At 45.6% G+C, this 762,316-nt stretch carries 669 protein-coding genes, 18 tRNA genes, 2 other RNA genes and 1 other annotated feature (2 of these 690 cut by a window edge); of the genes, 210 read left to right on the top strand and 479 right to left on the bottom strand.

Annotation, left to right across the window (positions count from 1 at the left end):
* The 3 genes from tig to clpX all read left to right on the top strand — a co-directional run.
* Nucleotides 1-471, top strand: partial view of a trigger factor gene (gene tig, locus APAR_RS03170; protein ID WP_012808701.1) — the 3' end only. Its footprint begins 954 nt before the window's first position; only the last 471 of its 1,425 coding nucleotides appear in the window; its start codon lies off the left edge, out of view; it ends in the stop codon at nucleotides 469-471.
* 131 nt (nucleotides 472-602) lie between these two features.
* A complete protein-coding gene (locus APAR_RS03175) occupies nucleotides 603-1,211 on the top strand; it encodes an ATP-dependent Clp protease proteolytic subunit (RefSeq protein ID WP_012808702.1) in 609 nt (202 codons plus the stop codon).
* 26 nt (nucleotides 1,212-1,237) lie between these two features.
* A complete protein-coding gene (gene clpX / locus APAR_RS03180) occupies nucleotides 1,238-2,536 on the top strand; it encodes an ATP-dependent Clp protease ATP-binding subunit ClpX (protein WP_012808703.1) in 1,299 nt (432 codons plus the stop codon).
* A 42-nt stretch (nucleotides 2,537-2,578) separates the two neighbouring features.
* On the opposite strand, the gene APAR_RS03185 is transcribed toward clpX, so the two are convergent.
* From APAR_RS03185 to APAR_RS03195, 3 genes are read right to left on the bottom strand one after another with little or no spacing between them, the layout of a single operon-like run.
* Entirely contained in the window at nucleotides 2,579-3,724 is a 1,146-nt protein-coding gene (locus APAR_RS03185) for a glycosyltransferase family 8 protein (RefSeq protein ID WP_245526068.1), read from the bottom strand.
* A 17-nt stretch (nucleotides 3,725-3,741) separates the two neighbouring features.
* Nucleotides 3,742-4,512, bottom strand: coding sequence for a TatD family hydrolase (locus APAR_RS03190; protein WP_012808705.1), 771 nt, complete (start codon nucleotides 4,510-4,512; stop codon nucleotides 3,742-3,744).
* On the bottom strand, nucleotides 4,505-5,239 hold the full coding sequence (locus APAR_RS03195; protein WP_012808706.1) for a tRNA threonylcarbamoyladenosine dehydratase: 735 nt from the start codon (nucleotides 5,237-5,239) through the stop codon (nucleotides 4,505-4,507). Before APAR_RS03195 ends, APAR_RS03190 begins: the two co-directional genes overlap by 8 nt.
* A gap of 183 nt (nucleotides 5,240-5,422) precedes the next feature.
* Here APAR_RS03195 and APAR_RS03200 point away from each other — a divergent pair, with 183 nt between their 5' ends.
* The 10 genes from APAR_RS03200 to adhE all read left to right on the top strand — a co-directional run bounded on the left by APAR_RS03200 (nucleotide 5,423) and on the right by adhE (nucleotide 19,300).
* The gene (locus APAR_RS03200) at nucleotides 5,423-8,110 is read left to right on the top strand and encodes a valine--tRNA ligase (protein ID WP_012808707.1); all 2,688 of its coding nucleotides are present in this window, start codon (nucleotides 5,423-5,425) and stop codon (nucleotides 8,108-8,110) included.
* Between the two features lie 77 nt (nucleotides 8,111-8,187).
* Nucleotides 8,188-9,861: a formate--tetrahydrofolate ligase gene (locus APAR_RS03205; protein WP_012808708.1), complete on the top strand. Its 1,674-nt coding sequence runs from the start codon at nucleotides 8,188-8,190 to the stop codon at nucleotides 9,859-9,861.
* Entirely contained in the window at nucleotides 9,861-10,514 is a 654-nt protein-coding gene (locus tag APAR_RS03210; RefSeq protein WP_012808709.1) for a cyclodeaminase/cyclohydrolase family protein, read from the top strand. Before APAR_RS03205 ends, APAR_RS03210 begins: the two co-directional genes overlap by 1 nt.
* A gap of 1 nt (nucleotide 10,515) precedes the next feature.
* Nucleotides 10,516-11,385 carry a bifunctional 5,10-methylenetetrahydrofolate dehydrogenase/5,10-methenyltetrahydrofolate cyclohydrolase gene (locus APAR_RS03215; RefSeq protein ID WP_012808710.1) on the top strand — a complete coding sequence of 290 codons (870 nt, stop codon included), beginning with the start codon at nucleotides 10,516-10,518 and terminating at the stop codon, nucleotides 11,383-11,385.
* Between the two features lie 21 nt (nucleotides 11,386-11,406).
* Nucleotides 11,407-11,994, top strand: coding sequence for a GTP cyclohydrolase I FolE (gene folE, locus APAR_RS03220; protein ID WP_012808711.1), 588 nt, complete (start codon nucleotides 11,407-11,409; stop codon nucleotides 11,992-11,994).
* A gap of 14 nt (nucleotides 11,995-12,008) precedes the next feature.
* Nucleotides 12,009-13,433, top strand: a complete 1,425-nt coding sequence (locus tag APAR_RS03225; RefSeq protein WP_012808712.1) for a bifunctional folylpolyglutamate synthase/dihydrofolate synthase — start codon at nucleotides 12,009-12,011, stop codon at nucleotides 13,431-13,433.
* A gap of 85 nt (nucleotides 13,434-13,518) precedes the next feature.
* Nucleotides 13,519-13,950 (top strand): zinc ribbon domain-containing protein, encoded by a 432-nt coding sequence (locus tag APAR_RS03230; protein ID WP_012808713.1) that lies wholly within the window; start codon nucleotides 13,519-13,521, stop codon nucleotides 13,948-13,950.
* A gap of 137 nt (nucleotides 13,951-14,087) precedes the next feature.
* Nucleotides 14,088-15,854: a threonine--tRNA ligase gene (gene thrS, locus APAR_RS03235; protein WP_012808714.1), complete on the top strand. Its 1,767-nt coding sequence runs from the start codon at nucleotides 14,088-14,090 to the stop codon at nucleotides 15,852-15,854.
* Nucleotides 15,847-16,614, top strand: a complete 768-nt coding sequence (locus APAR_RS03240; protein ID WP_012808715.1) for a PLP-dependent transferase — start codon at nucleotides 15,847-15,849, stop codon at nucleotides 16,612-16,614. Before thrS ends, APAR_RS03240 begins: the two co-directional genes overlap by 8 nt.
* Before the next feature lie 67 nt (nucleotides 16,615-16,681).
* Nucleotides 16,682-19,300: a bifunctional acetaldehyde-CoA/alcohol dehydrogenase gene (gene adhE / locus APAR_RS03245; RefSeq protein ID WP_012808716.1), complete on the top strand. Its 2,619-nt coding sequence runs from the start codon at nucleotides 16,682-16,684 to the stop codon at nucleotides 19,298-19,300.
* A gap of 370 nt (nucleotides 19,301-19,670) precedes the next feature.
* Here the strand turns inward: adhE and APAR_RS03250 are convergent, their stop codons facing one another.
* The 9 genes from APAR_RS03250 to APAR_RS03290 all read right to left on the bottom strand — a co-directional run bounded on the left by APAR_RS03250 (nucleotide 19,671) and on the right by APAR_RS03290 (nucleotide 26,588).
* Entirely contained in the window at nucleotides 19,671-20,714 is a 1,044-nt protein-coding gene (locus tag APAR_RS03250; RefSeq protein ID WP_012808717.1) for a hypothetical protein, read from the bottom strand.
* A gap of 214 nt (nucleotides 20,715-20,928) precedes the next feature.
* Complete coding sequence (locus APAR_RS03255; protein ID WP_012808718.1) at nucleotides 20,929-21,417, bottom strand: dihydrofolate reductase; 489 nt, start codon at nucleotides 21,415-21,417, stop codon at nucleotides 20,929-20,931.
* 72 nt (nucleotides 21,418-21,489) lie between these two features.
* The gene (gene thyA / locus APAR_RS03260; RefSeq protein WP_012808719.1) at nucleotides 21,490-22,338 is read right to left on the bottom strand and encodes a thymidylate synthase; all 849 of its coding nucleotides are present in this window, start codon (nucleotides 22,336-22,338) and stop codon (nucleotides 21,490-21,492) included.
* Between the two features lie 90 nt (nucleotides 22,339-22,428).
* Nucleotides 22,429-22,677, bottom strand: coding sequence for a hypothetical protein (locus APAR_RS03265; RefSeq protein ID WP_012808720.1), 249 nt, complete (start codon nucleotides 22,675-22,677; stop codon nucleotides 22,429-22,431).
* Nucleotides 22,678-22,878: 201 nt separating this feature from the next.
* Nucleotides 22,879-23,310, bottom strand: a complete 432-nt coding sequence (locus tag APAR_RS03270; protein WP_012808721.1) for a (deoxy)nucleoside triphosphate pyrophosphohydrolase — start codon at nucleotides 23,308-23,310, stop codon at nucleotides 22,879-22,881.
* Between the two features lies 1 nt (nucleotide 23,311).
* Nucleotides 23,312-24,028 (bottom strand): acyl-[acyl-carrier-protein] thioesterase, encoded by a 717-nt coding sequence (locus APAR_RS03275; protein WP_012808722.1) that lies wholly within the window; start codon nucleotides 24,026-24,028, stop codon nucleotides 23,312-23,314.
* Between the two features lie 60 nt (nucleotides 24,029-24,088).
* Nucleotides 24,089-24,916, bottom strand: a complete 828-nt coding sequence (locus APAR_RS07130) for a putative ABC transporter permease (protein ID WP_012808723.1) — start codon at nucleotides 24,914-24,916, stop codon at nucleotides 24,089-24,091.
* The gene (locus APAR_RS03285; RefSeq protein WP_220093150.1) at nucleotides 24,913-25,494 is read right to left on the bottom strand and encodes an HD domain-containing protein; all 582 of its coding nucleotides are present in this window, start codon (nucleotides 25,492-25,494) and stop codon (nucleotides 24,913-24,915) included. The genes APAR_RS07130 and APAR_RS03285 overlap by 4 nt, the downstream gene beginning before the upstream one ends.
* Before the next feature lie 164 nt (nucleotides 25,495-25,658).
* A complete protein-coding gene (locus APAR_RS03290) occupies nucleotides 25,659-26,588 on the bottom strand; it encodes a diacylglycerol/lipid kinase family protein (protein WP_012808725.1) in 930 nt (309 codons plus the stop codon).
* 89 nt (nucleotides 26,589-26,677) lie between these two features.
* Here APAR_RS03290 and rnd point away from each other — a divergent pair, with 89 nt between their 5' ends.
* From rnd to APAR_RS03320, 6 genes are all read left to right on the top strand, one after another.
* Nucleotides 26,678-27,817 carry a ribonuclease D gene (gene rnd, locus APAR_RS03295; RefSeq protein ID WP_012808726.1) on the top strand — a complete coding sequence of 380 codons (1,140 nt, stop codon included), beginning with the start codon at nucleotides 26,678-26,680 and terminating at the stop codon, nucleotides 27,815-27,817.
* A gap of 209 nt (nucleotides 27,818-28,026) precedes the next feature.
* The gene (locus APAR_RS03300) at nucleotides 28,027-28,713 is read left to right on the top strand and encodes a zinc metallopeptidase (RefSeq protein WP_012808727.1); all 687 of its coding nucleotides are present in this window, start codon (nucleotides 28,027-28,029) and stop codon (nucleotides 28,711-28,713) included.
* 2 nt (nucleotides 28,714-28,715) lie between these two features.
* Nucleotides 28,716-30,065: an exodeoxyribonuclease VII large subunit gene (gene xseA, locus APAR_RS03305; protein WP_012808728.1), complete on the top strand. Its 1,350-nt coding sequence runs from the start codon at nucleotides 28,716-28,718 to the stop codon at nucleotides 30,063-30,065.
* 14 nt (nucleotides 30,066-30,079) lie between these two features.
* Nucleotides 30,080-30,343, top strand: a complete 264-nt coding sequence (gene xseB / locus APAR_RS03310; protein WP_012808729.1) for an exodeoxyribonuclease VII small subunit — start codon at nucleotides 30,080-30,082, stop codon at nucleotides 30,341-30,343.
* A 10-nt stretch (nucleotides 30,344-30,353) separates the two neighbouring features.
* The gene (locus APAR_RS03315; RefSeq protein WP_012808730.1) at nucleotides 30,354-30,698 is read left to right on the top strand and encodes an HIT domain-containing protein; all 345 of its coding nucleotides are present in this window, start codon (nucleotides 30,354-30,356) and stop codon (nucleotides 30,696-30,698) included.
* A 136-nt stretch (nucleotides 30,699-30,834) separates the two neighbouring features.
* Nucleotides 30,835-32,004, top strand: coding sequence for an acetate/propionate family kinase (locus APAR_RS03320; protein WP_012808731.1), 1,170 nt, complete (start codon nucleotides 30,835-30,837; stop codon nucleotides 32,002-32,004).
* 69 nt (nucleotides 32,005-32,073) lie between these two features.
* Here APAR_RS03320 and APAR_RS03325 read toward each other — a convergent pair whose 3' ends face one another.
* Nucleotides 32,074-33,015 (bottom strand): aldose 1-epimerase family protein, encoded by a 942-nt coding sequence (locus APAR_RS03325; protein WP_012808732.1) that lies wholly within the window; start codon nucleotides 33,013-33,015, stop codon nucleotides 32,074-32,076.
* Nucleotides 33,016-33,144: 129 nt separating this feature from the next.
* The gene (pta, locus tag APAR_RS03330) at nucleotides 33,145-34,125 is read right to left on the bottom strand and encodes a phosphate acetyltransferase (protein WP_012808733.1); all 981 of its coding nucleotides are present in this window, start codon (nucleotides 34,123-34,125) and stop codon (nucleotides 33,145-33,147) included.
* A 240-nt stretch (nucleotides 34,126-34,365) separates the two neighbouring features.
* Between pta and glf the strand changes: the two genes are divergently transcribed.
* Together glf and APAR_RS03340 are read left to right on the top strand one after the other, a co-directional pair.
* Entirely contained in the window at nucleotides 34,366-35,568 is a 1,203-nt protein-coding gene (gene glf / locus APAR_RS03335; RefSeq protein ID WP_012808734.1) for a UDP-galactopyranose mutase, read from the top strand.
* A gap of 11 nt (nucleotides 35,569-35,579) precedes the next feature.
* Nucleotides 35,580-36,614 (top strand): glycosyltransferase family 2 protein, encoded by a 1,035-nt coding sequence (locus tag APAR_RS03340; RefSeq protein WP_012808735.1) that lies wholly within the window; start codon nucleotides 35,580-35,582, stop codon nucleotides 36,612-36,614.
* 77 nt (nucleotides 36,615-36,691) lie between these two features.
* Here APAR_RS03340 and APAR_RS03345 read toward each other — a convergent pair whose 3' ends face one another.
* The 7 genes from APAR_RS03345 to pflB form a co-directional block, all read right to left on the bottom strand.
* Nucleotides 36,692-37,354 carry a Maf family protein gene (locus APAR_RS03345; protein ID WP_012808736.1) on the bottom strand — a complete coding sequence of 221 codons (663 nt, stop codon included), beginning with the start codon at nucleotides 37,352-37,354 and terminating at the stop codon, nucleotides 36,692-36,694.
* Between the two features lie 109 nt (nucleotides 37,355-37,463).
* Complete coding sequence (locus APAR_RS03350) at nucleotides 37,464-37,649, bottom strand: ferredoxin (RefSeq protein ID WP_012808737.1); 186 nt, start codon at nucleotides 37,647-37,649, stop codon at nucleotides 37,464-37,466.
* A gap of 400 nt (nucleotides 37,650-38,049) precedes the next feature.
* Nucleotides 38,050-39,375, bottom strand: coding sequence for a 23S rRNA (uracil(1939)-C(5))-methyltransferase RlmD (rlmD, locus tag APAR_RS03355; protein ID WP_012808738.1), 1,326 nt, complete (start codon nucleotides 39,373-39,375; stop codon nucleotides 38,050-38,052).
* On the bottom strand, nucleotides 39,376-40,425 hold the full coding sequence (gene trpS / locus APAR_RS03360; RefSeq protein WP_012808739.1) for a tryptophan--tRNA ligase: 1,050 nt from the start codon (nucleotides 40,423-40,425) through the stop codon (nucleotides 39,376-39,378). It abuts the gene before it with no gap.
* Nucleotides 40,426-40,466: 41 nt separating this feature from the next.
* Nucleotides 40,467-41,270 carry a pyruvate formate-lyase-activating protein gene (gene pflA / locus APAR_RS03365; protein WP_049754779.1) on the bottom strand — a complete coding sequence of 268 codons (804 nt, stop codon included), beginning with the start codon at nucleotides 41,268-41,270 and terminating at the stop codon, nucleotides 40,467-40,469.
* A 13-nt stretch (nucleotides 41,271-41,283) separates the two neighbouring features.
* Nucleotides 41,284-41,535 carry an autonomous glycyl radical cofactor GrcA3 gene (grcA3, locus tag APAR_RS03370; RefSeq protein ID WP_012808741.1) on the bottom strand — a complete coding sequence of 84 codons (252 nt, stop codon included), beginning with the start codon at nucleotides 41,533-41,535 and terminating at the stop codon, nucleotides 41,284-41,286.
* A gap of 65 nt (nucleotides 41,536-41,600) precedes the next feature.
* On the bottom strand, nucleotides 41,601-43,757 hold the full coding sequence (gene pflB / locus APAR_RS03375) for a formate C-acetyltransferase (protein ID WP_012808742.1): 2,157 nt from the start codon (nucleotides 43,755-43,757) through the stop codon (nucleotides 41,601-41,603).
* Nucleotides 43,758-44,127: 370 nt separating this feature from the next.
* On the opposite strand from pflB, the gene APAR_RS03380 reads away from it, so the two are divergent.
* A complete protein-coding gene (locus APAR_RS03380; RefSeq protein ID WP_012808744.1) occupies nucleotides 44,128-44,709 on the top strand; it encodes a 5-formyltetrahydrofolate cyclo-ligase in 582 nt (193 codons plus the stop codon).
* Nucleotides 44,710-44,775: 66 nt separating this feature from the next.
* Here the strand turns inward: APAR_RS03380 and APAR_RS07240 are convergent, their stop codons facing one another.
* The 5 genes from APAR_RS07240 to aroA all read right to left on the bottom strand — a co-directional run bounded on the left by APAR_RS07240 (nucleotide 44,776) and on the right by aroA (nucleotide 49,836).
* A complete protein-coding gene (locus APAR_RS07240; protein ID WP_012808745.1) occupies nucleotides 44,776-45,666 on the bottom strand; it encodes a type II 3-dehydroquinate dehydratase in 891 nt (296 codons plus the stop codon).
* A 181-nt stretch (nucleotides 45,667-45,847) separates the two neighbouring features.
* Nucleotides 45,848-47,158 (bottom strand): shikimate kinase, encoded by a 1,311-nt coding sequence (locus tag APAR_RS03390; RefSeq protein ID WP_012808746.1) that lies wholly within the window; start codon nucleotides 47,156-47,158, stop codon nucleotides 45,848-45,850.
* Nucleotides 47,148-47,420, bottom strand: a complete 273-nt coding sequence (locus APAR_RS03395; RefSeq protein ID WP_012808747.1) for a chorismate mutase — start codon at nucleotides 47,418-47,420, stop codon at nucleotides 47,148-47,150. The genes APAR_RS03390 and APAR_RS03395 overlap by 11 nt, the downstream gene beginning before the upstream one ends.
* Nucleotides 47,413-48,555: a chorismate synthase gene (gene aroC, locus APAR_RS03400; RefSeq protein ID WP_012808748.1), complete on the bottom strand. Its 1,143-nt coding sequence runs from the start codon at nucleotides 48,553-48,555 to the stop codon at nucleotides 47,413-47,415. The genes APAR_RS03395 and aroC overlap by 8 nt, the downstream gene beginning before the upstream one ends.
* On the bottom strand, nucleotides 48,556-49,836 hold the full coding sequence (aroA, locus tag APAR_RS03405) for a 3-phosphoshikimate 1-carboxyvinyltransferase (RefSeq protein WP_012808749.1): 1,281 nt from the start codon (nucleotides 49,834-49,836) through the stop codon (nucleotides 48,556-48,558).
* A 103-nt stretch (nucleotides 49,837-49,939) separates the two neighbouring features.
* Between aroA and APAR_RS03410 the strand changes: the two genes are divergently transcribed.
* Nucleotides 49,940-50,566, top strand: a complete 627-nt coding sequence (locus APAR_RS03410) for a bifunctional 4-hydroxy-2-oxoglutarate aldolase/2-dehydro-3-deoxy-phosphogluconate aldolase (protein WP_012808750.1) — start codon at nucleotides 49,940-49,942, stop codon at nucleotides 50,564-50,566.
* Here APAR_RS03410 and aroB read toward each other — a convergent pair.
* Complete coding sequence (gene aroB / locus APAR_RS03415; RefSeq protein WP_012808751.1) at nucleotides 50,563-51,642, bottom strand: 3-dehydroquinate synthase; 1,080 nt, start codon at nucleotides 51,640-51,642, stop codon at nucleotides 50,563-50,565. The two genes, APAR_RS03410 and aroB, sit on opposite strands and share 4 nt — an antisense overlap.
* A gap of 110 nt (nucleotides 51,643-51,752) precedes the next feature.
* On the opposite strand from aroB, the gene APAR_RS03420 reads away from it, so the two are divergent.
* The 22 genes from APAR_RS03420 (at nucleotide 51,753) to rsfS (ending at nucleotide 75,256) form a co-directional block, all read left to right on the top strand.
* A tRNA-Arg gene (locus APAR_RS03420) sits at nucleotides 51,753-51,829 on the top strand.
* Nucleotides 51,830-51,869: 40 nt separating this feature from the next.
* Nucleotides 51,870-54,314 carry an HAD-IC family P-type ATPase gene (locus APAR_RS03425; RefSeq protein ID WP_012808752.1) on the top strand — a complete coding sequence of 815 codons (2,445 nt, stop codon included), beginning with the start codon at nucleotides 51,870-51,872 and terminating at the stop codon, nucleotides 54,312-54,314.
* 33 nt (nucleotides 54,315-54,347) lie between these two features.
* Nucleotides 54,348-55,469: a zinc ribbon domain-containing protein gene (locus APAR_RS03430; protein WP_012808753.1), complete on the top strand. Its 1,122-nt coding sequence runs from the start codon at nucleotides 54,348-54,350 to the stop codon at nucleotides 55,467-55,469.
* A gap of 132 nt (nucleotides 55,470-55,601) precedes the next feature.
* Nucleotides 55,602-56,141 (top strand): peptidylprolyl isomerase, encoded by a 540-nt coding sequence (locus APAR_RS03435; RefSeq protein WP_012808754.1) that lies wholly within the window; start codon nucleotides 55,602-55,604, stop codon nucleotides 56,139-56,141.
* 31 nt (nucleotides 56,142-56,172) lie between these two features.
* Nucleotides 56,173-57,576, top strand: a complete 1,404-nt coding sequence (locus APAR_RS03440) for a tetratricopeptide repeat protein (protein WP_012808755.1) — start codon at nucleotides 56,173-56,175, stop codon at nucleotides 57,574-57,576.
* A gap of 71 nt (nucleotides 57,577-57,647) precedes the next feature.
* Nucleotides 57,648-58,691 (top strand): rod shape-determining protein, encoded by a 1,044-nt coding sequence (gene mreB, locus APAR_RS03445; protein WP_012808756.1) that lies wholly within the window; start codon nucleotides 57,648-57,650, stop codon nucleotides 58,689-58,691.
* Between the two features lie 2 nt (nucleotides 58,692-58,693).
* A complete protein-coding gene (gene mreC / locus APAR_RS03450; RefSeq protein WP_012808757.1) occupies nucleotides 58,694-59,767 on the top strand; it encodes a rod shape-determining protein MreC in 1,074 nt (357 codons plus the stop codon).
* Between the two features lie 9 nt (nucleotides 59,768-59,776).
* Nucleotides 59,777-60,337 (top strand): rod shape-determining protein MreD, encoded by a 561-nt coding sequence (gene mreD, locus APAR_RS03455; protein ID WP_012808758.1) that lies wholly within the window; start codon nucleotides 59,777-59,779, stop codon nucleotides 60,335-60,337.
* A gap of 9 nt (nucleotides 60,338-60,346) precedes the next feature.
* Nucleotides 60,347-62,356 (top strand): penicillin-binding protein 2, encoded by a 2,010-nt coding sequence (mrdA, locus tag APAR_RS03460; RefSeq protein ID WP_012808759.1) that lies wholly within the window; start codon nucleotides 60,347-60,349, stop codon nucleotides 62,354-62,356.
* Nucleotides 62,357-62,371: 15 nt separating this feature from the next.
* Nucleotides 62,372-63,598: an FtsW/RodA/SpoVE family cell cycle protein gene (locus APAR_RS03465; protein ID WP_012808760.1), complete on the top strand. Its 1,227-nt coding sequence runs from the start codon at nucleotides 62,372-62,374 to the stop codon at nucleotides 63,596-63,598.
* 3 nt (nucleotides 63,599-63,601) lie between these two features.
* Entirely contained in the window at nucleotides 63,602-64,576 is a 975-nt protein-coding gene (locus tag APAR_RS07135) for a hypothetical protein (protein WP_012808761.1), read from the top strand.
* Nucleotides 64,577-64,589: 13 nt separating this feature from the next.
* Nucleotides 64,590-66,455 (top strand): TIGR03960 family B12-binding radical SAM protein, encoded by a 1,866-nt coding sequence (locus APAR_RS03475; RefSeq protein WP_012808762.1) that lies wholly within the window; start codon nucleotides 64,590-64,592, stop codon nucleotides 66,453-66,455.
* Nucleotides 66,452-67,273 (top strand): TIGR03936 family radical SAM-associated protein, encoded by an 822-nt coding sequence (locus tag APAR_RS03480; protein ID WP_169302137.1) that lies wholly within the window; start codon nucleotides 66,452-66,454, stop codon nucleotides 67,271-67,273. Before APAR_RS03475 ends, APAR_RS03480 begins: the two co-directional genes overlap by 4 nt.
* A gap of 195 nt (nucleotides 67,274-67,468) precedes the next feature.
* Nucleotides 67,469-67,819 (top strand): 50S ribosomal protein L21, encoded by a 351-nt coding sequence (rplU, locus tag APAR_RS03485; RefSeq protein ID WP_012808764.1) that lies wholly within the window; start codon nucleotides 67,469-67,471, stop codon nucleotides 67,817-67,819.
* A 38-nt stretch (nucleotides 67,820-67,857) separates the two neighbouring features.
* Nucleotides 67,858-68,112, top strand: coding sequence for a 50S ribosomal protein L27 (gene rpmA, locus APAR_RS03490; protein WP_012808765.1), 255 nt, complete (start codon nucleotides 67,858-67,860; stop codon nucleotides 68,110-68,112).
* Nucleotides 68,113-68,502: 390 nt separating this feature from the next.
* Nucleotides 68,503-69,096: a hypothetical protein gene (locus APAR_RS03495; protein ID WP_012808766.1), complete on the top strand. Its 594-nt coding sequence runs from the start codon at nucleotides 68,503-68,505 to the stop codon at nucleotides 69,094-69,096.
* Nucleotides 69,097-69,131: 35 nt separating this feature from the next.
* Nucleotides 69,132-71,057, top strand: coding sequence for an ABC transporter ATP-binding protein (locus APAR_RS03500; protein ID WP_012808767.1), 1,926 nt, complete (start codon nucleotides 69,132-69,134; stop codon nucleotides 71,055-71,057).
* The gene (locus APAR_RS03505) at nucleotides 71,050-71,796 is read left to right on the top strand and encodes an energy-coupling factor transporter transmembrane component T family protein (protein ID WP_012808768.1); all 747 of its coding nucleotides are present in this window, start codon (nucleotides 71,050-71,052) and stop codon (nucleotides 71,794-71,796) included. The genes APAR_RS03500 and APAR_RS03505 overlap by 8 nt, the downstream gene beginning before the upstream one ends.
* 72 nt (nucleotides 71,797-71,868) lie before the next feature.
* Nucleotides 71,869-73,317 carry a GTPase ObgE gene (gene obgE / locus APAR_RS03510; RefSeq protein WP_012808769.1) on the top strand — a complete coding sequence of 483 codons (1,449 nt, stop codon included), beginning with the start codon at nucleotides 71,869-71,871 and terminating at the stop codon, nucleotides 73,315-73,317.
* 3 nt (nucleotides 73,318-73,320) lie between these two features.
* On the top strand, nucleotides 73,321-74,007 hold the full coding sequence (nadD, locus tag APAR_RS03515) for a nicotinate-nucleotide adenylyltransferase (protein ID WP_012808770.1): 687 nt from the start codon (nucleotides 73,321-73,323) through the stop codon (nucleotides 74,005-74,007).
* A 104-nt stretch (nucleotides 74,008-74,111) separates the two neighbouring features.
* The gene (yqeK, locus tag APAR_RS03520; RefSeq protein WP_012808771.1) at nucleotides 74,112-74,750 is read left to right on the top strand and encodes a bis(5'-nucleosyl)-tetraphosphatase (symmetrical) YqeK; all 639 of its coding nucleotides are present in this window, start codon (nucleotides 74,112-74,114) and stop codon (nucleotides 74,748-74,750) included.
* A 29-nt stretch (nucleotides 74,751-74,779) separates the two neighbouring features.
* On the top strand, nucleotides 74,780-75,256 hold the full coding sequence (rsfS, locus tag APAR_RS03525; RefSeq protein WP_012808772.1) for a ribosome silencing factor: 477 nt from the start codon (nucleotides 74,780-74,782) through the stop codon (nucleotides 75,254-75,256).
* Between the two features lie 10 nt (nucleotides 75,257-75,266).
* On the opposite strand, the gene dinB is transcribed toward rsfS, so the two are convergent.
* Entirely contained in the window at nucleotides 75,267-76,601 is a 1,335-nt protein-coding gene (gene dinB, locus APAR_RS03530) for a DNA polymerase IV (RefSeq protein WP_012808773.1), read from the bottom strand.
* A gap of 187 nt (nucleotides 76,602-76,788) precedes the next feature.
* On the opposite strand from dinB, the gene rpsP reads away from it, so the two are divergent.
* From rpsP to APAR_RS03665, 27 genes are all read left to right on the top strand, one after another.
* A complete protein-coding gene (gene rpsP, locus APAR_RS03535; RefSeq protein ID WP_041654056.1) occupies nucleotides 76,789-77,160 on the top strand; it encodes a 30S ribosomal protein S16 in 372 nt (123 codons plus the stop codon).
* A 60-nt stretch (nucleotides 77,161-77,220) separates the two neighbouring features.
* Nucleotides 77,221-77,466 carry a KH domain-containing protein gene (locus tag APAR_RS03540; protein ID WP_081433531.1) on the top strand — a complete coding sequence of 82 codons (246 nt, stop codon included), beginning with the start codon at nucleotides 77,221-77,223 and terminating at the stop codon, nucleotides 77,464-77,466.
* A 2-nt stretch (nucleotides 77,467-77,468) separates the two neighbouring features.
* Entirely contained in the window at nucleotides 77,469-77,990 is a 522-nt protein-coding gene (locus tag APAR_RS03545; protein ID WP_041654059.1) for a ribosome maturation factor RimM, read from the top strand.
* Between the two features lies 1 nt (nucleotide 77,991).
* The gene (gene trmD / locus APAR_RS03550; RefSeq protein WP_012808777.1) at nucleotides 77,992-78,741 is read left to right on the top strand and encodes a tRNA (guanosine(37)-N1)-methyltransferase TrmD; all 750 of its coding nucleotides are present in this window, start codon (nucleotides 77,992-77,994) and stop codon (nucleotides 78,739-78,741) included.
* Entirely contained in the window at nucleotides 78,734-79,288 is a 555-nt protein-coding gene (gene lepB / locus APAR_RS03555) for a signal peptidase I (RefSeq protein WP_012808778.1), read from the top strand. The genes trmD and lepB overlap by 8 nt, the downstream gene beginning before the upstream one ends.
* A 33-nt stretch (nucleotides 79,289-79,321) precedes the next feature.
* A complete protein-coding gene (locus APAR_RS03560; protein ID WP_012808779.1) occupies nucleotides 79,322-80,236 on the top strand; it encodes a glycine--tRNA ligase subunit alpha in 915 nt (304 codons plus the stop codon).
* On the top strand, nucleotides 80,237-82,324 hold the full coding sequence (gene glyS / locus APAR_RS03565; protein ID WP_012808780.1) for a glycine--tRNA ligase subunit beta: 2,088 nt from the start codon (nucleotides 80,237-80,239) through the stop codon (nucleotides 82,322-82,324).
* A 62-nt stretch (nucleotides 82,325-82,386) separates the two neighbouring features.
* Nucleotides 82,387-82,785, top strand: coding sequence for a kinase/pyrophosphorylase (locus APAR_RS03570; protein ID WP_012808781.1), 399 nt, complete (start codon nucleotides 82,387-82,389; stop codon nucleotides 82,783-82,785).
* Between the two features lie 282 nt (nucleotides 82,786-83,067).
* A complete protein-coding gene (gene ppdK, locus APAR_RS03575; protein WP_012808782.1) occupies nucleotides 83,068-85,830 on the top strand; it encodes a pyruvate, phosphate dikinase in 2,763 nt (920 codons plus the stop codon).
* A 114-nt stretch (nucleotides 85,831-85,944) separates the two neighbouring features.
* Complete coding sequence (locus tag APAR_RS03580) at nucleotides 85,945-87,003, top strand: deoxyguanosinetriphosphate triphosphohydrolase (RefSeq protein WP_012808783.1); 1,059 nt, start codon at nucleotides 85,945-85,947, stop codon at nucleotides 87,001-87,003.
* 113 nt (nucleotides 87,004-87,116) lie between these two features.
* On the top strand, nucleotides 87,117-87,458 hold the full coding sequence (rplS, locus tag APAR_RS03585; protein WP_012808784.1) for a 50S ribosomal protein L19: 342 nt from the start codon (nucleotides 87,117-87,119) through the stop codon (nucleotides 87,456-87,458).
* Nucleotides 87,459-87,532: 74 nt separating this feature from the next.
* The gene (locus APAR_RS03590; protein ID WP_012808785.1) at nucleotides 87,533-88,306 is read left to right on the top strand and encodes a ribonuclease HII; all 774 of its coding nucleotides are present in this window, start codon (nucleotides 87,533-87,535) and stop codon (nucleotides 88,304-88,306) included.
* Nucleotides 88,307-88,518: 212 nt separating this feature from the next.
* Entirely contained in the window at nucleotides 88,519-89,037 is a 519-nt protein-coding gene (locus tag APAR_RS03595) for a YraN family protein (RefSeq protein WP_012808786.1), read from the top strand.
* Nucleotides 89,034-90,530 (top strand): YifB family Mg chelatase-like AAA ATPase, encoded by a 1,497-nt coding sequence (locus tag APAR_RS03600; protein ID WP_012808787.1) that lies wholly within the window; start codon nucleotides 89,034-89,036, stop codon nucleotides 90,528-90,530. Before APAR_RS03595 ends, APAR_RS03600 begins: the two co-directional genes overlap by 4 nt.
* 2 nt (nucleotides 90,531-90,532) lie before the next feature.
* Nucleotides 90,533-91,408: a DNA-processing protein DprA gene (locus APAR_RS03605; protein ID WP_012808788.1), complete on the top strand. Its 876-nt coding sequence runs from the start codon at nucleotides 90,533-90,535 to the stop codon at nucleotides 91,406-91,408.
* A gap of 17 nt (nucleotides 91,409-91,425) precedes the next feature.
* Nucleotides 91,426-92,760 (top strand): methylenetetrahydrofolate--tRNA-(uracil(54)-C(5))-methyltransferase (FADH(2)-oxidizing) TrmFO, encoded by a 1,335-nt coding sequence (trmFO, locus tag APAR_RS03610; RefSeq protein WP_012808789.1) that lies wholly within the window; start codon nucleotides 91,426-91,428, stop codon nucleotides 92,758-92,760.
* A 1-nt stretch (nucleotide 92,761) separates the two neighbouring features.
* Complete coding sequence (gene xerD, locus APAR_RS03615) at nucleotides 92,762-93,679, top strand: site-specific tyrosine recombinase XerD (protein WP_012808790.1); 918 nt, start codon at nucleotides 92,762-92,764, stop codon at nucleotides 93,677-93,679.
* A 273-nt stretch (nucleotides 93,680-93,952) separates the two neighbouring features.
* Nucleotides 93,953-94,693, top strand: coding sequence for a 30S ribosomal protein S2 (gene rpsB, locus APAR_RS03620; RefSeq protein ID WP_041654258.1), 741 nt, complete (start codon nucleotides 93,953-93,955; stop codon nucleotides 94,691-94,693).
* Between the two features lie 53 nt (nucleotides 94,694-94,746).
* Nucleotides 94,747-95,619 (top strand): translation elongation factor Ts, encoded by an 873-nt coding sequence (gene tsf, locus APAR_RS03625; protein WP_012808792.1) that lies wholly within the window; start codon nucleotides 94,747-94,749, stop codon nucleotides 95,617-95,619.
* 131 nt (nucleotides 95,620-95,750) lie between these two features.
* Nucleotides 95,751-96,473: a UMP kinase gene (gene pyrH / locus APAR_RS03630; RefSeq protein ID WP_041654260.1), complete on the top strand. Its 723-nt coding sequence runs from the start codon at nucleotides 95,751-95,753 to the stop codon at nucleotides 96,471-96,473.
* Nucleotides 96,473-97,018, top strand: coding sequence for a ribosome recycling factor (frr, locus tag APAR_RS03635; protein WP_012808794.1), 546 nt, complete (start codon nucleotides 96,473-96,475; stop codon nucleotides 97,016-97,018). The genes pyrH and frr overlap by 1 nt, the downstream gene beginning before the upstream one ends.
* On the top strand, nucleotides 97,019-97,798 hold the full coding sequence (locus APAR_RS03640) for an undecaprenyl pyrophosphate synthase (protein ID WP_012808795.1): 780 nt from the start codon (nucleotides 97,019-97,021) through the stop codon (nucleotides 97,796-97,798). It abuts the gene before it with no gap.
* Entirely contained in the window at nucleotides 97,798-98,826 is a 1,029-nt protein-coding gene (locus APAR_RS03645; RefSeq protein ID WP_245526044.1) for a phosphatidate cytidylyltransferase, read from the top strand. The genes APAR_RS03640 and APAR_RS03645 overlap by 1 nt, the downstream gene beginning before the upstream one ends.
* A 3-nt stretch (nucleotides 98,827-98,829) precedes the next feature.
* Nucleotides 98,830-100,017 carry a 1-deoxy-D-xylulose-5-phosphate reductoisomerase gene (dxr, locus tag APAR_RS03650; RefSeq protein WP_012808797.1) on the top strand — a complete coding sequence of 396 codons (1,188 nt, stop codon included), beginning with the start codon at nucleotides 98,830-98,832 and terminating at the stop codon, nucleotides 100,015-100,017.
* 7 nt (nucleotides 100,018-100,024) lie between these two features.
* On the top strand, nucleotides 100,025-101,395 hold the full coding sequence (locus APAR_RS03655; protein WP_012808798.1) for a M50 family metallopeptidase: 1,371 nt from the start codon (nucleotides 100,025-100,027) through the stop codon (nucleotides 101,393-101,395).
* 8 nt (nucleotides 101,396-101,403) lie between these two features.
* Entirely contained in the window at nucleotides 101,404-102,477 is a 1,074-nt protein-coding gene (gene ispG, locus APAR_RS03660) for a flavodoxin-dependent (E)-4-hydroxy-3-methylbut-2-enyl-diphosphate synthase (RefSeq protein ID WP_012808799.1), read from the top strand.
* 40 nt (nucleotides 102,478-102,517) lie between these two features.
* Entirely contained in the window at nucleotides 102,518-104,233 is a 1,716-nt protein-coding gene (locus tag APAR_RS03665) for a proline--tRNA ligase (RefSeq protein WP_081433512.1), read from the top strand.
* Nucleotides 104,234-104,250: 17 nt separating this feature from the next.
* On the opposite strand, the gene APAR_RS03670 is transcribed toward APAR_RS03665, so the two are convergent.
* Nucleotides 104,251-105,039: a ZIP family metal transporter gene (locus APAR_RS03670; RefSeq protein WP_012808801.1), complete on the bottom strand. Its 789-nt coding sequence runs from the start codon at nucleotides 105,037-105,039 to the stop codon at nucleotides 104,251-104,253.
* A 151-nt stretch (nucleotides 105,040-105,190) separates the two neighbouring features.
* Here APAR_RS03670 and APAR_RS03675 point away from each other — a divergent pair.
* The 26 genes from APAR_RS03675 (at nucleotide 105,191) to APAR_RS03800 (ending at nucleotide 130,213) form a co-directional block, all read left to right on the top strand.
* A tRNA-Ala gene (locus tag APAR_RS03675) sits at nucleotides 105,191-105,266 on the top strand.
* 40 nt (nucleotides 105,267-105,306) lie between these two features.
* Nucleotides 105,307-105,382 (top strand) — tRNA-Ile (locus APAR_RS03680).
* 140 nt (nucleotides 105,383-105,522) lie between these two features.
* Nucleotides 105,523-105,900 (top strand): hypothetical protein, encoded by a 378-nt coding sequence (locus tag APAR_RS03685; RefSeq protein WP_012808802.1) that lies wholly within the window; start codon nucleotides 105,523-105,525, stop codon nucleotides 105,898-105,900.
* Nucleotides 105,901-105,967: 67 nt separating this feature from the next.
* Nucleotides 105,968-106,375 (top strand): hypothetical protein, encoded by a 408-nt coding sequence (locus APAR_RS03690; RefSeq protein ID WP_012808803.1) that lies wholly within the window; start codon nucleotides 105,968-105,970, stop codon nucleotides 106,373-106,375.
* Between the two features lie 31 nt (nucleotides 106,376-106,406).
* A tRNA-Val gene (locus APAR_RS03695) sits at nucleotides 106,407-106,481 on the top strand.
* A gap of 129 nt (nucleotides 106,482-106,610) precedes the next feature.
* Complete coding sequence (locus APAR_RS03700; RefSeq protein ID WP_012808804.1) at nucleotides 106,611-107,003, top strand: VOC family protein; 393 nt, start codon at nucleotides 106,611-106,613, stop codon at nucleotides 107,001-107,003.
* 68 nt (nucleotides 107,004-107,071) lie between these two features.
* The gene (locus APAR_RS03705) at nucleotides 107,072-109,090 is read left to right on the top strand and encodes an ABC-F family ATP-binding cassette domain-containing protein (RefSeq protein ID WP_012808805.1); all 2,019 of its coding nucleotides are present in this window, start codon (nucleotides 107,072-107,074) and stop codon (nucleotides 109,088-109,090) included.
* 104 nt (nucleotides 109,091-109,194) lie between these two features.
* Nucleotides 109,195-109,875, top strand: coding sequence for a site-2 protease family protein (locus APAR_RS03710; protein WP_012808806.1), 681 nt, complete (start codon nucleotides 109,195-109,197; stop codon nucleotides 109,873-109,875).
* Nucleotides 109,875-110,789 carry a segregation and condensation protein A gene (locus APAR_RS03715; protein WP_012808807.1) on the top strand — a complete coding sequence of 305 codons (915 nt, stop codon included), beginning with the start codon at nucleotides 109,875-109,877 and terminating at the stop codon, nucleotides 110,787-110,789. The genes APAR_RS03710 and APAR_RS03715 overlap by 1 nt, the downstream gene beginning before the upstream one ends.
* A gap of 18 nt (nucleotides 110,790-110,807) precedes the next feature.
* A complete protein-coding gene (gene scpB, locus APAR_RS03720) occupies nucleotides 110,808-111,485 on the top strand; it encodes an SMC-Scp complex subunit ScpB (RefSeq protein ID WP_012808808.1) in 678 nt (225 codons plus the stop codon).
* Between the two features lie 3 nt (nucleotides 111,486-111,488).
* Nucleotides 111,489-112,328, top strand: coding sequence for a pseudouridine synthase (locus tag APAR_RS03725; RefSeq protein ID WP_012808809.1), 840 nt, complete (start codon nucleotides 111,489-111,491; stop codon nucleotides 112,326-112,328).
* A gap of 49 nt (nucleotides 112,329-112,377) precedes the next feature.
* Nucleotides 112,378-113,088: a histidine phosphatase family protein gene (locus APAR_RS03730; RefSeq protein WP_012808810.1), complete on the top strand. Its 711-nt coding sequence runs from the start codon at nucleotides 112,378-112,380 to the stop codon at nucleotides 113,086-113,088.
* The gene (gene cmk, locus APAR_RS03735; RefSeq protein ID WP_012808811.1) at nucleotides 113,088-114,632 is read left to right on the top strand and encodes a (d)CMP kinase; all 1,545 of its coding nucleotides are present in this window, start codon (nucleotides 113,088-113,090) and stop codon (nucleotides 114,630-114,632) included. The genes APAR_RS03730 and cmk overlap by 1 nt, the downstream gene beginning before the upstream one ends.
* Before the next feature lie 3 nt (nucleotides 114,633-114,635).
* Nucleotides 114,636-115,490, top strand: a complete 855-nt coding sequence (gene ispH / locus APAR_RS03740; protein WP_012808812.1) for a 4-hydroxy-3-methylbut-2-enyl diphosphate reductase — start codon at nucleotides 114,636-114,638, stop codon at nucleotides 115,488-115,490.
* Between the two features lies 1 nt (nucleotide 115,491).
* A complete protein-coding gene (locus tag APAR_RS03745) occupies nucleotides 115,492-116,874 on the top strand; it encodes a DUF512 domain-containing protein (RefSeq protein WP_012808813.1) in 1,383 nt (460 codons plus the stop codon).
* 46 nt (nucleotides 116,875-116,920) lie between these two features.
* Entirely contained in the window at nucleotides 116,921-118,246 is a 1,326-nt protein-coding gene (gene der, locus APAR_RS03750; protein ID WP_012808814.1) for a ribosome biogenesis GTPase Der, read from the top strand.
* On the top strand, nucleotides 118,246-118,908 hold the full coding sequence (gene plsY / locus APAR_RS03755; protein ID WP_012808815.1) for a glycerol-3-phosphate 1-O-acyltransferase PlsY: 663 nt from the start codon (nucleotides 118,246-118,248) through the stop codon (nucleotides 118,906-118,908). Before der ends, plsY begins: the two co-directional genes overlap by 1 nt.
* Before the next feature lie 2 nt (nucleotides 118,909-118,910).
* A complete protein-coding gene (locus tag APAR_RS03760; RefSeq protein ID WP_012808816.1) occupies nucleotides 118,911-119,921 on the top strand; it encodes an NAD(P)H-dependent glycerol-3-phosphate dehydrogenase in 1,011 nt (336 codons plus the stop codon).
* Nucleotides 119,922-119,930: 9 nt separating this feature from the next.
* Nucleotides 119,931-120,605: a ribulose-phosphate 3-epimerase gene (gene rpe / locus APAR_RS03765; protein ID WP_012808817.1), complete on the top strand. Its 675-nt coding sequence runs from the start codon at nucleotides 119,931-119,933 to the stop codon at nucleotides 120,603-120,605.
* Between the two features lie 66 nt (nucleotides 120,606-120,671).
* Nucleotides 120,672-121,820: a cysteine desulfurase family protein gene (locus APAR_RS03770; protein WP_012808818.1), complete on the top strand. Its 1,149-nt coding sequence runs from the start codon at nucleotides 120,672-120,674 to the stop codon at nucleotides 121,818-121,820.
* Nucleotides 121,821-121,917: 97 nt separating this feature from the next.
* Nucleotides 121,918-122,637 (top strand): zinc ribbon domain-containing protein, encoded by a 720-nt coding sequence (locus APAR_RS03775; protein ID WP_012808819.1) that lies wholly within the window; start codon nucleotides 121,918-121,920, stop codon nucleotides 122,635-122,637.
* Nucleotides 122,638-122,651: 14 nt separating this feature from the next.
* Entirely contained in the window at nucleotides 122,652-123,878 is a 1,227-nt protein-coding gene (gene coaBC, locus APAR_RS03780; protein ID WP_012808820.1) for a bifunctional phosphopantothenoylcysteine decarboxylase/phosphopantothenate--cysteine ligase CoaBC, read from the top strand.
* A 1-nt stretch (nucleotide 123,879) separates the two neighbouring features.
* The gene (locus tag APAR_RS03785; RefSeq protein ID WP_012808821.1) at nucleotides 123,880-124,731 is read left to right on the top strand and encodes a deoxyribonuclease IV; all 852 of its coding nucleotides are present in this window, start codon (nucleotides 123,880-123,882) and stop codon (nucleotides 124,729-124,731) included.
* Nucleotides 124,731-126,623 (top strand): ABC-F family ATP-binding cassette domain-containing protein, encoded by a 1,893-nt coding sequence (locus APAR_RS03790; protein WP_012808822.1) that lies wholly within the window; start codon nucleotides 124,731-124,733, stop codon nucleotides 126,621-126,623. The genes APAR_RS03785 and APAR_RS03790 overlap by 1 nt, the downstream gene beginning before the upstream one ends.
* Entirely contained in the window at nucleotides 126,624-128,369 is a 1,746-nt protein-coding gene (locus APAR_RS03795) for an ABC transporter ATP-binding protein (protein WP_012808823.1), read from the top strand. It begins immediately after the preceding gene.
* On the top strand, nucleotides 128,369-130,213 hold the full coding sequence (locus APAR_RS03800; protein ID WP_012808824.1) for an ABC transporter ATP-binding protein: 1,845 nt from the start codon (nucleotides 128,369-128,371) through the stop codon (nucleotides 130,211-130,213). The genes APAR_RS03795 and APAR_RS03800 overlap by 1 nt, the downstream gene beginning before the upstream one ends.
* 126 nt (nucleotides 130,214-130,339) lie before the next feature.
* Here APAR_RS03800 and APAR_RS03805 read toward each other — a convergent pair.
* A tRNA-Pro gene (locus APAR_RS03805) sits at nucleotides 130,340-130,416 on the bottom strand.
* 79 nt (nucleotides 130,417-130,495) lie between these two features.
* Between APAR_RS03805 and APAR_RS03810 the strand changes: the two genes are divergently transcribed.
* The gene (locus APAR_RS03810; protein WP_012808825.1) at nucleotides 130,496-130,807 is read left to right on the top strand and encodes an MGMT family protein; all 312 of its coding nucleotides are present in this window, start codon (nucleotides 130,496-130,498) and stop codon (nucleotides 130,805-130,807) included.
* A gap of 63 nt (nucleotides 130,808-130,870) precedes the next feature.
* Here APAR_RS03810 and msrA read toward each other — a convergent pair whose 3' ends face one another.
* Nucleotides 130,871-131,359: a peptide-methionine (S)-S-oxide reductase MsrA gene (gene msrA, locus APAR_RS03815; protein ID WP_012808826.1), complete on the bottom strand. Its 489-nt coding sequence runs from the start codon at nucleotides 131,357-131,359 to the stop codon at nucleotides 130,871-130,873.
* A 26-nt stretch (nucleotides 131,360-131,385) separates the two neighbouring features.
* The gene (locus tag APAR_RS03820; protein ID WP_012808827.1) at nucleotides 131,386-132,054 is read right to left on the bottom strand and encodes a Crp/Fnr family transcriptional regulator; all 669 of its coding nucleotides are present in this window, start codon (nucleotides 132,052-132,054) and stop codon (nucleotides 131,386-131,388) included.
* Nucleotides 132,055-132,186: 132 nt separating this feature from the next.
* Between APAR_RS03820 and hcp the strand changes: the two genes are divergently transcribed.
* Both hcp and APAR_RS03830 read left to right on the top strand, forming a co-directional pair.
* Nucleotides 132,187-133,782, top strand: coding sequence for a hydroxylamine reductase (hcp, locus tag APAR_RS03825; protein ID WP_012808828.1), 1,596 nt, complete (start codon nucleotides 132,187-132,189; stop codon nucleotides 133,780-133,782).
* Between the two features lie 246 nt (nucleotides 133,783-134,028).
* Nucleotides 134,029-135,372 carry an FAD-dependent oxidoreductase gene (locus APAR_RS03830; protein ID WP_012808829.1) on the top strand — a complete coding sequence of 448 codons (1,344 nt, stop codon included), beginning with the start codon at nucleotides 134,029-134,031 and terminating at the stop codon, nucleotides 135,370-135,372.
* A gap of 127 nt (nucleotides 135,373-135,499) precedes the next feature.
* On the opposite strand, the gene APAR_RS03835 is transcribed toward APAR_RS03830, so the two are convergent.
* The gene (locus tag APAR_RS03835) at nucleotides 135,500-136,246 is read right to left on the bottom strand and encodes a class I SAM-dependent methyltransferase (RefSeq protein ID WP_012808830.1); all 747 of its coding nucleotides are present in this window, start codon (nucleotides 136,244-136,246) and stop codon (nucleotides 135,500-135,502) included.
* Nucleotides 136,247-136,539: 293 nt separating this feature from the next.
* Here APAR_RS03835 and APAR_RS03840 point away from each other — a divergent pair, with 293 nt between their 5' ends.
* The gene (locus tag APAR_RS03840; RefSeq protein WP_012808831.1) at nucleotides 136,540-138,333 is read left to right on the top strand and encodes an oleate hydratase; all 1,794 of its coding nucleotides are present in this window, start codon (nucleotides 136,540-136,542) and stop codon (nucleotides 138,331-138,333) included.
* A gap of 308 nt (nucleotides 138,334-138,641) precedes the next feature.
* A complete protein-coding gene (locus APAR_RS03845) occupies nucleotides 138,642-139,406 on the top strand; it encodes a class I SAM-dependent methyltransferase (protein ID WP_012808832.1) in 765 nt (254 codons plus the stop codon).
* A 2-nt stretch (nucleotides 139,407-139,408) separates the two neighbouring features.
* Here APAR_RS03845 and APAR_RS03850 read toward each other — a convergent pair whose 3' ends face one another.
* The gene (locus tag APAR_RS03850; RefSeq protein WP_012808833.1) at nucleotides 139,409-140,299 is read right to left on the bottom strand and encodes an HAD hydrolase family protein; all 891 of its coding nucleotides are present in this window, start codon (nucleotides 140,297-140,299) and stop codon (nucleotides 139,409-139,411) included.
* Between the two features lie 129 nt (nucleotides 140,300-140,428).
* Here APAR_RS03850 and APAR_RS03855 point away from each other — a divergent pair, with 129 nt between their 5' ends.
* From APAR_RS03855 to APAR_RS03935, 17 genes are all read left to right on the top strand, one after another.
* Nucleotides 140,429-141,826, top strand: a complete 1,398-nt coding sequence (locus tag APAR_RS03855) for a M20 family peptidase (protein ID WP_012808834.1) — start codon at nucleotides 140,429-140,431, stop codon at nucleotides 141,824-141,826.
* 66 nt (nucleotides 141,827-141,892) lie between these two features.
* A complete protein-coding gene (locus APAR_RS03860; RefSeq protein WP_012808835.1) occupies nucleotides 141,893-142,624 on the top strand; it encodes a CDP-alcohol phosphatidyltransferase family protein in 732 nt (243 codons plus the stop codon).
* A gap of 12 nt (nucleotides 142,625-142,636) precedes the next feature.
* Complete coding sequence (locus tag APAR_RS03865) at nucleotides 142,637-143,860, top strand: D-alanyl-D-alanine carboxypeptidase family protein (protein ID WP_012808836.1); 1,224 nt, start codon at nucleotides 142,637-142,639, stop codon at nucleotides 143,858-143,860.
* The gene (locus APAR_RS03870) at nucleotides 143,860-144,702 is read left to right on the top strand and encodes a hypothetical protein (RefSeq protein WP_012808837.1); all 843 of its coding nucleotides are present in this window, start codon (nucleotides 143,860-143,862) and stop codon (nucleotides 144,700-144,702) included. The genes APAR_RS03865 and APAR_RS03870 overlap by 1 nt, the downstream gene beginning before the upstream one ends.
* The gene (locus APAR_RS03875) at nucleotides 144,699-145,079 is read left to right on the top strand and encodes a Rid family detoxifying hydrolase (protein WP_012808838.1); all 381 of its coding nucleotides are present in this window, start codon (nucleotides 144,699-144,701) and stop codon (nucleotides 145,077-145,079) included. The genes APAR_RS03870 and APAR_RS03875 overlap by 4 nt, the downstream gene beginning before the upstream one ends.
* A gap of 39 nt (nucleotides 145,080-145,118) precedes the next feature.
* Complete coding sequence (locus APAR_RS03880) at nucleotides 145,119-145,535, top strand: FHA domain-containing protein (protein ID WP_012808839.1); 417 nt, start codon at nucleotides 145,119-145,121, stop codon at nucleotides 145,533-145,535.
* Nucleotides 145,536-145,552: 17 nt separating this feature from the next.
* Nucleotides 145,553-146,416 carry a MerR family transcriptional regulator gene (locus APAR_RS03885; RefSeq protein WP_012808840.1) on the top strand — a complete coding sequence of 288 codons (864 nt, stop codon included), beginning with the start codon at nucleotides 145,553-145,555 and terminating at the stop codon, nucleotides 146,414-146,416.
* 52 nt (nucleotides 146,417-146,468) lie between these two features.
* Nucleotides 146,469-147,002, top strand: coding sequence for an adenine phosphoribosyltransferase (locus tag APAR_RS03890; protein WP_012808841.1), 534 nt, complete (start codon nucleotides 146,469-146,471; stop codon nucleotides 147,000-147,002).
* Nucleotides 147,003-147,394: 392 nt separating this feature from the next.
* Nucleotides 147,395-148,591: a coiled-coil domain-containing protein gene (locus APAR_RS03895; protein WP_012808842.1), complete on the top strand. Its 1,197-nt coding sequence runs from the start codon at nucleotides 147,395-147,397 to the stop codon at nucleotides 148,589-148,591.
* A gap of 129 nt (nucleotides 148,592-148,720) precedes the next feature.
* Nucleotides 148,721-150,307 carry a ClC family H(+)/Cl(-) exchange transporter gene (locus APAR_RS03900; protein WP_012808843.1) on the top strand — a complete coding sequence of 529 codons (1,587 nt, stop codon included), beginning with the start codon at nucleotides 148,721-148,723 and terminating at the stop codon, nucleotides 150,305-150,307.
* Between the two features lie 644 nt (nucleotides 150,308-150,951).
* Nucleotides 150,952-151,713, top strand: a complete 762-nt coding sequence (locus APAR_RS03905; RefSeq protein ID WP_012808844.1) for a class I SAM-dependent methyltransferase — start codon at nucleotides 150,952-150,954, stop codon at nucleotides 151,711-151,713.
* Between the two features lie 47 nt (nucleotides 151,714-151,760).
* Nucleotides 151,761-152,333 (top strand): GrpB family protein, encoded by a 573-nt coding sequence (locus APAR_RS03910; protein ID WP_012808845.1) that lies wholly within the window; start codon nucleotides 151,761-151,763, stop codon nucleotides 152,331-152,333.
* A 42-nt stretch (nucleotides 152,334-152,375) separates the two neighbouring features.
* On the top strand, nucleotides 152,376-152,759 hold the full coding sequence (locus APAR_RS03915; protein ID WP_012808846.1) for a VOC family protein: 384 nt from the start codon (nucleotides 152,376-152,378) through the stop codon (nucleotides 152,757-152,759).
* Nucleotides 152,760-152,788: 29 nt separating this feature from the next.
* A complete protein-coding gene (locus APAR_RS03920; RefSeq protein ID WP_012808847.1) occupies nucleotides 152,789-153,385 on the top strand; it encodes a class I SAM-dependent methyltransferase in 597 nt (198 codons plus the stop codon).
* A 77-nt stretch (nucleotides 153,386-153,462) separates the two neighbouring features.
* Entirely contained in the window at nucleotides 153,463-154,305 is an 843-nt protein-coding gene (locus tag APAR_RS03925) for a class I SAM-dependent methyltransferase (RefSeq protein ID WP_012808848.1), read from the top strand.
* A 35-nt stretch (nucleotides 154,306-154,340) separates the two neighbouring features.
* The gene (locus APAR_RS03930; RefSeq protein ID WP_012808849.1) at nucleotides 154,341-154,868 is read left to right on the top strand and encodes a GNAT family N-acetyltransferase; all 528 of its coding nucleotides are present in this window, start codon (nucleotides 154,341-154,343) and stop codon (nucleotides 154,866-154,868) included.
* 89 nt (nucleotides 154,869-154,957) lie between these two features.
* On the top strand, nucleotides 154,958-155,626 hold the full coding sequence (locus APAR_RS03935; protein ID WP_012808850.1) for a DNA alkylation repair protein: 669 nt from the start codon (nucleotides 154,958-154,960) through the stop codon (nucleotides 155,624-155,626).
* A 104-nt stretch (nucleotides 155,627-155,730) separates the two neighbouring features.
* Here the strand turns inward: APAR_RS03935 and APAR_RS03940 are convergent, their stop codons facing one another.
* The 5 genes from APAR_RS03940 to APAR_RS03960 form a co-directional block, all read right to left on the bottom strand.
* Nucleotides 155,731-156,681, bottom strand: a complete 951-nt coding sequence (locus APAR_RS03940; protein ID WP_012808851.1) for an NAD(P)/FAD-dependent oxidoreductase — start codon at nucleotides 156,679-156,681, stop codon at nucleotides 155,731-155,733.
* A 163-nt stretch (nucleotides 156,682-156,844) separates the two neighbouring features.
* Nucleotides 156,845-158,161 (bottom strand): NCS2 family permease, encoded by a 1,317-nt coding sequence (locus APAR_RS03945; protein ID WP_012808852.1) that lies wholly within the window; start codon nucleotides 158,159-158,161, stop codon nucleotides 156,845-156,847.
* Between the two features lie 69 nt (nucleotides 158,162-158,230).
* Entirely contained in the window at nucleotides 158,231-158,680 is a 450-nt protein-coding gene (dut, locus tag APAR_RS03950; RefSeq protein WP_012808853.1) for a dUTP diphosphatase, read from the bottom strand.
* On the bottom strand, nucleotides 158,680-159,126 hold the full coding sequence (gene nrdR, locus APAR_RS03955) for a transcriptional regulator NrdR (protein ID WP_012808854.1): 447 nt from the start codon (nucleotides 159,124-159,126) through the stop codon (nucleotides 158,680-158,682). Before nrdR ends, dut begins: the two co-directional genes overlap by 1 nt.
* Nucleotides 159,127-159,223: 97 nt before the next feature.
* Nucleotides 159,224-159,670, bottom strand: a complete 447-nt coding sequence (locus APAR_RS03960; RefSeq protein ID WP_012808855.1) for a LysM peptidoglycan-binding domain-containing protein — start codon at nucleotides 159,668-159,670, stop codon at nucleotides 159,224-159,226.
* Nucleotides 159,671-159,856: 186 nt separating this feature from the next.
* On the opposite strand from APAR_RS03960, the gene lexA reads away from it, so the two are divergent.
* Together lexA and APAR_RS03970 are read left to right on the top strand one after the other, a co-directional pair.
* The gene (gene lexA / locus APAR_RS03965) at nucleotides 159,857-160,510 is read left to right on the top strand and encodes a transcriptional repressor LexA (RefSeq protein WP_012808856.1); all 654 of its coding nucleotides are present in this window, start codon (nucleotides 159,857-159,859) and stop codon (nucleotides 160,508-160,510) included.
* Between the two features lie 82 nt (nucleotides 160,511-160,592).
* The gene (locus tag APAR_RS03970) at nucleotides 160,593-161,282 is read left to right on the top strand and encodes a heparan-alpha-glucosaminide N-acetyltransferase domain-containing protein (RefSeq protein WP_245526071.1); all 690 of its coding nucleotides are present in this window, start codon (nucleotides 160,593-160,595) and stop codon (nucleotides 161,280-161,282) included.
* On the opposite strand, the gene hflX is transcribed toward APAR_RS03970, so the two are convergent.
* The 29 genes from hflX to lepA all read right to left on the bottom strand — a co-directional run bounded on the left by hflX (nucleotide 161,253) and on the right by lepA (nucleotide 194,203).
* Nucleotides 161,253-162,566: a GTPase HflX gene (hflX, locus tag APAR_RS03975; RefSeq protein ID WP_012808858.1), complete on the bottom strand. Its 1,314-nt coding sequence runs from the start codon at nucleotides 162,564-162,566 to the stop codon at nucleotides 161,253-161,255. The two genes, APAR_RS03970 and hflX, sit on opposite strands and share 30 nt — an antisense overlap.
* An 80-nt stretch (nucleotides 162,567-162,646) precedes the next feature.
* Nucleotides 162,647-163,585 (bottom strand): tRNA (adenosine(37)-N6)-dimethylallyltransferase MiaA, encoded by a 939-nt coding sequence (miaA, locus tag APAR_RS03980; protein ID WP_012808859.1) that lies wholly within the window; start codon nucleotides 163,583-163,585, stop codon nucleotides 162,647-162,649.
* The gene (gene miaB / locus APAR_RS03985; RefSeq protein WP_012808860.1) at nucleotides 163,582-164,949 is read right to left on the bottom strand and encodes a tRNA (N6-isopentenyl adenosine(37)-C2)-methylthiotransferase MiaB; all 1,368 of its coding nucleotides are present in this window, start codon (nucleotides 164,947-164,949) and stop codon (nucleotides 163,582-163,584) included. The genes miaA and miaB overlap by 4 nt, the downstream gene beginning before the upstream one ends.
* 2 nt (nucleotides 164,950-164,951) lie before the next feature.
* On the bottom strand, nucleotides 164,952-165,275 hold the full coding sequence (locus APAR_RS03990; RefSeq protein WP_012808861.1) for a stage V sporulation protein S: 324 nt from the start codon (nucleotides 165,273-165,275) through the stop codon (nucleotides 164,952-164,954).
* Between the two features lie 27 nt (nucleotides 165,276-165,302).
* Complete coding sequence (locus APAR_RS03995; RefSeq protein ID WP_012808862.1) at nucleotides 165,303-166,388, bottom strand: ATP-binding protein; 1,086 nt, start codon at nucleotides 166,386-166,388, stop codon at nucleotides 165,303-165,305.
* Between the two features lie 3 nt (nucleotides 166,389-166,391).
* Nucleotides 166,392-167,945 (bottom strand): ribonuclease Y, encoded by a 1,554-nt coding sequence (gene rny, locus APAR_RS04000; RefSeq protein ID WP_012808863.1) that lies wholly within the window; start codon nucleotides 167,943-167,945, stop codon nucleotides 166,392-166,394.
* A 283-nt stretch (nucleotides 167,946-168,228) separates the two neighbouring features.
* Nucleotides 168,229-168,903 (bottom strand): regulatory protein RecX, encoded by a 675-nt coding sequence (locus tag APAR_RS04005; RefSeq protein ID WP_012808864.1) that lies wholly within the window; start codon nucleotides 168,901-168,903, stop codon nucleotides 168,229-168,231.
* The gene (gene recA / locus APAR_RS04010) at nucleotides 168,903-169,991 is read right to left on the bottom strand and encodes a recombinase RecA (protein ID WP_012808865.1); all 1,089 of its coding nucleotides are present in this window, start codon (nucleotides 169,989-169,991) and stop codon (nucleotides 168,903-168,905) included. Before recA ends, APAR_RS04005 begins: the two co-directional genes overlap by 1 nt.
* Nucleotides 169,992-170,222: 231 nt before the next feature.
* Nucleotides 170,223-170,720 (bottom strand): CinA family protein, encoded by a 498-nt coding sequence (locus tag APAR_RS04015; protein WP_012808867.1) that lies wholly within the window; start codon nucleotides 170,718-170,720, stop codon nucleotides 170,223-170,225.
* A gap of 93 nt (nucleotides 170,721-170,813) precedes the next feature.
* Complete coding sequence (gene pgsA, locus APAR_RS04020) at nucleotides 170,814-171,425, bottom strand: CDP-diacylglycerol--glycerol-3-phosphate 3-phosphatidyltransferase (protein ID WP_012808868.1); 612 nt, start codon at nucleotides 171,423-171,425, stop codon at nucleotides 170,814-170,816.
* A gap of 13 nt (nucleotides 171,426-171,438) precedes the next feature.
* Complete coding sequence (gene rimO / locus APAR_RS04025) at nucleotides 171,439-172,845, bottom strand: 30S ribosomal protein S12 methylthiotransferase RimO (RefSeq protein WP_012808869.1); 1,407 nt, start codon at nucleotides 172,843-172,845, stop codon at nucleotides 171,439-171,441.
* Nucleotides 172,811-173,308, bottom strand: a complete 498-nt coding sequence (locus tag APAR_RS04030) for a YajQ family cyclic di-GMP-binding protein (protein WP_012808870.1) — start codon at nucleotides 173,306-173,308, stop codon at nucleotides 172,811-172,813. The genes rimO and APAR_RS04030 overlap by 35 nt, the downstream gene beginning before the upstream one ends.
* A gap of 47 nt (nucleotides 173,309-173,355) precedes the next feature.
* Nucleotides 173,356-174,861, bottom strand: coding sequence for a RodZ domain-containing protein (locus APAR_RS04035; protein WP_012808871.1), 1,506 nt, complete (start codon nucleotides 174,859-174,861; stop codon nucleotides 173,356-173,358).
* 2 nt (nucleotides 174,862-174,863) lie between these two features.
* Entirely contained in the window at nucleotides 174,864-177,356 is a 2,493-nt protein-coding gene (locus tag APAR_RS04040; RefSeq protein ID WP_012808872.1) for an FtsK/SpoIIIE family DNA translocase, read from the bottom strand.
* A 5-nt stretch (nucleotides 177,357-177,361) separates the two neighbouring features.
* Nucleotides 177,362-179,026 carry a ribonuclease J gene (locus tag APAR_RS04045; RefSeq protein WP_012808873.1) on the bottom strand — a complete coding sequence of 555 codons (1,665 nt, stop codon included), beginning with the start codon at nucleotides 179,024-179,026 and terminating at the stop codon, nucleotides 177,362-177,364.
* A 251-nt stretch (nucleotides 179,027-179,277) separates the two neighbouring features.
* Nucleotides 179,278-181,476, bottom strand: a complete 2,199-nt coding sequence (locus APAR_RS04050; RefSeq protein WP_012808874.1) for a polyribonucleotide nucleotidyltransferase — start codon at nucleotides 181,474-181,476, stop codon at nucleotides 179,278-179,280.
* A gap of 84 nt (nucleotides 181,477-181,560) precedes the next feature.
* Nucleotides 181,561-181,839: a 30S ribosomal protein S15 gene (gene rpsO / locus APAR_RS04055; protein WP_012808875.1), complete on the bottom strand. Its 279-nt coding sequence runs from the start codon at nucleotides 181,837-181,839 to the stop codon at nucleotides 181,561-181,563.
* A gap of 135 nt (nucleotides 181,840-181,974) precedes the next feature.
* Nucleotides 181,975-182,724, bottom strand: coding sequence for a DNA repair protein RecO (recO, locus tag APAR_RS04060; protein ID WP_012808876.1), 750 nt, complete (start codon nucleotides 182,722-182,724; stop codon nucleotides 181,975-181,977).
* Between the two features lie 2 nt (nucleotides 182,725-182,726).
* Complete coding sequence (gene era, locus APAR_RS04065) at nucleotides 182,727-183,665, bottom strand: GTPase Era (protein WP_012808877.1); 939 nt, start codon at nucleotides 183,663-183,665, stop codon at nucleotides 182,727-182,729.
* Nucleotides 183,666-183,677: 12 nt separating this feature from the next.
* Nucleotides 183,678-184,055: a diacylglycerol kinase family protein gene (locus tag APAR_RS04070; RefSeq protein ID WP_012808878.1), complete on the bottom strand. Its 378-nt coding sequence runs from the start codon at nucleotides 184,053-184,055 to the stop codon at nucleotides 183,678-183,680.
* Nucleotides 184,055-184,564: an rRNA maturation RNase YbeY gene (gene ybeY / locus APAR_RS04075; RefSeq protein WP_012808879.1), complete on the bottom strand. Its 510-nt coding sequence runs from the start codon at nucleotides 184,562-184,564 to the stop codon at nucleotides 184,055-184,057. The genes APAR_RS04070 and ybeY overlap by 1 nt, the downstream gene beginning before the upstream one ends.
* A 1-nt stretch (nucleotide 184,565) precedes the next feature.
* On the bottom strand, nucleotides 184,566-185,525 hold the full coding sequence (locus APAR_RS04080; protein WP_012808880.1) for a PhoH family protein: 960 nt from the start codon (nucleotides 185,523-185,525) through the stop codon (nucleotides 184,566-184,568).
* 11 nt (nucleotides 185,526-185,536) lie between these two features.
* Entirely contained in the window at nucleotides 185,537-186,808 is a 1,272-nt protein-coding gene (locus tag APAR_RS04085) for a MiaB/RimO family radical SAM methylthiotransferase (protein WP_012808881.1), read from the bottom strand.
* A complete protein-coding gene (gene dnaJ, locus APAR_RS04090) occupies nucleotides 186,808-188,001 on the bottom strand; it encodes a molecular chaperone DnaJ (RefSeq protein ID WP_012808882.1) in 1,194 nt (397 codons plus the stop codon). The genes APAR_RS04085 and dnaJ overlap by 1 nt, the downstream gene beginning before the upstream one ends.
* Nucleotides 188,002-188,034: 33 nt before the next feature.
* The gene (locus APAR_RS04095) at nucleotides 188,035-189,144 is read right to left on the bottom strand and encodes a DnaJ domain-containing protein (protein ID WP_012808883.1); all 1,110 of its coding nucleotides are present in this window, start codon (nucleotides 189,142-189,144) and stop codon (nucleotides 188,035-188,037) included.
* A 191-nt stretch (nucleotides 189,145-189,335) separates the two neighbouring features.
* Complete coding sequence (locus APAR_RS04100) at nucleotides 189,336-189,953, bottom strand: SAP domain-containing protein (RefSeq protein WP_012808884.1); 618 nt, start codon at nucleotides 189,951-189,953, stop codon at nucleotides 189,336-189,338.
* Between the two features lie 80 nt (nucleotides 189,954-190,033).
* Nucleotides 190,034-191,281, bottom strand: a complete 1,248-nt coding sequence (gene hemW, locus APAR_RS04105) for a radical SAM family heme chaperone HemW (protein ID WP_012808885.1) — start codon at nucleotides 191,279-191,281, stop codon at nucleotides 190,034-190,036.
* A 9-nt stretch (nucleotides 191,282-191,290) separates the two neighbouring features.
* Complete coding sequence (gene dusB, locus APAR_RS04110) at nucleotides 191,291-192,382, bottom strand: tRNA dihydrouridine synthase DusB (RefSeq protein WP_012808886.1); 1,092 nt, start codon at nucleotides 192,380-192,382, stop codon at nucleotides 191,291-191,293.
* A 9-nt stretch (nucleotides 192,383-192,391) separates the two neighbouring features.
* Nucleotides 192,392-194,203, bottom strand: a complete 1,812-nt coding sequence (gene lepA / locus APAR_RS04115) for a translation elongation factor 4 (protein WP_041654066.1) — start codon at nucleotides 194,201-194,203, stop codon at nucleotides 192,392-192,394.
* A 108-nt stretch (nucleotides 194,204-194,311) separates the two neighbouring features.
* Between lepA and rpsT the strand changes: the two genes are divergently transcribed.
* Nucleotides 194,312-194,575, top strand: coding sequence for a 30S ribosomal protein S20 (rpsT, locus tag APAR_RS04120; protein WP_012808888.1), 264 nt, complete (start codon nucleotides 194,312-194,314; stop codon nucleotides 194,573-194,575).
* A gap of 71 nt (nucleotides 194,576-194,646) precedes the next feature.
* Here the strand turns inward: rpsT and holA are convergent, their stop codons facing one another.
* From holA to APAR_RS04195, 15 genes are all read right to left on the bottom strand, one after another.
* Nucleotides 194,647-195,618, bottom strand: a complete 972-nt coding sequence (holA, locus tag APAR_RS04125) for a DNA polymerase III subunit delta (protein ID WP_012808889.1) — start codon at nucleotides 195,616-195,618, stop codon at nucleotides 194,647-194,649.
* Entirely contained in the window at nucleotides 195,602-197,989 is a 2,388-nt protein-coding gene (locus APAR_RS04130; RefSeq protein WP_012808890.1) for a ComEC/Rec2 family competence protein, read from the bottom strand. The genes holA and APAR_RS04130 overlap by 17 nt, the downstream gene beginning before the upstream one ends.
* On the bottom strand, nucleotides 197,982-198,734 hold the full coding sequence (locus APAR_RS07140; RefSeq protein WP_012808891.1) for a ComEA family DNA-binding protein: 753 nt from the start codon (nucleotides 198,732-198,734) through the stop codon (nucleotides 197,982-197,984). The genes APAR_RS04130 and APAR_RS07140 overlap by 8 nt, the downstream gene beginning before the upstream one ends.
* A 266-nt stretch (nucleotides 198,735-199,000) precedes the next feature.
* Entirely contained in the window at nucleotides 199,001-200,245 is a 1,245-nt protein-coding gene (thiI, locus tag APAR_RS04140) for a tRNA uracil 4-sulfurtransferase ThiI (protein WP_012808892.1), read from the bottom strand.
* A 5-nt stretch (nucleotides 200,246-200,250) separates the two neighbouring features.
* A complete protein-coding gene (locus APAR_RS04145) occupies nucleotides 200,251-200,535 on the bottom strand; it encodes a DNA-directed RNA polymerase subunit omega (protein ID WP_012808893.1) in 285 nt (94 codons plus the stop codon).
* Nucleotides 200,535-201,113 carry a guanylate kinase gene (gmk, locus tag APAR_RS04150; RefSeq protein ID WP_012808894.1) on the bottom strand — a complete coding sequence of 193 codons (579 nt, stop codon included), beginning with the start codon at nucleotides 201,111-201,113 and terminating at the stop codon, nucleotides 200,535-200,537. Before gmk ends, APAR_RS04145 begins: the two co-directional genes overlap by 1 nt.
* Nucleotides 201,113-201,421, bottom strand: a complete 309-nt coding sequence (gene mihF / locus APAR_RS04155; protein ID WP_012808895.1) for an integration host factor, actinobacterial type — start codon at nucleotides 201,419-201,421, stop codon at nucleotides 201,113-201,115. The genes gmk and mihF overlap by 1 nt, the downstream gene beginning before the upstream one ends.
* A 163-nt stretch (nucleotides 201,422-201,584) precedes the next feature.
* Nucleotides 201,585-202,316: an orotidine-5'-phosphate decarboxylase gene (gene pyrF, locus APAR_RS04160; protein WP_012808896.1), complete on the bottom strand. Its 732-nt coding sequence runs from the start codon at nucleotides 202,314-202,316 to the stop codon at nucleotides 201,585-201,587.
* Nucleotides 202,310-203,236, bottom strand: a complete 927-nt coding sequence (locus tag APAR_RS04165) for a dihydroorotate dehydrogenase (RefSeq protein ID WP_012808897.1) — start codon at nucleotides 203,234-203,236, stop codon at nucleotides 202,310-202,312. Before APAR_RS04165 ends, pyrF begins: the two co-directional genes overlap by 7 nt.
* Nucleotides 203,230-204,024 (bottom strand): dihydroorotate dehydrogenase electron transfer subunit, encoded by a 795-nt coding sequence (locus APAR_RS04170; RefSeq protein WP_012808898.1) that lies wholly within the window; start codon nucleotides 204,022-204,024, stop codon nucleotides 203,230-203,232. The genes APAR_RS04165 and APAR_RS04170 overlap by 7 nt, the downstream gene beginning before the upstream one ends.
* Nucleotides 204,024-205,331 carry a dihydroorotase gene (locus APAR_RS04175; protein ID WP_012808899.1) on the bottom strand — a complete coding sequence of 436 codons (1,308 nt, stop codon included), beginning with the start codon at nucleotides 205,329-205,331 and terminating at the stop codon, nucleotides 204,024-204,026. The genes APAR_RS04170 and APAR_RS04175 overlap by 1 nt, the downstream gene beginning before the upstream one ends.
* On the bottom strand, nucleotides 205,315-206,250 hold the full coding sequence (locus tag APAR_RS04180; RefSeq protein WP_012808900.1) for an aspartate carbamoyltransferase catalytic subunit: 936 nt from the start codon (nucleotides 206,248-206,250) through the stop codon (nucleotides 205,315-205,317). Before APAR_RS04180 ends, APAR_RS04175 begins: the two co-directional genes overlap by 17 nt.
* The gene (pyrR, locus tag APAR_RS04185; RefSeq protein WP_012808901.1) at nucleotides 206,250-206,825 is read right to left on the bottom strand and encodes a bifunctional pyr operon transcriptional regulator/uracil phosphoribosyltransferase PyrR; all 576 of its coding nucleotides are present in this window, start codon (nucleotides 206,823-206,825) and stop codon (nucleotides 206,250-206,252) included. Before pyrR ends, APAR_RS04180 begins: the two co-directional genes overlap by 1 nt.
* Before the next feature lie 153 nt (nucleotides 206,826-206,978).
* Nucleotides 206,979-208,082: an ABC transporter ATP-binding protein gene (locus APAR_RS04190; protein WP_174249701.1), complete on the bottom strand. Its 1,104-nt coding sequence runs from the start codon at nucleotides 208,080-208,082 to the stop codon at nucleotides 206,979-206,981.
* Nucleotides 208,083-208,158: 76 nt separating this feature from the next.
* A complete protein-coding gene (locus APAR_RS04195; protein ID WP_012808903.1) occupies nucleotides 208,159-209,187 on the bottom strand; it encodes a LacI family DNA-binding transcriptional regulator in 1,029 nt (342 codons plus the stop codon).
* Nucleotides 209,188-209,454: 267 nt separating this feature from the next.
* On the opposite strand from APAR_RS04195, the gene APAR_RS04200 reads away from it, so the two are divergent.
* The 3 genes from APAR_RS04200 to APAR_RS04210 are packed head-to-tail and all read left to right on the top strand — an operon-like array spanning nucleotide 209,455 to nucleotide 213,376.
* Nucleotides 209,455-210,513 carry an aldose epimerase family protein gene (locus APAR_RS04200; protein ID WP_012808904.1) on the top strand — a complete coding sequence of 353 codons (1,059 nt, stop codon included), beginning with the start codon at nucleotides 209,455-209,457 and terminating at the stop codon, nucleotides 210,511-210,513.
* A gap of 41 nt (nucleotides 210,514-210,554) precedes the next feature.
* Nucleotides 210,555-211,766 carry a galactokinase gene (locus APAR_RS04205; RefSeq protein WP_012808905.1) on the top strand — a complete coding sequence of 404 codons (1,212 nt, stop codon included), beginning with the start codon at nucleotides 210,555-210,557 and terminating at the stop codon, nucleotides 211,764-211,766.
* Nucleotides 211,757-213,376: a UDP-glucose--hexose-1-phosphate uridylyltransferase gene (locus APAR_RS04210; RefSeq protein WP_012808906.1), complete on the top strand. Its 1,620-nt coding sequence runs from the start codon at nucleotides 211,757-211,759 to the stop codon at nucleotides 213,374-213,376. Before APAR_RS04205 ends, APAR_RS04210 begins: the two co-directional genes overlap by 10 nt.
* Before the next feature lie 593 nt (nucleotides 213,377-213,969).
* Here the strand turns inward: APAR_RS04210 and APAR_RS04215 are convergent.
* The 18 genes from APAR_RS04215 to APAR_RS04300 all read right to left on the bottom strand — a co-directional run bounded on the left by APAR_RS04215 (nucleotide 213,970) and on the right by APAR_RS04300 (nucleotide 239,369).
* A complete protein-coding gene (locus APAR_RS04215; RefSeq protein ID WP_012808907.1) occupies nucleotides 213,970-215,625 on the bottom strand; it encodes an ABC transporter permease subunit in 1,656 nt (551 codons plus the stop codon).
* 15 nt (nucleotides 215,626-215,640) lie between these two features.
* Nucleotides 215,641-217,149, bottom strand: a complete 1,509-nt coding sequence (locus APAR_RS04220) for a sugar ABC transporter ATP-binding protein (RefSeq protein ID WP_012808908.1) — start codon at nucleotides 217,147-217,149, stop codon at nucleotides 215,641-215,643.
* Between the two features lie 104 nt (nucleotides 217,150-217,253).
* Nucleotides 217,254-218,555, bottom strand: coding sequence for a substrate-binding domain-containing protein (locus APAR_RS04225; RefSeq protein ID WP_012808909.1), 1,302 nt, complete (start codon nucleotides 218,553-218,555; stop codon nucleotides 217,254-217,256).
* A 299-nt stretch (nucleotides 218,556-218,854) separates the two neighbouring features.
* Nucleotides 218,855-218,929: transfer RNA gene (locus APAR_RS04230), tRNA-Asn, on the bottom strand.
* A 117-nt stretch (nucleotides 218,930-219,046) separates the two neighbouring features.
* Nucleotides 219,047-220,414 (bottom strand): RNA polymerase sigma factor RpoD, encoded by a 1,368-nt coding sequence (gene rpoD, locus APAR_RS04235; RefSeq protein ID WP_012808910.1) that lies wholly within the window; start codon nucleotides 220,412-220,414, stop codon nucleotides 219,047-219,049.
* A gap of 120 nt (nucleotides 220,415-220,534) precedes the next feature.
* The gene (gene dnaG / locus APAR_RS04240) at nucleotides 220,535-222,502 is read right to left on the bottom strand and encodes a DNA primase (protein ID WP_012808911.1); all 1,968 of its coding nucleotides are present in this window, start codon (nucleotides 222,500-222,502) and stop codon (nucleotides 220,535-220,537) included.
* Nucleotides 222,492-223,529, bottom strand: coding sequence for a riboflavin biosynthesis protein RibF (gene ribF / locus APAR_RS04245; RefSeq protein ID WP_012808912.1), 1,038 nt, complete (start codon nucleotides 223,527-223,529; stop codon nucleotides 222,492-222,494). Before ribF ends, dnaG begins: the two co-directional genes overlap by 11 nt.
* Before the next feature lie 9 nt (nucleotides 223,530-223,538).
* A complete protein-coding gene (gene truB / locus APAR_RS04250; protein ID WP_012808913.1) occupies nucleotides 223,539-224,480 on the bottom strand; it encodes a tRNA pseudouridine(55) synthase TruB in 942 nt (313 codons plus the stop codon).
* Entirely contained in the window at nucleotides 224,481-225,500 is a 1,020-nt protein-coding gene (locus APAR_RS04255) for a DHH family phosphoesterase (protein WP_012808914.1), read from the bottom strand.
* 4 nt (nucleotides 225,501-225,504) lie between these two features.
* A complete protein-coding gene (gene rbfA / locus APAR_RS04260; protein WP_012808915.1) occupies nucleotides 225,505-225,915 on the bottom strand; it encodes a 30S ribosome-binding factor RbfA in 411 nt (136 codons plus the stop codon).
* 11 nt (nucleotides 225,916-225,926) lie between these two features.
* A complete protein-coding gene (gene infB / locus APAR_RS04265; protein WP_012808916.1) occupies nucleotides 225,927-228,566 on the bottom strand; it encodes a translation initiation factor IF-2 in 2,640 nt (879 codons plus the stop codon).
* Between the two features lie 43 nt (nucleotides 228,567-228,609).
* The gene (gene nusA / locus APAR_RS04270) at nucleotides 228,610-229,851 is read right to left on the bottom strand and encodes a transcription termination factor NusA (RefSeq protein ID WP_012808917.1); all 1,242 of its coding nucleotides are present in this window, start codon (nucleotides 229,849-229,851) and stop codon (nucleotides 228,610-228,612) included.
* 16 nt (nucleotides 229,852-229,867) lie between these two features.
* Nucleotides 229,868-230,362 carry a ribosome maturation factor RimP gene (locus APAR_RS04275; RefSeq protein WP_012808918.1) on the bottom strand — a complete coding sequence of 165 codons (495 nt, stop codon included), beginning with the start codon at nucleotides 230,360-230,362 and terminating at the stop codon, nucleotides 229,868-229,870.
* A gap of 124 nt (nucleotides 230,363-230,486) precedes the next feature.
* On the bottom strand, nucleotides 230,487-233,060 hold the full coding sequence (leuS, locus tag APAR_RS04280; RefSeq protein ID WP_012808919.1) for a leucine--tRNA ligase: 2,574 nt from the start codon (nucleotides 233,058-233,060) through the stop codon (nucleotides 230,487-230,489).
* Nucleotides 233,061-233,135: 75 nt separating this feature from the next.
* Nucleotides 233,136-234,659: an IMP dehydrogenase gene (locus tag APAR_RS04285; RefSeq protein WP_012808920.1), complete on the bottom strand. Its 1,524-nt coding sequence runs from the start codon at nucleotides 234,657-234,659 to the stop codon at nucleotides 233,136-233,138.
* A 75-nt stretch (nucleotides 234,660-234,734) separates the two neighbouring features.
* Nucleotides 234,735-236,042: a glycosyltransferase family 2 protein gene (locus APAR_RS04290; RefSeq protein ID WP_012808921.1), complete on the bottom strand. Its 1,308-nt coding sequence runs from the start codon at nucleotides 236,040-236,042 to the stop codon at nucleotides 234,735-234,737.
* Nucleotides 236,043-236,167: 125 nt separating this feature from the next.
* Nucleotides 236,168-237,766 (bottom strand): ABC transporter transmembrane domain-containing protein, encoded by a 1,599-nt coding sequence (locus tag APAR_RS04295; RefSeq protein ID WP_012808922.1) that lies wholly within the window; start codon nucleotides 237,764-237,766, stop codon nucleotides 236,168-236,170.
* Nucleotides 237,767-237,785: 19 nt separating this feature from the next.
* Nucleotides 237,786-239,369, bottom strand: a complete 1,584-nt coding sequence (locus APAR_RS04300) for an ABC transporter ATP-binding protein (protein ID WP_012808923.1) — start codon at nucleotides 239,367-239,369, stop codon at nucleotides 237,786-237,788.
* Nucleotides 239,370-239,539: 170 nt separating this feature from the next.
* Here APAR_RS04300 and APAR_RS07145 point away from each other — a divergent pair, with 170 nt between their 5' ends.
* A complete protein-coding gene (locus tag APAR_RS07145) occupies nucleotides 239,540-240,361 on the top strand; it encodes a helix-turn-helix domain-containing protein (protein ID WP_012808924.1) in 822 nt (273 codons plus the stop codon).
* Nucleotides 240,362-240,366: 5 nt separating this feature from the next.
* Here the strand turns inward: APAR_RS07145 and APAR_RS04310 are convergent, their stop codons facing one another.
* From APAR_RS04310 to ileS, 3 genes are read right to left on the bottom strand one after another with little or no spacing between them, the layout of a single operon-like run.
* Complete coding sequence (locus APAR_RS04310; RefSeq protein ID WP_012808925.1) at nucleotides 240,367-241,377, bottom strand: RluA family pseudouridine synthase; 1,011 nt, start codon at nucleotides 241,375-241,377, stop codon at nucleotides 240,367-240,369.
* Entirely contained in the window at nucleotides 241,370-241,888 is a 519-nt protein-coding gene (gene lspA / locus APAR_RS04315) for a signal peptidase II (protein WP_012808926.1), read from the bottom strand. The genes APAR_RS04310 and lspA overlap by 8 nt, the downstream gene beginning before the upstream one ends.
* Nucleotides 241,889-244,687 (bottom strand): isoleucine--tRNA ligase, encoded by a 2,799-nt coding sequence (ileS, locus tag APAR_RS04320; RefSeq protein ID WP_012808927.1) that lies wholly within the window; start codon nucleotides 244,685-244,687, stop codon nucleotides 241,889-241,891.
* Between the two features lie 468 nt (nucleotides 244,688-245,155).
* On the opposite strand from ileS, the gene ftsH reads away from it, so the two are divergent.
* A complete protein-coding gene (gene ftsH, locus APAR_RS04325; RefSeq protein WP_012808928.1) occupies nucleotides 245,156-247,090 on the top strand; it encodes an ATP-dependent zinc metalloprotease FtsH in 1,935 nt (644 codons plus the stop codon).
* An 85-nt stretch (nucleotides 247,091-247,175) separates the two neighbouring features.
* Here the strand turns inward: ftsH and APAR_RS04330 are convergent, their stop codons facing one another.
* From APAR_RS04330 to APAR_RS04340, 3 genes are read right to left on the bottom strand one after another with little or no spacing between them, the layout of a single operon-like run.
* Nucleotides 247,176-248,018 carry a TrmH family RNA methyltransferase gene (locus APAR_RS04330; RefSeq protein WP_012808929.1) on the bottom strand — a complete coding sequence of 281 codons (843 nt, stop codon included), beginning with the start codon at nucleotides 248,016-248,018 and terminating at the stop codon, nucleotides 247,176-247,178.
* Entirely contained in the window at nucleotides 248,015-248,443 is a 429-nt protein-coding gene (locus APAR_RS04335; RefSeq protein WP_012808930.1) for a helix-turn-helix domain-containing protein, read from the bottom strand. The genes APAR_RS04330 and APAR_RS04335 overlap by 4 nt, the downstream gene beginning before the upstream one ends.
* Nucleotides 248,440-249,516: an acyltransferase family protein gene (locus tag APAR_RS04340; protein ID WP_012808931.1), complete on the bottom strand. Its 1,077-nt coding sequence runs from the start codon at nucleotides 249,514-249,516 to the stop codon at nucleotides 248,440-248,442. Before APAR_RS04340 ends, APAR_RS04335 begins: the two co-directional genes overlap by 4 nt.
* Nucleotides 249,517-250,116: 600 nt before the next feature.
* Here APAR_RS04340 and APAR_RS04345 point away from each other — a divergent pair.
* On the top strand, nucleotides 250,117-251,796 hold the full coding sequence (locus APAR_RS04345; RefSeq protein WP_012808932.1) for a L,D-transpeptidase: 1,680 nt from the start codon (nucleotides 250,117-250,119) through the stop codon (nucleotides 251,794-251,796).
* Between the two features lie 67 nt (nucleotides 251,797-251,863).
* Here the strand turns inward: APAR_RS04345 and APAR_RS04350 are convergent, their stop codons facing one another.
* The 16 genes from APAR_RS04350 to APAR_RS04425 form a co-directional block, all read right to left on the bottom strand.
* Nucleotides 251,864-252,517: a hypothetical protein gene (locus APAR_RS04350; protein WP_012808933.1), complete on the bottom strand. Its 654-nt coding sequence runs from the start codon at nucleotides 252,515-252,517 to the stop codon at nucleotides 251,864-251,866.
* Between the two features lie 63 nt (nucleotides 252,518-252,580).
* Nucleotides 252,581-252,961, bottom strand: a complete 381-nt coding sequence (locus tag APAR_RS04355; RefSeq protein WP_012808934.1) for a YbaN family protein — start codon at nucleotides 252,959-252,961, stop codon at nucleotides 252,581-252,583.
* Between the two features lie 109 nt (nucleotides 252,962-253,070).
* Nucleotides 253,071-254,450 (bottom strand): signal recognition particle protein, encoded by a 1,380-nt coding sequence (gene ffh / locus APAR_RS04360; RefSeq protein WP_012808935.1) that lies wholly within the window; start codon nucleotides 254,448-254,450, stop codon nucleotides 253,071-253,073.
* Nucleotides 254,450-255,355: a signal recognition particle-docking protein FtsY gene (gene ftsY, locus APAR_RS04365; protein ID WP_012808936.1), complete on the bottom strand. Its 906-nt coding sequence runs from the start codon at nucleotides 255,353-255,355 to the stop codon at nucleotides 254,450-254,452. Before ftsY ends, ffh begins: the two co-directional genes overlap by 1 nt.
* Nucleotides 255,355-258,894 carry a chromosome segregation protein SMC gene (smc, locus tag APAR_RS04370; RefSeq protein WP_012808937.1) on the bottom strand — a complete coding sequence of 1,180 codons (3,540 nt, stop codon included), beginning with the start codon at nucleotides 258,892-258,894 and terminating at the stop codon, nucleotides 255,355-255,357. Before smc ends, ftsY begins: the two co-directional genes overlap by 1 nt.
* A gap of 17 nt (nucleotides 258,895-258,911) precedes the next feature.
* On the bottom strand, nucleotides 258,912-259,643 hold the full coding sequence (gene rnc / locus APAR_RS04375; protein ID WP_012808938.1) for a ribonuclease III: 732 nt from the start codon (nucleotides 259,641-259,643) through the stop codon (nucleotides 258,912-258,914).
* Between the two features lie 13 nt (nucleotides 259,644-259,656).
* A complete protein-coding gene (locus APAR_RS04380) occupies nucleotides 259,657-259,893 on the bottom strand; it encodes a phosphopantetheine-binding protein (RefSeq protein ID WP_012808939.1) in 237 nt (78 codons plus the stop codon).
* A gap of 153 nt (nucleotides 259,894-260,046) precedes the next feature.
* Nucleotides 260,047-261,030: a phosphate acyltransferase PlsX gene (plsX, locus tag APAR_RS04385; RefSeq protein WP_012808940.1), complete on the bottom strand. Its 984-nt coding sequence runs from the start codon at nucleotides 261,028-261,030 to the stop codon at nucleotides 260,047-260,049.
* Nucleotides 261,031-261,106: 76 nt separating this feature from the next.
* Complete coding sequence (gene rpmF / locus APAR_RS04390) at nucleotides 261,107-261,286, bottom strand: 50S ribosomal protein L32 (RefSeq protein WP_012808941.1); 180 nt, start codon at nucleotides 261,284-261,286, stop codon at nucleotides 261,107-261,109.
* Nucleotides 261,287-261,433: 147 nt separating this feature from the next.
* On the bottom strand, nucleotides 261,434-262,003 hold the full coding sequence (locus APAR_RS04395) for a YceD family protein (RefSeq protein ID WP_012808942.1): 570 nt from the start codon (nucleotides 262,001-262,003) through the stop codon (nucleotides 261,434-261,436).
* A gap of 5 nt (nucleotides 262,004-262,008) precedes the next feature.
* A complete protein-coding gene (locus APAR_RS04400; protein WP_012808943.1) occupies nucleotides 262,009-262,506 on the bottom strand; it encodes an SPFH domain-containing protein in 498 nt (165 codons plus the stop codon).
* Between the two features lie 126 nt (nucleotides 262,507-262,632).
* On the bottom strand, nucleotides 262,633-263,145 hold the full coding sequence (gene coaD / locus APAR_RS04405; RefSeq protein ID WP_012808944.1) for a pantetheine-phosphate adenylyltransferase: 513 nt from the start codon (nucleotides 263,143-263,145) through the stop codon (nucleotides 262,633-262,635).
* 5 nt (nucleotides 263,146-263,150) lie between these two features.
* Nucleotides 263,151-263,729, bottom strand: coding sequence for a 16S rRNA (guanine(966)-N(2))-methyltransferase RsmD (rsmD, locus tag APAR_RS04410; protein WP_012808945.1), 579 nt, complete (start codon nucleotides 263,727-263,729; stop codon nucleotides 263,151-263,153).
* A gap of 50 nt (nucleotides 263,730-263,779) precedes the next feature.
* A complete protein-coding gene (recG, locus tag APAR_RS04415) occupies nucleotides 263,780-265,972 on the bottom strand; it encodes an ATP-dependent DNA helicase RecG (protein ID WP_012808946.1) in 2,193 nt (730 codons plus the stop codon).
* Nucleotides 265,973-265,975: 3 nt separating this feature from the next.
* The gene (locus APAR_RS04420) at nucleotides 265,976-267,640 is read right to left on the bottom strand and encodes a DAK2 domain-containing protein (RefSeq protein WP_012808947.1); all 1,665 of its coding nucleotides are present in this window, start codon (nucleotides 267,638-267,640) and stop codon (nucleotides 265,976-265,978) included.
* Between the two features lie 38 nt (nucleotides 267,641-267,678).
* Nucleotides 267,679-268,026 carry an Asp23/Gls24 family envelope stress response protein gene (locus tag APAR_RS04425; RefSeq protein ID WP_012808948.1) on the bottom strand — a complete coding sequence of 116 codons (348 nt, stop codon included), beginning with the start codon at nucleotides 268,024-268,026 and terminating at the stop codon, nucleotides 267,679-267,681.
* Nucleotides 268,027-268,309: 283 nt separating this feature from the next.
* Between APAR_RS04425 and rpmB the strand changes: the two genes are divergently transcribed.
* Nucleotides 268,310-268,498: a 50S ribosomal protein L28 gene (gene rpmB / locus APAR_RS04430; protein WP_012808949.1), complete on the top strand. Its 189-nt coding sequence runs from the start codon at nucleotides 268,310-268,312 to the stop codon at nucleotides 268,496-268,498.
* Nucleotides 268,499-268,642: 144 nt separating this feature from the next.
* Here the strand turns inward: rpmB and APAR_RS04435 are convergent, their stop codons facing one another.
* Nucleotides 268,643-270,007 (bottom strand): thiamine diphosphokinase, encoded by a 1,365-nt coding sequence (locus APAR_RS04435; protein ID WP_012808950.1) that lies wholly within the window; start codon nucleotides 270,005-270,007, stop codon nucleotides 268,643-268,645.
* Nucleotides 270,008-270,106: 99 nt separating this feature from the next.
* Between APAR_RS04435 and APAR_RS04440 the strand changes: the two genes are divergently transcribed.
* Nucleotides 270,107-270,292 (top strand): FmdB family zinc ribbon protein, encoded by a 186-nt coding sequence (locus APAR_RS04440; RefSeq protein ID WP_012808951.1) that lies wholly within the window; start codon nucleotides 270,107-270,109, stop codon nucleotides 270,290-270,292.
* A gap of 76 nt (nucleotides 270,293-270,368) precedes the next feature.
* On the opposite strand, the gene APAR_RS04445 is transcribed toward APAR_RS04440, so the two are convergent.
* From APAR_RS04445 to APAR_RS04470, 6 genes are read right to left on the bottom strand one after another with little or no spacing between them, the layout of a single operon-like run.
* Nucleotides 270,369-271,760, bottom strand: coding sequence for an RsmB/NOP family class I SAM-dependent RNA methyltransferase (locus APAR_RS04445; protein ID WP_012808952.1), 1,392 nt, complete (start codon nucleotides 271,758-271,760; stop codon nucleotides 270,369-270,371).
* 2 nt (nucleotides 271,761-271,762) lie between these two features.
* Nucleotides 271,763-272,683, bottom strand: a complete 921-nt coding sequence (fmt, locus tag APAR_RS04450) for a methionyl-tRNA formyltransferase (protein ID WP_012808953.1) — start codon at nucleotides 272,681-272,683, stop codon at nucleotides 271,763-271,765.
* Between the two features lie 8 nt (nucleotides 272,684-272,691).
* A complete protein-coding gene (def, locus tag APAR_RS04455) occupies nucleotides 272,692-273,234 on the bottom strand; it encodes a peptide deformylase (protein WP_012808954.1) in 543 nt (180 codons plus the stop codon).
* Nucleotides 273,235-273,242: 8 nt separating this feature from the next.
* Nucleotides 273,243-275,555, bottom strand: coding sequence for a replication restart helicase PriA (gene priA, locus APAR_RS04460; RefSeq protein WP_012808955.1), 2,313 nt, complete (start codon nucleotides 275,553-275,555; stop codon nucleotides 273,243-273,245).
* Nucleotides 275,556-275,568: 13 nt separating this feature from the next.
* A complete protein-coding gene (locus tag APAR_RS04465) occupies nucleotides 275,569-279,066 on the bottom strand; it encodes a UvrD-helicase domain-containing protein (protein ID WP_012808956.1) in 3,498 nt (1,165 codons plus the stop codon).
* A gap of 6 nt (nucleotides 279,067-279,072) precedes the next feature.
* Nucleotides 279,073-282,201, bottom strand: a complete 3,129-nt coding sequence (locus tag APAR_RS04470) for a PD-(D/E)XK nuclease family protein (RefSeq protein ID WP_012808957.1) — start codon at nucleotides 282,199-282,201, stop codon at nucleotides 279,073-279,075.
* 106 nt (nucleotides 282,202-282,307) lie between these two features.
* Between APAR_RS04470 and APAR_RS04475 the strand changes: the two genes are divergently transcribed.
* Nucleotides 282,308-283,147, top strand: a complete 840-nt coding sequence (locus APAR_RS04475) for a YaaA family protein (RefSeq protein WP_012808958.1) — start codon at nucleotides 282,308-282,310, stop codon at nucleotides 283,145-283,147.
* 19 nt (nucleotides 283,148-283,166) lie between these two features.
* On the opposite strand, the gene APAR_RS04480 is transcribed toward APAR_RS04475, so the two are convergent.
* Nucleotides 283,167-284,297 (bottom strand): acyltransferase, encoded by a 1,131-nt coding sequence (locus APAR_RS04480; protein WP_012808959.1) that lies wholly within the window; start codon nucleotides 284,295-284,297, stop codon nucleotides 283,167-283,169.
* 72 nt (nucleotides 284,298-284,369) lie between these two features.
* Here APAR_RS04480 and APAR_RS04485 point away from each other — a divergent pair, with 72 nt between their 5' ends.
* A complete protein-coding gene (locus APAR_RS04485; RefSeq protein WP_012808960.1) occupies nucleotides 284,370-285,596 on the top strand; it encodes an Mbeg1-like protein in 1,227 nt (408 codons plus the stop codon).
* Here APAR_RS04485 and APAR_RS04490 read toward each other — a convergent pair.
* Nucleotides 285,565-285,942, bottom strand: a complete 378-nt coding sequence (locus APAR_RS04490; protein ID WP_012808961.1) for a phage holin family protein — start codon at nucleotides 285,940-285,942, stop codon at nucleotides 285,565-285,567. The genes APAR_RS04485 and APAR_RS04490 overlap by 32 nt on opposite strands.
* Before the next feature lie 68 nt (nucleotides 285,943-286,010).
* Nucleotides 286,011-286,283, bottom strand: a complete 273-nt coding sequence (locus tag APAR_RS04495; RefSeq protein ID WP_012808962.1) for an HPr family phosphocarrier protein — start codon at nucleotides 286,281-286,283, stop codon at nucleotides 286,011-286,013.
* Nucleotides 286,284-286,466: 183 nt separating this feature from the next.
* On the opposite strand from APAR_RS04495, the gene APAR_RS04500 reads away from it, so the two are divergent.
* Nucleotides 286,467-287,777, top strand: coding sequence for a coiled-coil domain-containing protein (locus APAR_RS04500; protein WP_012808963.1), 1,311 nt, complete (start codon nucleotides 286,467-286,469; stop codon nucleotides 287,775-287,777).
* 108 nt (nucleotides 287,778-287,885) lie between these two features.
* Here APAR_RS04500 and queA read toward each other — a convergent pair whose 3' ends face one another.
* Genes queA through APAR_RS04515 form a run of 3 tightly spaced genes read right to left on the bottom strand, consistent with a single transcriptional unit; the run spans nucleotide 287,886 to nucleotide 290,537 of the window.
* Nucleotides 287,886-289,049, bottom strand: a complete 1,164-nt coding sequence (gene queA, locus APAR_RS04505) for a tRNA preQ1(34) S-adenosylmethionine ribosyltransferase-isomerase QueA (protein ID WP_012808964.1) — start codon at nucleotides 289,047-289,049, stop codon at nucleotides 287,886-287,888.
* Nucleotides 289,039-289,671 (bottom strand): epoxyqueuosine reductase QueH, encoded by a 633-nt coding sequence (locus APAR_RS04510; protein WP_245526045.1) that lies wholly within the window; start codon nucleotides 289,669-289,671, stop codon nucleotides 289,039-289,041. Before APAR_RS04510 ends, queA begins: the two co-directional genes overlap by 11 nt.
* Nucleotides 289,671-290,537 carry a CPBP family intramembrane glutamic endopeptidase gene (locus APAR_RS04515; protein WP_012808966.1) on the bottom strand — a complete coding sequence of 289 codons (867 nt, stop codon included), beginning with the start codon at nucleotides 290,535-290,537 and terminating at the stop codon, nucleotides 289,671-289,673. Before APAR_RS04515 ends, APAR_RS04510 begins: the two co-directional genes overlap by 1 nt.
* Before the next feature lie 127 nt (nucleotides 290,538-290,664).
* Between APAR_RS04515 and APAR_RS04520 the strand changes: the two genes are divergently transcribed.
* From APAR_RS04520 to APAR_RS04540, 5 genes are all read left to right on the top strand, one after another.
* Complete coding sequence (locus APAR_RS04520) at nucleotides 290,665-292,704, top strand: class I tRNA ligase family protein (protein WP_012808967.1); 2,040 nt, start codon at nucleotides 290,665-290,667, stop codon at nucleotides 292,702-292,704.
* 21 nt (nucleotides 292,705-292,725) lie between these two features.
* Entirely contained in the window at nucleotides 292,726-293,622 is an 897-nt protein-coding gene (locus APAR_RS04525) for an alpha/beta fold hydrolase (protein ID WP_012808968.1), read from the top strand.
* Nucleotides 293,623-293,765: 143 nt separating this feature from the next.
* Nucleotides 293,766-294,230, top strand: a complete 465-nt coding sequence (locus tag APAR_RS04530) for a MarR family winged helix-turn-helix transcriptional regulator (protein ID WP_012808969.1) — start codon at nucleotides 293,766-293,768, stop codon at nucleotides 294,228-294,230.
* Nucleotides 294,215-296,116, top strand: coding sequence for an ABC transporter ATP-binding protein (locus APAR_RS04535; RefSeq protein WP_012808970.1), 1,902 nt, complete (start codon nucleotides 294,215-294,217; stop codon nucleotides 296,114-296,116). The genes APAR_RS04530 and APAR_RS04535 overlap by 16 nt, the downstream gene beginning before the upstream one ends.
* Nucleotides 296,109-298,025, top strand: coding sequence for an ABC transporter ATP-binding protein (locus APAR_RS04540; RefSeq protein ID WP_012808971.1), 1,917 nt, complete (start codon nucleotides 296,109-296,111; stop codon nucleotides 298,023-298,025). The genes APAR_RS04535 and APAR_RS04540 overlap by 8 nt, the downstream gene beginning before the upstream one ends.
* A gap of 74 nt (nucleotides 298,026-298,099) precedes the next feature.
* On the opposite strand, the gene APAR_RS04545 is transcribed toward APAR_RS04540, so the two are convergent.
* On the bottom strand, nucleotides 298,100-298,810 hold the full coding sequence (locus tag APAR_RS04545) for an HAD family hydrolase (RefSeq protein WP_012808972.1): 711 nt from the start codon (nucleotides 298,808-298,810) through the stop codon (nucleotides 298,100-298,102).
* A 171-nt stretch (nucleotides 298,811-298,981) separates the two neighbouring features.
* On the opposite strand from APAR_RS04545, the gene APAR_RS04550 reads away from it, so the two are divergent.
* A complete protein-coding gene (locus APAR_RS04550) occupies nucleotides 298,982-301,252 on the top strand; it encodes a tetratricopeptide repeat protein (protein ID WP_245526046.1) in 2,271 nt (756 codons plus the stop codon).
* Nucleotides 301,253-301,353: 101 nt separating this feature from the next.
* Here the strand turns inward: APAR_RS04550 and APAR_RS07150 are convergent, their stop codons facing one another.
* On the bottom strand, nucleotides 301,354-304,026 hold the full coding sequence (locus APAR_RS07150) for an N-acetylmuramoyl-L-alanine amidase (protein WP_012808974.1): 2,673 nt from the start codon (nucleotides 304,024-304,026) through the stop codon (nucleotides 301,354-301,356).
* 114 nt (nucleotides 304,027-304,140) lie between these two features.
* Here APAR_RS07150 and APAR_RS04560 point away from each other — a divergent pair, with 114 nt between their 5' ends.
* Complete coding sequence (locus APAR_RS04560; RefSeq protein ID WP_012808975.1) at nucleotides 304,141-304,803, top strand: HAD family hydrolase; 663 nt, start codon at nucleotides 304,141-304,143, stop codon at nucleotides 304,801-304,803.
* 88 nt (nucleotides 304,804-304,891) lie between these two features.
* Here APAR_RS04560 and APAR_RS04565 read toward each other — a convergent pair whose 3' ends face one another.
* Nucleotides 304,892-305,095 carry a cold-shock protein gene (locus APAR_RS04565; RefSeq protein WP_012808976.1) on the bottom strand — a complete coding sequence of 68 codons (204 nt, stop codon included), beginning with the start codon at nucleotides 305,093-305,095 and terminating at the stop codon, nucleotides 304,892-304,894.
* A 336-nt stretch (nucleotides 305,096-305,431) separates the two neighbouring features.
* Here APAR_RS04565 and APAR_RS04570 point away from each other — a divergent pair, with 336 nt between their 5' ends.
* Nucleotides 305,432-307,720, top strand: coding sequence for a L,D-transpeptidase family protein (locus APAR_RS04570; RefSeq protein WP_012808977.1), 2,289 nt, complete (start codon nucleotides 305,432-305,434; stop codon nucleotides 307,718-307,720).
* An 81-nt stretch (nucleotides 307,721-307,801) separates the two neighbouring features.
* Here APAR_RS04570 and APAR_RS04575 read toward each other — a convergent pair whose 3' ends face one another.
* From APAR_RS04575 to dnaE, 7 genes are all read right to left on the bottom strand, one after another.
* Nucleotides 307,802-308,197, bottom strand: a complete 396-nt coding sequence (locus tag APAR_RS04575) for a hypothetical protein (RefSeq protein WP_012808978.1) — start codon at nucleotides 308,195-308,197, stop codon at nucleotides 307,802-307,804.
* A gap of 14 nt (nucleotides 308,198-308,211) precedes the next feature.
* The gene (gene ruvB, locus APAR_RS04580) at nucleotides 308,212-309,279 is read right to left on the bottom strand and encodes a Holliday junction branch migration DNA helicase RuvB (protein ID WP_012808979.1); all 1,068 of its coding nucleotides are present in this window, start codon (nucleotides 309,277-309,279) and stop codon (nucleotides 308,212-308,214) included.
* Entirely contained in the window at nucleotides 309,279-309,911 is a 633-nt protein-coding gene (gene ruvA / locus APAR_RS04585) for a Holliday junction branch migration protein RuvA (RefSeq protein WP_012808980.1), read from the bottom strand. The genes ruvB and ruvA overlap by 1 nt, the downstream gene beginning before the upstream one ends.
* On the bottom strand, nucleotides 309,908-310,411 hold the full coding sequence (gene ruvC / locus APAR_RS04590) for a crossover junction endodeoxyribonuclease RuvC (RefSeq protein WP_012808981.1): 504 nt from the start codon (nucleotides 310,409-310,411) through the stop codon (nucleotides 309,908-309,910). The genes ruvA and ruvC overlap by 4 nt, the downstream gene beginning before the upstream one ends.
* Before the next feature lie 61 nt (nucleotides 310,412-310,472).
* Nucleotides 310,473-312,260 carry a nitrilase-related carbon-nitrogen hydrolase gene (locus APAR_RS04595; protein WP_012808982.1) on the bottom strand — a complete coding sequence of 596 codons (1,788 nt, stop codon included), beginning with the start codon at nucleotides 312,258-312,260 and terminating at the stop codon, nucleotides 310,473-310,475.
* A gap of 130 nt (nucleotides 312,261-312,390) precedes the next feature.
* The gene (locus APAR_RS04600; RefSeq protein WP_012808983.1) at nucleotides 312,391-312,756 is read right to left on the bottom strand and encodes a desulfoferrodoxin family protein; all 366 of its coding nucleotides are present in this window, start codon (nucleotides 312,754-312,756) and stop codon (nucleotides 312,391-312,393) included.
* A gap of 109 nt (nucleotides 312,757-312,865) precedes the next feature.
* Nucleotides 312,866-316,702, bottom strand: coding sequence for a DNA polymerase III subunit alpha (dnaE, locus tag APAR_RS04605; RefSeq protein ID WP_012808984.1), 3,837 nt, complete (start codon nucleotides 316,700-316,702; stop codon nucleotides 312,866-312,868).
* Nucleotides 316,703-317,030: 328 nt separating this feature from the next.
* Here dnaE and APAR_RS04610 point away from each other — a divergent pair, with 328 nt between their 5' ends.
* From APAR_RS04610 to APAR_RS04620, 3 genes are all read left to right on the top strand, one after another.
* Nucleotides 317,031-318,389 (top strand): C1 family peptidase, encoded by a 1,359-nt coding sequence (locus tag APAR_RS04610; protein WP_012808985.1) that lies wholly within the window; start codon nucleotides 317,031-317,033, stop codon nucleotides 318,387-318,389.
* Between the two features lie 74 nt (nucleotides 318,390-318,463).
* The gene (locus APAR_RS04615; RefSeq protein WP_012808986.1) at nucleotides 318,464-319,933 is read left to right on the top strand and encodes a C1 family peptidase; all 1,470 of its coding nucleotides are present in this window, start codon (nucleotides 318,464-318,466) and stop codon (nucleotides 319,931-319,933) included.
* Between the two features lie 234 nt (nucleotides 319,934-320,167).
* Entirely contained in the window at nucleotides 320,168-320,812 is a 645-nt protein-coding gene (locus APAR_RS04620; RefSeq protein ID WP_012808987.1) for a hypothetical protein, read from the top strand.
* A gap of 235 nt (nucleotides 320,813-321,047) precedes the next feature.
* Here the strand turns inward: APAR_RS04620 and APAR_RS04630 are convergent, their stop codons facing one another.
* Nucleotides 321,048-321,689: an IMPACT family protein gene (locus APAR_RS04630; protein WP_012808989.1), complete on the bottom strand. Its 642-nt coding sequence runs from the start codon at nucleotides 321,687-321,689 to the stop codon at nucleotides 321,048-321,050.
* Between the two features lie 21 nt (nucleotides 321,690-321,710).
* On the bottom strand, nucleotides 321,711-322,241 hold the full coding sequence (locus tag APAR_RS04635; protein WP_012808990.1) for a PTS sugar transporter subunit IIA: 531 nt from the start codon (nucleotides 322,239-322,241) through the stop codon (nucleotides 321,711-321,713).
* Nucleotides 322,242-322,448: 207 nt separating this feature from the next.
* On the opposite strand from APAR_RS04635, the gene rnpB reads away from it, so the two are divergent.
* Nucleotides 322,449-322,816, top strand: an RNA gene (gene rnpB / locus APAR_RS07215) — RNase P RNA component class A.
* A gap of 66 nt (nucleotides 322,817-322,882) precedes the next feature.
* Here the strand turns inward: rnpB and APAR_RS04640 are convergent.
* The gene (locus APAR_RS04640) at nucleotides 322,883-323,692 is read right to left on the bottom strand and encodes a class I SAM-dependent methyltransferase (protein ID WP_012808991.1); all 810 of its coding nucleotides are present in this window, start codon (nucleotides 323,690-323,692) and stop codon (nucleotides 322,883-322,885) included.
* A gap of 68 nt (nucleotides 323,693-323,760) precedes the next feature.
* Here APAR_RS04640 and APAR_RS04645 point away from each other — a divergent pair, with 68 nt between their 5' ends.
* Nucleotides 323,761-325,614: an elongator complex protein 3 gene (locus APAR_RS04645; RefSeq protein ID WP_012808992.1), complete on the top strand. Its 1,854-nt coding sequence runs from the start codon at nucleotides 323,761-323,763 to the stop codon at nucleotides 325,612-325,614.
* 137 nt (nucleotides 325,615-325,751) lie between these two features.
* Here APAR_RS04645 and APAR_RS04650 read toward each other — a convergent pair whose 3' ends face one another.
* The 3 genes from APAR_RS04650 to APAR_RS04660 all read right to left on the bottom strand — a co-directional run bounded on the left by APAR_RS04650 (nucleotide 325,752) and on the right by APAR_RS04660 (nucleotide 328,197).
* Nucleotides 325,752-327,395, bottom strand: a complete 1,644-nt coding sequence (locus APAR_RS04650; protein ID WP_012808993.1) for an FAD-dependent oxidoreductase — start codon at nucleotides 327,393-327,395, stop codon at nucleotides 325,752-325,754.
* 16 nt (nucleotides 327,396-327,411) lie between these two features.
* The gene (ahpC, locus tag APAR_RS04655) at nucleotides 327,412-327,975 is read right to left on the bottom strand and encodes an alkyl hydroperoxide reductase subunit C (protein WP_012808994.1); all 564 of its coding nucleotides are present in this window, start codon (nucleotides 327,973-327,975) and stop codon (nucleotides 327,412-327,414) included.
* A 146-nt stretch (nucleotides 327,976-328,121) separates the two neighbouring features.
* Nucleotides 328,122-328,197, bottom strand: a tRNA-Val gene (locus APAR_RS04660).
* Between the two features lie 282 nt (nucleotides 328,198-328,479).
* Between APAR_RS04660 and APAR_RS04665 the strand changes: the two genes are divergently transcribed.
* Nucleotides 328,480-329,040, top strand: a complete 561-nt coding sequence (locus APAR_RS04665; protein ID WP_012808995.1) for a DUF6609 family protein — start codon at nucleotides 328,480-328,482, stop codon at nucleotides 329,038-329,040.
* Here APAR_RS04665 and APAR_RS04670 read toward each other — a convergent pair.
* From APAR_RS04670 to APAR_RS04690, 5 genes are all read right to left on the bottom strand, one after another.
* Complete coding sequence (locus APAR_RS04670; RefSeq protein WP_041654072.1) at nucleotides 329,035-329,295, bottom strand: hypothetical protein; 261 nt, start codon at nucleotides 329,293-329,295, stop codon at nucleotides 329,035-329,037. The genes APAR_RS04665 and APAR_RS04670 overlap by 6 nt on opposite strands.
* Before the next feature lie 29 nt (nucleotides 329,296-329,324).
* Entirely contained in the window at nucleotides 329,325-330,623 is a 1,299-nt protein-coding gene (locus APAR_RS04675; protein ID WP_012808997.1) for a lysylphosphatidylglycerol synthase transmembrane domain-containing protein, read from the bottom strand.
* Between the two features lie 107 nt (nucleotides 330,624-330,730).
* On the bottom strand, nucleotides 330,731-331,816 hold the full coding sequence (gene mnmA, locus APAR_RS04680) for a tRNA 2-thiouridine(34) synthase MnmA (RefSeq protein WP_012808998.1): 1,086 nt from the start codon (nucleotides 331,814-331,816) through the stop codon (nucleotides 330,731-330,733).
* The gene (locus APAR_RS04685) at nucleotides 331,804-333,009 is read right to left on the bottom strand and encodes a cysteine desulfurase family protein (RefSeq protein WP_012808999.1); all 1,206 of its coding nucleotides are present in this window, start codon (nucleotides 333,007-333,009) and stop codon (nucleotides 331,804-331,806) included. The genes mnmA and APAR_RS04685 overlap by 13 nt, the downstream gene beginning before the upstream one ends.
* A 92-nt stretch (nucleotides 333,010-333,101) precedes the next feature.
* Complete coding sequence (locus tag APAR_RS04690; protein WP_012809000.1) at nucleotides 333,102-334,040, bottom strand: putative ABC transporter permease; 939 nt, start codon at nucleotides 334,038-334,040, stop codon at nucleotides 333,102-333,104.
* A 202-nt stretch (nucleotides 334,041-334,242) separates the two neighbouring features.
* Between APAR_RS04690 and APAR_RS04695 the strand changes: the two genes are divergently transcribed.
* Together APAR_RS04695 and APAR_RS04700 are read left to right on the top strand one after the other, a co-directional pair.
* Nucleotides 334,243-334,318: transfer RNA gene (locus APAR_RS04695), tRNA-Gly, on the top strand.
* Nucleotides 334,319-334,356: 38 nt separating this feature from the next.
* Nucleotides 334,357-334,430 (top strand) — tRNA-Cys (locus APAR_RS04700).
* A gap of 254 nt (nucleotides 334,431-334,684) precedes the next feature.
* Here APAR_RS04700 and APAR_RS04705 read toward each other — a convergent pair.
* From APAR_RS04705 to APAR_RS04845, 29 genes are all read right to left on the bottom strand, one after another.
* On the bottom strand, nucleotides 334,685-335,416 hold the full coding sequence (locus APAR_RS04705; RefSeq protein WP_012809001.1) for an anti-sigma factor antagonist: 732 nt from the start codon (nucleotides 335,414-335,416) through the stop codon (nucleotides 334,685-334,687).
* Nucleotides 335,417-335,481: 65 nt separating this feature from the next.
* On the bottom strand, nucleotides 335,482-337,827 hold the full coding sequence (locus APAR_RS04710; RefSeq protein WP_012809002.1) for a GAF domain-containing SpoIIE family protein phosphatase: 2,346 nt from the start codon (nucleotides 337,825-337,827) through the stop codon (nucleotides 335,482-335,484).
* A 90-nt stretch (nucleotides 337,828-337,917) separates the two neighbouring features.
* Nucleotides 337,918-338,007, bottom strand: a tRNA-Leu gene (locus tag APAR_RS04715).
* A 107-nt stretch (nucleotides 338,008-338,114) separates the two neighbouring features.
* Entirely contained in the window at nucleotides 338,115-339,881 is a 1,767-nt protein-coding gene (locus tag APAR_RS04720; RefSeq protein WP_041654074.1) for an ABC transporter family substrate-binding protein, read from the bottom strand.
* Between the two features lie 171 nt (nucleotides 339,882-340,052).
* Nucleotides 340,053-342,086 carry a dipeptide ABC transporter ATP-binding protein gene (locus tag APAR_RS04725; RefSeq protein WP_012809004.1) on the bottom strand — a complete coding sequence of 678 codons (2,034 nt, stop codon included), beginning with the start codon at nucleotides 342,084-342,086 and terminating at the stop codon, nucleotides 340,053-340,055.
* Nucleotides 342,086-343,156 (bottom strand): ABC transporter permease, encoded by a 1,071-nt coding sequence (locus tag APAR_RS04730; RefSeq protein ID WP_012809005.1) that lies wholly within the window; start codon nucleotides 343,154-343,156, stop codon nucleotides 342,086-342,088. The genes APAR_RS04725 and APAR_RS04730 overlap by 1 nt, the downstream gene beginning before the upstream one ends.
* A 10-nt stretch (nucleotides 343,157-343,166) precedes the next feature.
* Nucleotides 343,167-344,159, bottom strand: a complete 993-nt coding sequence (locus APAR_RS04735) for an ABC transporter permease (RefSeq protein WP_012809006.1) — start codon at nucleotides 344,157-344,159, stop codon at nucleotides 343,167-343,169.
* A 424-nt stretch (nucleotides 344,160-344,583) separates the two neighbouring features.
* A complete protein-coding gene (gene secG, locus APAR_RS04740) occupies nucleotides 344,584-344,835 on the bottom strand; it encodes a preprotein translocase subunit SecG (protein WP_012809007.1) in 252 nt (83 codons plus the stop codon).
* Nucleotides 344,836-345,008: 173 nt separating this feature from the next.
* Entirely contained in the window at nucleotides 345,009-345,776 is a 768-nt protein-coding gene (gene tpiA / locus APAR_RS04745) for a triose-phosphate isomerase (RefSeq protein WP_012809008.1), read from the bottom strand.
* Complete coding sequence (locus tag APAR_RS04750; RefSeq protein WP_012809009.1) at nucleotides 345,769-346,959, bottom strand: phosphoglycerate kinase; 1,191 nt, start codon at nucleotides 346,957-346,959, stop codon at nucleotides 345,769-345,771. Before APAR_RS04750 ends, tpiA begins: the two co-directional genes overlap by 8 nt.
* An 86-nt stretch (nucleotides 346,960-347,045) precedes the next feature.
* Complete coding sequence (gap, locus tag APAR_RS04755; protein ID WP_012809010.1) at nucleotides 347,046-348,071, bottom strand: type I glyceraldehyde-3-phosphate dehydrogenase; 1,026 nt, start codon at nucleotides 348,069-348,071, stop codon at nucleotides 347,046-347,048.
* A 92-nt stretch (nucleotides 348,072-348,163) separates the two neighbouring features.
* On the bottom strand, nucleotides 348,164-349,132 hold the full coding sequence (whiA, locus tag APAR_RS04760) for a DNA-binding protein WhiA (protein WP_012809011.1): 969 nt from the start codon (nucleotides 349,130-349,132) through the stop codon (nucleotides 348,164-348,166).
* Nucleotides 349,133-349,145: 13 nt separating this feature from the next.
* Nucleotides 349,146-350,063: an RNase adapter RapZ gene (rapZ, locus tag APAR_RS04765; protein WP_012809012.1), complete on the bottom strand. Its 918-nt coding sequence runs from the start codon at nucleotides 350,061-350,063 to the stop codon at nucleotides 349,146-349,148.
* A gap of 46 nt (nucleotides 350,064-350,109) precedes the next feature.
* Entirely contained in the window at nucleotides 350,110-350,799 is a 690-nt protein-coding gene (locus APAR_RS04770) for an N-acetylmannosamine-6-phosphate 2-epimerase (protein ID WP_012809013.1), read from the bottom strand.
* A gap of 96 nt (nucleotides 350,800-350,895) precedes the next feature.
* Nucleotides 350,896-351,885, bottom strand: coding sequence for an ROK family protein (locus APAR_RS04775; RefSeq protein WP_012809014.1), 990 nt, complete (start codon nucleotides 351,883-351,885; stop codon nucleotides 350,896-350,898).
* A 15-nt stretch (nucleotides 351,886-351,900) separates the two neighbouring features.
* Nucleotides 351,901-352,824 (bottom strand): dihydrodipicolinate synthase family protein, encoded by a 924-nt coding sequence (locus tag APAR_RS04780; protein ID WP_012809015.1) that lies wholly within the window; start codon nucleotides 352,822-352,824, stop codon nucleotides 351,901-351,903.
* Nucleotides 352,825-352,950: 126 nt separating this feature from the next.
* Complete coding sequence (locus APAR_RS04785; RefSeq protein ID WP_012809016.1) at nucleotides 352,951-353,892, bottom strand: acetylxylan esterase; 942 nt, start codon at nucleotides 353,890-353,892, stop codon at nucleotides 352,951-352,953.
* Nucleotides 353,889-354,929, bottom strand: a complete 1,041-nt coding sequence (locus APAR_RS04790; protein WP_012809017.1) for an acetylxylan esterase — start codon at nucleotides 354,927-354,929, stop codon at nucleotides 353,889-353,891. Before APAR_RS04790 ends, APAR_RS04785 begins: the two co-directional genes overlap by 4 nt.
* Nucleotides 354,930-354,995: 66 nt before the next feature.
* Entirely contained in the window at nucleotides 354,996-355,817 is an 822-nt protein-coding gene (locus APAR_RS04795) for an ABC transporter ATP-binding protein (RefSeq protein ID WP_012809018.1), read from the bottom strand.
* Complete coding sequence (locus tag APAR_RS04800) at nucleotides 355,818-357,857, bottom strand: dipeptide/oligopeptide/nickel ABC transporter permease/ATP-binding protein (protein ID WP_012809019.1); 2,040 nt, start codon at nucleotides 357,855-357,857, stop codon at nucleotides 355,818-355,820.
* Nucleotides 357,858-357,861: 4 nt separating this feature from the next.
* Nucleotides 357,862-358,818 (bottom strand): ABC transporter permease, encoded by a 957-nt coding sequence (locus tag APAR_RS04805; RefSeq protein WP_012809020.1) that lies wholly within the window; start codon nucleotides 358,816-358,818, stop codon nucleotides 357,862-357,864.
* Between the two features lie 156 nt (nucleotides 358,819-358,974).
* Complete coding sequence (locus APAR_RS04810; protein ID WP_012809021.1) at nucleotides 358,975-360,576, bottom strand: ABC transporter substrate-binding protein; 1,602 nt, start codon at nucleotides 360,574-360,576, stop codon at nucleotides 358,975-358,977.
* A 420-nt stretch (nucleotides 360,577-360,996) separates the two neighbouring features.
* A complete protein-coding gene (locus APAR_RS04815; RefSeq protein WP_012809022.1) occupies nucleotides 360,997-361,641 on the bottom strand; it encodes a hypothetical protein in 645 nt (214 codons plus the stop codon).
* 206 nt (nucleotides 361,642-361,847) lie between these two features.
* A complete protein-coding gene (locus APAR_RS04820) occupies nucleotides 361,848-362,081 on the bottom strand; it encodes a hypothetical protein (protein WP_012809023.1) in 234 nt (77 codons plus the stop codon).
* Nucleotides 362,074-364,008: an excinuclease ABC subunit UvrC gene (gene uvrC / locus APAR_RS04825; protein ID WP_012809024.1), complete on the bottom strand. Its 1,935-nt coding sequence runs from the start codon at nucleotides 364,006-364,008 to the stop codon at nucleotides 362,074-362,076. The genes APAR_RS04820 and uvrC overlap by 8 nt, the downstream gene beginning before the upstream one ends.
* A gap of 124 nt (nucleotides 364,009-364,132) precedes the next feature.
* Complete coding sequence (gene murJ, locus APAR_RS04830) at nucleotides 364,133-365,767, bottom strand: murein biosynthesis integral membrane protein MurJ (protein WP_012809025.1); 1,635 nt, start codon at nucleotides 365,765-365,767, stop codon at nucleotides 364,133-364,135.
* A complete protein-coding gene (ybaK, locus tag APAR_RS04835) occupies nucleotides 365,767-366,276 on the bottom strand; it encodes a Cys-tRNA(Pro) deacylase (RefSeq protein ID WP_012809026.1) in 510 nt (169 codons plus the stop codon). The genes murJ and ybaK overlap by 1 nt, the downstream gene beginning before the upstream one ends.
* A gap of 1 nt (nucleotide 366,277) precedes the next feature.
* Nucleotides 366,278-369,172 (bottom strand): excinuclease ABC subunit UvrA, encoded by a 2,895-nt coding sequence (uvrA, locus tag APAR_RS04840; RefSeq protein ID WP_012809027.1) that lies wholly within the window; start codon nucleotides 369,170-369,172, stop codon nucleotides 366,278-366,280.
* A 156-nt stretch (nucleotides 369,173-369,328) separates the two neighbouring features.
* Entirely contained in the window at nucleotides 369,329-369,790 is a 462-nt protein-coding gene (locus tag APAR_RS04845; protein ID WP_012809028.1) for a NanQ anomerase/TabA/YiaL family protein, read from the bottom strand.
* Nucleotides 369,791-369,908: 118 nt separating this feature from the next.
* Between APAR_RS04845 and APAR_RS04850 the strand changes: the two genes are divergently transcribed.
* From APAR_RS04850 to APAR_RS04860, 3 genes are read left to right on the top strand one after another with little or no spacing between them, the layout of a single operon-like run.
* Nucleotides 369,909-370,757, top strand: coding sequence for an Mrp/NBP35 family ATP-binding protein (locus APAR_RS04850; RefSeq protein ID WP_012809029.1), 849 nt, complete (start codon nucleotides 369,909-369,911; stop codon nucleotides 370,755-370,757).
* A gap of 46 nt (nucleotides 370,758-370,803) precedes the next feature.
* Entirely contained in the window at nucleotides 370,804-372,057 is a 1,254-nt protein-coding gene (locus APAR_RS04855) for an NAD(P)/FAD-dependent oxidoreductase (protein ID WP_012809030.1), read from the top strand.
* A gap of 1 nt (nucleotide 372,058) precedes the next feature.
* Entirely contained in the window at nucleotides 372,059-373,729 is a 1,671-nt protein-coding gene (locus APAR_RS04860) for an NAD(P)/FAD-dependent oxidoreductase (protein ID WP_012809031.1), read from the top strand.
* Here the strand turns inward: APAR_RS04860 and uvrB are convergent.
* Nucleotides 373,726-375,966, bottom strand: coding sequence for an excinuclease ABC subunit UvrB (gene uvrB, locus APAR_RS04865; protein ID WP_012809032.1), 2,241 nt, complete (start codon nucleotides 375,964-375,966; stop codon nucleotides 373,726-373,728). The two genes, APAR_RS04860 and uvrB, sit on opposite strands and share 4 nt — an antisense overlap.
* Nucleotides 375,967-376,142: 176 nt before the next feature.
* Between uvrB and APAR_RS04870 the strand changes: the two genes are divergently transcribed.
* Nucleotides 376,143-378,227 (top strand): tetratricopeptide repeat protein, encoded by a 2,085-nt coding sequence (locus APAR_RS04870; protein WP_012809033.1) that lies wholly within the window; start codon nucleotides 376,143-376,145, stop codon nucleotides 378,225-378,227.
* A gap of 23 nt (nucleotides 378,228-378,250) precedes the next feature.
* Here APAR_RS04870 and coaE read toward each other — a convergent pair whose 3' ends face one another.
* The 7 genes from coaE to APAR_RS04905 form a co-directional block, all read right to left on the bottom strand.
* Complete coding sequence (gene coaE / locus APAR_RS04875) at nucleotides 378,251-378,865, bottom strand: dephospho-CoA kinase (RefSeq protein ID WP_012809034.1); 615 nt, start codon at nucleotides 378,863-378,865, stop codon at nucleotides 378,251-378,253.
* An 11-nt stretch (nucleotides 378,866-378,876) separates the two neighbouring features.
* Nucleotides 378,877-379,506, bottom strand: a complete 630-nt coding sequence (locus APAR_RS04880) for an ATP-binding cassette domain-containing protein (protein WP_012809035.1) — start codon at nucleotides 379,504-379,506, stop codon at nucleotides 378,877-378,879.
* Complete coding sequence (locus APAR_RS04885) at nucleotides 379,503-380,384, bottom strand: ABC transporter permease (RefSeq protein WP_012809036.1); 882 nt, start codon at nucleotides 380,382-380,384, stop codon at nucleotides 379,503-379,505. Before APAR_RS04885 ends, APAR_RS04880 begins: the two co-directional genes overlap by 4 nt.
* Nucleotides 380,374-381,390 carry an ABC transporter substrate-binding protein gene (locus tag APAR_RS04890; RefSeq protein WP_012809037.1) on the bottom strand — a complete coding sequence of 339 codons (1,017 nt, stop codon included), beginning with the start codon at nucleotides 381,388-381,390 and terminating at the stop codon, nucleotides 380,374-380,376. Before APAR_RS04890 ends, APAR_RS04885 begins: the two co-directional genes overlap by 11 nt.
* Nucleotides 381,391-381,523: 133 nt before the next feature.
* Nucleotides 381,524-382,585: a zinc-binding metallopeptidase family protein gene (locus tag APAR_RS04895; RefSeq protein WP_012809038.1), complete on the bottom strand. Its 1,062-nt coding sequence runs from the start codon at nucleotides 382,583-382,585 to the stop codon at nucleotides 381,524-381,526.
* Between the two features lie 9 nt (nucleotides 382,586-382,594).
* Nucleotides 382,595-383,845: a peptidase T gene (gene pepT / locus APAR_RS04900; protein ID WP_012809039.1), complete on the bottom strand. Its 1,251-nt coding sequence runs from the start codon at nucleotides 383,843-383,845 to the stop codon at nucleotides 382,595-382,597.
* Nucleotides 383,846-383,907: 62 nt separating this feature from the next.
* On the bottom strand, nucleotides 383,908-384,702 hold the full coding sequence (locus APAR_RS04905; RefSeq protein ID WP_012809040.1) for a gamma-glutamyl-gamma-aminobutyrate hydrolase family protein: 795 nt from the start codon (nucleotides 384,700-384,702) through the stop codon (nucleotides 383,908-383,910).
* A 234-nt stretch (nucleotides 384,703-384,936) separates the two neighbouring features.
* Between APAR_RS04905 and APAR_RS04910 the strand changes: the two genes are divergently transcribed.
* Complete coding sequence (locus APAR_RS04910) at nucleotides 384,937-386,541, top strand: ABC transporter substrate-binding protein (RefSeq protein WP_012809041.1); 1,605 nt, start codon at nucleotides 384,937-384,939, stop codon at nucleotides 386,539-386,541.
* Nucleotides 386,542-386,635: 94 nt separating this feature from the next.
* Here the strand turns inward: APAR_RS04910 and APAR_RS04915 are convergent, their stop codons facing one another.
* From APAR_RS04915 to APAR_RS04970, 12 genes are all read right to left on the bottom strand, one after another.
* On the bottom strand, nucleotides 386,636-387,748 hold the full coding sequence (locus tag APAR_RS04915; RefSeq protein ID WP_012809042.1) for an ABC transporter ATP-binding protein: 1,113 nt from the start codon (nucleotides 387,746-387,748) through the stop codon (nucleotides 386,636-386,638).
* Between the two features lie 2 nt (nucleotides 387,749-387,750).
* Nucleotides 387,751-388,917: an ABC transporter ATP-binding protein gene (locus tag APAR_RS04920; RefSeq protein ID WP_012809043.1), complete on the bottom strand. Its 1,167-nt coding sequence runs from the start codon at nucleotides 388,915-388,917 to the stop codon at nucleotides 387,751-387,753.
* Nucleotides 388,918-388,933: 16 nt separating this feature from the next.
* Complete coding sequence (locus APAR_RS04925; RefSeq protein ID WP_012809044.1) at nucleotides 388,934-389,890, bottom strand: ABC transporter permease; 957 nt, start codon at nucleotides 389,888-389,890, stop codon at nucleotides 388,934-388,936.
* Nucleotides 389,890-390,825, bottom strand: a complete 936-nt coding sequence (locus tag APAR_RS04930; RefSeq protein WP_012809045.1) for an ABC transporter permease — start codon at nucleotides 390,823-390,825, stop codon at nucleotides 389,890-389,892. The genes APAR_RS04925 and APAR_RS04930 overlap by 1 nt, the downstream gene beginning before the upstream one ends.
* A gap of 83 nt (nucleotides 390,826-390,908) precedes the next feature.
* Nucleotides 390,909-392,552: an ABC transporter substrate-binding protein gene (locus APAR_RS04935; RefSeq protein WP_012809046.1), complete on the bottom strand. Its 1,644-nt coding sequence runs from the start codon at nucleotides 392,550-392,552 to the stop codon at nucleotides 390,909-390,911.
* Between the two features lie 422 nt (nucleotides 392,553-392,974).
* A complete protein-coding gene (locus APAR_RS04940; protein ID WP_012809047.1) occupies nucleotides 392,975-396,034 on the bottom strand; it encodes a Cna B-type domain-containing protein in 3,060 nt (1,019 codons plus the stop codon).
* A gap of 389 nt (nucleotides 396,035-396,423) precedes the next feature.
* Complete coding sequence (gene rpsA / locus APAR_RS04945) at nucleotides 396,424-397,680, bottom strand: 30S ribosomal protein S1 (RefSeq protein ID WP_012809048.1); 1,257 nt, start codon at nucleotides 397,678-397,680, stop codon at nucleotides 396,424-396,426.
* Between the two features lie 256 nt (nucleotides 397,681-397,936).
* A complete protein-coding gene (locus APAR_RS04950; protein WP_012809049.1) occupies nucleotides 397,937-398,329 on the bottom strand; it encodes a heavy-metal-associated domain-containing protein in 393 nt (130 codons plus the stop codon).
* Nucleotides 398,330-398,439: 110 nt separating this feature from the next.
* A complete protein-coding gene (locus tag APAR_RS04955; protein WP_012809050.1) occupies nucleotides 398,440-398,844 on the bottom strand; it encodes a flavodoxin domain-containing protein in 405 nt (134 codons plus the stop codon).
* A gap of 84 nt (nucleotides 398,845-398,928) precedes the next feature.
* Entirely contained in the window at nucleotides 398,929-399,675 is a 747-nt protein-coding gene (locus APAR_RS07155; RefSeq protein WP_012809051.1) for a DUF3793 family protein, read from the bottom strand.
* Between the two features lie 318 nt (nucleotides 399,676-399,993).
* Nucleotides 399,994-402,162, bottom strand: a complete 2,169-nt coding sequence (locus tag APAR_RS04965) for a heavy metal translocating P-type ATPase (RefSeq protein ID WP_012809052.1) — start codon at nucleotides 402,160-402,162, stop codon at nucleotides 399,994-399,996.
* 3 nt (nucleotides 402,163-402,165) lie between these two features.
* Complete coding sequence (locus APAR_RS04970) at nucleotides 402,166-402,468, bottom strand: hypothetical protein (RefSeq protein WP_012809053.1); 303 nt, start codon at nucleotides 402,466-402,468, stop codon at nucleotides 402,166-402,168.
* A gap of 399 nt (nucleotides 402,469-402,867) precedes the next feature.
* On the opposite strand from APAR_RS04970, the gene APAR_RS04975 reads away from it, so the two are divergent.
* From APAR_RS04975 to APAR_RS04985, 3 genes are read left to right on the top strand one after another with little or no spacing between them, the layout of a single operon-like run.
* Nucleotides 402,868-403,422: a glutathione peroxidase gene (locus APAR_RS04975; RefSeq protein WP_012809054.1), complete on the top strand. Its 555-nt coding sequence runs from the start codon at nucleotides 402,868-402,870 to the stop codon at nucleotides 403,420-403,422.
* 21 nt (nucleotides 403,423-403,443) lie between these two features.
* The gene (locus APAR_RS04980; RefSeq protein ID WP_012809055.1) at nucleotides 403,444-403,959 is read left to right on the top strand and encodes a MarR family winged helix-turn-helix transcriptional regulator; all 516 of its coding nucleotides are present in this window, start codon (nucleotides 403,444-403,446) and stop codon (nucleotides 403,957-403,959) included.
* A 7-nt stretch (nucleotides 403,960-403,966) separates the two neighbouring features.
* On the top strand, nucleotides 403,967-405,139 hold the full coding sequence (locus tag APAR_RS04985; RefSeq protein ID WP_012809056.1) for a cation diffusion facilitator family transporter: 1,173 nt from the start codon (nucleotides 403,967-403,969) through the stop codon (nucleotides 405,137-405,139).
* A gap of 344 nt (nucleotides 405,140-405,483) precedes the next feature.
* Here the strand turns inward: APAR_RS04985 and feoB are convergent, their stop codons facing one another.
* The 4 genes from feoB to APAR_RS05005 all read right to left on the bottom strand — a co-directional run bounded on the left by feoB (nucleotide 405,484) and on the right by APAR_RS05005 (nucleotide 411,834).
* Complete coding sequence (feoB, locus tag APAR_RS04990; RefSeq protein ID WP_012809057.1) at nucleotides 405,484-408,144, bottom strand: ferrous iron transporter B; 2,661 nt, start codon at nucleotides 408,142-408,144, stop codon at nucleotides 405,484-405,486.
* Nucleotides 408,144-408,389, bottom strand: coding sequence for a FeoA family protein (locus APAR_RS04995; RefSeq protein WP_012809058.1), 246 nt, complete (start codon nucleotides 408,387-408,389; stop codon nucleotides 408,144-408,146). Before APAR_RS04995 ends, feoB begins: the two co-directional genes overlap by 1 nt.
* Nucleotides 408,390-408,458: 69 nt before the next feature.
* On the bottom strand, nucleotides 408,459-408,725 hold the full coding sequence (locus APAR_RS05000; RefSeq protein WP_012809059.1) for a FeoA family protein: 267 nt from the start codon (nucleotides 408,723-408,725) through the stop codon (nucleotides 408,459-408,461).
* 241 nt (nucleotides 408,726-408,966) lie between these two features.
* Nucleotides 408,967-411,834, bottom strand: a complete 2,868-nt coding sequence (locus APAR_RS05005) for a phosphoenolpyruvate carboxylase (protein ID WP_012809060.1) — start codon at nucleotides 411,832-411,834, stop codon at nucleotides 408,967-408,969.
* 181 nt (nucleotides 411,835-412,015) lie between these two features.
* On the opposite strand from APAR_RS05005, the gene APAR_RS05010 reads away from it, so the two are divergent.
* Nucleotides 412,016-413,449 (top strand): lipopolysaccharide biosynthesis protein, encoded by a 1,434-nt coding sequence (locus tag APAR_RS05010; RefSeq protein ID WP_143714130.1) that lies wholly within the window; start codon nucleotides 412,016-412,018, stop codon nucleotides 413,447-413,449.
* Between the two features lie 113 nt (nucleotides 413,450-413,562).
* Here APAR_RS05010 and APAR_RS05015 read toward each other — a convergent pair whose 3' ends face one another.
* From APAR_RS05015 to APAR_RS05070, 12 genes are all read right to left on the bottom strand, one after another.
* Nucleotides 413,563-413,880: a glutaredoxin family protein gene (locus tag APAR_RS05015; RefSeq protein ID WP_012809062.1), complete on the bottom strand. Its 318-nt coding sequence runs from the start codon at nucleotides 413,878-413,880 to the stop codon at nucleotides 413,563-413,565.
* A gap of 162 nt (nucleotides 413,881-414,042) precedes the next feature.
* A tRNA-Thr gene (locus APAR_RS05020) sits at nucleotides 414,043-414,118 on the bottom strand.
* Nucleotides 414,119-414,173: 55 nt separating this feature from the next.
* Nucleotides 414,174-415,364, bottom strand: a complete 1,191-nt coding sequence (locus APAR_RS05025; RefSeq protein ID WP_012809063.1) for a 2-thiouracil desulfurase family protein — start codon at nucleotides 415,362-415,364, stop codon at nucleotides 414,174-414,176.
* Nucleotides 415,365-415,377: 13 nt separating this feature from the next.
* A complete protein-coding gene (locus tag APAR_RS05030; protein WP_012809064.1) occupies nucleotides 415,378-416,226 on the bottom strand; it encodes a SurA N-terminal domain-containing protein in 849 nt (282 codons plus the stop codon).
* Between the two features lie 134 nt (nucleotides 416,227-416,360).
* Complete coding sequence (locus APAR_RS05035; RefSeq protein WP_012809065.1) at nucleotides 416,361-417,047, bottom strand: hypothetical protein; 687 nt, start codon at nucleotides 417,045-417,047, stop codon at nucleotides 416,361-416,363.
* Between the two features lie 28 nt (nucleotides 417,048-417,075).
* Nucleotides 417,076-417,858, bottom strand: coding sequence for an NYN domain-containing protein (locus APAR_RS05040; protein WP_012809066.1), 783 nt, complete (start codon nucleotides 417,856-417,858; stop codon nucleotides 417,076-417,078).
* Between the two features lie 26 nt (nucleotides 417,859-417,884).
* Nucleotides 417,885-418,949, bottom strand: coding sequence for an NAD(P)-dependent oxidoreductase (locus tag APAR_RS05045; RefSeq protein WP_012809067.1), 1,065 nt, complete (start codon nucleotides 418,947-418,949; stop codon nucleotides 417,885-417,887).
* Between the two features lie 75 nt (nucleotides 418,950-419,024).
* Nucleotides 419,025-420,053 (bottom strand): DegV family protein, encoded by a 1,029-nt coding sequence (locus tag APAR_RS05050; protein WP_012809068.1) that lies wholly within the window; start codon nucleotides 420,051-420,053, stop codon nucleotides 419,025-419,027.
* Complete coding sequence (hpf, locus tag APAR_RS05055) at nucleotides 420,043-420,633, bottom strand: ribosome hibernation-promoting factor, HPF/YfiA family (protein ID WP_012809069.1); 591 nt, start codon at nucleotides 420,631-420,633, stop codon at nucleotides 420,043-420,045. The genes APAR_RS05050 and hpf overlap by 11 nt, the downstream gene beginning before the upstream one ends.
* 137 nt (nucleotides 420,634-420,770) lie before the next feature.
* Nucleotides 420,771-421,703, bottom strand: coding sequence for a substrate-binding periplasmic protein (locus tag APAR_RS05060; RefSeq protein ID WP_012809070.1), 933 nt, complete (start codon nucleotides 421,701-421,703; stop codon nucleotides 420,771-420,773).
* A 315-nt stretch (nucleotides 421,704-422,018) separates the two neighbouring features.
* A complete protein-coding gene (locus tag APAR_RS05065; protein WP_012809071.1) occupies nucleotides 422,019-422,768 on the bottom strand; it encodes a ComF family protein in 750 nt (249 codons plus the stop codon).
* Between the two features lie 93 nt (nucleotides 422,769-422,861).
* Nucleotides 422,862-423,623 (bottom strand): ECF transporter S component, encoded by a 762-nt coding sequence (locus tag APAR_RS05070; RefSeq protein ID WP_012809072.1) that lies wholly within the window; start codon nucleotides 423,621-423,623, stop codon nucleotides 422,862-422,864.
* Between the two features lie 93 nt (nucleotides 423,624-423,716).
* On the opposite strand from APAR_RS05070, the gene APAR_RS05075 reads away from it, so the two are divergent.
* Entirely contained in the window at nucleotides 423,717-424,184 is a 468-nt protein-coding gene (locus APAR_RS05075; RefSeq protein ID WP_012809073.1) for a hypothetical protein, read from the top strand.
* Nucleotides 424,185-424,206: 22 nt separating this feature from the next.
* On the opposite strand, the gene APAR_RS05080 is transcribed toward APAR_RS05075, so the two are convergent.
* The 9 genes from APAR_RS05080 to rfbC all read right to left on the bottom strand — a co-directional run bounded on the left by APAR_RS05080 (nucleotide 424,207) and on the right by rfbC (nucleotide 436,268).
* A complete protein-coding gene (locus tag APAR_RS05080; RefSeq protein WP_012809074.1) occupies nucleotides 424,207-425,691 on the bottom strand; it encodes an ABC transporter ATP-binding protein in 1,485 nt (494 codons plus the stop codon).
* Nucleotides 425,688-426,602 (bottom strand): energy-coupling factor transporter transmembrane component T, encoded by a 915-nt coding sequence (locus APAR_RS05085; RefSeq protein WP_012809075.1) that lies wholly within the window; start codon nucleotides 426,600-426,602, stop codon nucleotides 425,688-425,690. Before APAR_RS05085 ends, APAR_RS05080 begins: the two co-directional genes overlap by 4 nt.
* Nucleotides 426,602-427,267, bottom strand: coding sequence for a DUF4430 domain-containing protein (locus tag APAR_RS07160; protein WP_012809076.1), 666 nt, complete (start codon nucleotides 427,265-427,267; stop codon nucleotides 426,602-426,604). The genes APAR_RS05085 and APAR_RS07160 overlap by 1 nt, the downstream gene beginning before the upstream one ends.
* A complete protein-coding gene (locus APAR_RS07165) occupies nucleotides 427,264-431,049 on the bottom strand; it encodes an outer membrane protein assembly factor BamB family protein (RefSeq protein ID WP_012809077.1) in 3,786 nt (1,261 codons plus the stop codon). The genes APAR_RS07160 and APAR_RS07165 overlap by 4 nt, the downstream gene beginning before the upstream one ends.
* 4 nt (nucleotides 431,050-431,053) lie before the next feature.
* Entirely contained in the window at nucleotides 431,054-431,869 is an 816-nt protein-coding gene (gene lgt, locus APAR_RS05100) for a prolipoprotein diacylglyceryl transferase (RefSeq protein WP_012809078.1), read from the bottom strand.
* 21 nt (nucleotides 431,870-431,890) lie between these two features.
* Nucleotides 431,891-432,448 (bottom strand): dCTP deaminase, encoded by a 558-nt coding sequence (dcd, locus tag APAR_RS05105; protein ID WP_012809079.1) that lies wholly within the window; start codon nucleotides 432,446-432,448, stop codon nucleotides 431,891-431,893.
* A 229-nt stretch (nucleotides 432,449-432,677) separates the two neighbouring features.
* On the bottom strand, nucleotides 432,678-432,914 hold the full coding sequence (locus APAR_RS05110) for a NifU family protein (RefSeq protein ID WP_012809080.1): 237 nt from the start codon (nucleotides 432,912-432,914) through the stop codon (nucleotides 432,678-432,680).
* 91 nt (nucleotides 432,915-433,005) lie between these two features.
* Complete coding sequence (locus APAR_RS05115) at nucleotides 433,006-435,636, bottom strand: U32 family peptidase (RefSeq protein ID WP_012809081.1); 2,631 nt, start codon at nucleotides 435,634-435,636, stop codon at nucleotides 433,006-433,008.
* A 26-nt stretch (nucleotides 435,637-435,662) separates the two neighbouring features.
* Nucleotides 435,663-436,268 carry a dTDP-4-dehydrorhamnose 3,5-epimerase gene (gene rfbC, locus APAR_RS05120; RefSeq protein WP_012809082.1) on the bottom strand — a complete coding sequence of 202 codons (606 nt, stop codon included), beginning with the start codon at nucleotides 436,266-436,268 and terminating at the stop codon, nucleotides 435,663-435,665.
* A gap of 116 nt (nucleotides 436,269-436,384) precedes the next feature.
* Between rfbC and APAR_RS05125 the strand changes: the two genes are divergently transcribed.
* Together APAR_RS05125 and APAR_RS05130 are read left to right on the top strand one after the other, a co-directional pair.
* A complete protein-coding gene (locus APAR_RS05125) occupies nucleotides 436,385-437,065 on the top strand; it encodes a glycosyltransferase family 2 protein (protein WP_012809083.1) in 681 nt (226 codons plus the stop codon).
* A 9-nt stretch (nucleotides 437,066-437,074) separates the two neighbouring features.
* Complete coding sequence (locus APAR_RS05130; RefSeq protein ID WP_012809084.1) at nucleotides 437,075-437,461, top strand: DUF2304 domain-containing protein; 387 nt, start codon at nucleotides 437,075-437,077, stop codon at nucleotides 437,459-437,461.
* Nucleotides 437,462-437,519: 58 nt separating this feature from the next.
* On the opposite strand, the gene APAR_RS05135 is transcribed toward APAR_RS05130, so the two are convergent.
* Nucleotides 437,520-438,770, bottom strand: a complete 1,251-nt coding sequence (locus APAR_RS05135; RefSeq protein ID WP_012809085.1) for a lipopolysaccharide biosynthesis protein — start codon at nucleotides 438,768-438,770, stop codon at nucleotides 437,520-437,522.
* A gap of 2 nt (nucleotides 438,771-438,772) precedes the next feature.
* On the bottom strand, nucleotides 438,773-439,696 hold the full coding sequence (locus APAR_RS05140; protein WP_012809086.1) for a LicD family protein: 924 nt from the start codon (nucleotides 439,694-439,696) through the stop codon (nucleotides 438,773-438,775).
* Nucleotides 439,697-439,771: 75 nt separating this feature from the next.
* Here APAR_RS05140 and APAR_RS05145 point away from each other — a divergent pair, with 75 nt between their 5' ends.
* Nucleotides 439,772-440,563 (top strand): glycosyltransferase, encoded by a 792-nt coding sequence (locus tag APAR_RS05145; RefSeq protein ID WP_012809087.1) that lies wholly within the window; start codon nucleotides 439,772-439,774, stop codon nucleotides 440,561-440,563.
* Nucleotides 440,564-440,641: 78 nt separating this feature from the next.
* Here APAR_RS05145 and APAR_RS05150 read toward each other — a convergent pair whose 3' ends face one another.
* The 8 genes from APAR_RS05150 to tyrS all read right to left on the bottom strand — a co-directional run bounded on the left by APAR_RS05150 (nucleotide 440,642) and on the right by tyrS (nucleotide 450,826).
* A complete protein-coding gene (locus tag APAR_RS05150; RefSeq protein ID WP_012809088.1) occupies nucleotides 440,642-441,589 on the bottom strand; it encodes a DMT family transporter in 948 nt (315 codons plus the stop codon).
* Between the two features lie 18 nt (nucleotides 441,590-441,607).
* Nucleotides 441,608-443,398: an NTP transferase domain-containing protein gene (locus tag APAR_RS05155; protein WP_012809089.1), complete on the bottom strand. Its 1,791-nt coding sequence runs from the start codon at nucleotides 443,396-443,398 to the stop codon at nucleotides 441,608-441,610.
* Between the two features lie 212 nt (nucleotides 443,399-443,610).
* Nucleotides 443,611-444,456, bottom strand: coding sequence for a LicD family protein (locus APAR_RS05160; protein ID WP_012809090.1), 846 nt, complete (start codon nucleotides 444,454-444,456; stop codon nucleotides 443,611-443,613).
* A complete protein-coding gene (gene rfbB / locus APAR_RS05165) occupies nucleotides 444,456-445,523 on the bottom strand; it encodes a dTDP-glucose 4,6-dehydratase (protein WP_012809091.1) in 1,068 nt (355 codons plus the stop codon). The genes APAR_RS05160 and rfbB overlap by 1 nt, the downstream gene beginning before the upstream one ends.
* 1 nt (nucleotide 445,524) lies before the next feature.
* Nucleotides 445,525-446,424: a dTDP-4-dehydrorhamnose reductase gene (gene rfbD / locus APAR_RS05170; protein WP_012809092.1), complete on the bottom strand. Its 900-nt coding sequence runs from the start codon at nucleotides 446,422-446,424 to the stop codon at nucleotides 445,525-445,527.
* Nucleotide 446,425: 1 nt separating this feature from the next.
* Nucleotides 446,426-447,328: a glucose-1-phosphate thymidylyltransferase RfbA gene (gene rfbA / locus APAR_RS05175; RefSeq protein WP_012809093.1), complete on the bottom strand. Its 903-nt coding sequence runs from the start codon at nucleotides 447,326-447,328 to the stop codon at nucleotides 446,426-446,428.
* Nucleotides 447,329-447,403: 75 nt separating this feature from the next.
* Nucleotides 447,404-449,581, bottom strand: a complete 2,178-nt coding sequence (locus APAR_RS05180; RefSeq protein ID WP_012809094.1) for a DUF6541 family protein — start codon at nucleotides 449,579-449,581, stop codon at nucleotides 447,404-447,406.
* Nucleotides 449,582-449,614: 33 nt separating this feature from the next.
* On the bottom strand, nucleotides 449,615-450,826 hold the full coding sequence (gene tyrS, locus APAR_RS05185) for a tyrosine--tRNA ligase (RefSeq protein WP_012809095.1): 1,212 nt from the start codon (nucleotides 450,824-450,826) through the stop codon (nucleotides 449,615-449,617).
* A 162-nt stretch (nucleotides 450,827-450,988) separates the two neighbouring features.
* On the opposite strand from tyrS, the gene APAR_RS05190 reads away from it, so the two are divergent.
* Entirely contained in the window at nucleotides 450,989-453,121 is a 2,133-nt protein-coding gene (locus tag APAR_RS05190; protein ID WP_012809096.1) for a transglycosylase domain-containing protein, read from the top strand.
* A gap of 111 nt (nucleotides 453,122-453,232) precedes the next feature.
* Here APAR_RS05190 and APAR_RS05195 read toward each other — a convergent pair whose 3' ends face one another.
* A complete protein-coding gene (locus APAR_RS05195; RefSeq protein ID WP_012809097.1) occupies nucleotides 453,233-453,673 on the bottom strand; it encodes an arginine repressor in 441 nt (146 codons plus the stop codon).
* 222 nt (nucleotides 453,674-453,895) lie between these two features.
* Here APAR_RS05195 and APAR_RS05200 point away from each other — a divergent pair, with 222 nt between their 5' ends.
* On the top strand, nucleotides 453,896-454,945 hold the full coding sequence (locus APAR_RS05200) for a papain-like cysteine protease family protein (RefSeq protein WP_012809098.1): 1,050 nt from the start codon (nucleotides 453,896-453,898) through the stop codon (nucleotides 454,943-454,945).
* A 47-nt stretch (nucleotides 454,946-454,992) separates the two neighbouring features.
* Here the strand turns inward: APAR_RS05200 and APAR_RS05205 are convergent, their stop codons facing one another.
* Nucleotides 454,993-456,714, bottom strand: a complete 1,722-nt coding sequence (locus APAR_RS05205) for a phospho-sugar mutase (RefSeq protein ID WP_012809099.1) — start codon at nucleotides 456,712-456,714, stop codon at nucleotides 454,993-454,995.
* Nucleotides 456,715-457,061: 347 nt separating this feature from the next.
* On the opposite strand from APAR_RS05205, the gene rlmKL reads away from it, so the two are divergent.
* Together rlmKL and APAR_RS05215 are read left to right on the top strand one after the other, a co-directional pair.
* Entirely contained in the window at nucleotides 457,062-459,344 is a 2,283-nt protein-coding gene (gene rlmKL, locus APAR_RS05210; RefSeq protein WP_012809100.1) for a bifunctional 23S rRNA (guanine(2069)-N(7))-methyltransferase RlmK/23S rRNA (guanine(2445)-N(2))-methyltransferase RlmL, read from the top strand.
* A 116-nt stretch (nucleotides 459,345-459,460) separates the two neighbouring features.
* Nucleotides 459,461-461,743 carry a KUP/HAK/KT family potassium transporter gene (locus APAR_RS05215; protein WP_012809101.1) on the top strand — a complete coding sequence of 761 codons (2,283 nt, stop codon included), beginning with the start codon at nucleotides 459,461-459,463 and terminating at the stop codon, nucleotides 461,741-461,743.
* Between the two features lie 127 nt (nucleotides 461,744-461,870).
* Here the strand turns inward: APAR_RS05215 and APAR_RS05220 are convergent, their stop codons facing one another.
* From APAR_RS05220 to APAR_RS05240, 5 genes are all read right to left on the bottom strand, one after another.
* On the bottom strand, nucleotides 461,871-462,773 hold the full coding sequence (locus APAR_RS05220) for an HAD-IIB family hydrolase (RefSeq protein WP_012809102.1): 903 nt from the start codon (nucleotides 462,771-462,773) through the stop codon (nucleotides 461,871-461,873).
* Between the two features lie 12 nt (nucleotides 462,774-462,785).
* Nucleotides 462,786-463,073 carry an ACT domain-containing protein gene (locus tag APAR_RS05225; RefSeq protein ID WP_012809103.1) on the bottom strand — a complete coding sequence of 96 codons (288 nt, stop codon included), beginning with the start codon at nucleotides 463,071-463,073 and terminating at the stop codon, nucleotides 462,786-462,788.
* Nucleotides 463,074-463,110: 37 nt separating this feature from the next.
* Nucleotides 463,111-463,611, bottom strand: coding sequence for a CarD family transcriptional regulator (locus APAR_RS05230; protein WP_012809104.1), 501 nt, complete (start codon nucleotides 463,609-463,611; stop codon nucleotides 463,111-463,113).
* Between the two features lie 121 nt (nucleotides 463,612-463,732).
* A complete protein-coding gene (locus tag APAR_RS05235) occupies nucleotides 463,733-464,455 on the bottom strand; it encodes a peptidylprolyl isomerase (RefSeq protein WP_012809105.1) in 723 nt (240 codons plus the stop codon).
* Nucleotides 464,456-464,465: 10 nt separating this feature from the next.
* The gene (locus APAR_RS05240; RefSeq protein ID WP_012809106.1) at nucleotides 464,466-466,289 is read right to left on the bottom strand and encodes a subtype A tannase; all 1,824 of its coding nucleotides are present in this window, start codon (nucleotides 466,287-466,289) and stop codon (nucleotides 464,466-464,468) included.
* 128 nt (nucleotides 466,290-466,417) lie between these two features.
* On the opposite strand from APAR_RS05240, the gene APAR_RS05245 reads away from it, so the two are divergent.
* Nucleotides 466,418-466,687 carry an RDAC family protein gene (locus APAR_RS05245; protein WP_012809107.1) on the top strand — a complete coding sequence of 90 codons (270 nt, stop codon included), beginning with the start codon at nucleotides 466,418-466,420 and terminating at the stop codon, nucleotides 466,685-466,687.
* A 61-nt stretch (nucleotides 466,688-466,748) separates the two neighbouring features.
* Nucleotides 466,749-466,824: transfer RNA gene (locus APAR_RS05250), tRNA-Phe, on the top strand.
* A gap of 139 nt (nucleotides 466,825-466,963) precedes the next feature.
* Here the strand turns inward: APAR_RS05250 and APAR_RS05255 are convergent.
* From APAR_RS05255 to APAR_RS05325, 15 genes are all read right to left on the bottom strand, one after another.
* Nucleotides 466,964-467,191 (bottom strand): helix-turn-helix domain-containing protein, encoded by a 228-nt coding sequence (locus APAR_RS05255; RefSeq protein WP_012809108.1) that lies wholly within the window; start codon nucleotides 467,189-467,191, stop codon nucleotides 466,964-466,966.
* A gap of 141 nt (nucleotides 467,192-467,332) precedes the next feature.
* Nucleotides 467,333-469,315, bottom strand: a complete 1,983-nt coding sequence (locus tag APAR_RS05260; RefSeq protein WP_012809109.1) for a DUF2207 domain-containing protein — start codon at nucleotides 469,313-469,315, stop codon at nucleotides 467,333-467,335.
* A 55-nt stretch (nucleotides 469,316-469,370) separates the two neighbouring features.
* Entirely contained in the window at nucleotides 469,371-469,661 is a 291-nt protein-coding gene (locus APAR_RS07245) for a YgiT-type zinc finger protein (RefSeq protein WP_280990950.1), read from the bottom strand.
* Nucleotides 469,662-470,018: 357 nt separating this feature from the next.
* Complete coding sequence (locus tag APAR_RS05270; RefSeq protein WP_012809111.1) at nucleotides 470,019-470,477, bottom strand: TadE/TadG family type IV pilus assembly protein; 459 nt, start codon at nucleotides 470,475-470,477, stop codon at nucleotides 470,019-470,021.
* Nucleotides 470,474-472,471, bottom strand: a complete 1,998-nt coding sequence (locus APAR_RS05275) for a hypothetical protein (RefSeq protein WP_012809112.1) — start codon at nucleotides 472,469-472,471, stop codon at nucleotides 470,474-470,476. Before APAR_RS05275 ends, APAR_RS05270 begins: the two co-directional genes overlap by 4 nt.
* Before the next feature lie 22 nt (nucleotides 472,472-472,493).
* Nucleotides 472,494-472,970: a TadE/TadG family type IV pilus assembly protein gene (locus APAR_RS05280; RefSeq protein ID WP_012809113.1), complete on the bottom strand. Its 477-nt coding sequence runs from the start codon at nucleotides 472,968-472,970 to the stop codon at nucleotides 472,494-472,496.
* A 180-nt stretch (nucleotides 472,971-473,150) separates the two neighbouring features.
* The gene (locus APAR_RS05285; RefSeq protein WP_012809115.1) at nucleotides 473,151-473,615 is read right to left on the bottom strand and encodes a hypothetical protein; all 465 of its coding nucleotides are present in this window, start codon (nucleotides 473,613-473,615) and stop codon (nucleotides 473,151-473,153) included.
* Nucleotides 473,612-473,800, bottom strand: a complete 189-nt coding sequence (locus APAR_RS05290) for a Flp family type IVb pilin (RefSeq protein WP_245526073.1) — start codon at nucleotides 473,798-473,800, stop codon at nucleotides 473,612-473,614. Before APAR_RS05290 ends, APAR_RS05285 begins: the two co-directional genes overlap by 4 nt.
* Before the next feature lie 14 nt (nucleotides 473,801-473,814).
* Complete coding sequence (locus tag APAR_RS07250) at nucleotides 473,815-474,429, bottom strand: type II secretion system F family protein (protein WP_012809117.1); 615 nt, start codon at nucleotides 474,427-474,429, stop codon at nucleotides 473,815-473,817.
* The gene (locus APAR_RS05300; protein ID WP_143714133.1) at nucleotides 474,426-475,361 is read right to left on the bottom strand and encodes a type II secretion system F family protein; all 936 of its coding nucleotides are present in this window, start codon (nucleotides 475,359-475,361) and stop codon (nucleotides 474,426-474,428) included. The genes APAR_RS07250 and APAR_RS05300 overlap by 4 nt, the downstream gene beginning before the upstream one ends.
* Complete coding sequence (locus APAR_RS05305) at nucleotides 475,316-476,668, bottom strand: TadA family conjugal transfer-associated ATPase (RefSeq protein ID WP_012809119.1); 1,353 nt, start codon at nucleotides 476,666-476,668, stop codon at nucleotides 475,316-475,318. The genes APAR_RS05300 and APAR_RS05305 overlap by 46 nt, the downstream gene beginning before the upstream one ends.
* Complete coding sequence (locus tag APAR_RS05310; RefSeq protein WP_012809120.1) at nucleotides 476,668-477,966, bottom strand: CpaE/TadZ family protein; 1,299 nt, start codon at nucleotides 477,964-477,966, stop codon at nucleotides 476,668-476,670. The genes APAR_RS05305 and APAR_RS05310 overlap by 1 nt, the downstream gene beginning before the upstream one ends.
* Nucleotides 477,966-478,793: a Flp pilus assembly protein CpaB gene (gene cpaB, locus APAR_RS05315; RefSeq protein WP_012809121.1), complete on the bottom strand. Its 828-nt coding sequence runs from the start codon at nucleotides 478,791-478,793 to the stop codon at nucleotides 477,966-477,968. The genes APAR_RS05310 and cpaB overlap by 1 nt, the downstream gene beginning before the upstream one ends.
* A 303-nt stretch (nucleotides 478,794-479,096) precedes the next feature.
* Entirely contained in the window at nucleotides 479,097-480,281 is a 1,185-nt protein-coding gene (gene rsgA, locus APAR_RS05320) for a ribosome small subunit-dependent GTPase A (protein ID WP_012809122.1), read from the bottom strand.
* Between the two features lie 14 nt (nucleotides 480,282-480,295).
* Complete coding sequence (locus tag APAR_RS05325; RefSeq protein WP_012809123.1) at nucleotides 480,296-482,980, bottom strand: cation-translocating P-type ATPase; 2,685 nt, start codon at nucleotides 482,978-482,980, stop codon at nucleotides 480,296-480,298.
* Between the two features lie 253 nt (nucleotides 482,981-483,233).
* On the opposite strand from APAR_RS05325, the gene APAR_RS05330 reads away from it, so the two are divergent.
* Both APAR_RS05330 and pyk read left to right on the top strand, forming a co-directional pair.
* Entirely contained in the window at nucleotides 483,234-484,238 is a 1,005-nt protein-coding gene (locus APAR_RS05330; RefSeq protein WP_012809124.1) for a 2-hydroxyacid dehydrogenase, read from the top strand.
* Nucleotides 484,239-484,317: 79 nt separating this feature from the next.
* A complete protein-coding gene (gene pyk / locus APAR_RS05335) occupies nucleotides 484,318-485,760 on the top strand; it encodes a pyruvate kinase (protein ID WP_012809125.1) in 1,443 nt (480 codons plus the stop codon).
* A 92-nt stretch (nucleotides 485,761-485,852) separates the two neighbouring features.
* Here pyk and APAR_RS05340 read toward each other — a convergent pair whose 3' ends face one another.
* Both APAR_RS05340 and APAR_RS05345 read right to left on the bottom strand, forming a co-directional pair.
* A complete protein-coding gene (locus APAR_RS05340; RefSeq protein WP_012809126.1) occupies nucleotides 485,853-487,586 on the bottom strand; it encodes an ABC transporter ATP-binding protein in 1,734 nt (577 codons plus the stop codon).
* 14 nt (nucleotides 487,587-487,600) lie between these two features.
* The gene (locus APAR_RS05345) at nucleotides 487,601-489,406 is read right to left on the bottom strand and encodes an ABC transporter ATP-binding protein (protein WP_245526047.1); all 1,806 of its coding nucleotides are present in this window, start codon (nucleotides 489,404-489,406) and stop codon (nucleotides 487,601-487,603) included.
* Between the two features lie 323 nt (nucleotides 489,407-489,729).
* Here APAR_RS05345 and APAR_RS05350 point away from each other — a divergent pair, with 323 nt between their 5' ends.
* From APAR_RS05350 to APAR_RS05360, 3 genes are read left to right on the top strand one after another with little or no spacing between them, the layout of a single operon-like run.
* Nucleotides 489,730-490,272, top strand: a complete 543-nt coding sequence (locus APAR_RS05350) for a DUF4342 domain-containing protein (RefSeq protein ID WP_012809128.1) — start codon at nucleotides 489,730-489,732, stop codon at nucleotides 490,270-490,272.
* 53 nt (nucleotides 490,273-490,325) lie between these two features.
* Nucleotides 490,326-491,030 carry a response regulator transcription factor gene (locus APAR_RS05355; protein WP_012809129.1) on the top strand — a complete coding sequence of 235 codons (705 nt, stop codon included), beginning with the start codon at nucleotides 490,326-490,328 and terminating at the stop codon, nucleotides 491,028-491,030.
* On the top strand, nucleotides 491,011-492,384 hold the full coding sequence (locus APAR_RS05360; protein ID WP_012809130.1) for a sensor histidine kinase: 1,374 nt from the start codon (nucleotides 491,011-491,013) through the stop codon (nucleotides 492,382-492,384). Before APAR_RS05355 ends, APAR_RS05360 begins: the two co-directional genes overlap by 20 nt.
* Before the next feature lie 91 nt (nucleotides 492,385-492,475).
* Here the strand turns inward: APAR_RS05360 and APAR_RS05365 are convergent, their stop codons facing one another.
* The 23 genes from APAR_RS05365 to APAR_RS05475 form a co-directional block, all read right to left on the bottom strand.
* On the bottom strand, nucleotides 492,476-495,913 hold the full coding sequence (locus tag APAR_RS05365; protein WP_012809131.1) for a 4-alpha-glucanotransferase: 3,438 nt from the start codon (nucleotides 495,911-495,913) through the stop codon (nucleotides 492,476-492,478).
* 2 nt (nucleotides 495,914-495,915) lie between these two features.
* Nucleotides 495,916-497,415: a glycogen synthase GlgA gene (gene glgA / locus APAR_RS05370; protein WP_012809132.1), complete on the bottom strand. Its 1,500-nt coding sequence runs from the start codon at nucleotides 497,413-497,415 to the stop codon at nucleotides 495,916-495,918.
* A 2-nt stretch (nucleotides 497,416-497,417) separates the two neighbouring features.
* On the bottom strand, nucleotides 497,418-498,521 hold the full coding sequence (gene glgD / locus APAR_RS05375; RefSeq protein ID WP_012809133.1) for a glucose-1-phosphate adenylyltransferase subunit GlgD: 1,104 nt from the start codon (nucleotides 498,519-498,521) through the stop codon (nucleotides 497,418-497,420).
* Nucleotides 498,521-499,669, bottom strand: coding sequence for a glucose-1-phosphate adenylyltransferase (locus APAR_RS05380; RefSeq protein WP_012809134.1), 1,149 nt, complete (start codon nucleotides 499,667-499,669; stop codon nucleotides 498,521-498,523). Before APAR_RS05380 ends, glgD begins: the two co-directional genes overlap by 1 nt.
* A 75-nt stretch (nucleotides 499,670-499,744) precedes the next feature.
* A complete protein-coding gene (locus tag APAR_RS05385) occupies nucleotides 499,745-502,174 on the bottom strand; it encodes a glycogen/starch/alpha-glucan phosphorylase (RefSeq protein ID WP_012809135.1) in 2,430 nt (809 codons plus the stop codon).
* The gene (glgB, locus tag APAR_RS05390) at nucleotides 502,161-504,173 is read right to left on the bottom strand and encodes a 1,4-alpha-glucan branching protein GlgB (protein ID WP_012809136.1); all 2,013 of its coding nucleotides are present in this window, start codon (nucleotides 504,171-504,173) and stop codon (nucleotides 502,161-502,163) included. The genes APAR_RS05385 and glgB overlap by 14 nt, the downstream gene beginning before the upstream one ends.
* Nucleotides 504,174-504,487: 314 nt before the next feature.
* Nucleotides 504,488-505,714, bottom strand: coding sequence for an iron-containing alcohol dehydrogenase family protein (locus APAR_RS05395; RefSeq protein ID WP_012809137.1), 1,227 nt, complete (start codon nucleotides 505,712-505,714; stop codon nucleotides 504,488-504,490).
* Between the two features lie 51 nt (nucleotides 505,715-505,765).
* The gene (locus tag APAR_RS05400) at nucleotides 505,766-506,512 is read right to left on the bottom strand and encodes a zinc dependent phospholipase C family protein (protein ID WP_012809138.1); all 747 of its coding nucleotides are present in this window, start codon (nucleotides 506,510-506,512) and stop codon (nucleotides 505,766-505,768) included.
* A 12-nt stretch (nucleotides 506,513-506,524) separates the two neighbouring features.
* A complete protein-coding gene (pheT, locus tag APAR_RS05405) occupies nucleotides 506,525-508,984 on the bottom strand; it encodes a phenylalanine--tRNA ligase subunit beta (protein WP_012809139.1) in 2,460 nt (819 codons plus the stop codon).
* A 30-nt stretch (nucleotides 508,985-509,014) separates the two neighbouring features.
* The gene (gene pheS, locus APAR_RS05410; RefSeq protein WP_012809140.1) at nucleotides 509,015-510,082 is read right to left on the bottom strand and encodes a phenylalanine--tRNA ligase subunit alpha; all 1,068 of its coding nucleotides are present in this window, start codon (nucleotides 510,080-510,082) and stop codon (nucleotides 509,015-509,017) included.
* 284 nt (nucleotides 510,083-510,366) lie between these two features.
* Complete coding sequence (locus APAR_RS05415; protein WP_012809141.1) at nucleotides 510,367-511,179, bottom strand: metal ABC transporter permease; 813 nt, start codon at nucleotides 511,177-511,179, stop codon at nucleotides 510,367-510,369.
* On the bottom strand, nucleotides 511,180-512,037 hold the full coding sequence (locus APAR_RS05420) for a metal ABC transporter ATP-binding protein (protein WP_245526075.1): 858 nt from the start codon (nucleotides 512,035-512,037) through the stop codon (nucleotides 511,180-511,182).
* Nucleotides 512,038-512,071: 34 nt separating this feature from the next.
* Nucleotides 512,072-513,073 (bottom strand): metal ABC transporter substrate-binding protein, encoded by a 1,002-nt coding sequence (locus APAR_RS05425; protein WP_012809143.1) that lies wholly within the window; start codon nucleotides 513,071-513,073, stop codon nucleotides 512,072-512,074.
* Between the two features lie 321 nt (nucleotides 513,074-513,394).
* Nucleotides 513,395-514,042 (bottom strand): DUF421 domain-containing protein, encoded by a 648-nt coding sequence (locus tag APAR_RS05430; protein ID WP_012809144.1) that lies wholly within the window; start codon nucleotides 514,040-514,042, stop codon nucleotides 513,395-513,397.
* Between the two features lie 4 nt (nucleotides 514,043-514,046).
* Nucleotides 514,047-514,490, bottom strand: coding sequence for a DUF3290 domain-containing protein (locus tag APAR_RS05435; protein WP_012809145.1), 444 nt, complete (start codon nucleotides 514,488-514,490; stop codon nucleotides 514,047-514,049).
* Nucleotides 514,491-514,529: 39 nt separating this feature from the next.
* Entirely contained in the window at nucleotides 514,530-515,696 is a 1,167-nt protein-coding gene (gene nagA / locus APAR_RS05440; RefSeq protein WP_012809146.1) for an N-acetylglucosamine-6-phosphate deacetylase, read from the bottom strand.
* A gap of 57 nt (nucleotides 515,697-515,753) precedes the next feature.
* Nucleotides 515,754-516,920: an SIS domain-containing protein gene (locus tag APAR_RS05445; protein WP_012809147.1), complete on the bottom strand. Its 1,167-nt coding sequence runs from the start codon at nucleotides 516,918-516,920 to the stop codon at nucleotides 515,754-515,756.
* A gap of 22 nt (nucleotides 516,921-516,942) precedes the next feature.
* Nucleotides 516,943-517,671 (bottom strand): GntR family transcriptional regulator, encoded by a 729-nt coding sequence (locus tag APAR_RS05450; RefSeq protein ID WP_012809148.1) that lies wholly within the window; start codon nucleotides 517,669-517,671, stop codon nucleotides 516,943-516,945.
* A 54-nt stretch (nucleotides 517,672-517,725) separates the two neighbouring features.
* Entirely contained in the window at nucleotides 517,726-518,805 is a 1,080-nt protein-coding gene (locus tag APAR_RS05455; protein WP_012809149.1) for a PTS system mannose/fructose/sorbose family transporter subunit IID, read from the bottom strand.
* The gene (locus tag APAR_RS05460) at nucleotides 518,795-519,601 is read right to left on the bottom strand and encodes a PTS mannose/fructose/sorbose/N-acetylgalactosamine transporter subunit IIC (protein ID WP_012809150.1); all 807 of its coding nucleotides are present in this window, start codon (nucleotides 519,599-519,601) and stop codon (nucleotides 518,795-518,797) included. Before APAR_RS05460 ends, APAR_RS05455 begins: the two co-directional genes overlap by 11 nt.
* A 138-nt stretch (nucleotides 519,602-519,739) precedes the next feature.
* Nucleotides 519,740-520,222, bottom strand: coding sequence for a PTS N-acetylgalactosamine transporter subunit IIB (gene agaV, locus APAR_RS05465; RefSeq protein WP_012809151.1), 483 nt, complete (start codon nucleotides 520,220-520,222; stop codon nucleotides 519,740-519,742).
* A 95-nt stretch (nucleotides 520,223-520,317) separates the two neighbouring features.
* Nucleotides 520,318-520,608: a preprotein translocase subunit YajC gene (yajC, locus tag APAR_RS05470; protein WP_012809152.1), complete on the bottom strand. Its 291-nt coding sequence runs from the start codon at nucleotides 520,606-520,608 to the stop codon at nucleotides 520,318-520,320.
* Between the two features lie 33 nt (nucleotides 520,609-520,641).
* Nucleotides 520,642-521,082 carry a PTS sugar transporter subunit IIA gene (locus tag APAR_RS05475; protein ID WP_012809153.1) on the bottom strand — a complete coding sequence of 147 codons (441 nt, stop codon included), beginning with the start codon at nucleotides 521,080-521,082 and terminating at the stop codon, nucleotides 520,642-520,644.
* A gap of 537 nt (nucleotides 521,083-521,619) precedes the next feature.
* On the opposite strand from APAR_RS05475, the gene APAR_RS05480 reads away from it, so the two are divergent.
* Entirely contained in the window at nucleotides 521,620-522,555 is a 936-nt protein-coding gene (locus APAR_RS05480; RefSeq protein WP_012809154.1) for a 1-phosphofructokinase family hexose kinase, read from the top strand.
* A gap of 136 nt (nucleotides 522,556-522,691) precedes the next feature.
* Nucleotides 522,692-523,543 carry a class II fructose-bisphosphate aldolase gene (locus tag APAR_RS05485; RefSeq protein WP_012809155.1) on the top strand — a complete coding sequence of 284 codons (852 nt, stop codon included), beginning with the start codon at nucleotides 522,692-522,694 and terminating at the stop codon, nucleotides 523,541-523,543.
* Nucleotides 523,544-523,645: 102 nt separating this feature from the next.
* Here the strand turns inward: APAR_RS05485 and APAR_RS05490 are convergent, their stop codons facing one another.
* Complete coding sequence (locus APAR_RS05490) at nucleotides 523,646-524,692, bottom strand: branched-chain amino acid aminotransferase (RefSeq protein ID WP_012809156.1); 1,047 nt, start codon at nucleotides 524,690-524,692, stop codon at nucleotides 523,646-523,648.
* 136 nt (nucleotides 524,693-524,828) lie between these two features.
* Here APAR_RS05490 and APAR_RS05495 point away from each other — a divergent pair, with 136 nt between their 5' ends.
* Nucleotides 524,829-525,188 carry a DUF488 domain-containing protein gene (locus APAR_RS05495; protein WP_012809157.1) on the top strand — a complete coding sequence of 120 codons (360 nt, stop codon included), beginning with the start codon at nucleotides 524,829-524,831 and terminating at the stop codon, nucleotides 525,186-525,188.
* Nucleotides 525,189-525,206: 18 nt separating this feature from the next.
* Here APAR_RS05495 and murI read toward each other — a convergent pair whose 3' ends face one another.
* Nucleotides 525,207-526,040: a glutamate racemase gene (murI, locus tag APAR_RS05500; protein WP_012809158.1), complete on the bottom strand. Its 834-nt coding sequence runs from the start codon at nucleotides 526,038-526,040 to the stop codon at nucleotides 525,207-525,209.
* A 112-nt stretch (nucleotides 526,041-526,152) separates the two neighbouring features.
* Here murI and APAR_RS05505 point away from each other — a divergent pair, with 112 nt between their 5' ends.
* Nucleotides 526,153-526,581, top strand: a complete 429-nt coding sequence (locus APAR_RS05505) for an FKBP-type peptidyl-prolyl cis-trans isomerase (RefSeq protein ID WP_012809159.1) — start codon at nucleotides 526,153-526,155, stop codon at nucleotides 526,579-526,581.
* A 140-nt stretch (nucleotides 526,582-526,721) separates the two neighbouring features.
* Here the strand turns inward: APAR_RS05505 and APAR_RS05510 are convergent, their stop codons facing one another.
* The 5 genes from APAR_RS05510 to APAR_RS05530 all read right to left on the bottom strand — a co-directional run bounded on the left by APAR_RS05510 (nucleotide 526,722) and on the right by APAR_RS05530 (nucleotide 532,858).
* On the bottom strand, nucleotides 526,722-527,963 hold the full coding sequence (locus APAR_RS05510; RefSeq protein WP_012809160.1) for a coiled-coil domain-containing protein: 1,242 nt from the start codon (nucleotides 527,961-527,963) through the stop codon (nucleotides 526,722-526,724).
* A gap of 156 nt (nucleotides 527,964-528,119) precedes the next feature.
* On the bottom strand, nucleotides 528,120-529,181 hold the full coding sequence (locus tag APAR_RS05515; protein ID WP_012809161.1) for a nucleoid-associated protein: 1,062 nt from the start codon (nucleotides 529,179-529,181) through the stop codon (nucleotides 528,120-528,122).
* Nucleotides 529,182-529,225: 44 nt separating this feature from the next.
* Complete coding sequence (locus APAR_RS05520) at nucleotides 529,226-529,789, bottom strand: PTS sugar transporter subunit IIA (RefSeq protein WP_012809162.1); 564 nt, start codon at nucleotides 529,787-529,789, stop codon at nucleotides 529,226-529,228.
* A 137-nt stretch (nucleotides 529,790-529,926) separates the two neighbouring features.
* Nucleotides 529,927-532,038 (bottom strand): ABC transporter permease, encoded by a 2,112-nt coding sequence (locus APAR_RS05525; protein WP_012809163.1) that lies wholly within the window; start codon nucleotides 532,036-532,038, stop codon nucleotides 529,927-529,929.
* Nucleotides 532,028-532,858: an ABC transporter ATP-binding protein gene (locus APAR_RS05530; RefSeq protein ID WP_012809164.1), complete on the bottom strand. Its 831-nt coding sequence runs from the start codon at nucleotides 532,856-532,858 to the stop codon at nucleotides 532,028-532,030. The genes APAR_RS05525 and APAR_RS05530 overlap by 11 nt, the downstream gene beginning before the upstream one ends.
* A 152-nt stretch (nucleotides 532,859-533,010) precedes the next feature.
* On the opposite strand from APAR_RS05530, the gene APAR_RS07175 reads away from it, so the two are divergent.
* The gene (locus APAR_RS07175; protein WP_012809165.1) at nucleotides 533,011-534,006 is read left to right on the top strand and encodes a GNAT family N-acetyltransferase; all 996 of its coding nucleotides are present in this window, start codon (nucleotides 533,011-533,013) and stop codon (nucleotides 534,004-534,006) included.
* A gap of 9 nt (nucleotides 534,007-534,015) precedes the next feature.
* Here the strand turns inward: APAR_RS07175 and APAR_RS05540 are convergent, their stop codons facing one another.
* From APAR_RS05540 to APAR_RS05625, 17 genes are all read right to left on the bottom strand, one after another.
* Nucleotides 534,016-535,056, bottom strand: a complete 1,041-nt coding sequence (locus APAR_RS05540; protein ID WP_012809166.1) for a sensor histidine kinase — start codon at nucleotides 535,054-535,056, stop codon at nucleotides 534,016-534,018.
* Nucleotides 535,057-535,062: 6 nt separating this feature from the next.
* Nucleotides 535,063-535,734: a response regulator transcription factor gene (locus tag APAR_RS05545; protein WP_012809167.1), complete on the bottom strand. Its 672-nt coding sequence runs from the start codon at nucleotides 535,732-535,734 to the stop codon at nucleotides 535,063-535,065.
* Between the two features lie 21 nt (nucleotides 535,735-535,755).
* The gene (locus tag APAR_RS05550; protein ID WP_012809168.1) at nucleotides 535,756-536,775 is read right to left on the bottom strand and encodes a TatD family hydrolase; all 1,020 of its coding nucleotides are present in this window, start codon (nucleotides 536,773-536,775) and stop codon (nucleotides 535,756-535,758) included.
* Complete coding sequence (gene rsmA / locus APAR_RS05555) at nucleotides 536,768-537,712, bottom strand: 16S rRNA (adenine(1518)-N(6)/adenine(1519)-N(6))-dimethyltransferase RsmA (RefSeq protein ID WP_012809169.1); 945 nt, start codon at nucleotides 537,710-537,712, stop codon at nucleotides 536,768-536,770. The genes APAR_RS05550 and rsmA overlap by 8 nt, the downstream gene beginning before the upstream one ends.
* Before the next feature lie 2 nt (nucleotides 537,713-537,714).
* The gene (gene metG, locus APAR_RS05560; RefSeq protein ID WP_012809170.1) at nucleotides 537,715-539,325 is read right to left on the bottom strand and encodes a methionine--tRNA ligase; all 1,611 of its coding nucleotides are present in this window, start codon (nucleotides 539,323-539,325) and stop codon (nucleotides 537,715-537,717) included.
* Between the two features lie 815 nt (nucleotides 539,326-540,140).
* Complete coding sequence (rsmI, locus tag APAR_RS05570; RefSeq protein ID WP_012809172.1) at nucleotides 540,141-541,046, bottom strand: 16S rRNA (cytidine(1402)-2'-O)-methyltransferase; 906 nt, start codon at nucleotides 541,044-541,046, stop codon at nucleotides 540,141-540,143.
* Nucleotides 541,046-542,086, bottom strand: a complete 1,041-nt coding sequence (locus APAR_RS05575) for a glycoside hydrolase family 5 protein (protein WP_012809173.1) — start codon at nucleotides 542,084-542,086, stop codon at nucleotides 541,046-541,048. Before APAR_RS05575 ends, rsmI begins: the two co-directional genes overlap by 1 nt.
* Nucleotides 542,087-542,178: 92 nt before the next feature.
* Nucleotides 542,179-542,607: a 6-pyruvoyl trahydropterin synthase family protein gene (locus APAR_RS05580; protein ID WP_012809174.1), complete on the bottom strand. Its 429-nt coding sequence runs from the start codon at nucleotides 542,605-542,607 to the stop codon at nucleotides 542,179-542,181.
* The gene (locus APAR_RS05585) at nucleotides 542,607-544,160 is read right to left on the bottom strand and encodes a PSP1 domain-containing protein (RefSeq protein WP_012809175.1); all 1,554 of its coding nucleotides are present in this window, start codon (nucleotides 544,158-544,160) and stop codon (nucleotides 542,607-542,609) included. Before APAR_RS05585 ends, APAR_RS05580 begins: the two co-directional genes overlap by 1 nt.
* Nucleotides 544,139-545,323: a DNA polymerase III subunit gene (locus tag APAR_RS05590; protein ID WP_245526048.1), complete on the bottom strand. Its 1,185-nt coding sequence runs from the start codon at nucleotides 545,321-545,323 to the stop codon at nucleotides 544,139-544,141. The genes APAR_RS05585 and APAR_RS05590 overlap by 22 nt, the downstream gene beginning before the upstream one ends.
* Nucleotides 545,316-545,975: a dTMP kinase gene (gene tmk / locus APAR_RS05595; RefSeq protein ID WP_012809177.1), complete on the bottom strand. Its 660-nt coding sequence runs from the start codon at nucleotides 545,973-545,975 to the stop codon at nucleotides 545,316-545,318. Before tmk ends, APAR_RS05590 begins: the two co-directional genes overlap by 8 nt.
* A 190-nt stretch (nucleotides 545,976-546,165) precedes the next feature.
* Nucleotides 546,166-548,679 carry a DNA topoisomerase I gene (locus APAR_RS05600; protein ID WP_012809178.1) on the bottom strand — a complete coding sequence of 838 codons (2,514 nt, stop codon included), beginning with the start codon at nucleotides 548,677-548,679 and terminating at the stop codon, nucleotides 546,166-546,168.
* A gap of 34 nt (nucleotides 548,680-548,713) precedes the next feature.
* A complete protein-coding gene (gene tatC / locus APAR_RS05605) occupies nucleotides 548,714-549,502 on the bottom strand; it encodes a twin-arginine translocase subunit TatC (RefSeq protein ID WP_012809179.1) in 789 nt (262 codons plus the stop codon).
* Nucleotides 549,503-549,520: 18 nt separating this feature from the next.
* On the bottom strand, nucleotides 549,521-550,144 hold the full coding sequence (locus APAR_RS05610) for a Sec-independent protein translocase subunit TatA/TatB (protein WP_012809180.1): 624 nt from the start codon (nucleotides 550,142-550,144) through the stop codon (nucleotides 549,521-549,523).
* A 75-nt stretch (nucleotides 550,145-550,219) separates the two neighbouring features.
* Nucleotides 550,220-550,531 (bottom strand): STAS domain-containing protein, encoded by a 312-nt coding sequence (locus APAR_RS05615; protein ID WP_012809181.1) that lies wholly within the window; start codon nucleotides 550,529-550,531, stop codon nucleotides 550,220-550,222.
* A 9-nt stretch (nucleotides 550,532-550,540) separates the two neighbouring features.
* The gene (locus APAR_RS05620; protein WP_012809182.1) at nucleotides 550,541-551,317 is read right to left on the bottom strand and encodes a tetratricopeptide repeat protein; all 777 of its coding nucleotides are present in this window, start codon (nucleotides 551,315-551,317) and stop codon (nucleotides 550,541-550,543) included.
* A gap of 88 nt (nucleotides 551,318-551,405) precedes the next feature.
* Nucleotides 551,406-552,797 carry an aspartate aminotransferase type Ic gene (locus APAR_RS05625; protein WP_012809183.1) on the bottom strand — a complete coding sequence of 464 codons (1,392 nt, stop codon included), beginning with the start codon at nucleotides 552,795-552,797 and terminating at the stop codon, nucleotides 551,406-551,408.
* A 72-nt stretch (nucleotides 552,798-552,869) separates the two neighbouring features.
* Between APAR_RS05625 and APAR_RS05630 the strand changes: the two genes are divergently transcribed.
* Entirely contained in the window at nucleotides 552,870-553,139 is a 270-nt protein-coding gene (locus tag APAR_RS05630) for a hypothetical protein (protein ID WP_012809184.1), read from the top strand.
* 363 nt (nucleotides 553,140-553,502) lie between these two features.
* Here the strand turns inward: APAR_RS05630 and nhaA are convergent, their stop codons facing one another.
* Nucleotides 553,503-554,879: a Na+/H+ antiporter NhaA gene (gene nhaA, locus APAR_RS05640; RefSeq protein ID WP_012809186.1), complete on the bottom strand. Its 1,377-nt coding sequence runs from the start codon at nucleotides 554,877-554,879 to the stop codon at nucleotides 553,503-553,505.
* A 205-nt stretch (nucleotides 554,880-555,084) separates the two neighbouring features.
* On the opposite strand from nhaA, the gene APAR_RS05645 reads away from it, so the two are divergent.
* Nucleotides 555,085-555,942, top strand: coding sequence for a DegV family protein (locus APAR_RS05645; protein ID WP_012809187.1), 858 nt, complete (start codon nucleotides 555,085-555,087; stop codon nucleotides 555,940-555,942).
* 106 nt (nucleotides 555,943-556,048) lie between these two features.
* On the opposite strand, the gene rnhA is transcribed toward APAR_RS05645, so the two are convergent.
* Both rnhA and polA read right to left on the bottom strand, forming a co-directional pair.
* A complete protein-coding gene (gene rnhA / locus APAR_RS05650) occupies nucleotides 556,049-556,561 on the bottom strand; it encodes a ribonuclease HI (RefSeq protein WP_012809188.1) in 513 nt (170 codons plus the stop codon).
* Nucleotides 556,562-556,595: 34 nt separating this feature from the next.
* Entirely contained in the window at nucleotides 556,596-559,334 is a 2,739-nt protein-coding gene (polA, locus tag APAR_RS05655; protein ID WP_012809189.1) for a DNA polymerase I, read from the bottom strand.
* A gap of 247 nt (nucleotides 559,335-559,581) precedes the next feature.
* Between polA and APAR_RS05660 the strand changes: the two genes are divergently transcribed.
* Complete coding sequence (locus APAR_RS05660) at nucleotides 559,582-561,675, top strand: glutamine synthetase III family protein (RefSeq protein WP_012809190.1); 2,094 nt, start codon at nucleotides 559,582-559,584, stop codon at nucleotides 561,673-561,675.
* A 122-nt stretch (nucleotides 561,676-561,797) separates the two neighbouring features.
* On the opposite strand, the gene APAR_RS05665 is transcribed toward APAR_RS05660, so the two are convergent.
* Complete coding sequence (locus APAR_RS05665; protein ID WP_012809191.1) at nucleotides 561,798-563,084, bottom strand: ABC transporter substrate-binding protein; 1,287 nt, start codon at nucleotides 563,082-563,084, stop codon at nucleotides 561,798-561,800.
* Between the two features lie 44 nt (nucleotides 563,085-563,128).
* Nucleotides 563,129-563,707 (bottom strand): manganese efflux pump MntP, encoded by a 579-nt coding sequence (locus tag APAR_RS05670; protein WP_012809192.1) that lies wholly within the window; start codon nucleotides 563,705-563,707, stop codon nucleotides 563,129-563,131.
* 105 nt (nucleotides 563,708-563,812) lie between these two features.
* Between APAR_RS05670 and APAR_RS05675 the strand changes: the two genes are divergently transcribed.
* Entirely contained in the window at nucleotides 563,813-564,778 is a 966-nt protein-coding gene (locus APAR_RS05675; protein ID WP_012809193.1) for a zinc dependent phospholipase C family protein, read from the top strand.
* 124 nt (nucleotides 564,779-564,902) lie between these two features.
* On the opposite strand, the gene APAR_RS05680 is transcribed toward APAR_RS05675, so the two are convergent.
* The 12 genes from APAR_RS05680 to APAR_RS05740 form a co-directional block, all read right to left on the bottom strand.
* On the bottom strand, nucleotides 564,903-565,271 hold the full coding sequence (locus APAR_RS05680) for an arsenate reductase family protein (protein ID WP_012809194.1): 369 nt from the start codon (nucleotides 565,269-565,271) through the stop codon (nucleotides 564,903-564,905).
* A gap of 272 nt (nucleotides 565,272-565,543) precedes the next feature.
* Nucleotides 565,544-567,661, bottom strand: coding sequence for an NAD-dependent DNA ligase LigA (ligA, locus tag APAR_RS05690; protein ID WP_012809196.1), 2,118 nt, complete (start codon nucleotides 567,659-567,661; stop codon nucleotides 565,544-565,546).
* Nucleotides 567,662-567,716: 55 nt separating this feature from the next.
* The gene (locus tag APAR_RS07180) at nucleotides 567,717-570,761 is read right to left on the bottom strand and encodes a DUF4422 domain-containing protein (protein ID WP_012809197.1); all 3,045 of its coding nucleotides are present in this window, start codon (nucleotides 570,759-570,761) and stop codon (nucleotides 567,717-567,719) included.
* A gap of 81 nt (nucleotides 570,762-570,842) precedes the next feature.
* Entirely contained in the window at nucleotides 570,843-574,175 is a 3,333-nt protein-coding gene (locus APAR_RS05700) for an FtsX-like permease family protein (protein ID WP_012809198.1), read from the bottom strand.
* 2 nt (nucleotides 574,176-574,177) lie between these two features.
* The gene (locus tag APAR_RS05705) at nucleotides 574,178-574,879 is read right to left on the bottom strand and encodes an ABC transporter ATP-binding protein (RefSeq protein WP_012809199.1); all 702 of its coding nucleotides are present in this window, start codon (nucleotides 574,877-574,879) and stop codon (nucleotides 574,178-574,180) included.
* Between the two features lie 54 nt (nucleotides 574,880-574,933).
* On the bottom strand, nucleotides 574,934-575,566 hold the full coding sequence (locus APAR_RS05710; RefSeq protein ID WP_012809200.1) for a hypothetical protein: 633 nt from the start codon (nucleotides 575,564-575,566) through the stop codon (nucleotides 574,934-574,936).
* Nucleotides 575,567-575,615: 49 nt separating this feature from the next.
* Entirely contained in the window at nucleotides 575,616-575,837 is a 222-nt protein-coding gene (locus APAR_RS05715) for a hypothetical protein (RefSeq protein ID WP_012809201.1), read from the bottom strand.
* On the bottom strand, nucleotides 575,827-577,170 hold the full coding sequence (locus APAR_RS05720) for a Y-family DNA polymerase (RefSeq protein ID WP_012809202.1): 1,344 nt from the start codon (nucleotides 577,168-577,170) through the stop codon (nucleotides 575,827-575,829). Before APAR_RS05720 ends, APAR_RS05715 begins: the two co-directional genes overlap by 11 nt.
* A 3-nt stretch (nucleotides 577,171-577,173) precedes the next feature.
* Nucleotides 577,174-577,746, bottom strand: coding sequence for a DJ-1 family glyoxalase III (locus APAR_RS05725; protein WP_012809203.1), 573 nt, complete (start codon nucleotides 577,744-577,746; stop codon nucleotides 577,174-577,176).
* 152 nt (nucleotides 577,747-577,898) lie between these two features.
* Complete coding sequence (locus APAR_RS05730) at nucleotides 577,899-578,357, bottom strand: PTS sugar transporter subunit IIA (RefSeq protein ID WP_012809204.1); 459 nt, start codon at nucleotides 578,355-578,357, stop codon at nucleotides 577,899-577,901.
* Nucleotides 578,358-578,449: 92 nt separating this feature from the next.
* Nucleotides 578,450-579,643, bottom strand: a complete 1,194-nt coding sequence (locus APAR_RS05735) for an iron-containing alcohol dehydrogenase (RefSeq protein ID WP_012809205.1) — start codon at nucleotides 579,641-579,643, stop codon at nucleotides 578,450-578,452.
* A 35-nt stretch (nucleotides 579,644-579,678) separates the two neighbouring features.
* A complete protein-coding gene (locus tag APAR_RS05740; protein WP_012809206.1) occupies nucleotides 579,679-580,563 on the bottom strand; it encodes a DegV family protein in 885 nt (294 codons plus the stop codon).
* Between the two features lie 165 nt (nucleotides 580,564-580,728).
* On the opposite strand from APAR_RS05740, the gene APAR_RS05745 reads away from it, so the two are divergent.
* The gene (locus tag APAR_RS05745) at nucleotides 580,729-581,670 is read left to right on the top strand and encodes a DMT family transporter (RefSeq protein WP_012809207.1); all 942 of its coding nucleotides are present in this window, start codon (nucleotides 580,729-580,731) and stop codon (nucleotides 581,668-581,670) included.
* A gap of 71 nt (nucleotides 581,671-581,741) precedes the next feature.
* Here the strand turns inward: APAR_RS05745 and nrdG are convergent, their stop codons facing one another.
* The 3 genes from nrdG to APAR_RS05760 form a co-directional block, all read right to left on the bottom strand.
* Nucleotides 581,742-582,284, bottom strand: coding sequence for an anaerobic ribonucleoside-triphosphate reductase activating protein (gene nrdG / locus APAR_RS05750; RefSeq protein ID WP_012809208.1), 543 nt, complete (start codon nucleotides 582,282-582,284; stop codon nucleotides 581,742-581,744).
* Between the two features lie 113 nt (nucleotides 582,285-582,397).
* Nucleotides 582,398-584,620: an anaerobic ribonucleoside-triphosphate reductase gene (gene nrdD, locus APAR_RS05755; protein ID WP_012809209.1), complete on the bottom strand. Its 2,223-nt coding sequence runs from the start codon at nucleotides 584,618-584,620 to the stop codon at nucleotides 582,398-582,400.
* Nucleotides 584,621-585,043: 423 nt separating this feature from the next.
* Nucleotides 585,044-586,033: a glycosyltransferase gene (locus APAR_RS05760; protein WP_012809210.1), complete on the bottom strand. Its 990-nt coding sequence runs from the start codon at nucleotides 586,031-586,033 to the stop codon at nucleotides 585,044-585,046.
* Between the two features lie 74 nt (nucleotides 586,034-586,107).
* Between APAR_RS05760 and APAR_RS05765 the strand changes: the two genes are divergently transcribed.
* Nucleotides 586,108-587,280, top strand: coding sequence for a glycosyltransferase family 2 protein (locus APAR_RS05765; RefSeq protein ID WP_012809211.1), 1,173 nt, complete (start codon nucleotides 586,108-586,110; stop codon nucleotides 587,278-587,280).
* Nucleotides 587,281-587,339: 59 nt separating this feature from the next.
* On the opposite strand, the gene APAR_RS05770 is transcribed toward APAR_RS05765, so the two are convergent.
* The 60 genes from APAR_RS05770 to cysS all read right to left on the bottom strand — a co-directional run bounded on the left by APAR_RS05770 (nucleotide 587,340) and on the right by cysS (nucleotide 632,918).
* The gene (locus APAR_RS05770) at nucleotides 587,340-588,383 is read right to left on the bottom strand and encodes a glycosyltransferase family 2 protein (RefSeq protein ID WP_012809212.1); all 1,044 of its coding nucleotides are present in this window, start codon (nucleotides 588,381-588,383) and stop codon (nucleotides 587,340-587,342) included.
* 171 nt (nucleotides 588,384-588,554) lie between these two features.
* A complete protein-coding gene (locus tag APAR_RS05775) occupies nucleotides 588,555-589,295 on the bottom strand; it encodes a hypothetical protein (protein ID WP_012809213.1) in 741 nt (246 codons plus the stop codon).
* 195 nt (nucleotides 589,296-589,490) lie between these two features.
* Nucleotides 589,491-590,375, bottom strand: a complete 885-nt coding sequence (gene truA, locus APAR_RS05780) for a tRNA pseudouridine(38-40) synthase TruA (protein ID WP_012809214.1) — start codon at nucleotides 590,373-590,375, stop codon at nucleotides 589,491-589,493.
* Between the two features lie 91 nt (nucleotides 590,376-590,466).
* Entirely contained in the window at nucleotides 590,467-591,243 is a 777-nt protein-coding gene (locus tag APAR_RS05785; RefSeq protein ID WP_012809215.1) for an energy-coupling factor transporter transmembrane component T family protein, read from the bottom strand.
* Nucleotides 591,236-592,948 (bottom strand): ABC transporter ATP-binding protein, encoded by a 1,713-nt coding sequence (locus APAR_RS07480; RefSeq protein WP_012809216.1) that lies wholly within the window; start codon nucleotides 592,946-592,948, stop codon nucleotides 591,236-591,238. Before APAR_RS07480 ends, APAR_RS05785 begins: the two co-directional genes overlap by 8 nt.
* Before the next feature lie 74 nt (nucleotides 592,949-593,022).
* Nucleotides 593,023-593,508 carry a 50S ribosomal protein L17 gene (gene rplQ / locus APAR_RS05795; RefSeq protein ID WP_012809217.1) on the bottom strand — a complete coding sequence of 162 codons (486 nt, stop codon included), beginning with the start codon at nucleotides 593,506-593,508 and terminating at the stop codon, nucleotides 593,023-593,025.
* Nucleotides 593,509-593,541: 33 nt separating this feature from the next.
* A complete protein-coding gene (locus APAR_RS05800) occupies nucleotides 593,542-594,483 on the bottom strand; it encodes a DNA-directed RNA polymerase subunit alpha (protein WP_012809218.1) in 942 nt (313 codons plus the stop codon).
* Between the two features lie 24 nt (nucleotides 594,484-594,507).
* Entirely contained in the window at nucleotides 594,508-595,101 is a 594-nt protein-coding gene (gene rpsD / locus APAR_RS05805; protein ID WP_012809219.1) for a 30S ribosomal protein S4, read from the bottom strand.
* Between the two features lie 17 nt (nucleotides 595,102-595,118).
* Nucleotides 595,119-595,520 (bottom strand): 30S ribosomal protein S11, encoded by a 402-nt coding sequence (gene rpsK / locus APAR_RS05810; protein WP_012809220.1) that lies wholly within the window; start codon nucleotides 595,518-595,520, stop codon nucleotides 595,119-595,121.
* A 14-nt stretch (nucleotides 595,521-595,534) separates the two neighbouring features.
* Complete coding sequence (gene rpsM, locus APAR_RS05815) at nucleotides 595,535-595,903, bottom strand: 30S ribosomal protein S13 (RefSeq protein ID WP_012809221.1); 369 nt, start codon at nucleotides 595,901-595,903, stop codon at nucleotides 595,535-595,537.
* Nucleotides 595,904-595,918: 15 nt separating this feature from the next.
* On the bottom strand, nucleotides 595,919-596,032 hold the full coding sequence (gene rpmJ / locus APAR_RS05820; RefSeq protein ID WP_002563183.1) for a 50S ribosomal protein L36: 114 nt from the start codon (nucleotides 596,030-596,032) through the stop codon (nucleotides 595,919-595,921).
* Between the two features lie 145 nt (nucleotides 596,033-596,177).
* On the bottom strand, nucleotides 596,178-596,396 hold the full coding sequence (gene infA / locus APAR_RS05825) for a translation initiation factor IF-1 (protein WP_012809222.1): 219 nt from the start codon (nucleotides 596,394-596,396) through the stop codon (nucleotides 596,178-596,180).
* Nucleotides 596,397-596,509: 113 nt separating this feature from the next.
* Nucleotides 596,510-597,298, bottom strand: a complete 789-nt coding sequence (map, locus tag APAR_RS05830; RefSeq protein ID WP_012809223.1) for a type I methionyl aminopeptidase — start codon at nucleotides 597,296-597,298, stop codon at nucleotides 596,510-596,512.
* Entirely contained in the window at nucleotides 597,295-597,921 is a 627-nt protein-coding gene (locus APAR_RS05835) for an adenylate kinase (protein WP_012809224.1), read from the bottom strand. The genes map and APAR_RS05835 overlap by 4 nt, the downstream gene beginning before the upstream one ends.
* Before the next feature lie 67 nt (nucleotides 597,922-597,988).
* On the bottom strand, nucleotides 597,989-599,269 hold the full coding sequence (gene secY, locus APAR_RS05840) for a preprotein translocase subunit SecY (protein WP_012809225.1): 1,281 nt from the start codon (nucleotides 599,267-599,269) through the stop codon (nucleotides 597,989-597,991).
* Nucleotides 599,269-599,715 (bottom strand): 50S ribosomal protein L15, encoded by a 447-nt coding sequence (gene rplO, locus APAR_RS05845; RefSeq protein WP_012809226.1) that lies wholly within the window; start codon nucleotides 599,713-599,715, stop codon nucleotides 599,269-599,271. The genes secY and rplO overlap by 1 nt, the downstream gene beginning before the upstream one ends.
* Before the next feature lie 11 nt (nucleotides 599,716-599,726).
* Entirely contained in the window at nucleotides 599,727-599,912 is a 186-nt protein-coding gene (gene rpmD, locus APAR_RS05850) for a 50S ribosomal protein L30 (protein ID WP_012809227.1), read from the bottom strand.
* Nucleotides 599,913-599,914: 2 nt separating this feature from the next.
* A complete protein-coding gene (gene rpsE / locus APAR_RS05855; RefSeq protein ID WP_012809228.1) occupies nucleotides 599,915-600,436 on the bottom strand; it encodes a 30S ribosomal protein S5 in 522 nt (173 codons plus the stop codon).
* 9 nt (nucleotides 600,437-600,445) lie between these two features.
* Nucleotides 600,446-600,814 carry a 50S ribosomal protein L18 gene (gene rplR, locus APAR_RS05860; protein WP_012809229.1) on the bottom strand — a complete coding sequence of 123 codons (369 nt, stop codon included), beginning with the start codon at nucleotides 600,812-600,814 and terminating at the stop codon, nucleotides 600,446-600,448.
* 68 nt (nucleotides 600,815-600,882) lie between these two features.
* Complete coding sequence (rplF, locus tag APAR_RS05865; protein ID WP_012809230.1) at nucleotides 600,883-601,419, bottom strand: 50S ribosomal protein L6; 537 nt, start codon at nucleotides 601,417-601,419, stop codon at nucleotides 600,883-600,885.
* 27 nt (nucleotides 601,420-601,446) lie between these two features.
* Nucleotides 601,447-601,845 (bottom strand): 30S ribosomal protein S8, encoded by a 399-nt coding sequence (gene rpsH, locus APAR_RS05870; protein ID WP_012809231.1) that lies wholly within the window; start codon nucleotides 601,843-601,845, stop codon nucleotides 601,447-601,449.
* Nucleotides 601,846-601,934: 89 nt separating this feature from the next.
* Nucleotides 601,935-602,120 (bottom strand): type Z 30S ribosomal protein S14, encoded by a 186-nt coding sequence (locus tag APAR_RS07255; RefSeq protein WP_012809232.1) that lies wholly within the window; start codon nucleotides 602,118-602,120, stop codon nucleotides 601,935-601,937.
* Between the two features lie 124 nt (nucleotides 602,121-602,244).
* Nucleotides 602,245-602,805: a 50S ribosomal protein L5 gene (gene rplE, locus APAR_RS05875; protein ID WP_012809233.1), complete on the bottom strand. Its 561-nt coding sequence runs from the start codon at nucleotides 602,803-602,805 to the stop codon at nucleotides 602,245-602,247.
* Between the two features lie 304 nt (nucleotides 602,806-603,109).
* Nucleotides 603,110-603,427 carry a 50S ribosomal protein L24 gene (gene rplX, locus APAR_RS05880; protein ID WP_012809234.1) on the bottom strand — a complete coding sequence of 106 codons (318 nt, stop codon included), beginning with the start codon at nucleotides 603,425-603,427 and terminating at the stop codon, nucleotides 603,110-603,112.
* Nucleotides 603,428-603,438: 11 nt separating this feature from the next.
* A complete protein-coding gene (rplN, locus tag APAR_RS05885) occupies nucleotides 603,439-603,807 on the bottom strand; it encodes a 50S ribosomal protein L14 (RefSeq protein WP_012809235.1) in 369 nt (122 codons plus the stop codon).
* A gap of 110 nt (nucleotides 603,808-603,917) precedes the next feature.
* On the bottom strand, nucleotides 603,918-604,184 hold the full coding sequence (gene rpsQ / locus APAR_RS05890; RefSeq protein ID WP_012809236.1) for a 30S ribosomal protein S17: 267 nt from the start codon (nucleotides 604,182-604,184) through the stop codon (nucleotides 603,918-603,920).
* A gap of 17 nt (nucleotides 604,185-604,201) precedes the next feature.
* A complete protein-coding gene (gene rpmC, locus APAR_RS05895; protein WP_012809237.1) occupies nucleotides 604,202-604,417 on the bottom strand; it encodes a 50S ribosomal protein L29 in 216 nt (71 codons plus the stop codon).
* A complete protein-coding gene (gene rplP, locus APAR_RS05900) occupies nucleotides 604,417-604,842 on the bottom strand; it encodes a 50S ribosomal protein L16 (protein WP_012809238.1) in 426 nt (141 codons plus the stop codon). The genes rpmC and rplP overlap by 1 nt, the downstream gene beginning before the upstream one ends.
* Nucleotides 604,842-605,552 carry a 30S ribosomal protein S3 gene (gene rpsC / locus APAR_RS05905; RefSeq protein WP_012809239.1) on the bottom strand — a complete coding sequence of 237 codons (711 nt, stop codon included), beginning with the start codon at nucleotides 605,550-605,552 and terminating at the stop codon, nucleotides 604,842-604,844. The genes rplP and rpsC overlap by 1 nt, the downstream gene beginning before the upstream one ends.
* Nucleotides 605,553-605,554: 2 nt before the next feature.
* Nucleotides 605,555-605,917, bottom strand: a complete 363-nt coding sequence (gene rplV, locus APAR_RS05910) for a 50S ribosomal protein L22 (RefSeq protein ID WP_012809240.1) — start codon at nucleotides 605,915-605,917, stop codon at nucleotides 605,555-605,557.
* A gap of 14 nt (nucleotides 605,918-605,931) precedes the next feature.
* Nucleotides 605,932-606,192 carry a 30S ribosomal protein S19 gene (gene rpsS / locus APAR_RS05915; protein WP_012809241.1) on the bottom strand — a complete coding sequence of 87 codons (261 nt, stop codon included), beginning with the start codon at nucleotides 606,190-606,192 and terminating at the stop codon, nucleotides 605,932-605,934.
* A gap of 21 nt (nucleotides 606,193-606,213) precedes the next feature.
* The gene (rplB, locus tag APAR_RS05920; RefSeq protein WP_012809242.1) at nucleotides 606,214-607,050 is read right to left on the bottom strand and encodes a 50S ribosomal protein L2; all 837 of its coding nucleotides are present in this window, start codon (nucleotides 607,048-607,050) and stop codon (nucleotides 606,214-606,216) included.
* Between the two features lie 138 nt (nucleotides 607,051-607,188).
* The gene (gene rplW, locus APAR_RS05925) at nucleotides 607,189-607,488 is read right to left on the bottom strand and encodes a 50S ribosomal protein L23 (RefSeq protein WP_012809243.1); all 300 of its coding nucleotides are present in this window, start codon (nucleotides 607,486-607,488) and stop codon (nucleotides 607,189-607,191) included.
* Nucleotides 607,488-608,114, bottom strand: coding sequence for a 50S ribosomal protein L4 (gene rplD, locus APAR_RS05930; protein WP_012809244.1), 627 nt, complete (start codon nucleotides 608,112-608,114; stop codon nucleotides 607,488-607,490). Before rplD ends, rplW begins: the two co-directional genes overlap by 1 nt.
* A gap of 39 nt (nucleotides 608,115-608,153) precedes the next feature.
* Nucleotides 608,154-608,774, bottom strand: a complete 621-nt coding sequence (gene rplC / locus APAR_RS05935; protein WP_012809245.1) for a 50S ribosomal protein L3 — start codon at nucleotides 608,772-608,774, stop codon at nucleotides 608,154-608,156.
* 307 nt (nucleotides 608,775-609,081) lie between these two features.
* On the bottom strand, nucleotides 609,082-609,582 hold the full coding sequence (locus APAR_RS05940; protein WP_012809246.1) for a low molecular weight protein-tyrosine-phosphatase: 501 nt from the start codon (nucleotides 609,580-609,582) through the stop codon (nucleotides 609,082-609,084).
* Between the two features lie 187 nt (nucleotides 609,583-609,769).
* Nucleotides 609,770-610,078, bottom strand: a complete 309-nt coding sequence (rpsJ, locus tag APAR_RS05945) for a 30S ribosomal protein S10 (RefSeq protein ID WP_012809247.1) — start codon at nucleotides 610,076-610,078, stop codon at nucleotides 609,770-609,772.
* Nucleotides 610,079-610,121: 43 nt separating this feature from the next.
* Complete coding sequence (gene fusA / locus APAR_RS05950) at nucleotides 610,122-612,218, bottom strand: elongation factor G (protein WP_012809248.1); 2,097 nt, start codon at nucleotides 612,216-612,218, stop codon at nucleotides 610,122-610,124.
* A gap of 24 nt (nucleotides 612,219-612,242) precedes the next feature.
* Nucleotides 612,243-612,713, bottom strand: coding sequence for a 30S ribosomal protein S7 (rpsG, locus tag APAR_RS05955; protein WP_012809249.1), 471 nt, complete (start codon nucleotides 612,711-612,713; stop codon nucleotides 612,243-612,245).
* Nucleotides 612,714-612,751: 38 nt separating this feature from the next.
* Nucleotides 612,752-613,123: a 30S ribosomal protein S12 gene (rpsL, locus tag APAR_RS05960; protein ID WP_035427082.1), complete on the bottom strand. Its 372-nt coding sequence runs from the start codon at nucleotides 613,121-613,123 to the stop codon at nucleotides 612,752-612,754.
* 373 nt (nucleotides 613,124-613,496) lie between these two features.
* Nucleotides 613,497-614,372, bottom strand: coding sequence for a GNAT family N-acetyltransferase (locus APAR_RS05970; protein WP_012809251.1), 876 nt, complete (start codon nucleotides 614,370-614,372; stop codon nucleotides 613,497-613,499).
* A gap of 62 nt (nucleotides 614,373-614,434) precedes the next feature.
* Nucleotides 614,435-614,803 carry an ArsR/SmtB family transcription factor gene (locus APAR_RS05975; protein ID WP_012809252.1) on the bottom strand — a complete coding sequence of 123 codons (369 nt, stop codon included), beginning with the start codon at nucleotides 614,801-614,803 and terminating at the stop codon, nucleotides 614,435-614,437.
* 198 nt (nucleotides 614,804-615,001) lie between these two features.
* Nucleotides 615,002-619,429, bottom strand: coding sequence for a DNA-directed RNA polymerase subunit beta' (locus tag APAR_RS05980; protein WP_012809253.1), 4,428 nt, complete (start codon nucleotides 619,427-619,429; stop codon nucleotides 615,002-615,004).
* A 5-nt stretch (nucleotides 619,430-619,434) separates the two neighbouring features.
* Nucleotides 619,435-622,950 carry a DNA-directed RNA polymerase subunit beta gene (gene rpoB, locus APAR_RS05985; protein WP_012809254.1) on the bottom strand — a complete coding sequence of 1,172 codons (3,516 nt, stop codon included), beginning with the start codon at nucleotides 622,948-622,950 and terminating at the stop codon, nucleotides 619,435-619,437.
* Nucleotides 622,951-623,315: 365 nt separating this feature from the next.
* Entirely contained in the window at nucleotides 623,316-623,696 is a 381-nt protein-coding gene (gene rplL / locus APAR_RS05990) for a 50S ribosomal protein L7/L12 (protein ID WP_012809255.1), read from the bottom strand.
* 132 nt (nucleotides 623,697-623,828) lie between these two features.
* A complete protein-coding gene (gene rplJ / locus APAR_RS05995; protein WP_012809256.1) occupies nucleotides 623,829-624,350 on the bottom strand; it encodes a 50S ribosomal protein L10 in 522 nt (173 codons plus the stop codon).
* A gap of 51 nt (nucleotides 624,351-624,401) precedes the next feature.
* Nucleotides 624,402-624,541 (bottom strand) — a sequence feature (ribosomal protein L10 leader region).
* 245 nt (nucleotides 624,542-624,786) lie between these two features.
* On the bottom strand, nucleotides 624,787-625,494 hold the full coding sequence (gene rplA / locus APAR_RS06000) for a 50S ribosomal protein L1 (RefSeq protein ID WP_012809257.1): 708 nt from the start codon (nucleotides 625,492-625,494) through the stop codon (nucleotides 624,787-624,789).
* A 156-nt stretch (nucleotides 625,495-625,650) separates the two neighbouring features.
* Nucleotides 625,651-626,079 (bottom strand): 50S ribosomal protein L11, encoded by a 429-nt coding sequence (rplK, locus tag APAR_RS06005; protein ID WP_012809258.1) that lies wholly within the window; start codon nucleotides 626,077-626,079, stop codon nucleotides 625,651-625,653.
* 96 nt (nucleotides 626,080-626,175) lie between these two features.
* The gene (gene nusG, locus APAR_RS06010) at nucleotides 626,176-626,721 is read right to left on the bottom strand and encodes a transcription termination/antitermination protein NusG (RefSeq protein ID WP_012809259.1); all 546 of its coding nucleotides are present in this window, start codon (nucleotides 626,719-626,721) and stop codon (nucleotides 626,176-626,178) included.
* Nucleotides 626,722-626,724: 3 nt separating this feature from the next.
* On the bottom strand, nucleotides 626,725-627,087 hold the full coding sequence (gene secE, locus APAR_RS06015) for a preprotein translocase subunit SecE (RefSeq protein WP_012809260.1): 363 nt from the start codon (nucleotides 627,085-627,087) through the stop codon (nucleotides 626,725-626,727).
* A 70-nt stretch (nucleotides 627,088-627,157) separates the two neighbouring features.
* Nucleotides 627,158-627,233: transfer RNA gene (locus APAR_RS06020), tRNA-Trp, on the bottom strand.
* Nucleotides 627,234-627,251: 18 nt separating this feature from the next.
* On the bottom strand, nucleotides 627,252-627,401 hold the full coding sequence (gene rpmG / locus APAR_RS06025) for a 50S ribosomal protein L33 (RefSeq protein WP_012809261.1): 150 nt from the start codon (nucleotides 627,399-627,401) through the stop codon (nucleotides 627,252-627,254).
* Nucleotides 627,402-627,585: 184 nt separating this feature from the next.
* Nucleotides 627,586-628,791, bottom strand: a complete 1,206-nt coding sequence (tuf, locus tag APAR_RS06030) for an elongation factor Tu (protein ID WP_012809262.1) — start codon at nucleotides 628,789-628,791, stop codon at nucleotides 627,586-627,588.
* Nucleotides 628,792-628,896: 105 nt separating this feature from the next.
* Nucleotides 628,897-628,973: transfer RNA gene (locus APAR_RS06035), tRNA-Met, on the bottom strand.
* Between the two features lie 19 nt (nucleotides 628,974-628,992).
* Nucleotides 628,993-629,068: transfer RNA gene (locus APAR_RS06040), tRNA-Thr, on the bottom strand.
* A gap of 1 nt (nucleotide 629,069) precedes the next feature.
* Nucleotides 629,070-629,153 (bottom strand) — tRNA-Tyr (locus APAR_RS06045).
* A gap of 259 nt (nucleotides 629,154-629,412) precedes the next feature.
* Nucleotides 629,413-629,488: transfer RNA gene (locus APAR_RS06050), tRNA-Thr, on the bottom strand.
* 347 nt (nucleotides 629,489-629,835) lie between these two features.
* The gene (locus APAR_RS06055; protein WP_012809263.1) at nucleotides 629,836-630,414 is read right to left on the bottom strand and encodes an NYN domain-containing protein; all 579 of its coding nucleotides are present in this window, start codon (nucleotides 630,412-630,414) and stop codon (nucleotides 629,836-629,838) included.
* Nucleotides 630,415-630,417: 3 nt separating this feature from the next.
* Nucleotides 630,418-631,434, bottom strand: coding sequence for a 23S rRNA (guanosine(2251)-2'-O)-methyltransferase RlmB (gene rlmB / locus APAR_RS06060; protein WP_012809264.1), 1,017 nt, complete (start codon nucleotides 631,432-631,434; stop codon nucleotides 630,418-630,420).
* A 2-nt stretch (nucleotides 631,435-631,436) separates the two neighbouring features.
* Complete coding sequence (gene cysS, locus APAR_RS06065; protein ID WP_012809265.1) at nucleotides 631,437-632,918, bottom strand: cysteine--tRNA ligase; 1,482 nt, start codon at nucleotides 632,916-632,918, stop codon at nucleotides 631,437-631,439.
* A 243-nt stretch (nucleotides 632,919-633,161) separates the two neighbouring features.
* Here cysS and APAR_RS06070 point away from each other — a divergent pair, with 243 nt between their 5' ends.
* On the top strand, nucleotides 633,162-634,802 hold the full coding sequence (locus APAR_RS06070) for an ATP-binding cassette domain-containing protein (RefSeq protein ID WP_012809266.1): 1,641 nt from the start codon (nucleotides 633,162-633,164) through the stop codon (nucleotides 634,800-634,802).
* Between the two features lie 4 nt (nucleotides 634,803-634,806).
* Here the strand turns inward: APAR_RS06070 and ispF are convergent, their stop codons facing one another.
* The 7 genes from ispF to tatA all read right to left on the bottom strand — a co-directional run bounded on the left by ispF (nucleotide 634,807) and on the right by tatA (nucleotide 642,703).
* The gene (gene ispF / locus APAR_RS06075) at nucleotides 634,807-635,292 is read right to left on the bottom strand and encodes a 2-C-methyl-D-erythritol 2,4-cyclodiphosphate synthase (RefSeq protein ID WP_012809267.1); all 486 of its coding nucleotides are present in this window, start codon (nucleotides 635,290-635,292) and stop codon (nucleotides 634,807-634,809) included.
* Between the two features lie 2 nt (nucleotides 635,293-635,294).
* Nucleotides 635,295-636,098, bottom strand: coding sequence for a 2-C-methyl-D-erythritol 4-phosphate cytidylyltransferase (gene ispD, locus APAR_RS06080; protein ID WP_143714136.1), 804 nt, complete (start codon nucleotides 636,096-636,098; stop codon nucleotides 635,295-635,297).
* Nucleotides 636,098-637,177 carry a DNA integrity scanning diadenylate cyclase DisA gene (gene disA, locus APAR_RS06085; protein WP_012809269.1) on the bottom strand — a complete coding sequence of 360 codons (1,080 nt, stop codon included), beginning with the start codon at nucleotides 637,175-637,177 and terminating at the stop codon, nucleotides 636,098-636,100. The genes ispD and disA overlap by 1 nt, the downstream gene beginning before the upstream one ends.
* 233 nt (nucleotides 637,178-637,410) lie before the next feature.
* On the bottom strand, nucleotides 637,411-640,041 hold the full coding sequence (locus tag APAR_RS06090) for an ATP-dependent Clp protease ATP-binding subunit (protein WP_012809270.1): 2,631 nt from the start codon (nucleotides 640,039-640,041) through the stop codon (nucleotides 637,411-637,413).
* A gap of 251 nt (nucleotides 640,042-640,292) precedes the next feature.
* Nucleotides 640,293-641,894, bottom strand: a complete 1,602-nt coding sequence (gene lysS / locus APAR_RS06095) for a lysine--tRNA ligase (protein ID WP_012809271.1) — start codon at nucleotides 641,892-641,894, stop codon at nucleotides 640,293-640,295.
* Between the two features lie 66 nt (nucleotides 641,895-641,960).
* The gene (gene greA / locus APAR_RS06100; RefSeq protein WP_012809272.1) at nucleotides 641,961-642,440 is read right to left on the bottom strand and encodes a transcription elongation factor GreA; all 480 of its coding nucleotides are present in this window, start codon (nucleotides 642,438-642,440) and stop codon (nucleotides 641,961-641,963) included.
* A gap of 50 nt (nucleotides 642,441-642,490) precedes the next feature.
* Nucleotides 642,491-642,703 carry a twin-arginine translocase TatA/TatE family subunit gene (gene tatA / locus APAR_RS06105; protein WP_012809273.1) on the bottom strand — a complete coding sequence of 71 codons (213 nt, stop codon included), beginning with the start codon at nucleotides 642,701-642,703 and terminating at the stop codon, nucleotides 642,491-642,493.
* Between the two features lie 96 nt (nucleotides 642,704-642,799).
* Between tatA and APAR_RS06110 the strand changes: the two genes are divergently transcribed.
* Together APAR_RS06110 and APAR_RS06115 are read left to right on the top strand one after the other, a co-directional pair.
* Entirely contained in the window at nucleotides 642,800-643,630 is an 831-nt protein-coding gene (locus tag APAR_RS06110; RefSeq protein ID WP_012809274.1) for a spermidine synthase, read from the top strand.
* Nucleotides 643,631-643,718: 88 nt separating this feature from the next.
* Nucleotides 643,719-645,353, top strand: coding sequence for a malolactic enzyme (locus tag APAR_RS06115; protein WP_012809275.1), 1,635 nt, complete (start codon nucleotides 643,719-643,721; stop codon nucleotides 645,351-645,353).
* A gap of 48 nt (nucleotides 645,354-645,401) precedes the next feature.
* Here APAR_RS06115 and rihC read toward each other — a convergent pair whose 3' ends face one another.
* Together rihC and APAR_RS06125 are read right to left on the bottom strand one after the other, a co-directional pair.
* A complete protein-coding gene (rihC, locus tag APAR_RS06120; RefSeq protein WP_012809276.1) occupies nucleotides 645,402-646,388 on the bottom strand; it encodes a ribonucleoside hydrolase RihC in 987 nt (328 codons plus the stop codon).
* Between the two features lie 74 nt (nucleotides 646,389-646,462).
* Nucleotides 646,463-647,383 (bottom strand): ribokinase, encoded by a 921-nt coding sequence (locus APAR_RS06125; protein ID WP_012809277.1) that lies wholly within the window; start codon nucleotides 647,381-647,383, stop codon nucleotides 646,463-646,465.
* Nucleotides 647,384-647,937: 554 nt separating this feature from the next.
* Here APAR_RS06125 and mgtA point away from each other — a divergent pair.
* From mgtA to APAR_RS06140, 3 genes are all read left to right on the top strand, one after another.
* Nucleotides 647,938-650,853, top strand: a complete 2,916-nt coding sequence (gene mgtA / locus APAR_RS06130; RefSeq protein WP_012809278.1) for a magnesium-translocating P-type ATPase — start codon at nucleotides 647,938-647,940, stop codon at nucleotides 650,851-650,853.
* Between the two features lie 22 nt (nucleotides 650,854-650,875).
* Nucleotides 650,876-651,646: a nitroreductase family protein gene (locus APAR_RS06135; protein ID WP_012809279.1), complete on the top strand. Its 771-nt coding sequence runs from the start codon at nucleotides 650,876-650,878 to the stop codon at nucleotides 651,644-651,646.
* A 91-nt stretch (nucleotides 651,647-651,737) separates the two neighbouring features.
* Entirely contained in the window at nucleotides 651,738-652,445 is a 708-nt protein-coding gene (locus APAR_RS06140) for an NAD(P)H-dependent oxidoreductase (RefSeq protein WP_012809280.1), read from the top strand.
* Nucleotides 652,446-652,544: 99 nt separating this feature from the next.
* On the opposite strand, the gene APAR_RS06145 is transcribed toward APAR_RS06140, so the two are convergent.
* The 4 genes from APAR_RS06145 to APAR_RS06160 all read right to left on the bottom strand — a co-directional run bounded on the left by APAR_RS06145 (nucleotide 652,545) and on the right by APAR_RS06160 (nucleotide 657,286).
* Nucleotides 652,545-653,600: a MupG family TIM beta-alpha barrel fold protein gene (locus APAR_RS06145; RefSeq protein ID WP_012809281.1), complete on the bottom strand. Its 1,056-nt coding sequence runs from the start codon at nucleotides 653,598-653,600 to the stop codon at nucleotides 652,545-652,547.
* 123 nt (nucleotides 653,601-653,723) lie between these two features.
* Nucleotides 653,724-655,211 (bottom strand): PTS transporter subunit EIIC, encoded by a 1,488-nt coding sequence (locus tag APAR_RS06150; RefSeq protein ID WP_012809282.1) that lies wholly within the window; start codon nucleotides 655,209-655,211, stop codon nucleotides 653,724-653,726.
* Nucleotides 655,212-655,452: 241 nt separating this feature from the next.
* The gene (gene murQ / locus APAR_RS06155) at nucleotides 655,453-656,346 is read right to left on the bottom strand and encodes an N-acetylmuramic acid 6-phosphate etherase (RefSeq protein ID WP_012809283.1); all 894 of its coding nucleotides are present in this window, start codon (nucleotides 656,344-656,346) and stop codon (nucleotides 655,453-655,455) included.
* Nucleotides 656,347-656,371: 25 nt separating this feature from the next.
* A complete protein-coding gene (locus tag APAR_RS06160; protein WP_012809284.1) occupies nucleotides 656,372-657,286 on the bottom strand; it encodes a MurR/RpiR family transcriptional regulator in 915 nt (304 codons plus the stop codon).
* A gap of 478 nt (nucleotides 657,287-657,764) precedes the next feature.
* Between APAR_RS06160 and pbp4b the strand changes: the two genes are divergently transcribed.
* Nucleotides 657,765-659,762, top strand: coding sequence for a penicillin binding protein PBP4B (gene pbp4b, locus APAR_RS06165; RefSeq protein ID WP_012809285.1), 1,998 nt, complete (start codon nucleotides 657,765-657,767; stop codon nucleotides 659,760-659,762).
* A gap of 339 nt (nucleotides 659,763-660,101) precedes the next feature.
* On the opposite strand, the gene APAR_RS06170 is transcribed toward pbp4b, so the two are convergent.
* From APAR_RS06170 to APAR_RS07400, 5 genes are all read right to left on the bottom strand, one after another.
* Nucleotides 660,102-660,650, bottom strand: coding sequence for an NADPH-dependent FMN reductase (locus tag APAR_RS06170; protein ID WP_012809286.1), 549 nt, complete (start codon nucleotides 660,648-660,650; stop codon nucleotides 660,102-660,104).
* A 127-nt stretch (nucleotides 660,651-660,777) separates the two neighbouring features.
* Nucleotides 660,778-661,308: a GAF domain-containing protein gene (locus APAR_RS06175; RefSeq protein ID WP_012809287.1), complete on the bottom strand. Its 531-nt coding sequence runs from the start codon at nucleotides 661,306-661,308 to the stop codon at nucleotides 660,778-660,780.
* A gap of 2 nt (nucleotides 661,309-661,310) precedes the next feature.
* Nucleotides 661,311-661,679 carry a VOC family protein gene (locus APAR_RS06180; protein WP_012809288.1) on the bottom strand — a complete coding sequence of 123 codons (369 nt, stop codon included), beginning with the start codon at nucleotides 661,677-661,679 and terminating at the stop codon, nucleotides 661,311-661,313.
* Between the two features lie 77 nt (nucleotides 661,680-661,756).
* The gene (gene pepF, locus APAR_RS06185; protein WP_012809289.1) at nucleotides 661,757-663,550 is read right to left on the bottom strand and encodes an oligoendopeptidase F; all 1,794 of its coding nucleotides are present in this window, start codon (nucleotides 663,548-663,550) and stop codon (nucleotides 661,757-661,759) included.
* Nucleotides 663,551-663,750: 200 nt separating this feature from the next.
* Complete coding sequence (locus APAR_RS07400; RefSeq protein WP_012809290.1) at nucleotides 663,751-664,128, bottom strand: hypothetical protein; 378 nt, start codon at nucleotides 664,126-664,128, stop codon at nucleotides 663,751-663,753.
* 235 nt (nucleotides 664,129-664,363) lie between these two features.
* On the opposite strand from APAR_RS07400, the gene APAR_RS06195 reads away from it, so the two are divergent.
* Nucleotides 664,364-664,675 (top strand): DUF3784 domain-containing protein, encoded by a 312-nt coding sequence (locus APAR_RS06195; RefSeq protein ID WP_012809291.1) that lies wholly within the window; start codon nucleotides 664,364-664,366, stop codon nucleotides 664,673-664,675.
* A 99-nt stretch (nucleotides 664,676-664,774) separates the two neighbouring features.
* Here the strand turns inward: APAR_RS06195 and APAR_RS06200 are convergent, their stop codons facing one another.
* Nucleotides 664,775-665,698 (bottom strand): TDT family transporter, encoded by a 924-nt coding sequence (locus APAR_RS06200; protein WP_012809292.1) that lies wholly within the window; start codon nucleotides 665,696-665,698, stop codon nucleotides 664,775-664,777.
* Nucleotides 665,699-666,103: 405 nt separating this feature from the next.
* Between APAR_RS06200 and APAR_RS06205 the strand changes: the two genes are divergently transcribed.
* On the top strand, nucleotides 666,104-666,457 hold the full coding sequence (locus APAR_RS06205) for a YraN family protein (RefSeq protein ID WP_012809293.1): 354 nt from the start codon (nucleotides 666,104-666,106) through the stop codon (nucleotides 666,455-666,457).
* Nucleotides 666,458-666,641: 184 nt separating this feature from the next.
* Here APAR_RS06205 and APAR_RS06210 read toward each other — a convergent pair whose 3' ends face one another.
* From APAR_RS06210 to APAR_RS06245, 9 genes are all read right to left on the bottom strand, one after another.
* On the bottom strand, nucleotides 666,642-667,472 hold the full coding sequence (locus tag APAR_RS06210) for a hypothetical protein (protein ID WP_012809294.1): 831 nt from the start codon (nucleotides 667,470-667,472) through the stop codon (nucleotides 666,642-666,644).
* The gene (locus APAR_RS06215; RefSeq protein WP_012809295.1) at nucleotides 667,462-667,923 is read right to left on the bottom strand and encodes a hypothetical protein; all 462 of its coding nucleotides are present in this window, start codon (nucleotides 667,921-667,923) and stop codon (nucleotides 667,462-667,464) included. The genes APAR_RS06210 and APAR_RS06215 overlap by 11 nt, the downstream gene beginning before the upstream one ends.
* Nucleotides 667,913-668,341, bottom strand: coding sequence for a DUF6508 domain-containing protein (locus tag APAR_RS06220; RefSeq protein WP_012809296.1), 429 nt, complete (start codon nucleotides 668,339-668,341; stop codon nucleotides 667,913-667,915). The genes APAR_RS06215 and APAR_RS06220 overlap by 11 nt, the downstream gene beginning before the upstream one ends.
* Nucleotides 668,334-669,389 carry a 5-methylcytosine-specific restriction endonuclease system specificity protein McrC gene (gene mcrC, locus APAR_RS06225; protein ID WP_012809297.1) on the bottom strand — a complete coding sequence of 352 codons (1,056 nt, stop codon included), beginning with the start codon at nucleotides 669,387-669,389 and terminating at the stop codon, nucleotides 668,334-668,336. The genes APAR_RS06220 and mcrC overlap by 8 nt, the downstream gene beginning before the upstream one ends.
* Complete coding sequence (locus APAR_RS07405; RefSeq protein WP_220093144.1) at nucleotides 669,386-669,604, bottom strand: hypothetical protein; 219 nt, start codon at nucleotides 669,602-669,604, stop codon at nucleotides 669,386-669,388. Before APAR_RS07405 ends, mcrC begins: the two co-directional genes overlap by 4 nt.
* A gap of 81 nt (nucleotides 669,605-669,685) precedes the next feature.
* Nucleotides 669,686-671,584 carry an McrB family protein gene (locus tag APAR_RS06230; RefSeq protein ID WP_220093145.1) on the bottom strand — a complete coding sequence of 633 codons (1,899 nt, stop codon included), beginning with the start codon at nucleotides 671,582-671,584 and terminating at the stop codon, nucleotides 669,686-669,688.
* Nucleotides 671,585-671,595: 11 nt separating this feature from the next.
* On the bottom strand, nucleotides 671,596-672,843 hold the full coding sequence (locus APAR_RS07185; RefSeq protein WP_012809299.1) for a hypothetical protein: 1,248 nt from the start codon (nucleotides 672,841-672,843) through the stop codon (nucleotides 671,596-671,598).
* Between the two features lie 14 nt (nucleotides 672,844-672,857).
* Nucleotides 672,858-673,220 carry a type I restriction enzyme endonuclease domain-containing protein gene (locus tag APAR_RS07410; RefSeq protein WP_041654083.1) on the bottom strand — a complete coding sequence of 121 codons (363 nt, stop codon included), beginning with the start codon at nucleotides 673,218-673,220 and terminating at the stop codon, nucleotides 672,858-672,860.
* Nucleotides 673,221-673,472: 252 nt separating this feature from the next.
* Nucleotides 673,473-673,549, bottom strand: a tRNA-Met gene (locus APAR_RS06245).
* Between the two features lie 216 nt (nucleotides 673,550-673,765).
* Between APAR_RS06245 and APAR_RS06250 the strand changes: the two genes are divergently transcribed.
* Nucleotides 673,766-675,319, top strand: coding sequence for a Mur ligase family protein (locus tag APAR_RS06250; protein ID WP_012809301.1), 1,554 nt, complete (start codon nucleotides 673,766-673,768; stop codon nucleotides 675,317-675,319).
* A 389-nt stretch (nucleotides 675,320-675,708) separates the two neighbouring features.
* On the opposite strand, the gene APAR_RS06255 is transcribed toward APAR_RS06250, so the two are convergent.
* Together APAR_RS06255 and APAR_RS06260 are read right to left on the bottom strand one after the other, a co-directional pair.
* Nucleotides 675,709-678,180 (bottom strand): phosphoketolase, encoded by a 2,472-nt coding sequence (locus APAR_RS06255; RefSeq protein ID WP_012809302.1) that lies wholly within the window; start codon nucleotides 678,178-678,180, stop codon nucleotides 675,709-675,711.
* Between the two features lie 335 nt (nucleotides 678,181-678,515).
* Nucleotides 678,516-679,646 (bottom strand): LacI family DNA-binding transcriptional regulator, encoded by a 1,131-nt coding sequence (locus tag APAR_RS06260; protein WP_012809303.1) that lies wholly within the window; start codon nucleotides 679,644-679,646, stop codon nucleotides 678,516-678,518.
* Nucleotides 679,647-679,774: 128 nt separating this feature from the next.
* Here APAR_RS06260 and APAR_RS06265 point away from each other — a divergent pair, with 128 nt between their 5' ends.
* On the top strand, nucleotides 679,775-681,139 hold the full coding sequence (locus APAR_RS06265; RefSeq protein ID WP_012809304.1) for a PFL family protein: 1,365 nt from the start codon (nucleotides 679,775-679,777) through the stop codon (nucleotides 681,137-681,139).
* 101 nt (nucleotides 681,140-681,240) lie between these two features.
* Here APAR_RS06265 and APAR_RS06270 read toward each other — a convergent pair whose 3' ends face one another.
* Nucleotides 681,241-681,420, bottom strand: a complete 180-nt coding sequence (locus APAR_RS06270) for an excisionase family DNA-binding protein (protein ID WP_012809305.1) — start codon at nucleotides 681,418-681,420, stop codon at nucleotides 681,241-681,243.
* 394 nt (nucleotides 681,421-681,814) lie between these two features.
* Here APAR_RS06270 and APAR_RS07190 point away from each other — a divergent pair, with 394 nt between their 5' ends.
* The 3 genes from APAR_RS07190 to APAR_RS06285 are packed head-to-tail and all read left to right on the top strand — an operon-like array spanning nucleotide 681,815 to nucleotide 686,234.
* Complete coding sequence (locus APAR_RS07190) at nucleotides 681,815-682,408, top strand: helix-turn-helix domain-containing protein (protein WP_012809306.1); 594 nt, start codon at nucleotides 681,815-681,817, stop codon at nucleotides 682,406-682,408.
* Nucleotides 682,409-682,463: 55 nt separating this feature from the next.
* Nucleotides 682,464-684,854, top strand: a complete 2,391-nt coding sequence (locus tag APAR_RS06280) for an N-6 DNA methylase (RefSeq protein ID WP_012809307.1) — start codon at nucleotides 682,464-682,466, stop codon at nucleotides 684,852-684,854.
* Nucleotides 684,855-686,234, top strand: a complete 1,380-nt coding sequence (locus APAR_RS06285) for a restriction endonuclease subunit S (protein ID WP_012809308.1) — start codon at nucleotides 684,855-684,857, stop codon at nucleotides 686,232-686,234.
* A 44-nt stretch (nucleotides 686,235-686,278) separates the two neighbouring features.
* Here the strand turns inward: APAR_RS06285 and APAR_RS07510 are convergent, their stop codons facing one another.
* The 4 genes from APAR_RS07510 to APAR_RS06295 all read right to left on the bottom strand — a co-directional run bounded on the left by APAR_RS07510 (nucleotide 686,279) and on the right by APAR_RS06295 (nucleotide 689,026).
* On the bottom strand, nucleotides 686,279-686,419 hold the full coding sequence (locus APAR_RS07510; RefSeq protein WP_425357247.1) for a DUF5049 domain-containing protein: 141 nt from the start codon (nucleotides 686,417-686,419) through the stop codon (nucleotides 686,279-686,281).
* A complete protein-coding gene (locus APAR_RS07515; RefSeq protein ID WP_425357244.1) occupies nucleotides 686,374-686,484 on the bottom strand; it encodes a DUF5049 domain-containing protein in 111 nt (36 codons plus the stop codon). Before APAR_RS07515 ends, APAR_RS07510 begins: the two co-directional genes overlap by 46 nt.
* Nucleotides 686,485-686,829: 345 nt before the next feature.
* Complete coding sequence (locus APAR_RS06290; protein WP_012809309.1) at nucleotides 686,830-687,855, bottom strand: GTP-binding protein; 1,026 nt, start codon at nucleotides 687,853-687,855, stop codon at nucleotides 686,830-686,832.
* Between the two features lie 112 nt (nucleotides 687,856-687,967).
* Complete coding sequence (locus APAR_RS06295; RefSeq protein ID WP_012809310.1) at nucleotides 687,968-689,026, bottom strand: NAD(P)-dependent alcohol dehydrogenase; 1,059 nt, start codon at nucleotides 689,024-689,026, stop codon at nucleotides 687,968-687,970.
* A gap of 418 nt (nucleotides 689,027-689,444) precedes the next feature.
* Between APAR_RS06295 and APAR_RS06300 the strand changes: the two genes are divergently transcribed.
* The 5 genes from APAR_RS06300 to APAR_RS06325 are packed head-to-tail and all read left to right on the top strand — an operon-like array spanning nucleotide 689,445 to nucleotide 695,429.
* Nucleotides 689,445-690,581: a YdcF family protein gene (locus tag APAR_RS06300; protein WP_012809311.1), complete on the top strand. Its 1,137-nt coding sequence runs from the start codon at nucleotides 689,445-689,447 to the stop codon at nucleotides 690,579-690,581.
* 46 nt (nucleotides 690,582-690,627) lie between these two features.
* The gene (locus tag APAR_RS06305; protein ID WP_012809312.1) at nucleotides 690,628-692,901 is read left to right on the top strand and encodes a cation:proton antiporter; all 2,274 of its coding nucleotides are present in this window, start codon (nucleotides 690,628-690,630) and stop codon (nucleotides 692,899-692,901) included.
* 1 nt (nucleotide 692,902) lies between these two features.
* A complete protein-coding gene (locus tag APAR_RS07195; protein WP_049754787.1) occupies nucleotides 692,903-693,754 on the top strand; it encodes an alpha/beta hydrolase-fold protein in 852 nt (283 codons plus the stop codon).
* 38 nt (nucleotides 693,755-693,792) lie between these two features.
* Nucleotides 693,793-695,154, top strand: coding sequence for an MBL fold metallo-hydrolase (locus APAR_RS06320; RefSeq protein ID WP_012809314.1), 1,362 nt, complete (start codon nucleotides 693,793-693,795; stop codon nucleotides 695,152-695,154).
* A complete protein-coding gene (locus APAR_RS06325) occupies nucleotides 695,154-695,429 on the top strand; it encodes a DUF3006 domain-containing protein (RefSeq protein ID WP_012809315.1) in 276 nt (91 codons plus the stop codon). Before APAR_RS06320 ends, APAR_RS06325 begins: the two co-directional genes overlap by 1 nt.
* Nucleotides 695,430-695,564: 135 nt before the next feature.
* Here the strand turns inward: APAR_RS06325 and APAR_RS06330 are convergent, their stop codons facing one another.
* The 3 genes from APAR_RS06330 to APAR_RS06340 form a co-directional block, all read right to left on the bottom strand.
* Nucleotides 695,565-696,884: an autotransporter outer membrane beta-barrel domain-containing protein gene (locus tag APAR_RS06330; protein ID WP_012809316.1), complete on the bottom strand. Its 1,320-nt coding sequence runs from the start codon at nucleotides 696,882-696,884 to the stop codon at nucleotides 695,565-695,567.
* Between the two features lie 298 nt (nucleotides 696,885-697,182).
* On the bottom strand, nucleotides 697,183-698,487 hold the full coding sequence (locus tag APAR_RS06335) for a sensor histidine kinase (protein ID WP_012809317.1): 1,305 nt from the start codon (nucleotides 698,485-698,487) through the stop codon (nucleotides 697,183-697,185).
* A gap of 40 nt (nucleotides 698,488-698,527) precedes the next feature.
* On the bottom strand, nucleotides 698,528-699,202 hold the full coding sequence (locus tag APAR_RS06340; protein WP_012809318.1) for a response regulator transcription factor: 675 nt from the start codon (nucleotides 699,200-699,202) through the stop codon (nucleotides 698,528-698,530).
* A 432-nt stretch (nucleotides 699,203-699,634) separates the two neighbouring features.
* Here APAR_RS06340 and APAR_RS06345 point away from each other — a divergent pair, with 432 nt between their 5' ends.
* Nucleotides 699,635-699,976, top strand: coding sequence for a hypothetical protein (locus APAR_RS06345; RefSeq protein WP_012809319.1), 342 nt, complete (start codon nucleotides 699,635-699,637; stop codon nucleotides 699,974-699,976).
* Between the two features lie 225 nt (nucleotides 699,977-700,201).
* Here the strand turns inward: APAR_RS06345 and APAR_RS06350 are convergent, their stop codons facing one another.
* The gene (locus tag APAR_RS06350) at nucleotides 700,202-700,909 is read right to left on the bottom strand and encodes a helix-turn-helix domain-containing protein (RefSeq protein WP_012809320.1); all 708 of its coding nucleotides are present in this window, start codon (nucleotides 700,907-700,909) and stop codon (nucleotides 700,202-700,204) included.
* Between the two features lie 248 nt (nucleotides 700,910-701,157).
* Here APAR_RS06350 and APAR_RS07200 point away from each other — a divergent pair, with 248 nt between their 5' ends.
* Nucleotides 701,158-701,547: a hypothetical protein gene (locus APAR_RS07200; protein WP_012809321.1), complete on the top strand. Its 390-nt coding sequence runs from the start codon at nucleotides 701,158-701,160 to the stop codon at nucleotides 701,545-701,547.
* 51 nt (nucleotides 701,548-701,598) lie between these two features.
* Here the strand turns inward: APAR_RS07200 and APAR_RS06360 are convergent, their stop codons facing one another.
* From APAR_RS06360 to rplM, 10 genes are all read right to left on the bottom strand, one after another.
* On the bottom strand, nucleotides 701,599-701,958 hold the full coding sequence (locus APAR_RS06360; protein ID WP_012809322.1) for a hypothetical protein: 360 nt from the start codon (nucleotides 701,956-701,958) through the stop codon (nucleotides 701,599-701,601).
* Complete coding sequence (locus APAR_RS06365; RefSeq protein ID WP_012809323.1) at nucleotides 701,958-702,536, bottom strand: cysteine hydrolase family protein; 579 nt, start codon at nucleotides 702,534-702,536, stop codon at nucleotides 701,958-701,960. Before APAR_RS06365 ends, APAR_RS06360 begins: the two co-directional genes overlap by 1 nt.
* A 177-nt stretch (nucleotides 702,537-702,713) precedes the next feature.
* Entirely contained in the window at nucleotides 702,714-703,268 is a 555-nt protein-coding gene (gene tsaE, locus APAR_RS06370) for a tRNA (adenosine(37)-N6)-threonylcarbamoyltransferase complex ATPase subunit type 1 TsaE (protein ID WP_012809324.1), read from the bottom strand.
* Nucleotides 703,261-703,926, bottom strand: coding sequence for a uracil-DNA glycosylase (locus tag APAR_RS06375; protein ID WP_012809325.1), 666 nt, complete (start codon nucleotides 703,924-703,926; stop codon nucleotides 703,261-703,263). Before APAR_RS06375 ends, tsaE begins: the two co-directional genes overlap by 8 nt.
* The gene (gene alr / locus APAR_RS06380) at nucleotides 703,926-705,080 is read right to left on the bottom strand and encodes an alanine racemase (RefSeq protein ID WP_012809326.1); all 1,155 of its coding nucleotides are present in this window, start codon (nucleotides 705,078-705,080) and stop codon (nucleotides 703,926-703,928) included. Before alr ends, APAR_RS06375 begins: the two co-directional genes overlap by 1 nt.
* A gap of 9 nt (nucleotides 705,081-705,089) precedes the next feature.
* Nucleotides 705,090-706,715 (bottom strand): bifunctional ADP-dependent NAD(P)H-hydrate dehydratase/NAD(P)H-hydrate epimerase, encoded by a 1,626-nt coding sequence (locus APAR_RS06385; protein WP_012809327.1) that lies wholly within the window; start codon nucleotides 706,713-706,715, stop codon nucleotides 705,090-705,092.
* A 3-nt stretch (nucleotides 706,716-706,718) separates the two neighbouring features.
* The gene (acpS, locus tag APAR_RS06390) at nucleotides 706,719-707,249 is read right to left on the bottom strand and encodes a holo-ACP synthase (RefSeq protein ID WP_012809328.1); all 531 of its coding nucleotides are present in this window, start codon (nucleotides 707,247-707,249) and stop codon (nucleotides 706,719-706,721) included.
* Between the two features lie 24 nt (nucleotides 707,250-707,273).
* Entirely contained in the window at nucleotides 707,274-708,617 is a 1,344-nt protein-coding gene (glmM, locus tag APAR_RS06395) for a phosphoglucosamine mutase (protein ID WP_012809329.1), read from the bottom strand.
* Between the two features lie 226 nt (nucleotides 708,618-708,843).
* A complete protein-coding gene (gene rpsI, locus APAR_RS06400; protein ID WP_012809330.1) occupies nucleotides 708,844-709,239 on the bottom strand; it encodes a 30S ribosomal protein S9 in 396 nt (131 codons plus the stop codon).
* A gap of 3 nt (nucleotides 709,240-709,242) precedes the next feature.
* Entirely contained in the window at nucleotides 709,243-709,683 is a 441-nt protein-coding gene (gene rplM / locus APAR_RS06405; protein WP_012809331.1) for a 50S ribosomal protein L13, read from the bottom strand.
* Between the two features lie 371 nt (nucleotides 709,684-710,054).
* On the opposite strand from rplM, the gene APAR_RS06410 reads away from it, so the two are divergent.
* A complete protein-coding gene (locus APAR_RS06410; RefSeq protein ID WP_012809332.1) occupies nucleotides 710,055-711,080 on the top strand; it encodes an alpha/beta hydrolase in 1,026 nt (341 codons plus the stop codon).
* 99 nt (nucleotides 711,081-711,179) lie between these two features.
* Complete coding sequence (gene pfkB, locus APAR_RS06415) at nucleotides 711,180-712,118, top strand: 1-phosphofructokinase (protein ID WP_012809333.1); 939 nt, start codon at nucleotides 711,180-711,182, stop codon at nucleotides 712,116-712,118.
* Between the two features lie 243 nt (nucleotides 712,119-712,361).
* Here pfkB and APAR_RS06420 read toward each other — a convergent pair whose 3' ends face one another.
* Nucleotides 712,362-713,348 carry a patatin-like phospholipase family protein gene (locus APAR_RS06420; protein ID WP_081433524.1) on the bottom strand — a complete coding sequence of 329 codons (987 nt, stop codon included), beginning with the start codon at nucleotides 713,346-713,348 and terminating at the stop codon, nucleotides 712,362-712,364.
* A 243-nt stretch (nucleotides 713,349-713,591) separates the two neighbouring features.
* Between APAR_RS06420 and APAR_RS06425 the strand changes: the two genes are divergently transcribed.
* Nucleotides 713,592-714,686: a helix-turn-helix domain-containing protein gene (locus APAR_RS06425; protein WP_012809335.1), complete on the top strand. Its 1,095-nt coding sequence runs from the start codon at nucleotides 713,592-713,594 to the stop codon at nucleotides 714,684-714,686.
* A 102-nt stretch (nucleotides 714,687-714,788) separates the two neighbouring features.
* On the opposite strand, the gene APAR_RS06430 is transcribed toward APAR_RS06425, so the two are convergent.
* The 33 genes from APAR_RS06430 to APAR_RS06585 all read right to left on the bottom strand — a co-directional run bounded on the left by APAR_RS06430 (nucleotide 714,789) and on the right by APAR_RS06585 (nucleotide 753,841).
* A complete protein-coding gene (locus APAR_RS06430) occupies nucleotides 714,789-715,883 on the bottom strand; it encodes a DUF871 domain-containing protein (RefSeq protein WP_012809336.1) in 1,095 nt (364 codons plus the stop codon).
* Nucleotides 715,884-715,973: 90 nt separating this feature from the next.
* Nucleotides 715,974-717,260, bottom strand: coding sequence for a PTS sugar transporter subunit IIC (locus APAR_RS06435; protein ID WP_012809337.1), 1,287 nt, complete (start codon nucleotides 717,258-717,260; stop codon nucleotides 715,974-715,976).
* 69 nt (nucleotides 717,261-717,329) lie between these two features.
* Nucleotides 717,330-717,644, bottom strand: a complete 315-nt coding sequence (locus APAR_RS06440) for a PTS sugar transporter subunit IIB (protein ID WP_012809338.1) — start codon at nucleotides 717,642-717,644, stop codon at nucleotides 717,330-717,332.
* 206 nt (nucleotides 717,645-717,850) lie between these two features.
* A complete protein-coding gene (locus APAR_RS06445) occupies nucleotides 717,851-722,107 on the bottom strand; it encodes a GH32 C-terminal domain-containing protein (RefSeq protein ID WP_012809339.1) in 4,257 nt (1,418 codons plus the stop codon).
* A 354-nt stretch (nucleotides 722,108-722,461) separates the two neighbouring features.
* Entirely contained in the window at nucleotides 722,462-722,980 is a 519-nt protein-coding gene (locus tag APAR_RS06450) for a DUF3021 family protein (protein WP_012809340.1), read from the bottom strand.
* 72 nt (nucleotides 722,981-723,052) lie between these two features.
* Nucleotides 723,053-723,496 (bottom strand): LytTR family DNA-binding domain-containing protein, encoded by a 444-nt coding sequence (locus APAR_RS06455; RefSeq protein WP_012809341.1) that lies wholly within the window; start codon nucleotides 723,494-723,496, stop codon nucleotides 723,053-723,055.
* 493 nt (nucleotides 723,497-723,989) lie between these two features.
* Nucleotides 723,990-724,964 (bottom strand): class C sortase, encoded by a 975-nt coding sequence (locus APAR_RS06460; RefSeq protein WP_012809342.1) that lies wholly within the window; start codon nucleotides 724,962-724,964, stop codon nucleotides 723,990-723,992.
* Nucleotides 724,965-724,989: 25 nt separating this feature from the next.
* Nucleotides 724,990-726,417 (bottom strand): isopeptide-forming domain-containing fimbrial protein, encoded by a 1,428-nt coding sequence (locus APAR_RS06465; RefSeq protein ID WP_012809343.1) that lies wholly within the window; start codon nucleotides 726,415-726,417, stop codon nucleotides 724,990-724,992.
* 138 nt (nucleotides 726,418-726,555) lie between these two features.
* Nucleotides 726,556-729,147, bottom strand: a complete 2,592-nt coding sequence (locus APAR_RS07205) for a Spy0128 family protein (protein ID WP_012809344.1) — start codon at nucleotides 729,145-729,147, stop codon at nucleotides 726,556-726,558.
* Between the two features lie 264 nt (nucleotides 729,148-729,411).
* Nucleotides 729,412-731,472: an Sgo0707 family adhesin gene (locus APAR_RS06475; protein ID WP_012809345.1), complete on the bottom strand. Its 2,061-nt coding sequence runs from the start codon at nucleotides 731,470-731,472 to the stop codon at nucleotides 729,412-729,414.
* A 185-nt stretch (nucleotides 731,473-731,657) separates the two neighbouring features.
* Complete coding sequence (locus APAR_RS06480; protein ID WP_041654085.1) at nucleotides 731,658-731,939, bottom strand: hypothetical protein; 282 nt, start codon at nucleotides 731,937-731,939, stop codon at nucleotides 731,658-731,660.
* A gap of 94 nt (nucleotides 731,940-732,033) precedes the next feature.
* Nucleotides 732,034-733,722: a flavodoxin family protein gene (locus APAR_RS06485; protein ID WP_012809346.1), complete on the bottom strand. Its 1,689-nt coding sequence runs from the start codon at nucleotides 733,720-733,722 to the stop codon at nucleotides 732,034-732,036.
* Nucleotides 733,703-734,260 (bottom strand): helix-turn-helix transcriptional regulator, encoded by a 558-nt coding sequence (locus tag APAR_RS06490; RefSeq protein WP_012809347.1) that lies wholly within the window; start codon nucleotides 734,258-734,260, stop codon nucleotides 733,703-733,705. Before APAR_RS06490 ends, APAR_RS06485 begins: the two co-directional genes overlap by 20 nt.
* 243 nt (nucleotides 734,261-734,503) lie before the next feature.
* On the bottom strand, nucleotides 734,504-735,370 hold the full coding sequence (locus tag APAR_RS06495) for an MBL fold metallo-hydrolase (RefSeq protein ID WP_012809348.1): 867 nt from the start codon (nucleotides 735,368-735,370) through the stop codon (nucleotides 734,504-734,506).
* Nucleotides 735,371-735,385: 15 nt separating this feature from the next.
* The gene (locus tag APAR_RS06500) at nucleotides 735,386-736,177 is read right to left on the bottom strand and encodes a class I SAM-dependent methyltransferase (protein WP_012809349.1); all 792 of its coding nucleotides are present in this window, start codon (nucleotides 736,175-736,177) and stop codon (nucleotides 735,386-735,388) included.
* A gap of 248 nt (nucleotides 736,178-736,425) precedes the next feature.
* Nucleotides 736,426-736,794: a transfer-messenger RNA gene (gene ssrA, locus APAR_RS07270) on the bottom strand.
* A gap of 143 nt (nucleotides 736,795-736,937) precedes the next feature.
* Nucleotides 736,938-737,630: a YoaK family protein gene (locus tag APAR_RS06505; RefSeq protein ID WP_012809350.1), complete on the bottom strand. Its 693-nt coding sequence runs from the start codon at nucleotides 737,628-737,630 to the stop codon at nucleotides 736,938-736,940.
* 171 nt (nucleotides 737,631-737,801) lie between these two features.
* A complete protein-coding gene (locus tag APAR_RS06510) occupies nucleotides 737,802-737,939 on the bottom strand; it encodes a rubredoxin-like domain-containing protein (protein WP_012809351.1) in 138 nt (45 codons plus the stop codon).
* A 259-nt stretch (nucleotides 737,940-738,198) separates the two neighbouring features.
* On the bottom strand, nucleotides 738,199-738,684 hold the full coding sequence (gene smpB, locus APAR_RS06515) for an SsrA-binding protein SmpB (protein WP_012809352.1): 486 nt from the start codon (nucleotides 738,682-738,684) through the stop codon (nucleotides 738,199-738,201).
* A gap of 2 nt (nucleotides 738,685-738,686) precedes the next feature.
* Complete coding sequence (locus APAR_RS06520) at nucleotides 738,687-739,622, bottom strand: tetratricopeptide repeat protein (protein WP_012809353.1); 936 nt, start codon at nucleotides 739,620-739,622, stop codon at nucleotides 738,687-738,689.
* Nucleotides 739,623-739,703: 81 nt separating this feature from the next.
* Nucleotides 739,704-741,716: a ribonuclease R gene (gene rnr, locus APAR_RS06525; RefSeq protein ID WP_012809354.1), complete on the bottom strand. Its 2,013-nt coding sequence runs from the start codon at nucleotides 741,714-741,716 to the stop codon at nucleotides 739,704-739,706.
* A 232-nt stretch (nucleotides 741,717-741,948) separates the two neighbouring features.
* Nucleotides 741,949-743,196 carry a metal-dependent hydrolase family protein gene (locus tag APAR_RS06530; RefSeq protein WP_012809355.1) on the bottom strand — a complete coding sequence of 416 codons (1,248 nt, stop codon included), beginning with the start codon at nucleotides 743,194-743,196 and terminating at the stop codon, nucleotides 741,949-741,951.
* 135 nt (nucleotides 743,197-743,331) lie between these two features.
* Nucleotides 743,332-744,774, bottom strand: a complete 1,443-nt coding sequence (locus tag APAR_RS06535; RefSeq protein ID WP_012809356.1) for an APC family permease — start codon at nucleotides 744,772-744,774, stop codon at nucleotides 743,332-743,334.
* Nucleotides 744,775-744,998: 224 nt separating this feature from the next.
* Entirely contained in the window at nucleotides 744,999-745,847 is an 849-nt protein-coding gene (locus tag APAR_RS06540; RefSeq protein ID WP_012809357.1) for a LysR family transcriptional regulator, read from the bottom strand.
* Between the two features lie 197 nt (nucleotides 745,848-746,044).
* Nucleotides 746,045-746,980, bottom strand: a complete 936-nt coding sequence (gene ftsX / locus APAR_RS06545) for a permease-like cell division protein FtsX (RefSeq protein ID WP_012809358.1) — start codon at nucleotides 746,978-746,980, stop codon at nucleotides 746,045-746,047.
* Nucleotides 746,958-747,986 (bottom strand): cell division ATP-binding protein FtsE, encoded by a 1,029-nt coding sequence (gene ftsE, locus APAR_RS06550; protein WP_012809359.1) that lies wholly within the window; start codon nucleotides 747,984-747,986, stop codon nucleotides 746,958-746,960. The genes ftsX and ftsE overlap by 23 nt, the downstream gene beginning before the upstream one ends.
* Nucleotides 747,987-748,598: 612 nt before the next feature.
* On the bottom strand, nucleotides 748,599-749,249 hold the full coding sequence (locus APAR_RS06555; RefSeq protein WP_012809360.1) for a beta/alpha barrel domain-containing protein: 651 nt from the start codon (nucleotides 749,247-749,249) through the stop codon (nucleotides 748,599-748,601).
* 72 nt (nucleotides 749,250-749,321) lie between these two features.
* On the bottom strand, nucleotides 749,322-750,218 hold the full coding sequence (locus tag APAR_RS06560) for a dihydrodipicolinate synthase family protein (RefSeq protein WP_012809361.1): 897 nt from the start codon (nucleotides 750,216-750,218) through the stop codon (nucleotides 749,322-749,324).
* 39 nt (nucleotides 750,219-750,257) lie between these two features.
* Complete coding sequence (locus APAR_RS06565) at nucleotides 750,258-750,866, bottom strand: SIS domain-containing protein (RefSeq protein ID WP_012809362.1); 609 nt, start codon at nucleotides 750,864-750,866, stop codon at nucleotides 750,258-750,260.
* Nucleotides 750,867-750,922: 56 nt separating this feature from the next.
* On the bottom strand, nucleotides 750,923-751,522 hold the full coding sequence (locus APAR_RS06570; RefSeq protein ID WP_012809363.1) for a hypothetical protein: 600 nt from the start codon (nucleotides 751,520-751,522) through the stop codon (nucleotides 750,923-750,925).
* Between the two features lie 98 nt (nucleotides 751,523-751,620).
* Nucleotides 751,621-752,928, bottom strand: coding sequence for a PTS ascorbate transporter subunit IIC (locus APAR_RS06575; RefSeq protein WP_012809364.1), 1,308 nt, complete (start codon nucleotides 752,926-752,928; stop codon nucleotides 751,621-751,623).
* A 158-nt stretch (nucleotides 752,929-753,086) separates the two neighbouring features.
* Nucleotides 753,087-753,386, bottom strand: coding sequence for a PTS sugar transporter subunit IIB (locus tag APAR_RS06580; RefSeq protein ID WP_012809365.1), 300 nt, complete (start codon nucleotides 753,384-753,386; stop codon nucleotides 753,087-753,089).
* A complete protein-coding gene (locus APAR_RS06585) occupies nucleotides 753,386-753,841 on the bottom strand; it encodes a PTS sugar transporter subunit IIA (RefSeq protein ID WP_012809366.1) in 456 nt (151 codons plus the stop codon). Before APAR_RS06585 ends, APAR_RS06580 begins: the two co-directional genes overlap by 1 nt.
* 379 nt (nucleotides 753,842-754,220) lie before the next feature.
* Between APAR_RS06585 and APAR_RS06590 the strand changes: the two genes are divergently transcribed.
* Nucleotides 754,221-755,003 carry a DeoR/GlpR family DNA-binding transcription regulator gene (locus APAR_RS06590; RefSeq protein WP_012809367.1) on the top strand — a complete coding sequence of 261 codons (783 nt, stop codon included), beginning with the start codon at nucleotides 754,221-754,223 and terminating at the stop codon, nucleotides 755,001-755,003.
* 157 nt (nucleotides 755,004-755,160) lie between these two features.
* Here the strand turns inward: APAR_RS06590 and APAR_RS06595 are convergent, their stop codons facing one another.
* The 4 genes from APAR_RS06595 to APAR_RS06610 form a co-directional block, all read right to left on the bottom strand.
* Entirely contained in the window at nucleotides 755,161-756,042 is an 882-nt protein-coding gene (locus tag APAR_RS06595; RefSeq protein ID WP_012809368.1) for a YitT family protein, read from the bottom strand.
* A gap of 1 nt (nucleotide 756,043) precedes the next feature.
* A complete protein-coding gene (gene prfB, locus APAR_RS06600; protein WP_012809369.1) occupies nucleotides 756,044-757,153 on the bottom strand; it encodes a peptide chain release factor 2 in 1,110 nt (369 codons plus the stop codon).
* 2 nt (nucleotides 757,154-757,155) lie between these two features.
* A complete protein-coding gene (gene secA / locus APAR_RS06605) occupies nucleotides 757,156-759,906 on the bottom strand; it encodes a preprotein translocase subunit SecA (RefSeq protein WP_012809370.1) in 2,751 nt (916 codons plus the stop codon).
* A gap of 90 nt (nucleotides 759,907-759,996) precedes the next feature.
* A protein-coding gene (locus APAR_RS06610) for an AfsR/SARP family transcriptional regulator (RefSeq protein WP_169302138.1) crosses the window boundary here: on the bottom strand, nucleotides 759,997-762,316 show its 3' portion. Its footprint extends 311 nt past the window's final position; the window shows 2,320 of its 2,631 coding nt (coding positions 312-2,631); its start codon lies off the right edge, out of view — the gene reads right to left on this strand; its stop codon occupies nucleotides 759,997-759,999.

Here is a 762,316-nt window from a genome sequence, read left to right on the forward strand (position 1 = left end):
CAGGAGTTCCTGAATGGTCTTCAGCAGCAGGGTATGAGCCTTGATATGTTCCTGTCTGCACGCGGTATTAAGACCGACGATTTTATTGCTGACCTTCGTGTTCAGGCAGAGGAGCGTGCTCGCCAGTCCCTGTCTCTTGACGCAATGGCTGCAGAGCTCAAACTTGAGGCAACTGAGGAGGATATCCGCGCAGAGTTTGAGCGTGCTGGTGTTCCTAACGTTGAGACTGCAATTGAGGAGTGGCGCAAGGCTGGCCGTCTTCCTGCAATTCGTGAGTCCATTCGTCGTTCCAAGGCTCTTGATTGGCTGCGTGACAACGCAACCGTCACCATTGTCGACGAGATTGCTGAGGCTGCTAAGGAAGAGAAAAAGGCAGAGAAGAAGCCTGCTAAGAAGACTTCTGCCAAGAAGGCTCCTGCTAAGAAGAAGGCAGCTAAGAAGAGCGAGGACGCTAAAAAGGACGCTGAGTAGTCCGCAACTGGTTGGGTTTCTCGCCAGAAAGACTGCGTTAAAGGTTGCAGTTACTTTGAATTTTTCATACCCCGGGTTAGAGACATGCTTCCCGGGGTATGTTTCTAGGGAAAGATATTTGAAGGAGGATTATGCATTATCCAACAAACATTCCAACCATTCCGTATGTTATTGAACAGACTCCTCGTGGTGAGCGTAGCTATGATATTTACTCTAGGTTGCTCAATGATCGTATTGTTTTCTTGGGTGAACCTGTAACTCGTGACTCCGCAAACCTGGTCATTGCACAGCTTTTGCACCTTGAGAGTCAGGATCCAGATAAGGATATTTCTCTTTACATTGACTCTCCTGGTGGAGACGTTTATGCAGGTCTGGGCATTCTTGATACTATGAATTTTATCAAGCCTGATGTTTCTACTATCTGCGTTGGTATGGCAGCATCAATGAGCGCTGTTCTTCTTGCAGCTGGTGCAAAGGGTAAGCGTCTTGCACTTCCTAACTCTATGGTTATGATTCATCAGCCATCCAGTGGCGTTCAAGGCCAGCAGACTGACATTCAGATTGTTGCAGATGAGACAAAGTGGATTCGCGAGCATATTAATGAGTTGCTTTCGGATTATACTGGACAGTCTATCGAGAAGGTCAATGTAGACACAGAGCGCGATAATTATCTTCGTGCACAGGAGGCTTGTGACTACGGTCTGGTTGATCGCGTTATCTCTTCTCGTAACGATCAATAATTGTTCTCGTATTGAGGATTTACGTAATGGCTAATGACCAGAATTTTTCGCCTTTTGGCGGATTAGATGAGATGCACTGTTCTTTCTGCGGAAAGAGTAGGTCGCAGGTAAATAAGCTTATTCAGGGTCCTGGTGGTGTCTGCATTTGTGATGAATGTGTCACTACCTGCTCTGACATGATTGATGAGTCCCTTGGCTTTGATGAAGAGTCAGAAATTGAGACTCACTCTGATGAGCCTGTTATTAAAGACTTGCCAACTCCACATGAGATTTACGATGAACTGTCTCAGTACGTAATGGGTCAGGAAGACGCTAAGCGTGCTATGTCGGTTGCGGTATACAACCACTATCGTCGTATTCTTTCAGGCAATGATGAGCCTCAGGAGGGCAAAGAGGACGTTGAGATTGCAAAGTCCAACATCTTGCTGTTGGGTCCTACTGGTACAGGTAAAACACTGCTTGCCCAGACACTTGCTCGTTTTCTTGAGGTCCCGTTTGCTATTGCTGACGCAACAACTCTTACCGAGGCTGGTTATGTTGGTGAAGATGTCGAGAATATCTTGCTTAAGCTCATCACTGCAGCTGACGGCGATGTTGAGCGCGCTCAGGTAGGTATTGTCTACATCGACGAGATTGATAAGATTGCCCGCAAAGCTGAGAATCTCTCAATTACTCGTGACGTTTCTGGCGAAGGTGTTCAGCAGGCACTTCTGAAGATTCTTGAGGGTACGGTTGCAAACGTTCCGCCAACAGGCGGTCGTAAGCATCCTCAGCAGGAGCTTATTCACATTGATACCACCAACATCTTGTTTATCTGTGGTGGCGCTTTTGTTGGACTGGATAAGATTGTTGCTGACCGTATTGGTAAAAAGGGAATTGGCTTTAATTCTGATGTTGCCAAGAATGTTAAAGAAGATGAGTCTGAGCTTATTGCAAAGGTAATGCCTCAGGATTTGCACAAGTTTGGCATGATTCCAGAGCTTTTGGGTCGTATTCCTGTTATCACTTCTACTCGTGAGCTTGGCGAAGAAGATTTGATGAGTATTCTCACAGATCCAAAGAATGCTCTTACCAAGCAGTACAGGCGCATGTTTGAGCTTGAGGGAGTAGATTTAGAGTTTACTGAGGATTCACTCAGAGAGATTGCCAAGAAGGCTTTGGCTCGTGGTACTGGCGCCCGTGGTCTTCGTGCAATTTGTGAGTCTACGTTGCAAGAGATCATGTTTGACCTGCCTTCAGATCTGGATATCACCAAGGTTGTGGTTACTCCAGAAAGTGTTGGCGGAGACAATGCTCCAGAAATCATTAGGGGCAAAAAGGGTTAATTTAAAGCCATAAAAAAGGAGGTCGAAAGACCTCCTTTTACGTTACAGATTGCCGCCACCAAGTTTGTTGTATGACGTAATAACTTTGGTGCGTGTTTTGGTACCTGGTGGAAAAACGGTATCAAACAAAGGCATCAAGCCACGGAAAAGTACACCGCTTTGCACGCGATGAGAAAGACCTCTTACAGTGCGTCTTGACTCTTCAAGCTGTGAACGAAGTTCCTCAAGGTAAGGGGAGCGGCGAGCATAGAACCAGAAAAGACCTGCAAGATCTGAGTTTGGATAGAGCCAAGGTCTGTTGTCAGGTCCCGCAAAATGCGCAATGCAAATATTCTTACGAGCTTCTTCGTATTCTTCTCGTATATCTTTTGGTGCCTGAGCAACAATGTGATCACGACGGAGAAACTGCCAATCTACCAGGTAATTCCACTTCATATTAATACGAAGATAGTGACCGTTTACAAACCTATTGAGGACATCTTGATCAAGCCAGCGCCATGTACGCATGGTTGAGACCTTGAGAAACTCTTCAGGAGAAATCTGCTTTCTAATCTCTTCTAGGTTCATTAAAATGACGCCTGCTTGGAAGTAATCGTGAGGATCATCCATGCCCAGTTCATTTTTTAGGTAGGGTCCAACTGTGGCGTCATAGCCATCAATCTGGCCAATAGTATCTGCGTCGCGCGTAGCACCCACCAAATATCCAGTGATATCAATATCGTAGAGCTCTGCAATGTCGGTATTAACTACCAGGTCAGAATCAAGATAGATGGCTTTATTAACGTTAGGAAGCAGTGAGGGAGCAAGAAGTCTGTAGTAGGTTTCTGGTCTAAAGTGACCATGATGAGGAAGCTCAATGTCACCAAGGGCGGCGTCAACATCCAAAAAACCAACATGCACGTTGTTAACAAGCTGCGCCTGACGAGTAAGCGTAATCATGTTGGTAGGAGAGAGGTCACGAGTCAGAACAATGATGTCGTAGCGACGCTCTGGATTGACGTTCTCAATAATGGACTGAATTGCTACAGATAAATATGGTACAAAGTTGTCACTACAGGCAAAAACAAGCACAACGTCGTTAAGAGCAAGACCTAGCTCATCAGATGAGCTTGCAAGCATTGCCCCAGAAAGTTGCGCTCTGCCTGATCCAACAAGGCGTTGCGTAGGTATTTTACGTAGTCTTCTCATACGTAAGACTTTAACACTTAGACGCCAAAAACGCCTGCCGCGTTTGCCATTACTTCAGTTTGCACAGAGTATCCACGAGCCTCGCTGAGCCCACAAAGAGCACGTTTGAGACTGCCCACAATGTCTTTTGTATCGATATCCGTATGATTGCTTGCAGGAAGGTCAGTCTCTGTAAGTAGCTTGTCTTTTGGATAAACCTTAGCATACTCACGGCCTCGCTTGGTTTTAAGGCTCATCTCACCAACAGAGAACCAACAACCAAGCTTAATGGCCCTCTGGAGCTCGTTTGAGCTGCCGCTAAACCAATGAATGATAGGAATACACGCTTGAGCGGCTCCTGTCTGCTCAAGAATATCCAGCACCGTATCAGCGCTTCTAACGGTGTGCATTGAGAGCACCCGAGGCTGGCCGTTGCGCGAAAGCTCTGCAGCGCGAGTGCAGATTTTCGTAAAAGCCTTAACCTGCAGCTCTTGCATTCCATCAACACAATAGCGAGAAGAAAAATCTAGTCCAATCTCACCAACGTAAGGTATCTGCTCCATGAGCTCTAGCAGAAGCTTTATATCTTTTTCAGTGACGCGTCCGTCAGAGATATACCAGGGGTGCGCTCCAAGTCCCACACGAATATTGTCTTCCGAAAGCTGAGGAGAAAGTTCTAGGTAGTCGTGAGGAGTAACGCCGCAGGAAAATAAACCTAATCCAGCTTCATGGGAACTTCTCGCTACATTGAGTGGGGAGTCCATAAGATTTGCGTGAACATGAGCATCAAAGTATGTGAGGCTACTCATAAGCAAGCCCTGACAAATGTAAGATGACGTCTGAAGCAATCATCTGTCCCATAATAGGAGGGTAGTAGGACATGGTGCCCAGCTTGGCGGATTTGCCCGTTGCGCCCTCTGGTGCAAAAACTGGTCGCGCTGGCTCGGGAGAATAGAGAACACGGAAGTCGGCAAGACCGCGCTTCTTGGACTCTTTTCTCATGACTCTTGCCAGAGCATCAGTATGCGTTTTTGAGAGCATAGTAATTTCCAGGAGTTCTGGGTGGATTTTATTACCACCGCCCATGCTGGAGATAAGATATATGTTATTTTTCTGGCACCAGGCTACAACAGCCAATTTGGCAGAAATGGTATCGATAGCATCAACTACAACGTCCGGTTTTGGAAGAGCAGAGAGTTGCTCATCAACGTTATCTTTGAGCAGAAAGGTGTCAAGAGTTACTACGTGAGCGTCTGGATTAATGTCCAGAATCATTTCTTTGGTAACATCAACTTTTCTTTTTCCAATGGTACTCACGTAGGCAATAGCTTGCCTGTTAAGGTTACTTGCTTCTACTGCGTCAGCATCCACTAAAACAAATGAGCCCACACCACCCCTTGCTAGTGCCTGAACACAGTTTGAGCCAACACCACCAAGTCCTAAGATCATGACGCAGGAATTTTGAATCTGTCCAAGGCGGTCTTTTCCCAGGACAAGTTCAAGTCGAGCAGTGGCTTCAGGAATTGTGGCAGACATAGAGCTCCTCATAAAATGTATCTGCAGATAGTATAGCTTGATACCTCAATTTAGCTTCAAGAAGTGTAGACCGATAGTAATTTTAACTAATGGTAAGAAAGCGGCCCATAAGTCGTCTTTTATTAGTAGAATAAATGAAGCAAATTTTGACGATGTTGTCAGCACATGAAAGGCAAGATTACCGTGGAAGAAATGCCCAAGAATTATGATCCTCAGGCAGCTGAGCCCGAGCTCATTGAAAAGTGGATGAAGGCAGATTGTTATGGTCGTAGTAAGGGAACAGAAGACCGTACGGTAGTTATCCCTCCACCAAACGTTACTGGCATCCTTCACATGGGTCACGCCATGGATGACACCATCCAGGACACCTATATTCGTTATTCTCGCATGCGTGGTTATTCAACTCGTTGGATTCTTGGAACTGACCACGCAGGCATTGCAACCCAGACTAAGGTTGATAAGAAGCTCAAATCAGAGGGTATTTCTCGCCTTGAGATTGGTCGCGAGAAGTTCGTGGATGCCTGCTGGGATTGGACGCGTGAGTACGGCGGAACCATTGTTTCTCAGATTAAGCGCATGGGCTGCTCCATTGATTTTAATGATGAGAAGTTCACCATGTCTCCTGAGTACACTCAGGCTGTTCGTAAGGTCTTTGTTGATTGGTATCATGACCAGCTCATTTATCGCGGTAAGCGCATTGTAAACTGGTGTCCTCATTGCGAGACTTCCATCTCTGATGATGAGGCAGAGTACGCTGACGAGAAGGGCCATCTTTGGTACCTGCGTTATCCACTCAAAGAGCCTGTTAATGGTATTGAGTACATTACTGTAGCAACTACTCGTCCAGAAACTATGTTGGGCGATACTGGCGTAGCTGTTTCTCCTCAAGATCCAGAAAAGGCTGATCTTGTTGGAAAGACTGTCATTTTGCCAATTGTTAATAGAGAGATTCCAATTTTCTCTGACTGGCATGTTGATGCAGGTTTTGGTACTGGTTTTGTTAAGGTAACTCCAGCTCATGATCCTAACGACTTTGCTATGGGTCAGACTCACAATCTTGAGCAGATTAATATTTTTGACGAGCATGCTGTTGTTGTTGATGGCTACGGTGAGTTCTCTGGCCTTGATAGAGATCAAGCTCGTGAGGCCATTGTTGCTTGGTTTGAAGAGCACGGTCTACTTGATCACATTGAAGACCTTGATCACTCTGTTATGCATTGTTATCGCTGCGGTACTACGCTTGAGCCATGGCTTTCTGAGCAGTGGTTTGTTGCTGTCGATAAACTCAAAGAGCCTGCAGCACAGGTAGTAAAAGATGGTCAGGTTGCCTTCCATCCTAAGCGTTGGACTCAGACATACCTCACTTGGATGGAGAATCTTCGTGACTGGAACATTTCCAGACAGCTTTGGTGGGGACACCGCATTCCTGTGTTCTATTGCGATGATTGTGGCTGGCAGGATGCACTTATGGAGGACACAGATGTCTGTCCAAAGTGTGGCGGACATCATGTTCACCAGGATGAAGATGTTTTGGACACTTGGTTCTCTTCTCAGCTGTGGACCTTTGCTACACAGGGCTGGCCAAATCATCCTGACCAGCTTGAGGGTCACCACCCAACGCAGGTCCTGGTAACCGCTCGAGACATTATTGCTCTTTGGGTTGCTCGCATGATCATGAGTTCGCTCTACTTCACCAAAGAGATTCCATTCCATGATGTCTATATCTACGCAACTATTTTGGCTAAGGACGGCAGCCGTATGTCCAAGTCAAAGGGTAACGGCGTAGATCCTATGGACCTGATTGCTAAGTATGGCGCTGACGCAATGCGTTATAACCTGCTTACGCTTATTACTAACAACCAGGACGTCAAGTTTGATGCTGTTCTTGATAAGAAGACTCGTGAGCTTGTTGAGTCACCAAGAACTGATCAGGCACGTTCATTTGTTACTAAGATTTGGAACGCAAGCCGTTTTGTTCAGATGAACCTTGACGGTTACACCGCTGGTATGCCAAAAGCAGAAACGCCAGAAGATGCATGGATGTTCTCGCGTCTTGCAAAGGTTGTTGCAGAGACAACTGAGCAGCTTGAGACCTATGGCTTTGGCGAGTATGCCCGCAACATTCAGTCCTTCTTCTGGAATGATGTCTGTGACTGGTATATTGAGCTCTGCAAGGGTCGTCTTCTGGATGGAACTCCTGAGGAGCGCTTGCAGGTTCAGCGTAACCTTGTTTTTGTGCTGGACGTCAGCATGAGGCTGCTGCATCCAGCAATGCCGTTTGTTACCGAGAGCGTTTGGGATGCTCTTCCTGCTTCTGGTCTTTTGAGCCACGACGCAGAGTTTTTGATGATTTCTGAGTGGCCAGACCCACAGAAGCTTGCCAACTTTGTTGACGAGGCAGCTGAGCATAACTTCTCGCTTGCTAAGACCGTTGTTTCTGCTGTTCGTTCTTCTCGCGCTCGTTATAGGTTGTCTCCAAAGACAGATCTTGCGGTTATGGTTAAAGCTCCAGCACAGGATGTTGCAGCGTTGAAGGAGCAAGCAGCATTCATCCAGAATGTTGGTCGCGTAAGCTCACTTGAGGTTGCTGAGGAGCCCCAGAAGCCTGCTGGTTCTGTTTCTGTCGCCGATGCTGGCCTTGAGATGTACGTTGTTCTTGGTGAGCTTGTTGATCTTACTGCAGAGACCAAGCGTCTTCAGAAAGATCTTGAGTCTGCAAAGAAGGAACTCTCTGGCGTGGAGCGTACCCTTGCTAACGAGGGATTTGTTGCTAAGGCAGCACCTGAAGTTATCGAGAAAAAACGTGCACGCGCAGAAGAACTTACTACACTTGTTGCCCAGCTAGAGCAGCAGATTGCTGACTTCTCATAAGTAAAACTTGATGCGGCGTAACAAGTTGCATCTTGTGTTTAGTACGTGCAAACAGCCTACTTTAGGTTAGGAATAACATGTCTGAGGTTAAATCCGATATTGAGATTGCTCAATCATCCGAGATGCTTCCCATCTTTGAGGTGGCAAAGCGCGCGGGTATTTCAGAGGATCTTCTCGAGCCTTATGGTCGCTATAAGGCAAAGCTTGATGCACGTGCTCTGGCAGATAAGCCTCTTCGCGGAAAGCTTGTGTTGGTAACAGCCATTAATCCAACTCCAGCAGGTGAGGGAAAGACCACCACTTCAGTTGGCTTAGCAGATGCTTTGACTAGCCTTGGTCAGTCTGCCATGTTAGCGCTTAGGGAGCCTTCCTTGGGTCCTGTCTTTGGCGTCAAAGGTGGTGCTGCGGGCGGTGGATATGCCCAGGTAGTTCCTATGGAAGATATTAATCTCCACTTTACTGGTGACTTCCATGCTATTGGTGCTGCAAACAACCTTTGTGCAGCTATGTTGGATAATCATATCAAACAGGGCAACAGCCTTAACATTGATCCACGACGCATTGTGTGGAAGCGCTGCGTTGACATGAACGATCGCCAGCTCAGAAACGTTGTTGATGGTCTTGGTGGCATTGCAGATGGTATGCCAAGACAAGACGGCTTTGATATTACCGTTGCTTCTGAGGTTATGGCGGTATTCTGCCTTGCTTCGGGTATCAAAGACCTTAAAGAGCGCCTGGGTAGAATGGTTATTGCTTACACCTATGACCGCAAGCCTGTTACTGTAAGTGATATCCACGCAGAGGGTGCTATGACAGCGCTGCTCAAAGACGCTATTCAGCCTAACCTGGTTCAGACGCTTGAGCATACACCTGCGCTTGTCCACGGTGGTCCTTTTGCCAATATTGCTCATGGCTGCAATACCGTTGAGGCAACAAAGACCGCTTTGCGTCTTGCTGATTACGTTGTTACTGAGGCCGGCTTTGGTGCAGATCTTGGTGCCGAGAAGTTCTTGGACATCAAGTGCAGAGCTACAGGCCTTGCTCCATCAGCTGTTGTTCTGGTGGCAACAGTTCGTGCTCTTAAGTACAACGGAGGCGTTGCCAAGGCAGACCTTAATCAACAAAACGTTGAGGCGCTTAAAGAGGGCATTCCTAATTTGCTTCGCCATGTTGACAACATCCAGACGGTCTATGGACTTCCTGTAGTTGTTGCTATCAATGCATTCCCAACTGATACCGCTGAAGAGCTTGCTCTGGTAGAGGAGGAGTGCAAGAAGCGCGGTGTTAACGTAGTGTTGTCTGAGGTTTGGGCAAAGGGTGGAAAGGGTGGTCAGGCTTTAGCAGAAGAGGTCATGCGTCTTTGTCAGACTGAGTCTAAGCTCACTTTTGCTTACGACGTCAAAGAGTCTTTGAAGCAGAAGATTACTGACATTGCTACTAAGATTTACCACGCCGATGGCGTTGAATTTACTCCAAGCGCCGCTAAGCAGCTTCAGCAGCTTGAAGAGCTTGGCTTTGGCGAGCTTCCTATTTGTATGGCAAAAACACAGTACTCATTTACTGATGACCAGACCAAATTGGGTGCTCCAGAAAACTTTAGGATTACTGTGCGAGAAGTTCGTGTTTCTGCAGGCGCTGGCTTTGTGGTCTGTCTTACTGGTTCTATTATGACCATGCCAGGACTTCCAAAGGTTCCTGCTGCAGAACACATTGATGTTCTTGATGATGGAAGAATAGTGGGTCTTTTCTAATGTCTTATCCCTCTTCACCTGAAGAAGTAGCGTTTACAACGTATAGTGCAGAATCTTACGCTCAGCACCTTGCTGCTAAAGAGCCTATCCCTGGCGGTGGTAGTGCCGCTGCCTATGTAGGAGCGCTCGCAGTATCTTTGGCGTCAATGGCTGGAGTGTATGCACAAGGAAAACCCGCCTATGCTCAACATGAAAACGATCTTGCAAAATACATTGCCCGAGCTGGTGCGCTTCGCCAAGACTTCATGGAGCTGATGGACGAGGACTCTCGTCAGTTCTTGCTGGTTTCAAGTGCGTTTAGCGTGCCTAAGGATAACCCAAAGCGTGCAGAGGTTGTTGAGGATGCTCTTAAAGAAGCAGCCCAACCTCCACTGAAGGTTATGAGAAAAGTGTGCGAGTCCATTGAGCTTCTGGAAGAGATGCTTATTAAGGGATCCCGTATGCTTCTATCTGATGTAGGCTGTGGCGCCGCACTCGCACGCGGCGCTTTGATTGCAGCTTCTCATACGCTGTTTGTTAATACGCGCTCTATGCATGATACAGCGTATGCTCAAACGTTACTTGATGAGGCAGATAAGCTTCTGAACACGTATGTTTCACGAGCTGACGCCGTAAGTGACGCGGTGAGCGCACAGCTTAGACAGGAGGCATAACATGAGCTCAGAGACTATTTCACAGGAGCTTCGTGGCGCTCCCGTTGCTAAGGCGATAACTGAAGAGCTTGCTGTCCAGGTTGAGGAACTCCGTGCAGAAGGCATTATCCCTAGGCTGGTTATTGTTCGTATTGGGCAGAAAAGCGATGACCTAACCTATGAACGCGCGGCATATATGCGTGCAGAGAAGGTAGGTTTTGAAGTTGAAACCATCGAACTTCCAGAAGATGCTACACAAAAGCAAGTAAATACTACGTTTGACCAGGTTTCCGCCGATGCATCGGTGCATGGTTGTCTGCCTATGCGTCCATTCCCTGCTGGAATTGATGAGCATGAAGCGCTTCAACATTTAACTCCAGAAAAGGATGTTGACTGTGCCACTGATTCAATGCTGCTGGCAACGCTTTGTGGAACACCTGGTGCACTAGGACCTTGTACTGCAGAGGCAGTTCTTGCCCTTCTCGATTTCTATCAGGTACCTCTTGAGGGAGCCTCTATTGCAGTTGTTGGTCGTTCTAATGTTATTGGCCGTCCAGTAGCTGCGCTTTTAAGTGCAAGAAACGCTACAGTGACAGTGTGCCACAGCAAGACCAAAGATCTTGCTGCTACGCTTAAGCAGGCAGATGTTGTGGTTGTGGCTGCAGGTCGTGCGCACCTTATTGGAGCTGACTATGTAAGAGCTGGTCAAACCATCATTGACGTGGGCATTAACTGGGATGAAGCAGCCCAAAAGCTTGTCGGTGACGTCGATACAGAGCAGGTAGCACCACTGGTAAGCGCCTATACCCCTGTTCCTGGTGGTGTAGGTAGTGTGACTACGGCAATTCTTGCTCGACATGTTGTTGCTGCAGCTCAAAGAATGCTTGCATAAGAATGAAAGGTAGGTTGCCTCGTGGCAGCAGAAAATAACTATAAAGAGCTTGATCAAGAGCGTGTAAAAGCTGCGGTCACTGAATTTTTGCTTGCTATTGGTGAGGATCCAGAGCGAGAAGGTCTGCTTGATACGCCAGACCGTGTTGCTCGCGCTTGTGTGGAGCTCTTTGGCGGTATGCAGGAAGACCCTGCAGTTCACCTTCGCAAACAGTTCCACGAAGAAGGCAATAAAGAGATGGTTATTGTCCGCGACATTCCTTTCTCATCTACTTGTGAACATCACATTTTGCCATTTGTAGGTAAGGCACATGTCTGCTACATCCCACAAAATGGTCGTATTACCGGCCTTTCCAAGATTGCTCGCTGCGTCAGCGGATATTCTCGTCGTCTGCAGGTACAGGAGCGCTTAACGGGCCAGATTGCAGATGCCATGGTAGAAGAGCTAGATCCCTTGGGTGTTTTGGTGGTTATGGAGGCCGAGCATACGTGCATGAGCATGCGCGGCATTAGGGCATCGGGTGCTTTGACCACTACTTCTGCAGTTCGTGGCATTTTTAAGACTAACGAGAAAACCCGTGCAGAAGCTATGCGTCTGCTTGGTCTATAAGAGGAACGTGTGCTATGGGTTATTCTGTTCCATTTTCTGTGCCTGAGCTGAGCTATAAGCAGTCTTTAAAGGTACTTCATGACACAAAGAAGTTTGGTATTCAGCCTTTGCTGGAGAGCGTGGAAGACATGCTCAAAGAGCTGGGCAATCCTGATCTCTGCTTCAAGAGTGTCCAGATTGCAGGTACTAACGGCAAAACGTCTACTTCCAGATATACTGCAGCATTGCTCAAGGGAGAGGGTCTCAAGACTGCTCTCTATACATCTCCCGAGCTTATCAGCTATACCGAGCGTATGGAGGTCAACGGTACACCCGTTTCTGAGGCTGTATTTGCTCACGGCATCTCTGCAGCTCAAGTAGCAGGGGAGCGCGTCAATGCTCAGCGTACAGCCTTGGGCAAGCGCTCTTATGACATCACTGAGTTTGACCTCTTGACCGTTGCGGCCTTGGTTATCTTTGCCGAGGAAGCGATTGACGTCTGTGTGCTTGAGTGTGGCATGGGCGGCAGATGGGATGCAACAAGTGCTGCTCAAAATATCACCTCCGTTGCTATCACAGGCGTTGGTCTGGATCACACACGCATTTTAGGCGATACTCTTGAAGCTATTGCTGGCGAGAAGGCCGCCATTATCAAACCTGGTCGCACCTGCGTGCTTGGTGTGGGAACGACAACTCCTCAGAGTGTCCAGGACGTATTCTTGTCCCAAGCAGCTTCTGCGGGCGTTGTCCCAACACTTCTTGTTGCTGATAAGCAAGAAGACGTCGAGGGAGAGGTTTCTGCTGGTCAGTCATCTGACCATCCAGAGCTGCCTCATGCACATTTCTTTATTACCAAAAAGCCTAAGAGCATTGGTTTTCCGCTTGAGCTCACGGTTGTTACGCCACGCGCAACCTACGAAGATCTTGCTGCGCTTAAACCAAGCTACCAGGCAGCAAATATTGCTCTAGCAACCTGCTTAGCTGAGGATTTTCTGGGTCATCCACTTGATGCAGAGAAGGCGTTTTTCTCCACAACAAGATGTCCTACGCCTGGCAGGTTTCAGTTGCTCCAGCCTAAGCCTTTGGTGCTTATTGACGCAGCTCATAATCCACAATCAATTGAGACTTTCTTAACTGCAATCCGCTCAATTGAGCCAGAGGTTGCTAACCGTCCTATGCTTTTGACCGCAGTTTTTGCAGATAAAGACGTTACGGGCATTGCGGAACTTCTCGCCAAAGAGTTTCCTGAGGTAGCGGTAACTCAGACGGACAACAATCGTGCTATGGACGCGGAAGAGCTTGCAGAGGTGTACAAAGCCTGCAGCGCTCATGTGGTAGCTGTTTATAAGAGTGTTCCTGAGGCAGTAGCTGCCTTGCGCGAGAAGGGTTTTGTGGCATGTGGAACAATTTCACTTGCTGGCGAGGTTGCTGCACAATTTAGTAATGCTTTGGTAAAATAAATGTATCTGCGATTTTTCGCTTCTTTTTGAGGTGGTTTGTCGTAGGATAAAACAAAAAGTAAGCACCAGCAGAAGGGGCTGTCAGATGCAGGAAATTCTTGATCAGATTATTACACCTGAGGTACGTATGGTCATTTACCTCATGGTAATTTGCGTCGTAATGCTTTATATCCTTTCCATCATCTATGTTATTCGTGACGCTCAGCGTCGTGGTGCAGAGCCTTGGTGGATGTGGGCAGTCATTTCTGTTGTTCCTGTTGTCGGCTTGCTTGCCTACGTTATTTTGCGTCCAAGCAGCTACCTCATTGACCGTGAGGAGCAGGACCTTGACATTGCCCTTCGTGAGCATCAGCTGTCTCACTACGGCATTTGCCCAAAGTGCTCCGCTCCAATCGACCGCGATTTCATCGTGTGTCCAATCTGCAATACGCAGGTTAGAAACGTTTGCCCAACATGCCATCGTCCACTGAACGCAGACTGGAAGGTTTGCCCTTACTGCCGCACTCGCATTCAATAACGTTTGGTTTTGTTCTTTATGATGGCAATCTGGTGTTTTACAACAGAGACTATGTAGGCGTCTGCTCCTAAGCTCCCGTGTGAGCAGAGTAGGCGCCGTGCCTGTTTCTATGAGTATCTACCTCTGAGAGGTTTTACATGAAGGTTTTATATAACGACGGTCATGTTGGCGAGATTAACGATGCAGCTGAAGAGCTTGAGGTTATTCGCCATGATGCAGCTCATCTGCTTGCCCAAGCCCTGAAGCGTCTATATCCACATGCACAGTTTGCCTATGGTCCAGCAACCGAAAATGGTTTTTACTATGATGTTGATCTTGGAGACACCAAGGTTAACGAGGATGATTTCCCAGCAATTGAAGCTGAGATGAAGAAAATTGTTAAAGAGAACCTTAAGATTGAGACCTTTGAGCTTCCTCGCGATGAGGCCGTTGCCTATATGAAGGAGCGCGGCGAATCTTACAAGGTTGAGCACATTGGTGACCTTGCTCCAGACGCACACATTACTTTCTATAAGCAGGGTGAATACGTTGACATGTGCGTTGGTCCTCACATGCTCTACACCAAGGGTGTTAAGGCATTTAAGCTGACGAGTATTTCTGGTGCTTATTGGAAGGCCGATAAGAACAACAAGATGCTCACCAGAATTTATGGTGTTGCTTTTGGCTCTAAAGATGAGCTTGCTCAGTACCTCAAGATGATTGAAGAAGCCGAGAAGCGCGACCACAGGAAGATTGGTCGTGAGATGGAGCTCTTCATGATGTCTGACTTTGGACCAGGTTCTCCTTTCTGGCTTCCAAACGGTATGGCTTTGCGCAATGCTCTGACCGAGTACTGGCATGAGATGCAGGCTCGCTTTGGTTACCAGGAGGTTCAGACTCCATTGATCCTCTCGCGTTCTCTTTGGGAGACTTCTGGTCACTGGGATCACTACAAAGAGAATATGTACACTACCACGGTAGATGAAGAAGACTTTGCCATTAAGCCTATGAACTGCCCTGGTGCTTGTTTGATTTATAAGTCTAAGCCACGTTCTTATAGGGATCTTCCTATGAAGTTGGCTGAGGCTGGACTTGACCATCGTTACGAGATGAAGGGTGCTCTGCACGGTCTGTTCCGTGTTCGTGAGTTTACCCAGGATGATGCACACCTCTTTATTCGCCCTGATCAGATTACTGAGCAGGTCACGGATGCTTCTCATCTCATTACCGCGTACTATGCACAGTTTGGCTTCCCATATCGTGTTGAGCTTTCTACGCGTCCAGAGGATTCTATGGGTTCTGACGAGGATTGGGAGCGTGCTGAGCAGGGTTTGCGCGATGCGCTTGATGCTATGGGCATTGACTACGTTGTTAATGAGGGTGACGGTGCTTTCTACGGACCAAAGATTGACTTCCATCTGACCGATTGCCTTGGTCGCTCTTGGCAGTGCGGCACCATCCAGCTTGACTTCCAGCTTCCTCATAACTTCCAGCTTGAGTACATCGACTCCGATGGCACCAAGAAGCAGCCAATCATGATTCACCGTGCTGGCTTTGGTTCCTTCGAGCGTTTTATTGGTATTTTGACCGAGAACTACGAAGGCAAGTTCCCTGTCTGGTTGAGCCCTTGCCAGGTCAAGATCCTTCCTGTCTCCGAGAAGTCTCGCTCTTATGCTCATGAGGTTGCAGATAAGCTTGCAGCTGCTGGTATTCGTGTTAAGGTCGATGACCGTGACGAGAAGATCGGCTATAAGATTCGTGAGGCTCGTTCTCTTGATCGCGTGCCTTATATGCTTATCCTTGGTGAGCAGGAGGTTGAGGCAGGAAACATTTCTGTTCGCGATCGCTCCAATGAGACTCACGCAGCAGAGCTTGACGAGTTTATTGCTCAGGTTGTCAAAGAGAATTCTGAGCGTATTGGTTAATCAGGTTTCAGACAAAGTACCAGTTGCCGGTGGCGTCGCGCAGGACGTTACGGCTGGCACGAGCAACACTGTCGGAGCTGTTGATGTGATGCAAACCGCAACTGACGTTGTAGCTGAATACGTAAAATTGACAGGGGCAGGACGTGCACGGCTTGTCCCTGTTTCATATGTAGATGAACTTCTCGCTACTCTTGTTGCGGGCGGAGCGAGCGTTGTAGAGCCGCTTTCTGGTGTACCTGTTGAAGTGTGCGACATCAAAGGCAGGGCTGCAGCTGGGGAGCTGTTAGTAGCAGACGTGCGTATGATTGGTGCCGAGTTTAGTCCCGCGTGCCGTCTGGGGGCAGAGCTTGCAGTAGCCGAGGACGTTCGGGTGCCGGGATATGTTGTCGTGTGCATGCGGAAGTGCTGCATACCGTGGGTTGCAGAGGTGGTTGAAGCCAAGGCTTGCTCTGCAGAGAACGTGATAGTTACTGCCACGGGAGTGGAAGAGCAGGCGAGTGCACGGGCTTCTCGCCATGCGGCGAGCGACGCAGCGCAGGTGGTTGCTGCATACCTGGCGTGCCATCCGCGCGTTGGGGCGGTGCGCTATCCGGGTCTCAAAACGGATCCGAGCTTTGCGCGCGCTACGTCGCAGCTGGTGGGCGGATTTGGCCCGTACGTGGATTACATCTGGAAAGAATTACCAGGTGAATGGCATAGATTTGTTGCAGGGGATGAAGATGCGAGAACGCAAATTATAAATTTTGAGAGACTCGGTTAACGGTAAGCATTTGTTTAACAGACCTTGGTATAATTTGAATTAATGTTCCTAAACAGAAGGGGATTTTATGGCAAAGAAGGCTACTCAAATTGAGGATGTTGATACTTTGCTCAAGCGCCTCGAAGAAATGCGCGAGGCACAGGCAGAGTTTGCAACATTCACTCAGGAGCAGGTCGATAAGATTTTCTATGAAGCTGCTCTTGCGGCCGAGAAAAATCGTATCTCTCTTGCTCGCATGGCAGTTGAAGAGACTGGCATGGGTGTAATGGAAGATAAGGTTATCAAGAACCATTACGCAGCAGAGTATATTTACAACAAGTACAAGGACATGAAGACCTGTGGTGTTGTAGAGGATGATCCAGCTGCAGGTTATCGAGTTGTAGCCGAGCCAATGGGCATTGTAGCTGCAGTTATTCCAACTACTAACCCAACTTCTACCGCAATCTTTAAGACACTTCTTGCTCTGAAGACAAGAAACGCCATTATTATTTCCCCACACCCTCGTGCAAAAGAGTGCACTATTGCTGCTGCTCGTATTGTTCGTGATGCTGCCGAGAAGGCCGGCTGCCCCAAGGGTATTATCGACTGGGTACCAGCTCCTACCATTGATATGACTGCAGCAGTCATGAGCAACGCTGATATCATCTTGGCAACCGGTGGTCCAGGTATGGTCAACGCAGCATATTCTTCTGGTAAGCCAGCTTTGGGTGTTGGTCCTGGTAACACTCCTGCTATCATCGACGATACCGCAGATATCAAGCTTGCAGTTAGCTCCATCATTCACTCTAAGACGTTTGACAACGGTATGATTTGTGCTTCTGAGCAGTCCGTTACTGTTCTTGACGGCGTGTATGACCAGGTCAAGAAGGAGTTCGCTGATCGCGGTTGCTACTTCCTTCAGGGTAAAGAGCTTGACGCTGTTCGTAAGACCGTCATTGTTAACGGTGCTGTTAACGCAGCTATTGTTGGTAAGTCTGCTCACTTCATTGCAAAGACCGCTGGCGTCGATGTCCCAGAGAAGACCAAGATTCTTATTGGTGAGGTAACCTCTGTTGAGCCTTCAGAAGAGATGGCTCACGAGAAACTTTCTCCAGTTCTTGGTATGTATCGCGCAAAGAACTTTGACGAGGCAATTGCTAAGGCTGAGCGTCTTGTTGCTGATGGCGGCTACGGTCACACCAGCTCTCTTTACGTCAACATCAACGAGAAAGAGAAGATTGCTAAGCATCAGGAGGCAATGAAGACCTGTCGTATTCTGATCAATACACCTTCCTCTCAAGGCGGTATTGGAGACCTCTACAACTTCAAGATGGCTCCATCCCTAACCCTTGGCTGCGGAACCTGGGGCGGCAATTCCGTCTCCGGCAACGTTGGCCCACAGCACCTGCTTAACTACAAGTCTGTTGCAGAGAGGCAAGAGAATATGCTTTGGCTTCGTGTACCTGAGAAGGTCTACTTCAAGAGGGGCTGCATGCCTGTTGCTCTTCGTGAACTCAAAGAGGTCTATAACAAGAAGCGCGTCTTCATTGTCACTGACCAGTTCCTTTATAAGAGTGGCTTCACTAAGACTATCGAGGAAACCCTGGATTCCCTGGGCATCGTTCACTCTTCATTCTGGGACGTTGCTCCAGATCCAACCCTTCAGTGTGCTCTTGAGGGCGTAGCTCGCATTCGCTCCTTTGAGCCAGACTGCATCATTGCAATCGGTGGCGGTTCTGCTATGGACGCAGGTAAGATTATGTGGTCCATGTACGAGAACCCAGAAGAGAAGTTTGAAGACATGGCAGCAGACTTCTTGGATATTCGTAAGCGTGTTTACAACTATCCTAAGATGGGCAACAAGGCATTCTTTGTTGCAATTCCAACCTCTTCTGGTACCGGTTCTGAGGTAACTCCATTTGCTATCATCACCGATGCCGACAATGGTGTTAAGTACCCACTTGCAGACTATGAGCTGCTGCCTAACATGGCAATTGTTGATACTGATAACATGATGAGCCAGCCTAAGGGTCTGACCTCTGCTTCTGGTATCGATGTTCTTACTCACTGTCTTGAGGCATTTGTCTCCATGATGGCATCTGATTACACAGACGGTATGGCCCTTCGCGGTATGAAATTGGTCTTTGAGTACCTGCCACGTGCTTATGACAATCCAAACGATGTTGAAGCGCGCGATCACATGGCAAACGCTTCTTGCCTGGGTGGTCTTGCATTTGCTAACGCATTCTTGGGTGTCAACCACTCCATGGCTCACAAGCTGGGTGCTTTCCACCACATCCCACATGGTTGGGCTAACGCAGTTATCCTTACTCGCGTTATGCGTTATAACGCAGCTGAGCGCCCAACAAAAATGGGTACCTTCCCACAGTATGATCATCCACACACTCTTGCTCGTTATGCTGAGGCAGGTCGTTTCTGCGGCGTTACCGGCAAGGATGATCGTGAGGTCTTTGAGAACTTCGTCAAGAAGATTGAGGAGCTCAAGGCATACATTGGTGTTAAGGAAACTATCAAGGATTACGGCGTAGATGAAAAGTACTTCCTCGACACTCTTGACCAGATGTCTGAGCAGGCATTTGATGACCAGTGCACTGGTGCAAACCCACGCTACCCACTTGTCTCCGAGCTTCGCGAGCTCTACTTGGATGCTTACTACGGTCGCGAGCCAAGCTTCTACGAGGATTAATTCTTTCACCTGTAGTTTTGTGTTGTATTAATCGTGTCGTTTCCGTGGTGTATTATTTTTGGCACGCAGTACATCCGTTATGTAGCACGTAATACATAAAGCAAGAGCCGGTTACCTAAAATCCTAGGTAACTGGCTCTTTTCTAATTAGCCAACTTCATCACTCATTCGACTGATGAGTAAATTTGCTTGAAACGGCGATCCTAGAATTACAAAACACATCAATGTCACTTATTCTGTTAAAAATGGCTATACATTGCTTCAATAATGCGTGTTCGGTGCAGAATATCGTCATTTGGTGTGTTATTCGCAGTGAAATTAGCAGATTATCCGACATTGCTGTGTTGTCTTGTTGGGTAATTCAAGGATAGTTAAATTTTATATATTAGTTCATTCATAAATCTGTATATTGAATCAAGTTTATTCATCAAAACGAATTGCTCGTTAGAATATTGACGTAACGTCCGTCTTATCCGATAGAGATTACTATCACCTAAGTCTTTCTTAATGTTTAGGAATATATTTTGCATTGCTAGCTGTTTTCTATAGATATCTGCATTAATAAAGTATTCTTTAATACTTACCGAGTTCAGCTCATTTGTTCTTTGACTATCTTTTCTTTGCTGGTAGAAGTCATCGTGATATGAGCCATTGTATTCAATAGCTACTAAATTTAATCCAGACAAATTTGATTTAGACATCTTACCAAATAGTAAATCAAGTTTTCGTTCTTTAGCTTGTGCCTCTGGGTTTATTTGGTTTTTTATTACATATGATTTATTTAGCGCAAGAGGTAACTGATTAAAGCCACCCTCCCGATACGGAAGTGAAGATCTGATTGCCATTTTAACTTCCATGGGAGAAGCAGCATCAGGAAAGAAGTAGCGCATGTTTCTTTGCGTTGTCCGCAGACCAGGCGAATATGGCTCAAGCGCACATAGTAGGGAGGCGAGTTCTTCCTTATCTACTAATGGCATGTCAAATTCGCAAAGGTCGCCATTTGGGAGATGTCCATACCTGGCCATCAATAGATTTGCAAGGACAATTTGATGAAGGGAGCTTTTATTCCTAGAGAGCATACAAACAGCTAAAGCAGGCGAGACGCAATACACATTCCGACCAAGATCAATCAATGAACCCATGGGCAAAAGACACTTGAACTGATGAGACACTCGCGTATCACAAAACCTTGTTCTTGTATTGTTCCTGAGTATCTCATGAGTAGTTTCTGCTAAGACAATGCCATATTCTTTCTTCAAAAACAGGAGCTTTTCTTCATGCGCTTCAGTTGAACATGCAGAGTACGTCGTATGAAAATCTTTAGATGACCGCCGTAATAACGCCTCGCCATTTCCGCCTGTCTTAAGTTGCACACAGATTTGCAGCGCAGTTTCATGCGAGAAAACAATATCCATTCGTTCCTCCTTAGAATGAGAAACGAATATAACAGCATGATTTTTCAGTAGTCTGACAGTTGTTTGTTAGCTTTCTGACTTGGCACTATCAAAATAAAATAACCCTCTCATACCAGCAGGTAAAAGAGGGGGTAATGACAAACTAAATTGGAATGGTAATAAATTAAATCTGTTCAATCAACATGAAATTCATACGATTGAACTCACGCAACAGCTAAACGTGCTGGTAGGTTACAAACTTAAAAGCAACACCTTCTGGAGTCACTCCACCGTCTTCCTCGTTACAAACTTTCCACGCAGGGTCTTCATCTAGATTGGGGAAGTACGTATCCGCATCAACCACCGTATCATGTTTTGTAACGTATGCGTAAGAGCACCTGTCGAGAAGGGCACGGTAAATCGAAGCGCCACCAATAAGCCAGACTTTTTCTGGAGCTTCATCCTTAACTAAACGAAGTGCTTCCTCAGCCGACGACACAATCTCAACACCTTCGACCTGGTAGTTGGTATTTCTAGAGATGACAATGTTGCGGCGGCCCTTGAGTGGTCCTCCAGGAAAACTCTCCAGCGTTTTTCTGCCCATGATAACCGTGCAGCTGCGCGTGTGCTCAACAAAGTACTTCATATCGGCTTTGTTGGGAATAAGAAGGTCCCCATCGCATCCGATACCCCAATCGCGTGTTACAGAAACAATTGCGTTCATGTGGTTCTCCTGGTGAGTTTTTATGTGAAATTACTGCTTGTGGGGGCAGGGGATGAGTAGCATCCGTTGCACTTAAACAGCAATCGGAATGTTTTTAACCTGTGGACCGTGCTGATAATCTTCAACGATAAGATCGTCAGTAGTGAAGTCGTAGAAGTTGGTGATGTTAGGGTTCAGGCTCACCTTTGGTGCATCAAAGGTTGGACGAGAAATCAATTCTTTAACAATATCTACGTGACGATCATAAATGTGAGCGTCGGCAATCATGTGAACTAGCTCGCCAGCTTCCATTCCGCTGACCTGTGCAACCATCATCAGCAAGATGGCATACTGGCAAACATTCCAGTTGTTAGCTGCAAGAATATCCTGACTACGTTGAACAAGCAACAGGTTAAGCGTAGGTCTATTCTTTCCTGCCCCCTGGGTAACGTTATAGATTGCGTTGAATGCGCATGGATAGAGGTTCATCTCTGAGAGATCAGCAAAGGTGTACAGGTTGGTCATAATACGACGGCTGAATGGATTCTCTTTGAGATCCTTGAGCACACGATCCATTTGATCGTAATCGCCATCAGCATAGTGAGAAACCTGTCCAACCTGGTAACCGTAGGCTTTTCCGATGGAGCCGGACTCGTCAGCCCAAGAATCCCAAATGTGGGAGTTGAGGTCGTTAACGTTGTTTGATTTCTTCTGGTAAATCCATAAAACTTCGTCCATGGCACTCTTGAGTGCGGTACGACGAAGCGTCAGCGCAGGAAACTCCTCACGCAAATCGTAGCGATTGCAGACGCCAAATTTTTTGATTGTGTACGCAGAAGTTCCGTCTTCCCAGGTAGGACGGACCTTCTCACCCTCGGTGGTGGTACCGTTTTCAATAATGTCGGAGCACATATCAATAAAAATACGGTCTGCTTTGCTCATATTTAATCCTTCAAATCATTATCGAACAAAAATACAAGATAAAACTGCACGTAGAGTTGTTAGCAATAACGTTAGCTAGCAATCGTGCTGCTACCAATTACTATCGGAATAAGCACTGTAAGGATCCCCAAAAAGCGAATTTGAGTTAGTTTGATTATTCGCAGCACAAGAACGTCCTAGTCCTGAGAGCAGCATAATAACTATAAAAAATAGTAAGCCTACAGGAAAAGGAGAGCCATCAGGCATCTGCGGCGGATCATTTGGGTCAAAGTCAGGTCCTTCACCGCTAAATCCATGCCTTTTATGCTTGGTATCTTGGTTGTTGTCTTTCTTTGCCATCAATCCTCAATCAAACGCTTATATTTTGATGATACCCGTCGTTGCCTAAGGATTTCATGGCGAGAAATCCCTCTCGCTGTCACTTCACATTCTCTGCAAAGTATTTTGTACACGACAACTTGTTTGCGCTTGCAACGCCGTGTTACCTGTAGCCTTTGGCAAGGTTGCATGTATGCGTCGTGTACAGGCAGCCTGCAGTTTCTATAGATGCTGTGACGCAAAGATATCGTTCCAGAACGTGCCAAGTTGCTTGATTAGCTCAATGTCCGCAGGCAACCATTGCACGTCGAGCAGCTCGTTCTGAGCAAGCCAGTGAAGCTCTGAGTGAACCTTTGGATCTACAATAGGACTCTCGGACTCATTTAACGTGCAGATATAACAATCCATGTGCAGGTCAAAAGTGGGGTAGGAGTAGGTTACTGTGTCGTAAAAGAATGCCGCTTGCACAGTGCAGTGCAACTCTTCTTGAATTTCTCGACGCAGGGCCTGCTCCGAGGTTTCTCCTGCCTCAACTTTTCCGCCAGGAAACTCCCATAAGCCAGTATTTTCTTTATCAGCTCTGCAAGCTGCAAGGATCTTATTATCCCTATAGAATATAGCTGCAGCTACATTGATTGTTTTTGTCTCGGACATGTTAGCCTTCCAGTCTAACCGTTGCAAACACAGTAGAACTCTCGGCATCTTTAAGCACTACCGAGAAACCCGTCTCATCGGTATATACCTCGGGGGCAATGGTGTCGCCCAAGTGCGCTTGGCTTCTGTACTGAACCACAATGCGGCGCAACTTGTGAGAATAACCAAGAGCTACAAGCGTGTCGACAGCCATGAGCACATATTGAGCGTTGTTGACGTGCTTGTTTGTATCCAGGTGTTGCTGAGAAACAAAAATGGCTGGGCCGTCAACAGCAGTTCCCTCAAGTGCAATTTTGCGCGGAGTAGGTGGTAAATCTACACGAGGCTCGCCAGTAATGTACACGCTCTCACTTTCTGGAACGCGAGCTGCTTTACCTTCTTTAATGTTCATTAAATACCAGGTAGAATCAGCCTTTACGATGGTTGTGCCACTCTCATCATTGATAATAAATGACCTAGATGCTTGAAGGCCTTTCATCTGATATGACCAGGTACCAACAAAGATCTTCTCGCCAAACTGAGGAAGTCGGTCAACTTGAATCTGCCAAGTTGCTAGAACCCATGCGTATCCTTCGCTGGCTAGTTGCTTAAAGCCGCGGCCGATATCTTCTGAGTGGAACGTTGAGCAGTCCTGCAGGTAATTCATAACACCTACTAAGGAAAGCTTTCCCGTTTCATCGCACTCGCTGTATCTAACCCTACTTTCAATGGTGTACATACAAATCCAAACTCGAAATCAGTAGTTTGCTGAGGTATTACCGTATGTCAAGAAGCTCGTTTAGTTATCCCAAGGAAATGAGCCCGGTAAGCGATCTTTGACTTTCTGTGTGGTGTTATCAAGCTTCTGCTTGGTTACCTGGACTTTTTGTGAAACTTCTTGAGCTTTTTGGGATGCAATGAGAGTTGCAGTTTGAGCGGCTGCATTTGCTTTTTGCGATGCACTTTGTGCCGCAGCACTAACTTTTTGCGACGCATTCTGTGTAGCTTCTTCAATCCTCAAAGATGCATCTTGTGCGGCAGCTTCAACTTTGTGATGGGTGGTTGGTCCATTCCAAAGAAGGCTGGCAACAGTGTCTAAAAAATAGAGGGTGGCCACAATAAACGCCACAACTGAGATGGTATGCTTGGAAAAAATCATCAAAATATCAAGCATCGATGGAACTAGTATAAAAACTGATGTAACAGAAAAAGCACCAAATACAGCGCTGGCCTGCGGACAAATACGACCATGTAAGTTGAACTTAAACATGGAGTAGTCCCACCACTTCTTTTTAAAGCGACGCTCTAAAAATAGGCCGGTCGAGTACTCAATAACTGTGGCCAAGAATCCACCAATGATAAAGACAACAAATGGATTGGAAATCTGACCAAGAACCAACCATACCGCAAGTGCCCCAATACCGTAAATTGGGCAAGAGGGTCCAAAAAGAAAGCCACGTTTGGTAAATTCGCCTTCGACAATAGAGCAATAGATGGTCTCGTACACCCAGCCGCCAAAAGAAATCAACGCAAAGATTATGACCATCTGAGGAAAATGAAGTACAAATAATTCAATATTTCTATCGAGGGCAAAAAGTGTGCACAGTGTCTCGGTCATGGTACTCATGAGAGGTTTCCGTAATCCGTGTAGTTATTGAGTGCATCTGACTTGCTGTCGGTTGTGCCCTGAAAATCACTTTCAGGTGTCGAGAAACCTTTTGGGTTGAAACCATCTTTTTTGTATGGATTGCCTGTCAGTGTTTCTGCAGTTGAACAAGCTTTATCACAAGTTGTAACAATCCAAGCTTCTTTGGTGTGAGGTGGAATAGGAACCAGTGGAAACATGTGATGCAGGATGATGTCTTCCTCAACAGGTGTTAGATCAGGAAAATCTTCGCGGGCATTATTAAGTGCGTGGCGAGGGTGAGTAAATCCATGCCAGTTGTCTGGTGCGGCATTGTGATCATGCCAATCATAGAGGTAGTAGTCATGCAGGAGCGCGCCACGTACAAGTGCACGTTCATCAACTTTGATACCAGTATTCATAGCAAAGGCAAGGCTACTGTAAGCAACTGCGATAACGTGGTCGAGTGTGCTGGTAGTTCCATGCTGCGTAAAAGATGCAAGTTGATAGAGTCTTCCAGACTTCAGAATGGGAGTCGAAAGCTCATCAAACCTCTTACGAATTTTAGAAACGTCAACCAAAAAATATCCTATCGACTGCATGCGAATATCAGAAAATCGCATGTGTACCTTAGTAATGTATCTACAAAAGATTAGTTAATCTCGCGGTTAGGTGCAATCTTTTTGGCTGAATGTTACGAAAATGAAAGAATAGGAATCGCGGGTTAGAACAGTGTTTACCTGCGTTATACCTTCTTGCTGTAAGGACTCATGTAATCTACTACAACGTTTACCGCGCTAGGAAGACAGCGAGCAGAGTATGCGTAGATGTCGTGGCAGGTGACTTCACCATTTACCTCTAGTGGCATGGGGGTTTTCGATTCAACGTAAATTTCTTTACCACTAAAACTATTAAGGTAAGGTCTGCCAAGTGACTCTCCCGTGCGATCAAAGAAGCCAGAAAGTAGCGGTCGAACTAGCTTTGCTGTCATGTGAGTTTCGATAACAATAACCTCAAGTAAACCGTCATTCATACGATTACCAGGCGCAAGTTCAATTCCAGCTTGCATCATGGAGCTGTTTGCAATAAGGCATCCGATGCCCTGAAGCTCATGTGTCTTTCCATCAACGGTAATTTTGAAGTCGTGGACCGGTGGCATGAGGTTTGCAAGGGCAGCAGTAAAGTATGCTGCTTCTCCAAAGGTCCGTTTGTGAGGGATAGCTGAACGCATAATCTCTGCATCAAGACCAGTTCCAGCCATTAAAGGCACGCCAGCAACATGGGTTTCTCCCGATACAGTGGTCCAGGTAATTTCACCCAAGTCTAGCTTGGCAGTCTGAAGGTTTCTACAGGCTAGCGCTAATGCGTTAGGCTCAGGAGCGTTTCCAATACTTGCGGCCAGAAGATTAGCGGTGCCAGAGGGGAAAACTAAAATAGGCGTCTGACATCCTCTAAGGCCGTAGAGTAGGCTAGATACGGTTCCGTCACCACCCGAGAGCACTACTACGTCAAAGTCTTCAGGTTGAACAGAGCTTAACACTTCATTTGTGTGCCAATGGCTTTCAACAAGCTTTACCAGACATTTGTCGCCACACTTCAGAAGAGCACGCTCAAATTCAAAGATTGCATCAGAGCTAAAACCCGAGCAAGGATTGTGAATGATGAGGGTTCTCATATATCCTCCGAAGATTTGCAACAAGCTGATATATCATTTTAATACGTATGAGTGTATCGCTTTAAGTTAGGTACTTAATCGGCAATTGGATGGACGCATTGTATATAGCAACCTCAGAAGAACTTTTCGCATTTTGTGAGCGAGCAAAGACTTCACATATCCTTGCAGTTGATACGGAGTTTCTTCGCGAGAAAACCTACTTCCCCAAGCTTTGCCTGGTACAGGTTTCCACGGGTTCTGAGATTGCCGCGATTGATCCGCTGCTGATTGATGACCTCACTCCACTTAAAGAACTCTTGGAGAATCCAGAAATTGTCAAGATTTTACATGCCTGCTCACAAGACCTTGAGGTCTTGCTAGAAAAAATGGATTGCGCATGTGCTCCTGTATTTGACACGCAGGTTGCAGCTGCATTTTTGGGTATGCGACAGCAGGTGAGCTATGCCGGGTTGGTAGAAAATTTTGCCAACGTTAAACTTGCTAAGGCTGAGTCATTAACGGACTGGTCAAAGCGACCTCTTGATAAAGAACAGTTGGTATATGCTGAGGATGATGTTAGATATCTTCCCGCAATTTACAATCAAATGGTCGAGAAGCTCATCAAACTTGACCGTTTAAGTTGGCTTAAGCCGGAAATGGACCAGCATACAAATATTGATCAGTACCGTCGAGATCCCTATCAGGCATATCTTCGTTTGAAGCGTTCTGGTTCACTTACGCGCAGGCAGCTTGCTATTGCTCGAGAGGTTTGCGCCTGGCGAGAAGAGATTGCTGCTAAAAGAGATGTTCCACGTAAATGGGTGCTTTCTGATGAACTTATTATCGAGATTTGTCGCCGTGTCCCTACAACATCAGATAGACTACGCAAGATTCGTGGCACTGAGCAGATTTCTCAAGGTGGGGTAGTACATCTTCTGGATGCAATTAAACGCGGACAAAAGACACCTGCTGGTCAGTGCCCAAAAATTGAGCATCATGCTCATCCTTCTGCTGGCTCAGAAGGTGTCGTTGAGTTAATGTATGCCCTTATTAGAATTGTTTCAGAAAAAGAGGGAATTGCATCTCCTTTAATTGCTAATAAAGACGATCTTACTGATCTGCTTTTGGACAAGGATGATGCAAGACTTAAAACTGGATGGCGCTACCAATTAGTAGGTAAACAACTTGTTGGACTACTCAATGGCGAGGTAGGGCTTACGGTTAAAAATGGTCGAGTAGAGCTGCTGTAGTAGCAATACTTAAATTCAGGAACAAGCAGTCATCTTAGCTTATTTTCAGTGTGTTTAAATGTACATACAAGACACGGTTCTTCATAAGCTTATAGTAAGAAGCAAGTTTTCTTTTCTTATTTTCTTTGAGTGTGATTACTCTTGTAAACCCGAGTTTTTGTCCGGTAAGTTGGGTATACTCATCTTTAAACATAGATAGGAGAAAAAATATGTATTACTCTGGTGCATTTATCCCATACATTGTTTTAGTGGTTGTCTCTTTGGTACTCGGATTAGGTACTCAGTGGTACATCAAGCATGAATTTAAAAAGTATTCTTTAGTTCCTTCAGGGTTTAATGCTAGTGGCGCTTCTGTTGCTCGCGCCATGATGGATGCTAATGGAGCAGCTAACGTTGGCATTAAGAGAATTTCTGGCGAACTCACAGATAACTTTGATCCACGTGATAATTGCCTACATCTTTCTGATGCAAACTTCTCGGAGGGTAGCGTAGCTTCGCTTGCTGTCTCTTGCCATGAGGCAGGTCATGCTGTTCAGACAGCTAAGATGTTTATGCCAGCACGCGTCCGTTCTGCTCTTGTTCCTGTTGTTAATTTTGCGGCTGCATCGTGGATTTATGTCTTTATCGCTGGTATTTGGCTAAATATTTCAGGTATGACCATGCTAGCAATATGGCTGTACGCATTTACCTTCCTGTTCCATGTAGTTACACTTCCAGTAGAGATTGATGCCTCAAGGCGTGGATTAGCTTTTTTGAAGGCAAACGCCCCTGCGGGTTTTGATTACGCTGGTGCTAGAAAGGTGCTTATCGCTGCTGCCCTTACTTACGTAGCTGCTGCAATGGTTTCTGCGCTTCAACTTTTGTATTTACTTGGTTCTTCTAGAAACAGGAACTAGTAATGAATCAGATTCAAGAGAAAGAAGATTCTGTTCTTTCAGTATCTGATGCAGTGCTTTTTGCAAAAAATGAAGTTGCCTCAATGCCGTCTATGACGGTAGTTGGAGAGGTTTCTGGATTTAGAGGTCCAAACTACAAATCTGGTCATTGCTATTTTGACGTAAAAGACCCAGTTAGCTCTATGTCGGTTATTGTTTGGTCAAAGATTTATGCTGCTAGTGGTATTACGTTGCAAGACGGCATGAAGATTCAGATGAAGGGAAAGTTTGATATTTACGCTTCAAGCGGCAAGCTTTCTTTTCATGCTCGCACTATCCAGATTGCTGGAGAAGGAGACCTCCGTCAGAAGGTGGCACAGCTTGCTAAAAAGCTAGAAAAAGAAGGTCTTACTGATATTTCTAGAAAGCGCTCTATTCCAGAGTTTTGTACGCGCATTGGTGTGGTTACGTCACTTTCTGGTAGCGTAATTGATGACGTTAAACGTACGCTTGCACGTAGAAACCCCCTTGTAGAGCTTGAGGTTTCCGGATGTGCTGTTCAGGGCACTCATGCGCCCGCAACTATCATCAGAGCGCTTCAGGTGGCTGCAACCACGCGTCCAGACGCAATCTTGCTGGTACGTGGTGGTGGCTCATTTGAAGACCTTATGTGTTTCAATGATGAGGGAGTAGCGCGTGCTATTGCTGCATGCCCTATTCCTGTTATTACAGGTATTGGACATGAGCCAGATACTACAATTGCAGATATGGTTTCTGATAGAAGAACTTCAACGCCAACGGCTGCTGCAGAGTCTGTGGCTCCCGCAATTAGCGAGTTACAGACTACGTTTAATAACAGAATTTCTCGCCTTGGAAACGCTACAAGAAAGATTTTGCAGTTCTATAAAACGGGTCTTATTACTGTTGAACAGCGTTCTAACTTGGCAATGAAGAATGTTTTATCAAGTAAAAAATATCAGCTAGATAAGTTGTCTGATCGTCCTTGTTTGAAGGATCCTATTTATATTATTTCTACAAGAACAGAAGATCTCAATCAGACTGAGCAAAGGTTAATGGATGCTTTTCCTGCACTTCTTTCAAGAAAAAAAGAGATGCTTTTTGTTGAGTCACAAAGACTTACCAGAGCTAGTGCCGCCATGTTTCATCCACATCAGGCTTTGCTGTCTTCGCTTGCAGGAAGGCTAGATGCACTTTCTCCTTTAAAAGTTCTTACAAGGGGATATGCATACGTTCAAGATGAAAGAGGATCTGTTATTAAAACGGCCAAAGAGGCCTCTGTTGGAGATTCCTTGCTGGTCAAAATGAGGGATGGAACAATTAAGGCAACTGTTTCTGACATTGAACTTTCATAAATAAGAGGAATGATATGGATACTAAGAAGACTGAAGAGCTAACTTTTAAAGATGCTTCTATTGAACTTGAGCAGATTGTTCGTAAGCTTGAAGGTACTGACTTGGAGCTTGAGGAGTCTTTGGCTCTGTATGCTCGTGGTGTTGAGCTGGTAAAAGACTTGCGTAGTAGGCTTGATACTGCTGAGCAAAAGGTAAAAGTTTTGCTTGATGAGTCTCAGGCTGGGGCGGCAATTACTGATACAACTGCAGCACCCTCCACTGCATATTTAGATGAATAGAGGAGAAGCTATGTCTGATTGTATTTTTTGTAAGCTGGCAAACAAAGAGATTCCTACAGACTTTCTTTATGAGGATGAAAATGTTGTAGCTTTTAATGACTTGCATCCTCTAACTCCTGTCCATGTTCTTGTTGTTCCTAAGAAACATTATGACAACATCATTGATGGTATTCCTGCTAACACTCTTGAAAGTGTCACTAAAGCTATTGCTGCAGTAACAGAAAAAACAGGAATCAAAGAATCTGGTTTCCGCGTAATAACTAATACCGGCGAGCATGGCGGGCAGTCAATTAATCATGTGCACTTCCATGTTTTGGGTGGCAGGCAACTTGATGATGCAATGGGTGAAGAATAAAAATATTTAAGTTTTTTGCTCGTCTATTTAGTCTCAAGACATCTTGGGGTTTATTATGTCATGCGGTTATGTTTGTTTGAAGTAGGAGAGAAGAAGACTAACCAGTCTTACACAGCTTCACAGAAAGAGGAGTTACATGAACGTACTGGTTATTAACGCTGGCAGCTCATCTCTTAAGTATCAGCTTCTGGACGTTGACACTCGCGAGGTTTATGCAAAGGGAAACTGCGAGCGTATTGGCATCGAAGGTTCTTTTGTTGGCCATGAGGAGCTTGGTGGAGAGAAACAAAAACTTGAGGTTGCTCTTCCTGACCACAAGACAGCTATTAAGCATGTCTTTGACATCCTTAAGACTATTGATAAGCCAATTGATGGTATTGGTCACCGCGTTGTTCAGGGTGGTTGGTACTTCCCAGAGTCTGCAGTTGTAGATGATAAGGTCTTGGCTCAGGTCCGTGAGGTTGCCCCACTTGCTCCTCTTCATAACTACGCAGAGGCTGACGTTATTGAGATTTGTCGCGAGCTTTTCCCAGAGGTTGGCAATGTAATCGTCTGTGATACCTCCTTCCACTTCAATATGCCAGAGAAGGCACATCGCTATGCTCTTCCTCGCGATGTTGTTGATAAGTATCACGTCCGTAAGTACGGCGCACACGGTACCTCTCACCGTTATATTTGGCGTGCAACTAATGAGTTTACCAACGGTCAGACTCACAAGCTGGTAAGCTGCCACCTTGGTTCTGGTGCTTCTCTTTCCGCTATTGAGGATGGACGCGATCTTGAGACCACTATGGGTCTCACTCCACTTGATGGTCTTATCATGGGCACCCGTTGCGGTACTATTGACCCTGCTACAGTGTTTTATCTCTCTCGCGTTGGCGGTTACTCTATCGATGAGATTGACACTATGATGAACAAACAGTCCGGTCTTCTCGCTCTGTCCGGTCACTCTGATTCTCGTGATATTGAGGACGGCGCTCACGCAGGGGATAAAGACTGCCAGCTTGCACTTGAGATGTTCTACTATCGCACTTCTCAGCTCATCATGGAGATGGCTCAGGCTATGCACGGCTTTGATACCATGGCATTTTCTGCTGGTATTGGTGAGAACTCCGATGAGATGCGTCTTGGCGTTGTTAAAGAGCTTGAGTGGATGGGTGTCAAGATTGATGAGGAGAAGAACAAGGTTCGCTCCGGTGAAATCCGTGACATCTCTGCTCCAGATTCAAAGGTACGCGTTTTGATTGTTCCTACCAATGAGGAGTACATGATCGCTCTTGACGTTCAGGAGCTTCTAGGTAAGTAAGCTTTACTTATAATCTGAAGAATTTTATCAACTCCCGCTTTATGCGGGAGTTTTTTATAAAGATATGCATTAGAAGACCGTGATGCTCAATGTTTTAGTAATGCTTTGCTTAGGTTCAAGGCTTATGATACCTGGCTTGTGCTCAAAGATACCATCGGTGTCAATGGTATCTGCAATGCCGCACCATGGCTCAAGGGCAACAAAAGGACAACCAGGAGCTGCGCTCCAAATACCCAGATAATCAAAGCCTTCAAAATCCATCTGAATGCCATGAGTTTCGTAGACATCATTTGTGATTGCGTCTTCAGTATCACTTTCAATGCTATTCGCAGTAACGTTGGATGTCAGTACAATGCGTCTATCAGGAACATTTTCAAGCGTGATGGTCTTCTCGCGATCAATAAGTTCCCAAGACAGAGGAAGTGTATCAGAGTTCACAATAAGCCTCTGAGGAGTTGCGTAGTCACAAAGCCCTTCGTCGGTAATAGAAGGACCATAGCTGGTCCAGGAGCGCGTAAACGTGAGGCAATACTGGTCTAAAGAGGTTGACTCAACGCCCGGAACAGGAATGTTAAATGCAGGGTGTGCACCAAGGGTGAACGGCAATACAACATTTGCAGGATTGGTGACTTCATAGGTTTGTGTCAGCGTATTGTTTGCTACCGAGAAGATCAGTCTGAGCTCAAAGCTGTAAGGATAAGACTTGCGAGTCTCCTCTGTGCTTTTTAGCTGGAGCGTTACAGAAGAATTGCTCTTCTCGACAACTTCAAATTGGTTGAGACGAGCAAGTCCATGGCGAGAAAGGGAAACGGTACCCTCTGCAGACTTTGCCTTACCATCTTTGAGAACACCAACAATGGGGAAGAGGATGGGTGCACGTCTTGGCCACCAGTTGGAATCTCCCTGCCAGAGGTATTCAGACTCACCCTTACGTAAGCTCATGAGCTGTGCACCCATGGTGTCAATTGAAGCGGTAAGAGAGTCGCTAGAAATAGAAATAATTTCAGACATTGATGCCTCCAGCTAAAGAATAAGCCAGCCTCTTATAAGACTGGCTTAGTATATCAAGTTAGAATGAGCAAAGAGCTTCTTCTAGTTAAACGTATGATGTAGGAGCACCCGTCCGCTAGTTTAGAAAGACTAGTTATTGTCTGCCATTTGAGCCTGAACAGCAGTAATTGCAACAACACCAACAATATCGTCAGCAGAGCAACCACGGGAGAGATCGTTGACAGGACGAGCAATACCCTGAAGGATTGGTCCGTATGCATCAGCACCACTGAAACGCTGAACAAGCTTGTAGCCAATGTTGCCAGCCTCAAGGTTGGGGAAGACAAGGATGTTAGCGTTTCCAGCAACTTTGGAGAATGGAGCCTTGAGCTTACCAACCTCAGGAACAAGAGCTGCGTCAAGCTGAAGGTCGCCGTCAAGTGCAAGCTCAGCGTTTTTCTCGTGAGCAAGCTTTGTGGCCTCCTGGACCTTCTCGGCAGTTGCGCCACCAGCAGAGCCCATGGTGGAGTAGGAGAGCATAGCAACGCGAGGCTCGTCGCTCATGAACGCGCGCCAAGAATCAGCGGAAGCAAGAGCAATCTCGGAGAGTTCCTCTGCGGATGGATCAATGTTGAGGCCACAGTCAGCAAAGAGCAAGGTGCCATCCTCACCAAAGCCAGTAGAGGTGCTCATGATAAAGAATGCAGAAACCAGTTTAGTACCAGGAGCAGTCTTGATGATTTGCAGCGCAGGCCTCAAAGTGTTTGCAGTTGAGTGGCAAGCACCAGAAACCAGACCATCAGCGTCACCCATCTTGACCATCATGGTTGCAAAGTAGGTAGCATCGTTCATCTGCTTGCGAGCTTCCTCAATGGTGACGCCCTTGCGAGCACGTAGTTCAGCAAACTTCTGAGCATATGCCTCATGGCGCTCATCAGTGGCAGGGTCTACTACAGTTGCGCCCGGAACATTAATCTGCTCAGGATTGCCAAGAATAATGACCTTTGCAATACCCTCTGCAACAATCTTCTTAGCAGCATCGATGGTACGCTGATCCTCGCCTTCTGGAAGAACAATGGTCTTTACGTCAGACTTAGCGGTTTCTTTCATACGGTCAAGAAACTTGCTCATGTGTCATGCTCCAATCATATTTTGATATCTGTACCTTGTTGAGTTTTGCACTTCTCAACTTGTAGTTTGTATAAAAGCCAGATACAAAATGTTAAGAAATGCATTTTCACACTAGTTGCATATTTTACGCCTAACGGTAGAGCTTTGTGCTCCGCATAACTCACTTTATGGTCACGTGTTAAAATGGGTAAAGTTTTTGTATACAAATCCTGCGCACTTAGGCGCACATGGAGGTTTTATATGTCAATCAATCATGGTCTTCCTGCCGGTTTTAACCCCGACAACTACAATGTTATTGTTGTTGGAGCTGGCTATGCGGGTGCAGTTGTTGCGCGCCGTATGGCAGAAAACTGCAATTCAAAGGTAGCAATCTTTGAGCGCAGAAATCACATTGCCGGCAACGCTTACGATCGCCTTGATAACGCGGGTGTTCTTGTTCACGAGTACGGTCCGCATATCTACCACACCATGAGTGACCGCGTTCACCAGTTCCTCTCGCGCTTTACTGAGTGGACTAACTACCAGCATAAGGTTTTGGCTAACATTAACGGCCAGCTAATGCCCGTTCCTTTTAACCACCAGTCTTTGAAGCTTGCCTTTGGAGAAGAGCGTGGCGAGAAGCTCTATCAGAAGCTGGTTCTTACGTTTGGTGAGAATGTCAAAGTTCCTATCATGGAGCTTCGCGAGAAGAACGATCCAGATCTGGAAGAGATTGCTGATTACGTTTACGAGAACGTTTTCCTGCATTACACCATGAAGCAGTGGGGAAAGACTCCAGACCAGATTGACAAGTCCATCACGGGTCGTGTTCCAATTTTTGTTGGCGATGATGACCGTTATTTCCCAGGCGCAACATATCAGGGTATGCCAAAAGAGGGCTACACTAAGCTCTTTGAGAATATGCTTGACCATGATTTGATTGACGTCTTCTTAGATGTTGATGTCCGCGACATTATGAAGCTCAGTGCGTCTAACATTAGTGTTTGCGAGAAGCCATTTGTGGGTGAGGTAATTTATACCGGTCCTCTGGATGAGCTTTTCAATCTCGACCAGGGTGCTCTGCCATATCGTACGCTTGATATGCAGTTTGAGACGCTTGATCAAGATCAATTCCAGCCTGTTGGTACCGTAAATTACACCACTAGCGAGGACTTTACTCGTATCACTGAGTTTAAGAATATGACTGGTCAGGTTGTTCCAGGTAAAACAACTATCATGCGTGAGTACTCACATGCATATGTTCCAGAGAGTGGTCAGACCCCTTATTACGCCATTCTTGAGCCAGAAAATCAGAAGCTCTATCGCTCTTACAAGGAGCGTACTTCTGGCATCTTGAACTTCCATGCAGTTGGTCGTCTTGCTGAGTATCGTTACTACGACATGGATGGCGTTGTTGCTTCTGCGCTGGAACTCTCTGACGAGCTTATTGCTCATCAGGCATAGGGAGAGCTTGCATGAATAAGACAATCACTTTTGGTATTCCATGCTATAACTCTTCGGAGTACATGGATCACTGCATAGAGTCTATTCTTGAGGGTTCTGATTATGCCGATGACGTGCAGATTGTTATTGTTGATGATGGTTCTATAAAAGATGATACTGCCGCTAAGGCCGATGCTTGGCAGGATCGTTATCCAAACATTATTAAAGCCGTTCATCAAAAGAATGGCGGTCACGGCATTGCTGTTATGAAGGCTGTTTCTCACGCTGATGGTGTGTACTTTAAAAACATTGATTCAGATGACTGGGTAGATGGCGATGCCTTAAAGACTTTCCTCCAGCAGCTCCGCACTTTTATTGCTTCTGATAATCCTGTTGACTTGGTTCTTTCTAACTATGTCTACGAGCACGTTGAGGACAATACTCAGAACTTTGTAGATTATCGCGATGCTATTCCCACCAATAAGATTATTGGATGGGATGAGATTGGCCGTTTCAAGCTGTCTCAGTACCTTCTGATGCACTCAATTACGTACCGAGTTGAAGTTCTGCGCTCTGCAAACATTCAGATGCCTGAACATACCTTCTATGTGGATAACGTCTACGCTTATGTTCCATTCCCTAAGGTAAAGACTATCTATTACGTTGACGTTGATTTGTATCGTTACTTCATTGGTCGAGACGATCAATCAGTTAACGAGAAAGTCTTAACAAGCCGCGTGGATCACTACTGGCGTGTTGCTCGAAATATGATGCATGCATATCACATCTACGACGACGTTTCATCTCCACGTCTTCAAACGTACATGATGAGTTACTTCACTATCATCATGGCTATCTGCTCGGTTTTCTCTAAGATGAGTGACCGCGAGGACGCTATGGACCAACTGGAGGAGCTCTGGGATGAGCTTCGTGCTTACGACAAGAAGATGTACCGCAAGGCTCGTTACGGTCTTGTAGGCACTGCTACAAACCTTCCTGGTAAGATTGGTAAGACGGTTACCATTGGTGGCTATCGTGTAGCTCAGAAGGTTGTTAAGTTCAACTAAATGTTTGAGCATATCTAAAAAGCAAAAACCCTCGTATTCAAGATGATACGAGGGTTTTCTTTATTTACAGAGGTGCTTTAGTGCTTACGACCCGCAAGGGCATGCTCTAGATAGTCATGATTGCCGGTAAATTTAACCAGCTCTCGAGAAAGTAAAGAGATGGGGAGTCCCACGACATTCTCGTAATCTCCTTGAATGCTCTGAACTAGATAGCGGCCATTTCCCTGAATGCCGTAAGCGCCAGCCTTGTCCATTGGCTCACCTGAGGCAACGTAGGCAGCAATCTCATCTTCAGAGAGTTCAAAGAACGTGACGTCAGTAGTCTCCACAAACGCTACTGCAACAACAGATGGTGCTCCATCAGGAGAAGGGGACTTGAAAGCCTTAAAGCGTCGCAGAGCAACACCAGTGGATACGTGGTGAGTCTGGCCAGAAAGCTTAGAGAGCATACGTTTTGCATCTTCAGCATCTGCAGGCTTGCCAAAAACCTTACCATCGACTGTCCAGACAATAGTATCTGCCGCAAGAACAATCTCATTGTTGAGCTTCTCAAAGTTGGGCTGCTCCATGAGCTTATAGCATACTGCAATGGCTTTTTCTTGAGCTAGGCGCTTTACAAGCGCAAGGGGTTTCTCGTCATCTTTACGAGTTTCATCAATATCAGCAGGCATAACCTGTGGATCTATTCCCATGGACTGTATAAGCTCAAGACGCCTAGGGGATTGTGATGCAAGAATCATGTAAATTCCTATCAATTGTGGTTTTGCTGATACTGTACCCAAAAAAGAAGCCTGATAGGCGAGAAACCCATCAGGCTTACATGCTAAGAAAGAAAAGCTAAGCTAAAAACTAGTCAAGCTCAATAGCGGTGACTGGGCAGCCGTCGCAAGCCTCCTGTGCTGCGTCCTCTGCAGCCTCAGGAACCTCTTCCTCAATAGCGTGAGCAAGACCGTCGTCGCCGATTGCAAATACCTCAGGAGCAGTGCTCTCGCAGAGACCGCAACCGATGCAATCCTCATTAACTGTTGCCTTCATAATACATTCCTCTCCGTATCTCGAGCCCCTTACTCGAGTAATACTTATCTTGCATTCAAGAATACTTGATTGCAATGTATTTTTTACACGTTTCTTTGCTGTTATGCAACAACAAAGGCGTAGATAATTTGAAAGAACATTACTTGTAGTAGCAAGTACACATCTGACCTGCATATGAAGTTGCATTTAAAATAATGATGAAGATACATGCCAAAAGGCATGAGCATCAAAACGTTAAAAGCAGGAACGTAAAATGTTGGGTTTAGTTTTGAGTTAGTTGATAGAACCGTATTTGCGATAGTTGACAATCATATAGGGCAAAGTGATGAAAAGTGCCAAAACAGGAAAGACAAGCATGGCAATTTTGATGGAATTTATATATCCCATTGAACCTCCGAGCTTAAATTCGTTTAAGCAGGCAAACGTTTTCTACATGGAAGGTCTGTGGGAATAGGTCTACTGGGGTGACGCTCACAGGTTTGTATGAGCCAATTTCAACAAAGCGCTTAAGATCACGCGCTAGTGTTGCAGGATCACAAGAAACGTATGCAATAGCACGTGCAGGCTGCTTAGAAAGCTGCTGAATTACATCAGGAGCAAGTCCCGCACGAGGAGGGTCAACAATAATAACGTCAGCATCTGTATCGGGGAATTCTCTTCCTGCGTCTCCGCCTACTGCGTCAACGTTATCAAGCTTGGCCAGTTCAAGGTTGCGGCGTAGATCTCTAACTGCTGGGCCGTAAGCTTCAACAGCAGAAACAAATCCTGCACGCTTTGCCAGAGGAAGCGTAAAGGTTCCTGCTCCACAATAAAGATCCATTGCCTCGTCATCTGGTTGAACATCCAAACCAGAAAGTACAAGCTCAACGAGTTTCTCGGCGCCCTTGGTATTGACCTGAAAAAAAGAAGGAGCAGAAAGCTGCATCTTCTGACCATCAATCAGCTCGCTCCACGAGCCGGAGCCACTCAGGCGCTCTACACCTACAACACGGCGAGCTTTACTGGGACCTTTGGTCATCACGCGGACAACACTTGTTGCTTTTACCGCGTCACTCAAAACGCGTGCCACTTGCGCGCGTGGGAAGCCGCTCGGAGCGGTCCAGAGCGCCACTTCAAGCTCTTTAGTGCGTCTAGATACTCTGATGCCAATACGCTCTACATCAAGCTCGTGAGAGCCTGAGAGGTAGGAGAGCGCACCGCTTACAGCGCCGACTGCCTTTTGGTTGCTTTTATCCAACAGCGGACAGTCTTTAATGCGAACAATATCTTGTCCGTTAGGCGCATACATTCCTACCAGTGTTTTATTGCCATTACGCTTAAACGCAAGTTCAATTTTGTTGCGGTATCCCCACGGCTCGCCAGGGGAAACAATATCTTTTACCAGTTCCGAAACATCGTCGGGTGAAAAATGCCCAATGCGTTCAAGAGCAGAGACTACACTGTTGCGTTTCTCGACAAGTTGCTGCTCGTAGACAATGTTGCCCCAAGGAGTGGCGCCCGTAAGTGCCACAAAAGGATTGGGACGAGGCTCTCTGAATTCCGATGCCTCCAAAACCTTTACAAGCTGACCGCGAGAAAACCTATCTGAGTTCTCGGTAACCTGTACGCTGACAGTATCTCCAGGGACGGCGCCGCCAGAGATGAAGACCGTTTTGCCTTCTGATGTATGAGCGATGGCGTCTGGACCATAGCTCATGCGTTCTACATGTAAGGTGAGTTCAGACACTTAGTAGACCATTCCCATTGCTTCACGAACCTCGTCAAGCGTTGCATTAGCAATAACGTTTGCACGAGCATTTCCGTCGTGGAGGATATCGCGAATAAGATCTGGCTGAGCTGCAAACTCTGCGCGCCTCTGACGAATTGGCTCAAAGTAGGAGTTAACAGCATCAATGACGTAAGCCTTGAGTGCTCCGCCACCACCCATGCCAATCTCGTCAGCAATTTCTTTTGGATCACGGCCAGTACAAATGCCAGCAGTGGTGAGCAGCGCTGAGACGCCAGGACGGTTCTCTGGGTCAAAGGTAATCATGCGCTCGGAGTCAGTCTTTGACTTCTTGATAAGCTTGGCAGTTTCCTCAGCTGTCATAGAAAGCGAGATAGCATTTCCGTAAGACTTGCTCATCTTGCGACCATCAAGACCAGGAATAAGTGGGGTGGAGGTGAGAAGGCCAGAAACCTCTGGGAATACCTTTCCGTAGCGCTCATTAAAGCGACGAGCAATTTTAGAAGTAATCTCAATGTGAGGCAGCTGATCGCGACCAACAGGAACAACATTTCCTTTACAGAAGAGAATGTCGCATGCCTGGTGAACAGGATAGGTTAGGAGAAGACCTGTGAGAGCATGTCCAGATGCCTCTTGCTCTGCCTTAACGGTTGGATTTCTATGCAGTTCAGACTCACTAACAAGCGAGAGGAACGGAAGCATAAGCTGATTAAGAGCTGGAACTGCAGAATGTGTGAAAATCATGGTCTTTTCTGGATCAATTCCGCAGGCCAGATAATCAATAACCATATTGTAGACATTGTCTGCAATATGCTCAGTAGTGTCTCTGTCTGTAATAACCTGATAGTCAGCAATAATAATATTGGTATGAACACCAAGATTTTGGAGTCTTACGCGCTCAACAATAGTGCCAAAGTAATGGCCAAGGTGAAGTCTTCCAGTAGGACGGTCACCAGTAAGCATGTTGTACTTTCCTGCATGCTCAGCTAAATCCGCCTGGATTTCATCAGAACGGCGTACAGCTGCTTCATAACTGCCTTCGTTTGGCATAGTGACTCCTTGAAGTAAATTAATGCGTGAACTAAGTTAGTTTACCGCATTCCAAGCTTTTTGCGTTCAAGGGTGCGAGCAATAAGGATTTGTTTGCGCAGCTCTGGAATCTTTTTTGCATCCATAGCAGGAGTATCAGAAAGCTTGTAAGGAATGCCAATCTCTTCATACTTTTTTACGCCCATTACGTGGTAAGGAAGAACATCTAATCCAATAACATTATCCCAGTGAGCAATAATCCTACCAACACCAGCAAGTTCTTCTGCTGAATCAGTGATACCTGGTACTACAACATGTCTGATAAGAACTTTAATACCCCTACGGTTGAGCTCATCGCCAAATGCAAGTGGTCTTTCTGAACCAACTTCACAGAGATTTATGTGTCCCTTTGGATCAGAGTGCTTGATATCAAGGAGCACCAAATCCGTGTTATCAAGAATGCGCTCAAATTTCTCTGGAGTTTCTGGATTGTATGCAATGCCAGAAGAGTCAAGACAGGTATGAATACGTCCACGTGGGTCGTTATGAGCTGCTTCAAAAAGAGCTCCAACAAACTCTGGTTGAGCAAGTGGTTCGCCACCAGTAGCCGTAATTCCACCGTTTCTATAAAAAGCTCTATTGCGGTTAAAGGTGGCAAGAATTTCTTTTACCGATGTTTCTGTTCCAATACCAAATTGCCATGTATCTGGATTATGACAATAGGCACAACGCATTGGACACCCCTGGGTAAATACAACCAGGCGAGTTCCAGGGCCATCTACGGTGCCAAAGGTCTCAATAGAGTGAACCCGCCCACAAACTGTGAGCGGGTCATTGAGATCCATGTGAGTATCAGAACAAGACATGGACAAGAAATCCTTAGAGAGCGTCGTGGAAGGTACGAGAAATAACGTCGTCCTGCTGCTCTTTGGTAAGGGAGTTGAACTTAACAGCATAACCAGAAACGCGAATAGTCAGCTGAGGATACTTCTCTGGGTGTGCTTGAGCATCAAGAAGAGTGTCCTTAGTAAAAACGTTAACGTTAAGGTGATGACCGCCCTCCTCAGCATAGCCATCAATCATGTTTACAAGGTTATCAATCTGCTCGGAAGCTACTTCGTTTGACTTCATGTGGTTCTCCTTACGAGTTTGTTGGCGAGAAGAGACGTGTAGAGAGATCTTCTCGCCAGGGCTTGTTATTTACGATCCTCAGCACCTTCAGCTGCGGATGGATCTGCCTCACAGGCGCAATCAATCTTGTTCTCAATCTGAATGTCAAGATTCATGTCAGAGAAGTCGATGTGGTCAAGGTTAAGCTCACTGCCGTGGAAGTAGACATCAGAGCCCTTACCAAGAGCATTAGGAATGATTGAGAAGGTATTGGATATACCGTCCTGTGCGTCGTTGAATGGAAGCTTAGCAACGGAGGCTAGAGATGCAACCGCGCCATAAGTGTCACGTCGGTGCATTGGGTTAGCACCAGGAGCAAAAGGAACACCAGCGCGACGACCATCAGGGGTGTTGCCGGTAGCTTTACCATACACAACGTTAGAGGTAATGGTCAGGATAGAAGTGGTTGGAACGGAATCGCGGTAGGTGTGGTTCTGACGAATCATCTTCATGAAGATCTCAACGATGTCATGAGCAATAGTGTCAACGCGGTCATCATCGTTACCGTATTTAGGGAAGTTTCCCTCAATAATGTAATCGGTGACAAGACCAGTCTCATCGCGGACAACCCTTACCTTTGCGTACTTGATTGCAGAGAGGGAGTCAGCAACAACAGAAAGTCCTGCAATGCCTGTTGCAAACCAGCGATGAACGTGCTCATCGTGTAGAGCCATTTGAATGCGCTCGTAGCTGTACTTATCGTGCATGTAGTGGATTGCATTAAGAGCGTTGACGTAAACGCCTGCAAGCCAGCGCATCATGTCCATATACTTAGAGAAGACATCGTCGTAATCAAGATACTCGCCTTCAACTGCACGATACTTAGGACCAATCTGCTCGCCGGTCTTCTCGTCACGACCACCATTGATTGCGTAAAGAAGACATTTAGCAAGGTTTGCACGAGCGCCAAAGAACTGCATCTCTTTACCAATGCGCATGGAGCTGACGCAGCAAGCAATTGCGTAGTCATCGCCATGATAAACGCGCATAAGATCATCGTTCTCATACTGGATGGAGCTGGTGGTAATAGAAATCTTTGCGCAGTAGCGTTTGAAGCCAACTGGAAGCTTGGTGGACCACAGAACAGTCAGATTAGGCTCTGGGCTGGTACCCATGTTTTCAAGAGTGTGGAGCCAGCGGAAGCTGGACTTGGTAACCATAGAGCGGCCATCAATGCCAATGCCACCAATGGACTCAGTGACCCACTGAGGGTCTCCGGAGAAGAGCTCGTTGTACTCAGGGGTACGGGCAAACTTGACCATGCGAAGCTTCATAACCAGGTGATCAACAATCTCCTGAATCTCAGATTCAGTGAAGGTACCACGAGCAAGATCGCGCTCTGCATAGATGTCCAAGAAGGTGGTGTTGCGACCAATGGACATTGCAGCGCCATTCTGCTCTTTTACAGCGGCAAGATAACCCAGGTAGAGCCACTGAACAGCCTCTTTGAAGTTCTCAGCAGGACGGCCCAAATCAAAGCCGTAAATCTCACCAAGCTGCTTAAGTTCTTTGAGCGCACGAATCTGCTCAGAGAGCTCTTCGCGATGACGAATGGTCTTCTCGTCCATGATGGAGCCGGTGCCATTTTTCTGATTTGTCTTGTCTGCAATAAGAGCATCAACGCCGTAAAGTGCAACACGACGATAATCGCCGATGATGCGGCCACGGCCATATGCGTCAGGCAGACCAGTGATGATGTGGGAGTGACGGCATTTACGCATTTCCTCGGTATAGACATCAAAAACGCCAGCGTTGTGAGTCTTGCGACGATAGGTGTAGAAGTTAACAATCTCTGGGTCAACCTCGTATCCATATGCCTTGCAGGCAGCCATTGCCATACGAATGCCACCGTCTACCATAAGGGCGCGCTTAAGTGGCTTGTCCGTTTGAAGGCCGACAATCTGCTCAAGTGGCTTCTCAATGTAGCCAGCCTCGTGGGAAGTGATAGTGGAAACCAGCTTGGTATCCATATCAAGTACGCCACCATTTGCGGTTTCTTGAGCAAAAAGATCCATAACATCCGCCCAAAGCTTTGTAGTAGCTTCAGTTGGACCAGCGAGGAAGGAATCATCACCATCGTAAGGGGTGTAATTCCTCTGGATGAAGTCTCGGACGTCAATTGCTTTTTGCCAGTTACCACCGACAAAGCCGTCCCAAGCCTCCTGTGCTGGTGTTTCCTGCATAACACACTCCTTTTTACATGGATTTTTGAGTCCATGTTCACGCTGAGCGTAATGAGTGGAGCATGACCGCTCAGCAGTTTATAAATAGCAATCTTGAGACTAATTTTGACAGCGAGCATGTCTTTGGACAAATGGCGTCAAATATTAGTCGCGACTTCTAACTTTACTCAATATGTAGTGTTAAACAAGTGAGAAATACGCAATATTTTGACAAGTTAGAAATGACTTACATTTCTGCAGGTCAGAAAATTGTTAAATAATAAGCTATATAAAAAATGTTGAGAATTAGTCACATTTATTTTTGATAGGTATCTGTTTTTCTTAAAATGTCTACAGAAATGTTGCTATTCTTAGCCACAGGGGAGGTGCAATGGATACTGTGGTAACAGAAAAACAACGCTTGCGAGAAGAACGTCTGGCAGCAAGAAAAGCTCTTACTGAGCAAGAGAGAACTGAGCTTGATGATTGTATTACTCAGAAACTTCTTGCGCTCTCTGAATACGCAGACGCTGCTACTGTCTTAACGTATGTTTCTGTTTCATTTGAGATTTCTACCAGGAAACTTATTGAATGCGCATTGCGTGATGGCAAGACTATTGCGGTGCCTCGTTGTCTGCCTGGACATTGTTTAGAGTTTGTAGCTATCACGTCACTAGATCAGCTTGTGGCAGCACCTTTTAACTTGCTTGAACCTGCAAAAGAACTGTCTGCTTTAAAAGAAGATCACATGGAAGCTTCGATTTGTGTTGTTCCAACGCTTCTTGTTGATACAAAAGGATATCGCCTGGGTTATGGTGCAGGATTTTACGATCGGTTTCTGTCTACGTATTCTGGCAAGAAAATATGCTTGGCCTATCAGCAAAATTTGAGTAAGACAACGCTTCCGTATACAGAATTTGATGTTCCTGTAGATATAGTGATAACCGACTCAGGCGTGCTTACGTGTGCATAAAAGCCTGCTGCAATTTTGGCATTACAGCAGGCTTTTATTTCTCGCTAGATAGTTACAAACGGCAAGTTATGCTTCAGCTTTGAGGTGAGTTGCCATCAGCTGGATTGCTTCTCTATAGCTATCAATACCTTTACCAGCAACTGTGGCAAAACAGGCGTCTTTTATATAAGAAATGTGTCTAAAGTCTTCTCGAGTAGAGATGTCTGTAAGGTGAACCTCAATCATAGGAAGCTGCACGGCAAGTGCGGTATCAAGCAGAGCAACTGAAGTGTGCGTATAGGCCGCAGGATTGATGATGATGCCGTCATAGCTTCCTAGAGCATCCTGGATTGCATCAATAAGATCGCCCTCGTGATTTGATTGATAGCAGACACAATCAGAAAATCCTTGAGACTGAGCTTCTGTCTTACAAGCCTCTATAAGGGTTCTGTAGTCAGCTTTTCCGTAAATTTCTGGTTCACGAATACCCAGCATATTGATGTTTGGACCGTTAATAATCAGAAGGCGAGGGGCTTCGAGGTCATCCTCATAGTTGTCTTCGAAGTCGTCTGTGTCTAAGTCAGAGGTAAGGCTGTCAAAGTCTTCTTTGTTTTGGTCAATGGTATTTTTCTGAGCAAGCAGCGAGATGAGGTCGTCTACCTCTTCATTGTGTGTGGGTAAAGAGGTGGAGTGTTTCTCGTTCAGAGAACAGGAAGTTATCTCTGGTTTTCCAAGAATCTGATCAAGGGAGTTATTTACTTGGTTAACAAGGTTAGGGCCAAAAACTACTTCAAGTCCGTTAGCACCTTTTCCAACAATGCCAAGAACACCAGTAGCGGTGGATAACTGTTCGTAGTCAATAAGCGTCATATCACTAATTGAAAGACGAAGTCGCGTCATGCAGACTTCATTGTGAGTTAGATTTTTTGACCCTCCAATAGCGTTAAGAATTTCATGAGCAATTGCATTGCTATCCATCAGATATCTCTCCAAGCTTAGTCGTATATCAAATGGTTATCTGTTTGAACAGGCTTACCTTTCTTGAAGTTTCAGTAAAGGTAAACGTACGAGGCATAAGTATAGGGGCTTTAACGTGCAAAAATACCAAGTCTTTTGTTCATCCGGTGAACGGTTAAAAAATAACTGTAAACGTTTCCTGTTATTTAAGTACTGTGGCGAGAAGCCCTTTGGCATCTGCATCGGGGCTACCAAGACAGGGAAAAGTTAGATTTGCCCATGCTTCATAGATAGGTAGCCTTTCTTTAGCAAGCTCTTGTATACCAATGCTTTGTGAGAGAGGTCTTCCTGCAATAGCTAGATTTTCAAGCGGACGAGTTAGATAGATAAGTTTTCCATTTTGACGAAGCAGTTGGTAGTTTGAAGGTGTAACAACGGCGCCACCTCCGCAAGAAATTACCACGCCGGTCATACTAGAAATTTCTTGAATTATTTCATGCTCTAGACTCCTAAATGCTGCTTCACCATATGTTTGTAGATAAGTTGCTGCGTTGCAGTGGACCTTTTGTTCAATGAGAAAATCAGTGTCTATCCAAGGCCGATTTAAGAGCTTTGCAAGTGCTTCTCCTGTAGAAGTCTTTCCTACTCCGGGCATACCAATGAGCACAATGTTCTCTTTTGAAGAATGAATCTCTTGCGAGATTTTTTCTATCTGGAGGTCTGATACTTCTTGACCTAAAAATAGCGAGCTAGCCTTGGCTGCTTGCGCTACCAGCATTTTTAGACCGTTTACATTGAGTAGTCCAAGGCTTTCTGCATCTAAAAGAAGCTGTGAGCGTAGCGGATTATAGATAAGATCAATCACGCACTGTAAAGAAGCAAAAGAAGTTAGTTCCTCTTTTGAAAGAGGGGAGATGCCAGCATGAGGAGACATTCCTACTGGTGTTGCGTTGACGAGAAGAACCGCATCATAGTGAAATTTAAGCAGGTCATATGTGATTGTACAGTCAACAAATGATGAGCTTACTTGAGAGTTTCTAGAGACGCCCACAACATACGCACCATGTTTTTTGAGTGCATAGCAAATTGCCTGACCAGCACCGCCAAAGGCCCCTAAAACAAGCGTCTTCTTTTGGTTCAAACTGATCTTGAGGCTTTTAATAAGGTATTCAAAGCCATACACATCAGTGTTGTCTGCAGTTATGTAGTCACTCTCGTCTTTTACCAGTGTATTTGCAGCACCTATAGCTCGGGCATCCTCAGAAGCTGAGTCTGCAAGAGCACAGGCTTCCTTTTTGTAAGGGATGGTAACGTTTAAACCTCTCCAGGGTTGGTCTTTGAGGAAAGCCTTCAGCTCTGAAGTGGAGAGCTCATGGAGTTCGTAAGGAAATGATCCTAATTTTTTATGAATTTCTGCTGACCAGCTGTGAGAGAGTTTCTCGCCAATAAGTCCAAAAGGGGCAAGGGGAGTTGTAGAGTTATGTGAGATTTGCTGCTCAGCTTTAAAGCTCATCAGATGTCTCCTGAACTGCTTTTGCAGCCTTCATTAAAACCTCAAGTAACTCTAAAGCATAAGGTTCAAGTTCATTTGAAACAGAGACTTTAACCTGGTCTCTTTTGTGATTCTCTCTTGAGGAATCAAGAACAGAGAGCTCATGCTCCTTTTTGTAAGCACCAATTTGTTTGGCTACCGTGAGTCTTTGCTCAAAGAGGTCAAAGATTTGCGCATCAATCGAATCGATTTCCTGGCGAAGCAACTCTAGCTGATTAGTCATTGTGATATCCGTTCTGCTCAGAGGGCCAGGAATACAAAGTGTCGAGAAGTGCTAGTGCAAACGCGCTCTCAACGCAAGGCACAGCACGTAAGACTGCAGTTACGTCATGTCTGCCCTGGACCACAAGCTGCTCTGATTCCATAGTTTGAAGGTTAACTGAATGTTGAGAAAGCCCAATGCTTGATATAGGCTTAAGTGCGCATCTGAACCAGATGGGAGCGCCCGTTGAGATGCCGCCCAGAATGCCTCCAGCGTGATTGGTGGTTGGTACAACAGAGCCGTCGCGTACCTCGTAGGCATCGTTGTTTTCAGAGCCAAGTAAATTTGCAACGTTCATACCGCTGCCAAATTCTATGGCTTTAACAGCGGGAACACCAAAGACTGCGGCGGAGATTGTATTTTCAAGTCCTTGAAAATGAGGGCAACCAATGCCTGCAGGAACTCCTGTTGCTACGCACTCTATGATGCCACCAACAGTATTTTTCTCGGAGCGCAGTTGTGTGAGGAGTGCACGGGTTTTCTCGCCAGTCTGAGCATCGAGGAAAGGAAGTTCTTGAGGAGCGGCTTGTAGCAGCTGATTCATTTGGAGAGCAAGCAGCTTATTGGCTTCAACGGAGTTGTCTATGAGCTTAAAAGGAGTATCATTTATGTTCTTTATTTTGAGCACGTGAGCTGCAATAGTGATGCCCTGAGCGTGTAAAATCTGGAGCGCTATGCCTCCCGCAATGCAGAGAGGGGCTGTGAGGCGAGCAGAAAAATGTCCTCCACCCGTTTGTTTGTAGGAGTTTCCCCATTTTGCCCAGGCAGAAAAATCGGCATGTCCTGGACGTGGAACAAGCTTTGTAGCTGTGTAATCTTTTTGCCGAACATTGTTGTTAGGCAACTCCGCTGTGAGTGGGAAACCATCCAGAATACCCTTTGCTGAAATTCCAGAGACGAACTTCGGATTGTCAATTTCTTTACGCGGAGTATCCCACGGATGCGACGGAGATCTTCTTTGAAGAAATGTCTTAAGCTCATGCAAGTCAACCGTAAACCCTGCAGGTAAACCTTCAATTGTGCAGCCGATTTTTGGAGCATGAGACTCACCAAAAATAGATACTTTTACTGTTGTCCCAAAAGTTGAGGTCATCATTTATGACTCCATACTGTGACAGATGCCACCAAGCTGCTTAAAGTGCTCAAAGAAAAGTGGATACGATTTATTGATTGCCTCGGCATGGGTGATGACAACAGGACCAGTTGCATACGAAGCCAAAATAGCGGACATCATGACAATGCGATGATCATTATATGAGTCTACGATACAGCTCGTGGGCTGTTTTCCTCCAGTGATAACAAGCTCCGTTTGATCTTCAGAGAGCTCAACAGTCACACCAAATGCTTTAAGTGTGGTGCAGATACTTTGAACACGATTGGACTCTTTAAGACGCAGGCGCTGAATATCAGTGAGCTTGCTTGTTCCAGGGATAAACGCTGCTAGCGCAGCAAGTACCGGAGCGAGGTCGCATACTTCAGAGATAGAGATGGAAAATGGCCTTAAGTGATCCATCATGCTTGCAGCACCTTTTTGCTGGCGAGAAACACGTGCGCCCACAAGAGAGAGCGCGGCTAAAATAGCTTTGTCTCCTTGGGTACTTTGCATGGAGAGTCCTGTGACCTCTACACCTTGACCAATGGCTCCCGCAACAAGCCAAGGAGCAGCATTTGACCAATCTCCTTCAATTGAATAAACGCCTGGACAGACATAGTGTTGAGCCTCAATGGTATAGGTGGCACTGTTTACTTCAAACGGGGTAGTAATGTCAAAGTCTGTCATAACATGCTCAGTAATAGCTAGATAGTCTTTTGATTGAATGGGTCCTGTAATTTGGATAGTTGAAGGTTTATTCAATAAGGGTAATGACAGCAAGAGTCCAGAAATAAACTGGGAAGAAATATTTCCCGGCATCTCAAACGAACCACCATCAAGCTGGCCAGAAACCTCAAGGAATTTTTCGTCTAACCAAGTAAAAGACATACCATGGGAAGAGAGCTCTGAGATAAGAGGTTCAAGAGGTCTTGAGAAGAGTCTTCCTTCTGCAGAAATTGTGGCACTTATATTAAGCGCTCCAAGAAGGGGGAGTATAAACCTGAACGTGGTACCAGATTCTTTGCAGTTAAGCTGAATATTTTGAGGACGGTTTGCCTCTTTTGCAGGGACAACTCTAAATCCCTGTTTAGTTCTAGCAATAGTTGTGCCCAAAGCTTTAAGACAATCAACAGTTACTTGAATGTCCTCTGAGATGTAGGGACATGTAATGTTAGTGGTGCCGTTTGCTAACGAAGCGCAGATGAGCGCGCGATGAGCGTATGATTTGGAAGAAATGGCCTCTACCGTTCCAAACAAATCATGAGGAGTTATTGAAATATCCATTTTTTCACACGCTCCGTAACTAATCGCTTGATTTAAGAATACCGCAGTTGAGTGTTAGAGATGGATATGGTTAAAATTGTTTGATGATCAAAGGAGGAACCAAGTGAATAAGCCTTTTAGCTCCGTAACTCAGGTTTTACGTGGCTATACATATAATCAGGTTAAGGCTGTAGTTGAGGTTCTTGTTGATTCTCCTGTACATAACGTTGAAGTAACCATGAACACGCCAGAAGCCGCTTTGTTGATTCAGAAACTGTCGAGTGAATATGGTTCTAACATCAATATTGGCGCTGGTACCGTACTTACCCTTGAAGAATTGAAGGTTGCCTACAGAGCAGGTGCTACTTTTGTTTTAGCGCCAACGCTGCTTTCTGAAGAAATGTTTGACTACTGCAAGGAGCATGAGATCTTGAGTGTTCCTGGAGCGTTTACACCAACAGAGATTGCTCATGCATTTGCCCTTGGCGCAGACGTTGTCAAAGTGTTTCCAGCTAATGAGGTTAGCTACAGCTATGCTAAGAAGGTATGTGAGCCCCTAGGAAACTTGCCACTTATGGCAGTTGGCGGCGTCACAACAGAGAATATTGCCGAAGTATTTGCTGGTGGATATTCCTATGTGGGAACCGCTAATGGCATTTTCAACAAAAACGATATTCTGGCTGAAGATAAGACTGCATTGAGACAGTCGGTACGCAAACTCACAGAAGAGCTGGAGCGCCTTGTACGTTAGTCTTCCTTTGCAAGCTCAATAAGTTGTTTAAGTTCTGCAAATGACTTGCGTTTAATGCGTACATCACCAATACCGTAGATAAGCGCTACATCAATTGAATCCGCGTGGCTTTTCTTATCATAAAGTGCTGCGTTATAAAGCTCTTCTACATCAAATAAGGTGCTGGTAGGAAGCGCATAAGACTGCGTAAGCTTAGCGATACTCTCAGCATCTTCATAAGAACAAAGATTAAGTTTGGCGCAGGCCTTTGCCATCATAACGGTTCCTGCGGCAACACAAGAGCCATGTCCAAGCTCAAAGTTGCTGAGCGTTTCAACAGCATGACCAAGTGTGTGGCCAAGGTTAAGTAATTTTCTTAATCCTGTTTCTTTAAAGTCTGTTTCAATAGTTGATTTCTTTATTTCTATGCACGCTTGAATGAGTTCTTTTCTGTAGGCTTCATCGATGACCTGCATTGGGTTTCTCGCCAAAGCGATTTTATTGAAGAGCTCCCGTCCAGAAAGAACACCGTATTTAATAAGTTCGCCGCAGCTATCCTGCAAAAGAGATACTGGAATGGAGTTCAGTAGCTCAAGGTCAACAATGACCGCCCTCGGGTTATAGAAGGCTCCAACTAGGTTTTTGCCAAATGGTAGGTTAATGGCGGTTTTTCCACCAATCGAGGAGTCGATCATCGCCAAAAGTGAGGTGGGAATGTGGATGAGCGAGCAGCCGCGCATGTAGGTAGCTGCAACAAATCCTGCGAGGTCGCCAATAACACCTCCGCCAAGAGCTATAACAATGTCTTCTCGCGTAAAATGATTTTCTGCAAGGGTATTAATCAGTTTTTGATATAACTCAAATGATTTTGCGTGTTCACCTGCGGGTACTGTTGCAGTTGTGACAGAGTAACCGGCTGTCTCTAAAGAGGCGAGAAGCTTTGCGCCGTAGAGGTCTTGCAAATCTGAATGAGTGATAACGATAATTTTTGAACCTGATGTGCATGAATGAATGAGCTTGCCGGTTTGTGAAAGTAGGCAATCTCCTACATAGATTTGATATGAGTCAGATGTAAGGTCAACAGAAATAGTATTCATGAGCTCCTCAATTGCTAGTTAGTTTCATTTTAGCATGGAAAAATACCAGAAAAAATTATGCAAACCGTTACAAAAGGCAGTAAGTAGGCTGGGGTATACTTATGCACTATGACTCCGTAGCTCAGTGGATTAGAGCGTTTGCCTCCGGAGCAAAAGGTCGTGGGTTCGAAACCCACCGGGGTCACCAAATGCAAAAAACCGGCCATTACTGACTGGAGATTGTTTATATGTCATTGCAAGGTACTGAGGGTAAGATAGGCGCGCGTTCTGATGAAGCGTACGTAGGTCTGACATCAAAAGAAGTTGCTGAAAGAGTTTCTGCAGGTAAAGTCAATACTAATACAGACGTAAAAACCAAATCTATTGCTCAGATTATTGCGGAGCATAGTTTTACGCTCTTCAATATAGTTAATGTTTTGATGGCTCTGCTTGTTGTTGTTACAGGACAGTACAGAAATGCACTGTTCATGAGCGTAGTCCTTGCAAATCTGGTCATTGGCATTGTGCAAGAGATTCGCGCAAAACGCATGATTGACCGACTGTCTCTTATGACAGCTCAGAGTGTTTGTGTAATTCGTGACGGAAAAGACGCGTTTATTAAACCAGATGAGCTTGTTGTTGATGATTTTGTCCGCTTAAAAACGGGTGATCAAATTCCTGCCGACAGTATTCTTGTGTCAGAGCACGTAAGCGTTGATGAAAGTTTACTTACCGGCGAGGCAGAGCCAGTACAAAAGATTACAGGAGACGAGCTTCTTTCTGGCAGTTTTGTCGAGAGAGGCAGTCTTGTTTGTAAAGTTTACCGTGTAGGTCAAGAAGGCTATGCGGCGCGTATTAACGCAGAAGCAAAATTTGTTAAAGAAATTAACTCAGAGATTCTTTCTACAATTAAGTCAATTATCCGTGCGGGTTCCATTGCGCTGATTCCGTTGGGAATTGGTCTTTTTGTCCGCACATATTTCATTGGGCACGCTGATTTAAACGAAGCGCTTCTTTCTATGATTGCTGCTGTTATTGGCATGATTCCACAAGGACTCGTCCTTCTCACCAGCTCGGTACTTGCTATTGCAACTATTAGGCTCGGTCAGAAAAACGTTCTGGTTCAGCAGCAATACTGTATTGAGACGTTGGCGCGTGTAGATACTCTCTGCTTGGACAAGACGGGCACTATTACCACGGGAAACATGGAGGTTGCACGAGTCCTGGATGCTTCATTTAAGCCAATCACTGAGGCTTCGGGTGCTCTGCAAGCGGCTGTGAACGTTGTCGGCGCAAACAAAGATGACGCCAACGATACGGCTGCAGCAATCCTTGCATATGCATCTAAGCAGGGGATTCAAAGCAAACACTCTTCTCGCGTTGTGGCGTTTTCTTCCAAGAGAAAGTACTCTGGTTGCGTTACTGAGGACGGGCAGGCGTTTGTTATTGGCGCCGCACAGTTTGTGCTTGGTCCCGAAGCAGCAGATGTTATAGCGGCGTCCGATGCCTTTGCGTCTATTGAACGCGTGCTGGTTGCTTGTAGTGTTGACTCATTTGATCAGAACGATGCGCTACAAGGAACTCCTCAGCTTTTGGGTTATGTGGTGCTCAGAGATCAGATTAGAGAGACCGCTCCACAGACCATTACATACTTCCTTGAGCAAGGTGTTGACCTGCGCGTTATTTCGGGCGATGATCCTCGTACCGTCTCAGCTATTGCTAAACGTGCGGGAGTTCCACATGCCGATGGTTGGGTAGACGCAACTACATTACACACAGAGGCAGATATTGCAGCTGCTGTAGAGAAGTACCACGTGTTTGGACGCGTTACACCAGAACAGAAGCGTGAGCTTGTTATTGCGCTTCAGAATCTTGGTCACACAGTTGCCATGACCGGTGACGGCGTGAATGACATCTTAGCCCTCAGACAATCAGATTGCTCTATTTCTGTTGCCTCTGGTTCCGCTGCAGCTAGAAACGTTGCAGAGATTGTCCTGGCAGACAACGATTTTGCTCACATGCCAGAAGTTGTTGCTGAGGGAAGGCGCTCTATTAATAACCTTCAGCGATCCGCTGCACTTATTCTTGTGAAGACGGTTTATACTGCAGCTCTGGCGCTGTATTGCATCATTGCACCGCCGTATCCCTTTATTCCAGTTCAGATGTCGCTACTTTCGTTTGCCACTGTTGGACTGCCATCATTTGTGTTGGCACTTGAGCCTAATCACGACCGTGTAAAGGGTAACTTTTTGATCAATATTTTGCGCAAGTCGCTTCCAGCTTCTATTGCTGTGACCATTACCCTTGCGTTTCTTATGACTGCGGGTCATCTGTTTAATTTGAATCTTTCTCAGGTGTCTACGATGGCGCTTATCACCACCGCAACAGTTGGTTTTGCACTGCTCAGAAGAATTTCTTTGCCACTTACTAAGCTTCGCGTTGTACTTCTTCTTGTGTGCATTGCTATTGTTGTCGGCGGATGCACTGTGGCGCAAGACTTCTTCCGTATTGCGCCTCTAACCGCACACATCTTGCCGTACTTGGCAATTTGTTTGGTGGTTTCCGTTATCATTTTCAATAGAATTTCCGAACGTTACATCCATAACTATAAAAAGGACAGATTCTTTGATTTGGTTGTGAGATTAATGGGAGGAAAGTCAACTTATAGCTCTTCTGCTGATATAAACGATTAAACTGAAGCACAAGCAAAGAGTTGTGGAGGGTGTATGCGTTGTCCAAACTGTGGATCTGAGGTCGATGAAGGTGCTTTAACCTGCCCTCATTGTCAAATTGATCTAAGTTTGACTCAAAGAATTCCTGTTGCTCAAGCTCATTGGTGCCCTCATTGTGGCGCTTTAGTGCCCGCTGCTGCAGAAAGTTGCCCAAAGTGCGGTCTTCCTCTGCCACAGGCGGTGCCTGCCACTCGTCCAGCTCGAGCCATCAGGCCTACGCGCGATATTAAGCTCCCAGAGATTGACGCAGCTCCAGTGTCTGGCGAGAAGACCAATTCACTCGTAGACGCTGGGCACGATGCAGTATCTTTTGCTTCGGCAGATTCTACATCCTTGCAACAAACGCCAACTGACAATGCTGACCCAGATGCCACTAGCGCGTTTGCCTCGGTAAACCGCAGGCCGGCTCCTCGTTTTGAATCTGCAATTCCTTCCGAACCTTCAAGAGAAAATCTTCCTGAGGCAGAAGGAATCCCTCGTACACGTGTTATTCTGCTCTCGGCGCTTCTTGTCACATCACTGGTGGTTGCTGCTATTTTTATCCTTACACATCCATGGGATCCTCAGGCAACTGATAATCGCGCAAAAGTCGAAGCACCGGTTTCATCTACTCCTACCACCACTCCTGTTGCACACCTAACGGGTCAAGACACCAGTGGTACTCAGCAAAATACAAGTTCGGATGCTGTTTTTGACGCGCTTAATAGTGATTATCAGAAGCTAGGAGACCTCTCAAAACGCCTTGATGATAACGAGAAAACCTTTGATCAGGTTGCCATTACTGGCTCTGATCAAGAGCGCTCTGATGGTCAGCAAGAAGCAGAGCAGATTTCGCTGGATATTAGCAATGTCATCTCTGACCTATCTAGTCTTGACGACTCCAACGGGAACTATCGTCAGTCTATTGAAAATCTCACCAAGCTTGGTAACTGGCTTCGTAACCGTTCTGATGCTTTGAGCGAGGGATGGAAGCGCTCAGTTGCTTCTTCTAATCCTTCTCAGGACAAAGAGAAAATATTGGCACCAGTCGATAACATTCGTGACTCTAGCGGTTCCAGCTCATACCAGAAACTTTTTGATGAAAATTACGTGAATTGGAAGCCACAAAAGCAGTAAAAATCTACCGTTCAGGTGCTTTAATTTCAAAAATCTCATCATACTGGTAAAATAAGTAGGTTAGAAAAGAAGTTCTTTATTTCTAAGAGTTTCTCGTTTTTTCTCTTAGATGTAAAGAAGCTTGGAGGCATTATGTTTGGACTTGATCCATTGTATACACCAGAGCGCCAGGTAACTGGTACTGAGGTAGCTGTTTTTGATACCAACAAGGGAATCATTAAGGTTCAGCTTGATGGTAAGGGTGCACCTATTCATGTAGCAAACTTCTGCGAGCTTGCAGAGTCTGGCTTCTACGACAATACCAAGTTTCACCGTCTTGTCCCTGGCTTTGTTGTTCAGGGTGGAGATCCTAATACTCGTGAGATGAGTGTTGAGGATGTTGTGCTTGGTAATCCTGGTCCCGATGGAATTCCTGGTACTGGTGGTCCTGGTTATCGCATCAAAGAAGAGTTCAGTTCCAATCCTAACAACTCCCACGTTGATGGTGCTCTTGCTATGGCTCGCTCTCAGGATCCAAACTCTGCAGGTTCGCAGTTTTATTTCTGCCTTGGTCCACAGCATGGCTTGGATTCTGGGTACACCGTATTTGGCACAACTATCGAAGGAATGGATGTCATCTCCCAGTTAAAGATTGGTGATGTCATTAATTCCATTAGAATTGAAAACGCTTAAAGCCAAGTCGCACAGACTCTTGGAGGATATTGTGAATCAACAGGCATTTGAGTTAGGTAAATCTGCATATGATCAGGGCGACTGGTTTGTAGCTATCAGCCAGCTTGATATGGCTAAAGAGCCAGGTGAGGTAAACGGTCAGATTGACCATCTTCTTGGCAATGCTTACATGAAGCTTGGACAGTTTGATTCTGCCGCTTCTGCGTATCAGTCCGCACTTGCCGATGCATCATACGGCAAGGTTGGCGCTCTTTCTACTAATCAGGGTCGTGCTCTTCTAGCTGCTGGTAGGGTACAGGAGGCAATTGCTTCTCTCACTAACGCTGTTCAGGATGTCTCTTATGCAACTCCTTACAAGGCACAGCTTGCCCTTGGCTCTGCTTACGAGAAAATTGGTGATGTTCGCAACGCTGGTATTGCTTACAGAAACGCTGCAGTAGACGAGAAGAACCCTAATCCTTCATCTGCTCTTTGTAGTCTTGGCGCATGCTTTATGGGTCTGAACAGACCTGTTGATGCAGTTGAGGCATATCGCACTGCTCTTGATTTTGCTAATCCTTTAGAGAACTCTAATAAGATTTACGCAGATCTTGGCCTTGCTTACGTTGCAGCTAATCGTATGTCTGAGGCAGTTGATGCTTTTACGCACGCTACTACAGATGGTACCTTTGCCTTGTCTGATCAGCAGCAGTCTGCTTTTGATGCTGCTCGTAAGGCTATTACCGCAATGAGTTCTGGCAAACCATCTGAGACTGATGCTTTCCTTCAGGCAGCTGGTTATGGCTCCTACGATCCACTTGATCCTACTGGTATGTCTGGTGAGCTCATTCCTTCCGCAGAAGACACTGGTTTCTTCCAAATTACTGAGCAGGAGATTATTGAGCAGGACAAGAAGGACAAAAAGATTAGGCGTAAGCACCGTCACACTGGACTTAAGGTTTTCATTACCATTCTTATTTTACTTATCCTGGCAGTTGCTGGTGCTGGTTATGCTTATTATCGTGGCTATGGATGGCCAACCCAGCAGTCTGTTGTTCAAGATATTTTCAATGCTAAGGCACAGGGTACCGATATTGGTCGCTATGTCTCTAGTTCTGTTTCTAGCACTACGCTCCAGCAGATTTCTAACAGCCTGCCATCAAGTTCTACTGTTACCATCAACGGTGTTGACCAGAGTATGACTCATTCAACGGTAAACGCTTCTGTCAGTCTTTCTAATGGCGGAAACGTTGACTATACCATTGAACTTGTTCGTGATGGTATTGGTTGGAAGGTTGCAAGCGTAACCACTTCATATGTAAGCCAGAATAATCAGAACTCCGGTACAACTTCTGGTACCAACAGTTCTAATACAGGAACTACCTCTGGAACTAATGGATCTAACTCTTCAAATTCCTCTAATAGTTCCTCCAACTCTTCAAAGTCTGGCAACTAAGTACTAAACTGTTTTAACCGTTCTTTCTGCAGGATTATTACGCTTTCGCGTAGCACGTTTGATTGGATATCATGTCTATCTTCGATTCGCTCTTCGGAGAATATGGCGGAGACCTAGCCATCGATTTGGGAACTGCAAATACTCTTGTTGCAGTTCGTGGTCAGGGTATTGTCATCAATGAGCCGTCGGTTGTTGCAATCGATAAAAGTGAGAGCCGCGTTCTGGCTGTTGGCGCTGATGCAAAGCGCATGATTGGTCGAACTCCTGGCTCCATCATTGCTGAGCGCCCTCTTAAAGATGGCGTCATTGCAGACTTTGATGTTACTGAGGTCATGCTCCGATACTTCATTGAGAAGGCACGTGAACGTAAATATCCTTGGTCACCGCGTCCACGTGTTGTCGTATGCGTTCCTTCTGGTGTTACTTCTGTTGAGAAACGCGCCGTTTTTGAAGCAACTATCCAGGCCGGTGCTCGCCAGGCATTTCTTATTGAAGAGCCTATGGCTGCAGCTATTGGCGCAGACCTTCCAATTGAGGACCCTACGGGCTCCATGGTTGTAGATATCGGTGGTGGTACCACCGAGGTCGCTGTTATCTCCATGGGCGGTATTGTTGTCTCGCAGTCCATCAGGACTGCAGGTGACGAGTTTGATCAGACTATTCTTGAGCATGTTCGTGATGCCTATAATCTCTCTATTGGCGAGCGTACTGCAGAAGACATCAAGATTAAGGTTGGCTCAGCAGCTCCTCTTGCAGAAGAGCTTGACGTTGAGGTAAACGGTCGTGACGTCATGAGTGGTCTTCCAAAGACGGTTCGCATCGAATCAGAAGAGATTCGTCGTGCACTTGATCGTCCCCTTGACGAGGTCACCAAGGCTGTTAAAGATGCTCTTGATGTGACTCCACCAGATCTTGCATCTGACCTTATGTACTACGGTATTTTGCTTACTGGTGGCGGCGGAATGCTTCGTGGTCTTGATCAGAGACTTCGTGAAGAGACTGGTGTTCCTGTCAACGTAAGCCCAACCGCGTTAGAAAATGTTGTTACCGGTTGTGCAAAGGTTCTTGAGGCTAATGCATTGTCCGGTGGATTTGTTCAGAGTGCAGGCCAATAAATATGCCATTGTCTAATCAGATCCAGGGTGCTTCATCAGGCCTTGGATCTAACAATAATAAGCATACGGGCGGCCGTAGTTTTATTATTCTTTCGCTGCTTTCAATTGTTTTATTGACGGTAAGTGCTCGTATGGGTACAGCGGGACCGCTCGAGATGGTTCGAGGCGGATTCTCTACTATCACTATGCCTTTTAGGATGGCAGGTTCTGCTATTGCAATGCCATTTCAAGGTATTGGTAACATTTTTAGTAATTTAACTGCAGACCAGCAGACGCTTTCTGATCTTAAGGCAGAAAACGAGCAACTGCGTTCAAGAAATGCTGAGCTTGAAGAGACAAATCAGTCTACACAGCGCCTGCAAGGTCTTCTCGACCTCAAAAATAATTACAACCTGCAGTCTACAGGTGCTCGTGTTATCTCTGGTTCTACTGACTCGTTCAACAACACTATTGTTATAGACAAGGGAACCTCGTCTGGTTTGGCTGTTGGTATGCCTGTTGTTGATAGCGGTGGCGTTATAGGTCAGATTATTGAGTGTGGTTCTACAACCTCTACCGTCCGACTTATCACTGACGAGAAGAGCGGCGTGGCTGCTATGGTTCAAAGTAGCCGAGCTCAAGGCATGCTTATGGGTTCTGCTTCAAGGCAGATTACCCTCAACTTAATTAACACTAACCAGAAGGTTGCAGTAGGCGATACGGTAGTTACCAGTGGGCTTGGTGGTGTTTTCCCCAAGGGACTTCCTTTGGGTAAGGTTACTAGTGTTGAAGCTGCACCAGGGTCAATCTATTACACCATTGTTATTGAACCTTATGGAAACGTTAGCAGCAATGAGGAAGTAATGGTCATCACGTCTCTTTCTGAGGAGCAAAAAGCTACTGCAGATGATATTGCAGAGGCAGATAAGCAAAACACTCCAACGGCAACTGATTCAGACAGTAAGGATAAAGATTCAAAAGATAGTTCTTCATCGAATAGCTCTTCTGGTAGTACTTCTACAACAAACTCTCAGCAGAATGCAACGGTTGCTGCTCCAACGAGTAATACACAACATAACAGCGGTAGAACAGATTAAGGGGGATGCATGCAGGTTTCTGATAGAAATAAAAATGTGCGCAGCATCACCATTCTTGCTGTTATTTGCTTCATTTTGCAGATTGTGCTTACACCACAGGTTTCTTTTGGTGGGGGAGTTATCAATTTTGCGTTGATTTTCTCGGCAGCTATTGCCTTGAAATATGGCGGTAAAACTGGAGTTGTATGCGGATTTGTCTCAGGTCTTATCTACGATTTAACTTCTGCTAATCCCATTGGTCTAATGGCGCTCTTGCTTGTGGTCAGTTCTTATTTCATTGGTCAAGAGGTCAGAGACCGTATTTCTGGTAATTTTGGAACCTCTATGGGTTTGGTTGTGCTCCAGACCTTTGGCGTAACCTTTATGTATCAACTTATTAATTCTTTGATCGGCTCTGGTGGCAATTTCCTTGAAGGACTACTGTTTAAGTCTTTCCCCACTATGCTGTTTACCATTTTTGCTGCTCTACCCGTTTTTTATGTACTTTCGCATTCTAAAAGATCTCATTCGTCTTTGGGTGGAACTACGCTTTATCGCGGATCCCATCGAGCCCCACAGCGCTTTAAATAAGGTGTTAGTATGAATTTCACCCTTGTTATCCTTGCTTGTTGCGCTGTTGCAGCAATTGGTCTGATTATCGTATACCTTATTTTTGGTAGAAAAGATTCGCCATTTACCTTTGATATTGGCGGTGGAGTTCCTAAGGCTTCCGGCGGCTCTGATGGTTCTGCCGAGAAAACCCTCTCGTCCAGACTTATTGGATTTGCGATTGCTGTTGGTGGTATGTTTGCTGTGCTCATTGGTCGTCTCTGGACCATGCAGCTCTTATCGTCAGCTGACTATACCGAGCAAGCAGAGCGCAACCGAACACGCACTGTTACCACTGCAGCCCCTCGTGGCCGTATTTTGGACAGAAACGGTGTGGAGATTGTTACTAACAGACCAAGTCCAACGGTGGTAGCACGAGCAGACGTTGCAGAAGATTACGTTAAGCTACAGATTCTTGCTAACCTTTTGGGCATGCCTATGTTGGCTGTGCGCAGAAAGATTTTGGACACTTCCGATGGCGCTCAGGCACTACGCACGGTTTCTGTAGACGTATCTAGGCGTGTGGTTGCCTATATTTACGCTCATGGCGCTTTGCTCGATGGCGTTTCAATTGAGGAACGCACGCAGCGTGCATACCCAAACGGTTCTCTTGCAGCTCATGTTGTTGGCTATACCGGTACCGTTACTCAAGAGCAGCTTGAAAGCAGTAAAACTGCAGACGGTGGCTTTGTGTACGCTCATGGCGATATCGTGGGCCAAACGGGTGTTGAGTATCAGTATGAGTCCGCTCTTCAGGGTGTTCGCGGTGAGCAGACGGTATACGTTGACGCTGCTGGTAACGTTTTGTCTCACTCAACGTCAATTGCTCCTCAGGGCGGCTCAGACGTTGTATTGACCATTGATGCTAACATTCAAAAAGCCGCAGAAGCATCGCTTGTAAGTGTTATTAACACCGTTAGATCTCAAGATTACCAGGGTCGTAGTGCAAGCGTGGTGGCACTTGATTGTACTAATGGTGAAGTCATTGCTATGGCAAGCTATCCAACCTTTTCTCCTTCAATGTTTGTTGGAGGTATTTCCAGCTCTGACTGGGATACGCTTTCTTCTGAAGAGGCAAACTATCCTTTGATGAATCGCGCCATTGCTGGCATGTATCCATCGGGCTCCACCATTAAGGCTCTGACTACTTTTGCTGGACTTAAGTACGGCATTTGTGACGGAAATTCTAGCTGGTATTGCACAGGTTTTTGGACTGGATTTGGCGAGCAGTACGGTATGCACTGCTGGCTTCTTTCTGGACACGGTACCGTTAATTTAATTACTGGTATTACCAATTCTTGCGATATTGTATTTTATGAGATTGGTAAGGGCTTCTTCTATAACAATGATCATCCAGAGGGTATGCAAGAGACATTTCGTGCCTTTGGACTTGGTTCCCTTTCTGGTATTGACCTTCCAGAAGAAGCGTCTGGCCGCGTTCCTGACGCGGAATGGAAGTGGAATTACTTTACTAGTTCACCTGATGATGCTCGTAAGTGGCAAGGTGGCGATAACTGTAACCTTGCTATTGGTCAGGGCGATCTTTTAGTAACCTGTCTTCAGATGGCAAATGCGTACTGTGGTATTGCAAACCGCGGTCCTATTTACAAGCCACATGTGTTGAAGAGCATTAACGCCAGAAACGGTAACGGCTCAGTTATTGAGTACAAAAACGAGGTCATTCTGACGCCGGAAGAAAAAGATGAGCATAGAGACATTGTTGCTCGAGGTCTTTATGGTGTTGTCTACGAGGAGTCCACTACTCAGACTATCCATTGGACCAATCTGGATGTTACCGTTTGTGGCAAGACGGGCACTGCTGAGCAGCAGTCTGTTGGTGAGCCAGTTGGTTGGTTCGTTGGCTATGCGCCAGCTGATAAGCCTCAGTACGTTGTTGCCGCAAACCTTGATTGCGCTCCTTCTGGCGCAGGTTCTGGTATGTATATTGTTCGAGACGTCTTTGGAGCAATTTATAATCAGCCAGACAATGTTGGTAGGTAAGGAGGCGAGAAACCCATGGCACTTGATTCATCTGCAGTTACAAAACAAAGAATAAACTCACCTTTTAGAAAACGTGGAGGTATTCCTTCAGGTGGTCTTGCTAAGAAAGAGAAGCTTACTGGTAAGAATATCCTGAACAACCTCTATCTAGCGCAGTTAGTTCCTGCGGCACTTCTCGTCCTCATTGGTATTGTGGTTATTTGGACCGCATCAATGAACATTGCCGAGGCAAGTTTTCCTAGACATCTTTTGGGTATTGGTCTGGGTTTTGTTTTTGCTACGTTCATGTGGCGCTATGACTACAGAGCGCTTGCAAATATGACAAACGTACTGCTTGTTGGCGTAGTTGTGCTGATGATTTTACCTAAGATTCCAGGTTTTGGTGTTTCGGTTAAGGGTATGACTGGTTGGGTTAATATCCCGTTTGTTGGCTTTAGATTCCAGCCGTCTGAGCTGGGAAAAATTGTCACAATCTTCCTCATGGCATCGGTATGTGCACAGTACAACGGTAAGGTAGAAACCCTTAAAGACTACGTAAAGCTTTGTGGAACGTTAATGGTTCCGTTTGGTTCTATCATGCTTTTGCCAGACCTTGGAACTGGTCTGATTATATTGGTTATTGGAGCTACTATCATTATTTGTTCCGGAGCAAAACGTTCTTGGATTTTGATAACCGTTCTTTTGCTTATTGCGGTTGTTGCTCTTGTTGTTGTAACCTCCATGATTCCTGGTATTCCTCATATTCTTAAGGAGTATCAGATGAAGCGTCTTGCCGTTTTTTTGGATCCATCCGTTGATCCATCGGGAGATGGCTATAACTTGCAGCAGGCAAAGATTGCTGTAGGTTCAGGTGGCTTTATTGGAAAAGGACCTGGTAACGCTACGCAAGCAAGTGGACGATTCTTGCCAGAAGCGCATACAGACTTTGTCTTTGCACTCTTCTCAGAAGAGTTTGGATTTCTCGGCGCTTTTATCATGCTTCTGCTTTTTGCATGGATGATTTTTGCAACTATTTTGTTTGCAATGAAGACTGAAAATACCTTCTCTAAATTGGTGCTTGTTGGCTGTGCGGCTATGTGGTCATTTCAGGTTTTACAGAATGTTGGTATGTGTATTGGTATCATGCCTATTACGGGTATTCCATTGCCATTTATCAGCTTTGGATCAACATCAATGATTGCCCAGCTTGTTTCTGTAGGAATTGTCCAGTCGGTTTATAGACATAGAACTAAGGCGGCATAAGCTATGGCAAACAGAAACAGCCTAGGTAAGCTTGCAACTTCTGTGTTACAGGAATTTCGTGGCTCACTCTCATCTATTGAGCCAACCTATACACATATCTATGTTGATTCTCTTGCTTCTGAAGAGGCTATTCTTGCTGTTCATACATATTTTATGCCAGAAAGAACAGATGCTACAGTACGCGTCTCTAAACTTGTCGATGGTGTATCGTTTGATTCTAGAGGCGCTGGTCGCACGGGAAAGAATTCTACCATTCCTGATATTGCAGTAATCATTCCTACACCTACATCACAGTATGAGGATGCTCTAGCCATGCTGGTAAGTCATTCAATTCCTTGTGCAGTGGTTGTTGAGTCTGCTGTTGAAGCACCTAAAATTGCTGATTCGCTCTATAACACGGGACTTATTAGCATTATTGCGGGCACAACTGAAGAAGTACTCTTTGATAGACTCTCTTCGTGGATTGCAACGGCAACAGAGAAATCAGTTTCTTTTGCAGCTGCGTATCCTCTCTGCAGGACTCAAGTAGTCAAGCAGATAACTGCTGCTTGTGCTAAAGAAAACGCAGCTATTGGTGCTGTAGCGTTTGTTCCCGGCTCTGATATGCCATTGATGACTGCACGCCAGATTAGACTTGCACTTGATATTACCGCTGCTTATAACATCAATGTGAGTGTTGAAACTATTGCCGAGCTTCTTGGTGTTGTTGATGCGGGCTTTGGATATCGCACTGTTGCTCGTACGGTTGCGGGCGTGGTCCCTGGATTTGGATGGGCGCTTAAGGCTGGCATGGGATATGCAGGAACTCATACTACTGCCCGCATTATTCACTCATATGCGCGCAAAATTGCCGAGAAACACGATGGGATAACAGCTGATATCTCAACCAAGTCTGGTGCTTCGAGCTTTTCCACTGATACAAAATCACAATCGAACACGGTAGAGACACCAACTACACAATCCCTCGTTAAAAGATAGAAAGTAGACTATCGTGCGTGTTAAACGAGAAAATCTCTTCCATCTTATTGAGCCCATGCTTCCGCATGTCGAGAAACCCTCAAGATATTTGAATCATGAGTGGGGAGCAGTAGAGGAGCAAGAAGGTCCTTTTCACGTTTGTATGGTCTACGCTGACGTGTATGAGGTTGGCCAGCCTAATCTTGGCATTGCCATTTTGTACAACGCCTTGAATAAGGCACCTTATATTTCTTGTGAGCGTGCATATCTGCCTTGGACTGATATGGCCGCTCTTATGCGTAAGCGTAATGTGCCTCTGCTTTCTTTGGAGGGTGCTACGCCATTAGCATCTTTTGATGTGGTTGGCTTTACTCTTGCGCATGAAATGATTGCTACCAATATTATAGAAACGCTTGATTTAGCAGGTATTCCAATGCTTGCTGAAGAGCGTGATGAGGAGGACCCGTTCATCTTTGGTGGAGGTCCTTCCGTTTGGAACTCAGAACCTATGGCTCCTCTTTTTGATGCAATTCTTTTGGGTGATGGTGAAGAAGCACTGGTAGAGATGTGCGAATGCGTAAGAACTTCCAAGCTTGATGGGGTTTCTCGCCAAGAGATTTTGCATAGGTTGTCGCAGATTCAGGGCGTTTACGTACCATTGCTTTATCAGATTGTGCACGACGACACAGCTACACGCTGGGGTTATGCGGTTCCTAAAGAAGGTAGCGGCGCCCCAAGTGTAGTCTATAAACGCTGTTTGCCAGATCTTTCGGTGACTGACCCTGTTGCTCAGCGCATTGTTCCGTATACCGAGATTGTTCAGGACAGGTTGGCGCTTGAGATTCAACGTGGTTGTGCTCGTGGATGTAGGTTTTGCCAGGCAGGAATGACGTATCGTCCTGTTCGTGAACGTCCTGCTCAGCAGATTGTGAAAGCGGGCGAGGAAGGTCTCTTGAAGAGCGGCTATGATGAGGTTTCGCTCACATCGCTTTCTACAACTGACCACTCTCAATGTGGCTATATTCTGCGTCGTATGAATTCTGACCTACGTAAACGTGGCGTGCGTATCTCTATTCCATCGCAGCGTATGGATGCGTTTGGCGCGGAGATGGCAGACGCAGTTTCTACCTCTAGACGTGGTGGACTGACGTTTGCGCCAGAAGCGGGCTCTCAGCGTATGCGTGACGTCATAAACAAAAATGTTACTGAGGATGACCTTGAGTCCGCAGCAAGAAACGCATTTGAAAACGGATGGCGCCGCATGAAGCTCTACTTTATGATGGGCCTTCCAACTGAAACTGATCAGGATATTCAAGCTATTCCTGCAGTTGCTAAGCGTATTTTAGATATCGGCCGAGAAATTGGTGGAAAGGGTGTTACTGTTTCTGCCTCTGTTGCTGTATTTGTTCCCAAGTCCTATACGCCGTTTCAGTGGGTGGGTCAGATTTCTCGTGAGGAGGCCCAGCGTAGGCAGCAGTTATTGCTCTTTTCAAACCACGATAGAGGACTCAAGATTGCCTATCACGATTCTGGGACCTCTCTTGTTGAAGGTGCGCTTTCAAAGATGGGCCGCGATGGTTTTAATTTGATTTATCAGGCCTGGAAAAATGGTTGCAAATTTGATGCGTGGACCAGTGAGTTTAACCTTGACGCTTGGAATGCAGCAGCAGAAAGTTTGGGTTTCTCGCTATCGGAGATTGCAACAGAAACCTTTGATATTCAGGCAAAACTTCCCTGGGATCACACATCTCCTGGTGTGTCTAAGGGCTACTTACAGCGAGAATATCGTCGAGCGATGGACGAGGTCACTACACCTGACTGCACATTTACCTCTTGTACGGGATGTGCGGTATGCCAGACTTTAAAGGTCGACAACGTTTTGATGGGGGTGCGCTCATGACGAATATGCAGGTATCGGGCGTAGCTCCTGAGGTAGTTGAGCTAGTGAAGAAAGATTGGCGTGCTGGTAGGCCGCAGATTCAGCCAGAGATTATGACGGAGCGTGGAGCAGAGATTTTTAGGCTTCGTGTTGCCTATAAGAAAGATGATCGTCTTGCGTTTTTGGGACACCTTGAGCTTATTGGTACCATTGAACGTTGTATTCGTCGAGCTCAGCTGCCGTTCAGGGTAGGTAACGGCTTTGCAAAGCGTATGGGCGTGCAGTTTTCTCAGGCGCTTCCCGTTGGCGCTTCGTCTGAGGCGGAGTACTTTGACTTGAAGCTTACAGAATATGTTGACCCGGATGAGGCTTTAGAGAGGCTGTTGTCGGCCACACCTCCTGCGCTTGCTCCGTTTGCTGCCAGCTACGTTGATCGGTCGCTACCAGCTCTTGAAGCATGGTTAAATGCCGCTCACTGGAGGTGCGATATTTTAGGAGACGGTCTTAAGTCCGATGTGTTGCGCTGGGGGTTTGAAGATCTTCTCGCCAAAAAAGAGTTGATCTACATGCGTGGAGATAAGCAAAAAGTGGTTAACTTAGAGACAACGTTTGCTGGCTACAATATCTCTAAGAGCTCGTCTGATTCATGTATTTCATTTGAGCTTGATACGCTACAAGATCCACGAGCAGCTCTTAGACCTGCGGTTTTGATCTACGAAACACAAAGAATTGCCGCTGAAGCTGGTCTAGATGGATTGAGAGATATTGACTCTTTGAAGGTTTGTCGCGTTTCACAAGCACACGTTTCAGATGATGGACTCCTTGTGAAGCCTCTATAACATGTAGTTTTGTCTTGGAATTTTCTAAAATATGCAGTAGACTATTTCGAGTTGTGTTTCTCGCCGAGGGACATGGGGCACTGACAGTTTCCCGCGGATGTCACAGGTCACGGCGGCGAAGATCTTTGCTCGGATCTTCAGAAATGCAAAGATAGTATTAATCGTTGCAAGAATCAGCAATGAAGGGTTACACACATGTACGCAATCGTAGCAACTGGTGGCAAGCAGTATAAGGTTGCCAAGGGCGACGTAATCAGCGTCGAGAAGCTTGATGCGCAGCCTGGCGATAAGGTAAAGCTTGATGTTCTTATGCTTAACGACGGCAAGAAGGTTGTTGCTGACGCTGCCACTCTTTCCTCTAAGAAGGTTACCTGTGAGGTTCTTGAGCAGTACAAGGACAAGAAGGTTCTTGTATTTAAGTTCCATAAGCGTAAGCGTTATCACCGCGCCAATGGTCACCGTCAGAACCTTACTAAACTAAAGGTTACCTCGCTCCCTACCGCTCGTAAGGCTGCTGCTAAGGCATCCGACGAGTCTGCAGAGTAATTGGTCACTTCTGAAATTGAGATAGGCAGGTAGCATTTATGGCACACAAGAAAGGTCTCGGCTCTTCCCGCAACGGTCGCGACTCACAAGCACAGCGCCTTGGCGTTAAGATTTACGGTGGTCAGGCAATCAAGGCTGGTCAGATTATCATCCGTCAGCGTGGTACTCATATCACTCCTGGCGTAAACGTTGGTCGCGGCAAGGATGACACGCTCTTTGCACTCTGCGATGGCGTTGTTGAGTTCAAGAAGGGCGCTAAGCACGTCGTTAACGTCGTTGCTGCTGAGGCATAATTTTTTCTTGAACATTCATAGTTCATTTAAGGGGCCCTTTGAGGTCCCTTTTTGTTTCTCGCAATAGTTGCAGCTACCGCTTACCGTTTCAAATTTGTTTCTAAATTTATTTCTTGACACAAACGAGCAAAGTGATGGTATTCTGCTTATATTGCAATTCATGCTTTTGGGAGGAGGACATATCATGCGCGCTACATGCACACAGCAGTGGTGGTGGAACAACTTGTCTTTCTCCGGTCAGCGATGAGTTGCTTCTGCATACGCATTTAGAGGCTCTCGGGTGACCGAGAGTTTTTTTGTGCGTATGTTTCTTACTTAATCCGGATGGCGAGAAATTCGTTTAGTTGAAAGTGTTGTTTGTATTTTTAGGTTTGTTGTAAAGGAGTTTGTATGTCTACAGAAAATTTTAATGAGGTAAACGCTGCAGACACAGAGACAGGATCTACTGGTCAGGCACCACGTGTTGTTGCTGTTTCAAAATCTGCAGGCGTTTTGGATGTTGCTTCTTTGGTTCTTGTTGCTGTTCTTATTGCTGCAGGCTTTATCCTTAATCTGACCGTTGGCAAGGCAATCAGTGCCATTGGTATTGGTCCAGAGTTTATTATTGCTTCGTTTTGTCTTGCTATTCTTTTGCTTAAGCCAAACGCTGTTCAAAGTTTTGTTATTGGTCTTATTGCAGCAACCGTCATTCAGCTGACCACTTCTGTACCAGGTGCAGATTTTGTTGCAGAGGGTGTTGCTTCACTTGTCATGTTTGCATTCACTAAATCCGCTTTTGCTGACAAGCCGATAATGCCTGCTATTGGCTCTTTTGTAACAACTCTAATTTCTGGTCTCATTTTTGCTGCTATTGCTATTCCAGCTAAGGGTGCAACTATTGAGCTTTTCTACGTAATGCTTCCAGTCATCGTGGGAACCGCATTCTTTAATGCTATTGTTGTTCAGGTCCTTGCGGCTCCTCTTAAGAAGGTATTGGGTCGATAAGTTCTTAGATACGCACAAATTTCCTGGAGAACACTGTGTCTATTATTGAAGTTCAATCTGTGTCATATAGCTATCCCGATAGTTCAGCGCATGCTCTTAATGAGCTGTCTTTAAGCGTTCAAGAGGGTGACTTTGTAGGTATTGTTGGTCCTTCCGGTGCAGGTAAGTCTACACTTGCTCTTGCGCTTTCTGGTGCCATCCCTCACCATTTCAGGGGCAATTTTTTTGGAAAGATTCTTGTTTCTGGAATGGATACCTGCACGGTTGCGTTAACTGATATCTCTAAGATTGTGGGATCAATCACTCAAGATATCAATGCACAGATGGTCGCTTCAATTGTTGAGGATGAGCTTCTCTTTGGTCTTGAGAACTTTGCCGTTCCTCATGCAGAGATTCCAGAGAGAATTACGTATGCCCTAGAAACTGTTGGTATTGCCAACCTTCGCTTTAGAGAGATTGCTTCTCTTTCTGGCGGACAGAAGCAAAAAGTTGCTATTGCAGCTCTTCTAGCATTACAACCACAGGTTATGGTGCTTGATGAGCCAACAGCAGCCTTAGATCCAACGTCGTCTGAGTTAATCTTCCAGACGCTTTCAGAGCTCAATAAAACTAAAGACATTACCGTTGTGGTGATTGAACAGAAAGTTGGTCTTCTCGCCAAGTATTGTTCAAAGATTGCCATTATGGACAAGGGTACTATTTGTGCATTTGGTAGTGGTGAGGAAGTATTCTCACAGGTAGATTTGTTACAAGAGGTTGGTGTTGATGTCCCTCGTTGTGTACGCGTTTCAAAGGGCGTCCATGAGCTTTCACAGCAGCCTGAGTATGCTCACTTGATTAGTGAGGCTGACAGAGCCGTCTGCGATGAGACTGCGTTATCGGTTCAGTCAGCTGCTAAACAGCTTGCACATTGTGTGGGCGCTCTTCAGCATCGTAGTATTTCTCTTACAGAGAGCTTTGAAACATCCGCTACTGATGCTGTTGAGCTGGCAGGAAAAACATATCTTCCAAAAATTGATGGTCCTGTAGTTGCTGAATCTAGTGGGCCATTTGAAAGGATTGGTGTTCTTCAAGACGCGGAGCCGCCAAGTACTCAGTCCGTTCTGGATGTTATTGATGCCACCTTTAAATACCAGGAAAGTACTGATGGTGTTGAGCGTGTCTCTCTTAGTTTGTATCCTGGCGAGCTTGTTGCCCTTGTAGGTCAAAATGGTGCTGGTAAGACAACTCTAACTAAGCTGGTAAATGGTCTCTTACGTCCACGATCTGGAGACATTCAAATTAAAGGCGCTTCATGCAAGGGTTGGAAAACATCGCAGATTGCTCAGCATGTTTCAACGCTGTTCCAAAATCCTGATTACCAGATTTGTAAAGAGAGTGTTCTTGAGGAGGTTGCTTTTGGCCCTGAGCTCAAAGGCGCGTCTACAGAAGAAGCTCGCAAGAAAGCACTTGAAGTAATTAATCATATGGGATTGGATGCAGATGCGTCACCGTTCATGCTTTCTCGTGGACAGCGTCAGATGGTCGCCCTGGCTTCCGTGGTTGCTTGTGAGCCAGATATTCTTGTGCTTGATGAACCAACGTCAGGTCTGGATTACAAAGAGTGCATGCAGGTCATGAACATGGTTCAGTCTCTGTGCGAGAAGGGCTGTGCAGTTCTTATGGTTTGCCATGATATGGAGGTTGTGCTGGATTTTGCCAGCAGAATTGTCGTCATGGCGCATGGCAGCGTATTAGATGATGGGGAAGTCACACAGATCTTCTCGACAGATGAGGTTCTAAAAGAAGCATATGTTGAGGCTCCTCAGATAATCCAACTGTCAAAGCTAGTAGGTACGCATGTGGACCCGTCATTTGCTGGGCTAAGCAGTGCTTCAGAGGTGCTTGATGCATTGCGGTATCAGTTTGAAACTTCTCGAATTGCAGCAACGCTGAATGGTAAGGAGGTTTCTCGTGGGTAGTGTTATTGATTACACCGAAGGAACAAGTTTCCTTCATAAGGCAAATCCCGTAGCCAAACTTATATTTGCTCTTGAACTCTTTATTGCTGCCTTTGCTGCACACGGAATATTTGAGGTACTTGCAGTTTTGGTACTCACAATTCTTGTGGGAGTTGTCTCACAGAATGCTCAGAAGACTTTTAAGCTGGTATTTGGCTTTTCGGTCTTAGGCCTTATTTTGTGTATTGTTCAGACGCTTGTTGCTCCTGCTGGTCAACAACTCTTTTTATTCATCACGGTAGGTGGTTTAGAGCGCGGTTTTAACGTTGCTCTAAAAACAATAGCGCTGGCTTTGCCGCTGCTTTCTATGCTTTCACTTATGCGTGTAGAAGACCTTATGAACGCACTTGTAGAAGTTGTACATGTTCCATATCCGTATGCGTTTACCATTGCAACTGTTTTGCGCTTTGTGCCCGTATTTGCTTCCGAGATGAACCATATCATGGAAGCTCAGATGGCTCGTGGTGTTGAGTTTGATACCAAAAATCCGCTTAAGAAGCTCCAGCTCACCATGCCTTTAATTGTTCCTTTGTTGGTGAGTTCCGTTAAAAAAGCAGACGCTTCTGCATTAGCGGCTGAGCAGCGGGGTTTCTATTTAAGGAATGCTTCATCTGCATTTAAACGTTACTCTTTAGCTCCAGCTGACTTTGCATTGATGGCTTTTGGTGTAGCGATAATTGTTGTTATCCTCGTGTTCTAGCAAGAACTTCTCGCGTTTTCACTGTGCTTCGCTGGTAAATGCCGTAACATTAAGGTATTAGAAGGAGGACACGTGGAAACTTTCACTGATCTTTGTCACATCAACGTAAAGGGCGGAGACGGCGGCGCGGGCTGCATGTCTTTTCGCCGAGAAGCATATGTACCAAAAGGTGGCCCTGATGGTGGCGATGGTGGTCATGGAGGCAATGTTGTCATTGTTGCAGACGCACAACTTTCGTCTCTGATTGATTACCGCTATAAACATCACTTTAAGGCCGAGCGAGGTACCCATGGTAAAGGCGCTCGCCGTCATGGTTCTGACGGACAGGATTTGCTGCTCAGGGTACCTTTGGGAACTGTCGTACGCGAGCTTGATCCAGAAACACAAGAACCTCTTTATGAGATTGCTGATCTTACCTCTCCAGGCGAGCAGGTAGTTGTTGCTCCTGGTGGCAATGGTGGTCGCGGCAACATTCATTTTGTCACCTCTGTTAGACGTGCACCTGCATTTGCCGAGAAGGGCGAACCAGCCCAAGAGCACTGGATTGAGCTAGAGATGAAGCTCATGGCAGATGTGGCCTTGGTTGGCATGCCTTCTGTTGGTAAGAGCTCTCTTATTGCACGAATTAGTGCCGCTCGCCCAAAGATTGCCGACTATCCTTTTACCACGCTTGTTCCAAATTTGGGCGTTGTGCGTGCGCAAAACGGTCAGTCATTTGTCTGCGCAGATGTTCCTGGTCTTATCGAGGGTGCCTCTGAAGGCAAGGGCCTTGGCCATCAATTCCTTCGTCATATTGAGCGTACAGCGCTCATTGTTCATATGGTTGATGTTACTGGTGGTTATGAAGGTAGAGACCCTGTAGAGGACTATTACGCTATTAATAAGGAGCTCAAAGCGTATGCCTCAAAGCTAGCTGATCGTCCTCAGATTGTGGTAGCAAACAAATGTGATATGCCTGGTACTGAAGATGCTATTGAGGCTCTCAGAAAGGCCGCTGAAGCTGATAACAGGACTTTCTTTGCTATTTCTACCGTAACTGGTTTAAATCTTGATGACTTTGTTACAACCTGCGCTGCAGAGGTAGCCGAGCTCCGCAAAGAAATTGCTATCACTACACCTACGGTTGATCGCAGTGAGTCTTGGGAGAACCAGCGGCTTCGTCGTGATAGTAAGTTGCGTATTGAGCGAGAAGAACGTCATGCCTGGCGTGTCTCTGGCGGCCAGATTGAGCGTATGGTCATCCAGACTGACTGGGACAATGATGAGGCTGTGGCATACTTACAGCGTCGTCTTGATCGTATGGGTCTTGAGTTGCAGCTGGCAAAGGCTGGAGCTGTTGATGGAGACGAGATTCGCATTCTTGAGCTAACCTTTACTTATGAGGATTCAACCAAGCCAAATACAGATGGTATAAAGATCCCTAACGAGGATGCCTTGGATCAGCAATTTGACGATGTTGAGTTTGAAGACGCTCCATCTGATGCGTCTCGTTTAACTGAGGCTTCTTCAGAAACTGAGTAGTGTATGGCAGTTGACGTTTTAAATAACATGCATCCTGGTTTGCCTCGTTTGGGACAGGACAAAAACCGTACCTATCGTTTGGGAATCATGGGCGGAACCTTTGATCCCATTCATAATGGCCACTTGGTAGCTGCTGAGCAGGCATACGATGACCTGCATCTTGATGTGGTTGTCTTTATGCCTGCTGGACGCCCTGCGTTTAAACAAAATAAGGGAGTTACTAGGGGAGAAGACCGTTACTCGATGACGCTTTTGGCAACCTCAGATAACCCTCATTTTGTAGCTTCTCGTTTTGAAGTGGATTATGAGGGCATCACCTATACCGCTGATACCTTAAGAAGACTACGTAAGGTATATCCTTCTAACGTTGAGTTTTTCTTTATTACTGGTGCAGATGCAATAGCCGATATCGTTACCTGGAAAGACGCAAAGAGTGTATCAGAACTTGCCCACTTTGTTGCTGCAACACGCCCTGGTTATGAGTTGAGTCGCGCTCAAAAGGTTATTACAGACTCACCTTATGATTTCAAGGTGACCTATCTTGAGGTTCCAGCACTGGCAATTTCATCAAGCTATTTGCGTAGTAGAGTTCAAAACGGTCAGAGCCTCAGATATCTTACGCCTGATTCAGTAACGGGCTACATTCATAAGCATGGTCTTTACGGTGCTGATTCAATACCGCTCAATTAAGTGATTAAAGCTAAAGCTACCTGTTATTCAGATTGACATACGCTATCGACAAGGCGTTACCATGCAGATAAATATTAGCTTGACTTAGAACTGTGTAGGAAATAATGGAAAGAACACTTATATCAAAAGATATTCTTTATACCCTAGAACAACAGACGCTTATTAATCAGCTGGAGTCTGATCTGAAGTCTCATATGTATGACAAGAATCCTAAACGTTTTGCACACTCTATCTCTGTTGGACATTGTGCAGAAACGCTTGCACAGGTTTATGGTGCAGATATGTTTAGCGCTCGTGTTGCAGGTATTTTGCATGATTGGGAGAAGTTACTCTCTGACGCAGATACCCTTGAACTGGCAGAGCGCTTTCGTATTCAAGTAGAAGCGCCTTATCAGAAAATTGTAGGACTCTTGCATGGTCCTCTCGCCGCAAAAACTCTACCAGCAATCTATCCTTGGCTCTCTAATGAGATTCTCAGTGCTATTCAGAAGCACACCGCAGGTGACCGACAGATGAGCAAGCTGGATAAAATTTTGTATGTAGCAGACCTTATTGAACCGCTGCGTCCAAACTTTACAGCAGTTGAAGAGTCACGAAACGTATATTTACGCGGTGGTTCTCTCGATGAGCTTTATGAGTCGGCGTTTTGTAACGTTATGATGTATGTAATTTCATCAAGAAGGTATTTGTATCCAAACTCAATTGCCCTATACAATGAGATGATTGAAAAGACATCTAAGTAGCTTGGCTACATGAGAAAACGGAGAAATTCATGGCTGTAACTTCACTTGAGCTTGCAAAGACTGCTGCAATTGCTGCAGATCAAAAGAAAGCTGAAGATATTCTTGTCCTTGACCTTACTGGATTGAGTGATGTTTGCGATTACTTTGTTATCTGCACTGGCGGAAATGCTCGTTTGGCTGACGCAATTGTTGATGAAGTTCGCGAGAAGGTCACAGCAAATTGTGGCGTTCGTCCTATTTCAACTGAGGGTCGTGACGGTCTCAATTGGATTCTTATTGATTATGGTTCAGTTGTTGTTCATGTATTTCAGCCTGAGGTAAGGTCTTACTATCGTCTTGAGAGACTTTGGGCAGATGCTCCTCGTATAGAGCTTGATATTGAAGGAGCTATGACTTCTGAGATTCCTTGTGCCGATCTTCCAGAAGATGCATTGGCTCCAGCCTTTGAACTTTCTGAGGATGACCTGGTAGATAATCTTCCAGAATCGGTTGATCCTACTGAGTAGTTTTGGCGTTCTATATTTGTTCGTTTTTCCCTGTAGGCATGGTGTCTGAAACGCGATGTTCAAAGCGTAAATCTCTACCATATTGCACTACACTAGCACCAAATTTATCTTTGAGTTTATCAGTTACCTCGGAAAGATGACGTAAGTCACTCCGAGGTTTCTTTTTTGTTGTTGGGACAGATGCTCCAGTGTTAAATGTATCTTCAGATTGATCAAAAAGAGACGTTTGAACAGGCTTGCTATTGTCTTCGTCAGTAAAAGAACTAATACCAACGCCAAGTAGTCTTACTGGTTGACCTTCCTTCCAAATTGTTGGAAGAAGGTTAACAGCAATTTCTGCAAATAGGTGCTCATCATCAGTTGGTATGGACATTCTTTTTTGAACTGTATGTGACTCTGTTGCAGATGCTTTCACTTTAAGCGTTACGGTAAAACCTTGTAACTGTTTTTTACGAAGACGTCTTCCTACAACACCAGAGATGTGTCTGATTGCCTCTTCTATTTCTTGTTTATCAAACAAGTCCGTTTCAAAGGTTCTCTCGTTAGAAACAGACTTAACATCTCGAGGGTGGGCTGCTTCATGAACTTCCGAAACTTCTTTTCCCTGCGCTCGTAGAATCATCTTTGAAGCTGTGTTGCCAACAAAGGAAGTTAGATAGGTACTATCTGCTCTTGAGAGCTCTCCAAGAGTTCTGATTCCTTGCTGATGAAGCGTTTTTGCCATAGCAGGGCCAATGCCGCTCATAGCCTCAATAGGTAGTGGTGCTAGAAAATGGCTTTCTGTACCAGGGAACACTGCAGTAAGGCCGCGAGGTTTTTCTTGCTCAGAGGCAATTTTGGCAATTGTTTTGTTTGTTCCCAGGCCAATGGAGCAAGTAATACCTAGTGCCGCAACTTTCTTTTGTATCCGCTTACAAATCTCCAAAGGGTTTTCTTTAGAAAATCTTCCAGGAGTAATATCAAAAAATGCCTCATCAATAGAAACTTGTTCAACAAGGGGAGTCTCGTCTTTGAGAAATCCCATAACAAGAGAGCTCATTTCAGAGTATCTGTTATAGCGTCCAGGAGTCCAAATTGCTTGTGGGCAAAGCTTGACGGCAGTAGCTGAAGCCATGGCAGAATGCACACCATACTTTCTAGCCTCATAAGATGCAGTTGAAACAACGCCTCGTTTGTGAGGAGAACCACCTACAATTACTGGTTTTCCACGCCACTCAGGATGATCAAGTTGTTCCACAGACGCAAAGAATGCATCAAGGTCAAGAAGACCAATGGCTTTACCATGCCACTCAAAATCACATGATTTACGTGCGATTTTAGCTGATATGTTCTTTGATATTCCCATGGAAATAGTGTATACTTTTTTGAAAAATAGAACAAGTGTTTCATAAATAAATTACGAGTACTTTTTGAAGAGAACAAATTTATACTTTTCGAGGTTAATGCGTTGTTGTACACTTGTAACCCGATTTGTGGCTTTGCGGTGCAGCCCATCTAACATCCGAGGCACCGCTCGTATGGAGGAGTTTTCATTGGCAGTTAAGATTCGTCTGGCCCGTCACGGTGCCAAGAAGCGTCCGTACTATCGCGTAGTTGTCGCTGATGGTCGTATGCCTCGCGATGGTCGTTACATTGAAGAAGTCGGTCGTTATAACCCACTGACTAGCCCTAAGACGATTGACATTAACCTCGAGAAGGTTGATGAGTGGGTAGCAAAGGGCGCTCAGCCAACAAATGCAGTTTCTCACCTCATTGAGATTGCTCGTACTGGCGCTCCAGTTGTAGAGAAGAAGACCAAGCTCTCCAAGAAGGCACAGGCAAAGGCTGCTGCAGCTGCAGAGGCCGCTGCTGAGGCTGCTACCGCAGCTGCTGCTGAGGAGTCCGAGGCTTCAGAGGCTGAGTAAATCGTGTCTGAATTTACAGAGCCCACTGAGGTAGACGCTGTCGATAAAGACATTCAAGAGATGCCTTCTGATAAGGTTGCTGACCTTGTTGAGTATATCGTTTGTGGTCTTGTCGATAATGAAGATGCTGTCGCACTCGACGTCACCGATCGCGAGGATGGAGCCTTGATTGAGGTCTCTTGTTCTGAGGAAGACGCTGGGCGTGTCATCGGCCGCAAGGGTAGAACCATTAAGGCTATTCGTACTTTGGCTCGTGCTCTTGGCCAGCGTGTTGGTACCTCTGTTGATGTCGAGGTTGTAGGCTAATTTTGCGTAAACACTGGCGAGCAATTGCTCAAATTGTTAAAACGCATGGTAAAAGAGGGAAGGTTGTGACGGTTCCCGTTCACAGCCTTCCTTCTCTTATAGCTGAAGGCATGACAGTTGTTCCTGTTCCACCTGCGCTCAAAGGCCCAAGGAAGTTCTCGGTTATCTCTGTTGAGTCAGATGATAGAGAAGGTAGTCTTGTAACCTTTGAAGACGTAACTACCATCTCTGATGCAGAAGAACTTGTTGGTAAAACGCTTCTGGTAGAAGAAGATTGTCTTCCAGAAAACTTTGGTCTGGTAAATACTTCTCTGCTTGTTGGTAGGGAAGTACGTGATAAAGAGCATGGTTCTCTGGGTGAAATTACAGAAGTTCTTGTTGGACCTACACAAAATGTGTGGGTAATAGAAGGGTCTTATGGCCAAATTATGATGCCTGCTGTTGATGAATTTATTCACGAGGCTCCAGTTGAAGGCTCTATTACTGTTTCTATTCCTCAGGGACTTCTTAGGTTAGGTGAGTAGCATGCGTCTAGAAACGCTCTCAGTATTTCCTGAGGTCTTCTCGCCCTATTTAAACGCTTCAATTATGGGTAGAGCGCAAAAGGCAAACATTTTTGAGTTTTATACACATGATTTGCGCGACTGGACACATGATAGACATCGTACGGTTGACGATGCCCCGTTTGGCGGCGGACAAGGCATGCTTATGAAGCCTGCCCCCATTTTTGAGGCAGTTCGTGAGATTTCTAATCAGGCTGACGTCAAGCCATATGTGGTGTTTTTCTCGCCAGTGGGTAGATCATATTCTCAAGTAATTGCCCAAGAGTTTGCTCAAAAAGAGCGTATTTTGTTTGTTTGTGGTCGCTATGAGGGTATGGATGAGCGCGTCTATGAGCTGGCAGATGACGTTATTTCTATGGGAGATTATGTACTGACTGGCGGAGAGCTTCCTGCGCTTACCGTGATTGATTCGGTTGTTCGCTTGCTTCCCGGCGCGCTTGGCGATGAGATGAGCTCTCAGGATGAGTCCTTTTCCGACGATGGCCTTTTAGAGTATGCTCAGTACACGCGACCAGCAAACTTTGAGGGGCGAGAAGTTCCGTCTGTGCTTCTGTCTGGAGATCACGGGGCAGTTGCAGTCTGGAGACGACACTCTGCACTTGCTCGTACGTATGCTTGGCGTCCGGATCTTTTAGAGAACGCTCAACTTACTGATGAGGACAGAGCGTATTTAGCAGCGCTTAATCAGCAATCTGGTGATGAAGATGAGTAGTGAACATTCTAAAGTACTTGAACTTTTTGAGTACCTGGTAATTGTTGCAGTTGCAGTTGCAATCGCCTTTTTTATCAGGACTTTTGTTGCTGAGGTGTATGAAGTTCCAACAGGTTCTATGCTTAACACCATTCAGCTAGGAGATCGACTGGTAGGAGAGAAGCTTACCTATCGTTTTGGAGGCACTCCTCAAGTAGGCGATGTAGTTACCTTCACCAGCCCTCAGAATCCCGATACGCTTTTAGTCAAACGTGTTATTGCTACAGCAGGTCAAACGGTAGATTTGCGCGATGGTGCCGTATATGTTGATGGACAGCTGATGGACGAACCTTATACTGAAGGCAAGCCAACGTATTCTCTTGCAGATCGCACGGGTGCCGTGATTCAGAATTATCCGTATACTGTTCCTGAGGGTCATATTTTTGTTATGGGAGACAACAGAACAAACTCGCTGGATTCCAGATATTTTGGAGCTGTTTCGGTCTCTACTGTGACCTCTAAGGCAATGTTTATTTTTTGGCCCTTTGACCATGCTCGCGGGCTATAGTACAAACGTCGAACATTTGAGAGAAAGAACATCATGAGCGCAACACCACTAACGTTTCAAGATATGATTTTGACCCTTGAACACTATTGGGCAGAAAAGGGCTGCACGATCATGCAGCCATACGACTCTGAGGTGGGTGCTGGTACCTTCCACACCGCAACTATTCTGCGCTCACTTGGCCCCGATGCCTGGCGTACTTGCTATCCACAACCTTGTCGTCGTCCTGCTGATGGACGCTATGGCGAGAACCCCAACCGCTTGCAGCACTACTATCAGTTCCAGGTCTTGCTTAAGCCATCTCCTGCAGACTCCCAAGATCTCTATCTTGGTTCACTTGCTGCTATTGGCCTTGATCCAAAAGATCACGACGTTCGCTTTGTCGAGGACGACTGGGAGAGCCCAACTCTTGGTGCTTGGGGTCTTGGTTGGGAGGTTTGGCTCAATGGTATGGAGGTTACTCAGTTCACTTACTTCCAGCAGGTAGGCGGCATTGAGGTAGATCCAGTCCCTGTTGAGATTACGTATGGTCTTGAGCGCATTGCTATGTATGCCCAGGGTGTTGATTCTGTCTATGACCTGGTATGGAGCTATCTTCCAGATGGTACTCCAATGACTTACGGTCAGGTATTCCTTGAAAATGAGCGTGAGTTCTCAACCTATAACTTTGAGGTAGCTAACATTGACTTAATGCGCGAGAAGTTCGACGAGTATGAAGCAGAGTGTCATAGCTGCCTTGAGCGAAAACTTCCACTTCCTGCTTATGACTGTGTCATGAAGTGTAGCCACGCATTTAACTTGCTTGACTCTCGCGGTGCTCTTTCTGCTGTTGAGCGAGCTAACTATATTCTTCGCGTTCGTACTGTTGCCAAAGCATGTTGCGAATCGTATTTGGAGGAGGTTGCTTCTAAGAAAGCACCTGCGTCAACTACTCAGGAGGAGGTGGCTTAAATGGCTGAGGTTAGAGACTTCCTTTTTGAGATTGGTTCTGAAGAGATGCCTTCTGCTCCGTTGCAGAAAGCTATTGCTCAGTTTAATAAGCTTGTAGTTTCTGGACTCAAAGACTCTGGTTTGTCATTTGGAGAGGTTAAGATTCTCTCGACGCCTCGTCGTTTAACTGCCTACGTTAAGGATGTTGCTGAGGCTACAGAAGAGATTTCTGAGGTTAAGCGTGGTCCTAAGGCAGAGATTGCCTTTGACGCAGAGGGCAATCCAACCAAAGCTGCTGAGGGATTTGCTCGTAAGTGCGGTGTTAATGCTAATGCGCTGACTCGTCGTGTAGATACTGATGGTCATGAGTACGTATTTGCTGAGCTCAATATTCCTTCTGTTCCTGCTACAAAAATTCTCTCTGAGTTGGCAACCTCTTGGATTTCTGCTCTTGATTGGCCTCGCAGTCAGCGCTGGGGTTCTTTCCATGAGCGTTACGTTCGTCCTGTCCGTTGGCTTTGCGTATTGTTTGGATCAGAGATTGTTCCAGTAACCTATGCTGATGTAACCAGCTCAAACACTACTCAAGGTCATCGCGTTCTTGGACCTGGCTGTCATGAGGTTGCATCTCCTGCAGATTATGAGCAGGTTCTAAAAGATGCTGGTGTTTTGCTGCAGGAGCAGAGAAAAGACGTTATTCTCGCTGGTATTAAAGAGGTTGAGGCTGCTCGTCCAGGATCACACGTTGATATGCCAGAGAAAGTCTTTGAGGAGGTCATCAACCTTACTGAGTGGCCTCAGGTTCTTGTGGGTACCTTTGACAAGGAATTCCTTAACGTTCCATCAGAGATTATTACTGAGTCTATGCTTTCTAATCAGCGTTATTTTCCAATTTATGACGCTGAGGGCAAACTGACTCGTGAGTTTATCGTGGTGTCTAATGCAGATCCAACGTGCGCAGAGCGTGTTATTGACGGCAACGAGCGTGTTGTTCGTGCTCGTCTTGACGACGCTAAGTTCTTCTTTGAAGAGGACTTGAAACACTCCCTTGATGAGTTTGCTCAGCGTCTTGAGACTGTTGTTTTCCAGGAGAAGCTTGGCACAGTTTTGCAGAAGACCCAGCGTATGGAGGCTCTTGCCGCAGAGATTGCGCTCGATGAGACATCGAGCAAAGAGAAGGCAGAGCTTGCTGCACGTGCTGCTCATCTTGCAAAGGCAGATCTTGTCAGCCAGGCAGTTGTTGAGTTCACTAGCCAGCAGGGTGTCATGGGTGGCTATTACGCAGAAGCTGCTGGCGAGAAAAGCGATGTAGTTGCAGCTATTCGAGAGCACTATCGTCCTCGCTTTGCCGGTGACGAGCTTCCAAGTGGCCAGATTGGTCGCTTTGTAGCTATCGCTGATAAGCTTGATACCATCTGCGGTATCTTTGCCATCAACGAACCACCAACCGGCTCTTCCGACCCTTACGCTGTTCGTCGCGCTGCAATCGGTGTCATCGCACTGGTCCGCTCAACTTCCAACCTTAATCTCAAGAAGCTCATTGCAAGTTCTTTGGAGCTTTACCGTCAACAGGGTCTTGTTGTTGATGAGTCGGTTCAGTCTCAGATAGAGCAGTATTTTATCGGTCGTCTTGCATCTATTGCTAAAGACGAGAAGATCTCTGCAGATGCTATTGAGGCTGTAAGTGCAATTGGCGTTATCGATCCTGACGAGTTCCTTCTTCGTGCCCGCGCACTTGATGAGGCGCGTCAAAACGAGCCTGAACTTTTTGAGGATCTTGCCACTGCTTATGCGCGTGCAGCTCACTTAAGTGACACCTCTCTTGGTACAGAGGTTGATACTGCGCTTTTAACTGAGCCAGAGCTGTCTGTGCTTGCCGCATGCGAAGAAGGACAGAAGCAGGTAGCTTCTGCACTTGCTGGTGCAGATTATGCAGCTGCTGTTTCGGCTCTGTCACAACTGCGTGAGCCAATTGATATTTTCTTCGACAAAGTGCTTGTCATGGATGAAAATGATACCGTTCGCCGAAATCGTCTACGTCTTTTGAACAAGTTTTCCCAGGTATTTAGTAATGTCGCCGATATTAGTGTGCTTTCTCGTAAGAAGTAGAGTACGCTTAAACTAGATAAATGTTTGTATCTTTCTGAATACTTGACTGAAAGGGTTACAGCATGAGTACACTTGATATTGACAACAACAACACTCTTGGTGATGGTCTGCCTATCATCTATGTTCTGTCAGACTCTCGCGGTGAGACTGGTGCTGCAGTAGTTAAGGCTGCAGCTGCTCAGTTTGGCGATGATTCCGTTGAGATTGTGAGGGTTCCAAATATTCATAGTGTTGAAGACGTTCGTACGTATTTCAATGAGCGTGAAGATGAGGATCGCCCTCGTGCAGTCTTTCATACCTTTGCAGATGGTTCTCTCAGAAGAGAAATTCGTCGTGAGCTTGATCAGCGTCTTATCCCATCTATTGATCTTCTTGGACCAGCTGTAAACGTTATTTCTACGCTTACCGGTGAGGAGCCAAGTCACGCAATTGGTGCTTTCTTTGAGGGAGTTACACGCTAAAAAGTGTCGGCACATTTAAATATCAAAATGTTAAATGAGCATTTATTTTGGATGCTCATTTTTCTTTAGTGATTTTTTCATAATTTGCAATCATAAGTTGGTAAATTGTTCTGTGAGCGGTCGATATTGACCGCTCACCGTTATTTTGTTCAGATGAATCGCGTAGGTTGGTAACATACTATGAATGTGAGGACAGAACCTTACTTTGTTTTGTTTGATGTCTTTACGTTCAATTGTGTTGGTGCACGCTTTGCGTGTGACAGTTTGAGAGTTTGGAGTGTTATGTCCGAGAAGCATGTTTACAGCTTCGGAAAGGATCACGCTGGTAACGATGTTACTGAGGTGGCTGGCGCATCCGTAGAAGAGGCAAAGTGGATTGTTGGTGGCAAGGGTGCAAACCTTGCTGAGATGTCTAAGATTGGCCTGCCTGTACCTCCAGGATTCTCAATTACTTGCCAAACTTGCGTTGCTTATTCCAACAACGGCAACGTCTGGCCCGAGGGTGTCACTGATGAGATTGACGCTGCAATGGCTACCCTTGAAGAGCGCATGGGTAAGAAGCTCGGCGATGCAGAAGATCCACTGCTTGTTTCCGTTCGTTCTGGTGCTCCGTTCTCCATGCCTGGCATGATGGATACTGTTCTTAACCTTGGTCTTAACGATGAGTCCGTTCAGGGTCTCATTAAGCAGACTGGTAATGAGCGCTTTGCTTGGGACTCTTACCGTCGTTTTGTTCAGATGTTCTCTGGCGTTGTTATGGGTGTATCTGGACAGCTCTTTGAGGATGCAATTGCTGCTAAGAAGGCCGAGAAGGGCGTTAAGCTTGATACAGAGCTGGATGCAAATGATCTTCGTGACCTTGTAACTTGGTTTAAGGGCATCTTCGCTGCAAATGTTGATGTTAAGGAGCATCCAGAGGTTTCTAAGAACGGTTATGCTGTTTTTCCATCTGATCCTTACCTTCAGCTCCGCCTTGCTGAGCAGGCAGTTTTTGGTTCTTGGATGAATGACCGCGCAATCCTTTACCGTAAACAGAACAAGATTCCAGATGAGCTTGGTACTGCAGTTAATGTCCAGGTCATGGTCTTTGGTAATAAGGGTGAGACTTCTGCAACTGGTGTTGCATTTACTCGCAATCCTGCAGACGGTACCAACGAGCGCTACGGTGACTTCCTGATTAACGCTCAGGGCGAGGATGTTGTTGCTGGTATTCGTAACACTGAGCCTATCGCTGACCTTGTTAAGGTTTCTGCACTCAAGGAGGCAGGCGAGGAGCTCTTCCACGTCTTTGAGATTCTTGAGGATCATTACGCAGACATGATGGACATCGAGTTCACCATTGAAAATGGTAAGCTTTGGATGCTTCAGACTCGTGTTGGTAAGCGTACTGCTCTCTCTGCACTCAAGGTTGCAATTCAGATGTACGAAGAGGGTCGTATTACTAAGGAACAGGCAGTTTCTCGTGTTGCTCCTGAGCAGCTTGATCAGCTTCTGCATCCACAGTTTGATCCTAACGCTGAGTACAAGACCATTGCTAAGGGTCTTAACGCTTCTCCTGGCGCAGCTGTTGGTGCTGCAGTCTTCTCTTCTGCAGATGCTGAGGCTTTTGCAGAAGCAGGCAAGCCTTGTATTCTTGTCCGTTGGGAGACCACTCCAGATGACCTCCACGGCATGGTTGCTGCAGAGGGTATTCTAACTTCCCACGGCGGCAAGACCAGCCATGCTGCAGTTATCGCTCGTGGTATGGGCGCCCCTTGCGTTTGCGGTGTTGATACACTTCGCATTGACGCTGCTAACAAGCGCTTTACCGTTGCAGATTCCGGTCTTGTTGTTAATGAGGGCGATGTTATCTCCATCGACGGTACCACTGGTGACGTCATCCTTGGTGCTGTTGAGCTTGTTCAGCCAGAGCTTTCTGGTGACCTTCAGACTATCCTTGCATGGGCAGATGAGGTTCGTCTTGACGAGTCCCGTGGTCGCGTCATTGGTGTTCGTGCAAACGCTGATAACCCAACTGATGCTCAGACTTCCGTTGATAACGGTGCTGAGGCAATCGGTCTTGATCGTACTGAGCACATGTTCCTTGGTGAGCGTAAGCATCTCATTCAGGACTTTATTCTTGCTGACTCTGAGGATGTTAAGCAGCTTGCTATTGAGCAGCTTGGACGTGCTCAGAAGGGCGACTTCCTTGGTATGTTCAAGGTAATGGACGGCAAAGACGTTGTCGTTCGTCTTCTTGACCCACCTCTGCACGAGTTCCTTGACTCCCCACGTGAGCTTGACGTTGAGATTGCTCGTGATGAGGAGCAGGGTAAGGACACCGCTGCAAAGCGTGCTCTTCTCGCTAAGTTTGATGCTTTCCAGGAGGCAAACCCAATGCTCGGCCTACGTGGCTGCCGCCTTGGTCTTGTCTACCCAGAGCTCAATGTTATGCAGGTTCGTGCAATCGCAAGCGCGGCTGCAGAGTTGAAGCGCGTTGGTCTTGATCCTCGTCCAGAGATTATGGTTCCTCTGGTTGGCTTTGAAGAGGAGCTTATCCAGGTTCGTGAAGAGGTTGAGCAAACTATCAAGCAGGTTGCTGATGAGTATGGTGTTGAGCTCAACATTCCAGTTGGTACTATGATTGAGCTTCCACGTGCAGCTATCATGTCTGAGGAGATTGCTAAGCACGCAGACTTCTTCTCCTTTGGTACTAATGACCTTACTCAGACCTGCCTTGGCTTCTCCCGTGATGACGTTGAGTCCGCATTTATGCCTCTTTATCTTGAGCGTAAGATTGTTAAGACCAACCCATTTGCAACTCTTGATAAGGGCGTTGCAGAGCTTGTCCGCATGGGTGTCGAGGGCGGCCGTAAGGGTAATCCTAACCTCACCATTGGTGTCTGTGGTGAGACTGGCGGCGATCCAGAGTCCATTCACATGTATTACAACCTTGGCCTTGATTATGTCTCTTGCTCTCCATACCGCGTGCCAATTGCACGTCTTGCTGCAGCACAGGCTAAGATTCAGGCTAACGGTGGTCCACAGAAGATTGCTACCAAGTAGGTTTTCTTCTAGACATAATGCAACAAACTTAAGAGGGCGGCTTCGGTCGCCCTCTTTTGCTAGATAGTAACAACCTGCTATTATGTGGTAAAGATGCAGGTACAAGGAGGCTCTATGTTATCCATTCAACGAGAAGATCTGGAAGCTCGTGAGCATCAAATCTTATCTCCTGAAGCGGCTTTTTCTGATCAAAGTAAAGGCCGTGCGGTGGCAGAGGAGCCTGACCAGTATCGTACGTGTTATCAGTGCGATAGAGATCGTATCCTTCATAGTAAGAGCTTCAGAAGACTTGCTCACAAGACACAGGTTTTTCTCGCCCCAGAGGGGGATCACTATAGAACTCGTCTTATCCATACGCTTGAGGTTTCACAGATTGCACGCTCAATTGCACGACCTCTTGGCTTAAACGAAGATCTAACTGAGGCAATTGCGCTTGGACATGATTTGGGCCATACGCCGTTTGGACATATAGGTGAAAAGGCGCTTTCGTTTGCTATTAGTCTGTACAGAGGAATGGATCCTGATGCTCCAGAAAATGAGTATATTTTTGCTCATAACCAGCAAAGTGCTCGCATTGTTGAGTATTTAGAGAAAGACGGACAGGGTCTTAATCTTTCGTATGAGGTTGTTGATGGTATTAGATGTCACTCAGGTAACCTACGTGCAGAAACGGCAGAAGGAAGAATTGTTGCTATCTCAGATCGTATTGCCTATGTAACACACGATATTGATGACGCAAAACGCGCCGGCCTGCTTTCGGAGGAGTATCTTCCAACTGAGGCTCGCGAGGTGTTGGGCAATAGTTCGCCTGAGCGTATTGAACATATGGTTCATGATATTGTCTCTGAGAGTTCTCGAGTAGGGGACATTAAGATGACTGACTCTATGTGGAGTGCCATGATGACCATGAGAGCTTTTCTGTTTGCTAATCTTTACGCATCAGGTGACGCAAAATATGAAGAACCTAAAGCGTATGATCTCATCATTGAGTTATTTGATTACTTTGTAAATCATATGGATGAGGTTCCTGCAGAGTATAAGTGTCATGATTGTGATCACCCAGAGATTCAAGTTGCAGATTATGTTTCAGGTATGACTGATAGATATGCAACGAGAGTGTTTGAAGATCTTCGTCTACCTCGTTCCTGGGGTAAAAGAAGATATGTAAAGTAAGTTTTATTCAAACTAACCCTTGTACAGTGGAAAGTATTCACGTATACTTTCCGTCTGTGTGTTAACTATGTGTCGTTCGCAAGTGCGTCGGCACCTCTAGAGATGAGGAAACAATGGACTACATTCGCGCTATTGAGCGTCAGCAGATTCGCGAGGACATTCCTGAGGTTCGCGTTGGTGACAATGTAAAGGTTCACTATCGCATTGTCGAAGGCGATCGTACTCGTGAGCAGGTCTTCCAGGGCGACATCATTCGTCTTTCTGGCGAGGGTTCCCGTGAGACTTTTACTGTTCGTAAAATTAGCTTTGGTGTTGGTGTTGAGCGTACTTTCCCACTTCACTCACCAAAGATTGCTAAGCTTGAGGTTCTTCGTCACGGTGTTGTACACCGCGCTAAGCTTTACTTCCTGCGCGATCGTGTTGGTAAGGCTGCTCGTCTTCGCGAGAAGCGCTAATCAACTTCATATGCTCTTTGAAGCCGCCTTCGGGCGGCTTTTTTAGTACCATTGTCATGTGGTTTGGAGAAAACATGGCTGATTCTGCTAAAGATATAATTGCTCGTTTAAGTGACGCACCAGAAGCTGAAGCATACGAACTCATAGCTCGTTATAGTGAAGATCCTCGTAAACAGGTTATTAAGGCTTTGGAATCAGCTAAAAAGCGCATTGAAAAAGAACATGTTGAGAAAATCCGTGTAGAAGAAATGTATCGCTTTCAGAAAGAATTTTCTGGGGGTGGACTTGTTGTTGGCGTAGATGAGGTTGGCAGAGGCTCTGTAGCTGGACCTCTAACGGTCTGTGCTGTATGTTTACCAGATGAACCTATCATCTATGGTCTTAATGATTCCAAGAAACTCACTGCAACAAAGCGAGAGATTCTTGCTGAACAAATTCAAGAAGTAGCTACAGCCATTGGCATTGCTCACATTTCGCCTCAAAGAATTGATGAAGTTGGTATGGCGCAGTGCCTAAGAGACGCTATGCTGCAAGCTGTTAAAAACACAGGTATTGAACCTGACTGCGTGTTGATTGATGGAAATCCTATGCACATTCATCCCAAAGAGAAGACTCTTGTCAAAGGTGATGCTCGCATTGCGTCTATTGCTGCCGCTTCAATTGTGGCAAAAGTAACGAGAGATGCTCTTATGGTAGCCTATGATGAGGAATATCCAGGCTATTATCTGGCAGAATGTAAAGGATATGCCTCTGCTGAACACATTAAGGCTATTGGCGAGAAGGGACTTTCTCCTATACATCGTGCATCGTTTTGTGGAAACTTTGTTAAGACGCAGAGACTGTTTTAATGCACCTCATTTAAGCAATCAGATTAACTTTCAGATATAAATACACTCCCGTTCATTCTAAGAGGATTGAACGGGCTTTTTCTATAGCTGTGAGACAGTAACATCAAATTTTTTACTTTCGTCAGAATTATTACGCCGTTTAGACAGACAGCAGTCAAGTTAGTGTCAAAGTGCTCCTGCAAACTGAACTCTCCCACAACGAAAGGAGAGCTATGAGCAAGAAAGATGCAAGTAAGAATCAAGGTTCTGCGTCTAATGAGGTAGAGGAGAAACCCTCATTACAGGAAGAGTCAAAAGATCAGGACAAGGTTTCTAAAGAAGACGACGCGCAAGAAAGCAGAATTCCGCTAGAAGAGATGTCTTCTCGTCAAATTGGCGAGAAAGGCGAGGAGATTGCTGCAAAATACCTCATCAAAAGAGGCTACAAAATTATTCAAACCAACTGGACGTGTCAGATTGGTGAGGTTGATATTGTTGCTCAAGATGGCGATAACGTTGTGCTTGTTGAAGTAAAAACAAGGCGCGTCTTGAATAAAGACGATAGCATCATGCCCGAACTGGCTGTAAATAGAGCAAAGCAGGAAAAATATAGGACGCTTGCGCTTATGTATGCAGCGCTTCATCCAGCACTTACCTCTATTAGATTTGATGTTGTTGCTATTAATTTGGTAGCTCCAAGTACAGCAAGTCTAAGGCATTTAATTGGGGCATTTAGCTGGGACGAGCAATGAGTCAAGCAACCATTTGCGTTCATACAGCAACTCTTAGAGGAATTGAGGCAATACCTGTAGATGTAGAAGTGGGGATTTTGGGAGGCATACCTGGAATAACCATCGTAGGCATGCCCGACAGTTCCATTATGGAATCTCGCTCTCGTGTGCGATGCTCACTAAAAGCCGCTGGATTTACCATCCCGCGATTGTTAGTGACAATCAATTTGACGCCTGCAGATATAAAGAAGACAGGTACTGGATTTGATTTGCCCATAGCCGTTGCTATTCTTGCAGCTACTGGACAGATTCCTCAAGAGATTGTGCATAACAGGCTTTTTGTCGGAGAGCTTTCATTAAATGGCAAGATTTCTTCTGTGAGAGGTATGGCGGCATATGCAATGCTTGCTAAGAAACTGGGAATGAAGCTTATTTCTTCTTCAGATTGCAATTTATTTGGATCTGACTGGAGTCATGTTATTGGAATTCAATCATTGCTTAATCTCAGTTTAAGAGATCAATCATTCTGTAAGCCATTAGCCCAGCACCAGCATACTGTTGAAACAGCAATGCTCAGCGATAATTTAGACTTTGAAGAGGTTATTGATCAGGAATTAGTCAAACGAGCAATCATAATCGCAGCCACAGGGAACCTGGGAATGCTCATGATTGGTCCGCCGGGTGCAGGTAAAACTATGCTTGCTAAAAGAATTCCAACTATTCTCCCTGAGCTCTCTAAAGAAGAACGCGATGAGGTGTTGCTTATACATTCAGTGGCGGGATGTGAAACAGATTCTATCCAAGCGGGTGTAAGACCCTTTAGGTCTCCTCATCACTCAGCTTCTGTAGCAGGCATGATTGGAGGCGGCAGACCTGTCATCCCAGGTGAGATTTCTCTTGCCCACAAAGGTGTGCTTTTCTTAGATGAGTTACCCGAGTTTGCTTCAAATACGTTGCAGGTTTTACGTCAGCCTATCGAAGATGGATATGTACGTCTTGCACGAGTTGATGGCATTTATAAGTTTCCTTCTCAGTTCCAGCTTATCGCTGCAGCTAATCCCTGTCCTTGCGGCTATTTTGGTGATAAAACTCATACTTGCAAGTGCTCTCCAGGAAAGATTACTACGTATCAATCAAAAATTGGAGGTCCTTTGATGGATCGAATAGATATTGTTTGTGATGTCGCTCGTCCTTCTTCTGGTCGAGTAATTCAAGGAGAGTTGGGACTTACTTCGTCAGGCATGCGCTCGCTTGTTGTTTCTGGTAGAGATTTTGCTTCTTGGCGAGAAACCCGTAAAGCAGAAGGCACTTCTCGCCAAAAGTACATAGAAAGTTTTGATGAGTTGGCGCTACAACTTTTGCATAGATATGCACGCGGGCTTCATTTAGGCGGAAGAGCAATAACTCGTACCTGCAGAGTAGCAAGGACTATCGCAGACATTGCCCATCATGAAAAGGTAACAAAAGACGACGTATCTGAGGCTGTTGCTTATAGGTCTCGCTCTTTGGAGTAGCTATGGAGAGATGGGAGATTTCATCAGAAGATGAGGACTATCCAAGCGAGCTGTTACTGCTAAATCATCCGCCTGAAATAATCTATGGAATGGGGGATAGAAGCGTTTTGCAATCACCTTGTATGTCTGTAATTGGAGCTCGTCGAGCTACTCCATACGGTATAGCAATTGCAGAAATGGCTGGCAGATGTGCTGCTGATAATAATATTGTTGTGGTATCTGGTGGAGCTCTTGGCTGCGACAATGCGGCGGGTATGGCTGCGCTTAACGCTGGAGGAAAGACTGTTGTGGTAGCAGGTTGTGGTGCAGATGTAACCTATCCAACTACTTCGTTAGATCTTTTTGAAGCTGCGCGAGAAGGAAAGGGAGCAGTCATTTCTTTAGATAGATGGGGAACGCCACCTAGACGTTATGCGTTTCCTAGAAGAAATGCGGTAATTGCGGCATTGGGCAAAGTGTTATTGGTGACTGAAGCGGGTCTTTGTTCAGGTACGATGAGTACTGCCGAGTTTGCCAACTCGCTTGGTAAAACTATTTATGCGATACCTGGATCTATCTTTTCCCTGGCTTCTGCTGGTACTAATAGATTAATCTCTGAAGGAGCTCAAATCATTCCTGATGAGACATCATTAGGCATCGCAATCTCATTAGATTATGATTGTCTGGTTCGGGAACAAATGAAGCAAGATAAGAAGTTAACACCGCTTTTATCTGCGCTTATAGCATCACCATCAAGACCAGAAGAGCTTGCATGGAGGTTATCGGAAAACGTACTTACCGTGCTTAATTCTTTAACTGATTATGAAGCTCGTGGAATGGTAAAAAGATTACCGGATGGAAGGTATACTCCTTCTAAAGAGTTTTATTTGGATTCGTAGTGTGTGATAGGTGGAAAATGTCACAAAAAGTTACTGTGGTAGGTGCTGGTTTAGCTGGAAGCGAATGTGCCTTACAGCTTGCTTCTCGTGGTATTTCTGTTGAGCTAATAGAGCAGCGCCCCGTTGTTTCTTCTCCAGCACATCACACAGATATGTTTGCTGAACTGGTATGTTCTAACTCTTTGAAATCTACCAAGGAAGATTCTGCGGCTGGAATTTTAAAGTCTGAGCTTAAAAAGATGGGAAGCTTTCTACTTTCTCTTGCAGAAGAAAACTCAGTTCCTGCAGGTGGCGCGCTTGCGGTGAATAGAGAAGAGTTTTCAAGGGCGGTTACTGAACAGATTAGAAATCACCCAAACATCTCTGTTACTCATGCAGAGGTAACAGAGCTTTCGGAAGAACCAACAATTATTGCTGCAGGACCACTGTGTTCCGATAGGTTATATGAGGCAATTTCTGAGCGCGTTGGAACCAACAGGATGTCGTTTTTTGATGCAGCGGCGCCTATTGTATCTGAAGAATCAATTGACCGTTCAATTGTATTCTCTCAATCTCGTTATGATGATTTGGGAATTGGCGATTATTTCAATTGTCCTATGAATAAAGAGGAATATGACACTTTTGTAGATGAGTTACTTTCTGCTAAACGTGTTATTGGCCATGATTTTGAGCAGTCTGATTTGTTCCAAGCATGCCAACCTATTGAGGAAGTTGCACGAACGGGACATGATTCCATCAGGTTTGGAGCTCTAAAACCCGTGGGACTTATTGATCCACGAACAGGTAAACGACCCTGGGCGGCAGTTCAGCTTCGTGCAGAAAATACAGCTAAAACTGCATTTAATCTAGTGGGTTTTCAGACAAACCTTACGTGGGGAGAGCAGAAACGTGTATTTACGCTTATCCCAGGATTAGAGAACGCCGAGTTTGTTCGCTATGGTGTCATGCACAGGAACTCTTTTGTCGATTCTCCTCATGCGCTTGACGGCTCGTTTGGAATTCCAGGAACTTCTATTATTCTTGCGGGTCAAATTACAGGTACAGAAGGCTATGTTGAAGCTATTGCTTCAGGCTTGCTTGCAGCGTTAAATATGTATGCACGTCTGTCAGGCAAGAAGACGTTTAAACTTCCTTTGACAACCTCGCTTGGTTCTCTTGTCGGTTATGCAACAAATCCAAAAACCAAAGATTATCAGCCTATGCATGTTAATTTTGGAATTTTTGAGCCTTTGGACGAACATATTAAAAGAAAAGATGAACGTCGTCAGAAAATGATGGAGCGTGCTCATAAAGATTTTGATGACTATATTGCTTCTCGCCAGGAGCTTTTTGATTGCGTAAAGCGTGATTAATATGGGCATTTCTAAAGTGCAGAGTAACCAAGTTGAACAATTCATTGAGTATTTACATAAGGTTAGAAATCTCTCCGAGAATACTTTGAGGTCTTATCAAACTGACCTTTTATCATTTGCGCAGTGGTGTAGTAGAGAAAATGTTGATTTAACTCAAGTTGATCATAAAAATCTTCGTTTGTATTTGGCCTATCTCAAACAAGCTCAATATTCAGCTAAAACGCTTAACAGGCATCTATCGGCGTTGCGTGGCTTTTACAAATGGATGCAGCGAGAAAAACTGATTGCTACTGATCCTGCTCTTGCACTTAGTAATCCCCGAGCTCCACGCAATCTTCCACATACCATGACTGATTCTGATGTGAATAGACTTTTGGAATCATGTGACGTTTCAACTGCAGCAGGTCTCAGAGATAGAGCATTTCTTGAGTTTTTGTACGCAACAGGTGCTCGTATTTCTGAGGTAGCAACGCTCAGACTTGAGCAGGTTGATCTACAAAATGGAACAGTACGTCTATTTGGTAAAGGTTCTAAAGAGCGGATTGTTCCGCTTTATGAGTCTGCAATTGAGTGGCTTAAGAAATATCTTAGATCTTCTCGCCCTACGCTTTTACTAAAAGATAAAACAGGACGCGTACATTCAGCTCTTTTTATTTCCGTAAGAGGAAATAACATGAGCGCAGATTCATTGCGCAAGGTTTTCTCGTCATATTTAACGGCTGCAGGACTGGATAGCTCACTATCACCACATGCCATGAGGCATACATATGCTACGGAGCTTCTTGGTGGCGGAGCAGATCTACGTATTGTGCAGGAGCTATTGGGACATGAGTCTCTTTCAACTACGCAGGTTTATACACATCTTTCGGTTGATAGACTTAAAGAAGCGGCGAAGGCAGCTCATCCAAGATCAAAATAGGATACGTGAGTTGTTTGAGCTGGCTACGCATCTTGAATACGTCTATATTTGGGCGGTATTTGTAGAGGTTATGGTCTAAATTCTTTATAGACGTAGCCCTTGTTTTCCTGTTATACTTTCAAAAGTTGTGTAGAAGCACAGCATGCTGTTACCAAACAGCAAAAAATCGCACGTACGACCACTTGTTTGCCGTGGTGCCTAACGCTAAGCCAGGTGTTGGGTGGTTTTAACAAGGCTTGAACTCGTACGGAGGAATAACCAATGGAGGTAAAAATGGCTGCAAAGATTACTATTCAGACTCTTCTGGATGCTGGTTGCCACTATGGTCACCAGACTCGTCGTTGGAACCCTAAGATGAAGCCATACATCTTTGGTGATCGTAACGGCATTTACATTCTTGACCTTAAGCAGACTATGCTTGGCGCAGATGCTGCTTACACTTTTCTAAAGAATATTGCATCTAAGGGTGGCCGAGTTCTTTTTGTTGGCACCAAGAAACAGGCTCAGGAGCCAATTGCTACTGAGGCTACTCGTGCAAACATGCCTTATATCAACCAGCGCTGGCTTGGTGGTATGCTCACCAACTTTGTTACCATGCGTTCCCGCATTAAGCGCCTTGAGGAGCTTGAGGCAATGGTAGAGGATGGCCGTATGGCAACTCTTCCTAAGAAGGAGCAGGCTCTTAAGAACAAGGAGCTTACAAAGCTTCAGCTTAACCTCGGCGGCGTCCGTGATATGACTTCTCTTCCACAGGCTCTCTTTGTTGTTGACTCTAAGCGTGAAGAGAACGCAATTCGTGAAGCAAATCGTCTCCATATTCCAGTTGTCTCCCTTCTTGACACCAACTCTGATCCAGATGTTGTTGATTACGGCATTCCTGCAAATGACGATGCTATTCGTTCCATTTCTCTTATGTGTCAACTTGCTGCAGACGCAATTCTTGCAGGCAGTGGCAAGGAGCAGATTTCTGCTGAAGAGATGGGCGCTGAGTCCAAGACCCCAGCTGCTGAGTAACTCTTAGCAACGGGTTAAATAATTAATTATTCAGTAGATTTTGGGAGGAAAACATGGCAGAGATTACCGCAGCACTTGTTAAGCAGCTTCGTGATATGACCAGCTCTCCTATGATGGAGTGCAAGAAGGCACTTGTCGAGGCTGAGGGCGATATTGAAAAGGCAGTAGATATTCTTCGTACTATGGGCGTTGCTAAGGCAGTTAAGCGCGCTGGCCGTGATACCAACGAGGGTACCATTGCTACTTTCATCAGCCCAGACGGTAAGACTGGCGCAATCCTTGAGCTCTCTTGCGAGACTGACTTTGTTGGTACTAATCCACAGTTCACTGGCTTTGCTGGCGATCTTGCTGCAGTTGTTGCCGAGAGCAACCCAGCTACCCTTGAGGAGCTGAAGGCCGCTAAGCTTGGCGACGAGACTGTTGACGAGGCAATCACCGATAAGATCCACAACATCGGCGAGAACATGCGCGTTCTTCGTTTTCAGCGCGTTGAGGCTACAAATGGTGCTCTTGCTAGCTATATCCACCTTGGTGGCAAGCTCGCTGACATTGTTACCTTTGAGTTCAACAAGCCAGAGACCGCTGAGTCTCAGGATTTCAAGAACTTCGCACATGATGTTGCTATGCAGGTAGCTGCAGCTGCTCCAGTTGCTGCTCGCCGTGAGGATGTTCCACAGGACATTGTTGATCATGAGCTCTCCATTTATAAGGCACAGGCTGCTGAGTCAGGTAAGCCTGAGGCTATTCAGGAGAAGATGGCTTATGGTCGCCTCGAGAAGTACTACAAGGAGTATGTCCTTACTGAGCAGGCATTTGTTAAGGACCCAGATATGACTATTTCTGAGTATGCAAAGCTGCTCTCCAAGAAGGTTGACGACGAGGTTAAGATTGTCAGTTTCGTGCGTTTTGCTTTTGGTGAAGAGTAAGACTTTTTACTTTAATTATTTTGAGCCGGTTGAAGACAACCGGCTCTTTTTTTACCGCGATTCCTGCAAAACTTGCGGTGTCGTTTGTTAAAATTATTACAACTATGGCAAACGGAGAGAGCGAGGAAGCTTTGTCTTCAGCTAAATACAAGAGAGTACTTTTAAAGCTTTCTGGTGAAGCATTGATGGGTGAGCAATCCTTTGGCATTGACCCCTCAATTCCAGAAATGCTTGCTAAAGAAATTAAACCTGTTTGGGAGTCTGGTGTACAGATTGCCATTGTTGTTGGCGGCGGAAACATCTTTAGGGGCGTTTCTCAGGCAGCAGCTGGTATGGATCGTGCCCAGGGTGACAACATGGGTATGCTTGCAACCGTAATCAACGCTCTTTCTCTCCAGGATTGTTTTGAGCGTAATGGCATGGATTGCCGTGTTATGAGCGCAATTTCTATGGCTCAGGTTGCAGAGCCTTATATTCGTCGTCGTGCTATTAGACACCTTGAGAAGGGTCGTATTGTCATCTTTGCTGCAGGTACAGGTAACCCTTACTTCACCACTGATACTGCTGCAGCTCTTCGTGCTTGCGAGATTGGCGCAGAGGCTCTGATGAAGGCAACAAAGGTAGATGGCATTTACGACTGCGATCCTGTTACTCATGCAGATGCCGTTAAGTTTGACACTGTCACCTACAAAGATGTTCTCGCCAAAGAACTTAAGGTTATGGATGCCGCAGCAATTGCACTGTGCAAAGACAATAAGATGCCAATTCTTGTATTTGACATGCAGTCTGAAGGCGTTTTCATGAAGGCAATTTCTGGAGAAGAAGTCGGTACTACTGTCGTCGAGGAGGACTAATGAGCGTTCATTCTGATAAGGCTAAGCAGTCTATGGAGAAGTGCATTGAGGCACTTAAGAATAACTTTGGTCGTGTCCGTACTGGTCGCGCAAATCCACATGCACTCGACCACATTAAGGTTGATTACTATGGTCAGCCAACTCCAATTTCTCAGCTTGCGGCCATTAAGGTTCCAGAGGCATCTATGCTGCTTGTTGAGCCATGGGATAAGACTGCTCTAAAGAGTATCGAGAAAGCCATTGAATCTTCTGATTTGGGCATCACTCCATCTAATGACGGATCTGCTATTAGACTTCCTTTTCCAATGCCAACTGAGGAACGTCGTCGTGAGCTTGCCAAAGAATGCTCTCAGATTGCTGAGGAGGCTCGTGTAGCTATCCGTAACGTTCGTCGTGATATTAACGGCAAGATTGAGCGCGATGAGGAGCTCTCTGAGGACGATCAGAAGCGCGAGAAAAATGGTATTCAAAAGCTGACAGATACCTATATCGCACAAATTGAATCTCTTCTTAAGACTAAGACTTCAGAAATCATGGAGATTTAAGTGCAGTTTGATACAGACAAACTCGTCCAGTATTTCTCTGACGCGCCAGAAGATATCAGTCTTTCTGATATCAATTTAGAAACTATTCCGTCTCACGTTTCCATCATTATGGATGGAAACGGTAGATGGGCTACAGCTCGCGGTCTTGATAGAACAGAAGGTCACAAGGCTGGTGTTCTTTCCTTGCGCGAGGCTGTTACTACAAGTGTGCGCCTCGGGTTGGACGTTCTGTCAGTTTATTCGTTCTCTACTGAAAACTGGAAACGTCCCCAGCACGAGGTTGACTTGCTCATGCGTCTTTTTGCAGAGACATTGCTCAAAGAACTTCCACTGTTCTACCAGGAGAATGTCAAACTACGTTTCTTTGGTGATCTTGAGGCTTTACCAGAAAAGACTCGCAAGACTTTCCAGCGCGGACTTGATGAAACTGCACAAAACACTGGTATGACTTTTGCGTTAGCGGTTAATTATGGCTCTCGTGCAGAGTTGACTAGGGCAGCTGTTTTTCTTGCTAATCAAATTGCTGAAGGTAAAGTCTCTGCTGATTCGGTAACTCCATCAGATTTTGAGAAATACCTCTACACAGCTGGACTTCCTGATCCAGATCTTTTGATTCGTACCTCAGGAGAGCTTAGGCTTTCTAACTATTTGTTGTGGCAGCTGGCTTACTCGGAGCTGTATGTCACGCAAACTTACTGGCCTGACTTCTCTAAATGGGATGTTTTGCGCGCCATTAAGGACTATCAGGGTCGCGAAAGGCGATTCGGAGGAGTGAAATAGTGGTGGACAATACGCACAATTCCAAAAAATCTACCTCTAGGCTTGACGCTGAATCTCAGGTTAATCCTGAAGAAATGGGTAGTGTTGGAATTGATAAACAGATTGAAAAGCTGGAGGTTCGTCGCTCAATTAAAGAGCTACAACGAGCCGCTGGTAACCTTATGGGTCAGCGAGTCCGTGATGTTACCGAGAAGCTTTTGACTAGAACTCTGTCTGGCGTAGTCTACGCAGCTATTGTACTTGCTGCCCTTTTTGTGGGTAAAGAAGCCACCATCGTTTTGATTGCTGGCATGGCATGGCTGTGTTGTTCTGAGTTCTTTCACATCTGCCGTATGGGCGGACGTATGCCAAACGAGCCTCTTGGTCTTGTTTTCTCGCTTATTTTTCCAATAATTGCGTATTTTGGTCACATTTTTCCGTTAGCGTTCTCTTTGCTTTTAATTATTCTATGCGGGCTTTGGTACGTCTTTACTCCACGAGCAAATCTTGCAGACGTAGCAGTTACAGCCTTTGGACCACTGTATACGTCACTCTCGCTTTCAACAGTAGTGCTACTACGGTCAACAGAGCCCAGTTTTTCTATTCCTTGGATTACGCTTGCTGTTATGCTTTCTGTTTGGGCTAACGATTCATTTGCGTATTTATTTGGATCTAAATTTGGCAAGCATAAACTGGCTCCAAGGATTTCTCCAAATAAGAGCTGGGAGGGCTTTTATGGTGGCCTTTTTGGCTCAATGCTTGTGTGGTTCTTGATTGCTGTGTTTGGCGCAATTAATATGAACCCTCTCTTTGCGTTGCTTTTTGGCGTAACTGAAGGCATTTTCTCCGTCGTTGGAGATCTATTTGAGTCTCGTATTAAGCGAGGCGTAGGACTCAAGGACTCTGGCTCAATTATGCCTGGTCATGGAGGCCTGCTTGATAGAACCGATTCGATGATTTTTGGAACTATGGCGGCGTTTCTTCTCTTCCAGCTTGCCGTACTCTTTAGCCAGGTCAAGCTTCCAATTGCGTCGCCGTTTGGAGCATAAGTTTTGAGCATTTTTGAAGATACTGCGCCTCATGCTGTTCGGCATGAGCCTCTACGCGTTGCTATTCTTGGAGCTTCAGGTTCTGTGGGTATGCAAACGCTTGATGTATGTCGTCATTTTCCGCAAAAGATTGAGGTAGTTGCACTTGCAGTGCGCTCGTCGGTAGAGTTTGCTGTGAAGGCAGCAAATGAGTTCAACTGCAAATACGTTGCTTTTGCTGACGAAAGTGTCAAAGACAACGGGCTTCTCGATGTACTGCCACAAGGCTGCGAAACAAGCTTTGGTTCCAAAGCTGTTCAAGCGCTTGCGGAGCTGGACGAGGTTGACTGTGTAGTTAATGCAGTGGTGGGAGAGGCTGGTATTTACGCTGGTCTAGCTGCTGTTAAGGCTGGTAAAGTGCTGGCATACGCTAACAAGGAGTCAATTGTCGTTGGCGGAGACCTTTTGATGCCTCTGGTTAAACCTGGCCAGCTTATTCCTGTTGATTCTGAGCACAGCGCCATCTTCCAGTGTCTCATTGGCGAGAATCCCGCTGATATCCAGAGGATTTGGCTTACCTGTTCTGGTGGTCCGTTCTTCGGACGCACTAGGGAAGAGCTGGTGCATGTTTCGGCTGACGACGCTTTGGCACATCCAACTTGGAAGATGGGTGCAAAGATTACTATTGACTGCGCCACGTTGATGAATAAGGGTCTTGAGCTCATTGAGGCTCATCATCTCTTTGATATTCCTATGGATAAGCTTGAGGTTCTGGTACATCGTCAGAGCCGCATTCACTCCATGGTTGAGTTTGTGGACGGCTCTGTTAAGGCACAACTGGGAGCTTCTGATATGAGGCTGCCTATCCAGTTTGCTCTGAGCTATCCTCATCGCTGGCCAGCAATTTCTAAGCCGGTAGAGTGGCAAGAGACGACTCCTCTTACAGGAGATTATGCTGACGAGAAGACCTTTGGATGCCTTGCGCTTGCTCGTCATGCGGGTACTGTTGGCGGAACGCTGCCGTGTATTATGAACGCAGCAAATGAAGTTGCTAACTATGCATTTAGACAAGGAAGATGTTCATTTCTTGATATTGAGGCTATTGTTGCAAAGACTATGAATGCCTCTGAAGTTCAAAGGGTAGAAGACCTTCAACAGTTGACGCTTGTAGACGCACAAGCACGAGCTTTAGCTCGTTCTTTTGTGGGATAGGAATTTAGTGAATTTGTTAGCCATTCTTTCACCAATTTTTTGGGGATTGCTTGTTCTCTCGCTTCTTGTATTTGTTCACGAGGCTGGTCATTATGGCATGGCTCGTCTGTGTGGCGTTCGTGTTACTGAGTTTTTCCTGGGCATGCCGTTCAGGTATAAGCTTTCTCACAAGAGCAAGAAATACGGAACCGAGGTTGGAGTAACACCGCTTCTTTTTGGCGGCTATACTCGTATCTGCGGCATGGAAGGTGAGCTTGACGAGCTATTGCCGCAGGCTCTGATGAGCGTTCAAGAGGCAGGTATGCTTGAGGTTGGCGCTCTTGCTGCAAAACTAAACTGCGAGGATGAACGTGCATTTAGCCTGCTGTACACTCTTGCAGATTGGGGCTCTATTGAGCTTGTTAAAGAGTCAGAATCAGAGGAGCTGGCTCACACTGTGTTCCAGACCCTTGCACGAGATGCTGAACTTCGCTGTGAGTATGACCGTGGTCATAATTTTGAGTTGGAAGGCTCAACTGCAGCGGGAGAGCCTCGTGTTCCGCAAATGTCTACAGAGGAATTTTTTGCTCAAGAGAAGGCTCATACCTATGTCGGCGTAAATGTCCCCAAACGCCTGCTTATGATCTTGGGTGGACCCTTGGTCAACATTGCGCTTGCTTTTTTATTAGTTGTTGGTTCTTTGATGTTTGTTGGTGTTCCTACCGCTCAAAATAAGGCACAGTTGGGGTCTGTTGAGTCAAACTCTTTAGCTGCTATTTCAGGTCTTAATCCGGGAGATACCATTCTTACCTTTAACGGAGTAGAGGTACATACCTGGGAAGAACTCACTGTAGCTATTAAAGAAGCAATGTCTGCTGATGGAAAGGATATTCCTGTCACCTATGATCGTGGTGGCATTCAGCTTGAAACTACAATCAAACCTGTTTTGCGTCCTGACGATAAAATCATTGGCGTGTCACCTGTGATGATCACGTATCACTTTTCGTTTATTGATGCATCTGCTGCAGCTGTATCGTATGCCGCACAGGTTGGTCAATTTGCTCTAAGATTGCTCATTCCCACACAGACTATGGAAGTTCTCAATCAGTCATCTTCTGTTGTAGGAATTTCTGTTATGGCTTCAAAAGCTGCGGCAGAGGGTTTCTCTACCCTTATTATGCTAGTAGCAGCTATTTCTATGTCTCTTGGGTTTATGAATCTTTTGCCCATTCCACCTCTTGATGGTGGAAAGATTCTGATTGAGGTTATTCAGATTATTGTTAGAAAGCCACTGTCTATCAAAGTTCAAAATATTTTGTCTTATATTGGACTGGCATTTTTCCTGTTTGTATTTGTTGTTGCACTTCGAAACGATATTCTTCATTTACTTTTTAGGTAGCTGATTTTATGTCTGAGCTTGCTCGCACAAAAACCCATCCCGTAATGGTTGGCCCCGTTCAGGTTGGTGGAGGTGCTCCCGTTTCTGTTCAGTCAATGTGTACTACCAAAACAGATGATGCAGATGCAACGCTTCATCAGATCAAAAAGCTTGCAGAGGCTGGTTGTGAGATTATTCGTGTAGCAATTCCTGACGCAAAAGCACTTAATGGTTTTGAAGAAATCTGTAAATACTCGCCACTGCCTGTTGTTGCCGATATCCACTTTGACTATAAACTTGCGCTCGAGGCTGCAAAGAGAGGTGCAGCAGCACTTCGTATTAATCCAGGCAATATTGGTTCTATGGAGCGCGTTGACGCTGTTATTGATGCAGCTAAAGAAGCTCATATTCCTATCAGAATTGGCGTTAATGCAGGGTCTCTTGCTAAGGAATTTGATACAAGACAAGACATGACCCTTGTTGAGAAACTTGTGGCATCGTCAAAGTCATTTGTAGAACACTTTTCTTCTCGTGGTTTTGACAATATTGTCTTGTCAGCAAAAGCACACGACGTTCCAACTACGCTTGCTGTGTATCGAGCACTTTCCAAAGAGCTCCCACAGATTCCTCTGCACGTAGGTGTTACGGAGGCTGGCGCGTTGAGGCAGGGAACTGTAAAGAATTCTGCTGCTGTTGGTATTTTGCTAGAAAGTGGTATTGGCGATACTATGCGTCTCTCTTTGACAGCTGATCCGATAGAAGAAGTTCATGTGGCGTGGGAACTTCTTGCAGCTCTTGGTATGCGTCGCATTAAACCAGAGCTTGTGAGCTGCCCTACATGTGGCCGATGTGGTGTTGACATGATTCCTATTGCAGAAGAAGTTACTAAGCGCCTTGATGGTGTTCGTGCTCCAATTTCTGTTGCTGTAATGGGATGCGTTGTTAATGGTCCTGGTGAAGCTAAGGGTGTTGACCTTGGCGTTGCCTGTGGCAAAGGCCAGGCTGTTTTGTTCGAAAACGGCAATCCTATTAGAAAAGTTCCTGAAGATAAAATTGTTGATGAGTTATTCACTGAAATTGAGAATCGTTTTGGCAAAAAATAAGTAAACTATACGTATTACTTCATATTGAAAGGAAATTATCTTGAAGCACTGGATGCGCATGTCTTCTTTGTATGCACCAACACTTAAAGAAGACCCAGCTGAGGCTGTACTTGCAAGTCACCGCCTGCTCCTTCGTGCTGGCATGATTAGAAAAACTGCCGCCGGTCTTTATTCTTATTTGCCACTTGCATGGCGCTCTCTTTTAAAGATTGAGGCTATCATTCGCGATGAGATGGACGGTATTGGTGCTCAGGAGATTCTTGTTCCCATTATGACTCCTGCTGAGCTCTGGGAAGAGTCAGGTCGTTGGGATGTCTACGGCGATGAGCTGATGCGCATGCACGATCGTCATGATCGTCAGTTTGCCCTTGGCCCAACTCATGAGGAAACCTTCACAGATCTTATTAGAAATGAGCTCAAAAGTTATAAACAGCTTCCAGTAACGCTCTATCAGATTCAGGATAAGTTCCGTGATGAGCGCCGCCCACGCTTTGGTCTTATGCGTGGCCGCGAGTTTATTATGAAAGATGGTTATTCCTTCTCGGCAAATCAAGAGTCACTGCAAGAGTGTTATGACCAGGAAAAGGTTGCTTACCAGAACGTTTGTGACCGTACGCGTCTTAGAGCTTTGCAGGTAGTTGCAGACTCTGGTCAGATTGGTGGAGACACTTCTGTTGAGTTTATGGCGCTGGCAGAGGCTGGTGAGGCAAGTCTGGTTTACTGCGATTGCGGTTATGCTGCAGATACTGAGGCAGCTGCTGCGAAGATTAAGGTAGAGGAGCGTGAGCCTGGTCAGATGTGTGAGATTCATACCCCTGATATTGGCTCCATTGATGACGTCGCTGAGTTCCTCCACGTTTCACCTGCAGCAACACGCAAGGCTCTTGCGCTTGTTGATGGAAACGGTAAGCCAGTTGTGTGCTTTGTACCAGGTACACATGAGCTCAACGAGGTTAAGGCCGAGCACGCTTTTGGTGAGTACCACATGATGACCGATGAAGAGCTCGATGAGTTTGGCCTTATCAAGGGCTTTATTGGACCTGTTGGTTTACCTGAGGGTATTCGTGTTGTCGGAGATCTTTCTCTTGAGGACACTCAGTGGTGGCTCTGCGGTGCTAATAAGGCAGACTACCACCTTGATCACGTTGAGCTTGGTCGCGATTTTGAGATTAACGAGTGGAAGGATCTTGTCACTTCTCAGGAGGGCGACATTTGCCCTGAGTGTGGCCTTCCTTTACATGCCGCTCGTGGTATTGAGGTTGGTCAGGTATTCCAGCTTGGCACTAAATACTCTTCAGCACTTAATGCTACCTTCACCGATGAAAACGGCCAGGACAAGCCTCTGGTTATGGGTTGTTATGGCATTGGTGTTTCCAGACTTCTTGCCGCTGTCGTTGAGCAGTACAATGACGAGAAGGGCATCAAGTGGCCAGTTTCTGTTGCTCCTTATGAAGTTTCTGTTCTTTGCCTTTCTAACAAAGACCCAGAAATCTGGGACGCAGCAGGTGCAGTAGCTGACGCCTGTGTTGCTGCTGGTCTTGAGACTGTTGTCGACGATCGCGTAGAGCGTCCAGGCGTGAAGTTTGCAGACGCTGATCTTATTGGTTTCCCGTGGCAGGTTATTGTGGGCAAGAAAGGCGTTACAAACGGCATCGCAGAAGTTAAAGAGCGAGCTACCGGTGAGCGCTTTGAGGTTGCCCTTGATGAAGTTGCTTCTTGGTTGGCAGAAAAGATTCTTCCAGAGCGTGAGCTCTAAAAAAGAGCGCTTGGCTATTAACCAAGCGCTACATCAAGTGTCATCATTACACTAAAGCCTAATGCGAAGGCAAGTACTCCAATGTTTGAATGCTTGCCTTCACTCATTTCTGGGATAAGTTCTTCTACAACCACGTATATCATGGCTCCTGCTGCAAAGCTTAACAGATAGGGAAGAACTGGAATAACAAGCTCTGCAGCAAGAATGGTAAGTACTGCTCCAATAGGCTCTACAATGCCAGATAAAATTCCTAAGATAAGCGATTTACCTTTAGAGGTACCACCAGCGTGGAGAGGCATAGAAATAATGGCTCCCTCAGGAAAGTTTTGAATAGCAATTCCAAGCGCTAGAGCCATAGCTCCTGCATAGGTAATATTAGAATTTCCTGAAACCCAACCAGCAAAAACAACACCAACTGCCATTCCTTCAGGAATATTGTGGAGTGTTACCGCTAAAGCCATAAGTGTTGATTTCTGCCAGCTCGTTTTAATTCCTTCGGCCTCTTCGTCTGTTTCTCCTAGATGGAGGTGGGGAATTACATGGTCAAGCAGCAGCAAGAAAAGAGTACCTATCCAAAATCCGATTACTGCAGGAATGAAAGCAAGTGGACCCATTGCCTCAGAGGATTCAATAGCCGGAATCAATAAACTCCAGATAGAGGCAGCAACCATGACACCGGCAGCAAAGCCTGTAAGCGCGCGCTCTACGGTACGATTTAATGCTTTCTTCATAAACAGTACCATCGCTGCGCCTAGTGAGGTTCCTGCAAAAGGAATCAAAACCCCTTGTATTAGTTCTGTATTCATTTAAAACTCCGATAAAGTGTCAATTTAGAGTATTCATTACTACTTGCTTACCCAGCATACTTTATGCAAATTCGCTTTATATGCCATTAATTACAAAATTGTCGAGAAAAACAGAGCTTTGGTTTGCTATAGTATTTCCCGCACCACGTTCGGGGAATTAGCTCAGCTGGGAGAGCGCATGACTGGCAGTCATGAGGTCAGGGGTTCGATCCCCCTATTCTCCACCATGCATTCTGGCGGCGGCATCAGTCGTCGCTTTTTTCTTACGGGCTCATGGCGCAACGGTTAGCGCAGGGGACTCATAATCCCTGGGTTGGGGGTTCAAATCCCTCTGGGCCCACCAAATACACCTGTGGCGAGAAATCCCTTGGTTTTCTCGCCATTTCTTTTACCGAAACTCTCTACCGTTTAATGATTCGATTACGTAATTTATATAAAAACGGGTAAAATAACCGTCAGTTATAACTTGTAGATAGGGGATACATGACTCCTGAGACTCGTAAGATGAAGCTTTTTAGTCTGGCACTTTTGATTGGCGGACTTTTAGGCCTTGTCAATGTTGCAGTTCTTGTAATTGGAGCTGGACCATCAATTGATTCTGCTCTATTTTTACTTGCAAGTATGATTTCCCTTCTTACGGGTGGCTATGCAGCTAGAGAAGCAAATGTTCCTAATAGAGCTGCGGCTGCATACCCCATGATTTTTGGTTCGTGCATTGTGCTGGCAGTGACGGTTGTAGCTCAACTGATTTTAAAGCCTTCTGTTACGTTGCAGTTCATTGAGCTGTTTGCGCTATTGGCAATGGTAAGTGCTGTTGCTCGAGGATCTCACAAAGTTAAAAAGTCTATTGAAGCTAAATAAGTTAATTTCTCACTCTAACGCCTCATTTGTACATTTGCCTTTGTGAACTGACTTGTTGGGGGTTTGTATGGATCGTGGAACTAAGTTGATGATGGCGCTTTCTTCTATGCTTGGAGCGCTCGGCGTTGCTGGTATTGTCATTTTTGCTTTTTCAGTTGGCTATGGTCGTTTTTCTTCGAGCATGATTGTGCTTCTCTTGTGCAGCTTAATGTCAGTATATTGTTGCTTTATTCTGCAAAAATGCATTAGTTTGGCAAAAGATTTTGATAAAACACACGGTATTGTTCGCCTTGTTGCTGGCATTGAGCTCATTCTCTTTACTATTGAGTGGGTCTTTGTCTCACAACTTTCTTCGCAACCCATGGTAATTTCACCAATGATTCTTCAGCTCATCTTCCTGGGAATCATCCTTTTTCAGATGAATAAAGTTATGTCAACGTATTCGACATCAAGAAAGTCAAAAGCTAGAAATTAGCGTCATTGTTTGTTATTATTGCAAGTCGTTCGGGCGATTGGCTCAGGGGTAGAGCACTTCCTTCACACGGAAGGGGTCGCTGGTTCAAATCCAGCATCGCCCACCATAGAATTTTAAGGGCCTAGGTTTCTGGGCCTTTTTTGTTAGTACTTAGTTACGTTATTAGTTAATATTTGATGCAATTATTACACCTTAAGGATTTCCTAATATATTTGAAGTCTAGGAAAGGGAGACCATGACAGATTCACTTAACACAGCCAGTTCAATTAATCCTGTTGAACAGTTTGACATGTACGTTGCTCACGTTGGCATTAATGCAAGTAATGCGGACGAGGCAGAAAAAATTGCAAATCTGTTTACCATTTTTATGGGACTTCCAACTGTTGAGCAACCGCCTTCATTCTTTGCAGGTACCCTGGTTGAAGTTATGAAGCAAAATGGTCGAGGTACAAAGGGTCATATTGGCTTTCACGTCAATAACATTTCTGCTGCTGAGAAATACTTTGTTAGTCGTGGCTTTGAAATTGATGAGACCTCTAGAAAGCTTAATTCAGACGGTAGTACGTTTTTGGTCTATTTCAAAGACGAGATTGCTGGCTTTGCTATCCACCTCACAATGGATAAGTAAATAATTCACCATGTAAATCAAGTGAATGACTTATACTTATCCAGTTCAGATATGTATGAGGAGTTCACTTGATTGCTCTTGCGGATAAGATTTCAAAGTCATTTGGCGGCAGAGTCCTTTATTCAAATGCAACGCTTCAGCTCAACGCAGGAGAGCGTTGGGCTTTAGTTGGTCCTAATGGTGCCGGTAAGACAACACTTCTGAAAATCATTATGGGCCTTGAGTCGGCTGATGAGGGAACCGTTACCTTTGCAAAAGACGCCACCCTTGGATACCTTGAGCAAGAGACAGAGCTTATGGGGGACAGGACTGCTCTTAATGAAGTTATTGAGTCCGCTCATGAGATTAAACAGTGGGAGCGAAAGATTAACGATCTTTCTCTCAAGATTACTGAAACTCCTGAAGGTGCAATACTTAACAAGTATCTGGATGACTATGCTCATGCCATGGAACGCTTTGAACGTCTTGGCGGCTATGAGCTTGAAAGCAAGGCTCGTCAGATTCTTGCAGGTCTCGGTTTCCCGGTAGAAGACTTTGATAAGCCTGCTAAGGAGTTTTCAGGTGGCTGGCAGATGCGTATCTCTTTGTCAAAGTTGCTGCTGCGTCGTCCTGATGTTCTTCTTCTGGATGAGCCAACTAACCATCTTGACCTGGAATCTGTTCAGTGGCTTGAGAGGTTCTTATCGTCATATGACGGTACAGTTTTGCTGGTAAGTCATGATCGTTCGTTTATGGATGCTTGTGTGACGCATGTTGCAGCACTAGAGAATCGCATGCTGGTAACGTATACTGGCAACTATTCCGGTTATCTTCATCAGCGAGAAGAAAATCTTGAGCAGCTTCGTGCTAAACGTGCAGCTCAAGAGCGCGATATTGCTCACATGGAGACCTTCATTGAGCGCTTTAGGTATAAGCCAACTAAGGCCAAACAGGTACAAGAGCGCGTGGCAAAGGTCGAGAAGATCCGTGAAGAGCTGGTAGTTCTTCCAGAGCAGTCTCACCATATGCATTTTAAGTTCCCAGATCCTCCCCGTACCGGAGATACCGTTATTTCTCTTGAGGGTGTGGCAAAATCATATGAGGATAACTTTGTCTACGATAACGTTGATCTCAAACTATATCGCGGAGATCATGTAGCTCTTGTTGGTCCTAACGGAGCTGGTAAATCTACTCTAATGAAGCTTATTGCTGGAAAGCTTCAGCCAGATACAGGAGAGATTAGCCTTGGTCAAAATGTCACTGAAGCCTACTATGCACAGCATCAGCTTGAAGAACTTAATCCAGCAAATACAGTACTTGCAGAGCTTGACACGGTTGCTTCGGGGTGGACTACCTCTGAAGAACGCAGATTGCTTGGTGCATTCCTTTTCCACGGTGATGATGTAGAAAAACGTGTGAATGTACTTTCTGGTGGGGAGCGTGCTCGTTTAGCGCTCGCAAAAATGTTGGTTTCTCCAGATCCACTTTTGCTTCTGGACGAGCCAACTAACCACCTTGATATTGATTCCGTTGATGTTCTGGAGAAGGCACTTATTGACTTCCCGGGAACCATTATTTTAATCAGCCATGATGAGCACCTTATTAGAGCTGTAGCAAATAAAGTTGTAGATGTTCGTGATCATAAGGTAATGGTTTATGACGGTGATTACGATTACTTCCTCTTTAAACTTGCTGAGCTTCAAGCAGCAGCTCAAGAGGAGTTGTCGAACAAGACAGTATCCTCGTATGGTACATCGGGTGCAAGTTTAGTTAAGAGCACCGCACCAAAGGTAGGTCAAGCTGTAGGATCTTCTCGCAATGTGAAGACCAAGGAGCAGAGAAGGGCTGAGGCGGAAGAGCGCAATCGTAGAAGTCGAGCGCTTAGAGAGACCAAGAAACGTCTGGATGAGGTTGAAGCGGCACTTACTCCTGCACACAAACGCTACGATGAGCTCATGGCGCTTATGGCTGATGAAGCCCTCTATAATGACCAGCAAAAGTTTGATGAGTGTATGACTGAATATCAGGCACTTTCCAAAAAAATTCCTGCTCTTGAGGCTGAGTGGTTGGAGCTTTCTGAAAAAATGGAAGCAGACATTGATGAGTAGGTAGTTTTACCATTCTTGGGTAAAATTGTTTTGTGTTTGAAAGTTTTTAGATTGTAAGTACATATTTGCATTGTTTTTTTGCAGATATTGAGAAAAGGATTGTTGTGCCAACTGCTTTAACATCAGTTTCATCACTTTTGACAACGCTTGCTGAATTTGCGCTGGTAATTTTTGCTATCGTGATTCATGAGGTTGCACATGGCTTTGTGGCATATAAATGTGGTGATTCTACGGCAAAGATTTCGGGTCGTTTGACACTCAATCCATTGGCTCACATTGACTTGTTTGGTACAGTCCTTCTGCCGCTTATGCTTGTTTTAATGGGTGGACCTAGCTTTGGATATGCAAAACCCGTTCCATATAATCCCAATAATCTTAAAAATCGTCGCCGTGACGAGATTCTAGTAGCACTTGCTGGTCCAAGTTCTAACATCTTACAGGCGTTTCTTGGTGCGCTTCTGTTGCGCCTACTCAATGCAGCAAGTAATGCTTTTGGTGCATTCTTGAATCCACTGGTGATGTACTACGTGTCATCATTAGTTGTTTTCTATATCCAGATTAACGTAAGTCTGGCTGTTTTCAATATGCTGCCTATTCCGCCTTTGGACGGCTCTAAGCTGCTGCTTTATTTTTTGGGTGAGAAAAACCGTCAAAAGTTCTATGCCATTGAACCCTATTGCATGATTGCTGTTGTTGGTTTGATGTTCTTTGCACCTGGCTTTTTCTCATCCATCATCGGTGGCATATCTAACGTCATTTTGAGTCTACTTGCGAGAATCATCTAATGTCGTACAAAGTAAATACTGCAACATATTCCGGTCCTTTTGATCTGCTACTTCAACTGGTAAGTAGACAGAAAGTTGCCATTGGCTCTATTTCTATCTCTGAGGTGGCCGATCAGTACTTAGCAGAAGTTGACGCTATGGAGGAGCTTGACCTAGACGTTGCCAGCGACTTTGTGCTTGTTGCGTCAACGCTTTTGGACATGAAAGCACACGCATTGGTTCCTCAAGATATTTCACTCAAAAGCTCATATGATGAAGAAGAGTATGATGACGAGCTTGATGGACTTTCTCCTGATGAGGCCCGAGAAGTTCTTATTGCTCGTCTTATTGCCTATAAGCAATTTAGAAACGCTGGTGCGGCACTAGGTAGCCGCATGGAGGCAGAATCATACATGTTCCCACGTTCAGTGGGTCCAGATCCTGATTTCTTGAACCTCATGCCAGATTATCTTGAAGGAATCACACTTAGAAGTCTTGCAGTCATTTGTGCTGACATTGACTCAAAACGTGAGACATTCTTACTTGAAGCAGAACATGTGGCTCCAAAAAGGCTTCCTGTGGCTTTGACAGTTGCTTCAGTGGATCGTCTGACGCGTTCTAAGGGCAAAGTAACATTCTCTGAGCTGTTGGATGGTCAGGATACGCCAGAGATTGTGGTTGCAAACTTTTTGGCAGTGCTTGAGCTTTTTAAGCGCGGTCTCGTGCGCGTTCAGCAGGACGCTATCTTTGGCGAGATTGAAATTGAGCACATAGAGGGCGCAGATTCATATCAGCTTGATGAGTCGGTTCTCCTGGAGCTGGAAGAGCTTTCTGGTGATGAGCCAAATCTTGAAGGATTAAATTTGTCTCAAAATGCGCTTCAAGACGTCCAGCAAACACTTTTATCCTTGACTCATACGCCCAATGAAGTATAGAAAGAGGCGGAATAACTCATGGCAGAAGAAGAGCTTACATATTTAAACTCCGAGTCGCTCAAAAGCGCTCTTGAATCGCTTCTCTTAGTTGCGACTGATGCGATTACTACCGCTGACTTTGCTAAGGTTACCAATGTAGCTCCTGCCGAGGTAGCAGAAGCCCTTAAAGAACTTGCTGAAGAGTACATGCGCTGTAACAGAGGATTTCAGCTTAGAGAGGTTGCTGGCGGTTGGCGCCTCTTTACACACCCAGCTCACCATCAGCTGGTCAGTGACTTTGTGCTTTCTTGGGACACGCGTCGCCTGTCTCAAGCTGCTCTTGAGACACTTGCTGTTATTGCCTACCATCAGCCTGTAACACGCGAGGGTGTCCGTGCTATTCGTGGCGTTAATTCCGACGGTGTTATCTCGTCTCTTCGCGAGAAAAACCTTGTGCGTGAAGTGGGCAAAGAGGCAGATAGGGGACAGGCTATTCTTTATGGCACAACTGCGCTTTTCTTAGAGCGTTTTGGCCTCAAGTCGCTAAGAGAGTTGCCGCCTCTAGAAGACTTTGCTCCCGATGAGGAGTCTAAGCAGTTTATTCGCGAGAGGCTCTCTGGTAGAAGCTTTACCTCAACACTTGAAGAGGCTACAGAAGACATTGATGATGAGCGTTCCCTTCTGGGAGACGATTACGATACGCAGGAGGATGCGTAGGACGTGACAGAAGAGCGTATTGTCCCCATGCGTCTGCAGCGCTTTTTGGCGCGTGCAGGAGTGGCTAGCCGGCGAGGCTCCGAGCGCCTGATGACGTCTGGTCGAGTAACGGTAAACGGCCAGGTAGTTACCGAGCTTGGCAGTAAAGTTGATCCACTTGTAGATGTAGTTGCGGTTGATGGTGTTGTCTGTTCAATTGCCGAGAAACCCGTTTACTTGATGCTCAATAAACCTGCAGGTTATTTGACTACTATGAAAGACCCCCAGGGTAGACCAACCATTGTGGATATGGTTCCAACTGATACGTATCCCGGTCTTTTTCCTGTTGGACGTCTTGATATGGACACTACAGGCCTTCTTTTCTTCACAACCGACGGTCAGATGGCACAAGAGCTCTTACATCCCTCAAAGCATGTGTGGAAGCACTATGTTGCTCATGTAGTAGGTACACCTACAGAAGAGCAGTTAAATCGCTTACGTGAAGGTATTGAACTTGAAGATGGTCCTGCGGCTCCTGCAGAAGTAGAGATCATTTCAGATGACGTTAAGATGAAAAATCTTCTTGCCCCACAGGGTTTAGGAAAAACTGGTGGAGGAGAGCCAAATGCTCTGGTTAGCGTCACTATTAGAGAAGGGCGTAAGCATCAGGTCAAGAAGATGCTCCTAGCTATTCATCATAGAGTTCTTGCACTTCACAGAGATACATTTGGTCCACTTCATTTAACAAGAGTTAAAGAGGGTGAGTGGAGACTTCTTACAGAAGAAGAGGTTACCGCTCTAGAGCGTACTATTGGTAGAGAGCCGGGTACTTCTCCTATCATGCCTTTAAACACCAGCAAGTAATTAGTAAGCGAACGTTAAACAACCAAAACACACCCAGAGAGGAGACATAATGCAGCCATTTGAAATTCCAGCTCAGGTTCATCGTATTTTGTTTATGCGTCATCCAGAAAGCGTAGCTAATACACAGCGCTTTTTTAGCGGCAGAAGAAATGTTGAGCTCACTGAGCATGGCGTTGAACAGCGTGAGCATGCTGTTCGCGCGCTTGTTGCATTTAATCCAGATAGAATTTGGACCTCTCCTTTATCTCGCTGCAAAGACATGGCTGAGATGGCCGCTTCTCAGCTTGGCGTTCCCTGTGAGGTCAAAGATGATCTTGCAGAGATGGATTTTGGCATTCTGGAGAGTAAGCGCTTTGTTGATGCTGAAGAGATTCTTAAGCCGTATGGTCTCACGTTTCCTTGGAGCTCAGATGAAAACGGTCACTCTATACCTGCTCCAGAAGCTGAGTCATATGAGCAGGTACGATGCAGGTGCCGTAACATTCTTAACGAGTTTTCTGGTCTTTCTGGACGCACCGTTTGCATTTCTCACGGTGGTTATTTGCGCTCTATGATGGCTGAAATTTTTGGTATTCCAGGCAGTTTAAGCTGGAACGTACATCTTGCAAATGTCTCTTCAATCTTCTTTACTAGTACAGGTGGTTCAGATTTTAAGCTTGGTGGATTTAACCTTGATCCAGAAGAGGTTATTCGTCGTTCCACTAAGTCAAGTTTTTACGATTTTCGTGACATTTGGGGTGTCACCGAGGGGGATAAGTAATGATTGTTGCTATCGATGGCCCAGCAGGCTCCGGAAAGTCTACGGTTGCTCGCGCACTTTCTGATCGCTTGAATCTAATTTTTTTAGATACAGGCGCAATGTATCGCTCGGTAACTGTGGAATGCCTGCGTCAGGGCATTGATATGACTGATACCGAGAAAATCATTCAGGTTGCACGAAACATCAGCATCTCATTTGGCAATTCTGCAAATGGTCAGACCGTCTACGCAAACGGCTCAAACGTCACCACAGAGATTCGTACTCCTGAGGTAGACAGAAATGTCAGTGTTGTTGCAGCTATTCCCGAGGTTCGCGAGGCAATGGTTACACTCCAGCGTCGTGCTGGCGAGAATGGCGATGTAGTCGCAGAGGGCCGTGACATTGGTACTGTGGTATTTCCAGAGGCTGATGTAAAGGTCTTCTTGACTGCAGATCCTGCTGCTCGTGCTCACCGTCGCGCTGTTCAACGCCAAGGTAGAGATGCAGCTACAGGTAACGATGCTAAGGTAGATGCCAAGAGTGAGGAGAAGATCCTCGAAGACATCAAGGCTCGTGATAAGGCTGACTCTGAGCGCAAGGCAGCACCACTTCGTGCAGCAGAAGACGCCCATCATATTGACTCTTCCACGCTTTCTGTTGAAGAGGTTATTGCAGCCATTATTGCCCTGCATCCGGGCTTGGGTAAAAGAGATACTCGGAACCACAGATCTTCTCACCAGGGAAAAGGATCAGAAGGTAGTTCTTCTGATGACGGGAAGTCTCACACGGAAGAGCCTAAGCGCTCCGAAAAAAAGTCTTCTATAGCAGCGGCGTCTAAGCGTTTGCGTCCTTTTGGCGGCAACTCATTTGATGATTATTACGATACGGCGCTTGGTGATTTTCCAGCTCCAGCCAAGTTTTTTAAGTGGCTGGCAATAAGTGTTCTTGGTCTGATTACAAAAGTCTGGTTCAGGTGGCGTTGGGACAAAGACGAGCTCTTTGTGGGCGATAAAACCCCTCGCGTTCTTATCATGAATCACCCAACATTTCTGGATCCTATTGTTACCGTTGTTCACTTGCTTGTTCATGGCATTCCTGTTCGAACCATCTACAAGAGTGAGTTCAACAAATTCAAACCGCTTCAATGGGCACTCTCTAGGCTTGGTGGTATTCCTGTTGACCGTGGAACTGCCGATATGAAGGCAATTCGTCGTGCAACTACAGCGCTTTCTAGGGGAGAAATGCTTCTTATCTATCCTGAAGGTACAAGAGTCAGAAGCAATACTGAGCGTGGAGAAACACATGGTGGTTTTGCTCTTATTGCTCAGCTTGCTAAGGTAGATGTTCAGCCACTGGCAATTATTGGTGCGCTTGATATTAAGAAAAAAGGCTCTCCTCTGGTTAAGCCTGTTAAGGTTTATCTTCGCGCTGGTCAGAAGATTTCTTTTAGTGATTTGACTTCTACTAAGCGTAAAGATCAGGCAAAAGAGATGGAAGAAAGAGCCATGGAGCGGGTATACGAGCTAAGAGATGCAATGCTCAAAGAGCATCCCGGAAGGAATTAGTTCGTGCCTACTATTAAAATTGCCGATGAAGCAGGCGCTTGTTACGGTGTAGAAAGAGCTCTTCAGATGGTCCAGCAGGCTGTCAAAGATGCTCATGCACCTGTGCGCACACTTGGTCCACTTATTCATAATCCTCGCGTTGTTACTTCCCTTAAAGATCAAGGCGTAGAGGTAGTTGATTTTGCTTCTGAAGCTGCAGGAAGTGCTCTGCTATTGCGTACCCATGGTGTAACGCCTCAAGAGGAACAGATTGCCAAGGACGGTTGTGTTGACGTGTTAGATGCAACCTGTCCGTTTGTAAAGAAGGCTCACCGAGCAGCAGAACTTCTCGCCAAGCAAGGATATGCCGTATATGTGGTGGGAGAGTCCGGACATCCCGAGGTAGAGGCAACACTGGCTCACGTGCCAGGATCTTTGGCTATCGATTCTGTGGAAGAGGTTGCCGCTCAGGCAGACGCCATGAGAGTCGCAAAAAAAGTTGGTCTGGTGGTACAAACTACCATGAGTGCTGCAAAGCTTTCTGAGGTGGTTAATGCGGTACTTCCGCTTGTTGACGAGTTGCGCGTCATGAATACCATCTGTGAAGCTACTGCGGGCCATCAAGACTCTTGCATGAGGCTTGCAAAAGAATCTGACGTGATGATTATTATTGGTGGCAGAATTTCTGCTAACACTACCCGTTTGGCAGAGATTTCTAAGCTCTATTGCCCCGCAACCTATCACATTGAAGGTACAGATGAGCTGCAGGCTTCTTGGTTTGAAGGGGCTGAGCATATTGGCATTACTGCTGGTGCTTCTACGCCGGAAGCTCATATCAATGCAGTTAAATTGGCTATTGAAGAAATCGTAGGCGCATAATATGGAACAGCGCGCAGACTACGGAAATACAAAATCTGGTGGGCTTGGTGCACTCATCGAGTCTGTTGAAGAGGGTAGTCCTGCGTGGAAGGCTGGCCTTGAGCCAGGCATGATTATCGAGAAGGTCAATGGCGTAGTACCAAAAGACCTGATTGATTGGCGTTGGGAAGCTGACGGCTCTATCTGTGAGCTTGAAGTTTCTGTTCCTGGTGATGATGAGCTCTATGAGTGCGTGCTTGAACGTGAGTCTGGAGAAGACTGGGGCGTTGACTTTGTTGACGTGCTCTTTGACGGCATCAAGACCTGCGTAAACGCTTGTCAGTTCTGCTTTATGGCCATGCTGCCAGAAGACATGCGTCCTTCACTTTCTATTAGAGATGACGATTATCGCCTGAGTTTCTTGCAGGGCAATTTTGTTACCCTCACTAACCTCACTGATGAGGATGTTGAGCGCATCATTTCTCATAAGCTTGAGCCTATGAACGTCTCGCTGCATGCAATTTCATCTGATGTCCGTCGCAATCTTATTGGTCCTCATGCTGCTCGAGGTATTGAAGTTCTTAAGAAACTTATGGATGCTGGAATTGAGATTCATGGTCAGATTGTCCTGTGTCCTAATATCAATGACGGTGAAGAGCTTGATAAAACACTTGATTGGGTAGAGGCTCATCAGCAGATTACCTCTTTAGCCATTGTTCCGCTTGGCTATACCAAAGACTCCAAGCGCTTTACGCATTCTTATTCTGATGACGTAGAGCTGTCCCGCTCTGTAGTCAAAATTGTTGAGCCATATCAGGAGCGTGCGCATGCTTCTTTAGGTATTACACGCTTTCAGCTCTCTGACGAGTTTTATGTAGATGCTCAGCTTCCTATTCCACCTGCATATACGTATGACGGCTACCCACAGTTCTACGATGGCATTGGTATGCTCAGAAGCTTCCTCGACGAGGCTGAAGAGGTCTGCAACTCTATGCGTACCGCTCTCGATGAGGCAGATACCTATCTTTCTGTCCGATCTCGCAAGATTTTGCTAATCGTAGGCGAAGCTGCTCAACAAACTATTCAGACTTTTTGCGACAACTGGTCAGCTAACGGAAACGTTTCTACCTTTGCCGTGCGCAACGATTTCTTTGGTGGAGACGTTAATGTCACAGGGCTTATCTGCGCCGTTGATCTTCTCGCCCAGGTACCAGAGGACCTTACTAACGTTTTGATAGTACTTCCTGAGGTCATGTTTAACTTTGACAAAGTTACTCTTGATGGCATGTCACTGGCCGATTTAACTGCGCAGCTAGAGACTCGCGGAGCAAAGGTAATCATGTCAATTCCTGGTCCCACAAATATTGCCAAGTCTTGCATTAAAGCACTCAAAGAGTGGGATTAGCCACGTATTGCTGGTATTATTAAACCAACTGAATGAAAGGTGAGACATGGCTAAGCCCATTGTTGCTATTGTTGGACGTCCAAATGTTGGTAAGTCCACCCTGGTAAATAGAATTGCCGAGAAACGCGATGCAATTGTGCACGAGTCAAGGGGAGTAACCCGAGACCGTTCATATCACGATGCTGACTGGAATGGTCGTGAGTTTAAACTTATTGATACCGGCGGTATTGAGTCAATCAAATCTCAGGATCGCTTTGCTCCACACATTCGCGAGCAGGCTCTTCTTGCTTGCGATGAAGCCGACGTTATTGTCTTTGTGGTAGACGGTACTACCGGTGTTACCGACGAAGACGAAGAAGTTGCACGCATTGTTCGCAAAAGCACTAAGCCCGTGTTCCTGGTTGTAAACAAGAAAGATAACCCTGCTACTGAGCAGGATGGTCTTTGGGACTTCTACGCACTTGGTTGCGGAGAGCCTATGCCACTGTCTGCTTCACATGGTCATGGTACTGGTGATTTGCTGGATGACATTGTTAACGCATTCCCTGAGGCAGATGAAGAGCCAGAGGATGACGGTATTTTAAACCTTGCAATTATTGGTCGTCCAAACGTAGGTAAGTCATCACTTGCAAATCGTCTTGCAAATAAGAAGCGCTCTATTGTCTCTGATGTTGCCGGTACTACGCGCGACGCTATTGACACCATGATTGAGTGGAAGGGAACTCCCATTCGTCTTGTTGATACTGCGGGCATTCGTAAGAAAAGCCAGGTACATGAAGACGTTGAGTACTATAGTCTAGTTAGAGGCTTGCAGGCAATGGATCGCGCAGACATCTGTCTTCTTGTTGTTGACGCCTCTGTTGGTGTTACTGAGCAAGACCAAAAACTTGCTAATATGGCCGTAGAGCGTGGATGTGCGCTGGTGCTCTTGCTTAACAAGTGGGATCTTATTGATTCTGAGACAAAGCGAGATGAGGTTGCAGCCTCTGTGGCAAAACGCCTTGCGTTTGCACCATGGATTGCGTCCATCAACGTTTCTGCTCTTACTGGTCGCTCTATTGATAAGGTGCTTGCTGCCGCTCTTTCAGCTGCAGAATCTCGTGCTATTCAGCTTAAGACCTCTGAGCTTAACGAACTTCTCGCCCAGATTAGAGAGGGTGGGCATACCGTTTCTGATCGTGGCCGCCGTCTCAAGATTCAGTACGCCACTCAGACGGGCTCTAAGCCTCCTGTTGTTTCGTTCTGGTGTAACGCACCAGACCTTGTTGATGACAACTACGAGCGCTTTATTGAAAACAGACTTCGCGAGAAGTTCTCTCTGGTTGGCACACCTATTCGTTTGAAGTTCCGTAAGAAGGTTGAATCTAACTAATGTCTGGAATTGTTGTTGCTCTGATTTTTGGACTTATTGCATTTGGTTTTGGTAGCATTCCATTTGGCTTGATTATTGCAAGCGTTATGGCTCATGAGGATATTCGTAAGCTTGGATCAGGGAACATTGGAACTACCAATGTGGCTCGCAATGCTGGTAAAGCCGCGGGTATTTTTACGCTTTTGTGTGACGCAGGTAAAGGCATTATCAGTGTCATGTTGGTCCGTTGGTTCTTGTCTACCCAGGGATTTACTCCTGTTATTACAGGAAATACATCCGCTGAAGCTGAACTCATCATTTCTTTTGTGTATGCCTGTTGTGTGCTTGGTCATATTTTCTCACCCTGGCTTCATTTTCATGGGGGTAAGGGAATTGCTGTTGGATTTGGCGGTGGTCTGGCGGTTAATCCGCTTGCTGCCTTAGTAGCTCTTGCAGTGTTTATCACACTTGCAGTGCCAACTAAATATGTATCTCTCGGTTCCATTGGCGCAGCAGTAGCTATACCTCTTTTTTGCCTTTTATTTGGCATGGATCCAGTAGCTACTATCCCCGTATTTGTAGTAGCTATTGCGGTTATTTGGGCTCATCGCGAGAATATCAAAAAACTTAATGCTGGTAACGAGCGTAAATTTTCATTTGGTGATAAGAAAAAGGACAAGTAATCATGAAAAAAGTTGCTGTTATTGGTTCGGGATCATGGGGTACCGCACTTTCAACACTACTTGCTTCAACATCTGATGAGGTAGTCATCTGGTCCAGGGAGGCCGATGTTGCCGAGTCTATCAATAAAGAGCACGTCAACTGCAGACATCTTTCTGACTCTGAACTGCCACACAATATTGTTTCTACCACTAGTGAAGTTGAGGCTCTCATAAATGTAGATGCTGTTGTCATGGCAGCTCCATCTGCATTTCTTCGTTCTGTTTGCACTGCTTGCGCGCCTTATCTTGACCCTCAGGTTGACGTTTTGATTCTCTCTAAGGGTATGGAGGCAGGATCTCACAAGCTTATGCATGAAGTGGCTATTGACGAGCTTGGAAACCCTGCACGAATTGCGGTACTTTCTGGCCCAAACCATGCAGAAGAGGTCATTAAACAGGGAATCTCTGCGGCCGTTGTAGCGTCTGAGGATGCTGAGGTTGCCAAGCGTTTCCAGTCATTACTTTCTCGTCCATACTTCAGAACTTACATTAGCTCTGATGTTCGTGGTGTTGAGGCCTGTGCAGCAGCTAAGAACGTTGTAGCTATTGCATGCGGTATTGCTGTTGGTTTGGGTAATGGTGACAATGCGCTTGCAGCTCTTATGACACGCGGTCTGGCAGAACTTGGCCGCGTGGTTTGCGCTATTGGTGGAGACCCACTAACTTGTATGGGTCTTGCGGGCATGGGCGACCTTGTAGCAACCTGTACCTCCGAGCATTCTAGAAATAGGACGTTTGGAGAAGCTCTGGTCAAGGGTAAGACGCTTCAATCTTATCAGGAAGAAACAGGTATGGTTGTTGAGGGTGCTCAGGCTGTCATTGGCCTTTATGAGCTTGGCCAGCAAATGAATGTTGAAATGCCTATTACTGCAGCCGTCCATGCTGTTCTCTATGAGGGAGAGAGTCCAGAGGACATCACTTCTCGTCTGATTAACCGTCTTCCAAGTGAAGAATTTTATGGAATGACTCGATAGGAGAGTTTAATGAATAACGTTCTGGTAGCACCGTCTGTTCTATCTACAGATTTTTCCAAGCTTAAAAGTGAGCTTGATTCAATTGCAAACGCTGATTACATTCATTACGACGTCATGGATGGTCACTTTGTCCCTAATATTTCCTTTGGTCCAGATATTTTCTCGTACTGCAAAAAGTCCTCTGATCTGCCCATTGATGTCCACCTGATGGTAACTAATCCGGCTGAGATTGCTCCTTTATTCCTAGACCGTGGTGCTGACGTTGTTACCTTCCACTACGAGGCCGAACTTCATGCTCATCGTCTCGTTCACCTTATCAAGGATTCTGGCGCTAAGGCCGGTATTTCGCTTTGCCCGGGAACTCCTGTAAGCGTTCTTGAGGATCTTATCGAAGATCTTGATCTGGTGCTTATCATGACAGTTAATCCTGGCTTTGGTGGACAGAAGTTTATTCCTCACTCAATTGAAAAGCTAAAGGCTCTTAAGGAACTCTGCCGTAAACACAACGTTAATCCTCTGATTGAGGTTGATGGTGGTATCAGTGAAGCTAATGCGGCTGACGTTGTAGTTGCTGGTGCCAATATGCTTGTTGCAGGCAGTGCGGTGTTTGGCCAGGTAGATCGTGGTTCAACTATTGAGACAATCCGCTCTGCTGGAGAGTCTGTTCTAACCATTCAGGGCTAGACAAAAGGTTCAAACTTCACTGGTGCAAACACAAACTATCAAGACTGAACTAACAGAAATCACGTTATGAATTACGTTTACCTAGACTATGCAGCTTCAGCACCAATGCGTACAGAAGCGCTTTATGCTGAGAAAACCTATGAGGCTTCACCTATTGCGGGGGTGAACCCAAACTCTTTGCACTCACTTGGTCGTCAAGCGGCACGAGAGCTTGATAGTGCTCGAAGCGTTATTGCAAACGCTGTGGGTGGCAAGTTTAGATCTCCTGACGTAATTTTTTGCTCTGGTGGAACTGAGGGCAATAACCTCTCTGTTCTTGGTATGGCAGAAGGTATTCGCAACAAGGATCATAAACGCAACGTGGTGGTTTTCTCGGCAATTGAACATGATTCTGTTTTGGATCTTGCACCTGTTCTTCGCGAGAAGGGTTTTGAAGTAAGAATTGTTCAACCTAACCGTCAGGGAAAGATTGAAGGTTCTGTACTTGAAGGTCTTTTGGACCAGTCGGTGGCTCTTGTTTCAGTTATGTATGCCAACAATGAAACGGGTGTTATTCAGCCAGTTGCTGAGCTTGCTCGCATTACTCATAGGGCGGGCGCACTTTTCCACACTGATGCTGTTCAAGCGTTTGGTCGTATTTGTCTTGAAGTGACAGACGTAGATGCTCTAACTATTGCTGCCCATAAGATTGGTGGCCCTCTTGGTATTGCTGCTGTGCTTATGCGCTCTAAGGTTCCGTTTCAGGCACAGAGTTACGGCGGGGGACAAGAGTCTGGTAGACGTCATGGTACTCAGGATGTTCGAGGCGCTCTAGCCTTTGCTGCAGCAACCAGATGGTGCCAGGATAACCTTACACAAACGCAAGAGATTGTTTCTATGCGCGCCAATAAGGTGTATGAGACTCTCTGCTCGTCTCCCAAGATTAAGCCAACCACAGCGGCTTACGCTGGCACAGACCACATGCCTGGTACAGTAAGTATTATGGTTCCATCAATGGACTCTGAAACGCTTATTTTAAAGCTTGATCAAGCAGGTTATGAGGTTTCAGCTGGATCCGCCTGTTCTTCAGGTTCTCTTAATGCAAGTCATGTTCTAACTGCAATGGGAATCTCAAGGAACGAGGCACTAGGTAGCTTACGCATTACTTTTGACGAGCGCGTTTCTGAGAGTGATCTTAATGCCTTCTGTACAACTTTGCTGCGTATTGTTGGATAATTTTTTTTACATACTAATTTATACATTAGTTGTGTTTTGCACCTGATACGTCCTTATTTACGGTAGACTAGATGAGAACCGTATATGAGGAGGCCCTATGAGTGAGTCTGTTAATTTGATGCAGCTCCAGAATATTGATTTAAAGCTGCTAAAACTCACATCCAACTTGGCCTCACTGCCACAAGCACAAAAGATTAAGAACGCCCAGCTTGCAAAGAAAAAGATTGCTTCTCAGCTTAAGCAGGTACTTGGCGTTAAAAAAGATGTTGAAATTGATATTTCAGACCTCAATGAACAGCGTGCTCATTATGTTCTTAAGACAGAGGAAGTTTCTGCTGCTGTAGAAACTGCTACTAATCATCGTGCCATTAGAGATTTTGATCAGCAACTTTCTTCTTTAGCAAAGAATATTGAGAAGTGCGATTTCAAACTTGCAGAAAAAGCAAAAGAGCTTGAAAAATGTAAGAAGGCTTATCAGGCCGCACAAGATTTACAGGTAAAACTTATGAGAGAGTGTGAGAGCCTCTCTGAGTCTCTTGAGATTGATTCTACGGCACTTCGTGCAGAGATTATTGAGCTTTCTAAGTCTCGAGAAGAACTTGCTGTTCAGATTTCTGTAGAAACACTTGAGCGCTATGAAACTGCACGTAAGCGTTTTAAAGGTTTGGCAGTTGAGCATCTTGTGGGTAATGTTCCAAGCGTTTGTCGCGTCAAACTGCAGCCAAGCTCGTTTTACGATCTTCAACACAGCACTGAAATTGCTGAGTGCCCTTATTGCCATAGGATGCTTATTACTTCTACAACGTTTGAAGAATAAAGGAATTTATTGCCATGTTGGATAAAACCACTCAACCCTCTGTATGCCTTGTAATATGCGGAGGTATTGCTGCATATAAAGCCTGTGAGGTTCTCAGAGGTCTTCAGAAAGCAAACTGCGACGTTCGTGTTGTTATGACAGAAGATGCAGCTCAGTTTGTAGGAAAGACTACTTTTGAGGCCCTTACACATCATGAGGTAGTTCAGTCTCTCTATAACAATACTGAGACTCCTGTTGCCCACGTTGATCTTGCTGACTGGGCAGATTGCATGGTAGTTGTACCAGCTACCGCCAACATTATGGCAAAGATGGCACATGGCATTGCCGATAATGCTGCGAGCGCAACGCTTCTAGCTGCTCACACACCGGTCCTTGTGGCTCCTGCTATGAATACACACATGTGGATAAATCCAGCCACTCAGGCAAATGTGGCGCTACTGCGCCAACGTGGCATCCAGATGGTTATGCCTGAGTCAGGTCATCTTGCCTGTGGTTATACCGGTGATGGAAAGCTAGCACCAGTACAACAAATTGTGGACTCTGCACTGAAGGTTCTTTCTGGCAAAGATACTGTGTCAGCCAAACAAGATCTAGCAGGTAAAAAACTCCTTATCACAGCTGGACCAACTCACGAGAAGATCGATCCAGTTCGCTTCATCGCCAACTGTTCAACAGGCAAACTTGGCTATACCATAGCTAGAGTTGCTGCAAGCCGTGGTGCAGACGTCACACTTATCTCTGGTCCCACATATCTTGAGGCTCCTGAAGGTGTCATTATTCAAAGAGTAGTATCCGCTGAAGACATGTATAAGGCATGTATGAGCGTCTTTGATGACGTAGATGCAGCTATTTTGACGGCAGCTGTTGCCGATTACACACCAGCTCATCCAGCAGACCATAAGCTCAAGAAATCATTAGAGTATCTTGAGTCCATAGACCTTAAAGAAACCACCGATATTCTCGCCAGCCTGTCTAAAGCAAAGAAAGGCCAGGTTGTCGTAGGTTTTGCAGCTGAGACAAATAACGTCTTGGAGCATGCTCAGGCTAAACTTGAGCGTAAAGGTTGCTCCATGATTGTGGCAAATGACGTATCTAGACCAGATTCAACCTTTGGTTCAGATACAGATAGAGTTGCTTTTGTAACTCCTCAAGGTATAGAACAGCTTGAGACTTTGCCGCTGTCGGATGTGGCTTCAGAGCTTTTAGACCGTGTGGCCAAGATGCTTGAGGAGCGTGCATAGCGTGCAGCCAGAAGAACTTTTTATTGGATGCCATCTCTCTGCAGCTAAGGGTTGGGAAGCAATGGGTAAGGATGCTCTTTCAATTGGGGCAACCACCTTTGCTTTCTTTACTAGAAATCCTCGTGGAGGTAATGCTAAGGCTTTGGATGAGGTTGATATTGCAAAGCTCAGAACACTGCTTGAGGCTCATCATTTTGGACCTCTGGTAGCACATGCTCCCTACACTATGAACCTCTGCTCCGCTAAAGAGGAGACTAGGGATTTTGCCCGTCGAGCACTTGCAGAAGACCTTGAGCGCATGGAGTATCTGCCAGGTAATTACTACAATTTCCATCCTGGAAGTCATGTTGGTCAAGGCTCTGGAGTAGCAATTGAACAAATCTCGGAGGCGCTTAACAGCTGTCTCTTCGAAGGTCAGCATACTTGCGTACTTCTTGAAACTATGGCTGGTAAAGGCACAGAAGTTGGTAAAACGTTTGAAGAGATTGCCTCAATTCTAGATAAGGTGGAATATCCAGAGCTTATGGGTGTGTGTCTTGACACCTGTCATGTTCATGACGGTGGCTATGAGATTGTAGAAAATCTTGATGAGGTTCTAGACACGTTTGACCAGATTGTTGGCTTGGAAAAGCTCAAAGCATTGCATCTTAATGACTCCAAAAATCCTCTTGGAGCTCATAAAGATAGACACGAGCAGATTGGCAAAGGCTTTATTGGTTTAGATACGTTCCGCTCTGTTGTAACTAATTCGCGCATAAACACGCTTCCTATGATTTTGGAAACTCCTCATTCTGAGCTTTCTGGGTGGAGAGAAGAAATTGCGTTACTTCGCTCTTTTTTAGGTGATAACTAGTGGGAATTTTGGTAGGTTGTGAACAAATCTCTATGGAATGGCCTGGTAAGAAGGTTCTTACCAACCAAACCATTGGTGTTAATGAGGACGACCGTATTGGTGTTGTCGGTAAAAACGGCGATGGTAAATCAACTCTCTTGAATCTTATAGCTCATAGAATTGAGCCTGATTCTGGTAACGTGATTTGGAGAAGTGGCATCCAGGTAGGCTATATGGGTCAAACTGATTCACTCTCTGATACACAGACGGTTTGCAATGCTGTTGTGGGTGACACGCCAGGGTACGAGTGGGCATCTGATGCTCGCATCCGCAAAATTATTGATGAGCTCATTGGAGATTTGGACTGGAATGGCCTAGTAGGAGAGCTCTCTGGAGGTCAGCGTAGACGCTGCGACTTAGCTCGTTTGCTGGTGGGTACCTGGGATTTAATGCTTATTGACGAGCCAACCAACCACCTTGATCTTCATGCTATTCAGTGGCTTGCTAATCATCTAAAAAACCGCTGGCCAGAAGGAAGCGGTGCGCTTATCATGGTCACGCATGACCGCTGGTTCTTGGATGAAGTCTGTGACCATATGTGGGAAGTCCACGACGGTGTAATTGACCCGTTTGACGGTGGTTACTCTGCTTACATTCAAACTCGAGTTGAACGTGATAGACAGGCTGTGGTGGCAGAAGAGCGTCGCCAAAATACGTTGAGAAAAGAGCTCAACTGGCTTGCTCATGGCGCAAAAGCACGCACGTCAAAACCTAAATTTAGAATTGATGCCGCCATGGAACTTCTCGCCGAAGATCCTCCACTTAGAAATACACTTGAGCTCAAACGTATGGCAGTCTCTAGGTTGGGCAAGCAGGTTATTGAGATGCATGACGTTTCATTTGCCTATAAGAACGCTGGAGCAAATGCGGTGGATGATTCAAATGCACGGACAGACATATCAAAGGCTCAAACAGATGTCATCAAGCACGTTGAGTGGCTCATTGGCCCTGGCGACCGTTATGGCATTCTAGGCGAGAATGGCGCTGGTAAATCTACACTTCTTGAGCTGATGACGCAGCAACTGCAGCCGACCTCTGGTCTGGTGAAGGTAGGAAAGTCTGTCAAATTTGGTTGGCTTTCTCAACAGATTGACACGTTTGCTACTAAAGAGACCTGGACCGTTCTTGAACTGTTGAGCCAGTACAAGACCAGCTATCTGGTAAACGGTAAAATGCAAAGCCCTACACAGCTGCTTGAAAGCTTAGGCTTTGATCGCCGTGAGTTCACTAATCGCTTGCAAGACCTTTCCGGAGGTCAACGTAGGCGCTTGGCACTTTTGTGCGTCCTTCTAGAAGAGCCAAATGTGCTGGTACTGGACGAGCCGGGCAATGATCTTGACACGGATATGCTTGCTGTTCTGGAAGACCTTCTGGATTCGTGGTCTGGAACGCTTCTGGTTGTAAGTCACGATCGCTTCTTGATTGAGCGTGTTACCGACGACCAATATGCCCTCATAGACGGTCATATTCGTCATGTTCCTGGTGGCGTTGACGAGTACCTCAAGCTTGTTGATGCTGCAAAGCAGACGGCGAGAAAAGCGGGGGAGCTGTCGGGTACACACGAAAGTTCAGGTTCAAATGAGCTGCAACTAGACGGGGCTTCTCGCCAGAAGGATGCGGTGCTGAGCAACGCTGAGCGTCGCGAGCTGAAGAAGCGCGTTGACTCAATTGAGCGTCGAATGGGCAAGGCTCAGGAGCTGCCTGAGCAGATTAGAGAGCAGATGAACTCTGCTGATGCTACTGACGCACAGCGTTTGATGGAGTTGCAACAACAGCTTAATGACGCAGAGGCGGCACTTACGGAGCTGGAAGACGAGTGGTTAACACTTTCAGAGAAACTTGGTGAGGCGTAAATGGGAGAGTTGCTCTCTAAGTTTGTATGGCCAAAGTATGGTCGTAAGAGTTTTGTTGCCTTACTTTGTAAAGTCGTTGAAGTTATTGGTGATCTTCTTACACCATTAATTATTGCGCGCATGATTGACCTAGGTATTCACGGGGCAAACATGTATGACATTATTCGTTATGGCATTTTACTGGTAATCATTGCTGTTGTAGGCTTCTGTTTTACAATCGTCTGTCAGAAAATTGCCTCTATTGTGTCTCAACGCACGGGAACTGACCTGCGTAATGAGTTATTCAAGAAGATTCAAGAACTCTCAAGTGCTGATATTTATACACTTGGAACAGACACCTTAGTAACAAGGCTCATCAACGATGTTAATCAAGTGCAGGTAACTGTTGCTCTAGGCATACGTCAGCTGGTCAGATGGCCAATCCTTGCCGCTGGTTCCATTATTGCAACCCTTATGCTTGACGCTCAGCTTGGTATGGTCTTTTTACTGGCAACTGTACTAGTAGCAGCTATTTTCTTCTTTGTCGCACGTAAATCTACTGCACTTTTTACTGAACTGCAGAAACGCCTTGATGCTGTTTCTTTGTATATGCGACAAATGCTTTCTGGTATTCGCGTAATTAGAGCATTTAGACATGAGGCAGAAGAGAAGGCTCAGTTCTCCGAGGCAGTTTTAGCTCAGACAGACGCGGCAACTAATGCTGCAAATTATTCGGCTCTTCTAAACCCCGCAACCTTCCTTGTCATGTACCTGGGAATTGCGGTAACACTTTGGCTTGCAGCTCCTCAGATTACCTCTGGTACGCTGTCTCAAGGCACTGTAGTTGCTCTTGTCAGTTATATGACCAGCGCGCTTTTAGCTATTGGATACGTTGCCAACCTAGTTATTATCATCACACGTGGAACCGCATCTGCTGCACGTGTTATGGAAGTGCTTAACACTAAACCAACGCTCACCGATGAGGAAAACAAGCGGATCAACCTCACTGAATCTGACTTTTCCGCCAATGCCGTCGTGTTCAAGGATGCCTCGCTTGTCTATGACGGTGGAGGAGAACCCGCTCTCTCTGATATTAATCTCTCACTACAGGCTGGTCAGACGTTGGGTATTATCGGCGGTACTGGTTCTGGTAAGTCCAGTTTTGCTGCCCTTATCCCGCGTCTTTTTGACACAGAGACTGGCTCAGTAAGCGTCTTTGGTCACGACGTCAAAACTTATACGTTTGAGCAGCTACGCTCCCTTATTGGCTACGTTCCGCAGCACACCTCGCTGGTCAGCGGTACTATCCGCACAAACCTTTGCTGGAAGAATCCAAACGCTACCGACGAGGAACTTTGGAAAGCTCTTGAAGTTGCTCAAGCAGCAGACTTTGTCCGGGAGAAACCCGATCAGCTTGATAGCATTGTTGAGCGTGGTGGAAAGAACTTCTCGGGTGGTCAGCGTCAACGTTTGACCATCGCTCGCGCTTTGGTGGGAAGCCCACGCATTGTCATCTTGGACGACGCTGCCTCCGCACTTGATTTTGCTACGGATGCTCACCTCCGTGCGGCACTCCGCAAACTCAGTGCAACCACTACGAGCATCATTATTTCGCAACGTGTAGCTGCGGTTATGCAGGCAGACAAGATTCTTGTTCTTGACCATGGCAAACAAGTGGGACTGGGAACACACAAAGAACTTCTCGCCACATGCCCACTCTATAAAGAGATTTGTCTCTCACAGCTTCGTCCTGAGGAGGTGGAGTAATGGCTGATATGTATTCCGGCGGAAGCACCTCTGCTATCACATCCAGCGCACCTGAGCATGGCAAAGGTGGCTCGGCAGACGTTATCTCTATGTCCGCGGCTGAAGTTACGCGCCGACTAGCTGCATGGATTTCTCCACACGGGGGATTTCTTGTTTTAGCAGCAACCTCGTCTATTGCAACCGTGCTGCTACAACTTTGGGTGCCCATCATTGTTGGTAGCGCCATTGACCAGCTCATCAAACTAGTGCAAAGCGGCGAGGCAGCACTTTTGCCAACGCTCGCTCAGCTCTCACTGGTAGTTTTGCTTGCAAGTGCAACGCAGTGGCTTGCTTCCTGGTCAACTAACAAGCTCACCTATCTGGTCACACGTGACCTTAGAGACGCGGCTCATTCCAAGGTGGCAAACCTGCCGCTCTCGTATATTGATACACATTCTCAGGGAGATTTGCTCTCTAGGGTAGTAAACGATGTGGATCAGCTTGGCGACGGCCTCCAGCAGGGCCTCACGCAGTTCCTTACGGGCGTGGTAACCATTATTGGAACCTTATGCTTCATGTTCTATATGTCGGTCCCTATGGGCCTTGTAGTTGCTCTGGCTACGCCGCTCTCTATTATTGCAGCGGCCTTGGTTACCAAGTATGCAAGCTCTTCTTTTGGCAAGCAGCAAGGTTACCAGGGCCAGCTTAGCGGATACGCAGAAGAGATGGTCTCTAACCAGAAACTTATTACCGCATTTGCTCACAAGGACGCCGTTATTGAGCAGTTTGAAGCTATTAACGAGAAACTCCGTGTAGTAGGAGAGCGTGCACAATTTGCATCATCACTTTCTAATCCCTCTACGCGTTTGGTAAATAACTTCATTTACGCTCTGGTAGCTGGTCTTGGCTGCATTTGCGTACTAACGGGCATTCCTTCTCCGCTTACCATCGGTCAGGTACAGAGCTTTCTCTCATACGCTAACCAGTACATGAAGCCTTTTAACGCAATATCTGCAGTTGTTACGCAGGTCCAAACCGCCTACGCAAGTGCTCGTCGAGTCTTTGATCTTCTCGACGCAAAAGAAATCAAACCTGATCCAGCCGACGCTGAAGTCATCCAGGATCCACAGGGCTCCATTGAATTTGACGACGTAGCGTTCTCCTACGACGTTAAGCACCCATTGCTCAACCATATTTCATTCAAGGCAGAACCTGGTCAGAAGATTGCTCTTGTTGGTCCAACCGGCTGCGGAAAGACCACCCTTATTAACCTGCTACTTAGATTCTATAGCATTGATTCTGGTGCAATTTATGTAGACGGTCATAACACGCAAAAGCTCACGCGAGCTTCGCTCAGAGAACAGTTTGGCATGGTGCTGCAGGATACCTGGCTCTTTAAGGGAACCATCAAAGAAAACATCCGTTATGCAAAGCCTGATGCTACTGATGAAGAGGTTATTGCCGCAGCTCAAAAGGCTCAGGCTCACCAGTTTATCCAACAACTTCCACAAGGTTATGACACTATGGTGGGAGAGTCTGGCGGATCCCTTTCTCAGGGCCAGCAACAACTTCTTTGCATTGCTCGCGTTATGCTAGCTAATCCACCTATTCTGCTTCTGGATGAAGCAACCTCAAGCATTGATACACGTACGGAGCAGCTGGTACAGAAGGCATTTGACACCATCATGAATGGCAGAACTTCGCTGGTTGTTGCCCATAGACTTTCTACCATCCAAGGAGCAGACTGCATTCTTGTCCTTAAGGATGGCTCAATTCTTGAGCGTGGTACTCACGATGAGCTTTTGGCCAAAGGTGGCTTCTATGCCAAACTATACGAGAGCCAGTTTGAGGGTACTAACGCTTAAATAGTCACAGGTGTGTGGTCGGTTGTTTACAGCGATTGGCCACTTTGTTTTTGCAGCTTACACATTGGGTTTCTCGCCGTGTTCTTTGCAAATAAAAAAGCCAGGAATACTCCTGGCGAGAAATTCTGGTCGGGTGGACTGGATTTGAACCAGCGACCCCTTGACCCCCAGTCAAGTGCGCTACCAAGCTGCGCCACCACCCGTTTGCTTTTGATACGATAGCATTCCAGCATAAAATGGGCAAGCAATTCCCGGTAACCGTGAAGATAGAGTGAGTATCAGATGGACAACTTCTTTCAGCGTGCATTTTCAGTAGTCAAACAGATTCCTAAGGGCAGAGTCAGCACGTATGGGCAGATAGCTCACATGATAGGGGAGCCAAGAAAGGCTCGGTATGTGGGATTTGCTATGCATCAAAGTCCGGGCGTTGCTGGAGGCGTGCCTTGTCATCGAGTGGTCTTCAAAGACGGTTCGCTTGCTCCCGGCTTTGCATTTGGTGGACCTGATGCTCAAAGAGAACTTCTTGAGGCAGAAGGTGTACGGTTTCTAGAAAACGGCAAGGTAGATATGAAACACTTTCTGTGGGAAGCTTAAAAAGTTGAAATAAAAAGGAGCTCGTTTCAGTGAGCTCCTTTTTATAAATATATAACTAGCTGCTTATGAAAGCGGCTTATATGCATCATCAACATTGATGTGGCAATAACCACCTGGATTTTTCTTCAGGTAGTCCTGATGATATTCCTCAGCAAGTACATAGTTGTCCAGAGGCTCAACTTCAACGGCAAGCTTCTGATCAAAGAGAGACTCCTGCTCAGACATAATGCGCTCGATAACAGGCAAGTCATTATCGTTTGTGTAATAGATGCCAGTGCGATACTGCCTGCCAACGTCGTTACCCTGCTTGTTTACTGAAAGAGGATCGATAACCCTAAAGTAATAACGCAGAATGTCATAAAGGCTTACGATGTGCTCGTCATAGGTTACGTGCACCGTTTCTGCGTGATCTGTAGCCTTGACCTCTTGATAGTTGGTATCCAGTGTCTTTCCGTTTGCATAACCAACAGTGGTTGCTGTAACACCATTAATTCTGGAGAAGTACTCTTCAAGGCCCCAGAAACATCCACCTGCTAAATAAATTTCTGCCATAAAAGCCCCCTTAGGCTAAATTGCTGTTATAAAAGTTTGAAGTGACTTCGCTTTACTTCAAAGACGCCTTCTTTACTTAAAGAAGATATTACTGCGCTTAAAGCGCTTCTATCTACACCAAGATAATCGGCAAGCTGTTGGCGATTGTAGGGGATATCAAACTCAGATGAACCCGTAGCTTGCGAGCGTGTATTCAAGTATGCCATCAGTTTGCCGCGAATACTTTTTGGTGCAGCATCTTGAATACGACGGCTCAGCATAATGTTTTTTCTCGCAATAGAAGCCATAAGGTTTCTGGTGATAATATCCACACCACCGCAGATGTCACACGTTCTGGTAGTGATCTGTCGCACATCGAGCAGCAGAATATCTGATTTCTCTGTGGCAACAACTGAGGTCAAAAGTGGTACGTTTCCAAGAGCCGCGTATGCCTCTCCAAAGGTTTCTCCTGTATTAAAAGCACCCATCACAGAGATATTACCTTGAGAATCTGAGCCTTCTACGTGAATGGCGCCAGAGATGACAATGCCAAATTGGTGAGCCTTATCGCCAGCACATAGAATGATTTCTCCAGGTTCATATGTACGCACTACTGCACGTAGATGTTTTAAAAGTAGCTCTAACTGCTCTGGTTTTACTCCTTTAAACACCACAGTGTTGAGTAAAAACGAAGGCTTGATATCTTGCAAGTTCATATACACTCCGAAAATTTCATTATTAGAATCGTTTTTGTTGTAATTACAACATATCTTATTCCACATTCCTGCAATCATGAAACCCAGAAGAGTTAAAACTCTTCTTGCTATATGGTTTTACGGAGAGGAAAAATGGTGGATAACAAGATGTTCTGTTTCCAGTGCGAGCAGACTGCTGCTTGTACTGCATGTACTGGCGCTGCTGGCGTCTGTGGTAAGCCTTTTGACGTTGCTTTTGCTCAGGATGAGCTTACCGGCGCTCTGGTTGGTCTTTCTCGCACCGAGCTTGCTGCTGGCAAGCGCTCTAATCGTGCGGACCAGCTGATTGTTGACGGTCTGTTTACCTGCATTACTAACGTCAACTTTGACAAGGCTGCTGTTGACGCAATTACTGCTCAGGTTCGTGACGAGAAGAACCGTCTAGCTGCAGAGGCTGGCGTGGAGCCTGTTGAGGATCTTCCACTTGGAGGCGTTTGGTCCGACAACGAGGATATTAGATCTCTCAAGTCCCTCATTCTCTTTGGTATCCGCGGTATGGCTGCTTATGCCTATCACGCTCGCGTTCTTGGCAAGACTGATGACGCAGTTGACGCTTTCTTTGTAAAGGCTCTTGCTGCTCTTGCAACCGAGTCCTCCGTTGACGTTTTGCTGCCTCTAACTCTTGAGGTAGGCGAGGTTAACCTCAAGTGCATGGCTCTTCTCGACAGCGCAAATACCGGCGCTTATGGTACTCCAGTTCCAACTGAGGTTCCTCTGACTATTGAGCCAGGTCCCTTCATTGTCGTTTCCGGTCACGACCTTCTTGACCTTCAGATGATTCTTGAGCAGACCGAGGGAACTGGCGTTAACGTCTACACCCACGGTGAGATGCTCCCAGCTCACGGTTACCCAGAGCTCAAAAAGTATCCACAGCTCAAAGGTAACTTTGGTACTGCATGGCAGAACCAGCAAAAGGAGTTCAAGGACATTCCTGCTCCTGTTGTCTTCACCACTAACTGCCTCATGCCACCTCGTCCTAGCTATAAGGACCGCGTCTACACTACCGAGCTTGTTGCCTTCCCAGAGCTCGTTCACATTGACGAGGATGCTAACGGCAAGAAGGACTTTAGCGCTGTTATCAAGCAGGCTCAGGAGCTTGGTGGATACACTGAGGCTCAGGAGCTCACCGGCATTAATGGTGGCCACAAAGTAACCACCGGCTTTAGCCACGGCGCAGTTCTTGGCATTGCCGATAAGATTATCGATGCTGTTAAGCAGGGTGCTATCAAGCACTTCTTTGTTGTTGGCGGCTGCGACGGCGCTCGCCCTGGACGTAACTACTACACCGAGTTTGTTGAGCAGACTCCTGCAGACTCCGTTGTTCTCACTGTTGCTTGCGGTAAGTTCCGCTTTAACGACCTTGACCTGGGCACCATTGGTGGTATTCCTCGTATTCTTGACGTTGGTCAGTGCAACGATGCATACGGCGCTGTTCAGATTGCAACCGCTCTTGCAGAGGCATTCAACTGTGGTGTTAACGACCTACCACTGAGCTTTGTTCTTTCTTGGTACGAGCAGAAGGCAGTTTGCGTCCTTCTGACTCTGCTGCACCTTGGCATCAAGAACATCAAGCTTGGACCAACCCTTCCTGCATTTGTCAGTCCTAACGTTCTTAATATTCTTGTTGAGAACTACGGTATTGGCCCAATTGGCGATGCTTCCGAGGATCTTGCTCAGATGCTTGCTTAATTAGCGAGAAACCCCTCTGGTTCTTACAAAAACACCTCCTGGCCATGTGCTGGGAGGTGTTTTTTGATTGTTTTTCTCGCCACTGTATAAAGATTTTTAGCTAAATTGCTTCACGAACTCCAAATGTTTGATTTATTAAAGAACGTTCAAGGATGACGCTCTTCTCTATAACAGAATATGGCATAATGCCACTGTCAAAGTAACAATTAATGTTAGTCATTAGTAACATTTAACAGAAGGATTTCTATGGCTAAAGTTGCAGTTATCGGTTGTACCCACGCAGGCGTTTTTGCCACTTCTTCAATCTTGGCTGCACATCCAGATTGGGAAGTTCACGTCTTTGAGCGTAATGACACGGTTTCCTTTTTGTCTTGCGGTATTGCTCTTTGGGTAGGTGACCACGTAAGCGATCCTAACAAGATGTTCTACAGTTCTCCAGAAGCCCTTACAGAGGCTGGCGCTCACGTTCACATGACCACCGACGTCACTTCCGCAGACGTTAAGACCAAGCATATTGTTTGGAAAGATCTCAAAACTGGCGAAACTTTTGAAGATGATTTTGATTACCTTGTGATTACCACCGGCTCTAAGCCAATTGTTCCACCACTACCTGGTATCGACGGGCCTCGCGTTCTTCAATGTAAAAACTGGGCTGACGGTCGTCGTATTCACGACACCATGGCAGCTTCCAAGTCCGCCATTGTCATCGGCGCAGGCTACATTGGTGCGGAGCTTGCAGAACAACTCTCAGAGCGTCAGAAGGACGTTACCCTCATTGATATGCTTCCTCGCGTTCTTGCAAAGAACTTTGACAAGGCAATTACTGACCAGGTAGAAGCAGCTTACACTGAGCACGGCGTCACACTTGCGCTTGGCGAGAAGGTCATGAGCTTTGAGGACAATGGTAATTCCATCACAGTTGTCACCGATAAGGGCTCCTACACTGCAGATTACGCAATTCTGGGAATTGGCTTCCTTCCTCGTACTGATCTCTTTGACGGTCAGCTTGAAATGCTTTCTAACGGCGCTATCAAGGTTGACGAGTACATGCGCACCAGTGAGCCTGGCGTTTTTGCAGCTGGTGACTCTGCTTCCATCATCTTTAACGTCACTGGTAAAGAGGACTACATTCCACTGGCTACCAACGCTGTTCGCCAAGGCCTGCACGTTGGTCCTAACATGCTTGAGCCAACCGCTGCTTACGCTGGTACCCAGGCTTCCAGCGCTGTTCAGCTCTACAACTACTCCATGGCAGCAACAGGTCTCACCGTTGCGGGTGGCAAGGTTCGTGGCTACGAGTACGATTCCATCTCCATTACAGAGAACTATCGTCCTGAGTTCATGTTGACTACCGAGCCAGTTACCGCAACACTTGTCTGGGATCCAGAAACTCGCCTTATCAAAGGCGCACAGTTCTTCTCGACACATGACGATGTTGCTCAAGCAGCAAACGTCGTCTCAGTTGCTATTGCCGCTGGTATGACCATTGATAATCTTGCAGCTGTTGACCTTCTGTTCCAGCCAAACTTCACCAACCCAATCAATTACATTGGTTCCGTTGCTATGGCTGCCTGCGCAAAGGCAAAATAGGCTTCGCACATAACACGCATCAAATAAGAAGGAAGCTGGTATAAATATCAGCTTCCTTCTTTGCTATCGAGCCCGAGTCTAGCCCGATGGATACGTGTTTTAGTCTGTGCCCGCCTTAAGACGATGCCTATTTTGGCTTTCTACTCACTACGGCAATGTAGTTGAGATCGTTGGCGTAATCGTTAAAGAACGTAAACATGCTGGTAAACATCTTGGTGTTCTCGGGCTTGAGACCATTTCTGATAACCCTTAAAGCGCCATCTGCGCCCTCGTCAGCGATGAGTCCTGCTGGATTCATAAGCGTCATCTTGCCGCTCTTAGTTTCTGACGAGAAACCCGCTGACTCAAAGAGACTCTTCCAATCTGCAAGGGTAAGTGGCTTCACATTAACGTTAATAGTTCGCGAGAGCTCATGGACTAGCTCATCATTTTCTTTGAGCAAAAGAACGTCATGAGTGAGTAGCACACCACCTGGCTTCAGTACGCGTGCATACTCTTTTACGGCTGCCTCTTTCTGCTGTTCAGAGAGCATAGTGAGCATTGCTTCGTTGATAACAACATCAAAGCTATTATCGGGGTAGGAGAGGTTTGTAGCGTCTCCTTGTTCCACCGTTACGTACTCTGAGATATTGTTTCTCGCGATGTTTTCTCTTGTTTTGGAGAGCACGTCTGCATTGAGATCAATTGCCGTTACATGGCAGTGAAAACGTTTTACCAGCTCAACCGTAGTTGTTCCAATATTACAAGCCACCTCAAGAATCTGAGTTTCTGGCGTGATATCCACAGAATTAAGCAGCCAGTTGGTTGCCTCAATACCTCCAGGACGCAGTCTTGTTTTGCCCATACGAAGTAAAAACTCGTGACCAGCTTCCATACTAAGACCTCCTTCATGTTATAAAGTTAGCTTTATCTAACTAATACAAGTTAAACACATCAGCTCCTGCAAAAGAAGGCTAATTAATTGCTATTTTTGAAACAATTTTTTTGATGCTGGTTATAAATCTTGTCTTTATATGACCGCTGTAATCTGAGTGGACTGTCACTTTATCGGACAATCCACTCTTTTTGTGTATTTTCTTTAGCAGTTTATAAGTTTATAGTGGACGCGAGGTAAGGGTAACTTACTAATTTTCGCAGGTATTAATGCGGAAAACTAAGGAGGAAGTTATGTACTACTCTGCTGGAACGTATGAATCGTTCGCTAAACCAGAAAAACCCAAAGATGCCGACAAAAAATCAGCCTATATCATTGGAACAGGTCTTGCAGGTCTAGCTGCTGCGTTTTATCTTGTCCGCGATGGTCAGGTTAAAGGTTCAAGAATTCACCTGCTAGAAAAACTTGAACTTGCAGGAGGAAGCTGTGATGGCCGCAAAGATATAACCAAGGGTTTCTATATGCGCGGTGGCCGTGAGATGGACAACCACTTTGAATGTATGTGGGATATGTTCAGAGACGTTCCATCTATTGAAACGCCTGGCATCTCGGTACTTGATGAGTACTATTGGCTCAACAAGCACGACCCTAATTACTCCCTGTGCAGAGCTTCTGAGAAGTGTGGCAAAGACGCTCACACAGACAAGAAGTTCAAGCTTGATAGAGAGTCATCACTTGCGCTCGCTAAGCTCTTTATGACTCCCGAGAAGGACCTTGAGGACAAGAAGATTAGCGAGGTGCTTCCTGATTCATTCTGGAATACTAACTTCTGGCTTTATTGGCAGACTATGTTTGCATTCCAAAGATGGTCCTCAGCTCTTGAAATGAAGCGTTATTTATGCAGGTATTGTCATCATATTGATGGCCTCCCTGACTTTACCGCTTTACGTTTTACTAAATACAACCAGTATGAGAGCATGATTTTGCCGTTGGTAAGGTATCTTGAGGACCATGGCGTCACCGTTGATTATGGTATGGATGTCAAAAACGTTATCATCAACGATACCAACGGTAAAAAGGTAGCTACTCAGATTGTTTACAAGAAGGACGGCTCGCAGCAAACCATCGATCTTACTGAAGACGATTTAGTGTTTATTACCAATGGTTGCTGCACCGATACCTCTTGCTATGGTGATCAGAACACAGCTCCCGATATTAGTAACGTGAGAAATGGCGTGGGAGAGTCCTGGGATTTGTGGAAAAACATCGCAACTCAGGCTAAACATGGTGAGTACGGTAATCCTGAAAATTTCTGCAGTGACTTTGAGGCAACCAACTGGATGAGCGCCACTATCCAGACAAAAGATGAAGAGATTATCAAGAAAATCATTGGCGTCTGCAAGAGAGATCCAAGAGAAGGTAAAGTCACAACCGGTGGCATTGTAACCGTCAAAGATAGCACCGATAACTGGTACCTCTCGTGGACTATTAACCGTCAGCCACAATTTAGAGCACAGGACAAAGACACTGTACTTATCTGGGTCTATGCTCTGAGCACCAACAAACCTGGTAATTTTGTTAAGAAAGCTATGCGTAACTGCACTGGCGAAGAAGTGTGCCAGGAATGGCTCTATCACATTGGCGTTCCAACCAAGAAGATTGAGGACTGGGCAAAGAATCGCTGTAACACTACTACATGCTTTATGCCTTATATCAACGCATTCTTCCAGCCGAGAAAAGCAGAAGATCGACCTCTAGTTGTACCTGAGGGATCTGTTAACTTTGCCTTTATTGGACAGTTTGCCGAGACTCCTCGAGATACTATCTTTACTACAGAGTATTCAATCCGTACTGGTATGGAGTCCGTCTACACTCTAATGAATGTTGATAGGGGTGTGCCAGAGGTTTGGGGTTCTCAGTACGACATCAGAGAGCTTCTTAGAGCAACCTACTATGCCCTGGACAAGAAAACTCTTGATAAGGCCCCTCTCTCATTCAAAGAGAAAATGCTTTTGAAGGTAGCTCTCAAGGCTGTCAAGGGCACTGATATTGAACTACTTTTAAGGAACAGCGGACTGATTAAGTAGAAGTGCGGAGAAACCCGCAGAACTCAATACGATTGACTATGCACGATTAGACACGTGCGAGTAACAAAAAAGTGGCTGCAGAAAACACATTAAATGCAGCCACTTTTTTTACGATTCAGATATAACACTTTGAGATAAGACTATATGTACTAGGTTGCATGCTATTTCAACTTGTAAAAAATAGCTAAAAAATGGTATGTGTTACAAACAACGAGAAAACAAATTATAATTTGTAGAAGCTAGAAAACTGTAACAGTAATACATCCAACTTAAGCCGAAATACAATAATATTTTGAGGAGATTATAAGGTGAATGACTATATAAAATTAAATCAAAATAGATGGAATAATGTAAAAAATGACTATACCGAGCCGTTGACACATGAGGAATTAGAAGAAGTTAAAAATAATCCAATTTCTGTCGCATTAACGGTTGGGAAAAAAGTTCCAAAAGAATGGTTTGGAAAAGCCAACGGAAAAAAGATATTAGGTTTAGCTTGTGGTGGTGGACAGCAAGGTCCAGTTTTTGCTGCAAAAGGTTATGACGTAACCATAATGGATTTTTCTACATCACAATTACAAAAAGATGAGATGGTTGCTAAAAGAGAAGGCTTAAAAATCAATACCGTTCAAGCTGACATGACAAAACCATTTCCATTTGAAGATGAAACTTTCGATATTATTTTTAATCCAGTTTCGAATGTATACATTGAAGACTTAGAAAACATGTATAAAGAAGCAGCTCGCGTATTGAAAAAGGGTGGGCTGTTAATGGTCGGCTTCATGAATCCTTGGACGTACATGTATGACGCTGACGTTGTATGGGACCACCCCGATGAGGAATTACTTTTAAAGTTTTCGATCCCTTTTAATTCAAAAGAGCTTGAAGAGCAGGGCAAAATAACCATAGATCCAGAATATGGATATGAATTTAGCCATACCTTAGAAACTCAGATTAGAGGCCAACTTAAAAATGGCCTTGCTATGATAGATTTTTATGAGTCATGTGATAAAAGAAATCGATTATCACAGTATGGAAATGACTATATTGCCACGCTTTGCATCAAGCTCTAATTCTATAGAGTTCTCTTCAGGACAGCCTGGACAACCTCAGAATCAAAGTCTCCCTGAGCCTCTGTAAGCGCTTCTAAGAGCTGAGCTACGCCTTCCTCATACACGCTAGGCAACAGGTACTTTGAAACTTCCTTGGCCTCGTCAGTACCGTTTTCCATGCAGCATGAATATGGGGCAAGCTTAAGAAGGTCCAAGTCATTTCCAGAATCACCACAAACAATGACTTCTTCCGGTTTAAGGCCCATAGCTTCAACAAGCGTTTTAAATCCTTGTGCCTTATTCCAGCCACGATAATTGATATCAAACCAACCCGAATATGGGGAAACTAGTTCAACCTCTGGAACTGCGCTGGTAACCGCTTCATAGATTTCTTGCTGCCGTTTTTCATCTTGAGGGATGAGTAGACCTCCTGCATACATAGGAACATCTTTTGGGACGAACTGAGGTCCAAGTCCTGGCACAAAAGTGTTGAACGAGGCTGCAAGATAATCAACTACCTCTTGAGTGGTATTAACTATTTTCCAAGTAGATACAAATGAAGCATCTAAAGGCTGCTCAAGTGGTCCTTCTTCATAATATGTAAGCAAGCAGTCTTGCATTGGAGAAATTACTTCGAAGATTTTTTCCATAATTTCATAGGTAAATTGTTTCTTAAAAATGAGTTGACCATTAAAGTAGAGAAGCTTTCCGCTAGCAAACAAGCCGGTATCGGTCAGAGAAACGTCTGATTTGAGATAAGACAGAGCATCGTATACTGGCCTTCCAGTAGAAAGACCAAACGCAATACCTACAGCCTTAAGGTTCTTAATTGCCTGATGAGTTCTTTCTGAAATAGACGGATTTTCTGCTGGTTTTAATGTTTGATCCATATCGGAAAGAACAAGCTTAATCATCAAGACTCCAAACTCCATATACAACAAATGAGTGTTTTGTTAATTCTATCAGCAAGAGTAGAGAAACGAATATAGATTGCCATTATTATTACGTTATTACATTAAGACCACGAGATTAGTAGAGAGTCTATGAATATTTATGACCACTTTGCTCACGAGGATGAATATCCAGAGCTCAACATAGAGGCGATGTCTGAACGACTAGCAAAGGCTCTGTCTTTTAAGACGGTATATGTAGACGCTGATACAACTGATTGGACGCAATTTGATGGCCTGCAACAGCACATTGTTGATAGTTTCCCATATGTTATGACCGCAGCTTCCAACGTTGAAGTGATTGGTCACTCGCTACTCATTGAAATTCCAGGATCTAACCATGAGCTTCCTGCATTGATGCTTATTGCACACCAAGACGTTGTTCCTGTTGTACCTGGAACGGAAGATGCATGGACGCATGACCCCTTTGGCGGAGATGTCGACGACACCTATATTTGGGGGCGAGGCGCGCTCGACATCAAAGATATGCTCATGGGAGAGCTTGAGGCATTGGAGTATCTGCTTTCACAGGGTTTCTCGCCAAAACGCTCTATCTACCTGGCATTTGGCGAGGACGAAGAGGTCTTAAGCCACGGCGCCACCAAGCTTGCAGAGGTAATGGCCGCACGAGAAATGCGTGCAGCTTGCCTGTTAGACGAAGGTACCACCACATTTTTTGACGGCAGTGCATACGGTGCACCTAAGGCCACGGTGGCCGACATCTGTATCTCACAAAAGGGTTTCTTGAACGTTAAGCTCACCGCACTCGGACATGGAGGACATTCCTCTAATCCGTTTGGTGGAACATCACTTGAGCATTTGACCTGCGCGCTTGCAGCTCTTTCTAAAGCTAAACCTCAACCTGAGCTTAATGATATTGTCAAAGAAACCTTTAAAGTTCTTGCACCAGAAATTACAGAAGAACCTTTTGTATCCCTGGTACATGATGTTGATACAAATGCAGATAAAATTGCAGTTGCAGCAGCTCAGATTAAAGAGATCTATCCATTTGTCACTACAACATATGCCTTTAATATGCTTGAGGGTTCAAGCAGTGCGGCTAATGTTATGCCTGGTAATGTCAATGCAATCATCAACATCAGGCTGCTTCCTGGTGTAAGCGTCAACAAAACTGTTGAGCACATTAAACAGGTGGTGGCTCAAGTTGACCCTAACATCGACGTTGAGGTTTTGCACTCCACTTCTGCGGGAAGAATTGATTCTCCAATTGGAGCCGGCTATCAAGAACTCAAGGCCATCATGGAACATTACCATCCAGGCGTTACTTTTGTTCCATCGTTTGTATGTGGTGGTACCGATTCCGTTCGATATGAGGGAATCTGCGATTCTATTCTGCGTATTTGTCCTTTTAGGCCAACACCAGAAGATGAGGCAAACGGCGTTCACGGCATTGATGAACGTATCGAGAAACGCGTTTATGCCCAAGGTATCCGCGTTCTTGTGGCCTTTGTTAAACAAATGTGCCAATAATTTGCTATCGCACAACTTACGTTAAAATAGAAACATGTTATGTTCTACAAAAAGGGGAGAATCACGTTGCAAACTAGGCAGCAGCTAGCTAATCAAGTAGCATCCCAAATTAAAGAAGCAGCAGACGCTAATGCAGCAAAAGCTCAGGCAGAAGGTACTATTACTGATCCAGTTGGTAGTTCTAACAATCCTTCCAATGCTATTTTTACCGTTGCAAACGTTATTACATTTTGCAGATTGATTCTTACAATTGTCTTCCTCGTTCTCTTCTCAACAGGTGGAAATCGTTGGGTTGCGCTTGGTTGTTATGTAACCGCAGCTGTCACTGACTTTCTTGACGGTCAGATTGCTCGTAGAACACAGACCGTCAGCTGGCTGGGTAAAATCATGGATCCTATCATGGATCGAGTCCTTCTTATTACTGGTGTTCTCGGGCTCCTAATTATTGGTGAGCTTCCTCTTTGGATTCCGCTGTTTGTTATTGGACGAGACGTTTACCTTACCCTGGGTGCACTTGTAGTTCGCAAATTCCGTAGACGTCCCATTGATGTTGCCTTTGTAGGTAAAGCTGCAACTGCATTTTTGATGACTGGCTTTAGCCTGCTTCTCCTAGGCATTCCCGTTGTTTCCGGACTTGGACTAGTAAACGTTAACTGGCTTCCAGGTCTTAATTCTGAAAGTAGTGCTCTAGGCATCTTCTTTGTGTACATAGGAATTATTTTCTCGGCAATTACCGCCATTGTTTATACTGTTGAAGCGGCTAAAATAGTTAAAGATAGTAAAATCACTCAAGCATAAGTTAGGTTGTTTATGACTTTCCTCCAGCACAACCATGTATCTTTGCGCCAGCTCTCTTATAAGACGCTGGCTTTTCTTGTAAGTTTGCTGCTTGTGATTGTCCTCACCGCTCCTTTTATACCTGCATCTAAGGTTCTGGCAGAAAATACCTCTTCTAACAAGTCTTCTGTAACCGATGAACCAAAACTTACCGAGGCAACTACTGCAATTGTTACTGATTCACAGGGAAACGTTCTTTGGAGTAAAAATCCCGATCAAGAGCTTCCTATGGCATCCATCACTAAGGTCATGACTGCGATTGTTGCACTTGATTCAGGTGTTAATCTTGATGAGCCTTGTAAAATCACTGTTCCAGATCTTGAAGAAGGCTCACAGGTTGCAGGTTTAACCTCGGACGATACTCCAACACTCAGGCAGCTTATTATGATGATGTTGGTATATTCGGCAAATGACGCTGCTTATAACATTGCCATCAACGTATCCGGCTCTCAGCAGGCCTTTGCTGATCAAATGAACAAGAAAGCCGCTGAGATTGGCATGACTCATACGCAATTTCAGAATCCTCACGGCTTAGATGCCGACGGTCATTATTCAACGGCACGAGACCTTGCTCTGATGGGTCGTTATGCTCGAGAACATTACCCACTAATCGCAAGTGCTGTTCATACCAGGTCATACACCACAACGGTAGGAGGGGAGCAACGTACATTCCACTCAACTGATGATCTTATGGATACTTATCGTGGTCTTCTCGGCATCAAAACAGGCGCAGAAGATTCTGGTACCGCTTTCTTAGGAGCTTCCAAGCGTGGAAACATCACGCTTTATACCTGCGTGCTTGGTTGCGAGACCATACAAGGTCGTTTTGACGATACAGCCATACTGATGAACTGGGCTTATCGCAATTACAACCGTATAAGCGTTCAGCGTGCTGACCAGATTATTCAAATCCGTCCCAGTGAAGATAATTTCTTGTTCTCTACAGTAGTTAAACCACTAACCTCCACTACGTATATGGCTTGGCCAGGATCTAAAGATTTTACGTATCAGACAACTATGCTTTCACTCAACTACCCAGTAGCTGATGAGCAACTGATTTCTTCAACAGACTGGTCGCAGGATTCTGCGAGAGTAGGAACTACCATTACTCAGGCGCATGTCACACTTTGGACTATTCCAGCCTACAACCTCTTTGACCTCCATTCGGTTGCTCCGTATCTCTTTGGAGAAAACTAATGTCTGAGCAGAAACGCTCTATCCTCCATACCGAGCTTGAATATCTTGGCGCGCAATTCTCAACCTCACCTGAAGGCTTCGACTTAGCCCAATCTTTCTATGGCGAGAAACCCCTTGAGGATGCTCTAAAGGACTGCGTCCTTGTTGATCTCAGTGGTATTAGTTACACACTTGTAAGTGGAGCGTCAGCTCAGAATTTTGTTGAAGCTGTCTTTGCAGGTAAACAGCTTGAGATAGGGGAGACTTCTTTTGAGTGTGTGCTCACAGGAGATGGATCTCTATCTTCCATCGCACTTCTCGCGCGTTCTGGTCAAAACGAGTACGTTGTACTTGATGCTTCTAAGCGCTCACTTATCCTTGAAGAGTGGCTTTCTATCATTGCTTCTGTTGAACAAAACGGCATAGCTCCTTATGCTGAGGTGTCTTTGGAAAATGCAACTCCGCTGCTGACGCCACTTCTTCTTGCTGGTAAAAAAATAGAAAAAGTTCTTATGGACTATCTTGGTGAGCAACAGCTTCCAGAAGAGTCAAAACTTTGTAACCTTATGCTTGACCAGACAATCCCAGCTCTTGTAGCTAATGTTTCAACTAAGAAAGTTCCTGCATATTTAGTTATGATTCCTCCGGTTCATACGGTAATTCTTTTTAGGAGTCTACTTTCTTTTGAGACAGTTCATCCTCTTGGACACAAACAACTTGCTAAAGGTTTGAAAACGTATCTTCCATGGTTTTCAGAACTTGCAAGTAACACTAAAGTAGTATTAGCTAAAGATAAACTTGAGGGTTGGGGTTTACTTAGAACCTCCGATGATTTCATTGGTGCAAGAGGAGATCTTCTATGAAATATGCAATTAATGCAGTAGGTGTCCCAACTCCTATGGGGCCATACTCCCAAGGTACTACTGCAGGTAGATTAGTATTTGTAACTGGTCAAATTGCAGTATCTGCAGAAAATCCAAACAAATTAATTGACGGTGGAGTTGAAGAACAGACAACTCGCATCATTCATCTTGCTCAGTCAATTCTGGCAGAAGCAGGATGTACGCTTTCTGATGTTGCTCAGACAACTATCTACCTTGCCGATATCAATGATTTACCTAAAGTAAATGAGATTTACAGACAGTATTTTGTCCTTCCAGCGCCTAGTCGAGCAGTTGTTGAAGTTTCTGCGTTACCACTTGGTGCGCTCATCGAAATGAACTGCATCGCGTGCCGTTAAGCGTTATTATTATCTTGTAACCAAAATTAAGGAGAAACTATGTCAACTGACGACATCAAACAGCAGTCACCAGACTCGACAGAGATTTTCCGCATGCCATCAGCTGACGCTACGGTTCCAGACCTCATGGCTCAACAAAAGCCATCTCATCCTGTCCTTACCATTGTTAAGGGACCACAGACTGGTCAAACTTTTGAGCTTAATCTTCCACAGATTTCTCTTGGTAGAGATCCAAAGAGCAGCGTTTTCTTAAATGACATGACGGTATCCAGAAATCATGCCACTATTGATCTTTCTAACCTTTCCCTTGGTTACGCAACTATTGAAGACCTCGATTCTCTCAATGGTACTTGGGTTGATGGTGCCATTATCAATAAAGCTACGCTACGCGATGGTTCAACCATTCAGATTGGCACGTTCCGTATGGTCTTTCATACCAGTAGAGTTTCAGCTTAAAGTTAAAGGATAACTTTATGGCTGATTCAAGCTTTCTTACCATCGGTAAAGTAGTCAAGAAATTACAGACACTCTATCCAGACTTGAGTGTTTCTAAAGTCAGATACCTACAAAATGAGGGCTTAATTACCCCCATTAGGACCGCTGGTGGCTATCGTTTGTATTCTCAAAATGACGTTAAACGCCTTGAGACCATTCTGTATTTGCAGAAAAATCGCTTTATGCCGCTCTCCGTCATTAAAGAAGAACTTGATAGACAAGATAAAAACCTTGAAGCTGAACTACAAGTCCATGATCAAGCTGTTGAAGCCACTAACACTGAGGCTCAAGCTACACCAGAAGCTCAAGGTTCTTCTCGCGAGGTTCAATCACCACTTGATGGAAAACAAGTTTCCCAAGCAATTCTTGGCGCAACACATGCTGACGCTATTGTTGTTCCTGTGGATGACCCTGAAATTGTCCAGAAATATCACGCCATTGATCGCATTCCAGAAATTGTGGGATGCTCTGTAGGATTTGTTCGTCAGCTTTCCGAAGCAGGCGTTATTACCCTTAAACGATCTCCACATGGTAGAGACCTTGTAGACGGCAAAGATCTTACGTTGATTCGCCTTTGTAGTGATCTTCGTCACTTTGGTTTTGAGCCTAAAAACCTGCGACAATACGTTATGGCTGCAAACCGAGAGTCTAGTATGTTTGCTAAATCACTTGTCGTATATGCCAAAAAAGGTGGGGGAGTTGAAGTTGACTATACTGATGAAACTCGTCAGAAGTTTATGGCAGCTCTAACCCGCATGTTAGGCCTTACTAATGCAATTAGAAATGAACTTATCACTAAATTAGTTCGTGAATCTTTTAAGGATATGCGCCTAGACGAGTAATCTAGGTGTATATAACTATTCATTAATTTTTGATTTTGAATGTGAGGACACTGTGTCTACGTATGATTATGAGAGTCATATCATTAGCATTCCTGATTATCCAGAGCCAGGTGTTATCTTTAAAGATGTAACTCCACTTTTTAAAGACCCTGAGTGCTTCCACGCAGTTGTCGATGACATTGCAGAGCACTTTGCAGATGCAGGAATTACAAAGGTTATTGGTGCTGAGGCTCGTGGTTTTCTTGTTGGAACCCCTGTAGCCTACAGACTAGGTGCAGGCTTTGTTCCTGCTCGTAAGCCTGGCAAGCTACCTCGTGAGGTGTACGCTCAAGCTTATGATCTTGAGTACGGTACTAGTGAGCTTCAAATTCATACTGACGCACTTACCCCCGACGACGTAGTTCTTATTGCTGATGATCTTGTTGCTACTGGCGGTACCTGTGTTGCTTGTGCTCAACTTGCCGAGAAGGCCGGTGCAAAAGTAGCTGGTTTTGCATTTGCACTTGAGCTTTGCTATCTTCACCCAAGAGAAATTATTGGTAAATGCTTTGATCAAGAGGTCTACACCCTTATTAAGGTTCAATAAGCATAATTGCTTACATCAAACTCACTTTAGGCTGGCAAGATTGTATGCTTGTCAGCCTTTTATTTTGTATACATAAGCATTTTGTTAATTAAAGTAAACTTGTTTGCAATGCATAGATTTTCTCCATAATCGCAGGTCAAAGTTAAATTTATGCAATGTTATTTACTTATCACACGTTAAATAGCTGCGTAAATGTTCTTTCAAGTTTGTATGAAATACCATTTTCGGGGTAAACTATTCAAATACTCAATAGGGTAGCTTCCTGTCAACATGGGTTTCTCGCTAAGAAATCGGCAAATTGACTTTGATTTTTTATCAAATGAGCTATCCTAGATGACAAAGCAAAGCAACACGTAGCCCAATTGTTTTCGTGCTTTGCGGAAGGAGCTTATATGTCACAGCGCCGATCTTTCACAAGACGAGACGCTCTCTTATTTGCAGGTCTTGGTGTAGCTGCTACGCTGCTTACTCCAGCTAGGCTATTCGCAGACCCACAAAGCGATCTTGAGGCCGCATCTGCCCAGTTAGACTCACTTGGTGCAGCTCTTGCAGAAGCCATGGATAACCTTAACGAGAAAACCTATGCACTTGACGCTACCAACAACAAGATTGGTGAAGTTCAAGAGCAGATTGCAGAAACCACAAACCAGCTCAATCAGCAGCGCCTGGTCCTTTCTGCAGCAATGAGGAGTGCTTATAAAGCAGGCCCACAGGAAACTTTGGACTTCCTCCTTGGAGCATCAAGCCCAGAGGACTTTGTCAGCCGTGTCTATTATATGGACCGCACTAGCAAGCAAGAGGCTGACTCCATTAATACGGTTAAGACTCTTGGCGATCAACTTCAGGCTCAGCAGCTTGAGCTTCAAGCCGAGCAAGAGAATCTCCAAGCTCAGGTCGCAGAAATGAAAACAACCGCAGATGGTCTTCAAAGCCAAGTTGCGGAAGCTAAGGCTTACTATGACTCTCTTGATGCAGAGGTAAAAGCACAGCTTGCCGCTCAAGAGGCTGCATCAGCAAATAACAACGTTGCTTATGCAATTGAGACTGTTACTCGTGAGAACCCCTCTAACAGCTCTGAGTCCAACGATAGCCCCTCTAACAGTTCAAATTCAAACTCCAGCTCTTCGAGCTCTAGCAACTCCAGTAGCAGTTCTAACTCTGGTAGTGGCTCTAACTCTAGTAGTGGGTCTGGTTCAGGCAGCGGATCACACTCCAGCGGTGGTGGCGGTGGTTATCCAGCCGCAGGCGGCGGCGTTGCCACTGCTTATGCTTGCATTGGCTATCCATACGTTTGGGGTGGAGCTTCTCCTGCTTCTGGCTTTGACTGCGGTGGTCTGGTCTATTACTGCTTCCTTGGTTATCGCAAAGGTACTGCAGGAACCATTGGACGCGCCATTCGTGCTGCTGGTAACTGGCACGATTCCATGGATGAGCTCAATTATGGTGACATCATCTTTACCCGTGCAGGCTACGAGCATGTTGGAATCTATATCGGCGGTGGTCGCATGATTCATGCAGCCAACGAGTCTGTCGGCGTCATCGAGGGTCCTGTTTACGCTTGCTATGGTGGAGGACCATTCTCTGGCTAATCATAGTTGGGTACGCGCCCTCAACTACGTACAAATTTTGTACAAATTTTAACTATACGCACGTAAAGTCGTACAATATCCAAGTACGCTTTACGTGCTTTTTTCAACCATTAACCGCTAGGGGAGATTGTGGCGTTTCATCTCAAACATAAGACAAACGTTATTGAGCGTCACTTTTCTCGAAGATTCCAGGTAGCACTCATTGGAGAAGGCCTACTTGTTGGCCTTATGGGTGGTGGCGTAGTAACACTGTATCGGCTTTGTCTCTCTTTCGCTGAAGTACAAATGCGCTCCATTACCCAATCAATTGCAGGTAATTGGCCTTATATGGCTCTTTGGTTTGGCATCCTGCTCATTCTTATGATAGCCGTCTGCTTGCTCATGAAATTTGAGCCCTATACGTCCGGCTCCGGAATTCCTCAGACCAATGCTGAAGTCATGGGGTCTGCCGATATGCCCTGGTATCGAGTTCTTCCCGTCAAGTTTATCCAAGGCGTTCTGGTTGCCTTTGGCGGACTGTCTATGGGTCGAGAAGGTCCATCAGTCCAGTTAGGCGCTGTTTCCGGTAAAGCAGTCTCCAAGCTCCTCAAGCGCAAAAGGGGAGAAGAACGTCTTCTAGTTACCTGTGGTGCTGCTGCGGGCATGTCTGCTGCTTTTCATGCGCCTCTTACCGGCACACTCTTTGCTATCGAAGAGATCCAGAAAGAATTTCATGCTCCATTGATTATCTCGGCAATGACCGCCTCAGTAGGCGCTGACTTTCTTGTATCAAACGTCCTTGGAATGAAGCCAGTACTTCAGCTTCCATACGTAGCACCGCTGCCGCACGTTGATTACGCCTTTGTACTTTTTGTAGGTGTTATCTGCGGCTTATTGGGTGCACTTCACAATAAGGGAATGTTCTTTGCACAGAGGCTTTACAAAAAAATTACCAAATTTGTGCCTTTCTCGAGGCTTATTATTCCTTTTATGCTTGCAGGAATTATGGCGTTTACCTGGCCAGATCTCCTTTGTGGCGGCGATGCCATTATCGAGAAAATCAAAGAGCCAGCAGCGCTTACTGAGCTCATGGTAATAGTGCTTTTACTGGGCAAATATTTCTTTACTACAACATGTTTTGCTGCAGGAACTCCTGGTGGAACGCTCTTTCCAATGGTTGTTATGGGAACACTTGTTGGAACACTGTTTGCCCTGGTAGCTACCCATATTTTTGGTATCCCAATGGCGTATGCGCCAAATTTTATTGCCATGGGTGTCGCAGGAATATTTGCCGGGGCAGTGAGAGCTCCTGTTACCGGGGTAGTGCTCATTTTTGAGCTTACAGGTTCTCTTGAAGCCCTTATGGCTATGTCTGCAGTTGCAATTGTGTCCTATGTAACCGCAAATATCCTGCGTGTTGACCCATTCTACGAGCACTTACTTGCAGAATTCTTAGCTTCGCAGCAAGGGGAGTCTAAACCAACGCTAGATTTTGGCGAGAAAATCCTTCATGAATTTACTATTGGCCAAGGAAGCCTTATTGAAGGCAAGCTGCTGCAAGACATCCCATGGCCAGACAAAGTTAGAATTGTAACTATTGATCGCGCGGGTTTGGAAATTATTCCAACTGGACAAACAGAACTGATGGCTCTCGACAAGATTCTTGTTATTTATGATGAGATATATGAAAGTGATGTCATTCTTAAACTAAATGTCATGACTGATTCGTCGGTGTAATACTCGTTACTGGCACAGCGTATGTAAATACGAAGGAGAGGGGCTCAAAATCCTTCTCCTTTTCTTCCAATTCATTAGTTTACATAATATCGATTATCAGACTTTTATATACTATTATATAAATAGTATCAACTGCAATAGTATACAGAGCCTCAATCACATTATTATTACCCAGAAAATGAGCCTCTGAGAGCCTTTCTAAGCCACGATATTAATTGCTTATGAGTAATTACACCTACAGCTCCAGAAACTATACTTGATGCCATGATAAATTTGATGATTTTTCAATTTGATAAGTTGGCGACAATACTGAATCTTTTATTTATAAAATGGTTTTCTTTGTCTATCTCTCTTAAATTTATTTTAAAACTAATCAATTTTTTATAGTTATACTTATTGATAAATCGTCTTGAAATAATTTAATAACAAGAGCTTTATATATTCAATGTTGTGATAATACAAAAATTACACAGCTTAACGCTTCATTGTATGTTTTAACCTTTTACTCCCCTTTTATATATAAAATAAGCAATCTACCTGCATAAATATAATAAATAAGCAGGTAGATTAGGTAAAAATTGTTCTATACAGTCAAACAATATACAATAATTGTATGTCATAAAATCATGGTCTTAAGGAAACCTATGGAAAAACAGGCACTTCTCACCCAATGGCTACATGAACAAGAAATCGCTCATATCAAAGGATGGGATTTCTCTCACATTAGGGACAGATATAAAGAAGAGGATGATCTTCCGTGGGACTTTGGAAGTATCATCAAATCCTATCTACACGATACTGATTATCTATTAGATATGGAAACGGGCGGCGGAGAATTTCTTTTGTCTTTTCTTGCCAATCCTGAACATACTGCAGCAATCGAAGGCTATGCGCCAAACATCAAACTATGCGAAGAAAGACTTCTTCCTTTAGGGATAGATTTTAAGGCAGCTGACGGAGGAGATGAGCTTCCGTTTGAAGATGATTACTTCGATCTTGTTACCAACAGGCACGGTAAATACAACATACAAGAACTAAAAAGAATTCTTAAAAGTGGAGGTATATTTCTTACGCAACAAGTTGGCGCTGAGAATGATAGAGACCTAGTAGAGCTTCTACTAGGCAATGTCGAGCTTCCCTTTCCTAAAGCTTATTTGAGTATTGCCAGACAGGAATTCATAGACAATGGATTTGACATTATTGAGGAAGCTGAAGCCTATAGACCGATAGAATTTTATGATGTAGGTGCTCTCGTTTGGTTTGCAAGAATCATTGACTGGGAATTCCCGTACTTTGAAGTCAAAAAATACCAAGAGAATCTCTTTAAAGCTCAGAAAATTATTGAGCAAGATGGCGTAATCAAGGGAAAAATTCATCGATACTACTTTGTGGCGAGGAAAAAGTAATATATCAAGACAAAATTAGGAGACTATCAAAGAAGGAAAAGAAACCTATGAAAGTAGAAAAAGAACTATCAGAAATGTCTCTGAACGAATTATGGGAACTTTTCCCAATATTTCTTGTCGAACACAATGACAAATGGGATGCATTTTATAGTGAAATGGAAGCCAAGCTACAATATATTTTACCTCAACACTCTATAAAAAGGATTAGTCATATTGGTAGTACCGCAGTTCCTGGAATATGGGCAAAAGATATAGTCGACGTTCTTGTTGAAATTTCAACGGATTCTAATATCGAATGTATTGCGCAACTTATCGAGCGCAGTGGACTTCTGCGAATGTCAACGGAAGATCGCAGAATATCTTTGAACTCTGGTTATACTAAAAATGGGTTTGCCGATAAGGTCTTTCACATTCATCTCCGATATGTCGGAGATAACGATGAACTGTATTTTCGAGATTACCTGAAAGACCATCCACAGATTGCAAAAGAATACGAAACGTTGAAATTGGGTTTATGGAAACAATTTGAACACAATAGAGATGCTTATACAGAAGCTAAAACAAAATTCATCAGAAAATGGACTGCTATAGCAAAGAGTGACTACGCTGGGCGTTATTGACTAGAAGAACAAAATGCAGCTATAGATTTTTCGGAGACAGCCATGAGAATTGAACATATCGCACTGTATGTAAATGACCTAGAGGGCGCTCGACGGTTTTTTGTGAAGTACTTTGGGGCAACACCTAACGACGGCTATCATAATCCTCAAACGGATTTTCGCTCATATTTTCTCTCCTTTGATAACGGCGCACGACTTGAAATCATGAACAAACCGGAAATGCCAGACTTGCCCAAAGAACTCAACCGCACAGGATATGCCCATATTGCTTTCAGTGTAGGAAGTAAAGAAAAGGTAGATGCTCTCACTGCAGAGTTGAAGGCAGACAACTATAAAGTCATCAGCGGACCAAGGACAACCGGAGATGGCTATTATGAAAGTTGCATTGTTGCCATTGAACAGAATCAAATTGAAATTACGGTTTAACTAAAAAATTTGAATAGATAATATTGGATATGAAAAAAACAATTTGGGATTGGTATGCCCCGTTCTATCGCCAATCCATGCTTCCTGATAAAAAAGCATATCAATGGATGTACGATCGTATCTCACACGTTGTAAAAGACAAAACTGTTCTTGAAATTGCAACTGGACCAGGACTTATAGCAAAACATATTGCCTCTGTAGCAAAGAGCATTACTGCGACAGATTATTCTGCTGATATGATTAAAGAGGCTCAAAAGGATACATATCCAGAAAACCTTACCTTTGAAATTGCTGATGCTACTTGTCTCCCCTATGCAAACCAGTCTTTTGACGTTGTTGTTATTGCAAATGCGCTGCACATCATGGAACACTCGGACAAAGCCTTACAAGAGATAAGACGTGTCTTAAAAAATGGAGGCATGCTAATTGCTCCAAACTTTGTCAATCATACTGAAGTTAATACGTTCTGGAAATCTTTTCTAAAAATCGTCGGTGTTAGTTTTGAACACCATTGGACAGAAGATACTTATCCTCAGTATCTTGAATCACAAGGGTGGAAAATAGAGTTTTCTAAAACTATCGTAGCTAGACTCCCTCTATGTTATGTCGAATGCAGTCAAAAATAATACAAACCACTTATAAATAATGTATTCTTTTAATTAATTATATCAATCAAATGCATGTTCTCTCAAAAGGACTCACCGTGGATGACAAGCTACAGATACGGCCCGGAACGGCGCAAGAAACGCTCATCATTCCGCTTTATGCCCGAAAGAAATGTGGCGACAAGTTTCCTGAACTCTACGCAGATCCTGCAGCAACAGAAATTTGTGACAGGCTGGACTATGATTTTTCAAAACTCAATAAGAAATATGACACAGCGTTCTATGAATTTGGCGCACTTGAAGGTGCCATGCGACAGCTCGACATGATGTATGAAATAAACGATTACCTCAGAAACCATCCAAATGCCTCAATCGTATGTCTTGGGTGTGGACTCGATCTTGACACCAGGAGATGTGGAAACCAACAAAACAAAATATTCAATGTGGACTTCCCAGATGTTATTGCCATGCGAGAAGAACTGGCAGGTACCGATCAAAGGGAAACCAACATTGTCTCCGATTTGACGGATCTCTCTTGGATGGATCAAGTTGATGCACGCAATGGCGCTGTTTTTTACGCAGCAGGTGTCTTTCACTATTTGAAAAAAGAAGATGTCAAAGCCATTGTCTTAAAAATGACTGAGCTTTTTCCTGGATGTAGACTCGTCTTTGATGCGGTTGGAACTTTAGGCTACAAACTCATGATGAGAGTCATCCTAAAAAAGCATGGAATGAATGATTTTGGCAATCTGTTTTACACCAACAATGCTGTAAAAGATCTCTCCTCCTGGGCAGATAAGATTTCCGTTTCATCCAAAGGATACATGCTGGGTTATTACGATATGAAATTACCAAGTATCAAAGGCATTCATCGTCTTCTGGCAAACATGGGAGACAATATAATGCACATGCAGATTGTTAAGATAGAATTGCTGTATTAAAAGGAATAGAAAGCTTAACAGGCTCAGGGAGTTACATGAATATCACCCTTATAAAACCAAGCGAGAAAACCAAAGCACAGCTCTTTGACATGCTTGAAGAATGGACACAAGACATCGAGTCAAACCATACAAACTCTTCTCCTCGAAGAATATTTCTGTATGACTATCATAATTTCGAACAGTATCTAAATTTCTTAGAAACCAAAGAAGAAACCTCAGACGGAAGAGTTCCTAGTACGACCCTCTTTTGTTTTGACTTTGACAGAAATATCTTTGTTGGCGCAGTTGATATCCGTCATTATCTTAATGATGGTCTTCTTTTAAGTGGTGGACACATTGGAGATGGTATCCGTCCAAGTGAGAGAAGAAAGGGATATGCAACGGCAATGATTGCTCTTGCGCTCAAAGAATGCAAAAAATTAGGGATTGACCGTGTTTTAATGTGTTGCCGTAAAGATAATATTGGCTCGGCAAAGTCCATTATTAATAACGGTGGGATCTTAGAAAATGAAGTCTTTGATGAGGATGGCATTCTCACTCAAAGATATTGGATTACTCTTTAAAGGTGCTTCTCACTTGTCTACGAGGCTTGATATACGTTGAAAAGGATTTATATATATCCATATTTCCACATGAAACAAAGGAGAGCCTAATGATTCAGGATGAGCTCTTTGCACTTCAAGATACAGAATATGCCGCTTTTCAAAGTAAACTCATGCCCAATGTACCGAGAGAATTAATCATTGGTGTACGCGTACCTCAACTCAGAAAGTTTGCCAAAAAACTTGGGAAAAGCAAAGAAGCTCAAGAGTTTCTTCTCGCCCTCCCGCATGCCTACTATGACGAAAACATGCTACATAGCCTACTTGTTTCCGAGATTAAAGACTTTGACGACTGTATTTCAGCAATTGATGCATTTCTTCCTTATGTCGATAACTGGGCCGTGTGTGACATCTTGTCGCCGCAGGTTTTCAAAAAGAATCGCACACAACTTTTAACTGAAATTCCAAGGTGGACATCTTCTAGCCACGTATATACCTGTCGCTTTGGTATAGAGATGCTTATGACTCATTTTCTGGATGAAGATTTTGACTCAAAATACCTTGAGATTCCTGCGCAAATTCACTCAGACGAATACTACGTTAACATGATGATTGCTTGGTTCTTTGCAACGGCTCTGGCCAAACAGTGGGATTCTACACTACCCTATCTTGAAACCAAAAAGCTGGACACGTGGGTGTTTAATAAAACGATTCAAAAAGCATGTGAAAGCTATCGAATTACTAAAGAACAAAAAATTTATCTTAGAAGTTTGAAATAATACTTTGAAAATAGCTGATATGGCTTTTTAGTAGTCTATCTAAATATTTAGGGGATCGAATAGCTCGATCCCCTATCAAATATCTATAAATATGAAATAAAAATTTATCCTTCGACAGGCTGTCCAAGATATGACGCTACAGAAGTTGCAGCAATAGCTCCATCTGCAGCAGCGGTAATAATCTGTCGTAGTGGCTTCTTATTAAGGTCCCCTGCAGTAAAGAGACCAGGTGTTTTGGTAGCCATACGCTCATCAGCAAGAACATACCCCTGCTCGTCAAGGTCTACAAGGTCTGTTAGAAGCTCAGTTGAAGGTACGCGACCTACCAAAACAAAGACACCAAAGCTACCCTCATCGAAGGTCTCTGTAGTCTCTTCTCCCGTCTGGTTATTGCGGAAGGTTATAGAAGTAAGTAAATCATTACCATCAACTGCAGTAATGCTGGTTAGATAACGAATCTCTGTCTTAGGATTCTCCTCAAACTGCTTAATTGCAGTAGCGTTTGCTCTTAGATGATCTTTACGAACGATAAGAGTTACTTTGTCAGCAAAACGAGCTAGGAACTGAGACTCCTCCACAGCGGTATTGCCACCACCAATAACAAATACCTGCTTACCACGATAGAACATGCCATCACAAGTAGCGCAGTAAGAAACACCCTTGCCGGTAAATTTCTCTTCGTTAGTAAATCCAGCATGACGAGGATTAGCACCGCCTGAAACAATGACGGCCTTTGCGTGATAGATGCCTTCAGAAGTCTCTAACACAAAAAGATTAGTCTCTGGGTCCTTAACGATCGAAAGGACATTAGCCATAACAATCTCTGCGCCGAGGTCTGTAGCCTGCTTCTGAAGAGTATCTGTAATAGTGAAGCCATCAGTGTTTGGCATGCCAGGATAATTCTCAACCTCAGTTGTAGTGATAACCTGACCACCAACGGCCTGTTTCTCTAAAACAACGGTATCGAGAAGAGCGCGTTTTGCATAAATTGCAGCTGAAAGTCCTGCAGGACCACCACCTACAATAACAAGGTCTTTAGTAATAACGTCTGCCATGATTGGCTCCAATCGTATAAATCGTGACTGGCCTTGTTATACCCTACTGGCGACAATCATTATCAGTTATCTCTTAAAAATAAATTGTACACAATCTATTCATAGATAAAGAAGGAGGCATGCCAAAACCTCACCTTGGACACGCCTCCTCTAGTATTAAAAACTAATTAGCAATGATGAAGTAAGCAACAAACGCAAGAGTTGCAACCCACATCAGAGGCTTAACCTTCTTAACGTTACCGGTTACAAGAGCAACGACAACATAGAAGATGAAACCAAAACCAATGCCGTCAGAAATTGAATAAGTCATTGGAATACCAGCAATAACCATGAAAGCTGGAAAACCTTCGAGAAGATCGTTCCAATCAATCTCAGTGACCTCGGACATCATCAGGAAGCCAACGAGGACTAATGCTCCGCAGGTAGCTGCAGAGCTGACGATAGAAATAAGAGGCGCAATAAACGCTGCTGAAATAAAGAGCAGACCGGTAAAGATAGAAGAAAGACCAGTACGACCACCATCAGCAGCACCAGATGCAGACTCAATAAAGGTGGTAATAGAAGAAGCACCAAAGAGACCACCCGCAGCAGCTGCAGCGGAATCAACAATAAGGATCTGCTTGATGTCTTTGACATTGCCATCCTCTGTGAGGAAGTCTCCCTGCTTAGCAATAGCCATAGCAGAACCCATGGTGTCAAAGAAGTCTGACATCATCAAAGAGAACGCAAATACAAGAAGAACTGGAGTTGTCAGAGCCTTAACAATACCCATGACACCAGCTTCATCGGTCAAGAATGGTGCACCAAAAGTAGAAAAATCAAGACCAGAAACAATGCCTGTAGGGCTTGCAGTAACACCAAGAGGAATACCAGCAAGTACTGCAAGAATAATACCGATAAGCAGAGAACCCTTAACACGAGCAGAGTAAAGAACAACTGTTGCAACGATAGAAATTACACCAACAATAAAGGATGGAGAGAAAATATTGCCAAGAGCAACAAGTGTAGACTCATTTGCGACGATAATACCGCTGTTCTTGAGACCAATCATGGCAATAAAAAGACCTAGGCCAACTGAAATTGCGTGGCGTAGGTTTACAGGAATTGCATCCATGATGGCTTCACGAAGACCGCAAAGAACTAGAAGCAGAATAGCAACGCCTTCAATAAAGATTACTGCCATTGATGCGTGCCAATCTCCACCTGTAATTGGAGTTAGAGAAAAAGCAACAACAGCATTTACACCCATACCAGATGCGCAAGCAAGTGGGCGGTTAGAGAAAAGACCCATCAAAATGGTCATAATGCCGCCGCCAAGACAGGTAGCAGTAATGGCCGCTGAAATTGGAACTCCTGCAGCAGCAAGAAGAGCTGGGTTTACTGCAATGATATATGCCATTGCAAGGAATGTAGTAATTCCAGCCCTAAACTCTTGAGCGGGATTGCTACCACGCTCAGCTATCTTAAAGAACTTCTCCATTAAGCTCTTCCTTCCTAAAGAGACTTTTCTTTATGCAAGCGCTGCAGCGCTTATCGCAAAATTAAAAAATTATTGAACGCCGCTTGAGCCAAATCCGCCAGTACCACGATCAGTCTGATCAAGTTCATCAACCTCAATAAGTTCTACAACAGGAACTTGTTGAATCACAAGCTGTGCAATACGCTCGCCACGCTCAATATGAATAGTTTCTTTACTATCAAGGTTAATGGCACAGACCTTAAGTTCACCACGATAATGAGCATCGATAAGACCTGGAGTATTTGCCATAGAAAGGCCCTTCTTAAAGGCAAGTCCACTTCTGGGCTGAACAAATCCTGCATAGCCATCAGGAATTGCAATAGCTAGACCAGTAGAAATAAGTTTGCGCTCAAAAGGAGCAAGATCAACATCTTCGGCACTTCTAAGATCTAATCCAGCGTCTCCTGTATAAGCATACGAAGGAAGTTCAACGGTAGGATCAAGGCGTTTAATAGATAACTGGATGTCAAAATTGCTCATTAATTAAGGCTCCTTAACTCTGCGCTAAATTCATCAACATCTTTGAAGTCTCTATAGACAGAAGCAAACCTAATGTATGCAACCTTATCAAGCATAACGAGGTTTTTAAGCACAATGCTTCCAAGGTCTTCAGATTTAATCTCGTATTGACCTTTATCTCTAATCTGAGACTCAATTCCATCAATAAAGTGATCAAGAGAGGCAACAGAGATATCTCTCTTTACTGTTGCAGCTACAAGACCTCTCATAAGTTTCTGCCTATCAAAAGGCTCCTTGTGACCGTCCTTCTTTACAACGGTGATAGGAATCTCTTCTAAGCGCTCATAAGTTGTAAAACGAAACTTACAGGACATGCATTCGCGACGCCTTCTAATAGCATCGTTATTCTCAGATGAACGAGAATCAATAACCTTTGACTCTTCGTGACCGCATTTTGGACAACGCATGGAATCCCCTTTTTTCGTATAAAAGGAAGATACCATTTTACGCAGGTATTGAGTGTTATCAACACAGAATTCCGAGAGAAATTTACATAAATATTTACTATTTAGACACAGATGGGATCTCTAAGGTTTGTCCAACTCTTAAAAGAGAAGTATCAAGATTATTTCTTTCCCTAATCCAATTAACTTGCTGCTCTGTAGAAACGCCTTCAATTGGATTATTCTCTGCAATTGACCACAGCGTATCACTGCTTTGAACGGTAATTGTTTCTGAAGCACTATCCATTACAGAGGTTGCAAATGAATTAATAGCAGTTGTACGAAGAAAAGAAACTGCAAACATAAAAACAAAAGATGCAGTAACAATGAGACCAGCAATAAATGACTCTTTGCTTGTTAATGTCTTTATATAAGAAACTTCTTTACGCTGAGGTACAACAAAGCCCTTCTTTGCTCCACCCTCAATAACCTTAAAGGCAGATCTATAAGAAGCAAGTGCTGAAGTTCCACTAACTTGATACATCTTTGACTGGTACATACGCCTCATATCATTTCCTTCCGTAACAGTTTTTACGGAACTAGTTATATCTAATACACCGGACAAAAAGTCATGTACGAACGTTTGTACTAATAATATTTAGTACATTTGTTCGTGTCAAGAAGAAAATAGAACATTCGTTTGATTATTTTTTAGAACACGTGTATTATTATGAAAAAGAAAAAGGAGGCTCATATGCCAAAAGGCAAACTTAGCAAGCGTCAAGCAGCAATTTATGACTATATCTGTTCCTACACAGATCAGCATGGCTATCCCCCTTCAGTAAGAGAAATTGGTACTGCAGTTAACCTTGCGTCTCCTTCAACAGTGCACATGCATCTCAAAGTTCTTGAGCAGTTCGGACTTATTGATAGAGATCCAAAGAAGCCTCGTACTATGAAGATTGTTTCTCAAGCTTCTAACGCCTCTGATACAGCAAAACTTGCCCCAGTGACTCAAGATGTAGCTAATAACGTTATCAGCCTTCCTCTTGTTGGACGTGTTGCTGCAGGTACGCCCATTCTTGCCGAGCAAAACGTTGAAGAGTCGCTATCTCTTCCAACAAGTATTGTTGGAGATTCAAGCTCCTTTATTCTTCGTGTACGCGGAGAATCAATGATTAACGCTGGCATTTTTGATGGTGACTATATTGTTGTCAAAGAGCAGCAAGATGCTCATGATGGAGAAATTGTTGTCGCTCTCATTGATGACTCTGCAACGGTTAAAACGTTTTACAGAGAAAATGATCGCATTCGTCTCCAGCCAGAAAATGATTTTATGGAGCCAATCTACGTAAAAAATCCCGTTATTTTAGGTAGAGTTACTGCACTTATTAGGTCAATTTCATAGTCATAGTATGGGTGTGAAATTAGAAGAATCCAAAGGTAGGGTAACGTTCTTTGATACTATTCGAGGACTCTCGGTAGTTTCAATGATTCTATTTCACTTTACCTATGATTTGTTCTTCATTTCACATATCAAACTTACTTGGTTTACTCCATTACTCATGCAAATCTGGATTCCATCAATTTCTTATCCTTTTATTTTTATCGCTGGTTGCATGTGTGCTTTTTCAAAGAACTCTTTTAAGCGTGCAGGGGTATACAGTCTTGTTGCTCTTGCGATATTCACAGCTACCACCTTTGCAAAAGTTGATACACCTATTACTTTTGGTATTTTCTTTTGCATGGCGTCATGTACCCTTGTAGAAGCTCTTATTTCACGCTTTATTGTTATGCCAAAAGGATATGCAGCGGCAATTCTTTTTCTTTTAATTTTTGTTATTTGCATTCCAATTTCTGCTGGACACATTGGTGTAGGCAACATGATTTTCTCGTTACCTAAAGAGCTGTATCAAACACCGTATTTAGCCTGGGCTGGATTTCCTTCTCCAACTTTTTCATCAGGAGATTACTATCCGCTACTCCCCTATTTGTTCTTGTATTTAAGCGGCGCTGCTTTTAATAGACAATTCAAAGAAGGGGGCTATCCTGACTGGATGAAAACGTTTTCCCTTCCCTTAGTAACAGAAATGGGAAAACATTCGCTTCTCATTTATATTTTGCATCAACCAATTTTGCTGCTTATTGCCTTATTCATCAGTCAAAATATTGTCCTCTGATATAACATAAGGCTCTAAAAGTGCCTGCATATAGGTGTCAGCTTTAACTGATAGTAAAAGTCCCTCAGCAACATATTGCTCATGTAAAAGTTGACATCTCTCGTGAACTGATTTAACAAGAGCACCCTTATTAAATGGAATAAGAGCACTAACAACCTTATCACCGGTACTAGCTATCTCTTGAATTTTGTGGAGAAGACCATTAATGCCTGTGCCTTTCTGAGCAGAAATAAACACAGCATCTGGATAAAGCGCCTTAAGCATTTGAAGTTCTTGCTCAGAGAGAAGATCAACCTTGTTTAATACAAGAACCTGATCGCTTTTATCGGCTTCGATATCTTTCAAGATACTACGAACAACTGCAATTTCTTTAGAAAGATTCTTATCTGTTGCATCAGCAACCAACAGCAAAAGATCTGCCTCCTGAGCCTCTATCAGCGTAGATTTAAAAGACTCAATCAGATTTGTTGGAAGCTTTTGAATAAATCCAACGGTATCTGTAAGAACAATTTTTCTACCCTCATCAAGAGATAATGCCCTGGTAGTTGGATCAAGTGTTGCAAAGAGTTCATCTTTTGCATATACATCTGCACCAGTTAGCTGATTCAGAAGCGTAGATTTACCTGCATTGGTATAACCAACAAGTGAAACGCTGAAAGTGCCAGAATTCCATCTAGACTTAGACTGAATTTCTCGCCTTTGGCCAAGCTGTTTAAGCTCATTTTTAAGAGTTGAAATGCGCTTTCTTATAAGACGACGGTCAACCTCAAGCTGACTTTCACCCTGACCAAAACGACTACCAATACCACCGCGGGTTTGCTCTCCCACAAGATGACTCCACATGCCACGAAGCCTTGGAAGTACGTACTGGAGCTGAGCAAGCTGTACCTGAAGTCGCCCTTCTTTAGTGCGAGCGTGAATACCAAAGATATCAAGAATAAGTGCTGTACGGTCAATAACTTTAACCGGTTCACCAAGCAGTTTCTCTAAATTAGATTGCTGAGAAGGTGTAAGTTCATCATCAAAAATGACCACATCAGCATCAGTGTTTTTCACAAGAGAAACAAGCTCTTCTGTTTTACCTTTACCAATAAATGTCTTAGGCACAGGGGCATCAAGTTTCTGCGTAATACGCATAAAGACTTCAGCGCCATCAGTTTGCGTCAGTCGTTCCAACTCGTCCATTGATTCTTCAAGTGACCAATCGCTTTTACCGTGATCAACGCCTACAAGAATTGCGCGTTCGACTTTTGGAGCAGTTGAAAATGGAACAAATCGACCCATAAACTCCCTATCTAAGACAAGGTAAATACGTTAGATTTTGATGCATCCTACTGGCATTGTACGTCAGAATGCTGCGCAACCTACTGGCATTGTACGTCAGAATGCTGCGCAATAATCATTTTAAGTGCATCTTCAGGTGTAAGTTGATCCATATCAAGCCACCTGACTCGACCATCGCGTTTAAGCCAAGAAATCTGCCGCTTAGCATACTGTCTGGTGTGCTGCTTAATAAGCTCACACGTTTGCTCAAGTGATTGCTCTCCTGCAAAGTACGCAAAGAACTCTTTGTAGCCAATTGCCTGGCCAGCTGTGCAATGCTCAGATAAACCAGTCTCAATAAGGCACTGAACCTCTTCAACAAGTCCTTGTTTAAACATAAGGTCAACTCGGAAGTTGATTCGCTCATACAGCCGCTGACGATCCATCGTAAGACCCCATATCTGAGCGTCAAAATACGGTGTATGAGCCTTTAGTCCCTTATGATGAATAGCATACGACTTGCCCTCTTCCAAGAGCTCTAAAGCCCTTACAATACGTCGTACGTTATTTGGGTGAATGAGCTCTGCGCTTGCTGCATCTTTTGAAGCGAGAAAATCGTGCAAGCCCTCTGCACCCAGTTCTTCTGCAAGCTTTTCATATCGAGTTCTTACTGGAGACTCAATTGATCCAGAAGGAAACTCCATCTGATCAATAATTGAATCAAGGTAGAGGCCTGTTCCACCACAAAATACGGGGGTTTTACCAGCATCAATGAGCTTATGAGCTTCTGCGCGAGCTGCCATCTGAAACATCTGAACAGAGTATTCTTCTGAGATGTTGGCACAATCTACCATCAGAAGAGGAACTTCTCGCTCCTCAATAGGAGTTTTAGCAGTACCGATATTCATGCCACAGTAGATCTGCATTGCGTCAACAGAAATGACAGAAGTCTCAAGCTGCTTAGCTACCAGCTCAGACAAGGAGCTTTTGCCCGAAGCCGTAGGACCTACAATGCAGATAACTGAGCCATGAGAGCTCATCGTGGATCAGACTCCATGGTTCCACGCAGGTACCAAGTACGAGCCTCATCAATATGGACATCAACAATTTTTCCGATAAGGTCTTTTGACGTGTAGCCTTCTGGCAAATTGAAGTGAACTGTTTGGTTCTTCTCGCTATGTCCCACCATAACGGTATCGTCACGTTTAGAAGTTCCCTCAACAAGAACTGCCTGTGTAGTATTCAGATCTACCTGGTTAGCTTCATGTGCCTGCTGAGCAACGAGCTCTGCAAGTCTGTCAAAGCGCTCTTGGATGACCTCATGAGGCGTATTGTCCTCATATTTTGCTGCAGGAGTTCCTGGACGCTTAGAGTAAATAAAGGTGTACGCAGAAGAGTAACCGGCTTCTTTGACCAAAGAAAGCGTTTCCTCAAAGTCTTCTTCAGTCTCTCCTGGGAAGCCAACAATAATATCAGTTGAAAGCGCTAGTCCTGGAATAGCCGCGCGAAGACGAGAAACTACATCAAGATACTCTTCTCGCGTATAGCTGCGGTTCATCTTCTTGAGAACACGCGTAGATCCGCTTTGAACCGCAAGATGAAGATGAGGCATGACAGCTGGTGTTTCCTTCATAGCTGCAATAGTCTCATCAGTAAGGTCTTTTGGATTTGACGAGGTAAAACGAATACGCTCAACACCCGTCTGACCAACAGCGCGTAAAAGCTCTGCAAAACGAGGCTTGCCATAGAGGTCACGGCCATAAGAGTTAACGTTTTGACCAAGAAGAGTAATCTCACGAACGCCATCCGCAACAAGACGCTCGCATTCACCAATGACGGCCTCAAAGGTTCGGCTGCGCTCACGACCACGAACGTAAGGAACAATGCAATACGTGCAAAAATTGTTGCAGCCGGTCATAATAGGCACCCAAGCATGATACTGCTGAGCGCGGTTACTTGGCAGGTCTGTGGAGAAGCCTTTGCCCTCCTCAGAAATATCTACGGCCACACGGTCATTCTCGCCCCTAAATGCGCTGGTGAGAAGTGCTGGCAAACTTGCAAGCGCACTGGTACCAAACACAACGTCAACAGCTGGGACCTTTTCGCGGAGCTTCTCACCATCGCGCTGCGCAATGCAACCACCAATAGCAACAATACGCTTGCCGGATGGAGGCGTTGGAGCACTGACCATTGCAGAAGCCTGTCCGTAGAGTCGCTGATCAGCGTTCTCACGAACGCTACAGGTCATGAAAATGACAATATCAGCGTCATCGGTATCTGAAACCTCATTACAGCCGCAAGCCTCAAGCAGACCAGAAACACGTTCTGTATCGTGAAGGTTCATCTGGCAGCCAAAAGTTTTAATGTGATATGTTTTTCCTACGAGCTCGGAATTTTCAATCATGCTTAAAGTACCTCATCATACTCAGTGGGACTAACCGCTGGTGCCTGCGCCTCAGGAGCAGACAGTGTGTGGACATAAACGGCAATTTTAATTGCAGTTCTACTCTCCCCTGCAATTTCAATATCAGAAAAAGTTGGAGCACAAGTAATATCCAGGCCACAAGGAATCAGAAAACCACGCGCAATAGCAATAGCCTTAATGCCCTGGTTAACTGCGCCAGCTCCAATACATTGAAGCATTACAGGCTCATTATCTTTAACTAGTCCCGCAATAGCTCCTGCTACAGAAGCTGGTGAAGACTTACTTGAAACTTTAAGCAAACCCATGAGTGCTCCAATTATTGTGCGTTTGTTCTACTCTTGCGACTCAATATCAAAAGTCACAACAATTTTATTTTTACTTACACGAACACGAGGCTCAGTTGTCAAAGAAACATAGTATTTCTCGGACAGCTCAGAAAAACTCTGCTCCATTTTTCGAGAAAAGCTGCTGATATCAGCTTTGCTCATCTTGAGACCACGATGATCTTTCATCAAATCAACTTCGCGAGAAACTCCATCAGTCTCAACAGAATGACTAACTTGTGCATACACACTACGTAAAGGCTTAATCTGCTCAGCAATAATTCTGTGAGCGGTTCTATCTGACATTGAAAGACCAAGAGTCTTACAAACCTCAGAAAGTTCTGTTGCATCTGACGCAGCCCTAAAGCGCTCAAGAACAGGAACATTTTCAAAGCCTTCAACAAACAAAAGGTCAGCAATATCAAGAGTCTGAGCAATCCTACGACGCGCAGTTGCCGCAATCTCTGCAGCAGAGCCCAGCATTACCTCGCATGAACCTTTGACCTCAAGAGCAAAGTCACAGCAGGTACGAATAATGTTGTGAGGACCTTTTACGGTTGTCTTAAGTCCATCCTCATTTAAACCACAAACTGGCCAAGTAGATTGATCTACTCGCTCAGAAATTTTAGTGGTATCCACCACAACCTGAATAACCGAACCAAGTCCAGGAGCTGAAGACAAAACTTGAGCAAACTCACAGTTTTCTTTGATTGAATAAAGAGCCATACCTCGACCATGGATTCCCCAGCGGTCCATGTGCATACTCTCAAGCTTTGAAGTAACGCGAGCTTCAAAGATCTTCTCTTGCATATCTTTTGGAATACCTTGGCCATCATCAAGTATGGTGATGGTTCTAAGTGCACCCTCTTTTGACGTTGCAACATAAATGTGACGGGCACCAGCATCACGAGAATTTCTTAAGAGCTCGATAACAATATCTTCTACAGAACGAATATCGTGCTTTGCCTGTCTACGCTCAGCTTCCGCTACACGTAAACGAACGAACCCCGCGCCGAGAGATTCCTCGACACGGAGTGCGCGCTCGCCTCCCATGGAGGCGACAAAACCTGTTAAATCAGTAGAAAAGACTGCCATGGATTATTTAGCTACATCTACGGCACGAGACTCACGAATAACAACAACGCGAACCTGTCCTGGATATTCCATCTCATCCTCAATTTGCTTAGCAATATCATGAGCAAGAACAGTTGCCTCGGAATCACTAATCATTTGAGGCTCAACCATTACATGAAGCTCACGGCCAGCCTGCATTGCGTAAGTACGCTCAACGCCCTCATGAGCATTAGAGATTGCCTCAAGCTTCTCTAGACGCTTAATGTAGTTTTCAGCGGACTCACGACGAGCACCAGGACGAGCAGCAGAAATTGCATCTGCGGCCATGACAAGCATGTCAAGAACGGTGTTTGGCTCAATATCTGCGTGGTGAGCTTCAATTGCATGAACAATCTCTGGACGCTCACCATAACGACGAGCAAGATCTGCACCAATTACAGCGTGTGGACCTTCGACTTCGTGATCGATTGCCTTACCAAGGTCATGGAGAAGACCGGCCCGCTTTGCTGGAGCAGGTTCAAGACCAAGCTCTTCAGCCATAATGCCACAAAGTACTGCAACCTGAACTGAGTGGGCAAGAACATTCTGACCATAAGAAGTGCGGTAACGAAGCTTACCAAGCGTCTTAACAATCTCTGGATGTAGATCATGAATACCACAATCAAATGCGGCCTGCTCACCAGCCTCAAGAACACGCTCGTTAACGAGGGCTTCAGCTTTCTTATAGAGCTCCTCAATACGTGCAGGATGAATACGACCATCTGCAATAAGATTCTCAAGAGCAACGCGAGCAGTCTCACGACGGACGGGGTCAAAACTGGAAAGAACAACAGTCTCTGGAGTGTCATCAATAACAAGAGAAACACCAGATACTTGCTCAAAAGTACGAATGTTGCGGCCTTCGCGTCCAATAATCCTACCCTTTAAATCATCGGATGGAATATGAACAGAAGTAACGGTAATCTCAGAAGCCTGATCTGCAGCAACACGCTGAATGGCAGTAGAAATAATCTCACGAGCAGTTTTATCTGCCTGTGCACGAACGCGCTGCTCAGACTCACGAAGAATCATTGCCTCATCACGAACGCTTTCTGAACGAACACGAGCTAGAAGCTCATCATGAGCTTCGTCTTTTGTAAGAGCTGCAATGCGCTCAAGCTCTTGAGATTGCTGAGACACAAGAGAGTCTAAATCGTTCTTACGACGATCAAGCTGACCTTGAAGACTAGAAAGTTGATGCTCACGCTTTTCTAATGCGTCGGTACGGTGATCAAGAGATTCTTCACGCTGAAGAATACGATTCTCCATGCTGCGAAGCTCGCTCTTGCGCTTCTTCTCGTCTGCCTCTGCTGCCTGCTTAAGCTGAAGAACCTCTTCTTTAGCCTCAAGAACAGCTTCCTTTTTAACTGTTTCTGCCTGGCGAGTTGCTTCAGAAGCAATACGATCTGCATTAGTCTGAGCATCTTTTAACTGCTGCTCTGCAGTTTTAATCTTTGAATTACTGATGTTAGAGAGCACGCCGTATGCAAGGCCTACTCCCACAAGAAGGCAAACAATGCCAACTCCTGCTAATTCCATACCTACTCCTCAAATGGCGATTACAAAAGTGTTCAGGAGACTTTAGACAAAACAGTATCTAAAGAACCCGCCATGAGCAGGATTCATTGGCTGGTCATGCCACATGCAGAGATAGATCATGTATATGAGATACCTACTGTATACGTGACGCTGGTTGCCCAGCGGAAATGAGCCTATTCATGGCATGTTTATCGTATAGAGCATTGTGGCTTTTGTCAATAAATAGCAGGTAGGAAAAGTAAAACACACCAATACAACAGACTTATAAACTAAGCAAATACAATTACTTAGATGTGGCGTTTTCATCTAAGATTTTTTTAGCAACTAATGAAGCTATAGAAAATGAATATCCCCTTGCAGCAAGAAACCTCACAAGTTTCTCATAATCATTTTTTCCAGACAGGTGTTTTCTTTGGGCTAGAGAATACGCAACTTCAATTTCATCCACATCAGAAAAATAAGAATCAGGCCACCCAGAAAGCTTCTCAACTTCAATTCCTTTTTTTGAAATCTCGGTTTTAATTTTAAGAGGACCCCATCCTTGCGAAATTTTAGATCGTATATAGACATCTGCAAAACGACTGTCATTAACTAAGCCAACTTCAACAGCTCTCTGTACTGCAGCGTCTCTTACATTCTTCTGATAACCATCGAGCATGAGTTTTTTCTGAAGCTCAGCTGTAGAGTAATCCCTTTTTACAATCAAAGTCTCAATGCGAGCTTTAATGCACTGCGTTGAAATCTCTTTTAACTCATACAAAAACTCATTACGAGAAGAAGGCGTAAAAACACCATCTTTCTCTTTGCCCTGAAGAACGCGGGCTACTGTTGGAGGGACAAAGAATTCCTCCGTCCCTCCAACTTCAGTTTCTAAAATTATCTTTGCCTTAGGCTTTGCCTGGCCTAGAACTGCTTGTTTCTTTTGTGGAGGCTCAATTGTCCAAGAAATTTCTGACATTATTCAGCAGAATCTTCCGTTGCAACTGGAGTACCAACTTCAGAATCCTCATCGAATACAAGGCCACAAGCAACTCGTACTTTATGATCAATCTCTTCCATGAGATCTGGATTGGCAGTAAGGAAAGATTTAGCTGCTTCTCTACCTTGGCCAAGACGCTCTCCCTCATAGGTAAACCAAGCACCAGACTTGTTAACAATCTCAAAGTCAACAGCCATATCAAGAATAGAGCCTTCTTTAGAGATGCCCTGGCCGTACATAATGTCAAACTCAGCAACCTTAAAAGGTGGAGCAACCTTATTCTTTACAACCTTAACGCGAACACGGTTACCAACGTTTTCTCCGTTGACCTTAATGCTGTCAACGCGGCGAATATCCATACGAACAGTGGAGAAGAATTTAAGAGCCCTACCACCAGAAGTAGTCTCTGGACTTCCAAACATAACACCAATCTTCTCTCTAAGTTGGTTAATGAAAATACAAAGAGTATTAGACTTTGAAAGAGAACCAGCTAATTTACGAAGAGCTTGACTCATAAGACGTGCCTGAAGACCAACGCTAGAATCGCCTATTTCTCCCTCAATCTCTGCACGAGGAACAAGGGCAGCAACGGAGTCTACGACTACAACGTCAATGGCACCTGAACGAACAAGCATGTCACAAATTTCCAAAGCCTGCTCACCAGTATCTGGCTGAGAAATAAGAACGTCATCAATATCAACGCCAATACGAGCTGCATAGCCTGGGTCTAGTGCGTGCTCCGCGTCAATAAAAGCTACGACGCCACCTAATGCCTGGGCTTCTGCAAGAATTTCTAGTGAAAGAGTTGTCTTACCAGAAGACTCTGGGCCATAAATCTCTACGATACGACCACGAGGAACACCACCAATACCCAGTGCTGCATCAAGAGCAAGTGAGCCAGTTGGAATAGCCTGAATATCAAAGGCAGGACCACCCTCACCTAAACGCATAATGGCGCCTGCACCAAATTTTTTCTCGATTTCCGCTGTGGTTGAAGAGATAACCTCATCCCTCTCATCACCAGTGGTACGAGCCTTAATCTCTTTTGAAACTGACTTTTTAGCCATGGGCACTCCTTGCTCTTTTTGTTACTAAAATAATATAAGAACAGACGTTCTATGTCAACGTCAAACATATAGTCTATAGAGGGAATTTATCTGAAATCTTACTTATATTTTTCTGCTTTTGAGCAACAAATTTCTTCTGAATAATAAAATTTACTGTATAAGTCCTGTAAAGCAACATAAAAAAGAAGTCCTAAACAAATTTGTTTGGGACTTTCCTATTAAAAGTAATTTTTAAGCCTTCACAATTGCTTCATGAATTAATTGCAAAGCCTGCAAAACAGCAGCTTCTCGCACCTGTTCCCTATTACCAGAAAAATGTTTACAGACCGTATGGGTAAAGTTTTTGCTGTTAATGCCAAACCAAACTGTTCCAACTGGTTTACCAGGCTCTTCTCCTGTTGGGCCAGCTATTCCTGTAACGGAAACTGCAATATCTGAGCCAATAACCTCTCTAACACCTAAAGCCATCTGCGCTGCGCAGGGCTCAGAAACAGCACCAAGGGATGGATCATCAAAAATATCTTTTGATACGCCAAGTACCTTTTGCTTAATCTCAATGGTATAGCTTACAACAGAGCCTTTAAGCACGCTCGATGACCCCGAGATTGCCGTAAGAGCACCTGCAACAAGACCTCCTGTACAAGACTCAGCAGAAGCCACCGTAAGACCAGCCGCAAGAGCCTCTGAAACAACCTGTTGAGCTTCTGAAAGAACTTCAGATGAAAACATACGAATCACAACTTTTCATTCTGCATCAGAACATTCGACTTGAAACCACGCTTATCTTATACAAATAAGGCGCCTCAGCGAGACGCCATATTGTTAAACTTCAGCAATGTATTGCCAAGACTTTACAAAGTAGTCAATTCCTGACCAAGCAGTAAGAACTACCGCAACCCACATAAATGTATTAAAGATAGAGAACAAAACAAAAACATCCTGAATCATTCCACCGGGAATACTAGGCAAGAAAAGCAGGCCACAGATAGCAACCATAGTTGTTGCAGTTTTCCACTTTCCCAAGCTAGATGCCGCAATAACAACACCCTTTGAAGCAACAACCATTCTAAGACCCGATACCAAAAACTCTCGTGCAACAATCACTAAGAGTACCCATGGAGAAACCATATGCCACTCCAGAAGTACAAAAAGCGCTACAACAACAGCGAGTTTATCGGCAATTGGATCTAAGAACTTACCAAAGGTGGTGACTTCATTTCTACTACGTGCAAGGTAACCATCAAGCTTATCGGTCAAAGAAATGACAACATAGACGATAAAGACAAGAAAAGCTCCAAGTTTAAAACCAGGTGTTGACAGAGAATCCACCAGAGATACGCCTAAAAGCTGTGCAAGGAGAAGCCAAAAGGGTACCAGGACTACTCGAGCACAGGTAACAATATTTGCAGGTGTCCAAATTGTCTTTGATGACATGACGCATCCTCAACTAAACGGTTTTCTCGCCAGATTGTTTGTCTGTAGTATCTACAATCTCGCCAATCATTTCATAGCAGAACGAATCTACCAGATCACATAAAACAATGTCTCCAACTGACGCTTCTCCCTCTGCGATGTGAACAGCACCATCGCAGTCTGGAGCCTGGAACCAAGTATGACCGATAAGCTCAGTGCCCTCGTCGGATTCTTCAATTCCGTCAATAATGACCTCGCAGCGCTCACCAACGTGACGGGCAGTTGCTGCAAAGCCAAGCTGCTCTACAAGGTCAAGCAGGCGCTGCGTGCGCTCAATCTTTACCTCATCTGGGACCTGATCAGACATCTTTGCGCCCAAAGTTCCCTCTTCTGGCGAATAGGTAAAGACAGATGTGTAATCAAACTCCTGCTCCTGAATAAAGTCATAGAGCTCGTCAGATTCTTCGTCAGTCTCACCCGGAAAACCGCACATTCCGGTAGTACGAAGAACCATACCAGGAATCTCAGATCTCAAGCGATCAAAAAGCTTACGAAGCTCCTGTATAGATCCAGAGCGACCCATGCGCTTAAGAATGCGCTCGTTACAGTGCTGAATTGGAATATCAATGTAAGGTAGAACCTCAGGTGTATCACGAATTGTGCTAATGAGCTCATCGGTCATACCTTCTGGTTGCAGATACAAAACGCGAATCCAACCCTTATAGGAACGAACTACCTCAGCCACCTTCTGCATAAGCTTGGCAAGCGTTGGAGTCTGACCGTCTTCTGTGTCAGGCATATCCGAGCCCCAAATACCAGTATCCTGACCAATCAGAATGACCTCACGGACGCCACCATCCATCAGCTCTTTTACTTCTTGAAGAATCTCTTCAGCAGGTCTTGAGTGATAGTGACCACGAATGTACGGGATGGCACAGAATGCACAGAATCTGTCACAACCCTCAGAAATCTTTACAAATGCACTGGCTCCGTCAATGGTGCGTAGCATTCCATGAGCAGCAACAATAGACTGCGTTGGTTCAGGGATATTCAAAACGTCCGCAACAATGCTGACAATACCGTCCTCTTGATCTGCAGGAACAAAGGCAGCAACTTCAGGGAGCTGCTCGTTAAGCTCTGCGCCATATCGAGATGGAACGCAGCCACACATAATAATGGGCAGCTTACGCACTCCCTCGGAAGCGCCTTCAGCAATTTCAAGCGTAGTCTCAATAGACTCCTCTGTTGCGGAAGCCAAGAACGAACAGGTGTTGATAATTGCAACGTCTGCTGATTCAGGATCTGCAACTTCACCAAAACCAGAGGCCAAAAGAAGCGCACGCATGCGGTCTGTATCAACCTCGTTTTTAGCGCATCCTAACGTGATGTATAGGACGTTGTAGCCCCTATCGATAGTTGTTGAACTGGAGGGGCTGGCCATAGTCTTTCTCCTTAAGGCTTGCAATCACAGACTGAAGAACATCGCGAGAAGCGCTAGAAACACGCAGCTTATCGCCCTCAACGGTTGCCTTAGCCTTAACTTTCATATCACGAATATCTTTAGCGATCTTCTTGGCAGTCTCCTGGTCAATTCCAGAAACAATAGAGCCAATCTGACGCACGGTAGAGCCTGCTGCAGGAATGGGGTCTCCCCAACGAATAGCAGTAAGATCAATTCCGCGCTTTACCAGCTTGGAGCCAAGAACATCCCTCACCTGAGATGCAACAAAATCTGCAGGAGCCTCAATAGTGAACTTACCCTCTTTCTTTGAGAGCTCAAGGGTTGCACCCGAATCTTTAAGATCGTAGCGCTGTGTAAGCTCACGAGCTGCCTGCTGAAACGCATTATCAACTTCCATCATGTCCACTTCAGACACAACGTCAAAACTTGATTCTTTAGCCATTTCCCCTCCGTATTACCTAGGCGAGAAAAACTTCTTGCCCATGGCGTTTAGTTGCTTGTATTACTGTTGGAATTCTGATTATTAGTTGTGCCAGAAGTTCCACTGGTAGTACTTGATGTCGTGCTGTTTGTTTGAGCTCCAGATGCGTTAGTTCCATTAGCATCAGCAGACTTAGTACCCTGAATGGTCAAGGTACCAATACCAGAAGCATTTGCATCAAATGGTTTAGCAGTACCGTTAACGGTAACAGCAACAGCACCAGGAGTGCCTGCAAGAACGCTCATGGAATCCGTAACGGTATACGTCTGAGACCATGGACCAGTAATTGCATCAGCCTCGACGCTCTTGCCGTCAACAGTAATCTCAACCCAGCTGGTCTGACCATCTGCAACAGTAACTACAACGGTAGTCTGTTTAGGAGTCTCTTCTTTTTTAGACTCGGTTGTAGTGGTGCTCTTAGAAGCATCTGTAGAATCCTTCTTAGAAGTATCCGTATTGCTATTTGTGGTAGTGGAATTCTTAGAAGAATCATTTGTTGAATTATTAACGCTTACCGTCTTTGTAGTAGTAGGCGTAGTTCGAGCAGTCATACAAGAGCGAACGCTATACAGTAAAACAGCGGTGATGATAATTACAACAAGAGCAAACACAGTTGCAACAGTACGACCTGTATCAGAGAAGTAGTTCTGAAGTGCACCCATAACGCCTGATCTTTGAGGAGCACGACGCTGCTGATTACCTGTGCTAGAAGACTGACGACGGCGAACGTTAGGCCTGTCAACCTGTGCAATATTTCTAGAACCACGACGACCAGAGATAGTTGAAGCGCGCTCATAAGGAGCGGTTACGTTGTCATAGCGAAGGTCATCAGTGTAATCACTTGGAGCAACAGTTCTTCTAGTTACATCGTCTTTATAAGCTGGCATACTTACGCCAGCAATACCAACGCGCCTACGTTGAACGCCACCGCGCGTACGACTTGCCATAGTCTTCTGACGAGAGGCTTCTTCAATACCTGCATTGTAGGCATGACCGGTGGCATAGCGAGAATACGAGTAGCCGCCGGCATCCTCTTCAGATGCCTGAGCGCCCAAAGGTACACCCGTTTGTCTAGAGCGAACACCGGACGTAGTTGCAAATGCACCCATATCGCCAGCTGGTCCTCCCGATGTAGGGAGAAGACCGTGATACTGTACGTATGCCTTTGGCCTACTTTCAGACTCATTTATAACGTCATATCCTGCAATTCCACGGCCAGACTGGGTATCACGGGTGCGACGACGCAACTCATGAGAATAAGTGCCATTTTCAAACTCGTAGCTCTCTTCTTGAAACAAATCTACAATCTCACGCGGATTTAATCCCAAATAACGAGCATACGAAGAAAGCATGCCTTGAGCATAGCCACTCTGAGGCATGTTCTTGAAATCACCTTCCTCAAAAGCAATGAGTGCCTGCTCCTTAAGACGAAGAATCTTTGATGCTTGAGCGATAGAAAGTCCGAGTTGACGTCGACGTTCTACGAGCATCTCACTAAAACGAGGGCGTGGCATGCTTACTCTACCTCCCTATAGGCAGCGTCTTGAACTTTAAGCTCTTCAAGAGCATCTTTATCGATGAGAACTTCTCGAGGTTTTGATCCGTTGGCTGGACCAACAATACCTTTTGCCTCTAACATATCCATAATTCTACCAGCACGAGCATACCCAACAGAGAGTGCTCTTTGCAAACTAGATGTAGAACCTAGCTGAGAATCCACAATTATGCGAGCAGCTTCCCAAATGAGAGGATCATCTGCTTGCGTCATGCCACCAACTCCCCCAACGCCATCAGCTTGTGTTGGAGTTGCAACAGTCAAAATATTGTCGTGATATTCGGCCACGCGCTGAGTACGAATGTACTTGACGGTCTCCTCGATTTCCTCGTCAGAAACCCAGCAACCCTGCGCGCGATTAGGCTTCTTACCACGAAGCTTAACCAACATGTCGCCCTTACCCAGAAGCTGCTCAGCGCCCTTTTGATCCAAAATAATGCGAGAGTTCAAAGAGTTATCAACTGAAAGTGCAACACGGTTATCAATGTTCGCACGGATCAGACCAGTTACAACGTCTGCAGAAGGACGTTGAGTTGCCACGATAAGGTGAATACCAGCTGCACGACCGAGCTGAGCAATACGAACAATGGAAGACTCAACGTCTTTACCAGCAACCATCATAAGGTCTGCAAGCTCGTCGATGACAATGACAAAGTATGGCATGTGCTTTGGAGGATTCTCCATGTCAGCGTACTTATCACCATCAACATTTCTATTGTACGTCTTAATATCACGTACTTTATAGTGCTCAAACACCTTTAGGCGTCGCTCCATCTCGGTAACACCCCACTGAAGCGCACTTGCCGCCTGCCTTGGCTCGGTAACAACAGGAACATACAGGTGTGGAAGACCGGCATAACCCGTAAACTCAACACGCTTTGGGTCAACCATAATAAGACGAACCTGCTCTGGAGTTGCGCGCATGAGCATAGACATAACAATAGCGTTGAGCAGGACGGATTTACCAGAACCGGTGGTACCTGCTACCAGCAAGTGAGGAAGGCTGGCAAGGTCAACAACAATTGGCTTGCCCTCAGAATCACGACCAAAGGCACACTCAAGAGGGCCGCCCTTTGCAAACGGAAGAACGTCAGCTAAATTAACTGCCTGGGCCTTCTCGTTAGGAATCTCAATACCAACCAGAGAAGTTCCAGGAATTGGTGCAAAAATACGAACAGACTTTGCAGCAAGCGAAAGCGCAATGTCATCCTCAAGATTAGTAATTTTGTTGACGCGTTCACCTTCGCCCATCGAAATCTTAAACGTAGTAACAGAAGGTCCCGCAGTCCAACCAACCACCTGGCTCGAAAGACCAAACTCTTCAAGCGTGGCCTGGAGTCTCTGAGCAGTAGCTTCAAGCTCATCATCGCTTACAGCAGAAGTTGCCGAGTTTTTATTTGACTTCAAAATAGTAAACGGCGGCAACTCATACGACTCATCATCATCGCCAGGCCTTTTAAGCTGGTTAGGTGTAGCGAGAAAATCAGGCGTTGTTTTAGATTTGCTCTTAGGTTTAGCCTGCTTTGTTGTAGGAGCAGGTCCTGCTACTGCAGCATCGTCTTTCTCGACAACTGCATCATCTATCTGGTCCTTCTTCTTAGAACGCAGTTTATTCTTTGCCTTATCAAGCAGTGTAGTAGGAGCATCACCTGCATCCTCTTGTGCCTCTTGTTCCTCGTAAAGACGAGCGTCGCGCTTAATGACAGAAGTCTTACGATTGCCAAGATAGGTAGTCTCCCCTTCACCAGTCTCGTCAAAGAGAGAAGACTGGTTGTTGGCACCGCGCCTACCCTGTTTTTTTGCTGGCTGAGGTGCATTTGCGGCGTAGAGCGCCTCCTCTTTTGCAAGTGCACGCTCTTCTTTACGGTAGCGATGATTCTCGCGAACCTCATCTAAGCGGAAGCCTACGCGCTCAACCATATCGGAAATAGAAAAACCGCAAATAACAACACCAGCAATGATAAAGCCTACTAAAAGAACATTGCCCACCACGCGGCCAACAAAGCGCAACAAAACCCAAGCAATACCGCCGCCCACATAACCACCAGCAGCCTCCAAGACTTTTGTGCCCAGAAGCATATCTGGAGCAGCCTCAGCGCCTGGAAAGTTAAGTGAGATAAGAGCAAGAGCAGCAAGAACATCCAACGTTAGACCAATAGCAATACGCGTAGAGATTCCCTGATCATCACGCATAAAGAAGGTCATAGCAAAGACAAAAACTGCAATGGGAAAAAGCAAGGCACCCGTACCAAAGCAAAGTTTGAGTCCATGACCCATCGCGCTGGTAATAACAGCATTAGAGGGGACGATGATGGACAAAAACATGGCAATAGCAATCACGGCAAGAACAACACCAATGATGTCGTTCTGCAGCGGACTTAAGCCTACTGCTTGGGCAGAAGAGGCATTTCTAGAATTTCTTTTTGCTGCGTTTGAAGTGCGTTTAGAGGGCATTGGGCTTATACCTCCATAATGACCGGAATAACCATTGGTCGAGTACGAGTTTTGCTCCAAAGGAAGTTAGAAAGAGCATTGCGAACACTCTTCCTCATTGCTTCAATATTTGCACCTTCGGACTTAGAGGCTTTCTCGATTGAATTTCTCACAAGATTCTGTGCGTCGTTCATGAGCTCATCATCATCAGCAAATGAAACACCACGACCAGAAATCTCAACAACGCCTGGTTTAAGATTACGACCAACAAGGGTTACCACAGCTGTAACAATACCGTCCTGGGAAAGACGCTGACGATCACGAAGAACAACAGGGTTAGCATCAGTGACAGACAGGCCATCAACGTACACTACACCAGACTCAACCGTCTTACCACGCGTAACTTTTCCGTTTCTCATCTCAAGCGTGTCGCCGTTATCCAGAATGAAAATACGGTTAGCAGGAACGCCCATCTGCTGAGCAAGCTCTGCATGGGCACGCAGGTGAACAGCTTCGCCGTGGACTGGCATGAAGTTCTTTGGACGAGCCATACCAAGCATCAGCTTGAGTTCTTCCTGACTTCCATGACCAGAAACATGAACAAGTGCCTTTGACTTGTCGTAAATCTCGCAACCAATCTTAGAGAGCGCGTTAATAATGGACTGAACGCTCTTCTCGTTACCTGGTACAGGAGTTGCAGAGATAATTACGGTGTCTTGAGGACGGATGGAAAGCGATTTATGCTCTCCATTTGCCATACGCGCCAAAGCACTTAGAGGCTCTCCCTGAGAACCGGTACACAAAACAACAATGCGATCATCTGCAAGTTTATCAACATCGTAAGCATCAATGATGTCTTTATCAGCAATATTAAGATAGCCAAGCTCACGCGCAATCTTTGTGTTGGTAATCATAGAGCGACCAGTAACAACAACCTTACGCTTTACCGCCACAGAGGCATCACACACCTGCTGCAGACGGTGAATGTGGCTTGAGAACGACGCAACAAAGACACGACCAGTTGCATTCTTAATGATGTGACGAAGTGCCGCACCAACAGAAGCCTCAGATGGAGTCATACCTGGGCGGTTGGCGTTAGTCGAGTCAGAAAGCAGCAGGTCAAGCCCCTCAGAGGCAAACTTAGTAATAGCAGCGTAATTTGGACGCACGCCATCAATAGGAGTCTGATCAAGCTTAAAGTCACCAGAGTGAATAAGTGTTCCCGCAGGGGTCTTCATGTGAATTCCAAAAGCTGCAGGAATAGAGTGGGTCATCGAGAAGAACGTGATGTCAAAGGCACCAAGCTGTACCTTAGAGCCATCAGTAACCTCACGAAGCTTAGTGCCCACAATCTTGTGCTCAGCAAGCTTACCTTCAATAAAGCCAAGCGAGAGCTTACTGGAATAAATTGGTACCTTACGAGTAAGATCCATAAGCAGGTACGGAAGAGCACCAATGTGATCCTCATGACCGTGGGTAATCAAAATACCGCGAAGCTTATCTTCGTTTTCTAGTACATAGGTGTAGTCTGGCAAAACAAGGTCAATACCAGGCTGTTCGTCATCTGGGAACATCAAACCAGCATCAACAAGCACCATATCATTACCGTACTCAAAAACGGTCATGTTCTTGCCAATGCCATCAAGTCCGCCCATAGGAATGACTTTAAGAGCTGGGTCTTTCTTAGGCATTAAAACGCTTTCCTTTCAAAAAAACTTTCTATAACAGACGCTACCCATAGGGCCGTCTACAAGACTTTTTGCAAAATCTACATGTTGTTTAATTATATAAAAAATCAGCACGTATTACGCTATATATTCTCAAAGAATCAAAATCTCAACAGAATAACAAGAGAGCTCCGACATGCATCGAAGCTCTCTTTACAATCTCATGTGTATATAAGGTCTCGCGTGGCGAGAAACCCTTTGAGTTCAAGCGTACCTTATGCGTCGTGATGACGGCGTGGTTGTCTACGCTCGGAGCTGCCAGTATCGTTCTGACGACGTGAGCGGTGCTCCTCACGGTCCTTCTTTGAAGCACCCTGCGGTGCCTCAGGCTTATCAAGACGGTCAAGAGAAATCTTGCCCTTCTCGTCTACCTCAAGAACCTTAACCTTAACCTCGTCACCAATAGCCAGAACATCCTCGATCTTCTCGACACGTCCTTGTGCTACGCGAGAAATATGGAGCAGGCCATCTTTACCAGGAAGAAGCTCAACAAAGGCGCCGAATGGCTGAAGACCAACAACGCGACCGGTGTACTCCTCGCCTACCTCTGGAACCTTAACGATAGCCTTGATGCGCTCTGCGGCAGCCTCAGCAGCACCGTTAGTACCAGCGATAAAGACGGTGCCATCCTCCTGAATATCAACAGTTGCACCTGTATCCTCCTGGATGCCACGAATAACCTTGCCACCAGAACCGATGACGTCACGAATCTTATCGATTGGAATAGAAAGCGAGATAATCTGAGGAGCGGTCTCTTTAGTCTCTGTACGAGGTGCAGGAATCTGCTCAAGCATCTTGTTCAGAATGAACATGCGACCCTCGTGAGCCTGCATTAATGCATTACGTAAAATCTCAGGAGTAAGGCCAGTTGCCTTATTATCCATCTGCATTGCAGTAATTCCCTTGGTAGTACCACAGACCTTAAAGTCCATGTCGCCGAGGAAGTCTTCAAGACCCTGGATGTCGGTAAGAACAACAGTCTTGCCGTTCTCCTGAATAAGACCCATTGCAACACCAGAAACAGGACGCTTTAGAGGAACACCTGCATCCATAAGGGAAAGCGTAGAACCACAGGTAGAAGCCATGGAAGAAGAACCGTTGGACTCCATTACCTCAGAGACAACGCGGATGGTGTATGGGAACTCTTCCTCGGAAGGAATGACAGGAAGAAGTGCGCGCTCTGCAAGAGCACCGTGACCAATCTCACGACGCTTTGGGCTGCCCATACGACCAGTCTCACCAGTGCAGAATGGTGGGAAATTGTAGTGGTGAATGTAGCGCTTACCATCCATTGGCTCAATGGTATCAAGACGCTGCCACTCGTTGAGCATGCCAAGCGTACAGATGGAAAGAACCTGAGTCTGCCCACGCTGGAAAAGACCAGAACCGTGAACAAGTGGCAGATAATCAGGCTTAACCATAATTGGACGAATCTCATTAGCCACACGACCGTCAACGCGCTCGCCAGTCTCAACAACCATAACGCGCATTGCGTGTTTCTCAAGAGCCTTGAGCTCAACTGCAATAGCGCGGCTCCAAAGCTCCTGCTCCTCCTCGGTAAACTGAGCCTTGATCTCATCCATCAAGTCAGCAACCTTCTGCATACGGGATTGCTTGTCAGCATCCTTAAGAGCAGCGCTCATCTGATCGTAGTAAGCAAAGATACGGTCGTGAACCTCAGCGATTGGCTCGTCAAGAATATACTCACGCTTAACAATTGGGCCGTTAACCTCTTCCCACTTAGCAATAAACTTCTTCTGCTCCTCGCAGAAAGCTGCAATTGCCTCCTGGCCAAATGCCATAGCAGAAAGCATATCCTCTTCGGAAATCTCATCTGCGCCAGCCTCAAGCATAGAAATAAAAGTGGAAGAACCGCCAAGCTCGAGGTCAAGATCAGAGTGATCACGCTCTTCATAGGTTGGGTTAACCAGGAACTCACCGGTATCAGCGTTTCGACCAATACGAACACAAGCAAGTGGACCCTCAAATGGAACGCCACCGACAGCTAGAGCAGCAGATGCGCCCATGACAGAGATGGTGTCAACAGCATTCACCTGATCAGCAACAAGAGAGGTTGCGACAATTTGAACCTCATTGCGGAAGCCTTCTGGGAAAGAAGGACGCAGAGGACGGTCAATCATACGAGCAGTAAGCGTTGCTTTCTCGGATGGACGAGCCTCACGCTTGAGGTATCCACCAGGGACACGGCCAACTGCATACATTTTCTCAATAAAATCAACAGTCAGTGGGAAGAAGTCATAATCCTTACGCTCCTTGGAAACCACTGCAGTGAGAAGTACGGTGGAATCACCACATTTAACGATACAGGCACCTGTTGCCTGCTTTGCGAGCTCACCAGCCTCAAGGGTGTAGTGCTTACCATAGAGGTCAAATTCGTGAGTTACTTTAGTCATTTCTTTCCTCTTCTATCTCCGTTTGCCCCATTGCAAACGGGCCTCAAACATAAAGGGCGCCAGACGGCGCCCTAAAAAGCCAACTTACTGGATGTTATCGCGGATACCCAAAGAAGCAATAAGAGTACGATACTCTTCAATGTCGTTTGCCTTGATATAAGACAGAAGACGACGACGCTTACCAACGAGCATTAAAAGACCACGACGAGTGTGGAAGTCCTTCTGGTGAGACTTCATGTGATCGGTGAGCTGACGAATACGCTCGGTAAGAAGAGCAACCTGAACCTGTGCGGAACCAGAGTCCTTCTCGTCTTTGCCGTACTGCTTGATAAGCTCAGCCTTACGATCCTTAGTTACTGCCATAATAAACCGCCTTTCGCGTTGAATACTCCTTGTACTGAGAAGGCAGCCGGCAGTGACTAGCCCCTAAGAACAAGGAAATAACCTACAAAAGGATACCAGTTACTGTTGAACTTTGCTAGCAAAAATCCACTTAAACTAGATACTGAGCAAAAATTCAAATGCTTTAAGACGCACTTCAAGGTGCGTAGCCGCCCAAATATGCGCGCTTGTGAGCAAAAAGAGCGCAGTTTCTGGAGCAATTTCTGCAACAACCAGCTGGTCAAAGGTAAGTTTTAGAAGCGACGACAACCACGAGAGTTCAAGCTGAGTCACCTCAATAGCCCCCTCAATCTCATGCGCACAACTTCCACATAAAGCACCACCAGCAGTTGGCGAGAAGTACGTCAAAGCCTCATCTCCACAGGCAATGCACGATGCCAGCTCTGGGCGCCAGCCTTCGTGTGCTAAAACCTTAAACACATAGGCGGCAACTACAAGATCTAAGTGTTTCTCGTCATCCACTTCTTCGCAGGCTTTAAGCGCACGTGAAAGCAGCGAGAAGAGAAACGCATCCTCGACGCCGTCAATACACGAAAATCGCGCCACTTCGCAGATAGCAGATGCAGCAGCTACTTTAGAAAGATCTCCGCGAAGCGTTGCGTGCGGTTCAAGCAAGGTTGCCTCAGACAAGATATCAAGTGAGCGTCCCTCTGCCAGCAGCACGTCTAGTTCGCAGAAGAGTTCAACGCGAGCAGCAAAACGACCTCCCGGCTTTCGGGCGCCCTTTGCAACAGCTCGGCGTTCTTCTCCCGTATCGGAAAGCATGGTCAAGATGAGGTCTTGCTCGGCAAGTTTTGTTCTATCAAGCACAATTGCTTTAAGACGAGTGGTCTTTCTACCAGGCACAGCTAATCCTCAGTCGAGTAACCCAAGCGCTTAATCTCATTGGCATCACGTCTCCAAAGAGGCTGAACCCGTACCTGAAGGTCAAGGTAAACTTTGCGACCAAACAGTTTCTCTAGGTCTTTTCTAGCCTCAACGCCAACACGCTTAATCATGGAGCCACCCTGACCAACTACGATGCCCTTTTGTCCTTCTCGCTCAACCAAAATAGTGGCAGAGATGGATAAATGACCGTCCGTTGCAATTTCATACGAATCGCAAACGACTGCAACAGAATGTGGAACTTCCTGACGGAGGTTCAACAAAAGCTTCTCACGGACAAACTCTGCTACCAGGTCTTCTGGCAATGCGTCAGTCTCCATGTCTTCTGGGAACCACATAGGACCCTCAGGAAGATGCTCGGAAACAAGCGCAATAAACGCTTGGACATTAAAGTCTTCTAGTGCGGAAACAACAAGCACGTCATCAAAGTGTACAAGAGTCTGTGCGGCCTTAAGCTGCTCCGCTACCTGCTCTGGAGTTGCAATGTCTGCCTTGGTAATAATCAACAACTTAAAGGCAGCGTGCGCCTGCTCAACATGATTAGCAACCCATTCATCACCACGACCAACAGGCTTGGTGGCATCAATCAAAAAAGCAATCACATCGGCGTCATTAAGTTCTCCAAGTGCAGCCTTATTGAGTTCTTTACCAAGAGCATCTTTAGGCTTGTGCAGACCCGGAGTATCTACAATGACCAGCTGGGAGTTTTCTCCATTTACAACTGCTCTAAAGCGACGACGCGTAGTCTGGGCAACAGGGCTTGCAATAGCCACTTTCTGGCCCATACAAGCATTTAAAAGCGTGGACTTGCCAACGCTTGGACGACCAACTAAAGCAACAAAACCGCTCCTAAAAGGAGTGGTCTCAGATGAAGTATTCTTAGAAACTGAATTGGCGGTCATATGTCCTCCAACTTACCAATGAAAAACCGCACGCGAGAAAATCAAAAGCCCTATGAGAGCTGCGGTAATGCTAATACAGCATGAAGCAGCTGCTGCAATATCTTTTGCCTTACCGGCCATAGGATGAAACTCTGGAGAAACTAGGTCTACCACTGTTTCTATTGCTGTATTAATGAGCTCTGTGGTTAAAACCGCACCAATGCAAGCAAGAACAAAGGCCCAACTCATAGCATCTAAGCCAACATACAATCCTGTAAGCACAGTCAATACAGCGACAACTAACATACGTCGCAAGTTTGCCTCTTGAGCAAACGCCTGACGAGCACCTTGCAGCGCAAAAAGAAGTCCGCGCTTAAAACTTGGATGTCTACCCTTAGATCCCGGAATCATTACTCGTCAATCCCCTCACGGTGGCGAGTCAAAACAACTGGCTCAATGGTCTTATCTGTCAATAGCAGAGCAACAAGGGCATCTTCACGAGCCTCCATAACCTCTGCCTCATCATCTGCAACATGGTCATATCCAAGCAGGTGAAGCATGGCATGAACAAGCATCAGCCTAAACTCATCCGCCTCCGTAGTGCCATATTCTTTTGCCTGTCGCGCAATAAATTGAGGAGCAAGAATAATATCTCCGAGCTCACACATCTCACCCGGAGCCAAATCAGGATCATCAGGACGCTCTACCTCAAGTGAAATAACGTCAGTGGGTGCATTTTTTTCTCGCCATTCAAGGTTTACCTGTTGAATCTCTTCATCACTGACAATAGAAATAGAGACCGCGCAAGGGCGTTTAATGCCCTCTTCAGAGAGTACTAAATTGCAATCGGCTTCAATCTCTTCTACAGAAATTGGTGACTCGACGCCATTTTTGATCACAATGTCGTACTCGTTAACCACATTACTCCCCTAGCTGTTTCTTCTCATACGCAGTGTATGCATCAACTATCTTACCAACCAAAGTGTGGCGAACAATATCATTTCTGTCTAAATCAACAAAAGCAACGTCTTCAAGGTTACTCAGCACCTGTCGAGCAACATCCAGGCCGCTTCTTCCCACAAGATCTCGCTGCGTTGCATCGCCCGTAATAACAAACTTTGACGAGAAACCCAAGCGAGTCAGAAACATTTTCATCTGCTCAGGCGTAGCATTTTGTGCTTCGTCCAAAATAACAAACGCATCATTCATGGTACGACCACGCATGAATGCAAGCGGAGCAATCTCAACAATTCCCCGCTCAATAAGGTTATTTGCATACTCCATAGAAGTCATATCAAAGAGGGCATCGTAGAGCGGTCTAATGTAGGGATCTAGCTTCTCTTGAAGTGTGCCCGGAAGAAAACCAAGTGACTCTCCAGCTTCAACAACAGGTCTTACCAGCACAATTCTGCTGATTTGTTGTGAAGTCAAAGCGGCGAGTGCCATAGCAACAGCCAAATACGTTTTACCAGTACCGGCGGGACCAGTACCAAATGTTATGGAGTTATTTGCTATCGCCTTGGTATAAGCAATCTGACCTTGCGTTTTAGGTTGAATTGCTTTGCCCTTATGTGTAACAAACAGCGTACGTGTTCCCGCCTGCTTTAAGTTGGCATTTCTTTTTGTGTTGTCAAGCAGAAACTTTACGTCTTCAAGTGTAGGCCTTGAGCCTGATTCGACCATTTGAATCAAGTGAGAAAAAATAAGCGTTAATTGTTCTATTTCTTGAGAAGTTCCAGATAGAAAAATAGCTTTGCCTCTAACTGAAATAAGAGCCGCACATGATGCTTCAATTTCTCTGAGCAAACTATCAGCTGGACCCGTAAGGTATAAAGGATCCACTGAATCAGGAATAGTTAAGCGAATCTGTGTTGGCTCCATGTTCCCCCAATTTATAAACGAGTAGCTTTTAGTGTTCCATTAGGTAAAACTTCATCAAAGCGCATAGCAACTAACTCATCAAGTTCAATGGTAGGGTCAACCTGAACGTCAAAAAGACCTCCAGAAATTCCTTTACCTGGATACTGTACCACCACATTATCGCAGGTACCAATAAGCTTCTTGGCAGCATCAAAACGCATTTTATTACCCAAATCACGCATTTTCTTTGCACGCTCGGCCATCACCTTTGGATTAACCTGATTTGGAGCAGTGGCTGCAGGCGTTCCAGGACGTTTGGAATATCTAAATACATGCATTTTTGAAAAGCCCATCTGACGACAAAACTCATATGACTCTTCAAATTCTTTATCGGTTTCTCCTGGAAAACCAACAATGAGGTCTGTTCCTAATGCGATGGTTGACAGCTCTGAACGCGCTTCCTCAACAGCCTTGCGATAGAGCTCTGTCCTATATACCCTGCCCATACGGGCAAGCGTTGCGTCACATCCAGACTGAAGACAAATGTGTAAGAATGGTGCAACTCTTCCGTTGGATGCAGCAATTACCTTCACTAGGCGTGCATTTACATCAGGTGGCTCAAGAGAAGAAAGTCTTAGGCGTCCAACCTCAGTTTTTTCAAGCACATACTCGAGAAGATCTGGGAGCCTGAAGATTTTCTCACCCTCATCTTCAAGTTGAACTTTATAACTACCAAGATTAATTCCTGTAAGAACAACCTCCTGAGCACCTCTGCTCATAGCGTCTTTTACCTGTGAAACAACTTTACGAGGATCAAGAGACTTTCCTGCACCACGTGCTTTCCACACAATACAGAAGGTGCATCGATTATCACAGCCATCTTGAATTTTGATACCGGGACGCGTACGACCAGTAGGTGTTGGCTTTGAAATAACAAGACCATCATCACTTACTGATTCAGGAGCAAAACCAAGCTCTTCAAGAACTCTATCTGCAACTTTGTCCTTCTCGGCTTCTACAACAACATTTGGGGCAAGCGAAGCAAGCTCTTCAGCAAAAAGACTTGCAACGCAACCAGTTGCCACCACAAGAGGAGCTCCAGGCATAAGCGCTGCTTTACGCACAGCTTTTCTCGTCTTAGCTTCTGCTTCAGCAGTAACTGCACAGGTATTAATAACAATTGCCTGTGCTTCATCTTCTTCAACAATATGGCAACCCATACGAAGCAAAGACTCTGCCATTAAATCAAGCTCAACTCGATTAACTCTGCATCCAAGATTTATAAGTGCAATACCATGAGCCATTAGTGCCTCTTCTTGGAAGCCTTTTTAGCATTCTTGTCTTTATCAGCTGTGAAATCTTTTGCTGAAGATTGATTACCGTGCTGATTATCTTGAGTTTCTTGAGCCGAATTTTGTTTGCGCTCATCAATAAGAGCAGTGAGCATCTCTAATTGATCTGTGGTTAAACCAGTTGAAGTCTCAATGTGAACCAGAACGTAAAGGTTTCCACGAGCCTTAGAATGCAAACGAGGCATACCCTTACCAGCTACACTCAGCTGCTGACCATACTTACAACCTGCAGGGATAGAAATTTCAATAGATTCATCTTTGATAATGCCGTCAATAGTAACGGTGGTACCAACAATTGCCTCAAGAGAAACTACGCTAACTGAAGTAAAAAGGTCATCGCCCCTGCGCTCAAAGTCTTTATGTTGAGCAACCTCAATGGTTACGATAAGGTCACCAGAGGTTTCGCCTCTAACACCTGCTTCGCCTTTACCAGTAATAGAAATTGATTGACCTGAATGAACACCTGCGGGAATTTCAACAGAAACACGCTCATGATCAGGAGTTCTTCCCTGACCTCCACAGGTCTCACAAGCATGTTCAACTTTCTTGCCCGTTCCTTGGCACTCTGGACAAACGGTTTGGGACTGCATTTGACCAAAGACGGTATTTTGGACCTGAACTACAGTACCTGTACCATGACAGCGTGGGCAGTCCTCAATCTTTCCACCCTCACCAAGACCTGTACCGTTACAGTCATCGCAGGTAGAAAGTCTGTTATAAGAGATAGTTTTTGTAACACCAGCAGCAGCTTCTTCCAAAGTGATAGAGAGTCTAATTCCCATATCACTACCACGAGTACGCTGAGCAGCGCCTCGACCGCCATGACCGCCGCCAAAGAAAGTATCAAAGATATCTCCAAAGCCGCCGAAGCCGCCACCAAAAATATCTGACATATCCACATAGCCGCCGCCAAAACCGGATGGACCATTAGGGTCACCATAACGGTCATAGTTAGCACGCTTTTGCTCATCTGAAAGTACAGAATATGCTTCGTTTATCTCTTTAAATTTCTCTTCTGAATGAGGGTCATCAGAAACATCAGGGTGCAGCTTTCTTGCAAGCTTTAAAAAAGCACGCTTGATAGTTTTTTGATCTGCATCATGAGCAACACCTAAGAGCTCGTAGAAGTCTTTCTTCTCTGACACGCTTACTAACTCTCCCCTTGTAAAACCTAATTCCTAAATTCCCATATAACCAACATGGCCCAATCCGGCCGTACAAGCATACAAAGTCATAATAATAATTGAGTAAAAGGCACCGTTAATAATTCCTGAGACAAAGGCATTTGCAAAGCTTCTCCACCAACCAGCGTTCATCTTGACGCCGTCTACAAGAATATTCCTAATGCCAAATATTAAAAGCGGAATCAATACGATGGCAAAAAGTGGTGATCTTAAATTAATTGCCACAAACACAAGGAGCATTGCGATAATACCGGAGATTCGTGCGCCAGCACGCTGACGGAACGTCAACTGCTCTGAAGGAACCTTAACATTAACGATAAAATCGCCAGTTGCAGAACCATTTGTTCCCGCATTTCCCATTCCAGAAACTCTGATCTGATCTCCATCATGCGAGTTGGCTGGTATATCAACCATAATTTCACTTGCAGACAAAACACGTCCAGAACCACCGCATACATCACACGGATCTTGGACAACGTGTCCAGTTCCATCGCATTCTGGACAATCAACTCTAAACTTTCCAACTCCAAAAATGGAAGAAAGATCAATATCAATGTGTCCAGTTCCGTGACAGGTAGGACAGGTAGTTGACTCGTCCTTATGCTGAGATCCCTTACCAGCACACGCATCACAAGTAACAAAACGCTGATACGTAATGCCTTTCTTAACGCCATTTTTAGCGTCAGTATCACTTAATGTCATATCATATACAATATCTGCGCCTGTTTGAGGCTTGTACGCACGAGAGCGTTTTTTAGATCTAGTAGTCCAGTTGTTAAAGTCAATATCACCAAATGGGAAACCTCCCTCAAAAGGAGAACCTCCACCATACGTTGATCCACCAGGATAGCCAGAGGGACCATAACCACCACCATAGAAAGAACCACTTCGCATAGCATCATAACGACGGCGTTTCTCGGCATCTGAAAGAACAGCATATGCCTCAGAAACTTCTTTAAAACGCATCTCAGCATCAGGTTCTTTATTTACATCAGGATGAAGCTTACGAGCTTTAGTTTGAAAAGCTTTTCTAATTTCTTCAGCTGTCGCGGACTCAGAGACACCAAGGATGGCGTAATAGTCCTTTTCATTCATAGCAGCCATGAAATCTCTCCGATTCGACCCGTTACAACATATGATTATAAGAACGTTTGAAAGTGTACCCACTTGTTTTTAACTTAATGCAGTACAAATCCCATTAAGAATATTCATTAACTACATACATAAAAATTCGACATACAATCGAATATGTTCATGACTTTTTCAAACTACTAGTAAAGAAGATTATCAAATGATTACTTATGATATTCCCGTATTTTAAATGCATACTTAATTAATAAATCTTTCGAGTAGGTTTTTTCACCTTTTGAATCTCTAACTTCTTTCCAAAGAATAGAAGCCACCTTTAATTTATTGGAATAGCTATAGCTATTTTCATCTGCACAAAAATCTTTTAAAAATTGATTCCACTGACAAGCCGAATTATCGTATTTCGCATAATCTAAATCACCATAATATACATTTAACAAATCCCTGATTGTAAATGCACTATTGTTCTCTCTCTTAACTTTTCTCCAAGCAGCGGCCATATCAGCAGTAAATTTAAATGGTGTAACTTTTGTTAAAGAAGAAAAATATTCTCTAAACTTTGAATTAAATGAGAAGCCACACTCAAGCAATGGTGAATTTAAGGTAACAATTTTTTGATTAACTTTTTTATTCTTTATAATTTTTTTCTTAATTAAATTACCTTTAAAATACTGTTCGATAATATAATTGAGTTCTCGTTTTGTACCTCTATATTCCAAACCTAAAGACTTACATATTTGCATAAGTTCTTCACGATACCAGTAATACTTATTAAACTCATCAAAAGATGTAATATCATCAAAGCTAGGTCTTTTTTCTGCCATTCTTCAATCCTTTCTTTATTATTCATTTTATTTTGTAACATCAATTAAATACTAACTGCATCAAATAAATTTTTCTAACATTATCTTAACTCCCAAAAACGGCCATAAAGCTCGTTTCCAAGCAGCCAGCCCTTCTTGGTAGGCCTATATGAAGCCTTAATCTCAGAATCTGCTGCATCAACGCATTCTAGTAACTCATCTTGTACACAGGCATCAAACACTTCTTGTAAAGTTAATGCACCAAATACCTGCTCAGACTCATCCAAAAGCGCAGGCGCAATTAGCTCTGTGAGGCGTGCATGGAGCATCAAATCTTCTGCCACAGCTTCTCTGTAGGTCAAAAATTCAACGTCAAACTCTGTCGAGAAAAGCGATATGCCTTCAGCAATTTTTTTTGGAGAATCAAGCACCACAAGTCGCACACGGATAGCATCTTGTGGTCTCGAAGGCAAAAAAGCGTTTTCCTTTGCCAGAGCATCATACTCAAAAGCTGTCAACATACTTGCAGCACTAGTACCTAGACCAAGATACGACTCACCTGTCCAGTACATCTTATTATGCTTGCAACTTTTCTGATTACGAGCATAACTTGCCACCTCGTAACGCTCAAATCCTGCTGCTTGAAGCATCTTTGAAGCCGTTTGCATTCGATCTGCCTGCACGTCATAAACATTCCATGGAATGTCTTTATCTTGGGTTTGCTTAGCTAGTGCCGTGCCATCTTCAATGGTAAGTGGATAAACACTCACATGATTTACCCCAAGCGAGATAAACCTTGAAAGCGTATATTCCCAAGAACTCTCTGTTTGCTCAGGAATAGCGCACATGAGATCAACCGACACTTCGTAGCCGCTCTCTTTTGCAGCTAAAACTCTATCGTATGCCAGATCAGCTGAATGAATTCTACCAAGCTCCTTAAGCTCATTATCATTAAAGCTCTGAACTCCCAAAGAAATTCTCGTTACTCCTCCTGCAGAAAGACTAGCGAGAAGTTCGTCAGATAGTGAGTCTGGATTTGCTTCCATACTAAATTCAATAGGATGTGTAATAGATGAGGTATGATGCGCCAGATCAACCGCACCCTGATCAAGTAAGCTGGGAGTTCCACCGCCCATATAAACTGTTTTTGTAGTTGCGAGTATACCCAGTTGAGCAGCTTCGTCTAACTGATGTTTTAAAGCATTTACATACTTTTTCATACGACTGTCATCTTGTCTTGTAGACCAAGAAGAAAAATCGCAATAGAAACATTTTTGCGAGCAAAATGGGATATGCAGGTAAAGTGCAGAAACAGCCGCTTGATTATATTTAAACTGCCAGGAATTCATAATGAATCACTAGCTTAAAGACAGCTTGTGTTCAGATGCTTCTTGTTTGCCCACAAGTTGTGTAACTGTTTCTTTAATTTCTAATGCAAGATCAATAAAATCTTGAGCAGTAACACATCTCACTGACTTGCCACGCCAATAAGCTGCATTTGGAATACCTCTAAAATACCAGGTAGAGAGGCTTCTTGCACGGGCAATATGAATGTGGGCAGCATCGAGTAACTTTACGTGCATCATGAACGACGCAAGCATTTGATCAACTGATGGAACAAAGGGAGTTTTACCCTCAAGTAAAGCTTGAGTGTTCTTAAAGATCCAAGGATTTCCGTATGTTCCGCGAGCAATCATAACAGCAGTCACACCTGTTTCTTTAAGAGCATGAGCTACATCTTCAGCAGAGAGCATGTCACCAGAACCTATTACAGGAATAGATACGGCATCACAAACTCTATTAACCGTCTCCCACTCTGCTTGACCTCGATACATCTGTGTAGCAAAACGTCCATGAACAGCAATGGCAGATGCACCAGCTGCTTCCATAGCACGAGCAAATTCAGGCGCCACTTCCTCATCCTGCCGTCTTCCTCGTCTAATCTTGACGGTAACAGGTACAGTAACCTCTGAAAGACAAGCTTTTACCAAATTTGCAGCAAGTTCTGGAGTATCTAGAAGGGCTGAGCCCTCCCCTTTTTTAACAACCTTAGGAACAGGACAGGCCATATTAATATCAATAAGGGCAAGTTTATTTCCTAGGCGCTCACTAATCTGTGCTGCAGCTTCTTTAAACTGCTCCGGTTTTGAACCAAAAAGTTGAACGGCAATATCAGGCTCTGTAGAAAGAGGCTCTACAAGCTCCCAGGTTTTCTCGCCACCAAAGTGAATTCCTGCAACAGAAACCATCTCTGAATAGGCAAGACCTGCTCCGCCTGCTCGAGCCATAGTGCGATATACACCATCACTGACGCCGGCCATGGGAGCCATGAGCACAGGATTAGCGGACAGGCGCTCCTTGAGTGAGTTACCTGCTGCAAAAGGAACAATATGCGAAGAAAGACCTGCTGCAGATGCACAGGTTGAAATGATGGTTTGAAGCGACTTCACAAATACCTTCTACTCGTCATCAACCTTGAGAACAGCCAAGAACGCCTCTTGAGGCACTTCAACTGAACCAATCTGCTTCATGCGCTTCTTACCCTCTTTTTGCTTCTCAAGCAGCTTGCGCTTTCTAGAAATGTCACCGCCGTAGCATTTAGCTAAGACGTCCTTTCTACGCGCGCGAACGGTAGAACGAGAAATGATTTTATTTCCAATGGCGCCTTGAATAGGAACCTCAAAGAGTTGCTGAGGAATGATACCTTTAAGTCTGTCACAAAGACCGCGGGCAAGATCATACGCTTTGTCTTTGTGAACAATAAACGAAAGCGCATCTACAACGTCTCCAGCAAGCAAAATATCAAGCTTAACCAGGTCAGAAGTACGGTACGAATCAAACTCATAGTCAAGAGAAGCGTAGCCTTTGGTTCTACTCTTAAGTTGATCAAAGAAATCCAAAATAAGCTCAGCCAAAGGAATGCCAAAAATCATCTCAACAGATTTATCAGACAGATACACCATGTCTTCAGAGACACCACGATGATCAACAACAAGTTGCATAACCGTACCAACAAACTCAGGAGGCACAATAATTTTTGCCTTGAGGTACGGCTCATCAATGCGATCAATTTTGGTGACTTCTGGAAGATCTTGAGGACTGGTAATCTCAATCATAGTTCCATCGGTCTTATAAACGTGATAGTCAACAGATGGACTAGTAGCAATCAGATCAAGGTCAAACTCACGTTCAAGACGTTCTTTAACAACTTCCATGTGGAGAAGACCCAAAAAGCCTACTCTAAAACCAAATCCCAAAGCTACAGAAGTCTCTGGTGACCAAGTAAGAGACGGATCATTGACGTGCAACTTATCAAGTGCATCACGAAGATTCTCGTATTGCTTATTGTCAACAGGAAAAAGACCAGTAAATACCATCGGTTTTGCTTCGCGGTAGCCTGGCAGTGGTTCTGCACATGGATTTTGCTTGTAGGTAAGCGTGTCACCAACGCGAACAGCCTCAGGGTCTTTGAGGCCAGTTACCACATAGCCAACTTCACCAACAGAAAGCTGGTCAACAGCCATCTCAAGAGGTCTCTTAGCACCAACTTCTTCAACAAGAAAAGGCATAGAGCCTTGCATCATAAGGAGCTGGTCGCCTGCTTTGATTGAGCCATCAAAAACGCGTACCGTTGCTACAACGCCTCTGAACTGATCAAAATATGAATCAAGAATAAGCGCCTTAAGTGGTGCTGTGGGATCACCCTTTGGAGGAGAAACCAAGTACACCAAAGCTTCGAGAAGCTCGTGGATACCCTCACCCGTCTTACCAGAAACACATACCGCATCATCAGCTGGGATAGCAAGAACATCCTCGATTTCTGATCGAACTTCTTCAGGGCGAGCAGATGGAAGATCAATCTTGTTGATGGCAGGAACAATATCCAGATTAGCGTTCATAGCAAGCATAGCGTTTGAGACAGTTTGGGCCTCAACACCTTGCGTTGCATCAACAACCAACACCGCACCCTCACAGGCAGCTAAAGACCTTGATACCTCATAGGTAAAATCAACATGGCCTGGAGTGTCAATCAAGTTGAATTGATAGCGCTCTCCATCGTCTGCGTCATACATAACACGGACAGCGTTTGATTTAATAGTAATTCCACGCTCACGTTCAATGTCCATAGTGTCCAAGAGCTGTGACTCCATATCGCGTTCTTCAACGGTATGAGTAAGCTCCAAAATACGGTCACTGATGGTAGATTTACCGTGATCGATGTGTGCAACAATAGAAAAGTTGCGAATATGTGAAGTATCCTGTGTATTCATACGGAAAATAATAGCGTAAACTACCCGCTTCGTGCTATACTTCAACAGCTGCCTCAAACGTGTCTCAGCGAAGAGGCCTCACATAGTAAACACCGAAAGGAACCGCACGTGGCTAACATCAAGTCTCAGAAGAAGCGTATTCTCACCGCTGAGAAGGCACGCCAGCGCAACAAGGCTGTCCGCTCCGAGCTTAAGACTGCTATTAAGGCAGTTCGCACTGCTGTTGAGGCAGGCCAGCTTGAGGACGCACAGGTTGCTGCTAACAAGGCATCTCGTCTTCTTGACAAGGCTGCTTCTAAGGGCATCGTACACAAGAATCAGGCTGCTCAGCGTAAGAGTGGCGTTCAAAAGCTTGTTAACACCCTTAAGTAGTTCTTATCTACTTTTAATTTATTAAAACGGACTCCTTGGAGTCCGTTTTTTCTTACCTGAATTCTTTGAATCTACATATTTGAGACGCCGCACAAAGCAAAGATGAGTTTGGTCATTGTAGTTGTTTTATCTTCTCCACTCTTAAGACCACGCTCTGAATCTGCGCAGAGACTTAAAATATGTTCAAGTTCGCCATCTCCAAAATGACGTGCCCATCGTGAATAATTTCTAACCTGCCAAGCTTGCTTTCCTAAAACTGAAGCAATTTCCTGTTCAGTACCACGTTTTACCATAGATCTAGCACAAATAAGTTCTCGTACACGTCCGGTAATAAGTGACAAATTACCAATAGCTCCTGACTCGTCCATCTGGCTATAAAGTTCCATTGCTTTTTGGACATTCCTTGCAGAGATACTGTCGAGAAAATCCCACGGCTTAACTTCAACTACTCGTGCAACATGCGTTTCTACAAAATGAATATCAATGGAACCAGTATGACCTAGCAGAGACGCTAAAGATTTAATCTGAGAGTCAAGCATAGTGGTATTATCGCCAACGCGACTTATGAGTTCATTGGCTGCATTAGTTGGAATTTGAAGTCCATATTTTTGTCCAAGATCCCATACATATTTAGGTAATTCATTTCTAGCTATTGCACCACAATTAATAATTGCAAGCTTACCTAAAGCATCCACTGCTTTATAAAGCCTTGTTGATTTAGCAAGTGTCTTTGCAGAAAGCATCAACGTAGTAGTTGGGTTAGGATTCTTTAAGTACTCAATAAGAGCCTCTGATACAGGCTTGGGCAATTTACCTGCATCATCAATAACAACAATTCGTCTAAAATCACCCATGGGAAGTGTCTGAACAGAAGACAAAACAGATTCTGGAGTCAACTCAGCACTTACAGAAATCTCGTCAAGGTTAAATGTAATAAAACTCTGGTTTAGACGGCTTTTAAGCTTGTCTATAGCCCTCGCGCGCTTCAGCTCATCTGGACCAACAGCCAAATATGCAGCTAGTAACTTAGCCTGCTCCGCCATCTTTTTCCTCCTCTAAATCTGTATCTACTTTAGCATGTTGCACGCTCACCTTAGGTCCATGTTCTCCAGGAAATACTGTGACGTCTCCATAATCTTTTGTGCAGTAAAACCTTGCACCAACACCCTCTAAAATATCTATCGCTTCCTGTTTAGGATGCCCATAATGATTATTCTTTCCAGCACTTGCCACCGCTACCTCAGGTTTTAGTACTTGAGCAGTTGCTGGATAGAGTGACTTTGCTGCACCATGATGTCCAACTTTTAAGAAATCAATATCTCCCACATCACCCGATGTCACCGTCTCTTTAGTTTGATCTCTTTCAGCATCTCCCGTTAAAAGCGTAGTTAACGTATTTTGTCCATCGTTATATGTCACATACAGCTCGACTGAAGCATTATTGGCTTCTTTTGCTTTATAGCCCCTATGTGGCCACACCACACGAACATGAAAGCGACCAACATCAAATTCGTCGCCATATAAAACTTCATAAGAACCACTACCAGAAATCCTCTGAATAGCTCTCTGTAACTCAGGCTTTTCTTGTTTTGTTATTCCTTCTCCAACTAATACACGGCCTGCCTTTACTGAGCCAACCATATATCTCACGCCGCCAGCATGGTCTTCATCAAGATGTGTAAGCAAAATTGCATCAAGATATGAGACGTGCTGTCGCTCCAGAGCATCGTTAACCACATCTCCTGCACTAGTATCCACAAGCAGAGAATGCACGCCATCGCTCAGCAATATGGCGTCTCCCTGACCTATATCCATCACACAAATTCTTGTTGGCGAGAAAAACCTCCAATAGATACTTAATCCGACAATAAGCATAGATACTGCCAAACATATGCCAACTAAAACTATTCTTCTTCCCTTTGGCCATAACACATAGAGCGCCACCATTACTGCAATAAAAGCTAATGAGACTATCCAACCAATGTCGGCTACAAACACACTTGCAAAAGGTCTTTCTGATAAGAAAGATGCAAGAGTCTCTATAAGCTTCCCAAGAAAATCTATAAAAAAGAGAACAGTATCTTGAGCTGGTTTAATACTGCTTAAAATTATTGCTCCAATTCCAAATAGACTGAGAAGTGAAAATGGACTTGTAATCAGTGCACTTGAAAGAGGTGCGAGTAATGAAAAATGGCCAAAGCACACACATGAAATTGGAAGGCATGAAAACTGAGCAACTGTTGTTGCGCACATTGTGTTTCGTACACTAGAAAATGGCTTTCTCAGCACCTTTTGTACTGCTCCATATCCAGATAAATGAAATGCAGTTTTAGCGTAATATTGAGCAAGACCGCCATATATATTCATTCCTAAAATACAAGTTAAAGACAATGTAAAAGCAATATTTACGCTCAGTTGTGGATCAACACAAAGCATAAGCAATGCAACAATAGAAACAGCAGATAACGTATGATTCTTCCTTCCAACACACTGCATAATGTATTTTTGCTCAACAAGGAGTATTGCCCTCAATGCAGACGCAGGCACTCCACAGAAAAGTGCATAACTGCTTAATAGAAATAAATTTAACACTCCCCTCAAAAGAGGCTTTAATGTAAGTTTTTTAAACAAAGCATCAATATAGGCAGAGAGAATTACAATGTGACAACTAGAAATTGCAATGAGGTGCATAAGGCCGCAGCGCATAAATATTCTCGGAATGTTAAAGCTATACAGGCTGGGCCTATAGGCACAAAGACCGCATGCAGCTAGCGCTCGCCCAAAGCTCAGCTCTGGTTGAAGTTGAGAAATACAGTTTTCTCTAAATTGGGCAACTTCCCCAACAATTCCCTCTTCATAGGTTTTTGAATTCACCTTGGTTACCTGAATTGAACCAAGTACTCCCCTCTTAAATTGTTCTTCTGAAAAATCTTTATCTTTATATCGTGTAAACCTACCTTCACAGCACAGATGTGTTTCTCGTAAGAACTGTTCCTTGGTATGTAGTCCCACACATCCAATGCATCTACCTTGGTAGATGACGTTTGCTTGACCAATCCATGTGTGATTTTTGTAGACTAAATCTCTTGATACAACTAGTTCAAAATCATGTACGGAAGTTGACTCTAAAAGATTCACTGACGCCATTTGACTGTCATATATAAAGAAAGACCTGATAAGGATAATTACAAGTAAGAGTAAAACTACCCCAACAGTCATAATGCTGGTATGCGCATGCTTTACATACCAAAATCCCAAAGCAACCACCGCACAGATTCCTAGAATATGAATCAGAACTGTATCGAGCGTTGCGCTTCTTGCAATAAAAACTTGAAGCCATAAACAAACAAAAAGCAGCGCACATAGGCTATACGGAATAAAAGGACGAAAGGGCTGTTCCATCGTCTTAGACACGAATATTGTCCTTAAGCTGATCAAATTTTTTCTGACCAATACCAGAAACGCGCATCAAATCTTCAGTAGTCTTAAAGGGTCCATTCTTTTGTCTGTCTGCAACAATGCGCTTAGCCAATCCTTCGCCAACACCTTTGAGTTTGGTAAATTCTTCTACGGTTGCTCGATTAATATCTACAACTGTCTTTTTGTCGCTCTTCTTATCTGTCTGCTTATTGCTCGTGGCTTTATTTTGATCTGGCTGCAAAATCTCTGGCGGCGCCTCTTCTCCCTTTCGAGGAATATAAATTTTTTGACCATCTTCTACAGGAGACGCTAGATTAATGTCTTGACTGTTGGCATCTTCAGTCAAGCCACCTGCTATTTGAATTGCGTCGTTTACACGTGGATTTACCGTCTGAAGTGCATAAAGACCAGGTGATTTAACAGCTCCATCAACATGAACCATCATTTGAGGAGATGCTTCTTTAATCTTATGGTCATCTCCTGGCTGCTCTGTAGTCTTATCCTCCTGCGAGTGCTGTGGGTTTTCCGCAACAATCGCTCCCTGTGTAGAGTTTGCTTGATTATGTGATCTGTCAAAAGACTCTGATGTTCCAGCGCTAATCATCCCAATAAATACAACTACTGAAACAATGCCTAGGACAACCACAGCAATAACCGCTAAAAGTTGCTGCTGAGAAAGATTAAATCTTCTCATCAATTTATTAATTAATTGGTAACGATTATTTGAAATCTGAGCCATAGAATCACCTCAGATTTATATTCGACTATTAAGTGAATGTAAAACACAACTTTCAAAAATTCATCTATTATTTTTGTTCTAAACCTGCTGGTAATCTGACACATTTATCAACAAATAACAGATATATATCTAAAAACTAATAAGAATAGGACTAAACTAAATCAGATTATCAAGCCGTTTATATAAAAAATCCGCCCCTTCATGGGACGGATACTAAAAATATGTATATGCAACATTGTCAAACTTTTTTGAACTGCAAAAATAGCCTAATCAGTAACAAATTCAGCAGGAGCAAGCTCTTTATGACGAGCAGGCAATACTTTAGGTGGCTTATATGAAGGACACTGGTTAAAGTCAATATACTCAATATGCTGCATAAGATTTTCAATCATTTCATCATGATTAAAAGAATTCCATGCCTCAAGAACTTCTCGTATCCTTGCATGAGTCTCAGGACGACGAGGCATAAACAGTGTGCAGCAATCAGGAGCCGTCTGCGTTGAAATATCAAATGTATTGATATCTTGGGCGCGACGAATAATTTCTTGCTTATCAGAGCCAATCAGAGGTCTCAAAACAGGTATGGTAACAGCCTCGTTGACAGCAGCAATGTTGTCGAGAGTCTGAGAAGCAACTTGACCAAGTGACTCTCCCGTTACCAGTGCTTTAGCACCCTCAAGCTCTGCAATCTTCTGTGCAATGATATACATCACGCGACGATACATAATGATACGGAGAGCTTGTGGAACCGCAAGGGAAATCTCACGCTGATGCTCACCAAATGGCACAACATACATTCTGCCAATAAGGCCAGCGGACTCAAGTGCCTCAATAATATCCTGACACAGGTATTCGCTTGTATCAGAAGTCATAGGACGACCAGAGAAGTGAACTGGAATTACCGTAGCACCTCTACGACCAACCATCCATGTTGCAACAGGCGAATCTATACCACTTGAAAGAAGTGATACAACCTTACCTGCAGTTCCAACAGGAAGACCCCCAACACCGCGAATAGACGCAGCATATACGTAAGCGTTGCCCTGAACAACATGTACATACACCGTCATATCAGGATCATGCATCTGAACTTTTTTATCAGGAAAATTCTCACAAAGTACTGCACCAACAAGTTGATTAAGCTCAATGGAATGCCTTGGATAGACTGTTGAGGAACGGCGAGCATGCACTTTAAACGTAGTAAAGTTGCCAGCCTCCCCCAGCGCCTTCACAGCGGCGTTACAAAACTCCTGCTCATCCAAGCCACAACGATATGCTAAAGAAGCGCGAGCAACACCAGGAACCTGAGCTACTGCACGTTGCAGTTCTTCAGTTGCTTGTTTATCGGTGGTTTCTACAAGAAGGTAGCCAGAAATGCGAGAAACCCCCGCCACTGGAAAGTGTCGGAGGGCTCGTCGTAAATTTGTTACCAACTGATTTTCAAAAGTGGATCGGTTCTTACCCTTTAAACCAATTTCATGGTAGTGAACCAGACATACTCTTTCAGTCATAACTCTTAATAAACGATAGTGTTCTCGCCCTTAATTGCCTCATCAAAAGAATCTTTAACAAAGCCAAGGGTACCATCGTTGATTTCTTTCATAGCAATAGAGACAGAATCTTTACCACTTGCAACAGTAGTAATGTCATCAAAGTCCTGAACAGCAGTTACACGCAAGTGCTGACCGTGAAGCATATTATTTATATCGCAAGCACGCTTAGAAGCAAGAGAGCAAAGTAAAAATGGATTCTGCTCAGTCTTCTGAAGCAGGCTGTCAATTTCAGGCTTAATAACAGACATTAAAGCTGACCTCCGTCTGATTCATAGTCATCAAAAACTTCCTCGAGCTTGCTCAGCGCAGTCTCGAGGTTGTCGTTCACAATGCAAACAGTATAGTCGTTTGCATACTCCATTTCACGCGACGCATTAGAAAGTCTCGTAGAAATGGTCTTCTCGTCTTCTGTACCACGACCTCTAAGTCGCTGTTCCAGCTCTTCAAATGAAGGTGGCTTTATAAAGACGAGAATGGCGTTGGGATATTGTTTGTGGACCATAAGCCCACCCTGAACGTCAATCTCTAAAACAACAGACTGACCTGCAGAAATCAGGCGATCAACCTCGGATTTAAGCGTGCCATAGCAATGACCATGAACATGAGCCCACTCAAGGAATTCACCGGCATCAACGCGCTTTTTAAATTCTTCATCAGAAAGAAAATAATACGCAACTCCATCGACTTCTCCTGGTCGTGGAGAGCGTGTAGTAGCCGAAACCGTCAGGCCTAGGTTTGGGCGCTTGTCCCTCAACAGAGAGACAAGGGTTCCTTTTCCTACACCTGACGGTCCAGATACTACAAAAAGTTTGGCTGAACGAGCCACTACTTGGTCAGTGCCTCGAGGAGCTGCTCACGCTGACGAGCGCCAAGACCCTTAACGCGGCGAGTTGCGGAAATTCCGAGCTCGTCCATAATCTTTGCTGCCTTTGCCTTGCCGTAGCCAGGAAGGGACTCGATAAGAGCGGAAACCTTCATACGCTCAGCAATAGGATCGGTAGAATCAAGGACCTCTTTAAGGGAGACCTTACCAGTCTTAACCTTCTCGCGAAGCTCTGCGCGAGCGTGACGAGCCTGAGCTGCCTTCTCAAGTGCTGCCTTGCGCTGCTCATCGGTAAGTGTAGGTAGAGCCATTGTTCCTCCAAACATCGTTTTCGTACTTCATATACGAAACTCAATTTAATGTGCCTTTTGCACTTCAGCAAAATAGTTTGCCACATAACACGTTATTTACAAGGGATTTTTTAATATTTCTGCATTAAAAACCAACTGTTCACCATAATTACAGAAATTTTTGTTAATTTTTTAGTTCAGAAATGATGGCTTCAAATGCAATAACTGGATCGTTTGCGCAGGTAATTGGCCTGCCAACTACCAATTTGCTTGCTCCAGCCTTAATTGCAGCTGAAGGTGTGGAAATTCTGACTTGATCGCCCTTCTCGGCACCTTCTGGACGTACTCCTGGAGTCACAATGAGTGCATTTGGTCCCAAAAGCTCTCTCATTTCCTGTGCCTCCTGGGGTGAACAAACGATTCCGTCAGCGCCAGCGTTGTAAGAAAGAGAAGCCAAACGGGCAACCTCATCCTTAATTGAGCCGTCAACGCCAATGGAATGAAGTGCCTTCTCATCCATACTCGTAAGTACAGAAATAGCCACCAGCTTGGTGCGACCAGACTCATCAACACCACGCTCTGCTGCAGCCTCTTCTGCGCCCTCACGACCAGCTGAGATCATCTGTGCTGTACCCAGACCATGAATAGAAAGGATGTCTGCACCAGAAAGAGATGCAGAATGGACAGCACCTTTAACCTGGAATGGAATATCGTGCACCTTAAGATCTAAAAACACCTTGAACCCACGAGCATGCATCTCGTCCACCATCGAAGGTCCATAGCGATAAAACAGTGTCATGCCAACCTTGACCCAACGTGCATGACCGGCGAGAAGATCGGTGAGCTCCAAAGCTCTTTCTCTTGTGCAATCAAGCGCAACAATAACGGCGTCGCGTGCCTGCTCGTCTGTTAACATTCAACAGCTCCAATCAGTTCGTGGATGTCAGATACGCCCTGAGACTTTGCCCAATCAGTAAGCTCGTTCAGAATACGTGGAGCACACATAGGGTCGTAAAGGTTTGCAGAACCAACCGAGACGGCCGTAGCGCCTGCCAGAATAAATTCCGCAGCATCTTCGCCTGTTTCCACACCACCTACACCACAGATAGGGATAGAGACTGCCTGAGCGCACTCCCAAACCATACGGACAGCAGCGTTATGACATAAAGGACCACTGAGGCCGCCTGTTGGCTTAGAAAGCCTGCTCTTTCTAGTATGAACATTGATAGACATGCCTGGAATAGAGTTAATCAATGTGAGGCCATCAGCACCCTCAGCCTCAAAAGCCTTGCCAATCTCAGCAACATTGACGGGAGCCATCTTAACCAAGATAGGCAGCTTCGTTAGAGGACGAACCGCTTTCATAATCTCTGTTGCCTGCTCAGGAGTGCCGCCAAGAGGTCTGCCGCCCTTCTCGAGATTTGGACAGCTCACGTTAAGCTCAATAGCTGAAATGTGCGGATTAAGCTCCTCAAGACGCTCGACAACGTCAATCATTTCTTGCACGGAATGTGCTGCCATCTGCATGATAACGCGCGTACCACGGTCTTCAAGGTCTTTCATGTAGTCATCAGTGTGAGCGATAAAATCATCCACTCCCGGATTAGCAAGGCCAACGCTGTTCATCATGCCGCCGTTAAGCTCACACATACGAGGAGCAGGATTTCCTTCCCAAGGAACGCGGGCAACACCCTTCATAGTAATGGCGCCAAGCAGGGAGACGTCGTAAAAGCCTTCAAACTGCCAGCCATAACCAAAGGTACCTGCAGCAGTATTAATAGGATTTTTCATCTGGATTCCACCCAGATTGACGGCCATTTTTACCTGGTCTACCATGCGATCTCCTTTGCTTCAAAGACAGGTCCAACCATGCAAGCAGACGCATAGCCACCCTTAGCAAGTGGGACATTGCAGGTATTACATGCGCCAAACGCGCAGCTCATCATACGCTCCATAGAAACCTGACACGCAACATTATTGGCAATTGCAAGCTTGGCTACACTTCTCATCATAGGCTCTGGACCACAGGTATACATGGCATCCCAAACGCCTTGGCTCAAAGGCTCTTCCAAAGCTGTAGTTACAAAGCCCTTGATACCCTTTGATCCATCATCTGTCGTGACGTACACATTCTGTGCGCCCAGTGCGAGAAGATCCTCTTCACCAAAAAGTTTCTCGGCAGTTTGAGCACCAATCACAGCGTCAAATTCAACTCCCAGTTCAGTAAGTTTGCGAGCTGCTGCGATAATAGGTGTGATACCCACACCACCTGCTACTAGCACACTTCTTTTACTTGAAGCATTAAGACGCCACGGACGACCGCAAGGAGCTGTCATGTCGCTGGCATCACCTGGCTGCATTTGAGAAAGTCTGCGCGTACCCTCACCTACCGTTGCATAGATAAGCTCGAGCATATCGGTTGCTTTATCAGCAAACGAGAAAGACAGTGGAATGCGAAGAATATGACGTTTATCGCCTGGAACGTTAACGTTTACAAACTGACCAGGTTCCAAAGACTTACAAAGACCTGGTACTTTAAGCTGGGCTCTATATAGATTCTGAGCAACCTGGGTATTGCTCAACACCACAAAATCAAATACCTGTGCATTTCCACGTAGTGGCATTACTTTTCCTCTCCAGGAACAACTACTTCATTGGCAAGGACACGCTTACCATCAACAAACACATCAGTTGCAACGCCATAAAGCTCAGAGCCAATAAAGGCGGAGTTCTTAGACTTACTCTCAAAATACTCTGGTGTAATCTGGACCTTTTTATTTGGATCAAAAAGTGTTAAATCAGCCTTATAACCTGCAGCAATCTTAATAGGCTCAAGACGCAGAATACGACGAGGATTAACAGCCATTGCACGAACAAGGCCAGTATAAGAAAGCTTATTGGTTCGTACCATATTAGTAATCATTAAAGGCAGCGAGGTCTCAAGACCAATGCAACCAAAGTAAGAAATTTCCCACTCACAGTCCTTCTCGTGAGCTGCATGAGGTGCATGATCGGTAACAATACAATCAACTGTACCGTCTGCAACTGCTGTCTGAAGTGCAAGCGTATCCTCAGCAGTTCTGAGTGGTGGGTTCATCTTAAGGTTAGTGTTATAAGCATCGGTGATGTCGTCTTCAGACAAGAAAAGGTGATGAGGACAAACCTCTGCGGTAACGGGCAGGCCTTCCTTCTTAGCTGCGCGTACCAGCTCTACTCCCCTGCCTGTTGAAATGTGGCAGATATGTAGAGGACAGCCAGTGAGTCGGCAAAGATCAATATCTCTGGAAATCTCCAGCTCCTCGCCAAGTGCCGGCCAACCAAACATACCAAGTCGTGTGCTTGCGCGGCCCTCGTTAACAAGGCCGCCAGCACTGATGGACTCAATCTCACAGTGAGCAGCGACAACGCGATCAAACTGAGAAACGTACTCCATAACTGTACGCATCATACCGGCACTTTGAACGCCGTGCCCATCGTCAGAGAATGCAGAAGCACCCTCGTCAACCATGTTGCCAATCTCAGCAAGCTCTTGTCCCTTAGAACCCTTAGTCAGAGCACCCATGGGACGCACATGAATGAGACCAACCTCATTGCCACGGTCAATCTGAAAACGAACAGCAGCTCCATTATCGGTGACAGGATTGGTATTTGGCATAGTAGCAACGTCAGTGAAACCACCATGAACCGCAGCTCTAGAACCTGTTTCGATGGTCTCCTTGTACTCAAAACCAGGATCTCTAAAGTGGACGTGCATGTCAACAAGGCCAGGTGTCAGCACCTTACCCTTTGCATCAATAACAATATCGCCCACTTGAGGTTTAACCGTTGCTGCAACTTCATCAATGGTTTCTCCGTCAATACGAACATCCATTACCGCATCAAGATTAAGCTGTGGGTCAACAACGCGTGCACCCTTAAGCAGAAATGCCATCAAAGTCTCCTCCCAGAAGCAAATACATTTCGGCCATGCGCGTTAAAACGCCTGCATTGACCTGGTCAAGAATACGAGAGCGAACACAATCAGCCACCTCGCTGTTAATTTCCATGCCACGGTTCATAGGACCTGGGTGGCAAATAATTGCCTCGGGCTTCATCAGCTTACTGCGGCGCTCATCAAGACCCCAAAGCCTGTTATACTCACGGCGAGAAGGAATAGGAGCTCCTTCCATACGCTCCAGCTGCACACGAAGCATATACACAACGTCTACATCTCCAATGACTTCATCAAAGTGCGAAGTCTGATAACAATCAAACCAACTTGGATCATCTACGTGGAATGTTGGAGGACCAACCAAAACCACCTCTGCCCCCATAGTTTTAAGTGCTGGCACCAAAGAACCAACAACGCGACTGTGAGAAAGATCGCCGACAATAGCAACCTTAAGACCGTCAAGATGTCCAAAGTTTTTGCGGATAGTATAGAGGTCAAGCATTGCCTGAGTTGGGTGCTGATGCTTACCGTCACCCGCGTTTATAACCACTGCATCAGTGTTCTCAGTAATCTTCTGTGGTGTTCCTGCAAGTCTTGCACGACAGATGAACATATCAACGTTCATGGCGTCGATAGTCTGAATAGTATCTGCCAGCGATTCACCCTTAACAACAGATGAAGTTGAGCCTCCCATATTTAGAGCATCAGCAGAGAGGCGCTTCTCGGCAAGTTCAAATGAGGAACGAGTCCTGGTAGAAGGTTCCAAAAAAAGATTTACGATGGTACGACCACGAAGTGCTGGCACTTTTTTGATGTCTCTGTTGTTCACAGCCTCAAATGACTGAGCGGTATCAAGAATCTGCTGGATATCATCATGAGTCAGGCTGTTCGTATCAATCAAATGTTTAACTGAAAGCATTAGTTTTCTCCCTCAATAAAAGGATTAGAGTAGTCAGCTTCATACAACAAAACACAGTCCTGACCATCAATTTCTTTAACATTTAAACTGACTACCTGGCTCTTTGATGAAGGAATGTTCTTTCCTACATAGTCAGGTCTAATGGGAAGCTCGCGACGTCCACGGTCAACTACCACAGCTAGCTGAACACGTTCAGGACGACCGTAATCAATAAGAGCATCAAGTGCTGCCCTGATAGTTCTTCCAGTCTGAAGAACGTCATCTACCAGCACAATACTTGTGCCCGAAATATCAAAATCAATATTAGTTGCGTGGAGTACTGGTGCAATATTTCTTCTAAAATCATCGCGATAAAAGCTGATATCAAGTGAGCCAACTTTTGGCTTAAATCCAGTAAAACTCAAAATCTTTTCCGCAAGACGAGAAGCCAAAACTTCTCCACGTCGAATAATGCCCACAAGAACAACGTTTTCAATTGAATTGTTATTCTCAACAATTTCGTGAGCAATTCGTGTAAGCATGCGGTCCAAGGACTTCTCATCCACAATAAGAGAGCGTGAACCTTCTTGAGCCATAGCGCCTCCAATAAAAAAGATACCTCACCTGACTAGGCACAAGGTATCCAAAAGGCAAAACTATGACTATGAGCCTTACGGGTATCTCGTACCACATTTAAAGACACACATATTGTACTCGTATAGGACCTAATTTGAGGTTAGAAATTTTAATTATCTCTTGAGATGCTCGTAAGCTTCACAAACTTCATCTACAGGACCAAGCATGCGCTGCTTACCCTTCTCAATCCAAATAGCACGATCACAAATGCGCTGAACCAGGTCAATGGAGTGAGAAACCAGAAGAACCGTAACATTATTCGAAGCAACCAGCTCTTTGATACGATTCTCGCACTTTTGCTGGAAGAGGAAATCTCCTACCGAGAGTGTCTCATCAACAATGAGCAGATCGGGTTCTGTGACCGTAGCAATTGCAAAAGCAATACGTGCCACCATACCCGACGAGTAATTCTTGAGTGGCATATCCATAAAACCCTCAAGCTCAGCAAACTCAACAATCTGATCAAAGTGCGAGTCAATAAATTCCTTTTTGTAACCAAGAAGAGCACCGTTAAGGTAGATATTCTCTTTAGCGGTTAGCTCCATGTCAAAACCTGCGCCAAGCTCAATAAGCGGTGCAATAGTACCTTTGACCTCGCAAGTTCCCTTAGAAGGCTCAAGTACACCAGCAATGATTTTAAGCATGGTAGACTTGCCGGAACCATTGGTGCCCACCAAACCAAAAGCCTCGCCGCGCTTAACCTCAAACGAGATGTCATCAAGAGCTTTGAATTCCTTGAAGGCAACCTCGCCGCGTGCAAAGGCAATAAAATACTCTTTCAGCGAGTTAAACTGCTCCGAAGCAATATTAAAAATCTCCGAAACACCATTTACCGCAACAACAGTTTCTGCATCTTCAGAAGGAAGTGATGGACGCATAAAATCGTCATCACCTGCAACTACCACCCAAGCAGTAACCGTCTGAGGATTATTAAGGCTGTCAAATGCATCAATATAAAGATGGTAACGACCAGGCTCGGTAAACGTAAATGTCCACGAAGTGTCTGTAATTGAGCCACCAAACTGATGCTCCGTGGTATCCCAAAATCCCTCGTCCCAACGATCATACAGGCTCCACACATAGTTGAATCTGAAACCCTCAGGGTTTGCACCAATAATTTTAGGAGTTGCAGTTACAGTCTCTCCTGCACGAATCTCGTGCGTATCTAAGGAAACCTGAACTGACCAGCCTAATTCTTTATTTGGTGACTCAGACATACAACTCCTCTAATCAACTATTGCCTGAACAGTATAGCTGATTATGGCGAGAAACCCGACTTTTTAAGAGACTTCCCTACTTCTGTGGTGCTGCTGTGGTAGTACGAACAATGAGCTTTGGAGCAATTCTGATTGCTTCGGGTTTATATCCAGGCTCAGATGCACGAATTGCATGCTCAAGTGCAACACGTCCGCGCTCTAGTAGGTTAAAGCGAACTGTGGTTAATGAGAAGTTAGGCAAATAATTTTCAAGAGAGTCGTCAACACCAACAACGCTGACATCATCTGGAACGCTCAGTCCAACTTCTTCAAATGCCGCAATGACACCAAGTGCCATCTGATCGTTTGCAACATACACTGCCGTATAATCGCGATTTTCTCGCAACTTTTTACCAATTTCATAGCCACTATTAGCAGTCCAGTCACCAGCAAATGGCTCGACAATTTCCAACCCATACTCAGACATTGCATCTCGCCAGCCCTTCTCGCGAAATTGTGAGTCAATAGAGTATGAGGGACCTGCTACAAAACGGATTTTGCGATGCCCAAGTTCAAAGAGATGGTCAATGACAAGCTTTGAGCAGCCATACTGATCAGAATCAACAGTGGTACAGTAAGGATGCTCATGCATGGTAAGAAGAACTGTTCCAAGACCTGGTTGTGGTACAAAAGATTCAAAGTCTGACGCCATAAGACTCATACTAATAATCATGCCATCAACGGGAAGATTAGACATGCGATGAGAAATATCCTGAAGGCATAAGCCGTCGCCAGAACCCTTCTCAATCATCGTAATTGCATATTCATGATCACGAGCAGCCGAAACAATGCCGTCGAGAGTAGCTAAGTTACCAAACTCGCGAATGTCATACAGACAAAGTCCCACTGATTGATACAAGCCAGACCTCAATGACCTACCAGCAAAGCTTGGCCTAAAGCCCATAGACTCCATTGCGGCTTGAACTTTTTCACGCGTTGCTTTGCTAACGTTCTGGGCACCATTAGCAACACGAGAGACGGTCTGCTGAGAAACGCCAGCAACTTGTGCAACATCAGCCATTGAAACAGAGCGTTTATTTGAGCTAGAACTATGCGAGCGAGTCACGAATTCCTCCGATTATCTGCTTGTTTACGTACTCATACTAGCAGGTAGATTGATATAACGCGATAAAATTGCATATATATCAAGTAAATTAAACGCTCACGGTAAAAAAAGAACCGTTCGGCGAGAGAGACTTTTGACCTGTATTCTAACCGTTTGCCCCCGCAAAAATACCACTGACTGAAAACTTAATAATTTGCTGTTGGTTTGTTATGAGTACGTTAACATAGTACATGTAACGCACCATAAATGGTATCTCGGAGGTATCCGATGATTGATGTTAGGCCTTTTGATAGTTTTGTTAACTCTCCCGCTGCTCTTACTTATACTATTCGAGGCGCTCATTCAGCAATTAAATTAAGTAATTTTGGCGCCACTATTCTTGACATTTCAGTACCAGATGTCTATGGAACACAAGCAGATGTAGTTCTTGGATATGGCCTGTTTGACCTGTATTTAGATAATCCTGCTTGCTTTGGTGCCTCCATTGGACCTTCTGCAAATCGTGCGGATAAAGCAGAGATTCCACTTAATGGAGTTGTCTATCATCTTCCTAAAAACAATGGTCCAAATAATCAAAATAATCTTCACACTGATTTAGTTGATGGTATTCATAAGCGCATTTGGCAAGCAGAAATCGATGAATCACATAATACCGTGACATTCAGCATTGACCTGATAGATGGAGAATATGGACTACCAGGTAACCGCCATATCACCGCTACATATGAGCTTGTTGAAGAATCTGCACAGTCAACGGTAAATCTTACGTATGCCTGTACTACTGATGCTGCAACATTCGTAAACATGACCAACCACGTGTACTTTAACCTCAACGGTCACGATTCCGGAGATGTCTGCGGTCACCAACTCACTATCCAGGCAGAATCATACCTTCCTCTACGAGAAGATTCAGTTTCTGCAGGAATCGTAAACTCTGTTGCAGGAACTCCTTTTGATTTCCGTACACCTAAGGCCATTGGAAAAGATCTTGGTGTTGAAAACGAGCAGCTTAAAATTGCTCACGGCTATGATCATTGCTTTGTAATTAACAATTACAAAAATGGTCAGCTTCGCCCCGCTCTTCTCGCCACTTCAGAAGGCGGTCGATCTCTTGAAATTCAAATCACCGCTCCCGGTGCTCATCTATATACTGGCAACTGGCTTGATGAGGCACGCGCAAAAGACGGTGCTATCTACAAACCTCAAGCTGGCTTTGCATTTGAAAGCGAATTTTATCCAGACTGTGCTCACCATGCAGAGTGGCCTCAGCCTATTTGCACACCTGAGCATCCTTACAACTCACAAATTGTTTATCGATTCTTTTAAGGTGCCTGTAGCTTTGCAATCACTAAAGGGAAAGGAACACCATGGCTCACACGTTTAACGAGAAAACCACAGCTCAGCTTAATCGCGCAAAAGAGCACTTTGAAAAAATGTTCGGAAAAGCTAATCGCTATCTTGCAGTACACGCGCCTGGTCGCTCCGAAATTGCAGGAAACCACACTGATCACGAGGGTGGCCATGTTATTGCTGGAGCCTTAGACGTTGCAATTAATGCTATTTGTGCCCCAAATAACCTGGGTGTTATTCGTGTAGCAAGTGTTGGTTATGATCCTTTTGAGATAGATTACACAAACTTAGAACCTTCAGAGGCTGAATACCTAACTACTCAAGCCATTGTTCGCGGCATGGCAGCCAACCTGGTCAAGCTTGGTTTTAAGCCAACCGGTTTTGATATGGCAGTAATAAGCGACGTACCTGGAGGCGGTGGACTCTCCTCCTCTGCTGCTTTTGAAGCTGCAACAGGCCGCGCAATGGAGGCGCTCTGGAAAGGTGGCAGTGAGATTTCTGCTGTTAAACTTGCTCAAATGAGTCAGAATACAGAAAACGTCTTCTTTGGTAAGCCTTGCGGTCTTATGGACCAGCTTGCTGTTTGCCTTGGTGGACTTGCCTTTATGAACTTTGAGGATACAGCTCAACCGCAAGCAGAAAAGCTGGACCTCAACTTTGAAGATTACGGCTATGCGCTCTGCCTTGTTGACGTTGGCTGCGACCACGTTGCTTTCACTGATGAGTATGCTGCCGTTCCTATTGAAATGCAGAAAGTTGCAGCAGCTTTTGGCAAAACTCGCCTATCTGAAGTTCCCGTTGAAGAATTCCAGGCTCACGTTAATGAGTTGCGAGAAGATCTTGGAGACCGCGCTCTTCTCCGTGCTATTCACTACTGGTATGAGAATGACCTGGTAGACAAGCGTTGGGAAAACCTTCAAAACTTTGATATTAAGTCCTTTATTGCACTCACCAATGCTTCTGGTGCAAGTTCAGGTATGTATCTGCAGAATGTTTCTACTTCCGGCTCTTACCAACCGGCAATGCTTGCTCTTGGTTTAGCCGAAAGCATCTTAAAAGGTTCTGGCGCCGTTCGTATTCATGGCGGTGGTTTTGGTGGCTCTATCCAGTGCTTTGTTCCTCTCGCCCTTGTCGAGACCTTCATTGCACAGATGAACCAGTGGTTTGGCGAAGGTGCTTGTCGTCACTACGCCATCTCTGACCAGGGAGCTTGCGCACAATGGCTGTAGCAGATAACGAAAGTGCCCTTTGCATTCAGAGGCTTGTTGCATATGCATGTGAGCACGGACTTATTAAAACTGAAGATTTAACCTGGTGCTATAACGCACTACTAGATATGCTCTCATACGAAGGCCCTGCTCCCGTTAAGTCATGGGACAAGATTGACCTAGTATCGTTTGATCTTGACCAAACGCTTGCTGAGCTTGCTCGCTTGGCTGTTGCTCACGGACTTGCAGAGAACACCCAGAGCGGTGAAGACTCTTTTTCTATGCGCGTTATGGGTCTTCTGCTACCAAAGCCTTCCGAGGTTGCACAGCATTTTAATGAGCTCTACGTGAGCGAAGGACCTCGCGCTGCGACTGACTGGTTCTACATGCTCTGCTGCGACTCTGGCTATGTCCGAAGAAGCGCTATTGCAAGGAACATCACGTGGACCACACCAACTACCTGGGGGGACCTTAAAATTACCATCAACCTCTCCAAACCAGAGAAAGATCCCCGTGAGATTGCCGCAGCTAAAACAAGTCAAAACACTTCTGGCGAGAAGTACCCCGCTTGCCAGCTCTGCCTGGATAACGAGGGCTATTCTGGACGCGGTGTTTCATCTTGCGCAGGTGCTCATCCTGCTAGGCAGAACCTGCGTATCATCCCCATTGAGCTCAACAAGCATCGTTGGGGATTCCAGTACAGCCCATATGCATACTTCAACGAGCATTGCATTGCAATGAACTCGGATCACATTCCTATGCACATTGATCACGAGGCGCTCGTCAATCTTTTTGACTTTGTGGACAGATTCCCCCACTATTTTGTTGGCTCAAATGCCGATTTGCCTATTGTGGGTGGATCGATTCTCTCGCACGATCACTATCAGGGCGGCTGTTACGAGTTTCCTATGATGCGAGCAAAGGTCGCAGAAAAGTTTGAACTTAAGCAATTCCCGGAAGTAGCTGGCGCAATTCTCCGATGGCCGCTTTCTGTTCTCCGCCTCTCTTCTACCAATCGAGATGAAGCACTTAAGGCCGCGGAGTTTATTATTTCTGCATGGCGCGACCATACTGACGAGTCCGTTTCTGTCTATGCACAAACCGATGGTGAACCTCACAACACGGTTACTCCCGTTGTTCGCAAGCTTGAGGACGGCACCTATGAGGTTTTTCTTGCACTGCGCTGCAATATTACCAGCGAAGAACATCCGCTTGGTATCTTCCATCCGCATGCTGAATACCATCACATCAAAAAAGAAAATATCGGCCTCATAGAGGTTATGGGACTTGCTGTGCTTCCGCCTCGCCTTGTGCCAGAGCTCAACAAAGTTCAATCCGTTATGGAGCAGTGCCTGGCAAATGACAAAAAAGCCAATGCTGTCTATGGTCAGCTAACTACGGACTCTACTACCATCTCCCACGCAGATTGGGCGCGTCAAATTTATGCAAAGCTGCTTGAGCAGGACAAAGCTTTGCATAAGGACAACACTTCCTTCTCGTCCGAACAAATCAAGAACTACATCTATGATGAAGTTGGTATTGTCTTCTCGCACGTCTTAGAAGATGCCGGTGTATTCAAGTGGGACGAAAAAGGACGAGCTGCACAGCATCGCTTCCTCGAGTCTCTATAGCTCTGGAATCTGCAGTTCGCAACAAAATAGCCCGCGCCACGCAATCTACGAGCTACTACGAACCTTGTATCACTACGAACTATGCGCTACTGCGAACCTTGTACTCACATAAATCACCCAACAAGAGGGCCGAGAAGATCGGTTCTCTTGTTTTTTAGCCAATGAGCATCCAGTAAACAAACCCAATAAATACTTGTCACAAACAGCTTTTGTTCGACTTACTGACCACAGCAATGTCGGAAATTCTGTTAATAGTTAACAGAATTTCCGACATAAAGGTGTTTTTTCACACTAAAACAGTTAAATATCAGTCATAGATGTGTTTTTCTCGCTAAAAATAGCAGATTATCCGACATAGATGTGATTCGAAAAAGTAAAGAGGACATATGTCCACAATAATACTATTATTTAACTGCTGATTTACATTATTTCCGTAAAGACACTTTTCCTTAACGTGCACACTCTGTTTTTACTAAAAAAGAGGCGCCTACGTAAGTAGACGCCTCGAAACTTACACATGGTAGTGCGTGGTAATTGCGTATATCCACGCTTTGCAGTGTGCAGCGCAGCTGAATTGCGCTGATAACGCTAGGCTACTTCTTCTGAACGTACTTCAAGCAGTCAAGGGTGACAGCAGTCAGAATGATGACGCCCGAGAAGACAAACTGAAGGTTGGTATCAATACCAAGAATTGTCAAAGCGTAAGTCAGTGCAGTAAAGATAAGAACACCTGTAGTGACACCAGAGATCTTACCAATACCACCCGTAAACGAAACGCCGCCAACAACGCAGGCCGCGATTGCGTCCATATCCCAGCCCTGACCATAAGCTGCTGAACCAGAGCCAACCATACGCATGCACTCGAGCCATGAACCAAATCCATAAAGAATACCAGCCATGACAAAAGCGCCAACCATAACTCTAAAGACTGAAATACCAGAAACAGCTGCTGCCTCAGGGTTTCCACCTACAGCGTAGAGGTTCTTACCAAAGGTAGTCTTGTTCCAAATGAACCAAACAATAGCGATAGCGGCAATTGCCCACAAAATGATAGATGGGAATTTACCAATTCGTGGAATGACCATATCTGGAATAGATGGCTCGATGGCACCAAACGAAACACCCTTTGTTGCATAGGTAACAATACCAAAGATAATCAGCATATTAGCCATGGTCGAGATGAATGGGTGCATCTTAAACTTGGCGGTAAAGAAACCAGCAATACTAGTGAAGCAAGTACACAGAACAATACAAGTGACCAAAGCCATAATGATTCTGACAGGAATTGGAACACCAGTAAGATCAAAAGTGATACCAAAGACCTGACCAGTATTGATACCCTGATGCATGATAATGGTTGAAGCGGTCATACCCATACCAACCATACGACCAATAGAAAGGTCAGTTCCGGTAAGCAAAATCAATCCAGCTACACCAAGAGCCAAGAACATTCGAGGAGATGCCTGCTGAAGAATGTTAATGACATTGGAGTATGTCAAAAGCTGAGTGCCCTTGACTGCTGGAGTAATAATACAAAGGGCGATAAATACCAGGAGAATAACAATGTACAGACCGTTCTGAAGCAGGAATGAACGGGTGTTGAAGGTGTACTTGTAGTTCTCCCACTTCTGAGCCTGAGACTCCAGTGGAGTAAACTTAGACATCCTGAGAAGGTCGATGAGGTGATACTCATGACTAAATGCATTATGAGCACGATCTTTGATGCGCTGAAGATCTTTCTGATAGTTGACCTTAGCGTCAAACTGACGGTTCTTGTAAACGTACTTCTCGTCCTTGATTTCCTGAGCGTCAGAAGTCTTCCTGACAGCTTCTTCGTGCTCCTTTTTAAGACGATCAAGAGCAGCCTCATAATTCTGCTTGGCCTGAGTCTTCTCGACAGCACAGCTAGCCTTAACGGGCTCTAGATACTCGCTCTTGTAGTGTTCCTTGAGGTAAGCCTCTGCCTCTGCAATAAGCTTGGAGACCTGAGCATTGTTCTCGGACTCAACCTTCTTTGCAAGCTCAAGTTCAGTTTTGTAGCCCTCAATAAGCGTGGTACGCTCTTCGGCAGAAATGGACTTATCGCGCTTTGTAGACTCAATAGCGCTCAACGTTGAAATTACTTTATTGGTACCATTTGCGCGAAGCTCATCAATTTGAGCCTGAATGGAACCAATCTTCTGATCAATAGGCTTTAGCAGCTCTTTTTCCTGCTCAGCCGTCAGAACAGATCCACCTGTTTTTGGCATTTATATCATCCTCTCCTACAGGTACTTTGCGCTGAGGCGCAGGAGTTCTTCTTGATTTGTCTCGTTGGTATTTACGATGCCCGAAAGTCTACCGTTGGACATAACACCAATACGATTAGTAATTCCCAAAATCTCTGGCATCTCCGAAGAGACTACGATAATAGTGGTACCATTCTTAGCCATATCAATAATGAGCTGGTAGATCTCATATTTAGCACCAACATCAATACCACGAGTAGGTTCGTCCATTAGGAAAACCTGAGGATAGCGCTCAAGCCATTTACCAAAAATGACCTTCTGCTGGTTACCTCCAGAAAGACTTGAAATCAAATCTGTTGGACCCTGAGCCTTGGTGTTCATAACCTTGAGCTCATTAACAGTAGCTTTAGTCATCTTAGGATCAGAAAGAATTGGACCAGACTTGTACTGATTCAAATTTGCAATGGTTGTGTTGAACGTCAAATCACCCTTAAGGAACAGACCGTTTGCCTTACGCTCCTCGGTAATCATGGCAAAGCCATGATCCATTGCTTCCGAAGCTGTCGAGAAGTTCATAAGATGTCCGTTGACATAGACACGACCAGCAGCTCTTGTTCTTACACCAAAAATTGTTTCAAGAAGCTCTGTTCTACCAGCACCGACAAGACCATACAGACCAAAAATCTCACCCTTCTTAACGTCAAAGGTAACGTCCTGAAGGTATGGTTCATATTTAGTTGAAAGGTGCTGAATAGAAAGATATGTCTTTCCAGGTGTATTGGTAACATCTGGGAAGCGGTTCTCAAGTGAACGGCCGACCATTGCAGAGATAAGCTCATTCATGTTGGTCTCATCAGAGCGCTTGGTCATAACAAGCTTACCGTCACGAAGAACTGAAATATCGTCACAAATCTCAAAGATCTCGTCCATCTTGTGAGAAATGTAGACCAGTGAAATTCCCTGCTCTTTGAGCATACGAATCATCTCAAAGAGTTTCTCGACCTCTTGGGTCATAAGTGAAGAAGTAGGCTCATCAAGAACAATAATCTTAGCGTTGTAAGAAATTGCTTTAGCAATCTCGCACATCTGACGCTGAGATACTGACATGTTTTTCATAGGCTGTGTCAAGTCTACAGTCATGCCAAGACGTCTGAAGAGCTCATTAGCCTCTTTTTTCATGCGCCCTTCGTCGACAATACCCATTGCATTAACGGGATAGCGACCAAGGAACAAATTATCTACAACATTTCTATCAAGACACTGGTTAAGCTCCTGGTGAACCATTGCAACGCCATTCTCAAGTGCGTCTTTTGGTCCAGAAAAACTAACCTCTTTGCCATCAAGAAATATCTTGCCTTCATCTTTTTGATACGTACCAAACAGGCACTTCATCATGGTAGATTTGCCTGCGCCGTTCTCTCCCATAAGACCCATAACGGTTCCACGGCGTACGTTCATTGAAATATGATCCAGAACACGGTTACGTCCAAAGGACTTGCTCATTCCATCAATAGTTAGAACGATATCGTTTTCTGTATCTGCCATGTAATCACCCCTTATCTCGCTAAGTTATTGCACTTATTCGCGAGAACACCGGAGGAGAGCAGGTGTCTCCCCTCCGGTATTGTTTCGTGCTATCGACTACTTAATTACTTAAGCAGCTGGGTATAGGAAGAACCGTTGTCGGTCTTAACCATGTTGAATGCAAATGCATCGTACTCATCAGGGTTGCCAAGACGGTTGGTAATGTTGGACTCAGTCTGGCCATCGCCTGCGATAAACTCAACGTTGAGGTTGAGAAGTGGAGCATACTTCTTGAGCAGTGGAACATAGGTTGAACCAAGGAAGTTGTCACCAGAGTTATAGGTGTTGAGCCAAACCTTCTTCTCTGGGTGCTTGTCTGCGCTAAGCTGAGCAGAAGCATCCTTGTAAGTAGTAGTTGCATCAAGATTGTCCTTGTAGTTCTCAGCAGTAACTGCAAGGTTCAGAGCATAGTAAGAACGCTGCTCTGCAACATACTTGTAATCCTTGGAGTCAATCTTATTGCCAGCATCGTCTGCAGACTCAATACCAGTATTGATATCAGCGCCGTCAAGAGCGTTACGGAGCAGACGAAGTGTCAGGTAAGCCTGAACGTCTGGGTGCTGAGAAATGGTGCCTGCATAGCCATCAGCGATAGCTGCAACAGCGTCAGAGTTAGCATCGTAACCAAAGGTTGGGACCTTCTGAGCCTTGGACCATGCGTTGAAGATAGACATACCCATACCGTCGTTATTGGAAACAACAACATCAATCTGATCACCGAAGGAAGAAGACCAAGCAGCAATTGCGTTACCAGCGGTTGCAGCATCCCATGTTGCACCAGCGGTATTCTTCATCTCCTGAGAAGCAAGCTCACGAATGGTGTAGGACTTGCCACCAACCTCAAGCTTACCGTCCTGGACAACAGAAGCGGAGCCATCAGTATTAGTACCTACTGGATCAGAAATAATCTTGCCATCCTTCTCAATGCCAGTACCAAGTGCCTTACGAACGCCACGAGTACGAGCGATAGAGTCATTGTGACCAATGTCACCAATTGCAAGAACGTAACCAATGATGCCGTCCTTGTTGCGATCAAGCTCAGCTGCATGAGCCTTGATGTAATCAAGAACCATCTGGCCCTGGAGCTCTGCACCCTGAACTGCATCAAAGCCAACGTAATAGGTGTCCTTGTTGAAGTTAAGGGTGTTGGTATCAAGTTCACCAGTTGAGCTGTTGGAAGGCTGACGGTTAAAGAAGACAACAGGCTTATCCTTGTTCTCTACCTTTGTGTTTTTAGCGGTATCATCTTTTTTCTCGCTAGGTGCGCAAGCTGCAAGAACGCTAGATCCACCAACGCTAAGAACGCCCAGACCACAGAACTTTAGAAAACTGCGACGAGACACATCCATAGTAGTGACCTTTCTCATTTGTTATGCCTTTTGCATAACACTGACCTTAATGAGTACGTTAACAAATCTCATCACAGCTCTTTATGAGATGTCGCTCAACGGTTGTAGAAACACCGTAAGCGTTATGTTTTGTACCTTTTGCGGTATCAATTTTGAAGTTTTTGAGGATAAATAAAGAAAAAGCTGCCAAATGACCACATTGTGAAGGATAAATCTTCACTTTTAATCTGTGGATATACCTCTTGTTATAAGTCAGGATAAAGTGCTAGATAGTTCCTCAAACAAAAAGACCAGGCAATGCCTGGTCTTGAAAATTCTGGCTCCCCGAGCAGGATTTGAACCTGCGACACGCTGATTAACAGTCAGCTGCGCTACCGCTGCGCCATCGGGGAATATGTATGCTTCTCAGCGGTGTTTAAGTATAGAGAGACATTTCAAACCATGCAAGCATTATTTAGAAAAAATTCTAATTCCTCTTGCATAACATCCTGTGCACCTAAACTAAGAAACTACTCCTCCATATAGTCCTTAAGACGACCGGACCTAGAGGGATGACGAAGCTTTGCCAAAGTCTTTGACTCAATCTGACGAATACGCTCACGCGTAACACCAAACTCCTTACCCACCTCTTCAAGAGTGCGAGGGTGACCGTCCTCAAGACCAAAGCGGAACTTAATAACCTTACGCTCACGATCAGCAAGGCTGTCAAGAACCTGCTCGAGCTGCTCACGAAGCATTGAATCAGAAGCTGCATCTGGTGGAGCAACAGCTGTAGAGTCTTCAATAAAGTCTCCAAGCTGGGAATCTTCTTCTTCTCCAATAGGTGTTTCAAGAGAAACAGGCTCCTGGCTAATCTTCTGAATCTCGCGAACGCGATCAGGAGACATACCCATTTCTGAGCCAATCTCTTCTGGGGTGGGATCTCTACCAAAATCTTGCAGAAGCTGACGCTGAACGCGGATGAGTTTATTAATTGTCTCTACCATATGAACAGGAATACGAATGGTACGAGCCTGGTCTGCAATAGCGCGGGTAATTGCCTGACGAATCCACCAGGTAGCATAAGTTGAGAACTTGAAACCCTTGGTGTAATCGAACTTCTCTACAGCGCGAATAAGACCCAGATTGCCTTCCTGAATAAGATCAAGGAATAGCATGCCGCGCCCAACATAGCGCTTTGCAATTGAGACAACAAGACGTAGGTTTGCAGAAATAAGCTGCTGTTTAGCGTCAAGTCCTACGGACTCAATACGCATAAGACGACGCTGCTCTGCACGATTAAGCTCAATAAGGCCATCCTCAAAGTCCTCCAGCTTCTGAGAAGCTGCAGTACCTGCCTCAATTTTCATGGCAAGGTGAACCTCTTCTGACGCAGTAAGCAGGTCAACCTTACCAATCTCTTTAAGATACATGCGAACGGGATCGCCGGTAAGCATAACAGTAGTAGTATCTGAACGGCGAGCACGAGCGCGAGAAGAGCGTTTTGGCTTAGAGACTTTTGCCTTAGAAACAGAACGAAGAGCCTCTTTGACCTCACGTGCCTCATTGACGACATCAAAATCTTCATCGTCTTCATCTTCAAAATCAGATGAATTATCTAAGTCATCATCGGATGAAAAATCATCTTCTGCGGCATCATCTTCAATAGCGAAAGAAACGGTTGCTTCAGATGCGGTAGTAATCTCTATGCCTTTGACACGCAGCGAATCATACAGGTCAGAAAGCTCATCATCATTGACATCAATATCACGAATGGCAACCTGAATATCGTCTTCGCTGATACTACCGTTAGACTTTGAAGAACTTACCAAATCATCAACAATTTTAGTAAGCTCATCTGAGAGTTTAACCTCATCATTTGCCTTTTTTGCAGCCACAAATATCCTTTCGATAGATTAGCGCAAGTCTTTATACCCAAATGTTTCTTTACCTAATCAAACAACTCATTTTAATTTATAAAAATCAGATGAGTAGCATTCTCATAAAATGGGTATTTTCTACTGTCCTGAAGTGAGTCTCTTACCTAGCTCAAGCGCTCGTGTCTGAAGCGCCTGAGCAGCAGCAAGCTGCTCTTCAGCAAGAGTTTCGTCTGATTGCTCTCCTGTATATGAGCCTGAGCGCAAATTAGAACGAATTTCTCGCAATTTACGCTGTACTGAATAGTAGTCAACAGTGTCTACAATAAACTCAAGTGAACGGCGCGTATCGGAGTTACCCTCAGATATCACTCGACCAGACGAAAGAATAGCTGCCGCATTTGGCTCAACAGCCACAGCCGCAGCAACTACCTGCGCTGGCGTAGCCCCCTCTGGAGTGGCAAGCATTGCCCACGCCATAGTTTGATGGCGAGCATCAGCCCATACAAAGTCTGCAATACGATCTTGATACTCTCGCACTAAAGATAAGTTGGTGGCCATGGCGCTCAAAAGTTCAAGCTCTGAGTTAACCTGCCTGCGATCTTCTGCGGAGAGTCCCTGTGTGCCACTTGGCACGCGTACATCAGCAGGCACATCATACGTTGATGCCTCGTCGTATGGTGGCACCTCGTCATATGAAGGAGCTTCAACATAAACTGGAGACTTGGTATACGTTAAATTATTCGAAGTGTTATATGACATCTTCTGAGACTGTTTACGCGCTGACTTTGAGGTACGAAAATTCGAAGCATCATCTTGAATTGGAGCGGCCTTAATTGCACGTTTTGCTTCCTCAGCGTCAATGTGTAGTAAATCTGCCACACGAAGAGCATACTCGCTGAGAAGCACTGAGGTCTTAAGTGGAGCCAATAAGGAAGCCAGAGCCTCAAGCGCTTTGACTCGACCTCCTGGTACGGAAAGGTCAAACTCGGCAGTTGTAGCATCAAAGACAAAATCCATAAGTGGACGAGCTGAATCTAAGATAGGACGCAGCTTTTCTGCACCAGACTCGGCGAGAAACTCCATGGGGTCCTGATTATTTGGCAAAACAACACAAAGAAATGCAGCAGTTGTTTTATCAATAAATTTAATGACTCGTGCGGCGGCATGTTGGCCTGCAGCATCACCATCAAACATACAAATAATTTTGCGAGCACGTTGTCGATCAATAAGTTTGACATGCTCAGACGTGAACGCAGTACCAAGAGCTGCTACCGTGTTAGTAAAACCAGCCTCATGCATGGCAATAACGTCTGTATAGCCTTCGCAAATAATAGCCTCAGACTGAGCTGCAATAGTCTCTTTTGCTACATCGTAAGCAAAGAGGTGCTTGCCCTTATTAAAGACAGTAGTATCCCTTGTATTGAGATACTTAGGAGCGTTTTCAACCTTTTTGGTAATTCGACCGCCAAAAGCAATGGTTCTTCCCTGCTCGTCATGAATAGGGAACATTACACGATCATAAAACCAATCGCTGATTCGACCATTACGCTCAACAGCAAGGTTAGCAGCAACCATCTCCTGCGTGGTAAAACCACATTTACGCAAGTGTGCCACAAGTGCACCTCTACCAGGTGCATATCCCAGCTTCCAGCGTTTACAGACACCTGCCCCAAATCCACGACCAGAAAGATAGGCGCGAGCTGTCTCAGGACCTTCTCCCCTTCCGCGCATAAGCATTGAATGAAAGTAATTCTCGGCCTCTGTAAGACATTCAATCAAACGATTCTTGCGAGGTCCTTTAGAAACATGAGCCTCTTCTGAAAGCGTAATGCCTGCTTTATCGGCAAGATATCTGATGGCGTCTGGAAAATCCAGGTTTTCTCGCTTCATGACATAACTGAAAACATCTCCACCTTCGGAGCATGCACCAAAACAATGCCAAAGACCTGTAGAGGGGTTTATCTTAAATGAAGGGCTTTTTTCTTGGTGGAAGGGGCAACATCCCCAATAGTCTTGACCTCGAGGTTTTAGCTCAACTGTCTCGGAAACAAGCGTAACAAAATCGGTAGCCTGTCTTACGCGCTCTTTATCTTCATCAGTTATCATCTTCCACCTCCCCGCTTTCTAAATTATATGAAGTCGTACCCAGATTCTGGGCCACCCAATCTATATTTCCACGAACGGCTTGCTTAAGGTCTTGCAGTGAATCAAATTTTTTAGATTCTCTCAGTCTTTTCACAAACACCGTCTGAACCTGAGAGCCGTATAAGTTGCCGCTAAACCCTAAAAGATTAGCCTCAAGCAAAGGTCCTGTTTGAGATTCAAATGAAGGAGCTTTTCCCACATTAACCGCAGCAGGCCATGCTGTTGCACCATGAACAACATAGCACGCATACACGCCATCTTGAGGAATACAATCACGCACGTCAAGTGCAACATTTGCAGTAGGAAAGCCAAATCCAGTACCCTGGCCACGACCATGCTTGACCACACCGCTCACAAAGTGCCAACGACCTAACAGACTTGCCGCATCCTCAACCCTGCCTTGTCCCAGCAGATTTCTAATGCGAGTTGCAGAGATTTTCTCGCCACCCGAACAAAAGAGCTCATGGGCATGAACTTCAAAGCCATGCTGGCGCCCAAGTGCGGCAAGCAATGCGCTTCCTTCAGCACCTTGAGCTCCAAGCCCAAAGTCAGAGCCCACATGAACGGACACGGCCGGCACACATGGAAGCAACTTACTTTCTACGTATTGCGTGCCACTCAAAGCCGCAAACTCGCGGGTAAAATGGTGTACCAGAATACCATCTACTCCCCAAGCGGCAAGCGCGCGAAGCCTATCTTCTCCCGAGAGCAATCGTTGAGGAGATCCGTCAAACAACACCTCAACAGGATCTGGCAGAAATGTTACAGCCACAAGCGGCACTTTGCGTGCCTCGGCATCTTTTTTTGCGATGGCGAGAAGCCCTTGGTGGCCCTCGTGAAGACCGTCAAACACACCAAGTACGCACACACAAGGTTGCTTGAAGCAATCAGAATGTAGCGTATAAAAGTCAGCATCGCCAAGCTCAAGCGGAGTCGGCAGCTGACTTCCAAACAAAACAGATTGTGCTATGCGTTCTACCTTGTTCAACGTGCGTCCTTACTTACACAAAATACCTTGAGAGAAGTTAGTCTGGCAGACAAGACATGAACCCTGCCTTATCCAAATTCCTACCAGAGATTCATTCCACACAAGGCTGACCAGCGAATTATTGGCAATTTCACAAAGATCCTCTGGAATACCAAAACGCTTTCCAACCTCGACACACTTATATTCTGCTGCGGTCAGCCTATGCACAGAATAACCGAGGGTCTCAGTTGGATTGAGATGTTTGGCCTCAAGTATTTGAGCTGGACTTTGCTCTAGCTCTTCTAATAAAACACAACTACCAAGCGTAATAGGACCAGAGAAAGTCCTTCTTAGTCCACTAATATGAGCCTCTGTTCCAAGAGACTGACCAAGATCTCGAGCAATGCTCCTGATGTAGGTACCTTTAGAAACGTCAAAAGCAACAGTCCACACGAGTGAGTCACTCTTATCAGAAGGTGTATGCACCGCCAAAAGCGATGCATCGTAAATAGAAACTCTGCGTGCTACAAGCTCTGGCATCTTACCTTCACGAACAAGCTGATAAGCACGTTTACCATCAACAGAGATTGCAGAAACCACAGGCGGAAGCTGATTTATAGTACCCACTAGCTTTGTACATGCGATACGAGCAAACTCGATATCATACAGTTCTTCTGGAACAGCTGCAGTTGCTACAACCTTGCCATCTGCATCATCAGTTGAGGTACGAGCTCCAAACGAAATGTCAGCTACATACCCCTTGCGATCAAGCGTCAGAAGGCCCAAAAGCTTTGTAGCAAGTCCAATACCAACTACCAGTACACCACTTGCATTAGGATCAAGTGTGCCCGCGTGTCCCACGCGTTTCTCGCCAAATACGCGCCGGACGCGAGAAACCACATCATGGCTGGTCAAGCCAAGCGGCTTGTCAATTGCAATAAGTGCGTTAATTCCACTAGCTCCTCGCTTCACCTATGACTCCTTGTCAAGTGCGAGAAGATTAATGAGCAGAGGCACTATCTCAGTAAACACGTCATCAATAGTACCTTCAGCGGTGAAGCCTGCAGCAGCAGTATGACCACCGCCGCCCATTTGACGAGCAATGCCAGAGATATCAAGCTGGGATTTAGATCGTAGGTTGCCGCGAACCTTTCCACCATCTACCTCTTTAAGGAAGAGTGCAATTTCGGTTCCCTCAACACAACGCACGATGTCTACTAGACCATCCATCTCGGCAAGAGGAACGCCCGATGAAGAAAGATCTGCTGTGGTGACGTAGCTGTACGCAACACGACCCTCACCAAAAGTACGGATTCGTTCCATAACTTTAGCGGCAAGATGGAGATAGGCCAAACGATCGCTCTGATAGACGTAAAGTGCAATCTGAGAAGGAGAAGCACCCGCCTCTACCAACAAACTTGCAACCTCAAAAGCCTCACCGTCAGCATTTTGATACTGAAAACGACCAGTATCGGTTACTAGTGCGCACATAAGACACTGTGCCTCAGAAGGGGTAAGTTCTGCACCCAAATGACAGGCAAACTCTGTGATAATAACACCAGTTGCTGCTGCGTCAGGACGTACCAGTCCCGCGTTCCAATAAACATTGCTATACGGATGATGGTCAAGCACCGCCACTGTCTTAGAACAATTCATCAGCGCTTCTGCATCAGCCAAACGACCTGCAGTAGAAAGATCTACGCAGATAAAAAGATCTGGAATTCCCTCGTACTTATTTGCAGGTACAAAGCTATCAGTACCATCAAGAAACTTATAAATGCGAGGTACTTCCCCATCAGCATCTGCCAAAAGATTAGTAACAGTTTTGCTTGGCCATCTTCTCTGAATAATGGAAGAAAGTGCTAATCCAGAACCAATAGCGTCACCATCAGGAGATGTATGTGCACAAACAACGATTGACGAGGCTTGCTCAATAAGAGCGATAACCTCGTCAAACTCTGGACGACTGACTTTTGTATTCAGTGACGTCACTTACTTACTCCTCCTCGTCAGAATTCTCTTCATCAGAAGCTATAGGGTATCCAAACTCGTCTTTCTCGACACTAAGAGTTGGTGGAACCACCTCAAGAGCCTGAGCAATACGCTCAGCTTCATCGGTAGTAGTGTCAATTTTGAAATCAAGCTCAGGGGTGACACGCCAGTTCAGCGCATGACCCAAAAGCGAGCGAATCCTACCCTTTGCACGCTTAAGTGCTGCAAGGACCTTCTCGTAGCGATCAGGCTCACAGCTTACATATACACGCATAAAAGATTTATCAACCGAGACCTCACAGCTTGTGATGGTTACAAGCTGGAGATCAGGGTCAGAAATTTCAAACAAAAGGATCCAGCTGAGCTTTTCTCGAGCAACCTCATTAGTACGACGAGAAAACTGATTCTGTTTCATGCTGTCCCTTCTTACTCGGTACGAGCCACCTGCTCAATACGATAGCCTTCAAGCTGGTCGCCAGGCTTGATGTCCTGGAAGTTCTCAAGGCCGATACCGCATTCGTAGCCGGATTTAACGCTCTTAACGTCATCTTTGAAGCGTCTAAGCGATGCAATCTTTCCGTCGTAGACAACAAAGCCATCACGAATAAGACGAATATTATCGTCGCGTGAAATCTCACCCTCAGAAATCATGCAACCTGCAGCAATACCAACCTTAGGCACCTTAAAGGTATCGCGAACTTCAGCAACACCGGTTTGGACTTCCTGCTCAGTTGGCTTAAGCATACCAATACGAGCAGCATCAATCTCTTCGATTGCCTTATAGATGACACTATAAGTTCTAATCTCAACGCCTACGCGCTCTGCAGCAAGCTTAGCCTTTGCATCTGGACGGACACCAAAGCCAATGATAATTGCATTTGATGCATCAGCGAGAACAACGTCGGTCTCGGTAATTCCACCAACAGCAGAGTGAATGGTGCTAATACGAACCTCGGATTGATCCATTTTGTCCAAGGAGTCCTGGAGAGCCTCGATGGAGCCTTGAACATCAGCCTTGATAATAAGGTTGAGCTCCTTGACGTCACGATCTGCCATAGTATCAAAGAGGTTCTCAAGGGTAACGTGCTTAACACGGTTCTGCTCTTCGATACGAGCCTTAAGAGCGCGCTGGTCAGCAAGCTCACGAGCGTCACGCTCCTCCTGGAAGACGCGGAATTCATCGCCTGCACCAGGAACGGTCTGCAGACCAAGAATCTCAACTGCATCAGAAGGACCAGCAGTAGTCACCGCATTGCCCTTAGGATCGAGCATTGCACGGACACGACCAAAGGCCATACCAGCAACAAGAGCATCGCCGATGTGAAGCGTACCGCGAGTAACCAAAACAGTAGCAACAGAGCCACGACCACGGTCAAGCTTAGCCTCAAGAACATTACCGGATGCAAAGGTGTCTGAGTTAGCCTTCAGCTCAAGGACATCTGCCTGCAAAATAATAGTCTCAAGAAGATCATCGATGCCCAAGTTCTGCTTGGCAGAAATGTCAACAAACATGTTCTGTCCGCCCCATTCCTCAGGAATGACACCGTACTCGGTAAGCTCCTGACGAACACGGGTAGGATCTGCACCCGGCTTATCAATCTTGTTGACAGCAACAACAATTGGAACACCAGCAGCCTTTGCGTGATTAATAGACTCAATAGTCTGAGGCATAACACCATCGTCTGCTGCAACAATTAAGATAACAATATCGGTAACTTTTGCACCACGAGCACGCATCGCCGTAAAAGTCTCGTGACCCGGGGTATCGATGAAAGTAATTTCGCGACCGTTAATAGTAACCTGAGAAGCACCAATTGCCTGAGTAATTCCACCAGCCTCGCCAGCTGCAACGCCAGTGTGACGAATTGCATCCAGAAGCGATGTTTTACCGTGGTCAACGTGACCCATGACGGTAACTACTGGAGGACGTGGCTTTAAATCCTTAGGATCATCGTAGAAAGTGAAGGAGTTCTCCTCCTCCTTAGACATAATCTTAATCTGGCGGCCCAAGTCATCAGCAACAATCTCAATAAGTTCATCAGACATGGTCTCTGTAAGTGTTAAAGGATTTCCAAGCAGGAACAAGCGCTTAATGATATCATTTGCAGGAACGCCAAGAAGCTCGGCAAGTTCAGAGACTGTAGAACCCTGAGGGACTTTTACAGTATCAAGCTGGGAAATATCCTGGTCGTTTGCAAGTGCTTCCTCAATACGCTGCTCCATAGCAGCCTCTGCTGCCTGCTTCTGACGACGTTCTTTACGCTTTTTACGACGACCAGAGGACTCTCGACTTGCCTCTTCAATAGCAACGCGAGCCTCATCAAGAACGCGACTTCTGTTGTAAGCTTCAGCCTCACGAGCCATGCGGCTATAACGATCTTCTCCGTCATCTCCGCCACGACGATTCTTTCTACGCTTACCATTTGGACGCTCGTCGGACATGGAGGCATCATTACGCTCATTCTTAAAATTATGACGAGCAGAAGCACCACTTGCCTCGCTTGCATTAGCGCGAGCGTGGTTCCTGGATCCCTTCTCAGCCTTCTTCTGTGCAGCGGACTCTGCAGCCTGCTGCTTCAAAACCTCTTCCTGCTGAGCAATCTGATCGAGCAGATTATTAAAAGAAGGAGCAGTCTTAGGAGCAGTGTCCTTTATACGGTTACGCTCGGCTTCTTCGGCCTCAAGACGCTTCTTCTCTTCCTCAGCACGACGGCGCTCCTCTTCTTTCTTGCGAGCAGCCTCTTCTTTTGCGCGCTTTTTCTCTTCTTCTGCACGCTCAGCTTCACGCCTTGCCTCTGCGGCAAGTCGCTCAGCCTCTGCTGCCTCAGCAGCAGCCTTTGCCTCTTTGGCAGCAGCCTCTTCTTCAACAGCCTTCTGAGCTGCAATTTCAGCAGCACGAGCCTCCATAATAGGTTGGAGTTTCTTGCGAACAATAGAAACATATGCATCTTCAAGCGTAGAAGAAGCAGACTTTGCAGGGATCTTCATGTCCGCAAGGTGCTCAAGCAATTCCTTGCTCTGCATACCATATTCTTTGGCAAGGTCATGTACACGCGTTTTTGCCATATATGAAAACCTTCCGGTTGACGGGATAGTTACAAGTAGTTGACTAAATCAATGAGTCTGAATCAGAAGAAATCTCTGCATTCTCCATGGCATCATGAATGCCGCAGAAATCAGAACCAGGTCTTGCCATATTGCGGCAAGGAACTCCGCTAGGGCTCACATACTTGCAACGATGAGCAATCTCTTCCTCGTCAACAGCCTCTTCAACAACCTCAGGAAGGTTGTTCAAAATGTTTGCAGCAAGGGACTCATTCTTGATGTCAATGTGAAGACCAGTCAAACGAGCAGCAAGACGAGCATTCTGACCCTCTTTACCAATAGCCAAAGATAGCTGATCATCAGGAACAATAACGGTTGCGTGACCAGTTGCGCCATCAACAATAACGCGAGAAACACGTGCAGGTGAAAGTGCGGAGGCAACACAACGAGCAGCGTCATCAAACCAAGGTACAACGTCAACGCGCTCCCCGCGGAGCTCAGAAACTACGGTACGAACACGGCTGCCCTTAGGACCAACACAAGCACCAACAGGATCAAGACGCTCATCAACGGAAGAAACAGCAATCTTAGAACGAACGCCAGCCTCACGAGCAATAGAACGAATGCTCACTACACCGTCATAAACCTCTGGGACCTCAAGCTCAAAGAGACGACGGATAAGATCTGGGTGGGTACGAGAGACAACAATTGGTGGACGCTGGCGCTCACCACGAACTGCTGGCTGAGTTGCATTAGGATCACGAACGTCAACAATAATTGCCTTGATGCGCTGATTGTGTAGATAACGCTCTCCTGCTGGACGCTCATCACGCTCGTCAGGGAAACGACGCTGGTCAAAGTGTGGAAGCTCTGCCTCTACACCCTCACGAATCTTAATGATGGTGAAATCAGGAGTGGACTGGAGAACGGTACCAGTAATGATGTCACCAACGCGACCACGGAACTCATCATAAATCTGAGCACGAGCAGCATTACGAACAAGCGTCTTAATCTCTGCCTTAGCATGCTGAGCAGCAATACGGCTCGTATCAGGAGGAGTTACATCTACCTCATCAAACTCGGTGTACTCACCAGTCTCCTCATCTGGCTCGCCCTTAGGAACAAGCTCATAAACGTATACACGGCCTGTAGCCCTATCAATAGTGACGCGAGCACCAAAATCAAGGTGGAGGACATCAGCATAGCTTTTTGCCAGAGACTGCTCCAAACGATCCAGTAAATACAACTCATCGATGTGCTTTTCCTGGCAAAGCAACATCAAAGCTTCCATCATTTCAGATGCCATGAATAATCCTCTCTATCTATTTCTTGGCTGAGGTCAAGAAATCAAAAGCTGGTTTAATAACGCACTTTTTTAACTCAGACAAATCAATGGTACAAACCTCATCTTCTGTCTGAATTGAGATAGTTGTACCCTCAATGCCCAAAAGCGTGCCAGTAAATTTACGACGTCCTTCTGTGGCAGTTGTCTGAAGCTGAACCTCTTGTCCAGCAAAACGTACAAAGTCTTTTGCACGACGAAGTGGGCGTGCCATACCTGGAGAAGAAACCTCCAAGGTAAATGATGCAGGAAACGGATCAAGTTCATCGATGGTCTCAGAAATCCATGATGTTTCTTGAGCAACTTCGTCAAGAGAAATGGTCTCTTCTGTTTCATCATCATGGTCAATTCTTACTCTGACCAAGGGATTCTTAGAAGACCCAACAATCTCTACATCAACAATATCAATGTGGTGATTAAGTGCAGCTTGCTCTAGTGCAGACAAGATTTTCTGTGTTACACCTTCGTTTTGCATTTGACCTCCTCATCTACATACAGAAAGGAAGCGGGGTCAAAACTCAACCCCACTTCCAACTAATAACAACTACGTTTAGAGATATCTTACGAGACAAAGGGTTTCTCGTCAAGTATTTTTGCTGTTAGGCAACGATATTCACAAGGCGCCCCTTAACAACAATAACTTTTTTAATCTCTTTGCCCTCAAGCTGATCGGCAATTGCCTTGGTTGCGGCTGCAGTAAGCTCTTCCTCAGAAGCATCGGCAGAAACCTCAATACGTGCTCGAACCTTACCCTTAAGCTGAACGGCAATCTCAACCGTATTACTCTTTGCTTGTTCTGGATCAAATTCTGGCCAAGGTTGATGGTAAACAGGAACATCTTTGCCCAAAGCCTCGTGGCTGAGTTCCTCTGCCCAGTGAGGGATAATTGGAGCCAGCATAGCTACAACGTCATTTGCAACCTTGTAGCAAAGTGCAGCATCTCTTGACTCTGCAGGGACCTCGTTAATGTAAGCGCTTGCTGCATTAACAAGCTCCATAACTGCAGAAATTGCAGTATTAAACTGACCTTTATCAAACTCAGTAGTACAACGGATTCCCATAGCATTAAGAACACGGTTGAGCTCAAGCGACTTTGAATCCAAAGCAGTGTGGTCGAGTACGGCAGAAGCATCAGCAGTACGAGAGAGCTCCCACACTACACGCCATGCGCGTTTGATAAAGCGGTTTGCACCCGCAATAGCCTTCTCGTCCCAGTCAAAATCCTTCTCTGGTGGAGCAACAAAGAGAATAGCAAGACGCATTGTATCTGCACCATAAGGCTCAATGACAGAACTTGGAGGCACAACGTTACCCTTTGACTTTGACATGGTATCGCCGTGCTCATCCTTGACCATACCCTGAGTCATCAAATTCTTAAATGGCTCATCGATGTCAATCATGCCCAGATCACGAAGGACCTTTGTAAAGAAGCGAGAATACAGGAGGTGTAGAATTGCATGCTCAATGCCGCCGATATAGTTATCTACAGGCATCCAGCGATCAACAGATTCCTTGGAAAAAGGAAGCTCAGTGTTGTGCGGGTCGCAGTAACGCAGGTAGTACCAGCTAGAACACGTGAAGGTATCCATAGTGTCAGTAATGCGCTTTGCAGGCTTTCCGCACTTTGGACAGGTAGTCTCAACAAACTCCTTGCACTCAGCAAGAGTATCTCCTGCAGCTAGATCAAGATTGTCTGGAAGCATGACAGGAAGCTGATCATAAGGAACAGGAACGTCACCACAGCAATCACAATGGATCATAGGAATTGGATTGCCCCAATAGCGCTGCCTAGAAATAAGCCAATCACGAAGACGGAACTGAACAGTTCGACGGCCAACACTATGCTCAGTCAAATACGCAACAACAGCTTCTTCTGCCTCGGAATGCTTACCGCCACGAAGGCCAGTAAATGGACCAGACTGGACAAGAACACCAACGGTATCCATTGGTCCGTCCCAGTCAACGGAGGTTACTTTGTAATCAGAAACCCCCTTGAGCTCTTCATAGATATCTGTTCCCTCTTCACAAATGATAGGAACAATAGGCAGGTCGTACTTCTTTGCAAAATCAAAGTCACGCTTATCGCCCGATGGAACACCCATAACAGCGCCAGTGCCATAGTCGAGAAGAACATAGTCAGCAACCCAAATTGGCACAGTCCGTCCGGTAACAGGATTAATCGCGTAACGACCAGTAAATACACCGTGCTTCTCGCGGTCTGTACCCTGTCGATCAATAGAAGAAACCTTTACAGCTTCCTCATGAAGAGCATCAAAAGCAGCCTTATACTCTGAATCCCCTACCAACTCTGCAGCAAGCTTAGACTCCGGTGGAAGCAACATAAAAGTGCAACCATAGATAGTATCTGCACGCGTAGTAAAGACTGTCATCTTGGTATCAGTTGGCGTAACACCATCAGTATCTGCCAGAATGAAATCAATCTCTGCACCCTCAGAACGTCCAATCCAGTTTGCCTGCATAGCACGGACACGCTCTGGCCAACCCTCAAGTTGATCAAGATCATCCAAAAGCTCCTGAGCATAATCAGTGATGCGCAGATACCACTGAGAGAGCTCACGTTTCTCTGGAACGGCACCACAGCGCCAACATTTACCGTTAACTACTTGCTCATTTGCAAGAACAGTTTTGTCATTAGGACACCAGTTAACAGGACTTGTAGCACGATATACTAAGCCCTTCTCAAGCATCTTAAGAAAGATCCACTGGCCCCATTTATAGTACTCAGGGTCACACGTATTAAACATACGGTCTTTATCGTAGGCAAAGCCCATGCGGAACATGGTCTTTACAGCCTGGTCAATGTTCTTATGAGTCCACACAGAAGGCTGGGTATTATGCTTAATTGCAGCGTTTTCTGCAGGAAGACCAAATGCGTCAAAGCCCATTGGATGAAGAACATCAAAACCACGCATGCGAGCCTGACGAGCCATAGCATCACCAATGGTGTAATTACGGGCATGGCCCATATGAAGATCACCCGAAGGATAAGGGAACATCTCTAGAACGTATTTTTTAGGCCTTGAGCTGTCTTCTTCTGTCTTGTAAAGATTCTGCTCTTCCCAGATGCGCTGCCACTTGGTTTCAATGGCTTCAGCATCGTAGACAGGAAAATCGCCTGTGGTGGATACGTTCTGTACTTCCTCGTTTTCCACGAGTTCCCCTTTCTTATAGAGATGCGTCACCAAGCAAAATACTTGGTGACGCCAGTAGTCCATAAATCCTGTTGGTTATGAACGGAAGTTATAACTGACCTGCTGGTTTGAGTCTTTCAGCAAGACATCGTGAGCGCCACCCTCAACAATTGAAGTTGAAGATACAAGCGTAATCTTTGCCTTATCACGAAGCTCTGGAATATCAAGAGCACCGCAGTTGCACATTGTGGACTTAACCTTCAGAAGCGATGCCTCAACGCCGTCCTTCAGAGGACCTGCATATGGGACGTAGGAGTCAACACCCTCAACAAAGGAAAGGCCACGCTTGTTGCCACCAAGGTCGTAGCGCTGCCAGTTACGAGCGCGCGCAGAACCCTCGCCCCAGTACTCCTTCATGTAAGAGCCATTGACGATAACGCGGTCTGAAGGACTCTCGTCAAAGCGAGCAAAATAACGGCCAAGCATCATAAAGTCGGAGCCCATAGCAAGAGCAAGAGTCATGTGATAATCGTATACAATTCCACCGTCAGAGCAGATTGGAATATAGACGCCGGTCTCCTCAAAGTACTCATCACGAGCACGAGCAACATCAATTACAGAAGTTGCCTGACCACGGCCAATACCCTTCTGCTCACGGGTAATACAGATAGATCCGCCACCAATACCAATCTTGATAAAATCAGCGCCAGCCTTGGCCAAGAAACGGAAGCCCTCAGCGTCTACAACGTTACCTGCGCCAATCTTGACGGAATCACCATAAGTTGCACGAACCCATTCAAGCGTGCGCTTCTGCCACTCGGAATAACCCTCAGAAGAGTCGATACATAAAACATCAGCGCCTGCTTCGACAAGCAAAGGAACGCGAGTCTCATAGTCACGAGTATTGATGCCAGCACCAACCATATAACGCTTAGAATCATCAAGAAGCTCATCTGGAGCAGACTTGTGGGAATCATAATCCTTACGGAATACAAGGCTAACCAGATGACCATTCTTATCAACAATAGGAAGGGCGTTAAGCTTGTTATCCCAAATAATGTCATTTGCCTCTTTGAGGGAAGTATCCTCTGGTGCAGTAATAAGCTTATCAGCTGGGGTCATAAACTCAGAAACAAGCTTAGAACGATCATCGCGAGAAGGACGATAATCACGAGAGGTAACAATACCTACCAACTTGCCGCGAGAAGTGCCGTCATCAGTAACGGGCATAGTGGAGTGGCCGGACTTCTCTTTAAGATCAAGTACATCACCAAGGGTCATTTCTGGAGTAAGCGTTGAATCAGAGACAACAAAACCTGCTTTGTAGCTCTTAACCTCACGAACCATCTGAGCCTCATCCTCAGCGGACTGAGAGCCGTAAATAAAGGCAATGCCGCCCTGCTGGGCCAAAGCAATTGCCAAACGAGGGCCAGATACCGACTGCATTACTGCAGAAACCATAGGGATATTGAGTTCAATTGCGCTTTTCTCGCCACGCTTAAACTTAACAAGAGGAGTCTTCAAAGAAACATTTGCAGGAATGTTCTCAGCTGATGAATAGCCAGGAACCAAAAGATACTCAGAAAATGTATGTGATTCGCCTTCGAAGAACTTTGCCATTGTTTTTGGCTCCCTCCTGACCTACCGGTCATGCTCAACGTGTTTTGGCATTGTACCACCAGTGGAGCATATTATTTAATTTGAACTCCCACTTGAAGCAATAACATCCTCAAAGTTAACAGCAATGTCATGTTTAGTAGGAACCCACTCAACTTTTTTGAACAAAGCTGCAACGGTAATAGGAATATACGTCATCATAAAAATAGGAAACGTAAAGAGATTGGTAAAAATACGCCACTTTTTCTTTACATGGAAATGCTTGTACTCTGAAATAGTAGTGATGAGCGCCAGAATAAAGAAGACAACATACATCGAGAAAACCGTCATAACCAAAGAACCCACACTCATAGCAATCTCGGCATCAGTTGCAACAAAGCCGTGGCTCAAGTAACCAACCAAAAGATAAGTTCCATTAATAAATGCAGAAAGCAACGACAAAATCATACCTGGTGCAATTGTCATAAGCATATCGTATGAAGCAAACTGACCCTTGAAAATACCTTTAAGTAGGTCAAAGCCATACGAGAAAAATACCTGATAAAATCCTTTTGTCCAGCGCATTCTTTGAGTCCATGAAGCTTTAAATGTCAAAGGCTGTTCATCAAAAAATTCTGCTGGAGCATAACCAATTTGAATGTTGTGAGCACAGCAAAACGTAGAAAACTGAATATCTTCAGTCAATGTATGAAAATCCCATCCATGCATGCCTTTAATAATGCGAGAAGAAACCATCCAACCCGAACCAGAAACCGCACAGCTTGTACCCATCATCATACGAGCATTATTCAAAAACTTTGCTTCACGCATAAACCATGTAGCATAGGCAGAACTAACCCAACTAGAATCAAAATTCTTTGAGTTTCTATAGCTGGTGCACACAAGATACCCTGCATCAAAAGCTTGATTCATAATTTTAAGATAGCTTGGAGAAACCAGGTTATCGGCGTCCATAACAATGAAAGCCTCGTATTTGTCACCGTACTCATTAAGAATGCGATCAAAGCCGTAATCCATAACCCAGCTCTTACCCTTACGAGCAAGGTCATTACGCTCCCAAGTAATTGCTCCAGCTTTTCTTGCCTCTTCTGCTGTTTTATCAGTACAGGCATCTGCAACAACAAAGACATCCATCAGCTCCCGAGGATAATCTTGAGAAAGAATAGATCTGACAAGATTGCCAATAACAGGCTCTTCATTGTGGGCAGCAATAAAGAAAGCATAGCGATGCTGCTTTTTTGCCTCGGGAAGCTTTACCTCGCCTTTAAACATAACGCGAAGGATATACACAATCTGATAGAAGTATGCGAGCGTAAAGAAAAGCCAGATGATAAAATTAAAAACAACGATTGGTGTGATACCGAGTCTGTTAAATTGCAATGGCATGCATACCCCTACGCTCCAAACCCAAGGCAAATATGTTTATCAGCCAAAGATTTTCCAACAAACACTTACCTTTATAATTTTAGCGCAATAAAACAGATTGCGTATCCACGCTCTCTGAATGTATCTCACCGTACAAATAGCTTCCCGTCTTGGATGTCGAGAAGAACGTCTGCTTTCTGGTCTAATTCGTCAGAGTGCATGATGACAATAGTGGTTCTTTTGCCTTTAAGACTGACCAAATAATCACAGAGCTTCTGTGCTGTTGCGGCGTCCAAATTTTGTAAGGGTTCATCTAAAACAAGCGCACCTTGTTTTCTTGATAGTGCTCTTAAAAGACCAATTTTTTGTCTCTCACCTAGTGACACAGATTCCGCATTTCCATCAAAGCTTTCTGTTCTAAGGGATGAAAAATCAAGCATCTGATAAATCTTGTCGTCAATCTCTTCCCCAAACATATTGTCAGCAAGACTTCCTTTAACAAGAGGTACTGGACGAGCAAAACGAGAACAGTCTCTAAGCTCATCTGATAGCTGTATATCTCCACTAAACAAAGACGGATCAGAACAGCCTGCTAAAAGATCAACAAAAGAAGATTTACCTGAACCATTAGAGCCTCTTACGACTACCAAAGACCCATGTGCAATACAGAGAGGTTGCGTGTGAAATAGCTCTGGTCCTTCAGTAGTAGCAAGAAGTTCTCCCTCTCCTACTTGTAGGGCCGAATCAAGAGAAGAATCCCAAAGGCTTTCATACCCAGAAGGTTCTTGAGAGTCTTTAACAATTTCTTGCAATCGTTCCATGTGAACTTCATTTGTTTTCACAAACATAATCAATCTGAAAAGTTCTGCCAAAGGATTTTGCAATAATGCACAAAGTTGATATAAAACAAAAATATCACCAACTGATGCAACACCTACCTGATACATTTTAATCGTTATAGCAAGCATAAGTACCTGCAGCAAAGAACAGAGACCATTTGGAATTTTCTCATTCAATCCCTCATAGAATCGATATTTTTTAACTGAATTCAAGTACTCCAAGCCAACTTCATGATATTTTTCTTTATATGCTTCATCAGCACGAGTAATATTAATAGCTCTTTTATTCTCTACAATTTGTTTAGATTCATTTAAATATCTATCTTGAGCTGGAATGATATTTCTCTGTAAATCAGCGATTCTTTGAGTAGGAAATTCTATAACAAACAAAAAGATGGGAATATATACAAGCGCCGCAGTGAAATAAATACGATTTATAAGAAATAGCGCTAGCAAAATAATTAAAACACATCCAGCAGCGCTCAAAATTCTAATGTTTACAGCACTATATATAGATCCATACATAGTAGTAGAACTACTAAGAAGATTCATGTAATATCCTTTTTCGTGCTTTTTATAAGAACGTAAAGGCATGGCAACAATCTCGTATATAACCCGCTTCGCACTGTCCGTTCTTTGTTTAATCTCGGAACGCAGAGGAAACCATCCCTTAAATGTAAGCACAAGAATCGTCGATACAAGCGATAGAAATAAAATTAAAACAAGAATAGTAATCTGATTGGATGCATCCATACCTTGAGAAATATGACTAATCAATAACCCCAACATCAGACTAATAGCCACCGAAAAAGCAGTTGAAAGTATTGATCCACTTATTAAAAAGACGTTCTCCTTTGTTATAGCAAAGGCTGAATGCTTATCAAATTTGTAAAATTTATCCTGCATATTCATATCTCCTCTACCATCACCGTACAAATAGCTTCCCGTCTTGGATGTCGAGAAGAACGTCTGCTTTCTGGTCTAATTCGTCAGAGTGCATGATGACAATAGTGGTTCTTTTGCCTTTAAGACTGACCAAATAATCACAGAGCTTCTGTGCTGTTGCGGCGTCCAAATTTTGTAAGGGTTCATCTAAAACAAGCGCACCTTGTTTTCTTGATAGTGCTCTTAAAAGACCAATTTTTTGTCTCTCACCTAGTGACACAGATTCCGCATTTCCATCAAAGCTTTCTGTTCTAAGGGATGAAAAATCAAGCATCTGATAAATCTTGTCGTCAATCTCTTCCCCAAACATATTGTCAGCAAGACTTCCTTTAACAAGAGGTACTGGACGAGCAAAACGAGAACAGTCTCTAAGCTCATCTGATAGCTGTATATCTCCACTAAACAAAGACGGATCAGAACAGCCTGCTAAAAGATCAACAAAAGAAGATTTACCTGAACCATTAGAGCCTCTTACGACTACCAAAGACCCATGTGCAATACAGAGAGGTTGCGTGTGAAATAGCTCTGGTCCTTCAGTAGTAGCAAGAAGTTCTCCCTCTCCTACTTGTAGGGCCGAATCAAGAGAAGAATCCCAAAGGCTTTCATACCCAGAAGGTTCTTGAGAGTCTTGTATATGCTTAAGATAGACATCTATGTCTGCCTTGGTAGCTAGATACGTACTCTTAACAAAACAAAATGTATCAAGAGGTTCACTCATTATTGACACAATGAGATAAGCAGAAAGAATTCCTCCCACACTCATTTGATTAAAAGATAACAATATAATCCCAAGGATTATTGTTATAACTTGCATGAAATATAAAAGTGCTGAAGGTAAATTTTTTGATAGTGAATTATAAAAATCGTTTCTTTTTACAAAGAGAAAATATTCATCATTTACTGATTTATACGATTTTTCATAATAGTTTTCTGCTCGTAATGCGTTAATAGAAAGCTTTTCCTCAATTACACGTCTACCAGCATCAAGCCATAATTCTCTTTTTTCAATCGATTTACTTAAAACTTCATTAGCTTTCTTACTCGGATAATCAATTATTAACAAATAAAATGGAATATATAGAAGAACAAATAAACCAACCCAAAGATTTACTATTGCGGCAACAATCACTAAAACAACAAGCGCTAAAAGACTACCTATAAGTTCAACACTTACTGAAACTTGAACTCCACTAAACACAAAAGCTGATGTAGTTACTGCATTAAGATAGTGTCCAGTATTCTTTTTCGAAAAAATACGAAATGGAATCTTTAAAAGCGCTGATACCGCTGACTCAGAACTAGAAACAGCAGCTTCTAAATTAAGCTTTTGCGGAATCCATACAGTAAGAAAAAAATTTATGCAAAGTATTACTAATTGAAGCAGCAGCAACAAATCTAATTTTTGCCAAACGCTATCATCAATTTGTACACCAAGCATGGCGTCAACTAAATTTCCAGTAAAAATGCCTAACATTGCAACAGCAATATATCCAATTGTTAAACCAATTGCAGACAAAATTGTTTGCTTTTGAATAATGAATAAATGGGAAAGATTCTTAATCATATTCATCAGTCCAATGCAGAATTTATTAACTTAAAAATGCGATAAGCAACTATTTGTATTTACAGATTAAATATTTGATTCAGGTTTTAATTTAGGGAAATGCATTCTCATAGGAAATCACGTTATTACCCTATAATTTGATGTAAATAAATAGTATTGAGAGGCTACATATGAATAACGATCGTCTAACTCAAGCACTTAAAAATATACTTTTAAATGGAAAGACTCTTGCTCAAGAAAGCACTTCAAACGTTATTTTATACGCACATTACGAAACTAAAGAGACAGACAATCCCCACATAAAAGGATTTTTTTCACTTACCACTGCTTTTGATTTAGAAAATTTAAATCAATTCTCCAAAAAACCTCATGGAGATACTATTGTTTGCCTTTCAATACTTGCTCGTAAAAACTATTTTGGAAGCTTTCTGTTCTTTTTAATGCCTACATCAGAAAATTATTTTACCTTTACTACAAATCTTATATCGAATAAAAATACATTGCCGAAACAAGTTCATCCAGCTGATATTGAACAAATTTATACGCTTTATACTCAAATTATCATTACCTATTCCGAGAGAAAACCAAATTGGGAAGCTATTGTTACTTCCTTACTTATAACACTTATTACCTGCCTTTCTCCTGATGCTCACTATACGTTCACTCCAGGTAACACTAATGAGACGGTCGCTCTTATCCTTAATGAAATTACTGCTCATTCAGAAAGTATCACACTTGCTAAACTGTCAGAAAAATACTCATATACACCAACGTATCTTTCTGAACTTCTCAGACAAAAATGTGGCAAAACTTTTTCAGAACTTGTTCTAGAACAACGAATGGAACGAGCAAAAACACTGTTAACTCATACCAAATTGCCTGTCTCAACCATTTCTTCAATGGTTGGATATGGTGGAACAACAGAGTTTTATAAGAAATTTAAGGATTACTTTTCTCTTACACCACGTGAAATGAGAAACAAAACTTTTTAGTCATATTACAACTGTGGGCAGATTTCTTTTCCTGCTATTGTTCTTCCCATAGACATATCCTGCTGAGAAATAAGTGCTTCTTGTAGGTCTTTTGGCAGCGTATCTGCCACTATGATATTCTCGCCTGTAAAAGGGTGCTCAAACTGAACACGCCAAGAGTGTAGAAATTGTCTATTAAGACCAAGATTAAGACTTGTGTCTTTTTTACCGTAGAGTTGATCGCCAACAACAGGATGTCCGATGTGGCGCATGTGAACTCTAATCTGGTGCGTGCGACCTGTATAGAGATGACACTCAAGAAGCGAGTAACCATCGCCTTTTCTACCTGCCTCAAAGCGCTCAAGCGTCCTAAAGGTGGTAATGGCTTCTCGTGCACCTGGCGCATCAGATACAGTCATTTTTAGACGGTCTCGCGTTGAACGAGCAATGCCCGTTTCAATAGTGCCAGAATCATGGGCAACATAGCCATGCACCAACACAATGTAGCGTCGATCAAGTACGCGCAGCCTGATGAGATCTTGAAGGGCCTTCTGAGCCTCATCTGACTTTACAGCCAACATAAGACCGGACGTATCCATGTCAAGACGATGCACAATACCAGGACGATCTTCTCCCTGAAGCATTCCTAGATGCTCGTAGCCACAATGGGCAACCAGAGCATTTGCCAAAGTATCATCAACATGGCCCGGAGATGGATGGCAGACAAGGCCAATCTGCTTTGAAAGTACTATGAGGTACTGATCCTCAAAACGAATATCAAGTGGAATGTCTGGATTTGGACGCAAAAGACCTGTTTGAGACTCTGCATTTGGGAGAGACACCAAAAGTCTATCGCCCAACATAAGTTTTTCTGACTTAGAAGTAGCGAGTGTGGCGTTGATGGTTACTCTTCCCTCTTCTACCAGCTTGACGCAGGCGCTTCTTGAAGGAAGCATATCTTGAGCGGAAAGAAACGCATCTAATCTGACGCTGTCTCCTTCTGGCCCAACTAATATTTCAACAATACGCTCATTCATTGCCACTACCCTGTTGTTGCTTTTTGTCCCAGATTATCCAGTACACAAAAGCAATAAGGATGCCACAGGTTACAAAAATATCCGCCACATTAAACACAGCAAAATTGACAAACGTTGTAGCAAAGAAATCAGTAACCTGACCATACAAAACACGGTCAATAGCGTTTCCAATTCCGCCACCCAAAACGCCACCTAAAAGCGCAATAAGTGGCAATGGGGGGTTCTTCTCGTGAACAACAAAGCCAACAAGAGCCACGATAACCACAGCAGTGAGAACCACAAAAAAGAGGGCATTTCCAGAGCCCACAGAAAACGCAGCTCCGGTATTACTAACGTGGAAGAGTTTCATAACGCCGGGGATAAAAGGTACTGCGGTTCCTTCTGGAATTGAAGTTCGAACCCAGAACTTTGTTACCTGATCAAGCGCGCAGGCAATAGCGCCCGCCCCGCAGAGAACTGCAAGGCGGGTTACTAGCGTGTGAGTTGTATGTTGCTGCTGGTCAATACTCATTTATGCAACAACTTCGTGGCAACGGTGGCAGAGATGATCCTCGCCAAGCTCGCGATAATTCCAGCAGCGGTCGCATCGCTCTCCATTTGCAGGATAAACGCTTACACTAAGCTCAGAGCCCTCGGAAACGCTGACTTCGGAGCAAACAAACACCTCAGCAAAGTCTAAATTTGCATCTGCAATATACGACGCTTGCTCAGCAGTAAGTGTCACTTCAGCACGGGTAGCCTGCGTGGTTTTCTCGATAACTACACCTTCATCAAGTGCAGTTTCATATGCCTTTGTGTACGATGCGCGAGCATCGACCAGCACCTGATATGCAGGTAACAAAGATGTATATTCATCAGCACTCATAGGAGCCTTATACCAGTCGAGAAGAGCTGCGTACTTCTGGCCGTCACGCATAGATTCTGGCAGGAACTGCATTACCTCATCAGTGGTATAAACCAGAATTGGCTGTAGGTCATGGACAAGCATGGAAAGAATCTCTGCCCAGACCGTCTGAGCACTGCGACGTGTTGCAGAGTTAGCCGCATCGCAGTACATGCGGTCCTTAGTTGCATTTAAGTAGCCATTAGAAAGCTCGATGATGTAATCGTAGAGCGTACGGAAAACGTTATTAAATCGATAACCCTCGTAAGCCTCAGTAACAGCAGCATGAACCTCGCACATACGTGCAAGAACAAGACGGTCGTACTCTTCTAAATCTGCAACAGCAACTGCATCAGTGGCAGGATCAAACTGACCCTCAAGCTCACCAAGGAGGAAACGAAGAGTGTTTCTAAACCTACGATATGCATCGCCTACCTGAGAAAGAATGGCGTCATCGCAAGGTACGTCAGTTGAAGTATCAACGGAAGCAACCCAAAGACGCAGGACGTCTGCGCCACGCTCAGCACAAACGGCGTTTGGATCAATAACGTTACCCAGAGACTTGCTCATCTTGCGTCCTTGGCCGTCAAGCGTAAAGCCCTGTGAAACAACAGACTTATAAGGAGCAACACCGTAAGCGCCAACAGAAGTCATAAGAGAACTCATGAACCAACCACGGTGCTGGTCAGAACCCTCAAGATACATATCAGCTGGGAACTTGAGATTTGGACGGTGCTTACAAACAGCCGTATGAGAAACACCAGAGTCCCACCAAACGTCCAAAATATCCTTGTTAGCCTTCAGATTGTGGCCGCCGCACTTAGGGCAGACACAAGCATCTCCTAAATACGTCTTAGGATCGTCAGTGAACCAAGCATCAGAGCCCTTCTCGCGGAAAAGCTTGATAACAGCATCAAGGGTCTGATCATTAATAATTGTCTCGCCACAATCCTCGCAGGTGAAAGCTGGGATTGGAACACCCCAGTTACGCTGCCTGGAAATACACCAGTCAGGACGGCCTTCAACCATGGAGCCAATGCGCTTAACAGCATTTGCAGGATAGAACTTAACCTTTGCAAGCTCCTCTGCTGCCTGCTGGCGCAGACCAGTCTTATCCATAGAGACAAACCACTGGCTTGTCGCACGGAAAATAACAGGCTCTTTACAACGCCAGCAATGTGGATAGCTGTGAGTAATTTCTTCTGCAAGAATAAGCGTACCGCGGTCTTTAAGCCACTGAACAATGACAGGATTGGCCTCATTAACCTCCATGCCGGAGAAGGGACCACCAGTACCCTGACCTTCACCCTTAAAGAAGTGACCGTCATCATCAACAGGCATAGTTTGTGGAATATCAAAGCGAACACCAGCATTGTAGTCGTCTACACCATGTCCAGGTGCGGAGTGAACAACACCAGTACCGTCATCAAGAGTAACGTAATCTGCGTAAATAAACTTACCAGTATTACCAAGATCACCAAAGATTGGCTGCTTATACTCATTACCTGCGAGCTCAACACCAGTCTTCTTCCAAGTATTGCCCTCGGCGTCCTGGACAAGCTTCCAATCGGTATAACCAAACTTAGTAGCAGCCTTCTCTGCAAGAGCCTCAGCAACAATCTCTACATGTCCATCAGGAAGCTCAAGAGCAACGTAATTTGCTTCTGGATGCAGAATGACTGCCTCATCTGCTGGCATAGTCCAAGGAGTAGTAGTCCAAATGTCTACCCAGGTCTTACCTGCGTAAGCTTCAAGACCCTCTGGAACAGTGGTGAGCTCAAAGCGAACAAAAATAGCAGTGGAAGTAACATCGTGATACTCAATCTCTGCTTCAGAAAGAGCTGTGTGGTCATGGGTACACCAGTGGACAGGCTTAGTTCCTCTATACACAGAACCCTTGTCATAAATTGCTTTGAAGATCTCAATGTCGGTTGCGTCATAATCATTGACATAAGTGAGGTATGGATTATCCCACTCGCCTAAAACACCAAGACGCTTAAAGCCCTGACGCTGAGTATCAACCTGTTCGACCGCCATTTTACGGCAAAGTTCACGGATCTTCTCGGTAGAGAGCTGATTGAACTTTTCTGTACCAAGCATTTGCTCAACTTTGTGCTCAATTGGCTGACCGTGGCAATCCCAACCAGGAACGTACGGGGTTTGGAAGCCCTGCATAGCCTTATAACGGTTGATGATGTCCTTGGAGATCTTATTCTGTGCGTGACCCAAGTGAATTGGACCGTTTGCATAAGGAGGTCCGTCATGGAGAACAAATTTATCGTGTCCTTCATTCTTTTTCATAAGAAGGTCGTAGACGTTGTTCTGATTCCAATCAGCTAAACGTTTTGGCTCATTCTGTGCGAGAGATGCTCGCATAGGAAAGTCAGTATTAGGCAGATTGGTGGTCTTTTTGTACTCGTTTGCCATCAAGCACAACCTTTCTGGGCACAAATAAAGCGCCCGTCCCTCACAGCTGGGACGAAGCGCCACAATACACTTCGTTGTAACCACCCAGCGACGGATATGTCCGTTTACTCGGCTGGCCTGTCACGGCGACCATTTCCGGCAGCATCTACTAGTACAAACACACTTGTACGTTTGAACTGCAGCTCCGAGGTGATATTCACACGGACGCAAATACGGACTTCCACCAACTCCGCTCGCTTGAGATTTGCGCTACCCAGCTACTGTCCTCATCACAGCTTGTGCTAGTAATACTATCACGTCTTGTCCTCATTAGACTAAGTAATACGTATGCGTAAACCGTTTTTAACAAATTACACGAAATCCAAATTTTGAAGTTTTATAGAAATAAAAAATGTAGATTGGGTACAACAAACCCAATATCTAAGTGAGCTCATATCATATTTGAGCCAAACAGGTAAAGGGACGTGTATGGCAAATAACGATAACAAGCATCGTAGATCTATGTCGATGCTACTCTATATTGCAGTAGCTATCTTTGTATATCTCCTGCTTAGCAACACTTTATTACCAGGTCTTTTGCGCCAACAGATACAAACTGTCTCCTACAGTGAGTTTCTTAATAAAATTGAAAGTAATGAGGTTACTAAAGTAGATCTCAACACTGGTAACAGAAACATTAGATTTACTACAGGCTCTGGAGATTCCGAGAAAATCTTTGAGACTACGCAGTTCCCTAATGATTCAACACTGGTACAAACGCTCAGAGAACACAAAGTTGACTTCTCAGCTTCCATTCCTGACAACTCTGCAAACATGCTGATGTATGCCCTTATTCAATACGGCATTCCTCTTATTATCTTCTTGGGTATTGGTTTCTTTATTAACCGCTCCCTTAAACGCGCTATGGGAGACGATGGTCCATCCATGAACTTTGGCGGCGGTTTTGGTGGTCTCGGCGGCAATCTTGGTCGCTCAAGCGCTAAAGAAATTAAGGGAGAAGATACTGGCATTACGTTTAAAGACGTTGCTGGCCAAGAAGAGGCTAAAGAGTCTATGCAAGAGATTGTTAGCTTCCTTAAGACTCCCGATAAGTACAAAGAAATTGGTGCTCGCTGTCCTCGTGGTGCTCTACTTGTAGGACCTCCAGGCACCGGTAAAACTCTTATAGCTAAAGCAGTTGCTGGTGAAGCTGGCGTTCCTTTCTTCCAGATTGCTGGCTCTGAGTTTGTTGAGATGTTTGTTGGACGCGGTGCCGCAAAAGTCCGCGATCTCTTCAAGCAGGCAAATGAGAAAGCTCCTTGCATTATCTTCATTGATGAGATTGATGCTGTTGGTAAGCGCCGCGACGCTTCCCTCAACTCCAACGATGAGCGTGAGCAGACCTTAAACCAGCTGCTCTCAGAGATGGATGGCTTTGATAACCACAAGGGTATTGTTGTTCTGGCAGCAACTAACCGCCCAGAAACCTTGGACAAGGCACTTTTGCGTCCTGGTCGCTTTGATCGTCGTATTCCTGTTGAGCTTCCAGATCTTAAGGGTCGTGAGGCAGTTCTCCAGATTCACGCCAATGATGTAAAAATGGAGCCAGGCGTTGACCTCTCTATCGTTGCTAAGTCCACGCCAGGAGCATCTGGTGCAGACCTTGCAAACATCATCAATGAGGCAGCTCTTCGTGCTGTTCGCTTTGGTCGCCGTCGTGTTACCACTGAAGACCTTACAGAGTCTGTCGACGTCGTTATTGCCGGAGCAAAAAAGAAAAATAGTGTTCTATCTGAGCATGAGAAGGATGTTGTTGCCTATCACGAGACCGGCCACGCAATTGTTGGTGCCATCCAGAAAAACGATGCTCCTGTCACCAAGATTACTATTGTTCCTCGTACTAGCGGAGCCCTTGGCTTTACCATGCAGGTTGAGGACGATGAGCGTTATCTGATGAGTAAGAGTCAAGCCATGGATGAGATTGCTGTTCTCTGTGGTGGACGCGCTGCTGAAGAGCTTATCTTTGGCGAGATGACCAATGGTGCCTCCAATGATATTGAGCGCGCAACTGCAATTGCACGCGCAATGGTTACCCAGTACGGCATGTCTGACAAGCTTGGTATGGTTACCCTAAGCCAGCAGCAAAGCCGCTATCTTGGTGGTGGCTCTTCCCTCACCTGCTCTGAAGCAACTGCTGAAGAGATCGACGCTGAGGTTAGACGTATTGTTGAAGAGGGTCACCAGCGGGCACTTCAAACGCTTAAAGAGAATCGCTTTAAACTGCATGAAATTGCTCACTATCTACAGAAGAAAGAAACTATTACCGGCGAGGAGTTCATGAATATCCTCAAGCGTGAGAATACCTTTGCACCTGTAGATAAGAACATCAACGATGAAGGCTCTTCTACTCCTTCAGAAGAGTAATCTTTTCTCATAATCTAAGTTAAACGGCCATCTACGCCTGTAGATGGCCGTTTTTGTGTCATGTATAAAAGTACTCTCCACCAAGCTATCTAGCAAAGAGCTCCCAAAATGCTACGGCAGATGACGCGGCAACGTTGAGTGAATCTACCTGATGCGACATAGGAATGATAGTAGTAATGTCACAAGCCTCGATGGTTTTCTCGTCAAGACCATAGCCTTCACTGCCAAAGAATAATGCGGCCTTTTTGCCTTTTACCAGATCTTTATTTAGAGGTACTGCAGAATCTGTAAGCGCAAGAGCACAAGTGGTAAAAGAATGAGCCTTGAGCTTTTCTATAAGATCCAGTGAGGTTGTCTCTTCATCCAGGCGAGTCCAAGGCACATTAAGAACCGTTCCCATAGAAACACGCAGAACACGCCTAGAGAGGTTATCGGCACATTTAGCAGTCAAGATAACAGCATCTACGTTGAGTGCCGCAGCTGATCTAAAAACTGCACCTACGTTATTTACGTCAACAAGATCTTCCAAAACGGCAATGTACTTTGAAGTGCTGAGAATCTCCTCTAGTGGTCTAGCTTGAGGTCTCCTCATGGCACAAATGATGCCCCTAGTCATTCTGTATCCTGTAAGTTTTTCTATCTGATTGTCAGACAGTACAAAAATTGGAACATCATCTACTGAACAGTAGTTCTGAATAAGTTGTTGGACAGCCTCAAGATGTGAAGCATTAGTGAGAAAAGACAAAGGTACACAACCAGATAAGAGGGCAGTTTCTACCACAAAAGGAGACTCACAAATCATAAGTGCACGGGCAGGATCTAAACGATTGCGCAGTTGATTGTTGGTGAGCTTAGCATATACTTCCAGTCTTTGATCATCCAAAGACTCAAGATTGTACACCTCCATTGATTCGAACTCATCTCTCATTTCATCTTCATCGCTGAATTCAGCATTTCCAAAATTCCTTTTTCCTTGATCAAAGCAATGCCCTGTTCTTCGTCTCCCAGCACAATAATACTGTCCCCGGGATTAATATTAAATACCTGACGGGCTTTGACAGGGATCACAATCTGCCCCTTATCACCAACCTTGACCATTCCGAAAATGTGCTTTCCTTTTGGCGGAACGCCCAGTCCTAGATTATCTTCATTCTTTTTATCATAGGAAATCAGATCGTCTATGGTGACCCCGAAGACATTCGCAAAGCGTTTGCATTTTTCGATATCCGGAAGAGACTCTCCTGTCTCATATTTTGAGAGGGTCTGGCGGGAAACACCGATCATGTCCGCCAGTTCTTCCTGGGAAAAATCATGGTATTTTCTAAGTTCTACTAAATTCTCGGCAAAGCTCATTTCTTTCTCTCTCCTTGGATTCCCAGAACGCACCAGCGGAGTACCGGAATGCGACTGATGATTTCATATAATACGATTGCACCTGCAAAACCAGCTGCGGCTGTCAGCAGATAGACTACCAGAGGTGCAAGGTTCGGGAGGTATTTTTTCAAGTAGAAGGCAGTCACTGCGATCGGCAGGTAATGGAATATATAGAGCCCCCAGGACTTTGAGCTCATCCAGCGACTAAAACTGTTTACAAAATTACCCCATTTCTTCATAAAGGCCAGAACGCCCAAAGCACCCAGCCATGCAAAAGCGTTACAGCAGAAGGTATCGAGCACTTCATGGTCCGGGTAGGATTTTCCCCAGTAAAGAATGGTAAATACAAGTCCTGCAATCAGGCCTGCTGCCGTGAACAGGGTCCAGTGCTCTTCCATTCTCTCCATCACAGATTCGTGAGACATGACAAAATATCCGATGAAGAATCCTGTTCCATAAATGCCAAATCGGTATACGACGATGATTGGTGTATTGAGAAACTGGGCGGCTCCGTATATCAGAAAGGTAAAAAGGAAAAGAAGGATACAGTTTGCCTTCTCACCTAGGCGATAGAGTCTGTCCTTCTCGATCTTACGGACCCAAAGGAGGGCCAAAATCAGGCACCAGAGCAGCTGAATATACCAGAGTGGGCCAATTCCACTGGCCACCATGATCAGAAAAAGCACCGGTTTCGGAAGGGCTCCCATCTGATCAAAGGCACCGGCAATCTGCATGTTGTAATATCCCAGGATCCACTGGAATACAACAAGTCCTATTGTGGAAGGTACCAGAAGTTTTCGTGTCCTTGCCTTAAAAAAACCCTTCGTATTCTTCCGCTCCAATTCGAATCGGGCTGCCATCCCTGAAACTACAAAAAGCAGCAGCATGAACCAGGGATATACCAAATACAGGAATGTATCCTGGGGCTGAAAATCCCAGAATGGTCCAATGACAGCGTAATCTGTGACACCGTTATACATGTAAATGACATGATAGATAACAACGAGAACTACTGTAATCCAGCGAACATTATCAAGGTATGTCTTTCTCATATTTATACTACCTTTGCTAGAATAATTAACATTTCTAAGCCAAGTATAAGTTGGTACATTTCCCTAATCCACCAAGTAGCATTTACATTTTATGAGTACTTTGGTTAAATTTCGTGGCGTAAAATTCAACTATTTCACACTTAATCATTAGCATCAGCCTTTCTAATTCTGATCCAATGTCCCTCCTGTATCGCAGCAAAGGTTGCTACAACACATGCAAAGAGATGCCCCTCCTGCCTCATCTGTTCATGCCACACAGTAGAGTCATAATCAGGTGATCCATCATCGGCTTCTCCGCCAACCAAGTAATCTGTATGGAATGCCGCTTTTCTCAGTAATTAACCCGCTTTCGCAGGTTTAGGTTTTCGGTTAGGGAGTGGGACCTGGATTTTTGATCATACCAGATACAGGAGCCAGGGTGGTTTTTGCAATATGTAAATTGTAGTCAGAGGCGAGGAATTTTACCCACAATCATGCCCGAAGCTTCAAAATGCACTAATATTAACAAGTTGCGTCTTATAACATTTATCTTAAAATTAAAATGTTATAAGTCACGTTCAAACTCTACTACATACCCGGTTTCTTGATAAGGAGTGCTCCTTGGCTAAGCACTTTACAAACAGCTCTGTTCCTAGTACTTCAAACTCACAACCTCTTTCAGAAGAAGAGACTGCAGAAAAAACTCCTTCACTAAAAGATTCAGTTCCAAGCCTTGGTGATACTGATATGTATGTTGCTCTTAATGAAGAGCAAGTACGAAATAATCAAAAGACAGAAGAGACCGTTGTTTCAAAACCTCTTGAGCAGCAGGATAATAATGTAACGGTTATTACCCCTCTTGATAGTTCAGAGCTTGAAGTTCAAGAGCTTAATCCGGAAGATAAACCAAAGCATCATTGGTGGAGAATTCCTGCGGTAATCGTTGGTATTCTCGCGCTTGTATATGTTGGAGGAGCAGCTTTCTTCAACTTCTATTTTATGCCTCAGACCAGCATCTACGGAGTCGATTACTCGCTAAAGCCAGCTTCTGACTTACAGAAAGCAAGAGACTCAGAAGCATCAAATTATTCTATTCATATCTCTGGCAATGGTCTTGATTTAACTCTTAAGAGTTCTGAAATTGGACTTGTTTACAATTCTGAGGCTTATGCTCGTGATGCAATTAACCAGCAGAATCCTTGGATGTGGCCTGTTGAAATTACTCGCAGCAGAACTTTAAACCCACACGCCACTGCCACCTATGATCAAAACAAAGTTGATACAGTATTGAATCAACAGATTGAACAAGCAAAAGAGGCTTCATCTTCTCTAGCAAACGGTGGTATTACCTACGATTCCACTACAAAGAAATTTAGACTTGCTGACACTGCCTTGATAACACGACTTTCTCTTGAAGGTGTTCATAAAGATTTACAAGGCGCATTTGACAAACTTAATGACACCGTTGTTCTTGGTGAGGAATCTGTGCTGAGCGCTGAAGAACTCAACGCAGCTATTGCTGCTGCAAACGCCTATGTAGCCTCCGTACTTGATCTGACTCTTGGAGATGCATCTGCCTATACCGTTGACGCAGATCTTATTGCGAGCTGGGTTACTTTTAATGATGACCTTTCCGTCTCACTTAATAAAAATGCCATAAATGATTGGGTTGAGCATACCCTTGCACCTGCGGTTAACACGCGCGGTACTGCTAGAACTTATAAGCGCTGGGATGGTAAGGAAATTACCACTAAAGCAGCCGGTGCTTATGGTTGGGTAATCAATGAAGCTGACTCTGCTTCAGCTATCATTTCCGCTCTTGGAAATGGGCAACCTACAAAGGTTGAACTTCCAACTGAACAGCAGGCAAAAACTTTCACAAAAGATGGCGGTCCTGACTGGGGCGGTCGTTATATTGACGTTGACCTCTCCACTCAGCATGCAGTTCTTTATGACGAGAATGGCAGCATTCTTTGGGAAGCAGATGTTGTTACCGGTCTTCCTGATGGTCGCCACAATACACCTGAAGGTGTTTGGTTTATAACAAGTCATATCAGAAACGCTCGACTTCTTGGTCCAAATGACGAAAGCGGCAAACCAGGTTGGGATGCACGAGTTGACTTCTGGATGGGTGTGAAAGGTCAGGAAGTTGGCTTCCATAATGCTCCGTGGCGTGGAGCATTTGGTGGAGATATTTATCGCTATGGTGGTAGCCATGGTTGCATTAATTTGAGCTACAGTGATGCCGAAAAACTCTTTAACATCTCAAACGATGGTGATCCAATTATCATCCACTACTAGATTTGTCTTTGAGAGTGAACTTATGCGCACTTCAGAAAACAATGCTGAAGTGCGCTTTTTTTATGTTTTAGAGAAGATCTACAACACGCTCTTTGTTTGCCATAAAATCAAGATACTCTGAACCTAAGCGAGAAGTGATCAATGAACTGGCAGAAGGAAATTTGCTGGCTGCTTTAACAAAACCATATTCTCCTGTGCCGTAATTAAATGTCGCAAGTATATTATCAGACAGAAAGGCTCCTCCACCTTCTGTATTGTATTCATAGTAGGAAACGGCAGGTAATTTGCGACTGCTTATAGCTTGTAGAATATAGGCACTTCCATAAAGAATGTATTGATTCAAGTTTTGTGAAGAGAGAAAAACTGAATATAAAGCGGCATCTTGCTCGATTGTTCCAATGATTTCTCCATTAACACTTACAACCCACAAAATACCACCGTCTAATAATTCATTGTTTTTCTCTACAATTGATAAAATTGGACCAGATATATACACGTCGTTTAAATTGCAAGTATAGGTCCTATATTCCCCAGACTCAAACTTTTCATACGAGAAAATATTATCAACTGATTGCTCCCCTATATATTCCGCAGCTTTATGTTTTAAAAAATCAAGATTTCGCTCTTTAACCGCTTCGGGTCTAAACCAACTGCATATGAATACAGAGGTTATAAGCACTACTCCAAGAGTAGACAAAACTACTTTTCTTCTACGCTGCATTATCTGTCACCTCATTATTACCGAATAATAATGAAACTAACTAGAAGCTATTGTAACAATTGTTTATTCTTCAAGCGTTTTAACTTTAAAACCGAAGTAGTAAATGTGGCTTAGCCAAACAATAATAAGGACAATACTGCCAACAATAACGCCTTTCATAAGCATGGCAATAAGACCTACAGCCATGACTAAAGTTACTGTAACAAGGATGCGTACTTTGGTCTTAATAGTCATCCCTTTTCCAGCTTTAAAATCAGCAAAATTATTTTGGTAAAACTTTGTGTTAATAAGCCAGTTATTAAGTCGATCGGATGATTTAGCAAAACAAAATGCAGCAAGAGCTAAAAATGGAACAGTTGGCAAAATAGGAAGTAAAACACCAAGCACAGCAAGCGCTAAACTCAAACAACCTAACACAATAAAGGCAATACGCTTAATTGACATAATTTCTCCCTACTGCTTTTTAAAAAAGTTTACCATGTGCAACAAAAAGCAGTAGGGATATTTACCATAACAAAAGTATTTCTTATATAAATAAATTTACAGAAAAGGTTTAAAAGCGAGGCATTTGACCTCCACCAAAGCCCATATTCTTCATCATAGACTCCATGGCACGACGACCCTTCTTTGCATTACCGCCCTGAGTCATAGCCTTCATTTTACCCATCATCTTATTCATCTCTCCCCACTGACGAATAAGCTGATTAACTTCTTGAACGCTACGACCAGAACCCATAGAAATACGACGACGTCGCTGACCATTAATAATCTTTGGACGCGCGCGCTCTTCTTTAGTCATTGAATGAATGATGGCTTCAATCTTTCCCATAGAACTATCGTCTACACCACCCTGCTGAGCCATCATGCGGTCTCCACCAGGAAGTGCCCCAATAAGCTTTGCAAGACCACCCATCTTGCGAATTTGGTTCATCTGATTGAGCAGGTCGTCCATAGTAAAGCCCTCGCGCAACATACGTTCGGCATCTTCAACCTGCTGCTCATCAGCCGCCTTTTGAGCCTGCTCAACAATAGAGATGACATCACCCATGCCAAGAATACGCTTGGCCATACGATCTGGATGGAAAACCTCAAGTGAATCGGGTTTCTCGCCCATGGAAACAAACTTGATAGGCTTACCGGTAACCTCACGTACAGAAAGTGCACCACCACCACGAGCATCACCATCAAGCTTGGACATGATAACGCCGTCAAAGTCCACACGTTCTGCGAAGGTGCTGACAACATTAACAATATCCTGGCCGGTCATAGCATCGACAACCATAAGAATCTGATCTGGTTTGACGGCACGTTTGATAGCAACGGCTTCTTCCATCATTTCTTCATCAATTTGAAGACGACCAGCAGTATCAACAATTACCAGGTCATTGAGATGATCAACGGCCTCCTGGATAGCTTCAGATGCAATGGCAACAGCGTCTTTACCGTCGCCGCGATAGACTGGCACGCCAATCTCAGAGCCAAGTGTTTCAAGCTGATCTGCTGCTGCAGGACGATGAACGTCGCAAGCGGCAAGCAGAGGATTCTTTCCCTGGGACTTAAGCAAGTATGCAAGCTTTGCAGCTGCGGTTGTCTTACCAGAGCCCTGAAGACCGACAAGCATAATGACGTTTGGAATGCGGTTCTGTGCCAGCGTAAGCTTTGATTCAGTTGAACCAAGCAGTGCTGTCAGCTCATCTAAAACAATGCGAACAACGTTTTGAGCTGGAGACAGGGACTCCAGTACGTCAGCAGTCATGCACTGCTCTTTACAGCGGCCAACAAACTCTTTAACTACCTTGTAGTTAACGTCAGCCTCGAGAAGAGCCATGCGAATTTCTCGCATTGCGGAATTGATGTCGTCCTCAGTAAGACGACCCTTTCCGCGCAAAGCGGAAAATGTATTTTGCAGTCTATCTTGAAGGCTGTTAAACATTACTGAACTCCCTCACCAACAAGTGCTTCACAGAATGAACGAGCGTCAAATGTCTGAAGATCATCAATAGACTCGCCCACACCAATACGATAAATAGGCAGATTAAGCTGGTTGGAAATTGCCAAGGCAATTCCTCCCTTTGCAGTGCCATCAAGCTTTGTGACAATAAGACCATCCAAAGACAGCGCATCATTGAACTCTTTTGCCTGGTTAAGACCGTTCTGACCGGTAGTTGCATCAATAACCAAAACAACGCTCACCGGAATATCCCCTGCGCGCTTCCTGGTAACTGAAACAACCTTAGCAAGCTCACGCATCAAATCAGATGAGGTGTGCAAACGGCCAGCAGTATCAATCAACACCAGCTCAGTACCTTGTTTTGCTGCGGTCTCAACAACCTCAAAACATACACTTGCAGGGTCTGCTCCACGTTCTCTGGTTACAACCTCAATACCAGAGCGCTCTCCCCATACCTGCAACTGTTCAATAGCAGCTGCGCGGAATGTGTCAGCGCCACCAATCAAGGTCTTAACGCCACTAGCATGCGCACGACCGGCAATTTTACCAACAGTAGTAGTTTTACCAGCGCCGTTAATACCTACAAACAAGACAATGGAAGGCGTATCTGTAAATGGATCTCTTTTAGCAACAGGAAACTCTGCAGTAAGTCGCTCTACAAGGGCTCTACGAAGCTGATCGGAGCGCGTAAGGTTTTCTCGCGCGGCACGCTCACGCAGGTCATCGGTAACACGCATAGCCACCTCAGCGCCCATGTCGCCCATAACCAGCGTGTCTTCAAGATCATCCCAAAAATCTTCGGTGACCTCTCCACCCATATAAAAGATCTCGCTAATAGTCTCGCGAGAACGCTCAAGACCACGGCGAAGATTGTCCATAAAGCCCATTAGATATCAACTACCTTTCCGGTTGTCTTATCAAGCCTCTGAGAGACAACGTGGCTGACACCATCTGCCTGCATAGATACACCATACAGTACATCTGCCTGCTCCATAGTGCGCCTCTGGTGAGAAATAACAATCAGCTGTGTTGTCTCTTTGAGCTGCTCAATGGCATCAAGCAGCTTAGAGAGGTTAGCGTCGTCGAGCGCAGCCTCAACCTCATCAAAGACATAGAACGGAACAGTACGCGTTCTATACACAGCAAAAAGCAATGCCAGAGCAGTGAGACTCTTCTCACCACCTGACATGAGCATCATCTTGGTAATGCGCTTACCGCGCGGCTGAGCCACAATCTCAATGCCCGTCTCAGAGAGATGATCTGGGTCGGTAAGCTCAATATGGGCATGACCACCAGGGAAAAGCATCGAGAAGATCTCAGAAAAGTTCTTGTTAACGCGGTCAAAGACAACAAGGAAGCGGCTGCGCATCTTTCGGTCAATGGCTGAGATAATCTTCTTCAGCGAAGTTCGAGCTGCCTCTAAGTCAGCCACCTGCTCGTTAATGTAATCTGCGCGCTCTTTGAGGCGCTCATACTCATCCATAGCAACAGCGTTGACAGGACCAAGCGCCTCAAGCTGGCTCTTAAGCGACGCAGCAAGGCGCTCTGCCTGCTCTCTATCTTCTGGCTCTGGAAGCGTCAAAGCCTCGTCAAGGGAAGCGCCTGTAGCAAGAATGGCCTCAATGGCATTTTGAACCTGGACTTCAAGCTTACCAATCTCAACGCTAATCTGGTTAGCAGCGTCTTTCTCTTTTTCTACCGCAAGCGCAGCTTCAGAAGCAGCATCTTTTGCCTCAGAGATGGTCTCACGCAGCGTCTCTGAGTCAGCCTCCGCCAGCGATGCGCGGTCCTTGAGTCTGGACGCCCACTCGAGCGCCTTCTGATGCAAGGCATCATAGCGCTTGTACAGTGGGTCCACACGCAGCCTAATTACCTCAAGCGCATGCGTTGCCTGCTTAGCAGCAACAAGCTGCTCGTCCAGCTGAGAGAGACGCCTTTCAAGCTCTGCCTGGCGAGAAACCATACTAGTTGCGCGCTCTTTTGCAACAGTTAAGTCTGTCTTTGCATCCGAAAGCTCTCGGTTGGCCCTACCCTGTGCACGAATGGCATCCTCATGCTGATCCTGCAACTCCTTGAGCTCAGAAGCAAGCGACTCCATGCGAGCCTTAGCCTCTTCTGCTGCACGCTTATGCTCGTCAATGTGCGTATGAGCCTCCTGCGCGCGTTCTTTTGCTTGCTCTCGAGAAGTGCTGACCTGTTTCAACTCTGCCTGAGAAGAAGCAACCTGTCCCTCAAGACGGCCTCTCTCTGAAGCAATGGATGTAAGCTCACCATTGAGGCGTGCGACCTCTCCCTTGGACTGCGCGCTTTTCTCGCGAACTGATGCCAGTTCGTTCTCACAGTTAGTAACTGCAGAGCGAGCAGCCTCAAGGTGACGTTTGAGTGCTGGAAGAGCAATCTCAAGTTCACGAATGCGACGCTTGCGTTCAAGAGAGCCATCCTCAGCCCGAGACGCATGTCCCAAGACCAGGCGACCATCTGGATAGAGTAACGTACCGTCAAGAAGAACGTAAAGACCGCGAGGCTCATTTTTGCGTGCAATGTAGGCATCATCAAGACTCTGGGCTACAAAAACGTGACCAAAGAGCTCTTGAACAAGAGCTTCAGCACCCTTCTGAGCGGAAACATGTTCGAGCAGAGGCGTTGTATGAGCTGGAGCAACAAGAGATGAAGTTACATCAGAAAAAGTGACGAGTGTAGCCTTGCCATCTTCAGAGAGCTCCTGAACACGCTCAAAGAGAACGTGGATATTTTGCCGCTTATCTACAACAAGTGCGGAAAGATCTTCTCCTAGAAGTTGCTCAACAAGAGCCTCAAACTTTGGTTGAACCTCAAGGTAATCGGCAAGTCTGCCAGAAACAAGAGAAGCAGTTGCAGTGTCAGAAACAAGTTTTTCTGCCAGAGGACTTCCCTTTTGCACTTCTACATCAAGGGCACGAAGTGCCTCAAGCGTAGCCTCACTGCTAGAAAGCTCCTGACGAGCGGTACGTTCTGCCTCACGAGCGGCCTCAAGTGCAGAAGCGCGCTCAGAAATCTCAGCGACAAACGCCTCGGATTCCTGGCGAGCTTTATCAAGAGCTGTAGTGAGCTCTGCTTCTTTAATACCACTGTCTTCCAGAGCAGCGTGAGCAATCTCAAGTGCCTCAGTAATCTGAGTCAACCTAGACTCAAACATCTGATCTTCTACCTGCGCATGAGCAATCTGTTCTTCAAGCTTTACATACGCAAGCGTCTCTTTATCAGCAGTATTACGAGCACTGCGTTCAGACGCAGTACAGTCAGAAATCTTTACATCAAGAGCACGACGCTCGGCGATTGCCTGGTTGGCGGCCTCTTGAAGTGTATTCACACTCTCTGTCAGATCTGCAACCTTTGCGCGAATTGTTGCCAGCTGACCAGAAAGCTCTTCCTTCTCTTTTGCAGCGTCAGCCTTCTGTTTATCCATCACAGAAAGTTGCATGCGTGTATCAGAAAGGCGAGAAACCATGTTCTTGCCCTTCTCCTCCAAAAGACGCATGTCAGAGCCCATACGACCAAGAATCTCTTGCATACGGCGGCGCTGCTCGCCTAGGTCTCCAACAAAGAGACCTTTTTGCTCAAGGAGCGACTGGAGCTTTTCAAGCTCACGGTTTTTCTCGCTCGCACGATACTGTGCAAGCTCAATAGCAGCCTCTGCCTCTTTAGCGCGAACCTCAAGCTTGCTGTGCGCAAATTGCAGCTGACGAAGGTCATCAACCGCAAGCTGTACTGTCAAATCCTTAAGCTGAGCGGACAAATCTTTTGCGCGAGAAGCCTTGTCTACCTGCCTCTCAAGCGGTTTAAGCTGACGAGTAATCTCACGAGAAACCACTTTGGCTCGCGTCAGATTTTCATCCATGGAAGAAATCTTGCGTTCTGCTCGCTCTTTACGGCGACGATGCTTGGAAATATCCGCTGCTTCTTCAATGAGCTCACGACGCTGCTCAGGACGACTGGACAAGATGGAGTCAAGCTTACCTTGAGAAATGATGGAATGTGTATCTTTGCCCAGGCCAGAGTCATGTAGGATGTCCTGGATGTCCATGAGCCTTGAAGGCGCACCGTTAATCAGGTACTCAGACTCTCCAGAACGATACATACGTCTGGTGATACCAATTTCAGAAAAATCAATAGGAATGGTATGGTCAGAGTTGTCCAAGACCAACGTTACCTCAGCAACGCCCACCGCTCCCCTTGCTGATGAGCCAGAGAAGATAACGTCTTCCATAGCTTGTCCACGCAGCATCTTTGCGCTCTGCTCACCCAATACCCATAGTATTGCGTCAGAGACATTAGACTTGCCTGAGCCGTTTGGACCAACGACAACAGTAAGACCAGGGTCAAAAACCATCTGAGTTTTATCGGCAAATGACTTAAAACCCTTGAGTGTCAGCGATTTTAAATACACGAGTACAGGGTACCTTTCTACCTTAAGTGCATTTCTGCATCAGCATCAAGCGGAGCATCGTCCACACCAAGACGCACCAGCGCATCTTGAGCAGCTTCTGACTCTGCGGCTTTCTTTGATGGTCCCTGTCCACGACCCACCTTAAGGCCGTCGACAAATACCACAGCGGTAAATGTTGGTGTATGGGCAGGACCACTCTCACCAATAAGCTTGTACTCAGGAGTAGCCTTGCCCTGAGCCTGTACCGCTTCCTGCAAACGAGATTTAGGACTTACTGAACGAACTGCCAGCGTTGGAGAAATGTGAGGTCCAAGCGTACGAATAACAAAATCGCGCGTTGGTTCAAAACCCGCATCAAGGTAGAGCGCACCAACAATGGACTCATAGACGTTCTCCAAAGCAGACTTCATGCCGCGCTTTCCAGTGCCCTTCTCGGAAATTCCCATAACAATTAAAGGAGAAACTCCCAAAGTGTCAGAAACAATAGAGAGCGTATGGCCAGACACAAGAGAAATTTTTAGCCGAGTAAGCTGACCTTCATCCATATCAGGATAGCGCTCAAATAACTCTGTTGCGATAATAGCGCCAAGAATTGAGTCCCCTAAAAACTCAAGGCGCTCATACGAAGCAGAAACGGGCTTGCCCTCCACCGCCGAAGGGTGTGTGAGGGCAGCCTCGATAAGATCCTTATTAATAAATGTATGACCGCAAATAGCTTCTGCAGCAGCTACTCGTTCGTGCAATTTCACGTATAAGACCTACTTAAGCAGCAAGAATAGCATCTACTGCATCACCAACAGTAGCAATCTCATCAATGTTTTCTGCATCAAATGTCATGTCAAACTCTTGCTCAAGGTCTGTAACAAGCTGCAAAAGATCAAATGAGTCTGCACCAAGATCCTTAAATGAAGTACTCTCTGTGAGCTCAACGGAATCGTCAAGATCAAGAGTTTCTCTAACGACGTCAATTACCTTTTCAAGTGTTTCTGTGCGATCCATACATCCTCCTTGCACACAACAATGACACTTTTAATTTTACCCCGTGATGCGCATCTGTATGATGACATTACTAAAGCTGAAGTAAACAATCTTTAAAAAAGTAGAGCCCACAGAATTATCTATGAGCTCCGCCGCAACTTATAAAATTTTACTCTACAGCTGAATTGAAGAGGAGATTTTCTCAACAAGGTTGGCACGTACTGCATTAGCCGCAGAGAGTGTTCCTGCGCACACCGCAGAAGAGCTGGTAGCACCATGTCCTTTAAGCACAGGAGCCGAAACGCCCAGCAAAAAAGCACCGCCAACAGAATCTCCCGAAAGTTCCGCAGCAGTAGCCTTAAGAGCATCCTTCAAAAGGAGTGCACCAAAAGCAGCCTTCTTGGAAGAATTAATCGCATCCTTGAGGCTGGACATAATAAATTTGCCCGTGCTCTCAATAGATTTTAAGGCCACATTTCCAGTGAAGCCATCTGTCACAATAACATCAAAACGGCTTCCTAAAATATCCGTTCCTTCAGCATTTCCACCAAAATTAATAGCTGCTTCTGCTAAAGCCGCGTGATATGAAAGAGCAAGCTCAGAACCTTTGGTCTCTTCAGAGCCATTGCAGAGAAGTCCTATGGTTGGATTTTCAATTCCCAATGACGCGTTTGCAAAGGCCTTACCCATTTGTGCAAATTGAACCAAAACCTCTGGACGCACATCAGCGTTAGCACCAGTGTCCAAAAAGACCGTTCTATGACCGCCGAGTCCAGGAAAAATTAGCGTGAGCGCTGGACGCTTTACGCCTTTAATACGACCAATACCAAAGGTAGCTGCCGTAAGCACCGCGCCTGTAGATCCTGCTGAGAAAAGACCATCGGCCTCCCCTGCCTTAACTGCCTGGGCAGCTCTTACGATACTGGCGTCTTTCTTCTGTCTTACCGCATTAGCGGGGTGCTCACTCATAGCAATAACTTCAGTAGTTACCAAAGTCTTTGCACGATCATGCTTTTTTGCAAAAGGAGTAACAAATTCATCAGCTCCGGCGAGAAGAACCTCTAGCTCTTGATCCTTCTGAAGAGCCATACGAACTCCCTCAAGAACAACCTCAGGACTTTGGTCTGATCCCATAACATCTACACAAATAACGGGCATGATAACTCCTTAGTGCTATAAAAAAGAAGGCCGGCCCCTAAAGAACCGGCCTTCTTGGCCATACAATGTATGAGTGTTACTCAGTAACAACAACCTCACGGTCCTTGTAGAAGCCACAGTTAGGGCATACGTGGTGAGGAAGCTTTGGAGCGCCGCACTGTGGGCATACAGAGCGAGCTGCTGCGTTAAGCTTGCTGTTTGCCGAACGACGGGTGTGGGTTGCGCCGCGGCCCTTCTTTTGTTTAGGTACTGCCATCTTAAACCTCTTTTGCTCTTGCTAGCGCCCCTAAAACACATGAGGGCGCGACCCATTCACATAATGCGTTGGATACTATACCACGTACTGACACATTTTGTACGTAGATACAGCATTTCTTCACCATTTAAGAGAAGAAATTTTATTTTACTCTTCCGAATCCGACTCAATCACAAGATTTTTAAGAGCCGCAAACGGATTTGAAGCAAGTTTTTCTTCTTCTCGCTTCTGCTCAATCTGAGCTGCATGACCGCAATCTTCTTCATTCAGATTGCAACCACATACTGGGCAAAGTCCCTTGCAGTCGGACTTACACAGCACAACATAAGGCGTCTCCATAACAAGCGAAGGCAAAAGGGCCTCTGCTAAATCGATGGTTTTATCGGCATTTACTAAAACGTAATCTGCCTCATCTTCATCATCTGCAGAAATCACAGGCTCTTCAAAGAGATAATACTCATCTACCTCTGCATTTAAAGAGAGATGTGCATCCTCAAGACAACGGTCACACGTACCAACTGCATCAGCACGAAGCATTCCAGTAACCAAAATGCCCTCGCCTGCGTTGGTAAGCACTAGATCAAAATCAATACCCATGGGGAGAGAAAATTCATGCTCTCCTAGCTCATACGATTCTTCATTAAGATGACCCGCATAAGAAACGGTATCGCCTGCATTTGCAAGACGATCATCTAGCGCATAAAGAACTGGTTGCATTGGAATTACCAAGCAACGTTATTGCTGGTATTACGAGGACCAGAGTTCTCATCAAGTGTCTGGCGAACACGAGAAACAGAATTTGTCAGGCTCTTGAGGTTCTCCTCAAGGTGAGCAAGAACGGTATCTGCATACTCCTCAGCGTTGTAACGAGTATCACGCTCATACTGCTCTGCCTGATCACGAATGCCATCTGCCTGCTGCTGAGCAAGGCGGACAACCTCTTGATCGCCAGCAAGAATCATGGCCTGCTGCTGTGCGTCAGCAATGATGGACTCTGCCTGAGCACGTGCACGCTCAAGAGTCTCATCCTCTTCCTTGATGATGCGACGAGCGGTTGCAAACTCTTCTGGGAAGACACGACGAATCTCGTCAAGTAGCTCATAGAAGTCCTGGGCATCAATAATCTTCTTGTTACCGCCATCCATAAAAGGTGACTTAGCCTCAGTTACCATCTGCTCAATCTCAGATACAAGGCTCTCAATTTCCTCGCCTGGCTGCATCCAGGGCTCCTTTCAATCCAATACACAAACCGTGTTATATGCTGTTATTGCCGCCACGAACACGACGCATAAAACACCTTTTTAAGAATGTTAGCAGAATATAATGGAAATGCAGGGCAAATATACTTAATTACCGCAATTATGCAGAGCTTCAAGCTTTTTTATGACATTCTTTGGTACCAAAAATGATACATCTGCACCCATGGCTGAGATTTCTCTGACAATTGAAGAAGAAATGTAGCCGTACTCTGGACTAGACATAACAAAGATACTCTCCAGTTCAGGAGCCATATGAGCATTGAGATCCGCTTGCTGCAATTCATACTCAAAATCTGTCATAGCCCTAAGACCCTTAACAACACCACCCGCACCATGAACGTTGCAGAAATCAACCAGAAGACCTTCCATAGACTCTACAGAAACATCCACAAGTCCTTCATCTGCCAGAGCATCTTTAAGCATCTGTACACGCTCGTCAAGAGAAAATGTGGTGCCAGTGCCGTGTTTACATTTTGAAGCTGCAACAGCTACCGTAACATTTTCAAAAAGGCGAGAAGCTCGTTTGATAACATCAAGGTGTCCGTTTGTGACGGGGTCAAAAGTACCTGGTACAACTACGTGAGTAATACTATTCAACATATCTCCTATCCCTCACAACGAACAAGTACATCAACTTGAGCAATACCATAACGCTTACTCTTAGAAAGCTCAAAATCATCAAGAGAAACTGAATCAGTTTTATAACTATGCTCATACACTACTACAGCATCATTTGTCAGACTTTCCGACTGAATTAAATCTTTGAGCAGCTTGGACACTACCTCTACCTCAACGGCGTAGGGAGGGTCCAAAATCACCACATCAAAAGGAGCTCCAAACAGCTGAGATGATTCAGCTAAGCGCGCTGTATCACCACAAATAACACTCATCTCAGAATTAGCTACACCAAGAGATTTTGCTGTACGTTTGATACGATCACACGTCTTTCTGTCTTTATCAACAAAGGTGGCATACAACGCTCCTCTGGAAAGCAACTCAAAACCCATAGCACCCGAACCCGCAAAAGCGTCAAGCACTCTGGACTCACTGATATCAAGACCACGAGAAGCCAAGATGGAGCTTGCAATAGCCTCGCGCGTACGATCAGTGGTTGGTCGTGTAATCCCTTTACCATCAGGAGCCTCAATTACACGACCTTTCCATTTTCCGCCAATAATCCTCATGGGTTTCTCGCCACCAAACCTATCTAATGCTGTAATTTATCTGCAGATTATTACTTATAGCCAAGCTCTTCAAAATAAATACCAAAGCGGTCTTTTGCCTCAATTCCCAAAGTAACATATGCATCACTTGTTAGATTTGGGTCTTGTGTAGTAATTGCCAGAGCGTCTTTGTGAGCCGCCTCAATAAGATCTGCATCTGCATAGAGATCGGAGATCTTAAGCGTAGTGCCGCCTGATTGGCGATATCCCAAGGTTTCTCCCTCGTGCCTTAGCTCAAGGTCAAGCTCTGCCAGGTGTGCACCATCAGAAGTTTGCTCAAGAGCAGCAAGGCGCTTTCTTGCGGTAGAGCCTCGCTTGGCATTGCTGGCAAGATACACAGTTCCTGGGAAGTCTCCTCGACCGACACGACCTCTAAGCTGATGAAGCGTGGCTAAACCAAAGCGGTCAGCGTTAAAAACAATCATAACGGTAGCGTTAGGAACATCAACGCCAACTTCAATGACGGTTGTGGAGACCAGAATTTGCGTCTTGTTTGCTCGGAATTTTTCCATTATCTGATCTTTTTGAGCTTCAGGCAATCTACCAGTCAAAAGATCACAGGTAAAGTCTTTAAAGACTGTCTGTGAAAGCTCCTCATATACACGAGTCGCACTGTAGAGCTTGCCGTTTGTGCGGGCGGCCTCAGGAATATCTTCAAGCTCTTCTTCAGAATCATTTGAGTCAATCAAAGGACAAACTAGATACGCCTGATGACCCGCTTGAACAGCCTCAGCAACAGCGGCATACGCTTGATCAAGATTCTCTGGTACGCATAGCTTGGTAGTAACCCCCGCTCCTGCCCTTGGTCTCTTGGTAATACGAGACGTATCAACATCTCCGTACAAAGAAAGTGCCAACGTACGTGGGATAGGCGTTGCGCTCATGGCGAGAAGATCTACACCTTGTCCTTTTTTACGCAAAGCCGTTCTTTGATCAACGCCAAAACGATGCTGTTCGTCAACAACGGCAAGTGTGAGCTGCTTAAACACCACGCGCTCAGAAAGAAGTGCGGTGGTACCAAAGACAACGGACAAAGAACCGTCGGCCAGGCAGAGCTCAATCTGCTGCCTTTCTTCTTCAGAGGTAGCGCCTGTAATAAGAGCCCACATAATTCCAGCAGATGAAAGCAAAGGACCAATCTTTTGAGCGTACTGCTGAGCAAGAACCGAAGTAGGAGCCATCACGGCAGCCTGAGCTGATGAATCTGCCACAGCAGCTAAGGCAACGGCAGCAACAGCTGTTTTACCGGTACCAACATCACCCAGAAGCAGGCGATTCATAATATGTGGAGCAGCCATATCTGAAAGAATCTCTTGAACTGCTTGATTTTGCTCATCAGTTAACGTAAAGGGTAAAGCCTCAATCAGAGCCTGAACCTTAGGCCCATCTATAACATGTTCAAACGGCTTATGACCTGCAAGTTCTAAGTTTCTTCTCGTCAAAAGAGCGAGCTGCAAGCTAAGGAGCTCATCAAAAGCAAGACGGCGTCGGGCTTGTTCAGCTGCCTCCATACTTGAAGGAAAATGAACCTCACGAAGTGCCGATGAAAGAGACATAAGGTGATGTTTGGAGACAAGCTCTGAGGGAAACCAGTCGCACACGCTTCCCGTGTCCGCCAGAGCTGCCGACATAATGCGTCGCATCCATGCAGGACTTACACCCTCAGTAGCTGGATGAACGGGAAGAATTACTGCCTTTGAAGGAATCTCTTTAGAACAAACCTCATCAGCCGAATCAGACTTAGCTGTGCTCAACACCTCGTAAAACGGTGACTTCATCTGACGGAAGCCATACGCAAAGAGCACCTTGCCGCTAAGCGCCACTTCATCATCAACGTGAATTTGTTCAGCCACCCAGGGCTGTCTGAAAAACGAAGCTGTGAGCGCGCCAGTGTCATCCACAACCTCAATCTCAACAATGACCATCTTAGGGCGTGGACGCTTGGTTTTTACCGAAGCAACACGACCCGTAATGGTAGCGTCTTCGCCAATTTGTGCAAAGGCAATCTGTACGCGATGAGAAAAGTCGAGGTAGCGGTGAGGCACGTTGAGCAAAAGATCTCGAACGCGCAGAATGCCGAGACGCTCAAGCGCCTCGGCACGATTTGCATTGACATACCTTAACCTAGTTACGCTATCAACAAGCGAGCATGTGTGTGCTACTCGCTCTGATGCAGGAGCGATGCTTACCTTGGACTCAGACATTTCCTACTCAATAGAGAAGATAACTGGATAGAGTGGCTGCTCGCCGCGCTGAGCGTCAACCTCAAGATCTGGATAAGCTTCCTCGACTCTGCTAGCGAGAAAATCGAGCTGCTCATCAGAGAAATCCTCACCTGCAAGAATGGTGAGGTTGTCACCCTCTTCCTCCTCTTGCATCTTTGCAATAAGATCAAGCGTGACCTTCATGACATCGGAGCCGACAACATCAATGGAGCCTCCCTGGATACCCATGACGTCACCATCATGGATAGGAGTACCGTCAGCTGCGGAAGAATCGCGAACTGCGGTAGTTACCTCGCCATAACGAACGCCAGAAATAGCATCAGTCATCTCTTCGACAAGCTCTTCAAATGGAACGCCATCTGCAACGACAAACATTGCAGCAAATGCCTGAAGAACAGACTTGGTTGGAATAACTGCAACCTTAATATTCTCGCATGCACTTGCAGCCGCCTCTGCCGCCATACGAATGTTAGAGTTATTTGGCATAACAATAACTTGTTCTGCATTGGCCCCTTCAATTGCAGCAAGAATATCTGCAGTTGAAGGATTCATGGTCTGACCACCAGAAACAACAACGTCCACGCCAAGAGACTTCAAGATTGATGCGGCGCCAGAACCAGCGGTTACCGCAACAAAGCCAAGCTCTTTTTTAGGTACTGCTGCAGCCTTCTTATCTTCAGCGATTTTCTCGGTACGCTCCTTAGCCTCAAGGTCCATATTATGAATAAAGACCTCAAAAATCTGACCATACTGAAGCATGTACTCAAGAACCTTATTAGGAGTATTTGAGTGAACGTGAATCTTGTAGTCTGGGTTTGCGCCAACAAGAAGCTCGCAATCACCCATAGTTGCAAGGAAATTCAAAGCTGCTTCCTCGTCAAAGTCAGGACTATCTGCCTTGAAAAGGAACTCATTGCAATAACGGTACTCAGAACCCTCCCAGTCATCGTTGAGCTCAATCTCAACCTTTGCACTGGTGGCAGCCTTAGCGTCAGAAACTGAAACAGTTGTCTGAAAGTCAGTAGTTTCAGTCTTACCAGTAACAGCGTTTACAAAGCCCTCAAGGAAAGTTGCAAAACCAAATGCACCAGAGTCAACAACACCGTTCTCTTTAAGAACAGGAAGAAGCTCAGGAGTGCGGGCAACGGATTCATATGCCTCAACAACAAGGGCATCTAAGACCTCTGCTGGGGTAAGCTGAGACTTCTCAAGAGAGTCTGCCTTAGCAGAAACGTCCTTTAAAACGGTAAGAATAGTACCCTCAACTGGCTTTCTAACGGCCTTAAAAGCAACTTCTTTACCGCGGCGGAATGCGTGTGCAATATCCTTAGGAGTTACTGCCTCAGGATTCTTAACGTCACAAAGACCCTCAGCGATACCGCGAAGAATCTGAGAAGTAATAACGCCGGAGTTACCGCGAGCACCCATCAGAGAGCCGTGAGTAATTGCCTTTGCAATATCCTGCATACTTGCATCTTGAGGAAGATCTTGAACCTCACGAACAACGGTACCCAGGGTAAGGGACATGTTAGTGCCGGTGTCTCCATCTGGTACAGGAAAAACATTGAGCTTGTTGATCTCTTCTGCTTTGTCTGCAACAGCAAGTGCTGCTACAGGGAAGCATGTACGAATGACATTTGAAATCACGTTAGACCTCAGTTCCTACTCATTTGAAGCAAAAAAGCTTAGCGAGAATTACGCATGGCCTCGATATGTACAGTTACATCAACACATGAAAGCTCTGCAATTTGCTTAAGCAAAAACTTTACTGAGCTCTCAAGATTGTCGACAACGGACGCCATGTTAACGCCCTGCTCAACAACAATATGGAGGTCAACCTGAACTCCCTTAGAAGTTGGGGTTACATCAATACCCTTGCGAAGTCGGTAAGTTGGAAGAAGACGAGCAACACCTGCTGCCTCATCAATCTCTGCCATGCCAACAACGCCATAACATTCCATAGCTGCATAACCTGCCAAGTCAGCAAGGCAATCATTAGAAACTCTTAATGTTCCAGGAACAGCAGTAGTCATTACATAACTCCTCTCGCAAGAACCAGGGTTAGTCATTGTTATTTAGTATACCGCAGAGCACATTTATTATTAAAGCGGCTTATATATACAAGTTGATAACCTAGCATTTGACAAATCTTTTTCTTGTTATTTAATCTTGGCGTAATAAATGAAAAACATTCAAAAGCTAACTAATTGTGAATGTTATATTCATGCTTTGACAACACAATATATTGTGCTATATTAATTCGGCTATTTGGAAATTTTAGGCGCAGAGAGCGCCTATCCTATGGAGGTCTTACTCATGTCGAAGGTCTGTGATTTCTGCGGTAAGCACGCCGTTGCCGGTCGCTCCATCTCCCACTCTCACCGTACTGTGGCCCGCACCTTTAAACCAAACATTCAGCGTGTTACTGTCGTTGTCGATGGCCAGCGCAAGAAGATGAATGTTTGCTCCCGTTGCCTCAAGTCCGGCAAGATTGCCCGCAACTAAGCAACTCAATTAGTTTTACCTTAAACGTAAAAAGGTCGCCTCGGCGACCTTTTTTCTTAGTTCAATTCTTAACGACACTTTTTAATGCTACTTGTAAAAACTTTGCTACTTAAACCCAGCCCCAACCACATTTCTGTGAATGCCTTAATTCCAAAGCTGCACCAAAAGACAGCCCTTCTCGCACTTGACCCAAGCCCCGTCAGCTTCAACAATATTTGAGATTCCGTCATCTCCAAGTAAGGTGAACTTCTCGTGATTAAGATTCCACCTCATGCCAGACTCAGAAACCTCGCACTCCTCTGACAAAGCAACAAGAGAAATCTTTTTACCTGTTGCAGATGCATCAAGCTGCCAAGAATCAATTTGATCCGCGGCTAAAAAGCGCATCTCAAAATCATTCTCAACAACACGAACCTTTGCCTTGCCCGTCTTTGCCCACGCGGCAAGAAGACCGAGCACTACAAGCTGATGATCCAGATGGCCACCAGACGTAGAGACGACCGTGAGTGAGAGTTTACTATTTCTGCGAATTGCCTCGTGCTCAGCGGACTTAAGAGCAAGAGCAAGGTCGGTATCATATTTATCCGCATTGAACTTCATACAAGGTACCTGCTGTTCTTTGAGCCAAGTCACCGTTTCTAATGAAGCTGAGTCAAAGTCTCCAAGCGCAAGCTGTGGAACCACACCGGCAACGTGACATGCATCTGCACCGTGGTCAACCGCTATCAGGTAATCAGCGCTTTGGACACAGGTAGAAAGCGTCGTTTTTGAGACAGCCTCTGGGGATCCGCCCACAATAAGAACCTCAAGGGGCTTCTCGCCAGAAGGAGCACTGGTCAGAGGACGCTCGTAGTCACAAAGACGCAGAAGCGACAACTCGCCGTAAGTGTGGGCAAAGATATTAGAGTGTTCTCTCATAAAGACGGGATCTCTACCGTCATGATCGTTATAAAGTGCCACCACGGGGAAACCTGCTTTTTGAGCCGTCTGAGCACCAAACGGAGCGTCCTCAAAAACCCAGGTTGTCGCTTTATCGGTGCCGAGACGACGGAGAGCTTCAAGGTAAACATCTGGTTCAACCTTGTCCACTCCCCCAACATCCTCCGTTGAAACTACCGTTTTAAAGAGATGTTCAATACCTTGAGCTGCAAGGGCTGCACGTACTTCTCGCACGGGGGTTGATGATGCAACAGCCAGAGGAATACCCGCATCGTAGAGTTCCTGCAAGAACTCCTTTGCGCCGGGAACGATTGAAACGTGATGTTGATACTGGTCAGTTGCGTACGCGCAAAACTCTTCATACAAGGTTTCTGCTGTGACAGGCAAAGCAAGTTCATCAACACAAATCTGACATCCACCAATGAGTGAAACTGCCTCTACGCGATTAAAAATGTCTGGATCAACGGTCTTGCCATATTTAGGAAGAACAGCACTAAACACATTGTGCCAAACACACATTGAATCAACGAGGGTTCCATCGCAATCAAAAATTGCACCGGTCACCTGCATAATGCCTCCATAAACAAACTTATTAGTTGCAATCGTGAAATATCCACTCTAAGTAGGGTAAAGTATCTCACGTTTAGAAATTGTTTTCATGGAGGAAGCATGGCACGTTATAGCTATCACTGCACACACTGCGACAATACCTTTGAAATTGAACGTCCAATGAATCTGAAAATTGAAGCTCCTCAGTGCCCAAAATGTGGACATGAGACTGAGCGCGTGTACAACACCTCAACTATTGTCTTCAAAGGTAGCGGTTTCTATAACACCGACAGCAAAGGAAAATAATTCCACACTCTAAACCCTTTGAGGCGCTCATTAAACAGCGCTATCAAGCTCTTGTTGTAATACACAACAAGAGCTTTTATTTGCGCTTAAAGACTGCCATAAAATGAGCGTCACAATCAGCAGAGGCAAAAGCAGTCTGTAAAAATCCCTCTGGCGTAATACATGTGTCGAGAAACTCTTGCGCTTCTGGTATTAAATTTGTGCGTGCCGGACATTCATGAAGATCCTGCACCTCAAAATCAAAGCCCTCTGAACTTGCAAGGAAATCTTCTACAACCTGCTGATTCTCCGAATTTGAGAGCGAACAAGTTGCATAAATTAAATAGCCACCAACTTCTACACGACTGCTGCAGCTACGCAAAAGTTTGGTCTGTAAAACGGTAAGCTCTCCTCCGTCATAAAGACTATTTGCAGACAGGTTCCATGCAATCTCTGGATGGCGACGAAGAGTGCCCAAGCCAGAACAAGGAGCATCAATAAACACCACGTCAAAGTTCTGATTTAACTCCTCTGGAATCTCTGGTGACGCAAATTGTGTGGCGTCAAACATAAGTGACGTAACCTGATCTCTAAGACCAGCTGCCTTCATTCTTCTTTTTGAAATATGAGACTTTCCTTTTAAAAGCTCAACAGCAGTAATATAAGTATTCTTTTTATCAAGTACCTCAAATGCATGAGATAACAGAAGCGATTTAGTTCCTCTACCCTGCCCAATCTCAAGAATATTTTGATGTACATAAGATGCAGCGAGAAATGCAACAAGCTGAGATGCTAAATCTGCAGGAACAAGCTGAACTTTCTTTACATACGCACCAACGTTAAGCTGAGCAGGATTTTTTACTTCATACACATCAGGCAGAAGTGTTTTCTGTAGCTCTAAAGAACCGTTCTGCAATTGTTGTTCTGATAAGTTTCTTTGTAATACATATACGGGAGCTGGATTCTTTAAATTAAGAATGAGCCTTTGAGCGGCAGATTTTCCAAGTGACTCTATAATTTCCAAACAAATCCACTCAGGAATACCTGACGCCCATGAAAGCTCTGAAGGTGTGTGAGGATCCTTTGCACGAGCAAGGTTAGCTTCATGCTCAGAAATCTTTCTAAGCACAGCATTCGCAAGTCCTGAAGAACGCTTTGATACAGACTTTACCAGCTCAACACCTTGGCTGATAGCAGCGTCGCGTCTTGTCTCTAAATACAGAACCTCAAAAACGGCAATGCGGAAAGCATCCTGTACCTTTGGCTCTAGATGAATACCAGATTTAAGATGATTTTTCAGCGCTTCATCAAGTTTACCCTTGGTAAGAGTTGCTCCCAGTGCAAGACGCGTAGCAAAGGCTTTGTCTTGGGCAGAGAGCTCAGAGAAGTCCTTTGACTCTCTTAAGTAATCACGAACGCAAAGATTGTTGCGTCTGCACTCAAAAAATGCCTGATAGGCTACTTTTCGAGCAGGAGTTAGCGTAGCCATTATTACAGCTTCTGCCAGGTCATCTGGGACTTCTGAAGTCCTGCGGCAAATGATTGGGCATCCATAGAACGCTTACCATCTGGGCGTACCTCAAGAAGCTCTATGGAACCTTCAGCACAGCCAAGGAACAGTCTGTGATCTTGAACGGCAACAGAACCTTGAGCGACAGAAACATCGCTTGGAGCAAGCTGGGCACTCAATATGCGAAGAGACCTGCCTCCAACGGATACGCGAGCAGGAGCAGCATCAGAAGAAGCCTGGACCCTCAGTACATTAACTCGAGCAGAATCTTCTGGAGTAAGCTTCATTTCTTGCTTAGTAACTTTAGGAGCAAACGTTACTTCTCGCTCATCTTGTTCCTGCCACTCAAGAAAGCCATCTTTGAGTTCAGAGAGAGCCTCAGACAAAGCATCAGCACCCAGATGTGCCAATGTATCAGTAAGTTGCTCGGTATTTTTTGAACCAATCTCACACGATGCTTGCTTGCACCAATCTCCTGCGTCAAGTTCGTGCGCAATCTTCATGATGGAAACGCCAGCAACCACATCACCCGCAAGAATGGCCCGCTGAATTGGAGCAGCTCCACGCCAGCGAGGCAGCAGTGATGCGTGCACGTTCAGAGCACCGTAAGGCGCAAGAGAGATAACTTCATCTGGCAAAATGCAGCCAAAAGCAACTACGCAGAGCGCTTCTGGTTGTGCTTCACGCATTGCAGAAATTACTTCTGAAGTCATACGATTTGCCTCAAGAACGGGCAGATCAAGTTCTTGTGCGCATTTTTTTACAGGAGATGGCTCAAGCGTCTTCCCACGACCACGAACAGCATCTGGCCTTGTAATAACCAAAGCAACCTGGTGGTCATGAGCAAGTTTTTTGAGCGACGGAACAGCAAAATCTGGAGTTCCCATAAAGACTACGCGCATCTCAACTCCTAATAGTCTGTCTGACCAGGGCGAGCGCCAGAAGCCAGCGCTTCTTTATACTCTCGCAATGTCTCCATACGGGCGCCTGGTCCCAAGTGATCAGGCATAGTTACTCCGTTAATGTGGTCAATCTCATGCTGCAAACAAACGGCAAAAAGGTCTCCTTCTGCCTCATAGCGCATCAAATCACCGTCAAGGTTATATGCGTGAACGACAACGTGGCTTGGACGTGTAACAGGAACGGTAATGCCTGGGAATGAAAGACAGCCCTCTTCATACACACGAGGTTCACCGTCCGCAACTTTAATCTCTGGATTAATGAGCACAAAAGGGTTTTCTTGACCGTTTGGGTAATCAACGTCAATGACTACCATGCGCTTCATATAGCCAATCTGAGGACCAGCTAGACCAACGCCGTCGGTGGCATACATAACTTTAAGCATATGCTCAGCCATCTTGCGAACATCGTCGTTAATATCGTCAATTTCTTCGCACTTTTGGCTCAGACGAGGGTCTGGCCAAAGCACCATATCATCAATTTCAGAACTCATAACAATCCTTACATCATGTCATAAGCATCAACATCTAACGTCATGTTGATACCCACTCTTTTATCAAGTGAAGCAGCACATTGAGAAAGAATTTCTCCCACCTGAGCGTCTATGGGAGATTTTACTAAAATGTGTCTGCGGTACTTATCTTTTACCTTAGCCTTTACACAATCAGCAGGCCCCAAAATCTCCCATCCGGATTGCGCATCTAACTTTGCGTGAAGAGCATCTGCCATCTGATCTGCTACGCGACGAACTTCTTTTTCTGAAGCACCCCAGAAAAGCACATTAGACAAGCGCGAGAAGGGCGGATAAGCCCCTTCTCTTCTTTCTTTAAGCTCTGCATCCAAAAACGGACGCCTATCATGAGTCACAACAGAAGCAATGGCAGGATGTGTTGACCAGTACGACTGAATGATAACTTTACCCGGCTTTTCTCCCCTGCCTGCACGGCCAGCAACCTGTTCCAGCAAGTCAAATGTTCTCTCAGCTGCTCTAAAATCTGGCAGCTTAAGCATGGTATCAGCATTAATAACACCAACCAAGGTAACGTCTGGGAAATCCAAGCCTTTTGCAATCATCTGCGTACCAATGAGCACCGCTCCAGGGGTTGCATCAAAGAGCTCAAGAAGTCTCTGATGTTCTCCCTTTTTGGCCGTGGTATCAGCGTCCATACGAATAATTGGTGCATCGCCACCAAGCAGAAGCTTTAACTCATCTTCTACACGCTGCGTTCCCACGCCATATGCACCCATATAACGGCTGCCGCAGTTTGGACATTTGCTGGAAGGATTAGGGTACGCACGCTGAGACCATTGCCTACCACAGCTGTGACAGACCAGAGAATGCGTGCGCTCATGGTACGTGAGAGACGTCGAGCAATGCGGACATTCGGGCACACAACCACACTCACGACACATCAAAAAGTTTGCAAATCCACGACGATTAAGGAGTAGAACGCTTTTCTCGCCACGCTCTGTTATTTCTTGAAGCGCAAGAGCAAGAGCTGCCGAGAAAACCGATCTGCCTCCGTTTTTGAACTGAGAAGCCATATCAACTACCTGGACCTGCGGAAGCACCGCCACGCCAGGCCTCTCGGTCATGGCAACGCGCGTCCAGTTGGTACCACGCCAACTTCCTTGAGCCGTTCGGTAGAGGCTCTCGAGTGAAGGTGTTGCAGAACCAAGCACCAGAGCGGCACCGCGCAGACGCGCCATCTGAGCAGCAACTTCTCTTGCATGATAGCGTGGAAGTGAATCCTGCTTGTAAGAGGCCTCATGTTCCTCATCAATGATGTAAAGACCAGGATTTTTGATCGGTGCAAATAATGCAGAACGTGCACCTACTACCACGCGAGCCTTCCCCTGCCTAATCAAATCCCACTGGTCAAAACGCTCACCGAGTGAAAGCTTTGAGTGAAGAACAGCCACCTGCTCACCAAAACGTGAGCGGAATCGGCCAACTGTTTGTGCGGTAAGAGAAATCTCTGGGACAAGCACCACAGCACCCTTACCAGCTGCTAAAGTCTTCTCAATTGCAGAGAGATACACCTCAGTTTTACCTGAACCCGTTACACCATCAATAAGCACAACATCGCCCTGGGCAGCAGTTTGTGCAGCCTCAATTGCTGCAAGAGCGGATTTTTGGCCTTCAGTAAGCTGCTGAGGGCGTGGCGCTACGCCACTTGAAAGCGTAGTTCCCAATCCCTCTTGGCTTCCGCGAATTTGTCGCTGAGTGCGGACCTCAACAATGCCTTTTTTCTGCAGCGCAGTAACCGCGCTACGAGCTCCTGGAATTGTGGCCGAGAGCTCGGATAACCTCATCGCACCTTGCGCCAACGCCTCAAGCACCGAGCGTTGCTTGCTCGCATTTGCCGCAGGCGTAAAGTTGGTTGCCTTTTCAGTCAGCTCAACCCAACGCTCATCAACAGGACCAGATTTCTCACAAACAAGCTGCCATGGAGATTCTGCGTCCTTTCTGGTGACTTTAACCTTTTGACCAGGTGCTAAAAACGGATGTAATGCGTCTGCGTAACTGCAAGCGTATTCTTTGCTCATCCACTCTGCTGCCTGCGCAGACTGCTCATCAAACGCTGAACCTGCCAGGACTTGCGTTATCGGAAGGACGCGCGAAACATCCAAACCTGAAGACACGCTGTCTGAGACGCCTACGATATAGCCAACAACCTGCCTATGAGAAAACGGCACTAAAACCGTTGTTCCCACAACCGCAGTCTCTTCCAAAGAACTTGGAATAGCGTAGTCAAACGTGCCAGAGAGAGCACGAGTTGGTATGTCTAAAACAACATGTGCAAAAGGCACGTTTCTTGCCTCCTTAAAGCTGTGGTTGATGGTTTGCATCAAATGCGTATCGAGCAACGTGTGGCTGACCAGCCTCTTCAATCTCAACACAGACAAACGCGCACTCAACCTTAGTAAATCCACGTTGCATCAAAACGTAAGCATAGAAGTTTGCTTGCATCTGATGATGCTCATAAATTTGAGCGGCACTAAGGCCCTTATCACCCGTTTTATAGTCAACTACCAGCGCATCTTTGCTTCCCCTATTATAAGCGAGAAGATCGATAGCTCCTTCTACATAGTTCCCATATTCAGAATCAACCTGCAGCGTAAAGGGAGACTCCGCAATAACCACATCATGAGCTAAAGCTTCTTGTCTTATTTCAGAGTTACTCCACAATTCAAGTGCTTGTTTGACTCGTGATACCGCACGCTGAGGAACGCTATTCTTCAAGCACAATCTATCAATAATTTGTTCATCAACCTTAGACTGAGTCTCAACCATAATCTGAGCAAGCTCGTGGAAGGCTGAACCAAGGCTGGTTGGGTCTACTCCATCATCAGCTAATGTGCCAGGCAAAACAACGGAAGCTTCAGTTGCTGGTTGAGGGTTGTCTGCCTCATGTCCTTGACTTACTCCCTTGAATTCTTCCTCAAGCTTTTGGTTATTCTCACTCTCAAAATTCTCTGCCATTTGTTGGTGAGCTGATGAATAACTAAAGAAGCCTTTTCGCTGGTCATACGTAGTCTCTGAGGCAACGCTTAGTTCTGCCTTTTCATAAATGTCAAACGTTTCAACAGCTTGAGAGTATTTCTCTTCTCTTGGGTTGACATCAGAAGGTTCAACCAACTCTAAACCTTCAACCTGAATCGGCTCATCCTTCTTGCCAGAACCCTCAACCACACGCATGCAACCAGCAAGATTGCCGCCATATTCAAATAAATGCTCACCAGCAGAAAGTGGTGTCTCTTCAAACAAGGCATCTGTAATCTTGCGTGTATAACGGGGACTAATTCCCTCTTTAGTGAGATCAATAGTTGAGGTAAGAATGACTGCTTCTCGAGCGCGTGTTAGAGCAACATACAAACAGCGATTTTGCTCCTGCTCTTCAGCCTCATTCTCTTGAGCCTCCAAGAACATTCTCCACTTAAGAAGATTCTTACATTCATCAATACTTGTAGGAACCTCATGACAGCCGTCATACAAATTTTTGAGTTTTTTAGAACTGCTAGAGAATGCAATTTGATACGAATTATCTTTTTTAACATGCAAAAATGGTTCACCGCCAGCTGATGCCTTAGGACCAGAAACTGCCCCCACAACAGCAACAACAGGAAATTCCAATCCCTTAGATGCGTGAATAGTCATAAACGTGACTGCATTTTGAGTGCTGCTATGAAGCACCTTTGGTGACTCTTTAGCCGTACCGCACCACTCACTAAATGCCTTTGCAACTGAAGCAATACCAACGCTTAACTCCTTTTGCAAACTATCAATCTGCTCAAGAGCTGCAAAAATATTTGCAATCTTTGACTGTCCCTCATTGCCCTTATTTTGAAGGCGAGAAATCCATCCAGCATCAAGAACTACTTTTTTAAGAACGTCTGAAACTCTATTATTTGAGAGGGAGCTACGAGCATCACTCAAAATCTCTAAAGCATTTTTAAGCTTCAGACTTATCTCAAAAGGTGGATTAAACGCGTCATTTACCAATGACTCCGCGATATCTCTATTAGTAATCTTCTGTCCATTTTCTCCAAAATTAGTACCTAGTAGAAGCAAATCTGACGCATCAAGATTAAAAATTTCGCTCGAGAGTACAGGAAATAGTCCTTCGTATGAATCGTACATATTTGCGAGTGTCTGTAAAAGACTGCCAATCAGTTCAACCTCAGGCTGCTCACCAAAAGTTGAAGCTCCAGAAACCACGCTTTCAATTCCAAAGGTACGAAGTGCCTCAATATAAGGCTGTGCCTCTTTAACCGATGACATCAAAATTGCAACATCTTTTGCTTGGATATTCTCATCCTGCATAAGCGTGTTAATTCTGTCCGCAAGTTGATGGGCGACAAGTTGTTTTCTTGAAATATCATCGCCCGGCTTAGAGCTTCCTGACTTTACAAATTTTGTTACTTCAAAATACACTCGTGGTGAATGAGCAATGAACGGAGTTGTAGGCTCTTCTCGCCCAGCGGACAGATCCATAAAGTCAGCAATCATGCCATCAGCACTACAAACTTTTGCAACAAATCGCAAAATCTCATTATGGCTGCGGAAATTATCTACAAGACGGGGTTGTAAATCTTCTGGAACCTCTGCTTGACGTCTGAAGAACACATCAACATCAGCGCCGCGAAAACGATAAATTGACTGCTGCGCGTCACCAACTGTTGTGAGATATTGGGCATCTTTACCCGAGAGACTCTTAATCATCTGCACTTGCTGCTGGTCTGTATCTTGGAACTCATCAACCATTACAAGCTTGAATTTATCTGTGTAAACAGCCGCAATCTCCGGATGCTCTTCAAACACCTTTGCCGTTAGATGCAAAAGATCATCGTTATCAAGGCCGCCAATAGCAAGTTTCTTCTGTTTAAAGAGCTTGTAGACCTGCTCTGTAACATCTTTCAGACGTTGACCCTCAGACACATCCTGAATAAGCCCAAATAAAGAGCTACAAACTTTAAGCTGGTACACAGCTTCATCTCTTACCATTTTTATTTCTTTTGAAGATCGAACGGCCTTGACGGCTTTTCCCAGAGCCTCCCAAAACGCCTGGTCAAAATCAGTGAGCGAGAGGACCAAGTGTTGCTGCAATTTACTTAAAAGCTCAGATTGAACACTCTGTAGCTGCTCTGCTTCATCTGGTTTCTTTTCAGCAATTGCGGCCTTGAACGCTTCAAGTGCACCACATAAACTCTCAAGCTCTGCTTTTAGAACATCCAGGTCAGAGCTGTCCCCTACAAACGAAATAGAATCTATTCCTAGAGGAGATGACTGAGCATACGAGATCAGCGTTTCAATACGGGACTTCAGCGCATCTCTGTTCCCTGCGTAAGTAGAAAGGAATTCAGCATAGCTTTCATCTTGAGAAAGCTCCCTGAGTACTTCTTCAATAGATATGGTAACCAGCTGATTTCTGGTCATGTCGTCAATGATTTCAAACTCAGGATCAAGATCCAAATCAAGTGCATGGATCTTTAAGATTCTGCTACACATACCGTGGATAGTACTAATCCACGCATCATCAACCTGCAACGCAGCGCTATGCAGGCCTTCTTTTTCTAAAGCTTCCCTAACGCGTTCCTTAATTTCTGTAGCTGCAGCATTGGTAAACGTAATAATCAATGCCTGGTCAAGACTACTCAAGTACGGCTTTCCATCAGCTCCAGAGCCTTCTTTTAAAGCCCACACAATTCTCTGTGTAAGCGTAAAAGTTTTTCCTGAACCAGCACCTGCTGCAACAAAAAGAGGCTTATCAAGCGTCTTGATGGTCTTCTCTTGACCAGGCGTATAACGTGTATCAGCCATAATAGCTTACCTCCTCTTGTCACATAGTTTTACTGGGCAATACTTACACGCATCCTTATCGCAAGGATTGGCTCGGACATCTCCAGAAAGCATAGCTTGAACCTTCTGCGCAATTAAATTCTCCCAAGCGTCCAAAAAGTCTGCAAACTCTGCAGAATTTTGAGACACAACCATAACCGCCTGGTCCCTGAGCTTTTTATCTTCCGGATGTATGTTCCAAATATGTTCTGTTGCCGCTTCTGTTGCCATACCCGCAAGAGCAAATGAAGGCTTATCTTTTTGCTCTTTGGTGCCCAGATAAATTGCGGCAACTGACTCAAGCTCATACTTGGTGAGCTGTTTTCTCATAATCTGAGCATATATTGCGGACTGCACATGCCTTGGCAAGACCTCTTTTGAAACTTCACTATCCAGACTTAACTTTGCTGAATAAGCCTTCAGATCTTTTGTCCCCTTGTGCTTATAGTCAATAATAAGTGCCTGACCATGAGCGTTTACATCTACGCGGTCGATCGAACCAGTAAACTGAGCTCCTGCATACTCAACAACATTTTCTTCTCTACCAAAACGAAGCTCAAAGAATCTGGGTTGATAACCAATAAAGTGCGAAGCTTCAAACTCGAGAAGATCCTTAAGATTTTCTCGAATATTCTCAACCTGTTTTCTTTCTTGAATGCTATGCGGAATAAGCTCATTTGAAGATGCTCGGTTAATGTTGTTAAACTGCTCATCCCACACCTGAGCAAAACAGCTGTCTAACACTTGTTTTGCATGATCTAAGTTATCAGTTGTAATCCTAGATCCGGCAACGTCTTGCAAAAGTACGGATTCAACTGCCGTATCAACCTCAGTCACATCACAACCAAGCGCTTCTGCTAAAAGCGTTGCGTGTGTGAGCTCTAGTACACGATGGATAAAAGTACCCATCTGCATTGGAGCAAACTCAGTGTCTACCTGAGAAATCTTGATGCGACGTTGTGTGAACCATTTGTAGGGGCACTCAAGATACGTTTCAATTTGAGAAGCGGAAAGAAGCGGAAGTCCTTCTCGCGAGACCTCAATAAGACCCTGTAATTCCTGCTCAAGAGTCTCCCTAGTCAAATGACGTGGGAGTACCACAATATTTTTGAGTTTAGAGTCAATCTCACCAGATTCGATTGTTGGAAGTTCAGCAACACGTTTTAGATCTGAAGCTTGAGGCAACAGGTTTACCAGCACCTCTTCTTCTCCGCGCACAAGCCCCGTCTTCTTTGCATAGTCTTTTGGATAGCATGCTTTGACTTCACTGAGAGCCACCGCATTAAAGACATCTTTTTGCTCTACTTTTTCAAATGCAACGCTGGTAGAAGCGGTTGCAAGCGCCGTATAAAAATCTCTTTGGTACCGTGCAAACTCTGATACCTTAGGCGTTTTACTAGCATGGCGAACAAACTCTTGAAGAGCACCGTCTGATGCCTTAACGCCAAAATTCAACGTATCCATGCCCTGGAAAATGACGGCATCAAAAGAATGAGCTTGGCTCACGGGAGCGATTAACACCTGAATATCAGACTTAATACCATTAGAAACAGGCATCATGACCGCCTGATCTTTGCAGAGATCCATAAACGATTTGAGTGTCTGAGGAGTGAGCTTTAATCCTGCCTCATGAAGCTCTTGAGCAGAAGAAACAATCTTGCTCATTACCTTAAGCGACTCTTGATTTTGAAGAGACTGAAGAGTCAACTCTTTAGACTGAGCAACCTCTGACTGCTCATCAGATATTTCTGCTGAAAGATGTTCAATAATACGCTGGGCTGCAGAACCAATTCTGCCCAGCTCAAGGCTCTTGATGGTCTCTGCGCACAGACGTGAACTCATAGCTGCTTTAGAAAGCGTCTCAAGCACTCTAGTAGCATATAGCGTTCTGTTACCACGCCAACTCTTATCCAGCATCCATGCGCGCTCAACGCTTATGCCTGAAATAGGAGAAATCAAATAATCCGTAAGGGTATGCGGAGGCCACCACGACATATCCCCCATCTGGTGATCGGATGCCTGGTAGTCAATGTTTTTCTCGAGCTCTGCGCGTTCACTGAGCGTAACATACGCATCAATCAAGCTGGCAAATGCACGACCTGCAAGTGAATCCTGAATACGCACCGAACGCCTATAGTGAACAGCAATTCCCTTAGCTGCAAGTTTTTGCGAAAGCGCATCCCAAACCCTTTGCGGATTTGAAGTGTACACAACAAAGCTCTTGCTGCCAGACTCTACGCACTGAGAGATATACCTGCTTATAGACTCTGCCTCGGCATGCTGGCCCAGCGGCGACAAAAACGTTACCGCACCGCTCGGCGTAATCTTATTGCCCTCCTTGGCCCTAAACACACTGGCGAGAAGATCGTTGAGCTCCTGGCTTTTTGCGGCTGGCGCAGGCTCCGCATCCACACGACAATCGCATCCCGGGCCTCCGACCAACTCCAGCTGCTGCTCTGCTGCATAACCTGCAGGTCCTTCTGGCACGTAGAGAGAAAACGTCACATCACGCTTCTGCGCTAGCTTACGCACAAACTTAAGACGCGCCTCCGAAAGATCTTCAACTCGCGAGAAAATCAGTGCAGGTCCTTGCGCTGGAATGGACTGCAGTAGATAATCCAGACACTGGCACACCTCGACATAAGACTTTTCTTCAAGCAGTGCCTTGTAGCGCTCTAGCACCTTACAAGCACTCATCTGACCAGCAGAAAGTTGACCAGAGGCCATAATCTGATCAAGCTCTGTAAGATACTCTGGAGCAAGCTTAGACAGAAGCTCCACAGTACCCTTGCTATTATTCAAAGTGCCTAGCTCATCAGCAGACATTCCATCCAAAATCTGCTGGAAAAATACCTTGCGAAGCGTAGTTGAAAGCAGACGATCAGAGCTTCCGTACAACTTCCATTGGTCGCGCATCCACTCGTCAAAAGTTGAAACATTCACGCCAACAGAAAGCTCTTGGATGGATCCAAGTTGTCTCTTAACTAACAAAACAGCATCGGGAGAAGGCACTATAAGCCAAGCAGAGCCCCACCTCTCAAGTGAAGCCCTTAGCTGCTCTTGAACAGAGTTTGATAAGAAAGCACCTGTTTGTTGTTTGTACAGAAGCAAGCTCATACGTCACCTCTCCGATTTTTCTTACTTCTTAAGTTACCACGCACACCGGACATAAATTAGAATCAAACTAAACAACAACTAAAAATCCCTCATCAAAAGGATTTTCATGATTATTTTGCTTCCACCATCGTCAGGAAAAACCGCTCCCACCTCGGGACCTTCTCTTAATCTCTCATCGCTTTTGTTTGGCTCTGAGCTCACCAGCTGTCGAGAAGAACTTATCAAAGATCTACACCAAGTTTGCTCCCATGCAGACGCAGCTCAGGTGCTTAAAATTGGTCCGAACACCGTCAGTGACATAGCCGACAACCTGGACATCTTTGAGGCTCCAACCACAACTGCGCTCAACCTTTATACTGGTGTGCTCTTTGAGGCTGCAAAATTCAACCAGACGCTTAAAAACGTCATGTTGGAAAACACGCAGAAAACAGTCGCACTACCAGCAGATATCCTCAACTCAGAAATCATGATTTTCTCTGGTCTCTGGGGCGTTGTAAGACCGCACGATCTTCTCCCCAACTATAGACTTTCTGCATCAATCAAGCTGCCCAACATAGGTACCGTTGCAACTTACTGGAAAAAGCAGCTCAATCCCCTGTTAGACGCCGCTCTAAAAGACCAAATAGTTGTGGATTGTCGTTCGGGAGAATACAGAAAGATGTGGACGCCTTCAGCAAAGCATCCTTGTGAGCTACTGCAAGTTGTTGTTCAGCGAGAAGATCCTCGTACTGGAAAGCGTAGTGTTGTATCGCATAACGCAAAACACATGCGTGGCGTACTCGCAGGCGCCCTCTTTGAGCGGCGAGCAAGCGGAAAGCTTTCTGGAGAAGTTAATACGTCTCAAATTGTAGAAATTGCAAGTAATCTACCAGGCGTAATTGATGTTGATGTAAGCGCAGCAAATGCTTCTGGAGAAGCGACGCTTACGTTAGTAACCAGCTTCTAAACCAGACAGCGCTATCTTTTTATTTCTTCAATATCAGTTTGATCTGCCTCATCAGCCACTGAAATGCTATCACTGCAACAATTGTAATCATGAAGACAAAAACGCCTCGTACAAAAGCGTTTCCAAGCAGGCTGTACGGGAATCGACCAAGCCTTAGTCCTAAGAAGTTAATAACAGGAATTTGGAAGAGGTAAACTCCTAAAACACCTGCAGATACCGTGCTGATGCGCTTCTTGGCACCATCGGAAAGCTCCTGCAACTTTGGCTCAAGGTTCAGCACAAAAAGGAACAAAGACGCCGCCTGTGCTAAACAGAAGAAGTTTCTGATAGTAATTGGATAGCTCTGATACGTCATTTCTGGCGTCAGTGGGGTTCCAAAGTTGTTGGCAATAAGTCCCCATCCAAACATTGCTGCAGAAGAAAGCAAGAAAACCACGGCGAGCACAAGATTGTTTTTAGTAAATTTTGGAAGCTCGTCGTAATACGTCTTAACGTAATATCCAAGCAAATAATAGAAAAGACCATCGCTGTTAAAGGCAGCCCATCTAAACAGCTGATCAAAGTAGATACCACGCACACCAATAAACTCAAGAAGTGGCAGACCAAAGCTCACAAAGAGCGTGAGCACCATGACATAAAGCAGGGTTTCTTTTTTCTGTACCACCAAAGAAAGAACAGGTGTCAAAAGATACAGATACAAAATGGTATAGATAAACCAAAGTGTGCTGTTCACGTTATTGGTTAAAAAGCGCTTTACAAAATCAGCAATGCCAGCGCTTGCAGCAAATTCTTCAGCACCCCAAAACTTTGTAGGAAAAAGCACATACAACAGATACACCGTTATGCTGCCAAAAATAAGCGCCATCAGTGTTTTTCTTGCACGCTTTATAAAGAATGTCTTTGTGGAATATTTACTTCTATAACCAAGCAGATTCATACCACTCAGCATAAAAAAGATTGGTACAGCATAAATAAACGCAGCTTGTAGTGCTAAAGAGAAGGCCCACGTTTTAGTGTGGGCAAGTGAAAAAACATTAAGCGAGGTATGCAACATAACAACAGCAATGCCTGCCAGAATGGTAAGAATATCTGCAAAAACAAAGCGTTTCTTGGCGGCGGCTGCTTTTGAAGAAACTGTAGCTTTTTCCATGGGCTTCTCCCCAAATTAATTAACTTTCCACTATGCTTAGTATACGAAATATACCAGCAGGAAAGAGGCATCATGGCAAATGTCGTTGACTATCTACACTGGCGCGGCGATCTAACGTTTGAAAAAGACCCCTTCAACAACGTCGATAACCTGATTCTCTCAATCCTTTCCTACATGGGATTTGGCGGAGTCGTTCCTTCCGAGCGTAGCGAGAAACGCGTTCAGCTTGGTGACGCTTGCGCCAAAATACTGAAGAAACTCAAAAACGATCCTTCTCTTATCGCAGGATTTTCTCGCGTTGACGGAACCTTCCTTGAGGCACTGGTTGATGCTCCCCGCTTTGCCAACATTGAGCTGGGCCGGTATGTAGACCGCATCAATGTCGAGAAAAGCCTGCAGTTTGCAGCGTTTACCGCCTATCTTCCTACGGGACAGATGTTTGTTTCATTTAGAGGAACTGACGGTACCCTAGTTGGTTGGCGAGAAAACCTCAACCTCAGCTTTCAGGTTACATCCGCTGATAAATCAGCCGCTCTCTACCTTGAGAAACGTATTCGTGAACATCTTGCAGAGGGCAATAGTAGTACGTGCGCAAACGTTATGGTTGGCGGCCACTCAAAGGGTGGAAACCTTGCAGCACATGCAGCAACAGTTTGCCCCAAAGAGCTTCTTTGCACAATTGATCGCGTCTGGAGCAACGATGGTCCTAACATGTGTCCAGAACTTCTCCATACCACTGCTCACCAGGTGTTAGGCGATAAATACATCCGAATTTTGCCTGAATTTAGTGTAGTTGGCATGATTTTTGATGATCCTGCTGTGCCAAAGCTCATTGTAAAAAGCTCCGAAACAGGCATGATGGCTCACGACGGCATCTCATGGCAAGTTATGCGCAACACGTTTGAGTTTGCCGATGACTTCCAACTCGAATGCAAAAAAATTAACGAGGCATTCAGTGCCTGGTATAAAGATCTACCACTTTCTAAAAGAGAGCACTTTACCAATGAACTCTTTGATGCGCTCTCTGCAGGCGGCGCAATTTATTTCAGTGACATTATCAGCTCGCCTGCAAACTTACAACCTGTTGTTACAGCACTTACTAAAACAGAAAAGCAAACCAAAGAGATCTTCTTTGACCTCCTTAGTTCGCTTGTCAATGCATCCGCAACATCTTTGATTGAAAACATCACCGAGTCATCTCAGATTTCTCAGATTACTTCTGTAATCTCAGAAAGTTTTGCCAAACTTGATAAAGCCCAAAAGGAGCTTAGGAAAGGTTCTCCTTCTTCAGACCAGTAAGGCTTATAACAACTGAAGAAACAATCGAGATAACTATTGATCCCAGGATAGCGGTACCTAAAGAATCAATAGCAACGCCTGCGTGCAACAAATTCCTTGAGATAAAACTTGCAAGCTCAAGCATAAAAGCATTAATAAAGAGCGAGAAAATGCCTAAGGTCAACACGTTAATGGGCAACGAGAGTAGCTTAACAATAGGCTTGATGCCAGTATTAACTGCTGCAAGCACCAACGAAAACAGAATAGGTCCTGCCCACGAGCCTCCCACAATAGTCATACCAGGAATTACGGTACATGTCACCAAAGTAGCAACAGTAGTTACAAGCCATGTTGCAACAAATGTCATACTAACCTCTCTTTGAAAAAAGCCCAGCAAAAGCCGGGCTTAAGATACGCTTTATGTAAGCCGCTAGCCTACTCGCCAAAACCGCTATCAACAAGAGCGATAAGAGCGTCAAGAGCTGCCTGCTCGTCAGCGCCGTCACATGCAATCTCAATCTTGGTGCCAGTACCCAGACCAGCAGCAAGAATCATCATGATGGACTTAGCATTAACTGGTGCGGAGTCCTTGTCAACATTCTTGATGGTGACATTGCTCTCAAACTTCTTTGCCTCAGAAACAAAGACGGATGCAGGACGAGCATGAAGACCAGTTGCATTGATGATTGTAGTCTGCTTTGAAACCATAAGTGGACTCCCCTTCCGGAAACCAAAAATCTACTCGAGAGTTATTCTCGATTAATCGTTACTATCGTAACAAAACATAACGTATTATATCCAATCTTATTTCCAGAAAGAACCAAATTAGACTATGAATTCCCCAAAAACAGGGTAAAAATAAAAAGTCAGAACTCTTATAGGAGGATCATCATGGCTGAAAACGATATCCAAAACTCTGACCCTGAGGAATTGGACACAATAAATACTCAAGCAACAACTTCCAATGAGCAGAATGAATCTGCAAATACAACTGAAACCAGCAAATCTCAAGACATCCAAAAGATTGCAAAGGACACTACTCAGGTAGTTGCAAAGAGTGTAGGCAGTGCATTTGAGAACGCTACAACTGCTGTTGCAGAAGGTTTCCAAGCCACCAAAGAAGTCCACAACGCCGCCAAAGAGACAAGCTCTGCAAAGCATGAGCTTAAGCATATGCAAGAACACCTTGCTAAAGACAAACAGGATCTTGAGCATCGAGACTACGTGCGAGACTCATTTGATCAGATTATTGCTGAGCAGGAGCAAATTCTTACAGAAACAGCTAAGGTCATGAGTGATCAATCTACGCAAGTGGATCTTCTTACAGTTAAGAAAAATCAGCTTATTCAGAAGCTTGAACAGCAAAAAGTTGACGACGAAACAAAAATTAAGCCTTACAAAGAGGTTACCGCCACTGCAAAGGGCAGACTTGACGATATCTCAAAGACTATCTCTGAGGCACAGCGTGGCGTTAAAAATGCTGAAGCTCAGCTTAAAGAAGTTACCGAGAAACGCGACGCTGCTGTAGCATCTGCAAATAAAGCACTGGAGAACTCCCAAGCAAGACAGCTTTCTCTGAGAGAAGAACTTGCTGGTCTTAAGACAGACCCCGCTGCCAATCACGATGCAATTGTTCGTTTAGAAGAAGACCTCAAGTCAGAGCTTACCCGCGCAGAACAAGCCAAAAAGCAAGCTGATGAGCTTCAAAACTCTTTCCAGTCTTCTCTTGAGATGGCACAAACACATTACTGGACACAGGGTAAATCGTTGGAGTACTCAGAATCCTCTATTGATGCCGCTCGTAAAGATTATGAACAGAAGCAGCAAGAATATGATGCTGTAGTAGCTGAGGCTAATGCCCGCCAAAGAATTCTTAGCAAAGACATAGAGAACCTCGAAGAGAAAATTAAGACAGCAAAAGAGCTCTTTAACAATGCAGCAGATAAACACGATGAAGCGCAATCGGTTATTGATGATGCTAAAGAAATCCACGCAACGCCAGAAATTACTGAACAGCTAAGAAAATCTGTTAACGAACAAGTAATCAACATTAATGCTAAACAACACACGCTTAAAGAGCTTATTAATGGCGAGAAAATCCTTCGAGAGACAACTCGTGGTCAGCGTATTGGCTTCATCATTGTTATCCTTGGCATGATAGCGATTCTTGGAACCTTTGTATGGCTGGTTTTTAACTGGTAATACAACCATTACCCCAAATAAGATAACGTATGAAAAAAGTGCTCACATTACTGTGAGCACTTTTTATCTAGAACTAAACTCTCAAACTGAACGTGGGGACCATGCTCACTAAATAATGATCATAGCGTCACCAAATGACAAGAAACGGTACTTCTCGTCAATGGCACTTTGATAGGCATTCATAATCTGCTCACGCGTTGCAAAAGCGGAAACAAGCATCATCAAAGTTGAGCGTGGAACATGGAAGTTAGTCACCATAGTGTCTACCACATGAAACGTAGAACCTGGCATCAAATACAGATTGGTAGTTGCGTTTTCTCGGGCAACCATATCACCTTTGTGGGTCACCGCAGCAGAATCTTCCGCCTCCTCAAAGCGATGCGCAACAACAGGAGGCTCGTCTGCAGGAAGCTGGCTATCCCAGGTGCTCTCAAGTGAGCGGACACTGGTAGTACCAATAGCAATGACCTTATGGCCAGCCGCTTTAGTAGCCTTTACTGCTTCAACAACTTCTGGAGCTACGTGGTAGCGCTCAGTATGAATGACGTGCTTTGTGGGGTCATCCTCCGTTACTAACCTAAAGGTATCAATACCAACCTCAAGCTCAACAGATGCCCACTGAACGCCCTTTGCTTTAATGGTTTCAATAAGTTTTGGAGTAAAGTGAAGGCCTGCAGTAGGAGCTGCAGCGGAGTGCTCATCCTGCATAGCATAAACCGTCTGATATTTCTCTGGATCTCCCTCATACTGCGTAATATAAGGAGGTAGAGGGACGTGACCTGCCTCATGAATAGCCTCATCAAGGGTACGCTCTCCCTGAGCTTCAAAACGCACCAGGCGTCCTCCCCTGTTGTCATCAACAAAATCCACAATAGTGCCCGTGAGCACCACAGGAGCTGAATCAGGAGCATGCAGGCCACCCGCGCGATACTCAATTACTGCACCAGGCTTAAGGCGTTTGCCAGGATTTACCAGACACTCCCATACACTACCCAATGCATCAATGTCTTCTCGACGTTTTAAAAGCAGTGTTTCTGACACGCCACCCGTATTTTGCTTTTTGCCCACAAGACGTGCTGGCATAACGCGTGTTTGATTAACTACAACCAAGTCACCCGGATCAAGATACTCCACGATATCGGTAAAGCGCTTGTGCTCTATGCGACCATCTTCTCTATGCAGCACCAACAACCTACAAGAGTCTCTAGGCTCAGCGGGAGTCTGGGCAATGCGTTCTTCTGGAAGATTGTAATCAAAATCGTCAGTTCGCATGACGTGCTGCCTTTCTTGCGTCACGAGCTTCATGACGCTCTATCTGAGCCTCGGCTGCAGAATACCTGCAGCCGCAATAATTTTGTCGATACATACCAAGCTCACGAGACTCTTTTGTAGCCTCCGGATAATACGGACGAAAATCTCTCCATACAGGCGTCAGCCCATGAGCATGCGCAATGGATACCAGCTCATCCTCACATGCATCAAAAAGCTGATAGGGCGAGACGGCCAGTGTAGTAGAAACGTATTCAAATCCACGCTCTACCGCCACACGACAACTCTCTGCTAAGCGAATTGCGTAACAAGCGCGGCAACGACGGTCCCGCTCAAACCCCTGAGGAGCAACAGCGCGCTCCCACTGTTCTCGTGGATCTCCTGCCACAATCACCTCAACATGAGCTTCTTCTTTAGCCCACGTAAGTAGGGTCTGGAGACGCTTATCGTGCTCTTCAACAGGTTGAATATTGGGATTTGTCCAACAAATAGTTGGCTCAAAACCCTCTTCCCTCAGATGCTTTAAAGGTTCAAGTGAGCATGGTCCACAGCATGCATGAAGTAACAGCGGTGTTCCCGGCTCTATTGAAAGAGTCTCAATTGACTGAAGCATGTTTGAAGCCATTAGTTTTTCTCGCCTTGTGCTTTATAACATTTCCAACCTACTATGGCACAGGCAACAAGGCATACAAAAATAGTAACAACACTTGCTTCAATACCGTAGGCACCACCCGAGATAAATTCAGATGCCGCAGGATATGCTGTTAAAAGTGTAGTAGGAAGAAGCGTAGTAGTAACCGAAATACCAAGAATAGGACCAGTCACAAAGTTCCAAATAAAGTGCATGGCAATGGTCATGAGAAGGTTATCGGTAAGCCAAAAAACCAAGCCATAGAGAATGCCCATCAAAAAGACTGAAATTGTTGCTGCAACAGAGATATTTGGTGTAAGACCATACGTTGCGGTAAAGAGTACTGCCTGAAGTACAAGGGCCACTGGAAAAGAGCTCTTAGCTTCAACACCAGTTTGCAGATAACCCCTAAATAAGATTTCTTCAGCCGCAGACTCAATGAACGTTACCACAAGTAAAAAAAGAGCAACAAAAACGTTGTAGGAAGCATTGAAGTTAAAATTAAAACCTTCAATAAGCATAATAGAACCAAAGGTAAACAACACCATTAAAAAGCCAAAGGTAACTCCGCGCATAAAACCTGGCCACATACTTATGCGAAGACCCAAAGATCTAAAATCACGTTTATTTACACGAGTAATCCACACAAGAATTAAGCCGGCTACCAGTATGCTTCCTAGAAGATCTAACGCTGCAGGAAGAATATCGTTTGGCGGAAGCTCGCCCATAACCAGCAATGGAATATGGCACAAAAACATAAGTAAAAGCGCAAGGTCAGCCACAAGAAAGGGCGTCACCACAGACTTTGGTGGATCCTTTAACACAAACTCAAGACTTGTCTTTGGCTTTTTTCTTCCCACAAATTCTCCTTACATAATTTCTACTCACTATAGTATCGAGTTCTGAATCTATTCGTGTAGTAAATCAAAAAAGATTAAAATAAGAAGATAATTTGCGTAATCTACTAATTTCAACTGCGAGGTATCCATGGCCGAAAGCTACGACATGAACAACCGCCCACATTTTCCTAAACGCGCTGTCATTACTGGTGGTATGCCCTACGGCAATAAGAATCTCCACTTTGGACATATTGCGGGCGTCTTTGTCCCAGCGGATTTCTTTGCTCGTTTCTTAAGAGATCGAATTGGCCAGAAAAACGTACTATTTATCTCGGGAACTGATTGCTATGGCTCTCCTATTGCAGAGGGCTATCGCAAAAAAGTTGAAGATGAAGGCTATGAAGGAACTATTCTCGATTACGTTAATCAAAACCATAACCTGCAAAAAAGCGCTCTTAACGCCTATAACATCTCTCTTGATTTCTATGGCGGTTCCGCGCTAGAGCCAGCTGCAAAAATTCACGAAGAAATGGCAGATAGTATTATGCACCGCCTCTATGAGCGCGGTAAACTCTCTAAGCTCTCTACCAAACAGTTCTATGATACCGAGGCTCAGACGTTCTTAAACGGCCGTCAGGTCAATGGACGCTGCCCTATTAAAGGATGCAAGTCAGAAAAAGCTTACGCCGAAGAATGTGATCTGGGCCATCAATTCAATCCAGAGGAGCTTATTGCTCCTGTTTCGCAACTCACTGGCACTACACCAGAGCTTCGTCCTGCACCAAGCTGGTATTTTGACCTGCCACAATACAAAGAGTTCTTAAACAATCTTGTAGAGAAGTGGAAGACCAATCCACAAATTCGCTCAGTTATTACTTCAACCGTTCAAGAAACTTTGACCGAGCCCATTATCTATATCCAAAACTCCTACCGCCAAGACTTCAATGGCGTTACTTCTTCCCTTCCCGCTCATAGTGTTATTGAGCCAGAAGGCAATGCGTCTTCCTTCTCAGTTGTCTTTAAAAATTGGCAAGACAGAGATGAGGCTCGCGAGAAACTCAAAGAGGCTGGAATTCGCTTTAGAACAAGCAAGACGCTTCTGCCTTACCGTATGACTGGCAACATTTCTTGGGGCCTCAAGTCTCCAGACATTGAAGATCTAAAAGACCTTACCATCTGGGTTTGGACAGAGTCTCTCTGGGCTCCTATCACATTCACTCGTGCTGCTCTATCTGAAGACGCAAGTAATGGTGGCAGCCGCTACTCTTCTGACGAGTGGCGTGATTGGTGGTGCAGCGATGATGCAGCTGTCTATCAGTTTATTGGTCAGGACAACATCTTCTTCTACTGCATTGTCCAGAACCCACTGTGGGATGCACTTGATTGGGGTCTCATCACCGATACTCCAGTTGCTAACTACCATATTCTCTTTATGAATAAGAAGGCTTCCAGCTCTGGTGCTATCAAACCTCCAATGGCTGAGGAACTTCTTGAGTTCTACACTCCAGAACAGCTCCGTGCTCACTGGCTCTCTCTTGGCCTTGATCAGCGTGCCGTGTCCTTCTCGCCAAAGGCTTTTGATACCTCTGTATCCAGAAAGGGAAAAGATGGTGAACCAGATCTTCTTGTAAAAGATGACCCTCGCGTTGTTGATCCAGCGCTGAAAGAGTCTGCATTCCTCACTAACATTTTTAACCGTATGGCTCGTAGCTGCCTTTATGGTGCAGCTAATGCTTGTGGTGGTCACCTGCCTGTCAGCGAGCCACACCAGGAAGTTATCGACGCTTCTCAAGAGGTACTTCTAAAGTACGAGCAGCTTGCATACAGCTTTGACGCGCACTCTGCACTTGCTGCAGTTGACGAGTATGCGCGCACAGAAAACAAGCGTTGGAGCGAGGCTTCCAAGGCTGCTCAAGGCAATGATGCGGCTTACGACCAGGCACTTGCCGATGCGTTTTATGGGCTCAAGACCATCACACTGCTCATGCACCCAGCTGTTCCAGAAGGCTGCGAGCGCATTGCAGATGCGCTTAACTTCTCACATGAGGAGTTCTTCTCCTGGGAGAACGCTTTTATGGGTCCAAAAGAACTTGCAGCAAAGCTTGGTCAGAGCGCAGAGGAGCACCAGCTTGAAGAGCTTCCACCTCGCTTTGACTTCTTCAAAGCACATCCCAGCCAGAAAAACTAAAACGCGCAGCTAGGAGCATACGTGGTCGAGTTTCCACCCGTCTATCGTCCAAAACCATATAGCAAGCCAACAGCACACCTGAAGAGCCATCTTCAGGTGTTGCTTGATGATGGCGCAGAAATTGCAACATTTGTGTATACTCCCAACACCTCTACTAACGAGAAACCCTGTAAAAACCTCACTTCAACTAAGGACTATTTAGCGTCTATTACCGACGACACATTTTCTACTCCCATTGTTTTTCTTCACGGAAACGGTGAAGAGCATGGAATCTTTGGCTCCATCATTGATGAGGTATGCAACCGTGGCTATACCGCTATTGGTATTGACTCAAGAGATCAAGGTCAGAGCACACGTGGCACAGCTGCCTTTACCTACGAGCAGATGGCAGAAGATGCATACGTTGTCCTAAAACAACTTGGTATTACCTCCGCTCATGTTGTGGGCTTTTCTGATGGAGCCATCCTTGGTCTACTTTTGGCGCGTGACTATCCAGACATTGTTGCTTCACTGGTTTCCATTGGAGCAAATCTTGAACCTGATACGTTGGGTGATATGACCTGGTTGTATGAAAGTATTGAGGGTAATAAGCGCTGGGCGGCTGAAGGCTGGGAAGGTGCTGTTCTAGAAGATGGCTATCCTGTTCCCTCACCTGCTGAAGCAGCTCGTATTGCAGAGCATCTTGAGCTTATGGTAGACAATCCTCATATTGACCCTGCAACCCTTAAACATATCTCTGTTCCTGTTGTTGTTATGGCGGGTGAATACGATGAAATTTATCCAGAGGAAACTCGCCGCATTGCTGAGGCAATTCCCACGGCACGTCTTCTCTTTATTCCAGGATGCCCTCACAATGTTCCAAAAGTGTCTCCATGCGCAGTAGTACGAAGAATTTTTGCAAATCTTTCCTACTTTTAAACAAAGGGCTAGTATTCTAACTAATCTACCTGCTTTTATTTCAAAAAAATAAAACTTCGGTACTTAATTGTTAAGTACCTTGCTATCTCAAAATTTTTGAGTAAAATACCTAACAAGAATTATTTCTGTTATGGGAGGTATTCATGCATCAAGCGCCTACCTCACCTACTCAAGAGATGCGTATTATTCGCAATCTTGGCCATCTAGGTCATTACCTTTACATCACGCGCGGATGTCGTGGCGGTCAGCAATTTATTTTGACCGTGCTCTATCGTAATGGGAATATGACACAAAAAGATCTTCTCGCCAAGACAAAAAATACATCCGCATCACTTTCAGAAATGGTGAGCAAACTTGAAGCAAAGGGTCTTATTGAACGAACACGTGTTGATAAAGACCGCAGACAGACGCTTCTTTCATTAACGCAAGAAGGTCGTAAACAAGCTCAAGAGGTTCAAGAATCCATTGGATCATTTGAAACACAAGCCTTATCTATTCTTTCAGATAAAGAAAAAACTGTTCTTTGCGGATATCTAGATAGATTAGTTGAACATTGGGACACATTTAACAAAGACGAGAAGGGAGAAACAACATGCCAGAAGAAGTAACTTCAACCGAAGAACTCGAAGACATGGTTGAATCAACCGAAGCAGATACTGCTTTGATCCCCTCAACATTGACCGGTATTGTTGACGTAAATAATTTTTCTTTTAAAGAAATTGCTACTGTTCTTTCAAAGAGCATTGGTGAGTTTAAGAAAGACACTATCCTCACACCAGTCTTTGTTATGGCAGAGACCATCTTAGAGGTCCTTATTCCCTTTAGAACGGCAGCTCTCGTTGATACTCTTCGAGCTGGTGCAGATCTCAACGCCATTCTCCAGTCGGGACTCATTCTTACCGCTATGGCAATGTTGTCGCTGCTATTTGGAACGCTTTCTGGCATCTCTGTTGCTAAGGCATCTACTGGATTTGCGCGCAACCTTCGCCGTGATATGTTCCGTAACATTCAAAAGTTCTCGTTTACCACTATTGACGCATTCTCTTCATCATCTTTAGTAACACGTCTTACTACGGATATCTCTAACGTACAGATGGCATTTATGATGCTCATTCGCATGGCTGTACGTGCACCCTTTATGTTTATTTCAGCCTTTATCGCAGGATTTATAATGGGTGGTTGGCTTGCAATTATTTTTGTTGCAGTCATGCCTCTTTTGGGAATTGGTCTTTACCTCATTATTTCTAGGGTCATTCCTATCTTTAAGAAAGTCTTTAAAAAGTACGATGCGCTCAACGAATCCGCTGAAGAAAACCTTGCTGGCATCCGCGTTGTTAAGTCGTTTGTAAATGAAAATTTTGAACGTCAAAAATTTAATAAAGCTTCAGAAGAATTACGCGAAGACTTTACTTCAGCAGAAAGACTTATAGCTCTAAACTCCCCTTTTATGAACTTCACCATTTACGTACTGTTTGTTTTTATTCTTTACTTTGGCCCTTACCTTATTGTCTCTTCTCAGGGAACTGCCTTTAGTGTTGGCCAGCTTTCTTCCCTTATTACCTATGGCTTTATGATGCTTATGGCACTTATGATGCTTTCCTTTGTCTTTGCCATGATTATCATCGCAGAGGAAGGTGCTCGCCGTATCTGTGAGGTACTACTTGCAACTTCTACCATTAACAACCCAGAAAATCCTATAACCAAGGTTACTGACGGCTCCATTGATTTTAAGAACGTTGGATTCTCTTATTCTGGACCAGGGGGTCGAGAAGCCCTGTCTGACGTTAACCTTCACATTAACTCTGGTGAGGTCATTGGCATCATCGGTGGTACTGGCTCTGCTAAGTCCACATTGGTACAACTTATTCCTCGTCTATACGACGTAACTGCTGGCAGTGTTTCTGTTGGTGGACATGATGTCAGAGACTATGACATTGATACCCTTCGTAGCGCTGTTGCTATGGTTCTTCAAAAGAACGTGCTCTTTAGTGGCACCATTAAAGAAAATCTTCTCTGGGGTAATCCTAACGCTACCGATGAAGAAATTCTTGAAGCGGCCCGTCTTGCTCAAGCAGATAGCTTTGTTCAAACCTTTCCTGATAAATATGAGACTCATATTGAGCAGGGTGGCAACAATGTTTCTGGTGGTCAAAAACAGCGTCTCTGCATTGCACGCGCACTTCTTAAACGTCCAAAAGTACTTATTCTTGATGACTCTACCAGCGCTGTCGATACAAAGACTGATTCTTTAATTCGCACTGGCCTCAAAGATTATCTGCCTGATACCACCAAGATTATCATTGCTCAACGTACATCCAGTATTGAAGAGTCTGACAAGATTATTGTTCTGGATAACGGCCGCATTAACGCTATTGGTACGCATGAAGAGCTCTTGAAAGATAACCCAATCTATCGCGAAGTATACTTCTCGCAGAACAAACAAAGTGTTGATGAAAACCAGTCCCAGGAAGGCGAGGTGACTTCTCATGAGTAAGGAAGTAGAAACAAATTACGCAAGGCCAAAGCTTCCCGTGGGAAAAATTCTTACCCGTACCATTAAAATGCTCTGGGAGTTCTACCCTGTCCTTCTCCCTATAGCACTTCTTGGTGCTGTTATTCAAGCAATTATGCAGTCACTTCCAAGTGTTTTCTTAGAGCGAATTCTCTCCATCATTTCTAACTTTATTGATACCGGTGACTGGAGTTCTGCAGAAGGCCTGGTCTTCCAGAACGTTGCACTTCTCGCCACCTTCTATGTCATTGGACTTCTTGCAAACATCATCTCTACCCAGGGTATGGCTATTATCACCCAAGGAGCACTGCAAAAATGGCGCTCAAAGATGTTCTCGCACATGCAAGATTTGCCAATTAGGTATTTTGATACACATCTCAACGGCGACATCATGAGCTATTACACTAACGATATTGATGCCATGCGCCAGATGATTGGCACCAGTCTTCCAAACCTCCTCTTTACCTTTGTGGTAATAATCGCAGTAGTGTTTATCATGTTCTACTACAGCGCACTTATGGCTCTGGTTGTTCTGTTTAGTGTCTCTCTAATGGCTCTTACTACCAAAAACCTTGGTGGTAAGTCAGCTAAGAACTTTGTTAAAACTCAAAAAACCACAGCAGACGTTGAGGGTCATATTCAGGAAATGATGAATGGCGAGAAGGTCGTTAAGGTCTTTAGCCACGAAGCAGAAACCATTGAATCCTTTGATAAGATTAACGACGATCTGATGATTGTTGCAAGGAACGCGAATCTCTATGCAAACACGCTTATGCCTATCCTCAACAACTTAGGCAACATCATGTACGTTATAGTTGCTATTGTTTCTGGTGTGTTTATTGCTTTAAATATTCAGAACGTCTCTTTGTCCGGACTTCCTTTCACCATTGCAGTAGCTGTCCCCTTCCTCAATATGACACGTCAGTTCTCTGCGCAAATTAACCAGATTTCTGGTCAGATTAACTCCGTTGTCATGGGTGTTGCTGGTGCTAATCGTATCTTTGAACTGCTCGATGAGCCTGCTGAAACTGATAAAGGTTACGTTACCTTAGTCAACTCAGAAACAATTGACGGACAGATACAGGAAGCCGAGTACCGTACCGGCTACTGGGCTTGGAAGTATCCGCATAGCGATGGCACGGTTACTTACACTCCAATCAAAGGTGATGTGCGTCTCTTTGATGTTGATTTTGGCTACGAGCCAGGAAACACCGTGTTACATGATATTTCTCTTTATGCAAAACCTGGTCAGAAGGTTGCTTTTGTTGGTGCAACAGGTGCAGGTAAAACAACCATTACTAATCTTCTTAACCGTTTCTACGACATTGAAGACGGTAAAATTCGTTACGATGGCATCAACATCAATAAAATTAAAAAGAGCTCTCTCCGCCGCGCTCTTGGCATTGTTCTTCAAGACGTCAATCTCTTTACAGGTACTGTTTTAGATAACATTCGCTACGGCCGCCTTGACGCCACTGACGAAGACTGCGTAAAGGCTGCAAAGCTTGCCGGAGCTGATGACTTTATCAAGCGTCTACCAAACGGCTATCACACTATACTCAAGGATAACGGTAGCGCACTTTCCCAGGGACAACGCCAGCTCATTTCCATTGCCCGTGCAGCAGTTGCAGATCCACCAGTCATGATCTTGGACGAGGCTACCTCCAGTATTGATACACGTACTGAAGCTATTGTTCAGCGTGGTATGGATGCTCTTATGTACGACCGCACCACCTTTGTTATTGCCCACCGTCTCTCTACAGTTAGAAACGCAGATGTTATTGTCGTTCTTGACCACGGTCGCATTATTGAGCGTGGTACACACGACGAACTTCTCACCAAGAGAGGAACGTACTACCAGCTCTACACTGGAGCCTTTGAGCTCGAGTAATATTTGGTCCATGTAACGCAAAACGCCTTGTCATCTTAGTGGCAAGGCGTTTTTTGTGCACATATAACAAATTCTTAAGCGAGAAGAACGTGGTGTAGATCTTCTACCGTATCTACAATTGCAACCGCACCCGCATCAATAAGCTCCTGTCTATTGGTGGTTTTTCCATACAACACACCAATACACGGAATCTGATTTGGAAATGCAGCTTCCATATCAAAACAGCGATCCCCTACCATTACGCTTTCAGAAGCATCAAAGCCAAGCTGGCGCATGACGTGAGCAATGGCAGTGATTTTATCAGTTGCAGCCTCATCTATTCTTCCTGCATAAGCATCAAGAACACCAATAAGATTGTTGTCCTTAAGACCTATCTCAAGCATAGGCAAATTTTTTGAGCTTGCTACAGCAACCTTTTTGCCAGCTGCATGAAGATCGTCAATGAGGCTCCTCATACCCTCAAAGAGAGGCCATCTTCCCGTAGTCACATAGAGCTCTCGGTAACGCTTAGTGACCGCAACGGCGTCCTCATGGCTCAGACCAAAAACCAGTTCATAAGCATAAGGAAAGGGTGGTCCTACAAGCTTTTTGAGATCTGATTCTATAAAGTCTGTATGACCACAATCAGTCATTGCCATCTTTGCCGTAGAAACAATGGTGGGCAATGTGTCTGCCATGGTTCCGTCGAAGTCAAAAATAATAAGCGAGCGATTCTGCAAATCTGAAACTACATCAGAAGTTACCAGTGATTTGTTTGTTGCAGTTACGTTTTGCATTACTGTCATGTTAATCCAATCATCTACGTATGTGAGTATACCGTTCATGACGCAAAACTAACCAGTCAATGACATTTTCTTCTCGCCCGCCGAATTAACTATTGACAGCTGAAATGTTATACACCAGCAAAGGTATATAGTTAACTATAGATGAATCAATATGCCTAACCTGGGAGGTGTATGATGACTCGTCAGGAAAATAATCCAGAAGCTAAACAACCTGGAAGAAACAGGCTTGGAAAACTCTATCCGTCTCTCGTCAATGAAGACGTTCTGCCTGATGAGTCTCTAGACGCTGCTCAAAATAATCAACATGTTGGTTCTATTGACCAAACTGGTTGGCATACAAAACTAAATATTGAAGCGCTTTCTCTTACTCTTACGGAATCCACTTCTCCACTTGAAGTACTTAAACATTTTGTAAATACAGCATTTTTGCGTGAAAAAGATTCACACCGAAAAGGTGGTTCTGTTGCCATTCCGCCAAGTGATTTTGAACTTCATCTAGCTCAAAGACTAAAAGATGCTGGTGTCCTTGAAGTGTGTGGCATTACCGTCCCCTGCCGTGTTGTGCGTCTGCGCACCAATGGTCTTTTTTATCTGCGTGCTAATCAAAAAGCACTTTCCTACAAGCAGAAAATTCAGCTTCTTACTATTGAAAGCGCATTAAACACTGCCCTTTTTGCAGAGCGATATTTTCTTGATGCAAATATGGCATCTGAACATGACTTACTTGCCTTTGAACAAAAGATTGTTTCTACCATGATGAAACAATCTAGGTCGCGCTGCGCCACAACCCAAAGCACTCAAGAAGATGGCGAGTGGGTTGTCCGCAAAGCCATTTCCCTACACATTGAGAGCCTGCGTCTATCTCAGCGTCTTATCACTGAGTTTAGAACCAACGTACACAAGGGCATTGCTGCCTTTAGAGTACATCTAGCGCTTCCTGAACAATTTCCAAGAAGCTTTCTTTATGCAGATGGAAGCATCAAAGAAGCCAACTTTGATGACCTTTGTCGTGCAGCCACTGCTTACAACATGCACCTTGGCATGCTCATTACCGCAAGTGCCTTTAGAAGCTCCCTGAAGATCAATGAGGTCTGGCTTTCTGGCATTTGCGACACAGACAAACTGCATGCATGTCTTTTCTCGTTCCACATTACACGCAAGCAATTTGAAGATACGAACATTACTGAAGAGACTGATTCACTTTCTATCTACAAGCTATGGAACGCACGAATTGACGAGGTAGACGGGATTCTTCATGCAGTACAACCTCTCTTTACCTTAAACAATGAGATTTTCTGTCCACCAAGTAGATACGATTTTGTTGAGTCTTCACAAAAACGACTTGATAGCGTCGCAGCTCACGCACTAGGCACTGATGAGGTGTCAGGACTGTCTATTGATGAAGGTCAAGCGCGAGAAGAGATTATCACCAAAATTCTGCGTAACCTCTCTTCTTCCACAGAAGAAAACGTCCGCACCATATTGTCGTATACCGCAAACTCCACCGATCTTACGGTGCGAGCAGCAGGAGAACGCGTGGTTTCTCGCTTTATTAAGGGTACCCTCGCAGAAGATGATTTTGAGGCCATTTACGAAGAATTTGTTGATGGTGGTGTTCTTTCCTTAGCGGTTACCAAAGCTCAGCGTCTCATTGGCGAGAAAAACTATCAAGACGCAGAGCTACTCCTGCTTGAAGCACTTGACTCCGTTGACGGAAATAATACATACACGGATACAAGCACTACGCAGTGGCGCGTGTTTATGAACTACGTCGATCGCGTACTCTATAACAGAATTCTCTCTAACCCAGAAAAAAATACTCGCCTGGCTCCTATGTCCTACTTTGAAGCGCACCTTCTAGTTTCTATTGCACAAGCGCTCCAAGGACAAATTCAGAATGCTCTTCGGCACGCAAGAAGAGCTGTTGAGATTGCGCCACTAAGCATGAGTGCTAGGCTACACCTCTCCCACTGCCTTGAAGAGTCACTGGATATTAATGCTGCAGCAGATGAGCTAAAGAGGCTTCTGTTGCTTGCACATGACCCTGAGAGCATTGGATTTGGCTATTATCGTATGGCATTCTTCCAATGGAGGCTCAGACACCTGAAAGCCGCACAAGCTTGTTATCAGTTTGCCTTGAAGTTTTTGCCAGGTGCTACGTTCATCATTGGCACAGAAACAGCAATTCTCTCGCAAACTGAGCCTGAGTTTAGTTGTGACGATATGAGCGACGAAGAAATCTATTCCACACTGATGCAAGAGCAAATTCCTATCGCGCCAACCAACGAAGTCTCTACTATTTTCTTAGATGGTACACGTGCCTCACTTGATGCAGAACTCTTTAGTGTTGCTAAGAACTTCATTATGAACCTGGGCATTATGACTAAAGACGATATCTACTTTGACATGCTCAACTCCATTGAAGGAGAGCCTGATAGATAAACAGTACGATCCGTAAAGACCTCATGAGGCTTAGCTTAACAAAAAGGAGCTCCGATTTCTCGAAGCTCCTTTTATATATACGCTGTTAAAAGCGCTTTGACTTATAGCTCGTTCATTACACGAACAAGCTTGACAGCATAATTCTTATCCGTTGCCCACGTACCAGCAAGCTTACGAATAATGTTAGCTTTCCTGGCAAGAATCCATGCACCGTAACGAGGGTCCACATCTCTAGCCTTGCTTGGATCAACCGTCAGTGGCTCAAAACCCGCATAAGCACGAAGATGAAGAGCCTGTGCACGGAGGCCTTTGAGAACGGTGTCAAACGAATTGCCGTGCTCACCGTTTCCAGTTGCACCAAGGCCGCCAAAGTTGCACTGTTCAGGAAGGACGTCGCCACCAAAGCGGAGGTTACCCGTCTCAATCATGACCTGTGCATAGAGAAGCTCTGGACGAACACCTTCATCAATTGCGGCTTGCCATAGTTGATTTACAAAGTCTGCTCCTGTTGCTGCGCCCCTCTCTGCATAAATAGCGGGATAAGCAGAACCTACGCGTTTGTTGAAATCCCTTTGAAGGTCCTCTTTAGAAACAAGAGGAGCTCCAAGAACGCTGGTACGATCAGAGAAATTACCACGAGTTGGCTCAATTGGAGAATTGTCGTCAGCTGGTGTGTTGTTATTTCCAGCGTCACTATTTTCTTTGCCGTTATTGCCGTCAACGTTTCCGTCTTTATCGTTATTTTTATCAGTTGGTTTGATATTAAGAACACCACTTGCATCTGCGTGAACAACACGACCATCTGGAAGCGTGACGTCTTGATTGCGCAGCAGGCCATAGCCCAAATCAAAGTAATAGTACGAACCGTTAATTACCTGAAGACCAATGAGTACAGCATGCTCATGAGTAGTTGGATCAAAGTACCAGGTCTTGCCATTTGGAGTATTGAACCAACCAGAAGCTAAAGCACCACTTGATTGAGCCCAAGCCCAGCCGTTATTTGGTAACTGGACCCAATCATTAGAAGTCATTCCCTTATTTGCATCAACATAATACGAACCACTAGAAATAGTGAAGACACCTGTCTTTAGAAGAGGATATTCTGCGCTTTCATCAAAGTAGAACCACTTACCGTTTGGAAGAAGCTTCCAACCAGCATAGAGCGAACCATCTGTATTAGCCCATACCCAATTGTTATCGGCGAGTCTAATCCAACCGCCATAAAGCAAGCCACGATCACGGTCAACGTAATACTTCTGATCCCCATCAAACATAAGACCAAAGCTTGCGTGATATTTGTTGTTGGCATCAAAATAGAACCACTTACCGTTTGGAAGAAGCTTCCAACCAGCGTAGAGTGAACCATCTGAGTTAGCCCACGACCAATTTCCGTCACCATAATTTACCCAGCCATCTTTAATGACTCCAGCAGTGGTATCGGCATAATAATCTCTATTTTGTACCGTAAATTGGCCAAGCTTCACAGCATTATGAGTAGATGATGGATCAGCATAGAACGTCTTACCGTCGGCAGTAGTAATCCAACCAGAAGTTGCAATTCCTTGGGCGCCAAAGTAATGCCAACCATCAGCATCGTTAAGCCAACGATTTACATACCTAAAGCCATTATCATCGGTATACATCCATCCGTTAGCAACTTGCTTCCAACCGGTGACTGCACCTTCGGTTGCTTCAAAATTCATCTGACGTGTAATTTCCTGTCCATCAGACGAAATGGCCTTGAGATACAAAACGTATCGACCAGTCATAGGAGGAACAAAAGAAATAGATGTATCAGTAGTCTTATACGCAACAGTTGTCCAAGAACCATCTGGAGCTGTATAGCCAAAGGTAAATGTTGCACCCGTAACAACGCCAGTCAAGACAGGTTTAACCGTCACTTTGTTACCCTGTTGAACAGCGGAAATGCCCCTCATATTCCACCAGGTATCGGAGTGATACATCTCCCAAATTGCCCAGGCGTCAGCCCAGCCAATATAGTCAACTTTTGAGTTATCGCCAAGATCTTTAAACTCAGCAGCATGAGCGGGATTAGAAATGAACTGGTGCTCAATAACTACACCAAGAATTCCTTTTTGACGAGCATAACGAACAATACCGTAGTAATCGGACTCATCGCCATTCTCGTAATAGTCTGTTCCATATTTATCGTTATAGCCGCGCTCAGTAGCACCATCACCTCGGGTGACAATGCCCGCTTTATTTCTTAAGTAATAATTAACCTTACCGGCAAGAGCCTGCCCAGCAACATAAAGATCGTGGTTATAACTAACGTCATGAGGAACTAAAACCTCAGAGCCTGTTGCTGATGCAGGACCTGCGTTGTAATGCAAAGAAATAATGGCACAGGCATTATGATCAACGGCGCGCTGTACACGTGTTTTGAGCGAAGGGTCTTCATGCTCCCCACGAACAACTACAACAGGGACCCCCCATTGCCCAAGATATTTCTTGACATACATGGCCGTAGCCCAGGCAATATCACCTTCTTTTAAACCGTAATACATTGCACCTGGATCTCGACCATCTGTTCCATCACTGTGACCAGGATCCAATGCGATTGGTCTTCCTGTTGCACGAGAAAGTGCAACAGCATCACTTAGAGATTGGCTCTGAACTATGTTGCCTTGGGCATCCATAGTTGTATAGGTAGTTGCATATACGTTTTGAACTGTTGTTACAAATAATGCTGCGACAACAAAAAGCAAAACAGCAAACAATTTACCGCGAGTACTAAATAAGCTGCGATTCATGCGGTCCTCCGAAAAGTATGGGGTTTACTCCTCTTTATGCTTGTTAAAAGTCTACACTAGACTGGCATGTCAACAACAAAAAACACAAGCTCGCCGTAACTCGATTGGAACTCTGTGATTTTCTCGACACTTGAAAATATTCTTGCAACAAATATTGAAGCAGTAATTTTTGATTTTGATGGCACTATTGCTCATACACACCATATTTGGAAGCTTGTTGATCAAGAGTTTTTTGAGTCACGAGGAATCCCTTACACTCCTGAAATTGGCAAGATTCTCTCTCCTCTTGGATTTGAAAAAGGTGCTGAGTGGGCAATTTCTACGTATAAATTAAATGAGGATCCGAAAAAAATTATTACAGAGTGGAAAGAACTAGGTAAAAGTTTTTTTATAAACTCAGTACAGCTCCGTCCTGGTGTTGTTGAATTTATTAACCAGCTAAAAGAGAGGCACATTTCCACAGCATTGGCAACCGTTAACGAACCAGAGCTTCTTGCTCTCCTTGAACCTCGCTTGCATCTATCTACTCTATTTGATACTCAGGTATTTGCTGCTGATGTCGGATCTGCAAAAGATGAACCGTATTTATATTTAGAAGCTCTTGCGCGTCTTAAGGCTAAAGCCAAGAAAACACTTCTGTTTGAAGACATTCCGCTAGCCATTCAAACAGGTAACTCTATTGACCTTATTACCTGTGCTGTTAATTGTGATGATGAACATCAAGATATCGAGAAACTCTCTAAGCTTGCTGACTTCACCATCAAACACTGGTATTAAAGTTCCTGGATAACACCGCTGTAAAAAATTGCACTGTAATAAAAAAGGAGACCCGAAGGTCTCCTTTTGATGGTAGTGTTCGCAAGTACTAGATCTTGTGGACGCTAGAAGCCTGGAGCTTACCGTTCTGTCCGGTGGTAATCTCAAACTCGACAGGCTGACCCTCGTCGAGAGTCTTGAAACCGTCCATCTGAATCTCGGAGAAGTGTACGAACAAATCGTCGCCATCCTCACGAGAGATGAAGCCGTAACCCTTGTCTGGATTAAACCACTTTACAGTACCCTGAGCCATTTCGTGCCTTTCTTTCTTAGCCCCGCAGGGCAAAACTGCGCCTGTGGAGCGCGATACCGTGACGTTTAGCCACATGAAATATAATAACCTTAATCAACAACTTATGTGACGAGAAACCACTCATGGAGATTTTTACACCATCTACCGGTAAAAGCACAGGCACATTGAATGCTTCCTCATAATTTTAAAATTTTTTGTAACTGAATAAATCCCTTTAATTGGCCAAACATTTTTTAAATGATAGAGAATTTATATGTGAATAATTTCCAGCAGCAATAACTGACACATCAAACTATTATTTACATTAATAGACATTCCTATCAAAAAGGATATGCAATGAAAAATAAAACATACTTCTCTTGTAAGCCTTCCAAACGCAAGCTCATTGTCACTGCTTCTTTAAGTATTGCTTTATTATATAGTCTACAGATAACACCTGTTCTTGCAGAAAATTCTACTTCAGCAGACCCCGTTACTCCAATTACCACATCAGATAATCAGGGTAATAATGTAACTGATGCTTCGACTTCTCCTACAGAATCCAATGACATCGATGAAACTAAAACTCCTGTCGAACCAGAAACTCCTGCAAAAACAGAAGATCCTGCAAAAACAGAAGATCCTACAGAACCAGAAAATCCCACTAAAACTCCTGACATTGCTAAAGAAGCACCTAAAATTACGGGCTGGAAGATAGAAAATGGTCAATCCCATTATTACGCTGAAGATGGAACTCTTTCTACAAGTCAATGGATTAAAGATGACCAGGGATGGCACTATGTAGATGCAACGGGCTCTGCAGTTAAGGGTTGGTATACCACTCCAAATGGCAAGACTTGGTACTTTGATCCTTCTGACCCACATCATCCAGCAATTATTGGTGATACTGAAATTAACGGCAAATCTTACTACTTTGATGAGGGTTATGGCCTCCTTAGAAATGGCTGGGTACATCGAGCAGATGGCTCTTGGTCTTGGGCTGATTCAGACGGCTCACTACACTCTGATTGGAAATACATCAACGGTAAATGGTTTTACTTTGATACAGAAGACCCTCTTCATCGCATGCTGACTGGTGCTTTCCAATTCTCAAGTGGCACCTACTACGTTGATGAGTCTCTTGGTATGACTTCCAATAATTGGGTACATCTTCCAGATGGTAACTGGACATGGACTCAGTCTAGTGGTGCTTTTGCTTCTGGTTGGTATAACACTCCAAATGGCAAGACCTGGTACTTTGATCCTTCTAATCCATACCATCCAGCACTACTTGGAGAACAAAAAATTGACGGTAAGTCCTACTACTTTGATGAGGGCTATGGTCTTCTTAGGAATAGCTGGGTTCATCACAGTGACGGCACATGGTCTTGGGTAGATACATATGGCGCCTTTCAACCTGAATGGAAAAAAATTGACGGTAGATGGTTCTACTTTGATCCAGAAGATGAATACTGTCGCTTAAAAACTGGTGCTTTCCAAATCTCAAGTGGTACCTACTACGTTGATGAAAATAAAGGTATGACCTCTCACGACTGGGTACGACTTCCTGACGGAAACTGGGCGTGGGCAGACTGGTCTGGTGCATTTGTATCTAGCTGGTTCAACACTCCAAATGGCAAGACCTGGTACTTTGATCCTTCTAATCCATATCATCCAGCACTACTTGGAGAACAAAAAATTGAAGGTAAGTCCTACTACTTTGATGAGGGCTATGGTCTTGCTCGTAACCAATGGATTACCCGTCCCGATGGTATAAAGCGTTGGGCAGGTCCAGATGGAGTACTTACGGGGTATCTTTCTCCTGACAATATCTTTACTGCAGATAACGGTACTCAGCCCACAGGTACCGTGAAACTTCCAGGACTTACTCTTCATATTGGCTCAGACCACAAAGTAAAAACTGGTTGGGTGAAAGAAAACGGCAAGGACTATTACTATCTCAATGATGGTTCAGCTGCCTCAGATTGGTTCAATATTCAGGGAACTTGGTATTACTTCAACACAAACGGTGAGAAACAGACTGGTTGGATTCATCTCAGAAGTGGCTGGTATTACCTAGGAGCCGACGGCAAAATGAGAACTGGCTGGATTAAAGATGATGGCAAGGACTATTATCTTGATTCCAACGGAACCATGGTAACTGGCTACACCACATGGGGCAGCAAACTCTATTGGGCCGGTGCAGATGGCGCTATGAAGGAGCAGCCTTGCTACTACCCGGATATGTATCGTTATGCTCAGAACTACTACAGTGCTACCAACTGGCTTATCCAAATAGATACTACCGGAAATCGCTTTGCAGTATACAAAGGTTCACACGGTAACTGGGTTGTTTGGTACGAATGGCGATGCACCACAGGAGCGCCAGGAATGTGGACTCCACATGGTCAATTTACTGCAGGTCACAAAGGTCTCTACTTTGGCTCTGGTTATAGATGCTGGTACTACACAACCATTTCTGGAGAGTATCTTATTCACTCCATCCTCTATCATGCAGATGGTTATACCGTCCGTGATGGTAGACTGGGCTACAACGGTTCTCATGGTTGTGTTCGTCTTGCAACAGAAAATGCTAAGTGGGTATATGACAACATCCCTTATGGAACCAAGATTGTTATCTGGTAACCTAAATAGTTACATTTATATATAGCAATAAACCCCAGTTCGCAATGAGTTGGGGTTTATTTATCACCTTATAAAGTATGATTACGCAAAATATTTTTCTTCAAAATCCTTAAATTGCTTTGGGGTAGCGTTTTGATCTACCGAGAAGGACTGCGCAACAGCTACTGCTTGCTGTCTTCTAAGACCAGCTTTATCCTCATCCCCTAGCTGCTCATAAACATGAGACAGCCTGTCAAGTGCATACACTACATATTCTGCAACTGAATCGGCTACACCTGAAAGCAACATCATAGTTACAAGAGAATCTGGGGAAAGAGCAAGGGCGGTCTCTGGGCTCAAATCAATGAGCTCTGCAACAGCTGCCTCTACCCCATCAAGCGACTCTTCAGTTTGGGTCTCTAGAGCATTCCCCAATCCCGCTGTAACAGTCAAAGTAAAGTCATCGATTACTTCCAAAATGTAATCTCGTTGAAGCATTTTATTCCAATCTACTAGTTAGCAGGAACAGGAATACGTAAGTGATCAAATGCAGCATGCGTTGCCTGTCTACCCTGAGGAGTTCTAATAATAAGCCCTTGTTGTAAGAGGTATGGTTCGTAAACATCTTCAAGTGTAGAAGGATCCTCTGAAACTGCACTTGCAATGGTTGTTAGTCCCACTGGACGACCTCTAAATGTCTCGCAAAGTGCACGCAAAACACGTACATCCATTACATCTAAGCCAAGCTCATCAATCTCAAAAAATGAAAGTGCCTCTGAGGCTACCTGCCAGGTAATAGTACCTTCAGCTTTAACTTGTGCGTAATCTCGCACACGTTTTAATAAACGATTTGCCAAACGCGGTGTACCTCTTGATCGAGAAGCAATTTCAGCAGCTCCCTGCTCATCTACTTCAACATCAAGAATATTTGCTGAGCGCATAACAATAGTTTGAAGCTCAGAGACAGTGTAGTAATCAAGACGATATGAGATACCAAAACGATCACGCAAAGGACCAGTTAGAAGTCCTGTTCTTGTTGTTGCTGCTACGAGTGTGAAGCGCGGGATATCAAGTCTAATGGACCTTGCTGCAGGACCTTTGCCAATAACAATGTCTAAGAAAAAATCTTCCATTGCTGGATACAGAATTTCTTCAACCTGATGATTAAGCCTATGAATCTCATCTACAAAGAGGATATCTCCTTCTTCAAGATTAGTGAGAATTGCCGCTAAATCTCCTGCTCGCTCAATTGCAGGACCAGAAGTTGTATGAAGCTTTGAACCCATCTCTCCTGCTAAAACGCCAGCAAGGGTTGTTTTACCAAGGCCTGGAGGACCAGAAAAAATAACATGATCAAGAGGTTCATTACGACTTTTTGCCGCTTCAATCAGAACGCGCAGATTGGATTTAACGCGCTCCTGACCAAGATACTCATCAAGTGTTTTTGGACGTAAGTTTCTATCTTGTTCAAGATCTTCCGCCTGAAGCCCACTAGAAACTACGCGCTGAGAAGTGTGTCCTGGAAATGGAGCTGGAGTAGACGATGACTCAAAAAGATTATCTGCATCTGCTTCCCACATTAATTACCACTTCCCAAACGCCTTAATGCATATCCAATAGCAGCTTCAATTGTAATAGCACCAACCTCTTCATAACCCTCAAGAGCAAGCGTTGCCTCCTGAGAAGTAAAGCCCATTCCAAGGAGAGCCTCAATAGCCTCTGATTCTACTGAAGTTACAGTAGGTTTTGGAATAGAAGCAAAATCTGTAGGAGAGGTAAGTCCAACAAGCTGTTTAAGCTCTGTATCTTTTGCAAACACATCAGATAGTTCAATAATCAAGCGTTCTGCTTTTTTCTTACCAAGACCAGAGACACTCTTAAGGCGATTACCATCGTTAGTAGCCACAATTACTGCAAGCTGCTGCGGAGTAAACGTAGAAAGAACAGAAAGAGCTAGTTTAGGACCAACTCCAGAAATTGCACGTAAGCGATCAAAGAGTGCACGCTCTTCTCGCGAAGCAAAACCAAAGAGTTCCATTGAGTCTTCTCTAACAACCATACGCGTTAAAACCGTAACGCCCGCCTCGCCCGCTTGTGGAAGCGCAGCAGCTGTTGAGGCTGATATACCTAGCTCATACCCAACACCATTAACATCGAGAACAGCGACTGAAGGAGTAACGGATACAAGTGTGCCCGTAAGCTGGACAATCATAGTTGTATTCTTCCCTTTCCAAGCGAGGTAGTTCTTACAAGATTAGCGTGACAGACCGCAGCGGCTAAAGCATCTGCTGCATGGTCTGGATGAGGTTGATGGTCCAAGCACAATATATTTTGGACCATATACATAACCTGTTGTTTATCAGCAGCTCCTGTGCCAACAACTGCTTGTTTTATCTGCATTGGAGTATATTCTCCAACCGTTAGACCTGCTTTAGAACAAGCAACAATAGCAGCCCCACGAGCATGTGCAGTAGGAATAGCTGATTTAACGTTCTGTCCAAAGTAAATGCTCTCAATAGAAAGAGCCTCGGGCGAAAACTTATCTATAACATCAATGATTTGGTTATAAATTCTTCCCAAGCGCATATCTATTGGCTCATCTGCAGTTGTAGTAATGCATCCATAGGCACGTGCACGGCATTCAGAACCCCTTGTCTCTACAATTCCCCATCCAGTGTGAGCAAGACCAGGGTCTATTCCAAGAATTACCATTGCACCTCCTAATATAGAACGTTCGTTCTATATTATCACAGAGTCTTTACTAATGATGCAACTAATTTTCTGAGAAGGGACCTCTCCACATTTTTGGATCGACTATGCCAATTTGTGTGTCAGTTTCTTGTGCAAGCTCTTTTAAAAGCTCAAGCATATCCTTAAAGCCTTCCCGAGCCTCCGTCGGGTCAACTGACAACTCAGATAGACGTATAGAAGTCCCTTGAATTTCTCGCAAAGAATTTCGCAGCGATTCTACCAGCTTAGATTCTGAAGCTTTTGTATCTCTAATCCTGTCTTGCCAGACAGATACATGTGGAATTTGAGCATTCATGAGACTCTTTGAAGACATCTCCAGAACTTCAGTAGTATTTCTGCGATCTTTTTGGTGCGCATGTAGCATAGAAATAATTGCTTTGACCTCGTCAACCTTTCCCATTTCCTCCACAATTGCAGAAATGCTCTTATTCCACTCAAGATAGCTAGTGAGCACGTAGTCAACAAACTCAATTCGCTCTTGAGAGGTTGATGCTGCATTCTCTAATCCATCAGTTACAACCTCAGAGATATTCTCGAGAACTGCATGGTCAATAGCTGGTGAGAAAGTATTTCTCACTCTTGCTAGGTCAACAATGTCTGCATGGTACATATCTCCCAGTGGCCACAAGGAGTGTGCACTGGAAATCTCTGTTCCCTTAAGTGCAAGAATGGTTTTATCGGCAGTCTCAAGCGTTAAGTAATTGTGCTGGTCAGCATAAGTATAGCCATATGCACTAACCAATTTTGTATCGGTCAATGTCGAGAAAACCGTGCTGTCCACGGCAACCTTATTAACTCGAAGTCTAGCAGCAAGCAGCTCCGCAGCGCTTGTTGCTCTTGAATTTTTGTTTGGAAGCAACAGTACATGTACACGCATGGGACCTAAGGCGTCCGAGGCAAGAGCAACGGTAACCAGAGAATTAAGCGAGCCATCAACCGCAATAAATACGCCATCAAAGCCAGACTTTACTGTGTAATCTCGTACGCCTGTAGCCAATACGCCCCAGGTAGTAAGTGCACTGTTATAAACACCTGCGGTATCTTCTCTATCAAAGTTTTCGATGGTATCTTGGTCAACGTCGCAGACAACCATATCTTCTGAGAATGATGCCGCCTGTTTGACCAAATCTCCCGAGGGTGACAAGAAGAAACTTGAACCACAAAACACCTGGTTGCCATAGGCACCAACAGCGTTTGCAGCAATAAGCCAACTATCAAATTCTTCAACATCCCCTAGATAACGGCTTTCTGCCACAGCCATACCCATAGCAGATGATGAATCATCAACAGCAAAACCAAAAAATGGCAGATAAATAACAGCATCTAACGAGTCATCGACATCTTGCCATGCGTCAAGATCTTCGTAGGTAAAAGCAATGCCAAACGTAAGGCCGCCTGCTTCAAACTTTGCAAGCTCAACAGTATCCTCGTTAGAATCTTGCGAAGAACTAGCAGAGCGAGCAAGAGCGCTCATATGCGCTATCTGAGCAGTTAGTTTAAGTGGGGTTACAGCACCGTTTCTGACAAGAAAGACCTCGCTAGCCGCGTTTCCATCAAACTCTGTTACAACAGGAATAAGAGCTGCAATAGGAAGTTTTTCTGAAAGAAAGTTAATAGTCTCAGAAAGGTCTGCAAAGAGACCGTCCGTATCAGCCTCTGGTACGCTTAACAGTCCTGTAAGAGTTGGCGCAGGATAGATGACTAGCTCAGCACCCTGCTGTTGGGCCCGCTGAGCATATTCCAGCATGGTTTGAGCGGTAAATTCAAAGTCTCCAGCCCGAGTATTCATTTGTGCAACTGCTATGCGCATACCATTCCTATCACGAAATACTTAGTTTGTTTTTACCCAAAAATAAATAGGTGTAGTAATAAAAATGGAGCTGCAAATAGCAGCTCCATTTGACACTAATAAGCTATTACTTATTGCTGGGCACGTAGACTTAGAGGGAAGCCTTCCAAAGACCATGAAGATTGCAGTACTCATAAGCCTCAGCCTCAACGCCTTCTTCAAGAGTGAAGGTAGCAACTGGCTCCTGACCAGGCTTAAGTTGTGCAAACTGAGCGCCGTTCTCAGAAACAAGAGCGATGAACTCAATGTAGTGCTCTTCGAGCATTGGGTGAGCAACCTCGCCAATACGAACGGTAACGGTGTTGCCTTCACGAGTAACAAACGGAACATGCTTCTCAGCTGCACCGTCAGTAACGCCAGCCTGGAGAAGCTCAAAATCTGCTGCCTCTGCATTGCCTACGACACCGTAAACAACAGCGCCTGTCTCCTTGTTACGATAAAACTTTGCGTCAATCATTTTTTCTCCTCTCACGACATCCGTAGATGTCAGAATTTCTTAGCAAGTGCTCAATAAATAGTAACAGTTATTATTTAATCGTACTGTACAAATACAGAATCGACAAAATCTAAACAATCTGTGCATATCCGCTTTGGCCGATAAGATCTTTGAGCTCTGTCAAAAGGACCATGCTACGTCCATCAATTCTGGTAGGAATTTCCATACGCATGACATCACCCCTATCCGTTTCCACCCTAATTTCAATACAGTCCATTCCGGGATAACGCGAGAAAATCTGTCCAAGTGTTTCGATAACCTGTCTTTCAAGCTGAGAAGCAGGCATATGGATGACAAGCGTCTTTGGCGTGTTATTGGCACTGTTAAGCTCAATAGGACTAACCTCCTGAGCAATAACCTGATCACCTCTATCAGAACGCTCCAGCTTTCCAAGAACAGAAATAAAGATATCGCTTTGGCTCTCGCCGGTCTCTGGGTCAACATCACCAGCCAGAAGTCTTGCAGCCTTCTTGTAAAGCTTAGGGAACATGACAATAGTGACACTACCCTCCATATCTTCAAGCGTAACAATTGCCATTGGATCGCCGTTTTTAGTAGTACGCTTCATAACATTAGTAACCATGCCAGCAAAGCGAATAGGTTTACCCTCTGGAACTTTGAACTGCTGAGACATAGCACCATTAGGAAGCTGCACCTCTACGTTTTCTTCAATTTCTGCAAGAGCATAATCCCTGCTCTTAGCAAGGGCATACTCATACGGACGAAGTGGATGATCGGAGACGTAAATACCTAAGACTTCATACTCTTTTGTAAGCTTGAATCGTCTATCCCACTCAACACCATCTGGCTCTGGAACGATATCACTAAAACCAGAACCTTCTACTTCTGCGAACATGTCAAACATTGAGAACTGACCAACAGCCTTATCTTTTTGGCGCTTAGTAGCGGCATCGATAATATTTTGAGGATTATTCTTATCCACAAAACTCATCATCTGCATACGGGTATAGCCTGTAGAATCAAAAGCTCCTGCCTTGATAAGAGCTTCAACAACGTTACGCTTTGCCTGACTTGCATCCATGCGATCAACAAAATCGTGGATGTTAGCAAAAGGACCACCCTTTTGACGCTCAAGCATAATAGCTTCGCCAACACCAGCACCTACACCACGGATTCCTGCAAAGCCAAAACGAATACCTTCTTTAGTAGCCGTAAAGTCTTTACCTGACTCGTTAATATCTGGTGGAAGAATCTTGATTCCCTCATGACGACAAGCACTTACGTAGTGAACAATCTTATCCGTCTTGCCCATATATGAGGTAAGAACTGCTGCCATGAACTCGTGTGGATAATGCGCCTTAATCCATGCGGTCTGCATAACAAGAATTGCATAACCAGCAGAGTGAGACTTGTTAAACGCATAAGATGCAAATTCAAGAACATCGTCCCAGATGCTTTCTGCAACAGAACGATCAAATCCATTACGAACTGCACCGTTTTTCCAGTGAGCCTCCATGGTCTCATCAGTACCGTCATCCCAGTGCTGAACAACTTCCTGCATGAGTTTGATCTTCTTTTTTGCTACTGCTTTTCTAACCTTGTCAGACTCGCCCGCGGTAAAACCAGACATTTTCATGGAAATCTGCATAACCTGCTCTTGGTAGACCATGGTTCCATAGGTTTCTTCCAAGATGTCATGAAGACGTGGATCGTAATCTTTGACTTCTTCTCTACCGTTCATACGATTGATATAGCTGGTAACCATACCTGCGTTAAGAGGACCAGGACGATACAAAGCGATAAGTGCGACGATGTGCTTATATTCTGTTGGTCTCATACCCTTAATGGTTGCTGTCATACCTGCAGACTCAACCTGGAAAACACCAGCAGTTCGTCCTTCTCTCAGAAGTCTGTAAATCTCTGGATCTGTAAATGGAATGCTATCTACATCGATATCAATACCGTAGCTATCCTTCACGTTTTTAATTGCGCGAGAAATAACCGTTAAGGTTCTAAGTCCCAAGAAGTCCATCTTAAGAAGACCCATGTCTGCGACAGAGTGACCCTCGTACTGCGTAATCTCTACGCCGCCCTTAGTATCAACCTTGGTGGGAACGTGATCATTAACAGGTGTTGGGGCAATCAAAACTGCACAGGCATGTACACCTTCACCACGATGCAAGCCTTCAATAGATAGAGCAGCATCAATAATTCTTCTAGCATCAGGGTCATTCTCGTAGGCCTCTTCAAAGTCAGCAGAATACTGATCGGCGCCTTTTTGACCTTCTTGAGCCTTATGAAGAACAAACTTAAGGTGAGCATTAGGGTCACCAGGAATCATTTTAGACAGACGCTGACCCATGTAAACGGGATAACCTAAAACACGACAAGCATCGTTTATTGCCTGTTTAGCCTTAATGGTTGAGTACGTAATAACGTGAGAAACACGCTCAGATCCATAAATCTGACGGACATGCTCAACAACCTCAAGACGACGCTCATCGTCGAAGTCCATATCAATATCTGGCATCTCTGAACGCTGTGGAGACAAAAACCTCTCAAACATAAGGCCATTCTCAAGAGGATCAAACGAGGTAATATCCATAGCGTATGCAACGATAGCGCCTGCTGCAGATCCACGACCAGGGCCTACACCAATGCCATTCTCTTTTGCCCAGCGAACATATTCCTGAACAATCAAGAAGTAATCAGCAAAACCTTTTTTGCAGATAATGTCATATTCATACTCAAAACGATCTTTAACGTTAATTTCGTTGATGACAACATTTTGCCAATCATCGCCATAACGCCTTGCAAGACCAAGCTCGCACTCTTTTCTAAAACGCTCTTCTGAGGTCTCTCCTTCTGCCAAGTCTGGGAACTTTGGCAGGTACATATGAGTCCAGTCCAGCTCATAGTTGCACTTATTTGCAACCTCAATGGTATTCTCGATAGCTTCAGGACACCACGAGAAAATCTGGCGCATTTCTTGCTCACTCTTAAGATAGAACTCACTACCTGTCATACGCTTACGGTTCTCATCATCAACACGAGCGCCCGAACCAATGCAGGAAGCAATGTCTTGAACGCTTGCGTCTTCTTTAGTGAGATAGTGATTATCGTTGGTAGCAACTACCTTAATACCAAGATCATGACCCATTTTTACAATACGCTCAGCAAGAGTTCTATCGGTATATCCACCCCAACTCGGATCAGATAAACCATGATCTTGAATCTCTAGATAAAAATCATCGCCAAAGATATCTTGATAGATTTTTGCCCAGCGTTCTGCTTCTTCTGGACGGCCTTCAAACAGCATACGAGGAATAATGCCAGAAACACAGGCTGAAGTGCAGATAATACCCTCGTGATAACGCTTAAGCATCTCAAGTGTAGTACGTGGCTTGTAATAGAACATCTCTTTTGAGCCAGCCTCTGACATCATCTTCATCAAGTTGACATAGCCGGTCTCATTTTTAGCAAGCAGAATAAGATGATAACGTACCTGCTTAGTACCCTTCTCAATACAATCATCAAGAATGAAATAAGCCTCACAACCAAAAATTGGTTTGATAAGCGGAGAAGGCTTGTTGGCTTTTACCGCCTCAATATTATGCGTTTGATTCCAAATTTGAACGTCAGAAGCCCACTGAGCATGGACTCTATCGTGCTCTTGAGCATCTGGAGCGTCTGCAGGAGGCTCTTCTAAGTCCCAGCCCTTTTCAAAACATTCCACATCATGACACCACTGGCCAAAATCTTTAAGTGCCTCATTGTATTTACGGCACGCAAGGTCAAAATCTGGAATACCAAAGAGATACCCATGATCAGTAAGAGCAAGTGCTGGCATACCAAACTCTACAGCTTTACTAACCATATCTGGAACACGGCTAGCTCCATCAAGAATGGAAAAATCTGAGTGGTTATGGAGGTGAACAAATGCCATCTTTTTTCTACGCTCTTCTCTTTGTGCTTCAAATTTGTTCTTGTACCAAGGGTTCGTAATTTCTTTGTATAGTGTAGCCGATTCGCCAGACAATAACTACCAATACAAACATATGTTCTATGTGCCGATTCTTCTATTACCACTGGTAAATTGAATGAAAATATTTTCTCGCTAATTTAAAGACGTCACAAAATCTCTCTTAATTCGCAAAAATCGTCCCATTAAAAACTTATAAAAAATAAAAGTTTCAAACTGGTAACTCTTAGACTAGGGACTCCTTAATTGGGAATATAGTTTTTGTATTACCTATTCCAGTTAAGGAGATTACATGGATCAGATGAAGAGCATTTCCTTCGACGACATTGCGGCAGCTCAGAAGAACTTTGAGTCTGACCGCGCTCACACAGTAGCTAAGAATGCTGCTACAAGCGCGGGTGTTAGAAAAGCAGCCCGTGTACCAGAAGGCGTTGCCCTCAATCCTCTTACCTTTGATGTTGAGGTAAAACAGGGCGACCGTACTAATCAGAAGCGCTCTGGCCGTTGTTGGATGTTTGCTTCACTCAATACCTTTAGATATCGCATCATCAAAAAATACAACCTGTCTACTTTTGAGCTTTCTCAGGCATATCCTCTGTTCTGGGACAAAATGGAGAAGTCCAATTGGTTCCTTGAGAACATTTTAGATACTCTTAATGAGCCTCTGAATGGTCGTCTTGTATCCTTCCTGCTTACTGATCCAATCGGCGATGGTGGCCAGTGGGATATGTTTAAGAGCCTTGTTAAGAAGTACGGCGTTGTACCAAAGAGCGCTATGCCAGAGACAGAATGCTCCAGCAATACACATGAAATGGACACATACCTCACACGTTACCTTCGTAGTGCTGCAAAGCGTCTTCGTGAGACTGCGGCGGCTGGCGAGTCCCTTGAATCTCTGCGTGAGATGAAGAAAGAGATGATGGAGGACGTCTACACCTTACTAGTAACCTGCCTAGGTCAGCCTCCAGTATCTTTTGAGGCACGCCTGCGCGATAAGGACGACAACCTTGTTCTTTCTGGCACCTTTACTCCTCAGGAGTTCTTCGCTGAGACTGTTGACATGAATCTTGATGATTACATTTCAATCATCTCTGCCCCTACCGCCGACAAGCCTTTCAACCACACCTACACTGTTTCCCGTTTGGGCAACGTTGTTGAGGGCGGCGGTGTTCGCTACCTCAACCTTGAGATCCCTGAGCTCAAGCGCCTTGCAGTAGCTCAACTCAAAGACAACTTACCTGTCTGGTTTGGCTGCGATGTTGCTCAGTCTTACCTTCGTGAAGAAGGCATTATGGACACTCGTGCGCTTGACGTTGATGGCCTCTTTGGTTTCCCTGTTGAGGGAGCTCTTAATCGCGCCGAGCGTCTTGACTACGGCGAGTCTCTCATGACTCACGCTATGGTTCTTGAGGGCGTTAACTTTGACACTCTTGGCAACACAACCCTCTGGAAGGTTGAGAACAGCTGGGGTAAAGACCACGGTCGCGATGGCTTTGATACCATCTCTGACCCTTGGTTTGACGAGTACGTCTACCAGATTGTTGTTGACAAGAAGTACCTCACCCCTGAGCAGCTCAAGATATTTGAGACCGAAGAAGCAACTGTCCTCGAACCATGGGACCCAATGGGCTCTCTTGCAACTCTTCGCTAAAAGTCAAACTATCTGGCGAGAAAATCGATTTTCTCGCCAGGTTTTTCTAAACGCAACAAACAGAAGGAGCCTCTATGGCTGATCAAACCGTAAATCCACAGTGGGCAAACAAAGAGACTGCTGCTTTCAGTGCAGATCGCGCTAACCGCGTTGCTCGCAACTCCGTAACCTCCATGGGCGTTTCCGCAGCTGCACGCGACATCTCTACTATGCGCACTTACACCGATACCTACGGTGTTGCCGTTGCAAAAACCGGCGACGTCACCAACCAGCGTCAGAGCGGTCGCTGCTGGATGTTCTCTTCCTTCAACGTGCTTCGCCAGGAAGCAATCAAGAAGCTTGACGTTGACACTTTTGAGTTCAGCCAGGCATACGGCATGTTCTACGACAAGCTAGAGAAGGCAAATTCAGCACTTGAGTACATCATTCAGACTGCTGACCAACCAACTGATTCTCGTGTTGTTCACACACTTCTGACTGAGGGCATTGGTGACGGTGGTTACTACTCATTTGCCATGAGCTTGGTTGAAAAGTACGGTCTGGTTCCTAAGGATGCCATGCCAGAGACTGCATGCTCAAAGAACTCAACTCAGATGGACGAGCGTATTGATCGCCTCTTCAGAAAGAGCGCTGGTGAGCTTCGTGCAGCATATGCAGCTGGCAAGTCTCTAGACGAACTCCGTGCGCTTAAGCAGGAGCAACTCAAAGGCTTCCACCAGATTCTTTCTGTCTGCCTTGGTGAGCCACCTCTAACCTTTGACTTTGAGTGCAAGGTTGGCAAAGATGCACAGGTAGATAAGGCAAAGCTCTCCCCTGTTGAGCCTAAAAAAGCTTCTGACAACAAGGACAAAAAGGACGGCGAGAAGGACGAGGAAGGTACTCAGATTCTTCGCGACTTTGGCATTACTCCTCTTCAGTTTGCCGAGCGCTATTGTGGCGTAGACCCTCGCGGCTTTGTCCAGCTTATCTCTGTTCCAAGCAAGAAATACCCTTACGGCAAGGTGTATCACCTAACCTTCATCGACACCGTTTTGGGCGGTATTAAGACTCGCTTCTTAAACGTTGAGCCAGAGGTTCTTGAGGCAGCTACCATTGCTTCCTTGAAGGATGGCAACCCTGTCTGCATGGCCTGCGACGTTATGCAGGAGTTCCCTCGTCACAATGAGGACTTCAACTACGTTCTTTCAACCAACACCATGGATTACAACGGCCTCTTTGGTCTTGACTTTGACATGGATCGCGCTGCAATGATTGAGAACTATGAGACTTCTCTTACCCACGCAATGACCTTCCAGGGCGTTGAGCTGGATAAGGACGGCAAGGCCAAGCAGTGGCGCATTGAGAACAGCTGGGGCAAGGATTCCGGTAAAGATGGCTTCCTCATCATGAGTGCAGACTGGTTCCGCCTCTATGGCGGCGAGGCTGATGTTCGTCGTCAGTACGTTCCAAAGAACCTGCTCAAGATTTGGGATGAGGGCGAGGATGTCCAGATTGATTTCTGGGAGAACCTTGGCTACTCCCTTGGTGGCCGTAACCGCAAGTAAGAACTACGCACTAAATAAATTATATTTCTTTAGAGATAATGAGTTGATGCTATTATTTGCATCAACTCATTTTTTATGTTAAAATTTTAATAACAGAGGAGAAAGTATAATGATTTTATTATGTTTAATTTATTAATATATATTACTAAGCTATGTACTCGACTGAAGTCAGTGGTGATTAAATTCCTTTAATTCGGCAAAGTCGACATACACTTCTGCTGAAAGGTTTACACCATGAAAAAAATGACTCATTTGGTAAGTATTATTTCATTGATGCTTGCTATTAGTGCTCCAGCTACAGCTTTAGCAGCTAATTCAAACAATTACTCTACTAACACAGGTCCATCTATAAATCAAACTATCAATCAATCTACGATTAATTATCTCTCTACTTTTGTAAGATTAAACTCTTCTTCACACAATTATGAAATTATTCCTGAAGCGAGGCTTTCTCTTTCGGAAGAAGATTATCAATTTTTATCAAGACGAATTGAGCAAACAAATCAAATGATTAATTCAGCTGACTTGTCTACGGGTCAAGCTAATGTTATTGCTCCACAAGAAGAAAGAAGTACTAATACGTATTCTTTAATGAGCGTAACATCTGAAGGTGTAGATAAGATTGACTTTTATTGGTGGGGAGCCAGAATCTATCTATCTAAAAGTACCGTCCGAACCATGGGAGCAACTATTTCAATCGCAGGAGTTCTTATTCCTGAAGCTGTTGTTTCTAAAGCTGCCTCTATCCTTGGTATCGTGGTAGGAAATACTCCTTCTGGAATTGTATTTGATTATAATTATGCATTAGCCGGAATTGGATCTTTAACTTGGCATTCATGGCTTAATCCAGTAGGAATTACAAATGTGAGGTTCCAATGAAACTAACATCAAAAAAATATTGGATTACTCGTTTTCCTACACTCATCCTACTCTTGATATTTATTTTTCTTAGAGGCGAAGGAATATTACCTGATGGCGCCTATACTGTTGCTGTAGTTCTATTATTTCTCGTCTTTTGGTATTTCGATGCAAAAGTACAGCAAAATAAGAATTAGTGCTTGATGCTAAAAAATAATGAGGCGCTTAACAGTGTCTCATTATTTATTTTTACCCACTAGAACAGATCAAAACGCGCCGCGGAGACCTCGGCTGTAATCTTTCCAGCACTGAGCTCCCTCAGCGACTCCGTAAACGCTGCTTCTTCTCCACACCTAAAATCTATGGCGAGAAAAACGTCCGCTCCAAACTCCGCCGTTATAACCTTGCCGCCAACATCTGAGACCAAGCGCTGAATCTGCTCATACAGGTTATACGGAGCCGACAACTCCACCCTCACAACCTGCAGCATTTCCTGAACAGCAGACGCTTCTTCTGCAGTAGCCAAAGCCTCTTGAGCCGCTGTCGTATACGCACGAACAAGTCCACCAGGACCCAAAAGCGTTCCACCAAAGTAGCGCGTGACAACGCAGCAGACGTTCTTGAGTCCCGCTCCACGCAATACCTCCAGCACCGGCATTCCCGCCGTTCTGGAAGGCTCTCCATCGTCGGAGGCGCGCTCTGTACCGTCCTCCAAAATCCATGCAGGAACGTTATGGCGAGCGTTGTAATGCTTCGCTCTCACCGTGGCGAGAAACTCTTGCGCTTCTGTCTCTGTCTCCACATGACAAAGCTGAGCTATGAAGCGGCTTTTTCTGTCTTCAAAGAGACCTTCCGCAACAAAATCCAGCTTGATTGTCTTGTAGGATGTGTCAGGCATGGAGCAACTATAGAGCCGCAGTTATGCAAGCACACAGACCTTCTCGCCAGCAGAAACTGACTGGTCTGCAGCGGCAAGAATCTCTACGTTGCTGTACTCACTAGAGTTAGTGATAGCAAGAATGACTACCTCAGGATGACCCGCGTCCTTAACCTTATCCAGGTCAAAGGTCATGAGTGGCTGACCGACCTCAACGTGCTGATCCTTCTCAACAAGAGCAGAAAAACCGTCACCCTTCATCTCAACGGTATCAACACCCACATGAATCAAAACCTCTTCTCCAGAATCGGCAGTGATTCCAAATGCGTGAACAGTTGGAGTAGTTGCAGTAATAGTACCCGAAACCGGCGCGTACACAACACCCTCAAAAGGCCAGATACCTAGACCCTGTCCAAGCATGCCACCTGCAAAAACAGGATCAGGGACGCTCTCTAGCGCAACTACTTTTCCGCTGGTTGGCGCATAAATTGTTTTAGCAGTGTAGTTAGAAACAGCAAGAGCCTCTGGCGTAGCGGTCTTGGAAGATTTCTTGAAAAGATCAAAGAGTCCCATGGTAGTCCTTTCGTATGTAAGCCTCTTCATCATAGCAGTATTCAAAGCCGCTGTCGTTGCTTTTCATGAACACAGCGTGCCAAATCGCGTTCTTCTCCACCACTCGGCGTATGGCGAGAAACCCACAGCTTCACAACGTCCCATTTACTTGGAGAATATTTGACTTCAGAGCTTCTGAGCTTATGAACGTGATACAATCGCCCATGCAAAGTGGACCAGACAACCGCGGAGTGCCCGTCCAGCTAATTGGAAGGGTGCTATGAGGAAAGTCCGGGCTCCACAGGGCAGGATGCTGGCTAACGGCCAGGCGGGGTGACCCGACGGAAAGTGCCGCAGAAAAGAAGACTCTCACCTGCGCATTCGCGTAAAGAGAAAAGCTGAAACGGTAGTGTAAGAGACTACCAGCATGCTGGCAACAGCATGGCTTGGTAAACCCCATCCGGAGCAAACGCAAATAGAAGCGCTATGGTGTGGCCCGCACTGCGCTCGGGTTGCGCGCTAGAGACCAGCAGCAATGCTGGTAGTAGATAAATGGTTGTCCGCGACAGAACCCGGCTTATACGTCCACTTTGCCTATTGAATGCAAATCCCCCGTACGATTTCTGCACGGGGGATTTTCTATAAAGCTTTTTTGTAGGCGTCTATACACGTTGCAAAATCACATAACGATTAAGATTGTTTTCTTTACCATCCGCACTGAACTGCTCGCAAACTTGCACGTCGGAACCTAAGCTCACAAGCAATTTATCAAGCTCCTCTTGCGAGAAGTGATGGCAATAACGCCAGATATCCACCTTATCTTGCCAACCAATCAAGTAGTCATTCTTTTCAAGTTCTGAGGCGTCAATACCTAACGCTTGCAACCCCTGGGCAGTAGTTTCATGAGCCTTGTCAGCAAGTTTCTGGTTATTCATGAACTGCCAAAAAGAAATGCACACAAAGCCACCAGGTTTTGCTTTCTCTAATAGTGTACGCAGAAGCCGGAGCCTATTCTTTGCACCTGGTACGTGATGCAAAAAACCAAATGCAACTACTAAATCACAAGGTGGAGCAGTCAGCTGTGAAAAAAGCGTATCGTCAAAAAGACTCCTTATCACATCCAACTCAATGAATGTTACCCGAGAAGCCTGGCCACCTACGTTGCCACTTTCCACAAGTGGCCTGCAATTATCTACAGCAAAATATTTTGCGGGAACAATCCCCGCCTCACCGCAAAGAAAGCGAGCAAAGCGCAGGTTACCGCAGCCCACATCAAGTACAGAGGGTTTCTCGCCAGCTAAAAGCTGAGGCATGGCTTCCAAACACTTCTGCCATCCCTGCCAAGGCGCCTGACGCGTTGCCGAGAAACTCTGAGCCTGCTGAGCATAAAACTCAGAGGTAATATGGCTCAGCTGCTCAGCAGTAGACGTGCTGATAGATTGAGTATGTGATATGTGCAAAGAAGTATCCATACAAAGATTTTACGTCACCGTCTTACTCCCAAAGGCCAGAAGCTCATCTTATTGCCTATACTATTTGTATGAATGAACTCATTTTGGACATATTGCAGCAGCTCAGAAATGGCTCACAAGGTGCTCTTGATGCGCATCAGCTTGAGATACTTATTAACTCGCATAACAGCGGAATTGACTCCAGCGCCCACAGTACAGAGCGCGAGAAACTCATTCCTAAACGAGCAATTCTCCCCTATTTTTTGCAAGTAAAGCAAAAAAACAATGAACTGTGGCAATCATGGAATGTAACACCTGAGCTAGAAGAAAGGTTTATCCGCTCTGTTCGCATGAAGCCTCGTCGCACCGCTTCTGGTGTTGCCACCATTACCGTAATCACCAGGCCGCATACCTGCTCAAGCAATTGCATTTATTGCCCATGCGATCTGCGTATGCCTAAGAGCTACCTTGCTAACGAACCCGCCTGTCAGCGTGCTGAGCTTACGTTTTTTGATCCATACGTACAAGTTGCTGCTCGTCTTCAGGCACTCCACCAGATGGGTCACTCAACCGATAAAGTGGAGCTTATTGTGCTTGGTGGTACCTGGAGCGATTATCCAGAGAGTTACCAGTACTGGTTTATCAAAGAGCTCTTCCGTGCGCTCAATGAATGGCCCAACTCTCCTAGCCACATCCAGGAGCGCCTTGATTGGTACTCCTCGTTTGGCTTGCAGAACTCTGAAGAGGCACTCTCTTCCTTTGTTGCTGAACAGCAAGCGGCTGTCTTTGATGATGCTGTCACGTATAACCAGGCTTTTCATAAGCTCTACGATTCCAGCCGTCCTCACCAAAGAACCTGGTCTCAGATGCAAAGCACCTATGATGAGTTGGTAGAGCAGCAACGCGTTAATGAGACGGCCGCTGCCCGTGTGGTAGGTCTTGTTATTGAAACCAGGCCCGATACCATCACGCCAGGTAACCTACGCATGTTTAGACAGCTTGGATGCACCAAAATTCAAATTGGCATTCAGAGCACGCGTCAAGAAATTCTTGACGCAAACAAACGTCAGATGAGCGTTGCTCAGATTAAACGAGCTTTCTCACTCATTCGCTTGTACGGATTTAAAATCCACTCTCACCTAATGGTGAATCTTCTTGGCGCAACTCCTGAAGCAGACAAACAGGACTTTAAAACGTTTGTCACGGATCCAGGATTTCTCCCCGATGAGATCAAACTGTATCCGTGCGCTCTAGTATCTGGAACACAACTGGTGCAGAAGTTTCATGAAGGTACCTGGCAACCATACACAAAAGACGCGCTGGTAGATGTACTTGTTCAAGATGTGCTTAACACACCACCGTATGTACGCATTTCTCGCATGATTAGAGACATTAGCGCAACCGACATCTTAGTAGGAAACAAACACACCAACCTACGTCAAATGGTGGAACAAGAACTTGCTGCTGAAGACGTTGCAAGCCGCGTACAGGAAATTCGCTTTAGAGAAATTAACCAGCAGCAGGTACGCGCCAATGAACTCACACTGCAAGACTTTGTCTACACCACCTCAGTTAGTAACGAGCACTTCCTGCAATGGGTGACTACTGACAATAAAATTGCAGGTTTCTGTAGGCTTTCACTTCCCCACTGGGACAAACTGATCTCTGGCACATGTGATGTTAGTGCCGATGAGTTGCTGGTACAGCCAGGTCAAGCCATGATTAGAGAGCTTCACGTATACGGACAGGCATTATCCCTAGGCTCGGAAGGAATGTCTGCCCAGCACCAGGGTCTAGGTCAAAAACTTCTTGCCAAAGCTTCCTCTATCGCAGCTGATGAGGGATATACCAGTCTTAATGTTATCAGCTCAATTGGAACACGCGCCTACTATCGCACGCAGGGCTTTACTGATGCTGGCCTCTACCAACAAAAAGCCTTGTAACAAAGCTGCTATGGCCTTGCACCTCTAAACGAGCTTTATACGCTCACTTCATAAATCAAAAAATAAAAATGCCGAGAAGACCATTGATCTTCTCAGCATATTCATAAGCGTCACCCTCTCCTTGACGCAAATGGATCTTAAGGAATCAGCGACAAAATCTGAGAAAGGTTCTTCTTACCGAAGTCAACTTTCTGACCGTCGTTGATAACCAAGCAAGGAACGCTCATGACGTCGTAGGTATCTTTGAGCTCCTTGAAGTGATTAATGTCGTAGACATCGCAGGTAACCTGAGGATTGTTCGCAGCAATGCGCTGAGCAGCTACAACAACATCTGGGCACATGGTACAAGAGAGTCCCACTAAGACCTGAAGATGCGTCTTTGACTCAATTGCAGCAATGGATGCCTTATCCTCGTCACTGATAGGCTGGCCAGGACCTGCAGCGTTGTAAAGCCCCAGCACAAATGAAGTAAACTCATGGCCACCAGGAACTCCGTGGAACGCAAGACCTGTTAGCGTGCCATCTTGAGCGCAAACACGAACAACTGGAAGGTTTTTCTCGCCCGTGTCTGAGACCGTCTGAACGCTCAGCTTGTCGGTCATAGAAGAAAGCTCCTCCATGTACGCAACAAGCTCTTCAGAGACAGGCCTTTGATCAAGCTCCAACTGAAGCACAAGTGAACGTGCCATGCGCTCAAAGACAGCGTTAAGCTGCACCTTCATGTCATCAGTGAAAAGATCTCCGGGGTCAGTGGTAGTCTTGGCTGCTGGAGCTTCAGGAGCTTCCCTTTTAGACGAGATGCGCGTGACGCTCATCTGTGGAACTAGACCGGTCTTTTCCTGAATGCGCTTGATATAGCGCTCCATCTCGGTAGCAGTAGTTGCTGCCTGGCCAATGGCCGTTGCAACTTGACGCAGCGGCTTTTGACATACATCACCTGCGCCAAAGAGACCCTCACAGGTTGTTTCTTGATGCTCGTTGGTAATCAAATAACCGTAATCATCAGTCTGTGCCAGTTCTTTTACCAGATCGGTCTCTGGTGCATAGCCCGCAAAGACAAACACGCCAATAGAATCGCCATCCTCTGGCGCAAAGGTGGTCTTCTCGCCCGTCTTGAGATTCTTGTACGTAATAGACCTGAGCGCGGAATCTCCAGCAACAGACTCAACCTGCGTGTTATACAGGACCGTAATGTTTGGATTGGTGCGAGCGGCCTCAGATGATGCAGGAGCGCAGGTAAATGCCTCTTCTCGCACAAGAACCGTAACATGCTTTGCGTACTTGGTCAAAAACACGCTTTCTTCCGCAGCTGCAAAGCCTCCACCAATGACAAAGACTTCTTTGCCCGTGAAGAACTCGCCGTCGCAGGTAGCACAGTACGCAACGCCGTGACCCTGGTAATCCTCTTCTCCCACAAAACCGATGTGTCGTGGATGTGCTCCAGTGGCAAGAAGAACGGAAAGGCAGAGACGCTCACCCTTAGTAGTGTGAACTACCTTGACATCTCCAGACATATCCAGATCGGTGACTTCTGCCAGCAAAAACTCTGCGCCAAAAGCCTCAGCCTGCTTGCGCATGGTTTCAGAGAGCTCGGAGCCGCTGGTAGAGAATACTCCCGGATAATTAACAACCTCATTAGTGATAGTGATCTGTCCGCCAAAATGGTCCTTCTCGACAACCAGAACGCGGTAGCGAGCACGGGCCAGATAGAGGGCGGCGGTGAGCCCTGCCGGCCCACCGCCGATAATCACCGCGTCGTAGAGGTCTTTGACGTCGGTCATTGTAAGCTCCTAGATCTTAAAGTTGACCAACAAGGTCAAGGCTTGGCTTCAGGGTCTCAGCACCTGGCTGCCACTTAGCTGGGCAGACCTGGTCGCCATGCTCTGCAACAAACTGTGCAGCCTGGAGGAGGCGGAGAAGCTCCTCAGCGTTACGGCCAATACCACCGGCGGTGACAAGCTCAACCTGGATGACACCCTCTGGATCAACGATGAAAGCACCGCGCTCAGCAAGACCTGAGTCCTCAATGAGAACCTCAAAGTTCCTTGCAAGAACGTGAGCTGGGTCAGCGAGCATTGGGTAGGTTACCTTAGAGATACGATCGGACTCCTCGTGCCATGCCTTGTGTACAAACTCAGTGTCGCAAGAGACAGAGTAGACCTCTGCGCCAGCAGCCTGAAACTTGTCATAGTTGTTAGCAAGATCTTCAAGCTCAGTTGGGCAGACAAAGGTAAAGTCAGCTGGATAGAAGAAGAACAGGCTCCACTTACCCAGTGTGGACTCTTTGCTTACCTCGGTGATGTCACCGTTGTGAAATGCATTTACCTTAAAATCACCAATTTGCTTACCAATAAGAGACATAGTCAGTTCCTTTCTGTAAGTAAAACAATTTGTAAACTGTGCTAGTTAGAAGTTTACCTTCTTTAACTTATTTGTCAATAACAATAATGATTACTATTTATAGAGACAAAAAGAAACAGGCCAGATTACTCTGACCTGTGAACAGTTGGTGGGCGTTATAAGATTTGAACTTATGACCTCTTCCGTGTCAGGGAAGCGCTCGTCCCCCTGAGCTAAACGCCCGAATATGTTTGCTGCTGTGGATGCAGCAAGGGATATGTTACGAGAAACCCGCCCCTCTTGCAACCGTCAAACTCAACTTTTTTAGAATTTTGCAAAAGATCGTCTCGTCAATGCATTGATGGCTATTTAAATACCGCGGGCTATCAAATGAATGACCGCCTTTTAAACCTGTATGTCTTCTGCACCTCAATTAGACAAAACATATTAAAAGATAGGCAACTGAATTGTAAAAGCATACGGTCAGAAGTATTATGGCAAGTCGTTCGATTAAGGGAGAAACTTATGAACTTTCTGGAATATAACAAAGACGAGAAGCTAAGCTTTAATTATAAGAAATCATGCGGTCTCTGGTTAATTGTTGTAGCTCTCATCATTTTTGCAGCTACCGTAATAGGTGGAAAGCAGATTATCAATATGTCCGTATTTAGCTTTGGATATGTTGCAGCCTTCTTATCCATAAATACAAATAAGAAAGTTCTCAATAGGTTTTCCGATGGCCCTTCAAGTAAGTTCCAAAACAAAATGTCTTTATACGCTGTGATTTTCTTATTCATTTTGATGTTTTTATTAGGTGGTCCATTTTTTGCAACTGAAAACTGGAGGCTTATTTGGTTGGGCGCATTAATGGCCACCGCACTGCACTTTTTCCTCTACTACTTTGTGCATGGAAAATCGATGATCTATTTGGCTATACTCTGCGCCGTCAATGTTGGTGTAGGTTATATTTTTCCAGATATCCCACTGACAGTAACTGCCTATATTGATGCAGCAATTAAACTTGGCTTTGGAATTTACCTGTTCTTTTTCTCAAAGCCAACACAACAAAATAACCTTCACCTATAGTCCGTGTGCGTCGAACGTGTCCTTTACCAATGCTACAAGTAGCGGGATACACACGGCCACCACTGCTAAAAGCATTGGATTATCACGCACTTCTGGAACGTCCTGTAAGAAATTCTGCAGATCGTAGACAAGACCAACAGCAACAGCAATAAGAATTGGCGCCAGAATAATCAGGATGGGTTTTGGCGGTTTGCGCATGAAGATGCTTTCTTTTCCAAATGCTGCACATGCAGCTGTCCAATAGAGCAAAGACACGTATCAAGCCACATACTGGCTCTTCTTCCCTATTTCTTACGCTTAACCTTAATTTGGATACCAGATGTATCTGGACGAGGTAACGTAGAAGCAGCAGCGGGTTTCTCGCCATTTACAAAGGCAGAGAAACGCTGGCGGAAGCGATTCCACTTATGGTATATAGGCTCATGATCATGAGATCTGAGCCCCAAAAGCATGCTTGCTACCAGAGTTGGAAGCAGATATTCGATAGCGCGCCAGAGTACAAAGCCTGCGGCAATTTTCTCACCAAACATATGACCAAACAAAAAGGCAAAGCCACCCTCAGCACCACCAGTACCACCAGGAAGCGGAATAGCCGAAGTCAAGAGCTCAAGCATTGAACCAGAAGCAAGGCAGGTCAAAAGATCAGCTGGTTGCCCAAGTGCACGCAAAACAAAGTATGGAAGCGCATAGAGGCAGCCAAGCTGAACTAAGGTGACCAGCAAGACAATACACATTTCTGGGATATTCTTTGCGGCAGTCTTAAAGCCGTTTGAGAACTCGTCTACCTGTGTGTTAATAATGCCATGCCAGTGATCGTAGCGCTTTACAATGCGTAGCTTAGAGAGCAATCTTAAGCCCCAGTTTCCCACTGACTTTACCATTTTAGGAAGCAGGCAGATAGCTAAGATAACTGCAACCATCACTATCTTTGCACCAAATAAAATAACGCCAATAACCGTTACGTCGCCAAATTGCTCATAGAAATAATTAGCCCTAAAAATAAGCATAAGAGCTGCAAAGATTCCCTCGCCTGCCTCATACATAACAAAGCGTGTAAACTGCAAGGCTCCTGCTTGGCCAACAGAAATACCCGCACGAGTCAAACGGTAAATCTGAGCAGGAGCAGCACCTGCGCCGTTTGGCGTTAAATTCATGAAGAAGATGCCCGACGCCTCAACGCTCATCAAATCTCTAACGCCAACGGGACTCTCAGGATCTGTAATAACCGAAATCACATAAGCGAGAATACCAAGGAAATAGTAGACAAAATAGCAAAGAGCACCAGCAATAAGCCATCCTGTGTCTACGTCAGCTAGGGCAACAACAAACTCATCAAACTGACCAGAGAAAACAATGTAGAGTACATAAAGTATTACTACCGCAAAGAGGAAGAGGATACTTTTTCTAACCTGACCAAAACTCTCTTTTGCCTCTTCTACCTGTTCAGATGAAGCAGTAGGAGCAACACTAATCTTAGGTTTTTTAGTTGAAACACCCTTGACGGTTGTAGATCCAATCTTTACCGTCACACGAGATGAAGATGAGGGGTGCTCGGTTTCAGACGCGCCATCTGGGCGATCCATGGGCACCTCCTTGGACTCTGGATCACAATACGTGTACAGAAACAACACTCTACGTAAGTAAGCGGCGCAAACCTCAAGGGTTTCTCGCTAACTACCTGCTTTTCATTTTACATGAACCGCTCAAGTATACTCTTGTCGGCCTCAATAATGCCACCACCAACAACTTCCTGACCATCGTACAAAACAGCCGATTGACCTGGTGCAACGGTTTTTACTGGCTGATCAAATTCAGCAAATCCACATTGATTATCCGTGAGCGTAAACGTTACGGGAACCAATGCACCCGTATGGCGAGTCCTAATCACATATCTGCCATCAGCTGCAGGTTCTCCAGAAATCCAATGCATATCCGAAAGCTCCATACGTCTAGTCCAAAGCGCAGGACAATTAAGGTCACAGGTTACGTAGACCACATTCTTGAGCGTGTCGGTTGCCACTACATAGCGAGCAGGACCTCCGCCAATGTTCAGGCCTTTTCTCTGGCCGACGGTAAAGAGAAACGCTCCGTCATGGGTGCCAAGAATCTTGCCTGTTTCCCACTCAATGACATCGCCTTGTTTTTTCTGAAAAGTGTCCAACAAGAACGTACGCAAGCCAACAGGGCCAATAAAGCAAATACCATCTGAGTCTGGCTTAGTCTCTATGCCTAAGCCTCGCTCAGCGCACATGGAGCGTACCTCAGCCTTGGTGGCAATGTGTCCAATAGGAAAAAGCGTACGTTCAAACAAATGACCTGGTACACGCCATAGAAAATATGTTTGATCCTTGTGAGCATCTGCGGCACGCAGGAGTTTCTTTGTGCCAGGAACATTCTGGGCGTAGTGACCCGTTGCAACAAAGTTAGCGCCCTCAGCAAAAGCGCGCTCTGCAAAGGTACCAAACTTTACCGTCTGATTGCACATAACATCTGGATTGGGGGTGCGCCCATGTTCATAGGCATCAAGCAAGTAATCAACTACCGTAGCTTTATATTCAGCCTCACAGTCCCAAACGTCCAAATCAATGCCAAGCGTCACACAAACGCGCTCAGCATCAGCCAAATCATCTGCCCAGGGACACTTAAAACCTGGCAGATCCTTTGACCAGTTACGCATATAGATAGCCTTGACGTTATAACCTGCCTCAAGAAGCAAGGCTGCAGACAGCGCCGAATCAACACCGCCACTCATGCCAAGGTAAACTAGTTCTCCCATGTCACTCCTACGCGAGCAGATTCCTGCTTGACTGCCTCAGTGATTGCCCAAGCTGCGTACAAAATGTCGTCTTCCGTGGTAGTTCTTCCAAGCGTTAACCTGAGGCTTCCCGCTGCCACTTCTCGTGGTGCGCCAATAGCCTCAAGTACGTGAGATATTTGCATCTTTGATGCAGCACACGCAGAGCCTGTTCCCACTGACACGCCTAGGCGCTCAAGCAGAATAACCAAACGGCGAGCCTCAAGTCCCGGGAAAGAAACGTGCAGCAGATTAGGAAGCCTTAGCTTGACGTTCTTTGGTCCCGAGACAACCATCTGAGGAAACTCTGCACAAAGTAGCCTCTGCAACTGATCTCTAAGGCGAGAAACCCGTTTTGTCTCGTCTGCGCGATTCTCATCTACAAGCGCTAATGCACACGCAAATCCAATAACGCCTGCAACGTTCTCCGTACCCGAGCGAACGCCGCCTTCTTGACCGCCGCCCAACACCAGTGGCCTTAAGCGCACATCGTCGGAGGCCCACAAAAGGCCAACCTGCTTAGGACCAGAAAGTTTTGCTGCAGAAAGCGTCAACATATCTACGCCCAACGACGATACGTTCACGCTCAAATACGCCGCTGCCTGAGAGGCGTCTACGTGTAAATACAGCGGACGAGTCTCCCCTGCTGCAAGCCTACGCGAGCGTTCCTTAGCAAGTACCTGTGAGATCTCTCGAATAGGCTGAATGGTTCCAATCTCGCCGTTTGCAAGCTCAACGGAAACTAGCTCAGTCTCTGGCTTAAGCGCCTTTGCAACCTGCTCTGGTACCACGCGTCCGTCTGCCTCTACGCGAAGTGTCTTGTGCGAGAAAATCCCTGCACACGCAAGAACACTCTCATGTTCAATGGCGTCAACGATAACGTGCGCATCTTCCGAGATCGCAGCAAACGCCAGGTTGTTGGCCTCTGTAGCGCCTGCAGTAAGTACTACGTTTCCTGGACGAGCCCCAATAGCATGCGCCAAGACAGCTCGCGCACGTTCTACTTCATCACGAACCTGGCGAGACAGCGCATACGGAGCCGATGGGTTATAGAACTTTTCCGTGAAGTACGGAATCATTGCATCAACAACACACGGATCCATAGGTGTAGCTGCGGCGAAGTCCAAGTACACGCTGTCTGTTGGATGGTCTGGTTTTGCAGAAGGTATTTGCATAACAAATCCTTTGGGTTTCTCGCGATCTTGCGGTTTTGCAATCATACAGTTTTGCAATCTTACAGTTTTGCGAGCTTGTGCAGTCTCGCAGTCTATGACTTTTCAACTGAAGTCTGCGACGTAAAAGTCATGTTCTGGAAACGTGCAGATACAAAACTATCATCAAAATAATTATCTACCCACACCTCAAACGCATTTGACGGAGGAATACCAGTGTCTCGCTGAGCCTTTCTTGCCAGACACGCCACTGTCATAGTGATGTCGGCAACAAGATATACCGTAAGCAGAGTAATAAAAATTGCTTGCCTTTTAGATGTTGGCTCACCAATCCTGTAGAGCGCTCGAGGCATGATGAAACGACACCAGATAAGACCCAAAATGCCCCAGAATCCCAAAAATCGCCAAGCTACCCACTGTGTAATAGTATCTGGGAGATGAGCGTACGTCCACGATTCCGAGTGAAAAATCTCTTTCATTCCCCAACCGGTCAGCTGTTCCAACGTGCCACCAACAACAACTGAAACCAGGAAGATAACCAGGTTATTAGCGTGGTGCTTGTGTAACTGGTAGCAAATAACGGTAAGAAATACCGCACCAGTTCCGTAAAGTGGAGAAAACGGCCCCCAGATAAGACCTACCCTACTCTCAGTAAGACCAGCGGTAATAAGCATCCAAATTTCTTCGATCAAAAGACCAGCCATACAGCCCACAAAGAACAGGATGACTACCTGGTACCAGCCAAGATGCATCTCATCTAGATACGCTGAAAGGTCTGCCTGTGTTGGCTTCGACTTTGGCTTAGAGAAAGATGTGCTTTGAGGCGCGACCAATGCATCGTCCGACATGCCACTTGAGATGTCAGTAGGAGATACGTTGGCAGTAGCGTCATCAGAAGCGTTACTCGCAACCCCGTCGATCTTCTCGCCAGACGAAAGCCAGCCCCAAAAATAGCTCACTACGCGAACAAATCCACTTGCAACAAGATACACAAGTGTCAAAAGGGCTATAAGCGATGCAACAATAAAGAACATACAACCTCATTCAAAAAGTTCTTGTTCCATGATACGACAAGTAGTCACACTTAACAATCTACCTGCTATTATTTGCAAGTTACGCAAGAAAAGTCCATTTCTTGTGCGTGTCTAGATTCGTAACTTTTCTAAAAAAGTTTAGCGATTTTGAGATTTACACTTGCGCTCAGCCGTGAACTTGCGTATATTATTCCTCGCGTTCGCGGGCTTAGCGCAGTTGGTAGCGCGCAACCTTGCCAAGGTTGAGGTCGCGGGTTCGAACCCCGTAGCCCGCTCCATGATTTCTCGGCCGGATTCGTTTCGGCCTTTTTCATATGGCGAGATGGCCAAGTGGTAAGGCAGAGGCCTGCAAAGCCTTTATCCCCGGTTCGAATCCGGGTCTCGCCTCCAGTAAAGTAATAACCCCAGCTTTGGCTGGGGTTTCTTTTTTGTCGCGTGTGCACCCATGCTTGCTGGAACTCTAGTCAAACGCGCCTGAAAAACTCAAAGAATCTGTATTTGGAGCACCGATTCTTTAATGAAATCAGGCAAATCTACAGATTCTTTAATGTTTTAAGGCAAAATCTACCGATTCTTTGAGAAAATCAGGCTCGTTCCCAGCTCGTCCAGGCGCGCACATGCATACCTCGCATGCTCCAAGCAACCTAGCTCATCATCTTAACCAGGCGAACAATGGTGCCATTACCGGAAGGTTTCTCCTGGATAGACACAGCATCCATAAGCAGACGCATCAACTTAACACCACGGCCACGCTCCGCAAACTGACCAGTCTCAGGAGGCTCTTCATCATCAGAAACACTAAAGCCGCAACCACAATCCGAAACGTCAATAACTACTCTATCTGGATATGCGGAGACCGTGGTCAGCACGCCCTTCTCACACGCGTGATCAATAGCGTTGCCAATAGCTTCGCCAACTGCAAGTTCAATATCAAATTTTTGATCCGAGGTAAACGGAAGCGTCTTCATTAGCGCAATTGCCCTCGAGCGGGCGTCGCACATTTTGTTGGGATCAACTCTAAATGTTGTCTGAAACGACGGATGTGTGCCTGGTGCAAGCGGAGTAACACGTGACTTAGCAGCGCAGGTACTTATAGGCACAAAGTCAATAAGACCCATACGCACAAGCGCTTTAAACGCCGTTGGTTGCACGTTGGTAAGGCTCATAAGACCGCCGAGCGTCTTCATGCGACGGACAGCGCACACAATAAAACCCATGCCACAAGAATCGATATACGAAACCTCTGACATATTCAGTACAATTCTTCTACAGCCGCTGTTAATTAGCTGCTCAATCTGGGCCTTCACGCACGGGACTCCCCTCACGTCAAGGTCAGTATTAACTGAAACTACTGCTATGTTTGGCTGCGTATACATACGTTTCTTGTTCCCGCGCAGCAACAAGAATTTCAGATATCTGCATTTTTTAGCGAGAAAATCGTCTAGTTGCTCTTCTTGCCAGAATCGGCATTACCAAGCTCGTCAAAGCGCAAAGCAACCATTGCAACATCATCGTCAAGTCTTCTGCCAGTATAGCGGTCAAGCGTATTCAAAAACCTATTTAGCAAGCCATCAAACCCACGAGGAACCTCATTCATAATCATGTCGCGCAAGCCAGTCTCACCAAAAAAAGCGCCTTCAGGACTACGTGCCTCTGTGGTTCCATCAGTGTAAAGTAGCAGGATATCGCCCTCATGCAAGCAAACGGTACCGTTTTTGTACTCCATGTCATGAAACGCGCCCACAACGCCCGACTGTACATCCAAAAGCTCAGCGTCACCCGATTGAGCAGACACCAGAATTGCAGGTGGATGGCCAGCAGAACAGTACATAAGTGATGAGGTAGTAAGGTCAACAATGCCAACAAAAAGCGTTGCAAACGTCTCTACTCTTGAGAAACCTAACAAGAATTCGTTCAGGGTTGCCACCATGCGAGCAGGGGTTCTTCCTTCCCATGCATAAGCAGAAAGTGCCGTTTTAACTGCGGATGAAATGGATGCCGCCTCAATACCCTTACCAGAAACATCGCCCATAATGATACACGCGCGACGGCCTGGCAGCTTAATCATGCTGTAAAAATCGCCACCAACAAACGCATCGGCGGTTGCAGATGAATAAATTCCCTCGGCAGAGATTCCCTCGACCTGTTGCAATTCATTCTTCATGCCTGACTGCAGCGCCTGCGAAATGTGTTTGTTCTGCTGACTCTCTTCGGCGCCAACTACCAGCGAGTGAACAAGAAGCATCACACGATCTAAGAAATCAAACTCAATGTCGCTCAAGGGCTCAGCATTTTCTTCTCGCAAGAAAAGCCAGGTATGCTGCTCTCCTGCAAACCTGCCCAAGAAAAGCACAGCTCCCTTGCAAGGCAAACCTTGTGCGGCAAGCGCTCGGCTCAGCTCAGAATCAAGCTCAACCTCTTTAACTGATGCCTCGCCCTCCCCTGTCTTGAGTCCTTCAACCGTCGATGGAAGCGCAATCTGCTTGCCACTATCTTGCTGCTCAGCTGTGACTTGTGCGTCATTATCCGCCTCAGCCACACTTTGCGTGCCACCGTCCTGAGCATCAGCAAATCCTTGCTCAGCGTCAAGCATATGAAGTGTAATGTTGCCCGTTACCTCGCAGCAATCTATCGAGAAAACCTGTGTATTAAGATCAGTTCCCACCGACCTCATAACCTGCTGCAGACGTTCACCAGAGATCTTCTCACCCTCTGCAGTGCTATGGAGTAATCCTTGGCGTACGCGAGCTAATGCCTCACGAAGCATATCTCTACGCTGCGTCCTCATGGCTGACAACGCACCTACAAGCTGCACTGAGAGGTAATTTGCAATAGAGTCAAGAAGTCTTGCATCCTCGACCAGAAGCGCACGCTTGCGCTCCCAACCCACCTCAATCAAGGCAACAATGTGACCACCAAACCACACAGGCACCACAAGAAAACTGGTAAACGGAGGAAGATGACTTGCGTCAACGGTTATGACCTCGCGTGTTTCCTCGTTAACTAAATTGCGCTTTTTAACCCTTCCCTGCTTAAGAGCATCCGAGTTCAGGGGCACAGTGTGCAAGCGGAGCGCGTGCTCAGAATAAAACAACAAACGCTCCAAAGAGCTGTTAAATGCAAAATAGCGAGGAATACCGCTCAGTAATGCACTTCTCAGTGACTCCGTAACACCATGAAGGTGATACCCGTCTTGCTCGGCAAGATAAATAAGCGCGCCATCGGCCTCAACAGTCTCTGAGAGCTCTTCTAACACACGTTCAATAAGCTGACTCATATCTTCCGAGTCAAGCGTATCCAAAACAATCTGGAGCGCTCCTGAGAGCCTCTTATTGGCGCGTCGAAGGTCCAACACCATTCGTTCATCATCGTGCATAGAACTAGACAGATCACGAAGCTTAGATGCTGACAAAACAATGGCTTGCGTAGGTGCGCCAACATAATCTGCGCGCACACTCAGCACCTGCGACGTACCATCTTGCGAGGGAGCAGTCACCATAGAGGTAGAACCATCAATCGCAAACGGCAACGACTCTACAGAAAACGCCTCTTGCAAATTTTCTTGATTTGCAGGGGCAAACAAAAAGCGCACATCCAGGCCAGCAATTGTACCGTCAGCCTTAGCAAATAAGGTCTCGGCTTCCTCATTGGCGAGAAGAACTATGCCCTCCATATTAAAAACGATGACTGCATCACTGGTCAGTCGTAGCAACTGAGACAGAGTTGCAGCAACGGTTCCGTCAACAACTCCCTCAACACGTCTCACACTCAGCTTATTATCTGCCACAGATACTCCCTACCGGCAAGGAAAAAACAAATCGGACAGCCTTAAGTATACGAAAAAGGCGGACCTCCGAAGAGATCCGCCGAATTTTCGTGGTGTCGGAGGCGGGACTTGAACCCGCACAGCCATTAATAGGCCACTAGCACCTCAAGCTAGCGCGTCTGCCAATTCCGCCACTCCGACTTGCTTTGCAGCGAGGGATATACTAACACATCTTCAGGCAACATTTATGAGAAAATTTGAAACTTTTTCTCAAAAGAACTTTGCAAAAAGATCGTTTTGTCCCTTACTTACTTCTGCCAACCAACAATGGTATATGGAACATCCTCAAAAAGCTTAGGACCAAAGTTGGCAAGACCCTTCTTAACAACATAGCAATCAGAGCCTGTGTAAACTGGAAGATAACAGTAAGTTTCCATCATCTTTTTCTCTGCCTGATTCATAAGTTTTATACGCTCATCAAAGTCTTTGGTAGAGACAACCTTTGCAAACATTGCATCGGTGTCTGCAGTACCCTGCTTACCAAAGTTGGATGCAGAGGTGGAACCATAAAGCTGAACGCCATTGTTGTAAGAAGTTGAGGTTCCATTCCAACCAAAGAGGCAGACATCCCAAGAACCAGAGGTAAGAACCTTAGAGAACTCTGAAGATGGGTGAGAGTCAAGCGTCATATTAATACCAGCATCTTTACACATCTTCTGAATTGCTGCAGCACGGTTCTTTACATTAGTACCATCGCCAAACATCGTGTAAGCAAAGGTAACCTGCTGACCATCCTTCTCATAGAAATCACCATTGAGAGAATAGCCTGCATCCTCAAGGGTCTTCTTAGCGGCCTTGGTGCGCTCTTCAGCAGACTTAAGGTTCTTGACATCATCAGGAAGATTATTCTCATAGCCCGCAGCCCAATACGGCCAAAGCATAGAACCAGGAGTATCTTCTTTCCAGTTAACGCCCTGGAACACAATGGATACAAGAGTTGCTGGATCAACAACTTGACAGAATGCCTTACGAACCGCTACATCCTGGAGTACACCACGAGTAGAGTTAACCTCAATAACAGCAATAGATAAACCTAGGCCACGACGAATCTGTGCTTTATCACCAAGGCCAGAGAAGTTAGAGAGAAGCTCTGCAGAACCTGAGGTAGAGCCACCAGCAGTGTCTACTTCTTCATTCTTGAAGGCATTAATAGTAGCTTGAGTATCCATCTGCTTGTACACAAGCGTATCAAGCTTAGGAGCGTCTCCCCACCACTTAGGATTGGGCTTAAAGGTAGCAGAAGAATCATCGTGTGAGTCAACAATATAAGGGCCAGCACCAAGATCATTATTTGGCTCATTGTTGTAGCCATTATTAAAGAAATCTGGATCTTGAAGCTTTGGATGAAGTGCCCAAGACAAAACCATTTCAATTGGATAGACTGCTTCTTTCATAGTAACAACAGCGGTTTTAGCAGTATCACCTTGAGCAACAGACTCAATCTTGTCATAGCCGTCAGTATTTGAAACCTCAAATTTTTCATTTGTACCGCTCAGACAAACATATGCTGTTTGAATTGCGGTCCAGTCAATATCGGTACCATCATTAAACTTAGCCTGATCAGTAAAAGTAAGGGTAGCAACCTGCTTGCCGTCCTTCTCCTCTACCTTATAATCCTTAATATAATCTTTATTAGGCTCAAACTTACTACCGTCAATATTGCCATAAAACAAATCACGTGGATTCATAAGACCATGAAGAATATTCATGTAAGTGGTATTACCAGCAAGATTGTAGTAATTCCACTGAGGTCCAACTTCAGTAATTGGTTGAGTTAAAGTACCGCCATCCTGAACCTCATCACGAGATTTAGGATTGTTGTACTTCTTGCCCTTCTCTGGAAGAGGAAGCTGATCCAGAGGAGTGTTTGCAGGAGATCCGTCTTGAGGCTCAGTTCCAGTGTTGGAAGAGCCGACACCCTGAGAGTTTGATGGAGCACAGCCAGCAAGGCCAAGGCCTGCAGCGGTGATACCAGTCAGAGCAAAGAACGAACGACGGGAAAAACTGTCAGCCATATGATCACCCATTTCGTTAAAGGCCTACAGATATTCACTTAACTATACGAAATCGCTAAATAATACTCCATAGAGGAAACAATCCCGTAACAACCTCGTTCACTATTTGTAACAAATAGAACCCGCACCTAATTTTAAGTGCGGGTCCTCAAAAATTATATTGAATCTTTGTTACTCGTTAGAAATGTGAGTTGCAGGAACTAGCTTACCATCCTGATAAATCATACGCTCACGGGTACGCTCAATCTTTGGATCAGGAATTGGAATAGCCGAGAGAAGCGCCTTGGTGTAAGGATCTTGCGGATTAGTAAAGACCTCTTCAGTCTCACCATACTCAACGATCTTGCCCAAGTGCATAACAGCAACAGTATCAGAAATATGACGAATAACTGCAAGATCATGAGCGACAAAGAGATAAGAAATCTTCAACTGAACCTGAAGATCCTCAAGAAGATTAATAATACCTGCCTGAATGGAAACGTCCAAAGATGCAATTGGCTCGTCCAACAGAAGAATTTTTGGACTTGTTGCAAGAGCACGAGCAATAGCAATACGCTGACGCTGACCACCAGAGAACTGAGATGGGAAACGGTCAACATAGTCTGGATTAATACCAACCAGACGCATAAGCTCACCAATACGGGTATTAATGTCCTCTTTGTTCCAACCCTGCGCCTGAAGCGGCTCTGCCAAAACGTCATAGACCGGCATACGAGGATCAAGAGAACTCATTGGATCCTGGAAAATTACCTGAAGATCCTTACGAAGCTCTCTGCGCTGCGCAGCATTCTTAAGCTCAGCAACATCTTTACCGAGGACAGTAATGCGACCATCCTCAGGCTTCAACAGATCCATAATCTGCATCAGAGTTGTTGACTTACCAGAGCCAGACTCACCAACAAGCGCAAGAGTTTCTCCCTCATGAATCTCAAAGCTTGCACGGTCAACAGCAGTCATAGTGCCCTTGCTACGCCTAATAAAGCCCTTACCCTGAACAGGGAACGTCTTAGTAAGATTCTCGACCTTAAGCACAACAGGACGCTCATTACGTGGAACATCGACCCACTTTGGAAGGACTGGCTCAAAGTCTGGATACACCTCAGCATAGGTAAGGTTTTTCTCGCAAATCTCCTGAAGGTGGTGGCAAGATGCCAAGTGACCCTCAGCAGCATTTGCAGGAAGCAATACTGGCTCTTTCTTAGAGCATTCAGCAGTAGCCATAGGACAACGTGGGTTAAAAGGACAACCAGTAGGAATGGCCGCAAGTGATGGTGGATTACCCTTAATAGGAACAAGCCTGTGCTCTGCCTGAAGATGTGGTTTAGGAACAGCACCTAGAAGACCCATGGTGTAAGGATGACGCGGCTCAGCAAAAAGCGTATCAACACTTGCGCGCTCGACGCCACGACCTGCGTACATAACCATAATATCATCAGCAGTGCCTGCAACAACACCAAGGTCGTGAGTAATCAGAACAACTGCTGCACCAGTCTCTTTCTGTGCAACCTTCAAAACATCAAGAATCTGAGCCTGGATGGTTACATCAAGAGCAGTGGTTGGCTCATCTGCAATGATGATGTCAGGATTGTTTGCAATAGCAATAGCAATAACAACACGCTGACGCATACCACCAGAGAACTCATGTGGGAAGGAATCCAGACGATTCTCTGGATCAGTAATGCCAACAATAGAAAGAAGCTCAATACAGCGCTTACGAACATCTGCCTTGCTCATGTTGGGATTATGCGTAAGTAGAGCCTCTGCAAGCTGGTCTCCAATAGAGAACATTGGAGTCAAAGCAGACAGTGGATCTTGGAAAATCATAGAAATCTTAGTACCACGAAGCTTTGACATCTCCTCATCGGTTTTGCCAATGAGTTCTTCATCACCAAGCTTAATAGAACCGGTAACGTGAGCATTGTCATCAAGAAGACCAATAAGAGACAGAGCAGTTACTGACTTACCAGAGCCAGACTCACCTACGATACCAAGGGTACGACCACCCCAAAGGTCAAAGTTAACACCGCGGACTGCGTCTACACGACCAGCCTCAGTATTAAAGGAAACCTTAAGATTGCGAACAGAAAGAACTGGATCGCCTGTAGGAGCACCCTTTGGACCGTTTGATTCGAGCAGTTCGTAGCGAAGGACATCGTCCATCTCTACACTTCCCTGCTTTGTTGAAGTATTAGTAGTGTCAGACATTATGCACGCTCCGTAGTTTCTTCAGAAACGATGCTACCCTCAAAATTATCAAGCTGAGCGTCATCTTTAGAAGAATCATCCTCTTCTTGATCTTTAACGCTACCAGCAGCGCGTGAATAAGGATCAAAGGCATCGCGAAGGCCATCGCCAATGAGCTGCAGGCCAACACAAACAACAATCAAAAATGCTGATGGAATCAGAATCATCCATGGAGTAGTAAGCATTGCAGAAGAACCAGCACTCAGAAGATAACCAAGAGAAGTATCTGGTGCCTTAATACCAAGGCCCAAGAAGCTGAATGCAGTCTCAGAGTTAATACCACCAATAACAGCCAAAACCAAATCAATAATAAGAATTGAGCCAAGGTTTGGAATAAGGTGACGAATGATGATAGTAAATGGCGAGACACCCATGTACTTAGCAGCCTTGACGTAATCTCTCTCACGTAAAGACAATGCCATAGTACGGATAGTACGCGCGCGACCAATCCAACCAAAAGCAGTCAGACCAAAGATAAGCATGAGCCAGCCAGACTCGCCACCTGATGCACGAACAATCATAGCAACCAGCAAGAAGCTAGGAATAACCATGAGCATATCAAGAAGCCACATACCAATCTTCTCTGGAATGCCACGAACATATGCAATTGCAGTACCAATAATTGCCGAAATAATAGTGGTCAAGATTGCGTAGCTAATACCAATGGTCAAAGAACGGCCAAGGCCGTGGACAACACAGGCATAAAGGTCAATGCCAGCACCATCAGTACCAAACCAATGCTTTGCGTTAGGAGCTACATTAATTGCAGTAAAGTCAGCGTCTGTGTAATTAAACGAGGTAACATATGGTCCAAAAATTGCAATAAGAACCATAATTCCAAGGATAATTAAACCAATTACTGCAGAACGCTGGCGGAAGAAACGCCTTGCAATAAGACCAGCATAGCTAATTCTTTTAACTTCTTTGTTGTCATACTTAGCATCTGCCTGAAGCTCACGCTCAGCATTAGTAAGACCCGCATCAACGGAGACGTTTTTATCGTCATTTTTTTGAAGCTCTTCTTTAGACATATCCGCCTCCTTAGCTCATCTTAATTCGTGGATCAAGAGCAGCAGCAAAGAGATCAGCCAAAAGAGCACCAACAAGAGTCATTGCACCAGAGAAAGCTGCAACTGCAACTGCACCATGAATATTGTTGTTGTTAATACAGTTAATAAAGTACTCACCAAGACCGTGAATTGCAAAGACCTTCTCGGTCATAACAGCACCAGTAAAGATACCTGCAAGTGAGAACGCAACTGAAACAGCAGTTGGAATCAAAGAGACACGAAGGGCGTGTTTGCGAATTGCCTTCTTGCGAGTAAGTCCCTTTGCGCGAGCAGTACGAACGTAGTCTGCGTGCATCTCGTCAAGCAGGTACGTACGCTGAGACAGGTGGTAACCGACGGAACTTACGATAGTAAGAACAATGGTTGGAAGAATAATATGCTGGAGGAAGTCAATGAGCCACGTGAAGAAATTTCCAGTATCTCCACTGGAAAGATCAGTGACGTAGAAAATACGAGAACCGGCACGTGCATTAATCTCGATTGCTGCAAAGACAATCAAAATTGCCATAACAACGGTTGGAATAACCAATAAAACAGAAGCAACGCCGCTAAAGAAACGGTCTTGCCACTGATACTGGCGCTGAGCGGTATAAACGCCCAGGCTAACGCCAATAACAACCGACAAAATAGTCGCTGGAGTCATGAGCTCGATAGAAGCCATAAACTTAGAGCTCATCTCACGGTTAACACTATCTCCTGTTGGAGTCATGCCAAGATCAAACTTTGTAAATAGGTTGGTAATCCAGATCTGATAACGCTCAATAACTGGAGTCTTATCATTAAGATTTGCTCTATTCAAATTAGCCTCAATAGACTCCTGTGGAGGGCGTGGAGTACGCTGTTCCAAATTAGAGCGTGGATTCATAAACGCTGATGCAAGGAAGAATGTGAGCGAAGTTGCAACAAAAATCATCACAATGTAGCTCAAAATCCTCTTTGTAACGTACCAAACAAACCGTGCCATTGACTCTCCTCACCGCCTTGCACTTATCCACCTGATAAGCGAGGTTTTCTCGGTATGGCAACCTAGCATTCCTATAACGTTATGCCGTGAATACACAGCAAAATATAATTTTACCATGGATAAGTTGCTTAACCAAAAAAATATCTCTTAATTAAGCAAGCTTAGTCATACCACTCCCAGTAAAACGTATCCACATATAATGACTGTTTGAATTCAACGTGCAGGTCTAAATCAAATTTGTTTACATATGAGAAACGTTATTGAAAATTCTGTTAAGAAGTAAAAGATATCTACTATCTGCCATAATCAATCCATTTGCGAACAGTTCTACTAGCAAAATTAGGCAGACTCAGCACGATACATAGAAAAAAATGCCGAGAAACCCGGGTTTCTCGGCAGATGCTTCAAATAGGAAGATAGCTACTTAACCAATAGAGCCAACAGGGAATGTCAGAGCCATCACAATAGCGCAAACCAGGAAGATGGTTGTAGTAATGATGGTAAGACGATCAAGATTCTTCTCCATAATGCCTGAACCAGCACTTGCGTTATACATAGATGCAGCAATCATGTCAGAAACGCCAGTGCCCTTTCCGGAGTGTGCCAGAACAAGCAACACCGTCAAAATGCCAGAAAGTATAAACAGCACTAAAAGAATTGTATTCAGAACGCCCACGAGGTTCCCCCTCTTGCTGGCGAGAAAATCCAGCCCTAGTTATTTTCACGTACAACAGAAAAGAATAGCACACGCCACTCCCCTTTGGGAATGGCGTGTGCCAACTTGCAAAACAAACAAGAACTTAACAAACGCGCTGAGCGCCTAACCGATAGTAAGGCGTTTTGCCCAGCTTAGTTCATAGCGCTCTTTACCATTGCAACAAAAGAATCAGCCTTAAGAGATGCGCCACCAACAAGTGCGCCGTCGACGTCCTCTTTCTCGAGGAAGCCACCAACGTTCTCTGGCTTTGCAGAGCCACCGTAAAGAATACGGATGCCCTCTGCAATTTCTGCGCCAAAGATCTCTACCAGGGTCTTACGGATTGCGCCGCAAACTTCCTGTGCGTCATCAGCAGTTGCAGTCATACCAGTACCAATTGCCCAGATTGGCTCATAAGCAATTACGTACTTGGAAGGATCGGTAATCTCAAGACCCTTGGTGTCTGCCTTAATCTGATCAACAACAAACTGAACGTGAGTGCCAGCATTACGGACCTCAAGAGACTCACCGCAGCAAGAAATAGGAACGATGTCATGAGCCATCAGTGCCTTTGCCTTGCGGTTAATGTCCTCGTCGGTCTCACCAAAGTAACCGCGACGCTCAGAGTGACCAATGATGCAGTATGTTGCACCAACAGAAGTCAGCATTGCTGGAGAGGTTTCACCAGTAAATGCGCCAGACTCCTCCCAATACACATTTTGTGCAGAAAGAGCAACAGAAGAGTTTGCCTGAGTAAGAACCTCGGAGACACCCTTAAGGTCTACAAGAGGTGGAGCAACAACAACGTCAACGTTTCCGGTACCGGAAGCAAGCTGATCGACGATTCCCTGAGCAAGCTCAATGCCCTCAGCGAAGGTCTCATTCATCTTCCAGTTACCTGCAATCATACGATTACGCATCGAGAAGCGCCTCCACTCCTGGAAGTGCCTTACCCTCAACAAGCTCCATAGAAGCGCCGCCGCCAGTGGAAATCCAGCTCATCTTGTCAGCAAGGTGAAACTTGTTAACTGCTGCAACGGAATCGCCGCCGCCGATGATAGAAGTGCAATTAGCATCTGCAACAGCACGAGCAATAGCCTCGGTACCTTTTGCAAACTGATCAAACTCAAAGACGCCCATAGGACCATTCCAGAAGACGGTCTTTGCGCCCTTGATTGCCTCAGTGTAAAGCTCAACAGTCTTAGGACCAATGTCCATACCCATACGATCAGCAGGAATCTGATCAGAAGGAACTACCTCACCAACAGCGTCCTCGCCAAAGTGATCGGTAACAACGTTGTCAACAGGAAGCAGAATCTTAACGCCCTTCTCCTCTGCCTTCTTAAGCATCTCACCTGCACGCTCAATCCAGTCAGGCTCCTGAAGAGAAGTACCTACGGTATAACCCTTAGCTAGGAAGAAGGTATAAGCCATACCGCCACCAATGATAAGGGTATCAGCGGAATCAATAAGGTGATCAAGAACACCAATCTTAGAAGAAACCTTAGAGCCACCAACAATAGCTACAAGTGGGCGCTCTGGATTAGAGAAAATAGAGGTAAGAGTGTCAACCTCTTTCTCAAGCAGGAAGCCAGCATATGCAGGAAGGTAAGCTGCTGGTCCAACGACAGAACCCTGTGCACGGTGAGCGGTACCAAATGCATCAAGAACAAAGATGTCACCATAAGAAGCAAGAATCTTTGCAATCTCTGGATCATTCTTCTTCTCGCGCTTATCAAAACGGACGTTCTCAAGAACAAGAACTTCTCCGTCCTTGAGTGCGTCTACAGCCTCACGGGCCTTCTCGCCATAGGTGTCCTCAACAAACTTAACCTCGCGACCAAGAAGCTCAGCAAGCTTCTCTGCAGCTGGACGCAGGGAAAGCTCTGGCTGGAAGCCGGTACCATCTGGACGGCCAAGGTGGCTCATCAGGATGACCTTTGCATTGTGGTCGAGAAGATACTGGATGGTTGGAAGTGCAGCACGAACGCGGGTGTCATCAGTAACAACACCGTCCTTTAGAGGCACGTTGAAGTCAACGCGCATGAGAACGCGCTTACCATCAACATCTGCATCGCGGACAGTCTTCTTTGTAAAAGCCATGTCACTCCTTTAAATACGTTTCCAACAAAAAAGCGCGATCGCGGCAGATGCTGCGACCGCGCCTAAGGCGTCTATGTAACTAGAACTTAAGCAACGAACTTCTCGAAGTACTTGATGGTGCGGACCATCTGAGAAGTGTAGGAGTTCTCGTTGTCGTACCAAGAGGTAACCTGAACAAGAGTAGTGCCATCGCCAAGGTCAGAGCACATGGTCTGAGTTGCGTCGAAGATGGAGCCGTGAGTCTCGCCGACGATATCGCGAGAAACAATGTCATCCTCGTTGTAACCAAAGGTCTCAGGAATGGTCTCTGCATAAGCCTTCATTGCAGCGTTAACCTCGTCAACAGTGACCTTCTTGTCAACAACAGCATAGAGGTTGGTGAGGGAGCCAGTTGGCGTAGGAACGCGCTGAGCAGCGCCAATGAGCTTGCCGTTGAGCTCAGGAAGAACAAGACCAATTGCCTTAGCAGCACCAGTGGAGTTAGGAACGATGTTCTCTGCACCAGCACGGGAACGACGGAAGTTACCCTTGCGCTGTGGTCCGTCAAGAATCATCTGGTCACCAGTGTATGCGTGAATGGTGGTCATGATACCGGACTTGATAGTTGCGAAGTCGTTGAGACCCTTTGCCATAGGAGCAAGGCAGTTGGTGGTGCAGGAAGCTGCGGAGATGATATTGTCATCTGCAGTGAGGGTCTCATGGTTAACGTTGAAGACGATGGTTGGAAGGTCATTGCCTGCAGGAGCAGAAATAACAACCTTCTTAGCACCAGCATTGATGTGAGCCTGTGCCTTGTCCTTAGAAGTGTAGAAACCGGTGCACTCAAGAACAACGTCAACGTTGAGATCGCCCCAAGGCAGGTTGTTAGCGTCTGCCTCCTTGTAAATAACAATCTCGTGACCGTCAACGATGATGGAGTGGTCAGTTGCCTCTACCTTGTGATCGCGGGAGTAGTTGCCCTGAGTAGAGTCATACTTCAGAAGATATGCAAGCATCTCTGGAGAAGTAAGGTCGTTGATTGCAACGATCTCAGAACCCTCGTGACCAAACATCTGCCTAAATGCAAGGCGACCAATGCGGCCAAAACCGTTAATAGCAACCTTTACTGCCATACGTAATGCTCCTTTCGGTGACCCAGAGCCATTCTCCGGATTCATTAACATTTAAACCGTACACCGATTATTTTACCGCACTCACCGATAACTTATGCATCTTTTTCTAAATCCTGAACGATTTTTTCTAAACGAAGTAATCGGTGATACATAGCGGACTTAGATACTGGTGGTACAAACGACTCCCCTAATGCTGATAATGACAGCTCGGGGTTGTCTTTTCTTGCAACACAAAAATCTCTAACGGCAGGTGGCAACGATCTGAGTCCAATGAGTTTCTCGGCCTTTTCTATAAGCACTAACTGATCTGCCGCTGCATTTGAAGAGCGTGTTTGATTTGCCATCTCTGCATTGACAACTCTGTTTACGTTGTTGCGATAATGCTTTTGTACACGCGTAAAAGCTATAGCGCGTGCCATAGTAGGTGCACCAATCTCTCGCAAAAACTTAATTATGTCGTCAGAACTCTTAAGGTAGACGGCATAAATTTCTCTGGTACGCATCAATGCATTAGTATGACGATTACGATGATTGAGGCGTGCTTTAACGCCAACCGATCCCATAAGTTTTACCAGCTCAGTTGCAAATCTTTCGCCAGAAACAGCAATCTCTAAGTGAAAGTCTTTTAAGGGATCAGCCAAAAACCCGCCCGCCATAAACGCTCCACGCAAAAAGGCTCGCTGAGCTTGCTTGGTGCGAACAACGCTCTTAGGAATGCCACTCACCAGACCTTCTCCCGGTATATAAATGCCAAGAGCAGAGAGGGCGTCTGCTAGCGAATCCTGGTCAGAAATCTCAAGTAAATAGTTGCGTTTCTTATGCATGATAGAGCGACGATACTCAACGGAAGTACCCAAATCAAACAAACGGCGAGAAGAACTAATAACTGTACGGGCAACGGTACCAGTCTCGGTAACAATGCGAACGGCAAATTTACCAGGTCCGTGCATTGACAACGTGCCCGAGACACGAATAAGGGCAGAAAGTTGCGCTAATTCACACTCCGTCTGATTTTCTGGTACGCTGACCAGCTCATTTTTTACCAGGGCAGTATATGACATGGCTAACTAACTTCTACTCAGCCTGCTGAGATTTCTTCTGAGCTGCATCAAGATCGCGATGAAACAGTGTTACGCGATATCCCTGGCTGGTAAGGTGCTCTGCGGTAGCACGCGCAATCGCAACACTTCTATGCTGGCCGCCCGTGCAACCTACTGCAATGGAGAGCAAGCTCTTCCCCTCTTGTACATAACCAGGCATAACTATATCAAGCAGCTCAAACCAAGATTTTAAAAATTTCTTAGTAGTACCGTGCTTAAGAACAAACTGAGCTACTGGCTCATCAAGGCCAGTAAGTGGTCGAAGCTCCGGATCATAATAAGGGTTGGGTAAAAATCTCACATCAATCATAAGGTCAGCCTCAACAGGCAAACCATTCTTGAAACCAAATGAAAACACACTAACATCCATAAGCTGCTGCTCAGCAAGCTCAGAGAATGCACGACGAAGGCGACTCTTCAATGTATTAGTGCGCATAGAAGAAGTATCTAAAACAATATCTGCCAGCGCTTTTATGTCTTGAAGTTGTGCGCGCTCCCTAGAAATTGCAGACGAGAGATTTTCTCCCTCCTGCGCCAAAGGATGACGACGGCGATTCTCGCTATAACGACGCATGAGTACTTCATCTGAGGAATCAAGATAGACAACCTTGTAAGTAAGCTCGTGATCTGAAAGTGACTTCAGAGCTTCAGAGATGTCATCAAAGAGACCTTGCGAGCGCAAGTCACAGGTAACTGCCAAGTGACGGCCAACGCCCGAATTAATACCCACAAGATTAGAAAGCTGCAAAATAAGAGCTGGTGGCAGGTTATCTATGCAGAAATAACCCATGTCTTCAAACACATGAAGTGCCTGTGTGCGACCCGATCCGGACATACCCGTAATAATGACAATGTCAGGAATAACTGAAGGTGCAGGATCGTTTTTCTTCACAAGCACTCCTTAAATACGTAGCGAGAAAACCTTACCGCTCTCAGCGTTAATCCTCAAGTGCCGTAGCAAACCAAGAAGTAATTGAGGTTGGATGCGTAATTGCAGTACCTGATACAACCGCCCAAGCGCCTGCATCAAGGGCATCTCTTGCATCTTGCGGCGTATGAACATGACCTTCACAAATAATGGCAATACCTGGGAATTCAGTGGTTGCTGCCTTGAGAAGGGCAATATCGGGACCATCGTCAAGCGTAGTATCAATAGCAGCCTTATTGTGAGAGAGTGTAGTTGAAACTAAGTCACAACCAGCAGCAACAGCACGACGGATATCATCCATAGTCATGCAGTCAGCCATAATCAAAACGTCAGACTCTGCACGAAGTGCCGCAACGGTCTCTTCAAAAGTTCTACCATCTGGCCTTGGACGGTCTGTTGCATCCAAGGCAACAACGTCTGCACCTGCGTGGATACAAGCACGAGCATGACGAAGCGTAGGAGTAATGTAAACGCCTTCATGGCCCTCTTTCCAAAGGCCAATTACAGGAATTTCAACTCTACCTTTAATGGCAGAGATATCAGACAAACCTTGGCACCTAATAGCTGCAGCACCACCTAGCTCACACGCGCGAGCAATCTGAGCCATAGTCTCTGGATGTCTCATTGGCTCACCAGGATACGCCTGGACGCTAACAATGAGTTTTCCTTTAAGTGACTCAACAAGCTCTGAATGTGCCACGATATTCTCCTCACAAGAAAGTACGTACTTTTAAAGCTATGTATCTTTACAGTATGCGTCATCTACAAACAGTTTATTTACTAATGCACTTTTTACCTAAAGACGTGTCTCTAAATAGCCAGGTAGAACAAGATTTTCTGCGGCACCAATAAGAGGGGCTTCTCCACCAAGTGTGCCCTTCACAATAGGTGTTGCCTGAACAGGAGGCATTGCCTGCAGCTTAAATGCAGCCTCAAGTGCCTCATGCCAATACTTGCCACACTCCGCAACGGAACCAGATAGGATGATGACAGAAGGGTCAAGCATGTTACACATACTACCCAAAACTTCACCAAGCGCACGGCCCGAGCGCTCTTCTGCAGCCTGAGCGATCTTCTCGCCAGCAAGAGCTCTACGATCAATCTCTGCACCATCAAGAGCAGAACCATCCTCAAGCGTATCGGAGCCGCCAAGGCGGACGTACTCGCGAATAATACCAGGACCTGCAGAAACAGGCTCAAGATGAGAAGTTCCACCGCAAGGACAGTCAACCCCTGCAGCTGCTGGAGTTGCAACGTGACCAATGTGGCCTGCCTCATCGTGAGCGCCTAGCATTAAGATGCCATGGTTCACAAAAGCGCCACCAATACCGGTACCAACAGCCACAGTAAGAACACTGTCTTTACCATGGCCAGCTCCATGGCGAGCCTCACCTAAAGCATGAGCGTGAACGTCATTAAGCACGCTACATGGAACACCAAACTCGTTGGTAACTGCTGAGCCAAGAGCGGTTCCACCCCAACCAGGCATAAGCTCATTTGCATAAGTAATGTCACCAGTACGAGGGTCAACAACACCTGCAGAAGAAATGCCAACACCAGAAATAGCAAGGCCAAGTTTTTCTGCGCGAGCAAGAGCTTCTCTAATTGCCTGTAGAACAGTAGCAAGAACCTGCTTGCCACCCTCCTTTGCGTTAGTAGGAACCTTCTTTACGGACTGAACTACCGGAGCATCGGAGTCATTAAGAGTGACAATGCCACAGGCAATTTTTGTGCCACCAATATCAACTGCACAAACATGTGTTGGAAAAACAAACTTGGAGTCCATGGTGTCTCCTATTTTTTAGAGAAGGTTATTTGCAACAAGAACCTGCTTGATTGCCTCGCGGTTCTGATCATCAAGTGGCTTAACAGGACGAGGCATCTGGTCAGAATCAAAAATACCCATAAGATTAAGCGCGCACTTAAAAGCACCAACGCCAGCGCCATAACCCTGGACACCTGTGGTGACATCAAAGATGTGAGAAATCTCGTTAAGCCGGTCCTGCTCACGCTTAACCTCTGACCAGTTACCATCTTGGGCCGCTTTCCACATGCGAACGTAACCCTTTGGCTCAACATTAGCAAGACCAGGAACAGAGCCATCTGCACCAGAAAGAAGAGCTCCGTCGACAACAATCTCATGACCAGTCAAAAGAGTCAAAGGATGACCGTTCTTCTCGTTCTCCTGAACAAGATATCTAAAGGAAACATCATCGCCAGAAGAGTCCTTAACGCCTGCAAGAACACCTTCTGCACCCAGACGGGCGAGCATCTTCCAAGGTAGCTTAGTATGAACGCAAACAGGAATGTCATACGCAAACAAAGGTGCGTCCAACTCCTGGTGAAGAATGCGGAAGTGCTCCTCGACATCAGCTGGACCGCCAAGTGCATAGAAAGGAGCGGTTGCAACAAGAGCATCGGCACCCAGAGCAAGGGCGCGGCGACCGTGCTCTAAGACACGCTCGGTTTCGGTATCAATAATGCCCACAAGGACCGGAACGCGGTGGTTAACAATACGGACAGCCTCGCGAACAATCTGATCACGACGCTCATCAGTTGCAAAGACAACCTCGCCAGAAGAGCCAAGGAAGAAGAGGCCGTCTACGCCAGCCTCAATAAGACGATTAATGGAGCGCTCAAACGACACAACATCAAGCTGATGGTCTGGGGTATCTGGGGTTACAACTGGTGGAACAACACCGCTAAATGGTACGTTACTGGACATACTTTATCCTTTCACACGTTGGAAAATCCAACTAAATTCTTATACCAATGTACTGAACAAACTGACCGAATAACTGGTCAATTGAATATTCAAAGAACCTACGTAATTATAGTCCGCTCAAGTACATCAGAGTGCCGATATAACCTCACGTAAATAGTTGATTTGCTCGTTCTCAAACTGATTGATGCGCTCGTGACCAAACTTGGGATACACACGCATTTCTTTCTCCCCTGCTAAGCGGTTATACAGCGCAAATGTTCCTTCAGTAGGAGCGCTTTGGTCCAATAGAGCTGTGCCAATTAAAGCTGGTACACGTATAAGCTCCGCTGCGCACGCGCTATCGAGAAGACCGACCGCGTCGATAGCTGCATCTGACTGCGGTGTATCTCCGCACCCGACAACCGCACGCAAGGTTGTTGCGTTGTCAGCAAAGAGCGGGTTCAGTGCCATGGTAGCACTCACTGCCTTGGGCAAAAGCGCAGCTGCAAACAATGCCTGTGAGCCGCCCAGACCCTCTCCCCAGGTGACGGTTGTACGACCAAGGAAGCGCGACGCAACCGAGGCAGCTACCAACGCGTCGTCGATGAACTGCTTAAGGGTGGAGACGGCAGCATCACCTGGGTTGATGAGCGCGTGAGCAAGCTCCTCTGCTGAGAGCGCTCCCCTCCAGGCGTCTTTAAGCTGAGGCTCGCACGGACGAGCCTCCAGAGCTACAACAGGCAAACCAAGTGCTGTGAAGCGCAAAAGGTGCAACCAACTACGCACTCCCCGACCAAGATCGGAGAAGAGCACGACTGCAGGTAGATCTGCTGCAGACAAAGACTCCGCTCCATATGTGCCTACTGGAAGAATGACGCGGGCACTCAGTTGAGTCTGGTCAGTTGAGGTGAACATAATACGCTTAAACGTTGCAGTCTGAGTGGCAGATGGTAGTTCAGTAATGCTCTCTACCTGAGCGTTTTGCGCAAACGCTACAGACGTCTTCCAGAATGATTCAAAGTTTGATGGTCTGAGCCATGCTCCGCGATAAGAACGAGCTTCCTCAAGTCTTTGTGTTAAACCTTTCATGCCCTCACCTCGCATTCTGCCTGAGCAGGAAATGACGAGTCCAAATTTTCAAGAGCTTGCACGCCATTTTCTAAGCAGAAGAAATCGATGATTTTATCGTCAAAATCGCCGATCTCTTCATGTGCATATCCGGGGTAAATAAGATGTCTCTTTGGGCAGGTAAGAGCATTATAAGCAGCAAACTGAGCCTCTGGTGGAACAACTGGATCATCAAGTCCAGTGCCAAAAAGCACAGGGCAGGTAACCAGGCGCGCAAAATTAACTGAATCAATGTAGGCAAGCTTTGCAAAAACCTCATCAACGCGAGAACCGTCTGCATCAAACCAGCGGGAATAATAACGAATGCCCTCGTAAGCTACCTCATCAGCATTAAGCTCCCAAACGCACCTAAAATCAGTGAGGAAAGGATAAAGAATTGATGCTCTATTGATAAGGTCTTGGTTGAGTGCACAGGTTGCAAGACCAATGCCGCCGCCCTGCGATGCTCCATTCACAAAAATACGGCTCGTATCAATGTCTTCAAGCTGACGGACAATCCTGCAGAGCAAGCGAATGTTCTGATACAAGTGAACGTAGTAAAGGTCCTCTGCAGGTCCGTCTAGTCCAAGCACCAAGTGACCAGAGACAGTGGTGCTCTTATAAGAGCTTCCGTCCAAGCTACGACCACCCTGTCCAGGGTTGTCCAGCGCAATCAGCGAACAGCCCAAGCCCAAAAATGAGCTCTGCTCAAACCAACTGCGAGAAGACCCTGGATAGCCATGAAACTGCAAAACAAGAGGAGTTTTTGCACCTGAGGTGGTCTCTGGGCGCAGATACTTTGCGTAGACCTCTGCTCCATCAATACCCACAAACGTCAGATCAAAAAAGTGAGCTGAAGCAGATGACGTAACCTCTGTTGAAGGGACAATCTGCCAGCTTAAAGAAGCGTTATCCGCTTCCCCCATACGTGCCTTCCAAAACGCCTCAAAATCCGAAGGATACGGCGTCAAAGCATGAGCTGCTTTCAATTCTGCCAGCTCAAGCGTTTCTTGGTGCATTGATCCACCTAACAAGCTAAAAGAGCGCAGCCTAAGCTGCGCTCTGGTCAAACAAAAACGTACGTACTACTCACCCAGTTTAGGATGAAGCAAAGATGGTGCAGCACCCAAAAGCGTCTTGGTGTAAGGATCTGTTGGATGCTCAAAGACCTGCTTAGCAGGTCCGTCTTCCATAATCTGACCGTGATTCATAACAATAATACGGTCGGAAACATAACGGACAGTCTGAATATCGTGCGAAATAAAGATCATCGAGAGACCCAGCTCAGACTTGAGGTCCGTGAGCAGGTTCAAGATCTGTGCGCGAACGGAAACGTCCAGTGCAGAAGTAGGCTCATCAGCAATGATTGCTGATGAGTTCAAAGAAAGCGCACGTGCAATAGCAACACGCTGACGCTGACCACCAGAAAGCTGACCAGGGAGGGCGCGAAGTGCCGAATGTGGAAGTCCTACCAAGCTGACAAGCTCATTAATACGGGCTTCTCGCTCCGCCTCTGTTCCTACCTTATGCACTAGCAGTGGATCCATAAGCTGGTCTTTAACAATCATACGAGGGTTAAGAGCAGTTGCTGGGTCCTGGAAGACAACAGAGACAACGCGGCCAATCTGCTTTCTTAGCTCTGGAGTACGCTTGGTTACATCCATTCCCTTGAAGTAAACATGACCGGATGTTGGTGACTGAAGACCACACATAACATTTGCAGTAGTGGACTTTCCGCAGCCAGACTCACCAACAATACCAATGGTCTCACCAGGCATAAGCTTGAGAGAAACATTCTGTACTGCATGAACCTTATTAGGCTTAAAGATTGAGCCCGTACGCGTTTTAAACGTTACTGAAATATCATCGAGGAAGATAATTGGCTGTTCTTCAGTTGTTGTAGCCATTTACCTCACCTCCTTTTGAGAACGCTCAAGGTAAGGCACAAGACCATGCTCCTTCAAATACTCATCAGGCAGCTCGGAGAAACGATGATGTCTACCAGGAATCTCCTTAATAACAGGATGTACCTCAAGACCCAGATCTGGATGGCTTGAACGAGGAGCAAACCTATCGCCTGTTGGAAAGTCTTCTGGAGAAGGAACAGAACCTGGTACCTGGTGAAGCCTGGTACCGTCCTGCGCGCCTTCCTCAATAGAAAGAACAGAGCCGAGAAGACCACGGGTGTACTCGTGAACAGGGTTGGTCAAAAGCTCAGTAGTAGCCGCCTGCTCAATAACCTGACCGGCATACATAACAGTAATCTCAGAAGCAACCTCTGCAACAAGTGCAAGGTCATGACTAACAAAAATCATTGCAAAACCAAGACGACGCTGGAGGTCATTTAAGAGCTTGATAACCTGCTTCTGTACAGTAACGTCCAAAGCGGTTGTTGGCTCATCACAGATAACCAGCGAAGGATCGCGGGTAAGTGCCATAGCAATCAGAACACGCTGACGCTGACCACCGGAAAGCTCATGAGGATAGGACTCAAGCGTACGCTTTGGATCCAGACCTACAAGCTCCAGAAGCTCCTCTGCAGAACGTGTACCTCCCCTGCTGGTAAGCTGCTTCATCTGAGAAGAGATAAGCATAGATGGGTTCAGGGAAGACAAAGCGTCCTGGTACACCATTGCAAGCTCATGTCCAAGCAGCTTGCGGTGCTCTTCTTTGGAAAGCTTCAGGAGGTCTTGGTCCTTGTAGAGGACCTCACCAGTAATGGTCTCTTTTGGATCAGTCAAACCCATGATGACCTTAGTGGTAATAGACTTGCCGCAGCCAGACTCGCCAACCAGCGCCATGCACTGACCAGGGCGAACATCAAAGCTTACGTGGTCAACAACCTTAACGTCTCCGTGAGACTCAAAGCTAATGCAAAGATCCTTAACGCTCAGTAATGGCTTTACATCAAAGTCTGGCTTACGCCTATCAGTTCTGGACAGCTCAACCTCTTTGAGTGCATTAAGCCTGCGCTCCAGCGACTCTGCTTGCTCCGCATATGCACGAACTGGATCAGATGCAAGAATGTCATCTGCGCGCCTGGAGTCAGAGTTCTCTGTATCAACAGGAGCGCCAGGCGCTGCTGCCATAGCGTCAGTAAGACCCTCGGAGAGGATGTTCAGTGCCAAGCAGGTCATCATAATGGCCAAGCCTGGGAAGAATGCCTGCCACCAACGACCAGCAAGAACGCCGGCACGAGCATCAGCAAGGATGTTACCCCATGTAGGAGTTGGCTCTGCAATACCTGCACCAATGAAGGTCAAAGATGCCTCAAAGATGATTGCGTCTGCAACAAGCGTAACGGTAAAGACCATGATTGGAGCAATGCAGTTGCGAAGAACATGTTTCCACAAAATCCACGGTGCACGAGCACCAGAAACAATGGTTGCTCTTACGTAATCTTCGCCGTACTCGCTGACGATATTTGCGCGAACAATACGTGCAATCTGTGGCGTATACATAAAGCCAATGGCAAAAATGATTGAAGGAACGCTGTTACCCAGAATAGAAACAAAGACTGCTGCAAGAGCAATGCCTGGGAACGACATGATGATGTCGAGCACACGCATGATAACCTCAGAAACAGCTTTTCTGGAAACAGCTGCAATTGCACCAATAATTGAGCCACATAGCAGTGCCATACCCGTAGCACCAAAACCAATGACCAGTGAATATTGACCACCATGGAGCATACGAGAAAGAATGTCGCGGCCCTTATCGTCAGTACCAAAAATGAATCCATTACCTGGAGCCTGACGAGCGTTGAAAATCTCAAGTGGGTCATGTGGAGCAATAACGTTTGCTAAGACAGAAGCAAGAACAACAAAGACAAGAATGACAAGAGCAATCTTGGAAGCCGTCTTCATCTTCTTAAAGCCACCAAAGGTTGAGCCCTTTGCTGCAGCTTCTTCGAGCTTCTCGACTTGTTTTTTTCTAATTTGTACCATCGCACTACACCGTCCTAATGCGTGGGTTAATCAAGATGTACAACATATCAACAACAATGTTGATGATGATGAAGGACAGTGCAACAACAACGACAACACCCTGAACAAGCATTGCCTCGTTACCCTGGATACCCTCGAGAATAGCAGTGCCCATGCCAGGAAGGTTAAAAATAACCTCAATAACAACGGCGCCACCCATGAGATAACCAATCTTGAGACCAAGCGTGGTTACAGGGGTAATAAGAGCGTTGCGTAGTACGTTTCTTGCGATGACGATTCGCTCTGGAATACCAGCACCGCGAGCAGTGCGGACATAGTCCTTGTCAAGCTCTTCAACCATTGCGGTACGAACAATACGAGTCATCTGACCAGACATTGGGACCGCAAGTGCAAATGCCGGCATAATCATGCGGGCAAGGTAGCCGCCAAAATTTACCGTAGGATCCGGTAATGCACCAGAAGCAGGCAGTAGCTTAAGTGTAGACGCAAAGACCAGAATCAAAAGAACTGCCAACCAGAATGATGGCGTTGCAAGACCGGCAATTGAGAATACACGGATAATTTGATCGGGCCATTGGTCTCTATAGAGAGCCGCAATAACACCCAACGTAAACGAAACTATTGCGCCAATGAAAAGACCCATAAAGGTCAACTGCATAGTTACTGGCAGAGCCTTTGAAATTCTTGCAGCAACTGAATAGTGAGAAGTGCCATAGGTACCCAAATTTCCATGAGCAACATCACCGATATAACGTACATATCTCACAGGCCATGGATCATCAAGACCATTCTCAATGTGATACTGCTGGATAGCTTCTTCAGAAGCAGACTCTCCCAAGGCATTATATGCAGGATCAACATGCGAGAAAGACATTAGGAAGAATACGAGAAAGGTGACGCCTAGAGCCATAATCGGCAGCGCAATAAGACGGCGTCCGATAAGACGTAATAGGTTGTTCACTATCTCCCCCTCTCTCTTTAAAACAAACAGTACAAATAAAATTCTAATGAGACTTTTATGCAACTTAGCATTGAATTTTGTACAAAAAACCCGAGCGTTATAGATAAAACGCTCGGGCCCCAATATATGAGATGCTAAGCGCGTGATGGCAACAAATTAGCTAGCAGTAACTGTGTTGACATCAATGAAGGACATACCTGTAGTACCAATGCCCTTAAAGCCCTTAAGTGCAACACCATTTGCATTTGGCTTCTCGCTCCAAGAAGCGGTGAAGGTCTTAGCAAAGAGAACTGGGTACAGAGGCACGTTCTCAGCGATGATATCAAAGCACTCATTCCAAGTGGACTGCTGATCAGCACCAGACTGACCAAGAGCCTTGTTCATGAGCTCGTGAAGCTTGTTCCACTCAGCAGACTCTTTCCATGGGCAACGCTTGGTCATCCAAACGTTATCGCCATACCACCAGTTGAGCAGCAAATCAACGTCTGCGCCGAAGCAGGAAGGATCACCAGGGGCAAGCAAGATGTCCCAAGAGCCGTCGGCTGCATCGATTGCAGCATACGTTGCTGGAGAAGTATCGGAAACGATGTTTACGTTAAATCCAAGTGCGTCGAGGTCGTTCTTGACCTGAGTTGCCATGGACTTAACCTGCTCGTTATCAGTGGTACGAAGAACAACATCACCTGGAGTGATACCAGACTCAGAAATAAGCTTCTTAGCCTTATCAACATCATGTGCATAAACAGTGGATGCCTTGTGATAGTTAGCAAAAGAAGAAGGAAGATAGCTGGTAGCAACCTCAGCCTGACCAGAGAATGCATTAGAGAGCATCTTGTCTGTATCAAGTGCATAGAGGCATGCCTGGCGAACCTTAACGTTGTCCCAAGGAGCCTTGCCAAGGTTAAACATTGCAAAACGAACACCAAAGCCCTGAACAGCGTCGACAGTGCAGCCTGCACCCTTGAGCTGGTCTACAGCGTCTGCAGGAACCATTTCCATAGCAAGGGTGGTTCCGTCCTGCTGTGCGGTCAGACGAGCAGTTGGATCCTTAAGAACATCATAATGGAGCTTCTCGTCCTTAGCAGGAGTTGCACCGTTGTAGTTAGTGTTTGGAACAAGGTCAAGAGTGTTGTCAGAGATGGACTCAAACTTCCATGGACCAGAGCCAATTGGCTGCTTCTTCATCTCATCCTGGGAGCTGCTTGCTGGAACAACGCGAACGATGGACAGACGCTCCTTGAGGAGGGAGAAGTTGGCAATAGTAGTCTTAACGGTAACAGTCTTGTCATCCTTCTTCTCTACGGAAGCAATTGGAGCAAGCATTGGGACGTAAACGCTGCCCTTTGCAGAAGAACGGTTGAAGGACTCAACAACGTCATCTGCCTTTACCTCGTTGCCATCAGAGAACTTTGCGCCGTCACGGATGGTAATCTCAAAGGTGTTATCGTCAACCTTCTTTGGATCAGCAGTAGCAAGCTCATTGAACGTAGAGTAGTCGTGGAAGTTAAGACCATAAAGGCCCTCAACTACTTGCCAGTTAACGCCAAGAGCAAGTGCTGATGAAGTGGTAGATGGATCATAATTCTGGGTTGAATAAGCGGTACCAGCAGTAATTGTGCTGCCGCCTTCCTTTCCAGATGGAGCTTCAGGTGCCTTCTGCTGTCCACCACCACAAGCGGTGAGACCAAGGCCAGCTGCTACAGTTGCTCCACCAAGGAAGCTACGACGCGAAAGTGGACGGTTAATAAACTCGCTCATTTCTGCCTCTTTCTAAAACTCTCCTTGCCACAACGTGGCACCAATGCCACTTGTGTGGCTTACATCTATATAACTATAGGAAGAAAAGATATTTGTTCTGAAGACAGTTCGCCCAACGGTATTAATTTATCGCTCATTGGCTGCTCAAAATATAAAAACATGTTTTGTTGTATTATTTATCACATATAAAACTTAATAGCAGTTAAAAAGGCCCGCAGTTAGCGGGCTTTATCATTATTTGACCTTGTAGAATATATAAATTACTTAACTAAATACATAAATAGTAATCATTGTCAACTACCGTTTACCGATGTTTTACTACCGTCTGCCTTTAGAAATTACGGATATGTTGTGAAGATTAGACAAGAGTTAGTCAGAAATGGACTAACTCTTGTCTAAGAACAACAAAACATCTCGAAATTACTTGGTTAAATCCAAAATTCGTTCAGGATTCGCCATAAAATCTAGATGTTCTTCCCCTAATCGGAAGCTAATAATTTCCGATACGTGACTATCTTCTTTTATAACTTCGAAATCTCCGTCATCTGGACTATAGCGCCCAAAATAACCATCTGATCGGTAGCTTGGAGGCCATCCATTTGTTCCTGCAACTGTCCAAACCAAGCACGGTAGCTTTTGCTTATGCATTTCTTGTAACAGCCCAGCGTTCCTTGTTTGAATCCACATTTTTGGAGTTCCAAGATAAGACCCAATGGCGAATAGTCCTAAATCTTGCTCAACTGTTCCAATAAGAGCTCCATGAGAACTTATTGTCCAATAGAGCGTTATGTTCATTACTACTGGACCAGCTTTGCTAACGCCCAAAAACGGACCAGAGATAGTAGCGGTCTCTAAGTCAATATTTTCTGCGGATCCAAAATCAGACTTAAGACCATTTCTCTTATTCTCATATTGTTGCACAACATACTGAGCTGCCTGCTTTTTTAACTCTGGTAGCCTCATAGTATTCAACTTAAAAAACCAGTTGTTAATCAGTAAGCCACAAACAACAAGAACTGCTAATAATGACAGACCTTTTATAAACCTTTTTCTACGCTGCATCATCTGTCACCTCATTAGAATTACTTGTCGCAATTGGCATAAGAGTAATGACTACGTAAACCTAATAATATTCTGTATGAGCATGCTTTAAAAGCCTACCTGTCGGTCAATGGTTATATTTCAGCGATGAATGAAAAAATAAGAATGGCATGTCAACACTTCATATCCGCCATTCTTATTTCAAATAACCCTAATGCTTGGTTTAGTTTTTACAAATTGTGCTTCTTCATTCTTTGCTCAAAGAGCTCATTAATGATCTTTGACATCTCTTTAACTTGTTGAGCACTAGGTTCATCCTCAAATGCAGTGTAAAGTTCCGGATACTCCTGAGCGATAAGTTCACAAGACTTGCCTGTTGCATGTCCACGAACAAAGAACGGAATACGCTTTATACACTCAGGATTCACCAGCGCTAAGATCTTCTCGTCTGCTGTTTTACTCATGAGTTCCTCCCCTTGCATCTAACTTCTCATGTACAGCTGTTGAAGATTCTTCCCAAGCTTTAAGTTCTTTGTAGATGGTTTCTGCTAAGTTCACAGAAACACCTTTTACCTGAGAGATGTCCTCAACACTTGCAGCCTTTAAGCGCTTAAAAGAGCCAAAATGGCGCATGATATCTTTTTTACGTTTAGGTCCTACACCAGGGATTTCGTCCAGAATAGAGACGGTCATTGCCTTATCTCTAAGCTCACGATGAAAGGTAATTGCAAAACGGTGAGACTCATCACGGACTTGCTTAATAAGATACAGAGAAGCTGACCCTGTAGGCAGCACGATTGGCGTGTCATCCCAAGGTACAAAGACTTCCTCATCAGACTTAGCAAGGCCGCAGACAGGAATATCTAATCCCAGTTCATTGAGCTGATTGATTGCGGCGGTCAGCTGAGGTTTGCCGCCATCAACTACCAGCAAATCAGGCCTTGAGCCAAAACGTTCGTCTGCCATGCGCTCCGGACTATATCTTCTGCCCAGAACCTCTGTCATTGAGACAAAGTCGTTTGCTTCATCAAGCTCAGCGCGGATTTTAAAGCGTCGATACTGGCTTTTATCAGCCTTTCCGTTAGTAAAGACCACCATAGACGCAACGGTAAAGTTTCCATGAAGCGTAGAGATATCAAAGCACTCAATGCGCAGTGGCGGCGCATCAAGCGCAAGTGCACTTTCAAGCTGAAGAAGCGCCTGGTTAGTGCGGTCATCGGCATAGCCTGTACGAATCATATGGCGCATTAGGGCGTGACGAGCATTAGCAGAAGCCATCTGAAGTAGACGGAATTTCTCGCCACGTTGTGGGTGGTGAAGTACGCAGTTGTGACCTCGCTTTTGTGTCAGCCACTCGGACAAAACCTCCGCATCGAGAAGATCGATGGGCAGGTTAACCTCTGCGGGAATGTCAGCGGTTTCGTCGTAGTAGCGCTTTAGGAAGCCCGAAACCAGCTCTTCCTCGGAAACGTCCAAACCTTTGTCCAGGATAAACTCAACCGAGCGAATGGTACGGCCTTCTCGCACAACAAACACGCAGGCTGCAGAGATGGTTTCTTCTCGGTAAATGCCAATGAGGTCAATATTAACCGAGGTAGGAAACGTGACTTGCTGACGGTCATCAAGATCAGAAAGTGAACGCAGACGGGACTTGAGCCTAGCTGCCTTTTCAAAATCCAAGTCAGCAGCGGCTTCTTGCATCTGATCTTTGAGCTCAGAAACAATCTCGGAGCGATTTCCGCGAAGGAAGTTTTCTACCTGTCTAACGTTCTTAGCATAAGAAACGGTGTCAATAGCACCAACGCACACGCCAGGACCCTTGCCTACGTGGTAATCAAAGCAAGGTCTCCCCTTCTTTGCCAGCAGCAAGTTAGCAACAGCTGCGCCATCGGGATCTTTTTCAAGCAGGCGCTTGGCACGCTTCCACTCCACGCACGTAGCAGAGCAGATGGGCACTACTTTTCTGAGCGTCTCGATGGTTTGTCTTGCCGCGTAAGAATCGGTATAGGGACCAAAATAGCGCGTACCCTTCTTGTGTTTCTCGCGCGTGTATTTAATTGCCGGGAAGGTGTCTGACTCGGTAATAGCAATGTAGGGATAGCTCTTATCGTCTTTAAAGTCCACGTTAAAGTATGGACGATACTGAGCGATGAGATTGCGCTCCAGCACCAATGCCTCATGCTCGTTTTCTACCACAATGTAGTCAAAACTGCGCACGACCTGCATCATCAGAGGAATCTTGGCACGGTCATCTTGAAGCGTGACATATTGTCTCATGCGAGCACGCAGGTTTTTAGCCTTGCCTACATAGATTACCTTGCCAGAGCCGTCTTTCCAGAGATAACAGCCTGGATCAGTGGGAACCTGATCAACCTGCTCTCTAATGGACACCAGATCATCTGAGGGTTCAGAAGAAAATGACGGTGCAAGTCCCGGTGCCCCCGAAGGCACATAACTAGGATCAAACTTGTTCTGAGAACTGTCTTTGGCGCTTCTGTCACTGCCTCTGGCCATGCTATGACCTTACGCGAGATACCAGTGAGCGAAGCATAGCAGACTCTGGTGATTTGAAGAGGATTGCCAAGCCATAGGTAACCAAGACAGCTGGAATACCTGCAAAGATGCAATACAGCACGCCATAGAGCGCTCGTCCATCTGGAACACCAATGACAGCACGCAAACCTACCATAATCAGAAGCGCCGTCGCAGATCCTGCTAGACCAAAAAGAATTGAGCGAGCAAAAGCAAACACCATGGACTTCAGTCCAATCTGGCCAAGATGCTTACGCAGGCTAATCAACATAATGGTGTCAATGACTACATAGAAGATAGCAGAGGTAGTTGCTACAAACATCATGCCAAAATGAGAAGTACCCACTAGCAGTACCAAGACCTGCACAACAGATCCCAGTGTTGCCGAGACAGCATAGAGTGTCATGCGTCGCATGGCTGAGCAGACTTTTTGAAGGTACATGCCAATACCATACAAAGGCAAAGCAAGAGACTGACCAATCAAAAACTGCTGAGTTAACAGCATCTGATCTTCTGTAAACTTACTTGCTCCAATAATAGAAACAAGCGGCATCGAGAAAATCATCAAGTACATCATAAACGGCACGGTAAAGAATAGAATTTGATTGATACCATGCTTGAGGTCCTTTTTAAACTGATCCATATTCTCTTTTGCCCAGCTATCAGACAGCTCGGTAAAGAGTGCTGTGGTAATAGGTACTGTCAAAATGGAATATGGCAGCGTATACCAAAGACGAGCGTATGCCGCAATAGATGCACCAGATGCAGAAACACTAAGCTGAGAGCTTGTCTGAACTGACATAGTCACAAAAGTAGCAACCACAACAATCAGAGCAGGTGCACCAATCTTGAGCGTCTCTTTGAGTGCAAGATCTTTAAGATTAATTCTCCACGAGAGCTTAATCCCCTTGCGCTTAAGTGACGGAACCTGAATCAGAACCTGAATCAATACACCCAGCGGATTTCCCAATGCAAGAATCAAAAGACCCAGCTCAGGGTTAGTGTTAACCAAGAATGCATACGCAAAGAACGATGCTGTAGTCACAAAGTTATTAAAAATAGGAGCTGCGGCTGGCCAGAGGTAGTCTCGCTCTGCATTCAAAACACCAGAGAAAATGGTGGAGAAGCAGTACAGCATAACCTCTATGACGAAGAACCTGAAAAAGTACACCGCCAGCGTAGGATCAAAATCAGTTCCTGCCGAGAAGGACTGTGTATACACCACTTCTGCGGCAAAGAAGAAGCCTAAGACAGCAACAAGTCCTGTTGCAACAACAACAATTGAAAGTAAGTTGGAGGTATAAGCGTTTGCCTCGTCTTGTCCAACTTTCTTTTTAATAGATAGATATACCGGCAAAAATGCTGTGGTAAGCATACCTGCACCAACAAGCTCATAGAGCTGGTCAGGAAGGGTGTTTGCAATGGAGTAACAGCTTGCAAGAACGGTTGCGCCCATAGCAAATGCTTGAGCCCAAGTTCTTAAGAAACCCGTAATACGACTAATCAGGACAAGCACACTCATCATGGAGGTAGAGCGGCTTAAGTCCTTCTGCTTAGAAGCATCCTCTTTATCAGGAGACTCTGCTGGAAGTCGCATATGTTTGGGCTGATATGCCACTAGTGCACCTCGCGAACAATATCTGCAAACGTAGCCGATACAAATGAAGCTAAATCCTCTGGAGAAAGCGTCAAACTGAGTCCACGTTTTCCACCAGAAATATGAATGAGCTCAAAAAGCTGAGCAGTCTCGTCAATTATAGTGGGAAACTGCTTCTTCATACCAACAGGAGTGCAACCGCCGCGAACATAGCCTGTTAAACCCTCAAGCTCTTTAACGGGCAGCATGGAAAGGTTCTTTTGTCCCGAGGCTGCTGCTGCTTTCTTAAGATCAAGCTCTTGATCCACAGGAATGCAGCACACCACATGCTCTCCGCTTGAAGATACGCAGACAAGTGTTTTAAATGCAGCGTCTGGATCTTCTCCAAGCATCTCTGCAATATGAGTTCCCAACTCACCAGAAGGAACATTTTTGTCTACCTCATACGATTGGAACTCGTAAGCAATATTGGCAGCATCAAGCTCCCTCATTGCATTTGTTTTTTGGATCTTTGCCGTTTTTCTCGCCATGTTATGCACGTTTCTTCTGAGCTTTTTTCTCTGCAGCGAGGCGTGCATTATCACGGTCAAGAATCTCTTTAAGGAACTTGCCTGTGTGGCTTTCTGGAGTTGCGGCAACCTTTTCTGGCGTACCAGAAACAACTACGGTTCCTCCACCGTCGCCGCCTTCTGGACCCATGTCAATAATGCGATCAGCCATTTTAATGACATCTAGATTGTGCTCAATGACAAGAACCGTGTTGCCAGCATCAACAAGGCGCTCAAGAACAACAATAAGTTGCCTGACATCCTCAAAATGAAGACCAGTTGTTGGCTCATCCAGAATATAAAGAGTTTTACCAGTCTGCTGACGGTGAAGCTCTTTTGCAAGCTTGACGCGCTGCGCCTCGCCACCAGATAGCGTGGTTGCTGGCTGACCAAGATGAATGTAGCCAAGACCAACATCATGGAGGGTCTGTAGCTTATTCTTAATGCGAGGAATGTTTGCAAAAAACGCTAGTGCCTCGTGAACAGTCATATCAAGTACGTCAGAGACAGACTTGCCGTGGTAGAGAATCTCTAGCGTCTCGCGGTTATAACGCTTACCGTGGCAAACCTCACAGGGAACATAAACGTCAGGCAGGAAGTTCATCTCGATCTTGATCTGGCCGTCGCCCTTACAGGCCTCGCAGCGACCTCCTTGGACGTTAAACGAGAAACGACCAGCCGAGTAGCCGCGTGCACGGGACTCTGGGACTGAAGCATACAGTGCGCGCAGATCATCCCAAAGGCCAATATACGTTGCTGGGTTAGAACGCGGGGTCCTGCCAATAGGACTCTGATCAATATCAATGACCTTATCGATAAGATCAACGCCCTCGAGCTTTTTATACTCTCCTACCACGCGTTTTGAATGCTGAACTGCATTGGTAAGCGCAGGCGCAAGGGTATCGGTAACTAGAGAAGACTTACCAGATCCAGAAACACCCGTAACTACCGTCAGCGTACCCAGCTCAATAAAAGCAGAAACATTCTTGAGGTTGTTAGCGCTAGCTCCCGTAATCTTAATCTTTCCACGACCAGGTTTACGACGGGCCTCCGGTAGCTTGATCTGCTTCTTTCCCGTAAGGTAAGCACCTGTAATGGAATCAGGATTTTTAACAATATCTTCTGGGGTTCCTGCAGCAACAACGTAGCCACCAAGCTCACCGGCACCGGGACCCATATCAATAACGTAATCAGCCGCGCGAATGGTGTCTTCATCGTGCTCAACAACAAGCACGGTGTTACCACGATCTCTAAGCTGCTTGAGCGTCTCGATAAGGCGATTGTTATCTCTTTGATGAAGACCAATAGAAGGCTCGTCCAAAATGTAAAGGACGCCCATAAGACCAGCACCAATCTGAGTGGCCAAGCGAATACGCTGGGCTTCTCCACCAGAAAGCGATGCGGCCGCACGAGAAAGCGTGAGATAGTCCAAGCCAACATTCACCAAGAACTGCAGCCTGGCCACAATCTCTTTAACAATAGGACCTGCAATAACCTTTTGGCGATCGGTAATAGTTAGCTGCTTGAAGAACTCCAAAGATTCTTTACAAGAAAGTTCACAGACTTCCCAGATATTTTTCTTACCAACTGTAACGGAAAGAATTTCTGGCTTTAAGCGAGCTCCATGACAGGTGGTACAGGGCATCTCGCGAATATACTTCTCAAGATGTGTCTTCATATTTTCTGACGTGGTCTCTTGATACTTGTCAAAAAGAATCTTTCTGACACCAGAGAACGTGGTAAACCAGTGTGTATTGCGCCCGTCGCGCGTCTTGTAGTCAACGCGAATCTTAGTAGAACCAAGACCACCGAGAAGGGCATCTTGTACCTTCTTAGGCAGCTTGTTCCAAGGTGTTGTATCAGATACGTCAAAATGCTTACAGACTGCAGACAGAATCTGAGGATAGTAATTTGAGTGACCAAAGAGACTTCCAAAAACGCCCTCTGATACGGACAGCTTTGGATCAGCAATGAGTGCTGCAGCATCAATAATTTTACGAGTTCCCAAACCATCGCAGTCAGGACAAGCGCCGTATGGGGCGTTAAACGAGAAATCACGAGGCTGTAGGTCATCCATGGAGTGACCATGGATAGGACAAGCAAGCGCCAGTGAGTACTGAAAAAGCTCTTCTGGCATGGTTTCTGGATTGGACTTATCAGCAAGAAGTAAAATGCCTACCTTGCCCTGGGCAAGCTTAGTTGCCTGCTCGACTCCCTCAACAATGCGACCCAAAGAATCAGGACGGATGACGATACGGTCAACAACTACCTCAATATCGTGCTTGAGCGTTTTGCCCAGTATGATCTCTTCATCAAGCTCACGCACCACACCGTCAACACGAACGCGAGAAAATCCTTCTTTGCGCAGGTCCTCAAAAAGCTTGACGTACTCACCCTTGCGGCCCAAAACAACAGGAGCTAAAACATAAGCTCTGCGGCCTTGACCTGCCTCGAGGATTTTATCGGCAACTTGATCAGTTGTCTGGCGCTCAATAACGCGTCCACACTCAGGGCAGTGAGGAGTACCCATGCGAGCATACAAAAGACGCAAATAATCATAAATTTCTGTAACAGTACCTACGGTTGAGCGGGGGTTTCTAGAAGTTGTCTTCTGATCAATAGACACAGCTGGAGAAAGACCGTCAATAGAGTCAAGGTCTGGCTTATCCATCTGTCCCAAAAACTGGCGGGCATAGCTGGACAAAGATTCAACGTAGCGACGCTGTCCTTCTGCATAAATTGTGTCAAAGGCAAGACTCGATTTACCTGAGCCAGAAAGTCCCGTAATAACTACCAGTTGATCACGAGGAATATCAATATCAATATCTTGCAGGTTGTGCTCTCGTGCACCACGGATAGCAATTTTGCTTGAAGCCATAGTTCCTCACATAACGAGTTTGACGTGCGCGCTTCTTAATAAGCAGCTACCGTCAAACAATAGAAAACAACATCAGTACACACCTATGCAATTTGTGCGTACTGATGTTCTAGTATACCCAAGATAATGCCGGCAAGACGCGACAAGCATGCTTCCTTATTTAACGCGAACCTTCATCACAGCTTTCTTGAGCTTAGAGTCAGATTTCTCCAACGTACAACCTGGTTTATGAGCATCAGATGGAGGCGTTACCATAAAATCACCTGCGTGCAGAGTAACCCAAGTCTCTTTCCCAGGATTGGTATAAGCACCAAAATCAGTGTCATAATCAAATTTACCTTTAAGAACACACTGCTCAAGAGGGGCAACTGCGATACTTTCGGTGCCAGAAATAACTATGTGAATATCAGCGTAAATCTTATGAGCCTCATAGTCTTTCTCGCTAGGCTGAACTGACTCTATCTCCATGACGTTCACAAAAACGTTATCTCCATCAATTTCTGTTTTACCTAAAGGCAACTCATCCAAATTGTGAGTTGATAAAAACTCTGTAGCACAAGCCATATATTTCTGACCAAAGTCATTCTCAGATAAATTTTTAATTGACGAGAAAATCATGTGAACCTCCTACGTTCAGCTAAAGTGCACCGAAAAGATTATAGCTATCTCGTTTGTCACAAACTTCTATGGGTAGAATTAAGTAGTTACTGCATACAACTGCTACATAAGGAGAGATATGGCAGACGTAGATATTGATCGTGAGGCGCTTCGCAAAGAGATTGATGCCGCACTACACGGTAAAAAGAAAGAACCACAGCCGCCAGCGGGCTTTGAACTTAATCAGCACTCAAGTGTGAAACACGTTATTGGCGTTGTTTCTGGTAAAGGTGGCGTTGGTAAGTCTTTTGTCACCGGCATCCTTGCTACCAACCTTGCTCGCGCAGGTAAACGCGTTGGTATTCTTGACGGCGATATTACAGGCCCTTCAATTCCTCGCATGTTTGGCATCTCTGATAAGCGCTCTTATGGCGTTGAAGAACAGCTTATTCCTATCGAGGATACAAACGGCATTAAAATTATGAGTGCCAACCTGGTGCTTCAAAACGAGACCGACCCTGTTCTCTGGAGAGGTCCGGTTGTTGCAGGTGCTATCCAACAGTTCTACAGCCAGTGTAACTGGGGTGACTTGGATTACCTGCTTATTGATATGCCTCCAGGAACAGGCGATGTTGCGCTAACCGTATTTCAGTCCCTTCCTGTTGAGGGTGTTGTGATTGTTTCTTCTCCACAAGACCTTGTTCAGATGGTTGTAGGCAAGGCAGTTCGCATGGCAGAAATGATGCATGTACCCGTACTTGGTTTGATTGAGAACATGGCATACATCACCTGTCCTCACTGTGATGAGCGCATTGAGCCTTATGGTCCATCAAAGCTTGCCGAGACTGCGGCGGCATTTAACCTCAAGCCTTTAGGACAGCTTCCTATGGATGCAATCTTTGCACAGATTGCTGACAAGGGAACCTTTAGTACAGATCTTCCTGAGGGCCTTGTTCCTGATGCTACACAAAGCGTTTTGGATCTGTAAGTTACTATCGCCAGAAACTCAACTATCCAAAAGGTAAACGTCCACTATGGCTCAAACAACACGCGTTAAAGAACGTCAAGCAGCACAAGCTCAGCGCATCAAACAAGCCCAGGCATTTCTGGTACCTGATCACATTGATATCGCAATTCTAGGTGGTGGCGCAGCGGGACTCTGCGCTGCCATCACTGCTGCCGAAGCTCTTGAAGCAAACAAGCATGTTGTTGTCTTTGAAAAAGCATTGGAAAGCGGTAGAACTATCCTGGCAACAGGCGGCGGCCGCTGTAACTTCACCAATGCTAATTTGAGCTTTGAGAATTTCTCCAATCCTGAATTTGTACAGGCTGTCTGCAAAGACAAAGACACCTTTCTTGCAGATATCCTCTCTTTCTTTAGGTCCAGCGGTCTTGCCTGGGCAACTGAAGACGAGGGACGCATGTACCCTCTTACCAGACAAGCAAGTTCCATCCAATCACTCTTACTCAGACGAGCTCAAACAGCTGGTGTGCAGTTTGCTTTGGGACGAGAAGTAACATCAATCAAGCCACATAAAGACGGCTTCACCCTTACTTTCCAAGAATGCTTTGGTAGCGAGAAAATCCATGAGGTCCACACTTCAACAGCAATTCTAGCTACTGGTGGACGCACAACTAAAAAACTCGCAGAGAGTCTGCGACTAAAGACCACTTCGCTGCGACCCGGTCTCTGTGCACTCACCTGTACCCCTGAGCCTCCAAGAAACCTAGATGGCAAGCGCGTCCGTGCTCATGCGGCACTTTTGAGAGACGGCAATGTCCTCAAACAGGAATCTGGTGAGCTACTCTTTAGACCGTTTGGGCTCTCGGGCATTATGATTTTTAACTTATCTCGTACCGCTTTACCTGGTGATACACTTGAGATCAATCTTCTCCCCCAGCTTACAGAAGAAGAAGTTGCTGCAGCAGTACATGCTCAAACCACTGACGGTCTTCTCGACCCACAAATTGCTTCTTACCTGGGCACCAATGACTCAGTTGAGACTATTATTACCAAAGCTCACAAAATGACTTTTACCATTACTGGGACGTCCACCAAAGTTGTCCCACAGGTATGCATAGGCGGAATTTCCGTTGAACAAGTACATACAGATACGCTTGAGGTGCACCGAACTCCTGGACTTTTTATTGCAGGAGAAGCCCTTGATATCGACGCTCAATGTGGAGGTTTTAACCTCTCATGGGCGTGGAAAAGCGGCATGGTCGCCGGTTTATCTGCTGCTCAAAATGTTGATCAGAAAAATGCATCATTGAAAGAGGCTCACTGATATGCTGGAAGTATCAAACATTAAAGTTCGAGTTGCGCCTCTTCGTAAGCATCCTGGTAAAGAATCAAAGATGGGTTTTGACGCACTTCTTCGTACCCTCAGAGTCTCAGCAGATGATGTTGCCTGGTATGAACTACATAAACGCTCAATTGACGCACGTAAAAGAAACGACATTGTTCTTATTCTGACCTACCACGTCAGTCTTAAAGACGGACCTACAGCGGAGCAAAATCTTCTTAACAAGATTCAAGGCAAACCTGCAGCAAAACACATCAAACTTACTGAGCCAAATACTTTTACGCTTCCCAAAGCGACGCAACCCGCTCCTTCAGATAACCGTCCTGTTGTTGTAGGAGCAGGATGTGCAGGTCTGTTCTGTGCGCTTACGCTTGCAGAAGCTGGTCTCAATCCCTTGCTTATTGAGCGTGGAGATGATGCAGCACGAAGAACCGCTGCAGTTGAACACCACAATCAAACTGGTCAGTTAGATCTGGAGAGCAATATTCAGTTTGGCCTTGGTGGTGCTGGCACTTTCTCTGATGGAAAGCTCAACACTGGTACCAAAAGCACTTCTCATCACTTTATTCTTGATACTTTTGTTAAAGCGGGGGCGCAGAAAAATATTTTGTGGGATGCAAAGCCCCATGTAGGAAGTGATATTCTTCCCGCTGTTGTTACCAACATTGTCAAAATGATTGAAGACGCTGGCGGAACTGTTGCGTTTAGGACAAAACTCACCTCCCTAGAACGCACCTCAGATGGCTCTCTTTCTACAATTCAAATTGAGAGAACTGCTCCAGACGGTTCAATTCAAACTGAAACCATAAAAACTCACACGATGATCCTGGCAACTGGTCACTCCAGTAGAGATACATACATCATGCTCAAAGACAAAGGAATTTCTATGGAAAGAAAGACCTTTGCCATGGGCGTAAGGATTGAGCATCTTCAGTCTCAAATCAACAAGTCACTGTACGGTCCCGAAGCAACTAATCCCGTGCTTGGAGCAGCGCCCTACAAACTTTCCGTTCATCTTCCCTCTGGTAGAAGTGCCTTCTCGTTTTGTATGTGCCCTGGTGGTTATGTTGTTTCTGCGGCTAGCGAGAAGGGCGGCGTAGTCACAAATGGCATGAGCTTGTCTGACCGCGCAGGACAAAATGCTAACTCTGGTCTGTTGGCTAACGTCTACCCAGAGGATCTTCCAGGAAATGATGTACTTGCTGGAATTGAACTACAACGCTCATGCGAACAGGCAGCCTTTAAAGCAGGTGGCGGAGCTTACGTTGCACCTGCTCAACTTGTAGGAGATTTTCTAGAAAAGAAAACTTCTACTGGACCACGATCTGTAAAACCAACGTATCCTCGTGGTGTTACCTGGACCTCACTTGAAGGCTGTCTGCCACCCTACATCTTAAACACCTTGCGAGAAGCCCTTCCTATTATGGACAAAAAGCTTCATGGCTTTGCACATTCTGATGCTGTTCTTACAGGTGTTGAAACAAGATCAAGCTCTCCTGTAAGGATTACTCGTAACGAAACAGGGCAAAGCATTAACACACCTGGTATATGGCCTGTAGGTGAAGGCGCTGGTTATGCAGGTGGCATCATGAGCGCAGCTGCTGACGGTATTAAAATGGCAGAACTCATAGTGGAACACTACAACAACGCCTAATGCTTACCTCGATAGCGTCTACGAGTAGCGTGTGCGCTACCCTTTCTAGCACCTGTCTTAAGCCTTTTAATAACATCATCTGAGGTAGTACCCTCAAGCTGGCTTCTGATGGCAACAATCTGGTCTCTGAGTTCTGCCGCGTGCTCATAATCCATAGACGCAGAAGCTTCTGCCATCTCTGCTTCCATACCAGAAAGCATAGCTTCAACTTCTGAACGAGGGAGATTTTGAAGCTCTTCAGTAAGCAACTCTGCAGGCATCTCAAGAATTGATTCTTGCTGTTCCTCAAGCGAATCTTCATCATTGGAAGCGGTATAAAACTCTCCATTTTTGCGCTTACGCTTATCAATATTCTCTGAGGCTTCAGCGATAAAGCCTGCAATATCAGTAATAGATTTCTTAACAGTTTTAGGCACAATACCATGCTCTTTGTTAAATGCTTCCTGAAGCTCTCGACGCCTTTTTGTCTCATCAATAGCAATACGCATGGAATCGGTAATTTTATCGGCGTACATAATAACCTGACCAGAAGCATTTCTTGCTGCTCTACCCATAGTCTGAATGAGAGATCTTCTATTTCTTAAGAAGCCTTCTTTATCTGCATCAAGAATAGCAACAAGAGAAACCTCAGGAATATCAAGTCCTTCTCGTAAAAGGTTAATTCCAACCAGTACGTCAATCTTACCCTGACGCAAATCTCTAATGATTTCTACACGGTCAAGTGTGGCAGTATCTGAGTGCATATAGTTGACTTTAATACCCTCATCTAACAGGTGATCTGTAAGGTCTTCTGCCATACGTTTAGTAAGTGTAGTAACAAGAACGCGTTCTTTTTTTGCCACACGCTCTTTAACCTCTGAAATAAGATCGTCAATCTGACCTCTTACTGGCCTGACATCAATCTTTGGATCCAAAAGACCAGTTGGACGGATGATCTGCTCAACTTGTTGCTGAGCCACTGTCTCTTCATAGTCTCCAGGAGTTGCAGATACGTAAATAAACTGAGGGATACGTCCTTCAAACTCATCAAATCTGAGTGGTCTGTTGTCAAGCGCAGAAGGAAGTCTAAATCCATGATCTACCAGCGTAACTTTACGAGATCTATCACCCTCATACATACCTCTAATTTGAGGAACAGTAACGTGTGACTCATCGATAATGCAAATCATATCTTTAGGGAAATAGTCAATGAGTGTATAAGGAGGCTCACCTGGAGCACGGCCGTCCAAATGGCGGGAATAGTTCTCAATACCATTGCAGTAACCCATGGTCTCAAGCATCTCTAAATCATAGTTTGTTCTCTGAGCAAGACGTTGGGCTTCTAATAGTTTATCGTTTTCTTTAAGCTCTTTAACACGAGCTTCCATCTCTTCAGAGATGGTTGTAAGAGCATGAGTAATCTTTGGGCGCTCAGTAACATAGTGAGAAGCTGGCCAAATTGGGATAGCGTCAAACTCTCTAAGCACCTCGCCTGTTACAGTACTAACCTCTGAAATGCTTTCTACTTCGTCACCAAAAAACTCAATACGCAACGGATTTTCTGCATATGGCGGAAATACATCAACAACGTCTCCACGAACCCTAAACATGCCACGCTGCAAGTCATAATCATTTCTATCGTACTGAACATTAATAAGATCTTTAATAAAATCATCGCGCTCAAGAGGAACAGATTTATCTACATTAGGAGCAAGACCAGCATAATCTTGTGGACTACCAATACCGTAAATACACGATACAGATGCAACAACAATGACATCACGCCTGGACAAAAGAGACGAAGTTGCCTGGTGACGGAGCTTCTCTACCTCTTCATTAATGGAAGCATCTTTTTCTATATACGTATCTGACTGCGGAACATACGCTTCTGGCTGGTAATAATCATAATATGAGACAAAGTACACAACAGCATTGTTAGGAAACAGTTCCTTCATCTCTGAAGCAACCTGAGCGGCCAGCGTTTTATTAGGTTCCATAATAAGCGTGGGGCGATTGAGTTTCTCGATAGTCTTAGCCATAGAGAAAGTCTTACCTGAGCCCGTAACACCTAAGAGTGTCTGATACCTAAGCCCATCTTCAATTCCTTGAGCCAACTTTTCTATTGCCTGCGGCTGATCACCTGCTGGCTCAAAAGGAGATACTACCTGAAGCTTCTCTTCTCCTGCTTCACGACCAAATCGACGCAGCTCAGCGCCTATATACTCTTTATGTTGATCTTCAGCATGAGATGAGTCCATGAAATCCTCCTTTTCTTGTGAAAGTAGTATACCCCACTTCTAAAAAATGAAACACTTGTTCTATACTTTTTATAAATTGCAGTATAGTTTCAAAGCGTGACGGGTAATAAATAAACTACCTATATACGCTAAAATAGCATTTAAACAAATAAGATACACCAGATAAAGGAGATACCTTGGGCGTCTCAGATCTTTTCTCGCTAAATAAAGCTTCAAAGCAATCTCAGGGATCTACCCTAGAGAAGATTTTGCTGCGCTCAAATAATGTCATTGCCTCTCTTAAAGACCTTGTTGCAAACAATCAGATTACAGAGACGGGTCTTCAAGAGATGTTGATGCGCTCTAAAAATCTCGAGAATACCAATCTGCCTAAGGGCGATGTTCATAAACTTGATAGAACGGGTCGCTGGTGGTTTAATGCCAACACACTGGAATGTGCGGCTGAAGAGTACGATGCTTTTATTGCAACTGAAGCAATCCTCAATATTTCACAAGATGTTGAGGCTCTAAAAAATACTCACGCTTCTGAAACGGATCTCCAGCTTGTTCGTACTACACTCTCGCAGGTAGCAAGTATCATGCCCAAGTCATCCTCCCTTACTGAGCAAGTTGCTCCTTTTAGTGGTGGTGCAGACGGCAGCTCTGACTGGATGAAACGTCTCTGGTTTGCCAACTATGTTGAGAACACACCATTTCCCTTTAGGATGGTGTATAACTTCTCTTACAACCCCCAGCTTGATATTTTGGTATTTGAATTCTTTGTAGCTCGCCCTCGCTGCTTTAGTTTCTTATCTGCAGAAAAGTCAGAGCAAATTGCAGCAGCACGTGCTTATGCGCTGCGAACTTCTCTTTGCGTTGCTCGTATGGCGCTTCAAAGCTGTAAAATCTCTCGTGTCTGCATCAATGGCAGCCTACGCGGAGAAGACCGTATTGTCATATCGATGGACTTAAACGAGGCTGCACTTGCTCGCCTCTTACCTACTGCAGCAAATACTCAAATTGACAGTAACAGCTTTCCACAAGATCCTGCGCTTAGAGTTTCTTTTGACACTGAAGGTTGGTTCAACGAGGTTGAACCCTTCATGAAGCCAACTGATGAGTGGGTTTCTCCTCGTAGCTTCTTTGAGGTACCAGACTTGTCTGATCGTCCTTGTTCGGCGGCGGTTACCGCTATTTGTGGAGCTCAAAAGGTAAATGATCTTGGGTACTCTGAAGCAGCTCATCGCATTAAGCTTTGGAATACCACCCTCAACAACATCCCAAAAGATGCTTCAACTGCAGATGTAGTTAGCCAGCTTGAGGAAGCAAAAGCTTCAACTTCTGATATTTATGCCATTGAAGGTCTTGATAGAGTCATTCACGGCCTGGTTGAAGGGACTATTGATTTTTCAGATAGAAGAACCATGGCCGAGAAATTCCTCTTTGGCTCGCCTCTCAACAAAACACTTGAGACCATAAAGAACATCATGGATGGAGAGCCAGATCCAGATGCTCTAGAAAAAACACTCACAGAGCTTGAATCGCAGGTTTCACCAACCCTTGATATGGGCTTATACCTGGACGATTCGGATTCTATCTACAGATATTTTGATTCCATCTCAGAGCGCATAGCCTATAACCTTGCGTTCCCCAATGAGCCAAGAAAACTTGTACTTATTCCAGATACGTACTTCATGTCTTTGGCAAGAATGGCACGCGCCTATAACCTGCTTGAGCAGTCAGAAAAAGCAGAACGCTACGCGCAAGAAGCCCACAGGATTTCTCCTTTGGGAATTGATGCAACATTGTTGCTAGTAAGAACACTGGAAGATCAGTCAAAAATTTTTGAGGCTGCAAAGCTTCTCAAAAATCTTATCCAACATCTTTTCTCCAGTTCAGATGTTGCACTGGTGTACTATCGCCTGGCATATATGGAGTGGAAACTGGGACGCTCTGATCTTTGCGCAGCTTGCTATCAAATGGCCATAATTATCGGTGGTAATGTTGCTCAGCCTGCAAAAGAAGAGCTTAAAGACCTTCTAAAGACAGATTCTTCTGTCAAAACGCTAGACACCCCTCAAGAGGTCTTCTCGTTCCTTGAGCAAAATAATATTCCTGTCTTTGACCAGAAAGCTGTATTTAACAAGGCAGTTACTATTGCCAGTGCCTGTGTTAACGATGGCGTTTATTGTGTTGGTCAGAATATGCTCAAGAACTGCCTTGAGATTACGTTTGATGATGCAGCTGCAAAAGTTGAGAGTTCACTGAGATCACCCTACTAAAAGTAGCACGCGTAAGCTCTAACTTATTGCTCTAAATGTTGGTTAAACCGAGCGTTGAGCCAAAGCTCTACCTGTGCTTTAAGCTCATCCAGGCCTCCGGAGTTCACAAACACTGTATCCGCCTGATCACGCAAGTATTTATCGGTAGGTTGATGCGCTATACGTTGCTCAAACTCCTGGCGAGAAGACCCTCGCTGTTCAGCGCGCTTTGCTCTGAGCTCTAAAGGTGCTACAACAACGACAACTTCATCAACCAGCTCCAACAAATCTTCAACACGATCAAGCAACGGAACCTCTACAAAGCAGAACCGAGCATCTGCAACAGGTGCCTCTTTTGTCAGAAACTGACGCATATACTCCCTGATAAAAGGCATTTCAAGATCTTCTAGAAGCTCCGCTGATTCACTAGTAGCAAAAGCTCTACGGCCAAGCTCTCGCCTATTAATTTCATTAGTATCAGGATCCAGTAAATCTTTTCCAAAAGCCTCTGCCACACGATAGGTGCACTCACATCCTGGACGTAAAAGCTTTCGAGAAACTTCATCAAGATCAAAGCGCAGACCACCTGCTGCTTCAAACATTTTAGAAACAGTTGATTTTCCAGACGCCATTCCGCCAGCGAGAATTACCTTGTACATGTAGCTCACTCCTATAACTGCAGTGCTGTATAAGAGCCTAGCAGTTTTATTTCTTCAGGAGTGTGAGTTACCCAAATTACAACTTTTGATTCAATAAACGGTTTGATAAAGGCAATAACCTGCTGCTTAAGCGCTTCATCTAATCCTTTAAACGGTTCATCAAAGAGTAAAATATCTGCATTAGCAAAGAGTGTGCGCAAAAGAGCAACGCGTCTCTTTTGTCCACCAGAGAGCTCATTTACTAACTTGTTATCTGTGCCTTCAAGTCCAACTCCACAAAGAGCTTCCTTTATTCGTACTCGTAAGATTTGTTTTTGCTCCTTTGAGCGTGCTTGTGTAGCAAGCATAATATTTGCCATAACACTCAAATTTTCTAGCAGCCTATCTTCTTGAAACATCATGACTGTTTTAGCATAAGGTGATTTGTACACTGTACCTGAGTCAGCCATTTCAAGACCACAAAGAATACGAAGAAGTGTTGTTTTTCCAGCTCCGGAGGGATCAGAAAGTACGTATACTCCCCTATCAAACTTGTAGGAAAAGTCATCTAACACAACCGTATCGCCAAACGATTTAAAGATGTTTTTTACCTCAAGCTGAGGCTTAGTCATGTTCACAGAATTTGTAATTTTTTCTCTCATGAACAGCTCTTTTCTAACCTTGTAGCAGCCCATGAAACTAACCACATTACAATCTTCTCGCCAAGTACACTCATCACAATAACTACAAGTGTCCATGCAAAAAGCGCTGGTGTATCTAGGTACACTTTAGCATTATAGAGATGCTCACCAATGGAAAATGTAGGAAGGCCAATGACCTCGGCAGCAATTCCTGACTTCCAGCAAAATCCCATAGCAAGTGAGGTTGCTGTCTTGAGCGAGGGCATAAGTTGTGACAAATATATTGCCTTAACGCGATACCAGCCATGAATTTGGTACACGTTGGCCATTTCAATTAGCTTCTGGTCAGTACCAAGAAGTCCTTCAAGCACCGCAATATAAATAATAGGAAGTGCCATCAAAAACGAAATTGAAATTGAGAGATAGGGTGTACGAACCCAGATAAGTAACAAGATGACAAATGATGCCACCGGAATTGACTTAATGGTAGAAATAAGTGGCTCAAAAAGAAGTTTGACCAGCTTGTACTTAAAACTCAAAAACGCCAGCAAAGAACCAGCTGTAAAGGCAAGCGCTCCACCAACAAAAATACGTAAAAGAGAAAGACCAATAGAAACCCAAAATTCGCGTAGTTGAGCAAGCGAGAAAAGCGTCTGGATAGTCTGTATAGGCGAAGTTAAAACAATATCCTGGTTGATGGCAACTGCAACTATCTGCCATATAGCAAGCCAAAATACCAGGACACCTAAACGAACTCCCCAACTTGAAATAATTTTGCGAATAGTCTGAGTGCATGAAGTGCAACCGCTTTTCTCCGCAGAAAAGTATGCCGAGGCAGCACCTGTTGGGGCACTACCTCGGTCAGAGAAACTATCTTTTATGTGCGGATTATGCGCCAAAGTAGAAATCGTCTCCGGGAACCTGTCCGCCTACTGACTGAGGATTAGCCTCGGCCAGAATGCCTAAATAACTTGAAAGTGCAGTCTTCATATCTGCGCCATCAATATACGTAATATTACACTTAGGCAGTGCAACCTTGGCAATAGGCTCTGGAACAATGCCGTATTTGCCCACAAGTGTAGCAGCATCATCTGGATGATCAACAGCAAATTCAACAGAGTCTTTGTAGTGAGAAAGCAGAGCAGTCACAGCATCTGGAGAATCCGAGATAAGCTTTGAAGAAATAATGGTTACGCCTGCAATCAACTTACTCTGAGGATTAACTGTCTCCCACTCGGCACCAAGGTCAATTGCTATGCGAATCTGACTGTTCTTGGTTTGTGCCACGGTAACAAAAGGCTGTGGAAGCAATGCGATTCCCTCTGGATCTTGTGCTAGAGCTGCAACGCACTCGGTATGCTCGCTCTTCCACTCAACCTGGACATCTTCACCAAGCGTCATACCATTTTTGCTCAACAAGTAGGACAGTGTGTACTCTGGAACAGCACCCTTACCAGAGGCATAGAGCGTCTTTCCCTTAAGGTCAGCAATCTTAGAAATAGCGCTTCCCGTCTCAACAATGTAGAGAACATTCAGTACGTTGAGGCAAGCTACCTTGTAGGCACCTTTGGTCTTGTTGAATAACGTAGCGGCAAGGTTTGCAGGAATAGACGCAACGTCGACATCACCCTGAGCTACCTTAGCAACTACCTGATCAGGGGCATCTAAAATCTCAAATGAATAATTGTTGTCGGTAATGTTTTTTGCTTCAACCTCACTCATGAACTTAACCAAGCCCATGGCGGTAGGTCCTTTAAGTGTTGCAACTTTTACCGCAACGGGGTCAGATTTCTTAGCCTCATCTTTTGCAGTTTCTTGAGACTTCTCTTGACTTGTTCCCTTGCAGCCAAACAATGCTGTAGCTGGAATAAGACTTGCAAGCTTAAGGAACGAACGTCTATCCATAGATTACTCCTGACTCAAAAAGTTAACTAGAGCTACCTTATCACGTCTATAGCAAAATTCACACGATATACAATATATCTTGCAAACTATTTGATACATCTATGAGAATAAGATGTGTCTACAGCGAGAAAAACTAGTTCTTCTCGCCATATCCAAGGACGTAAGCGCGGCACAGATTTTCGGTACCAATAATTGCGTCAATGTGACAACGCTCACGCCCATGAGTATTCAAGCAAGCTGGACCAAACGCGCCACTCTTAAGATTATTGCCAGAAAAATATGATGCGTTAGCATCGGTTGAGAAGTGGAAGGCAACCTGCTGATTCCACTTTTCTGGCTCAATAACTTCCTGTGCGCAAGCAATAAGCTTGTTGGAAACTTCCCAGTCATATGGAGAGCGAATATCAGAAACAATGATACCCACGTGATGCTCGTTTGAATTGTAGTCTGGACCAATGAGGGTAATGTCTAGCGATACGTACTCATCCACCTCAACGGGCAAGAAAGCGCCGCCGTGGCCAATCTCCTCATACATTGGGAAGGCAAATAAGGTGTTATAGAGGGGTTTCTCGCCAGACTGTGCAAGCCAACGTAGTGTGTGAAGTTGTGCTGCTACACAAGCCTTGTCATCAATAAAGCGAAAAACCATATAGCCGTTGTCATACATCTCAAAGTGAGGATCAATGGCAACAACTGCGCCCTCTGAGACACCCAGTGCACGCGCTTCTTCAGCAGTAGAAACATCAGCAATGAGCGAGATGGACATGTTGTCCTCATTGCGCTCCATAGTTTTAGCGTCCTCAAAAACGTGAACAGAGTGATGGTTGCAGATTACCTGACCATCAACAACAGAGCCATCTCTGCAGACAACATGACAGGTCTCGCCCTCAATGCTGTGATAGTTAATACCGCCCAGTTGACGAACGCGTAGCGTGCCGTCTGAATTAAACCCGCGGACAATCAAACCAATTGTATCAAGGTGGGCATTGACGCCCACGGTCTTACTAGTATCCTTGCCCTCTACCAGGACATATGCTGTAGCTTTGTTATCAATTTGAAGCTCATAGCCTGTTTCAGCAACAAGTTTACGAAGTAAATCGTGAATGCGATCGTAATAGCCAACAGGACTATCACATTCGACAAGCTTCTTTGTAGTATCAATCAAGTACTGTATATCGGTCTCAAAACGAGTCATGAATATCTCCTAGTTTTGTGGATAAGTGTAAAGCTCTACCAGGTGCTCAAGCATGTCAACCATACCCTCAAGCTCTGGGACAGGAACAAACTCTCTAACGCCGTGGGCGTTGTAGTAGCAGGCCGAAAGATTAGCGCAAGGAAATCCTCTAAAGGAGAGCTGAGACCCATCGGTGCCACCGCGCATTGGAATGCAGGTCATCTGTACACCAGCCTTCTCGTATGCAATGCGCGCATTCTCAATTAAGTGCGCATACTCAGGTTTCAAGACAATATCAGCCAAGTTGTGATACTGATCATGAATCTCAACAGAGAGAACCTCAGAGCCAATCTGCTTGTTTACATATGCTGCAGCATCAACCATCAGCTGCTTACGACGCTCAACTTTTGCCTGGTCATGATCACGAATAATGTAATCAGCACGTGCGGACTCACAATCACCATTGACGCGCTCCAGATAGAAAAAACCGTCATAACCTTCTGTGAACTCAGGACGCTCCGCAGGTGGAAGCAACTCATGAAAACGCATGATTGCCTCAGACGCATTAATCATCTGTCCTTTTGCGGTTCCCGTGTGAACCGAAAGTCCATGAGCGCAAACAAACACCTCAGCAGCATTGAAGGTCTCGTAACAGAACTCGCCAAACGGACCGCCGTCAATGGTGTAGCCATAAACAGCACCAAAGGCGTCAAGATCCAGAAGGGCCGCACCGTGACCAATCTCCTCATCAGGAACAAACGCAAGTGCAATGCGCGGATGCTTAAGCTCCGGATGTTCCTTGTAGCGAGCAAGCAAGCTAACAAGCATGGCAATACCAGCCTTGTCATCACCGCCAAGCAATGATGTACCGTCAGTAGTAACAAGCTGCCAACCAGTCATATGCTCAAGCTGAGGGTTTGTCTCGGGGCTAATATAAACCTCTCTACCCTCGCGATCTGAACCAACCACCAGCTTGCCGCCCTCGTAGGTAACTACCTGAGGATGAACGGGATTGCCCCAAGACTGCCAAGCAGTATCAATATGGCAACAGAAACCAAGTGTAGGAAGATCTTCCAAACCCTTACTTGCAGGCCAGTGAGCAACCACATAAGCATGCTCATCTACTGTTACATTTTCTGCACCAAGCTCACGAAGATCAGCCGCAACAACCTCAGCCATCTGATGCTGAGACTCAGTTGAAGGAACCGTATCTGCAGTCAGCGGATTGGACTGAGAAGAAACCTTGCAATACGCAATAAATCTATCTAAAACGTCACTCATATAACTCCCTCACAAAAAACTGCGCTAACCAAATAGTTAACGCAGTTTAGAGTATCAATATATTAACGAGAAGACCGTGAAGCTTGTGAAGCTGTAACAAAGGATTTCCAAAGTTCGCAGTCAGCCTTGCTGTAATGCCATCCATACTCTGGATGCCACTGTACACCTAAGGCAAACGTCTTTCCCTTAACCTCAGCACCTTCAATAATGCCGTCTGAGGCATAGGCAACTACATTGAGCTCAGAGGATACTTTTCGTAAAGCCTCATCATGGTATGAATTTACCTGGATGTCTTCAACCTTACCCAAAGTTTCATATAACAAAGAATCTTTTTGAATATGAACTGCATGAGCTGGATGATACAGATTTGCAGCATGGGTCCAAAATACATGATTTTCTGCTGGTTCAAGCGTGTGCAAATCTTGTGCAAGCGTACCACCAAGTACAACATTTAAAAGCTGAAGACCGCGACAGATAGCAAGTAATGGTTTATCTGCAGCAAGCACTTGTTTTACTAACTCAAACTCAAGCGCATCTCTCATAGGAGATAAACGGTTGAGGTCACGTGGTTCTTCTCCCCAATTACGTGGATCAACATCATGACCACCGGTAAGACAAAAGCCATCACATATCTCAACAAACTGAGCAATAACCTCTGGATCTTCAGTTAAAGGCATCATGATTGGAATGCCACCTGCAGCAAGAATGGCATCAAACTGAATTTGTCCTACAGAAGCAGAATCAGAAAAGTTCTCTTCAGGCATCCAACGAGGAGTCACGCAGATAAGAGGACGCTCAGAAGCAGGAAGATTTGAAACATCACTAAATGCATCTTTAACAATATCTGGAATAACCACAAAATCCTCTTAACACTCAGCTCTTCGAACAACATAACAGTAAAGGTTGACCCTTGTTGAGTCTTTGACTTTATCGCTTTTACGCCTTCCATGCCACTCTGACAGTTCTTCCTCCACAATGTTTTTTCACTAATGAAACATTTTTCTGTATTGTGCACAATTAATTTGGGTATCAAAAAAGCAGTTCTTTACATTTAAGCTTCATGTTTTAAAAATGCAAACGGAAGGCGCCCTATGAAAGAGCACGTATTTAATAATCTTTCCCGTAAATCATTTTTACGTGGATCTTTGGCGGCTGCCGTTGCCGCCGGTTCTGCTTCACTACTTTCTGCTTGTGGTGGATCTGCTAGCGGAGATGGTGAAAAAAAGGTATTACGCTTTGGCGTAAACAATCCAAAAGTTACCTTTGATACTCAAAAAACCTCTGGCTCTGTTGGTGTATCTGAAGCAGTTGCAGAATCTTTACTGGTGCTTAACCCAGACACAAAAGAGATTGAGCCAAATCTGGTAACTGGTCTTCCTACTGTTTCTGATGATGGTCTTACTTACTCATTTGAGCTTAAAGATGGCGTCAAATTCCACAACGGAGAAACCCTTAAATCATCTGACGTTAAGTACACCTTAACGCGCATGTTCTTGCCTGCTACCAAGGCAACCTCAATTGACTCTTATGCTTACATTGAGGGTGCTAAAGACATTATTGCTGGTAAAACTGAAGAGCTTTCTGGCGTTGTTATTAAAGACGACCGTCACTTTGACATTAAGCTAACCCAACCGTATTCAACCTTCAATGCAATCATGGCTCAATTCTATGCTGTCATCTACCCAGAGAAGGCCTGCAAAGAAGCTGGTGAAGCGTGGGGTACTGAGACCAATTTCATTGGCACTGGTGCATACAAGCTTGTCTCAAACGATAGCGCTACAGAAGTTGTTCTTGAGGGATTTGCTGACTACCATGAAGGTAAACCTGGCCTGGATGAGCTTAGATTTGTTTACATTGACGACGCTAACACCCGTGTTCTTAACTACAAGAACAACGATGTTGACCTGGTCTTTATTTCTCAGTCTCTTATTCAGCAGTATCAAAACGATGAATCTATCTCCAAAGAAATTGTCAATTACACACCTGCATCCACGCAGTTTGTAAACTTGAATCTTCAGAGTCAGAACCTCAAAGATGTTCGTGTTCGTCAGGCGCTCTCAATGGCAATTGATAGAGACACCATTTGTAGCACCATTCTTTCTAATGTTGCTAAACCTGCAAAGTCATTTATTCCATCTTCTGAGACTGGTTACAATGAGTCCGCTCCAGAGTTTGAGTACAACGTAGACAAAGCAAAACAGCTTCTTGCACAAGCAGGTGTTTCTAACCTTACTCTTAACGCACAGGTTAGAAGCCAAGACCAGAACCTTATGGTTGCTATACAGGATGCATGGTCCAAGATTGGCGTTACTTGTAACGTAAGCGTTATTGACTCTGGTGTTTGGAGCGACGCACGCGCCAACGGAGAGCTTGAGGTTACCTTGGTTACCTGGTCTACCCTCTCCTTCCAAGGCATTGAGCACATGGGCTCCTACTTCCGCTCTGACCGCGCTGCAAAGAAGTCTTCCTTCTACAACAGTTCCGAGTTTGACAACCTTGTTGACCAAGCTCGCCTCACAGTCAATGACAATGACAAAGTTCTTGAGCTTACCCGTCAGGCAGATAGTCTCATGACACACACAGACTACGCTTGCCTGCCTATTGACTGGCCACAGATGCCCTACGTCCTAAAGCCAGAATTTACGGGCCTCAGCGTTCTGGTCAATCCTCACTTTGATAAGGTTAAGAAGAAGTAAGGTTTTCCTCCATACAAAACAAAGGCGAGAAGATCAATTGGTCTTCTCGCCTTTTTTGTTTGTAAGCCGTTTTAAGATACGACAATGTGATGTACTACTCAGATATCTTCTCCTCAAGCCGCGCTTCTTCTACGGCCTTCTGGGCAGCCTCAATAGCATGTGCAACCTGTGGTGTACGATCAGTATCAGAGAGCGATGTGTCGTACAGGTGGCAGGAGCAGAAATGACCAGACTCAACCTCGACACGTTCAGGAATGCGCTCAGAGCAAACCTTCATTGCCTTAGGGCAGCGAGTATGGAACACGCAGCCTAAAGGTGGGTTTGCAGGACTTGGAACATCACCTTGGAGGATGCGCTTCTCCTGAATACGCTCATGACGGATACGAGGAATAACATCCAAGAGTGCCTGAGTATATGGGTGCAGAGGATGCTCAAATAGCGCATCCTTGCTAGCAAACTCCATCTGATGGCCCAGGTACATGACCATAACAGTATCTGCAATGTGACGAACAACAGAGAGATCGTGGCTGATAAAGATATATGCCAAGCCATGCTCTTTCTGCAGTTCCTCAAGCAAATTAATTACCTTTGCTTGGACAGAAACATCCAAAGCAGAAACAGGCTCATCGCAAACAACAATCTCTGGTTCAAGCACAATAGCACGAGCAATACCAATACGCTGGCGCTGACCGCCTGAGAACTCATGAGGATAGCGGTACTTAAACTCAAGGTTAAGGCCAACTTCTTCCATAACCTCTTCAATGCGGGCATCACGCTCTGCTTTTGTCTTATATGTGCCCGCAATATCAATAGGCTCGCCAATGATATCCATGACAGTCATACGAGGATTCAAAGAGCTATAAGGATCTTGGAAGATAAGTTTCATCTTCTGACGAGCACGCTTAAGATCTTCCCCCTTAAGTGAGGTAAAGTCTTCCCCGTCAAGCTCAACCGTACCGGAGGTTGGCTCGGTTAAGCGTAGCACGCACTTACCTGTTGTAGACTTTCCGCAACCAGACTCGCCAACAATAGCCAGGGTCTCTTTACGTCTAAGGTCAAACGAAACATCCTCAACAGCATAAACTGAAGCGTTAGAACGACCAAAAACACCATTTTTAATGGGGAAACGTTTAACAAGGTTCTTTACAGACAAGATGGTTTTCTCGCCAGAAAGGTCCTTTATGTCTGTGTTCTTCTCTTCTGCCATAACTACTCACCCCACTCATCAGTGTATTTCCAACAGCTGACAGTATGGCAATTGTCTTCGCCAACAGCAGTCATGCCAGGACGACGATTCTTACAAATGTCCTTAGCAAACGGACAACGTGGATGGAACGGGCAACCAGAAGGCATATGAGAAAGCATAGGGACGCTACCAGGAATTGCATAGAGTTTTTTAGTATGCTCATCAAACGAGGGAATGGATGCAATTAAGCCCTGAGCATATGGATGCAGAGGGTTAGTAAAGAGCTCTGCAGACTGTGCATACTCAACGCGATGACCAGCGTACATGACAAGAACCCAGTCAGCCATCTCGGAAACAACACCCATGTCGTGCGTAATCAGCATAATGGCAGTTCCCAAATCTTGCTTCATGCGGTCAATAATCTGCAAAATCTGAGCTTGAACTGTTACATCCAAAGCGGTGGTAGGTTCGTCACAGATAAGAAGCGATGGCTGACAAGCAAGTGCCATAGCAATCATGACACGCTGACGCATACCACCAGAAAGCTCATGTGGATATGACGAGAAAACCTTCTCTGGTGCAGGAATACCCACCAGTTTGATCATATCAAGGGCCTTTTGATCTGCTTTTTCTTTGCTCATACTTGGATTATGAACAAGGATACCCTCACGAATCTGAAGACCAGATTTCATAACAGGGTTCAAAGAGGTCATAGGCTCTTGGAAAATCATACCAATGCGATTACCACGGAAGTCACGCATACCGCCACGAGGAAGTTGAGTTAAATCAGTTCCCTCAAAAATAATTTCTCCGCCGGTAATTTGCGCAGGAGGCGTGGGAAGCAATCCCATGACAGATAAAGCTGTCATAGACTTACCACAGCCAGACTCTCCCACTACCGCAAGAGTCTCGCCTTTTCGCATAATAAACGAGAGGTCACTTACTGCAGGAAGCGCGCCATCTTCAGTGAAGAGCGTAACATCAAGATGATTAACGTCAAGAAGAACATTCTTCTTACACTGCTCTTCTCGCTCCTTTTGGGCGGTCTCTTGTGCAAGACGACGCTCCTCAAGGCTGCAAAATTGTACTGATTGTCCATTTGGACCTTCAATAACGTGCTCGAATGCTGTATCTACAGTCTCAGTTGCATGATTATTCTCTTGTGCAAGAACATCTGTATTTTCTGCCATAAACGTAACCTCCTTCCTAAGAACGCATCTTTGGATCAAGGGCGTCGCGAAGTGCGTCACCAAGTAAGTTGAAAGACATAACCGTAATGATGATGACAATACCTGGAGCAATACTGTAGAGAGGTTGTGATGCCAGATAAGGCTGAGAGGCTGCAATCATTTGACCCCAACTTGCCTCAGGTGGCTGAACGCCTAATCCCAAGAACGAAAGTGTTGCCTCAGAAAGAATTGCACTTGGAATACCTAAAGTAGAAACAACAATCAACGTAGAAATACAATTAGGCAGCAGGTGCTTCATGATGATGCGGAAGCTGTTACCACCAGACAAAATACAAGACTGAATATATTCAGAATTCTTTAGACGCATAACATCGCCTCGAATCAGCCTTGCTGTAGTTGTCCACATCAAAAGACCCAGTGCAATGTAGAGATTAATAAGACCTGGACCCATAACAAACATGATCAAGATTGCAAAAAGTAAAAATGGGAAGCTGGAGAAAACCTGGATGATAAAGGAAACAACCGAATCAACCCAGCGACCATAATATCCTGCTGCTACGCCTGCGACAAAGCCAATAAAGAGAGCAATGACCTGCGAAATGATACCGACAGACAGAGAAATCTGGCAGCCATAAATAATACGAGAGAGAATATCTCGACCGTACTCATCTGTACCAAGCAAATGTGCAAAAGTTGGATTCTGGTTCTGAATTGCCAGGTTTTGATCTTTGTAGCTATAAGGAGCAATAACAGGAGCAAGAATCGCAATAATTGCCAAAACCAAAACAATACCCAAGCAAATCATACCAAGCTTGTTTTTCTTAAAAATGTTCCAGCTAACCTGCCAATAACTCTGTGCACGGACCTTCTTAGTGGCGGCCTGCTCTTCTTCTTGAGCTTTGGCGGCATCCTCAAGAACAGCTTCAGTCTTTTGGACCTTCTTGCTATTTTTATCACTAGTAAACAAAGCCATTACTCTGATGCCTCCTCTCCAAGACGAATACGTGGATCAACCACTGCGTACAAAATATCAACGAGTAAATAAATCACAACGCAGATAATTGCCACATACATGACACTACCCTGAATCAGTGGCAGGTCACGAGCATTAATTGCATCAATAAGTAGCTTACCCATACCATTCATATTAAAGATTTGCTCAATAATGATGGAACCAGTGAGAATGTCTCCCAACTGAGAGCCAGCAATGGTAATGATTGGAATAAGAGCATTTCTCAGTGCATGCTTCAAAACAATAGCAGAGCGCTTAAGACCCTTAGCTTCAGCAGTTCTGATGTAGTCCTGATTCAATACATCCAGCATGCTAGTTCTAGTAACACGAGCAATACTTGCTGCATAACGAGAACCCAATGCAATTACAGGAAGAACGTACGCTGTCGGAGTCTTAACGCCAGAAAGCGGGAACCACTTAAGTGTCAAAGCAAAAATAATCTGCAGCACCAATGCTACCCAAAACGAAGGAGCAGAAATACCAAAGATTGCAACGGACATAAGTGTTCTATCAAGCCATTTTCCATGGTTTACTGCAGCGAGAATGCCCATCAATAGGCCAAGCACTATGGCAAAAAGATACGCGAATACCGCTAAGCGCAGCGTAACTCCTACAGCCTTTGTCAGAAGTGCAATGACAGGTCGCTTCTGAGTGTAGGAAGTTCCAAAATCTCCACCAAGCATTTTTACAAACCAATTTGCATACTGCTCTGGGATTGGCTTATCAAGACCCATCGTATGACGAACCTGCTGAACCGTAGCCTCATCAGCCATATCGCCCATCATGACCCTTACTGGATCACCTGGAACAATATTCAAGACAAAAAACGTTAAAGCAGATATACAAATTACAACGCTAACTGCTTGAAGGATTCGTTTGATTAGAAACGATCTCACTCCTGAGCTCCTCTCCCCTCAAGAAAATGAAGCGGCATCCAAGAACCTTAGATGCCGCTTAAAGTTTATAGCAAGTTTGCTACTTAGTCTTCTGGAACGGTGTAATCGGAATTAGATGTATCAATATCAATATCAAAGAAGTGATAAATCAAGTTTCCAACCTTAGCGTTCTTGACGTACTTCTTAGCGACAAAGGAATTCTTTGGCCAGTACAGAGGAAGTGTCGCAAAGTCTGTACGGGTCAACAGATTGTCTGCGTCTTTGTAATCCTCTGTTCTCTTATCCTTGTTAGACTCAGAGCGACCCTCAACAAGAAGCTTGTCAAACTCGGAACTATTATAGAAGGAAGACTTCTTTGCAGCATTAGTGCTGTAGAAGTAGGTGTAAAGGTGCTGATCGCCATCAGCAAACAGTGGATACCAACCAAGAGTAGTAATCTGAAGGTTACCAGCAGCCCAGTCAGTATTCCAAACTGCGTTGTCCTCTACCTGAACATCAAGGGTAACACCAATCTTGTTCCAGTACTCCTGAACGGCAACAAGGAGCTTCTCGTAAGATTTTCTAACCTTTGCAGAAAGCTTAAGGTCAGTGACACCAGCCTCAGCAAGAAGAGACTTAGCCTTCTCTGGATTGTACTCAAAAGCAGGAGCACTCTTATCATAACCAGGAGTTGATGGTGCAAGCCAGCCGCTTGCAACGGTACCATTACCTGAAGCAATGTTGTCAACAAGCTCCTGGCGGTTAATTGCCAAGGAAAGCGCCTGGCGAACCTTAGGATCGGTAAGCTCAAAGCCCTCTTTGAGGTTGAGGTTGATGAAGTTAACACCAAGGGTCTGATATGCAGTAATAAGATCCTTAACGTCAGCATCGCTTGAATATTGCTGATACAAAGAAGATGGAAGATCGCAGAAGTCAATATCGTTGTTTTTAAATGCAAGTAACTGAGTGTTGGAATCATCGTAGTAGTGGATACGAATCTCATCCAGAGCAGGCTTGCCATCGTGATAGTCATCAAAACGCTCAAGAACTACCTCAGTGGTGTCATCGTTGCTCTTAATCTTGTACTTACCAGTACCAATGAGGTTAGTACCAGTACCCCAATCAGTACCAGCAGCCTCGCATGCCTTCTCTGGGAAAATGCAGGCATAGGAGATTCCAAGAACGCTTACAAAAACAATGTAAGGCTCAGAAAGTGTAAAGGTGAAGTGAGTATCATCCTGAACAGTCAGGCCCTCAAGCTCAGTTGTCTTACCGGCAAGCATCTCTGGAGCTCCCTTGATCTTGTCAAAGAAGCTGGTGGAGAGAGCCTTAGTCTCTGGCTTAAACATACGCTCAAAGGTGTACTTAACATCCTTTGCGGTCAAAGTAGTACCATCGTGAAACTTGATACCCTCTTTAAGCTCGCACTTAAGAGTAACACCATCAGACTCAAAGGTTGGAGTCTCTTTGAGTAGACATGGAACAAGCTCGTTATCCTCAGTCCAACGAAGCAAAGACTCACATACAGAATCTGCAACGCATGCGGACTGTGAGTTATTAGCACGCTGCATATCAAGACCTTGCTTAGAGTTTGCAGAACCATAACGAAGAATCTTTTTCTTATCGGATGCCTGAGGAGTATCAGTAGAAGAGTTGCAGCCAGCCAACATCATAGATGCGCCACCACCAGCCGCTACCATACCTGATGCCTTCAAAAAATTACGACGGCTAAGTGAGTTCTCCAGCATGTTAACCCTTCTTTCTTATTAAAATGATTTATAAGACATCCCTACTGGGGTTAGATAACTATACATAACAATTACCAGCATTTATCCATGTATATCCATGATGAAATAGACATGAAACATTAAATAGCTTTAGTAACAACAAAATCTATTTACCTGCAATTTGTGTCAAATCATATAGGAATTACCTATATGAAAGCATAAAAATTGACTAAGCATTTATAGACAGATGTCTATTTTTATATAAAAAATGTTAGCAGTATGTTTTCGCGTTAACACGCTATAGAAGGAATAGAAATAATTATTGCTCGCATAAAAAACCTCCCATTTCTTATGTCCAAGAAATGGGAGGCGGTTCAATCTATTTTGATACGGCTCTTTTATACCTTGTAAGCTTCTTTAACAGCCTAAAAAGAGACTCTTTGTTACTTACGCTTTCTTCCTAAAGCCATTCCTGTGCCAAGTAGTGCAACACTTCCTGCAACAAATGAAGCAATAGATGCGAGTGTGCTTACATCACCAGTGTAAGGAAGCTTCTTCTTAGGAGTGCTAGGAGGTGTATTAGGTGGAATCTGAGTGTTGGTTACGGTAAATCCAGAAGTGGCATCACCAGAAACCTCAGATGTATAACCTGCTACCTCATCCTCTTTGACTGTGTAAGCAATCTCTGTACCGTCAGCGTTGTACTTATCTAGGCCAGAGAACGCGCCTTTCCAGTTTCCTGCCTCATCAAGAGTCAAAATTTTACCCGTATCAGTACCATCAGCGAGTAAGTGGATGGTGACAGATGAACCCTTATCTCCAACCCAAGTCTTAGTTACAGAAATGTCAACCTTCTCAGTATTGGTATTGGTGATAGTAAAGCCAGAAGTAGCATCACCAGTTATTTCACTCGTATAGTTGGCAACGTCATCTTCCTTGACGGTATAGGCGATCTCTGTACCATCAGCATTGTACTTATCCAAGCCAGAGAAGGTACCTGTCCAGTTGCCAGCCTCATCAAGTGTGAGTGTCTTTCCAGTATCAGTACCGTCAGCAAGTAAGTGTACGGTGACAGGTCCTGCCTTAGGTCCAACCCAAGTCTTGGTTACAGGAACATCTACCTTCTCGGTATTAGTATTAGTGATGGTAAAACCGGAAGTAGCATCGCCCGTTACCGTACCTGTGTAGTTAGTTACATCATCTTCTTTGACGGTGTAAGCAATAACGTTACCATCTTTATATTTAGGAAGATTGCCAAAAGATCCCGTCCAGTTTCCTGCCTCATCAAGAGTCAAGGTCTTGCCAGTATCGGTACCGTCAGCAAGTAAGTGTACGGTGACAGGTCCTGCCTTAGGTCCAACCCAAGTCTTAGAAACTTTGACGGTTGTAACCTCAGGAGTATAAGAGTTTTTGATGTCAGTTCCTGTCACGGTTGAGGTATAACCATCTACCGCTTCTTCAGAAACTGTATAGGTATTCTCTGCTCCTGTAGTTGAATCATACTTATCCAAGTTATCAAAGGTGTATGTCCAATTACCGGATGCATCAGGAGTAACTGTCTTAGAGTCTACCTTAGTGCCATTCTTAAGAAGGTTAACGGTAATAGATGAAGGACGCTTACCATCTTGGTTATTACTATCATCCCATGTCTTAGTACCAGAGATACTGGTCTTCTCGGTATTGGTATTGGTGATAGTAAAGCCAGAAGCAGCATCACCAGTTACCGCACCTGTGTAGTTAGTTACATCATCTTCCTTGACAGTATAGACGATTTCTGTACCATCAGCTTTGCACTTACGAAGGTTATCAAAAGTACCCGTCCAGTTTCCTGCCTCATCAAGAGTCAAGGTCTTGCCAGTATCGGTACCGTCAGCAAGTAAGTGTACGGCGACAGGTCCTGCCTTAGGGCCAATCCACTTCTTGGTAACGTTTACAGAAATCTTAATTGGTTTATTGGAAATCTTTTTGATTGCACCGCCTGTAGGAGTTACTTCAAGGGTGTACTCTTCATCACTAAGCTCATAACCCTGTGGAGCGGTCTTTTCTTTAACCTTATAAGTGCCTTGCTCCAATAAATCAGAGACGATTGTACCGTCTGCACCAGTAGTGAGCTCAAAAGTAGTGCCGTCTGGTTTAGTGACGGTAAATACTGCACCCTTAAGAGGTGTGGTACCGTCTTCGTCTACCTTAACAATCTTAATTTTACTTGCAAGGTCACCACTACCATGTCCGCCAGTCTCAGCTGACTTATGGCTCGCAATTACTTGTTTTTGTTTCTGATCGGAATCAAGCCTCATACGATTCTTAAGTGTAGTACCAGGAACATAAGTAGATCTATATACCAATCGATACTGATCACTTGTATTACCCAAATTAAGAGTAAATGAACTCATATCTGCAGAGAATGTCAACATTCCACTATTGATAAGCTCGTCAACCGTATACTCTTTTAGAACCTGAGTTGTTTCACCATATTGGTCATACACAACTTTTCTTAGTTTAAAAGAATCTTTGATATAAGTCATTCCGGAAGAGCCAAGAGTGTCAGTAACTACTGCATTAGTAAGATTGGCCTTACTAAAATTAATACGAGACCACCACTCAGCTTTAGTGTCACCTGCAATGCCTGTGCCCTGTCCCCACTTAGTAAGGTATTCTTCATCAATGGGCTTTGAACCATTAATTTTTACGCCCGTATTTGCAGTATGCTTTTTTCCTGGTACGTCACCATTAACCGTTACTTCAAATTTATTTTCAGAATCTTTATTAATCTTTGTTTGATCAAAACGCGCAGCAATGTTCATGGTGCCTTTTACATTGTATTTATTCTCAACAGCAGGACCAAAGGTAACGTGAATTTTACCACCAGTATCATTAGGGCCAGGAGTAATATGCGCATGCGCAATAACGTTTCCATCATCATCGGTAATATCAAAATCAGTCTTTGTTGTACCAGATGGGAATTTCATATTGTTTGGAAGATCGACATCAAAATAATCTCCCTCATGCAAGTTAGTACCGTGTCCTGTTGCATTCCATTTCATGTTTAAAAGAAAAGTATCAGAATGAAACACGGTATCTACATCTTGATGATCTACATTCTGAATTTTAAAATCTGTAATATTTACATCAACCGCTTTAGGTGTACCAGAAACAGCTAAAAGTGAAGTAGTAAGAGCAGAAGCGCTAAAGAAAGAAGCATCAGGAACAAGTTCTGTTACAGGGCCTGCTCGCGTTCCATTAGCCTGCTCATCTTCTTGTACAGACTGTACGGGTTGATTCTCAGAAACTGTCTGAGAGTTCTCTTCAGATGAAACAGCGTTAGCGTCAACTTCTTTTTTCTCAGACTCAGAAGTTGTAGTAACTAGACTGCTTGCCGTAGTCTCAGAACTTGTCTGAGCCGGAGTAACTTCCTCAGCAATTGCCTTAATGGCACCGCTTGGAATCATGAGACTGAGTGCAAGCACAAGTCCCAGGAAGTTACATAGACGTTTTTTCATCATTTACTTCCACCCTTCTTCTGCCAATACACAAAAATTTCAATTGCTTAAATAGTGCACTAATATTATAGGTGAGTAATATTGGGGATACTAACCAACTATTAGTTTGCATTGAATGATACCCCCCCCCCGACATTTTTATTGTAAATTTGAATAAATTATTTTTTTCATAATTATCATACATGTGTACACGTACTATACTTCATAAATCTTTTAATTTTCTAGCATAGTAGCTGTTTAAAGTCATATTAGAGTAATTAAAGTGCTACATGAAATACGTCAAACACTTAAAATATTCATTCATTTTTAATTATAAATTATACAGAAATTGTTATAAAAAAGGCGACATATTACTATGTCGCCTTTTCTTTACTTCTTATAGTACAAAAATACTACTCGGAAGCCTCTTCTTCATCCTTCTTATCAGAAGCAATCTTTGTCTCAGTTGCTGCCTCATGAGCTGCAAGATCAGCCTCAGCCTCAGCTGCTGCTGCCTCTGCTGCTGCACGCTCCTCTTCTGGAAGTGGAGTGACCTCAATATCAATTCCAAGAGTCTCTGCAGCTGCCTTCATAGACAGAGAGATGCGACGACGGTCAAGATCAATCTCCATGACCTTTACCTGTACAACGTCGCCAACCTTGCAGACCTGAGATGGAGCGGTGACATGCTGCTTAGCCATCTCGGAAATGTGGACAAGGCCCTCAACGCCATTGCCAAGGTCAACAAATGCACCAAAGGTAACAAGCTTAGTGACCGTGCCCTCGATGATAGCGTCGACTGGATACTTAGAAACAAGTACACGCCATGGATCCTCGGAAGTCTGCTTAAGGCCAAGGGAGATACGCTCACGGTTAAGGTCAACGTCGAGAACCTGAACCTCAACCTCCTGACCAACCTTAACAACCTCAGATGGGTGGTTAACGTGGTTCCAAGAAAGCTCGGAGATGTGAACCAGGCCATCAATGCCGCCGAGATCAACAAACGCACCAAACTCAACGATGGAGGAAACGGTACCCTTGAGCTTCATGCCAACCTGGAGCTTACCAAGGATGTCCTGACGCTCTGCTTTACGAGCCTCCTCAAGAACAATACGGCGAGAAAGAACAACGTTGTTGCGGTTGCGATCCATCTCAATAACACGAGCCTCAATACGAGTACCCATGAATGCACCAAGATCCTTGACACGACGGAGGTCAACAAGGGATGCAGGCAGGAAGCCACGGAGGCCAATGTCAAGAATCAGGCCACCCTTAACAACCTCAATAACCTCACCCTCAACGGTCTCGCCAGCGTTGAACTTATCTTCAACTGCCTTCCAAGCACGCTCGTACTCAGCACGCTTCTTGGAAAGAACCAGACGACCCTCTTTGTCCTCTTTCTGAAGGACAAGAGCCTCGACGTCCTCACCCAGAGAGATAATCTCTGCAGGGTTAACGTCTTTACGAATAGAAAGCTCACGAGCAGGAATAACGCCCTCAGACTTATAACCAATGTCTACGAGGACCTCATCGCGCTCAATCTTGACGACGGTACCGTTGACAAGATCTCCCTCATCAAAATCGGTGACAGTGCCGTCAATCAGGCTGTTCATTTCCTCATCGGAAATTTCATCCAAAGAGAAGATGGACGAGTTCTGAATCTCACTCAAAGGTGGACCCCTTCCAAAACGGGGCCCCGGTCAACATGGTTGCTGCCAGAGTGCCAATACGTGGGCTTCTCTACTCGGAAACTTACATGCTCTCGGGGGCCAACAGATACAGTGTATAACTTGATGCCATACGGGCAATAGGATAGCGCTCTTCGGCTAATTTAACAAGCCAAAGAGCGCTACTTTGCACAGCTATTACGCAAGTTTTACAAAACTTCTTCAAAGTTTGTTCCTTGCAAGATTGTTTTGTTACTGCTTACGTAAGAAGGCGATAACCCTCTTTCTCTACGGCAGCTCGATACGCATCAACATCAATTGGATTTTTGCTGAGGATACGCGCCTGACCACCGGCTAGAGTAACCTGCGCCCATGTTCCCTCAATACTATCAAGAGCACGAGTCACATGATTAACGCAGTTCTGGCAAGTCATACCACCAATCTCAAAAGTTTGTACATAGGGATAATGAGACTCATCTTTGTCTTCTGGACCATCTGCAGCAGTAACCTGTTCTGTATTACAGGTAGTAATGCCCGTTCCCTCATCAGAACAGCATCCCTTTTTACCTACAGCAATTCCGTAAACTCGATAAGCTGCAAAACCACAAAGTACAACAACAGCAAGAACGACAATAATATTGATTGGTGACATAAAGACTTCCCTTCTGTTGCTGTTTTACTACCCATCGTTTTCTAGATTAATCAAAAAAATGATATTTTTATCGCAAAATTTAACAGCAACAGCAGCTATTACGATGCAACTTAAGCAGAAAGTTTTGCACCAAGACCACGGAGAGCCTCAAGAGCGTCGTCATCTGGCTCAAGATTGCAGATAAAAGTCTCAATAACGTTGACGCCCTCTGCTTCAGCATTCTGCTTCCAGGTCTCCATCCAGTCACCGGTTCCCCAATCATAAGAACCAAAGAGAGCGGTTGGTTTCTGACCAAGCTTCCCTGCACAATCGTTAAAGAGCTCCTCAAAATCAGGATCAAGCTCCTCATCACCCATGGCAGGGCAACCAAAAGCAAATGCGTCATACTGATCACACATATCAGCAGAGAACTCAGAAGACTCAATAGCCTCGGTACCTGCTGCACTTGCAAGTTCTTTAGCCATTGCCTCAGTATTGCCCGTCATGGACCAATACACAACTGCTACTTTACTCATACATTTCCTCCTTCTGTATCCAGGTTCCCCCTGGAAAACTACACATTACTTTCAATACCTCAACAAGAAATCCAAGTACACCCCTTATGCGACTCGATATTTCTCGGCATTGCCATATGACGAGAGAATCTGCGCTAAAGATTCCCCTTGGTAAAAACGAAGCTTGCAATGGTTTTCTACATCTTTAAGCTGCTCAAGACGCGAACGCGTTTCTTCAGTGTTGTCATAAACTTTCCAAGCACCTGTAAAGAGTTCGGACTGTCCGTTCATAAAGCCTTGTACGTCTGCAAGCGGATAGCCCAACACAAGTCCAATCTCGTGCGGAAATACAGCTTTTCTCACATGAAATGCAAAGATTCTTGAACGCATACTTTTCATCAACGTCTGTACTGACTCGGTAGAATGACCAAAAGTAGCCAAAAACTCACGGTGCTCTGGTTTAGCGAGAATATCCTCAACAAGCTCAGATCTATAGGCAACAAAAGATACCTTTCCGCACGAAATCGCGGAAGTGGCAAGTAAAGTTACCCCAAACAGTGAGAGCTCATGAGTAGCATTACATAAAAATGTTCTCAGTGTTGAATCAGTACAGATGGGACTTATGCAAGAGCTACAAGATTTATGTGATGCAAATGAAAACAATGCAGCTGGCTTGACGTGAGCAATAACACCAGCAGCACAACGAACAAACGTTGTCGCAAAATCATGGCAAAGCTCGGGAGCATAAGTTCTTCTCGCCCCGTTGTAAGCAGGTTTTATATCAGCAGAATAAGCACAGGGAGAAGTAACGTCTAAAAGTAATGAATTCTCAAAAGAAGTAAGACAATTCATACCGTGCTTGCTCCCTTCTTAAAAATGCGCCGCCGACTAAAAGGGAGCCGACGGCGCCTGGATTCCGGACCCTTGGAGAGGGGAAAGGTTCCGGGCTGATAAAGCAAACTTGTTAGAAAGAGCCTCTGTTAAATAAATAACTTAACAAGTTAGCCTCTTCTAACTATCTAAAGTGTAAGCCATAGCTAACTAATTGCAAGCGAAAACTCAAAATATTTTTACTTTTTTGACAGAAAAAAGCTCCCGCCTCTTACAAATAAGAAACGGGAACTCTTACGTAAATCCAAAAAAACGTTTTAACGATAACCAAAATAAGTTCTAAGCAGTCTGTTCCTCAGCCAAGAGCATTTTTACCTCTGAAGGAACATATGGATTATGAGCTGCAGTGGTAAGCAACGATCTTGTGTTTGCAAGCGTTACCATAAGTGTTAGAAGATTGTGCATATACGCAGCAGTACTTACGGTAATAAGACCTGCAACACCTGCGGCGATGAAAGAACTATTTAGAGCAACAATCGTACGATAGTCAGCATGAATTCTCTTCATTACCTGCTGGCCCAAAAGACGCATGATTACCAGCGATTCAAGCGAATCATTTCTAATTGAAATATCAGCAACAGCACGAGCAATATCAGTTGCATCAGAAAGTGCCAATGAAACATCAGAAACAGCTAGAGCAGGTGAATCATTAATTCCGTCACCTACCATTGCAACGGTGTAGCCCTCCTGCTGGAACTTCTTAACATATGCACACTTATCTTCTGGAAGAATCTGTGCTACATAGTCATCAAGACCAAGCTTCCTGGCGACACTTGCTGCAACGTTTTCTGAGTCACCAGTCAACATAACCATACGCTTAACGCCAAGAGCGCGGAGCTGCGTAATAGTTGCAGCTGCATCTTCTCTTACAGGATCGGTAATACAAATTGCAGCAATAAGCTTTGAATCTTCGGATATGAAGATAATAGACGAGGTTGGAGCAATCTGCGCGAGGTCATCTAGAATTCCCTCAGGCATTGGAGTCTTCTCGTCATCAAAAATGAAGTGAGCAGAACCAATGCAAACCTCTTTGTTGTTAACCTTGGTACGAATACCATGAGCAACAACATATTTAACCTCTGCATGGAACTCGTCCTTGTGCTTGAGACCACGTACCTTTGCCTCATTCACAATTGCGCGGGCCATGCTGTGTGGAAAGTGTTCCTCAATACATGCAGCAAGACGCAAAAGTTGGTCTTCGGTGCGATCACAGAAGCTGACAATACACTCAACATGTGGGACTGCCTTGGTCAGCGTACCCGTCTTATCAAAGACGATAAGATCTGCTGCAGCGATCTTCTCAAGATACTTGCCACCCTTAACAGTCATGCCAAACTTAGCTGCCTCATCCATAGCACTACCCACTGCAACAGGAGTGGAAAGCTTAATAGCACAGGAATAATCAACCATAAGAACGGTCAAGGCCTTAGTGATGTTTTGGGTAACACCCCAAATGCCAAAGAAAGCAAGGAAGCTGTAAGGAACCAGTGCATCGGAAAGGCGTTCAGCTTTTGACTGTGCACCAGCCTTGAGCTCGGCAGACTGCTCAACCATATCAACGATGTTGTCAATACGAGACGTACCTGGAGGAGCGGTAACGCTTACCATAAGGTCACCGTCTTCAAGTGCAGTGCCAGCGTAAACGGTTGAGCCAGGCTCCTTGGTAACAAGGCGAGACTCACCTGTCATGGCAGCTTCGTTCATCTGGCCGATACCTTCGACAACTTTGCCGTCAACAGGAAGAACGCCGCCAGCACGCTGATGCAAAACCATGCCCTTCTCAACCTCAGAAAGAGCAATCATAACGTCCTTGCCATCAATACGAGCCCAAACGTTCTCAGAACGAGTAATCAGGCCGTCACGGAGTGCAAGACGAGCTCGGCTGGCAACGTGATTCTCCATAGTTGCAGAAAGCTCAAGCAAAAACATGACAGTAGATGCATCTGCCCATTCATTTCTAAGAATGGAAGTAGTGATAGCAGTTGCGTCCAAAACCTCAACTGTTAGCTCTTTCTTAAACAGACGCTTAACGCCTTCTACAACAAATGGAATGGCGCGGAGAATAACGTAGGCGTAGTTAGCAACTGCAGGCAGTGGCAAAGAACGCATAATCCAGCGACGAGCGAATGTAGTCACAACCTCCATCTGGAAGCGATTATTCTCAAGAGCCATCTCAATTGAGCTGCAGAAGTCTTCAAGACCTGCCTCTTCTTCTCGTGGCAAGTTCAAGACATCAAAAGCACTAACAGCGGCAAGTACCTGGTCTCTCTTAAGAGGATCAAACCTCAGCAGTAGAGAGCCGTTTGCCATGTGAACTTCTGCATGACGAACACCGTCAACGCGCATCAGCTCATAGGAAATACCGCGAGCCTCAGCCTCGTCGATATGACCCAAGTCGCATTTTGCACGAATGCGACCTGAGATTTCATTTGTAATTGTGAAGCGCATGAATTATGCCTGTGCGCCCTCTGCGTCAACTTGCTTGGTAACCTCAGCGCGGATACCCTCCTCAAGCTCAGCAAGGCGAGCGCGAACAGCAGCATCAATCTTAGACTCACGACGAGCCTCTGCAACAACGTCATTAGCCTCGTCAACAACGTTCTGAGTCTCTGCGGAAACGCGATCAGTTACGAGAAGACCACATGCAGTTGCTTTGACAGCTGCCTTGTGAAGAATACCGTCAGAAGCAAGTCCAGCGACAACGCTAGCAAGTGCAGCGCCACCAGCTACAAGACACCACTTGTGCAGTTTCATGTTAATCCCCCATCTGCTAATGCAAATTAATCGGTTAGTGTTCTATTGAAGATAAAATTTTTTGATTCAAAAAACAAGTGAAAATCATTACTAATTAGTTATCCTAATGAAACAATTGTACACAAGTAATTCTTTACCTGCAAAAATATTTCCTACGGTTAGCCATGGTATACATATAAATTTTATGAAGAAGGAACTCTGGAACGTTACTTAAATTATTGATATTTATTCATATAAGTAAACAAATAAATGAAATTAACATCTCTCCTGTGTCATTACTGTGAAATTTAAATTGTATACAATTTATTTACGTTAGTTTAAAACAACTGGGATACACTACCAAATAAAATGAAACCATCCAAAGCCTCGCAATAATCGCGGCTAGTTGAAAGGAACATCATGGCAAATACCAACATCTATGACCTCTCTGTAGAAGAGCGCGACGGATCTCTTACTTCCCTCTCATCTTTTGACGGAAAAGTTCTTCTGATTGTCAACACTGCAACTGGCTGCGGTTTTACCCCACAGTATGAAGATCTTGAACGAATTTACGCTACTTATAAAGATCAAGGCTTTGAGATTTTGGACTTCCCTTGTAATCAGTTTGCAGGCCAGGCTCCAGAGTCCGATGAAGAAATTCACCAGTTCTGCACTATGAAGTTTGGTACCAATTTTCCACAGTTCAAGAAAAGTGATGTCAACGGAGAGACCGCAAATCCTCTCTTTGAGCGTCTTGCAACAGCTTTTCCTTTCCAGGGCTTTGGTAAGGGCATCAAGGCACTTGCACTGGACAAATTTGCAAAAGCAAACAACAAAAAGTTTGGCAACAAAGCCTACATCATGTGGAACTTCACCAAGTTCCTTGTAGACCGCCAAGGAAACGTTGTTGCCCGCTTTGAGCCAACCGCCGATATGGCAGAGGTTGAGACCGCAATTAAAAACCTTCTTGCATAAGGCGAGAGGAACGGTCCACTCATGAGTTCTTCTCAAAAAGAAATAAAATCCGTTGTAGCCGCTAGCACTTTTACTAGCGGCTCTTCTGCGCTCGGCAACTCCCAAGAAATCCCCGAGCTTCTCCTTAAAAATCAGCTCTGCTTCCCGCTCTACAGCGCCTCAAAAGAAGTAGTACGCAGATATACACCGCTACTTAAGCCCTTTAATCTGACATACACGCAATACATCACCATGATGGCGCTCTGGGAGAATAAATCCTTAGATGTCAAAGCTTTAGGTGAACTTTTATTCCTTGATTCAGGAACCTTAACCCCGCTGCTCAAAAAGCTCGAAGAAAAAGGACTTGTCTTACGTCAAAAAACAAACAAAGACGGACGTCAGCTGATTGTTTCTCTTACCCAAAAAGGTAAAGACCTTAAGCAAGAAATACAAATAGTTCCACATCAAATTGGCTCATGTGTTGATCTCTCACCCGAAGAAGGCGCTGAGCTCAAACGATTACTTTTAAAAGTTCTTTCTAACGTTACAGAAAGCTAATTATATTATGACCCAATCACAGGTAACCATTACCTCCTCTGAACGCGAAGCCGCTATTGTACGTACCAGTGCTATTGGCATTGCGGCCAATGTTGCACTTGCGGCATTCAAAGCTGCAGTGGGTATTCTTTCCAACTCAATTGCTGTCACTCTTGATGCAGTTAACAATCTTTCTGATGCAATCTCATCAATCATTACAATTGTCGGAACCAAACTCTCTAACAAAAAAGCTGATCGCGAACACCCTTTTGGTCACGGGCGCATTGAATACATCACTACAACGGTAATTGCTGCAATCATTATGTATGCAGGTATTTCTTCACTTATTAAATCTATCCAGGACATTATGAATCCTGCAACACCAGACTATAGTCCCCTGTCTTTAGTCATCATTGCTGTAGCTGTACTGGTAAAGATTGTTTTGGGTCACTATGTTCGTACTATTGGTAATCGCGTAAACTCCGACACACTTGTTGCTTCAGGTTCTGACGCGCTATTTGATGCCATGCTTTCTACTTCTGTTCTAGCGGCTGCTCTTATCTTTATCTTTACGGGAATTAGCCTTGAAGCATACGTAGGAGTTGTTATCTCTGCATTCATCATCAAGGCTTCAATTGAACTGTTACACGATTCTATTAAAGAGATTATTGGAATGCGTCCTGACGCAGCTCTTTCAACACTCATCTATGACATTGTAAAAGATGACCCAGATGCAGAGGGTGTCTACGACCTTATCATCCATAGTTATGGTCCAGATAAATTTGTTGGATCATTCCATACTGAGGTTCTTGATACCACTTCAGCTATTGAGATTGATACGATGATCCGACGTCTGAGTACAGAAATATACAACCAAACATCAGGCAAAATCATCATTGCTGCTATTGGTATTTATGCGAAAAACACCACTGATAATCGCATTATAAAGATGCGTACTAAAGTTACTGAAATGGCTTTAGCTCATGAAGGAGTTCTTCAAATTCATGGCTTTATTGCTGACATTGAAAACCAATTTATGGCCTTTGATGCTGTTATTGAGTTTGGCTATGATGGCAAGCAAATTATTCACGATATTATTCATGAAGTAGAAGAGGTCTACCCTGACATGAATGTCTCGATTCTTTTAGATCGCGATACAAGTGATTTATCCGAGCAAGAGGATGCTGGAGACTTAGCCTAATCTTAAGCAATTACAGCTATAAAAAGGGGCGAGCCGCTGACACCCAGAGTCAGCGGCTCGTGTTCTACGCTCGCAAGAAAGGGAGAGGGTCTTTCTTCGAGCTACGGGAACCTGAAAAAAGCAAGCAACTAAATTGCTTAAAAACATAATAAGTTAACCTAGGAAAACTTACAAGGATATTTTCAACATTTTCAGCCAACCTCGTAAACTCTACAAAAAGTTAGACTAAGTTTACGCATCTATGGATTTTTATCTTACCTTAAGATAATCCAAAAAACGTAAACAAAAAATCCCTCGTACCAGATTGGTACGAGGGATCAAATCAACTTAAGAAATAAGTAACTTTATGCTTTTGCAACCTCGTTAAGACTCGTGAGAATCTTGTCATCCTTCTTATCCCACTTTGGAGCAGGACGGAAGAGCTGGAAGAGAATTGCTGCCAAGAAGGCAAAGGCAATAACGGTCCAGATGCCAAAGGAACCAAGAACAAAGAACTCCCAAAGCTGATTGATAATAAGACCAATAACCCATGCAAAGATGCACTGATACCCAATGGCAAACCAGAACCACTTAGAGTCATTCATCTGACGGCGAATGGTACCAACTGCGGCAAAGCAAGGTGCATCAAGCATGTTAAAAGCAACAAATGCACACATTGCACCAATGTGGAGGACACCACCAGCATCGGTGAACATTCCAGCAAAGCCAGACCACATGGTAACTGACTTCTCGCTTGCATCACCTAGACCATAAAGAACACCAAAAGTAGAAACAAGATTCTCTTTAGCAATCAATGCGGAGATGGAAGCAGCAGGTGCCTGCCAGTTTGCAAATCCAAGAGGAGCAAAGATAACGCCAATGAAACCACCAATAGCAGCAAGCAAGGAGAAGTCCATAACGTTCTCAGGAGCGCCCTCAACGCTTGGAAGGTAACCGAAGGCTCCACTTGCACCCTCCCAAGTAGCCCAACCAAAGTTGGAAAGAGCCCAAATGCCAACAGCAGCTGCGAAGATAATCGTACCAGCTTTAACAATGTAAGCAGAGATGCGCTCCCATACATGCATTGCCCAAGATCTAATAGATGGCATGTGGTAATCGGGAAGCTCCATAACAAATGGCGCAGGTTCTCCCGCAAAGGCCTTTGTCTTCTTCAACATAATTGCAGAAATAACAATTGCTGCAACACCCATGAAATAGAACGCTGGCGCAACCCACCATGCACTTGTGCCACCAATAAGGACGCCCATAACCAAGGCAATAATTGGTTGTTTAGCAGAACATGGAATCATGGTAGTAAGCATTGCGGTCATACGACGGTCCTTCTCGTTCTCAATAGTACGAGTCGAAAGAACGCCAGGAACACCACAGCCAGAAGAAATCAGAAGTGGAATAAAGGACTTACCGGAAAGACCAAAGCGACGGAAAACACGGTCCATAACAAAGGCAACACGACTCATGTAGCCACAGTCCTCGAGGAAGGACAACATGACAAACAGGACAAACATCTGTGGGATGAAGCCCAAGACAGAGCCAACACCATTGATAACACCATCAACAACAAGGCCAGTAACAACAGGGCTTGCTCCTGCGTTCTCCAAAGCACCGCGAACCAGAGTTGGAATACCAGGAACAAACATACCGTACTCAGATGCATCAGGCTCAGTCGCTGCACCTTCAACAGCACTCTTAAATCCTGCTGCAGTAACGCCGCCGAGTGTCTGAAGTTCCTGACCGTCTGCCAAAATTGGCTTTCCGTCAGCGTCAAGCTTCAGCGGATTATCATCAGTATCAACAAAGTTACCGTTGTCATCGTGAACAGGAGCGCTCAGAGCAACAACGCTCTTCTCAGCAGCTTCTTTTTCAAAGCTGGTAATAGCGTCAGAATCCCACTCTTTAGCCTCAATAGCCGCACGAACATCAGTAGTATCAATTCCAGCTTCATCAGCAGCATCAAGATACGCATCAATTTGATCTGAATAATGATGAGAATCAAAATCCTCTTTAGCTGCATTGTATTCAGCGTCACCGATTCCCATAAAGTGGAAACCAGCATCAAATAGGTTATCGTTTACCCAGTTTGTAGCGCCAGTACCAACAGTAGAAATAGAAACAAAATAAACAAGCGTCATAACAAGAATAAAAATTGGAAGACCGAGAATACGATTAGTAACAATGCGGTCAATCTTCTCAGAAGTGGTCAGCTGCTTTGGAGCCTTCTTAACGCAAGCTGCCATGACGCCAGCAATCCACTCATAACGGTCAGAGGTAATGATGGACTCAGCATCGTCATCGCGAGACTGCTCAACTGCAGTAATAATCTTCTCAAGCTCTGCGATCTTCTCGGCAGAAAGGTTAAGAGGAGCAATAGCATTTGCATCGCGCTCAAAGACCTTAATGGAGTACCAACGAGACAGAGTTGCAGGCGCAATGCCCTCGATTGCAGCAGCAATCTTACCAAGAGCTTCTTCGACCTCTGGGGTAAAGCACTTAACGCCCTCAGCAGGAGTTCCATCCTGGCCAGCCTTAATTGCAGTCTTTACCAGAGTATCAATATTCTTGTTACGAAGTGCAGAAACCTCAACAACCTCAACACCAAGCTGCTTGGAGAGTTCCTTGGTGTCAATGACGTCACCGGACTCCTTGAGAAGATCAATCATGTTAAGACCAAGAACAACAGGACGACCAGCCTCAAGAACCTGAGTTGTCAAATAGAGATTACGCTCCAGGTTGGTGACATCAAGAAGGTCAATAATGGCGTCTGGGCGCTCATTAATGAGGTAATCACGAGATACCTGCTCCTCAGGTGAATAAGGAGACAATGAGTAAATACCAGGAAGGTCGACAAAGGTAACGTCCTTATCAGCACGCCAGTTTGCCTGCTTCTTCTCAACGGTAACGCCTGGCCAGTTGCCAACGTAGCCGTTTGAGCCTGTAAGCTCATTAAATAGGGTGGTCTTACCGCAGTTTGGGTTACCTGCAAGACCAATAATAGTTTTTTGTGCCATTAGGCTTCCTCTACCTTGTGAACGTCTACTACTTCAATGCTTGCAGCTTCATCCTTACGGATAGAAAGCTCGTAGCCGCGGACTGTGAGCTCAATTGGGTCTCCCAGTGGTGCTACCTTTTTGACATGAACCTCAGTGCCCTTAGTAAGGCCCATATCCATGATGCGACGTTTCACGGCGCCTGCACCCTTTAGCGCAGCAACCGTGCAACTCTCCCCCACCTTAACGTCTCTCAGAGTTGCCATAACCTTCCTTTCAACAAAACACGCATTAAAAGCTGCAGGTTTTACCAGCAGCGCAATACAACAAAGTGCTTAGAGTGGAGAAACCATGATGTGCGACGACATTTGACGGTTAAGTCCAAGTCGTGCACCCTTCACGCTAACAATAACATCACCGTTGACACGTGAAATAACCTTTACCTCTGCACCCTCAACAAAACCAAGCGTAAAGAGATGCTGACGAAGATCAGAAGCACCCTTAACCGTTACGATTAACGCAGTCTCTCCCTCGCCAAGCATGGCAAGAGGAAGAACTGGACCAGAATTGGCAGGACCCTGTGAGGTCTTTTCTGTATCCATGCATCCCCCAAAATAACCGTAGGCAAACTAAGTTTGTTTATTCAAACTTTTACTTCATTAGTATCAACTAAAAGTTAAGGTAATTCAACTTTCATTTAATAATTTAGCTAAAAAATAAGGCGAGAAATTCTGTCTACCAGTGATTTCTCGCCTTTTAAATATTGCAATTTTATTTCAGGTGACATTCTTCTTACGTAAAAATGAACAATTATTTGCTCAAAATACGATAAGTAGTGTTATATCAGCCCGTATTCTGCAGACCCGCAGCAACACCAGACACAGTGCACAAAATCAGATACGTGATATTTGCACGCTCCTCTGGAGTAAGCATGTCGTCCCTTGTACGAAGCTCAGAAAGGGCATGTACCTGCGTAACCGAGAGAATGTTAACAAATGGTAGACGCAGACGAATAACAGGTCCTAGCACGCGACGGTTCTCCAGAGGCCACTTGTTACCGGTAATAGCAAGGACCCACTTACGTGTCAACGACATCTCAGAAAGAACCATCTCTGAAAGCTCAGGGCGATCTCCCAAAGCCAGGTAAAGTCTTGCGATACGAGCATCAACCTTCGAGATTGACATCTCGATGTTGTCAATAAACGTAGTGAACAGCGGCCACTCCTTGTATGCCTCACGAAGACGCTCAATATCTCCCACAGCCTCACATGCACTACCCAATCCGTACCAAGCAGCTAGGTTGATACGAGCCTGTGACCACGAGAAAATCCATGGGATTGCGCGTAAATCATCAAGAGACTTTGCACCAAGACCACGTTTTGCAGGTCTTGAACCAATAGGGAGAAGACCAATCTCAGTCAGAGGGGTAACAACCGAGAACCACTCGGCAAAACCATCAGAGTGAATGAGTTCTAAGAAGCGCTGTTTGGAAGCCTTATCAAGCTCAGAAGCTAATGAAGCAAACTTCACATCTGCATGAGTATTCTTCTGCTCAAGAGAAGGTGCCATCTGAAGCAGCGTTGCTCCTGCAACAGACTCTACGTGACGGCGAGCAAGCGTTGGGTCTCCATAACGAGCAAAGATAACCTCTCCTTGCTCGGTAAGTTTAAAGCGGCCGTTAACAGATCCCTTAGGCTGAGACAAAACAGCGCGGTTTGCAGGACCACCGCCACGACCAACAGCACCACCGCGGCCGTGCATCAGGATAAGATCAATGGAGTTCTTCTCTGCCCACTCCGCCAAAGCGGCTTGAGTTTTATGCAGTACCAGTGTTGCAGTAGTTGGACCTTCATCCTTTGAAGAATCTGAGTAGCCTAGCATAACCTCAAGCTTGCGGTCTGTCTGAGTAAGACGCTCCTGTACCTCAGGAATCTGAATTACCTGATCAAGTGTGGTAACAGCGTTCTCAAGATCTTCAATCTGTTCAAACAACGGAATAACGTCTAGTACGGGAACATCTTCTTCATTTGCAAACGCAAGGCGTGCCAGTTTGTAAACATTCTCAACATCCTGAGCAGACTGTGTAAACGAAATAATATAACGACGAGCAGCGTTAATACCGTTCTTCTTTTGGATTGAGCCAATAGATCGGAAGGTATCAAGCACCTCCTGCGTCATAGCATCAAGCTTTGCGGGTTTCTCGGCAGTTGATGGATGTGCCTCAAGATCAGCAAGTGCACGTTTGTGTACCAAAGAGTGCTGACGGAACTCCATCTCTACCAAGTGAAAACCAAAGGTCTGAGCCTGCCAGATAAGCCTCTGAATAGGACCGTAGGCAATACGACGAGCTCCTGCCTGAACAAGCGAATCCTGAATAACACGCAGGTCAGCAATAAACTCTTCGGCGTTTTGATACATAAGGTCAGCATTGCGTTCAATGGTGGCGCTGAGTCGACCAGAAATTACGCGCATAGCCGCACGATGCAACTCAGACCCAGCCTTATCAACAGCGCGAGACGTCAGAGCCTGGCTCATCTCTACCTGCTGCGCCCAAAGATTAGCAAGTGCGGGTGAAGCTGGGGTTGAAATACCATCAAGCGTCAGACCTCGACTGACCTCCTTAGTAGCTTCAGCCAGTGCTTGTAGTACGTGTACACGGTACTTCTCGGCAACTTGGCGAGAAACTAAAGCAGTGACGTTAGGGTTACCATCGCGATCGGAGCCAATCCAGCTGCCTGGGCGAAAGAACGGCGGACAGACAGGTGGTACACAACCAGCGTTTTCTCCCAGCGCCCAGTTATCAAAGCGACGATACACCGAAGGAACCATCTCAAAGAGAGTAGTGTCAAAGATATTAAGGACGGTATCTGCTTCCTCCAAAGGAGTTGGCTTTTTATGACCGATAGGAGATGTACGGAACAGGCCGTCAATTTCCTGCAGCATGCGACGCTCATTTTCCACACGAGCAGGACCGCCAAGTCTTTGGCGTTCATCAAGAAGCTCTGAAATAATGCGGATTCGACGTTCAACATTTTTACGGCGAGCCTCAGTTGGATGAGCAGTAAAAACAGGATGGAACTCAAGACGATTAAGACGTGCCTTTGCCTCTTCTTCACCACACTCGTCAATGAGCTGCCTATATGCAACAGTTATCTCGTTGATTGGATCTTCTGCAGAAGATGAATCAACAGAAGCCTCACGAGAACGCAAGCTGGTAACGCGATAATTTTCTTCACAGAGATTTGCCAAGTGGAAAAAAGTTACAAACGCACGCATAAGAAGCACGGAGTCTTCCATGCTCAAGCTATCGATGGTAGAGGCAAAACGAAGGAAAGCGTTAAGCGATTCCTTCTCTGAATCTACCTTGAGCACAGCATTAATTGCCTCAAGTAACAAGGGCGCACGAGTTGTAGACAAATCATCTGGTCCAGCCTTAATTGCCTCAACCAGCAACGTATCAAAACTAGTAAGAAGATCTGGATTGTACTCAGCAAGCACTTTTCTTACCAAGCGTAAAAAGAAGGTAAGGTTATCACGCAGTGGAGCTGGTGCTTTAAGCGCCTGAATAAGGGTGCGAGCAGCAGCAATCTCATTTCCACGTCGCTCAAGAAGCGACTGAGCTACCTCAGAAGTTGCTACACTATCGATGGGTTTCTCGTCAAAAGAAGCATTGCTGGACTCTAGATTTGAATCTTGAGAACTGCCTGCCATGCTCATCCTTTCGTCACACAACTCAGAATACGTACTATCTACCATACCCATTTGTAACAATCTACGCACGATTGTTTGTCAATCTGTTACCTAATGTACATGGTGCACTACAATCGATACAACAAACAAAAATTGATATGTCAAAGTTCCTGACCACGCTAAAGAAGATTTTAGGTTTTACATGCTCAATCCATTTAAGAAAAGTCGTACTGCGTACAACAATTCTTCCGTACATAAACAGGTAGAGCGACTACGCACTCCTCGCTATGAGCTTGATGACTCTAGTGCAAACGAGAGTCAGCCTGGCATCGTGGTTACTTGGTGGACCAGACTTCTTTCTGCAGTGGTTTCTGGTGATATTGCCAATCAAGATGAACAATACTTAGCGCATCAAACATCACAGGACTATCTCTTTAACGCACTTGGACAAGGGGCCTGGGGTGCACTTTTCCCGCTTCTAACCGTTGTCTGTTCCCAACTTGTTGGCATTGAGCAAGCAGGTCTTTTCTCCATGGCGTTTGTTGTGGCAACGCTTTTATTATTTGTTGCCCAATACGGTGTTCGTACCTATCAGATTTCCGACTTAACCGAACAACGTAGTTTTTCTGATTACCAGATTCAACGTGCAGCTACCGTCATTGTCATGGTGATAGCTGGCCTTATTTGGTGCTTCTTTAAAGGCTACACCGAGCCCATGTTTTCTATCTGCACAGGAGCTTTGCTCTTTAGAGCAGTCGACGGCATGGCAGATGTCTACGAAGGCCGCCTACAGCAAAAAGACAAGCTTTACCTAGCTGGATTAAGCCAGGCTCTTAGGTGCAGCACCAGTTTTGTTCTCTTTACAGTTGTACTTTTTGTAACCAGAAATCTTGTCTGGGCAAGTTGGGGCATGGGTATTTGTGCACTTATTACCCTAATATTTGTTTCTGCTCCCCTTGCTATTCTTGAGACTGATAAAAGCGCCCGATTCAAAATTGCCAACATCAAAGATATCTTTGCACAATGCTGGCCTCTCTTTTTAGCACTTTTCCTCTACAACCTTATTGATTCATTGCCAAAGTTTGCCATGGAAGGCACGCTTTCTTATAGCAATCAGCTGTACTTTAACGCACTCTATTTTCCAGCTCACACTATTCTGATGATCTCTACGCTCATCTATAGACCACAGCTCTTTAAGCTTGCCAACTTACTAGAAACCTCTATTCATAATCCCGCTAACAAAAAACGCTTTGGTGTAATGGTACTTGCACTGTTTGGAGCTATTACTGTAGTAACCGCAGGCACTGCTGCATTTGTCGAGTTCATTGGCATTCCTCTTAATAGTTTCTTGTACGGCGTTGATTTTGAACAATATCGAGGACTTGCACGCATCATGGTAGCTACTGGCGGTCTCTGTGCAGCAATTGACTTTTTATACCAACTCATTACCATCATACGCGCTCAAAAAGTTATTACTCGCGCCTACCTGATTTCATTTGTCGTCTCTATCCCCATTATCTGGATGATGGTCAGCTTTACCGGTCTTAACGGTGCGGTTATTGGCAGCTTCTCTTCTATTCTCGTCCTCTTCTTGCTACTTATCAGCGAATATGCCGTTGTACGTCTGAAAGGCTAACAAGACAATCAAAGTTCAAACGAAAACCCCTCTGCTCCATATACTGGAACAGAGGGATTTTTATTGCATATAATGAGAAACCCGTTTAATTGATGCTCTTCCCGACAATGAACTTAAAAGGAGCAAGCACCACCAATAGTACAAGCAGCTGCCGCGGAGCCGTCATCTGAATCATTGTTTGAACCAGAAACATGGAAGACCTCGGAGAGATAGTTAATGATGTCGCCAGACTCATACATTGCCTTGCCGTCAATGAACAGACATGGGACCTGGCGCTTACCGCCAACCTCAATAAGGCGCTCACGAGCTGCATCATCAGCAACAATATCATGCATAGGAAGCTCGATGTTGTTCTGCTCCATGAAGGACATAACTTTGTGGCAGTATGGACAAGTTGGCTTATAGAAAAGTTCAAGGTTCTGAGTAGCCATAAAAACTCCTTTTGTTAGTAATTACTACTGTTTTGTCTATACCCACCACAGTGCAGTTGTTTCACATGGATTTACACGGGGTCTGCTTAGTCAGAAAAAATCCCAAACAAGTCCGCCTATAGTGACAAAAATAGCCGCACAAGGCGGCTATTTAATAGTTAATGGTGCCAGCAACCAGGATCGAACTGATGACCCCCGCTTTACGAGAGCGGTGCTCTACCAACTGAGCTATGCTGGCATAAAAACGCGTTAACAACTATACGGGGAAGCCCTGTATTATTCAAGCAGAAATACTAAAGAAGCCCGAGAACACCACGAACAAGACGTTCAAGATCATCTGCATACTTCTCGGATGCCTCTTGAACACTCTTATGCGTTGTTCCGTGAGCGCCGGCTGGATTTGCTGCAAGCGTCAAAGCCAATACATTCATATCAAGTGCTCGAGCCATAATGACCTCAAGAGCTGTAGAAACACCAACGTATGAGACACCAAAACTGCGGAGCATAGCAACCTCTGCAGGAGTCTCAAAGTTTGGACCCAAAAGACCGGCAAAAACACCTTCATTAAGCTCAATTTTGAGGTCGTCTGCTACCCCACGTGCAAGCGTTCTAAGATAAGGTGAGAAAGCATCATTCATATCTACAAATGGAGTCTCAACATCGCGAAGACCTGCCCACTCTGCAAGTGGATTAGTTCCAGTAAGGTTAATCTGGTCAGTAATGACACCAAGGCCAGTCTTTGCATTACCAGAAACAGCACCCGTTGCACCTGCAAAAATAATATCTCTGCAGCCTAGATGATGTGCATGCTGAACAAGAGAGGTTACCTCAGCTGCAGAATAGCCTTGATAAAGGTGAACGCGACCAGGATAAACAACTACAGGCACACCGTCGATAGTGCCAATGGTTGCCTCAAAGGTGTGTCCTGTCATAGGAGAAGCGTTAACAGGAAAACCAGGAATATCACGATAATCAATGCGACGAACTGGCTTTACTAAACCAGCAAGATGACCAAGTCCAGTTCCTAAAATGAGAGCAACAGGATGCTCGACAGATGGGCTTACATTCTCAATGGTTTTCTCGGTAACCACACAAATCCCCTCCTCTAAGAGGTGACGAGCAAGTATTCCCTCGCCAGAAACAAGCTTTCCTGAGTACGTACCATCATAAATCTCATGTACGCCGCAAGACGGACTTTTTGCCTTCAAAACGGCGAGCGTAATGTCAGAAGGCTTAACGGCACTAAGCACAATCTTAGCTCCACGCTCAAAATCGTCTGTAACATCTGAGCCATCCTTGAGCCAAACGCGTCCTTCTCGCTGCTCTGCGGGCGGACGAGGCACAGGAAGACCTGCGGAAATCTCGGGGCAAATCTTTGTAACGTTTACTTTTTGAGCAAGTTTTTGTACTGCAGAAACAGACTTGGCCCCTCCGTCATATCTGACGGGGAGGCCAAGTAAACAAGCGCTAATAGCAACTTTCATTAAATTTCAAATCCTAAAGAGCAAGAGAGTAAACAGTAACGGATACTTTACCAAGGATCTCGTTAATCTTCTGTGACCACTCCTGAGAAGCCTTACTTGCAACAGCAGAGTACTTGCTCATTGCAACTTTATAAGCAGTCTGAGCGGCTGCGTAAGAAGCAGAGTCATTGGAGATTGTATAAGCAGAAAGCTGCTTATAGTAATCACCATCCTGGGAAGCCCAAGTGTTGTTCTTAGCATCCCACTCATCACCAGCAAGACCAATAATGTACTGAGCGTACTCCTGGCTTGTGGTTTCAGAGTTGCCGTCCTCAGGTGCAGTTGGTGCCTTTGGAGCATCTGGAAGAGTTGTGGTTAGAACACTGTCACGATACTTCTTCATGATGACAGCATCATTGATAAGCTTCTTTGCAACGTCCTCAGAGAGCTTGTATGCAGAAGCAACCTTACTTATATCGGTTGTCTTGAAGTTATTCTGCATGTACTCATTAATCTCATCATCAGTGACGGTAATACCTTTACTCTTGGCTTCAGCAACAACAAGAGCATTACGGATATAGCCAATGATCTTATCCGCTGGTGGAACAGCATACGTACCATCAGACTGCTTTGCTGCATCAAGACCTGAAGTAGCTTCAATAACCTCACGAGTAGTTACTTCTTTGGTCTGACCGTTATAGGTATAAGAAGCAACGGGAGTATTGAGCTCGCCCTCAGAAAGTGTGGTACGACCATTCAAAGAACCAGTAGCTCCACCGCCGCCAAGGAGAAAGCGACCAATAGCAACACCAAGGGCAAACAATACAACTGCGCCTAGTCCAATAAAAATCTTAAAGTGCTTTCTTACGTCAATAGATGGCATATCCTTGCCTTTCATCGTTTAATGAGACTATGCGTACACCAACACAAAATTTTAGTTTACCCTTATTATCAAAAAATAAACATATAACCGGTAAATTTTCCCGTTTACACACAATCATTTATAGGCAAAACAAATTACTTAGTAGCTGCAACAATCTCTTCCGAATACTGCTTAATATATCCAGTGGCATTTTCTGCGTCAAACTTCATGCGTTGAGATAGTGCCTTCTTTACGTCTTTAGAAATAGTTCCATGTGCTAAGGCGAGAAGACCCTGGAGCATGTCATGGTACTCAGCGTCGCCATGATAGCATTGGACCGCCTCGTCTAGAAGTGCCCATGCCTCATCAGAATGCTTTGCAGAAGTTGCCCCGTACTGACAGAGAAACAAAAATGCTGCTAAACGTACAGTTGCTGAGTCATTATCAAACAGAGAAGCCTCAGCGGCATCAAATGCCTTAAAGACCTGGTCACCAAAATGCTCACTCAGATTGGCAAGCGCATCTAGCACTTCCCAACGAGTCTGCGCTTCTGGCCTATAAAGTGCATCAATAAGAGAATCAATATGCTCTTCAAAGGCAAGAGGAGCAACATGAGCCAACTCTGCAAGCTCATGAGAAGCATCTTGACGAGTGCGCCTACTAGCATCAGACAAAGCGATAACCAGTGCATTCACTTTTTTCTTCTGTGCCATAGTTGGCTTTTTAGTAACCTTCTTAGCTGGCTTCTTTTCTTCTTTTGACGCCTTTGTAGAGCCCGCTTTTGCGGTTGCCTTAGTTGAAGCCTTTTTTGGCTTCTGAGCAGTTTCTTTCTTCTCTGCCATGAAACCTAAATCCTCTCTAAAACACCCATTATTCTCTAAATCCGTCTACGACAACGGTACCGCTTTTTTGATCCTCATGAATTTTAATAAATCCAAGGCTCGATGCTTCGCGTAAAAGAGAAGTAAACGAACGATATCCATAAGTTGCCTCAGCAAACTGTGGACGCTTCCTTCGCATAGTCTCCTTTAAACGAGACGCATAAATGAATGTTTCGCTTTCACGTTCCAAAGACTCAATGGTCTCAAATAAAAGCTGATAGCAGTCGTGTTTCTCGGCAGGTACTTTCTCTTTAAAGTCTGGAATTCTACCAGAACTTAAAATATCTTCGTAAAAGATAAACTCATCACAAACCTCAGCAAGAAGCGAGCTGGTAGATTCCTTCATGCCAACGCCAATAACCGTTTTACCAGCCTCTTTAAGCTTTGCTACTAATGGCGAGAAGTCCGAGTCACCAGAAAGCACAGCAAATGTGTCAATATGATCTTTAGTAAGGCACATCTCAACAGCATCTACCGCAAGTCTAATGTCAGCAGAATTCTTGCCAGTATATGCCCTATCTGGAATCTCAATTAACTCAATACCAAGCTCATGCAGAGGTGTAATAGCATTTGGAAAGCGCTGCCAGTCACAGTAAGCACGCTTGGCAGTAATGCGACCCTTATCAACCAGCCTCTCCATAATGAGCTTCATCTCTGGAAGATGACCTGGTTCTTGATGGCCGTTTCTCTTTCTCTTGCCTGTTCCTAGTGCTAAATTTTCATAATCAATGAAAACCGCAATAGAGCTCTGAGGGGTAGAAATATCACTCATAACCTGGGTTCCTTTGCGGCTCGTGCCTAATGACAACAGTGTTCATCATGGCCGTGCTCATGACCTTCGTGGTCATGATGATGTCCGTGGCCGTGGCACTCGCACTCGTGATTGCCATCTTCATGATCGTGACCGCAGCAGCATTCGTGTTCACCCTCATCTTCCTGGTCCTCAAGAAGTGACCAATCAAGGCCAGCTGCAGTACTAGTTGCCTCATCAGCATAAAGCAACGAGATTGCCTGAGTACCCTTACGAGCACCACCAATCTGACACAGCATGTCATACAAAGTAAATGCAGTCTCTGCACCAGGAAGCGTAATCTCAAGATCCTCAGACTGAGCAAGAGCAAGCGCAATATCCTTGCGGAAGTGCTCAGCCAAAAATCCTGGCTGGAAATCTCCCTCAAGCGATTTAGGAGCAAGCTCTTTAAGTGCACGAGAAGAACCCATGCCACTTGCAACAACCTCAAGCATTTGCTCAACATCAAGTCCGCCCTGCTCTGCCAAAGCCATTGCGTCAGCATAGCCAATCATGCAGGAAGCAAGAGATACCTGATTACAGAGCTTTGCAGTCTGACCCTTACCAGCACCGCCCATACAGAAAATCTTTGATGAGAAGGTCTCGAGAAGTGCGCGAACTGGCTCAATGTCATTCTCAGTTGCACCAATAATCAACGTAAGAGTACCGTCTTGAGCTCCCTTCTGACCTCCAGTAACGGGGCAGTCAAACGCATGTTTTCCCTCAATCTCAGCAGCATCGTGAATATCACGCGCAAGCTGAGATGAAGAAGTGGTGAGGTCAATAAGGTATGCACCTTTCTTAGCAACGCGAATAAGACCATCTGTTGTTAAATAAACGTCTTCAACATCAGTTGGATAACCAACCATGGTAAAGACAACGTCAGCATCTTTTACGGCATCTGTTACGCTCTCCGCAGCATGAGCACCCAAAGAGACAAGCCTTTGGACTTTTTCTGGTGTTCTGTTATAAACAGTAACGTCATAACCAGCAGAAATAAGGTGCTCTGCAATAGGAGCGCCCATAATACCTGTTCCAATAAAAGCAACCTTTGCATTTTTGCTCAGTGCCATGTACGAGTCCTTTCAGACTGAAATAAATATACAAACTGGGGCCACTCCAAAGAGCGACCCCATACCTTTTACCCGTTAATTAGATTTACGAACCCTGTTAGCAATTCGGTCAGAAAGCGAAAGTTTCTCGCGGCGATCAGTTCCCCAAAAGACAATAGCTACCATGCCTGGACCAACGTGAGCGCCAATGACCGGTCCTACCTGACTATGAATAATAGTGAGTCCCTCACAGCCCTTCTCCTTACGAATCTGAGCCTCTAGCCAATTGGCATCCTTCTGCGCATCTGCTGAAATAATGCCAACAGGAAGTGAAGTATCATGAGAATAGCTATCTCTAAAGTCCTGAATTAAAGACTTGAGCGCCTTCTTACGGCCTCTGCACACAGTCTTAACAGTAAGAGCTCCTGTTGAGTCATACGTAAGTTCTGGCTTCACATCAAGTTTGCCACCAATGTTTGCCGCAGCAGCAGGAATACGACCACCTGCAGCAAGAGCATCCAAAGTCTCAAGCGTAAAATAACCTTGAATATAGTTGCGCGCATCTTTTGCCCACTCAGCAACTTCTTTTGCCGAGAGACCCTTATTGGCCTGATGTACTGCCTCAAGACCCAAAAGCTGAGCAGCAGACGAAGGAGCGCCGTTGTCAACTACGTAAATCTCAAAGTCTGGGTATTTCTCTCTTACCATATCTGCTGCTTGCTCGGCTGCATAAAATGATGAAGAGAGAGCAGAGGTAAAGCAAAGATACACTGTTGGCGTACCTTGTTTTGCAGCATGCTCAAAGACTTCAAAGTAATGACCAGGAGTAATTGCAGAGGTGGTGTAGCGCAGCTTCTTATCCTTGCGCATTCCCTCAAAAAACTCATGCGCACTAATGCTCTTCCAGCCATCGTCATAGTGCTCTCCATCTGGTCCCACATAAGGGAACTGGATGATATCAACACCTAGCTGTTCAGCAATTCCTGGAGCAAAATCTGCGCAGGAGTCCATGATGATTCGAACGTTACTGGGCTTATGGTATACAGGTGAAAGCTCAGTAGGCTCAAGATCTTCAAACGCAACCTCGCTAATTTCTTCTTCGGCATTATCTTTTTTATTGAACATCTGGTTCCTCAATCTTGGGTTTAATAATTCCATAACCACCATTTTTACGATGGTAAATGACATTAGTCAAACCCGTTGAAGAATTAACAAAGACATAAAAATCATGACCGAGAAGATCAGTTTGGACAAGCGCCTCCTCTTCTGTCATTGGTTCAAGATCAACGTATTTCTCGCGAACAAGCTGGTCATCAAGGTCTTCAGCTGGGATCTCAATAAGATTAGCAAGATCTTCTTGTGTAAGAGCAATACCGCGCTCAGACTTCATGTGATGACGGCGCTCAACAACCTTTGTCTTGTACTTACGTAACTGTCTGGAGACTTTGTCCGCTGCTTCATCAATAGCTGCATACATATCGTCAGAACTAGCGGTGACACGAACAACATTGTTACGGACAAATACTGTAACCTCAGTTGTCTTTCTATCTGGATTTGAAGGGTTTTTGTCTACTCTGAGAACAACATCGCAAGACATAGGAGTGATGTCAAATACCTTAAGAGCATCACCAATTTTCTGGTCTACGTGTGCGCGCAAAGCCTCAGAAATACTTACCTTGCGTCCCGAAATCTTGATGTCCACCATGGGAGCCTCCTATCGGATACACGAGACATCTTCTATCTGATGTCTGTATAACAACAATACCCATTTGTCGGCCAATCATTCCATAAATAATTGAATTGAACGGTAAACGGTCAGAGACTATCTCTCTTTATGTATAACTAATTTTGCTCAGAAGATGCAGATGAATCAGTGCTGGTTGACTGAGTAGATACTTCTACAAGACCAGAAATCTTATTGGTAGTTGAGAGGTGTGGCAATGTACCAACCCATTTATTTCTAATGACGCCCTCGACGCCGTTAGATTGAATAGATGAAAGCGCTTGCTGAATTTGCGTAGCAAGAGTTTTATTACTTGTTGCCACAGAAATCCCAACCGTAGTTGGAACGTCTACAACACCAACCATAGAAATATCTTTATTTGCCGCTAGATAAGCACCAGCATATGCATCACAAGCCACATAATCGATAGAACCATTTTCAAGTGCCTCAAAAGCTTCGTTTAGGTTAGAAAAACCCTGAACAGACATGCCAGTAAGCACCTGACCCATTGCTCGCTCAGACAAAGAGCCACTTTGAACTCCAACGGACTTTCCACTCAAATTATCTGCAGTGATGTCTGTTTCTGAACCCTTATGGAAAAGAGCTGTTGTAGACTCAGCGTACCCAGAAATCAACGTACTTGATGAATCTTCACCACTTCTGACATCCATTACAATGTCACAGCCCGCTTGTAGGCCATCTACTGGCCCATTAACTGACACAAACTTAACATCTACACCCAGTTGATCTGCAATCGCAGAAGCTACTTCAACGTCAATCCCCTGAAGCATTCCGCCTTCTGAAGCAGCAATCATTGGAGCAGTTACTGACTGAGTACGCAGGCCAACCGTAAGAGTACCAGCTGTGTGTAACGAAGAATCAGGAACCTTCTGCTGACGAGCTTCTCGCTTCTCTTGGATTGCTTCCTGCACTGACTTGACGTGGAACCATTTATCCAAATCAATGTTGATGGGACCAATGGAGCATCCTGTTAAAACAACAGCAAGTGCCATAAGAAGCAACACCTTAAGAGAGCTTTTAACGCGCGTCATCAGAACTCCTTTTTCTATTTAGGTGTCTTTTCAGCTGACCTGGTATTTGACCCCACACTCGCATACTGGAACGTTTGCTTTACTACCGCAGTAGCTCCACTAATAGCTCTCTCGCCTGCGAGACCCTTTGTCTCATTTATATAACAGGCGGTACGGCTTACTTCTAGGACGAGCCATGATCGTTTACGTGCGCACACATAAACTTACGTGGATCCCTTTGACCTCGTCTGTCATGGACTAGAAGCTCATAGAGAACTTCGCAACCACAGACCTGAAAAGACTCATAAATTATAGCTGTTTGCAGTCATAGTTAACTCACCATACACGAGCTAATGCGCCTACGGTTACAGAATGTACGCCTGCGGCACAAAGCACTCTTGTAGCTTCCCTAATTGATGCTCCGGTAGTTACTACATCATCCAAAAGTAAAATATTTGATTGATTAACTGGCGCAGTACAAGCAATACTTCCTTTCAAATTTATTTGTCTTTGAGCGGATGTGAGCAGTCTTTGGTCTTTTGCATGAGGTCGTATAAGCACGTCATACAAGGGCAAGCCTGTAAGCTTGCAAAACGATTGCGCTACAAGTTCCATATGATCAAAACCTCTGCGCGCATATGCTTCCGCAGTTGCTGGAATAAATGAAACGCCATCAATTTTTGAACTATCAAAGCGAGAAGTGCCATCACGTGCGCGCCATGCTGAAGCTTCTTCAAGCGAACATAAAATAGCTGCAGCAATTATGGGAGCTAGCCGAAGCTCATAGCCGTCCTTAAGCGTCAGAATCAGCCGTGCAGGAGGACCTTTGAACCCCATAGCACAAATGACTGCCCTGCTCTCCCACTGAACGGGACGTTTCTTTTTATCCATGCACTCTGAGCAGACAAGCTTCCCATACGGTGCACCACAATTAGGACATGCCCACCGCTGAGTAATCCACGGTAACTTTGACTGACACTCATCACAAAGAAGCTGACCGGGTTTCTCGCACACGACACAGCGTGTAGGAGCAAGCAGCTCAAGTGTTGAGTTTGCTGTTGCCGTAAAGATAGATGTAGATAGCATTTTTACCCCCAGAATCTGGGGGCTGACAGTGAATTTAGTCTAGACCAATAATCGCAAAATGGAAGGTATTTTAGGCAGACGGCAAAAGACGGCTTATCTAAAACTTCTACCAGTGAGATTGTATTTTGTAAGAATTCGGTTAACGGATTTTTGCCATGAAAGCCACAGTAAACCCAAGAAAATAAGTGTTGCTACTCCATGTGTTAGATCAAACGGAATAGAAGCTGCAAATGCGAGAAGTGCTGACTCTATAGTCAGAGGATGTACAAAGCCAATAATAAAATACACGTTCATTACAAAACCAAAGAATGGTCCAGAGATAAACGCCCAAATCATAAGTAAAAATGGTGGAAGCTTGTGGGTTTTCTCGTCATGTGAAACGGCTTGATGAGCTGAAGACGTAGGATGAGTTGAGGTAAAAGTTGCAAGAAGCCCACCTAGATAGCCAACAAGTCCCCATGCATACATCTGCCATGGCGTCCACGAGCCTTGACCAAAGAAAGCGTTGGAGAGAAGCGCGGATAGAGCACCTACCAGAAAGCCAGCATGCCTACCGAGAAATGCTCCAGCAAAGATAGCAACAGCAGAGACGGGTTTTACGTATGCAAGTGGTGCAAAGGCAATTCTTCCCGCAGCTCCCAATGCACTAAAGACTGCCGTAGGAACCAGATTGGCTACTGAAGGCTGTCGAGTCTCAAAACTTAACATAAATAATGCAACTGAAATGATTGCTAAAATAATTGAAGATGCAGCGGTAAAATCAGGTAAATAATACATTTCAACAGTAAGAATAATAGGTGTAGCAAAAATTGCTACAACCTCTAAAAGAATTGATAACGTGTGCCGATTATCCACTAGAACCTCACGCTTACCGTCAAAATAAAAATATCGAGAAGGTCTGTCTTATTTTGGCATAAGATGATTTAAAACTACAACAAGGAGGTCTTGATGATCTATCTGGGAAATTTTAGCTATAACGACAAGCTCGATTCTACTGACAACTACTGTCTTATGCCTTGCATTGTTGAGGCGGATTCCACAGATCATGCACTTGAGCTTTTCTCAGAACACCTCATTGAGGTTACAAAGACATCTGACCTGCTTGATGGCGCAAAAGAGATTTTTCTTGACTCCATTGTTGAGTTGGGAGAAGTTCCTACCACTCCTCTGATTGCTCAATGGCAAAAAATTATGCCTGCAGGAGTAGGTCTCTGCAGTATTACCAGCGCTCTTCCAACGCTTGATCTTGATGATGAAACAGCAAATGCTTACGGCTTCAATGAGTATTCTCATGATCACGACCATGAGGAAGATGAAGAAGATCATAAGCATGAGGAGTTTGGTAACATCAACAATCTTGATAATAAGCTTCTTGAAGAGCTTAGCCAGGACGAGGAGCCTTTCTTAAGGTTTTAGCTGCTACCAGCGTTCTAGCCGTTTATTCTGCCGACCACACCCACGAGTTTTCAAAAAACTCTGAAGTTGGTTCTGTCAAAGAAATTTGACCATCAAAAACTAAAGAAACGTTATCAGCAATGCGCGATATCAACTGCATGTCGTGCGTTGCTACTAGTATGGTTGCTCCTTCTGCTTGTGCGCGAGAGAGCAAATTGATAACAGCTTCCTTGGTTAAAGCATCCAAACCTTTTGTGGGCTCGTCAAGAATGAGCAGGCGCGCTTTTGTAAGCAGCACTTTTATGAGGGCTATGAGTTGCTGCTGTCCACCAGACAAATCGTATGGGTGAGAAGACATAAGCTTCTGATATGTCGTACGAGCAAGAAGTCCTGAAGCTTCTAAGAGAGACTGAATATCCTTGTCTGAATAAGCGCAAGTCTGTTGCCACTGAGCAAGCTCTTTGCCCACACTCTGACAGGTAAAGAGCAGCTCGGGGTCTTGTGGAATATATCCTTGGGATTGTCGAAGCTGGTTGTAGACATAGCCTCTTCTTGGACGAAGAACACCTGCCGCAAGCTTTAGAAGCGTTGATTTACCAGAGCCGTTACCGCCTACAAACGCACGAATTTCTCGCCTAGAGATCTCAAGTGAGCACTTGTTGAACACTAGTTGGTCACTCTGAGGGTATGCAAACGTTACGGCGCTGAACTCGACCACAGGCGAGTTGTCGGCAAAGGTGGAACCTGAGTTCAGCGTGAAGCTACTAGGACAGACCACCTGGCGAGAAGAGCCTTCTGCTTGGAGTGCATTGGGTTTCTCGCCATCGAGGCAGAAACACCTGTCTGCCAAGTGTGCAAACGCAGCAACGTCGTGGGTTGCAACAAGCACGGCAACGTTGAGCTCGCGCGCCACTCGCTCCAGGTGTGCGATAAAGTTCTTCTGCGCAAACGGATCAAGCTGCGAGGTTGGCTCGTCTAACAAAAGCAACTTTGGACGCATGACAAGTGCGGCGGCAAGAGCTACTAGCTGCTGCTCTCCCCCGGAAAGCTCATAGTTACGTTTATGCAAAAGTGATTCCATACCAAAAAAACTGACCGTTTCAAAAATGCGGCGACGCATCTCTTTCTCAGATATACCACGATTTTCCAAGCCAAAAACAAGCTCTTTAAGAGGAGTCTCACACACAAGTGCACGTGATGTAACTTGCGGTACAAAAGCAATAGCGTCAACGGATTGCGCCTGAGTCATCGTTGAAACATCCTGACCACAAACGATAATTGAACCGTCTTGCCTGCCTTGAGGCGCAATCTCTGGTTTAATGAGGCTCAAAATTGTAGACTTACCTGAACCAGTTGATCCAAGCAAAAGACCAATCTGACCAGCATGAACTTCGCAAGAAAAATCCTCTATAACCTTGCTATTTGGATTCAAGGCATATGCAAACGAGAGATTTTGAATAGCAAGAATAGTTTCTTTATTTACTAAGGATTCAAGCGAATTCTGCTTGTAGGAAGGGTGCTCACTCATACCGACTGCTCCCATAAAACATTATCAACGCGCACAAAAATTACCGGTAAAACTGCAAACACTACCAGACCCACATACCAAAAGCTCAATTGAAGCTCTGGCATAGTGGGATAAAACTGCCAAGCTTGTACAAGAATGTGCAAAGAAACTACTGCTAAAACACCCGTTAAAGTAAATACCAGTAACGCAATAGTATCGTAAGCGTCAAGTATCTCAGTGTTCCACCTACTTCTATGAACAGCCATTCCCCAGCCTCGAGACACAATAGACTGAAACGTGCTCATCGACTTCTCCAGCGCACTCATACACACTGCGTTGATTATAGCGACTGACTGCATAATAGCTTTTCTCGCGCCCAGATGATGGTGTTGCTGATGTGTCTGCGAATCAAAATCACATGCCTGAGCGGCAGTATTTGCTGACTGAATTTGACGAGATGTTGTAAGGTCTGCAAGCAACTGCGGCATTAACTGCATAGAAAGACTCAAGACCAACTGCAATCCCGGAAAACGAACGCTTGAGCGCTGTAGCAACTCGAGTGGCGAAACTACCGCAAACAAACACTCCAGCCAGCTTAAAGTGCTCACAAGTACTAATCCTGAGGTAGCTCCATACACTAAACTCTCTACATACAGCTGCGTATGACCAAAAGAATACAAAACGGTAGAACCCGATGCCGAAAAGAACGGATTAATAACTGTCATCAAGATAATAATTGGAGCATACCAAATAAGCTGTTTAACAGCATGCTTAACATCAAACAGTTGAGCTGTGCACAGTTCAGCGGCCATAAAGGTAATCAACGCGCAAAAAGGCTGAAAAGAAAAGGCAGCAAGTACTGCTTCACATCCAAACAACACAACCGTGGCAAATGGATGCAGACGAGAAAAACTTGTGCGTGCAGGATTCATTAGTTCACCGCGTTAACATACGTCCAAACAACCGAATCACCATCGTGCAAAATATATGCATCTGAAGTGTAATTGGGCTGAACGCCATTAACCGAATAGACCCAACCACTCTGTGGACCATGATCTCGCTCTGCAAGCCCGTTAATAGCTGCAACATACATACCAAACGAAGTACTGCGAGCATTTACCCCTGCGCCACTTGCAAGTAACGCATCATAGACAGAAGCGCCCTCTTGTACCTGGAGGTTAACAGAAAACGAAAGTCCCTTTGCGGCAGAACCATCAACTGTAACGTTTACAGAAAGCGTGCTCTTGTCTTTATGAGGAACAACTGCATCATTTGTTGAATTGTCAGAGTTAGAAGATTCTGGCTCTGACGTGTTCTGATTAGAAGAATCTTGAGTTTTAGACGCATCAGAATTTGATTGAGTGTCTGAACCTGAACTTCCTTGCGTTTGTGCGGTCTGAGAGTCCGTCTGAGTACCAGAGGCTTCTGCCACTGTTTGACCTTGCACTGCATTTGGCGCCTCTTGAGAGGAAGCGCTTGAAGTGAGTGCAAAGAAATACTGAACCAATGTCCATGCGAAAAAAAGCATGAACAAAAGAGACACAATTGATACAGCTAAATAGACAATCCGTTTAGATTCTCTTGTGAACTTAATCACTTGTTCACCTTGCCTCTGCCATTGGAAACATGGTGAATTGCAGCGGTTTCTTTCTTAAGTAACGCTACAAATACTGCAAGGACTGCTGCAGAACCAAAAAAACCAAAGATACTCAAAAGCGGAATGGTAGGCGCAGAGGATCCCTGTCGTGGGGCGGCAGTTTCCTTGTTTACATATTCAGTCTGTGGAAGTTGCTTCTTGTCAGAGCTGGTATCTGCAGTCTCATTCTCAGATGGGGCTTGTGTGACCTCCTCACCTGCATTTGTGGGAGTAGCTGAGAAACTTTCATGCGCCGCCGGAGATGAAGAGTCTTGAGCTGGCGCATCTGTGGATGTGATATCTGTCCTGTTAGAAATATCACCAGATGGCTGGGTATTCTCGCCAGATGGTTTCTGATTAATAAGCGAGAAAAGCGTACCAGAGTCATTGGTGTAGTAAAGGTTGCCCGCAAAGTCTGCAATAACTGACGACGTAGTGTAGTTCTGATGATCTTTATCGGGAGTGTAAATCTGAGCTGCTCGACCAGTGCCCAACTTGTATACCCACACGCCACCAGGCAGTCCATTTACAGTGAAATATGCATAGGTGCCGCTTTGCTGAACAGAAACAAGAGGCGTGCTCTGAGACTTACCTTTGCCAGCACGTGCCTGGTCAGTCACGGTAAACGTGTCAAGAGAAATTACGGAGATAGTTCCGTAACCCTCGGCATCAACACCGTTAACAAAGACATTAGAACCGCTGATTGTTGGTGTGGAAGTAGACTCTGCTGCAAATTTAACCCGCTTCTCTTCAACAAGAGAAGAACCGTTTCTCCTAATAAGATGCAATGTACCATCATTTCTGGTTACAGCAAGATAGGTTCCATTACCATTTTGATCAACAGAAACAGGGACAATACCTGCACGAATTGGTGAGCCAAGATTAAGCTCAGCCTCAATGGCGCCAGTTGTGCCATTGATGAGTCTAGCTGAGGAAGACTCATCTCCAATCACAAAGTCAGAGCCAGAAGCAGCTGCGCCAGACCAGTAATACCCTGAAGGCTGACCAGGGGTTGTTCCAGGAGTATTTGCAGGTTGTGCCTCCTGCTTCCAACGAAGCGCACCAGTAGCAGCATCAACAGCAATCATGTAACCACCGGCAGCATCAAAGCCACTCATCTTGGTAAACTCAGCCAAAATGGTGCCGTTATTAACAGTCAAACTAGAAACAGACTGTAGTGTATTGGCAGTATCAAGTGGTTCTGTCTTCCAGATGCACTCCATAGTTGTTGCCGAGAAAGCAGTAAGACATCCATCATCAGTAGCAACAACAATCATGCCATTAACGTATAGAGGTCGTGCAAAGTACGAAACTGTAGAACCAATCTGCGCCTCAGCAATAAGACTTCCCGTTGCGGCGTCAACTGCTTTGAGAGTAGAACCACTCACGTAATAGATGGTATCTTTAACAATTACCTGGTCAGAAATGAATCCAGGTACATTCTGAGTGCCCTCAGTCACACTCCAGCGCAAAGCCGCAGAATTAATTGGAGTGTTCTGGGTGGTAGTAGAGCTGTTTCCGCTGCCAAAACCGCTCCATGATGCCTCGTAATTAGGGTGCTCAGCAAATGGATTAATAACCAGCTCATTTTGAGGAGTTGGAATGGAGCTATTCTGACCACCATATGTCCAGGTAATAGTAGTGTTTTTGTCTAAGGTAACGTTGTTTGCCATCTTGTCCGAAAGCTGGCCGTTCACAAAGAGCTGCCACCACTTGAAGGCGCCATTTACCTGTGTTGTTGCAAGCGTAAGACCCTGCGCAGGAGACGTAATAGAAGATAGAAAACCACTATCCGCACTGTATGTTAAGCCATTATTCTTCAGGTAATCATACGTTACCTTATCAGCAGTTGAACCCTTGCGAACCTCAATGGTCTGCGTAGGAGCCCAATGCTGAGGCTTACCATCTTTATCAAGACCCACTACGGAAAGGGTAACGGAAACAAGCTGACTTGAATCTAAGTTTTGCTCTGCAGATCGAGCGCCCTTCTCGCCCTTCACAGTAAAAGTGGCAGAGACCTTCTGATTAGCAAGAGCCTGGAACTGCTCATTATCTGGATACAGGCTTGCATAGCGAGAATAACGTGCACTTGAAAGAAGTGCCGAAACTGTAACAGACGTGTTGTACTCAGGAGTCTGCGCCAGAACAAGATTCTCGTTCTGAATGATTTTTGGTTGAGAAGAACTATATGTGCGTGCCTGATTAGCAGGGCCCATTGGATCATATGTAGAAAACTCAGAAGGTACAATACCGCTTGCGGTCTTATCGGTATTATTAACGTCATAAGACCAGGTCAAAGAACCGTCTGTTGCACGATAGAACTTATTTGGTGTAGCCAGGGACTCAGAAATGCTGTCTTGTTTGTTCTGCTGGCCAGAAGGAGTAGCAAGAGCATCCCAGAAATGAGCCTTTGACTCCTTCATCAAAGAAAGCTCTGCGTCAATGTCAGATTGATTGAGGGGGCTTACCGTAAGCGTAAGAGTCTTAGAGGCTGTTACCTCGGGATTCTCCTTATCAGTAACAGTTAGGGTGATATCTACCTGCTGTGCAGAGGCAGAAGGAAGAGGCTGATATACCGTCGCTCGGTAACCATTAAACGTAACTGCAGCATTAGAGGAAGTGTAAGTAAATTGATAGCGCTTTCCGTCCAAACCAAAATTCTTTGGTGTAGGCATCTGAAGATCGTCTGTGACAGCCTGAGCATTAATTGAGTGATTGGTATACACATCTTTAATGGCTGCTACCGAGAAACGCCTGTTGATACGCCTCAACAGATTATTCTGAGCATCACTAATAGCCGAAGGATCACCTGGAACCGTTATGGTAAAGGATCGCTGATAGCTTGTCTGAGGGGCATCGGAGCCGCTCAAAGAAACGTTTGCAGTCAGCGTTACCTGTTTATCACGAATACCACGTATAACCGTTGCCTTATAAGGTTCAGTACCATAACCATCAACACGAACGGTAGACGTGTCAGAACTGGTCCAAGTTACCTTAGACCATGAAAGCAAATGTCCATCAACAGAAATAAGCTTATGTGGAAGGGTAAAGTTTGAAGTTACGGAAGATTCATTTTGTCCTGTCGCAAATGATGGAGCAAGATTTTGAGATACATCACTCAGCTGCACCTGAGATTTTGCCTCATCCCAAGGAATTAAAACGTTGCAGGTATACTGAGCAGTCTTTCCATCCTTGGAAAGTTCAAAGGTTACTTTAGCCTGACGCAAAATAAGAGTACTTTTCTGGTTAGTTAAGCCAGCGGCATCCATCCAGAAGTACTCAATAGAACCATTAGTTGCGAAGTCAGTAGAAACACCAGCGTGAGCATACGAAGCTGTCGAAGACATCTGAACAGATGCCACTCTAACGTTAACTTCTCCAGCACCAATACGACGCAACTCTTCTGCAACCATGGTGTTGAGGTTAGTATCTACGCCATAACGAGGTTTAGGCTTATAGAAAGAATTGGTCAGTGCTTCTACAGCCTGATCTAGTGTTTTATGTGGATAGGCAGTCTCATCAGTAGTTGCTGCAGCACCAGAACCCGTCTCTTTAGAGGTTGTAGTTGTTCCAGATGTGTCAGCTGTCTCACTAGAAGCGTTGTCATTAGCAGTAAGGACAGTCTCTGATGAAGAAGTTGCTGCAGTAGTCAACTCCCCCGCTGCTTCTGCAAATGCAGGCGCTGGTAAGAGTGCAAGCACTAAAAGTATGGAGAAAAGGCTATTAAGCGCCTTTTTGATCATGCTTCTAATTCCTTCCAACTTGTGGTGAGTCTAGCCTTCTTGCCATGACAAGCACCACAATTCCAAGTACAACTAAAGGCAGACTAAGCAGCTGTCCCATGGTGATAAAGCTGCCAAAGAGATAGCCAAGTTGTTCATCAGGGACACGAACAAATTCCACTACAAACCTAAAAATGCCGTACAGCATCAAAAACGTTCCAATGAACGTTCCTTGTGGACGAGGAGGATACTTCCTAGATAGGACATACAAAATAGCAAACATTACGAGTCCCTCGAGAAGTGCTTCGTAGAGCTGAGAAGGATGACGATAGACCGCACCTCCTGTCTCAAACATTACTCCCCAGGGCAGATTGGTTGGCTTTCCCCAAAGCTCACCGTTGATGAAGTTTGCGCAACGTCCAAAGAAAAGGCCAAGAGGCGCACCAATAACTCCCAGGTCACAAATAGTAGGAATAGAGAGACCAGAAGCCTTACAGACAATAGAGCCACCAATAACAGCTCCTACAAGACCTCCGTGGAAACTCATGCCACCTTGACTTAAAGCAAATGCATCAAGTGGATGAGCTATGTAATAACCAGCGCCGTAGAAAATAACGTAAAACAGACGGGCGCCAACAATAACTCCAAACGAGATACCGACCATCAAATTTAATACGTCATCAGGAGTAATGTTAAGTTTCCAGCGTTGAGCAGTCCTGTACATTACTACGCCAGCAAGCACAAAGCCTACTAGATATGCCAGACCATACCACCTGATAGACAGCGGACCCAGAGAAAGCGCTACTGGGTTTAATGAATGATAGAAAGCATCAAGCCACACAATATGTCCTACTTACTAGTACTACTTAGAAAGAACATGCGAAGGAGTTGCTCCGCGCTGACCCTGATAATGACTGCCAAGATTTTCACAGCCATAAGGACGCTCAACAGGAGAACTCATACGCTCAAAAGAAAGCTGACCAATCCTCATGCCAGGATGCAAAATAATCGGAAGGTTAGCAACGTTAGAAAGCTCCAGCGTAAGCTCTCCATCCCAACCTGGATCAACATAACCTGCAGTTGAATGAATCATAAGACCCAAGCGTCCTAAGGTGGACTTGCCTTCAAGTTTGCCAAGAATATCGTCAGGAATAGCAATACGCTCAAGAGTAGTACCAAGCGCAAACTGACCAGGATGAAGAACAAAAACTTCTCCCTCTGGAACATCAATTGACTCAGTAAGACCTTCTTGAGCTACAAGCGGATCAATTGAGGTATGCGTAGAATTGCGAAAGATTCTAAAGTTTGAACCAAGACATACGTCAACCGATGCAGGCTGCACGTTTTTCTCGCATAAAGGTTCAATAACGATACGACCAGCAGCAATCTCGGCTTTAATGTCGCGATCAGAAAGGACCACAACGTCCACCTTTCTTATATCATACAAATGTATGGTCAGAAAACCCAGTTATCCACTTATATAAAATATCACGCCCCACACAATAGTGTGTAGAACGTGATATAAAAAATTTGTAAATAGGCAGGTCAGTTATGGTTCATCATAACTTCTCTGCATAAAAAACACGTTTATGCTTATAAAACTAATAGTTGATAAGCGCCAAACGTCCATTTTTGGCGGTGGCAATAACTTACAGCATTGCAGGCTGAACGCGCTTAACGCCAGGAACGTGCTCAATCAGGATACGCTCGATGCCCTCAGACATATCGTATGCAGACATAGGACAGCCAGCACAAGAACCAACCATCTCAAGGGTAACGGTACCGTCATCGCTAACGTCAATAAGTTCAACGTCACCACCGTCAGTCTGAAGGCTCTGACGAATAACATCAAGGGTTGCATTCAAAAGGTCACGATTAATGGCCATGTTAGCTCCTACTCAAACTCTCTTAAGCGCGTACGCGCTCATAACTTACAACAAGAATATCCTACCCAAAATTCCAAACTTATTTCTACGCCTATCCAATTGGCGAGAAAAGATGTCCAACTGAAGCATCTTTGAGACGTGGAGGCAATGATGCACTCGACGCTGTTGCCTCAATCGCTGCAGCTACGCGAGAAGTGGCCTCTCTTGTCTGCTCCACACTCAAAAGTGTTGCGTCCACCATAAAACGCTTCACGCCGGCTGAAAGCATCTCAGAGATTTCTGGCACACCATCAAAAAGTTTAGGACTCCAAATCTTTGAGCGACCGTGTCTGTCAGTTCTTACGGGCATGTAATCATTATCAATACCCCTAAGCGTATGCTCCTCAAGGCGCAACTGACAGGCATCACAATCGTGAATGCACTTACCCGTAGACATCAAAATACAATGCTCAGTTGTCATGGTACGAATACGGCCGCTAACCATATAGCCCACAGGAATCGAGGCGTTTCTCGCCATGTGACAAATCTCTTGGAGGGTAAGTTCTGAGTTGAGCCAGACGCCTTCTGCATCCATGTCAGCAAGAGCCTGCAAAGCGTAATCGTTGTGGATTGGAATACACTCACGCACCTCTGGGACAGCTCCACGCTCAACGGCCAGCGCTAGCTCAGAGATGTTGCCTACGGCAATCGGCTTACCAGATACGACGTACGGATCCAAACGATTGTGGTCAATCTCGCGGCACACCTCGTCAAGCCATGGCACTATCTTGGCGAGAAGATCTTCTGGCCACGAAGCGTCTGTAAGTACATCTGTTGTTGCGTACAGACGATCTGCTCCCGCCTTGAGTGCAACGCGTGCCTGCTCAGGAGTCTCAACCAGAACACATATCTCTGCCTGCGATGCATTTGTTTTTGCAGCTGCCTTGTCAAAAACAAAGAGTTTCTCTTGATCCTGAGCTTCTCGCTCCTTTTGATAGGCAAGGCGTGAAAGCGGAGCAATCTTATACTCACGATCCTGGTACTCCTCCAGAAGCGCAGCCTCAAGCTGCTCACATGCTGCGGCGCGAACCTTGTGAACAGCACTAAAACTCATGCCACACGCGTCATCCATCTGTACGTCAAAACTCACTGCCTCAAATGGAGAGGTCCCCATACGTCCTACGTGCTCAATAAGCTCGTCAGAAGTTACCGCCTTAGTGCGAGCTTCCTCAACCACAAAGCCTTCAGCAGACGCACTTGCCGCTCCATCTGTTGTAGTAAGCACCACGGTAAAAGGCTGGCCGATGCGAGCAATAATAGTCACATCAACAGCTCGTTTGCGAGGATATTCCAGTGAAGAAATCTGCTCAGCTGCCACACGTGCTGCCTCAGAGCGAATAATGCGCACCGTAGAACCAGTCTGCATAACGCGAGAAGTGCGGACGGTGACCTTCTGACCAGGTTCAACATCTGTAGGACAAAGAGCGGTCAGGAACTTGTCAGGCTCATCTAAAGGTCTAATCTCAAGCAGGTCATTCTTGCCAATAGGCGCATGTGCAATAAGGTCAACGTCAGCCTGCTTGTAGCGACGCAGCTTAACGCGGCCACCATTCAAGCCACTCTTGCGCTCAAGAGCATCTTCAAGCGAACGTCCTCCAGTAACCTCACCTACAACCTCGCCGCGGTTATTGGAGCGCTCGTAGCTCATCATCTTGTTGCCGGCGGTGCCGTGCAGATATGCATTAGTCAAGCCGCGGTTAAACGAACGTTTAAGCAAACGATGGCGACGTGCCACATCGGCCTGGTTATCAACGCCTTTCTCGGCAGCATCAATTGCCTGGCGATACGAAGACACAACAGAGTACACGTACTCAGGCGCCTTCATACGACCTTCAATCTTAAGCGAGCCCACGCCCGCCTCAATCATGTCCGGCACGTCATCAATAGTGCAATAATCCTTAGGACACAGCAGCCTATCAATGCCGCCCATCGAGACAACTTCGTGCTTAGAATTGAGCAGCTCATACGGAAGACGACACGGCTGAGCACAAGCTCCGCGGTTAGCAGAACGGTCTCCACGCATGGATGACATATGGCAAATACCCGAATAACAGAAACACAAGGCGCCGTGACCAAAGCACTCTAGTTCAACACCAAGCTTGGAAATAGTAGAAATCTCTTCTTTAGTAAGCTCTCTGGACAGGGTAACGCGTCCTACACCAAGCTTTTTACAGGCAGAAACACCACGCGTATCGTGAATGTTTGCCTGCGTTGATACGTGACATTCAATCTCTGGCCAAGTCTTTCTAACCTGAGCCATAAGACCCCAGTCTTGGATGATAAAAGCATCTGCTCCAAGAATCCATGCACGACGAATCAGGCGCAGTACGCGCTGCATTTCATCCCACTTAACAACAACATTAACAGTGACGTACACGCGAGCGCCAGCCAGATGAGCTTGCCTACAAGCACGTGCAAAAGACTCGTCATCAAAGTTGTCTGCGCCACGGCGCGCGTTAAAGTTGTTACCCAAACCGCAATAAATAGCGTCCGCACCGCCAGCCAAAGCAGCAGCAAACGGTGCAGGTCCTCCCGCTGGTGCGAGAAGTTCCATCTGTGTTGCACGAGGAAGCGGTTGAGATGAAAACTCTAAGTCAGAGGCTTCCTCCGTCCACTCCAGCTCGTTCATGCGATTTAACTCGTGAGCTGTAAATTCTCGCTCACGACGATTACGTTCGTTCATACTACCTAACTTGCCTTCAGAACTTACTACTTCTTAAGTGTAGAAAGTGCTGGATGAATCTTGTCTTTGTCGGAAAGAATAACCTTTGCAGGATCTAAGTTCTTCTCACCAAGAAATGCTGGCCACTCTACACCAAGCTCTGGATCGTTCCACATAATGCCACCCTCGTCACCTGGATGATAGATGTCGTCACACTTGTAACAGAACTCAGCAGTCTCAGAGAGCACCAAGAAACCGTGGGCAAAGCCGCGTGGAACAAAAAACTGTCTGCGGTTCTCAGCGGAAAGGATGACACCCTCCCACTGACCCCAGGTTGGACTTCCCTCTCGCAGATCAACAGCAACGTCAAAAACAGTGCCAGAGATGACACGGACAAGCTTTGCCTGTGGATGCTCAATCTGGAAATGAAGGCCACGAAGCACACCCTGAACGGAATAAGACTGATTGTCCTGTACAAATGAAGCGCCGATGCCGCCAGCAACAAAGTTTTCTTCACGATAGGTCTCCATAAAGCCACCGCGAGCATCACCGTACAGCTTTACATCCACAACCTTTACACCTTCAATCGAGGTGTCATAAAACGTAAAATTGCCCGATTGAATAGGGTTTTTAAGCTCTTTTGGAAACTCCATAGCGTTCACCTTTCAATTTCTTTAGGTAATCTACTATATACGAGTCAAGATTAATAAGGCTTTTGAGCTATGATATTCATGCAGTTAACGTGTAATTTGCAATTCAAAGGATACTTGTGAGAATTCTTGCAGTCGTTCCCGCTTACAACGAAGAAGCCTGCATTGCTTCGACTATTACAGAATTGTGCCAGGTGGCTCCTCAAGTTGATTACATCATAATCAATGATGGCTCCTCTGATCGCACACTGGATATCTGTAAAGAGCGCGGATTTAACTATCTTAATCTACCTGCTAACGGAGGCCTTTCTGCTGGCTTTAGAACTGGCATGCGCTATGCCAAAGAACACGGCTACGACGCCGTAGTGCAGTTTGACTCCGACGGTCAACATAGGCCCGAGTACATTGCACCAATGGCTCAGGCAATGGTAGAAGAAGAAGCAAATATTGTTATTGCTTCTCGCTTTGTCACCAAAGCTCGCGGAAACTCCCCCCGAGAAATTGGCTCTAAGCTTATTTCTTGGCTCATTAAATCAAGTACCGGTCAGACTATCACTGACCCTACGTCAGGCATGCGCATGTACGACCGCGGCCTTATTGAGACGTATGCGCGCTCCTTTGACTTCTCCCCCGAGCCAGACACCATCTCTTTGCTGATGCGTCGTGGTGCAAAAGTTGTCGAGATTGAAACCGAAATGCGTGAGCGACAAGGCGGCAAGTCCTACTTAGGCTTCTATAACTCAATAATGTATATGGCCCGCACGTGTCTCTCGCTTTTACTCTTTCAGTGGTTTAGATAAGGTGACACTATGACTTTAGTTCTTAGAATTCTGCTGCTTATTGGCGCCCTTTTTGCCATGGGCATTGTCATCAATAGCGTCCGCAAATCAAAAATTCGCATCTCCGACTCAGTCTATTGGGTAGTTTCTGCTGTAATTCTGGTTTTATTTGCACTCATCCCTCAGCTTGCCTATTTCTTCTCAGGACTTTTTGGCTTTATGAGCCCTGCAAACTTTGTCTTGCTGCTAGTTATTGTCATGATTCTTATCAGACTCTTCCATCAGTCCTGTGCAATCTCCAAGCTCACCTATAAAGTTGAACAACTATCCAGCGAGCTTGCTCTGCGTGATAAAGATACTCGTGACGAGAAAAGCCTTGATTTTATAACTGATCTCAACCAGCATACTCGCGTGTAAAAGACAAGTTGGCCTTCTGTCGGTACGCTAACACAGGAAATTCATCTAAAAAGTCCGCTTACGCAGCGGACTTTTTCTTTTGATCTTTAAATCCCAAGTAGCAGAAAATACCAAATACTAACGCAAGAATTGCAAGCGAACTATCATAGAGCACGCACGCTCCCATAATGCCAAAGTTGCTTACAAACCATCCCCCCGTAAGCGCGGCAAAGCCTGCACCTGCAGCGTAACTTACAAACACAGCAACTTGCTTGCGCATGGTTACTACGGCATAGTACAAAATGACTGTTAGAGCATTAAGTAAACCGCCAAAGAGTAGCGTCAAGAGCTCTAGCTTATAAGGTTCAAAATTAAGACCATATAGAAGACCAAGAGCCGGAGCTCCTAGCGGCCAAGCCAGGGCCATCGAAACAACGGTAGCTAAAGCAACTACCGCAAAGCCTTTAAGAATCAAGCCTACAAACTGTTTATCTTGATGATTATTCCAATATTCAGCCATCTGAGTAAGTAGCGGCTTAAAAACAAAGTTGCTTAAAAGATTGATAACCATAGCTGGCATAGCTAATGCTGTAAAGAAAGTAAGGAGCGCTTGATCACTCAAACCACCTAGTGCATAGCGGGGTGCACCAACAACGTATGTCAGCAAAAATGAACCAGCAAACAAAGGAGCAGTGGTTAACAGCAGTTTTATAATTTGTTTAATATCGAAGGTAGGCTTAAGTGTTGCCATCCTTTTTGTAGGAGGGACAACAAGCGCAATCATAATCACTAAAGATGCAACAAAAGAAATAACTGCACCAATAAGCAGGTTCTTTGTAAGAATCACACCTACTGCAAAGCCAACAACAGTTGTAAGTACACGATAAAAGAACGCTCTACCAGCAATATCCAAACGACCATGCTGCTGGAACATGCCGTGAAATACGTCCTCTACAACATCAAATAAACGCAGTGATGCAATGAGAGCATACAGTATTCCCTCATAGCTTAATCCCTGAGATTGCAAGGTAAAAATAATAATTCCTGCAATCATTAAGACAGTTGTGATAATTCGTGCGGCAAGATATACACCAAACGAAAATACTTCTTCTGTATCGGTAACTTGATATGTTCTGATTTCAAAATGACCAATAACCATAAGCTGCTGTGCAACAGCATAAGCAAGCGAGAAAATACCACCGGCAGCAGCTCCCATGGTACGTGTGACCACCATCAACATAAGCACGGTTGAAGCGGCATTCATCAAGGAACCAAGCGTATTCCAAAAGTAGTTTTTTTTCAGCTGTTCAGCAGAAGTATCAATAGTCATAGTTAGCTTTTCTGACCAAAGTCCTCGAATGCCTGACGACTTCCTTTGGTAACATCTACGTCTTTCCACTTACCAAAATCAAGCGCACCAGGATGATGATTCTTACGATCCTTCTCTGGAGGAAGCTGCATGTAATTGCCATATCCTCTGGTTAAAAGCTTGTCATATTCCTTAGGAAGCATAGTAGTAATGTCTTCAAAAGGAACGCGAACCATAGGAAAAACATCTTCTTTGTCCATTGACCAGTTCTCTGGATCAGGTTCGACGAAACTTGCATAGTGATTGGTATTCTCGTCCTCTGCAGTGCGAGCAGCCTCGTCCCACTTACGTTGAATAAACGCAGATGAAACTCTAAAAAGCTTCAAACCGTGATGAATGACAAAGCACCCTGCAAGAGCAACTTTCTTTTTCCATCCAGTCAAGGGAACACGAGGAGTTGGTGTAACCAGTAAGAAATTCAAGCGACCCCAGAACCATGTTTGCCGCTTAACTTTAGCAAGCTTCTTTGGATCTGCTGGAATTTTATCGAAAGGAAAAATTCCAATTGAAATAGCATAGGTAAAAGGGCAGGTCATAAACTCATCAGGGACACAGATCGTTCCCTTTAAAGAGAGGTTTGTATTGACCGCCGGAAAGAAATTGTTTTTTCTTCCGTTTTGAATACAAAAATCTGGACGAAGAAGCGCTGGCGCCTTCTCCAAAAAGATTTCATAATCCTCGCGAAACATTGAGATATCTACATCATCATCCCAAGGGATAAACCCTTTATGTCTGACAGCTCCAATGGCTGTTCCGCCATATGCTTGATACGAAATACCAAGTTCTGTACAGACGCGATCAAGCTCATCCATCAAAAGTGTGGAAAGAATCTGAATTCTTCTCAGTTCATCGGGGTTCTCGTATGTCTTAAATCCGTCAGACTCCACTAGGGCTCCCATTCGCCATCATCCGATAACATTCTTATAATACTAAACATCGGAGCTAATCGATTGGATATAGCAATGTATACACCTCAGGATCACACGTTTGCTATTTGCGCTTATGGCGAGAGTCCCTATCTAGAAGAGTGCATTCTCTCGCTCAAGGAGCAGACTCTTTCTACGAATATTCTTTTGGCTACTTCAACACCAAATGATCTGATTAAGTCCCTTTGCAAGAAATACGACATTCAAATGCACGTCAATCCTGGCCCAGGTGGTATTGCTGGCGATTGGAATTTTGCAGTGAGCGTTTGTACAACACCTTTAGTAACCATTGCTCACCAAGATGACCTTTACAAACCTAACTATGCAGAGTATATGCTTGAACGTATAAACAGCTCTTCTCGCCCACTCATTTACTTCACTAATTATGGTGAGCTGCGTGACGGTGAAGAAGTTCTTGAGAATCGTCTGCTTAAAGTAAAGCGTCGCCTCTTGTACTCGCTCTCAAAACCAGAAAATGCAGGTAAGGCATGGGCCAAACGTCGTGCACTTGAGTTAGGTTGTGCCATTTGCTGCCCAAGTACCACGCTGATCCTTCCCAACCTTGAACTTCCTGTTTTCAAGGCTGGATTTGGTTCTAACCTAGACTGGGAAGCTTGGGAGGCAATTAGTAAACGTGAGGGTGAATTCTTATACGACACCCACGTGCTGATGCTTCACCGTATTCATGAAGATTCTGAGACCAGCCATCTTATTCACGATAACCGTCGTGAACAGGAGGATCTGGAGATGCTCAAGAAGTTCTGGCCAACCCCTGTGGCTAAGCTCATTAACATGGCTTATAAGAGTGGCCAGAAGAGCAACGGCTGACAACATCTGTTCTCTACACAAAAAGACCCGCAGCTCAACAGCTACGGGTCTTTTTTAGTTTGTTTGAATAAAGCTAATCTATTCTTTACTAAAGAGCTCACTCCAGTCTGGAGTTGCAGAAAGAACCGTTCCTACAATAATGACAATGCAGCAAATTACAACCAGTGGAGATGGAATTGCTTCAGGCATAATTGCTGGCAAGATAATACCTGCAAGAGCCGCAAAAATTACCGACCACGCAGAGTAAGAAATGTTCAGTGCCATACCGCGAGAAGCGCCAATGGCGTCAATTGCCTTGTAGTAAAAGAGATATGAGGCAGTACCTGCAAGAGCAGCAATAAAGACAACGCCATTAGCAGGAGTTAGTGCAACCTGTGCAGCAAAATCAACGGAACCAGCCAATGGCAAGACGAGAAGGCCGTATGCAAATGCAGAGGTGGTTTCCCTAATCTGAAGAGCAGTCTCATTATCAACAGCATCGTCTTGCATACCCCAAGCCAAAATAACCGCCTCAGAGCCCCAGCCAAAGACACAAGCAGCAACGCCCAAGATACCCACAAGAACGTTTCCGTTACCCTCGCCTGCTGCTGTTGAGAGACCAATAACCATGACACCAACAAGAGCAACAATAAGAGCAATAACCTGCTTTAAGTTCATCTTTTCTTTGAGCAAAAGCCATGCTAAAACCGAACCAACTGCAGGATAAAAAGCTGAAATTGCAGCGGTGTAGCCAGGTCCAATGGTGTTAATAGCAGCTAGGTAACCACTCATACCAATTGGTCCACCCAGGAGTGCGCCAAGCATGACTACACGGCCACTCTTTGTTTTTGCTGCCTCAAGGGTGTCTTTAAGTCTGCCTTTCTGAGCCATCATGACTAAAAGAACTGCAGCGGCAAAGAAATCGTGCATGAATGCACTGGCAAATGACGCCTGAGCTGAATCAACATAAGGACTCATACCAAGAGCAACACCGAGAATAACGGTATCAACCGCCCAAAGAATACCGCTTAAAAGACCGTAATACATAGTTTTCCCCTTTTGCCCTTAGTTTTGAGCGTCTTCGTACCAAGAAAGAACACGATCAATATTGTTTGCAGCGTAGCGATAGTAAATGAAGAACCACTCGCCTACGTTCTCGCCCTCTGCTTCCTTAACCAGAGACCAAAGATACCAGCACCAACCGGCAAAGACTACATAGCTCCAGAAGTGTCTACGTTGCTCAAAAGTTGCCACTTTTCCAAAGTAGTAATCAATAGCAGCATTAGCTTCATCGTCAGTAAGCTCACAGCAAACTGCGAAGGTACCAAAGTCATTAGCCTCATCTGACATTCCTGCATATTCCCAGTCAATAAGGCTGTAGGTGTCTGACTCATCAATCAAGAAATTCAGATAGAAGAAGTCATTGTGAGAAATAACAACTGGATACTCATCGGCATCTGCATACTTCTTCAAGCGCAGGACCTTTTCACGAAGATCATAATAGCCAGGAATCTCAATAGGACCCTCTTCAAGCAAGAGTTTCTCGTAATTAAGACCCTCATTGACAAAGTCAAAGGAACGATCAAGTGAGGCACCACTGTGATGCAGTTTGCGCCCCATCTCCATTGCACGTTTAAGCTGCTTAGGATTATGAGGATCAAGGTTCTGAGCGTTCTTTACAAACTTAGAAATCTTCCAACCCTCTTTTTGATCCTCGTAAATAAAGGTGCTATCAAGACCCAGCTCACGAGCAAGACGAAGACCAGCCTCTTCAGCAGCGCGATCAACAAGCTTCTCGGTGCCAACACCTGGATGCCTATAAACATACTCCTGAGCGTCTTCACCATGGCCCACAATAAAGTGAGCAGACAGATTGGTAAGACCCTGCTTCAGTGGATAGAAGCCGTGAATGTCCTTCTTCTGGCAGTGAAGTACAGAAACAATATTGTCAAAAATCTCTGAATCTATATTCTCAATGAAGGCTGGGTCAAACTGACGCAGCTCATCAAGGGAGTCAAACTCATAAATCACGCCGTCAGGATATTTTCTAATGCTCATAGAGAGCTCTTTGATGTGACGGACGTAAATCTCTTCCCAGAGCATATCAACAGTCTCTGGCTTGTCGTAAACCTCTTCAAGAATATCTACAAACTTCCTTGAGAATTGTCTGTCAAAGAAGACGTGTCCAAGCATAATCCAAGAGTTAGAGCCACCAATTTCTACGCCGGCAATACGTCCACCACGGCCTTCTTTAAGACACCACTCGTCAGTTTCTCCTGCCACATAAGTTGCTGAATAGTAGGCCTCAAAAACATAGTGCTCAAAAGGATTCTCAGTAAAATAATCATCAGAAGAGCAAATATAGGTGTTATCCAGCTGCTCTTTGACATACCAGAGTGTAGAGTTATTGTTTCTCGTTGCGTAATCTGGGTTTACAACAATCTTGACACCATACTTTGCAGTCAGGTAGAAGAAATACTCCTTTTTATAGCCAACAACTACGGTGATATCGGTAACGCCAGCCTCCATAAGCTGATGGATCTGGCGCTCAATGAGAACTTCTCCTCGAACCTTCAAGACACCTTTTGGCTTCTCATAAGAGATTGGTGCAAAGCGAGAAGACAGACCAGCTGCCATAATAATGGCATTCTTGACCTCGTAAGGCTTCAGAGCTTCGAGACCCTTTGAAGTAATTAGATTATCGTCAATAAGACCCTGATCCTCCAGTGTTTTGACTGCTGAGTTAACAGATCCAAGGGAAAGGTCTGTATGTTCTGCGAGCTGCCTCTGATTGAACTTCTCGTTAGACTGAGCGATGGTTTTAAGTACGGAAAAAACGTTCTTTGTCAGTGCCACGGTTCCTCCAAATGAAGACCAATTAACTGCATGAATAAACTTTTGAACCAATTTACTCTAGTCATAATACTCCTTTGTTCAAATTTGTACAAGTGTAAACACATTTTGAACATAATAGCTTTAGAGGATTACCAGAAACTGCTGATCTAACAAAAAACGGCACCAGAGATGCCGTTTTACCTTTTATGTATTACTTTACAAGCGAGAAAACCTTAGTAAGGACCAAAATCCAAACGCGCTGGATAGTGGTTTTTACGCTTCTCAACTGGAGGCATCTGCATGTAATCGCCGTAAAGCATCCTGAGGAACTTATCATTTTGATTAGGGAACGATACTTGAATTCCGTCAAAATCAAGCTTATCAACAGGAAAAACCTCATCAACTGGATAGGTATTTACAAACCTATCAGTATCATGCAGGTAGGCAATTCTTTTTGTCTTAACGTGAGCAAAGCGGTTGCGGGCTTCCTGCTCACGTTCATACATTTTCTGAGTAGAGAGATGTAGAAGTTTGCAAACTCCCCTACCCATAGTAACTGCTGCTTTTAAAAGCTTTCCTTTGATGCCGTCGGCCAAAATAACAGGACGAGGCACGTCAACCAAGATACGCATATGCGACCAGAACCACGCATCGAATGCCTGCTTCTTATATTCTTTCTCGTCATCTGAAACGTTATCAAAGCAGTAAACATCCAAGAAAATACCAAGATCAAGCGGAAGTGGAGCAAGCGCTTCTTCGCAGAACTGTGTACCCTTGAGCATGATTCGAGTAGTTGGGAACGGATAGTTAATGTCCCTCTCGGTATTCATGATTGAATACTTTTCTGACCACTCTTTGTCATAAATATCTAGGAGCTTATTGAAGTCTTCTGCAGGAAGGCAGACATCAATATCATCATCCCAGGGAATAAATCCTTTATGACGAAGAGCCCCAATAGCGGTGCCACCAAAGCCAAAATAACGGATGTTATTGGCCTCACACGTATCAACGAAGTCCTTTAAGATCATCAGCTCAACCTGCTGAAGATGCTTAAGTGTCTCTGTATCGTATGTGCGCATTATCGACCTTCATACATCTTCTTGTAGTAATCCTGGTAATCACCAGAAACTACATTCTTAACCCACTTACGGTTCTCTAGATACCAGTTGATAGTGGTAACAATTCCCTCTTCAAATGGAGTTTCTGGATACCAGCCCAACTCTTCTTTAATCTTATCAGGTGCAATGCCGTAACGGCGGTCATGACCCTTGCGGTCAGTAACGTAAGAAATCAGATCCTCAGTAATCTGAGTGTCCCCAGTGATTCTTGCAACTTCACTGATGATGCGCTTAACAATGTAAAGGTTATTGCGCTCGTTATGACCACCAATGTTGTAAACCTCACCCAGTCTGCCGCCCTCAAGAACCATAGCAATTGCCTTACAGTGATCATCAACGTAGAGCCAATCTCGAACGTTGAGTCCATCACCATAGACAGGAAGAGACTTATGTTCTAAGCAATTCTCAATCATCAGAGGAATGAGCTTCTCGGGGAACTGGTAAGGGCCATAGTTGTTGGAGCAACGCGTGATTACCGCAGGAAATCCGTACGTGTCATGCCAGGCTTTTACAAACATATCTGCAGAAGCCTTAGATGCAGAGTAGGGGCTGTGTGGACTCAAAGATGTGGTCTCACGGAAAAATGCTTTTGGATCATCAAGTGACAGTGAGCCATAGACCTCATCAGTAGAAACCTGCAGATACTTATGGTCTCCGTAAGAACCCTGACCATCATTCCAGAAAGACTCTGCAACACTCAAAAGAGCAACAGTACCCATGACATTGGTATCGGCGAAGGCGCCTGGATCTTCAATGGAGCGATCTACGTGGCTCTCTGCAGCAAAGTTGATGACATAATCGGGATGATGAGCCTCAAACAGCTGTGTCAGAGCCTCTTTATCCCTAATGTCTACGTGAGCAAAGGTGTAGCGAGGGTCTTGATCATATTCCGAAAGATTCTCAAGGTTGCCCGCATAAGTCAGAGCATCCACATTCAAGATATGAATGTCCTGATTTCTTTTGAGCATATAGTGGATAAAGTTAGATCCAATAAATCCAGCTCCACCAGTTACTAAATAGGTCTTCACACTAACCTCTTTCTACCTTCGAAAGATATGTGGCAAGAGCCTCTTGCCAAGGCCTCATACAATTTCCAATAGTACTCTCAAGATGTCCGTTTACCAAAGATGAATATGCAGGGCGAGAAGCACTTTCTGGGTGCAGCTCTTTCCACTGAGCAGAGGTTACTCTGGTAACCTTACAGTCAAGATTGCTGCCAGCCATAATAGCCTCTGCAAAATCAGCCCACGAACACGTTCCCTCATTAGTAGCGTGGTAGATGCCATAGTTCTCAGTGGCCGCAATACACAAAATTGCGTGAGCCAGATCATTTGCGCTGGTAGGGTTACCTACCTGATCATCAACAACACTAATCTCTGGATACTTGGCGCCTAGGGTGCGCATGGTTGCCACAAAGTTCTTGCCAACATAGCCATAAAGCCATGCAGTTCTCACCACAAATGTTCGGGGATTTGCCGCAAGCGCAAGTCCTTCTCCCGCTAATTTAGATCGACCATATGCAGAAACAGGATAAGGAGCATCTTGTTCTGTACGAGGAGTGCTTTCTTTGCCGCTAAACACATAATCAGTGGAAACCTGAACAAGCTTTGTCTGCGTAGCGCTACAAGCTCGTGCAAGATTCATAGGACCAAGTGCATTTACCGCAAACGCTGCCTCAAAATTACTTTCACAACCATCTACGTTTGTTGCGGCGGCACAGTTAATAACAACGTCATAGCGTTCATGCTGGTCAAACCACGCGCTTACTGCCTCTGAACTGGTAATATCAAGTTCATCAGCATCAGTATAATCAACATCTGGTTCAACAAAAACCTCTGGAATTGGACCAATCTCAGAGACACCGGATTCAAAAAGACGTTTGAGCTCGTTGCCTAACTGGCCATGTGCACCAGTGATAAGAACGTGCATGTTACTCTCCTTTTCCAGAAGGAAGAATTCGTCCTTCTGCAACACTCTTGAGGTGTTCACCATAGGCAGATTTACCGTAGCGCTCTGCACATTCAATGAGTTTTGCGCTATCAATCCAGCCGTTCTCAAAAGCAATCTCTTCTGGAACGCTTACCGGCAGACCTTGAGCTGTTTCAACGGTACGGACAAAGGTTGATGCCTCAAAGAGAGACTCCATAGTTCCCGTATCAAGCCATGCAAAACCGCGGCCAAGAGTGACAACGTCAAGGGTGCCGTCCTCAAGATACAGACGGTTAAGATCAGTAATCTCGTACTCACCCCGAGCACTTGGCTGAACTTGCTTTACCAGCTCAGTAACACGCTGATCATAGAAATAGAGACCAGTTACTGCGTAGTTAGACTTTGGATGAGCTGGCTTTTCTTCAATTGAAATAGCGTTGTAGTTCTTATCAAACTCAACAACGCCAAAACGCTCTGGATCATCCACGTGATAACCAAAGACTGTAGCACGGCCAGCAGTTTGTGCCTGCTGAGCAGCTTTTCTAACAAGTCCTGAAAGACCATTTCCAAAGAAGATATTATCTCCAAGAATGAGAGCTGCAGCATCATCGCCAATAAACTCTTTACCAATAACAAATGCCTGAGCCAATCCATCAGGAGAAGGTTGTTCAGCATAGCTGATAGAGATGCCAAAATCAGATCCGTCACCCAAAAGCTTTTCAAAATTTGGAAGGTCACGAGGAGTAGAGATAACAAGAATGTCTCTAATTCCCGCCAGCATAAGCGTAGACAGAGGATAGTAAATCATTGGCTTGTCATAAACAGGTAAAAGCTGTTTAGACGTAACGGTTGTCAGCGGATAAAGCCTCGTGCCGCTACCTCCTGCAAGAATGATGCCTTTCACAATCTACTCCTCATCAATCGGGTTTCTCGCGCAATGGTACTTAGAATAACGCTCATCCGTAAACTTACCAAAGTCCTACTCAACGGCCGTAATTCTATATAGTCTATAAGGTCCTTCTTGAAGAACAATCTCAAATCCAGGATCTTTATCGGTGATCTGTAGGCCTGAGAAGAAATCGCTTTGATTTCCTAGCAAGGCTGGATTTTCTAAGTCAAGCAACAGAACATATCTTGCTCCAGTTTCTCGGACCGCTTGTTGAACCTCTGGATTAGTAGCTACCTCATTAAGCTTTGTACGAATAATCGCACTTTGTGGCAACTCTTCTTCTTCAACTTTCTCTCGATAGAAAATATTCATGCCATAAAGTGAATTGAGAACCAACGAACCATCGTATGGATTATTGACCACCAAATTATCGCCAACAATCTGCAGAGCTCTTCTTACGAACTCGTCCTCACTTGTCTTATAAGTTGTCCACTCACGAGGCTCAAAAACCTCATTAAGCCAAATGATTCCCCAGCGAAGCTCACTGCGTTCTCTTCTGGGCAGGCTTGCTAAATCCCAAGGACTTAGGAGTGCACAACCCCACAACACAGCAATAATGCACATGAGAATGCCAGAGTTTTTAATAAACATGCAGGGCTTACAGGATGATTGATCTCCATTTGCAGAAATGGTGCAAGCAAAATTCTCTGAGTTGATTTTCTCGCCTTTGTTGCCTTCTTTAACTGTCTTAATTCCGTGTTTAATCAGATCAAACAAAAGCGTAATGGCAGTTTCCATGCCAACAATTACAACAGGCACTGCAGCGATTGTCACCATTGCAGCAGTTCTCTCTGGATCGGTATACCAAAATCCCGAGAAGAACCTCTTAATAGGAAGAACCTCAGAAAGACTTGCCACATAAATGAGAGCCGTCATGAGAAACGCCAGAATAAGCCAACGACAATTCTTCTTCAAAATGCAGCTAACAAATCCAATCCAGAACGCAACCGCAAAGAGAATCTGTGGCATGTTCATGAACAAGCCAAAGTTCAATACGGTTTGAGCTGCCGCAAGCGGCTTGACGTAAATCTCCCACACAAAATTGACCGTAGGAGCCAAGAAGCTTGTATTAAGCAGGAAAACCCAAATGCCAACCGCAAGGCCCGCTGTAACAACTTCCATAACCGCTAAAAGCGCAATACCTTTTGTTTTTGAAAGCATGAATTTGTCTTGAAGAAAATTGGTAAGTCGTGGCAAAAAACTGCAAAGCACATAAGGTAAAACACAGATAGCCCAGAAGAAATCTGCACTTGGATGCATCATGGCAAGGGCGAGAATACCCATCACACACAAAAGCACTAGCCTTGGATTTACAAACGAAGTCAACTTTAGCTGTTCAGCAACAGAATCATTTTTGTCCGGAACAGCACCATTGAGCATCAAGATGACAAGTACAACAGCACTAGGAACAGCGCAGAATCCCATTACGTTTGGAAATACTGCATGAACAGTAACCATTCGAAGAGGAAATGCCAGCTGTGCAAAAACTACAAATGAGGTTAGAACGCTAGCAACGAGGTTTTTCTTTCCTATTATTTGAAGCAGTGCGCAGATACCCACTGGATATATAACTGCCACGGAGACAAACCACACAACGTTTTCTGTCAGCGCTTCATTAAGACCGGTTATGACCGTAGCAATAGCAGCTACCGAGTGAAGGGCATTTGGATAGAAGCCTTCATCAAAGAAGGGAGTCTGAAACTCTGGCCTTGCTCCCGTATAAAAGGCAGCATGCAGCATGGAATAAATGCCCGACTGAACACTTCTTGTAATGTACGCAAGGTGCGCGTAGTTATCAGCGGACTGCAAAAACCATGAAGGGTTTCTGATTGCCTTGTGGAAAATAACAAAGAATATTGCAGTAGAGATAACAGCAGTTACTAAGAGAAAGACTCTGTTTAGAGAGTCCTTCTCGCCAGGGTTTGTATGAGATTGATTTTCCTGAATGGGTCTGATTTTCTGAATAAGATAGGCAAGCCCAGCAGCAATCAGGATAAAAAAGCCAACGCCTCCCAAAAGCGGTGTTACGCCTCTTAGGCCCAGAGGATAGATAGCAATTCCAGAAAAACCAATGAGGCAGACCGAGATAAGCGGAGCTACCACAAGGGATGTCATTCGTTTAGTGCCAATAGCGCGAGAAAAAAGATATCCTGGTACATAACAAAGAACCAGTACAACTACTACGGCTAGAACAAACTGTCTCCACATGTGTCAGTTTCCTTATTTGGTGGCCATTACCGACTAGATAAGCTTAGCCCAACGCTTCTTGCCTGCCTGAAGAAGAGCTCCCTCAAGAACCGATGGCTCAACCTTATACGTCTTTGCTGCTATTGGTTTCTGATTAATCTTAATGCCGCAACCATCAATGAGACGACGTGCTTCGCCGTTACTTGAAGCAATTCCTGCCTCAACTAAAATCTTTGGTAAGTATATAAGTCCATCTTCATCTGCCTCAAGGGTAATTGCAAACTCTTTGACATCGTCAGGAACCTCATTGTTTTTGAACTGAGCATCAAAAGATGCCTGTGCCTTAAGGCCTTCTCCCTCACCATGGTAAAGATCAACAATATTTCTACCAAGAGCGCGCTTAAGCTGGTAAGGATCAGCAGTGCCATCCTCAAAGCTCTTATCAATTGCATCAAGCTCGTCAATGGAAAGTGTGGAACAAAGACGATAATACATTGGAATAATCTCGTCAGTGATAGACATGACCTTGCCGAACATATCATTTGGCTCATCAGTCAGACCGATGTAGTTACCGTAAGACTTACTCATCTTCTTAGTACCGTCAGTACCTACAAGCAGAGGCATAGTCAAAGCAATCTGAGGTTCCATGTCCATATCACGCATAAGATCTCGACCGGCAAGTAGGTTAAAGATTTGGTCGTTTCCACCCATCTCTACATCTGCCTTAATAACAACAGAATCGTATGCCTGAAGAACAGGGTAAATAAACTCATGAAGTGCGATTGGCTGCTGGTTGTGATAGCGATTAGAAAAGTCTTCTCGCTCAAGAATGCGAGCAATGGTGAATTTGCTCATAAGACCAAGCATGGTTTCCAAATTCATTGGCTTAATCCAGTCACCGTTGTGAACAACAGTAGTTCTTTCTGGATCAAGAATCTTCATTGCCTGATTAACGTAGGTCTCTGCATTGGCATCTACCTGCTCTGCAGTTAAAGGAGGGCGAGTAGAATCACGACCAGAAGGGTCACCAATCAGTGCAGTACCACTACCGATAATTAAAGTAACATTATGGCCAAGGTCCTGAAACTGGCGCATCTTGCGCAGAGGAACCGCATGGCCCAAGTGCAAATCAGGGCTTGTTGGATCAACGCCAAGTTTGATGTTAAGAGGGGTGCCTTTCTTGAGTTTTTCTTTTAAACCATCCAAAGGAACAATCTGCATAGTTCCAGAAGTAATAACACGGAGCTGTTCTTCTACTGAAAGCACTCTGTATCCTCTCAACGCGAGCCTGTTAAACCATATAGTTGCTATTACAAATAGTATCAATTCAAAAATATTATCTATCAGAATACAACAGAGTTATAACTCTTTATTCACTGAAACATAAATATCAGACTATAATAGTGAGGACTATGACAAGGAGGCTCAATGGGTATTAGAACCCGTCGTGCACGTAAACACGCAAATACACATGCCGTAGGTTTTGGCATTGCTGGATTCTTTGGCTTTATGGCTCTTTTCGCCCTCGCACTTGCTCTTTCTTTGGGTGCAGCTGTTTCTTCATGGCTTGAAAACCTGCCTGATTACAACTCTGCTGATGCTTACCTAGTAGCAGAGCCTACACGCGTCTATGATTCCAAGGGTAACGATATTGCAGACTTCTATCTGCAGCAACGTCATTCTGTTACCTTGGATCAAATTTCTCCTTATGTCATTCAGGGCACCATTGATACTGAGGACAAACGCTTCTATTCTCATGGTGCTATTGACCCTTGGGGTATTGCCCGTGCGTCTGTTGGCTCACTATTTGGTGGCGGCGAAGGCGCTTCCACCATTACACAGCAGGTTGTTCGTAACACCGTTCTTTCTAACGAACAGTTTGAAATTTCTTTGAAGCGTAAGGTTCGTGAGGCTTACATTTCTATCCAGATGGAGAAGAAGTTTACTAAAGACCAGATTCTTAATATGTACCTCAACACCATCTACTACGGTAATGGTGCCTACGGTATTGAAGCTGCAAGTATCATTTACTTTAACAAGCATGCAAATGAACTTACACTTGCTGAAGCAGCAACGCTTGCAGGCCTTCCAAATGCGCCTTCTGCCTATGATCCAACTGTCAACCCAGAGGCAGCAAAAGAAAGACGCAATACTGTTCTAGAGCGTATGCATCGAGAAGGTCATATTACAGATGACCAATACAATGAGGCTGTTGCAGAGGACTTAGTGCTTAATCCTGGTACTCTGACCGATAGCGTTGGTCAGTTCCCCTACTGGACTGACTACATTCGCAGCTTACTCCAAGAAGATTTTGATAGCGATACTATCCTTCAGGGTGGATTACGTGTATACACCACACTTGATCCCGATCTACAGAAAGACGCTGATGAGGCTGCTAGAAGGCGTATTGCTGAGCTTGGTAACCCTCGCTTGGGCGCTGCTCTAGTCTCCATTGATCCTCAAACTGGCTACATTAAAGCAATGGTTGGTGGACAAGATTACTCAAAGAGTCAGTACAACATTGCAACTAGTAGTAACCGTCAGATGGGCTCCAGCTTTAAGATGTATACGCTGGTAGCTGCTCTTTCTGAAGGCATGAACCCAGAGATTGTTCTTAACGGCAATTCTCCTATGCAAATTACTCCAACCTGGCTGGTTAGGAACGCAGGTAACTACAGCTACGGCGCAATTACTCTACGTCAAGGTACGGTTTACTCTTCTAACACAGTTTATGCACAGGTTGCTGAAGCTATTGGTATCGATAAAATCCTTCAGACGTGCTATGCCATGGGTATCCGCACACAGCTACAGCCATATCTATCTACCACTCTTGGCTCTCAGGGCGTAACTCCTATCGAGCAGTGCACGGCATTTGCAACACTTGCCGCAGGTGGTGTTCGTCGTGACGCTGTCGCAATTACCCGTATCGAAGATCGTAACGGAAACGTTATCTATGAGCATAAGGACAATCCTGTACAGGCAATTAGCCCAGCTGTTGCTGCAGCTGCTACAGATGTTCTAAGCGGCGTTCTTACCTCTGGTACTGGTCGCTATGCTTACAACTTAAAGACCTTCAACCAACCAGTTGCAGGTAAGACGGGTACTTCCGATAACTCTGAGGACCTTTGGTTCTGTGCCTATACCCCACAGCTTGCAACAGTTGCTTGGTGTGGATATCCAGATAGTCGTGACCCTGTTATTATTGGCGGCGGAGAATCCTCTACCTTCGTTACTGCTCAGTACGTTTGGGCTTACTACATGAATGCTGCTTTAGCCGGTGTTTCGCGTGCTGAGTTCCCTAAGACTACTGAGAAGATTTCCTATAAGCCTGACAGCTACTGGAAATTTGTTGGTGGCTCTGCTAGTGCCAAACAAAAAGAGAGTACCACCACCACTACTAACAACAATAACAATGATGAAGAGGAAGAGGAGACCACTGACGAGGAGGAAGAGGACAATTCAACCACTACTCCTACCACTCCTACTACTCCAGCCACGCCTGGTACCGGCGCCGGTACTGGTGCAGGCGCAGGAGCTGGGGCTGGAACGGGAACTCCATAAACTCTAGTTTGTCTTCTAATTTGTCTACAACAAAAAAAGAGTCTGCACTAAGCAGGCTCTTTTTTTGAATGACACGTACTTTGACGGGTTTCTCACCAAAAATTCTACAAGTTACAAAATGCTATCTACATTACCAAGTTGCGTAATAATACGTACGGTGTCTGCAGCGTGAACAGTTTTGTCCACAATCATCAAAACAGTATCGTCACCGGCAACGGTACCTACGACATGATCAAGCTCAACATCGTCGAGAGCAAACGCAACCGCTGATGCAGTACCGGGATGACAGCGAATCACAATAAGATTCTCAGCCGCAGTAGCCCCGACCACAAACTCAGAAAGCATTTTTTGTAGATGCATATCTTCAGAAAGCACATAAGCGCCCTCGGGGAGCTTTTGCAAATCCATTTCTGCAGTATCACGAGAAACGGTTGCTTGAGTACAGGCAAAGCCACGATCTTTAAGCATGTCAACAAGATCGCGCTGCGTGCGGATTGATTCGCTACGAACAAGTTCACGAATTACGTCCTGTCGAGCATTTCTATGCTTCACGACGCCTTCTTTCTTTATACGATTCACTAACTTTTGAAAACAAATGATAGTAAATAAAGATTATACTTAATCAACCCTTATGCGCACGCAAAACCGCTAAACGGTGTAAATAATCCGCTCGTCGGTTGAAATATTACATTCACCGTTTTCTAAAAGTATTTATACACTTCTCGCCGTATGATTCATCATGAGTGAAACTATTTTTACGACCTGGAGACCACCATGCCCCTGAATGATTCATCTGATAGAAGACAGGACTTCTACGGAGACTCTGCAATGCATCGCCGCCCTCCACAAAATAACCGTCCTCCTCGCGATGATGGTTTTACTGATAGGCAAGCTAGACGTCGTAAAAGAAATACTCTTAGTTCACAGGCCATTCCTTTTAAAAGACAGTCTTTACTTCATCGCATTGGTCCTCGTACGCGAACCTATATTGTTATTGGACTGGCCGTTATTGCAATACTTTTATTGATCTTTATTATTTCGAGCTGTGTTCGTAGTTGTGCAAAAGAATCAACTCCAGGCGCGGAAGTCAACTCCGTTGATTCTCGTGTTGCTGTGGGAACTTCAGAAGAGCTAACCAAAGCGCTTGCAGCCAAACTTGATCAGAACAAAAATCTTGCGTGGATTGCAGAACACGCTGACAAATACAGCGATAAAAGCCTCATTGAGCTTGCACTCGCCCATCCTGAAGCAATTGATTTTGTTGCAAACTACCCTGATTCTGACGGCAAAGCAAAAACCTATGATGATTCGCTCACCAAAGGTACGGCTCCCCAGTTCTATACCTGGGACTCCAGATGGGGCGGCGTCTCATATGCCGGCTCTGTAATTGCTACCAAGGGCTCTGGTCCAGCTGCTCTCTCTATGGCATACATGGGACTTACAGGGAAGAACAACTGGACTCCAGCAGATATTGCAGGGGCTATTGAAACTGCCAAAGCTTCTGATACCGACTCTGGAATGAACAAATCATTTCTCGAGAAGAACTTAGCTGATCTTGGTCTTACCGCTGATAGCTATAACATTTCTGCTGGTAATATTACCGCGCTTCTAGATGCTGAAACCTTCCTACTTGTTGAGGTTAAAGACAACAAGCTGAGCTCAGATGGTGCTCACTGGATACTGGTGACCAGCAAAAATGACGACGGCACCGTAAATGTTCACGACCCTCTATCTCCTGAGGTGAGCTCACGTCCATGGGCGGCAGAGACTATTGCCAGCGCTGCAAATGCCCTATACACCGTGTCAGCAAAGACTACTGAATAGCAAAGTCAACGAACAACAAGACGTTTTATAGAGAGGAAGAGGTGCGACTATAAAAGCACCTTCTGTGCAGCTTTGCCAAGCTCAGCAATGCGCGCTTCAGCCTCTTCACGAGTAGCGCCATTAGCAAAGAGATAGGCTTTGACCTTAGGCTCAGTGCCCGATGGACGGAAGATAACCTTATTATCTCCCTCTAACCTGTACTCAATAACATTGGAAGCTGGTAGAGTCTGAGAGGCCTCTTTTTGCAGGCCAGAGACGCGTGGCATCTGTGCACACTCAGCATAGTCAGTTACGCCGACAACCTTGTAATTACCAACCATATCAAGTGGATTCTTACGCAGACCACTCATAATCTCGGCCATCTTTGTAGCACCTTCAGCGCCTGGGTACGCGGCGTTAACAACGCCATTAAGGTAGTAGCCGTAGCGCTGATACAAGGCATCCATCGCCTCATAGAGGTCCATGTTGCGAGCGGCATACCAAGAAGCCATCTCAACGCAAAGCATGGTTGCAACAATAGCGTCCTTATCGCGAGCATGTGTGCCAACAAGGTAGCCATAGGACTCCTCAAAGCCCATGAGGAAGCGATCCTCCTCACCAGCATCCTTGAGCTGGTCAATTTGATCGCCGATGTACTTAAAGCCAGTGAGAACACGACGCATCTCAAACCCTCGAGCACGTGCCAAGACATCGGGCATAGCAGAAGATACGATAGTAGAAACGGCAACCTTATCCTGGGGTTTCTCGCCACGCTCTTCAGCCATGGTAAGAAGCCAGTCCATAAGAAGGACGCCCATCTCGTTACCGGAAAGCAGTACGTAATCACCATTATGAGGAATTGCGGTTCCCATACGATCTGCGTCAGGGTCAGTTGCAACTAGAAGATTTGGTTTGACCTTGTCAGCAAGTTTTAGACCCAGCTCAAGCGCCTCACGGAACTCTGGATTTGGATAGGAGCAAGTTGGGAAGTTTCCGTCTGGCTCCGCCTGCTCTGGAACAACATCAACGTCATTGACGCCAATCTCTTTGAGAATGCGAGTAACACACTCCATGCCTGTGCCATTAAGCGGCGTATATACAACCTTGTAGCCGTCAGCAGCCTTAAATCCTGGAATAGAAACGCGTTTGATAGCTTCAATGAAGTTATCTAGAACTTCTTCTGGTGTCCAAACAATAAGACCCTTCTCCAGACCCTCTTCAAAGTCCATGGGTTTGACATCAAAAGGATTGACGCGCGCGATATTTGCGGAAATCTCAGCCGCAGCCTCGTCAGTAATCTGACCACCATTGTCGTTATAAACCTTATAACCGTTGTAGGCCTTAGGATTGTGACTTGCGGTAAGCACGATACCTGCAGAAGTCTTGAGATAACGGACAGCAAACGAAAGCGTTGGAACAGGCTCAATGCGTGGGTAAACATACACGCGAATGCCATTAGCTGCCAAAACACCAGCTGCAACTTTCTGGAAGTCCTCACCTTTGAGGCGAGAATCCCTTGCAAGAGCCACAGTAGGATTTTGGTAGTGAGCATTAAGATAATCCGCAAGTCCCTGAGTTGCTTGAGCAACAACGTAGACGTTCATGCGGTTGGTGCCGACGCCAATGATACCGCGAAGACCAGCAGTACCAAAAGCGAGTGAGCGATAAAATGCATCGTATAACTTATCCTCTGCTTCTGGTTTGGTAAGTTCACCAAGCTCTTCTACCAGGTCTTCTTCGGTGACGTTTGCACGCCAGGACTCAAATGTTTCCATAACTTTTGCATCCATAATGACTCCCAAACCTCAAACAGCAATCTATATGTCTTTATAAAAGATACTACGCGTATTTTAATCGAAAAATAACAGATGATTTGGAACATTATGTATGAACTATCCCGGTCTTCGGTAAGTGGACAATGCTATGAGTGCATAAAATCATCGTATGCCCCCGCAGACAGGGCAGATCTACAACCACGGACCGTAGTCGCTGACAGCCTACAGTTAAAAAGACAACCTGCAGTCAAAAGCAGCACGAGGGTTCTTGGTGTATTTCGCTCTCTCCAAACTTTTTGAGAAAAAACATGGGAAAATATAAGCTAATACGTATTCAATTCCTACGGGCGAAAGGTGTCCCGATGTCTCAAGAACTTGAGTTCTTTGCAACATGCCCAAAGGGCTTTGAGAAGCTTCTTTCACAGGAGCTAGAAAGCCTGCACATCAAAAAGGTGCGCCCTCTTGGCGGACAAGTTGCGTTTTATGGCTTGCTTGCCGATGCTTACCGTGTCTGTCTTTGGTCTCGTCTCGCGTCTCGCGTCATTTTAGTGCTTGATCGCATTGAAGCCGCAACTTCAGACACTCTCTACGAAGAACTCTCCCACCTTGCTTGGGAAGACCATATTGGCCCACGTGCCACTATTGCAGTTAATGCTCACGGCACAAATGACCAACTCAGAAACACAAACTTTATTGCTGTCAGAACAAAAGACGCCATTGTAGACAGACTTGCAGCTAAGCGCGGAAGCCGTCCTATGGTCAACACGCTTGCGCCTGACGTAACTATTGTCGTGCGCATATCACGTAACCGTGCCACGGTTGGCATCGATCTTGCTGGAGAAGCGCTCTTTAAGCGCAGTCTAACTGGCGGTCGAGGGCCGGCACGTGAGTTTGCGCCGCTCAGGCTCGACTACGCTGCTGCCCTTCTGTATCTACAGGCGCAAACTGCTACGAGTGCATCGGGTTTCTCGCCAGACGCGCTGCTGCCGGCGCTGCTGTTCCCAGGAGCAGGCGCGCTAGCGCAAGAGGCTGCGGGCATGGCGCTAGACGTGGCTCCGGGCATCTTGCGCGCTCGCTGGGGCATGACGGGCTGGGCCGGTCACAACGACGATGTCTGGCAAGATTTGCTTGCCGAGGCCGACGAACGTGCCGAGAAAGGCCAAGAGCGCCAAATAACACTCTATGCAGCGGATTCTCGACCAAAGGCCAAGGAGGCTGTGCTTTACACGTTGCGTGCAGGCAGTCTCAAAGCAGACGTACAGTTCTTGGCAGCATCTGAACTCCTCAAACACGCTGAGCACTTCACAGGAGTTGTTGCAGACCTCTCGTGGACCAAAGAGGAGCCTACACTCCAGGGCTCTGCTTACGCCACGCTTGGACTTTTTGCGGGACAGGCAAGCACACTGCTCACCAGCGATACAAATACCGATACGGTACTCAGGGCTACTCCTACGCAAACGCTTTCCGTCTACGTAGGTAACTCCATTGCCACCATACGCTCCTACCCTGCTGCAAATGCAGAGGGAGCCGATAGCAGCGCTACTAATGCACCAGTAAGCAGCTCTAAGCCTACATCAGTTCCCGCAGGTCCTACCGTTATGGTCAACAATCAGCCGGTAAGCGTGCTGGTTCCTGCCTCAGACCAGTTTGCTGCACGTCTTACTAAAGTAGCTAAGCAACGCGCTAAATGGGCTCGTAAAAACGATGTCTCATGCTACCGTGTATACGATGCTGATCTGCCCGATTATGCCGTTAGTATTGACATTTACAAGGGTGCTACAAAACCAACTACCTGGCTACAAATCTCTGAGTACGCTGCTTCTAAAGAAATTGATCCAGACCTTGCAAAGCGTCGCCTTTTAGATGTCCTGGCTCTTGCTCCCCGCATTCTAGGTGTACCCAGCTCAAACGTGAACCTAAGAACAAGAACACGAGCAAAGGGCGGCTCCCAGTACTCTAACGAGGGCAGTGCAACAGACAATTCAAGAAAAGAAATGCTGCTTATCGACGAGGGTGGTCTGCTCTTTGAGGTCAACTTTGCTTCCAGGCTGGACTGCGGAATCTTCCTAGATCACCGTGATACGCGCGCGGAGATTCGTGAGCTCATGAAAAGAGCTGGTACTGCCAAGAGTTTCCTCAACTTGTTTGCCTATACGGGCACCGCTACCTGTTATGCAGCAGACGGTGACGCGCTCCACACCACCACTGTTGACCTCTCCAAACCTTCGCTTGAGTGGGCTAAGCGCAACATGAAACGTAACGGTTTTGGTGGCGAAGACCATGAATTTGTCCAAGCAGACGTCTTATCTTGGATTACCGAAATGCGTCACACCAAAAACCGCTGGAACGTTATCTTCTGCGACGTTCCAACCTTCTCCAACTCATCACGCATGAAGCAAAGTTCATTTGATGTCCAAAGAGACCATGCTGAGCTCATTATTGGTATTTCTCGCCTTCTGACTCATGGTGGCGTAGCTATTTTCTCATGCAACCTACGTACTTTTAAACCAGATGTTGAGAAAATCGAGCGAGCTGGCGTAGTCATTGAAGATATAACTAGCAAAACTATTCCGGAGGACTTCTCGAGAAATCAAAAAATTCATCACGCATATAAAATCTCGAGAAAACCGCGGGAAAACGGCTAAATTATTCCGTTTGTAGGTAAAAAGGATACGTTTGTACATTCGTCTAGTTATAACTATGTATATGGACTAACATATGATAATGGACTGTACTTATCATCTGTTGAGAGGATTAATAGATGACTACAAGTAAAGCTGCATTTAATGCACTTTTTTCTAAGAACAAAGCCAAGAAATCAACTGGCATTCCTCTAAGTGCTGGCATGGTACTGGTTACCCTTGGTATTGTTTATGGTGACATCGGAACCTCGCCAATGTACACCATGAAGGCAATTATTGCTGGTAATGGTGGCCTTTTGACCATGGATACTGATGTTGTTTTAGGTGCTTTGTCCCTTATTATCTGGACGCTGACGCTTATTACAACCGTTAAATACGTCATGGTTGCAATGAAAGCAGACAATCACAATGAGGGTGGCATCTTTGCTCTCTACAGTTTGGTTAAAAAGAGTGCCAAATGGCTAATTATTCCTGCCATGATTGGTGGTGCAGCGCTTCTTGCTGACGGTATTTTGACTCCAGCTGTTACCGTAACCACTGCTATTGAGGGTCTGCGTACTATTCCTGCTGCACATGCCATTATTGGCGATAATCAACACATTGTTGTCATAATTACCATCACAATTCTCTGCACGCTTTTTGCTCTGCAGAAGGCAGGCACTTCTACCATTGGTAAGGCCTTTGGTCCTGTCATGACCCTTTGGTTCTTGTTCCTGGGTGCTATGGGCGTTATGAACATGCTTGCTGACATCAGCATTGTCCGAGCACTTAACCCAATCCGTGGCATTCTCTTTCTCTTTGATGGCAAGCTTAACGCAGCTGGTCTCATGGTTTTAGGTAGTGTCTTCCTTTGTACTACTGGTGCAGAGGCTCTTTATTCCGACATGGGTCACGTTGGCAAGGGCAACATCTACGCCAGCTGGCCTTTTGTTAAGATCTGCCTGATTCTGAACTACCTTGGACAAGGTGCATGGCTCATCACCAACCGCAATGACACTACCCTTAACGCCATCAAAGACCTCAATCCTTTCTTTGAGATGCTTCCTGGTCAGATTAGACCATTTGCGGTCATCCTCTCTGCACTGGCTGCAATTATTGCTTCTCAAGCTTTAATTACTGGCTCTTACTCCATTGTCTCTGAGGCAATTAAGCTTGACCTTATGCCTCACATTAAGATTAACTACCCTTCCACAACCAAGGGTCAAATTTACATCCCACTTGTTAACAGCATTATGTGGGTTGGTTGCATTGGCGTTGTTCTTATCTTCCAGAGCTCTGAACATATGGAAGCAGCATACGGTCTTGCAATTACCGTTACCATGCTCATGACCTCAATCTTGCTTTACACCTATCTAGCCGTCATCAGAAAACGCCTGTGGGCCGCTATTCCATTTATTCTCTTCTTTGGCGCTATCGAGGCTATGTTCTTCTTCTCAAGCCTCACCAAGTTCTTCCACGGCGGCTACTTCACCGTTTTGATGGCCACCGCAATCTTTGTCGTTATGTTTGTCTGGCGCCGTGGTACCGCAGTTGAGAGAACACAGAGCGTTTATCTCCCTGTTGATAAGTACATTGATCAGCTTCGTAGCTTGAGTCACGATGCAGATTATTCAACTCTTGCTGATAACCTGGTTTTCCTTACTAACGATTCATCCTTTGATAAGTTAGACCGCGACATCCTTTATTCCATCTTGGATAAACGTCCAAAGCGCGCAAAGGCTTACTACTTCATTAACATTTCGCTGACGGATGACCCGAATACACGCGAGTTTATTGTTAACGATTTTGGTACAGACTTCCTGTTCAAGATTACGCTGCGACTTGGCTTCAAAGTTAACCAGCGCATCAACACCTATCTCTACCAAATTGTTGGTGATTTAATACAGAACAACCAACTTGCTCCACAAAACCATAAATACTCTATCTACAAAGAGCACTCTGAGATTGGTGACTTTAGGTTCTGTCTGCTACGTAAAGTTCTAGCCCCAGAGACTGATATTAACGGTTTTGACGCCCGTTGCCTTGAACTTAAGTATTTTATTCGTCGTATCTGCGGATCACCTGCACGTTGGTATGGTCTTGAAAACTCCAATATTGTCTTTGAGTATGTTCCTTTGTTCTCCAAAGTTAAGCGTAAGCAGAAGCTCACCCGTATCATGCTTGACGACGTAGCTCAGACAGGCTCAATGCCACTTGTCGAGGCTCCTATGAAAGAACGTATTGCAGAGATTGAGGAAGACGAAGATATCTTTGCAGAAGCACTACATAAGGAGCGTGTTGAAAACGCAGCCACCGTTGCAGACTATGTTGGTGGCGACACCGCTAGCTTCCGTCCTCTTAAGCTTGACGAAGAAGATGTTGATGAGGATGTCTTTGAAGAGCAAGTGGACAGCAATCACTAAGCCACTAACGTGTAGTAGTTTCTACTAGTCACAACAAAAGCCGACAGTTCATATCTGTCGGCTTTTTCTTTAAGCAATATGTCTCGAGCAGAACTCTGTATAACGCTACTCGTTCAGCACCAAGCGCTTACTCCCCCAGTGCCCACTTTAAAAATCGCGAGAAACCCGCCTCATCGTTAGTTAAGGTGATATAGGTTGCAGCTTCAAAATCCTCACGACGAGCATTAGCAACTGCTGTGCCCATTCCTGCAGCAGAAAGCATAGCAACATCATTAAGCGAGTCGCCAAAGGCTGCAGCATTTTCTGTTGAAATGCCAAGATGATTGCAGAGCCATTGAAGTGCGGCGCCCTTTGAAGTGCCGTCAGCCAAGATTTCCATTCCCATACTCATGGAAGCCGTACCACTCAATCCTTTTACCGAAGCCACAGCATCTGCTACAAGTGCTTGGTACTTCTCGCCTTCTGAAACTGACCAATAGGAGCCAAGTCGTTCAATGGTAGATACGCTATTAATAAATTCCTCGACGCTTTGGTCAAAAGGTGTACGAGAACGCTGCATAAACGCCGCGTGATCTGCAGGAATACCAAGCTGAGAAATAAGGTTGTGCCTTGAGCGCTCTAGGTAAACTCCGCCATCAGCAAAAATATCAAATGTCACAGGATAATTCTTGAGCTTTTGATACAACTCAAGTGCCTGTTCCTTGGTAACAGTAGACTCGTAAAGCACTGTCTGAGTAGAAAGGTCTCTAATAACGGCACCGTCACAAGAAATCGCATACTTAGAAGCAGGATGATTCACAACCTCTTTTGGCAGCACGTTAAACGCTCGACCGGAACAAGGTACAAAAGGAATACCTAGATCTGCCAGGCGGTCTAGCATTGCCATATTATCAGCAACAAGAGATTTATCGGTATGGAGAAATGTCTCATCCATATCGGAGAAGACGATTTCTACTTTCAGATTTGATACATCCTGATTAAGCCAAGACTGTTTTTGAGTAATAAGTTCTTCTGTTGAAAGCTCTGACAAAACACAACCTCTTTATGGACGATACATAAACGTGAAAACCTCTTCACGCTGCATGTTAACCTGTACACCGAGCTTTTCTGAAACGGCATCAAGACGCTCTTTGAGACTCAAAAAGGACTCGGCATCCTGAAGTTCGATTAGCATGGTCATGGTAAAAATACCAGACAGAATAGTCTGTGCAATATCTAAGATGTTGGCATTTGACTCGGCCAAAGTGGTAGAAATTGCTGCGACAATTCCTGGGGCATCGCTGCCCAAAACAGTAACAACAGCTCGATTAGCAGATGTTTCTGAAGCCATAATTTCCCATCTCTTGAACGGATGGGACAATTGTACTCTATACCCTTCCAATTTCTACGCCGTAGCGCGAGCTAAATACCTTCTGAATCTCATCAACAGTACAATTAAGTGCTGTAATAAGCTCATAAAGACTACGATTGCTAGCTATCTTAAAAATTCTCTCGTGAGAAATCGGCGGCTTCTTGTTAAGTGAACGTGCGGTATCAATACGAGCTCTAAACGTTTTAGCAATACTAATAGAATCTTTACAAGAACCTTCTCTGATAGCGTGTCTAAAATGAGATTCTTCAAGCGATGTGTTATGAATACGAAACGTAATGAGTTCAATTTGAGGATAGGTATCAACAAGATTCGTTGCCTCATCACGTGTCATAAGATTACGAAGTCTGAACTCTTGATCAAGAGGAAATACAATCTGAACAGGGTGTTTTTGTCCAATAGGAGACAAAATATAAGCCGGAGTAGGCTCTGACACCACATCTTTAACAAGACATACGCCCTGACCTGGGTGAACGCAAAACTCGCCAACAGCTCGCATAACACCACTCCTCTCGGATAACAATAGTATACCATGAGAAAGGTGTTATACGCTAATAACCTGCAGCTTTATAAAGTACGGCAGAACACTCAATAAAATAACAAGATTTTATATAAGGAATCTAATCAATCATTGTGATTGATTCAATGACTGGCTGCTCTGAAGCAGGAATAGTTCCGTTAGAGTCAGTAGGAGTTGCACCTTTACAAATTGCATCGACAACGTCCATTCCACTTGTCACCGTGCCAAATGCTGCATAGTTTCCATTTAAAGTTGAGTTGTCTGCCTGCATAATAAAGAACTGTGAACTTGCCGAGTTTGGATCTTGAGCACGTGCCATGGAAATAGTTCCACGTGTATGCGAGATGTCATTCTCAACACCATTTTTGGTGAACTCACCCTTAATCTTATTCTCTGATCCGCCCGAACCATTGCCCTTGGGATCTCCACCCTGAATCATGAAGCCGTCAATAATACGATGGAATGTAAGTCCGTTATAAAAACCTGATTCGACGAGATGCGCAAAATTAGAAACGGTAATAGGCGCAACGTTTGCATTAAGAGTAGCCTCGATAGTACCGTAATCCTTCACAACAATACGAACGTGATGTATGCCCTTTGCATAAGGGTCATCAGCTGCTACCGAATCAATATAGCCCTTGTTTTGCGTACCCTGGGACTGCGTCTGTTGTGTCTGCTGCGATTGCTGAGATTGCTGAGATTGCGAGCTTGCTTGTGACTGAGACTTATTAGCACCTCTAAAAAAAGAGAAAAATATTGCTCCTATCGCAAACAAAACGATGACAATTGTGACGTACAACCGACGATTCTTTGTTTGAAACACGCTATGACTCCTAAGCAGACGCACACGAGACAATCCAAGACACCAAGTTGGCGGTTGCATTGCCCGTTCTCTCAGCAAGAACGTGACCCTTATCCCAAACAAGTGTGTAATCAACACTACTCACACCTGAAAAATGCTTCAAAGACAAACCCAGATTAAACGAGGTACAAATTGAAGTATCTGTATTCTGGGCACCCTCATTAATGCGCCAATAAGGAGCAACCGTTGCTGACTGATACCCCTTATAAGATGCGCTCGTAAAATACAGAGGATTAAACATGTCAACACGTGTTGGAATGTCATTCTCAAGCGTATCTGTCTTATTCAGATCAGAGGTCCAATCATTAGCGTAGCTGGACTTCCAATCAGTAAGCTTCATATAGGTATCCAGATTCTTTTTGATGAGGTTAGCAGTTTGCTCATCAAAATGCAGAGTGCTTTGCTCGCCAACACCAAAAAGCTGATTTGCGCGTGTGCTTCTATCAGGAGCATCAAAAGCTCCAACAGGAAGTGATGCACTTCTCAAAGCGCGCGAGAAACCCCTCAAATTCTCAAGTTCAACGCTCTGACGACGAAGGTTATAAACAACCCAAATTGATTCAGAGTTCAAAGAATCAAAATAGTGCTCAGCAGTATCGTAAATGGTAGATTGAACCTGCTGAGTAGCAGGAGCCGCGTTATCTGTACCACGAACTGTTGCAAGATTTGGATCGCCAGGGAAAGTAGGCTCTTCCAGACGCTGAGGCGTGAAAGTATACGGGAATGCATTATCCTTAATAAAGTTACTTGCAGAAGTCTTAAGCTCGTTGACGAGAAGATCTGCATATGATCCGGCAGTATAGACACCAGAGTTAGTCTCATCAAGACTGACCTTACTATCATTGCTGTCGAGAAGATCCATGTTGTTAACAAATGAAGCATATGCGCCAGCAAGATCTTGTGAGAGAGGTTGCGTCCACACGCCCTCAGCACGAGAATCTGTTGCATCTGCATACTGACCCGCTGACCACTCATACGCTGCGTCTGCAAGGTCATACGATGTTGCAGGACACCATGAAGCACTGCCGTAAATTGAGTCTGAAAGCTGCTCGCCCTTCTCGCTATGTGTAGCAGCACCAACTGCCTTAAGGTATGGCATATAAAGCGAGGAATCTCCCGAGGTTCCTAGCACCGCGCTGAGGCCGCCACCAGCTGCAAAGCCAAACACAAAAATCTTAGATGTATTGCAAGGAAGCAACTCATTGTTGTAGCGCAAATACCTAATAGCAGCCTTAAAATCTACTGCTGGCCAAGGAGAACCGCCTGCATAAAGCTCGTCCGAACCTGTGGTTGAATCGTAGCCCGCACTTCTCCCGCGAAAACCTGCATATACATATACAAAGCCAGCCTCAAGATACGGTGCAAGACCTTCGTATGCATAGCTCGTAGGTGCACTCTGAGGGAACAGTGTTGCCGTGTTAATAGGCATGACAATAGGTGCAGTTCGCGCAGTAAAGCTTCCGACAACAGCCTTCTCACTCACTTCACACTCGTACGTAGAGCCATTCTTCTTTCCCGAGAAATACTTTCCAGGTACAAAGACTGACAGCGTGTTCACTGACTTGCTTGCAGGCTTAGTGCAGTACTGAATGCCCAGCTGATAATAGCAGTCATTATCCTCATCATAACTCCACTGAGTCATGTCCAATTTAAGTGACTTAAACTCTTCAAGGTCCACGTTAGATGCAGGTTGATTCGTATTATCAGATGTCCTTGCTTGTGGAGTACATGCTGCTAAGGTGCCTGCAACTCCTAAAGCAGAAAGGGACAAGAATTCTTTTCTCGTGAAGGCCATAATTTCCCCTCGAATAGTTTATTCAGTGGAGGCAGCAACGACCGCTGACCTAGTTCAAGCTAGTTGTCTATTGTACCAATTTGCAAACGTGTATGCTTAAGAGCAAGCGTTTAGAGAAACGAGTTAGCATGCCAAAAATCGTCAACTTTTTTGACCTCATTCATCTTAATGAAAGACTTGCTCAGCAGGGCCTTCTAAGCAAAGTTCACCTGCGCGACGCGTGTGGCAAGCAGTCTCTTTGGATAGAACTCCCCTCTGACGAGAAAACCGATGGACGCGAGAAAACCAACGATCAAGAGCTCGAAAAAACAAAAGAGCAAGTTGAAGCATTTTTTGCAATAAAGGGCATGACCGTTGAATTTGACCTCACTGGCGGAAAAAATTTCTGGATTGTATAAATTGCCCGCTTGACGAAGTGCTTCAGTCTGTTATAGTAAATAAGCTTTTCGAAGCACCAATGGCTGGGTAGCTCAGTTGGTAGAGCAGGGGACTGAAAATCCCCGTGTCAGGGGTTCGATTCCCTTCCCCGCCACCACGACTTGAATCGGCTCAGAGAGAAATCTTTGAGCCGTTTTCTTTATCTTTTGATGTTGACGTTACAAACAGTAAAAGATGTACCTCTTTTAAGAAGCACATCTTTTATAAGATTCTTGCATTAAAAAAAATGAACTAAACTATCGATACGTACGCAACGCTTCAATTAGTTCAGAAGCTTCGATGCCTAAAGCTTCAGCAAAAGCATAAACTTCTCCAAGTTTAACGCCACGTTCGCCCGATTCAACTTTTGATACAAATGCTTGATCTCCAGCAAGACGCTCTGCAACTGTCTCTTGGGTAAGACGCTGCTTCTTTCGTAAATCGCGAAGGCACTGGCCTACTAATCTGTTAGATATCTGCTCCATAAATGCAGCGTAAAACTATCAACTCAAATATGCCAAAATCGCATATTTTTAAAGAAAAGAAATTCTCCCCACCTAAACTGCGGGGAGAATTGAATCCTTTATTCTTCGTTTATTGCGACATTCATCGAGGTGTTTATGGTATTAAAAACCGCCTCCGCCGCCTCCGCCGCCGAAGCCACCGCCGCCTCCGCCGGAGAAGCCGCCACCAAATCCGCCACCAGAGCTTGAACTAGAAGAAGCAAGTGCCGCGGTAGAGACAGAATGAGCAGCTGTAACACTCTTGGTTACGCTATCGATTGCATTAACACGCATGCCATTTCCATAGTAATACCAACTATAAACGGGCATAAACTGTGGATCCTTAAGCAACTCGGGCATTGCAACTTTCAACTGACTAATAACCTTATCTGCCACACCAAGCGCGACTGCCATAACTAAAAGCCTATTCCAAAGAATAACGTCGGTTGGAATTGCCTCATGAAGATTAGTAAATTCAGTAAGCCACTTTCTTAGAGCACGGGTCTTAGCAAGCGTCTCAACACCCTCTCTGTTCATCAAATCAAACTTACCAATGTTTATAAGCGCAATAAGACCGGCAATAACAAGAAGCAGTAAATTAAAGAGTAAATTACCAATCGAAACATCCGCCACAATACCCATAAAGAATGCAGCAGCTGCAACAAGAATATCAACAGCAATCAGAGCACCAAGAATTCCCTTGCCATGGAATGGGATCTTATTTGTTTCAAACTTAGCAGCATAGCTAAACTTAATAGGGCTCTCCCATGACTCATACGCCTTATTAAAATCTTCTGGATGATCAGAGGCATATTTGCCAATTTGTTTCATAGTAACGGTAGTATTTACCGCTCCAGATTCCCCGGCCTTATCGAAAATCAATCGCATAGCCATGCTATCAATCTTATTTGATAAAGAACTACCAGGATAGAAAGATGGCTGGTCTTCCTGAAAGTCTTGGACCTTTGTAAGACAATAATCAGACTTTTCCATACCAAGGAAGTTTGTATTAACTGTCTTATTCAAACTAATGTACTTTGCATCAGAAAGGTGCATAAGAGTTGCCGTCAGAGCATCTCCCTTAATTCCCTCACCGTTATAAAGCATAGAAAGAACTGCTGGATGATCATTAGATGGAACGTCCCTGTAATAAAGGTCATTAAACTGAGGAGCCATGACCTTTTTATATTTAATGCGTAGCAGAATAGCTGCCACAAAGGTGATAGCTGCAAATACTAACGGCGCATAAAGTATGAGGGCTACCTGAATTTTTGCAAGCTCACGCTTGTGATTTGCTTCGTCTGCCCATGCTTGTTCCTCAGATAGAATGCTGCTTAATTTATTCTGCTGAATAGGAGCTAGCCCAGAAACCCAATCTGTTGGGAACGTAATACGAGCTTCCGCGAACTCGTCAGTTCCTACACCAGGAACTTTGTAAACAACTGCATTCTTAGTAATTTCTACGTTTGCATCCAGCGGGCCGTGTCCCCAAGCACGGACAGTATCTCCAGCAACGATCGATTGACCTGAAGGAACCGGAAGATGGATGGTAGCTGTTACATTATGAGACTCTGAATCCCAACCATCAGATACAAACTTCCAATACAACTCTGCAGTATCAGACCAATTTGTTACAACATTAGTAATGTCATACTCGATAGTTATATTTGCAGATTCATCATCATGTGCTGAATAAATTTTCAAATTCAACATATCGCTTGATTGAGTAGGAACATAATACTCATCTGAGTTGGCGCTGTTTCCACTAGAGTTTTTACTATAAATCTGGCGTGATCCTTGACTATCTTGAACAGTAACTGAAGTGATATTTATTTCAACGTTCTGTCCATTGTATTTATTCTTTCCAACTGGAAGATTCCAATAAACACCGTGATAGCTTCCTTTAAAATAAAATGTACGAGTTTCTACAACATGCAACGTTCCGTCTTTTTGAACCGTCGCATCAATATCTACCCTATCTATTGAAAGATCACGTGCAAATGCTTTTGTTGGAGCAATTAGAAACGCAACAGCCAACAGCATTATGCAAAGTGCAATCCTTACAAACTGGCTCATTTTAGAAGAGCGAAGCGAGATTTTATACATAGAAACTCCTTTATGTTACTTTCGCAACTCTTCTTAAAAGGATACCACGTACTTATCAATCTACTGGTGAGTATGAATTATCAAGTTCAAACAAAGCGGGTGGTAAACCTTTATCCCACTCCTCTCCTACTTCCTCAGAAAGCAAATACTCGTCAGTCTCTATAAAGGGAAGGTTAGCAATTTTTTTATTTCTTGATGTTTCGAGATTGCATACAAGCGAGCTTGGACCGCTGAAGTCTAGAAGGCAGCCGTAACAAATTCTCATGTCCTGAAACAGCTTTTCTCCGCATCTGGGGCAAATTTTTACGGAGTAGTTTTCTATAGCCATAGCGACTCCTTCTTTCAACGTTGCTTTCCTCAGTATTTATTTCTTGAATGAGCACTTTCTGACCCACCTCAAACCATGGGAAATCATCAACTGATGGTCTTTCAAATGTGCAATAGGCACCCGCGCAGCTATGAATTTGTTTAGGCTGTACTCGTCTCCGAATTTTTAAAATTTCTCCGTGATCATCTGCAAATGCGATATCAATCGGATACGTCATTCCAAAGGTGTGGACTGAAGAGCACTTCAGAAGTAATACTGAAGGAGCTGTTATCTCGGTGCCCAAAAGACCGACGAACTTTTCGAAGCCCCCTTGTAACAATTCAAAAATTTGCTCTGAATTAGGGACTTCTTCTATCGAAACCTGTACATTCATTTTCAAATCACAACTCCCGACTTATAAGGACTAATAACAATTGAAGTTGTATGAGTAAGATACAAAGGAGACTCTAGTGACACTAGGGGAAGACGTAGAGTATGTGGCCAAGGTTTGTACTTAAGCGTTACTTGATATTTAGAAAAAACAGAGACCATATTCCCAATCCCCTCACTCTCTCCCTCCGATGAGACAACGATGTCGCAACTGTCATCACATTTAAGAGCAGCTTTTATTTTATGAGTTAAGTTTTCTAGCGTTCCTCCATCCGTGGAATGACTGGAAGAAATTCCATGAGCAATAATTTGATCCGCCGCAACACGATCAAACTTTGAGCACATATCTGCAAACTTAAATAGATTGATTGCAATTAGAGCAATCACTAATACAACCGGAAGAACCAATGCAGTCTCAACAAACATCTGTCCTTTTTGGCAACAAAGGAATTTCATTTTTTTCATGTGCCACCAAAAACTTTCTTAACATCAATTTCTAAAGGAATCTCAATATCAATGACAGGAATGATCAATTTTGCAATTGTGATTTTGTCTGGCAAATATTGCAGAGAAAATGCGCCAAGTGAACGAGCTAAAGCGATTGGATCTGATGTATTAGGTATTTTCTGAACTAGCTCACGAATCGTTGATTCTTTCTCGAAGCCAGTTTGTTTCAAAATTCTTTCTGTATTAACAAGAACGGGCTTCATTTGTCTTAAATCACTTGGCTCTAATCCAGCGTCAATAACTATTTGTTTTAAAGCGCTCCGTAATTTGGAGCCGACACTTCCACCTGTTATCCCATCAATGTCATCAAGAAATTCTGATAGCTTAGAAGACCAAGAAGTTACGCCGTCCCCATATAAAGTTAAAAGAGATCCCCACAAGCTCATTACTTTATCTATAGTTTGTCCGATAAACCCTCCTCTCCTTTCAACCTGGTCAAAAAAGCTTGAAAGAACGTTATCTGTAGATGAGCTATCTGGAGCAAGTACCGCTCCGGATATTGCATATCCTTCTGGAAGAAAAACTGACTGCTCAAGCGTCCCCAAACTTCCTTGGAATTCTGGAGATGAGCCTCCTCTTCTCACAAATGAAATACATCCCCAAGCACCTGGTGGACATAATCTAGGCCTAGCAACCTTTAACGCATCAAGTGCTTTTTGAAATATTCCGGTTGATTTATCTGCAGCTTCAGATAACTTCTTTTGTAAATCTTTTATTTGTTGGCGTGACGATTCATAAACTTCAGACTCTTCAACTACAATCTTCCAGTAATACTCAAACCCGTTATCAATATTTGTTGAGGCAGATGCTACCCTTCCTACATCGCCACTTGTAAAATGACAATGTTGACACTCATGAACCGCTCCAGAATCTAAATCTTGCAACGATGCAAACCCTGCGCTTTCTCCAGTTACTCCTGGACAAGACCTATGAGCATGAATGGTTTTCTCGCCGTTTTCATAAGTACAAGGCCAAATAGGCTTTAGATACAGATCTGTTTTCTTTGTCTCCTCTAAGTTATGTGGCAATCGAGGTAAATTCATTTCAACTTCACCATCAGCTGTTTCTTTATAAAATCCTCTAGAGAGTTCCTGGTGGGCAAAGTTATAAAAAGCTTTTCGTATAGCAGAATCACGCAATTCTTCTGCAGTGCTTCCATTGACAATTTCTTGATCATATCGAGATCTGTAATATGCTCTAGCTCGCTTTAAAGCGATACCAAACGTCCAAGAAGTTGGCGACGGGATAGATGGGTTTATATCCCCAGAAAGACCAGCAAGATGCTCCGCTCTTTCGCGCATAGAATACGGACCTCCACCGCAGTCTGCCTCCCACGCCCTCTTCTTAGATGTTTCTGCTTTACTCTGTAACTCTTCAATCTCTTTTGCTATCTGCTGTAATAGTTCTCTCTGTTCTTTTAATTCATCTGATGAGACGTCGCTATTTAAATGTCCAAAATCAGATTGTGACTGAGCAGGAAATAGAAGAGCTGATCCCACGAAGTTACCCGCATCAATAGAGTTCTTTTGTATACAAGAGCTCGCCGCCACTGCTGCAAAAACTGGAAGCATTTTCTCAGTTGCTTCTAAACCTTCACAAGCTGAAGTAGCAAATTTTTTACGCGCTTCAAGTGTTTTAAAACCTGCATCACACAATTTGGAACCTGCCGAAGCTAAACCTGGAACACATGAAGCAACCAATCCAGCTCCAACACATAACAATCCTGATAACCCAAGGCTCAATATGCTTGCATTAATTACCTGCGCAATAGTTGTGTATTTGGCTACGACGTTTTCTCCTGCCATAGAAGCCGCATCTGCTATTGACTGAGTTTTGTATGCCCTCGATGAAACCCAAGCAACCGACACCAGCGCAAATACAAGAGCTAAACAGACCAAAAGAGCACTTGCAAAAGCGATTGACGTAATACCACCTTTATCGTCTATAAACATAGAAAGTCCAAGCCTTATTCTCCTATGCTTGTCCTTTCCAAAAGGCAATCCAATCTGCATAAGAACCCTCAATCCAATCTGGATACGTACTAGCAGATAAACTTGATTTCAAAATAATTCCCTGATTATCCGTCTGACCTGCAAGGAATAAACACCAGCCTATTGGCGGCATCGCTGCTACATGACCCGTAATTTCAATCAAGACGTCGTTTTCTTTTTTATCAATAGAGATGTTCCAGTCCTCATCTCCACCCTTATGGAATAGAGGTATTTCCGGTATAGCTTTAAGTCTGCGTTTGATATAGGACTCTATTAACTCAGTGTCAGAAGACGTTGTTGCTACTCTTAATCCTTCTGCACAGGCTCCATCCATAACTGTCTTTGTATAGAGAATGCAGATAGGCTCCACAAGCAATGCAATAATCATCAGAATAACTGGGAATAACAGTGCAGCTTCTACTGACGCTTGGCCAGCATTCTGCTTAAAACGAGAGAACATCTTTGGCTAAATCTAAAAGAGAGTCATGCATAGTATGTGAAGCAGCTTGGGTAGCCAGTTGAACAACTGCTCCGTTTTGTACAAAGTGATATATCGCACCAAGAGACGTAATAACCATCAAACACGAAAATAAAACTAGGGCATATTCAAGCATAGCCTGTCCTTTTATATTTTGAACTCCTAGTTTGATTCTTCTAATAGATTCTTTACATCTTGAGTAGAGATATGACATGTTGAGACCCTCCTTATCTCTCCTTGATCAGAAATAGTCACAAGTTCTGACCAATTTCCACCATTAACTAAACAGCTCCATACATTGCCAGCTAAATCTATATATCCGGAATAAACAAGCGCACAATCAGCTCTTTGCTGATAGTTCTCTAAAACACTTTGTGCTTCTTCTTGAATAGTTTCTTTACTATCTCTTTGCACGGAATTCTGTTCAAATAAATCTTCTACTGATGCATTTGAGATTGACTGTTCATTAGTTCTTTTTTCTTCTTTAATTTTCTGAGTTTGCGCATGGCCTAATTCTGTTTTAGATGAATCGGTCTGTTTTCTTGGTAAGAAAAGAAACGCAGCAAATAGCAAACACACAGTGGAGATAATGAACACAGAATACGCAGCAGTACTCTTTTTACTCATAGAGAATTAATTCCAGAAGTAATTGCTTCCCAAAGTTCAGAAACTTTACCCTTAAAAGCAATGATTGCGACAATCGCAATAACCACAAGTACGCCAACTAAGATTGCATACTCTGTAGTTCCCTGTCCAGACTCATCCTCTTTTAAGCCTCGAATAAACCTAAAAAATTGATTTGAGAACATCATCATCTTCCTTTCTCCTAAGAAGAAAACGCAGGCCCAAGCAAAGGACCTAAAATTGCAAGTAACATTGCTGGAACAATAAGCGTTCCTAAAGGAATGAGCATTTTAATTGGAATCTTTTCGATTTCTGTTTCCAACAAGGAGCGCTGCTCATCTCGAAGAACTGAAGCTTGTCTATCTAATATTTCCGCAAGAGGAGTTCCAAAAGTAAGTGCCTCATTCACAACAGTTGCAAAGCTTTTAAGCGATGGAACCCCTACTCTTGCTGCCATCTGATTTAGGGCTTCTTCGCGAGTATTAGCTCCAAGCTTCCAAGTCATATGAGCATTTGAAAGCTCTTTTGACAGTTCGCCAGATTCTCGTAAACAATACAGATCTAGCGCCGAATCAAAAGATAACCCTGACGACAGTCCAAGAATCAAAATATCAATCATTTCTGGCATCTCGCGTAGGCATGATTTTCTTGTAAACTCTGATTTTGCTCGAAGGTTCACTCTTTTGAAATTCTTCACACTTCTAATAATGTGCTGATAATAACAACGAACATCACAATGATCTAAATTCACAGGCATAACTAAAACGAAAATAGCTATGCATAATGCAAATGCTAAGGAACAAATTAGATCTATCACTTCATTACTCCTTTCATAATGCTTCGAATAATCAAAAGAGCAATACAGTCCATGATCATTGCAATTACCGTGCATATAACACCTGATGGCGTAAATAAGCCCTTTTGAAAGTCTGGCGATACTAGTGACAAAATGATCAACAGAACAACTGGAAGAAGACATACAATTCGAGCAGATAATCTAACTTGAGCAGTCTTTGTTGCTATAAGTCTTTGATTCTTCTCTTGTAATTCAACCAACTCAGCAGTTTTTTGTAAAAGATTCTTAAGCGGAGAGCCTGTTCGATGTGAAATTACTAAGGCGCTAGCCAGCAAATTAACACCTGGAGCATCCAATCTCTCTGCCAAATCTTCAATAGCCTCTTCAATAGGAAAGCCGCACTTAATTTGCATATCAGCAATACAAAAACTTTCCGATACAACACCTTCTGTATGTTTACTAACATATTCAATAGATTGCGAAAGCGTAAGACCTGATCCAAGAGCAACAGCAATAGTCCTAAAAATCGAAGGCATCATATGAGCTATTTCTAAAGCAGACTGATGCTTAGCATGTTCATATAGAAAATAAGGAACTAGAAATAACGAGAAAAGACCGCAAAGTACACCGATTACAGACTCAAATAGAATGCCAAACAGAATAGATGCAGCTATACCACTAATGAAAAACAGTACGAAAGCGTCATCGACTAAAGTGATCCCATATTTGTAAAGAAAGCGATTGCGTAACTGCATTGATACATAATAGAAAGGCTCCCATTTGAGCAAACTCCGCATAAAAATACTATTTCGTGCAAATTGAAAAAACTGAACCACATAGCCTGTTATTCGTACGCTTGCTTGAGAGACAATTTTTTCTTCACCGTTACGTACAAGAAAATAGATAATTACTCCAAAAGCACCTCCTGTGATTGTGGAAGCAATGACATCCATGAAGCCACCTCCTTTTTATTGAGTAATCCTTCTTTTATTGCGCGATTGATAAAAGAAGGAGTTTTTACAAAAAGCCAACTTCTTTTCTGCACGTCAAACGACACCACCTCTTGTACCTCGATTGATCCTGACGAAGACAAAGAGATTTCTGAAACGCTGGTCACATACCGTTTCCCATCAGGAAACCTTTGAGACATAACTATCAAATCAAGTGCAGTTGCTATCTGCTGTTCTATGATTTCTGCAGGTAAGTCCATTCCAAAACGAGCCATTAACACTAAGCGCAATATTGCCTCTTGAGCAGTTCCGGCATGCAATGTTGTCAGAGAGCCGTCATGACCTGTATTCATAGCCTGCAACATATCAATGCACTCTTCGCCTCTTACCTCTCCTACGACAATGCGGTCCGGCCTCATTCGAAGTGCATTTCTCACCAATGATCTAATTGTTATTTCTCCTGTTCCTTCTATCGAAGCAGGACGAGCTTCTAGCCTGACAACATTTGGATGTGAATCAAACTTAAGCTCTGCTGAGTCCTCAATAGTGACAATTCTTTCTGACTTTGAAATTTCACATGAAAGTGCATTTAAAAGCGTAGTCTTACCAGATCCCGTGCCGCCAACAACCGCGATTCCCTGTCTGCATTTCACAGCCCAAGACAAAAACCTTGCAAGCCATTGAGGCAATGATTCCATTTGCACCAGCCGGTCCAAAGAAGTAATTTTTCCGGTAAATCTGCGAATAGTTACTGAAGTACCATTCACTGCAACAGGACTTGCCACTGCATTAACACGGTCCCCATTCTCAAGTCGAGCATCAACAATAGGACTCACTCTATCCAGTCTTCTACCTAATGGAGATAAGATGCGATCCATAACAATCAAAATCTGTTCTTCCGAGTCAAAGACTGTTTTTGATTCAAATAGCTCACCATTTTTCTCGTAAAACAAATTGTTGCAGCCATTAATCATGATTTCGGTAACATCTTTATCATTCAGTAGCGGCTGAATTGGACCAAGACCACACACTTCATTAATTACCTGCTCAATTGTTTCCTCATAGTCAACTGAGCTAAAGAGTTCGTCCTTTTCTTCATTAACAATTGCTTCACAGGTAACTCTTAGTTCATCTCTTACACGATCGATATCACTACCTGTAATAAGAGAAGAAACCGTGGAAAGTCCTAATCGAGAAACAAGTTTTTCTTTTAACTTCTTTCTGGCCTTCTGAAATAGTTCTTTTTGAAGTTGTGAGTCATTCTCTTCTTGCGTCTCAATTTGCTTAGCAACGCGTTCAAAGACAAGCATTAACCCACTTCCTTCCTCCTATTAAACAAGCTAAATGGCCTTTTCTCAGAAGTTGCTTGAAGTGCATTTTGAGCCTCACGCAACTGTGGAAGAATACCTAGCTCGTTAAGAAAATGCGCTAGTACAAAGGAAATTGATTGTACAAATGAGGTTTCTTCTTGTAACAACGTAGAAAGCTTTCCTTGCTGGATTAGCTCTTGAAAGCCTGGTCCTCCTTTAAAAATCCTAAACATCTTTGCTGCCTCAAGACCCACCTCAGCTTTTCCAACAGAAAAGTCCTGCTTGGCTTTTGGATTAGCCTTATTTTCGAGTCGGATAATACGCGTTCTTGCCACTCCAAGACGTACTGCAAGTCCGCTTACTTTTGCCAATGAATTAATGCACGTAAGAGGGTTCTCTGAAACTATAACTAGCCTATCTGCACATTGTGCTGCCTGAGCATAACAATCTGTTGATGCTGTCGTGGTATCTACAAGAACCAGATCAACCAAACCAGAAACAGCTTGGAGAAAATTACTCACACAGGGAAATAATGGTTCTGCCATTTCCGGCTTTACGCAGGGCCCAAATAAATACAAATTTTTATGGACACAAGTTGCCTTTTCAAGTAGGTTTTCTTTTTCTGAAGGGACATCAGCAACAAAATCAGAGAAATCTTTTGGCTGTCTAATTCCAAGCTTCTCAAATGCATTTCCATAAGACAGGTCAAGATCAACCAATGCCACCTTCAAACCCCAAGATGAAGCAAGGAGAGCCATCGAAGAAACAATCGTGGTCTTTCCCACTCCTCCTCGTCCTGAAGTAAACGTAAGAATCGGAGCTTTTAAAGTCTTATCAAGAGGAATGAGAGATTGTAAATAGGAATTTAACTCTTGGATACTGGCAACATAATCTGGAGCTTCTGGTAAAGGCTGAGAAAGCCTGTCAGCCCCATATGATTGATATCCTCTTCCAACCTTTACCAGATCTCCTAATTCCATAGGGTCAATTACTAAATCGACTCCTGCCTTGGCTGCTCTTGAACGAAGTGATCCAGACGCGCCAGACCTTACAAGTACCACACAGCGAGCGTTTCCATCTTTAACAATTGCAGCTGCAAGATTTATATCCGAAACATCAGAACCGGTATTACCAATTAATACTGAATAATCTTGAGGAGTTGAGTGCGAAACAATCGATCTAAGGGATGCCGCTGAATCAGCAAATTCACACCTATTGTTAATTCCTAGATAACTAAGAATAGCACCAAGCTCAACGCGTGCATCAAGACCTACGTACACAATCCACTTTTCTAACATTACGCTTCACCCCCTGGATTAGTAGACGAATCTGCTTGTGGCGCACTATTGCTGTCTTGGTCGGCTGTTGGAGAAGCAGGGTTCTCTGGCTGCACATCTTCACTTGCAGATGATGAGTTTGATTGATTCGTCGTGTCAGATAAATCTTTTGGGTTCTCTTCTTCAACGTAAGAATTGTTGTGTAGTAAGTCCTGAGCGTTAATCTTTGATCCAGGAAGAGTAAATCGAAGCGTTCCTCGAGCGTATGCTGAGAGCACGGCAGGAACCTGTTCTGGAGTCAATCCGAGCGTTACTGAAGAAGAAGTGTAAAGAGTACCCTCAGCGTCGTCTGACAATACCGAAATGTCCGAAGCAATACAGGTAATAAGAGAATCAGTAACCTCATATGCCGCAAGCTTTGTACCAGCACTGAGTCTCTCAGCTAATCCGTACTTCTCGCCATGAGAGATAGTGAGACCGATAAGATTTTCTGGAATAGTAATCTGAGAAGCAACCGATCGTAGATGAAGAGATACAACAGGCATGCCAACTCCAATAACAGATGAGACCGTACGACCCATAACACTTTCTGGATTAGTAATTGCGCCTTCAGGAATCAAATCTGAAATCCAGCTTTTTACCTGAGTGTTAGAAGATGAGAGGGTTTCTCCGGGTTCTATTTGTTTAGTAGCTACCAAAATTGAGGTAAGCTCACCACCATATTTTTGTATTGCCTCTGCTCGTGACTTCTCCGCTTCAGCACGGACGCTTTGTACGTATGCAAAGAAACAAAAACTAGCCAAAAGCGCGCTCAATACAGAAATTAAAATTCTTGTTTTCTTAGTCACTATTTATCCTCCCTCCATTTGCGATACATCGATTTTGTACTCAACTTGAGAGAAGAAGAGTAAAAACAAAAGATTTACCTGCACAAATATGTCAGACAGCTGACGTGAATCTGTCACAAAGCAATAAGTTCACAGGCTGCTGCAGTGACGGAAAAAATAGGTAATTTAAATTTTTATCTAATTTGATATATAAAAATTTTTAGAAAATCATAGTTGCTACATTTTTCAACCAAGACTTTACCAAGTTGTGAGACAAAAAACACCCTGGATACAGGGTGTTTAGAGGATTTACGCTACTAAAACTTAAAGCACAACATCAGGATCAAGTGATTGCTGACTTTCTCGCATTTCTTTTGCCAAAGACAAATATGCCTTTAACTGTGGTTCTGTAATCTGACCCTCATGAAGCGCGTCTTGCACACTACAACCAGGCTCATGCGTATGAGTACAGTCCCTAAATTTACACGTCTGAGCGGCCTCAGAGATGTGCGGAAATACCTTCTGCAATCCCCTCTCATGACCCACAATAGGTAGGCTTCTAAGGCCCGGTTCATCCACAATAACACCAGCTTCAGGAAGCGCCACCATGCGACGAGCAACTGTTGTGTGACGACCAGCCTTATCAGATTCGCGAACTTCTCCCGTTTCAAGCGCCTCATGACCTAACAATGCATTAAGAAGCGTTGATTTACCAGCGCCTGATTCACCAAGTACAATAGCTATGGAACCGTAAGGAACAAGGTTTCGAACAGCGTCAATCCCCCACGCGGCTCCAAGATCTTGTGCGGTCTGCGCAAGATCTGCAAGTACATCGGTTTTCTCGCCCTCAAGTTTAGAAGCTGTTGCAACAATCTTTACCGTAGAGCCAAGAGCTGCAGTGATAGAAGAAATCTCTTGAGCCAAAAGCTCTGGTCCGGCAACATCTGATTTAGTAAGCACCACAGCGCAGGCGGCGCCGCAGTCTTTAGAGATAACTGCCGAGCGAACAATGCGATCTACCGAGATGGTCTCTCCATCCAAGGCCTGCACTACAAGGACAAGGTCAACATTTGCAGCCAAAGTCTGCTTCTGACCACGGGCTCCACCCTTCCAACGAGCAATATCGGTCTCTCGTGGCAAAATGGCCTCAATGATACCCATATCATGCGACTCTGGAATGCGAGCACATACCCAGTCGCCTACGGCCACCGTAGAGTTCTGGCCCTTAGTCACGCGTGCGGCAAACTCGGCGCGAAATACTCCCTGCTCCGAAACAACCGCGGGAAATCCCCTATCCAAGCGGACCACGCAGGCCATAGTCATCATCTGGCGAGAAACCCCTTGAGCTTCAAGCTCAGATACGACGTCTGTATAAGCCTGCATCTGAGCCGACGATGGAGTCAGCTGTTCAAACGCTGGAACATCCAGCAATGAAGAAAGGGCCGGCAGTGACCCTTGAGTCCTGCCGGCTCCTAGTTTCTTGGAACTTTTTGTACGCTTAGCGGACAAGAGTGCTCCCTACCTTATGCTTTGTTCTTCTGCACAGAACGCATAACAGCCTTGTACAGCTCCATCAAAGGAATAATAGATGCAGCTAAAAGCATTGCCATGGCGTACTCTTTAAAACCAATCTCAGCAAAGCCAAACGCCTGAGAAAGTGGTGTCTCAATAACCACAAAGGTAAGAATCAAAGACATTACAAAGGAGCCCCACAGCCAAATGTTGTGACTAGTTAGCTTGAAGATGGAACCACGCAGAGAACGCATGTTGAAGGAGTGGAACATCTCAACCATAGAAAGCGTCAAGAACGCCATGGTCATACCCTCAACGCCAGCCTCTGGGTTAATAATAACCTGTGAGATATCAAAGGTTCCATACTCAAAGTAGTGACCAATAAAATAGCTGGCAAGGGTGAGAAGAGCAATGATAGAACCTTGAACAAGGCAGTCAAAGCCAACGCCGCCCGCAAAGATTCCGTCCTTAGGATTACGTGGCTTACGCTTCATGATTCCTGGTTCTGCCTTCTCGGTAGCCATAGCAAGCGCAGGCAGAGAGTCGGTGATCAGGTTAATCCACAGAAGGTGGGTAGGCTGAAGAATAGTAAAGCCAACTAGGGATGCAATAAAGACGGAAATAACCTCTGCAAGGTTGGAGCTCAAGAGGAACTGGATGCACTTACGAATGTTGTCGTAGATGCGTCTTCCCTCTTCGCATGCGCTAATGATGGTGGCAAAGTTATCGTCAGCAAGAACCATATCTGCAACGCCCTTGGTAACGTCGGTACCAGTAATACCCATACCAATACCAATATCAGCACGCTTAATGGAAGGGGCATCGTTAACACCGTCGCCAGTCATGGCTGTAACCATGCCCTTCTTGCGCCAAGTATCAACAATGCGAACCTTGTGCTCAGGCTGAACGCGTGCATAAACACCAATTGTCTCAATACGCTGCTCAAACTCTTCATCAGAAATCTTATCAAGCTGCGCACCCGTAATTGCCTGAGAACGATCAGCAATAATGCCCAGCTCAATTGCAATAGCAACGGCTGTATCAATGTGGTCACCCGTAATCATAACGGTGCGCATGCCAGCTTCATGAGCCTCTGCAACAGCGCTCTTAACCTCAGGACGAACCGGATCAATCATGCCAGAGAGTCCAACAAAGACCATATCATGCTCTAGGGTAGCTGGATCATAACTTTGAGGAGCTTCTGTTCCCCAATCACGGCGAGCAGACGCCATAACGCGAAGAGCCTGATCAGCCATGGACTTGTTCTGAGCCAAAATCTCAGAGCGAGCCTCATCGGTAAGGTCAACAATGCCGTCGCTTGTCATAATCTTGGTACAACGAGCAAGCACCTCGTCAGGTGCACCCTTAGTGTGCTGTACAACCTTACCAGAACGTGTACGCACCACAACAGACATCATCTTACGAGAAGAATCAAAAGGTGCCTCACCAATACGAGGGCGAGAAGAAGCTAAGTCACTTGTGGTGTATCCAAGTTTTGCGGCATCTGCAACAAGAGCTGCCTCAGTTGGCTCACCTTTTGCTACCTGCTCTATATCATCCCAAGTAGCATCGGAGCACAGCGCCATGGTACGTACATGTGCGTCAAGATTTTCTGTCTCATGACGAACAACAGTCATCTTATTCTGAGTCAGAGTACCTGTCTTATCAGAGCAAATAACCTGAGTACAACCAAGGGTCTCAACAGCAGTAAGACGACGAACAATAGCGTGGCGCTCGCTCATTCTAGTTACGCCCATAGAAAGAACAATAGTAACAACGGCAACAAGGCCCTCTGGGATTGCGGCTACTGCAAGAGAAACTGCAACCATAAACGTACTTAAAACAAGGTCAAAATTACCCAGCATCTCAGCGCCGTGCTTGATGAAACCTGTTGCAAAAACAAGCAATGAGATGACAACAACAAGAATAGTTAGTGTGTGTGAAAGCTTATCAAGAGCAATCTGAAGTGGAGTCTGTCCATCCTCTGCCTGAGCAATTGCGTCTGCAATCTTACCCATCTCGGTGTCCATGCCTGTTGCAACAACAACTGCACGACCACGGCCATAGACCACAATAGATCCGGAATAGCACATATTCTTTCGATCGCCCAAAGGAATATCATCTGTATCTTCAGCAAGACTGAGAATCTCAGCGTGTTTCTCGACAGGAACTGATTCACCTGTCAGTGCTGATTCCTCTACCTTCATAGAAGCACTCTCAAGAATGCGACAATCAGCGGGAACAGAATCACCTGCCTCAAGCAGAATAATATCGCCCACAACAAGCTCAGTTGAGACAACTGTCTTAAGACGACCATCTCTAATAACCTTACTCTGAGCTGCACTCATCTCTTGCAGAGCAGCAAGAGCTTCTTCGGCTTTGCCTTCCTGGACAACACCAAGAACAGAATTGACGACAACGACAAACAGAATAATAACGACGTCTGCAACTCCGCCTTCCCCGGTATAAATTCCTTCAGCAGCAGAAATAGCAGCAGCAACAAGAAGCATAATGACCATAGGATCAGCCATCTGTGCAAAGAACCTTTTAATAATTGATTCTTTTGGCGCTTCTTTAAGCTTATTAAGACCATGAGCCTCAAGACGCGAAACTGCTTCTGCATCAGACAGACCAATTTCGGCATCAGTTTTTTGCGCACTGATAACATCAGCCGCACTTGAAAGATATTCTTTCAAAGTTCCTCCTGGGTTTCTACCTGACAGATTGATGCCCGATCATAATTCCCCAGGAGAGGGGCAAGGGCTCACCAAGGTTGCCGTGTCAGGACCTTACAACGCCCTATCATTTTACCGTATTCTCTCTTTTTTCAAACATAATAAATATTTCTTAAAACTCCTGTTATGTGGCAAATAATTGTCATACGAGGAGTACAATAGGCGCAGAACATAACAACATAAGCCAAACGTTAGATTTGGCAAGGAGGCAGTTATGAAAATTTTGTTTTATGGTGCTCAAAGTTACGACAAAGATTCTTTCAACCTTGAACTTCCAAAGTATCCTGATGTTTCAATCGACTACATCGAGTCCAACCTTACACCTATGACCGCGGGCTTTGCCAAGGGTTACGACGCTGTCTGTGCTTTTGTCAACGCAGATGCTTCAATTCTGACTCTTGAGATTCTTGCAGGCTTTGACGTAAAGCTTTTACTCATGCGTTGTGCTGGATTTGACGCAGTTGACGTTAATGCAGCAAAAGATTTAGGCATTACCGTAACGCGTGTACCTGCTTACTCTCCTGAGGCAATTGCAGAGCACGCAATGGGTCTTGCGCTTGCTGCTAACCGTCGTATTCACCGCGGTTATAACCGTATTCGCGAGAACAACTTCTCACTCGTCGGTCTTGTCGGAGAAACACTGCATGGTAAAACCGCAGGTATTGTTGGCACTGGTCGTATCGGTGCTGCACTTTGCCGCATCTGCAAGGGCTTTGGTATGCACGTTCTTGGCGCAGATCTCTACCCAAACATGAGTCTTGTAAACGATGAACATGTCGTTGATGAATATGTAAGCTATGACGAGCTTTGGGAGCGCGCTGATTTCATTTCTCTTCATGCATTCTTAAATGAAGAGAGCTATCACATGATTAACGATAAAACTATCGGCAAGATGAAAGATGGTGTTGTCCTCGTCAATACCGCACGTGGTGCCCTTGTCGATACCAAGGCTCTTATTCGTGGCATTCTTTCTGGCAAAATTGGTGCTTGCGGCCTTGACGTTTATGAAGAGGAAAATCCAAACGTCTATAAGGACCGTGCCGCTGAGGTATTTGACTCAGTCACCTCTACTCTCTGTTCATTCCCTAACGTAGTTATGACAAGTCACCAGGCATTCTTTACTCATGAAGCACTCTCTCAAATTGCTCAAGTTACACTTGATAATGCAACTGCTTTTGCTAAGGGCACTGATTACGTTGATAAAAGTGTGGTTTGCTAAGCACTAGGGAAACAAATGCTCTAAAAACGGTTACTATTGATATTCGAATCTGATTTCAATTCCTACGAAAAGGAGAGATATGGCTCGCAAAAAGACCAAAATTGTTTGTACTATGGGTCCTGCAACAGAAAGTGATGAGGTTCTTCGTGAACTCATCCTTGCTGGCATGAACGTCGCACGTTTCAACTTCTCGCACGGTAGCCATGAGTATCACCGCACTATGATTGGTCGCGTTCGTTCTATCTCTGATGAACTTGGTATTCCTATTGCTATCATGCTCGATACAAAAGGTCCTGAGGTTCGCACCGGTCTTCTCGAGGATGGCAAAAAGGTCACTCTTACCACCGGTGAGTCCGTCATTGTTACCACTGATGATGACGTCATCGGCAACGCTCAGCGTTTCTCACTTGACTACAAGAATCTTCCAAAAGAGGTTAAGAAGGGCTCTATCATCCTTATTGATGATGGCCTTATTGGTCTTGAAGTTGATCACGTTGAGGGCACTGATATGCACTGCAAGATTATCAACGGCGGTGAGCTTGGAGAGAAGAAGGGTGTAAACGTTCCTAACGTTAATATCGGTCTTCCTTCCGTTACTGAGCAAGACCGCGCAGACATCATGTTTGGCTGCGAGCTTGGTATTGACGCAATTGCTGCTTCCTTCATCCGCGATGGCGCTGCAGTTGAAGAGATTCGTAACATCTGCCGTGAAATGGGCACTCCTAACGTACAGATCTTCCCTAAGATTGAGTCTGCTCTTGGCGTAAAGAACTTTGACGAGATTCTTGCAGCTTCTAACGGCATCATGGTTGCCCGCGGTGACCTTGGTGTTGAGGTTCCTGCAGCTGAGGTTCCTCACATCCAGAAAACCATCATCAAGAAGTGCAACGATGCTTACAAGCCTGTCATCACCGCAACTCAGATGCTTGACTCCATGATTCGCAATCCTCGTCCAACCCGTGCAGAGGTTACAGACGTTGCTAACGCAATTTATGATGGTACTGACTGCGTCATGCTTTCTGGTGAGTCTGCAGCTGGTAAATATCCTGTTGAAGCAGTTAAGACTATGGCTTCCATCTGCAAGGAAACCGAGAAATACCTGCCAGTCAAGGATGTCTATCACCAGCGTGAGGGCCTTAAGAACGTCAATGGTGCTACTGGTTTTGCTGCCGTTGATATGGCAATTCGCGTTGATGCTAAGTGCATCATTTGCCCAACACACTCTGGCCGCACTGCTCGCCTTGTTTCTAACTTCCGTCCAAAGCGTCCTCTGTATGCAATGTCTCCATCCGATGAGGCAGTTCGTCGTACCTGCTTCTATTGGGGTGTCTATGCATTCAAGACCTCTGAGCAGGGCACACTTTCTAACACCATGTACAACGCTTTGAACGTTGCAAAGGAAGTTGGCGTTGTAGAGACTGGCGATATTGTTGTTCTGACCGCTGGCGATCCTCATACCAGCCCACGTCTTGGTGACTACACCACTTCAACTAATGTTGCTATGATTTGCCAGGTTCAGTAAACCGCATCTCAGTTTTAACGTTATATGCACCCAAGTACAAACTTGGGTGCATATTTTTTTTGCAACTCTTTTATACAAACTTATTGAACTAACTATGCAATTTTCCAGCCAACGGTTTTCTCGCGCATGTTAACAAAATCAGCGTAAATACCGCCCTCTGCCATGAGAGATTCGTGAGTGCCTCTTTGCACAATACGACCTTTATCTAACACAAGTATCTGATCTGCATTGCGAACTGTCTTTAAGCGATGAGCAATCATAATGACAGTCTTTGACTTTGTGAGCTCTGCAATTGCATGCTGCAACTCAAGTTCATTTTCCGGATCAACATTAGCCGTAGCCTCATCAAGTACAACAATCGGTGCATCTTTTAAGATGGCACGCGCAATAGAAAGACGCTGGCGCTCGCCACCAGAAAGCATTGAACCACCTTCACCTAAGCGTGTTTCATATCCATTAGGTAATGCCTGGATAAACTCCTCACAACAGGCGCGCCTAGCTGCATCGACTACTTGCTCATGAGTTGCACTTGGATTACCAAACTTAATGTTGTTCTCAATAGTGTCATCAAAAAGAAATACTCCCTGAAAAACGGTAGAGAAATTTTGAAGAAGAGCATCAACCTTATAGTCGCGTACATCGTGTCCACCAAGTGACACTTGTCCTGTATTCACATCCCAAAAACGCTCAATAAGACGGACAAGCGTTGTTTTGCCAGATCCACTTGGTCCTACAATTGCGCAAGAAGTACCCGCAGGAATAGAAAGGCTTACATCTTCGAGAATTTGCCTATCGTCGTAGCCAAACGACACATGAGAAAGCTCTATGTCACAGGATGCCGCTTCCTCAAGACCTTCTCCCTCCTCCATTGCAGGAGTAGCGAGAATAGCATTTGTTTGCTCCATTGCAATTTCAAGGTTGCGTAAAATAGTTGAGAAACGACCAGCTGATTCTAAGCGACTAAACAACATAAATGACATAACTACTACCGTCAAACAAGAAGCTGTATCAAGTGTTCCCGATAGCCATAATTCAACTGATACCAAGCACATAATAACGCTGGTAGCCTTAGAAACAACCATTTGCAGAACTGAGAAACGAAGTGCCTTAAATTCAAGTTTGAGTGCTTGAACACGACAATCATCAACAGCTTTGGCATATTTTCCCTCAGCATCGTCAATAAGAGAAAATGACCTTACCACATTAATGCCACGGACATACTCAAGTACGGAGCTGATCAAGGTAGTGTTGGCAGCCACATAATCATCTGATGTATTACGTACGTAAGCCTGAAGCAGCTCCATTGTTATACAGAAGAAAACAAAAGTAGCTGCAGTTATAAGACCTAATTGCCAACAGAACACGAACAAGAATGCAACAATAATTGCTGTTAAAGCCAAACCTCCAACAACCATCATATAAAGCAGACCACCAAGATTTTGCATTACGTCAAGCTGATTAGTCATAACAGCTGTTACTTCTCCAAGGCTATTCTCGTTAAAATAACCCATAGGAAGGCGACGTAATGTATCTCCAATTTCTGCACGCTTTGCACCAGCCATACTGAAATTAGCATCACAGAAATTCTCACTCTTAAAGTGAGCGCAAACGAACGTCCCCATAATGCTTAAAAGCATTACTCCCAGTGCAGAAAATATCGTCTGGGTTGAGAGTGTGTTAGTAGTAAGAGCGGTAAAAACGATCCAAAGCGCCGTTATTTGTACGCCTTCAAAAAGGCAACCAAGAATGGTAAAGAAAAGACCTTTGTAGAGTTTCTGGCGATAAGAGCTTCCAAACTGAAAGTACATTTTTAAGACAGATAGCATTTCTACTCCCCTCCTTAAGCCTCATCAAGTGCGCCGATATGAGCGCGATACATAGTTGCATAGAGCGGGCATGTCTCCATAAGCTGTTCGTGTGTACCTTCAGCTTCAATAGAGCCATCATTAACGACAACAATTTTGTCGGCATTTTGTACGGTTGATAGACGGTGCGCGATAACAACCAGCGTTTTACCAGCTACCAACTTTGCAACTGCAGATTCAACCTCTGCTTCCGATTCTGGATCTGCATAGGCCGTTGCTTCATCAAGCATGATGATAGGCGCATCTTTGAGCATAGCTCGAGCAATTGCCACGCGCTGACGCTCTCCACCAGAAAGATGCCCACCTGAGCCTCCTATGACAGTTTGATAGCCATGAGGAAGCGATTGAATAAAGTTATGACAACCAGAAGCTTTTGCACAAGCAATTACCTCATCATCGGTGGCGTCTTTTTTACCCATTCTGATGTTTTCCATAATGGTCTCATCAAAAAGGTAACTATCTTGATCAACGTAAGCTACAAGATCTGCAAGTTGAGATGGAGTACAGGAGCGAATATCTTGTCCACCAATAGATACAGAACCTTCATTTGGATCCCAGAAACCAGCAATAAGACGTGCAACAGTTGATTTACCAGATCCACTTGGACCAACAAGCGCCGTAACTTGTCCTGGGCTAATATCTAAGGTAATCCCATGAATTACCTCATTGCTTCCATACGAGAAACGAACATCGCTCAGTTTAATTTCGGTTCCCGTAAGTGTGCAAGGAACCTCAGCTCTAATCTGATCTGGGTAATTCAAAACCTCAGAAATTTCCTTAACAACAGAGCTAACCTGTGCAAGAGAATCCATAAAGCTCATTGCTTCAAAGAGCGGCTGAAAAATGCCTAAAGAAAGCACTGCACACATGACAAAGGTAGAAGGAGAAAGAGTTCCCTGAAGTACAAATAAGCATCCTAAGGGCAATACCGTTACTAATGTTGCTGGGGCAATTGATAGCATGGCATCTTGCCAAATTTGACAGTGACTCATCCAATCAATAAAAGCATGAGCAGAGGCGTAAACCGCTTTAGAGAACTTCTCGTAAGAACTTGCCGACTGTCCAAAAGCTTTAATTACCTCAATCCCTAACACATACTCAACTGAGGCATTATTCATCTCTCTACCAGTAACAATAGTATTCTGATACCAGTACTCATAGTCTTTCATCATGCCTGATAAACATGCAAGTCCTACGACAATGGTGAGTAATGCAGCAAGGGCAAGACGCCAATCCAAAATAATCAAATAAACAAAAACTGCAAATGCAGCAGTAAGGTTTGAAGTAAGCTCGGGAACTGCATGAGCAAGCGTAGTTTCGATGCTATCGATTTTCTCGACTAAAAGGCGTTTTAGAGAACCAGAAGGAGTAGAAAGAACATATCCCATTGGGATGCTCGTCAGCTTCTTTGCTACTCGAGTGCGCATGTTTGCAATTGTTGCAAACGTTGCCTTATGAGAAACGATAGTTGAAAGATGATGGAAAATTATTTTAACTAAATAGCTGAAGCCCGCTATAAGTCCCCAATGAAGGTAAAACGGCCATTCTTGAATTCCATTAAAGATGCCAACTACCATGTTGCCTGCAGCAACATAGGGAACCATACCACCAAAAACACCAATAATGGCAAGAATGACAGACAGCGCATACATACCTTTTCTATCTGACCACTCAAGCAGCACAGTAACAGGATTTATTTCGGATTGTTGAGAATCCTGTTTTGTGTTTTGGTTGGACTCAGTAGCTTGAACATTTTGGTTTTGACGCTTTGTCATACCCATCTTATACCGCCCCCCTGCCACAAACTTACAATGTACTATCTGCTGTTCAGGCTGACTTTGACAGCGGATATAAAGCTTCAACTGTCATAAGTTAGACTCATATAACTATTCACTAGTTTCAATCTACTAAATTGCTAAAACAAGCTAGTTTTATAAGTATTCGGTAAATGGTAAACACGTTATGTGTAATTGAATGCTCGTAAACAATCTCACTAAAATCCTTATGAAAGCTTAATGTAGCCTCAATAATTGGTTAATCTTTATAAGAGACCATGTATCACGAAGACGAGAAGCGTCTTTAACATCTCGAAAGGAAACTGATCATGGAAAAGCTTGAAAAGGTTGAGGTAATTCGCGAGAAGTGCGGCGTAAGCTACGAGGATGCAAAGGCAGCACTTGACGCTTGTGATGATAATGTTCTTGATGCAATTATTTGGCTCGAGAGACAGGGTAAGTCTACCAAGCAGTCCGCAAACTATACTACCGAGTCTGCTGCACAGTCGGAAGTTTCTCCAGAGATGCAAGCAGCTCAGACCGCCTATCAAGAATCAAGTAAGAAGTCTGATTTCTCAGAGAACATGTCTTCTTTTTGGGAAAAGTGTAAGGAGTTATTCCATAAAAGTGTAGAGACGAAATTTATTGTTACTCGTCATAATGAAGAATTCATGGCTATGCCAGTAATTATCCCAATTGCCGGTCTATTCCTCTGGGGCTCTACAATTTGGCTTCTTATTATTGGTCTTTTCTTTGATATGCGTTATCGCATTCAAGGAGCCTATCCTGTTGTTGTTGATGTAAATAAAGCAATGGATGAAGCTGCAGATGCAGCAGGTTCCATCAAAAAAGACGTCACCAATAAAAAATAGTTATACAATCAGCTCCATAACCTAAACTAGAAACCTCGATATTTAGGCGCAAAATGATTAAGGTTCTTATCGTTGAAGACGAAGAAAAAATTGCACGCTTTATAGAACTCGAACTTAAACACGAGGGCTATGAAGTAGACAAAGCTCTTGACGGAAGAACCGGCGCTGAGAAAGCGCTGACAAATGACTACGACCTTATCTTACTTGATATACTTCTTCCCCAACTTAATGGTCTAGAAGTTCTTAGAAGGATTCGTCGCGAGAAAAACACGCCAACTATCATGCTTACTGCTCGTGATTCAGTTATGGATAAAGTTGCTGGTCTTGATGCGGGCGCAGATGACTATCTCACCAAGCCTTTTGCGATTGAAGAACTTCTCGCCCGCATTCGAGTGGCGCTCAAGCATCACGAGGTGGACAGCACAAGCTCACAGATTCCCTCCAACGTTCCAACAAAAAACGTTTTTACAATTAAGGGTGTCTCTCTTGATGTAGACCGTAGAGAAGTCTGCGTCAATAACAATTCGATTGAGTTGACAACTAAAGAATTTGAAGTGCTTCGCATGCTTATGGAACACGCTGGTGTTGTCTTGAGTCGGGAACGCATTGCATCAGAAGCTCTCGGGTATGAGTTTGCGGGAGAAACTAATAACGTAGATGTCCACATTGCTCATCTACGCGCAAAAATTGACGATCAATATAATATCAAGCTAATTACTACTGTACGTGGAGTTGGGTATGTCATCAGAGAAATCTAATAAAGCAACTCCACAAGAGTATAAAAAACCCTTCTTTGCTCACTCCGATTCCTCAACTGCAGGTGTTATTACCTGGGGATTTTGGTGGCGTAAGCTAATAAATTACATTGGCTTCAATTTCTTTCTATTAGTGAATATTACGCTTGTTTATATTTATATGTATAACCAGCACCTGCCACAGGGCACTTTTTACCTGGGATTTTTTCCCATCGAGTCTAATTCTATTTCTCTTACTGGTTTCTCTTTCTTGCACGGACTCTCAAGCCTCAAATACATTGTTCACGGAATAACCTTTGGTGCAAAAATATTTGATTTAGGTGCGGACTTAACTCGTTTCTGGCCAGCATATCTTGCTATTCTCATCTGGGAATTTATTGACATGCTGCATTTTTTTAGCGATATGCGCCGTGTCAGAAGAGCTCTTCAACCCCTCAATACACTTGCTCTTAAAACAGAACAATTGATTAATAGTGATGTACTAGCAACTAACACTACAGCCACTAATGACATCCTAGTTAAGAAGGATAAAATGAGGAGTCTTGAACAGGCTATTGAAGAAGCCAATGTCAACTCTCCAAAGATTCAAACAGGCGACCAAGACCTTGCAAGTATTGAAATTGCTTTGAATAAGCTGCTTCGCCGTATGCAAGAAGCAAAGTTGCAACAAATGCGCTTTGTCAACGATGCTAGTCACGAACTCCGCACACCTATAGCTGTTATTCGAGGTTATACCGACATGCTAGATCGCTGGGGTAAAACAGACGAAGCGGTACTTGACGAATCCATTACTGCACTCAAATCTGAAAGTCAGCACATGCATGACCTGGTTGAACAGCTCCTCTTCTTAGCACGTGGAGACGCAGGAAGAAATACCCTCACAAAGATCCAGCTCAATCTTGCGCAGATAGCTTCTGAGGTCTGGGAAGAATCGGAGATGATTGACCCTGACCACCGCTATGCTCTGAAGTTTGATCAAAGTGCGCTGTCAGATGACCACTACCAAGTACTTGCCGATACTGCCATGATTAAGCAATCTATCCGTATTATCGTGCAAAACGCTGCAAGATATTCTGCTGCCCAAACTACCATTTCTTTTAACGTCACATATGACGAGAAAACCGTTCAAGTTTCAATTGAGGACGAGGGTATGGGTATATCGGAGGCTGCTGCTGCTCATATTTTTGAGAGGTTCTGGAGAGCTGACAACGCCCGCATTGAGAGCAACGAAGGTTCTGGACTTGGCTTATCCATAGCAAAATGGATTGTCGACAACCATGATGGTTCTATTAAAGTGGTTTCACGCGAGGGCGTAGGCACGCGCTTTACTATCGTTCTACCACACAAAGTTTCATAGCAAACTTAGTAAAATATCCACATGTAAAAATCCTTCTCGGCTGACGAGAAGGACCTTTTGTTGTCACTTAAGTATGAAAGAATGCTCAACGTTAAGCGTTGCGTCTGTTCTGATGCAGTTCTACATACCTCTGTAGCCTTTGAATAACCTCTGGCGTAATCATATCCTTTTTAACCTGCCAAGACCAATTGCCTTCAGTCTTACCAGGAATGTTCATACGAGCATTGTCGGAAAGGCACAAAACATCCTGAAGCGGCAGGATAACTACTGCATTAGAGGTATCAACTATCTGCTCCATAAGATGATTAAAAATCTGTTGTGATTCATCAGTTGCCTGGCCGCCTGTAAAGCGATCTTCTACAAAACCCATAAGCGTTTGGGTATCATGTGTACCACTGTACACAATAGACTCCTGAGCTGGTGCAAAGGAATATCTGCAGTCTCCGTCAGCAAACTGAATGACGCTCATGCCAGGAAATCCCGTCTGAGAGAGCAGTGCTCTAACAGCAGGAGTAACTGCTCCCAAATCCTCGGCAATAAAAGGAAGTGGACCAAGCTGTTTATAAGCAACATCAAACAACTCATAGCCAGGTCCAAACTTAAATGAACCTCTAGTTGCAGTTTTTCCTTGCTCAATAGCATAGTAAGACGTAAAGCCAATAAAGTGATCGAGCCTTGTATAGTCGTATAGATAGAAAGACCTGCGGAATCGCTCAATCCACCAACAATATTCCTCGTCTTTATGAGCTTGCCAGTTATATGTTGGATTACCCCACAGCTGACCATCTTGCGAAAAAGCATCAGCTGGAGCACCAGCTTGAAGCTCTGTATGGCCTGTAGCATCTAAAGCAAAAAGCTCTGGATGTGCCCAAACATCGGCGGAATCTTCCGAAACAAACATGGGCATGTCACCAATAATCTGAATACCCTTAGCATGCGCTTCCGCTAAAGTCTGACTCCAAATGACATCAAAAGCAAATTGGTACTTCCGATGAAGCTCAATTGCATGAACAAGCTCAGGACGTGTAAACAACTCTTGTGACCAGCTACGATACTGTTCAGGCCACTCCTGCCACATCCCCTCACCAAGAAGATCTTTAATAGCGCGAAAAGCCGCATACGAATCAAGCCAATACGAGTTTCTCGCCAGAAATGCCTGGTACTCAGCAGCGCGCTCACCCTGAGAGTCGTCGCACTCAAGAATGACTTTCTCCATTGCAGCTGGATCGAGCAAATTAATGTTTCCTGCAAAAGCGGAAATTCCCGCATAAGGAGAGCCATATTCATCGGTTGGACTGACAGGCAAAATCTGCCAGTACTTTTGACCAGATTTGGCGAGAAAATCAATGAACTCGAAGGTTTCACGACCAATAACACCAAGTCTCTGTCCCGGTTTAGTCACATCTCCATCATTGGCGGGCAGAGAAGTAATATGAGCGAGCACGCCCATACCAGGCTCAAGAGACTTTTGTAACCTGTGGGTCGGCTGTACGTTTAAAACGGTACATCCAAGCTGCCATAAAAAGACCTCTGCTTTACCATCTTTGACAGGTACCGCTTGGCCACTAATAACGTCAATAACCTGCATATTTTGAGGTACAGAAACATATACTGTTTTAGCATCTGAGCGGCTCTTATTTACCAGAACACAAATGCCAGGCGTAAACTCACCCTGCTGCTGTAAACAATCATCTTTCTGAAGAGGCCTACGCCAGAAAGCCAAAACATCATTAGATCCATCTTCTGGAACAAACGGTTCAAACGAGCCGTTTACCAGTAGTGGTAGCGTTTTTCTAAGCGCAATAGCATTGCGATAAATGTGAAAGTAATCTAAATCTGCACGAGGACTGGTTCCAGGCCATGGCATTGTCGCGCGATTTGTTGGATCAACAAATCCCTCAACACCCATCTCATCGCCGTAATAAATAGAAGGAACACCAGGAAGTGTCATCTGGAGCACCGCCGCCTGCCACATACGAGCCTTAGAAAGACCTCGCTGATCAGCAGAAAGTCTATACGTCACCTGCTCATGAGCAGAAAGAGAATCAGGCGTGGGAGCATCCGCAACTACATTAATTAAACGTTCCTTATCATGCGTTCCAAACACATTTAGACAAGAATAAAACGCCTCGTGAGGATAGTTTTCCCAAAGCTCCTCAAGAGCTGAAACAGTTGCCTCAGCACCAGCCTCATTCATCAAAAATGAAAGAATAGCTTTTCTCAGAGGATAATTCATAGGGCCGTCAAGCTCAAAACCCTCAAGATAATGCCTAAGTTTTCCATAGGCACGCTTATTACTTGCATCCTCCCAGACTTCTCCAATAATAACCGCATCGCTGCGCTCTGCGAGTGCAGCTGCACGAATCTTCTGAATAAATGAATCAGAAATCTCATCTGCAACGTCTAAGCGCCAACCGCGAGCGCCACGACGTAGCCATGTTCTAATAACACCATTCTCACTACAAATAAACTCCTGGTAAGTAGGGTTATCAGACACAATAGTTGGAAGCGCGTCAACACCCCACCAACTTTCATACGTTCCATCCTCATGAAGCGTAAACCACTCATCATAGACCGAACCTGCCTGTTGAACTGCTCCTGGTTCGGGGTAATTAGAAAATTTATTAAAATATTTTGAGTCAGCACCACAGTGGTTAAATACGCCATCCAAGATAATAGAAATACCATGCTCAGCCGCTTTAACACAGAGGTGCTCAAAGTCTTCTACGGTGCCCAAAACAGGGTCAACTTCCAAATAATCCGCAATATCGTAGCGATGATTACTAGAAGCAGCGTAAATAGGATTCAAATAAAGCGCAGTTATTCCTAGGTCTTCCAAATAGGGCAGTTTCTCTTCAATGCCAACCAAAGATCCGCCGTAGAAATCCCACTCGGTCACGCGACCATTAGCGTCTCTTTGATACTCCGGGACTTTCTCCCAGTCTTCAACCAACTGGCGAGAAACTCCATTTCTTGGAACAGCAAGTGCTTGCATGGTACGTTCGCGCCAATTTGCATCTCGTGCAAACCTGTCAGGAAAAATCTGGTAGACAACTCCCCCTTTGTACCAGCTTGGATCTTCAACACCAAAAACGCTGGTACGAGGCTCGTAGCAGGTAATCTGAAATGATGGTGGCTCACCATAGGCAAAACCACCAACACCTGTGCACCTATTTTCTTGAGCACCATACAACCAGACTGCTCCGTCAGAAGCTTGCAGCTCAAAACGATACCAAATAAGGCCTGTAGCAGCAGGTTTGATAATAGCCTCAAAGCACTGTGCATAATCGGGTACACCAGCTGGAAGCGTTTCAGCAAAAACACTCTTTTGCATCACAACGCATTTCTCGCCAGATAGAGTTGGGGCCTCTAAAGATGATTCAGGACCATATTCTTGCCATAGACGAAGCGTTACTGATTGAACATCATCGTCCCAAGCAAATATTCTGATTGTTACTGAAGTGCCTAGTTCTGCTGCGCCTTTTGGATCTCTACAAACAATGTTTGAGGTGTTATGAAAAGCCTGCATTCTTACCAATCTCGACGACGAACATACCTGATAATCTCAGGATGTAGTAAATGATACACGTCAAGATATTCATTTGCAGCATTATGCCAACTAAAGTCCTCTGCCATCGCCTGTTTTACAAGATTTGTCCACGATTGCTTATCGTTCTTGTATACGTCAGCAGCGTACAAAATAATATCTGCCATTTCGTCTGCGTTTTGATTAGCAAAACTAAAGCCGGTTCCTTCGCCCGTAAACTGATTATATGGTTTGACGGAGTCTGCCAGACCACCCGTCTCGCGAACAACAGGAAGTGTGCCGTAACGCATAGAAATCATCTGAGAAAGACCGCAAGGCTCAAACTCTGATGGCATTAAAAACATATCAGCACCTGCGTACATACGGTGAGAAAGCGCAATATCAAACTCAATACGTGCCGCCATGCGATTCTTATAATGCTCGTCAAAGTAGCGCATGGCGTCTTCTTGTTCAGCGTCGCCAGTTCCTAGAACGGCAATTTCAATACCTGCACGAATAAGACGATCCATAGCATAGCGAATCAGACCAAGACCCTTCTGATTGGTCAAACGTGTAACCATTACCGCAAGTGGCGCATCTGAAGCCACCTCAAGACCCAGCTCCTCTTGCAGCTGACGCTTACACTCAGCCTTACCTTCCATATGGCGTGCCGAGAAGTTCTGTGGAATATAAGGATCACTTGCAGGAGACCATGTACCCATGTCAATGCCGTTCAGAATACCACGCAGAACGTTCTGACGGCGACGGAAGATATCGTCTCTTCCCTCTCCAAAGTGTTCTGTCTGTAGCTCGTGGGCATACGTTGGGCTAACGGTAAGTAGATAATCAGAGTAGCAAAGCGCACCCTTCATGAAATTGATAGAACTTGCATCACACCTCAGCTGATCAACTGCAGCTGGGATATCAGCAAGGCCAAGAACATCGCTCAGCATCTTGTCAGTAAACTGACCTTGGAACATAACATTATGAATGGAGAAAACCGTCTTAACGTTCTGAACCTCAGGGACGCTCTGATACTGCTCACGCAAAAATACAGGTGCTAGCGCAGTTTGCCAGTCATTACAGTGTAAAACGTCACAGGAGAGCTCTGGAACGTGTGCAATAAGCTCACAAAGAGCCTTAGAGAAGAACGCATAGCGCTCTCCATCATCAAAATAACCATAGAGACCATCACGAGCAAAGTACAACTCGTTATCTACAAAGTAAAAATCAACGCCCTCATAAACAAGATGCCAAAGCCCACAATACTCAAAACGCCACGAAAGGGGCACCTGAAGCTCACAGACTTTCTTCATCTTTTCTCGCCATTCAGGCTTGATAGCGCTATAGAGTGGCGAAATTACCGCCACTCTAGCTCCTACTTTTTTAAGTGCTTGTGGCAATGAACCCGAGACATCTCCAAGGCCACCCGTCTTGGAAAAAGGCGCTACCTCAGAAGTTGCATAAACAACACGAAGCTTGCGACGCTTGGAGACTTGGGACATTGTTAAGCCACCCTCTTATTATTTTTACGCTGAATAAGAATTTCTTCACTAGTACCGCGAAGCTCAGTACCTGCAGGAATGATGTTAGAGCGGTCTACAATAGCGTGCTCAACTACTGAGCCCTCTTTAACAATACATCCTTCCATCACAACAGAATCACGCACAACAGCACCGCGCTCAATAATGACATTACGACTAAGGATGGACCCAGTGACAGAACCGCGAATACGACAACCTGCAGAAATAGTGGAGTTACTAACCTTAGAACCAACCTCAAACTTTGCTGGGGCAGTATCGTGTGCTTTTGTCTTAATGGAGCGTTCCGAAGTAAAGAGCTCATTTGAAGGCATGGGATTCAGCAGTTCCATGTTGGCAAGATAGTAAGAGTTCTTAGAGAAAATAGATGCTACATGACCTTCAAAGTGGAAGGTGCGAACCTTGACACGGTTGTAGTCAGCATGAAGTGCCTCAAAGAGGTCAAGATAATCAGTAGCGCTATACCAATCAAGCATGTCGATAAGCAGGTCGTGCTTGATAATAAAGCAGTCAAGAGAAGCTTCATCTCCTCGCTGAACACCATTATGTGTCTTAACTACACGCTCCCCATCAAGCTCAACACCAACAACGTCTCTATCGTTATAACGAGCGGTATAAGTCATCATTGTGATGTCTGCACCAGATTCCAAGTGCTGATCAAATAGCTCTGTAAGATCAGCGTTGAAAACAAAGTTTGAGGTAGACAAAAGAACATATTCTGCATCAGCGCGCTCAAGATATGGCCTATTGGAAATTAGATCTCTGAGCAGGAAACGAGCTCCTGTATGAGAAGTACCAAAAGCAGATCCAGGCAGAATAAACAGACCACCATTCTTGCGATCCAGGTTCCAGTCTTTGCCGGAACCAAGATGATCAATGAGCGAGCGGTAATTAAATGGCATGATTACACCAACGGTACTAATGCCCGAATTAACCATGTTTGAAAGAGAAAAATCTACCAGACGATATCTTCCCAAAAAAGGCATAGATGCGATTGGGCGTACATCACAAGCGATTTCCATATTAGTAGAAGCATAATTACAGGTAATAAGTCCAATTACCTTTTTCATTAGTGCTCACCTCTTTCAACCACTACATCATTTCCAACAACAGCAATCTCTTTGTTTAAATCAGAACTACCAACGTGAACGTTCTTCTCGACCACGGCGTTCTCACCAATAATTGCGCGAATCACAACGGCACCAGGCTTAACCTCTGCGCCAGGAAGAAGCACAGAGTCAATAACACGTGCTCCCTCACCAACAACGGCATCTGTAGACAAAATTGAATGGCGAGAATAGCCAAAGACTTGACAGCCGTTGCTTACTAGACAATCGTCTACCTCACCAAAAGGGCCAATATACGCTGGTGGACGGGTAGAAGCATTAGACAAAATGGGGAACTTGTCCGAAAAAATATCAAACTTAGGCTCGGAGCCAAGCAGGTCCATACTGGTCTCATGATAACTTGCAATAGTACCCACATCACGCCAGAAGCCCTCAAAGCGATAGGTAAACAGGCGCTTACCATCGTCAAGCAGCGTTGGAATAATATCTTTACCAAAATCATGAGAAGACTCAGGATTCTTTGCATCTTCACGGAGTGTTTCAAGAAGCAAATCAGTGGTGAAGATATAGATGCCCATAGAAGCTAGATTGGACTCAGGTTCTGCGGGTTTCTCGGAAAACTTAGTGATTCTACCTTCATCATCAACAGACATAATGCCAAAGCGGGAAGCTTCCTCCCAAGGAACAGGCATAACAGCAATAGTGAGGTCGGCATTATTGTCTTTATGGCAAGCAAGCATCTCACCGTAGTCCATACGATAGAGCTGATCGCCAGAGAGGATAATTACGTAATCAGGTTTGTTCTGCTCGATGTAACCAATATTCTGAGTGACAGCATCTGCAGTGCCCGCATACCATGCACCACCAGACTGAGTAGCAAATGGAGGAAGAATAGAAATTCCACCGCCAAGCTCATCAAGGTCCCAAGCACTACCTGACCCCACATAAGAGTGCAACAAATACGGACGATACTGTGTCAAAACACCCACCGTAGAAATTCCTGAATTTGCGCAGTTGGATAATGCAAAGTCAATGATGCGGAACTTGCCGCCAAACGAAACAGCTGGCTTAGCTACTTTTGAGGTTAGAGCGCCTAGACGGCTTCCCTGTCCCCCTGCAAGCAGCATTGCAAGACATTCTTTTTTGCTCATATCCAAATCTCCTCTCTCCCCAACAGAGGTCTATGTTCTCAACGCCCTACGACGATTGAACTTAAACGCAGGTCCTTACACGTGCCAAATATCTTCCATGTACTCCCTAATGGTTCTATCAGCAGAGAAGAAACCAGAGTTTGCAGTATTGTGAAGCGCACGAGCATTCCAGCTACGACGATCTGCATAGGACTGAGTAAGCTCTTCCCATGCCTTCACATATGCATCAAAGTCAATAAGTACCAGGTCAGGATCATTATTGATCAGCAGATAATCGTGAATTGACTCAAAATTACCGGACAGTCGAGCCAAAGAACCATCGGTCAGCATGTTTACAATGCGAGCCAAAGTTGGATTCTGATTAAGTAGGTTTTGAGCAAAATAGGTACCGGAAGCATATACCTGCTGGACCTCATCTGCACGAAGGCCAAAGATCTTAATATTCTCTGGTCCTGCAAGCTCGGATATCTCGATATTAGACCCGTCGTACGTTCCAAGAGTCAGAGCTGCATTCATCATAAGTTTCATGTTTGAGGTACCAGAGGCCTCTGCACCAGCAACAGAAATCTGCTCTGAAATATCAGATGCAGCATAGATAAGCTGCGCATTTGAAACAGCAAAGTTTGGAATAAAGACAACCTTGAGACGTCCTTCAATACGCTCATCGTTGTTGACAACATCTGCAACGGAGTGAATGAGTCTAATAACTTCTTTTGCAAAGGTGTAGCTTTGAGCAGCTTTACCCGAGAAAATAAAAGTTGTTGGAGCTGGCTTATAGCTTTGATCATCAAGCATACGGTTATAGAGATACAAAATCTTGAAGATGTTAAGCAGCTGGCGTTTATACGCATGGAAACGCTTTACCTGTGTATCAAAAATGGTATTGGTATCCATCTCAATACCAGTTGTCTTCTTGACGTATGCAGCAAGGCGTTCTTTTTCTTCTCTCTTTGCAGCATCCATCTCATCCAAGAACTCAACATCATTCTCAAATGCAGAAAGCTTGTTAAGTTCATTAGCATCATCAAGCCAACCAGTGCCAATAGCTTCAGTGATAAGCTTCGCGTAAGCGGTATTCGCTTGTGCCAAGAAACGACGGTGACAGATACCATTGGTCTTATTATTAAAAATTTCTGGACGAAGCTTGTAGAAATCCTTCAGTACACTCTGCTTTAGAATGTTTGTATGCAGGTCAGAGACACCATTAACCGAGTGACTAAATAAAATAGAAAGGTTAGCCATACGAACAGTGTTGTCCCACAGTACTGCTGTTGAGGCGAGAAGATCAGTGTTACCGTTAGAGTCAGCAAGCAACTGCTCCTTATAGCGACGATCAACCTCATCAATAAACATATACAAGCGAGGAAGAAGCTCACGGAAGGTATTAATAGGCCATTTCTCAAGAGCTTCAGGCATAACGGTGTGGTTAGTATAAGAAATAGCATTTCTTGCAATATCAAATGCTTCGTTAAAGTCAACGCCATGCTCATCAACAAGAAGACGCATGAGCTCCGGTCCGCACATTGCTGGATGCGTATCGTTAGTGTGGATACAAACGTGATCAGCAAAGTGATCCCAATCCTCACCATATTTGTCTTTGTAGGCACGAAGAATGGACTGGAGACCAGCAGAAACAAATAAATACTCCTGCTTTAGACGGAGGATACGTCCGTGCTCACCAGAGTCATTTGGATACAGAATAGTTGAGATTGCCTCCACGTCAGAGCGGAACTTATTAGCACGCGCATAATCACCAGCGTTAAAAGCATCAAGGTCAAAGTCTTCCTCTGCTGGTTCTGCAGACCAGAGACGCAACTTATTTACGGTCTTTGCACCATAACCAACAATAGGAACATCGTATGGAACAGCCTTTACCACCTGGCCGCCCTCTTGTGAGAACCAAAAATCGCCATTCTCGCCCTCATGCCTTACAACCGTGCCACCAAAGCGCACAAGTACGCTGGAATCGTCTTTTCTAACTTCCCATGGATATCCGTTTGCCAGCCAGTTATCAGTACACTCAACCTGGCGTCCATCCTTAATCTCCTGACGGAAAAGACCGTAACGGTATCTCATACCATTACCAAAGCCGGCCATTCCTTCATGTGCCATAGAATCAAGGAAACATGCAGCAAGTCGTCCCAAGCCTCCATTGCCAAGGCCAGGATCTACTTCTTGAGCAGCAAGCTTCTGAAGAGATGTTCCCATCTCTTCAAGACCCGCCGCAACAACGTCAGTGATACCAAGATTAAGCAGGTAATTCTCAAGCAGAGGTCCAAGAAGAAACTCAAGGGAGAAGTAATACACCTGCTTGTTAGCATGAATATAAGAAGTTGACTGAATTTCTCGCGCCTTTTCTGCAATGAGACGTGCAAGAACGTTATAGCGTTCCTGATCAGTGCATTCTCCATAATATTTGCCAAGAATCTGAATGAACTTATCTCGATACTGATCTTCAAAATCTTGTTTATCGGTAAAAATGTTTTGTCCGTTATTTACGGCCATGCTTCCCCCTCTTTGGAAGTTCTTTCTCAAACGCTAAAACAATGCCACCAAGCGGAGGAACAGACAGTTCTACCGAATAATCTCTTCCATTCCATGCCACTGGTTTAGTGGAAAGTTTCTTACTATTCACAACACCCGAACCGCCAAACTCTTTTGCGTCGGAATTAAATACTTCTTTCCACACACCTTCAGAAGGCATACCTAAACGGAAGTTCTGATGGGTTGCAACGTCAAAATTGATGAGAATAACCAGGTCCTCGGAAGGCTTTCTTCCATGGCGAACAAACGAAATGATTGATTGCTCATTATTATCTGCATCAATCCAATCAAATCCACGGTTGTCATAGGCGTACTGCCAAAGTCCTGGATGATTCTTATAGAAATGATTAAGAGCCTTAATATATGCCTGCTGGTGAGCATGAGTTGGATACTCCTCAGTCAAGTAATACTCAATGCCCTCGTAATAGCGCCACTCAATAAACTGTGCAATCTCGTTGCCCATAAAGTTGAGCTTAGCACCTGGATGGGTCATCTGATGGAGCGCTAGAGCTCTCATACCAGCAAACTGTCTCCACCAATCTCCTGGCATACGCTGAATAAGGCTGCACTTACCATGAACAACTTCATCATGGCTCAGTGGCAGCACAAAGTTCTCATTGAACTGATACATGCTGGAGAAGGTTAAAAGTCGATGATTGCCTGGTCTATAAGGAAAATCAGTCTGACAATAGTGCAACGTATCGTTCATCCAACCCATGTCCCACTTAAGGTTGAAACCAAGTCCCCCAACATCTGGAGGATAGGTAACCAGCGGCCATGCCGTGGACTCTTCTGCAATCATCAAAATATCAGGATACTGCTTTTGAGCGGTCTCATTGCAGAGACGCAAGAAAGCGCTTGCATCCAAATCTTCCTCAGTACCCTTGCAATTAAAGCGCTTCTGAGAAGGGTCATCGATGCCAAAATTCAAATACAACATGCTACTGACACCGTCAACACGAATGCCATCAGCGTGATAATCCTTCAACCACATAAGCAGGTTAGAAACAAGGAAGCTTCTAACCTCACCACGAGTAAGGTCAAACTTAAGAGTTCCCCAGTTAGGATGCTCTTTTTCTTCAAAAAGTTTGGTGCCATCAAACTCTGCAAGACCATGAGCATCTTTGCAGAAACCTCCTGGAACCCAGTCTAAAATGACGCCGATACCAGCCTGATGGCAGGAGTCAATAAAGTGCTTGAACTGAGCAGGATTACCATACCTTGAGGTGGGAGCAAAATAGCCAGTTACCTGATAGCCCCAGGATCCATCAAAGGGGTGCTCCATAACGGGGAGAAGCTCAATATGGGTGTAGCCCATCTCTTTAACGTAAGCTACCAACTCTTTTGACAGGTCATCATAGGTGTAGAACGCGTCTACGTTTGTATCAAAATAATCTTTAGGTTCTTCAATCTTTTCAGTAGTCTCTGCATTAGCAGAATCTTCTTGAGCAGACGAGTCAGTATGCTGCTTCCAGCTACCAAGGTGAACTTCAAAAATGTTGAGAGGACTATGTAGAAACTTAAGCGTTGCACGTTTCTTCATCCATACATCGTCTTCCCAAACGTACACATCCGGGTCAAACGTAATAGATGCCGTATGTGGTCTAACCTCTGCATAGGTAGCATACGGGTCAGCCTTGAAAATCTTCTCGCCAGATGTGGATACAATCAGAAATTTATACAATACTTCTGAGGTTATTCCTGGAACAAAACCTTCCCAGATTCCACCGTGTTTTGAGCGAGATAGAACGTTGACGGTATCATCCCAATTATTAAAGTCTCCAACAACAGAAACAGAAACTGCATTGGGTGCCCAAACAGCAAAATGATAGCCCTCAATTCCATCTTCTTGGACCGCAGGGTGCGCACCTAGTTTTTTATGGCTCTGAAACCATGTTCCTTGCGCAAACAAGTATGCATCCTGGTCACTCACTGCTAACGATGCATTTAACTCTGCCATGCTCACCCCCGCGCTTACCAATAAAATCTGCGTATTATATAGATTTGTTATCCATAAGTACTCATATTTGATAGTTACTAAGATAAACCATTACAAGTTAAAACACGGTGACAAACACGTAATATAACTTTTACCGATAAAAAACGACCGTATGCGTTATTTTTGTTTGTGGATAAATTTGTTAATAATAGTGAATAAAAATTACAACTAAAAGAAACGGCAGCTTATCCAAATAAACTGCCGTTTGATACATAAACTTTTTATATAACCGTGAAGGGGTCCTCCGTAAAGTAATCTCCGTAAGCTTCTTTCAACTACATCTTACGTGGCACTGCTGTCTCAACTGAAGGAGCATGAGCAACAATTGCGTCAAGAGCTTCTGCCTGAGCGATCTTATTATCAGCAGCAACTGCTTGCCCGTATGCATTAGTATCAAGAATTGCCTGGCGGAAGCGGTCAGCGGTGAAGCCATAAGGAGCACGACCCCACTCGTTAGTCTTCTGAGCTCGCTCAACAATAATATTCAAATCAGCATCAACATACTCTGGAGTAATGTCTAGATCGGCCAAGGTAATTGGAAGACCAAGCTTTCTATTAAGTGCCACCTGCTTCTCAAGTGCTTTAAGGTTGCCGTCAAAGGCATACAAAACACAAGTACCAAAGGAGACAACCTCACCATGGAGGTGTTTCTCGCTACGCGCGCCCAAAGCAGTAAAGGCATTGTAAAAAGCATGAGCTGTAGAAGAATTGAAATAATAAGCGCCGTGCTCAGCACCAATGTTGGTAGTCATATTAGACACAACACCAGCGGTAATAATAATGTTAAGAACGACGTTTTCAAATGCTTCAGAAACAATACCGGCACGCTTATCTGCCAGTGCCTGCTCAGCATTGTCAAACAGAGGTTCAATACAAGCACCTGCAGCAAGAGCACGTCCCATAAGAGGACTATGGAGAAGCTCAACTTCCCTAGAAGAAAGCTCAACCTCAGGACCTTTAGAAAAGGCATCGCCGATTCCTGCCCAGAAGTACTCATCAGGACTCTCTGCAATAATCTGCGTATCAATAAAGGTATGAACAGGGAGCTCAGCAGGAATGAAATACGTATCTGTAGAGCCGTCCTCTTTATAAAAAACAGCAATTCTTGTTACAGGAGCACAATTAGAAGCAAGTGTTGGGAAAGTAAAGTAAGGCTTGTCCAAAAGAGTTGCAATCTCTTTACCCTCGTCAATTGCGCGACCACCACCAACAAGGAACAACATATCAGCAGCAGCAACTTCAGGCATTGCAGCAATTTTCTTGGCGTTTGCATGCGTAGAGTTGGTACCGTAAGAAATCCAAGAAGAGATAGAAACCTCAGAACCTGCAAGTGCGGCCTCAAGCTTTGGACGTGCCTTCTCCATTGCAGTTGGTCCACCAATAACTACTGCGTTTTCGCCAAATCGCTTAACAATACGCAATACTGACTGATAAGCATCAACACCAATAGTGTATGAAGGCAGATACTCCGTAAATGTTCCGCGAGATTCCATCTTTTCCATAGCATCCTCCAAAAACTATCTCAGAAAAGCGAGAATATAACTTTAACTGAACTAGTTATGTTTTTGCAGTATAAATCCTTGAACTAATGTGTCCTCTGCCTCTTTGTATGCTGACGAGAAAAACTCTGTATCAAGCATTTGGTAGTGAGGTGAGCTCACGCTATTCTGGTGATTCTCCTCTGCAATGTGCTCTAAAACACTAAGCGTGCCTTCAACATCTGAATGTGTAAACCCATACTGTGGGTAAGCTGCGGCAACAGCAAAGAGCCCATCAGATGCTTCTGGCAGACGATTCATTTCAAGCGACCTGCCGTAAACATCAAAATCTGCTTGTTTACGGATACGCGCATCTTCTCCTGTTGGAATATGATGAGTGTGCAAAAATGCTCTTGTATGCGCGTTATACACATGATCACAAACTAAGTGACACCAAATGCCTACGATAAACTCTCTTAGTTGACGTTGATCTACTAAGCTGCGTTGCTCAACTGAACAATAAGTCACATTTGGTTGAATGAAGTCATGCTGTAACAGATATTCAGCTGGGCTAAGGCCTCCCATAAAATTGCGCTGATATCGCCTATAACTTGGAATAGGCAAACTTCCTGGATACGATTGATGACTTCGCCCATATCTCACCTTATGAGAATAATCAGGAACCATAAAGCCAACATGCACGTCAGGAGCAACATTTCCAAGCAGAAATACATCAGGATATTGAATATCTACATCCAAGCAACCGGCTCCTTTCTCAAGGAGCCGGTTAGCATGAGCAATATGTACGTTCCAACTTGGCACTAAATTACCTGCTTATCCGCGAATTTCTCCACCGGTAGAACGAAGAACCTTCTCCACAAGCTTTGCGTGAGTCTTCTCGACCTCTTCTGAAGTAAGCGTTCTGTCATCTGCTCGATACGTAAGCGAGAAGGCCATGGACTTCTTGCCTTTCCCAACACGTAGGGCATCGCGATATACGTCAAAGAGTCTGATGTCGCAGAGAAGCTTACCACCAGCAGACTTCAAACGCTGAACCAGCTGCTCTGCAGTGACACTCTCGTCAACAACAATTGCCAGGTCAATGGAGATACCTGGGTAAGTTGGCGGCTCAACAATTGGAAGATCCTTCTGAGAAAGACGCAAAAGCGATGCAACAGAAATCTCAAAAGCAATTACTGGAACCTCAATATCAAAATTCTGCAGTGACAAAGGATGAATGTTTCCAACCCAACCAATGGTCTCGCTACCTGCAAGAATCTCGGCAGCACGGCCAGGCTGCAGCCAGCCATACTGCTCTGGCTCAGCTACACGGAAACGAACCTTAGGGATACGCAAAGCTTCGAGTAGACCCTCAACGATACCCTTGGCATCAAAGAAATCATAGGCTAGATACTTGGCATTCCATGTGTCATCTGCTGGACGGCCAACTAACACGCCACAGACATAACGAGGCTCATCTGGCTGGCTCTTATCCTTGTGTCCAAAGAGCACGCGACCCAGTTCATACATGGCAATATTAGAGACACCGTGAGCAAGATTGTACGCAATAGAGCGTAAAAGTCCTGGAACAATAGATCGACGCATCTCTGACTGATCAGCAACAAGCGGGCTAATGACCTTTACCGGAACACCTCTTCCCTCCTCACTCATACCAAGCTTAGAGAGATCATCTGGACTTGCAAACAGATACGACTTTGTCTCGTTAAGACCAAGAGAGCGCAGCGTGCGGCCAATCTTTCTAATCTGACGCTGTTCTAAAGTCAATCCGCCAGCATGATTTCTAGCAGCAGGAAGCGTTGCCTCAATATCACCTTCGCCCCACAGGCGAACAATCTCCTCAATAAGGTCAACTTCACGAGTAAGGTCTGGACGGTTTGTTGGGGCAACAACGCTCAAATTGCCATCATCTGCTGGAGTAACCTTGCAGCCAAGGCGTGTAAGGCGAGAAACCATAAACTCTTCTGGAATCTGAACACCTGCAAGGGCGCAGACACGCTCTGGACGAAGTGCAATAGTTACTGCCTCTTTTACCTTTGGATACACATCAACAATGCCAGGGCAAACCTCAGCGCCACAACACTCCTCAAAGAGGGCCGCTGCAATGTCCGCAACAGATGCACAGCCATTTGGATCAACAAGGCGCTCATAGCGAATAGAAGCCTCGCTCATAAGATCAAGATTTCTACTAGTACGGCTGATGTGACCGTTATCAAAAACCGCAGACTCTAAAAGAACATCAACGGTATTCTCGGTAATTTCAGAATCCATACCACCCATAACACCAGCAAGTGCAATAGGAGTCTTACCGTTATCAGTGATGACCGTCATATCGGAAGTGAGTTCACGGTCTTCTCCGTCAAGCGTCACAATATGCTCACCATCTTTAGCAGCACGAACCACAATGTGATACTTACCGTCTTCCTTGGTGAGTTTTCCCAAGTCAAAAGCATGTAAGGGCTGACCAGTCAGATACATAACATAATTTGTAACGTCAACAACATTATTAATAGAACGTCCACCACAAGCCGTAACGCGACGAGCAAGCCACTCAGGGCTTGGACCAATCTTGACATTACGAACCACTCGAGCCGTATATCTTGGACAGAGATCAGGATCAGTAATAGTAACATCTACCTGATCAGATGCGTTCTGACCAGACTCAGATGTAACACTTGGAAGCTCAATGTGAGTATCAATGTCATACATTGCAGAAACCTCAACAGCCATGCCCGTCATAGAAAGACAATCAGGGCGATTAGGAGTAATTTCACAATCAAGAACAACATCAGACATGCCCAAGTAATCAGTAAGAGGCACGCCAATAGGAGCATCCTCGGGCAAAATCATAATGCCGCTTTGATCATCACCAAGACCCAGCTCGCGAGAAGAACAGTTCATGCCATAAGATTCAACGCCGCGTAACTTTGACTTTTTAATCTTAAAGTCACCAGGAAGTACGGCACCAATCATTGCTGTAACAATGTGATCTCCCTGATTAAAATTCTGAGCACCACAAACAATCTGTAGAGGAACAGGATTTCCGTCCTTATCTACATTGTTTTTGCCCACATCAACCAGGGTAACGTACATGTGATCAGAATCAGGATGTGGCTCTTTGCTCACAACCTGTGCTGTAACAACATGATCAAGATTTGCGCCGACGCGCTCTACAGCTTCAACCTCAGTGCCTGTGCGGACAAACTCGCGCTCAAGGTCTTTTGGATCCTGAGGAAGATCAACGAGCGTCTTCAGCCATTCATAAGATACACGCATGTGATTGCCTTTCTATTAAGACGCCGATGATTAGAACTGACGCAGAACTCTCTGGTCACCAGAGATGAGCATACGCAGGTCTGGAAGGTCATAACGAAGCGCTGCAACGCGCTCAACACCAATGCCAAAGGCAAAGCCTGTGTACTTCTCAGAATCAATACCGCAGTACTTAAAGACATTAGGATCAACCATGCCGCAACCAAGAATCTCAAGCCAGCCAGTATTCTTGCAGAAACGGCAACCCTCACCGTGGCAAACACCACAAGAGACGTCTACCTCACAACTTGGCTCAGTAAACGGGAAGAAGTGAGGACGATAACGGGTGGCACGGTCCTTACCAAAAATCTCACGAGTAAAGTGATCAAGGGTACCCTTCAAATCACCAAAGGTGATTCCCTCATCAACAACAAGACCTTCCATCTGCGTAAACTGTGGTAGATGGTTAGCATCTGCAGTATCAGGACGGAATACCGTACCAGGACAAATCATATAAATTGGAGGCTCTTTTGTCTCCATAGTGTGTACCTGAACGCCGGAGGTCTGTGTACGAAGAAGGACGTCAGACTCACCCAATACGTGTGATTCCTTCCCTTCTGGTGCATTATCTACTACGTAGAACGTATCCTTACCAGAACGGCTTGGGTGGTCCTCAGGAGCGTTCAGAGCTGTGAAATTGTAATAAGTAGTCTCAACATAAGGACCCGTCTCAATGGTATAGCCCATGCTGATGAAGATGTCTTCCATCTCCTCACGTACCTGCTCAATGAGGTGCTGAGTACCTGGACTCAAACGACGACCTGGAAGGGTAATATCGGTTGCTTCAGCATTGAGCTGAGCCTCAAGGGCTTCTCGCTTTAAAGCAAGTTGGCGCTCTCGAATAGCGGTCTCAACGTTAGCACGAACAGTGTTTGCAAGCTGGCCCATTTGAGGTCGCTGATCTGCGGGAACCTGACCCATCATACGCATAATTGCCGTAAGAGAGCCCTTCTTACCCATTGATGCGACACGCACCTTTTCAAGTTCTTCAAGGTTTGTTGCCTTAGCAATTCCTTCAAGTACTTGCTCGCGAATTGCCGAGAGTTCCTCAGACATTCCCATATAATTACCTTTCAATAGAAAACCGTCCCTGAGCGTATGCCCAAGGACGGAAAATTTCCGCGGTACCACCTCGGTTGACTGCACAGTTTTCTCTCTGAGCAATCCACTTAAAAGCCTAGTCTCGTTAGGCGGACGACTTCCCTACTGAGCAGTGACTGCCGTTCAAGTTGTAGCTCGGGAGTGAACTCTACCAGCGCTGTGCAGGTGTTTCTCAACCACGAACACCCTCTCTGTTCACAACGTGCTCCGGCAAACCTCTCCGTCAACGCACTTTGTTCAGAGTATCACACTACGTAGGTTTTGAGCAGCAGCACAACTCTTTTTACCAGAAAGATAAACAAAAGCGTAACAACCGCGAGAAGAACGATGGTTCCACCCGGCTTTAGGCCAAGCTCATAGGAGATTACAAGTCCACCAAGCGAGGTCAACATACCTACAGCGCTTGCGTAAAAACAACACTGCTTCCAGCTACGGGAAATCTGTAATGCGCAGGCAACTGGCACCACCATCATAGAAGACACAATAAGCGAACCAACTGTTCTTGCTGCAACCGCAACAACAAGTGCAACCGCAATAACAAAGCCAAAATTAATAAGACTTACAGGAACGCCAACACAGCGGGCATGACGCTCATCAAAAGACATTAAGAAGAGTTCTTTTCTAAGGAAAAAGCAGAACGCAACTGCAAGAGCACTGATAATAATAATCATCTGAACTTCTTGCTCGCTCACAGTCAGAATTGAACCAAACATAAAGCTATTAAAGCTTGATGAGTTAGGAACAAATCCCGACAAAACACCTGCTAGTCCAATACCTGCTGCCATAACAATTGCAACCGCAAGCTCTGACTGATCTTTAAAGTGACGACGTACTCCCTCAACACAAAGCGCTCCACCTAAACATGCTGCAATAGCTCCAGCAACAGGATTGATGCCAGCAATCATGCCTCCTGCAACACCTGCAAGAGAGGTATGCGAGAGTGCGTCACCAATCATAGAGAGGCGCTTTAAAACAACCGTAACCCCTACCAGTGGAATGATTGCTCCCAGAAGAATTCCCACAAGAATTCCTCGCTGCATAAATACATATTCAAACATCTATGCCCTCCTCTCACTCGAGTCTTGGGCATCTTGAACAACGTCTGACGCAGGACCAAGTGACTCAGTCAGCGTAAAATCATCCAATTTTCCACGGTTATGGTCATGAACGTGGTGAGAATCAAGATCACAATGAGCACCATGTACGGCACAGTGATTATGTCCGTGACCTCTACCGGCAATCTCTACGGCTTTATGACCTGCAACTTCAATAACTCGGCACGCAAGGGCATCAAGAGCTGCAAGATCATGGGTAACAATAAATACCGCAAGGTCCCTAGCTGCATGGGCTTCTCGCACTAAGTTATAAAAGTGATTACGGCTCTCTTTATCAAGACCAGTAGTAGGCTCATCCAGAATGAGCAGCGAAGGGTTTCCCACCAGTGCACAGGCAAGGCGGACTCTCTGGAGTTGTCCTCCAGAGAGCTCCCTGATAATACGAGTGGAAAAATTAGTCATACCCACAAGATCAAGCGCCTCAAGCGTACGTTCTCGACGCTCTTTAGCACTCATCTTTACTTTCTTGGCACGGGCATACTGACTTGCATCAACTAGTTCAACGACGCTTGCAGGAAAGCGATTAACCGATTCTGAGGGAAGCTGAGGAACATAACCCACACGCTCCCAATCTTTAAACCGAGTCGAAGGCGTTCCAAAAAGGAGTGACTTACCACTTGTAGGCTCCAGCTCTCCTACCACAATACGTGATAGTGTTGATTTACCTGCGCCATTATCACCAATAAGAGCGCAAATCTCACCTTGATGAACGTCTAAATTAACACCACTTAAAACGCGAGTTTTCTTGTATGAAAAACTTACGTTTTGAAGCGAAACGGCTATCTCGCTTTCCTGCAACACATCCTCCAAACAACCAGCATAAGCTGGTAACACACTATGCGAGAGCACCCTCAAGGGCTTTGAGGTTGTCACGCATAACAGACAGGTAATCCTCGCCCGCCTTAAGCTCTTCATCAGTCAAACCCTCAAGTGGGTTAAGCTCTTCAACGCGAGCTCCAGTTGCCTCAGCAATTGCCTGAGCAACCTTAGGGCTTACCAATTCCTCAGTAAAAATGACCTTTACATTATGCTCTTTTACAAACTCAGTAATCTCTTTCATTTCCTGAGCATTTGGCTCGGCATCTGCCTCAACACCCTCGATTGGCATCTGAGTAAGACCGTAAGCCTCACACAAATAACCAAATGCCTGGTGAGAAACAACGATGGTCTTGTTAGGTAGAGGGTCAAGACCCTTATGGAACTCACTATCAAGCGTATCAAAATCAGCATTTGCCTTATCAAGATTGGCAGCATACTCTGTCTTGTGCTCAGAATCCTTCTCGGAGAGAGCATCACAAATATTCTTCATCTGAATCTTTGCGTTCAAAGGGCTAAGCCAAACGTGAGGATCGGTTCCACCGTGGTCGTGATCGTGGTCATGATCGTGGTCGTCTTTCTTCTCCTCATGATCGTGATCATCGTCCTCTTCAAGCTCAAGAAGTTTGACGTCTTTGCTGGTCTCAACTGATGTAAGTTTTGTGCCAGAACCAAGTCCATCAAGTACGTCCTTGACCCAGTGCTCCATACCAGCACCGTTGTAGATCAAGAAGTCTGCTTCCTGGATAGTCTTCATATCCTTGCTGGATGGCTCCCAATCATGTGGCTCAGTACCTGCTGGAACTAGGCATGTTACCTCAGCATGATCGCCAGCGATGCGCTTAGCAAAATCATACATAGGATAAAAACTTGCCACAATACTGAGCTTCTTCTGGTCTTTGTTATCAGAAGCTCCTTCTTGCTTTTGAGCCTCAGGCTTGCAGCCAGCAAGAATAGCACTCACGCCAAAAGCGGATGCTACAAGTGCGCTACGACGAGAAACGGTTGGATTCAAATTCATGTTACATCTCCCAAAACTATAAAAACCAATACGGTGTAGTGCCAAATTTTTCAAATAAAATTGCGCGATTACCATTACTACCAAGCGTAAAAACATGGCGAGAAACCCGTGTTTCTCGTTACTTCTTTGCCTTTCTACTCACTTCTCATCATCTGAACATGCGTTCATGCTTCCCCTTTAGCACGAAAGCGGGCTGTCTTCCGACAGTCCGCTTTCAAAAGTTAGACCTAGTATACATATTTCAATTCAAGTTAGCAGTAAATTTTTTTATCTTTTTCATAAACGGAATTGAAATAAACAAATTAATTGTTTTATCTATTGCTAACCTACTGATCTCTCTGTATACGGAGTAATAATTAAATTACCACTGCTGTATTCAGCCAAATAAATCTCTGAAGGAGACTCATAACCTTGACGCTGAAGTTCCTTACCAAGCCAATTCTCTTCTAAATCAAGCGCCTCAAGAATGTTTGTCTGGACTTGTCCATCAGTAATAAGTGGAAACTTAACGTTCTCTTCTCCATGCTGAACAATAATAAGCTGTCCATTTTGCTCAAGAATAGCGCGTTTAACTTCTGAAGTGTAATTCACACCTGCTTGGCGTAGCTTAAGTGACACATCATAAGCAGTTAGTCCCATAGACCTACAATTGTCTACAAGCAACTTGCCCTTATCGATAACAATAACAGGACGTCCATCAATCAACTGCTTGACCAACATATTGTTAGTTCTTAGCCATTTGAGAACCATAACAATAATGAGCCAAATAAGCAGAACAAGGGTGTACTGCAAAATAGTAATTGAACTGTTATAAATCATGCCGCCAACAATACCACCAAGTACAAAGTTTTGAACCTGGTCAATTGCTGCAGTTGGTGCTAAGTTTCCTTTTCCGCTGACGTTAATTGCCAAAACAAGCGAGAAAAGACCGATGCACAATTTAATTGCAACCTCTAAATAAAAGTTCATCGATCTACTCCTCTACGTGCTTAATGTCACTGCCAACAAGGTTTATTTGCTCAATAACATAGCCATTCTCGGTATTTTTCAAAACGTGATAGTACTTGCCGTCAACCTCGAGATACGATGGATTTCCCTGATTGTCGAAGGCAATATACACGTGGTTAGAATCAACCTCAAGACGGCGAGCAATGTTTTCTTGTGAGGCAATAATTGACTCATAGTGCTTACTTGCTTGATTAACCTCTAACACGCGATCTAACTGCAGAAGTCCAAGAAAAATAAACGAGAACAACGCAATAAGCGCAAGCTCACGATATTTAGAATTCTTTCTATCACGCACGTAATGCACAAGAGAGAAGATCATCAGAAGCGCAACAAAACCAAAAAGAACCAGCTGGGTCCAGTCAAATGCGGCGGCATGATGAATCAAATAGTTATGCGAATAAAACTCCATAAGCTTCCTTTAGCTTGCATTACTCAGTATCCTCAGAGATTAAGCCTTGTAGACACTCTTTCCACCAAGGAACGTCTCTTCAAGTTGAAGATTCTTAGTAATAACAATAAAGTCTGCATCGTATCCAGGACGAATAAAGCCGCAAACATCATCAATTCCACAGGAGCGAGCTGGGTTTTCTGAAGCCATGCGAACTGCCTCTTCAGCAGATACAACTCCCCAGTCATAGACGTTCTTTACGCCTTCAAACAGACGAAGGATTGAGCCAGCAAGACTGTGAGAGTCATCCATCAGGCGAGCAGTCCCACCTTCAACAACAACGGGGAAATCACCAAGATTGTACTGACCATTAGGCATACCGCCTGCGCGCATGCAATCGGTAATGAGAACGGTATGATCTGCTCCCTTTGCATTCACAAGAGCGCGAACTGCAATAGGATTAAGGTGGTGACCGTCGCAAATTGCCTCTGCATAAGTACCGTGGGTAGTCATTGCAGCGCCCACCATACCCGGCTCACGATGGTGAAGACCACTCATGCCGTTATAAGTATGAACAAAGATATCAGCACCAGCATTTACACATGCAAGAGCCTCTTCAAAAGTTGCATCAGAGTGTCCCAAGGCTACATGAACACCACGGTCTGCCATCTCTGCACAGAACTCTGGAGCACCATCGCGCTCTGGAGCAATAGCTATCTTGGCAATCCAACCATCAGCGCGCTCCTGCCATTCATCAAAGACATCCACATCTGGGTCAAGAAAGTACGCAGGATTTTGAGCTCCCTTGTGCTTCTCGGTAAAGAATGGTCCCTCTAGAAAGATTCCCTGGATGCGAGCAGCATCAATACCATTTGCCGCAATTCCCTCTGCTGCGTCAGCAACGGACTCACAAGCATCACCAGTCTGCTCAACGCTTGCGGTCAGTGTTGTGGGAAGCCAAGAAGTTACGCCATTAGAGAGCAGACCCTGAGCAATCTCAATGACGCCGTCAGGATCGCAATCCATAATGTCATGGTCGAGAAAACCGTGGATATGCGTATCAACAAGACCAGGAGCTACCCAAGAACCGGTGCGGTCAATAATCTCACACTCTGGCTTTTCTTTAGTGAAATGACCAAATATGCCGTCTTCGACGAGCAAATATCCTGGACCAGAAGTTGCTCCTGGTAAAAAGAACTTATCTGCTTTAACTGCAAATGTACTCATAATTACCTCAATCATTTTCAAAAGGACGCGCCATAGGCACGTCCTTTTTAGTAATTCCTACAGTGAGTGAATTGTAACACCCTTGACTACTCGATTAACCTGACCGGTTGGAGAAGGTGTGTCCGGTTTGTTATTAACGCGAACTGAGTTCAAAAGTGCTACTACCTGAGCGACCATTACAAAGGGCAGAGCCAAATAAGGTGCTGGCAGAGGCTCTGAAAGTACAGGAAGACTAAAAGTTCTTCCCGCAAAGTTTGTTGTGCCCTCTTGCTCAATACCAATGGTCAGAGCGGCAATCTGGTCTCCCCTAATCTCGTCAAGAATATCCAGATCATATTGACGCGTATAAGGATTGTTAGAAACAAAATCAAACACCAAGGTATGCTCGTCAACAAAAGACTTTGGTCCGTGGCGATATCCCATTGAAGAATCCCACGACGTTGCATTAATACCAGCTGCAAGTTCCAAAATCTTAAGCTGTGCCTCATGAGCAAGACCCACAAAAAGACCAGAACCCAAATAAGTAATGCGGTTGAAATCACTCTTGAGCCACTCAGCAATCTCTTCCTCACGTTCAATTACTTGTCTACCCAGCTTAGCAGCATCAAGTATCCAAGCCTTCTTCTGCTGGTCATCGGCGCTATCAAAGACAAGCGTTGCAAGAAGTGTCATACAGCTATAAGAGCCAGTCATTGCAAAGCCCTGGTCATTTGCACCAGGAATAAGAAGAAGCAATGTATCGTCTTTACCTGCGGACTCAACAGCAAGTTTTCCTTCAGGAGCGCAAGTAATATTGATGAGCAAAAGATTTTTAACAATTTGGCGAGCAATATTTACTGCAGCAAGACTCTCTGGACTATTACCAGAGCGTGCAAAAGACACCAGGACCGTTGGATCCTCTAGATCAAGACTACCGTAAGGATCAGAAACAATATCAGTAGTTGCAACAGACACAAACTCAAAAGAGCTCTTCTCGCCATGAGAACGAAGATAGGGAGTAATGGTATCACCTACATATGCCGAGGTACCTGCGCCAGTAAAAACCACGCGCGTACGACGTTTCCCACCAAGACTACGAGCGCGCTCTACAAATTCTTTAATTGCAGAAAGGTTCTCTTGATAAATGCCAAAGGTAGACTCCCAAAGCTCAGGCTGCTGCTTAATCTCGGCAGTTGTAATATCCGCACCTAGTGCCTTTAGCTCTTCTTGGCTCTTTTTAAACATTGATATCCCTTCTTACAGTTATCTAACTGCGCGTATGTACAATCTTGTATCTAAATTGATCGGCGCGAGCTACACTCAAAGTGAACTCAACAATGATATTTTTGTCGTTATACGTGGTGCGAGTAAGACTCAACACCGGCGAACCCTCAGAAATTTGCAATAAAGTGGCGTCATCCGAGCGAGCAATTGAAGCCTTGAACTCCTCTTCTGCCACGCCAATCTTTATGTTGTAGTCTTCTTCAAAAATTTGGTACAAGGATTTTTGCTCAAGATCATGAGCAGTAAGCGAGAAAAACTGTGAAACTGGAAGGTAGGTTACTTCCAACATCATGGGCACATCATCAGCACTTCTCAGACGTTTGATGCGGAAGAGTTTCTCGCCAAGAATAACATGCATGTGCTGGGCTAAGAACTTATTAGCCTCAATAGTGTCAAACTCAAGAGTGGTAGTTTTTGGAACACGGCCTAACTGGCGCTGCTGATCGGTGAAACTATAGCCGCCCATAAGATCTGTTGCACGCTCAGAAATATCAGCTACAAAGGTACCGCGACCGCGTTGACGGTAAATAAGCCCCATGTGTTCGAGCTCTTGCAGGGCAAGTCTTACCGTGGTACGAGAAAGACCATAAGAATCGGAGAGCTCTCGCTCAGAAGGAAGCGGATCGTCTGGATCCATCTCGTTCTCAATACGATAACGCAGCATATTTGCAAGCTGCTCGTAGAGTGGCTGTCTTCCCATAAAAGCTGTCATCAAACTCTCCTATAAAAGACGGGTGCCCAACATGTGGACACCCGTCATACTTACTTACCCCCAAATATATGGGAGAACACCAAAGCCAGAGCCAAGGAGTGCAATTACCAGAAGAAGGCAGATGCACATAATTGGAGTCCAGTTACGCTTTGCCATGAGATAGTACAAGCAAAGGGTAAGAGCCAATGGAATAAGCTTTGGACAAACGCCGTCAAGAATCTTCTGAATGTCAATAGAGACAGGAGAAGTGACTTCCTTGCCAATAGTTACCAGGTTAACGCCGTTGCCGACTGGAGTAATAGCAGCGGTGCCATCCTTGCCGTCAGCAGTTTTGCCACCGAGGAACTTAACGGACTCAGGATTCTTCTTGTAGTCTGCATAGCTGCCCTCAGCAAAGAGTACCTTGTCATACTGACCAGAAGCAAGCTGCTCATCAGAAAGAGTTACCTGAGAAAGAACAACACTGTGTGTCTCACCGTTAGGGATGTTTGCGCCAACGCCAAGCTTGGTTCCGCCGTAGCAAACAACCAAGCAACCAACAACAAAGACACCCAAGATAGAAGCAGCACGAGTGAACTCTTTTGCATTCTCGGTAAGCAGGGTAATTGCATCAGTGCCCATCTTGTAGGAAAGGTTCATCAGCCAATAACGTACAGCAAACTGTGCAATATTGAAGATGATGAGGAACAAAAATGGCGCAAAGACGTTGCCAGAGATTGCCATATTAGAGGTAATACCAGCAGTAATTGGAACAAGAGTGAACCAGAACAGTGCGTCACCAATGCCACCTAGAGGACCCATTGCAGAAACGCGGACTGCACGAATGGTTGGAATATCCAGCTTGTTCTGCTCAAGAGAGAGAACAATACCCATAACAAAAGTAACCAAAAATGGGTGGGTATTAAAGAACTCAAGGTTGTGACTCATGGAAGCAGCAAGGTCATCCTTGTTGTCGCCGTGAATCTTCTCAAGACCTGGAAGGATACCGTAAAGCCAACCAGCTGCCTGCATTCTTTCGTAATTGAAGGAAGCCTGCAGGAACAGGGAACGCCACACCATCTTGTTGAGTGTCTTCTGATCAAGTGGCTCAGCAGGAGTGGTGTTCTGATAGGTATCAGGAATATTAAATGCCATCTTCGAAGTCACCTCCAGCAACAACAGCAGGAGCAGCATTCTTCATCTTGGTCTGGAGCTGGTAATCCCAGAATGCGATACCAAAGCCAATGAGAGCAAGAAGCAGAAGTGCTGGACCAGAGAGCTCAGGAATGCTGATAAATACGATTGCGGCTGCAAAGCCCATGAGGAAGAAGCCCCAGAGCTCGCGAGAAACCATAACCTTCAGCAGGATTGCAAAGCCGACGAAGCGCATCATGCCACCAGCGACGGACAGTGCATTCATGAGCCACTTTGGAATTGCAGTGGTGATCTGAGTGCCAAATGCAGCACCGCCCAGGAAGAACAGGGTAACAATAACACCGAAGAAAAGACCAAGGGCAGCCATTGCGCCGTAGTTAATACGAGCAATTCCCTTAGGATCTGCCTTCTCGGCATATGCATCAGCAGTTGCCATTACAGGGGACATAATAGTAAAGATGATGGTTACTGCATACTGACCAAGCAGCGAGAATGGAATTGCTGCAGCTACAGCAGCCATTGGCTCAAGCTTAGTAGTGATTGCAAAGACTGCAGACATAATGCCGCCGATAACAGCATTAGGTGGCTGTGCACCACCAACAGGCATGTTACCGATGGTCATAAGCTGATAGGTACCACCAACAATGAGACCAGTCTGAACGTCGCCAAGAATCAAACCAACCAAAAAACCAGTTACGATTGGCTGGTAAAGAGACTCGAGGAAACTAAACTGATCGATGCCAGCGATAAACGCAACGATGAAAATTAATAACACCTGAATAGGGCTAACATCCATCTTAACTCCTCCTTTCAAACACACCATAACTGCCGATGACGATGATCGGCAGACTATCCGAATACCTTTGCCAACCTGCTAGAAACGTTGCACCATTGCAACTTTTTGCGATCTCTACCAGGAAGTTGCGCGCAAAATTTACTCGAATAGCTTTGAGATATCCTCGACCGGGGTCGTAGGAACACGCCTAATCTCTAGAGTCACCCCCAATTCCTGAAGCTCACGGAAGGCAGCGACGTCCTTATCGTCTACCGCCACACTTGTGGCGACCTGTCGCTTTCCCTCAGCCATGTGCATATTGCCGATGTTCACCTTTTTGATAGGAACACCGCCCTTGACCAGAGTGAGGACATCCTCTGGATTCTCGGCAACTAAGAAAATGTGCTGACTTGCAGAAGCCTTGTGAATAACATCAATGGTTTTCTGAAGCGTAAAATACCTAGTTGCAACACCGCTTGGTGCAGCCATGTCCATAAGACCCTGACGCATCTTATTTCCTGCAACCTCATCATTTGCAACAAGGATAAGATTGGTACCAAGGGTGCCGTTCCACTGAGTGGCAACCTGGCCGTGAATTAAACGGTTATCAATTCGAGCAAGCTTGATATCTGGTTCTCCCATAACAAGTTCTCCTCTCTTTACACGCATATTTGTGCGTGCTATCTGCGATTCTCATCGCACTACTCGCAACTTGCGCTGCGTGTTTTACTGCAAATTTATTTATTGTTAGGGACACTGATTAAAGCCCAGCGATCCAGTGTGATAACTACATTTGGAGCAAACTCAACATCTACTGTTTCTTTTTTGACATCTTTTACCACGCCGTACATTCCACTGCTGGTCTTAACTTTCTGACCTGCATGAAGATTCTTCAAAAACTCTGAAGTTGTCCCAGTCTTTTTGGAAGAAGCTTTCCAGGCAAAGAAGGAATACACAAGACCTAAAATTACCAAGAATGCGAGAAGGACAATGGATGAAGCAAGAATGTTCTCTGCTAGATTTGCCATGTGTATCTCCTTAACTCAACAGCAAAATGCTAATTAAATGCCATCATCACCGAAGATGTCATCTTCTGGCTCAACCTCAAGCTCAAGACGCTTATGGACAACTCCCTGGCTACCAGCAACAACAGCAGTCTCAACCAGCTCTTCTAGAGAAGTATCAGCCATGCGGCTACCAAGTGTTTCAAGAAGCATAGGAAGGTTAGTGCCTGTAACAACTTCTACGTTTGAATAATTCTGAGCAATTATCATTGCCTGATTAAAAGGCGTACCGCCAAGCAGGTCGCAGAAAACCAACACGCCGTCAGTAGTGTCAAGAAGATCAGAAATTGTGGCAGCAAGAGTTTCTGGGTACGTTGCAGCACCGGCTTCAATAAAAGGAACGGGAACAAAAGCTTCTTGCTCACCAGCAATCATCTTTAAAGCATCTGCAAGACCGTTTGCAAACGTTCCATGACCAGTTAAAACGCAACCTACCATGCTAAACTCCTTTCAAAGAACTGGGAACTATCTGGAAAGCTACATGAGAGACTTTAAAAGTATTGAACCTTCTCTTTAAGTGGTAGATACCAGATAACAACCTAATACAAAGTATAGTCTAGTGAGCTTCTTATAATGTGTACGTTAACAATCGACGGTTTAACGGTACTATTTTCACCGTAAACGGTACGCATATTTTTATTTTCGCAGGTAAATATGTGAATAAATTGTGATGAAGCAATAAAAACTCAGCACGTTTGCCATAAAACAAAAAACTTCTATAACGTACTTTTATACGTAATAAATGTAGTAAACAACCCTAAAATCCTGCTCAAATACGCTAAGAAAATAAAATTGGTATTAAGAAATTATGTACTGGTATCTTTTTTTAGAACATCTAAAGAAAAGTTTCTTGATAACGCTTTGGTTAAATTGATTTAACTCCATTCTGTTTGTAGGGGCAATGTTCCATAGTGTTTCTCACCCTACTTTCTCTAGGCACTTTATGTGTACTGTCTTTTAGACGAGGTGATATGCGTGATTGTTACTGTGACACTCAATGCATCCATTGATAAGGCTTACTACCTGGATTCTCCTGTTGTAGACGGAACCGTACATAGAGTCTCGGTGGTAGATAACAGTGCTGGCGGCAAAGGTCTTAATGCGTCAAGAGCCATTACTACCCTTAACTATCCCGTATGTGCCACAGGATTTGTAGGTGGCAATAATGGTCGTTACCTCGTTGAACTAGCGCATAAAGATGGTATTACCAGTGATTTCATTTATACTGAACAAGAAACTCGCTCATGTATCAATATTCTAGAACCAAACAAACAGTCAACTGAGTTTTTAGAGCCTGGTCAGCCAATTCTGCCTGAAGAATTCCTTGCTTTTAAGGCAAAACTTGTACAACTTACCAAAGATGCTGAGGTTGTCACTTTTAATGGCAGTATCCCAAAGGGCATTTCTGCCGAAAATTACAAAGAGCTTATTCAAGAGACCATGGCCGCTGGTGTTCCTTGTATTGTAGATGCATCGGGTACACTACTCACCTCATGTATTGACGCTCTTCCTACCATGATTAAACCAAATACCGATGAAATCGGCCAGCTTCTAAAAAGAGAAATAACTACACAAGATGAAATCATTGAAGCAGCACAAGAGCTGCATAAACGCGGGATTAAAATAATAGTTGTTTCGCTTGGTGCACAGGGCGCACTAATGGTTTCTGATGAAGGAACTTTTATAGCAAATCCTCCAAAAATTGAAGTTATCAATCCTGTTGGCGCGGGAGATACCCTTGTTGGCTCTTTTGCTGTTGCGCTTGCCCAAAGAAAACCGACTTCAGAGTGCCTTACCTTCGCACTATCTTGTGCGACCGCAAGTTGTTTATCTATAGGCACCGGTCGCTTTGATCAAGCTGTCGCAGCGGAGATTCATAAACAGGTCACAATCAAAAAGATTGCTGGATAAGTTTACGATAAAACAAATCTCTCGCCAAAAGTTACAAAGACACAATGATTTCTAGAAAAGTTGCGTGACAAAGTAAGAGAAACGTTACAATTTTTTTAGTTAATCAAAGAGCCCTTGGGGGCGAAAGGAGCAATAGATGTTTGTTACTACTAAGCAAATGCTTCTTGACGCGCAGGCTGGCCATTACGCTGTTGGCGCCTTTAACGTTGAGAACCTTGAATTTGTAATGGCTGTTGTTAAAGCAGCAGAAGAGCGCCGCTCCCCTGTTATTCTTCAGACCACCCCTGGCACCATTAAGTATGCAAACCTTGATTACTTTGCAGCAATGGTTCGTTGTGCTGCTGAAGAGGCAACCGTTCCTGTAGCTCTTCACCTTGATCACGGTGACGGCTTTGACCGCTGCATTCAGGCAGCTCGTGCAGGTTATACTTCCGTTATGATTGACGGCTCTCACGTTCCTTTTGAGGACAACATTGCGCTTACCGCTTCTGTCACTAAATTTGCTGGCCCTATTAACCTTCCTGTTGAGGCGGAGCTCGGCAAGGTCGGCGGTAAAGAAGACGACGGTCCAGCTGTTGAGGGCGAGAACCCCTATACTGATCCAGACCAGGCTGAAGAGTTTGTCGCACGTACTAACTGCACTTCTCTTGCAGTCGGCGTTGGTACCGCTCATGGCGTCTACCACGGTACCCCCCACATTGAGCAAGGCGTCCTGAAGGCAATCCGTCAGCGTCTTGATATTCCTCTGGTTCTTCACGGAACTTCTGGTGTGCCAGATGACCAGGTAGCAGAGGCAATCCAGAACGGTATTTGCAAGGTTAACTACGCAACCGAGCTTCGCCAGGTCTTCACTGCAGCCTTCATGAAATATATGTCCGAGAATCCTAACAACTTTGATCCAAAGAAACCTTCTATTCCTGGTATGGAAGCAATCACCCAGATTGTTGCAAGCCACATGGATAACCTGGGCTCCTCTCATAAAGCATAAGCGGCGCACGCATCCTGCTTTTTGCAGATAAAAATAAGGCGAGAAGATCGATGGTCTTCTCGCCTTTTTGTTAAAAGCAAAGCACTGTTGAAAATGCAGGCCTTAGCAAATCTTGCAAATCCAATCCGCCTCTGGAGCCTCAATCTCACCAGACTGAATGCTGGTCAGTGTGTTGCGAAGCTTAGACATGACAGGCCCCACAGCCTCCATACCAGCGCCAAAGACAATCTCTTTCTCACCATCAACAACTTTGCCAACAGGAGAAATAACGGCAGCAGTACCGCACATGCCACACTCAACAAACTGGTCAAGCTCATCAAAACGGACAGGACGCTCAACAACCTTCATACCAAGCATGTCTTTAGCAACAGTTGCTAATGAACGACGGGTAATAGAAGGCAAAATAGAATCAGTATAGGACTGTGGAATAACCAAGGTTCCCTCTTTATTAACAAAGAGGAAGTTTGCGCCACTGGACTCCTCAACATAAGTGCGAGAGCCTGAATCAAGATACATGCTATCTGCAAAGCCCTGCTCATGTGCCCAAGTGGTTGGATACAGAGACATAGCGTAATTCAGACCAGCCTTGATGTTGCCGGTTCCGTGAGGAGCGGCGCGATCATAAGGAGAAACGGTCAGTGCAACAGGAGCAACGCCGTTAGAGTAATAAGCTCCAACTGGAGTAACCATAATGCGGAATTCATATGTAGGAGATGGCTTAACACCAACGGTATTGCCGGTACCAATCATAAAAGGACGAACATACAACGTAGCACCTGTACCAAATGGTGGAACCCATGCTGCATTTGCAGAAACAACCTCTTTAACAGCAGCAACAAATCTATCCTCAGGGAATGGAGGCATAACAAGACGAGATGCAGAATCTGCCATACGCTGAGCATTAAGATTAGGACGAAAGCACACAATATCGCCAGAGACTGTGGTATAGGCCTTTAAGCCCTCAAAAACTTCCTGGCAATAATGGAAGATATTTGCGCATTCAGACAGCGTAATGTTGTGATTGGTAGTAAGTCCACCTTCATCCCAAGCACCATCTTTGTAGTGGGCAACGTAACTGTAATCACACTGCGTATATGCGAAGCCAAGCGATGTCCAATCGATGTCTTTCTTCTCCACTGAGTTTGCCATGGCTTTCCTTTCTCCGTGGGTTTCAAAGAATGAACTCCATCTTAAACGTGCAACTTTAAATACCTTGCCATATCAAATAGTTTGTAACCGAATAGTTATTTTGCGGTATAACGTACATGAGCTGAAGGGAGCAACAATGAATATCAAACTCAAAAGGACCTACGACGCACCAGAAGCTAACGATGGGTATCGCGTGCTCGTAGATAGACTGTGGCCTCGTGGCATCAAAAAAGAGAACCTGCACGCTGATGAGTGGGCTAAAACTATTGCTCCTACTACTGAGTGCAGAAAAACATTCAACCACGATCCAGAGCGTTTTGACAGCTTTGTGTCTACGTATACGGCCGAGCTTAACAGCAATCCCGACGCAGAAACCTTTGTTGAACAGCTCAAAAAGCTTGATTTAACTACCGTGACACTGCTTTTCTCGGACAAAGACACTAAATACAACAACGCTGTAGTGCTCAAGAAGTGGCTTGAGAGTAAATTAAAATAATAGGCTTATGGACTGTAACTACATCTCTTGCGAGAAGAACTCCTGGTAGAATGCCAATTCTTCAGGAGTGTCAATGCTTGATGAGAATAAAATATCTGGTCGTACGATGCTGTCGTTCTCATTCGCAATGGTATCTGTAGTGGTATCCTCAATGTTTTCTTTAGAAGTAAGCAGATTTGCCTGCTTTAGCAAACGTTTAAGCTGATGAGCGGCTCCTGCACCGCCATCAAAAAATTCTACGTTGCCTAAAACAGAGCTAATTTGCTTCTTAATAAAAGGGTAATGCGTACAACCAAGAACCACAGCATCTACCTGACCAGTATAGCCACCTAAAAGCTCAGTCAGTCGTTTGTGCAACTGTTCTGAATCAGTCTGACCAGATTCAATAAGCTCTACCAAGCCTTCTCCTGGAATAGAGATAACCTTTGCGGAAGGATGTAATCGCGACTCAAGATTGTGATACTTCTGTAAAGAAAGTGTTGCCTTTGTAGCTAGAACAATCACAGTTCCATGAGGATACGCAGTCACTGCAGGCTTAAGAGCCGGCTCAACACCCACAATAGATAGATAAGGATAGGCTGCCCTCAGTTCGTCTGCGGCAGCAGCTGTTGCGGTATTGCAGGCTATAACCAGTGCTTTAGCACCCTCATCAATAAACTTTTTAGCAATAACAGACGAACGCTGTGCAATCTGCTCTTTTGGCTTAGTGCCATAAGGAGCAAATGCAGAATCACCAAAATAATGAAACGTCTCATGAGGCATTTGAGCAACAAGATGCTTAAGCACGCTCATGCCGCCAACGCCCGAGTCAAAAACACCAATAAAACTATGAGGAGTCAGACGAGCTTCCATTACAAACCTTTCAAACTGAATGTAAAGTATTTTATACCTTTATCATTCAAGGGTTGATTTACATCACTCTTGGGTAAAATGCCAAAGATATGTTTTTAATGATTGGAGTTTTATGAGCAACGAAGGTAAAAAAGTAAAAGTCCACTACGTAGGTACCCTTGATGATGGAACTAAGTTTGACTCTTCCCGCGATCGTAATGAGCCACTGGCATTTACCTGCATGGCTGGTCAGATGATTCCTGGTTTTGACCAGGCTGTCAAAGATATGACCGTTGGACAGATTGTTGACGTGCATATTCCAGCGGCTGAGGCTTATGGTGAGCGCCATGAGGAGGCAGTTCAGCCTGTTCCTGTAGCTCAACTTCCTGGATCTGAAAATCTTGTTGCAGGTCAGCAGGTCACCTTAGGTACCCCTGAGGGATATCCTGTTATGGCAACAGTAGTCTCAAACGACGGTACCACCATTGTCTTTGACACAAACCATCCAATGGCTGGTAAAGACCTTAACTTTAACATTGAGCTTCTTGAGGTTGAAGAGTAATCCACTCCCCTTTTATAGGACGAGAAGGGCGTAGATGCTCGTGGCATTTACGTCCTTTTTTGCACCAAGATAGATAACAAAAGAGCTTGGTTATATATAGCCAAGCTCTTTTACATAACAAGTTATTAAAGACCAAAGCCTTAGCTCAGAACAACGCCACCAAGCCAGCCCCACCTTGGAGTACTCAAAGCACCAAGTTGAGAAATCCAAGAGCTTAAGCTCTGGCTTCTTACAACACCAGAGAGGCAGTGTCTGACCATGCCGCCACCAATGTAGATACCAACGTGACCGTAAATCAAAGCTGCAGCAGAGCCACCAAGAGTAGGAACAGCAATAATCATGCCAGGCTCAATAGCGCTCTGGTCGGTAGAGTAACACCAGGAGTAATACATATCGCATGCATTGCCATAGAAGGTGCCAACGCCTGCGTTTGAGAAGACATTAGAAACCCAAGCAGCACAGAAACCTGCGCCTGTAGATCCGGTATAACTTGCAGCATTAACAACTGCAGCAGCAGAGCCAGAACCAGCAGAAGAGGTTCCTCCTCCGCCACCACCGCCAGAATAGCTGCTACCGCCGCCACTATTACTTGACGCAGCAGCACGTTGAGCAGCAACACGCTCTGCCTCCTGCTGGGCAGCAAGAAGCTCAGAATCACGCTGAGCAATAAGCTCTTTAACGTTGTCATCAAGATTAGAAACAACGTTTGCAGCGTCTGCCTGACGAGCAGAAATCTCATTGAGCTGAGACTCCTGAGAAGTACGAAGATTTTCAAGTTCAGTCTTCTTATTCTCAAGCTCAGTCTTCTCGGACTGAAGAGCAGCCTTATCTGACTCAAGGGCAGCCTTCAAGTTCTTAACTTCCTCAATCATCTTCTGATCAGACTCAGAAATCTTATCGAGATAGTAAATATTAGAAGTAAGCTCCTCAAAGCTTGCAGAAGAAAGAATCATCTCTAAAGCGCCAGCTGGGCCAGCTTTATAGTTGCTGGACATACGTGCGCCAAGTGCTTTTCTCTTCTCGGTAATCTGAGTTTCTTTTTCAGAAATCTCTTTCTGTTTAGCATCAATTTGATTCTGCTTATCTGCAATCTGACCAGAAATAGCACCAATCTGAGAGTTGGTGTCATTCAGACTTGCCTGCATATTAGAAACTTCGTTAGAAATCTCATCAAGCAGCTTCTGAGCAGCATCGTAGTCACTACGAGCAGCATCAATCTGAGACTGTGTAACACCAAGAGCAGGGCGCGTGTTAATCAGTGAGGCAGTAACGGCAGCGGCAGCAATGCCCATGCCGGCAAAAATCTTAAGAGCATCACGACGATTAAAAAGAGCAGCACTCTGCTCCTCGATGGTCGTGCTTTGCTGTTTCTTTAAACTCATTAGGGTCTCCTAGAACGTTTAGTAGTACGGTGTGACCTTTGAGAGACTATTCTACCCGAGAAAGACGTCGATATTCAAAAAGATACGTAATTTACAAACTACCCGAAAGAAATTTTAGGGAGCTTTAGCTCTAAATTGTGAGGTCAGAGATAGGATTTAGCGGTTCTCAATATGTGCAACATTTTTAATTGAAATGGTAATCCTACCGTCAGACTCATGAGAAAATTCTAAGTAACCTGGACGATCTGTTAGGTTTGAAGGAAATGAAATCTCAATTCCTGTATCTGTTCGAATCTTATGATTCTTCGCAATCCTGTTAGCAACACCGCGTTTAACAGGAACTTCTTCTGGAAGCTCTCTACTTACCACCTGAGCTTCGTACTTTTCCTGAATCTCAGGACGCTCTTCAAAGATGCGCTTACCAACCTTGATGGGATCTACTACCTCTTCTACCTCTGCTGCTTCCGCAACGGCAGCCTTAGCGCGAGACACCTCAACGGCAGGCTCAAGACCATACTCTTCTGCCAAATCCTGAACAATAACGGTTACCTCGCCAATAACCTCATGGCTTGATGCCTCTGAACTGCACTCAAGAAACAACTCGGGAATAATAAACTTTCCTTCTCCTGCTACAGAACGATCATGATCGTGGAAATCAATAGCGCCCGTATCTAAGTCAATGACTGCATACGAGTCAACTTTTTGCGTAGGCGATGGCAGCGTTGCATCTTGACGTAAAATCTCGTTTGATGAGCCATTAACATCATGTATAAAGGCTTGCTTGCGTGGGAGAAGCACAATGGCAAAGAGTCGTCTTCCCTCACCCTCAAATGCCTCAGCCTGAGCATCCTCATCATTTACAGCACTGCTAGCAAGCGCTTGACCTGCATCAGTATCAATGTAATCAGCCACAAGAAGATCACACTGCTCAACGTCATCTGCACGACGAAGCTGTTCCCAGAACCACTGGGCAATCTGGCAAGAAAACTCTACAAACTCAACGTCTCCGTGTGCGTATTCCTGAAGACCGCCAGCAAAATTACTGGTAGGGGCAAATTCTCCATGTCTAGACTCTGGGTTTGCCGTAACCTTACGCAGTCTACGCTGTACATATGACTTTGTCTGACGGTCCTCCAAATCCAAGGTAGATTGAGAGAAGTATTTAGTTCCCGTCTCAAAATCAAAGACGTGAAGAATTGCCTTAGTGACTCTAAGCATGAAAAACCTCGTTTATTGCAGATATTTGTAGTTGGCGAGAAACCCTAGTGCTTGACGCACATCAAAGGATCGCCAATCTTAACCAGCGGACGACCACCAATCAGCGTTCCGGATTCACCGATAAGGTCAATGCGCTCGTACGTATCTGCGTTGACAACGGTAACAACTACAACGTTCTCATATCCCGCTTCTTCAATGGCAGCAGAATCAAACGAAATCAGTGGCATACCTGCTTTAACCTCATCATTAGCGTGAACGTAACGGGTAAAACCCTTACCGTTCATCTCAATGGTACCAACGCCAATGTGAATCAGAATCTCAATACCAGTATCAGTGGTAAGACCAATTGAATGATTAGTTACATTAGTTGCGGTAACGCGAGCATCACAAGGAGCATATACACAATCAAGACCAACAGGCAAAATACCGTAACCTTGACCAAAAAGACCACTTGAAATTACCTCGTCATGTACCTCTTGAACGCTTACCAAAACGCCAGAAATTGGTGCATAAATTGTATCTTCCCTGGTAGCAAATGTGGCTTTCTGAGGCTCTTCAGTTCCATTAGAGGGAACAAACACATTTTTAACCTTTGACCAAAGACCCATGATGCCTCCTCTAGTACATACTCTGCACAGATGTTATCTGACATAACATTTCTATTTTACCTAAGCAAGAAGGACGAATGCTCCACAGAGAAACATCCGTCCTTCTTTCACGAATTTATAACATTAAAACTGTAAAACTACTGCATTTTTCTTGAGCTTCTAAAAATAATAGAACGCGCGGCAAAATACGTAACTAAGAAATAACCTCCATACAAAGCAATGACAATAGCAACTACTCCACCAATAGATTGTGAAACATCAAAGTTTCCTACTGTTTTTATAATATTTACCATCAATGACATAGCGCATGTTGCATGTGCCATAGATACAAGCAGAGGGAACAAAAAATACACGCCAATCTGAGTAAAGAGAGCTCGGCTGGCAAGACCCTTCTCGGCACCCAATTCTGCAAGGACCTGATAAGCGCGGGCATTATCCGAAGCCTCTGATAGCTGCTGAAGCGCAAGAATTGCGGAACAAGCGATAAAAAGTATTAAACCAATATAAAGCGCAAGATATGTAACAATAGCGCTGAGGCCTGCATAATTTGAAAGATACTGGGCAGTAGTAGTTGTCAAAATCAACTCATACGAATCAGAATCAGATCCAACAAGTTCACCATCATCAAAATACTTCTTAATTTGCTCGCGGAACTTGGATTCTTCTTTATCATCAGTAGTGTTATATGTTCCCACTACATATGATCCTGCTGAAACCACACTCTTTGGAAAACTCTGGTCTGCAAGTACCATGATTCCCATTCCTGGCTGTAAAAGTGGGCCACCTTGAGTTTGACCCTTATCAACAGTCTCTCCTACTGCATGATACGTTGTGCCTTGAATTGTTAAATTAGGGTTCTGCGCAAGTGAGTCTTTCCAATACTGGGCAACGCTGTTATCAAGTGTCCAAACCATATAGCCATTAGTGCCAAAATCAATAGGATCAAGACCTGATGCAACACGAAGCTGGTTATACTGTGAAGCACGCATAACCGTAATATCCCTATTTGAAATATCTTTCAAATCTTCAGATACATAAGCTCCATAATAATCAGCAAGCTTCTTCCCACCCACTTCATCAATCGCATGATAGGTAAAACTTGGCGTTGTGGTATCATCCATTACATAATAAGTATCTGCCTGAATAGCCTTTTTTATAACTTGATTCCATTCTGGATCTATCTTCTGAAGCGTTGTCGTGTAGTCAACTGTTTCTGCATTATGTGGTTCAAGCTCATTCTTCTGATTTGGTCTAATAGATGCGCTCATATCATAGGTACGGAATACGCTCATTTCACTATTAATGGCATTAACCAATGAAAAGCCCGATCCAAGACCGCAAATAGCTACAAAAAGCATGGCACAAACTAAAGAAATAGAAACCCATGCGGTATTTATTCGAGCGTTGAACTGCCGTAAAATAAAAGAATGTAGACCTTTAAAATAGAAATTCTTTCTTGTTTGCAAAAAGCGCAGCAAAAAGCCAGAGATAGAGAAAAAGAAAAGTGCTGTACCAATAGAAACTAAAACTGTTGCACCCGCAAATTCAATATCAAGCGTTCTCATACCATTATGTTTGAGCATCACATACGACCATGCAATAAGCCCCAAAGATGCAATAAACACAAGAACTGATACAGTCAAGTTTTTTACTTTTACAGTCTGAAAAACCTTATCTGCATTAAGAAGATCAATGAGCTTATAACGAGACACGGTAAATACATTAAAAATAAGTGCTACAACAAACATAACTGCAAAATAAAGAACTGTTTGAACTAAAGATGTCGTAGAAAACACGAAAGTAAACGATTCTATTGTGGCGTTAAACATGTGCGCAGTTGCAAACAACATAAACTGCGACATAAAGATACCCGCAACCAAACCAACAACCAATGCCAAAAAACCAACAATGAGTGTCTCAATGATCATAATCTTTGAGACATTTCTTTTAGTCATGCCCAAAATTTGATACATGCCAAATTCTTTTTTTCTGCGTCGAATCAAAAATTGATTAGCATACACAACTAAAAAACCCAGAATTACAGCAAGAAGAATACTTACGCCAGTAATGGTCTTACTCAATAACTGAACAATTGAGCGCGCATCCTCAGTTAACTTAAGAACCATTGATTGCTGAGTTATTGAGTTGAAAGCATAAAATAGCGCAACTCCCACTGCTAAAGTCAGAAAGTAAATACTAAAATCGCGCAGTGATTTCTTAACATTGCCCAGCGCGATTTTACTGTACATCAGCACCCTCTCCTCCCAAGAATGAAACAACATCCATAATCTGATCAAAGAATTGTTTCCTAGATTTTTCACCACGAACTATCTCATTAAAAATACGACCATCCTTAATAAAAATGACGCGATGAGCGTAAGAAGCTGCATAAGAGTCGTGAGTAACCATGGCAATAGTTGCGCCTTCACGATTTAAACCTTCAAAGCTTTCCAGAAGTGTGCGTGCATTCTTTGAGTCCAACGCACCCGTTGGCTCATCTGCTAACACAAGAGATGGATTAGTCACAATAGCTCGTGCAGCTGCAACACGCTGACGCTGACCGCCAGACATCTCATAAGGAAACTTATCTAATACATCAGTAATCTGAAGTAATTTAGCAACAACATCAACGCGTTCCAAAACTTCTTGTGCGCGAATATGTCCAATAGTCAAAGATAGGGCAATGTTCTCTCGAGCAGTAAGAGTGTCAAGGAGATTTGCATCCTGGAAAATGAAGCCCAAGCGGTCACGCCTAAAGGCAGAAAGCTCAGAGCCGCGCAGGCTGGAAAGCTCTTGGTCATCAATAAAGATATGGCCTGCAGATGCCTGATCAATAGTAGAGATGCAGTTCAAAAGCGTAGTTTTGCCCGAACCGGAAGGACCCATGATGGCAATGAACTCGCCACGAGCTACAGAAAGATTAATGCCGTCCAGTGCCTTAGTAATATTTCCACGAGTTCCATAGTACTTCTCGAGGTTTTGGCAAACCAAAACGGTATGAGGGGTAAGTGCTGAAGATTGTCCAGCCACAACAGTTGGCTGAGTTGGAACTGATTGAATAGCTGACATGTTACGCCCTTTCATTGGGAAACGAGTAAATCTTGAGATATATACTCCATCACTACCGTTCACATTGCCATCGATTGACCTTACGGAAACCTTACGCTTTTCTCACTTTGATGTGTCAAAATATCACTATCAAGCATACGGGAGGGCATGCTATGAAGTTGGTAATTAAAAGATTTGGGCAGCTTACCGCTAAAGAGTTATATCAAATTCTTTCTTTAAGAGCTGAAACATTCATTGTTGACCAGCAAATTATGTACAACGATCTTGATAACGTTGATCAAGTTTCTACCCATGTCTTTTATCAGGATACTGACTCAGTAGCTGCATATTTACGCATCATTGATGCAGAGCAGTCATACAACTCTCCTCTTCTTGGACGTGTATGTGTCAACAACAAAGGCGTCGGCATTGGCTCAAAGCTATTGCACGATACCCTTGACTACCTGGCACAAGAAAGCGTTGCTTCCAAGGTATTAGTTGAGTCTCAACTCAAAGCTCAACCCTTCTATGAACGGGCTGGATTTACGCAGGCATCTTCTAAAGTGCTCGATCACTTTGGCGTCCTCCACCATCTACTCTCTTTTGACCTTGATGCATATCGTCAGACGAGAAACACGGTCAGCCTTGATGATGTTCACATTTCTATTCGACCGCTTGAAGCAGCTGACTTACGTACTCTGCAGAAGCTTAGCGTAGAGACATTTGTAGACACCTTTATTGACTCAAATACGGCAGATGATTTGGCAAGCTGCATTGACACGCTCTACAACACAGAAAAGCTTGCCCATGAGCTTGCTGCTAAACACTCGTATTTCTATTTTGTTGAAGTAGAAGACCAGATAGCTGGCTACATAAAACTGAATACACGCTATAAGCAAACTGAGGGTCAGCGAGATGATTCACTTGAAATTGAGCGTCTATATATTCTTCCCCGCTACAAAGGCTTACATCTTGGATCAAAGCTCATGAAATTTGCCCTTGATCTAGCAAAAGATAAGGGCAAAAAACGCGTATGGTTGGGTGTTTGGGAACACAATGAACCTGCTAAGGCATTTTATACTCATTGGGGTTTCAAACGTTTTAGTCAGCATACCTTCCAGGTAGGAAGCGATCCTCAAACAGATGAACTGTGGGAACTAGAGCTGTAAGCTATGTGATTAATGCAAATCGGTAAAGGACTGATTAAACGTAATAGAAAAGATTGAGCCTTTACCAACAGTACTGCTCACAGCAAGTTTAAGGCCCATCTTTTTACAGAGCTCATAACAAAGATAGAGACCCATGCCGGTAGATTTGGCGTACTTGCGTCCATTTTGACCGGTAAATCCCTTATCAAAAATACGAGAAAGATCCTCTTCAGGGATACCGATACCATTATCCTTAATAAAAAGAGTTGTCGAAGTGGTTCCCTCACGTGGTTCTGAGACGGACGTAGAAATCCAAACGTTCTTCTCGCCAGGTGCTAGCTCCGGATTTGAATACTTTGCTGCATTAACCAGAAGCTGTCGCAAAATAAACTCAAGCCACTTTGGATCAGCTTTTACCACATGATCCAAATCATCAAAATGCGGAGAAACACCTGCATCAATAAAAACACGTGTATTGTTTTTAAGAGCATCTTTAACAATGAGCTGCAAGTTAACATCTCTAATAGAAAAATCTCGATCCACAGATGCACTGCGCGCATAAAAGAGAGCCTGCTCTATCAGCGATTCAATTTTAGTTAGCTGCGTCTGTACATCGTCCATGGGCAAAGAAGGATTATTCTGAGCAACTAAATGAGCTGCAGCGATGGGTGTCTTGATTTCATGTACCCACATCTCAATATACTCGCGATATTCCTTTGATCGCATATGCTCATCAGCAAGCTTGTCCATCATAGACTTAGACATGCTTGAAAGCGCATCTCTAAAAAGTCTCTCCTCAAGCGTTGAAGGTTCGTCCAGCATAGTAGGAACCAGGTAACTCTCTTTGTCAGTTGCTGCTAAATTATCAGCAAGCTGCTGGTAAAACCAACGACGATGAAAATAATCAGCAAGAAGTGCAGCCGCTCCTATTACCCATAAAACCAAAATACAGTAAGCAATAGCAAACACGTTAAGTCCGATGCCTTTAAGCATAAAGCCAATTAACGTGCTGCTTACTATGAGCGCAAGAAAGAAAATAGTTCGATTTTTTAAATACTTAAGAAGCGACATAAAAACCTACTCGATAACATAGCCAAGTCCGCGGCGCGTCATAACAAAATCTTCAACGCCAATGCTTGCCAAAGTATTTCTGAGGTGGCTGATGTTTACTGTCAGCGTATTATCATCAACAAACTCATCCGATTGCCACAGCTCTTCTTGAATTCTCTGGCGAGAAACAACTGTCCCTGCATTTTGCATCAAAAGGGAAAGTATTCTGAGCTCGTTTTTGGTTAGCTCAACACTCTTCTGATTTGCAGAAACCTTGCATGAAGAAGAATCAAGCGTTACACCTGCATGTGAAAGTTGTGCTCCTGTTGTAACATCGCTATTTGTGCGCCTCAGTACTGAAGTAATATGCATGAGCAAAATCTGTGTGTTATAAGGCTTGGCAATAAAATCATCCGCCCCTAACGAGAGCACCATAAGCTCATCAAGATCAGTATTTCTACTAGTAACAACAATAATAGGAACGTTTGAGAGCTGTCGTACTTCTCGACAAATCTGCTGTCCGTCAATACCAGGAAGGTTTAAGTCCAAAAGAACCAAATCTGGGTGAGCAGCAATAATCTGCTGAGGAACTGCTTCAAAAGACGTGAGCGCTTGAGCCTCAAAGCCATTTCTTTGTAGCAACAGTACCAACTCTTGCTGAATCTGATGATCATCTTCTACAACTAAGATTTTTGTCATACACACTCACCCCTTACTACTCTACGCAAGCCCTACAAAGTGCTGGGCGTTTTCCCAGAGTATGGTATACGTCTTCTCTTTTGGAATATCAAGTTGCTGCCAACGAAGCTCCGCCAAACGCTCGACCGTATGCACAACCATCGCTGGTGTGCACTCCCCTCCACGCAAAGGCTCTGGAGCCATGTAGGGAAAGTCAGTCTCTGAGAGCAATTGTGCCTCTGGACAGGAAATCATTGCCGCTCGAATATCATCTGAGCGCTTAAAAGTTGCTGCACCACCGAAGGCTACGAAGCATCCAAGGTCTGCAAAAGGCTTCATTACCTCCGGACCGTCGGTGTAGCAATGCAGGTCACAGCCTGCCTTAGGCACGCCCATACGGTTTAATATTTCAAGCGCCAAATCATGAGCGTGCGTGTCATCAGCACCGTCACGCAAATGCAACTCAACACGTTGATTGTACTCGTGTGCAATGGAGAGCTGTCGCTCAAAGACCTTACGCTGGACCTCTTCTGAAACCTCACAGTATGGTCCAAAATCAAGACCAATTTCTCCCACACCAACACAAAGAGGATGCTCAAGAAGTTCAAACAAGCGCTGTTCAGCCTCTTGGTTATAATCTGGCGCGCTATAAGGATGTGCACCAACCATAAAATACGTATGCTCAAACAAATACTCTGCAGGTAGATCACAGGATACACAAAGATCTGCTGCAGCTAGTTTTATTAAAGCTTGGCGAGCCTCACTAAGCGTAGACTCAAACCATCCTTTAAAGGTGGTAATATCTGCCCACTTACGAGGAAACTCCGCAGCAATATCTACCGGCGCAATAAGCATACGAACGCCCGCTGCGGCAGCACGTGCAAGAGACTCTGCAGCATTGTGCTCATGCAGACTACCTAAATGGCCATGAGTATCGGCAACAGGAGCCAAAACACGCGGTGCTGAACGAGGCGTGCCGTAAATATCGTGGAATAGTTGACCGTCAGAAAAAGAAAGTGCTTCCACTTCTTCTGCTGGTAGATGATGCTTTTTCTTACTCACTCAAAGGCTCCAAAGCAGCTGCAAGACAAATAAAATCTTGGCTGGTCAAAACTTCTGCACGCGCCGTAGGCGCAATTCCTGTGGCGAGAAACGCCTGGTCTAGCTTGTCTTTATCAAAGCCAGACGCACTCATTGAATTACGAATGGTCTTTCTACGCTGAGCAAAGGCAGCGTCAATAACCCTCATGGCATGCAAGAGCTCTTCTTCTGAAAGAAACTCAGAAGTCAATGGGTTTCTCGCCTCCGTGCGATCAAGACGAACTACGGCAGAGTTAACGCGTGGTGGCGGCATAAAGTTGCCGGGACCCACTTCAAACCTACCGGTAACCTGCGCGAATAAAGACAACTTTGCAGTATAGGCGCCATATGCCTTGGTAGAAGGCTTAGCGGCAATTCTATCGGCCACCTCAGCCTGCACCATGACTACCGCTCGCTCAAGCGAAGGAAGTTCCTGAAAGAACTTAAGAATCAGCGTTGCTGCCACCTGATACGGAAGATTGGACACAAACTTAGTTGGCATCGGGGTAACCGGGATCGCACTCTGGGCAACAGCTGGAAGGACTCCGTAAGCTTCAGCAAGCTTCTGCGACGTGATTGCCAGCGCATCGCCCATAACCAGTACAAACGAGTCTGGATGCGGTTCCTTGCAGGTTACGTCTAAGACTTGCTCAAGCTCAGGGTCTGCCTCAAGCGAGCAGACCGCAAGAGCGTTGTCGAGCAAGGCCACCGTGAGGGTACCCAAACCGGGTCCAACCTCGACGACCACATCGGTAGGCCGAACCTCTGCAAGCTGAACGATTTTCTCGATAATGTGGTCTTGCACTAGGAAATTTTGGCCCAGTCTATATTTAGTGGCGAGGCCAAAACGTTCTAGCGTTTCTTTAGTGGCTCTCTGATTAGCAAGCCACGATGTCTGATGCGATGCGTGCTCCGACACGATTACTTGCTTGCAAGACGTGGGAACAGAGCGTCTCCCTTAGAAACGGCCAAGCCACCCTGAAGCCTGCCCCATGTGCACTCGCTACGGGCATCGGTAGAGTTAATCTCTACCTCATCAAGGCTCATACGGCGCAAAACCTCTGTAGATGTGGTAGGCATGAATGGCATAAACAGGTGTGCACAAATGCGGATAGACTCAAGCAGTGTATAGATAATCTCTGCAAGTTCTGCTGCGCGCTCGGGGTCTTTTGCCACTGTCCAAGGAGCGGCATCCTCAATGTAGTGGTTAGCTGCGTGGACAAGCTCCATAATGATGTTCTTGGCGCCTACGTAGTCCATCTTCTCCATGCAAGTGGCATAGCGATCATAGATGCCCTCAGCCAGCTTGCGCAGCGGATGGTCTGCAGCAACAGAAGAACCATCAAAGGTTGGAGTGACACCCTCAAAGTACTTATCGCTCATATTAAGGGCGCGAGAAACCAAATTACCCCAGCTATTTGCCAGGTCAGCGTTATAGACCTGCTCCATGCGCTCAAAGGAAATGCCAGAGTCCTCGCCAGGGGTGACATCGGTCATGAAGTAATAGCGATAGCCCTCAACGCCAAGCAAATCCAAAACATCCTTAGGTGCAATGGCGTTTCCGCGAGACTTGCTCATCTTCTCAACAACGCCGGTCTCAGAATTACGAACGTTCAAGAAGCCGTGAGCAAAGATGTGCTCAGGAACAGCCTCGCCAAGGGCCATAAGCATTGCAGGCCAAATGACGCAGTGAAAACGAATGATGTCTTTGCCAACAACGTGCATCTGAGCTGGCCAGAAACGCTTTCTCATAGCAGCAGCCTCTGGACTATCATCACCGTAGCCAACAGCGGTGTAATAGTTGAGAAGAGCATCAAACCAGACGTAGGTTACGTGAGACTCATCAAAAGGAACTGGAATACCCCAGTCAAAGCTGGTACGAGATACAGAAATATCCTGAAGACCAGACTCAACAAAGCTACGGACCTCGTTTGCACGGAAGTCTGGCTCAATGAAATCTGGGTGCTCAGCATACAGCTCAAGCAACTTGTCCTGGAATGCAGAAAGCTTGAAGAACCAAGACTCTTCTGAGACGCGCTCAAGCTCACGATGACAATCTGGGCAAAGGTGTGCACCCTTGCAACCAGCCTCTTCGTCTGCCTTTTCTACCTGGGTCTCGGTGAAAAAAGTCTCCTCATGTATGCAGTACCAGCCATCATAGGATCCCTTATAGATGAAGCCAGCCTCACGCATGCGCTCCCACAGATACTGGACAGCCTTTACATGGCGCTCATCGGTAGTACGGATAAAGTCATCATATGAAATGTTGAGCTCTTCATAAAGTCCCTTGAAAAAAGGAACCTGGGAATCACACCATGCCTGTGGAGACAAGCCGTGATCAGCTGCAGCAAGAGCGACCTTCTCGCCATGCTCGTCCATACCAGTAAGGAAAAAAACATCGTAACCAGCGGCACGCCTAAAGCGAGCCTGGATATCGCAAAGCAGGGTGCAGTACGCAGTTCCCAGGTGTGGCTTTGCGTTGACGTAATAAATTGGGGTGGTAATAAAGTATGACGGCTTAGCCTCGGGCATAATGACTCCCTTTGTGTAAGTTGCAATAGCTTATTTATTGTAACAGTTAAATATCTACACGCAGTTCATACTAGAATGATGGCCTTAGCTCAATTTGGTCAACAAAACTGGTACAAGACCTTTGCGAACGCATGTGGACAATCGACGACATGGAGTGTATGTTAGATTTGATTTGTGATATAGATACGGGAAGTAATGAATTTGTCTTTATTGCTTTTATTGCAACACTTCCCCTTAAAGATGGACAAGATGAGCAATGAATCCTGATGTACTAAAATCATCCATCGGCAGCATGATCGGAGGAGTTTGTTTTCTCGTTGTTGGATTATGGATGGTAAAGACGGGTAGTCCCATCTTGATTCACAACTACCATATTGCCCAGATTCCAAGGAATAGGATTCCCTATGTTGCAAAATTAATTGGATTTGGACTAGCGGCAGCGGGAGTCGGCCTTGTCCTCGCAGGTATCATAGCTTTCATGTTCAAAATTCCAGTGTCGGCGTCAGAATCTTTTGCTCTGCCGCTCGTCTTGATTTTTTTCGGTATTAGCATCTCCTTGCTTACGGTCATAATATTCACATTTCAACCGTGGTCGTAATGAATTTCTTCCCCGTAAAGTCTCTGAAACATGCTAAGAAAAGCACTAAATTTAAGGTAAGTTACCACCGAACATTTCATTTACCGATGTATGAAACACTGAGATAAGAGAGATTCTTATATCTCTTCGATTGGGTTTTGATTACAAAGTTGTAGACTTTTGTGATCTTGTTCTCAGACTCATCCAAAGTAGTATTCGAATCCTACAAGAAACACTTTTACTGCATCTTTATAGGCATACTGAAACTATTTGCCTCATGAGTAAGAATTGCCTGGTATGCCTCATCACGCGCAATACCAAACTTCTGAACAAGCTCCTTGGCCAGTGCTGATTTTCTAATGCCAGCAGCAAGACCCGCCTGGATAGCATCTTCGAGCGAGAGCTGAGACTCGCCCGCTGCCTGCGATGATGCAGAGGAAAGCTCTTCTTCTGTGGGGGCTGCAATGACCAGAACACACTCGCCTTTGAGGTTTTCTTTTGCAGCAAGTGCCTTAACAAGGCGAGAAGCCACATCGCGCACCACTTCTTCGTGAAGCTTGGTGAGCTCTCTAACAAGAGCCACCTGCCTAGTTGGGAACACCTCGGCTATAGCTTCAACAGTTGCAAGCACCCTAAACGGAGATTCATACAACACAATGGTGCCAGGAATTGCTGCAAGTTGCTGCAAACGCTGTACAATCTGTCCGTGCTTTCTGGGCAAAAAGCCTTCAAAGAAGAAATGTTCACTCGCCAGGCCCGATGCAACAAGTGCACAAGTTACCGCAGAAGGACCCGGAATAACCTCCGTTGCAAGACCTTCTGAAAGCGCCGCATCAACCAAATGCTGACCTGGATCGGAAATACCCGGCATACCTGCATCTGACACAAATGCAACACGCTGGCCAACGCGAATCCTCTCAAGCGTTGGTTCAATTTGCGATTCAATAATATTTTGATCACAGCGCTGCAATGGCACGTGAATGTCAAATGCCGAGAGAAGCTTTGAGGTTACACGCGTGTCCTCACATAAAATGACATCTGCTGCTGCAAGCGTTTTTTTAACGCGCGGTGACGTATCCGAAAGGTTACCAATAGGCGTGCCCACAATAGACAGTTTACCTGCTGAAAGAGTAGATTCTGTCATTACTCGAGCATTCCCCTCTCAAACGTTGCCAGTGCAACGCGCGCGTCCCATGCTGCCAAAAATGCAGAGGTCTTCCAGGTCTGGAAGAACCATGCAGGACACGTATTGTACACTTTAAGCTGGCCAGAGGTGTAAATACGCTCAAGAGCAATTCTTCCTTCTGCAGTCATAGCGCCGTTGATGTTTGGTAGTGATGCAGACCACTTGCCTACCATTACGGGTAGACCTCCTGATGCAGAAGTTTTCAAATACGCTTCGTTTTTATCAATGAGCTGCTGTACCCCACGAGGACCTGAACAATCAATTCCCTCACAAGGCTTATCAAGATGAGCATCAAGCCAAACATTTTGATACGACTGCTGACTCATAAAACGCCTAAATCCCTGAGGCCAACCACCATCCGGGAGAATAACCACAGGTTCTTCTCCTGCCACAGATCTAATAGCCTCATAAGCACGGCGATAATAGTTTCTAAGTAAATGACCAGGAATACCATCAGTTAGCTTAAAACCCTTGCGCACGCGAGGTTTAACCTCATCAGCTACTTCAATGCCATAAAAACCGCTACGATGGGCATAATGAAGGGCAAGTTTATGAAGAATAGAAAGCGACTTTTCTCCAGAAATTCTGGTACGTGGAGCACCACCTGGCTGATCGTCCAAACCATCAGGTAATCCTGGATTTACTGCCAGTACAAAAATAACATGCAAACCAAGCTCTTCTGCCCATTCAAGAGCCTTATCAAGCTCAGCAATACAGCTTACATATGGTGTATCAGCGGCTTCTTCGTCAAAAACATACCAAGGCACAGAAATTCTCGCCGCATTAAAACCGCGAGCGGCAATGCTCACAAAGTCAGAGCTCTGAATAAATGAAGAACGATGCGCTTTAACAAGATTATGGTAGGCTTCAACACCTAATGCTTTAATGAGCTGAGCCTCATCAACACAGCCTGTACGCGCAAATGGCTCGGGAGTTACCCACGGTTCAAACGTAAGCCAACCGGTTAAATTGACACCTCGCAATGTTCCGTGAGCCATGAAATTCCACCTCGCCAAAAGATAAAACCTCTACATACGTAGAGTATACCCATCGAGGTTATGTTGCTCACACAAGCTTCAAAAACAACAGGTTAATTCATATTTTTTGAATAAATGGCGCAATTGTTGGGTGTCTCATCAACCTCAACAGAAGAAACGGGTAAGCCTTCCGCTTCAAGTTGCTCAAACAAATACTTGGCCAAATTTTCTGCTGTTGTTCTAAAGGGCAACACGGTAAGCGAGAAACCCTCTTCTGTAAGACAGTTCAGTGTCTTTTCAGAAAGAGAACCCTCCTCAATCAAAAACGTATGATCAAGGGAATCACACAGTGCGCCAACCTTACGCTTAAAAACGCCAAAGTCCATAACCATATCTTTTTCTGTACCAGACTCGCCAAGTTCTGCAGTGGAAATACAAGCAGTTACGTGCCAGCGATGACCGTGGAGGTTTTCGCACTTGCCATAGTAGTTTGTAAGAAAATGCGCCGAGTCAAAGGCATATTCGGTCTTGAGCGTATACATTACGCATTGTCCTTTGAACCGCGGCTACGATTATCTCGCCCAGCTCTTCTATGTCTACGACGCGTAGCATTCTGTGACTGAGCGTCTACAGATCCAGCATTAGGTGCACTGCCAGAGCCAGAAGCACTCTGTGAAGAACTTTGGGCCTTCATGCCCGCCCTATCGCCTGGACGGCGAGTTCTCTTTGTACGGACCGGAGCCTGAGTCTCATCGGCACTCTGTGCACTCTGAGGAGCATCTGTCCTTCTAAAACGCTTGCCCTGAGGCTGTTTCTGAGCAGAAGCTGAGTTCTGCTCGTTCTTCTGGGGTGTCTGAGTGTTTGTGACACCATCGTCTGTTACGTGATGACGGCGACGCGTGCGACGCAGTGTATCAGTTGCGGCATCAAAAGTACTGGAACCAGGGTTTACTTGAGCATTCTTTGAGGTTCTTACACGACGGGTGCGAGAAGAGCTTTGAGTACCCTGTTCTTCTCGAGTGTTTCTTACGCTAGACTTCTGCGCATTTTCCTGCCTATTTGCATTGCTCTGCTCAAAGCGCTCACGTTTGCGTCTTGGAGCCTCAGTAACAAAGAGGTCAGGATTGATTTCTGGCTCTTCATCAACTATCAAACCGTTTGCTTTATCAAGTTCTGCCAGGGCCATCTGAACCTCAACAGATTCAAGACGCTCAAGTGCAGCGCGAGAAACACTGTCTGGTCTGCAAGAACAACCTAGCTCATCCGACTTCTGCTGTGCTGCAGGAGATGCATCCATGTCAGCAAGAGGAATACGGACTACTTTGCCGCTCTCAAGACGAAGTGCAATCTCTTCTTTTGGTGTGTTGTACTCAACAATTTTTGCCATACCCAAAGGAGTCTCAATAACAGCATTACGCTTTGGAGCACGGTTCTTAAAATCACGATACGCTTCAAACTCATAGCGCAAGCAGCACATTAAGCGGCCACAAGCACCAGAAATCTTAGTGGAGTTCAGTGGCAAATCCTGCTCTTTTGCCATACGAATAGAAACTGGCTCAAAAGAAAGACCAAACCTTCTACAGCAAAGCTCTTGTCCACAGTGACCATAGCCACCAATGACCGCCGCCTCTTCTCTGACGCCAATCTGACGCATATCAATACGCTCATGAAGTTCATGAGAAAGCTCACGGACAAGCTGTCTAAAGTCCACACGATCATCAGCTGAGAAGTAACAAACGACCTTCTCGCCATCAAAAAGATACTCAACGCCAATAGGCTTCATCTCAAGTTCTTCTTGAACAACAAACTTCCTGAATATGGGAAGCGCAGCCTCGCCCTTAGTGGCAAGTTCTTCTGCGCGAGAAAGATCTTCTTCAGTTGCTACGCGAACAACATCTTTAAGCTCAGCTTTGTTTGTCTTGTATTCAAACTCCTCCTGAGAAATTTCACGAGGATCAGCAATAGCAAGGCCAATCTCTAGACCACGCTCAGTCTGACAAATGACGTGGTCGCCTTCAAGAACGCCAGACTCCTTTGGATCAAACCAAAGGTCGCGTGCGGCGTATTCAAATTTCACCGGGACAACGGTGGGCATGTAAGTGCCTCCTTGATATGCAGCAGCATAACCTCAAGGGTTAGCTGGGGAGAAACAGAGCGGTCCAGGTTGTTTTGAGCCTCTTGCACCGCAGCTAGAGCCCCAAGTACACCCTGGGTATGAGTTTGAGACGCAACACGGTCAATAATACCTGCTGCATCCGTATTTACTATTTCTTCATCGATTGCTTCACAACATAAAAGTACATCGCGAAGAAGCGATTCCAGAATTGCCAACATTTCTATGATACCCGAACGCTCGCGCGCTGTGAGCTCTCGCTTATTTGCGGCCTCAACCTGCTTCAAAGCGGCACTAGTAAGAAAATCCTCACTTTGAGCAAGCGCCTCTTCTTGGGCGCGCTTCACATCACCTAGAGGAATTTTTGCAGCTTCTATCAGCTCTTTTGCGGATATAAGCACATCCCACGAGTCATTTCTGAGCAGATTGCCAAAAACGTCAATGAGTTGTCTGCGAATATTCTTGCGCGTAGACGACTGCAAAAACTCCACAGCTCTACTAGGGGTTCCTGTTGCTGCGAGCGCAATACGAGCTTCCTGTTCTGTAGCAGAAATCTCTCGCATAATAGCGGCTTTAGCTACAGCGTCAGTAAGCGTTCTAAACGCAACCACCTGACAACGAGAAACAATAGTGGGAAGTACCGCAGAAGAAGAACGTGCAGACAGAATAAAAATAGTATCTGCAGGTGGCTCCTCGATAGTTTTAAGCAGCGCATTTGCTGAATTCTCTCGAAGCAAATCAGCACGATCAATTACGTAAATCTTATGAGTTGATCGCATGGGAGCTAGGCTAACATCAGCGGTGAGCTGACGAATTTGCTCAATAAGATAACCGTTTGCAGAGGCTGGAGTAAGCACGTGCACGTCAGGATGAGTGCCACGAGAAATACGAATGCAGTCGTCACAAGCAGCGTCACCGCCTTGGGCACAAAGAACACACTGCGCTAAAGCTTTGGCCGCAAGACCTTTACCAGAACCAGGAGCACCTACAAACAAATAGGCATGACCAAGTTTGTGTTCATGCAATGCTCGTGCAAGCAAGTTTTGAACCTGAGGCTGATCTTGAAGACGCGTTAGTGCCTGAGGAAGCGAATAGGCAGTATGAGCAGTATGTGTACCCTCTTGTGTCATGAAGACATCACTCACCAAGCTCACTGATGCCCGGGATAAGATCGGCTAACAGCTGGCGAGTACGCGTACGGACCTCGTCAATACTGCCATCTGCATCAATAGCTTTTACACGCTCAGGCTCATCTTGTAGAAGCTGCTTATAACCAGCAAAAACACGTTCCTGGAAAGCAACACCCTCTGCTTCTAATCTATCAGTATCATTTTGTGTAGCACGCGCATGAGCAACCGTTGGCTCAAGCATAAAAACAAGGGTTCTATCGGGAGAAACCCCACAGCTTCCCAAACGATTTGCATGGTGGACTAAGTCCGTATCAAGGCCACGACCAGCTGCTTGATAGGCGTAAGTGGAGTCATAGAAACGATCACACAAAACTACCTTGCCAGATGCTAGAGCTGGGCGAATAACCTCTTCCACTAGCTGAGCACGACTTGCTTCGTAGAGTAACAGCTCACACTCGTCGCACATTGCACCGTTTTTTGGATTGAGAACAACATCTCTGATCTGCTCAGAAATAGCAGTTCCACCGGGCTCACGAACAAAGACCACATCAAAGTTAAGAGCCTTAAGGTCTTCTCGTAGAAGAGAAGCTTGTGTTGACTTGCCGCAACCATCAACGCCTTCAAGCGTAATAAACAAGCCTTGTGATGTACGTGTATTTTTACTCATGCTTCCCTCCCTCTTAACTATCTCACGATACAGACAGATTGTGTTTCTCGCCATGAATATTCTAAAGGTTTTACGCATTTCCACATGAAAGGTGCCCAAAAAAGGGTAAAAATACGTATGGAGCGGGCGTTGGAGAGGGACGCTCGTTCTTCCAAAAACGGTGCACCCCTTGATGCACCGTCATACGTTTTTACTTTTTTGCTGCCTTGGTGGATTTGGTGCTCTTAGTACTCTTACGAGCACCTCTGCGCGGGGCAGTTTTCTTTTCTTTGCCAGGGCAATCGTAATTTGGGCACAGCTTCCAAGGACCACGCTGAGTAGTAACAACTACCATAGGAGCGCCGCAGTCTGGACAAACCTCATCGGTCTTCTCAAGCTTTCCACGAGCAGGTAGAGGATAACTTGTTTCGCACTCCTCGTAGTTGGTACAGCGGATAAAACGCTTGCCCGTGCGCTCTGACTTATGAGCCACCAAGTCTCCGTGCTTGCCATTTGCTTTGCAAGTTGGGCACTCGCCCACAATAAGATCTGGCTCCGAATTTGTAGGACAAGCTGGATTGATGCAAGTCTCATACGCACGCTGCCTAAACGGCTGAACCTTTACACGAGGAGCACCACACTCTGGGCAGACGCCAGCCTCTCCCTCAAGCGGTTCAACGCGTCCCTGAGGCAGTGGATACGTAACATCACAGTCTGGCCAACCCATGCAGCCAACAAAGCTTCCACGAGTCTTTAGAGAGCTCTTGGCAACCAAATCCTTGCCACACTTAGGACAGGTTCCAACCTTTGCGTCAGCAGTGACTGCATCCGCAATGGCCTCAGACAGATCTTCTTTATGATCAATGAGCACATCAATCATGCCCGCAAGCAGGGATCTTGAGTGCGTAACAACGCCATCACGCGTATCTTTGCCCTCAGCAACGCTAGTCATATCGGATTCAAGCTCAGCCGTCATATCAGGCGAGGTAATGTGTGGTGCAAATTGCGAAAGAGCATCGACAATTGCCATACCAAGCTGACTTGGCTCAACGGGATCATTCTTGAGGTATTTACGCTGATAAAGCGTATCAATGATGGAAGCACGCGTAGACTTTGTACCCAGACCGCGCTTCTCCATCTCTTGAATAAGCTTACCCTGACTATAGCGAGCAGGTGGCTCTGTCTGCTTAGCGTCAAGCGATAAAGACTTAATAGAGACAATCTCTCCCTCGCCTACATCAGGAATCTGATCGTCCTTCTTAAGGCCAAAAGGATAAATTTCTCTAAAGCCTGGCTCTGCCAGTACCGTTCCGTTTGCAACAAAAGGCTGACCAGCAACATCAAGTGTAATCTTGGTACCACTCATAGTAGCTGGACCCATAAGGGTTGCTAAGAACCTTCGAGCAATAAGGTTATAAAGCTTCCAAGCTGCAGGCTGCAAAGAATCTGGATTTGCCGCTGCCGTTGGATAAATTGGTGGGTGGTCGGTAGACTCCTGCTTGCCACGAGTTGCATGGAGCTTTGGCTGACCCAAAAGCTTTTTACAGGTAGGTGCATACTGAGGAACTGCAGATAACGTACGCACACAATCTTTCAGGTCAAGAGAACTTGGATACACCGTGTTATCAACACGCGGATACGAAATTAAGCCATCCATGTACAAGGACTCTGCCAAACGCATAGTTCTAGCTGGCGAGATACCCTCTGCAGCTGCAGCTGCTTGCAGCGATGTAGTGTTAAATGGAGCTGGTGGCTGCTGCTTTCTGCTACGAGACTCAATCTCGACAACCGTTGCCTGCGTTTGATCTTTCACAACGTCATAAACTGTATCTGCTTCAGCCTGATCCCAGAACCTTGCAGTCTGGTGAACCATCTTGAACGTTGCTTCGTCATCATCTTCTGGAGAAGCAACACCAGAAATGACCCAATAATCTTCTGGCTTAAACGCCAGACGCTCACGCTCACGCTCAACAACAAGTGCCAGCGTAGGAGTCTGAACACGACCAGCAGAGCGCGTATTGCCCAGACCACCAAAGCGTGCAGTAGTCAAATAACGGGTTAATACCGCACCCCAAATAAGATCAATGTACTGTCTGGACTCACCTGCTGCAGCCAAGTTATAGTCAAGATCTACCAGGTTATTAAAGGCAGTCTCAATCTCTGTCTTAGTAAAAGCAGAGTAGCGAGCACGAAATACCGCCAGGTTAGGATTAACCGAGAGAACCTGTGCCAATGCATCAGAACCAATAAGCTCACCCTCACGGTCAAAGTCTGTACCGATGATGACAGACTCTGCTTTCTTAGCAAGATTCTTGAGCGCTCGAATGATCTCTTTTTCTGCAGGTTGTTTATCTACAGGAGCCCAAATCAAATACGGCAAGCTGGGAATTTTCCAGCCCTTAAGGTCAACGCCATCTGCCATAAAAGGCTTGCGCTTAACCTTGTAAGGAGGACGCTCAAGACCATCTGGAACGTCTGCAGGAAGGTGCTCCCCTTCTGCAGTTTCTCCGTACCAACCCTCTTCCTTATCAAACTTCAAAGCTAAAGGAAAATCAGGTTGCAGAATATGACCACGAAGACCAATAGCAACATAATCCTCGCCACCGCGTCTAAAACGATAAACAGGAGTGTTGTATACCTTGTCTGCCTCAGGCTTACCTGATTCAGACAGAAGGCGAGCAATCTGCTGCGCTGCGTCGTTTTTCTCGGTAACAACTAAAATCAAAGAACAACACTCTCCAAATTAAAAAGCGGAAATACTAGATTTTATCGAGCTCGTGCTGATCGTAGTCCTCGCGGCTCCACTTAAGAGCAGCCTTACCATCGCGAGCAATAATGACATAACGAGCAACAGCCAAAGCAATTTCGTACAGCAAAATAAGAGCTGTAAACATCAAAATCATGGTGACAGGCGATGCATCGGGAGTGACCACTGCGGAAAGGATCATCAGACCAACATAGACATAACGCCATTGTTCACGCATGTTTTTATAAGGAACAAGATGAAGGATGGCCAGGTAGAAGATAACCAATGGAAGTTGGAATGCTACGCCAAAACCAATCTCAAACATCATAATAATATCGAGATAATCGCTTGCCTCATTAATAGTTCCTGCAAACTCCTGCGACTGTCCAATCATCCAACCAATAGCAGTGTTCAAAATGACAAAGTAACAGAACAACATACCCAAGAAGAACAGGGTAATCATAGCGGCTACAGTAGGAACAACCCACTTGCGCTCTTTAGCGTTAAGCGCGGGCAAAAAGAATGCCATAATTTCCCAGATGATAATAGGTGTACAGATAATCACCGAGAAGAAAAAAGCCACCTTAAACCTGATGCTAAAGCCACCAAGAACCGAGATAACCGTAAGTTTACCGTCGGTTAGAAACTCCTTAATAGGATCAATCAAAATCTCAATCAATGCAGGTGTTGCAAAGTAAATAATGATTGCGGTAACAAAAAGAGACACCACCACAATAGTCACACGACGACGAAGTTCTCCCAAGTGATCAAAAAGTGGCATACGAGCTGGAGTAATAGGCATTACGCGCGAAAGCTGGACTTATGCGTCCTGACTTTCTCCCTCCTCTCCAGCAACTTCTTCTTTCTTATCTTCTGCCATAGAGCGAGAAGAACGTGCAGATCCAAGGTTATACAAGTCTTTTGCAGATAGAGCGGCTGCAGGAGTTTCTTCTGTAGCCTTAGGTGTTATCTGTTCAGTTGCCTCTGCGGAATCACCGGAGAAGTTAACAGAAGAAGTGGCTTCTGGTCCAGCTGTAGCAGTCTCCTTATCAGAAACGGCTTCTGGTTGCTCGGTCTTCTCGACCGTCTCAGCCTGCTTGTTCTGCTCGGCTGCCTCGACAGCAGCCCTCTCGGCTGCCTCACGCTCCTCTTTTAGGCGAGCACGACGCTCAGCAAAGGTTTCCTGGTGATCAGTATCCTCGCGATCAGCATCAGATGCAGCATTTTTTAACTGCTCGGAGCGCTTGGGCTTCTCGTGAAGTGCATCCGCTGCAGGATCAAGTAAGTCCGCACGGACAACTTTATTAAAGCCCTCTTGAGCATTCTGGAACTGCCTTAAAGCACGGCCAAGCGTGCGACCCATACCAGGTAATTTATCAGGACCAAATACTAAAAATGCAAAGAGCAAAATTAGTACGAGCTCCGTTTCTCCAATGCCAAACACAAGCAATACCTTTCTGGAACAAACATAAACAAGCTCTTTGAACAGTTGCATCAAAGAGCTTGCAAGTTACCAAACCTACTTGCGAACGTTAAGGTCTTTATCAACCCCAAGAAGCGTAAAGACACGTTCCACGTTTTTCTGAGGATTTGCAACAACAAGCACAGAACCACTCTCTTGTGCTCGATGTGCAGCACCTACTAAAACGCCAATGCCCGTTGAATCAATATAAGCTACCTCAGTAAAATCAGCTTCAACTTCTTTTGCTCCATCGGCGAGCGCAGTATCCAAAGCATCACGAAGCTCGGAGGCATTTGATACGTCTACCTCGCCCTCAATGCAAATAATGGCCTTTGTATCTATAATTTCAGAGCTTATTTCTAGTGCCATAACTCCTCCTTACTTAGTATTATTTGAAGAGGTAGAGGTGTTCCCGTTCAATGCATCAAGAATTTTCTGTGCATTATCCCTTACACCGGCACTATTATCAGAATCCTTTTCAATTGCTTTCTGCAGTGCCTCTTTTGCAAGATCTACTTGATCAGTAACACGATACATCATTCCCAAATTAAGCCAACCTTTAGCATAGTCTGGAGAACGATCTGTTACTGCCTTAAGTGTATCGATAGCACCTGTTTGATCACCTGCATAGAACTGAGCAATAGCTCTATCAACACGAACCTCATCAGAATCATTTGAAGCAAGATAGGTATTGTACTCAGCAATTGCTTTGTTAATCAGTTGCAAAGACTGCTTCTGAACAGAGTCATCTTGAGAAGAGCTCTTAAGTGCCATTCCCCATCCTAAATAAGTACGAGCCAAATCAAGATGTGCTGGAAGATTATCTGGATTTGACTGAATAGCAGATTCTTTTTCTTCTGCCTGCTTCTGATACACCTGGTTAATTGTCTCAGGAGAACGCTGCTGAGTCTGATTCCTCTTTTGTGAATTAGAGAAAATATTTGCCAGTGAAGGCAGCATCATAGAAATAGCAATAAAGAGCGAGAATACTCCAATGGCAATCTTCATACCTGTAGAAGGGCCTGGTTTTTTAGAAGTCTCATCAGACTTACGATCCTTTGCCTTCTTTTTTGCTGTCTGGTTAGCCATGGCAACCAGCTCTTTTTCAGCCTTCTGTTCTGGTGTAAGTTCTGGCTTTGAAGTATTAGTTGGCATTTAATATCCAATCGCTTTTTCTAAACATAACTAATCAAGATACGGCAGAATGGATCTACTTTCAAAGTAAATATCAAAGTTACACAAGCTATCCCCAGACGCTCTGACCACGATCAACTTTTGCTAGTCGAGCACTCACCTGTTTAACAGCAACAATAAAGACATCAAGCGCTGCATCAAGCTCTTCCAATGTTGGATAACTTGGAGCAATTCTGATATTAGTGTCAAAGGGATCCTTGCCACTTGGCCACGTAGCGCCTGCAGGCGTCATGGTAACGCCCAGCTCATGTGCGCGAGAAACAATTGCGCGCGCAGAACCAACAGGACCATCAAACGAAACAAAATAGCCACCCTTGGGATGGGACCAGGTTGCAACATCCAAATCTCCCAAACCCTCCTGCAATTTTCGTTCTACCAACTCAAAACGTGGTCGAAGCAGTTCGGCATGCTTTTGCATGTGAACTTCAATGCCTTGAGCATCTTTGAGAAAACGTACATGCGCCAGCTGAGAGATCTTCTCGGGAGAAACACGAGCAACCTTGAAAGCGCTCTGAATTTCTTTAATGTCCGCAGGACTTGCGGCAACCCATGCCATGCCTGAGCTTGGGAAGGTTACCTTTGCCGTTGAGGCAAAAGCAATAACCAGGTTCTTTTGAGCATCGCCTGCAGCAACCTCTGCAAGTGCATCAAAGATATTGAGGAGCTGAGGAGCCTCGGATTCTGGTACAAAGGCGTGAATTGCGTAGGCGTTATCCCAGAAGATTCTAAAGTCAGGAGCTGCAGGTTTGAGGTTTGCAAACGCACGGACAACCTCATCTGAATAGGTGATACCAGTAGGGTTAGCAAAACGCGGTACGCACCAAATTCCCTTAACAGAGCTGTCGTTCTCAACAAGCTCTCTGACCACGTCCATGTTTGGACCATCTTTGGTCATAGGTACGGCAACGTTTTTAAATCCGTAATGTTGTGTAATAGCAAAATGACGGTCATAGCCGGGAGCAGGGCAAAGGAACTTGAGTGTAGTGCCCTGAGCTTTTGCAGCCGCCATCTGCTCTGCCCAAGAAGGCTGACCAGCAAGACCGTGGGTTACGGCATGAGAAATAATGTCGTGCATAAGGTTAAGGCTAGAAGAGCCATTTACAATGACCTGATCAGCAGGTACCCCTGTGAGCTCTGCAGCGAAGGCTCGCGCAGAAGGAAGGCCCCAGGGATCTCCGTAGTTGTCTGCAAAAGAGCCGTCGTCAGTTAAGTCAGAAGCAGAATTCAGCTCGTCGAGCATAGGCTTAGACAACGCAGTTTGCGCAGGACTTGGCTTTCCACGTGCCATATCAAGCTTGAGGTTTTTCTCGCCAAGTGCACGAGCTTGTTGTCCAATAAGCTCAAGAGCCTGGTTAAGCTCAGCATCGCTCATCTTCTGATAAGCGTTTTGCTTAGAGGTTGACTTTGGCTGGAACAGATCGCGAGAAACTAGCTCAAACATGACACTCCCCTTTTTGGTCTCTGCGTGATACAAAGTATAGGTGATTTGAAAATCGACGCGACAAGGAGAATCATGGCAAATTCTGCACAGCCTGGCATGCGCTCGGAGGCATATGGCGAGCTTCAGCACCTTGTTGATAATCTTTATAAGCGCAAACCTTCGGGCACAGTCACTAAGGTTGACGTGCTGATTCAAGCTGAAGTAGACGATCTTGAAGAAGATTTGCAAGAAGTTATTGAGCTGATTCCGTCGGGTACATATGTCCGTGCCCGCCTCTGCGATCAGATTAACTCAATTGTTACAGCGCACGGTTGGGGCTTTACCTACGGCACTGTTGAGTAGCCATAGCTTATCAATTATAAAAGTAATAAAATTACATATATAAGGCGGTCTTTTTCTAACAAGTTGGAGGCTCGTCATGTATGACTCTTGGAAAGATTTTTTCATTAGCATCTTTAATAGAGGTATATTTTTTGATGCTTCTACTCCAATAGTTTATCTTATTAATAAGATAGTTAATATTTGTTTACTTCTTATATGGCTATTCACCATTGTCTTGATGTGTCTCTCTCCTGCAGGTCAGGATGTCTCAATAGGCGGAGTGAACATTCTACGCGCCAGTTTTTTAATAACTTCTGCGTATTATTTTGTGGGGTTCTGCATTTTAACAATCAAGAATAGAAAGAGTCGCACGTCTCATTAGATTTATTCTTGTACGACATCTTCCCTCAAGCTGTTCTTCTTTTGGTGTTTATAAAACTCTGTGATGTGCACAAATAGTAGACCCAAGATTGCAGAAGCAAACGATGCGGCGAGAACAGCCACTTTAGCTGCAAGAATCTCCCCTGCATCTGGGAATGCAAGATTAGAGATAAGAATTGACATGGTAAAGCCAAGGCCACCCATAAGGCCAACGGCTGTAATCTGAACCCAATCAACTTTTGCAGGAAGTTTGCAAACCTTACATTTGACCAGCAGGAACGTTACAAAAATGATTCCTAGTGGCTTTCCAAGAACAGCACCAAAGAACACGCCGTGTGCAATAGTACTGCTCAACAGAGCACCAAAATCTGCTCCTACCAGCGTAATCTGTGCGTTTACAAACGCAAAGATAGGCAGAACAATAAAGTTAACAAAGACAGAAATATAATGCTCAACGCGCTGAAGCGGTGGAGTTACATGATGCATGACATGCTCAATTGAGTTGGCACCATGTGTAAAGTCGTGCTGGCCCAAAACGTGATGCTCATCATCATAATGATCATCCAGCTCACGAGCGCGCCTTGAAAGCCAGCTTCCTAACTTACTCAAGCGAACATCAGAGTGAGATGGCAAGAAGAAGGCAAGAAGGACACCTGCAAGAGTGGCGTGAATTCCCGAGTGATACATGCAAACCCAAAGAACCAAACCTACAAGCAGGTACGGACCGGAAGAATAAATCTTTAGACGATTCATTCCCCACAAAATAACAAGTACACCAAGAGAAGCCGCTAACCAGGCAATATTTGGTGTCTGACCATAAAAGAGCGCGATAACCACAATTGCTAGGATATCGTCAGCAATAGCAAGTGTCTGGAAGAAAACCTTGGTCTGGGGACTGATTCTGTTTCCTAAAAGTGACATAACACCAAGCGCAAAGGCAATATCAGTTGCAATTGGTGTTGCCCATCCATGAGGAGCAGTGCTTGCATTAAGCACCAAATAAATAAGGGCAGGAACTGCAACGCCACCAACAGCAGCAAGCATAGGAAGCATTGCCTGTCTTGGCTTTCTGAGCTGACCAACAGTTACTTCATACTTGAGCTCAATACCCACCAACAAGAAGAAGATTGCCATAAGAAAATCATTCACAAAAGTCTCTAGCGCCATGTGAGCATGGATTATTCCAAGCGAGAAACTCATTTGAACTTCTAGAATTTCTCGAACCACCTCATGAGCGGGAGAGTTGGCAACTACAAGTGCAATAAGCGCTGCAAGCACCATAACTGCTGCCGCAATAGTGCTGTTAGAAGTAATTTTCTTTAGAGAAGAGCGTTGACCAATTCTTCTAACTACAGCGGGCTCTCTATAAATACTAGACATTATCTGCCGTTCTCTCTTGGTGTCTAAAAGGTATTAAGTATCAAGCTATAAAAGTTTTTCTTAAGTTATATTCCTAGTGTACCGTCTACCTACTGTTAAGAGCAACTTGTCATATCTCAGAAAAACGGGGTATATCTCTATGTAGAATATAAGTAATAGAAAGTCAACGTTTAACTACTTATAGCACATATATTTGGAGCAGATAATGGACACTAAGCGAATTGCTATCATCACAGACTCAGGAACTAACGTCCCACCTGATTTTGTTGCTGAGCACAATATTCGTATCACCCCACTTCGCATTAATTATTCTGACGGCTCTTCTTATGAGTCTGGCGTTACCATCACACCAGCAGAGCTTGTTGCTCGCTTTAAAGAAGAGGTTCCAAAGACTTCACTTCCTTCTCCAGAAGGTATTAAAGCGGCCTTTGATACTGCTAAAACAGAGGGGTACGAGGGTGCCATTTACATTGCAATCTCCTCTGGACTTTCCGCTACCTGCGATACTGCTCGTATGATTGCAGAATCCATTACAGACTTCCCTATTTATGTTGTTGATACCAAAAACATTGGTATTGCTTCCGGCCTTATTGTTATTGAAGCTCAGCGCCTCATTGATCAAGGTCTTTCTCTTGAAGAGATTGGCCCCAAACTTGATCGAGATTCTCTTAACACACGCGTATACTTCTCCGTTCCAAGCCTTGAGTATCTACGTAAAGGTGGCCGCATTTCTGAAGCAATCTATCGTATTGGTTCCATGTTGAATATAAAGCCAGTTCTTACCTGCGATGAGAACGGTAAGTACACCATTGCAAAGAAGACTCGTGGTTGGCAAAAGTCTCTTGCAGGGCAGATTGCTTTAGGATCAGCTTTTGCTCAGCAATTTGACCACGTTCATGTGGGAATTTGCTGCTCTGCTCCTAATATCATTTACTCCGAAATGGAAGCCATGATTAAAGAGGCTATTCCTAATGTCACCGACTTTAGATATGTCGAGGCTGGCTCGGACCTTGTTGTCCATACTGGACCAGGTCTTGTTGGCTATGCCGTATTTGGCTACTAAAGATTGCATACCTCATGTAACTAAGAACAGCCGCCCGCTTAGGCGGCTGTTTTCTTGTAGAAAGTACATATGGCGAGAAGGGTTTCTCGCCCCCATGCATCTGGAGTTACAGTAATGACTGATCTGCGAAGAAACCCTGATCGTCAAGAAGATTGGAGCCATCAGCAGCTTCAGTTGCCAGCTGATCACAGCGCTCGTTAAGCGGATGGCCTGCGTGGCCTTTGACCCACTTGAAGCTTACCTCGTGATCTTCCATGGCAGCAAGCAGACGCTTCCAAAGGTCTACATTTTTGACGGGCTCTTTAGATGCTGTTTTCCAGCCTTTTCTAACCCATCCCGAGACCCATTTTTGATTAAAAGCATCAACTACATATTTTGAGTCTGAATAAAGCTCTACTTGACAAGGACGTTTGAGCGCTTCAAGAGCAACAATTACGCCAAGAAGTTCCATGCGATTATTTGTAGTAGTTTTATAACCTTGACTAAACTCTTTTGTATGCTGTTGTCCAGAGGGATCGGTATACAAAAGCACTGCCCCGTAGCCACCAGGCCCAGGATTTCCTCTAGATGCACCGTCTGTATAGACTGTGACGTGCATATATGAGGTTGCTGCCTCCATATCAAATCTCCTCTAAAACGTGTCCTATACGTACTTACTTTGCCTCTGCCCAATTGGAACCATAGCTGACATCAGCAATCAAAGGAACACGCAGGGTAACAACGTCTTCCATAGTCTCTTTTACCAGCGTAGAAACTGTCTCAATCTCTGACTCTGGAACTTCCAAGTCAAGTTCGTCGTGGATCTGAAGAATCAGTTTTGACGTAAGACCTTCATCACGCAAGCGTTTCTCGACATTAATCATTGCAATCTTGATAATATCTGCAGCACTTCCCTGCATAGGATGATTCATGGCGGTGCGCTCGCCAAAGGCAATAAGCTGGCGATTTGATTGGTTAAACTCTCTAATGTGACGCTTACGACCATACATGGTAATAGCGTAACCACACTCGTGAGCCGTGCGGACGGAGTCATCTAAATACGCACGAACACCAGGATAGGCATCAAAATAACGGTCAATCATCTCTTGCGCTTCCTTGCGAGAAATCTTAAGAGACGTTGCCAGACCAAAGGCCTGCTGACCATAGACAATGCCAAAGTTGACTGCCTTAGCACGACTACGAAGTGCTGGGGTTACCTCTTCAACAGGAACGCCAAAGACACGTGCGGCAGTTGCTGCATGGAAGTCAGCGCCAGAGTTGAATGCTGCTACTAGGTGCTCATCAGCAGAAAGATGAGCGAGCAGGCGAAGCTCAATCTGAGAGTAGTCACAGGCGAGAAAAACGCTGCCCTCGGGAACAGTGAATGCGGTGCGAACACGATGTCCCAGCTCAGAACGAGTAGGAATGTTCTGCAAGTTTGGATCAGAGCTAGAAAGCCTGCCCGTTGCAGTAACGGTCTGATTGAGCGTGGTATGGATACGCTTATCACCACGAATAAGTGAAGGAAGAGCATCTAGATAGGTAGATTTGATTTTGGCGCGTTCGCGATACTCAAGAACATCAGCAACAATCTGATACTCCTGTGCCAGCTCTCCAAGAACTTTTGCGTTGGTGGAATAGAAGCCAGTACGAGTCTTTTTGAGACCATAAGTTGGAAGCTTGAGCACGTCAAACAAGATATGAGAAAGCTGACTTGGAGAATCCAAGTTGAAATCCTCGCCTGCTGTCTGGTGAATACTTGCCACTCGTTGCGCAATGTCTTCACCAAGCTGAGCGGACTGTTCGGCAAGCTTTTGAGGATCAACGTAGAGACCGCGACGCTCCATCGCAGCAAGTACAGGCAAAAGTTGCATCTCTAGAGAAGTAAAGAGCTCCAGGGAACCATCATCTTCAAGCTTTTTAGTGAGCACAGGCACAAGAGCCCTAGCAGCTACAGCTCTTAATGCTGCGGCAGGAATCTCATCTGTAGGCTCAGGAAGCTCAGAGCCAAAATACAACTCAACCAGGCCGTTGATATCAAAACTTGAACGATCAGACTCAAGCAGATACGCAGCAACGCCCGTATCAAAGAGGCGGTCAGAATCAATGGTCTCAATATCCAGTTTCTGTGGCTCGGATGAATCAACAGGGCTTACCTCATGAAGCAGTGCCTTGACATCGTCTGCAGCAACACGAGCTTCTCGCAAAATACGCAACAGCGCCGCGGTTGCGTTTTCTCCCTCAAATTTGAGAAGCGCCTTTTCTGTAGACACCCAAAGTGTGTGAGAAAGACTAAAGAGTGCGCCAGTGTCGGCGGCAGAATCCTCTGCAACACCAATCCACTCCTGATTCTCAAGAGCAGCGGTCAAAGCAGCAGACGCGTCTCCTGCCTGCAGAAATTCTGACGGAATAGGAAGCGCAGGCGTAGCAGAAGCAGTTTGTGCGGTTACACCAGAAGCAGAACCACCAGCCATACGAGCAAGCCTTGAGGTCATGCCTGTAAAGCCCAAGGCCGAAAATGCCTTGACCACGTCATTTGGATCAAATGTTGGGAACTTAGCGTCATCCAGGTTGATATCAAGCGGTGCATCGGTACGAATAGTAGCAACCTTGCGGGAGAGTAGCGCGTCATCAATGTGGGCGCGAAGGTTTTCTCCCACCTTGCCCTTAACCTCATCGGCATGAGCAATAACCTCATCAAGCGAACCATACTCCACAATGAGAGCAGCAGCTTTCTTGGGGCCAATTCCCGGAACACCAGGAATGTTGTCGGAAGAATCTCCCTTAAGTCCATAGAAATCTGGGACAAGCTCTGGCGTAATACCTGCATAAAGGTCAGCTACGGTCTCTGGAGTCATAATTGAGACATCGGAAACACCCTTGCGCGTAGAGACAATCTTGACGTTTTCTGTGGAGAGCTGGTACATATCACGGTCGCCTGTAAAGAGCAGCATCTGGTAACCCTCTGCCTCTCCACGACGAGCAAGGGTACCTAAAATATCGTCACCCTCCCAGCCTTCAAGCTGACAGACGGGAACATCCAGCGTCTTGAGCAGCTCTTTGACTACAGGAAACTGTGCGTGTAAAGCAGGATCCATAGGAGGACGCTGAGCTTTGTACTGAGGCAACATATCAATACGAATCTGAGGTTTGCCCTTATCAAACGCACAAATGACACCATCTGGCGAGAAGGACTCAACAAGCTTGATAAACATGTTAAAGAAGCCAAACAACGCACCAGTTGGCGTTCCATCTGGGGCCGCCATAGGCTGACGAATTGCATGAAATGCTCGATGCATAAGCGAGTTTCCGTCAATAACGGCAATAGTTCTACGTGGTTTAACTGCGGCTTCTTTGGCTGATGTGGCGTTGTTTTGATCTGCAGTATTAACTGGCATAGTAGTATCAGACATACCTGCTCCTTTTAGTTTTGTGTGCCTCTATTGTACTAAGACTTCTTCCGCTTCGTGATGCAAGAGCTCACGGAAACAAAGCCCACATCTCTTCTTACCGGTAGCTAAATTTTTTGTAATCGTTATGTTTCTGTTTGCATCCTCACCACCCTCCCTGCGTCAAACGTGCGAAAATAAAAAACAACATAACGTGCCCAGCACGCGAGAAAACAAACTAACTGCCAGCATTTACCCACAAGGAGGGGCTGTGGCTCACGACAAAGTTTCTCAGGAATTTGGCTCACTTCTATTTACCGACGCAGACATGCAAGAACGTTTGCCAAGACCAACGTACAAGAAACTTCGTAGTGTCATTCTGGACGGTAAGCCACTTGACCTCGACATAGCAAACGAGGTTGCACATGCTATGAAAGAGTGGGCACTTGAAAAAGGTGCTACTCACTTTACCCACTGGTTCCAACCTCTCACAGGCATTACTTCCGAGAAGCACGACAGCTTTATGACTCCTCAGGGAAACGGCACTATTTTGATGTCCTTCTCGGGAAAAGAGCTTGTACAGGGTGAGCCTGACGCATCAAGCTTCCCTTCTGGCGGTCTGCGTGCCACCTTTGAGGCTCGTGGTTACACGGTATGGGACCCTGCAAGCCCAACCTTCATCAAAGATGAAGTTCTCTGCATTCCAACTGCATTTATTTCATACACCGGAGAAGCTCTGGATAAGCGCACTCCGCTACTTCGCTCCCAGGTTGCCCTTGAAAAACAGGCTAAACGCGTTCTTGCACTCTTTGGCCAAAAGCCTTCTCGCGTTGTAACAAACATTGGTCCTGAGCAGGAATACTTCCTTATCAAAGAGGAAGACTTTGAACAGCGTCCTGACCTTATCCTTTGTGGTCGCACCCTCTTTGGTTGCGAACCAAGCAAGGGTCAAGAGCTTGATGAGCACTACTTTGGCGCTATTCGTCCAACCGTCAATAACTTTATGAAAGAACTTGATGACGAGCTCTGGAAGCTAGGCATTCCTGCAAAGACCAAGCATAATGAGGTTGCTCCTTGTCAACATGAACTTGCACCAGTCTTTGAGCAGGGCACACTTGCCATCGACAACAACCTCCTAACCATGGAGAAGCTCAAGCTTCTTGCTACCCACCATGGTCTTGCTTGCCTTGAGCACGAGAAACCCTTTGAGTACGTCAATGGTTCTGGTAAGCACGACAACTGGTCGCTCTCTGCAGATGATGAGAACTTGCTTGAGCCTGGTGATAAACCTGGCGAGAACCTCCGCTTCTTGGTCTTTCTTGCTTGTCTGGTTGCCGCTGTTGACTCCCACGCAGACCTTTTGCGTATGTCAGTTGCATCCGCTGGAAATGATCACCGTCTTGGTGCAAACGAGGCTCCACCTGCAATTGTTTCAGTCTTCTTGGGTGCTGCGCTTTCTGTAATTGTTGACGACCTTATCACTGGTTCCGATGTCCACGGTGCAAAACGCACTCGTATGGACCTGGGCGTACCAACACTTCCTGCAGTCCTTAGAGACAACACAGATAGGAACCGTACCAGCCCCTTTGCGTTCACTGGCAACAAGTTTGAGTTCCGTATGTGTGGCAGCAAACAGAATCTCTCTGATCCTAATGTCATTTTGAACACCATTGTTGCCGAGCAGTGCGATCGCTTTGCAAGTGACCTTTCAAACGCTTCCGAGAAGAACTTCACCAAAGAGGCTTTGAAGTGGGTTATTGACACATTTAAAGCACACGAGCGTATCCTCTTTGAAGGCAACGGCTACTCAGGTGATTGGGAGAAACTTGCTGAGGAGCGCGGTCTTCCAAACCTCCGTACCACCCCTGAGGCACTCCCTGCAATGATCGCTCCAGAAAACATTGAACTCTTTGAGCGTTATGGTGTTCTTTCCCAGGCAGAAGCACAGGCTCGCTACGTTGCAAAAGCCGAGCAGTATACCAAGATTCTCAACATTGAGGCTCGCACCATGCTGTATATGGCGCGCCACATGTACTTGCCTGCTCTTTTTACCTACTCAAGTGATGTTGCTTCTTCAGTTGCTGCTAAGCAGGCTATTGGTATCAAGAGCGCTGCAGAGACAGAGATTGTTGAGAAGCTCACCGCAGGTATTGATGAAATTTATGCAGCTACTAACAGCCTCGATGAGATCAATACCACAGCGCACCAGATGAAGAACAAGCCTCAGGAGCAGTGCGAGTACTATTGCAATAAAGTCCTTCCAGCTATGGCTCGCCTGCGTAGCGCCGTTGACTCCATGGAACTCATCTGCGGACACGATTGGTGGCCAGTTCCTAGCTACAACAAGATGCTCTTCTACGTCTAGTTCTTCTGTCAGGTCTTCTTGGCGAGAAACCCAATTTTCTTGCCACCTTCTATGTAATGCAAAACGGCTCAGTTTACCTGGGCCGTTTTTAATTATTCAAATTCTTAGAAGTGTGACAAGAACTACGCTTTAACCAACTTACTGTATACAGCATGAACATCTTCAAGCTTGATCAGATTGCCTTCTGCATCTGTTGGAGCAGGAACTATCTGCATTGATTCACTTACCCCTGTCAAATTTAGACGACTTGCATACCAAGGATTTGGCGTTCCCTCAATAACTGGCGAGAAAAACGAGTCCATTTCTCCCATGTGTTCAGCAGAATCCCGTTTGGTAATAAATTCCTGCCATAAATATGCTGAATACGTATGTTTTGACCTCTGACATATAAATGACCTTATCGTAGAGAAATAAGAAGCACCCGGCAGAACAACTGAGAGATTATCAAAATCATCTTTAGTAATTGCCCTATACGCATCACTTAGTGAACAAACACAGGCTCTGTACTTACCAAATCCTGTGTCTCTAATTGCTTGATATGTACTCTCAGAAAATGCGTCAACATTTTCGAACAAACTTTGAATAATTTGAGTACCTTTATCCAGACCATACTGACCCAAAAAGAGCGACTCAAACTTCTTGCCCACATACGTAAGTGCAGGATCAGGAATAACATACCTTCCACGCAGACCGTCTATAAGAAGATCTGTCCATTCACGTGGACGCTGAATCTTTTTCTCATTAAGACGCTCTTGATTCACAAGTAAAACTAACGGATCTGCAGCATAGGCATACCATTGTCCTGTGACTTCAAAAAACTCGGAGCGTACGTACTGATCTGTTGAAGAAACTTCATACGGCTGACAATACGCGGAAGCTTCAAAGCATTGCATTAAAGCTTCGCTTGCTAAGAAAATGACATCAGGTTTCTCAAAATCCCAATTAACATCCAATTTGATATCAGAAGTTTCAGACTCCACACTCTTACTAGCAACATATGTTTGCTGAATAAACTCTTGAATTTCTTCCTCTGTTGCCTCACCCACAATAACAGGCACAGAAAACGCTCTTGAATATGTTTCTACCAAGGGTTTTACCGCTTCTTTGGAAGTACAAAGAAGATTAAGAGAGCCTTCTCGTTGCGCAAGCTGAATCAGCGCACGGGCATAGCCTGGAACCTTTGAATTAAGCTGTGGAGGTAAAAATTCCTGCTGAACATAAGAAATTCCTGGACTCAAAATATTTGCAACGGTAGCTATCACAGGCGCTGCAACCACCGAGATGCCCAGGATAACAAATGAGGTTCGTGTAACAGAAGTGGCAGTTGGTGGAGTGCTTTTCTCGTCAGGGTCTTTTGGTCCAAAAGTTTTATGTATCTTCTGGCGCAGACGATCAGGGATAAACTTCACGCTACCTCCTTACCTGCTTCACAATCCATTTGGTCAAACAGATTTTATCCAAAAAAGGCTTTTAGTCCAATCAGGATAAGTACCACACCACCAACCATCTCGGCGCGATCTCCTAAAAGCGAACCAAGCTTTTTGCCTATAAACAATGCAATAGTACAGAGAATTGCGGTGATAATGCCAAAGAGTGCCGAGGCCACCAAAATGTCCACACTATGCGCTCTAAAACTTACGCCAACAGCAAATGCGTCAATTGCCGTGGCAATAGCTTGAAATACCAACTTTCCAAAAGAGAGTGTAGTAGCGTCTTGCTGGCCTTCTTCCTCCTCTTCCTCAGAGGCATCTTCTCTAAATGCCTTATAGCCGCTGTACAGCATGTTTGAACCAATAAAGCCAAGAATGACTAAAGAAACAATACCTGCATACTTCTCAATTAGATTTACTGCAATGCCACCAACAAAGTAACCAGCAAGAGACATGCCAAACTGAAAGAAACCAAAGAAAAGAGGCATACGCACAAGGCGAGAAAACTTATGATCATCAAAGGCAAAGGTGTTAGATATGGTGACAGAGAACGCGTCTGTTGCAAGCGCCACACCAAGCATCAAAATTTCAAGTAGACCCATGTGTCAGTTCCCAAGTATCATTAAATCTTGTAACACGAGGAAGAAATTTTAACGCCTATGAGCATTTTTCAGCTACTCTTATACTGAAAAACTACAAGGAGTGTTATGCCTGCTTTAATAACCCACTATCTATTTGGCGCAGAAGTGGTTAATGATTTGCCCAAAGAGCTCATTGCCACTGAAACTGAGGTTAATGCATTTTTGCTTGGAAACCAGGGGCCTGACCCCTTCCTTGCACGTCATTTAGCCTGGCCAAATCGTTCTCTTGCCTGCAATAGATTGCATCGTCGCATGCATGCGGGACATATCGTTGATGCATTTTTATCTATTCGCGATGGCGTTTCTCGCCTGCCTCAAAGCGACATGCCCGCTGGTCGTGCATTTGCACTTGGTCTTCTTGCACATTACGCACTAGATAGAATTGTCCATCCGTTTGTGTATTCCCAACAAGATGCGTTGATTGAGGCGGATCCTTCACTCAAAAATGCTTATAGAGAGCTTCATCCTATTATCGAAACGGATTTGGACTCATACCTTCTCTGGCACATGCGTCACACTACCGTTGAGACTTTTCCACCAGCTGAGGTGCTTGAAGCTGTCGAATCCACCAAGCACGTTGGTGGCGCGCTTTTCTCGCAAGTAGCACTGCAGGTATTTGACCTTAATGTTGGCGTTGGAGAGTACGAAAAGGCGCTCCAGGACTACGCTCGTATCTACCACACCGTAGAGCACACTGATCCTAAATACACCACCAAACTTCCTGACGTTTTATATAAGACCGAGAAGTTCATGCGTCCTTCAAACAATTCTTACATTGCCGCAATGGCCCACCGTATTGTTATGACTGAGGACTTCCCTACCGCCAATCTTAAGCGTCTTCCTTGGAAAGAGCCATACACAGGAGAGATTAAGACTGAAAGCATTCTTGATCTTCTAGATGAAGCTCGCGAGTTCTACAGAGAGCTTGTTCAAGCAACCATCTTAGGTCAACGAATTACACTAGAAGAGCTGATTGATGGTATCAATTACATGGGCAAACCAGTTGTAGAAATGGTTGATGACGAGGACTAGCTCGCAGCACAACACCAAAGGGATTTGAACATCCAAACACGTAATAGAAAAGGCGCTTACCTAGGTAGACGCCTTTTTACCACGCATATCAAATATTTAACACATAGTTATAGAAATCGAGTTTTTACAGAAGTGCTTCTTCCCACGCAGACTCTTTAAATCCAAGAAGAATAGTATTGCCTGCAACAACCAATGGACGCTTAACCAACATGCCTGTGGTGGCAAGCAAATTATATGCATCACTATCGCTCATACCTGCATCAAGCTGCTCCTTGATGTTATTATCGCGATACACCATGCCTGAAGTATTGAAGAATTTCCTGATAGAAAGACCGCTTAACTTATGCCATTTAGCAAGCTCTTCTGCAGTTGGATTTTCCTCTTTAATATCACGTAGCGTATAAGAAACACCATGTTCATCAAGCCATTTGAGAGCTCTCTTACACGTAGTGCACCGAGAATAACAAAGAACCAAAATATTTTTATCTGCCATAGCTATTCCTTTTAAAGAGATTATCGATTACATAAACGAAAACTTTTTTGAGTAGTAAGAAATCCTAAAATCAATATTCCTAAAGACATGCCATAGAGCGTACCAATAAATAGATCATTAACGTTTGATACTACACTTAGAATAATTGCTAAAATCAAAGACATCATTGCAAGAGAAACATGCTTACCTTTTATTAGTTTCATTTGTTCGTCTCCTTTTTCTGACATTAACAAGATAGTATCAGTCGCCACTATATTACTAAACACGCACATTTAAGCAGGTGCTTGGCCTGTTTCAAGAATTTGCTGAAGTGCCGTCTCATCAAGTACGGGAACACCCAAGCTTTCAGCCTTTGTAAGCTTAGATCCCGCGGCTTCTCCTGCTACTACAAAGCTTGTCTTCTTAGATACAGAGCCAGAAACTTTTGCTCCCATAGCTTTAAGCTGAGCACCAGCTTCATCGCGGGTAAAGTGCTCAAGAGTTCCCGTTAAAACAAAAGTAAGCCCAGCAAGCGTCTGAGGAAGCTCGTTTTCTGTTTTCTCTTCCTCAAGCACTACACCCGCCTGACGAAGACGCTCAATAACGGCAACATTTTCTGGAATCGAAAAGAACTCGTGTACAGACTCTGCAATCTTAGGACCAATACCTGGGATTTCAGCGATTTTCTCGACAGGAGCTGTAGCAAGCGCCTGGATAGAGCCAAACTCCTGAGCAAGAAGCTCTGCGACGTTAGCACCAACGTGCCTCATACCAATACCAAAGAGTACGCGTCCAAGACCTCGCGTCTTTGATTCCTCAACCTTTGCCATAACCTTCTTAGCAATAGTGTGACCCACAGGAATACTATCGCCAGAAAGGTGATCTGCAGTATCGGTATCATAGACGCGACCTGTAGGCATACATGCCAGCATCTCTTCAGTAAGCTTGTCATAAAAGTCAGCTACGTCAGAAAGAACGCCCTCTTCAACCATACGGTTAATAAGCTCATCACCAAGGCCGTCAATGTCCATAGCCTTTCGACTTCCCCAGTGAATCAAACGCTCAACTGCTTGAGCAGGGCAATCGATAGAGACGCAGCGGAAGGCCACCTCTCCCTCTTCTTGAATAACGGGGCTACCACAGCTTGGGCAGGTAGCTGGCATCTGGAACTCAACAGCATCTGCAGGTCGAAGATTTAAAACTGGTCCTACAACCTCTGGAATGACATCTCCCGCCTTGTGGACAATAATGGTATCGCCCTCGCGCACATTCTTGCGGCGAATTTCGTCAAGATTATGAAGGGTTGCACGGGCAATGGTAGAACCTGCAACAGTGACAGGATCAAACTCGGCAACAGGTGTAAGTACACCAGTACGACCAACCTGAATACGAATTTCTCGCAAAACAGTCTGCTTTTCCTCTGGTGGAAATTTAAATGCAATAGCCCAACGAGGAGCGCGAGAAGTAAATCCTAGAGCCTCTTGGCTGGCAAATGAATCAACCTTTACTACCACGCCATCAATGTCGTAGTTAAGATCTCCTCGCTGCTCAAGAGCTTGAGCGCAGAAATCATGAACCTCCTGAGCATTAAGACATCGACGAGCATGAGGGTTAACATTAAAACCACAACTACGAAGCCAATTCAAAAACTCCCACTGACTGTGAACATCAAGAGGACCCTCATCAGCTACTGCATAGATAAAAGTCTCAAGGTCTCGATGAGCGGTAATCTTTGGATCCTTCTGGCGCAAAGATCCAGCAGCAGCATTTCTTGGATTGGCAAAAGGCTGTTTACCAGCAGCGTCCGCATCCTCATTCAAACGAATGAAAGAATGCTTTGGCATATAAACCTCACCACGTACTTCAATGCTCTGGTTAAGACCTCTATTCTCAACCCGCTCAAGACCAGCAAGCGCAAGCTCTCGTGGAACATCGGAGATAGTCAAAACGTTTGCCGTAACGTTTTCTCCAGTACTTCCGTCACCTCGCGTAGCAGCGCGTACAAACTGACCATCACGATAGGTCAGTGCGACACCCAAACCATCAATCTTAAGCTCACAGGTATATGCCACAGGATTAGTTGGTGAAGCACCCAGAGCTTCATCGGTTCTAGAAAGCCATGCATCCAGCTCTTCCAGATTCATAGCGTCATCCATGGAATACATACGAGCAGCATGCTGAACAGGCTCAAACTGCTCAGAAACATAACCGCCTACGCGCTGCGTATAGCTATCCTCAGTAATAAGCTCTGGATAGGCTGCCTCAAGCTGTTGAAGCTCAATAAGGAGACGATCAAATTCAGCGTCAGTCAGCTCAGGATTATCAAGGGCATAATAAGCATATGCCGCATGATTCAAGATCCTATTGAGCTCTGCTGCACGAGCGGTCTCTTTTGGCGAAAGTGCTGCCATTACTACTCCAAACATAAAAACGTAGGTGCAAGAAAGTCCTGCACCTACCAAGTATTTATTTGCGACCTCTTAAGGTTCTACCAAGGGCCTTAAGAGCTTCTCGCCTTGCGCTGCCATACGGTGCAATAGGGTCAATAATCTTACGCAGAGGACTTGCATCAGAAAGTGCACGCTCATGGAACTCTGTAACGTCCGCGTCATTTCTGGCGCTTGGAACCATATCCTGAATAATGACCTCATAGAACGGGGTATTGCGTGCATACTTCCAGAAGTAGGAAGCCATATCACAGCTGGCATTCTGCCAAGGTTTAATGGCGCCAGCAAAGTGAACAATCTTTGGTGCTCGACGTGCTGCTTGATAATCATCAAAAACACTGTTTGGTGCCATTGGATAGAGTTCCTCTGCACGACCAAAAATATTATGCGTAACGTTCCAATCGGCAGGAAGATATAGCACTCGACCTTGACACTCGCTATTCAGAATATCTTGATCGTTATAAATAAAGATTGGATTAGATGCAATACGCAACCACTCTGGAACAGTGTGGTAACGGCGCAGTTCAGCGGTATTAAAAACCATAACTCCCGCCTGGAAATAAGCATAAGGATTTTTGAGGTTAAGCACGTCAAGGCTGTACTTCATGCGGTCTCCACCGCGAATATTGAGGTTTGCTAGATAGTCAATATCAAGCGTTGCAGCAATAAGATTGTTGCCTATTCTTACATCGTAAAGTTCAGCAACATTGCCATTAACCACAAGGTCAGAGTCAAGATAGACAACCTTATCGTAAGCAGAAAGGATATCTTGGGCCAAGAAACGGAAGTATGTCTCAACGCTAATATGCGCGTTATTGGTATCTAATTTATAGTCTTTAACCATACGCCACACGTTATAGAACGTGATGCGAGCATTCTTATAGCGTGAGAAGAACTTCTTAACCAATTCCTGCTTTGATCCGCCAATATTGGTATTAAGGACAACTACGTCGTAATACCGGTTAGGATCTGCATTCTCAAGCATTGAACCCATTGCACAAGTAAGAATTGGAACGTAGTTGTTATCTGCTGCAAAAACAACAGGAACAACGTTCTGACTTGCAATCTCAGGCTTCTCTTCAAAGAGAGGAATAAACTTCTGACGAGGCTCTGGATTAGTAAAGTGAACACACTGTAGCTCTTTTACCTTCCAGTTTTTACCCTCTGTGCGCAGCATGTGCATACGCCAGATATTAAAGAGACGCTCAGTTAGGTGACCTGGAGTTCTTAGAGCCTCTTTACTGTAGGTTGACATATCAGTACGAGCAGTCCACTCGTCAACAAGTGGGAATACCCATGCTGCATAGCGATCAAAAAGCTCCCTGCGCATGATATACATGTTACAGAAACACTGTTCATAACCATTAAGAAAAGCGTTTACATCCTCTGCATACTCTGGATGACGCTCAACAATAAGCGCCGCCATAGTATCCATATCCTTTGGATGCAGCAATGGAGCAGCATGGTACTGCTCGAGTGGTGTATTGGCGCTTCCAGGGAATTTACGAATATCTTTTACCCCAGTGGTAATGAGATCATATCCTTCAATACACTGAGCAATGGTCTGATCATCAAGACCATATTTCTTGATGGCATCCTCATCGATAAAATCATCCATAACCTCACCAAAAGGATTTTCTGGATAAATCGTATCGGTAAAGTTGAAGTAACGACGATAATGACCAAAGCCAACATAGCGCTCATTAGTAATATTCTTCCATGCCCAGTATTGTGTAGTCATCTCACAGTACATTGGGTTTTTTTCGGTAATGTTATCGCCCTCATCATCATGAAGCATATACGAAAAGCGATTTGTCTTCTGACCTGGTCCTACTTGAATAGGCTGAAGATAATTACTTTCTGGAACATCAACATCTTTATGAGAGGTAATAAAAATGCGAATAGGCTGCTGCTCAAACATCTTTACCATGTGCTTTCTTTCTAGATATTCCATATGTTCATCGGCAATCTGTTTCATGCGAACTGCCCTATCAAACGACAGTCCCTCATCCTGATGCATGAGAGCAGCATATTTCTTTGCATACGATCTATAGAGATATGCATTGCTGTCTTCTGGAAGCTCAGTACAAGTTTTAATGGCCTCGTAAGCGTCATCTCTTACAAAGCGATAAAGCTCTCGAGCAGCCACTGATGGTCCAAATAAAATAGCAAACGGCTCAAGAGCTGCTTCTTGATCTTCAGGAGCAAGACGAGACTTCCAGTCACCAATCAAAAGCTCCATCAACTTGTGCTTCATGCCCTCAAAAGACCTAAGGTAAACAACATTGTCTGTTTTGCCAATATAGAACTCTGTCTGTTCAATATTGTCTAAGAACTGATAGCAGAACTCTCCAAACTTATCTAAAGAAATGCGAGAAACTCCTGTTACACCAATACCAAAGTGGTAAAGAAGACCTCTACAAGACTCAAATCCATCAGCAGTCTGAGCCTTATCAGAAAGCACAAATACCTCATAGGCATCTTCTGCTCTTACCAAGCGCTCCGAAGTCATCTCTGCAAAGGCAGAACGAAAGAGTTCTCCGCGATACAGACGCTGCGTAGTACGCCAATCAATCTTCTGTCCATAGCTCTCATCAAAAATGGTGCGGAGAACTTCATCACCTTGAGTAAAGTGAGACTGCTGGTTGATGAAGCTACCAAAACCTTCTGCCTCAGCCTCACTTACACCGTTTTCTGGAATGACGGTAATACCCAAGTGGAGAATATCAACAGGATTCTGTTCAATACGACCAACCACCTGCTCAAGAAAATCAGGAGTAACCTCATCATCACCGTCTAAACAAAAGACCCACTCTCCTTTTGTATACGCTGCAGCAGTCTTACGTGCAAGATGAAGTCCCTGGTTAGTTGCATGAGTGACAACTTTGAACCTTTTGTCATCCCCTACTGCAGTAACAATTTTCTCTGGAGTGGAATCTGTTGAGGCGTCGTCAACAATAATTGCTTCAAAATCACCAAACGTCTGATTCTTTACACTTTGAATACAACGCCCAATGTACGATTCAATGTTGTATGCAGGAATTACAAAAGAAACCTTGGGCATACCAACTCCTTATAAATTAAGCAATCTAAACTATTATCTATCTTATCTAAAATATGCCCTTCTTGGGCGTGCAAAAGAGAGCTACTCAACACTCTTAAGACTCTCCACCATATCAATATTTTTTAGCTTTGATCGCATAGCAACATACACTAACAGTGAGAAGACAAGGGTAAGTCCAAAAGCAAACCAATAACTTGACATATGAATAGAGCGGCCAAACATAACAAGATCAATCTCAGCTGTTTGAACCACAAATCCCTCAAGGTAAGTTCCTAGAACAAGCCCAAAGAGTGCTCCAAAGACGGCCAGTAAAGCAATCTCTCTAAACACGTACGCATCAACTTCGTGTCGCGTAAAACCAAGCACTTTAAGGCTGGCAATCTCTCGAATACGCTCCTCAATATTGATATTTGTGAGGTTATACAAGACGATAAATGCCAACAGGGCTGCAGCCAAAATAAGAATAGCTACAACACGATTAACCACTTCAAGTGATTTTTTATATGTGCGAATAGCCTCATTGATGTCATCGACAGTTGCAACCCCTGCCCGGTTAATGAGTTTTTCTCCAAACGCATCTCTTGTTGCTTGATCTTTAGGAAGTGTTGCATACCAACCATCCGTTGCTTGATCTTGGATGCTCAAAGAATGCCATGCAGAAGGCCCTACATAAAGATACGATCCAACGTAATTCTCGGTAACTCCCGTAACAGTAAGGGTACTTGGTTCACCTGAAGCATTTCCAATTCTGTCTTGAGCATAGACCCGAACGGCATCTCCCACACCTACGCCAAGCCGTTTTGCGAGCTTCTCTGTAATTACAACTGAATCTTCCTTAAGCTCTATTGTTTGACCAGAAAGACGATCCCGCAAGGTAACTACACCTGTAAGATCTTGAAGAGAATTACTGGTCATAATAGTTGTTCTTGTCAACGAACTTGCATTTTGCGCAGGAGACTCAAGAAGGACATTTTCGCTGGTTATGCGATGGATATTTGTAGCACCGACCTGGTTAAGCTCTGTAGCAATCTGATCTGCTTCTGCACCAGAAACATCAGAGGTCATTCCTACTATGTAGTCATAATGAAAAAGAGTTGGCCATTGGCTGTCAATGACGTCATTAATAGAATCTCTAAGACCAAAGGCCACCAACAAAAGTGCGGTACATCCAGCAATTCCTACCAATGTCATAATCAAGCGACGCTTATAGCGAACAAGGTTTCTAATAGTAACTTTCCACGAAAAAGACAAGCTGGACCACAGAGGATTAATATGCTCAAGCAAAATCTTTGAGCCCGCTTTTGGAGCCTTTGGCAACATAAGGCTAGAAGGTTCTTCTTTCAAAGAAGACAAAACAGCAGCCATCGTTGAAAGAAGCGTAACACCTATACCAAAAAGTCCTGAAAGAAGCGCGCTGTCAAGCTGAATAGGATAAGGAGCTCCCCCATTTGGAATAGTATAAATTGATCCATATGCAGAGATAATAACCCCTGGCAACACCTGACTTAAAAGCGCTATGCCAATAACAGCTCCTAAAAGTGAAGCAAGCAAAGCATATAACAGGTACTTTGCAGCAATTTGTAAAGTCGAATAACCAAGCGCCTTATGAACGCCGATGAGCGTACGCTCTTCAGATACCATGCGCGTCATACTGGTAAGTGAAACCAAAGCTGCAACCAAGAAAAACATCAAGGGGAACACATTAGCAATATTGTTAATACGCTCAGAGTCTGCTTGATAAGCTGCAACGCCAATCTCTTTTGTACGATCAAGTACATAAACATCAGGCTCTTTAAGCTCATCAATTTTCTTTTGAGCTTCGTCAATTTTTGTCTGACCGTCAGCAAGTTGTTTCTCAATCTCAACGCGCTGGTCCTCAAGACTCTGTCTTCCTTCATAGGTCTGAGATTCTGCATTTTGAAGCAAAGCTTGTCCAGCAGTCAATTGGCTGAGCGATGCATCAAGTTTTTCTTGAGCTGCATATAACTGATCTGCAGTAGCATTTCTTGCTTCTGTCAGATTTTGGCGCGCCTGAGCTACCTGAGACTCTGCCTCACGCAGCTGAGCCGTACGTTGATCAAGCTCCCCTCGCGCTGCCGCTAAAGCCTGCTGCTGAGTAGCTAATTCTGCTTCTGCAGCCACAATCTGTGCCTGTGTAGCGAGAAGAGCATCTACTTGCGTGGTTGGTAAACCTAAAGCCCTCAGCTGCTGCTGCGCTTCTTCAAGTGTTGAAGCCGTAATCCCTTGTGCAGCAAGCCCTGTAAGATACGCGTCGCGACCCGCTTCAAATTCACTCTTTTGTTGCGTAAACGTCGTTTGACCTGCATTGAAAGCAGCAAGACCAGCCTGATACTGAGCCTCTCCTGCGCTAAGCTCATCTGTTCCCTGGGCTATCTGAGCCTCTGAAGCTTTAATCTGAGCTTCCGCTTGTGCAAATTTCTGCTCAGCACTGGAACGTAAAGTTGTAAGCTGCTGACGTCCTGCGTCATATTGCTTCTGACCATCAGTCAGTCTTTGTTGCTGAGCAGAAATCTGTGCTTCCGCTTCATCAAGCTTTTTCTGTGCATCACCTAATTTATCTGCAGCCTCCTGCCTTGATTGCTCCAGCTTTTGACGAGCCTCATCAACCTGAGCTTGAGCATCATCTTTTAGCTCTTGCAAACGAAGAGAAGCAAGCGATGGATTCATTTGTTTAATGCGCTCTGCAACACTATCAATAGCACTCTGATACATTGATGAGCCGCTTTTATAACTGGTGGCGCCCTGGACCGTCAGATACACTTCGGTGTACGGATCATCATTAGCAAAAGCATCTTCAGTGACATATACAAATTGCTGAACAATACCATTGCCTAATGACGTGGTACCAAAATTGCTTACATACGGATACGTTGGCGCATTTACAAAACCAACAACCGTGTACGATCCGCCCTTTAAATGAACGCCATTTGAAGTCTCAGGAAGCTCAATCTGATGGCCAAGGCTAATGTCTGTACGTTTCTTGGAATCAGCACTCATCACGCACTCATAAGGCCCCTGAGGAAGCCTTCCTTCAACAACTACCGGCTGGTTAAGCTCACCAGGTCTGAACGAACTAACACGAGCGCTAGATTGCGATGAGGTCAACGTAGCCATGACGTCTACCGTGCGAGAAGGCATAACCGCTTCAACACCCTCAACTGAAGCAAGGGCATGGACGTCTTTCTCGCTTAACCCAAGTGTTGAGATAATGCGAAGATCGTAGAGGTGCTGATTTTTGTAAAACGTATGTGCAGCTTCTTGCATATCTGGGCTAGCCATTTTAAGTCCCGCAAAAAAACCACAGCCCAAAGCAACGATTCCTACAATTGCAAGAAATCTAGCAAGAGACCCTTTGATAGTCCGAATAATCTCGGTAAAAAGAGCGCGTGGCATAGCTACCACTCAACAGTAAGTGCATCGGCTGGGTGCTGATTAATTTCAACCGATTGAGCCTGACCCTCTTTAACATGAATGACCCTATCGGCAATTTGAGTAAATGCAAAGTTATGTGTGACAATAGCCACGGTTTTATGCTGCTCTTTGCACATATCCTGCAAGAGCTTAAGAATTTGCTTTCCTGTTTTATAATCCAGCGCACCTGTTGGTTCATCACAAAGCAAAAGACGCGGATTCTTTGCCAAAGCACGTGCAATAGAAACGCGTTGCTGCTCTCCACCAGAGAGCTGAGCTGGGAAGTTATCCATACGATGCTCAAGACCAACAGCACGAAGTGCATCTTCTGGCTGCATAGGATCAAGACAAATCTGAGACGCAAGCTCAACGTTTTCTTTTGCTGTGAGATTGGGGACAAGGTTATAAAATTGGAAAACAAAGCCAATGTCATGACGACGATACAGCGTTCTTTCTTTTTCTGAAAGCCCGCCAATTTCTTTTCCATCTAAATAAATAGACCCGGAGGTACAGGTATCCATACCTCCGAGCATATTTAAGACAGTTGTTTTACCGGCACCTGATGGTCCAACAATTACGCAAATCTCTCCCTCTTCTATGGAGAAGTTCATGTTATGGACGGCGTGTACCTTGACGGAGCCCATGGTATACGTCTTTGTTACCTCTTTGAATTCAACAAAAGACATACGGTTCTCCTATGAGAAAAAAATTCCTCCAAACAAGAAGAGAGTACGTAAAAGCTACTCCTGTGGAGCCGCTGGAGCTTCTGGAGCTGCAGGAGCTTCAGATGCCACTGAAGTCTCTGCTGCAACGGATGCTTCTGGAGCGGGTGCCGCAACAGCTGCTGCAGGCTCAGAAGTTACAGGTACTACAGGAGCAACCTCTGCTCCCTCAGTAGTAAGAGGCATTGGAGTAACAACAACTTCTTCCTCTTCAAGATCAGCTTGACGCTGGTCAAACTCTTTCTTAGCACGAACCCAAATGAAAAGTGCAAGAAGAGCTGTGAGGAACAAGAAGCTCACAATCATGATGTTAAGAATAAGGGTGGTGAAGTTTACCGCCTGGCTGATAGAAATTATCACAGAGAGCTCGGTAAGTACGGAATTTAAAGCAACTACAGAGAGAATGGGAAGGCCCCACCTAAGACGAGGTCGGAAGTTCCTCAAAAGACTTGTAACCGCAGCAAACAGGTAGCACAGACAAATAATGTAGGCAACACGTGCAAGCATCAAAGAAAAAGGATTTGTTTGACGAGTTGCAAAGTTAAATGCAGTGTGGAAATAGCTGAGATACTGAACTGGTGCGACAAAATCAATGATGATAAAAATGAGCGCCGCAATTGCTGGAATGGCAACTTTTGCTTTGGGGTTCATGAAACCTCCTCGATTTCTTTATACGACCTATCTATTTTATCGTATAAACCTATGACCAGTGTGGTAAGTCATGAAAGTCTTTTATGTGGTCTTGAGCTTCTTGCTCTCTTTCTGCTAAAGCTTCTCTTAGACCCTTCAATGCATCAAAAGGCATAAATATTTTTGCTCTGTTTGCTCGAGACATACGAGGATGTCCGTAATGCATCTGCGAAGCAAACGTGTCTTCTTTTGCACTATCTTTTGCTGTCGAGAAACTCTGTTTAGGTTTCATTGGTTTCTTCTCCACTACGATGTCCTCCAATCTGAGCATTTCTCTGGCGTGCTGTTGCTTCTGAGAGCAAATCCATTGCCTTAAGCAAAGAGTTCTTACCAAACTTCTTCTTTATGGCATTGATAGTATCTTGGCGCTGGCGTTCTTTTTCTAGCCCGTATGTATCCTGAAAAAGCGACGTCTGAATACCCGAGTTTGTTTCTTCTTGCGTATTTCCAAACGTGAGTCCTACTCGATGAACACTCTCTGAAGGAAGCACGCGCTCGTCAAAGAAAGATAAAACTTCTGCCATAAGTTCATCTCTAGAGTTAGTGGGATAGATGAGCTTCTTAGTACCACTACTAGAAGGAATATGTCGTCTCCAACTTCTATAATCTCCCGTTTTTCTCAGTTCTTCCATCTGGCTCTCTGTTGCCGAATAGCCAATATAAATGCCAATAGAAGAACAAACCAGCTTTTGGGTTACAAGTTCTAACGTCAAAGCTTCAACCATCTCTTTAAAGATAAAACGCGCACCTTCCGTATCTCTATTGTGATCAAAGACCTGTGCCGTTGAAACTGAATGACTTTGCGACTTATAGTTCTTAATATCTGCAATAGTGGTTGGCTCAATGCCCCACGCATGATCAATAAGAATTTCTGCATCAACACCAAATTCTTTATACAAAGGTTCTATAGGAGCCATAGCAAGTTGCCCCATGGTATGAATATTCATTGCCTCTAGACGTTTTTGAATACCTGTACCAATATGCCAAAAATCAGTTAAAGGTTTGTGATTCCAGAGTTTAAGCTTGTACGATTCTTCATCAAGCTCACCAAAGAAGTTTGGGCTGTGTTTTGCAGTAATATCAAGTGCAATTTTTGCTAGATACAAATTAGGACCCAAACCACAGGTGGCAGGAATACCGGTAGTTTTTGCCACGTCAGCGCGGATTTTCTCGCCCAACTCTCTTGCTGTACATCCATAGAGCGATAAGTACGGCGTTACATCAATAAATGCCTCGTCAATAGAGTATACGTGGATATCTTCTGGCGCAATATATTTGAGATACACCGAATAAACATCTGCAGATCGCTCAATATACAAAGCCATACGAGGAGGTGCCACCTCATAGGTTAAATTTTTGGGAATCTCAAAGACTCGGCAACGGCCAGGAACACCCAACGCGCGAAGCGCAGGTGAAACCGCCAAACAAATTGTCTTCTCTGTCCTGGTAAGGTCAGCCACAACAAGCTTAGCCTTCATAGGATCAAGGCCTCGCTCAACGCACTCAACTGATGCGTAAAAACTTTTTAGATCAATAACCAGGTACTGTTTTTGAGAAGGCGCCATGACCTAGATAAGCACAATACCCTGAGATACTTTTTGTGCCACGTCATTACCTACAAGATAACGAACAATCTCAAGACCAAACTTAAGAGCTGTTCCCGCACCCTGGCTGGTAATAAAAGAGCCGTCAACACAAACCGCATCTTTTGTAAGCTTAGCGCCATTCTCAGAAAGAAAATGTTGGAAGCCGGGATTAGAAGTAGCCTTCTTTCCTTGAAGTAATCCGCGCTTTGCATAAATTGAAGGAGCAGCACAAATTGCGGCAAGCGCACGACCGTCTGCTGCAAACGCATCAACCGCCTGCATAAGCGGCTCACAAGCCTCAAGATTAGTGGTTCCAGGAAGACCTCCAGGAAGCACCAGCATGCTGTAATCGTCAAATGAAATCTGACTAAGCAGTTTATCTGTTAGAAAAGTAACCTGATGAGAAGAAGTCACGCTCAAAGAATCAGAGATAGAAACCTTGTCACAAGGAACACCTGCGCGATACAGGACATCAACAACACTGAGTCCCTCAATCTCTTCACAACCATCAGCAAAAAAGACAGCAACACGCTTGTCAGTACATGGTGTAAACATCAAACTCCCTTCTCAACTAAAAACTAGTACAAGTGTACGCCTTTTTAGATAAAAAAGGACACTCAAGTTTATGCTTGAGTGTCCAGAATTTTACCCAGTTAGCTTGTTGCAGAAAGTAACTCTCACAACTTGCCGTAATCTGGCGAGAAAACCTACTCCTCGCTAATACCCTCGTTAATAGCCTGAGCAATGGCTTCCTGATCGTTAGAGTCACGAAGCAGGGACTTAAACTCATCTCTCATTAGAAGAACCGCAGTCTTAGAAAGAAGCTTGATGTGAGTGGTACCAGCCTCTCCATCTGGAACAAGCAGTGCAATAGCAACATCAACGGGCTTCTCATCAAAAGAAGGCCACTCAAGAGGAGTGTTATTCTTGAAGACGAAGACAGCCGCATCCTTGATAGCAGCATCCTTTGCGTGAGGAACTGCAAAACCATCAGTCATGCCAGTCTCACCCATTTCCTCGCGAGCCAAGAAAGCATTGTAAACAGCGTCTGCATCATCAGTTACGCCAGTCTCCAGTGCCTTGTCGGCAATAAAACGCAGGACATCATTACGGCTCGCTACGTTTTGATTTACAAAAACATTGTCTGCCTTAACAAAACCGCTCATGAATCTTCCTTCCGTATATTTGAGCTTATGGCTCAGTAACTTCGTATATAGTAATAATACTCGCAATGAAACAAAATTTACCTTAAGAAACTTTACTTTAAAGCCATCCTTAAAATCTGTTGAACATCTGTTGTTTTAAGCTGCATAAAGTTACCCGCATGATCTCCGCCACGAGCGTCAATAGCTCCCTGAGCCATCTGGAGAATATCTTCTTCTGAAGGGCTTACTCCAAGTTCAGCGAGGGAGGTTGGCATACCAATTGCATGACACCATTGATTCCAAGCCTCAATTCCTGCAAGGCCGGTGGCAGTTGAATTATGAAAGTTGTTTTGAACTCCAAAAACATTTACCGCAAACTGCGCGAAACGCTTTGGATCTTGATTCATAACATACTGAGCCCAGCTTGCCCAAATAGCGGTAAGACCAGCACCATGAGCTACATCGTACTTTGCACTGAGCTCATGTTCAATGGCATGAGAAGCAAAATCGCTTACGCGACCTGTTCCAGTAAGCCCGCAGTGAGAAAGCGACGATGCCCAAAGCAAGTCTGCGCGCGCTGCGTAATTCTTAGGCTCTTTAATGGCTATCAGCACTGCTTCTTTTACTGTACGCAAAAGACCTTCAGCCAGCTCATCGGTAAGTGCAACGTCTTTCTCAAGCGTAAAGTAGCGCTCCATAGTATGCATCATAATGTCAGCGCCCGTTGATGCTGTCTGATATGCACTCACGGAATAGGTAAGCTCTGGGTTCATGATAGCAAAGCAGGGACGACCGCTTTGATGGTGATAAGAGCGTTTAAGGATACGTCCATCACTCAGCGTAATGTTCATGACGGAAGAATCCGAGGTCTCAGAGCCAGTTCCCGCAATAGTAGAAATGACTCCTATAGGAGTTGCTTTTGAAACACCAACCCTATGTAAATAAAGGTCTTCAAGAGAAACGTCATTAGCTAAGCCATACGCAATTGCTTTAGCAGAATCCATTACAGATCCGCCGCCGATAGCCAAAATGAAATCAACGCCCTCGCGTTTGCCCAGTTCTATAGCTTCTTCTGCAAGCTCTAAACGAGGATTAGGGACAACTCCACCACAGTCAACAAAAGCAATTCCGGCGTTACTCAAAAGCTGATGAATCTGATCAAGTAAACCGTTCTTTACCACATGGTTGCCGCCAAAATGCACCAGCACCTTGGTTCCTCCATGAGCAGAAACAAGCTCTGCCACACGAAGCTGAGTATCTTTTCCAAAAACTATCTGAGTAGGTACAACATACTCAAAATTAACCATTACTAAAGACCTTTCTTACCTACTCAAGCAACATCTTAAGCGCGAGGTTCTTCTCCCCACCAGAACGTTGCAACAGTTCCAGGACCAGTATGGACACCAATAGTTGCGCCAATAGCAAACATATCAATCTCTTTAACCTGATGAAACCTTGATTGAATAAGCTTTTGCACCGTAGCTGCATCTTTTGGGCATTCTGAATTAGAAATAAATATCTTACGAGAATAATTCAAACCATCTTCAGCTGTTTGGGCCATGATATCCACCACGCGTGCGGCAGCCTTTTTCTTACCGTGTTGTTTTTCTTTAACGGCAAGTGAACCATCTGGCTCGACATCCATAATGGGACAAATGTTGAGCATACCGCCAAGTAATCCTGCTGCCTTTGAAATACGGCCACCACGAACAAAAAAGGTTAAATCAGACGAGAAAAACCATGCATAGACATAATGACGTGCCTCACGTGCCCAAGCAACCAGCTCATCAAAAGACATTCCTGCATCTCGTTTATCTGCAACTGCATCAACCAACAGCCCATAACCAGATGAAGCTTGAAGCGAATCAACTACTTCAACTTTTCTTTCAGGAAATTCTTTTTTAATTTCTTTTTGTGCCTGACAGGCTGACTCGTACGTTCCAGAAATACCCGAACTTAATGAAACGTGTAACACATCGTGACCAGACGCTAATAGAGGTCGCCAAAAATCCATGTATTCACCAATAGCAACTTGTGAAGTACGGCATTCCTCGCCCGAAAGCATGCGACTATAAAGCTGTGCTGGAGTATTGGTACGGCCAAAATCATCCTTACACTGCTGACCACCAAGCTCATAGTTAAAACATACATAGTGTACGTTACGTGATTGAAGATACTGCTCACTTACATCAGCAGTTGAACAACAAGTTACAACATAATCAGACATACGGTCTCCCAAAGTATCTTAAAGAGGCAACAATAAAATCTGCTCAAACAAAGAAAAGTATACTTCTTCTCACATTTTGACGCAGTAATCCCGTCAACTCGGTAAAAATCACGTATACTTTCTCCCGGATAATTACTAAACCTATGCTCATAAAAAGGATTATACGTGTCATCTCCAACTCATACACCCTCTCATATTCTTACACACAATTCCTCGCAGACACTCATCTGGAAGGGCGCCCTTCTATTTTGTGCCCTTGTGTGGGGAGGCTCTTTTGTAGTCATCAAAGATGCAATTAACTTTATCCCTACTGCCTGGTTGATGACTTTAAGATTTGTACTTTCTGTTGTTGTGGTTGGAATCATCTTTAGAAAAAGACTTAAAGAGAATCTTGATATCAGACACCTTACATTTGGTGCACTCTTAGGAATTCTAAATGGCTTTGGATTTCTTTTTCAAAACGGAGCACTTGCCTACACTACAGCGGGTAAAACAGCCTTTATCGCTTCTATCTATTGTGCAATGATTCCGTTTGTCAATTGGCTCATTGCAAAAAAGAAACCCCACATCTCCAGTATCATTGCTGCCTGTATGTGTGTTGCAGGAATTGGTCTTATCTCACTTGGAACAGACTTCTCATTTTCCTTTGGTATCGGCGAACAAATGGCTCTCATATCAGCAATTATTTTTGCATTTGTTTTTGTACTTACTGCAGAACTTTCACACAAACTTGACATCATTACACTTACCATAGTTCAGCTTGGTGTAAGCACCCTTCCTTGTCTAGGTTGGGCTCTCTGTTGTGAAACTATGCCAAACTTTTCTCAAATTCCTTCTACTGCATGGATGGCGCTTGCATATATCATTTTTATTGCAACCGCTCTTACTGGCGTACTACAAAATCGATCACAGAAATCTGTCTCTCCTGTTCAAGCATCACTTATCATCTCTTTGGATACCATCTTTGCAGCAGTTTTTGGTGTCATCTTCCTTGCAGAAATTATTACTCCCACAATTTTCCTTGGCTTCATTGTTATCTTTGTTGCAATCTTTATCAGTGAACTTGGCGAGAAACCCGCAGAACCTCAAACCACCTCAGAAAGCTAAAAGCTCTCTACACAAACATGCCTAAATAAAAAGCCCGCATCTGCGGGCTTTTTATACATGGAAAACAATGCTTACATCTCACGAGAGCTCATCATAGGTCCATCGGACCAAAGCGTAATCTCTCCTGAAGCGAGTGTTTTAGGGACATCAATAAGACGTTGATTAGAAGAACCTCTAAAACGCAAGGTAATGTCGTGGAGACTCTGAATCCACGGACCATCTACCAAAACGTCTATACAAGATAGAATGCGATCAGTGTACTCTGTATGCCACTTTCCCTCAGTCAACTGATCCCAGGTGTGTCCTGAATACATCCAGATACTCTTTTGTGGATAGGTAGCTCTGACCTTCTCGACAAATTCAACAAGACCTTCTTGGTTTTCTGGCTCAAAGGGCTCTCCACCAAGAATAGAAAGACCATTAATATAGACAGGCGCAAGTGAATCAATAATTTCTTGCTCTACTTCTGGGGTAAACTCTCCACCACTCTTGAAGTCCCATGCCTCGTAGTTAAAGCAGCCCTCACAGTGCAGGCGGCAACCTGAAACAAACAAAGTTGTTCTTACACCAACACCATTTGCAATGTCTGAAAACTTAATATTTGAATAATTCATACATAACCTTTAATGGGTAACCTCCACATATTTTGGATGTTACCTAATACAGATAATAAAAACGAGCAGAAGGGTCAAAGCACTCTTCTGCTCGTTTGCTTAGTACATAAAGCTTAGAGGTGAAGGACGCGATCCTTGATCTCCTGGGTACGGCCCTGGTTCCAGAACTGGGTGCCAATGTAGCCGCAGGTACGACGAGCAACATTCATCTTGGTCTGGTCACGGTTACCACAGTGTGGGCACTCCCAAACCAGTTTGCCATCCTCCTCAACAATCTGAATCTCACCGTCATAACCACACTCCTGGCAGAAGTCAGACTTGGTGTTAAGCTCTGCATACATGATGTGTTCATAGATGAACTGCATGACACTAAGAACAGCCTCGATGTTATCCTGCATATTAGGAACCTCAACGTAAGAGATTGCTCCACCTGGGGAAAGACGCTGGAACTCAGACTCAAACTGAAGCTTCTGGAATGCGTCAATCTCTTCTGCAACGTGGACGTGGTAGCTGTTGGTGATGTAGCCCTTATCAGTAATGCCAGGGATAACACCAAAGCGACGCTGAAGTGCCTTAGCAAACTTGTAGGTGGTGGACTCAAGAGGAGTTCCGTAAAGGGAGTAATCGATATCCTCTGCTTCCTTCCACTCAGTGCACTTATCGTTCATGTGCTGCATAACCTGAAGTGCAAATGGAGTTGCCTCTTTGTCGGTGTGGCTGTGACCAGTCATAGCCTTAACGCACTCGTACAGGCCTGCATAACCAAGGGAGATGGTGGAATATCCGCCGTAAAGCAAAGGATCAATAACCTCACCCTTATCTAAACGAGCAAGTGCACCGTACTGCCAAAGGATAGGTGCGGCGTCAGACAAAGTGCCCTTCAGACGATCATGACGAGCGCGAAGTGCGCGGTGGCAAAGTTCAAGACGCTCATCGAAGATCTTCCAGAACTTGTCCATATCACGGCCAGCAGAAAGAGCAACGTCAGGAAGGTTAATGGTTACAACACCCTGATTGAAACGACCGTAGTACTTAGGCTTACCTGGCTCATAGTTCTTTGCACGAGCAACATTGTTGAAACCATTACCAGAGCGGTCTGGAGTCAGGAAGGAACGGCAACCCATGCAAGTGAAGGTATCGCCCTCGCCTTCCTTCTCGCCCTTAGAAAGCTTGTACTCCTTCATCTTCTTCTCAGAGATGTAGTCAGGGACAAGACGGCGAGCGGTGCACTTTGCAGCCATCTGAGTGAGGTAGTAGTACTTAGAATCCTCGTAAACGTTGTCCTCTTCAAGAACATAGATGAGCTTAGGGAATGCAGGAGTAATCCAGACACCCTCCTCATTCTTTACGCCCTGATAACGCTGACGAAGCATCTCTTCAATGATGAGTGCAAGGTCCTTCTTCTCCTGATCATTCTTTGCCTCGTTGAGATACATGAAGACGGTAATAAAAGGAGCCTGGCCGTTGGTGGTCATAAGGGTGACAACCTGGTACTGAATGGTCTGAACGCCACGAGAAACCTCGTCACGAAGGCGCTTCTCAACCATCTCGTTGAGCTGTTCAGCAGAAAGCTCAACACCGACGGAGTTCATCTCCTCCATAACGGTCTTGCGAATCTTCTTACGAGAAACATCAACAAAAGGAGCAAGGTGAGCCAAGGAGATGGACTGACCACCGTACTGACAGGATGCTACCTGAGCAATGATTTGAGTTGCAATGTTGCATGCAGTAGAGAAGCTATGTGGACGCTCAATCAGAGTGCCAGAGATAACAGTACCGTTCTGCAGCATGTCATCAAGGTTAATGAGGTCACAGTTGTGCATGTGCTGTGCAAAGTAATCGGAATCGTGGAAGTGGATAAGACCCTCGTTGTGAGCAGCAACAATATCCTCTGGAAGGAGCTCACGCTGAACGAGGTCCTTAGAAACCTCACCAGCCATGTAGTCACGCTGAACGGAAACAACGGTAGGGTTCTTGTTGGAGTTCTCCTGCTTGACTTCCTCGTTGTTGCACTCAATCAGAGACAGAATCTTGTCATCGGTGGTGTTCTTGTGACGCTTCTGGTTCTGGATGTAGCGGTAAATGATGTACTTACGAGCAACCTCAAAGCGGTCAAGAGCCATGAGCTGATCCTCGACAAGGTCCTGGACCTCCTCGACGGTAACGGTGTGTCCAGCCTTCTCACACTCATCGGTAACGTTAAGGGAAGCAAACTGAATCTCACGCTCAGTCAGGCGCTGATCCTCAGGGACCTCTGCGTTAGCCTTAGCGATTGCGTTAACAATCTTCTCAACCTCGAAGGTGACCTCTGAGCCATTGCGCTTGATAATCTTCATGTGCAAACTCCTTGAACAAACATTGGTGAAAGCAACGCTTTCATGCGTGTTGAATTGGATTATCACTACGGTTCCTAAGCTTTTGCCTAAGCGAAGTATTTGGGGACCCGGTTGTGTGATGAAAACTACTATGCCACAACTTATAGTGTTTAGGCTCGAGAACTATAACAATATATTGTGAAATTTCCACACGAATACAAAAATATGTATTGACACGTTATGGCAACCAATATCTCTGCAGGTAGAAAAATAGCTAAAAACTTTGCTAATTACAAAATTTATTAATGGTCAAAAAATAATTCGATTTTTTGTAGGCAAACATTTGTCACCTTTCACAAATGCGCCACAATTCGTCTCTCAAAGCTCACTTTTGTTATTTGATTTAGCCACAAAAAAGCCGACATACAATGTCGGCTTTGATGGCTAGTCTAGAGGAGGCTGCGGACGCCACGTTACATCCTTATAGATAAGACGCGCATCCTTCCAGCCCTTAATAAGACGAGAAAAACCAGACGAGAAGTGCGCTCTATCTACCAAAATGAGTCGAATAATCTCTTTTGCAAAGGTTAGTGCTGTGCCGACGCCAAAAAGCACGGGATTGTAATCACCATGAACCTGGAAGTAACGGGCAATATAACCGCGATTACGCGTGATGTAATAGCGCGTCATATCAGAAGTTGAATTAAGTTGGCGTACAGAACCAATACTCTGACCAGGAACTTCTCGACATCTTGAAAGAACAAAGTCTGGAATCAAAATGGGCTGAGTCACCTTACTGGCCAAATAACCATACAAAGCATCATCCCAATAGATAAAGAAGCGCGCATCAGGCAGACCAATCTTTTGTACTACTGAACGCTTAAAGCAAGCACCCTCAAAGCACATAACATTGCACTCACGGTAGGAAACGCCATCAAAACCAGCCTTTGCCAATGGATTGTAAATACCTAGTGCAGTGCTAAAACGGTACTGCCAGAAGAAAGGACCGCCGTCAAAGTCGTAGCGCTGGCCTTGGATAACCTCAGCCTTGTCTGACCATGCGTCGAGCTTATCAAGACCATCAGGCAGCACGGCAACATCATCATCCATAACCCAAAACCACTCGGCGCCTAACTCATAACCTACGCGAACGCCTTCAGAGAATCCACCGGAACCACCGGTATTTTGCTCCATAGGCACGTAACACACGCGATTGGTACCGCCGTAAATATCAGGATCGTCAGTTGTTTCTCCCCACAAGGTTTTAACCTTCTTGGAAAACTCAGACACAAGCGCGGCTGTCTCAGAGGAATTCTCGTTATCCACAACAATGATGCGCCACGGTGCCTGTGTGAGCTTAGCGATGGAATTAAGCAGGTTGGAAAGCAATTCCTGACGTTTAAAGGTAACTATGACAAGAGCAGTACGCTTCATATTTCCTCAAAATGTGACTTCGAGAGTGGGTTTAGTACCTCTATAGTATAAAGCAGCAATCAAAAGGAGTTTAGATGAGTCACACTCAAAATCACCAACCCTTGGTTTCTCTTGTTGTGCCTATATATAACGTTGCAGACTATCTGGAGCAGTGCCTGGCAAGCATTCAATCACAAAGCTACACAAACCTAGAGATTATCTGCTTAAACGATGGCTCAACCGACACATCTTTAGCTCTTTTGGAAGCATACGCAGCCCATGATGGACGCATTGTCATCATAGACAAAGAAAACGAAGGTTACGGAGCAACATGTAATCGTGGTATTGCCGCAGCTCACGGCATGTGGGTAGGCATTGTTGAACCTGACGATTACCTTGAGCCAACTATGGTTCAAGAGCTTATTGATCTTATCCAAAAAAACGGCGGAGAAGACCAGGTAGATATTGCACGTTCTGCGTATTGGCGCGTGTTTGGCAATCAGAAAAATGGTCGAGCAGGAGCAAAGACACAGATAAAGAATACTGCTGGTTCTGCCGAATACAGGATTGCCTGCGCTTATAAAGGCCGCGTCAAACCTAAGTATCAACCTTGTTCTATTGATCAGATGTCACAGCTTCTATTACACCATCCTGCCATTTGGACAGCACTCTATCGCAAGAAATTCTTGACCCAGAACAACATCAACTTCAGAGAAGTTCCTGGTGCAGGCTGGGTGGACAACCCCTTCCTCATTGCGTCGCATTGCTGTGGTGCTCGTCTGGTGTATACAGACTCAGCACTTTACAACTATCGCGAGAATGGCTATGCAGAAGCTGTCGCTTTTGCGCAGCGTCAGCCCAAAATTCCGCTTGAACGTTGGAATGACATGATGGACGTTGTGGACACACGCAACATCACCTCAAACGTAGTGCTCAATGCACTCACGCTGCGTGGCATAAATTACGCACTGCTTACAAAAGACGCACTTATCTGGCGAGAAAAACATGATGCTGCAGGTGAGATTGACTCAGAGGCACACGATCTTCTCGCCAAGAGCTTTGAACGTATGGACGCAAAACGTGTTATTGAAAACCCAGCAATCCCGGGTTCTGGGAAAGCTTTCTTTGCGCAGATACGTGGTATTGCCCTACCAAAAGAAGACAAATTTGCTCGTTATGCTTATCTAGCCAAAGAAGGGTTCTTCCGACTCAAAAATGATGGCATAGTACAGACGCTTAAATCGCTTACAGACAGACGCGAAAGTTAAGCTCTAAAAGCAGGTACTAAGAGCTAACCTAAAATCAAACGTTCTACTTCCGATATTTCTTACATAAGTGGTATGCGCATAAAACGTGCATACCATACAGCCCTTTGTGCATAAGCATAGCGTGCCTGGGCTGTAGTAGACAAAATTGCACCAAGCAATGCGCGAGCAACCAAACGTGGAGAATTTGCTTCAGTAACAATAAGGTGAGCCACAGAATTAGAAAGAATCTTAACAATGAAATTTTCTTTTTCTTCGTGGCTAAGCTGAGACTCTTCATTAAAAACGGGATACATACTTTTGAGAAGTTTGCTGATTAGATAACGACTAATCAACTTTTGAACTTTCTTGGAATTTGCGAAGCCAAGATGCTGAGCAAGAGCCATAAGTGCCTGACGCTCCTGAGTAAGTTTATCCATAGAAGCGGCAATGTCTTCTTCTCTTTTCTTAAAAGAATCCGCTGGCACATCTACAAAAATTGCCTCTTGAGCATAAGTAACATTTTTTGCAGTCTCAAAACAATAGTCTACAAAATTGCATTCTCCATCAACCTCTGGCCCATGTTTAATATCATTCAAAATGCGTGTCAAACACAGCTTTCCACTCATAGAAGTCAAATAAGGAAGCTGTGACTCCTCAAACACCCGTGACAATGCAGAAGGTTTTGCGCCAAAAGCTTTTTTGCATTCTATAGATGAATTGGCAGTTTTCATGTGCGCAATGACAATATCAGCCGCTTTAGATGAACCAACAGGACCCAAAGCAGTAGCTGCTGTATAAAGCTCCTGTAAAACGTTGGAATTAAACCTATAGGAAGACTCAGTTGTAAGCGTATAAGCTCCGCGTGCACGACCCTGAGCAATCTCAAGCGCAACAAAATGGCTAATACCCGATTGGCACAAGACATCTAAACGAGGTTCTTGATTGGCAAGATTGTTCAGCATACGTGCAATCTGTGGGTCAGAGCTGTTATCAACAATAATGAGTTCCCAATGTGGATATGTTTGCTCTTGAAATTGCCTAATTACCATTCTAATAGCATCAGCATCATTATCAGCAACCATAAGAACCGAAATCATATGTGGATTGTATAAGCGCTCGTGCATTCCACATCCCCCAAACTGATTCTAATTTTAGATATCAGTTTACCTATAAAAAGTGAATAAAATAGACATTTTTATTCTATCAAAATCTCTCCACATAACCCTTTTTAACTGGTGTTATGTGGACATGTGGCCTATTTTGCACAGACGCTACTGTATACAGCGATAGGAAGCCTATACAAGCATACCAACAAGTTTTCCTAAAGCCGTAGGGTCAACTGTAGTGCCATTTGAGCCTTCAACAACAGGAGCATCATCATGCTCAAGATTTGATACGCCAATTGGCTGCACTATCTCAGCAAGCTCAAGAAGCTGATTTGGTTTCATATCAGTAATCATTGAAGATAAAAGACTAGAAGCATTGCTTACCAGTGAACGAGCGCCGGAGCCGGAAAGTGATGAGACTTTCTCCCAAACATCATCAGTGGCTATAATAACGTGTGTAATCTTAATATTAGTTATAGAGGCAAGCGCGCTGACAAAAGCACTTTGACCGTCATCTTTATAAATATCAGACAACGTTTTAGCGTTTGAATCTACTTCTGCATATACATCAGTGGGGATTGTCACTAAATGAGCGGTACCCTGCGTGCGATTAATAACTAAAAGTTGCACAGACTGAAGTGTTGACTCCCCTGCCTTGAGCGAATTTGTGCTGATAACAGCATAGGTAATAAAATCATCTTCGGATTTCGTAGTGCCGTCTGGATTACCCGAAACACTCTGACTTTTTACTGCCTTGTTAAGCCCATGATCACCTAAGTGAGACTCAAGCTGAACGCGGTCCCAAATAGTTACTACAACAATACCTACAAGTACAGCAACAATGACAATTACGGCAAGGCCAATCACGTTGGTATAGGGATTCTCGCGTGGGACATCGCTGCGCTCAAATCTTTCTCTTTTCCTAAACATACTGGCTCCCTGCCTCACTGCACATCAACTCTGCAAGAGCTCTTAAAGAAACGCTTTTTTCTATGATGCTATTTCTTTGCTAAGGAAACCATCGCGCACAATATAAGTGGTAGAAAAGACTTCGTAAACGGCACGAGAAAATCGGCGAAGCTGGATTAGTGCATGGAGTGTAGAAGACTCAAAGCACTGTGCGCACTACCAAGGTTGCAAAATACCTTCTGGATAGCGGACATTCACAAACGTGAGACCCTGAGCCGGTGCGCAACTTCCTGCCGCAATTCTATTTTTGGCAGCTAAAACCTCATCAATCCACTCAACAGGTCTGTGACCTCGGCCAATCTCAACCAGCGTGCCTACAATCGTTCGCACCATATTATGCAAGAAGGCGTTGCCAGTAATATCGACTGCAATGAGTTTCTCGCCAGCCTCTTCAATTTCTTCAACAGAAAGACGTTCAACAAAACGATGCGTCGGTTTGCCCTCAGCAGAAATTGCCTTACAGAAACTCTTAAAGTCATGCTCACCTACAAGCGCCTGCGCGGCCTTGTCCATAAGATCTGCATCCAAGTGTCCGTTGTACCACCACACATGATCCCAACCTAAAATGGGGCGAGCACTATCCGCGCAAATGCGATAACGATATGAGCGCGCCTGAGCGTCAAAACGTGCCGAGAAACCCTGTGGAGCGCGGAAGAGTTGTCGGATAGAGATGTCGTCGTCAGTCAGAGCAGTAAGCGAACGGACGAGTTTCTCGCCAGAAAACGACAGATCAGCATCGTATACGGGAAGGCTCACGTACTGTACCTGGGCGTGCACACCAGCATCGGTTCTACCTGCGCAGGTGAGCTCAACCTCTCTACGCAAAACGGTCTCGAGCGCGCGACGAAGGTCACCCGCCACACTACGCTGGGTAGGCTGTTCAGCAAAGCCACAGAAAGCAGCACCGCGATAACCTAGCTTGATAACAAGCGTGGCTTCAGACTCAGTAAGATCTTCAGCAGCTGATGGCTCAGCAAGAGATTCTTCATACGCATCAACACTGCAGCTTAATGCATTATTCTGTGATGTTACTGAGTTCATGAAACTCCCTGGAAGACTTTTGATACGCTTTCACTGATTGTATCTTAGGCTTGAAGTATATGCACTTACGTGGCTGTAAGATACTGTAGTGCTACAGTATTGCAAGCCCAATGCACAACGTAGTCCACAACAGCAGGACTACCCAATCTACAAGCTGCATTTTTGCGGAGATGCGTGTACGTTTTGCTGCACCAAGACAACGATCTGTCATGGCTTGTGCCATCTGATCTGCACGTTGAAATAACAATACAGTCAGCGGCACCAAAAGCGTAAACCATTTCTTGATTCGCTCGATAATACTACCTGATTCAAAATTGAACCCACGTGCCCTCTGGGCTGCTCTAATTTTGTCAAGCTCTTCTAATGTAAGTGGAATTGCTCTCAGTGCAATTGAAAGCACAATACTCAAACCATCCACGTCAACACGGATAAGGCGCAGCGGTATTAACAATACAGAAAAGCCATCGGCAAGCTGCGTAGGTGTAGTTGTTGACGCTACCGATAAAACCAGAGCTAAGGCAAGCAGCACGCGAGCAATAGCCACAGTACTTCTGTAAAAACCTGCCACAGAAAGCCCCACTGATCCGGAAAAAATAATATCGGGATGGCCAATAAACACCAGTGTATTGGCTACAAATGAAACAAGCAAAATGAAAGCAGCTGGCTTTGCAACGCGCATAAACTCTGACAAACTTACACGAGCACCCCACAAAAGGCTCACGCAAATCAAAGCAAATGCAGCAAATGCAAGTGACTGCTGAACATAAAAAAGAGCAATGATGCCCACAAGGGTAGCCACAATTTTTGTCTGCGCGGTCAACGAAGCAATCGAGATGCGCTTAAGCAGAGCACAGGGGCATTTAGACATAGCAAGCCTCCAAGAGCTCATGCAATACGCTTACAAACAGCGGACAATCAAGCTGCGCAATTTCATAGACCTGTGAATTTGTCTGAGCTTCTTGCACGCTGACGTTTGCAACAACACAGCCCTTCTCGAGAAATACTACTCTGTCGGCAAATGGAAGCCATTCGCTCACGTCATGTGTGATTGCAAGAACCGCCTTTCCCTCATTTGCCAGCTCACGAGCAAGATGAAGCATCTGCAGCCGTGCTTTGCCATCAAGTCCAGACGTTGCCTCATCAAACACCACCGCATACGTAGCGCAGGCAAGTGTTCCTGCAAGTGCTGCACGACGAGCTTGACCACCAGAAAGCGTCAGAGGAGACGCGTCCAGGACTTGCTGATCTAAACCAACACGTTCTGCTGCATACGCAACAAGCTTCTCAACATCATCTGGCGAGAAACTCTTGTTAATTGGACCAAAGGCAATATCTTCAGCAACACTTTTTGCAAAAAGCTGGTCCTGAGGTCGTTGGAAACATATACCAACATCTCCAGGACTTACCAACCTTGCATCGATTGACGCATGACCAGCGTCAGCCTTTATAAGGCCTGCCGCTACTCTAGCGCAGGTTGTTTTTCCAGATCCAGATGCACCAACCAAAACAACAAGCTCTCCCATAGAAGAAAGCGATACATCATGTAGGACTGGCTTATCAAATGCATGCGATACACCGCAAATTGCCAGCTCATGCGCTTCTCCTAGCGCCTGAATTCCGTCATAGTTGTTTGCTCGTACCACCTCAAGCGCGCGCTGATAGACCAGAGAATCTAAAGCATCAAACGCAAGGTTATTTTGGACAAGAAACAAAACAAGCTCTGAGACACTAAGCGGCGTATCAAAGTCATAACCAGCCTGCGCCGCTTGATGTGCTGTTGCAGTAAGTGCATCGTCAAAACCAGCGCGTGTAATCGCACTTGCATCTGACAGAAACTCTGTAGGAGTTCCCGCCCACACAAGGTGACTTTTCTCCAAAACAAGTACCTGGTCAGCTCCGGGAAGGGACTCAAATGAATGAGAAATCTCAAGCACACCTATTCCGTTAGCAACAAGATTATTTACTAATTTAGAGAGATGATTTCTAAATCGAGTGTCAAGCTGCGAAAACGCTTCATCAAGCACCAGATAGTTCGGATGCAGTGAAAGTGCTGCCGCAATAGCAACAAGTTGCTGTTGACCTCCAGAAAGAGTGTGTGTCGGCGCATCAACCAAATCAGCAATGCCACAGAGCTCAAGTGTTTGAGTAACGCGAGAAACAATATCTTCTTTAGGCAGTCCAAGATTAGCGGGACCAAAGGCAACCTCATCAAATACGGTTGCACAAACAAGCTGTGCAGTTGGATCTTGACGAACCATTCCCACAACGGAAGAAATCTGAGTAGACAGCACTTTAGCAGTTGAGTTACCGTCTACTAAAATCTCTCCAGATAAAGGAAAGAGCGATGCATTACAAAGATTTGCAAGCGTTGACTTGCCCGAGCCATTATGTCCAAGCACAACCGTCCTGGAGCCAGGATTTAGTGTAAATGAAACGTCATCTAGGGTTAGTGACATCTCTTGCTGAGAAAGGCTCTCAGTGGCTTTCACAGCATCTTTAAGAGTTGGGTCAGCCAGAGATTGTGTAGCAACCGAAGCATTGTATGCAAATGATACGTTTTTAAATTCAATCATGACAACCCTCCTCCATTTGAAAAAGAGGTCCCAGCAAAAAAGCCAGGACCTCTTTACATTCACTTTGACAGAAGTTACTCTGCAGCCTCTTCAGTCTGCTCGGTCTCCTCTGCTGGAGCCTCAGTCTCTTCTTCCTTTACAGGAGCAGCAGCAACCTTGGTTGCCTTAGCCTTCTTATTAGAAGCCTTTGACTGAACTGGCTCGGTAACGAGCTCAAGGATAACAACCTCAGAAGCATCGCCCTTACGAGGACCAAGCTTCATAATACGGGTGTAACCGCCGTTGCGGTCAGCCCACATACCCTGAGCAGCCTTGTCAAATACCTCACGGACAAGCTCTGCGTTACCAACCTTGGCCATAGCAAGACGACGTGCGTGAAGATCGCCGCGCTTTGCCCAAGTGATGACCTTGTCGACCTCACCGCGAACTGCTTTAGCGCGGACGTCAAGAGTCTTAATACGATCGTTAGTGAAAAGGGCTTGGATCAGGCTCTTCTTGATGGCCTTGGTGTGGCTAGCATCAGTACCAAGCTTCATGCCCCTCTTCTTATTGTGCCTCATAATTTACATTCTCCTATGCGTGACAAGGCGCGACTAAGCCTTAAGGGACAGGCCCATGCTCTCGAGCTTTTCCTTGACTTCTTCAATAGACTTAACACCAAAGTTTCTGATGTTGAGAAGATCGTTCTCAGAGAAATCAACGAGCTGGCGGACAGAGTGAATTCCTGCACGCTTGAGACAGTTGTAAGAACGGACGGAAAGATCCAAATCCTCAACCTGCTTCTCAAGCTCGGAATCATCCTCGACATCTGCCTTAGCAAAAATCGAAGCCTCTTCCTGAGTCTCATCAAAATCAGTAAGTCCCATGAATGCGCTCATGTGCTGGTTAATGATGTTTGCAGCCTCAACAACAGCCTCACGAGGGCTGATTGCACCATTGGTCTCAACCTCAAGCACCAGACGATCATAGTCGGTGTGACGGCCAACACGGCAAGGCTCAACAGCCTTAGCGCAGCGACGAACAGGCGAGAAAATCGAATCAACGTGAATAAATCCAATTGGATCATTCTCACGCTCGTTATCCTCACCAGAAACATAACCGCGACCATTACCAATGCGAAGTCTCATTGAAAGATGAGCTCCCTCAGCAAGAGCGCAAATGTGCTGAGCAGGGTTAACCAGCTCATAGCCCATAGGAACATCAAGATCAGCACCAGTGACTGTGCAAGGACCATCAACAGAGATAGAAGCCTCAGCCTCATCAGAGTTGTTGGTGTTGCGGAAAACTAGGCCCTTAACGTTCAGAACGATATCTGTAACGTCCTCATAGACGCCTTCAACCGTAGTGAACTCATGCTGAACGCCATCAATCTGGATGGCCTCAACCGCAGCTCCCTCAAGAGAGGAAAGCAGTACGCGGCGGAGGGAGTTGCCAAGCGTGTCACCATAGCCACGCTCAAGCGGCTCTACGCTCACACGAGCGACGTTTGCGCCGATTTCATCTACCGACACGTTTGGTCGGATAAATTCGGACATTGCTACCTCCAAAACGGGTCGGGCTTACTTAGAGTAAAGCTCGACGATCAGCTGTGCGTCAATCTCAAGGTCAATCTGATCGCGGGTTGGAAGCTGAAGAACAGTGCCCTGCAGCTTCTCAATGTCAACCTCAAGCCATGCAGGAACTGCCATGTGCTCAGATGAAATGAGAGCTTCCTTGATGGGGAGAAGATCCTTTGCCTTGGAAGCAACGGCGATAACATCGCCGCTCTTTACGCGATATGAAGGAATGTCAACGCGCTGACCGTTAACGGTGATGTGACCGTGACGAACAGTCTGACGAGCCTCTTTACGTGTACGAGCAAAGCCAAGACGGAAGATGACATTGTCAAGACGAGTCTCAAGAATGCTCATCAAGTTGTCACCAGTAATGCCTGGGTTCTTCTTAGCCATCTCATAGTAGCCGTGGAACTGGTTCTCAAGGACGCCGTAAATGAACTTAGCCTTCTGCTTCTCACGGAGCTGCATACCGTACTCGCTCTCCTGGCGGCGACGGCGACGTGGCTCACGGTTAGAAGTCTTATTGATCCCCATCACAACGGGATCGATGCCAAGCTGACGACATCTTTTAAGGACCGGGGTCCTATCAATTGCCATTTGCTTGTCCTTTCGTGCTAGTTGCGACGGCGCTTTTTAGGACGGCAGCCGTTGTGTGCAATAGGTGTCTTATCCTGAATACCCGAAACCTCAAGGCCTGCTGCCTGAAGAGAACGGATTGCGGTCTCGCGACCAGAGCCTGGGCCCTTAACAAAAACAGCTACCTTGTGGAGACCGTGCTCCATTGCTGCCTTTGCTGCTGCCTCTGCTGCAAGCTGTGCAGCAAAAGGAGTGGACTTACGAGAGCCCTTGAAGCCGACGGTACCACCGGACTGCCAGGAAATAACATTACCCTGGGGATCAGAAATAGAGACAATCGTATTATTGAATGTACTCTTGATGTGGGCCTGGCCCACTGCAATGTTTTTACGCTCGGAGCGGCGGACGCGTGTAGTGCGAGCGTTCTTTTTCTGTGCCATTAGCTACTCCTCGCCTACTTCTTCTTGCCGCCCACCTGACGCTTCTTACCCTTACGAGTACGAGCGTTAGTGTGGGTACGCTGACCGTGGACAGGGAGGCCCTTACGGTGACGAAGGCCGCGGTAGCAGCCAATCTCCATCAGACGGGCAACATTTTGACGCACCTCGCGGCGAAGATCGCCCTCGGTGGTGTAATTAGCGTCAATATAGTCACGAATCTTGGTGACTTCTTCCTCTGTGAGGTCCTTGACGCGAGTATTTACATCGATACCAGTCTCGTTGCAAACCTTAGTTGCACGAGTCTGACCAATGCCGTAAAGATAGGTGAGTCCGACCTCAACGCGCTTATCGCGTGGTAGGTCGACGCCGTTAATACGGGCCAACTTGGTGCTCCTTCCTTAGCCCTGACGCTGCTTGTGGCGCGGGTTCTCGCAAATCACGTAAACCTTACCATGGCGACGGATGACTTTGCACTTGTCGCACATCTTCTTTACCGAAGGACGTACCTTCATGTGTCTTCCTTTCGGTTCTGCTGATACGAACTATATACTCGCCCAGCCGCTGGCGTGAAATACCGACTGTACTTACGTACATATGCCCTTGCAACACGCGCAAAGACACAAATAGTCTTATGCATGACATAAGACTGAATTTTACTTACTTATAACGGTAAGTAATGCGACCCCTGGTAAGATCATAAGGAGAAATCTCTACTACAACCTTATCACCAGGGAGAATTCGAATGTAATTCATTCGAATCTTGCCTGAGATGGTGCAAAGGATGGTCTTGCCGTTTTCTAACTCAACGTTAAACATAGCGTTTGGCAGGGGTTCTAATACCTTGCCTTCAAGCTCAATCGCGTCTTGTTTAGCCAACTTTCATCCTCTCGACACATCGACAGCGGTTATCAATAATACATAAAATTGTTCCTCTCGTCTATCACTTATTTTTTCAACACAATTAGACAGCGAGAAAAACAATGTATTTGTTACTCAAGTCCACCTTGCATCTCACACCATGGACCGACCTCGTCCTCTGAGACGATAACAGGTCCATCGGCAGTAATAGCAACAGTGTTCTCATAATGCGCAGATGGCAAGCCATCGTCAGTGACAACGGTCCAACCATTTTCAAGAACAGTACAATCGTAAGTACCCATGGCAATCATTGGCTCAATTGCAATTACCATTCCCTCACGAAGAACAATTCCATTACCTGCACGGCCATAGTTTCTGACCTCTGGATCCTCATGAAGATTACGACCAATACCATGACCAACAAAATCACGAATGACGCCATAGCCATTATCTTCTGCAAGCTTTTGGACTGCATGTCCTACATCACCAAGGCGAGCGCCTGGAACAGCAGCTGCAATACCTGCTTTAAGGCAATCGCGTGTAACCTCACAAAGTGCCTGGGTTTTCTCGTCAACTGTTCCACAGTAGAACGTCCAAGCGTTATCTCCCGCCCAACCGTTAACGGTAGCACCAGTATCAATGGTCAGAATATCGCCATCTTGCAAAATGACGTTAGCTGATGGAATACCGTGAACAATCTGTTCATTAATAGAAGAACAAACAGATCCAGGAAATCCGCCATAACCTTTAAAAGTAGGTGTTCCGCCATGAAGTTTAATAAAAGCTTCGACAGCGCGGTCAATTTCGAGCGTTGAAACACCAGGTCTAATCATGGATCCAGCACGGCGAAGAGCTGCCTTAGAAAGAGCACCCGACACCTTCATAGCCTCGATTTGTTCAGGTGTTTTTATTGTAATCATAGTGAGAGGAGCGTCTTTACGTCGGCGAATACCTCGTCAACAGGACGATCTCCGTTGACCTCCTTCAGAATTCCATGTCCTTTATAGTACTCAATCAAAGGAGAAGTCTGATTCTTGTAAACATCAAGGCGTTTACGAATAGTTTCTGGCTTATCGTCATCGCGTTGATACATCTCACCAGAACAATTTGGGCAAATCTCAGTACCAGCGGGCGCAGTATAACCACACTCTTTGCAGGTACGACGAGAAGAAAGACGTTCAACAATAACTTCTGGCTCAACAGCAACAAGCAAAGCTGCATCAAGCTTGAGGCCCATATTCTGAAGCTCAAAATCAAGGGTTACTGCCTGAGCAGTATTGCGTGGAAAACCATCAAGAATAAAACCAGCCTTTGCATCGTCTGCAGAAAGGCGCTCTTTAACCAAATCAATTACAAGCTGATCTGGAACAAGCTGACCAGCATCCATATACTCTTTAGCCTTAATACCAAGCTCTGATTGAGCTTTAACAGCAGCACGAAGAAGGTCACCGGTTGAGATGTGAGCAAGTCCATACTCTGCAACGAGCTTCTGAGCCTGTGTACCCTTGCCAGCGCCAGGTGCGCCGAGAAGAACAATGTTCATGCTTCGCCTTCCTTTCAAATAATAAAAGGGGCCTGTTTCCAGGCCCCTTTATGATACGTATTAAGAACTACTTAAAGAAGCCCTCATAATTGTGCATCTTAAGATGGGACTCAATGGAAGAGAGTGTATCCATTGCAACACCGACCATAATCAGGACAGAAGTTCCACCAAATGCCTGTATCAACGAATCGCCTGTGAACCAGAAAATAATAGTTGGAACGATTGCAAGAACTGCCATAAAGATAGCACCGGGGAGGGTAACTCTGTCAATAACAGTCTTGATATACGTTGAAGTGGCAGTACCTGGTCGAACACCAGGAATAAAACCACCCTGCTTCTTAAGCTGGTCTGCTGTCTCCTCTGGATTGAACACCATTGAAGTGTAGAAATAAGCAAAGAAGACAATGAATATAACTGAGAGAACCCAGTTAACCCAACCAGAAGAAAGTGAAGTAGCAAACTTCTGCATCCACTCTACTCCTGGGAAGAACACAGCAACCTGAGCAGGAAGATATAGGATTGCAGATGCAAAGATAATTGGTACAACGCCTGCAGTATTTACCTTAATTGGAAGGTAAGTTGACTGACCACCCATCATACGACGACCAACAACGCGCTTGGCATAGTTGATAGGAATACGACGCTGACCACGCTCAATGTAAACAATGAGCGGAATAATAGCGAGCATAACCACAACAGTAACAACGGTAAGAACAATATTTCCACGAGTAGTTACTGAAGAGATAAGGGCTGTTGGAAGTCCAGCCATAATGTTTGCAAAGATAATCAAACTCATTCCGTTGCCAACACCCTGCTGAGTAATAACTTCACCGAGCCACATAATAATAATGGCACCGACTAGCATGGTAAAAACTACCAGGAAGTTTTCAAGTGCCTCAGGCACGCCCTCCATAGATGCAAAAGATACACCATAGCTCTTAAACAAGAACAGGTATCCAATTGCATTGAGCAGAGCTAAGCCAACCGTAAGATTACGCGTGTACTGCGTAATCTTACGCTGACCGCTCTCTCCATCTTTAGCAAGCTCACCAAGAGATGGAATAACGGACTGCATCATCTGGAAGATGATCTGAGCCGTAATGTAAGGCATAATGCCCAGACTGAAAACAGACATGCGAGAAAGAGCGCCACCCGAAAATAGGTTAAGCACGGCCATTGCACCATTCTTAGCAAGACCATTCTGATATGCAGAAAGCATCTGCTGGAATGGAGCACCGGGCACAGGAAGATATGCACCAAAACGGTACAGAAGAAGAATCAGTACCGTAAGGAGAATCTTTCCCCTTAGTTCCGGAATACGAAATGCGTTGGCGATTCCTTTACTCACTACTCGGCCTCAACCTTTCCACCGGCCGCCTCGATCTTAGCCTTTGCAGAGGCGGAAACCTTGTCGACCTTAACAGTAAGCTTCTTAGAAAGCTCGCCGTCGCCCAGAACCTTGACTGGGATGTAGTTGTACTTAATAACTCCCTTAGCAACCAGAGTATCTGCGTCTACGGTCTCGCCGTCTGCAAAAAGAGCATTCAGACGAGCAACGTTGACTGGAGCGTACTCAACACGGTTGTGGTTAGTAAAACCAGGAAGCTTAGGAAGACGCATAGCCAGTGGCTGCTGTCCACCCTCGAAGCCAGCGCCCTTACCGCCACCAGAGCGGGAGAGCTGACCATTCATACCGCGGCCGGCAAAAGTACCATTGCCTGAAGAATTACCGCGACCTACGCGCTTACGATTTTTGCGCGAACCCACTGCGGGGCGAAGATCATTGAGCTGCATTATTACTACCTCTAGTTCTCTTCAACCTCGACAAGGTGCTTAACCTTGAAGATCATTCCACGAATGCTTGGGTTATCAGGCTGCTCGACGGTATCGCCGATCTTGTGGAGGCCGAGGGCCTTCACCGTAGCAGTCTGGTCCTTCTTGACGCCTGCAACAGCGCCACGGACAAGCTTGATGCTAAGGTTCTTAGCCATCGTTAGTTCTCCTTTCCGACGAACATATCGCCGACGGTTAGACCACGACGCTCAGCTGCTTCTTCTGGGCTGGAAAGCTCCTTCAGACCCTCAGCTGCTGCCTTAATCATGTTCAGAGCGTTGTCGGTACCAAGAGACTTAGAAAGTACATTGGTGATACCTGCAAGCTCGAAGAGTGGACGAATAGGACCGCCAGCAATAACACCAGTACCCTCGAATGCAGGCTTAATAAGAACAGAACCTGCACCATAGCGACCAGTAACTGCATGTGGTACGGAACCAGTCTCGGTCAATGGAACCTTAAACATGTTCCTCTTTGCGTCCTCGACGCCCTTCTGAATTGCCAGAGGTACCTCAGCGGAACGACCCTGGCCAATACCAACGTTACCCTTACCGTCGCCAACAACTACCAGAGCAACGAGTGACATACGGCGGCCACCCTTAACGGTCTTGGAAACGCGGTGAATATAAACGACGCGCTCCTGAAGATCCGTATCCTGCTGGCGCTTACGATCACGTGCCATTGAATCCTCCTAGAACTTCAGGCCCGCGTTGCGGGCGCCATCTGCCAAAGCCTTAACGCGGCCGTGATAAAGACGACCACCACGGTCAAAAGTGACCTCAGTGACGTTCTTCTCGGCAGCGCGCTTACCGATAAGCTCACCTACGAACTCAGCTGCCTCCTTGTTGGAGCCAACCTTGCCAGTAGAACGGAACTCTGGGTCAAGCGTAGAGGCAGAGCAGAGAGTTCTTCCAGAAGCGTCGTCAATAAGCTGTGCATAAATGTTTGCGTTTGAACGGTGAACTGCAAGACGCGGACGCTCAGATGTACCAAAGACCTTGGCACGTACGCGGCGCTTGCGGCGTTCAAGACCCGCCTTTTTCGCCTGCTGCTTTTTCATTCCTTCTCCTTAGAGACATGCCATCACCTAACGGGGTGATGGTCTTTTAGCCTAAAAGTAGGGTTGCTTTACTTAGCAGCCTTACCGAGCTTCCTGCGGATGTGCTCACCTTCGTAGTGAATGCCCTTGCCCTTGTAAGGCTCTGGTGGACGCTTCATACGAATCTCAGCTGCAACCTGACCGACCTTCTCCTTAGAAATACCCTTAACAGTAATGTGAGTGTTATCAGGTACCTCAAAGCTAATGCCCTCAGGTGCAACATAAAGAACTGGGTGAGAATAACCAAGAGAAAGGTCAAGATCCTTGCCCTTAAGTGCTACACGGTAACCAACGCCGGTGAGTTCGAGCTTCTTCTCGAAGCCCTCAGAAACACCAACAACCATGTTGTGGATAAGGGTGCGGACAAGACCCTGCTGTGCATTAGACTCAGAGGACTCGTCAACGCGAGTAACAAGAATCTCCTCGCCCTCATGAGCAATAGAAACAAGCTCAGTGAAAGTACGAGTCAGCTCACCCTTAGAACCCTTAACGGTAACGGTGGTGTTATCAACTGTCACAGTGACTCCAGCAGGAATCTGGACAGGCTTCTTACCAATACGAGACACGGCTGTCTCCTTTCATTCCTGTCAGATTTACCAAACGTAAGCGATGACCTCGCCGCCAACGCCAGCCTTGCGAGCGTCGCGGTCGCACATCATGCCCTTAGAAGTGGAAACCACTGCGGTACCAAGACCACCAAGAACGCGTGGAAGCTTCTCAGCGGTGGAGTAAATGCGCAGGCCAGGCTTAGAAATGCAACGAATGCCGCGAATAATCTTAGCGCGCTTCTTACCGTACTTAAGGGTGATGTGAAGAGTCTTCTGAGGCTTGGTGTCCTCAACGGTATAACCCTCGACATAGCCCTCTTCGGTGATGACACGAGCAATCTCAACGAGCACCTTGCTCGATGGCATGGATACAGAATCCTTGCCAGCTGAGTTTGCGTTACGAATACGCGTCAGCATGTCTGAAATGGGATCGGTAATTTTCATTTGATCCTTCTCCTTCGTTAATGATGAAACTGCGTGTCTGGTTCATCTACACCCGTGGCGCAGATGCCTTGACGCCAGAGCTCTGAGTCCTACCAGCTTGCCTTGCGGACACCAGGAAGCTCGCCTTTGCTCGCTAGTTCACGGAAGCACACACGGCACAGACCAAACTTGCGATAAACGGAGTGGGGACGTCCACAACGCTGGCAACGGTTCTGTGTGCGCGTAGAGTACTTCGGCTCACGCGAGGCTTTGACGATCATCGAAGTCTTAGCCACAAATCCTCCTTCAAAATGCAACTTGGCGAACGCCAAGATGACTTCAAACAATAGTGCTGGTGACTATGTCACCCGGCATCAGAGATGCCAACAGGAGTGCGCTTAACTTAAGCGCAGGTAAAAGTTAGTCCTGTTTGAATGGGAAGTGGAAAGCTTCAAGAAGTGCCTTGCCTTCCTCATTGGTGTTAGCAGTAGTGACAATGGTGATGTCCATACCACGAGTGTGGTCCACCTTGTCAAAGTCAATCTCTGGGAAGATGAGCTGCTCAGTTACGCCCATGGAGAAGTTACCACGGCCGTCGAAGCTCTTAGTAGAGATACCACGGAAGTCGCGAATACGAGGAATTGCAACTGCGATCAGACGATCCAGGAACTCCCACATACGATCGCCACGAAGGGTAACTTTAGCGCCAATTGGCATACCCTGGCGAAGCTTAAAAGTTGCGATAGACTTACGAGCATGTGTAACAAGTGGCTGCTGACCAGTAATGGTGCGCAGGTCGTTTACAGCGCCGTCAATTGCCTTAGCGTCTGTAGCTGCCTCGCCAACACCCATGTTGACAACAATCTTCTCAAACTTAGGAATCTGGTTTACGTTGGTGTAACCAAATTTCTCCTTCAGAGCATCACGCACAGATGCGTAATAAAGCTCTTTAAGGCGAGGTGTGTACTTCTCGTCTGCCATGGTTTCTCCTTAACTCTTGGGGTTTTAAGTGCGGGGACCGCCTCGCACCTCCTAGTTTGGCAAACTAGGAGCCATCTGCATCCTCGAGACATACGTGTCCCATAGAAAGACGCAATGAATAATATTAGACCTTATTAAGCAAAAATAGGGCGAGAATTTCAAGCTAACTGATATTTTTTCGTGTCATCACACGACTTCCACACGACACAGTACTTCTCACTCAAAAGAAACCCCGCTATCTAACGATAACGGGGTTCAAAATAGCTCTGTGATGTTTCTTAATAAACGAGAAACACGTGTGAACTTAGAGCTCAGCACCTGACTTCTTGGAGACGCGGACCTTAGTGCCGTCCTCCTTAATCAGGTAGCCAACACGGGTTGGCTTGTCAGTCTTAGGGTCGATAAGAGCAACATTGGAAGCGTCGATTACTGCCTCTGCCTCAACGATGCCACCCTGCTGGTTAGCTGCGTTTGGCTTGACATGGCGCTTTACAATTGCAACGCCCTCAACGACAACCTTGTTCTTCTCTGGATATACGCGAAGTACTTCGCCGCGCTTACCCTTGTCCTTACCAGTGAGGACCTCGACCTTGTCGCCCTTCTTGATCTTCATCTTAGGCATGTCGTTCCTCCTTAAAGGGTCTCAGGTGCAAGTGAGACAATCTTCATGTACTTGTGGTCGCGCAGCTCGCGAGCGACTGGTCCAAAGATACGAGTACCCTTGGGCTCACCCTCTTTGTTAACAAGAACGCATGCGTTCTGGTCAAAGCGGATGTAGCTACCGTCCTTGCGACGGGTGTCCTTAGCGGTACGAACGATGACACAGCGAACAATGTCGCCCTTCTTCACCGAACCACCTGGAGTAGCCTCCTGGACAGCGCCAATGATAACGTCGGCAAGGCCGGCGTAACGACGCTTGGAGCCACCAAGGACCTTGACGCACTTTACGCGCCTTGCGCCGCTGTTATCAGCGACGTTGAGAATGGTCTCCATCTGAATCATGTGACGTTCCTCCGGAACCTAATTTCTTAGAGGTGCACGTATTTGCACACATAAGAAATAATGATAGATACAAAACTAGGTTTAGCTCAAAGCTGATTCCTAGGTGCTAATTACTTAGCGCGCTCAACGATCTCTGCGAGACGCCAACGCTTGGTCTTGGAAAGAGGACGAGTCTCCATGACACGGACGGTATCGCCCAGACCAGCCTCGTTGTTCTCATCATGAACGTGAAGCTTCTTGCCGATGGTCATCATCTTGCCATACTTAGGGTGGTGCTTACGGTAAGTAATCTCTACCGTAATCGTCTTCTCGCCAGAGATGGAGACGACGAGTCCGGTACGAACCTTACGCGCATTTCTGCTTTCGGTCTCTGCCATAACTTATCTCCTGCGATCTAGTTCTGCTCTGCGGCTGATTCCGCAGCGATTTGACGGGTACGCATCTCAGTCTGAACGCGAGCAATATCGCGCTTAACAGCCTTGACACGAGCGGTGTTGTCCAGCTGGCTAGTTGCCATCTGGAAACGAAGATTAAAGAGCTCTGCGCGGCCTTCCTCGAGTTTCTTAGCGAGGTCTGCATCGCTCATAGCCTTGATTTCGGTGTACTTCATTAGTTCTCACCGTCCTGATCGGCCTTGGAGACAATCTTGGTCTTAATTGGAAGCTTGTGCTGAGCAAGACGAAGAGCCTCACGAGCAACTTCCTCTGGTACGCCATCAATCTCGAACATGATACGACCAGGCTTAACAACTGCTACCCACTCTTCTGGATTACCTTTACCGGAACCCATACGAGTCTCTGCAGGCTTCTTGGTGATTGGCTTATCTGGGAAGATAGTAATCCACACCTTACCGCCACGCTTCATCTCACGAGTGAGAGCAATACGAGCAGCCTCAATCTGGCGGTTAGTAATCCAGTGAGCCTCCTCTGCACGGATACCCCAGGTACCAAAATGCAACTGGGTATTACCCTTTGCCTGGCCCTTCATGGAACCGCGCTGTACCTTACGGTGCAATACACGCTTTGGAGCAAGCATTAACGGCCCCTCCTCTCATTGCGAGCACGACGAGGACGAGCGGAGCCCTCAAGAGCTGGATTAGGTGTTGGCTGTCCAGGCATCTTCTCGCCGAAGTAAATCCAAACCTTGATACCAACAGCACCCATAGTAGTGCGGCCTGTTGCTGTACCATAGCCGATTGCAGCACGAAGGGTGTGCAGAGGCACGCGACCCTCACGATACCACTCACGACGGCCCATCTCAGCGCCGTTTAAACGACCGGAGCACTGGATACGAATACCCTTAGCACCTGCCTTACGAGCGGACTGAACAGCCTTACGCATAGCGCGACGGAAAGCGACACGCTGCTCAAGCTGCTCTGCGATGGACTGAGCAACGAGGTTTGCATCAAGCTCAGGACGCTTAACCTCAACAACATCAACATTGACCTGACCCTTGCCAACCTTAGCAACACGCTCAAGATCTGCACGGAGGCCATCAATCTCTGCACCCTTTTTGCCAATGACAATACCAGGACGTGCGGAGAAAATAGTTACCTTGACCTTATCGCCAGCGCGCTCGATATCAATACGGGCAACAGCTGCCTTCTCAAGGCGCTTCTCAAGATACTTGCGGATAGCAAGATCGTTGCCGAGCTGCTCGGCGTAGTCCTTATCGGCGTACCAACGAGAACGCCAGCTCTCAGTTACACCAAGACGAAAGCCTGTAGGCTGTACTTTCTGACCCATTCCTACGCCTCCTTTCGAGGTGCAACGACAACGGTAATGTGGCTCATGCGCTTATTAATGCGAGAAGCCGAACCCTTTGCACGAGGGCGAATACGCTTAAGCGTTGGGCCTTCGTCAACAAAAGCAGTCTTGACTACCAAGTTGTTAGCGCGGAGACCATTGTTGTTCTCGGCGTTAGCAACTGCGGAGCGCAGAACCTTAGCAACATCAGTAGCGGCAGCGCGAGTCGAGAACTGAAGAACCTCGAGGGCCTTCTCGACAGACTTACCGCGGACAAGCGCGACAACTGCGCGAGCCTTACGAGGAGCAACGCGAACATACTTAGCTGTTGCGCGAACCTCAATAGAATCGGTATTCTTAGCCATTTACTACACTCCCCCTACTTGGTCTTGTGACCGCGGAAGGTACGGGATGGGGAGAACTCGCCCAACTTGTGACCAACCATGGACTCAGTGATGTACACAGGCACATGCTTACGACCATCGTGAACAGCGATGGTGTGACCGACCATCTCAGGGAAGATGGTTGAGGAACGTGACCAAGTCTTGATAACGTCCTTCTTGCCAGCCTCGTTCATTGCAGCGACACGCGCAAGGAGGCGAGTCTCCACAAAGGGGCCTTTTTTGAGACTTCTGCTCATTTATCTACTCCTACTCGTGTCTTACTTGGACTTACGACGGCGAATAATCAGGCGGTTAGAAGCCTTCTTCGGGTCGCGGGTCTTATAACCCTTGGTTGGCTTACCCCATGGGGTGACGGAAGGACGACCAGAAGTGTGGTTCTTACCTTCACCACCACCGTGTGGGTGGTCAACAGGGTTCATGACAGTACCACGGACGGTAGGACGAACGCCTGCCCAGCGAGAACGACCAGCCTTACCAACAACAATGTTGGAGTGCTCAGCGTTGCCAACCTCACCGATGGTTGCACGGCAGGTCAGAAGAACACGACGAAGCTCGGAGGAAGGCATACGCAGAACTGCATAGCCGTTGTCCTTACCCATGAGCTGGACGGAAGTACCAGCAGCACGTGCCATTGCAGCACCCTTACCAGGCTGGAACTCAACTGCGTGAACAAGAGTACCTACTGGAATCTGCTCAAGAGTGGTGCAATTACCAGGCTTGATATCGACGTCCTTGGTACCAGACAGAACAGTGTCACCGACGCTCAAGCCCTCTGGGCAAAGGATGTATGCCTTTGCACCGTCTGCATAGTGCAGAAGAGCAATACGAGCGGAACGGTTAGGATCGTACTCAACGGTAGCGACTTTAGCTGGGATGTCATCCTTGCGACGCTTGAAGTCGATACGACGGTACTGGCGCTTGTGGCCACCACCCTGGTGACGGGTAGTGATGCGACCATTGTTGTTGCGGCCAGCCTTCTTTGGCAGGGGCTCGAGAAGGGACTTCTCGGGCTTATCAGTTGTAATCTCAACAAAGTCTGAGATTGTCTGGAAGCGCCTGCCTGCGCTTGTTGGCTTTAAATGCCTAACTGCCATAAACAGTATCCCTTTCTTCTCCGTTGGCTAGCCCGCTTAAGGGAAAGTCGAGCTAACACCGGATTACCACGGTACCGCGCGTATCTACTATGCGCGGCATACAAACCCGTACCTCAAAAGAGGCACGGGAGAAAAACCTTACTCAGCAGACTTATTACCGAAGATTTCGATAGTCTCACCAGCAGCGAGGGTAACAATAGCCTTCTTCCACTGGCGAGTCTTACCTGCCTGCTGATAACGTACACGCTTGTTCTTTGGCTTAACAGAAAGTGTGTTTACCTTGGTGACGTGTACAGAGAAGAGCTTCTCTACAGCTGCAGCAATCTCTTCTTTACCTGCGTTACGAGCAACCTCAAAAGTGTACTTGCCCTGCTCCATCAGATCGAAAGCACGCTCTGAAACGATAGGACGAATGATGACCTCATAAGGAGAGTTCATTATGCGAGCACCTCCCCAAGCTGCTTAGCAACATCAGCGGACATAACAAGTGCGCCGTTGTCAATCAGGAAACGAGTAGTAACCTCAGAAACGCCGAAAATCGAAACCTTAGGAAGGTTGCGGAAAGAAAGGTAAGTGTTGACGTCATCATCTGGAACGATAACGGTAACGCGCTTACCCTCAATACCGAGGTTCTGAAGTGCAGCCTTTGCCTGCTTGGTGGAAGGCTGAGCAAACTCAAGAGAGTCAACGAGGACAAGCTCGGAGTCTGCAACCTTGCCAGAGAGGACGGACCTCATAGCAAGCTTGACCATCTTATTGTTAATACGACGTGCGTGGGAACGAGGGGTAGGTCCAAAAATGACGCCACCACCAGTCCACTGACCAGCACGAATAGAACCCTGGCGAGCACGACCAGTACCCTTCTGACGGTAAGGCTTAACGCCACCGCCGGATACCTCGTGACGGTTCTTTGTAGAGTGGGTACCCTGACGTGCGGATGCGTCCTGGCAGACTACAACCTGATGCACAACAGGGATGTTTGGCTCAATGCCATAGACGTCAGAGGAAAGCTCGGTAGTACCGACCTTCTTTCCCTCTACGTTCTTAATCTCATACTTGGACATGTTGTCTCCTTGTTAGCCTAAGTGTTTGCCTAAAGGCCCTTAGGCCATGCGGACCTGGACGAGGGCATTCTTGCCGCCAGGAACAGCACCCTTGATAAGCATGAGGTTCTGCTCAGCATCAACGCGGACAAGCTTAAGGTTCTTGACCGTAACGCGCTCTGCGCCCATGTGACCATACATGTGAAGGCCCTTACGAACGCGTGCAGGGTATGCGCACTGACCAATGGAACCTGGACGACGCTGGTTACGAGAACCGTGAGTCATTGGACCGCGAGAGAAGTTCCAGCGCTTAACGGTACCCTGGAAACCCTTACCCTTAGAAGTGCCTGTTACGTCAACAGTGGTGACCTCGGAGAAGTCAGCAACTGTGACAACATCGCCGGTCTTGTGCTCAGAAGCATCCTCAACGCGAACCTCACGGAGGTAACGCATTGGCTCGACGCCCTGTGCCTTGAAGTGACCAGCCATTGGCTTGTTGACATGCTTCTCGGAGATGTCGCCAAAGCCAATCTGTACGGCATTGTAGCCGTCCGTTTCAACAGTCTTTACCTGCGAAACGGTGCAGGGACCAGCAAGAACAACGGTAACAGGAACGACGTTGTCGTTCTCGTCCCATACCTGGGTCATGCCCAGCTTGCGGCCGAGGATGGTATTAACCATGCTCTTTCCTAACCTTCGGTGGTCATGGGACCTTGAGAGCACATCGGGTACTCTTCCCCAGCGGACCACGTCCTGTACATACTGCCTTTAGACATAATTGTCCTATTTGAGCAGCCCGTCTACTTTACACTCATTTCTAACAAGAAACAAGCCTAAAATCTTAAAAAGATGAATGCTTTGTGAAGGGCATTTACTACCTTCTAGCTGCGAGATCTTTCTTCTCGCCTATTTTACGAGGTAAAACCGCTGACCCGGGCGTATCTATAGGCGAGAAAACCAGAAAATTTTGAAAAGTTTTTGTCAAAATTTATTTCGATGAAATTCTCTTAAGCAATGCTTCGCATCCTTCTGTGACATCCTCATACGTCAGATCAAAATTGCCCGAGTACCATGGATCAGCAATGTCACGAGGTTTCTCTGTCCAATCGAGGAGTAGTGAGACCTTTCCAAGCGGGTCATCCTTAAGTATGCGCATCATATTACGCAGATTGTTGTGATCCATGCCAATAAGGTAATCAAAGCACTCATAATCTGCGCGAGTCAGCTGCCGAGCACGATGATTACCACAATGAATTCCCTCCTGCTGCAACTTGCAACGTGTACGAGGGTCAACTGGATTACCAATCTCCTCTGTGGAAGTTGCCGCAGAGTCAATGAAGAATAAATCTACAAGACCGCTCTTCTCGACAAGATCTTGCATGACATACTGTGCCATCGTTGACCTGCAGATATTTCCGTGACACACAAACAGAATCTTTATTACGTGAGTATTGTCCGGGCAATTAGTATTCAGCTGGCTATTCTTCATCTCTTCTCCTAAACTATGTGAGAGAATCAATCGACATTGAAAAGTCTACGCCCCCCACTTGTTTCAATACGCCCTAATGTACACGTAATACTCCTTAAATGACACTGAAAATCAGTGCACACCTAACACAAAACCCTCCCGCACGTGAATGCGCAGGAGGGTTTGCAAGTTGGATTAAGCCGTATGCTTAGAGCTTGATCTCGATATCGACACCAGCTGGAAGGTCGAGACGCATAAGCGAATCAACGGTAGAAGCGCTTGGGTCGAGAATATCGATGAGACGCTTGTGAGTGCGCATCTCAAACTGATCACGGGAATCCTTATCCTTGTGTGGTGAGCGAATAACAGTGTAAAGATTACGCTCAGTTGGCAGAGGGATAGGACCGGAAACACGCGCACCTGTCTTCTGTGCGGTGTCAACAATCAGCTTAGCGGACTGATCAATGACCTCGTGATCATAGCCCTTGAGGCGAATCCTGATCTTCTGGCTTGACACTTTGGGTACCTCCATACATGAGCTAGAGCTCGTGGTCGTTTACTTAGGATGCAGAGCCGCCGTTTTTGGCGACAATCTCTTCGCGTACAGCGTTAGGAACGGGCTCGTAAGAATCGAACTGCATAGTGTAGCTCGCACGGCCCTGGGTCTGGGAACGAAGGTCGGTTGCATAACCGAACATCTCACCAAGAGGCACCTTAGCGCGGATGACCTTGGCGTCCTGACGATCGTCCATGCCCTCAATCTTGCCACGACGGGAAGAAAGGTTGCCCATAACGTCGCCCATGTACTGCTCAGGTGTCTCAACCTCAACAGACTCAACTGGCTCGAGAAGGACAGGGTTGGACTTCTTAAGAGCATCCTTAACTGCCATAGAACCAGCAATCTTGAATGCTGCCTCAGAAGAGTCGACCTCATGGTAAGAACCGTCAACAAGGGTAACCTTAATGTCGACTACTGGGTAACCAGCAATGACACCGTTCTCAAGAGCCTCGCGAATGCCCTTATCGATAGATGGGATGTACTCCTTAGGAATGACACCACCAACGATAGCGTTGACAAACTCGTAACCCTTGCCCTCTTCCTGTGGCTCAAGGTCGATAACTGCGTGGCCATACTGACCCTTACCACCGGACTGACGGACAAACTTGCCTTCAGCGTGGCTTACTGCCTTACCAGCAGTCTCACGGTAAGCAACCTGTGGCTTACCAACGTTGCAGTCAACCTTAAACTCACGACGGAGACGGTCAACAATAATCTCAAGGTGAAGCTCGCCCATACCAGCAATGATGGTCTGACCAGTCTCGTGATCAGTGTGAACCTGGAAGGTTGGATCCTCTTCAGCCAGCTTAGCAAGGCCGATGGACATCTTCTCCTGCTCAGCCTTGGTCTTAGGCTCAACAGCAACGTCGATAACAGGATCAGCGAAGCTGATGGACTCAAGGATGATTGGGTTCTTCTCGTCACAAAGAGTGTCACCAGTAGTGGTGTTCTTCAGACCAACGCATGCAACAATGTCACCCGCGGAGCACTCTTCACGGTCAACACGATCGTTTGCGTTCATCTCAAGGATGCGGCCAAAGCGCTCACGGTTGTCCTTAACGGAGTTGTAGACGTATGAACCTGCCTCTGCCTGACCAGAGTAAACACGAATGTAGGTAAGCTTACCAACATAAGGGTCAGTCATAATCTTGAATGCAAGAGCGGAGAATGGCTCCTTAACGTCTGCATGACGGACAGCCTCGTCTCCCTTAGGAGTGACGCCATCAATCTCTGGAACATCCAGAGGGCTTGGAAGGAAGTCGATAACTGCGTCAAGAAGCTCCTGGATACCCTTGTTCTTGTAAGCAGAACCAACAAAGACAGGGTTAATCTTGCCAGCAAGAACACCGGCACGAAGAGCACCCTTAAGGATATCAACGTCAATCTCTTCACCCTCGAGAACAGCCATCATGAGCTCCTCGGAGAAGTCAGATGCTGCCTCAAGAAGCTCCTCACGCTTCTCAGCTGCAACGTCAACAAACTCTGCAGGAATCTCGTCGAGTGGCTCAGGGTAAATCATGCCCTTAGCATCCTCTTTAAAGTCCCATGCAGTGTTGGTGACAAGGTCGATAAGACCCCAGAAGTTGGACTCAGCGCCCATTGGGACCTGAGCTGCAATTGCGTTTGCGCCAAGGCGGTCACGCATGGTCTGGATTGCACGGAAGAAGTCTGCGCCTACTCGGTCAAACTTGTTGATGAATGCAATACGAGGTACGCCGTACTTGGTTGCCTGACGCCAAACGGTCTCGGACTGTGGCTGAACGCCTGCAACTGCGTCGAAGACTGCAACTGCGCCGTCCAGAACACGAAGAGAACGCTCAACCTCAGCGGTAAAGTCAACGTGACCTGGGGTATCGATAATCTGAATGACATGGTCTTTCCAGAAGCAAGTAGTAGCTGCGGAAGTAATGGTTACGCCGCGCTCTTGCTCCTGAACCATCCAGTCCATAGTTGCTGCACCGTCGTGGACCTCACCAATCTTGTGGGTCTTACCGGTGTAGTAAAGAATACGCTCCGTAGTGGTGGTCTTACCAGCATCGATGTGAGCCATGATGCCGATGTTACGGAGGTCTTTAAGATTGTACTTAGTCTTAGCCATTTGTTTGCTACTCCTGAATTCCGACTAGAAGCGGTAGTGGGAGAAGGCGCGGTTGGCCTCAGCCATCTTGTACAGGTCCTCGCGGCGCTTGACGGATGCACCTACGCCATTAGTTGCGTCGATGATCTCGTTTGCAAGACGCTCTGCCATGGTCTTCTCTTTACGGCTACGGCTGAAAGTGACCATCCAGCGAATAGCAAGAGTAGTTGCACGGCGGGAGTTAACCTCCATTGGGACCTGATAAGTAGCGCCACCAACACGCTTAGGCTTAACCTCAAGTGTTGGGCGAATGTTATCCATAGCCTTCTTGAAGACAGTGAGGGCATCCTCGCCAGTCTTCTCTGCAACGATGTCAAATGCACCGTAGACAATACGCTCTGCGGTTGCTTTCTTACCGTCGAGAAGGACCTTGTTAATGAGCTGGGTTACCAGACGATTGTTGTAGACGGCGTCAGGCATAACCTCACGACGTACTGCTGCTGCGCGACGCGGCATATTAATCTCCTAAGAACTAGTTCGAGTAGTGGACGTGATTACTTAGCACGCTTAGTGCCGTAACGAGAACGGCCCTGAGCACGATTCTGAACTGCTGCGCAGTCGAATGCACCGCGAACAACCTTATAACGAACACCAGGAAGGTCACGGACACGGCCGCCACGAACCAGAACAATGGAGTGCTCCTGGAGGTTGTGGCCCTCACCAGGAATGTAAGCGGTTACCTCAATGCCATTAACAAGACGAACACGAGCAACCTTACGGAGTGCTGAGTTAGGCTTCTTTGGCGTTGTGGTGAAAACGCGGGTGCAAACACCGCGCTTCTGTGGGTTGTGCTGAAGAGCGGCGTTCTTGGACTTTGACTTGACGCTCACGCGGCCCTTACGTACGAGCTGGTTAATAGTAGGCAAGATCTTCTCCTTCTTATACCTATCTACCTGCAGTTTTACATATTCGAAAGGCGACACAGCACTGTCCCCTTGGAATTACGCAAGGAAGAACTTTACGCCGACAACAACCACATGTCAACAAGCCACTGTTCCGGGCGTATCTATATACAGAAAAAACACTTTTTCATTGGCGAGAAATACTTCTTATCGGACAACCTGCAGTCCGTCTTCTCCCTTTTCTGTAGTTTTCAAAATCTACTACAAATTCGTTCTTTTGCAGAGCTGCAGAAACCATTCGAACTGATGAAATTTTGTAAAACCAACGGAACTGTGCCAGGTATGGTAACGCAGAAACTAAATTGATACATTTTTTTGGCAGTACTAGTAATTTAACTTAGCCCAAAATAACCTCAAGCTCAAAGACAATCTTCCCGTCTTCAAACCAAAACATGTCACATGAACGTGTACCCGCATCGCTTACAAGCATAGCGGCAAGGCATGAATTATCGGCTCCTGTGTACAGGCCTTCGCAGCTAAACGTTGCATTACTCCCCCTGTACGCCGAACGAATACAGTTCATATAGGCGCACTTGCCTTTGATTATCTTAGTTTGCCCAGCTTCTCGAAGTTCCCAAACAACATCCTTGGCAAGAAATGTCTCGTATGTTTCCCAATCGCGCATATTTTCCGCTTGGAAGAACTGAGCGAGAAGTTCTTCATTGTCAGAAGAAAATACCGCACCGTTATCGAGAAGTTCCTTAGTGCTGGATACTTCAGATACATCTGAGACTAACTTCAAAACGGCAATCAATTCTTCGCCGTCCTTCTCGCCCGTCTCAACAAATCCAAACGAACGATAGAGATCCCGAGCAACTTTATTTTCAGGCTCATAAGAAAGCCAACAATACTCTGCTTTTCCACAAGGAAAAGTGTGTATAAACTCCAACGCAAGGTTGAGCGCTTCTTTACCGTATCCCCTACCTTGATACTTTATATCAATCATCAAGCGTCGGAGATCGTAGTTATTTTGAGCTATTGCTGGAGCGTCATCCCAGCTGCTGTCTGTACCAAAACCAATCATTAAAAAACCTACCGGAACATCATCTTTGTATATACCAAAGGGAAAGATCTGTCCGTTTTCTGTCTTAGAAATATAGGCTTCGATAAGACTTACATCATTGCCGGCAACATAACTTTGCTGCTCTTTGGACACCTTAAGCTTAAGGATGTCCCATACATTTCTTCCGTCTATGCGCTGAAGACTTAACATACGGTATCAATCAAAAAATTCATTGCTCGTTGAAAATCAAGGCACCAAAAACTTCTAATGTTTTAGTGCTGATGTGCAGCATGAGCAAGGCCGACGCTAATAAGTGTAATGACATGATCGTCAGCAAGAGAATAAATGACGCGACGACCATCTCTTTTTGCGGTTACCAGACCACGATCACGCAAGAGACGGAGCTGGTGAGAAGTAGCAGACTGAGAAACAGAGAGGAGCTCCTGCAGTTCAGTTACGCTTTTCTCACCCAAAAGAAGAGCTCCCAAAATCTGGAAACGTGTAAAGTCGGAAAGCGCATCATAAATTTGAGTGGCATCGTAGATGATATCGTCATTAGTGAGAAACTCGTGCAGTTGTTCTTCAGAAACGCACTCGCAAATATTGTTTGTATGCTCACACTCGTGAGAATGATTAGTCATGATACTTCCTACTCTTTACAATTCAAAGCTCTGAGTACACAGGGCTTCTCGCTAAATATTGTTTGTAACGCATCTTAGTATATACCGACTCTATCCCGTTAGAACAAATAATAAAAAGAGGACTCCAGCTAACAGCTGAAGTCCTCTTCTGTATCGGAGCTAATCTCCGAAAAAATTTGATGTATTAGGCGAGACTACTTACTCGTCATCCCCTGCCTCAGCATCCATACGAACAACCTGGTTGAGAAGGTCATCCAGAGAACCAAGATCCTCGTTAATTACATCAGGGCTAACCTCATCAGAAGAAGAACCAATGAGCGTCTCGGTGTAATCAGGGTGAGCAGATGGAGCTGCAGAACCCAGCATCAGACCACCGTCGCCTTCTGGCGAGAAGACCATGTTGAGCAGCTGAGAAAGATCCTCAGAATCTGCCTCATCCTCTTCTGGCTCAAGGATATAGAGGAGGTTACGAGCCTCAAGGCCATCGCGAAGCTCCTCGATTGCCTTTGCACCAATACCGTCGATGCGAAGCAGATCTTCCTCGGTCTTGCCAATAAGATCGCCTACGGTCTCAATGCCAACCTCACTGAACTTGTTGGTCCAACGCTGTGACACACCAAGATCGTCGAAGAGGTAAAGCTTTGCGTCCTCGCTAGAAAGCGTGCGGCCATTCTTGGAGTAAACGCCACCGTTGTAGTCTTCGTTGACCCAGTCAAGCTGCTTAGGAAGCTGCTCCTCAATGTCCTTAAGCTCTGCTGGTGCCCAGTCTGGAAGAGACTTAGCAAGAGAAGAGGTTGGGCCATCAATCTTGGTGCCATGGTACGTAAGCTCAACATCGTTGTATGCAGAGAGGCCTGTACCTGCAGGAATCTGCTTACCAACAATAACGTTGGACTTGAGGTCAAGCAGGTGGTCAACATCGCCTTCGATAGCTGCAGAGGTAAGAACACCTGCAGTACGGATGAACGATGCGCTAGAGAGCCAAGAATCAATAGAGCTTGCAACCTTCAGAGTACCAAGGATTGCTGGCTCTGCCTCTGGTGGAGTACCACCAGCAAGGGCAATATTCTGGACAGTCTCTGCAAAGACGTAACGATCCACATACTGACCAAGCAGGTACGAAGAGTCACCTGGGTTGGTAACCTGAACACGGCGAAGCATCTGACGTGCGATAACCTCGATGTGCTTATCGTTGAGTTCTACACCCTGGGAGGTATAGACGTCCTTAACGGACTCAACGAAGGTGTGCATAGTGGACTCAATGTCGGTGAGTCGACGGAGCATACGGAAGTTGACGAAGCCGCGGGTAATCTGATCACCAGCACGAACAACAACGCCATCCTCAATGCCAGGCATGAAGCGGACGGATGCAGGTACACGCCACTCCTCGATGACACGGGAAGCATCATCTGCATCAACAATACGCAGCAAGTATTCGGTAGTCTCTGGAGTGATGTGAAGAACACCAGAAACTGGAGCCAGGTCAGCCTCACGACCAAGAATCTTCTCATTGACATTACCAACGACGTCGAACATACGAGCAACGGTAGGAAGACCCTGCGTAATATCGTCTGCACCTGCAACACCACCGGAGTGAATGGTACGCATGGTCAACTGAGTACCAGGCTCACCAATGGACTGAGCTGCGATAATACCAACTGCAGTACCAATGTTGACGGGGCGACGGGTAGAAAGATCCCAACCGTAGCACTTCTGGCAGACGCCGTACTTAGACTTACAGGTCAAAAGCGCACGGAGCTGAACCTTAGTAAGGCCATGCTCAACAAGACGCTCAAGATCCTGCTTGGACTCAACATAGCCACCAGCAGGAATAAGAACCTCGCCAGTGTTTGGATCGCAGACATCCTCAAGGGTGCAGCGACCAATGAGATCCGTATCAACAGAAGTCTGACCAGGCTTAATCAGTGGATAAGTAACTGCCTCATCAGTGCCGCAGTCCTCCTCACGAACAATGACGTCCTGTGCAACGTCGACAAGTCGACGAGTCAAGTAACCAGAGTCAGAGGTGTGAGAAGCGGTATCTACCAGACCCTTACGAGCACCGTAAGTAGAAATAAAGTACTCAAGAGGCTCAAGACCCTCACGGAAGTTTGCCTTAATTGGAAGGTCGATGGTTTCACCAGACATATCTGCCATCAGGCCTCGCATACCAGCAAGCTGGCGAAGCTGTGTCTTAGAACCACGAGCTCCAGAGTCAGCCATCATGTAGATTGGGTTGTCCTCTGCAAAGCCTGCAAGCATCTCAGAGCCGAGAAGATCGGTGCACTCGGTCCATGCATTAACAACCTCAACGTGACGCTCTCGCTCGGAGAGGAAGCCGTCCTCGTAGTACTCGTTGATCTGGTCAACGCGATCTTGTGCCTCTTGAAGAAGCTGTGGCTTATGCTCAGGAATAACAGCATCCCAAACAGAAACGGTCAGACCAGCAAGCGTTGCGTAGTGGAAACCAGTTTTCTTGATGTTGTCCAGGATTGGCTCAACGTCAGCCATTGGATAACGGTCACAACAATCGTTGACCAAAATACCAATATCGGACTTAACCATCTTGTAGTTGATGTATGGGTAATCCTCTGGCAGGCACTGACGGTTGAAAATAATGCGACCAACAGTGGTCTCAAAACGCTTAGTTCCCTCAGTAACGTTCAGATCCTCATACTGACCACGGCCAGTCATAACGCGGAAGATAGCACGACCACTATCAGCAACGTTTGCATCCTTGGTACTTACACGGACAACAACCTTTGCCTGAAGATCAAGATCGCGGTTGGCCTCAATTGCCAAGAGAGCATCCTCAAAGCTTGCGAAGGTAAGTGTCTTAGCATCTGCACCGGTCTTCTCGGAAGTAAGGTAGTAGACACCAAAGACCATATCCTGAGAAGGAACGGTCAGAACCTTACCAGAAGCAGGGCTTCTAAGGTTGTTGCTGGAGAGCATTAGAATGCGAGCCTCTGTCTGTGCCTGAGTAGAAAGTGGCACGTGAACAGACATCTGGTCGCCGTCGAAGTCTGCGTTGAATGGTGCGCAGACCAGTGGGTGCAGGTGGATTGCCTTACCCTCAATAAGGACTGGCTCAAATGCCTGGATAGACAGACGGTGAAGCGTAGGTGCGCGGTTGAGAAGAACAAGACGATCCTGAATAACCTCATCCAAAATGTCCCAAACAACCGGAGTACCACGGTCAATAGCACGCTTTGCGCCCTTAATGTTTTCAACCTTGCGGAGCTCAACCAAACGACGCATGACAAATGGCTTGAAGAGCTCAAGTGCCATAGCGGATGGAAGACCGCACTGGTGCAGCTTCAAGTGTGGGTCAACAACAATGACGGAACGGCCAGAATAGTCAACACGCTTACCCAGAAGGTTCTGACGGAAGCGACCCTGCTTACCCTTAAGGGCCTCAGCAAGTGACTTCAGAGGACGTCCACCACGACCAGTGACTGGACGACCACGGCGGCCGTTGTCAAACAGAGCATCAACGGACTCCTGAAGCATACGCTTCTCGTTGTTAACAATGATAGAAGGTGCCTCAAGATCAAGCAGGCGCTTAAGACGATTGTTACGGTTAATAACACGACGATACAAATCGTTTAAGTCAGAAGCTGCAAAACGGCCACCATCAAGCTGAACCATAGGACGAAGATCAGGTGGGATAACTGGTACAACGTCAAGGATCATGTTAGCTGGATCATTACCGCCCTTAAGGAAGGCGTCAACAATCTCAAGGCGCTTGATAGCCTTCTCGCGCTTCTGCTTCTGAGCATCCTCATTGGCGATAATAGCGCGGAGCTCCTTAGCCTCTTTCTCAAGGTCAATGTTGGAAAGAAGATCGCGGACTGCCTCTGCACCCATGCCACCCTTGAAGTAGATGCCATAATAGCGCTTAAGCTCGGAGAACAGACCTTCATCGGAGATGAGCTCTCTGGTCTCAAGCTGCATGAACTTCTCGAAAGCCTCACGACGAAGCGTCTTCTCTTCCTCGTACTCTTCCTCAAGATCAGCGACGCCTGCGCGAATCTCATCCTCAGAAAGAGGCTCAAAATCGCCAAACTCGTCATCCTGTGGCTGGCCCTGCTCACGAAGACGTGCAATCTGATCGTCACGCTCTGCGTCGAGCTCTTCAAGGTCTGCAGCAAGCTCCTCACGAAGATCGTCTACATCAGCCTCACGTGCCTCAGTGTCAACACTGGTAATCACGTAAGATGCAAAGTAGAGGACTTTCTCGAGGTCTTTGCTCTTGATGTCAAGAAGACGTGCCAGAGGGAAGCTGGTTGGACTCTTAAAGTACCAAATGTGGCTTACAGGAGCAGCAAGCTCGATGTGACCCATGCGGTCACGACGAACCTTTGCGGTGGTTACTTCAACACCGCAGCGCTCGCAAGTAATGCCCTTGAAACGAATGCCTTTGTACTTACCGCAGGCGCACTCCCAGTCCCTCACAGGTCCAAAGATCTTCTCGCAGAAAAGACCATCCTTTTCTGGCTTAAGAGTACGGTAGTTGATGGTCTCAGGCTTTTTTACCTCGCCATAGGACCAACCGCGGATATCATCAGCAGACGCTAAAGAAATTTTAATAGCGTCAAATTCAGTGGAATCGAAATCTGCCACAGTCGCTACTCCTTATCGGTGGTCGCGTCGCCTACAAGTGCGGATGCACCCTCAGCGTCTTGGGACAGGTCGGAAGCGGTTACCTCAGTAAAGCCAAGGTCGTTGAGGATCTCAACAGCGTTCTTCTCCTCAGGATCTGTGACCTTTGCGGTATTTGCACGCTTACGATAAGAGATTGGCTCAATGTCAAGTGCCAGGGAGCGAATCTCTTTGACCAGAACCTTGAAGGACTCAGGAATTCCTGCAGTAGGAATATTCTCGCCCTTAACAATGGACTCATAGGTCTTAACACGGCCGTTGGTATCGTCAGACTTAACGGTAAGAATCTCCTGGAGGACGTTAGCAGCACCGTATGCGTACAGTGCCCAAACCTCCATCTCACCAAAGCGCTGACCGCCGAACTGTGCCTTACCGCCCAGAGGCTGCTGGGTAACAAGAGAGTAAGGACCAGTTGAACGTGCATGGATCTTATCGTCAACCATGTGACCAAGCTTCAAGATGTAAGAAACACCAACGGTAATTGGACTCTTGAATGCCTCACCGGTACGGCCATCATAGAGGGTAGTCTTACCACGCTCGTTGAGCTGTGGAACAAACTCCTCACGCATGTTCTCGCCGTACTCCTTGAGAGCCTTGTTAATCATATTGATGTTGGCGCGGCGAACAATCTCTGCAACGGACTCATCAGTAGCACCGTCAAAGAGTGGTGTTGCAACAGGAATTGGGCCCTCAACATAACGCTTAGAATCTGCGTCATCGTCATCCCAACCATGTGCAGCGCCCCAACCAAGGTGGCACTCAAGCAGCTGACCAACATTCATACGAGAAGGAACACCCAGTGGGTCGAGAATAACGTCTACTGGGGTACCGTCTGCCATGTAAGGCATGTCCTCAACAGGAAGAACCTTACAAATAACACCCTTGTTACCGTGACGACCAGCAATCTTATCGCCCTGCTGAATCTTTCTGCGCTGAGCAACAAAGACGCGAACCAGGTCGTTTACTCCTGGAGGCAGGTCATCTCCAGCCTCACGGCTGAAGCGAACAACGTCAACAACACGACCATAAGAGCCGTGTGGCATCTTAAGAGAAGTATCACGAACGTCGTGTGCCTTTGCACCAAAGATTGCGCGAAGCAGACGCTCTTCTGCGGTCAGAGCAGTCTCGCCCTTAGGGGTGACCTTACCAACCAGAATATCGCCAGGACCAACCTCGGCGCCAATGCGGATGATGCCGTCATCGTCAAGATTTGCGAGCATATCCTCACCAAGGTTTGGAATCTCTCGGGTAATCTCCTCAGCGCCAAGCTTGGTGTCACGAGCATCAATCTCGTGGCGGGAAATGTTAACGGAAGTCAAAAGATCTTCCTGAACAACACGCTCGGAGACGATAATACCGTCCTCGTAGTTGTAGCCTTCCCATGGCATATAAGCAACGGTAAGGTTTGCACCAAGTGCCAGCTCAGAGTGGTCAACAGATGGACCGTCTGCAATTGGTTGGCCCTTCTCGACCTTCTGACCCATGGTAACGATTGGACGGTGATTGATACAAGTGGACTGGTTAGAGCGCTCGTACTTAGGAAGATCGTAGCGCTGAGAACCGTGCTCATCTGAGTAGATGACAACATGAGCTGCATCAACCTCAGTGACCTCGCCTGCAAACTCTGCGCAAATAAGCTCGCCAGAGTCCTGAGCTGCACGACCCTCCATACCAGTTCCAACAAATGGAGCGTGGGACTGGATCAGAGGCACTGCCTGACGCTGCATGTTTGCACCCATGAGAGTACGCTTTGCGTCGTCATGCTCCAAAAATGGAATGAGGTTAGCTGCAACAGAGAGAAGCTGACGTGGAGAAACGTCCATGTAGTCAACGTCCTCAACAGGAACCTGTGCAGGAGCACCAAAAGAACCGTCGAAGTCGCGGGTACGTGCAATAACGCGGTCTGCGTCAACAATCTTGCCGTCTTTGTCAACTTCAACAAATTTCTTAGTCTTAGGGTCAATTGGAGTATTGGCAGGAGCAATAATGTGATTCTCCTCCTCATCTGCAGTCATCCAAACAATGTCGTCAGAAACAACACCGCCTGTAACCTTGCGATAAGGAGCCTCAATAAAGCCGTACTCATTTACGTGAGCATACAGTGCCAAAGAGCCGATAAGACCAATGTTTGGTCCCTCAGGAGTCTCGATTGGACACATACGGGAGTAGTGTGAGTTGTGAACGTCGCGAACTGCTGTAGGAACGTTGGTACGACGGCTGGAACCGGACTTGTGTCCTGCAAGACCGCCAGGTCCCAAAGCAGAAAGACGACGCTTATGAGTCAAACCAGCAAGTGGGTTTGCCTGGTCCATGAACTGCGAAAGCTGAGAAGAACCGAAGAACTCCTTGATTGCAGCAACAATTGGACGGATATTGATCAGAGACTGTGGAGTGATGTCGTCTGCATCCTGAGATGCCATGCGCTCACGGACAACGCGCTCCATGCGGCTCATACCAATACGGAACTGATTCTGGACCAGCTCACCAACAGTACGAACGCGGCGGTTGCCAAAGTGATCAATATCATCAAGGTGCTTAGACTCATCACCTGCGTGAACAGCAAGAAGATACTGAAGAGCTGCAACAATGTCCTCTTTGGTAAGAACACGTACGTCTGCAGGAATCTCTTCCTCAAGCTTCTTGTTGATCTTGTAACGACCAACACGAGCAAGGTCATAGCGCTGCTCGTTGAAGAAAAGGCCGTCAAGCAAAGAACGGGCAGAGTCAACAGTTGGTGGCTCACCTGGACGCTGACGACGATAAATCTCGATAAGAGCATCCTCACGTGTAGTTGCAACATCACGCTCAAGTGTGTTGCGAACAACATCGGAATCACCAAGAAGCGAGAGAATCTCGTCATCGGTAACAGCAATGCCGAGTGCACGGAGGAAGACAGTAGCGCTCTGGCGACGCTTACGGTCAATAGAGACGACCAAATGGCCGCGCTTATCAACCTCAAACTCAAGCCATGCACCACGTGCAGGAATGAACTGAGACTTGTGAACCAAAACACCGTTGTCCATCTCTGACGAGAAGTACACGCCAGGTGAACGAACGAGCTGAGAAACCACAACGCGCTCAGAACCGTTGATGATGAAGGTACCACGCTCAGTCATCAGTGGGAAATCACCCATGAAGACAAGCTGCTCCTTCATCTCACCAGTCTCTTTGTTGACAAAACGAACGTCAACAAAGAGAGGTGCTTGATATGAAATGTCTTTTGCACGACACTCAGCCATTGAATTGGCAGGGTCGCCGAACTGATGGTCACCAAAGGTGACCTGCATGGTTCCAGCGCTGTTCTCAATTGGCGAGAACTCAGCGAAGGACTCTGCAAGGCCCTCTCCCATAAAGCGCTCAAATGATTCCTTCTGTACAGTAATCAGATTTGGCAGCTCCATAGCTGCGGGAATCTTACTGAACGTTCTGCGTCCAGTATGCGCCTGAGGCGTGGTGAGGGAAGTCTTTTTAGCGGTAGACACCAGGTTGTCCTCCTTCAAAAGGGTGGAAGGTGGCAATTGTCGCAACCTAGTAATTTAGTCAAGATTTTAATGCGCGTCAACAGAAAAACACTTGATTTTCTAAGACGTTTTGACTATATTATCGCGTTTATGTTTTTCAACTGCACAAACGTTATGCTGCAGGTAAATACTTTACTAGCTCGTATTTTTTATATATGAAGATTTTGTGAATAAGTCTTACAAAGACAGAATTCAATTTCGGTAAGCGGCTTTCCTCCGTTGAGTTGCTCAATTGATGCTCAGAGATTTACAGGGTTTCTCGCCAAATGAGTAAAAAAGAGGCCAGACCAAAGTCTGACCTCTTCAGTAAGCTATTTAGGATGGACTTACTTAAGGGTGACGGTAGCACCAGCCTCCTCGAGCTGAGCCTTAGCAGCCTCAGCGTCCTCCTTCTTAGCGCCCTCGAGGACAGCCTTAGGAGCACCCTCGACGACCTCCTTTGCCTCCTTGAGGCCAAGGTTGGTAAGAGCACGAACAACCTTGATGACGCCAATCTTGTTGTCGCCGAAGCCCTCGAGGATAACGTCAAAGTTAGACTTCTCCTCTGCTGCCTCAGCAGCGCCACCAGCTGCAGGAGCAGCAGCAACTGCTACAGGAGCAGCAGCAGAAACGCCGAAGACGTCCTCAAGCTCGTGAACGAGCTCAGAAAGCTCGAGTGCTGGCATCTCTTTAAGGGCCTCAATGATCTCATCTTTAGTGACAGCCATGTCAATTCTCCTTTTTAAATGATGCAGCCTTTGTACTGCATCTGGGCAAAAGCCCGGCTTATATGTGTACGTTTGAGTGCATTTACACTCTCACGCGGTTTGCGCAAATGCGCGGGTACAACAAAACGTTGCTTATGCAGCGTTCTTCTGATCTGCGATTGCAGAAAGAGTGGTTGCGAGTCCACGAGCTGGACCAGCGCAAACCTGTGCAATACCGGTAAGTGGGCTTGCAACAACGAAGACAAGCTTTGCTATGAGCTCCTCGCGAGAAGGAAGATCTGCGTAAGCCTCTGCCTCGTTAGCATTAAGTGCCTGACCATCAGCGATACCACCAATGAACTCAAGTTTCTTGAGCTTCTTGGCCTGATCCTTGATGACCTTAGCGGCCTCGACAGGATCGTTCTCATAGAAAACGTATGCACAGGTACCGGCGAGCATCTCGTCAATCTCTGGCATACCAGCGTTCTTAAGAGCAATCTTGACGATGTTGTTCTTATAGACCTTCATGTGGGCGCCTGCTGCGGTAAGTGCGCGGCGAAGCTCTTGAGTCTCCTTTACGGAGAGACCACAATAGTCAATAACAAACAGGCCTTTGGAGTTGTCGAGAGAAGTGGAAACTTTCTCGAGCAAGTCAAGTTTAGACTGAGCTGGCATGTAGTACACCTCCTTTATCATGTCTTAGGCACGAGCGCCAATAGGTGCGGCCCTCACATGAAAAGACCCCACTTTGGCAACCAAAGCGGGGTCTGGATGTACTAATCTCAAGACCACCTCGGCAGGCGGGAATTCCCATTAAGCCTTGGATTCAAGGCACCGGCTGTCTTTGGCAGCGAACGTGCAACTACAGGACGTCTGTCCTGCGTTGGATATTGTGCAGCAAAAAACTATTCGAGTCAAGGTTGGAAGCACAATTTCTTTACCTTCACAAAATTTTGATGACCCAAATAACTATGCAAGTAGTCGCACAACCCTGACGCCCAAGATTCTATGCAAGTTCCTGCATTAATTTCACAACAAAACACGCCCAAAAAATCCGGTACCTGCAAGCAGATACCGGATTAAACATGCTAGGTACTTCTAAGCGTTAAGCTTAGTCCTCCATGAGGTTACGAACCTTGGTTGGATCAATCTTAATACCAGGACCCATAGTAGAGGAAATAGCAACAGTCTTGACGTACTTACCCTTTGCGCTGGATGGCTTGACGCGAATGATCTCAGAAATAAGTGCGCCGTAGTTCTCAACAAGCTGCTGGACCTCAAAAGAAGCCTTGCCGATTGCAACGTGGCAGATACCAAAACGGTCTGCACGATACTCAACACGACCAGCCTTGAGCTCGTTAACCATCTTTTCAACATCCATGGTAACGGTGCCGAGCTTAGGGTTAGGCATAAGGCCACGAGGACCAAGAACGCGACCAAGACGACCAACCTTACCCATCATCTGAGGGGTTGCGATTGCTGCGTCAAAGTCAAGCATGCCCTTCTCGACCTCTGCGATAAGCTCGTCGCCACCAACAATATCAGCGCCAGCTGCCTCAGCCTCGCGGGCCTTCTCGCCCTCTGCAAAGACTGCAACGCGAACGGACTTACCAGTGCCGTGAGGCAGAGAGATGGAACCGCGAACGTTCTGGTCAGCCTTACGAGTATCGACACCAAGGCGAATTGCTACCTCAATGGTCTCGTCAAACTTAGCAGTTGCAAGCTCCTTAGCAAGGGTTACTGCCTCTTTTGGGCTGTAGAGGTTTGAACCGTCTACCTTGGCAACTGCATTCTTGTAGTTCTTTCCGTGCTTAGGCATTATGTACCTCCTGTGGTTAGCGGGCGTCTGCCCTCCCACTCCTGCATCTTCTGTCCGTAGTTACGCTCTCTTGGCGAGAAACCCAACTACGTGCACTAACATCGGATGCTCTGACAAAACACCATCAGTCAAACAAATGACTGATGGGAGTAAACACTACTCGGCGATGGTTACACCCATGGAACGAGCTGTACCAGCGACGATCTTCTTTGCAGCCTCAATGTCATTTGCGTTGAGGTCAGGCATCTTGATTTCAGCAATCTTGGTGAGCTGCTCCTGGGAGAGCTGGCCAACCTTATCACGCTGAGGAACACCGGAACCACCCTTGAGGTGAAGCTCCTTCTTGATAAGCTGAGCTGCTGGAGGAGTCTTGGTTACAAAGTCAAAAGAACGGTCCTCGTAAACAGAAATCTCGACTGGGATGATATCGCCAGCCTTGTCCTGAGTTGCAGCGTTAAATGCCTGGCAGAACTGCATGATGTTGACCTGTGCAGCACCCAGAGCTGGTCCTACTGGAGGAGCTGGGTTTGCCTGGCCTGCAGGAATCTGCAGCTTAATAAAGTTAACAACCTTCTTTGCGGGCATGTTAAGCCTCCTGTTTGAATACGTGTGAGTCTATTCTCGCGCACTCCCGAGAAGCAATCCACAAGGAACGAGAAGTGCGGGATAATCCGTTAGTTACTAGTCTATCAAGGAAATCTGGTCCATGGTAAGCTCAACCGGAGTCTCACGACCAAAGATGGTGAGCATAACCTTAATCTTGCCGGACTCTGCATTGACCTCAGAAACAGTGCCATCAAAGTCAGCAAGAGGACCTGAAAGAACATGAATTGCCTGACCGACCTCAATATTGGTTGCTGTACGCTTAGGTACAGGGCTACCTGTCTTCATGCCGCCACGACGCATAATCTTATCAAACTCATCGCGACGCAGAGGAACTGGCTTACCGTCGATGCCAACAAAACCAGTTACACCTGGTGTGTTGCGAACAACAGCCCACGTATTGTCATCCAGCTCCATGCGAACAAGAACATAGCCTGGGAAAACCTTAGATTCTTTGGTCTCGCGCTTACCGCCGTCCTTGACTTCAGTAACTTCCTCAGTAGGAATCTGAATATCAACAACAGCACGCTCAAGACCATAGGTCTCAATACGGTGCTCAAGGTCAGTTTTTACCTTGTTTTCATAACCTGAATAGGTGTGAACTACATACCAGCGCTTAGCCATTGGTTATCCCCTCAGTCCAGTAAAGGCGACGAGACCAGCAACAATGCCAGTATCAACCAGCCAAGTTACCAAGCCAAAGAAAACAATTGTTGCAATTACGGCTACAGAGAAGCCAGCAAGCTCAGAGCTTGATGGCCACACGACGCGGTGCATTTCTGTACGAACGCCTGCAAAATAAGCACCCAGGCGACCAAAGAAGCCAGGGTTAGCATTACGCTGAATAGACTTCTCCTGCTTCTTTGCCTCGGCCTTGGTAGCCTTAGCAGAAGCTTCAGAAGTAGCCTCAGCCTGAAGGGCCTCACGCTGAGCGCGCTCTTCTGCGCGAGCCTTACGTGCGCTCCTCTTATTGCGCTCCTTATTTGCCATCCTACGCTCCCTTGGATGTTTACCTACATACAAACCGGCCAACCCGTATGGGAAGGCCGGTGAAGTTATCTGGCAGGCCAGGAAGGACTCGAACCCTCAACAAACGGTTTTGGAGACCGCCGCTCTACCATTGGAGCTACTGGCCTAGAACGAAACCACCTAGCCTAGCGAGTCTCGCGATGTACTGTGTGCTTGTGGCACCATGGGCAGTACTTCTTCAACTCCATACGATCTGGGTTGTTGGACTTGTTCTTATCCGTAGTGTAATTACGACGCTTGCACTCAGTGCAGGCGAGAGTAACGAGTGTACGCATTAATCCTCCTGAACACGATCACGAGATGTATTCTCGAAATGTAACGCGGTTGCCTAGGTTAGCACCCACTACCCAGAGATGTCAATACTTTTCTCTAATTACTCTAGGCGTTCACATATTTTTTCTCGACAAAAAACCCGGCGCGCAAAAAGCACGCCGGGCAAAATAGTAACTATAAAAGTGGTTACTCAATGATGGTGGAAACACGACCATCGCCGACGGTGTGGCCACCCTCGCGGATAGCGAACTTCAGACCCTGCTCAAGAGCGATTGGGTGAATAAGCTCGCAGCCAACGGTGATGTGGTCACCAGGCATAGCCATCTCTACCTTGCCACCATTTGCATCGGTGAGCTCGTAGATGTCGCCAGTTACGTCAGTTGTACGGAAGTAGAACTGTGGACGGTAACCAGAGAAGAATGGGGTGTGACGGCCGCCCTCTTCCTTAGTAAGAACGTAGACCTCACCGGTGAACTTCTTGTGTGGAGTAACTGTACCAGGCTTGCAGAGAACCTGACCGCGCTCGATATCCTCACGCTTAACACCACGAAGAAGAATACCAACGTTGTCGCCAGCCTCGCAGAAGTCCATGGTCTTACGGAACATCTCAATGCCAGTAGCAACAGACTGCTGAGTAGGCTTAATACCAACAATCTCAACAGGCTCATTGAGCTTAAGCTCACCGCGCTCAACACGGCCGGTAGCAACGGTACCACGACCAGAAATGGTCATGACGTCCTCGATTGCCATCAGGAATGGCTTCTCGTTGTCACGAGCAGGTGTTGGGATGTAAGAATCAACGGTGTGCATGAGCTCGCGGACGGAATCCATCCACTTCTCTTCTCCGTTAAGAGCGCCGAGAGCGGAACCACGGACGATTGGAAGATCGTCACCTGGGAAGTCGTACTCGGAGAGAAGGTCACGGGTCTCCATCTCAACGAGGTCAATGAGCTCCTCGTCGTCAACCATATCGCACTTGTTCAGGAAGACGATGATGTAAGGAACGCCAACCTGACGTGCAAGAAGAATGTGCTCGCGGGTCTGAGCCATAGGACCATCGGTAGCAGCAATAACGAGGATTGCACCGTCCATCTGAGCTGCACCAGAAATCATGTTCTTGATGTAGTCTGCGTGACCTGGGCAGTCAACGTGAGCGTAGTGGCGCTTCCATGTCTCATACTCAACGTGAGCAACAGAAATGGTAATACCACGCTGACGCTCCTCTGGAGCCTTATCGATATTCTCGAAGGCGGTAAAGTCTGCCTTGCAGCCCTCGGTCTCAGAGAGAACCTTGGTGATTGCTGCAGTAAGGGTAGTCTTACCGTGGTCGACGTGACCAATCGTACCGATGTTTACGTGTGGCTTAGAGCGGTCAAACTTTTCCTTGGCCATTGCCAATCCTCCTTCTGGAACTAACCCTCGGGCTAGACCGTGGTGAAAAACGTCTGTTTATACTCAACGGCGCAAATGTCGAGGACATATACGCCGTAAAGAATCTGGTACCGGCGACTGGATTCGAACCAGTGACGTCACGGGTATGAGCCGTGTGCTCTAACCAGCTGAGCTACGCCGGCATAAATGCCACTTGAAAAATGGAGCCCGCGACCGGATTTGAACCGGTGACCTCTTCGTTACCAACGAAGTGCTCTACCTACTGAGCTACACGGGCATGGTGGGGATACTTGGACTCGAACCAAGGAACCCAGAGGGAGCGGATTTACAGTCCGCCGCAGTTGCCGCTGTGCCATATCCCCGAATGCCGTTTTCAAGCACTTTTGAAGTAATTGTGTACGCTGTTTACCTTGCGGTTTAACGCACGTAGGAAGTCCAGTTAATCTTCCGTATTACCTCTTAAGCGGGAAAATATTACGATTGAATAAAAATCTTGTCAACGCAATCCACCCAACCAGGCGTATCTTATCAAATATTTTCCACAAATACCCGTGTGCTTCCACGAGTATCACAAAATTTACGTAAGAAAAAAGCCAGGCAATGCCTGGCTGAAAATTCAAGTGGTGCCGCCACCAGGCTTCGAACCCGGGACCTACTGATTACAAGTCAGTTGCTCTACCAGCTGAGCTATAGCGGCATTAAGTGCAGAGGTTATTTTATAGACTTTTTTGGCTTTGGTCTAGTCCCAATTTTTTAGAAATTTTTCTCCACAAATTGCGTGATGTGGCATGTAGGTGCACTTTCCTTCCTATGGAAATACGCTTAGCGCAAGTATGTTGTCTGATCAAGCCCAACGCGCCTTAAAAGTGCAAAGAATCTGTGTTTGAGACACCGATTCTTTAAGGAAATCAGGCAAATCCACAGATTCTTTGATATTTTTAGGCAAAATCCACCGAATCTTTGCAGCAATCAGGCTTTGCAACAATCAGGCGCGTTTAGCGCGTTTGGCGCGTTAGGTCAGTTAGACGTATCAGGCGCAGCGACCTATCTGCCCAACAGCTTCCAGAGTTTCTCGCGCTGTTCTGGAGAAATGCGGTCTTCTAGCGTCATACGCGTACTGACCTGATCGCGGCGCATCTCTTCGACAACGTTATCTGCCTGGGAAATCTCATGGACAAGAGAGGCGCTGGCAATGCGTGTGACCTCACCGGGGCCAAAGCCGGCCGTAGCACGAATATCTCTATCCGACGTGACCAGAAATACTTTGCGACCAGCCTCTCGCGCTTCTGTAACCAGGCGCTCGATAACACTATCTGCGGACTCCCCCGTTTCGGAGAAGACCAGCTGTACGCCTGCATGACTGCGCTCCGGGCGCTCGTCGTTTACGTTTCCCTTACCATCAAACACAATAACTGCCTCGTAGGCGCCCTGTGCAAAAGTAGCAACATCAGAAATGAGCGCCAAACGAGCGCGATAAAACGGATCGCTGTTTAGGTGATAGGCTCTCTCAGCAGCGGTTTCTTGAGCAAAAGAACCGCGCTCATTCAACAACGCCTCATAGCGAGGAGTTGCTAGCATAACGTTATAGCCATCGACCACAAGCAGCGATTTTTTCTGAGCCATACCTTACGCTTCCTGGGTCCTACGGAGCCACTCGTAGCACATAACCGTCGTTGCCTGAGCAACGTTCAGAGACTCTACCTGGCCAAACTGAGGAAGTTTGCACGTAAAATCGCACTTCTCGAGCATAAGGCGAGATATTCCTGAACCTTCAGAACCCATAACAAGTGCAAGGCGGCCTCCCATAGGAGCCTCCCACACGGACTGGGTAGCATGCTCGGTAGAGCCACATGTCCAAAAACCTGCGGCCTTAAGCTCTTCAAGCGCACGTGGCAAATTAGAAACCTGAGCGATTGGCAAATGAAGTACGGCTCCTGCGGACGTCTTGTATGCTCCAACGCCAACGCGGGCGGCGCGGGCATTTGCAATAACAACGCCAGCTGCACCAACTACCTCGGCACTTCTTACAATTGCGCCAAAGTTTCCTTCGTCGGTGACGTGATCAAGAACTACAACAAGAGCATTTGCGGAACCGGCGCGCTGGATAATTTCAGAGAGGTCAGCGTAGGCAAAAGGCTGCGTACGGACAATAACTCCCTGGTGAGCACCATGGCTTGAAAGCGAGTCAAGCACTGGCCTTGCAACACGCTCGACAGGAATACCCTCCTGCTCAAGCTGGCGAGCAAGAGCCTCAATCTCTTGGTCCTTCTGTCCACTTGCAGCCTGTACCAGCGCATTCTTCAACGGAATACCAACGGTCAGCGCCTCTGCTACTGCACGACGACCTTCGATTAAATCAGTTGCAGGCTTCTTGTTGCCAGGACGTCCAGCGCCAGCTCCTCGCTGTCCGCGAGTACCCTGAACTGCGCGTACGCCTTGTGCAGAGCGGCCACCTTTAGAGCCCTTGCCATTCTTGGAGCCGAAATAACCGCCCCAGTCGGCAGCCTTCTTGGAGCCGCGACCTGCAGAACCGCCACGACCTGTAGCTCCACCGCGGCCGGAAGCACCGCGACTGGAAGCACCGCGACCTGCAGCACCCCCGGAACGAGTATTTTTAGAGGTAGAACGCTGATTTCTTGCCATAGTTAGTCTGCCTTACGCTTAAGTCGAGCGCCAGCGGCGGTATCTTCAATCAAAAGTCCAAGCTCGGCAATGCCGTCTCTAATTTGATCGGCAACTGCCCAGTTCTTCTGGGAACGAGCTTCCTGACGAGCAGCAAGCAAAACCTCTGCGGCCTCGTCAGCTGAAGAGCCTTCATAGGCTGCTACCTGGGCGGCAAGTGCTACAAGCTCTTCTGGTAAATCAGAAGTAGACGCCGCCTGGGTCAAATCAATTCCCAAGGCTCCTGTGAGCTCGCACAACATATCTGATGCACGGAGAACAGGGCTTGCGCCAACGTTCTGCCCAACCTCTGCAAGATAGGTATTTGCAGCAGTTACCAGCGCAAAGATGGCAGCAAGCGCTCCTGCGGTATTGAAATCATCATCCATCTGAGCGTCAAACTCGCTCTGGGCTATGTTAATTGCCTCAGCAAGCGTACGATCAGCGTCAGAAAGCTCGTGCTGAGCAGAAGACTGCTTGTAGGCCCAACGAAGATTTGCAACGCAGGTCTTCATGCGCTCGAGTGTGCCAACGGTTCCTTCAAGGCGTTCAAACGAGAAATCAAGTGGCGCGCGATAGTGCGTTTGAAGCATCAAAAGTCGTACTGCATCTGCAGGATACTTGTCCAAAACTTCCTTAAGCGTATAGAAGTTACCCAAAGACTTAGACATCTTCTCACCGTCAACACGCAGCATTCCGGTGTGCATCCAATAATTAGCGAGAGGAGCATGCCAGGCGCAAGATGCCTGTGCGGTCTCGTTCTCATGGTGAGGGAATACCAGGTCAGAGCCACCACCATGAATATCAATTGGAGTGCCTAAATAGCGATGAATCATCGCACAGCACTCACTGTGCCAACCTGGACGACCTTCTCCCCATGGGCTTGACCAGCTAGGCTCACCAGGCTTAGCAGCCTTCCAGAGTGCAAAGTCAAATGGATCGCGTTTCTCGTCATTAACCTCAACACGCTCACCTGCGCGAAGCTGATCAAGATCGCGGCCAGAAAGCACACCATAGTCGTGGTCAGAACGAACCGAGAAATACACGTCGCCCGAAGGCACCGCGTAAGCGTAACCCTGCTCAATCAAAGATTGAATCATCTGGAGCATGGCTTCAATCTCATGCGTTGCGCGAGGACGAATATCTGGATCCAGTATATTGAAGCGATGCATCTGCTTGATAAACGCCTGAGAAAACTCTTCAGAGACCTCTTGAGCAGTCCTTCCCTGCTCGTTGGCGCGCTGAATAATCTTGTCATCAACATCGGTCAGATTCTGAGCAAACGTAACCTCAAAACCTTTATACATCAGATAACGTCGAATAACGTCAAACGAGAGGAACGTACGGGCATTTCCGATATGAATCTGGTCGTAGACCGTAGGACCGCATACGTACATGCGGATTTTGCCTTCATCGATTGGCTTAAACTCTTCTTTTTTATGCGTCTGAGTGTTATAGACAAGCATACATACTCCTCGCAACCATTGTGTATTGGTGTAAGTATAAACGGTTTATGGAAAACCTTTAACTTCCATATCCCATCAATCAAAATTCAATTTTGTTACCATTTACGAACTAACACTAGATTGTTTTTTTGTTGCATTAAACTTTATGAACAAAATTTAAAGAGTTTATATTTTGAGATAGAACTACAAAAGACTAGAAGACAAAAGAAATCTTGCTCTTACCAACTTTAGAAGGTGATTTGAATGAGTAAGTTTTTTAACATTATTCACTACTGTATATCTACCATTCTGGATAAAGGCAGTCTTGCAGTCTTTCTCTTTCTGTCATTTTTTGTTACAGCGCTTACTGTAATTCAACCGCTTCTTGTTGGATTTGTGATTAATCTTTTTATTGCAGGAACAACTTGGAACGAAATAATTTTCTATTGTGCCGTAATTGCTGCACTAGGAATCCTTATTGCCAGCTGCTCCTATCTTGCTAAAACGCGCTATTGTCAATTACAAATTGACTCTGCCTTTACTATTGAGCGACAGCTCATCGATAAGATCCAACACGCCGATCCATCGTTTTTCTCGTCATATGATTCCGGACATTATCGTCAGACAGTAAATAATGACGCTAATGATGTTTCCATTTTTATACTTACACAATGTGTGAGCTTTGCAACAACTATTATCTCCGTCTTAGGAACTCTTGCGATAATTTTATATTTGAACCCATTAACTGCTCTTGTAACGGCTGCTCTGTTATTGATTAGCTACATTATCTATAAGCAGATTCAAGCATCAGCCTATAAAAGATACAGAGAATCTAAAGAGCTGAGATCTCAATATGGATCAGTAGAACTCTCACAATTTACTGATGTTGATTTCATCAGACGTCATTCTCTTTTTGAGCGTTTCTTTAATCAGCACTATGTCCTTAATCAAAAACTTCGTAATGCTATTAATCAACAATACAAACTGGAGTTTGGTGTACAGGAGTTAAACAATGCTGTAATTGCCGTATTCCAAGCCATTGTATTTATTACTTGTGCGTATCAAATCTTTCTTGGAGCGCTGCAACCTGGTTATATTGCAACCATTTCAAGCTATTTTGTAACACTCTTAGGTTCCATCACTCTTCTCATGGAATTTGGTATGGCTTATCAAAGCATTACGGTAAGCATCAATCGAATTGAGCAGATTCTAGATTTACCTCAAGAACCCGTTGGAAACATCATTCCATCAGACAACGTCAATCAAATTACCTGCACAAATGTATCTTTTTCTTATCCACATACAAATAAAGTACTGATGAACAACTTGTCTTGTGATTTTGTAAAAGGAAATATATACGCCATTACAGGTGGAAACGGTACAGGCAAATCTACTTTTCTGAAACTCATTAACGGAGAGTGGTCTTCTCACCTATCAGGTGACATTGCCATTAATGAGGACTTACTAGCTCAAATAAATCAATATGAACTTCGAAAAAACACTCTTGGATTTACTGAACAAGAGCCAAGCATTGTTGACGATACGGTAAGAAATAATTTGACCTTGCTCTGCAAAAATCAGCCGAAAGATGAAGAGATAATCAACTATATCAAGCTGTTCAATTTGGAAAAATTGCTGCTTGGTGATGATCAAAATCTTGACGTTCGTCTCAATGAACGAAGCTCTGCAATCTCTGGTGGAGAAAAACAAAAGATTGCAATTATCCGCATGATGCTTATGAATCCAAGTGTAATGTTGCTTGACGAACCAACTTCTGCATTAGATCAAAAAAGTGTTGAGGTTCTTCTTAATCTTCTAAAGAAGGTCAAGAAAGACCACATAATACTTCTCATATCTCATGATCCTAAAGTGGTGGAAGCAGCCGACCATATCGTAGAGCTGTAATTTATTACGCACTACGTCCCAGCAGGACAACTGCCCAGGCAGCAATGCCTTCTTGTTGACCCACAAAGCCAAGGCCTTCAGTGGTAGTTGCTTTTACGCCAACTTTATCTGGTGTAACACCCATGACCTCAGCCATACGGTTTCTCATAGCCTCACGATAAGGAAGCAACTTAGGCGCTTGAGCTGCAACGGTGCAATCACAGTCCACAAGTTCAAAGCCCTTATCACGAACAAGCTGCATGACATGAGATAGAAGCACCATAGAATCAGCGCCTTCATAAGCAGGGTCTGTATCTGGAAAGAGCTGACCAATATCGCCAGCACGCATAGCTCCTAGCAGGGCATCCATAAGCGCATGAGCCAAAACATCGGCATCAGAGTGACCGAGAAGACCCTTTTCATGCGGAATTTCAACACCGCCAAGGATAAGCTTTCTACCTTCTACCAAGCGATGAACATCATATCCGTGACCAATTTTAAGCTCCGGCATACTCACTCTACAGCCCCACTTCCAGTTGCGCCTTCTACCAGGCGACGGCTGAGCGTAGCCTCAACAATTGCAAAATCAGACGGATACGTGACCTTCACGTTTTCTCGTTGCGACTCAACGCACAGCACCGTAAGTCCCAATCGTTCAACTAACGATGAGTCATCGGTTCCCTGATAGCCTTCCTGGCGAGCCACTTCATGGGCTTCAAGGAGCGTGCGTGTCTTGAACACTTGAGGGGTCTGAGCAGCCCAAAAAGTTGAGCGATCAGGCGTATCTACAATGGTTGCGCCGTCTACGCGCTTCAACGTATCTGTTGCACGATGAGCCAAAATTGCTCCTGCAATCTTAGGAGACTTGCGAACCGTGCTAATAACCTGCTCGATTGTCTCTACCTCAATAAGCGGACGAACCGCATCGTGAACAGAAATAAAATTGTATCCAGCAGGCACTACCTGAAGCGCATTGTAAACCGAATCCTGCCTGGTGTTGCCAGACGTTGCAAAGTGAATGGGCTTGTGGAGCACAAGCTTACCCAGAACATCCTCTTGAACTGCAGCGCGTTTCTCGTCAGAGCAAGCAATCACAATGTGAGCCACGCTTGGAGCGTGATCAAACGCAAGGATTGACCAGCTCATCAACGGAAGACCGCAGACAGAAATAAATTGCTTGCCGTCGGGATAGCCAAAGCGCTCGCCAATGCCGCCAGCCACAATTACGGCAACAGTATCGGCTTTTGCTCCATGTGCTGAAAGGCGAAAAGGGCGTGGCTTTGACACAACCTTTGCGCAGGTACTGCTTGCAGTCATTATTCTGACTTACCCCACATTCTGCGGAGACTGTTAGCAAGTGCACCGGGGTTCTCGACACCCAGAGATTTGAGGCTAGACGTATCATTTTCTGCAACGTGAAGCAGCTGCTGCAGGTTATCGTAGGCATCAACAATTCTGGCTGCAATCTCATCGTTGACTACGTGAACGCGGGAAAGTGTACGCAAGCCCAGAGGTTCCATGGACGCATCTTCTCCGCGACCATCGGAGTAGCCAAGAATCTGGCCGACGCTTTCTGCAGAGCGGAGTTCAGTGTTGGCCGTCTCATGGAAACGGCGGCGAATGGCGCGCGCTTCTTCAGCAGAAGAATCTACGGCGTAGTCGCGAATCATCAAATTGTAGGCCTCATCAATGCCACCCAAATATTCCTCACGCTGCATAGCGGTGGTTTTGCCCTCGCTACCCAGCTCCAAAAGACAGGCATCAAGTTGATCAGCTGCACTCATAAGAACCTCAAAGAGATAAAAAATACCTGCTACATCTCCCAGAGTGACATAGTTATCAAGCTCAAGCGCAGTCAGGCGCAAAAGCGCACGATCAAGCTGCTGGCGCGTATTTTGCATAGCAACCGAAAGCTGATTGACGGTGGACATAATGGCTGGTACAGACTTCAACGGAATAACGTGACCATCAACATAGACTGAAATCAACGAACGGCGAGAAGACACTGCAATCACAATTGACTTGGTGAGCAAGCTCATGCGAGCAGCAGTACGGTGACGAGTGCCTGTTTCTGCAGTTGGAAGCGTTGCATCAGGATTAAGGTGGAAATTGGCGCGAAGAATTCTGGTGAGGTCTTTGTCCACCACAACGGCGCCATCCATCTTACAAAGCTCAAACAGTCGGTTTGCCGTGAAGGAAACATCAAGTTTGAAACCATCTCCACCTGCAGCAAGGACATTTTCTGTATCGCCTACACAAATAAGGGCACCCAGACGACCGGCGATAATCATATCCAGTGCAACGCGAAGCGCTGTTCCAGGAGCAGTCATCTTCAGAGCTGTAGCAATACGGTCCTCATTTTCCATCATGCTTGGATCAAGTTGCGTTGGCTCCATAGCTCTCCCTCAATTACTTGCAGCTTAAAGGCTGCGTTTTGCGTTTTTGTACGTTTACGGCTTCAATTTATTTCACTATTTTAAGTATACGGTTTTGTTGCCGGTGAGTGTAGTGACGGTTTTGAGAAGACGAATTTATCGACAGGTTTCTCGACGGGTTTCTCGCCAAAAGAACTACACGTTTTAGCTGCGATACAAAAAGACCCGAGGCAGAACCTCGGGTCAAAACTAACTTACTCAGCAGAAGACATCAAATCAGACGAGCTGCCCGCACTACCCTGTGGCAGCGAGGATGGCCCCATGCTGACATCCATCTGATCAAGCTGCGCCATTGTCTCTTTTTTACGAGGCTCAGGGATGACGCCTGTAGTCTTGGTAAACACAAGCTTCTTGCCCTCAGCATCAACATCAACAGCAACAATGTCACCTGCAACCCACTGTCCAGAAAGAAGCTCCTCAGACAGTGGATCTTCAATCATCGACTGAATGGTACGACGCAGCGGACGAGCACCATAGACAGGATCGGTACCATCTTTGGCAATCAGATCCTTTGCAGCCTCGGTAAGCTCAATGGACATGCCGTTGGCAATCAGGCGGTCGCGCAGCTCAAGAACCATGAGGTCAACAATGCCACGAAGCTGCTCGGCAGAGAGCGACTTGAAGACAACAATCTCGTCCACGCGGTTCAAAAACTCTGGGCGGAATCCACGCTTGAGCTCAGACATAACGCGGCTGGTAATCTCTTTGTCAGACAGACCCTTAGAACCCTCTGACGAGAAACCCATAGTGTTGGTGCGGGCAATCTCGCGAGCACCAATGTTAGATGTCATAATGACAACAGTATTGGAGAAGTCCACGTGGCGACCTTGACCGTCAGTCAAGCGACCCTCGTCCAGAATCTGAAGCAAAATGTTGAAGACGTCTGGATGTGCCTTCTCAATCTCGTCGAAGAGCAAGACAGAGTATGGACGCCTACGAACCGCCTTGGTAAGCTCGCCACCCTCATCATAGCCCACATATCCTGGAGGTGCGCCAACCAGCTTAGCTACGGTGTGACGCTCCATGTATTCGGACATATCGTAAGAAAGCAGGGCATCTTCGGAGCCAAACAAAAACTCTGCTAGAGCCTTTGCAAGCTCGGTCTTACCTACACCGGAAGGACCTAGGAAGATGAAGGAGCCACCAGGTCGCTTAGGGTCTTTGAGAGGACTGCGGCTTCTACGGATTGCCTTTGCAACCTTAACAACTGCCTCGTCCTGACCAACAACGCGCTTGTGAAGGATATCTTCTGTGCGAAGCAGCCTTGAAGCCTCAGTCTCGGTGAGGTTAGAAACAGGAACACCAGTAATGCCAGAGACAACCTTTGCAATGTCGTCCTCGTCAACGGTAACGATGTTCTTGTCTAGCTGCTCACGCCATTCAGTCTCTAAGCGGTCCCTCTCTGCTACCAGGGATTTCTCCTGGTCACGCAGACGAGCTGCCTGCTCAAACTCCTGAGCACTAGCTGCCTCGGACTTCTCAGTACGAACGCGGAGAAGGTCTGCGTCTACCTGGGCAATCTCTGGTGGAAGGCTCATCTTGTGGATGCGTGCGCGAGCGCCGGCCTCATCAAGGACATCAATAGCCTTGTCTGGCAAGAAACGATCCTGGATGTAGCGGCTAGAAAGCGCAACGGCAGCCTTGATAGCAGCCTCGGTGTAGTGAACATGGTGGTGCTTCTCGTAGCGGTCCTGAAGACCGTGGATGATAGAAATGGTGTCGTCATTGTTTGGCTCGCCAATATTGACAGGCTGGAAACGCCTTTCAAATGCAGCGTCCTTCTCGACATGTTTACGGTACTCTTCTGCCGTAGTTGCACCGATGACCTGAATTTCTCCACGAGACAGTGGTGGCTTAAGAATGGAAGCGGCATCTATAGAGCCCTCTGCAGAGCCTGCGCCAATGACGGTGTGAATCTCGTCAATAAAGAGGATGTCGTTCTTGGATTTCTCCAGCTCAGCAACAACCTTCTTCATACGGTCTTCGAACTCACCGCGATACTTAGAGCCAGCTACCAGACTTGCTAAATCAAGCGTCCAAACCTGCTTTCCGCGCAGAATATCAGGGACGTTGCCAGAAGCAATGAGCTGAGCCAGGCCCTCAACAATGGCAGTCTTGCCAACGCCAGGATCTCCCAGAATAAGCGGGTTGTTCTTCTGACGGCGTGCAAGAACCTGCATGACACGCTCAATCTCGCGGTCACGACCAATGACAGGATCAAGCTTTTTATCTGCGGCAAGCTTAGTAAGGTTGCGACCAAACTGTTCCAGCATGGAAGCGTCATCGTTTGCGTTAGGATGCATCTGACCAGCACCAACAGGTATGCCAAAGATGCCACCCTCAATGCGAGGTTCTGCCATGTGAGGACCAGCAGGCGCGTCTTCTGGAGTCTGAGCAACCAGCTCATCAACGGCGTTTCTTACCGCGTCACCCGAGACACCCATGGTACGCAGGGCATCCATAGCGCGACCGTTACCCTCGGACACAATGCCCAAAAGCAAGTGCTCCGTTGCAATATAACTTTGACCATGGGTCATGGTTTCTCTGTATGCGTCCTCAAGCACGCGTTTTGCGCGAGGAGTAAACGGAATGTGGCCGCCAGGAATAGGGTCTCCTGCGCCAGTAGTAAGCTCTTTTACAGTTGCTAGGGCCTCATCATATGAGACCTCCAGCTTAGCCAAAGCCTGAGCAGCAATGCCCTCCCCCTCTTTGATGAGAGCAAGTAGCAGGTGCTCGGTACCAACATACATCTGGCCTAGACCGCGAGCTTCGTCCTGAGCCAAGCTCATGACTTTACGCGCTCTGTCAGTGAATTTATCAAACATGTGCTGAAACCTCTCAAAACTCTCTATATATTTTTGATTTATACCCATCAAAAGGCTCTGCAAACATACGACCCGTGTTGGATTTTCTCCTACGTACGAACCACACAAACTTCCCGTGGCGAGAAATTCGCGCAGTAGTGAAGGCCTGGCGACATAGCCATTACAGCGCGCAAAAAACCCGGCACCTACAACAGCAGATGCCGGGCTAATACAGTTATAGACTGCTCTCAAGCAGTTAGGCTTCCAAGCTTTTAGCGTTTCTCGGGCTTGAGCTGTGGGAAGAGAAGGACATCGCGGATAGAAGGCTGATCGCAGAAGAGCATCATCATGCGGTCGATGCCGTAGCCGATGCCGCCCGCTGGTGGCATACCATACTCAAGTGCGCGAATGAAGTCGTAATCGTACTCCATGGCCTCTTCGTCGCCCTGACGTTTAGCCTCCATCTGAGCAGCAAAGCGCTCCTCCTGATCAACAGGGTCATTGAGCTCGGAATATGCGTTTGCGTACTCTGCGCCACAGATAATAAGCTCAAAGCGATCGGTCAGGCGAGGATCGTCTGCCTTGCGTTTAGTAAGCGGAGAAACCTCTGCAGGATAATCACAGACAAAGGTTGGGTTTACGATGCTTTTCTCGCCAAGCTCGTCGTAAATCTCAAAGAGCAGCTTGCCAGCCTGCCACTCTGGGTTCCACTCAATCTCGTAGCGATCCAGGACTGCACGGAGTTTCTCGACAGGAGTGTCAATGGAGAGCTCCTCGCCGGTGACCTCGGATGCAATCTCTGCCAGAGATGCGACGCGCCAGTTGCCGGAGAGATCAACCTCGGTACCCTGGTAGGTGATGACCTCGTGGCCTTCCTCACAACCGCAGGTCTTGCGAGCAATCTCTTGGAAGAGGTTCTGGGAGAGCTCGCGCATGCCGGCCAGGTCAGAGTAGGCAGCATATGCCTCCATGGAAGTGAACTCTGGATTGTGCGTGAGGTCGGTGCCCTCGTTCCTGAACTGACGACCAAGCTCATAGACGCGCTCAAGACCACCAACAAGCAGGCGTTTCAGCGGGAGCTCGGTTGCAATGCGCAGGTAGTCCTCGGTGTTTAGAGCATTGTAATGTGTGATGAACGGCTTTGCGTTTGCGCCGCCAAGAATCTCCTGGAGAACAGGAGTCTCAACCTCCATATAGCCGTCCGCCTCCATGAACTGGCGGATGATGGAGATAATCTGAGAGCGCTTGCGAAATACGTCGCGGACCTCAGGATTCATGATGAGGTCAACGTAGCGCTGGCGATAACGAACCTCGCGATCAGTGAGGCCGTGGAATTTCTCTGGAAGAGGACGCAGCGACTTGGAGAGAACCTCCAGCGAGGTCACTGCCAAAGAAAGCTGGCCGCGGCGCGTACGCATAATAGCACCGGTTGCGCCGATGATGTCGCCAAGGTCGAGAAGACCCAGAAGCTCCCAGTTTTTCTCGTCAAGGTTATTGATGCGGCAGAAGAGTTGAATCTGACCGGTATAGTCCTCTACCACGACAAACGCGATCTTGCCCTGGTTGCGAATGGCACGGACTCGGCCAGCGACAGAATAAACTTCCTCGCCAGTCTGGCCGTCCTCGAGGTCAGCGTAGCGCTCCTCCAGCTCAGCAACGTGAGCGGTGACAGTGGACTGGATTGGATATGGGTCAATGCCAGCGTCAAGCAGCGCCTGGCGACGGGCCTTGCGCTGAGCACGCTCGTCGTTAATGGAAGCTTCTGGGGTGGCTTCAGTTGCGTCGGCGGCAGTTATGACAGCTGTGTTGTTCTTTGCAGCAGTGTTCTCAGCAGCGGCCGAGTTACCAGCAATGTTGTTTTCTACTTCGGACATGTATCCTCCACGTAAAAACGCCCCGCGCCAGACAGACACGGGGCGATCAAAAAATTTTGTGCCAGTCTAGCGAGTAATAGAAATAATGGTGTACTTCTTCACTTTGCCGTTTGGCGTAGTGAACTCAACCTCGTCGCCCTTCTTGTGACCAATAAGAGCCTCGCCAGCTGGTGACTCGTTAGAGATCTTGTGCTCAAGGGAGTTAGTCTCAGTAGTACCAACAATTACATACTTAGTTGTCTTGCCTTTTGCATCAGCAAGCTCGACGGTTGTACCAATTGCAACGGTAACCTTGCGCTTACTGCCACCCTCGACAACCTTTGCGACAGAGAGAATCTGACGAATCTCGTTGATACGAGACTCGTTGTGAGACTGCTCTTCTTTTGCGGCGTCATACTCGGAGTTCTCAGAAAGGTCACCAAAACCACGAGCCTCTTTGATGCGCTCAACAATCTCGTCGTGCTTCTCGCCCTCACGATAAGCCAGCTCATCGACAAGCTTCTGACGGCCTTCTGGGGTAAGTACAATCTCTTTAGTAGTGTCCATCGTGTTCTTTCTGTTGATGGGTCAAGTAGGTCTATACGTGTGAAATGGAGTTACTCAGATTTTTTGGACTCTTCGTCCTCAACGATCTCAGCCTCTGGCTCCTTAGACTCTTCTTCCTTATTCTCGCTCTCCATGCCCTCGCGAACGCCCTTAACGGTCTCGCCGACAGCTTTACCAAGCTTTGGAAGATTCTTAGGTCCAAAGATCAACATAACAACGACAACAATAAGCACGAGCTCAGGAATACCAAGTCCTAAAATCATATAAACCCCCAGAAAATCTTTTCCTGTAAAAGCGTTCAGAAAAAACGCCGTATCGGCTAGTATAACCGAGGGAAACCTTACTAACAAGGAATTAACATGGTCTTACATGATTTTTGGACATTTTTTATCTGGTCGACCGTTGCGGGACTTGCCGTTGTTGGCATTTACCAGCTACTTCTGCTAATTCTGCGTGCTCGAGGCGTTTTTGTGACACGTACAAAATTTGGCCTCACGATGATTTTTGACTCCGAGGACGAAGACGATACGCCTATTAGACTGCTTAACGTTAACGGCGCCTTCCAGTCCGTGAGCTACATAGCACCTAAACTGCGCTTTGAACTCTGCGTTCACTACCACCGTCTGATGGCAGAGATTATTCAGCAGACGGCTCCACAAGGGCACATTATAGTTATGGGCGGCGGAGGTTTCTCACTACCAAAACATCTGGCCACGCACATGAGTAATGCCGTCATAGATGCGATTGAGATTGACCCGAAGATTGTCTCGCTCGCGCGCGAACACTTCTTTTTGGACGAGGCACTGGCTGTGGCTTCAAGTGAGCTGCGAATCATCGAAGACGATGCGTGGAAAGTTCTACAGAGCGCAGACGCCGGCAGTATTGACGTTCTGGTAAACGAGGTGTTCGCTGGTCGCAAATCACTTGGACCCCTAGGAACTGTGACCGGTGCGCAAGTGGTCAAAGAAAAGCTTGCGTCTGGCGGAGTATATCTGGCTGATGTTCGCTGTCCGCTGGAAGGGCGAGGATCAGCACTGCTCCACCAAGTTTCAAGCGTATTTGCACAAGAGTTTGCGCACGTTGCTTACGTACCTGAATGGCCCAATACTCCTAAAACACCAGGTAACAATCTCTTAATTGCAACCGACGCTGATATTGTACTTCCTGAAGGTGCCATTGTAGTGAAATAATAGCGCGTAGTGAGCTAATCATTGCCGTCAGATTTTCGCACTTACTTTGGTTAATTCACCTGGGAATACAATGCACTTGGGAGCTGCTATGAAAACGGGTTTTGAACTACTGAACGATCCCTTCCTCAACAAAGGAACCGCTTTTTCGCAGGAGGAACGACAGAAGTATGGTCTGGTAGGTCTTTTACCTCCAAACATTCAGACCATCGAGGAGCAAGCAGAGCAGGCATATGTGCTTTTCCAGCAGTATCCTGACCTCGAGACTAAGCGTCACTACCTGATGAGGCTTTTCTCCGAAAACCGCACGCTTTTCTATAACCTGTTCTCAAAGCACGTCGAAGAGTTCATGCCTATCGTCTACGATCCAACCATTGCACCTGACATTGAACAGTACTCCCTGCGCTACGTTGACTCGCAGTACGCATGCTTCCTATCCGCTGATCACCCTGAGGACCTTGAAACTTCGCTGAAGGACGCAGCCGCAGGTAGAGACATTGACCTGATTGTCGTTACCGACGCAGAGGCCATTCTGGGCATTGGTGACTGGGGCACCAACGGTGTCGAAATTTCCGTCGGCAAGCTCATGGTTTACACCGCTGCAGCTGGCGTTGATCCAAACCGCATCATGCCTGTTGTCATTGACGCAGGCACCAACCGCCAGGAGTTGCTCGATAACCCTCTCTACCTGGGCGAGCGTCACAAGCGCGTTGATGAGGACCGCTACAACGCCTTCATTGATAACTTTGTAACCACCGTGGAGCAGCTCTTCCCTAACCTCTACCTGCACTTTGAGGACTTCGGACGCTCACACGCTGCAGCAATCCTGGACCGCTACAAAAACACCTACCCCGTCTTTAACGACGACGTCGAGGGCACTGGCATTGTTACCCTCGCAGGCATCCTCGGCGGCCTCAACATTTCTGGCGAGAAACTCGTTGACCAGGTATATCTCTGCTTTGGCGCAGGAACCGCCGGTTGCGGCATTGCTGAGCGCGTACTACAAGAGTTTGTGGACCAGGGAATGGATCGCGAGGAGGCTCGCAAGCGCTTCTACCTGGTAGATCGCCAGGGCCTGCTCTTCGACGACATGGACAACCTTACTCCACAGCAAAAGCCCTTTGCTCGCAAGCGCTCAGAATTTGCAAACGCTGATGAGCTCACTAACCTTGCAGCTGTTGTAAAGACGGTCCATCCAACAATCATGGTTGGCACCTCTACCGTTCACGGTGCCTTCACCGAGGAGATTATTAGCGAGATGGCAGCTCATTGTAAGCGCCCAATGGTCTTCCCTCTATCCAACCCAACTAAACTTGCAGAGGCAGCCGCTCAGGACCTGCTGACCTGGACTGATGGTCGCGCGCTTGTAGCATGCGGTGTCCCATCCGATGATGTTGAGCTCAACGGTATAACCTACCAGATTGGCCAGGCCAACAACGCTTTAATCTATCCGGGTCTTGGACTTGGCGTTCTTGCATCAAAAGCTCGCCTACTCACAGACCAAATGATTTCGCTGGCAGCTCACTCACTTGGCGGAATTGTTGACACCACAAAGCCTGGTGCTGCAATTCTTCCTCCAGTCTCCAAGATTACTGAGTTCTCTGAGCGTATTGCCATTGGTGTTGCAGAGGAAGCAATCAAGCAAGGTCTAAACCGCAAACCAATCGCTAATGCAAAAGAGGCAGTTGATGCCCTCAAGTGGTTCCCTGTCTACAAAGAACTCTAATATCTGGGCAATAGGCAATACCTAGCGCTAAATTTAGCGAGAAACTCGCTAATCCAGCAGCACGCCTTCGACCGCAGGAGCGGAGCCGTCGAGGACGTTACACTTTTGAATCTGATGGACAAACCAAGTACGGAATGCCTTTTGGTCAACGCCAACGCAAACTGTTGCGTTGGGTTTCTCGCCAAGGTATCCGGCTAGGTCAACAACGGTGCAGCCGGTTGTCAAACCACCAGCGCACTCGACGTCCACAAATACATCCCTGGTTTCAAACATCTGAGGCGCCAACAGGTAGGCCACGGCCGTTGGGTCATACATGCTGAAACCCTCCTCCTTGTAGTGAACGCGATAGTTGAGCAGCAGCTTTACCAACATGTCGCCGCTCTTTCCGGAGTTTTGGATATTCTCGATATCCTCAGGCATAACACGCGCGTCATCGCCTACTTCAAGGCCAACCATGTCCACGTGAACACCAGATGCAAAGACAATCTTTGCCGCCTCAGGGTCAACACCCACGTTGAACTCGGACATGACGCCAAGGTTACCGCGGGTCAAGGCGCCACCCATCATGACTATGCGGTCGATATGCTCTTTAACCTCTGGATATGCTTTAAGCAGCAGTGCAATGTTGGTCAGAGGACCAAGTGTCACCAGCGTGGTTTTCTCGCCAACGGAAGCGCCTTCCAAAATGACGCGACGCTGCGCTTCAAGTGCGGTTTCTTCAAGCAAACAATCGGACTGAATGCCGTCGAACTCGTAGCCTCTCATGCCAGACGCACCGTGGACATCGCTTGCGTCCATGGGCTTTCTGAGCAGCGGCTCAGCAGCGCCGCGCGCAACAGGCACGTGCTGATTCCAGAATTTGAGCAGCTTGAGGGCATTGTTAGTGACATTCTCAATACCAACATTTCCGCTGACTGTGGTGATAAGTTTAATATCAAGCGCCTTTGCAGCCAGGGCAAAACCCAGTGCAATAGCGTCGTCAATACCAGGATCTGTATCAATAATGACGCGTGTCTTAGTTGAAAGCGTTGCCATAAATCTCCTTTGTACGTTTAATCTGCGTTTAAGCTATATCTGCGAATTATGGAAACAATACCTGTAATTCTAACCTAAAAGTCAACTACCTGCTGATACGTTGGAATTGATTGCTGAGCGCCAACCTTAGTAGTAGCAAGCGCTGCAGCCTTCGCAGCCACGTCAAGAGCCTGCTTGATATCTTGACCCTGCAACTGTCCCGACGCCTGAAACGCGGCGAGTGTACCCATAAACGTATCTCCTGCACAGGTAGTGTCAACGGTATCCACGCGATAGCATTCCTGCTGGTAAACGCCTTGTGCATCAGCAGCAATCGAACCCTTGGACCCCAGTGTCAACACCGCAGTTGCCACGCCACTTGCAAGCACCTTCTGCACCGCGACCTCTGGCTCTGCCAGTGGGCTGATCTTGCCCTCACCAAACAGGTCCGCAAACTCAATCTCGTTCAGGCAGAGCAAGTCCACGCTGGCGAGAAGACCGATGGTCATGGTAGCCGCTGGCGATGGGTTCACCATCGTATAGAGCCCCAGCTCATGCGCGTACCTAATAAGCTCAAACGTGCTCGACAACTCGCACTCAAACTGTGTCAAGAACACGTCACCTGGCTCTGCAATGCAATCGAGCACTGCTTTTACGTCGTCAACTGTGCGTGCATGATTAGCGCCGTGGTCCAAAATGATGCGATTGTCGCCGCCAACACGCACGATTACGGCAACACCAGTGGAGACTCCAGACAGCTCATCTACCTGCTCCGCATTGACACCGTAGCCAATAAGCGACTGCTTGAGGTCCTGTCCAAACGAATCAGCACCAACAGCACCAATCATGTGAACATCTGCACCCATTCGAGCTGCAGCAACTGCTTGGTTGGCACCCTTTCCGCCTGGGCTTGTGACAAGATTTTTGCCGCCCATGGTTTCTCCCTGCTGAGGCATCTTATCCACCTCAATAGAGATGTCCATGTTCAGGCTTCCAAATACAATCACTTTGCCCATGAGATACTCCCTCTTGATATGAATAACGATGCTTGATGTGACTTTTTACTGTTTCACATCAAATAAATATGCAGATTAAACACGTTGTTTATAGGATATATAGTAATAGGTTGACCAAAGTCGTCAACCCAACTACTCTTAGAGAGATGTCTGAGTAGATGTGACGTCCGTCCTTTACGGGATTCCAGCTTCACGGGACGTCCCTTACAGAACTCCGATAAAAGGAGGTGCTTTATATGCCTAGTCGAAGTAGCAGCTTACGTCTGACAGCAGATGCTGACCCTGTTCATTTATGTGTGACGGATATAAAGAAACCTCTTATTCAAAAGTTTTAATTTTTACTGCACCACAAGCCTATAGGGATATAAATTTGCAGGTTTACTTGAACAATCCTGCAGATATATGAATCTATGTGGCAGGTTTCAAGATTGTCCAATCCGGATCGTCTGTCTCAGATCGTTCAGTTTCAATTCCCACACATAACAGAACGCTTTCAGTTTGCGTCATACACCAACCAGTTAGTCACTCGTTTTCACTAATCATCGGAGGTGCACATGACAATCATGAAGCGCACAACCCAAACAAAAACAACTCAGACCACCTCAGGAGAGCTTGGACAGTCCCTGACTTTTGCCGCAACTCACTCGGTAAAAAGTGTCTGTAGAAAATTCCATACCACTCCCGACGGCCTTGCCATTGACATTGCGCAAGCAAAATACGACCTCGATGGCCCAAATGTTATCACCGGTGCCGCTGAAGAGCCCTTCATCATCCGCTTGCTCAAGAGCTTTGCAAGTCCCTTCACCTTCATTTTGATTGCTCTCGCAGGCATTTCTTACATCACTAACGTGGTCCTTGCCACAGATGGCGAGAAGGACCCTTCAACCGTCATTATCATTACGTCAATGGTGTTTATTTCCGGCATTATCGACTTTGTCCAGAGCTCCAAGGGAGCCTCGGCAGCGGCGGCGCTCTCCAAAATGGTGACCTCCACTACAAGGGTTATCCGTCGTCCCATCGACTTTGATGACCTGGCCACTGACCAGGATTCTAGCCAAAATCTCAACCAGAACTCAGACGAAAGTACAGATGAACTCAAGGACTTTGAAGATGAATACGCTACAGATGAAACCGCGGGCGAATCCGAGGACGCCGCCGACGAAGACGAAGCTTCAGAGCCTAAACTTGCTTCCGCGCTGGGAGAAGAAATACCCTTTGAACAGGTAGTTATTGGTGACATCATCCGCCTTGCTTCGGGCGACATGATTCCTGCAGATTGTCGCGTTCTGGACGCCAAGGACCTCTTTGTCAACGAAACAGCGCTCACCGGAGAATCAGAGCCTGTCGAGAAAACCGCTGGTGTAGTCCACGCTCGCCGTCGCGCAGATGGAACACGCTATCCTCTCTCGCTCTCGGAGTGCACAAACCTGCTGTTCGCCGGCACTACCGTTCAGTCAGGAAGTGCAACGGTGGTTGTTGTTGCAACTGGCAACAAGACTTATGTGGGCACAATGTCCGAGATGCTCCAGCAGCCTTCTGGCGAGACCAGCTTTGATGAGGGTCTCAAGTCCGTTTCCAAGGTACTTGTTTCCTTCATGTTGATCATGTGCCCCATCGTGTTCTTTGCAAACGGATTCCTTAAGGGCGACTGGTTTGATGCACTGCTCTTCAGCGTTTCCGTTGCCGTTGGTATTACTCCTCAGATGCTGCCCGTTATTGTAACCACTTGCCTTTCTCGCGGTGGAACACAAATGGCCAAGCAGGACGTTATTGTTAAGAATCCAGCCGCAATCCAGAACCTGGGCGCCATGGACATCCTGTGTACCGACAAAACTGGCACCATCACCGCAGACGAGGTTGTTCTCGAACGTCACCTCAACATTCTGGGTGAAGAGGACGCTCGCGTGCTCCGCCATGCGTATCTGAACAGCTACTTCCAAACCGGCCTCAGAAACCTTATTGACAAGGCAATCATCAAGACTTCAAACGATGAACTGCCCACCAACTTGCTGAGCATTGAATACGAGAAGATCGACGAAGTCCCGTTTGACTTTGAGCGTCGCCGCATGAGCGTTGTGGTAAGAAACACAAAAACTAACAAGACGCAGATGATCACTAAGGGCGCCGTTGAAGAAGTCCTCAACGCATGCTCCTTTGTTGACCTTGACTCTGAGATTAAGCCACTCACTCCCGCCCAGCGCAAGAGCGTTATGGACCGCGTCTACCAGCTCAATCAGGAGGGTATGCGCGTGGTTGGCGTTGCTCAGAAGAGCGACCCTCGCGGCGTCGGCGAGTTTGGCGTAGACGATGAGCGCGACATGGTGCTCATTGGCTACCTGGCCTTCTTGGATCCGCCAAAAGAGAGCGCTCGCGAGGCAATTGCCAAGCTTAACCAGAGAGGCGTGCAGGTCAAGGTGCTCACCGGCGACAACGAGGGCGTTGCTGCCGCCGTCTGCAAAAAAGTGGGCATCCACGTTGACGAACTCCTGCTTGGTAGCGACGTAGAGAACCTCAACGATGAGCAGCTCAAAGAGCGTGTTGAAAAGACCCAGCTCTTTGCAAAGCTTTCCCCCATGCAAAAGGCCCGTGTTGTCTCTGCGCTCAGATCCAACAACCATGTTGTCGGCTTTATGGGCGACGGCATTAACGATGCTGCTGCTATGCGCTCTTCCGATGTAGGAATTTCCGTAGATACCGCTGTTGACGTGGCAAAAGAATCTGCTGACATTATCTTACTGCAAAAGGATCTGCTGGTACTTGAGCACGGCGTTGAAGAAGGTCGCAGAACCTACGGCAATACCATCAAGTACATCAAGGCAACCGCAAGCTCCAACTTTGGTAACGTACTGTCCGTTTTGGTGGCCAGTTTCTTCCTTCCGTTCTTGCCTATGAGCGCCCTTCAGCTGCTCCTTTTAGGACTCGTATACACCGTTACCTGCATTGCCATTCCTTGGGACAACGTGGATGATTCATTCCTTTCAAGTCCGCGCTCTTGGGACGCCCATTCAATTACAAACTTTATGCTTTGGATTGGACCTATCAGTTCAATTTTTGATGTACTTACCTTTGCCCTCATGTTCTTTATGGTCTCTCCCACTCTTGCCGGAGGAACCTGGGCAGAACTTACCGCAGCTGGAAACACCGCAGCTCAGACGCTCTTTATCCTGTCTTTCCAAACAGGCTGGTTCATCGAATCTATGTGGACCCAAACCTTTGTCCTCCACGCACTTAGAACCAATAAAATCCCGTTTGTTCAGAGCATGCCATCAGCTTCCTTACTTACTCTAACCACCGCGGGAATCGTTGTAGTCAGCGCTCTTCCGTATCTGCCGGTGTTCGCCCAGCCCTTGAGCCTTGTTGCTCTACCTTTGTCGTTCTTTGGATGGCTAATTGCACTCATGAGCGGGTATATGGTTCTTATCACCATAATCAAGAGCCTCTACGTTAAGCGATTTGGCTCTCTGCTCTAACCTTGCTCCAGGAAGGACCACGATGGACCTAAAAGAAGCTATGGACCAGCGCATTTCCCTGCGCGCCTACGACCAAAAGCCTATTGAACAAGAAAAACTTTCTCAGCTCCAGGAAGCCATTAACGTTGCAAATGCCCAGATGGCAAAAGTTGCACCCGATCACCCTGCAATCCTTACCATCGAGGGTCCTCACCTTGAAGATGGCACTTCCGTCCACATGAAGAACAAGTCCATTGTCGGCCCCATTTACCACTACATAGCAGGCTATTGTGAAGATGCAATTGCCCGTGAACTCATCGGCTACTATGGCGAGAAGATCGTTCTTCTCGCCACACAACTAGGCATAGGCTCATGCTGGATTGCCGAGACCATGGACTGGAAAACCCTAGCTCGTGACGAGTACAACGGCCTTAAGCTGGGCATTATTATTTCTATCGGCTATGCTCCGGAAAAGATTCCGCTCAAGCAGGAAGGTATTCGTACCGCAATTCGCCTACGCACCAAGAAGCCCGCGCAGATTATGACTGCAAATGGCGCGCCAACTGAACCGAAGCAGATGCCTGAGTGGTTTAATCGTGGCATTGATGCGGTTTTGGCATGTCCAACTGCCATCAACAGACTGCCTGTCGTATTTGACCTGACAGATGGCGTGGTAAGCGCTTCTATGCCTGACCAGCGCCACTTTGTTCAAGACTACGACTTAGGTATCTCCAAGCTGCACTTTGAGCTTGCCGCTGACCTTAAAGGTACGTGGGAACTTGGACAGCCTGGTCGCTTTATCGTTTCTGAGTAGTAAGTTTCCCGATTAGCACTTTTCAAAGAAATACGCTCTTTGAGTAACACCTTCAACCATACGCTGCACTACCAATACGAAAGGATCTCACATGGCCTGTTCCGCACAACACGTTGCAAACAAAGTTCTCTCATCCTACCAGTGGAGACTTGCAACCAAGAAATATGATCCAACCAAGAATGTCTCTGACGAGGACCTTGATGTAATTCTTGAGGCCGCTCGTCTGGCACCAAGCTCTTACGGACTGGAGCCTTGGCGCTTCCTGGTCATTAACTTGCGAGAAAATCAGGCATCTGAGCAGTCACTTCGCCTTAAAGAGAAGCTTTACGAACCATCCTATGGTGCTCGTGCATCCCTTGATGGTGCTCATTATCTGGTTATTCTTCTTGCTCGTAAGAACGTCAATGCAGAGTCTGCTTACGTCAAGCATATGATGCATGATATCAAGCAGCTTCCTGAAGACTTTGAGCCAACCTACGCTGCTGCTTTCAAAAACTTCCAGGAGAATATGTTTGACCTGGTGGGCAATGAGCGTGCAACTTTTGACTGGGCTTGCAAGCAAACCTATATTGCGCTTTCAAACATGCTCACCATGGCTGCTATGATAGGCGTTGATAGCTGCCCAATCGAGGGCTTTAACCGTGCAACTGTCGATAAGATCTTGGAAGAGGAGGGTCTTCTCGACGGCGGCCAGTACAACGACTTTGGCGTTTCTTGCATGCTTAGCCTGGGCTATCGCGATATGGCTCCTGTCCAGAAGCATCGCCAGCCTGCTGAGGATGTTATTGTCAAACTGTAATTGCCTGTATAATCGCCGCCGCATAACAGTACAAAACGAACCCTTACTGCAGAGTAGGGGTTCGTTTTTTGTGCTGATGTTTATTGGTTTGTGTGCGTTCTATTTGCGTACAAACCTAAAACCGCGGCCAGAGTGAATGTACGGCAAGAACGCCTGATCTTCTTCGCAGATTAATCCTGCAACGTTATCACGAGCATCAGGCTCCAAAAGACCTCGAACAATTGAAAGCTCCCCTGCATAGCGGCCATAAGCCTTGCTACTCACCAAGATCGTGCCAGTAGAAACAGTCTCACGAGTAGAAGACTTTGCATCGTATACTGGAGCATCTTTCCAGAGCCTGGACTCCTGCGAGCGAATAATATACGAGCTGGAATCAGGTCTATCCGTCTGAGTGCGGTCATATAGATACTCAAAATCAGACTTCAACTCAGCTTTTAGCTCAATACAGTTTCTCTCAAGCTGACCAATGCGCCTCCAGGTAGCCTCAGTGACGTCTGGGTCACCAATAAGCACCACGTCAGAGTCAACGTCGTAAAGTGAGAGCATTGCCTGAATAAGTGCATCACCAGAGAGCCCACGGTGTTCCTCAACAGTTGGCAATCCCTCATAGAGAGGTCCACGGAAAACCTCGCCAGGAACAAACGAGAAAATCTGGAATCCAAGAGCAGAAAGACGCGCATTAATTTGAGCTACGCGCTCAAGAGAAAGGCCTGTGTAGCTCTTAGGATAGTAATTGTGGCAGGCGGCAAAACGAGTGAAGTCAGCACCAGCTGCGCGCCACGCAGAGATATCGTCCTTAGTAATGGTTGAAGCATTAAAAACCACATGAAACTTGTGAGAAAGCTCTACAGTCTCTGCCGCGTCAAATCCAAAGTCAAGGCGCACGTACGTAATGCCAAGCTCTGCAAGTTCGTCAAACTTCTGAACGCCAAGTTTTGAAAGGGTAACGGGAGAAATATCAGCAATAAGATTAATCTCAGCTTTTCTGCAAAGCTCTAAGAGCTTGCGAGCCTCAGTGCGGTAATCAATCTCCTCTTCTTCAGGGATGTGTAGTGAGGTAAATGCATAGTGACATCCGGCTGCCTGCGCTTTTGCTACAACCTCAGCATTAGCTTCATATCCACTGGCAAAATACAGTGAAATCCCGGTGCGCATAAATCCTCCAAGTGAATTGCAAAACGCTTTCTAGAAGACGGGTTTCTCGCCAGGCGAGAAGAAAAATCCCTCTTCCTAGGATACCTAAGAAGAGGGATAAACGTTTCTAAAACGTCGAAGTACTTACTCGCCAAAGACGTCGTTGATACGATCCTCGTCAACGCCAAAGAACCAAGTAAGTGCAAAGCCTGCAGCATAAGCAAGAAGCATTGCAAGCAGGTAGAAGACCTGGTTACCAGGCTGAACAATCAGCAGACCAAAGAGGCCAGAGACGCCCTGGGAAACGGTGCCAAGGTGGAAGAGGTAAGCAATTACGGAGCCAACACCAGAGCCAAGGCATGCGGTAATGAATGGCTTACCAAGAGGCAGAGTAACTGCGTACATAAGAGGCTCGCCGATGCCGAGCATACCAACTGGGATGGACTCGGTGAGGTACTTCTTAACGCGCTTGTTCTTAGTCTTGAAGAGAATAGCAAGACCAGCACCAACCTGGCCACCGCCTGCCATCATCAGCAGAGGAAGCAGGTAGTTGATACCCTGAGTTGGGCCTTCTGGGTTGTTAAGCATAACGTGGATTGGTGTAAGTGCCTGGTGAAGACCAACAGAAACCAGTGGCAAGAAGGTAGAACCAAGCAGGTAAGCACCAAAGACGCCAAGCTTGTCATAGAAGAACTGAAGAACAAAGAAGATTGCCTGAGTGAGCCATGCACCTGCAGGCTGAAGAATCAGGACAGAACCAATGACACCGATGATGACGGTGCAAAGTGGGGTCAGGAAGGTGTCAAGAACGCTTGGCATAACCTTGTGCAGGTTCTTCTCCAGGAATGCAAAGAAGATTGCGCAGATGATTGCACCAATCATGCCGCCTGCTGCTGCGTTGAACAGGTCAGAGGAAGCAACGATAAATGCGCCCTCCTTGAAAGCAACAGTTGGGAGGCTAAATGGAAGGTGAACCAAACGAGTTGCAACGCCGTCAACAGTCTTGGAAGCAAGAAGAGGCATACCAGCGTTAGCAATGGAAAGTGCACCAGCCATAGCACCAAGAACGCGAGAACCACCAAACTCCTTGGCAGCGTTTTCGCCAGCGAGAATTGGCAGATAAGCAAAGAGCGCCCAACCCATAGTCCAGATAGCTGCAAACCACCACTCGTTGGCATAAGCCTTACCAGTGGAGAAGTTGATAACGTTGATGATACCGTTAATCAAACCTGCAGAAATGATGCCAGGAAGCAGTGGAACAAAGATGTTAGCAATCTTCTTTAGGAAACGCTGAACAGGCTTGTTCTCATACTTAGCCTTCTGAGCTGCCTTGTTGTCCTTAGCTGCAGAAACAACATCATCCTCAGATGCGTCGCCAGCAGCAACACCGGTAAGCTTGGAGAACTCAACAATAACCTTGTTGACAACGCCAGGACCAAGAACAACCTCAAGGTACTCTGCATCCTCGACCAGACCCATGACGCCATCAATAGCCTTGATGGCCTCAGAATCAACCTTTGAAGGATCTACGGTCTTAACGCGGAGCCTGGTCATGCAGACCATGTTGCTCTGAACATTTTCTTTACCACCGACGGCAGCAAGAATCTGTTCTGAAAGCTTGGTGTAATCCATACTTTCCCTCTTTCTCTCGTTGCGATGTTGCAACAAATACTTACCAAGAATACATAAAAAATGAACGTAACGATACAACAATCCATACCTGTGGTTCATTGTTTCATGTTTTGACCGAGTTTGAATAACCTATTACCGCAGGTAAACTAAAAATCTTTCAAAACATACTGCTACAGCATGCGTCATGCTAATACCACTGACCAATGCAGCTGCAACAAAATGCACACCACTATGTTTTTTGTTATTGCAGTGCTCCTCTCACATGACCATGGGCTGCCTCAAGCTTAGCTTTTGCCTCTTCAACTGACATCTGAGTAAGCAGCATAACAATAGCAAGCTTTGCATTACCGTCAGCCTGCTCAAGCGCCCGAGCTGCTTCTTCACGAGTACAACCCGTTGCCGCCATGGTGATGTTCTGTGCACGAACTACCAGCTTCTTATTAGTTTGCTGAACGTCAACCATAAGATTCTGATATGCCTTGCCCACACCAACCATTGAGCCGGTAGAAATCATGTTCAGAATCATCTTCTGAGCAGTACCAGCTTTAAGACGCGTAGAGCCCGTTAGAACTTCAGGTCCACAAGAAGGCTCAATAGCAAGCTCTGCCTCTTTACCCACCTCAGAGCCCTTATTACACGCAATAGCAACGGTTTTACAACCCAAAGAGCGAGCATAGCGAAGTCCTCCAATAACGTAAGGAGTACGACCACTAGCTGCAATTCCAATAGCGATATCGTTCTTGTTCAGGCCAATCTTCTTGAGCTCCTCTTCACAAAGCTCAAGAGAATCTTCTGCGCCTTCAACTGCACGTACAAAGGCCTTCTCGCCACCAGCGATAAGACCAACAACCACGTCAGGAGAAACACCAAAAGTTGGAGGACACTCAACAGCATCCAAAACGCCTAAGCGGCCCGAGGTACCAGCGCCAAAGTACACAATTCTGCCACCAGCCTCAAGCGAAGAGACTGCCCACTCGATTGCTTGCGCTACCTGCGGAAGAACTTCTTTTACGCCAGCCACAACGTTCAAATCTTCCTGGTTCATAACGCTGACCAGCTCAAGCGGCGTCATCTGATCAAGTTCCATAGTGTTGGGATTTCTTGTCTCCGTGACAAGCTTTGTTAAATCAATCACGCTTTCACCTTCTGTGTTGTGATTTCTACGCAATAACGTCGTTAGCTATACCAGGCAAATCTTCATCAGAAGAAAGCGTAGCAACACGCTCAGCTGAATCTAATTTGCCAATGTAGTTTGTCGAGAAACGCTTAACGCTCTTCTCGTAGTTTCTGTTTACGTATGCTGCAAAAAGTGCGTCTACTACATTGAGCTGGGCAATTCGTGAAGACATTGCGCCGCTTCTCATAATGTGCTCAGTCTCTGCAACACCCAAAACATAGTCAGAACGATGAATTAATTCCGAGTCAATACCACCACGAGTGATGGAGATTACCTTGGCGCCGTTTGCTTTTGCAATCCAAGCACACTCAATGGCTTCACGCGTAAGACCTGAGTAACTAACCACAATGGCAAGATCTTCTCGGCTCATGTTTTTGGCGTAGAGCAACTGAGAGTGGTAATCATCGCTTAAGTTGCAGTTAATGTTGAGGCGCATAAGCTTGAGCTGCAGATCTCTTGCAACCAGAAGCGAAGCTCCCATACCAAAAAGACAGATAGAATGCGCTTGCATCATAAGTGAAACAACCGAGTCAACGACCTGAGCATCAAGCAACTGCATGGTAAGTTCCAACGAAGAAATGTTCTTTGCAGTTACTTTTTCAATGATCACGTCAGTAGTGTCACCTGCAATAACGCCGCCAACAGCAATATCGTTGCTCTTGTTGCTTACCGCCAGCTCATAAATAAGAGCCTGCTGAAACTCTTTATAGCCACCGCAGCCAAGCTTCTTGCAAAGTCTAACCACCGTTGATGCAGATGTATACGTTTGAGCAGCAAGTTTATGGATTGACTGACCAACTACTGCCTCTGGGTCGGACAAAATGTAGTCAATAATATCGCGTTCAGCCGAACTGGCATTCTTGCGATACTCTTCCAGGCGTAAACGAACACCCCTCACGCAATCACCTCCTGTTGACTAAAACGTTTGACTATATTGTTTCACGTTGCCATAAAAATTTCATTTGTAAAGTAGGAGTGCCGTAAACGGTAGTATTGCGTGCGTAAGTGTAAGTACATGTTGTTCTTGTTGCATATACACTCACTCATGTTTCCCCAGCTTAATATAGAGACAATTGTCGTAAAAGCTTATTTTATTTTGGATACTTTTACATCAACTTATAAAAACTTTTACTATCAAGTAGACATTTGACTACGTAATACCTGATTAAAATATTTCATTATTTGCCTAAAAAATTCAAATTTAGATACCATTGACAGCTTTTTTGATACCGCTCGCAGTACGTTAACGTACCCATTATTTCAACTTACGCAAGCTAGCTGCAATTTTGATAGAACACACGTCATCATAAGCGCAAATTATCTCAGTCAATTGAGATAGCAAGTGTTTCACCTAAGGCAAACCCGAAGGAGACAATATGCGCGCCAACGAAGATTTGTACCAAAATCAAACCGCTCACTCTGAGCACTCACCTAACGCAGACTCCCCTGCTGGACAGACCAGAAGACAATTTTTGAGTAGAAGTGCTCTTGGTTTAGCTGCTCTTGCAGGTCTTGGTCTTACTGCTTGCCAGACAAAAGGTGGCACAACTGCTGCTAAGGGAACCTCAAAGAAAGTTGATTCCGTAGATGGAACCTTCCAGTACGAGAAGGTTTTTCCTGTTGCCAATTCCGATGATGCCTTTGATGACTCTCTTGTTACCAACCAGCTCAACAGCTTTGTCTGCTTTGCTGGCCAGGGCACTGTCTATGTAAAAAGTTCTGAGCCTCAAAGCTTTGCTCTCTTTGTAAATGGTCATCAAGTGCCAACTGATAAGCTTGACGGTTCTTCTTGGAACCAAATTGACATCTCTGACGTAACTGTCAACGGCGATAACCGCCTGCAGGTCAGCACTGTTAAAGAGACCCAGGCAACCTTTGAGGTCAAGATTGGCTATCCAACCCTTATTGACGGCACCAAAGACTACGCTGATAATGACAACTTCAAGTTGATTGACCAGATTATCAACGCAGAGATTGCCAACGGTTTTACCTCTGCCCAGCTGGTTGTTACTAGATACGGCAAGATCATCAAGAAGACCAACTACGGCAACGTCAATTCTTACAACAAGGACGGCTCTCGCATCAAAGATGGCAAGGCTGTTGACGACAACACCCTCTACGATCTGGCTTCTAACACAAAGATGTATGCCACTAACCTAGCAATTGAGAAGCTGGTAACCGACGGCCAGCTGGATGTTTCCAAGAAGGTTCAAGAGTACATTCCAGACTTTAAAGACCAAGAAGGCGATAAGATCCTGGGCAAGAATGACCTTACTATTCGTGAGATTCTTGAGCATCAGGCTGGATTCCCACCAGATCCTCAGTACCACAACCGCAACTACAATCCAGAGAAACCCGATGATCCGCAGCCAAATGCAAACCAGAAGCTGTACTCTCAGAATCGCGATGAGATTCTGCAGAAGATTATCGAGACACCTCTGCAGTATGTCCCAGGCACTAAGACTGCCTATTCCGACGTAGACTATATGCTTCTTGGTTTTATCATCGAGAAAATTACCAATAAGCGCCTTGACCAGTACGTTAAGGAAGCTCTTTACGAGCCGCTGGGACTTAAAAACGTCACGTTCAATCCACTAGACAACGGCTTCAAGGCTGACGGAATCGCAGCTACCGAGCTCAACGGCAACACCCGTGATGGTCTCATTACCTTTGACAACATGCGCACAGACACCATTCAGGGTACGGTCCATGACGAGAAGGCCTACTACGCCATGGGCGGCATCTCTGGTCACGCTGGTCTGTTTGCAAACGCTTCCGACCTGGCAGTTCTTGTACAGACCGTTATGAACCGTGGTGGCTACGGCAACACCATGCTCTTCAGCGAGGACGTTCACGACCAGTTCATCAAGCCAAAGGACACCAGCGTCACCTATGGTTTAGGCTGGAGGCGTAAGGGTCACATTGGCTACCAGTGGGCCTTCTCGCCAATTGCAAACGCTGCAACCGTTGGCCACACCGGCTGGACCGGCACGCTCACCGTCATCGACGTCTACAACAACACCAGCTTAGTGCTGCTTACCAATACTAAAAACTCGCCTGTCATTGACAACAAGGTCAACCCTAACGACTTTGTAGGCAACCACTTCCTAACCGGCGGCTACGGTGTTGTTTCTACGCTGGCATTTGATGGCCTTGACAACGCAAACGCTGAGGGAAACAATGCCAAGCTCATGGACATGGTCATTGCAAAGTACAAGCTCATTCAGGCGGAAACAGATTATCAGACTGACCCCGATAAGGCTTCCCTGAAGGCACTGCTTGAGGTCTGTGACCAGAGGAAAAATTCCAAGATTATCAAGGACTTCCAGGCAAGTGACTTGTACAAGACCATCTCAGAGTTTGTTGGCAAGTAAAACTCGTGTAAACAAGCTGTGAAGCGGGAATAAACAAAGTACACGAACAAGGTACGATACACATCTTGTCTAGCAACGGCCCTCTCCTCCGTCTAGACACACCAAAGCCCGGATGCTATTGCGCGGCATCCGGGCTCTTTTTGTATGTACGCTAACCTTGCGAGCTACACGGGTTTCTCGCCAGGTACGCTTGAATAACCAGTCAAAAAAGCAAGCCCGAAAAGTGCAAAGAATCTGTGTTTGGAGCACAGATTCTTTAACAAAATCAGGCAAATTCACAGATTCTTTGATGTTATTAAGCAAAATCCACCGATTCTTTGCAGAAAACAGGCGCGCAACTTACAGTGCGGCGAGAAAATCCTCTGCTTGCTGGGCAATTGCTTCGTGAACCTCTGGCTCGGGCTCCCAAGTTCCCTCAGTCCAAGCGGTAACAGGAAGCGAGAAACCATTGAACGGCTCAACTGGCTTGGTGCGCAGAGCCAGGAACTGCTGCTTTACCACGGCGAGCGATCCTGCAGTCTTGTTTCTGCCGCCAACACCACTTGCGGTGACAACCTTGCCAGCAATAGCAGTCTCAGATTTCTTCTCATAATCAGAGGTGAGTGGACGGCTCAGCCAGTCAAGGATGTTCTTAACAGTGCCGGGGATGCTGTAGTTGTACTCTGGAGTAAAGAGCCACACGCCATCAGCAGCCATAACGGCGTCTCTTACCTTCTGGACACCTTCAGGAGCTGGGAATTCTTCATCTTGATTGAGCAGAGGAACATCCAAGACGTCAACAACCTCAATCTCTGCCTTGCCTTCAAGTGCCTTTGCAGCAACCTGACTCAACGTCTTATTAAACGAGTTCTTTCGACCAGAACCGATGATAAATACAATTTTCTTCATGAGCAAACCTCTCCATGAATGCTACGTGGATGTAATAAAAATCATGCACGAGCAAACCTGCCCATACATGATTTGTGTACCCAAATGTTAGTTCTGTAGTCGTATTTAACGGAAGTCCAAGACGTATTTAGCAAAAGTCCGAGAAATCCACACAGCTCTCAAGCGCCTTTACTACCCGCTCAAGACCTGCTAGGTCTTCTTGAGTAAATCGTGCAGCGCTAGGACTATCAATGTCTAACACACCAACTACCTGGTCACCCTCAAAGATGGGAACGACTACCTCAGAGTTTGATGCAGAGTCGCACGCAATGTGTCCTGGGAACTGATGCACGTCTTCTACCAGCTGACTTGTCTTTGTTGCCGCAGCCGTACCGCACACTCCCCTTCCAAAAGGAATACGCACACAGGCAACCTTTCCCTGGAAAGGCCCCAGGCGCAGATCGGGAGAGACTGGCTCCAACCCCGGCTCCGCACCCGACCCCGAGCCTAGCTCCACACCCGCCACCGTAGCAGGATCTACCAGATAGAAGCCTGCCCAGTTAATGTCATCCAGAGCGTCCCACAAAAGAGCCGCAGCATTAGACAACACCGGCAGCCAGTGAGCGTCAACCTCGGCAAGCGAGATAATCTGTTTTGCAAGTAAGCCGTAGTCTGCCATGGTTACTTCTCTGGCAAAATCTCAATCCAGCAGCCATCGGGATCTGCAATAAAGTAAAGGCCCATCTTTGGGTTCTCTTTGACAATGCAGCCCATCTCCTCGTGGAGTGCGTGGAAGGCATCAAAATCGTCAACGCGGAAAGCAATGTGCGTGTCTTTTCCGCCGTTGTCGTAAGGCTCTACCCAACCGCGGTTCCAGGTGAGCTCCAGTTCAAATGGAGACCAATCGTTTACCAAAAACGTATTAGTCCAAGAACCATCCTCTGGTCCCTTAACGCGATCAACACGAAATCCCAAAGCCTTCTTGTAGAACTCAACGGTTTTCTCGTTATCCAAAACATGAGTGCAGCGGTGAACAAAACGTGCCTGCATAAATCCTCCTTTGTTGTGCGCTCGACTGCGCACCTAGTTGAGCGCTTGGTCGTGGCTAGTTAAGCGCTTGGTCGCGGCTAGTTGAGCTCCTGCTCAAGCTGGTCGACAAGCTCGCCAAAGTACTTGAGCGCAGCATTAACGGGATCTGGGGTTGCCATGTCAACGCCAGCTCCGCGGAGCAGCTCAATTGGAGTCTTGGAGCAGCCGCCGGATAGGTAGCCAATGTAGTCTTTGACCGCAGGCTCGCCCTTAGAAAGGATACGTTGAGACAGGGCAATAGCTGCCGAGAAACCAATGCAGTACTGGTAGACATAGAAGTTGTAGTAGAAGTGAGGGATGCGCGACCACTCCAGCTTGATCTCTTCGTCCAGCTCAATGCCAGGTCCAAAGTATTCTGCGCAAAGCTTGCCGTAGCGCTCGGAGAGAACCTCAGCGTTCAGAGCCACGCCATCAGCGTTCATCTGGTTGATGTCGCGCTCAAACTCGGCAAACATGCACTGGCGATAGATGGTGCCACGGAAGCCCTCAAGGAAGTGGTTAAGGATGTACGCATGGCGAGCAGGATCAGTCTCGTGCTCAAGCAGGTAGTGCGAGAGCAGCGCCTCGTTGCAGGTAGATGCAACCTCTGCAACAAAGATGGAGTAATCAGAGTAGGTAATCTCCTGGTTGTGGGACGAGAAGTACGTGTGCAGGGAGTGACCCATCTCGTGAATAAGGGTGTAGACATCGTCGAGGCCGCCCTGGAAGTTGAGGAGCATGACAGGGTTCATACCCTTGCCACCTGCAGAATAAGCGCCGGAACGCTTACCTGGAGTTTCGTAAACGTCAACCCAACGGCTCTCCAGACCCTTCTTGACCAGGCCAACGTACTCCTCGCCCATAGGTGCCAGCGCCTTAACAATGAGGTCGCAAGCCTCTTCGTAGGTAAACTTCATGTCAACGTCGTCAACAAGAGGAGTGTAGACGTCCCAGAAGTGCAACTCATCCAAGCCCATAACGCGCTTGCGCAGGTCAACGTACTTGTAGAAAGCTGGGAAGTTCTGGTGAACGGCATCGATGAGGTTGTTATAAACCTCAACAGGAATCTCGTTCTCTGCAAGAGCAGCCTCAAGGGAACTTGCATACTTTCTAGATGACGAGAAGAACTGCAGGTTCTTAACCTGGCTAGTCAGAATTGCAGCGGAGGTGTTGCGGAACTCACCAAAGCGGCTGTAGAGCTGCTTAAATGCGGACTCGCGTAGGACGCGGTCGCCATTCATCAGCAAAGGAACAAATGAACCGCTGGTCAGCTTATGTGTCTTGCCCTCAGAGTCTACAGCGTCGTCAAAGATGAGGTCTGCATCATCAAACATGGAAAAGATGTTGGTTGGCTGAACAGCAAGCTCTTCAGCGCGTGCCAGAAGAGCCTCTTCCTCAGCAGAGAGGGTATGCTCGCGCTGGTTCAAGATCTTGTTGAGCTTACGACGATAGAACTCAAGAGCTGGAACCTCTGCATAGAACTTCTCGACAGATTCTGCTGGAATAGCCAGAAGCTCTGCGGCAAACCAAGAAGTTGCCTCGCCAGCCTGTGTATATACGCTGGTAGCGTTTGCGACGTATGCCTGATACTTGGCAACGCGGGTGTCCTCGTCACTCTTGCGCTCGGCGTAGTTGATAATCTTGTAGAGCAGAAGGTTCATCTGGTCCTCAAGCTGCAAGAACTCCAGAAGAGCCTGAGCGGAAGTGGAAATCTTTCCTTTGAACGCAAGCAGTTTTGGGCAGTAAGCCTTGAGCTCCTCAAGTCCAGCCTCAAATGCCTCATCACTTGGGAACATTGAAGACAGGTCCCACTTATATTTGCTGTCAATTTCTCCACGAGACTCGTATGCCATGAGCCTTCCTTTCTTGACCGGGTTAGTATTCACTGCTATTTAGTGTCCCACATCAATGTTAATTTCATGCTAATAACAAGAAATTAGTTATAACGCATTAAAAAACATATAAAGAAATGATCCACAGTTAGTGGACCATTTCTAGTATTGAAAACATAACGTAGTCAGTTTTATTGAGGCTGAAACAGTAAATAACTTATTTACTGTTTAATAACCCAAGTTTTTCCGCAATTTTGACAAACTGCCACCGTTGTAAGAACAGTCTTAGATTTTCTATTTGGATGAATAATTCGCCAAATTAGCATTGGAATTGTTGCCCATATCCAAAGAATTGGATGAAGCCACCAACCAATAAAAACCCAGTAAAGAATGCCATGTCTATTCTTAGCTTTTTCTGTAGCTGAAGCAGAAATAATAATACGTGTTGAATGACAATTTGGGCAGGTAATACTTGGTTGAGCAGGCATAGTCGGAGCAACCTTTTCTCCTACTCTATCAAGCGAATCAGTAACTGGAAAACCTGTCTCTTCTTCAATAACAGATGTTTCAGGTACGTTTTGCTGAGTACTCTCCTCCATAGTTCTTCCTTCCAAATTACCAGAACGACTTTCAAAAACCTTCAATCTCAAATTCTATTAAAAAAGAATAGCACCAAAATACAATTTAAATGGGTGGTACATTGGACAGTAAGAAGAAAATTCTTTATTACTGTTGTCTTATCATTGCATATATGAATTTAGTACTTAACAAAAATAGCTTCTAAATATAATATAAATTTAAAAAAGCGGTTCACATTGAATCGGAGTAATTACTATGACATCTTCAATTATATTGTGGTCCTTAACCGCAATTCTTGGCATTTGTTCTCTCATACTTTTATCCGGTCATGGTGCTGCTTTAATTGCTGGATATAACACAATGACTGAAGATGAAAAGAAAACAATTGACGAGAAAAAACTCTGTTTTGTAATGGGTATTTCTACGTCTGTATGTGCGCTAACAATGCTTTACATGGCCGTACTTAACCCAAATATAACGATTACAACAACAATCATTGCAAGCAGTATTATCACAATAGATTTGGTAGTATCAATTTATATAGCAAACACAAAATGCAACAAATAATAAAAACCTGACGATAAAGTACCTATCGCTTTAAGGTAACAACTCTTGTCAAAACAAATACAAAACATCATCTCAAGCTACTCGTCTCTTTCGTCTCTCTTAAGACAAAGTTAGATCACGCACGTATACAAGTAATCGTACAAGCACAACAATACAAAGTCCTGCTGCAAGCACCGTTTCAACAGTAGCTATTCCATCGAGCCATTGAAGGGGCTGACCAAGTTCAGCCAGGTATGTCGACGTCTGCGTATGCGCAATGACACAAATTACAAAGGGAAAAGTAAACGCAGCATGACTGGGAAAGAACGGCTTTGTAAGACACCTGATGCACCACACAAAAGAAACCACATAAATAATTGAAGCAATCGCTAGCATGACTAAAAGAAACGGTACGGACTTTGGCGTAATAGATTGAATATATCCCACAATACAAAGACTTGTTGGAGCTGCATAAATACAAGCGAGCGACTCAGCGGAATCAGGCACCGGCCCATATTTAACATACCGAATGCTTACTACTATAAAAAGCACTACAAGGCAGATAAATCCAAACCAAAATGCAACCGTACCAACACTTGTTTCAAAGTTAAACGCCGGCGCTGTAACACTGGCAACCACAATACCTACATACACAATGAACCAGCTGGCGTGCACATTCTCCCAATTAAATTTTGCAATATATCGAGAAGTAAATAGAGCTATGCACAGTATGTGCAACGCAATTCCAGTAAACCAAAATAATTGTGCTGCATCACCGATATCAGCCTTCAAATACACCGAAATCAGCATAACTGCCATCGGATATGTTGCGGCAACTGAAAGCCCAATCGGATCCGAGAGCTCTCGCAATACAACTTTTGTCGACACGATAAATTTGAGGGTATAGAGAGCTAAAAGAAAAATAGAGAGTATGCCGCAGACAAGATAAAGACCCTCGAAAGAAGTCTTGAAAAGATTTCCAAGTGCTACAAAACCTAATGCAACACCACAAATAGCAACAGGAACTTTTTGGACATAGTTCATAAGGACTCTTCTATCTGTTTAGAAATCTCTTTTTATTTCTTTCAATAATAGATATTTATTTTCATGACGGTGAACTTATGAGCAAATATATTTCTATGCGTTATGACAAAAGCTAACAAAAAACCCGCTGATGGCGGTTTTGAAATTTTTTTGGTCGCGGGAGCAAGATTTGAACATACGACCTTCGGGTTATGAGCAAATCAAGCTGGAGGTCCCGCAAATTTTTCCTTCATCTACCTCATCTAGACGCACTACGTTGAACAAACGTTTTGTGTTTTTTGCGTCTTCAACATTCTGTAGAAATCTGCTTCTTCTGCATCTTCAACCTCGTTTTGGCAGTCCTTTCGTACGCTGACTCCGTCTCGCCTTGAGATCGAATCCCCCAACACGAGGAGACAGACGGCCATGAGAAAGAGCATTGACGAGAGGTCGCATGAGGCAATCAGCGCGAACCTGAAGCACAGGGACATCGAGGTCCTGGAGAAGAACTGGGCACACGGCTCGGATGGCATCGACTTCATCGTCATGGACGACGAGGAGCTCATCTTCGTGGACACCGCCACCAAGTGCGGGGGCTTCGACGTGCCCCGTGAGGAGCCCGACCAGGAACGCTTCGAGCGCATCGCGGCAGCCTACCTCGCCGAATCCGAGGTGGAGGGTCTCGCCAGCATCCGCTACGACATCGTGAGCCTACTGGTGACGGGCTCGGAGAAGGCGCTCCTGCGCCACCACAAGAACGTCCTAAACGACGGGAGATGACCCTAAGGCGGCTGCCCCGGGCCTTCGGGCTCGGGGCGGGGCGTCCTTCCTCGAGTCAACATGTCAGCTGCGGCAATACCTCAACGCGCTCGGCACTCTCTAAACGCAGGCTGCTCTCAGGAGCTGCGGCTCTGGGACAGCTGGTCATGGCTTGTTATAACGTGAAATCTGGTGAGTGCCCGTCTTAGCCAGGTAGCGGGAATTGAAAGCCGCAGTTATTTACGAACTGGATAAGCTGAACAACAGCAGCAGCGAACTGTACCCCGCCGTTGACTCCTCGCAAGAAGCCAAGTGCGCTCTTGAGTACTCCTCGCTTAGGTTTCCCGCTTTCTATCTGCGCGCGAACAATCTCGGCATTATCGCGTACATCTTCAATTGTTTCGGCATCGTCAATTTCCGTCCCTGCCGCGCTAAGAATCGCATCAATCAATTTGTTCAGAGCTTGCTCGTCAATGCCGATGTTCTGAGTTGCGTTGATGGTTGAGCTGTCAGTCGCTTGGTTCATCTGCAGGTTGTTCACGGACCCGAAATTGTTTGTCACTGAATCTCCGCCATCGAGTCCTATTTCGAATCCAATCATGGTCAGATGTTCGGTTATGTTCGCGATGAGGCGCCGTACAACTTTGTCCAAGAAGCCTTTGTACATATCCGCGAATTTATTTCCACTCGCAAAGGTGTAGTAAAAATAGCTTCTACCGGAAATGTTCTGGACAATCATTTCCTTGAGGATGAGATACACTTCTGCGCTCTCTTCCTCGGGTATAGTGCTGAAATTGATGAGGGTAGTTCTAAGGCCCCCCGCTACCTCCCGGACGTCTTCTTCTGCATTGAAGCCCTCAGGGGTATGGCTATCAACGCAATCATCGAGATACGCCTTTACATCCGGCTCTGCTTCAATACGGTCAAGAAACCGTTTAAAAGTCGCTGGCGATTCGTCCCAATTCGATCGTAAAAGTATGTTCGCCTCGTGGTTGAAGCGATAGAGGGTCTTCTTAAAGGCGGTCTTATCGGTCATTGAAATTGCTCACCCCGCATAACGGACATACGTACATCGACATTGAAAGGAGACGTGACACTTTCGACTGCTTTCCGCAGTGCTTGCAAGTCGCAATGGCAAGCGTATCTATGGAAGGCTGCAAGACGGGCTCGTCATCCGGTTTCGGCTGTTTGCCCGCCTTGAACGACACGGCCTTTCCTTTAGTTCGTCTCTCGAGCTTCTTCATCTCTTTATGAATGGCGTCGAACGCCTGGTTCTTGCATATAGCCATCGCAAGGTCTATGACGTCTTGGGTCAGATAGTTATCGGATACGATACCACAGGCGGGGCAGTAGACCTCCAATACGTCATCCGACTCGTAATCGCTCGGTTTCAGCTTGAAGAATTCGCCGCATTGCGGACATTGCAGCAAGACAAACCCGTCTTCATCGCAAGGTATCTCTATGGCGAAGCTCAAGTCATCGCTCATTGCTGCCTCCATTGTCAATCTCGCGCAGCCTCAACAGCCAGCGTCTAATGCTCCCGTCCTCAAAGAAGCCAAGTAGTGCTCCGTCGCAGAAGCGTTCTGCCCTCACGGCTCCCAGCAGAAGTGCCATCACCGCCTGGCCGTCGAGATCCGACACGTCTGCTCTGGACATTGCCTGTCTGCCCCACTCGAGCCCGTTGCGCTCGAGTATGTCGCGGTAATGCGTGAGTTCATATTCGGGATGCCCGTCCGCAAAGTCATAGATTGCCTGGTCAACATTCGTGACTGTCGTTTCGTAGTCCACGTAAGGCATCTGGATTGGGTCATCCATGGTGCCCTTGCTCTCTCGGTCTACGACCCAGTTGCCAAATCTCTCGGCTTTCTCAATGGCAGGCAGGTGCTTCGTCAGTCCTTCAAACACAGGCTGCCTCCTTTGAGAAATGTGCCTTGGCAATTCCATCGAGCTGCGAGCGTATCTCCTCGAAAGGCTGGTTGAGATCGAGCGTCCTCACGCTTATCTGGTTGCCGCTCATCTGGTACACGCCATCAGGCTGGATTTCTTCGTCGGTCTTTGCGTAGAGCAGCATGCCCGATACACTGTGGGCTTTGAGGGTACTGGAAAGCTCCACTTCCTTGTTCTTCACGTAGGTGAAGATCTGGTACAAGTTACTCGAATGGACGCTTCGCTTGTCAAACTGCTGTTGCATTGTGCGGCTGTAGTACTTCGCGTCGATGATGAGGACAGTCCTGCCCTGCTCGAGCATTATGTCAGTGTGCATGGCGGGGAGCATGTCATCGAAGCCGTCGTCGAGAGCCCAATCGATGTATGGAGCCCCTGCGGAGAGTTTCGGGTGCTCGCGCCTGTAGTACTCGAGGATGAACTTCTCGTACAGGTGGCTCATGCGCTGCTCGTCGAGGAGGTCCATCATGCGGATGCTTCCGTCTTCCTGCGTCTGGAGGAGGCCCTTCACGACCAGCCAGCACACATTCATGAGCATGCGGTAGGCCTGATTGTTCCGGTCGAAGCGCATGTGCCAGTCCTCATGTTCAAGGTCTACGTCGCCCACGTCCACGAAGTACGGTAGCAGCCGCCTGAGCGCCTTCTTGCGTACCTTGTCGATGTCCGAGCGGACCAGGAGCGCAATCGTCGCCTTGAGGATGCGGTTCATGCGCGTGTCCGTGCTGAACTCGTCGTAGCTGCAGACCAGCTGCCTGCGCAGGATCGAGCGTGTCTTCAGAGACTCGGACAGCTCTATCTTTCCCCTCGGGGAGGAGAGCGCCTCCTCGCGGTCGATATACTCTTGACCGAGGCCTCGCTTTAGCTGCAAGCTCACACCCCGCGCCAGTATCTCAGCGAGGAGCTCGGTGGTGTTTCCAAACTCCTCGGCGGCTATGTCGCGGTAGCCCTGCCCCTGCAGCGTCTGGAACGCGTAGGCGAGCATGTGGTAGATGTTCTGTATCCGAATCACTTGATGGACCTATGTAGTTTGTCTGCCCAGTCATCGACCTTGGAGGGCTCGTCAAACCAGTACTCGCGCAGCATCGGCACGAGCTCGTAGTCGACGATTTCCGAGAGCTTCTCATCCGTCACGTCGTCCGGAGACACGCGGCAGAAGTAGCTGTGGCCGATGCAAAAGCCGTCTCCGAGCGACTCGTCGGAAGCGATCGCCTCGTTCAGCTTCACGACGCAGGCGACGAGCCTGTCGAACTTCTCGCTGGCAAGCCCCTCCTGGTACGCGGCGAAGCTCTCCGTGTCGAAAGCTGGTCAGAGCTCGAAGAACGCGAAGCGGCGGCGCAGCGCGTAGTCGAGCATGGCGAGTGAGCGGTCAGCTGTGTTCATCATTCCTATGAGGTAAACGTTGCTCGGGACGTAGAACAGTTCGTGCGAGTAGAGCAGCTGCAGCGTGTTCCTCGGTCCGCGCTTGTCGTTCTCGATGAGCATGAACAGCTCGCCGAAGATCTTCGAGAGGTTACCGCGGTTGATCTCGTCGATGATGAAGAAGTAGTCGTTGTCAGAGTCGTCCTGCGCCTTCTTGCAGAAGCTGTAGAACGTGCCCTTCTCGAGGTCGAAGCCCTGCGCATTCGGGCGGAACCCCTCGATGAAGTCCTCGTAGCTGTAGCTCTGGTGGAACTGCACCATCATCACGCGCTCGGCGTCCTTCACACCCATCATGGAATAGGCCAGGCGCTTTGCGGCGAAGGTCTTGCCCACGCCCGGGGCGCCCTGCAGGATGATGTTCTTCTTCGCGCGCAGGACGTTGGCGAGGGTCCTGTAGCGCTCGGCGTCCATGTAGACCTCCGAGAGGAAGTCCTCGGGTGTGTACGCCGGGTATTCGACTGCGCCTGAGCCTTCCTCGGGTTCGCCGTCCTCGTCCTCGAAGAACGAGTCGAGCTTCGCGACGAGGTCGGGATAGGCGGTGATGTCCGTCAGGGTCTTCATGGCGAGGAGGTCTTCTGTTTGCCACTCTCCGCCGTGCGTCCAGCGTACCTTGCGGATGTTCGGGTAGGAGTCGCCATTGTCGTCGAACTGGTAGTCCCCCTCGACGACGCCGCGGCCTATGATCACGCTGCGGCCCCGCTTCGCGAAGACGACATCGCCCGGCTTCAACTCACGAGAGAACTGCCAGAGCGCGAGTGCGGAATTCTTCTGCGAGAACTTGCTGCTGTACAGGGTGCGCAGGCTCTTGCGGATGTCTTCCTTGCTGGCGTACTGCTCGACGTTGCCGAGCTTGCTCCAGCCGATGCCCATGATGCCGCGCGCGTAGAAGTCGTCCCACCTAGCGGCGCCGTCTCCCGGGGAGTAGGTCCAGTAGTGCGTGGTCCTGATACCCTCGTCTCCGAGGGCGTTTTCCTCCGCTTTCACAGCTGCTGCCTTCTCGGCAGCCTTCCTCTCCTGGTTGACGCGCTCGGACTCCACGAAGGCGGCAGCTGTCAGCGAGGGGAAGTCTGTATACGGGCACTCTTCGCTTCTAAGCTCCGACTTAATGGTGTCGCAAATGGCGAGGTAGCGCTCTCCGTCGTGAACTGGCGAGTCCTTCTCCTTCGGCACGGCGTTGGCGATGGCGCTACCGGTCTTTGCGACGTCGGCCATAAACCAGCGGTTGCGCGAATCCAAACTGATGAAGCTATAGGGCCTTGCCCAGTAGAGGCCCATGGTGAGCTTCCAGCCAAGCGAAAACTGGATGACTGTGGCATCGAATGCATCGACGAATGCCTTGCGGTTCTCTTCGCTATCATCCGCGTCTAGCGCGAGTTCGGCTTCGAACACGCTCCAGAGGTTATCGATGTCGTGCTCACTGCGCCGTTCGTCGTTGGCGAAGGCATAGAAGGTCGCGTTGAGATTGTTGAGCACGGGGATGCCCTCAAAGTCCGTGGGCTGGTCTGCCCCAATGTCGAACACCTCGGCGATGACTGCGATGATCTTCCGTCGGTTTGCATCCGTGATGCCCTTATTGAAAAGGCCGAAGACGGTGAACGGGTCAATATCATTCAGCTCATCTGCCTCGAGCTTGGGCAGTTGCATCCCAGTGCGCGAATACGCGTCGTTCAACATGGAGATGAGTGTCTGTCGGTCATTCCTGTAAGCCAGCAGCTTGTCTGCGAGTTTCTGGTAGAAGCCCGTCCACGAGTGTTGACTGTCTATCTGTATCGCCACGTTGTCCACAGCTTCCCTCCTTATTTCGAGTACAGGTCGAAAACCAAAACCCGCACGTAAGTAATCTGGCCAGGTTTATCGCTTCTCACGAACTGGCAATCGAGTTCGTTCTTATCGATAGCCTTGAAACTGCGGATATCTTCATGTGACTGAAGGGCATTGCTCACATGTGCGAGGACATCGTCAAACCTGCGCTTCCGGGAAAACACTATCAGCGCTGTTTTGACATCGCGCCAAGTCAAGTACCCCAAGAGCTGAGCTATAGCGTCAGTGAATTTCTTTTTGCCGTTCCATATCTTACATTCAGCTACAAAAGCGGCTCTGTTATCGGCTTCGATCGATATGTCGGTCTTCCCTTTGTGCCGGAAGGTTTCCCCACCAGCTTTACCCTCGTAAACACTGTTTAGACTAGCCAGCGACAAGTCTCGAAGCGCCTCTTCATTTAGAGAACTGTAAGTCTCCGGCGTCCTCTCGCAAGTTGAATAGAAGTTCTTGATCATGCCAAGAATTTCCTGGTATTCACCATCACTGATGCACCAGTTGTTTTCGCGGGTACTGGTGGTGCTCAGCTCGAGTATCTTTCGTTTCTTTAACGGTACAAGAGAGCTTGCTGCTTTAGCCTTAGTGAGCGGAATTTCAAGGTCACGTTCCAGTCCCTCGAATTTCCGTGCCAGGTCCTCTCTCTTGCCAAGTTCAGCCTCAATCAAAGTGGCGAGCTCACTGTTGAATTCATTTACATCATTGTTGACGTAGGTAACGCCCCCGTCGATATCTTTCTTACGCTCTTCGAGATCTTTTAGAATCTGGTCTCCCGAGGGCAGTTCGGCATTCGTGTAAATTTGATATTCAAGCCGGATAATCAGTGTATTACCAGCAAGCTCAATTTCTTGATAGCCCCCTAAAGAAAAGGTGCTCGCCCTCATATGGAAGAGTTGCGGATCCCCCGTAAACGGAAAGTGGAAGGAGATGCGTATACCCTCGACTTCAACACTGCTTCTCCCGTAAAGTTGCCTCTCAAAGTCTGGCAAGCGCTTATTGATTTTGCAGCGCTCCTGTTCCCGAACAGAGACGTCTTCATCTTCGATCACGATGGGAGCTACATGGTATTTATCGAGGAAATACGATACCAGATAATCATGCGTATTAGCGTGCAGCGCGTCTCCGGATAGCCCGTTGATTTCATTTTTCAGTCGATTTGCTTTTTCTCCAAAATAGCAACGCAGCTCTTGGTCTCTGAACGGTTGAAATGATGTACTGTACATGCCCATTTGTCTAAACCACCCTACTTAACGGCATTGTTCTTCTTCATGTTCTCGGCCTGCTCGAGCACCTTCTCGAACACTTCCTCATCCCACTGAGGCGGATAGCCGTTCTTGTAGAGCAATACTGTGAGTTCCATACTCAGCTGACTCTTGATGTCCTCGCGCGTTGACCAGTCCGCGAACTGCGCCTTGTTGTTCACGAGCTCTTCGATCATGCACATGCGGATAAAAGCGCTGAAGCTGATGCCGCGCAGGTTCGTAGCCGCTGCTCCCGCTTCCTTGAAATTTTTAGGGATGCGCATGATAATCATGTCACCGCCGGTAAGTTGTTCTTTCAGCTCGGTCTCAGCAGCGCTACTGTTCACAAACTCCGAATATTTCACCTCATGCGCCTATCTTTTGAGTAAATATAAAGTGAATACATTCTAGCAGGTCGCGTTTGCACAAGCGTCATCTCCTGCTGTATAGGGCAGATTCCCAATTCTAAGCAAACAGTCTTCTCATGCACACAGCGCACGGGATAGCGTTTATCAGCACTGGAAGCCACGTCCATCGCGCTGTCGCTCCGATAAAGCGTCGATCCACTCGGATGACGAGCAACAAAAAACCCGCCGATGGCGGGTTTGAAATTCTTATGGTCGCGGGGGCAGGATTTGAACCTACGACCTTCGGGTTATGAGCCCGACGAGCTACCAGACTGCTCCACCCCGCAATGTATACGCTTATGCGCGAACAAGTACTATACCTTCCCAGCCACAGTGAGTCAAGCAAAATAAAAGATTTTCTCGCCATAAAGGTTTAAGGCTTGCGCGAGAGGACCAAGAAAGTTGCGGTGACGTCAGCAGAATTGGGACCAGACGGCTAAACTATTTATACTGTCTTTGAGGCGCTGTGCTTGCGCCAAACAGCTATAGAAGGACTTTTGAGGATGACATTACACGAGCTCCTGGCGCTCTTTACCAGCAAGAACATCGAGTACACTACCGCCCATTTTGATGCGGTTGATCAAAACGCACAGCTTACCGATGTTGCAAGCGATTCTCGTGAGGTCATCCCCGGTTCGCTGTTTGTTTGCAAGGGCGCGAGTTTCTCGCCAGCGTATCTGACAAGCGCGGTAAAGGCTGGAGCTGTTGCGTACCTTTGCCAGCGGTCACTTGCAGAAGAACTGCAGGCAGTAGCGCCAAACGTAGCTGCCATTCACGTGGATGACGTGCGCTTTGCCATGGCCTATGTGGCCGCAGGCGTTGCGGGACATCCCGACAAGAAGCTCACTACCATCGGTATTACGGGTACAAAGGGCAAGTCTACCTGCTCGTATATGCTGCGCGCCATCCTTGACGGCGACGAGCCGTACTCCAAGTGCGGCGTGATCGGCGGCATCGAGGTATTTGACGGCAAGGACACGCAGCCCGCGCACAACACCACACCCGAGGCTCCTGAGCTGTGGCGCCACCTCAAGCACGCCGCGGAGGCCGGCCTCCCCTACGTTGACATGGAGATTTCCAGCCAGGGACTCAAGTACGACCGCACAGTTGACCTCAACCTGAGTGTTGCGGTGTTCCTAAACATTGGAACCGATCATATTTCCCCTGTTGAACACCCTACTTTTGAAGATTACTTTGAGAGCAAGCTGAAGATTTTTGACCTTGCTCGCGTGGCTGTTGTCAACAAGAACACTATGATGTTTGACCAGGTCATGGAGCGTGCACAGAGGTGCGAGAAGGTCCTGACCTTCTCCACAACCGATTCCGACGCCACCGTTTGGGCGGACGAGATCACCCCTCACCAGGGCATGGTTACCTTTACCGTGCACACGCCAACCTGGACCAGCAGCGCCGCACTGCCTATGTCCGGTCTCTTCAACGTGGAGAACGCTCTTGCGGCAATCACCGTTGCTGACTACCTGGGCATTCGCGAGAAGGACGCTGTGCTTCCGCTGATGAACGTTAAGGTGCCAGGCCGCATGGAGCTGCTGAGCTCGCCCGACAACAAGGTCACGGGCTTGGTCGACTACGCTCACAACAAACTTTCCTATCAGAAGCTTTTCTCGTCAACTGCTAAGGAATTCCCTGGTTATGGCCGCTATGTGGTCATGGGAGCCGTTGGCGGCAAGGCGTACAACCGTCGTCAGGAGCTGCCAGAAGAGGCCGCCAAGTGGGCGGATCTGATGATTTACACCACCGAGGACTGCAACATGGAAGATCCTGCGGTGATTTGCGCACAAATGGCCGAAGCCACGCCCGAGGGCGCCGCGCACAAGATTATCCTTGACCGCTACGACGCCATTTACGAGGCGGTTTCCGCTGCTTACGACGACCCTCGTCCGTCGCTGGTGTACCTGCTTGCCAAGGGCGACGAGCCGTTCAACATTATCGGCGGCAAGCACGTTCCGTGGATGACGGACGCTGCTGCGTTCAAGGCTGCCGTTCGTGCCAAGCTGGACAAACGAACCGGTCGCGCGGGACGCGATAACCGCAGTTAAATGCGCAACGCGGACTGAGGGCGCGGAGTAAGTGCTTGAGTTTCTCGCCAAGCCCGCCTGAAAAGTGCAAAGAATCTGTATTTCCGACACAGAATCTTTGCCAAAATCAGGCAAATCCACCGATTCATTGACTTTTTCAGGCAAAAGTTACAGATTCTTTGAAGAAATCAGGCTCGCGATTAAGTGCGGCTAAAAAACCTTGTAATGAGGTTCGCAATTAAACGCGACGAGAAACCCGTCCACTAGCAGCTTTTTCGCACAAGAAAACCCGGTACCCACATGAAGTGAATACCGGGCGGAAGGCACGTTTATGCAGGTAGCGCGCTTGCGCCGAGCGCAGGCCGTCGCCGCGTCGAACGTGACGCGCGCAGGACGCAACTTGCGACTTGTTACTCGTTGTCGCCTGCGGTTGCCTGAGTTGCAGAGATGCTCTGATCAGCATCGGAAGCGTCTGGCCAAGACCAATCAGTAAATGCTGGGTGATCATAGCCCTTCTCGACAGCAAACTCAAAGGCTTCGGTGCGGAACTTCTCCCACTCGTCAATCTGATCTGCCCACTTCTGAGCGTCAATCATGCGGAGAGCGTCAGCAGCAAGTGCCCAGCGGTCCATGTTGTTCAAGCGTAGCATGTCGTAAGGAGTTGTGGTGGAACCCTGCTCCTCGTAGCCGTGAACGTTGAAGTTGTCGTGGTTTGGACGGTTCCAAATCAGGCGACGGACAGAACCAGCGTAAGCGTGGAATGCGAAGAGAACTGGCTTGTCTGCGGAGAAGAGCTTTGTGAACTCCTCGTCAGAAAGAGCCTCGTTGTTCTCGGAAGCGTTCTGAATCTTGAGCAGGTCAACAACGTTAACGAAGCGAGCCTTGATGCCCAGCTTACCAAGCATGTCCAGAGCAGCAAGGAGCTCCTGAGTAGGAACGTCGCCGCAGGATGCAAGGACAATGTCCTCCTCGCCAGCCTCAGCGTTGGAAGCCCACTTCCACTCCTTAGCGCCAACTGAAAGCTCCTCGCGAGCCTCGTCGAGGGTTACCCACGTTGGAGCAGGCTGCTTACCAGCAAAGATAGCGTTGATGCAGTTTGTGGAGGTATAGCACTTCTCGCCAACTGCAAGCAGAAGGTTAGCGTCTGCTGGGAAGTAGATGTTGGTGATGTGGTCGTTGTTGAAGCTCTTGTTAAGCATGATGTCAACAAAACCAGGATCCTGGTGAGAGAATCCGTTGTGGTCCTGACGCCAAACGTGGCTGGAAAGAACCAGGTTAAGAGCAGAAATAGGTTTGCGCCATGGAATGTGGCGGACGGTAGCCTCAAGCCACTTAGCGTGCTGGTTGATCATTGAGTCAATGATGTGGACAAATGACTCGTAGCTAGACCAAATGCCGTGGCGGCCAGTTAGGGTGTAGCCCTCAAGCAGACCCTCGCACTGGTGCTCGGAAAGCTGCTCAATAACGTTACCAACTGGGGAAATATGCTCGTCGTTCTCAAAGTCGTCGTTAAAGCCACCAAACCACTGCTTGTCGGTTACCTGGAAGGAAGGCTGCAGACGGTTAGAAGCGGTCTCATCAGGTCCGAAGATACGGAACTCAGAACGGTTGCTGTTAATAAGCTCAGCGGTGTACTCGCCAAGAACGCGCGTTGCCTCAGTAGCACCAAAGCCGTGGCCCTTCTCGGCAACTGGAATCTCGTACTTCTTTGCATCAGGAAGAACGAGGTTGCGACGGATTGTACCACCATTTGCGTTAGGGTTAGCGCCAAGACGGAGGTCACCCTTAGGCATGAAGGAAGTAACCTCTGGACGGATTGCGCCCTTCTCGGTGAAGAGGGTCTCTGGATTGTAGGAGCTCATCCAATCACGAAGAACCTGGAAGTGAGCCTCAGTGTCGCGAGCTGATGCCAGTGGAACCTGGTGTGCGCGCCAAGAGCCCTCGGTCTTCTTGCCATCAATATAAGGAGGGCAAGTCCAACCCTTAGGGGTGCGGAAGATGATCATTGGGTAGTAAGGACGCGATGCGTCACCTGCGGCTGCGCGAGTCTTGATAGCGCAGATCTCATTGAAGACAGCCTCAAGCAGAGCTGCAAAACGACGGTGGATGGATGCGTGATCCTCGTCGTCAAAGCCAGCAACAAAATTATATGGGTGATAGCCCATGCCGCGGAAGAACTCGTCGCGTTCACCATCGGAAATACGAGCAAGAATGGTTGGGTTGGCAATTTTGTAGCCGTTGAGGTGCAGGATTGGAAGAACAATACCATCGGTCAGTGGGTCCATGAACTTGTTGGTCTGCCAAGAAGTTGCAAGTGGACCGGTCTCTGCCTCACCGTCGCCGACAACAGCAACTGCAAGCAGGGATGGATTGTCCAAGACAGCGCCGTATGCGTGAGACAAGGTGTAACCCAGCTCGCCGCCCTCGTGGATGGAACCTGGGGTCTCAGGTGCATAGTGGGAAGGAATTCCGCCAGGATAAGAGAAGCGGCGGAAGAACTTCTGGAGACCCTCTTCATCGTCAGTGATAAATGGGTAGGTCTCACGATAAGTTCCGTCAAGCAGGGACTGTGCAGTACCTGCAGGTCCACCGTGACCAGGACCCATGAGGAAGATGGTGTTCTGGTTATGGTCGCGAATGAAACGGTTGACGTGGCCGAACAGGAAGTTTAGACCTGGGGTGGTTCCCCAGTGGCCAACCAGACGGTGCTTAACATCCTCGCGAGAAAAACCATCCTTCATAAGAGGGTTACTGCGAAGATAAATCTGACCAACAGACAGGTAATTAGCTGCGCGCCAATACCTATCGACGCCGGCAAGTTCTTCCTCAGATACAGGCTGATTCAGGGTCTGCCAAGGTGTACCGTACACGGGCTGAGCCATGTGCTCCTCCTTTTTCTTTGGCTGCTACCTGCGTTTTTACGCAGATTTTGCAACCTCGTTGCTTCCATCACCTGAGCGTTTGTTTTGTTCACACTCGGCTGAGAGCGCAACTTCGCAAGCACCTAATAACGCAGGCGTTGCCAGATCGTAGCGCTGGCGTGTTGCCTTTCAACGCAAGTTTAAGCGAACACAACAACACATACATAACAGTATGATGCTTCGGCTATGTTTCAAGTACTACTCTAAGTGATAAAACGTTTTATCAAGATGAGATTTTTGAAAATTCTCTCTTGGAGGGCTTTATTGAAGAGCTTTAAGAGACACCTCAAATACGACTAGCAGTCCAAAACACGTACGCTATTCTTCTCAATCATACGTGGCTCAAGAATTATCTGAATTGAATCCCCGTTATCCGCCGGTTCATCCGCACTTTCCTGACCTGCTGCGTCACCCCTTGCAAAACTAAGACCTGCACCAGCATCTGCGCCAACGCTATCACTTGTATCTACACCAACATCCGCTCCATGCTCATTCAAACGACGGAACATAATCGAAAGTGCAGCGTCAGAAAGCTCATCAACATTTTGCTCAATCGAAGTCAACGCCGGTTCAAACAATGCGTCTGAAATGCTGTTATCGTATCCAACAACAGAATAATCATGAGGAACATGCAATCCGCGCTCGTACAGATAGCGCAACAAACCCAAAGCAATGTTGTCTGACGTCGCAATAACAGCAGTAGCATCTATGCGAATCAACTGCTGAGCCGCAAGATATGCATCAGGAATGTAATAATCACTGGTCAACACAAGTGACTGATCAAACTTCAGGCCCTTCTCGCCAAGTGCACGAACATAGCCGTTAAGGCGCGCACACCCGGTATTAGATGCGGTATTAACCATGCATGCAATTCGGCGATGACCGTGGTCTAGCAAGTATTTTGTGGCAAGATAGCCGCCAAGCTCATTGTTAAATGTAACTTTATCGCAGTCGAGCGCGTCAATAGTTCGGTCTACCATAACGTACGGCACAGGCAGCTGCTCTAGGTCAGCAATGAGCTGTTTCGAGGCTTCAACCTCATCGGACGTGATAATAAAGATGCCATCGGCGCCGCGATTAACCAGCAGTCGCACAAGATCTGCATCGTTTGACGTGTTGTTATCTGAGTTGGTGATAAACAGCGCGTACCCACGACGACGGCATTTCATCTCCAGCATCTTTGCAAACGACGAGAAAAACCGGCTCTCGATATTCGGTACAATCAGTCCCAACGTCTGCGTATGCTGCGTGACCAGGCTTCTTGCAATCTGGTTGGGAATGTAATGCTCACGACGGGCAACATCAAGGATACGACGGCGGTTCTCGTCGCTCACACGCACCGGTCGGCCATTCAGCACCAGCGAAACCGTAGCGGGTGATAGCCCCACCTTGCGCGCAATCGTTTTTAGAGTGACTTTTTCTGCCACGTTACCTCGCAACTAGCCCCGTTTGTCGTTGTTGCTTAAGTATAATAGTCGAGAAACCCCTGCGGCTGGTCGGTCGCCAAAAGCCAAGCTCTGTTTCCACACGACAACCGCATTCCGAGAGGACGCGCATGAACATCACTCCACAGGAAATCGCCGAAACCCTCGCCATGGTCAGCGAACAAAACCTTGACCTGCGTACCATTACCATGGGCATCTCGCTCAATAGCTGCGCAGACGAAGATCTAGACCGCATGTGCCAGAAGGTTTATGACCGTATCACGCGCCAGGCCGAACACCTAGTGTCCGTAGCTGAAGACCTAGAGCGCGAGTACGGCATCCCTATTGCTAACAAGCGCGTCTCTGTCACACCAATCGCACAGATTGCGGCATGTACCTCGGCACAGGACCTGACCCCGTTGGCCCACGCGCTTGATCGTGCGGCTAAGACGCTAGGTATCGACTTCCTGGGTGGCTTCTCGGCACTGGTCCACAAGGGTCTTGGCGACGCCGACCGCCGACTTATCGCATCCATCCCTGAGGCGCTGGCCACCACGTCGCGTGTCTGTTCTTCGGTAAACGTCGCGTCTACGCGCGCAGGCATCAACATGGACGCTGTCTTGCTCATGGCAGGAACTGTGCTCGAGGCCGCGCGTCGCACCACCAACATCCAGTGCTACGGTGCCGCTAAGCTGGTTGTTTTTGCCAACATGGTGGAGGATTCCCCCTTCATGGCCGGCGCGGTTCACGGCGGAGGCGAGGCAGATGCTGTCATTAACGTGGGCGTCTCCGGCCCTGGTGTTATGGCTGCAGCCCTCGCCGAACTCCCCAACTCCGCAAACCTCATGGACGTTGCCGAAAAAATCAAGCAGACAGCATTCAAGATTACCCGCGCGGGCGAGCTGATGAGCCGCGAGGCTTCAAGGCGCCTAGGTGTCGAGAAGGGCATCGTAGACCTAAGCCTTGCGCCTACCCCAGCAGCTGGCGATTCCGTCGCTAAAATTCTGGAACTCATCGGCGTTGGCGAATGTGGCGGTCCCGGAACCACCTGCGCACTTGCCCTGCTCAATGACGCTGTCAAGAAGGGTGGTGTCATGGCATCGTCAAGCGTCGGCGGCCTGTCCGGCGCATTTATTCCAGTCTCCGAGGATGCAGGTATGATTCGCGCAGCTCAGGACGGCGCACTTTCTCTCGAGAAACTCGAAGCGATGACCTCGGTATGCTCCGTTGGTCTGGACATGATTGCTATTCCTGGTGATTCATCTGTGGAGACCATCGCGGGCATCATCGCAGATGAGATGGCTATCGGCGTCATCAACACAAAGACCACCGCAGTCCGTGTTATCCCAGCTATCGGCTATAACGAAGGTGATGTCTTAGAGTTCGGCGGTCTCTTTGGCTCTGCTCCGGTCATGCCAGTCAATCAGTTTGCAGGTACAGTGCTTGCTCATCGAGGCGGTCGCTTCCCTGCTCCGCTTAATTCACTTAAGAACTAACAAAAGCCTCCACAAGGTGGTACAACTTCGGGATTTTCTAAACCCGAAAGGGAATCGGCATAGTCGTGAAAGCGGCTATATTGTTTTTTCAGTGCCTTTTCTCATTGCTTCTTGTTCGACGTGATGACCAGCCACTCGCAGAACGCCTCCACAGGAATCAGGATTCGCGTCCCGATCCGTATGGAGGGAAATCCGTCCATCTTGACCAGCTCGTAGGCTTTCGGCAGGGAGATGTCTATCTGGGATGCCATCTCCTGCGCACTCATAATCTCCTTGCTCATGTGCTCACGCTCCTTTCTTCTCGTAATAAAATGCTGCCCTGTCCGGGGCAGTAACTTTCGTAGATCATCTCAGCGCGATCTCGGCTTTTTCTTTCGAGGCCATCCGTCTGATCGCGTTGTACGATGTCAGGTCTTTATAGCCGTAGCCGCTTTCCTTGACCAGAAGCTCCTCGACGTGCTTTCGCCGTCGGTTTTCGCGCTACCTTCTCCTGTTCTTCATGCCCACCTCCTTCTTCATCCATAAAAAAGACAGACTGGGTTCTCGGACTTGCGGGAAACAGCCAGCCTACCGACATCCGCTCGTTGTAAGCGGTTTTATCTCATTGAAAAGAGTTGTATTACTTGTTACAATCAAACTTTCACAGACAAAACGAAATTCGTGAGGTAAAAAACGATGCCAAGACAGTCAGACCAAAGCGCGGAGAGATACAATGACGTATTCCCCACCACGCTGCGCGGCCTTCTGGAGAGCCACCCTAAAGACGGGCACAAGACGACCTACAAGGATCTCGGCGAGGCGGTGGGCGTGCGCCAGCAGACCATCAGCCAGTACGCCGCAGGGCAGACCCAGCCCACAGCCGACGTGGTACTGCGCATCGCGCAGTTCTTCGGCGTGTCAGTGGACTACATGCTTACGGGCATAAGCGCGTACAACAGGAGCCTGCACGAGGAACTCGGTCTCTCCGAAGAGGCCATCTCGCACCTCAAGCGGGCACGAGACATATACCCGCAGGTTGACCCCGACCGCACACGCACGATGCCGCTTCTCAACGAGCTGCTCTCCGACAAGGAATTCTACGAGTTCCTCGACGGCCTGCACTTCTACATCGAGAGGCTCGGCGGAGACGACCCTGTTTCCGAGGAGATGAAAAAGCACTTCAAGGGTCTCGACATAAAGGGCTACTTCGTCTGGCAGATCCAGACCTACGTGCAGGAGTTCTTAAGGAAGAAACTCGTCAAGCAGGGATTTGAAATCGTGGTGGAGTAGCACCCACCGGAAAGACAGCAATCAACGCCTCTGGCATATGTGGAGGAAAACGAACATGGCAAAACTCAAATATCAAGAAAAGGACGGCAAGGTCTACTGCCCGCTCAAGGACAAGTGGCTGATTGCCACTCCGGAGGAAAAGGTCAGGCAGCGATACGTCTGCACGCTCGTTAACGACTTCGGCTACCAGCTCGAGCAAATGGCGCAGGAACTCAAGGTCACCAACTCCAAACGAGGCCAAGGCAAGGCGCGTGCGGACATCGTCATCTGGAAGAGTACAGACGAAAAAGACGAGAGCAAGTCAGCCTTCATCGTAGTCGAATGCAAGGCGGAAAACGTCAAGATCCATGTCGAGGACTATTATCAAGGATTTAACTACGCGTCTTGGGCGCACGCCCAGTTCTTCGTCACGACGAACGAGAAGGAAACAAAATACTTCAACGTCGACCCAACCTATCTTCCCCAGAAGCTGGAGGAGGTCGTCGGCATCCCGACAGCGAAGGACGTCGATAATGCGAAGAAGATAGAGCAGATCAAGAACCGCACGAAGACCTTCACCCGCGAGGAGTTCACGCGGACGCTTCAGGCATGCCACAACATCATCCGAAACAACGACAAGCTTTCCCCGGAGGCTGCGTTCGACGAGATCAGCAAGCTGCTATTCATGAAGATACGCTACGAGCGCCAGCAACGGGGCACTAAGGTGTTCACGAGAAAACAGTACGAGGCGGAGGAGAAGAACTACGAGGAAAATATCCGTCCCGGCCTCAAAGGCACAGTTCTCTACTCACAGTCGTACATGCAGCGCCTTTTCAGCACCACGAAGGAGGAATTCAAAGACGACCACCTCTTCGAGGACAGCGACGAGATCAAGATCAGGAACAACAGCTTCATCCAGATCCTCGGAAAGCTTGAAAACTTCAACCTATCCGATACGCAAGACGATGTGAAGGGCATCGCCTTCGAGCAGTTCCTTGGCACGACATTCAGAGGCGAGTTGGGTCAGTTCTTCACACCGCGCACCATCGTCGATTTCATGACGGAGATCATCGATCCTCAGGAGGGCGAGATCATCTGCGATCCGACATGCGGCTCCGGCGGCTTCCTCATCAAGGCTTTCGAGTACGTCCGCGAGAAGATCGAGGCGGACATCCGCGAGCAGAAGGAGAAGCTGCGCTCGGAGTTTGAAAGCGACGATTTCGAGAGCAAACCCGAAGACGAGCAGATCAGAGTCACCGTCCTTATCGACAAGATGCAAGCCGTGCTCAACGCAGAGCTTGATACTAGTGCAACCAATAGTCGCATGCAGCAGCTTTCCCGCAACTGCATCTACGGCACGGACGCCAACCCGCGCATGGCGCGAACGTCCAAGATGAACATGATCATGCACGGAGACGGACACGGCGGCGTACACCACCACGACGGCCTTCTGAATGTGAATGGCATCTTCGAGGAGCGTTTCGACGTGATTCTCACCAACCCGCCATTCGGCCAGAACGTCGACCGCAGTCAGACCATCACGGACGCCGACCGCTTCACCGACGAGGAGATGAAGAAGAAGTACCGCAACAAGTACGGCGAGGCATATGACGAGGCGCTCAAGCAGGTTGACGACCATATCGGAAAGCCCTTGCTCTCGCTCTACGATCTCGGCTCCACGAGCACCCTCACCGAAGTGCTCTTCATGGAGCGCTGCCTGCGCCTTCTCAAGAAGGGCGGACGCATGGGCATGGTTCTGCCCGAAGGCGTCCTCAACAACAAGAACCTTGCAGCGGTGCGCGAGTACTTCGAGGGAAAGGCAAAGCTAATCCTCATCTGCTCCATCCCGCAGGACGTGTTCATTGCGGCAGGTGCGACAGTAAAGCCGAGCCTCGTTTTCATGCGGAAGTTCACCGCCGAAGAAGAAGCAAAGTACGCCAAGTGCAAACAGGCCGCAGCAGACGAGGTGGCCGCACTGCATAAGGATGAGGTCGACGAGCTTGAAAAGGCCATAGCCTACTGCACCGCCGTCACCGAAACGCTCAAGGACGATCTCAAAGATGCCCGCAGCAGGCTGAAACAGGCCAAGAAGGACAAGGCGAAAACCTCAAGTATCAATGCGGAAATCAATGCCATCCAGCAAGAGCAGACCGATAACAAAACAAAGAAGAAGGAGGTGGAGAAGACGCTCAAGGATCTGCAAAAACGGATGATCGAAGAGGTAAAGCCGCTCATCAAGAAGAACTTCGACTACGACATCCCCATCGCAAAGATTGACGATGCCGGAATCACAACCACGGGCGCGGCATCCGAGGGAAACCAACTGCCCGCTCTTGTCGAGGAATACAAGGCGTACCGCAAGGAGCATGCCCTGTGGGAAACGGACAATCGGGCATCCCGGTATATTCCCATAGATGAGGATAGCTTCCAACGAGTCTTTTTCGAGGAAGGCGAGGAGGTGCACTAAATGAATGATTCTGCATCTCTCCTCTCCACAGTGCTCTTTTCAAACATTGGGCAGTGGGATGTCAAGCAATTCTTTCTGAACATAATTCAGTCCTCGTATACCGTGGAGGAGCTTGGCAAACACCTCGTCCACCAAACCGAAAAAGTTCAACTTTCAGATTATCCAGAAGACAAGTTTGTCATCTTGGGTGTGTCAAACAAAATTGGAATGTTTGATGCCAGCATTAAAAAAGGCAAGAAGATCAAGCAAAAGTACCATGTTGTCAAAGATGGTTGGCTAGCCTACAACCCATACCGAATTAACGTTGGCTCTATCGGCATCAAAACCCCAGAGCTTCAAGGCGGGTATATCAGCCCTGCTTATGTTGTCTTCAGTTGTAAAGACACTTTGCTTCCTGAATATCTCTGGCTGATGATGAAGAGCGATTATTTCAATGCTCTCATCAACGATTCGACTACAGGCTCGGTACGTCAAACATTACGCTTCGATAAGCTGGCAAGCATCAAAGCGCCGATACCAACAGTAGATGAACAAAAAGAAATACTCGCCCAATATCACGCCACCCTCGCCGAGGCGGAGAAAAACATATCCGACGGCAATAGCTTCAGCGACGGCCTGCTCTTCGACATCCAGTCAAAGGTCTCCGACCTAGAAAAGGACGAGTCTGCTGCAGAAAAGCCTTCCTCGATCATTCAGCCGGTTCCCTTTGCTGCAATGTCACGTTGGGAGGTCGCCTATACGCTCAAGAAGGGAAAGCTGGAGCGGGTTTACGGTAGCTTCAAGTGTCCTTTCAAATCGATTTCAGAACTTACCAAGGAATCACTCTTTGGTCTGTCTCTTAAGGCGTCGCTCAAGCAGGAAAGCGGCATGATACCCATACTCCGTATGTCAAATATCGTCAATGGCGAAATCGACTGCAGCAGCCTTAAGTATCTGCCATACAAAAGCGCTGTTACTCCGAGGGAGCCGGACAAGTGGCTTCTTCGCAAAGGAGACTTTCTTATCAACAGAACAAACAGCAAAGAGCTGGTTGGCAAGTCTGCGGTATTCAATCTCGACGGCGACTACACCTATGCCTCGTATATCATACGCTACCGCTTCGACACATCGGTCGTCCTGCCGGAGTACGTGAATATCATGTTCATGCTTCCTCTGGTGCGAATCCAAATAGACACCATGAGCAGGCAGACCGCAGGGCAATGCAATATAAACAGCGGCGAGATCGGCTCTATTAGAATTCCCATCCCGTCAATTCCGGAGCAACAAGCCATCATCGATAAGTACTACTCTACGAAAGACGGCGCTGACGCGTTCTACGCCAAAGCGGAAGAGCTAAAACAAAAAACCGCTGAGGACTTCGAGAAGAGCATATTTGCATAACGACAAAATAGGCGGAGAGCAGATTCGTATCTCCGCCCGTTTCCTTATTCCTCGCCTTTCAGGATGAAGTGCCAGTACTCACGACGGTGCTCCTCAATGTAGCAGACCAACTCATGGTAGTCGCTCTCGAAGGCGAGCGCTAGACGGCGCTCGTATCGAGCATGTTCGTCTTGCCGGTGTCCCAGATGGCGAGTATCTGCTCCTTGATCCTATCGGTTATCGTCTGCCGCCTTCTTCGCACAGTTGACACCGTAGAAGACGCTCAGCTCCTTGTAGTATTTCACGCAGTAGCTGCAGACCGTGACCATCTACTTGTCCTGCGTGTCCGGGATTCTGATTGTTCCTTTGCTCCACATGCTTGGTACCTCCCTTTGTTCTAGTAGGCACATACATCACTCTAAACAGCACAGATAGCAAATCTTTTATTCGAGACAAGAAAAGAACAACCACGCTCCGAGTCTTCGCTCTTGCTTGATTATTCTTCTCGTCGTCCCGCTTGAAGAAGGTCGATTAAGATTGCTTCTTTCTGCTAATCCATTGGTTCAACCTCCACGTTGGACGCTCTTTTAATTGCAAGTTTTATGAGCTACACAACTCAGTGCTCGTAGTGCTCGTAGTGCTCACCGTGCTCGTGACCCTCGTGCTCACAGTGGCCATGCTCGTGATCACAGTGTGAATGGTCATGCTCATCAGCAAGGTCCGACTGCTCGTGCCAGAACGCCGGCACAAATGCCTCACGAAGTCCATGGCGCAACAAGTCGCGACCAATAAACACACACCTAGACTCTTCCTGAGGTTCGTCGCCCGTAATAGCCCATGCACGCTCTACCAGGTCAAACTTGACCCACTGATTACCGCACGGCAGCGTGCCCTTTGCGCGTGCAAGCTTTCCAAAAACACCAGCCGACGCCGCGTCCAAAAGCCAAATCAGATGCGTTGGACTTGGAAGCTCAGCGTGAGTTAGAGCCATAGTCTCCAGATCAGGACCCTCGTCTTCCTCGCTAGTCACGTCTGTAAGAACAGAGCCGTCAAGCGAGCGAGTCAAAAGAGCATTCCACCACTCGTCAGGAATATCAGCATACGAAGACTCCGCAATAATCTCTGCCTGCGGATTCAACTCTGCTGCAAGTTGCTTAATAGGCTCAACGGCATCCTCGCTGCCTGGAGCAAGCTTAGAAACTACAACGCTTGCGGCTGCACTCAGCTGATTGTCAAAAATCTCTGGAAAATCAGCACGCTGAGTCTGCCACGAAACAGCGTCAACCACAGTAACTGGCGCCAGCAAACTAATACGCTCCCAAGCCACCTGATTCACATTATCAAGAATGCTCTGCAGCTTAGCCACGCCAGTTGGTTCAACAATTAAATACTCTGGATCAATAGTGTTTGAGATGGTCAGCACCGATGTCGCAAAATCCTGCTTGCCCGAGCAGCAAATGCAATTCTCGGTAGACTCCCAAACTTTGAGGTCAGAGTCCTGCCTTAAACGTCGTGCATCAATATCTGCCTGGCCATATTCATTCTCGTAGATAGCAAAATCACGCCCAGTCCGGCGCACGAGCTCCTGAATGAAGGTAGTTTTACCAGCTCCAAGAAAGCCTGATACAACAAGGATTTTCATGAATATAACCGCTTCCTAAACTCCGTTGGCGTCCACCAACGCAAAAAACTGGCGAGAAAACCGAACTTCTCGCCAGCTTAAACGTACTAAATCATGCTACCTCATTAATTACCTAATCGACAACAACAACTGGCTTGATAAGGTCAGCTGGCTTATCACGCATGGTGAAGAGAGCTTCCTCAAGGTGATCCCAGCCGTGATAGAGGTGAGTAACCTCTGGGTGAAGGTCAAGACGACCAGAAGTAACAAGGCTGGAGAGCTTTTCCATGCGCAGACGTCCGCCAGGCATGAGGCCGCCACGAATGTCCTTGTGGCCCATGCCAACGCCCCACTCAACGCGAGGAATGTTGACGTAGTCGCCAGAGCCAAGGTAGTTGACGTTACCAATCTTTCCGCCAGGCTTGAGAGCCTTAACAGCATCCTCAAAGGTCTCGCAGCCGCCACCATCGACGCAGACGCGGTCAACGCCCTTACCACCGGTAAGCTCCATGACCTGCTCCCAGATTGGACCGTCCTTGTAAGAGATAAAGTCGGTTGCGCCGTAGCCCTTAGCTGCCTCAACGCAGACTGGACGGGTACCAACAGCAATAATGCGAGAAGCACCGTGAAGTGCAGCACCAGCAACAGACATCAAGCCTACAGGTCCAATGCCGATGACTAGGACGGTGTCGCCAAACTCAACGCCAGCAAGCTCGACTGCATGGAAACCAGTTGGAACCATGTCGGAAAGGATACAAGCGTCTGCTGGGTCCATACCCTCTGGCATGTGAGCGAGATTGCCATCAGCATCGTTTACATGGAAGTACTCAGAGAAGACGCCATCCTTGAAGTTGGAGAACTTCCAGCCAGCAAGCATGCCACCGGAGTGCATGGAGTAACCAGCCTGAGCCTCAAGAGAGTTCCAGTCTGGAGTAATTGCAGGAACGAGGACGCGGTCGCCAGGCTTGAAGTCCTTAACGCACTCGCCAACCTCAACAACCTCTGCGGAGCACTCATGACCAAGAATCATGTTATGACGGTCGCCGATTGCGCCCTCCCACAGAGTATGAATATCAGAAGTACAAATTGCGACCGCAAGTGGCTTGCAGATTGCGTCCAAAGGACCACACTTTGGTGTCTCCTTCTCAATCCAGCCGGACTCGCCGATCTTGAGCATTGCATAACCCTTCATAAAACCCTCCTAAAATCTGTGTTTCTAACAATGAAACACTACCTACCTCGTGGAGGAGCACGCTATACGCGTGACACTGACGAGGCTCATACACAATTTGCAAATATCTGATATTTGCGCACGTAAACAATATATACGCTGACGCACCTCTTACCAAGCCTTCGGCCAATAAAGAGCAACACCTATCGGCGAACGGTAACCGCTAGCCGAATCAAAAAGGCAACTGTCCATTTTCTGTTGTATGTGTGCGACGCCGAGTGATACGCGCTAATGCCTCGGTAGTAAAGTAACGTTTCGCAAACATAACATCATGCAAATCCAACCCTTTTGAGCTTGCTGGTATAATTCTTGCAGACGGGTTTCTCACCAAATAAACTTCATTTAAAGGAGAAAACCAGCAATTACGGAAGGAACGTGCATGCCTTTAGACAACCTATTGAGAGACGCAGGAGCTCATTTTAACTGGGAATATGTAGTTTCAATTGCGCTTTTACTGGCTCCAGCAGTTGTTCCAGGTGTGCTTTTTATTTACTCCTTTATCAAAGAACCTCGACAGTTCCGCAATGCACTTTTTCTATTTGCGGCTCTAGCATGGTCCGCGGTTCTTCTGGTATTGAGGTTTAACAACTATATTCTTGGATTAATTTTAGTTGCTCTTGTGCTGCTAACACCCTTTCTGACCATTATTTTCTTACTGATTAACACCGTAGTTGTTGTAAAAAATAATGGATTTTCGCTGACATCAATGTTGCCGTTTTTGATGGCTGGATTTCTTATTTTGCTCATTGCTTCTCCCGCTATCGTAAGTTATTTGGACCCAGATACTCACCGCATTGTTGTCGTTTTACTGGGGCTTTTTATGCTTGAGGGCCTATGGTTCTCGTTTACTTTTGTAGCTTTGCTGTTCTATTCGTGGATATACCGAATCCTTCCCCGTCGCCGCACCTATGATTACATCATTATTCATGGCGCCGGACTTGATGGCCCGCGACCAACTCCTTTACTTGCAGGCAGAATAAATAAGGCTCTCGAACTTTGGAACAAGCAACATCAACACGGAAAGTTTGTTGTTTCCGGAGGCCAAGGTGCTGATGAAGTTGTCTCCGAGGCTCAAGCTATGCGCGACTATCTTCTAGAAAAAGACGTTCCACTCGATGCAATCCTTATGGAAGACAAGTCAACCACTACCTGGGAAAATCTTAAATACTCGATAGGCATTATCAACAATGACTGGACAGCAAGCGCCAACACCACCAGCGTTGACACAAGCGCATCCAGCGGTTCTTTCGCAGCTTCTACCATAGGTACCGACTTCACCACCGCAGTTGTTACCAGCGATTTCCATGTTTTCCGCTGCGCCGAATACGCTCACAATCTAGGCCTTAAAGCAGACGGCATTGGATCTCACACAAAGGGCTGGTACTGGCCTACGGCATTTATCCGTGAGTTTATTGCAATCACTAAAGCGCACCTCTGGCCATATTTGGTTTTTGCTAGCATTTATATATTGATTAACGTCCTCGACTACGTATTCTTCTTCCTAGGGGTTTTGTAGCTACGAGGTACACCTCATTGCCCCCTACGACCAGGAAGGAAGTCAGTTGGAGACATTTGAATTTGTGCTCATCGTTTTGACGTGCGTCGCAGCTTCCTCGGTCATCGACAAGTTTGTCAACGTCTCCATCCCGGTAATACAGGTGGTCATAGGCCTATTGGTGGCACTCGTTTTACCCAGCGTCCAAGAAGTGCATCTGGAATCTGAGCTCTTTATGCTGGTCTTTATTGCTCCGCTCCTCTTCAACGAGACGAGAGAAACCAACATCCGTGCGCTTCTCCTCAACTTGAACAGTATTTTGTCATTGGCAATTGCACTAGTGATTGTCAGTGTTCTCTCGGTCGGCTACGCCCTCCATCTGATGGTTCCCTCAATCCCCCTAGCTGCAGCTTTTGCACTTGCTTCAGCGCTTGGACCAACGGATGCAGCCACCGTTACCGCACTTAAATCAAACATTCATCTAACCCATCGCCAGCAGACGCTTCTCTCCGGAGAATCCCTCATTAACGACGCATCCGGCGTTGTTGCATTTCAATTCTCCGTTGCAGCAGCTGTTACGGGTACGTTTTCGCTGATAGACGCAGCGGGATCATTCACGGTGCTTTTTGTAGGCGGCGTGGCAGTGGGAATTGTCACAGGCTTTGCTTTCTCTGCCATCAACGCAATGCTTGGCAGATTGGGCTATGAGGACACTGTTGCAAACGTCCTCTACGAAGTACTCACGCCATTTCTTGTCTATCTTCTTGCCGAAACCTTCCACGTTTCTGGCGTACTGGCCGTTGTAGCAGCGGGCTTGATAATTGCACTTCCTCGCAGACAACATAATAAAGCGATGGTAGCAAGACAAAAACTGGTATCTGATTCCACATGGAAGGTCATAAGCTTCCTCATCAACGGCACCATCTTTGTCTTCCTGGGAATGCAGCTTCCACTTGCCGTACTTCCTGGTACTAACGGCGGCCTCAATATCCTGCAAATTCTAGGTATTGTTGCTGCAATTACCCTGTTTATGCATGCCGTCCGCTTTGCATGGCTCTACGCGCTGGAAACTCACAAGCTCCACAAGGGTGGTCACCTCTGCACTGGTAAAGATAACGAGAAAGACGATGGCGAGAAACCCGTCGAGCAGCTCGCTGAACTGAATGCTAATCAAAGTGCTGAGCAACCCCTCAACCAGTCCAAAGCCGCGTGTATTCCAAAGCCTATCTCTATCACATCTGCCGAGCTCATTAAAAACGTACTGGTCACTACCATTGCGGGTGCAAAAGGCGCGGTAACGTTGTCGATCATCCTCACCTTGCCGCTGGCAACTCAGTCCGGAGCAGCGTTTCCACAGAGGGATCTGTTAATCACCATTGCCGCCGGCGTTATTCTCGCCACATTGTTCTTGGCAGACAACCTATTACCTGTGTTGTCCAAGTCTCCGGAAGCTGACTCTGACCTACCTGAACGCCTCCACAAAGGAGAGATTGCCGTTTTGGAAGCAACTCTTGCCGAACTCAGGAGCATGCTACAGTCAGAAAACCCTATGTCAAAGTATCTACCTGCGCTTCGTTTGACTATCACGCGTTATACCAACCGCCTGTTTGCTTCTCGTATTACCGCGCCCGACTCAGGCAAACTGATGAAAGAAGTAATACTTCACGAGACAGAAGTACAGCGGAAATGTCTTGAGGAGCTTCGCAAGCGTCACGTTAAGACCAACAACCCCATTCCATGGGACCAAATTGTCGATGATATTACTTCAATTCGCAGGTCAGTTGGTTATTACGGACCTATTGCAAACATTGCTGCAAAGACAAACCACCGCTCACGGTTTGCCGTTGCTCTCCACGAGCTTAAGCTGTCAGCACAACGCATCATTGATGGCGGTATTAGACATCTAGAGGATGCTGACCAGTCCTACTACCAGGCATGTCTATACGCGCTTGAGATGGAATACGCAGGGCTCGACGACCTAGAGCGCATTGCAAACGGCGACGATGAAGAGATGGCGGTCATTGCATCAAACTTGATGATTGACCACGAGTCGGCAATTGAGTCCATTTGGAGCCGCATCAATATCAACGATGAGCACGGCTCTAGTACTACTCAAGTTTCTTACCTTCTACCTTACAATCTGAGCTCACATAAGATGTCACCGCATTTTAGGCAGCAGATTGCCAATGCTCGCGAGTACGCCGATGATGTGGCAGAAAACGCACTGCGCATTGAGTTGGACCAGATCTCGCGCCTTCAGTCTGAGGGCGTCATTGACCGCGAAGTTGCCGCCCACCTACGCGAAAACGTCTACTACCTGCAGATGACTTTGAGTGAGTAGTATGAGCTCCACGCCAGACACACGCCCCGTCACCGATGCGACCACCCATCCCGACATCAATGCGGTCGCGCAATCCGCCAACCCCACGGCGAGAAAAACGACCATCTCCGGATTTTCCGTCCACACGAAGATGTCCTCTGTAGCTGGCGCTCCTGTTGTTTACCTCTTGGGAAACGTAGCCGACAACTCTTCCGTCCAGGTACCTGAAAGCGTCAGCCTAGTAACAGTTGGCGTTAACCTGTGGGAACAAAATTTCTCGCCTTGGTGCGCTCCACGCGTTTTTGCCAAGGGACCCAACTTTGGAGATGGCGCACAGAAAACACTTGATACGCTGATTGACCAAATAATTCCTTGGGCAGAATCGGAGCTTACCGAGCCACCGAAATATAGAGTGCTTGTAGGCTATTCACTCGCGGGACTGTTTAGTCTCTGGGCTGGTGTGTCGCAGTCCAGCACGTCAAAGCAGGCCGCATGCGGCTGCCAGCCCTGCGCTCCCGCCTCGTTGCAGCTCAGCGCCACCGCCGCACCGCAGCCCGATGACACCCCCATCATCGCAACCTTCCAGCGCATCGGATCTGTATCGGGATCATTTTGGTTCCCAGGCCTTTTGGACTACGTAGACCATCAGCTCAGTGCAAAGGCAGTCGGCCTCACACACGCCTATCTTTCACTGGGAGACCGAGAAGCACGGACTCCCAATCCACAAATAATGCACGTACGAGAAAACGCAGAACTTCTCGCCAACAAGTTAGTGAACGCGGGGATAACCTCGACGTTTGAGCTAAACCGTGGAAATCACTTTCAAAATGTTGAGGGAAGAATGCAAAAAGCTCTGGACTGGCTGCTCAAATAGGGTAAGATTCTTCAGAACGTACATGCCAGAAAGGTCTTATGCCCAACTCAACGCAATTTGACAGCAAAACTGAATCGCCCAGCACAACCTCTGGCGAGCAATCTAACTACTTTTTTGCACTCATTCTTTCCTTGATATTTGGCATTTTTGGCGTTCCACAGTTGTATCTCAAGGGTTGGAAATCAGGGCTTACAAGACTTGTTGTAAATACGACGCTGATTGTTGGCACAATCGTCCTAGCTCAAATATTTGCCTTACCAGCATTGCTTTCTTATCTTCTACCAGCAATTCTTTCGTACCCGGTTATCGAGAGCGCTCTAAACCTCATTTACGAAGATGCCAATGCTTCCAAAAAACTCATAAAAGGCAAGCTCAAGCTCCACAAGCGGTACGCCGGAAAACAAAAAGCCGGAATTGCATTAGCCTCACTGAGTATAGCGCTCTACTTTAGTGCTGCACTGACGCAGCCGCTTCCAACTACCGTCTCTACCGCGGGCGTATCAGGTCAACAAGCCACAGTTCAAGCGACCAACGCACCCTCGCAGACAGACTCCGACACGTCATCCACAACCTCGCTGGCAAACACAAACGTAACCATCAAGTTTATCGACGTTGGCCAAGGAGAAGCAATTCTCATTGCACTTCCCGAAAAAACCATGCTTATCGATGCCGGTCCTACAGGTTCAGGTCCAAAAATTTCTCAGGTGCTCCATGAACTTGGTCGAGAGAAGATTGATTACCTGGTAGCTACCCATCCTGACGAAGATCACATTGGTGGCATGGCGGACGTCATTTCCAGCACCCAAATCGGAACCATTTACGCACCAAATAAGACAAACAACACGGCAACATACAGAAAGTTTCTAACCGCTATTCAGAACAATAACCTACAAATAACCCTTGCTGAAGCAGGGACCATCATCGACCAAACCGATGACTACAAGATAGAAATTCTTTGGCCAGCCAAAGACGCAAATTTTCCCGATACCAATGACTACTCGATAATTATCAAACTAACCATTGGCAACAAGACGTTTCTTTTCACGGGAGATGCACCTACAAGCGCAATCCTTCAGAGCAATCCAGGCCACATCGACGTGCTCAAGCTCTCCCATCACGGCTCTAGAACAGGTACAAATGAGCAACTGGTCCGCAAGCTATCGCCCACTTACGCCCTCATTTCTTACGCTTTGGATAACTCCTACGGACACCCCATGAAGTCAGTCTTAAACGCCCTCCACAAACATTCCGTTGAGATTTGGGGAACGGGAGCTAACGGAACTATTACCATTACCTGCGATGGTACAACCATTGAAATATCTGGCGAGAAGAACGGCACTGTTGTTGCTCCTACCTCACCAGAAAAATCTGGCACGTCGTCGACATCGAGGACTAAGTAATGAAAGCAATCATTGATCGATTTGAAGACAACAACCTTGCCGTGCTTGAGCTAAATGATCAATCAGGCAATATGCTTACCATTTCTCGCCACAAGCTTCCAAGTAACGCTTGCCAGGGTGATATTCTTTACTACCAAGACGGTGTGTGGACGATAGCTGAGGAAGAGACAACCCAACGTCAAAACGATATCGATGAGCTGTTCAACTCCTTGCTTGTGCGCGATGATAACGAAGATGATTCCTACCAAGATGACGCATATTCAAAGGACGAGTAGCCACCCCCCCCACACTCTCCCTCAGCAAAGCACGTAACTCATACCCTAACAACAAAGAACACCCTGCGAGCTCATAACCCACAGGGTGTCTTTTGTAGCTGTGTCTTTGCGTTACTACACGTTCTTCTCCCTTAATCAGGTTCCCGTGAGTGCCGTACCTTTTACATACAGTGTGTGACCGTTAGCAATAACGTTTGCTGCAGTACCATTGAACTCGGTGACATAGCTATCTGCTGTCAAAGTCCAAGTACTGTTGTTATCCAGTGTTACCGCAACAGTACCAACTTCAGTGGAAACAGTCTGGTTAGTGGCGTTGACGATGTTGCCGTTAACGTAACCCTCAAACGTGGTTCCTTCGGTAAGGTTCAGAGCAAGTGTGGAGTTGTTGCCAACAAGCACCGCTCCCACCAGATCCTGCGCTTTAGCGTTAAAGGTTGCCTTATTATTACCGCCATTCCAACCGTCATCACAGACAGAGATAAGAATGTTAGCAGCGTCTTCGTTAGTTAACTTGACGCCATTGAGCTCAATGTCAGCGTTAGTGTTAGTAACGTGGAACATGTGACCGTTCTTGCTGGTGAGGGAACCACCAGTCATAGCAAAGGTGGAATTACCTGTTGCTGCATCTCCGGACATGGACTGGTAAATCATGATGGTGTCCATGAAGGTTGCGTTGCCATTGCACTTGGTGTTGTTTGCCGTAAGGTCGCAATCGGTAAGCTCAATGGAGTTCAAGCCCTCAATACAAACGCCCTCGGAAAGGTTAGAAACAAGTGTGGCGTTAGCAACGTGGATCTCTGCCGTGGAGTAGATGGCTGGCGAACCTAGACCATTGGAGGTATAGGTACCACCGTCTACGTAAACTGTTCCGCCGCCCCTATCGGTACGAATAGCTGCAGAAGACTGACCGTTTGTGGTAACCGTGAGGTTGTAGGCATTGGTGGTGCCGCCACCGGTTGTCATGGTGCCACCCGCGCCGTCGCCAGTTGTAGTGATGGTGGTGTCCTTGATAATAACCTTGGTGCCATCACCGTCACCGCCGTTCTGACCGCCGTTGCCTCCGTAGCTAAAAATGCCGTTGGCACCCTTTGCATCTGAAGTAACAGTGAGGTTAGTCAGCGTAGTGGTTGAACCTCCCTCAACAAGTACTGCAGCGTTCTGACCGTAGAAGTTACAGTTATCTCCGCCGTCGGAATCTCCTGTCTTAGTAACCGTGGAATTGGTAATGGTTACATCGTCGGTAGTATTGACCAGGATGGTATTCTCATCAGCAGTAGTGCTGTTTACTGCATAGCCATCCAGGGTCTGAGCGGCGGTAATCCGAAGTGCTTCTGAAGCCTTCTTGGTGTCTTCAGTTGTGTTATTAGCGGTTGCTTTTGCGGTTTTGCAACCAGCAAGTCCGAATGCCATCAAAACTGGAAGACCGGCTACTACATCTCTTCTTGTGTACTGCATAATGTGCGCCTCCTTGCACTTATTTGGTGTATGCAATGAAGTGATTTTTTACTCCCTTGCATCTGATGAGGACATAGTAGGAGGCAAAGATTGAACAAAGATTGAATTCTCAAAGTTTTTTTAGAAATTTTTGGAGAGTTAGCAAAATCCCAGTTCAAACGTAAAATATGCTAAAATCGCATATTTTGATTTATAGGCTTTTACCTGCATAAATAAAAAAGACGTCTTAACGAGAAAGACGTCTATATAAAACAGTTTTATTGAATTAAAGATTGAATATTGAATTTCTACCTACGCGTTATTTGCCCTTAATAGGAAGCTGAACAGTAAAAGTAATCTGACCCTCTGAATAGCCTACATTAATAGTTCCACCATGCTTTTGAACCACAGCTTGTGCAATCGAAAGACCTAGTCCATAGTGATTATCCTCACTATTTCGTACATCATCAACGCGATAAAAACGATCAAACAGATGCTCAAGCTTTTCTTGAGAAATCTCTTCCGCGTCATTACTAACACTTAAGATGGCGCTATGACCTTGTTTCTTAAGATTTAACTCAATCTGAGTACCCGTTGTGTGCCTCAGGGCGTTATCAAGCAGCACAGAAATAACCTGCGTAAGCTGATTCTGATTGCCTGTAAGAACAATCCCCTCTTCAATGTTGCTTTGAAGCACCTTGCCATTCTCAAACGCAAACGTCTCAAAGACCAGTGATTCTCCAGTAACCACATGAGAGAAGTCCAGCTTTTCCATAGGCACTTCTCTATTCTCCGCACTAGAAAAATCTAACAGCTGTTTTACTAGCTTTCCCATACGATTGCTCTCGTATTGAATGTTGGAGAGCCATTCGTTGTGACTAAGTTCTCTGGATAGAATCTCTGCATTGGCGTCAATAACCGCAATAGGGGTCTTGAGCTCGTGACTTGCGTCGGATAAGAACTGCTTCTGCTTTTTATCACTCTCTTCAAGTGGACGAATAATGCGCTTTGCCAGAAACACAGAAATAAAGAACATACCTACCAGCGATACGCCTCCTACAAGCAGAGCGTTTCGCATCATGGTCTGAAGACCGGCTTCAGAAACGGTGTTATCCATAAACGCCACAAGCGTATAGCCATCTTTTTTCATAACCACGTAAGAAAGATTGCCTGTTCTACCAGAAGGATTTCCTTCGTTCAAAATCTGACGAGCAAACTCAGTAAGGTTTTCATCAGAGCTAACGGTTTTCTCGCCATTAAAGACTGAAAGTACGGAGCCGTCTACAGAAAACGATACTGAGTAAAACGTTGAGAGCTCGTAAGCAGATCTCTGACCTGGCGGTTGATTGTCAGATTTGTTTGACAGCTGAGCGTCAGGTTTGACCAGTGGCTGCTGCGGACTCTGATCTTCGGAGCTTGTCTGTCCCTCGGAGCTACCCTGCCCCTCAGAACTACCCTGACCCTCTGGGCCACTCTGTCCCTCAGAGCTACCTTTTTCCTTCTCAAGCGAATACTGACTGGCGTAGCGGTTGAGCACGTCCATGTTCTTCTGTCTGATCTCCTGAGTGCTAGCAAACATGATGACCGACAGCGTCACCGTGAACAGCAGAACAAGCGACACCATAATGGAGAGGATAATTTTTCTTCTGGATTGCCTAAACAGTTTAATCCCTCAATTCATATCCCAAGCCGCGAACTGCTTTAATCTCTACCGTAGAACCGATAAATGCCAGTTTTTTACGGGTAAATGACATGTACACCTCAACGTTGTTGTACTCGGCGTCGCTTTCAAATCCCCAAATCTTAATGGCAAGCTGATCACGCGTCATAATGCGACCATGATTGCCAATCATATACTCAAGAATGCGCAACTCTTTCTCGCTTAGACGCACACTCTGGCCAGAAGTCTCACAGGTCAACGTTGCGGTTGTGGAATCAAGCGAGAGGTCGCCAAAACACAGGACATTCTCTTGAAAGCTAGAACTCCTTCTTCCTAGCGCACGTAAACGAGCTAAGAGTTCTGCCGTCTGGAAAGGCTTGGTTAGATAGTCGTCAGCGCCGTTATCCAGGCCCTCGACCTTATCGTCTAGCTGGCTTTTTGCCGTCAGCATTAAAATAGGAATGGTAATTCCCTTACTACGTGCCTTTCTGGAAACCTCAAACCCACTCATCTTAGGCATCATAACATCCAGGATTGCAATGTCATACATATTACTTTCTAGGGCGAGAAGGGCAGACGCGCCGTCAGTCATATGATCAACGTCGTATTTTTCTTGCTTCAAGAGAGCCACAATAGCTGCAGCCATTCTCTTCTCATCTTCAGCTAGAAGCACTCGCATCGTTTGCCCTATCGACTCAAGCCATTTTACATTTCACTAAAAGAATAATCGCCTTTTACCGCCAACCCCGGCACCGCACGAGAAGCACCGCATTCCTACCGTACTCCTTCTTGTACCCCTCAATCATATTGCCAAATCCTCTGCAAGCCTTCTTGTAATGCCAGAATATGAATAGTACATAATCAAGAGGTTTATATAAGAATCTCTACCATCAGTCGAGAAGAACGTGCCGTTGCAGCATTACGTCGAATTATTTGCCTCAAGTATAGTTGATGGGATTGCGCAGCCGACCGGTTTCTCACAGCAAACATATGCTACAGTGAAACAAAAGCACCCTCGCTATCACAATTTATGGGATGACCGGGGTGCTTTTTGCTGGTATGCTTCTGCGATAAAATCACTATAAGTTGACATACACAAAAGGGACAACCAATGTCAAAGCAAAACAATCTGAAGAAAATAGTAGGGCTCAAAAGTAGACATGACATTGAAGACGAGCAATTTGTTAACTTTTTTCTTCTAGTTCAAGCAAAAGCAAATGAACAAGGAAAGATATTCTATCTAGATTGCGGTGAAGGTAATATCGCATTGATAGATGACGCATTAGCTATGGATTTATCAGGCTGGCTCATTGATCAGTCTGATGCTCAAGAATTTGAATCGTATTGGCTTGAAGACTCATACTGTGTTCCCGATAAATTCAGTAAATTTGAATGTGAAGAAGAGTGGTACTTAGAAGACGATGCTATTTGTATCAATTTGATTACCTTCTAAAGAATGCCACTGCGCCAAAGCCTCTAACGAGATGTAATTTTTGACGCGTAGAATATGCTATATTGAAGCAAAAGCGCCCCGGTTAACACCAATTGGTGATAGCTGCGGCGCTTTTTATTACGCGCGAGTGTGACTAAATCTGCGCCAACAAAAAACGAGACCGTTTCCCGACAAGCAACTGCCCGGGCGTATCTTGTTTTAGTCAGTCTATGTAACCGTTAACGCTTAGTCAAACCAGATCTTTACAACGTTACCGTCTGCGGATGTAATATCCACAAGTGTGCCACTCTCGCCAGTCTTTGCAGCTTCCATAAGCGCATCAAAATTAATGTTAGAGAGCTGCTTCTGAGTCTCCTGATTAAGATAGCTGCCACTGATATGAATTCCAGAATTCAGCACAAACTTTGCCAGACCCAAAGGTACGCACATATCAACAACATCGCCGTTGTTGGAAACAACATACACGTGCAACCCGTGCTTTGCAGATCCATTGCCTAAGCGAACGTCCTTCTTCTTGCTACCGTCAGCCTCGTCGTTTTTCTCGACTTTGACCATGCTCTTACCAAAAAGCTTGCCAAAGCTGAAACCTGAAGACTGAGTAGCAATGCCCTGGTTGTCCTGCTCTGTGGGCTCTTCTACGATCTCCGCGGGCTCGTCGGCTGCAACAGAAACAACCTCGGCAGTACCCTCTTGGGCAGCGACACTCTCCTGAGCGAAGGCACTTGCGCCGCTCAAAAGTTCGTCAACGGACACTCCAAGAAAGCGTGCAAGATCTGGCAGCAGCGAAATATCCGGATAGTTAATGTCGCTCTCCCACTTGCTCACCGCCTGCGGACTCACGTTCAACTCTTTTGCCAGACGCTCCTGCGTTGCAGTTTTAGCTAAACGAAGACGTGCAATACGACGACCAAGGGTCTCAGATGAAGTAGTCATAGTTGCTCCTTTTCTCAACTCATTATCACTGAAATGGCATGCGGGCCGCTGATTTCACTATGAGTCGTAACAATACGTTCAACAAGAACGTATCAGTTGAGTTTGGTATCGCAACGGTTTCCAACTACTCAACAGTAGGTTGAGTTCGCAGGTAAACCATACTTTTTTGACCGAAATTGACTTGCTCTAAAAGTGTTCTCCTACTACCATTTAATCAAGAAACTTTTGATGTTTAGAAAGGTCTGTGTATGGCTGGCGAGAAGAACTGGGTGTTCTGGACCAGTGGTGCGCATATTGTTTCCGATTTTGAGCAATGCGCTACGGACGGTTTTGTTGGAGTTGACGTAGATGGCGTCGTGTATCTCTTTGACAATAATCAAAATGTCTTTGCTTCGGCCCATGCTTCAAATATTGAAGGAACTATCAGTGGCTGGAGAGGCACCTGGCTTATTCTCGACGATAAAAAATATGCTCTAGAGTTTGTACCTCTCGCAGATAAGATTGCTCCCCACCTACTTATTGGAGCTATAAGCAATGTCTTCATGCAAGAGCTCCACCATGGAGATCAGGAGAAGGTTCCTCGAGAACTTCTCGAAGACTTCAAGACTGCATTTGAAAACGCTAAATATAGGCGCTAAACAAAAAAGACCCAAGTTTTATTCTTGGGCCTTATCAATACAGTAACTTATTTATTTGAGGTACTTTTTAATTTCATTCTTAAAAATAATAGGTCGAACAAGAACTGTAACAATTGTAGGAATAATCAATAATGGCGCTACCACAAACAAGCCCACAACAGCCGTTTTTCGAGTAGTAACCCTTCCACCAGTTCCTAATAGTATGCTGTTCAAAATATCGGTCATAATAAATGCAAATGAACCGTCAGTAAGAGTATACGCAAGTATCCATTCAAGCAAGAATAGAACAACAAAGACAAGTGCCGTGGTATTTGCTGTCTTTTTGCAAATAGCAAGTCTCTCATCAAACGAAAGTTGATCTGCCTCTGGAACTTTCTCAAACCATTTAACCGCGCGCTGTTCTGGAGTCATTATAAGCTCTCAATCTCATTAAGTTCTGTATCAACAAGCGTTGCTCCAAGAGTATTCTTAAAGTGCGCAAGAGCAAACTGGTGATTCTCAGGCGTTAACGATGCCACCGCTGGCTCAACAACCTCAATGTGATAACCTAGATTGTAAGCGTCCACTGCCGTATGCAGCACGCAAATATCAGTAAGAACGCCGGTCAAAATAACCGTATTGACACCGCGCTCCCTCAGGCGAATATCAAGATCAGTTCCCGAGAAGGACGAGTAATGGCGCTTATCCATCCAGAACACATGGCTATCATCCTTGTACTGCTGGTAGAAGTTGTTCAAAGGTCCAAATAAGTCTCTACCACTTGTGCCAATAATATTGTGAGGTGGGAAAAGCTTGGTCTCTGGATGGAAGTTATCCTCTGGGTCGTGAGCGTCAATAGCAAAGAAAATATAATCGCCACGATCAAAAGCACACTTAGTAGCTTCATAAATAGCATCAGAAATAGCTTGAGCTGGCTTGCCTGCTGTCAGCTTTCCGTCATCTGCTACAAAATCGTAGGTGTAGTCAATCGAAATCAAAGCTTTCTGCATGTTTGATCACGCTTCTTTCTTGAGCTCTACAAGTGCAGTCAGTAAAAAGAATAGACGCCATCTATTGTACAGGTGACGTCTCTATATTCCACGCTTAACACGTAAATGTTTTATACGTAAGTACTCAGCTCATCAATATAAGAATCTAGTTCATTAACTGAAGTCCATCTTCAAAAATTAAAGCGACTGGATAATTTCTTCTCCCCGAGCATTCTGCGAGATAAATCGAATCTCACGACGAGGCTCAGCGTCATCGGATGCTAACTCTTCCTCTGATAACCTGGAGACATACACATCAAGGGTTCTCTCGCCAATTTGCTCTGCAAATTGCTCTCCCCACTCGATAATAGTTGGCCCATCGGACTCAAGTGCGTCATATAGACCAGTATCTTCAAGCTGGTCAGGATCACTCAAACGATACAAATCAAAGTGATAGAGCGGTATGGTTGTACCCTCATAAACCATCTCGATAGTAAAGGTTGGGCTGGTTACATCATCAGTAACGCCCATACCTGCAGCAATACCCTTAGTGAGCTGAGTCTTTCCCGCACCCAAGTCTCCCGTGAGCACTAAAACATCTCCTGCTTGCAGGAGTTTGCCCAAAATCTGACCAAGAGCAATAGTCTGCTCAGTGGTAGTAGAAACAAACGTGCCAGCTGCGGTTTTTTCTGGCAGATTGTTTGCAATGGTGTTATTTGTGCCAAAATTAGCGTCGACAGAAGGATTAGTCACAAGAGCCTCCTCGAGGATGTTTCTTAAGCCAATCAGCAAGAAGTTGCAAGTCGTCTTTGAGGAACTGTGCCCATTCTTTGCGATAAATAGTTGATGCAGGATGCATGGTAGGTAGCACACTAAAGGCGCCTATCTGGTAAAACTTGCCGCGCAGCTCTGTCACGCCCTTATCGGTATGCATGACAAACTGTGTAGCAAAATTTCCCAAACAAACAATAACGTCTGGCTTAATGGCACGAATCTGGTCGCGAAGATACGGAGAGCACTCCTCCACCTCAGCTACCTTGGGGTTTCTATTTGAAGGCGGTCGGCATTTGACCACGTTAGAGATAAAAACATCCTGGTGAGAAAGACCAACTTCCTCTAACAGTGCATCAAGTTTTTTGCCCGATGTTCCCACGAAAGGCTGACCGCTTAGATCCTCATTTTTACCAGGAGCTTCTCCTACAATCATAATACGAGCCGTGGGATTTGGCCCGCCAAACACAATATTGGTGCGCGTTTCCCAAAGCGGACACTTTTTACAATCAGCTATCTGCTCGCAAATCTCATCAAGAGTTTGACCTGCTTGTTTAGAATATGCGATTTTAGAATATTCTACGTTTGACATGCGTTTTCTACCTAAAGCGTTTTTAGGCGAAGCAGGAGAAGCCGCCATTAGATGTACACCTTATCAAGGCGAGCACCAAAGTTGCAAACTACCTCGTAGTTGATAGTTTCACGCAGATCAGCCATCTCATCTACGGTGATTTCTTGGTCGCCATCTTTACCAATAAGGGTTACCACGTCACCATAACAAATCTCGTACACAGGCTTGTTAGCACGCGCACCTGTTGTATCAACGGCAATCATGAACTGATCCATACAAATGTTGCCTACCTGGCGCACTCGACTTCCGCGCGCCAGAACATCCATACGGTTAGAAAGATTACGTGCAAGTCCGTCAGCGTAACCGATAGGCACTGTTGCTACCTGAATGTTATTACGAGGAACGCGCCAGGTCATACCGTAACCAACACCATCACCAACAGCTGGATAGACCACACGCGTCACACGACCGCGTACGCTCATAACGAGCTGCAGGTCAATGCGTGGAATGGTGAGTTTACTTGGATGAAGCCCATACAGACCAATGCCTACGCGGACCATATCAAACTGTATATCTTTGTGCAGGATGGTACCGGGAGTGTTGTCAGCGTGAACCAAGCCTAGCTCATAGCCTGCATTTTTGAGTGCTGTAATTGCTTCAACAAAACGATTAACCTGCAGGTCAAAATCCCAGTTGTCAAGCACATCGGCCGTAGCAAAATGCGTAAACGTACCAGCACACTCAAGACCCCTGTGGAAATCAATAGAACCGCGCACCTCAAGAAGATCTTCTCGCCTGACACCAATACGGGTCATGCCAGTATCAATGGCCAGATGATAGCGACCAACTTTGTTAGCTGCAGCAGAAGCCTCGCCGTAGGCAAGCGCAAAATCAACTGTATAGACGGAAGGCATGATGTCAAAGCGAACAAGGTCTGGAATAGAAGTGACGGGTGGCTCAGAAAGCACCAGAATAGGACTTTCAATGCCAGAGCAACGCAGCTCAACACCCTCATCAACCGTTGCAACAGCAAATTGATCGGCACCCACAGACTGCATGGCTTTAGCACACTGAGCAGCACCGTGACCGTATGCGTCAGCCTTAACCACGCACATTAGCTTAACTCCGCGGTTAAGCTGGGCTTTAAACGCCTTCACATTGTGGCGGACGGCAGAAAGATCAATCTCTATCCAAGCCCATCTATCCTGAGGATATGCTGACATCAAGCTCACCTACTCTGCAGCTTCTTCAAAGTCTGCCATAGGGAACGCAATTTGCTCCTCAAGTGCATCTGAAGCAAGGCCAATAACATCGCAGATGTCACCAGCCATAGCTCCACGTACACCGAACTTCTCGGCAGCTAGCTGGCCTGCGTATGCATGAACCTCACAAGCAAGCGAGCAGAAGATTGTCAGGTCATCAACTTGGCCGGCAACCTGAGCTAATCGGCCAGCAATGGTACCAGCAAGAACATCGCCAGAACCAGCGGTTGCCAACGTGACAGGGCCAGGCTTTGGCAGCACGGCTTTCTGGACGCCTACACAGCCGGTAGCAGTACCCTTAGCAACAATAACCAGCTCAGAGCCACCATCTGCCCAGACAATCTTACGAGCTGCCTCAAGCTGAGCCACCAGGCTTGCAGGAGGATTGTCTACCTGATTGACCAAGCGGCCAAGCTCACGACGATGTGGGGTCATGATAAGCGGAGCGGTACGACGAGTGAGCTCGGGGAAATCTGGAAGGTTGTTGTTAGTCAGGCGAGCAATACAGTTGAGTGCATCAGCGTCAACAATAACGGGCAGCTCAGAGTCAAGCAGTGCAGAGGTAACCTTAACGGTTCCACCAGAAACGCGCATGCCAGGACCAACCAGCGTAACGGTACGCATCGCAGCAAGCTGCAGCACCAGTGGAGCGGCCTCCTCAGTAAACACGCCCTCAGCATCGCATGGGAGGCCAATAACAGGAACCTCTGGCAACATCATCTGAACACAGCTGACAATAGCCTCGGGGACTGCCAGCGTAACGTAGCCGGCACCCGCACGAGCAGCCGCCTTAGCAGCAAAAACAGCGGCTCCCGGGAAGCGGCTAGAGCCACCAACCACCAGTACGGAGCCGCGAGAATACTTATCACAGTCGTTGAGCTGAGCAGGAACAGAAGCAAGATAATCTTCCAAGTCAACGCGCCATGCAACAGGATCTGCTTCAACAACCAAGCGCTCCGTCTGCTCGGCCAAAGGAGCTACAACAATAGAACCACAAACATCTCGACCAGCATCAGCAATTAGACCGGGCTTCAGCGCAATCATGGTAACGGTGACGTCAGCAACAACACACGCACTTTCTACCTGGCCCTTCTGCGCAGAAAGACCACTTGGAACGTCAACAGAGAGCACGCGAGCGCCAGACTGATTAAGGCACTCAATCCAAATATCAAACGGAGCTCTCACTTTGCCGTGAAAACCGGTACCCAACATGCAGTCAAGCACCACATCAGCTGTTGCCAACAGATCAATAAGCTCCTGGCGAGAAGGACCAACAAGCACCGAAACTCCCGCGCGAACGGCGCGCTGCGCCATTTGACGTGCAAGATCGCCGGAAATCTGATCTGGCTCAAGTGGAGTAACCACCTTAACGTTGCAGTTCCTAGAGCGCAGCGCTTCTGCTGCCACCCAGCCATCTCCACCGTTATTGCCAAGACCTACGAGGATGACAACGTTACTAATGTCTCCCCCCATGCCAAGGGCTTCTTGAGCAGCAGCGTAACCTGCACGGTGCATGAGCTCAGAAACGCTTACGCCCACGCGTGTCAGCGCAATCTCTACGCGCTTGATGTCCTCAACATTTAATACCGGCTGCATAACTTACTCCTCAGATTTAACAACATCATCAAAGGTTGTCTCAATTATAGATTCTTGCACGCGCTCAAGCTCATCCAACACAGAACGAGCTTCTTTGAATGAACGTGCCAGCTCTTGGGTGGCATCTTCCTTTTGATCTACCTTAGGTTTTACAGCATTGGTGACGGCAACTGCATTGGCTACCGCAACGTCTCTAGTGTACGAAATAGAAAGTGCAATCTCTTGCACGCCTTGATCGGCCGCAATCTGTGCAGCCTTACCAGCTAGACAAGCTTGTGGCCTACCCAGTTGATCTCTCTCAACAGAAACATCCTGAAAACCAATACCAGACGAGAAACCCGTTCCTAAAGCTTTGAGCACAGCTTCTCTTGCCGCAAAACGAGCAGCATAATGCTCCGCAGGGCGAGCAGTACGCTCACAATACGCACGCTCGGCATCGGTAAACATGCGGCGAATAAAGTGAGGGCGCTTATCAATTGCCTGCTGCATGCGGGCAATCTCAAGCATATCTACACCTATTCCTGCCAGTGCCATCGTATCCCCTGAATTTATCTGCGCTTAAGCGCTAAGCCTATACGCTTCAAGTGCATCAAGCACAATCTGGTTTGCTTGCTGGCAAAGCTCATCAGTAGGTGCTTCTGCAAGAACACGTACCAGAGGCTCAGTTCCAGAAGCGCGGACCAACACACGGCCATTGCCCTCAAGGAACTTCTCGGCAGCTGCAACTGCATCGTTGACCTTAGGAGACTGCATAGCAGCCTCTTTATCAGTGACGCGAACATTAACCAACTGCTGTGGGTATAGCTTAACGGGACGAGTCAGCTCAGAGAGTTTCTCGCGCTCTGCTCTTAAGACCTCCATAATACGGAGACTGGTCAGGATGCCGTCACCGGTCTTTGCAAGATCACCAAAGATGATGTGACCGCTTTGCTCGCCGCCCAGACTGTAATCGTTTTCGTTCATGCAAGCGTAAACGTACTTATCGCCTACGTTGGTCTTCTCGTAAGAGAGGCCAGCGTCGTCAAATGCCTTGAACAGGCCAAAGTTACTCATGACGGTGGTAACCACGGTCTGCTTAGCCAAGCGACCATACTTGTTGAGGTAGGTGCCGCAAACGTAAAGAATTAGGTCTCCATCAACTACGTGGCCGCGCTCGTCAACTGCCAGACAGCGGTCAGCATCGCCATCATACGCAAAGCCCACGTCAAGACTATTTTGAACCACAAAGCGCTGCAGCTGGTCAATGTGAGTGGAACCACAATCAACGTTAATGTTAAGACCATTTGGAGCATTGTTGATAACGTGAGTCTCGGCACCCAGCGCATCAAAAACAGGACGAGCAACACTAGAAGCTGCGCCGTTTGCGCAGTCCAGGCCAATCTTTAGACCCTGCAAGCTAAAACCACAGCTAGCAATAAGACTGGAGATGTAGCGATTACGACCCTGCATGTAGTCAACGGTGCGACCAATACCATCACCGGTTGCCATAGGAACTTCAAGCTTGCCGTCAATATAAGCTTCTACCTGCTCAAGGACATCCTCGTCCATCTTGTAACCCTCTTTGTTGACTAGCTTGATGCCATTGTCAGTAAAGGGGTTATGGGAAGCAGTAATCATAACGCCGCAGTCAAAGCCACCATCTACTACCTCGTAGCTCACGCCAGGAGTAGGAATAACATGCAACATGTACGCATCAGCGCCGGAAGCAACTAGACCCGAAACAAGCGCGGACTCGAACATATAGCTTGACCTACGAGTATCCTTACCAATGATAATGCGAGCCTTGCGAGACTGCTTAGCTCCGTAATACCAGCCTATGAAGCGGCCAATTTTATACGCGTGATCGACGTTCAAACCCTCGTTTGCGCGGCCTCTAAAGCCGTCTGTTCCAAAGTACTTCATAAGCGTCTCCTAGCTGCGAATGTAGTGTTGTCGGGTGGAGAGCAACTTGCGCGCAAAGCGCCAGCGAACTACTCGACAGGTGGGGCTTCTCGCCAGATAGCGAGAAGAACGTGCGGACTGAAGCGGTTATGCAAATATGCAAAACACGACCATTTAAAAGTATACAAAAAAGAGACCTGCCGAAAGACGACAGGCCTCCATGAGAACATTTTGTGAACGAGCGGCCTTAGCGCTTGGAGAACTGAGGACGCTTACGAGCCTTCTTAAGACCGTACTTCTTACGCTCAACCGCACGAGAATCGCGGGTGAGGAAGCCAGCCTTCTTAAGGTCTTCACGATACTCGCCGGCCTCAAGCAGAGCACGAGCAATGCCAAGACGAAGAGCACCAGACTGACCGTTGATGCCGCCACCATCACAATTGGCGAGAACATCAAAACGACCAAGAGTATCAGTAATACGAAGTGGTGCAGTTGCATTGTCTACGAGCTGTTGGCGACCAAAATACTGAGTTGCCTCGCGACCGTTGACAGTAACTTTACCAGTTCCAGGAATAAGACGAACACGAGCGACGGCCTCTTTACGACGACCGGTGCCGGTATAAACAGCGGTGTTATCTGCCATCGTTTAGCCCTCCAGCTCAATCTTAACGGGATTCTGTGCAGCATGTGGGTGTTCAGCACCAGCATAAACCTTAAGCTTCATACCCTGCTTACGACCAAGGGTGGTCTTTGGAAGCATGCCCTTAACAGCGTGCTCAATAACACGCTCTGGGTGCTTCTCCATAGCCTCCTTGAAGGATTCAAACTTCAAACCACCAAGGTAACCGGAATGACGCCAGTACTCTTTATGGTCTGCCTTTACGCCAGTAAGAACCACTTTATCTGCATTAATGATGACTACAAAGTCACCAGTATCAGCGTTTGGCGTGTACTGTGGCTTATTCTTACCACGAAGAATCATGGCAGCCTTTGTAGCCAGACGACCGAGCGTTGCGCCCTCAGCGTCGATGAGCACCCACTTGCGCTCGACTTCGCCAGCCTTGGCAAACTGAGTCGACTTCTTCACTTGACTCCTCCTACGAATTACGAGATGACAACCCCTGGACGGGCTATCTATGCTTTTTCTTGTCAGAGATTACGGGGCTCTGTGGAAAAGCCTTAAAAGTATACTCCACTCTTTAGCAGTTGTATGCGGGAATTTTTGTTGCTTCACGAATGCAACAATTCATTCAAATTTGATGTTTTTATTCACATACCAAACCACTTACCGAAGTAAGCTGACCGCTTGTCGTGACATTGTATATTTTTTGTTCCAGTTTTTGTTTTATCACAACATAAACCGTGCTCAAGATCTTATGTTTAACATATATACATCCCTTTTTGAGGTGCATTGTAATTTGTCTAAAACAACTAAACCTACGATAGTGGGAGGAAACAATGACAGATTTAAATGCTGTAATGAAATTACAAAATCCTTCTAAACCAACAAACACATACCATGCAAAACATATGCGGATTAATTTAGCTTTTTTGATTTCAACGATATTCTTACTAGCCATTCCTTTTTATGGCTGCACTCCAGCAAATCAAAATAGTTCACAAAACAATGAACCAACACAGCAATCTAACACACAAAATGATAAAAACGATGCAGTTCCAAAGGGCACTGTTAAAGCCACATCGTTTTACTCGCCAACACTTGGCTTAGATTGGAATTATGATGTCTACCTCCCCGCAGATTATGACTCTAATCCAAATAAAACCTATCCAGTAATTTATATGCTGCACGGATTATACGGTAATCACCGAAATTTACTTGAACGCTTTGATTCCTCAGCAATGCTTGACAATGCTATCCAATCTACTGGTCAGAGTGCCATTGTTGTTTTTGTCGATGGCTTTAATAGCTTCTATATTGATTCTGCTGACCGTGGACTCAAAATGGAATCCGCCATCATGAACGATTTAATACCTTACATTGAAAGCACTTATCGTGTTTCTAAAGACCAAAAAGATCACGCTATTGGTGGTATTTCTATGGGCGGTTACGGTGCTGCTCGTTTTGTATTGCACCATTCCGACTACTTTAGTAAAGGTATTTTGATTTCTCCTTCCGTTTGGACAAAACTGGCAGACGATAACGCTATTTACCAGTCTCAACATGCTTTTAGTGATGGAGTTAAAAATTGGTCATGGGAGCTCTACAATCAGCTTTTCCCTAGTCAATATATTAACGATGTTGATCCAACTAAGGTTTCGTTCTTTGTAGCTTCTACATCTGACGATGGTGTAGTCCCCATAGCAGATGTCAATTCCTTTGTTGAACAACTTAAAAACGCTGGCATCAGTGTTGAATATCAACAAGACACAGGAGACAATCACAACTGGAATTACTGGTCTAGAGTTGCTCCAACAGCATATACCTGGGCACTTAATCAATTTAAGTCTACAAATAATAAATAACGATGAATTAGACGGGTTTCTCGACAAATTCTGGGAGTATCATCAAATAGACAAAGTATGACCGCGCGTTTACTCCAGTAAGTCATTCGAGGAGCAACTATGCCCAGCATCTATACTGTTACGCTCAACCCTGCTCTAGACAAGACTGTTCATGTTCAAAACTTTACATTTGACCAGGTAAACCGTATCAACTGGCTCAGACGAGACGCTGGTGGTAAGGGTATTAACGTCTCCAAAGTCATTGCAAAACTTGGTGGAGAGTCAACTGCCATTGCTGTTCTCGCTGGCCAAACCGGACAATGGATTGCAAACGCTCTTGACGAGAATAACATCAAGGTCCATGCAATTACTGTTCCTGGAGAAACGCGCACCAATCTTAAGGTTGTTGATGCCGAGGGCGGCACCAATACCGACATCAACGAACCTGGCCCCGAGGTCACCGACAGCATACTTGACCAGGCACTTGTTGATGTTGTCTCCAAGACTTCCGCTGGCGATATCGTAGTTCTTTCTGGCAGCCTCCCCCGCGGAGCTTCCACTAACACATACGGTCGTTGGACGCGTGCTCTACGTGACGCCGGGCTGAAGGTTTATCTGGACGCCGATGGTGCAGCGCTTTCAGCAGGTCTTGAGCAGAAACCATACTTCACCAAGCCAAATGATCATGAGCTCTCCGCCATGCTGGGCCGTGAGCTTACCGACGTGAACGCGATTGCCACAGCCGCATCCGAGATTGTCGCTGGCGGCATCGACACTGTCTGCGTTTCTATGGGAGGCAACGGTGCCGTCTATGCTACGACCAACGAAGTTTGGTATGCAGGTCCAGTAAAAGTCAAGGTAGGAAGCACTGTCGGTGCCGGTGACTCCGTTGTGGCAGCGTTCGCCTTTGCAGATGCACAGGGTCTCTCGACAGAAGACGCACTGCGACTGGCCATGGCCACGGGTGCTGCAAACGTCATGGAGAGCGGAACTCAAGCGGCAGAGCGCTCGGTTGTGGATTCGCTTATCAAGAAAGTCCAGTTCACGCGCCTGCGCTAGCACTTTTGAATTGCTACCAAGCTGCTTCTAGCTTACCTTGCTTAAATTGCTACCAGACTACTTCTAGTCTACCTTACCTAAAAAGTGCAAAGAATCTGTTTTTTGGACACAGATTCTTTGAGAAAATCAGGCAAATCCACAGATTCTTTGATGTTTCCAGGCAAAAGCTACCGATTCTTTAAAGAAATCAGGCACTTATAGCGTCACTCAAAAATACCTACAGTTACTCAGAGATATACACCTCTACTCAATAAAACTTTTAATCTCTTCAAGGCGATCAAGGGCAACTTTGCGACCCGTCAAGTACAAAGACAGCAGGGCTTCACCGGACTTCTCGTTAACTTTAACCTCAACTGGCTCAGGCGGCTCAAGCACCAATACTCTGCCCTCATTCTGCAATTCAAAGAGCTGTTTTCTCTGATCCATATAACGCTCAGAGCGAGAAGCCAATGCAGCTTCATAATATGGATATGCCGTATAAAACTGCGAACGAATAGCAATCTGCTCATTCATATCAGTTTTTACGTAATCGTGATCCTGCGTAACAATGACCAGCGCTTTCTTTGCAGGTTTATGGTCAGGTATAACAACAGGATACTCAGCTTGGCCATCTGGTAAACCAAGCGCCGCTGCAAAGGGAATTGAATCAGTTGTCCCACCATCAAGATAACGATGACCGTCGAGTTCTACCATACGAGAAACCGTTGGCATCGAAGCTGAAGCTTGAACCATCTTAATATCATCTGGCAGACTTTTTACATGCAGATATGCTGGAGTTCCAAACGTAACGTCTGACGCAACAGCATACATTTGCATAGGATTTGAATTGAACGCTTCGTTATCACAGGGATCAAGATGATTCTGGATTTCTTCGTACATAAACTCGCCGCCAGCGATGTTTCCCGTTGTAACTAGCGAACGAAACGACATAAATCGAGGATCATCTCTAAATGCCAGCATGATGCGCATAGCACGGCCAATTTGCTTTGATTTGAAACTCACAGAATTAATAGCACCAGCAGAAGTTCCCCATACACTTTCAAAGTTTGTAACGCCCTTCTCGCGAAGTACATCCAAAACGCCAGCAGTAAAAATACCTCGGTAGCTACCGCCTTCCAAAATAAGCGCGGTAGATGAAGTATTTTGATTTTTGCTCAAAGACGTACCGTCCAAAGCTTCATTGTTTGCGACGTCTTTATGCAATAACTTTGTATCATGCTGACTTACCATGAGTACCTCCAAAGCGTTAACTCAAGTGTACCCAACAATTAACTCAACCTACTCTTGTGTTTTTATTTCTGCACATTTTAATTTTTTTCATCACAAAAAAGCAGGTAAACTACTACGCAACTGAAAGTTGACAAATTTCCAATCACACTTGGTGGCAAGCAACTGAGTCTTTTCTTACAGTAAAATCATCACATGTGAATCCGATTCAATACTTCAATCCATCATTGATAGAAAGGAACAACCATGTTACTGAGCGAGAAAATCATGAGCCTCAGAAAGCGGAATGGTTGGTCACAAGAAGAACTTGCACGACAGCTTAATGTTTCAAGACAGTCCGTTTCCAAATGGGAGTCTATGGCTTCCATGCCAGATATTCAAAAGATAATGACTATGAGTGAGCTCTTTGGTGTCTCAACCGACTATCTGCTTAAAGATGAAATGGAAGATCTCCCTGCAACTGCAGCATCTTTAGACTCTGCAGAAACCTCAAGTGAGAGTGCTACTCCCGAATCTTCTTCACAAACTAATGAGAAAGACAACTACTCCTCCACAAAGATTAAAGTTTCTCTGGATCTAGCAACGGAATATTTGGATACTATTGAAAAGACATCTCGTACAACAGCCTTTGCCGTTATGCTCTTTATCTTAGGTCCTGCGATTCTTGGGTCGCTTGCCACCTACGGAAAAACTCAAACAGATTTTAATCTCGCGATTATCAATTCAGGTGCACTCAATACATCCAACCTTCTTAACATCATAGGTGTTTCTATTATGATGCTCTGCATTGCAGCTGGTGTAGGCCTTCTGATTTTACAGAACGTAAAACTTTCACCATTCAAAGAACTTAAAGAAAATACCCTTGATCTGCAATATGGTGTTGAGGCAGCTGTTAAGCGACGCGCTGAATCTACAAAGTCCCTGCGCTCTTTTCAGCAAGCTGCTGGAGTTTGTCTTACTATTCTGAGCTCTATCCCTTTTGTTATCGCATCGTATTTTGAAACTGGTCTTTACTTCTCAATAGGATTTTTTATCGCCATGTTCATGGTTGCTTTTGGGGTCTTTTTGCTCGTTAATTCTGGTATTGTCAAAAGTAGCTACAATGTTCTTCTCCAAGAAGATGACTATTCAAATAGCGAGAAAATCTCCAAAAATAAACAAAAGTCTATCTACGCCCAGTATAAGCAATATACGCAAGCTTACTATGTAGTTATCACACTCATGTATCTTGGCTATAGCTTTATTACCTATGACTGGGGTAGGAGCTGGATCATTTGGCCTCTCTCTGCACTTCTCTACCACGCTGTCATTAGTGTTTTAGGTGCATTTAAAAAGAAATAACAGAGCATGAATACACGCCCTGTTGGTTTAGAAATATACCAACAGGGCGTAAATTTAATCTACCGTCTTATTTAATATGTTTATGTGCGAATTGCCACACCATCACAACACTTCGTGGAGACGGAATTTCTGCCATGGTTGTAAGGTATCAATCAAAAAGTGCTCTTCGTCTGGAATATGACCAACAACATTTGTTTTACCAGTATTAATCATATCCGTTCGAGCAATTTGCATCTCTCCTGCGTAATGGCCATAGAGGCTGCTTTCAATAATAACGTCCCCTCGACGAATAGTAGAAGGTGCATTAAATACGTCAAAGGTATGTTCCTTATACTTCACACGACTCTGAGATGAACGAATTAGGTTGTCAGAAACATCTCCCCTATTACAGTGAAGTTCCTCAAGTACAATGCTCTTCTCGACAGATGGAATGGTATCCACAAGCTTCACACCAAAGCTCACCAGGTCATGCGGTAAGGACTTTATTTTTTCAAACTCAGATTCTGTAGCAAAACAGTTAGAAATAATGACGTCGTCAATAGTTCCCATTGAAATATAGTGTTCCACCTGCAGGTGCATAGGCATGTGTCGATGCATCTCTAGTGTAGGAAGACCTTCGGTCACCGGCCATGGGCCAAACGAATTTTGAGCCTGACTGGTCACAAATGCTGCAGTATTAATCCCATACTTTGTGAAACGCTCAGTGCAACGGTTAAAAAATTCAAGGCCCAATCCAGAATAGCCATGAGGATAAAAGTTATGACAACCAATAAGCTTATTTTTATTTGGTTGGTATTTCATTATGGTGTCAAGATAGTCCACGTCATTGCTCATGTTAAGCTCAACAAATAATCCTTCTGGATTAAACGTCATAAAAGACTCTTCTTTACCAGTAAACCCTAAATCAAGCCTAAAGCCGTCTGCACCAATCTCTTTAAAGAAAGAAAGATTGTCATATGAAATTCCAAGCTCTTTAAAAACTCTTGGATTGACATCAACGATAATCTCAAAGCCAAGACGATGCGCATGTGCATTGATATCAGAAAACTTCTGCACAATAGCTTCTTTAGTGTCCTGAACCGAAAGAAGACAACTAAAAATGCGAGAAAATCCAGCACTAGCTGCTCGATCTAAATATGCAAGAATATCCTCTTTTGTACTCTTTTCAGGATAAATTGAAATTCCAAGGCGTTTCATATTCCACCTTCTCTAAAGATACGGCCTCGATGACAAATCTGTACATCAAAGCCGTATCTATCGCACCTATATAATTACTCTATTCACATATTATGCATTCTGCTCTTGAGAGAGATTCTGTTTATCCCAAACTTTTACGAATGGATAATAAATCAAAATTGAAACTAAAATCAAAACAATACTCAAAATAATAGCTCGGAAATCTCCACCAGTCGCAAGATATGCACCAATAGGTCCTGGAAGTGTCCAAGGGGCGTTAACTGATACGCGATTTACCAGACCAAGCACTGTTGCAAACCAAGATATAACTCCACACACAACAGGTGTAAGCACAAAAGGAATTGCAAGGGTAACATTCAAAACAATAGGAGCACCAAAAATAATTGGCTCATTGATGTTAAAGAGCGCCGGGAAAAATGCAATGCGACCAAGATCTTTTGCATACTTAGACTTACAAACAGTTACCAGCAAAATTGCAAGTCCAATTGTTGTACCAGCACCACCAATGAAAATGAACCATTGATAGAACGGCTCCGCACTAATCGAAGGAAGTTGAGTTCCTGCAACGCCAGCGGCAACTGCAGTGGTATTTGCCTCAAGCAAAGTAAGCCATAAAGGACGTGCGATTGAACCAACAATCGAGGCACCATGAATACCAAAGAACCAGAAGAATCCATAGAGCAACGAAATAAGCATAACAGCAGGAAGACTATCAGTTGCATACACAAGAGGCTTGATGAGAGTGGTAATGGCTGCATTCCAGTTAAATCCAAAGTAATAAGTAATGGAGCCAAAAAGAAGAATAACAAGCAGCGTTGGAGTAAGTGCCTCAAAAGATCGAGAAACTGATTCAGGCACTTGTTCAGGCATTGTAATCTTAAAGTTAGAGTGCTGTGTAAAACGATAAATATTAACTGCAATAAAAGTTGAAATAATACCTACAAAAAGACCTGCAGATCCAAGATTTGCCATAGGAATAACAAAGCCAGTTACACCAGCGTTTGCATCTTTTAACACGTTAACTGGGTTGATGGTAAGAAGAAAAGCCATAACGGATAGAATCGCGCCAGAAAGCCCGTCTAACTTGAATGATTTAGCAAGACTGTTTCCCATTCCAAAAACGGCATAAAGCGCCATGATGTACATGGTCATTCGATATGGAAGAAGAATCTTTGCGGCATTTTGAGAAAGGAACTTATAAATTTCCCAATCTTGAGGGATAGGAGGAAACGCAATAATCAAAAAGAAGGAACCTACGATAATAAGAGGAAGCGCTCCGATAACACCATCTCTTACCGCCAGTAAATACCGATTAGACCCGAGAACGGACATTGCCGGTCCCAGCTTTTCTTCAAGAAACTTTTGTAACTTCTCCATTTGTTCCCTTCCTTCTCACAACGAACGTTAAAAACACTTCTTATAACAATTTCTCATAACCTCTTAGCTTTACGCATTGCTCTTTCCGAGCAATGCATCAACTTCTTTTAAGATATTTTCAACATTGCAAAAGGCATAGTCTTGAGGAGCAATAACTGCAACAGGAATAGCAACGGAATCAGCAATTTGCTTTTTTCTATAAGCTACTTGAGGCCCAAGCAACAACACATCATAGTCAGAAACTCTGTCTTCATAGCTTGCGGTGCCAACTGCATCAACCTTAATATCCATACTATGTTCTTCTGCATACTTTTCTATCTTTTTCATAAGTAGAGAAGTCGAAATTCCACCTGAACACACAAGAAGAATCTTATAATCAGCCATAATTTGCTCCTTAAAGCTACTGTAAACATGCTTTAATTTAACACTTGCACTCTAATACGCTTAAGATCTTTCAAAAGAAATAGGTTATAGGTAGCTATTATTCCGTCAACGTCAAATAACCTGAAAGATACTATTAACATAACAATAGCCCGACTTCATACATGAAATCGGGCTATGAAAATCTATACAACAGTTATATTACTACCCTAGTCCAGCTTGTCTCTCTTTTTCTTACGACTACCTGCAACCAATCCCGAACCCAGTAACGTTAATCCTGCCGAAACAGCAACTTGATCTACAACACCTGTATTTGGAAGTGATCCATCAGAAGTTTTTGTAGAGGTATCTGTGGTAGTAGTTTGTGCTAATTGATTAACAGCAGATGTTTCATTAGTAGTCACAGCATCATTTGGCGCCGTTTGTTGATTGTTTGTACCATTCTGAGAAGCTGTTTGCGTACCGACCTCTACAATCTCATCTATAGCTGAGTCTACTGTACTGTCTTCAATTACCCTGCGATCATCTCCAGAAACCTCAACAAGGATACGTCGTAAACCGTTCTTTCCTGCAGTAATTAATCGACGTAAACCTTGTTTAAGATTTGGATTAGTACGCTCTTGTCTCTTAAACGGAATTGTTTCAGTAATAATATTCACGACTGGCTTACTAAACACAAGTTCTTTTACACCTTCATCAGGGGTAACCTGATATACAAGCTTTGCTGATAGCTTTCCAAAAACATCATTAAGATTTTGAGCTGCCGCATCAACTGCTGACTGTTCCACGTTCTCATTAGCCAAAACTTGCTTGGCTTGAGCAAGAGCTTCTTGATAGGCCCTTACCGTTTCCTCTGTATACAAACTAATATCAACGTCATTTGCTTTATCAACCGCTTTTTGAAGATTCTCTTTATTTACCTTAGAAGCATGAGGGTTAGTTACAAAAAGATTCTGAACTTCTAGATCTCCATCCCATAGTCCAAGGCCAACATATGCATTGTTGTAGTATGAATCTACAGTATCAAATGTATGGTTGAGGTACTCTACCCCATCGACAAGAACTTTTACGCTGTTTTTACCCTTGATTACCTTAACATGATGGAATTTTCCGTCATTAAGACGTTTTCCATTCATACTACCTTCTGCAATAGTATCTCCCATAAAACGATACAAACGAACCGCATCGTTGTCTCCAAATTGGACAGAATACGCATTACGTGGATCAACGTTTTCTGATGCATAGAAAATATTGATGAGACCTTTTTGATATTTAATATCAACATCAAGCTCATACTCAGGGAATGGAATCTTCTGTTTTCCCATGTAGTAATCATTGGCGCTCACATTTTTATCGTATAGACTCTCTCCGTCGACATACCATTTTCCAGCCACAGACGTTAAATCTTTTACGTTTGTCTTGAAATCGTTACGAGAAATAGAAACAGTAAATTCCTTAGACAACGTTGGGTCAGATTTTGATGTTGCAGTAATTTTAACGGTTCCTTTTTTAAGCGCTGTTACTAAGAGCTTGTTCCCCTCTTCTTTAACAGAAACTAAATCAGGATTATCAACGCTCCATACAACGTCCTGCGGTACAGTTGAAGGCATTACGTATGCTTTAAGCTCAACAGTATCTCCAACATATACGTTATTTTGAACTGGTGACGCTTGTACCAGCTCAAGCGGCTTTGTTGCTTCTTTTTTATCCGTCCACGTGCTAGCCAAAGGATACAGCGTTATATCCGCCTTAGCAGTACCGCCCTCAGCAAATGCACTTACACCCAGACTACTTGGTGCAGGGAATATTTGATTGGCCCCCGCCACGGTATTACCGCGAGAAAACACTTCAACACTCGCTCTATCGACATAGATATGTAAATCAATGCTACCGTCAGCGTTTCTCTTTACTGACTGGGAGTCTACCTGAGCAAATTTATTGCTCAAAATAATGCCCGACTTGCTACGATCAATGGAGAGCGTTTCCGTTTCCAAATCATATACGACTCTTGTTACTTCATTTCCACCTACGCGCAAATTAAATCCAACTTTTTTAGTATCTTTACCAGGGCGGAATGTAGAAACAATTTCGTACTGATCTCCCGAGAAACCCTTAAGCGCATCGCTTTTCTCGTCTATATCAACATCTTTTAGAGTTATAGCCTTATCCTCTTGACGCAAAGACTTGTATGCATCAATAGGCGTCTGTGTCAGACGATACGATCCATCTTGCTTAACAAGACCAAGTTTAAGATTAAGGTTAAATGTTCCGTTGAATTTCTGTCCAACGGTATTAGCTACTAAATTGCAATAATCATCCCAGGTGTTCATCCAGTTAACTTCAACAAGTTCTGGCAACGTTGGATTTTCAGTAGTACCAAAATCCTGAACATAATATGTCATCGCTGCATACGAATCTTTACCAAAATTCATGGATTGATCAGCTTGCTCAAACTCTGCGTCTGGAACGAACGTCCATTTGCCGTCTACCTGCTTGAAATCTCCCACTTTATAGAAACGACCGCCGCGCGATAAAACCCACTTGATGGTTCCATCGTTAGCTTTAATGGGATAAAGATCTGGACACTCAGTATGTAGATTAGGGTAGGTAGACTCTACTTTCCAATTACGTAAATTATCTGAAGAGTAAATTCTTAAAGGACCGCCAGCCACAACCATAAACCACTTATTCTGCCAGCGGAAGACCTTAGGATCGCGGAAGTCTTGGGACTGTAATGGATCATCTGTCCAGTCAGCTGCAACTTGATCGACCTTTGTCCAAGTTCTACCTTCATCTTTACTGTATGCAAGTTTAATGCGCTGACCATTACCATCTGCTGTGATAAGTGCTACCAGCCCACCTTCACCATTATCAAAAAGGCCGGAAGTGTTATTAGGATCAGCAACAATACTGCCAGAGAACATGGCGCCATTAGCATCAGGATAAAATGCGATAGGCTGTTCTTTCCAATGAACTAAATCAGTACTGGTTGCATGACCCCAATGCATGGGACCCCATTTGGTGTCATCGTGGAACTGATAGAAGAAGTGATAGACACCTTTGTAATACACCAATCCGTTAGGATCGTTTGCCCATCCATCTTTAACTGAGTAGTGATATTGATCTCGATAAAGCTCGTTATAGTAAACTTCATCTGCCTGTCTACGATGTACATTTAACCTATAAGTTACGCTAACATCCTGGCCATCATCAGTAGTGATAGTACTAGTAACTGTCAAATAATTAGCACCAACCGCAAGTGGAATATTCTTAAAATCACTGTATACATGCCCAGCTGCATCAGTAACTTGAATCTTAGCAGCACTATTCTTTGGTTGGATATTCAAATCAATCGAAGCTGCATTATTTTTTACATACTGAATAGTAACTGGCGAAGTAAACTGACCTTTTTGTTCTACTGTACCTGTCTTGGAAGTAACCGTAATGTCCTTAAGTTCGGGGCTTTCTTCCTCGGTTATTTCTTTATAAAACGTATTTTGAAAACGTACCTGACTGTTCCAATTCAAAAGTCCATAATAACCTTCAGAAATATAGGTATTTTGGCCCTTATCGTCTCTTTGTAACGTATAGTCGCCTAAACTTGCAACTAACACATCATTAACGTAATAAGATGTCCAAGAGCCTATAGACACTACTTTTAGGTGATAGGTATTATCTGCTGTTGGCTCGATGTGCTTCTCGTTAATAAATTGATAATCACGACCACCTTGCCAACGCCAAAACTTAACGTTGTTACTTCCTCCATCAATATTGACAGCATAGCTATTCTTGTTATTTGGGTCGTTGTTACTTCTAAAGACAAGTGCTGCGGCACCCTCTTTACTCAAAAACGTTACATCCGTTGAATATACAAAGTTCTTGCCTTTACTTTGAGAATAAAAGAAACTGTCGCCTTTACCACGGGCGTCGCTATACAGACCATCCTCGCGAGCTTCCCAGTTTCCATTTTGATCACCGTGCGTATCTTCAAGATTAGTTTTAAATCCAGATTGATTTTCTGCGCTTACTGCGGATACCTCAGTTTTGTTCTCTGACTCTACTGCTGATGATAAAGCTGGCACTTCTTCTTTTTTCTCTGCAACATCTACCTTGTCATTTTTTACTTCATCGGTACTTTGATTTTTATCTTGTGCTTCTGCCGAAGTTTGTTTTACATCATCGGATGTTTGATTAGCCTCTGCATCTTGGTCTACATGCACTGTCTGATTAGTTTGAGCAGACTTTTCTGTACTACCTAAAGAAGAATCTGGTGATGTATCTTGCTGACGAACCTCTACGACTGGTGACGATGTAGAAGTTGGATTAGCAAAAGCCTCCTGAACGCCAAAAATACCTATCTGTAACATGAATGCACCTAATGCTGCAAGCAAACAGCCCGCGATTCTATGTGTACCAATTTTTCCCATAAACCATTTTTTATATGATGTATCGTGTTGGTCTTCCATGCTACTCCCTACATCTAAAATAAAACTACGTTAAACGTCTAAATGTCCTGGACGCTTAAAAAACACCAAGCTTGTAGTATCTTAGTATTATTAGATACGTTTTTTATCTAATATCAAGATTAATTGATGAATGATTAAAAATAATTTAGATGCTTTAAAGACTTTCTAAATTATTTTAATATTTATATCAATACTTCTCGCAATTTTGTTTATTCATCTATATACATCTATTACTTTCATGCTGGCAAAATTGCATCCTAAAAAATAAAACCGCCTTCAAAAAATAAAGGCGGTAGTAGAAATTACTATAAAAATTGTAATACACGTAGGATTTACGCTATAACCTCAATTCCATCATTGTGAACGACGTGTCTCTTGATACTTCTCAAATGCCTTTTGATACGCCAATTGTTCCTGCTTAAATTCTCTATTAAAAAATAGCGTCGAAACAAAAAGAATTACCAAATACACACCAACAAATGAAATCCACGCCTCGAGTATATTTGGCAACCACTCTCCAACATAAGCCAAGATAACTAACGTAATAAATAGGCATACATTAAAGCCTAAATAGCGCTTCCAATAACTCAACCGTAAAATACATGGCTGATAATTAAACCAAAGCTGCTGAAAAATTCCCATGCTTATTCCAGCTAAAGCAATCGTCAAAACTAAAATATTATTTTGCCTGTTACCAAAATTTCCAAGCAAAGCAATAACAGAATAGACGCACGAAATAATTGTAAAATAAGCCGCTCCAGCAAATCCACCTTTTTGCAGTATCTCTGCAGTTGTTATGCTAATTCCATCTTCACTTTCTTTTTCGAAAGCCTCATTACAATCATTCTGTCTCTGCTGTTTTTTCAGTACCATTTTTCCTCCCTACCTTATAAAACTATTCTGGAAACCCTTACTTTTAGAAGCACTCACTAAAAGAAGCACCCGCTAAATTCCAATACGGCGTTTAAACTCTGGAGCATACTTTCTTGAAACAACAAGTTTTTTCTCACCCAAAGAAAGTAACATGCGACCAGATCCTGCTGGACTAATCCCTGTAACGTGATCCAAATTTACTAATTCCTGCCGAAAAATACGCACAAATTCCGTATCACTTAGTTCTCCTTCAAGCTCATTTAAGCGGCTGGAACTCTCAAGCGTTTCTCCTGTTGCAAGATGAATAAGGGCCATGCTTCCATTTGTTTGAACCCATGCTACATCCGCAAGAAACACCATACGTCGATTAATAGTTCCAGGAATATACCCAGAAAGCTTGCCATCAGCCATTTGTAGTTGGCGAACAATCCCAGCAACGCGTGGATTATCTGGCCCACTTAAAATGGTCACCTCAATTTGTGAGCGACCTTTTTCTTCTACTACGCGAATTTCCATGACCCATCCAAACAACTAACTTGACAGAGACTCTTACCTCGAGGCACCTTTAATTTAATCGTTATAACCCTTATATAATGTCTTATATTTCCCAAATGCACTAATTAGCAAATAAAGTGCGTCCTTTTGCATTTTAAACACTGTTTAAAGCAAAAAAACCATTTAGCATGTATATGCTTTATCACATAGAAAATTATTAAAATTACACGCCAACAGCTACTATGCACTGCTAACTGCAAAACAAATTAAATAAAAAGACTGACTCCAAAAGAATCCTGGAATCAGTCTAATGTTATGACACAAGCAACTAATTAACTTGGTCAATAAAATTACTTACTTTCTATTACTGACTTCTTGTTGAGATAGAACACTACACATACAACCGCAAGCAATAAAAACATAACTCCCAAGCTATAAGACACTGTTCATATCAACCTAAGCCTATGCTCCGTACCATTTTTTCTTGTTTAATAGTGGCCGTTCTGAAAAGAATTTACTTCTTTATTTTTGAAAAAACTTTTGTACGTTTAGCGATAAAAGCCGCAATACTGACAACTACACCAGCACATACAATACCCAAAATAGAGAATAATATTGGGTGTCGACTCATATCTACCGAAGAATCAATGGAACGATTAGTCAACTCATTTTGATCGTTCCATTCGGCAGGAACATCCGTGCGCTCTGCATGTACTAATAACCTATGAGTATTAACACCATAAGGAGTACACGTTACAAGCGTTACTTGATCTTTCCCTGGCTCAATAAAAAGACTATCTACCTGATTAGGTAAAACTACTTCAGTAGAAGTTACTCTATACGCATGATCTTCCCCAAGAACATGAATAATAAACCAATCACCTGCTTGAAGTTCATTGAGTCGATCAAATATACGGGCGGTAGGCAGACCGGTATGACCTGCTAAAACAGTATGCGTTGACTCCCCGCCTATTGGCACAGAAGTATTTACTACATGACCAACACCATGCTGTAACACATCATCAGTTGTAAAGTGATAAATAGGAAGATTCACTGAAATTTTTGGTATTATAAGCTCTCCCATAACACCATCATTTGCTATGTTCAGCACTTCTTTATATTCAGTAACCCCTGGCATAGATTCTTTGCTATCAAAGGGGTCAATAACCCTAGAAGCACCATCACGAAGGTGCTTATTAAATTCAATTGCCCTTTCCTTTTCAGAAGAAAGGTCTGTCTTAGACATTGTAACTACTGTATTTTCTTGGGTAGCACTCACATTATTTTGAGTAAGTTGGTTAAGCCAGTTACTTACAAATGGATAGCTAATTAACGCAACACCAGCAACCAAAACAATAATCGACATAATTAGCCATACGCGCGCACGCTTCTTTTTTTCTATACCTTTATCCGAGGCATTAAGAGAAGCAGGAGAATCGTTTGATTCTCCTGCTTTCAATACAGCCATCATGTGTTTTGGATTAGCCATGATTAAACAGTAATACTAGAACTCTTTATGCGCGTTGCTTTCTAGAATACACAATAGCGCCTACACCAGCAACAAGCAGAACGGTTCCAATAGCAGTGAACATAAAGGTTCCAGCGTCACCGGTTACTGGAAGAACTGGCTGCCTATTATCGACAACATTCTGTGAATTAACCAGATAATTGTTCTCGACATCAGTTGTAGCTGGGTTATCAGCAGTAGCAGTAGTATCGCTTAAATCAAACTCAATGTCGTTGACTTTGGTGTATCCAGAAGGAACGCCAGTCTCTGAAATCTTATAGTGACCTGCTGCAAGACCAGAGAAGTAAACATAACCGTTTGCATCAGAAGTAGAAGTGAGTACTTTACCGTTATCAAGCGTAAGGGTAAATGTAGCACCCTGAAGAGGATTGCCCTCTGGATCAGTCTTCTTAAAGACGTAACCATATGTCTTTACTGTAGTGTTGCTGTTAGGAGTAACAGTCTTATTCTCATATGGATTTGGGTTGAAAGTAACAGTAGCAGTGTTTCCAGTTACATCAGTAGCGCTATGAGAGAAAGCATCGGAAGTAAGCTCTGCCTCATAAGTAACCTCGATTGCCTCACCAGGATGAGCAAGAACATAGTCTTTAGAATACTCAATGGTGTAGCCAGTTTCAGAAGCTGTCAAAGTGTAGTCTGCACCTGATACAGCTTTCTGACCATTAATTTTAATGGTGTCAGTCTTAATCTTTAAACCAGCAGAAGGTGTATCACCAATAGTAAAAGTTGCGTTCTTAGAATCTTTTGGATAATTAGGAACAGCAGTATTAATCTTGAATGGGACGCTATCACCAACGCTGTACTTATCGGTTGACTCTTTATACTCAGAACCAACAGTCTTCTTAACAGTTACGTCAGTCTTCTTAACATCAATAGGAGCAACATCGCGAGACTTATATGTTCCGCCATCAACCTTAGGAGTTACGTCAACTACCATATTCTGATAAACGCGAGTCTTGCCACTTGCGGTGGTAACACGAACGAGATAGTAGCCACTTCCAAGAGTAAGCTTAGCGGAGCCATCACTGCCAGCCGTTGCGGTAGCAGCAGCTGGATTTGCTGTAACGGCACCAGCAATTGCTGCGGCAGCATTTTGCATATCTGTACCCTGAGTAAAGGTATAACCGTCAGTAGCAACAGCTGCAATCTTATCAATTGTATTGTAAGCACTTGGCAGACCGTCAGCCATCTTATACGTTAAGTTATTTGCAGCATCAATGTCTGCATCAGCAATTAAATATGCACTTACAACATCGCCAGACTCAAGACCATTAATAGTAACCTTGCTATCCGCAACATCAGTGCCGCTTGTTGGATTAGCAAAAGCCTGAACCGGGACCAGTGAGTAAATTAGAAGAGCTGCTGAAAAGAGGCAGCAAATCTTACTAAAAATACTCTTAGCTATTGATTTCATTCTTTTCCCTTCTTTAATCTCAGGTTAACTAAAACATAACCCTTGATAATAGTAACTTAACCTACTTTAAAAAAATGTACTTTAGTTCAGAACACATAAACTACTTATTTTTCCACCAATCGTTCATAACGCGCTTTATTACTTCCTTCGTCTAGTGTTTTTAGCAAAAGCAACACCACCTACAGCAGTAAGCGCTACGCCAGCAGAAACAATACCTACAATACCCGCACCTGCAGTTGTTGGAAGTCCAGGTATAGGTTCATCAGAAATAGTAATAGTTGCTACATTATCTTTCTTAGGTAAAGAAACCTCTGAACCATCAGTATTAACAGTAGAAATATCACCGTCTGCATTAACAATAATCTTGTGTGCCTGAGTATCAAGATTATATCCTGCTGGTGCCTGAGTCTCTCTTAACCAATAGGTTTTACCAGCTACCAAGCCATAGAACAGTGCCTTACCTTGATTATCTGTAGTTACTGTTCCATTAGAAATTACAGAAGTAAGTGCGTCATCACTATATACAGTTGCTGGTCTATCCTCTGGTCCGTACGAACCATTGCCATCATCTTCATATAATGTGAACCTAGCTCCACTTAGGGCAGTAACTCCATCTGAACTTTTCTTAAGAACTCCTAGAGGTACGGCCACGTACTGATTTGTAAATACTGCTCCATCGGCATCATATTTTGGAGTTGCGGTAAGTGTGCCATCACCATTATCCGTTACTTCAACAACAACATTTTCTGTATGAGTATCATTTTTATAACCAGTGCCGCCACCCTGGCTTTCAGTAATGGTATATCTATATGTACCTGGAGTTTTATACTCAATCTTGTCAAATGTTACAGTACCACTTGCATCGTTAGTCTTTTCTTGATGAACTGCATCATCTTGTCCTTTAAGCTCGAACTTAAATTGTCCGTCTTCAAGATTGCGTCCTTTTAAGACTTTTGATGCACTTAGAGTTACTTCACCTTTTGCCTTATAGGTATTTGTTAGTTCAAAAGAACCTGTTTGTACAGTTGAACCTTTGAGAGTAACCACTGATCCGTTAGCAGATGAGCTTCCCTGCGCAGACGCAGTTACTGCAGATGCTTCGTAGTACGATGGAAGTGACTCTTCTTTAAATTCATACGTATGACCAGTAGGACCCGCAGGAACATTAGTTAAAGTTGTTGTATAGGTATTAGGACCCGATTTTGTAAGAGTAACATCATACTTCTTCTCATTTGCGGTACCGGCATCGCGAGTCACTACACCACGTAGTACAGACGGTCTACTGGCATTGCTTTGATCATGATCATCACCGGCCCACTGCTTTGTAATTGTAAGCTGTGATGTAACTGGCGCAAAAACAGGTTTATTATAAGGTGATTCAGTTGGATCGCCCACTTTTGTAGTCACGGTGCCATTTGAAGACTTAGATGTCAAAATAGTCCTAAAAGAAATTTTTGCCTTATCGTTATCATTCGAATATAGGCCTTTAGAATCATTTGTACCGTCGCCGTCATTATCACCATCATGCAGTGATGTACCATCAGCCATAGCATCGTACGCAGCCTGTGTTGGCTGAGTCTTAATAGTAATGGAATATGTCACACCATTTTCAAGCACTTTAGAAGAATCTCGTTCAGGTGACCAAGAAACTGTCTTATTTGCAGTATTAAATGTTGGCTTTACAAAATCCCATGTTCCTACAGTTTGTCCGGTAGTCGAATCATAGCTTGCAAGAACAGTACCATCTGATGCAATTTTTTTAAGTACGTATTGAGGGGTGCCATTGCCAGCAAAGTCCATATTTACAGTGTCAAGACCGTCATTAATGGTAACGTCTTTATAAGTGATTGACTTCGTAATAACAGAAGCGATTTCTTTAAAAGCTTGTTCCATTTGAGCCGTATTATTTGCTTCATAATAATACGTTCCACCAGGATTTCCAAAGGGGTTTCCTGTGTATGCATAGTTAGTCAACTGCCTTAAATAGGCATGTCCACCATACATATATACTGAGTAGAAATGATATCCTGCTGAGCCAATAGCACGAGCTTCATCAAGTGCATGCTCATAACCGATTTGATTGTTTCGTACCCAGCCATTTCTATCTTGTGTAGGAAGACCATCAGTAACAAAAATAACATACGTAGGATTACCGTTTGCTGCTTTTTGATCAGCAAGAACTTTTGCACGCTCTAACGCGCTCTCCCAGTTTGTGCCAGTGTGAAATCCCATATTATTTGTTGCTCTTTGAAATTCATTCAGATCTGCAGTCCAACCGCACTCTAAGTTTGGCTTTTCATTGAATGAAAGAAGAGCCATCTCTACGACATCTTTTTGAGCATTTCTGTTGATTCCTAAAATGGTTGATGAAAGCTGATTGACAACGCGCTTTGCTGCATCAAGACGCATTTCACCGCCACCAGTCTGAGCTGTCATACTAGAAGAATTATCAAATACGACTAATACATTTGCCTTTTGCTCTTCCGAAGCAGCAGACGTTTCACCTTTGATGGTAAGTGTTAAATCATATGTTCCATCAGTATTAGGACTAATGGTCTTTTTATGTACCGGTGGAGTATTAATCTGAGGGTCTTCTGCATAGGCAACACGAGCGCCCGCAACAAACTGACCCACAAAAGCAATCATACACACTGTAAGGAAAAATATTAGCCTTCTCAGCTGCTTCTTATAAGTATATGTCCATATAGAAGTGTTCTTCTGTGAACTCATCAATTCTCCAAATAAACTATCATCTTGTACATATTACGCCCTATAAAATATCTCTCTTAGAGTAACAAATAAAGTCTCTTGAAACAAATGATTCACGCTTTTTACAAATATATCAAACTAAAATATACCTGCAGGATGACGTACTGTTTTGTACATTCAATTCAAATCTAAACTTTAAAAAACATCCATCTCCTCAATCAGAAGATGGATGTCTACAGTAAAAACGATATCAGTCTATAATCATCTCAATTTTATTCTTATACGTTACTTTCTCGAAGAGCGAAGTTTTAAAACAATAACTATAAGAAGAGCTATTCCACCTAAACCAGCAACAATAATTACATCACGCATTGTGTTGTCACCAGTATTTGGAACACGAGACTTACGTGGCTTAGGTATAACAGGATTTTTTGTAGTGTTAGTATCGGTGTCAATGAGACCATCACTGACGTGAGCAGTATTCACAACAGTAATATCCTTAACGCCCTTATTAACCTTAACTTGGAAAGTAACCGTGAGGGTCTCACCAGGTGCAACATTTTTCGTCCAGGTTACAGTACGAGTAGCCTTATCATAAACTCCACCGTTATCAGCAGAATTATCAACGTAAGTTGTGTGCTCTGGAATAACATCAGTAACCGTAACATCACGAGCAGTATTGGTGGTATTGGTATATGTCACAGAATAAGTGAGTACTTGTCCTGCAGTTACCTTATTACCATCAATAGAATTACCCTCACTATCAAGAACGTCCTTCTTTGGCTGAGGCAAAATCACCCAAACACCAATGAAGTGTGCGTTCTTGTGATCAATAATCTCAGAATCGTGATCGTAACCAATGAACACCCAAGTTCCATCAGAAGTTTCAACACGAGTTACTCCACCAAGTGGTTGATCAGGTGTAACAGTTGTGCCGTTTGGAATTCTGGTCTGCTTACCAGGAAGTAAATCCAGAACCTCTTGTGGAAGTTCCTTATTAGGGGTGCCACTAACGTACTCATGAGTCTTCTCATAAAGAAGCTCTGTGGTTACTTTATTAGAGTGAGCAATGTTACCGTCAACAACCTGGGTAAGCTCATTATCAATATTTGAACTGTCAGTCTCTATCTTTGAATTAGTTAGAGTTTTATACGTAATGACAAACTTTTTACCGCCATTTTCTTTGGTAAGTAAATGAGCATCAATGTCTACAGTCACCTTTTGACCATCGACAGAAACGGTGTAATCGGTGCCTTCAGTAAGAGTCTGTCCATCAAACGAAACGCTAAGGCTCTGATAGTCAAGACGCTCATCAAACGTATCAACCATACTCATCGACTTGATCTTGCCGATAGTATCAATGCCTTGTCTTGGTAAAGTAAATGTTCCAGTGTAAGTAATTTCTTCCCCAGCCTTAGCAGGAGCCTGCTCTGGATCAACCGCTTTTACAGGAGCTGGACTTATCACTTCAGTATAAGCACCAAAAAGGCTACCACTTGTAGCAGCACTTGTAGACTCAAAAGTTAATGAATTGGACTTTGACTTAACAGCAAAACCCGCAAGATTTTTTTCTTGATCGTTTCCAGAAGTTGGACGAGTTGGATTCCACGTTATTTTATTACCATTTGTAGTTTCTGTAAGAACATTTCTATTGCTCATAACAATACTGTCAACGGTGCTCTCTGCATTTACCAGAGAAAAAGTCTCATTTGTGCCGCCATTTAAAACGTCAATATCACTTGGCTGCATGACAAGTTTAAGGTTGCACGGCGTTCCATCAGAGTACCTTAATTCCATAGTTACATTAGCGTTAATTGCATAGGATCCAAGCATGTCTGCTGTATAACTAGGGTGATTCACATCAATATAATCCATAAGCGAGAAAGACTTTGTTCCCCAGTTTTCATCAACAGTCAAAAACGGAACATCAGTCTTATTAGGATTATTGTAGTCTGCATTTGTATTTTTAAGGGTAAGGTCCAAAGAATTAACCGTTACATAAACATCAACGGATTCACCATCAACGGTGCCAGCATTAGAAAACTTCAATGAAAGTGGCTGATTATACTGATGGTTAGAGCCATCCTTAGTAGGCTGCATAACAAAAGCTGTTGAAGGAAGATTACCTGTATCTGACGCAGGAATCTCCACGCGTTTAACCCCATCCCCTTGTGAGAGAACAGTCATGTTATCCCTGGTCATAGTGAACTGATAGATGTTAATCTGAGTAAGATCACTATCGTCTTTCTGGCGATCAAATGCCTGAGCTGTGTTAACAAACATAACCAAGCATGCCATAATCATGGTTAGAAAAACCGAGATTCTCTTAAGAAAACTCTTTTTCATGATTGCCTCTCTGAAAGATGTGCAGAATACGGTCTTATTTTCTTATATCTTATTGCTTAATAGTAGCCAAATTTTGAGAAAAAGTCACATTCACATAAAAAGTAAATCCAATTGATAAGTACTACGTTGTTACTCGAGCAATAGCAATCTATTGATATCCTAATTCTTATACCAAAGAAATTCTCTTATTTAATAGTTTTTGGCTTCTGAATCTTCTCTGTCTTAGTGCAAATCCATGCAACAGTAATGCCTATACAACCAATAAACAATGTGGTGAGACCTAGCAAGAACATTTTCTCACCAATACCCATATTAATCGCATACTGAATTTGCAACTTAAGAGGAGGATCTTGATAAGAAATGCCGGCTTTCACAAACAGATAGTACGCGCCAATGAGACTACTCAAAATTCCCGAAATAAGAAAACCCATTGAAAATGTTCTAATGTGTCGAGCTGCTTTATCCATGCCATATCATCTCCTTATGAAAGTCAATGATAAAGCAAAATGCAGGAAAGCCAAAAAAATGAGGGGTTGGCGTACCAGCCCCTTCCAACATTGTTTACTTTCCACTTGCCATCTTAGCTGGATACCACTTTTGGAACCAAGCGGTAAATAAGCCCATACAAATGGGAACCAAGTTGTTTACAACAACCAAAATACTGCCTACTCCATTTTGAACTGCAAGCCAACTCCAGATTGCAGTTAATACGTACATAGCACCCCAACATACAGCCAAAATATAGTTTGTCTTCATAAAAAGCGGATTATTGTAGGCAATATCTCCTCCATAGCTATATTTTACGTATACAGCGCAAAGAGGATCTTTGGTGATGCATGACACAAGCCACATAAGGCCAAAAGCCAGATATCCCAAATCGACAATAAGGTTGACGCCACCGTTTCCGCTCATAAATATGCCTACAGACAATATGCCAACTAGAGCAAATGAAATTCTATCCCAAATGGTGAATTTAACATTCCTCATAATAAGCGGCATCAAAGTAGTAATAAGCAGTGAAACCATAGCACCAATCTGTGGATTAAACGACGTTGCAGTCCAGAAAACAATCCAAGGGAGCAGCATCGTAATCATTTGAGGATTTTTTTGCTTGTTATTTACTTCATTAGATGGCGTATTCTGCGTATTTCCTGACGAACTACCAGGAGTTGGCCCAAAGTATTTATCCCAATCAATCATGAAGGAAAAATCTCCCTCAACGGTGTATAAATGCTTGCCTAACGCTTCTGGTCCACTTATTTCTCCTCTAGAGATGGACTGCCAAACCTCAAATGGAGTGTTAAGTTTTGTAGTAGTAATCAAACTGCCATCATTAAAAACTTTACTACCATCTTTACCCAAGAAAATCTGGTAACTACGACCAAGATCCGTGTAGTTCATCTCAACAACACGGTCTTTGCCATCATATGCATCCTTATTGTACAGTGCAGCCATCTGACGAGTAAAAATAGCATCAGGTGGAGCCTGCTCAACGGGTTTCTCGCCAGCTTTTCCGCTACTTTGAACACTTGCGTCGCGAGAAATACCCCAGCTTGCATCTGCCATCTGCTCAAACATCTCTTTTGGATACAGCAAGACTTCAAGCTCGGCTTTTGTCTGCTCTGTTATGCCGTACTGTGCATACTCTACGCCGGCCTTTTTAACAAGCGCAAGATACTGGTTAGTGCGCGCAGAGAGTTCCTTTACACGGAACAACTCACCCTGTCCGCAGAAAATGCTCTCGTAATTACCTTGACCAAGAATGTGGTCAAACATCCTAGAGACGCTATCATAATTACCCTCTGCAGAATAAAATCCACAGGTAGAAATTAAAACGTGCTTCTTTCCAGTCATGTCGTAGCGAGACTCGTGAGCGCCGCTCCCGTATCCTCTCTTTGCATCGCTCATAAAAGGAAGGTTCATGGGAAGTTGGCGATCAATAAGATTCTTCAGTATCCCAGGCACGTTGAAATAGTACAAAGGAAAGCTCCAAATAATCAGATCAGCCCAAAGCTGTTGCTGAATAACTTTGTTCTCATCATCAGACATAATGCACTGACCTGGAGTATTCTTCCAGCAGTGAAAGCATCCTTTGCATGGCTTAATATCCATGGTAGCAACATCAAGTTGTTCAATAGTTACGTTTTTATCTTTATGCTGTTCAGAGATACCCTCAATAAAACTCTTTGCAAGTCTAAGAGAATTACTTGCCTTGCCCTTGGGGCTACCATTAATGAGAAGTACATTCATGTTGTTCCTCCAACTCTTTTATGCACTTCTCGCTCCACGCCTTAAGCATTTCATCGTGCATCTTGCCGTACTCGATAGTAAATTTCCAGAACAGTGCCTTTTCTGGGGCGCCCATTTGAGCTGCATACGCATCTACTGCACTAACTGCCAGCTCTCGCCCGTCAGGAAATGACGAGGCGTTATCTGCAATCCGTCTAAAGAACGCAAGGTTCTCTTCATAGGAGCACTCACCTCTAAAAAATGTCTGCATCAAAAGCGGAATGCGCAGCACCGAGGATTGCAAATCTTCTCTAAGCCACCTCTGCAGCTCTTCTTTACCATCTTTAGTTATCGAGAAAACCTTCTTGTCGGGCTTTCCTTTTTGGGTGACATGTGTCGAGGTAACCCAGCCGACTTTTTCAAGCGACTGGAGCTCTCTATAAATCTGACTTGTCTGAGCAGTCCAAAAATAGTTAAGTGACTGTTGAAAGATAGTTTTAATCTCATAACCAGTCATATCGCCGTAATTTAAGAGACCAAGGATTCCCTGCTTAAGCATATCTCTCATCTCCATATATTCCACTTGTTGAATATCATACTATAATATTAATTCCACTTGTTGAATATCATACTATAATATTAATTCCACTTGTGGAATATGTCAATGAGAACTTCTAGAAAGTTCTCATCACTTTCTGCCAGCACAAAAAAGACTCTGCTATTTCTAGCAGAGTCTTTGTAGAATCCCAATATAGTCCTTACCGATTACCATATGATCCTTGTGGCCATTGCTGACTTAACGCTATCGATTACATGGAAGAAGCGGTATGCTAACCGCATTTTCACGAGTGTCATCACGCTCATCATATGCGTCGTAGGGAGCCTTGGGGTCGTGAACCTTGACAGGTTTATTTGCGTTACAGACCTCGTCAGTATGAGCAAAGGCAAAATCAAGACTATCTGCCCAGCCTGTGTGAGCAGTAAAAATTTTAGGATTGAGCTCTCTCTGGCGTAGAATTTTTTCTAGTTTTGCAAGCGATTCAACAGCAAGTTGATTATCTTCTGCAAGCTTGTTAATAAAACTATAGCCGCCATCTGCGCCAAACCAGATAGTATCACCGGTGAATAAATACTCATCATCAATCAAGTACACCACATGACCCCACGTATGACCGGGTACTAAGATAGTTTCAATTTTTATGCCACCAATTTCAAAAACTTCTCCATCATGCAAAAGTTTCTTTTTGTTTGGAATAGTCACTTTTGGTACTTTATACCAGCCATTCATTACTCTTCTACGGACTTCTCCTGTTAAATATCTATTTTCAATATCACCAATATAAACCCGAGCATGACTAAACAGCTGATTACTATCAGCTTCAATAGCACCAACATGATCAGTATCTTGATGAGTAATTAAAATGTGTTGAATATCCTGAGGATCTATTCCCAGCCAAACCATCTTTTCTTGCAGATAATCATAGTTATATCCTGCATCAATCATTATGGTTGTACTATTTTTTGTATAAAAGAAGATATTAGCAACGTACTCTCTAATGCAAGCAACATGCTCATCAATAGTACCAGTGTTAAGGGGTTTAAAAATTTCTTTACCGCGATAAACCCAAGACATCAGCACTTTTTGAAATCTTGTAGCATTCCTTGACACGGCAATGTCCTAACTCTATTTTCTTCCCACAAGTAACGCTGATCCAGAGAGCATCATCCAATTAGCTTCTTTTGGAGTCATAAACATACCCTCGGTAGTATCAATAAGCTCTACGCTTTCATAGCCCATAGACTTTAACGTAACTAGAAACGCATGCATATCTCCATATTTATTCTGAGAAAAAATATCGTGAATAGCAAATACGCCACCCTTTTTAAGCGTGCGCAGTGTCTCTAATAGGATTTCTTGACGATTGCTGCTAGGGATGTTGTGATAAACATAATTGCTAAAAACAGCATCAAAAGATTCGTCTTCAAAATTCAAATTCACAGCATCACCAGGAAAGAAGCTTGTATTTGTAACGCTTTCCGCTTTTGCGTTATTCTCGCAAAGTGTTTTGCTAAACGAGGCGTACTCTTTGCCCCAACGATCAATACCAACAACCATCGCATCTGGATTTTTCTTTGCAACAGCGATGGCAAGAGCTCCGCTGCCGCATCCAACATCCAGTCCTCTACCTCCTGCTGGAATAGTAATGTAGCTAGCTATTCCTTCAATAATCTGTCGAGACATCTGACGCTTACCATCGTATGAGAAGGCCTGGTGCATCTTAAATCCCCAGATACTTATTACAATCATAATCACAGAGAGGACACCAAAAACTAGAACAAGCATAGTCTGAAAGGACTTCATAGGAATAAAGTCAACAAACAGCACTATAAAAAGAAAAGCTAGGCAAACAGCAGTTCCGGAAAAGAACCCATATACCATTCCCTTTGGAAACCAGTTCTTATAATCGGGCTTCATATAACTCTCCTTTAAGTTAGATTTGGTTAACTAAAATAATACTACTAAATTACTATCAGTCATTTAAGCCCCTGCTGAACGGATAAAAAACAAACGCTAACGTAAAACCGTACTAATAAACAGTAAAACCGCATTCCAAGTAAACTGGAATACGGTTTTACTGTGCATTCTGCAACGACAAAATGATGCAAAAATATAGATGTACTCATAAATCACAGAAATTCTGCCATTCATGCGTAACGAATATATGGTGGAGGTGCGGAGAATCGAACTCCGGTCCAAAGCAAATCCTAGGCAGGTGTCTCCAAGCTCAGTTACTAATTACATCTCAAGTACCGCACACTTAGTAACCGGCGTTTAGTACTCCAGCTGGTTCAATCTTTTTGTAAAGCATACCAACTACGTCCTTACAAGCATCTCCCTAAAATGACGTCACCCTGAAAACGGGAGCAATTCCCAGTTAGACGCGCTGAACTTAAATTAAGCAGCGAGAGCCATCTGAGGCTCAAAAGTAAGAGTGTTGTCAATTCAATTTGACGTTACCCCTGTTTTACGTGGCGAGGAGACCACGGCTTGCTGCCCACCGCAAACTCACCTTGTCGAATCCAGTCACCCCCAATAATGAGAGAAACTGCCACCATGCAGTTTTCAATGTGCCCGAATTGCGTGTGCAATAATAAGCCCACAATTCAAAGTGTAGAGAGTATACCCCATGAACTGCCATTTTTTCAAAAAAGATATGACTATTTTTAAGAATGGCTTACTTTACAGATTTACCATGAGCTTTTAGAACTTGTTTCTCGCGATCAATAAACATGACCAGAATAACTACCAAGAGCGCCGCAGGTGAAAGCCAAATCATGTGAGTGCCCATAAGCGGAATGAGTAAGTTACCTATTACTGCACCAAATACAAAACAGAAAATAGTTCCAAAATAAAGTAGTGAAATCTCAATATGTACAGGCTCATGCGTGTGCATATATGCTGCTATTTCTTGCGTTCCACCACGAAGGTTACCAATACACATAGTAGTAGCAAACGCATGTCCATGCAGCTTTCTAAACGCCTGAACTTGAATGCCACACGCAAGCGAAGTCAGGCTATTTGCCAGCAGGTTCATGTCTGTTGGAAGCAGAGAAACAACGCTTAAGAGCGCAATCTCTACAATAACCGCCAGCTGTCTCCAGTGCAGATGTTCTTCTCGCGCAATAGCCCGAATAGCGTACGAAAGCGCAATACCTATGGCAAATGCCAAAACTGGCAGAGCGTATTTGAGACATTTTTCAAACGATCCGCTGGTCAAATTAATGCCCAATAGCAGCAAATTTCCTGTCTGAGCATTAGCAAAAACGCCGCCGCGCACCAGGTAGGAATAAGCATCCATAACTCCGCCCGAGAAGGCTAAAAATGCAGCAACTTCTACCGAATCTGACATTTGTAGTGCGTGCTTCAAGAGTACTCCAACCAAATTGCGCACATCAGCGACACATATCACATAGACGTATATAAAAAGCGATGTAGATTAAATCCTACATCGCTTTTACGATTTTGTTTGGGTAATTCCAAAGAGGTTACCAAAATGCAATCTTGCATAGATAACCTATCTGACTCATTTGTGGGGAGTTTACTCCTCGACGAGCTCAAACATCTCAGGACCAACACCACAAACTGGGCAAACATAGTCCTCAGGAAGCTCTGGAGTGTCAACCTCAACCTCATAGCCACAAACGGTGCAAACAAACTTGTAAGTTTTCTCTGCCATTTTTATTCCTCTCTCCAAGCGCTTATGCGCTTTTCCTTCTATTTGCGCAGTTAACGCGCACGACAACTAACCGTGGCCCTTATCCACAGTTAAGTGTTCATGCAGATAGTAACAAATCTTGAGTGATTCTGAAGCGTTATTACAAAAATAGGAATGATTCTCATAAAATATGCACGAAAAATTTTGTCGAGAAAATCAACGCTCTCCTAGAGTCACTCGCTCTCCCGGCAACAAACGTATTCCTAGCGCAACTATTCTTCTAGTAGCGACTACGCTCCTTAAGGGCTCGTTGAATCTCGCGGTCAGAATCACGTTTAGCTGCAGACGCACGCTTGTCGTAGAGTTTTTTACCCTGTGAAAGCGCAATCAACAGCTTAACGCGGTTATGCTCGTCAAAATAGATTTCAAGCGGAACCAGTGCCAGACCTTTCTGGCGTAGCTTTCCATCAAGATAATCAATCTGCCTGCGGTGAAGCAGCAGTTTACGCTTTCTATCTGGATCAACGTTCCATACGCCGCCATTTGTGTACGGGTGTAAATGCATACCGTGAATCCATGCCTCACCGTCACGAATGAGACAAAACGTATCGGTTAACTGGCAACCACGCTCACGCAAACTCTTGACCTCGGTACCAGTAAGCACCAGACCGCACTCAAAGGTCTCGCCAATCTCGTACTCATGGCGAGCAGAGCGATTGCGCGCAATCGACTTCTTGCCTTGTTGTTTCACCTGGTTTTCGGCCATACTTACTTGCCTTCCCCGTCTGTGGTTTCTGTTGCATCGGTTTTCTCGCCAGATGTATTACAAGACGCGTCATCAGATACGGGATTACCGCCTGCGGTGAAGCCCTCGGAGATAGCAGCGTCACGAACAAGCTGCAAAAGCGCAAGAGCCGCTTGCTCGCCTACAAGATCGCGCGCACGAATGGTCATCTCAGTTGCGGTAGCTCTGTCCCCCATAGCAGCACAATCCTGCGCACACATAAGCAGGCAAACCGCAATCTCTGCATTAGCGCCTGTTGGTAGACCCTCTGTCTCAAGTAGATCATTTGCTTCTTCATCGGTAAGACCATCAGGGTCCTTGGGGGTACCTTTGGCCTGGTCAAGTGCAGCCTCAAGAGTACTATCTTTAACCTCAAGGCGACGAGCGGCTCTCAGACATGCTGCAGCCTGCTCAAGCCTACCCTGAGCCTCAAACCATGAAGCAAAGTTTAAAAACGCCCTAGTTAGATGCCTTGCCTCGCTTGCGCGCTCAAAAACACCAAACGTCAAAGCCATGTGCTCACGAATATCTCCTGCAATCTTAAACAGATCAGCCAAATCAAGCCTAAATCCACAGTTCATTGGATTCCACCGAATGGCAGTCTTCAGAGCGGTCATGGCGTTTTCGTAATCGCCGGTTCGTACGTATGCCATAGCAAGATCTCCGTACAGACGATCAAACGGCTCATTAACGTCCTCAAGCTTGCGAGGATCATTTTCCACGCGTCTATATGCCAAGCGATCAAAGAGCGTTGGGAACGCAAAATACTGCACTTCATCTGTGGTTTGGCAGTTGCAATCTACATACTCCTCAGCGTCTTCAGCCAAACGAATCAGCAGTTCAAGCGCCTCCTCGTTCTGATCTTGCATCATCATGCCTTCAGCGCGTGTCAGCTCATCTGAAAGTGCCGAAAGTGCCATCTCACTCACCTATCATTCAATATCAATCAAGCAATCGTATGTGCAGCCACTTTATAAACCTGCACGCAATCTACCTGCTTATTATTCCACAAGTGCCAAATCAATCTGACCACGAGCCACATTTACGCCAGAAATTTTCACGCGTACACGTCCACCAATGCGGTATGTTTTACCCGTTGATTCCCCTATCAACGCCAACGTCTCCTGATCATACACGTACCATTCGTGGCCCAAATCCCTAACGGTGAGAAGCCCATCGGCGTAGGTATCATCTAACGTAATGAACAGACCAAAACGCTCGCAGCCGTCAATGGTGCCCCATGTCTCTTCTCCCAGACGGCTCTGATAGTACTCAGCCAGCTTAATCTTTTGCGTAGCACGAGCTGCCGCGTCTGCCTTACGCTCCTGCTCAGAACACGTGCTGCAGATATCCGCTAGCGCACTCAGCTCCGCGCGAGCTGCTGTCTGACCGCAAAGCAATCGTTTCAATGTGCGGTGTACTATCACGTCAGGATAGCGCCTAATTGGTGAAGTAAAGTGACAGTACGCATCTGCTCCCAAGGCAAAGTGTCCCTGGTTTGTAGGCAGATAGATGGCTCGTTTTTGAGCCCTGAGCAGCTGCGCATTTACCACGCGAGAATAACGTGTGCCATGAACTGACTCCAGTGCTTCTTGCAATGCTGTTTGATCACCAATAGCAATACGAGACGCAACATCTGGCTCAAGAGCGCCCATCGCCACAAGCGGAGTAATCGCAAGCTTAAGTGACTCTGGAGAAGGCTGCTCATGTACGCGATACGCTGACTCTAGGTCATGCTGACTGAGCATGTGAGCAACGCTTTCGTTAGCTGCAAGCATTGCCTCCTCGATAAGACCTGTTGCCTGAGTGCGCTCTCGCACCGACACGCCAACAGGCTTGTTATTCTCATCAAGTACCACGCGAGTCTCCACGCTCTCAAAATCTACTGAGCCGCGTTTCTCGCGAATTTCTTCTCTCAGTGCTCTGATTTGATTGAGCACGTCGATCATTTCTTTGATCGCACCAGCGTCTTCTCTAGACACGGCGGAGTCAAGTGCCGAGACATCTCCTTGAAGATAGCTATCTACCTGGTCGTAGCTAAGCCTTGCCCTTGAACGAATGACAGAATTCATAGCGGTTGCGCCAAGAATCTTTCCTGAGCTACTCAATTTCATCTTTACCGACATGGCCAGCCTGTCTTCAGCTGGTCGCAGAGAGCATACGTCGTTACAGAGCTTTTCTGGCAGCATGGGCAGCACGCGGTCAACTAAATATGCCGAGCAGGTGCGCATGCGAGCTTCCAGGTCAATGGGAGAATCCCATTTCACGTAGTGTGCCACATCTGCAATATGAACCCAGAGCTCAAAGCTGCCATCTTCAAGCTTGCGCGCGCCAACAGCGTCATCAAAGTCTTTAGCATCCGCAGGATCTACGGTAATGCACAGCTCTTCTCGCAAATCGTGTCTTGAAGCGTCCTCTGCAAGAGCTTTATCTGCGTCAACAGAGATTTTTTCAGCTTGTCTGAGTGCCTTAATGGGAAATTCTGTTGCCAAACCATATGAAGCGATAGTGGCCTCAACGTTCATGTCCAAATCTTCGGCAGATCCCACACGACGCTCAATAGTAACCACAGCAGCACTTTTGCGTGTTGGGTACTCAGTAATACGTGCAACAACCACGTCACCTTCAAAAACATAATGACGTCCAACAGAAGGATCTTCAGGGAGTACAAAGAAATCTCGCTGAATGCGACTATCCAGCGGCACCACGGCGCCAAGTGGTCCGGCGTCATGGTAGATGCCCAAAAACGTCTGAGTAGCACGCGTAAGCACAAAGCGCACGTTTGCCAGAGGAGCCTTTCCCTTTGCCGAGACAAGCGAAACCTGAACCTCATCTCCGTGCATAGCTTCATGAATACCGTGCTTTGCCAGCGCATACATTCCCTCAGGGGTGCTTACGGTAGCAACTCCTGGGCGAGAAAGGCTCAACGTACCTGTAAGCAGCGTTGATGGTCGCTTTGAGACTTTTGCACGTCCCTGACGGCGATTTCCTTTATGTATGCGTTTTCTAGCCAAAAATCCTCCTACAGGTGGAAAGTCAGCAATCTTTAGCGCTGGCCAAATAAACCTTCAAATTTGTACCCTAAAGTGGCTTGTGATAGACGAAGCACAGATAGAACAAGAGGCTGTTTGATTCTCGTCAGATGTTTTGACGTGTTTCTCGTCGGGTCTCTTACTTTCATCTACGTACAAAAAGAGCCCCAATGCAGAGGCTGCATTGGGGCTCCAAAAAGGATCTGTTTACCTCTTAGAAGGTGCCGCGAATAACCTCGCTGCCTTCCTTCATGATAACTTCCATGTTATCTGGGGTAAGGTCGCGGATGTTAGTAGCAACGTCGCCCTTGACAACCAGGAGGTCAGCAAGCTTACCAGCCTCGAGGGAGCCAAACTCATCCTCATGGTGAACCATCTTTGCGCCGTTAAGGGTAGCAGCCTTGATAGTCTCAAGAATGGTGACGCCAGCCTTCTCAACAAAGTCATACATCTCATCGATGGTAACCCAGCCGTAAGGAGTCACGAAGCTGAAGGAGTCGGAACCGATGGTGAGAGTAACGCCGCGCTCGTTAGCGTTGCGGAGGTTCTCGTATGTACGGTTGAGGCCCTTCTCGACAACAGTATCACCTGGGAATGCGTCAAGCTCTGGAGTCCACTCTGGTGGATAAGTTCCGTACCAAGTTGGCAGGAAGCCGATGGTAGGAGTGAAGAAGGTGCCCTGCTCGCACATAAGATCAAGAGTCTTTGCATCAAGCTCGAAGCCGTGAATCATCTGCTCGCAGCCGCAACGGACGGAGTCATAAGCTGCGGAGAAGCTGTTATAGGAGTGTGACCAAACAGGAATGCCAACCATTGCTGCCTCGTCGCAAACTGCCTTGATCTCCTCGTAGCAGTAGTGCTGATCTCGACCGGAGTCCCAGTGCCAAATTCCGCCACCGGTAGCCCAAATCTTAATTGCGTCTGGGTTCTCACGAAGGCGACGACGAACTGCCTTACGAAGATCCCAAGGACCATCTACCTGGTCGCCCCATGGATGACCATTTTTGGAAATCTCCTGTGGGAGCTGGTGGCAGTCACCATGACCAGCAACGCGGCAGAAGCCAAGGCCGGTAGCGTAAATACGTGGGCCTTCCATGACACCCATGTTAACGAGGTCACGAATTGCGATACCATTGCGGCCAATCTCGCAGACGGTGGTAAGACCGTGGGAGAGAGCGTCCCAGGACTGCTTGACTGCGCATGCCTGCTTCTGAGCAACAGACTCGATAACCCAGTCGTTATCGTTGTCGGTCAGGTTGCCGGAGAAGTGCAGGTGGGTATCGATAAGACCTGGCATAATGGTACGGCCCTGAATGTCACGGACCTCATAGCCCTCTGGAACCTCAGTACGAGGACCAGCATAAGCGATCTTCTTGTCGTCTACGAGAACAAGAGAATCCTCAACAGGAGCGGCGCCAGTGCCGTCAACGAGCTTTCCGCCTACAAAAGCAATCTTACTCATTTCTTTCCCCCTCTAGTAAATGATGGAAACTATCTTTCTGCGCCCACCTTTTTTGAGCGCAAAAATCCAAACTAAAGAAACAAATAACGTGCTTACTTCAACGTACCGATAAAACCTTTAGAGCTTGTCAGCAACTTATGCTGCCGCTTTCTCAAACTGACGACCAAAGATCATGAAGATGACCATACCAATAACAATCCAAGTAATAGTGATAATCCACTCAACTGGCTTCAGCGCTGCAGGGCTGAAAGGAACAACCATCAGGGCGATGATGATACTACCAGCAAGAATTGCAGCTATGATACCTGCGATACCACCGTTGACCTTGTAAGGACGAGGCAGGTCTGGCTCAGTCTGACGCAGACGCAGGCAGGCAACGCCAGCCATGGTGCATGCAAAGATGAAGCCGAGAGAAGCAACGTTGGTCAAAGGAACAAGCATGTTACGACCAAGGAATGGACCAATGAGGGTCAGACCAGCCATGAACAAGTTTGCAGTCAGAGGTGCGCCAGACTTAGGGTCAATCTTTGCGAAGGACTCTGGAAGCATCTTCTTACGACCAAGAGCAAGCATCAGGCGAGTAGAAGCACCAAAGAAGGAGTTCATTGGGCCCAGAGGTCCAAGTGTTGCAATGATGAGCATTGCAATGTAGAAGAACAGGTTGATGCGCTCGAGAACTGCAAGTGCAGGAACGGAAGACTTAACAAACTCGTGCCAGTCAATCATGGTTCCGAATGCATAGATGCAGATGAGATAGAAGAGACCAGATGCCATGAGTGCAAGTGCAGGAATGATACCAAACTTCTTCCAGTCAAGGTCAGCAGAAGCCTCTTCTGCCTGCTGTGGAATGGTGTCAAAACCAGCGTAGAAGAATGGAGTCATAACAAGAACTGCAATAATGCCACCAAAGAAGCTAGTAGCTTTTGTGCCCTCGCCACTAGCAACCTCAGTTGCCCGGGAGAAGAGTGGGAGGCCGTTGCTTGGAGATCCAGTTGCAAAGGAGATAACCATTGCAAGAATCATACCAGTAAGAAGAGCCTTAGTGAGGAAGCTCGAAAGCTTAGCTGCTGCACCAGCTCCCTTGAAGTTAAGGAAGATGACCAGGATAGCAAAGCAAAGAGCGATGACTGTTGGCCACAGATAAACATCTGCACCAAGAATAGTGTAAAGCTTAACGGACCTCAGCCAAGAAAGAACAGGGAATGCACCAAAACGGTCGGTGAGAAGCGTGGAAATAGCGATTGCCTCCCAAGGGCACAGTGGAGCGTTACCCAGAAGGAGCATCCAGCCGGTTAAGAAGCCCAATGGACGACCGAATGTCCTGTCGACGTACTCAATGATGCCACCAGAAATTGGAATAGCAGCAGTGAGCTCGCCAAAAACACATCCAATTGGTACAAGGAAAATTGCGCCAATTGCAAATGCGATCATCGCGGGGAATGGTCCTCCACCAAGAACCATCCAATCGCCTACCAGGAGCACCCATCCGGTACCAATGATCGCACCAAATCCGATGGTAAAGAAGTTGAATAGACTCAACGACTTTTGCATCTCAGGTGCCTCGGCATTTTCTGCCATGTCCCACTCCTTCCCGTAATTACTCGGACGAAGAACTTGATAAATCTATATTTACATCCGAAGCGATTCGAAAAAAGGAGGAGCGCCCTCTGGGCGTCAGATAAACCCGTAAGCGGAAAGGCTGCAACCGCGAGCGGTAGTTAAATCTTTTTACATCTTTACCGAAATCTAATAACAGTTATGCAATTTTCAAATAGTTAACGTACGCAACTATGTATCAATCTTTAACTTAAATACTTTAAAAACTCTTCTGTAGTGCATGACATCTCGCCTTTTACACGATGTGTAATAAAAACATTACGATGTACGGGAGTCTCAAGATGATGTACATCAATATCAAAATTTGTACCTTTTGTTGCTTCAAGTGGCAGCAAACTTACGCCAAGACCTGACTCTACCATAGACATTATGGTGAACGAATCCGATGACGCAAATGTCATGCGCGCATTCTTAAGTTGCTTCTGAAGCAAAGGAGCTGTCTCAATATCAACAATAAAAGGCTCTTCAATAAGACGCTTAACAGGAATCGTCTCAAGGTTCTTCTCGTAATGTCCTTTTTGAGAAACAACGATAACTTCGTCATGATCAAATAAAGTTGAGGTAAATCCCTGCTCGGTTGTACGAGTCATAGTAAAACTAATATCCACCTTACCCTTGCTAATAAGGCGAAGGGCTTCTCCATAAGTACACTCAATAACTTCAACTTTAATATTTGGGTGATCGGTCATGTACTTCTTGAGATAGCCTGGAAGTGCTCGCGAAAGAAAGCTGGAAGGCGCAGCGATAACAAGATTGCCCATTTCAATAGCGCTGACGCGATTAACTTGATTACTCAGCTTGCTATATGCCTGGCACACCTCTTCTGCAACTGGTAAAAGCGTTTTTCCCTCAGGTGTAAGACTGACATAACCACCATGGCGGTTAAACAGACGCACGTCCCATTCTTTTTCTAGACTTGCAACCATACGGCTAATTGATGACTGAGTACATCCTAATTCTTCTGCAGCCACCGTAAAACTACTGTGATATGCCGCAGAAGTAAAAGCTTGGAATTTATGCAGGTTGGTCTCCATACTTGGCCCCCATTCAAGTACGTGGCCTAACAATTTACTCTTAAAAATATCATTCTACCTGCAAATTGGTAAATACCGTTTAACGTAAAAAGACCCCGTGAACGGTTTTCACGAGGTCTTACCTTGCAATCTTTATGCAAAAAACTTTCTTAATTGATACTTCACTTTGACAATTGAAGCATCAAGTTGCTTAGTTGCTATGCCTTCAAATAGCGGCCCATAGCAATAGCAGAACCAAAAAGTCCTAACAGCAAACCCAAGAGCAGCAAGAGTCCACTCATACCCCACATGACTATTGCAGGAATAGCAAAGGTCAAGAAGGTCATGCTCTCTGCCATAACAGGGAGAAGGAAATGAGCTCCAACAACCAAAACAACAATGGCGAGAAGAGCACCAATAAGTGCCTCGAGCACGCCTTCCATAAGGAATGGTCCGCGAATAAAGCCGTTAGATGCACCAACAAGGCGCATAATTGCAATCTCACGACGGCGAGCATTAATAGCCAAGCGAATGGTGTTGTTAATAAAGACAAATGCAACAAACACCAAAAGACCAACAAGAGCAAGCGCACCTATGCGAATATATGCAGTAACGCTGAACAAGCGCTCAACGGTCTCACGACCATACTGAACATCGCCGGATGGATTGTTCTTGTTATCAGCAATAGCCGCAAAAGATGTTGAAGAAGCAATGCGCTGGGCAACGTCTTGAACATCCTTAGGATCCTTAAGCTTAATCACAAGAGATGCCGGAATAGGATTTTGACCATCAAGAGCAGAAACCGCATCAGAAGCATTGCGGTAACTCATGGTAGTACGATACTCCTCAAGAGCCTGATCTTTGCTCTTATAGGTTACAGACTCAACCGTATCCCAACCCTGAATCTCTTGCTGGAAGGCAGTTACTGCAGACTGATCCGCGTCATCCGAAAGGAATGCCTGGATAGTAACGCGATTCTCGACACTGCCTACCATGTTCTCGATAAGAGCAGAACCAAGAATAAACAGACCAATAATGAACAGTGATAAAAAGATGGTTACGATTGCACCAAGAGCGGTAGACCAGTTCCTTCTAAAGTGGCTTCCGGCCTCACGCAGAGAGTATCCAAAATTAGAGAGCCCCATAGTAGCCATAGCCTCCCTTCTCCTGGTCACGAACGATGTGACCAGCCTCAAGTGCAATAACGCGCTTGCGCATAGAGTCAACCATCTCGCGATCGTGTGTTGCCATTACAACCGTAGTACCCGCACGGTTAATGCGGTCAAGAAGTTTCATGATGCCCAGAGAAATTGCTGGATCCAAGTTACCCGTAGGCTCGTCACAGATAAGCAGTGGCGGACGATTAACCATTGCACGAGCAACAGAAACACGCTGCTGCTCACCACCGGATAGCTGATCTGGATAAGCATCCATCTTCTGTCCAAGTCCTACCAGACGCAAAACCTCAGAAACCTGCACATTAATGACAGAGCGAGGTTTGCCAATGCACTCAAGTGCAAAAGAGACATTCTCATAGACAGTCTTATCAGGCAGAAGCTTAAAGTCCTGGAAGACGGTACCAATCTGACGACGTAGATATGGAACCTTTGAATTACGCATACGTGTAAGGTCCTGACCAGCAACAATAACTTGTCCGTGAGTTGCCTTCTGCTCGCGCGTAATAAGACGCAGCAGAGAAGATTTACCAGAACCAGAGTGTCCAACTACAAAGACAAACTCACCCGGATAAATATCAGTACTAATGTTATCCAGCGCTGGGCGATTTGGCTGTGATGGATACACAAGAGTGGCATCCTTAAAAGAGATGGTTGGGGTGCCAGTACGCTCAACCTGAGGCGCATTTTGTGCAAGATCAGCAAAGAACTTTGCGCGATCAAGAGGCGCCTGCTCAGGGTTATTTTGCTGCTCTGCAGTTACCACGTGCACAGGCTCAACTCCTGAAGCAAATGGATCAGATTCAGTTGTTACAGGTTCAGCAGCCTGGGCCACTGGCACATCAGCAGAAAAGTCCTGTGTTTCGACTTGATCAGTTGCAACATCCTGCTGATCAAGCTGGCTAAGATCATCTTGAGAAATTACCCCAAAACGGTCATCAAGTGAGGACTCCTGTTGCTCATCAGTGCGAAAATGATTAGCCACAGTTGCTCCTTTTCTTACTCCGAAGAGACAGATACAGAGTTTATTTTACCAAAAGTGCAGGTATGTTACACGTCATGCAGGTCATCCACAGAAAAACCGCCTCTTCTTTTTGAACTTCCTCCCATTTCTTGGACATAAGAAATGGGAGGAAGTTCATATGCGGGTGATTATGATTCTGCAGCGTGTTAGCGTCGGCTTTTAGGCCTGGCGCACAAAATAGCACAGCTTTGGTAGGTTTTGCCGAAGAATCAACATGTTCTTAATCAAGATAGCAGGCAGCTAGGCGGTCGCACTACCTGATATGCATCTCTATGCATAAACTTCATCTAATATGCTTCAAAATGAATAGAGATATATAAGAAATTTAACTATCGGTAAATTCCGTATCTAAAGAACACATCTATGTCAGATAATCTGTCCAATTGAGAGCATATTACACACCTAATGAAGATATTCTGCATGCCTTGGCTATTTTTGGCGTCATGTATACGCCTTTTTAACAGAATATCCGACTTAGGTGTGTTTTGAACTGCCTCCTATTTCTCGTGTCCAAGAAATGGGAGGCAGTTCATTTCAGAAAAGGCGGTCTGACAATCGCAAGAAAAGCGTTACTTATACAGCCTGCATCTTTGCACGAGTCTCATCAATGAGAGCTCGAACTTTAGCTGCGTTAGCTGCAATTTCCTCTTTTGTTCCCTTAGTAAGCAAGCTTCCCATGCCGCAGCAGTCAACACCACGCTCAAGCCACTCAGAAAGGTTATCAAGATTAATACCACCAGAAGCCATCAAAGGCATCCAAGGGGTTGGTGTTTTGAAGAGGTTAACCAGCTCAGAACCATAGACATTAGAAATTGGGAAGCACTTAATAAATGCAGCTCCCATCTCAAGGCTATGATTTGCTTCAGTCATAGTAGTGCAACCGGGAGCGTAAGGAATCTGATATAGATTGCACATACGAGCAACCTCGTCAGAGCCACAGTTTGCAACAATGAACTGTGCGCCAGCCATAATAGCAAGACGAGCAGTTGTTGGCTCCATAACGGTACCTGCACCAACAATCATCTTGTCACCAAGACGCTCTCTAATTGCAGCAATGACCTCGCCTGCATTTGGCAGGGTGTAGCTGATCTCCATTGCATGAATACCACCTTCTGCAAGACCTTCAGCAATTTCAATGCCACGCTCAACCGTTGGGACGCGAACAACTGCAAACGCACAGGTATCAACCAATGCCTGAGAGACAGCAGCTTTTTGCATCTTCATATACAACATCTCCTTGTAAACGTATCCCGAACTACCCTATTGAGCAGGCGAGAAAAACGTCATTTTTGATAACTAATTATGAGCAATTCCGTAATGGTCAAGCATTACATAGATTTTCTCGTCAATACCTTCTGCAACCTCAGTAACAGGGAAACGAGCAGGGCCAACGGAATATCCAGCAAGTTCAAGAGAACGCTTAAGCGTCTGAGGAGTACTTCCAAGGTGAAGAATATCGCGAATTGGCTCAATTTCTGCTTGTAGACGGGCTGCCTCCTCTACGTTTCCAGCCTCAAGAGCCCTCCAAAGGTCAACAACAACCTTAGTAATAAGATTTGCGGTACCTGCGATAGCACCCTGAGCTCCAAGGGCATGAGCCTCAGAAATCTTTCCGTCAGAGCCAACAAGTACGTCTACGTCATGACCAGCCGCAGCATCCAGATAATCCTTGAGATTATCAATACTGCCAGAGCTGTCCTTAATGCCCTTGATGTTTTCAATGGTCACCAGCTGCTCAACAACCTCTTTAGAAATATTTTTACCGGTTCCCTTGGGAATGTTATATAAAAGGACAGGTATTTTGACACTTGCAGCAACAGTCTTAAAGTACTCAATCAACTGCTGGTCAGAAATACCCAGGAAGTAAGGATTAATAACAGAAAGCGCATCGGCGCCAATTGCTTCTGCTTCGCGGCTCATATAGAGAGCCTCTTTTGTTGAGCAAGCTCCAGTTCCTACATAAACAGGAAGACGGCCTGCGGTTTTCTCGATAATAAACTTGGAGAACTTGATCTTCTCGTCAGGACTACAAACATGGAACTCACCGTTAGAGCCAAACGTAAAGATACCATCAGCACCCTCAGAGATGAGCTTTTCCAGAAGCTGCTCAGCTGCTTCGTAGTTGATAGACTGCTCTTCATCGCGGTTAAACGGCGTGACCATAGGAACAATAACGCCCTTAAATGTTGACATTCAAACTCCTCAGTACGTCTTGTCAGTATTTATTTAGGGTTATTTGCCCTCACGAATAGATGCGCCAAGAGCTCCACCGGGATGCCACTTAACGTACTGCTCTGGATTAAGGCCGTACTCGTTCTGAAGCAGAATAGAAAGGCACTGAAGCTCCATAATCTCAGCCAAGATTGATGCGCGTGGAGGTTTGTTCATGGAGTCGCCCTCCTGCTCAACACCTGCAATGAGAGCAACCTCTGCCTCATTTGCCAGCCAGGAATTGGGATTGCCGGTCAACGCAATAATGTGCACGCCAACATTCTTCAGACAGGTAACCGTAGCCTTAAGCTCGCCCGTCTCGCCGGAGTTAGAGATAGCAATAACCACATCACCAGGACGAGTCTGACCAGCAGATCCGTGAACGCATTCGGTACCGTGAAGCTCATAGGTTGGAGTTCCAGTTGACGAGAAAAGCGATGCAGCATAACCGGAAACGTGACCTGGCTTACCAATGCCAGTTACATGCAGACGACCACCCTTTGCCTCTGCGTCTAAAATAAGCTTTTTAGCTGCGGAAAGTGCTTCAAAATCAATGTTCTCTACATACTGATGGAGTGACTTTCCCACAATGGAAAGAAACTCCTGAACCTGCTCTTTTTCAGCTGCCATTACAACTCCTTATCTGTCTGTGAGTTCAAACTCAAAGACACTTACTACACAATGAGCTACCGCGTCTCTTTGACCTTGTGCTGAGCCATAAGCTGCTCAATCTGCTCTTGAATCTCATTAAGAGTGGAGGCCATAAAAGGACGGTTGATGTCTACAAATTCAAACCCTGAAGGATGACTAACCCAAGCGCCTTCAAAGAGCAGACGCAATGCCTTACCTTGTCGAATGATTTTGTAGCTTTTAATCTTGGTATAAGGAACGACAAGTGCTTTTTTCTTGTCGGATTTTGCAAATATAAATACGTTTTTCTGTCCAAAATCAATAACATGAATACCATTGGCAAAACGACTAAAACGCTTTCCCATGGCTCGTGAAGCAAACCACGTGATAGTGAGTCCTGCAATAACACCAACAAGACCAAAAATATTGCCACTTACGTTAGCGTAAACCCAAAAGAAAAATGTCAGAGCAAGAGAAGCAAACGCCATAAGCAAGTACAGAATTCCCTGGACCATTAAACGAGTTCGATCTTCTAGAACCTCTAGAACTATCTGATCTTCAGGAAGCTCTAGAACAGGCTTTTTATCAACGCTTAAACCAAACATATCGCCAAGCACTGATTCGGTAACGCTTTTGTTGTTCTTCTCGTCTGCCATGTTTTTCCTTGTTGTGAAGCTTTTAAAAGGGCGCCCGCGGGCTTTCCACGAGCGCCCTAAAAACCGTAGAGCTGAGTAGGTACTACAGAAATCTAGGCTTAGGCAAGACCAAAGAGAGAGCCGATGCCGTAGATGATAGAACCAACGATGTTGTAGTCAACATTAGGGAAGGATGCCTCTGCAATTCCCAGCTGAGCAAATGCAGGATAGAGAATCAGAGGACCAGCGGTCAGGAAAATGCCAACCAAGAAGGAACCAAGAAGAGCGCCACGCCATCCACCGTAAGCGTAACCACAAACACCACAAGTACCACCAGAGAAGAAGCAGATGCCTGCTGCAGGAATCATGATGGTTGGGCTGTGGAACGCAACCATAAGTGCCATTGCTACAAGGCCGCCAAGGAAGGATCCAATGAAGCCGATGATGACAGCGTTTGGTGCAAATGGGAAGATTGCAGGGCAGTCGACTGCAGGACGTGCATCTGGAATGAGCTTCTCAGAGATGCCGACAAATGCAGCGGTAATCTCAGCGATGAACTGGCGAACACCGTAAACAAGAACGGACATGCCAGCAGCAAACTGAAGACCAGCAAGGAATGGCCAAATCCACCACATATCGTTGCCAAAGTAGCTAGTGAATGGCTTGTTGTTTGCAAGAGTGTCACCAAAGTGACCGGTGACAAGGCATGCAATAGTAACAACATAGAATAGAACAATCATGAAGAGAGCAACGGAGAAGACAAAGTCCTTGAAGAGCTTAAAGAACTCTGGGAGCTCCTTAGCCTCTTTCTCACTGTCCTTCTCGTTCTTCTTGGCGAAGAGTTTTCCAACGTAACCGGAGAATGCATAACCGATGCAGTTGAAGTGGCCAATTGCGATGGAATCTCCACCAACAAGCTTAGTTACAAATGGCTGGCACAGCGAAGGCAGTGCAGCACCACAGAAGCCGAGAATGACGCCACCAAGAACAATGGTAACCCACATTGGGAGGCCAAGAGCAATGAAGACTAGCGCAAGTACGCAGGAGAAGTACAGGAAGTGCTGGCCAGTCAAGAAGACGGACTTGAATGGGGTGACCTTAGCAAACACAAGATTCATGATAAAGCCAAGGACCATTACAAGAGCAACCTCAGTACCATAGGTGTTCAGTGCAAGAGCAGTTGCGACCTCAACCTGGGTTACAACACCCTTAACAGCGAACGCACGACTAAACATATCACTGAAGATGTTGACCTGAGCGGACATAGCGCTAGAGCCAATGTTGAAGATCATGAAGCCAATAATGGTCTTCACAGTTCCGGAGAAGACGTCCACAGCGGACTTCTTCTGCAGCAAGAGACCGACAAGAGCAATAATGCCCATAATAACGGCTGTATCTCTGAGCTGCATGAGAATTGCATTGAGCATGCTTAATCCCTTTCAGCAAATTAACCGACGAACCTACTCAGATAAGATCCCTAAATCAAATGACAAGTACCTTTTGTCAAAGGTTTGGCGAGAGCTTTTTGCCGAAAGCATTATGCTTCGCATAATGAGAAACTCCCGCTAAAAAGATACAAAGAAGCTTATGCGTTGTGCTCTGCGAGCCAAGCGGTGAGCTTCTCCTTCATCTCTGCCTTATCAACAATGTTGGTGATGCCAACTGCAGAAGGAACGCGTTCGTCAGCGTTGAGCTCGTCAGTAAGATCAGACATAGTGATAACAAGATCGCCATTGAAACCAATCAGTGAATCCAAATTACCGTGCTCAGTCTCGATTGGAAGATCATTCTCTTTAATGACCTGATCAATCTTGATCTTGAGCATCATGGAAGAGCCCATACCTGCACGGCAGCAAACCAGTGCGTGGAACTTCTTATCAGCCATTACAACCTACCTTCCTTTGCGTGGACAAGGTCCACAACATCTTTTGGTGACTGAGCTTTTTCGAGCTGAGCAAAGAAATCTGGATCACTCAGCAATTCGACAAGAGATTGAAGAGCACTAAGATGACCTTCACTATCTTTTGCAGCAAGTGGGAAAAGAAACTTAACTGGATCGTTATCTTTGCTACCAAACTCAACAGAATCCTTGAGTACGGTAATACCTATTGCAGGCTCAAGTACGCCGGACTCAGGACGTGCGTGAGGCAGAGCAACATGCTCGGTAATAACAATATAAGGGCCAAGTTCATTGACACCTTTAATGATGTCGTCAACATAGCCCTCAGTTACTTTTTTATTATCGACAAGTGGTTGCACAGATTTTCTAATTGCATCTTCCCAGCTAGAAGCCGCAATATTGAGCTGCACCAGATCTTCGGTAAGAAAATCACTTAACACAGCACTACCTTGCCTTTCTCTTAATGAGACAAATTGGCCAAAAGCCGTCTCACGACAAGTCTTAATAACTTGATAATATGACACGAAACGTTCTTAACTTCAATCAATTTTGCTAAAACAGTTATCAAAGTTGTTCATATTTTTTCAGTACATCTTTTGTCCATGAAGCTATACAAATGTTCATGTTTTTATGAACATAACAGAGGTACCTTCTATTATCCCATGTAAAGTTTATATGTTAAATTTTTTATAATCTAAAACATTCATATATCTCAATACTATTATTTTCTGAAATATCTTGATATCCTACAGATAATGTTCTATTTTATTGATGAATGAACATTCAAAGGAAAAATGTTGCTCATAAAGGAGGGCATTTATGAAAAGGAGCAAGGCTTACGTTGATTCACGTCGCGAGGCAATTACTGAGTTGCTAGAAAAAAGAGGTCAGGCAAGCGTTCAAGAACTTGCAGACCACTTTGAAGTCTCTTCTTTAACTATTAGGCGTGACCTGGATTTTCTTGAGAAACGCGGCATCTTAACTCGTCAATATGGCATTGCTACTCTGCTTAATCCTTATGGTCGCCCTTCTGGCTCAAGGCAAATTCGTTCTAACAAAGCAATTGCACGTGAAGCGGCCCGTTACGTTGAAGATGGTGATTGTATCTTTATCAACACAAGCTCCGTTGCTCTGGGCATGCTTGAGTGGATTGACGCTCACGACGTAACCGTTGTTACTAACAATGGCAAGGCTCTACTGCTTGAAGATATCCGCGACCTTTCGATCATTCTTACTGGTGGCGATATCCGTCCTCCACGTGCTTCCATGACTGGCGAAACCGCTCTTGATTGCATCCAGCGCATTACTGCCGCTAAATGCTTCTTGGGCTGCACGGGCTTCTCGGGAGAATTTGGCCTTACCTCTGCAACATCCCCTGAGCCAGCAATTAACGCTCAGATGCTAAAGCGCTCTAGAAAACACTATATTGTTGCCGATTCTTCTAAACTGGGCACCACTTCTAACTTCCAGTTTGGCTCTGCAGAGGACATTGACCTTCTGATTACCGATACAGGAGCAACTGACGAGCAGATTAAAGAGCTCAAAGCTGCAGGCCTTAAGGATGTCGTCTGCGTCACTCCTTCAATTCTTCCCGCTAAGTAAGATCTGTATTTCATTGTTTCTTACACAAATGCAGCAAAAAGGGCGGCCTTTTAAAGGTCGCCTTTTTACATCTCAAAATTTATTTACGATTCTTTACACTCAATTGTGCATAGCTGCTATAAAATCTTTTATTAGTCAGCAAACTGACAAACTATGACTAGCCTTCCAAAGCCTCAAATGATTTAAATCCTTCGCCAATTGCCTCGTGTACTTCTGAAATAAATACCAATGCATCTGGGTCAATCTCAGAAACAATGACTTTCAACTGCACAAGCTCTGTACGACCAAGAACACACATTAAAACAGGCTTACGCGCGCCGCTCCACAGTCCACGCGCCTGAAGCTCTGTACAGCCACGATTGAGGTTGTATAGAATCTCATGAGCAATTGCATCGTGCTCAGAAGAAATAATGTAAACGCAGCGCTCCGACCTTGGTCCATCAATGACAAAGTCAATCATTTTACCTGTAACAAAGATTGCCAAAGCAGAATACAGTCCGTTTTCTAGCGAGAAGACCGGAATAGCCGCAATAATAATGACAATATCAACAATAATAATTGCAGTACCTGATGGAATAGAAAAACGCTTAGAAACTGCTTGAGCAATAATGTCTGTACCGCCGGTATTTCCGCCCGCCCTAAATACAAGACCAAGACCAAAGCCGCAGATAATACTACCCCACAAAGCTGCAAGCATAAGATCATTGGCGCCAAGTACTGGTAAAAATGGCGCAAAAAGATCAACAAAAATACTGGAGATCAAGAAGCCTACAACACTCTTGAGCAAGTATTTTTTGTTCCCACTTTTTGCAACAAAAGCCATCAAAATAATATTCATGGCAATTGTCTGCATACCAACTGGCAGGTCAAATCCAAAGGGCAGTGCAATAGCCCTAATAACTGTTGCAAAACCAGTAATACCGCCAGCCGCAAGTCCGTTAGGAACTTCAAATACATCAAGACCAACTGCAAAAATTGCACAGCCAAGAACGATAAAGAACGAATCTTTAAAGGACTTTTGCCAAGTAGATTGTTGCACACTAATCCTTTCCACCAACAACCCAGCGATGATACGCAATGATGAACTGGTCAAGATCGCCGTCTGAAAAAACAGACTCAACGTTTCCTGTTTCTGCTCCCGTTCTTAAATCCTTAATGAGCTGATAAGGATAAAGAACATAGCTCCTAATTTGATTTCCAAATGAGATTTCTCTCTTTGGACCACGGAGCTCGTCAAGCTCAGCTTCGCGTTTCTCTTTTTCAATCTCATACAAACGGCTGCGCAAGATATTCATTGCCGCAGCTTTGTTCTGTAGCTGGCTGCGTTCGTTTTGACAGGTTACTACTGTTCCTGTTGGAATATGTGTAATACGAACTGCCGAGTCCGTAGTGTTAACTCCTTGGCCTCCTGGACCAGATGCATGATAGACATCAATACGCAGATCATTGGGGTCAATATCAACCTCAATATCTTCAGGAAGAACAGGTAAAACTTCTACACCAGCAAATGATGTCTGTCTACGTTTCTTATCGTCAGTAGGAGAAATTCTTACAAGACGATGCACGCCCTGTTCTGCACGAAGCATGCCATAAGCATTCTTTCCGCTTACCGTAAAAGTTGCGCGGTCAAGGCCAATAACCTCTGCTGCAGGTGCATCATTGATGTCAACTTTCCAACCACGACGATCACAATATTTGAGATACATGTGAAAAAGCATTTCACACCAGTCTTGAGACTCAAGACCACCTTGACCAGGCTTAATGGTAACAATCGCATCGCCGTGGTCAAGTTCATCAGTAAACCAGCTTGAAAGTTCAAGTTCTGAAAGGTCTTTTTCGAGAGATACTGCCAACGCGCGAGATTCATCAAATGATGCTTGGTCTCCCAGCTCTGTTCCAAGCTCAAAAGCAGCCTCAGCATCACCAAGTTTCTCTTTAGCCCTATCGATACCAGCGACATCATCGCGAAGCGACGCTAGCTGAGTCATTATTTTTTGTGCAGCTTCAGCGTCGTCCCAAAAATTGGGACGAGCGCTTTCTGCCTCAAGTTCTGAAATTTGCTGACGCTTCTCAGCGAGATGAAGATACCCTTCTATCTCAAAGAGACGCTCCGCCAAAGCTTGGAGCGAAACAACCTCTGTATCAGCCATTCTTACCTGTTTCGGCCGTGGCAGTTCTTAAACTTTTTGCCACTTCCACATGGGCAAGGATCATTACGACCAACATTAACGTAAGGATTTGGATCGTCAGACTTACGGTAAGTAGACACAGAAGACTGGCTGGCGCCGGTTCCCTGTGGGCTCTTGCCAATGGCTGCTGCATTCTTAAGCATGCTCTTACCTTGCTTAAACGCCTTTTGATCACCGTCAGTCTCTTCTCCACCAGAATATTGAGCATTTTGGAATGCCTCTGTCTCAGTATTCTGACGTGGACGATTAACCAACTCAAGACGAAGAATAGTACGAAGGAAGTCCTCATACATGGTATTTACAAGCAGTGTAAACGCTTCATATGCCTCAGTCTTATACTCAACTAAAGGATCACGCTGGCCAAAACCGCGAAGACCAATACCCGTCTTCAAGTAATCCATCTCCTGAAGGTATGCCATCCAACGAGTATCAATAACGCGAAGCATTACCTGAGCAGCAAGCTCTCGCATAACTTCTTCACCGAGCTTCTGGGTTTTCTCGTCAAAGGTTTTTTGAACGAATGCGGTGACATCCCCTTCAAGCTGCTCAAACTTAGTATCCTCGGAAAACTCTGGAAGGTCAGTCTTACCAGTAAGCTCAGAAAGCCATTTCTCAAGACCCTCAAGATCCCACTCATCAGCATCTCCGTAGCAAAACTCCTCGCAAACACGCTGAGTAGTGGAAGCAGTAACCGTTTCAATGAGTCCCATAAGATCCTTGCCATCAAGAATCTTGTTTCTCTCTGCATAAATAACCTGGCGCTGCTTATTCATAACATCGTCGTAATCAAGGACGTTCTTACGCATTGCAAAGTTGACTTCCTCAACCTTGCGCTGAGCGCCTTCAACGAGCTTAGTAACAATCCTTGCCTTGATTGGCATATCGTCAGGAAGCTCATAGCGCTGCATCATTGCCGCAACGCCGTCCATACGATCTCCACCAAAGCGACGCATTAGGTCATCTTCCAAGGATAGATAAAACTGGGTCTGACCAGGATCTCCCTGACGACCAGAACGACCACGAAGCTGGTTATCAATACGACGGCTCTCATGGCGCTCAGTACCAATAACGCACAAACCGCCTGCATCGGTTACTGCCTCACGCTCAGCAGCACAGATTTCCTTAGCTTCTTTGTGAGCAGTTTCTTTTTGCTCCTGAGTGGCCTCAGCTGGCTCAATTCCCTGATTACGAAGGATATCTTCTGCCATAACATCTGGATTTCCGCCCAGAAGAATATCTGTACCACGACCTGCCATGTTAGTTGCGATGGTAACAGCACCCTTGCGACCGGCTTGAGCAATAATCTGTGCCTCACGCTCATGGAACTTAGCGTTCAGAACATTATGCTTAATACCGCGCTTTGAAAGAATACGAGAAATACGCTCAGAGTTGTCAATTGAAACGGTACCAACAAGTACTGGTTGACCGTTTTGGTGACGCTCTTCAACATCTTTGACAACAGCTTCAAATTTAGCGTCAATAGTACGATAAACAAGGTCATCAAGATCCTCGCGCTTAACAGGGCGGTTAGGTGGAATAACCTGAACAGGAACGTGATAAACCTCGCGGAACTCTGCATCCTCAGTCATTGCGGTACCGGTCATACCAGAAAGCTTGTCATACATAAGGAAGTAGTTCTGGAGAGTAATAGTTGCCAGAGTCTGATTCTCTTCCCTCACTTGCACATTTTCTTTTGCTTCAATTGCCTGATGAAGACCTTCAGAATAACGACGACCTTCCATAATGCGACCAGTAAACTCATCAACAATCTTAACTTCACCGTCAATGACAACATACTGCTGGTCACGATGGAACATATACTCAGCCTTCAGCGCCTGCTGAAGATGATTAACTAGCTGACCAGACTCATCGTTATAGATATCGTCGATGTTGAGAGCACGCTCGACCTTCTCGAGACCAATCTCAGTTGTTGCGATAGTGTGCTTTGCCTCATCCATCTCAAAGTCAACGTCTGGAATTAAACCGCGAACTGCCTTAGCAAAATCTTTATATGTACCAGCAGATTTAGTGCCAGCACCAGAAATAATCAGAGGAGTACGAGCCTCATCGATAAGGATGGAGTCAACCTCGTCGACGATGGCGTAATGATGACCACGCTGGACGCGCATCTCTGGGCGAGTAACCATGTTATCGCGTAGGTAGTCAAAGCCAAACTCTGAATTTGTGCCATAAGTAATATCTGCCTCATACGCAGGCTTTTTAAGGCTCAAACGCATACCGTTTTGCAGAAGACCGACGGTAATGCCTAAGAACTTGTAGATGGTACCCATCCACTCACTGTCTCGTTTAGCTAGGTAATCGTTAACAGTAACAATGTGAACGCCCTCGCCGCTCAGTGCGTTAAGGTAACCAGCCAGAGTAGAAACAAGCGTCTTGCCTTCACCGGTCTTCATCTCTGCAATAGTACCCTTATGAAGTGCAATACCACCGATAAGCTGAACATCAAAGTGACGCTGACCAATAGTTCTTACCGATGCCTCACGCACCGTTGCAAAAGCCTCTGGAAGAAGATCATCCAGACTTTCTCCTTCAGCATAACGAGCCTTAAACTTATCAGTCTGAGATTGGAGCTCTTCATCACTCATTGCTTGCATTGTTGGCTCAAGCGCATTGATCTTCTCGACAATACGTTGATATGCCTTAAGGTCCTTGTCAGCACCAAAAGACAGAATCTTAGAGAGGAAATTAGGCATAGCTTTTCCTTGACGTCGGGTATCTATCTTCGATTGATAGACACAATATTCAACTCATATATCATACCCCGCCTAACTGCTTAAATCACACTACATGGCGTCGTAAAATCCTAATTTCGTTATTTCTCCACCACTAGTTTCTATTGATTCTTTTCCCTTTTCTGCGCCCGCAATCATCCTAAGCTGTTTAGACGGCATTTTTCTACGCTTCATAACGTATTTCTGTACATACAAATCGTAATAATGTTGTGCATCTTGCGCTCGACCACATTTTCTAAGCGCTTGAATAAGTGCCATGAGCGTGTCTTCTCGCATATCGTCAACAAGGTAGGCAAGCTCTGCAAAATGCACTGCAAGCGTATAATGAGTAATCCTCAAAGCGGCTGCTGAAGCTATCACCATGGTATCTATGTATTGATCTCTCAAAGCAATACGAATAGGATCTGCAAATCTAAAGCATTCATCCTCGGGCAGATATAAATCACCTTGATAAAACTTCTCTACTTGCTTGGCCAGATGCACTATGTCTTCATCACTATTTGATGACGCCACACTCTTTGCTAACTGCGTAAAAATATCAATATCTACCGTTACTTGCTGGGAATTAAATCCAAGTGTCTTTTCAATCCGAGATGCCTCTAGGGGTTCACAGTCTTTTTGAATCTCCTGCACTTCTTTGCGAATAACTCGAGTTGCTTGATACAGACGCTCTTGCCAGTGGCCCTGATCAGCCTCTGGCCAAATCTGCTGTGCAATTTGTGACCTAAAACTCATATGATTGTGAGCAAGCGCCAAATACACAAGCAGTGCCTTTGCCGAACGATAGGCAATTTTTCTACCGGCAATCTCCTCTCCTTGAACCGACAAACTAAATCTGCCGAGAAGAGCGATATACACCCCCGGGTGAGCGTTCTTTGTTCGCTCCACATGCAAATTCTTTACCTCAGGGTTTCCAGTTATGGAAACCGTTGCTCCCTGTTGAGAATTTCTCCATTTTGTTACGTCTCGCTTACCCTCATTTGAACGTAAATAATGGAGCCATTCTTCTGGGACTTCCTGTTCTAAACACTGCTGAAACTCAGATTCATCTGACAAAAGTGCTCTTATAAGCCACATGGCATTTTCAGGAACTCCATACTCAACAACATCAAGCCAGACAGGGGAGTGTCCTTTCACACTCTTAAAGAGAGCCTTGTATATTGTTCTACATACTGCTTTTAGCGATGGATGGGTAATTGCTTGAAGGCTCTTCTCTGTGGGCTTAACTCCCAAAAAGAATCCCGCAATATCTTCGATTATCTTTCCCACCTGCGCCACATATATTGAGTTCCATTCCCTGCTCAGCATTACCGCTCTTCTTGCCTGGAGCTGAGCTTTGGGATACGCTCTGCTTCTAAGGCTGAGAAAAGCTCCAATAAGAAGCGCAGGTACTTGAATCACACGATTACCCTGCAGCTCTGACTGACTTATAAGTTGTTCAGTATCATATAAATTACCTACAGAAGAGCTCTTTTCGAAAAGATAGCGAGCGCATTTAAGTAGCCCAACAGAACCCTTAAGTGCGCCTGCTTCGCCTTCTTGTAAAAAGGAAAGTGCACTTAAGCTACGAGAGTCAAATTCTTTTTGGTATACACCTAGTAATACGTAAAGCAATTCAATATCAGCTGTTTGAATTGAAGAGGTTATAGAAGAAGTTTTCTCGTACTGTTGCTCAAGAAGCAGTAGTTGAAGGGCATACTTAAAATTTCCTTGCATACCTAAATCAACTGCACGTTTATGTAGTGCAATTTTCTTCTCCAGCTGGCTTAATTCAGGATCTTCCTTTAAAGGCGACATAGGCTTTTGCAAAAGTAACTTCAATAAAGTCATATAAGCTGTTTGCTTGAGAAAGCCATTGAAAGATGTAAGGTTTTCAAATGTTGTTTCAGCATCTTTAGCAATTATTGGATTTTTTGTATTAGACAGTGCGTCCACCATTCTTTTTGCGGCTTTCTTACTGGAATTTTCTAGCGTGCAATCAGAATGTGTAGCAGTAAGCGCATTATCTACCAACTCAATATATCCAGCATCTACAAACTCTGCTGCATGAGAAAGCACAATTTCCCAGGTAATCTCTTCTCTAACCAGAGAACTTACAAATGCAGCCTTAGAAAAATCTTCTCTATCAATCAGCAAAGCTATAGCTTTCAAGATAAGTTTTTCATGCTTGCTCGCCAAAGCCACGAGCTCCTGTTTATTAAAATTCAACACATCAAAGCATGTAACATGAAGACACGAAAAACGCTTGGTTTCTACGTGTACACCAAAGAATGGTGCATCTTGTTCTATCTTAGCCAGATACTCAAGATCAGCTTGACCACATATACGGCTCAAATCATCAAACGAACCAACACCAATCAACATCATGCCA

The sequence above is a fragment of the Lancefieldella parvula DSM 20469 genome (assembly GCF_000024225.1).
Taxonomy (GTDB): Bacteria; Actinomycetota; Coriobacteriia; order Coriobacteriales; family Atopobiaceae; genus Lancefieldella; species Lancefieldella parvula.

Coding starts and splice junctions, on each gene's coding strand:
- APAR_RS04540 (WP_012808971.1), top strand. CDS start 296,109: ATGAGTAAGGAAGTAGAAACAAATTACGCAAGGCCAAAGCTTCCCGTG.
- APAR_RS04775 (WP_012809014.1), bottom strand. CDS start 351,885: ATGGACTCCAAGTTTGTTTTTCCAACACATGTTTGTGCAGTTGATATT.
- APAR_RS05285 (WP_012809115.1), bottom strand. CDS start 473,615: ATGAGTAAAAAGAGTACTGCTGCGTATTCTGTGTTCATTATCTCCACT.
- APAR_RS05365 (WP_012809131.1), bottom strand. CDS start 495,913: ATGCAGGCTTTTCATAACACCTCAAACATTGTTTGTAGAGATCCAAAA.
- APAR_RS05580 (WP_012809174.1), bottom strand. CDS start 542,607: ATGTATACGCTCAAGACCGAATATGCCTTTGACTCGGCGCATTTTCTT.
- APAR_RS05230 (WP_012809104.1), bottom strand. CDS start 463,611: ATGCGAGCTGTTGGCGAGTTTTGCGTTCACCCAGGTCAGGGCGTATGT.
- APAR_RS05490 (WP_012809156.1), bottom strand. CDS start 524,692: ATGGCAAACTCAGTGGAGAAGAAAGACATCGATTGGACATCGCTTGGC.
- APAR_RS03970 (WP_245526071.1), top strand. CDS start 160,593: ATGATTCTATTTCACTTTACCTATGATTTGTTCTTCATTTCACATATC.
- rsfS (WP_012808772.1), top strand. CDS start 74,780: ATGGCTGTAACTTCACTTGAGCTTGCAAAGACTGCTGCAATTGCTGCA.
- glyS (WP_012808780.1), top strand. CDS start 80,237: ATGGCTGAGGTTAGAGACTTCCTTTTTGAGATTGGTTCTGAAGAGATG.
- APAR_RS06055 (WP_012809263.1), bottom strand. CDS start 630,414: ATGGCTCAGAAAAAATCGCTGCTTGTGGTCGATGGCTATAACGTTATG.
- aroA (WP_012808749.1), bottom strand. CDS start 49,836: ATGGATATTTCAATAACTCCTCATGATTTGTTTGGAACGGTAGAGGCC.
- APAR_RS04955 (WP_012809050.1), bottom strand. CDS start 398,844: ATGAGTAAAGTAGCAGTTGTGTATTGGTCCATGACGGGCAATACTGAG.
- ffh (WP_012808935.1), bottom strand. CDS start 254,450: ATGTTTAACAGCCTTCAAGATAGACTGCAAAATACATTTTCCGCTTTG.
- APAR_RS04785 (WP_012809016.1), bottom strand. CDS start 353,892: ATGAAAGGTTTAACACAAAGACTTGAGGAAGCTCGTTCTTATCGCGGA.
- APAR_RS05080 (WP_012809074.1), bottom strand. CDS start 425,691: ATGAGTGAGCACCCTTCCTACAAGCAGAATTCGCTTGAATCCTTAGTA.
- APAR_RS03995 (WP_012808862.1), bottom strand. CDS start 166,388: ATGGCAGTCTTTTCTACTGATTTAACAGGTTTTGTCGCCTCCATGGGA.
- rpsS (WP_012809241.1), bottom strand. CDS start 606,192: ATGAGCAGAAGTCTCAAAAAAGGCCCCTTTGTGGAGACTCGCCTCCTT.
- rpe (WP_012808817.1), top strand. CDS start 119,931: ATGAATAACGTTCTGGTAGCACCGTCTGTTCTATCTACAGATTTTTCC.
- APAR_RS05385 (WP_012809135.1), bottom strand. CDS start 502,174: ATGGCCGTAAATAACGGACAAAACATTTTTACCGATAAACAAGATTTT.
- ruvB (WP_012808979.1), bottom strand. CDS start 309,279: ATGTGGGAAGCAGATGCAGATAATCTTTTTGAGTCATCGTCTACTCCA.
- pepT (WP_012809039.1), bottom strand. CDS start 383,845: ATGAGTGACGTTTTAGATAGATTTATTGCGTATTGCAAGGTTTCTTCT.
- uvrB (WP_012809032.1), bottom strand. CDS start 375,966: ATGGACTCATCTCATGCTGAAGATCAACATAAAGAGTATATAGGCGCT.
- trmFO (WP_012808789.1), top strand. CDS start 91,426: ATGTCACAAAAAGTTACTGTGGTAGGTGCTGGTTTAGCTGGAAGCGAA.
- APAR_RS04520 (WP_012808967.1), top strand. CDS start 290,665: ATGGCCGAAAGCTACGACATGAACAACCGCCCACATTTTCCTAAACGC.
- APAR_RS03605 (WP_012808788.1), top strand. CDS start 90,533: ATGGAGAGATGGGAGATTTCATCAGAAGATGAGGACTATCCAAGCGAG.
- rlmKL (WP_012809100.1), top strand. CDS start 457,062: ATGTCTCAAGAACTTGAGTTCTTTGCAACATGCCCAAAGGGCTTTGAG.
- APAR_RS04070 (WP_012808878.1), bottom strand. CDS start 184,055: ATGATTCCGGGATCTAAGGGTAGACATCCAAGTTTTAAGCGCGGACTT.
- rnhA (WP_012809188.1), bottom strand. CDS start 556,561: ATGGAGGCAGCAACCTCATATATGCACGTCACAGTCTATACAGACGGT.
- truA (WP_012809214.1), bottom strand. CDS start 590,375: ATGAACTCAGTAACATCACAGAATAATGCATTAAGCTGCAGTGTTGAT.
- APAR_RS04015 (WP_012808867.1), bottom strand. CDS start 170,720: ATGTTTTCATCTGAAGTTCTTTCAGAAGCTCAACAGGTTGTTTCAGAG.
- ftsX (WP_012809358.1), bottom strand. CDS start 746,980: ATGGCTACTATGGGGCTCTCTAATTTTGGATACTCTCTGCGTGAGGCC.
- nrdG (WP_012809208.1), bottom strand. CDS start 582,284: ATGAATTATTCAAATATTAAGTTTTCAGACATTGCAAATGGTGTTGGT.
- rpmA (WP_012808765.1), top strand. CDS start 67,858: ATGGCACACAAGAAAGGTCTCGGCTCTTCCCGCAACGGTCGCGACTCA.
- APAR_RS04045 (WP_012808873.1), bottom strand. CDS start 179,026: ATGCCTAAGAAAGACCCAGCTCTTAAAGTCATTCCTATGGGCGGACTT.
- APAR_RS04910 (WP_012809041.1), top strand. CDS start 384,937: ATGAAAGAGCACGTATTTAATAATCTTTCCCGTAAATCATTTTTACGT.
- pheT (WP_012809139.1), bottom strand. CDS start 508,984: ATGCGTGTATCTTATGAATGGCTGAAGACGCTCGTTGATCTTCCTCAG.
- greA (WP_012809272.1), bottom strand. CDS start 642,440: ATGGACACTACTAAAGAGATTGTACTTACCCCAGAAGGCCGTCAGAAG.
- APAR_RS03190 (WP_012808705.1), bottom strand. CDS start 4,512: ATGAGTAGCCTCACATACTTTGATGCTCATGTTCACGCAAATCTTATG.
- APAR_RS06445 (WP_012809339.1), bottom strand. CDS start 722,107: ATGGAAGACCAACACGATACATCATATAAAAAATGGTTTATGGGAAAA.
- APAR_RS06465 (WP_012809343.1), bottom strand. CDS start 726,417: ATGAAATCAATAGCTAAGAGTATTTTTAGTAAGATTTGCTGCCTCTTT.
- scpB (WP_012808808.1), top strand. CDS start 110,808: ATGGCAGAAGAAGAGCTTACATATTTAAACTCCGAGTCGCTCAAAAGC.
- APAR_RS05940 (WP_012809246.1), bottom strand. CDS start 609,582: ATGAAGAATAGCCAGCTGAATACTAATTGCCCGGACAATACTCACGTA.
- rpmC (WP_012809237.1), bottom strand. CDS start 604,417: ATGAAGTACACCGAAATCAAGGCTATGAGCGATGCAGACCTCGCTAAG.
- APAR_RS03270 (WP_012808721.1), bottom strand. CDS start 23,310: ATGTCCGAGACAAAAACAATCAATGTAGCTGCAGCTATATTCTATAGG.
- APAR_RS05310 (WP_012809120.1), bottom strand. CDS start 477,966: ATGTTAGAAAAGTGGATTGTGTACGTAGGTCTTGATGCACGCGTTGAG.
- APAR_RS04440 (WP_012808951.1), top strand. CDS start 270,107: ATGGCACGTTATAGCTATCACTGCACACACTGCGACAATACCTTTGAA.
- APAR_RS04845 (WP_012809028.1), bottom strand. CDS start 369,790: ATGATTTTCTCGTCAATTAAAAATTTATCTGAGAATGACTTTGGTCAG.
- APAR_RS04535 (WP_012808970.1), top strand. CDS start 294,215: ATGCCAGAAGAAGTAACTTCAACCGAAGAACTCGAAGACATGGTTGAA.
- uvrA (WP_012809027.1), bottom strand. CDS start 369,172: ATGGCTTCAAGCAAAATTGCTATCCGTGGTGCACGAGAGCACAACCTG.
- APAR_RS05130 (WP_012809084.1), top strand. CDS start 437,075: ATGACTTTAGTTCTTAGAATTCTGCTGCTTATTGGCGCCCTTTTTGCC.
- APAR_RS03215 (WP_012808710.1), top strand. CDS start 10,516: ATGAGCTCAGAGACTATTTCACAGGAGCTTCGTGGCGCTCCCGTTGCT.
- APAR_RS04795 (WP_012809018.1), bottom strand. CDS start 355,817: ATGGCTACAACAACTGAAGAACAGCCAATTATCTTCCTCGATGATATT.
- APAR_RS05575 (WP_012809173.1), bottom strand. CDS start 542,086: ATGGCTCACGGAACATTGCGAGGTGTCAATTTAACCGGTTGGCTTACG.
- APAR_RS05975 (WP_012809252.1), bottom strand. CDS start 614,803: ATGACTAATCATTCTCACGAGTGTGAGCATACAAACAATATTTGCGAG.
- APAR_RS05670 (WP_012809192.1), bottom strand. CDS start 563,707: ATGGGTCTACTTGAAATTTTGATGCTTGGTGTGGCGCTTGCAACAGAC.
- APAR_RS06140 (WP_012809280.1), top strand. CDS start 651,738: ATGGCCTGTTCCGCACAACACGTTGCAAACAAAGTTCTCTCATCCTAC.
- APAR_RS06175 (WP_012809287.1), bottom strand. CDS start 661,308: ATGGCAGACTACGGCTTACTTGCAAAACAGATTATCTCGCTTGCCGAG.
- smpB (WP_012809352.1), bottom strand. CDS start 738,684: ATGGCCGAAAACCAGGTGAAACAACAAGGCAAGAAGTCGATTGCGCGC.
- ruvA (WP_012808980.1), bottom strand. CDS start 309,911: ATGATTGTCCAGCTTACGGGCACACTTGTATCCGTTACTCCTTCAGTC.
- APAR_RS06195 (WP_012809291.1), top strand. CDS start 664,364: ATGACATCTTCAATTATATTGTGGTCCTTAACCGCAATTCTTGGCATT.
- secE (WP_012809260.1), bottom strand. CDS start 627,087: ATGGCAAATAAGGAGCGCAATAAGAGGAGCGCACGTAAGGCTCGCGCA.
- APAR_RS06480 (WP_041654085.1), bottom strand. CDS start 731,939: ATGGATAAAGCAGCTCGACACATTAGAACATTTTCAATGGGTTTTCTT.
- APAR_RS03990 (WP_012808861.1), bottom strand. CDS start 165,275: ATGGGTTTGCTTAAAGTTTCAAGTAAGTCTTCACCAGCTTCTGTAGCA.
- APAR_RS04895 (WP_012809038.1), bottom strand. CDS start 382,585: ATGACTCGTTTTGAGACCGATATACAGTACTTGATTGATACTACAAAG.
- APAR_RS03685 (WP_012808802.1), top strand. CDS start 105,523: ATGACTCCTGAGACTCGTAAGATGAAGCTTTTTAGTCTGGCACTTTTG.
- APAR_RS05630 (WP_012809184.1), top strand. CDS start 552,870: ATGGCAAATTCTGCACAGCCTGGCATGCGCTCGGAGGCATATGGCGAG.
- APAR_RS05035 (WP_012809065.1), bottom strand. CDS start 417,047: ATGGCAGAGAAGAAAGAAACTGCTCAGAAGCCAAAAAAGGCTTCAACT.
- dinB (WP_012808773.1), bottom strand. CDS start 76,601: ATGGGAATATCAAAGAACATATCAGCTAAAATCGCACGTAAATCATGT.
- APAR_RS05515 (WP_012809161.1), bottom strand. CDS start 529,181: ATGCTTAGAGTCACTAAGGCAATTCTTCACGTCTTTGATTTTGAGACG.
- APAR_RS06180 (WP_012809288.1), bottom strand. CDS start 661,679: ATGCAGGCACGTTTTGTTCACCGCTGCACTCATGTTTTGGATAACGAG.
- dnaG (WP_012808911.1), bottom strand. CDS start 222,502: ATGATAACTGATGAAGATAAAGAGCGCGTAAGACAGGCTACCGATTTT.
- APAR_RS05200 (WP_012809098.1), top strand. CDS start 453,896: ATGCCCCTGAATGATTCATCTGATAGAAGACAGGACTTCTACGGAGAC.
- rpmD (WP_012809227.1), bottom strand. CDS start 599,912: ATGGCTAAGAACCTTAGCATCAAGCTTGTCCGTGGCGCTGTTGCAGGC.
- APAR_RS04725 (WP_012809004.1), bottom strand. CDS start 342,086: ATGTCTGACACTACTAATACTTCAACAAAGCAGGGAAGTGTAGAGATG.
- APAR_RS03230 (WP_012808713.1), top strand. CDS start 13,519: ATGCAGGAAATTCTTGATCAGATTATTACACCTGAGGTACGTATGGTC.
- rlmB (WP_012809264.1), bottom strand. CDS start 631,434: ATGGCAAGAAATCAGCGTTCTACCTCTAAAAATACTCGTTCCGGGGGT.
- APAR_RS06590 (WP_012809367.1), top strand. CDS start 754,221: ATGAAAAGGAGCAAGGCTTACGTTGATTCACGTCGCGAGGCAATTACT.
- APAR_RS06435 (WP_012809337.1), bottom strand. CDS start 717,260: ATGGAGAAGTTACAAAAGTTTCTTGAAGAAAAGCTGGGACCGGCAATG.
- APAR_RS04920 (WP_012809043.1), bottom strand. CDS start 388,917: ATGGCAGAAAATACAGATGTTCTTGCACAAGAGAATAATCATGCAACT.
- APAR_RS03395 (WP_012808747.1), bottom strand. CDS start 47,420: ATGACTAATCAGCTAGAGTTGCTTCGCCAGGAAATCGATTCGATTGAT.
- APAR_RS04615 (WP_012808986.1), top strand. CDS start 318,464: ATGGCTGATCAAACCGTAAATCCACAGTGGGCAAACAAAGAGACTGCT.
- nadD (WP_012808770.1), top strand. CDS start 73,321: ATGGCAGTTGACGTTTTAAATAACATGCATCCTGGTTTGCCTCGTTTG.
- APAR_RS06110 (WP_012809274.1), top strand. CDS start 642,800: ATGGTCTTACATGATTTTTGGACATTTTTTATCTGGTCGACCGTTGCG.
- rpsO (WP_012808875.1), bottom strand. CDS start 181,839: ATGGCAGTAACTAAGGATCGTAAGGCTGAGCTTATCAAGCAGTACGGC.
- APAR_RS04860 (WP_012809031.1), top strand. CDS start 372,059: ATGCTGGAAGTATCAAACATTAAAGTTCGAGTTGCGCCTCTTCGTAAG.
- APAR_RS04080 (WP_012808880.1), bottom strand. CDS start 185,525: ATGGAGCCAACACAGATTCGCTTAACTATTCCTGATTCAGTGGATCCT.
- APAR_RS05180 (WP_012809094.1), bottom strand. CDS start 449,581: ATGTGGAGACAGTTTGTTCTAGCCGTAGTAGTTGTACTGGTTCTTTGT.
- APAR_RS05680 (WP_012809194.1), bottom strand. CDS start 565,271: ATGGCAGATAAAAATATTTTGGTTCTTTGTTATTCTCGGTGCACTACG.
- APAR_RS03340 (WP_012808735.1), top strand. CDS start 35,580: ATGAATAAGACAATCACTTTTGGTATTCCATGCTATAACTCTTCGGAG.
- APAR_RS06280 (WP_012809307.1), top strand. CDS start 682,464: ATGGCAAAACTCAAATATCAAGAAAAGGACGGCAAGGTCTACTGCCCG.
- pgsA (WP_012808868.1), bottom strand. CDS start 171,425: ATGTCATCAAAGACAATTTGGACACCTGCAAATATTGTTACCTGTGCT.
- murI (WP_012809158.1), bottom strand. CDS start 526,040: ATGGAAGCTCGTCTGACTCCTCATAGTTTTATTGGTGTTTTTGACTCG.
- APAR_RS03930 (WP_012808849.1), top strand. CDS start 154,341: ATGAATATCACCCTTATAAAACCAAGCGAGAAAACCAAAGCACAGCTC.
- acpS (WP_012809328.1), bottom strand. CDS start 707,249: ATGGCACTGGCAGGAATAGGTGTAGATATGCTTGAGATTGCCCGCATG.
- APAR_RS05615 (WP_012809181.1), bottom strand. CDS start 550,531: ATGGCACTAGAAATAAGCTCTGAAATTATAGATACAAAGGCCATTATT.
- ileS (WP_012808927.1), bottom strand. CDS start 244,687: ATGGCAAACGAGTACAAAAAGACCACCAATCTGCCTAATACTGACTTT.
- era (WP_012808877.1), bottom strand. CDS start 183,665: ATGACCGCCAATTCAGTTTCTAAGAATACTTCATCTGAGACCACTCCT.
- tmk (WP_012809177.1), bottom strand. CDS start 545,975: ATGAGTAAAAATACACGTACATCACAAGGCTTGTTTATTACGCTTGAA.
- APAR_RS03730 (WP_012808810.1), top strand. CDS start 112,378: ATGCAGCCATTTGAAATTCCAGCTCAGGTTCATCGTATTTTGTTTATG.
- xseA (WP_012808728.1), top strand. CDS start 28,716: ATGAATCAGATTCAAGAGAAAGAAGATTCTGTTCTTTCAGTATCTGAT.
- APAR_RS07155 (WP_012809051.1), bottom strand. CDS start 399,675: ATGAATTGTCTTACTTCTTTTGAGAATTCATTACTTTTAGACGTTACT.
- infB (WP_012808916.1), bottom strand. CDS start 228,566: ATGGCAAAAACGCGTGTACATGACCTTGCCAAAGAATATGGTATGCAG.
- APAR_RS04510 (WP_245526045.1), bottom strand. CDS start 289,671: ATGGCTTCAAACATGCTTCAGTCAATTGAGACTCTTTCAATAGAGCCG.
- APAR_RS03700 (WP_012808804.1), top strand. CDS start 106,611: ATGACAGATTCACTTAACACAGCCAGTTCAATTAATCCTGTTGAACAG.
- rpsQ (WP_012809236.1), bottom strand. CDS start 604,184: ATGGCAGAGACCGAAAGCAGAAATGCGCGTAAGGTTCGTACCGGACTC.
- APAR_RS04035 (WP_012808871.1), bottom strand. CDS start 174,861: ATGCCACGCCCTCGTTTTAGTGAGATGCTCGTAGAACGTCGACGTCAA.
- gap (WP_012809010.1), bottom strand. CDS start 348,071: ATGGCAGTAAAGGTTGCTATTAACGGTTTTGGCCGCATTGGTCGCCTT.
- APAR_RS05765 (WP_012809211.1), top strand. CDS start 586,108: ATGAGTCACACTCAAAATCACCAACCCTTGGTTTCTCTTGTTGTGCCT.
- APAR_RS06335 (WP_012809317.1), bottom strand. CDS start 698,487: ATGGTGTCGCTTGTTCTGCTGTTCACGGTGACGCTGTCGGTCATCATG.
- rpsG (WP_012809249.1), bottom strand. CDS start 612,713: ATGCCGCGTCGCGCAGCAGCAGTACGTCGTGAGGTTATGCCTGACGCC.
- APAR_RS05045 (WP_012809067.1), bottom strand. CDS start 418,949: ATGGCACTGAGCAAAAATGCAAAGGTTGCTTTTATTGGAACAGGTATT.
- lepB (WP_012808778.1), top strand. CDS start 78,734: ATGAGTAGTGAACATTCTAAAGTACTTGAACTTTTTGAGTACCTGGTA.
- APAR_RS03390 (WP_012808746.1), bottom strand. CDS start 47,158: ATGAGCTTTAAAGCTGAGCAGCAAATCTCACATAACTCTACAACTCCC.
- APAR_RS05025 (WP_012809063.1), bottom strand. CDS start 415,364: ATGAAAGTTGCTATTAGCGCTTGTTTACTTGGCCTCCCCGTCAGATAT.
- APAR_RS04630 (WP_012808989.1), bottom strand. CDS start 321,689: ATGCCTGACACATCCTACAAGACAATCAAGCTGGATTTTGTTGCGGAA.
- APAR_RS06345 (WP_012809319.1), top strand. CDS start 699,635: ATGTCAAAGCAAAACAATCTGAAGAAAATAGTAGGGCTCAAAAGTAGA.
- rpmF (WP_012808941.1), bottom strand. CDS start 261,286: ATGGCAGTACCTAAACAAAAGAAGGGCCGCGGCGCAACCCACACCCGT.
- APAR_RS03205 (WP_012808708.1), top strand. CDS start 8,188: ATGTCTGAGGTTAAATCCGATATTGAGATTGCTCAATCATCCGAGATG.
- der (WP_012808814.1), top strand. CDS start 116,921: ATGGCTAAGCCCATTGTTGCTATTGTTGGACGTCCAAATGTTGGTAAG.
- APAR_RS05065 (WP_012809071.1), bottom strand. CDS start 422,768: ATGCTATCTACATCTATCTTTACGGCAACAGCAAACTCAACACTTGAG.
- APAR_RS04355 (WP_012808934.1), bottom strand. CDS start 252,961: ATGTCAATTAAGCGTATTGCCTTTATTGTGTTAGGTTGTTTGAGTTTA.
- APAR_RS04935 (WP_012809046.1), bottom strand. CDS start 392,552: ATGCTGGAGAACTCACTTAGCCGTCGTAATTTTTTGAAGGCATCAGGT.
- APAR_RS05450 (WP_012809148.1), bottom strand. CDS start 517,671: ATGACAGCTTTTATGGGAAGACAGCCACTCTACGAGCAGCTTGCAAAT.
- APAR_RS07185 (WP_012809299.1), bottom strand. CDS start 672,843: ATGGGCATGTACAGTACATCATTTCAACCGTTCAGAGACCAAGAGCTG.
- APAR_RS04205 (WP_012808905.1), top strand. CDS start 210,555: ATGGCTCACACGTTTAACGAGAAAACCACAGCTCAGCTTAATCGCGCA.
- APAR_RS05150 (WP_012809088.1), bottom strand. CDS start 441,589: ATGTATTACGGTCTTTTAAGCGGTATTCTTTGGGCGGTTGATACCGTT.
- APAR_RS03875 (WP_012808838.1), top strand. CDS start 144,699: ATGAAATATGCAATTAATGCAGTAGGTGTCCCAACTCCTATGGGGCCA.
- APAR_RS04690 (WP_012809000.1), bottom strand. CDS start 334,040: ATGTTCTTTATTGTTGCATCGCTTATAGCCCTTTTGACACTTGTGTAT.
- APAR_RS05190 (WP_012809096.1), top strand. CDS start 450,989: ATGGGTATTAGAACCCGTCGTGCACGTAAACACGCAAATACACATGCC.
- APAR_RS04040 (WP_012808872.1), bottom strand. CDS start 177,356: ATGCCCTCTAAACGCACTTCAAACGCAGCAAAAAGAAATTCTAGAAAT.
- rplB (WP_012809242.1), bottom strand. CDS start 607,050: ATGGCAGTTAGGCATTTAAAGCCAACAAGCGCAGGCAGGCGCTTCCAG.
- APAR_RS06070 (WP_012809266.1), top strand. CDS start 633,162: ATGAGTAAGTTTTTTAACATTATTCACTACTGTATATCTACCATTCTG.
- APAR_RS06145 (WP_012809281.1), bottom strand. CDS start 653,600: ATGCGCACCGGGATTTCACTGTATTTTGCCAGTGGATATGAAGCTAAT.
- glf (WP_012808734.1), top strand. CDS start 34,366: ATGTCAATCAATCATGGTCTTCCTGCCGGTTTTAACCCCGACAACTAC.
- APAR_RS05735 (WP_012809205.1), bottom strand. CDS start 579,643: ATGGTTAATTTTGAGTATGTTGTACCTACTCAGATAGTTTTTGGAAAA.
- APAR_RS06430 (WP_012809336.1), bottom strand. CDS start 715,883: ATGAAACGCCTTGGAATTTCAATTTATCCTGAAAAGAGTACAAAAGAG.
- APAR_RS06200 (WP_012809292.1), bottom strand. CDS start 665,698: ATGAACTATGTCCAAAAAGTTCCTGTTGCTATTTGTGGTGTTGCATTA.
- APAR_RS06320 (WP_012809314.1), top strand. CDS start 693,793: ATGCCCAACTCAACGCAATTTGACAGCAAAACTGAATCGCCCAGCACA.
- APAR_RS06365 (WP_012809323.1), bottom strand. CDS start 702,536: ATGCAGAAAGCTTTGATTTCGATTGACTACACCTACGATTTTGTAGCA.
- APAR_RS03770 (WP_012808818.1), top strand. CDS start 120,672: ATGAATTACGTTTACCTAGACTATGCAGCTTCAGCACCAATGCGTACA.
- APAR_RS03935 (WP_012808850.1), top strand. CDS start 154,958: ATGATTCAGGATGAGCTCTTTGCACTTCAAGATACAGAATATGCCGCT.
- feoB (WP_012809057.1), bottom strand. CDS start 408,144: ATGGCACAAAAAACTATTATTGGTCTTGCAGGTAACCCAAACTGCGGT.
- pyrF (WP_012808896.1), bottom strand. CDS start 202,316: ATGTTAACAGACGAGCAGGCACGCGACGCCGTTATTGTTGCGCTTGAT.
- APAR_RS03210 (WP_012808709.1), top strand. CDS start 9,861: ATGTCTTATCCCTCTTCACCTGAAGAAGTAGCGTTTACAACGTATAGT.
- APAR_RS04820 (WP_012809023.1), bottom strand. CDS start 362,081: ATGAGTAAAACAGCAGACGAGAAGATCTTAGCGCTGGTGAATCCTGAG.
- yqeK (WP_012808771.1), top strand. CDS start 74,112: ATGGAAAGAACACTTATATCAAAAGATATTCTTTATACCCTAGAACAA.
- aroC (WP_012808748.1), bottom strand. CDS start 48,555: ATGATGACCTCAACTTTTGGGACAACAGTAAAAGTATCTATTTTTGGT.
- secA (WP_012809370.1), bottom strand. CDS start 759,906: ATGCCTAATTTCCTCTCTAAGATTCTGTCTTTTGGTGCTGACAAGGAC.
- APAR_RS06440 (WP_012809338.1), bottom strand. CDS start 717,644: ATGGCTGATTATAAGATTCTTCTTGTGTGTTCAGGTGGAATTTCGACT.
- rihC (WP_012809276.1), bottom strand. CDS start 646,388: ATGGCAACGCTTTCAACTAAGACACGCGTCATTATTGATACAGATCCT.
- rplK (WP_012809258.1), bottom strand. CDS start 626,079: ATGCCCGCAAAGAAGGTTGTTAACTTTATTAAGCTGCAGATTCCTGCA.
- APAR_RS03325 (WP_012808732.1), bottom strand. CDS start 33,015: ATGTCTGAAATTATTTCTATTTCTAGCGACTCTCTTACCGCTTCAATT.
- APAR_RS03350 (WP_012808737.1), bottom strand. CDS start 37,649: ATGAAGGCAACAGTTAATGAGGATTGCATCGGTTGCGGTCTCTGCGAG.
- APAR_RS07400 (WP_012809290.1), bottom strand. CDS start 664,128: ATGGAGGAGAGTACTCAGCAAAACGTACCTGAAACATCTGTTATTGAA.
- whiA (WP_012809011.1), bottom strand. CDS start 349,132: ATGTCATATACTGCCCTGGTAAAAAATGAGCTGGTCAGCGTACCAGAA.
- disA (WP_012809269.1), bottom strand. CDS start 637,177: ATGGAGCCAACGCAACTTGATCCAAGCATGATGGAAAATGAGGACCGT.
- APAR_RS03590 (WP_012808785.1), top strand. CDS start 87,533: ATGGCTGATTCTGCTAAAGATATAATTGCTCGTTTAAGTGACGCACCA.
- APAR_RS05110 (WP_012809080.1), bottom strand. CDS start 432,914: ATGGCCATTAATCGTGACCTTTTGAATGCAACCCTTGATGTTATTCGT.
- APAR_RS05415 (WP_012809141.1), bottom strand. CDS start 511,179: ATGTTTGAATATGTATTTATGCAGCGAGGAATTCTTGTGGGAATTCTT.
- APAR_RS04200 (WP_012808904.1), top strand. CDS start 209,455: ATGATTGATGTTAGGCCTTTTGATAGTTTTGTTAACTCTCCCGCTGCT.
- APAR_RS04340 (WP_012808931.1), bottom strand. CDS start 249,516: ATGAGAAAGACATACCTTGATAATGTTCGCTGGATTACAGTAGTTCTC.
- rplE (WP_012809233.1), bottom strand. CDS start 602,805: ATGGCAGACGAGAAGTACACACCTCGCCTTAAAGAGCTTTATTACGCA.
- APAR_RS06215 (WP_012809295.1), bottom strand. CDS start 667,923: ATGAGCGATGACTTGAGCTTCGCCATAGAGATACCTTGCGATGAAGAC.
- rplN (WP_012809235.1), bottom strand. CDS start 603,807: ATGATTCAGATGGAGACCATTCTCAACGTCGCTGATAACAGCGGCGCA.
- plsY (WP_012808815.1), top strand. CDS start 118,246: ATGTCTGGAATTGTTGTTGCTCTGATTTTTGGACTTATTGCATTTGGT.
- rpsE (WP_012809228.1), bottom strand. CDS start 600,436: ATGGCACGTGATCGTAAGCGCCAGCAGGATACGGATCTTCAGGAGCGC.
- APAR_RS03425 (WP_012808752.1), top strand. CDS start 51,870: ATGTCATTGCAAGGTACTGAGGGTAAGATAGGCGCGCGTTCTGATGAA.
- lysS (WP_012809271.1), bottom strand. CDS start 641,894: ATGTCCGAAGTAGAAAACAACATTGCTGGTAACTCGGCCGCTGCTGAG.
- tsf (WP_012808792.1), top strand. CDS start 94,747: ATGGCAGAGATTACCGCAGCACTTGTTAAGCAGCTTCGTGATATGACC.
- APAR_RS04890 (WP_012809037.1), bottom strand. CDS start 381,390: ATGGATAGACGTTCGTTCCTTAAGCTTGCAAGTCTTATTCCAGCTACA.
- APAR_RS05770 (WP_012809212.1), bottom strand. CDS start 588,383: ATGCACGAGCGCTTATACAATCCACATATGATTTCGGTTCTTATGGTT.
- APAR_RS05740 (WP_012809206.1), bottom strand. CDS start 580,563: ATGTCTGATTATGTTGTAACTTGTTGTTCAACTGCTGATGTAAGTGAG.
- APAR_RS04300 (WP_012808923.1), bottom strand. CDS start 239,369: ATGATTAAGAATCTTTCCCATTTATTCATTATTCAAAAGCAAACAATT.
- rpsC (WP_012809239.1), bottom strand. CDS start 605,552: ATGGGTCAGAAAGTACAGCCTACAGGCTTTCGTCTTGGTGTAACTGAG.
- recG (WP_012808946.1), bottom strand. CDS start 265,972: ATGTCTGAGTCCAAGGTAAGCATCGCTCCTGCATCAGAGCGAGTAGCA.
- APAR_RS06290 (WP_012809309.1), bottom strand. CDS start 687,855: ATGAAAATCCTTGTTGTATCAGGCTTTCTTGGAGCTGGTAAAACTACC.
- APAR_RS03580 (WP_012808783.1), top strand. CDS start 85,945: ATGTTATCCATTCAACGAGAAGATCTGGAAGCTCGTGAGCATCAAATC.
- aroB (WP_012808751.1), bottom strand. CDS start 51,642: ATGAATACTATTTCTGTTGACCTTACATCTGACTCATATCAAATCTAT.
- APAR_RS05495 (WP_012809157.1), top strand. CDS start 524,829: ATGAATATCAAACTCAAAAGGACCTACGACGCACCAGAAGCTAACGAT.
- trmD (WP_012808777.1), top strand. CDS start 77,992: ATGCGTCTAGAAACGCTCTCAGTATTTCCTGAGGTCTTCTCGCCCTAT.
- APAR_RS03870 (WP_012808837.1), top strand. CDS start 143,860: ATGTCTGAGCAGAAACGCTCTATCCTCCATACCGAGCTTGAATATCTT.
- APAR_RS05785 (WP_012809215.1), bottom strand. CDS start 591,243: ATGTCTAAATGCCCCTGTGCTCTGCTTAAGCGCATCTCGATTGCTTCG.
- APAR_RS04490 (WP_012808961.1), bottom strand. CDS start 285,942: ATGACATTTGTTGCAACATGGCTTGTAACTACTGTTGCTACTTTGGTG.
- APAR_RS06210 (WP_012809294.1), bottom strand. CDS start 667,472: ATGACCGATAAGACCGCCTTTAAGAAGACCCTCTATCGCTTCAACCAC.
- ispF (WP_012809267.1), bottom strand. CDS start 635,292: ATGCCGGAGCTTAAAATTGGTCACGGATATGATGTTCATCGCTTGGTA.
- hpf (WP_012809069.1), bottom strand. CDS start 420,633: ATGGTGGACATCAAGATTTCGGGACGCAAGGTAAGTATTTCTGAGGCT.
- APAR_RS06255 (WP_012809302.1), bottom strand. CDS start 678,180: ATGGCTCAGCCCGTGTACGGTACACCTTGGCAGACCCTGAATCAGCCT.
- APAR_RS03795 (WP_012808823.1), top strand. CDS start 126,624: ATGGGAGAGTTGCTCTCTAAGTTTGTATGGCCAAAGTATGGTCGTAAG.
- APAR_RS05775 (WP_012809213.1), bottom strand. CDS start 589,295: ATGTTTAGGAAAAGAGAAAGATTTGAGCGCAGCGATGTCCCACGCGAG.
- dut (WP_012808853.1), bottom strand. CDS start 158,680: ATGAGCAATTTTGACATCCAGTTATCTATTAAACGCCTTGATCCTACC.
- APAR_RS04675 (WP_012808997.1), bottom strand. CDS start 330,623: ATGGATCGCCCAGATGGCGCGTCTGAAACCGAGCACCCCTCATCTTCA.
- APAR_RS04665 (WP_012808995.1), top strand. CDS start 328,480: ATGAACTTTCTGGAATATAACAAAGACGAGAAGCTAAGCTTTAATTAT.
- lspA (WP_012808926.1), bottom strand. CDS start 241,888: ATGAGTATTGACCAGCAGCAACATACAACTCACACGCTAGTAACCCGC.
- APAR_RS05240 (WP_012809106.1), bottom strand. CDS start 466,289: ATGGCCTTCACGAGAAAAGAATTCTTGTCCCTTTCTGCTTTAGGAGTT.
- APAR_RS04215 (WP_012808907.1), bottom strand. CDS start 215,625: ATGCCAAAAACAGGTGGATCTGTTCTGACGGCTGAGCAGGAAAAAGAG.
- miaA (WP_012808859.1), bottom strand. CDS start 163,585: ATGAGCTCTCATGGCTCAGTTATCTGCATTGTAGGTCCTACGGCTTCG.
- APAR_RS05835 (WP_012809224.1), bottom strand. CDS start 597,921: ATGAACATTGTTCTTCTCGGCGCACCTGGCGCTGGCAAGGGTACACAG.
- APAR_RS04940 (WP_012809047.1), bottom strand. CDS start 396,034: ATGATGAAAAAACGTCTATGTAACTTCCTGGGACTTGTGCTTGCACTC.
- APAR_RS05545 (WP_012809167.1), bottom strand. CDS start 535,734: ATGACAAAAATCTTAGTTGTAGAAGATGATCATCAGATTCAGCAAGAG.
- APAR_RS04750 (WP_012809009.1), bottom strand. CDS start 346,959: ATGGCTTTTACAAAGAAGACTGTCCGCGATGCAGATGTTGATGGTAAG.
- ahpC (WP_012808994.1), bottom strand. CDS start 327,975: ATGTCTCTTATTGGTAAGCAAATTGGTGATTTTAAGGTAAATGCATTT.
- APAR_RS05355 (WP_012809129.1), top strand. CDS start 490,326: ATGATTAAGGTTCTTATCGTTGAAGACGAAGAAAAAATTGCACGCTTT.
- APAR_RS04565 (WP_012808976.1), bottom strand. CDS start 305,095: ATGGCTCAGGGTACTGTAAAGTGGTTTAATCCAGACAAGGGTTACGGC.
- APAR_RS05340 (WP_012809126.1), bottom strand. CDS start 487,586: ATGCTATCTGTCTTAAAAATGTACTTTCAGTTTGGAAGCTCTTATCGC.
- APAR_RS06555 (WP_012809360.1), bottom strand. CDS start 749,249: ATGAAGATGCAAAAAGCTGCTGTCTCTCAGGCATTGGTTGATACCTGT.
- APAR_RS04290 (WP_012808921.1), bottom strand. CDS start 236,042: ATGCCATTGCAATTTAACAGACTCGGTATCACACCAATCGTTGTTTTT.
- APAR_RS05330 (WP_012809124.1), top strand. CDS start 483,234: ATGAAAATTTTGTTTTATGGTGCTCAAAGTTACGACAAAGATTCTTTC.
- APAR_RS07135 (WP_012808761.1), top strand. CDS start 63,602: ATGGCAAACAGAAACAGCCTAGGTAAGCTTGCAACTTCTGTGTTACAG.
- ftsH (WP_012808928.1), top strand. CDS start 245,156: ATGGCAAATAACGATAACAAGCATCGTAGATCTATGTCGATGCTACTC.
- APAR_RS03265 (WP_012808720.1), bottom strand. CDS start 22,677: ATGGCAAAGAAAGACAACAACCAAGATACCAAGCATAAAAGGCATGGA.
- nusA (WP_012808917.1), bottom strand. CDS start 229,851: ATGGCATCTGAAATGATGGAAGCTTTGATGTTGCTTTGCCAGGAAAAG.
- APAR_RS05725 (WP_012809203.1), bottom strand. CDS start 577,746: ATGTTTACACCATGTACTGACAAGCGTGTTGCTGTCTTTTTTGCTGAT.
- APAR_RS04635 (WP_012808990.1), bottom strand. CDS start 322,241: ATGGGACTCTTTGATCTTTTCAAGAAATCTTCCAAGACCGCTACGCCA.
- APAR_RS05435 (WP_012809145.1), bottom strand. CDS start 514,490: ATGGAGTTTTATTCGCATAACTATTTGATTCATCATGCCGCCGCATTT.
- APAR_RS04170 (WP_012808898.1), bottom strand. CDS start 204,024: ATGCCACTACGTGGAAATGCACAGGTATTTGATTTTGTGGTGTTGAGC.
- APAR_RS05510 (WP_012809160.1), bottom strand. CDS start 527,963: ATGAGTTTAAAGAAACAGCAAAGCACGACCATCGAGGAGCAGAGTGCT.
- APAR_RS06535 (WP_012809356.1), bottom strand. CDS start 744,774: ATGGCAGAAAATGCCGAGGCACCTGAGATGCAAAAGTCGTTGAGTCTA.
- cmk (WP_012808811.1), top strand. CDS start 113,088: ATGATTGTTGCTATCGATGGCCCAGCAGGCTCCGGAAAGTCTACGGTT.
- APAR_RS06300 (WP_012809311.1), top strand. CDS start 689,445: ATGCCTTTAGACAACCTATTGAGAGACGCAGGAGCTCATTTTAACTGG.
- rplD (WP_012809244.1), bottom strand. CDS start 608,114: ATGTCCAAGTATGAGATTAAGAACGTAGAGGGAAAGAAGGTCGGTACT.
- pbp4b (WP_012809285.1), top strand. CDS start 657,765: ATGCGCGCCAACGAAGATTTGTACCAAAATCAAACCGCTCACTCTGAG.
- APAR_RS04475 (WP_012808958.1), top strand. CDS start 282,308: ATGATTATTTTGCTTCCACCATCGTCAGGAAAAACCGCTCCCACCTCG.
- APAR_RS04495 (WP_012808962.1), bottom strand. CDS start 286,283: ATGGTTTCAAAGCAGACTACAATCATCAATGCAACTGGTCTTCATGCT.
- APAR_RS07190 (WP_012809306.1), top strand. CDS start 681,815: ATGCCAAGACAGTCAGACCAAAGCGCGGAGAGATACAATGACGTATTC.
- APAR_RS05010 (WP_143714130.1), top strand. CDS start 412,016: ATGCTCAATCCATTTAAGAAAAGTCGTACTGCGTACAACAATTCTTCC.
- frr (WP_012808794.1), top strand. CDS start 96,473: ATGAGCGTTCATTCTGATAAGGCTAAGCAGTCTATGGAGAAGTGCATT.
- APAR_RS06150 (WP_012809282.1), bottom strand. CDS start 655,211: ATGGATTACACCAAGCTTTCAGAACAGATTCTTGCTGCCGTCGGTGGT.
- glgB (WP_012809136.1), bottom strand. CDS start 504,173: ATGGCAGAGTTAAATGCATCGTTAGCAGTGAGTGACCAGGATGCATAC.
- APAR_RS03855 (WP_012808834.1), top strand. CDS start 140,429: ATGAATATTTATGACCACTTTGCTCACGAGGATGAATATCCAGAGCTC.
- APAR_RS05585 (WP_012809175.1), bottom strand. CDS start 544,160: ATGCCCACCGTTGTCCCGGTGAAATTTGAATACGCCGCACGCGACCTT.
- APAR_RS04620 (WP_012808987.1), top strand. CDS start 320,168: ATGAAAAAAATGACTCATTTGGTAAGTATTATTTCATTGATGCTTGCT.
- APAR_RS06330 (WP_012809316.1), bottom strand. CDS start 696,884: ATGCAGTACACAAGAAGAGATGTAGTAGCCGGTCTTCCAGTTTTGATG.
- APAR_RS07180 (WP_012809197.1), bottom strand. CDS start 570,761: ATGCCCAAGGTTTCTTTTGTAATTCCTGCATACAACATTGAATCGTAC.
- glgD (WP_012809133.1), bottom strand. CDS start 498,521: ATGAAAAAGGTAATTGGACTTATTACCTGTAATTATGCTTCTACTAAT.
- APAR_RS05160 (WP_012809090.1), bottom strand. CDS start 444,456: ATGCGCACATACGATACAGAGACACTTAAGCATCTTCAGCAGGTTGAG.
- APAR_RS07150 (WP_012808974.1), bottom strand. CDS start 304,026: ATGAATCGCAGCTTATTTAGTACTCGCGGTAAATTGTTTGCTGTTTTG.
- APAR_RS03185 (WP_245526068.1), bottom strand. CDS start 3,724: ATGAGAAGACTACGTAAAATACCTACGCAACGCCTTGTTGGATCAGGC.
- APAR_RS04310 (WP_012808925.1), bottom strand. CDS start 241,377: ATGAATGAGCGTATTGTTGAAATATTAGTTGGGCCAGAAGGAGACAGC.
- APAR_RS05430 (WP_012809144.1), bottom strand. CDS start 514,042: ATGAACTTTTATTTAGAGGTTGCAATTAAATTGTGCATCGGTCTTTTC.
- APAR_RS03940 (WP_012808851.1), bottom strand. CDS start 156,681: ATGGCAGACGTTATTACTAAAGACCTTGTTATTGTAGGTGGTGGTCCT.
- APAR_RS05705 (WP_012809199.1), bottom strand. CDS start 574,879: ATGTCTTTTGTTGAATTCAAAGAGGTAACAAAGACGTATACCATGGGC.
- APAR_RS03225 (WP_012808712.1), top strand. CDS start 12,009: ATGGGTTATTCTGTTCCATTTTCTGTGCCTGAGCTGAGCTATAAGCAG.
- rplQ (WP_012809217.1), bottom strand. CDS start 593,508: ATGAGGCACAATAAGAAGAGGGGCATGAAGCTTGGTACTGATGCTAGC.
- rpsK (WP_012809220.1), bottom strand. CDS start 595,520: ATGGCACAGAAAAAGAACGCTCGCACTACACGCGTCCGCCGCTCCGAG.
- nagA (WP_012809146.1), bottom strand. CDS start 515,696: ATGAGTACATTTGCAGTTAAAGCAGATAAGTTCTTTTTACCAGGAGCA.
- APAR_RS04570 (WP_012808977.1), top strand. CDS start 305,432: ATGAAAAATAAAACATACTTCTCTTGTAAGCCTTCCAAACGCAAGCTC.
- APAR_RS03250 (WP_012808717.1), bottom strand. CDS start 20,714: ATGGATATTGTTTTCTCGCATGAAACTGCGCTGCAAATCTGTGTGCAA.
- lexA (WP_012808856.1), top strand. CDS start 159,857: ATGCCAAAAGGCAAACTTAGCAAGCGTCAAGCAGCAATTTATGACTAT.
- APAR_RS04925 (WP_012809044.1), bottom strand. CDS start 389,890: ATGGCTTTGTTTACTAGTGATAAAAATAGCAAGAAGGTCCAAAAGACT.
- grcA3 (WP_012808741.1), bottom strand. CDS start 41,535: ATGAAGTCAAACGAAGTAGCTTCCGAGCAGATTGATAACCTTGTAAAC.
- cysS (WP_012809265.1), bottom strand. CDS start 632,918: ATGCTTGTCTATAACACTCAGACGCATAAAAAAGAAGAGTTTAAGCCA.
- dnaE (WP_012808984.1), bottom strand. CDS start 316,702: ATGGCATTTGTTCACCTCCATAACCACTCAGATTTTTCCATTCTTGAT.
- APAR_RS04730 (WP_012809005.1), bottom strand. CDS start 343,156: ATGTCTAAAGAAGAGCTTCAAAAAAATGACGATAAAAACGTCTCCGTT.
- thrS (WP_012808714.1), top strand. CDS start 14,088: ATGAAGGTTTTATATAACGACGGTCATGTTGGCGAGATTAACGATGCA.
- APAR_RS04975 (WP_012809054.1), top strand. CDS start 402,868: ATGGCAAATACCAACATCTATGACCTCTCTGTAGAAGAGCGCGACGGA.
- rpsI (WP_012809330.1), bottom strand. CDS start 709,239: ATGGCAGATAACACCGCTGTTTATACCGGCACCGGTCGTCGTAAAGAG.
- APAR_RS03495 (WP_012808766.1), top strand. CDS start 68,503: ATGTCTACAGAAAATTTTAATGAGGTAAACGCTGCAGACACAGAGACA.
- rplX (WP_012809234.1), bottom strand. CDS start 603,427: ATGCCTAAGATGAAGATCAAGAAGGGCGACAAGGTCGAGGTCCTCACT.
- APAR_RS05245 (WP_012809107.1), top strand. CDS start 466,418: ATGCCAAAAATCGTCAACTTTTTTGACCTCATTCATCTTAATGAAAGA.
- APAR_RS04400 (WP_012808943.1), bottom strand. CDS start 262,506: ATGCAGCCAGGCGAGGAAATTGAGAGCCTTGTATCTGAGATTGAGCAG.
- APAR_RS04445 (WP_012808952.1), bottom strand. CDS start 271,760: ATGGCTACGCTAACTCCTGCTCGAAAAGTAGCCTATCAGGCATTTTTT.
- metG (WP_012809170.1), bottom strand. CDS start 539,325: ATGCCCGAGGCTAAGCCGTCATACTTTATTACCACCCCAATTTATTAC.
- APAR_RS03830 (WP_012808829.1), top strand. CDS start 134,029: ATGGCTAAAGTTGCAGTTATCGGTTGTACCCACGCAGGCGTTTTTGCC.
- APAR_RS03865 (WP_012808836.1), top strand. CDS start 142,637: ATGACTTTCCTCCAGCACAACCATGTATCTTTGCGCCAGCTCTCTTAT.
- APAR_RS05485 (WP_012809155.1), top strand. CDS start 522,692: ATGTTTGTTACTACTAAGCAAATGCTTCTTGACGCGCAGGCTGGCCAT.
- APAR_RS05215 (WP_012809101.1), top strand. CDS start 459,461: ATGACTACAAGTAAAGCTGCATTTAATGCACTTTTTTCTAAGAACAAA.
- APAR_RS05145 (WP_012809087.1), top strand. CDS start 439,772: ATGTATACACCTCAGGATCACACGTTTGCTATTTGCGCTTATGGCGAG.
- APAR_RS04600 (WP_012808983.1), bottom strand. CDS start 312,756: ATGATTGACGCAAAGTTTTATCGTAACAAGGAGACAGGCGCTGTTGTT.
- rplU (WP_012808764.1), top strand. CDS start 67,469: ATGTACGCAATCGTAGCAACTGGTGGCAAGCAGTATAAGGTTGCCAAG.
- mrdA (WP_012808759.1), top strand. CDS start 60,347: ATGAATTTCACCCTTGTTATCCTTGCTTGTTGCGCTGTTGCAGCAATT.
- hcp (WP_012808828.1), top strand. CDS start 132,187: ATGGTGGATAACAAGATGTTCTGTTTCCAGTGCGAGCAGACTGCTGCT.
- recA (WP_012808865.1), bottom strand. CDS start 169,991: ATGGCTAAAAAGTCAGTTTCAAAAGAGATTAAGGCTCGTACCACTGGT.
- APAR_RS06340 (WP_012809318.1), bottom strand. CDS start 699,202: ATGCGAGTGCTTCTAGCTGAAGATGAGAAGAGAATGGCTGCAGCTATT.
- alr (WP_012809326.1), bottom strand. CDS start 705,080: ATGTCAGCATATCCTCAGGATAGATGGGCTTGGATAGAGATTGATCTT.
- APAR_RS04735 (WP_012809006.1), bottom strand. CDS start 344,159: ATGGCACGGTTTGTTTGGTACGTTACAAAGAGGATTTTGAGCTACATT.
- APAR_RS05270 (WP_012809111.1), bottom strand. CDS start 470,477: ATGAAAAAAATGAAATTCCTTTGTTGCCAAAAAGGACAGATGTTTGTT.
- ybaK (WP_012809026.1), bottom strand. CDS start 366,276: ATGGCGAGAAAAACGGCAAAGATCCAAAAAACAAATGCAATGAGGGAG.
- APAR_RS05720 (WP_012809202.1), bottom strand. CDS start 577,170: ATGGCGCCTTCTCAAAAACAGTACCTGGTTATTGATCTAAAAAGTTTT.
- APAR_RS05455 (WP_012809149.1), bottom strand. CDS start 518,805: ATGGCATTTAATATTCCTGATACCTATCAGAACACCACTCCTGCTGAG.
- APAR_RS05275 (WP_012809112.1), bottom strand. CDS start 472,471: ATGTTTATAGACGATAAAGGTGGTATTACGTCAATCGCTTTTGCAAGT.
- msrA (WP_012808826.1), bottom strand. CDS start 131,359: ATGGCAGAAATTTATTTAGCAGGTGGATGTTTCTGGGGCCTTGAAGAG.
- APAR_RS05380 (WP_012809134.1), bottom strand. CDS start 499,669: ATGAGCAAAAAAGAATGTCTTGCAATGCTGCTTGCAGGGGGACAGGGA.
- APAR_RS03465 (WP_012808760.1), top strand. CDS start 62,372: ATGGCACTTGATTCATCTGCAGTTACAAAACAAAGAATAAACTCACCT.
- APAR_RS06490 (WP_012809347.1), bottom strand. CDS start 734,260: ATGCTTAAGCAGGGAATCCTTGGTCTCTTAAATTACGGCGATATGACT.
- APAR_RS04165 (WP_012808897.1), bottom strand. CDS start 203,236: ATGGTAGACCAGGTAAAAATGGCCGTCAATCTGGGTGGAATCCAGATG.
- APAR_RS04640 (WP_012808991.1), bottom strand. CDS start 323,692: ATGGATACTTCTTTGCACATATCACATACTCAATCTATCAGCACGTCT.
- queA (WP_012808964.1), bottom strand. CDS start 289,049: ATGCGAACTGACGATTTTGATTACAATCTTCCAGAAGAACGCATTGCC.
- APAR_RS05800 (WP_012809218.1), bottom strand. CDS start 594,483: ATGTCCGAATTTATCCGACCAAACGTGTCGGTAGATGAAATCGGCGCA.
- APAR_RS03315 (WP_012808730.1), top strand. CDS start 30,354: ATGTCTGATTGTATTTTTTGTAAGCTGGCAAACAAAGAGATTCCTACA.
- rplJ (WP_012809256.1), bottom strand. CDS start 624,350: ATGCCAGCTCAGTCTAAACTTGACTTGCTCGAGAAAGTTTCCACTTCT.
- APAR_RS07200 (WP_012809321.1), top strand. CDS start 701,158: ATGGCTGGCGAGAAGAACTGGGTGTTCTGGACCAGTGGTGCGCATATT.
- APAR_RS03920 (WP_012808847.1), top strand. CDS start 152,789: ATGAAAAAAACAATTTGGGATTGGTATGCCCCGTTCTATCGCCAATCC.
- APAR_RS06285 (WP_012809308.1), top strand. CDS start 684,855: ATGAATGATTCTGCATCTCTCCTCTCCACAGTGCTCTTTTCAAACATT.
- APAR_RS03570 (WP_012808781.1), top strand. CDS start 82,387: ATGAGTACACTTGATATTGACAACAACAACACTCTTGGTGATGGTCTG.
- rplR (WP_012809229.1), bottom strand. CDS start 600,814: ATGAAAAAGCAGCAGGCGAAAAAGGCGGGTCTTGAACGCCGCAAGCGC.
- APAR_RS05050 (WP_012809068.1), bottom strand. CDS start 420,053: ATGTTCAATAAAAAAGATAATGCCGAAGAAGAAATTAGCGAGGTTGCG.
- APAR_RS04705 (WP_012809001.1), bottom strand. CDS start 335,416: ATGTATACGCAGCCAAACATAGCAGTAGTTTCAGTTAATACTGACCTT.
- APAR_RS04780 (WP_012809015.1), bottom strand. CDS start 352,824: ATGTCCAGTAACGTACCATTTAGCGGTGTTGTTCCACCAGTTGTAACC.
- mnmA (WP_012808998.1), bottom strand. CDS start 331,816: ATGGGAGAACTAGTTTACCTTGGCATGAGTGGCGGTGTTGATTCGGCG.
- mreB (WP_012808756.1), top strand. CDS start 57,648: ATGTCTATCTTCGATTCGCTCTTCGGAGAATATGGCGGAGACCTAGCC.
- APAR_RS04645 (WP_012808992.1), top strand. CDS start 323,761: ATGAATGAACTCATTTTGGACATATTGCAGCAGCTCAGAAATGGCTCA.
- rimO (WP_012808869.1), bottom strand. CDS start 172,845: ATGGCCAGCCCCTCCAGTTCAACAACTATCGATAGGGGCTACAACGTC.
- APAR_RS05300 (WP_143714133.1), bottom strand. CDS start 475,361: ATGGATGTCATTGCTTCCACAATCACAGGAGGTGCTTTTGGAGTAATT.
- APAR_RS04335 (WP_012808930.1), bottom strand. CDS start 248,443: ATGAGCTTTGCCGAGAATTTAGTAGAACTTAGAAAATACCATGATTTT.
- pheS (WP_012809140.1), bottom strand. CDS start 510,082: ATGGGAATGTCTGAGGAACTCTCGGCAATTCGCGAGCAAGTACTTGAA.
- APAR_RS04275 (WP_012808918.1), bottom strand. CDS start 230,362: ATGCAAAACGAAGGTGTAACACAGAAAATCTTGTCTGCACTAGAGCAA.
- APAR_RS06115 (WP_012809275.1), top strand. CDS start 643,719: ATGAAAACGGGTTTTGAACTACTGAACGATCCCTTCCTCAACAAAGGA.
- rbfA (WP_012808915.1), bottom strand. CDS start 225,915: ATGAAACAGAATCAGTTTTCTCGTCGTACTAATGAGGTTGCTCGAGAA.
- pfkB (WP_012809333.1), top strand. CDS start 711,180: ATGCCCAGCATCTATACTGTTACGCTCAACCCTGCTCTAGACAAGACT.
- nrdD (WP_012809209.1), bottom strand. CDS start 584,620: ATGAAGATTATCAAGCGCAATGGCTCAGAGGTCACCTTCGAGGTTGAG.
- APAR_RS03670 (WP_012808801.1), bottom strand. CDS start 105,039: ATGAATACAGAACTAATACAAGGGGTTTTGATTCCTTTTGCAGGAACC.
- yajC (WP_012809152.1), bottom strand. CDS start 520,608: ATGGCAAATCTAGCAGAGAACATTCTTGCTTCATCCATTGTCCTTCTC.
- APAR_RS06510 (WP_012809351.1), bottom strand. CDS start 737,939: ATGGCAGAGAAAACTTACAAGTTTGTTTGCACCGTTTGTGGCTATGAG.
- rny (WP_012808863.1), bottom strand. CDS start 167,945: ATGGAATTAGCAGGAGTTGGCATTGTTTGCCTTCTTGTGGGAGTAGGC.
- APAR_RS03560 (WP_012808779.1), top strand. CDS start 79,322: ATGAGCGCAACACCACTAACGTTTCAAGATATGATTTTGACCCTTGAA.
- rpmB (WP_012808949.1), top strand. CDS start 268,310: ATGTCGAAGGTCTGTGATTTCTGCGGTAAGCACGCCGTTGCCGGTCGC.
- APAR_RS05645 (WP_012809187.1), top strand. CDS start 555,085: ATGGACACTAAGCGAATTGCTATCATCACAGACTCAGGAACTAACGTC.
- def (WP_012808954.1), bottom strand. CDS start 273,234: ATGAGTTCTGAAATTGATGATATGGTGCTTTGGCCAGACCCTCGTCTG.
- APAR_RS05715 (WP_012809201.1), bottom strand. CDS start 575,837: ATGAAACCTAAACAGAGTTTCTCGACAGCAAAAGATAGTGCAAAAGAA.
- APAR_RS06270 (WP_012809305.1), bottom strand. CDS start 681,420: ATGAGCAAGGAGATTATGAGTGCGCAGGAGATGGCATCCCAGATAGAC.
- APAR_RS03175 (WP_012808702.1), top strand. CDS start 603: ATGCATTATCCAACAAACATTCCAACCATTCCGTATGTTATTGAACAG.
- nrdR (WP_012808854.1), bottom strand. CDS start 159,126: ATGCGTTGTCCAAAATGCGGTCACGAAGAGTCAAAGGTTATTGATTCT.
- APAR_RS04030 (WP_012808870.1), bottom strand. CDS start 173,308: ATGGCTAAAGAATCAAGTTTTGACGTTGTGTCTGAAGTGGACATGATG.
- rsmI (WP_012809172.1), bottom strand. CDS start 541,046: ATGACAGAATCTACTCTTTCAGCAGGTAAACTGTCTATTGTGGGCACG.
- APAR_RS03745 (WP_012808813.1), top strand. CDS start 115,492: ATGGAACAGCGCGCAGACTACGGAAATACAAAATCTGGTGGGCTTGGT.
- rplO (WP_012809226.1), bottom strand. CDS start 599,715: ATGCAGCTCAATGATCTTCGCCCCGCAGTGGGTTCGCGCAAAAATCGT.
- APAR_RS04610 (WP_012808985.1), top strand. CDS start 317,031: ATGGATCAGATGAAGAGCATTTCCTTCGACGACATTGCGGCAGCTCAG.
- fusA (WP_012809248.1), bottom strand. CDS start 612,218: ATGGCTAAGACTAAGTACAATCTTAAAGACCTCCGTAACATCGGCATC.
- glgA (WP_012809132.1), bottom strand. CDS start 497,415: ATGTCCCAAGTCTCCAAGCGTCGCAAGCTTCGTGTTGTTTATGCAACT.
- APAR_RS05625 (WP_012809183.1), bottom strand. CDS start 552,797: ATGTTTGAGCTAGTTTCTCGCGATCTGTTCCAGCCAAAGTCAACCTCT.
- tatA (WP_012809273.1), bottom strand. CDS start 642,703: ATGATTTTAGGACTTGGTATTCCTGAGCTCGTGCTTATTGTTGTCGTT.
- APAR_RS04210 (WP_012808906.1), top strand. CDS start 211,757: ATGGCTGTAGCAGATAACGAAAGTGCCCTTTGCATTCAGAGGCTTGTT.
- APAR_RS07195 (WP_049754787.1), top strand. CDS start 692,903: ATGAGCTCCACGCCAGACACACGCCCCGTCACCGATGCGACCACCCAT.
- APAR_RS04350 (WP_012808933.1), bottom strand. CDS start 252,517: ATGCAGCGTAGAAGAAAAGTAGTTTTGTCTACTCTTGGAGTAGTGCTT.
- APAR_RS06350 (WP_012809320.1), bottom strand. CDS start 700,909: ATGACTACTTCATCTGAGACCCTTGGTCGTCGTATTGCACGTCTTCGT.
- APAR_RS06410 (WP_012809332.1), top strand. CDS start 710,055: ATGACAGATTTAAATGCTGTAATGAAATTACAAAATCCTTCTAAACCA.
- APAR_RS04095 (WP_012808883.1), bottom strand. CDS start 189,144: ATGGCTGCTATGAATGAAAAGGACTATTACGCCATCCTTGGTGTCTCT.
- ruvC (WP_012808981.1), bottom strand. CDS start 310,411: ATGGTAATTCTTGGAATAGACCCTGGTCTTGCTCACACTGGATGGGGA.
- APAR_RS04530 (WP_012808969.1), top strand. CDS start 293,766: ATGCATCAAGCGCCTACCTCACCTACTCAAGAGATGCGTATTATTCGC.
- APAR_RS05505 (WP_012809159.1), top strand. CDS start 526,153: ATGAGCAACGAAGGTAAAAAAGTAAAAGTCCACTACGTAGGTACCCTT.
- APAR_RS05255 (WP_012809108.1), bottom strand. CDS start 467,191: ATGGAGCAGATATCTAACAGATTAGTAGGCCAGTGCCTTCGCGATTTA.
- APAR_RS03840 (WP_012808831.1), top strand. CDS start 136,540: ATGTACTACTCTGCTGGAACGTATGAATCGTTCGCTAAACCAGAAAAA.
- APAR_RS07145 (WP_012808924.1), top strand. CDS start 239,540: ATGAATAACGATCGTCTAACTCAAGCACTTAAAAATATACTTTTAAAT.
- APAR_RS04330 (WP_012808929.1), bottom strand. CDS start 248,018: ATGAGAGATGAGTTCGAATCAATGGAGGTGTACAATCTTGAGTCTTTG.
- xseB (WP_012808729.1), top strand. CDS start 30,080: ATGGATACTAAGAAGACTGAAGAGCTAACTTTTAAAGATGCTTCTATT.
- nhaA (WP_012809186.1), bottom strand. CDS start 554,879: ATGTCTAGTATTTATAGAGAGCCCGCTGTAGTTAGAAGAATTGGTCAA.
- lepA (WP_041654066.1), bottom strand. CDS start 194,203: ATGAATACACAGGATACTTCACATATTCGCAACTTTTCTATTGTTGCA.
- rpsD (WP_012809219.1), bottom strand. CDS start 595,101: ATGGCAATTGATAGGACCCCGGTCCTTAAAAGATGTCGTCAGCTTGGC.
- APAR_RS03435 (WP_012808754.1), top strand. CDS start 55,602: ATGTTTGGACTTGATCCATTGTATACACCAGAGCGCCAGGTAACTGGT.
- rpmG (WP_012809261.1), bottom strand. CDS start 627,401: ATGCGTACACTCGTTACTCTCGCCTGCACTGAGTGCAAGCGTCGTAAT.
- thiI (WP_012808892.1), bottom strand. CDS start 200,245: ATGACTGAAAGAGTATGTCTGGTTCACTACCATGAAATTGGTTTAAAG.
- APAR_RS05970 (WP_012809251.1), bottom strand. CDS start 614,372: ATGTTAAGTCTTCAGCGCATAGACGGAAGAAATGTATGGGACATCCTT.
- APAR_RS06125 (WP_012809277.1), bottom strand. CDS start 647,383: ATGGGCAAAGTGATTGTATTTGGAAGCCTGAACATGGACATCTCTATT.
- APAR_RS06565 (WP_012809362.1), bottom strand. CDS start 750,866: ATGGCAGCTGAAAAAGAGCAGGTTCAGGAGTTTCTTTCCATTGTGGGA.
- polA (WP_012809189.1), bottom strand. CDS start 559,334: ATGTCTGATACTACTATGCCAGTTAATACTGCAGATCAAAACAACGCC.
- APAR_RS04915 (WP_012809042.1), bottom strand. CDS start 387,748: ATGGCAGAAGAGAAGAACACAGACATAAAGGACCTTTCTGGCGAGAAA.
- APAR_RS04435 (WP_012808950.1), bottom strand. CDS start 270,007: ATGCAGGTGACCGGTGCAATTTTTGATTGCGATGGAACCCTCGTTGAT.
- APAR_RS06560 (WP_012809361.1), bottom strand. CDS start 750,218: ATGTCAACATTTAAGGGCGTTATTGTTCCTATGGTCACGCCGTTTAAC.
- tuf (WP_012809262.1), bottom strand. CDS start 628,791: ATGGCCAAGGAAAAGTTTGACCGCTCTAAGCCACACGTAAACATCGGT.
- APAR_RS04485 (WP_012808960.1), top strand. CDS start 284,370: ATGGCAAATGTCGTTGACTATCTACACTGGCGCGGCGATCTAACGTTT.
- APAR_RS04815 (WP_012809022.1), bottom strand. CDS start 361,641: ATGATGCAGCGTAGAAAAAGGTTTATAAAAGGTCTGTCATTATTAGCA.
- APAR_RS04225 (WP_012808909.1), bottom strand. CDS start 218,555: ATGAGAAAGGTCACTACTATGGATGTGTCTCGTCGCAGTTTTCTAAAG.
- APAR_RS05540 (WP_012809166.1), bottom strand. CDS start 535,056: ATGTCGCTTCTTAAGTATTTAAAAAATCGAACTATTTTCTTTCTTGCG.
- ispD (WP_143714136.1), bottom strand. CDS start 636,098: ATGACTGCAAGCAGTACCTGCGCAAAGGTTGTGTCAAAGCCACGCCCT.
- APAR_RS05030 (WP_012809064.1), bottom strand. CDS start 416,226: ATGCCATCTATTGACGTAAGAAAGCACTTTAAGATTTTTATTGGACTA.
- coaE (WP_012809034.1), bottom strand. CDS start 378,865: ATGTACAAGGTAATTCTCGCTGGCGGAATGGCGTCTGGAAAATCAACT.
- rfbD (WP_012809092.1), bottom strand. CDS start 446,424: ATGCACGTTCTTATCACTGGTGCACATGGCCAGTTAGGCAACGAGCTC.
- mreD (WP_012808758.1), top strand. CDS start 59,777: ATGCAGGTTTCTGATAGAAATAAAAATGTGCGCAGCATCACCATTCTT.
- APAR_RS05760 (WP_012809210.1), bottom strand. CDS start 586,033: ATGAAGCGTACTGCTCTTGTCATAGTTACCTTTAAACGTCAGGAATTG.
- APAR_RS04470 (WP_012808957.1), bottom strand. CDS start 282,201: ATGAGCTTGCTTCTGTACAAACAACAAACAGGTGCTTTCTTATCAAAC.
- APAR_RS03480 (WP_169302137.1), top strand. CDS start 66,452: ATGACGAATATGCAGGTATCGGGCGTAGCTCCTGAGGTAGTTGAGCTA.
- APAR_RS03800 (WP_012808824.1), top strand. CDS start 128,369: ATGGCTGATATGTATTCCGGCGGAAGCACCTCTGCTATCACATCCAGC.
- APAR_RS07240 (WP_012808745.1), bottom strand. CDS start 45,666: ATGGATAGCAATGCAATTGCTCATGAAATTCTTAACGCTATTGGAGGG.
- rsmD (WP_012808945.1), bottom strand. CDS start 263,729: ATGAGGATTATTGGCGGAAAATGGAAAGGTCGTGTAATTGAGGCTCCT.
- rplC (WP_012809245.1), bottom strand. CDS start 608,774: ATGGTTAATACCATCCTCGGCCGCAAGCTGGGCATGACCCAGGTATGG.
- rplP (WP_012809238.1), bottom strand. CDS start 604,842: ATGCTTGCTCCAAAGCGTGTATTGCACCGTAAGGTACAGCGCGGTTCC.
- APAR_RS04465 (WP_012808956.1), bottom strand. CDS start 279,066: ATGGCTGATACACGTTATACGCCTGGTCAAGAGAAGACCATCAAGACG.
- ligA (WP_012809196.1), bottom strand. CDS start 567,661: ATGGCAGCACTTTCGCCAAAAGAGACCGCTCGTGCAGCAGAGCTCAAT.
- APAR_RS06580 (WP_012809365.1), bottom strand. CDS start 753,386: ATGGCTGATAAGAAGTTCCACGCACTGGTTTGCTGCCGTGCAGGTATG.
- APAR_RS05015 (WP_012809062.1), bottom strand. CDS start 413,880: ATGGCTACTCAGAACCTTGAACTTTTCTATAAGCCAACTTGTCCATAC.
- ispG (WP_012808799.1), top strand. CDS start 101,404: ATGTCTGAGCTTGCTCGCACAAAAACCCATCCCGTAATGGTTGGCCCC.
- rplW (WP_012809243.1), bottom strand. CDS start 607,488: ATGAACTCTCCTTATGAGGTCATCATTCGTCCTATCGTTTCAGAGCGT.
- APAR_RS04190 (WP_174249701.1), bottom strand. CDS start 208,082: ATGTCTGAGTCACCAAATAAAGAATTAGGCTGGTCAGTTCAGGTTTCC.
- pflB (WP_012808742.1), bottom strand. CDS start 43,757: ATGCAGGAAACACCAGCACAGGAGGCTTGGGACGGCTTTGTCGGTGGT.
- APAR_RS07205 (WP_012809344.1), bottom strand. CDS start 729,147: ATGAGTTCACAGAAGAACACTTCTATATGGACATATACTTATAAGAAG.
- APAR_RS07165 (WP_012809077.1), bottom strand. CDS start 431,049: ATGATCAAAAAGGCGCTTAATAGCCTTTTCTCCATACTTTTAGTGCTT.
- APAR_RS06375 (WP_012809325.1), bottom strand. CDS start 703,926: ATGGCGGCTTCTCCTGCTTCGCCTAAAAACGCTTTAGGTAGAAAACGC.
- APAR_RS05225 (WP_012809103.1), bottom strand. CDS start 463,073: ATGGCTTCAGAAACATCTGCTAATCGAGCTGTTGTTACTGTTTTGGGC.
- APAR_RS05280 (WP_012809113.1), bottom strand. CDS start 472,970: ATGTTCTCTCGTTTTAAGCAGAATGCTGGCCAAGCGTCAGTAGAAGCT.
- APAR_RS06385 (WP_012809327.1), bottom strand. CDS start 706,715: ATGCAGCCGGTATTAAATGTTGAGGACATCAAGCGCGTAGAGATTGCG.
- APAR_RS06420 (WP_081433524.1), bottom strand. CDS start 713,348: ATGGTAAGTCAGCATGATACAAAGTTATTGCATAAAGACGTCGCAAAC.
- APAR_RS05520 (WP_012809162.1), bottom strand. CDS start 529,789: ATGGGTCTTTGGTCAAAGGTTAAAAATGTGTTTGTTCCCTCTAATGGA.
- rpsB (WP_041654258.1), top strand. CDS start 93,953: ATGGCTGCAAAGATTACTATTCAGACTCTTCTGGATGCTGGTTGCCAC.
- APAR_RS03380 (WP_012808744.1), top strand. CDS start 44,128: ATGGATACTGTGGTAACAGAAAAACAACGCTTGCGAGAAGAACGTCTG.
- APAR_RS04050 (WP_012808874.1), bottom strand. CDS start 181,476: ATGACTAAAGTAACTCACGAATTTGACCTCTATGGTAAGCACTACACC.
- APAR_RS04480 (WP_012808959.1), bottom strand. CDS start 284,297: ATGGAAAAAGCTACAGTTTCTTCAAAAGCAGCCGCCGCCAAGAAACGC.
- APAR_RS04085 (WP_012808881.1), bottom strand. CDS start 186,808: ATGGCTCATGGTATTGCACTTATAAATCTTGGATGCAGAGTTAATCGA.
- thyA (WP_012808719.1), bottom strand. CDS start 22,338: ATGAGCAAAGCAGACCGTATTTTTATTGATATGTGCTCCGACATTATT.
- pta (WP_012808733.1), bottom strand. CDS start 34,125: ATGAGCAAGTTTCTTGACCGTATGAAAGAAACCGCTAAGTCTGACGTA.
- hflX (WP_012808858.1), bottom strand. CDS start 162,566: ATGGGTCGATTTGTTCCATTTTCAACTGCTCCAAAAGTCGAACGCGCA.
- APAR_RS07480 (WP_012809216.1), bottom strand. CDS start 592,948: ATGATTGAATTTAAAAACGTATCATTTGCATACAATGCTTCGGTTGCT.
- rpmJ (WP_002563183.1), bottom strand. CDS start 596,032: ATGAAGGTACGTCCTTCGGTAAAGAAGATGTGCGACAAGTGCAAAGTC.
- APAR_RS03690 (WP_012808803.1), top strand. CDS start 105,968: ATGGATCGTGGAACTAAGTTGATGATGGCGCTTTCTTCTATGCTTGGA.
- APAR_RS05290 (WP_245526073.1), bottom strand. CDS start 473,800: ATGATGTTCTCAAATCAATTTTTTAGGTTTATTCGAGGCTTAAAAGAG.
- APAR_RS05475 (WP_012809153.1), bottom strand. CDS start 521,082: ATGGTAGGTTGCGTTTTAACTGGTCATGGAACGTTTGCAAACGGTCTT.
- ftsY (WP_012808936.1), bottom strand. CDS start 255,355: ATGGGCTTTATGGACAATCTTCGCCGTGGTCTTGAGCGTTCTCGCGAG.
- APAR_RS05710 (WP_012809200.1), bottom strand. CDS start 575,566: ATGAACCCCAAAGCAAAAGTTGCCATTCCAGCAATTGCGGCGCTCATT.
- pflA (WP_049754779.1), bottom strand. CDS start 41,270: ATGTCTTGTTCTGATACTCACATGGATCTCAATGACCCGCTCACAGTT.
- clpX (WP_012808703.1), top strand. CDS start 1,238: ATGGCTAATGACCAGAATTTTTCGCCTTTTGGCGGATTAGATGAGATG.
- APAR_RS06460 (WP_012809342.1), bottom strand. CDS start 724,964: ATGGCTAATCCAAAACACATGATGGCTGTATTGAAAGCAGGAGAATCA.
- APAR_RS05060 (WP_012809070.1), bottom strand. CDS start 421,703: ATGACGCGCGTTAAAAGCTCTCTTAAGGTGTTGCTTCTTATGGCACTT.
- pepF (WP_012809289.1), bottom strand. CDS start 663,550: ATGGCATACGAGTCTCGTGGAGAAATTGACAGCAAATATAAGTGGGAC.
- APAR_RS04950 (WP_012809049.1), bottom strand. CDS start 398,329: ATGTCACCAATCAATATTATTGTCGTTCTTGCTGTTGTTGTACTTTGT.
- APAR_RS06540 (WP_012809357.1), bottom strand. CDS start 745,847: ATGGAGACCAACCTGCATAAATTCCAAGCTTTTACTTCTGCGGCATAT.
- APAR_RS05360 (WP_012809130.1), top strand. CDS start 491,011: ATGTCATCAGAGAAATCTAATAAAGCAACTCCACAAGAGTATAAAAAA.
- APAR_RS05425 (WP_012809143.1), bottom strand. CDS start 513,073: ATGAATTTGAATCCAACCGTTTCTCGTCGTAGCGCACTTGTAGCATCC.
- APAR_RS03915 (WP_012808846.1), top strand. CDS start 152,376: ATGAGAATTGAACATATCGCACTGTATGTAAATGACCTAGAGGGCGCT.
- APAR_RS06295 (WP_012809310.1), bottom strand. CDS start 689,026: ATGAAGGGTTATGCAATGCTCAAGATCGGCGAGTCCGGCTGGATTGAG.
- APAR_RS03540 (WP_081433531.1), top strand. CDS start 77,221: ATGCCTTCTGATAAGGTTGCTGACCTTGTTGAGTATATCGTTTGTGGT.
- APAR_RS03255 (WP_012808718.1), bottom strand. CDS start 21,417: ATGAACGCAATTGTTTCTGTAACACGCGATTGGGGTATCGGATGCGAT.
- APAR_RS04425 (WP_012808948.1), bottom strand. CDS start 268,026: ATGACTACTGCTGTTCCTGGAACATTAAGAGTTTCTAATGATTGCCTT.
- APAR_RS04685 (WP_012808999.1), bottom strand. CDS start 333,009: ATGCAAATACCTTCTGCAAAACCAGACCATCCAACAGACAGCGTGTAC.
- APAR_RS03850 (WP_012808833.1), bottom strand. CDS start 140,299: ATGATTAAGCTTGTTCTTTCCGATATGGATCAAACATTAAAACCAGCA.
- APAR_RS05620 (WP_012809182.1), bottom strand. CDS start 551,317: ATGCCAACTAATACTTCAAAGCCAGAACTTACACCAGAACAGAAGGCT.
- APAR_RS04965 (WP_012809052.1), bottom strand. CDS start 402,162: ATGCGCTTCACAATTACAAATGAAATCTCAGGTCGCATTCGTGCAAAA.
- APAR_RS04295 (WP_012808922.1), bottom strand. CDS start 237,766: ATGCAGGATAAATTTTACAAATTTGATAAGCATTCAGCCTTTGCTATA.
- APAR_RS05115 (WP_012809081.1), bottom strand. CDS start 435,636: ATGAACGAACGTAATCGTCGTGAGCGAGAATTTACAGCTCACGAGTTA.
- APAR_RS04995 (WP_012809058.1), bottom strand. CDS start 408,389: ATGGCAACTCTGAGAGACGTTAAGGTGGGGGAGAGTTGCACGGTTGCT.
- APAR_RS05350 (WP_012809128.1), top strand. CDS start 489,730: ATGGAAAAGCTTGAAAAGGTTGAGGTAATTCGCGAGAAGTGCGGCGTA.
- APAR_RS04005 (WP_012808864.1), bottom strand. CDS start 168,903: ATGTCAGAAATTTCTTGGACAATTGAGCCTCCACAAAAGAAACAAGCA.
- APAR_RS04790 (WP_012809017.1), bottom strand. CDS start 354,929: ATGCACCAAGAAACGCTTGAGCTGGCAGAATTGAAAGCAGCTCATGCT.
- APAR_RS05005 (WP_012809060.1), bottom strand. CDS start 411,834: ATGGCAGGCAGTTCTCAAGATTCAAATCTAGAGTCCAGCAATGCTTCT.
- mihF (WP_012808895.1), bottom strand. CDS start 201,421: ATGGCTCTACCTACACTTACCGATGAGCAGCGCAAGGCAGCACTTGAG.
- prfB (WP_012809369.1), bottom strand. CDS start 757,153: ATGGCTGATACAGAGGTTGTTTCGCTCCAAGCTTTGGCGGAGCGTCTC.
- APAR_RS05525 (WP_012809163.1), bottom strand. CDS start 532,038: ATGTACAGTAAAATCGCGCTGGGCAATGTTAAGAAATCACTGCGCGAT.
- rplS (WP_012808784.1), top strand. CDS start 87,117: ATGGACTACATTCGCGCTATTGAGCGTCAGCAGATTCGCGAGGACATT.
- APAR_RS04545 (WP_012808972.1), bottom strand. CDS start 298,810: ATGACAGTAATGCAAAACGTAACTGCAACAAACAAATCACTGGTAACT.
- APAR_RS04285 (WP_012808920.1), bottom strand. CDS start 234,659: ATGGCAAAGTTCTTCGAAGGCGAATCACATACATTTTCTGAGTATCTT.
- pyrR (WP_012808901.1), bottom strand. CDS start 206,825: ATGGCTCAAGAAGGTTCACGCTCTCTTATTGTGGATGAGAAGTCCTTG.
- agaV (WP_012809151.1), bottom strand. CDS start 520,222: ATGGGAGAACCAGATATCAAGCTTGCTCGAATTGATAACCGTTTAATT.
- APAR_RS06475 (WP_012809345.1), bottom strand. CDS start 731,472: ATGAAAAAGAGTTTTCTTAAGAGAATCTCGGTTTTTCTAACCATGATT.
- APAR_RS04985 (WP_012809056.1), top strand. CDS start 403,967: ATGACCCAATCACAGGTAACCATTACCTCCTCTGAACGCGAAGCCGCT.
- APAR_RS03595 (WP_012808786.1), top strand. CDS start 88,519: ATGAGCAAGAAAGATGCAAGTAAGAATCAAGGTTCTGCGTCTAATGAG.
- APAR_RS07140 (WP_012808891.1), bottom strand. CDS start 198,734: ATGGCTCAGATTTCAAATAATCGTTACCAATTAATTAATAAATTGATG.
- APAR_RS07175 (WP_012809165.1), top strand. CDS start 533,011: ATGAAGTTGGTAATTAAAAGATTTGGGCAGCTTACCGCTAAAGAGTTA.
- APAR_RS04145 (WP_012808893.1), bottom strand. CDS start 200,535: ATGTCTGTTATTAAGCCTGAAATTGACAGCCTGCTTCAGAAGACTGAG.
- mreC (WP_012808757.1), top strand. CDS start 58,694: ATGCCATTGTCTAATCAGATCCAGGGTGCTTCATCAGGCCTTGGATCT.
- APAR_RS06575 (WP_012809364.1), bottom strand. CDS start 752,928: ATGCTCAATGCAATTCTCATGCAGCTCAGAGATACAGCCGTTATTATG.
- APAR_RS05730 (WP_012809204.1), bottom strand. CDS start 578,357: ATGAGCGGTTTTGTTAAGGCAGACAATGTTTTTGTAAATCAAAACGTA.
- APAR_RS05205 (WP_012809099.1), bottom strand. CDS start 456,714: ATGGATGCAAAAGTTATGGAAACATTTGAGTCCTGGCGTGCAAACGTC.
- APAR_RS03430 (WP_012808753.1), top strand. CDS start 54,348: ATGCGTTGTCCAAACTGTGGATCTGAGGTCGATGAAGGTGCTTTAACC.
- APAR_RS04850 (WP_012809029.1), top strand. CDS start 369,909: ATGGCAGACGTAGATATTGATCGTGAGGCGCTTCGCAAAGAGATTGAT.
- APAR_RS06485 (WP_012809346.1), bottom strand. CDS start 733,722: ATGAATGTACTTCTCATTAATGGTAGCCCCAAGGGCAAGGCAAGTAAT.
- rnd (WP_012808726.1), top strand. CDS start 26,678: ATGGACGCATTGTATATAGCAACCTCAGAAGAACTTTTCGCATTTTGT.
- APAR_RS04175 (WP_012808899.1), bottom strand. CDS start 205,331: ATGGCATTTCTGCTTAAGGGTGCACGCGTTGTTGACCCACAGCTTAAT.
- hemW (WP_012808885.1), bottom strand. CDS start 191,281: ATGAATTCCTGGCAGTTTAAATATAATCAAGCGGCTGTTTCTGCACTT.
- APAR_RS03300 (WP_012808727.1), top strand. CDS start 28,027: ATGTATTACTCTGGTGCATTTATCCCATACATTGTTTTAGTGGTTGTC.
- APAR_RS04550 (WP_245526046.1), top strand. CDS start 298,982: ATGATGACTCGTCAGGAAAATAATCCAGAAGCTAAACAACCTGGAAGA.
- APAR_RS04380 (WP_012808939.1), bottom strand. CDS start 259,893: ATGGATCGCACAGAAACACTTGAAAAGGTAATTGACGTCGTTAGAGAA.
- nusG (WP_012809259.1), bottom strand. CDS start 626,721: ATGGCTAAGCGCTGGTATGTAGTTCACACCTATTCAGGTTATGAAAAC.
- APAR_RS03195 (WP_012808706.1), bottom strand. CDS start 5,239: ATGTCTGCCACAATTCCTGAAGCCACTGCTCGACTTGAACTTGTCCTG.
- rfbC (WP_012809082.1), bottom strand. CDS start 436,268: ATGGAGTTTCCAAAAGAGCTTAAAAACCCTATTCAATCGGGCAATTTT.
- APAR_RS03810 (WP_012808825.1), top strand. CDS start 130,496: ATGGACAACTTCTTTCAGCGTGCATTTTCAGTAGTCAAACAGATTCCT.
- APAR_RS03345 (WP_012808736.1), bottom strand. CDS start 37,354: ATGATTCTTGCATCACAATCCCCTAGGCGTCTTGAGCTTATACAGTCC.
- APAR_RS04575 (WP_012808978.1), bottom strand. CDS start 308,197: ATGCTTCAACGAGATTACATTTTGGAAGTAATCGATGACTTTACTTTG.
- APAR_RS04720 (WP_041654074.1), bottom strand. CDS start 339,881: ATGGCTGACAGTTTTTCCCGTCGTTCGTTCTTTGCTCTGACTGGTATC.
- APAR_RS05530 (WP_012809164.1), bottom strand. CDS start 532,858: ATGTCAGCTATTCAATCAGTTCCAACTCAGCCAACTGTTGTGGCTGGA.
- APAR_RS04855 (WP_012809030.1), top strand. CDS start 370,804: ATGGCTCAAACAACACGCGTTAAAGAACGTCAAGCAGCACAAGCTCAG.
- APAR_RS07130 (WP_012808723.1), bottom strand. CDS start 24,916: ATGAGTACCATGACCGAGACACTGTGCACACTTTTTGCCCTCGATAGA.
- APAR_RS06090 (WP_012809270.1), bottom strand. CDS start 640,041: ATGTTTGATAAATTCACTGACAGAGCGCGTAAAGTCATGAGCTTGGCT.
- fmt (WP_012808953.1), bottom strand. CDS start 272,683: ATGCGCGTAGTCTTTATGGGAACTCCAGATTTTGCTGTTCCGTCGCTC.
- APAR_RS05395 (WP_012809137.1), bottom strand. CDS start 505,714: ATGGAAAAGATGGAATCTCGCGGAACATTTACGGAGTATCTGCCTTCA.
- APAR_RS04980 (WP_012809055.1), top strand. CDS start 403,444: ATGAGTTCTTCTCAAAAAGAAATAAAATCCGTTGTAGCCGCTAGCACT.
- APAR_RS04970 (WP_012809053.1), bottom strand. CDS start 402,468: ATGAAACTGCACAAGTGGTGTCTTGTAGCTGGTGGCGCTGCACTTGCT.
- ppdK (WP_012808782.1), top strand. CDS start 83,068: ATGTCCGAGAAGCATGTTTACAGCTTCGGAAAGGATCACGCTGGTAAC.
- APAR_RS05445 (WP_012809147.1), bottom strand. CDS start 516,920: ATGTTTAAAAAGAGCCAAGAAGAGCTAAAGGCACTAGGTGCGGATATT.
- APAR_RS04180 (WP_012808900.1), bottom strand. CDS start 206,250: ATGCTTTCAGTTAAACATTTGATTGATACGAACAGCCTGACTCATGAT.
- APAR_RS03880 (WP_012808839.1), top strand. CDS start 145,119: ATGTCAACTGACGACATCAAACAGCAGTCACCAGACTCGACAGAGATT.
- coaBC (WP_012808820.1), top strand. CDS start 122,652: ATGTTGGATAAAACCACTCAACCCTCTGTATGCCTTGTAATATGCGGA.
- APAR_RS05135 (WP_012809085.1), bottom strand. CDS start 438,770: ATGACTATTGATACTTCTGCTGAACAGCTGAAAAAAAACTACTTTTGG.
- mgtA (WP_012809278.1), top strand. CDS start 647,938: ATGACAATCATGAAGCGCACAACCCAAACAAAAACAACTCAGACCACC.
- APAR_RS05040 (WP_012809066.1), bottom strand. CDS start 417,858: ATGAGTGATATTTCTACCCCTCAGAGCTCTATTGCGGTTTTCATTGAT.
- APAR_RS03895 (WP_012808842.1), top strand. CDS start 147,395: ATGTCACAGCGCCGATCTTTCACAAGACGAGACGCTCTCTTATTTGCA.
- APAR_RS03960 (WP_012808855.1), bottom strand. CDS start 159,670: ATGAGGCGTATGTACCAGTCAAAGATGTATCAAGTTAGTGGAACTTCA.
- APAR_RS06205 (WP_012809293.1), top strand. CDS start 666,104: ATGAGAAAGAGCATTGACGAGAGGTCGCATGAGGCAATCAGCGCGAAC.
- map (WP_012809223.1), bottom strand. CDS start 597,298: ATGATTACAATAAAAACACCTGAACAAATCGAGGCTATGAAGGTGTCG.
- APAR_RS03820 (WP_012808827.1), bottom strand. CDS start 132,054: ATGAACTTGCAAGATATCAAGCCTTCGTTTTTACTCAACACTGTGGTG.
- APAR_RS06455 (WP_012809341.1), bottom strand. CDS start 723,496: ATGGAAATTCGCGTAGTAGAAGAAAAAGGTCGCTCACAAATTGAGGTG.
- APAR_RS06170 (WP_012809286.1), bottom strand. CDS start 660,650: ATGAAGAAAATTGTATTTATCATCGGTTCTGGTCGAAAGAACTCGTTT.
- APAR_RS04500 (WP_012808963.1), top strand. CDS start 286,467: ATGGCTGAAAACGATATCCAAAACTCTGACCCTGAGGAATTGGACACA.
- APAR_RS06325 (WP_012809315.1), top strand. CDS start 695,154: ATGAAAGCAATCATTGATCGATTTGAAGACAACAACCTTGCCGTGCTT.
- APAR_RS03275 (WP_012808722.1), bottom strand. CDS start 24,028: ATGTACACCATTGAAAGTAGGGTTAGATACAGCGAGTGCGATGAAACG.
- APAR_RS03775 (WP_012808819.1), top strand. CDS start 121,918: ATGAGTGAGTCTGTTAATTTGATGCAGCTCCAGAATATTGATTTAAAG.
- rpsH (WP_012809231.1), bottom strand. CDS start 601,845: ATGAAAATTACCGATCCCATTTCAGACATGCTGACGCGTATTCGTAAC.
- APAR_RS06570 (WP_012809363.1), bottom strand. CDS start 751,522: ATGGCAGACGAGAAGAACAACAAAAGCGTTACCGAATCAGTGCTTGGC.
- APAR_RS04100 (WP_012808884.1), bottom strand. CDS start 189,953: ATGGCAGAAAAAAGACCTAGCTTTGATGATATTACATCTTTTGATGAG.
- APAR_RS03320 (WP_012808731.1), top strand. CDS start 30,835: ATGAACGTACTGGTTATTAACGCTGGCAGCTCATCTCTTAAGTATCAG.
- APAR_RS03290 (WP_012808725.1), bottom strand. CDS start 26,588: ATGAGAACCCTCATCATTCACAATCCTTGCTCGGGTTTTAGCTCTGAT.
- APAR_RS05075 (WP_012809073.1), top strand. CDS start 423,717: ATGATCTATCTGGGAAATTTTAGCTATAACGACAAGCTCGATTCTACT.
- APAR_RS05305 (WP_012809119.1), bottom strand. CDS start 476,668: ATGCTTGTCTTTGAACGCGTTGCTAAGCAAATTGAGACGCAAGAAGAG.
- APAR_RS05260 (WP_012809109.1), bottom strand. CDS start 469,315: ATGTATAAAATCTCGCTTCGCTCTTCTAAAATGAGCCAGTTTGTAAGG.
- APAR_RS05460 (WP_012809150.1), bottom strand. CDS start 519,601: ATGGATGTTAGCCCTATTCAGGTGTTATTAATTTTCATCGTTGCGTTT.
- holA (WP_012808889.1), bottom strand. CDS start 195,618: ATGGCGGAGCAGGCTAAGTTACTAGCTGCATATTTGGCTGTTGGTCCA.
- coaD (WP_012808944.1), bottom strand. CDS start 263,145: ATGTTGAATAGTATTACTCACGTAGTTGTACCAGGTACTTTTGACCCC.
- APAR_RS05000 (WP_012809059.1), bottom strand. CDS start 408,725: ATGGATACAGAAAAGACCTCACAGGGTCCTGCCAATTCTGGTCCAGTT.
- APAR_RS03760 (WP_012808816.1), top strand. CDS start 118,911: ATGAAAAAAGTTGCTGTTATTGGTTCGGGATCATGGGGTACCGCACTT.
- APAR_RS06530 (WP_012809355.1), bottom strand. CDS start 743,196: ATGAGTAAGATTGCTTTTGTAGGCGGAAAGCTCGTTGACGGCACTGGC.
- APAR_RS06500 (WP_012809349.1), bottom strand. CDS start 736,177: ATGAAGCCCGATTATAAGAACTGGTTTCCAAAGGGAATGGTATATGGG.
- APAR_RS05700 (WP_012809198.1), bottom strand. CDS start 574,175: ATGCCACGCGCTCTTTTTACCGAGATTATTCGGACTATCAAAGGGTCT.
- APAR_RS05345 (WP_245526047.1), bottom strand. CDS start 489,406: ATGGGTATGACAAAGCGTCAAAACCAAAATGTTCAAGCTACTGAGTCC.
- APAR_RS05085 (WP_012809075.1), bottom strand. CDS start 426,602: ATGAATCCTGCACGCACAAGTTTTTCTCGTCTGCATCCATTTGCCACG.
- rplV (WP_012809240.1), bottom strand. CDS start 605,917: ATGGCTAAGAATACCGATTCTATTGAGGTTCGCGCAACAGCTAAGTAT.
- APAR_RS06520 (WP_012809353.1), bottom strand. CDS start 739,622: ATGGCACTTTCGGCACTTTCAGATGAGCTGACACGCGCTGAAGGCATG.
- APAR_RS04800 (WP_012809019.1), bottom strand. CDS start 357,857: ATGGTACAAATTAGAAAAAAACAAGTCGAGAAGCTCGAAGAAGCTGCA.
- tatC (WP_012809179.1), bottom strand. CDS start 549,502: ATGCCTATTACTCCAGCTCGTATGCCACTTTTTGATCACTTGGGAGAA.
- APAR_RS06250 (WP_012809301.1), top strand. CDS start 673,766: ATGACATTACACGAGCTCCTGGCGCTCTTTACCAGCAAGAACATCGAG.
- APAR_RS06360 (WP_012809322.1), bottom strand. CDS start 701,958: ATGACTCCAGAACAGCGCGCGGTTAAATGGTTTGAGAAAGTTCCAGAG.
- rplL (WP_012809255.1), bottom strand. CDS start 623,696: ATGGCTGTCACTAAAGATGAGATCATTGAGGCCCTTAAAGAGATGCCA.
- APAR_RS04395 (WP_012808942.1), bottom strand. CDS start 262,003: ATGCAACCAGTTCTTTATGCGCTAGATGATCGTCTTGCAAATGCAGGC.
- miaB (WP_012808860.1), bottom strand. CDS start 164,949: ATGATTGAAAATTCCGAGCTCGTAGGAAAAACATATCACATTAAAACT.
- APAR_RS06265 (WP_012809304.1), top strand. CDS start 679,775: ATGAACATCACTCCACAGGAAATCGCCGAAACCCTCGCCATGGTCAGC.
- APAR_RS06135 (WP_012809279.1), top strand. CDS start 650,876: ATGGACCTAAAAGAAGCTATGGACCAGCGCATTTCCCTGCGCGCCTAC.
- APAR_RS04880 (WP_012809035.1), bottom strand. CDS start 379,506: ATGAGAGAAAAAATTACAAATTCTGTGAACATGACTAAGCCTCAGCTT.
- APAR_RS03910 (WP_012808845.1), top strand. CDS start 151,761: ATGAAAGTAGAAAAAGAACTATCAGAAATGTCTCTGAACGAATTATGG.
- APAR_RS06450 (WP_012809340.1), bottom strand. CDS start 722,980: ATGGTACTGAAAAAACAGCAGAGACAGAATGATTGTAATGAGGCTTTC.
- APAR_RS04650 (WP_012808993.1), bottom strand. CDS start 327,395: ATGACCGACGTCAAAGACCTCTACGACGCGGTGATTATCGGCGGTGGG.
- APAR_RS04220 (WP_012808908.1), bottom strand. CDS start 217,149: ATGGCAGATACAGAAAACGATATCGTTCTAACTATTGATGGAATGAGC.
- APAR_RS03945 (WP_012808852.1), bottom strand. CDS start 158,161: ATGGAGAAGTTCTTTAAGATAGCTGAGCGTGGTAGCAATCCCGCTCAA.
- APAR_RS03600 (WP_012808787.1), top strand. CDS start 89,034: ATGAGTCAAGCAACCATTTGCGTTCATACAGCAACTCTTAGAGGAATT.
- glmM (WP_012809329.1), bottom strand. CDS start 708,617: ATGAAGTACTTTGGAACAGACGGCTTTAGAGGCCGCGCAAACGAGGGT.
- APAR_RS03715 (WP_012808807.1), top strand. CDS start 109,875: ATGTCGTACAAAGTAAATACTGCAACATATTCCGGTCCTTTTGATCTG.
- pyk (WP_012809125.1), top strand. CDS start 484,318: ATGGCTCGCAAAAAGACCAAAATTGTTTGTACTATGGGTCCTGCAACA.
- trpS (WP_012808739.1), bottom strand. CDS start 40,425: ATGCCAAACGAAGGCAGTTATGAAGCAGCTGTACGCCGTTCTGATGAA.
- APAR_RS04810 (WP_012809021.1), bottom strand. CDS start 360,576: ATGAGCGAGTTTATTAACCGTCCACTTTCGCGTCGTAGCTTCCTTGGT.
- APAR_RS06425 (WP_012809335.1), top strand. CDS start 713,592: ATGTTACTGAGCGAGAAAATCATGAGCCTCAGAAAGCGGAATGGTTGG.
- xerD (WP_012808790.1), top strand. CDS start 92,762: ATGGGCATTTCTAAAGTGCAGAGTAACCAAGTTGAACAATTCATTGAG.
- APAR_RS03905 (WP_012808844.1), top strand. CDS start 150,952: ATGGAAAAACAGGCACTTCTCACCCAATGGCTACATGAACAAGAAATC.
- adhE (WP_012808716.1), top strand. CDS start 16,682: ATGGCAAAGAAGGCTACTCAAATTGAGGATGTTGATACTTTGCTCAAG.
- tpiA (WP_012809008.1), bottom strand. CDS start 345,776: ATGCGTAATCGTATGATTGCAGGTAACTGGAAGATGAATGAGACCTTC.
- APAR_RS05675 (WP_012809193.1), top strand. CDS start 563,813: ATGCCTGCTTTAATAACCCACTATCTATTTGGCGCAGAAGTGGTTAAT.
- rplA (WP_012809257.1), bottom strand. CDS start 625,494: ATGCCTAAGCACGGAAAGAACTACAAGAATGCAGTTGCCAAGGTAGAC.
- plsX (WP_012808940.1), bottom strand. CDS start 261,030: ATGCCCGTTATTTGTGTAGATGTTATGGGATCAGACCAAAGTCCTGAG.
- APAR_RS03885 (WP_012808840.1), top strand. CDS start 145,553: ATGGCTGATTCAAGCTTTCTTACCATCGGTAAAGTAGTCAAGAAATTA.
- APAR_RS04595 (WP_012808982.1), bottom strand. CDS start 312,260: ATGCGCATAGCAGTTGCACAAATGAATACTCGGGCTGGAGACTTTGAA.
- APAR_RS03835 (WP_012808830.1), bottom strand. CDS start 136,246: ATGGAAGCTGGTCACGAGTTTTTACTTCGTATGGGCAAAACAAGACTG.